This is a genomic window from Calothrix sp. NIES-3974, assembly GCF_002368395.1.
Taxonomy (GTDB): domain Bacteria; phylum Cyanobacteriota; class Cyanobacteriia; order Cyanobacteriales; family Nostocaceae; genus NIES-3974.
The window spans coordinates 1,903,159-2,825,904 of sequence record NZ_AP018254.1 but is presented as its reverse complement, the minus strand read 5'-3'; the positions used below and the strand labels follow the sequence as shown (position 1 = coordinate 2,825,904).

Annotated in this window: 761 protein-coding genes, 8 tRNA genes, 18 pseudogenes and 2 riboswitches (2 of these 789 cut by a window edge); of the genes and pseudogenes, 379 read left to right on the top strand and 408 right to left on the bottom strand. The window is 41.8% G+C overall.

Annotation, left to right across the window (positions count from 1 at the left end; translation table 11 throughout):
• Positions 1–1,287: the 3' portion of a TM0106 family RecB-like putative nuclease gene (locus tag CDC37_RS11235; RefSeq protein ID WP_096621981.1), read on the top strand. The gene continues 282 nt to the left of window position 1, outside the view; 1,287 of the gene's 1,569 nt are visible here — the last part of the coding sequence; its start codon lies off the left edge, out of view; it ends in the stop codon at positions 1,285–1,287.
• 311 nt (positions 1,288–1,598) lie between these two features.
• Here the strand turns inward: CDC37_RS11235 and CDC37_RS11225 are convergent, their stop codons facing one another.
• The 3 genes from CDC37_RS11225 to CDC37_RS11215 form a co-directional block, all read right to left on the bottom strand.
• Complete coding sequence (locus CDC37_RS11225) at positions 1,599–2,237, bottom strand: helix-turn-helix transcriptional regulator (RefSeq protein WP_231943390.1); 639 nt, start codon at positions 2,235–2,237, stop codon at positions 1,599–1,601.
• A gap of 153 nt (positions 2,238–2,390) precedes the next feature.
• Positions 2,391–2,789, bottom strand: coding sequence for a hypothetical protein (locus CDC37_RS11220; protein ID WP_096621976.1), 399 nt, complete (start codon positions 2,787–2,789; stop codon positions 2,391–2,393).
• 186 nt (positions 2,790–2,975) lie between these two features.
• Positions 2,976–3,593 carry a superoxide dismutase gene (locus CDC37_RS11215; RefSeq protein ID WP_096621975.1) on the bottom strand — a complete coding sequence of 206 codons (618 nt, stop codon included), beginning with the start codon at positions 3,591–3,593 and terminating at the stop codon, positions 2,976–2,978.
• A 423-nt stretch (positions 3,594–4,016) separates the two neighbouring features.
• Between CDC37_RS11215 and CDC37_RS11210 the strand changes: the two genes are divergently transcribed.
• The gene (locus CDC37_RS11210) at positions 4,017–4,202 is read left to right on the top strand and encodes a chlorophyll a/b-binding protein (RefSeq protein ID WP_096621973.1); all 186 of its coding nucleotides are present in this window, start codon (positions 4,017–4,019) and stop codon (positions 4,200–4,202) included.
• A 790-nt stretch (positions 4,203–4,992) separates the two neighbouring features.
• The gene (locus tag CDC37_RS11205; RefSeq protein WP_096621972.1) at positions 4,993–5,736 is read left to right on the top strand and encodes an alpha/beta fold hydrolase; all 744 of its coding nucleotides are present in this window, start codon (positions 4,993–4,995) and stop codon (positions 5,734–5,736) included.
• A 216-nt stretch (positions 5,737–5,952) separates the two neighbouring features.
• Here CDC37_RS11205 and CDC37_RS25770 read toward each other — a convergent pair whose 3' ends face one another.
• From CDC37_RS25770 to fldA, 5 genes and pseudogenes are all read right to left on the bottom strand, one after another.
• Positions 5,953–6,267, bottom strand: a complete 315-nt coding sequence (locus tag CDC37_RS25770) for a tetratricopeptide repeat protein (protein ID WP_096626097.1) — start codon at positions 6,265–6,267, stop codon at positions 5,953–5,955.
• A pseudogene (locus CDC37_RS25765) lies at positions 6,268–6,333 on the bottom strand (hypothetical protein); the annotation flags it as partial.
• A 312-nt stretch (positions 6,334–6,645) separates the two neighbouring features.
• The gene (locus CDC37_RS11195) at positions 6,646–7,728 is read right to left on the bottom strand and encodes a PepSY-associated TM helix domain-containing protein (protein ID WP_096621970.1); all 1,083 of its coding nucleotides are present in this window, start codon (positions 7,726–7,728) and stop codon (positions 6,646–6,648) included.
• Between the two features lie 35 nt (positions 7,729–7,763).
• The gene (locus CDC37_RS11190) at positions 7,764–8,432 is read right to left on the bottom strand and encodes an alpha/beta fold hydrolase (protein WP_157780714.1); all 669 of its coding nucleotides are present in this window, start codon (positions 8,430–8,432) and stop codon (positions 7,764–7,766) included.
• 238 nt (positions 8,433–8,670) lie between these two features.
• Positions 8,671–9,183 (bottom strand): flavodoxin FldA, encoded by a 513-nt coding sequence (gene fldA, locus CDC37_RS11185; RefSeq protein ID WP_096621967.1) that lies wholly within the window; start codon positions 9,181–9,183, stop codon positions 8,671–8,673.
• A 501-nt stretch (positions 9,184–9,684) separates the two neighbouring features.
• Between fldA and CDC37_RS11180 the strand changes: the two genes are divergently transcribed.
• The 4 genes from CDC37_RS11180 (at position 9,685) to CDC37_RS24720 (ending at position 13,708) form a co-directional block, all read left to right on the top strand.
• Entirely contained in the window at positions 9,685–9,915 is a 231-nt protein-coding gene (locus CDC37_RS11180; RefSeq protein ID WP_231943388.1) for a hypothetical protein, read from the top strand.
• A 40-nt stretch (positions 9,916–9,955) separates the two neighbouring features.
• Complete coding sequence (locus CDC37_RS11175; RefSeq protein ID WP_096621964.1) at positions 9,956–12,721, top strand: TonB-dependent receptor domain-containing protein; 2,766 nt, start codon at positions 9,956–9,958, stop codon at positions 12,719–12,721.
• Between the two features lie 204 nt (positions 12,722–12,925).
• Complete coding sequence (locus CDC37_RS11170) at positions 12,926–13,423, top strand: hypothetical protein (RefSeq protein WP_096621963.1); 498 nt, start codon at positions 12,926–12,928, stop codon at positions 13,421–13,423.
• An 87-nt stretch (positions 13,424–13,510) separates the two neighbouring features.
• Positions 13,511–13,708: a hypothetical protein gene (locus tag CDC37_RS24720; RefSeq protein ID WP_096621962.1), complete on the top strand. Its 198-nt coding sequence runs from the start codon at positions 13,511–13,513 to the stop codon at positions 13,706–13,708.
• Positions 13,709–13,848: 140 nt separating this feature from the next.
• On the opposite strand, the gene CDC37_RS11160 is transcribed toward CDC37_RS24720, so the two are convergent.
• Complete coding sequence (locus CDC37_RS11160; RefSeq protein ID WP_096621960.1) at positions 13,849–15,186, bottom strand: pentapeptide repeat-containing protein; 1,338 nt, start codon at positions 15,184–15,186, stop codon at positions 13,849–13,851.
• A gap of 585 nt (positions 15,187–15,771) precedes the next feature.
• On the opposite strand from CDC37_RS11160, the gene CDC37_RS11155 reads away from it, so the two are divergent.
• Entirely contained in the window at positions 15,772–19,035 is a 3,264-nt protein-coding gene (locus CDC37_RS11155; protein ID WP_096621959.1) for a DEAD/DEAH box helicase, read from the top strand.
• A 67-nt stretch (positions 19,036–19,102) separates the two neighbouring features.
• Entirely contained in the window at positions 19,103–19,300 is a 198-nt protein-coding gene (locus tag CDC37_RS11150; protein ID WP_096621958.1) for a hypothetical protein, read from the top strand.
• A gap of 81 nt (positions 19,301–19,381) precedes the next feature.
• On the opposite strand, the gene CDC37_RS24210 is transcribed toward CDC37_RS11150, so the two are convergent.
• From CDC37_RS24210 to CDC37_RS11135, 3 genes are all read right to left on the bottom strand, one after another.
• Positions 19,382–20,023 carry an IS630 family transposase gene (locus CDC37_RS24210; protein ID WP_197707004.1) on the bottom strand — a complete coding sequence of 214 codons (642 nt, stop codon included), beginning with the start codon at positions 20,021–20,023 and terminating at the stop codon, positions 19,382–19,384.
• Entirely contained in the window at positions 19,936–20,328 is a 393-nt protein-coding gene (locus tag CDC37_RS24890; protein WP_096619923.1) for a helix-turn-helix domain-containing protein, read from the bottom strand. The genes CDC37_RS24210 and CDC37_RS24890 overlap by 88 nt, the downstream gene beginning before the upstream one ends.
• A 74-nt stretch (positions 20,329–20,402) precedes the next feature.
• A complete protein-coding gene (locus CDC37_RS11135) occupies positions 20,403–23,105 on the bottom strand; it encodes a CBS domain-containing protein (RefSeq protein ID WP_096621956.1) in 2,703 nt (900 codons plus the stop codon).
• Here CDC37_RS11135 and CDC37_RS11130 point away from each other — a divergent pair.
• Positions 23,104–23,409, top strand: coding sequence for a hypothetical protein (locus tag CDC37_RS11130; RefSeq protein ID WP_096621955.1), 306 nt, complete (start codon positions 23,104–23,106; stop codon positions 23,407–23,409). The two genes, CDC37_RS11135 and CDC37_RS11130, sit on opposite strands and share 2 nt — an antisense overlap.
• A gap of 30 nt (positions 23,410–23,439) precedes the next feature.
• On the opposite strand, the gene CDC37_RS11125 is transcribed toward CDC37_RS11130, so the two are convergent.
• Positions 23,440–23,955, bottom strand: coding sequence for a molybdenum cofactor biosynthesis protein MoaE (locus CDC37_RS11125; protein WP_096621954.1), 516 nt, complete (start codon positions 23,953–23,955; stop codon positions 23,440–23,442).
• 846 nt (positions 23,956–24,801) lie between these two features.
• Here CDC37_RS11125 and CDC37_RS11120 point away from each other — a divergent pair.
• The 4 genes from CDC37_RS11120 to CDC37_RS11105 all read left to right on the top strand — a co-directional run bounded on the left by CDC37_RS11120 (position 24,802) and on the right by CDC37_RS11105 (position 31,038).
• Positions 24,802–27,624 (top strand): hybrid sensor histidine kinase/response regulator, encoded by a 2,823-nt coding sequence (locus CDC37_RS11120; RefSeq protein ID WP_096621952.1) that lies wholly within the window; start codon positions 24,802–24,804, stop codon positions 27,622–27,624.
• Positions 27,625–28,165: 541 nt separating this feature from the next.
• On the top strand, positions 28,166–29,350 hold the full coding sequence (locus CDC37_RS11115; protein ID WP_096621951.1) for an alpha/beta fold hydrolase: 1,185 nt from the start codon (positions 28,166–28,168) through the stop codon (positions 29,348–29,350).
• Between the two features lie 339 nt (positions 29,351–29,689).
• A complete protein-coding gene (locus CDC37_RS11110) occupies positions 29,690–30,322 on the top strand; it encodes a ParA family protein (RefSeq protein ID WP_096621949.1) in 633 nt (210 codons plus the stop codon).
• Positions 30,322–31,038 carry a hypothetical protein gene (locus CDC37_RS11105; RefSeq protein WP_096621948.1) on the top strand — a complete coding sequence of 239 codons (717 nt, stop codon included), beginning with the start codon at positions 30,322–30,324 and terminating at the stop codon, positions 31,036–31,038. Before CDC37_RS11110 ends, CDC37_RS11105 begins: the two co-directional genes overlap by 1 nt.
• 220 nt (positions 31,039–31,258) lie before the next feature.
• Here CDC37_RS11105 and CDC37_RS11100 read toward each other — a convergent pair whose 3' ends face one another.
• The 4 genes from CDC37_RS11100 to CDC37_RS11085 form a co-directional block, all read right to left on the bottom strand.
• Positions 31,259–32,269 (bottom strand): TIGR00341 family protein, encoded by a 1,011-nt coding sequence (locus CDC37_RS11100; RefSeq protein ID WP_096621946.1) that lies wholly within the window; start codon positions 32,267–32,269, stop codon positions 31,259–31,261.
• Positions 32,270–32,679: 410 nt separating this feature from the next.
• A complete protein-coding gene (locus tag CDC37_RS11095; protein ID WP_096621944.1) occupies positions 32,680–33,717 on the bottom strand; it encodes an AI-2E family transporter in 1,038 nt (345 codons plus the stop codon).
• A 464-nt stretch (positions 33,718–34,181) separates the two neighbouring features.
• Positions 34,182–36,908, bottom strand: coding sequence for a cation-translocating P-type ATPase (locus CDC37_RS11090; protein WP_096621942.1), 2,727 nt, complete (start codon positions 36,906–36,908; stop codon positions 34,182–34,184).
• 138 nt (positions 36,909–37,046) lie between these two features.
• Positions 37,047–38,123, bottom strand: coding sequence for an AI-2E family transporter (locus CDC37_RS11085; protein WP_096621941.1), 1,077 nt, complete (start codon positions 38,121–38,123; stop codon positions 37,047–37,049).
• Positions 38,124–39,077: 954 nt separating this feature from the next.
• Between CDC37_RS11085 and CDC37_RS11080 the strand changes: the two genes are divergently transcribed.
• Complete coding sequence (locus CDC37_RS11080) at positions 39,078–44,774, top strand: translocation/assembly module TamB domain-containing protein (protein WP_096621940.1); 5,697 nt, start codon at positions 39,078–39,080, stop codon at positions 44,772–44,774.
• Positions 44,775–45,032: 258 nt separating this feature from the next.
• On the opposite strand, the gene CDC37_RS11075 is transcribed toward CDC37_RS11080, so the two are convergent.
• The gene (locus CDC37_RS11075; RefSeq protein WP_096621938.1) at positions 45,033–46,349 is read right to left on the bottom strand and encodes a D-alanyl-D-alanine carboxypeptidase; all 1,317 of its coding nucleotides are present in this window, start codon (positions 46,347–46,349) and stop codon (positions 45,033–45,035) included.
• A gap of 155 nt (positions 46,350–46,504) precedes the next feature.
• Entirely contained in the window at positions 46,505–46,714 is a 210-nt protein-coding gene (locus tag CDC37_RS11070; protein ID WP_231943386.1) for a hypothetical protein, read from the bottom strand.
• Between the two features lie 147 nt (positions 46,715–46,861).
• On the opposite strand from CDC37_RS11070, the gene hflX reads away from it, so the two are divergent.
• A complete protein-coding gene (hflX, locus tag CDC37_RS11065; RefSeq protein ID WP_096621937.1) occupies positions 46,862–48,613 on the top strand; it encodes a GTPase HflX in 1,752 nt (583 codons plus the stop codon).
• Positions 48,614–48,907: 294 nt separating this feature from the next.
• On the opposite strand, the gene CDC37_RS11060 is transcribed toward hflX, so the two are convergent.
• Positions 48,908–48,981: transfer RNA gene (locus CDC37_RS11060), tRNA-Met, on the bottom strand.
• Positions 48,982–49,389: 408 nt separating this feature from the next.
• Between CDC37_RS11060 and psbA the strand changes: the two genes are divergently transcribed.
• Positions 49,390–50,472 carry a photosystem II q(b) protein gene (psbA, locus tag CDC37_RS11055; protein ID WP_096621069.1) on the top strand — a complete coding sequence of 361 codons (1,083 nt, stop codon included), beginning with the start codon at positions 49,390–49,392 and terminating at the stop codon, positions 50,470–50,472.
• A gap of 115 nt (positions 50,473–50,587) precedes the next feature.
• On the opposite strand, the gene CDC37_RS11050 is transcribed toward psbA, so the two are convergent.
• Positions 50,588–51,451: a helix-turn-helix domain-containing protein gene (locus CDC37_RS11050; protein ID WP_096626095.1), complete on the bottom strand. Its 864-nt coding sequence runs from the start codon at positions 51,449–51,451 to the stop codon at positions 50,588–50,590.
• 303 nt (positions 51,452–51,754) lie between these two features.
• Here CDC37_RS11050 and CDC37_RS11045 point away from each other — a divergent pair, with 303 nt between their 5' ends.
• From CDC37_RS11045 to CDC37_RS11025, 5 genes are all read left to right on the top strand, one after another.
• Positions 51,755–52,390, top strand: coding sequence for an FMN-dependent NADH-azoreductase (locus CDC37_RS11045; protein WP_096621935.1), 636 nt, complete (start codon positions 51,755–51,757; stop codon positions 52,388–52,390).
• Positions 52,391–52,650: 260 nt separating this feature from the next.
• Entirely contained in the window at positions 52,651–53,574 is a 924-nt protein-coding gene (murQ, locus tag CDC37_RS11040) for an N-acetylmuramic acid 6-phosphate etherase (protein WP_096621934.1), read from the top strand.
• A gap of 114 nt (positions 53,575–53,688) precedes the next feature.
• Positions 53,689–54,147 (top strand): hydrocarbon-binding protein, encoded by a 459-nt coding sequence (locus tag CDC37_RS11035; RefSeq protein ID WP_096621932.1) that lies wholly within the window; start codon positions 53,689–53,691, stop codon positions 54,145–54,147.
• A 180-nt stretch (positions 54,148–54,327) separates the two neighbouring features.
• Positions 54,328–55,644 (top strand): TldD/PmbA family protein, encoded by a 1,317-nt coding sequence (locus CDC37_RS11030; protein ID WP_096621931.1) that lies wholly within the window; start codon positions 54,328–54,330, stop codon positions 55,642–55,644.
• A gap of 49 nt (positions 55,645–55,693) precedes the next feature.
• Positions 55,694–58,393 (top strand): chloride channel protein, encoded by a 2,700-nt coding sequence (locus CDC37_RS11025; protein WP_096626093.1) that lies wholly within the window; start codon positions 55,694–55,696, stop codon positions 58,391–58,393.
• Positions 58,394–58,728: 335 nt separating this feature from the next.
• Here the strand turns inward: CDC37_RS11025 and CDC37_RS11020 are convergent, their stop codons facing one another.
• On the bottom strand, positions 58,729–59,040 hold the full coding sequence (locus CDC37_RS11020; RefSeq protein WP_096621929.1) for a hypothetical protein: 312 nt from the start codon (positions 59,038–59,040) through the stop codon (positions 58,729–58,731).
• A 227-nt stretch (positions 59,041–59,267) separates the two neighbouring features.
• Positions 59,268–59,561, bottom strand: coding sequence for a small RNA NsiR4-regulated ssr1528 family protein (locus CDC37_RS11015; protein WP_096626091.1), 294 nt, complete (start codon positions 59,559–59,561; stop codon positions 59,268–59,270).
• Positions 59,562–59,963: 402 nt separating this feature from the next.
• Between CDC37_RS11015 and CDC37_RS11010 the strand changes: the two genes are divergently transcribed.
• The 4 genes from CDC37_RS11010 (at position 59,964) to CDC37_RS10995 (ending at position 63,517) form a co-directional block, all read left to right on the top strand.
• On the top strand, positions 59,964–60,950 hold the full coding sequence (locus tag CDC37_RS11010) for a hypothetical protein (RefSeq protein ID WP_096621928.1): 987 nt from the start codon (positions 59,964–59,966) through the stop codon (positions 60,948–60,950).
• Between the two features lie 75 nt (positions 60,951–61,025).
• A complete protein-coding gene (locus CDC37_RS11005) occupies positions 61,026–61,265 on the top strand; it encodes a hypothetical protein (RefSeq protein ID WP_096621926.1) in 240 nt (79 codons plus the stop codon).
• The gene (locus tag CDC37_RS11000) at positions 61,262–62,854 is read left to right on the top strand and encodes a polyamine aminopropyltransferase (protein WP_231943384.1); all 1,593 of its coding nucleotides are present in this window, start codon (positions 61,262–61,264) and stop codon (positions 62,852–62,854) included. Before CDC37_RS11005 ends, CDC37_RS11000 begins: the two co-directional genes overlap by 4 nt.
• Before the next feature lie 60 nt (positions 62,855–62,914).
• Positions 62,915–63,517, top strand: coding sequence for a DUF4178 domain-containing protein (locus tag CDC37_RS10995; RefSeq protein ID WP_096621925.1), 603 nt, complete (start codon positions 62,915–62,917; stop codon positions 63,515–63,517).
• A 24-nt stretch (positions 63,518–63,541) separates the two neighbouring features.
• Here the strand turns inward: CDC37_RS10995 and CDC37_RS10990 are convergent, their stop codons facing one another.
• The 3 genes from CDC37_RS10990 to CDC37_RS10980 all read right to left on the bottom strand — a co-directional run bounded on the left by CDC37_RS10990 (position 63,542) and on the right by CDC37_RS10980 (position 65,738).
• On the bottom strand, positions 63,542–64,414 hold the full coding sequence (locus CDC37_RS10990; protein WP_096621923.1) for an Npun_R2479 family HD domain-containing metalloprotein: 873 nt from the start codon (positions 64,412–64,414) through the stop codon (positions 63,542–63,544).
• Between the two features lie 619 nt (positions 64,415–65,033).
• Positions 65,034–65,381: a hypothetical protein gene (locus CDC37_RS25215; protein WP_231943382.1), complete on the bottom strand. Its 348-nt coding sequence runs from the start codon at positions 65,379–65,381 to the stop codon at positions 65,034–65,036.
• A gap of 18 nt (positions 65,382–65,399) precedes the next feature.
• Positions 65,400–65,738, bottom strand: a complete 339-nt coding sequence (locus tag CDC37_RS10980; protein WP_096621922.1) for a 2Fe-2S iron-sulfur cluster-binding protein — start codon at positions 65,736–65,738, stop codon at positions 65,400–65,402.
• A gap of 179 nt (positions 65,739–65,917) precedes the next feature.
• Here CDC37_RS10980 and CDC37_RS10975 point away from each other — a divergent pair, with 179 nt between their 5' ends.
• Positions 65,918–67,093: a GNAT family N-acetyltransferase gene (locus CDC37_RS10975; RefSeq protein WP_096621921.1), complete on the top strand. Its 1,176-nt coding sequence runs from the start codon at positions 65,918–65,920 to the stop codon at positions 67,091–67,093.
• 168 nt (positions 67,094–67,261) lie between these two features.
• Positions 67,262–67,645: a DUF4346 domain-containing protein gene (locus CDC37_RS10970; RefSeq protein ID WP_096621919.1), complete on the top strand. Its 384-nt coding sequence runs from the start codon at positions 67,262–67,264 to the stop codon at positions 67,643–67,645.
• A gap of 3 nt (positions 67,646–67,648) precedes the next feature.
• Here the strand turns inward: CDC37_RS10970 and CDC37_RS10965 are convergent, their stop codons facing one another.
• The 4 genes from CDC37_RS10965 to CDC37_RS10950 form a co-directional block, all read right to left on the bottom strand.
• Positions 67,649–67,933: a hypothetical protein gene (locus tag CDC37_RS10965; RefSeq protein ID WP_231943381.1), complete on the bottom strand. Its 285-nt coding sequence runs from the start codon at positions 67,931–67,933 to the stop codon at positions 67,649–67,651.
• A gap of 665 nt (positions 67,934–68,598) precedes the next feature.
• A complete protein-coding gene (locus CDC37_RS10960) occupies positions 68,599–69,270 on the bottom strand; it encodes a DUF1361 domain-containing protein (RefSeq protein ID WP_096621918.1) in 672 nt (223 codons plus the stop codon).
• A 187-nt stretch (positions 69,271–69,457) separates the two neighbouring features.
• On the bottom strand, positions 69,458–70,603 hold the full coding sequence (locus tag CDC37_RS10955; RefSeq protein ID WP_096621916.1) for a hypothetical protein: 1,146 nt from the start codon (positions 70,601–70,603) through the stop codon (positions 69,458–69,460).
• Positions 70,604–70,921: 318 nt separating this feature from the next.
• A complete protein-coding gene (locus CDC37_RS10950) occupies positions 70,922–73,000 on the bottom strand; it encodes an iron uptake porin (RefSeq protein ID WP_096621915.1) in 2,079 nt (692 codons plus the stop codon).
• A gap of 257 nt (positions 73,001–73,257) precedes the next feature.
• On the opposite strand from CDC37_RS10950, the gene CDC37_RS10945 reads away from it, so the two are divergent.
• A complete protein-coding gene (locus tag CDC37_RS10945) occupies positions 73,258–73,824 on the top strand; it encodes a hypothetical protein (protein ID WP_096621914.1) in 567 nt (188 codons plus the stop codon).
• A 76-nt stretch (positions 73,825–73,900) separates the two neighbouring features.
• Complete coding sequence (locus tag CDC37_RS10940) at positions 73,901–74,539, top strand: DUF3318 domain-containing protein (RefSeq protein WP_096621912.1); 639 nt, start codon at positions 73,901–73,903, stop codon at positions 74,537–74,539.
• Between the two features lie 539 nt (positions 74,540–75,078).
• Here CDC37_RS10940 and CDC37_RS10935 read toward each other — a convergent pair.
• Positions 75,079–75,876 carry a 7-carboxy-7-deazaguanine synthase QueE gene (locus CDC37_RS10935; protein WP_096621911.1) on the bottom strand — a complete coding sequence of 266 codons (798 nt, stop codon included), beginning with the start codon at positions 75,874–75,876 and terminating at the stop codon, positions 75,079–75,081.
• Positions 75,877–76,130: 254 nt separating this feature from the next.
• On the opposite strand from CDC37_RS10935, the gene CDC37_RS10930 reads away from it, so the two are divergent.
• The 6 genes from CDC37_RS10930 to CDC37_RS10905 all read left to right on the top strand — a co-directional run bounded on the left by CDC37_RS10930 (position 76,131) and on the right by CDC37_RS10905 (position 82,037).
• Positions 76,131–77,132, top strand: coding sequence for a sugar transferase (locus CDC37_RS10930; RefSeq protein WP_096621909.1), 1,002 nt, complete (start codon positions 76,131–76,133; stop codon positions 77,130–77,132).
• 605 nt (positions 77,133–77,737) lie between these two features.
• On the top strand, positions 77,738–79,072 hold the full coding sequence (locus CDC37_RS10925) for a glycosyltransferase family 4 protein (protein ID WP_096621907.1): 1,335 nt from the start codon (positions 77,738–77,740) through the stop codon (positions 79,070–79,072).
• 737 nt (positions 79,073–79,809) lie between these two features.
• Complete coding sequence (gene rsfS / locus CDC37_RS10920) at positions 79,810–80,250, top strand: ribosome silencing factor (protein ID WP_096621906.1); 441 nt, start codon at positions 79,810–79,812, stop codon at positions 80,248–80,250.
• A gap of 3 nt (positions 80,251–80,253) precedes the next feature.
• Complete coding sequence (locus tag CDC37_RS10915) at positions 80,254–80,754, top strand: CGLD27 family protein (protein ID WP_096621904.1); 501 nt, start codon at positions 80,254–80,256, stop codon at positions 80,752–80,754.
• Between the two features lie 213 nt (positions 80,755–80,967).
• A complete protein-coding gene (locus CDC37_RS10910; protein ID WP_096626085.1) occupies positions 80,968–81,912 on the top strand; it encodes an asparaginase in 945 nt (314 codons plus the stop codon).
• A gap of 48 nt (positions 81,913–81,960) precedes the next feature.
• Positions 81,961–82,037, top strand: a tRNA-Met gene (locus CDC37_RS10905).
• A 538-nt stretch (positions 82,038–82,575) separates the two neighbouring features.
• Here CDC37_RS10905 and CDC37_RS10895 read toward each other — a convergent pair.
• From CDC37_RS10895 to queG, 3 genes are all read right to left on the bottom strand, one after another.
• Positions 82,576–82,649: transfer RNA gene (locus CDC37_RS10895), tRNA-Pro, on the bottom strand.
• Positions 82,650–82,778: 129 nt separating this feature from the next.
• Positions 82,779–83,411, bottom strand: coding sequence for an HAD-IA family hydrolase (locus CDC37_RS10890; RefSeq protein WP_096621901.1), 633 nt, complete (start codon positions 83,409–83,411; stop codon positions 82,779–82,781).
• Positions 83,408–84,358 carry a tRNA epoxyqueuosine(34) reductase QueG gene (gene queG / locus CDC37_RS10885; protein ID WP_096621899.1) on the bottom strand — a complete coding sequence of 317 codons (951 nt, stop codon included), beginning with the start codon at positions 84,356–84,358 and terminating at the stop codon, positions 83,408–83,410. The genes CDC37_RS10890 and queG overlap by 4 nt, the downstream gene beginning before the upstream one ends.
• A 429-nt stretch (positions 84,359–84,787) precedes the next feature.
• Here queG and CDC37_RS10880 point away from each other — a divergent pair, with 429 nt between their 5' ends.
• The gene (locus tag CDC37_RS10880; protein WP_096621898.1) at positions 84,788–85,351 is read left to right on the top strand and encodes a hypothetical protein; all 564 of its coding nucleotides are present in this window, start codon (positions 84,788–84,790) and stop codon (positions 85,349–85,351) included.
• 231 nt (positions 85,352–85,582) lie between these two features.
• On the opposite strand, the gene CDC37_RS10875 is transcribed toward CDC37_RS10880, so the two are convergent.
• Together CDC37_RS10875 and CDC37_RS10870 are read right to left on the bottom strand one after the other, a co-directional pair.
• Complete coding sequence (locus tag CDC37_RS10875) at positions 85,583–85,801, bottom strand: hypothetical protein (protein WP_197707058.1); 219 nt, start codon at positions 85,799–85,801, stop codon at positions 85,583–85,585.
• Positions 85,802–85,893: 92 nt separating this feature from the next.
• Positions 85,894–86,505 (bottom strand): hypothetical protein, encoded by a 612-nt coding sequence (locus CDC37_RS10870; RefSeq protein WP_096621896.1) that lies wholly within the window; start codon positions 86,503–86,505, stop codon positions 85,894–85,896.
• 379 nt (positions 86,506–86,884) lie between these two features.
• On the opposite strand from CDC37_RS10870, the gene CDC37_RS10865 reads away from it, so the two are divergent.
• From CDC37_RS10865 to CDC37_RS10845, 4 genes are all read left to right on the top strand, one after another.
• Positions 86,885–87,310, top strand: a complete 426-nt coding sequence (locus CDC37_RS10865; protein WP_096621894.1) for a SufE family protein — start codon at positions 86,885–86,887, stop codon at positions 87,308–87,310.
• Between the two features lie 45 nt (positions 87,311–87,355).
• On the top strand, positions 87,356–88,270 hold the full coding sequence (locus CDC37_RS10860; RefSeq protein ID WP_096621893.1) for an alpha/beta fold hydrolase: 915 nt from the start codon (positions 87,356–87,358) through the stop codon (positions 88,268–88,270).
• Between the two features lie 9 nt (positions 88,271–88,279).
• Positions 88,280–89,260 (top strand): CobW family GTP-binding protein, encoded by a 981-nt coding sequence (locus tag CDC37_RS10855; protein WP_096621891.1) that lies wholly within the window; start codon positions 88,280–88,282, stop codon positions 89,258–89,260.
• A 168-nt stretch (positions 89,261–89,428) separates the two neighbouring features.
• Positions 89,429–90,499, top strand: a complete 1,071-nt coding sequence (locus CDC37_RS10845) for a WD40 repeat domain-containing protein (protein WP_096621888.1) — start codon at positions 89,429–89,431, stop codon at positions 90,497–90,499.
• A 91-nt stretch (positions 90,500–90,590) separates the two neighbouring features.
• Here the strand turns inward: CDC37_RS10845 and CDC37_RS10840 are convergent, their stop codons facing one another.
• The gene (locus CDC37_RS10840; RefSeq protein ID WP_096621887.1) at positions 90,591–91,436 is read right to left on the bottom strand and encodes a fasciclin domain-containing protein; all 846 of its coding nucleotides are present in this window, start codon (positions 91,434–91,436) and stop codon (positions 90,591–90,593) included.
• Positions 91,437–92,394: 958 nt separating this feature from the next.
• Between CDC37_RS10840 and CDC37_RS10835 the strand changes: the two genes are divergently transcribed.
• Positions 92,395–93,192, top strand: coding sequence for a glutathione S-transferase family protein (locus tag CDC37_RS10835; RefSeq protein ID WP_096621885.1), 798 nt, complete (start codon positions 92,395–92,397; stop codon positions 93,190–93,192).
• A gap of 328 nt (positions 93,193–93,520) precedes the next feature.
• Entirely contained in the window at positions 93,521–95,245 is a 1,725-nt protein-coding gene (locus CDC37_RS10830) for a helicase HerA domain-containing protein (RefSeq protein ID WP_096621884.1), read from the top strand.
• 145 nt (positions 95,246–95,390) lie between these two features.
• On the opposite strand, the gene CDC37_RS10825 is transcribed toward CDC37_RS10830, so the two are convergent.
• The gene (locus CDC37_RS10825) at positions 95,391–96,113 is read right to left on the bottom strand and encodes a Uma2 family endonuclease (RefSeq protein WP_096626083.1); all 723 of its coding nucleotides are present in this window, start codon (positions 96,111–96,113) and stop codon (positions 95,391–95,393) included.
• A gap of 323 nt (positions 96,114–96,436) precedes the next feature.
• Complete coding sequence (locus tag CDC37_RS10820) at positions 96,437–97,528, bottom strand: glycoside hydrolase family 3 N-terminal domain-containing protein (protein WP_096621883.1); 1,092 nt, start codon at positions 97,526–97,528, stop codon at positions 96,437–96,439.
• Between the two features lie 1,261 nt (positions 97,529–98,789).
• Between CDC37_RS10820 and CDC37_RS10815 the strand changes: the two genes are divergently transcribed.
• The 5 genes from CDC37_RS10815 (at position 98,790) to CDC37_RS10795 (ending at position 102,398) form a co-directional block, all read left to right on the top strand.
• Positions 98,790–99,200 carry a hypothetical protein gene (locus CDC37_RS10815; RefSeq protein WP_096621881.1) on the top strand — a complete coding sequence of 137 codons (411 nt, stop codon included), beginning with the start codon at positions 98,790–98,792 and terminating at the stop codon, positions 99,198–99,200.
• Positions 99,201–99,377: 177 nt separating this feature from the next.
• Complete coding sequence (locus CDC37_RS10810) at positions 99,378–100,712, top strand: hypothetical protein (protein ID WP_096621880.1); 1,335 nt, start codon at positions 99,378–99,380, stop codon at positions 100,710–100,712.
• 2 nt (positions 100,713–100,714) lie between these two features.
• Positions 100,715–100,948 (top strand): DUF2905 domain-containing protein, encoded by a 234-nt coding sequence (locus CDC37_RS10805; protein ID WP_096621878.1) that lies wholly within the window; start codon positions 100,715–100,717, stop codon positions 100,946–100,948.
• Between the two features lie 92 nt (positions 100,949–101,040).
• On the top strand, positions 101,041–101,613 hold the full coding sequence (locus CDC37_RS10800) for a phosphate-starvation-inducible PsiE family protein (protein WP_096621877.1): 573 nt from the start codon (positions 101,041–101,043) through the stop codon (positions 101,611–101,613).
• A gap of 23 nt (positions 101,614–101,636) precedes the next feature.
• Positions 101,637–102,398, top strand: a complete 762-nt coding sequence (locus CDC37_RS10795) for a PRC-barrel domain-containing protein (protein WP_096621875.1) — start codon at positions 101,637–101,639, stop codon at positions 102,396–102,398.
• Positions 102,399–102,759: 361 nt separating this feature from the next.
• On the opposite strand, the gene CDC37_RS10790 is transcribed toward CDC37_RS10795, so the two are convergent.
• On the bottom strand, positions 102,760–103,767 hold the full coding sequence (locus tag CDC37_RS10790) for an NAD(P)-dependent alcohol dehydrogenase (protein ID WP_197707057.1): 1,008 nt from the start codon (positions 103,765–103,767) through the stop codon (positions 102,760–102,762).
• A gap of 104 nt (positions 103,768–103,871) precedes the next feature.
• Between CDC37_RS10790 and CDC37_RS10785 the strand changes: the two genes are divergently transcribed.
• The gene (locus tag CDC37_RS10785; RefSeq protein WP_096621874.1) at positions 103,872–104,525 is read left to right on the top strand and encodes a TetR/AcrR family transcriptional regulator; all 654 of its coding nucleotides are present in this window, start codon (positions 103,872–103,874) and stop codon (positions 104,523–104,525) included.
• Positions 104,526–104,755: 230 nt separating this feature from the next.
• Here CDC37_RS10785 and CDC37_RS10780 read toward each other — a convergent pair whose 3' ends face one another.
• Positions 104,756–105,715 carry an aldo/keto reductase gene (locus CDC37_RS10780; RefSeq protein ID WP_096626079.1) on the bottom strand — a complete coding sequence of 320 codons (960 nt, stop codon included), beginning with the start codon at positions 105,713–105,715 and terminating at the stop codon, positions 104,756–104,758.
• Between the two features lie 490 nt (positions 105,716–106,205).
• Here CDC37_RS10780 and CDC37_RS10775 point away from each other — a divergent pair, with 490 nt between their 5' ends.
• Complete coding sequence (locus tag CDC37_RS10775; protein WP_096621872.1) at positions 106,206–107,063, top strand: glycosyltransferase; 858 nt, start codon at positions 106,206–106,208, stop codon at positions 107,061–107,063.
• A gap of 254 nt (positions 107,064–107,317) precedes the next feature.
• Here CDC37_RS10775 and CDC37_RS10770 read toward each other — a convergent pair.
• The 6 genes and pseudogenes from CDC37_RS10770 to cobG all read right to left on the bottom strand — a co-directional run.
• Positions 107,318–107,521 (bottom strand): annotated as a pseudogene (locus CDC37_RS10770) (Uma2 family endonuclease); the annotation flags it as partial.
• A gap of 156 nt (positions 107,522–107,677) precedes the next feature.
• Positions 107,678–107,857: a hypothetical protein gene (locus CDC37_RS10765; RefSeq protein WP_442861074.1), complete on the bottom strand. Its 180-nt coding sequence runs from the start codon at positions 107,855–107,857 to the stop codon at positions 107,678–107,680.
• A gap of 31 nt (positions 107,858–107,888) precedes the next feature.
• Positions 107,889–108,173 (bottom strand): hypothetical protein, encoded by a 285-nt coding sequence (locus CDC37_RS10760; protein WP_096621871.1) that lies wholly within the window; start codon positions 108,171–108,173, stop codon positions 107,889–107,891.
• 506 nt (positions 108,174–108,679) lie between these two features.
• The gene (locus CDC37_RS10755) at positions 108,680–109,390 is read right to left on the bottom strand and encodes a precorrin-2 C(20)-methyltransferase (protein ID WP_096621869.1); all 711 of its coding nucleotides are present in this window, start codon (positions 109,388–109,390) and stop codon (positions 108,680–108,682) included.
• Between the two features lie 2 nt (positions 109,391–109,392).
• Positions 109,393–110,022, bottom strand: a complete 630-nt coding sequence (locus CDC37_RS10750; protein ID WP_096621868.1) for a precorrin-8X methylmutase — start codon at positions 110,020–110,022, stop codon at positions 109,393–109,395.
• Positions 110,023–110,252: 230 nt separating this feature from the next.
• Complete coding sequence (cobG, locus tag CDC37_RS10745) at positions 110,253–111,710, bottom strand: precorrin-3B synthase (RefSeq protein WP_157780713.1); 1,458 nt, start codon at positions 111,708–111,710, stop codon at positions 110,253–110,255.
• A 66-nt stretch (positions 111,711–111,776) separates the two neighbouring features.
• Positions 111,777–111,941, bottom strand: a riboswitch (cobalamin riboswitch).
• A 473-nt stretch (positions 111,942–112,414) separates the two neighbouring features.
• On the opposite strand from cobG, the gene dmeF reads away from it, so the two are divergent.
• Entirely contained in the window at positions 112,415–113,431 is a 1,017-nt protein-coding gene (dmeF, locus tag CDC37_RS10740) for a CDF family Co(II)/Ni(II) efflux transporter DmeF (RefSeq protein WP_096621865.1), read from the top strand.
• A gap of 926 nt (positions 113,432–114,357) precedes the next feature.
• On the opposite strand, the gene CDC37_RS10735 is transcribed toward dmeF, so the two are convergent.
• Positions 114,358–115,191: a hypothetical protein gene (locus CDC37_RS10735; RefSeq protein ID WP_197707056.1), complete on the bottom strand. Its 834-nt coding sequence runs from the start codon at positions 115,189–115,191 to the stop codon at positions 114,358–114,360.
• Positions 115,192–115,740: 549 nt separating this feature from the next.
• Here CDC37_RS10735 and CDC37_RS10730 point away from each other — a divergent pair.
• Positions 115,741–118,002 (top strand): transglycosylase domain-containing protein, encoded by a 2,262-nt coding sequence (locus CDC37_RS10730; RefSeq protein WP_096621863.1) that lies wholly within the window; start codon positions 115,741–115,743, stop codon positions 118,000–118,002.
• Between the two features lie 641 nt (positions 118,003–118,643).
• Here CDC37_RS10730 and CDC37_RS10720 read toward each other — a convergent pair.
• Together CDC37_RS10720 and CDC37_RS10715 are read right to left on the bottom strand one after the other, a co-directional pair.
• Positions 118,644–119,849 (bottom strand): AAA family ATPase, encoded by a 1,206-nt coding sequence (locus CDC37_RS10720; protein WP_096621860.1) that lies wholly within the window; start codon positions 119,847–119,849, stop codon positions 118,644–118,646.
• A 710-nt stretch (positions 119,850–120,559) separates the two neighbouring features.
• On the bottom strand, positions 120,560–120,892 hold the full coding sequence (locus tag CDC37_RS10715; RefSeq protein WP_157780712.1) for a hypothetical protein: 333 nt from the start codon (positions 120,890–120,892) through the stop codon (positions 120,560–120,562).
• A gap of 283 nt (positions 120,893–121,175) precedes the next feature.
• On the opposite strand from CDC37_RS10715, the gene CDC37_RS25760 reads away from it, so the two are divergent.
• Together CDC37_RS25760 and CDC37_RS10710 are read left to right on the top strand one after the other, a co-directional pair.
• Complete coding sequence (locus tag CDC37_RS25760; RefSeq protein WP_442861090.1) at positions 121,176–121,334, top strand: bluetail domain-containing putative surface protein; 159 nt, start codon at positions 121,176–121,178, stop codon at positions 121,332–121,334.
• 439 nt (positions 121,335–121,773) lie between these two features.
• A tRNA-Gln gene (locus CDC37_RS10710) sits at positions 121,774–121,845 on the top strand.
• Between the two features lie 534 nt (positions 121,846–122,379).
• On the opposite strand, the gene CDC37_RS10705 is transcribed toward CDC37_RS10710, so the two are convergent.
• Together CDC37_RS10705 and CDC37_RS10700 are read right to left on the bottom strand one after the other, a co-directional pair.
• A complete protein-coding gene (locus CDC37_RS10705; protein WP_096621857.1) occupies positions 122,380–123,699 on the bottom strand; it encodes an efflux RND transporter periplasmic adaptor subunit in 1,320 nt (439 codons plus the stop codon).
• A gap of 93 nt (positions 123,700–123,792) precedes the next feature.
• Positions 123,793–125,190, bottom strand: coding sequence for an AtzE family amidohydrolase (locus CDC37_RS10700; RefSeq protein WP_096621855.1), 1,398 nt, complete (start codon positions 125,188–125,190; stop codon positions 123,793–123,795).
• A gap of 1,107 nt (positions 125,191–126,297) precedes the next feature.
• Between CDC37_RS10700 and CDC37_RS10695 the strand changes: the two genes are divergently transcribed.
• Positions 126,298–127,707 (top strand): hypothetical protein, encoded by a 1,410-nt coding sequence (locus CDC37_RS10695; RefSeq protein ID WP_096621853.1) that lies wholly within the window; start codon positions 126,298–126,300, stop codon positions 127,705–127,707.
• 434 nt (positions 127,708–128,141) lie between these two features.
• Complete coding sequence (locus CDC37_RS10690) at positions 128,142–128,825, top strand: CAP domain-containing protein (protein ID WP_096621852.1); 684 nt, start codon at positions 128,142–128,144, stop codon at positions 128,823–128,825.
• Positions 128,826–129,165: 340 nt separating this feature from the next.
• Here CDC37_RS10690 and CDC37_RS10685 read toward each other — a convergent pair whose 3' ends face one another.
• Positions 129,166–130,929 (bottom strand): N-acetylmuramoyl-L-alanine amidase, encoded by a 1,764-nt coding sequence (locus CDC37_RS10685; protein WP_096621850.1) that lies wholly within the window; start codon positions 130,927–130,929, stop codon positions 129,166–129,168.
• A gap of 90 nt (positions 130,930–131,019) precedes the next feature.
• Between CDC37_RS10685 and CDC37_RS10680 the strand changes: the two genes are divergently transcribed.
• The 3 genes and pseudogenes from CDC37_RS10680 to CDC37_RS10675 form a co-directional block, all read left to right on the top strand.
• A complete protein-coding gene (locus tag CDC37_RS10680) occupies positions 131,020–132,657 on the top strand; it encodes a CTP synthase (protein ID WP_096621849.1) in 1,638 nt (545 codons plus the stop codon).
• A gap of 195 nt (positions 132,658–132,852) precedes the next feature.
• On the top strand, positions 132,853–133,035 hold the full coding sequence (locus tag CDC37_RS24205; RefSeq protein WP_157780711.1) for a hypothetical protein: 183 nt from the start codon (positions 132,853–132,855) through the stop codon (positions 133,033–133,035).
• A gap of 155 nt (positions 133,036–133,190) precedes the next feature.
• A pseudogene (locus CDC37_RS10675) lies at positions 133,191–133,400 on the top strand (hypothetical protein); the annotation flags it as partial.
• 210 nt (positions 133,401–133,610) lie between these two features.
• On the opposite strand, the gene CDC37_RS10670 reads toward CDC37_RS10675, so the two are convergent.
• The 3 genes from CDC37_RS10670 to CDC37_RS10660 form a co-directional block, all read right to left on the bottom strand.
• A complete protein-coding gene (locus CDC37_RS10670; RefSeq protein WP_096621847.1) occupies positions 133,611–134,522 on the bottom strand; it encodes an ROK family protein in 912 nt (303 codons plus the stop codon).
• Between the two features lie 531 nt (positions 134,523–135,053).
• The gene (locus tag CDC37_RS10665) at positions 135,054–135,611 is read right to left on the bottom strand and encodes a Uma2 family endonuclease (protein ID WP_096621846.1); all 558 of its coding nucleotides are present in this window, start codon (positions 135,609–135,611) and stop codon (positions 135,054–135,056) included.
• Positions 135,612–136,164: 553 nt separating this feature from the next.
• The gene (locus CDC37_RS10660; protein WP_096621844.1) at positions 136,165–138,585 is read right to left on the bottom strand and encodes a sucrose synthase; all 2,421 of its coding nucleotides are present in this window, start codon (positions 138,583–138,585) and stop codon (positions 136,165–136,167) included.
• Between the two features lie 173 nt (positions 138,586–138,758).
• Here CDC37_RS10660 and CDC37_RS10655 point away from each other — a divergent pair, with 173 nt between their 5' ends.
• Complete coding sequence (locus tag CDC37_RS10655) at positions 138,759–139,832, top strand: glycoside hydrolase family 10 protein (protein WP_096621843.1); 1,074 nt, start codon at positions 138,759–138,761, stop codon at positions 139,830–139,832.
• 100 nt (positions 139,833–139,932) lie between these two features.
• Here CDC37_RS10655 and folE read toward each other — a convergent pair whose 3' ends face one another.
• A complete protein-coding gene (gene folE, locus CDC37_RS10650; protein ID WP_096621841.1) occupies positions 139,933–140,586 on the bottom strand; it encodes a GTP cyclohydrolase I FolE in 654 nt (217 codons plus the stop codon).
• A 459-nt stretch (positions 140,587–141,045) separates the two neighbouring features.
• Positions 141,046–142,077, bottom strand: coding sequence for a CobW family GTP-binding protein (locus CDC37_RS10645; RefSeq protein ID WP_442861073.1), 1,032 nt, complete (start codon positions 142,075–142,077; stop codon positions 141,046–141,048).
• A gap of 650 nt (positions 142,078–142,727) precedes the next feature.
• Here CDC37_RS10645 and recR point away from each other — a divergent pair.
• The 5 genes and pseudogenes from recR to CDC37_RS10620 form a co-directional block, all read left to right on the top strand.
• Positions 142,728–143,324, top strand: a pseudogene (gene recR, locus CDC37_RS10640) (recombination mediator RecR); the annotation flags it as partial.
• Positions 143,325–143,329: 5 nt separating this feature from the next.
• Positions 143,330–144,652, top strand: coding sequence for a four-carbon acid sugar kinase family protein (locus CDC37_RS10635; RefSeq protein WP_096621837.1), 1,323 nt, complete (start codon positions 143,330–143,332; stop codon positions 144,650–144,652).
• Between the two features lie 693 nt (positions 144,653–145,345).
• Positions 145,346–146,614, top strand: a complete 1,269-nt coding sequence (locus CDC37_RS10630) for an FAD-binding oxidoreductase (protein ID WP_096621835.1) — start codon at positions 145,346–145,348, stop codon at positions 146,612–146,614.
• 615 nt (positions 146,615–147,229) lie between these two features.
• On the top strand, positions 147,230–148,099 hold the full coding sequence (locus CDC37_RS10625) for a phycobilisome linker polypeptide (RefSeq protein WP_096621834.1): 870 nt from the start codon (positions 147,230–147,232) through the stop codon (positions 148,097–148,099).
• 57 nt (positions 148,100–148,156) lie between these two features.
• Positions 148,157–148,912: a phycobilisome rod-core linker polypeptide gene (locus tag CDC37_RS10620; RefSeq protein ID WP_096621832.1), complete on the top strand. Its 756-nt coding sequence runs from the start codon at positions 148,157–148,159 to the stop codon at positions 148,910–148,912.
• A gap of 592 nt (positions 148,913–149,504) precedes the next feature.
• Here the strand turns inward: CDC37_RS10620 and CDC37_RS10615 are convergent.
• Entirely contained in the window at positions 149,505–150,089 is a 585-nt protein-coding gene (locus tag CDC37_RS10615; RefSeq protein WP_096621831.1) for a PAP/fibrillin family protein, read from the bottom strand.
• Positions 150,090–150,332: 243 nt separating this feature from the next.
• On the opposite strand from CDC37_RS10615, the gene CDC37_RS10610 reads away from it, so the two are divergent.
• A complete protein-coding gene (locus CDC37_RS10610; RefSeq protein WP_096621829.1) occupies positions 150,333–150,569 on the top strand; it encodes a DUF3134 domain-containing protein in 237 nt (78 codons plus the stop codon).
• 87 nt (positions 150,570–150,656) lie between these two features.
• On the top strand, positions 150,657–151,760 hold the full coding sequence (mraY, locus tag CDC37_RS10605) for a phospho-N-acetylmuramoyl-pentapeptide-transferase (protein WP_096621828.1): 1,104 nt from the start codon (positions 150,657–150,659) through the stop codon (positions 151,758–151,760).
• A 336-nt stretch (positions 151,761–152,096) separates the two neighbouring features.
• Here mraY and CDC37_RS10600 read toward each other — a convergent pair whose 3' ends face one another.
• Together CDC37_RS10600 and psb28 are read right to left on the bottom strand one after the other, a co-directional pair.
• A complete protein-coding gene (locus tag CDC37_RS10600; protein ID WP_096621826.1) occupies positions 152,097–152,594 on the bottom strand; it encodes a MogA/MoaB family molybdenum cofactor biosynthesis protein in 498 nt (165 codons plus the stop codon).
• A 341-nt stretch (positions 152,595–152,935) separates the two neighbouring features.
• Positions 152,936–153,271: a photosystem II reaction center protein Psb28 gene (gene psb28 / locus CDC37_RS10590; protein ID WP_096621823.1), complete on the bottom strand. Its 336-nt coding sequence runs from the start codon at positions 153,269–153,271 to the stop codon at positions 152,936–152,938.
• Positions 153,272–153,888: 617 nt separating this feature from the next.
• On the opposite strand from psb28, the gene CDC37_RS10585 reads away from it, so the two are divergent.
• Positions 153,889–155,478, top strand: a complete 1,590-nt coding sequence (locus tag CDC37_RS10585; RefSeq protein WP_096621822.1) for a glycoside hydrolase family 57 protein — start codon at positions 153,889–153,891, stop codon at positions 155,476–155,478.
• A gap of 427 nt (positions 155,479–155,905) precedes the next feature.
• Here the strand turns inward: CDC37_RS10585 and gndA are convergent, their stop codons facing one another.
• On the bottom strand, positions 155,906–157,336 hold the full coding sequence (gndA, locus tag CDC37_RS10580; protein ID WP_096621820.1) for an NADP-dependent phosphogluconate dehydrogenase: 1,431 nt from the start codon (positions 157,334–157,336) through the stop codon (positions 155,906–155,908).
• Between the two features lie 667 nt (positions 157,337–158,003).
• Between gndA and CDC37_RS10575 the strand changes: the two genes are divergently transcribed.
• Positions 158,004–159,821, top strand: coding sequence for an ABC transporter ATP-binding protein (locus CDC37_RS10575; protein ID WP_096621818.1), 1,818 nt, complete (start codon positions 158,004–158,006; stop codon positions 159,819–159,821).
• A 146-nt stretch (positions 159,822–159,967) separates the two neighbouring features.
• Positions 159,968–160,564 carry a dihydrofolate reductase family protein gene (locus tag CDC37_RS10570; protein ID WP_096621817.1) on the top strand — a complete coding sequence of 199 codons (597 nt, stop codon included), beginning with the start codon at positions 159,968–159,970 and terminating at the stop codon, positions 160,562–160,564.
• Position 160,565: 1 nt separating this feature from the next.
• On the opposite strand, the pseudogene CDC37_RS10565 reads toward CDC37_RS10570, so the two are convergent.
• Together CDC37_RS10565 and CDC37_RS10560 are read right to left on the bottom strand one after the other, a co-directional pair.
• Positions 160,566–160,957: pseudogene (locus CDC37_RS10565) on the bottom strand (DUF4351 domain-containing protein); the annotation flags it as partial.
• 535 nt (positions 160,958–161,492) lie between these two features.
• Positions 161,493–162,662: a pyridoxal phosphate-dependent aminotransferase gene (locus CDC37_RS10560; RefSeq protein ID WP_096621815.1), complete on the bottom strand. Its 1,170-nt coding sequence runs from the start codon at positions 162,660–162,662 to the stop codon at positions 161,493–161,495.
• A gap of 212 nt (positions 162,663–162,874) precedes the next feature.
• Here CDC37_RS10560 and CDC37_RS10555 point away from each other — a divergent pair, with 212 nt between their 5' ends.
• Positions 162,875–163,771: an alpha/beta fold hydrolase gene (locus CDC37_RS10555; RefSeq protein ID WP_096621814.1), complete on the top strand. Its 897-nt coding sequence runs from the start codon at positions 162,875–162,877 to the stop codon at positions 163,769–163,771.
• Between the two features lie 243 nt (positions 163,772–164,014).
• Here CDC37_RS10555 and CDC37_RS10550 read toward each other — a convergent pair whose 3' ends face one another.
• The 6 genes from CDC37_RS10550 to CDC37_RS10525 all read right to left on the bottom strand — a co-directional run bounded on the left by CDC37_RS10550 (position 164,015) and on the right by CDC37_RS10525 (position 175,012).
• Positions 164,015–166,135, bottom strand: coding sequence for a DNA polymerase III subunit gamma/tau (locus CDC37_RS10550; RefSeq protein WP_096621813.1), 2,121 nt, complete (start codon positions 166,133–166,135; stop codon positions 164,015–164,017).
• 388 nt (positions 166,136–166,523) lie between these two features.
• On the bottom strand, positions 166,524–167,927 hold the full coding sequence (locus CDC37_RS10545) for an amidase (RefSeq protein ID WP_096621811.1): 1,404 nt from the start codon (positions 167,925–167,927) through the stop codon (positions 166,524–166,526).
• A gap of 305 nt (positions 167,928–168,232) precedes the next feature.
• Positions 168,233–169,114: a succinate--CoA ligase subunit alpha gene (locus CDC37_RS10540; protein ID WP_096621809.1), complete on the bottom strand. Its 882-nt coding sequence runs from the start codon at positions 169,112–169,114 to the stop codon at positions 168,233–168,235.
• Positions 169,115–169,606: 492 nt separating this feature from the next.
• Positions 169,607–170,869, bottom strand: coding sequence for an ATP-grasp domain-containing protein (locus CDC37_RS10535; protein WP_096621808.1), 1,263 nt, complete (start codon positions 170,867–170,869; stop codon positions 169,607–169,609).
• An 823-nt stretch (positions 170,870–171,692) separates the two neighbouring features.
• Entirely contained in the window at positions 171,693–172,454 is a 762-nt protein-coding gene (locus CDC37_RS10530; protein WP_096621806.1) for an LEVG family PEP-CTERM protein, read from the bottom strand.
• 863 nt (positions 172,455–173,317) lie between these two features.
• Positions 173,318–175,012 (bottom strand): sensor histidine kinase, encoded by a 1,695-nt coding sequence (locus tag CDC37_RS10525; RefSeq protein WP_172892776.1) that lies wholly within the window; start codon positions 175,010–175,012, stop codon positions 173,318–173,320.
• Positions 175,013–175,565: 553 nt separating this feature from the next.
• Between CDC37_RS10525 and CDC37_RS10520 the strand changes: the two genes are divergently transcribed.
• Genes CDC37_RS10520 through CDC37_RS10510 form a run of 3 tightly spaced genes read left to right on the top strand, consistent with a single transcriptional unit; the run spans position 175,566 to position 176,679 of the window.
• A complete protein-coding gene (locus CDC37_RS10520; protein ID WP_096621803.1) occupies positions 175,566–175,778 on the top strand; it encodes a DUF2997 domain-containing protein in 213 nt (70 codons plus the stop codon).
• Between the two features lie 38 nt (positions 175,779–175,816).
• Positions 175,817–176,203 carry a DUF1257 domain-containing protein gene (locus CDC37_RS10515; protein ID WP_096621801.1) on the top strand — a complete coding sequence of 129 codons (387 nt, stop codon included), beginning with the start codon at positions 175,817–175,819 and terminating at the stop codon, positions 176,201–176,203.
• Positions 176,203–176,679: a ferredoxin gene (locus CDC37_RS10510; RefSeq protein WP_096621799.1), complete on the top strand. Its 477-nt coding sequence runs from the start codon at positions 176,203–176,205 to the stop codon at positions 176,677–176,679. The genes CDC37_RS10515 and CDC37_RS10510 overlap by 1 nt, the downstream gene beginning before the upstream one ends.
• Positions 176,680–176,840: 161 nt before the next feature.
• Here the strand turns inward: CDC37_RS10510 and rpmA are convergent, their stop codons facing one another.
• Both rpmA and rplU read right to left on the bottom strand, forming a co-directional pair.
• A complete protein-coding gene (rpmA, locus tag CDC37_RS10505) occupies positions 176,841–177,104 on the bottom strand; it encodes a 50S ribosomal protein L27 (RefSeq protein WP_096621798.1) in 264 nt (87 codons plus the stop codon).
• A 102-nt stretch (positions 177,105–177,206) separates the two neighbouring features.
• Entirely contained in the window at positions 177,207–177,602 is a 396-nt protein-coding gene (rplU, locus tag CDC37_RS10500; RefSeq protein WP_096621796.1) for a 50S ribosomal protein L21, read from the bottom strand.
• A 1,496-nt stretch (positions 177,603–179,098) separates the two neighbouring features.
• Between rplU and CDC37_RS10495 the strand changes: the two genes are divergently transcribed.
• Positions 179,099–181,597, top strand: coding sequence for a tetratricopeptide repeat protein (locus CDC37_RS10495; protein WP_096621794.1), 2,499 nt, complete (start codon positions 179,099–179,101; stop codon positions 181,595–181,597).
• 120 nt (positions 181,598–181,717) lie between these two features.
• Here CDC37_RS10495 and CDC37_RS10490 read toward each other — a convergent pair whose 3' ends face one another.
• The 4 genes from CDC37_RS10490 to CDC37_RS10475 form a co-directional block, all read right to left on the bottom strand.
• Positions 181,718–182,542, bottom strand: coding sequence for an IS982 family transposase (locus tag CDC37_RS10490; RefSeq protein WP_096621153.1), 825 nt, complete (start codon positions 182,540–182,542; stop codon positions 181,718–181,720).
• 169 nt (positions 182,543–182,711) lie between these two features.
• Positions 182,712–183,104: a hypothetical protein gene (locus CDC37_RS10485; RefSeq protein WP_096621793.1), complete on the bottom strand. Its 393-nt coding sequence runs from the start codon at positions 183,102–183,104 to the stop codon at positions 182,712–182,714.
• Between the two features lie 284 nt (positions 183,105–183,388).
• Complete coding sequence (gene egtD, locus CDC37_RS10480; protein WP_096621791.1) at positions 183,389–184,414, bottom strand: L-histidine N(alpha)-methyltransferase; 1,026 nt, start codon at positions 184,412–184,414, stop codon at positions 183,389–183,391.
• 691 nt (positions 184,415–185,105) lie between these two features.
• Complete coding sequence (locus CDC37_RS10475) at positions 185,106–186,182, bottom strand: PIN/TRAM domain-containing protein (protein ID WP_096621789.1); 1,077 nt, start codon at positions 186,180–186,182, stop codon at positions 185,106–185,108.
• 535 nt (positions 186,183–186,717) lie between these two features.
• On the opposite strand from CDC37_RS10475, the gene hemW reads away from it, so the two are divergent.
• The 5 genes from hemW (at position 186,718) to CDC37_RS10450 (ending at position 192,538) form a co-directional block, all read left to right on the top strand.
• Positions 186,718–187,905 carry a radical SAM family heme chaperone HemW gene (gene hemW / locus CDC37_RS10470; protein WP_096621787.1) on the top strand — a complete coding sequence of 396 codons (1,188 nt, stop codon included), beginning with the start codon at positions 186,718–186,720 and terminating at the stop codon, positions 187,903–187,905.
• Between the two features lie 357 nt (positions 187,906–188,262).
• Positions 188,263–188,454, top strand: coding sequence for a cytochrome b6f subunit PetP (gene petP / locus CDC37_RS10465; RefSeq protein WP_096621786.1), 192 nt, complete (start codon positions 188,263–188,265; stop codon positions 188,452–188,454).
• Between the two features lie 548 nt (positions 188,455–189,002).
• On the top strand, positions 189,003–190,097 hold the full coding sequence (locus CDC37_RS10460; protein WP_096621784.1) for a Get3/ArsA fold putative tail anchor-mediating ATPase NosAFP: 1,095 nt from the start codon (positions 189,003–189,005) through the stop codon (positions 190,095–190,097).
• 186 nt (positions 190,098–190,283) lie between these two features.
• Positions 190,284–191,276 (top strand): chlorophyll synthase ChlG, encoded by a 993-nt coding sequence (chlG, locus tag CDC37_RS10455; protein WP_096621783.1) that lies wholly within the window; start codon positions 190,284–190,286, stop codon positions 191,274–191,276.
• 140 nt (positions 191,277–191,416) lie between these two features.
• Positions 191,417–192,538 (top strand): WD40 repeat domain-containing protein, encoded by a 1,122-nt coding sequence (locus CDC37_RS10450; RefSeq protein ID WP_096621781.1) that lies wholly within the window; start codon positions 191,417–191,419, stop codon positions 192,536–192,538.
• Positions 192,539–192,562: 24 nt separating this feature from the next.
• Here the strand turns inward: CDC37_RS10450 and CDC37_RS10445 are convergent, their stop codons facing one another.
• Positions 192,563–194,791: an OmpA family protein gene (locus tag CDC37_RS10445; RefSeq protein ID WP_096626077.1), complete on the bottom strand. Its 2,229-nt coding sequence runs from the start codon at positions 194,789–194,791 to the stop codon at positions 192,563–192,565.
• Positions 194,792–195,576: 785 nt separating this feature from the next.
• Between CDC37_RS10445 and thrC (CDC37_RS10440) the strand changes: the two genes are divergently transcribed.
• Positions 195,577–196,881 (top strand): threonine synthase, encoded by a 1,305-nt coding sequence (thrC, locus tag CDC37_RS10440; protein WP_096621779.1) that lies wholly within the window; start codon positions 195,577–195,579, stop codon positions 196,879–196,881.
• A 205-nt stretch (positions 196,882–197,086) separates the two neighbouring features.
• The gene (locus tag CDC37_RS10435; protein WP_096621778.1) at positions 197,087–197,362 is read left to right on the top strand and encodes a MoaD/ThiS family protein; all 276 of its coding nucleotides are present in this window, start codon (positions 197,087–197,089) and stop codon (positions 197,360–197,362) included.
• Between the two features lie 179 nt (positions 197,363–197,541).
• On the opposite strand, the gene CDC37_RS10430 is transcribed toward CDC37_RS10435, so the two are convergent.
• From CDC37_RS10430 to CDC37_RS10420, 3 genes are all read right to left on the bottom strand, one after another.
• Positions 197,542–198,003, bottom strand: coding sequence for a protein tyrosine phosphatase family protein (locus CDC37_RS10430; protein WP_096621776.1), 462 nt, complete (start codon positions 198,001–198,003; stop codon positions 197,542–197,544).
• Positions 198,004–198,205: 202 nt separating this feature from the next.
• Positions 198,206–199,918 (bottom strand): diflavin flavoprotein, encoded by a 1,713-nt coding sequence (locus tag CDC37_RS10425; protein WP_096621774.1) that lies wholly within the window; start codon positions 199,916–199,918, stop codon positions 198,206–198,208.
• Between the two features lie 800 nt (positions 199,919–200,718).
• The gene (locus tag CDC37_RS10420) at positions 200,719–202,437 is read right to left on the bottom strand and encodes a diflavin flavoprotein (RefSeq protein ID WP_096621772.1); all 1,719 of its coding nucleotides are present in this window, start codon (positions 202,435–202,437) and stop codon (positions 200,719–200,721) included.
• Positions 202,438–203,122: 685 nt separating this feature from the next.
• Here CDC37_RS10420 and CDC37_RS10415 point away from each other — a divergent pair.
• From CDC37_RS10415 to mazG, 3 genes are all read left to right on the top strand, one after another.
• A complete protein-coding gene (locus CDC37_RS10415) occupies positions 203,123–203,614 on the top strand; it encodes a HugZ family pyridoxamine 5'-phosphate oxidase (protein ID WP_096621771.1) in 492 nt (163 codons plus the stop codon).
• A gap of 117 nt (positions 203,615–203,731) precedes the next feature.
• On the top strand, positions 203,732–204,673 hold the full coding sequence (locus tag CDC37_RS10410; protein ID WP_255408918.1) for a DNA polymerase III subunit delta': 942 nt from the start codon (positions 203,732–203,734) through the stop codon (positions 204,671–204,673).
• A 174-nt stretch (positions 204,674–204,847) separates the two neighbouring features.
• Positions 204,848–205,684, top strand: a complete 837-nt coding sequence (gene mazG / locus CDC37_RS10405) for a nucleoside triphosphate pyrophosphohydrolase (RefSeq protein WP_096621768.1) — start codon at positions 204,848–204,850, stop codon at positions 205,682–205,684.
• A gap of 18 nt (positions 205,685–205,702) precedes the next feature.
• On the opposite strand, the gene CDC37_RS10400 is transcribed toward mazG, so the two are convergent.
• Positions 205,703–206,530, bottom strand: coding sequence for an ABC transporter permease (locus tag CDC37_RS10400; RefSeq protein WP_096621766.1), 828 nt, complete (start codon positions 206,528–206,530; stop codon positions 205,703–205,705).
• A 135-nt stretch (positions 206,531–206,665) separates the two neighbouring features.
• Positions 206,666–206,908, bottom strand: a complete 243-nt coding sequence (locus CDC37_RS10395; protein WP_255408927.1) for a DUF559 domain-containing protein — start codon at positions 206,906–206,908, stop codon at positions 206,666–206,668.
• Between the two features lie 204 nt (positions 206,909–207,112).
• On the opposite strand from CDC37_RS10395, the gene CDC37_RS24200 reads away from it, so the two are divergent.
• The gene (locus tag CDC37_RS24200; protein ID WP_157780710.1) at positions 207,113–207,274 is read left to right on the top strand and encodes a hypothetical protein; all 162 of its coding nucleotides are present in this window, start codon (positions 207,113–207,115) and stop codon (positions 207,272–207,274) included.
• A gap of 11 nt (positions 207,275–207,285) precedes the next feature.
• On the opposite strand, the gene CDC37_RS10390 is transcribed toward CDC37_RS24200, so the two are convergent.
• Together CDC37_RS10390 and CDC37_RS10385 are read right to left on the bottom strand one after the other, a co-directional pair.
• The gene (locus CDC37_RS10390) at positions 207,286–207,990 is read right to left on the bottom strand and encodes a hypothetical protein (RefSeq protein WP_096621765.1); all 705 of its coding nucleotides are present in this window, start codon (positions 207,988–207,990) and stop codon (positions 207,286–207,288) included.
• A gap of 103 nt (positions 207,991–208,093) precedes the next feature.
• Positions 208,094–210,178 (bottom strand): NAD(P)/FAD-dependent oxidoreductase, encoded by a 2,085-nt coding sequence (locus CDC37_RS10385; RefSeq protein WP_096621763.1) that lies wholly within the window; start codon positions 210,176–210,178, stop codon positions 208,094–208,096.
• A gap of 160 nt (positions 210,179–210,338) precedes the next feature.
• On the opposite strand from CDC37_RS10385, the gene CDC37_RS10380 reads away from it, so the two are divergent.
• Both CDC37_RS10380 and CDC37_RS10375 read left to right on the top strand, forming a co-directional pair.
• Positions 210,339–210,572 (top strand): hypothetical protein, encoded by a 234-nt coding sequence (locus tag CDC37_RS10380; RefSeq protein ID WP_096621762.1) that lies wholly within the window; start codon positions 210,339–210,341, stop codon positions 210,570–210,572.
• A gap of 97 nt (positions 210,573–210,669) precedes the next feature.
• Positions 210,670–211,326 (top strand): Uma2 family endonuclease, encoded by a 657-nt coding sequence (locus CDC37_RS10375; protein ID WP_096621760.1) that lies wholly within the window; start codon positions 210,670–210,672, stop codon positions 211,324–211,326.
• Positions 211,327–211,533: 207 nt separating this feature from the next.
• Here CDC37_RS10375 and CDC37_RS10370 read toward each other — a convergent pair whose 3' ends face one another.
• From CDC37_RS10370 to mdh, 4 genes are all read right to left on the bottom strand, one after another.
• Complete coding sequence (locus CDC37_RS10370) at positions 211,534–212,841, bottom strand: sensor histidine kinase (RefSeq protein ID WP_096621758.1); 1,308 nt, start codon at positions 212,839–212,841, stop codon at positions 211,534–211,536.
• 405 nt (positions 212,842–213,246) lie between these two features.
• Positions 213,247–213,465 (bottom strand): CPBP family glutamic-type intramembrane protease, encoded by a 219-nt coding sequence (locus tag CDC37_RS10365; protein WP_197707055.1) that lies wholly within the window; start codon positions 213,463–213,465, stop codon positions 213,247–213,249.
• Positions 213,458–214,324 (bottom strand): shikimate dehydrogenase, encoded by an 867-nt coding sequence (locus CDC37_RS10360; protein ID WP_096621756.1) that lies wholly within the window; start codon positions 214,322–214,324, stop codon positions 213,458–213,460. The genes CDC37_RS10365 and CDC37_RS10360 overlap by 8 nt, the downstream gene beginning before the upstream one ends.
• Complete coding sequence (gene mdh, locus CDC37_RS10355) at positions 214,321–215,289, bottom strand: malate dehydrogenase (protein ID WP_096621754.1); 969 nt, start codon at positions 215,287–215,289, stop codon at positions 214,321–214,323. Before mdh ends, CDC37_RS10360 begins: the two co-directional genes overlap by 4 nt.
• A gap of 294 nt (positions 215,290–215,583) precedes the next feature.
• Between mdh and CDC37_RS10350 the strand changes: the two genes are divergently transcribed.
• Positions 215,584–216,870 carry an MFS transporter gene (locus tag CDC37_RS10350; protein ID WP_096621753.1) on the top strand — a complete coding sequence of 429 codons (1,287 nt, stop codon included), beginning with the start codon at positions 215,584–215,586 and terminating at the stop codon, positions 216,868–216,870.
• A gap of 664 nt (positions 216,871–217,534) precedes the next feature.
• Here the strand turns inward: CDC37_RS10350 and CDC37_RS10345 are convergent.
• The 3 genes from CDC37_RS10345 to CDC37_RS10335 form a co-directional block, all read right to left on the bottom strand.
• Positions 217,535–218,539 carry a glycosyltransferase gene (locus CDC37_RS10345; protein ID WP_096626075.1) on the bottom strand — a complete coding sequence of 335 codons (1,005 nt, stop codon included), beginning with the start codon at positions 218,537–218,539 and terminating at the stop codon, positions 217,535–217,537.
• 245 nt (positions 218,540–218,784) lie between these two features.
• Positions 218,785–219,450: a DUF6391 domain-containing protein gene (locus CDC37_RS10340; RefSeq protein ID WP_172892775.1), complete on the bottom strand. Its 666-nt coding sequence runs from the start codon at positions 219,448–219,450 to the stop codon at positions 218,785–218,787.
• Positions 219,451–220,411: 961 nt separating this feature from the next.
• A complete protein-coding gene (locus tag CDC37_RS10335; protein ID WP_096621750.1) occupies positions 220,412–220,675 on the bottom strand; it encodes a helix-turn-helix domain-containing protein in 264 nt (87 codons plus the stop codon).
• Between the two features lie 530 nt (positions 220,676–221,205).
• Here CDC37_RS10335 and CDC37_RS10330 point away from each other — a divergent pair.
• Positions 221,206–222,192: a carbohydrate kinase family protein gene (locus CDC37_RS10330; protein WP_096621748.1), complete on the top strand. Its 987-nt coding sequence runs from the start codon at positions 221,206–221,208 to the stop codon at positions 222,190–222,192.
• Positions 222,193–222,481: 289 nt separating this feature from the next.
• Here CDC37_RS10330 and thiO read toward each other — a convergent pair whose 3' ends face one another.
• Entirely contained in the window at positions 222,482–224,422 is a 1,941-nt protein-coding gene (thiO, locus tag CDC37_RS10325) for a glycine oxidase ThiO (RefSeq protein WP_096621747.1), read from the bottom strand.
• Positions 224,423–224,777: 355 nt separating this feature from the next.
• On the opposite strand from thiO, the gene CDC37_RS10320 reads away from it, so the two are divergent.
• The 6 genes from CDC37_RS10320 to CDC37_RS10295 all read left to right on the top strand — a co-directional run bounded on the left by CDC37_RS10320 (position 224,778) and on the right by CDC37_RS10295 (position 232,567).
• The gene (locus tag CDC37_RS10320) at positions 224,778–225,458 is read left to right on the top strand and encodes a hypothetical protein (RefSeq protein WP_096621746.1); all 681 of its coding nucleotides are present in this window, start codon (positions 224,778–224,780) and stop codon (positions 225,456–225,458) included.
• A 91-nt stretch (positions 225,459–225,549) separates the two neighbouring features.
• The gene (locus CDC37_RS10315; protein WP_096621744.1) at positions 225,550–226,041 is read left to right on the top strand and encodes a YajQ family cyclic di-GMP-binding protein; all 492 of its coding nucleotides are present in this window, start codon (positions 225,550–225,552) and stop codon (positions 226,039–226,041) included.
• Positions 226,042–226,670: 629 nt separating this feature from the next.
• Positions 226,671–227,666 (top strand): Gfo/Idh/MocA family protein, encoded by a 996-nt coding sequence (locus CDC37_RS10310; RefSeq protein WP_096621742.1) that lies wholly within the window; start codon positions 226,671–226,673, stop codon positions 227,664–227,666.
• 725 nt (positions 227,667–228,391) lie between these two features.
• Entirely contained in the window at positions 228,392–230,104 is a 1,713-nt protein-coding gene (locus CDC37_RS10305) for an ankyrin repeat domain-containing protein (RefSeq protein ID WP_231943365.1), read from the top strand.
• A gap of 481 nt (positions 230,105–230,585) precedes the next feature.
• The gene (locus CDC37_RS10300; protein ID WP_096621740.1) at positions 230,586–231,812 is read left to right on the top strand and encodes a DUF790 family protein; all 1,227 of its coding nucleotides are present in this window, start codon (positions 230,586–230,588) and stop codon (positions 231,810–231,812) included.
• A gap of 227 nt (positions 231,813–232,039) precedes the next feature.
• Complete coding sequence (locus CDC37_RS10295) at positions 232,040–232,567, top strand: Ycf51 family protein (protein WP_096621738.1); 528 nt, start codon at positions 232,040–232,042, stop codon at positions 232,565–232,567.
• Between the two features lie 968 nt (positions 232,568–233,535).
• Here CDC37_RS10295 and CDC37_RS24195 read toward each other — a convergent pair.
• Positions 233,536–233,715 carry a hypothetical protein gene (locus tag CDC37_RS24195; RefSeq protein WP_172892774.1) on the bottom strand — a complete coding sequence of 60 codons (180 nt, stop codon included), beginning with the start codon at positions 233,713–233,715 and terminating at the stop codon, positions 233,536–233,538.
• Positions 233,716–234,013: 298 nt separating this feature from the next.
• Here CDC37_RS24195 and CDC37_RS10290 point away from each other — a divergent pair, with 298 nt between their 5' ends.
• Positions 234,014–234,406 carry a CZB domain-containing protein gene (locus CDC37_RS10290; protein WP_096621737.1) on the top strand — a complete coding sequence of 131 codons (393 nt, stop codon included), beginning with the start codon at positions 234,014–234,016 and terminating at the stop codon, positions 234,404–234,406.
• A 156-nt stretch (positions 234,407–234,562) separates the two neighbouring features.
• Here CDC37_RS10290 and CDC37_RS10285 read toward each other — a convergent pair whose 3' ends face one another.
• The 3 genes from CDC37_RS10285 to CDC37_RS10275 all read right to left on the bottom strand — a co-directional run bounded on the left by CDC37_RS10285 (position 234,563) and on the right by CDC37_RS10275 (position 237,337).
• Positions 234,563–235,345: a sulfite exporter TauE/SafE family protein gene (locus CDC37_RS10285; protein ID WP_096621735.1), complete on the bottom strand. Its 783-nt coding sequence runs from the start codon at positions 235,343–235,345 to the stop codon at positions 234,563–234,565.
• A gap of 600 nt (positions 235,346–235,945) precedes the next feature.
• Complete coding sequence (locus CDC37_RS10280) at positions 235,946–236,488, bottom strand: rhodanese-like domain-containing protein (RefSeq protein WP_096621734.1); 543 nt, start codon at positions 236,486–236,488, stop codon at positions 235,946–235,948.
• Between the two features lie 153 nt (positions 236,489–236,641).
• A complete protein-coding gene (locus CDC37_RS10275) occupies positions 236,642–237,337 on the bottom strand; it encodes an MBL fold metallo-hydrolase (RefSeq protein ID WP_096621732.1) in 696 nt (231 codons plus the stop codon).
• 443 nt (positions 237,338–237,780) lie between these two features.
• On the opposite strand from CDC37_RS10275, the gene CDC37_RS10270 reads away from it, so the two are divergent.
• Complete coding sequence (locus tag CDC37_RS10270) at positions 237,781–239,109, top strand: NAD(P)/FAD-dependent oxidoreductase (RefSeq protein ID WP_096621731.1); 1,329 nt, start codon at positions 237,781–237,783, stop codon at positions 239,107–239,109.
• A 63-nt stretch (positions 239,110–239,172) separates the two neighbouring features.
• Here the strand turns inward: CDC37_RS10270 and CDC37_RS10265 are convergent, their stop codons facing one another.
• The 3 genes from CDC37_RS10265 to CDC37_RS10255 all read right to left on the bottom strand — a co-directional run bounded on the left by CDC37_RS10265 (position 239,173) and on the right by CDC37_RS10255 (position 240,545).
• Entirely contained in the window at positions 239,173–239,490 is a 318-nt protein-coding gene (locus CDC37_RS10265; protein ID WP_442861089.1) for an ArsR/SmtB family transcription factor, read from the bottom strand.
• A 262-nt stretch (positions 239,491–239,752) separates the two neighbouring features.
• Positions 239,753–239,965 carry an ArsR/SmtB family transcription factor gene (locus CDC37_RS10260; protein ID WP_157780708.1) on the bottom strand — a complete coding sequence of 71 codons (213 nt, stop codon included), beginning with the start codon at positions 239,963–239,965 and terminating at the stop codon, positions 239,753–239,755.
• A 10-nt stretch (positions 239,966–239,975) separates the two neighbouring features.
• Positions 239,976–240,545: an FAD/NAD(P)-binding oxidoreductase gene (locus CDC37_RS10255; RefSeq protein WP_231943363.1), complete on the bottom strand. Its 570-nt coding sequence runs from the start codon at positions 240,543–240,545 to the stop codon at positions 239,976–239,978.
• Between the two features lie 142 nt (positions 240,546–240,687).
• Here CDC37_RS10255 and CDC37_RS25505 point away from each other — a divergent pair, with 142 nt between their 5' ends.
• Genes CDC37_RS25505 through CDC37_RS10245 form a run of 3 tightly spaced genes read left to right on the top strand, consistent with a single transcriptional unit; the run spans position 240,688 to position 242,664 of the window.
• A complete protein-coding gene (locus CDC37_RS25505; protein ID WP_255408917.1) occupies positions 240,688–241,146 on the top strand; it encodes an FAD-dependent oxidoreductase in 459 nt (152 codons plus the stop codon).
• The gene (locus CDC37_RS25500; RefSeq protein ID WP_330220847.1) at positions 241,056–242,408 is read left to right on the top strand and encodes an FAD-dependent oxidoreductase; all 1,353 of its coding nucleotides are present in this window, start codon (positions 241,056–241,058) and stop codon (positions 242,406–242,408) included. Before CDC37_RS25505 ends, CDC37_RS25500 begins: the two co-directional genes overlap by 91 nt.
• Positions 242,386–242,664, top strand: coding sequence for a hypothetical protein (locus CDC37_RS10245; protein WP_197707054.1), 279 nt, complete (start codon positions 242,386–242,388; stop codon positions 242,662–242,664). Before CDC37_RS25500 ends, CDC37_RS10245 begins: the two co-directional genes overlap by 23 nt.
• A 431-nt stretch (positions 242,665–243,095) precedes the next feature.
• On the opposite strand, the gene CDC37_RS10240 is transcribed toward CDC37_RS10245, so the two are convergent.
• Positions 243,096–243,830 (bottom strand): phosphoadenylyl-sulfate reductase, encoded by a 735-nt coding sequence (locus tag CDC37_RS10240; RefSeq protein WP_096621727.1) that lies wholly within the window; start codon positions 243,828–243,830, stop codon positions 243,096–243,098.
• 607 nt (positions 243,831–244,437) lie between these two features.
• Between CDC37_RS10240 and CDC37_RS10235 the strand changes: the two genes are divergently transcribed.
• Positions 244,438–244,773: a DUF4870 domain-containing protein gene (locus CDC37_RS10235; RefSeq protein ID WP_096621726.1), complete on the top strand. Its 336-nt coding sequence runs from the start codon at positions 244,438–244,440 to the stop codon at positions 244,771–244,773.
• A gap of 223 nt (positions 244,774–244,996) precedes the next feature.
• Positions 244,997–245,458 (top strand): DM13 domain-containing protein, encoded by a 462-nt coding sequence (locus CDC37_RS10230; protein ID WP_096621724.1) that lies wholly within the window; start codon positions 244,997–244,999, stop codon positions 245,456–245,458.
• Positions 245,459–245,554: 96 nt separating this feature from the next.
• Here CDC37_RS10230 and CDC37_RS10225 read toward each other — a convergent pair whose 3' ends face one another.
• Positions 245,555–246,181, bottom strand: a complete 627-nt coding sequence (locus CDC37_RS10225) for a CBS domain-containing protein (RefSeq protein ID WP_096621723.1) — start codon at positions 246,179–246,181, stop codon at positions 245,555–245,557.
• Positions 246,182–246,405: 224 nt separating this feature from the next.
• On the opposite strand from CDC37_RS10225, the gene CDC37_RS10220 reads away from it, so the two are divergent.
• The 5 genes from CDC37_RS10220 (at position 246,406) to CDC37_RS10200 (ending at position 254,350) form a co-directional block, all read left to right on the top strand.
• Positions 246,406–247,800: a nicotinate phosphoribosyltransferase gene (locus tag CDC37_RS10220; RefSeq protein ID WP_096626073.1), complete on the top strand. Its 1,395-nt coding sequence runs from the start codon at positions 246,406–246,408 to the stop codon at positions 247,798–247,800.
• Between the two features lie 253 nt (positions 247,801–248,053).
• Positions 248,054–248,659 carry a nicotinate-nucleotide adenylyltransferase gene (locus CDC37_RS10215; protein WP_096621722.1) on the top strand — a complete coding sequence of 202 codons (606 nt, stop codon included), beginning with the start codon at positions 248,054–248,056 and terminating at the stop codon, positions 248,657–248,659.
• On the top strand, positions 248,617–249,351 hold the full coding sequence (locus CDC37_RS10210; protein ID WP_096621721.1) for an NUDIX hydrolase: 735 nt from the start codon (positions 248,617–248,619) through the stop codon (positions 249,349–249,351). Before CDC37_RS10215 ends, CDC37_RS10210 begins: the two co-directional genes overlap by 43 nt.
• A 405-nt stretch (positions 249,352–249,756) precedes the next feature.
• A complete protein-coding gene (locus CDC37_RS10205) occupies positions 249,757–251,457 on the top strand; it encodes an NAD+ synthase (protein WP_096621720.1) in 1,701 nt (566 codons plus the stop codon).
• Between the two features lie 961 nt (positions 251,458–252,418).
• The gene (locus CDC37_RS10200; protein WP_096621718.1) at positions 252,419–254,350 is read left to right on the top strand and encodes an FG-GAP-like repeat-containing protein; all 1,932 of its coding nucleotides are present in this window, start codon (positions 252,419–252,421) and stop codon (positions 254,348–254,350) included.
• Positions 254,351–254,725: 375 nt separating this feature from the next.
• On the opposite strand, the gene CDC37_RS25755 is transcribed toward CDC37_RS10200, so the two are convergent.
• Positions 254,726–254,926 carry a hypothetical protein gene (locus CDC37_RS25755; protein ID WP_157780707.1) on the bottom strand — a complete coding sequence of 67 codons (201 nt, stop codon included), beginning with the start codon at positions 254,924–254,926 and terminating at the stop codon, positions 254,726–254,728.
• 150 nt (positions 254,927–255,076) lie between these two features.
• On the opposite strand from CDC37_RS25755, the gene cas10 reads away from it, so the two are divergent.
• From cas10 to ndk, 11 genes are all read left to right on the top strand, one after another.
• Positions 255,077–257,437: a type III-A CRISPR-associated protein Cas10/Csm1 gene (cas10, locus tag CDC37_RS10195; protein ID WP_096621717.1), complete on the top strand. Its 2,361-nt coding sequence runs from the start codon at positions 255,077–255,079 to the stop codon at positions 257,435–257,437.
• A gap of 65 nt (positions 257,438–257,502) precedes the next feature.
• Positions 257,503–257,898 carry a type III-A CRISPR-associated protein Csm2 gene (gene csm2 / locus CDC37_RS10190; RefSeq protein WP_096621715.1) on the top strand — a complete coding sequence of 132 codons (396 nt, stop codon included), beginning with the start codon at positions 257,503–257,505 and terminating at the stop codon, positions 257,896–257,898.
• A 2-nt stretch (positions 257,899–257,900) separates the two neighbouring features.
• Complete coding sequence (gene csm3 / locus CDC37_RS10185; RefSeq protein WP_096621714.1) at positions 257,901–258,878, top strand: type III-A CRISPR-associated RAMP protein Csm3; 978 nt, start codon at positions 257,901–257,903, stop codon at positions 258,876–258,878.
• Position 258,879: 1 nt separating this feature from the next.
• Complete coding sequence (gene csm4 / locus CDC37_RS10180; protein ID WP_096621713.1) at positions 258,880–259,941, top strand: type III-A CRISPR-associated RAMP protein Csm4; 1,062 nt, start codon at positions 258,880–258,882, stop codon at positions 259,939–259,941.
• 17 nt (positions 259,942–259,958) lie between these two features.
• Entirely contained in the window at positions 259,959–261,269 is a 1,311-nt protein-coding gene (gene csm5, locus CDC37_RS10175) for a type III-A CRISPR-associated RAMP protein Csm5 (protein WP_096621712.1), read from the top strand.
• 40 nt (positions 261,270–261,309) lie between these two features.
• A complete protein-coding gene (locus CDC37_RS10170) occupies positions 261,310–261,765 on the top strand; it encodes a hypothetical protein (RefSeq protein WP_096621711.1) in 456 nt (151 codons plus the stop codon).
• 22 nt (positions 261,766–261,787) lie between these two features.
• A complete protein-coding gene (gene cas6, locus CDC37_RS10165) occupies positions 261,788–262,567 on the top strand; it encodes a CRISPR system precrRNA processing endoribonuclease RAMP protein Cas6 (RefSeq protein ID WP_096621710.1) in 780 nt (259 codons plus the stop codon).
• 10 nt (positions 262,568–262,577) lie between these two features.
• Positions 262,578–263,813 carry a TIGR02221 family CRISPR-associated protein gene (gene csx2 / locus CDC37_RS10160; RefSeq protein WP_096621709.1) on the top strand — a complete coding sequence of 412 codons (1,236 nt, stop codon included), beginning with the start codon at positions 262,578–262,580 and terminating at the stop codon, positions 263,811–263,813.
• A gap of 217 nt (positions 263,814–264,030) precedes the next feature.
• A complete protein-coding gene (locus tag CDC37_RS10155) occupies positions 264,031–264,651 on the top strand; it encodes a hypothetical protein (RefSeq protein ID WP_096621708.1) in 621 nt (206 codons plus the stop codon).
• Between the two features lie 186 nt (positions 264,652–264,837).
• A complete protein-coding gene (locus CDC37_RS10150) occupies positions 264,838–265,344 on the top strand; it encodes a hypothetical protein (protein ID WP_096621706.1) in 507 nt (168 codons plus the stop codon).
• 597 nt (positions 265,345–265,941) lie between these two features.
• On the top strand, positions 265,942–266,391 hold the full coding sequence (gene ndk, locus CDC37_RS10145; RefSeq protein WP_096621705.1) for a nucleoside-diphosphate kinase: 450 nt from the start codon (positions 265,942–265,944) through the stop codon (positions 266,389–266,391).
• Positions 266,392–266,486: 95 nt separating this feature from the next.
• Here ndk and tpiA read toward each other — a convergent pair whose 3' ends face one another.
• Entirely contained in the window at positions 266,487–267,212 is a 726-nt protein-coding gene (tpiA, locus tag CDC37_RS10140) for a triose-phosphate isomerase (protein WP_096621703.1), read from the bottom strand.
• Positions 267,213–267,395: 183 nt separating this feature from the next.
• Between tpiA and CDC37_RS10135 the strand changes: the two genes are divergently transcribed.
• Positions 267,396–268,616 carry an FAD/NAD(P)-binding protein gene (locus tag CDC37_RS10135; protein ID WP_096621702.1) on the top strand — a complete coding sequence of 407 codons (1,221 nt, stop codon included), beginning with the start codon at positions 267,396–267,398 and terminating at the stop codon, positions 268,614–268,616.
• Positions 268,617–268,688: 72 nt separating this feature from the next.
• Here the strand turns inward: CDC37_RS10135 and CDC37_RS10130 are convergent, their stop codons facing one another.
• Entirely contained in the window at positions 268,689–269,459 is a 771-nt protein-coding gene (locus CDC37_RS10130; protein ID WP_096621700.1) for a pentapeptide repeat-containing protein, read from the bottom strand.
• A gap of 198 nt (positions 269,460–269,657) precedes the next feature.
• Positions 269,658–269,993 carry a rhodanese-like domain-containing protein gene (locus CDC37_RS10125; protein ID WP_096621699.1) on the bottom strand — a complete coding sequence of 112 codons (336 nt, stop codon included), beginning with the start codon at positions 269,991–269,993 and terminating at the stop codon, positions 269,658–269,660.
• Between the two features lie 204 nt (positions 269,994–270,197).
• Between CDC37_RS10125 and mutL the strand changes: the two genes are divergently transcribed.
• Positions 270,198–271,931, top strand: coding sequence for a DNA mismatch repair endonuclease MutL (gene mutL, locus CDC37_RS10120; protein WP_096621697.1), 1,734 nt, complete (start codon positions 270,198–270,200; stop codon positions 271,929–271,931).
• Between the two features lie 24 nt (positions 271,932–271,955).
• The gene (locus CDC37_RS10115) at positions 271,956–273,563 is read left to right on the top strand and encodes an NAD(P)H-hydrate dehydratase (protein ID WP_096621696.1); all 1,608 of its coding nucleotides are present in this window, start codon (positions 271,956–271,958) and stop codon (positions 273,561–273,563) included.
• A gap of 22 nt (positions 273,564–273,585) precedes the next feature.
• On the opposite strand, the gene CDC37_RS10110 is transcribed toward CDC37_RS10115, so the two are convergent.
• A complete protein-coding gene (locus tag CDC37_RS10110) occupies positions 273,586–273,993 on the bottom strand; it encodes a hypothetical protein (RefSeq protein WP_096621694.1) in 408 nt (135 codons plus the stop codon).
• Positions 273,994–274,250: 257 nt separating this feature from the next.
• On the bottom strand, positions 274,251–275,879 hold the full coding sequence (locus CDC37_RS10100) for an adenylate/guanylate cyclase domain-containing protein (RefSeq protein ID WP_096621690.1): 1,629 nt from the start codon (positions 275,877–275,879) through the stop codon (positions 274,251–274,253).
• Between the two features lie 451 nt (positions 275,880–276,330).
• On the opposite strand from CDC37_RS10100, the gene CDC37_RS10095 reads away from it, so the two are divergent.
• The gene (locus tag CDC37_RS10095) at positions 276,331–277,512 is read left to right on the top strand and encodes a patatin-like phospholipase family protein (protein WP_096621689.1); all 1,182 of its coding nucleotides are present in this window, start codon (positions 276,331–276,333) and stop codon (positions 277,510–277,512) included.
• Between the two features lie 292 nt (positions 277,513–277,804).
• On the opposite strand, the gene CDC37_RS10090 is transcribed toward CDC37_RS10095, so the two are convergent.
• The gene (locus CDC37_RS10090; RefSeq protein WP_096621687.1) at positions 277,805–279,055 is read right to left on the bottom strand and encodes a glycosyltransferase family 4 protein; all 1,251 of its coding nucleotides are present in this window, start codon (positions 279,053–279,055) and stop codon (positions 277,805–277,807) included.
• 591 nt (positions 279,056–279,646) lie between these two features.
• Between CDC37_RS10090 and CDC37_RS10085 the strand changes: the two genes are divergently transcribed.
• Entirely contained in the window at positions 279,647–280,378 is a 732-nt protein-coding gene (locus CDC37_RS10085) for a 16S rRNA (uracil(1498)-N(3))-methyltransferase (RefSeq protein WP_096621686.1), read from the top strand.
• On the opposite strand, the gene CDC37_RS10080 is transcribed toward CDC37_RS10085, so the two are convergent.
• A complete protein-coding gene (locus tag CDC37_RS10080; protein WP_096626071.1) occupies positions 280,372–282,096 on the bottom strand; it encodes an ABC transporter ATP-binding protein in 1,725 nt (574 codons plus the stop codon). The two genes, CDC37_RS10085 and CDC37_RS10080, sit on opposite strands and share 7 nt — an antisense overlap.
• 346 nt (positions 282,097–282,442) lie before the next feature.
• Between CDC37_RS10080 and CDC37_RS24185 the strand changes: the two genes are divergently transcribed.
• Positions 282,443–282,586, top strand: a complete 144-nt coding sequence (locus CDC37_RS24185) for a hypothetical protein (protein ID WP_157780706.1) — start codon at positions 282,443–282,445, stop codon at positions 282,584–282,586.
• 18 nt (positions 282,587–282,604) lie between these two features.
• Here the strand turns inward: CDC37_RS24185 and CDC37_RS10075 are convergent, their stop codons facing one another.
• From CDC37_RS10075 to CDC37_RS10065, 3 genes are all read right to left on the bottom strand, one after another.
• A complete protein-coding gene (locus tag CDC37_RS10075; RefSeq protein ID WP_442861072.1) occupies positions 282,605–283,531 on the bottom strand; it encodes a hypothetical protein in 927 nt (308 codons plus the stop codon).
• 483 nt (positions 283,532–284,014) lie between these two features.
• A complete protein-coding gene (gene ileS, locus CDC37_RS10070) occupies positions 284,015–286,891 on the bottom strand; it encodes an isoleucine--tRNA ligase (RefSeq protein ID WP_096621684.1) in 2,877 nt (958 codons plus the stop codon).
• A 193-nt stretch (positions 286,892–287,084) separates the two neighbouring features.
• Positions 287,085–287,666, bottom strand: a complete 582-nt coding sequence (locus tag CDC37_RS10065) for a Uma2 family endonuclease (RefSeq protein ID WP_096621683.1) — start codon at positions 287,664–287,666, stop codon at positions 287,085–287,087.
• A gap of 393 nt (positions 287,667–288,059) precedes the next feature.
• Between CDC37_RS10065 and CDC37_RS10060 the strand changes: the two genes are divergently transcribed.
• The gene (locus tag CDC37_RS10060; protein ID WP_096621681.1) at positions 288,060–288,938 is read left to right on the top strand and encodes a hypothetical protein; all 879 of its coding nucleotides are present in this window, start codon (positions 288,060–288,062) and stop codon (positions 288,936–288,938) included.
• Here the strand turns inward: CDC37_RS10060 and CDC37_RS10055 are convergent.
• The 14 genes and pseudogenes from CDC37_RS10055 to CDC37_RS09985 all read right to left on the bottom strand — a co-directional run.
• A complete protein-coding gene (locus CDC37_RS10055) occupies positions 288,900–289,901 on the bottom strand; it encodes an MvdD family ATP-grasp ribosomal peptide maturase (RefSeq protein ID WP_096621680.1) in 1,002 nt (333 codons plus the stop codon). The two genes, CDC37_RS10060 and CDC37_RS10055, sit on opposite strands and share 39 nt — an antisense overlap.
• A 3-nt stretch (positions 289,902–289,904) precedes the next feature.
• Positions 289,905–290,882 carry an MvdC family ATP-grasp ribosomal peptide maturase gene (locus CDC37_RS10050; protein WP_096621678.1) on the bottom strand — a complete coding sequence of 326 codons (978 nt, stop codon included), beginning with the start codon at positions 290,880–290,882 and terminating at the stop codon, positions 289,905–289,907.
• Positions 290,883–291,214: 332 nt separating this feature from the next.
• The gene (locus CDC37_RS10040; RefSeq protein ID WP_096621675.1) at positions 291,215–291,574 is read right to left on the bottom strand and encodes a microviridin/marinostatin family tricyclic proteinase inhibitor; all 360 of its coding nucleotides are present in this window, start codon (positions 291,572–291,574) and stop codon (positions 291,215–291,217) included.
• Between the two features lie 406 nt (positions 291,575–291,980).
• Complete coding sequence (locus CDC37_RS10035; protein ID WP_096621674.1) at positions 291,981–293,234, bottom strand: nif11-class peptide radical SAM maturase 3; 1,254 nt, start codon at positions 293,232–293,234, stop codon at positions 291,981–291,983.
• Between the two features lie 328 nt (positions 293,235–293,562).
• Complete coding sequence (locus tag CDC37_RS10030; RefSeq protein ID WP_096621672.1) at positions 293,563–293,889, bottom strand: hypothetical protein; 327 nt, start codon at positions 293,887–293,889, stop codon at positions 293,563–293,565.
• Positions 293,890–293,975: 86 nt separating this feature from the next.
• Positions 293,976–294,413 (bottom strand): Nif11-like leader peptide family RiPP precursor, encoded by a 438-nt coding sequence (locus CDC37_RS10025; RefSeq protein ID WP_096621671.1) that lies wholly within the window; start codon positions 294,411–294,413, stop codon positions 293,976–293,978.
• Between the two features lie 29 nt (positions 294,414–294,442).
• Complete coding sequence (locus tag CDC37_RS10020; protein ID WP_096621669.1) at positions 294,443–294,811, bottom strand: hypothetical protein; 369 nt, start codon at positions 294,809–294,811, stop codon at positions 294,443–294,445.
• A gap of 21 nt (positions 294,812–294,832) precedes the next feature.
• The gene (locus CDC37_RS10015) at positions 294,833–295,069 is read right to left on the bottom strand and encodes a hypothetical protein (RefSeq protein ID WP_096621668.1); all 237 of its coding nucleotides are present in this window, start codon (positions 295,067–295,069) and stop codon (positions 294,833–294,835) included.
• 32 nt (positions 295,070–295,101) lie between these two features.
• Complete coding sequence (locus CDC37_RS10010) at positions 295,102–295,452, bottom strand: hypothetical protein (protein WP_096621666.1); 351 nt, start codon at positions 295,450–295,452, stop codon at positions 295,102–295,104.
• 318 nt (positions 295,453–295,770) lie between these two features.
• Positions 295,771–296,034, bottom strand: coding sequence for a hypothetical protein (locus CDC37_RS10005; RefSeq protein WP_157780705.1), 264 nt, complete (start codon positions 296,032–296,034; stop codon positions 295,771–295,773).
• A gap of 177 nt (positions 296,035–296,211) precedes the next feature.
• Entirely contained in the window at positions 296,212–296,619 is a 408-nt protein-coding gene (locus tag CDC37_RS10000; protein ID WP_157780704.1) for a hypothetical protein, read from the bottom strand.
• 476 nt (positions 296,620–297,095) lie between these two features.
• The gene (locus CDC37_RS09995; RefSeq protein ID WP_096621661.1) at positions 297,096–297,878 is read right to left on the bottom strand and encodes a peptidylprolyl isomerase; all 783 of its coding nucleotides are present in this window, start codon (positions 297,876–297,878) and stop codon (positions 297,096–297,098) included.
• A 373-nt stretch (positions 297,879–298,251) separates the two neighbouring features.
• Complete coding sequence (locus CDC37_RS09990; RefSeq protein WP_096621660.1) at positions 298,252–298,449, bottom strand: hypothetical protein; 198 nt, start codon at positions 298,447–298,449, stop codon at positions 298,252–298,254.
• Between the two features lie 152 nt (positions 298,450–298,601).
• A pseudogene (locus tag CDC37_RS09985) lies at positions 298,602–300,002 on the bottom strand (HlyD family efflux transporter periplasmic adaptor subunit); the annotation flags it as partial.
• A 99-nt stretch (positions 300,003–300,101) separates the two neighbouring features.
• Here CDC37_RS09985 and CDC37_RS09980 point away from each other — a divergent pair.
• On the top strand, positions 300,102–300,926 hold the full coding sequence (locus CDC37_RS09980; RefSeq protein ID WP_096621153.1) for an IS982 family transposase: 825 nt from the start codon (positions 300,102–300,104) through the stop codon (positions 300,924–300,926).
• Between the two features lie 17 nt (positions 300,927–300,943).
• Here the strand turns inward: CDC37_RS09980 and CDC37_RS09975 are convergent, their stop codons facing one another.
• From CDC37_RS09975 to CDC37_RS09960, 4 genes are all read right to left on the bottom strand, one after another.
• Positions 300,944–301,207, bottom strand: coding sequence for a hypothetical protein (locus CDC37_RS09975; RefSeq protein WP_096621657.1), 264 nt, complete (start codon positions 301,205–301,207; stop codon positions 300,944–300,946).
• 327 nt (positions 301,208–301,534) lie between these two features.
• Positions 301,535–304,612: an ABC transporter transmembrane domain-containing protein gene (locus tag CDC37_RS09970; protein WP_096621655.1), complete on the bottom strand. Its 3,078-nt coding sequence runs from the start codon at positions 304,610–304,612 to the stop codon at positions 301,535–301,537.
• Between the two features lie 1,789 nt (positions 304,613–306,401).
• Positions 306,402–306,791, bottom strand: a complete 390-nt coding sequence (locus CDC37_RS09965; protein WP_096621653.1) for an alr0857 family protein — start codon at positions 306,789–306,791, stop codon at positions 306,402–306,404.
• A 366-nt stretch (positions 306,792–307,157) separates the two neighbouring features.
• A complete protein-coding gene (locus CDC37_RS09960; RefSeq protein ID WP_096621652.1) occupies positions 307,158–307,430 on the bottom strand; it encodes a hypothetical protein in 273 nt (90 codons plus the stop codon).
• Positions 307,431–307,520: 90 nt separating this feature from the next.
• On the opposite strand from CDC37_RS09960, the gene CDC37_RS09955 reads away from it, so the two are divergent.
• From CDC37_RS09955 to CDC37_RS09945, 3 genes are all read left to right on the top strand, one after another.
• The gene (locus CDC37_RS09955) at positions 307,521–307,856 is read left to right on the top strand and encodes a hypothetical protein (RefSeq protein WP_096621650.1); all 336 of its coding nucleotides are present in this window, start codon (positions 307,521–307,523) and stop codon (positions 307,854–307,856) included.
• 586 nt (positions 307,857–308,442) lie between these two features.
• Complete coding sequence (locus CDC37_RS09950) at positions 308,443–310,377, top strand: GAF domain-containing sensor histidine kinase (RefSeq protein ID WP_096621649.1); 1,935 nt, start codon at positions 308,443–308,445, stop codon at positions 310,375–310,377.
• Positions 310,378–310,400: 23 nt separating this feature from the next.
• Positions 310,401–310,940: an SRPBCC family protein gene (locus CDC37_RS09945; RefSeq protein ID WP_096621647.1), complete on the top strand. Its 540-nt coding sequence runs from the start codon at positions 310,401–310,403 to the stop codon at positions 310,938–310,940.
• Between the two features lie 84 nt (positions 310,941–311,024).
• On the opposite strand, the gene CDC37_RS09940 is transcribed toward CDC37_RS09945, so the two are convergent.
• A tRNA-Glu gene (locus CDC37_RS09940) sits at positions 311,025–311,097 on the bottom strand.
• Positions 311,098–311,513: 416 nt separating this feature from the next.
• On the opposite strand from CDC37_RS09940, the gene CDC37_RS09935 reads away from it, so the two are divergent.
• Positions 311,514–313,421: a cation:proton antiporter gene (locus CDC37_RS09935; RefSeq protein WP_096621645.1), complete on the top strand. Its 1,908-nt coding sequence runs from the start codon at positions 311,514–311,516 to the stop codon at positions 313,419–313,421.
• A 214-nt stretch (positions 313,422–313,635) separates the two neighbouring features.
• Here the strand turns inward: CDC37_RS09935 and CDC37_RS09930 are convergent, their stop codons facing one another.
• The 4 genes from CDC37_RS09930 to CDC37_RS09915 form a co-directional block, all read right to left on the bottom strand.
• Positions 313,636–314,265: a cytochrome b N-terminal domain-containing protein gene (locus CDC37_RS09930; protein ID WP_096621644.1), complete on the bottom strand. Its 630-nt coding sequence runs from the start codon at positions 314,263–314,265 to the stop codon at positions 313,636–313,638.
• A gap of 140 nt (positions 314,266–314,405) precedes the next feature.
• Complete coding sequence (locus CDC37_RS09925; protein ID WP_096621642.1) at positions 314,406–314,672, bottom strand: DUF3143 domain-containing protein; 267 nt, start codon at positions 314,670–314,672, stop codon at positions 314,406–314,408.
• A gap of 181 nt (positions 314,673–314,853) precedes the next feature.
• Positions 314,854–315,354 carry a J domain-containing protein gene (locus CDC37_RS09920; RefSeq protein WP_096626067.1) on the bottom strand — a complete coding sequence of 167 codons (501 nt, stop codon included), beginning with the start codon at positions 315,352–315,354 and terminating at the stop codon, positions 314,854–314,856.
• A 373-nt stretch (positions 315,355–315,727) separates the two neighbouring features.
• Complete coding sequence (locus CDC37_RS09915; RefSeq protein ID WP_096626065.1) at positions 315,728–316,969, bottom strand: inorganic phosphate transporter; 1,242 nt, start codon at positions 316,967–316,969, stop codon at positions 315,728–315,730.
• A 425-nt stretch (positions 316,970–317,394) separates the two neighbouring features.
• Here CDC37_RS09915 and CDC37_RS09910 point away from each other — a divergent pair, with 425 nt between their 5' ends.
• Positions 317,395–318,102: a Uma2 family endonuclease gene (locus CDC37_RS09910; protein ID WP_096621641.1), complete on the top strand. Its 708-nt coding sequence runs from the start codon at positions 317,395–317,397 to the stop codon at positions 318,100–318,102.
• 138 nt (positions 318,103–318,240) lie between these two features.
• Positions 318,241–319,875: an alpha-D-glucose phosphate-specific phosphoglucomutase gene (locus tag CDC37_RS09905; RefSeq protein ID WP_096621639.1), complete on the top strand. Its 1,635-nt coding sequence runs from the start codon at positions 318,241–318,243 to the stop codon at positions 319,873–319,875.
• Between the two features lie 125 nt (positions 319,876–320,000).
• Here the strand turns inward: CDC37_RS09905 and CDC37_RS09900 are convergent, their stop codons facing one another.
• Complete coding sequence (locus CDC37_RS09900; protein ID WP_096621638.1) at positions 320,001–320,864, bottom strand: Tab2/Atab2 family RNA-binding protein; 864 nt, start codon at positions 320,862–320,864, stop codon at positions 320,001–320,003.
• 286 nt (positions 320,865–321,150) lie between these two features.
• On the opposite strand from CDC37_RS09900, the gene CDC37_RS09895 reads away from it, so the two are divergent.
• The gene (locus tag CDC37_RS09895; protein WP_096621636.1) at positions 321,151–322,758 is read left to right on the top strand and encodes an Hsp70 family protein; all 1,608 of its coding nucleotides are present in this window, start codon (positions 321,151–321,153) and stop codon (positions 322,756–322,758) included.
• 355 nt (positions 322,759–323,113) lie between these two features.
• Here CDC37_RS09895 and CDC37_RS09890 read toward each other — a convergent pair whose 3' ends face one another.
• Positions 323,114–324,961 carry an amidoligase family protein gene (locus CDC37_RS09890; protein ID WP_096621634.1) on the bottom strand — a complete coding sequence of 616 codons (1,848 nt, stop codon included), beginning with the start codon at positions 324,959–324,961 and terminating at the stop codon, positions 323,114–323,116.
• A gap of 902 nt (positions 324,962–325,863) precedes the next feature.
• Here CDC37_RS09890 and CDC37_RS09885 point away from each other — a divergent pair.
• Entirely contained in the window at positions 325,864–326,508 is a 645-nt protein-coding gene (locus CDC37_RS09885) for a response regulator transcription factor (RefSeq protein ID WP_096621632.1), read from the top strand.
• A 676-nt stretch (positions 326,509–327,184) separates the two neighbouring features.
• On the opposite strand, the gene nblB is transcribed toward CDC37_RS09885, so the two are convergent.
• Both nblB and CDC37_RS09875 read right to left on the bottom strand, forming a co-directional pair.
• Entirely contained in the window at positions 327,185–327,856 is a 672-nt protein-coding gene (gene nblB / locus CDC37_RS09880) for a phycobilisome degradation protein NblB (RefSeq protein ID WP_096621631.1), read from the bottom strand.
• 53 nt (positions 327,857–327,909) lie between these two features.
• Positions 327,910–328,371, bottom strand: coding sequence for a CBS domain-containing protein (locus CDC37_RS09875; RefSeq protein WP_172892772.1), 462 nt, complete (start codon positions 328,369–328,371; stop codon positions 327,910–327,912).
• A gap of 194 nt (positions 328,372–328,565) precedes the next feature.
• Here CDC37_RS09875 and CDC37_RS09870 point away from each other — a divergent pair, with 194 nt between their 5' ends.
• Positions 328,566–328,991, top strand: a complete 426-nt coding sequence (locus tag CDC37_RS09870; protein WP_096621629.1) for a universal stress protein — start codon at positions 328,566–328,568, stop codon at positions 328,989–328,991.
• Between the two features lie 795 nt (positions 328,992–329,786).
• On the opposite strand, the gene CDC37_RS09860 is transcribed toward CDC37_RS09870, so the two are convergent.
• The 3 genes from CDC37_RS09860 to cofG all read right to left on the bottom strand — a co-directional run bounded on the left by CDC37_RS09860 (position 329,787) and on the right by cofG (position 333,301).
• A complete protein-coding gene (locus CDC37_RS09860; protein WP_096621626.1) occupies positions 329,787–331,160 on the bottom strand; it encodes an NAD-dependent succinate-semialdehyde dehydrogenase in 1,374 nt (457 codons plus the stop codon).
• A gap of 252 nt (positions 331,161–331,412) precedes the next feature.
• A complete protein-coding gene (locus tag CDC37_RS09855; RefSeq protein ID WP_231943362.1) occupies positions 331,413–332,357 on the bottom strand; it encodes a tetratricopeptide repeat protein in 945 nt (314 codons plus the stop codon).
• On the bottom strand, positions 332,288–333,301 hold the full coding sequence (gene cofG, locus CDC37_RS09850) for a 7,8-didemethyl-8-hydroxy-5-deazariboflavin synthase subunit CofG (RefSeq protein ID WP_096621623.1): 1,014 nt from the start codon (positions 333,299–333,301) through the stop codon (positions 332,288–332,290). Before cofG ends, CDC37_RS09855 begins: the two co-directional genes overlap by 70 nt.
• A gap of 541 nt (positions 333,302–333,842) precedes the next feature.
• Here cofG and CDC37_RS09845 point away from each other — a divergent pair.
• The gene (locus tag CDC37_RS09845; protein ID WP_096621622.1) at positions 333,843–334,916 is read left to right on the top strand and encodes a CobW family GTP-binding protein; all 1,074 of its coding nucleotides are present in this window, start codon (positions 333,843–333,845) and stop codon (positions 334,914–334,916) included.
• Positions 334,917–334,943: 27 nt separating this feature from the next.
• On the top strand, positions 334,944–335,384 hold the full coding sequence (dtd, locus tag CDC37_RS09840) for a D-aminoacyl-tRNA deacylase (protein WP_096621620.1): 441 nt from the start codon (positions 334,944–334,946) through the stop codon (positions 335,382–335,384).
• 161 nt (positions 335,385–335,545) lie between these two features.
• Here dtd and rsgA read toward each other — a convergent pair whose 3' ends face one another.
• The 6 genes from rsgA to CDC37_RS09810 form a co-directional block, all read right to left on the bottom strand.
• A complete protein-coding gene (rsgA, locus tag CDC37_RS09835) occupies positions 335,546–336,601 on the bottom strand; it encodes a small ribosomal subunit biogenesis GTPase RsgA (protein WP_231943446.1) in 1,056 nt (351 codons plus the stop codon).
• Positions 336,602–336,604: 3 nt separating this feature from the next.
• Positions 336,605–336,859, bottom strand: a complete 255-nt coding sequence (locus tag CDC37_RS09830; RefSeq protein ID WP_096621617.1) for a sulfurtransferase TusA family protein — start codon at positions 336,857–336,859, stop codon at positions 336,605–336,607.
• A complete protein-coding gene (dnaJ, locus tag CDC37_RS09825) occupies positions 336,856–337,998 on the bottom strand; it encodes a molecular chaperone DnaJ (protein ID WP_096621616.1) in 1,143 nt (380 codons plus the stop codon). The genes CDC37_RS09830 and dnaJ overlap by 4 nt, the downstream gene beginning before the upstream one ends.
• 856 nt (positions 337,999–338,854) lie before the next feature.
• Positions 338,855–340,084 (bottom strand): bifunctional phosphopantothenoylcysteine decarboxylase/phosphopantothenate--cysteine ligase CoaBC, encoded by a 1,230-nt coding sequence (gene coaBC / locus CDC37_RS09820; RefSeq protein WP_096621614.1) that lies wholly within the window; start codon positions 340,082–340,084, stop codon positions 338,855–338,857.
• Positions 340,085–340,569: 485 nt separating this feature from the next.
• Positions 340,570–340,782 carry a protein IsiD gene (isiD, locus tag CDC37_RS09815; RefSeq protein WP_096626061.1) on the bottom strand — a complete coding sequence of 71 codons (213 nt, stop codon included), beginning with the start codon at positions 340,780–340,782 and terminating at the stop codon, positions 340,570–340,572.
• Positions 340,783–340,940: 158 nt separating this feature from the next.
• Complete coding sequence (locus CDC37_RS09810) at positions 340,941–341,573, bottom strand: alpha/beta hydrolase (protein ID WP_096621613.1); 633 nt, start codon at positions 341,571–341,573, stop codon at positions 340,941–340,943.
• A gap of 456 nt (positions 341,574–342,029) precedes the next feature.
• On the opposite strand from CDC37_RS09810, the gene CDC37_RS09805 reads away from it, so the two are divergent.
• A complete protein-coding gene (locus CDC37_RS09805) occupies positions 342,030–342,779 on the top strand; it encodes an SIMPL domain-containing protein (RefSeq protein WP_096621612.1) in 750 nt (249 codons plus the stop codon).
• Between the two features lie 158 nt (positions 342,780–342,937).
• Here CDC37_RS09805 and CDC37_RS09800 read toward each other — a convergent pair whose 3' ends face one another.
• The 6 genes from CDC37_RS09800 to CDC37_RS09775 all read right to left on the bottom strand — a co-directional run bounded on the left by CDC37_RS09800 (position 342,938) and on the right by CDC37_RS09775 (position 344,990).
• Positions 342,938–343,189 carry a CTB family bacteriocin gene (locus tag CDC37_RS09800; RefSeq protein WP_096621608.1) on the bottom strand — a complete coding sequence of 84 codons (252 nt, stop codon included), beginning with the start codon at positions 343,187–343,189 and terminating at the stop codon, positions 342,938–342,940.
• A gap of 107 nt (positions 343,190–343,296) precedes the next feature.
• The gene (locus CDC37_RS09795; RefSeq protein WP_096621610.1) at positions 343,297–343,548 is read right to left on the bottom strand and encodes a CTB family bacteriocin; all 252 of its coding nucleotides are present in this window, start codon (positions 343,546–343,548) and stop codon (positions 343,297–343,299) included.
• A gap of 107 nt (positions 343,549–343,655) precedes the next feature.
• Positions 343,656–343,907: a CTB family bacteriocin gene (locus CDC37_RS09790; RefSeq protein ID WP_096621610.1), complete on the bottom strand. Its 252-nt coding sequence runs from the start codon at positions 343,905–343,907 to the stop codon at positions 343,656–343,658.
• Between the two features lie 107 nt (positions 343,908–344,014).
• Positions 344,015–344,266, bottom strand: coding sequence for a CTB family bacteriocin (locus tag CDC37_RS09785; RefSeq protein WP_096621610.1), 252 nt, complete (start codon positions 344,264–344,266; stop codon positions 344,015–344,017).
• Between the two features lie 107 nt (positions 344,267–344,373).
• Positions 344,374–344,625 (bottom strand): CTB family bacteriocin, encoded by a 252-nt coding sequence (locus tag CDC37_RS09780; protein WP_096621608.1) that lies wholly within the window; start codon positions 344,623–344,625, stop codon positions 344,374–344,376.
• Between the two features lie 113 nt (positions 344,626–344,738).
• Positions 344,739–344,990: a CTB family bacteriocin gene (locus CDC37_RS09775; protein ID WP_096621607.1), complete on the bottom strand. Its 252-nt coding sequence runs from the start codon at positions 344,988–344,990 to the stop codon at positions 344,739–344,741.
• Between the two features lie 693 nt (positions 344,991–345,683).
• Between CDC37_RS09775 and CDC37_RS09770 the strand changes: the two genes are divergently transcribed.
• Complete coding sequence (locus CDC37_RS09770) at positions 345,684–346,784, top strand: peptidylprolyl isomerase (protein ID WP_096621606.1); 1,101 nt, start codon at positions 345,684–345,686, stop codon at positions 346,782–346,784.
• A gap of 90 nt (positions 346,785–346,874) precedes the next feature.
• Here the strand turns inward: CDC37_RS09770 and CDC37_RS09765 are convergent, their stop codons facing one another.
• The 3 genes from CDC37_RS09765 to btpA form a co-directional block, all read right to left on the bottom strand.
• Positions 346,875–347,504, bottom strand: a complete 630-nt coding sequence (locus tag CDC37_RS09765) for a DedA family protein (protein ID WP_096621604.1) — start codon at positions 347,502–347,504, stop codon at positions 346,875–346,877.
• Between the two features lie 157 nt (positions 347,505–347,661).
• On the bottom strand, positions 347,662–348,696 hold the full coding sequence (locus CDC37_RS09760) for a vitamin K epoxide reductase family protein (protein WP_096621603.1): 1,035 nt from the start codon (positions 348,694–348,696) through the stop codon (positions 347,662–347,664).
• 310 nt (positions 348,697–349,006) lie between these two features.
• Positions 349,007–349,843, bottom strand: coding sequence for a photosystem I biogenesis protein BtpA (gene btpA, locus CDC37_RS09755; protein ID WP_096621601.1), 837 nt, complete (start codon positions 349,841–349,843; stop codon positions 349,007–349,009).
• A gap of 760 nt (positions 349,844–350,603) precedes the next feature.
• On the opposite strand from btpA, the gene rimO reads away from it, so the two are divergent.
• From rimO to aroC, 3 genes are all read left to right on the top strand, one after another.
• Positions 350,604–351,923: a 30S ribosomal protein S12 methylthiotransferase RimO gene (gene rimO, locus CDC37_RS09750; protein WP_096621600.1), complete on the top strand. Its 1,320-nt coding sequence runs from the start codon at positions 350,604–350,606 to the stop codon at positions 351,921–351,923.
• A gap of 118 nt (positions 351,924–352,041) precedes the next feature.
• A complete protein-coding gene (locus CDC37_RS09745; protein WP_096621598.1) occupies positions 352,042–353,586 on the top strand; it encodes a DEAD/DEAH box helicase in 1,545 nt (514 codons plus the stop codon).
• 218 nt (positions 353,587–353,804) lie between these two features.
• Complete coding sequence (gene aroC / locus CDC37_RS09740; protein WP_096621597.1) at positions 353,805–354,893, top strand: chorismate synthase; 1,089 nt, start codon at positions 353,805–353,807, stop codon at positions 354,891–354,893.
• A 26-nt stretch (positions 354,894–354,919) separates the two neighbouring features.
• Here aroC and CDC37_RS09735 read toward each other — a convergent pair whose 3' ends face one another.
• On the bottom strand, positions 354,920–355,315 hold the full coding sequence (locus CDC37_RS09735) for a ribosomal maturation YjgA family protein (RefSeq protein ID WP_096621595.1): 396 nt from the start codon (positions 355,313–355,315) through the stop codon (positions 354,920–354,922).
• A gap of 334 nt (positions 355,316–355,649) precedes the next feature.
• On the opposite strand from CDC37_RS09735, the gene CDC37_RS09730 reads away from it, so the two are divergent.
• Together CDC37_RS09730 and CDC37_RS09725 are read left to right on the top strand one after the other, a co-directional pair.
• Complete coding sequence (locus CDC37_RS09730) at positions 355,650–357,260, top strand: CocE/NonD family hydrolase (protein WP_096621594.1); 1,611 nt, start codon at positions 355,650–355,652, stop codon at positions 357,258–357,260.
• Between the two features lie 79 nt (positions 357,261–357,339).
• Positions 357,340–357,846, top strand: coding sequence for a pentapeptide repeat-containing protein (locus tag CDC37_RS09725; RefSeq protein WP_096621592.1), 507 nt, complete (start codon positions 357,340–357,342; stop codon positions 357,844–357,846).
• 314 nt (positions 357,847–358,160) lie between these two features.
• Here the strand turns inward: CDC37_RS09725 and CDC37_RS09720 are convergent.
• Positions 358,161–359,087, bottom strand: a pseudogene (locus tag CDC37_RS09720) (prolyl oligopeptidase family serine peptidase); the annotation flags it as partial.
• 101 nt (positions 359,088–359,188) lie between these two features.
• On the opposite strand from CDC37_RS09720, the gene CDC37_RS09715 reads away from it, so the two are divergent.
• Positions 359,189–360,013, top strand: coding sequence for an IS982 family transposase (locus tag CDC37_RS09715; protein ID WP_096621153.1), 825 nt, complete (start codon positions 359,189–359,191; stop codon positions 360,011–360,013).
• Between the two features lie 135 nt (positions 360,014–360,148).
• On the opposite strand, the pseudogene CDC37_RS09710 reads toward CDC37_RS09715, so the two are convergent.
• Both CDC37_RS09710 and CDC37_RS09705 read right to left on the bottom strand, forming a co-directional pair.
• Positions 360,149–361,285, bottom strand: a pseudogene (locus tag CDC37_RS09710) (oligopeptidase B); the annotation flags it as partial.
• Positions 361,286–361,443: 158 nt separating this feature from the next.
• Positions 361,444–362,181 (bottom strand): hypothetical protein, encoded by a 738-nt coding sequence (locus CDC37_RS09705; protein WP_231943359.1) that lies wholly within the window; start codon positions 362,179–362,181, stop codon positions 361,444–361,446.
• A 378-nt stretch (positions 362,182–362,559) separates the two neighbouring features.
• Between CDC37_RS09705 and CDC37_RS09700 the strand changes: the two genes are divergently transcribed.
• A complete protein-coding gene (locus CDC37_RS09700; protein ID WP_096621590.1) occupies positions 362,560–362,814 on the top strand; it encodes a hypothetical protein in 255 nt (84 codons plus the stop codon).
• 38 nt (positions 362,815–362,852) lie between these two features.
• On the opposite strand, the gene CDC37_RS09695 is transcribed toward CDC37_RS09700, so the two are convergent.
• Together CDC37_RS09695 and CDC37_RS09690 are read right to left on the bottom strand one after the other, a co-directional pair.
• Positions 362,853–364,550, bottom strand: coding sequence for an alpha/beta hydrolase (locus CDC37_RS09695; protein WP_096621588.1), 1,698 nt, complete (start codon positions 364,548–364,550; stop codon positions 362,853–362,855).
• A gap of 312 nt (positions 364,551–364,862) precedes the next feature.
• On the bottom strand, positions 364,863–365,798 hold the full coding sequence (locus CDC37_RS09690; RefSeq protein WP_096621587.1) for a DMT family transporter: 936 nt from the start codon (positions 365,796–365,798) through the stop codon (positions 364,863–364,865).
• A gap of 242 nt (positions 365,799–366,040) precedes the next feature.
• Here CDC37_RS09690 and CDC37_RS09685 point away from each other — a divergent pair, with 242 nt between their 5' ends.
• From CDC37_RS09685 to CDC37_RS09670, 4 genes are all read left to right on the top strand, one after another.
• Positions 366,041–367,303 carry a hypothetical protein gene (locus CDC37_RS09685; RefSeq protein WP_096621585.1) on the top strand — a complete coding sequence of 421 codons (1,263 nt, stop codon included), beginning with the start codon at positions 366,041–366,043 and terminating at the stop codon, positions 367,301–367,303.
• Between the two features lie 577 nt (positions 367,304–367,880).
• Positions 367,881–369,791 (top strand): 1-deoxy-D-xylulose-5-phosphate synthase, encoded by a 1,911-nt coding sequence (dxs, locus tag CDC37_RS09680; protein WP_096621584.1) that lies wholly within the window; start codon positions 367,881–367,883, stop codon positions 369,789–369,791.
• Positions 369,792–370,086: 295 nt separating this feature from the next.
• Positions 370,087–370,347, top strand: coding sequence for a 30S ribosomal protein S16 (gene rpsP / locus CDC37_RS09675; protein WP_096621582.1), 261 nt, complete (start codon positions 370,087–370,089; stop codon positions 370,345–370,347).
• On the top strand, positions 370,337–370,744 hold the full coding sequence (locus tag CDC37_RS09670; protein ID WP_255408925.1) for a KH domain-containing protein: 408 nt from the start codon (positions 370,337–370,339) through the stop codon (positions 370,742–370,744). Before rpsP ends, CDC37_RS09670 begins: the two co-directional genes overlap by 11 nt.
• Before the next feature lie 60 nt (positions 370,745–370,804).
• Here CDC37_RS09670 and clpB read toward each other — a convergent pair whose 3' ends face one another.
• A complete protein-coding gene (gene clpB, locus CDC37_RS09665) occupies positions 370,805–373,423 on the bottom strand; it encodes an ATP-dependent chaperone ClpB (RefSeq protein WP_096621579.1) in 2,619 nt (872 codons plus the stop codon).
• Positions 373,424–374,047: 624 nt separating this feature from the next.
• Here clpB and CDC37_RS09660 point away from each other — a divergent pair.
• From CDC37_RS09660 to CDC37_RS09650, 3 genes are all read left to right on the top strand, one after another.
• Positions 374,048–374,455, top strand: coding sequence for a hypothetical protein (locus CDC37_RS09660; RefSeq protein WP_096621577.1), 408 nt, complete (start codon positions 374,048–374,050; stop codon positions 374,453–374,455).
• Positions 374,456–374,466: 11 nt separating this feature from the next.
• The gene (locus CDC37_RS09655; RefSeq protein WP_096621575.1) at positions 374,467–375,729 is read left to right on the top strand and encodes a glutamate-5-semialdehyde dehydrogenase; all 1,263 of its coding nucleotides are present in this window, start codon (positions 374,467–374,469) and stop codon (positions 375,727–375,729) included.
• 778 nt (positions 375,730–376,507) lie between these two features.
• Positions 376,508–377,089 carry a phycobiliprotein lyase gene (locus CDC37_RS09650; protein WP_231943356.1) on the top strand — a complete coding sequence of 194 codons (582 nt, stop codon included), beginning with the start codon at positions 376,508–376,510 and terminating at the stop codon, positions 377,087–377,089.
• Between the two features lie 228 nt (positions 377,090–377,317).
• On the opposite strand, the gene CDC37_RS09645 is transcribed toward CDC37_RS09650, so the two are convergent.
• On the bottom strand, positions 377,318–378,091 hold the full coding sequence (locus CDC37_RS09645) for a metallophosphoesterase family protein (protein WP_096621573.1): 774 nt from the start codon (positions 378,089–378,091) through the stop codon (positions 377,318–377,320).
• 236 nt (positions 378,092–378,327) lie between these two features.
• Between CDC37_RS09645 and CDC37_RS09640 the strand changes: the two genes are divergently transcribed.
• Entirely contained in the window at positions 378,328–378,606 is a 279-nt protein-coding gene (locus tag CDC37_RS09640; protein WP_096621571.1) for a DUF2470 domain-containing protein, read from the top strand.
• Positions 378,607–378,987: 381 nt separating this feature from the next.
• Positions 378,988–380,184, top strand: coding sequence for an extracellular solute-binding protein (locus tag CDC37_RS09635; RefSeq protein WP_096621569.1), 1,197 nt, complete (start codon positions 378,988–378,990; stop codon positions 380,182–380,184).
• A gap of 323 nt (positions 380,185–380,507) precedes the next feature.
• Here the strand turns inward: CDC37_RS09635 and CDC37_RS09630 are convergent, their stop codons facing one another.
• The gene (locus tag CDC37_RS09630; protein WP_096621567.1) at positions 380,508–381,122 is read right to left on the bottom strand and encodes a hypothetical protein; all 615 of its coding nucleotides are present in this window, start codon (positions 381,120–381,122) and stop codon (positions 380,508–380,510) included.
• 423 nt (positions 381,123–381,545) lie between these two features.
• Here CDC37_RS09630 and CDC37_RS09625 point away from each other — a divergent pair, with 423 nt between their 5' ends.
• Complete coding sequence (locus tag CDC37_RS09625; protein WP_096621566.1) at positions 381,546–381,941, top strand: response regulator; 396 nt, start codon at positions 381,546–381,548, stop codon at positions 381,939–381,941.
• A 249-nt stretch (positions 381,942–382,190) separates the two neighbouring features.
• Here CDC37_RS09625 and CDC37_RS09620 read toward each other — a convergent pair whose 3' ends face one another.
• From CDC37_RS09620 to CDC37_RS25200, 3 genes are all read right to left on the bottom strand, one after another.
• The gene (locus CDC37_RS09620; protein ID WP_231943354.1) at positions 382,191–382,592 is read right to left on the bottom strand and encodes a Na-translocating system protein MpsC family protein; all 402 of its coding nucleotides are present in this window, start codon (positions 382,590–382,592) and stop codon (positions 382,191–382,193) included.
• Positions 382,593–382,909: 317 nt separating this feature from the next.
• On the bottom strand, positions 382,910–383,653 hold the full coding sequence (locus tag CDC37_RS09615; protein WP_096621563.1) for a cobalt-precorrin-6A reductase: 744 nt from the start codon (positions 383,651–383,653) through the stop codon (positions 382,910–382,912).
• 157 nt (positions 383,654–383,810) lie between these two features.
• Positions 383,811–384,068 carry a hypothetical protein gene (locus CDC37_RS25200; RefSeq protein ID WP_157780703.1) on the bottom strand — a complete coding sequence of 86 codons (258 nt, stop codon included), beginning with the start codon at positions 384,066–384,068 and terminating at the stop codon, positions 383,811–383,813.
• A gap of 76 nt (positions 384,069–384,144) precedes the next feature.
• On the opposite strand from CDC37_RS25200, the gene CDC37_RS09610 reads away from it, so the two are divergent.
• Complete coding sequence (locus CDC37_RS09610) at positions 384,145–384,366, top strand: DUF4327 family protein (protein WP_096621562.1); 222 nt, start codon at positions 384,145–384,147, stop codon at positions 384,364–384,366.
• Positions 384,367–385,145: 779 nt separating this feature from the next.
• Here CDC37_RS09610 and CDC37_RS09605 read toward each other — a convergent pair.
• From CDC37_RS09605 to CDC37_RS09585, 5 genes are all read right to left on the bottom strand, one after another.
• Positions 385,146–385,430 (bottom strand): hypothetical protein, encoded by a 285-nt coding sequence (locus CDC37_RS09605; protein ID WP_096621560.1) that lies wholly within the window; start codon positions 385,428–385,430, stop codon positions 385,146–385,148.
• A 93-nt stretch (positions 385,431–385,523) separates the two neighbouring features.
• A complete protein-coding gene (gene ftsH2 / locus CDC37_RS09600) occupies positions 385,524–387,410 on the bottom strand; it encodes an ATP-dependent zinc metalloprotease FtsH2 (RefSeq protein WP_096621558.1) in 1,887 nt (628 codons plus the stop codon).
• 1,147 nt (positions 387,411–388,557) lie between these two features.
• Positions 388,558–388,716 (bottom strand): hypothetical protein, encoded by a 159-nt coding sequence (locus CDC37_RS25660; RefSeq protein WP_330220840.1) that lies wholly within the window; start codon positions 388,714–388,716, stop codon positions 388,558–388,560.
• Positions 388,706–388,972 (bottom strand): type II toxin-antitoxin system RelN family antitoxin, encoded by a 267-nt coding sequence (locus tag CDC37_RS09590; RefSeq protein WP_096621557.1) that lies wholly within the window; start codon positions 388,970–388,972, stop codon positions 388,706–388,708. The genes CDC37_RS25660 and CDC37_RS09590 overlap by 11 nt, the downstream gene beginning before the upstream one ends.
• 138 nt (positions 388,973–389,110) lie before the next feature.
• Complete coding sequence (locus CDC37_RS09585) at positions 389,111–390,265, bottom strand: hypothetical protein (protein WP_157780702.1); 1,155 nt, start codon at positions 390,263–390,265, stop codon at positions 389,111–389,113.
• Between the two features lie 411 nt (positions 390,266–390,676).
• On the opposite strand from CDC37_RS09585, the gene CDC37_RS09580 reads away from it, so the two are divergent.
• Positions 390,677–391,438, top strand: a complete 762-nt coding sequence (locus tag CDC37_RS09580) for a HEAT repeat domain-containing protein (protein WP_096621554.1) — start codon at positions 390,677–390,679, stop codon at positions 391,436–391,438.
• Between the two features lie 177 nt (positions 391,439–391,615).
• Positions 391,616–392,221: a Uma2 family endonuclease gene (locus tag CDC37_RS09575; protein WP_096621553.1), complete on the top strand. Its 606-nt coding sequence runs from the start codon at positions 391,616–391,618 to the stop codon at positions 392,219–392,221.
• 415 nt (positions 392,222–392,636) lie between these two features.
• On the opposite strand, the gene codA is transcribed toward CDC37_RS09575, so the two are convergent.
• The 7 genes from codA to rpmH all read right to left on the bottom strand — a co-directional run bounded on the left by codA (position 392,637) and on the right by rpmH (position 397,698).
• Complete coding sequence (gene codA / locus CDC37_RS09570; RefSeq protein ID WP_096621552.1) at positions 392,637–393,947, bottom strand: cytosine deaminase; 1,311 nt, start codon at positions 393,945–393,947, stop codon at positions 392,637–392,639.
• A gap of 338 nt (positions 393,948–394,285) precedes the next feature.
• Complete coding sequence (locus CDC37_RS09565; protein ID WP_096626055.1) at positions 394,286–394,792, bottom strand: YceD family protein; 507 nt, start codon at positions 394,790–394,792, stop codon at positions 394,286–394,288.
• A gap of 106 nt (positions 394,793–394,898) precedes the next feature.
• Positions 394,899–395,417 carry a Jag family protein gene (locus CDC37_RS09560; RefSeq protein WP_172892771.1) on the bottom strand — a complete coding sequence of 173 codons (519 nt, stop codon included), beginning with the start codon at positions 395,415–395,417 and terminating at the stop codon, positions 394,899–394,901.
• Between the two features lie 2 nt (positions 395,418–395,419).
• Complete coding sequence (yidC, locus tag CDC37_RS09555; RefSeq protein ID WP_096621550.1) at positions 395,420–396,562, bottom strand: membrane protein insertase YidC; 1,143 nt, start codon at positions 396,560–396,562, stop codon at positions 395,420–395,422.
• 177 nt (positions 396,563–396,739) lie between these two features.
• Positions 396,740–397,132: a PH domain-containing protein gene (locus CDC37_RS09550; protein ID WP_096621549.1), complete on the bottom strand. Its 393-nt coding sequence runs from the start codon at positions 397,130–397,132 to the stop codon at positions 396,740–396,742.
• Positions 397,119–397,526, bottom strand: a complete 408-nt coding sequence (gene rnpA, locus CDC37_RS09545; RefSeq protein WP_096621548.1) for a ribonuclease P protein component — start codon at positions 397,524–397,526, stop codon at positions 397,119–397,121. The genes CDC37_RS09550 and rnpA overlap by 14 nt, the downstream gene beginning before the upstream one ends.
• A 37-nt stretch (positions 397,527–397,563) precedes the next feature.
• Complete coding sequence (gene rpmH / locus CDC37_RS09540) at positions 397,564–397,698, bottom strand: 50S ribosomal protein L34 (protein ID WP_096621547.1); 135 nt, start codon at positions 397,696–397,698, stop codon at positions 397,564–397,566.
• Between the two features lie 183 nt (positions 397,699–397,881).
• Between rpmH and CDC37_RS24175 the strand changes: the two genes are divergently transcribed.
• On the top strand, positions 397,882–398,097 hold the full coding sequence (locus CDC37_RS24175) for a hypothetical protein (protein ID WP_231943352.1): 216 nt from the start codon (positions 397,882–397,884) through the stop codon (positions 398,095–398,097).
• Here CDC37_RS24175 and CDC37_RS09535 read toward each other — a convergent pair.
• The gene (locus tag CDC37_RS09535; protein ID WP_096621546.1) at positions 398,094–398,594 is read right to left on the bottom strand and encodes a DUF2808 domain-containing protein; all 501 of its coding nucleotides are present in this window, start codon (positions 398,592–398,594) and stop codon (positions 398,094–398,096) included. The genes CDC37_RS24175 and CDC37_RS09535 overlap by 4 nt on opposite strands.
• 860 nt (positions 398,595–399,454) lie before the next feature.
• On the opposite strand from CDC37_RS09535, the gene CDC37_RS09525 reads away from it, so the two are divergent.
• The 5 genes and pseudogenes from CDC37_RS09525 to patX all read left to right on the top strand — a co-directional run bounded on the left by CDC37_RS09525 (position 399,455) and on the right by patX (position 405,925).
• The gene (locus CDC37_RS09525; protein ID WP_096621544.1) at positions 399,455–399,691 is read left to right on the top strand and encodes a hypothetical protein; all 237 of its coding nucleotides are present in this window, start codon (positions 399,455–399,457) and stop codon (positions 399,689–399,691) included.
• Positions 399,692–399,905: 214 nt separating this feature from the next.
• Positions 399,906–401,684 carry an ATP-binding protein gene (locus CDC37_RS09520; RefSeq protein WP_096621543.1) on the top strand — a complete coding sequence of 593 codons (1,779 nt, stop codon included), beginning with the start codon at positions 399,906–399,908 and terminating at the stop codon, positions 401,682–401,684.
• 291 nt (positions 401,685–401,975) lie between these two features.
• Positions 401,976–402,785, top strand: a pseudogene (locus CDC37_RS09515) (IS5 family transposase).
• A gap of 1,003 nt (positions 402,786–403,788) precedes the next feature.
• Positions 403,789–405,600, top strand: coding sequence for an FAD-dependent oxidoreductase (locus tag CDC37_RS09510; protein ID WP_096621542.1), 1,812 nt, complete (start codon positions 403,789–403,791; stop codon positions 405,598–405,600).
• A gap of 103 nt (positions 405,601–405,703) precedes the next feature.
• On the top strand, positions 405,704–405,925 hold the full coding sequence (gene patX, locus CDC37_RS09505; protein ID WP_096621541.1) for a heterocyst-inhibiting protein PatX: 222 nt from the start codon (positions 405,704–405,706) through the stop codon (positions 405,923–405,925).
• Positions 405,926–407,207: 1,282 nt separating this feature from the next.
• Here the strand turns inward: patX and CDC37_RS09500 are convergent.
• Complete coding sequence (locus tag CDC37_RS09500; RefSeq protein ID WP_096621540.1) at positions 407,208–408,809, bottom strand: cellulase family glycosylhydrolase; 1,602 nt, start codon at positions 408,807–408,809, stop codon at positions 407,208–407,210.
• A gap of 1,226 nt (positions 408,810–410,035) precedes the next feature.
• Between CDC37_RS09500 and hisD the strand changes: the two genes are divergently transcribed.
• The 5 genes from hisD (at position 410,036) to CDC37_RS09485 (ending at position 415,064) form a co-directional block, all read left to right on the top strand.
• Positions 410,036–411,454, top strand: coding sequence for a histidinol dehydrogenase (gene hisD / locus CDC37_RS09495; RefSeq protein ID WP_096621539.1), 1,419 nt, complete (start codon positions 410,036–410,038; stop codon positions 411,452–411,454).
• Between the two features lie 456 nt (positions 411,455–411,910).
• Entirely contained in the window at positions 411,911–412,573 is a 663-nt protein-coding gene (locus tag CDC37_RS25195) for a peptidoglycan-binding domain-containing protein (protein WP_231943351.1), read from the top strand.
• A complete protein-coding gene (locus CDC37_RS25190) occupies positions 412,554–413,117 on the top strand; it encodes a peptidoglycan-binding domain-containing protein (protein WP_231943349.1) in 564 nt (187 codons plus the stop codon). The genes CDC37_RS25195 and CDC37_RS25190 overlap by 20 nt, the downstream gene beginning before the upstream one ends.
• On the top strand, positions 413,054–413,239 hold the full coding sequence (locus CDC37_RS25655) for an SPOR domain-containing protein (protein ID WP_330220846.1): 186 nt from the start codon (positions 413,054–413,056) through the stop codon (positions 413,237–413,239). The genes CDC37_RS25190 and CDC37_RS25655 overlap by 64 nt, the downstream gene beginning before the upstream one ends.
• A gap of 307 nt (positions 413,240–413,546) precedes the next feature.
• Positions 413,547–415,064 carry a sensor histidine kinase gene (locus CDC37_RS09485; RefSeq protein ID WP_096621538.1) on the top strand — a complete coding sequence of 506 codons (1,518 nt, stop codon included), beginning with the start codon at positions 413,547–413,549 and terminating at the stop codon, positions 415,062–415,064.
• A gap of 65 nt (positions 415,065–415,129) precedes the next feature.
• Here CDC37_RS09485 and CDC37_RS09480 read toward each other — a convergent pair whose 3' ends face one another.
• Positions 415,130–416,050, bottom strand: coding sequence for a Sll0314/Alr1548 family TPR repeat-containing protein (locus CDC37_RS09480; protein ID WP_096621537.1), 921 nt, complete (start codon positions 416,048–416,050; stop codon positions 415,130–415,132).
• Between the two features lie 811 nt (positions 416,051–416,861).
• On the opposite strand from CDC37_RS09480, the gene CDC37_RS09475 reads away from it, so the two are divergent.
• Positions 416,862–417,572, top strand: coding sequence for an ABC transporter ATP-binding protein (locus CDC37_RS09475; RefSeq protein ID WP_096621536.1), 711 nt, complete (start codon positions 416,862–416,864; stop codon positions 417,570–417,572).
• Between the two features lie 34 nt (positions 417,573–417,606).
• On the opposite strand, the gene CDC37_RS09470 is transcribed toward CDC37_RS09475, so the two are convergent.
• Both CDC37_RS09470 and CDC37_RS09465 read right to left on the bottom strand, forming a co-directional pair.
• Positions 417,607–417,691, bottom strand: a tRNA-Ser gene (locus tag CDC37_RS09470).
• An 81-nt stretch (positions 417,692–417,772) separates the two neighbouring features.
• On the bottom strand, positions 417,773–418,696 hold the full coding sequence (locus tag CDC37_RS09465; protein WP_096621535.1) for a TIGR04168 family protein: 924 nt from the start codon (positions 418,694–418,696) through the stop codon (positions 417,773–417,775).
• A 226-nt stretch (positions 418,697–418,922) separates the two neighbouring features.
• Between CDC37_RS09465 and CDC37_RS09460 the strand changes: the two genes are divergently transcribed.
• Both CDC37_RS09460 and CDC37_RS09455 read left to right on the top strand, forming a co-directional pair.
• The gene (locus CDC37_RS09460) at positions 418,923–419,429 is read left to right on the top strand and encodes a DNA-processing protein DprA (protein ID WP_096621534.1); all 507 of its coding nucleotides are present in this window, start codon (positions 418,923–418,925) and stop codon (positions 419,427–419,429) included.
• Between the two features lie 559 nt (positions 419,430–419,988).
• Positions 419,989–420,402 carry an MAPEG family protein gene (locus CDC37_RS09455; RefSeq protein ID WP_096621533.1) on the top strand — a complete coding sequence of 138 codons (414 nt, stop codon included), beginning with the start codon at positions 419,989–419,991 and terminating at the stop codon, positions 420,400–420,402.
• Positions 420,403–420,789: 387 nt separating this feature from the next.
• Here the strand turns inward: CDC37_RS09455 and CDC37_RS09450 are convergent, their stop codons facing one another.
• Positions 420,790–422,148: an IS4 family transposase gene (locus CDC37_RS09450; RefSeq protein WP_096620005.1), complete on the bottom strand. Its 1,359-nt coding sequence runs from the start codon at positions 422,146–422,148 to the stop codon at positions 420,790–420,792.
• Between the two features lie 578 nt (positions 422,149–422,726).
• Here CDC37_RS09450 and CDC37_RS09445 point away from each other — a divergent pair.
• Both CDC37_RS09445 and CDC37_RS09440 read left to right on the top strand, forming a co-directional pair.
• Positions 422,727–423,392, top strand: coding sequence for a Uma2 family endonuclease (locus tag CDC37_RS09445; RefSeq protein WP_096621532.1), 666 nt, complete (start codon positions 422,727–422,729; stop codon positions 423,390–423,392).
• Between the two features lie 244 nt (positions 423,393–423,636).
• A complete protein-coding gene (locus CDC37_RS09440; RefSeq protein ID WP_096620005.1) occupies positions 423,637–424,995 on the top strand; it encodes an IS4 family transposase in 1,359 nt (452 codons plus the stop codon).
• A 391-nt stretch (positions 424,996–425,386) separates the two neighbouring features.
• Here the strand turns inward: CDC37_RS09440 and argJ are convergent, their stop codons facing one another.
• On the bottom strand, positions 425,387–426,691 hold the full coding sequence (argJ, locus tag CDC37_RS09435; protein WP_096621531.1) for a bifunctional ornithine acetyltransferase/N-acetylglutamate synthase: 1,305 nt from the start codon (positions 426,689–426,691) through the stop codon (positions 425,387–425,389).
• Positions 426,692–427,166: 475 nt separating this feature from the next.
• On the opposite strand from argJ, the gene CDC37_RS09430 reads away from it, so the two are divergent.
• Positions 427,167–428,570, top strand: coding sequence for a S41 family peptidase (locus tag CDC37_RS09430; RefSeq protein ID WP_096621530.1), 1,404 nt, complete (start codon positions 427,167–427,169; stop codon positions 428,568–428,570).
• A gap of 130 nt (positions 428,571–428,700) precedes the next feature.
• Positions 428,701–429,084, top strand: a complete 384-nt coding sequence (locus tag CDC37_RS09425; RefSeq protein WP_096621529.1) for a hypothetical protein — start codon at positions 428,701–428,703, stop codon at positions 429,082–429,084.
• 215 nt (positions 429,085–429,299) lie between these two features.
• On the opposite strand, the gene CDC37_RS09420 is transcribed toward CDC37_RS09425, so the two are convergent.
• A complete protein-coding gene (locus CDC37_RS09420) occupies positions 429,300–429,773 on the bottom strand; it encodes a hypothetical protein (protein ID WP_231943348.1) in 474 nt (157 codons plus the stop codon).
• 223 nt (positions 429,774–429,996) lie between these two features.
• Between CDC37_RS09420 and CDC37_RS09415 the strand changes: the two genes are divergently transcribed.
• Both CDC37_RS09415 and CDC37_RS09410 read left to right on the top strand, forming a co-directional pair.
• Positions 429,997–430,338 carry a hypothetical protein gene (locus CDC37_RS09415; protein ID WP_096621528.1) on the top strand — a complete coding sequence of 114 codons (342 nt, stop codon included), beginning with the start codon at positions 429,997–429,999 and terminating at the stop codon, positions 430,336–430,338.
• Between the two features lie 57 nt (positions 430,339–430,395).
• On the top strand, positions 430,396–432,540 hold the full coding sequence (locus CDC37_RS09410; protein ID WP_096621527.1) for a pentapeptide repeat-containing protein: 2,145 nt from the start codon (positions 430,396–430,398) through the stop codon (positions 432,538–432,540).
• A 24-nt stretch (positions 432,541–432,564) separates the two neighbouring features.
• On the opposite strand, the gene CDC37_RS24170 is transcribed toward CDC37_RS09410, so the two are convergent.
• Entirely contained in the window at positions 432,565–432,702 is a 138-nt protein-coding gene (locus tag CDC37_RS24170; RefSeq protein ID WP_157780700.1) for a hypothetical protein, read from the bottom strand.
• Positions 432,703–432,979: 277 nt separating this feature from the next.
• Between CDC37_RS24170 and CDC37_RS09405 the strand changes: the two genes are divergently transcribed.
• Together CDC37_RS09405 and CDC37_RS09400 are read left to right on the top strand one after the other, a co-directional pair.
• On the top strand, positions 432,980–433,498 hold the full coding sequence (locus CDC37_RS09405; protein WP_096621526.1) for an adenine phosphoribosyltransferase: 519 nt from the start codon (positions 432,980–432,982) through the stop codon (positions 433,496–433,498).
• A gap of 358 nt (positions 433,499–433,856) precedes the next feature.
• Positions 433,857–434,903 carry an ABC transporter permease gene (locus CDC37_RS09400; RefSeq protein WP_096621525.1) on the top strand — a complete coding sequence of 349 codons (1,047 nt, stop codon included), beginning with the start codon at positions 433,857–433,859 and terminating at the stop codon, positions 434,901–434,903.
• A 94-nt stretch (positions 434,904–434,997) separates the two neighbouring features.
• Here CDC37_RS09400 and CDC37_RS09395 read toward each other — a convergent pair whose 3' ends face one another.
• The 5 genes from CDC37_RS09395 to CDC37_RS09375 form a co-directional block, all read right to left on the bottom strand.
• The gene (locus CDC37_RS09395) at positions 434,998–435,840 is read right to left on the bottom strand and encodes a nitrate ABC transporter ATP-binding protein (protein ID WP_096621524.1); all 843 of its coding nucleotides are present in this window, start codon (positions 435,838–435,840) and stop codon (positions 434,998–435,000) included.
• A 112-nt stretch (positions 435,841–435,952) separates the two neighbouring features.
• The gene (locus tag CDC37_RS09390; protein ID WP_096621523.1) at positions 435,953–437,968 is read right to left on the bottom strand and encodes an ABC transporter ATP-binding/substrate-binding protein; all 2,016 of its coding nucleotides are present in this window, start codon (positions 437,966–437,968) and stop codon (positions 435,953–435,955) included.
• Between the two features lie 101 nt (positions 437,969–438,069).
• Positions 438,070–438,909 (bottom strand): nitrate ABC transporter permease, encoded by an 840-nt coding sequence (ntrB, locus tag CDC37_RS09385; protein WP_096621522.1) that lies wholly within the window; start codon positions 438,907–438,909, stop codon positions 438,070–438,072.
• 362 nt (positions 438,910–439,271) lie between these two features.
• Positions 439,272–440,609 (bottom strand): CmpA/NrtA family ABC transporter substrate-binding protein, encoded by a 1,338-nt coding sequence (locus CDC37_RS09380; protein ID WP_096621521.1) that lies wholly within the window; start codon positions 440,607–440,609, stop codon positions 439,272–439,274.
• 546 nt (positions 440,610–441,155) lie between these two features.
• Entirely contained in the window at positions 441,156–442,712 is a 1,557-nt protein-coding gene (locus tag CDC37_RS09375) for a ferredoxin--nitrite reductase (protein ID WP_096621520.1), read from the bottom strand.
• Between the two features lie 843 nt (positions 442,713–443,555).
• Here CDC37_RS09375 and CDC37_RS09370 point away from each other — a divergent pair.
• On the top strand, positions 443,556–444,779 hold the full coding sequence (locus CDC37_RS09370; protein WP_096621519.1) for a HEAT repeat domain-containing protein: 1,224 nt from the start codon (positions 443,556–443,558) through the stop codon (positions 444,777–444,779).
• A 144-nt stretch (positions 444,780–444,923) separates the two neighbouring features.
• On the opposite strand, the gene CDC37_RS09365 is transcribed toward CDC37_RS09370, so the two are convergent.
• Positions 444,924–445,739, bottom strand: a complete 816-nt coding sequence (locus CDC37_RS09365) for an acyl-CoA desaturase (protein ID WP_096621518.1) — start codon at positions 445,737–445,739, stop codon at positions 444,924–444,926.
• Positions 445,740–445,826: 87 nt separating this feature from the next.
• Here CDC37_RS09365 and CDC37_RS09360 point away from each other — a divergent pair, with 87 nt between their 5' ends.
• Positions 445,827–447,059 (top strand): methionine gamma-lyase family protein, encoded by a 1,233-nt coding sequence (locus CDC37_RS09360; protein ID WP_096621517.1) that lies wholly within the window; start codon positions 445,827–445,829, stop codon positions 447,057–447,059.
• Positions 447,060–447,306: 247 nt separating this feature from the next.
• Here CDC37_RS09360 and CDC37_RS09355 read toward each other — a convergent pair whose 3' ends face one another.
• A complete protein-coding gene (locus tag CDC37_RS09355; protein ID WP_096621516.1) occupies positions 447,307–447,978 on the bottom strand; it encodes a class I SAM-dependent methyltransferase in 672 nt (223 codons plus the stop codon).
• A 538-nt stretch (positions 447,979–448,516) separates the two neighbouring features.
• Here CDC37_RS09355 and CDC37_RS09350 point away from each other — a divergent pair.
• Positions 448,517–449,563 (top strand): tetratricopeptide repeat protein, encoded by a 1,047-nt coding sequence (locus tag CDC37_RS09350; RefSeq protein ID WP_096621515.1) that lies wholly within the window; start codon positions 448,517–448,519, stop codon positions 449,561–449,563.
• A gap of 91 nt (positions 449,564–449,654) precedes the next feature.
• On the opposite strand, the gene CDC37_RS09345 is transcribed toward CDC37_RS09350, so the two are convergent.
• From CDC37_RS09345 to CDC37_RS09310, 8 genes and pseudogenes are all read right to left on the bottom strand, one after another.
• Complete coding sequence (locus tag CDC37_RS09345; RefSeq protein ID WP_096621514.1) at positions 449,655–450,173, bottom strand: hypothetical protein; 519 nt, start codon at positions 450,171–450,173, stop codon at positions 449,655–449,657.
• Between the two features lie 449 nt (positions 450,174–450,622).
• The gene (locus CDC37_RS09340; protein WP_096621513.1) at positions 450,623–451,444 is read right to left on the bottom strand and encodes a PRC and DUF2382 domain-containing protein; all 822 of its coding nucleotides are present in this window, start codon (positions 451,442–451,444) and stop codon (positions 450,623–450,625) included.
• 308 nt (positions 451,445–451,752) lie between these two features.
• Positions 451,753–452,682, bottom strand: coding sequence for a hypothetical protein (locus CDC37_RS09335; protein ID WP_096621512.1), 930 nt, complete (start codon positions 452,680–452,682; stop codon positions 451,753–451,755).
• A 273-nt stretch (positions 452,683–452,955) separates the two neighbouring features.
• Positions 452,956–453,093, bottom strand: a complete 138-nt coding sequence (locus CDC37_RS25750; protein WP_442861088.1) for a PEP-utilizing enzyme — start codon at positions 453,091–453,093, stop codon at positions 452,956–452,958.
• A 293-nt stretch (positions 453,094–453,386) separates the two neighbouring features.
• Positions 453,387–454,244 (bottom strand): serine hydrolase, encoded by an 858-nt coding sequence (locus CDC37_RS09325; RefSeq protein ID WP_096621510.1) that lies wholly within the window; start codon positions 454,242–454,244, stop codon positions 453,387–453,389.
• 47 nt (positions 454,245–454,291) lie between these two features.
• Positions 454,292–454,483: pseudogene (locus tag CDC37_RS25185) on the bottom strand (protein kinase domain-containing protein); the annotation flags it as partial.
• Between the two features lie 115 nt (positions 454,484–454,598).
• Complete coding sequence (locus tag CDC37_RS09315; protein ID WP_096621509.1) at positions 454,599–455,780, bottom strand: urease accessory protein UreH domain-containing protein; 1,182 nt, start codon at positions 455,778–455,780, stop codon at positions 454,599–454,601.
• 19 nt (positions 455,781–455,799) lie between these two features.
• Entirely contained in the window at positions 455,800–456,282 is a 483-nt protein-coding gene (locus CDC37_RS09310; protein WP_096621508.1) for a hypothetical protein, read from the bottom strand.
• Positions 456,283–456,396: 114 nt separating this feature from the next.
• On the opposite strand from CDC37_RS09310, the gene CDC37_RS09305 reads away from it, so the two are divergent.
• Positions 456,397–457,497, top strand: coding sequence for a sensor histidine kinase (locus CDC37_RS09305; RefSeq protein ID WP_096621507.1), 1,101 nt, complete (start codon positions 456,397–456,399; stop codon positions 457,495–457,497).
• 249 nt (positions 457,498–457,746) lie between these two features.
• On the opposite strand, the gene CDC37_RS09300 is transcribed toward CDC37_RS09305, so the two are convergent.
• Positions 457,747–458,511 carry a choice-of-anchor W domain-containing protein gene (locus tag CDC37_RS09300; protein ID WP_157780699.1) on the bottom strand — a complete coding sequence of 255 codons (765 nt, stop codon included), beginning with the start codon at positions 458,509–458,511 and terminating at the stop codon, positions 457,747–457,749.
• A gap of 1,016 nt (positions 458,512–459,527) precedes the next feature.
• Between CDC37_RS09300 and CDC37_RS09295 the strand changes: the two genes are divergently transcribed.
• Complete coding sequence (locus CDC37_RS09295) at positions 459,528–461,006, top strand: MFS transporter (protein WP_096621505.1); 1,479 nt, start codon at positions 459,528–459,530, stop codon at positions 461,004–461,006.
• Between the two features lie 406 nt (positions 461,007–461,412).
• Positions 461,413–461,604: pseudogene (locus CDC37_RS09290) on the top strand (zinc ribbon domain-containing protein); the annotation flags it as partial.
• Between the two features lie 89 nt (positions 461,605–461,693).
• Here the strand turns inward: CDC37_RS09290 and CDC37_RS09285 are convergent.
• The 5 genes from CDC37_RS09285 to CDC37_RS09275 all read right to left on the bottom strand — a co-directional run bounded on the left by CDC37_RS09285 (position 461,694) and on the right by CDC37_RS09275 (position 465,893).
• A complete protein-coding gene (locus CDC37_RS09285) occupies positions 461,694–462,572 on the bottom strand; it encodes an SDR family oxidoreductase (RefSeq protein WP_096621504.1) in 879 nt (292 codons plus the stop codon).
• A 22-nt stretch (positions 462,573–462,594) separates the two neighbouring features.
• On the bottom strand, positions 462,595–464,091 hold the full coding sequence (locus CDC37_RS09280) for an HlyD family efflux transporter periplasmic adaptor subunit (protein ID WP_096621503.1): 1,497 nt from the start codon (positions 464,089–464,091) through the stop codon (positions 462,595–462,597).
• Positions 464,092–464,301: 210 nt separating this feature from the next.
• Entirely contained in the window at positions 464,302–464,430 is a 129-nt protein-coding gene (locus CDC37_RS25490; protein ID WP_255408916.1) for a hypothetical protein, read from the bottom strand.
• Between the two features lie 44 nt (positions 464,431–464,474).
• Positions 464,475–464,642: a hypothetical protein gene (locus tag CDC37_RS24165; protein ID WP_157780698.1), complete on the bottom strand. Its 168-nt coding sequence runs from the start codon at positions 464,640–464,642 to the stop codon at positions 464,475–464,477.
• Between the two features lie 15 nt (positions 464,643–464,657).
• The gene (locus CDC37_RS09275) at positions 464,658–465,893 is read right to left on the bottom strand and encodes a DUF4336 domain-containing protein (protein ID WP_096621502.1); all 1,236 of its coding nucleotides are present in this window, start codon (positions 465,891–465,893) and stop codon (positions 464,658–464,660) included.
• 442 nt (positions 465,894–466,335) lie between these two features.
• On the opposite strand from CDC37_RS09275, the gene hemE reads away from it, so the two are divergent.
• A complete protein-coding gene (hemE, locus tag CDC37_RS09270; RefSeq protein WP_096621501.1) occupies positions 466,336–467,391 on the top strand; it encodes a uroporphyrinogen decarboxylase in 1,056 nt (351 codons plus the stop codon).
• Positions 467,392–468,124: 733 nt separating this feature from the next.
• Here the strand turns inward: hemE and CDC37_RS09265 are convergent.
• Together CDC37_RS09265 and CDC37_RS09260 are read right to left on the bottom strand one after the other, a co-directional pair.
• Positions 468,125–469,279, bottom strand: coding sequence for an NAD-dependent epimerase/dehydratase family protein (locus CDC37_RS09265; RefSeq protein WP_096621500.1), 1,155 nt, complete (start codon positions 469,277–469,279; stop codon positions 468,125–468,127).
• A 425-nt stretch (positions 469,280–469,704) separates the two neighbouring features.
• On the bottom strand, positions 469,705–470,274 hold the full coding sequence (locus CDC37_RS09260) for a hypothetical protein (RefSeq protein ID WP_231943346.1): 570 nt from the start codon (positions 470,272–470,274) through the stop codon (positions 469,705–469,707).
• Between the two features lie 241 nt (positions 470,275–470,515).
• On the opposite strand from CDC37_RS09260, the gene CDC37_RS09255 reads away from it, so the two are divergent.
• From CDC37_RS09255 to CDC37_RS09245, 3 genes are all read left to right on the top strand, one after another.
• Entirely contained in the window at positions 470,516–470,866 is a 351-nt protein-coding gene (locus CDC37_RS09255; RefSeq protein ID WP_096621499.1) for a hypothetical protein, read from the top strand.
• Between the two features lie 127 nt (positions 470,867–470,993).
• On the top strand, positions 470,994–472,502 hold the full coding sequence (gene ycf46 / locus CDC37_RS09250; RefSeq protein ID WP_096621498.1) for a stress-responsive protein Ycf46: 1,509 nt from the start codon (positions 470,994–470,996) through the stop codon (positions 472,500–472,502).
• A 145-nt stretch (positions 472,503–472,647) separates the two neighbouring features.
• Positions 472,648–472,998, top strand: coding sequence for a DUF1257 domain-containing protein (locus CDC37_RS09245; protein ID WP_096621497.1), 351 nt, complete (start codon positions 472,648–472,650; stop codon positions 472,996–472,998).
• A 598-nt stretch (positions 472,999–473,596) separates the two neighbouring features.
• Here CDC37_RS09245 and CDC37_RS09240 read toward each other — a convergent pair.
• The 5 genes and pseudogenes from CDC37_RS09240 to CDC37_RS09225 all read right to left on the bottom strand — a co-directional run bounded on the left by CDC37_RS09240 (position 473,597) and on the right by CDC37_RS09225 (position 478,080).
• Complete coding sequence (locus CDC37_RS09240) at positions 473,597–474,841, bottom strand: HhoA/HhoB/HtrA family serine endopeptidase (protein ID WP_231943344.1); 1,245 nt, start codon at positions 474,839–474,841, stop codon at positions 473,597–473,599.
• Between the two features lie 219 nt (positions 474,842–475,060).
• Entirely contained in the window at positions 475,061–475,366 is a 306-nt protein-coding gene (locus CDC37_RS09235) for a DUF2499 domain-containing protein (protein ID WP_096621495.1), read from the bottom strand.
• 467 nt (positions 475,367–475,833) lie between these two features.
• Positions 475,834–476,658 carry an IS982 family transposase gene (locus tag CDC37_RS09230; RefSeq protein ID WP_096621153.1) on the bottom strand — a complete coding sequence of 275 codons (825 nt, stop codon included), beginning with the start codon at positions 476,656–476,658 and terminating at the stop codon, positions 475,834–475,836.
• 230 nt (positions 476,659–476,888) lie between these two features.
• The gene (locus CDC37_RS25485) at positions 476,889–477,020 is read right to left on the bottom strand and encodes a hypothetical protein (protein WP_255408915.1); all 132 of its coding nucleotides are present in this window, start codon (positions 477,018–477,020) and stop codon (positions 476,889–476,891) included.
• 266 nt (positions 477,021–477,286) lie between these two features.
• Positions 477,287–478,080, bottom strand: a pseudogene (locus tag CDC37_RS09225) (IS5 family transposase).
• 91 nt (positions 478,081–478,171) lie between these two features.
• Here CDC37_RS09225 and CDC37_RS09220 point away from each other — a divergent pair.
• The 5 genes and pseudogenes from CDC37_RS09220 to CDC37_RS09200 all read left to right on the top strand — a co-directional run.
• Positions 478,172–478,927: pseudogene (locus CDC37_RS09220) on the top strand (RNA-guided endonuclease InsQ/TnpB family protein); the annotation flags it as partial.
• 110 nt (positions 478,928–479,037) lie between these two features.
• Positions 479,038–480,018: an aldo/keto reductase gene (locus CDC37_RS09215; RefSeq protein ID WP_096626049.1), complete on the top strand. Its 981-nt coding sequence runs from the start codon at positions 479,038–479,040 to the stop codon at positions 480,016–480,018.
• A 286-nt stretch (positions 480,019–480,304) separates the two neighbouring features.
• Positions 480,305–480,850, top strand: coding sequence for a nucleotidyltransferase family protein (locus tag CDC37_RS09210; RefSeq protein WP_096621494.1), 546 nt, complete (start codon positions 480,305–480,307; stop codon positions 480,848–480,850).
• Positions 480,851–481,008: 158 nt separating this feature from the next.
• Positions 481,009–481,236: a regulatory protein SipA gene (gene sipA, locus CDC37_RS09205; RefSeq protein ID WP_096621493.1), complete on the top strand. Its 228-nt coding sequence runs from the start codon at positions 481,009–481,011 to the stop codon at positions 481,234–481,236.
• A gap of 872 nt (positions 481,237–482,108) precedes the next feature.
• Positions 482,109–482,780 carry a LabA-like NYN domain-containing protein gene (locus CDC37_RS09200; protein ID WP_231943441.1) on the top strand — a complete coding sequence of 224 codons (672 nt, stop codon included), beginning with the start codon at positions 482,109–482,111 and terminating at the stop codon, positions 482,778–482,780.
• A 195-nt stretch (positions 482,781–482,975) separates the two neighbouring features.
• Here CDC37_RS09200 and CDC37_RS09195 read toward each other — a convergent pair whose 3' ends face one another.
• Positions 482,976–484,118, bottom strand: coding sequence for a hypothetical protein (locus CDC37_RS09195; RefSeq protein ID WP_096626047.1), 1,143 nt, complete (start codon positions 484,116–484,118; stop codon positions 482,976–482,978).
• 804 nt (positions 484,119–484,922) lie between these two features.
• Here CDC37_RS09195 and CDC37_RS09190 point away from each other — a divergent pair.
• The 7 genes from CDC37_RS09190 (at position 484,923) to pgsA (ending at position 492,738) form a co-directional block, all read left to right on the top strand.
• Positions 484,923–487,265, top strand: a complete 2,343-nt coding sequence (locus CDC37_RS09190; protein ID WP_096621491.1) for a protein phosphatase 2C domain-containing protein — start codon at positions 484,923–484,925, stop codon at positions 487,263–487,265.
• A 221-nt stretch (positions 487,266–487,486) separates the two neighbouring features.
• On the top strand, positions 487,487–489,067 hold the full coding sequence (locus CDC37_RS09185; RefSeq protein WP_096621490.1) for a CHAT domain-containing protein: 1,581 nt from the start codon (positions 487,487–487,489) through the stop codon (positions 489,065–489,067).
• A 218-nt stretch (positions 489,068–489,285) separates the two neighbouring features.
• The gene (locus CDC37_RS09180; protein WP_096621489.1) at positions 489,286–489,966 is read left to right on the top strand and encodes a hypothetical protein; all 681 of its coding nucleotides are present in this window, start codon (positions 489,286–489,288) and stop codon (positions 489,964–489,966) included.
• Between the two features lie 16 nt (positions 489,967–489,982).
• Positions 489,983–490,126, top strand: a complete 144-nt coding sequence (locus tag CDC37_RS24160) for a hypothetical protein (protein ID WP_157780697.1) — start codon at positions 489,983–489,985, stop codon at positions 490,124–490,126.
• Between the two features lie 262 nt (positions 490,127–490,388).
• Positions 490,389–491,243: an Rpn family recombination-promoting nuclease/putative transposase gene (locus CDC37_RS09175; protein ID WP_096621488.1), complete on the top strand. Its 855-nt coding sequence runs from the start codon at positions 490,389–490,391 to the stop codon at positions 491,241–491,243.
• Between the two features lie 29 nt (positions 491,244–491,272).
• Positions 491,273–492,139 (top strand): Rpn family recombination-promoting nuclease/putative transposase, encoded by an 867-nt coding sequence (locus tag CDC37_RS09170; RefSeq protein WP_096621487.1) that lies wholly within the window; start codon positions 491,273–491,275, stop codon positions 492,137–492,139.
• A gap of 89 nt (positions 492,140–492,228) precedes the next feature.
• On the top strand, positions 492,229–492,738 hold the full coding sequence (gene pgsA / locus CDC37_RS09165) for a CDP-diacylglycerol--glycerol-3-phosphate 3-phosphatidyltransferase (protein WP_096621486.1): 510 nt from the start codon (positions 492,229–492,231) through the stop codon (positions 492,736–492,738).
• 42 nt (positions 492,739–492,780) lie between these two features.
• Here the strand turns inward: pgsA and CDC37_RS09160 are convergent.
• Positions 492,781–492,985, bottom strand: a pseudogene (locus CDC37_RS09160) (type II toxin-antitoxin system VapC family toxin); the annotation flags it as partial.
• Positions 492,986–493,572: 587 nt separating this feature from the next.
• Between CDC37_RS09160 and CDC37_RS24155 the strand changes: the two are divergent.
• The 4 genes from CDC37_RS24155 (at position 493,573) to CDC37_RS24150 (ending at position 498,705) form a co-directional block, all read left to right on the top strand.
• A complete protein-coding gene (locus CDC37_RS24155) occupies positions 493,573–493,740 on the top strand; it encodes a hypothetical protein (RefSeq protein ID WP_157780696.1) in 168 nt (55 codons plus the stop codon).
• Positions 493,741–494,174: 434 nt separating this feature from the next.
• Positions 494,175–497,234 (top strand): valine--tRNA ligase, encoded by a 3,060-nt coding sequence (locus tag CDC37_RS09155; RefSeq protein WP_096621485.1) that lies wholly within the window; start codon positions 494,175–494,177, stop codon positions 497,232–497,234.
• A 651-nt stretch (positions 497,235–497,885) separates the two neighbouring features.
• Positions 497,886–498,317: a hypothetical protein gene (locus CDC37_RS09150; protein WP_096621484.1), complete on the top strand. Its 432-nt coding sequence runs from the start codon at positions 497,886–497,888 to the stop codon at positions 498,315–498,317.
• Between the two features lie 235 nt (positions 498,318–498,552).
• The gene (locus CDC37_RS24150; RefSeq protein ID WP_157780695.1) at positions 498,553–498,705 is read left to right on the top strand and encodes a hypothetical protein; all 153 of its coding nucleotides are present in this window, start codon (positions 498,553–498,555) and stop codon (positions 498,703–498,705) included.
• A 1,063-nt stretch (positions 498,706–499,768) separates the two neighbouring features.
• Here the strand turns inward: CDC37_RS24150 and rplY are convergent.
• From rplY to CDC37_RS09120, 5 genes are all read right to left on the bottom strand, one after another.
• Positions 499,769–500,074, bottom strand: coding sequence for a 50S ribosomal protein L25 (gene rplY, locus CDC37_RS09145; protein WP_096621483.1), 306 nt, complete (start codon positions 500,072–500,074; stop codon positions 499,769–499,771).
• A 271-nt stretch (positions 500,075–500,345) separates the two neighbouring features.
• Positions 500,346–501,689, bottom strand: a complete 1,344-nt coding sequence (locus CDC37_RS09140; protein ID WP_096621482.1) for an adenylosuccinate synthase — start codon at positions 501,687–501,689, stop codon at positions 500,346–500,348.
• A 1,193-nt stretch (positions 501,690–502,882) separates the two neighbouring features.
• A complete protein-coding gene (locus CDC37_RS09130; RefSeq protein ID WP_096621480.1) occupies positions 502,883–503,629 on the bottom strand; it encodes a creatininase family protein in 747 nt (248 codons plus the stop codon).
• Between the two features lie 262 nt (positions 503,630–503,891).
• On the bottom strand, positions 503,892–504,164 hold the full coding sequence (locus tag CDC37_RS09125) for a cupin domain-containing protein (RefSeq protein WP_096621479.1): 273 nt from the start codon (positions 504,162–504,164) through the stop codon (positions 503,892–503,894).
• A gap of 184 nt (positions 504,165–504,348) precedes the next feature.
• Positions 504,349–504,711 carry a Mo-dependent nitrogenase C-terminal domain-containing protein gene (locus CDC37_RS09120; protein WP_096621478.1) on the bottom strand — a complete coding sequence of 121 codons (363 nt, stop codon included), beginning with the start codon at positions 504,709–504,711 and terminating at the stop codon, positions 504,349–504,351.
• A 325-nt stretch (positions 504,712–505,036) separates the two neighbouring features.
• Here CDC37_RS09120 and CDC37_RS09115 point away from each other — a divergent pair, with 325 nt between their 5' ends.
• Positions 505,037–505,777 (top strand): hypothetical protein, encoded by a 741-nt coding sequence (locus CDC37_RS09115; RefSeq protein WP_096621477.1) that lies wholly within the window; start codon positions 505,037–505,039, stop codon positions 505,775–505,777.
• Between the two features lie 94 nt (positions 505,778–505,871).
• Here CDC37_RS09115 and cobO read toward each other — a convergent pair whose 3' ends face one another.
• Positions 505,872–506,534, bottom strand: a complete 663-nt coding sequence (cobO, locus tag CDC37_RS09110; protein WP_096621476.1) for a cob(I)yrinic acid a,c-diamide adenosyltransferase — start codon at positions 506,532–506,534, stop codon at positions 505,872–505,874.
• 1,318 nt (positions 506,535–507,852) lie between these two features.
• Between cobO and CDC37_RS09105 the strand changes: the two genes are divergently transcribed.
• Positions 507,853–508,866, top strand: coding sequence for a DMT family transporter (locus CDC37_RS09105; RefSeq protein ID WP_157780694.1), 1,014 nt, complete (start codon positions 507,853–507,855; stop codon positions 508,864–508,866).
• A 415-nt stretch (positions 508,867–509,281) separates the two neighbouring features.
• On the opposite strand, the gene CDC37_RS09100 is transcribed toward CDC37_RS09105, so the two are convergent.
• From CDC37_RS09100 to CDC37_RS09085, 4 genes are all read right to left on the bottom strand, one after another.
• Positions 509,282–510,211: a phosphatase PAP2 family protein gene (locus CDC37_RS09100; protein ID WP_096621474.1), complete on the bottom strand. Its 930-nt coding sequence runs from the start codon at positions 510,209–510,211 to the stop codon at positions 509,282–509,284.
• Positions 510,212–510,273: 62 nt separating this feature from the next.
• Complete coding sequence (locus CDC37_RS09095; protein ID WP_096621473.1) at positions 510,274–511,206, bottom strand: NAD-dependent epimerase/dehydratase family protein; 933 nt, start codon at positions 511,204–511,206, stop codon at positions 510,274–510,276.
• Between the two features lie 330 nt (positions 511,207–511,536).
• On the bottom strand, positions 511,537–513,153 hold the full coding sequence (locus tag CDC37_RS09090; protein WP_096621472.1) for an ArnT family glycosyltransferase: 1,617 nt from the start codon (positions 513,151–513,153) through the stop codon (positions 511,537–511,539).
• A gap of 502 nt (positions 513,154–513,655) precedes the next feature.
• On the bottom strand, positions 513,656–514,606 hold the full coding sequence (locus CDC37_RS09085) for a glycosyltransferase family 2 protein (protein ID WP_096626045.1): 951 nt from the start codon (positions 514,604–514,606) through the stop codon (positions 513,656–513,658).
• A gap of 126 nt (positions 514,607–514,732) precedes the next feature.
• Between CDC37_RS09085 and CDC37_RS24145 the strand changes: the two genes are divergently transcribed.
• The 3 genes from CDC37_RS24145 (at position 514,733) to CDC37_RS09075 (ending at position 515,958) form a co-directional block, all read left to right on the top strand.
• Positions 514,733–514,870: a hypothetical protein gene (locus tag CDC37_RS24145; protein WP_157780693.1), complete on the top strand. Its 138-nt coding sequence runs from the start codon at positions 514,733–514,735 to the stop codon at positions 514,868–514,870.
• A 436-nt stretch (positions 514,871–515,306) separates the two neighbouring features.
• On the top strand, positions 515,307–515,546 hold the full coding sequence (locus CDC37_RS09080; RefSeq protein ID WP_096621471.1) for a hypothetical protein: 240 nt from the start codon (positions 515,307–515,309) through the stop codon (positions 515,544–515,546).
• On the top strand, positions 515,515–515,958 hold the full coding sequence (locus CDC37_RS09075) for a type II toxin-antitoxin system VapC family toxin (protein ID WP_231943342.1): 444 nt from the start codon (positions 515,515–515,517) through the stop codon (positions 515,956–515,958). The genes CDC37_RS09080 and CDC37_RS09075 overlap by 32 nt, the downstream gene beginning before the upstream one ends.
• Before the next feature lie 194 nt (positions 515,959–516,152).
• Here CDC37_RS09075 and infB read toward each other — a convergent pair whose 3' ends face one another.
• The 5 genes from infB to CDC37_RS09050 form a co-directional block, all read right to left on the bottom strand.
• A complete protein-coding gene (gene infB, locus CDC37_RS09070; protein WP_096621469.1) occupies positions 516,153–519,245 on the bottom strand; it encodes a translation initiation factor IF-2 in 3,093 nt (1,030 codons plus the stop codon).
• 463 nt (positions 519,246–519,708) lie between these two features.
• Positions 519,709–519,978 (bottom strand): YlxR family protein, encoded by a 270-nt coding sequence (locus tag CDC37_RS09065; RefSeq protein WP_096621468.1) that lies wholly within the window; start codon positions 519,976–519,978, stop codon positions 519,709–519,711.
• Positions 519,979–520,024: 46 nt separating this feature from the next.
• Positions 520,025–521,506, bottom strand: coding sequence for a transcription termination factor NusA (nusA, locus tag CDC37_RS09060; protein ID WP_231943439.1), 1,482 nt, complete (start codon positions 521,504–521,506; stop codon positions 520,025–520,027).
• A gap of 478 nt (positions 521,507–521,984) precedes the next feature.
• Positions 521,985–522,446, bottom strand: a complete 462-nt coding sequence (gene rimP / locus CDC37_RS09055) for a ribosome maturation factor RimP (protein ID WP_096621466.1) — start codon at positions 522,444–522,446, stop codon at positions 521,985–521,987.
• A 120-nt stretch (positions 522,447–522,566) separates the two neighbouring features.
• Complete coding sequence (locus CDC37_RS09050) at positions 522,567–523,982, bottom strand: hypothetical protein (protein WP_096621465.1); 1,416 nt, start codon at positions 523,980–523,982, stop codon at positions 522,567–522,569.
• Positions 523,983–524,252: 270 nt separating this feature from the next.
• Between CDC37_RS09050 and CDC37_RS09045 the strand changes: the two genes are divergently transcribed.
• The 3 genes from CDC37_RS09045 (at position 524,253) to CDC37_RS09035 (ending at position 526,190) form a co-directional block, all read left to right on the top strand.
• The gene (locus CDC37_RS09045) at positions 524,253–524,912 is read left to right on the top strand and encodes a peptidoglycan-binding domain-containing protein (RefSeq protein ID WP_096621464.1); all 660 of its coding nucleotides are present in this window, start codon (positions 524,253–524,255) and stop codon (positions 524,910–524,912) included.
• 360 nt (positions 524,913–525,272) lie between these two features.
• The gene (locus CDC37_RS09040; protein ID WP_096621463.1) at positions 525,273–525,719 is read left to right on the top strand and encodes a hypothetical protein; all 447 of its coding nucleotides are present in this window, start codon (positions 525,273–525,275) and stop codon (positions 525,717–525,719) included.
• A 9-nt stretch (positions 525,720–525,728) separates the two neighbouring features.
• Positions 525,729–526,190 (top strand): YidH family protein, encoded by a 462-nt coding sequence (locus CDC37_RS09035; RefSeq protein WP_096621462.1) that lies wholly within the window; start codon positions 525,729–525,731, stop codon positions 526,188–526,190.
• 27 nt (positions 526,191–526,217) lie between these two features.
• Here CDC37_RS09035 and bchD read toward each other — a convergent pair whose 3' ends face one another.
• The 5 genes from bchD to CDC37_RS09010 form a co-directional block, all read right to left on the bottom strand.
• On the bottom strand, positions 526,218–528,248 hold the full coding sequence (gene bchD, locus CDC37_RS09030; protein ID WP_096621461.1) for a magnesium chelatase ATPase subunit D: 2,031 nt from the start codon (positions 528,246–528,248) through the stop codon (positions 526,218–526,220).
• 319 nt (positions 528,249–528,567) lie between these two features.
• The gene (locus tag CDC37_RS09025) at positions 528,568–529,791 is read right to left on the bottom strand and encodes a bifunctional sterol desaturase/short chain dehydrogenase (protein ID WP_442861071.1); all 1,224 of its coding nucleotides are present in this window, start codon (positions 529,789–529,791) and stop codon (positions 528,568–528,570) included.
• Positions 529,792–530,276: 485 nt separating this feature from the next.
• Positions 530,277–530,747 carry an SsrA-binding protein SmpB gene (smpB, locus tag CDC37_RS09020; RefSeq protein ID WP_096621459.1) on the bottom strand — a complete coding sequence of 157 codons (471 nt, stop codon included), beginning with the start codon at positions 530,745–530,747 and terminating at the stop codon, positions 530,277–530,279.
• 360 nt (positions 530,748–531,107) lie between these two features.
• Positions 531,108–532,505: an IctB family putative bicarbonate transporter gene (locus CDC37_RS09015; protein WP_096621458.1), complete on the bottom strand. Its 1,398-nt coding sequence runs from the start codon at positions 532,503–532,505 to the stop codon at positions 531,108–531,110.
• Between the two features lie 130 nt (positions 532,506–532,635).
• A complete protein-coding gene (locus CDC37_RS09010) occupies positions 532,636–534,258 on the bottom strand; it encodes a GAF domain-containing sensor histidine kinase (RefSeq protein ID WP_096621457.1) in 1,623 nt (540 codons plus the stop codon).
• 658 nt (positions 534,259–534,916) lie between these two features.
• On the opposite strand from CDC37_RS09010, the gene CDC37_RS09005 reads away from it, so the two are divergent.
• From CDC37_RS09005 to CDC37_RS08995, 3 genes are all read left to right on the top strand, one after another.
• Positions 534,917–536,080 carry a DegT/DnrJ/EryC1/StrS family aminotransferase gene (locus tag CDC37_RS09005; RefSeq protein ID WP_096621456.1) on the top strand — a complete coding sequence of 388 codons (1,164 nt, stop codon included), beginning with the start codon at positions 534,917–534,919 and terminating at the stop codon, positions 536,078–536,080.
• 313 nt (positions 536,081–536,393) lie between these two features.
• Entirely contained in the window at positions 536,394–537,269 is an 876-nt protein-coding gene (crtB, locus tag CDC37_RS09000; protein ID WP_096621455.1) for a cyanoexosortase B, read from the top strand.
• A gap of 461 nt (positions 537,270–537,730) precedes the next feature.
• Positions 537,731–538,426 carry a cyanoexosortase B system-associated protein gene (locus CDC37_RS08995; RefSeq protein WP_096621454.1) on the top strand — a complete coding sequence of 232 codons (696 nt, stop codon included), beginning with the start codon at positions 537,731–537,733 and terminating at the stop codon, positions 538,424–538,426.
• A 98-nt stretch (positions 538,427–538,524) separates the two neighbouring features.
• Here CDC37_RS08995 and thiC read toward each other — a convergent pair whose 3' ends face one another.
• Together thiC and CDC37_RS08985 are read right to left on the bottom strand one after the other, a co-directional pair.
• Complete coding sequence (gene thiC, locus CDC37_RS08990) at positions 538,525–539,904, bottom strand: phosphomethylpyrimidine synthase (protein WP_096621453.1); 1,380 nt, start codon at positions 539,902–539,904, stop codon at positions 538,525–538,527.
• Positions 539,905–541,003: 1,099 nt separating this feature from the next.
• Complete coding sequence (locus tag CDC37_RS08985; protein ID WP_096621452.1) at positions 541,004–541,450, bottom strand: DUF6918 family protein; 447 nt, start codon at positions 541,448–541,450, stop codon at positions 541,004–541,006.
• Between the two features lie 605 nt (positions 541,451–542,055).
• Between CDC37_RS08985 and CDC37_RS08980 the strand changes: the two genes are divergently transcribed.
• Positions 542,056–543,249 (top strand): homocysteine biosynthesis protein, encoded by a 1,194-nt coding sequence (locus CDC37_RS08980; protein WP_096621451.1) that lies wholly within the window; start codon positions 542,056–542,058, stop codon positions 543,247–543,249.
• 272 nt (positions 543,250–543,521) lie between these two features.
• Here CDC37_RS08980 and CDC37_RS08975 read toward each other — a convergent pair whose 3' ends face one another.
• The 4 genes from CDC37_RS08975 to tsaA form a co-directional block, all read right to left on the bottom strand.
• Complete coding sequence (locus tag CDC37_RS08975; protein ID WP_096621450.1) at positions 543,522–544,445, bottom strand: 1-acyl-sn-glycerol-3-phosphate acyltransferase; 924 nt, start codon at positions 544,443–544,445, stop codon at positions 543,522–543,524.
• Positions 544,446–544,792: 347 nt separating this feature from the next.
• Positions 544,793–545,050, bottom strand: a complete 258-nt coding sequence (locus CDC37_RS08970; protein ID WP_096621449.1) for a hypothetical protein — start codon at positions 545,048–545,050, stop codon at positions 544,793–544,795.
• A gap of 315 nt (positions 545,051–545,365) precedes the next feature.
• Positions 545,366–545,878 carry an outer membrane beta-barrel protein gene (locus tag CDC37_RS08965; protein ID WP_096621448.1) on the bottom strand — a complete coding sequence of 171 codons (513 nt, stop codon included), beginning with the start codon at positions 545,876–545,878 and terminating at the stop codon, positions 545,366–545,368.
• Between the two features lie 224 nt (positions 545,879–546,102).
• Positions 546,103–546,672 carry a tRNA (N6-threonylcarbamoyladenosine(37)-N6)-methyltransferase TrmO gene (gene tsaA, locus CDC37_RS08960; protein WP_096621447.1) on the bottom strand — a complete coding sequence of 190 codons (570 nt, stop codon included), beginning with the start codon at positions 546,670–546,672 and terminating at the stop codon, positions 546,103–546,105.
• A 422-nt stretch (positions 546,673–547,094) separates the two neighbouring features.
• On the opposite strand from tsaA, the gene CDC37_RS08955 reads away from it, so the two are divergent.
• A complete protein-coding gene (locus tag CDC37_RS08955; protein ID WP_096621446.1) occupies positions 547,095–547,808 on the top strand; it encodes a Uma2 family endonuclease in 714 nt (237 codons plus the stop codon).
• Between the two features lie 536 nt (positions 547,809–548,344).
• Here the strand turns inward: CDC37_RS08955 and CDC37_RS08950 are convergent.
• From CDC37_RS08950 to CDC37_RS08940, 3 genes are all read right to left on the bottom strand, one after another.
• Complete coding sequence (locus tag CDC37_RS08950) at positions 548,345–549,154, bottom strand: 2OG-Fe(II) oxygenase (protein ID WP_231943340.1); 810 nt, start codon at positions 549,152–549,154, stop codon at positions 548,345–548,347.
• Positions 549,155–550,095: 941 nt separating this feature from the next.
• Entirely contained in the window at positions 550,096–550,701 is a 606-nt protein-coding gene (locus CDC37_RS08945) for a cytochrome b (RefSeq protein WP_096621445.1), read from the bottom strand.
• A 609-nt stretch (positions 550,702–551,310) separates the two neighbouring features.
• Complete coding sequence (locus tag CDC37_RS08940; RefSeq protein ID WP_096621444.1) at positions 551,311–552,999, bottom strand: calcium-binding protein; 1,689 nt, start codon at positions 552,997–552,999, stop codon at positions 551,311–551,313.
• Between the two features lie 358 nt (positions 553,000–553,357).
• Between CDC37_RS08940 and CDC37_RS08935 the strand changes: the two genes are divergently transcribed.
• The 6 genes from CDC37_RS08935 (at position 553,358) to CDC37_RS08910 (ending at position 560,157) form a co-directional block, all read left to right on the top strand.
• Positions 553,358–554,335 carry a ribonuclease Z gene (locus CDC37_RS08935; RefSeq protein ID WP_096621443.1) on the top strand — a complete coding sequence of 326 codons (978 nt, stop codon included), beginning with the start codon at positions 553,358–553,360 and terminating at the stop codon, positions 554,333–554,335.
• Positions 554,336–554,393: 58 nt separating this feature from the next.
• Entirely contained in the window at positions 554,394–555,377 is a 984-nt protein-coding gene (locus CDC37_RS08930; RefSeq protein ID WP_231943434.1) for a nucleoside hydrolase, read from the top strand.
• A gap of 784 nt (positions 555,378–556,161) precedes the next feature.
• Entirely contained in the window at positions 556,162–557,019 is an 858-nt protein-coding gene (locus CDC37_RS08925; protein ID WP_096621441.1) for a hypothetical protein, read from the top strand.
• A 395-nt stretch (positions 557,020–557,414) separates the two neighbouring features.
• The gene (locus tag CDC37_RS08920) at positions 557,415–557,951 is read left to right on the top strand and encodes a hypothetical protein (RefSeq protein WP_231943338.1); all 537 of its coding nucleotides are present in this window, start codon (positions 557,415–557,417) and stop codon (positions 557,949–557,951) included.
• A 104-nt stretch (positions 557,952–558,055) separates the two neighbouring features.
• Positions 558,056–559,645: an FAD-dependent oxidoreductase gene (locus CDC37_RS08915; protein WP_096621439.1), complete on the top strand. Its 1,590-nt coding sequence runs from the start codon at positions 558,056–558,058 to the stop codon at positions 559,643–559,645.
• Positions 559,646–559,767: 122 nt separating this feature from the next.
• On the top strand, positions 559,768–560,157 hold the full coding sequence (locus CDC37_RS08910) for a hypothetical protein (RefSeq protein ID WP_096621438.1): 390 nt from the start codon (positions 559,768–559,770) through the stop codon (positions 560,155–560,157).
• Positions 560,158–560,266: 109 nt separating this feature from the next.
• Here the strand turns inward: CDC37_RS08910 and CDC37_RS08905 are convergent, their stop codons facing one another.
• On the bottom strand, positions 560,267–560,785 hold the full coding sequence (locus tag CDC37_RS08905; RefSeq protein WP_442861070.1) for a DUF2267 domain-containing protein: 519 nt from the start codon (positions 560,783–560,785) through the stop codon (positions 560,267–560,269).
• 227 nt (positions 560,786–561,012) lie between these two features.
• Here CDC37_RS08905 and nadC point away from each other — a divergent pair, with 227 nt between their 5' ends.
• Together nadC and CDC37_RS08895 are read left to right on the top strand one after the other, a co-directional pair.
• Positions 561,013–561,882, top strand: coding sequence for a carboxylating nicotinate-nucleotide diphosphorylase (gene nadC, locus CDC37_RS08900; protein ID WP_096621436.1), 870 nt, complete (start codon positions 561,013–561,015; stop codon positions 561,880–561,882).
• Positions 561,883–561,934: 52 nt separating this feature from the next.
• Entirely contained in the window at positions 561,935–562,102 is a 168-nt protein-coding gene (locus CDC37_RS08895; protein ID WP_330220838.1) for a hypothetical protein, read from the top strand.
• Between the two features lie 143 nt (positions 562,103–562,245).
• Here the strand turns inward: CDC37_RS08895 and CDC37_RS08890 are convergent, their stop codons facing one another.
• On the bottom strand, positions 562,246–563,187 hold the full coding sequence (locus CDC37_RS08890) for an energy-coupling factor transporter transmembrane component T family protein (protein WP_096621434.1): 942 nt from the start codon (positions 563,185–563,187) through the stop codon (positions 562,246–562,248).
• Between the two features lie 34 nt (positions 563,188–563,221).
• The gene (der, locus tag CDC37_RS08885) at positions 563,222–564,583 is read right to left on the bottom strand and encodes a ribosome biogenesis GTPase Der (RefSeq protein WP_096621433.1); all 1,362 of its coding nucleotides are present in this window, start codon (positions 564,581–564,583) and stop codon (positions 563,222–563,224) included.
• A 632-nt stretch (positions 564,584–565,215) separates the two neighbouring features.
• Here der and CDC37_RS08880 point away from each other — a divergent pair.
• From CDC37_RS08880 to CDC37_RS08865, 4 genes are all read left to right on the top strand, one after another.
• Entirely contained in the window at positions 565,216–566,097 is an 882-nt protein-coding gene (locus CDC37_RS08880) for a metallophosphoesterase (protein WP_231943336.1), read from the top strand.
• 169 nt (positions 566,098–566,266) lie between these two features.
• Complete coding sequence (locus tag CDC37_RS08875) at positions 566,267–566,560, top strand: CTB family bacteriocin (protein ID WP_096621432.1); 294 nt, start codon at positions 566,267–566,269, stop codon at positions 566,558–566,560.
• A 384-nt stretch (positions 566,561–566,944) separates the two neighbouring features.
• Positions 566,945–568,039, top strand: a complete 1,095-nt coding sequence (locus tag CDC37_RS08870) for a cyclic nucleotide-binding domain-containing protein (RefSeq protein ID WP_096621431.1) — start codon at positions 566,945–566,947, stop codon at positions 568,037–568,039.
• Positions 568,040–568,111: 72 nt separating this feature from the next.
• Positions 568,112–569,566, top strand: a complete 1,455-nt coding sequence (locus CDC37_RS08865) for an NHLP bacteriocin system secretion protein (protein ID WP_096621430.1) — start codon at positions 568,112–568,114, stop codon at positions 569,564–569,566.
• 66 nt (positions 569,567–569,632) lie between these two features.
• On the opposite strand, the gene tilS is transcribed toward CDC37_RS08865, so the two are convergent.
• Complete coding sequence (gene tilS, locus CDC37_RS08860) at positions 569,633–570,649, bottom strand: tRNA lysidine(34) synthetase TilS (protein WP_096621429.1); 1,017 nt, start codon at positions 570,647–570,649, stop codon at positions 569,633–569,635.
• Between the two features lie 563 nt (positions 570,650–571,212).
• On the opposite strand from tilS, the gene CDC37_RS08855 reads away from it, so the two are divergent.
• A complete protein-coding gene (locus CDC37_RS08855) occupies positions 571,213–571,896 on the top strand; it encodes a Crp/Fnr family transcriptional regulator (protein ID WP_096621428.1) in 684 nt (227 codons plus the stop codon).
• A 422-nt stretch (positions 571,897–572,318) separates the two neighbouring features.
• A complete protein-coding gene (locus CDC37_RS08850) occupies positions 572,319–572,486 on the top strand; it encodes an NblA/ycf18 family protein (RefSeq protein WP_096621427.1) in 168 nt (55 codons plus the stop codon).
• Between the two features lie 415 nt (positions 572,487–572,901).
• Here CDC37_RS08850 and CDC37_RS08845 read toward each other — a convergent pair whose 3' ends face one another.
• Entirely contained in the window at positions 572,902–573,345 is a 444-nt protein-coding gene (locus CDC37_RS08845; RefSeq protein ID WP_096621426.1) for a hypothetical protein, read from the bottom strand.
• 470 nt (positions 573,346–573,815) lie between these two features.
• Between CDC37_RS08845 and CDC37_RS08840 the strand changes: the two genes are divergently transcribed.
• Both CDC37_RS08840 and CDC37_RS08835 read left to right on the top strand, forming a co-directional pair.
• Positions 573,816–575,132, top strand: coding sequence for an NAD(P)/FAD-dependent oxidoreductase (locus tag CDC37_RS08840; protein ID WP_096621425.1), 1,317 nt, complete (start codon positions 573,816–573,818; stop codon positions 575,130–575,132).
• Positions 575,133–575,307: 175 nt separating this feature from the next.
• Complete coding sequence (locus CDC37_RS08835) at positions 575,308–575,943, top strand: tetratricopeptide repeat protein (protein ID WP_096621424.1); 636 nt, start codon at positions 575,308–575,310, stop codon at positions 575,941–575,943.
• Between the two features lie 100 nt (positions 575,944–576,043).
• On the opposite strand, the gene CDC37_RS08830 is transcribed toward CDC37_RS08835, so the two are convergent.
• The 5 genes from CDC37_RS08830 to CDC37_RS08810 all read right to left on the bottom strand — a co-directional run bounded on the left by CDC37_RS08830 (position 576,044) and on the right by CDC37_RS08810 (position 584,951).
• Positions 576,044–578,062 carry a serine/threonine-protein kinase gene (locus tag CDC37_RS08830; RefSeq protein WP_096621423.1) on the bottom strand — a complete coding sequence of 673 codons (2,019 nt, stop codon included), beginning with the start codon at positions 578,060–578,062 and terminating at the stop codon, positions 576,044–576,046.
• 464 nt (positions 578,063–578,526) lie between these two features.
• Complete coding sequence (locus CDC37_RS08825; RefSeq protein ID WP_096621422.1) at positions 578,527–579,072, bottom strand: hypothetical protein; 546 nt, start codon at positions 579,070–579,072, stop codon at positions 578,527–578,529.
• Positions 579,073–579,309: 237 nt separating this feature from the next.
• A complete protein-coding gene (locus CDC37_RS08820; RefSeq protein ID WP_096621421.1) occupies positions 579,310–583,104 on the bottom strand; it encodes a two-partner secretion domain-containing protein in 3,795 nt (1,264 codons plus the stop codon).
• Between the two features lie 125 nt (positions 583,105–583,229).
• Positions 583,230–583,892 carry a response regulator gene (locus CDC37_RS08815; RefSeq protein ID WP_096621420.1) on the bottom strand — a complete coding sequence of 221 codons (663 nt, stop codon included), beginning with the start codon at positions 583,890–583,892 and terminating at the stop codon, positions 583,230–583,232.
• Positions 583,893–583,940: 48 nt separating this feature from the next.
• Positions 583,941–584,951, bottom strand: a complete 1,011-nt coding sequence (locus tag CDC37_RS08810; protein WP_231943329.1) for a sensor histidine kinase — start codon at positions 584,949–584,951, stop codon at positions 583,941–583,943.
• 355 nt (positions 584,952–585,306) lie between these two features.
• On the opposite strand from CDC37_RS08810, the gene kdpA reads away from it, so the two are divergent.
• From kdpA to petJ, 6 genes are all read left to right on the top strand, one after another.
• On the top strand, positions 585,307–586,986 hold the full coding sequence (gene kdpA / locus CDC37_RS08805) for a potassium-transporting ATPase subunit KdpA (RefSeq protein ID WP_096621418.1): 1,680 nt from the start codon (positions 585,307–585,309) through the stop codon (positions 586,984–586,986).
• Between the two features lie 202 nt (positions 586,987–587,188).
• A complete protein-coding gene (gene kdpB, locus CDC37_RS08800; protein WP_096621417.1) occupies positions 587,189–589,279 on the top strand; it encodes a potassium-transporting ATPase subunit KdpB in 2,091 nt (696 codons plus the stop codon).
• Positions 589,280–589,464: 185 nt separating this feature from the next.
• Positions 589,465–589,689, top strand: a complete 225-nt coding sequence (gene kdpF / locus CDC37_RS08795) for a K(+)-transporting ATPase subunit F (protein ID WP_231943327.1) — start codon at positions 589,465–589,467, stop codon at positions 589,687–589,689.
• 188 nt (positions 589,690–589,877) lie between these two features.
• Positions 589,878–590,450 (top strand): K(+)-transporting ATPase subunit C, encoded by a 573-nt coding sequence (kdpC, locus tag CDC37_RS08790; protein ID WP_096621415.1) that lies wholly within the window; start codon positions 589,878–589,880, stop codon positions 590,448–590,450.
• A 4-nt stretch (positions 590,451–590,454) separates the two neighbouring features.
• Positions 590,455–591,564, top strand: a complete 1,110-nt coding sequence (locus CDC37_RS08785; RefSeq protein ID WP_096621414.1) for a sensor histidine kinase KdpD — start codon at positions 590,455–590,457, stop codon at positions 591,562–591,564.
• Positions 591,565–591,794: 230 nt separating this feature from the next.
• Positions 591,795–592,130: a cytochrome c6 PetJ gene (petJ, locus tag CDC37_RS08780; RefSeq protein ID WP_096626042.1), complete on the top strand. Its 336-nt coding sequence runs from the start codon at positions 591,795–591,797 to the stop codon at positions 592,128–592,130.
• Positions 592,131–592,241: 111 nt separating this feature from the next.
• Here the strand turns inward: petJ and CDC37_RS08775 are convergent, their stop codons facing one another.
• Positions 592,242–593,054: a carbon-nitrogen hydrolase family protein gene (locus CDC37_RS08775; protein ID WP_096626040.1), complete on the bottom strand. Its 813-nt coding sequence runs from the start codon at positions 593,052–593,054 to the stop codon at positions 592,242–592,244.
• A 160-nt stretch (positions 593,055–593,214) separates the two neighbouring features.
• A complete protein-coding gene (locus tag CDC37_RS08770) occupies positions 593,215–593,505 on the bottom strand; it encodes a transposase (RefSeq protein ID WP_197707052.1) in 291 nt (96 codons plus the stop codon).
• A 1,274-nt stretch (positions 593,506–594,779) separates the two neighbouring features.
• Here CDC37_RS08770 and CDC37_RS25180 point away from each other — a divergent pair.
• The 3 genes from CDC37_RS25180 to CDC37_RS08760 are packed head-to-tail and all read left to right on the top strand — an operon-like array spanning position 594,780 to position 595,863.
• Complete coding sequence (locus tag CDC37_RS25180) at positions 594,780–595,118, top strand: DUF488 domain-containing protein (RefSeq protein ID WP_231943324.1); 339 nt, start codon at positions 594,780–594,782, stop codon at positions 595,116–595,118.
• The gene (locus CDC37_RS25175; protein ID WP_231943323.1) at positions 595,118–595,438 is read left to right on the top strand and encodes a DUF488 domain-containing protein; all 321 of its coding nucleotides are present in this window, start codon (positions 595,118–595,120) and stop codon (positions 595,436–595,438) included. Before CDC37_RS25180 ends, CDC37_RS25175 begins: the two co-directional genes overlap by 1 nt.
• Positions 595,435–595,863 carry a DUF488 domain-containing protein gene (locus tag CDC37_RS08760; RefSeq protein ID WP_096621413.1) on the top strand — a complete coding sequence of 143 codons (429 nt, stop codon included), beginning with the start codon at positions 595,435–595,437 and terminating at the stop codon, positions 595,861–595,863. Before CDC37_RS25175 ends, CDC37_RS08760 begins: the two co-directional genes overlap by 4 nt.
• A 156-nt stretch (positions 595,864–596,019) precedes the next feature.
• Here the strand turns inward: CDC37_RS08760 and CDC37_RS08755 are convergent, their stop codons facing one another.
• Positions 596,020–597,291, bottom strand: a complete 1,272-nt coding sequence (locus CDC37_RS08755) for an MDR family MFS transporter (protein ID WP_096621412.1) — start codon at positions 597,289–597,291, stop codon at positions 596,020–596,022.
• Positions 597,292–597,799: 508 nt separating this feature from the next.
• Here CDC37_RS08755 and CDC37_RS08750 point away from each other — a divergent pair.
• Positions 597,800–597,997: a DUF2811 domain-containing protein gene (locus CDC37_RS08750; RefSeq protein WP_096621411.1), complete on the top strand. Its 198-nt coding sequence runs from the start codon at positions 597,800–597,802 to the stop codon at positions 597,995–597,997.
• 252 nt (positions 597,998–598,249) lie between these two features.
• Here the strand turns inward: CDC37_RS08750 and CDC37_RS08745 are convergent, their stop codons facing one another.
• On the bottom strand, positions 598,250–598,450 hold the full coding sequence (locus tag CDC37_RS08745) for a hypothetical protein (RefSeq protein WP_096621410.1): 201 nt from the start codon (positions 598,448–598,450) through the stop codon (positions 598,250–598,252).
• Positions 598,451–598,529: 79 nt separating this feature from the next.
• Here CDC37_RS08745 and CDC37_RS08740 point away from each other — a divergent pair, with 79 nt between their 5' ends.
• Together CDC37_RS08740 and CDC37_RS08735 are read left to right on the top strand one after the other, a co-directional pair.
• Entirely contained in the window at positions 598,530–599,399 is an 870-nt protein-coding gene (locus CDC37_RS08740; RefSeq protein WP_096621409.1) for a flagellar assembly protein H, read from the top strand.
• 162 nt (positions 599,400–599,561) lie between these two features.
• Positions 599,562–600,455 (top strand): flagellar assembly protein H, encoded by an 894-nt coding sequence (locus CDC37_RS08735; RefSeq protein ID WP_096621408.1) that lies wholly within the window; start codon positions 599,562–599,564, stop codon positions 600,453–600,455.
• A gap of 100 nt (positions 600,456–600,555) precedes the next feature.
• Here the strand turns inward: CDC37_RS08735 and CDC37_RS25480 are convergent, their stop codons facing one another.
• The 3 genes from CDC37_RS25480 to CDC37_RS24885 all read right to left on the bottom strand — a co-directional run bounded on the left by CDC37_RS25480 (position 600,556) and on the right by CDC37_RS24885 (position 601,781).
• Positions 600,556–600,681, bottom strand: coding sequence for a hypothetical protein (locus CDC37_RS25480; RefSeq protein ID WP_255408911.1), 126 nt, complete (start codon positions 600,679–600,681; stop codon positions 600,556–600,558).
• A gap of 153 nt (positions 600,682–600,834) precedes the next feature.
• A complete protein-coding gene (locus CDC37_RS24135) occupies positions 600,835–601,476 on the bottom strand; it encodes an IS630 family transposase (protein WP_197707004.1) in 642 nt (213 codons plus the stop codon).
• Complete coding sequence (locus CDC37_RS24885) at positions 601,389–601,781, bottom strand: helix-turn-helix domain-containing protein (RefSeq protein ID WP_096620491.1); 393 nt, start codon at positions 601,779–601,781, stop codon at positions 601,389–601,391. The genes CDC37_RS24135 and CDC37_RS24885 overlap by 88 nt, the downstream gene beginning before the upstream one ends.
• A gap of 312 nt (positions 601,782–602,093) precedes the next feature.
• Here CDC37_RS24885 and CDC37_RS08720 point away from each other — a divergent pair, with 312 nt between their 5' ends.
• The 13 genes and pseudogenes from CDC37_RS08720 (at position 602,094) to CDC37_RS24130 (ending at position 613,517) form a co-directional block, all read left to right on the top strand.
• Complete coding sequence (locus tag CDC37_RS08720; RefSeq protein ID WP_096621407.1) at positions 602,094–602,336, top strand: DUF2281 domain-containing protein; 243 nt, start codon at positions 602,094–602,096, stop codon at positions 602,334–602,336.
• Positions 602,333–602,719, top strand: coding sequence for a type II toxin-antitoxin system VapC family toxin (locus tag CDC37_RS08715; protein ID WP_096621406.1), 387 nt, complete (start codon positions 602,333–602,335; stop codon positions 602,717–602,719). Before CDC37_RS08720 ends, CDC37_RS08715 begins: the two co-directional genes overlap by 4 nt.
• Positions 602,720–603,075: 356 nt before the next feature.
• Entirely contained in the window at positions 603,076–604,002 is a 927-nt protein-coding gene (locus CDC37_RS08710; protein ID WP_096621405.1) for a flagellar assembly protein H, read from the top strand.
• 452 nt (positions 604,003–604,454) lie between these two features.
• Entirely contained in the window at positions 604,455–605,939 is a 1,485-nt protein-coding gene (locus CDC37_RS08705; protein WP_096621404.1) for an oligosaccharide flippase family protein, read from the top strand.
• Positions 605,933–606,817 (top strand): FkbM family methyltransferase, encoded by an 885-nt coding sequence (locus CDC37_RS08700; RefSeq protein WP_096621403.1) that lies wholly within the window; start codon positions 605,933–605,935, stop codon positions 606,815–606,817. Before CDC37_RS08705 ends, CDC37_RS08700 begins: the two co-directional genes overlap by 7 nt.
• A 176-nt stretch (positions 606,818–606,993) precedes the next feature.
• Positions 606,994–607,145: pseudogene (locus CDC37_RS25745) on the top strand (IS5/IS1182 family transposase); the annotation flags it as partial.
• Entirely contained in the window at positions 607,136–607,321 is a 186-nt protein-coding gene (locus CDC37_RS25740) for an FkbM family methyltransferase (protein ID WP_096621402.1), read from the top strand. The pseudogene CDC37_RS25745 and the gene CDC37_RS25740, both read left to right, overlap by 10 nt.
• A 38-nt stretch (positions 607,322–607,359) precedes the next feature.
• Positions 607,360–608,706 (top strand): O-antigen polymerase, encoded by a 1,347-nt coding sequence (locus CDC37_RS08690; protein ID WP_172892770.1) that lies wholly within the window; start codon positions 607,360–607,362, stop codon positions 608,704–608,706.
• Positions 608,707–608,734: 28 nt separating this feature from the next.
• Positions 608,735–609,589, top strand: coding sequence for a glycosyltransferase family 2 protein (locus tag CDC37_RS08685; protein ID WP_096621400.1), 855 nt, complete (start codon positions 608,735–608,737; stop codon positions 609,587–609,589).
• A gap of 61 nt (positions 609,590–609,650) precedes the next feature.
• Positions 609,651–610,376 carry an FkbM family methyltransferase gene (locus CDC37_RS08680; protein WP_096621399.1) on the top strand — a complete coding sequence of 242 codons (726 nt, stop codon included), beginning with the start codon at positions 609,651–609,653 and terminating at the stop codon, positions 610,374–610,376.
• Between the two features lie 31 nt (positions 610,377–610,407).
• Positions 610,408–611,433 (top strand): glycosyltransferase family 4 protein, encoded by a 1,026-nt coding sequence (locus CDC37_RS08675; protein WP_096621398.1) that lies wholly within the window; start codon positions 610,408–610,410, stop codon positions 611,431–611,433.
• Positions 611,434–611,512: 79 nt separating this feature from the next.
• Complete coding sequence (locus tag CDC37_RS08670) at positions 611,513–612,280, top strand: class I SAM-dependent methyltransferase (protein WP_096621397.1); 768 nt, start codon at positions 611,513–611,515, stop codon at positions 612,278–612,280.
• A gap of 4 nt (positions 612,281–612,284) precedes the next feature.
• Positions 612,285–613,517, top strand: coding sequence for a glycosyltransferase family 4 protein (locus tag CDC37_RS24130; RefSeq protein ID WP_157780689.1), 1,233 nt, complete (start codon positions 612,285–612,287; stop codon positions 613,515–613,517).
• A gap of 88 nt (positions 613,518–613,605) precedes the next feature.
• Here CDC37_RS24130 and CDC37_RS08660 read toward each other — a convergent pair whose 3' ends face one another.
• From CDC37_RS08660 to CDC37_RS08645, 4 genes are all read right to left on the bottom strand, one after another.
• Positions 613,606–613,848: a hypothetical protein gene (locus tag CDC37_RS08660; protein ID WP_096621395.1), complete on the bottom strand. Its 243-nt coding sequence runs from the start codon at positions 613,846–613,848 to the stop codon at positions 613,606–613,608.
• A 40-nt stretch (positions 613,849–613,888) separates the two neighbouring features.
• Positions 613,889–614,335, bottom strand: coding sequence for a type II toxin-antitoxin system VapC family toxin (locus CDC37_RS08655; RefSeq protein WP_096621394.1), 447 nt, complete (start codon positions 614,333–614,335; stop codon positions 613,889–613,891).
• A complete protein-coding gene (locus CDC37_RS08650; protein WP_096621393.1) occupies positions 614,332–614,583 on the bottom strand; it encodes a hypothetical protein in 252 nt (83 codons plus the stop codon). Before CDC37_RS08650 ends, CDC37_RS08655 begins: the two co-directional genes overlap by 4 nt.
• Positions 614,584–615,051: 468 nt before the next feature.
• On the bottom strand, positions 615,052–616,056 hold the full coding sequence (locus CDC37_RS08645) for a cytosolic protein (RefSeq protein WP_096621392.1): 1,005 nt from the start codon (positions 616,054–616,056) through the stop codon (positions 615,052–615,054).
• Between the two features lie 248 nt (positions 616,057–616,304).
• On the opposite strand from CDC37_RS08645, the pseudogene CDC37_RS08640 reads away from it, so the two are divergent.
• Together CDC37_RS08640 and CDC37_RS08635 are read left to right on the top strand one after the other, a co-directional pair.
• Positions 616,305–616,721 (top strand): annotated as a pseudogene (locus CDC37_RS08640) (element excision factor XisH family protein).
• Positions 616,709–617,044, top strand: a complete 336-nt coding sequence (locus CDC37_RS08635) for a XisI protein (RefSeq protein WP_096621391.1) — start codon at positions 616,709–616,711, stop codon at positions 617,042–617,044. The pseudogene CDC37_RS08640 and the gene CDC37_RS08635 overlap by 13 nt, the downstream one beginning before the upstream one ends.
• A gap of 80 nt (positions 617,045–617,124) precedes the next feature.
• On the opposite strand, the gene CDC37_RS08630 is transcribed toward CDC37_RS08635, so the two are convergent.
• Together CDC37_RS08630 and CDC37_RS08625 are read right to left on the bottom strand one after the other, a co-directional pair.
• On the bottom strand, positions 617,125–617,715 hold the full coding sequence (locus CDC37_RS08630; protein WP_096621390.1) for a YdcF family protein: 591 nt from the start codon (positions 617,713–617,715) through the stop codon (positions 617,125–617,127).
• A gap of 326 nt (positions 617,716–618,041) precedes the next feature.
• Positions 618,042–619,316 carry a hypothetical protein gene (locus CDC37_RS08625; protein WP_096621389.1) on the bottom strand — a complete coding sequence of 425 codons (1,275 nt, stop codon included), beginning with the start codon at positions 619,314–619,316 and terminating at the stop codon, positions 618,042–618,044.
• A 549-nt stretch (positions 619,317–619,865) separates the two neighbouring features.
• Between CDC37_RS08625 and CDC37_RS08620 the strand changes: the two genes are divergently transcribed.
• Positions 619,866–620,579, top strand: a complete 714-nt coding sequence (locus CDC37_RS08620) for a diacylglycerol/polyprenol kinase family protein (protein WP_096621388.1) — start codon at positions 619,866–619,868, stop codon at positions 620,577–620,579.
• A 1-nt stretch (position 620,580) separates the two neighbouring features.
• Here CDC37_RS08620 and CDC37_RS08615 read toward each other — a convergent pair whose 3' ends face one another.
• The 7 genes from CDC37_RS08615 to CDC37_RS08590 form a co-directional block, all read right to left on the bottom strand.
• A complete protein-coding gene (locus CDC37_RS08615) occupies positions 620,581–621,372 on the bottom strand; it encodes an SGNH/GDSL hydrolase family protein (protein WP_096621387.1) in 792 nt (263 codons plus the stop codon).
• 9 nt (positions 621,373–621,381) lie between these two features.
• Complete coding sequence (locus CDC37_RS08610) at positions 621,382–621,609, bottom strand: hypothetical protein (RefSeq protein WP_157780688.1); 228 nt, start codon at positions 621,607–621,609, stop codon at positions 621,382–621,384.
• Positions 621,610–622,176: 567 nt separating this feature from the next.
• Complete coding sequence (locus CDC37_RS08605) at positions 622,177–623,562, bottom strand: UDP-glucose dehydrogenase family protein (RefSeq protein ID WP_096621385.1); 1,386 nt, start codon at positions 623,560–623,562, stop codon at positions 622,177–622,179.
• A 109-nt stretch (positions 623,563–623,671) separates the two neighbouring features.
• Positions 623,672–624,625 (bottom strand): UDP-glucuronic acid decarboxylase family protein, encoded by a 954-nt coding sequence (locus CDC37_RS08600; RefSeq protein WP_096621384.1) that lies wholly within the window; start codon positions 624,623–624,625, stop codon positions 623,672–623,674.
• Positions 624,626–625,373: 748 nt separating this feature from the next.
• Positions 625,374–625,571, bottom strand: a complete 198-nt coding sequence (locus CDC37_RS08595; protein ID WP_096621383.1) for a hypothetical protein — start codon at positions 625,569–625,571, stop codon at positions 625,374–625,376.
• 20 nt (positions 625,572–625,591) lie between these two features.
• On the bottom strand, positions 625,592–625,804 hold the full coding sequence (locus CDC37_RS24125) for a hypothetical protein (protein ID WP_157780687.1): 213 nt from the start codon (positions 625,802–625,804) through the stop codon (positions 625,592–625,594).
• A gap of 206 nt (positions 625,805–626,010) precedes the next feature.
• A complete protein-coding gene (locus CDC37_RS08590) occupies positions 626,011–626,928 on the bottom strand; it encodes an NAD(+) kinase (RefSeq protein ID WP_096621382.1) in 918 nt (305 codons plus the stop codon).
• 549 nt (positions 626,929–627,477) lie between these two features.
• Between CDC37_RS08590 and chlP the strand changes: the two genes are divergently transcribed.
• The 5 genes from chlP (at position 627,478) to CDC37_RS08565 (ending at position 631,583) form a co-directional block, all read left to right on the top strand.
• The gene (gene chlP, locus CDC37_RS08585) at positions 627,478–628,698 is read left to right on the top strand and encodes a geranylgeranyl reductase (protein WP_096621381.1); all 1,221 of its coding nucleotides are present in this window, start codon (positions 627,478–627,480) and stop codon (positions 628,696–628,698) included.
• A 357-nt stretch (positions 628,699–629,055) separates the two neighbouring features.
• Positions 629,056–629,478 carry a phycobilisome linker polypeptide gene (locus tag CDC37_RS08580; protein WP_096621380.1) on the top strand — a complete coding sequence of 141 codons (423 nt, stop codon included), beginning with the start codon at positions 629,056–629,058 and terminating at the stop codon, positions 629,476–629,478.
• 490 nt (positions 629,479–629,968) lie between these two features.
• A complete protein-coding gene (locus tag CDC37_RS08575; RefSeq protein WP_096621379.1) occupies positions 629,969–630,499 on the top strand; it encodes a phycobiliprotein lyase in 531 nt (176 codons plus the stop codon).
• Between the two features lie 118 nt (positions 630,500–630,617).
• Positions 630,618–631,247, top strand: coding sequence for a chromophore lyase CpcT/CpeT (locus tag CDC37_RS08570; protein ID WP_096621378.1), 630 nt, complete (start codon positions 630,618–630,620; stop codon positions 631,245–631,247).
• A 57-nt stretch (positions 631,248–631,304) separates the two neighbouring features.
• Positions 631,305–631,583, top strand: a complete 279-nt coding sequence (locus CDC37_RS08565) for a CpeR family transcriptional regulator (RefSeq protein ID WP_231943320.1) — start codon at positions 631,305–631,307, stop codon at positions 631,581–631,583.
• A 13-nt stretch (positions 631,584–631,596) separates the two neighbouring features.
• On the opposite strand, the gene CDC37_RS08560 is transcribed toward CDC37_RS08565, so the two are convergent.
• Entirely contained in the window at positions 631,597–634,059 is a 2,463-nt protein-coding gene (locus tag CDC37_RS08560) for an HAD-IC family P-type ATPase (RefSeq protein WP_096621377.1), read from the bottom strand.
• Between the two features lie 337 nt (positions 634,060–634,396).
• Here CDC37_RS08560 and CDC37_RS24120 point away from each other — a divergent pair, with 337 nt between their 5' ends.
• The 3 genes from CDC37_RS24120 (at position 634,397) to CDC37_RS08550 (ending at position 636,086) form a co-directional block, all read left to right on the top strand.
• Positions 634,397–634,540, top strand: coding sequence for a hypothetical protein (locus CDC37_RS24120; RefSeq protein WP_157780686.1), 144 nt, complete (start codon positions 634,397–634,399; stop codon positions 634,538–634,540).
• 279 nt (positions 634,541–634,819) lie between these two features.
• Entirely contained in the window at positions 634,820–635,230 is a 411-nt protein-coding gene (gene lptC / locus CDC37_RS08555) for an LPS export ABC transporter periplasmic protein LptC (RefSeq protein ID WP_096621376.1), read from the top strand.
• Between the two features lie 328 nt (positions 635,231–635,558).
• The gene (locus CDC37_RS08550) at positions 635,559–636,086 is read left to right on the top strand and encodes a universal stress protein (RefSeq protein WP_096621375.1); all 528 of its coding nucleotides are present in this window, start codon (positions 635,559–635,561) and stop codon (positions 636,084–636,086) included.
• Positions 636,087–636,127: 41 nt separating this feature from the next.
• Here CDC37_RS08550 and CDC37_RS08545 read toward each other — a convergent pair whose 3' ends face one another.
• Positions 636,128–636,598: a hypothetical protein gene (locus CDC37_RS08545; protein ID WP_096621374.1), complete on the bottom strand. Its 471-nt coding sequence runs from the start codon at positions 636,596–636,598 to the stop codon at positions 636,128–636,130.
• Positions 636,599–636,947: 349 nt separating this feature from the next.
• On the opposite strand from CDC37_RS08545, the gene CDC37_RS08540 reads away from it, so the two are divergent.
• Positions 636,948–637,625, top strand: a complete 678-nt coding sequence (locus tag CDC37_RS08540) for a tetratricopeptide repeat protein (RefSeq protein ID WP_096621373.1) — start codon at positions 636,948–636,950, stop codon at positions 637,623–637,625.
• 556 nt (positions 637,626–638,181) lie between these two features.
• On the opposite strand, the gene CDC37_RS08535 is transcribed toward CDC37_RS08540, so the two are convergent.
• Both CDC37_RS08535 and psaM read right to left on the bottom strand, forming a co-directional pair.
• The gene (locus CDC37_RS08535; RefSeq protein ID WP_231943318.1) at positions 638,182–638,583 is read right to left on the bottom strand and encodes a hypothetical protein; all 402 of its coding nucleotides are present in this window, start codon (positions 638,581–638,583) and stop codon (positions 638,182–638,184) included.
• A 382-nt stretch (positions 638,584–638,965) separates the two neighbouring features.
• Positions 638,966–639,061, bottom strand: coding sequence for a photosystem I reaction center subunit XII (gene psaM / locus CDC37_RS08530; RefSeq protein ID WP_096621372.1), 96 nt, complete (start codon positions 639,059–639,061; stop codon positions 638,966–638,968).
• 464 nt (positions 639,062–639,525) lie between these two features.
• Between psaM and CDC37_RS08525 the strand changes: the two genes are divergently transcribed.
• Positions 639,526–639,939: a TMEM165/GDT1 family protein gene (locus tag CDC37_RS08525; protein WP_096621371.1), complete on the top strand. Its 414-nt coding sequence runs from the start codon at positions 639,526–639,528 to the stop codon at positions 639,937–639,939.
• A 39-nt stretch (positions 639,940–639,978) separates the two neighbouring features.
• Positions 639,979–640,266 carry a TMEM165/GDT1 family protein gene (locus tag CDC37_RS08520; protein WP_096621370.1) on the top strand — a complete coding sequence of 96 codons (288 nt, stop codon included), beginning with the start codon at positions 639,979–639,981 and terminating at the stop codon, positions 640,264–640,266.
• A gap of 329 nt (positions 640,267–640,595) precedes the next feature.
• Here CDC37_RS08520 and CDC37_RS08515 read toward each other — a convergent pair whose 3' ends face one another.
• Both CDC37_RS08515 and CDC37_RS08510 read right to left on the bottom strand, forming a co-directional pair.
• Positions 640,596–641,360 carry an FHA domain-containing protein gene (locus CDC37_RS08515; RefSeq protein ID WP_096621369.1) on the bottom strand — a complete coding sequence of 255 codons (765 nt, stop codon included), beginning with the start codon at positions 641,358–641,360 and terminating at the stop codon, positions 640,596–640,598.
• Positions 641,361–642,001: 641 nt separating this feature from the next.
• Entirely contained in the window at positions 642,002–643,597 is a 1,596-nt protein-coding gene (locus tag CDC37_RS08510) for a serine/threonine-protein kinase (RefSeq protein ID WP_096621368.1), read from the bottom strand.
• Between the two features lie 644 nt (positions 643,598–644,241).
• Between CDC37_RS08510 and CDC37_RS08505 the strand changes: the two genes are divergently transcribed.
• Positions 644,242–644,406 (top strand): metallothionein, encoded by a 165-nt coding sequence (locus CDC37_RS08505; RefSeq protein WP_096621367.1) that lies wholly within the window; start codon positions 644,242–644,244, stop codon positions 644,404–644,406.
• Between the two features lie 85 nt (positions 644,407–644,491).
• Complete coding sequence (locus tag CDC37_RS25475) at positions 644,492–644,614, top strand: hypothetical protein (RefSeq protein WP_255408910.1); 123 nt, start codon at positions 644,492–644,494, stop codon at positions 644,612–644,614.
• A 59-nt stretch (positions 644,615–644,673) separates the two neighbouring features.
• Here the strand turns inward: CDC37_RS25475 and hemL are convergent, their stop codons facing one another.
• Positions 644,674–645,972, bottom strand: coding sequence for a glutamate-1-semialdehyde 2,1-aminomutase (gene hemL / locus CDC37_RS08500; protein WP_096621366.1), 1,299 nt, complete (start codon positions 645,970–645,972; stop codon positions 644,674–644,676).
• 125 nt (positions 645,973–646,097) lie between these two features.
• Here hemL and CDC37_RS08495 point away from each other — a divergent pair, with 125 nt between their 5' ends.
• The 3 genes from CDC37_RS08495 (at position 646,098) to CDC37_RS08485 (ending at position 648,276) form a co-directional block, all read left to right on the top strand.
• The gene (locus tag CDC37_RS08495; RefSeq protein WP_096621365.1) at positions 646,098–646,286 is read left to right on the top strand and encodes a ChaB family protein; all 189 of its coding nucleotides are present in this window, start codon (positions 646,098–646,100) and stop codon (positions 646,284–646,286) included.
• Between the two features lie 271 nt (positions 646,287–646,557).
• A complete protein-coding gene (hisIE, locus tag CDC37_RS08490; protein WP_096621364.1) occupies positions 646,558–647,208 on the top strand; it encodes a bifunctional phosphoribosyl-AMP cyclohydrolase/phosphoribosyl-ATP diphosphatase HisIE in 651 nt (216 codons plus the stop codon).
• 228 nt (positions 647,209–647,436) lie between these two features.
• Positions 647,437–648,276, top strand: coding sequence for a methyltransferase domain-containing protein (locus CDC37_RS08485; protein WP_096621363.1), 840 nt, complete (start codon positions 647,437–647,439; stop codon positions 648,274–648,276).
• 55 nt (positions 648,277–648,331) lie between these two features.
• On the opposite strand, the gene CDC37_RS08480 is transcribed toward CDC37_RS08485, so the two are convergent.
• Genes CDC37_RS08480 through CDC37_RS08470 form a run of 3 tightly spaced genes read right to left on the bottom strand, consistent with a single transcriptional unit; the run spans position 648,332 to position 650,724 of the window.
• Entirely contained in the window at positions 648,332–649,618 is a 1,287-nt protein-coding gene (locus tag CDC37_RS08480) for a sensor histidine kinase (protein WP_096621362.1), read from the bottom strand.
• Positions 649,619–649,669: 51 nt separating this feature from the next.
• Complete coding sequence (locus tag CDC37_RS08475; RefSeq protein ID WP_096621361.1) at positions 649,670–650,395, bottom strand: response regulator; 726 nt, start codon at positions 650,393–650,395, stop codon at positions 649,670–649,672.
• Positions 650,335–650,724: a PAS domain S-box protein gene (locus tag CDC37_RS08470; protein WP_096621360.1), complete on the bottom strand. Its 390-nt coding sequence runs from the start codon at positions 650,722–650,724 to the stop codon at positions 650,335–650,337. The genes CDC37_RS08475 and CDC37_RS08470 overlap by 61 nt, the downstream gene beginning before the upstream one ends.
• Before the next feature lie 718 nt (positions 650,725–651,442).
• Here CDC37_RS08470 and CDC37_RS08460 point away from each other — a divergent pair.
• On the top strand, positions 651,443–652,459 hold the full coding sequence (locus CDC37_RS08460) for a sulfate/molybdate ABC transporter ATP-binding protein (protein ID WP_096621358.1): 1,017 nt from the start codon (positions 651,443–651,445) through the stop codon (positions 652,457–652,459).
• 342 nt (positions 652,460–652,801) lie between these two features.
• On the opposite strand, the gene CDC37_RS08455 is transcribed toward CDC37_RS08460, so the two are convergent.
• The 4 genes from CDC37_RS08455 to CDC37_RS24115 all read right to left on the bottom strand — a co-directional run bounded on the left by CDC37_RS08455 (position 652,802) and on the right by CDC37_RS24115 (position 656,022).
• Positions 652,802–653,449, bottom strand: a complete 648-nt coding sequence (locus tag CDC37_RS08455) for a hypothetical protein (protein ID WP_231943316.1) — start codon at positions 653,447–653,449, stop codon at positions 652,802–652,804.
• Complete coding sequence (pyrF, locus tag CDC37_RS08450; protein ID WP_096621357.1) at positions 653,439–654,173, bottom strand: orotidine-5'-phosphate decarboxylase; 735 nt, start codon at positions 654,171–654,173, stop codon at positions 653,439–653,441. The genes CDC37_RS08455 and pyrF overlap by 11 nt, the downstream gene beginning before the upstream one ends.
• A gap of 455 nt (positions 654,174–654,628) precedes the next feature.
• Positions 654,629–655,819 (bottom strand): tyrosine--tRNA ligase, encoded by a 1,191-nt coding sequence (gene tyrS, locus CDC37_RS08445; protein WP_096621356.1) that lies wholly within the window; start codon positions 655,817–655,819, stop codon positions 654,629–654,631.
• A 47-nt stretch (positions 655,820–655,866) separates the two neighbouring features.
• Positions 655,867–656,022 carry a hypothetical protein gene (locus CDC37_RS24115; protein ID WP_157780685.1) on the bottom strand — a complete coding sequence of 52 codons (156 nt, stop codon included), beginning with the start codon at positions 656,020–656,022 and terminating at the stop codon, positions 655,867–655,869.
• Between the two features lie 24 nt (positions 656,023–656,046).
• Between CDC37_RS24115 and CDC37_RS08440 the strand changes: the two genes are divergently transcribed.
• On the top strand, positions 656,047–657,966 hold the full coding sequence (locus CDC37_RS08440) for a transglycosylase domain-containing protein (RefSeq protein WP_096621355.1): 1,920 nt from the start codon (positions 656,047–656,049) through the stop codon (positions 657,964–657,966).
• Positions 657,967–658,119: 153 nt separating this feature from the next.
• Here CDC37_RS08440 and CDC37_RS08435 read toward each other — a convergent pair whose 3' ends face one another.
• The gene (locus CDC37_RS08435; RefSeq protein ID WP_096621354.1) at positions 658,120–658,443 is read right to left on the bottom strand and encodes a DUF1825 family protein; all 324 of its coding nucleotides are present in this window, start codon (positions 658,441–658,443) and stop codon (positions 658,120–658,122) included.
• Positions 658,444–658,945: 502 nt separating this feature from the next.
• Between CDC37_RS08435 and CDC37_RS08430 the strand changes: the two genes are divergently transcribed.
• Both CDC37_RS08430 and CDC37_RS08425 read left to right on the top strand, forming a co-directional pair.
• Positions 658,946–659,320 carry an NINE protein gene (locus CDC37_RS08430; RefSeq protein WP_096621353.1) on the top strand — a complete coding sequence of 125 codons (375 nt, stop codon included), beginning with the start codon at positions 658,946–658,948 and terminating at the stop codon, positions 659,318–659,320.
• A 19-nt stretch (positions 659,321–659,339) separates the two neighbouring features.
• On the top strand, positions 659,340–659,870 hold the full coding sequence (locus CDC37_RS08425; protein WP_442861087.1) for a helix-hairpin-helix domain-containing protein: 531 nt from the start codon (positions 659,340–659,342) through the stop codon (positions 659,868–659,870).
• A gap of 315 nt (positions 659,871–660,185) precedes the next feature.
• On the opposite strand, the gene CDC37_RS25470 is transcribed toward CDC37_RS08425, so the two are convergent.
• The 3 genes from CDC37_RS25470 to CDC37_RS08415 all read right to left on the bottom strand — a co-directional run bounded on the left by CDC37_RS25470 (position 660,186) and on the right by CDC37_RS08415 (position 662,431).
• Positions 660,186–660,320 carry a hypothetical protein gene (locus tag CDC37_RS25470; protein ID WP_255408909.1) on the bottom strand — a complete coding sequence of 45 codons (135 nt, stop codon included), beginning with the start codon at positions 660,318–660,320 and terminating at the stop codon, positions 660,186–660,188.
• 162 nt (positions 660,321–660,482) lie between these two features.
• Positions 660,483–661,178: a Uma2 family endonuclease gene (locus CDC37_RS08420; RefSeq protein WP_096621351.1), complete on the bottom strand. Its 696-nt coding sequence runs from the start codon at positions 661,176–661,178 to the stop codon at positions 660,483–660,485.
• A gap of 875 nt (positions 661,179–662,053) precedes the next feature.
• The gene (locus CDC37_RS08415) at positions 662,054–662,431 is read right to left on the bottom strand and encodes a c-type cytochrome (RefSeq protein WP_096621350.1); all 378 of its coding nucleotides are present in this window, start codon (positions 662,429–662,431) and stop codon (positions 662,054–662,056) included.
• Positions 662,432–662,635: 204 nt separating this feature from the next.
• Here CDC37_RS08415 and petG point away from each other — a divergent pair, with 204 nt between their 5' ends.
• The 3 genes from petG to CDC37_RS08395 all read left to right on the top strand — a co-directional run bounded on the left by petG (position 662,636) and on the right by CDC37_RS08395 (position 666,940).
• Entirely contained in the window at positions 662,636–662,749 is a 114-nt protein-coding gene (gene petG / locus CDC37_RS08410; RefSeq protein WP_096621349.1) for a cytochrome b6-f complex subunit V, read from the top strand.
• A 319-nt stretch (positions 662,750–663,068) separates the two neighbouring features.
• The gene (locus CDC37_RS08405; protein WP_096621348.1) at positions 663,069–664,598 is read left to right on the top strand and encodes a YifB family Mg chelatase-like AAA ATPase; all 1,530 of its coding nucleotides are present in this window, start codon (positions 663,069–663,071) and stop codon (positions 664,596–664,598) included.
• A 509-nt stretch (positions 664,599–665,107) separates the two neighbouring features.
• The gene (locus tag CDC37_RS08395) at positions 665,108–666,940 is read left to right on the top strand and encodes an ArnT family glycosyltransferase (protein WP_096621346.1); all 1,833 of its coding nucleotides are present in this window, start codon (positions 665,108–665,110) and stop codon (positions 666,938–666,940) included.
• A gap of 100 nt (positions 666,941–667,040) precedes the next feature.
• Here the strand turns inward: CDC37_RS08395 and rpmF are convergent, their stop codons facing one another.
• Together rpmF and CDC37_RS08385 are read right to left on the bottom strand one after the other, a co-directional pair.
• Positions 667,041–667,217: a 50S ribosomal protein L32 gene (rpmF, locus tag CDC37_RS08390; RefSeq protein ID WP_096621345.1), complete on the bottom strand. Its 177-nt coding sequence runs from the start codon at positions 667,215–667,217 to the stop codon at positions 667,041–667,043.
• Between the two features lie 122 nt (positions 667,218–667,339).
• Entirely contained in the window at positions 667,340–667,759 is a 420-nt protein-coding gene (locus tag CDC37_RS08385; protein WP_096621344.1) for a hypothetical protein, read from the bottom strand.
• 417 nt (positions 667,760–668,176) lie between these two features.
• Here CDC37_RS08385 and CDC37_RS08380 point away from each other — a divergent pair, with 417 nt between their 5' ends.
• Positions 668,177–670,156 (top strand): caspase family protein, encoded by a 1,980-nt coding sequence (locus CDC37_RS08380; RefSeq protein ID WP_096621343.1) that lies wholly within the window; start codon positions 668,177–668,179, stop codon positions 670,154–670,156.
• A gap of 854 nt (positions 670,157–671,010) precedes the next feature.
• Here the strand turns inward: CDC37_RS08380 and CDC37_RS08375 are convergent.
• From CDC37_RS08375 to CDC37_RS08360, 4 genes are all read right to left on the bottom strand, one after another.
• Positions 671,011–671,397, bottom strand: a complete 387-nt coding sequence (locus tag CDC37_RS08375; RefSeq protein ID WP_096621342.1) for a Mo-dependent nitrogenase C-terminal domain-containing protein — start codon at positions 671,395–671,397, stop codon at positions 671,011–671,013.
• Positions 671,398–672,042: 645 nt separating this feature from the next.
• The gene (locus tag CDC37_RS08370) at positions 672,043–672,237 is read right to left on the bottom strand and encodes a hypothetical protein (RefSeq protein WP_096621341.1); all 195 of its coding nucleotides are present in this window, start codon (positions 672,235–672,237) and stop codon (positions 672,043–672,045) included.
• 72 nt (positions 672,238–672,309) lie between these two features.
• Positions 672,310–673,194 carry an ABC transporter permease gene (locus CDC37_RS08365; protein ID WP_096626034.1) on the bottom strand — a complete coding sequence of 295 codons (885 nt, stop codon included), beginning with the start codon at positions 673,192–673,194 and terminating at the stop codon, positions 672,310–672,312.
• A gap of 274 nt (positions 673,195–673,468) precedes the next feature.
• Complete coding sequence (locus CDC37_RS08360) at positions 673,469–674,443, bottom strand: NAD-dependent epimerase/dehydratase family protein (protein ID WP_096621340.1); 975 nt, start codon at positions 674,441–674,443, stop codon at positions 673,469–673,471.
• Positions 674,444–674,723: 280 nt separating this feature from the next.
• Here CDC37_RS08360 and CDC37_RS25465 point away from each other — a divergent pair, with 280 nt between their 5' ends.
• Complete coding sequence (locus CDC37_RS25465; protein ID WP_255408908.1) at positions 674,724–674,855, top strand: hypothetical protein; 132 nt, start codon at positions 674,724–674,726, stop codon at positions 674,853–674,855.
• 2 nt (positions 674,856–674,857) lie between these two features.
• Here CDC37_RS25465 and CDC37_RS25735 read toward each other — a convergent pair.
• Both CDC37_RS25735 and CDC37_RS08355 read right to left on the bottom strand, forming a co-directional pair.
• A pseudogene (locus CDC37_RS25735) lies at positions 674,858–675,095 on the bottom strand (transposase); the annotation flags it as partial.
• A 10-nt stretch (positions 675,096–675,105) separates the two neighbouring features.
• Positions 675,106–675,555 carry a DNA-binding protein gene (locus CDC37_RS08355; RefSeq protein WP_096621339.1) on the bottom strand — a complete coding sequence of 150 codons (450 nt, stop codon included), beginning with the start codon at positions 675,553–675,555 and terminating at the stop codon, positions 675,106–675,108.
• A 661-nt stretch (positions 675,556–676,216) separates the two neighbouring features.
• Here CDC37_RS08355 and CDC37_RS24110 point away from each other — a divergent pair.
• Positions 676,217–676,387, top strand: coding sequence for a hypothetical protein (locus tag CDC37_RS24110; protein ID WP_231943315.1), 171 nt, complete (start codon positions 676,217–676,219; stop codon positions 676,385–676,387).
• 230 nt (positions 676,388–676,617) lie between these two features.
• On the opposite strand, the gene CDC37_RS08350 is transcribed toward CDC37_RS24110, so the two are convergent.
• From CDC37_RS08350 to purC, 8 genes are all read right to left on the bottom strand, one after another.
• On the bottom strand, positions 676,618–677,634 hold the full coding sequence (locus CDC37_RS08350) for a hypothetical protein (RefSeq protein WP_096621338.1): 1,017 nt from the start codon (positions 677,632–677,634) through the stop codon (positions 676,618–676,620).
• 138 nt (positions 677,635–677,772) lie between these two features.
• Complete coding sequence (locus CDC37_RS08345) at positions 677,773–679,254, bottom strand: DNA cytosine methyltransferase (protein WP_157780683.1); 1,482 nt, start codon at positions 679,252–679,254, stop codon at positions 677,773–677,775.
• Between the two features lie 206 nt (positions 679,255–679,460).
• Positions 679,461–680,633: a lipid-A-disaccharide synthase gene (gene lpxB, locus CDC37_RS08340; protein ID WP_096621337.1), complete on the bottom strand. Its 1,173-nt coding sequence runs from the start codon at positions 680,631–680,633 to the stop codon at positions 679,461–679,463.
• A gap of 449 nt (positions 680,634–681,082) precedes the next feature.
• Entirely contained in the window at positions 681,083–681,904 is an 822-nt protein-coding gene (lpxA, locus tag CDC37_RS08335; RefSeq protein WP_096621336.1) for an acyl-ACP--UDP-N-acetylglucosamine O-acyltransferase, read from the bottom strand.
• A 251-nt stretch (positions 681,905–682,155) separates the two neighbouring features.
• A complete protein-coding gene (gene fabZ, locus CDC37_RS08330; RefSeq protein ID WP_096621335.1) occupies positions 682,156–682,647 on the bottom strand; it encodes a 3-hydroxyacyl-ACP dehydratase FabZ in 492 nt (163 codons plus the stop codon).
• A 259-nt stretch (positions 682,648–682,906) separates the two neighbouring features.
• Positions 682,907–683,743 (bottom strand): UDP-3-O-acyl-N-acetylglucosamine deacetylase, encoded by an 837-nt coding sequence (gene lpxC / locus CDC37_RS08325; RefSeq protein WP_096621334.1) that lies wholly within the window; start codon positions 683,741–683,743, stop codon positions 682,907–682,909.
• Positions 683,744–683,843: 100 nt separating this feature from the next.
• Positions 683,844–686,378 carry a BamA/TamA family outer membrane protein gene (locus CDC37_RS08320; protein WP_096621333.1) on the bottom strand — a complete coding sequence of 845 codons (2,535 nt, stop codon included), beginning with the start codon at positions 686,376–686,378 and terminating at the stop codon, positions 683,844–683,846.
• Positions 686,379–686,921: 543 nt separating this feature from the next.
• A complete protein-coding gene (gene purC / locus CDC37_RS08315; protein ID WP_096621332.1) occupies positions 686,922–687,662 on the bottom strand; it encodes a phosphoribosylaminoimidazolesuccinocarboxamide synthase in 741 nt (246 codons plus the stop codon).
• 581 nt (positions 687,663–688,243) lie between these two features.
• On the opposite strand from purC, the gene CDC37_RS08310 reads away from it, so the two are divergent.
• Positions 688,244–688,516, top strand: coding sequence for a DUF7219 family protein (locus CDC37_RS08310; protein ID WP_096621331.1), 273 nt, complete (start codon positions 688,244–688,246; stop codon positions 688,514–688,516).
• A gap of 529 nt (positions 688,517–689,045) precedes the next feature.
• Here the strand turns inward: CDC37_RS08310 and CDC37_RS08305 are convergent.
• The 8 genes from CDC37_RS08305 to CDC37_RS08275 all read right to left on the bottom strand — a co-directional run bounded on the left by CDC37_RS08305 (position 689,046) and on the right by CDC37_RS08275 (position 697,435).
• Positions 689,046–691,640, bottom strand: coding sequence for a GAF domain-containing protein (locus CDC37_RS08305; protein ID WP_096621330.1), 2,595 nt, complete (start codon positions 691,638–691,640; stop codon positions 689,046–689,048).
• 109 nt (positions 691,641–691,749) lie between these two features.
• Positions 691,750–692,490 (bottom strand): M50 family metallopeptidase, encoded by a 741-nt coding sequence (locus tag CDC37_RS08300; RefSeq protein ID WP_096621329.1) that lies wholly within the window; start codon positions 692,488–692,490, stop codon positions 691,750–691,752.
• Between the two features lie 141 nt (positions 692,491–692,631).
• Complete coding sequence (locus tag CDC37_RS08295) at positions 692,632–692,985, bottom strand: FHA domain-containing protein (protein WP_172892769.1); 354 nt, start codon at positions 692,983–692,985, stop codon at positions 692,632–692,634.
• Positions 692,986–693,015: 30 nt separating this feature from the next.
• A complete protein-coding gene (locus CDC37_RS08290) occupies positions 693,016–693,906 on the bottom strand; it encodes an FHA domain-containing protein (protein ID WP_096621328.1) in 891 nt (296 codons plus the stop codon).
• A gap of 191 nt (positions 693,907–694,097) precedes the next feature.
• Positions 694,098–694,280, bottom strand: a complete 183-nt coding sequence (locus CDC37_RS24105) for a hypothetical protein (protein ID WP_157780682.1) — start codon at positions 694,278–694,280, stop codon at positions 694,098–694,100.
• Between the two features lie 638 nt (positions 694,281–694,918).
• Positions 694,919–695,644, bottom strand: a complete 726-nt coding sequence (gene pgl, locus CDC37_RS08285) for a 6-phosphogluconolactonase (protein WP_096621327.1) — start codon at positions 695,642–695,644, stop codon at positions 694,919–694,921.
• Positions 695,645–695,971: 327 nt separating this feature from the next.
• Positions 695,972–696,604 (bottom strand): DUF2301 domain-containing membrane protein, encoded by a 633-nt coding sequence (locus CDC37_RS08280; RefSeq protein WP_231943314.1) that lies wholly within the window; start codon positions 696,602–696,604, stop codon positions 695,972–695,974.
• A 261-nt stretch (positions 696,605–696,865) separates the two neighbouring features.
• Positions 696,866–697,435, bottom strand: a complete 570-nt coding sequence (locus CDC37_RS08275; protein ID WP_330220837.1) for a GIY-YIG nuclease family protein — start codon at positions 697,433–697,435, stop codon at positions 696,866–696,868.
• A 752-nt stretch (positions 697,436–698,187) separates the two neighbouring features.
• Here CDC37_RS08275 and CDC37_RS08270 point away from each other — a divergent pair.
• The 5 genes from CDC37_RS08270 (at position 698,188) to CDC37_RS08250 (ending at position 703,145) form a co-directional block, all read left to right on the top strand.
• Positions 698,188–699,357, top strand: a complete 1,170-nt coding sequence (locus tag CDC37_RS08270) for a CapA family protein (protein ID WP_231943313.1) — start codon at positions 698,188–698,190, stop codon at positions 699,355–699,357.
• A gap of 206 nt (positions 699,358–699,563) precedes the next feature.
• Entirely contained in the window at positions 699,564–700,994 is a 1,431-nt protein-coding gene (secD, locus tag CDC37_RS08265) for a protein translocase subunit SecD (RefSeq protein WP_096621324.1), read from the top strand.
• The gene (secF, locus tag CDC37_RS08260) at positions 700,991–701,944 is read left to right on the top strand and encodes a protein translocase subunit SecF (protein ID WP_096621323.1); all 954 of its coding nucleotides are present in this window, start codon (positions 700,991–700,993) and stop codon (positions 701,942–701,944) included. Before secD ends, secF begins: the two co-directional genes overlap by 4 nt.
• 296 nt (positions 701,945–702,240) lie before the next feature.
• Entirely contained in the window at positions 702,241–702,621 is a 381-nt protein-coding gene (locus CDC37_RS08255) for a hypothetical protein (protein WP_096621322.1), read from the top strand.
• A 38-nt stretch (positions 702,622–702,659) separates the two neighbouring features.
• A complete protein-coding gene (locus CDC37_RS08250) occupies positions 702,660–703,145 on the top strand; it encodes a GNAT family N-acetyltransferase (protein ID WP_096621321.1) in 486 nt (161 codons plus the stop codon).
• Between the two features lie 95 nt (positions 703,146–703,240).
• Here CDC37_RS08250 and CDC37_RS08245 read toward each other — a convergent pair whose 3' ends face one another.
• Complete coding sequence (locus CDC37_RS08245) at positions 703,241–704,152, bottom strand: sensor histidine kinase (RefSeq protein ID WP_096621320.1); 912 nt, start codon at positions 704,150–704,152, stop codon at positions 703,241–703,243.
• A gap of 479 nt (positions 704,153–704,631) precedes the next feature.
• Between CDC37_RS08245 and CDC37_RS08240 the strand changes: the two genes are divergently transcribed.
• On the top strand, positions 704,632–704,814 hold the full coding sequence (locus CDC37_RS08240) for a Bpu10I family restriction endonuclease (RefSeq protein ID WP_330220836.1): 183 nt from the start codon (positions 704,632–704,634) through the stop codon (positions 704,812–704,814).
• Positions 704,815–705,009: 195 nt separating this feature from the next.
• Here CDC37_RS08240 and CDC37_RS08235 read toward each other — a convergent pair whose 3' ends face one another.
• A complete protein-coding gene (locus tag CDC37_RS08235; protein ID WP_096621319.1) occupies positions 705,010–706,170 on the bottom strand; it encodes an MFS transporter in 1,161 nt (386 codons plus the stop codon).
• 162 nt (positions 706,171–706,332) lie between these two features.
• On the opposite strand from CDC37_RS08235, the gene CDC37_RS24100 reads away from it, so the two are divergent.
• Complete coding sequence (locus tag CDC37_RS24100) at positions 706,333–706,485, top strand: hypothetical protein (protein WP_157780681.1); 153 nt, start codon at positions 706,333–706,335, stop codon at positions 706,483–706,485.
• 124 nt (positions 706,486–706,609) lie between these two features.
• On the opposite strand, the gene CDC37_RS08225 is transcribed toward CDC37_RS24100, so the two are convergent.
• From CDC37_RS08225 to rpsT, 9 genes are all read right to left on the bottom strand, one after another.
• Complete coding sequence (locus tag CDC37_RS08225) at positions 706,610–707,677, bottom strand: sulfate/molybdate ABC transporter ATP-binding protein (RefSeq protein ID WP_096621318.1); 1,068 nt, start codon at positions 707,675–707,677, stop codon at positions 706,610–706,612.
• A gap of 405 nt (positions 707,678–708,082) precedes the next feature.
• Positions 708,083–708,733, bottom strand: coding sequence for a molybdate ABC transporter permease subunit (gene modB / locus CDC37_RS08220; protein WP_096621317.1), 651 nt, complete (start codon positions 708,731–708,733; stop codon positions 708,083–708,085).
• On the bottom strand, positions 708,733–709,548 hold the full coding sequence (modA, locus tag CDC37_RS08215; protein ID WP_096621316.1) for a molybdate ABC transporter substrate-binding protein: 816 nt from the start codon (positions 709,546–709,548) through the stop codon (positions 708,733–708,735). The genes modB and modA overlap by 1 nt, the downstream gene beginning before the upstream one ends.
• A gap of 233 nt (positions 709,549–709,781) precedes the next feature.
• Positions 709,782–710,579: a hypothetical protein gene (locus tag CDC37_RS08210; RefSeq protein ID WP_096621315.1), complete on the bottom strand. Its 798-nt coding sequence runs from the start codon at positions 710,577–710,579 to the stop codon at positions 709,782–709,784.
• Positions 710,580–710,970: 391 nt separating this feature from the next.
• Positions 710,971–715,059, bottom strand: a complete 4,089-nt coding sequence (locus CDC37_RS08205) for a DNA-directed RNA polymerase subunit beta'' (protein ID WP_096621314.1) — start codon at positions 715,057–715,059, stop codon at positions 710,971–710,973.
• A gap of 191 nt (positions 715,060–715,250) precedes the next feature.
• Positions 715,251–717,128: a DNA-directed RNA polymerase subunit gamma gene (locus tag CDC37_RS08200; protein WP_096621313.1), complete on the bottom strand. Its 1,878-nt coding sequence runs from the start codon at positions 717,126–717,128 to the stop codon at positions 715,251–715,253.
• Positions 717,129–717,470: 342 nt separating this feature from the next.
• Entirely contained in the window at positions 717,471–720,770 is a 3,300-nt protein-coding gene (gene rpoB / locus CDC37_RS08195; RefSeq protein WP_096621312.1) for a DNA-directed RNA polymerase subunit beta, read from the bottom strand.
• A 1,103-nt stretch (positions 720,771–721,873) separates the two neighbouring features.
• On the bottom strand, positions 721,874–722,662 hold the full coding sequence (locus CDC37_RS08190; RefSeq protein WP_096621311.1) for a TatD family hydrolase: 789 nt from the start codon (positions 722,660–722,662) through the stop codon (positions 721,874–721,876).
• A 98-nt stretch (positions 722,663–722,760) separates the two neighbouring features.
• Positions 722,761–723,060, bottom strand: coding sequence for a 30S ribosomal protein S20 (gene rpsT, locus CDC37_RS08185; protein WP_096621310.1), 300 nt, complete (start codon positions 723,058–723,060; stop codon positions 722,761–722,763).
• A 360-nt stretch (positions 723,061–723,420) separates the two neighbouring features.
• On the opposite strand from rpsT, the gene CDC37_RS08180 reads away from it, so the two are divergent.
• A complete protein-coding gene (locus tag CDC37_RS08180; RefSeq protein WP_096621309.1) occupies positions 723,421–724,251 on the top strand; it encodes a hypothetical protein in 831 nt (276 codons plus the stop codon).
• Between the two features lie 432 nt (positions 724,252–724,683).
• On the top strand, positions 724,684–726,801 hold the full coding sequence (locus CDC37_RS08175) for an NACHT domain-containing protein (protein ID WP_096621308.1): 2,118 nt from the start codon (positions 724,684–724,686) through the stop codon (positions 726,799–726,801).
• A gap of 89 nt (positions 726,802–726,890) precedes the next feature.
• Here the strand turns inward: CDC37_RS08175 and CDC37_RS08170 are convergent, their stop codons facing one another.
• Both CDC37_RS08170 and CDC37_RS08165 read right to left on the bottom strand, forming a co-directional pair.
• Positions 726,891–727,919 (bottom strand): ABC transporter permease, encoded by a 1,029-nt coding sequence (locus CDC37_RS08170; RefSeq protein WP_096621307.1) that lies wholly within the window; start codon positions 727,917–727,919, stop codon positions 726,891–726,893.
• A gap of 376 nt (positions 727,920–728,295) precedes the next feature.
• Positions 728,296–729,942, bottom strand: a complete 1,647-nt coding sequence (locus tag CDC37_RS08165) for an ABC transporter substrate-binding protein (protein ID WP_096621306.1) — start codon at positions 729,940–729,942, stop codon at positions 728,296–728,298.
• 595 nt (positions 729,943–730,537) lie between these two features.
• Here CDC37_RS08165 and CDC37_RS08160 point away from each other — a divergent pair.
• From CDC37_RS08160 to CDC37_RS08150, 3 genes are all read left to right on the top strand, one after another.
• Positions 730,538–731,605 carry a fatty acid desaturase gene (locus CDC37_RS08160; RefSeq protein ID WP_096621305.1) on the top strand — a complete coding sequence of 356 codons (1,068 nt, stop codon included), beginning with the start codon at positions 730,538–730,540 and terminating at the stop codon, positions 731,603–731,605.
• A gap of 389 nt (positions 731,606–731,994) precedes the next feature.
• Positions 731,995–733,116, top strand: a complete 1,122-nt coding sequence (locus CDC37_RS08155; protein ID WP_096621304.1) for a fatty acid desaturase family protein — start codon at positions 731,995–731,997, stop codon at positions 733,114–733,116.
• Between the two features lie 293 nt (positions 733,117–733,409).
• Entirely contained in the window at positions 733,410–734,486 is a 1,077-nt protein-coding gene (locus CDC37_RS08150) for a fatty acid desaturase (RefSeq protein WP_096621303.1), read from the top strand.
• Between the two features lie 463 nt (positions 734,487–734,949).
• Here the strand turns inward: CDC37_RS08150 and uvrC are convergent, their stop codons facing one another.
• On the bottom strand, positions 734,950–736,833 hold the full coding sequence (gene uvrC / locus CDC37_RS08145) for an excinuclease ABC subunit UvrC (protein WP_096621302.1): 1,884 nt from the start codon (positions 736,831–736,833) through the stop codon (positions 734,950–734,952).
• Positions 736,834–737,968: 1,135 nt separating this feature from the next.
• On the opposite strand from uvrC, the gene CDC37_RS08140 reads away from it, so the two are divergent.
• Positions 737,969–738,160, top strand: coding sequence for a hypothetical protein (locus CDC37_RS08140; protein WP_096621301.1), 192 nt, complete (start codon positions 737,969–737,971; stop codon positions 738,158–738,160).
• Between the two features lie 10 nt (positions 738,161–738,170).
• Here CDC37_RS08140 and CDC37_RS08135 read toward each other — a convergent pair whose 3' ends face one another.
• The 6 genes from CDC37_RS08135 to CDC37_RS08115 form a co-directional block, all read right to left on the bottom strand.
• Entirely contained in the window at positions 738,171–738,593 is a 423-nt protein-coding gene (locus CDC37_RS08135) for a response regulator (RefSeq protein WP_096621300.1), read from the bottom strand.
• A gap of 661 nt (positions 738,594–739,254) precedes the next feature.
• Positions 739,255–739,872: an ABC transporter permease gene (locus CDC37_RS08130; protein ID WP_096621299.1), complete on the bottom strand. Its 618-nt coding sequence runs from the start codon at positions 739,870–739,872 to the stop codon at positions 739,255–739,257.
• A 216-nt stretch (positions 739,873–740,088) separates the two neighbouring features.
• Positions 740,089–742,893 (bottom strand): ABC transporter substrate-binding protein, encoded by a 2,805-nt coding sequence (locus CDC37_RS08125; RefSeq protein ID WP_231943312.1) that lies wholly within the window; start codon positions 742,891–742,893, stop codon positions 740,089–740,091.
• A 35-nt stretch (positions 742,894–742,928) separates the two neighbouring features.
• Positions 742,929–743,834 (bottom strand): CHAT domain-containing protein, encoded by a 906-nt coding sequence (locus CDC37_RS25170; protein ID WP_231943311.1) that lies wholly within the window; start codon positions 743,832–743,834, stop codon positions 742,929–742,931.
• Between the two features lie 259 nt (positions 743,835–744,093).
• The gene (locus tag CDC37_RS08120; RefSeq protein WP_231943308.1) at positions 744,094–745,293 is read right to left on the bottom strand and encodes a DUF1822 family protein; all 1,200 of its coding nucleotides are present in this window, start codon (positions 745,291–745,293) and stop codon (positions 744,094–744,096) included.
• Positions 745,283–745,807: a sigma-70 family RNA polymerase sigma factor gene (locus CDC37_RS08115; protein WP_231943306.1), complete on the bottom strand. Its 525-nt coding sequence runs from the start codon at positions 745,805–745,807 to the stop codon at positions 745,283–745,285. The genes CDC37_RS08120 and CDC37_RS08115 overlap by 11 nt, the downstream gene beginning before the upstream one ends.
• Before the next feature lie 680 nt (positions 745,808–746,487).
• On the opposite strand from CDC37_RS08115, the gene CDC37_RS08110 reads away from it, so the two are divergent.
• Positions 746,488–747,120, top strand: coding sequence for a MotA/TolQ/ExbB proton channel family protein (locus CDC37_RS08110; protein ID WP_096621297.1), 633 nt, complete (start codon positions 746,488–746,490; stop codon positions 747,118–747,120).
• A 249-nt stretch (positions 747,121–747,369) separates the two neighbouring features.
• A complete protein-coding gene (locus CDC37_RS08105; protein ID WP_096621296.1) occupies positions 747,370–747,579 on the top strand; it encodes a glycogen debranching protein in 210 nt (69 codons plus the stop codon).
• A gap of 392 nt (positions 747,580–747,971) precedes the next feature.
• Here CDC37_RS08105 and CDC37_RS08100 read toward each other — a convergent pair whose 3' ends face one another.
• The 3 genes from CDC37_RS08100 to CDC37_RS08090 form a co-directional block, all read right to left on the bottom strand.
• Positions 747,972–748,223 carry a hypothetical protein gene (locus CDC37_RS08100; RefSeq protein ID WP_096621295.1) on the bottom strand — a complete coding sequence of 84 codons (252 nt, stop codon included), beginning with the start codon at positions 748,221–748,223 and terminating at the stop codon, positions 747,972–747,974.
• 416 nt (positions 748,224–748,639) lie between these two features.
• The gene (locus CDC37_RS08095; RefSeq protein WP_096621294.1) at positions 748,640–749,158 is read right to left on the bottom strand and encodes a hypothetical protein; all 519 of its coding nucleotides are present in this window, start codon (positions 749,156–749,158) and stop codon (positions 748,640–748,642) included.
• A gap of 510 nt (positions 749,159–749,668) precedes the next feature.
• Positions 749,669–750,511 carry a polysaccharide deacetylase family protein gene (locus tag CDC37_RS08090; RefSeq protein ID WP_231943301.1) on the bottom strand — a complete coding sequence of 281 codons (843 nt, stop codon included), beginning with the start codon at positions 750,509–750,511 and terminating at the stop codon, positions 749,669–749,671.
• A gap of 502 nt (positions 750,512–751,013) precedes the next feature.
• On the opposite strand from CDC37_RS08090, the gene CDC37_RS08085 reads away from it, so the two are divergent.
• From CDC37_RS08085 to CDC37_RS24095, 7 genes are all read left to right on the top strand, one after another.
• Complete coding sequence (locus CDC37_RS08085; protein ID WP_096621293.1) at positions 751,014–751,703, top strand: manganese catalase family protein; 690 nt, start codon at positions 751,014–751,016, stop codon at positions 751,701–751,703.
• Between the two features lie 640 nt (positions 751,704–752,343).
• Positions 752,344–755,328 (top strand): NHLP bacteriocin export ABC transporter permease/ATPase subunit, encoded by a 2,985-nt coding sequence (locus CDC37_RS08080; RefSeq protein ID WP_096621292.1) that lies wholly within the window; start codon positions 752,344–752,346, stop codon positions 755,326–755,328.
• An 88-nt stretch (positions 755,329–755,416) separates the two neighbouring features.
• Positions 755,417–755,860 (top strand): cupin domain-containing protein, encoded by a 444-nt coding sequence (locus CDC37_RS08075; protein ID WP_096621291.1) that lies wholly within the window; start codon positions 755,417–755,419, stop codon positions 755,858–755,860.
• An 820-nt stretch (positions 755,861–756,680) separates the two neighbouring features.
• The gene (locus tag CDC37_RS08070) at positions 756,681–757,565 is read left to right on the top strand and encodes a DUF4351 domain-containing protein (RefSeq protein WP_096621290.1); all 885 of its coding nucleotides are present in this window, start codon (positions 756,681–756,683) and stop codon (positions 757,563–757,565) included.
• 92 nt (positions 757,566–757,657) lie between these two features.
• The gene (locus CDC37_RS08065; protein ID WP_096621289.1) at positions 757,658–758,770 is read left to right on the top strand and encodes a glycosyl transferase; all 1,113 of its coding nucleotides are present in this window, start codon (positions 757,658–757,660) and stop codon (positions 758,768–758,770) included.
• A gap of 247 nt (positions 758,771–759,017) precedes the next feature.
• Entirely contained in the window at positions 759,018–759,509 is a 492-nt protein-coding gene (locus CDC37_RS08060; RefSeq protein WP_096621288.1) for a hypothetical protein, read from the top strand.
• A gap of 1 nt (position 759,510) precedes the next feature.
• A complete protein-coding gene (locus tag CDC37_RS24095) occupies positions 759,511–759,672 on the top strand; it encodes a hypothetical protein (protein ID WP_157780680.1) in 162 nt (53 codons plus the stop codon).
• A gap of 168 nt (positions 759,673–759,840) precedes the next feature.
• On the opposite strand, the gene acs is transcribed toward CDC37_RS24095, so the two are convergent.
• Together acs and CDC37_RS08050 are read right to left on the bottom strand one after the other, a co-directional pair.
• Positions 759,841–761,814, bottom strand: a complete 1,974-nt coding sequence (acs, locus tag CDC37_RS08055) for an acetate--CoA ligase (protein WP_096621287.1) — start codon at positions 761,812–761,814, stop codon at positions 759,841–759,843.
• A 304-nt stretch (positions 761,815–762,118) separates the two neighbouring features.
• Positions 762,119–763,042, bottom strand: a complete 924-nt coding sequence (locus CDC37_RS08050) for a ferritin-like domain-containing protein (RefSeq protein WP_096621286.1) — start codon at positions 763,040–763,042, stop codon at positions 762,119–762,121.
• Positions 763,043–763,967: 925 nt separating this feature from the next.
• Between CDC37_RS08050 and aspS the strand changes: the two genes are divergently transcribed.
• Positions 763,968–765,761 (top strand): aspartate--tRNA ligase, encoded by a 1,794-nt coding sequence (aspS, locus tag CDC37_RS08045; RefSeq protein WP_096621285.1) that lies wholly within the window; start codon positions 763,968–763,970, stop codon positions 765,759–765,761.
• A 785-nt stretch (positions 765,762–766,546) separates the two neighbouring features.
• Here the strand turns inward: aspS and CDC37_RS08040 are convergent.
• The gene (locus CDC37_RS08040) at positions 766,547–766,876 is read right to left on the bottom strand and encodes a DUF760 domain-containing protein (protein WP_096621284.1); all 330 of its coding nucleotides are present in this window, start codon (positions 766,874–766,876) and stop codon (positions 766,547–766,549) included.
• A 567-nt stretch (positions 766,877–767,443) separates the two neighbouring features.
• On the opposite strand from CDC37_RS08040, the gene CDC37_RS08035 reads away from it, so the two are divergent.
• The 4 genes from CDC37_RS08035 (at position 767,444) to pstB (CDC37_RS08020) (ending at position 771,608) form a co-directional block, all read left to right on the top strand.
• The gene (locus tag CDC37_RS08035) at positions 767,444–768,523 is read left to right on the top strand and encodes a PstS family phosphate ABC transporter substrate-binding protein (protein WP_096621283.1); all 1,080 of its coding nucleotides are present in this window, start codon (positions 767,444–767,446) and stop codon (positions 768,521–768,523) included.
• Positions 768,524–768,940: 417 nt separating this feature from the next.
• Entirely contained in the window at positions 768,941–769,858 is a 918-nt protein-coding gene (gene pstC, locus CDC37_RS08030) for a phosphate ABC transporter permease subunit PstC (RefSeq protein WP_096621282.1), read from the top strand.
• Positions 769,858–770,769: a phosphate ABC transporter permease PstA gene (pstA, locus tag CDC37_RS08025; protein WP_096621281.1), complete on the top strand. Its 912-nt coding sequence runs from the start codon at positions 769,858–769,860 to the stop codon at positions 770,767–770,769. Before pstC (CDC37_RS08030) ends, pstA (CDC37_RS08025) begins: the two co-directional genes overlap by 1 nt.
• A gap of 29 nt (positions 770,770–770,798) precedes the next feature.
• On the top strand, positions 770,799–771,608 hold the full coding sequence (gene pstB, locus CDC37_RS08020; protein WP_096621280.1) for a phosphate ABC transporter ATP-binding protein PstB: 810 nt from the start codon (positions 770,799–770,801) through the stop codon (positions 771,606–771,608).
• A 404-nt stretch (positions 771,609–772,012) separates the two neighbouring features.
• Here pstB (CDC37_RS08020) and CDC37_RS25460 read toward each other — a convergent pair whose 3' ends face one another.
• A complete protein-coding gene (locus CDC37_RS25460) occupies positions 772,013–772,141 on the bottom strand; it encodes a hypothetical protein (RefSeq protein WP_255408907.1) in 129 nt (42 codons plus the stop codon).
• A 391-nt stretch (positions 772,142–772,532) separates the two neighbouring features.
• Positions 772,533–773,114, bottom strand: a complete 582-nt coding sequence (locus CDC37_RS08010; protein WP_096621279.1) for an adenylate kinase family protein — start codon at positions 773,112–773,114, stop codon at positions 772,533–772,535.
• Positions 773,115–773,603: 489 nt separating this feature from the next.
• Here CDC37_RS08010 and CDC37_RS08005 point away from each other — a divergent pair, with 489 nt between their 5' ends.
• Entirely contained in the window at positions 773,604–774,134 is a 531-nt protein-coding gene (locus tag CDC37_RS08005) for a P-loop NTPase family protein (RefSeq protein WP_096621278.1), read from the top strand.
• A gap of 213 nt (positions 774,135–774,347) precedes the next feature.
• Here CDC37_RS08005 and CDC37_RS08000 read toward each other — a convergent pair whose 3' ends face one another.
• The 3 genes from CDC37_RS08000 to CDC37_RS24880 all read right to left on the bottom strand — a co-directional run bounded on the left by CDC37_RS08000 (position 774,348) and on the right by CDC37_RS24880 (position 776,984).
• Entirely contained in the window at positions 774,348–775,706 is a 1,359-nt protein-coding gene (locus CDC37_RS08000; RefSeq protein WP_096621277.1) for an ATP-binding protein, read from the bottom strand.
• A gap of 331 nt (positions 775,707–776,037) precedes the next feature.
• A complete protein-coding gene (locus CDC37_RS24090) occupies positions 776,038–776,679 on the bottom strand; it encodes an IS630 family transposase (RefSeq protein ID WP_197707004.1) in 642 nt (213 codons plus the stop codon).
• A complete protein-coding gene (locus CDC37_RS24880) occupies positions 776,592–776,984 on the bottom strand; it encodes a helix-turn-helix domain-containing protein (protein WP_096619923.1) in 393 nt (130 codons plus the stop codon). Before CDC37_RS24880 ends, CDC37_RS24090 begins: the two co-directional genes overlap by 88 nt.
• A 177-nt stretch (positions 776,985–777,161) precedes the next feature.
• A riboswitch (cobalamin riboswitch) is annotated at positions 777,162–777,466 on the top strand.
• 29 nt (positions 777,467–777,495) lie between these two features.
• Between CDC37_RS24880 and CDC37_RS07985 the strand changes: the two genes are divergently transcribed.
• The 5 genes and pseudogenes from CDC37_RS07985 (at position 777,496) to miaB (ending at position 781,992) form a co-directional block, all read left to right on the top strand.
• A complete protein-coding gene (locus tag CDC37_RS07985) occupies positions 777,496–778,284 on the top strand; it encodes an energy-coupling factor ABC transporter permease (protein ID WP_096621276.1) in 789 nt (262 codons plus the stop codon).
• Positions 778,256–778,543 (top strand): energy-coupling factor ABC transporter substrate-binding protein, encoded by a 288-nt coding sequence (locus tag CDC37_RS07980; RefSeq protein ID WP_096621275.1) that lies wholly within the window; start codon positions 778,256–778,258, stop codon positions 778,541–778,543. Before CDC37_RS07985 ends, CDC37_RS07980 begins: the two co-directional genes overlap by 29 nt.
• Before the next feature lie 207 nt (positions 778,544–778,750).
• A pseudogene (cbiQ, locus tag CDC37_RS25165) lies at positions 778,751–779,425 on the top strand (cobalt ECF transporter T component CbiQ); the annotation flags it as partial.
• Between the two features lie 99 nt (positions 779,426–779,524).
• Positions 779,525–780,409: an energy-coupling factor ABC transporter ATP-binding protein gene (locus CDC37_RS07975; protein ID WP_096626022.1), complete on the top strand. Its 885-nt coding sequence runs from the start codon at positions 779,525–779,527 to the stop codon at positions 780,407–780,409.
• A 206-nt stretch (positions 780,410–780,615) separates the two neighbouring features.
• Entirely contained in the window at positions 780,616–781,992 is a 1,377-nt protein-coding gene (gene miaB / locus CDC37_RS07970; protein WP_096621274.1) for a tRNA (N6-isopentenyl adenosine(37)-C2)-methylthiotransferase MiaB, read from the top strand.
• A gap of 788 nt (positions 781,993–782,780) precedes the next feature.
• Here miaB and CDC37_RS07965 read toward each other — a convergent pair.
• Complete coding sequence (locus CDC37_RS07965) at positions 782,781–783,920, bottom strand: FAD-dependent oxidoreductase (RefSeq protein ID WP_096621273.1); 1,140 nt, start codon at positions 783,918–783,920, stop codon at positions 782,781–782,783.
• A 550-nt stretch (positions 783,921–784,470) separates the two neighbouring features.
• Here CDC37_RS07965 and CDC37_RS07960 point away from each other — a divergent pair.
• Entirely contained in the window at positions 784,471–785,475 is a 1,005-nt protein-coding gene (locus CDC37_RS07960; RefSeq protein WP_096621272.1) for a protochlorophyllide reductase, read from the top strand.
• A gap of 439 nt (positions 785,476–785,914) precedes the next feature.
• On the opposite strand, the gene CDC37_RS07950 is transcribed toward CDC37_RS07960, so the two are convergent.
• The 4 genes from CDC37_RS07950 to cysE all read right to left on the bottom strand — a co-directional run bounded on the left by CDC37_RS07950 (position 785,915) and on the right by cysE (position 790,238).
• Positions 785,915–786,484, bottom strand: a complete 570-nt coding sequence (locus CDC37_RS07950) for a peptidase (protein WP_157780678.1) — start codon at positions 786,482–786,484, stop codon at positions 785,915–785,917.
• 710 nt (positions 786,485–787,194) lie between these two features.
• Positions 787,195–787,428: a preprotein translocase subunit SecG gene (gene secG, locus CDC37_RS07945; protein ID WP_096621269.1), complete on the bottom strand. Its 234-nt coding sequence runs from the start codon at positions 787,426–787,428 to the stop codon at positions 787,195–787,197.
• A 291-nt stretch (positions 787,429–787,719) separates the two neighbouring features.
• Complete coding sequence (gene gpmI / locus CDC37_RS07940) at positions 787,720–789,318, bottom strand: 2,3-bisphosphoglycerate-independent phosphoglycerate mutase (protein WP_096626020.1); 1,599 nt, start codon at positions 789,316–789,318, stop codon at positions 787,720–787,722.
• A 146-nt stretch (positions 789,319–789,464) separates the two neighbouring features.
• The gene (gene cysE / locus CDC37_RS07935; RefSeq protein ID WP_096621268.1) at positions 789,465–790,238 is read right to left on the bottom strand and encodes a serine O-acetyltransferase; all 774 of its coding nucleotides are present in this window, start codon (positions 790,236–790,238) and stop codon (positions 789,465–789,467) included.
• A gap of 483 nt (positions 790,239–790,721) precedes the next feature.
• Between cysE and CDC37_RS07930 the strand changes: the two genes are divergently transcribed.
• From CDC37_RS07930 to CDC37_RS07860, 12 genes are all read left to right on the top strand, one after another.
• Positions 790,722–791,051 (top strand): hypothetical protein, encoded by a 330-nt coding sequence (locus CDC37_RS07930; RefSeq protein ID WP_096621267.1) that lies wholly within the window; start codon positions 790,722–790,724, stop codon positions 791,049–791,051.
• A gap of 379 nt (positions 791,052–791,430) precedes the next feature.
• On the top strand, positions 791,431–791,787 hold the full coding sequence (locus tag CDC37_RS07925; RefSeq protein WP_096621266.1) for a YtxH domain-containing protein: 357 nt from the start codon (positions 791,431–791,433) through the stop codon (positions 791,785–791,787).
• A 38-nt stretch (positions 791,788–791,825) separates the two neighbouring features.
• Positions 791,826–792,404: a DUF948 domain-containing protein gene (locus CDC37_RS25160; RefSeq protein ID WP_231943299.1), complete on the top strand. Its 579-nt coding sequence runs from the start codon at positions 791,826–791,828 to the stop codon at positions 792,402–792,404.
• Between the two features lie 97 nt (positions 792,405–792,501).
• Positions 792,502–794,034, top strand: coding sequence for a SagB/ThcOx family dehydrogenase (locus tag CDC37_RS07915; protein WP_096621265.1), 1,533 nt, complete (start codon positions 792,502–792,504; stop codon positions 794,032–794,034).
• A 438-nt stretch (positions 794,035–794,472) separates the two neighbouring features.
• Positions 794,473–796,893: a PAS domain-containing protein gene (locus CDC37_RS07910; RefSeq protein WP_096621264.1), complete on the top strand. Its 2,421-nt coding sequence runs from the start codon at positions 794,473–794,475 to the stop codon at positions 796,891–796,893.
• A gap of 514 nt (positions 796,894–797,407) precedes the next feature.
• Complete coding sequence (locus CDC37_RS07905; RefSeq protein ID WP_096621263.1) at positions 797,408–797,863, top strand: response regulator; 456 nt, start codon at positions 797,408–797,410, stop codon at positions 797,861–797,863.
• Positions 797,864–797,881: 18 nt separating this feature from the next.
• The gene (locus tag CDC37_RS07900; protein WP_096621262.1) at positions 797,882–799,801 is read left to right on the top strand and encodes a hybrid sensor histidine kinase/response regulator; all 1,920 of its coding nucleotides are present in this window, start codon (positions 797,882–797,884) and stop codon (positions 799,799–799,801) included.
• A gap of 682 nt (positions 799,802–800,483) precedes the next feature.
• A complete protein-coding gene (psb35, locus tag CDC37_RS07890; protein ID WP_197707050.1) occupies positions 800,484–800,717 on the top strand; it encodes a photosystem II assembly protein Psb35 in 234 nt (77 codons plus the stop codon).
• A 1,016-nt stretch (positions 800,718–801,733) separates the two neighbouring features.
• On the top strand, positions 801,734–803,170 hold the full coding sequence (locus CDC37_RS07880; RefSeq protein WP_096621259.1) for a polysaccharide biosynthesis/export family protein: 1,437 nt from the start codon (positions 801,734–801,736) through the stop codon (positions 803,168–803,170).
• A gap of 154 nt (positions 803,171–803,324) precedes the next feature.
• Positions 803,325–805,460, top strand: a complete 2,136-nt coding sequence (locus tag CDC37_RS07875) for a GumC family protein (RefSeq protein ID WP_096621258.1) — start codon at positions 803,325–803,327, stop codon at positions 805,458–805,460.
• A gap of 595 nt (positions 805,461–806,055) precedes the next feature.
• Positions 806,056–806,880 carry a DUF4351 domain-containing protein gene (locus CDC37_RS07865; RefSeq protein ID WP_096621257.1) on the top strand — a complete coding sequence of 275 codons (825 nt, stop codon included), beginning with the start codon at positions 806,056–806,058 and terminating at the stop codon, positions 806,878–806,880.
• Positions 806,881–807,692: 812 nt separating this feature from the next.
• A complete protein-coding gene (locus CDC37_RS07860; RefSeq protein ID WP_096621256.1) occupies positions 807,693–808,439 on the top strand; it encodes a superoxide dismutase in 747 nt (248 codons plus the stop codon).
• Between the two features lie 33 nt (positions 808,440–808,472).
• On the opposite strand, the gene rsmG is transcribed toward CDC37_RS07860, so the two are convergent.
• The 6 genes from rsmG to pflB all read right to left on the bottom strand — a co-directional run bounded on the left by rsmG (position 808,473) and on the right by pflB (position 817,419).
• A complete protein-coding gene (gene rsmG, locus CDC37_RS07855) occupies positions 808,473–809,246 on the bottom strand; it encodes a 16S rRNA (guanine(527)-N(7))-methyltransferase RsmG (protein WP_442861069.1) in 774 nt (257 codons plus the stop codon).
• A 151-nt stretch (positions 809,247–809,397) separates the two neighbouring features.
• On the bottom strand, positions 809,398–810,750 hold the full coding sequence (locus CDC37_RS07850; protein WP_096621255.1) for an ATP-binding protein: 1,353 nt from the start codon (positions 810,748–810,750) through the stop codon (positions 809,398–809,400).
• An 835-nt stretch (positions 810,751–811,585) separates the two neighbouring features.
• Complete coding sequence (locus CDC37_RS07845) at positions 811,586–812,482, bottom strand: YihY/virulence factor BrkB family protein (RefSeq protein WP_172892768.1); 897 nt, start codon at positions 812,480–812,482, stop codon at positions 811,586–811,588.
• Between the two features lie 107 nt (positions 812,483–812,589).
• Positions 812,590–813,984: a magnesium transporter gene (gene mgtE, locus CDC37_RS07840; RefSeq protein WP_096621253.1), complete on the bottom strand. Its 1,395-nt coding sequence runs from the start codon at positions 813,982–813,984 to the stop codon at positions 812,590–812,592.
• Positions 813,905–814,126 (bottom strand): hypothetical protein, encoded by a 222-nt coding sequence (locus tag CDC37_RS24085; RefSeq protein ID WP_157780677.1) that lies wholly within the window; start codon positions 814,124–814,126, stop codon positions 813,905–813,907. The genes mgtE and CDC37_RS24085 overlap by 80 nt, the downstream gene beginning before the upstream one ends.
• Positions 814,127–815,190: 1,064 nt before the next feature.
• Positions 815,191–817,419: a formate C-acetyltransferase gene (gene pflB / locus CDC37_RS07835; protein WP_096621252.1), complete on the bottom strand. Its 2,229-nt coding sequence runs from the start codon at positions 817,417–817,419 to the stop codon at positions 815,191–815,193.
• Between the two features lie 488 nt (positions 817,420–817,907).
• Between pflB and CDC37_RS07830 the strand changes: the two genes are divergently transcribed.
• On the top strand, positions 817,908–820,961 hold the full coding sequence (locus tag CDC37_RS07830) for a cation-translocating P-type ATPase (protein ID WP_330220835.1): 3,054 nt from the start codon (positions 817,908–817,910) through the stop codon (positions 820,959–820,961).
• Between the two features lie 611 nt (positions 820,962–821,572).
• Here CDC37_RS07830 and CDC37_RS07825 read toward each other — a convergent pair.
• The 3 genes from CDC37_RS07825 to CDC37_RS24080 all read right to left on the bottom strand — a co-directional run bounded on the left by CDC37_RS07825 (position 821,573) and on the right by CDC37_RS24080 (position 823,913).
• Entirely contained in the window at positions 821,573–822,148 is a 576-nt protein-coding gene (locus CDC37_RS07825) for a Uma2 family endonuclease (protein ID WP_096621251.1), read from the bottom strand.
• A gap of 371 nt (positions 822,149–822,519) precedes the next feature.
• Positions 822,520–823,305, bottom strand: coding sequence for a hypothetical protein (locus tag CDC37_RS07820; protein ID WP_096621250.1), 786 nt, complete (start codon positions 823,303–823,305; stop codon positions 822,520–822,522).
• Between the two features lie 431 nt (positions 823,306–823,736).
• Positions 823,737–823,913, bottom strand: a complete 177-nt coding sequence (locus tag CDC37_RS24080; RefSeq protein WP_157780676.1) for a hypothetical protein — start codon at positions 823,911–823,913, stop codon at positions 823,737–823,739.
• Positions 823,914–823,930: 17 nt separating this feature from the next.
• Between CDC37_RS24080 and lpxD the strand changes: the two genes are divergently transcribed.
• Positions 823,931–825,004, top strand: a complete 1,074-nt coding sequence (lpxD, locus tag CDC37_RS07815; RefSeq protein WP_096621249.1) for a UDP-3-O-(3-hydroxymyristoyl)glucosamine N-acyltransferase — start codon at positions 823,931–823,933, stop codon at positions 825,002–825,004.
• Positions 825,005–825,051: 47 nt separating this feature from the next.
• Here the strand turns inward: lpxD and CDC37_RS07810 are convergent, their stop codons facing one another.
• Positions 825,052–825,912: a hypothetical protein gene (locus tag CDC37_RS07810; protein ID WP_231943298.1), complete on the bottom strand. Its 861-nt coding sequence runs from the start codon at positions 825,910–825,912 to the stop codon at positions 825,052–825,054.
• Positions 825,913–825,968: 56 nt separating this feature from the next.
• Between CDC37_RS07810 and CDC37_RS07805 the strand changes: the two genes are divergently transcribed.
• Together CDC37_RS07805 and map are read left to right on the top strand one after the other, a co-directional pair.
• Positions 825,969–826,754, top strand: coding sequence for an HAD-IIB family hydrolase (locus CDC37_RS07805; protein WP_096621248.1), 786 nt, complete (start codon positions 825,969–825,971; stop codon positions 826,752–826,754).
• A gap of 125 nt (positions 826,755–826,879) precedes the next feature.
• Positions 826,880–827,707 (top strand): type I methionyl aminopeptidase, encoded by an 828-nt coding sequence (map, locus tag CDC37_RS07800; RefSeq protein ID WP_096621247.1) that lies wholly within the window; start codon positions 826,880–826,882, stop codon positions 827,705–827,707.
• Between the two features lie 575 nt (positions 827,708–828,282).
• Here map and CDC37_RS07790 read toward each other — a convergent pair.
• Positions 828,283–829,143 carry an ArsR/SmtB family transcription factor gene (locus CDC37_RS07790; protein WP_096621245.1) on the bottom strand — a complete coding sequence of 287 codons (861 nt, stop codon included), beginning with the start codon at positions 829,141–829,143 and terminating at the stop codon, positions 828,283–828,285.
• Between the two features lie 1,123 nt (positions 829,144–830,266).
• On the opposite strand from CDC37_RS07790, the gene CDC37_RS07785 reads away from it, so the two are divergent.
• Positions 830,267–830,767, top strand: coding sequence for a glycine-rich domain-containing protein (locus CDC37_RS07785; RefSeq protein WP_096621244.1), 501 nt, complete (start codon positions 830,267–830,269; stop codon positions 830,765–830,767).
• Between the two features lie 56 nt (positions 830,768–830,823).
• Here the strand turns inward: CDC37_RS07785 and CDC37_RS07780 are convergent, their stop codons facing one another.
• Positions 830,824–833,145: an ATP-binding protein gene (locus tag CDC37_RS07780; protein WP_096621243.1), complete on the bottom strand. Its 2,322-nt coding sequence runs from the start codon at positions 833,143–833,145 to the stop codon at positions 830,824–830,826.
• Between the two features lie 741 nt (positions 833,146–833,886).
• On the opposite strand from CDC37_RS07780, the gene CDC37_RS07775 reads away from it, so the two are divergent.
• The 10 genes from CDC37_RS07775 (at position 833,887) to CDC37_RS07730 (ending at position 845,132) form a co-directional block, all read left to right on the top strand.
• The gene (locus CDC37_RS07775; protein WP_096621242.1) at positions 833,887–834,546 is read left to right on the top strand and encodes a hypothetical protein; all 660 of its coding nucleotides are present in this window, start codon (positions 833,887–833,889) and stop codon (positions 834,544–834,546) included.
• A gap of 264 nt (positions 834,547–834,810) precedes the next feature.
• A complete protein-coding gene (locus CDC37_RS07770) occupies positions 834,811–836,097 on the top strand; it encodes an AAA family ATPase (RefSeq protein ID WP_096621241.1) in 1,287 nt (428 codons plus the stop codon).
• Positions 836,090–836,695, top strand: coding sequence for an RloB family protein (locus CDC37_RS07765; protein WP_096621240.1), 606 nt, complete (start codon positions 836,090–836,092; stop codon positions 836,693–836,695). The genes CDC37_RS07770 and CDC37_RS07765 overlap by 8 nt, the downstream gene beginning before the upstream one ends.
• Positions 836,696–837,114: 419 nt before the next feature.
• Positions 837,115–838,359 carry a glycosyltransferase family 4 protein gene (locus CDC37_RS07760; protein ID WP_096621239.1) on the top strand — a complete coding sequence of 415 codons (1,245 nt, stop codon included), beginning with the start codon at positions 837,115–837,117 and terminating at the stop codon, positions 838,357–838,359.
• 193 nt (positions 838,360–838,552) lie between these two features.
• On the top strand, positions 838,553–839,053 hold the full coding sequence (locus CDC37_RS07755) for a DUF2231 domain-containing protein (RefSeq protein ID WP_096621238.1): 501 nt from the start codon (positions 838,553–838,555) through the stop codon (positions 839,051–839,053).
• Positions 839,050–839,649, top strand: a complete 600-nt coding sequence (locus CDC37_RS07750) for a DUF2231 domain-containing protein (RefSeq protein WP_096621237.1) — start codon at positions 839,050–839,052, stop codon at positions 839,647–839,649. Before CDC37_RS07755 ends, CDC37_RS07750 begins: the two co-directional genes overlap by 4 nt.
• Positions 839,650–839,659: 10 nt before the next feature.
• The gene (locus CDC37_RS07745) at positions 839,660–840,559 is read left to right on the top strand and encodes a cytochrome c oxidase subunit II (RefSeq protein ID WP_096621236.1); all 900 of its coding nucleotides are present in this window, start codon (positions 839,660–839,662) and stop codon (positions 840,557–840,559) included.
• 188 nt (positions 840,560–840,747) lie between these two features.
• On the top strand, positions 840,748–842,412 hold the full coding sequence (gene ctaD / locus CDC37_RS07740) for a cytochrome c oxidase subunit I (RefSeq protein WP_096621235.1): 1,665 nt from the start codon (positions 840,748–840,750) through the stop codon (positions 842,410–842,412).
• A gap of 378 nt (positions 842,413–842,790) precedes the next feature.
• Entirely contained in the window at positions 842,791–843,414 is a 624-nt protein-coding gene (locus CDC37_RS07735; protein ID WP_096621234.1) for a cytochrome c oxidase subunit 3, read from the top strand.
• Positions 843,415–843,641: 227 nt separating this feature from the next.
• Positions 843,642–845,132: a GMC oxidoreductase gene (locus tag CDC37_RS07730; RefSeq protein ID WP_096621233.1), complete on the top strand. Its 1,491-nt coding sequence runs from the start codon at positions 843,642–843,644 to the stop codon at positions 845,130–845,132.
• Between the two features lie 703 nt (positions 845,133–845,835).
• Here CDC37_RS07730 and CDC37_RS25455 read toward each other — a convergent pair.
• From CDC37_RS25455 to CDC37_RS07700, 6 genes are all read right to left on the bottom strand, one after another.
• On the bottom strand, positions 845,836–846,342 hold the full coding sequence (locus CDC37_RS25455) for a hypothetical protein (protein WP_255408923.1): 507 nt from the start codon (positions 846,340–846,342) through the stop codon (positions 845,836–845,838).
• Positions 846,343–846,388: 46 nt separating this feature from the next.
• Positions 846,389–846,658 (bottom strand): glycosyltransferase family 2 protein, encoded by a 270-nt coding sequence (locus CDC37_RS25450; protein ID WP_096621230.1) that lies wholly within the window; start codon positions 846,656–846,658, stop codon positions 846,389–846,391.
• Between the two features lie 289 nt (positions 846,659–846,947).
• The gene (locus tag CDC37_RS25155; protein ID WP_231943297.1) at positions 846,948–847,385 is read right to left on the bottom strand and encodes a glycosyltransferase; all 438 of its coding nucleotides are present in this window, start codon (positions 847,383–847,385) and stop codon (positions 846,948–846,950) included.
• Positions 847,386–847,502: 117 nt separating this feature from the next.
• Entirely contained in the window at positions 847,503–847,814 is a 312-nt protein-coding gene (locus CDC37_RS25150; protein WP_231943296.1) for a glycosyltransferase, read from the bottom strand.
• 26 nt (positions 847,815–847,840) lie between these two features.
• Positions 847,841–848,770, bottom strand: coding sequence for a glycosyltransferase (locus CDC37_RS07705; RefSeq protein WP_231943295.1), 930 nt, complete (start codon positions 848,768–848,770; stop codon positions 847,841–847,843).
• The gene (locus CDC37_RS07700; protein ID WP_096621229.1) at positions 848,722–849,618 is read right to left on the bottom strand and encodes a sugar transferase; all 897 of its coding nucleotides are present in this window, start codon (positions 849,616–849,618) and stop codon (positions 848,722–848,724) included. Before CDC37_RS07700 ends, CDC37_RS07705 begins: the two co-directional genes overlap by 49 nt.
• Before the next feature lie 1,074 nt (positions 849,619–850,692).
• Here CDC37_RS07700 and CDC37_RS07685 point away from each other — a divergent pair.
• The gene (locus tag CDC37_RS07685; RefSeq protein ID WP_231943294.1) at positions 850,693–852,903 is read left to right on the top strand and encodes a GumC family protein; all 2,211 of its coding nucleotides are present in this window, start codon (positions 850,693–850,695) and stop codon (positions 852,901–852,903) included.
• 133 nt (positions 852,904–853,036) lie between these two features.
• Here CDC37_RS07685 and psbD read toward each other — a convergent pair whose 3' ends face one another.
• The gene (psbD, locus tag CDC37_RS07680) at positions 853,037–854,095 is read right to left on the bottom strand and encodes a photosystem II D2 protein (photosystem q(a) protein) (RefSeq protein ID WP_096620129.1); all 1,059 of its coding nucleotides are present in this window, start codon (positions 854,093–854,095) and stop codon (positions 853,037–853,039) included.
• A gap of 535 nt (positions 854,096–854,630) precedes the next feature.
• Here psbD and CDC37_RS07675 point away from each other — a divergent pair.
• Together CDC37_RS07675 and CDC37_RS07670 are read left to right on the top strand one after the other, a co-directional pair.
• Positions 854,631–854,903, top strand: coding sequence for a hypothetical protein (locus CDC37_RS07675; protein ID WP_096621226.1), 273 nt, complete (start codon positions 854,631–854,633; stop codon positions 854,901–854,903).
• Positions 854,904–855,456: 553 nt separating this feature from the next.
• Entirely contained in the window at positions 855,457–856,125 is a 669-nt protein-coding gene (locus CDC37_RS07670; protein WP_096621225.1) for an energy-coupling factor ABC transporter ATP-binding protein, read from the top strand.
• A gap of 237 nt (positions 856,126–856,362) precedes the next feature.
• Here the strand turns inward: CDC37_RS07670 and CDC37_RS07665 are convergent, their stop codons facing one another.
• The 5 genes from CDC37_RS07665 to CDC37_RS24075 form a co-directional block, all read right to left on the bottom strand.
• Positions 856,363–859,029, bottom strand: coding sequence for a hybrid sensor histidine kinase/response regulator (locus tag CDC37_RS07665; RefSeq protein WP_096621224.1), 2,667 nt, complete (start codon positions 859,027–859,029; stop codon positions 856,363–856,365).
• Positions 859,030–859,370: 341 nt separating this feature from the next.
• A complete protein-coding gene (locus CDC37_RS07660; RefSeq protein ID WP_096621223.1) occupies positions 859,371–862,571 on the bottom strand; it encodes a GAF domain-containing protein in 3,201 nt (1,066 codons plus the stop codon).
• Between the two features lie 282 nt (positions 862,572–862,853).
• The gene (locus CDC37_RS07655; RefSeq protein ID WP_096621222.1) at positions 862,854–863,255 is read right to left on the bottom strand and encodes a response regulator; all 402 of its coding nucleotides are present in this window, start codon (positions 863,253–863,255) and stop codon (positions 862,854–862,856) included.
• A 70-nt stretch (positions 863,256–863,325) separates the two neighbouring features.
• A complete protein-coding gene (locus CDC37_RS07650; protein WP_231943293.1) occupies positions 863,326–864,534 on the bottom strand; it encodes a response regulator in 1,209 nt (402 codons plus the stop codon).
• Positions 864,535–864,853: 319 nt separating this feature from the next.
• Complete coding sequence (locus tag CDC37_RS24075; protein WP_157780675.1) at positions 864,854–865,009, bottom strand: hypothetical protein; 156 nt, start codon at positions 865,007–865,009, stop codon at positions 864,854–864,856.
• A 748-nt stretch (positions 865,010–865,757) separates the two neighbouring features.
• Here CDC37_RS24075 and CDC37_RS07645 point away from each other — a divergent pair.
• A complete protein-coding gene (locus CDC37_RS07645; RefSeq protein WP_096621221.1) occupies positions 865,758–866,366 on the top strand; it encodes a HEAT repeat domain-containing protein in 609 nt (202 codons plus the stop codon).
• Between the two features lie 272 nt (positions 866,367–866,638).
• On the opposite strand, the gene CDC37_RS07640 is transcribed toward CDC37_RS07645, so the two are convergent.
• The 10 genes from CDC37_RS07640 to CDC37_RS07595 all read right to left on the bottom strand — a co-directional run bounded on the left by CDC37_RS07640 (position 866,639) and on the right by CDC37_RS07595 (position 878,175).
• Positions 866,639–868,165, bottom strand: coding sequence for a flavin-containing monooxygenase (locus CDC37_RS07640; RefSeq protein ID WP_096621220.1), 1,527 nt, complete (start codon positions 868,163–868,165; stop codon positions 866,639–866,641).
• Between the two features lie 263 nt (positions 868,166–868,428).
• Positions 868,429–869,220 carry a photosystem II repair protein Psb32 gene (gene psb32, locus CDC37_RS07635; protein ID WP_096621219.1) on the bottom strand — a complete coding sequence of 264 codons (792 nt, stop codon included), beginning with the start codon at positions 869,218–869,220 and terminating at the stop codon, positions 868,429–868,431.
• A 263-nt stretch (positions 869,221–869,483) separates the two neighbouring features.
• On the bottom strand, positions 869,484–870,263 hold the full coding sequence (locus tag CDC37_RS07630) for a GDSL-type esterase/lipase family protein (protein ID WP_096621218.1): 780 nt from the start codon (positions 870,261–870,263) through the stop codon (positions 869,484–869,486).
• Between the two features lie 161 nt (positions 870,264–870,424).
• Complete coding sequence (pth, locus tag CDC37_RS07625) at positions 870,425–871,057, bottom strand: aminoacyl-tRNA hydrolase (RefSeq protein WP_096621217.1); 633 nt, start codon at positions 871,055–871,057, stop codon at positions 870,425–870,427.
• 215 nt (positions 871,058–871,272) lie between these two features.
• On the bottom strand, positions 871,273–871,554 hold the full coding sequence (locus CDC37_RS07620; protein ID WP_096621216.1) for a TatA/E family twin arginine-targeting protein translocase: 282 nt from the start codon (positions 871,552–871,554) through the stop codon (positions 871,273–871,275).
• A gap of 131 nt (positions 871,555–871,685) precedes the next feature.
• Positions 871,686–872,147 carry a divergent PAP2 family protein gene (locus CDC37_RS07615; protein WP_096621215.1) on the bottom strand — a complete coding sequence of 154 codons (462 nt, stop codon included), beginning with the start codon at positions 872,145–872,147 and terminating at the stop codon, positions 871,686–871,688.
• Between the two features lie 150 nt (positions 872,148–872,297).
• Positions 872,298–873,224: a geranylgeranyl diphosphate synthase CrtE gene (gene crtE / locus CDC37_RS07610; RefSeq protein WP_096621214.1), complete on the bottom strand. Its 927-nt coding sequence runs from the start codon at positions 873,222–873,224 to the stop codon at positions 872,298–872,300.
• Positions 873,225–873,437: 213 nt separating this feature from the next.
• Entirely contained in the window at positions 873,438–874,310 is an 873-nt protein-coding gene (gene folD, locus CDC37_RS07605) for a bifunctional methylenetetrahydrofolate dehydrogenase/methenyltetrahydrofolate cyclohydrolase FolD (RefSeq protein WP_096621213.1), read from the bottom strand.
• A 344-nt stretch (positions 874,311–874,654) separates the two neighbouring features.
• On the bottom strand, positions 874,655–876,013 hold the full coding sequence (locus CDC37_RS07600; RefSeq protein ID WP_096620005.1) for an IS4 family transposase: 1,359 nt from the start codon (positions 876,011–876,013) through the stop codon (positions 874,655–874,657).
• 413 nt (positions 876,014–876,426) lie between these two features.
• Positions 876,427–878,175 carry an ATP-binding protein gene (locus CDC37_RS07595; RefSeq protein ID WP_172892767.1) on the bottom strand — a complete coding sequence of 583 codons (1,749 nt, stop codon included), beginning with the start codon at positions 878,173–878,175 and terminating at the stop codon, positions 876,427–876,429.
• Between the two features lie 417 nt (positions 878,176–878,592).
• Here CDC37_RS07595 and tftA point away from each other — a divergent pair, with 417 nt between their 5' ends.
• Positions 878,593–879,948: a hormogonium tapered terminus morphoprotein TftA gene (tftA, locus tag CDC37_RS07590; protein ID WP_096621211.1), complete on the top strand. Its 1,356-nt coding sequence runs from the start codon at positions 878,593–878,595 to the stop codon at positions 879,946–879,948.
• 242 nt (positions 879,949–880,190) lie between these two features.
• On the opposite strand, the gene CDC37_RS07585 is transcribed toward tftA, so the two are convergent.
• Positions 880,191–880,964 carry a hypothetical protein gene (locus CDC37_RS07585; protein WP_096621210.1) on the bottom strand — a complete coding sequence of 258 codons (774 nt, stop codon included), beginning with the start codon at positions 880,962–880,964 and terminating at the stop codon, positions 880,191–880,193.
• Positions 880,965–881,248: 284 nt separating this feature from the next.
• On the opposite strand from CDC37_RS07585, the gene CDC37_RS07580 reads away from it, so the two are divergent.
• A complete protein-coding gene (locus CDC37_RS07580; protein WP_197707049.1) occupies positions 881,249–881,440 on the top strand; it encodes a hypothetical protein in 192 nt (63 codons plus the stop codon).
• Positions 881,441–881,616: 176 nt separating this feature from the next.
• On the opposite strand, the gene CDC37_RS07575 is transcribed toward CDC37_RS07580, so the two are convergent.
• Positions 881,617–883,278, bottom strand: coding sequence for an iron uptake porin (locus CDC37_RS07575; protein ID WP_096626004.1), 1,662 nt, complete (start codon positions 883,276–883,278; stop codon positions 881,617–881,619).
• Between the two features lie 428 nt (positions 883,279–883,706).
• Here CDC37_RS07575 and CDC37_RS07570 point away from each other — a divergent pair, with 428 nt between their 5' ends.
• Positions 883,707–885,119 carry a hypothetical protein gene (locus CDC37_RS07570; protein WP_096621209.1) on the top strand — a complete coding sequence of 471 codons (1,413 nt, stop codon included), beginning with the start codon at positions 883,707–883,709 and terminating at the stop codon, positions 885,117–885,119.
• Positions 885,120–885,370: 251 nt separating this feature from the next.
• Here the strand turns inward: CDC37_RS07570 and CDC37_RS07565 are convergent, their stop codons facing one another.
• Positions 885,371–885,556 carry a hypothetical protein gene (locus tag CDC37_RS07565; protein WP_096626002.1) on the bottom strand — a complete coding sequence of 62 codons (186 nt, stop codon included), beginning with the start codon at positions 885,554–885,556 and terminating at the stop codon, positions 885,371–885,373.
• Positions 885,557–886,007: 451 nt separating this feature from the next.
• Between CDC37_RS07565 and thrC (CDC37_RS07560) the strand changes: the two genes are divergently transcribed.
• Positions 886,008–887,099 (top strand): threonine synthase, encoded by a 1,092-nt coding sequence (gene thrC / locus CDC37_RS07560; protein ID WP_096621208.1) that lies wholly within the window; start codon positions 886,008–886,010, stop codon positions 887,097–887,099.
• Positions 887,100–887,481: 382 nt separating this feature from the next.
• Complete coding sequence (locus CDC37_RS07555; RefSeq protein ID WP_096621207.1) at positions 887,482–888,135, top strand: cysteine peptidase family C39 domain-containing protein; 654 nt, start codon at positions 887,482–887,484, stop codon at positions 888,133–888,135.
• A 229-nt stretch (positions 888,136–888,364) separates the two neighbouring features.
• Here the strand turns inward: CDC37_RS07555 and CDC37_RS07550 are convergent, their stop codons facing one another.
• The 9 genes from CDC37_RS07550 to CDC37_RS07510 form a co-directional block, all read right to left on the bottom strand.
• Positions 888,365–889,288, bottom strand: a complete 924-nt coding sequence (locus tag CDC37_RS07550; protein WP_096621206.1) for an NAD(+) kinase — start codon at positions 889,286–889,288, stop codon at positions 888,365–888,367.
• Between the two features lie 7 nt (positions 889,289–889,295).
• The gene (gene nuoK, locus CDC37_RS07545) at positions 889,296–889,601 is read right to left on the bottom strand and encodes an NADH-quinone oxidoreductase subunit NuoK (protein WP_096621205.1); all 306 of its coding nucleotides are present in this window, start codon (positions 889,599–889,601) and stop codon (positions 889,296–889,298) included.
• A gap of 241 nt (positions 889,602–889,842) precedes the next feature.
• Complete coding sequence (locus tag CDC37_RS07540; RefSeq protein ID WP_096626000.1) at positions 889,843–890,448, bottom strand: NADH-quinone oxidoreductase subunit J; 606 nt, start codon at positions 890,446–890,448, stop codon at positions 889,843–889,845.
• A gap of 67 nt (positions 890,449–890,515) precedes the next feature.
• Positions 890,516–891,100 (bottom strand): NAD(P)H-quinone oxidoreductase subunit I, encoded by a 585-nt coding sequence (gene ndhI, locus CDC37_RS07535; protein WP_096621204.1) that lies wholly within the window; start codon positions 891,098–891,100, stop codon positions 890,516–890,518.
• A 454-nt stretch (positions 891,101–891,554) separates the two neighbouring features.
• The gene (gene nuoH / locus CDC37_RS07530) at positions 891,555–892,673 is read right to left on the bottom strand and encodes an NADH-quinone oxidoreductase subunit NuoH (RefSeq protein WP_096621203.1); all 1,119 of its coding nucleotides are present in this window, start codon (positions 892,671–892,673) and stop codon (positions 891,555–891,557) included.
• 331 nt (positions 892,674–893,004) lie between these two features.
• Positions 893,005–894,141: a citrate synthase gene (locus CDC37_RS07525; RefSeq protein WP_096621202.1), complete on the bottom strand. Its 1,137-nt coding sequence runs from the start codon at positions 894,139–894,141 to the stop codon at positions 893,005–893,007.
• Between the two features lie 118 nt (positions 894,142–894,259).
• Entirely contained in the window at positions 894,260–894,754 is a 495-nt protein-coding gene (gene sixA, locus CDC37_RS07520) for a phosphohistidine phosphatase SixA (protein ID WP_096621201.1), read from the bottom strand.
• A 359-nt stretch (positions 894,755–895,113) separates the two neighbouring features.
• On the bottom strand, positions 895,114–896,394 hold the full coding sequence (locus CDC37_RS07515; protein WP_096621200.1) for a DHH family phosphoesterase: 1,281 nt from the start codon (positions 896,392–896,394) through the stop codon (positions 895,114–895,116).
• A 530-nt stretch (positions 896,395–896,924) separates the two neighbouring features.
• A complete protein-coding gene (locus CDC37_RS07510; RefSeq protein ID WP_096621199.1) occupies positions 896,925–897,422 on the bottom strand; it encodes an HNH endonuclease in 498 nt (165 codons plus the stop codon).
• 528 nt (positions 897,423–897,950) lie between these two features.
• On the opposite strand from CDC37_RS07510, the gene alr reads away from it, so the two are divergent.
• From alr to CDC37_RS07475, 7 genes are all read left to right on the top strand, one after another.
• The gene (alr, locus tag CDC37_RS07505; protein WP_096621198.1) at positions 897,951–899,144 is read left to right on the top strand and encodes an alanine racemase; all 1,194 of its coding nucleotides are present in this window, start codon (positions 897,951–897,953) and stop codon (positions 899,142–899,144) included.
• Between the two features lie 125 nt (positions 899,145–899,269).
• Positions 899,270–899,351, top strand: a tRNA-Leu gene (locus CDC37_RS07500).
• Between the two features lie 1,021 nt (positions 899,352–900,372).
• Positions 900,373–901,455: a response regulator gene (locus CDC37_RS07495; protein WP_096621197.1), complete on the top strand. Its 1,083-nt coding sequence runs from the start codon at positions 900,373–900,375 to the stop codon at positions 901,453–901,455.
• A 48-nt stretch (positions 901,456–901,503) separates the two neighbouring features.
• Positions 901,504–901,881: a response regulator gene (locus CDC37_RS07490; RefSeq protein WP_096621196.1), complete on the top strand. Its 378-nt coding sequence runs from the start codon at positions 901,504–901,506 to the stop codon at positions 901,879–901,881.
• A 4-nt stretch (positions 901,882–901,885) separates the two neighbouring features.
• Positions 901,886–902,383 carry a chemotaxis protein CheW gene (locus tag CDC37_RS07485; protein WP_096621195.1) on the top strand — a complete coding sequence of 166 codons (498 nt, stop codon included), beginning with the start codon at positions 901,886–901,888 and terminating at the stop codon, positions 902,381–902,383.
• 335 nt (positions 902,384–902,718) lie between these two features.
• The gene (locus CDC37_RS07480; protein WP_096621194.1) at positions 902,719–905,565 is read left to right on the top strand and encodes a methyl-accepting chemotaxis protein; all 2,847 of its coding nucleotides are present in this window, start codon (positions 902,719–902,721) and stop codon (positions 905,563–905,565) included.
• Positions 905,566–905,781: 216 nt separating this feature from the next.
• Entirely contained in the window at positions 905,782–908,949 is a 3,168-nt protein-coding gene (locus CDC37_RS07475; RefSeq protein WP_096621193.1) for a hybrid sensor histidine kinase/response regulator, read from the top strand.
• A 423-nt stretch (positions 908,950–909,372) separates the two neighbouring features.
• On the opposite strand, the gene CDC37_RS07470 is transcribed toward CDC37_RS07475, so the two are convergent.
• Positions 909,373–910,173 (bottom strand): phosphate ABC transporter ATP-binding protein, encoded by an 801-nt coding sequence (locus CDC37_RS07470; RefSeq protein ID WP_096621192.1) that lies wholly within the window; start codon positions 910,171–910,173, stop codon positions 909,373–909,375.
• Positions 910,174–910,607: 434 nt separating this feature from the next.
• Here CDC37_RS07470 and CDC37_RS07465 point away from each other — a divergent pair, with 434 nt between their 5' ends.
• The 6 genes from CDC37_RS07465 to CDC37_RS07445 all read left to right on the top strand — a co-directional run bounded on the left by CDC37_RS07465 (position 910,608) and on the right by CDC37_RS07445 (position 916,730).
• The gene (locus CDC37_RS07465; protein WP_442861086.1) at positions 910,608–911,600 is read left to right on the top strand and encodes a PstS family phosphate ABC transporter substrate-binding protein; all 993 of its coding nucleotides are present in this window, start codon (positions 910,608–910,610) and stop codon (positions 911,598–911,600) included.
• 322 nt (positions 911,601–911,922) lie between these two features.
• Positions 911,923–912,063 carry a hypothetical protein gene (locus CDC37_RS24070; RefSeq protein ID WP_157780674.1) on the top strand — a complete coding sequence of 47 codons (141 nt, stop codon included), beginning with the start codon at positions 911,923–911,925 and terminating at the stop codon, positions 912,061–912,063.
• 51 nt (positions 912,064–912,114) lie between these two features.
• Positions 912,115–913,056: a phosphate ABC transporter permease subunit PstC gene (pstC, locus tag CDC37_RS07460; RefSeq protein WP_172892766.1), complete on the top strand. Its 942-nt coding sequence runs from the start codon at positions 912,115–912,117 to the stop codon at positions 913,054–913,056.
• A gap of 1 nt (position 913,057) precedes the next feature.
• Complete coding sequence (gene pstA / locus CDC37_RS07455) at positions 913,058–913,942, top strand: phosphate ABC transporter permease PstA (RefSeq protein WP_096621191.1); 885 nt, start codon at positions 913,058–913,060, stop codon at positions 913,940–913,942.
• The gene (pstB, locus tag CDC37_RS07450; protein ID WP_096621190.1) at positions 913,936–914,730 is read left to right on the top strand and encodes a phosphate ABC transporter ATP-binding protein PstB; all 795 of its coding nucleotides are present in this window, start codon (positions 913,936–913,938) and stop codon (positions 914,728–914,730) included. The genes pstA (CDC37_RS07455) and pstB (CDC37_RS07450) overlap by 7 nt, the downstream gene beginning before the upstream one ends.
• 1,046 nt (positions 914,731–915,776) lie before the next feature.
• The gene (locus CDC37_RS07445) at positions 915,777–916,730 is read left to right on the top strand and encodes a hypothetical protein (RefSeq protein WP_157780673.1); all 954 of its coding nucleotides are present in this window, start codon (positions 915,777–915,779) and stop codon (positions 916,728–916,730) included.
• A gap of 128 nt (positions 916,731–916,858) precedes the next feature.
• On the opposite strand, the gene CDC37_RS07440 is transcribed toward CDC37_RS07445, so the two are convergent.
• Positions 916,859–917,134: a DUF5615 family PIN-like protein gene (locus tag CDC37_RS07440; protein WP_231943282.1), complete on the bottom strand. Its 276-nt coding sequence runs from the start codon at positions 917,132–917,134 to the stop codon at positions 916,859–916,861.
• Between the two features lie 36 nt (positions 917,135–917,170).
• Positions 917,171–917,503, bottom strand: a complete 333-nt coding sequence (locus CDC37_RS07435; RefSeq protein ID WP_096621188.1) for a DUF433 domain-containing protein — start codon at positions 917,501–917,503, stop codon at positions 917,171–917,173.
• Positions 917,504–917,767: 264 nt separating this feature from the next.
• On the opposite strand from CDC37_RS07435, the gene CDC37_RS07430 reads away from it, so the two are divergent.
• Together CDC37_RS07430 and CDC37_RS07425 are read left to right on the top strand one after the other, a co-directional pair.
• Positions 917,768–918,493, top strand: coding sequence for a pyridoxine 5'-phosphate synthase (locus tag CDC37_RS07430; RefSeq protein WP_096621187.1), 726 nt, complete (start codon positions 917,768–917,770; stop codon positions 918,491–918,493).
• 108 nt (positions 918,494–918,601) lie between these two features.
• Complete coding sequence (locus CDC37_RS07425; RefSeq protein ID WP_231943277.1) at positions 918,602–919,384, top strand: ester cyclase; 783 nt, start codon at positions 918,602–918,604, stop codon at positions 919,382–919,384.
• Positions 919,385–919,658: 274 nt separating this feature from the next.
• On the opposite strand, the gene CDC37_RS07420 is transcribed toward CDC37_RS07425, so the two are convergent.
• Positions 919,659–919,731, bottom strand: a tRNA-Val gene (locus CDC37_RS07420).
• 170 nt (positions 919,732–919,901) lie between these two features.
• Between CDC37_RS07420 and CDC37_RS07415 the strand changes: the two genes are divergently transcribed.
• Positions 919,902–920,528 carry a metal-binding protein gene (locus tag CDC37_RS07415; protein WP_096621186.1) on the top strand — a complete coding sequence of 209 codons (627 nt, stop codon included), beginning with the start codon at positions 919,902–919,904 and terminating at the stop codon, positions 920,526–920,528.
• Between the two features lie 297 nt (positions 920,529–920,825).
• On the opposite strand, the gene murA is transcribed toward CDC37_RS07415, so the two are convergent.
• Complete coding sequence (gene murA / locus CDC37_RS07410; protein ID WP_096621185.1) at positions 920,826–922,223, bottom strand: UDP-N-acetylglucosamine 1-carboxyvinyltransferase; 1,398 nt, start codon at positions 922,221–922,223, stop codon at positions 920,826–920,828.
• A gap of 336 nt (positions 922,224–922,559) precedes the next feature.
• Here murA and CDC37_RS07405 point away from each other — a divergent pair, with 336 nt between their 5' ends.
• A protein-coding gene (locus CDC37_RS07405) for a glucose-1-phosphate thymidylyltransferase (RefSeq protein ID WP_096621184.1) crosses the window boundary here: on the top strand, positions 922,560–922,746 show its 5' portion. 890 nt of this gene lie beyond the right edge of the window; only the first 187 of its 1,077 coding nucleotides appear in the window; it begins with the start codon at positions 922,560–922,562; its stop codon lies beyond the right edge, outside the window.

The following is a 922,746-nucleotide window of genomic DNA, read 5'->3' as shown; positions in this document are numbered from 1 at the left end:
GAAATTCCGGTAATAGCGGAAATTACCGAGAAACTGGATGATGTTGATAATTTTGACAACATCACCCTTATCAGTAATCCCGATTTATTGATTAAAGTCCCAGGCAAATCCCGTTTTGGTGACTGGGCGTACATTCCTGCTAGTATAGAATTGGGAAAGCGTCCGAAGCAGGAATATCAAGTTGTGGCGGCCTTCCATGCCCAAATTCTGGCAGCAATTCAAGGTGTCACCCCGAAAACAGCGTTATTAATGTTACGGGGTAAGGATAGCGATTATCCGGTTGATTTATCCAGATGGATACCCCAGACCCAAATCCTACTTCGGGAATGTCTGGAAACACTGGTAGCACAGGAAGCACCGGAAGTGTTTATTTCCCGACAAAAATGTAGTTTGTGTCACTGGTACAGTGATTGTTATGCGACAGCCCAAACCCAACGTCATCTTTCCTTGCTACCGGGGGTGACACCAGGTCGTTACACCCAACTGCAAAACCTCGGTATCACAACCCCAGAATCCCTCGCCAACGCGAATCCAGAACTGTTAGCTAGTTTACCCGGTTTTGATGGCGATGTGGCTCCTCGCTTAGTATTACAAGCCCAATCTTTGCTGGAAAATCGTCCCCTCCTGCTTCCCGAACCCCTATCTAAGTTTCCCAATGGGGTATCTGATTTATACACCTTAGCGAATTTGCGTCCCCAATTAGGTAGAATTCAGGAAATTATTACCTCCACATCGGAATATGAGATTTATTTTGATATTGAAGCCCAACCCGATTTAAATTTAAATTACCTGTTGGGTGTGTTAGTAGTTAATCGTCAAAATCACCAGGAAAAATTTTATTCTTTCTTAGCTGAACATCCCGACCAAGAAAAGTCAATTTGGCAGGATTTTCTCGAATTAATGTGGGCTTACCCCCAAGCACCAGTATACCATTTTTGTGTCTATGAATTTGATACCGTCAAACGATTGGCTCAACAATATCGCACCCGGCAAAATAGCGTGATTCCGGTTTTAAATCGATTTATTGATATTTACGAAGAACTTACCCGGAATGTAGCCTTACCTATCGAAAGTTATGCCCTCAAAGCGATCGCTCGGTGGTTAGGATTTAGTTGGCGTGACCCAGAAGCCAGTGGAGCTAAGTGTATTTACTGGTATGACCAATGGTTGAAAACTGGCGATCGCAATTTACTCAAACTCATCCAAAGATACAACGAAGACGACTGTCGAGCTACCCGTAGTGTGAAGGAATGGTTAGTTCAATTTTTTCAGGATTTAAATGTGTAGGCGATGAATAACAGTTATGTCGCTATCCCAACTCGGTGTGCGAAGAAACTGGAAAAGTCAAGAGTATTACTGCTGGCGATATTTGAGGATGTCGTCGGCAGTTTTTTTGCATGGATTCAAGTCGAGATAATACCAATTATCTCAAATGAGGTAACAAATGCGATCGCAATGATAATTATATTTGACCAAAGACCAAACAGGCTTCCTGTTACCTTGAGGATATTGCTGAAGTGTAAACCGCTTACTATGGTAATCAAAGGCACCATAATATCTCTGTCTTGATTTCCTCACCTCGACAACACCCTTTAAACTCACAATATCGTATTTGCTGCTTGTTCACAATCTATTTGTGATTGCTGTATTAATCGAATTCGATAGGTACAACGTCTGGAACCATTTAGAATATGTTCTACCCTTTCCACTTGTACCTCATCTCCTAAAATATGTCTAAATATTTTTAATTCTGAATCACACAACAGGGAACAATTTTGAGCAGCAGTGCAAATTGAACAATGATTTTCGACTAGTAATAATTCTATTTTTGAGACTTCAATTAATTCTGCCATATACCCTTCTTGAGTGCGAATTTCTGCCAGTATATTCGCCTTTTCTCGAATATTGAGATGGGGTGCTATTTGCTGTAAATAGGCTTGAATTTGGGCTTGAGTACGCTCTTGAATTAATAATTCTAATCCAAGTTCCCCAAATACACTGGTGACACTTTCTAATAACTGAACTATTAAATCTGCATGATGATTGGGAAACAAATTTAAGGATTTTTCTGTTAATTGCCATAATTTTAATGGACGACCAACAGCTTGCTTTAATTCCTGGTAACTGACTAATTCCTCTGAGAAAAGATTTTGCAGGTGTTGACGAATTGCCATTGGTGACACCTTTAATTGTTGTGCTAGGTCTGTAGCTGTCTGCGCTCCTTTCCATTTTAGCAATTGTATAATTCCATTTTTTACTCGTACACGCTCAATTGTCGCAAATTTACCCATATCACCTGGATAGACTGTCGGGGAATGTCTATATATTAGGATACTGGGATACAGGGGAAAGGAGAAAAGCGGCTTTTTCTGTTTATATCTGTTGATTGATTAGCTTTGGATCTGAATTAAATTTCCTAGCAATAACCCTAACTCAGCTAAACCTGTAGAATAGACGAGCGATCGCTGATAACTCCACAGATGAAATTTCAGTTTCACCCCAATCCAGGAATTAATGATTGTCACCAAACCAATGGCAACGGATTCGTATATACTGAAACTTGGTTTTGTCTGTTGAACTGCCATTGCGATCGCGCTCGCAAGTAAACCGGAAATCATCACTACCAGTGGTTTTTGCTGCTGGTAATTTCCTTGCACATTAAATTTCTCTTGATACTCTAAATTTACCAAATAATAATGATAAAGAAAAATCCCCAAACCCCAAAAAATCAGATTTATCTGCAATAAACCTAAACACCACCCCACTACACCATAAAAAATAACATTCATCAAACTTAAACTGATAACCCGGAAAACTCTTTGCTGTATATATTTATGTGAATTCCCGGTAAGATGTTTGTCTTTCATAGAATTTCCAGTTCTAATATCTTTTTCACACTATCGGTGACAACAGAAAATACAATCTCAGAAGACGCAGCATTTTACCACGTCTCCAAATCCTAACCAGTGAAACACTTACATTTGCGTAGACATCGCTAACCGATTATTCACTTCCGACCAATTCACCGTGTTCCACCATTGCTTCAAATACTCTGCACGACGGTTTTGATACTTGAGATAGTAAGCGTGTTCCCAAACATCATTACACATGATCGGAAAATTTCCATCTGTCCAAGGACAATCCTGGTTCGGAGTACTCATAATTTCTAACTTACCTGCTGTATTCCTTACTAACCAAACAAAACCACTACCAAAGCGTTTTGCACCTGCATCATTAAATTGGGTTTTGAAGTTCTCAAAGTCACCAAAGTTATCTTTGATGGCTTCAGCAATCTCTCCCGTCGGTTCACCTCCGCAATTTGGACCCATCAAAGTCCAGAAAATAGAATGGTTGAAGTGTCCTCCTCCATTATTCCGTATCCCATTCCGTACCGCTTCCGGTAAACTGTTCAAATCTCTAATCAGGTCTGCAATGCTTTTACTTTGCAAATCTGGATAATCTGCTAATGCAGCATTTAAGTTGTTGACATAACCACCGTGGTGAAAACCGTGGTGAATTTGCATTGTTTGTGCGTCTATATAGGGTTCTAGCGCATCCGTTGCATAGGGTAAAGGCTTTAATTCAAAGACCATAACACTTCTCCTCCAGGGAATTACTTTTGATAGATAAATATATCAAAACTTTCAATAGAAAAATCTATCAAAATATAACGCAACGATGAGAAATACTAAGTATAAATGCAATCCAGCAATATTCAACCTAGCATGAGCAATATCTAAAGTCTTAAACCCTTGAAATTACGTAGCCACTCTTAACTATTGCTAAATTATGTCAATAATTCTTGATGTTCAATATATTTATTCACAACCCAAAAACAGGAGCATAAGGGAATTAAGGCATGATTAAAATTATTTTCCCTAATCTTTAAGAACGGATTATTAGTAAACTGGATGAGTAAGTCCCAAAAAATTATCAAAATAAATACTTGATTTATTGAAAAATTATAGCTATAATAATTTACATAAGTTCACAGATTGTAGTTTGGAGTACAAAAGATGACAGACACAACAAAAGTGAGTACAGAAAAAATTGCAGGGGGCGATCGCAATGGTTGGGTTTGGGGTTTCACTCCCCAAGCGGAGATTTGGAATGGTCGTTTGGCAATGATTGGATTTTTAGCAGCAGTGCTAATTGAGATATTTGCAAATAAAGGATTTCTTCACTTCTGGGGTATTTTATAAAATACGGTTATTGGGTTAATTGCACTTTTTTGTATTGATTACAGATAGTTACTCTTGCTTTGGGTAGATAAAAGTAACTGAAGTAGTGAACAAGCAGATCAGAGTTGATAGCCAACTCCATGTCGTGACGGAGCATAAGCGATATGGAGTTTTTCCTATGTATAGGTGAATTCATCGATTTATCTTCCAAGAACGCGCTTATTGTTGAGCTTCCCAAAGTTGACTGTAGATAAGGTAGCTACAGGAAAGCTCACTGAAGGATTTTGGATTATACTTTGCACTAAATGGAAGATTTGCAGATTATTAGGAAACAATACTGATAAGATTGGTATTGATGGATAAGTATAAATACTCTCTAAATCCAAGTATCAAACCATATGGTACTAGGTTGACACTTCGCAGGTAAATTTATCTATTCCAGTGATGGTTTCTATCCTTGTGATAATCATGGTTTTACAGGTTGACCTCAGTCAAGTTGATGTGTAATTGAGGTAAATTTACATTTAGAAACAAAAAATATGTCCAGGGTACACATTTTTCGCTTCTAAATGCTTTATGATATTACCTATAAACTATTGCAAAAAATAATCATTAGCTTGGGAGTAATCTAACCTAGAAAATGGAAGCGGAGTGGTTATAACTACCTACTACTCCCCTGACAGAAATGGAGTTGGGATGCTACAGGTTTATAGTCATCCCTGATTTCCAGCAATTGTTGGGGAATGGGTCGAGGATGAAAAACAGAGGGAATCATCTGTGTGAGAAGAAATAACCTACTGGAGTCAAAAGAATGTCTATTAATTTGAATATGCTTTGGGTTAGCGCTAGTCCAGCACTGAGATTTTTGGATGAACCGGTGTTAAATTACTTGTCTCAATATACTGCGATCGCCAGATGGGAGTACCATCAAACAGTAGATGAAGGTGGTTCTAGTGAGGTTGCTGTTTGCTTGTTGTTAAATATCATTAAGCAAAATAAGCGTCCAATTCATTTAATTGGTCACGGAGTTGGAGGGGTGATAGCTTTACTTTTTGCACGTCGCTATCCAGAGTTAGTTAGTTCCTTAACCTTGCTAGCGGTTGCAGTTCAACCAGCAAATACATGGCACGCTCATTACTACCAACAGCGTAAGTTATTTTCCCTCAGTCGTCAACAAGTTTTACTGAATACTGTCTATAATCTATTTCGTGAGAAATTACCCTGTCAATCCCATCGATTAGTGAATATTTTCAGTCAAGATTTAGATAATATACCCCTATCCCACTCTTTATTACAAATAGAAAAAATATCCAAAGGTAGTGTATCCATGCCATTAATGGTATGTGGAAGTAAAACTGACCCCATTGTGAGTTATCCGGAATTACATGGTTGGAGAGAATGGCTAAAACCACAGGATGTAATTTGGGAATGTCCCCAAGGAAGTCATTTTTTTCATTATTTTTACCCGGAGAAAGTGGCTGATCAGGTATTAAAGTTCTGGAATTATTCCGCTTTTAACCATCATCAAGCTAATAATACAAAAATACAGAATTAAGGACAAATCATTCAGGAAAAATAATTCATAGTAATTCGGTTTTTTATGTAAAATTCCTAATTCCTGGACTTACTCTGCATTTCCCATAAGTAAGTTATAAGCGTTGAGTAATGGTTGACTTCTCTACTACCTCCTACTCCCTGGAAGTTTTAGGGATTACTGATAAATCCGGGTTTTGACTACTACCTAATTCCTATGTTTCTTTATCTGGTATATTTATTCCAGGGATTGAGAGTGATTACCACTTATTAAGTCTAATTGTTGAATTACAAGTTCTCTGTTGCGTTGAATAGATTGATTATCAGGAACAATTGCTAAAGCTCGGTCAAAAGACGCTAAAGACTCCTGGTAACGACCTAAGTTAAATAATACATCACCCTGATTATTCCAAGCTAAAGCTTCTCCTGTTTTACCCCATCTTTGGTCTCCTTTTAGAGCAAAACTACAGGAAGTTAGTGCTTGAGAATACTTTTCTAGTTTACTTAAAACACCACAGCGATTGGCTAAAACTAAAGAAGATTCAGGATTAATTAATAATGCATGATTATAGGATGTTAAAGCTTCATGATAGCGACCTAATGAAAATAGTTTTTCACCACGATTGTTCCATCAGGTATCATTATCTGGATAGAATTTAAGTGCGAGATTACAAGAGTCTATACCATCTTCTCCAGATAATATCTGACAATATACAGTCATGACATGGGGATGAAATGGTAAGTTCACAAGTTGTGATTGCAAATTCTCATCTAACTGTGATGCATGGAGTGGAGTAACAAAGAAAAAAAATCCTATCATCAACATGGATAAAAATCTAACTATATAAAAATTGAACATACAATTACCTCGATTTGTCTGGGATAAGTTACAGTTTAGGATTAATTCCTAAGTGAGTATGTTATGCTGGAATCATTGTTTATTTTTGTTGCTCTTTTTTTTGGCATAACCATAGGATTTATGCCAAAATATAGCCAAACCACTGATAAATAAAAAAAGTGGTACAAATCCAAATAAAAAATAAATTAATTTGCTGACGATACCACCATAATCACCTTTATGTAAAGGATAAAGGGATGCTAAAAATTTATCTATCCCAGGTATTTTACGAAGGTTTTCAATCTTTAATATCTCCCCAGTATATTGGTCTAAATAAACATAACTTTTGCCATTGACATTCAAATCTCCAGCTAGTCTCTTTCTAACGATGACAGGGGATGTCTCACTTGTCGGTGCTACTAACATAGTTACTTTTCCATCCACTAAAGCTAGATTTGCTCTCGTGATAAATTCATCTAAATCTAGCTTTTTATTTACTCTTGGTATTGACGCGATTAATTCTGGTTGAGGAATCCCCATAATTTGGTATCCCCAATATTTTACTGGTTGTTTAAACACCATTAAAGTACCTGTAATACCCATAAAAATTAAAAAAATTACAGATATGACTCCAATCACCTGATGAAAATCATAATTAATTAGATGCTTCGGTGCATGAAATCTAATTTTAAAACCTGCTGATAATCTCTTCCATCCCACCCATAGGGATAATCCATTAATCACCCTGGTCATTAATAAAATACCACAGATACCAACCAAAAATTCCCCAAAATTACCAGATAATAAATTAGTATGAATTTGACGAATTACTCCTAAAAAGTGATTCTTATCTATCACTGCTAATATCTTTCCAGTGTAGGGATTGAGATAGACTATTTTTGCTGTTTGTAGCACAACTTGATATGCATCATCCTGTTTTTGGGGAATGTTGATGTAATGTAACTTCTCCCCAGGAAATTTTTCGCTGATAATATTGGCAGTTTGCTGTATAGAAATGCTTGTGGAGTTCGGGGTGAGATGATGTATTTGTGGATATACAAAAGAATTGATTTCTGCACTAAAAACTAATATACTACCAGTTAAAGTTATAATCGCCAAAAACAATCCAACTAATATGCCAATATAGCGATGTATCCGTGGGTGTTGTTTTCGCATATTGTGTTAGTGTCCTCTTGGTCATTTTAATTGGACTAGAAGGATAATTTTTGCAAAATATCCGGGTAATGGTTTCTCCAAAAATTCAGAATATTTTTACCAGTTTTTTCTGGAAAGAAAAAATGAAAAAAATGATTACCAGATTCACATTGCCAAAAAATATCCCCCGGTTTGAGAATTTTTGACCAACCACCTAATTCTGCATCTGTTAAAATGGCATCATTTTTACTGCTACACACCATTAAAGGTACATCCACATTACCCGGTGCTAAACTCATGGTTTTGTACAAAGAATGGTGGGAGGGTGCTTGATCTAAATCCATATCTATAGACAGTATCAAAGAGTTAAGGGAATAGTCTTTAACTTGATTACCAAATAAGGTTTGAGCAGTATGGATTAAAGCACGTTCCCTGCTAATATTTAGAAGATATCTTTTATTGTAGTAATAAACATGCCAAGTATAACCAGTTTGGTAAGCGACTGATAACAAAGTTAATGTCTGAACTCGTTGGGGATAGGAGCGTGCAAATAGGAGTGCGATCGCACCATTAATTCCATGACCAATTAGGTGGAATTTATGATTACTAGATTTGATAAAATCATACAATAATACAACAGTTTTTTCTATACAACTGCCTTCATCCAAATCTTGTTTATACTCCCAAATACCAATACGAACGGAATTAGATAGGTAGTTAATCATAGGCAAATCAAAACGCTTTAGACTCGGATTTGTGCTTAACCATAAGACATCAAAAGCTACCATAATTTACTTGGTTTAAAATGATGAAAATTACCAGAGAATATTTTTTATTTTTTATATCTCTGGTAAAAGTATTATTGAAATTTATCAGCCCAATATCATCAATGGAAAAAAACTAGCATTTCACATAAATAAAAACTTAGATACACCCAGACATCAAAATAAACTAGAAAATAAATTACAGTGCGAGTTCTTTTTTCAATTGATTAACCCAATTAATCACTCTTTCTTCCGTCAAATCAGACTGATTATCCTCATCAATCGCTAAACCACAAAACTTCCCATCTCTAACCGCTCTAGACTCATTAAAATCATATCCATCGGTAGATGTATAACCAATTAATTCCGCTCCCCTTTTGGAAATCTTCTCTTCTAAGATTCCCATTGCATCTTGGAATGAATTAGAATAACCAACTTGGTCTCCTACTCCAAAAAAAGCTACTTTCTTTCCAGAAAAATCAATTTCATCCAATTCCTCAAAAAAGTCTTCCCAATCACTTTGTAACTCACCGACATTCCAAGTTGAACTACCAATGATTAAGTATTCATAATCACTGAAATCTGCGGGTTCAGCTTGTGATATCTCATGTAGCGCAACAATATCACCACCAAAGACATCCTTAATCATCTCAGCAACACTCTCAGTTCGACCTGTAGTCGTTCCGTAAAATAAACCGATCTTTTTCTTCATCATCCATTCTCCAAGAAATAGAATTGCTAGTCTGTTTGTTTCCACATACGTTGATGGTTGTGTTGTGATTGGGAAATCCCTAGACAACCAGCTTAATGATATTTTATTTCAATATAAGACATATCTATAGTATCAAATCTTTTAAAAAAAATTGTCAATACTATTACACTTAAATACTAGAAAATAACTTTTATACTGAATACGGGTAATTCCTCCATAAATGCAATACAGATAACATTGATTCTGAGGATAGGTAGGAAAGGAAGCTCTAGACCCTTACTATCCAAACCACCCTATCAAAGCTACCGTTTGCTAATTTTAACCTCCGACAACAGCTACAACTGGAAAAATGAATAACCTGTAAATAATTGAAATAAATTCTTAACAAATATGTGATAAATATAACACTAACCCAAAAGTAACTTAGTTATATTTGCAATAAGCTCCATCTTCTAGGGAAGAGTAATGCTAGCTATATGCTTTATATGTTTTTGGGTATTTATGATGGCTATGTTTTCCTTGAGTGTGATTAAAGCATCTAAGGAAGCAGCGATTAACTTGAAAAAGTTACATGAAATACCTTGCTATCGATGTGACTTTTATACTAGAGATCATCGGTTGAAATGTACTGTACATCCGTTGACTGCTTGTTCGGAAGAAGCTCTTGGATGTTTAGATTTTGAACTGAAAAGAGCTAGTGAAACGACTTCCCATCGAAGATGGGAGAAGTAGCTGAATTAATTTTTGTGAATTTACTTAGTGAGGATGAGTTGTGAACTTGCGTTTCTTATTTTTCAGTGCTGCTTTGCTCAATTTATGTTTTATTCAGTCTACGTCTGCTCAATTCATTAGAAATGAAGAGAAGCAGCAAAATGATTCGATTAACTTAATCAATTTAAAAGTTTCTACTCCAGATTTATATTTAGTTCAATCTCCTATTGCAATCACTGGAGTCAAGATAAAAGGGATTGATGATGCAGTTGAATTATTTTTAGAAACGGTAGCGTCTAATAAATTACAGACAGTTATTAAGGGAGAGGGTAATTCTCTGATTGTTGATATACCCAATGCTCGATTGCAATTAAAAGCTGAAGAGAAATTAGTTTTCTTAAAACCGATGGAGGGAATCGGGGAAATTCGAGTGCTTCTGCAGGACAGAAACAGCATTCGAGTGATAATAGTGGGAGAAAGAAGTAGACCACAAGTTGAATTATTTGATGACGACAAAGCATTAATTTTCCAGATTAAATCTACAGTTGCTAATAATCAAGTTTCTAATTCTCAAGCAACTCCAAAAGTAGAAACACCTTCCATTTCCACAACAGCTAATAATACAACTAATAATCTAGCTGTAAATCAAACTTTACCATCTCCAACGACAGATAAAGTTGAAAATTCTCCTTCCGTAAAAATTAATACTAATGCATCGGAAAAAGAATCTGTATCCGATAATGAAACAATTGAATTAGTGGTGACAGCAACACGTTCTGAAGAAAATCTCCGTGATGTTCCCCGAAGTGTAACTGTAATTACTAACGAGCAGATTCAAAAATATTCCGGTGCTGGACGCAATTTAAGTGATATCCTAGGGAAAGAAGTTCCCGGTTTAGGTGTCGGAAATAATAGTAATGGGGAGTTTTTTCAAACTCTACGGGGACGTTCTCCTTTGATATTAATTGATGGTATACCCCAAAGCACAAATCGTAATGTTTCCCGGAATTTGAGAACTATTGATCCGAGTATGGTGGAGAGGGTAGAGATTTTACGCGGACCAACTGCATTATATGGAGATGGTGCAACAGGGGGTATTATTAATATAATTACCCGCAAACCAACGGAAGACCAGGTGGTTTATTCCTTAGAAACAGGCGTCACAACCTCCCTTTCCCATTTAGAAGATAGTTTAGGAACTAGTTTTAAATTGAGTACTTCTGGAAAAGAAGGTAATGTTGATTATTTTGTGAGTGCAGGTATTGAAAAAAATAGTGGTTTTTTTGATGCTGAAGGTGATCGGATACCTCCTGATTTACCCAGTACCCAAGGTAGTCTTGCTGATACCACCGCTTTCAGTTTATTCGGGAAAATTGGTTGGAATCTTGGAGACCATCGCTTACAATTTACCGTTAATCATTACAATACCCAGCAAAATACAGAATACGCAAGTGACCCATCGGTAAATGCATTTCCACTACAAGCTCAAAAAGCAAGAACCCGTCGAGGTTTAGAACTATCTACCCAACCAACTACTCGTACTACCCAGTACACCCTGGAATATCAACATCCCAATTTATTCTGGAATAGTACTGTAAACGCTCAATTGTATTATCGGGATTATTTTACTCGGTTTTCTCCCTTTGATGGGGGAACCAGTATTAGAACTCCTGAAGGGTATCGGATTTTTCAATCCCAAGTTGATTCGGAAAAATATGGTGGTCGTATATCTGTGAATACCCCTATAGTTAAGGATAGTTTGAGTTTATTAACAGGGGTGGACTATTCTCAAGAGGATGTGGTACAAAATTTGCTAATTTTTGATCGGAATGAGTTTGTAAGTAGTGGTGGTCTAAGGTTTCGACAAATCGCAAATATACGTCCTTGGACTCCTCCCTTAACCCAAACAAACTTGGGTTTATTTACTCAACTTGCTTGGAAACCAGTGAATACGCTAACTATTCGTTCAGGATTGCGTCATGAAAATGTGAAGTTGGATATTAATAATTTTCAGACCATCACGGGAGTTAATGTTGCTGGTGGAAGTTTAAAATATAGTCCGACGCTATTTAACTTTGGTGCTGTTTATAATCTTACAAATAATATAGATATTTTTGCTGATTTTTCCCAGGGTTTTTCTGTTGCAGATGTGGGTGTTTTCCTGCGACAAATATCTCGACCAGGACAATCTGTTAATAGCATTAATCCTGAAGGACAAACCCTAGATAATTATGAAGTTGGAATTCGCGGTAATTGGAATCAGCTTCAAGCTTCCTTATCTGCCTTTTATAATATGTCAGATTGGGGTACAACCATTGACCAGAACACTTTAACTCGGGTACGCGCTCCCGAAAGATTATACGGTGTGGAAGCAACTGTGGATTATCAACCTAGCAGTAAATGGAAGTTGGGAAGCACTTTTAGTTATGTGGAAGGGGAAAATGATACGAATTTAGATGGGATTTATAAAGCGTTGAATACTCAACGAATTCCACCTATTAAAGTGACTGCTTATCTGGAAAATGAAACCCTACCAAATTGGACAAATCGCCTACAATTATTATACACAGGTAAACGCGATCGCGCTTTTAATGAAATCAATGACCAGGGAAGAAGGGTTGATTTAGTCAGCATTGAACCAACTTTTACTCTGGACTTGCTTAGCAGTTTGAAGTTAGGTCGAGGAACCTTGAGTTTAGGAGTTTTAAATTTACTTAATAGTCAGTACTTTACACCAGCTTCCCAATTGTTACGAAATGGTCGTAATGAAACCTATACAGCTGCTCCTGGTCGAGCTTTAATGCTGCAATATGCTGTCGATTTTTAATTTCTGAAACTTTTAGGGAATAGGGAGCAGAGAGTTGGGAGTAATATACACACAAGCTATGGGTAAATATACGATTAAATAGACGATAAAGTTATTTTTGTCACATTAACTCTAGGTATATAAACCCCTGGAATTTATTGAAATTTATTCTCAACTGTTTTATACTACGACTAATCTAAACATCATCAAATACTAATTGTAGCCATGTCAGATACCGTAACAAATCGCAAACAATCGAATCCAGAGTGGCAGATGCATATTGAATGCGGTAATGCGAATATGCAATCAGGACGATATCCGCAAGCTCAAGCAGCCTATCTGCGAGCAATGGAAGTGGCTGAAAAGCTTTTGAGTCAAGCTTTATCCCAGCGTAACGATATGGATGCGATTCACGGGTTTGTGATTTCTTGTCAGAATTTAGCGGAGAGTTATTGCATCATGGGTGCGGAGAAGGAGGCGGAGAGATTGTTGTTGAGAGCGCATCAGAAAGCTTTAGAATTGATGGAAATGGACAATATGTCGATTCAGTTTAGGGCAGAAGCCTACAGGGCTTTTCAAGCAACCTTGATAGAGCTAGTAGAGTTTTATCGGCGTACAGAATGTCATGAAAAAATGGCAGAGAAGATTACGGAATCTAAGTTGTCCGCTCATAATTTCTTGCAGAAGATTTATTGTTTATTTGAAAAAAATTTGCAGAATTAATTTATAGGCGTAGCAATGCGTGTAGAGACCTAGCATCGCTACGTCTCCACGCAAGGATGCAACGATAATTTTGGTTTTTGCCTATCGATGTATCGCAATCGCATTTCTCATCAAGCTTGTAAAACAGTGCTATTGATGGGGGGTTCTCAAGTTAATTGCTGGAGGGGTAAATTTATTGTGGAAACGAATATTGGTACTTTTGGTGGCAATGGTACGTGGATGATTAGTTTAACTTGGGAGAAATTAATACTGATAGTTCTAGATGAATTTACTAATGAGTTTTGAATATTTTTTTGGATATCTTGATTGGAGTCAGTCCCCCATGTGGTTTGGACACAAGCAAACCATGAAAAACTCATTCCCACTATCTATTTTCAAGTGAGGGTATGATGCAAAAGGTTGGTAGATACCCCTCAAGGAGAATTTTAGAGTTCGCCAAACATCACCTGTGTAGATTGGGATTTAAAGTTTTTTACCCCTGTCAAAATAGCACCTTCCCAAATTGCTGCGGTGAGATTGACATCTAAAAGGTTTGCACCCATAAAATTTGTTTGGAACAGATTTGCTGTTTCAAAATCTGCTTTTTTAAAGTTACTACCCATCAAGTTTGCTGCACTTAAATCTGCTTCTTTGAGGGTAGCATTGCTAAAATTAGCAAAGTAGGCTTCTGCATACTGAAGTTTAGCTGCATTCAGATTAACCTGCTGAAGATTTGCACCGTTTAAATTCGCACTTTGCAAGTTTGCACCAATTAATCCGGTTGCTTGTAAATTCGCTTTACCTAACTTGGCTCCTTGCAGATTTGCTAAAAATAATTTTGCTGCTTGTAAGTTGGCTAATCTTAAATTGGCTGATTGTAAATTTGCCTTATATAAATTAGCTCCTTGCAAATTTGCACTACGTAAACTTGCACTCTGTAAATTTGCACCTTGGAGATTTGCACCGCAAATCCAAGCTCGGTTAAGATTCGCATTACTCAGATTTGCAGAACGAAGATTCGCTTTGTGGAGATTGGTTTCATACAGACTTGCTCCTACTAACTGGGAATCATCTAATTCTGCACCGCGCAAATCTGCACCACGCAAATCTGCACCACGCAAATCTGCACCACGTAAATCGAGATTGTTGCAGTTCGCACCCCTTAAATCGGCATGGGGAATCTTGACGTTTCGTAAATCTAAGAGCTTATTTGTCGGATCTAAATTTATATCCCGTCTCCCGATGACGGTGAGTGCAGCTTGAATATCGACGGGGAGGGGGGGTAATTCGCTTGTTTGCTGATCCCATTCATCTATTTGTTTGCACTGTTCCCGCAAAAATGCACTCAGTATTTCCATTACCGTCCAATGTTCTTTTACGGACTCATGGGCAACCTGCTCTAGAGAATAAATTGCTCCTGCACGGGTAGCTGTGTATTCGTTTCCTAACTGGGAAACCGCAGTCATAAATCGGTCAGCAATCAAACGCGATCGCATGACTTCCATATTTCGCTGGTTAATTTCATTACTCCTTTCCGTCGCGATCGCATTTTTGATTTCTGCTTCCGCGCGTTTGGCTGTGTAATAGGCATTAACCATGACCGCAATTCCTAAAAAAAAGGTTGCGGCGGAACTTATTCCTTGGGCTACAGAGTCGAATTTGGCTTTTTCTGATACCCGCTCACTCCGTGAAAACGCAACAAAAAACAGAGATGGCGACACAATAAACATCATTGCGATCGCAATCAACTGACTTTTTAATGCGTCTGTCTTCCTTGCAGACATACTTTTTGTATTCCTCAAAACACTGAGTTTTTAAGTATATATTTGGAACACAGAGTATAGCATTTATCCAAGATTTGCAACATCTGCTAAGTTAAACAATCATGATTGCGGATTTCTCACAAATTCCGAAATCACAGGCATCCCTACCTTGTCCCACAAAATTTTGGACAATTATTATATTGGGAATCCCTGACTCGTGAGAAATGCAGGTTAAGCAGACAATTTTAGATGCTCAAATATCTGAAAATTGTGTACAATAGGGGGTAGTATGCGGATGCTAGTACAGATTAGCGGAAACATCCAAACTATTTATCTGGTGACTATGCTCTGCGTGGTCATCCACCAGGCAAGAGCCTCCCATCCTTAGAGTTCCCACACAGAGCATGGGAACTAGGGAAACATGCTCGGAAAATTGTGTATAATGGATAGTATGGTGCGAGTATTAGTGCTAAATTCTTCCCTACAGCGTTTTCCAAGACTCAAGTTAGCTCGAACCATCCCAACAAACTAAAAAATTATCCCATCCATCCGAATAGCTGTATATTGTACCTTCGGGTGAATCTCACATCTCAAATCCATTGACACATGGCTGTTTTGCACGGAACTTGGTTGGGTGAAAGTAACCGTAATTACCTGTTTATCTGGGGGGAAACTTGGCGCTCCCCTGATGAGATGGTGATGGGGGAAAGGACGCAAATTCAACCTCATCCCCTCTCAATGTCGATTCCGGAATTGGGTGCATGGTTGCCAACTTTGAAGTTAAAGTTACCAGAGGCGATTTCTCCGACTCCAGTGGGTGGGACGGGGGAAAACAAAGCTACAGCAACAACCAATCGCATCCGTAAGCGTTCCACGAACCAGACGACAACTAGTAATATTTCCTTCCCATCGGTAACGGAAGTTGTGGGAATTCCCAGTCGCTGGACAGGTGGGGTGGATAATTTACCTGTACCGATTCATTCATCAACTCCCCTAGAATCCCTTGATTTTGCCAATATAGACCTATTCCCTTGGCAGATAGAGGGGATTTGTTTAAAGGGAAATGATGCGATCGCATTTTTGCATTCTTTACCCTTGAATCCCACCCCGGAACAGGGATTTATTGGTAGTGATTTACGGTTTTGGTCCCAGGTAGCTAGGTGGAGTTTGGATTTAATCGCCCGGTGTAAATTTTTGCCTAGTTTAGAACGGATTCCCGGCAGTGGAGCAGTTGCCAAGTGGAAGGCAATTATTGATAGTGCAGTGGATACGGCTCGCTTAGAAAAGTTTGGGCAACGGATGCCTTTAGGGTGTCGGTTTATTAATTTATTTGCGGAAAATACAGATAAAGAAAAGAGATTACATCTCGATTATCCCCCCCCACCCCAATCATTAATCCAGGGGTTCCTAGATGGGGCTGTGGATGTTCAGATTCGGCAGATGGTAAGTTCCCTTTCCACAGGGGAAACGCGGCTTCTAGCAGCCTTACCGCTGGTGGTGCGGCAATGGTTGCATAATTTAACTGTATCAGCAAATCCCTTGGTAATGGAAGCCCTGGGTGCAGAAAGGTTGGCAGGGGTTTTGAAAGCTTGGACTATGCCCCTGGAATACCAATTGGCGGGAAAAAGTTTATTTAGAACTGGTTTCGAGTTAAAAACACCCCCCCAGGGGAGTAATACTTGGAAGCTGGCTTATTTTCTCCAAGCCACCGATGATGTTAACTTTCGGGTGGATGCGGCGACAATTTGGCAACATCCCCAACCCAGTTTTGATTACCAGGGACGGACGATAGAACAACCCCAGGAGACATTTTTACGGGGATTGGGTTTGGCATCACGGTTATTTTCACCCATCGCCGACAGTTTAGCAACCCAGTCCCCTGTGGATTGTGAGTTAACTCCTGTCCAAGCCTACGAGTTTATTAAAACAGTGGCTTGGCGGTTAGAAGATAGTGGATTGGGAGTGATTTTACCACCATCTTTAGCCAATCGGGAAGGTTGGGCAAACAAATTAGGCTTAAAAATTACAGCCCAAACCCCGAATAAAAATCAGGTGACAACGGGGTTAAAAAGCCTGTTAAACTTTAAATGGGAATTAGCCATTGGTGGGCAAACCCTTTCTCAGCAGGAATTTGACCGTTTAGTTGCCCTCAATAGCCCCTTGGTGGAAATTAACGGCGAATGGGTCGAATTGCGATCGCAGGATATCAAAACAGCCCAATCTTTTTTTGCCAATCGTCAACAGGGGATGAATTTATCCCTGGAAGATGCTTTACGCTTGAGTACCGGGGATACCCAAACCATCGAAAAGTTACCCGTAGTTAGTTTTGAGGCTTCCGGAGCGCTCCAGGAATTAATCAGTGCCTTAACTAATAATCAAACCATTGCCACCCTCCCCCCACCGAAAAATTTACAAGGGGAATTACGTCCCTACCAAGCTAGAGGTGTTGCTTGGCTGTTATTCCTCGAACGCTGGGGTTTAGGGGGATGTCTTGCCGATGACATGGGTTTAGGTAAATCTGCCCAATTTATCACCTTTCTTCTGCATCTGAAGGAAGCCGATAAGTTAGAAAATCCCACTTTACTAGTATGTCCCACCTCCGTGATGGGGAACTGGGAACGGGAAATCAAAAAATTTGCTCCCATCTTCAAAGTTTGGCAATACCACGGTGATAAACGTCCCAAGGACAAAAAATTTGTCGAAATCGCCCAAAAACATGATATAGTTATTACCAGTTATCCTCTGGTTCCCCGTGACCTGAAAACCCTACAACAGGTAAAATGGCAAGTAATCGCCCTTGACGAAGCCCAAAATATCAAAAACCCTGAAGCCAAACAATCCCAAGCCATTCGTCAACTACAAGCCGATTTTCGTACCGCATTAACCGGAACCCCCATCGAAAACAGATTACAGGAACTGTGGTCAATTTTAGACTTCCTTAACCCCGGTTATCTCGGTGACAGACAATTCTTCCAACGTCGCTTCGCCATCCCCATCGAAAAATATGGTGATACCTCCTCCCTCGGACAACTGCGATCGCTCGTTCAACCATTTATTTTGAGAAGACTAAAAAGTGATCGCACCATCATCCAAGATTTACCGGAAAAACAAGAAATTACCGAATTTTGCGGTTTAACCTTAGCTCAAGCTGATTTATATCAACAAATCGTGGAAACCACCCTCACGGAAATCGAAGCAGCTGAAGGAATCCAGCGTAAAGGAATGATTTTGGCATTAATTACCAAACTCAAACAAATCTGCAACCATCCAGCACAATACTTAAAACAAAATCGCATTGATAGTAGCAATTCCGGAAAACTGCAACGACTGGAAGACATGCTAGAAGTAATTATCGCCGAAGGAGACCGCAGTTTAATTTTTACCCAATTTGCCGAATGGGGAAAACTCCTCCAACCCTACCTCGAACAGCAACTCAACCGCGAAATCTTCTTTTTATACGGAAGCACCAAGAAAAAAGACCGGGAAATCATGATTGACCGCTTCCAAAACGACCCCCAAGCACCTCCGATTATGATATTATCCCTGAAAGCTGGTGGAGTTGGTTTAAATCTTACCCGTGCCAACCATGTCATCCACTTTGATAGATGGTGGAACCCTGCGGTGGAAAATCAAGCTACTGACCGGGTATTTCGTATTGGTCAAACCCGCAACGTTCAGGTGCATAAATTCGTTTGTAGCGGTACACTCGAAGAAAAAATCCACGACACCATCGAAAGTAAGAAGCAATTAGCCGAACAAGTTGTTGGGACAGGGGAAGATTGGTTAACAGAACTGGACACTGACCAATTGCGTAATTTGTTGGTGTTGGATCGAAGTGCCATTATTGAAGAAGGAGAAGAAGAAGATTAAATTAGGATTTTGGGATTTTGGATGTTATTCCATAATCCTACAGAATTTTGTTTGTAGAGACGTAGCAATGCTACGTCTCTACGCAACGATCATAATTCAATACGGTTATTTAGGTGTAGATATCTGTAATCGCAGAAAATCCCGCGATCGCATCACTACAATCAACCACCCCGAACCGAATCCTGTACTAGATGGATATACTGTCGAAATTACCGGTAAAATTGCATTTTGTATAATGCGATCGCACTACAACACCACCCAGTAGAGACGTAATATATTACGTCTCTACAAAATGGATGTGTTGCAAATATTTTTTGGGTAAATACAAATACAGCAGATTCGAGGTTTATGAGGTACAGTAGCAACAATTAGTAAACCAATTTTTTAGATGCTTTGGATCAACTAATGTCAGTGCAATTTTAATTAAACCATCAACTACAGATGCACTTTTAGGAGAAAACTGTTTTAAGAACGCTTTTAATTGTGACCACCAATGTTCAATTGGATTAAATTCAGGGGAATAAGGAGATAGATAAAGAACACTTGCTCCTACAGATTCAATCAAAGGCTTAATCTCTTCGACTTTATGTGCTGGCAGATTATCCATTACAACGACTGCACCAACCCATAATTGTGGAAGTAAAAAATGCTCTACAAAAACTTTATAAGCTTCTCCATTCATTGAGCCATTTAAAGTCATCACAGCTAAGACTTTTTTGAAGCTAATTCCTCCAATTACACTTATTTTTGCACCTCGGTAATATGGTTTAAAATCATAAGCTCTACTCCCGCGATCGCTTCGAGCATGAGTTCTAGTCAAACCAAGCAAAACACCCATTTCGTCTATAAACACAAGGTTTTCTGGGTCTATGTGTTTTACTTTCTCCCAATATTCTAATCTCAGTTTTTGGACTCTTTCTGTTTTCGCTTGGCTGCTACGTAAAGTCTTTTTTTTCGAGTTAATTCTTGTTTTTGCAATGCACAACACATCACACTTGCACACACCCAAATGTTATATTTTTCTCCAAAATACTCGCAATATTCCAATAAAGTTAAATCCGGGTAACTTTGAACCATTTCTGCTAATTCGCTACCGTAATCATCTAGCTTACCCTTCATTGCTCCACCTTGCTTTTTGGGTTCTAGATGCCCTTCCAATCTTTTTTGCCTGATTAGCTTCTGCACATAGCTTTTTGCTATACCAAACTGCACAGCTACTCCTCGAATTGATGTATCACCCTTTTCGTAAGCACTTACTATTTTTTCTCGTAAATCGATTGAGTAGGGTTTCATTTTAATTTTTGATGCACTAATAACAAGTGTACCTCATTTGCCTCGAAAGTGCTGTATGAATTGAAAATTCATCCTCAAGACTCAGTAAGGGGATATTTCTGTTGCAAATAACTCTCAGCAGAAATTTTATCTGTAATTAATCCGTCTAGGGTTGCAGCTAATAAATCATCCAGAATCCGTTTAAACAAAGGACTGGGTTTGTAACCTAATTTTTTCAAATCATTGCCATTTAACACAGGTTGAATTGGTCGTAAAACGGTAAAATAATGCCAGATTTGTTGACGAATGGGACGGGGAGTTTGCAAAGCAATTAAAATCAACATTGGTAGGTCGTAGCGTCGCAGAGTTCGGACGATGTGACTAGGTTGGTGGGTGGTAGATAAATCGGTAGTTACAGATGAAACCGCATCCTGTAGCTGACGCAACCGGTTGATGCTATCTTCTGGAAGCTGCAACTGAATCGCTACCGGGGAACGATATTCTGGTTCCAAATGCGCAATTAACACTTCTAACCGAATTTGCCAATCAACTAAACTTTCGCTGTGCTGGAATTTCTGTAAACACCTGTGGACCAAACGCATTTGTCGCAAAAGTTGATGATTGAGTTTGAGGGTGGGATGAATACATTGAAGTGCATCTAGCTGAGATAATAATTCTAACGCTTTTTGCCAATAGGAAGCCTGCAAAATTAACTTTAATTCAGCTTTGAGACGGGTTTGCAGGGCTGGGGTTCTGCGGTTTTCACGGGTAGTCCGGTAAAAAACACCACTATTGACCGCATAGCGAATATAGGCTTCCGTCTGCGGTTCAATGGTAAAACCGAGACGGGTGGCAAATCTGACACCGCGATAGATGCGGGTGGGGTCTTCAATAAAACTATTGGCATGTAAAACCCGAATTTGTTTATTCTCAATGTCAATAATGCCACCAAAAAAATCCAGTAATTCCCCACTTCGGGGAGAAGTTAACCGCAGGGCGATCGCATTAATCGTAAAATCTCTTCTGTATAAATCTTGACGAATTGAACTGGCTTCCACCTCCGGGTTGGCGGCGGGATAGGGATAAAATTCGGTGCGAGCTGTGGCAATATCTACCCATAATGAGTCAAATTCTGGGTCTTTGTGCCATAATAAAGCGGCGGTTTGGAAGGCTCCATGAATATCTAAACGTGCTTGGGGATACTCAGTTTGCAGTGCTTTGGCGAGTTCCACCCCCGCTCCCACATCCGCAGCACGGTGGAAACCGTCAACCACTAAATCAATATCTTTAATTAGTAATTTTTCCTGACTATCTCCCGCCAATAACATATCCCGGACAGCACCCCCCACCAAGTATAAATGCCATCCCCGTTGACTAGCTGCTTGGGAGGCTTTAACTAATAATTGCCATAGTTGGGGTGCAAGACGTTTTTCCGGATTGTAGGTTGATGGGGGATAATTGGTGCTGGGGTGGGTGGTATTTTGGTTTTGACGATTAGCTTGATGGAGTTCCCGTAAAATATCTGTCCGGGTGACAATCCCAACTAATTGTCCCTTTTCGATGACAGGTAAGCGACCAATATCATAGGTCACCATCAAAGCCTCAATTTGTGGCAAACTGGTATCGGGACTAATAGTGTGGAGATTCGTTGTCATGTAACCCTTGACGGGTGCATGACTAAAACCGTGGTGGAGAGCAATATCAATGTCCCGTCGAGAAATAATCCCCACCAGTTCACCTTGACTATCCACCACCGAAAGTCCAGAATTACCGTATCTTAATAAAATCCGTTGAGCTTCAGCAATGGTGGTTTCCGGACGAATTGTCCGCACCGGGGATGACATTAAATCCCTCGCAGTTGGTGGTTGGGGAATATCAGCTTTGAGTTTGTCAATTAATTGATGGATAATAGCCTGCGCATCCACCCCCCGTAAATTTAAAGATGCAGCTTGGGAATGACCACCACCCCCAAATTCGGCAAATAACTCCCCCAAATTCACTCCCGAAATTTGCGATCGCCCAATTAAACTTAATCGCATATCCCCTTCCCGCAAAGGAAATTCATGGGCTAAAAGTAAAGTATCAATTTCAGCAATCGAACCCAACTGGGAAGCTAAACTAGATAAACCTGGGACAAAACTCTCAGTCCGCAAAATCACCCAGGCAATTGTATATCCCCTAACACATAAATATTGCAACTTTTCCAAAGCCGTTTTCAGCAAAGCCTGCAAGGGAACCGACAAACCAGGGTCAAGATACTCATTAATCACCTTCAAATTAGCCCCCTGACCCATCAACCATCCCAAGGCGATCGCATCCCTAGAAGTAGCCTGTTCAAAGGTCAGGGAACCCGTGTCAACATGAATACCTAAAGCCATTGCGGTGGCTTCAATGGGGGAAAGTTGAATTTGTCGGCGTTGAAGCTCCTCCACAATCATAGTGGTGGTTGCACCGACCTGATCTAAATATACCTTCGTCGCCGGAATATCCCCATCCTGTTGGTGATGGTCATAAATAATCACCTCCTCCACATTCGGTAAATCCAACCATTCCCCAGCAGCACCAATGCGATCGCGATTTTGAGTATCAACAATCACCAATGAGCGAATTTGCTTCGGATTTACCGACCGACGCTCCATCAACGGATACTCATCCCGGTGCAATGCCAAAAAATCCCGCACCGGTGGATGAGCACCACCAGTTAATACGATTTTACTACCAGGTAAAATCCGCGATAATCCCACTGCCGCACCAAGTGCGTCAAAATCAGCTGTTGTGTGGCAAAGGATTAAGTCCATGAACGGATTTGGGATTTTAGATTTTGGATTGAACCCAGTAGAGACGACCCGTCGGGTCGTCTCCGGAAACAACCCGTCGGGTCGTCTCCTAAATTTTGATAGATATTTAGTAGCACAGTTTCTCTTTGAGAGCGGTAGATATAAAACCAACAGGACTTATGCAAAGAAGATTTGTCCGCAGCGACCGGAATGCAGTTTCGGCAAGCAATCGCAGGATTTTCGTAATTACTTCGTCCTCCACACTCTGCGGGGAGCAAGCTACGTAGGTAATGACGCAGTGGCGTTACTTTTACGTCAGCCCTAACCAATTATTTTTTCCCTGCATCCTATAACCTTAACAATTTTCCTCGCAAGCACCAATACTCACCCAATTCGATGTGATAGTTCCCTGGGGGGTGCGGATATATTCCTTTTTCCAAATGGGAGCATTGTGTTTGAGGGTATCAATGGCGTAACGACAGGCTGCAAATGCTTCACTGCGATGGGGACAACCAACGGCGACTAAAACGCTAATTTCCCCTATCTCTAGTTTACCAATCCGATGGTGAATAATCACCCGATTGACATCAGGCCATTGTTCACGGATGGATTTGGCAATTTGCTTAAATACTATCATCGCCATCGGTTCATAGGCTTGATATTCCAAGTATAAAACTGGATTGCCTTCAGTTTGGTTGCGGACAACTCCACTCATTAATACAATCGCTCCATTACTATCGTCCCCAGCTTGAGCATACACCTCTGCTAGGGATAGGGGAGCAAAGGCGATCGCAAAACTGTCTCTGGGGTCAGATGCTGTTAATGGGCTAATTAATGGCAACTTGGGGGTAGATGGTTGACTGGAAATCATTGGTTTTTATTAATTTATGTTAATAACTATTCTGATTTATTTGTGATTTTTTGAACAATTGCGGTAGTATTTGAGACCCAGTGCCCTAATTGTCACCTGAGTGACATCATCCCACATATATTCATTCATAACTATGCATTTTTAAGTCTGTGATTCTAAATTTCGCTCTAGCAAAATTTTGTCAGTAAACTTAATATTTTGTTAACTGTGGTTTAAATGGGAGAAAAGGTACATTTGGGATGATGATTCTACGTGATTTTACGTAAATAAGAGGAAATAAGCTGCTGCCCAATAAATTTAATTTCACTTACTATATCTCTATAAACAGGTTTAAAAATTTTGTATTTGATGTTTCCAATGTTTATTTTGATTGATTTTAGTCCAAGTCTAATTCTCATGAGATTTATCCATATAAACTATGGTTAAGTTGATGAGAATGAATTATCAACCATCTACTAGTAGAAACGGAAATTAGAGGCAGATTTTCCATAGATTTGTAGGAATTAGGGAGAAAAACCGTCAGGTTGCAGAGAAGAGGTTGATAAACCCGATATATTGCATCTTTTTACCAAATCGGGGGAACAGGGAGTTGGGAGTGGGAAAAAATCACCGTCATAGGTTCTGGTGTATGCAGTTATCCACGAGAGGCTTTGTCTACATGATGGCTACTCCCCACTCCTTCTGTGTCAAGCAAGGGATAGGGATGTAGTCATGAATTTGATCTTAATGGGTGGGGGAATTTACCCCTAGCAAACAAAGTTTATTTTTGATATCGTTCCGGTGAGGGGGTATCAGGAGTAGCAAAATACCGGGATTGTCATAATTGAGCAAGCGTAGGGATATAGAATGAGCGCATTTGTATTGGACAACCAAGCAGCGCGAACAGCAATGCTGCAAAAATACCAAATTCTTGACTCACCCCCCGAACAGCCATTTGATGATTTGGTCAATTTGGCAGCACAGTTGTGTGATACACCAATGGCGATTATAAATCTGATGGATGGTGATCGCCAATGGTTCAAGGCTAAAGTTGGCATCGAAGTGGAGCAAGCACCAGCGAATGTGGGTTTTTGTCCCATCTGCGTAGCTTCCACCAAGCCTTTAATTATTCCTGATACTCTAGATGTACCTGAATATGCAGTATCACCCTTTGTGGTGGGGGAACCTTATATTCGCTTCTATGCGGGAGTTCCCCTAGTTACAGAAGAAGGGGTGATAATTGGGACTGTATGTGTGTTCGATAGCAAGCCTCATCAATTAAGTGTAGGCCAAATTGATGGTTTAACGAGAATTGCGCGGTTAATCATGCGTCAATTGGATTTGCGTCTGGGGATGGCAGAATTAGAAACTATCAAAGCAGAATATGAAACCGCAAAAACAGCATTGAAAAATAGCGAGTGTACCCTACTGAGCTTTTTTGATAATACCCCCATGATGATGGGAATTGTGGAGGTGACAGAAAACGATATTCTCCACATTTCCGATAACCAAGCGACCGCCAATTTCTTCGGTTTGACACCAGCAACAATGGCCAATAAATTTGCTTCCGAATTAGGAGTAAAACCGGAGATATTAAAGTTGTGGCTCCAGCACTACCACTATACCCTATCGACTGGAGAATCCAGAAGTTTTGAATATGTTCACAACATAGGTAATAGCCAACATTACTTTAAAGCCACCGTCACCTCCATTGGTTCCTGTTGCCATCCCTGTAATCGTTGTGCCTATGTGTTAGAGGATATCACAGCCCATAAACTGGCAGATTTAGAATTAGAATGGAAAGAGGCCCTACTAAGGTCAATGACGGATGTATCCCCCTTAGCCTTTTACGTGGTGGATAGCCGGACTGACCAAATTCTCTACTGCAATCAAAGATTTTGTGATATTTGGCAAATACCCTACTCCGTCACCGATTTGCAAGCTGGTAAATTATCCCATCAGGATGTGACGGCTAATTGTATGCATTTAGTTGCAGATGGGGAAGTATTTCGCAAATGTAACCAATCCTTTGAGAATTTGACCCATGCTCAAATTATTGAAGCCGAAATACCCCTGGTTGATGGCAGAATTATCCGTCATTTTGGCACACAAATTCGCGATCGCCATCATCAGTATTTAGGTAATTTATGTATTTTTGAAGATATTACCGCTCGCAAACGCCACGAGCAACAAATTCGGGAACAAGCCGCTTTACTGGATATTACCACCGATGCGATTATTCTTAGGGATTTATCCAATCGAATTTTACTGTGGAACCACGGTGCGGAAAAAATCTATGGGTGGGAAGCAGGGGAAGTTTTTGGTAAAAATGCCACCGATGTACTATTTCAGACACCAAAACCCGAATTAGCAGATATTTATAACCAAGTTCTGAAAGAAGGAGCTTGGCAGGGGGAACTACGTAAAATTACGAAAGCGGGTAAGGACATAATCGTTGAAAGTCGCTGGACATTGGTATTAGATGAGTATTTGCAACCCAAATCAATTTTAACCGTTGACACGGATATTACCCATGCCAAGGAATTAGAAAATCAATTTTTACGAATTCAAAGAATGGAAAGTATTGGCACCCTAGCCAGTGGGATTGCCCATGATTTAAATAATGTTCTCTCACCGATTTTAATGGCAACCCAGGTATTACAAATTAAAACCAATCATCCCGAATTAAAACCGATTTTAGAAATAATTGAAAACAATACCAAACGCGGAGCCAGCCTAGTGAAACAGGTACTTTCCTTCGCGCGAGGAATGGAAGGCGATCGCACTATTATTCAAATACCCCAAATCATTCAAGAAATTCAACAAATCATCGAACAAACCTTTCCAAAAACGATTAGTATCCAGACCGAAATTCAACCAGAACTGTGGCAAATATGCGGTGATTCCACCCAAATTCACCAAATTTTAATTAACCTCTGTCTCAATGCCCGCGATGCCATGCCGGAGGGAGGACACTTAAAAATTACTGCTAAAAATATTACTATAGATGAAAATTATACCCGCATGAACATTGAAGCCCGTGTCGGTTCCTATGTTCAAATTAATATCAGTGACACCGGTTGCGGTATCCCCAAAGACAAAATCGATCGCATTTTTGAGCCATTTTTTACCACCAAAGAATTCGGTAAAGGTACAGGTTTAGGTTTATCCACAGTTTTAGGCATCGTCAAAGGACATCAGGGATTCATCAATGTCTCCAGTCAAATCGGAGTCGGAACTATCTTTAAAGTTTACCTACCCGCGATGCAAACCCAACTTTCCCAAACCGTCGAACATCCACAGGTGATTACAGGTGCGGGGGAATGGATACTAGTTGTCGATGATGAACAGGCTATCCGGGAAATTACCCAGAAAACGTTAATTGCTAATAATTATCAAGTAATGGTTGCCAGTGACGGAATCGAAGCGATCGCACTTTACGCTCAACACAAAGATAAAATCCGCGCTGCCATTATTGATATGATGATGCCGAATATGGATGGTAGTGATACTATCCATACCCTGCGGAAAATGAACCCCTATCTACCAGTGGTTCTAGTCAGTGGATTGGTGGCCAGTAGTCAAATTTATCACAATATGCTGGATTCCCACCTCACCCAATTTTTAGCCAAACCCTATACGACCTCAGAATTATTAACAAAACTGCATTTGGTAATTCGTAATTCGTAATTCGTAATTACAAATTAATAATTTGCCTTGTACCCATGCTCAGAGTGGGTGCGGAATCTACGAGGCTCCTGCCTCGTGACCACTGGATGACCATGCAGAGCGATTTTGCCTTGTACCCATGCTCAGAGTGGGTGCGGAATCTACGAGGCTCCTGCCTCGTGACCACTGGATGACCATGCAGAGCGATTTATGCGTTTGCACTGCAACAAATTTATGACTAGTTAAAACGGCTGGAAACACCCTCTGGATAAGGATTATGAGATGGGCGATCGCTCCGAATCGTGAGAGTTACGGGTATTTTTATACATACCCATAATTACGTAGGCATAGCCTATTAAAAATTACAAATTAGTATACAAATTAGTAATTAATTGATTCAACCTCTGGTGAAAAGTAAACTACATTCCTGGGGTCATAATTACGTACGCGAAGCTTTACCGCAGGCTATTACAAATTACGAATTACAAATTATTCATCCTTTCCCGTAATCGCCAACAGTAGTCATGATGCATGTATATAGATGCTACTGGTATAAATTCCTATGACTACTAACTTGCTGAATGCTGTCACCCCAACCAGAGAACAAATTCAACACACCCAAAGCAGGATTGATGCTTACATTCAAAGTGTAGAAGCCAATCCAAACTTTCGTCCCGGTTCCACCCCCTACTATGGATTCCACGAAGCGGGACAACCCATCCAGGGTACAGTGATAATTTTTCATGGTTTTAGTGCTAAACCCACCCAATTAAAAGCACTGTCTGATTACTTATTTGCCAACGGTTTTAATTATTATCAAGCAAACTTAGCCCACCATACCCTACAACCACCAGCCAAATATTGGTGTCAAGTTGATTTAAAACCAGAAATTCTCAATCCTTTGCGGGAGAAAGTCAGACAAGACCCGGTATTACTAGAATATGTACGCAGTTTACCCGAAAATCCAGTTCAGTTTCTCCGTCCTTCAACAATGCAGCAAATTGGTATCGTCTCCCGATTACTATTGATTGAACCTCGTTTAGGAGAAATTGTCGCTGCGATTGAAAAAGATTACCACCGCAACTTTTCCCGCTATTATATTTCCAACCACATGGATTATTTGCGAGATGCTCAAGAAAGACTCGCAGAACTTGACCAAATGCCAGGGCCAATTTATGTGATAGGCTTATCAGTAGGTGGCGCGATCGCATTAGGTTTAGCGGCAGCCCAACCAAAACGTGTCTCCAAGGTGGTAGCCTACGCACCCCTGTTGAAATTATATGAACCAGCAACGGAACGCTATATTAATTTAGCAGGTCCATTGGATATTGCCGAAAAAAGCTGGAGTCCGGGAGAAAGTTTCCCCGTCGGAGCATTAACCGCAGCCGCAAAATACGGAGCTTTTGTGCGAGAATCCCAAAATATTCGTGCTTTGCGACAAGTACCCACCCTAATGGTATTAACCGAAAACGAAGATGCAGCCCATATTCCCACCAATATTAAGTTTTTTAATGATATTGGTGGAGTATCGAGGGGACATCGCTTTTATATGTATTCCCAAAGTGATTTAGTTCCCCATCCCTTCGCAGAACCGAATGTGAAAAGTCAGGGAATGACCAATAGATTTTGGCAAAGTTTATACCAAGAGACCTTGAGGTTTTTAAAAACCGGAGAAATTCAACCAGCAAATATGAACACCGTGGAACAGGATAGTAATTTACCAATAGTTCCTGGATTGGGTGTTTAAATTGGATTTGGATTACCAGGGGGTACGGATTTGTTTTCATACCTAATGCTTCATGTCATTAGTTCTGAGGGGTTTGTAGTAGTGGCTTTAGCGATGAAAAAGCATTAATATAAAGGCGCTATAAGCGCTACTATGAACCTTTTCCCACCCATTCAAAGAGAAACTGCGTTACTAAATATCTATCAAAATGACAAAATTGGGAGACGACCCAACGAGTCGTCTCTACCGGGTTCCATCTCAAATCCAAAATCAAAAATCCAAAATCCAATTTAGGGTATGAAATCCACAGACTAAAACACGGTATATTCAAATGAAGGCGTTGCATCGAGAAATCCGACCGTGGCGAAAATAATCGTGATTCTCAACGGGAAAGGCGGTGTAGGCAAAACAACCACCGCAGTCAATTTAGCTGCTACCTTCGCGGAAGATAGTCAGGTGTTGTTAGTCGATACAGATATTCAAGCTTCTGCAAGTTGGTGGTTTAAACGTAGTCAACAGGGGATGGGTTTTGACCTTTCCTTTGAAAAAGACCCTACACTTTTAAGTCAATTACGACGCATAACGAGTTATGATTTAGTTATCGTCGATACTCCTCCAGCTTTGCATTCATCCGCCTTACTCACAGTGGTCAAAAGTGCAGATTATCTGGTTTTACCCTCTCCTCCAGCACCGATGGATTTAACGGTGTTAGTGGAAACGGTTAAGTCCGTCGTGAAACCAACTGGAATTCCCCATCGAGTTTTATTGACAAAGGTGGATACGCGCTGTTTGGGGGAAGCAATCGAAGCCCAAAATACATTAATCAAGTTGGGAATTCCTACTTGTCATGCGTTTATTCGCATGTATAAAGCCCACGAACGTGCGGCTTTAGAAGGGGTTGCGGTGAGTCAATGGCGAGGCAAAAATGCACGGGAAGCGGAATCTGATTACCGCCGCGTTGCAGACGAAATACAGCGTGATTGGAGAAACTAATGGCTAGACAACGACGCATCACCGAATTAATTCAAGATGAGGTGGAAAAACCAAATAATCCTCAACCTGTGGATGGGGTGATTGATGTAACTGCAACGGATGTGGATAAAACAGAAGTTAAATCGACAAAATCGACGAAAAATGCTGTTAATAGTCAATCCCAAACCGTAGATAAAGCGACCCAAATCGATCCGGTGGTAGTGAAGGAAGTTATAAAGGAAATTATTGACCCGAATCCCGAATTAGAGGCGAAAATCAAACAATTACAAACAGAATTAAAGCAAGCTGTAGAGAATGCGATCGCACTCCAGGAGGAATTAACAAATACCAAGCAAAATCTCTCGGAACAAACTGCTGTATCGAGCAAGTTAGAACAGGAATTACAAACAGCCAAACAGGATGCTGTACATCTAGCAGCATCAAACCAACAACTTAGCCAACAGGTGGCGATATTAGAAGAGGAAAAAGCCGCACTCTTGAAGCAAATCGAAGCTTCTAAACCCAAACAATCATCCCATATCCAACCTTTAAAATCCCAACCCTCCACCCAAATTCAAAAGTCTACACCTGCTTCTCAACACGTACCCGTCCGTAAAACCGATCGAATATATCGCGATCGCTTTTTTGCTAGAGTTCCTCCCACACCCACCCCAAAAACAGAGGACGCAGAATCATCCGGTGAAAATTCAGGTAATCAAATGTGGTTGTTGGATTAGTCGTTTGTTGACAGTTAACTGTTGACTGTATTTGGCAAGTGGAGAAATCATACCAATTTGAAAACAGAACACAACAGATGAATTTTGTTTGTAGAGACGCAATATATCGCGTCTCATATTAGGTATGCGTTGCAAACATTTTTGGCATCGGTATTAAGCAAGGAGATATAATTCCCTGCAATTTAATAAAATTTAATAAATTGAGTATTTTCAAGAAAATCTACGGTGTCTGTTCCATATCTCCCCTCACTTCTTCAACTTGACCAACTTCAAAAATCAGCGTAAATTGTTGACCCATTTCTCGCTCTAAAAATTCTTCTAAAAGTTGGGCTTGTTTAGGTGTAATTGGTTCTTTTGTACGCACACTTAAGCGGATTTGGGGTGGATTTGCCAACCAATTTACACTGCTATTGAGCAACGTTACCCGTTGAAATGTAATAGTTTGATTTAATAAGGCTTGTCTGATACTAGCTTCTAATCTCACTTGTCGCACTAACTGGAAAAAACTGATACTTAGGGGAATAAAAAGTATGGCTGTAAACGCTAGTGTCCAAATTAAAGCTTGTCGCGCACGCTGAAAAGGAGTACAACCTGTAATTAAAAATGTCAACATACAAGACAGACTAATTCCCAATAAATTAGTCAGATAAAGTAGGGTTGCACCAGTAGCCAAAGAAAAATTTGCCTGGGATAAACCCAAACCAATTACACATATTGGTGGCATTAATGCAACTGCGATCGCAGTTCCCGCTAAACTCTCGGAAATCCTGGGTTCTACTTTGGCATAAGCGCTAATTCCTCCAGCTGCGATCGCAATTCCTAAATCTAGTAAAGTTGGCTGAGAACGGCTTAAAATTTCACTACCAAATTCTGGTAATGCCACAAATAATCCGATTAACCAAGCTAAAATTGTAGATAAAATAGTTCCAAATATAATTGCTGTTAAAGCTTGACGAAATAGGAAAATATCCCCCTCTAAAGCACCAAAAGCTAATCCCCGAATCGGTAACATTAAGGGTGCAATAATCATCGCTCCAATAATGACTGCCGCACTGTTAGATAATAATCCAAAGGTCGCAATTACACAGGAACCTATTAGTAATACCGTGTAGTTTTGATTGATTGTTGATTCGGCTCTCAGTCCGTTGTGCATCGCTTCTAATTGTTCTGGAGAAATACGTTTATTCTTGAAGTTATGAAAACGGTAACGAATATTATCGAAATTGAGCATGTTTGTATTCCTTTTATTTAATTAGGGCTTGCTGAAAAATAGTTAGACTTTAGATATCGTCAGCTATTGAGGCTATTTTGGCTGAAAAAAAGTGCAAATACATGGGTATATAAAACTTCAAAATCTGGCATTTGTAATTTTTTTGGGTCTTTTGAAAAGTGGAAGGGGAAAGCTGAAAAATATTCCCTACCCCTACTACAAGACTTATTCAGCAGACCCTAATTAATCGTATTATTAAATTATTTTTACTATTTGTGTATGAATGTGAAATCTAATTTAACTAAGTTATTATCTTGTTTATCTACTAATATAGTAATCCTATTTCAGTAGTGAAAATATCGGTTTTAGTTGTACCCTACGGGAAACAGGTGACTGTCAACGGTTAACAGTCAACGACCCTATATCTAGTTTTATGGTTCTGCCTTCAATTCATCCATTGCAAACAAACTAATAATTACCCCTGCAATCGGAACCGCAAAGAAAACTCCTACTAACCCAGCAATTTTTGCTCCTACCAACAAAGCGAAAAACATCACTACTGGGTTAATATTCAATGAGTCCTGCATAATTCGAGGCATGAGTAAATTCTCTTCCACCTGTTGTAATAAAATACAACCAACTAATACCTTGACACTTAACCATATTCCCTGGGGTAAAACAATTAAAGCCACAATACTAATTCCTAAAGTTGCACCAATTCCCGGAATAAGGTCAAAAACCCCTGCAATAGTTGCTAAAATCAAGGCAAAGGGTATTTGCATAATCACAAATACAATAAAGGCAGAAACTCCAAAAAATACCGATAAAATTAATCTCCCCCAAAAAAAACCTAAAAAGTTTTTTTGGATAGCAATTGTCAGGTCATTCCGTAAGTTTTCGGGTACTATTTTCAAGATAAAGTGCCATAAATTTCCACCATTTAGTAGCATAAAAAAACTGACTACAGCAATCAAAATTATATCCACAAGACTAGCAAAAATATTTTGAATCGTTTCTATGCCCACACCAATTCCTGCTAAAGCTTGATTCCGCAGTTGTGCTTCAATCGCACTCAAATCTACTTGCAGATTACGTTTTTGTAATAATACCTCCAATTGATCTAAAGAAGAAATAATGAAGTTGATAAAATCTGGAAACTGATTAATTAACTGTTGTGCTTGCGCTAAAGCTGTAAAACCAATTGTGAACGTAAAGCCAATGATAATTAATAAACTCACTAAAAATACGATAACAACTGCAACTATATGGGGTAAGAATCGCTGTAATAGTTTGACGGGATAATTCAGCATAAATGCAATTAATGCTGACAATGCAAAAATGATTATTACATCCGCAAAATAATTGAGGATTTGTACAATTGCCCAACCTAAAGCAAAAAGTAGTAGATAACGAACTAATTTCGTGATAGTGATTTTCTGTAATAAGTTTATAACTGTCGGCTTACCCATTATGCATATTCTTAAATTGGTCAGTGGAAATTTTCAATATTCTCAAACAAAATGTATTGTTTGGATTTAAAAAATCACAATATAATTTTATACACAGAATTTTTGTGTCATACTAAAAATAGTGTACCTCAAACCTGAAAATATTTTTGCAAATTTTCCAGAGGAACCAACCTATCTCTTGAAAATATCCTCAAGGAAAGACATTCTAATTTATTAATTCTGGTTAGCCGATCTTAATATAACTAGGGTCTGGGGAAAAAGTCTTTTCATGGGGTTAGGGAATAGTTTCAACCCCATAATTCCACTTTTCATTTCTACCTAGCAAGATTGTTGCGTAGACAAGCTACGCGCGTCTATATCTCTCAAAAATTACAGATGCAAGGTTTTTGAACTTCATACGTATTCAACTTCTCAAGGAAGAATAACTGTAAAAAATTTTACCCCTACCTCCCTCCCAAATCCAGTTAATCTAGGGGGTCAAATCGGTTACTAAATGTTGCAACTAAAATCATCGGTAAACCAATAGCAAAACAAATCAACCATTGGGTTAAATTCAGGGGAGCAGTGGAAAATAGGAGATTCATGATATTCCATTGACTAAAGATAACCTGTAAAACCACGGTGGCAATAATACCCATGACAATAACTGAAGTATCACTAACTGCTTCTTGAACTCCCCGCAGACGGTTAACTAGAGCAATTCCCAATTGACTAATACTCAACAGGTAAAACACTCGACCCGCTACCAAAGCTTGAATTGCCATTGTTCTGGCTAATTCCATAGTTCCCCCGCTTTGACGTATCCATTCAAATACACCAAAAATCAAGATCCAGTTAAAAATTGAAATCATACAAATCCGTTTCACCAAACTCTGGGAAAGTAGAGCTTCACGGGGGTTACGGGGTGGTCGCTGCATCACCCTGGGTGATTTTGGCTCAAAGGCTAATGGTACAGTCATGGCAATGGAGTTGACCATATTTAACCACAGCACCTGCAAAGACAAAATTGGTAAATCCCTCGCCAACAATACACTAATTAGTATGGTCATCGATTCACCCCCATTCACTGGTAAGATGAAAGCGATCGCTTTGAGCAAATTCCGATAGACGGTTCTCCCTTCCTCCACCGCAGCTTCAATGGAGGCAAAATTATCATCGGTTAAAATCATATCCGAGGCTTCTTTGGCAACTTCCGTACCCGCACCCCCCATCGCAATCCCAATATCTGCCTGTTTAAGAGCTGGTGCGTCATTCACCCCATCTCCAGTCATGGCCACAATTTCACCCTTCGATTGCAAAGCTTCAACGATGCGTAATTTTTGTTCTGGTGCAACCCGGGCAAATACGGAAGCGTCTGCGATGGCTGTGGCAAATTCCTCAGATTCCATTTGGGCTAGTTGACTACCTGTAAATGCCAACACTTCCCGTTGATGATTAAAACCCATGCTTTTAGCGATCGCAGCCGCAGTCACAGCATGGTCGCCAGTAATCATTTTTACCTGAATTCCGGCGGTTTGACAGGCTTGTACGGCTCTAATGGCTTCAGGTCGGGGTGGATCAATCATTCCCTGTAAGCCGAGGAAAATTAAATCGCTTTCGATATCTGCATGATCCAGGGTGGTTTGGGTTTCCGGAACTGGTTTTTGCGCAAAGGCTAATACCCGTAAACCCTGACTAGCCATTTTTTCCACCTGTTGATGGATTACTTCTGGTTCCAATGTAGTTAAATTTCCTGAGTTGTCTTCCATCTGCTGAGAACGTTGGAGAATCGCTTCCACCGAACCTTTCACATAGATGATTTCGGCTTTCCCTTCTCGATTACCATGCAGTGTGGCCATATACTGGAACTCGGATTCAAAGGGTATGACATCTAATCTTGGCTTTTCAACTTCTAACCGACTGCGTTCATACCCAGCTTTATTGGCAACAGTGATTAATGCTCCCTCCGTCGGGTCGCCAATTACCTGCCATTGTCCTGCTTTTGTTTCCAAACGGGAATCATTACATAATAGCCCAGCTTGTAAACATGCTGCTAAAGCTGGGGAATCATCCCGATCCACCGGTGTCTGCTCCCGGACAATTTCCCCCTGGGGGTCATAACCCACCCCCGTAATGGTATAGTTAATCCCACCAGCATAAATCGCCTGCACAGTCATTTGATTTTCGGTGAGTGTGCCCGTTTTATCCGAACAGATGACCGTCGCTCCCCCTAAAGTCTCCACCGCCGGCAACTTGCGGACGATGGCATGACGACGGGCCATACGGGAAACACCGATAGCCAATGTCACCGTCACTACTGCTGGTAAACCCTCCGGAATCGCACTCACGGCAAAGGCGATCGCGGCTTCAAACATCTCTGTCCAGGATTTTCCGTACCCTAAACCCACCGCAAACATGAAAGCGGCAATACCTAAAATAATGTAAAGTAAAGTCTTACTAAAGCGGTCAAACTTGCGAGTCAAGGGGGTTTTCAAGCTGGTACTTTGATTCATTAATTGGGAAATACGACCGGTTTCCGTTGCTTCCCCAATGGCCACCACAATGCCTTTTCCCGTACCAAAGGTGACAAAACTACCCGCGTAGGCCATGTTTTTGCGTTCCGCTAGGGGTGGATCACCATCAAGGGGTTGAGTATCTTTTTCAACCGCAATCGATTCCCCCGTCAGTGCAGATTCATTCACCTGTAAATTCCGCACCTGTACCAAACGTAAATCCGCAGGAACCTTGTCCCCAGAAGCGAGTAAAACGACATCTCCCGGAACTAATTCTGTCGAGGGAACCTGGATTTTTTCCCCATCACGGATAATTGTTGCATTTGTTTTCACCGCAGAAGCTAAAGCTGCGATCGCGCTCTCTGCTTTTGATTCTTGCACAAAACCGATAATGGCGTTAATGAGGGTGACACCCCAAATGACCCCAGCATTTACCCACTGTCCCAAAAATGCCTTCACAGCACCCGCAATTAACAGGATATACAACAATGGTTGGTGGAATTGCAACAAAAACCGGATAAATGGACTAGTTCCCGCTTTTCCCTTCAGTTCATTTGCACCAAATTGTTCCTGTCTTTGACGAATAACTTCAGAACTTAAACCCGTTTCTAAATTACTATCTAAATGTTGAGTTACTTCCCGAAAAGTAAGATGATGCCATTGATTGGAGTTAATTATTTCCTTTTCTATTGCTGCCATCTTCTTTACCTGTAGTATTATCTAAATTGTTTTCAGTCTCTAACTTTAGTTATGGGATAATCATGAAAAATTAGGAATTATTGGAACTTCTGTATCTTATCTAACTGACGCAAGATGTGATTGAAAAATTGATGAGTGCTATTGTGCCTTTTGCGTAATTTCGTGATAATTCTTGTTCTGCATTTGACTCTCTTTGACATGATGCCATTGGTCTAAAACATCTTTAAATAAAACCTCTTCTAGGCAAGTTTTGGCAACTACCGTAAGTGGTATCGCCATGAATAAACCAAGAGCGCCAAAAAAAGTTGTAAACATAATTTGAGATGTTAACGTCACAGCAGGTAAAAGGGACACCTGTTTCGCCATCACAGTCGGTGTTAACCAGTAACTTTCAATATTTTGAATGACTACATATAAAATCAGTACGGGAATTGCTTTCCAAGGTGCATCCACTAAAGCCACCATTATCGGAAATATTACACTTAAAGTTGGCCCCACATTGGGGATAAAATTTAATATACCAGCTAAAACTGCATGGGCTAACGCTAAAGGTACTTGCAAGATAAATAATCCGATTCCCGTTAAAGTCGCAATAAAAACCATTTCGATTAAAGCACCGACAGTCCAACTTTCTAATCCCGTCGCACAATCAGCTAAAATTTCCCGCACTCGACGACGATAAAAAGCAGGAAAAAATCGCACAAATCCATCTCGATACATGGGAGGATTTGCCAACAACATCAACATCAAAATTATCACGAATAAAGCTTGGAGGAGGACGTTAATCGAAGTGGTAATGATTTCCCAAGTACTGGTAATAAACTGTGTTGCGAAAGGTTGTATTTGTTGAAACAAACGATTAATATTGGGTAATTCAAGATAGTTTTGACCCAGAAAATTTTCCAGATAATTGATGAATTCTTGTAATCGGGAAATTCCAACAGGAAATAGTAATAAAAGCTCTTGCAGTTGTTGGTTAAAAGGGGGAACAATCAGCCACAAAAATACAGTTAAAAATGTTAGCAAAACGAGAAAACTCAGAATAATCGCACCCGCACGCACGATTTTGATTTTTTTGAACTGACGTACTAACTGGTTCAAAGCAGTAGCCAAAACTACCGCAGTAAAAAATAGCAGTATCAACTGACGAATTTGCCACAGTACATATCCAGAAGCGACCAAAACAAAAAGACCAACCCATTGACCAAATTTCATCTCAACAACCTAACCCCTATGAATACTTAATCCCAGCTACCCATCATCTCCATATCACCAGCGATCGCTTCTAACTCAGATTTTTCCTGTTTATCGATTTAATCCATACCTATTATTAATTATCGTCGCTGGATATTATCCTGTATTCTGACTGAGGATAGATGTCAAAATTCCACAAAATATATCTCGCGATAATATCTACTCAATCGAAGAAGTAGTATCTTCTATGAAGATATTTAATATGAAGATGAAGATATTTAACTAATAATTTGAAAAATGAAAATGAATATGTTTGCAAATTCACAAACCAAAATCCTATTGGATGGTGACAATATCTGATTCCACTATTCACGCTAATACCGTTTTATTTTGGAGTTGATACCTGACGGAGAGCTTTCGGAAGCAGGGTCAGAAAATGTATCAAAATTTGAGTGAATTTGGTTCCCACTTTACCGAAACACTCTTGGCGCAACTAAGCCAGGAAATCTCAAATTGGTATAATCCCGGATTTCTCACAAACTCCTCAAACATTCAGTGAGTAGTCCGTGATGGGAGTAGGGAGTGGCAAGAAAATCAACCCACAACTCAAGGCTTATCACTCCCTCGTGAGAAATGCATGTAATATACCACGGTCTCGTATTTTAGAATTATTTTCCTGAAGGTATTCGACTAAACTTGCATAAATAAATAAAATTATCAAAATTGACAAAGACAAATTAGATAAATTATGTAGGCGATCCGTCGGGTTGTCTCCCTAAATACTAGGGGTTGAATGGGGGTTTAGGGATTATTGAGGAACGCAGATGCTAGATTTGGGATTAAATTTGTCAAAAATATTCAACCCAAAGTTATAAATAGGTTTGTATCCTGGAAGTGGCACAGCTAATATTGTGCCAGTTGGGTTTACCCTGTGTAAGAGTGTGTCCCTCTGTGTCTTCAAGATTGTGAAACACCATGACTAATTCTCCTAATTCCGAACATCGTTCTCCAACAACGGTCACCAAGAATCGGCTGTGGTTACTGATATTGTGTCGTGTGGGTGTTGGTTTTGCTGGTTTGTTGTTAGTTGGGTTAGGTTGGGGAGTTTGGCGGTTAAATCGGTTTATTCACGAAGATTTGGCTCCTTTAGCAGCAGAAGGTTTAACCAATAGCCTCAATCGTCCCGTGGAATTAGGACGAGTGAAGGGGTTTTTCTTGCAAGGGGTTAAGTTTGATACATCCCGAATTCCCGCAACTGCTACCGATCCAGATTTTGCTCAGGTGGAGTCGGTGGAGGTAGGTTTTGATTTATGGGGGTTGCTGTGGAATCGTCGTTTGCTGTTGGATGTCACCTTGGTTAATCCTTCCCTGTATCTTCAGCAAGACACCAATGGACGCTGGTTAACAACAAAGATTAGTCCTCCTGGTAAGGGTGCTGCTTTGAGAACAGATTTACATCGGTTGTGGTTTCGCAATGGTAAATTAACTTTATTGCCTTCTCCCCAGGGAAACCAAGCCATTCTGAAAAATAAATCTCCCTTAAAGAGCGCTGCAACTGGACAAAGTATCAGTTTTTTAGATGTCAATGGTCATGTCCGCTTAGTTGATAATAATCAACGGTTGCAATTGGATGTGACAGCGAAACCTGTGAATGGGGAAAGATTGGCGGTGCAGGGGGAAATTGTTCCCAGAAACCTGGCTTCTCAACTGCAAATTCAAGGAGAAAATATTTCTGCCCAGGATGTATCGAATTTAATTCCTTTACCTTTCAAGTTACCCCAGGGTCGAGCTTGGGGGAATTTACGGGTGGAATATGAACCAGGTGCTGCACCGTTGTTATTTGGTAATGTTCGGGTTCAGGATTTACAGGTGAATATTCCCCGTGTTCCTCTCCCCTTTACTCGTGGTCAGGGTAATCTCAAGTTTGATCAAACGGCGGTAATTTTAGAAAATGTCCGCTCTATCTACGGTCAAACCGGGTTTACAGCAAGTGGAGTCATTGACCGACAAACGGGTTTTCGCTTGCGGGGACGGACGGATGTGGTAAGTGCAGCCAATGTCCAGAAAACCTTGAATTTGAAATTACCTGTAGCTGTGGTGGGAAATTTGCAAGCAAATTTGCAGCTAGATGGAGAACTGGATAATCCGGTATTGCGGGGAAATGTGAATACGGTCAAGGTCGCACTTGTGGATCGCTTGTCCGTGAAAACTGCCCAAACCGAGTTTAATTTTAGTCCCGCGACGGGATTGGTGAAGTTTAGGCAAATTCAAGCAACACCGATGGTGGGGGGAAAAATTACTGGTAGTGGTGAGATTCAATTAGTCAATAATCCCCAAATCGGATTTAACTTGGTTGCGAGTAATATACCCGGAGATGCGATCGCTCGCCTATATGATGTGCCAGTTGGTTTACGAATTGGTACGGTTCAAGGAACTATTGGTTTAACTGGAAAACCCAATTTGGTGACTACTAGGGTGAATTGGGAAGCACCGTCGGCTACCTATCCGGTGAGGGGGGAAACTATTATCAATCCCAATCGCCATATCGATTTGCGCAATATTGTGGCCAGTGTCGCTGGTGGTCAAGTTCGGGTGAATGGTAGTTGGCAAAATGACCGTTGGCAATTGGTTGCGAATACCAGTCGAGTCGGGATTTTACCGTTCTTGAATCCGGAAAACCTGGACAATATCAATCTGGAACACCTACGTCAATCCACCCTCAACGGTCAGTTTAGCGTCATGGGAACTAGTACACCCTTTCTGATTCACCAGATTACTGGTCAAGGGGGAGGAATCAATTTGGGGGGGGGAACTATCCAAATTCCGGCAATCCAGTTTACACCATCTGGAATGGTAGCTCGGTTGAATATCCAAGGGGTACGATTGGGGAGCGTGTTGCAACAATCCCACCAGGTGTTAGCCAATCCCCTAAGTGGGGAGTTATCCGTGACTGTACCTAGGGATAATGGTCGTTTACAAACTGTGGTAGCTAGGGGAAATCTGGGTTTACCTGTGGGTGGTGGTTCGATTCGGGTGGATGATTTGCTCATCAAGGATGGTCGTTACCAAGCCACGGTGAATTTCCAGAATAATAGTTTAAAAGCATTAGCACCCGTACCCCAGCAGTTTCGGGGTCGATTGACTGGTGCGGTGCGTGTGCTTGGGGTGGTGGATTCGTTGCAGATTGCCAATATTCAAGCTCAAGGACAGGCTCGGATTAGTTGGGGTGGGGGGACAATTACAGCTAATAATTTTGTCCTGGCTAATGGTCGCTACAGTCTGGATGCGACAGCGAATAATTTACCTTGGCAACAGTTTATACCAGTTGCCCCGACTATCACAGGTGGGTTGGATGGGGAGTTTCGCGTGGCTGGGGATGCCACTAATTTGGATTTGGCCCAGACCTTAGTAGTCGGTGAAGGACGCTTAAATGTGGCGGGGGGAAGGGTGAGGGCAACCAATTTTCGACTGGCCAATGGAGCCTATCAAGCTGTCCTAAATGCTCGTAATGTGCAATTAAACCAGCTAAATTCCCAGTTAACTGGGCAAATGGCAGCAAATCTGCAAGTTGTGGGACATGTAGACCAGTTGAATTTGGCTAATGTCAAGGCTGTGGGTCAAGTTGGTTTATCCCAGGGGTTGGCGGGGTTGAATCGACCAATTCAAGCCAATGTGGGGTGGAATGGGGAAAAGTTGATTGTGGAGCGGGCTGTTGGTCGAGATTTTGCTGCCCAGGGGTATATTTTTGCTAATGCCAAGGGGACTGGTATACCGGAAATTACTCAGATTAATTTGGATGTGGATGTGCGTAATTATCCCTTGCAAAATTTACCTGTGCAGTTACCTGTGCCAATGGCTTTAGGGGGAATGGCGGATTTTCGTGGTCAGGTGAGTGGTAAATTACCCGTACCCAATTTAATTGGGAATGTAACCACACGCAATTTCCGAGTGGGGGAATTTGCCTTTGAACCCTTATTAACCGGAAATTTGCGCTCAACAGCAGGTCAGGGTTTACAGTTAGATATCGGTGGTAAAAAAGACCGCATTGCCCTGAACTTGGATGGTAATAACAATCCCCAATCCTTTGCCATTCGCCTGCAAGAAGCTGGGATGGTGGGTCGGATGCAAGGGGGGGTATTGCAGACCCAGGTGGAAAACTTTCCCTTGGGTGCTTTGAATTTGACCATACCTGGGAATCCTTGGATCGGCAATGGTTTGGTTGGGGGTAACTTGAGTGGTGAGTTGCAAATTGTACCCCAAACCCTGGCGACAACCGGAAATATTGCCATTCACCAACCCCAAGTTGGACGCATTCAAGGCGATCGCATGACGGCTAATTTTCGCTACGCTCAAGGTAAACTTTCCCTTTTGGAGAGCGCCTTCCAAAGGGGTACTAGTACCTACGGGTTTGTCGGTAACATGGAACCAACTAATGGAATTCCCCGTATCCAAGGTCAGGTGACTGCCAACAATGGTGATATCCAAGATATCCTCACCACCCTACAAATTTTTCACCTCAACGACCTCAGCCGTGGTTTCAATCCTCCCACCTACGGTAGTGCAGCCGATTTGGATGTAATGCCACAGAAAGTTGCCAACCGTCCCCTATTGCAACAACTTCAGCGTTATTCGGAAATTCTGGCTCTACTAGAGCAACAACAACAAGCCCGTCTTGCAGCTTCCCCGATTCCCGACCTCGCTGACCTCAAAGGACGGTTTAACTCAGAAATTACCCTAGATACAACCAATCCCCAAGCCCCTAATGTTCAGTTTGAATTTTTGGGTAATAATTTTACCTGGGGACGCAGTGATGAACCAAATCGCTATTTCCAAGCCGAAAAAGTGATTATTGCCGGTCAATTTGCCGATAATCTTTTGACCTTGCGTCCCTTGCGGATTGCATCGGGGGAGCGACTAATTGCCTTTAGTGGGACTTTGGGAACCAGCGAACAAATTGGTCGATTGCAGATTCAGAATTTTCCCTTACAAATTCTGAATAACTTGGTGCGCCTACCTGTGGGATTGACAGGTAATTTAAATGGCAGTGCGGCCATATCGGGGAATATTTTCAACCCCCAAGCCACGGGGGAAATTAGCGTCAGTGAGGGTACTTTGAACCAAAAGGGGATAAATGCCGCCAGTGCTGGATTTAACTATGCCAATGGCTTACTCAGTTTTGGTAGCCAAATTGACGTTGCCAACACCACCCCCGTCACCATTGAGGGAAGTATACCCTACCGTTTACCCTTTGCCCTAGTAAGTCCGGTACGGGAGAATATTGACCTGAAAATTCAGGTGGAAAACGAAGGATTGGCGGTAATTAACCTCTTGAGTAATCAAGTTGCCTACAATTCCGGGACGGGGAGAATAGATGTCCAGGTTGGGGGAACCCTAGATCAGCCGACGGTGGAGGGGGTTGCCAGTTTGACGAAAGCGAATTTTTCTGCCCAGGCTTTACCGGGTGAGATTACCGACGTGACCGGAGGGGTGAGGTTTGATTTTGACCGAATAATAGTCGATAACCTCAGTGGTAACTTTAATCAGGGACGGATTGTGGCTAATGGGGAAATACCCATTACCACTGGGGAGGATGGACAACAGTTGGAAAATCCTTTATTGGTGAACCTGGAGCGGGTGCTTCTCAACCTCAAGGGACTATACCTTGGTGGTGTGAACGGCAACTTAATGATTACAGGTAGTGCCCTCGACCCAATTTTGGGGGGAGACATCCAACTGAGTAACGGTCAGGTATTACTCCCAGAACCCAACTCCAACGATACCCCATCCCTTGCCAAAAATCTCCAAACCCTAGGGGAGGAAACAGACACCTTCCCCCCCCAGGAAAACCCCACCCGTTTCCGCAATTTATTTATCACTTTAGGCAACAACCTCCGAGTTACCCGTCCCCCCATCCTCAACTTTACCGCCACTGGTACTCTAAAACTCAACGGTTCCTTCCTTGACCCCATACCGGAGGGGGAAATTCGTCTGCGGGGTGGGGGAGTAAATTTATTTACCACCCAATTTAACCTAGCCCGTGGTTATAGACATACTGCCACATTTCGCCCAAGCCAACCACGGGACCCGGAGTTGGATATTCGCCTATTTGCCAAAGTATTCGACATTCGACCCAGTTCCGACATTAACCGTTTAGGGAATGGGGGGATTAGCAGACTCGAAAGCGTGCGGGTGGAAGCAAATATTACCGGTCTTGCGAGTCAATTAAATGAAAATTTGGAATTACGTAGTACACCAAGTCGGACTGAAAACGAAATTATTGCCCTACTGGGTGGGGGATTTGTTGACTCCCAAGGAAGGGCAGACAGCACCCTGGGGTTAATTAATATTGCCGGTTCGGCTGTGTTTAATAATTTTCAAACCGCCTTTAGTCAAATTGGCACAGCCTTTGGGTTGAGTGAGTTGCGGATTTTTCCCACCCTGTTATCCCAAGACCCGGAAGCCGGACGTAATGCATCTTCTTTGGAACTTGCTGCTGAAGCAGGGGTGGATATTAGTCCCAGGTTTTCTATCTCTGCTTTGAAAATTTTAACCGCCAGCGATCCGTTACAACTTGGGATTAATTATCGGATTAATCAGGAATTTCGTCTACGGGGAGCCACTAATTTCTTTGATGATAATCGGGCTGTGTTGGAGTTTGAACGCAGATTTTGAGGAATTTATAATTCGTAATTCGTAATACCCGCTACGCGGGAAGCAAGCTACGTAACTTGTAATAGCCTGCGGCAAGCCGCTACGCATCTACGTAATTATTTGTAATTAGTCAGATGAATCTTGTAGAGACGTAGCGTTGCTACGTCTCATATTGGGTATGTGTTGCCAACATTTTTTGCGAGTGTAACGCAGTGATGTGAATATTATTTACAATCCGTTACATAATTCGATTTATTTGTGACGACCTACAGAAAAACTTCAGTTTTTCACAATTTCAATTTGGGAACTCTTTCCGAATCTTTCCCCTGTGGGTGCTAACTCCTGGGGTGGGTTGGAGACTTGACCCGATTGCTTAATAATCTGATTTAAAAAGGTATCTTGCTGTTTACGGAAATTGTTTAAATCTCCCTGTCCATTCATCAAAGCGAACCAAATAATCCCTTGATTTTGGGTTGGCAATCCACCCACTAGGGCACTCACTGTACCTAAACTACCTGATTTCACAACCGCTAAGGGAGGTATTTGACGTGGTGATAACACTCCCTCATCGACACTAGTAATAGTAAATACATCTGCAACCGTGAGATTATGTGACCGCAGGTATAATTCTACCGCTCGAAACATGGCGATCGCGGCTCTAGGGGAAATTTTATTTTCGTAGGTTAAACCGGAACCGTTAATCAAGTAAATTTCTTGACTAGGCACTTGAGCAATTTCCGCAGCCCGTTGGGCGACAGTTTTAGCTCCACCGACACTATTGGCAATCATTTCTGCCATCGGATTATTGCTAAAATTATTCATTTTTTTCAACAATTCCGCCAGGGGATAGGAGGAATGGCGAACTAGTATCCGCATATTTGCTGGTGCTGTGGTTTGGGTTTTGACTTGACCCTCAATCAATACTTGGGGTTTAGGTGTTTGGGGAGGCAATGTTTGATACTGACGGGTAATTACGGATGTCCAAGTTTGACTATTCAAGGCTTGTTTGAGGAGATTACCGACGGTGACTGGGGCAGTATTGTAGTTCATGTAAAATTTACCAGTGATAATTAAATCACCCCGAACACGTTTTATACCCATTTGGTTCAGAGTATTTCCCAGCTTAATCGCTTCTTCCCAGACAAAAAAGGGGTCTTCTCCTCCCTGAATAATCAAGTCTCCCTCAATCACTCCTTCCCGAATTGTTCCTGTTGTACCTATCTGAGTGAGGAAGCGGTGGTCGGGTCCAAAGGTTTTCAGCGCAACTAGGGTGGTGGCTACTTTGGTGATGGATGCAGCTGGTAAAGGGGTTGTACCTTGGTGATTGGCTAGTAATTTATCCTTTGTTTGCATCCATACCCCTTGGGATTTAGCTGGTGCTGGTTGTAGGGATTTGATATAGGCTGCAACTTGAGGGTTAATGGGAGGATTGGGTTCGGTGGGGGGAACAGTCAGGAGTTCCGGGGTGGGTGTGGGTGTAGGAGTTGCGCGAATTACTGCTGTGGATGAGGTTTGGTTTGATTCGGATGTGTTTGGGGTACAACTACATAGTAAAAACAGGAAAATCAGGGATAGGGGATAGGGATGGATCGACATAGCAATCTGCGAATGCAAAAGAATACAGGATACAGGATACAGGATTAGAGAATGATTACCCCTAGTACTTTGTCCTATTTGCTTGAAAAGAATATCTAAGTTGCTGTTAAAAAACAAATCAATTATCCTATGCCGATAAATAATAAACTCAGGAATCACTTAACTAGCATATTATTCTCGGTTCGTAGTTTAGTCCTCAAAGTAAGCGAAGACAGTGCTGACTTTTTTTGTTTGCGTTTAATCGGTTCCAGCAATCCTACTTCCCTCGCTACACGTCTGACTAATTCCTTCCAACGCTTAGAAACTTCCCCTTGACTGACCCCTAACGCAGAAGCTTGCTCTGTTTGGGTTTTACCTGCAACCATCAGTTTCCATAATTTCAGATAACCTTACGAATTACGAATTACGAATTACAAATGTTTTAGTCGAGTGCGAGACTCTCCATCTCCAAAATCCTGTTATAAAATAGACGTAGTAGCATTCGAGGACCAGTTTCCTGGTAGAAAACGCCTATCGAGACTATCTTTGGTAATCTCCAAGGTTTGAAATCCAGCCAGTTGAAGCAACTTCAACGGCTATACCACCAGCGCATTCCGGGCGATCGCGTCACTACGCCCGAATTTTCCCAGCGACTGGCGGCCATCAGTGCCGAAATTAATCAGCCTGTGTGTGCCTATCTTAACCGTCGTGGACAAGTAATCCGGGTTGGGGTAGGCACTCCGCGTCAAACCCAAATTCCGCCCCTGGAACTCCCCCGTTACGGGGCTGCACGTTTAAGCGGGATTCGGTGTTTGGCTACCCACCTGAAACCAGAACCACCGAATGAGGCTGCTTTAACCGCAATGGCTATGCAGCGCTTGGATGCTCTGGTTATGCTCAATATTACTGGCACTGGTTTTACTAAACGGGGTGGTGGAGCAACAGGGTATGTCAAACATGCCTATTTAGCCCACTTAATTGCCCAAAATGTTCGGGAGTTAGTTCCGAGTGGAGGTAGCGGTAAACACTTATCTTTGCCGCAAAACTGGGTAATTTCCCCACCGATGAGTTTAGATGTGATCTCCGACCAAGATTTTTTGGAGCTAGTCGAAAGTCTAGAAGCGGAGTTTGAGCGGGAATTCATTGCCCAGGAAGTAAATACAGATTGCGATCGCACTGTCATCGTCGGTGTGCAAACTGATGATATTTCTGAGCAACATTTCCAAGATACCTTAGCAGAGTTGGCGCGATTAGTCGATACTGCCGGAGGAGAAGTTTTACAAACTATTATCCAAAAACGTAACCGCATCCATCCCCAAAGTGTTGTGGGAGACGGAAAAGTTCAAGAAATCGCCCTTGCAGCCCAACTCACCGGTGCAAATCTGATTGTTTTTGACCGGGATTTATCTCCCTCCCAGGTTCGCAACCTCGAACAAAAAATTGGTGTGCGAGTCGTTGACAGAACCGAGTTAATATTAGACATTTTTGCCCAAAGGGCCCAATCTCGCGCCGGTAAACTCCAAGTCGAGCTAGCCCAGCTAGAATACATGTTACCTCGACTCACCGGACGGGGACAAGCCATGTCCCGACTGGGAGGTGGTATCGGAACTAGAGGTCCAGGGGAAACGAAGTTAGAAACCGAGCGTCGGGCAATACAAAAGCGCATTGCTCGTTTACAGCAGGAAGTAGATCAGCTGCAAGCCCATCGTTCCCGTTTACGTCAGCGACGACAACATCGGGAAGTTCCTTCGGTTGCCTTGGTTGGGTATACCAATGCTGGTAAATCAACATTACTTAATGCCCTCACCAACGCTGAAGTATACACTGCCGACCAGTTATTTGCAACCCTTGACCCAACCACACGTCGGTTAGTTGTTCCCGACGCTTCCACCGGTGCAGCATCGGAAATTCTGATCACCGATACGGTTGGTTTTATCCATGAATTGCCAGATGCACTAGTTGATGCTTTTCGTGCCACCCTAGAGGAAGTCACGGAAGCCGATGCATTATTGCATTTAGTTGACCTATCTCACCCCGCTTGGTTAAGCCATATCCGCTCCGTGCGTGATATTTTGGCTATGATGCCGATTACACCTGGACCCGCTTTAGTGGTTTTTAATAAAATTGACCAAGCTAGTAGTGAAACCCTAGCAATTGCCAGGGAAGAGTTTCCATTAGCTGTTTTTATCTCCGCTAGGGAACGTTTAGGGTTAGAAACCCTGCGTCAGCGTCTGGGTCAGCTTGTTTATTATGCAGCCAATACTGTTTCCGAATTCGGATGTTAAAGACTGAATCGGACTTAGGCAAAAGTAGCGTCACTGCGTCACTCAGCTAGGGTACGGAGGCAAAGTAATCACCAAAATTTTGGGATTGCGACTGAAACTGCGTTTCGGTCGCAATGACAAATTTTCTCTTGCAAGAAACTGCGCTATTGGCACCCCTCTCTCTACCTTGCTTAAGCCCTGCTGAAGTTTTCAAGCTTAATGTTGGCTTTGTCGCTAAAAGTTTTTACTGTTTCTAGAAAAAAAACAACAAAAACCTCTTTAATAGAGGTTTTCTTTAAATATATTAAATAAAAATGGCTCAGGTCAGACTCGAACTGACGACCAAGGGCTTATGAGTCCCCTACTCTAACCAACTGAGCTACTGAGCCTCTTAATTATTCACAGCACACAATATACCACACCCAGCCAGACAAGTCTAGAGTCTGCACAAATATTTTTGGTTACAGGCGAAAAATGGCGTGGCTAATTTCCATGCCGAGGAAAATTCAGGACACTCTTACTATATCGCAATCCGATTTCTGTTGTGGCTATACCCTGCGGGAAGACTTCTCCTAGAGAAGCCATGCCTATGGCAGTCAACAACCCTACATGGAAGATTTTAGGAATCATCTAGGATTTCTAGATGTGATTAATTTAGCTAATAATATTATGCTAAAAACATAACTAAACATTAATGATAAATCCTTTACAAAACGCAACTTAACTTTTAATGTAGTAACAGATGGGTAAGTTAACTCATCAAAAATTATTAAGATACATAAAGCACTCATAAAATCATGACCACAACCTTACAACGTCGCGAAAGCGCAAACGTATGGGAGCGGTTCTGCGAGTGGATCACCAGCACCGACAACCGGTTATACATCGGCTGGTTCGGCGTATTGATGATTCCCACCCTGTTAGCAGCAACCACCTGCTTCATCATCGCCTTCATCGCAGCACCCCCAGTAGACATCGACGGAATCCGCGAACCAGTAGCAGGTTCCTTAATCTACGGAAACAACATCATCTCCGGAGCAGTAGTACCCTCCTCCAACGCCATCGGACTCCACTTCTACCCCATCTGGGAAGCAGCATCCTTAGATGAGTGGTTATACAACGGCGGTCCATACCAATTAGTAATCTTCCACTTCCTAATTGGATGCTTCTGCTACCTAGGTCGTCAGTGGGAATTATCCTACCGCTTAGGAATGCGTCCTTGGATTTGTGTTGCTTACTCTGCACCATTAGCATCAGCAACCGCAGTATTCTTGATTTACCCCATTGGACAAGGTTCCTTCTCCGACGGAATGCCCTTGGGAATCTCCGGAACCTTCAACTTCATGTTGGTATTCCAAGCAGAACACAACATTCTGATGCACCCCTTCCACCAATTGGGAGTAGCAGCAGTATTCGGTGGAAGCTTATTCTGTGCAATGCACGGAAGCTTGGTAACTTCCTCTCTAGTACGTGAGACAACCGAAAACGAAAGCCAAAACTACGGCTACAAATTCGGTCAAGAGGAAGAAACCTACAACATCGTGGCAGCACACGGATACTTCGGTCGTTTGATTTTCCAATACGCATCCTTCAACAACAGCCGTGCATTGCACTTCTTCTTAGCAGCATGGCCAGTAGTAGGAATTTGGTTCACCGCATTGGGAATCAGCACCATGGCGTTCAACTTGAACGGGTTCAACTTCAACCAGTCTGTGATTGACAGCCAAGGTCGTGTAATCAACACTTGGGCAGACATCATCAACCGTGCCAACTTGGGTATGGAAGTAATGCACGAGCGTAATGCTCACAACTTCCCCCTCGACTTGGCTGCTGGTGAAGCTGCACCTGTTGCATTGAGCGCACCTGCAATCAACGGTTAATTCCAGGTTTTGGTTTGGATTTAGCTACAAGTTAGGTAAATAGCGAAAATGCCCTCCGGGATACCGGGGGTATTTTTTGTTTGTAGAGACGTAATATATTACGTCTCGTTCTCGTTCAGACAGTGAGTCGATAAGCCGTTGGCGTCATCCCTGTGAATTGGCGAAACTGCTTGGTAAAATGGCTGTGGCTGCTAAATCCGCAATCAAGGGCAATTTCCGCAAGCGATCGCGTAGGGACTCCTGTGGAATATCGCTCCGTTTGTTTTAATAGCAGTTTTGCCCGTTCAATGCGTTGTTGGAGGAGATATTGGTAGGGGGGAATGCCCATCGATTGTTGGAAAGCGTGGCTAAAATGATACTTACTCATATTCAGTAATGGGGCTAAATCGGCCAGCTTCACGTTGCGATCAAGATGGGCATTGATATATTCCAATACTTGCGTTAGCTGGTATGGAGGTAATCCGCCTTCACGGATAGCAAGATGGGGTTTGGATGTGGCGTATTGTCTGATTAAATGAATTGCCAGTAGATTAGCCAGTGATTCTACGTAGAGATGGGAAGCTGTATTTTCCTGTTGTAGTTCCGTAAGTAGCATCATTGCGATCGCTTCAAGTTGGGAGTCCTTGGTGCGAAAACAAGGAATTAATTCCAGGTTCTCCCGCTCCATTGTTTCCCTGGCAACAGTATCCACAAAAGCTGAGGAGATGGATATCTGTAAAAACCGATCATCCCGTTCCCAACGGCAGAATATAGACATATCCGCAGGAGTGATGGCAATATCACCTTTACGATAGAATCCCCTATAGCTCTGTTTTTCTCTAACTTGGTACAAACTCACGGGACGGGGTGCGAGGGACAGGTAAATTGTATGTTTTTTGTGGTCATAGCAAATTGCTTCGCCTTTGGGAACTTGGTATTGTTCCACTAAAATATTTTCCCAGCCACGCTTTTGGCTGGATAGGTTTGCTTGCGATTCCATTTTCCCCAACTGTAATTTGCCTAATACCAATTCAAAAAACGGTTTGACTGTAAATGTTTGCAAAATATACTGAATATGGGACGTAGCATTGCCATCGCTGGTCAAAATTTATTTGTCGTATTCAGTTTGCAAATTGGTATAACTTTCATTTTATGGGTATTTGATGGTATGACTCCTGTTGCAGAAAATTGCCTAAATTGATCGCAAGATTTTACAAGTACCACAGGATTTTGACAGCACCAGGTAAACAATTTGCCTAAGCTGGATGAGTAATCAAAATCGTCATGTCACAGCACAGAATTTATGCCACAGTTACTACACATCGATGCTAGTCCCCGTGGAGAACGTTCCCATTCCCGTAGACTCTCTGGAGAATTTGTCAAAATTTGGCAACAATTTCATCCTCAGTATACAATTAGCTATCGCGATGTGGGACGCAATCCCCTTCCCCATGTCGATGAAGCTTGGATTGCCGCAGCTTATACCCCAGCAGAGGAACGTACACCCCAACATCAAGCAGCAATTCATTTGAGCGATCGCCTAGTGGATGAATTTCTTGCTGCGGATATATACGTTATCGGTACTCCCATGTACAATTTCAGTATTCCCAGCGCTCTCAAAGCCTACATCGACCAGATTGTCAGGATTGGGAGGACATTTGCGTTTACACCGGAAAATCCTACCACTCCCTATCAACCCCTGGTGTTGGATAAAAAAATGTATATCGTTGCTGTACGGGGAGGTTCGGGTTTTGGTGCAGGTGGACAATACGCACAGATGAATTTTCAAACCCCCTATCTCGCAACGGTATTTGGGTTTATTGGCATTACTGATATTACATTTGTGGAAATGGAAAACGATGAATTGGGTGGGGAAGGATTAAAGGAAGCGATCGCAAATGCTCGGACTCAAATTGCTCGACTAGCAGGTGGTTTGTAACGGTAACAACACATAAAGGCAAAAATCAAGGTGGAAATGCTGTACTCTGATGGAAGCGAATTCTAATTTGTTTTGTCTCCATCGAATGTTTTTTGGTATGATGCAACGCTATATACATACATCTGTTGTGTGGTAGATATCTATAATCTCTGTTTCTACCACTTTTTTGTGTCCAATTTAGATTGAGAACGTGTTTATTGATTCGTAGTGTTGCAGATATTAATGCCCGTAGAATTCTAAAATTCAAAATCTCAAATCGAATGACTAATTTACAGGAACGCGGACACCTTTTGACTGAACAAATTAATCCTGACAGTCAAAATTTAGATGAACTAGATGCTCAAGAAATTGTCGAATTGTTTAATCGGGAAGACCAAAAAGCTGTTACAGCCGTAGCTGGGGCAAAGTTAGCCCTAGCACGAACCATTGAGGAAACAGCAGCTAGATTAGGACGAGGAGGTCGTTTATTTTACGTCGGTGCAGGTACCTCTGGACGCTTAGGTGTATTAGATGCGGCAGAATGTCCACCAACTTTTTGTACCCCACCGGAATTAGTACAAGGAATTATTGCTGGGGGTGCAAGTGCTTTGCTCAAAAGTTCGGAGGAAAAAGAAGACCGTAGGGAAGATGGGGAAGCCATCATTCGGGAATACGGAATTGGTAGTTTGGATGTGGTGATTGGAATTACCGCTGGGGGGACAACTCCCTACGTACATGGAGCCTTGAGTGCAGCTAAGGGTGAGGGTGCTTTAACGGTGATGATGGCTTGTGTTCCCGAAGAGCAGGTTCCAGCTGATGTGGACATTAATATTCGCTTGCTTACAGGACCAGAGATTTTGGCTGGTTCCACCCGTTTGAAGGCTGGAACTGCGACTAAATTGGCTTTGAATATTATTTCCACAGGAACAATGGTGAAGCTCGGTAAAACCTACGGAAACCGCATGGTGGATGTGGCTGTCACCAACAGTAAATTACGCGATCGCGCGATTCGGATTTTAACTGATTTGACTGACCTGAGTCGGGATTTAGCAAGTGATTTGCTAGAACGCAGTGGTAAACGGGTGAAACTGGCTTTATTAATGCACTGGACTGGTGTAGATCAAACTACAGGAGAAGCATTATTACAACAACATCAAGGCAATCTTCGTGTTGCTGTCCACAGCTATAAGCAGCACAAGAATTAACTGTACTATTACCTATAGCTGGAGCGATTCTTCCCCAACCATGCGTAAAAATTCTGTTGCTGAATCAAGGTTTCATCGAAATAATTGAAACAGCTTGATTTGCGGGAACAGCGTATGTGGCGGCAAGAATTGGGAGATTTTTGCAGTATAACTTGTTTTAAAGCAGCGATCGCAGGTATGGAGGACGCATTAGGCCAACAAGCAGCTGCGATCGCCTTGACTACTGCTGGAAGAGCGCGAGGTAAACAGTTAATTAAAGATTTAGGCTGGTCTGGTCAGTCGATTGATTTTGATGTCTTGACGGATAAAATGCGGTTTGCGTTGGGAAAAGAAGGTAGTCGTTTTTGTCTGGTGGAAAAAATTAGTCAAGCAGAAGGGATAATTACAGTTTACACCTCAGAAACCCTTTGTTCCGCCGGAGAACAACCTGGTTCCAGTCGTCAATGTACTTTCACTTTAGGTGCTGTTTGGGGTGCGTTAGAAGAATTAATGGGTCAACGTTTCCAAGCTCAACAAACTGCATCCGTGTTAAAGGGTGGTAGTTTTGACGTGTTTGAATTTACTCCCACTTGAAATAGCCCCATAAATCCAAAATCCAAAATAGTTTACCCACTCTCCTCCCACTTGAAATAGCGCCATAAATCCAAAATCCATAGACGCGCGTAGCGCGGATCAACCGAAGAATAATCCAAAATCCAAAATAGTTTACCCACTCTCCTGTATCCTGTATCCTGTGTCCCGAATTCTTTCATCATGGAATTCCTAGCAAGAACCCAAGATAACTTTGCGGAGAAATTGCTCGAACTCGCTTTGCGTTCGGGTGCAGATGCAGCAGAAGTGTATCAATCCCAGTCCCTGTCACGACCAGTTTTTTTTGAAGCTAACCGACTCAAACAAGTCGAAACCAATCAATCCTTGGGAACAGCTTTACGGTTGTGGTATCGAGGTCGTCCAGGATTAACAGTCGCTTACGGAAATGTTCCACCAGAGGAGATTGTCCAACGAGCGATCGCCTTAAGCTATCTGAATCAACCGGAAGCAGTGGAATTAGCTCCCCCCCATCATACCCAATTTGCCAACTTGGGAGAAATTGTTTCTCCAGAGGTTTTGGTAGAGTGGGGGAACCAGACAATCGCCTATGTGCGTGATATCTATCCGGAAGTGATGTGTAGCGGGGATTGGGAGTGTGATACGGAAACAACCATACTCATTAATACCCAAGGTTTAGATTGTCGATATACGGATACAACCCTAAGTTGTTACTTGTCGGCTGAATGGGTGCGGGGTGATGATTTTTTATCTGTGAGCGATGGTCAAACCCAGAGGGGAAGTCTACAACCTGATAAATTAGCCCAACAAATTATCCAGCGTCTAAGTTGGGTCAAAGACCACAATGTTCCCCCACCCCACCATCGAGTTCCCATTATCTTTACCGCTAAAGCCGCAGATATGTTGTGGGGAACCGTACAAGCTGCATTAAATGGTAAACGAATCCTAGAAAAATCCTCACCTTGGGTCGGTCAAAACGGACAGTTAGTCACCTCTCCCCTGTTGACCCTATCCCAAGACCCCCTCGCAGGTCCCTACAGTTGTCCCTTTGACGATGAAGGCCATCTCACCCAACCCCTAGTATTTATCGAAAACGGTATCCTCAAAAACTTTTATTGCGATCGCACTACTGCTATTAATCTCAACACCACCACCACCGGAAACGGCTTTCGTCCCAGTTTGGGAAGTTACCCCACACCCGGTTTGTATAATTTCCTGATTAAAACTGGCACATTTACTCTCCAGGAATTAATCGCTAACCTCGATGATGGATTAATCATCGATCAAATTTTAGGCGGTGGTGGAGGTATCTCCGGCGACTTTTCGATTAATGTCGATTTAGGATTCCGTGTCCAAAACGGAGAAGTTATCGGTCGTGTCAAAGATACGATGGTCTCCGGTAATGTTTATACCGCCCTCAAGCAATTAATAGCCCTTGGTAGTGATGGTGATTGGAACGGTTCCTGTTACACCCCGTCAATGGTGGTAGCAGGTTTATCGATTACCAGTAAATGGGAGTAGAGACGTAGCATTGCTACGTCTCTTCCCTTACATTCCCTGTACGATGAAAATGTTAAGCCAATACCTGGTATCACGTTTGCGTAATTTTTGGCAACCCCGTCGGAGTCATGCGATCGCAGAAGCATCTTTGATTGGGTTAGTGGCAGCTGTGTCTGCGGTTATACTCAAGTTTGGTTCGGGAACCCTGGGTGTTTGGCGAATTCAAGGGTCAAATATTTTTCCCGCTTGGATTGTTTTACCCTCCGTTGGCTTGGGTTTTGGCTTACTGGCTGGATTTTTAGTAGAGCGGTTTGCTCCCGAAGCCGCAGGTAGCGGTATTCCCCATGTCAAAGCTTCCCTCGCCAATGTCCCAGTGAAACTTTCCTGGCGAGTGGCAATTGTCAAGTTACTGAGTGCAATTATTACTATTGCCTCCGGGTTAACCCTGGGTAGACAAGGACCCACAGTTCAAGTTGGAGCCGGGTTAGCGGCGGGTATGAGTCGGTTTTTTCCCACTTCTCCCGACCACCGTCGGCAAATGATTGCTGCTGGAGCTGGAGCGGGTTTAGCTGCGGCTTTTAATGCCCCGATTGCTGGTGTATTATTTATCATCGAAGAATTGCTACAGGACTTGTCGGGATTGACCCTGGGTACTGCCATTATTGCTTCCTTTATCGGTGGTGTGGTTTCCCAGCTATTGGGTGGAGGAAGCCTGGTGTATCCCCGCTCCACCCATCTTGATAGTAGTATGGATTTGCGGGAAATACCCTTTTATCTAGTCTTGGGTCTGGCGGCTGGGGTATTAGCAGCTTTGTTTAACCGGGGACTAATTCAAAGTATTAAGCTATACGATAGACTGCACGTCAATTTACCTCTGCGGATTGCTCTGGCTGGCTTGATTTGTGGAGTCATTATTTCCCTGCTCCCAGTTGAATTCCGTAATAATACTGGCTTAAGGGAATTTGTGATTATTGGTGGGGTGAGTGCTTCACGGGCTGTAATTGTATTTGTCACCCAGTTTTTCCTGACATTAATTGCCTTTGGTTCCGGTGCTCCAGGGGGCTTATTTGCACCCAGTTTAATTTTAGGTTCCTGTTTAGGATATGTGGTTGGGGTGGGGGAACAGCATTTATTGGGGATGTCTTCACCGACTATTTATGCATTAGCGGGGATGGGGGGATTTTTTAGCGGTGTTTCCAAGGTTCCGATTACAGCGATTGTGATTGTGTTTGAGATGACCGCAGACTTTCAACTGGTTTTACCTTTGATGATTACTTCCGTCACTTCCTATCTAATTGCGGAGAAGATATTTCCTGGTTCACTGTATAGTAAACTACTCGCCCTCAAAGGTATTGACATCGAACATCCAACTTCCGTGGAAGGGATTTTAAGTAATCTGACAGCAGAGAAGGTGATGCAACCACGGGTGGAAACCCTGGATGTGAATATGACCGTAGAAGAAACCATGCAGGCTTTTTCTAGTTCCCACCACCGTGGTTTCCCCGTAGTTGAAGAACATAAACTAGTGGGAATTGTCACCCAAAGCGACCTGTTGCAAATACGCGATCGCAATTTGGCTAAAGATACTCCTTTACGGGAAATTATGACCCCCCACCCAGTCACAGTTACTCCCCACCATAATTTAAGTAATGTTTTATATATCTTAGATAGAAATAATATCAGCCGTTTACCGGTAGTGGAAGGACAGCGACTGATTGGAATTATTACCCGTGCCGATATTATCAGGGCTGAAGCCGACCGTCTCAATTGTAAAAGTGAAACCGGTCCCCGTCCGGAACCCTCCTACGTTGTTTATCAAACCCGTTCACCTAGCACCGGTAGGGGAAGAATTTTAGTCCCCGTTGCCAACCCGGAAACAGCCGCCATCTTACTAGAAATGGCCATCGCCATAGCCCGCGATCGCCATTATGAAATAGAATGTGTGCAAATCATGCTGGCTCCCCGCTACACCTCCCCCGCAACCACCCCCGTCCGCACCACCAAAAGTAGGCGTTTACTACGGCAAGCGGAGGCTCTAGGTAAAAAATGGAACATCCCCATCCACACCCAAATCCGTGTAGCCCACGATGTAGCCCCAGCCATTTTAGAAACAATTCAAGAAAGTCATATCGATTTGATTTTGATGGGTTGGAAAGGCAGTACATCCACCCCTGGACGTATTTTTGGTGACATAGTGGATACAATTATTCGTCAAGCCACCTGTGAAGTCGTTCTGGTTAAAATTGGTAATACCCACCTACCCCGCTTTTGGTTTCCCCAGCAAATATCCACCAATCCCCTCATTTCCTTTTCTTCCACACCGCAAGTTTCAGGAAGAATTTTCCCCAACCAATCTCGACCTCGATTCAATCATTGGTTAGTACCAATGGCTGGAGGACCAAACGCAAGAGCTGCAATACGTCTACTTCCAGCCCTAATTACCCTCGCTCAAGAGCCAAAAATCCGCCTGACACGAGTATTTCACCCCAACGAAACCAAACCAGACCTGACGATTCTCGAACGAGCAATTCGTCAACTAATTCGCCGTCGTCAGCTTTCCAGTCTTGTGGTCGCTGCACCAATTCAAGCTGAATCCGTCAGCGAAGGCATTATTAACTTAGTTAAGCAGGAAAACTACGATGTGGTCATGTTAGGTGCATCCCGTGAAGGATTACTCAAACATGCAATTACCGGCAATATCCCCGAAGAAATAGCTACAAACGTCAACAGTACGGTGATTCTCGTTCGCAGTGCCATTCAATCATCGTGACGACCGGACGTAGAGACGACCCGACGGTTCGTCTCTACAATCAACCGTCAAATTTTTTATTTGGATTTATTTGAACAATTTCGGGGATTGTGTTTGTCTAATTCCTATTTAACGGGATTATCGAAAATATATTTTCTGATATTATTTAGAAATGCTTCATCACGAATAATATGGTCGTGAAACCGAGGTTGCCACCTAAATTCTTGGAATCCCGATTCCCAAATTTGCTTCGTGCAAATCGATTTGAATTGACCAATTATTGAACCTAACGAATTTGATTTTAATTGTGGTATATTTGGTGGGTCGTTTTCTGCGTGATTGCTAGTAGAGACGACTCATCGGGTCGTCTCTACATTATGGGTCGTCTCCACGGTAGGTTTATGAATAATCAATATGCCGTGAAAATGATTTGGCATGATTACCCATGCATCTAATTCCACATAGGGTCGTATCAGTTCTGTTTTTTGCCATTCCACAGCTAAAATTTTCCCAATGGGAGATAAATTCATTTTACCATCGATAATTTCACCAAAAAAAGACTGTTTTTTATAGGTACAAATAGTAATAAAATAATAGCCAGCAGATGTATAGTCCCATTTATTGCATCGGGCAGATTCAATCCGATATTTATTTTTATATAAGGTCATAAATCAGAATATGGTATTAATTAACCACGTAGACGACAGGTCGTAGAGACGACCCGACGAGACGTAGAGAGGACCCGACGGGTCGTCTCTACATATGCGTGGTAATTCAATACCAATATATTGAATTGATACCGTAATCTGTTCAGTATTATTTCTATATATTTCTGATGTGGATGGAATATGGGTTTTTGTCTACACAACTCCTAATCCCTGTATTTATTGAAAGCTTATTTTTGATAGAAAAAGGCAATTTCCTTTTCTTTTAGGGGAGCAAACCCTGCATCCGATAGCATTTGATCCAGTTCAGCTTGGGGAATATGTTTCGCTCCGATGCGCACAATCCGCGATCGCATGGTGTTGGATACTCCACTACGTTGACGATTGGCTTCTAATGCCATGACTTTGTTGTACAGTTCCAGTTTCGCTGGGGGTATGGGTGTACCATCAAAATCAATTCCTTGGGCGATCGCCACATCAACTGCATCTGCACCCGTAGTCGTCTGATTGGTTTCTACACTCATGGTTATATTTTGACTTCTATTGAAATTGCTTCTATGCAAAATTTTATCAAGGTTTGGTATTTTGCTGATAAATACCCCATAACCTGCATTTCCCATTCTGATTTTGACAATCTTTTTGGTAAATAGGGGTAGTCCGTACAGACGACCCGTCGGGTCGTCTGTACAGGAAGTAGGGAGTCGAAAGGAGATATAACATGGGGACTACTCCCTATTTTTCCAGGGAGTTTGCGTAAAAGTTAAATTTATCGTTGAATCTAATAAAGATAGAGATATATACGGATATTTATCCGTGTTGTGTAGGTGAGAATAGATGAAAATATACTTGAATTAGTATCTTTATTTTCGGAATCTATCCCCAACAAATCTTAACATTAAAGTTTAACAAACGATTCTTGAACTCCCATGCCTGTAACATCTAGCACTAAAACAACCTGGCGATTTGTTGAATGGTTAGCGATCGCCGCACTCAGTTCCTCTTTGATCATCTTTCTGGGAATCCTAATTTCACCATTTTTCATTCGTCGTATCATCGATCAACAGGTGACAGTATCACCGGAACAGGTTTACAAGTTTCCACCCGTAGAAATTGACCGCAGTGGGTTAGGAGCTTTACGGGTGGATGCAGATGCGTTGATTCCGACGGGGGAGTGGGCTAGATTTGAAATTCAACTTTTAGATGAAACTGGGAAAATCATTGCTTCGGGAACCAAGGAAGGATGGAGTGATAGTGGGACTTGGTACGAGGATGGGGAATCGGGAACTTGGTCGGAAAGTGATACTTTAGGTGGTTTAGATGTTCGCAATGATCAAAAGGAAAAAATCTCCCTTGCGATCGCTTTATTAGAACGTGGTACAACCGCAGGAGTGGAAATCAATCAACCTCTAGGTTTTAATGTGCGGGTAGAAAACGGTGTGGTTGATATTGGTGCGTTATGGTTTGGGTTAGTTGGTTCCCTGATTTTAGGATTTATTAGTGCCAAATTAGTTAGTAGTAGTGGGAAAAAAGTCATTGCCGAAAAGATTGAAGATAGTGACCCGACTGGACGGGGAACGATGGGAGGTAAAAACAGTTTAGTGCGGGTAAAAGTGAAGTTTGATGCGGATGAAGGTTCCACGAATAAAAGTATGTATATCAATTTATTTGTGAATAATAGTTACGGTGAACAAATTTATGTGGAGCAGATTCCTGTCAACCTGAATATTCATCAAAATGATGGAGATTTTATCAAAGCAACAGGAAAAGCCGAGCGTTTTTTCGTCTTTTCCCAAAAAGATTCCTATGGTTTTCATGTGGAAGTGCATCCCGATGAACCCGTCGATCGCACATGGTTAACGGTATGCGATCGCGTTCGTACTTTGGGTCCAGTTCAAGTGATTGAAATCGTCTGATTTTAGATTTTGGATTAATTGTGGAAGATAATAACTAATTTTCTCCTATCTCCTATCCCCTGTATTCTCAAAACAATGATTGCCAAAATAATTTCTGCCGGAACAATTTTATTTGCCATGACCACTCTCCATGCTGGATATGTAAATAAATCAGCCCTTGTATTACGCGATTCCAATTCAACTAATTCCTATTCCGGTCGTTCTGGAACTCGTTTATCAGGAAGTTATAACTCTAGCGGAGTTTGGATTATTAACAGTGAATCCCGTAGTTCCTATGAAAACTTTCAAGGTGGAGGACCAGGTAGCGGGAAATGATGCATGGAGAAATTAATCAACCAAATCACAATTACATCAATCCAGATTCCCCCCCAGACAAAAACCTTTATTTAAATAAATCCCAACGCCGAGTATTATTATTAGCGGCAGCAGTATCTTCTGGAAGCGGATTAGCCGTTGAATTACTATTAGGAAATTTAGCGAGTTATTTAACCGGAAATCAAGCCCTAGCCTATGGGATTTCCGTCGGTGGTTTCCTTGCAGCAATGGGTTTAGGTTCCTACCTCACCCAATATATTGCCACCACATCCCAAGGACAACAACTACAACGAGAACTCCTCCTCGCTGTCACCTGCGTTGAACTTGCGATCGCACCCCTAACTGCTATCCTACCTCTAGGATTATTCGCCCTATTTGTCAGTGACGGAGCGATGTTATGGCAAGCTTTATTTATTGTCACCATTATCCTGGGAACCTTAGCGGGTATGGAAGTACCGATTATGGTACGGATACTCGAATTATCCGATAATATGCGTCAAGCGATCGCGGGGGTATTAGCCCTTGATTATCTCGGTGGTTTAGTTGGTTCCTTGGGTTTTCCCTTACTCTTTCTACCTTGGTTGGGAATGTTTCCTACTGCGTTTGTTCTCGGTGCTTTTCCCGCACTTATGGTTTCTATGATGGGAAGGCTATTTCCGAAAATACGCCGTTTAGGATATATCGGTCTGATTCTTGGTATACTGCTATTTACTGCTGCACCAATTACCATCCCCTTCAGCAACAACCTGGAAAATAACCTGTACAACGCACCAGTAATTAAACGGGTTCAAAGTCGTTTTCAACGCATAGTCCTTACCCGTAAAGGTCAAGATGTCCGCTTATTCCTAGATGGTGATTTACAATTTTCCACCATCGATGAATATCGTTACCATGAAGCTTTGGTACATCCAGCCATGAGTGCTACCCCCAACCACCAAAATGTGTTGGTTTTAGGAGCAGGGGATGGAATGGCTGTACGGGAAATCCTCAAGTGGCAAGATGTCAAAAAAGTCACTTTAATTGAACTTGATCCAGAGATGATCAAAATTGCCACCCGCTACCCCCAAATAGCCAGCACCAACGCTCATTCCCTCCAAGACCCCCGTGTTCAAGTTATCAACGCTGACGCTTTCACCACCGCACCCGAATTACCGGATATTTACAACGTTATCATCGCCGATTTTCCCGACCCCGACCGCGACAACTTAGCCAAACTTTACTCAGAAGGCTTTTATCGTCGTTTAATCACCCGACTCGCAGATGACGGTATCCTTGTCACCCAAGCATCCAGTCCCTTCTTTACCCCCAAAGTCATAAGTTGTATTAACACCACCATCGCAGCAACCGGATTAAAAACCCATCCCTACGTCATCGATGTTCCCTCCTTTGGTGTCTGGGGGTATGTACTTGCTTCCCGTCACCAATTAGACCCCAGTCAATTGCAACTGCAAGTCCCCACCCGTTATTTAACAACTTCCTTACTGCAACATATTTTTGATTTACCCAAAGATATTCAACTGGTGCAAACCCAAGTTAACCGTCTTTCCCAACCTGTAATTGTGCGATATCAAATGCAAACCCGTACTTGATTTTGGATTTTAGATTTTGGATTAGTTAACTCCTGTCTCCTGTATTCTCATCTTCCGAACATGTTACTACTTTCCCTCGCTATCTTCGCCATTGTAATCATCATTGCGGTCATCAACATCAATTATCAAAATAATCATCAATTAAGCAACCAAGAAGTACAAAACTTACCATCAAAAGCTCGTAACATCTTTGACCTACAAATCGGTGATATAGTTCAATACGGCGATACCGATTGGGTCGTAGAAGGAAAACTAACCTACACCGTGTCCGCTTACTACTGGTTTGAATATCTACTGCAAGATAGCGATCGCCTTGCTTGGCTTGCCGTTGAAGAGGACGATAAAGTCGAAGTTTCCCTTCTAGAACCAAATAATACACTTGATATCCAAAAAATAGATATTAATCATCCACCATCAGAAATAAAATTAGCAGATGAGATTTATAAATATAAAGATTCCGGGATTGCGAGAATGATGCGCACAGGTTTAACAATGCATCGAACTGCGGAAACATGTAAATACTTTGATTATCAAGCTCCAGATAACCGCGTCCTATCTGTAGAGGTGTGGGATGGGGAAATAGAGGTCTCCGTTGGTTCTAAAATTAATCCCAGAAGTTTAATTTTACTACCTGGAGATGGCAAAACTGTGTATAGAGATTGATTTTTCCCTATTCCCTTTGATAGTTCACGCATGTAATCTCTGGACAACTCTTAACTCTTCTTGCTTGCGTTCATGTTCAACTACAAAGACATTAGAATAGAGATTAGCGATAATTTGTTTACCTTGTTGAGTCAGGGATAAATAACGTAATCCATCTTGAATATAAGGATATACTCCCTGCCAATAAAACTTAGCGTAATTTTTACGTAAATCGTGGGGATTTTTATATTTTAATTTTTTATTCATCCCTGTTTCTTCAAACTCATAATATAGGGATGTAATTTTTTTCAGATAGCGCGGGTCACTCAATTGACCAATTAAATCCGCAGCACGTACTAACCCAGAAAAAGTGTTAGTTTCTTGATGGTCGTCTGCATCCGGTACGGGAAAACGGGTTAATTCAATATTTTTTTTAATCACTTCTGCATCGATCAATTTGTGTCCACCAAAGCGTTCATCAATAAATAATTTCGCTCGATCGACGTGATATTCTGTTAGACTGGCATCGGAGGCTCCCGGTGGCAAAGCAATCATTTCCCCATTGCATCCACTAGCATATAACCCTTCATCCTCCCGGTCTTGACGACATACACCTTTAACATAACCAATATCATGACAGACCAAAGAAATGATGAAGTGAAGCCAATCTTCACATGATACACCACCTTCTCGAATATGCTTTCCCCGAAGGATTTCTTGACCAACCAGGGTGACTAAAATGGAATGCTCAACGTTATGATACAGCGCATCACTGTTAGCAATATTCTCCAAGGCCATACTACCAGCCCAAGCAATAATATCTTGGCAATCCGTTTTAAAACATCCGTAGGTTCGTTGGTAGCCATCACGGATTTGACTGACAAACGCATCGATTAAAATTTCGGTGGCATTAAACATAATTCATTTGGTCAAACTCATTTGATTTATTGACTTGTTTTTAGTGATTCGTTAACAACATTGGAGATTTCAAAAAACAGTGAATACACGTATATTTTGTTGATGTTTATAGTTGCTTTTTTGCGGATATTACAGAAAATAAATTAAAAATCTGTATACAACAGGATATTCTATTTTTAGCTTTTGTGGCAAAGGATGTGTTCTATTTAATACATTAGTTTTTTGTATCGTCCGATTGGCTATGGGTCTACACTCCCTGGAAAATAGGGAGTGGGGAGCAGGGAGTAGGAAAAACGACTTTAATCTATTTTTGCTGTCAGGAGTAAATGACTAGGCTGTGTACTTTGTGCCCTTTTTCGGGTGACAAATTCATGCACAAACTGTGGCGAAAAACTTGTTCCCAGACTTTTGGCTCGGAGCATCAGGACGAGATAATCACAAAAACCGTGTCAAGGGTAAGTCTGAGGAGGATTGGGTCAAAACCAAAAAAACAAAAAAGGCGCGATCGCGCCTTGAGTTTGAAAGTTGGATAATAAATTGCAGAACACTTTGGGAAGCGACATCCGAGGGATTGACCCAGTGTAGGGAAGCTAACACAACATCCAAAATCTGCTAAAATCTACCACAGGGCGCGAATCGGTCTATCAGACCTCGGAGCAGGTTGAACCGGTTGGATAGTGGTAGTACCGTTACCAGCTTGAGCCTGGGTTTGTCCAGTGGTGGGTTGGGCTGTGCTACCGGTTTGAGTAGTGGCGTTACTTTGGGCAACCCTCGTACCGGGTGTTGTGCCGTTGGAACCGCTGACGGTACTATTAACATTAATATTGGCGGGAAGTACGCCAGAAGTGCGATCAGGTTGTGGCTGTTGAGCGGTTTGACGACCCATTGGGAAATTAATTCCTAGGAGTGTTCCCAGTAAAATCGCCAAGCCCCCAGCCATTAATACTAGTGGTGTCCATCTACCCATGTTAATTATCTCCTTAATTTACGCAAATGGTTCCCAGACAATTTGAGAACCGTGTCCCCAAAATCCATCATATTTGGTAACTTGAATATCGCCGAGTACCCGGGTTTGGCAAGCGAGTCGCAAATCCCGCTCCGGTGAATGTGGTGGTAATGAACGCCTTGTGGTATCACGCCAATTCGCTGGTGAGACTTCACCAACTATTTTGACAGCACAAGTGCCACAGCTACCAATTCCCCGACAGTTTATTAGTTGGGAACCACCGTTGTAAAGGTCAATATTGTGCTTCAGCAAAACTTTTCTCAGGTTTTCTCCATGTTGACATTCAATGATTTGACCTTGAGCGTAGATTTTTGGCATCTGTCAATTAATTACAACTGCTGATTGGTGATATCCGCATTGAAATTATAACCAAGAAAGAATTGGAAACACTAGACAATAGGGCAAAAAAAGATGCTGGTAGCAATCCTGCAAGATAGACCAAATTGAATTAACCTAAGAAAAAAGTCTTTTTTATCTCCCCTAACCTCAATTTGGTAATGATTGAACAACATCAACCCAGCTATAGATTTCAGTGGACAAACAAAATCTCCGAAATTCCCCAATCTGCATGGGATGAGTTGGCTTTACCACTGCAAACACCGTTTTTAGAGTATGCGTGGTTAGAGAATTTGGAAACATCGGGAAGTGCAACCGCCAACACTGGATGGCTACCCAATCATTTAATTTTATGGCGAGACCAGACTTTAGTTGCAGCCGCTCCCCTTTATGTTAAAGGTCATAGTATGGGGGAATTCGTTTTTGACCACCAATGGGCAGATTTATCCCAGAGATTGGGTATTGATTACTACCCGAAATTATTGGGAATGACCCCGTTTACACCCGCAGAGGGATATCGGTTTTTAATTGCACCAAGTGAGGACGAACGGGAAATTACCGCGATGATGGTACGGGAAATTGACGCTTTCTGCATCCGTCATCGCATATCTGGTTGTCATTTTCTCTATGTCGATCCGAATTGGCAACCGATTATCGCCGAAAATGGATTTACTGGTTGGTTACACCATAGTTTTATTTGGCAAAACTTAGGTTTTAGCAGCTTTGATGATTATCTACAAATATTTAATGCCAATCAACGCCGTAATATTAAACGGGAACGGAAATCTATGGAAAAAGTCGGTATAACCTTCAAACCATTAACCGGAGATGAAATTCCCAAAGGTTTATTTAGCTTAATGTACGAATTTTACGGCGATACCTGCGATAAATTTGGTTGGTGGGGAAGTAAATATCTCACCAAACAGTTTTTTGAAACCCTACACCACAACTATCGCCATCGGGTATTATTCATGGCAGCCTATAGGGAAGCAGACCCCCGTCAACCCTTGGGAATGTCCTTTTGTTTATACAAAGGTGAAAACCTATACGGACGCTACTGGGGAAGCTTTCAGGAAATAGATTGCCTCCATTTTAACGCTTGCTACTATGCACCCATTGAGTGGGCGATCGCAAACAACATTAAACTATTTGATCCCGGTGCAGGTGGTAGACACAAAAAACGACGCGGTTTCCCCGCAACCGCAAATTACAGTTTCCACCGTTTTTACCACAACCGTCTCCAACAAATTCTTTGTCCCTACATACTTGAAGTTAACCAACACGAACAAGCAGAAATCGACGCAATTAACCAAGAATTACCATTTCGTAATTCTTAAACTGATGGTGCGGGTATCCTACCCGCGTCTAGGATATAAAGAAATATATCCATCATTTTTACTGTGACAGACCACTAGCTAGAAATAACCGCAACCGTATTCAATTTTGTCCAAAAGTAATTACACTTAGATATAGAGTAAAAATCCTGAGTTGATAAAAATGTGACTATGGAATTAACGATTGACAGTTTAGCCGCAATTGACGAAAAACTCTCCCAGCGCCATATCGACCTTGACCCCAAGGGATATTTTATTATTTATATCGACCGAGAAAATGGTTTAATCTGCGCCAAACATTATACAAATATCATTAATGAACGCGGTTTAGCTGTCAATCCCGAAACCGGCGAGGTAATTCCAGCACGCGGTAAGGTCGAACGAACCACCACCACCCTATTCACCGGTCGAACCGCAAAAGAATTATCAGTCAAGTTATTTGAGCAAACCCAACCCTGTCCTGTTTCTATGCTTGACCATGCAGCCTATCTCGGTCGAGAATTTGTCCGAGCAGAAATCGCCTTGATTACGGGAGAGGAATACATTCAAGATTAATAATTACTTAACTTGCTTATTCAGGATATTCAACCATTCTTGTAAGCGTTGACGTTGCACACCACGGACATAACGCGATGCTTCAATTAAAACTTCACGGGGGAAAATTTGCCTTAAATCAGCCAGCATATTCACATTTTCACATGCGTTGAGACTTCCAACTACATAGTTAATTGAGTCGGAATTTAGCCATTCAGATATGGTATTTAAATGACCCGTTTGAATCGGAGTTGGATTACGGTTGATACCGTTAGGTATGAAGGAAGTGGAACTATCACCAGATGTCATCTGCATCTCACTCCAGCCAAATGCAAAAATCAAATTAGCCCCCGTAAATGTTTTGTCAACAATTTTTATAACTAGGCAAAATACCTGTGAGCAGACGATAATAATTAATAATTTTTGGTATTTCTTCCTTTATAACCTGCTGGATGGGAGGTGGAAAGTGGTTTTTTCACTTTTCCTCCACTTTCCCCTTCCTCCCCCTACACCTCATACCATTTTGGATTACCCTACGGTCAATCCGCTACGCGTCTATGGATTTTGGATTTTAGCTTGGGAAGCTCTTGTTATACAAGGGTTACATTTATCCATCTGTCGCATTCTTTTTTCTAATTTGTATCATTTTCAAGCGAGGTTTTCTTTGGTGAGCAACTGCAAGGAGTGTTCAGTCAATTAGTTAGCGATTAGAGGGGTCGCAGAAAAATTAACCTGTTACTCAATCCTGTATTTATTATGAGTTAACAATATAGCGGTTCCCGGTCTGGTGAGGTACGATTTTAATTTTGCTTGTATTTTGATCAAAGCTAGAGAATTTTAGATGTACCTCAGTTGCTTGGGTAAGGCTATAAGCTTTGATTCATGGCTTAGTTTTCTTTCTATTCCCAACTCCCTGAAAGTTTTAGGACTTTGCGAGAAATCCATTTCAATCAGGTTTTTTTGTGGGGATAGGTTTATTTTGGTGGCAATAAATAAGGATTATTACTGGTTCTCGTCTGAAAATCTGGATTTTTTTGAATTGTCAACCCCAAACTAACCCTCTTCATTAACCAATATAATGTAGTGAGAATCACAAATGTAATTAAAATAATTACTAGTGGTTGCTTTCCGAAAATCTCTTCAATTCCTCTGGTGAGAATAGCATCCGGTTGCGTGACAAAATCCCAACTATTGAAGCGCAGGAATCTTCCCCAGTAAATACCGATTGCACACAAAGCATGGGTAATTAATTCCATACCCAAAATCCAGGAACTTTTACCCATACGGTGTAGATAATGACCAAAATTAATTAAAGAAATGACATAGGCTTCAAATCCGGCTGTAATGACGATAAAGTATACTGGAAATAACACTAACGTAATCATCCAAATCGATTGAATCGTGCGAATATCATTAATCAAATGAATGACATCTGTCAGTAAATAGGGTGCATTGGGAAGAAATGCAAAAAAGACGAGAAAACCTAACCACCAAACCCAAGAGCGTCCACGGGAAGAACGACGAAATAGCCAAATACTTAAAACTAAAGGAATAAACGCTAGAAATAAATTCCATGTCATCCAGCGCATATTGATTTGTAAGACTTGAACTACTCGATGGATTAATTCAATCAGTTCGGTTTTCATGTTTTTTTTTGCGATTTTTCAGAAACTAGACAAATAGTGCAATATTTTCCATGTAGGGAGTAGGGAGTTATGAATTTTCTTATCCGAACCGCATTACCACTACTCCCTGATCACTATGTTTCTTCAGGTGGTAATTTTGCATGTTTGCTTCTTAACTCCACCTTGGCGATCGCAAATTCCAGCAAAATTATCTCACCAAAACACGACTACGGGGTCCGATTGATTTTTGTGTTTGGGGTTGTTTCATTCGACACTGGATTTGAGCTTCAGCGCAAATTTTGGCAATCTCTGGAGTGAGTTGGTAGGTTCTACCATCGCTAAACTCAACTTCTGGAATTGTACCGTCTGGATTAGATGCGATCGCCACAACTCCTCCCAGATTAAAACCCAAGTCCGGTGTTGGTGTAACTATTGTGTTTCCCACTGGATTGTTTACAGCAATAGGGTTTGTCCCTGTCCCAGGATTAGTAGTTCCCGGATTGCTGACAACAGGGTTTGTAGTTCCCGGATTACTGACGACAGGATTCGTTGTTCCCGGATTGCTGACGACAGGGTTTGTAGTTCCCGGATTGGTAGTTCCAGGATTTGTCGTTCCCGGATTGGTGACAACAGGATCTGTTCCCCCTCCACCAGTGGTTGGACTAAGTAACTGTGCATCCGCTGGAACCGTAACTCGTAAACGTACTAATGGCACATTTTCCATGTTGGCAGATGTTACAGTTGGTGTACCGGGTAAATCTGATTTGAAATCAAATACCGTGGGACTGTCTCCACCATTTCGATCACTGTAACGAGGTCCCTGTCCCCGTAATTCAAAGGTTCCTTGATATCGATTTCCCGTATTTGGGTCTGTGACAATTCCAGTATAGAACGCTCGTCCCAATGATAATTCATCTTGGACAACGGCTTGCATTTTGACTCCCGGTAGTCTGCCTTGATAATTGAAAGGTGTTAATTCACCCTCAGAAAGAATCGGTGAAGTAATCACAGAATCAAAGGAAACAACCGGAATACCCCTAAAGTTAACATAATAGCTGAGGCTACCATCGGCATTGGTTCTAAATCTAACGTGATTAGATGTGTAAACAGGAACGTAATTAGGATTGTTGCGTGTACCAATATTCCGGAAATAGGTTCCCGTCGAATCCGTCATCACCTCCGTAATCCGGCTATTAAAATTGGGGTTAAAGCTGGGTAATTGAATCGTTCCAGAGATGGTTCCAGTGGTTTCGATGGTTAATTGTGCAGATGCAGGTGCTACAGTCAAACTAAAAAGACCACCTCCCGCGATCGCATAACCCATGTAAAATAAACGGCGAATATTAAATTGCATTTTTATTAACTCTTTGGTCAGATTTTTAAAAAAGAATTCAGGAGAAATTTGTTAACTGTTAACGGTTAGCGGTCAACGGTCAACTGTTAACCGCTAAATGTGTTAATAATCCAAAAACTTCCCACTCACTGATATCCTTACCCGGATTTCTCACAAGTAACTTATAAGTCTTGAGTGACGGATGAATTTTCCATCTACTCCCTACTCCCTACTCCCTGTAAGAATGCAAGAAGGGAGTAATAATCCAAAATCCAAAATCCAAAATCCAATAACTTCCCACTCACCGATATCCTTAATCACCTTTTCTGATTTACCTACTTAAAACCGGAAAGTAGCGCGAAGTGTACCGACCACCAATGCATCGTTATCGCGGTTGTGATTGGGGTTAAAGACAACAAATATACCGGGAGTTAGGGACAAATTATTGTTAATTTGAGCGCGGTAAAACATTTCTAAATGTAGGGATGTATCTTCCCGTCCTCCCTGTCCTCCACCAGTTGCAAAATCAGGGACGGCGAAATTGGGTAAATTATAACCATCAGGAAGGGTACTAGCGGTAATTTTCGGTGGTTGTCCAAAAATTACACCCCCCAAATTACCGGGACGGAATAAATTGGGAAGCGCAGCAAATATAGCCCAATTAGTTGTTTCTACCCTACCACTCAAACCAACGGGACGGGAAAAAGTCCAACCACCCCAACCTCCTAATTGTAAATTCGGATTCACACGCCAAGCAACCGTTGCACCAACTGCATGGTGGTCAAAAGCGTTTGCAGGTGCAAAGGGTGAACTGAGTTGGGTATCCCCGATTCCTGTGCGTAAATTATCATCCGGAGAATGGTTAAACAGATAGTGAATCCCCACATCGAGATTATCACTGGGAGCAAGAGTCACCTGTGTGCCTAGGGTATAACGTCCACCAATTAATCCCGCATTAGCGCTATTACCAGGAAAATTAGCGATTTCTGTAGTATATACCCCTTGTAAACTCATGCGATCGCTAATTTGCCAATCAAATCCAATTCCACTTCTCCCTCCTCCAATTGCTAAAATCGGATTCCGTTGACCAAATAGGGAAATAGAACCATCTCCCGCACCTTCTAGGGGATTAATACCTCGAAATGTGTTAGTCGGGTTAACTCCTGCTGTCCCCACCACTATCCCCAAGTTATCAGCGAGGGCAAAACGATAGGATAATTCACTAATATAAATATCATTCTCACCCGTATCCGATTCAAACCCTAATCGTCCCATATTAGAAAAAACCTGGGGTGCAGTCGATCCCAAATTTCCCCCCGTCAATCCCGTTAATAATAAATCCCGTCCGGTAAAGGAAGTTGCTAGGGTTAATTGGGTGCTACTGGTCATGGTTGTATTGGTTTTCCCCTGACGTTCATCTCCTGGGAATAGGGACATATCCGGTGAGTTGGTTCCCTGAACACTAATTATCGCTTGTCCAATCAATTTTGTTGTCGTGGAAAACTGATTTGCTGTCAACGCTGCATTTCGAGCTTCCAAATCCGCAACCCGTGCTTGTAACTGTTTAATTTCGGTGGTAAATTCCTCCTGTAAACGCTGCAATACCACCAAATCCTCTTGTTGAACCCTATTTTCCCTATTTTGGCTGATCAACTCGTTAATCATTTCCCAACAAGCATTTACCCCTGCGGCAAATTCATAGCGAGTCATACTACGATTCCCACGGAACGTCCCATCTGGATACCCGGAAATACATCCATACCGTTCCACAAGGGTCTGTAAGGCATTAAAAGCCCAGTCGGATGGTAAAATATCCTCCAGTTGGGAAACGGATGTCACCTGCTCCATTTCCCCAGGTATTTCTATTTGTTCTTCCCGCTTCTCTGTTTCCATGAACTCCGATGCAATTGGTCTAGGTGCGGATTCCCGAACTGGATGGGAAGTAACTGGAGATTCTGTCGTTCCTGAAGTAGAAACTTCCCTAGAAGTATCAAAAATATCAGGTTGATGGGAAATGGCATTGTGAATATTGGTTTCAGATTGAGATGGAATAGGGGATTGAGAATTCGTTGGATTAATACCAGATTGAATATAATCAGTTGTTTCCCCGACTTCTTCCAAGTCATATTGATACAGATCAACCCGTGATTTTAATTTCAGTTGTGAACGAATACTTTTCAATAAATGCTGATGTCGAATTTGTGATTTTGATTCCCCACCTGCATCCGCCGACTTTATTCGCTGCGTTAATTCCGGTAGTGTAACCGTTACAGGAATCACAGCATCAGCGAATTCCTTTCCTTCCGCTTCTGGTGGAGATGGATTGTCTGGCTGAATCACTGGTGGATTAGTAACTCCCGACGCTGTGGCTTGACCTGTGGTTATTATCCCCGCCATCAGCAGACTTGTTCGCTTCATTGTATGATTATTTACATGAGTCAGTATTTACCTTCACAGATATTTGGAATGTAATTCAGGAATGGTAGATGATTGATTTGTATAAAAATATTTTATATTCGTATAAATACGCAAGGATATCCTATTCATCTATTCCCAAAAACTTGTAAATTCCGATGGAATTGTCCCGCAGAAAGTAGCGAAGACACAGCATATAAATGTCCTTGGCAAGTTAAACTGGTAAACGGTAGCTGCGACCGTATTCCAAATGGGGCATTATGGGAGCCAATTTGCAACAGATTGCCGATTATTTAGATAATCTCGGCTGGGATTATAGACTTGAAGAAGAAGACGACCGCATCATTACCGGGGTTGAAGCCGAAAATTTAGAAGATTTTCTCATCGTTGTCCAATTGGATGAGGGTGGAAATTTTTTTCGTTTGTTTGCACCACAAGTTTTGGAAGGGGTAAAATCCCATCCCCACAAAGCGGCGATTTTGCAAACCATGTTGGCCATATCTTGGGAAACGAAAATGCTGCAATGGGAATATGACCCATCCGATGGAGAAATTCGCGCCATCATCGAGTTTCCTTTGGAAGACTCGATTTTGACAGAAAAGCAATTTAATCGCTGTTTAACGGGTTTGGTGCAGTTAGTTGATTCGGTCGCGTTACCAAGATTGCAGTCTGTGATGGAAACTGGACAAGACCCTGGCAATATTGAGCTAGGAGAGCGTATTCTATTAAGTATCCAGGAACAGTCTCCAGGATTGCTAGAAATTTTAGAAAAGGCAATGGAAGCGCGGAAAAAGCGGGGGACTTTCCCTGGAGAGAAATCCGAATAGGGGAGTTAAACCCTTTAGCTCGGAAGTGATACCCTCAATATACAGAAATATTTAGATATTTTTTGGGGCTGGATTTATGGCATCGTATGTAACTTCTTCTGCGAAAGCGGAAATGAGTGAATTGCGGCGGTTAAAGGGTTTGTTACCGCCAGAGTTACAAAGTTGGGTGACAGTTGAAGGTACAACTGACGTTAATCCTCCTTTGGTTCGCTGTGAGGAAATCGGTAAAGACCAGGTGGAAATTCAAATTGATTTGGTCAAATGGGATAATTTGGCCATTGACCAACGTAATTTGCTATTTTGGCATGAAGTTGCCCGGATTCAAAATGATACGATTCCCCGTGATGGTTGGGAAATGGCTGCATTAGCGATTGGTTTGGGTGGTGCTGTCGGGGAATTATGGGTGCAGGATGGTTTGTTGTTGTTATTAGCTTTAGCCCTGTGTGGTGTTTCCGGATGGCGATTGTATCAAAAAAACGCTGGAGATAAGCAAATCAAGGAATTGATCGAAGCTGATGAAAAAGCGATCGCCTTAGCTTGTCGTTTTAATTACAGTCTCCCCAATGCCTATAAAAGCTTGGGTAGCGCCCTCAAAACCCTCATTGATACTACTCCGAATAAGCGTCAACGGGCTAAGTATGAAGCACGACTATCGGCTTTGAAACGCAGTGCGAATAAGGCAAAATCGGAATCGAAGGGTGATATTTATAATTAGTTTCCCCCATCCATCCTAAATCTGGTATGGACGCACAGCACAAAAGAATATGTTGGGTTATGCGATCGCTACACCCAACCTTACCCAGATTTATGACAAATCCTTTAAAATTGCAGGCAGTGGAGAGTAGGGAGTAGTGAAGAAATCTACACCGGTAAAAATCCAGGTTTAATTCATTCGTATAGATTAGTTATTTTAATCTGTGAAAATCAAAAAATTGTACTTTCCCTCAGTTTGACAATATTTTTCTCAATAAATCGACCTTGATGTCAATATTAATGACTTTATTTTCAAAAAACAGACGTAATTACCATAGTTTCAAGACTGATAATTGACATCTTGACAAATCCCAAATATATTAGAGTATATTACCGCCGGGGCTCTACCGAATAAAAATTGTGAGATTTAGATAAAAGTAGCGAAATCAATATAAGCGATAAAAGCGATCGCCTAACTAAGCAAATTGAAATGTAACAAATTTCCCCCTAGTCCCCACCCTTCTTTATTAGAACGGGGACTCGCTTTTCACTGAGTATTCCTCACAACTGATTCAGAATTTTGTGGGTTTGGGGAACCACCCGCACATCCTTGACAATTTTCTTTAACATTGCCTGCCATTGCAGAACTTGGAACGGTGAAGGTTCGGTTTGTGGAGTCATTGTATTCATGGGGATCGATGGTAATGGTGTCACGGGTTGTAAAAAAATCGGTATGGTGGGGTTTACCTGTTGCACTAATTCAGCAGCATAGATTAATTCATCAAGGTCAGTGGTGGCGGAAATGATAATTTTCACAAATACCTGCACTTGAGCTTGATCGCAAATTTGCATAAATTCCCGATGTTGTTGCCAACGGGTTTCCCCACTCACACTAGGTAGCTTGATATCCATCCCCACCCAATCCAGGTAAGGTATAAGCATTTTTAATTGTTGGGGACGATGACCACCCGTCTCCAAGTAAATCGGTAAACCAGTGATAGCCCGAATTTCTGGTAAAAAATGCTGTAGAAAAGGTGATGAAAGGAGTGGTTCTCCGCCAGTAATCGAGATACTATCATGGAGGTCAGGTATATTTTGCCGCGAGACCCATTTAGTTAATATAGGTAGAGGCACTGGATTCGAGTGTGTTTCAAAATTACGCATCCCTGGAGTTTGTTCGATTCGGCATGTAGGGGGTGCATCCCAGGTGTGGGCGCTATCACAAAAATGACAGCGTAAATCACACCGGGCAAATCTGATAAAGATTTGCCGCGTGCCTACATTTAGCCCTTCCCCTTGAATTGCGGAAAAAACTTCAATCAGGTGTGCTGTCGGTGTCACTTGAGTTGGCAAAGTCATGAAATGGTAACAATTATGTTGAAACCGTAATGGTTTTGTGTGGATTTGATGAACAGGGGATTTAGGTGACTAATTGCGACCTAAATTATCTTCTATGTTCTATTGTGGAGGGTGCTGATACATGTTTGCCATTAATTTATGACTTGCGGCAATTTCCGGTTTCATCAATGACCGGATGGGGTTAAGGTGTTCGTGAGAACAAAATCATCACAGGGTGGAGAATTTTAACAAGATCAACTAACGTGCAAAGTCCCATGACAAGCCAACCGAAAGAGGCTGATTTCCCCATTACTTTTACTAACGACACAGCTATAGTCCAAGTACCTGTTCGTTTGAGTGTCATTGAAGCAGTAGCGTTTAAGCAGACTTGTCAAGACTTGATATTGACACATGAGTCCCTCAAACGTGTGGCGATCGCATTTACTCAAACAACATTCATGGATAGTAGTGGACTTGGTGCGTTAATCAGTTCCTATCGAACTGCTCAAACAAAACAAGTCGAATTTACGCTGTTTGATACCACTCCCCAGGTAATGGCAGTGTTAAAGTTGACAGGTTTAGATGGGGTTTTACCCATAGAAACGAACTTGGAGAAACTCCCAGTTACCAGTCAAAAGTTGGATGAGGTCTTACCAGAGACCCACCCATCGATTAAATCCTGGATGAAAAGGATAATTGATATTGTCGGTGCAATCGTCGGCTTAGTGATTACGGGAATTTTATTTATTCCCATTGCGATCGCCATTTATCTAGATGACCCCGGTCCAATTTTGTTTGCACAAACTCGCTGTGGGTGGATGGGTAAGCAATTTCGGATGTGGAAGTTTCGTTCCATGTGCGTTGATGCGGAAGCCAAAAAGGCTGAGTTAATTGCTCAAAACCGAGTGAAAGGGGCATTTTTTAAAATCGATAATGACCCCCGTGTCACCCGTGTGGGTCGATTTTTACGTCGCACCAGTTTAGATGAACTACCCCAATTCTGGAATGTACTTATTGGTGAAATGAGTTTGGTGGGAACCCGTCCCCCGACTCCTGATGAGGTTTCGAGTTACGAAGTTCCAGAATGGCAAAGACTTGATGTCAAACCCGGTATGACCGGAGAATGGCAAGTCAGTGGTCGTTCCAGTATTCGTAGTTTTGAGGATGTAATCCGTCTGGATTTGCAATATCAGCAAAACTGGACTCTTGTTTATGATTTAAAACTGATCCTTAGAACTATCACAATTTTATTTAACAAAAATAGCGGTGCTGTTTAAACCTGAGTTCAATCACAGCATAATTTTTTACCGTAGAGACGACCCGATGGGTCGTCTCTACTTGTTTGCAAACAATATGGATGTCTAAATTTGTTTGTTTTTGCGGGTGTTGAAAACCACGAAATTTGAGGCAATGATTTAGGAATTTATCATTCCTATTTCCATACAATTACCACCCCTATTTGACGGAGGTCGTTATTTAATTGTTACCGAGAGAATTTCCGTAATACTGATAATCCGAATCTGAATTTTATCTTGATGTCGTTATCAATGGATTGATTCATTCGAGATTATCGAACAAAAATAGCGATCGCGATCCACATGTCATCTGTGATTAGGTTTAATTACTACCGTAAAAACCACGATACTTTGGCTCACCAGAGGCTAAATCAATGTATCAAAAATTGCCAATGTATGAGTTGTGAGCAAAGTTAATTTTTACTTAATCTTCAAGGAAAAATAACGGACATTAATCGTTTCTAAAGAGAAAATCAGTATTAGGGGTGAAAAATCATGCCTAATGATTGCCCAAAAGAGACTTTGATTTAGGTTTGAAGCTACCGACGCGCTGATTGTCCACAAACCAGATTAATAAATAAATTTTTATGCGGATTTTAATTTACTCATACAACTACCATCCGGAACCGATTGGGATTGCACCCTTGATGACAGAACTTGCGGAAGGATTGGTGAATCGAGGTCATCAAGTGCGAGTTGTCACCGCAATGCCAAACTATCCCCAGCGTCAGGTATACGAAGACTATCGGGGTAAGTTTTTTGTCACAGAGTACAAAAACGGTGTAAAAATTCAACGTAGTTGTGTGTGGATTCGTCCCCAACCGAACTTACTCGATCGCATCTTATTAGATGGAAGTTTTGTGATGACAAGCCTATTACCAGCTTTAAACGGTTGGCGACCCGATATTATTTTCACCACTTCTCCTTCCTTACCTGGTTGCATACCCGCATCCTTCCTGGGTTCGTTTTTTGGTTGTCCCGTAGTTTTAAATTTGCAAGATATTCTCCCGGATGCAGCGATTCATGTCGGCTTACTCAAAAATAAACTGTTAATTAAGATATTTAGTGCTTTAGAAAAATTTGCCTATCGTGCTGCGACTAAAATTAGTGTGATTGCCGACGGATTTGTCGATAATCTCCGGGAAAAAGGCGTAGACCCGGAGAAAATTGTCCAAATACCTAATTGGGTGGATGTGAATTTTATTCGTCCGGGAGCAAAGCAAGGAAACCCCTTCCGAATCACCCATAACCTGGAAGATAAATTTGTGGTGATGTATTCGGGAAATATTGCCTTGACCCAAGGATTGGAAACCGTCGTCAAAGCTGCTAGTAAACTGCGCCATATCCCAGAAATTGCCTTTGTGATTGTCGGTGAAGCAAAAGGACTGGAGCGTTTACAACAGGAATGTCTCGCTTGTGGTGCAGATAATGTGTTACTGCTACCCTTCCAACCCCGGGAAAAATTACCAGAAATGCTCAGTGCAGCCAATGTGGGTTTGGTGGTGCAAAAGAAAAATGTGATTTCTTTTAATATGCCTTCCAAAATCCAGGTTTTGCTTGCCAGTGGTAGTGCCATTGTGGCATCTGTTCCCGATAGTGGTACTGCGGCTAAGGCTATTCGCCAAAGTGGAGGTGGGGTAGTCGTTGCACCAGAAAATCCAGAAGCCCTAGCTCAAGCAATTATTAATTTATACGAAAATCCCGAACTAGTAAATTCCTTGGGTTACAACAGTCGGAAGTTCGCCGTGGAAAATTACTCCTTCGATGCAGCCTTGAATCAATATGAAGCGTTATTTGAGGAGTTGACCAGTTCTGTCCACAAACAGTTATCCCAACCACTGCAACCAGTGTATGAACCTGTGTTTTATTCTTTACCAGATTCTGGTAACGCCATTAATTCGGGGATTGTCTCGAAAAAGTAAACCTTTCTATTGGTCTGTCCTATAAAATTGCTTTGTAGTCAGGGCTACCGCCTTCACGAGGCAGGAGCCTCGTAGATTCCACACCCACACGGAGCATGGGTGCGAAGGAAGTATTAACTTTTTATCTAGTGACCATACTCCGCGTGGTCACTTAGTGAGTTGAAGGCTCTGCCTTCATTCACGAAGCAGGAGCCTCGCTGATTCTGCTCCCACGCGGAGCATGGGAGCGAGGGGAATACGTAGAGTGTGGTCACTCAGTCAGTGAGGGCTACTGCCTTCACGAGGCAGTAGCCCTCGTGGATTCCGCACCCACGCGGAGCATGGGTGCGAGGGAAAAGGTAGGCGTATTTACGCCGCGTGGTAATAGTTTCCAAGCATGTTCTTCAAGCCTAAATCAAGAATTAACTACATAGGCGACCGTTTTTTTGTTAGTATTCAAGAAAAACCTAATACCTGGATTTCTCACGAGTAAGTTGTAAGCCTTGAGTAACGGACTGATTTTCCTTCTACGGACTATCCCTGTGAGTTTTAGGGTTTTGTGAGAAATGCGGGAATAGCATTTGCCAATAGTTTGACTATTTTGTCAATTGGCTGTGTCAATTTGGAAGGCGTGTATTAGCTGTTCCATAATATTTTGTGGGGAGTTCTGACAATTAGGGGTTAACAGAATTTACACACCGACAAGTTGTCAAATTGTTAAGTATGATTACAACTTTAATTTTAGTCGTTGAGGTTTAATGGCTGATTCTATTCCAACTCATTCTTCCATACAATCATTAGCAAGAACCGATTTAGCAATGGCGGATGTAGATGAGAGCGAACAACTAGCGAAAGCGATCGCCCTTGCAGCTTCGGAGAAAAAGGCTGGCGACATCAAGATTTTGAAAGTCGCCGATATTTCCTATTTGGCGGATTATTTTGTGATTTTGACAGGTTATTCGCGGGTACAGGTGCGAGCGATCGCATCGGCAATTGAAACAGCAGTAGAGGAGCAATACCAACGCCGTCCTTTACAGGTGGAAGGAAAGGCAGAAGGAAGTTGGATATTACATGACTATGGCGAGGTGATTGTTCACTCCATGATGCCAGCAGAACGGGAATTCTACAATTTAGAGGCTTTTTGGGGACATGCAGAGTCTATTGAGTTTTCCGTCTTTGAAGACCAAGGGAGCAAATAACCGATGATTGAATCCTCAGTCAGCAATTGTCCGGTACCGAGGGAACAGCAGCCTGTCAATGAGTATGAAGCCCTCAAGGTTGCATGGCTATATCGTGACTGCACCCTCAGTTGGCGTGGTTATATTGGCAAAATACTGTGGATTTACTCGATTTCCTGGTTGATTGCTGGACCTGTTGCCGCAGCGAGTTTTCCCCTACATAAATATTTTGCCAAATTTCTCCTTGGTGGGTCAGCCGGTGCAAGTATCGGAGTTTTACTGATTTTGGTCAGGTTATACTCTGGTTGGTTTTATGTTCGCAACCGCCTACGGAGTCCAGTAATTTTCTACGAAGAATCCGGTTGGTACGATGGACAAACCTGGACAAAACCAGAAGACATATTAGCCCGCGATCGCCTAATTGTTTCTTACCAAATTCAACCGATTCTACGCCGTCTAGAGCTAACTTTTGCCGTTTTGGCTGGTTTATATCTGCTCGGAATTGTCATTTGGCAATTTCTGTAGATAGGATCTGCGGAACAAGTCTTTAAGTGAAGTTAGGGAAGAGGGAGTGGGTCGTAGAGACGACCCACCGGGTCGTCTCCAGGGAAGCCAGGACAGCAAACAACTTTTTCATCGGCAATTGAGACTGCCCCTGTCACCCCCTCAAGGGATGAAAAACGTTATATAATATCTATCCGCCCAAATATTTAGCTCGAATCATCTACCAACTACATGATGGGAAAACGCACGCAAACAAACCCCCTTGAAGTTCGCCTACTACGGGAGGGTATTATCGAGTCCAAGCACATCGTTGAAGCTGTAGTTACAGATGAACGAGGTAGGGTGTTATCTGTGGCGGGAAATGCTCAAACAGCAACCTTTGTCCGTTCGGCACTCAAACCATTTCAAGCCTTAGCCGTAACAACTACAGGTACTCTTGAACGCTATGATTTAAGCGATCGCGATTTAGCAATTATCACTAGTTCCCATCAAGGCAGTATTGAACAGGTTCGTCAAGTTTTTAATATTCTTTGGCGTGCTGATATCGATCCATCCGCTCTCCAATGTCCAATCCCCGATGGTAAGCGTAGTCGGCTAGAATACAATTGTTCCGGTAAACACGCGGGAATGCTAGCTGTTTGTCAACAGAGGAATTTCCCCCTAAATACCTATTTGGAGCGTAAACACCCTGTCCAGCAACTAATCTTAACCAAAGTCGCCGAAATGCTGCGGATGCCAGCTGAAGAATTTATCAGTGTCCACGATGACTGTGGTGTCCCAACCTATCTCATGCAACTCACCCAAATTGCCCATTTGTACGCCCAACTTGCAGCCAGACACAACCTAGATTTAGAACGAATTGTACGCGCGATGACCCACCATCCAGCAATGGTTGCAGGGGATGGCAAATTTGACACAGAATTAATGCGTTTGACTCCTGGAGAAATTATCAGCAAATCCGGAGCGGAAGGAATTCAATGTATTGGTCGTTTAGGTGAGGGGATGGGATTAGCCATTAAAGTCATCGATGGGGCCAAACGGGCTAAATATGCCGCCGCCATTCACATCCTGCAACAGTTAGGCTGGATTCCTCCTAGCACCGCAGACGCTCTTGGTGAGCGGTTCTTGAACATCGGCAAGTACAACCGTTTAGAAATAATTGGCGAATTATCAATTTAGGGTTGTCAAATTCTCGAACTTCAGGGTATAGTATAGAAGTAGAAGCGACGCGGGATAGAGCAGCCTGGTAGCTCGTCGGGCTCATAACCCGAAGGTCAGTGGTTCAAATCCACTTCCCGCCACCAAATTGATTTAAAGGATAAAAGCTCGTATTCTTGCGGATTGCGAGCTTTTATTTATTATTATTATAGGTCAATACGGTTTTCACCCTCAGATGTACTACATTTGCTTGTATCTTAGGGCTTGCTGAAAAGTAGTAAAACTCTTATACTGTCAGCTTCGGAGAGTATTTTAGTTCCAGAAAATGCAAATAAATAAGTGCATAGAAGCTCAAAAAACTTACATCTGTCTGTAGTTTTTTGGGTCTTGTGAAAATTGAAATCCCTATTACCACGCGGCATAAATACGCCTAGCTTTTCCCTCACACCCATGCTCTACCTGGGTGCGGAATCTACGAGACTCCTCCCTGACCTTGTGACTGAAGGCTGTAGTCCTCGCTGACTGAGTGACCACGCAGAGCATAGTCACTAGATAAAAGTTCTGACTAAGTTAATACTCGGTTTATTTCCGCCAACCTGTACTAGGGTTAAACCTACTCCCTATTCCCCGTTCCCTACCTTCATGACGGTATAAGACAGGGAACATGGAGACAAAAAACAATAATCGGGATGACTGGATTCGAACCAGCGGCCCCTTCGTCCCGAACGAAGTGCGCTACCAAGCTGCGCTACATCCCGTTAATAAACGCCAGCTCCCATCATAGCATGAATTTTCGATATAAATACAACAATCCACAAAATGGAAGTACCCCTATGTGTAGGCAAACGATAGAGAAGTTGCTGTTTGGATGAATGTTATATTTTCACCTACCCTTGGGTAATAACATCAATTAATTCCTGGGGGTGGTGAATTAGATAATCAGGTTTTTGTTGAGCTAAGACTTCAGGGGAGTTGAATCCCCAGGTGACGGCGATGATTTTGATGTTGGCTTTTTTTGATGCTTCAATATCTCTAGTTTCATCGCCAACATATATCACGTTTTCGGGTTTAATTTGTTTTTGTCTGAGAACATTATTGATAATTGTCGTTTTGCCAAAAATTGTCACACCTGAATAAATAAATTCAAATAGGTGGTCAAGTTGGTTAATTTTGAGGAATTCCAGGACATTTTCCTGGGAATTAGAGGTAATAATTCCCAATCTAAAACCTTGATTTTTCAGCTCATAAAGGGCTTCCTGCATTCCCGGAATTGGTTTCAGGTCAGGTATTTTTGTTTTCAATTCGGACTTGACTTTTTTGACCAAAAAGGGAATTTTTAGCACAGATATACCCGAATATCGAATTACATCACGGGCACTTAGCTTCTGCAATATCGACAATTCTTCCGGAGAGATTTGTGCATATCCAAATTCGACAGCTAAACGATTCACCACTGCCACCATTGCATCCAGCGTATCCGCAATTGTACCGTCAAAATCAAAAATAATTACTTTTTTCATGTTGTCGCCGGCAATGCATCAAGGTTTGCGCGGGCATTTCGTCGTAACATGGCGGGTTTAATCCGTCGTAACGCCGATGCTGTAAATCTTTTGTCCCATTCTGGGTCAGAGATTGTCGCCAATTCTACCAGCTTTGGCGCGAGATTACTAGGATAGGGTTGAAACTCTGCTACCGTTGTTGGTTGGGCAAATCGTTGATTCCAAGGACATACATCCTGACAGATATCACATCCTGCTACCCATCCTTGCAATTGCGATCGCATTTCTGGAGGTAATTCCTGATGCCGATTTTCGATTGTATGATATGCGATACATCGGTTAGCATCGATGGTTCCGGGACTAGTAATAGCGTTAGTTGGACACATATCAATACAACGGGTACATGTTCCACAATGGGGTGTATGGGGTTGGTCGGGAACTAAATCCATGTTGGTTAGGATTTCACCGAGAAACACCCAAGAGCCATATTCACGGGTAATCACATTGGCGTTTTTGGCAATCCAACCGATACCTGCACGTTGGGCCCATATTTTATCTTGAATTGGTCCGGTATCTGCATAATACCGCACCTGAATTCCCTCGATTTTTGCCTCTAACCAACTACTCAAAGCCTTCAACTTTTTGTGCATGACTTTGTGATAATCCCGTCCCCAAGCATAGCGGGATATTTTCCCGTACTCTGGTTCCGTGGGTCGTTGGTGAGGTGTGTAATAATTTAAGGCCACGCAAATCAGCGATCGCACTTCCGGCATCACTTGACGGATATTTTGCCTTTTGGGATTTTCCATCCATGCCATATCGGCATGATAACCATTTTTTAACCATTCTTGTAACCGCAAATCTACAGAATCTACTTCATCAACCTTGGCAATCCCCACCTTACTAAATCCCAATTCCAAGGCTTGCGCTTTTATTTCCTGACTGATGACTGCTGAGGATTGATACATTACTTGAGGAAATTGAGCAACTGACTGCAAGTTGATAATATCATTCCCCGGAATAACTTGTAGGGAATGGGGAATAGGGAGTAGAGAGTTGAAAAAAACACTTTCATCCCCGTTGGTGTCAGCAATACATGTAGGCTACTCCATACTCCACAGCAATAATTTTAATTTTTCCCACATGATTACTTGGTCATGATTGTCTGTACCGTTGATTACAAGATGAGAATAATCTCATGAAATTTTCATCTCAAGTTCATATACTCTTGTCAAAATATCAGTAGAAAAGGCTACAAATAAAGCCAATTCGTGATTTCAGGCTGAATCTACCAAGAACAATATTTTCAAATCAAGAATTACGGAATTTATCGGTATGGCTGGCTATATTTTCCGTCTGCTTATACGCAAAAAACCAGAATTAAATCGGAGGATTTTATGAGCAATAATCGTTGGTTAGCGGTAGCTGGTATCAGCTTACTTGGAGTCGTATTTAGCTACTCAGTTGCGCTTGCAGAAGAAACGGTATGTCGAGGAAGTTTAGGCGCTGTAACGTTAGATAATGTTAAAGTTCCCAGTGGCGCTAATTGTCAGATGAATGGTACAACTGTTAAGGGTAATATTAAAGTTGAATCTAATGCTAGTTTTAACGGTTCTGGCATCAAAGTCAATGGTAATATCCAAGCCGAAAATGCAGCACAGGTGATTGTGCGGTCAAGTTCATCTGTAGGTGGTAGCATTCAAATTAAACAATCCCAAAGTGCAAACATTACAGGTACTCGGATTAATCAAGATTTACAGTTCGATGAAAACAACAAAAAACTTGTCGCTAACAACAATACAATTAATGGCAATTTGCAAGCCTTTAAAAATAACGGTGGACTAGAGATTAGACAAAACCGTATTAATGGAAATCTCCAGTGTAAAGAAAATTCCCCTGCTCCCGTTGGAGGTGCAAATGTTGTCCAAGGTAATAAAGAAGATCAATGTTCCAGATTATAGTTTCCTATCAGGTTTAGTTGAGAACACCTAAATTCTGGAATTGGTAAATTAAGTAAGCTCCTAATCACGAGTATTAGGAGCTTATTTTGCAAAAATTAGCAAGAGGCTAGCTACTTCCTCAATTCTCAATTGCCGACTCAAATTAGAGCAAATAAATTTACTAAAAGTTAGAAATTCAGTAATATTTCTTAACCCAACGGGAATATTCCGATGATAGATCAATGTTTGCTGCTAATTCAATAAGAATCCAACTGCTGCAAACCTTCTGGTTCGGGGTTTATAGTAAGAATCCAACTGCTGCAAACCTTCTGGTTCGGGGTTTATAGTTTTATTGCGCCAGGTTTTTAACCCTATCCCCAAAGTTACACTCCCCGACTTCAAGCATAAATCCATGCGATCGCGTCCAATAACATGTTCCCGTTCCACAGTTCCACCTCCATATGATGACACGGTTTCGCTAGGGCATTAGGTTAACAGTCAACAACCCTACATGTAAGATTTTATAAATCATCTCGGATTGCTATATAAGCTTATATAAGCAATTACTTCTCCTGTATCCTGTGTCCTGTATCCTGTATTCTGTGATTTACTAAGCGTAAACAAGCTTGTCCCCCCAAATATTCCGGTTCAACACAATCCAAGTGAAAATCCTGACAGGGATAGGAATGAAGATTTTCTAGTTCCCTTAAGGACGCAAGCAAAACTGTTTGGGCTATGGTAATTTTTGCTTGATTATTTAGCAGAAAAGTCCAGACCACATTGATATCTTGTCGCTGGCTCCTCAGTTTACCAAATACGTCTATTTTTGTTCGGTGATTATAAAAAGGAGAAATATGACGCTCCTTCACCTCTAAATACAGTCCCGGTGGTTGACGCTGAAAATACTGATATATCTGCTTTCTACCAATTATTTGCGGTTGAAATGGTGGAGCCAAAATCCCTTCATTTGTAAATAAGGATACAGTGCGCCGATATAACCCCTGATTAATCGAATCAAAGTAACTTCCGACTACATAATCCAATGCAATACGCGGAGCCTCAAGTTTTTGACTGATTGCAGCACCACTATTGGTAATTAGCTGATTCTTATTTTCTGGAGGCTTCTCTAGCTTGACGACTACTTCTGTTGGGGAATTTTTGATTGCTGATATCATCCTATTCCTATTTGGTTTGATTTGAGATTGGGTATTTTGAACTTGGTCAACCTCTGACGGAGGTTCCTGTCTTTACTTATCTAGTGGGTATTTTTATATACCCATCACAACTCTCTGTTTTTGCCTACTTTCTAGTAAATTGGTTTTTATGTACTACTGAAATAGAATAATATATAAGTAATGTAAATGTTTTTAAAGAAATATTGAGATTTTAATCAAGTACGTAATAATTATAGGGTAAATTAGATGGCTGTCAAAATACTTTTGCGACAAAAGATTCAAAAATAAAGGAAACTGGGCCACAGAAAAGGGGTAGAATCTGTGTTTCCTAGGCAAAGATGATTTACACTCAAACTGAGAACGCATTTAGTGATTGATCATGTCCTCGATTATTGAAACTTTGCCCCCTGCTTTAGCAAAAATAGTCCAACGCTTCCAGCGTGCGACGGAACCGAAACGACGCTATGAGCAGTTAATCTGGTATGGTACAAAGCTAAAAGAGTTTCCAGAGGCTGACAAAATACCCGAAAATAAGGTGATGGGTTGTGTTTCCCAGGTTTATATTACAGCCGAGTTCAGGGATGGGGGAGTATTTTTTCAAGGGGATTCCGACTCACAGTTAACGAAGGGGTTGGTAGGCTTGTTGATTGAAGGTTTAAATGGATTACCAGCCCAGGAAATTGTCAATCTTGCTCCCGATTTCATTCAAGAGACAGGATTAAACGTGAGTTTAACGCCTTCACGGGCTAACGGTTTTTATAACATTTTTAAAACGATGCAGGCTAAAGCTGCTGAGTATCTTTAACTTAGATTTAGAATCCAGGATACAGGAGTATCCTTTCTCCTACCTATGAGTACCCAATTAGTTGCAAATCCAATCTATAAACAGATTGGTGGTATTATCAGTGAATACATTTGGTGTTGGCAAAAGCGAGAAATTCGCGTTGTCTACGAAACCTTGGGTGATGGTGCGCCATTATTGCTATTACCAGCTTTGAGTACGGTGTCAATGCGTTCGGAAATGGCGGGGATTGCCCAAATTCTCTCTTCCCATTTTCAAACTGTGACTGTTGATTTTCCGGGTTTTGGGGATTCATCTCGTTTCGCAGTGGATTATCAAGCTGGTTTATATGAGCAGTTTTTGGCGGATTTTATCACTGCTACATTTTCGGTTCCTATAGGGGTCGTTGCAGCTGGTCATAGTGCGACCTATGTCCTCAAACTAGCTAATCAACAGCCGGAGTTATTTTCCCGGTTAGTATTTGTGGCTCCAACTTGGCGTGGTCCTTTGCCGACGATGGGTGTAAATCGGGAGGTGGCGAAGTTGGTTAAGGATGTGATTCGTTTACCGATTTTAGGGCAACTTTTATACAAGTTGAATACCTTACCATCCTTTCTCAAATGGATGTATAGTCGTCATGTATACGCAGATAGTTCCAAATTGACACGGGATTTGATTGAGTATAAATGGCATAATACCCAACAACCGGGAGCGCGCTATGCACCGGGAGCATTTGTGACGGGAACATTAGATGGGGTAAGTAGTACGGAAGAATTTTTGCAACTAGGGAAAAATTTATCAATTCCTTTAATGGTGGTAATAGGAAATTCATCGCCACCAAAATCGCGATCGCAAATGGATGCTCTAGCACAATTAAATCAAGTTGAGAGTATAATTCTACCCGGAACCTTGGGGATGCATGAAGAATATGCTGTGGAAGTGGCTACAAGTATAGCTCCCTTTTTGAAAGTCTCTGCTAGGTAATTTAGTATCATGACAAATACACTTGAAACTGGTTTTTCCGTCCCCGTCACCGTCCTCACTGGTTATTTAGGTGCTGGTAAAACCACATTGCTCAATCGCATTCTTACCCACGAACATGGCAAAAAAGTCGCGGTGATTGTGAATGAGTTTGGGGAAGTGGGAATTGATAATCAATTGGTGATTGATGCGGATGAAGAAATCTTTGAAATGAATAACGGTTGCATTTGCTGCACCGTGCGTGGGGATTTAATCCGGATTATCGGTAATTTGATGAAGCGCCGTCACAAATTTGACCACTTAGTGATTGAAACTACAGGATTAGCCGACCCTGGACCCGTGATTCAAACCTTTTTTGTGGATGAAGATATGCGGGAACAATTGGAATTGGATGCAGTGGTAACGGTTGTTGATGCCAAGCATATTTTACAACATTGGGATGCGGATGAAGCCCAGGAACAAATTGCCTTTGCAGATGTGATTTTATTGAATAAAACCGATTTAGTTACACCCGAAGAATTGGATGTACTGGAAAAACGTATTCGGAGTATGAATGCGATCGCCAAAATTTATCGCACTCAAAATGCTAATTTGGCAATGGATGCACTGTTGGGTATTAAGGCTTTTGATTTGGAACGCGCTCTGGAAATCGAACCGGATTTTTTGACGGAAGAACATGACCATGAACACGATGATACCGTCGCATCCATTGCGTTAGTGGAAACCGGAGAACTAGACGGCGAAAAATTAAATCAATGGTTAGGTAAATTACTTCAGACCCAAGGTCCTGATATCTTCCGCATGAAGGGGATTTTAAATATTGCTGGTGAAGATAATCGCTTTGTTTTCCAAGGTGTCCACATGTTATTTGAAGGGAAACCTGACCGTCCCTGGAAAGATGGGGAAACCCGTAAAAATGAATTAGTTTTTATCGGTCGAAATCTTGATGAGGTTCAACTGAAGGCTGATTTTTTGGCTTGTAAGGTTGGTTGAGGGGACGGGAGACAGGATAAAAAATGGTTAATCATATTTAGGGTTTGCCGTAAAATTTCCCGAAAACCTCTAGAAGTCGGGTTTCTTTGAGAAATCTGACTTCTGACCCCACGAAAATTTAAGTTTTGCCTATTTTCCCCAACTAATATTTGATCAACTTCCAAAAATATGCCAACCTCTGCTAACAAAAAAGAATTTATCCTCAAAAGCTCCCATCAATTAACAGATTATGTCACCGTTGTCACTTGGTCTCCTTTCGGGGAAAAACTTGCTGCAACTTCATCCGCAGGAGAAGTTGTCCTGTGGGAAAATGGGGATGTACTATCGCTGCAATCAGTCACGGATACATCGGTTGATTGTGCAGCTTTTTCTGCTGATGGTCAGTTTTTGGCAACAGGGGGACAGGATGGACAAGTCAAAATTTGGCGAGGACAGGAATTAATCACTACTTTGGCAAATGCTCCCGCTTGGGTTGATAAATTGGCTTGGAGTCCAACTACTAACCATCTTGCATTTAGTATCGGCAAATATGTACAGGTTTGGGATGCAAATCAACAACAGGTAGTCACAACCCTAAATTTTGCTGATTCTTCACCCTTGGGGATTGATTGGCGTTGTGATGGCAAATACTTAGCTGTGGGGGGAAATCGGGGTATTAAGGTGTGGGAGAGTACAGCATGGGATGATGGAGCCTTTGAATTGGAAATGCCCACCGTTAGTTTAACATTGGCTTGGTCTGGGGATGGTAAATTTTTGGCTAGTGGTAATATGGACAGGACAATAAGTGTCTACGAATCTGAATTAATTCCCACCTCTGACCCCCAACCCTGGATTATGCGCGGTTTTCCCGGTAAGATCCGTTCCTGTTGTTGGTCGGATATTTCCACCCCTATCGGTGCGCCATTGTTAGCCACATCGAGTGTGGAAGGGGTGGTAGTATGGGAAAAATCCTCCGATGAGTCGGTTGGTTGGGAAGCACGGATATTGACCAATCACGTAGATGTGATTCAAGCGATTGGTTTTGCACCCCAGAGTTTTTTGTTAGCTTCTACTGCAAGTGATGGGTGGTTATGTTTGTGGAATGAAGCCAAACAGGTATCCCAAGTTTTAACGGGAGCAGAAAATGGTTTTGCGAGTCTGGCTTGGCATCCCCAAGGTAAACTATTAGCAGCAGGTGGCGATCGCGGTGAAGTGTTAATTTGGTCTCAATCCAGTCGCGCTCAAGGCTTTGGTAAATGAATAAACCTCGTCCGTAATTACCGAACGAGGTTAAGTATATAGATTTAAGTGCAATTTGTGAAAAGTTTACGGACGACGCGATGGGAAGTGTTTACAGGTCAGGGGGTAAAATCACTTGGTTAATGACGTGAATTACGCCGTTACTAGCTTTCACATCTGGTTGCACCACTTGGGCATCATTAACCATCACTTTAGCACCACCTTCAACACGAACGTTAATGGGACCGCCTTCGATACTCTTAACTTCGCCAGATTTTAAATCGGTTGATAATACCCGTCCACTGACGACGTGGTAGGTGAGGATTTTTTTGAGAACTTCCTTGTTTTGGGGTTGGAGTAACTCCTGTAGTGCATCCGGAGGTAACTTGGCAAATGCTTCATCAGTGGGAGCAAAGACTGTGAAGGGTCCGTTTCCTTGTAAGGTTTCAACTAATCCCGCAGCTTTTAGGGCTTTAGTTAAAGTGTTGAAGGAACCATTTGCTTGTGCAACCGCAACAATGTTTTTACCTTCTGTTGTACCGGAGGGAGCACCAGCACCAGGTGCAGGAGTTTCCGGTGGAGGAGTTACAGGTGCTGGTAGGGGTTGGGGTGCAGGTCTTTCTGCGGGTGTTGAAGTTGTAGAACCAGAACCAGGACAAGCACTACGGTTGTAGGGACATTCTTGGAAAATACTCGGACTGGGGTTAATTCCTCCCCGTGTACCTTGAGCAACTGTTGTTTTTTTTGTTTTTTTGTTGGTTTCTACAACTGGTTGGGGAGTGTACTGACTGTTGGACAGTACGCGTTGACTGCGGTTGTAGGGAGCTTCACTGAAAATACTCGGAGTTGGATTCAGTGTTTCTTGCGCTCCAACGGATAGACTAGCAAGAAGACTAACACCCGTTACTCCCACAATACTCGCCAATTTTGTCAGCAGATAGCTGTTGTTTACCTTCATAGGAATATGGTTGGCTGAATTTTCCACACATTACATAAACTTTTTATAACATTTTTTAATGCACAATTTCTCACCCCTTCGGTCTAACCTGGAAATCAGAATTATAACCATATTGTTTGTATATAAATATCTTATGAATACGCATATACGGACAAAAATATGTATTCAAAATTATCTGTATTTCATAGATATGAAGTCGATTCTGTTGGCGATCGCATTCATGTTGTGATTGATTCGTGCGGCAACGATTTTGCCATATTTTAGTCTGGAGCGTAGGCGGTTATAACCTATTTCCAATCAGCGATTTCACCTTTTGTCTGGATGCTTACTTCTTGCTGACTGCTTGGAACATATTTGAGTCAAATCCGCCTCTGAGATGAAATCCTGTTTAGTGTTGAATGTTGAATTATATAGTTTATTTTTATACTCTGAATCCCTGTTGAAATGGCACCAAGTACCACTAATAAGTGATGAGCAACCATTGACAGAATTTTGGTCAAAAGCACCGAAAAATAGGGTTTTGCAGTGTTTTTATTGACACGAAAAGCAAATAAAGACGAAATCAAGAATATGTTTGTTCCTTCTGCATTGGATATTTAGATTTCGATTTAAATTTAATTATGTATTCCCTTTCCTATGATTTAATTACTTGATTAAGTAGGGTCTGCGGAAAAAGTCGTTTCGTGAGGGTAGGGAATAGGGAGAGACACAACATGTCGCGTCTGTACAGGAATAATAGTTTTCACCCCACAATTCCACTTTTTATCGGCTCTAAAAAATTACAGATGCAAGCTTTTTGAGCTTCATACACAACCAAACAACAGTTCATTCCCACTCCCTACTCCCTCCACATTAAGAGAGATTCCGACAAAATAGTTGGGGATTATAAATCAAAATCGACGACATCATCAATAAAAGTTGTAAAATCTACGAGTGAACCAATGGCAGGAAAACCTCAATGCTGGAACTGTACCAATTTGAACTTTCTCAATACTCAGAGAAAGTGCGTCTCATCCTAGATTATAAACAGCTAAACTATCGGAAAATCGAAGTTACACCGGGAATAGGTCAACTAGAACTACTACGTTTAACAGGGCAAAAACAAGTACCAGTCCTCAAAGATGGTGACCGCTACATAGTAGATTCTACGGAAATAGCGAAGTATTTAGATGAACATTATCCCGAAAGACCAATTATTCCCAAGGAGGGAATCAAACGGGGTTTATGTTTGATGATGGAAGAATGGGCTGACGAATCAATTGGTTTAAAGGGACGCAAAGCCTTATTTTCAGCCATTAGTCAAGACCAGTATTTTCGTCGTTCCCTCTTACCAACAACGACCCCTGACATTCTCAGAACCTTGGTAGAGGGGGTTCCCAGCGATGTCTTCAAAGCTTTAGGATTTGGGGTTGGTTATAGTCCAGAGGCAATTAATCAAGCGATCGCGCAGTTAAAACAAGATTTGGAAGCGTTATGCTTAATATTGGCAGAGCGTCCCTATTTAACGGGGGATGAACCGACTTTAGCAGATTTAGCGGTAGCAGGACTATCGATTTTATTAAAATTTCCAGAGGGTGATTATTTAGATTTACCAGCTAGTCTCAAGGGTAAGGGAGTGGCAGAATTAGTTAATGATCCAGCCTATGAAAGATTTTTCACTTGGCGTGAGCAAGTCTACACCGATTTTCGCCGACCCATCAGTGGATTTAATCCCCCAGCAGACACAAATGCACCGACATCGATTCAAATTGATTAGGGAATAGGGAGTAGGTGGTATGTGTTAAATTTACGGCGTTGTTGAATTTGGGTATGAATTATAATTATTTAAATTTTGTGTTCAACCAAAATTATTCGTAGAGACGTAGCAATGCTAAGTTTCTACTACACAATGTATAATTTTCAATTCATATTGAAAATCAACAATGCCAAATTTACAAATCAACTCTGTTAAGTGTCTGTCACCAACTGGTACAAAACACACCATAACAAATAAAAATCATTTTTCCCTACTCCCTTGTAGACGACCCGACGGGTCGTCTCTACCTGGTTGATCAATTTCCAACAGTCATTTTCTTGGTTAAGACATGAATTTTGGCCAGCAACCGTTAGGTTCGATTACTCAAGGTTCCCTTACCGGTGGACTCGAAGTCAGATTACATCCCCATGTATCTGTGGAAGATATGCGCGTCGGTAAATTTTTAGTTGTACAAGGGATGCGATCGCGCTTTTTTTGTATGCTCACCGATGTGGCTTTAGGTACTGCAAATCAACGGATTATTTCTAACCCCCCTGCTTGGGAAGATACTTTTTTACGGGAAGTTTTGGCTGGAAGTGGAACCTACGGAACCATCGAGTTAGCTCCGATGTTGATGTTTACCCCGGAGGAGGTGACTGATGAATATTCTCCCAAAAAAGACCCAGGGAGTAAAGCCCTCACTGGTTTAGCTTCCTTTCAACCCCAAACCAGCACCAATATGGAATTGTTACCGGTAAAAACAATTCCTAGCCATTTCAGTCAGGTGTATGAAGCATCGGAAGAAGATTTTCGTCGGGTTTTTGGTTGGGAAGATGATATCCATCGCAAAAACTTTTCCATCGGCAAACCGTTAGATATGGATGTCCCTGTTTGTATTGATTTAGATCGGTTTGTGGAACGGAGTAATGGGGTATTTGGGAAATCGGGAACAGGAAAGTCTTTTTTAACCAGGTTATTATTAGCCGGAATTATTCGCAAAAATGCCGGTGTCAATTTAATTTTTGACATGCATTCCGAGTATGGATGGCAAGCCGTTTGTGAAGGGAAAACCTACAGTACCGTCAAAGGCTTAAAACAACTGTTTCCCGGTCGAGTGGAGGTATATACCCTAGACCCAGCTTCCACCAAGCGTCGAGGTGTCAAAGACGCTCAGGATTTATACTTGAGTTACGACCAAATAGAGGTGGAAGATATTCGTCTATGTGCGCGAGATTTAGGCTTATCGGAAGCAAGTTTGGATAACGCCAATATTTTACATTCGGAATTTGGTAAATCCTGGATTCTTCAATTATTAAACATGACCAATGAAGAAATCAAGCTGTTTTGCGAAGAAAAGCGCGGACATCAAGGTTCAATTACAGCTCTACAACGTAAATTATTACGCCTTGATAACCTGAAATACATGCGTTCTGCCTGTCCCCAAAACTACGTCCAACAAATCATCAAATCCCTCGAAGCAGGTAAAAACGTCGTCATCGAATTTGGTTCCCAATCAGATATGCTTTCCTACATGTTGGTGACAAATATGATTACCCGACGCATTCACCAACACTATGTCAGCAAAGCCGAAAAATTTCTCCAAAGCGGTAACGTCAGCGACAAACCCAATCAATTAGTCATTACGATTGAGGAAGCTCACCGTTTCCTTGACCCAGCCATTGTTGCGAGTACGATTTTTGGTACAATTGCTAGGGAAATGCGCAAATATTTCGTCACCCTGCTGGTGGTAGATCAACGTCCATCGGGAATTGACAACGAAGTCATGTCTCAAATTGGGACACGGGTGACAGCATTATTAAACGATGAAAAAGACATCGATGCGATTTTTACTGGTGTATCGGGAGGAAGTGCCTTAAGGTCTGTTTTAGCTAAATTAGATTCTAAGCAGCAAGCTTTAATTTTAGGACATGCCGTACCAATGCCGGTAGTCGTGAGAACACGACCCTACGATACCCAATTTTACACCGAAATTGGTGACCCTGCTTGGGATGAAAAACCCGACGAGGAAGTGTTTGCAGCAGCAGAGTTAGCCAAAGCAGATTTGGGATTTTAATCCCAACCCAAAAATCCCGCGATTGAACAGTTGGGTGTGGTAGATAATATATCTGTGGAAGGGGAAAGCTTAAAACTATTCCCTGTACAGATGCGACATGTCGCGTCTCTCCCTCTTCCTTACCCCTACTAAAAGTCAAACAGTATTACTCGTTTTCTTCTTCTTCAACTCCTAATTCTTTTAACTTTGCTAGCAATTTTTTGACTTTTTGTTGAGCTATTTCCGCTTCTTGCTCGGCTAATTCTGCTCTTTCTTCGGGTGTGGAAATTAATTCGCCATCGGGACTAAAATATCTTAGTTGACCTTTGGCTATTCCCAGAAACAATTCTAATTGTTGACTCCATAACCAATCTGTTTCGTTGGCTGTAATGGGTTGGTACTCTCCAGCGATTAACCGAAAACCTGCAAATTCCAAAGTTTCGGGATGAAACCAAAAGTATTCGGGAGTCCGGAATATGTCTTGATAAAGAAGTTTTTTCTCGTTGCGGTCTACTTTTGCTGTGCTATTTGACAGCAATTCTATAATCAAATTTGGATATTTCCCCCCTTCTTTCCACACCATCCAACTACGACGGGGGTAGTTTTCACATCCTTTAACAACAAAAAAATCGGGACCGCGAAAATCACGGGTTGTAATTTGCTCCTCGCTGTAATAAATCGTGATGTTACCACTAGCGTAGAAATCACTGCGGTTTTGCCAATACCATTTTAAACAAGCTAGTAACAATTCAATTTGGTCACGGTGTAGATCGCTTTCCAAGGGTGGTTCGTCGCTCCAGAGGTCGCATGGGGGTATGATAATATCCACCCCTGACTCTTGCAAGCAGACTGATGCGGAAGGGTTCCCTGAGTTCGGGTTACTTTCCATCATACTTTCAGGGATTTTTGGTGAGTGAGGTTTTGCGACAGCCATTTGATTTCCTGGATTTCTCGCTTGTAAATGGGGAGTGGGAAGGTGGGAGTACAAACGCGACATGTCACGTCTGTAGGGGGAGTAGGAATGAGCTAATAAGATTAACTGTTAACAGTCATGTAACACAACCCGAGGAAATAATTATGCAATATGTAGCAGTCCGAGGGGGATTTGTGAAATATTACATGTAGGGTTGTTAACGGTTGACAGTTGACGGTTAACGGCACGCTATTTTTCACGACTTAAATCGGATTGCTGTAAATATGTTTCATTATGTTTCATTTCCGATAGGAGCAAGCGATCGCTAATTGGCTATGGTGGAGTAAGGTCTCTTGGGACAAGCATTGAACGTGATATTGGGGTGTTTGCTCAACCAATTTTTGGATGCGATCGCTTGCTGCTGTGACTATGGCTTCCGATAGGGTTCCGTTTTCAATGGAATCAACAAAATCCTGGGCGATCGCATAGGTTCTTGCGATTGCTGATGCAGGTAGGTTCCGCGATACCATCAATAAATCACAACCTGCATGGAAAGTACGCGCTACAGTCCCCGGAACACCATACATTTTGGCAACGGCGTTCATATCTAAGTCATCGGAAACAATTACACCTTGATATCCTAATTCTGACCGCAGTAAATCTGTTAAAATCAACTGTGATAAGGTTGCGGGAACGTCCGGGTCTATTTGTGGAAACAAAATATGGGCTGTCATTACCATCGGTACTTCAGCGGCAATCAGGGTTTGAAAGGGTATCAATTCCCGTTGCCTTAACTGTTCCAAGGTTAAATCTAATACGGGCAATTCCAGGTGGGAGTCCGTGGTCGTGTCTCCATGACCAGGAAAATGTTTAGCGCAACCAACTATACCCGCTTCCCTTAACCCTTCTAAGTAATCCCGCGCTCTCACCCCTGCTAATTCTGGCTCTGCGGCAAAAGCACGCGCTCCAATAATTGGATTTTTCGGGTTAGAAAAAATATCCGCATCGGGAGACCAGGAGACATTAATACCAATTGATTTTAATTCGATACCAGTTGCTTTTGCCACCTCTTGGGACTGAGTACCATAGAGCAAAGCATGGGGAAATCGGGTTAAAGGTGGTGGTGTCCGCAGAACCCGACCCCCCTCATGGTCTAGGGTCATTAACATTGCCGACCGTTCACTATATTCCCGCACCTGGGTTAATAAATTCCCGAAGTTTTCCACCCAATCCTCATAGGGTAAATCATAGCGGAAATTTTTCAGGTAAAACACAATTCCTATCGGACTCAGGTCACTGAGAATACGTTTATCCTCATCACTCAACTCCGTACCCGACAGTCCAATTAAAAGATGCTGTCCAAATTGTTTAATTTTCCCTGGAGTCGCCATACCAAGTTACCTCACCCCCATAATTGTACAGATATATCTTGGGGGTAGTCATGTAGAAAATCAACCTATATTTTTGGCAAAAGGTAGGGGATAGAACCAAAGCATTTAAATTGCTTTTTTCTATCTCGGTTACAAAAACTGTTACGAGCGCAGAAATTTTTTCTTTCTACCCTAGGATATTGAGTAAGTTATGCTTCTCACATTCTACTGAAACCGTGACCCCCTCCAATTTATTTAGTCACGGTTTTTTATTTTTTGGGATTGAATGACAGAAATGTTCATAATCCCCTTACCTAGTAGGATCTGCTGTTTGTGTGCAAGAGGGAACAGGAAGTAGCCTACATGTATGCTGACACCAGAACCTATGAAAGGGATTTTTTCCCACTCCCGATTCCCCACACTCTCTACACTTTGGGAACTATTTTGGTTCAATCTCAATACTTAACCGGAGATAAAGGAAAAAGAATTTTGTTACCAAAACTGTTACAGAGACCATATGTAGGCAGGTAAGGCTTTATCATGGATTACAGTTAAGCTCCTCACACCACACTTGAAAGCCGTGCATTGACTCACGGCTTTTTTCTTAACTGGGAAAGCTTTCGGGTCTACATCTGCTCAGTCATCCTGCATAATTAATTACATTTTGTTATTACGTAGCTGCTCTTTCCAAAGGATTGTGCAGCCTTAGTTTCCCGATACAGCTCAAACCCTTAGATTGTCGCGAAAGTGACTCAGCGAAACAAAGTAATCGCCAGCATTTGAGATTGGTTCGTAATCAAACGGCACAGGTAATTTTGCCTATCCACTTCCAGAAATGTGTACATGAATATCAAAAAAGCTTTCCCTGGATTTGAAGCCAAGGGTTCCAAATTTATCTAGGGACACAGCTTTATAGTATCCTCTAAAAATTGTTGATACATTTGCTCCCCCTGCTCTCCTACATATATTAACTTCCAAGTAAAACGCTATAAAGCCCCGTCCTTGGGGAACGGCTTTTGTATTATGATGAAGTCAGGGGTAGATAGCATAAATTAAAAAACAACCCCGTCGAATAGTCGGTGTTTACTTGTATTGGGTAAAGTAGTCTGGGTGATTGCCGTCTGGATTCTTCCTTCCCGGTGAGGTAAGAATCTTCGTGGCTATAGCCCGGAGAGTGTCAAGCTATAAAAGTGAACGACTGTTGTTCAAGTTGATGTCGCCAAAACTCATACGTGCCTCGTAGTATTCTCAATCACATGTAGAAACAGGAGGAATCTCGCTCATGACTAATAACCCGGAATCATCCTCTCCAATCACAATTAGTCCAGAAACCGATGCTCTGGTGGAGCAAGAAATGGCAGGGCAAAATGCAGACATCAAACAGGAAACCAAAGCCCTGATCGAAGCAATCAAAAAACGTGCCCAATCGGAAATTCAAACGGCACAAGACCTGACTCGCGAAGCCTATTTAGCTGCTGTGCGACGCGCTCGCGAAGCCATTGAGGAAGCAAAACTGATTGACCCAGATCGGATTGAACAGTCTGTGCAACTAATTCAGCAGGAAGCTCAGAAAAATTGGCAATCCATCGCTGACGAGATTCAGCGATTAGGCGATCGCCTGGCTGATGCTGCTAAGGCTGCTTGGACTGTTCTCACTCAACCCAAGTCCTCATCGGACGATTCCGATTCTTAAACGGGGATACCATTTTAGATTTTGGATTTTGGATTTTGGATTACTCTCGCCAGAAGCCGCACTACGTGTGTCTATGGATTAGAAACAAAGTTCCGACACATCAATATTTTCTCATATTTCTAATATCTATCTATCATATCTATTTTTCCAGTTGGTGTTAGTTTTGCGTCAAATTACATGAGTTGGCAATTCCCCCATTGTAGCACTAACCCCCCATCAGCAAAACGCTCGCTAGATGTGTGGTCTTTAGCTACACTTTTGGTTTGTACCCATTACGGGTTGGGATTCATTTTGGGAACCGCAGAGCAGTCAGTTGCAGTGGGTGCAGCAGGGAGTCTGTATGCTGTTTCCCTCAGTATCGGGTTTTTGGTGCTATTGTTCTTTGTCAAATTTTATTGGCAATCCGTAGAGCAAATTTGGACTTTACTCGGCGATCGCTATGGCAATCCGGTCAAAGTCGTTATCGCTTTGATGTCTTGGATGTCTCTGATTGGCATCGCTGCTGTTCAAATGATTGCTGCTGTGGCAATTTTAAATCTTGTTGGTTTGCCCAGGGAACCGACAATGGTAGGACTGACAATCCTCCTTTGCTTCCTATCTCTGCTTCCTGTGGAACGCGCTAGTCAGGTGTTTCGGGGGTTATTGCTGCTGAATATCGGAGCTTTAGTTTTTGCCCTTTGGCGACTACATAGTTTATCAGAACTAGAGTTAACCGTGCGGCAATTTTTCCCCGACCTTTACCAGGTCAGCTGGTGTCATGAACTGGGCATTTCCATTGCTACCATTCTCATGGTTACAGTTGATATGAAGTGTCAACAGTTCATTGTGAGAGCAAAAACCGTTCGCATTGCCTATGGGGGATGTATTTTGGCTGCGATCGCCCTGTTTGCACTGGCATTTTTACCAACTGCTGTGGTTTTGGCTGGAAAGCATCAGGAGATTCTACCAAAAGCACTACCGAGCAAGGAAATTCTTCCCTATATTTTGTCTTGGATCGGTGGAGGAGTGCAACATTGGCAGGGGATATTATTAACCCTCTCCCTCGTTGTTCCGGCTTTAGGAATTGGTAGCAATATTCTTCGGATTCAAACGAAAACTCTATTTGATTTAAAAATGTTTCCCAACCTTCCCCAGCGTCAAGTTTGGATTACGATTATTAATGCCTTTTTAGCCCTTGCTGTCGCTCTCAAGGGGGGGGAAATTGTGAATTTAATACTTGATTTCTATGCTGCTTATTTATCTAGCGTTTGGCTACCTTTTATTGCCTATTTTCTCGCACAAACAAATTTTTATATCTTCTTTCGCAGTAGTGTTCAATTAGCCCTCATTACAAGTGCGATCGCTTCTGTTGTCACCCTCGGAATTACGTTGTTAAATCCTCTAGCTATTTTATTTGACAGTAGCGAATTGACAATTATGTCCATCGGTATGGGAACTGGTTGTGTCACCCTAATACTTTCTCAAGTCGTTGTCACCTACCGCATCATGTTACTTTCCCAGAAGGAGGTGTAGTCATGATTACAGAAATTGGTAAAACGTTAGTGGCGCTCGGTGCAGGTATTATCCTGCTTGGAGGTTTATTATGGTTAAGTGGCGGGACTTTGAGACATTTTCCCATTGGTCGTCTACCAGGAGATATTCTCATCCAAAATGAAAATTTTACCTTTTATTTTCCCCTGGCAACTTCCATTTTACTAAGTTTGGGTTTGAGTTTAATAATATGGATATGGCAGTCCTTTGTGCGTTGAAAAATTTTTCAGTTTGAGGATTTTTGCATGACCATTTTATTTTGACTAGGATATATTTGAGGTGGTCAGACAACAAAGATTACAGGTTATTTATGAAAGGGAAACCAGCCGAAGAACCCACACATTTGGAAAGTAGTCACAATCTGAATGATTCAGCACCCGATAGATTTGGACAATCCTGGTTTCACCGAGAAACCGTTGTTCGTAACTTGGAGATTTTTCAGAACTTTATTGTCGTTTCTCTCTGTATTGGCATCTTTTTTGTGATGCTAATTCGATTGGGTGAGATGTTTCTTTCTTTATTAGAGCCGATTAATTTTCAGGCCATTACATCCGATATTTTATTTATTTTGATTTTGGTGGAAATCTTTCGTTTATTGATTATCTATCTGCAAGAACAAAGAATTTCTATTGGTGCTGCTGTTGAAGTTTCTTTGGTTTCCGCATTACGAGAAGTTATCCTACAAGGAATTTTGGAAATTCCCATTTACCAATTGCTGGGTGTCTGTGCGTTTCTACTTGTCCTAGGTGGATTATTGGCTTTGCGGGTCTGGATGTTCCAACGTTTTGACCTGATTAAACAACAGTCCCATACCGACGAATCTCTTCAACGTCGCAACTTTGGTCTGCGTCGTTTCACATCTGTCGATCAGTATCCTTTCTGATATCTATTACGGAGGTTTTACCAATGTTTAATATCATTCGTCGCAGTCAAATAGTTGGTTTAATGGCGATGGATAGCAGTACCGCAACTCGTCTTGGTGGTGTTGAGGAAGTTTGGGTCGATAATCAGGGTCGGGTTGTGTATTTTGCTAGCAGTGCTGGTTATACCCCCATAGAACAAGTTTCGATTGTTGGTCCAGATGCTGTCCTCACCTATTCTGGTCTTGCAATGGAACCACAAATCACTCTACGTCGCTTACACCGTATGGCAGTGCGCACTCCTTCAATTTCCGATACCCTGGGTTGGGTGGAGGATTTTCTGTTTGATTGGGAAACAGGAGATATCGCAGCTTATATTTTGGCTGGAGATATTGCTGCACCCTTTGGTGGAAGAGCTGTTCTGTTTCCAGAGGATGTGGAGGTTATTGATGCGGAGGTAGTTGTCATCAAAGAGGATGCGAAAAATCGACTTCAGAGTGAATCGGAGGGGTTAAAGGGATTTTTGAGCGAGAAATCCCAACAGGTCAAAAGCTTAGTTAGACAAATGGGCGATCGCCTGAAGTCTTTGGTTTCCCCTCAAGATAAACCTGATGTTGTGCGGGTCAAAATCAAAGAAATTCGGGATGAACTGGAAACTTCTGGACGACATGATCAAAATACACTCCAAGAAGCGGCTGAATTTTTGCAAGAAAAATGGCATGATTTCCAGCAAAGTTTCAATCGGACTGGGAAACGGATGAAGGAAGCTGTGGATTCTGCTTGGAGAAGATTGACTCACAAGTCTTAGAGGATGTTTTTTCCTTTATCTCTCTTCCTGGATTTTGAGTGCGCGATCATTTGTTAATTAACGGCTTTATTTTTCCCTCCCGTGAACATAGGGAGTTAGTAGTAGTGAGCTAGGGACAAAACACTTTATATACTTTTTTGGTGTCATACCATTTCACTCAAATTTTGATACATTTTCTTCCCCTGCTCCCGAAAGCTCCCTGTCAGGTATTAACTCCCAGGTATTAACTCCAAAGCAAAACGGTATCAGCTGTACATATAGACTACTCCCTATTCCCTGTTCCCAATTCCCATGAAAAAACTTTGACGGTTTGTGTGTTTGTGTGGGAATGGCAGAATCTACATCAGAACCAATTACAAAATTACCCGTCAATACTGATTGCGACTTTCCCCCGTACTTGACGCTGCTCTAACTGGTTAATTGCCGCAGGAACTTCCCCTAAAGGATAAACTCGATCGACGTAGGGACGAATTTTACCAGCCTCAATCATGTCTTTTAAAACAATTAAATCACTTTGGTTCGGTTTGCATACTAGGCATTTTATCTTTCGACCACCGATTTTAGTAGTCACAAAATCGAGAAACATGGCTTGAAATAATCGCCCCATCGAACCACCAACCGCAACGTAAGTACCTGGAGTTTTTAAGAACGGGAAATAATTAAAAGGTGAATTGTAGGCCGCATTATCAAGTATCAAATCGTAGTAGTGTTGTTTTAATTTAGACTTGACTTGAGTGTAATCCCATACGTAATCCGCACCAATCGATTTCACCATCTCGATTTTACCCTCACTGCATACAGCAGTCACCTCAGCCCCAAAAGCCTTGGCAATCTGGACTGCAAACGACCCCACCCCACCAGAAGCCCCATTTATCAATACCTTGTATCCTGGTTGGATTTGTCCCACATCTCGCAACCCCTGAAGGGCTGTCAGAGCTGAAACGGGAACTGTTGCCGCTTCCTCAAAGCTCAAATCACTGGGAGCGATCGCAAAGGCTGTTTCGGGAGCGCAGACATATTCGGCAAATGCACCAAAACCAGATTCTGATAAATCACCAAAAACTACATCCCCCGGTTGAAACTGCGTCACATCTCTCCCCACCGCTTCCACCACCCCCGCAACATCGCAACCCAGGATTTGAGTTTGAGGCTTGCCTAACCCTCCGTAAATAAAGCGGATAAAAAACGGTTTACCCCGCATCAAATGCCAGTCACCAGCATGAACCGCAGCTCCACGAACTTTCACCAGTACACCCTTATCGAATATAACGGGTCGATCGACCTCCTCCAATTTCAATACATCGGGGGAACCATATTCATACTGGACAATCGCTTTCATTTTTGGGACTGTTTGCTTGAGATTATTCATTGGTTCTGATAATTTTTACTTACATTGTAAGTCTAGCTTACGGTGTAAGTTTGTCAAGATCAAATTATCTGGAAAATATAGAAGAAAGGAGTGGCTCAAAATCGATGTCCCTATTGCCTTTAAGTCGGGAGCGGGTATTGCAAGTGGCGCTGCGAATAGCTGATAAAGATGGGATTGGAGCAGTGTCGATGCGGAAAATTGCCCAGGAACTAGGTGTTCAGGCAATGTCGCTGTACAATCATGTTGTCAATAAGGATGATATATTGGATGGGATTATCGACATGGTGGTGGCTGAAATCGAATTACCCGATCCGAAAATTGATTGGAAAACAGCCATGCGACGACGGGCGATTTCGGCACACACAGTATTGCTGCGTCATCCTTGGGCTGCAATGGCGATGATATCGCGGGTGAATGTGGGGTCAGCCATGTTGCGCTATATCGATGCAACTTTGGGATGTTTGCGGGAAGCTGGTTTTTCCTTCGAGACTGTCGATCATGCTTGGAATGCAATTGATAACCACATTTACGGATTTACACTCCAGGAGTTAAATTTTCCCTTCAAACCGGGGGAGTATGCACAACAAGCAGAAAAGTTTATTTCGCACATTCCGCCGGAGAAATATCCCTACATGAATCGACTTGCCTACTACATCATTGAAGGTCGATATGATGGCTTGCATGATTTTGAATTTGGCTTGGATTTGATTCTCGATGGTTTGGAAAGGTTGCGGGAAAAGCAACAGAACGATAAATAGAAAACATAGAAAATACGGTCAAATTGATTGATTAAGTAGGTAGGTGGTGAAAATTGTCGTTTAAATCAGGGAGTAGAGACGACCCGTCGGGTCTTCTGTACTCCTGAGACGCGATATATCGCGTCTGTACGGGGGTAAGCCTTTTCCCCGAATGATTGGTTATGTTTAATTGCACCTACCTACTTAATTTCCCTTCATCAACGAAAATGGTTGATTTATGCTTTCTGTGACTACCAATTCCACATCACCGGATTTGTATCTAGGTAATCAGTCACCGAACGTCCAATGACATCAATTTGGGCTAAATCCGCAGGATCAAGGTGAATACTTGCTGCACCCGCATTAGAAATTGCTTGTTCTGCATATCTTGCACCAGCGATCGCCTGGGTATTTGGTTGCGCAATTAACCAGGCTAAGGCTAACTGGGCTAAGGTACAGTTATATTTGGCAGCAATCGGACGCAGTTTTTCTACTGCTGTATAGGCTCGTTGGAAATTTTCACCCTGGAATAATTTATTTTGAGAACGGTTATCCTTCGGAGCAAATTGATGTCCAGGGGCAAACTTACCAGTTAATAAACCCTGAGCTAGGGGAGAATAGGCAAGAATGGAAATATTATTTTCAATACAGTATGGCATGGCATCCGTTTCCACGTACCGCCAAAATAAAGAATAGGGAGGTTGCAAACTATCAATGCGTCCATATTGACAGGCTTCCTCTAATTGGGATTTGGAAAAATTTGATACACCAATTGCCCGAATTTTTCCCTGTTTTTTTAAAGTATTCAAAGCCTCCATTGTTTCACTAATCGGAACAATATCCGAACCAAAGGAACCACTGGGCCAATGAATTTGATACAAGTCGATATAATCAGTTTGGAGATTTTGGAGAGAGCGATCGCAGGCGGCAATTACCTCATCATACCGCAAGTGGTTAGCAAATACTTTCGTTGCATACTCCACCCGTTCCCGGATATCAGCTACTGCTTGCGCAACAACCCGTTCTGAATGACCATCACCATACACCTCAGCCGTATCAATGGTGGTGATTCCCGCATCCACAGCAGCACGGATAGCTTGAATCGAATCACTATCTTCAATACCCGTCCACCCCCGCTTACCTGCTTGCCAAGTTCCCATCAGAATCGGACTAATCTGAACTTCGGAAGTTCCTAATCTGCGTTTTTCCATAGCTGCGACCATAAAGTTTATTAACGTTTTTGTCTCAGTATTAACGGACAGTTATATATTGAATTAACAAGTGTTAATCATCACAAATTTTACTTAAGTTTATCGGAAAATCAGACTCTATCGTTTCTGTCTATATGCCCGCATTTCTCACAAAACCCTAAAACTTACAGGGAATTAGGGAGTAGAAGGAAAATTAATCCCTCACTCAAGACTCGTAACTTACTTGTGAAAAATCCGGATATATTCTCCTCAGAAGATGTTTTAAACCACTTCTTGAAGACAGTAAATAGGCTCAAACGGTATATTTTTCGTTATCAACAGATGCGATATGTCGCGTCTCTCCCTTCTCCCGATTCCCTTGTCCCTGTACAGACGACCAAAAAAACGAGCTTGTTAAGTATTAAAATCGACTTGATAAAAAATCCTCTTAATATGAAGAGGAAATAATTGATTGGAAAATTGGAAACACAAATCTACCTAGTATACAGCCATGAAACTCAGCGTTATCATCCCTTGTTTTAACGCCGGTCAAACCATCAGCCAGCAACTAGAGGCATTAACAAAACAAGAATGGTCTCAACCCTGGGAAATAATTATAGCTGATAACGGTTCCACAGATAACACTCGAGAAATCATTCAAGCCTACCAGGACAAACTACCCCATTTACGGTTAATAGACGCATCTGCAAAACGAGGAGCAGCCTATGGGAGGAATGCAGGAGTCAAAGCAGCCCAAGCAGACATGTTAGCATTTTGTGACGCTGACGACGAAGTTGCTCCCGGATGGGTTGCAGCGATGGGAACAGCACTAGGGGAACATGATTTAGTTGGGGGAAGGGATGAACACTGGAAGTTAAACCCAGAATGGTTAGTCAAGGTATACGGTTGTGAAGAGGGGAACGGTATTTATTTTGATCATCCCTTTTTACCATTGTTAAGTGGCAACAATATTGCCGTCAAGCGATCGCTCCATGAAGCAGTGGGTGGTTTTGATGAAAATTTGACCATACTGGATGACGTAGATTATTGTTGGCGAATTCAACAACTAGGAATCAAACCCTACGAAGCCAAAGATGCACTAGTTCATTTTCGACTGCGCGATCGCATTCCCCAAATTTGTCAACGTGCTTGGAAAATGGGAGTTGATGAAGGAAGGTTATATAGAAAACATCGCTCCCAAGGAATGACCCAACCAATTACCTGGAAAACTGTAATCAAGACTACAGGTCTATTTGCTATCCGTCTATTCACCCTCAAAATTCGCGATAAAATCAGCTTGACACAGAATTTAATGGATTTAGCTTGGCGTGGGGGTCAATTACAAGGTTTAATCAAATCATCCACCTGAGTAAAATTGCCAACAGCAATGAGGGAGAAAATCGCCAATCAAAAGTAGGAATTATTGTTCACTGACAACATGACTAAAGTCACAATTAAAACATGACTTTTTGCAATCGTAAAGTTACGCCCAAGGTAGGTATAGTATACATAACTGATGGATAGTAACCATTTTCACCTTTGGTACTATCAAATAACAGGTCAGTGGTTTTAGATAGTCTTTTCGCAATTGCAACAACTGAGGATATGGTCTCAAGGCGGTTTTTAATCGCCTTTTTTCATGCTTGTAAAATTTAACTGAATGTTCGGAAAAATCGCCGAAACAATTGCCATTTCTCCCGGAAAAACTTGCTCATCATCAAACCCCTCAACCCATTCCAAAACCGTCAACTTTTGGGAAACAGGATCAACAATCCAATACTCGGCAATCCCCCGTGCTGCATACTCCGAACGCTTGTGGCGATAATCCCACGTGAATTCGACAGATTCAAAAAACCCCTCTCTAATCCTCTCTCCAAAATGGATACAGGCTTTGGAAAAATTGATTTTTGGTTAAAACCACAGAATTTTCTGCCCCTCTCCGTTCTGCGGAGAGGGGTTGGGGTGAGGTTCATCGAACTCACGTTAATCCCGATTTTCCTGATTCGGACTGACCACCTCAACCACTAACAATGGTGGTGGTATATCCATTGTGGAGTATCGCGCAGCTCCTTTCATCACCGCCGCTAATTCTTCGGAATATATGGTCAAATCCGTTACTCTCACCCCGACTTGCCGACTATTGACAGCAACTTCCGCCTTCATTTTTACCGCAGACCCTAATTATAAAATAAACCTAATCATCAAAAAAAACATCTATATAATCAGCAGCAGCAAAACCAGTTTGACCATTAGTTTTGAGAAAGTATTCCCACTCTTGATAATAATGAGTATCCTCAAAATCAGTTACATCGATAGGTTGCGCAGAGATAGGAAACCTTTTGATTTGACGACCAGCATATCTAGATAAATCCGGAGATGGAAACTTACCAACAGCACCATCCGCTAACAACTGAGAATAACTTTGTCCCGAAAAACTCCAACACACACCTTGAAACTTGACATAAAAACGACGTGGCAAAACTTTTTACTCCCTCCACCAATCTCAACATTTTAAAATTAGAAACTTAAAAAAACCTCACTGAAATCAATCATTTGATTCAGTATTTATTAACTATAGGAATCCCACTTGAATCTTGTTAGGTATACCGGGAAATAAAGCTTTGTATGACAAACTTCGGGATAATTGGTATCTTAAAAAAATCAAATATGATTCCTATATAGCAGTCAAAGTACAGAGTAGAACATTTATCAAGGAGATGGGTCTAAAGCCTCCCCAATCTAAAATATATATCAATCCGCAATCATTCGTCAGAAAACACTTATACGGTTTTGATACCTGACGGGGAGCTTTCGGTAGCAGGGTCAGAAAAAGTATCAAAATTTTCGTGAAATCGTACTGATAAAAATCATTTATTTACAAGCATTCTAGCTCTGATTCATTACCACGTATCATTTACTACTAACATATAAATTTGGCATTCATATTTTAGAAGCATTCTATTCTTCAATTTTCCCTGTTGCACCTCATTCCCAACCCTTAGCCTGACTAGGTATCATAATCAACGACCAGTATGTGACTTCACTGGATGTAATTTCCTGGATGGGAACAATACGCTGATTCGGCATGGTAGCGCGTTCGATATACAAAGCCCGTTCAAATAACCCCGTATCAAGTAAAACTTGACGTACCTTAGCAAAGTGACGACCGAGCTTAATAATCACCGCAGCATCAGCGACAGTAAGGCGAGCTGATAGTATTTCGGTAGGTAGGGTTGCAGGCATAATACTTAATACATCATTGCGGTAGGTGAGGGGAACACCTAAAGCGGAAGCACTAGCTAGGGTGGAGGAGATACCGGGAATAACTTCAGTGGGATATTTACCACAGAGACGACTGTATATATACATAAACGAGCCGTATAAAAAAGGGTCTCCTTCACACAGTACAGCCACATCCCGTCCCCCATCCAGATGTTCGGCAATTTTGGCTGCACCGATGTCATAATAGGGTTGGGATGAGCGTTCCACACTGAAAGGTAACGGCATCGGGATTTCAATTTTGTCTGGACTAATGTATTCGCTGACAATAGCCCTAGCCAAAAATTTGCCATTTTCTAGGGTAGGATAGGCAATCACGGGAACCGCTTTGAGGATACGAACCGCTTTCATGGTTAATAATTCCGGGTCTCCAGGTCCAATTCCTAAACCGTATAACCGACCGCAATTGTGTGCCATACTTAAATTTCTTCCTCTTGGGCGATCGCATTCACAGCCGCAGAGGTAATTGCACTACCACCCCGTCGGCCATGAAGTGTAATATATGGTATACCGCGACTATTGGCCGCAAGTGCTGCTTTACTTTCGGCTGCACCAACGAAACCGACGGGAAATCCTAAAATCAAAGCCGGTTTTGCTGCGCCATGATCTAACATCTCCAATAAATAAAATAACGCAGTTGGTGCATTGCCGATTGCTACTACCGCACCTTCTAAATGCGATCGCCATAATTCTAATGCAGCTGCGGAACGGGTATTTTGCAGTTTTTGCGCTAATTCTTCCACCTGTGGTTCACCCAGGGTACAAATCACCGGATTATTCGCTGGTAAACGTTTACGGGTGATTCCTTCTGCTACCATACGACTATCACATAAAATCGGCGCACCCCCCACAAGGGCATCATACCCCGAACGAACTGCATCTGGAGAGGCTTCTAAATCCTCCACCACGTCCACCATTCCACAAGCATGGATAATTCTGACCGCAACTCGTTCTAGGTCTTTTGGTAAGCCGTTTAAATTTGCTTCTGCACGGATAATTGCAAAGGATTGACGATAGATTTCGTTACCATCTCGAATGTAAGTAGTCATGGGATGTTTGATTTTAGATTTTAGATTTTGGATTAATTCACTGTCATGTAAAAATTACCGATGAATCTCGTAGAGACGCGATATATCGAGTCTTATATTGAGTATATGTTGCAAAAATTTTTGGAATCGGTATTTAGAAGTAGTGGCAGGTATTTTTGATAAATCATACAATACATACCTATGGAAGACCGTATTTTTGCCCCTCTGCACTTCTATTCTTCCTCTTCTTGCTATCTCCCAATCAATTGCCGTAATTCTTCTATTCCATAACAGCTAAGGAATTTTTGAAGGCTTTCCTGGTCATGGTGATGGGTTTGGTAAGTTTGAATAATTTGGGTGAGGAGATGGGTAATTTCTGTGGTATTCAGATTAGTGTATAACTCTTGACCAAATTTTCCCTGATGGCTATCCTTGCCAATGAATATTTTATACTCATCCTTGGCGATACCAACTAGGGTTATATCACTAACACCTTGACTAGCACAGCCTTTTTCACAACCACTAATATGGATTTTCAAGGGATAATTCAGTTTGGGTAAAGTTTGAGCGATATTTTCGGCTTGGGTTTGGGTGTCAATATGGGATGATGCACACCCTTGAGTTCCCGAACAAGCGATTAAACTATGCCAAGGATTTTCTAAATGCCAATCCAATTCCAGTTTTTCCAGCTTTGCTAACACTTCCGAAATTTGCGATCGCATAATATGGGGAATGATCAGATTTTGCCAAGGTGTGAACCGTAGGGTTTCATCCCCATACAAACGAGCGATCGCTGTGACACCCCGAATCTGTTTAGTTGTGAGTTTTCCCAGGGGTAGGACTAAACCAATGTAAACATGTTCTGGTTGCAATTGGTTGTGAATCCCGATATGGTCATAATTATTAGTATGTTGATCTTGTTCCCCTGGAGCTAAATCCAATTTATCTACAGCAATCAAGGAAAATCCTAAATAGGCTGTAACTTTTTGCAAGTATCCATCCACACCCCAATCCGCTAAAACTTGACGTAAACGGTGAGGACGTTGGTTTTGAGGGGGGTTTTCTTGACAATATTGGCGATACACTTGGGTACAGGCTTTGATAACAGGTAATACTTGGTGGGGGGTAATACACAACTGGGTATCTTGATGATTCACATAAACCTGTAAATACCTACTTTGATCCAGAAGGGATTGACGTGCCACCAAAAGAATATCATTATGGCGATCGCGGATTGTCACCTTTTCACCCCCATCCAACCCAATACTGAATTTCGGGGATAACACATCCAATTCCCGATGGCTTTTGAGGTAATGATCTATCTCCCTCACCCATGTACGAGTATCCATCAAAGCCTGTGGATCAATTCCCGCAGTCGGACTAGCCATAATATTTCGCAAAGCGTCTAATTCAACTAGTTCCGCACCCAATCCCCCAAGTTGCAACCTTTGCAAATCATCCAGGGAAATCTCACCACGAATCCCACGAATTTGTACATTCCCACGGTTGGTAATTTGCAACCAACCCTGACCATATCTATCAGCAATTTCCGCCAACAAATAACACTGATGGTAATTTACCATACCACCAGGAATCCGAATTCGTGCCAGCATACCATCCTGTGCCGACACACCGTAAAATAAGCCAGGACAAGCAGTAGACGCGCTTGGCGCAACTTCTCGTCGAGATGCAGCAGTCAGATTCAGCAATTTTCTCCTATCCTCCCCGTGCAACGCAGGGATATTGATGGTGTGTTAGTAACTGTGCCAAAACAGTAATACTAACCCCTAAAATCTGGTGTTCTGACTTCCATCGGTCAATTTAATTAATTCTTCTCACTGACCCTTTGGTTACAGTTGCGGCACAGTCCCGGAATTTCACCGGAGTTTCCCAATCTTAGGTATGCTGACAATACCACAAATATGGATAGGGAAAAATTAATTTTTGGTAATTCCTCACTTGAAAATAGGTGAGTAGGGAGAGACGACCCGTCGGGTCGTCTGTACAGGGAGTAGATATGAGCTATTTTCTTTTTGGGTTGTGTCTAGAGGTATTCTTAATCAGCTATAGCAATCCGATTTCAGTAGTGAAAAATAGCGTGCCGTTGACTGATGACTGTTAACCGTCAACTTTCAACCGTTAACAACCATACATGTAAGATTTCATAAATCCCGCTCGGACTGCGGTAGTTGACTTTATTCTTCGCGGATCAACTATAGTAAAATATTGGCATTATCAAATTATAGGAATAAATGTGTATTTGAAGACATGGTACTGCCAGGTCACGCTAAATGTTGACTATTCCTTTGACTGATTCAGCAAACAGTAGAGACGACCCGTCGGGTCGTCTCTACCATCGTCGGGTCGTCTCCGCTATTACCTCCCTTTCCTCCAACCATTTGAATCGATTTCTATGCACGTTCACAAATTAGAGAATTGGCAACATTCCCACGATTTCTCCGTTGACCACCACCAGGCAGAAAAAAGTACCAGAATCGTCATGATTCTCACGGCGATCGCAATGGTAGCAGAAATTGTGGCGGGAACAATTTTTGGTTCGATGGCTCTGTTGGCTGATGGTTGGCATATGGCTACCCATGTTGCTGCTTTTGGAATTACGGTGTTTGCCTATCAGTATGCTCGTCATCATGCCAAGAATCCGAAGTACAGTTTTGGTACGGGTAAGGTCAGTGTTCTCGGTGGATTTGCGAGTGCAGTAGCCTTGGCTGTGGTGGCTTTGATGATGGGTGTGGAATCCATTACCCGTTTATTTGTACCGGAAAAGATTCAGTTTAATGAAGCGATCGCTGTTGCTGTTATTGGCTTGGTTGTCAATTTAATTAGTGCTTTATTATTACAGGAGCATCACCACCACGACCATCATGAACACCATCACCATCATCATCACGATACTCCACAGGAGTCGCTTCGTGATACTCCACAGGAGTCGCTTCGCGATACTCCACAGGAGTCGCTTCGCGATCGCAATTTACAAGCTGCTTATATTCACGTTTTAGCTGATGCACTCACTTCAGTGTTGGCCATCATTGGTCTATTTGCTGCTAAATATTTGGGGTGGGTATGGATGGATGCAGTTATGGGTTTGGTTGGGGTGATTGTCATCGCCAAATGGGCATCCGGCTTACTTCAGGATACCAGTTTGATATTACTAGATGGCAGCAGCAATAAAAAAACTAAAACTGATATTGTGGATGCCATCGAAGCCGACGCAGATAATCGCGTCACCGACCTCCATCTTTGGTATATCGGCCAAAACCATTTAGCCGCAACTATTTCCCTCGTCACCCACTATCCGCGATCGCCCCACTACTACAAAAACTTACTTAGCCATATCTCCCCTCTCTCCCATGTCATCATCGAAGTCAACCCCTGTGAAGGTGGAGCTTGCTTGGAATTATCACAGAATTGACCGGAAACTAATTGAGGACAGTTTGGAAACTGGCTGAAATCTGTGGAAAATCGAATTTATTTTCTGGTAGGTTGATTTTTATCAACAGAATAGACTTGACTTTTATATAATGGGAATCTGGCTTGTCTCAAAAATTTCGCAAATATCCCATTATGTTATATACAAACTAATTATCCCACAAAAAAGCTCAAAAATATCATCTGTTCACAAAAATTTTCACCACAACCGAATCAAACGATTTTAGAATCTTTTTTTCAGTTAGCGTTGAACCCAAGCGGGAATCAGGCATCCGGACAGTTTGGAAACTGGCTGAAATCTGTGGAAAATCGAATTTATTTTCTGGTAAGTTGATTTTTATCAACAGAATAGACTTGACTTTTATATAATGGGAATCTTGCTGGTCTCAGAAATTTTACAACTATCCCATTATGTTATATACAAACTAATTATCCCACAAAAAAGCTCAAAAATATCATCCATCTCAAAAAAATTCACACAAAGAAATATTTCCAGTACTCCACCACATTAATTTTTAACGTAAATTCGACGGGTTCTAATAACCCCTCTCTTACTTTTGGAGAAAAGCTTGGGAAATATTGATTTTTGGTCAAAACTACAGATTTTCTGCTCCTCTCTGGAGTCGGAGAGAGGTTGGGGTGAAGTTCATCAACTCACATTAATTTTTAATTTTGATTTGATGGGTGGGGAAAAGTTGGTAGTAGCAGCGCTCTATAGCAAACCGCTCCATAGTAAAGCGTTTTCGGAGTTAAAGCCACCAAGCACTACGCAAAATTAATTGTGTACGAGTAATACTGAGTTCAATTTATTCTTATAGCTACATGTAGACTACCCGGAAATAAGAAATCCACCTGTCTTGAATCATCCAAGACAGGTGAGAAATGAGTTTAAAACCTTGCTAAAGGTGATTACATTCCAGAAGGAGAGGAAGGTTGACCAGGTGTGCTACTTCCTGGTAACTGTAGTTGGTCTGCACCCGGTGTCGAAGGAGTACTCGGTTGGGATTCGTTGATTGGATTATTTCCAGGAACTTCGATTTTGGTTTCAGGTTGGGTGCTGTTGTTGTTCACTCCACCAGGATTAGAGGGAGAAGAAGGTTGCTCAGGTGTGCTGCTTTCTGGTGACTGTAGTTGGTCTGCACCAGGTGCAGAAGGAGCGTTTTCTGGAGTTCTGGTTCCAGGAACTTCAATCTTAGTTTCAGGTTTGGTGCTATCGTTATTTACTCCACCGGGGTTAGAAGGAGTAAGATTGCGAGGGTTGCTGGGTGTGGGTTCAGCAGGTGTATTTCCTGGAGTGGTAGAACCACCTGATGGTGAATCAGTAGTTCCACTAGGTGGTGTACTGTCGGGGGTAATCAGTGGTCTTTGTTCCAGGTTGGTCGGATTAGGTGTTTCATTTGCTCCTGGAGGTGTTGAGGGAGTCTCGCTACCAGGGTTAGGAGTACCTTCGGGGGGGTTGGTTGGTATTTCAATACTCTCAGGTCGAGGAGACGCATCAGGAGTTCTGGGAGTGACACTAGGTGTAGATGCAGTACTACCACCCGGACAACGGGAATTTAAGGGGAAATTTTTACACAAAATTTCCATGACATCTGGAGGCAATTCTCGTTCTGCGGATGGGGTGGTTTCTTCCTTATTTTCCTTTTGTAATTCAGGAAATTTGGTGGATTGAGCCATTGCCACATTACTGCTCAATGCTAATGTTAGTGCTGTTCCGAGTAGGGTTAGATATTTTCCCTTCATATATTTTGACCTTCACACCTGAATAGAGATAACTTGGTCAATTAAATCAAACAAATTTGAATATAAAATCTGTCTAAATAGGGATGTATTTTCGGGTTGAGAAAATATTTATGGGTCGATGAAAGTAAATTTTGAATCCTAATAGTTGAAAATCGAATTTATAGACTGATGGTTGATAGCAACACATGGAATTAGAGAATGGAGTGCAACTTTGGAGAAAATAAGTTAATAAAACTACCAACTTAATACGTAAATAACAAAAATAATTACTGATGATTTTTGTAACAATATTAACCAGATGAAATCCCGTGATATATATTATTCTGAATATAAATTTCTCAATCTTTCTCGATCCCAATCTTTGAATTGGCGGAATTGGAACTACGTGTAGCCAGCGCACTTCATCGGGTTATGAGTACAATGGTGAGAGATAAGCATCGCGATCCTCCCACGGGGAGTGGCTGTTGCGCCATCTCAAACAGAAGCAGCGCGACCTGCGTCTACGCAGTTTTCCCAATTCGTCAGTAATCACCGTGATGTGAATTGCCCATGAGTTCCCCCCAACCCCCACAAAAGCCGAAAACCTTGCTTGGTCAACTGACCCAAGCAGTACATACGATTCAAGCTCGTGTCGATTTCTCCAAGTTGGCACTAAAGCCGAATGCGCGAGTTCCCGAACTTTGGGTACAAGATGCAGGAGCAGCTCAAGCGGAAGTTTATCCTTTGTTGGGCGATCGCTATGTACTGGGTCGTAGTTCCAAGTCCTGTGATATCGTCGTTCGCAATCCCGTGGTCAGTCAAATCCATTTATCCTTGTCGCGGGATTCGACCCAAGGTCAAAGTGTATTTTCCATCAAGGACGAAAATTCCACCAATGGGATTTACCGTGGTAAACGTCGAATCACAACCTTAGAATTGCGTCACGGTGATATTTTAACCCTGGGACCACCGGAATTAGCTGCGTCGGTCAAGTTACAGTACCATGACCCCCCACCTTGGTATGTAAAAGCTGCTACTTGGACTACCTACGGTGTGGCGGGTGTAACAGCCTTACTAGCTTTGGTGGTGGGGGTTGAGTCCTTGCGGGTGCGTGTCCGTCCTTTACCTACTGCTACCCGCGCTCCTGTGGTAATTTTTGCCCGTGATGGGGTGACTCCCCTGCGGGAACCCCGTAATATCTCCCACCAAGATTTGGCAACCCTAGCGGATTTTGGTCGCTATATTCCTAATGCGGTGATTGCTTCCGAGGATAGTCGTTTCCATTGGCATATCGGTGTTGACCCGTTAGGGGTAGCAAGGGCATTATTGATTAATACCCGTAGTGGCGATGTCCAGCAGGGTGCAAGTACGGTGACTCAGCAGGTAGCCAGAAGTTTATTTCCTGAGTATGTGGGAAGACAGGATTCCTTGGGACGTAAATTCCGGGAAGCGGTGGTGGCTTTGAAGTTGGAGTTTTTTTACAGCAAGGACGAGATTCTCCGTACTTACTTAAATCGGGTTTTCCTGGGTGCTGATGTGTTTGGCTTTGAAGATGCGGCCAAATATTATTTTGATTTATCAGCAAAGGAATTAAATTTAGCTCAATCTGCGACTTTGGTGGCCATCTTACCTGCACCGAATGCCTTTGATTATTGCGGTTCTGGACGGTTTAAAACCATTGAGTTTCGCAACCGGGTTTTGCGACGGATGCTGGAAATGCGGAAAATCTCCCAGGAGGAATATAATACAGCGCGGCGATCGCCTGTGGGTATTAGTGCTAAAGTTTGTGAACAACAGGCGAATACAATTGCTCCCTATTTTTATAATTATGTGTTTCAGGAACTACAGCAGATATTGGGGGAGGAGTTAGCACGGGAGGGAAATTTTATTATCGAAACCCAGCTTGACCCGACGATGCAAAAACAGGCAGAAACCGCTCTCAATAATGCCATACAAACGGAAGGTCGCAGACTCAGGTTTTCCCAGGGAGCCATTGTCACCCTTGACTCCAGTAATGGGGCAATATTAGCAATGGTGGGGGGGACGGACTTTCGTACCAGTCAATTCAATCGCGCTGTCCAAGCTCAACGTCAACCCGGTTCCACCTTTAAAATTTTTGCCTTCAGTGCAGCCTTAGCCCAAGGTATCCCCACCACCCGTGCTTATTCCTGTGATTCCCTTTTTTGGGGGGGGTTTCGCTATCGTCCCTGTCGCACAACTACGGGGAGCATGACCATGCGTACAGGGTTAGCCCTATCGGAAAACCCCATTGCCTTACGGATTGCGCAACAAGTAGGCTTAGATCGGGTTGTCCAGGAAGCTAGACGTATGGGAGTCAAATCTCCCCTTGACCCGGTACCCGGTTTGATTTTAGGGCAAAGTGTCGTCAATGTGTTGGAGATGACAGGTTCCTTTGCCAGTATTGCCAATAATGGTTTGTGGAACCGTCCCCATGCCATTAGTCGGATTTTGGATAGTGGTGACTGTCGCGATCGCAATGACTTAAAAACCTGTCGGGTGATTTATTCCTTTGACCGCGACCCGGATGCTAACCGTCGTGTTCTCAGCACCAATGTGGCTAATACCATGACTAGTATGTTACAGGATGTTGTCACCTCTGGAACCGGACGCGCTGCAAGTATTGGTCAAGGAGAAGCAGGAAAAACCGGGACAACCGATCGAAATGTAGACCTGTGGTTTATTGGTTTTGTCCCCGGTCGGAGACTAACCACGGGAATTTGGCTGGGTAACGATGATAATTCCCCTACTAATGGTAGCAGTGCCCAAGCTGCTAGTTTATGGGGTAATTATATGCGACGCATTGCTCGTTGACATACTCCCCGCGTTAAAAGTGGGGAGATTCTGGGTTCAAGCAACAGTTGCAGGCTAGACCCGTCTTACACTATCTCGCCCAACAGACTGCCGTCCCTGCCTGTTTTCCATATTCTATCAGAAAGCCGTCTTAGAAAGACGGGGCTTTTAACCCATTTAATTTATTTGGTAAGTTGAACCTTGTCGCTCATCTCTCGCCGAGAATCTTCTTTGTGTCCAATCGCTCTCAGTAAGTCATCTAAGATAGCATAGACAGTTTTAGCATAATCCCCTCCGTTTTTGTTCCTGGAGGGGATTTTACTGATGGAAGCGATCGCGTTCTCAAGTAACCCGCAACTTGGGTTAATATGGGTTCCCACCCGGAGGGTAGGAACCAGTTAGATTGCCAATCCTTCCTAGCCTCTGGTTTCCCTGCTCTGCGGGGGAATTCCCAACTAGAGGCTCTGCCTCCAGATTACCATGAGGCGGAGCCTCCTAATATGGGTTCCCACACGGAGGGTGGGAACCAGTTACAGACCACTAGTTAATTAATGGGTTCCTGGTTGGGGACTTCCAGAAAATAAAATATCCTGTAGTTTGAGCTTTTTGCTTGAAAAGCCCGGTAGGGATGCCTGTTCCATAATCAAAAATCGGGATTAACCTTAGACAAATTTCCGGGTAAATTCACACATCAAATCTACTCTACCTTTGCGTAACATGGCTGGGTCTAGTCTTTCGGTTGTATTGCAGGTCATGAGTATAACTAGACGCTGCCGAGAATGAATTCCCGATTCGTCAATTACGCTTTGATAAACTGTGCCATCTAGTAAGCTGAGGATATGTTCGGTTTTGTTGTTTGACTGGGCAACCTCATAGGCACGGTTTTGGGCCAGATTATCAGCTTCATTAATAATAATACAAATTCGTTCCAAATAGGTGGGGGGAATGAAATTTGCGATCGCATCGTGGTCTAGGATAAAAATTACGTATCCGAGGGCGACTAAAATTTCTTTGGCAACAGCTTGAGTCCAAGCGGTCTTACCGGTTCCTGGTTCCCCATGTACAAGGACTGCAAGTTGATGTTGATTTAACACCGCAGTTTGAACGGCATCTGTAAAATTTTGAATCTCTGGGGAAAAACTACGAATTTCAAAGTCCGCATGGACTTTTCCCACCCGACTTTGATATCCACTCAACATCACGGCTAAGTTATAGGTGGCTTTATTAATAAAGGGTGCTAGGTTTTTCGCCATCAGAGAATAGTGTCGCCGACCTCGGTCGTAGGGGTCAATTTGCAACCAAACATCATGTTGTTTCCAATAGGCGTAAACGCTATTAATCACATCTAGGCGTTCCCAAGTGGTGAATTTTTCAATGGGAAAATAAAATTCCCGCTCGCCATAATACTGGGTAATAATATCCGGTTTACCTAATAGTTCTAAAACCCGTAAAACGGTAATTTCCTGCAACCGATTCAAGACATAATCAATGGGAATACTGCTACGACTTACCATCTGGGAAATGGGTGTTTCTGTACCCAGTACTTCTGCATAACGATGGTTGGGGGTCGAAGGATCAGGTGTAATATAATTCCAATATTTATCGAGTTCGCCACGGGTATAATCAGATGTTAAATTTAGCAGATTTGCCCACCAAGAATATCCACGACGACCTAGCGCATCTGCATAATAACTTGCCAAATTTAAACTTTTTTGGGTAAACTCTTGGGTATCATTTACTAATACATGAAAAAAATAATTAAAATCAAAATCTCGACGCAATGGTCGCCAACCACTCATCAACAGATTGTTGCGACTACGCGATGATGCCCCATAATCATTGTTACCCGAATAATAATCAAAATCCATACTAATCACATATTAAACATTCTTAATTGACAAGCGCGGAAATATTTACTACCCACCGATTGGGAAAGTTGTAAAAAGGTTGCTTGGCATTTTACGCCTATTCTGACACTTTTAACCCTAATTGCCAACGCTGATACCATTTTAGACCCTGAATCTAATTAGTACAAAAGACACCTCAGAGGATGTTTTAAAATTTGATTTTAATACTTGAATTATCGTTTTTGGGAATGGGAAGAGATGCGACATGTCACGTCTGTACTCTCGAAGGAAAAATCAGCTTTATAACCCCATCTCCAGAGTCAGGACGATAGTCAAAATAGCGATAATTAATACTTGACAAACAACCTCTCAACTTTATACTTCTGCTGTGTTTTACTCAGTAGGTAGGTGCAATTAAACATAAAACCACAATGTAACCCATCATTCGGCGAAAAGCCTTACTCCTGTACAGACGGGATATATCGCGTCTCTCCCTGTACAGTCTTAGTAAATTAGATGTTTGTGAATCTAATTACTGCAATTATCTCTCAAATCACCTTTACCTGTTAGTTTTTGTAGTTTTTCATAATACATTGTATTACAGAATAAAGATAAATGTCTACTATTTAATCTGTCAAGGGAAGTGAAAGTGGTGAAGATGCGATCGCAATTAGTGTAGAATTTTGGGATGCTCATGCCAATTATCGCAGGTAGTGAATTGACATGGACTCCTAGGACGTAGCGTCTTTGGTTATGATTGAGAGGGAGGCAATCCACATATCCTCTGGCTGAGAATAATAATCAATTGCTTGAACTTGGTAGCAATATTGTTGGGATTGAAGGGTAAGGATAATGCGATCGCCGCGCTCAATATTAGCACCGTACCCGGTCATATAAGCCTGTTGTGGTGTTTCCCCTGCTTCCCAAATATAATCCTTGCCACATTCATACTTGGTAAAATCGTGGGTACGGGGTTGTCCTTCCTGGGGAGAAGGAAAATAACGATGAATCAGCGATCGCAACATCAAACCTAGTTTTTGTAATCCTGATATATTCGTTGACATAATCTCTCGGTAAAATTAAATCGTCGAGCGTCACCTATCTTGGTTTGTTTGATCGGATTCCAGTAGTTGACTAATTTTGCGAGCAGTTTCCTGGTGTCGATCGGTGATCCAAGTGAATTATGTTGCACGGCTTTTAATTAGGCAATGAAAAATGCATTATTTTGAGCATTAGAAGCAGTTCTGCTGTAGCCATAACACTAGAAATTAGAAACAAGTAATAATTCTTCTACAATTTTAAGTCCATTATTCCTGATTTTCCCTTGAATTCGTTGGAGTACATGCAATACGGTACGGTGCTTCCACCTTTAGATTTCGTGATGGGCTAATCGATCACACTTTTCTGGCAATCAATGACAATAGGGCTGGGTTTACTGCAAGCACCGACAGCATCATCGAGATTACGGGATTTAGAGGTAATTTAAACAACCTGAGTCTTATTTAAAGTGGGTACTCCTACGGAGGATTTTGCTACGACGGATTCAAATAACCCCTCTCCAATCCTTTCTCTTTTTGGAGAGAGACTTTGAAAGCATTGGTTCACACACTTTTTGACTATCTCGTCCCCATGCTCCGCGTAGGGACGCTTTTCACGAGGGCTACTGCCTCAAATCAGGAAGCAGAGTTAAAGAACACTGTATCAAGAGCCAGTGTCTGGGAACAAGTTTATGGTTAAAACTATTCCCTATTCCTGTACAGACGCGACATGTCCCATCTCTTCCCTGCTCTCTACCCTCACAAAAAGACTTTTTCCGCAGACCCTACATTTGAACTTTCACGGTCTTGTTATTTTAGTCCCAAAATTGAATTTACCAGAAAATTTCCAAATAAAGGGTTGACATAACCCGGAAGATTGTTGTTATATTATAAAGTGTCAAAAACGTTGGGGCGTCGCCAAGTGGTAAGGCAGCGGGTTTTGGTTCCGCCATCCCTAGGTTCGAATCCTAGCGCCCCAGTATTAAGGAGTAGTTATGTGAACTACTCTTTTTGTTTAGGGTCTGCTGTTCACGTGCAAGCGCGCTAGCTGTAAAAGTCTTTTCGTGAGGGTAGGTAATCGGTACAGACGCGACATGTCCCATCTGTACAGGAATAGTTTTAACCCAACAATTCCACTTGATTATCGGCTCTAAAAAATTACAGATACAAGGTTTTTTGAGCTTCTATGCACTCATTTGGAAAGCACTTTTGGCGACTCATACCAATTCTCTAAATGTTGACTACAGATAAAACTTTCCAGTACATAAGTTCTTCCTGTAATCGAGGCAATAACCTCCTGCCATAGTGCCTCTTAGCTCCAAAAATTCTGACTACAGAAATTATCTCCTATCTGTAGTCCTATTTTCAAGAATTGGTATAAAATAGCCTCAATGGCTGACAAGATATTCCCAAGTCAAGGGGTATAGCTTTTAAGTCGCAAACCTCAATCGCGCTTCTAACTAACACCGGGAAAAACCAGAAAAACAGCAGCATCATCGTCTTTTCCCAATTCCCTACTCCCCATTCCCTTTGACAATCGAAATCGGTTCACCATCCCGGAGTCTAGCTAGATTGGAAACAATTACTTTTTCTCCCGGTTGTAGTCCATCCTGAATTTGATAGTTATCACCTTGGAGAGAACCGAGTTTGACTTTTCTTTGTCGAGCGACGAATCGGTTTTGTGGTTGGGACTCGCTGACGTAGACAAAGGGTTCTTTGGCGATCGCATTCACCGCGTTGCGGGGAATAAGTACTCCTGGGTAGGATTTCCAGATTATCCGGGTACGGATAAAGTTGGGTGCTTCTAGTTCTGCAGAAGAGTTTTGATAGATTGCTGTGACTAAAATCGATTCCTGGGAATTTTGCTGATGGTTAGCAATGGTAACTACCCGACTAGTTCCCACTGGTTTCCCTTGGTCGTTGAGGATTTGGATGGTCATCCCCGGTCGAAGTTGCTCCCGTCGATTTGCTGGGATATAAATTTGTAGTTTTAGGGGACTGGTTTGTGTAAGGGTAGCTAATTGGTCATCACGGTTGATAATATCACCGACTTTGGTTTGCAGGGAGAGGAGATTTCCGGTGAAGGGTGCTTTGATATAGTAAGTTGGTGGAGGGGAACTCTCCGGATTTGGGTTTTGTTTGCGGTTTTGCTTTCGCAATTGTATTTTGGACTCGACTTGAGCTAATTTGGTTTGAGCGGTTTTGAGTTTACGGAGAAAATTGTCGCGGATGTCTCCGGAAACCTCACCTTGAGCAACTAACTTTGTATACTTGTCGAATTGGCGTTGATAAAAATTAACATCTGCACGACGGGATGCTTGTTCTGCTTCTAAAACACTGATGGTTGCTAGTTGATTGTCAAAATTAGAATTGGAATTTACCACGGAGGGGTGATTTTTCTGAGGGGAAGAGACAAATTTAACTAAACCTTGGGGATCTATTTGAAACATGGGTGTCCCTTTGGGAATCCGCTCTCCAGGTTGCACAAAAACTTGAGTGACAATTCCTGATGTGGGTGGTTTGATAATTTGCGATCGCCCTACTTCTAAGTTCCCGATAAATTCCGTACTTTCTTCTATTTTTGCTGTTGTGACTGTAACTAAGTTAACGGGTATTTCTCCGATTTCTCTGATGTTGGGAGTCCCAGAATTGACCGTCAAAATCAAGAATAATCCACCTATTCCCCCACCTCCCATCATCAATATCCCGATCCACCGCCATAACCACTTTGGTAAAGTATTTGCTGGGGATAAATTGGAAGAAATTGGTGTGGGTGGAAATGGGGGTATATTACCTTGTGTCTGCTGATGGGTTTGAGGATTTAAAGGTGGCATATGATGAATGGAATTTTGAAGGGAGGTCAGGAAAAGAAATTTGTCGGGAACTCAAACTGAAACGAAATATTCTTTCTGAAAAGAATTTTAAACCTAATTCCTTACCACGGGAGCAGAAATAATTCCCATTTTTTCTAAAACTGCTGCAACCTGGAGAATTTTACCTTCCTCATAGGGTGCAGCGATTAGCTGTACTCCTAAAGGTAATTCCCCTGGACGCTGAATTGGTACTGACAACACGGGTAAACCAATAAATGATAAAGGTTGGGTAAATTGTCCTAAGTAGGGACGAACTAAAATTTCTTCCCCATCTAATACCATTGTTTGTTGACCAATTAAAGGTGCAGTCACAGGTGTAGTGGGTGCAATAATTACATCTACCTTCCTAAATACCTCCCGCACTTGTTCCCGATACCACCGCCGAAATCGCTGTGCTTGAATATACCAATTACTGGGAATTAAAGCTCCAGCCAAAAAGCGATCGCGGGTTGCGGGGTCGAAATCTTGAGGGCGATCGCGTAATTGATTCAGATGCAAATTCGCACCTTCACTCGCGGTAATCACAAATGCTGCTGCTCGTGCTCGTTCGGCTTCGGGAATGGTAATATATGTGTGGATGTTGAGGGCTTGAGCCACCGTTTCCACTGCAATTAGGGCTTGTGGTTCGGCTTTTTGTTGAAAATAACCATCCGCGATCGCTATTCTGATTCCTGTCAGGTCAGGATGTGCCACTAAATCCCTCGTTTGACAGGGTTCTTTAGAGGTACAAACCGGGTCTTTGGCATCAAAACCTTGTAGAATATCGAATGCGATCACCATATCCCTCACGGAACGGGTAAGGGGACCAATATGGTCAAGACTACTAGAAAATAAAGCTACACCTGCTCTTGATAATCTCCCGTAGGTCGGTTTCAAACCGAATACACCACATAAAGCTGCGGGAACCCGGATAGAACCATTTGTATCCGAACCGAGGGTGAGGGGAACCAAACCCGCAGCGATCGCAGCAGCAGACCCCCCGGAAGAACCACCAGCAATCCGTCGTCGGTCGTGGGGGTTGCGGGTTGCACCATAATGGGAATTTTCAGTGACAAATCCGTAGGCATACTCATCCATATTTAAAGCACCGACCAAGATTGCACCTGCTTGTTTCAGTTTGGAAATAGCCGTTGCATCTTGACTTGCGGGAGGATTTTCCGCGTTGATTTTCGCACCCGCTAAAGTGGTGACACCAGTAATATCAAAGAGATTTTTCACCGCAAAGGGGACACCAGCAAGCAACCCTGGTTGATTACCTAAAGCTACTTCTGTATCAATTCGTCTTGCATCAGCTAAAGCTGAGTCCACAGTAATATGGGTAAAACAATTAATTTGACTATCGTATGCTGCAATTCGTTTGAGGGTTGCTTGAATCACTTCAACAGCACTAACTTTGCTTTGACGTACTAATGTGGCAATGGATATGGCATCTGCGGACTCTAGATTTAGCATTGAGGATAGGTTCTGTGGGAATAATTTGGCTGAATCGGAGAGGATAAAACCGATTTCTAGGTATTCGCTATTATACAGTAATCGAGCATAATTACAGATAGGTTGTATCTGGAAAATCTTGTGCAATAAATATTGTTAAACAAGTATTTTTTAGACAGTACATTTGATGTATTTACTTTTTTTAATTGGTTTTTATACCACTTTATTCTGGAGTTATACGTCGATGTAGTGAAAGCGTTTCCAATAAATCAACTTTACTACACTTAACAATTCGTTATAATCTGGGTGATTGTATAATTAAAAGGGCGCAGTTCATCTGCAACATTTTCCCGATAATCCAGCAAAAATTATTGAATATTATGAGATTAATAAAGTTTTCTCGAAATTAAATTATTCTAGCTATGGTTTAGAAAGTTATAGGATATATTAGAAAACATCAAGCACTTCGATTTGATTCGGTTATTAATTTGTATTAGCCATGATTTGTTGACCAATGTGTATCACCAAATTAGATTGATTATATGGTTAAAGAATCTCAAAATTCTGGTATCATGTAATTAATAATACAGACCATCAATCCTTAATGATTGATAATTAATAGTTAGTTTTTCTTGCTATTAATTATCAATGATATAACTGGAATTTATCCTGATTATTCAGAGTGGATGACTGACGATTGGGATGATAAACAGAGCATAATTTAATGGTACATTTTCTGATTGGTAAGAATTCACAGAGAATGTACTTTTTTAGCGAATAAGTAGCAGGACTTGTCCTGTATCCACCCCAATTAGTGAGTATTAATGAACAGATTAATTTCCCTCCTACTTACTACTTACTACTTTCCAAGTTCTCTACACATCAGATGTCAATTCTCTATTTCTCACAAGTAATACCATTTCGCTCAAATTTTGATACATTTTCTTCCCCTAATCCCCATTCCCAAAAACGATAATTCAAGTATTAAAATCGACTTTTAAAACATCCTCTGAGGGGTTTGTCGGAAATAGGAGTCATAAAGAATAAGGGGTAATTCCTAAATCATACCAGGGTCAATTATGATAATTATTGCAAACTTTTTGATTTCACTTTACGGATTTTTATACCATGAACAAAGTTCGAGTTTGCCTATCAATTCTAGGATTAACTGCAACAGGTTTACTTGCTGATTCTGTCACCAAAAAAGCAACAGCAAAGACTATCGAACCACCAACATCAAACCAAAATTGGAACGCCAAACTTAGGTATCGGCAAACAGCTAAATATCCCATCGGATTTACAGCAAGAACACCTCAATCCACATCATCATTAATTACTTCCAATACATCATCACCATCTAGCGATCGCACCTTTAGCTCTATCTATGATATTGCCCAAAAACGTAACCATCAACCAGTGCAAATTTCCTATCGTGCGGCTGATTTACATTTACAAACTGCTCAAAATATTCCTGTTCCCGCTCCAGAAAATTTACCAACCATACCACCTGACCATCAATATCAACAATCCGATTATAATTCACCCATAACACCACCAGAATTAAAATATCAACAATCAGAACATCATCCACAAAATACAATCCCAGAAACAAAATATCAACAACCAGTCGAAACCCAACCTACCCATTATCAAGAGAAATATCAAGAAAACTACCCCAGGAATGAATATGAGTACAAACAACAACAATTCCAAGTCAAACCAGTTGATCAACACCACATCAAAAAAGCGCAAAAATTACGAGTAATTCCAATTTTAGGAGATAAGAGTTTTCCGGGAATTTCTGCATCTTTGGAAGATACCGAAAAGTTTGTACTACAAGAAACAGAATATCAAGATGTAAACAAATGGTCAATTACACCAGAAATAGGTACTCTAGGAGCCGGATTTTCTGCGAAGAAACGACTGAATCATCAATTTGATGCTCGCGTCGGTGTACACATGGGAAGTCTGGGTTTAGGAGAATATAAAAACGATAAAGGTGATGATAAACATGACGACCATCCAGACCATGATGGTCATGAAAAACCTCATAATTATCTTTCCTACGATTCCAATTTAAACCTATTTAACGTTTCCACTTTAATGGATTATCGTCCCTGGAAAAATTCTGGATTTTATATTACCAGTGGTTTTGTTTTCCATAATAATCATGTTAATAGTGATGCGAATCTCAAACTCAGTGAAGATGGGTATTTTACATATAATGGCAATCACTATACCCCTAATGATATTACCGCAGTCAAAGGAAAAGTATCTTTTCCCAATAAAATTGCTCCCTACCTGGGAATTGGTTGGCAAAAACCTGTTAAATATGGTGATAAATGGGGATTATCCATGAATTTAGGTGTGATGTTCCCCGGTGCTCCCAATGTGGAATTAACCCCCCAAATTGGGAATGAAGGATTACGCGACCAAATTTTAGCTGATACCAAAGCTGAAGAAAAAGCTATTGAAGAAGATTTAAAGGGTATGGGAGTATATCCAGTTCTTTCTGTTGGTGTTTCTTATCACTTCTGATGATAATTCGTAGTTTGTAATTCGTAATAGCCTACGGCAAGCCGCTTCGCATCTACGTAATAGCCTGCGGCAACGCTTCGCGTACGTAATACCCGCCACGCGGGAAGCAAGCTACATAATTCGTAGTTCGTAACTACTAACCTTTCCTTACCCATGAAAATTAATGACATGGAGAGTGGTCTGTACTATTAATTTTGATGGTTTAAAAAAGGCACGTAGTAGCGCTAGTCTACGACAACCCTGCGGGTATAGCGCCTTTATCATAAAGCTTTTTCGAGGCTAGAGCCACAACTACGAACCCATCAGAACTAATGACACAGACTACTACTAGATAATCTCAGAGAAACCTGACTGCTTCCATGAACTTTTGTAGCATTTTTTGCATCTATATCCTTAGATTGGAAACACAGCCATTATTCTCTAAGGTATAAAAAATGCGCAAAATTAGTTTATTCCTGCCATTAATCTTGGTTAGTAGTGCATTGGCTATTTTCGGTGAGACACTTCAAGTATTCCTGGGAAGCAAAAATAATTCCCAGGTAATCGCACAAACGGGGGATATCTCCCAACTGGATCGACAAGTGGTTGCGGAAATGAACAAAGTTCGTGCAAACCCCCAATCCTACATTCCCATTTTAGAAAATTATCGGCGGAAATTTCGGGGAAATCGGGTGCAAATCAATCACAATACCTTTCTCCAAACCCAGGAAGGAGTCAAAGCTGTTGATGAAGCGATCGCATTTTTAAGGTCAGCTCGACCTGCGGGACAGTTACGTCTCTCTACGGGGATGTCCCGTGCTGCTCGTGACCATGTTCGAGACCAGGGACCAAAGGGTACAATTGGCCACAGGGGTAGCGATGGTAGTACCCCATTTACCCGGATGAATCGCTATGGAAAATGGCAACAAACTGCGGCGGAAAATATTGCCTACGGACCAAATCAGGCTCAAGATATTATCATGCAATTAATTATTGATGATGGTGTACCCAATCGTGGCCACCGGGTAAATATCTTTAATCCGGCTTTTCGAGTAACCGGGGTTGCTAACGGAAACCATTCACGCTACCGCACAATGAGTGTAATTAAGTACGCAGGTGGTTATCAGGAAGGGAGTTGAAGTAATTTGTAATTTGTAATAGCCTACGGCAAGCCGCTACGCGTCTACGTAATAGCCTGCGGCAACGCTTCGCGTACGTAATACCCGCTACGCGGGAAACAAGCTACGTAATTTGTAATAGCCTGCGGCAAGTCGCTATGGGTCTACGTAGTTTTTAATACCCGTGTGGTGGAAAGTAAGCTACGTAATAGCCTGCGGGAAGGCTGTGTCTACGTAATTTTATGGCAAAGTTTTATGTATCAAAGAGAAACAGCAGTAGCATAATTAGGGTTTGCGAATAACACTTTATCTGCGGTTAACAGTCAACTGTGAACTGTCAACCGCAATATGCGATCGCTAATCATTTAGCTGAATGCATTTTCAACCATTCCGTAATTCCCTCCGCTAGAGTCTGTGCTAATTTAGCTTGAGATTTCGGGTCGGTAATCCATTCAAATTCACGGGGATTACTCATGAAACCCAATTCCAGTAACACTGATGGAGCACTGTGGGGACGGGTTAAAGCCAAATTATTCCAAAATACTCCGTAGGAAGGACGGTTTAATTTCTTTACTAAATAGTTGTGCAAAAATACGGAAAGATGGTGGGCTTGACTGTGGTACCAAAACATGCCCACGCCTTGGGTGTTTTCCGCATCACCGTTGTCGGGAAGGGAGTTGTAATGGACTGAAAGGGCAATGGTGGGTAGTTCCCGATTGATGATTGCTTGTCGCTCCGGTAGGGAAAGTTCCCGGTCATCTGTACGGGTCATGACCACATTTGCACCGCGTTTAGTTAATTCATCCCGCAGTAGTTGAGAAACAATCAAGTTAACTTCCTTTTCTGGAACTCCAGTTGGTCCAACTGCACCTAATTCCCGACCACCGTGACCAGGGTCAAGAAGAATTTTCACCCCTTCCAGGGGACGACGACGATTTTTAGTTAGTCGGGGAGGATGGCGCAAACTCAGCACCAATGTTGTACCTTCGTATTGGAATTGATAGCCCCATTGTTGTTTCGTTTTGAGATTGATTTGATACTGAACGGTTTGGGGAGTAATTTGTTGCCAATCGACTCGCTCGATAATCGGGTCATCATCGGTGCGAATAATATCAGTTTGAGCAGTGGTATTGTGGAGAGTCAGGTTGAGAGTATTACTTCCTTGCTGAATACTTACAGGAACAGGTATTTGTAGGGGGAAACGCAATTCGGTGGTGTTAGCACCTTGACGGTAGCCGACACTACGAATTATGGTGCGGGGTGGCACGGTAACTGGTATAATACGGGTCTCCTGACTATTGATCCAACCACCATAATCGAGGCGATACCAAATTCCTTCTTTGCCTGTGATTGCCGCTTGGGTTCCTTGAGGTAAAGGGGTCAAGCGAGAATAATCCGTGCTTGGGCCAGTGCGAGCCACACCTGCTGCCACCGTAATTTCCGCGACTTGTAACTGATGGGGTGACAGAATTTGTACTTTGCCCCCAGCCGCTTGGGTCAAGGTTTTACCGTAGAGAGTAAGTTGATATTGGGGTTGTCCCAAATCTCCTATTGAGTTAAAACTGGTACATCCAGCATAGAAACCAGCTGTAGCTTGGGCTTCTGGTTGGTTACGTCCCGTTAGGGCTGCTAAGTTGCTGGGTAACAATGACTGTTTTGGCTGAGGAACAAGATTGATAGTTTGATCGGCAAGTTTAACGCTAACCTTGGCATTAGGTGGGGCAATAGCGCTGAAACAGATTGGTTCTCCGGTCATCCGAGCTATATCCACCTTGGGAACCAGGGAATCTTTACCGAAAGCCAATCCTTGGGGTATTTCTGGTTGAGTTGCGGTACGTGTCACCTGAATAGTTAATTCTTGGTCTTCGTAACGTACCACAAATCGATTTTCACCCAACTGTAATGGTAAGCTGGGAGCAAAGTTTCCCGACGGACTACGGTTAATGGGTTGGCCATTTATGAAAACTTTTCCGGTTGGCGGGGCACTACCAATGAAAAAGATTCTATCTGCACTGGTTTGGTGATTGGCAGGAGGATAAACCACTTTCAGGGGTTGTTGTTGGGCCAAAACAATTGAAGGAGTAATTATCGAGCTAATGAATACTAAACCAAATGCTATTCTCACGCCACAATACCAATAAATGATTACGACTGTAGATTACTGTGGCACAATGACGGGGTGTAATTTCAGAGGTTGCAAGAAATTCAAAAAAGTATGACTAAGTTCGTATTTGTCACCGGTGGCGTTGTTTCTAGCATCGGTAAAGGTATTGTCGCAGCAAGTTTGGGACGCTTGCTTAAATCTCGAGATTACTCAGTCTCGATCCTTAAGCTCGATCCGTATATTAACGTTGATCCGGGAACCATGAGTCCGTTTCAACATGGTGAGGTGTTTGTCACCCAGGATGGAGCCGAAACTGATTTAGATTTGGGACACTATGAGCGCTTCACCGACACACCCATGTCTCGTCTTAATAGCGTTACCACTGGTTCGGTTTACCAAGCGGTAATTAACCGCGAACGCCGTGGTGATTATGAGGGGGGTACGGTACAAGTTATTCCCCATATTACCAACGAAATCAAAGAAAGGATTATTCGGGTTGCTAAAGATACGAATCCCGATGTGGTGATAACGGAAATTGGGGGTACGGTTGGAGATATTGAATCCTTGCCGTTTATGGAGGCAATTCGTCAGTTTCGCAAGGAAGTAGGACGGCAAAATGTCCTGTACATGCACGTGACTCTGGTTCCTTGGATTACCTCGGCTGGGGAAATGAAAACCAAACCCACCCAGCACTCGGTGAAGGAATTACGTTCCATCGGCATTCAACCAGATATTTTAGTTTGTCGCTGCGATCGCCCCCTACCCCCTGGTATTAAGGAAAAGTTATCTGAGTTTTGTGATGTTCCCTTTGAATGTGTTATCCCCGCACCTGATGCCAACAGTATCTACGAAGTACCGTTAATTTTGGAACGGGAAGGATTGGCACAACAGGCCCTGGAGTTGTTACAAATGGAACAGCGTATCCCGAATTTGTTACAGTGGCGAGAATTAGTAGAAAGGCTGTATAGTCCCAAGTATCCCATTGAAATTGCCATTGTTGGTAAATATGTCCGTTTAAATGATGCCTATATTTCGGTGGTGGAGGCTCTGCGTCATGCAGCCTTGGCTACCTATGGTGATTTACGATTGCGATGGGTGAATTCGGAAAAACTGGAAACCGAACCTGTGGAAAATTACCTCGCTGGTGTTGATGGGATTGTGGTTCCCGGTGGATTTGGTACAAGGGGGATTGATGGTAAAATTGCCGCGATTCAATATGCCCGTGAACAACAAATTCCCTTTTTAGGTTTATGTTTGGGTATGCAATGTTCCGTAATTGAATGGGCACGGAATGTGGCAGGTTTAAAAAACGCAAATAGTGCCGAATTTGACCCCAATTCCCCGAATCCTGTGATTCATCTATTGCCGGAACAGGAAGATGTGGTGGATTTAGGGGGAACTATGCGCTTGGGTCTATATCCGTGTAATTTGCTACCTAATAGTTTAGCCCATCGCCTATATCAACAGGATTTGATTAGCGAGCGTCATCGTCACCGCTACGAGTTTAATAATGGGTACAGAAACCTGTTTTTGGATTCAGGATATTTAATTAGTGGTACTTCCCTAGATGGACGCTTAGTCGAAATCATTGAATTACCGAAACACCCATTTTTCCTTGCTTGTCAATTCCACCCAGAATTCCAATCCCGTCCCAATGTACCCCATCCTCTGTTCAAAGGATTTTTGCAAGCAGCCATTAGCAAATGTCATCCAGGAGTCAACCAACCAACCCCCGCAGAAGTGCTATAGAAAGAGGAGATTGGGGGATGACAGAAAGTTAAATACAGAGTACTTGGATACAGAATAACCGTGGTGTGGACTTTTATACTGTGTACGCTGATATGTTTCTCTTTTAGTTGGTTGAAAGTAGACCTTTAAGCATTAACCATCTAGACCAAAAGCTCACTTATTGACCGTGTAAAAGCTGTGGATAGGTACGTATAAATGCTGCATTCTGATTCTCATCCCCAACCCTTCATTTGGTTCAGGATGCGAGGTGATTTATGTATCGGTTATTTTGTATCCTGTATTCTGTCTCCTTCCTGTAATCAATATCAAGATTGGGGAAAAGATTCACAAAAATTCATCACCAGAAACATGTTGCGATCGCCGTTGAACTTACGTTAAGTTATTTTCGGTATCAACTTGCTAACAAGGATTTATAATCCACAATCGTAGGGTTTTGCGATCGCAAATTGCAATCCTAAACCTACATCTCCCATTTTCATATACTAATTTTCCCCAACGTGGCAGATATTCAACCACTCCATCATCACTCAGCCAATCCCTATTGGATCAAAATCACCTACGAACGCAACGAATATATTATTAATCTTGCTTGCATCAAATCATTTTGCCGCGAACCCAATGGTAGAATCACATTTTGGCTACCAGATAGTTCCATCCCCATCATCATCAGTCCAGTCAGTAACCCCGAATCCTATGAACTGGTTGTAAAGCATATTGAATCCCTTAGTGGGTATCGGTTTTAAATCGGGGGAGTACTCACATCTTGCACCAAGAAAAGCTGATGGAAATAAAATACTCAGTATAAAGCTAAAAGTATTATTTGAGCATTAAAAGCGAACAAAGATACTGTAGCTATATCGCGTATATTTTGAAATTCAACGTATGTATACGTAAAGGTGCAAGATATAAGATATAAAAGTAGGGAATTGGAAATCTTAGTATAATTAATCACGTCAAACTAATTTCCCCTTCTCCCCCATCCCTATTACTTCAAAGGCAATTTTCGCAGCTCCGAAGATACCAGCTTGATTACCAAGTTGAGCGGGGATAATTTGCAGATTTTCCCGTGATGTGAATAGTACTCGGCGTTCCACCTCTGCACGGGTTGCGGGTAAAAAAAACTTGGCACTACCACTTACACCCCCACCAAGAATGACTGCATCCGGTGTTAATACGTAAACTAGACTGCTGATACCAATACCTAAATCTCGTCCGTATTCCTGCCAAAATTCTAAAGCACGGGAATCTCCATTCGCTGCTAAAACGCCTAATTCCGCAGGTTCTAACCCCGTTCGTCGGCGAATAGCTCGAATAGAGACAAACTGTTCCAAGGAACCATTATTACCGCTATTGCAGGTAGGGCCATCTGGGTACAAAGTAATTAAACCCAATTCACCAGCAGCACCATAATGACCGCTAAATAACTCCCCATTGAAAATAATTGCTCCACCGACCCCCGTACCCAAGGTGAGTAAAATAAAATTGGGGAAATTTCTCCCAGCACCCAACCAAGCTTCACCTAATCCAGCACAGTTCGCATCATTAGCAATAATCGTCGGTTTGTGGAACTTTGCCTCCAACCAATCAGCCAACGGTATATCCACCCATCCTGGTAAATTAATTGATACCTTGGCAATTCTACCCCTTGCATCCGTTGGACCAGGTAATCCCACCCCGATAGCTGTACTAATACCATCTGGATCGAGAAATGCGATCGCCTCTACAATTGTCGCAAACACATCTTCCGGATTCGCAGGTTGAGGAGTTGGTACAGATATGGTTTTAATTAAATTACCATCAGTTCCTACCCTTCCCAATTTAATTCCCGTTCCCCCTAAATCAATTCCAATTACTTCCCTAGACACGTTTTTGACCACACGACAATTTTAGATTTTAGATTTTAGATTTTGGATTACCTTGCGGTAAATCAGCTACACATATCCCGCATTTCTCACAAAACCCTAAAACTCACGGGGAGTAGGGAGTAGTGTAGACGCGTAGCGTCTAGTCTACGACAACGCTGCGCGTACCCGTAGGGTATAGAAGGAAAATGAATTCGTTACTCAAGGTTTACGACTTACTCGTGAGAAATCCAGGATATATGGATTGAAAAAACCGTATAGAGCATTAACTCCCAAAATCTATCGTAGTCCTAAATGATTTGTAAAATCTTAGATGTGGGGTTGTTGACGGTTGACGGTTGACGGTTAACAGTCATCAGTCAACAGCACGCTATTTTTCACTACTAAAATCGGATTGCTATATCTGTCGAATTCATGGTTCAAATTGGTATCATTTCCAAATCTAGAAGATAGGATACAGGATATGGGATACCCTCGATAGGATACTGGAATGCAAATTTGACTCAATAATAATTTTTCCCACCCAGCTAAATGTTACAAACTCAACCAACCAAAAACCTGTTCAACTGTTAATTCAACTTCAATACCTTCTAAAACCGGCAAACAGCTATTTCCTGTGTATAATTCCAAACGTTGACCAGGGAAAACACCAAAAATGCTGTCATTTTCCGAGTCTATTAACCATCCTAATTCCGTTCCATTTTTTAAACAATGAAATATTCTGGTCAAGACTTTGGTGGTATTTTGATTAGGGGATAAAATCTCAATTATCCAATCAGGGGGAATCTCAAACCGATTACTTACCCTTCCAGTACTTTCTCGGGGAATTCTCGACCAACGAAACACACTGACATCTGGAACCAGGGATTGACCATCAAATGTACACCGTAGCTCTGGAAATGCGATCGCTATTTTTTGACTTTTCGCGACACCGTTGATGACTTCGCAAAAAGTTGTTTGGATTAAACTATGTTCACCCTGTGGCATTGGTTTTTGTTGGATTTTTCCGTTAAAGTATTCAGATGCGGGTTTGGTTTCTGGTAAGTCCAGAAATTTCTCTAAATTGAGTGGTGGTGATTCAGTGATGGTCATATTTAATTAGGGAGTTGGGAGTAGGAAGTCATCGCATTAATTTTGATGAGTGGATAAAGGCACATAGTTGCGCTAGTCTACGACAACCCTGCGGGTATAGCGCTCTAAAGTAAAACTTTTTCGAGGCTAAAGCAACAACTACAAACCCCTCAGAACTTATGTGGTGGAGTAGTAGTGGGCTTACTAACCACTCGTGATCAATTCTAGGTTAACGTGAATTCGACGAATTATAAATGCTACAATCCCTGTGAATCAATGATTTTGAAAGTTAAGGTTTAAAGTAACCTCATCCATTAGTTGAGAACAAAGTCAATAACTGACTGATTCCAGGTTTAATGATTTTATTCTCAACATCATACTTGGAGGTTTTTAAAAACTTCTATTTTCTACGAATGCTACTGGAAAGGAGTTTCAGGCTTTATAAATCATCGAACTCACGTTAGGTTAATACAAATTATTCTAGAAATTGCACAGAATTTACCCCTTCCTGTAGCTTGTCTGATTGCAGGAGGGGGTAAGAGACGGCTAATCTCCACCGGAAAAAGGGATTAACTTATCGATATTTATGCTGTTCTAATAGTTGTTGCGCTCTGGGTTTATATATTAAATAAAACAGCGATTCAATATACCTTAATAGGTCTTCTCGATTTTCGCGCGAAATAAAATTCCAGAAGCCGTAAATTCTGGATAGGGATAGTAATTTCGTGGTATGGATTTTCCAGGTATAGGTGCTATAAACTCGTTCGATGGCATTGGCGGAAATTTCTAACCATTTATCAGGGTTAGTTTGACATTCCTGGATAAATTTTACTATTTTATTGGCAGTTTCTTCGTGGTTTGTGGGATTAATATAAAAGCCGTTTTTCCCATCTTGAATAATTTCCAAAGGACCACCAAATTGGGTAGCAAATGTTGGTAAACCGGAAATCATGGCTTCTAAAATTGTTAAACCAAAGGCTTCAAATAAAGCTGGTTGGACAAATATACCCCGATGGTCAGCAATGACTCGATAGATTTCTCCCGAATCAGCTTTCGATAAACGTACCCCTAACCAGCGAATTTTGCCTTGGAGTTGATATTCTTCGATGATGCGATATAGCTTGACTATTTCTTCCCTTTCTTCCCCATCTCCTGATTCTTCTACTCGCAATTTTCCTGCTACTAAAATCAAATTGCAATGTTCTTGTAATTCTGTACTTTTACCAAATATTTCCGCTAAACCGGTGAGATTTTTAATCCGGTCTAACCTTGCCATTGAGAATAGGGGAATTTTTTGGGGATTATCTAAGTGACCAAAAATATGTGATGGGTCATCCAGGGTAAACAACATTTCGGTAATGCGATCGCAGTCATTTTTCACCCTTTCTTCCTGTCGTGTATAGGGAAAATAATACCCTTCATTCACTCCAGGGGGAACTACGTTAAACTTAGGACTAAATAATTCAATTCCGTTGACGACATGGTATAAATCCGGCATTGTAAAACATTTGTAGGATTCGTACTGACCCACACTATCGTTTGTTCCCACAATTTCCTGATAGGTGCTACTAATGATAAAATTAGCGGCATTCATCGTGAGTAAATCGGCAGTAAATTGCAGGGAAAAATGATATTTATCTTCCAAATCCTGCCAGTACAAATTACTAAATAAATATTTCGATTTTTCTAAGGCATGGGCAATATTACACTGGGTAACTTTCATCCGTCTTGCTAACAAAAATGCCACCAAATTACCATCGGAATAATTACCCACAATTAAATCTGGACGACCATGCAATTCTGTCCATAATTCCCGTTCCGCATCCAGTGCAAAGGTCTCCAAATAGGGCCAAAATTCAAATCGAGAAATCCAGTTTTGAGTCATATTGGGATTAAATTCCCGTAGGAGTACACGCAATATCCACGCATTATCACTTCCATGTACCTTCTCCAATCTCTGATTACACCGGGTTCCATCACTATTCGGAATCAACCGCGTTAAAATAATCACCTTGGTTTCAATATTCAACCCTTCCAAACCAGCTAGAATCGCATCCTCTTTAAGTTGCTTATCTAAATTTTTCGCTTGGTCGAGGACATACACCACCTGTCCCCCCGTATCTGGACGACCTAACACCCCTTCTTGACCAAACCAACCATGAGCGGATACCAGAACAATCTTAAAAATCATGGGAATGCGAGAAATAAACGCTTCCAAGGTTTGGGGAGCAGGGGAATCCAATAACTCATCCAACATTTCCAGGGTTTCTCTCACCCTTGCGGTCGTATTTCCCCATCCTGGTTCAAAACCCATACTTTGCAATTCATACTGGAAACTTTCATAGGGTTTATCATCAGGATAATTGCTTAAAAATGCGATCGCTTTTTTCACCTGTGTGGATAATTCCTGCTGTGATTGAATCCGGGGGTTGATTAATAACTGATTACCTGCATAACTATGCACCCGTAAAAAGTTCAAAAGGCTTTCTAACCATTGTTTCGGGTCGGCAAATAACTTACTAGAAAGGTAGCGATTCAAAAACTGTACCCCTTTACCAATATTCTTCGGGTCACGAATTATGGGAGAATAATCGTAGAATGGACCAAAATCTATCTCAAACAAATCACCATCCGCAGGATGATAACGATTGACCAAGCGATCGCGTAAATCTAATAGTTCCTCCACACTCATTTCATCCCAGCTTAAATCGTCGTTTAGCCGACAGATTTCTTGACTGGCTATCTGGGGACGAATAATAAAACAAAAACTCGTATCGTCCTGAATTATTTCCTGGGTATAGTAAATTAATTTACCTAAATTCGACGATTGTAAGCAAGCAGGAGAAATTTGATTGGCTTGGCAATAATCACCATATAAATTTAAAATATCGTTACGCAGTAAGTATTTCTTCTCCGATTGACGCAGAACACTCATTAAAATCCGCAAGTCTTTTTTTTCATCGCTATCGAGTACTGCTTGCAATAATTCAGACATATATCTACTTTCCTATTTGCCTAAAAATCTTCTGTTTAATTCGCTACTATAGTCCCATAGTATATTCCCACCCCGATTCAGGACACATCCTCTGAAGAGAAAAAATCTTGTTCCCCAACTCTATCTCCAGTCAGATTTTTGCCAATCTCCCAATCCCAAGTAAACACCAGCCAATGAGTCAAACAGAACTTCGTGGTGTCTGGTTAACAACAACCGACAGCACCGTTTTCCAATCACCAGATACAATCATGACCGCAATGGATTTTCTGGCAGAAATTGGTTTTAATGTCGTATTTCCCGTAGTTTGGAAACAAGCTGCAACCCTCTTTCCCAGCCGAGTCCTCGCAACAACTCTCGGAACTACACCCCAAACCATCAGTCAAAATCGCGACATCCTCGCTGAAGTAATTACCGCAGCCCACCAATTTGAACTTAAGGTAATACCCTGGTTTGAATACGGATTCGCCAGTTCCTACAAATCCAACGGTGGCAAATTACTCCAACGCCACCCGGAGTGGTCGGGACGGGACAGACAAGGCAATCTCCTCAGCAAAAACGGCTTTGAATGGATGAACGCCCTCCATCCCCAAGTCCAAAACTTTATGTTAGAAATGATACTAGAAGTAGTCCAAAACTACGACATTGATGGGATTCAAGGAGACGACCGCTTACCCGCTTTCCCCAGTGAAGGAGGCTACGATCAATATACATGCGATCGCTATCAACAAGAATTTGGTTGTCCCCCCCCAGCCAACCCCAAGGATAAACGCTGGTTACAATGGCGTGCAGAGATTTTGACAGATTTCCTGGCCCAACTCTACCAGCAAATCAAAGCCATTAATCCCCACCTCATAGTATCAATGGCTCCTAGCATTCCCGGTTGGGCACTACAAGAATATTTACAAGACATTACCACCTGGTTAGAACGGGGATTAGTTGATTTTATCCATCCCCAAGCCTATCGCCGAGATTTTCGCAGCTATCAAGGCATCATTAATAGTTTAGTTTGGGATTACGGCAAAAAAGGCTATTTATCCCGCTTGGCACCAGGTATATTAATCAAAATCGGCAACTACACGATAAATCCTGATTATTTACGTCAAGCGATCGCCTATAATCGTAGCCGAGGCATCAACGGGGAAGTTTTCTTTTTCTACGAAGGTTTACACGCCAACAACAACCAACTTGCCAAAATCCTGAAAACAATTTACACCCAACCAGCCAAATTTCCTCCAACAATCCTGTAGATAGGGAGGAGGGAGTGGTGAGTAGTCAACAGTCAACAAACAACTTACAAAAACAAGAGATGTCGCAATCGGACATCTCCCCATTTATCACTACCCAAAATTAACCGTGAAACCTCGGACTATGACGGATCAAATTCATAAACTCCTCACGAGTCCTTGCATCCTCCGCAAACACACCCCGCATCGCACTAGTCACAGTCCAAGAACCAGGTTTTTGCACACCCCGCATCACCATACACATATGGGTCGCTTCCACCACAACCGCTACACCTTGCGGCTTCAATAATCCTTGCAGCGCATCTGCTATTTGCAATGTCAAACGTTCCTGTACCTGCAAACGTCGTGCATACATTTCACACACACGAGCAATCTTTGATAACCCAATCACTTTACCATTGGGAATATAGGCAACATGGGCACGACCAATGATTGGCAAGATATGATGTTCACAGGAACTGAAAATGTCAATATCCCGTACTAACACCATTTCATTGGCATCTTCAGTAAAAACAGCCCCATTCAACAGTTCGTCTAAAGATTCATGATAACCTTTAGTCAAAGATTGCAGAGCCTTCATCACCCTTTTTGGTGTATCCTTTAAACCCTCTCGATCCGGGTCTTCCCCCAGTCCAATCAACAAGGTTCTCACAGCTTGCATCATTTCTGCTTCTGTGACTTGAGGCTTTTGTTGCAACGAAAGAGAGGAGATAAGTTCATCCGCAGTAGTTTGTTCTGGACTAATGGAAAAGGTCATGACGATAAGTGTGTAGTAATGTTTGGGTAATCGATTATTAATTCTGATTTAGGACTGTTGCTATTCCTGCTATTACCCAATTACAAATCAGATTTGCTCTATTTGTAACTAGGTGTCAGTAAACAGGTTTAATTCAATTCAGCAATCTGCAACCAAAAAATTTCAGCGCGGATTTATTTGCTAGCAACCATTAACAGCAGCTAGCTCAATTTGCCTGATATTTCAAACTTTTGAGACCAAGTTTATAGACAAATCAATTATCATAGACTCAAGCTATGAATTATATTCACTACATCTATAGTCTCAAAAACCTCAAAACTCCTAAATGAATCAATGATTTTGTTTCTACAGCAGTTGGTTACTAAATAGAACACATATCCCAGGTTGCAAGAGAGATTTAAAATTTATTTCACTCCTGTATCCTGTATTTGTATTCTCATCTAACTTAACACTTCTTAATCATAGCAAACAATTGCTAAGTAGTGTGTGAATTTTATTTTTATCCAGATTTCTACCGATAAAAACGACTTCATTTTTGGGTTGGGTTTTCCACTCATCAGCATCTAGTTGATAACGCGGTCCACTCAACTGGAAGATATGTCGTAATTCGCTTTCGCTGAACCAGAGAATTCCCTTAGCACGAAATACGTCAGTTGGCATTTCTTCAGTGAGAAAATGCTCAAACTTATGCACATCAAAGGGTCGATTGAATTGAAATGAACAGGAAACAAAGCCGTCATTTTCTAAATGATGGGAATGATGATGATGGTGATGTTCATTTTCATCGTGATGGTGGTGATGGTCTTCCTCAGAATTTTGTAAATAGGTATACAAATCCTCTGGAGTCAATCCCACACCTAGAATTAAAGGTAACGCGACTTTTCCGTATTGGGTGTGGAGAATTTTCGGATTTAGCTTGACATCGTGGATGAAATCTTCTATCTCATCAATTTTATCTCGATTGACCAAATCAGTTTTATTGAGAAGAATAATATCTGCATAGGTGATTTGCTTTAAAGCAGCTTCACTATGGAAATGATCCGGACCAAAAGCTTCTGCATCAACCAAGGTGAGAATCGAATCGATGTTGGTCAAATCTCGTAATTCCGTCCCCAAAAATGTGAGAATAATCGGTAACGGATCCGCCACACCAGTTGTTTCAATCACCATACAATCAACACGCTCATCCCGTTCCAGGACACGATAAACAGCGTCAACCAAACCCTCATTGATGGTACAGCAAATACAACCATTACTGAGTTCCACCATATCCTCATCCGTAGATACCAGTAATTGGCTGTCAATATTAATATCACCAAATTCATTCACCAACACAGCAACCTTCAGGTCTTGCTTATTCTGGAGAATTTGATTTAAAAGGGTTGTTTTCCCACTTCCCAAAAAGCCCGTAATAATAGTTACAGGCATTCCTCTCTTCGGTATATCAGGGATAATATATTCATTTTCATTGCTTGTGGTCATAGTAGTCATATTTTCTCCTTCGAGTATAGATAATTAAATAACGTTAATAACGGGTAAGGAACGAAAATTTTCATCACTTGCATGTATTTGTCGTACAGAACGAAAAGCTGTTTATAATATTCCCAGTGCAGTCAAGATAACTGCTCCACGGGAAAAACTGCACTTTATTTCATACCCATTCCCAAAATAATGGCGTTGCTGAATACAAATATGAATTGAAAATTCGACGTTGTGTAGAGACGTAGCGATGCTACGTCTCTACGTAGACGCGCGTAGTGCGGATCGACCGAAGAGACGATTTTGGTTTCAATACAAAATGTAAATAATCGTAATTCATACCCAAATTCAGCAACGCCAAAGACAATCATAACTGAATACAATGATAATCGTTTTCGTGGTAGATCAGAAATACTTTTCCGGTGGGAGAGTTTGACTTTATTTTCTCGCGTGTAAATTAGGGAGTGGGGAGTAGACGTGAACTATTTTCTTGTTTGGTTGTGTTCAAACGACGTGGGAAGCTGGAAAGTGATTTTTTCCCCACTCCCGTCACGGACGATTCCCGACTCACCTGCAAGCGAGTAGATATCAGGATTCAAATTCCCCAATTCACTCCAAATCCGATAAAATAAGCAAGGTACAAAAATACTGGAGATACACCTACGGTTTACGCACGTCCACTAGCCAGATTAATTGAACAGTTGCAGCGCTTACCAGGAGTTGGTCCAAAAACGGCCCAACGTTTAGCATTGCACATTATTAAACGTCCAGAGGCGGAAATTGAAGCCCTTGCAAAGGCTTTGGTGGAAGCGAAAAAACAAGTTGGTCTTTGTCAGGTTTGTTTTCACCTATCATCGGAACCGGTCTGTGAAATTTGTCGCAATCCGAACCGCGATAATGGGGTAATTTGCGTGGTTGTCGATTCCCGTGATGTGATTGCCTTAGAAAAAACCCGTGAATACAAAGGTAAATACCATGTCTTGGGGGGTGTGATTTCCCCCATTGATGGCATTGGACCAGAACAGTTGACAATTCAAGCCTTAGTGCGAAGGGTAAGTCAACAACAACCCCGAGAAGTAATTTTGGCAATTAGTCCCAGCGTTGAAGGTGAAACAACGACCCTGTATGTGGGACAATTACTGAAGCCCTTTACGAAAGTAACGCGGATTGCCTTTGGTTTACCTGTAGGAGGCGATTTAGAATACGCTGACGAAGTAACCCTAGCGCGTGCTTTAGAAGGTCGGCGGGAATTGGAGTAACCAGGATGACTGCACAACCAAAAATTATTGTCCTTGATGACGATCCGACAGGTTCGCAAACAGTCCACAGTTGTTTACTACTTATGGATTGGGACGTGGAAACACTGCGGATGGGATTACGCGATCGCGCACCAATTTTTTTCGTATTAACAAATACCCGCGCTCTCACCCCAGAAAACGCCGCATCGCGAACGCGGGAAATCTGCCAAAATTTAAAAGCGGCTTTAAAGGCGGAAAATATCAGCGATTTTTTGGTTGTGAGTCGTTCCGATTCCACCTTACGAGGTCATTACCCCATAGAAACCGATGCGATCGCATGGGAATTAGGCGGTTTTGATGCCCATTTTTTAGTCCCAGCCTTTTTTGAAGGGGGAAGGTTTACCAAAGATAGTATCCATTATTTGCTCGTAAATGGTGTACCCACCCCTGTCCACGAAACAGAATTTGCCCGTGATTCCGTATTTGGATATAAGTATAGTTACTTACCTAAGTATGTAGAAGAAAAAACCCAAGGACGCATCCTAGCGGAGGAAGTAACTCGGCTATTACTGGCAGATATCCGGGCTGGTTGTTTGGAAAAATTGTTAGAATTACATGACAATCAATGTGTCGTCGTCGATGGGGAAACCCAAGCCGATTTAAACCGCTTCGCCGAAGACATCTTAACCGCAGCAAGTCACGGGAAAAGATTTCTCTTTCGCAGTGCAGCCAGTATTTTAACCGCTTTAGCAGCTTTACCTCCCCAACCGGTTCCAGCCGAAAAAATGTCCCAGTACGTGCGTAACGGTCAACCGGGAGCGGTGATAGTTGGTTCCCATGTCAAAAAAACAACTCAGCAGTTAACACGATTACTCCAAGCAGACGGGGTTGCTGGGGTGGAAGTAGAAGTCGGTAAACTGCTAGAAGGTGACGGTGGAGTAGAAGAAAGTATCCTGGAGGATGTGTTAAAAACAGTACAAACAATCCATCAACAAGGAAAAACCCCCGTTGTCTACACAAGTCGCCAAGAATTGACCTTTGCAGACAGTAAAACCCGTTTAGACTTTGGGATTCGGGTTTCCAGTTTACTCATGGATATCGTTCGTGGTTTACCCAGAGATATCGGCTTTTTAATTAGCAAAGGTGGAATTACTTCCAACGACGTTCTCAGCGACGGGTTAGCCCTAACATCCGCTCGATTGCTAGGGCAAATTTTAGCCGGAGTCTCAATGGTGACAACATCCTCTGACCATCCTTTATTTCCCAATTTACCAGTAGTTTTATTTCCAGGAAACGTGGGGGATGAAAATGCTCTGTTCACCGTTTATCAACGGTTAGCACCAATTTAGGGATTTTGGATTTGCATCATCATATCACGTAATTCGTAATACCGCTACTTGGTGTACAAGCTACATAACTAGGGCTTGCTGACAAAGAGTAAAACTTGCATATTGTCAGCTTTTGAGGGTATTTTAATTGAAAAAAATGTGTGCTTAAAAATCTTGCATTTCTCTTTTTTTGAGTCTGAGAAAAGTGGAATTGTTGGGTTAAAACTATTACCTATTTCCCACCCCCACTAAAAGACTTTTTCCGCAAACCCTAAATAGGACTTGTGAAAAACAGCCAAACTCTTCTTTTGTCAGCTTTGGAGGGTATCTTCAGTCAAAAAGGTGCAAACAAATAGTGATATAAGCTCAAAAAATCTTGCATCTGTAATTTTTTGCAGCCTGAGAGATTGCTTGAAAAGTCGCTTTTAATACTTAACAAGCTTGTTTTTTGGGAGTAGGGAGAGACACAACATGTCGCATTTGTACGGGAATCGGTAGTAGTGGATAATAAATATGCTTTTGAGCTTCTTTACTGTATCCCAGAAAATGATTCAAAAAGTATTTATTTACACTTGACCAACATCCTCTGAGAAAAGTGGAATTGCTGGGCTAAAACTATTCCCTACTCCCTGTTCCCTCTACGAATTACGTAGCTTGCTTTCCACGTAGCGGATATGACAACGAATTACGAATTATAAAAAAACTGGGGGTAAATTGGTAAATCAAACCTTAGAATCAATAGTCGGACAAACAGGGGTGACTCCTTGGGAGAATCTAGCAGCTAGTTATCAACAACGTATCCAATTAGCAACCCAAAAAATACCTGGTTGCATAGTGTACCCCGAAACCCCCGAACAACTAGCGGAAATCATCCAAGCTGCATCATTGGCAAAATGGCGGTTATTGGTTTGTGGCAACGCTAGTAAATTGGATTGGGGAAATATCGCCGACCGAATAGATATAGTTATTAGTACCCAACGTTTAAATCAGGTTATAGAACATGCTGTCGGTGATTTTACCGTCACCCTGCAAGCAGGAGTGAAATTCAGCGATTTGCAAACCCTGCTCCAACCTACGGGACAATTTTTTGCCGTAGATCCTTTATATCCAGAAATGGCCACCATTGGTGGAATTATTGCCACAGGGGATACAGGTTCCATGCGACAGCGCTATGGAAGTGTGCGGGAACAAATATTAGGAATCAGCTTTGTCAGAGCAGACGGAAAAATTGCCAAAGCAGGAGGACGAGTAGTCAAAAATGTTGCGGGGTATGACCTGATGAAATTATTTACAGGTTCCTACGGGAGTTTAGGGGTAATTACCCAGGTGACACTACGGTTATATCCAATTCAGGAAGCTTCCAAGACAGTGGTTTTAGTGGGAGAAACCGATGCGATCGCCCAAGCAGCCAGTAAAATACGTAACAGCGCCCTGACACCGACCCAATTTGATTTGCTCAGTCAGGGATTGGTGACAAAACTCGGTTTAGGTCAGGGATTGGGAATCATGGTGAGATTTCAAAGTATTTGGGAAAGCGTCCAGGAACAAACCCAGAAAATCATTCATATCGCCGACAGTTTCAACTTACACCGCCAAACCTATGAAGGGGAAGAAGAAACTAAATTGTGGATGCGATCGCCCCAGGAAATATATACCCCCCTCACTGGGGAAGCAATTATGGCCAAAATTGGCATATTACCCAGCTATGCCATCGAACTACTTACCAATATCGAAATAGGTCGAATTCACCTCGGTAGCGGTATTGGTAATATTCAATGCCATAATATCAACCAAGTGAAACAAATCCGGACATTAACTCAATCCCATCAAGGATATCTAACCGTGCAAATCGCTCCCCCCTCCGTCAAAAGCGAATTAGACGTTTGGGGTTATAGTGGGAATGCACGGGGTTTAATGCAATCGATTAAATCCCAATTTGACCCCAATAATCTTCTCAATCCCGGTAGGTTTGTAGTTGGTTAGAAATGTGGATTTTTCTCGTGTTCTCATCCCCATGTTCCGTATGGGGACAAGGACAAAAATGCTGAAGGGGTGACGAAAATATCTACAAAGCTTATTCAATAAGCATCATAGCCCTTTCACCTCTTCGATAAAACTTCCACTTAATAGTTTTCATAAAAGAATAGGGAATAGCTTTAATATTTTTCAGCAAGCCCTAATTAGATCAATAATTTCTTGTAGGGGTTTTTCTGCGATCGCTCGAATATAGGCTCGACTTAATGATTCCAGAATATGGGGTTCGCTTAAAACAAAGTTACACTAACTAAATGTAACTCTACATAATACTGGGAAAGGTTCTGGATTAGCTTCATTTCTAGACTAACCCCGACAAGGTAAAATTTTACAAATTTTAATAAATATCGTTTCAATCCCATACGAAAATGAGAAAGGGAATTTGCGATACAGAAAACCAACTCAGGTAAATGTTTGTGAATCCCGAATTACAAGGGAGTATGTCACCGTAAAAATTCGGAAACACAAAAGTAACGAACCTGAAGTTTTGTGACATCTGGTGTAAATTTCAACAGAAAAACCAAAAAATCTCAAACAATTTGTTGTTAACTGGGAGTAAGTTGAATGGCTTTCGGACCAGCATCACGGTTAGGAGTGGCAGCTTTTGAAGATACCCCTCCAATCGAACTCTGGACAGGGTGTTCGGCAGAAGACGTAGAAACCGTCATCCGAGCAGTCTATAAGCAGGTCTTAGGGAATGCGTATGTAATGGAAAGCGAACGTCTCGCAATTCCTGAGTCCCAACTCAAGGGTGGTGAGATTAGCGTGCGCGAGTTTGTGCGACAAGTAGCTAAGTCAGAATTATACCGTTCTCGTTTTTTTGACAGTTGTTCGCGCTATCGGGCGATTGAGTTAAATTTCAAACATTTGCTGGGTCGCGCTCCTGATAGCTACGAAGAAATGAAAGCACACAGCGCTATTTTAGACGCAGGTGGATTTACGGCGGAGATTGATTCCTATCTCGATAGCGATGAGTATCAATCTGCCTACGGTGAAAATACCGTTCCCTATTATCGCGGCTACAAAACCCAAAATGGACAGAGCATGGTGGAATTTACCCACATGTTCCAGCTATTACGGGGTGCTTCCAGTAGCGATTTGAAGGGTAACTTAGCCGGAAATCGTCCCCGCTTAAATGCACTAGTGATTCAAAACACGCCGACTCCAGTGGTTCCACCGAGTGGTGCATCGGAAGGTTGGTCATTCCAGAATCCGGCATTTGGTTCGCGATCGCGTCATGGTGCGGGTGCAACAGAAGACGGTAAATCATACCGGATTGAGGTGACAGGCTACAGAGCGAATGCGGTAAATCGGATTTCCAAATTCCGTCGTGCCAACCAAGTCTTCATTGTTCCTTACAACAAGCTATCGGAAGAGTACCAACGGATTCATAAAATGGGCGGTGTGATCGCCAGCATTACTCCTGTTAACTGATTACTGCAAATTGTTGTCAGAATCGGTGACAAACCATTTTTGTAAGGAGTTATACCAATGGGAAGTATAGTTATCAACGCGACTGCGCCGACGGAATTGCGGTCAACCAGTTCCCTGGAAGAGGTGGAAGCGGTCATCCGTGCTGCTTACAAGCAGGTGCTGGGAAATGCCCATTTAATGGAAAGCGAGCGCTTGACAACTGCTGAATCCCAATTGCGCGATCGCAGAATTACTGTCCGGGATTTTGTCAGAGCAATTGCCAAGTCCGATTTGTATCGGGAGCGTTTTTTTGAAAGTTCTTCACCCTATCGGTTTGTGGAATTGAACTTCAAGCATTTATTAGGACGCGCTCCCGCAGACCAGGCAGAAATTTCCGAGCATATTCGCCGTTATGCTGAAAGCGGTTACGATGCGGAAATCGACTCCTATCTTGATAGCGTCGAATATAACAATGCCTTTGGTGAAAATATTGTTCCCTACTATCGCGGTGCTTCCACCCAAGTAGGACAGAAACAGGTGGCTTACAACCACATGTTTGACTTGGTAAGGGGTTTTGCCGAAACCTCCAAAGCTGCTAAAGATTCCCGGTTAGTGTCTGCGATCGCCACTAATAGTCCCAGCAAAATTAAATCGACAAGTGGGGTTCCCGCGACTGAAAAGCGGTTTAAAATTTTAGTTGCTGGAGCAAAATTCGATGCACCTCGCCATCGTAGTAATACTGAGTACATTGTGTCCGCTAGCAAGATGACCCCCCAAATCCAAAGAATCCATCGGACTGGAGGTAAAATAGTCAGTATTACGGAAATTGTATAGATAAAAATACCAATAACAACCACCAATAGGAAGATTGAACCGAACGGTTGGCGATTAGCTGTGATTGGATTAAATTCTAATTCACACAGTTAATCGTTGACCGTTATTTAGTACAAACTCAATGATGAGCTTTTCGTTTCGATGGTTATTCGATGGTTAGTAGTCGAAGAGACGTAGCAATCTAACCCTCTACGGTCAACCGTCAACAAACCAAAAGGGAAATATATCAGCGCGCGAAGTATCAATCTAAAATCCAAAATCCATAGACGCACGTGGTGCGGATCGACTGTAGGGTAATCCAAAATCCAAAATCCAAAATCCCCAGATGTTCTACCAATCGGTAGGTGCGTCGTGGGCAGAAACTCGTTTACAACTAACGAGAAAGCTAAAACCAAAGCAAAATACTAGAAATTTATCCCAATGCTAGTATTTCCCTGGTTGGCATTTTGGCATAAATCAGCCAATATAGCTGTTTTAACTCACGTTTAACCCATGTTTAACTGCTGAACTCAAAAAAATGTTTCTCACCCTCCTTGACATTTTCGAGGAGATCGAATATTTTCTTGTTCGCAATCACCACCTATGTAATGACTCAAGCTCGTGTTAAGACAAATACATTTTCTCGATTACCACGACCAATCCGTAAATCCGGATCTAGATATGTAATATCTAACCAACCGGGATTATTATTGGCGGAAATCGTAAAATCCAATGCGGTAAACTTTTTACCATTTTCTATATCAGTGATGAGTTGGGAGGGCGATTTATAGCCAATTAACCGACTTAAACCAATCACAGAACGCTGGAATCGAACTTCGACTCGACGATGGCTAATTGGTGAAAACCGAGCGCAAGCGGTAACAATTCCGTCCAGATACGGTAGACCAAAAATTTCCGCAATGTTATAAACACTATTGGATTTTGTGCGAATACACTGATAAATTTGACCCAGGTGTGAAAAAGGCAAGCGCTCCAAGTTTAAAAGTTCCCTACTTGTGGTGTATATTAGTCGCCAATCACCATCTAATAAGTCAAGTGCTTCTAGAGGGTGAGGATTAGGATTCAAGTCCTCTAAGGTGGCGATCGCTGCGAGGATAGCTTGTTTTTCTAACTCCGTTGCTTTTAGCCCCCGATTTACCGGAGCTATAGCTGCAAGTAGTTGGTTTTTTGCTAACATCCCTTGATACCTTTATTGAATTTCAAATGGATTTCCGTTGATTTGAGTCTATTAGCTAATCAAAAAGCGTGTATCTAAAAACACAATAAAAAATAAGTAGTTCTGCCCTTTGCTTACGGATATTAAATAATTATTTTTTGTCGGATATTCGTAAAAAAGAGTTGAATGAATAACTAAAATCTTTTGTATCAAGTGATAGACTCTTATTGTCCAGTTTCATTTTTATCTCGTGTCTTTGTCGATATGGTAAATTCTCATTCGCCTTTACGTGAAGAACCCCGTACCCAACGCGCCCCTGTTATTCCATTAAAGCAGGAATTATCATTGCTGGACTGGCTCAGACAAACGGGTCGTTTAATTGCACGTTCAGAGCAAGAACCTGATTTCACAGAAGATGAAGAAGAGATATCCGAGTTTTTAGGTGGTGACGATGTTGGTGGCTATGATGACGACGATGACGATATTAGTCTCGACGATTAAATAGCCATTGGTTCTGGTGATGGATGCTGTTAACCAGCATCCGAGATAACAAGCTTTTATTGAAGTGTGGAGTGAAGGGAAATATCCGTGGACGCAAAATTATCTCCTGACCAAGGGTTGAATATTACGGGCATCGGTCTAGTTTCATGTTTAGGTGTAGGATTAGGTATTGCGGGGTTAATTTTGGATGGTATGGCCAACAGAATGCCTTGGCAAGCTGATTCCTTAACTTTACCATTCCTCTTATGTGCCCTGATTTCCGGTACTGTGGGTTATTGGGTTGTACCGTGGTTACAAGCTCTCAAAGCTGGACAGGTAATTCGCGAAGATGGCCCACAGGCACACCTGAAAAAAGCCGGAACGCCAACAATGGGTGGGATTTTCTTTATTCCCGTTGCCTTGTTTGTGGCTTGTGTGTGGTCGAATTTCGCAGTTGATGTCTTGGCAGTTTCGGCTTTGACCTTGAGCTACGGTTTCATTGGTTGGATTGATGACTGGCAGATTCTGCGTCGTAAATCCAACAAAGGCATATCGCCACCCATGAAGTTGGGTTTGCAGGTAGGTTTCGCAGCGCTCTTCTGTTTGTGGTTATTGGCAACCAAGGACTTCAGTAATATTACCAGTATATCATTACCGTTTGGATTGTCTTTATCTCTGGGTGTCTTGTTTTTCCCCCTAGCTGGGTTCGTCTTGGTAGCAGAAAGTAATGCAACGAATTTGACAGATGGAATCGATGGTTTGGCTGGGGGAACAGTAGCGATCGCCATGCTAGCATTAGGTGCATTAGTTGCTCCGGAGTCCACTGGATTAATGATTTTCTGTGCATCCGTCAGTGGAAGTTGTTTAGGATTTTTAGCACACAACCGCAACCCCGCACGGGTATTTATGGGGGATACGGGTTCCCTCGCTTTAGGTGGTGCGCTGGCAGCAGTAGCTTTGTTAACAAATAGTTTAGCAGCCCTGTTTATCCTCAGTGGTATATTTTTTATCGAAACCCTTTCAGTAATGGCTCAAGTAAGCTATTACAAAGCGACTAAGGGTCCCGATGGCAAAGGAAAGCGTTTATTTAAAATGGCTCCCCTACACCATCATTTGGAACTGTCGGGATGGTCAGAGCTACAAGTTGTTGCCGTCTTTTATGCAGTTGGTGCAATCTTAGCGATCGCTGGATATTTTTTAGGTAAGATTTAGGTTTAGTTCCAGTTCGTCCCTAAGTAATTACACAGATTTTCGACAAGACACGATATCCTTCCCAAGTGTATGAGTTGGGGAGGATTTTTTTGCTGTAGTATTCTCGCTTGTAGATAGGGAGTAGGGAGTAGTCAGTAGTGAATCGGAAAATCACTGTTATCAGCAAAGATATCAGCATTACATGTAGGCTACTCCCAACTCCCGATTCCCTTACTCCCTGACCCCAAAAAGTGAATCGGAAAATCACTTTTATCAGCAAAGATATCAGCATTACATATAGGCTACTCCCAACTCCCGATTCCCTTACTCCCTGACTTAAAAAATCAAACCAGATTCCTACAGTTGTTTTACCAGGTGGATAATTTCTGGAAGGATGAGTTTTTCCATTCCCAAGCGGACAGCATTACGGGAACCGGGGAGAGAAAAAATTAATTTATTGTGATACACTCCCGCAACAGCACGAGATGCGATCGCTCGTGAACCAATTTCTTGATAACTTAAATAGCGAAAAATTTCTCCGAATCCCGGTAGGGTTTTGGTTAAAAGTTTTTCCACCACATCGTAGGTAGTATCACGTTTGGCAATTCCCGTACCACCATTTAAAATAATCGCTTCAATGTCATCTCGTTGACCAAGGGTAGACAATTCGCTTTGGATTAGGGTCGGTTCATCGGGGATAACTTGGTAATAATTAATTCGGTGTTGAGCAGCGTTTAATAAATCTTGGATTAATTGACCACTGGTGTCAGTTTCCGTTGTACGTGTATCACTCGTAGTCAAAACTGCACAGGTGACCATGTAGTTGGAAGTATCCGGATGGGGTTGTTGAGTCATAAAGTCAAAGGGAGTTGGGAATAGGGAGTTGGGAAAAGGGTAGTATAAATACCGCTCGACTATACCTTACGGGGTCAATAGGTAAGCTTTTGATTCAGATGGTTAATGCTTAAAAGCCAAAAGTCACCTGTCAACAGTCAACAAACCAAAAGGGAAGCATACCAGCGTGCGAAATATGACTCCAGAATCCTTTGTGGTGTTTTTTATTTTCCAACGGATTTTGCAACTGTTCCCCAACAACTTCCGATAGGAGAAGGGACAGGGTTTGAGATTTTTGGGATCTGATTTTCCTACCACTTACCTCCTGTCTCCTACTTCCTGTATTCCTTCTTCTGTTTTGATTATGACTTATCGAAACCTAGGCCATTTTCTTCCGCATAACGCTCCATAAACCGCATAAATCGGTTCCATTCCTCCTCCGACTTCATCACATAAACAGCTTCTAGAGCTTCCGGTCTACCATTGACGAATTTACCTTTGACCTCACGAGTAGAAATTTCTCCCTCCTCATCAATCATGAACATACCGAGAATCTCTTGATTGTTACCCTCACTTAAAACCTTGGGATTTTGGAAAATAAACGTTGCAGTTCCACTATTCCCTGTACGCGATCGTGTTAACTTGACTTCGGGAATAACTTCTTCGTCCACCCCTGGAGAAAATTGAATACTGGCCATAATTACTTTTGTTTAACTTAAACTTTAGTCATCGTTAAACTACCATTCTCTCATGAGTGAGAACCTTTGCGATCAACTTCTGAGATACCCTAATCGTCAATAGGGAATAGTGAGTGGGGAATAGGGAGTAGTGCAGATGCACAAGCAACTTACGGCAGACTGAAAAAAAATTATTTTTAATGACATGTAGGCTGCTTTCTCTGCATCTAGCCAGGTAAGAAGCAATATGACTTGAAGAAGGAAATAGGTATATTCGTGTATATTCAGCGATCGCACCCACACCCCATCACATCAAATCTAAATTTCTCGTAAATAGTTAGACAACAATAGTAACTCTACAGAGAAAGTCTTAAAATATTGTTAACTTCTGCCAAATTTTCGCCTGTTGCGAACAAGCAACCCTTTCCGGCGTATAATTAGGCTTTTTCAGATCAATACCCACCATTGCCTTTACTACCAATTCCAGGCAAAAATCTGGTTACTGATGTAAGCTTGTCAAATCAACCTGTCAAATCTTACCTCAGCACCATTCGGATTAGGTCGCTTGTTTCCGGTGACAGCAATCACCATCAGGAATTGGTAGAACCACTCCCCAACTCAATTATCTTGGATTTACTATGGCTATCGGCTATGTTGCACTCGTCCTTCACGCCCACCTACCCTTCGTTCGTCACCCAGAAAGTGACTATGTATTAGAAGAAGAATGGCTCTATGAGGCAATTACGGAAACCTACATCCCATTATTACGGGTATTTGAAGGCTTAATCAGCGACAACATTGATTTTAAAATCACGATGAGCATGACTCCACCGCTCGTCTCCATGTTGCGCGACCCCCTTTTACAAGAACGTTATGAGGAGCATTTAACCAAACTAGAAGAACTAATTGCTCTAGAAATTGAACATAATAGTAACAATGGACACATCAAATATCTAGCCGAATTTTACGCGAGTGAGTTTAAAGCCATACGTTCGGTCTGGGAACGCTATCAGGGTGATTTAGTCACAGCCTTTAAACGTTTTCAAGATTCCAATAATTTAGAAATTATTACCTGTGGTGCAACCCACGGATACCTACCCCTGATGAAAATGTATCCCCAGGCGGTATGGTCTCAACTGAAGGTTGCCTACGAACATTATGAGGAAACCTTTGGTATTCCGCCCCGGGGTATTTGGTTGCCAGAATGCGCCTATTATGAGGGTCTAGAGCGAATGCTTGCCGATGTAGGTCTACGCTACTTCCTGGTGGATGGTCATGGAATTTTGTACGCCCGTCCCCGTCCTCGCTTTGGTACTTATGCACCCATTTATACTGAAACCGGTGTAGCCGCCTTTGGACGCGACCACGAATCATCCCAGCAAGTTTGGTCTTCAGAAGTAGGTTATCCCGGTTCACCGGAATACCGGGAATTTTATAAAGATTTGGGCTGGGAAGCGGAGTATGAATACATCAAACCGTTTATCATGCCCAACGGTCAACGTAAAAATACGGGGATTAAGTACCATAAGATTACCGGACGTGGTTTGGGTTTAGGTGACAAGCAGTTGTACGACCCTTACTGGGCAAGGGAAAAAGCCGCAGAACATGCGGGGAATTTTATGTATAACCGGACTCAGCAAGTTGCCCATTTACACGGAATTATGCAACGTCCCCCCATTGTCGTCTCCCCCTACGATGCGGAATTATTCGGCCATTGGTGGTATGAGGGTCCTTGGTTTATTGATTATCTGTTCCGCAAATCATGGTATGACCAGCAAACCTACCAAATGACCCACCTTGCCGATTATTTGCGTGCCAACCCCACCCAACAAGTATGTCGTCCCTCCCAATCCAGTTGGGGATACAAAGGTTTCCATGAATATTGGTTGAATGATACAAATGCTTGGATTTATCCCCATTTACACAAAGCTGCGGAAAGAATGATCGAAATATCCAAGCTAGAACCCGCAGATGAATTAGAATGGCGAGCATTAAACCAAGCAGCTAGGGAATTACTTCTAGCTCAATCCTCCGACTGGGCTTTCATTATGCGGACAGGGACAATGGTTCCCTACGCAGTCCGCAGAACCCGTTCCCACCTGATGCGGTTCAACAAACTGTATGAAGACATCAAAATCGGCAAAATTGATAGTGGTTGGTTAGAAAAAGTTGAATACATGGATAACATTTTTCCCAACATTAACTATCGCTGTTATCGCCCACTTTAAGTGATCAATTTTCTACATTAGAACCCCTCTTGGCAAAAGCCATCAGAGGGGTAAGTAACTTCGATGAGTCAAGAATCCCACGGCTTGAGGTCAAAACGAGCGTAAGCGATGTTTTAATAGCCGTGGGAGTGTCAAAATCAAACATTTATTTAGGGCTAGCTGAAAAATAGATAGTAAAGACGCGATATGTCGCGTCTCTATATACATATCGCAAGAATTTCGAGGGAATTTCAGCCGTAAAAAGTGCTTTCCAAACAGGTATGAAAGGCTTAAAAACCTAGCATTTGTAATTTTTACAACCTACAACAAGTGGAACTGGAATGGTTAAAACTATTCCCTGTAGAGACGACCCGACGGGTCATCTCTACCCACACCCTCTTCCCTACCCTCGCTAAAAGACTTTTTTTACAGCAGACCCTATTTAGCTTTATTTAGCTTCAGTAATGGGAACCCATTCCGTGTGGAATGTACCTTCTTTATCAATACGTTTATAGGTATGGGCACCGAAGTAATCCCGTTGCGCTTGGGTGAGGTTTTGAGGTAATCTTTCCCGACGATAGCTATCAAAGTAATCCAAAGAAGCACTAAAAGCAGGAACAGGAATACCTAATTGAGCAGCAGTCATAATTACTTCCCGCCAAGCATTTTGTCGATCCAGAATTGTTTGTTTAAATTCCGGTGCTAACAACAGGTTTGGTAAAGTTGGATTTTCGTTAAATGCATTCTTAATTTTATTCAAGAAGCCAGCACGAATAATACAACCACCCTTCCAAATCCGTGCTAACTCGCTCAAAGTTAAGTTCCAATTATAGGTTTGGGAAGCGGTATTTAACAGTGCCATCCCTTGAGCATAGGAGCAAATTTTCGAGCAGTATAGTGCATCCCGGACTTTACCGATAAATGCATTAATATCTCCACTAACTTTACCAGATGGACCAGTTAACTGTTTCGATGCAGCAATCCGTTCATCACGAATCGAGGAGATAATCCGCGAGTTAACTGCGGCAATAATAGTCGGAACTGCCACACCCAATTCTAAGGCTGTTTGTACTGTCCAGCGTCCGGTTCCCTTTTGTCCAGCAGCATCAACAATTAATTCCACCAAGGGTTGTTTGGTTTCTGGGTCAATGTAGGGGAAAATATTGGCGGTAATTTCGATCAAAAAGGAATTTAGCTCGTCAGTGGTATTCCACTCACTGAACACCTGATGCAATTGATTGTGGTCAAGTCCTGCTGCATTTTTGAGTAAATCGTAGGCTTCGGCAATTAACTGCATATCGCCATACTCAATCCCGTTATGCACCATTTTTACATAGTGACCTGAACCACCAGGTCCAATGTAGGTGACGCAGGGGCCATCATCAACTTGAGCCGCGATTTTGTTAAAAATAGGTGATAGGAACTGATAGGAACTTTCTGTTCCTCCAGGCATCAAAGAAGGGCCATTGAGAGCGCCTTCTTCTCCCCCACTCACACCCATACCGATGTAACGTAGACCAGTGGGTTCCAGTTCTTGGGTGCGACGCTCGGTGTCTTCAAACCAGGAGTTACCACCATCGATAATAATATCACCCTCGTCCAAAAGGGGTTTTAGCTGTTGGATCACAGCATCAACAGGTTTTCCAGCCTGTACCATTACTAAAATTCGCCGGGGACGTTCCAAAGCTGCGACAAAATCTTTTAATTCAAACGCGGCTTTGACGTTTCGACCTGTTGCACGGTTAGCCATGAAGGCATCGGTTTTTTCTCGCGAACGGTTATAAACAGCGATTGGGAAGCCATTACGCTCCACGTTAAGCGCAATATTTTCACCCATTACGGCTAACCCAATCACACCAAAACTTTGCAGTTGCGTCATAATATTTCGTTGGCTAACTCTTGCAGAACCTTTTAGTTTCTAGGGTAATCCGATATTTTGGCTTATCCCCTAAAGAAGACATTAAGAGTTGCGGCTAATAGTAAAAATACAACATTTACACAGATTAAAAATTTTTATTTGTGTCCCAGTTCACATTACAGTGGTTAAATTTGCGAAATCGCCAATCCGTATCTCCGTGGGTTCCCCAGAATATTTATCTATTATCCAAGTTTTAGCGGCAGTGGTGGCTAATATTCGTTTTTGGGGAAGGATTACATTGCAATTTATAAACAATTACTCATCTAGGAATCCGGTTTGACTCAAAATCCAAGGATGTACATTCATGGGTAGCTTGGGGTCAGTTTTATGTGATTTGGGAACTGTTTCAAGATTTCTGCGATAAATCACAACTACAAACCCCTTATATTTATAATTTGTCGTGAGATAGCTGGTAGCAAATGAACCTAGTCGCTACTGACATCATGAGCGATATTCAGCAAGATAATGGATCTGCGATCGCTTTTTTGCTTTCCTTTTTTCTGAAGGCTATTCGGCTTCCTATTCCTCCAGGCAGATATGTTGATTTCCACCTTGACTATTACATACTACATTATGTAGTATAATAAGCCTTGACCTTTGAAATCACACACTGTTGTCGGTGTGCATCATGGCGAATTTGAAAGATTTGGTTAGTTATTTTCGCCCCTATTGGCGATTAAGTATTTTTAGTATTGCTGCGTCTTGTGTTTACGAGTTATTGGATTTAATTGTACCCTATGGGATTGGACAAATTTTAAACGTAATTACCAATCAACCTTTGGATAAACCCTTAGCTGGGTTGATGGGGTTGATTGCTAATGGGTTTGGTGTTGAGGTAAATTTATCTTTGATGATTAGTGTATTGCTGGGGTTAATTTTTTTAGTCACAGTAGTACGCGCACCAACTCAACCTTGGTTGACGGTTTGGTTCCATTGGGATATTGCCTTAAAAGCCAGACGGGATAAGAATCGGGAATCAATCGCTAAAATTTTGACCCTACCCTTAGAATATTACGATGAGAATAACCCTGGACGAATTGCGGGAAGGGTCGCAAGGGGTCTTTCTAACCATACTTGGACCTATCCAGAAATTGCGGGACAGATGATTCCCAAGTTGTTTCGAGTGCTGGGAATTTTTGCCTTTATTGTGTTTGTGGATTGGCGGATTGCGGTTTTATATTTGTTGTCCTTTGTGGTGATTTTGGGTTTAACCCTGGTGAAACTGCGGAAATTAATTTGGCATGAAGAACGGTTAGATAAGTATATGGAGGATACGGAAAGCCGGACTTCGGAAATTATTTCAAATATCAAAACCGTGAAAGCCTTTGCCACGGAAAATAAGGAATTCCAACGTCAAGCTAATCGATTGGAGAGGGAATTAAAGGTTGTTGAACATCGAATTCACCAGGGTTATACGAAACTTTCCACCCTCCAGCGTAGCTTAGTGCAGTTTTGTGTATTTGTTGTTTTTGGGATGACCTTGGCGGCGACTATTAATGGTAGCATTTCCATTGGTCATTTTATTATGACCTATACCTTAGCAAGTATGGCCTTTGCGGAGTTAGAACCGATTGCAACTTTAGCGGAAATTTTTGCCCGACGTTATTCTTCGATGGTGCGTTTCCATGAGTTTTTGCACCAACCGGGGGGAATTGATGCGGGGGAATTATTTGCTGGAGAAAATACCCTGACTAATCCCTACAAATTTACGGGAAAAGTTGAGTTTGAAGGGGTGAGTTTTGGTTATGAAGCGAATCGTCCTGTGCTTGAAGATATTAACTTGCTCATAGAACCCTATCAAACCGTAGCTTTGGTAGGAAGGTCTGGTTCAGGGAAATCAACCCTAGTTAAATTATTACTGCGTTATTTTGAACCCAGTCAAGGACGAATTCTGATTGATGGGGAAGATATTCGCAGTTTGGACGTGGGAAATTACCGACGCAGATTGGCGATTGTTCACCAGGAGGTGGATGTCTTTAACGGTACACTGTTAGATAACCTCAAATATGGAAGACCTGATGCAACAATGGCTCAAGTAGAGACTGCTTGTCGGATGGCTCGACTGGATGAGGTGATTCAAATGTTACCCCAAGGTTACTATACGGTTGTGGGTGAACGGGGGGTAAGATTATCGGGAGGACAAAGACAGCGTTTAGGAATTGCGCGATCGCTGTTGGTTGAACCGGATGTTTTGATTTTTGATGAAGCTACTTCTAGCTTGGATTATGAGTCGGAACGTTCGATTCAGTTAGCAATGCGGGAATTGCAAGGTACTCGAACTACGATTATTATTGCCCACCGTTTGAGTACAGTGCGGGAAGCTGACAAAATAGTTGTGTTGGATCGGGGTAAGATTCTGGAGGTGGGTAGTCACGAAGAGTTGCTATCCCACGGAGGAATTTACCACCGTTTACACGCTCTACAGGAATCGGGAGATTTGGGATAGGTTTTATTCGGCATTGCTGAATAGAAATTATGAATTGAAAATTTGACAAATGTAGAGACGTGGTAATGAATGCTGCGTCTCTACTTGGTCGATAACGGTTGATTGTTAACAGTCAACAACAGATAAATTTAGTTAGGCAATTTGTTATGTATGCAGAACTAACATATTATGTGGCTTGCAGTGTTGATGGATTTATTGCTCACACCGATGGTTCACATGATGGCTTTTCCCAAGATGGTGAATATTTTGCCGATTTATTTGCCTCTTTTCCGGAGACTGTTCCATCTCACCTTCGTGGTGTCATGGGAATCAACTCCGAGAACAAGTGGTTTGATACTGTTTTTATGGGACGGAAAACCTATGAAATCGGTTTGAAAGAGGGTGTGACCAGTCCCTATTCCCACATGAAACAGTATGTTTTCTCACGGACTTTACGAAAAAGTCCAGACGAAAATGTTCAACTTGTTTCTGAAAATGCTGTTGAACTGGTGACAGCGCTCAAAAATCAGAATGGTAAGGGTATTTGGTTATGTGGTGGTGCAAGTTTAGCCACAACACTGTTTAAAAATAGCTTAGTTGATCAACTCATTTTGAAGATAAATCCGTTTTTGATGGGTTCAGGTATTCCGTTATTTTCTGGAGTAATTCGGCAATCGACTTTGGAACTGACTGATAGCAAAATTTATGGAAATGGAGTTGTAATGCTATACTACAAAGTCAGTGCAATTAATGATCAGGTATGAATTAACTGCTGGTATTATTTTCCAACCAATCAACCAAATCAGAAATATCAGAAAAATCTAATAGCGCATCAGTTAACACATCCAACTTATCTCAAGATAAACCCCTAATGCGAACGAGTAATGCAGGTTCTATTTGTCCCAAACGTCGATTAAGCAAACGTATAATTACACGTTCCTCACCCTTCTGCAAAATGTCTTGATAAATGACTGATTCTTGCATAATATCTCGCTTAACAACTAACGAATCAAATCCTTTTCAAATCTCAACCCAGCTAAAATCTCAGTACAAGCTGCCGTATTTTGCCTTGTCTCCCTATCCGCAATTTTAGCGACTTCCTGGGCAACTTGGGATAATAATTCCCGTGGGGAATCCGTTCGACACAAAGGTGCTAGTACCGCGTGGCGTAAATACACCTACCTTTCCCCTCGCTCCCATGCTCCGCGTGGGAGCAGAATCTCCGAGACTTCTGCCTTGTGAATGAAGGCAGAGCCTTCAACTCACTAAGCGACCACGCGGAGCATGGTCACTAGATAAAAAGTTAATACTCGGTTTATTTCAGCCAACCTGTACTAGCGGCAATAAATATGAAAAACATCATACAATTACAATCAATTACAATAAATTGATGATTTTTAAAGATAAGAATATTTAGATTATTTATATGGGGTGGCAGAGTTATCAATTGTTGCCTAGGGCTAATCGATGGTGATGAGTTGAGGTAATACCAATTTGAAAAAAGAATGCGACAGGTAAATTCTGTAGAGACGTAGCAGTGCTACGTCTCATATCTTTTATAAATTTTTTCGTCAGCCTCTTGCTGATTTGCCATGAGTGATTTGGGTATGATGAAGTTTTAGATAGGGTTTGGTGCGTTAAGAACTTCTTTCTCACGCACCCTCAATTAATACTCCTAAATCACTGTATTTTTTATCCCAATTTGGATTTAACAAACTTTTCTAGTCGATCCATACCCTTTTCAATGGTTTCCATATCTGTAGCGTAGGAAAGACGAATATTGTTATCCGCACCAAAGGCGATACCGGGAATTACAGCTACTTGCTGCTCTTCCAATAGGGCATTACAAAAATCCAGGGATTTCAATCCCGTTTGACCGATATCGGGAAACAAATAAAATGCACCATCAGGTCGGGGACAGGTTAAACCGGGGATAGCATTTAAACGCGCATACATCACTTCCCGACGTTTAGCAAAGGCTTGACGCATGGTTTCCACACAATCCTGGGAACCAGTTAAAGCTGCGATCGCACCATATTGGGCAAAGGTACACACATTTGATGTACTATGGCTTTGGATGGTAATTGTGGCCTTAATCAACTCAACTGGTCCTGCTAAATAACCAATTCGCCACCCGGTCATGGCATATCCTTTGGCAAAGCCGTTACTCACAATGGTGCGTTCTAATATTTCTTTCCCCAGGGAACCAATACTCAGGTGTGTGGCTCCATCGTAAAGAATTTTTTCATAGATTTCGTCGGCAACGACAAAAATATCTGCTTTGACAATCACCTGGGCTAAAGCTTTGATTTCCTCTGGGGTATAAACCATCCCGGTGGGGTTGGAAGGGGAATTAAGGATAAATAGTTTGGTTTTGGGGGTGATAGCTTGCTGAAGTTGTTCTGGGGTAATTTTATAGCCATTCTCCACTGTTGCTTCAATAATTACCGATTTTCCCCCAGCCAAAGTCACCATTTCCGGATAGCTTAACCAATAGGGTGCTGGAATAATTACCTCATCCCCAGGTTCAATCAAGGCAACCATCAAATTATACAGAGATTGCTTACCCCCATTGGTAACAATTACCTGCTCCGGACGATAATCCAAATTATTTTCCCGTTGTAACTTAGCCGCGATCGCTTCCCGTAAGGCTGGTTCCCCTGCTGCTGGCCCATACTTAGTTTTACCATCTTCTAAGGCCTTGATGGCAGCAACTTTGATATGATGGGGAGTATCAAAATCCGGTTCCCCCGTACTAAAACTACAAACATCTATTCCTTCCCCCTTCATCGCCTTTGCTTTTGCGGCGATCGCTAGGGTCATCGAAGGAGTCACCTGACTTACTCTTGCTGCCAATTTCATAAAATCCTGTTCCAATCTCCCGTTTGCGCTTCCGGAAAGTATTTAGCTAGCAGTTAACAGTCAACCTTGGTCTGTTCCTTGACTGTCTTCAAATTCTGCCTATTCCAGCATATCCCATTGCTCCCCCAGATGATGGCGTATCGCCCTGTCTAACTGTCCCATACCCGTTAAAATATGAAAGACTACTTTATAAATCTTCATTAAGTACATCTGTGGTTACTCCAGCGATATCCCTCTCTGCGTCCATCGAAACCCAAACTTGGACATGGCAAAATTACAAAATTCAATACACTGTCCAGGGTCAAGGTCAACCATTAGTATTAATTCATGGATTTGGTGCATCCATTGGACATTGGCGTAAAAATATACCTGCCCTTGCCACCTCTGGCTATCGAGTATTTGCCTTAGATTTATTGGGTTTTGGCGGTTCCGATAAAGCAGCGATCGCCTACAGTATAGATATCTGGGTTGAGCTAATAAAAGACTTTTGGCAAGAACATATCCAACAACCCAGCGTATTTATCGGCAATTCCATCGGTGCTTTAATTGCCCTGACCATTGCCAGCCGTCACCGGGAAATTACTCAAGGAGCAGTATTAATTAATTCTGCGGGTGGATTAAGTCATCGTCCCCACGAATTAAACCCAGTGTTACGGTTTGTCATGGCTAGTTTTAGTCGTTTAGTTAGCCATCCCCTCACAGGTACAATCGTTTTTAATAGTATTCGTCGCAAATCCCAGATTCGGCGTACCCTTTACCAAGTTTATCGTCGTCGCGAAGCCGTCACCGAAGAACTGGTGGAAATGTTATACGCACCCTCCTGTGAACCCGGAGCGCAACAGGTATTTGCAGCAATTTTGACCGCACCCCCCGGTGATAGTCCGGAGGAATTATTACCCACAGTCACCGTACCCCTACTGGTCATTTGGGGTGCAGACGACCCCTGGACACCGATTACAGGTGCAAAAATTTATGAGCAAGCACGTGCGGAAGGTAAGGATATTGAGATTATTCCGATTGAAAATGCTGGTCATTGTCCCCATGATGAGGTTCCAGAAGTAGTTAACGCGGAAATTATTAACTGGTTACAGGTAAAAGTAAGGGTGTAATCTGAGAGGGTGTTTTCAAAGTCGATTTTAATACTTGAATTATCGTTTTTGGGAATGGGAAAAGACGCGACATGTCGCGTCTGTACCCTTGAAGTGGTCTTTAGTATTAAAATTACTGGGGTCGTTTAATTTTTTTGACACTTCGCTGGGGTGTGACACGTGAGCGAAGGACTTGTCATGGTTGTATGCGTAATTTTACTTATTCATGATTATTATCTCACGGAATTTATTTAAAAGACAGTTCTAATCATCACCACCATCAAGTTCTTCGCTAAATTCCATTCCACCATCAATCGCACCAAAATCGGAACCATCTTGATCGGTCACTATTTTGCCATCAAAAAACTCTGCTAGCTTTTTGGCTGCATTTAATATTGCTTCTACTTCTACACTAGAGACAGGGGAAGAAATTACTGGATTTTTTGGTGTTTCCTGAATTTCAACTGGTGGATTATGGGGTTGTTTATTTCCCGCTTCGATTTTTGATGGAATGGGTGTTTGTGTAGGTGGGGAAACTCCTGGTTCTGTAGGTCTGGGTGATTGATAATTATTGGTTTGAACTGGTTGGTTGGGATAATTTGGAACTTGAGGATTTGGTGTGGGATGGGTTGGGGATGAATGATTTTGAACTTGATGGGTTTGGGGGGAATGCTTTTGAACCTGCGGATGATTAACAAAACTATGGGTGGGTAATTTAACAGTAGTAGTGCTACTTTGGGGAGAAGAAATATTTTTCGGTAAAGATTGATAGCTTTGACTACGATTTTCAGTTGCTAAATGGTTGGTAGAATGAAAATTATTGGCGCTTTCTAAAGAAACATGAATATGTCGATTCAAAACCGCACTAAAAGCACTAGTAATCACAGGTAAATCTTCTTGCACCCGTTTGTACCAAGCACTTTTAATCGCAACTCTAGCCGAACTATCATCCATATACACAACTTGACACATTTGTCTGAGCAATTCTCGTCGAGAAATTGGCACAATCTGCATTAATACCTGTTGCCATATTTGCCCATAGTCGTAGACAGGTGCAACCGATTCCTCCATTACAGGTTGTTCAACTGGTTGAACTGGTGGGGTAATTGTTTGGGGGGTAGGTTCTACTGTTGGTGGGGAAGTGGGAACTGGTGGAGGTGGTGTCGGTGATGATTGGGGGGGATGAACTGCTGGGGGAGGTGGTGGAGTTGGTGCTTGCTCAATGGGTGGGGGAGAAAAACTAGCTTTACTAACTGGTGGGGAAGGATTAGTAACGACAGTTGTATTTGTCACAGTCGCAGAAGGTAATAAACCGAGTAAAGTCACCTCTAACCATAAACGGGGTTGGGTGCTGTTTTTGAGTTGAACCTCGGCACTACGTAAGTGCTGCTGTCCGTGTAGTAGGTCTGAAACCTGAAAATTTTGACCATAGTTAACCATCGCCGACCAAGTTTCCTCAGTACAGGCAGCTAAATCTGGTCGATTAGGGGCTGTTTTGGCAATCAGTAAATCCCGATAAAAACCAGCTAAACTCTGTAAAATAATTAACGGTTCCCGTCCCCGATCTAAAATGGCCCGCACCGACTCAATTGTCACCTGGGGATTATCAGTTGCGATCGCATCTACTAAATTTAATAAATCCCGTTCGCTGACGGTTCCGACTAAATTCCAGACACTTTCGGGAACAATTTCCCCCGACAACAAACTTAACTGGTCTAACAAACTCTCCGCATCCCGCAAACCACCCTGGGATAATTGAGCTACTAAGCGAATTGCATCCTCGCGAATGGGAATATTTTCGTTAATCGCAATCTGCCTTAAATGGGCAATCATTGCCTCTAGGGGAATACGTCGATAATCGAACCGTTGACAACGGGAAATAATTGTTGGTAATACCCGTTGTGGATCGGTGGTCGCGAGGACAAAGACAACATGCTTCGGTGGTTCTTCTAGGGTTTTAAGTAGCGCATTGAACGCCGCCGTACTGAGCATGTGACACTCATCAATCACATATACCTTATACCGACACTGGACAGGAGCAAATTGCGCTCTCTCGATAATTTCCCGAATATTATCTACTCCCGTGTTACTCGCTGCGTCAATTTCAATCACATCAACGGCATAACCCTTACTAATTCCTTGACAAGCATCACAAACCCCACAGGGTTCAGCAGTCGGAACCGGACTACTCAAACAATTAAGGGATTTCGCTAAAATTCGCGCACTCGAAGTTTTGCCAGTCCCACGAGGACCTGTAAACAGGTAGGCAGTGGCAATTTTTGCCGACCGAATTGCATTGGTGAGGGTAGTAGCGATCGCTTCTTGTCCCACGAGTTCAGCAAAGGTTTTTGGGCGATACTTGTGGTGCAGAGGTTCGTAAGACATGTCGGGTGGCAAGAATTACACCTAGGAAAGTGTCGGGAGTAGTGGAAGGTCTAAAATCGGGTCAAAAGCGCTGATTTTGGGGAATTCGTAATTTGTAATAGCCTACGGCAACGCTTCGCGTACGTGATTTGTAATTTGTAATCTGGAATACACGTTATGCGGGAAGCAAGCTACGTAATTTGGAATTTGTAATAACCTGCGGCAACGCTTCGCGTCCGTAATTACGAATTATCAATTACGAATTATTAATTATTTCAGAATTTTTTCTGTCTAAAATACCATTTTAGATTTAAATGCCAGCGAAACAATACAGATGTATTTAAATTTAACTCTAGCCTAACCCAGCGTACATAACCATACCACATCTAGCCGACTTGATTTCTTCGCTTCACTCACTAATTGCCAAGGGGGGACGGTGTTGAATCCAGGGGTTGACTTTTTCCAGTTGAGCAGCTAACCGAATTAGGGTCAATTCATCGGCTGGTTTACCTATTAACTGCACGCTCATGGGTAAACCTTGAGCATCAAAGCCCACGGGAAGGGCGATAACAGGCTGTCCTGTGGCATTAAAGGGTGGACAGGGAGCAACCCAATGGGCAATATGATCGAAGGTGTCTTCCGGACTCAAATGGGACCACTCACCGACCCGGATGGGTCTATGTAAATAAACTGGTAAAACTAATACATCAAAATTATCGAAATAGGCAACTATTTTCCGTGATGCTATTTGCATATTTAATACAGCTTGCAAGTATTCTCCCCCTGATATCTGCTTTGACAACAGCCAACGATTGAGGGGTTGGAGAGCCTCCAGGGGAAATCCGGAAGCGGCTACTCCAGTACTCCAAACGGTTTTAAAAGGCTCAATCAGGTCGCTGAAATCTAGACTCGTTGCTTCCAGGTCATGACCTAAATCCTGTAAATGCTGGACGGTTTTGAGGACAGCCTCCCTACAGGTGGTATCGGCAGAACCCATTGGTAAAATTTCCGTGGCGAACCCAATCCGTAATTTGGCTGATTCCTGCTGACTAGCAGCCAAAAAAGATACTTGTGGGTCAGGCAACCAATAGGGGTCGCCAGTGACATAGCCAGACATAACATCCAACAGCGCTGCGGCATCGGCAACAGTACGGGCAATCGGTCCGTTGATGGCAATACCACTAACGCGATCGCCTGCGGGAGCATGGGAAACCCGACCCCGTGATGGTTTGATTCCCACCAATCCGCAACAGGCAACAGGTCCACGAATCGAACCACCCCCATCGGAACCTTGAGCGATCGCGCACAAACCCGCAGCCACCGCACTCGCTGCACCCCCACTCGATCCCCCTGGTGTATATTCCAAGTTCCAGGGATTCCGTGTTGGTGGAAAGGGTATGGTTTCCGTGTAAGGGAAAGAACCTAATTCGGATGTAGCAGTTTTACCCAGTAGCGTAAATCCAGCCTGACGAATCTTGGTGACAATTATATCTTCATAGTCGGGGATATAATTGAGGGCAGCTACAGTCCCAAAAGTACATCTGACCCCCTTAACTGGATTTAAATCTTTGATTGAAATCGGCACACCAAAAAAGGCTGGTAGATCCGTACTTGTCACCAGCATCTCCGTTTTTGCCTTTGCATCCTCTAATGCCAACTCACCTGTGACCGTAAAATAGCTACCCAATTGGGGGTTTAAACGCTCAATCCGTTCCAAATAAACTTCAGTTAACTCCAATGGGGAAACCTGTTTGCAGCGAATCAACTCGGCTTGTTGCAACGCTGGGGTAAACGCTAAATCAACTACATCCATTGTCTAAAAGTCACCGTGAGACTAGTTTGTGTATGAGACAACTATTTTAGTCTAGAATTCGGTGACTGAGGGGAAAGGTTGGAGATAGGAGACGGAAAATGGGGAATGGTTAATAATACTAAAATATCTGGAAATTATGATCCAAATCTTCTATTTCTCAATACGGTTCGGTTAATGATTTTTCATGGCGATTTCGGGAGAGACGCGATATATCGCGTCTCTACAATTATTAATTATTTCGGGTTTACGAATTTTCTGGTCCGAACCGTATTGTCCTATCTCCTGTATCCTGTCTCCTCCCATTCTCACCTCAAAACTTTGTACAACAGTTTCGGGATTTCCGAGGGACTTTGGACGACGGGAATACCAGCTTCACTAAGGGCAATTTGTTTACCTTTGGCACTACCAAAATCCGGGTTTCTACCTACTACAGATGCTAGGGTTCCGGTTGTGCGTCCGTGTTTTGCTGGGGGTGCATTAATTCCAGCGATATAGGCAAAAACCGGTTTGTCAATGGCTTCGGTGATATAGCGTGCTGCGGCTTCTTCGCTTCCTCCCCCTGGTTGTCCGACTAAGACAATCGCTTCCGTGTCTTCGTCTTCATCGAGAATTTGTAACCATTGGATAAAGGAGGAACCAACTATTGCGTCACTACCAATACTAACACTGATTGATTGACCAATCCCTGCATCACTCAAAACACGGGCAATTTCGTAGGTGAGGGTGGTACTACGACTGAGAATTCCAATTTTACCGGGTTGATAAAATTCGCTGGGTTGGATTCCCAATAAAATTTTCCCCGGAACAATAATACCAGGACTATTTGGACCGACGATCAAAGTTTCATGTGCTTCGGCAATGCGTAATAACTTCACCATATCCAGGGGAGGAACCCCAGGAGAAATAATAATTATCTGTCTGATATTTGCTGCGATCGCTTCTAAGGCTGCATCCAAAACTTGATAGGGATGAACACTAATAATTGTCGTGTCAATAGAGCCGTATTCCTCGACAATTTCTTCTACAAGGTCAAATATCGGTAGGTCGTATATTTTTTGTCCCCCACACCCAGGATTGACTCCAGCAATCAAATTTGTGCCGTAGGCTTTCATTTGCGTGACATGGGTCGCAGAAATAAATTCGCTAAATCCTTGGATAATAACTTTACTATTTGGCGTTAAATTCATAAAAAAGCCAGGTAGTTATTTTGCACTATCAGTTCTAGCCATTGGCAATAATGATTCTCCCATTGTAGTTAAACCAGTTTTCCTGGTGACGATGGCAGACTCAAAATCATCACTATATCAAGAAAGTTTGATGCAAAAATGATGGTATTGGGAACACTTTAATATTATTAACTTTTTCACAGCAAATTTGGTTAGTAGATTTGGGAGTAGGGAGTAGAGAGTAGTAAATAAGTTAAACTCACATAAATCACATAACAACTCGATTTGCTGTTGACGACTATCGGTTAACGGTTGATGGCTGAGGGATGGCAGTTAACTGTCATCCATCAAAAGTAGTGAATATATAACTTAAATGCGCAACAGCTTATTATCTACCCAACGAAGTGTAGTGGATTACGAAATACAACCACAATGTAACCAATCATTCGGCGTACAGACGCGATATATCGCGTCTCTCCCTATTCCCTGTACAGACGACCCGACGGGTCGTCTCTACTCCCGATTCCCTACTCCCTCCCCAACAGAGATAGTTGACTGGGTTTTGGTAAAGTTAACTGCTTCTGTAACAGCAGTGTCTAAATTGTCGGCAATGGTGATGGGTAAATTTTTGCTGATTTGCAAAGCTTTCAAATCCGCTTTTGCTGGCTCAAAATCTGTACCTGCAAGTCTAATGACTAATTGGGGTATTTGTAATCCATTGCGATCGCCATTCACCCCCAATCTGTTGCTTCCTGGAGTAGTTGATCCCGTCGGAGACTGTTGCAGGTAGCAGTTTTCAATCACCTCCACAAACTCACTCACCTGGGGTATTGTACCAATCAGATTAATTAAAATCACCTTGATCGTGCGATCGCGGGCTAATATCTGTAACGCTTTTTCCAATCGACTGCGGAATGTTGTCGGTGAGGTGTCGATGGGGGAAGCATGGCGTAAATTTAGACACATACCCGGTTTTCCACCAGCATAGACAACCAAATCCATCGTCGTCAGAACCGACCCCACACCATTACCTAAAATACCAATCTTACCAGTAACACTCGACCCATTGACATCGACGATATTACCATTCTCTGCTTCCGCACTGTAGCGTCGAGAGATTTTCGTCGCCAACTTGGCAATATCTGGATGACGGGCGATCGCTCGGTCATTGACACGCACACTACCATTTAAAGCCATCACCTGTCCAGCACGATTAATCGCTAAAGGATTAATTTCCACTAAATCCAGGTCTTTCTCAATAAATAGCTGGTACATTTTCTCGATCACAGTACTAATCGACTGCATCAGCGAACCCTTCAACCCCATTTTTAAGGCTAACCGTCGCGCATAAAAAGGGGAAAACTCCTGCTCCACAACCACATGGTGCATTTTTTCGCTATCGAGTTCCCAATCAATATCCGCTTGTACAGAACCCAGCAAAATCGGACGACATACCACCGTGTCCAACACAACCGCTAAATAATACTCCCGTTCCACATTGTATTTAGCCTCCGCTAATAACAACTCTGGAAATTCCCCACCAATCGACAAATTAAAAATATTCTGAGCAGCTGCGATCGCATCAATCGTCGTCTCTACAAATCGCACCCCCCCCGCTTTTAACCGCGAATCCCCATGAACCTGCGACTTCAACACCACAGGATAGGGTATCTTTAAACGCTTTAAATCAGTCGGATGTTCAATCCGTTGTGATGGCAGTACAGGAATACCTATTTCCCCGAACCATTCCTTAACTTGGTACTCTAATAAATCCATTGATAGCACCTACATAGCACCGAATATGACCAAGGGTTTAACATTTTGCCCAAAAAACATCTAAAGTGCTGACCCACCCATGTTTTGGCATTTACTAATTCCAGATACACTAGCGATAAAACTAGTAATAAAAACCTATTTTACTGAATTTAATTTTATCTAATTTTCTCTTCCAGCCAACCATATTTAGTCATTTAGATTTTTCTATTGCAGAAACAAAAAACACACCACCTTGATTTCCGTGAAAATGCCAGCATGAAAAAACACAGTTCAAAAATAGAGATAGTTACAACTGATACAGTTTCATCCCCAAGATTTCAGTAAATAGCTTTCATGAAAGTTATTTTCATATCCAAGCATTTAATTAATCATATTATTTTAAGTTTGTAGTGAAGACTTTAGTCCTCAAAGTAATACCATCCCACTCAAATTTTGAAACATTTTCTTCCCCTGCTCCTGAAAGCTCCCTGTCAGGTATCAACTACAAAAAAACCAGAATTTTTGTGATACTTGCATAAGTTCTAAATAAAAAATTGAGTAGAAACGAGAATCTGCTGCAATCAGATAACTCGAAACTACTCAATATGACTTAAATTAGCAAATTTGAAAGTAAGAGGCTTAAATAATTTTAGATTTTAGATTTATCTCATAAGTCAGTTTTGTTTGGCAATTTTCTGGACTTGTTAAAATCGGACTTCTCACCTAACGCAAAATCTAGATTTTGTTTATATCTCCCCATTGAAGATAATCAATCTACCTTATAAGTCCATCTCAGAAGTCGTGTTTTATCTTTGACAAAAACCCGACTTCTCATCCCATGCACCTAATTAGCAGAAACTCTCTTCCGCTTACCAGCAGCAACAACGCCACCAATCGCTAACGCACCAAGGCTAAATACAGTACCAGGTTCAGGAACTTTAGTTAATTGCAAATTCACCCCGTCACCAGTTCTGGGAAATGTAGAAGTTTTCGGAGAACCGAGTTGGACTTTAAAGGATTTAACGTTTGTTAAAGTAACTGTCTGTAAATTTCCATTATCACCAGGAGTTGTCAAAATATTGCTCAAATTTCCATTCAAATTAGAAATTAAAGTACCAGGGTCTTCCACATCGAAAAAGGTTAATTCCAATTTATCAATTACACTCTGAAATACGAACTCAAATAAACCAACCTCTAACCGTCCATTTTCCACTGGTCTACCACTTCTATTCACAGCCATTGGACGGAACCATTTTTGACCAAGAGCGGGATTAGTTCCTTCATCTTCAGCTAAGAATTTAACCCCAAAACCATTGACCGTGAATTCCTGTGGAGTAGAACGGTCGTCAACGAATAATAAACTTTTACCGTATTTAGTTCCATCCGCAGCAGAAAATCCGAAGCTTTCAACGGTATAGCCAACAGGATGTAAAGACGTTGTATGAATACAATTTAAGCTAGAACGACATCCAAGACCTAATAAGCTGACCTCACCTTCTTGATTAGGAACTAAAGATGCTGCACTTGCAACAGATGCACTGGAGATAATACCGAAACCGATGGTGGAAGCTGTCAGTAATTTTAAGGCTGCTGTTAACTTTTTCATTTTTTTCCCTCAGTAATTTCTTAGTTATCCAGAGAAGCTATCAATACTTCTTCAGTGTTTCTCGAAAGCGTTTCTCTGTGTTTTTTCTTAAGCATGTACCTATACTATTTCCCCATCTGGAAGAATGTCATCATCTCCACTGAAGGTTCATGACAACTTGATACCAGTGTTAATTTCGTTTTAATTACCGATAGCAATCCGGAAAAAAATCACAGATTTTGAGTACGTGCGGATATCTTTTTTAACGTGGTAAAGTTCTAAATTACGGAGAAAAATAAATATTTTTAAATGACTTTTTAAGTTCTTAACTAAAAAAACAGGCTTTTTGATGAAGAAAGCATTTTGTGAAATTAGCTACGTATTTATATGTAATCGCTGAAACCATCACTAATCAATAGATACAAGAGTTTGGGAAATGGAAAAACCGAGATAAAATAGGAACCAGTACACAAAAAACCTCCACATAGTTAGTGGAAGTTTATAGTCTGGTTGAAAGGACGATATCTTCTCCCATTCCATTTGAATGATTCAGCTATATTAAATTAGGATTTGCGGAAAAAGTATTTTAGTGAGGGTAGGGAACAGGGATTAGGGAATAGTTTTAATCACGTATCCCCCTTTTGCTAGGTGACAAAATGACAAATGCCAGGTTTTTAAGTCTTTATATACCTATCTGTTTGCACTTTTTGGGACCAAAATACCCTCTAATTCTTGCAATATAAAAGTCTTATTATTTTTCAACAAGCCCTAAATACTCAATACTCCCTGATTCCAACCCTCATTTTTGGATTAGTCGAGTATTTTTGCATTTTGAGCAAGGTAGTGATAAGCCTTGAGTAATGGGTTGATTTTCCTACAACTCCCTACTCGCTGAAAGTTTGAGAAGTCTGTGAGAAATCCGGAGTTAGTTCAGATTGGCAAATAGGGATCTCAATCATAAATTTAGTTCCTTCTCCCGGTGTGGAATCACACCATATCATGCCCTTATGTTTTTCAGTCACAATTTGATAACTAATCGATAATCCTAAGCCTGTACCTTTGCCGACAGGTTTAGTAGTGAAGAAGGGATCAAACAGACGCGATCGCACTTTTTCTGAGATTCCTGGTCCATTGTCAGCAATCGTAATTTGTACTCGATTCTCAGCTTTCACTTGAGTCGAAATCCAAATCTTGCTGGTTTGTGCAGGTTTTTCATCTTTTATTCGTTCTTGAACAACTTCATCCAGTGCATCGATCGCATTCGCGATTAAGTTCATAAATACCTGGTTAAGTTGTCCCGGATAGCACTCTACCGGAGGCAATTGAGCATATTCTTTAATGACCTCGATTGCCGGAGATTCTGGCTTTGGTTTGAGGCGATGTTGTAAAATTAGTAATGTGTTATCGATACCCTCATGCAAATCAACCGCTTTGAACTCAGATTCATCTAACCGGGAGAAGTTGCGTAGCGACAGTACAATTTGCCGAATCCGATTAGTACCCACCTTCATGGACTGGAGCAATTTTACTAAGTCCTCAAACAAGAAGTCCAGTTCTACCTCATCTAGGGTTGTCTGGAGCGTCTGGGGTGGATTTGGGTAGTGGGTTGCATAGGCTTGCACTACTCTCATCAAGTCCTTGGTGTAGTTATCGACGTGAGCGATATTGCCATGAATAAAGTTAACCGGATTGTTAATCTCGTGAGCAACACCAGCAACCAATTGTCCCAGACTCGACATTTTTTCGGTTTGGACTAATTGCATTTGCATTGTCTGAAGCTGAGTTAAGGTTTGTTGGAGTTCTTCAGATTTCTGCTCTTTTTCATTTAGCAAGATTCTAACTCGTTGAATCAAATTATTCAGTGCTACTGCTAAAATTCCTGTTTCATCTTTAGTTAAGACTGGAGCTTGTAGGTCAAAATTGGCGGTCTCCGTAGCTTCCTTCGCAACGCTGGTAACGGCTTGTAATGGCTTGGCAATACTGCTTGCAATGCGTAACCCAATCAACAGAGCGAAGACGATACAGCCCAGACTGGTAATCACAATTGTAATCGCTGTCGGTTGGGCTTTGGCGATCGCTTCATTGTACAGCGATGACCACTCCACAATCACAGCACCACTAATTGTGTTTGCATTAGTCTTTATCGGAATCACAATGAGTTTGATCCCTTGAGGATAATCAACGCTTTTTTCCAGAAAAGTCCTGGTTTTACCATCTTGCATCGTCAGTCGAACTTCATCCCCCTTATCATGCTCAAATATGCTGCCTATATTTTGGGGGACGGCATCTGCTAAAATTCGCTTTTGACGATCGACCACGACAATATCGCGCTTTTGCTGTTCACGTAGCAAGTTTGCATACTTTTGCAATCCGGCAGTTTTTTTGCTGGAAATAGATTTTTGCTCATTCCCAAAATACTGGATAATCGAGGCTGCTAGTACACCAGCAACATGTTCTGCTTCAGCAACCGCTAAGGTTTCAGCAATTTTGTAGTTTTGGGCGATCGCGACAGTTCCCACTGCTCCAGTTAACAAGGAAACGCCAATAAAGCTTCCCATCAGCTTATGAGAAATTTTCATGAGGATTTTGACTTGTCTCAGGTTTTCATAGACATACCTGCTGATTAAAAATGGCATGACTACATCAGTTACCTAGTATTCCCAAAAACCTACGGAAAACTCATTTTTATATCTTCAACAGATAGGCATAACTACAGATTAGGTATAACAAGAATTAAAGCCATACTCCCTATTTTCAACCCTCCCCTCACCTCCATTACCTCTGGATAAATAATAAAGATTTTCAATAATTTTCATACTTGTCCTTGCCATAAAAATTCTCAATCGCTTACCCCGTCAGGTCTTATCAATTAATCACCACCATGATCGTCCGCGTAAATTCCGGCTTGACTTATACTAATGGTTAAGGGAAACTTACATAAGGTGGACGTAAAGACTAGAATAAACAATAATTTTTGTAAAGATTATGAGATTTATATTTTGATAAGTGGAAGATTAGTTAACAGAACCACTAGTTTTGTTACTCAAGATTCAATTCCCCGTATCAAAAAATAAAGCTTCTAATTTTTGCTCCGTAGGCGTATTTAGCTAAATTATTTGTGGTTGGCAACAAATGGAAACACTGGAGTTTATTATCTATCCGGATGGTCGAGTACAAGAAAAAGTCACGGGAATTATCGGCGCTTCGTGTGCGGAGGTAACTGCTGCAATTGAGGCGCAACTGGGGCATGTACTTAATCAGGAGCCGACTTCAGAATATTTTGCTACTCAGGTACAACATACCTCCGGTAGCGTAAATGCGCAGACGAGTCATAGCGATTGGTAATTTTTCACACAATTTTTCACTCGATTCACAGATAAACCATGTCACATTTTAGCCAAATAAAAACTCAGATTCGTAATTTGGATTCACTCCAAGAAGCACTAACCGATTTAGGGATTGATTGGAAGTCGGGTTCGCGTCCAGTCCGTGGTTATCGGGGACAAACCCATGAAGCAGAAGTGACCATTGAGCAAGAAAACGGTTACGATATCGGCTTTAGATGGAACGGTCAGGAATACGAATTGGTAGCTGATCTCCAGTATTGGCAGCAGGATTTGTCGGTAGATGGGTTTTTACGTCAAGTGACACAGCGTTATGCCTATCGTACCGTAATGAAAGAAACAGCCCGTGTTGGCTTTCAGGTTGCGGAAGAGCAACAAAATCCAGATGGATCGATTCGCCTTGTAGTTCAACGCTGGAGTGCCTAATGTCTGGGTTTATGTCGTCCCCGGATGCTGCGGACGACCGATCCGGATTTGAGCCGGAACTGGGTGGAATTCTGCGGGAAGTACCGGAACGTTCGGGATTAGAACCGGAGTTAGGGGGTATCCTGCGACAAAAAGGTGTGTATGTTGATGAAGTCACCTGTATCGGTTGCAAACACTGTGCCCATGTTGCCCGCAATACCTTCTACATCGAACCGGATTATGGGCGATCGCGCGTTCTTCGTCAAGACGGAGATTCCGAGGAGGTCATCCAAGAAGCAATTGATACCTGTCCAGTTGATTGCATCCACTGGGTTGATTACACCGAACTCAAGCGTCTAGAAGAAGAGCGAAGATATCAGGTGATTCCCGTTGCAGGCTATCCGGTTGAGGGTGCGGTAGTCGCAGCCGAGAAGCGTCGAAAAAAGCAAAAATTGCAGAAGAAAAAGACTCGAAATCCAGAGAAATTCGATTATTGAAAATCACCGAAAAACATACAGGGCTATATTTTTAGCCCTGTATTTCTTTTATGTTACTTTAGCTTAACATCTAGGTGGGCATAGCACTGCTTTTTCTTGAGAAGCATCTAATATAGCTATCCTACTCCCCACTCACTACTCACCACTCCCCCCTGACAAAGCTAGCAAGCAGCAGCAGGATAAATACTAACCTTCTTACGACTTTTACCCTTACGTTCAAAAGTCACCACGCCATCAATCAGGGCAAACAAAGTATCATCCTTCCCAATACCCACATTGTTACCGGGATGGAACTTAGTTCCCCGTTGACGCACAATAATGTTACCCGCACGCACAACTTCACCACCATAGCGCTTTACACCTAAACGCTGGGCATTAGAATCACGTCCGTTGCGAGTACTACCAGTACCTTTCTTATGAGCCATAATATCCTCGTCAATGCTTATTTACCTGTTATGAATATATCTTCTTAACTAATCTTAACTGAGTCGAAGTTAGTCAAAATTAGTCGGAAATTAGTTGAAAACCTATGATTCAGCCGCAACAGTTTCCTCAGTAGATTCCACAACTGGTTCGCTACTGCTGGAAGCTTCGGCAATTACTGTTCCATTCACAGTAATCGAATTAATCATTAGACGGGTAATTTCCTGGCGATGTCCGCGTTTTTTCCGGGTTTTTTTCTTGGGCTTCATTTTATACACCAAGACTTTCCGTCCGCGCAACTGACTCATGACAGTCCCTTGTACCGTTGCACCAGCTACTAATGGCTGACCAACGGTAATTTCACCATTGTGATTGACAAGTAAAACGGAATCTATTGTTACTTCTTCTTCGGGTTGATTGGCTAGCAATTCAATGTCATAGAAACGACCAGGTTCGACACGAAGTTGCTTTCCACCAGTTTCAATAATTGCGTAAGTCATGGAAATTGTCCTAAAGGTTGCCGTACAGGTAGTTGGCAATATCAACTGCAAATTTCAGATAGTTCTGACTCAAGTTGACTGACCAACATTTTACATGTCCACCTGTTCCGAGCCGGAATGAGACAGACAATTTACTATACTAAAATTATTGTCGCTCCCATGTCAATTGAAAAAATGTGGATTTTTTTGATCAACTTGGACGGAATTCCCAGGCTTGTTGCTGTAGTCAATCTTGACACAGAACAGCACCAATAGCATCCGGGTGAAGTTTCGGCTTTATCCGGTTTTTTTCTGTACTTCCCACACTGATATATTTTCCCGTGGGTTTGTTGATAGTCCACAGGTGAAAGTTAATCTGTAAAAATTGTCGTTGAGATCAGGGAGTACAGACGGGATATATCGCGTCTGTCTTTGAGACGAATGAACGGTTGTGTTACGGTTTTATGTTTAATTACACCTACCTACTTATCTATCTCAAATAAAAAGCTCTGTTGATGAAGGTGGAAAATATTACAAGAGGAGTTTACTAGCTGCTACTAGTAGGCTATCTTTCTAAGACACGCAGGAGGTATTCAGGGGAAGAGAAAACCCGTTTCCAAAAGTAACTGTGTGCGTATACAGGTTTGCTATCAGCAGTACATCAGGGCTAAATTTAGATAAATTTTATTGGCAGAGAAAGGAAATCAGAACCAGCAGAATAATTGTGTATGAATACACTTTGTCTGAACGATTAATTAAGCATAAACGGGGTAGAATGTATCGAAAATACGATTTTTACTCTACTGTATCCCCCTAAACATTATAAATAAATAATGAATTGATGACCAATTTGCCTCAACAGCCAAAATGTGTGATGTATTATATTGTTGATAGCAAATTCCTGGTTTCCATTAGCCTAAATGTACTGCTGATACCAAAACCAATTAAAGTACTTTTCCCTGACTTGAAAATGTAGACACGTAGCGGATCGACCGAAGGGTATCGGGAGTAGGGAAAAACTACTTTCATCCTTTTTGGTTAAAGCGATACATGTATTCTACTCCCTAATCTTTATTTTCAAGGAGTTAATTTTATTTATGTTAAAAGGATTAAACGTATTTTTATTGCTAGCCCTTGATTTTTGTCCTTAATGAAGCCAGCTATTAGACCCTAATTAGACTCTAAATGGACTTTCTGCTACGGGTTGACAATACCCACATTTCTCATAAGGGAGTGGTAAGCCTTGAGTAATGGGTTGATTTTCCTACTACTCCCTACTCCCCGCTCCCTACTCACTGAAAGTTTTAGGAGTTTGTGAGAAATCCGGGAATAGTTATTCCCCATTCCAAAGCTTACTGAGGTTCTAATTTGACTCTCAACTCGAACCTGATTATAGCTTACAAATGCTTGCTGTATGTAGCCAAATTATTAAATAAATTTTGCATAAAGGTGACTTTTCTCCTGATACAAATAGGCTGACAGTGCATGATTTAAGCAAGATTATCAACACAGTGAAAATGACTCAAACAAATATCTGGGAACAAGCAAAGACAGGTGATACGGTGGCGATTGAAACTATTCTGAATGAGTTGTTACATAGCCAAAGTGTCACTGTTAAGGTAGGATTAAAGCATAATTGCTTATATATTGTTCTAGCTGCTGCATCTGTTCCCAAGCAAGAAGAGTTAATTAAATTAATTCGTCAGCAAATTGTTGATTTATCTATTGAGAAGATTCAACATGTCAAGATTTATGCGGCTATCTGGGGTCAGGAAGGTAAAGCATGGCATGATGAGTTTAGTTTAAATAATTTAAACAGTGATATCACTGTAGAAGTTCAGGAAAGCAATATTCATCATCCAGAAATTCTCAAATCTCCCAGTTCAAATTATTTGCATGATTGTCCATCTTCCCAGCAAGAATTCGATATTGAAATGGATGTTTGGGAAGGAGAGACAAGAGTAACACCAGCACAGAACGAGAAGTGGGTTGATGATTTTTCAGTAGACACTCCCATTGATTCAATATGGGATGATGATGTGAAATTAGAAACTTTTTTACAAGTTGGTTCCTGTGTTTTGCAGTTAGACTCTCCCCAGGGATTATTGGTGGAGACTAGGGAAGCAAGTAAAAATATTAGCGAAGTAAAATTTCAGCCTCGTTCTATTGTGGTTCAATCCTCACCCTTGGCTTTACTTTATCTGATTGGAAGGGTTGATGATTTGAAGCAAGGGATAGGGGGATTACAAGCGGGTCAATCCCTGGAATTTTTTGGGGATTCCGGTTTGGGGAAAACTGCAATTATTCGTCATTTAAGTTATTGTCTGGATTTGCATACTCTTGGTAAAGATGGAGTATTTAGCTTTTATAAACGTTATCAACCTGGGGAGGATATTTTACAGGCAATTTTTGATCTGTTTTATGAAACGAAGTTAAATTATAAGCCGACTCCAACAGAAATCCTTACTGCTTTAGCTGACAAAGAAGTGGTAATGATTATTGATGGTAATCAACAGATTTATTCCGAAATTGATGATTTCCAGCGTCAACTTCCCCATTCTCGATTGATATTAGCTTCTGGAAATCAGCGTTTGCATGGTAATGCTGTCAGCATCGAATTAAGGGAATTATCATTATCGGAAGTGCGCACTTTTGTCACACAGGAGTTGCAGCGAAACTTAAGCACTCAAGAAGCCATTGCCTTAGAAAAGTTAATTAATCCGTCTCCAGAATCAGGATTGTGTCCAATCACTCGTAATCCTTGGCTAATTAAACTTCTTACCTGGTTAGTTGATCATCATGATTACAGTTTTGCAAAACTACAAACCCAACTATCATTATCTCCACAACATCCAGACATTAACCTAGTACAGATAGCTCTCCAACAGTTAACTCCCCAGGAATATCGAATTGTCGAAGTGTTAGCAGCAATGAGGGGAGTAGGGATACTGACCCCGCAAATCCAAGGTCTAACAGGAATCAAAGATACAGAAAAATACTTGGGTAGATTGGTGACATCATGCTTAGTCCAAAATGAGAGCGATCGCTATCGTGTTTCCAGTTATTTCGCCAATCTCATCCATCAGATTGAAAGCTCCAAACCAATAGAAGAAAAATGTTTAGAAGCCGTCCGTGTCAAGTCTTTGAACTTCTTTTGTGATTGGATCAAAAGGTACAAGACCCTACCGGATTTAATCATTTCTGAAATCGATGCCATCATGGAACTGTTGACTTGGGGAATAAACCGTTGCAAATGGCAAGAAGTATTAAATATGACGTTACTTTTGGAGCCAAGTCTGATTAGGACAAAACAATGGGGATTATGGAGAATTATTTTAGATTATACAATTGAAGCAGCTCGACATCTTAAAGATCAAAAAACTTTGGCTTTGGCTCTACATCAACAAGGAACAAGATACCTCTGTTTAGGGAAATACCAGTCAGCACAAACCTGTCTCCAGCAAGCCTTAGAAATCCGTCAAAGCATCCAAGATACTGGGGGAGTTGCAGCTACCCGTGTAAATTTAAACCAAATTCCCGTCACAGAAACCGCCATCTCAACCTCAAAAACGGAAATAACAACAAAAACAGTCGTAAATCAAATTCAAAATCACCCCAACCCCTATTTAAGTTTACCAATGTGGCTATTGCGTGGGGGATTTTTGGGAGTATCGGGGTTAATTGGATACCTCGCTTGGTCAAACCTGACCCAAATGGAGATAACCAAAGAAGTGAAACCATCCCCTCCAGGAGTTTTATCTCCCCAAAGTCAGCCATTACAAACCCATAAGTCCCAACTAAGTCTGAGTCGGAAACAAATCGACTTTGGAACAGTAACAATGGAGGATGAACAACCCGAACAAAATTTAACCATTTGGAATCATGGTTCCTCACCGATTCGGATTGGCAAAATTGAAAAAACAGCTAAAAACAGTGATTTTGAATTGAATTTGCAGTCATGTACCAATATTGTCCCCACCAACGGACGTTGTAATATTAGTAACCCAAGTTGCTAGTTATCGGACTCCAGGGTGCGAAGCACCCGGAGTCACGTGTTTTCACGCGCAAAGTTGTGTGGTTGCGCTACGCGCAACCCACAAGATATGCTTAGTTAATTGAAGTAAAAAAAATACTTGCTATATAAATGCTTGTTTTAAAGTAAAAGCAAAAATAAATGCTTCTATCTTCAATAGAAATCCATCAAATGTGACTGCATGAATTGACTTGGGAAAAAGGTAAGTGATAGCACTGAAAATAGTCTCTATATAATGCCTGGTATGTTGCTTAATATAATGATTCCACGGCTCGTCTTGACGCTGAGAATTCTTTTTTCGCATAACTTTCAAGTTAATTTGACTAGTTATTTTTAAGTCATCTTCTGCTGTATAATCCGTGTATGCAGAGTCACCATACACTTCACTCCCTGGTGGCAAATTTAATGGCAGTGCATTTAACGCTCTTGAATCATTAGCACTACCAGGCATAAATACGAACTCAACAGGAATACCACTTTTAGTAGTTAAAAGTTGAACTCTAACTCCATAAAAATAGCGTTTCTTTGATGCAATATAACCTCTATAATCTTCCGACTTAATTAGTTTGACATTAAAAATACGGATATTGTCGCACATTGGTACGGGAAAAGAATCTAAAAGATATTCAGTACAATCACTAGTCTCCTTTAGTATCATACCTATTTGATGAAATAAGTCATTTATTAACATCGAAATACCGTGTAATCTTCTATTAAATCGTGATTTATCTAACATATTGGGAATAAGATTATGCTCTTTCATGTAGCAACAAGCCTTGCTATGATTACCATAGAAAAACATTGCTGCAATTAGTGCCGTTGTCATAATTTCTGCATCACTCATATTTCTACGGCAATCATCATGATGACCAATTGCTTTAAGTAAGTCATCAGTGATAGCATAAACAGTAATTATTTCGTTTAACATATTCCCCTCCGTTTTTTTCTTCTTGGAGGGGATTTTATTATAAATTGTGACGCGACACGCCAGCGCGAAGCGCTGGCGAAGAGTAACTAGCAACTTGGGTTAGTATCAGCTTTAAACCCCTTCAAGAAGGAAAGCACGGTGGAAAAATCCGGATTTTAGATAGTCAAAATCAAACAATCGAAACCATTTCCCTCCAGGGGATAGCCGAAAAATCCCTATCATCACCGGAAATTTCCAGTCCCCCTCCCCTGACAATAATGATTGAGGAACCCCTCCCATCTCCTCCAGACACACCAATCCCCCCTCGCAGAACTAAGATACCCCAACCCCAATTACCTGTTTTTTCTCCACCAACTGATACCAATCCCTTGACACCACCCACCATCACCCCAGAAGCAACAGAAATACCAGAAACCCAAACACCACAACCCGCACCCATCGCAACCCCTGAATTTACACCTCTTCCACCCCAATTTATTCCCCCCACCCCCCAACCACCCACATCTTCTCTTCCCTCACCAACTGTCACACCAGAAAGTATGCCAATCCCCGCATTCACCATCAAATCTATTCCCAGTCAAGTGGAAAATAACTAGGTAAACAGGGAGTAGTTTTAACCCTGCGGATTCCGCTTTTGCTTGGGTTTGAAAAAACTACAGATACAAGGTTTCTGAGTTTTTATACACTTGTTTGTTTGCACTTTCTGGAACTAAAATACTCTCTACAGGTTGCAAGATATAAAGACACAATATATCGCGTCTTTACTTTAGTATTTTCAGCAAGCCCTAGGTAGGTACTTCAAATCCATAGACACAAGTAATCCAAAATCCAAAATCCAAAATGGTATTACTTTTTTGCTTGGGTTAAAATCAGGGCAAACCAACCTTTCTCATCAGTCCAAACTTGAGTCGTTTTCAAACCATGACCCATCAAAGTCATTTGAATTTGATTTAAATCAAATTTACGGGATATTTCCGTATGCAAAGTTTCATCCCGTGCAAAACTTACTTGGAGATTTAACTTCCGTAATTGCACAGTCTGGGGTCGTTTACTGCGCAAGTGCATTTCAATCTGGTTTTCTTCCTGATTATAAAATGCCCAATGTTCAAAATTATCTAAATCAAAATTACCATCAAATCGATAGTTCAAATGAGCTAGCATATTTAAATTAAAAGCAACCGTCACACCTTGACTATCATTGTAAGCAGCTTCTAGTATATGCTGCGGCTTTTGCAAATCCACTCCCAACAGAAAATATTCATCCTCTGCTAAAGCAGCTTGAATCTGGGATAGAAATACATGACATTTTTCGGGATTTAAATTACCCAGGGTACTACCAATAAACATCATCATCCGATTTGGTAAACTTTTAATCGGTAGGTGGGATAGAGCTTCTTCGTAGGTTCCGACTAAAGCATCCACGTACAATGTGGGATAATCCAATAGTAGTTGTCTTGCACTACTTTCCAAAATTCCTGCACTTACATCCACTGGTAAGTAATGTAGTGGGAGTTTTTTCTTGGCATACGCATCCAGGATAATTCGAGTTTTAGTAGAACTACCACTTCCTAATTCAATGATTTCACATTTACCAGTAATTTCCGCAATTTCATGGGCACAATGAGCCAGGATTTGTGTTTCTGTGCGTGTTAAATAATACTCTGGCAAACCACAAATTTCCTCAAAGAGTTCGGAACCTTTATCATCATAAAAGTATTGTGGTGGAAGATTTTTTGGAGTCTGATTTAGACCTTGAATTACATCTATACCTTGCAGAATATTACCAAGATAATTGGCACTATGAAGATATTTCAGTTTCAAGCGATGCTCAATATTTTTATACCCATTTTTTTGTAGTGGGAGTATGGTCATTTCGCCTCCAAAAAAACCTGCTGATAATGATCAAGCTTAAAAGACATAACTTATGCACAGACTACCTATTTATGGCATTAGAACCTAAGCAAGTAATCTCAAAAGCTAATTTCTACGTCACAAGTGCGTCAGTTATAACAATAGTTAAAAACTATCATAAGAACAGAAGGGGACTTATGAAAACATAACTTGGGGTGAAATTAAAAAATTCAATTTTGTGGTATTATCTAATGGCTTAATATCTCAATTGCGAAAATCACTTGGTCGTTCTGTCATGAGAAAGTGTTCAATAAAAAAGCTTGTTGAAGTATAGGAATATATAAATGTATTTTTATTGACAACTAATAAGCTATTTTTACTGAAAAATAATCATGGTTTGAGAAATTAGCATTATGTATCAATTAAATCATCTATTTTTCAGTAGTATTGCCAATAAAATAACCGATGCAACCAGCTTTGCATCGGTGATCAATTCGGGGATAGGACTATGATGTTTAGAATGATTGAATAATGGTGGAATCCTGGTTTATTATTGATCAATAGCTCCTCTATTTTTCGTTTCTAAGTAGTTGTGGCTCTAGCTGAAAAAGTATTAGTATAGATTGCTAAAGCGCAACTACGTGCCTTTCACACTCACCAAAATAAGCTGGTAGAGTAGGAGTAGTTTTACATTTATCTCAAAGATTGTGGTTCACGCAAAAGCTGAAGCTTGTGGTTTCGCAAAAATCATTCTTCCAGCTGAAGTTTGTAAAGCACTGGTGACAACTACTCGAATTTCACCACCGACAAAACTGCTTCCTTCTTCTACCACAACCATTGTTCCATCATCGAGGTATCCTACTCCTTGACTTGGTTCCTTACCTTCCTTGAGGATTTTTAAATCGATATTATCTCCAGGTAAATAGGAAGGACGGACAGCATTGACCAAATCATTCACGTTCATCACAGGAACTTTCTGGACGCTAGCCACTTTGGACAAGTTATAATCATTTGTTAACAATGTGGCATTGATTTCTTGGGCAAATCGCACTAATTTGGCATCTACGGTAGCAATATCTTCGTAATCAGAAGAATTAATGACAATTCGTTCGGGATAACTTTCCTTGATGCGGTTGAGAATTTCTAGTCCCCGTCTTCCCCGGACTCGTTTTTGGTCTTTACTTGCGTCTGCAACTTGTTGTAACTCTTGCAAAACAAATTGGGGGACGATGATTTGTCCTTCTAAAAAACCTGTCTCTAACAATGCTTCAATTCGGCCATCGATAATACAACTGGTGTCAAGTACCTTAGTACTGGCTGGCTTCAGGGTTCCTTCAACCACCATTGTTTCCATTGTATTCGGGCTAAAAAGGCGTAATAAACCGCGACCGTGGGTATCAGCCAAGTTCATACCTGTATAGGCAAGAACAATACTACCAACAACGGCGACAAGGGGTTTAATGAAACTAAAATCAACGGGAATTGGGAGGAGAAACAGGGGTGCGAGCATCAGGTTGGCGATTAACAAGCCGACAATTAAACCTATTGCGCGGGTGACAATTGCTTCTGGTGGCAGTTCACGAACCTGTGCTTCCAAGCGACGGTATTCGGTTTGGAAGCGTAAGCCAACTGCACCACCGATAATAGCGGCAAATACAGCAACTACAAACCTTAATGCATCGAGATTGGAAACCCCTGCTAAAGCATCATCAGGTAAGAATTCGGTACTAAAGAAACCGATTCCAGCTGCTGCCAAGATGAATGAGATGATAATGACGGCATCAAGCATGGTAATGTTGTGTTCCTACAACTGTTTTTTGCAGAAAATTAGCTCAAAAAACGCGAATATATCCAATTTGGTTCATCAATTGAGTTTAGTTGATAACATCTACAAGGTATGAGCATATAATTTCTGGCCATAATTAGGCATTATAGCTTGTTTGGATTTTAGATTTTGGATTGGAGAGTGTAGAGGTTTACCTGGATTTTGGCAAAGTGAGTTATGAGTAGTATCGGATTGATTTTCTTTCTGAAATGAGGGGGTAGGGAGTAGGGAAAAATACTTTCGGATGTTTTTGGTGTCAGCATTACGTGAGGGTTACTCCTATTCGACTGACGCTTACTGCTAAAGCCTACCTACCACTTCTTAGAATCAGAAGCAAGTTTTTGGGATTTGCTCCCAATCCAAATGGGAGAATGGGGGTTTAGTCCATAGGTGGGTGTGTCGGCGATGTATCACCAAGATACTATCGGGAAATGGTCTTAAAAGTCTGCTATTTTCATGATTTTTTAGGCAAAGTAATGTAATTTAATTTTTTGTGAGAATGGGTAGTTTAACCAGTATTTTTGGGATTCCAAGTTCTGCGTACATACATATTCCGTTTTGTCGGCGAAGATGTTTTTATTGTGATTTCCCAATTTTCGTGGTTGGTGATACCCGTCGGGGTGAGAATTTTAACCCGATTTCTGAATATGTGGAGCGGTTATGTGATGAAATCTTGATAACACCAGCTTTTAGTCAAGCTTTGCAGACAATTTTTTTTGGTGGTGGTACACCGTCACTGTTGTCGGTGGAACAGTTAGAACGGGTACTCAACACACTTAGGGTCAAATTTGGCATTGGGGAGGGTGCGGAAATTTCGATGGAAATAGATCCGGGAACCTTTGATTTGGAGCATATTCAGGGATATCGAGAGCAAGGGATTACACGGGTGAGTTTGGGTGTGCAAGCCTTTCAAGATCAACTTCTAGAAAAATGCGGGCGATCGCATCGGGTTGATGATATATTCACAGCAGTGGATTTGGTGCGTCAAGTTGGGTTTCCGGAGTTAAGTATTGATTTGATTTCCGGTTTACCCCATCAGACTGTGGATATTTGGTATGAATCCCTAGTACAAGCAATTCAACTAGAACCAACCCATATCTCTATTTATGACTTGACCATCGAAGCAGGGACAGTTTTTGGTCGTTATTTTCGACCGGGAGATAAACCTTTGCCTAGTGACGAAACCACAGCCCAAATGTATCGGTTGGCGCAACAAACCTTAACATCTGCTGGTTACGAACATTACGAAATCTCAAATTATGCCAAACCCGGTCATCAATGTCGTCATAATCGGGTTTACTGGGAAAATCGTTCCTATTATGGGTTGGGGATGGGTGCTGCTAGCTATGTGGATGGAAAACGCTTTACGCGTCCCCGCAAAACGAAGGATTATTATCAATGGTTGGATGCAGGAGCAATTATTGATTGTGAGATCACCTCTTCTGAGGATTTTTTATTGGAAACTTTGATGTTAGGCTTGCGTTTGGCTGATGGTTTATCCCTAGAAGCATTGACGGCAAATTTTGGTACATCGACGGTTAATCGAATCTTGGAAATTTTAGAATTATATGTAAAACCTGGTTGGGTGGAGATATCTGAGCAGTGTATACGTTTACAAGACCCTGAAGGTTTTTTGTTCTCTAATGTGGTGTTAACGGAATTATTTACCCAATTAGAAAATCCCTAAATCGGGGGTCGGGTATGGGGGGAGACGCGACATGTTGCGTTTGTACAGAAAGCCTTCTCCTAGACCTGCATTTCTCACAGAACCCTAAAACTCATGGGGATAGTCCGTAGAAGGAAAATCAATCCGTTACTCAAGGCTTACAACTTACTCGTGAGAAATCCAGGTAGAGTAGGTTTGTACGTAACCAAATAAGAAAATAGCTCATTACTACTCCCTACTTCCCTGGAGACGACCCGATGGGTCGTCTCTACTCCCCATTTTCAAACTAGAATTGAAATAAAAACGCCCAGGAATGACGGTATTGTCACAGATTCGGCTAAACTAAATCTTGGTTTATTGCATTGTTTTGTAGTTGGCATGGAAATAGGACAAAGAGTTAAAGTATATCGGTTGCGCGATCGCGTCTCTAATGCAGTTGCTCAACGTTTAGGCAAAACTGGTATCATTCAGGATTTTAAAATGACTGATGGTAGTGGTGTCGGTGCGGTGGTGCTGTTTGATGATAACTTTTCCACCTGGTTTTTTGAGGATGAATTGAAGTTGGTTTAAAGCCTCATTTCTCCCAAACCTTTAGGATTTAAAGGGAGTGGGGAGTCGGGAATCAGGGGAAAATAATCCCGCTCCCCCATCCCTACCACTCACCTGTGAAAAACTGAGGTAAAACACTTTATATCCAGTCAGTCCCCCATGTCGCTTGGACATAGCCAAACAGGAAAATAGTTCATTCCTGCTCCCAACTCCCTCTGTATCAAGCGAGTGTTAGGCTAAGGTAGACTATATTGTCCTCTATTATCTAGCTATTTGGTAGATACGGCTGTCTGATGTTGGGGTTGTTATTTTAACTTACGTTCTGGGAAATGACTACACAATCAGTGATTCTGTATTCCATTCTGTGTAACAGTGAAAAATTAATTGTCCACAATGACAATGGGATATTCGCTCTGGTTGACAGTCCCCAATCCTCTAAACTCCGTACAATTAGACTGCTGTTTCTACATAGCTAGGAAGATTCGGATGCTAAATTTATTAAATAATTGATAATTCGTAATTACGAGTTACGAATTACGAATTACGAATTATAAATTAGGTTAAAGATAATGGCGCTGATACTAACATTTTTAGGTAAAGGTGAATCGGCACGCACACAAATTGCGATCGCGTCGGCAAAAAAGTTTGCCCAACAGGGAAAGCAGGTACTAATTATCGGAAATGGGGAATTGGGTTTGTCGTCGGTGTTAAATAGGACTCTGACCACCGAACCCCAGGAAGTTTCACCCAATTTGCAAGCGGTGCAGTTACAAACTGCGGTTTTACTGGAAAAAATCTGGGACGATATTAAAAAGTTGGAAGCCCAGTATTTGAAGACACCTTTTTTGAAGGATGTTTACGGTCAGGAATTAGCGGTGGTTCCGGGGATGGATGGCGCTCTAGCATTGAATGCAATTCGTCAATATGAGGAAAGTGGTAAATACGATGTGATTGTGTTTGACGGTACGGGTGATACCAGTATGTTGCGGATGTTTGGTTTACCGGAGTCCCTGAGTTGGTATGTACGTCGTTTCCGTCAGGTGATTGTGGGGTCGGAGTTAGGTAAAAATATTGCCGAATCTCCCCTAATTCAGCCCCTAATCAGCACTTTTTTTAATGTAAACTGGACAGCAGACAATTTTGCCCAACCCACCAACTTGGTGAATGAATTTCTCGATCGAGGTAAAAATGCGATCGCTGACCCCCGTCACACCGCGGCTTTTTTAGTCACTGGAACCACACCCAACGAAATCGCCATTGCCAAATACCTCTGGGGAAGCGCTCAACAGGTGGGATTGACGGTGGGAGGTACAATAGTCATGGGGGAAGTTGCAGATAGCCTCAAGGACGAATTTAACCCCATTCCCGTCACTAGTATTCCCAACGGTAACCAGGAACCAGATAGCATAATTGATAAATTACCAGATTTTGTCGCCCAAGCGATCGCAGCCCCCCGTCCCACCGAAATTGATTTGAGTCACAAACAGGTAAAGGTGTTCTTACCCGGATTCGACAAAAAACAAGTCAAACTCACCCAATACGGTCCCGAAGTCACCATCGAAGCAGGAGACCAACGTCGCAATATTTTCCTTCCTCCCCCCCTCAACGGTAAACCTGTCACCGGTGCGAAGTTTAATAACCAATATTTGTTAATCTCTTTTTAAGGAGATGGGAGAATAGGATATAGGAGACATTTTGAATGAATAGGTAGGTGCAATTAACATAAAACCGCAACACAACCGTTCATTCGTCGTAGAGACGACCCGTCGGGTCGTCTCTACTCCTTAATCGAAAATCCAAAATCTAAATAATCCAAAATCTAAAATCGAAAATCCAAAATCAATCAATTCATGTCGGAAACACCCATTACCTCTAATTCAGAAACAGAAGTATCCCGTAGCGCCAAAACCCGTCAATTACTAGGGATGAAAGGCGCAAATACGGGTGATACATCGATTTGGAAAATTCGCCTCCAATTGATGAAACCGATTACCTGGATACCCTTGATTTGGGGTGTGATTTGTGGTGCGGCTTCATCTGGTGAATTTACCTGGACTTTAGAAAATGTTTTAAAATCGGCTACCTGCATGTTACTGGCAGGACCACTGATGACCGGTTATACCCAAACCCTCAATGAATACTATGACCGGGAAATTGATGCCATTAACGAACCCTACCGACCTATCCCTTCCGGTGCGATCGCCCTTCCCCAGGTGATTACCCAAATAATCGTTTTGTTACTGGGGGGAATCGGTTTGGCTTTTGTCCTTGACCAATGGGCTGGCCACGAATTTCCCACTGTCACGGTGATAGCTATTTTAGGTACTTTTATCGCCTATATCTATTCCGCCCCCCCCCTCAAACTGAAACAAAACGGTTGGCTGGGAACCTATGCGTTAGGTTCTAGTTACATTGCCCTACCCTGGTGTACAGGTCATGCCCTATTTGGTGAATTAAACTGGAAGGTTGTAGTTTTAACCGTGATTTACAGCTTTGCTGGTTTAGGTATCGCCATTGTTAATGATTTTAAAAGTATCGAAGGCGACAAACAACTGGGGTTAAAATCCTTACCTGTGATGTTCGGCGTACAAACAGCTGCTTGGATTTGTGTAATTATGATTGACACCTTCCAAGCCCTGATTGCGGGTTATTTAATTTACATTCATGAGAATCTTTACGCTGCCATCGTGTTGTTGTTAATCATTCCCCAAATCACTTTTCAGGATATGTATTTCCTCCGTAATCCCCTGGAAAATGATGTTAAATATCAAGCCAGCGCCCAGCCCTTCTTGGTTTTAGGGATGTTGGTTGTTGGTTTAGCCCTGGGACACGCGGGAATTTAAAATCATGAAATGTGTGTGAGAAACAGGAAAAATCTCTGACCTGGGGGGGATTATTAAAAAATACTAAAGAGGATAGGATGCAGGATTAAAATCAAGAATCTGATATACAAAATCAGGTATTCCTATTAGACTCGCTATCCATGCATTACCGTCCCAGTATTTTTGCATTCACCACTGTTTTGCTAACTAGTGTTAATCTGTGTTGGGGGATTTATGCTAATGCCCAAAAGCCCCCAATATCAGCCAAATCGCAGCAAACAACAGCCTTAACTGTCAATAAAAACCCTCTGCAATATACTTTTAAAAGACATATTTGGGATGTTTCTACCCTAGTATTTAGTCCTGATGCGAACAAACTAATTAGTGGTAGTTTTGATGAAACAATCCAAATTTGGGATTTAAAGCAAGGGAAATTATTACAAAGTTTACCGGGACACAAAGATGGTGTTAATGCTGTTGTGATTAGTCGCAATGGTAAAACCTTAGTTACTGCGGGTGGTACTGCGGAAAATCGTACTGATACCAAAATTCAGGTGTGGAATATTGGTAACGCTTCTCAGGTAAATAATTCTCAAAAATCCAGCAACCGTAATCGCTCCATCCGCAAACTTCATACCCTCACTGGACATACCCAAGGAATAACTGGTTTAGCGATTTCCCCCGATGGTCAAACCCTATTTAGCGCAAGTTACGACAAAAGCATTAAACAATGGGATTTAACCACAGGTAAACTAATCCGTAATCTAGTAAATCATGGTCATGGAATCCGAGCGATCGCACTTGCAAATGATGGTAGAACCTTAGTGGGTGCTAGTAACACAAAAGTCCGAGTTTGGGATGCAAAAACAGGAAATCCCATCCGAACCCTGACAGCAACTCCCGATTCCGTTGAATTTATCGGTTTTACCCCCGATTCCCAAACTTTGATTGCAGGAAGTGAAACCACAATTCAAGTTTGGAACGCACAAACCTACCAACCATTACAAACCATTACTTCCCCCTGGATAGAAGGATTTAAAGCCTTCGCAATCCATCCCCAAAGGAAAACCCTTGCAACGACCTCTTTAAATAATTCTGTGGAAATTTGGGATTTGACCACAGGAAAACTATCCCAAACGGTTATTCCAGCAGCAAATCATCACCACTTCGATCAAATTTATCCCAGTAGTATTCAATTTAGTCCAGACGGGAATCATCTAGCAATCGGATACGGTGGTAGTGCATACCTACGCAATTTCCCCATTCATCTCCGTCGGCTTTAATGATTCATAATTACGAATTACAAATTATTTTTTCCTTTCAATTTGTAAATCCTGTTCCTGTTCCTCCAAAATAATATCTATCCCTCGCGTATCAAAGAATATCGCTTCCACACGACGATTGCGAGCATGTTCTAAGCGATCGCGTCCTGGTGTTTTTAGTTTGCGTTCACCAAAGGAACGAATTGTCATGCGTTCGGGAGCGATTCCCTGTTTAATTAGGTAATTTCGCGCATTTCTCGCTCTTCTTCTCGCTAAATCCATATTATAAGCATCGCTAGCACGGGAATCTGTATGTCCCTGAAGTTCGATAACGATGGTAGGATATTGTTTTAAAACATCGGCAATTTGATCTAAAACCTTACCACTTTCCTGACTAATAAAGTCCCTATCTAGTGCGAAGTGAATATTTGTGGGAACACGTATACGAATGGGTTGGGGTGGTTCCGGTGGTAATTCTGGTGGTAATTCTGGAGTGGGTTGGGGTGGTTCCGGTGGTTGAAGTTGGGTTAAACAGTTGGGTATGGTGTCTGGTGTAAGGGGTTGGTTGAGGTCAGGGTTGAGATTAATGGTATTAGGGGAATTTTCCAGACTGCGAATCATCGCATAATCAGCAGGTTCAGATGTCCCAAAATCGCGATGGGTTGCGATCGCGCTGATTATATCTCCTGGTTGTAGTCCGGTAAATTTGGCCGTAAATTTACCTTTATCATCTGCTTTGACAAGGGTAATAATGCGATGCAAAGCATGATGTCGCACTTGATAGATGTGGACTTGGGAATTGGGTTCAGTGGTTCCGTCGATAGCAACTTGATTATTAATCAGGAAAAACTCCCGACTCAGAAATTCCGGTGCATTAATTGCTGCATTTCCCGTATCTAAACGACGGTTAGGGGAAGTTCTGCGGGGATTTTTTCCATCACCCCGTTGAAAGTCCTGTACATCTACGTGTCCCCGTGTATTCAAATCGATACTTAATCCTTCTAAATTGGCAAATTGATTATTCTCAATCACATTTCCTATAGAAGCACCATTAGTGAAGGAACCTCCGTTAGGAAATGCGGTGACAACAACTCCAGCAGCAGTTTGATGACTAATTTCATTATTTAGGACTTGATGGTCATTACCCATTAAATAAATTGCTGCACGACGTAAGCGTCTACCATTATATTTAATTTGGTTATGTTGGATTTTGACTGCACCATCGGGTTTAAATAGAAATATTCCACTACCATCATTTCCACACATTAAATTACCTTGAATTAAGGTCCGATTAACTTTTCCTTCTAAACGGATTGCATCTGGCATTCCCGCAATTCCGTTTCCCATGATCATATTTTCTTTTATTTGAGTCCCTTCGGCATTTATTCCTGTAATAATCCCACTACCATCGTGGTGAGAAATACGATTATTACGAATAATTGTGTCAATTCCATTAAATACAGATACTCCAAAAGCTGATGTAGTATCTGGCATTTTTTCATCGGGTGTAATTCCCAACCAATTATGTTCAATTATCACGTTTCTTGGTGGTTGCGAATTCACTGCGGAATTTGAGTTATTTGCAATGGGACGAGGTGCAAAATTTGTCGATGCAGAAGCAATAAAAATATCTGCGGGAGGGGTTGTTGCTGTAGTTTGGTGACGGGAAGTAAATCCATATAAACTTAAACCGCGAATTGTGATGTTATCTGCGGTAATTGTCAAACCTCGAAATATTTCTTTATTGGCTGCGGGTGTAATACTAATTAGGGGTTTAGCGATACTTCCCTCAACGTTGGGAATGGCATTTTTAACTGTGGTCGCTGGATTATAACCGGGTTGGGTAGTACCATCAATAATCAGATTTGGTCTGGAAATAGTGGGTAATATGGTTTGTAGTTGAATCCTTGTTTCTGGGTTAGGTAGGTTAAAGGCAATGATGGATGGTTGGTTATTAGGAAGGGTTTCAATTTGATTTTTTTCTGCTGGACTAAGTTGATTGAGATTGAGTTCTCCGTTAATAAATAATATGGCTTCCCGGAAGGTCAGAAAGCTATCAGGATTTACTTCACCATCTTGATGACTATTAACTGTAATTTTGTAACTTGTGTGCATTGAAGATGATGTATTGACCTGGGCTAAACTGTAAGCAGGAGTAGTAACAATTAATAGGATACTGCTCAGGAATGATTTAAATATCTGTACTTGATAATTATGTATATTTTTCGGCTTATATTTAAAACTTTTGGCAGTTTCAGCAAAAAAACTAATCATTATATCTAACTCCTCAAAAATGGCAGAAAAAACATAATTTGTAATTTGTAATAACCTACGGTAAGGCTGCACTTACGTAATTTGTAATTGATTAGTTATCATCAGGACTTACGCAACTGGAACATTTTCGACAGAAGCCTCACATTGGCTTAATTTAGACGCAACAGTTATAAATCAACTCAAATTTAAAGGTATGTGTCAGTTGACCTGATGTTGTGACGCTTGCATAAGTCATAAGAATATAAAGTTGATCAATCAACCTTTGTCAGCTTTGACATCACATTTAGCGATGTATATCAGTTGCTATTATTTTGTGACGCTTACGTAATTCCTAGTAATTACGAATTACGAATTACGAATTATCAAGCATGGAACCGATGCACAGAATTAATCCATAATCTTTGCTAACAAATAGCACTCACCCTCGTCAGGAGAGAAATTACTGGTATTGATTAATCAGCATCTATCAAAAGCAATATTTTCAGAACATATTCAGAAAATTCCGGAAACTATTTCAGGACTTACGCAAACAAGATTTGTCCGCAGCGAGGGAAGCGAGCTACGTAATGACCCAAGTCCTAAATATTTATCTAGGAAACAAAAAATCAATTTTTAGCAAATATATTTTGTTACTTCCCTCCGTATTTATGACGACATTTTCCCTGTGAAGCCAATTATATAAAGGGTTTTATCATACCCGATAAAAATAGTCGGGTATGTTTGACGAGTATTTTTACTCGTGATAGCATCAAGCGACATTGATGGATAAACTAGGGGAGAAAACCATGACACAAGCGATCGCAAAAACAACACAAACCACCACAGGCAACTTTGAAATCCTCAAGTGCAAGGAATGTGGAGCCGAGTACGAACCCAAAGCCTTGCATGTGTGTGAAGTTTGTTTTGGTCCTTTAGAAGTCAAATATGACTACAGCAAATTGCGCTTAAGTGTCAGTCGCGAATCGATTCAAAAAGGTCCCAATTCCATTTGGCGTTACCGTCAATTTCTACCCGTTGCTACCGACAACTACATCGATGTCGGTACGGGTATGACTCCCCTAGTCAAATCCCAACGTCTCGCCCGGCGTTTAGGCTTAAAAAACCTGTATATTAAAAATGACGCGGTGAATATGCCCACCCTCAGTTTCAAAGACCGGGTGGTGTCCGTCGCCTTAAGTCGTGCCCGGGAACTAGGATTTACCACCGTATCCTGTGCAAGTACTGGCAACTTGGCAAATTCCACAGCCGCAATCGCAGCCCATGCAGGATTGGATTGTTGTGTATTTATTCCCTCCGACCTAGAAGCGGGAAAAGTCCTGGGAAGCCTCATTTATAGCCCCACCCTCATGGCTGTAAAAGGCAACTACGACCAAGTTAATCGCCTTTGTTCTGAAGTTGCCAACACCCACGGTTGGGGATTTGTGAATATCAACCTCCGTCCCTACTATTCCGAAGGCTCCAAAACCCTCGGCTTTGAAGTCGCTGAACAACTCGGATGGCAATTACCTGACCATATTGTCGCACCTCTGGCATCCGGTTCTCTCTTCACAAAAATTTACAAAGGCTTTCAGGAATTTATTGAAACAGGTTTAGTAGAAGCCAAAAATGTCCGGTTTAGTGGTGCGCAAGCGGAAGGATGTTCCCCCATTGCCGAAGCATTCAAAGAAAAACGGGATTTTATTAAACCAGTGAAACCCAACACAATTGCTAAATCCATTGCCATTGGCAATCCAGCAGATGGTATTTATGCAGTCGAAATTGCCAACAAAACAAACGGTAATATCGAATCAGTCACCGATGCAGAAATCATTGAGGGAATTAAACTATTAGCAGAAACAGAAGGTATATTTACCGAAACCGCAGGAGGTACGACCGTTGCCGTCCTCAAAAAGTTAGTAGAAGCTGGTAAAATTGATCCCGATGAAACCACCGTTGTTTACATCACTGGCAATGGCTTAAAAACCCAAGAAGCGGTTCAAGGTTACATTGGCGAACCTTTAACCATTGAAGCCAAACTAGACAGCTTTGAACAAGCTTTAGAACGTTCTCGCACCCTAGAACGTCTGGAATGGCAACAAGTTCTTGTTTAGGGAATCGGGAATGGGGAGTAGGGAGTAGTAAAGGTTTTTAATCGAAATCCCCTCCTATCCCTTGAGCAATTATTCTCCGTGTAGATGCATAGCGCGGCTTCTCTCACAAGATGTTACAAATCCGGGATTGTCCGTACAACCGACTGTCAATCCCAAATCAGAATCTTCACTATTTCTATCAATCCAAAATCTCAAATCTCAATCTATGTCGATTAAAGTACTCGTTCCCACCGCACTCCAAAAATTTACCAACAACCAAGCTGTACTCGAATGTAGCGGTACAAATATATCAGAACTAATTGAATCGATTGAAAAAGCGTGTCCAGGAATCAAAGAACGTCTGTGCGACGAGAATGGACAACCGCGACGATTTTTGAATTTATACGTCAACAGTGAAGACATCCGCTTTTTAGATGGAGTCACCACAGCCTTAAAAGATGGCGATGAAGTCAGTATCGTTCCTGCGGTAGCTGGTGGTTGATTCGCTTTCAAAATAATTCCCAGAATTTCCCATCAAAGCCGGGATATCTTAATTGTATCTCGGCTGATGGTAATTTGAAACCAGCTTTCCCTATCGTGAGGAAACAGCCAAAAAAATAGCTTATCCTACTCCCTACTCCCCTGGAGACGACCCGACGGGTCGTCTCTACTCCCTATTCACTATGCTTTGAATAACAAGCGATCGCATTCTTGTTCTGCTTGAGCAATTAAATCTTTCCATTCACCCTCTGGAGACCAAATTAAATCCATTGGGTAGCGAGCAGAGGGTTCGGGTGACTTTAAAACATGTTTTTGATAGAGATAAACAAAACAAGAAACCCGCATATTTTTCGCACAATGCACCCAAACCCTTTTCCCTTTCAAAGCCTGCATTATTTGGCAAAATAAAACCAAATCAGCAAATTGGGGATTATTCCAAACTACAGGTAAATGAAAATAAATCATAGCTTGGGATGTCACCAAATAACCTTCATTCGCGATCGCATTCTCACTATTTGGCATTGCTAAATTAATTACCACCTCATAACCATTTGCTGCAATCAACTCCAACTGCGCTGCTGTCGGTTGTCCAGAGGTAGCTAATGTATCATTAACCAGATAATAATTCAGGATTTCATCCATAATTTTGCGTTTGATATCGCTTTTACCTCTTCCGCGACATTCGAGCAGGTGCTACGGGAAGAAAATACCGAAACATCTTTTTCCTTCGAGAGTACAGACGCGACATGTCGTGTCTCTTCCCATTCCCAAAAATGATAATTCAAGTATGAAAAATGACTTTTAAAACAACCTCTCAAGGTGTAAAACATAATAATCCAAAATTCTAATAATGGTTTCCCGACTTGCGATAATGTACCGCAGTCACCCCATCCGGATTTAACACCTTTCCATCATCAACTGTTGCATAAACTAACCAATGGTCTCCCACTTCCATTCTGTCCTTAACGGTACATTCCAAATAAGCCAAAGCACCCATTAAAATTGGTGAACCATTCGCTGCTTCCTGGACTTCCAATCCCGCAAATCGATCTTCCCCTGGTGCAAAGTTTTTCATAAACTGCTTGCGGATTTGTTTACCCTCAGCCAGAATATTAACAACAAAACTGCTACCAGAATGCATCAACGCTTCCAAAGCTCTATCTTTAGCCACCGCGATTGTTAAACCTGGGGGATTAAAACTTGCTTGGGATATCCAGGAAGCCAACATCGCACTAGATATATCTCCCTGTTTTGCAGTGACGACCGTCAGGGAACCCAATATCCTTCCCACAGCTTGCTCAATATTTGTTGCAGGTTGCTGACTCACTACCCGTACTTTGTTAATACGTTTTAATGTTTGAGCAAAATCCGTTCCCGCTTCTTCACATTCCTGTAATACTTTATCATCCGGCTTAAATTTGACACGAATTGGTTCAAACCCAAACCTGTATCCAGCATCTTTGAGTTTCCCTTCCAACAAATCAATTGCTTCCCCACTCCAACCATAGGAACCGAATACCCCTGCTAACTTTGTTTTTGCAGCATTGGCTAAAACAATCCCTAAAGCAGTTTGTACTGGAGTAGGAGCATGTCCTCCCAAAGTTGGTGAACCAATGATAAATCCAGCTGCATTTTCCACCGCAGCTTGAATTTCCTCCGGTTTTGCGACTTCACAATTAATCGACTCCACCCGTACCCCCGCTTTCGTAATCCCGTGGGCGATCGCTTGGGCAACTGTTGCGGTATTCCCGTAGGCAGATGCATAAATTAATGCTACGGTATTTTCCCGTGAAGATTGCTGTTGAATCCAATCCCGGTAAGCTTTAGTTAATTCGATCAAGCCGTATCTAACCATCGGTCCGTGGTTAGGAGCATACATCCGCACCTGTAAATCAGCCAATTTATCCATCGCTGTCTCAATTTGTCGTGCGTGGGGTGCCATTACACACTCAAAATAATAGCGACGGTCTTCTAAAAATGCTTGCCAACCCTCATCAAAAACCTGATCACCACAGATATGGGCTGCAAATAATTTATCAGTGTATAAAATTTCCGTTTGCGGGTCATAGGTACACAGCAAATCGGGATAACGGGGGTTAGGTGTGGGGATAAATTGCAAATAGTGTCCCTGTCCTAAATCTAGGGTTTCTTCCCCCCGTGTCACCAGAATCGGTAAATCCGGATTTTCCAGCGCACCTCGCAAATTAATTGCACCGGGATTGGAACAAACAAAGGTAATTTGGGGAGCAATTTCTAATAAGGCTTTTAAGGTTGCAGCGCGGTTGGGATTAACATGTCCTAAAATTACGTAATCAATCTTGTGAATATCAATCCGTTCCTGTAAAGCTTTGAGAAAAATCTCCGTAAAGGTTTCTCCAGGAGGGTCAATCAAAGCAATTTTATCTGCTTCGATTAAATAACAATTGGCAGTTGTTCCCTTTGCTAAAGCATACTCAACTTCAAACCGTAATCGCGACCAGCTGCGGGAACGAAACACACGGGTTTGAGTTCCTATGGGGTAAACTTGTACGTCACGGGGTTTATTTGTGTTAACCATAACTCACTCGATTTTGGATTTTAGATTTTGGATTTTAATAGCTACGTCAGGTAAGTGTGTTGAATTGGGATTTTAGATTCAGGTTTTTATTTTTGAATTTAATATGTGTTCAGTGGTTGAGTATTTGTTGATTGAGTTTTTATGGAAGTGGAGTGAAATTTTTACAAATAAATACGCCTTCTTAATTAAGTTCTATTTTCTACTGATTTACATTTAAAATCCAAAGTTATTTCCACCACAATATACCTGCATCTCTAACCAGCTAGCGATAAGGGTTAACCAGCAGGTTGATTTTCCTCCTACTCCCCACTCCCTGCAAGTTTGAGGGATTTGTGAGTAATCCGGGTATATCTGGATTTATCACTTTCATAGTCCGTGTTGAATCAATGCTGATATTCAACCTCCATATCCCCTTCAGAAGTAAACTAGGACAAAACGGCTCATCAGTGATTTTAAAACCAGGAGGTAAAGGCAAAACTTTTATTATGTGTAGGGTGAGCGGTCGGGTTTTAAAAAATAGATGTATTAACAGTTAAGTAGTCGGTGATCAAAAACCGTACTATGCAAAGAAAAGTAGGGTCTCCATATGTTAGCTCGTAATTGCGCTACTCTTCTAAAACACTGCGATTATAGCGCTATGAGTGCAACTACAAACAAGTGATAATTCACCGACTTACTTAATTATCATGAAAACCCGACTTCAAGGGATAACCATCGCCATCCTATCCCCGTTCACAGTCAACATTCAACAGTCAACCAACGAATATAAGTCTTAACCAATCCCTCCTAACGACCGTATTCTAATAGTGATTACCCACCTTACGATGGTGAACCGCAGTCACACCCTCTGGTTTCGATACCCGTCCTGCATAAACGGTACAATAAACTATCCAGTGGTCTCCCGCATCCAAGCGACTAGCAACTTCACACTCCATGTAAGCTAGAGCATCGGCTAAAATTGGTGCGCCATTTTCAGCAGGTTGGGTACGCACACCCTCAAAACGATCTGCACCGGGAGCAAATCGCTTGAGAAAATGTTTCATTAACCCCTGATAATTGCCTTCTTCTAAGACATTCAATACAAACTTGTCACCGACTTGCATCAGGGATTCAATTGCCCTATCCTTAGCAACAGCAATGCTAACACCTAATGGTTTAAAACTAGCTTGTGTCACCCACGATGCAAGCATCGCACTTTTGACATCACCTTTTTTGGCGGTAATAATATATAACCCACCGCTAATCCGTCCTAGAGCTTTATCTAAATCTGCACCCAGGGATTTCATTTGCTTGATGCTTTTATCCCGTGTCACCCACTGAGCTAGGTCGGTTCCGGACTCCTCACAGCGTTTATACAAATTATCTGTAGGTGTTTCACGTATTTCAATCACCGGGAACGCGACATGTAAACCTAGGGAACGGAATTTATTGAGCAATGGGTAGGTCGGTTCGTCGTCTCCCCCACCGGTTTCAAATATACCTACTGCTTGCTTTTCTTTGACTGCACCTAAAACAGTACCGAGAGCCGTTTGAGCAGCTTGATTACTTGCAGGTGGCATTCCAATAATTATACCTGCACAACGTCCGACTAATTCCTGAAGCTCTTGCAAATCAACGGTTTTTAGGTCAACCATCTCCGTAGCCACTCCAGTTTTATTGATACCAGTAGCTAAGGCATGGGCTAAATTATCACTGTATCCGTATTCAGAAACGTAGAAAATCCCCACCGTTGTCTCCGCTTTGGTTTGGCTTTGACTCCAGCGACGATAACGACCTGTTAATTCCTGTACATGGTTCCGTAATAATGGTCCATGTCCAGTGGCAATCATTTCTATATGGGTCAATTCATCCATCCGTTTGAGGGCGGATAGGACGGAACGGGCATTGGGTGCCATTAAGCACTCGTAGTAATATTGAAAATCTGGGGAAATAGCTTCTAAATTCGTGTCAAAGGTGTCATCGGAACAGTAGTGTAGACCAAATGCGTCGCAGGTATATAGAATTTGAGTTTTATGGTCAAAGGTAAAAATTGTATCTGGCCAATGTAGATTTGGAGCGATGACAAATTCTAGTTCGTGACCATGACCCAAATCCAATCTATCGCCATTTTTGACAATTTGTCTTTTAAAGGGGGTGTGTACCAAATTTTCTAAAAATTGAATTGCCACCTTCGACCCAACCACGGTAATCTCAGGTGCTATCTGCAACACATCCCTAACTAAACCACTGTGGTCAGGTTCGGTATGGCTAATAATTAAATAATCGATACTTGCTATGTCTATTAAACCTGTGAGGGTATCAAAGTAAAGCTGGCGAAACTTTTCATGGGAAGTATCAACTAACGCCACCTTTTCCCCACGAATCAAAAACGAATTGTAGGTAGTGCCATTCTGCAAACCATACTCGATATCAAAGCGATCGCGATCCCAATCGAGCGATCGCATGGTCGTTGTATCGACTGCTATTTCCTCTACCTGCATTGTTAGGCGTTTCTGGGGTGTCTGGGTAACTGTAACCATGACTCGCCTCCTGGATTCTAAATAAGTATTTATTACCTCTGGTTATATTGTGACACAGATGAAATGTAAATAAATATTAAAAAAACTATCACAGGGTTAAGTAAAACTATTTGACCTCAACAGGGGAGAAATAGGGAGTGGGGAGTAGGGAAAAGGTTTTGATGACGAGAATCCCAGGTAACTTACCCAGAATCACAGCAAAATATAATTTCATTTTTGCCAGGGGATGTAAATTTTCCTTGTGCTAAAAATGAGTCTATTATTTAGAATTGATTCGATCCATGTGACGAGTAACCCTCCCTATCCAACTGTTAGGGTGAGAATAATGTAGTTTTTAAAAACCTCTGTTTTCATTGCGATCGCTGAAATCTTTTCCAGATACACAGTGATCTAAGTTCCTGTGGATCAGGTGTTAATCAGTATAAAAACGTTATTTTCAGACGAAAAACCCCTAATAGCAGGGATTAGCAGTACTAGAGAAATATCCCCAAATTGCGATCGCGAGAATTTTTTCAAAAATCAAACCCGATTCCCATAATAAACTAAACATGCCCCTAATATACTTACTCAGACTAAGTTGACTTCTGTCGTGCTAGTTTGAAAATGATGGGATTACTCCTTTAGTCGTAATCAAAGATAGTACTATCATTGATAGCAACCTAGTATCAGCCACACTTAACATATTATGTCATCGGATTTTAGCGCCATCCAAGCAGCCTATCAGGAATTCCCCAGTTTATTTGCGAGTGTTGTGATTTGTACCGTGAGTGCAGATGGCGTACCCAATGCGAGTTATGCACCATGTATCGTTGATACAGATAAAAAAATTTATACTTATGTCAGTGGACTTTCCACCCACACCCAAAATCTGCAAACTAATCCACAAGCGAGTTTGTTATTTATTGAGGACGAATCCAAAACTCAACAAATATTTGCTCGTCGTCGCTTAACCTATGACTGTACAGCTAGTTTATTTACCCGTGATACCCCGAAATGGGTAGAAATAGACTTGAAATTCGGCGAAAAATTTGGCAACATCATTCAAATTTTTCGTGATTTACCAGATTTCCGGATTTACCAATTCACACCAATTGGTGGTAGATTTGTTGTCGGGTTCGGTGCAGCCTATGATGTGGATAAAAATGATTTGAATCAACTTATTCATGTTAAGGGATGAATTTGAATCGGATACAGGACACAGGATGTTGGGGATATAAGTATACAAAAAACGGTTTATAAAATTCATTCTGAACTAAAATATATATCCTGAAATTCTGGAATTCGAGGAAGAACATTGAAACCCTTCCAATCACTCATCGGACAAGAGCAAGCAGTTGAATTGCTGATGCAAGCTGTAAAAAAAAACCGGGTTGCACCAGCATACCTGTTTGTCGGTGCAGATGGTGTGGGAAAAAGTTTAGCTGCGCGTTGTTTTATCGAATTGTTGTTGGCTGAGGATGAAACTGCTGTTAACAAATTGCGGACAGGAAACCATCCCGATGTATTGTGGGTAGAACCGACCTATTTACATCAAGGACAGAGATTAACAGCACAGGAAGCCATTGAAAAGGGGTTGAAACGGAAAACACCTCCGAGTATCCGACTAGAACAAGTGCGGGAAATTACTCATTTTTTAGCTCGTCCACCCCTACATGCACCGAGGAATATAATTGTAATTGAGCAAGCGGAAACGATGGCTGAAGCAGCTGCAAATGCCTTGCTCAAGACCCTAGAAGAACCAGGTAATGCCACGTTAATTTTAATTGCTCCATCTCCTGATGCAATTTTGCCGACCTTAGTATCTCGGTGTCAACGCATTCCTTTTTACCGCTTATCACCGGATGCGATCGCCCAAGTTTTAGTGCAAACTGGTCACGGAGAAATCCTGCATCATCCAGCGATTCTCAATTTAGCCCAAGGAAGTCCCGGAAATGCGATCGCCTTCTATACACAGTTGCAGAGTATACCAGAAGATTTACTCAATTCTTTAGCCAATATACCAACCACAGTCCGTGGTATGTTGGAAATAGCAAAAACCATTGACAAAACCCTGGATATGGAAGCTCAATTATGGTTAGTTGATTACCTACAGCAAATTTATTGGCAAAATACCCACCAAGGGGCAATTATTCAACAACTAGAAAAAACCCGTAAATATCTGCTGGCTTTCGCTCAAGCCCGTTTAGTCTGGGAATGTACATTGTTACAAATTCAACAATTAGCAGACAGGAGATAGAATACAGGAGACAGGAGAGACTGTTAACTGTTAACTGTTAACTGTTAACATTTAACATTTAACATTTTATTTTAATTTAAATAATCCAAAATCTAAAATCTAAAATCGAATAATCCAAAATCTAAAATCGAATAATCCAAAATCCAAAATCCAAAATCCAAAATCCAAAATTGAATGAATTGCCATCCAGAAACTCTTGCTGCTATTCAAGCTCTAATTGATGTTGTTGCCAAACTGCGTCACCCAGATGACGGATGTCCGTGGGATTTAGCCCAAACACCCCAAAGCCTGACACCCTACATAATCGAAGAAGCCTACGAAACTGTGGATGCGATCGCCAGTGGTGATACTCAGCATATTGCTGAGGAGTTGGGGGATTTACTTCTACAGGTGATTTTACAAGCCCAAATCGCCCAAGAATACCAACAATTTAGTTTACAACAGGTTGCTGAAGGTATTACGAGTAAACTCATCCGTCGTCATCCCCATGTTTTTGGTGCTTCTAGTTTACCGGAGGGTAGTGTCAAAGTTGAAAGTGTAGATGACGTTCTGCAAAATTGGGAAGCCATTAAAGCCGCAGAAAAGGGTGAATCTCCCCAAAAACAGCAACAATTAAGTGATAAACTATCTGGATATGCACGGAAATTACCACCCCTCATGGCAACGATGAAAATATCCCAAAAAGCTGCTGATGTGGGTTTTGAATGGGAAAATATTGACGGAGTTTGGCAAAAGTTCCACGAAGAATTAGGTGAATTTCAACACGCAATTAACCATGAATCTCCCGAACGTCAAGAGGAGGAATTGGGAGATTTATTATTTTCAATCATCCAATTAGCGCGGTGGCAAAATCTTGATCCCAGTGCTGCACTCCGAGGGACAAATCAACGTTTTATCCAGCGCTTGGCAAAAATGGAAACATTTGCTGACCGTCCTTTAGGTGATTATACCCTGAATGAATTGGAAGCCCTTTGGCAACAAGCAAAGACCCATTTAGCAGACCCTAAATAGGTATAGCTTATATGTCACCTAATCCCTCACTAGGGTAAACTGTCTTGCTCCTAACAGGGTGAGAATAATCGCCACTACCAGTAAAACTGGGATACTATACCAGGGAAAATTCCCGATATTTTGTAAAGCGATCGCTCGCAAAGCTGTACTTGCATAGGTCAAAGGTAAACAGTAGACAATCACCTTTAAGTAAGTGGGTAGGGTGCTAGGGTCAAAAAAAGTAGCCCCTAAAAATGACATGGGGATAATTACAAAATTATTATACAACCCCACGGTTTCTAGGGATTTGACCGTTAAACCGACAATTACACCTAAACCCGCAAAAACCGCACAATTTAAAACTAAAACCAGTAAAAATAAAGGGTGGAGAAACTTCCAATTACCAGTAAACAACAAAGCCACCAGAATCACCGCACCGGAAGTCATCAACCCCCGGACAATTCCCGCTAACATTTTGCCGATATGCAGCGCTAACGGGTGAATTGGTACTAACAACAACTCTTCAAAACTTTTGGTAAATAAGCGATCGCCACAAATCGAAAAGGTGGTTCCCCCAAAACTAATGGTCATCGAAGATAAAGCCACCATTCCCGGTAAAATGAATTCGAGATAACTTTTATAATCACTACTAATCGCTGCACCGGGACGGATGGAACTTCCTAAACCCAATCCAAATGCAACGATATATATTAATGGAGAAATTAGCCCAGATGCAGCTACCTGAGCAATACGGACACGCAAATCTAACCAATCCCCCCAAAAGATTGTCAAACAATCGGCTATGAGGGTTTGAAATGGCGCTGATTTGGTTTTTTTAGTGAATGGTAGAGTTCCTGGTACGGTCATTCGATTTTGGATTTTCCTTGGTCGGTGTTGTGCGTTGAAACTGGATAGGGAAGTGTCAAGACTGCGACTCCCTCACCGCTACCTATATGGATTTGAGATTTCGGATTGATTATATAATTAATTTTGCCTCAGCAGTCACCCTAAATCTTTCGCTAACCTCTCTATTTTCTCAACCAACATCCGAACTTGATGGGGTTTGTTGCGGAACCAATCCGTTGACCAAATGCGATGAATCTTCCAACCCAGTCTTTCGAGTACTTGTTGTCTTAAGCGATCGCGGTCTCTAGCTGTGGGGGAGCGATGATAGGATGCTCCATCACATTCGATCCCCAGCAAAAATTCTCCCGGACGATTTTTGTTGACTACTCCTAGGTCAATTCGATAACCTTTTCCTTCAATTTACTGGAGGTTAGCTCTTTCCATCTATGTGGTTGCCCCGTATACGCTCATTTTTCATTATCGTAACATCACTTAGATATGGCGGTGAAATTTATTTATTTTTTCAAAAAGTTTACGGATACAGATAAGTTATACACTGAAACAGTGTCTTGATGATATTTAAGTAACTGTACGGAGTATACCATGTCAACTAATTGGGCTGGGAGAGAGCGTTGTCAAGACTTAGAAAATATGAAAACAGAGATTGATAAATTATCAATTAATAATCAGCAAAAAGAAGAATTAAAAAAATACATAGACAAGCTTTTAGAAGCTTTTGGATGTCCTCAAACTCAAAAACATTAATCCTATTTTTACTATTTAAAATCATTATCTATCCTTCCAATTAATTCATCCAACATATCTTCTAAATATTTTGATTGTGCTAAGTTTAAATAACCTCTATCCCTATTATTTTTCAGATGATGGATTGCAGTTATATAAGGGATAGGGGATTTTATTTTTGGTTGACTAATAAATTCATTTAGTGGAGAATCTGGATGTCCATATACGTAAAGAGATTTATATACCCACTCTAAACATTTTTCAATATCTTTCTCGAACTGGAATCGTGACCCCCAAGGAAATAATTTTTGATGTTTATATTTCTCAATTGCTTCGGATGCAGACTTTTTGACCCAATCTTTTTGACGAAATTGAAGCCATTTTGCAGCTTTTTTATAATCTTCAAATTCCTCTTGTTTAGAACTGGTAATGTTTCGTAAGGAATAAAGTATGCTTTTGATTCTTTTCTCATCCTCAGAATTTAAAGACTTAGTTTCCTTTATGTTTTCTAAAAGAATCTTTAAATCAATAAATTTTTCCCTAGTTTCTCTTTCCTCTTTTTTCGCCTGTTCTAATTCTTTATCTAATGATTCTTTCTCCAGAAGTAAATTTTGATACTTTTCCTTCAAAACCTCATCATATTTTTTGAAGATAAAAGCTCCAAAACCACCGAGGAGTGTAACTATACTGCCACCACCGAAGATTATTTTAGTCCAGTCGATAGGATTGTTAGTCATATGACTACAGTAAGAGCTAGTATATTTTGAATACCGGATAGAAAAATAGTATCATATTTATCCTAGAGGCGGACAAAAATTTGCCCGCACTGTTGAAATCAGCCTAATTCATTACTTTTCCTTCCCCTGTAACCACCGCAACTGGATAATTACTGACTACTGGGTTCTTGGGGGGACGACCGATGCGGGTTGCATATTTAATTGCCAGTAACTGTAACCATATTCCTGGAAAACGAGGTTCTAACCAGGGTTGGATTTTTGTTAGTAGTTCGGGATACCAATTTCCGAAGAATGCAGAGATGATGGCGTGGCGGGTAAAGTTAAAATAGTTACCAAGCCAGCGTACCATGTCTTTAGTTCCTGCAAGTTGCCAAATCCAGAGTAGGAGTGCGGGATTTTTCTGGGCTGCTTGCAATGCTAATCGGTTAAAGGTCAACCAGTCAAATCGATCTTTGATGAAGTTTTCGGCTATGGGTGGAGGGGAATCGGCTAGTAATCCGAAAAAGTTGTTTAACATGGAGTTGATACGCTGGGGTGGTAGGTGTTTCCCGGTAGGAACCATCATTCCTTTGGAAAACATCCAGGTGACAGCGATATTGTTTTGGAATGCACGGATACGGTTGAGATGTTTGCCTTGAACTAGGTCGTGTTTTAAAGCTGTATCTAGGAGGGTGGTTAATCGTTCCAAGTTCCTTACTAGGGAACCAAAACCGGTAAATACCAGGGGAGATTGTAGGGAAGCTGCATCACCGATGGCTACTAATCTGTCAAATGCCACTGTGCGATCGCGCCCACTTGTACTAAAATGTCCGGGTATGTAACCGAAGGTGGCTTTTTTCCATACCAATTTTTCCATGTCGCAGCGTTTATATTCGGGGAGGATGGCAAAAAAGTCTTCGTACATTTCCAAGAGGGAACCGGGATTGTCTGGATGAACTTGGTGGTAATGAAACAAATAAATGGTTAATTCTTGATTCGCTCCAGGAAATAATTCCCAGATTAATTGTCTACCACGGGATATATCCCCATGACTGTATAGCACGTCACCGTAGTCGGAATCCCATACTCCTGGAGGAAATCCGCTTTCAATTACTGCACCAACGGTGGGACAAACGCTGTCAAAAGCTCGTTTACCATTAAGTTGCCAAGCGATCGCTGAAGCTGTACCCATTGCATCTACTAATACCCTTCCTCTCACCTGGTATTGGTTGTTATCCTGTAAATTTTTAACCGTGACTGTCACCTGATTCGTGTAAATATCTGCCTGTAAAAACTCCGTTTCCCCGCAAATTTCTCCTCCAGCTGCGATTAGTTTTTCTCCGCATAATTGCAGCCATTTTTCTGAATCCAAGGCTACATTGAGGACAGTGGGAGTATGTAATATAGGTGCTTTTAAATGGGGAGGATTATTGGCATCAAAAAACTTATTAAATCCATCCTTGTATTCACGAGCAATTACCGATTCCATTTCCCCAGGGGTAACTAACCCGATATCAATCAAAGTTTGGACTTCATCCCGCGATATATTCCACTCCCGATTCATCCGTCCAAAGGGTAATCTTTCTATCAGTAATACCTTATACCCTAACCTAGCCATGACGGCGGCATGAATTACTCCTAAAGCACCGCCAACATATATCAAGTCATATTCTACTTCCGTATCTACACTGGTGTAAGCATGATTAAAAACTACTTGTTTTGGCTGCTGTGGATTACGTACCCCCTGCCGCCATCTCTGTTCCCACCAGTAGGCACGGGTTAAATCATACTCCCCGTTCGGTATCCTCTGAAAATATTTTACCGTCAGGGGGTAATCAGCAGCTAAGGCTGTAAAAATAGATTCCTGGGTTAAATCAATTTGAGGTGGTTCCGGATAACGGTAGGGAAAACGTTGCCGAATTTGTCTCTCCAATTGTTCCAAAATCCCCTTCTCCCCCGGAATCGCCTTCTCCCCCCAGCGAAATACCTTCAAATATGTAGTCCTCTGTACCGACCAGATAAAAATTGATAACTCATTCCCACAAGTTTCCGAAATCGTTGTCGATGGCTTTGTAGTCCCCCATCTCAACCTAATGCCATCGGTTGTTAACATTTTTTCCCCACTCTCCACAACTAAATCTGTCTGCAACCAGGTACAAACTGTGTCTGTATCAGGGGTCGGTATCTCCAGGTAAAGCAATTCTCTCATTTTCTCCAAAATCTCCGCTAAATCTACTCATTAAGACAGATTTAATAACCAGGAAAAGTGCGGTAAACTCCGCCCTATCAGGTTTATGAATAACCTGTAAAGAAATATTAAGCCTTTGTCAAATTCTTTCACATAAATCTAGCTTCTTAACACACATACTATGAATTATCCCATTCCTGACAACCCTCAAGATATATCGAACCTGCGCGGAAAGCCAATCAACGAGGAATTGGTAGCAGCAGCGATCGCTGGAGTGATTCGGATTGTGCGATCGCAGGGACAAAGTTTAGAGGAGTTAACAGCCCAACTTTTAGCTGAAGACCCGATGTTAGACAAGCAGCAGCGACGTTGGTTAAGTCAGATTGTTGCTCAAGCTTGGAATAGTTTTGCTTAATTTCGGTTAATTGACAGATAATTGAGAAGATTAGTGGTGTGAGAGGTTCTTCTCTGTTTTGCCTTAAATTTAAATTTTCATGGGTTCGGTAATAGCTATGGCTGTTTCCCCAGTAACCATCCCGATTCGTTCGATCCATCTTTCCCCTGGTAGCCATCTATTAATTGAGAATATTTCCTGGCAACAATACGAATCCATATTAGAAGACTTAGGAGAAAAACGTTCTGGTTGCCGGATTAATTACAGTAAAAGCACTTTAGAAATAATGTCACCTTTGCCGATCCATGAAAGACCTCACCGGATAATTGGTTATATTGTGACAACAATTTTAGACTTTCAGAATCGGGACTGGGAAGATTTTGGTTCGACCACCTTTAAAAGGGTTAATCAAGCTGGGGTGGAACCTGAAACTTGTTTTTATATATCAAATTCTATCGATGTTCGTTCCTTACAAAGAATAGATTTAGAAATTCATCCTCCCCCAGATTTAGCGATAGAAACCGATGTCACCTCGAAAACGACCCTAGAAGCATATGCAGCTATTAAAGTACCGGAATTGTGGATTTTTGCCAATTCCCAATTGAAAATATATATCCTCGCTCCAGATGGGTATATCGAATCACAAATTAGTCCTATTTTCCCCAATTTGGATATAGCGCAGATGATTCCCCAATTAGTTACAGTTGCTTTTCATCAGGGAACCCGACAAATGTTAAAAAAGTTGCGTGATTTTTTATCTAACCACTGCGCTTAAATCTTGCTTTTGACAAGTTGATATGTAAATCTTCACCTCAATTTCCATAATCGAGAACATGGAAAGCGATCGCAATCATTTTACCATGAATATTAAATTAAACGCAGTCTACTATTATCAGGTTTTATGCTACGCTAATCTATACTACATTTAATTCTACCCACCTACTTATTGAGACACATACCAATTTAGTCGAGAAAAAAGCAATTAAACTTGATGGGAAATGGGAATTTCAATTACAAATTTGGTTCCCTGACCAGGAGTTGAATCACAAAATAATCTACCACCATGCTTTTGGGTAATAATTTCGTAACTGATGTATAAACCCAATCCCGTACCTTTTCCTACCTGTTTGGTGGTAAAAAAGGGGTCGAATATTTTGGATTGGATTTCTTCGGTAATTCCATTGGCATTATCAATAATAGTAATAGCAACCCAGTTATTATCAATTTTGCCAGTAGAAATAATAATCTGATTCACTTGATTACTGAAATTCTTCACATCCTCTGGTTTTTCAGCAAAAGCATCAATTGCATTGGAGAGAATATGCATAAACACCTGGTTCAACTGATTGGGATAGCATTCAACCAAGGGAATATCACCATATTCTTTGATAATTTGAATTTCTCGATTATTCGGGAGGGATTTTAATTTATTTGCTATGACCATCAAGGTGCTATCAATCCCCTCATGGATATCAACATCCTTAAATTCTGCTTCATCTAAACGCGAAAAATTACGTAGTGACAAAACTATTTGACTAATCCTTTCCGCACCCTTTTCCATGGAAGATAATAACTTCATAAAATCATCTTTGATAAAATCAAAGTCAATATCTGCCATGCGGATGATGATTTCTGCGGGGGGAAGGGGATAGGTTTTTTGGTATAGGAACAATAATCCCATTAAATCCTCTGCATATTCCTTTGCTGCGAGGATATTACTATAAATAAAACTAACAGGATTATTGATTTCGTGAGCTACCCCCGCAACCATTTGTCCCAACCCAGACATTTTTTCGCTTTGAATCATCTGTGCTTGGGTACGTTGTAATTCTGATAGTGTGTGTTCTAACTGTTGGGTTTGTAAATTTAATTTAGCTTCAATCTGCTTCCTTTCCGCAATTTCGGCTGCTAATGCTGCATTTAAGGCTTCTAATTTGGGAACATTGGGAATTGCTAGTAATTTGGGGATTAACCAAAAAAGCAAACCTGCTGTGGAGAGGGAGATAGCCGCAGTGCAAGCTTTTAGCCAACCGGATACCCAGTAATTAGGATGCCATAGTGTCCAAACTTCCGCGAGATGGGTAATACCACACAAAACAATAAAAGCACCAAAGCACCAAAATATCCAATCAAAGGGAATATCCTCCCGTTTACTGACGATGTAAACCAGCATGATCGGAATTGCAAAATAGGCTAATGTAATTAGGGAATCGGAAATAACATGGAGGGACACTAACCCCGTTTTCCACAGATAACAGTGTCCGTGAGGAATAAAATTGGTAGATACCATTCTGAAAAATTTTTTGGGTATAAAAAGAAATCACATTTACACTAGTACAGGTTGGCTGAAATAAACCAAGTATTAACTTTTTATCTAGTGACCATGCTCTGCGTGGTCGCTTAGTGAGTTGAAGGCTCTGCCTTCATTCACAAGGCAGAAGCCTCGCAGATTCTGCTCCCACGCGGAGCATGGGAGCGAGGGGAAAGGTAGGTGTATTTACGCCACGCGGTACTAGTCTAACCTGCAATATTTAGAGAATAATAGCGTAGTTCTCTCTAAATAAATTTGCCGTCAGATGAAATTTTTCCCAAAATTCAGGTTTTCTGAGCGATTTTTGTCAGTATATGTATCAAAATGACGGAAATTCCCACCGATTTTGGAAAAAATGGGGAAACTATGTTTATTTCAGACAAATTAAGCGATCGCAGCAGGATTGCAGATATTTCCTAAGTATAACAGCGTTAATAAGCCTCCCGATAAAATAGTTGTTAAACCTGGAATCCATCCCCACATTGGTACATGAGCTAAACCAAAAGCAAGTAATGCGATCGCGCTACCAATCCAATAATTCCCTGTGAGTGAAGCTAACCGTTCAGTTGCGTAACCTCGATATAATCCTTCCTCCCTAAGCAAATAAATGCTGACGCAACACCTCCCCCATCACCTCCACAGGAATATCATCCCTTTCCAACCAAATTTTTAAAGCTGCTACACCCTGCTGAATTAACATGGACAAACCATCAATTGCAACCATCCCCCTTGCTTGAGCAAGGCTGAGGAACTTGGTGGGATTAGGGGTATAAATCAAATCATAGACAATCGTATTTTCCCTGAGCAACATCATTTCTGCTGCACTTAATGGTGATGCATCGATATGGGGATACATTCCCACGGGGGTGGTATTGACAAGTAAATCCCCTTGGGGAAGGATCCGTGATAAATCATCCCAACTATGTACTTGTAAATTGACGGTGATCGGGAGATTTTGCCAACTATGGAGAAAATCTGTTAACTTGCTGAGGTTGCGTCCGACCACATGAATTTGCTTAATTCCCAATTGGATACATCCTACAACCACAGCACGTGCAGCTCCACCATATCCCAAAATTATCGCCCGTGCATCACTCCAATCACCCTGGTGGGTAGTTTGTAAAGGGGAGATAAATCCTGCTACATCCGTATTAGTCCCCCACCATCCATCCTTCCTACGTACCACCGTATTTACAGCACCCACATCCCTAGCTAAATCCGATATTTCACTCAACATGGGGATGATGGTTTGTTTATGGGGAATGGTTACATTAAACCCCTGTAAACCAATGCAAGCTAATCCCGCGATCGCAGTTGCTAAATTTTCCGGTGCAATCGGTAATGGTAGATAAACAAAATCCAAGTTCATCTTTGTCAATGCAGCATTATGCATCAAGGGTGATAGGGAATGCTCAACTGGATAGCCAATTACACCTAATAATTTGGTCGTCCCTGTAATCATTGCTGCAAAATTTCCTTGGCTCGATGGATATTTTGGCGGACATTTTCGGCGGAAACATGCAAAGCTTGTAATTCCTCTGGAGTTAAATTTAATTCCACAATTTCCCGAATGCCAGCACAACCTAAATAACAGGGTACACCGATAAAGACATCATTTAACCCATATTGTCCCTGGAGATAAGCTGCAATTGGCAACATCCGCGACTGATTTAATAAAATCGACTCCACCATCACCGAAGTAGCCGATGCAGGAGCAAAAAATGCTCCTCCTGTTTGCATTAATTCCACAATCTCCGCACCACCATTACGAGTACGTGTCACTAACCGTTCAATGGTGACATCATCCAACAACTCCCCAATGGGAATCCCCTTAACTGTAGAATAGCGTTTCAGGGGAACCATCAAATCACCATGACTACCCAACACCATTGCATTCACATCCTTGGGGGCAATTCCCAATTCCAAGGCAATAAAGGTTTCAAATCTGGCAGAATCCAGTACACCAGCCATACCCATAATTCTCTGGGTCGGTAAACCTGTCGCTTGCCAAGCGAGATAGGTCATCACATCCAGGGGATTGGTGACGACAATAAAAATCGCCTCTGGAGAGTATTCTACAGCTTTTTGGGCTGCTTCCACCACGATTTTGGCATTGCTTCGCAACAGGTCATCCCGGTTCATTCCCGGTTTGCGGGGAAATCCCGCCGTAATCACCACTATTTGGGAATTTGCTGTATCTGCATATTCATTAGTGCCAGTAATTTCACGGTCATGGGTTTCTAATCCCCTGGCTTCTAGTAAGTCCAATGCCAAGCCCTGGGGCATACCTTTGAGGATATCGAGTAGTACCACATTCGCCAGGTTTTTTTCGGCAAGACGTTGAGCGAGGGTACTACCAACCCTACCCGCACCAACAATTGTGACACGGGGAAAATTACAGGTTTGGGGGGGTGTATGTATTTGCATATTATTCGCAGTATATGCTAATTATACCATTTGACAAAAATTTTGATATATTTTCTTCTCCTGCTCCCCTAACTGTATCAACTCCAAAGTCAAACGGTATTACCCCCTGTTCCCCGTATCCGTAAAATTTTGTAAACGTGATGTTTACTGCACTAGCGCGGAAAAGGATTGCAAGTCACAATGGTTTATCCTAATTTTCCTGGGAATCTGGGATAATTTCATGACTCACACTGAAACCGTTCACCTCACCAGTACCTAAACCTAAATATTCAGCAAAATATCCCCAATTGATTTATGCAATTAAAGCCCCAAGACTCACGTTTTCATAGTAAAATCTCACCCTGGACATATATATCAACCCTCTACTTTGCCCAGGGTGTACCCAATACAATTATTAATACAGTGTCACCGATACTTTACAAAAACTTGGCCATAGATAATGCTCAAATTACCTTCTGGACGAGTTTACTTAATTTTCCTTGGGTGTTAAAAATGTTTTGGGCACCGATTATCGATACTCGTTCAACCAAGCGGACTTGGATACTGACGATGCAATTTGCCATGTTCGCTTGTATGGCATTGATTGCCTTTTCCCTCCAGCTACCCAACTTCTTTGGCATCTCCCTAATTGTATTTGCGATCGCGGCTTTTATTTCTGCGACCTGCGATATTGCCACCGATGGTTATTATATGTTGGCACTATCGGAGCGGGAACAAGCTTTTTTTGTCGGGTTTCGCTCCTTATTTTTCCGCATAGCCATGTTATTTGGCTCTGGTTTTTTAGTGTTTTTAGCTGGTAGTTTGGAAAAATTATTACAGAATACCCAACAAGCTTGGACATCGGTTTTTCTGTTCACAGCAATTTTATTTTTGATTTTATATTTTTATCACCAGTTTATTTTACCTAAACCCCATACAGATAAGGTTAATACAGCCATTTCAGCAAACAAACTAGCATTTTTCCAAGTTATCCAATCCTACTTTCAAAAACCCCAAATTATCCCCATCTTGGCATTTATCCTATTATACCGTTTAGGCGAAGCCATGCTAGTGAAACTAGCTTCTTTATTCCTGCTAGACACAACCGCAAAGGGTGGATTAGGACTTTCCACGGATACAGTGGGTTTAGTGTATGGTACCTTCGGAGTTATCTCCCTCATCGCTGGTGGAATTTTAGGGGGCTTACTCATTTCCCGCTACGGTCTGAAAAAATGTTTACTCCCGATGGCATTAGCCCTGAATTTACCAGATTTATTTTACGTTTATATGGCCTATGCCAAACCTCCCTTAGAATTAGTCTATCCCCTGGTTTCCCTGGAACAATTTGGCTACGGCTTAGGATTTACAGCCTTTACCGTTTATTTGTTATACATTTGTCAAGGAGAGTATAAAACCTCCCACTATGCAATTTCCACAGGTTTAATGGCATTAGGTTTAATGTTACCCGGTGCGGTTAGCGGAGCCATTCAAACCGAGATAGGTTATTTCTGGTTCTTTGTTCTGGTTTGTTTGCTGACAATTCCCGGAATGATGACCATATTTTTTATTCCGATGGAACAGGAGCAAAATCAACCTGGATAGACAGTTTAAGTAGGTGAGTGGTAAAAATTGTCGTTGAGATCAGGGAGTACAGACGACCCGTCGGGTCGTCTGTACAGGAAGAGACGCGATATATCGCGTCTGCACGGGGGTAAGGCTTTTCGCCGAATGATTGGTTACATTGTGGTTTTATGTTTAATTGCATCTACCTATCAATTCACCCCAATTCATGACCAAATTCACACAACACTATTGATTTGATCGCAATATAGATATCGATAGTTTGTAGAGACGTAATATATTACGTCTCTACAAACAAAATTTATCTGTCGCATTCTGTTTGCAAATCCATCTGTTACAAATCACCTGAAACTTAATTGGAAGTGAGTTCGATGAACCTCACCCCAACCCCTCTCCATCCTGGAGAGGAGCAGAATCCGTAATTTTAACCAAAAATCAATCTTTTCAAAGCCTCTCTCCAAGAGAGGGAAAGATTTAGAGAGGGGTTATTTGAATCCGTCGTAGCGAGCTACGACCTAGGAGTACTCACGTTAATTGGAGAAAGAAGTCACGCGATCGCCAGTTGAAAAATGGCAAATTACATAGCTTGCTTCCCCCATAGCAGGTATTACAAATTATGTACGCGAAGCGTTGCCGTAGGCTATTACAAATTACAAATTACGAATTACGAATTACCAATTACCAATTAAATCCCTATTTTTTTACTAAATTTCTGCCAGAATTTGCGGGTTTTTAATTGCCAAACTCTGGCAGGAGTTAAATCAGGTATATTTGCTGGATAAATCTGTTTGTGGTCAAATAACAAATTTAACTCAGTTAAAATCACTTGCAAGCGATTTAAAATATTTTCTCGACGGTATTCAGCTAAAAGTTGATCAGGGACAAATTGATAACCAGGATTACTCACAGCTTGCAGAATTCTGGTGACATCAAACTCACAGGAATAACCAGCAATTTTTTGACAATTAAAACCAGGGTCAAGATAGTCAGAAAGCCCCCCATTCACACTAGAAAAAATCTGACATCCACAGGCGATCGCTTCTAAAGGTTGCAGTCCAAAACCCTCACTCACACCCTGTTGCAACCAATATTCCGCCGAATCATATAAATAGACCTTTGCGCGATTAAATAATACCGCCAAGTCATCTACAAACCCGTTAATTACCATCACATTACACTTTGCTTGCAAAGCTGGAATTAATTGGTTCATCAAATAGGTAGAAGATTTCCGTGCATGAACTAAAACATCAATATCTCGCTGCTGTTGAAGATTTTGAAACCCATCACTAATCTGATTTGGCAAATAATAAATCAGCGAATGGGGAGCCATCTGTCCCCAATAACCCATCGTATTTCGACTCACTGCAATAATCGGAATCCGCGCTGGTATAGAGAACCCATATCCAGCACTATGGGCATGGTAAATTACATTTTGACTGTGTAATTTATTAATTAACCTATTAACATCAAAACCCCAACTGACAACAAAAATTTTCTGATGTAAATCAAATTTTTCCGATTGAGCCAAAATATCATCTAAAAATAATTTATCAGCTTCCCTCTGGCGATAGGTGACAACCTCACACTCACAAATTTGTTGCGCAATTTGCAAAGTTTTGAGTTCCGCAAATAAACCACCACAATAAAACTTTTCCGTCGTCCCCGGTAGCAAAAAATATAATTTACGCAATTTCACACTTCTTCCACCTAATCTACAGCAATGATTTTAATCCCGATTAACAAGATGACAAGAAAATTTTATACCTTCAGGACGAAATGGTAGGAAATAGGGGAAAAACCACTTTTATCCCTAATCTCAACAGAAGCTGCGCTACACCCATCTAAGGTTTTAGTGTCAGTAATAAATGCAAATTACTCCCTCGTTCAATCCTTTTTCCCGTCCCCTGTCTCCTGTTTCCTGTCTCCTACATAACTTTATCTCTCCTTCCAATTTAACCTGACAAAATGAGCTTCTTTTCCCCAGATATCACGGGAAAGGGTAATATTTTCCACTTGGAGATTAAAAGGAATCGCAGTGGTGACATATTTTTGTACCAAAGCTCCAACTTCCGGTGTAATTTCTGCGGCGATCGCGGTTGCAATCCCTAAACCAATTAACTGTTCCATCGGACCCCGTGGTAATAACAAATGCATTCCCACAGCCAATCCAGCAGTTAATAACATACTGACAGATACGTTTGTACCACAACGGGGATGAATTGCCAAATTTTCCTCTCCGTGGGTTAATTTATGTAGGGCCAAATTTACAGCTCGTCTCAGGTCACTAATATTCACATCACCGTAAAGATAAAAACCCCTATCGGTAGACAAACCACCCAGCAATTCATTATCCACTTGAAAATGACGTGCAATCCGATGGGAGCGACGAGGGGTTTTCATTTCACTTAAAATCCATACAGTTGCATGTTCTAGAGCATGGACTTGTCGCAACAAAATCAGTTCCTTGAGTCCGGGGATAAATGATAAATGCTTAAGAATTTCTGCATCAACACTTGTGGAGGGAGCAGCTAAATCTGGGTTTAACAAATTAAACGGATTTAGTAAGGAAAAATTAACCATTGATGCATCTGAGGTATTCATAGCTACCCACCTAGGCTAACGGAGCATAATTGATTTGTTCCTAATGTAGCGCTTGAAAGAATGATTTGTTACTAAATTTTGTTGACAACTGGAGTTGCAAGCGAGAAGTGAGTTCGACCAATGTAAGGAGAAGCAGGGATTTAACCTGTTGTGTTGCTCCTTCCAAATATCTCTACTTGCAAGGAGACAATTATAAGCCAAAACTCAAAGGATGTTTTAAAAGTCGATTTTAATACTTGAATTAATGTAGAGGCAGAGCCTAGGCTGTGTACCTTGTGCCTTTTTTGGGGTCGCAAATTCATGCACAAACCGTGACAACAAACTTGTTCCAATACTCCGGCTGTTGATACATATAGGGAAGCTCTGCTTCCTGATTTGAGGCAGTAAGTAGCCCTCGTGGAATACATCCCCACGCGGAGATAGGGAACGAGAACATCACAAAAACTGTGTGAACTTATGGGTAAATTTCCACAAAATCAACAGTCTACGCAAAGCCTCAACCCAACCTACAGTTATCTTTAACACCAAGCGTATTGAGTTATAGACTGACCACAGGCTATAAAATTAAGAATTACGCAGCTTACTTCCCACGTAGCAGGTATTATTAATTACGTACGCGAAGCGTTGCCGCAGGCTATTACAAATTACGTAGCTTGCTTCCCGCGTAGCGGGTATTACGTACGCGAAGCGTTGCCGTAGGCTATTACAAATTAGACAGTAGATGCACACTGGGTGATTGAATCTCACCCTGGTGACTAGATGCAAACAAAAAAATGGTGATTCTGTATGTATCGAATTTACGGTTGAGACTGTTCCCTTATGAACTTGATCTGACTCTCTGACTATTTAACATAACCAGTTAGGTAAACACTGTCCTAGTAGTGTTTAATTGTGATGTCTGGGGGATGAAAATTTGGCGTGAGGAGATTCAATCCAGTCATCAGGCGGATTTTAGGACAGTTTATTCGTTTGGATTCGGTAACGAACAGCAGTTAACATCATCTAAGCAAACTTTTCCCCAATGTAGTGCCCAACGGACAAGCGCAACGCGGTTATCGGTTTGGGTTTTGGTGAGGATGTTGCTAATGTGGTTATCAACAGTTCGTTTGCTGATTTCCAGCCGTGCTGCAATTTCTTGGTTAGTTAAGCCAGCGGCCACTAAGTCGATGATTTGCAGTTCTCTGTCTGACAGACTAACGGGGGTCTGAGACTCGCCACCAGCCATGATATTTTTTTTCCTCCTTGGTATATGTACTTAATTGCCCTCTCTCATTTTAGAAGATTCTTTGGCTGGTAGGTGTTTTAAGTGTTAGCAGTAATACGATTATGAATAATTCTTTATAACTATAGTTATGGGCATGACAAAATTACCAAATAGTGTAATAATATTAGCCCTTTTAGATAAATTTTTGTATGGAAGTATAAAGTGTACTACCTGATTGGTAAAAAAAGATTGAGGATTACAGCTATTTTCGGCAATGATGGGTGAAAAATGGGGTTGAAGTAGGTCTCCAATTACTGTGTTGACAGGAAAATTTCAGATTTTAGTAATTATTAATTTTTTTTATATAGTCGTGGATAAAAAAAATCTCTAGCTATTGTCATGAAAATTTGCAAAAAAAGAGAGTGGCGTAGGGAGAAGTCAAAATGTTGTTTAAGTTGTATGAATGATAGCCAACTATGTCGATAAAATTGTTATAGATTTTATCGTGGCAAATGATGAATGCAAACAAATATTTATAACTTATAACTGCAATGAGTAATCCTCGTGTTCTTTGCCTGGGTGAGGTTTTGTTTGATTGTTTAGCGGATCAATTAGGAAAGCCGCTAGATGAGGTTGAATCTTGGACTCCTTATCCAGGTGGTGCGCCAGCGAATGTGGCTTGTGCGCTGGTGAAATTGGGTATTTCGGCTGGGTTTATTGGTGCGGTGGGAGAGGATGCACCTGGCAATGATTTGGTGAAGTTATTAACGGATGTGGGTGTGGAAATAGCTGGGGTTCAGCGCCATCCGACTGCACCGACCCGTCAGGTGTATGTGGTGAGAAGTTTATCAGGCGATCGCAATTTTGCTGGTTTTGGGGATTACGATACGGCTGAGTTTGCCGATACCCGTTTAGATGGTAGCAAGATACCAGAATGGCTGTTTCAAGCAGCAGATGTGTTGGTTTTCGGCACTTTAGAGTTAGCTTATCCAGAAAGCGGTCAAGCTGTACGCCGTGCTTTGGAGTTAGCTCAAAAATACGATTTAAAGATTATTTTAGATGTCAATTGGCGACCAGTGTTTTGGCACAATCAGGAAGCCGCACCACCGATAATCCGTGAGTTATTCCCCTATGTTGACTTTATTAAGTTAGCCAAAGAGGAAGCCGAGTGGTTATTTAACAGCACTGACCCTGGAGCCATCAAAAATCGTCTGGATTCAGTGGAGGGAGTATTAATTACCGATGGGGAAAATGGTTGCACCTACTGTCTAGACGAGAGCGAGGGTCAAGTTCCCGCCTTTAAGGTAGATGTAGTTGATACAACTGGTGCTGGTGATAGTTTTTTGGCAGGATTTACCCACCAGTTATTAACCCGTGGAGTCAAAGCCCTGGGAAACCCACAAATAGCCGAACAAGCAATCATCTACGCAAGTGCAGTTGGTGCATTAACTACCCTCAAACCCGGTGCGATCGCATCCCAACCGACTCTCCAGGAAGTTGATGCCTTCTTGCAGGGGAGAGTCGGGAGTTGGGAATGAGGGAGTGGAAGTGCAGGAGAAAAAGTATTGTCAATTAACGTGAGTTCGATGAACCTCACCCCAACCCCTCTCCGATTTCAGAGAGGGGCAGAAAATCCGTAGTTTTGACCAAAAATCAATGTTTCCCAAGCTTCTCTCCAAAAGTAAGAGAGGGGTTATTAGAATCCGTCGAATTTACGTTTCAATTAATCCAAAATCCAAAATCCATAGACGCGTTGGCGAAAGCCATGCCTTTAGGCTAGCGGATCGACCGAAGAGTAATCCAAAATCCAAAATCCAAAATCCAAAATCAACTCACCGTCCCACTTACAGGTGAGGAAGGACTAGCATAGGATTTAATCGGCATTCTACCAGCAAGGTAGGCAATGCGTCCGGCAACAGTCGCCGCATTCATAGCAAAAGCCATAGCCACTGGATTTTCCGCCAAAGCGATCGCGCTATTAATTAACAAAGCATCTGCTCCCATTTCCATTGCTTGAGCAGCTTCGGAGGGTGCACCAATTCCCGCATCGACGACGACGGGGATGTGGGCGTTTTCTATGATAATTTGGATGTTGGCGGTGGTTTTGAGTCCCTGTCCAGAGCCAATGGGAGCTGCAAGGGGCATCACAGTTGCACAGCCGACCTCTTCTAAGCGTTGAGCTAACATCGGGTCAGCGTTAATGTAGGGTAAAACCGCAAATCCTTCCTTGACTAGTTGTTCCGCCGCTTGTAGTGTGCCAATGGGGTCAGGTAGGAGGTATTTGGGGTCGGGGATAACTTCCAGTTTGACAAAGTTGTTGTCTTCCTGTCCAAGTAATTTGGCCATTTCCCGTCCCAGACGAGCTACCCGAATGGCTTCTTCGGCGGTTTTACAACCAGCTGTGTTGGGTAACATCCAAATTTTCTGCCAATCCAGGGCTTCCGCAAGTCCTTCGTGACCGGGAGCGTTGGTTTGGACTCTGCGCACCGCTACGGTGACGATTTCACAACCACTGCTAATCACGCTTTGCTGCATTTCCGGAATACTTCGGTATTTACCCGTACCCGTCATCAGGCGGGATGTGAATTTTTTACCAGCAATTTCCAGGGGAGAATCGAGAATCGGGGCTGGTGGGGTGAAGGATTGTTTGGGTTGTCCGTTGGGGAAATTGGCGGTGTGGGTCGATAGGATGGTTGACATGGGTTGTTTAAAAGAGCGTTGGTAATGGAAATGCTGGAGCAAAGGGTCAGGGGTGCTAGTAATGGCATCGGCAATTAATTGGGCAGTTATTGGAGCTAGTAAAATACCGTTGCGGTGGTGTCCGGTGGCTAGGGTAAGGTTACTCCAGGGACTTGCACCTAGAATGGGTAATTCGTCGGGGGTGGTAGGACGGAACCCCCACCAAAATTCTTCGATGGGATAGGTGGCTAAGGGGGGAAATAGATGGGTGGCTTGCTGTAATAATTGTTGGATGCCTTGGGGTGTATTACCTTCATGGAAACCCACATCTTCACTGGTGGCTCCAATAATGATTTGGCGATTTTTACGGGGTACAATGTAAATTCCTTCACCAAATAAAATCCGTGTTAGGGGCAATTCGCCGATGTGGTGCGGTACTCGTACCCGCAACATTTGTCCTTTGATGGGACGGACAGGTAAGGGCATTAATTGTCCACTCCAAGCCCCACCTGCCAAAATATAGTGGTCAGCCGTAATTGTACCGACACTTGTTTGTAAGCCTGTAACTTTGCCGGTTTCCGTAATCAAACCTTCCACATTCACCCCATCTTGCATCTCCACACCCAAACTTTGGGCAGCCAGATGTAAAACCTGGGATAATTGGCGGTTATCAACCTGGGCATCATCAGGATACCACCAAGCACCAACCAAACCCTCCCCTAACCCTGCTTGGTAGGTATAAACCGTATCTTTATCTAACCAATAACCACCAACAGGTTGTTCCGAAGTAGGTTGATAAACTGGGGTGAGAATACCACAAGCCCAAAAACCACAATCCTTACCCGTCAACTCCTCCAACTTACTCACCCAGACCGGATAGAGACGACGCGATCGCCAACATAAATCCCGCATTGGTCCTGGACTAACTCGTTCCGCATCGGGGGCTAACATTCCAGCAGCTGCACCAAGTGCAGCTGCTGCTAAATTGCGACGGACAACAGTGACATTCCATCCCCGCAGTTTCATCTCAATGGCAATGGCTAATCCTATCGCTCCACCACCAATGACTACAACGAAATCGCTAGCCATGATTTTTCCTTGACCCCAACAATCAAATTAATTTTTAGTTACTGCCTGGAAATTCTCATCCAAACAAGCGCGACTATCTAACATACTACAAAGTAGAACGGGTAATTGAACTTTGTGTATATGTTAATTGTCTGGGGAAAAGTTCATATTTATTCGCAAAGTTTTGAATAATTAGTTTTTATTTATACTTTTTGTTGAGAATTGATGAAAAAAAATTAACGACAAAGTATTCTCAATGGGAGTTTTTTCCATCTGATTACCAGTAATTTATAATTTGCATGTTATGTATTTATCCCGCTCTGCCCCAAATTAATATTTGCACAAACCCACAAAAAACTAGCAAAAAAATTAACCTATGAACTTCAGAATATTTTCCAGTATTGTCTCCATTTTGAGTGTTGCTGTAATATCCTTGCCAAGGAACAATGTCAGCGCATTCCCTCCCCTCCAGAGTCAAAATTCCCCCAATCAACCACAAATCACTGCACAAACCACCGTCCGTCCCAACCGAATCATCGTTCCTGGTAAAAGCGTCGGTCAAATCACCAAAAGAACCAAACGTGCAGATTTAGCTAAATTATTCCCCTCCTCCCGCTTTAAAGATGAACAAGTGCTGTTTTTCGGTGGTGAGGTGGAAATGCCGGGAACCAAAGTTACAATCGGTAAAAATGAAATAATCGTCCTCTGGACAAACAAAAGCCGTAACCAAGCTGCTGGGGTGATGATTCTAGACCCTACATGGCAAACCCCAGAAGGGGTCGGTGTTGGTACAACCTTAGCCAAACTCCGTCAACTTGCAGGTCGTGAGTTCAAAATGACTGGATTTGGTTGGGACTATGGTGGAATTCCCCAATTAAGAAACACCAAATTAAAATACGACAATCTCACCATCCAAATGACTTTCTCGGAAACCGCATCCCAAAAATATCCCCAGCAAGTTCAAAAGGTTTCCGGAGACCACGAATTGCTATCAAATAACCCCAATTTACGCAATCTTGATGTCCGTATTTTCCGGATTATTGCCATGTTTGAGTAAATGTTAGCAAAGTATGAACTAGTTAAATACTTCCTATTTACTGTATTCTGTATCCTGTATTCTTGTACTAGACCTTTCCCAGACAGCAACTATGGCATCAACTTACTCTTTTGATATAGTTAGTGATTTCGATCGTCAGGAACTTGTTAACGCCATCGATCAGGTTTGCCGTGATATCAAAAGTCGTTACGACCTCAAGGATACTAACACGACGGTGGAACTGGGTGAAACCAAGATTACAGTGAATACGGATAGCGAATTTACCCTGCAAGCTGTACACACGATTCTGCGCGAAAAAGCCGCTAAACGAAATTTATCGCAAAAAATCTTTGAATTTGGCAAAATTGAATCTGCTAGCGGTAATCGGGTTCGTCAAGAAATCACCCTCAAAAAAGGCATTAGTCAAGACATTGCCAAGCAAATTTCTAAATTAATTCGCGATGAATACAAAAAAGTTCAAGCATCTATTCAAAGTGATGCGGTTCGCGTCAGTGCTAAAAGTAAAGATGATTTACAAGCTGTGATGCAAAGGGTCAAACAGGAAGATTACCCCGTCGCTCTACAATTTACTAATTACCGTTGATACAAAACCCGGATTTCTCACAAACTCCTAAAGCTTTCAGTGAGTAGGGAGCGGGGAGTAGAGACGACCCAGTGGGTCGTCTCCAGGGGAGTAGTAGGAAAATTAACCCATTACCAAGACTTATCACTCCCTTGTGAGAAATGTAGGAAAAGGGGAGGGGTGAGCGAATCGGTTTTTTTCTTCCCCCTACCCTGACAAATTTTCCCTCTTGTGGATTAAATTAACCTCTTTTTAACCTTTTGTTTACTTAGAGTGACTTGTTGTCGCTACATTATTGTGTAAGTTGTATTTGTAGGGATAAAAAAGAGTTGGTTGCGGTTTACTTAAAATACGAGTGCTAACTGGAAAATATGACTGGGAAATCGTGGCTTGGGGAATGTTGTTTTTAGCATTTGTCCATTTCTAGAATGTGATACCAGTTGGAAACAAGAAGGCGATAAATGAAACGCTGAAACTCTTATATGACAAAGGGTTCTCAAATTATAGACGCGTCTTCTTTAGCGATGCGAACCCTCCTTGTAAGGGTGATTTCAGAGCCAATTTAGGGTATAAGTTTTGATTGCCTATGGGCAAATCCGCAACCCAGAATCCAAATTCAATAATTATCAAAATTACAGTTGAAATTATGTATGTATAAATCCTCAGCTTTTTTGCAAACAGGTCGCCTAGGTGTGGGGTTAATTGGTACGGGATATGTGGGAAAATTACGAGCTGAGGCTTTTAATGCCGATACGAGAGTTAACCTAGTGGGTGTTGCAGGACGGACACCGGAAAAAGTTGCAGCCTTTGCCGAAAATTACCAGACCCAAGCTGTATCATCGTGGCAGGAATTAATTGAACGGGAAGACGTTGATCTGGTTGTGGTTTGTAGTGCCAACCATGAACGGAATGCGATCGCAAATGCAGCCATTGATGCGGGTAAGCATCTAGTGATTGAATATCCCTTGGCTCTGAATTACAATGAGGCAGAGGCAATAATTGCTCGCGCTCGCGCTAATAATTTATTTTTGCACGTAGAGCATATTGAATTATTGGGTGGGGTACATCAAACCATCAAAGAAAACCTGGAGCAGGTGGGAGAGGTATTTTACGTTCGCTACAACACGATTAAGCCGGAAAACCCTGCACCGCGTAAATGGACTTACCACCACGAGTACTTTGGGTTTCCTTTAATTGGGGCTTTATCTAGATTACATCGGTTGACGGATTTATTTGGAGAAGTATTTACAGTCAACTGTCATCAGCGCTTTTGGCAAGTAGAAGAAGATTATTACCAAGGCTGTTTTTGTATTGCCCAATTATCCTTTCAAAGTGGATTATTAGGACAGATTATCTATGCTAAAGGTGAAACCCTATGGCAAGCAGAACGCAAATTTGAAGTACATGGTGAAAAGGGAGGATTAATATTCCACGAAGACGGTGGTTATTTAGTTCATACAGGAGAAACCATACCCATCGCAATTGGCGATCGCCGCGGTTTGTTTGCAAAAGACACAAATATGGTGATTGAGCATTTATTCAACGGTACACCCCTATATATTACCCCTGAGCAAAGTTTATATACCCTCAAAGTTGCCACCGCAGCTCAACGTTCTGCGGAAACAGGTTTAACCATAGTAGTTTAGGAGGGAGTAGGGAGCGGGGATAGGAAGTGCGGGAGTAACAGAAAAAACACTTTCATGGGTTCTGTAGGCTACTCACTACTCCCTGACTACATCAAAAACTCTAGGACTTACGCACTCGTGATGAGAAATTAGGTGTTTGGTATTGCTACGCAAGCAAAGTGCAATGACAGTGTTTACGTTGTCCTTGGGAGCGTCGGGATTTTTCGATTATACTTCCGAAACACTGCGGTTATTTTGAGTTATTGCCATAAGGTATTACAGGCTTTGAAACATCAGGACGGAATCTGGGTTATACAGCAACATTTTGCTGCACAACAATTAATAATATTGCACTGCGATCGCCAAATCATCAAAAATCAACAAATCACAAACAAAAATCAGTCGGAAACTAAATTATTCAACTCCAAGTCCTATCCATCTAGGTACCTATCCAGGACAAAGTACACCAACCTGCATTTGTAGCCAACCCCGAAAATTTCCAGGGAGTAGGGAGGGGGAGGAAAACTAATCCGTCACTCAAGGATTGTAACTTACTAGCTCAACATCCAGGGAAAAACTCCTGTGCTTGAGTCAGGGATAGCTGCACTCAATAATTATTAATTACTAAATTTTTGCGAAACAAAAGGAAATCACACATAGTGATGAAACTTAATTATAAATTATCCCCTAATCTCCTCTCAAAAATTTTTCTAATTACCCTGACTACTGTCGGTACAGTGGTAATTATGCCACGTATTGTTGAATCCCAAACACCCAAAAAAACCACCAATAGTGTCTCTCCCTTTTGTCAGACCTTATCGGAAAAATTTGGTCCCTTTGGGAATGGGACTCCCGATTTATACGTAGCATTAGAAAGAGCGATCGCCAAAGGTGGTGATTTAAACCAACCCTGTAATATGTTTGGCGAAAAGTGGCTACCCCTCAACTTTTTGCTATCTACCAACGAAGCATTGGCTCAACGTTTAATTCAACAAGGGGTGAATGTGAATGCAAGGGACGGTAAGGGAGATACTCCCCTCCATTATGTGGGAGCATCGACAAAAACCACCCAATTACTCCTCAATAGAGGAGCAAAGGTAAATGTCCGCAACCAGGACGGTAATACTCCCCTCCATAACGTTTTTGGTCAAAAAAATGCTGCTGTGATCAAACTTTTGCTGGATCGGGGAGCTCAGGTAAATGCCAGAAATAAAGAACAAATGACACCGCTACATTTTGCTGCCAATTCTGGGAAAGCAGATATTACCCAGTTGTTGATTCGTAGTGGTGCAGATATCAATGCTCGTAGCAATCAAAACTGGACACCACTGCACTACGGAGCAGCAAATCCAGAAGTGGCCAAACTACTCATCCAAGCAGGAGCAAATCTCACCATCCAAAACAGTCAGGGGGCTGTCATCCATTCTAACAGCCTGGAACCAGCAGTGTTAAAACTGCTACTCGACCGGGGAGTAAACGTGAATCTACGCAATCGTCAGGGACAGACACCCCTCCACGTCCATCGTTTTAGACCTGATCTGGTGAAATTGCTACTCGCACGCAAAGCCCAAGTAAACCTGCGGGATGCTCAAGGTCGAACCCCCTTATTTGACGTAAACTTGGAAGTAGCTCGACTACTGGTGGCAGCCAATGCAGATTTAAATATTCAAGATAATTTAGGCAGAACACCTCTGCACCAAGCCGTCTTGGAGGAACAAAGTTCTTTTGGACCAGAATTAGTCACACTATTCCTCAGTAAAAATGCCAGGGTTGACATCAAAGATAAGCAAGGTAAAACCGCCCTCGACCTCGCTCGACAATTAAATAAAACCCAAATCGTGAATTTGTTAGAGCAACATATTGCCGTGACAAAATCCCCCGGTGGTGGAACAACTACAACTAAAGCAACCACCAAACTTCAGCAATTGCTCAGTGCCAAAAACTGGAAGGCTGCGGATCAAGAAACCCGTCGTCTTCTATCACCACAAAAAGACCCCTTCGGACCCAACCCTAAGACCATACCCCTAAATCTAATTCAAGAGATTGATCAAGCTTGGTTAAAGGCTAGCGGTGGCAGATTTGGATTTAGCGTTCAAGCCAGGATTTGGCGACAAGCAGTCGCAGCCCATCCCAAAAATAATGAAGCAGCAGTTAACGCTTTTCGCGATCGCGTTGGTTGGAAAATTCCAACTCCTCGCCGAGAACAGGACTTTATCAGCAGCGACTGGCGAAATGAATCGGAACTCAATTATTCGTTACAAGCACCCGTCGGACACCTACCCTGGGCTGGTGTTGCAGATGCAGATGTACGGTCGGTAGCAGTTCCTCCCCCTGGACACCACTGTGGTAGCTGTACTGTGGATGCAATGCACCTACGACATGGAAGATTTTATACCTATCTACCCCAACTGTTTGCACGGGTGACAACGGCATTGAATAGTTCCGCATCGAAAAAGTAACCGGATGTAATGGGATACAAGCAAAATTATCGTATATCCGTAGAGACGTAGCAATGCTACGTCTCCACATCAACAAAAACCAAGTTTTCCCTCGCACCCATGCTCCGCGTGGGTGCGGAACCTACGAGGTTCCGACCTCGTGAATCAAGGCAGTAGCTCTTGCTGACTAAGTGACCACGTAGAGCATAGTCACTAGATAATTCGTAATTTGTAATACCCGCTACGCGGGAAGCTAGCTACGTAATTCGTAATTTCCTTCGCACCCATGCTCCGCGTGGGTGCGGAACCTAGGAGGTTCCAACCTCGTGAATCAAGGTAGTAGCTCTTGCTGACTGAGTGACCACGCAGAACATAGTCACTAGATATAAGCCGTCGTCCTAGAAGGACGGCTCTATACCCATCTTTTTGGTAAAATTTGGTGAGTCAGTAGGTTAGGCGGGTGTGTTAACTGGCGAACCCGTAAGGGGTAAGGAAAAGAAAAATGTTACCAACAGACCTCTTAATGTATCGTCAAAATGGCGAACAAATCATCCCTAAACGCTTACCCATCGATGCACATCATTTACAACTAACAAGTGAATTAATCGATTGTTTTCAAAACCATGTTGGTAGAACCCAAGGAGAACTTGAACGTCAACTAATCGAACTAGAAGGAGAAGCAACCGATTACCGGATTAAACGGGGAATTGCCTACCTTTTAAAAAGTGGATTTTCCACCTTTGAAATCGTCAGTCCCCTGGAACCACAAATGCTCAGGGAAAAAGTTTTTCGCCAAGCAGCAAAATCACCTCCTGGTTTAGAATCTCGACAAACAACCCTAATCCAAATAGCAGACCAATTAAGTCAGGAATTACAACAAGAAGTATTACCAGAACAGGTTAAACAAGGACTATACGCTGACCTCGCGGAAAATCGAATTCTCACAAACTTTGAGATTCCCACACCAGAAGCAATACTACATCGTTATAACCTCTCTCAAGTCCAGGGAATCTTTTATAAAGCTAGTCAATTAATTATTAATGCCCATCGGAACGTACCAGGACAGTATAAATTATTATTTCGCTATTTAAAATTATTTCAATTAATGGCCTATATCGAAGGAGACGCAGACCACGGATTTACAATTACCATTGATGGCCCAACCAGCTTATTCACCCCCAGTACCCGTTATGGACTGGCGATCGCGAAAATGATTCCGGCAATCCTACATGTTAGTAAATGGAGTTTAGCGGCAAAATTACAAATTCGTGATGTCTTTAGCGGTAACTGGAAACCAGGACGCTACACCCTCAATTCGGCTGATTGTGGACTTGTCACCCATTACCCCCCTGGTAAACCCTATGATAGTATGCTAGAAGCTGCCTTTGCCGAGCGTTGGGATAGTCTCAAAAGTGAATGGATTTTAGAGAGGGAAGTAGATTTAATTCCCATACCAGGAAGCGTCATGATTCCCGACTTTCGTCTGGTTCATCCCGACGGTAGAACCTTTTTACTCGAAATAGTCGGTTATTGGCGACCGGAATACCTCCAGAAAAAATTTGCCCAGGTACGCCGTTCGGAATGTGATAACTTGATACTAGCCATATCCGAACGTTTGAATTTAGATAAAGTCGGGGTGAAAATTCAGGATGTACCCGCTAGGATTGTCTGGTTTAAGGATAAACTATCACCCAAGTCGGTATTATCAGCTATCTTAGAGGGTGTTTGAAAAGCCGTTTTTTGGGAGTAGAGACCACCCGTCGGGTCGCCTATACAGGGAGTAGAGAATCGGGAGATAGACTAGTACAAGTTAGCGGAAATATCCAGACCATTTATCTATCTACCTTACTGACTATCTATCTACCTTACTGACAGTGACAATTTCACACCCAACCCCGGTAAAATAATCATAATCAATCCTGAAAAATAAATTGACATACCGGGTAGCGACAAACTATGTTTACTCCAGATGATTTTTTAAAATACGCTCAATGGATGGGTATCGGAACAATTTTCTTGGCAGTAATTACCATCCTGGGCTTTATATTGAAATGGGGTATCAGATTTAGATTAGTGGGAACAACGGGATTTATGCTGGTATTGACAGCAGGTTTATTTTCCCTTTCCCTAGCACCCATCACCCGTACTGTTATTCCCGGTGCAACTCGCTATAACCTAGTATACGATAACGGTTCCAACCAAGCGGTAATTACCGTTCCCCTCACCATTACCAATAGTCAACTCGATGCAACCCTACGTCAAGCAGCAAGCAATTTATATTCCTATGGACGTTCCGGTATCGGTGGAGACAATCAGTTAACAATTCGCGCTCGTGTAGTCTTACATCCGGAACCAGGTGTTTCCGTTCCCTTATATATTGGACAAGTGAAACGTTCTCTATTGACACGGGAAGATGAAAATATGTCAGTGGAAATTTTTACTGATAAACTCGCTCAATTAACCCAAGCAAGTATTGGTTCCTAATTAAACCACATCAGACACAGGTATCCCACTTGTAAATAGTGTGGGGAGTGGGGAGTAGGGAATCGGAGAAAACTACTTTCATAAATGTAGAGGGAGTAGGGAGTGGGGAATCGGAGAAAACTACTTTCATAAATGTAGAGGGAGTGGGGAATAGGGAATCAAAGAAAAATACTTTCATATCCTGCAACTAGTAAATCCGGGATTTCTCACGAGTAAGTTGTAAGCCTTGAGTAACGGATTAATCTTCTACTCCCTATTCCCAAAATGCGGGTAATATAGGCTACTCACCATGAATAAAATAAAGTCCCCAGTGTTACCTGGGGATAACGATGAATTAGGGTGCATCTATAGTCTTGTTATCCGTCGAGGAAAGATACAGATCCGGATTGTTTGCAAAATATTTTTGCGATCGCATGACAGAATGACAGAACTATCGGAGTTTGTAAGTCAAATCTTAGTAGTATGTCCTTACCCAACTTTATGCGATCGCACAGCGCCAATAATTAATTATCACTTTTTTGTTTGTAGTTGGTTTCAGTCGCCTTGCGGGGAAATAGTTATTTTCAAGATTTAGCAAAGCTCTCCTACGGAATCTTCCCCACAGTTTCAGTCCCCTTGCGGGGAAATAGTTAATTTCAAGTGGTTTATAATCTTCAATCCTGTCTTTAGGCTTGAGTTTCAGTCTCCTTGCGGGGAAATAGTTAATTTCAAGACCGCCATCTGAAACCCTTATAAAATAAGTATCCCATCAACGATTTTGGCAGACCTCAAAAATAGGGTGATTTCAGCCCCACTTATTGATAGTAATTGCTAACTGCTCAGAATCACAAAACGCTGTAACTATTGAATTGTCTAGGTCCCAGCGATTTTGGCAGAACCCCCAGGTTTTTGACTCCGCTTCGATCTGCCAAACATAAATCTAAAAACACCATACAACAAATCAGGAATGAAATTCAATATATTTACACTTACCAGCTTAACCACAAATTGCCTACGGCAATTTTCCCAGCAATATCATCAATATCATAATCATAATGATAAATGCGATCGCTCGACAATGGGATATGGATTCCGCTTCTACAAACCCAAATTACCATGCGAAGTAGGTAGGTGCAATTAAATATAAAACCGCAACGTAACCGAATCATTTGGCTCAAAGGCTTACTCCCGTACAGACGCGATATAGCCTCTTTCAGAGGAGCTGAACGCTAACGCGTCTCTCCCTACTCTCTGATCTCAATGACAATTTTTACCACCCACCTACTTACTAGGGATGGGATTTTCCTGTCAATGGGATTGTTTTACAGATAACTTTTATTGTGTGGCTTTTTAGTTATTATTTGATTGTTTAAAATGAATTATTCAGCCATAATAGGGTTATTTTTTCTCAATTCTCGTTAGAATCTCAAGAATCTCATTCCGGCTTACATAATATTTTGTTCCCTTATGAAAGACATGAAGGAAATGCTATTTCGAGCCTTATCCAGCCATGCAGTCTGGAAAGATAGGCTCAAAAAAGCTATAGATAATGGAATTCTCGATTCACCTGTTGCCGTAATCAGAGAAGATAATTTGTGCGAATTTGGTAAATGGTTATATTCTTCAGAAATCTCAGGAAATTTCCATCAATCAGAATATTACCAGCAGGTTGTCATCGCTCATGCTGATTTTCATCAGGTTGCAGCTGAAGTAGCTATGCTTGCAGAAATGGGAGAGAGGGAAAAAGCAAAGCGAATGATGTTGTTAGGTCAACCATACATGGTTAAGTCAGGTAAGTTGATGAATGTTATTATTACTTGGATTAAAGAGCTTTCCAACTCAATACCTTCGCCAAAATAAAGAAGGCTTTCCATAGTACAGCAATCCGATTCAAGTCGTGAAAAATAGCGTGCTGTTGAGTGATGACTGGTGACTGTTAACCGTTAACTGTCAACCGTTAACAACCCTACATCCAAGATTTCACAAATCCCGCTCGGACTGCTGTATACTTATTACTTACCGTTTGATTAACACGAAAATTGCAACAGCTAAGACAAAATAACCAAATCCCTTTTCCAACTGCTTTGCACTGACAAATCGATTTAAATACGCTCCAATCAAGATTCCACCACTTGCAGCAACAGTGAAGGAAACTAATAAATCCCACAGAATGGGAATATTTCCAGATAGGTATCCAGCAAATCCTGTCACAGACTTTAATGCCAAGATAATTAGGGAAGTTCCCACCGCTTCCTTCATCGGTGTTTTTCCCAACAGTACCAATGCTGGAATTACCAAAAAGCCACCCCCAATACCGATAAAACCAGTAATCACACCAACAACCAATCCTTCTAAAGCAATTGCCAACCAGGGGGGAAGGAGCGAATGCAGATGGTGAGATTCGTCTTTTTCCGCAGCATCTTTGCTCTGATTATTCCCCTTGCGAATCATTGCCACCGACGCTATAAGCATCATCACTCCAAAGGTCACCAGTTGCAATGTGGGTGAAACAAAAGGTTGGGATGCTAACTTTGCTCCGAGATAAGCTCCCAGCATCGAAGCTGGTGAAAACAGAGCAACAGTGTTCAAGTTAACATTTCCCTGTTGCCAATGGGGAATAGCACCAATCACACTCGCAACCCCTACAATCACCAATGTCATTGCAAAAGCAGACTTAGAAGGTACAGACATTACGTAAATGAGAACGGGTGCTGCTAAGATTGACCCACCCCCTCCAATTAAACCCAAGCTGATACCAATACAAACCGCTAGCAGGTGTCCCAGGAGATTTATTAACATTAATTGTTCCTCAAAATAGGGTGTAATTTGTAATTTGTAATTTGTAATTCGTAATTCGTAATAGCCTGCGGCAACGCTTCGCGTACGTAATTCGTAATTGATAATTAGTAATTTGTAATTCGTAATTTGTAATAGCTTGCGGCAAGCCGCTGCGCGTCTACGTAATTTGTAATTATGTAGGTGCTGTTGTCGGCTATTACGAATTAATAATTATGAGTTAGGTTAAACATCACCTGAAACAGGATTGTTTATTTAAGCAAGGAATCACCTGCATTTCTCGCAAAACCCTAAAACTCACAGGTAATAGGGAGTAGAGACAACCCGACGGGTCGTCTGTAAGGGAGTAGGGAGTAGAAGGAAAATCAATCCGTTACTCAAGGCTTACAACTTACTCGTGAGAAATCCAGAATCAAACCCTTTTTAATGTTTAATTACGTAGGTGCGGTTCCTTCCCTAAGCTATTACGTAGCGTGCTTCCCGCATAGCAAGTATTAGGAATCACAAATCAAGAATAATTACGAATTACGTACGCGAAGCGTTGCCGCAGGCTATTACGAATTAAGAATTACGCATTACGAATTACGCATTACGAATTACGAATTAAAAACGTTGATTCCAGGGCATTTTCGCTAATAACATACCCAAAGCACAAGTATCAGTAATCCCTGCAAATACCAATCCGGAACCGATAAATCCACTTAAAATTAAGAACCAAGGGGAAACAAAAGCTCCCAAAACTGTTCCTAATACCACCAGGGAACCTGCAACAATTTGCACCTGTCGCATAATGCTAATAGGAGCATTTTTATTTACTTGGGTGGGACAACCGCTTTGAATCCAAGCAGATAATCCACCTTCTAGGTGAGTTACTTCACTAACTCCTGCTGCAAATAGTTTTTGAGCTGCTTGAGCAGAACGATTACCTGTGCGACAGTACAAAACTGTGGGTTTATTCTTATCCATCGGTACTCGCGCTGGTTCAAAACTAGATAAAGGCATAAGTAGGGAACCAGGTATCTTTTCACCTGCGTGTTCACTAGGTTCACGCACATCTACCAAAATTACAGCTTCCTTTTCTAATTGCTCTTTGAGGGTGTATGGGTCAATTGTTTTCAGGCGATCGCCCATGATTTGTTGAGACATAGTTGTTAAATCCTTTTTTCCACTAGTAATTTTGTCTGTTTTTGCAGAAATATAAATTTTCTGGCGTTGGTAAATTCACTCATGAATTAAGCTTGAAACCCCGATGCAACCATCTTGATTCATCTTGCAGATTACCAACACCGACTTTCTAATTTAAGCTGCGACTGCATTGCCACACTGCTGGTTAGCTGGTACTGCTTCCATCATTTTCTTGGGATCAGGTAGGTTCAGATTACCCATAAATTCAATAAATTGCTCCCGTGTCCTATCAATAAAGCGAGGATTGCAGCGCTTTTCTTCCCCAATTTCGGAAACACTGTGTCCGCGATAATCATGACCAGGATAGACTAAAGTATCCTCTGGGAGGGAGAATAGTTTCTGTGTCACCGAATCGTATAGTGTTCCTGCATCCCCACTCTGAAAATCAGTCCGTCCACAACCGCGAATGAATAAAGCATCTCCTGTGAGGACTCTATCTTGGTTGACTAAATAGGCCATGTGACTGTCTGTGTGTCCCGGTGTTGCGATCGCTTTTATCTCTATTTCCCCTACTTTTAAGATTTCCCCGTCCTTGATTAACCTGCTTGCACAGTCCACATTCGCATTTTCTGGAACAATCCCCTCACAACCTGTTAACTCCCGCAGTTTCCCTGTCCCTGTAATGTGGTCTGCATGAACATGGGTTTCGATGCAATATTTCAGCGTTAATCCCAATTCTTGCAATAATTTGTAATCTCTCTCCACCTGTTCAATTACCGGATCAACCAAGGCAGCTTCTTTGGTGTTTAAATCTGCAATTAAATAGGTATAGGTGTAACTTTCATAATCAAATAACTGACGAAATAACATAAATACCTCCTCTCTCTTTTGTCTAATTGGTAGCAAAAACAGCATTTCTATCAATAATGTTCTTGACTTGAATTACCCACAGCAGGTTATGGATAAACAAATACAAACACCCTACACACAAATTACCTTAGTAATTATTCCCTGGTTTTCATACATCACCTGCTACATATAAAATACTGAGAAGTACCATTAACAAGAACACAGCCAGATAGCCAAGAACCATGATACGACTGTCATCTTTTATTATTATCTTACTATCTGGTAATATAGTCCATGCCCTAGGATTTTGTCAACATCTCATGTTCATATTCTGTAGGCGAAAAATCTGAGGAGATGATTAAAGAATACCAAGATCCTTAAGGTTTGATTTAGAAAACCCATTTATATGACCACTTGGTTGAATAATAAGATAGTTGTCAAAAAAGAGCAGTCATATAAACTACATGGAAAACCCCGTATACCAGATAGCAGAATCAACCCCAGGTTTGTCAGTTACCGATGTTACCGATGGTGATCAAACAATGACAGCACAGCAAAGACATCATCAAATTGTGATTGTGGGAGGGGGTGCTGCCGGAATTACGATAGCATCACATTTATGCAAGGGTAAACGTGGTTTGGATATTGTCATTGTTGAGCCATCGGACAAGCATTATTATCAGCCGGGTTGGACACTAGTTGGGGGTGGTATTGCACCCCTATCCAAATTTATCCGTGGGGAGAAAGATGTCATCCCATCAGGGGTTAGTTGGATTCAGGAACGTGTCGTCAAACTCGACCCAGATCAAAATACTGTGATCACAGAAGGCGGAATTTCTATTAAGTATGATTACTTAGTAGTCTGCCCTGGTATTCAAATTGACTGGCATTTGATCAAGGGTCTGCCGGAAGCTCTAGGGAAAGGAGGAGTAACCAGTAACTACTCCAAAGACTATGCTCCCTATACATGGGAAACCATTCAAAACTTTCGCGGTGGGAATGCAATTTTTACCTACCCAGCTACACCCATTAAATGTGGGGGTGCACCGCAAAAAATCATGTACATGGCCGACGATATTTTCAAGAGTAAGAGTGGGGTAGGAGTAAATACCACGGTCATGTTCTGCACAGCAGGTGGGTCAATGTTTGCAGTTCCAGAGTATTCCCTCACTCTAGATCAGGTAGTAGCCCGACGAGGGATTGTGGCGAAATTTAAACATAATTTGAAGGAAATCAAGGCAGACACTCAGGAAGCAATTTTTGATGTCACCACTGAGAATGGAGTTGAGGAAGTCAGTATTCATTACGACATGATTCATGTTGCTCCTCCCATGAGTGCGCCAGATTTTGTCAAGCAGAGTCCTTTAGCAGGGGCTAATGGATGGGTAGAAGTTGATAAATATACCCTCCAGCACACTCGTTATGCCAACGTCTTTTCCTTGGGGGATGCTTCCTCCTTACCAACTTCCAAAACTGCTGCTGCTGTGCGCAAACAAGCACCGGTTGCAGCAAAAAACTTGCTGGCTTTGATGCAATCGAAACCCTTGACAGCCAAGTATGACGGCTACACCTGCTGTCCTTTAATTACTGGTTACCACTCTGCCATTATGGCAGAATTTGCTTATGATGGTACGTTGGCTCCCTCTTTTCCCCTTGACCCTACTAAGGAAAGATATTCTATGTTTTTAGCCAAAGCCCATGTATTACCTTGGCTTTACTGGAACCGGATGCTCAAGGGTAAGGGTTTTGAGGCAGATATTTTCAAACCAATCAATAAGCTAGTACACCGTTAATTCCAGGTTACTCTCAACAAATACATAAATATTTTGCTCCCACATAAGGATGGGAGCAACCACTCAGACACCTTGACGCAACTTTGACAACTGCTGTAGTTGTTGACTTTGCTGTTCGACCTGAATTGCCAAAGCTTCACAGACCAAATCACACAGTTCAAACAGAAAAGGATTGGCAATGTGATAATATACACAAACTCCCCGTTGCTCCCGTCCTACGATCCCAGCTTGGGTAAGTATTTTCAGGTGCTTAGAAACATTAGCTTGTCCTAATTCTGTTTCGGCAATAATTTCCGTCACGTTCTTTGCACCAGTTTTCAGGGAACAGACGATTTGCAGACGACTGACTTCCGACAAGACCTTGAAAAATTCTGCCACCATACCCAAGGCTTGAGGGGTAAGCTTGGAAATGCGGCATTTATCTACTTTCTCTTCGATGTTGATTGACTGCTTAATTGCTTGTGCAGGCATGAAAGGTATTTCCCAAAATTAATTTTGACTTACATGATTATACATGATTATATTACCACACGGTAGTAAAGTTTGGTAATCTATGAACTTACATAATGCGATCGCCCATTGCTTAGGAGAACAAACTCGATTGGCTTGACAATGGTGATTCATCTATTTTTCCCTTTAGATGTTATCGTTGGTGAGCGATCGCCTCAATTTCCCGCAATACCCGCAGATGTTTGGAAACATTAGATTGTTTAAAACCTGTGCGATCGCAAATATCTTGCACGCTCAATTCTTGCTCCCCCAACACCGCCAGAATGCGCAAACGAGTCGGGTCAGACATCACCCGAAATCGATCAGCCATCTCTTCTAACCGTTTTAGGTTTGTTGTCCAATCCATTGAGACTGCCTCAACAAGACGTTCCATGTAAGCAATCGGTTGATGGGGAAGTTGCTAGGGGCTCCACTAGCGATAAGCCAACACCTCTGAGGGCAAGTCGCTCAAACCAGGGAACAGCTACACCAAAGCGCATTTTGGCAAGAAAATACTGCTCAAATGCGGTTTTTGCCCATCCCACCCAAGCTCCTTGCAGCGCGATCGCTCGCCGTCGCTGACCTGTTGCTGGTTCGGGTAACACCGGGTCTGCGAAAAACAAAATGCCTGTATCGCCAAAATCTGCAAAACAAATCGCTTCCAGAGTGGGTGTAACCGGTTGAGCAGAAGTTTCACCGAGGGCGATCGCAATGTTATGTGCCACTGCCATGGCCATCGCTTCTGTCATCTGCCCCGTTTTCGGCACTCCCACCGGTAACGGAGTGACTTCCGGGGGCTGAAGTTGCACAATCACACCCACAGCATAGATGGAAGAATAGTTAGGGTGCTGATAAGTCGGCAATACGGGAATAAAACCCCCTGCATCTGTCAGCCCTGGAACCAACCCCACCCAGATTGCAGAGCCTTGCGGGAATTTATTCAACACCGAGGTGAGGACGAATTAGCTTTGTATTGTATAACTATATAGTATAGTATTTTAGTGTAAAACTGCTGTCAAGCACTAAATTTAATTTTATAAACTTACAGCAAATTCAAGCATAATGGTTGAGGAATCGAAGAAAAATTCAATGGCTAAACCACGGATTTTGATTGTGGGTGGGGTTGCCGGCGGAGCATCTTGTGCGGCGCGGGCACGACGGTTGTCAGAAGCGGCAGAAATTATTATTTTCGATCGCGGTCAGTTTGTGTCCTTTGCTAATTGTGGTTTGCCCTATTACGTGGGTAGCGTGATTGCCGATGAGAAAAAGCTTTTGGTTGCCAATGCAGATTTATTTAAGGAACGATTCAATATTGAAGTGCGGTTGCAGCACGAAGTGATTGCCATCGATCGGGCTAGTCAAACACTGACGGTAAAAAACCTGCAAACTGGAGAGGTGCTACAGGAGTCCTACGATGCTCTAGTATTATCTCCCGGTGCTGCGCCGATTCGTCCACCATTGCCAGGAATCGAGTTGCCGGGAATTTTGCCCTACGGACGATTCCCGATAGCCGTCGGATTCGAGAATGGATTGAGGCTCATCAAGTAAAGCAAGCAGTCGTAGTCGGCGGTGGTTTTATTGGACTGGAAATGACCGAAAATTTGGTCCATCGCGGCATTGCAGTAACGCTGGTGGAAAAGTTGCCGCAAGTGATGCCCCCCTTTGATCCAGAGATGATGGCTCCAGTTCATGCTCACCTCCAGTCTCAAGGTGTGAAACTATGCTTGAACGACGGTGTTCAGGGTTTTGTAGCTGGCTCAGATAACAACTTAATTGTGCAAACAGACTCTGGTCAGCAGCATCCAGCTGAGATGGTGATTTTGGCGATTGGGGTACGCCCAGAGAATGGGCTAGCGAAGGAGACAGGGCTGGAACTGGGCGATCGCGGTGGGATTCGGGTTAATAGCGCAATGCAAACTAGCGATCCACACATTTGGGCGGTGGGCGATGCTGTAGAGGTGCAGGATTTTGTGACTCAAGAGTGGACACTGATTCCCCTAGCAGGTCCTGCCAATCGCCAGGGGCGGATTGCGGCTGAAACCATTCTGGGACGCAACTCCCAATTTCGCGGTGTGCAGGGGACTTCCGTTTGCGGCATTTTTGGGATGACGGTAGCAAGCACCGGAGCTAGTGAAAAAACCCTCCAACGTGGGGGTATGGACTACCACAAGGTTTATCTCCATCCCGGTCATCATGCAGGTTATTTTCCTGGTGCCAAAGCGATCGCCATTAAGCTTTTGTATGCCCCAACTGACGGTCGGATTTTAGGAGCGCAAGCTGTTGGTGCTGACGGAACTGAAAAGCGGATTGATGTGTTAGCAATGGCAATTCAAGCAGGAATGACCGTTTTTGACCTAGAAGAAGCGGAACTGTGCTATGCACCCCAATTTGGTGCTGCCAAAGACCCTGTGAACATGGCAGGGATGATTGCTGCTAATGCACTGCGCGGCGATGCACCGATTGCCTACTGGGAAAACCTTGACCTCGAACTGGTTAACTTGGTGGATGTACGCGAGGAGTCCGAATTTGAACGGGGACACGTTGTTGGGGCGACCAATATTCCTTTATCACAACTGCGGCAACGAATCAAGGAACTCCCCTGCGATCGCCCACTTTGGATCTACTGTCAGGTGGGGCAACGTGGCTACTACGCAACCAGAGTTCTGCGACAACTCGGGTTTGATGCCCACAATCTTACAGGGGGATACAAGACCTATGAATGCAATGGCACTGCGGGCAAAAAGTATTGTGGCAAATCCCTGGATGCTGGTTTCTCTCCTTATACCTTTGGCTATTGTCTATGGAGGTAACTTTGGAGGTAACTTTCTGCTGAGTACGGTCGTTGGCAAACTGTTTTTTAATCGTAATGATGCGATCGCGCTAGTTTACGGAACTGTGATGCGAAATTTATCCATTGCCTTGGCGATCGCGATGACGGCTTTTGGCAAAGAGGGTTCAGAAATTGCCCTGATTATTTCTATGGCCTATATTATTCAAGTGCAGGCAGCTGCATGGTATGTCAGGTTTACCGACAGAATTTTTGGCAAACCTGTCGAAGCTGTTTGATACAGCAGAGTTAGTTGTTAGGTAGGTGGATGGTGAAAATTGTCGTTGAGATCAGGGAGTAGGGAGAGACGCGATATATCGCGTCTGTACAGTGATTAGGGGTAAGGCTTGGAGACGGATGAACGGCTGCGTTGCGGTTTTATGTTTAATTGCACCTACCTACTTAACCTTCACAGGGCAAAATACAATACCCTCTATCCCATTTGCAACAGTATTGTCAAAATTCTCAGTTTGCTGATTGAAAGTATGAATTTAAATCTTGCGATCGCTGTAATACCATTTCACTCAAATTTTGATACATTTTCTTCCCCACTCCCGAAAGTTCCTGAAAGCGTCAGGTATTAACTCCCAAGTAAAACGGTATCAGGCGATCGCGCCGGGTAGAATCATTACCTGTATCTATTCATACTCCAATTCCGCAATACCATAATCTATTTTTCCAAATTACCAGCGTGTAAACCGCATTCTTTTTTCGTTGCTTCTTCCCACCACCAACGACCTTCCCGTTCATGTTGGTTGGGTAATACGGGACGGGTACAGGGTTCACAGCCAATGCTAATAAATCCGCGTTCGTGTAATTTGTTGTAGGGTACTTCTAAAGCGCGAATATATTCCCAAACTTGAGCAGAAGACCAATTCGCTAGGGGATTAAACTTGATTAGTTGGTGGTCTGGGGTGGAAAATGCACTATCTACTTCAATTACGGGAATTTGCGCACGGGTTCCTGGGCTTTGATCTTTGCGTTGTCCTGTCACCCAAGCATCTAAGGTATTCAATTTGCGACGTAGGGGTTTAACTTTGCGAATACTGCAACATTCCTTATGTCCGTCTTCGTAGAAGCTAAATAATCCTTTTTCTTCCACTAATGCTTGTACTTCCGCAGCATCCGGAAACATGACCTCAATTTTGATGCCGTAATGTTTACGTACCTCATCCAAAAATTGGTAGGTTTCGGGATGTAAACGTCCTGTATCTAATGTAAAAACACGGAAGTTACTCGTAATTTTAGATGCCATATCTACTAGGATGACATCCTCCGCACCACTAAAGGAAATTGCCAGATTATCAAAATTCTCGAGGGCAAATTTCAGAATCTCCCGTGGTGATTTATGGCTATATTCTGCTTCTAAGGCTGAAATATTCAAATTATTGTGGGTCGCGACCATAACTGATGTTCTCCTCTCTCTCTTTTTGAATTTTACAGTAAGGGGGGAATGGAGGATAGGAGTCGGGAGAGTTGAGTGTGATAGTACCCCCATCAATCCGTCATGTAATGTTATTGTACTTTCACAAAGAGAGGAAAATTTATCATGTGATGCAAGGTTTGGAGTTTAGTCTAAATACCCAGACTTATCAGAGGTTGTTTAAAAAGTCATTTTTAATACTTGAATAATTTTTTTTGGGAATGAGAAGAGACGTGACATGTCGCGTCTGTACTCTCGAAGGAAAAATCTGCTTTATAACCCCGTGTTCAGATTCAGGAAGATAGTCAAAATAATGATAATTAATACTTACATCCTCTCACGCAAATCTAAAATTTACATAGGGAGTGGGGGTTTGTGGAATATTACTCCCAATGTGAAGTGATGAGCCCATTGATGAGCAAAAGTGTGTCGCTATTGCGTTTAGCCCAAAGTACCTAATAATAATGGATGTGAAGATGTATTTTGATTTAATTATTGGTAATTAAACCCCTTGTATTATTGATGCGCACAATAGTATAAAAGTAATAGGATTGAGTTAAATGTATGAAAAAATAAACAATAAATATATATGGATGAGAAAAAACAACGTCAGCTGTTTTCTGCGCTTTGTCATGCTTCCCCTTTGTTAAGCTTTTTACTATTGACGGTAATTGTCCCAATTATAATTATGGCGGTTACAGATGACTCAATTGTTAAAGCGAATGCTAGGGAGGCAATTAACTTTTTCATCAATCTGTTTGTTTACGGTATAGTTGCTTTTTTGCTTACCTTTGTCTTCATTGGTGTTCTGCTGTATCCTGTTTTATTTATTGTTAGCATCGTTTTCCCGATTATTGCGGTAATTAAAGTGTTGGAAAATCCAGAAACAATTTATCGTTATCCGTTTATTTTTCGTTTATTTTAAACAGGATTTATTTGTATGTATCGAAATGTATCCCTATCTGGAAGTGTGAGTATTTTGACTCACTCTTCCTATTTTTTATATACTCCTAATCTAGATAATTAAAATAGAATAAACAAGTAACTAATAAAAATATAGTTGCTTCTCAGCTTTTATTAATGTTTTTCTGCTCAAAAAAGCTTAAATTTTAGATATAGATATCTTGGATATTCTTAATTCTAGAATTATGAATTTAAAACTAGCATTAATAACCCTTCTCAGCAGCGCGATCGCATGTGGGTGTGTACAGGAGCAAGCTTCTAATCCAATCCAGAGGCAACCTGTAGCAATCACAACATCGCCCAATACTAGCCCGACCTCCAGCAATGTAGGCTCTTTTCGGGATGTCGATCATCCAACACGCGGTCGAGTCAGTATTACCAGAGACAAGGGTCAACGCTATATCGAATTTGACGACGAATTTCGCACTGATAACGGCCCCGACTTATACGTAATTTTACATAGAGATTCCCCAGTAGGCAGAAATATTAAACAGCAGGATTACGTCTCAATTGCACGGTTACGTCAAACCCGTGGAAGTCAACGCTATCAACTTCCTGACAACCTGCAATTATCTGATTACAAATCCGTGGCAATTTGGTGTCGTTTATTCAATGTCACCTTTGGTTATGCACCCCTTCAACCTTGATGGGTCAAGTATTATCTGTACAAAACAAAGTACTGAAATCGGATGGTTGACCGTATCTTCAGTCAACAGTCAACCGTCAACACACGGAATTGCCCATTATCCACTGCACCAATCCTCGAAAAAACGTGCATCCCGTGCTTCCGGAAATTCATCACAAAACTCATCAAAAGCTCTTTTTTCAAACCGTTTGGCTTGTTGATGGGCTAATTCTGACTGCAATTCATCTACCACATCCCACGCTGTTGCACACTGTTCAGACCGAAAGGATGTTGCAGCACAAATTTCACGAGCTTTGCGAATCGCATCCTGTAATTCTTGATCTAGCACCACGCTACGAGGAAGTTCGACAAATTTACTCTTGTTGATGATATCTGAAACAGAAACAATACCGAGCAAATCACCTTGAATTACGGGTGCGCGATGGAGGTTGTGGTCGGCAAATAACCTAGCTATATATTCTACACCTAAATCCGGATTCACCACAATACAGGGTTTAGTCATGATTTCGTATACTCGCACCTGTGCCGGGTCTTTACCATAGGCAATCACCTTGTGGACGATATCCGATTCGCTGATAATACCATAGGCATCCTGGGGATGACGACGTTCCACAATCAGCGATCGCCATCCTCTACTTTTCATCAATTCTACCGCTTCTGCTACAGTTGCCGAACCGCGAATGGTGACAACATCTTTGGTCATAATATCTATGGCTCTGAGCATACCAACCTCCCATACTGCCGCATATTCTGTTTATAACGAATTAGTTTGAGAATCTTGTGAGGAGGATTGCTGATAATTGGTTAAGCTGTTTGCATGAGGTTGCTTTGACGACAAAAACCCAAATTTTAATCCAAAATCCCCTTGACGATATTTATGGTGAAAACTACCATATATTTATGGTAAAAATTACCATAAATAGAAAATAATTGATTGAGGGGATGGTTATGGTGACTTTTGCGGACGTAAATCATTTGAAACAAAGGGTTCGAGATATTGGGTTATCGGTGTCAGCAGTTGACAGCAGCTTAATTACAGATTTGTATCAATTGACGATGGCTGCTTGTTATGTGGGGGAGAAAACTGAGACACGACGGGCGAGTTTTGAGTTATTTGTGCGACGTTTACCGTCGGGGTTTGGTTATTTAGTGGCGATGGGTTTAGCCCAGGCTTTGGAGTATTTAGAGACGTTTCGGTTCACTCCAGCCCAGATACAAGGCTTACAAGAAACTGGTATTTTTACTAGCGCACCCAGTATTTTTTGGGACTTACTAGCATCAGCAAAATTCAGTGGCGATGTGTGGGCAGTACCGGAGGGGACGGTGGTATTTGCCAATGAACCCTTGTTACGGGTGGAAGCGCCGTTGTGGCAGGCGCAGATAGTGGAAACATACCTGTTGAATGTACTGAATTATCAAACATTAATTGCGACTAGGGCAGCACGGATACGAGACGTGGCGGGGGATAGGGCGACCTTGCTGGAATTCGGTACACGGCGGGCATTTAGTCCCCAGGGGGCGCTGTGGGCAGCACGGGCAGCTTTGGCGGGGGGATTGGATGGGACATCGAATGTGTTGGCGGCGTTACAATTGGGACAAAGACCGAGTGGGACAATGGCCCATGCTTTAGTGATGGCATTGACGGCTTTGGAGGGAAGTGAGGGGGAGGCTTTTGCCGCGTTTCATCGGTATTTTCCCGGTGCGCCTTTATTAATTGATACCTATGATAGTGTGGAAGCGGCGGAAGGGTTAGCAGCGAAGGTGAATGCAGGGGAGATGGAATTAGCTGGGGTGAGGATTGATTCGGGGGATTTGGTAGCAGTGTCGAAACAGGTGCGATCGCATCTTCCCCGGACACCGATTTTTGCTAGTGGAGATTTGGATGAGTGGGAGATTCAGCGTTTGAGGGATGCAGGAGCGGAAATTAATGGTTATGGAATTGGGACTAGGTTGGTTACAGGTACACCGGTGAATGGGGTATATAAATTGGTGGAGATTGATGGGATTCCGGTGATGAAGGAATCTAGCGGTAAGCGCACCTATCCCGGACGGAAACAGATATGGCGATGGATAGGGGAAGGTAAAGTAGTGGGTGATACTTTGGGTTTAATGTCAGAAAGTTTCGCTAGTTCAGGAGGGGATGTGCAACCATTATTGCAGTTGTATATGCAAGATGGAGTGAGAACTCAACCCAAAGAGAGTTTACAACAAATTCGCGATCGCACAAAATCATCCGTAGCGAGTTTACCAGCAGCAATACGTGATATTAGTCAGCCGATGGAAAACCCAGTTCAGATATCAACGGGATTAGCAGAATTGACGGAAAAAACAAAAAACAGGTAAACGGTAGAGACGCGATATATCGCGTCTAAAAATTTGGGTATGAATTTTATTTGTTTACATTGTGTATTAAAACCACAATCATCGTAAAGACGTAGCGATGCTACGTCTCTACAAAATGTAAAATTATCAATCAATTCAAATTTGACCCACATCCATTCATATAGGGTTTATCACCCAAATCAAGGGATAATACAGGAAAACCCCAAACAAAAACCCAACTCCTGTATCCTGTATTCTATCTCCCGCTCAAATCATGAAAATCGCCTTATTCGGAACAAGTGCAGACCCCCCAACAGCTGGACACGGGGATATTCTCCAATTCCTGTCGGAACAGTTTGATTTAGTGATTGTTTGGACTGCGGAAAATCCCTTTAAGGGAGAACAAACTCCTTTACACCATCGTGTGGCAATGTTAGATTTGCTAATTCAGGATATTGACATACCCAAGGGTAATATCGAATTACGACAAGATTTAAGTCGTCGTCGCACCCTAGAAACCCTAGAATTAGCAAAACAATATTGGGGTACAGATAAGGTGGAGTATCACCTCGTTGTTGGTTCAGATTTGCTTTCCCAACTACCGCGCTGGTATCGGATTGAAGATTTATTACGACAAGTTAAGCTTTTTGTCATTCCCCGACCAGGTTATGGGATAGGGAGGGAAAATTTGCAAAAATTAGAAACCCTCGGTGCGCAAATTGCGATCGCCAATTACACTGGTAAGGATGTTTCTTCCACCAGATTCCGAGAACATGGCAATATACATGCATTGACACCTTCAGTTATTAATTATATTCACCAACAGCATTTGTACAAATGCCAGGATTACAACCCCCAGGAACAAACGACCAACCTTTAGCGGACTTCAAAGTCGGTGTTGATAATGTCATATTTTCGGTTGATACGGCTGAAAATCGCCTTTTAGTGCTACTGGGAAAACGTCAACAAGAACCATTCCGTAACGATTGGAGTTTACCGGGAACCTTGGTACGTCAAGGAGAATCCCTAGAGGATGCAGCCTATCGAATTATGGCTGAGAAAATTCGTGTGAAAAATCTTTATTTAGAGCAACTGTATACCTTTGGTGGTCCCCATCGCGACCCACGTGAGTCGGAAAATAGTTATGGTGTTCGTTATCTTTCTGTGAGTTACTTTGCACTGGTTCGTTACGAAGATGCAGAATTAATTGCCGATGAAATGCATAGTCTTTCCTGGTATCCTGTGAAGGAAGTACCGAAATTAGCCTTTGACCATAACCAAATATTAAGTTACGGTCATCGTCGTTTACGGAATAAATTAGAATATAGTCCTGTCGCCTTTGATGTGTTGCCTGAGTTATTTACATTAAATGATTTATATCAGCTTTACACAACAGTTTTAGGTGAAAATTTTTCGGATTATTCTAATTTTCGCGCCCGTCTTTTAAAGTTGGGATTTTTATCTGATACAGGGGTAAAAGTCTCACGGGGAGCCGGTCGTCCCGCCAGTTTATATAAGTTTAATGCCGAGGCTTTTGCTCCTTTTAAGGATAAGCCGTTGGTGTTTATTTGATTTAGCTAGAGACGACCCGTCGGGTCGTCTGTACAGGGAGTAGGGAGTAGGGAGTAGAGACGACCCGTCGGGTCGTCTGTACAGGGAGTAGGGAGTAGAGACGAACCGTCGGGTCGTCTGTTTAGAAAAAAAGATATTATTTGGGAAAAATTAATCAGAAAATTATTCATCCATTAAGCAAAATCCAAAATCTAAAATCTGTTGATTGGTAATCTCAAATCCAAAATTCCATTAATCATATCCCAGATTTCTCACAAACTTCTCAAACTTTCAGTGAGTAGGGAGTAGCAGGAAAATGAACCCACTACTCAAGACTTATCACTCCCTTGTGAGAAATGCAGGATATCTATACTCAAAACCAGACTTCTCACCCCCATCCAAAATCTAAAATCCAAAATCAAAAATATGAAAATTGCGATCGCTCAACTTAACCCCATTATCGGTGACTTACCCTATAATGCCGAAAATATCCTAAATGTAGCCCACCAAGCTGCTGAATCTGGTGTAGACTTATTGCTCACTCCAGAATTATCTATATGTGGTTATCCTCCCCGTGATTTGTTACTCAATCCGGGATTTATTACAGAGATGGGACATACCCTCACGGAGTTGGCTCAGAAACTACCGGCAAATTTAGCAGTGTTAGTGGGGACGGTAGCACCTAATCCGAATGTGGATATTAAGGGTGGTAAACCCCTATTTAACAGTATTGCCTTACTACATCAAGGTAAAATCGTTGATACTTTCCACAAGCGTTTGTTACCCACCTACGATGTATTCGATGAACGACGTTATTTTGAACCCGGTCACGAACCAAGTTATTTTAGCTTCGGTGATATTACCATCGGTGTGACCGTGTGTGAAGATTTGTGGAATGATGAGGAATTCTGGGGAAAACGCACCTATGCAGCTAATCCCATTGCAGATTTGGCTAGAATTGGTGTGGATTTAGTAGTCAATCTGTCCGCTTCACCCTACACCCTAGGGAAACAACAGTTGCGGGAAACAATGTTAGGTCACTGTGCAAGTCGATTTAACTTACCAATAATTTATACCAATCAAGTTGGTGGAAATGATGATTTAATTTTTGATGGCAATAGTTTTGCTTTAAACCGTAACGGGGAAGTGGTTTGTAGACTACCGGGATTCACCACAGATTTGACTTGTATAGAATTCAACTCAGAAACAGGCGATTTAATCCCCGGCGAAATAGTACCTAATTACACATCAAGTGATGAGGAAATTTGGCAGGCCTTAGTATTGGGTGTACGTGATTATGCGTATAAATGTGGTTTTAAAACAGCCATCCTGGGATTAAGTGGAGGGATTGACTCAGCCCTAGTTGCAGCGATCGCCACCTCAGCTTTAGGAGCAGATAACGTGTTAGGGGTGTTAATGCCATCCCCCTACAGTTCCTCCCATTCCGTCAGTGATGCCCTAATGTTAGCGAAGAACCTGGATATTGCCACCCAAACCCTCCCCATCGGGGAACTAATGCAAAGCTTTGACCATACCCTCGCTCCATTATTTGCGGGGACAGAATTTGGTATTGCCGAGGAAAATATTCAATCCCGCATCCGTGGAAACCTATTGATGGCGATCGCTAATAAATTTGGTCATCTACTACTATCCACCGGTAATAAATCGGAGATGGCAGTAGGATATTGTACCTTGTACGGAGATATGAATGGTGGATTAGCCGTAATTGCCGATGTCCCCAAAACCCGTGTCTACTCCCTTTGCCATTGGTTAAATCAAAAAGGCAAAGAAATTATCCCTGTAAATATTCTGACCAAACCCCCCAGCGCCGAACTCAAACCCGGACAAGTTGACCAGGATTCCCTACCACCCTATGATATTCTCGATGATATTCTGCAACGATTGATTAATCAGCACGAATCCGCCAGTCAAATCATTGCCGCAGGACATGACCCAGAAACCGTCAACAAGGTGATTCGTTTAGTCGCTAGGGCAGAATTCAAACGCCGTCAAGCACCCCCAGGGATAAAAATTACCGATAGAGCCTTCGGTACGGGGTGGAGAATGCCTATTGCAAGTAACTGGTTAGCAGTGAAAAATGCTTATCAAGTAATTCGTAATTCGTAATACCCGCTACGCGGGAAGCAAGCTACGTAATTTGTAATTCTGCCTAGTACTCCATGTCATTAATTTTGATGGGTAAAAAAGGCACGTAGTAGCGCTAGTCTACGACAACCCTGCGGGTATAGCGCCTTTGTCATAAAGCTTTTTTGAGGCTAGAGCCACAACTACCAACCCATCAGAACTAATGACGCAGACTACTAGTACTCCATGTCATTAATTTTGATGGGTGAGAAAAGGCACGTAGTTATACTTTAGCGCTTTATACTAACAGACCAGGTAATTTGTAAGTAGATTATAGCCCAAAAGATTTGATTTTCCCACTACTCCCTACAAGTTTTAGGGATTTATGAGAAATCTGGGGTAATACCGTTTTACTTTGGAGTTGATACCTTTAGGGATGCAAGGGGAGTATATGTATCAAAATTTTGGTGAAATGATATAAGTCTTATGTTTATTTCATGAATGTCTGATTTAGTTTGTGTGATTGTAGTATTTTAACTATATTAGCGCCCGTAATTACTGCTAATTTTTTATGTAGTAATAAACATCAGTATTGAAATCCGGGCTGGAAATGACAGTATATCTACCCAGTAGATTTCTATCTTTGAGAGGGTGTTTAAATATGCTGTGGAAAAAAGTTTGTGTTTAGGTGATAGTAGGAATATATTGGCTGACTCGACTACTATCTTTGCTATAATTCCCTATTTTCCGTTTATCGAATGTGACACTAATTAGCATCATTTTTAATTAAATGAATGAATAGTTTTTGTACATCTTAAGTATCATCATTTTTGAGCCTTTTATCAGCAATTGCATCAGAATCATGACCTGCTAAAAACAAATTTATATCCCCATAAAAATATTCCAAAAATTGGTATATCTCGGTGTATTCGTACTTATTTTCTTCTCGATACATATATATTCACATAGCCAACATTACACACCTTATCTTAATCAAATCAAAATGGAAAATATGACTCCAATTGACCAAAATGCCAGTCAATTAGGTACTAATATTCAAAAACAAACTGGTATTTGGTACAGCACTTGGTATGCCAATAAAGGTGCTTACCATTGGATAACTGGACATGGAATAGGTTCGAGTTCTCAAATGCTAGGCGATGTAGATAGTGACGGGAAGGATGATGCAATCGTTTATTTTGCTCAAACTGGAGAGTGGTACGCATCTCTTTCCAACGGGAATGGATTTAACGGATTCACAAGATGGATTGGTGGACATGGTATCGGCTCTAGCAAGCAAATGTTGGCTGATGTGAATGGTGACGGAAAGGATGATGCAGTTGTTTATTTTGCTCGGACTGGAGAGTGGTACGTATCTCTTTCCAACGGAAAAGGATTCAATGGCTTTACGAGATGGACTGGTGGACATGGTATTGGCTCCAATAACCAAGTATTGGCTGATGTAAACGGGGATGGAAGAGCTGATGCTGTCGTTTATTTTGCTCAGACTGGAGAGTGGTTTGTTTCTCTTTCCAATGGAAATGGATTTAACCGATTCACTAGATGGAGTAGGGGATATGGTAGCAGTTCCAATGCTCAAATGCTAGCCGACGTGAACGGAGATAGAAGAGCTGATGCTGTTGTTTACTTTGCTAATACTGGAGAATGGCATGTATCTCTTTCTAATGGAAATGGATTTAATCCCTCCATTCGCTGGATTCGGGGACATGGAATCGGTTCCACTAGACAAATGCTAGGTGATGTAGATGGTGATGGCAAAGCCGATGCAGTTGTTTACTTTGGTCAAAAAGGTGTAGATAGTGGCTCTTGGTACGTTGCCAGATCCAATGGAAAAGCCTTTGAAAACTTCTATCTTTGGAAAGTAGAACATGGACAACCATCTAAGTACAACAACGACAAAGGCTCCAGTTGGCAAGGCTTAGGTAAGATTTACGGTCATACTTCCGCCTACGCTCCTGTAGTCTTCTCCCCCCACGAAGGACAATGGCGAGCTTTACCACCAGATAAATACGGAAAACCCAATATTATGAATACCTGGGAAGCATGGGATATTAAATATCGTCCCTATACCCTGGGTGAATATCGAGCCTATGATACCCAAGAAGCAGCAGTGATCGATGAACATCTGCGAATGATTACAAAAGCAGGTATTGATTTCCTAATATTCGATTTAACTAATACTCTGGATACGGATGAAGGGTATATTACAGAGGGCGCAAAAGTAGTCGCAGAGAGAATTCGGATTTGGAACTCCAACAAAGAGAATACTCCGGTTAAATATGCGATCGCGGTTGGTGGTATGCAGTATACTGGTAATCCCCGAACTTTAGAACAGGAAGCTAATTCAATCTGGAATCAGTTTATTGACTATTTTGGAACGGATAATTACTACCACCTAGATGGAAAACCCTTATTAGTTAGTTATTCAACCTATACACAGCGTGATCGATGGACAACAGCAAGAATTAATAAATCTGCAACCAGTCGTTTTAATCTTCAGTGGGCTCAAGGTTCTGTTCCCGACACAGAGAACAAAAGACAGGTTCCTTTACCAAGTGAATATGGCTCCTATTTAGGTTGGGGTTATCCCCAGGGTTCTCTGCCGAACAAAGATGTAATGGTAGTAATGCCTGGTTGGAATAATCGAGTTCATATGTTTAGATATCGATACGACAATGGTGTGGAGGGGAATTTCTACTCAATCAAGGGATGGGAACGAGTTTTAGCTCAACAACCAAGAATGGTAATCATTAACTCCTTTAATGAATATCTAGAACACACGGGTGTTGCTCCAGCAGATACCTCTGGTGTCACAGATGCCTTTAGCATTAGTTTAGGACAAAGATGGAGTAATCCTGATTTTTATTGGAACATGACCGTTGAATACAACAAGCGATATAAAGGCATCCAGTAATCTAACTCATTCGTGAGAGGTTAAAAGGTCAGATACCGTTTATCTATGCGTTGGTGGAGTCAACACTAAGTGTATTTAAGGTTAGAATTATTTCACATGCATCAGTGAATCCAAGGGCGACCCGTGTGTGAACGCTGTGTTGATGGCGTAGTTGGCAAATTTTAATACTCTCCGCTACCGGTTTTAGCTTTTCAGTCCCTCTTCCTGCGGAAGAGGGATTTTGATTGCTATTCGGGATTGTGATATACCTGCCAATGCCAGCAATATTACTTAATAAAACTAATATTTATTTACATTTTAATCACAATTATTATTCTCAAACAACTGAATTTAGCTTGATAATAACTGTATATAACTTTTACAAATAATTCCCTATCAAGATGTGGAATGCGCGTATTCCACCATGTTGGATAATGATCTAGAGATTTCAACAGTCACAAAAGTTAGTTTACAAGTCTGGCAAATGTTAATTCCAGTTTGAAATGGAGGGAATAGAGATTTTGCGATGTTTGACGACAAACCTTGCAAGTACGTGGTTTTTGGCAAAAATGGTAGGCTGTGATTTGTATCACTCACAGGTCTACGTGTAATCTGGGAAGATTTACCGGAATTTTTCAATCATAAGACCAAATTAGTATCATATTTAACTTAAATCTAGTAAGAATTTGGATTCAAGGATTAGCAAGTGAGGGTGAGAGGGAGAGTATTGGGAGAGGTTAATTTGTAATGAGTAAATTAAATGTTGCAGAACAAGCTGCTTTGCAAGTTGTACAAGAAGCCATTCAAATTTTGGGGAGGTGGAGTGAATACACATTCAAAAGTGAATTAACTAGGTTAGTGAGTGATAATCGGGACAATAGAGGAAAAGCAGTTGTCCAATCTAAAAAATTACTTGGTTGGAAGGATGGAGATGGACTAGGAACATTGTCCTGCTTATTTGATTTGATCAGTTTGGAAGCAAATACCAGCAATTCAGGGACAGGAAAGGATAATTTGGGATATTATTGGAAACCTGATTGGATTGATAGTGAAGCGGAAAGCTATCCCAAAATTCCCTATCCAGTTAAAAAAGCAGATTTTGTCGCTGATTTTAACCATCTCAAAAGGGAGATTAGAGAAGTATTAGATAAATTAGATGATCAGGATTGGAATAATCTATCTTTGTTGAGTTTAATATTGGAGAAATATGGCTCTTTTATTAGCTTTGGAGAATTGGATATTGCGTTTGTAGATATAATTAGGAGTACAGCTGCGATCGCAGCTATTTTAGCAAGCAATCCAGAGAGTGAAAATCTAACTTTAATTGCTGGAGATTTATCGGGTATTCAAAAGTTTATTTATACAATTTCTGCTGACGGTGCGTTGAAGTCTTTACGTGCAAGAAGTTTTTATTTGGAGCTAGTGATAGAGGAAGTTGTTCAGCAAATTTTAGAAAGTTTAGAATTGCCCCGTACCAATGTGATTTATGCTGGGGGTGGTAATTTATATATATTAGCTCCAGGGGGAGAATCAGTTACAGATTCAGTTCAAGATGTTCGTCAGCAATTTAATCAATGGCTGTTGCAGGAATTTCAAGGTAAGCTTTTTTTAGCTCTTGATTATTTATCATTTTCTGTTGAAGATATTAACACCCAAAAATTTTCCCAGTATTGGTCGGAAATAACCAGTAAAAACCTAGCCAAACAAAAATCCCAGAAGTTTGCTGAAAATATTAGTGAATTTATCAAGGTAGATGAAAGTCATGAACCCTGTAAAGTATGTCATCGTGATGATGTCGAACCAGGACATTTAAAACCTTTAAATAACAATGAGTCTGATTCACCTCTTGCTTGTGATACCTGTCGCAGAATGTTTGACTTAGGGGGAAAGTTATTAAGAGTTGAAGTTATAGTCAGGTCGCAAAATGAAAGTCTGGGTGAAAGTTTGAAGCTAGATACATTAAAGTTTCAACTTCCCCAGACAGAAAAACAGGAAGCGAAAACTATTTATTACCATTTATTCAAAAAATGGAAGCAAATTGTTCCAGAAAATGACACAGCCTTATTGGTAAATGATTGGAATATAGAACATTATCAATTTTCCCATTATCAACAACCTGTACCTCTATTACTAGGTAACTACGGAAAAGAAACACAAAAGCCAGAAGCAGAAAGCAACGCTACCTTTATGCGTGCAGGAGAAATGGCAGAACTTGCGATTGGAATCAAGCGAGTTGCTTATCTACGGATGGATGTGGATCGATTAGGACAAATTTTTGCTAGGGGTTTAGGAGACAAGCAAAATTTACCGAGATTAGCTGGTTTATCCAGACAGATGAGCTACTTTTTCAAAGTTTATCTTAACAGTTTGGCAATGAATCGTAGTGAGAATATTCCTGATAATATCCGAAGTTTAACTCAGCAGGAAAACCCAGGTAATTCGAGAAATATACTTTTTATTTATGCAGGAGGTGATGATTTATTTATATCTGGTGCATGGAACGAAGTGGTGGATTTTGCCTTTGATATTTATCAATGTTTTCGTGCTTACACTGGATATAATTCAGATGTTACTATATCAGGAGGTATCAGTATTGATGAGGTGAAATTTCCCCTTTATCAATCTGCTCGCTCATCCGGAAAAGCTGAAGATGCAGCCAAGGATAATGGTAGGGATAGTTTAGGTTTATTTGGTCAAGTTTTTAAATGGAATGAATGGTTAGGAAGAAAGGAAATAAATATAGGCGATGCTGAAATTAGCAAATATTTACAATCAGAAGAAAAGCCCGAACTATTAGGAGTGTTACCATTTGTAGAAAGGTTAAATAATCAAAATATTGATGTAAATTGTTCTCGAAATTTTGTGCGTAATTTATTGATTACAGCCGAAATTCAAGAAAAAGCTCTAGAAAAATTTAAAGACAATCAAAAATCTGTGGAGGCTTTAGGAACTCGTTACTATTTACATTTACCAAAAATCGCTTATACCTTAGCGAGATTACCAAAAGGTGTACTGGAAGACCGGGATTTTCGCAAATCCTTGAAAAGTCCGTATAATGCACCTTATTTCCGTGCGATCGCAACTTGGATTGAATTATTAAATCGCTAGAATTTATGTCAGAATTAATTCAACCAAAATCACCTTCTCAATTGCCAGATACTAGATAATCAAATATGAGTATTGTGGAAAATATCGTTAAAACTATTAATAACCTAAAGGATGGATTAAAAACCTATCCAATTCGTGAATTAGTCAAACACGCAGAAGAATTTGGACCTTATCTTAAAAAAGAAAGGTTGGAAACAAATCAAGTTCGTAAATTTTTGGACGCAGTGAATCGCTTGAAAGCTGAGTTAGGGGAAACGGGAGATTTTGCCAAAATTGAAACGGAAGTAGTTTTATTAAAGCCTAAATTAGCCTACGCTGCTGCAAGACAAAGAGCTGCAAAACCATTAGGTGAAGTGATGTCAGCAGCGATTGATAAAGTTCACAGCAAAGAAGATTTTGAAAGGTTAGTGCAATTACTCGAATCAATTATTGCTTATCACAAAGCTGAAGGTGGAAAATAAATATGTCAGTATCATACGAACAAAAACCCCTGCTTGGTAAATTAACCCTCACCAGTCAACTTTCTGCGGAAACAGGGTTACATATTGGTGGTGGTGGCGAAAATTTAGATATTGGTGGATTAGATAAACCAGTAATTCGCGATCCATTAACAAAATATCCTTATTTACCAGGTTCTTCGATTAAAGGTAAACTGCGTTCTATTCTAGAAAGGCTGTTAAAAAAACCTTTGAATCGCACGGGAGGAAGCGGAACTTGGCGTTATGAAAGTGATGATTTAGCCGATGGTTTTACAGAGGTAGCATCTGGTACATTTATTGCTTATGAAGGTGCTAGAACCTGTCCAATTAGTCGTGTTTTTGGGTCTACTGGTGGCTCTAATTTGTGGATGGCAATTGAAACTGCACGACAAGAAGGATTATACGAAGAGAATAAAAGAAATCCTACCAATACAATTGAAAATAAAAATTGTATTCAAATTAATCGTGGACGAAATGCACCTGCTCGTTTAATTATTCGTGATTGTCATTTACTCCCAGAATCGGCTGAAAAACTTAAACAGGTTGATACTGGTTTATACATGACTGAATGGAAATTTGAAAATGGTATTGACAGAGTCACAGCAGCTGCAAACCCTAGACAATTAGAACGAGTTCCAGCAGGTTCTAAATTCCAATTTGAGTTAGTTTACACCGTAGAAGATAGACATCAAGCGATTGAGGATTTACAAAATATTGCCATCGCTCTGGCAATTTTAGAAGATGATGCACTGGGGGGACATGGTTCACGGGGTTATGGGAAAGTCAAATTTCAAAACTTTGATATTTCCTATCGCAGTTTAGAACAATATCGTCAAATTGTCAGTAGCACTTCTGGAACATCAAGCTTACAAGTATTGGAAACTATTAGGGATACCCAAACACTTTTAGCGAACTTTTCCAGCTTACGTGATTATGTCAATCGGTTACTACCAGGAACTTAATATGGGTGTTTGGAAACTAATCAAACTCAATTTTGGTCGCAGTCCCGCACATTTTGGTGAACTGGGAATCGGAATGGAAGAAACAAGCGATCGCCTTCGCTCGGATGCTTTATTTAGTGCGTGGGTGAGTATCTATGCACGGTTATTTGGTAAAGCTGTGATTGAGGAATTATTGGGGATGTTCCCTTCTCCGGAAAATCCCGAATCAACTCCACCTTTTCGCATCAGTTCCACGTTTATCTATAGAGAGATTGGGGAGGAAACCATATATTACCTTCCCCGTCCCCTAAAATTTCCCCTCAATTATCCAGAAGAGGATTTAGATTTTTTTAAAGCCTATAAAAAGCTCAGTTACTTACCATTGAAAATATGGCAAAGATGGTATCAAGGAACAGGATTTAATTCCAGCGATCGCAATGAGTTAAGTACCTATAGTAAGCTGGGAGAATCGAAGGGAGAATTATCTCAAGCTGGAGCATTTGATTACGGCAAAGCTTTCAAAATTGATAAGATTCCCAAAGTTGGCATAGATAGGGTGACGAGAGCAACAAACTTTTATCATACGGGTTTTGTCCAGTTTCAATGGGAAGAAAGTAAAAATCCCGCAGGTTTATATTTTCTCTTAGAATTATCCGAAAGCGGTGATCAACTAGAAGATAAATTGCAAGCAGCTTTGCACTTATTAGGAGAAGAAGGATTAGGGGGAGAACGTTCTAGTGGTGCAGGAAAATTTCAAGTCACATGGTTAGATTTACCAGATGCTTGGCAAAAAATAGTTAATTTTGCAGACGGAAATCAGCACACCCTCTTGAGTTTATTTTGGGATACAACCATAACCAGTGATTTTTTAAAAACCGCTAGTTACGAAATTCAAGAAAGAGGTGGTTGGATAGCAGAAACTCAACTACGACGGAAAAAAGTCCGAATGTTTGTCGAAGGTTCGGTATTTCCAATTCAACCCCAGGGAAAGCTAGTGGATGTTACACCTGAATTATTTCACAAACATCGAATTTATCGCAGTGGTATTAGTTTAAGTTTACCAATTCAAGTTCAAGATAAATAAACAGGATTACAAAGATTATGCTTGTTTCCCCCGAATCATCTCTAAAAAAACCAGATGTTTATGAAACTCAAAAAATACAACTCACCAGTCCCATTTTACATATTGGTTCCGCAGTATCGAAACTAAACCCCTTTGAATACGTACAAACAGCAAGAAAAGTCTACCTTCCTAATCAAGAAGCACTTGCTAAAGCACTGCATAAACAAGGTGGTAGATATCTGAATGACTATATCCAAGCAATCAATAATCGGGATAATCTAGAAAACCTCCTTAAAGACGCTTTTGGTGAGCAATGGTGGGATGCAAAAGATGAAAATGGAAAATTAATTTTTCCCAAACAAGCTACTAGTCATAAACATACGGAAGAGAGAATCACAGATTTACGTCCGATGATTCGTAACGGGATGGGACAGTTGTATATACCCGGTTCTTCCATCAAAGGAGCAATTAGAACAGCCATTGCTTATTATTTATTAAAACATAGCGATCGCTTTCACATCCCCGAACAGTGTCGAGTCAGTGAAATCGAGAAAAAATTACGTAGTCATTTGGGTGAACTGAAAAATAAACACAAACAAAAATTCACCGATGATGACCTATTTATGAATAATTTATTCTCAGATTACCAACTTATATATCAAGATAAAAAATACAACGGAAGTAATCAAAATAGAGATTTTCTCCGAGCTTTAAGCGTTAGCGATTGTCAACCTTTGATAGAGAGACAGATTACCACCAAACCAGGTAAATCTATTCCTGTAAATGTACCAATCGTAGCTGAGGTAATAGTTTCCAGTCGCTACCCTGATTATCTCGCAAAATATAAAGCATCCCTTTATGTGGAAATGGTACGCAATGTCCAAACAACATTTACCCTGACACTCGATACAGAAATGCTTTCCTGGTTTAAACATAAACAAGGTATGCAAATTCCATTTACGAATTTAGAAGAATTATTAAAAATATGTCAAGAATTTACTCAAGAACAATGGGATTATGAACATGATTATTGGAACGATATTAAAAATAACCCCCGCGCAGCAGGGAAAAACTTAGATTTTAGTTCTATTCGTCAATTTTATGAACCTGAAAAATCACCATTTTCCATGCGATTGGGTTGGGGAAGCGGAATGACTGGAACAACCATAGGTTTATTATTTGATGACCAATTGCGAGCAGATATTCGCGATACCTGCGGATTAAAAGCACCTGGTTTTGAAGCTGCAAAATCTCGACGAACTGTGATGAATCCGAATGGGGAAATCAAATTTGTACCGGGATGGGTGAAATGCAGAATAATAGAATCAGATAATTGTTCTAAATTGTAATATCAATACTAAAATTTCTGTAAGCTAATATTAATATCGTATGCCAAATTATCTCAAAATAATTGAAATTATTGGACTTCATCATCGCTTTGATATCATTCATGATTTTTCTCCAGGAGTTAATATCTTACATGGTGTTAACGGAACTGGGAAAACTACAGAAATATCCTCTGACAAACTTGAAGAAGTTATTAATCTTTATAACAAATGGGATAAAAAAATAAAATCTGAACAAGTTGATTTTAATGTCATTAGATGGATCTGTCATGGTCATATTGGAATTAATATTCTATTGGAAGCTTACTGTAGTTGCTTATTGTATTGTGATAAAAGCAAAAAAGATAAATCCGAAATACGAAAAATAAAAAAGCGAACAATATACAAATACTTTGCTAATTGGTGGGCATCTCACTCTATACAAGATAAATACCTTTATCCCAAAGAAGTTTTAGAAAAATTAGGTTTTAATCTTAAAAATATGAAAATTGATGCATAAAATAATTAATTTTTAAAGAATCATGCTTATAAATTCAACTTGGACAGTCACCGTATCCGAACCAACCACATTACCCCGTTCCTGCAACCTGGAACTCGTAAAAATCCTGCATGAACGTATTGGTTTGGAATTCGGTAGCGAACAAATTCCCTCCACATCATTTTCTGGAATATGTGGCTCTTTTTTAAAACAACAAAATTTTATTACTTTACAACCGGAAGATTTTTATCAAATATCTCTATCGGGATTAAAAGAAGATGTGAGTAAAGCTATTCTTGAATTAAACCTTAATGATTCCCTGGAGTTTCTCGGTGCTAAATTAAATATAATTAATCGTGAAGATAAAAATACCAGCTATGAAGAACTATATACCAAATTAGTCGCCAATGAACCGGAACCAATTCGTCAATTTAACTTGCAATTTACCACCCCCACAGCTTTCGCACAATCTGGTAGCACCCTACCTTTACCCTTACCATCTTTAATGATTCGTAGTTGGCTAGAACGGTGGAATTATTTTGCTCCTGTCTATTTAGGAGGTGATGAATTAATCAGTTATTTTAATCATGCTTTAATCCTCAAACAGCATCGCATTCAAACCCGTAGGATTCAAATGTATAAAGGTTATGTGAATGGATTTATCGGAGAGGTGACACTACAAATATTGAATCGTGCAGATGCTTTGTTGGCAAATGTAGCTGATTTGTTGGTGCAATATGCTGAGTTTGCGGGAACTGGGATCAAGACACGGTTAGGAATGGGACAGACAATTGTAAAACTAAAACAAGAACTGAGACAATAGGAGTTTTATTATGCGAACTATTATTACCTTTCTCAACAATAGAGGATTGATGCCAGGCTCATTTTATACTTGGCAAGGAAAAGAATATGAGGGTGGAGTTTTTAGTTTAGCCTTACGTCAATTTGTTGAGCATGATCGAATGCTTGTTTGTAATACTCCAGAAGCTCAAGAGAAAACCTGGCCTGAATTATTAAAACTGAATGATAATCGCATTGAGCCAGTTTCAATTCCTAAGGGTGAAACAACAGCCGAAATGTGGGAAATTTTTAATACAATTACAGAACGAGTAAATTATAGAGAAACAGTCATATTCGATATCACTCATGGTTTGCGATCGCTGCCATTTTTAGTATTTTTATTCGCAGCTTATCTTAAGTCAGCTAAACAAGTACAAATCGAAGCTATTTATTATGGTGCATTTGAATTAGGAAAACCCGCACCAGTTATTGATTTATCCGAATTTATCGGTATTATTGATTGGCTCACAGCAACTAATCAATTTGTAAAAACAGGTAATGGGGAAGCACTTGCTGATTTACTTAGAAAAGGTATACCATCTAGTATAGAGTTGCGTGATAATATTGATGCGCGAGAGTTAAAAAATCATCTTGATTCTGCATCTAAAGCTATTGAAGCTATTTCTTCCGCATTACGTCTGACCAGACCAACGGAGACAATGGAGCAGGCAACAAAGCTTGAAGAAGCATTAAAAAAAGCTGAACCTAGTATTAATAAAAAAGCGCAGCCATTTAGTATTTTAACAGAACAAGTAGTTAACGAATATGGGCAATTTGCACTTGAAAAACCTAGGGAGAATTCACAGTTAGTCGAAAACTTACGGTTACAGTTAAAGATGATTGAATGGTATCGAGATAGACAACAAATTGTACAGGCTGTAACTTTAACACGCGAATGGATTGTTTCTGTTTTAGCCCTTAATTTTGAAGAAGAAATGTTTGATAATAAAAATGGGCGTTCTGAAGTTGAAAAAGCCTTAAATAACGGAGTTAAAATCCAAGCAAAACAAGAAATAAATAAACCGAGTCGTTGTGATGAAAAGCTCAAAGAGATACCGAATAAGGAAGATTTAATCAACCACTGGCAGCAAATTACAGAATTAAGAAATGATATTGCCCATGTTGGTATGAATCCTCACCCAAAACAAGCTAAACAGCTAAAAGATAGCTTTGAACGTATATACCCATTCCTCTCGAAGTTTGCGGAATCACTGTTATCTACAAATTAATTAAAGCAAGTCTATTTTGAGGAAATTCAATAGTACTGAATCGATGCTATTAACTATATCTATCACCATCGGTTGTTCCTTTCAAGCAATCATCACCTCAATCCCCAATCCTCAATCATTAACCAAAACAGAAAAGCCAGCACCTTACTCTTCCTATGCGATACCATGAGAATAATCTGAGTCTGTAGAAAAGCATCACTGAAACGAAGGGATAAATATGGCTTTTAGTAATTTTAAAACCATCGGTGAAGTTCTCAAGGAATACCAAGTCACCTATAACCAGTCAAACTTTGTTGGAGAAGCACCCTTTAATATCCCCGATTATTTCCGAGCGGATTTAAACGAAGTCATGGAGGATGGAGTTGTTTCCAATTCAGAATTTGCAATTTGTGAAAATTTAATTTATCCAGTCTTAAAAGAAGTCTGGAAGAAATATAAAACCCAGTTTACAATCTGGAGTCATCAATCTTTTAATTATGATGAAAAACTTTCAGGATTTCCAGAATATATAATTGCCAAACGTTCTCCCCTAGGCAAAGTTGTGTTTGATAAACCATATTTCATTTTGGTGGAAGCAAAGCAAGATAATTTTGAAGCTGGTTGGGCACAATGTATCGCAGAAATGATTGCTGCACAGCGCTTAAATAGTGATTACCCAATCACTATATTTGGTATTACTTCTAATGGTGATATATGGCAATTTGGAAAGCTAGAAGGGAGTAACTTTACTATAAATATTAATCCTTATACTATATATGATTTAGATAAACTCTTTGCGGTTGTCAATTTTGTTTTCCAAGAATGCGAAAAACAACTCAATCATTTAATAGTGGCTTAATTATTTATTGTTCTCACCGAATCGAAGTATACTATACCCGGATTTCTCACAAATCCCTCACAGTCACAGAAAATAGGGAGTGGGAGTAGGGAGTAGAAAGAAAATAAAGCTGTTACTCAAAACTTACCGTTCACTTGTGATAAATACAGGTATACACATTTTCCAAAATCTAAAATCCAAAATCCTATGACCAAAATCCTTCTTGTCACCGTCGGTGGTTCCTTCCAACCAATTGTCACCTCAATCCGTAGTCTCCAACCCCATCGTGTGGTCTTCATTGCATCGGATGGGGATAAAGGTAGCAAATCCCAAGTAATTGGAGAAGGAACACCCTGCGAAATCCGTCGGAGTGTGGAAGTGGTGGAAAGATTACCCAATATTCCCACACAGGTGGGTTTGGGAGAAAATTTTCAGCGCGATCGCGATTTAATCCTGATCCAAAATCCCGATGATTTGTCGGAGTGCTACTGCAAAATCAAAGCTTGTATCGACACTTTACAACGGGACGGCAATCACGAAATTATGGCGGATTATACTGGGGGAACTAAAACCCTATCCGCATCGATGGTATTAGCTGCTGTGGATTGTCTGATTCCCCTGTATATTACGATTGCTGCTAGGGATAATCTAATTAAGGTGGAAAAAGGTGAATTGACCCAATTGGTTGATACCAGCTTTCGCTCTGGTAAGTAGGGAGGTTAGGGAACGGGGAGTAGGGAATAGTTTGAAACCAACAATTCCACTTTTGCTTGGCTTCAAAAAATTACAAGGGTTTTTGAGCTTCTATATAAATACCTATTTGTTTGTACTTTTAGCGACTAAAATACCTTCCAAAGCCTACAAGATAAGGGTTTTACTCACTAAAGCGCTACTACCTGCCTTTTCTTTCCCATCAAAATTAATTGTGGTGGGGTACTAAGTTTCTAGGGTAATTTCGATTTTAATACAAATTGGTATCAGAAACCTGGAAATATTTCTACACCGAAAGATACTTTCTAGGATATTCTGGTTTTGGATTTTAGTTTTCGGGAGGAAAGGAGTGAATTTAGCATCATTCCCCAATCCCAAATTGAAAATCCATCGACCCGGAACGGCTAGTTAGTAACCACGCTTTACACTTGTATTTCTCACAAATTCCTCAAACCTACAGGGTGTAGGGAATAGAAGGAAAATTCATCCGTCACTCAAGACTTATATTCTGTATAACTTACTTGGGAGAAATCCGGTTACAGCGCACCCGTTAGGGTAATATCAAATCGAAATTATTTTGCTTTTTTCAAGGAGACTGCTTTGGAACGCACTTTTTTGGCAATTAAACCCGATGGGGTACAGCGTGGACTCGTAGGGGAAATTATTAGCCGCTTTGAGACCAAAGGTTTTACTTTGGTGGGGTTAAAATTACTAAATGTGAGTCGGGAACTGGCTGAAGCCCACTATGATGTTCACCGGGAACGTCCTTTTTTTCCTGGTTTGGTGGAATTTATTACCTCTGGACCCGTAGTGGCAATGGTTTGGGAAGGTGATGGGGTAATTGCCGCAGCACGGAAGATGATTGGTGCTACTAACCCCCTGAATGCTGAACCTGGAACCATTCGCGGTGATTTAGGTATTAATATTGGCCGCAATATTATTCATGGTTCCGATGCTCCGGAAACTGCTCAAAAAGAAGTTTCTCTGTGGTTCAAAGATGAAGAGTTGGTATCTTGGCAGCCACAAATGACTCCTTGGCTACACGAATAATTGCGTAATTATATTTAAATACCTTCCTAGACGCGATGCTCCTCAAAGGAGCTACGCACATTATGCGATCGCATCTAGGGGGAAATTTTGTGGTTTCAGTGATAATTAACTATTCTGGCAAAGCTTTCTGCTTCTAGGCTTGCACCCCCCACCAATACCCCATCAATTTCTGGTTGAGCCATGATGTCGTCGATTAGGTTGGGTTTGACAGAACCACCGTACTGAATCGGCACATCTGGATTTTTCAATTGAGTACGAATCAGACCAATTACACGATTTGCTTCCTTCGATTCACAGGTGTCACCTGTGCCAATTGCCCAAATTGGTTCATAGGCAATGACTAAATTATCTTGATCTACACCAACCAAATCCCGCTCGATTTGCATGGCAATTAATTTTTCCGTTTCTCCCCTGTCCCGTTGCTGTTTGGTCTCCCCCACACACAAAATCGGCGTTAAACCATGCTTTTGGGCTGATTTTAAGCGTAAATTCACTGTTTCATCGGTTTCCCCAAAATACTGACGACGCTCACTATGGCCAATCACTACATAACGTACACCTATCTCCGTTAACATCGGTGGAGATATTTCCCCTGTAAAAGCCCCTTCATCTTGCCAATGGACATTTTGCGCTCCTAACATCACACGGCTACCGTGTAAATTACGCGACAAGACATTCAAATCGGTAAAGGGAACGCACAAAATTATCTCTCGTTCAGTTGGTGTTTCTTGGACGGCAGGCAAAAACGATTTTAAAAAATCTTCAGATTCTGCCTGGGTTTTGAACATCTTCCAGTTCCCAGCAATAACAGTTTTTCGCACAGGTAATTTCGTCAAAATTTACATAATACTTAATGCATATACACTCTAACAGAAAGTGCGTACCTGTTCTCCATCATGGTAGCTACCTAGTCTTGACTTAACCATATCTAGGTGCAAAGAGCAACCATTGGGTCTGTCACGTTATGATCAAAATGATAATGATTATAATTATATTTCGGCTCAATGGAGAAAAATCGATTCCAGTTACCAGAGCGAATCAACTTAGCAATTATTGGTGCTGGTCCCCACGGGTTGACCCTAGTCACCCATTTGCTGCAAAAACGAGGGAAAATGCGGGGAAGATTTTTGGTATTTGACCCCAGTGGTCGGTGGATGAGTCGCTGGGAGGAGCAATTTGCCAGATTGAAAATACCTCACTTGCGATCGCCTGCGGTACATCATCCAGATCCGAATCGTTTTGGGTTGCGAAAATTTGCTGAATTCCGGGGGGGTGAGTTGTTTCCACCCTACGATTTACCGGGAACGAAGTTATTCCAGGATTTTTGCGCAGATATTATTTCCCGTTGGGATGTGGAGAAGGAAGTTATCCCTGTTGCTGTCACCCGAATTGAACCTGTAGGGAATGATTTGCGGTTATGGTTGGCTAATGGACAAAAAATCATCGCTAGACGAGTTATCCTTGCAACTGGTAGCGCTAATTTACAAATACCTGATTGGGTGCAGAAGATTCAGTCTTCATACCCAGAGGACAAACTGTGTCATTCCCATGATGTGGATTTACGTCGCTTACAGTTGGGGGGTGAACAGATTTTGATTATCGGTGGTGGTTTAACCAGTGGACATTTAGCTTTAGGTGCTGTATCCCAAGGTGCAAAGGTGCATTTGCTGGTACGCAGAAAACTCCAAGAAAAGCTCTTTGATGCAGAACCTGGTTGGTTAGGTCCAAAATATCTGCAGAACTTTTTTGCGACAGGGGATTATCACCAACGTTGGAATCAAATTCAACAAGCACGGAATGGGGGTTCGGTGACTCCCGCAATGGGAATGGAATTACGACGACAGGTACGTGCTGGAAATCTCCAACTCCACGAAAATTGTCAAGTGGTTGAAGCAAGGTGGGTTGATAATAAATGGCAGGTGGTATGTAGCGATGGGAGTATCCTGGAATTTGACCGGATTTGGCTATCTACTGGAACAAAATTTGATGTCACCCAGGAACCTTTGTTGACAGATATTTTAGCTGCTTACCCTATTCCCATAATCAATGGTTTACCGGTGTTAGATCCATCCCTGGGTTGGCATGGTTGCGAATTGTACATGATGGGTGGACTCGCTGCTTTGCAAATTGGACCAACTGCTCGCAATTTATCGGGAGCTTTGATGGCTTGTGAAAAGATAATTCCAGCAATCATAAAAGCTAGGGTTCCCGCAGCCACAAAATAATCAAAATAATAGCGATATATTATATTTTGGTAGGGATGTGATATATTGCCTCCCTACCGTTGCCAATTGGGATTAAAATGGCAAAAATTGCAACAATAACGATGTTAAACCACTGACAAAATCCATAAAACTCGGTTTACCTGCACTGACTTTTGTTTCTGGATTAGTGGTCAGTTCGGTAATAAAAGCCTGTGTTGTTTGTAAACCCTCTTGATTGTTTTGGGATTTAAACATTTTGATGGCAATTTGAGCATCGACATAGGCTGCTTGACGGTCAAATAATTGATACTTCGCAATACCTCTGGCTAAATACGCACCAGCGTAATCAGGTTTGTTGGCGATCGCTTGGTCAAAATAATAAATCGCTTGCTGTTGGTTTCCCCGTTCTGCTGCTGCTACACCTAACCGATATAATTCCTCTGGGCTAACGATTTGATGGGGAATACCCCTTGCACCTTCGAGGTTTGCTCCATTGGTGGCCACATCTTCAAAAATGGCTCCGTATAAATTGGTGTTGCGCAAGTCCGCACCTAATAGCGTACTTCCACTGAGTTTAGCCCCAGTTAAATTAACACCATGTAAACTCGCACCTGTTAAATTTGCACCCCGCAAATCCGCACCCATCAAGTTGGCACGACTCAAGTTAGCTCCAGCTAAATTGGCTCCGGATAAATTCGCTCCTGACAAATCCGCCATTACCAGACCCGCACCACTTAAATTGCAGTTAGGGCAATTTTTTGTGGATAGCAATTGACGCAGGTGTTCAGGGTTTTCAGCATTAGCTGGTAAATTTACTGTACTTAAAGTTAAAAGTGTTGCCACACTGAATATCAAGCTTTTCATCTGCACTACTGGTATTTTGTTACTTGATACTCAAATTTAACTCAGAAAAATTACAAATGGTTGCCATGTATTAAGTACACAACAACCATACTGATTTTGGTCAAGATTATAGAGATTTCCGGTCTGCAAAAACCACCGATAGGTTTGCTTGACGACTCTTGATGACAAAAACTTAACTTTTCTTCATAATTAACAGGATTACATCCCTTCAACAGCTCCACCGATAGCTTTCCATGCGCTGAGTCCACCTTTTAACTCAGAGACATGGTTAAATCCCTGACCACGGAGTAAACTAACAGCCTGTGCAGCTTGAGCGTCATTTTCTCCGTAAACGACTATTTCCCGATTTTGATGTAGACAAGTTTTTGCACGGGTGGTCAAATCTTCTAAAGGCATGGGGATTGCTCCCATGATATGGCCGTGGTTAAAAGTAAAGCGATCGCGTACATCTAGTATGGTTAAACTTGGTTGTCCCCAATCTAATCGAGATTTGAGTGCGTGGGCATCTTCGTAATCAATCAAATGGTTCTGCATAAGCATATATCCCTTGTAACGCTAATCAGCAATCTACCAAAGTTCCCTTTTAAATGCGGAATTTGTTTACAATCAATAAATATTTTTCGCGAATTTCCCATTTAAATATTGCTTGATTTTACAAAACATAAATTTTTGTTTTGTTTCTTCATGAAACATCGCCAAAAAGTAGCTTGGGTAACGTTATCGTCTAGACTGGGAAATATGGCAGCTAGTAGAATCCAAGTTTTACCCAGGGAAGTCGTCCGATTAATTGCAGCCGGGGAGGTAATCGACTCGTTGGCGGCTGTTGTCCGCGAGTTGGCAGAAAATTCCCTGGATGCGGGTGCAACGCGAATTGTTGTCCATTTGTATCCCCAGGAATGGCGAGTGCGGGTTGCGGACAATGGTGTGGGGATGAGTTATGAGGATTTGTTGGCGGCAACCCAGTCCCACAGTACCAGTAAAATTCAGAGTTGCGTCGATCTACAACACATCCAAAGTTTAGGGTTTCGCGGTGAAGCTTTACATAGTTTAGCTGCTTTAGCCGATTTAGAAATCCTCAGTCGATGCAGTGTACCCCATCACAATGACACACCTGTACGGGCAAACCCATCCTGTGGTTGGGGAGCAAAATATGGACGGGACGGGCAATTACTCAAAATAGAAACAGTCGCGATCGCACCGGGAACGGTGGTGACGGTGAGTAATCTTTTTGCTAATTATCCGGCTCGACGGCAGGGAATGCCTAGTCTTTGTCAACAGCTGAAGGCGGTAACTACCACAATACAACAAATCGCCCTCTCCCATCCCCAAGTTGCTTGGCAAGTCTGGCAAAATGACCGTATTTGGCTGAAAATTGCTCCAGGAGCCACTATCGGCAGTCTGTTACCCCAATTTATTTCCCAGGTACGCAGTCAGGATTTACAGGAATTAACCATCCCTGTAGCGCAACTACCCGATAGCGACCACCAGGAACAAGCCACCATTCACCTTGCGATTGGCTTACCCGACCGTTGTCATCGTCATCGTCCCGACTGGGTACGGATTGCCATCAATCGCCGATTTATCAAATCCTCCGAGCTAGAACAAACTATTTTTAGTGCCTTTCATCGAACTTTACCACGCGATCGCTATCCCATCTGCATTATCCATTTACTTGTCCCCCCCCACCACATCGATTGGAACCGCAACCCTGCGAAAAGCGAAATTTATCTCAAACACCTCGGTTTTTGGCAATCCCAAATTACCTACGCAATTAACCAAGCTCTCAACCTGCATACGGATACTAGTTGCGCATCCAATCATACTACTCGCATCAGCAAAATCCTCAAGGCCGCAGAAGCCACTAATCCCTACCACAGCCATCGTTCCATTCCCCATACACCATCGGAACCAGCATCTGGAGACATCCACCGACAACGCCTCAAAGCAGTAGCCCAAATTAATCACATGTACATCGTCGCCGAACATCCCGGTGGTATGTGGTTAATCGAACAACATATCGCCCACGAACGGGTTTTATACGAACAAATCTGCGACCACTGGCAAATCGTTCCTGTGGAACCACCGATAATTCTCTATCAACTCAGCGAGAAACAGGTATTACAGCTACAGCATATTGGGTTAGACATTGAACCATTTGGTGAACAGCTATGGGCAGTCAGAAGCATACCCGCGATGCTAAAGGGAAGAGATGACAGCAATGATGCTATTTTGGAATTAAGCTTAGGTGGAGATTTACAAGCAGCCCAGGTGGCAGTTGCCTGTCGCAGCGCCATTCGCAATGGTACACCCCTGAGTTTACCACAAATGCAAAACCTCTTGGATGACTGGCAAAAAACCCGTAATCCCCATACCTGTCCCCACGGTAGGCCGATTTATTTATCATTAGAAGAACCAGCTTTAGCCAGATTTTTCCGTCGTCATTGGGTCATTGGTAAAAGTCATGGAATTTAAAGGACTAGGAGCGAACAGAAACATATGCTAGATCCAAGTATTTCCAGCAGTAAACCAGTGGTAGGATGGAACATAGCTAGTCCCACAAATCCGAGCGATCGCACTTCCCTAATTCCCTCCATAGTTGTCACCGCTTCACAAATGCGTGACATTGAAGGACGTATTTTTGCTGCGGGTATGCCAGTTGCGGCTTTAATGGAAAAGGTCGCTGGTAGGATTTTTTCTGTTATCCAAGCCTTAATCCCCTCACTATGGACTGATTCACAGCCAAGTATCGGTATCCTCATCGGTCCAGGTCATAACGGTGGAGATGCTTTAGTTGTGGCGAGGGAATTATATTTAGCTGGATACTGCATCAAGGTTTATTGTCCGTTTACCAAGCTGAAAGAATTAACGGCACAACATTACCAGTATTTACAAAGTTTAGGTGTTACCATTGCTGACCAGGTAGAGATTCTGGGTGATTGCCAAATCCTGATTGATGGACTGTTTGGATTTGGTCTAGAACGACCCCTAGAAGGGGCGATCGCCAACTCCATCAATACCATTAATACCTGGTCACAACCCGTCATTAGTATTGATCTCCCCTCCGGTTTACATACGGACACCGGTGCTGTTTTAGGTACAGCTATTCGCGCTACCCATACCCTCTGTCTCGGTCTGTGGAAACGGGGATTATTGACAGAATCAGCCTTAGATTATGTCGGTACTGCCCAGTTAATCGATTTTGATATCCCCATTGCCGATATCAATGCAGTTATCCCCAATACCCCGGCGATTCGCCGAATTACCAAAAATCTGGCACTATCAGGATTACCCCTACCCCGAAAACTAAACACATATAAATATAAAGAAGGACATCTATTACTCATCTGTGGTTCGCGTAACTACGGAGGTGCTGCCATCCTTACCGGATTGAGTGCCCGTGCTAGTGGGGTGGGAATGCTGTCGATTGCCGTTCCCCACTCCCTCAAACCGATTTTATTGGGACAATTACCCGATGCTTTAATTATCGATTGCCCAGAAACTGCCACCGGAGCCATTGACCACCTACCCGACACAATCAACCTGGACAAATATAATGCGATCGCCTGTGGTCCGGGATTAACTGTGTTTGCTAAATCCGTTGTGGAAACTGTGCTAAATACAACTAAGCCTTTACTCCTGGATGCGGACGGTCTCAATATCTTAGCGGAATTAGGGGCAAAAGAGCGGTTACAAACAAGACAAGCTGCGACCGTAATTACACCCCATGCGGGCGAATTTGGACGACTATTCCCCCACATTAACATTAACGATAACATACAAGCAGCCCAGATGGCCGCCAGCAGTAGCCAAGCCATCGTTTTACTGAAGGGAGCTAGAACCGTGATTAGTCATCCCCAGGGTGACACATGGATATTACCCCACAGCACACCCGCCCTTGCCAGGGGAGGTAGCGGAGACGTGCTAACAGGCTTAATGGCAGGATTAATCACCCAAGGGATGATGCATGGGCGACCCCTGATTCAAGCCGTGGCTACAGCAACCTGGTGGCACTCCCAAGGGGGGATAATTGCCAGCCAAGAGCGGAGTGAATTAGGGGTGGATGCACGGACGTTGTGTGATTATTTATTGAGGGTTGTGGCATGAGGTTATCCGATTCGCTTCCCATTTACTGATGCAGCAAGCGAGAGATTTCGATATGCATCAGAGCGATCGCAGGTTCCCGTTGAATGGCATAATCGTAACGTTGTTCGAGGATTGTGCCTTCTTGATTGGGTTGCAGTAGCGATCGCGCCTGTTCTAATAAGCTATGTATTTGGGCTTCTGCGATGGGTTCTTTGGAATACAAAACCTCATCAACCTGGACAATGTATTGGGAAATCGGGTGGAGCCAATTAAACCACTCATCCCCAATCACTAACTGTAGAAACTCAGAACTATTACGAATTTTGCCGTGTACAATTTCATACTCAATCTTTTCAAAATCCAGTAAAGCCTTATGCAGACGTAGTATAGTTCGACGTACATCCCTTAAAAGCTGAAGGGTAGAATCAATCGAAGGATTAGTAGAGGACATGGGAAAAGATGATGTATGAACAAAGGATACAGAATACAGGATACAGGAGACAGAATGCAGGAGACAAGTGAACAGAACCTGCTAAAATCCCAAAACCTCAAATCGCAATTCTCAAAAAGTAGAGGTATAACCATAATACATCTCTACTGTCAACTGAAAGGAAAGGCACGTAGTAGCACTTTAGCACCCGATCATCAAACTTTTTCCAAGCTACTACCACAACTACTACAAACCCCCATAACTTATGTGGTGGAGTATTATAGTGACTCAAAGGAGTTAATCCGGGTTTGATACACCTTTACCAACCGATTAATCCCCTTAAATCGATACAACCCCATTTCCGAAAAATCAGCAGGATTTTTTAACATTTTATAGGTGACTTCACTGACCACACATTCCCCTGGGGGACAAATGCTTTCTAAACGGGATGCCAAATTAATAGTTGTTCCTAAAGCTGTATACTCAAACCGTTGAGAACTACCAACATCACCAACAACTGCCTTCCCACTATTAATAGCTATTCTTAATTGTAAAGGTTCTTGCCAGAAATGATCAGCATTTAACTGCGCCAGACGATTCAACATCCCCTGAGCTGCGGCTACAGCACGTTCTGGGTGGTCACTTTGGGGTTCAGGTGCGCCAAAAAATGCCATAATGCAGTCACCAATATACTTATCTAGAGTACCACCATAGGCAAAAATTTCTTGTAACATTTCCTCAAACAATTTATTTAACATTTCGGCAATTTGAGTGGGTGTTAGCCGTTCCGAAATCGCTGTAAATCCCACGATATCGGCAAATAAAATACTAATTTCGCTTTCCGTGGGTGTGAGTCTACCGTCACCTAATGCACCAACTTCGATTAGTTGTTGAACAACCGCAGGGGAGTGGTAGCGTTCGAGACGTTGACGAATAATTTCTTCACTCTTGAGTTTTTCTGCGAGTAACCAGCGTTGCACACTAGAAGCGACAATATTTGCTAAAGCCGAAAAAAAGCTTAATTCTTCTTCCCCTGCTTCATCCCAATGGTAAGAAGAAAGGTGGGCATCCGCATATAGTACCCCCACCACTTTACTTTCGTCCCATAAAGGAACAGCCATCGCGCTACGGATATCATTTGCCACAATACTGTGTTCCGTGGCAAAACGTTCATCCTTTTGAGCATCAGCGATTTGGATGGCGACTTTTTCTTCAAACACCTTTTCACAGATACTGTGACTAATCCAAGTGTCATCTGCACTCAAATGATGGTTTTGGGAGCGGGTTCGCGCAGCAGCATTCACTAATTCGGGGGTTCCTTTCCCATTGAGATCGATTAATAAGGCTAACCGATCAATACTTTGCAAGTAACGGAAAACTACCTGCTGAACTTGATGGAAAATCTCTTCAATAGAAGTTGCTGCGGAAAGGTTTTTGGCAATATCAACTAAATCCTTTAATCTGGCAATGGTTTTATCTTTATTTTTATCATTATTTTGCTCCCCAGGGTTTTCCGGTTGCAGCCATCGCTGTTTCAGTTGTTGGACATTACGGAGAATCGTCCGTTGTTCCAAGTTTGCAGACAGGGAACCGGATATTTCAGGGGCTTTTTTCCGTAAAATAGCCTCCAAACAAGCATTTCCCAACCATAATATGTCCCCATCCTGGAGAATTTGCGGTTTAGTTACTAATCTATCATTTAAAACCGTACCATTTTTGCTGCCTAAATCTTCTAGTAACCATTCTTCGTTCGGTGTTTTAAGCAACCTTGCATGGTAGCGAGAAACACCCCCAAATGGTAGACAGAGGTCGCATTCTGGTAAACGACCGATCATGAATATATCTTGTTTCACCTCTACGGTGTTTTCAGTATTGCCCTGTTGAATACGCAATGTAAGTTCAGTCATGACCGCAAGTCAACCATCCTGCAAGCACAAGGTATTAAGATCCAAGTGTTTTTTTACTTTTGATTAACACCGTTACACTTTCTTTATGGCATCCTTAATCGCATTCCGGCAATAATGTCATCAAAAAAACATACAATCGCTTCCTGGATTTCTCACAAGTAAGTAATAAGCCTTAAGTAACGGATTGATTTTCCTTCTACTGACTACTCACTACTCCCTACTCCCTGTGAGTTTTAGGGTTTTGTGAGAAATGCGGATCTTGACTCATGGGATTTGGGATGGTAAGTATTTCTGTCTGACAAAGATGGTAATATGTGGTTTTGGTCAGTTCTACTGCGATGACTGAATTTTGATTGTATCAGCTACAGCTTGCCAAGACTTAACAAAGGCTTAGTATGGTAACGTAAGAAAATGTATAAAATATATTTATTAGAGAGTATAGTCATTCACCATGCCGTTTCGGATTTTAAGTTTAGATGGCGGAGGAGTAAGGGGAATCATTGCTGCGATTATGTTAGCGGCAATTGAAAAGCAAATAAATCAACCTTTAAATAAATATTTTGATTTAATTGCTGGAACTTCTACAGGTTCGTTGTTAGCTGCGGCCATTGCTACCGGACGTAGCAGCCAAGAAATGATTGATTTATACAGAAACGAAGGACTACGTATTTTCCCCTATCAAAGTCGTTGGACATGGCAAAGGTTTCCGTTACTTTTTAAGCATGGCATCTCTGCACCCAAATTTTCCCAACAAGGTCTTGTTCAAGTATTACAAGAAACCTTTGGAGACACAAAATTCTTTGGAATTAATTCACCCCGACTGATAATTATTTCTTATGATACAATCGAACGGGAAGTGATTGTGTTTAAAAGTTGGCGACAAGACCAAGCTTTTGGAGATATTCCCCTGTGGGAAGCTTGTTTATGTTCGGCATCTGCACCGACCTATTTTCCAGCCCATCGCTTAGAAAAATACGTTCTGGGTATGGTTAAGGGTGGATCAAGGGAAACGCTCAATCTCGATGATAATGCATCATCCAAGGAACAGGTTTATCAGAATCGAAAAATTGAGATTATCAGTGGGAAAGGAGCGGGTCAGGTACGAACAATTATAAGTTATCGAGGATATCACCGAGAAGCGCAAATTTTGCCCCAATGGGAAGAGATACCTGACGAAACATCAGCCTACAAAATTACCACCATATGTTCAGCTATAGATGGGGGTGTGGCTGCAAATAACCCCTCCAGTTGTGCGGTAGCTGAAGCCTTACGGTTAGGATACAATGCCAACGATATTTTTATGCTGTCTTTGGGAACAGGTGATCGCACACGGATTATTTCCCACGAAGAGGCTTATAATTGGGGTCTAATTCAGTGGGCACAGCCTTTAATTGGTGTATTATTTGATGGCTCATCTAATGTTTATGAATATATCTCTAGACAAATTCTCAGTAAGAAAGTTTTAAGATTGCAATTTAAGCTGGATCGAGATTTAACAGGGAAAAAACTGAGTGATGATTTAGATAATGCTACCCGTGAAAATCTAGATAATTTGATGGAAGCGACCTATGCTTATTTAGAACAACCGAAGGTTAAATCGGCTATTCAAGATTTTTTACATTTGAGTGGGTAGAAATTGAGAGGATGTTTTAAAAGTCGATTTTAATACTTAATAAGCTCGTTTTTTGGGAGTAGGGAGAAGGGAATCGGGAGTAGTTTATAAGCGTAGGTTGGGTTACGCTGTAGACATCAAATTAAGAGCAATATTATTCACCTTCTCTACCTAACCACACAATAAACATGTGTGGAATAATATATATTTAGGCGTAATATATTCTGATGTGGGGAGACGTAATATATTACGTCTCTACTGTTTTCAAATTGCTATCGAATTCAAAATCCAAAATCCAAAATCCAAAATCGTCCTACTTTCCTTTGCTTTCCGCTAAAATTTCATACAGCTTATCTTCAAACTTCTGGGAGCAAACATTCCAGTCAAACTCCAAAATTAACTCACGGGCTTTTTGGGACATTTGTGTCTGTAAAACTGGATTATTGAGGATAGTGGCGATTTTTTGGGCAAAATCCTGGGGTTGGTCAGCATCAGCGAGAAAACCATTTATCCCATCTTCCACCTGTTCCGCAGTTGAAGGTGCATAGGCTGCAACTACGGGTGTTCCTGATGCTAAAGCTTCATTATTTGCAGTACAGAAATTTTCTGTCACTGAGGGATTAACAAATACATCGGCTCGAGCATACCATCCCAACAATTCTGTACCGTGGGATTCGCCCCAAACTGTGATGCCATCGGCAAAGGTTTGAGCACGACGACGAATTTCCCCATCTAATGGTCCAGTACCAATAATTACTAAATGGACATTGGGTACAAGTTTTGCCACGTAAGGGTAAATGTCGATTAACTTGGTGACATTTTTTTCTGCTGTAATTCTGCCCACGAACAACATTGTCGGTCGATCATCGTGGGGAATCGGATTATAACGAATATTATCAGGTTGAAAGCGATCGCAATCAACTCCTTGGTAGGGTAGATATTCGCTGGGGTAGGAACCAAGCGCTCGATAACGGGTTAATTGTTCACGGGATGAGAAAAAATTGTAATCATAAACTTGGCTTAATTGTCTGGTAGACCAAGGGATAATTGGTTTAATTAAGTTGTAAATAAAGCTTCCCAAATAATAGCGAATATAGGCTACAATATCCGTATGGAATAGGGTAATAATAGGAGTTCCCGTCAAGCGTCCATACTCAACTCCCACGGGTTTACCATACCCTTGTAAAAACATCGAATAGCATCCTCGTAATTGGGGTGCTTCTTCCACCACGACAATATCCGGTCGGAATTTTTGTAATTGTTCTGTATCACTCCAGTGGCGATAATTTAATGGTTGGGGAAGGGAACGATAGAAAATTAATGGTTGGGTGGGAAATGCATAGGAGGAAAAATTCGGGTATAATTTAGCTTCTTCAATTCCTGGCATTGGTCGTTTTCCCACATGCGCTGGATAATGTTGATTGAATTCTGGATGGATGAGAAAGACCTCATGTCCTTGTTTGAGGAGCCAACAAACTCGTTGATGTACAGCTACAGATACACCGGTTAAATAGGGTGCATATAAACTAGTAATAATTGCAATTCGCAGGGGTTGTTTAGTCATAATTCCATGCCGATAATTGGAGTGAAAAAGGCAAATTTAACCCTGGGAGATTTGGATAATTTTTAATTCTTAATTTGTAGTAAACGCTACGCGGGAAGCAAGCTACGTAATTCCTAATTTGTGATAATATGGCAAGGCTGCGCCTATGTAATTTATAATTATGAATTAGGTTGAATAGATAATATAGGGATTAGGAGAGAGACGCGATATATCGCGTCTGTACGGGAGTGAGGCTGTGAGCCGAATGCTCGGTTATGTTGCGATTTTATGTTTAATTGCACCTACCTATTTATGATAATCTGAAGCTCCATAAATATTGTGATTTAAGCACTCGTTGACAAGGAATCAGGTGTTTGGAATTACTTCCTGATGTCGCAATGGTGGTGTTTAGGTCGTCCTTGCGTAAGTCCTGAAATATTTAAAATGAACCTTACAAGCTTACTTACTGTTAAAAGCTAATAACTAATAGTCAACTGCTTGAAGTATAATCACATCATAACTAAAACAGCTAAGTAAAAAGCATCTTTTGCCACAGTTTGATTAAAAATCTTCCAAATTCTCTCCTAGCACTTTTTTTGTGCAAAAACTATCATGTTTCGACAGCAGCGCATAGCCATTTCTCCCTCTCAAATTAGCAATCACCAAATCCATCTCACCCGTGAACAATACCATTACCTAATACGAGTATTACGATTAACAGATGGAGACGAAGTAATCGCCATTGATGGTGTCGGTAATTGGTGGTTAGCAAATTTAAAGGGAGAAAACGCCAATATAACCCAACAATTAACCGTTGATACAGAACTTCCAGCCACCATAATATTATTAACAGCCCTACCCAAAGGTAACGGCTTCGATGATATCGTCCGTATTTGTACAGAACTAGGAGTAGCTAAAATCGTCCCCATATTGAGCGATCGCACTCTTTTAAACCCTAGTCCCCAAAAACGAGAACGTTGGCAACGCATAGCCCAGGAAGCTGCTGAACAATCGGAAAGAGCCTATATTCCCACAATTTATCAACCTGTCGATTTCGCAACCGGATTAAATTTATTCCCCAGCACCCACCAGTATATTTGCGAAGGACGAGGTAACTATCCTCACCTACTAACAAAAATATCCCCAAGCAACGACCTACCCCATCCGACAATTATCATCGCCACAGGACCAGAAGGAGGATGGAGCGACAAGGAACTCGAATTAGCGATCGCCTCCAATTTTCAACCCGTATCCTTGGGAAAGCGCATCCTCAGAGCCATCAGCGCACCAATTGCGGCTGTATCAATGGTCACGGGGTATTGGGAAAGTTGTGGGAATTACTGAAACTGTTGAGCATAAAATCCGGCATAGCGACGCTGTAAACTCAATAACTCATCATGGGTTCCCGATTCCACGATTTGTCCTTTTTCTAGAACCAAAATGCGATCGCATTTACGCACTGTAGACAGACGATGGGCAATGACAAACACCGTTCTACCTTCCATGACTCGTTCGAGGGCTTCCTGTACTAAGGCTTCTGACTCGGAATCGAGGGCTGATGTGGCTTCATCTAGTATGAGTATGCGCGGATTTAGGAGGACAGCGCGGGCGATCGCAATGCGTTGTCTTTGTCCCCCGGACAGGTTTACGCCCCTTTCCCCCACAATTGTATAATAGCCATCGGGTAGGTTGCAAATAAATTCGTGGGCATTAGCAATTTTGGCTGCCGATTCCACCGCAACCATATCAAAAGTTTCTTGACCAAAGGCAATATTTTGAGCGATAGTTCCAGAAAACATCGTTGTTTCTTGGGGAACAATACCGATTTGTTTCCGCAAACTGTTGAGGGTGACATCGCGAATATTCACATCATCGATCAGGATTTCTCCTACTTGGGGGTCGTAAAAACGTGGCAGTAAATTCACAAAAGTTGTTTTCCCCGCACCGGAACTACCAACTAAAGCAATCACCTCTCCCGGATAGGCAAGTAAACTAATATTATTAATTACGGGTTCACCGGGTTTATAGCCAAAAGTCACCCGACGGTACTCAACTTTACCATTGACTACAGGTAAGGCGATCGCATTTAGTTTTTCCTCCACCGCCGGTTGAATTGCTAATAATTCAAATACTCGATCTACAGAAGCTTCTGCTTCCTTAAATAAATTATAATTAACAGTAATATGTCCCACCGGGTCAATTAATAGAGCTGCTCCTGACAGATAACTAAAAAATTTTCCTACCGTTAGATTACCTGCCGAAATTTGCCAAGCAGCAAAAAAAAGTAATAGTAAAAAACTCAAAGCCTGTAAAAATCCTATAATCGGAATTTGAATCGCTTTTAACCGTTCCGTCAAATATTTAGCCTGCATTGCCCGTTCTGATTCTCGACTGAATCGAGCAATTTCATAGGCTTCTGCGGCAAAGGCTTGGACAATTCTAATCCCGGCAAAAATTTCCGTTAAAATTGCCGATAAATCTGATACTTGATTTTGGCTTCGTCGTGCATACTTTTGTAATCTTTCGCCAAACCAAGCAATTAAAACCAACATCACCGGGACAATAATTAAAGTTGCCAAAGTTAACTGCCAACTCAAATAAACCATATAAATTGGTATGACAATTAACTGTAAAGCACAGGGAATAAAATCGTGCAATAACTTATGCACAGCCTCCCCAACTCGATCCACATCCTCCGTCACCCGGTAAGATAAATCACCAGCCTTCGCCGTTTCAAAATAGCTTAAATTCAAGCGTTGCAAATGGGCATAGACTCGCTTACGGAGATTAAAAGCTACCCGTAAAGCCGCCTTTGCCATGTAAATATCCTGTACCGACTGGAAAAAACCCCGGATAAGAAACACCAATCCCAAAATACCAGCCAACTGTGCGATCGCAACTACATTACCACTCCCAAAAGGCGCTGACAATTGTTGCACCAAATACATCAGTGTTAAAGTCGCCAATACATACCCAATAATCCCTGTCAACCCCTTGATAATATTTGCCCACTGGGGGCGGATATAGGGTAAAAGTTGTTTATAATTAGATTCAAGTTTAATTGAGATACTCTTCAAGCGACCACATCCCCACACACAGTTTCGGTTTAATCTGTCTTTATCTTAAGACGCTACCAGATTTGGGTAGTTTCTCACAGATTAGGAGGAGACATCAAGGATTGGTAAATTTTGTTTGTTTACCTACTCTCTTACTATTGTAAAAGTATTGATTTTGGTACATCTACCGTAATTAAATCTTCATCCTGAGATACAAGATAAGGGAGCATCCCACTTTTTTTTAGTACGTCATTGCGATCGCAACGAAGTGGAGTGTACGCGAAGCGTTCTCGAAGAGTAGCGAGCGTAACAAAATATTATCACCCTGGGTGGATTGAATGGGGAAACGGAAATGAGTATCAAAAAAACCTGCGCGATCGCGGACTGCTTGATTATTTTGTTTTTCCGTTTATTGGTGTGGGTTTGGTCACTCTGGGTATCACTGGTTTTGTTGCGTGGAAAAATCACCGACCTCGCCAGCTATCATGAATTATAATACCAAAAAATTGCCTACCTATTGCCGATGGGACAGCCAAAAAACAGCATTTTTGACATAGGCTTGAATATCCTGAAGAGCTTGGGGATTTTCAGTCATACCCTTTCCTGGAGGTTCATCGACGAAACTGGGACAACCTTGGCTAATATCCCAATTGTAATCAACAAAATGGTGAAAACTAGAATTTGCGATCGCACGTCCGAGGTGATTCCCTTGTGCATCTTGGTAGCTTTCTTGAGCAACAATTAAATTAAATTCTCGCTGAGTAACAATACTTTTACTTGTCGCGACCACCCTAGCATGGGGATTAGTTTTGGGGATACCGATTCCTCCTTCGTGGGGGTGAGCAGGGAAAAATTCGATTTTTCCGGATGGGGAATTAGGATTTTTCATCAGTGGGTGTAGAGGTTCAGTAGCACTGATTTTTTGATAATCGCCGTTTGCTCCAGAATGGTAATTGGGATAATTAATATAGGTTGTGTAGGGGTCATCGCGAGTTAAGCGAGAAGTATCCGGGTCAGGATTTTGGGTATGAAAATAATGGGTATCACCGATATCAATAATGCCACACATCGAACAACCCATATCCTGATGGTCACGGGTGGATAAAATTCCCCCACCCCGACGGCGAAATTGATTAATTCCTGCTATATCCTGGGGACTTAAACCGTCACCAACATCTAATGCAAATAACCACAATTGGTCAAAATCCGACTGATCTAAGGAACTTAAAATCGGGTCATTCCCATCCATATCGGTAATGCGATCGCGTCCTACAACTTGGCATAATTGTTTACCATTATCATCAGTTAGAGAACTTAAATAATCCCGCAATAATGAGAATCTAGCGATACTCCAATCATCTGCGGTGGTGGGAATAGTTGTTTGTAACAGAATATTAATTGTCATCGGAGTTTTGAGATTATCACCGGGAGAAAATTTCATTTTACCTGAGAGAGTCATGTTTTGAAGAGAGAGAGTTGAGAGTATTTTTAATGCACCGAAGTATCACTAGTATTTCCATGTGTTACAATAATTGTGAAATTTATTAAGATATGATAATCCTGTATTTTTTTTTAATATGTATTGAAGCGCGGAATGTGGCATACTAGGAATTGCGATCGCATCAATTAATTTATCATCAACCAGTTTTTTTTGCTAACTGTTAACTATTAACTGGTCAATGATTTATCGTTCTAAATGTGACCATGCTCTACACAGTCACGTAGTGACCAGGACTACCGCCTTCAATGGCGACGCAAAAGTCGTGCAGCGTCCGTTCCCACAACATCTTTGTCAACGAAATTGAACTCACATTAAAAGAAGGTTAAATCCCTTTCATCTCATTTTTCTGGAGGGAAGTTCAGACTAAAAATCCCTCTTCCTGGGGAAGAGGGACTGAAAAGCTAAAATCAGTAGTAAAAAGTATTAAAATTTACCAGCAATGGCATCGACACAGCGTTCACATAGTAGCGGGTCATCACTGGATTCACCGACGTGGGTGGAATAATTCCAACAGCGATCGCATTTTTTCCCTTCTGCATCGACGACACCGATTCCCCAGTTTTCACATAATAGGTTGTACTTTAAGCTTTTGAGTTGGTCGGTGGAATCTACGAGTTCAACTTGGGAGGTAATAAATACATAGCGTAACTCATCAACTCCATTGTGATTGGTTTCCATTGTTTGCAACTGCTGACCTAGTTTCCCGTCGGCTATGTGCAACAATACTTTAGCTTCTAGGGAAGACCCAATACTTTTATCAACCCGTGCTTGTTCCAAAACTTTGTTGACATCGTTGCGTATATCCCGGATTTTTTCCCAAAAAGTGGCGATTTCTGGGTTTTTCCACTGGTAATCGAGGTTCACCCAACCTGCTTGGAATACTGATTTGTGGGATGGGGGGTAGGGTAAAAACTGCCAAATGTCTTCTGCTAGGTGACATAATACGGGTGCGATCGCCCGTGTTAGGTTTTCTAGGGCATAATAGAGGATGGTTTGACAGCTGCGTCGTCGCCAACCTTTGGGGGTGCTGATATATAATCTGTCTTTGGCGATGTCGATGTAGAAGTTGGATAGATCAACGACACAGAAGTTTTGCACGGTTTGGAAAAAGCGGAAGAATTGAAAACTTTCAAATGCGTCGGTGACTTCCTCAAATACTTCTGTCATCCGGTGCAACATGTATTGATCAACTGCGGGTAGTTGTTCGTAGGGAACCAGGTCTTTTTCGGGGTCGAAATCGTGTAAATTACCTAATAACACCCGTGCCGTGTTGCGGATTTTACCACGAATCTCGGTGAGTTGTTTGAGGATATTTTTCCCGATGCGTTGATCAGAAGTATAATCGACCGAGGATACCCATAACCGCAGAATATCCGCTCCGTAGGCTGGATTTTCCTTTTGGTTTTTACCGCCTTTGATGATTTCGTCTGGGTCAATCACATTACCCAGGGATTTGCTCATTTTGAAGCCTTTTTCATCCAGGGTAAACCCGTGGGTAAGTACGGTTTTATACGGGGCGCAGTTATTGACGGCGACGCTGGTTAGCAAACTGGATTGGAACCAACCCCGATGTTGGTCGGAACCCTCTAGATAAATATCTACGGGATATTTGGCTAATTCCTGACGTTGTTTGACCACCGCAGCCCAGGAGGAACCGGAATCAAACCACACGTCCATTGTATCAAAACCTCTGCGATACTTGCGACCATTATGACGGTAGGTTTCCGGCAATAATTCCTCCACCGACATTTCCCACCACGCATCAGAACCTTTTTGGGCGAAGATATCACGAATATGGCTGATGGTTTCCTCGGTCATCAGGGGTTCGTTGGTTTCTTCGTCGTAGAAGACGGGGATGGGTACACCCCAACTGCGTTGACGGGAAATACACCAATCAGAACGTTCTGCAACCATCGGTCTAATCCGGTTTTCTCCCTGTGCAGGTATCCATTTTACTTGGGAAATGGCTGCTAGGGCTTGTTCGCGGAATCCTTGCACCGATGCAAACCATTGTTCTGTTGCACGGAATATGGTGGGTTTTTTGGTGCGCCAATCGTAGGGATATTTGTGTTCATAGGGTTCCTGCTTTAATAATACCCTTGCTTGGGCGATCGCATCTATTACGGCTTTGTTTCCATCCCCTAACACGTTTAACCCCGCAAATTGACCTGCTTCTTCCGTAAAGTTACCTGCATCGTCAACTGGAACTAATATGGGTAATCCGTATTTTTGTCCGGTGATGTAGTCTTCTTGACCATGACCAGGGGCTGTATGAACCAATCCCGTCCCTGATTCAGTGGTAATATAATCACCACCTATCACAATTTCACTTTCCCGGTCGTAGAGGGGATGGCGGTAACGGGAATGTTCTAAATTTTGCCCTTTAGTTGTGGCTTTAACGGTAAGATTCACACCCAAGGTTGCCGCAAGTTTTTCCACTAAATCGGTGGCAACAATTAAATACTTGAATTTAACTGTTTCCAAAGGTGTATCTAATTCCACCACACTGTAATTTAATTGGGAATTCACAGCTACTGCTAAATTTGCGGGTAAAGTCCAGGGTGTGGTTGTCCAAATTGCCACACCTAAATCTGGTAAATATTCTGACCATGCAGATTTTACCCCCTCAGCTAAAGCTACCACCTCAAAAGCTGCGTATACACTCTGGGAAATATGTCCTTCGGGATATTCCAACTCGGCTTCTGCTAGAGCGGTTCGGGAACTTGGACTCCAGTTAACTGGTTTTAAACCGCGATAGATGTATCCTTTTAAAAACATCTGTCCAAAGACATCGATTTGTGCGGCTTCGTATTCCGGTGTCATGGTTAGGTAGGGATGTTCCCAATCTCCCCACACACCATAACTCTTAAAGCTTTGACGCTGCTGTTCTAAGGCTTCCAGGGCAAATTCTTGGGCTTTGCGTCGCAACTGTACAGGGGTCAACTGTTGACGTTCTGCCGATTTCATCGCTTGCAGAACCTTTAACTCGATGGGCAATCCATGACAATCCCAACCTGGTACGTAGCGAACCTTCCGACCCCGCAGTAATTGATAGCGATTAATGATATCTTTGAGGATTTTATTTAGTGCATGACCAATGTGTAGCGAACCATTGGCATAGGGTGGCCCATCATGGAGTATAAATATTTCGCCGGGGTTATTTTGAGACAGATGGGCGTATATTTGATTCTCTTCCCAAAACTTCTGTATTTCTGGCTCCCGCTTGACTGCGTTAGCCCGCATATCGAATTTCGTTTGGGGTAAATTTACGGTATCTTTGTAACTTTTAGCTTCTGTCACAGTACTGATTGTTGATTAAAATATAGGGCTAGGTTTTCACTATTATCGTTGAGAAGTTGAAGTGTGGGAAATATGGAAATAAAAATAATCGACGAGATAATGATAATCATCATGATGTTTATTGGTTTAAACCTACAGTGTAATATTAATGTAGCACAAAATGGGCATTTTATCGCCTAGATGGAGAATGGAATTAATCCGCGATCGCCGACTCAAACTCAATACCGCGATAAATTTCCGTCAATGGCAATTCAACTTTGACCGACTCCAGGCAAATAGACTGCTCTAAACGGTTAAAATCAGTCAATAACCAGCCTTGAGCTTGCTTGCTGTAGTGTTCGACAAAAGGTTCATCCTGTTCCACGAGGAGATATTCCCGAAAACAGGGAATTGACCTATATATGCGAAATTTAGCTTGTCGATCATAATCTGCGGTGGAAGGAGATAGCACCTCAACAATCACAACCGGATTCAAAACCTCATCGTTACGATGTTCATTTAACTGCGGTTCACCCTCAAAAATCATCACATCCGGGTATACTCCTCGACGATATTCTGGAATCCACAACCGCAAATCGCTGTTAATTGCTTCAAATTGGCTATCTCGCAGCACGTAATCAAGATAGGTCAAAATATTCCTACCAATACGGCTGTGTTTTAGAGTTCCTCCTGGCATAGGTACAATTTCTCCATCTCGATACTCCCTCCGTCCTTCAGCTTTCTCTTCGATGGTGCGATATTCATCCAGGCTATAGCGACGCTGGGTGGAAATCATAGGTCGTAACCGCTTAGATCAACAATACTATTTTGTCATAGATTATGCTCTCTCAATTGTTTGTCTAGTTGACACTTCCCATGAGTTTCAGCGACGAAGATTCTTTCACGGGTTTAGTTAGAATTACTCGGCGATATTGTTTACAGTACAAGTTTATGCTGACTAACAAGATGAAAAAGCGGGGATTTTGAATTAAAGCTCCAGCTATTGCCAATCTTTAGCGTTGTCCTCCCGATAATTTCATCTTGCGATCGCTTTTTTAAGTTTTATCCATTGCTTTATCTATCAATCGCCTTTTTTATGTATGAATTTTATAGAATCTTCCCCGTAAATTTACATATAAATATTCATTTTCACCTATGATTTATTTGATTAGTAGTATTACGCACTGATATGCTTAGATTCGCAAAACACGGTCTTATCGTACTTACGTCCTTTGTAGCAGGTTCCATATTCGCAATCTTACCTAGTCGTGCTGCTACTATCGCCCTATCTGAAGGACAACTATCGTTTACCAACTTTAGTCAAAGTCCAGTAAGTACTTTTACGGATGCTCAAACCCAGGCTATCTCCATTTTCAGAGGTGGGAGTGTATTCACAGAAGCTGATGCGATCGCATTTTTTAATGTCTTCCCACCATTTGCACTCAATACGACCTCGACATTGGCAACAGGTAGTAATCAAAATTATTTGGGGATAGCAGAAAGTTTTGCGCAGGTAATTAGTAATCTTAACATTGAAGCTGATACTATTTTCTCATTTGATTTCGTGGCTAATTTATCTCTATTCGTAGGAATCGAAAGGCCAATAACTGAAAATGCTAATGCGAGGGCTGATATTTTCTTTGTCTTACTAGATATTACTAATGAAAAAGCAAACGTTTTAGAAACATTTATATTGGCAGGAAATTTAAGCACTCAAAACAATAATAATTTTATCCTCACCAGCTTCAATGACAATTCATCTCTAGAGATATTAGAGCCTATCAATCAACAAAAATTACTGACGGCAACAGCAAGTGGTTCAGTTGAAAGATATTTTGGCAATTCGACAACACTCAGTCTAATTGGCATCAACAGAAATCGAGCCGCAGTTGCTGTCCCTGAACCCTCTAATTATCTCACGTCTTTGTTTATTTTTGGTTTTATCCTGTTGGCACTAAAAAGAAAACAAGCAAAACATGCTGTCAAATTTATGTTAGAAAAACAACCTAAATTTACTCAATCCAACTCCCTATTTATCTCCAGAATTACTAACAGATTGCGCCAGTAATAAATCCGCGATCGCCTCAGAAATGGGAAAATGGGGTGGACAACATTCCAGCCAGAAAAACTCACCAACGGGGTTAACTTCCAAAAATACATGTCGTCCATCTGGTGTCAGAATAATATCAATAGCTCCATAATTTAAACCAAAATAAGCTAACAATTCCAACAGTTTTTTTTCCACATCTGGGGGCAAATTATACTCTTCCCAAGAGTTAATTAAAGCCAATCCTTGTTTGCGCCAATCATGTTTTGCCAACTGCGAACGCTGGGAATCTACAGCAGCAGTAAATACCCGCTTACCCACAATAATGGTCCTCAATTCCAACTGCTTCGGAACTTTTTCTTGAAACGTCATCGGACAGAAACGTAAACCATCCAGATGTTCCAAATCATCTGCTGTAACGGGATTGGTAAAAACTACCTGTTCCTCCCCCTTTTCATTATAAATTGCAAAAGCAGAAAGCATCTTCGTAATCATCCCTTCCTGACATTCGTGAGCAAATTCCTGCACAGCCAAAGGATTATTTGTAATCAAAGTCCGTGGTATATCTAAACCAATTTCCCGCGTTACTTGTAACTGTAATTGCTTATTATCAGCCAAACGAATATGAGATAACCGATCAAAATGAAATCCCCTGATACTAGCAATCATCCCAGCAATCGTCGCACGAGACTCCCCAACCGCAGCATTACGCATCTGCGATTCCATCGTCTGGGGAATTCTCCCACCAGTAGCAATACGTCGATACCAAACCGAAGACACAGAACTTAAATCTAATTGCTGTTCATCAATCGTCAGAATTTGCCGCTCCTCTCCCTGGCTATAATAAACATCCAAATACACCTGGGTGGGAAACCTGTCCGTATCAAAACGAAATGCCTTTCCTCCTCGATTAGCGATCGCAGCCATTACCAAAGCAATACTCTCATTATCCTGGCTATGAGTAATTATTAACACATTCCCCACTGACTATACCCCCAACAATGCTCGTGCGATCGCCTCAGAAATAGGATAACCCAAATCACGTTCCAACATCCCCCATTCCCCCGTCGGATTGACTTCTAAAAACACATATTCCCCTGAAGGTGTTTGAATCAAGTCAAATGCACCAAAAATCAATCCAAAACTTGCCATGAATATTTGTAAACGATGAGCAATTTCAGCAGGTAGCTCATGGGATTGCCATAATAGATTAAGATCATGCAATTGCCGCCAATCAGCTGTAGAATCTGCATATAGCGACGCATCTAAAGCCCCCACAAACAACTTACCATTCACAAACACCACCCGCAGTTCTCGCAACTTGGGAATTTGCTCTTGAAATACCATCGGACTGTAGCAAAGAGACCCAACATCCGACAAATCTTCCTCTTTCACAGCATTTGTATACAAGAAAAAACCAGAACCTTGCATACTTTGGGATAAAGGTGTCAGTAACTTAGCCACCATTCTCCCCCCCACCACCCGAAAAAACTCCCTCACCTCCTCCCCATTATTGGTAACAAGAGTTCGCGGAATCCTCAAACCAATCTCTTGCGCAACCCTTAACTGACGCAACTTATTTTCCGCAGCACCAATTCGTTGCAAATTATCCACCCACCAAGCTTCCCTCAAACCATCCCACAACCCCTCCAACGTAGCTAAAGACTCCCTCACACAAGCAGCTTGAAACCGTGGAACCAAATCCTTACTCAACTCAGGAGACCAAATACGACGCATCCACACAGACCGTACCTGCTCAGTCCTAATCGAATTTTCACCATAGATAATTCTAGAACCACCACCATTACCCACGTGCAAATCTAATCGCACCACACCAGGAAACTTATCAGTGTCCAGACGAAAGGGTTGCGCTCCCAACTTCACAAGATTTTCAGCCACCCGATCTACGGTAAAAAAATCACCACTATGAGTGATTAATAAAACGACTTCCCCCGAAAGATTCATATTAAACCACAATTAAAAATTTAGACAGTAGAAAACTTGTTTATCAACTTTATCAACCAGAGAATTTTTTTGTAACACAGAAATAAACTGCACCAAAAACGAAAAAATATTACAGAATCAAAGCATAAATTTCCATCACTAACAATATCAAACCATACTTTGCCCAAACCAGTGAGAAATCTAAAAAATCAGAGAACTCCAAAGGAACTATGAATAGAATATTGATGATTTCAAACTTTTTAAAACTTATCCAAAAAATAAAAACAAGTTTGTAGTCAGAACAAAAGCCCTCACTACAAACCACTCCAAACACAGATATTCCATCAATACAATTAATCAACAACTTTCACATCATCATCACCATCTGATGGATACTTTTGCGTCACCGCAACATGCTCATCATTATCCGATGGATACTTTTTCGTCACAGATACAGGCTCATATAAATCCGTAATCTTGCTAGTCACACTACCCCCATCTTCCCTATCAGAAGGAAATTTTAGCGTGACAGCAATACCACCATCAAAACCCTCCGAAGGATGCTTCCGCGTCGGTGGATAGGCATATCTTATACCACCCTGCACTTCATCCATCTCCTCTTCAGACAAATCCTCACAAAATTGAGCTTCCAAATAGCGAGCAAAAAAAGGTAAAGCCTGGGAATTTTGTTCTGATTGATATTCCTTAGACATGTATTTCTCCTAATTACAAATGCATCTAATAAACCCTTAAATGCTTATTTGAAATTTTCCAAATAATCTAAATTCTTTAAGCGTAGCAGCTTGCCGTAGGCTATTACAAATTACGTAGCTTGCTTCCCGCGTAGCGGGTATTACGTACGCGAAGCGTTGCCGCAGGCTATTACAAATTACGAATTACGAATTAGTAAAATCCAAAACCTGTTTAGCCTTTAACAGCACCTTCAAATAAGTTATTTGACTCTTCCAAGCAGAACGAGGTAATAAGGGAAGATTTTCAGAATTCTCCTGTAAATTATCACTAAATTGCGTTTTAATTGAAGACAAAACTCTAGTCTCTGCCATAATTTATTCATCCCCAAAAATTAATCAAAGAATGAAATCCAAATTACTCAAACAATCAACGGTGAGCCACTTCCAATCTATCTTGCCAACTCTCAGACCACTGGACACTATCTGCACGAAAATGCAAAACATCATCTTCTGGCCAAGGAGCATCAATTGGCTCAACAATTAACTCAAATTCACCATTATCAAAAGGCAACCCCCCCGCCTTCACCTTCGGTACAACCCGTTCCCGCAAACCACGTTTTGCTTGAACAAGGGCACGATGATGACAGTATGGATTATTACCCCTCCTATCAAAGAAAACATGGGCAGTCCAACTACAACCACCCCGACACAATTCGGCATATTCACAGGTTTGACAAAAACCCCACAGGTGCTGCACCCCCTCCGGTGTCCCCGCACCCAAATTCATGCGCAACTCCGAGGAATTTGCAATAATGTCATGCAAAGAGCGATCGCGAATATTACCACCCGTATAGGCAGTTGTCGGTAATGAAGGACAACCCTTAATCGCCCCATCAGCTTCGATTCCCAAGGTCGAAAGTCCAGCACCACAACCTTGCCAAAATGAGAATTCATGCTCCTTACCCCGTCCCCGTAACAGCCTTTCATAGGGACCATAGTAGCCAATGTTATTTCCCGCTTGCACCTGCACACCTTCTTGATATGCACGACTGACAACACGAGCCAACATGGGGTAAATATCAAGCAATTCATAGGGTTGGAGAAGGATATCTGCGTTGTCAGCAGCATTCCCCATCGGTACCGTTAACTGAATCTGCCAAGCACGAGCACCTGCATCACGTATACACTCATAAATACGTGGAAACTCCGGTGCTGAAAGGCGATTAATCTGAGTATTACAACCAAAAGCAATACCAACTTCCCGCAGATGGCTCATGGTTTTAAAAGCATACTTCCAAGCACCCTTTCTCCCCCGCAAACGGTCGTGAGTTTCCTCCAAACCATCAATGGAAACAGAAACAGTACGAATCCCCGCCAATTTCATTTTCTGTGCAGTCTCTAGGGTAATTCCATAACCACCAGTAGTCATTCCACACAGCATCCCTGCGTCAGTTATCGCCCTTGCTATCTCCAACCAATCCGGACGCAAGAATGCTTCTCCACCAATGAGGGTGACTTCCTTTATCCCCACTTCCGCCAATTGTCGAACCAAATCAAGGGCTTCTTCGGTGGAAAGTTCCTTTGTACGTGCATTACCAGCGCGAGAACCACAATGGCTACATGCCAAGTTACATTTTAACGTGATTTCCCACACTGCATAGCTTTTGCGATAGTATGTCATCGGTTTTCTTTGCCTCCGTTTTCAGAAAGGTCTAGGAGGTGACAATTAAATCGATAATTAAGTAAAACTCACATAACTACTTGATCTGCTGTTGACTGTTGACAGTTAACCGTCATCTACCAAAGGAGATTTTGGTCGCAAAAATTACAAATAAATAGGTATGTAAGGCTGAAAAACCTGGCACTTGTAATTTTTTGAGTCTTGTGAAAGATAGTTGGGTTAAAACTATTCCCTGTACAGACACGACATGTCGCGTCTCTCCCTGTTCCCTACCTTCACAAAAAGACTTTCTCGAAAAGACTTTCTCGGCCTAATTAGGTCTATTGTTCTATGGCTTAGGTAAGTCAACTGCAACTACTACACCAAACGATTTAGAGCTGTCAGGAGTAGTACGAGTATTGCTAACTACAATATCACCAGCACCTGCAACTGTAACTTCTGTGCTAGTCACCTCCCCTTCAGCCCTAGCAAATCCTATACCCCTAGCAACAGAAACACCACTTGGTAACAATCTAGCCTGGGTATTTGCCTTTGTTAGAGTTGCAGTCGATTTTCCTAAAGCAACAGCTTCCGCATTGACCATCACACCAGCAGAACCCAAAATTAATTGACATTCGGAAACATCCTCTAGATAGGACAAATCATTTACCAGCATAAGTACCTCTTGCCTGTTCCCTTACCTAAATGTGTAATTAATTTTGCATAACTACTTCATGACCAACTCAGAAGCATTGAACAAGGCTAGTGCAATTCATCTGGAACCACTACACCGTAGAGCGCTTGAACAGGTGGATCAATCACTATCCCATACATTGGTTGTGGTTGGGGATAGGGAAATGGTTTGGGTTTGGGAGTTGGTTGGGGATGTCCTTTCGGAAACCAAGGATGCCAGTACGGAGGTCGAATCAACCTTTTATCAGTGGGTTCTGCAATCGTTAATCCACCAACAGCCCCTAGTAGTTCCTCTTCACTCAAGTCACTAAATTCACCTAACTCTTTCAATTCAAGTATTTTGATTGCAGCATTCTCAAATTCTTCCTGGGAAAAATTATAGCCGTTATCTTCAAACAACTTTCTAACTTCTTCAATTTTTTCACTCATTAATTGAGTGCGAAAGGCTTCATCTTTGACCAATCTAACGAGAAGCTCTTTCACTTTTTCCAGAATTGCTAACGACATAATTGTAATACCTCATCCTCTTCTTTTTATTAATCAGTTGTTTGTGTGTTTGTGACGCTAAAAGAAACCGAGCGAGCATTACTAGATAAAGAATTATTACTTTTAACTGCACTAGAGTTGCCAAAATCAAAAGATACAGCACTGCTGTTGCCACTAACTGCCTTTGCTTTGGCTGCTGCATTTGCAAAACCAAAATTCTTCCCAGTTGTGACTTTAGTTTGAGTCCCTAATGCTACATAATCACCACTAGCCAATGCAGCAGCACCAGCACCAGCAAAACCAGGTTCAGCCTTTGTGATGACTTCTGTGATAGCAACAGGGACACTCCCTCCCACAAGAGTCACGTCAGTCACATCATCTATGTAATTCAGTTCACCTATGATTAAACTGTGCTTCACATATCCTCTCCAAATAACAAACTATTTACAGGAAATAGAGCTAAAGCCAGATGTTGAGGTAGAGCCAGATGTTGAGGAGCTATTAGAACTAATATGAGTACTAGAATGGGCACCAGATGTCAAATTTATTGCAATGTTTTGACTGACATCACTTTGTTGATTTTCAGAATCAGATGTTGTCACCACGCTTTTTACCTGGGCAACGATTTTACCATCAGGTGAGACTATACGTTTTATCAAAACTTGATAACGAGCCATGTTTCACAATGGAGTATAGATTAGTTAGCTATTTAGTATGCAACACTAGAAGATGTAACATTTACAAATAAAGACTCCCCGGTTTTATCGCCTTCCAGCAATACTAAAGCACGAGACTTGCGATTACCTTGACTACTTAATACTTCATATCCAATTCCACCTGTTTGAGGATTTTTTAGCTTATTCACAACAGATGTTTCGTCAGAAGAAACCGTCTTTATGTCGTAGCTGCTCAAATCAGGAGGAACAGGATTTTTAATTTGCTCTAGTAAGGACAAGGACCGAGGAAATCCCGCAAGATGTAAGCCTCCCCCTATATTTCCAACACTATTTTGTGCAATCGGTTCTAAAAAACTCAGATCAGTTATCTCTAATATATTCATAGTCACACCTCATTCTACCCCTTAAAAAAAACTAATTGATTGATTGGACTAAGTTTATCTGGTACAAAGTAAGTCAGCATGAAAAAAGTCACGTCTCCAACTAGTTAAACAAAGTATAAATCGGAAGCGAATGCACTAGTAGTCTTTAAAGTTAAAGTCAACTTTGCTAGGTTACTATTCCTTACTTATACCTTTGCGTGAGCTTTCACCCCTCATGGATCAGGTTAAAAGACCACTAGACATCTCATGCAAATACAAAATTCTGAGCATCCGTTTACTGTCAGATATTTAGGCTGATTTTAGTGACTGAACTTAACTCTACGCAGAAGCGTAAGCAGATGAAGAAGCACTGGCAACAACAACACCGCCACTCGAAGCTGCAATTACTTTCACAATACTGCTAGCTGATGAATAACCAGGATAAGCCACCGTTTGATTATTCAAACTAGAACTAGTGTAGGTTGAATTACCGAAAGCCAATGCCTGAAAATTAGAAATTGCCAAAGCCTTCCTACCACCATTCAGATGTACAGCAGGCATTTCAGATATATGCTCCAGATAATCTATATCGGCAATTATCATAGTTTACTCACATTATTTACTCTACTTGCAAAATTAGGTTGGAAAAGCCCTCTATTACGAATACAAAGAATTTTTGAGGGCTTTTTGAAAAAGCTCTTAGATGACCGCTAGCAAGTTCATCTTTTGCTTTAATCTTCTCCCAAAGTACTCAAAAAAGAGTATTTTTGGTTATCACACTTAGTTAGCAGCACTAACGAATAATCCGTTCTGTCCAGAATATTCCCCAGCAATGGTTAATTGATTGAGTGTACCTTGAGTATTAGTATTCTTACCAGCAGCTTCATTATCAAATGCGAAGGTAGACGAGTTACCTTTAACATCTGAAACAACTTTAATATTTGCGTCCTTCTTGAATACGTCTTGGACATTCACATTAGAAGTGAAGCTTGTAGTAGTATTCACATTGGCGTTGATATTCTTGTCATATCTGAAGCCTGGAGTCGGTCTAACGAAAGTGCCACCTAAAACTTCAGCGGCTTCAACAACTTCTAAAACACTTAAATCAGAGATAATCATGAGGTTTCTCCTGGGAATTTGTGTTTGATGTCTTGATTTTTTGTTATGAGCTTTTTTTTGCTTGCTCATATTTTTACTATAGAACATATTTTGAAAAAGTCAACTGTTTTTTGAGGGTTTTTGAATAAGATTTTTTCAATAAATAGGCTTTTATAATTCAGTTTTTATTTATGCTAATTGCTAATACAAAAGACAGTCAAAACCCTTTGGATAAAACAGCTAAATTACTTTATCCAAAAGGCTTTTAGTCGCCGTTATTTTTATTTTTCTGTCAAAACTCCTAACAAAATTAATCAGTAAATCAACTCGATAAATAGCTTTATCAAGACTATGCAGGCAGAATTATCTATTAAAAATTAGATTAATAAAACAATGACTTATTTGCACTTTGTCAAAAATTGTCAATAATTCAGTCAACTAAGTCAACTATTTTTCTATTTATTTTTGTCCAAAAAATATGGGGAACTGATGTATAATTTTTCTACTATTTCCTCTTACCCACTCCCTACTCACTGAAAGTTTTAGGAATTGCTGAGACATCAAGATTAGGCTTGATGTAGTAGCTCTTCTGGTTGGGAAGACCTTACCTCTGGGACTAAATTAGTAGTCAGGTTAATAGTCTGGATTTGTTGTTGCAGCCAAGCAGAAAAGGATTCTGAGATGATTTTTTGCCGCAACTGTTCATCTAGTTGGGGTTGGATAATTTCTTCTACCCAAATTAAATGTACTCCTTTAGAAGTTGTAATTGGCTTGAGTGGTGTTGGTGCTTGAGATGCAAAGACTGCTGCTGCTATTTCCGGACGAAAATCTTTGCGGTGTCGCAGTCCTTGGTATCCGTAGGTACGACGGATTTCTGGCTGGGAAATGTATAAACGGGCTATTTCTGGAAAAGTGATTTCACCCTCTTCTAGGGCATAGAAAAGCTCTAATGCTAGGTCTTTATCGTCTAAGAGTATTTCATAGGTGACGGCAGCTACATATTCTAGTTGATGTTCGTAAAAAAACTTTTCGACTTGATCGGCAAAGAGATGATTGGCTAATTTTTGAGAAAGTATTTGCTGGTGAAGTAGTTCTTCAAATTCATTCACCGATAGATGGTGTTTCTCTAACCATGTCCATGTGTCTTTGGCTTTGACTAACTTTTTTTCGAGACGTAGGTTATCTCCTGCTTGTTGTAGTTCTTCTGGTGTTACCGTAATTCCTAGTTCCTGGGATATTTTGGTAATCACACGTTGGTAGAGGATTTGCTCTAGTACATTAGGTATTTGACAAGATAGTTTGAGGCTATAAATAATGTCGGGGATGGTAATGGTCTGGGGTAGGGACATAGAATGCTTTCTCCATTAGGTTTTCTTTTCCTCTGGAATTGGTGAATTATTGTGATGTATCTGGTGTGATGCATCACAGGAAAAGTGGATTTTGGTGGTGTAGAGAGGAGCTTCGCGTGAAGGCTCTGCCTTCATTTACGAAGCAGGAGCCTCGCAGATTCTGCTCCCACTCGGAGCATGGGAGCTAGGGGAAAGGTAGGTGTATTTACGCCGCGCAGTACTACGTACTTTTTCTCACTCATCAAAGTTGACTTGCCAGACTACTTATTCAGGTTAGGTTAAAAAATAAATCTGATGACTGTACATAAAAAAGACTAAGCTTCATTTCCCTATTAAAACCCGACTTTTAAATTAGGTCTAGGTCACAATGGTTCTATGCTGATGCGGAGATAGATGATAATTCCTTATCAATTTTTTCGGCTAACTTGTAGGCCATTAATGGAGGGTTGCGATAGTTGGTGGCTGTTTTTCTGAAACCCCAGCGTCTTGCTTCTACTTCGGAAACGCCAAATTCTGCGGCTAGGTCACGGTAAGTCCAGCCGTATTTTCTCATCAAGTCAATGGGATGCATGGTTCTATTCCTGGTTGGGTGGTTGAGTGTAAGTTGTTTATAAATCTTTATCAACATTTATAAACTAGGTTGGTAGGGGTCTAATGACCTACAAATCTGCTCTGAAATATTGGCTGATGATGGGAATAGCTTGTATCTTTCTGGATGTAAATTTACATATCTAATCCTCCTTTTTGCAGTTTCTTGAATGGGTCTAAAACAAAGTCAATTACACGTCGTTGACGAATAATTACTTCAGCGTTTGCGGTTTGACCAGCAGTTAAGAATACCTGTTTATTGCCACTTTGGACGTATCGTTTTTCTAAGGTTACTTCTAGTTCGTAAGTACCAATATTACCTGCAGGTGTTTCGTTGATTTTGGAATCAGGGGAAATCCAGGTGACTTTTCCTGGGACTATTCCGTATTCCTGGAAGGGATAGGCATCAAATTTGACTTTGACCGGCATTCCCACTTTCAAAAATCCGCTATCTTGGCTAGGCATTTGGGCTTTGAGGACTAAATCGCTGGTTTGGGGGGCAATTTGGGCGATTCTTTGTCCCGGTTGGATGACTGCACCTGGTTTGGTGACTGGTAGTTCAAAGATTGTGCCGTCAATCGGCGATCGCACGATGTATTTTTGTAGTTGCAGTTTGATTGCTGTAATTTGGCTTTGGGTTTGGGCAATTTCTGAGCGAATCGCGGTAATTTGTGTCTGTAGGTCTTTGAGTTGTTCTTTGGTTTTCATCACGGCTAGTTTTCCGGCTTGGATGGTGCTTTGGGCGCTGCTTTGGGCTTCCTGAAGTCGGAGTTTCGCCTGCTTAATATCTGACTGTAACTGATTGATGGTTGCTTGGGAACGATTTTGTTCCTCTGTGAGCCGATATTTGGCTTGGGTGATGTCGGATGTTGCTCGTTCGTAGAGTCGCTTGCTTTCTTGTTGTTGTTTTTTGAGTTCGTCTATTTGGGTTGCGGAAACTGCGCCATCTTCCACAAGTTTGCTAAAGCGTTCAACTTGTTTGGTATCTATCTCTAATCGGCTACTGGCTGCTTTTTGTTCATTAATGGCGGTGTTAATTTGTTGCTGCACCTGCAAAAGCTGTGCTTCTCTTTCCAGTTTTTGCAGGTTGTATGTACTTTGTTTCGTATCGAGATTTTGTTGAGCTTGGCTAACTTGGGCCAATTTTTCCGATGCTTGGGATTGGTTTTGCTGTTCTAAGACACCGATGGAAAGCTGTAATTGGTTTTGGAGTAGTTCTAATTGCGATCGCCGATTTTGTAATCCTTCTAGTTTGCTTTGGGTTTGTTGCAGTTCTGTTTGTAAAATGTCTGATTCTAACTCTAGTAATACCTGTCCAGCTTTGACCCGATCTCCTTCCTTGATATTGACGGTTTTGACGCTTCCCCCAGCGAGGGAGTCTAATTTGTGGGTTGCTCCTTTGGGTTCAATGCGTCCCCTTGCGGTTCCGGTTTCATCAATTTTGGAAAGTGTAGCCCAAGGAATACCGATAATGGCGAAACCAATCAGGGTATACAATATCCCTTGTGTCCATATTTTCGGTAAAGCATCTAATAACCCAAGTTGCTAGTTACTCTTCGCCAGCGCTTCGCGCTGGCGTGTCGCGTCACAATTTATAATAAAATCCCCTCCAAGAAGAAAAAAACGGAGGGGAATATGTTAAACGAAATAATTACTGTTTATGCTATCACTGATGACTTACTTAAAGCAATTGGTCATCATGATGATTGCCGTAGAAATATGAGTGATGCAGAAATTATGACAACGGCACTAATTGCAGCAATGTTTTTCTATGGTAATCATAGCAAGGCTTGTTGCTACATGAAAGAGCATAATCTTATTCCCAATATGTTAGATAAATCACGATTTAATAGAAGATTACACGGTATTTCGATGTTAATAAATGACTTATTTCATCAAATAGGTATGATACTAAAGGAGACTAGTGATTGTACTGAATATCTTTTAGATTCTTTTCCCGTACCAATGTGCGACAATATCCGTATTTTTAATGTCAAACTAATTAAGTCGGAAGATTATAGAGGTTATATTGCATCAAAGAAACGCTATTTTTATGGAGTTAGAGTTCAACTTTTAACTACTAAAAGTGGTATTCCTGTTGAGTTCGTATTTATGCCTGGTAGTGCTAATGATTCAAGAGCGTTAAATGCACTGCCATTAAATTTGCCACCAGGGAGTGAAGTGTATGGTGACTCTGCATACACGGATTATACAGCAGAAGATGACTTAAAAATAACTAGTCAAATTAACTTGAAAGTTATGCGAAAAAAGAATTCTCAGCGTCAAGACGAGCCGTGGAATCATTATATTAAGCAACATACCAGGCATTATATAGAGACTATTTTCAGTGCTATCACTTACCTTTTTCCCAAGTCAATTCATGCAGTCACATTTGATGGATTTCTATTGAAGATAGAAGCATTTATTTTTGCTTTTACTTTAAAACAAGCATTTATATAGCAAGTATTTTTTTTACTTCAATTAACTAAGCATATCTTGTGGGTTGCGCGTAGCGCAACCACACAACTTTGCGCGTGAAAACACGTGACTCCGGGTGCTTCGCACCCTGGAGTCCGATAACTAGCAACTTGGGTTAATAATTCTTCAGTACCGTAGAACAGGTCACGTGTTGATTCTTGTGGTTCCGGATTGGGGGATTCTTCTGGATATTGATCATTTTCAGGTTGGTTGTATTCATCTTGGGGAAAGGAAGATGGTGTCTGAGGAGATGGATATGGCATGGTTTTCTCAAGTTTGCATAATTAGTAGATTGGTGTTTGATGAATGAGGGTCTGGAGAGTAGTCAGCATGTAATGCTTACACCAGAAATAATCAAAGAATTTTTTCTACAGCCTCTTTTCTGACGGCTACCTATTTACACTACTTCCTACAGCTTACGACAAGCCGCTACGGGTCTACACTTTCAAGTCAGGAATATTGCTCCATAAAAACTCCTAAAATTGCTGTTTTTGACATATTTATCGCCGATTTCGCGAAATAATGGTTCACTCGGAAGAGTAGATATATAATCATTATCTTGTCAATTTCCCACACTAATCCCGAAAGACTTATTCTACTTGAGCTAGTTGTTGTTGATTCAGGTAATAATAATGTCCTTGTTTGGCGATTAATTCATCGTGGGTTCCACTTTCTACAAGTACACCTTGATCTAGAACTAAAATTAAGTCAGCATGGCGTACCGTGGAAAGACGATGGGCAATAATAACGCTAGTGCGTCCCTTGAGAATAGTTTTCAGATTGTTCTGAATAATACGCTCTGATTCCGAATCTAAATGACTAGTGGCTTCATCAAATAAAAGCAAGCGGGGATTTCCCAGCAAAGCACGAGCAATAGCTAAACGTTGGCGTTGTCCACCAGAAAGCATCCCCCCACCTTCACCAATTTGAGTATCGTAGCCTAATGGTAGTTTTTGGATAAATTCATCAGCCCCAGCTAGTTTTGCTGCTTGGATAATTTCATCTAGGGTTGCTTCTGGATGGGCGATAGAAATATTCTCCCGAATAGTACCACCAAACAGAAATGTATCTTGGTCTACAACACCTACTTGGGAACGGAGCGATCGCAAGGATAACCCGTTCACATCATGACCATCAATCAGTACTTTGCCATCTGTCGCCGGGTATAAACCTAAAATCAGTTTACTAAGGGTGGTTTTACCGGAACCACTGCGTCCCACTAGGGCTACCATTTGCTCTGGTTTAATTTCAAAGTTGATATTTTCCAGAACGTTTGTTTTACTTTCGGGGTGATAACGAAAGGTAACGTTTTCAAAACGGATATGTCCCCGCAATTTTCCTAAAGTCTTACGGGGTTTGTGGTGTAGGTCTTCTTCTGGTTCCGCTTCCAGGACATCGTTGAGACGTTCGACGGAGATGATGATTTCTTGGAATTCGTTCCACAGTTGGGAAAATCTTTGGAATGGACTCAACACGTTACCCACCAACATATTAAATGCTACCAATTGACCGACGGTAAGTTGACCTTGAATTACCTGCCAAGCTCCAAACCACATCAGTGCTGCACTGGTGAAGGTATTAATTGCTCCACTAATAACTGAGAGGCGAATACCGATAACTTGAGCATTGAAGGCTTTTCGGACTAAATCATTCAGTAGTTCTTCCCAATGCCAACGTACTGTTTGTTCAATGGCTAGGGAACGGACGGTACGAATTCCTGTCAGTGATTCAATAATGTAGCTGTTCTCTTTGGCACCAGAGTTAAAAACTTCCCTGGAGATACGGCGTAAAATACTCGTGCTAGCTAGTGCCAAGATAAAAAATGGGGGAACTGTCGCGAGGACAAATAGGGCCATTTGCCAGCTGTAGGAAAACATCAGAGTCAAATACACCACTAGGGTCAGCATGTCAAGGATGATGGACAAGGCTTGACCAGTCAAAAAACTCTGTATTTTCTGATTTTCCTGGATGCGGGAAATAATATCCCCGACGTAACGAGATTCAAAATAGGCTAGGGGTAAGCGAAAAGTATGTTTAATAAAACCTACCAATAGGGAGATGCTAATCCGGTTGGCAGTATGGGAGAGCAGATATGTCCGCACAGCATTCATCACAATGCTAAATAAACCAAACACAATCATCCCCAAACCGACAGCATTGAGGGTAGCTAAACTGCGCTGTACAAGAACTCGATCCAGCAGTAATTGGGTAAAAACCGGTGTTACTAAACCAAATAACTGGATCAACACTGAAGCCACAAACACTTCAATGAGTACCTTGTAATGGGGTTTGACTAGCTCAAAAAATTTCCATAGACCCACATCTTGATTTTCAGTATTCTTCAGGAGAGATGTGGGTTGTAAAAGTAATGCGTATCCTGTCCAACCAGCGACGAATTGCTTACGAGTTAGGGTACGTTGACCGATTGCAGGGTCACAAACAATTACTTTTGTTTTAGTGATTGCATAGATAACGATGAAGTGATTTCCTTCCCAATGGGCGATCGCAGGTAGGGGTTGTTCCGCAAGTTTATCTAGAGTGGCTTTGACGGGACGACTAGCAAAACCTAAACTTTCAGCTGCTGCGGCGATCGCACTCATGGAAGCTCCACTACGACCGACGTTGGTCATATCCCGTAAGCGATTGACACTGAAGTTTTTCCCCCAATAGCGACCAATCATGACTAAGGAAGCACAACCACAATCGGAAGCACTTTGTTGAGCGTAGAAGGGATAACGTTTAGTTAATCTTCCCCACCAGTGACCCATTTGCACTTTTGGTCCAGGGAAGTAGGGACGTGATTTTTGGGGTTTTGGTTTGGTTTCTGGAGTTTTTTGGGGAAAGGCAATAATTTTCCCTGGAGTTTCTAACTGTTCTACTTTTTTGGTGGGTCTGCGACGGGGAAGGTTAACTGTCGCTTCCAGGGATTCCTGGGGATCAAAAAATAATGCTAATGAAGGACAGTATTTTCGAGCTAATTGGTAATTACCTTGATTAAGAATATAGGCGATCGCAGTCTCTTTAACTCGCCAATTTCCCAGATGTAGTTGGCTGTATATATTACCTGGTCTCAAAGAGTTCCCATCAGAATCCTGTAGTTCACCTTGACGTAACACCCACAACTTTGTCTCTGAATTCAGCAGTGTATCTACTGAATTAACTAAATCGTGACGTTCAAATAATGATAAAGCTTGGAGAAATCCTTCCACCTGGGACACATGGGGAGGAAATTGGGAATTTTGGCGACATAATAATAACAAATCCCACAGTTCTGCGCGGGTAAATAGGTGTTGTTGAATGGGGGGATATTTGTGTATTAATGATTGCAGCAATTCTTGGGGGAAATATCCCAGCTTTAAATTATTGGAAGCTCTAGCACTATAGGGAATAAAGTTTTCTTGGGGAAATAGGGTCATCTCTCCAAAGGAAGACCCAGCAGATAAGGTCGTAATTAAATGATCAAAACTATCTGAAAGTCGGACTTTACCCGTCAAAATCATGTATATACCTGGGTGATTCTGGGAAGATTCCCAAAATTGCTTCGTAACCGACGGTTCCACTACTTCCATTCCTGTTAAACAGGTTTGTAGGTCTTGTTCCGAGAGGTTCTCTCCCAAAATACTGATGAGCTTTTCACCCGTATCTGGTAGATAAAAGACTGTCGTCATGAAATCTCCTCGCTTGTAAATAGAGTGAGTAGGGAGTGATGGGAGTGGGAAGTAGGAATAGCTTATTTTCACTGTTTGGTTTTGTCGTGAACATCAACCGAATATTAATGTCCTAACGACATAGAAGACTTGTTGAAAATAAAGGAATGGGGGAGGGGAAACAGTAACCAGAGCTACTTTCATATTTAGTTTTGTCGCAGCAGCATCGGAGATTCGTTTACAAGAGAAAGTGCCTCTGAATCAGGAAACAAAAACTCGCTACGTCTCGACAATAGACTTGGAATTCATGCTGAAATTTAGCAACGCCGAATATCCTGATAAGTGTTATCAAAGACCGTCCTCTACACACTTTCCTGTTCCCCACTCGGTGGTATTGATATTAATGCTGATGTTGAAAACTCACACTGACTAATACTGATATTGCCTGTTAATGGCGAGTTGGGGGAATGATGGGATAATTTCTAAACCCCAAAGCTAGCAGCGACTTAACCACAAATTGAAAAATTTGACATTGGACAACCGGATTTTGATTCTGTAACAGATATCTTGACTAGTGGTCTGAAGCATGATAAGATACTGTGTTAAATTTATAAAATAACTGAAAGTACCCAAATGTACTAAGTCAGCGCCAAAGTGTTATTTTTGGGAATTCTCGATAGTTCGCCGGCAATCAGAATGTAGCTACATGAATGTTATATATGTGTTATGTATGTAACATGCACAAGATTTTTTCCGGAATTAGGATTTGTTGTGGCTCTAAGGAAAATTATTCAAGTATAATCTTTAGCTTGCGGCACACTAAAGTGCGAGCCACAGTGTAAATTATGGCTGGTGCAGGTGATGGCATTTTTTTATTGACGCTGAGGTAATTCCATCGCAAATAAAATCACGATACATTAGGTCATGAAATTGCGATCGCAAGTTTTACGAGGTACTAGGCAGATAATCTCGGATAAACAGCCCTCTTCAAAAAGGTAAATCCAAGAGCGGTACACATCCCAAACTCTAAAATACAGCGTTCCAAAAGATCCAGCGTCCTTATTCTCCTAAGTCTAAACAATGTGAACACATTCCCCGGATGTCTCACAAGTAAATTATAAGTCTTGAGTGATGGATGAATTTTCCTTCGACTCCCTATTCCCTTTAGGCTTGAGGAATTTGTGAGAAATACAGGTCTTAACTCTAGCCAAAGAGAAAAAGTATATGGATATACGTTTTTTTATTTCAACAAATAAATACTATTACACTAGATTCTGGAATTAAAGTAGCTTCACAAAAACTTTGTATTTACTTTTTGAAATCATCACTAAAATTTAATCTAAAATAAGAAACTATTATAACTTAGGCTCACACGACTAGAGATGAACTTCATAAAACTATTTAGTATTCGTGATTCTCTAGCCAGATTAAATCATTTCATTGATTAGGAGGTAATCACACACTCTTAATCCATCAAGTTTTTAGCTTGATGCTAAAAGGCATAAACTCATCTAAATCAGGTAAATAGTTAATTGACGCATCCCAATTTTATTCTTTCAAAAGAGTAAATCAGGCATGAGGAAAAATTTTCCCTCGCACCCATGCTCCGCGTGGGTGCAGAATCTGCGAGGCTCCTGCTTCGTGAATGAAGGCAGAGCCTTCAACTCACTAAGCGACCACGCGGAGCATGGTCACTAGATGAAAAGTTAATACTCGGTTTATTTCAGCCAACCTGTACTAGATAATTACAGTAATCCTATTTAGGCTCCTAGTTGCGCTTTAGCGTCATTGCGCCAACCGAAAATTCAGACTAAAAGCTTCTCACTTCTTGACAAACCTGGGCTTCCTGCCAAAGTTTATACAAAAATAATTCCGTTTTTTCCCGCATAGCGGTGACAAACACACCCATATCTTCATTGCACCCACTTGTTAACCACGCACCGCGCAGTATCACCTCAATATATTCTGTATCACACACAGCTAATGATAGGTTTTCGCTATCTGGAAAACGTAATTCGGTTTGCAGTTGTTCAATTCCAAGCAAGTAATTTGGCAGCAAAAAAGATGCGGTACTAGGTTCGACGCAGAAACTTTGACCGACGCGTAGCGCCAATCTAACCCGTGCTTGTACCCAATCTTCCAAGGACTGAGCTATCGATTCAAGGTGAAAACTGGTTTCGGTATAGGTCAATTTCAGCATTATTCATGCGCTCCTGTGATTCCAGGGATACTTGGGCTATCATCCAAAATTGCCCTGCGAGTGCAATTCTTGGCTGGATGGGTGCTGTTGTTTTTGTGCGCAGATACATTACCAATCAAAAAATACTGGGTGAGCAAAGGTGAAAAGAAAAGGGTTAGTTGGTAGGTGGGTAGGGGATGAAGTACCTTTGACTTTTCTCCCTTAACAAAAATTAATATTCTGTTGGTGATTTGAGAAAGTTAGTTCCAATAGAATTTGTTTCTCCTGAGATTCGGCGTTTTGTATTGCCATAATCAAAACCCCCACTTTTCCTAGATTGGGTTAAGCGGGGGTTGAGAACTGAAAGTTTTTTCAAGTTTTCTTTGTCTATGTTGGTACAGCATGGTTAATTCTGTACCTCCCGCTTCTATACATTTGTTCTAACTTATGTACTCGACGATTGACAGCAATAATAATGCTGGAAACTCTTAAATTATTTTTGAGACCATCTTGACCATCCCCCAATTTTGATGGGCTACTATTTTGGACACCAACTCCCGTAAATAAATACTTCACCAGCAACATTAAGGATTCCCAATTTGATTGGGTTTCACAACGTGGTTTTGCAATAGGGTTGGTAGGGGGATAGATGGCTGTCACAAAAATTTCACCTATTGATCATTTCTTTAAACATACTACACTTGTATTACTATCCTGTCCATACCTCTAACAGGAAAAAGGAGAAAAATAATGCATACAATGACTCGTATTCCCACCACTGAGATGGAAGTAACCAGTATTCGTCTGGAACGGGAGCTTAAGGATAAACTGAAAGACCTGTCTGGAAATCAAGGCTATCAAGCATTGATTCGAGATATTTTGTGGAATTATGTTCAACAAAAATCAGGTGACTGGAAACCAAGATTTTCACGTATGGATATTCGTGTGAGTATCCCCGCGATCGCCCAACAGGAAGAACGGTGTGTACTGACAGGGAAGGTGATTCAACCGCAGCAACAAATGTTACTAGGACTTACGCAAACAGGCGATATGGTACCGTTAAGCTTAGAAAGTTTGGCTGGCTAACAAGTTTACTTTTCTATTTTTGCAAATTTTACCAGCTCCAGGTTGTAAACTGGGGCTGGTCGTTTTTACATCGGGGATAACTATGCTTTAATAGAGATTCCTCTCGTCTTCTGGGTAGAAATACGCTCAGTCTCACTAGTAATCAGTAGTAATGCGGATGTAGTTTATGGAGTTTTATCAGCTAAATTAGCGAATTTACGGTTTATGCGTACTAAAAAAGCAAGATATCCTAGGTAAGAGTTGAGAGATTCAATCCTAATCATAGATTTTATCTAGCTTTAGCATCAGAGTTTTGATACATACTAGGTATTCTTTTATATTTATTTTTTGTTTACAGTATTAGTGATTCTGGCGTATCGGCAAGAAAGGAGCTATAACAGGTGAGAGTTGACAACGAAAGAAAGTTGAATCAGAAAATCAGGTTGCTTATAAGAAAATCAGGGGCTAAGGAAATGCGAGGAGGGTGGGTAGAAACAGAATGGAGTCGATTTCCAAGATTATATCGGGAATAGAACAGGGTTTATCGTCATCCCAGTACAGTTATGGCGACCGAAAACCGTTATAGGAACAAAAGTATGGAGCGCTGATGTCGCACGAGGAAGAACCTGTCCATCAGGTGGCGCAAAAAATTAATCAAATTATCGCCAGTGAGATGCTCCCGGTGCAAATGCTGCAAGAATTGGCTCAAGTTCTTGCGATGACGTTTGATGTGGACTGCTGCGCGATCGCCGTTTTAGGGGAAGATGGCAGTCAGATGACGACGGCTAATTGGTGTAGACCGGAGTTAATGTCGGCAGATGTGGATGAGATGTTTTCCCTGGAACCACTTGATTTACCCGTGGTGCAGTGTGCATCGGAACCAATTTCGATTGCAGATATTTCTTTGATTGAGAATAGCTTGGTGGTTGGTTGTCAGAATCTATCGATACCCCTGAAATCGGTATTAGCAATTACGACCCGCTTTGCTGGCAAAAATAACGGTGTGGTTAGTTTAGTGCAATCCCAACCCCAAGAGTGGAGTTTGGCAGAGAAACAAAAGCTGAATCAGTTAGAATCAAGTTGCGCGATCGCCTTTGCCCACATAGCCCAAACCCAGTTAATCTCGTTTCAACAACGGTTTGTCCAAACCTGTTCCCAGCACCAAAATCTAATTAAACAATTATCTTTACTAAGTCGCAGCAGTTTGGAACTGAATCAAATGCTGCAATTAATTACGGCTGCAACTGCGGAAGCTTTAAATGCTGATCGGGGTTTGTTAATTTTACTCAAATATACCGATCCTCTATTCCGGGTTCGTCCCCGTCACCAAATTCCCAAAGCAAAAGTTAATCTAGTCAGCGAGTGGCTATTAAAAACGGGAACCACACCCACTGAGGTGACAAAACAAAACGAAGCCTCTACGTTTTTACTTTCTGAATGCTCTCTGTGTCAACGTGTTTTTATTGATCAGGGTAAACCCGTTGTGATTAATAGCCGTGATGAGATTGGTGGTAGTACAAGCGTTTCACCATTGTTGGCAACAGAAAAATATGGATCAACGTTGCTCATGCCTTTAGAAAGTCAAGGAAGAATCCTTGGTTTTGTTGTTCTTCAGCAGATGGGCGATCGCGTCTGGGATGCAACGGAGCTAAATATTGTGGAAATGGTTTGCGCTCAAGTTGGGAATGCGATTATCCAGTCACAAACACTTCGTCAAGTGCAAATGTTGGTGGATGAGCGTACTGCTCAATTGCAAAGAAGTTTGGAAGTTCAAGCCAAGTTGTATGAAAAGACACGTCAGTACGTGGAACAATTACGGGAACTAAATGAGTTGAAGGACGAGTTCCTCAGTAATTTAAGCGATAGGTTGCGTTATCCCTTGACCAATATGCGTATGGCTCTACGGAATTTGCGTCAACCAACGATTCCACCTGAACGTCAAGCGCGGTATCTGGACATCCTGGAACAGGAATGTAGTAAAGAAATTAATTTAATCAATGACTTGTTAACATTACAAAAACTGGAATCTCACCAAGAACGTCCCCAATTAGAAGAAATTGATTTAAATCAACGTTTAGAAGCAATTGTTGAGACATTTACGCCGAAATTAGCCGAAAAGGGTCTAACGGTGACTCTGGATTTACCCCCGGAATCCTTGGCTTTAGAAACAGAAATTGAAAGCTTCGAGCGGATTTTCCAAGAATTACTGACTAATGCCAGTAAATATTCCCAACCAGATACCCAAGTGCATATCTTTGCCGCACAACAGATAAACGCTGAAAGCGATCGCGTTATTATTGAAATAACTAATATTGGGCGTGGTATTTCTAGCGAAGAAGCGACATATATATTTGATAAATTCCGTCGCGGTCGTGGTCGATGGACTCCAGGTACAGGACTGGGTTTAGCTCTGGTCAAATCCTTGGTTCAACACTTGAATGGGGAAATTACGGTCGAAAGTACCCCGATTGAGGATGAATCAGGTCTGAGTAAAGTCCGTTTTATCTTAACCCTCCCTCGCTTCTCTGACGAGACCAAATAGACGCAAAACAAGAGTTGACGACAGTGACCGAACAATACGCCAATTTTAACCACAACCCAAACCAAACCGATGATTCGGTGCAAATCGAAGTGATTAAGTTAGGGGAGCGCAAACGCCAAATTATTGCTAGTGTTAATATCCCCAAATCCGTGGAGGTAGTATGGCGGGTAATTACTAATTATGAGGGTTTAAGTGATTTTATCCCCAATTTAGCTGCTAGTCGCAAGCTGGAACATCCATCGGGTGGGATTCGATTAGAACAGATTGGGGCACAACGCCTACTTAATTTTAACTTCTCAGCCCGTGTGATTATTGATTTAGAGGAGCATTATCCCAAGGAAATTAAATTTTCCCTCGTTGAGGGTGATCTCAAGGAGTATCACGGTTCCTGGTTACTACAACCCTACACCCATAGTTGTGGTAGTGGTACGAAACTCTGCTACACAGTTTGTGTTGTTCCCAAGCGTATTATACCTGTAAATATTATTGAACGCCGTTTAAGTCAAGATTTGCAGGTTAATTTACTAGCGATTAAGCAAAAACTTGATAGCTATTCATCATAAATTTCATAAATTTGTTGAAAAATATATAGAGGGTAAAATTCGGATGTCTCACCCTCTATTACCTGTATATTTTATTTTTTATAATACCCCCAGGGGAATTCGAATCCCCGTCGCCTCCGTGAAAGGGAGGTGTCCTAGGCCTCTAGACGATGGGGGCTTAAGAACTCTCGACGTTCTTTAATTTAACCAAAAATCCAGTAAATGTCAACATTTTTGTCAGATTATTTTTTGCGGTTGGGAAAAAGGAATTTTCTTACTGGTAAATATAGGGAGTAGGGAGTAGGGAATCGGGGGTGAGGGGAAAAGATTGTAGGTAACGGAAAAGAATGTTTTTTCAGGGTTTATGGTGTAATTTTGACATATGGACTCAAATTGACCTCTCATTGAGATGACCACTCTGTTAAGTATCGAATAAAATGAAAAATCAAAAGGTTTTTGGAAAATCTTTTTGCTCAGGTGTTATTTGCCTTATAATGTTCGAGCTAAATGTTAAGCTGAATATTTTACGCGCCCAAAGATGTCTTTGCTATTCTTGACAAAAGAGTAGAAGTTGTTGCGAGCGAAACTTCCTGTATGGACGCATCCTTTGAAATCACCCTCCAGATGGTGATTGCGGTTGTTGCCGGAATTAGTGCCCAGGTACTAGCTGCGTACCTGCGTGTTCCCAGCATTGTATTTTTACTGTTGTTTGGGATTATTCTGGGTTCGGACGCAATCGGAATTTTACATCCCCACACTTTAGGTGTGGGGTTGGAAGTGATTGTGTCATTGGCGACGGCAATTATTTTGTTTGAGGGGGGATTAAATTTAGATTTAGATGAGTTAGGCAAAGTCTCACGGACGCTGCAACTTTTGGTGACTTTGGGAACCTTGGTGACGCTGGTGGGTGGTAGTATGGCTGCTCATTGGCTGGGGGAATTTCCTTGGGCGATCGCAATTTTGTATGCTTCAATCGTTGTTGTCACCGGTCCTACGGTCATTAGTCCTTTACTGAAGCAGGTTAATGTCGATCGACGTGTTGCCACCCTGTTGGAGGGTGAAGGTGTGATTATCGATCCTGTAGGGGCAATCCTGGCATTTGTGGTTTTGGATACGATTGTGAATGGCGATGCTGACCCCCGGACTGCGATCGCAGGTTTATTAATCCGTCTCAGTGTTGGTACTGCTATCGGTGGAGTCGGTGGCTATGGGATGAGTTTAATTTTTAAACATGCTAAGTTTATTTCCTCTGAGTTAAAAAACTTGGTGGTTTTAGCTATTTTGTGGGCAATATTTACCTTTTCCCAAAGTATCCGCAGTGAATCGGGGGTAATGGCTACGGTGATGGCTGGAGCAGTATTTGCCAATTCCTCGGTTCCCGCAGAACGCAAATTACGCCAGTTTAAGGGTCAATTGACAATTTTGAGTGTTTCGGTTCTATTTATCTTACTGGCAGCCGATTTATCTATTGCCAGTGTGTTTGCTTTGGGATGGGGTAGCTTATTTACGGTTTTGGTGTTAATGTTCGTCGTCCGTCCCCTAAATATTTTCTTGTGTACCTGGGATAGCAATTTAAATTTCCGCCAAAAGTTATTTTTAAGTTGGATTGCACCACGGGGTATTGTTTGTGCTTCGGTTGCATCTCTGTTTGCCATTTCCCTAACGCAACGCGGGATCAATGGTGGTGATGCGGTCAAGGCTTTGGTATTTTTAACGATTATTATGACCGTGGTTTGTCAAGGTTTAACCGCTCGTTGGGTTGCTCGCTGTTTAGGGATTACAGCCGATGAAACTAAAGGTGCGGTCATTGTCGGTTGCAATCCCCTAAGTTTACTAATTGCCCGTTTATTTCAACAGCATGGGGAAGAAGTGGTGATGATTGATACAGACCCCAACGCATCCCAACTAGCAGAAGATGAGAATATCCGCTTGATTGTCAGCAGTGCTTTAGATGAGGGTGTGTTAGATACGGCTGGTTTAGGTTCCGTAGGCACTTTTGTGGCAATGACTAAAAATGGTGAGGTAAATTTTGTCTTAGCCCAACGTGCTGCTGAGGAATTTAGTCCACCCCGCGTTTTAGCTGTGTTCCCCCGTAAAACCCAGGAAAGCACAACTCCAGAAAGTTTGGTGGATCAAGCTTTTATGTCTGATTTAGCAATTAAAACTTGGAATGAATACATTCAAGAAGGACGAATCAAACTGGGGAAAATCACCTTAGAAGCTGATAATTTGGAAAACCAACAGTCTCAATTACAAACCTTGATGAATGCAGGTGATTTACTTCCCTTGGTAATTGAACGTAATGGGTCTTTACTAGTCGCTTCCGCTAGACAGGAATGGGAAGTAGGCGATCGCATTATCTATCTATTACACGACCCTCGTCCTAATTTACTCAAGCAATTATCTGGTGAACGTCAATCCACCCGCTTATCTCTAGAAAATTTTGTTCAAAGCGAAGAACTTTCACTTAAGGGTCTAGCACGAGTGGCGAATGGACAATAAGGGTTTTCTCGAAAATAGGGATTAGGGAGAGACGACCCGGTGGGTCGTCTGTACGGGAATAGGGAGTAGAAATGAACTTGTTTGATGTTTGGTTGTGTCCAAATGAGAAAAGATATTATTTGTAGTTTTCTGAACCTGTGAAAAGTGAAAATCAAGGCTTAAAAATATTTATTCCCTACTCCCCAACCCCACTAAAAGACTTTTTCCCTACACCCTAACTATCAACGGTCAACTGACAACCATCAACTGGTAACTCCGCTCGCGCTTCTTGTTCCTGTCTGAATACACTGACTAAATGAGCGATCGCAAATATTAACGCTACGCTTGAAAGTACATAACTATGCAGTGTGTACAAGTGCTGTACTGTAATTGTACTAATTCCATCACCACCAGTTAGGATTGTTCGCAGCAATCCACCAACTACAGGTATGGCAGAAACCGTTCCTAACTCAATGTTCAAGCGCCAATAGCCCTCTTGATCCCAACTCAAAATCATCGCCGTCCATCCTAAACCAATGGCACTGAGGGTAAAGAAAATTCCCGCAATCCAAGCAGTTAGCCAGCTACGACGAAATTGACGACTGATGAACATGACCACGATTTGGATCAGGGCAATGACAATTACGCCATTTCCTGCCACATCATGGGCTTTACGAAATAACCAACCATAGGGAACAGCAGTACTAATAAATTCGAGGGAACGATAGGCTCTCCCTGCTGCGGGCTCGTAATAGAAGGACAATAACACACCTGTAAATGCTGCCACAACGGTAAATGTAATGATGGCTACAGATAATAGGGTTGTAATCCGTTGCAGTTTCAGTTCGGTGACTGACGCTTGCATTGTGTTCCTCTCTTGTTAATAAAATATTAATTATTGTTCTTTTATAATAACTCTTATGAATAAATGTTAAGTAAATTAAATGAAAAAAAAGAGGGACAAAATACATTTGTCCCCGGGTTCATGTCGTATTCTTAATCTATTTAAGGACCGGAAAACACTGCCTCTTCAACATCTTTACGACTGAGGGAGTATTTAAAAGAGCGTTGGATATCCTGACCATTTTCTCCAGCTTTGAGGTAGCAGACAGTTATTTGTTCTATATCAAGCCAAATTTCTGCTTGCCAATTGGGATGGGATAAATGCCAACAATGAAGCTCGTTACTATCTTGTGTACATCCCCGTAGACGAAGCCATTCTTCGATTTGGGGGAGAGGGTGGTTATATAAAGGTGTTTCTGCTGGAAGCATAGGATTGAGAATACAAAATACAGAATACAGGATACAGGAGTATGCGATCGCTGATTTGAGTGGGGATATCGAGAATGGGGAATACAAGAGATTGGGTATGCGATCGCGGATCTGATACCAATTTGGAAAAGAAATGCGACAGATGAATATTGGAAACTAGGGTTGTATAAGGGTTTTCAAATCAAAAATCCAAAATCCAAAATTGTCTGAGGGTCGAAGACAAATCAATCAGAGATAATTGGGGATGTAGGTGATTGTCTCCACGAATAGCTGCGATCGCGATCGCTAAAAATAAACAACCTACCAGTGTTAACCCCAACATAAATAAAGCAAAAATCTCACCGGAGGAGAGGGGACGTTCGGTTGCGTCTAGATAGGCAGATTTTGTCCAGTCATAACGCGGTGGGAGAGGGTAATTTAAATCGGTTGGGGGTTGGATCACACTCCAACGGGAATAACCAATTTGAATATCGTAATTAAATCGCCGTTCCGGACTGCTGAGGATAGCATAGGCTTCATTAATTTCCTGAAATTTTACTGTGGCGATCGCGTTTGGTAAATCCGTAGTGTCCGGGTGATAACGTTTACTTAGTTCCCGGTAAGCACGACGTATTTCGATGGGGGATGCAGAGGGATGCAGTCCCAATACAGCATAGTAAGTGGATTCGCTATTTTGTAACATTGCCCCGTCTAAATTGGCATTGCTTCTATCTTTAATTTTAATTGCCACCTGTTCTAATTTAAAAATGAAACTCTGATTGATGGGATTAAAGGGTTATTTCCAAACTCGTGCAAATTTGCGCCAAGTTCTAGTTAAATTGTCTAATAATTTCTATGTATTAATCTAAATTTAACCTATATCTGTAAGGATTCCGGTTGTGATTGTAGTGGTTTAGGATTGTTAAATCATGTCCCTGAATTGAGAACCGTAGTTTTCACTCATGATTATTGAGATTGCGACGCGAACAAGTGCAATGACGAAAACTCCAGTTTTGATTACGGACGAGGTTTAATATCCATCCCGAAAGCCAGAATTATCAGATGTCTAGCAGTAGTTAAATGAGGAAAATTCTCAGTACAGAGAAGGAAATAGCAGCTAAACCAGCGCTGATGGGAACTGTCACCACCCAAGCCGTAAAAATGCTATAGAGATTAGTAAACTTGACTAGATGGGGATTTTTGACTAAACCAATTCCCACGACCCCACCAATTAGAGCATGGGAAGTGGAAGCAGGTAAACCGAGATTAGAAGCGAGTAAAATAGTGGTTGCGGTGGCTAGTTCTGCACAGAAACCGTCACTAGGCTGCAAATTGATAATACCTTCACCAACGGTGGTAATCACATTTTTCCCCAAAAGAGCCAACCCAGTGACTATACCCAAACCACCAAGAATTAGAATCCACAAGGGGATTTCGATTTGGGACTGGGGTATTGCTCCAAAGCGTTGAATAGTTAAAATGGTAGCTAAAGGTGCGATCGCATTGCCCACATCGTTGGAACCATGAGCAAAAGCAACACAGCAAGCACTGCAAACTTGATATCGACTAAAAATTACTTCCGGGGAGAAGTTAGATGGAGATTCTAGTCGGGTTAATAATTGCCAAAGATATATACTCAAACCCAGAGAAAGTAAAGCCACGATGATTAATGTGATTGTGGAGGTCGGGATTTCCCAAGTGAGATATTGATGAAGCAAAGTCTGGAGAGGTTGGGTCATTTGAGGTAAAATAATTATCCCCAAAACCCCCACTAAAATTGTACTTAACCAGGGAATCCACTCGTTTAAACGTTCCCAAGGTTGGTGGGTATCCAAAATCCAGTGTCGAATTTGACTGTAGAACAAAGCTGCGATCGCTCCACTCATAACGGGTAAAATCAGCCATCCCAGCGTAATTAAACCCAGAGAATGCCAATTTACTCCATCCAGACCTAATCCGACCCAACTAAATCCGGCGATCGCACCAACTACTGCATGGGAGGAGGAAACGGGTAAACCCAGTAAGGTGGCAATTTGTAACCATCCACCACAACTAATTAAGACTGCAACCATCCCCAACACCAATACAGAGGGTGTATCTGCAAATTGACTGGGATTCACAATTTTCGTGGCTAAAGTTCCCGTCACCCCCTCCCCAAATAGTACCGCACCTGCAAACTCCAATATTCCCGCAATAATTAAAGCCTGTTTGAGGGTAATTGCTTGGGAACCAACGGAAGTTCCCATCGCATTGGCCACATCATTTGCGCCCAAATTCAAGGCAAAGTAAAATGCTAATGAAATAACTAGTATAGTCAGCACGATTTTTTGTAATTCGTAATTCGTAATAGCCTGCGGCAACGCTTCGTGTACGTAATTCGTAATTTAATATGTACGGAGCCGATATATCTCTTTGGTCTGTAGCAAGCTGGATTTGCAGAAAGAGGAATAGTCTGTGACGAAAGCAGGGAGTAGGGAAAAACACTTTCATCTCCAAGAGCAGCTGCGCTACGCGTGTCTACGGTTTTTTGTGTAATATCATTTCACGAAAATTTTGATACATTTACTCTTCCTGCATCCCCTGCTCTCCTAAATCGATCAACACCACAGTAAAACGGTATAAGTTGTACATTGGGCTATTATGAGCTTTCATCTTTGACCTTTGAGAACCACATCAATTACACACCTTCTCCAGCGACTTATACAATTAAACTACTTGGGGACGATTTAAACAAAGGGAAATCATGACAACCAATATAAACCACCAGTCTCGCTTCAACACCCAGCAAATACCACCCCTGGAAAACGGCGATCGCTTGACTCGTCCGGAATTTGAACGACGGTATAAAGCAGCACCCCACATCAGAAAAGCCGAATTAATTGAAGGAATTGTTTACGTGGCATCTCCATTACGTTTTCAACAACACGCTGAACCCCACAGCCGTCTATCGACTTGGCTGGGAACCTATGTCGTCTATACACCGGGTACATTATCTGGGATTGAGCCAACAATTCGCCTAGACCTGGATAATGAACCCCAACCTGATATCGTGTTGATATTGGATCAAGCGGTGGGGGGAAGATCCTACTTGACGGAGGATGGATATTTAGAAGGGGTTCCCGAATTAATCGTGGAAATTGCTGCTAGTAGTGCGGCTATTGATACTGGTAGTAAAAAGCAAGTCTATCGTCGCAATGGGGTATCGGAATATATCATCTGGCAATCCTTTGAAAATCAATTAGATTGGTATAGCTTGCAGGCGGAGGAGTATCGGCTACTACCAGTGAATGAGCAGGGAATCATTTGTTCCCAGAGATTTCCGGGTTTATGGTTAGCGGTAGATGCACTGTTGAATAATCAGATGGCAAGGGTATTAGAGGTGTTACAGTTAGGGTTAAATTCTCCGGAACATCAACAGTTTGTGGCCCAATTAGGGGCAAAATCCGACTGAGGAATTACAGGGTTGAAATTAAAAAACTTATCCATAGGGGTCATCTGTGAGGTATTACTGTAATGGAAGCTATTTATTTAATCTTTAAATGGTGTGGTGGTTTGCATCGCGCCCCAGGAAACCTCACAAACAAAGTATATGACTATCCAGACAATTGCCACAACACCTTTTAGTGACCAAAAGCCAGGTACTTCTGGTTTACGTAAAGCTGTTAGTGTTTTCCAACAACCCCATTACTTGGAAAATTTTGTCCAGTCGATTTTTGATGCGATTGGTAACTGTACCGGAGCGACTTTAGTTCTCGGTGGTGATGGACGTTTTTATAACCGTCAAGCGATTCAAATTATTTTGAAAATGGCGGCGGCTAATGGTTTTAGTTTAGTGAAAGTGGGACAGCGAGGTATTCTCTCGACTCCGGCGACTTCCTGCGTTATCCGTAAATATCACACATTGGGTGGTATTATTCTTTCTGCTAGTCATAATCCTGGTGGTCCAAATGGGGATTTTGGGATTAAATATAATATTGGTAATGGTGGTCCGGCTCCGGAGAAAATAACAGAGGCTATTTATGCTCGCAGCAAAGTCATTGATACCTACAAAATCCTCGATAGTCAGGATGTGAATATTGACACCCTAGGTGAAACGAAACTGGGGAGTATGACCGTGGAAGTGATTGATTCGGTCAGCGATTATCAAGCTTTGATGGAATCCTTGTTTGATTTTGATGCATTGCAACAACTTTTAACCAACGGCAAATTCCGTATCTGTATCGATGCACTTCACGCGGTGACAGGTCCCTATGCCCATGCTATCTTTGAAAAACGGCTCGGCGCACCTGTGGGTACGGTGATGAATGGTGTACCCCTAGAAGACTTTGGTGGTGGTCATCCTGACCCGAATCTAGTTTATGCCCATGATTTGGTAGAGCGGTTATTTGGTGAGTATGCACCGGATTTTGGTGCAGCTTCCGATGGTGATGGCGATCGCAATATGATTTTAGGGCGGAAGTTTTTTGTTACTCCTAGTGATAGTTTGGCGATTTTGGCGGCGAATGCCACACTGGTGCCCGGTTATGCTGGGGGACTTGCGGGAATTGCTCGCTCTATGCCGACTAGTCAAGCTCCTGACCGTGTTGCGGCTAAGTTAGGTATTGATTGTTACGAAACTCCCACTGGTTGGAAATTTTTTGGCAATTTGCTGGATGCGGGTAAGGCGACGTTGTGTGGTGAGGAAAGTTTCGGTACTGGTTCTAACCATATCCGGGAAAAAGATGGACTTTGGGCTGTATTATTTTGGTTAAATATTTTGGCTGTACGTCAGCAATCGGTGGAGGAAATAGTTCGTGCCCACTGGCAAGAGTATGGTCGGAATTATTACTCTCGTCATGATTACGAAGCGATTGATTCCCAGCGTGCCGATACTTTAATGAAAAATCTCCAAGGAATTCTGCCGAGTTTGCCAGGTAAAAAATATGGCAGCTATGAGGTGGAATATAGTGATAATTTTAGTTATACAGACCCTGTGGATGGTAGTGTCAGTACCAACCAAGGTGTACGAATTGGTTTTACCGATGGTTCGCGGATTGTGTTCCGACTTTCGGGAACGGGAACCCAGGGAGCAACGTTACGGGTATATTTGGAAAGTTATGAACCCGATGTGAGTAAACAAGATATTGAGACTCAGCAAGCGTTAGGTGATTTAATTCAAATTGCCGATGAGATTGCTCAAATTAAAGTGAATACGGGTATGGATAAACCCACTGTTATTACCTAGAAAGCAAACAATTTTGGATTTTGGATTAGTAGAGACGTGATATATCGCGTCTCTACATATGTTGTAAATACATATGTTGTAAATATTTTTTGTTTCGGTTCACGTCAAAATTCAGCAAACCCTATTTACGGCAATTGTACCTCCTGCAATAACCAAAAACCAGTAAAAGCTTCCGATTCAGGATTATCTTGAATACCGAGAAAATGTACACCGTTCGCTGCTTGTTTGGCTGTTTCAAAATTTTGAGCTTGGGTTAAAAGTTGAGGATTTCGCACACTAGCTAAAATCCAGCTTTCGGTAGCACCTGTTTCCAATAACATTTGTCCACCTTGACCCGGATCAAATCGTAGATATGCTAACTCTAATCCAGACATCCATGCTGCTACAGGTAAAGCTCGTGCAGAAAACAGTAATATTCCGGGAATTTTTGTCTCTGGACTAATTCCCGTTAAACTCAAGGGGAATCCTTCGGCAAAACCAATTTCCCAATCGGGCATATCCGTAAAATCACTAGCAGCTAAAGTGACAAATCCCCACTTTTCACTTTCCAATGCATCGGGTAAACGTTGCGGTAAGGGTGCATCTAAACGCACCGAGGGATTGGTTCCCCCCTGAAAACCCGGTTCATTGGGGTAGACGGTTTCCATGCGTTCCTGCAACCATTGGTGTAGTACTAAAATTCGCCGACTCGGTTGTACAGCAATCCCCGCATCATTACAAGCCTTGGTAATCATATTATTCATTTGTCGCCGAAAAAAGCGAATGCGCATCGGTGCTGTACCAGCTTGAGTCACAGCAGTTTGAATTGCATTACGTAACCAGACGGAATTCACCTCCGTGCTGGGACAATACTGCGCATAGCGAAACAGATTTTTCCAATCGTCATTCACACTTTGGGGAGATTCGCAAATCAACACCTCCCAAACTTTTTTTTGATTTTCGTCCAGGATTGGACGTGAGTAAAAATCCAGTTCCCAAATACTACCCATGTTATGCCGTTTTTGAAATGGCTATTTCTTATTCTCTTTAATCATCATACGAGTCGGTGGGCAGTCTGCGGTAACAATCAGGGATTTTTTGGTTTGATGGTTTGTATTACTTATGTAGTGTAAACATAGCATTGCTACGTCTCTACACACACAAAACAACGACGTACCCGCTTTCTGAATCCAAAATCCAAAATCTAAAATCCAAAATCGTTTGACCCGATGGGGGATAATATCTTAATGTAATTAATAATTTCATGCAGATAATTATCAATTACTAAATTACTCAATGGCGATCGCAATTGACTTTGGTACTAGTAATACGGTTATTGCCCGTTGGAATTCCGCAACTGGTCAAGCTGAAACCCTCAACATACCCAATTTATCGCTGCAACAGGGTTTAAATCCACCGTTGATTCCCAGTTTGGTTTATGTTGAAGATGCTACCCTTGGCAAGATTCTAGTGGGTCAACAGGTACGCGATCGCGGTTTAGATATTGCTTCCGATGCAAGATTTTTCCGCAGTTTTAAGCGGGGTATTGGTACGGATATTCAAGGGTTTTTACCGGAGTTGGATGGTCAAACTATTACCTTTGAACAGGTAGGGGAATGGTTTCTTTCCCAGGTAATTCATCAATTGCGCAATTCCTATACGGAAGTTGAAGATTCCCTGATTTTAACCACCCCTGTGGATAGTTTTGAAACCTATCGCCATTGGTTAGGTCGGGTGTGTCAATCCTTACCCGTGGAGCAGGTACGGATTATTGATGAACCGACAGCTGCAGCTTTAGGTTACGGTTTGACGGAGGAGGAGATTTTACTGGTTGTTGATTTTGGGGGTGGGACTTTAGATTTATCGTTGGTGCAGTTGGATCAGGGTGTCCAGGGGGTAAGTGGTGGAAAACCCATTGGTTTCCTCCTTAAGTGGGGAAATAAATCCCTAGCGGAGGATTCTAAACAAAAGGTGAAAACTGCACGGGTATTAGCTAAAGCTGGACAAAATTTAGGGGGAACGGATATCGATAATTGGATTGTTGATTATTTTGCCCAAAATCAAGGTTTATCTCCAAATGCTTTCACCACCCGACTCGCTGAAAGGATCAAAATCCAACTTTCCAGCGCTCATCAAGCAAGCGAAGTTTATTTCGATGAAGATAGTTTAGAAACCTATGAATTAGAACTGAATCGCGATCGCTTAGAAAATATCCTCCAAACCAATGGTTTTCAAGACCGTTTAAATGCATCGATGACAAGTTTGTTGCAACAAGCTCGTCGTCAAGGGGTGGAAATTACCGATATTAGTGCAGTGTTATTGGTGGGTGGTACATCTCAACTACCAGCTTTCCAAACCTGGATACGGGAATATTTTGAGGATAGCAAAATTCTTAGTCAACGACCCTTTGAAGCGATCGCTCAAGGTGCATTACAAATTGCTCAAGGCTTGGAAATTAAAGATTTTCTCTACCACAGTTATGGTATCCGTTACTGGGATCGACGCAACAATCGCCATGCATGGCATCCGATTATCCCCGCAGGACAACCCTATCCCATGAATAACCCAGTAGAATTAGCATTAGGTGCATCTAGGGAAAACCAACCCAGTATCGAATTAATCATGGGAGAACTGGGTGCAGATACGGGGGGAACCGAAGTTTACTTTGATGGCGATCGCTTGATTACCCGACGGGTAGATACAGGTGTTACCAGCGTTAAACCATTGAATGACAGCGAAGGAGCGCGAACAATCGCCAAATTAACACCACCTGGTTTTCCCGGTAGCGATCGCATTAAAATCCGGTTTATGGTGGATGAGCAACGATTCCTCCGCATCAGTGTTGAAGATTTACTTACCAATGATATGCTCCTGGAAAATCAAATTGTTGCTCAACTGAGTTAGTAGTCCGTAGAGACGAACTGTCGGGTCGTCTGTACAGGGAGGAGGGGGTTTATAATTCAAAGTCATGCGATCGCCATATATTCAATTTTGGGACGTTGTTGAACACAAATATGAATTGAAAATTTTACGTCGTGTAGTAGAGACGTAGCGGTGCTACGTCTCTACGATTATTTTGATTTTAATACAAAATGTGAACAATTATAATTCTAATTTTGGGTATTGCGATCGCCTTTTGGATCGAAAAGTAATTCGTTATGCAATAGGCAAAGCTTAACATGGGAACGCAGTGGAACCCAACAAAACTCCCTCTACATCAAGCAAGAATCTCAGAATAAATGAGAAGAAGTAATTATTTTCAGATATCAAAAACAAAATTGAGGAAGTCAAGAATTGCCCTATCTTGTTCGATTGGTTCCTGTATTTCTGAATAATGATTCAGATAATTATCTTGCCCTAATTCTAATGGAAAATCAGTAATAATTGGTGCAGGGTAAAATTGACCTGTAGCCCAATACTGATTAGCATCCAGGTCTAGATATTGTTGATTTTTAATATCATAGGCTTGCCAATAATCGGGATTATTAATTTTATCAAAATCGGCAGCAGTAAATAATTCTAAACAGTCCGTAAAATCCAACCAATCCCAAAGGCTATTTTGAATAGTTCTCACCCTACCATCTGGATAATAAAAATATAAATAATCGAGATTATGGTTATGGTCAGTAATCACTTCCGTCCGTTGAACCTGATACTGATAGCTAATGACTCGATATAAAAATGTCATTAATTTCCCCTGTAATTGACTGTCCTCACAGGATGCTAAAACTCGCCATTCATAGGTTGGTTTATTCGGGTCTTGGAGAAAGGGTGTAATATTAATGGATGTGTAGCGAGGATTGCGGGCAATAATGGAAGCTTGACGGATAATTTCCGGGGGCGATTTACTATTGATGGCGATAATTTGTTGATAATTATATTCGTGTTGAATTGGTGCAATACCATAGGTCAACCCTAAAATAAACTCGTAAATTGCAGCATTTTTATCAAGTAATAAATCCGCATCCGATAAAACTGCCTGCTGCATCATTTTCACTTTTTTTTGCACATATTCCAGTTTACTCAGGGGACGTTGATGACGGCAAATATGTCCTTCTACCTGGTCTGCAAAAGTCATTGCATAGGTGTTTTGGCGACGGGTAGTTGGTAAAATGTTTTCTAATACCTGAGACACCGCAGCAGTGGCTATGGTCGTATTTCCAATTTGCGCGATCGTATCTTCTACTGATAAACTACTATTGCTCACATTCACATGTAAATGCACTCCGGCTGTGGTGGTAAAATTGACGCCATATTTTTTTAATGTGGTGACGACAAAATCATAGATTTGATTTGTTTCCTCAATCGAATTACAAACCGGAAATCCAATTTCTTGACCACTATAAATACGGAAATTGAAGCGGGTATCTTGGTGGGTACGATAAAGCCGTTCATAGGCTTGAATATTAGCTGGATTGGTACCATGTACCGAACCATCTATCCCCACAACTAAAGTATTTTCACCGGGACGAGCAACTAAGTTTAAATTTTCAATTCTTTCGCAAATTTGAATAATCAATTCTTCAAGATTGACGGAATTACAATTATTATCATCCCAACTATTTTCTGAGTTATGTCTATCACTTTGACGGTGATACAGGAAATTATCTAAAATTCTGATCAGTCTATAAATACTTTTTTTAGTTACATCTAACCATCCCAATCGCTGCTGCTGAAAATTTAAATCTGGATTTAAATAATGGGGGTGAGATTGTAATTTTAATGCGGCTTTAGCATCATACTTTTGTGCTTGCTTCAATAACGCAGCCTTATGCTTCTCAAAATCCTGACGATTCAATTTAGCGAAATAACGAGAATCTTCCGGAAATTGACGACGAGCATGAAAATTAATCAATGCAACCGTCACTAGCATTTGCACCAACCGAAAAAAAGCCGGTTGACGAGACAATAATTTATTTTCGGATTTATATAATTGATAAATAGGCCTTAACTTTGCCACAATCTGTGACGATAAACGCACTATCGGGAAATCTGTTAACGGTAAAAATTCGATTTCCGCACCGTTGGCAACCAGTGTAACAGTTGGATATTCCTCCGTTAGATGAGATATACAACTGTCACGAATAAAATCGATGCTGGATACCATAGCACACCACTTATAAGAATATATCTTGATGAGTTTACGCAGAATAAAAATGTAAAGTCAAAGCGAAAAAATACATTTTGGAAATAATACAGAATCAGGTGGGTAGAGATAATTAAATATTAAAGCAACACCTCACCCCTGTCCTCCCTCCTTGTAAAGATAGGGAAGTTAATCGGACGAAGTAATTATTTTACCTAGACATCAGGTAATATAGAATATGAGAATCCAATATGGACTCATGAACAAGAATTTCTCTAACCCTGTATTTTTTATCCCCCTGGGGAAGCAAGCTATATCTTTGCTAATTCAAAATTAACGGGTTACTGTTTGATTCTGTGATTTTTGTTGCGGTTCTCTGCTTTGTAGGTTTACAAACACCTATACTAATAGCGGTGAGAAATTGGACTTGCCAAATTGCCAAAATCTCTTGGATTAGGATACATAGCTAACTGCTCACAGTATAGTAAAATACTATAACCTGAGTCAGGATGGGTTGTGGATTTTATCTCACCTATTGAATAATACTACGTATCTCAGAATACATTCTATTATTTTTACATATTTAAAAAAGACGTAGCCATGCTACGTCTCTACACAACGTAAAATTTTTAATTAATATTCGCATTTAATTCCTTTATTAATTTTTGATTCTGGATTGTTTTTGGGTAATAATTGTTACACCTCTGTAGATCACCATCTTAATAATCGTATTTTGGGGAAAATCTTGAGAGAAAACGTCTATAAATAGATATTGTTTGCTATTTTGGATTGTATATTCATAAATCTATAATCATGTATTCTTCAAAGTGTAAAATCAAAAACTGTTGCTTGATGCTTAAATTTGACGAGTATTTGTATTGTTAAGTGATTCCGAGAATAGCGAATACGAGGGGGATTGTTCGATGTCATTAAAAATCCTCGTTGTCGATGATGATTTCAGTACCTGTATCTCTATTAACGACTATCTGGAGTTATGTGGATACGAGGTGATGGTTGCTGGTGACGGAGAGAAAGCCTTGGCGATCGCGGAGAGTAATCCGATTGATTTGATCGTTACAGACATTATTATGCCACGGATGAATGGCTACGAATTGGTGCGTCGTCTACGACAAAATCCGAATTTAGGGGTTCTCCCTGTCATTCTATTAACAGCGCGAAATCAAACCCAGGAGCGGATTCTCGGTTACGAATCAGGTTGTGACTTATACTTACCCAAACCCTTTGAGTTAGAAGAATTAGGAGCAGCAATTCGGAATTTACTCAAGCGATCGCAATTCCTGCAATCAGTTTATCAAGAATCGGGTCATGACGAATTAGATTCAGAACAAAAATCACGAGAAACCCTTTTAGCAGAACCTTTCACCAAGCGGGAGCGAGAAGTTTTGAGTCTGCTGTGTCAAGGTTTATCAAATGCGGATATGGGTCGCAAATTGCATTTAAGTCCACGAACTGTGGAAAAATACGTCAGCAGTTTATTACACAAAACAAATAATAGTAATCGTTCCCAATTAGTTAGGTTTGCAATCCAGCATGGTTTAGTTGAATAATTTCCCAATCAAAAATAAAAAGCCGACAGTCCGTGAAAGCTGTCGGTCGTCCAGTGTGTTCCCTATTAATGACTCGGCTAGAGTTCAGTTGTTTTTTATTATTGGTTTTTTCCTTGTCTACATAAATGACATTAATCATGACCTTGTGTGATTTTGGTCACTTGCTTGATGCAGAGGGAGTAGGAATAAAATATAAAAAAACCGACAGATGTGTGAAATCCATCGGTAGCTAAGTGTGTTCCCTATTAAATGACTCGGCTAGAGTTCAGTCATCTTCGATTATTCCAGGGTGATCGCACTCCGTAAAATGACTTAGGTCATGGCTGGGTGTGATTTTGGTCACTCATCAAAATTGCTGAATTTAGAGACGGGATATATTGAATTTAGAGACGCGATATATCGCGTCTCTACAAATCAAATTTATCCGTACGAATAAAATTTATCCGTGGTATTTTTCCAATTGGTATCACGATGGAAATAGCAAAAACCGACAATCTCTGACAAGACTGTCGGCTATCCAGTGTGTTCCCTATTAATGACTCGGCTAGAGTTCAGTTATTTATAACTATGTCAGTGAAATTACCTTTTTACTAGGACATGAATCATTAACAGGTGTGATTCTCGTCACTGGCAGCAACCCCCGCATGTGTGGGGTATTCCGGAACACTTAAATACTTTAAACATTTAAGCCGCGTTGTGCTTCCTCTGCAACAGCAGCGATTTCATCCTCAGCTAGGGTTGCAAGGGTAGATTTAGCAGCATCATCACCCTGTTGATTGAGTAAATTGAGTGCGCAAGCAACACTGTAACGAACTTGCCAATCCGAATTATTTGCATAGGGTACAAGTAGGGGAATAGCTGCGGGGTTGCCAAGTTCACCTAAAGCTCGAATTGCAGTTGTTTGAACTAACTCGTTGTCGGAATTGAGGGCTTGTTGGAGAAGTTCAAAAGCACGGGGATCACCCATTTCTCCTAATGCGGCAATGATACTAAATTGGATCAGCCATTCGGAGGTGGAGTGGTAGAGTTGGTACAAATCCTCAAAAGCTGCGGTTAATTTTAAAGCACCTAAACAATCAGCAGCTGCTGCTTGGACATCGGGTTCCTTATCATTGAGGAGGCGATCGCGTAAAATTTCTAGGGATAATTGGGGATTTTGTCCACCCAAAGTATCCATTTGACTGATTGCTGCATAACGTACCCTTGCATGATGGTCTTGAATCGCTGTTTGCAATAATTCAAACCCCGCAGCAGGTTCCAAAGTACGGATTTGATTGACCGCACGCAGGCGATCGCCTAAATCTTCCGAAGCTAATAATTCTTGTACCGACTCAGGAGTAATACTCATGGACTAATCTCACCCGAATGAACTGATTTTTGTGAATTGGTGATGGATATGGGTTATGCGATCGCCGCCATTGCCCGCACAATATCACCACGGGTGAGAATACCAATTACCTTACCCTCACTGTCAAGTACGGGTAAACGATGGACATTTTTCTCATTCATCAACCGAGCTGCATCCCGTAAAGGTTTATCGGGAGAAATGGTAATGGGATTTTTGGTCATCACCTCACCAACGGTTTGTCCTAAGACCTTGTGTAAATCCCGTTCATAGGCGGCAGGATTTTTGAGATAAATCACACTATCGAGAAACATAATATAGGCAGGGGGAGTTATACCTGCCTCCTGCCACATTAAATCCGTTTCCGAAATAATACCCAATAATTTACCAGCCTCATCTACCACAGGCAACCCACTAATGCGTTTACTTGCTAGGATTTGAATCGCTTCATTCAAAGGAGTTTGCAAACCAACGACAATCGGGTCGCAAGTCATCACATCGGCAACGGTTTTAACCATATAACCCACTAAAACCCTTCATTTTTACGCCTAATTAAATTGTAGAAAATACCTGTCACCAGTAGGCGATCGCGCAATAGATTGTCATAAATGCAGCCGTTATAGCCTCAATTGTTAAATTTTTTCCTGCAATCACCACAAAAAACCATAATCGCTGCACACTAAAATTCTATGATGGTAAGGAGGCAATAGCGGTGCTAAACACAATTCTAGTTGCATTGGATGGCTCAGAATTAGCCGACCGGGTGATGCAAATGGTGGAACAATTATCCCTGGGGAAAAACACCAAAATTATCCTGTGTCATGTTTTCCCTACTGACAAAACCGAGTTAGATATTCCTGCCGACCGTCCCCATCCAGAATCCCACGCCCTGACGTATATTAGCATCGAAAAACAATTAGAAACCTATCAAGCCAAATTAGCTTTCCCGACAGAAATTGAACTAGTAACGGGAGAACCCGCAGAAGAAATTATTCGCCTCGCCAACATTCACAAAGCCGATTTAATCGTCATCGGTAATCGTGGCTTAGTCGGAATGAATCGCATCGTCCAAGGTTCCGTCAGCAGCCAAGTCATGGAGGAAGCCCATTGTTCTGTACTAGTTGTTAAACCGCGTTAAGTATGGGAGTTGGGAGCAAAATATTTGGTTTTCCTTGAGTACATCTTGCACCGTGAGCGGACTATTCCTAACGGGACTTAAACATTTTAAGGCAGAAATCGGCTTCAAACCTATACAGGGGAAGGAAAATACACTACAGGCTCAAAAAAGCTTGAAACCCAGATATGGCAGAATACAGTTAAGTTAGACTTCAAAGCCTAATTATTGGGTAGGTTAGGTTGAAGAATGTAGAGGCAGAGCCTAGGCTGTTTACCTTGTGCCTTTTTTGGGGTCGCAAATTCATGCACAAACCGTGACAACAAACTTGTTCCAATACTCCGGCTGTTGATCCATATAGGGAAGCTCTGCTTCCTGATTTGAGGCAAAGCCTCGTGGAATGCATCCCCACGCGGAGCATCGGGACGAGTAAGGGTAAATTTCCACAATATCAACAGTCTACCCAAAGCCTCAACCCAAACTACAGTTATCTTTAACACCAAGTGTATTGTTTTTTATCCACCAAAATTCATCTGGTGGAGTACTAGGCTATTAAAAATTACGTAAGCGAAGCGTTGCCGTAGGCTATTACGTAGCTTGATTCCCGCGTAGCGGGAATTACGTACGCGAAGCGTTGCCGCAGGCTATTACGAATTACGAATTATATCGTTTACGCTAATACTTACTACATATCAGGGGCTGTAACCGTTGATTATTCTAGTTTCATTTATTGCAAAGTACAAGGGAATCGATATAAGTCCCACTAATCTTCGTATCCGATCATTCTGTCTCCAGTCTCCTCAATCCCAACTCCCAAATCTAAAATCCTTTGACCCAAACGGTTTTGATATTGACAAATTCGTGGATGCCTTGAATACTTAACTCCCGTCCATAGCCAGAACGCTTAATCCCCCCAAAGGGTAAACGGGGGTCAGATTTAACCATCCCATTGATAAACACTGCACCTGCTTCTAATTCGTTAATCAAGCGGTTCATTTCCGTTTCATCCCGTGTCCAACCACTTGCACCTAAACCAAAAGGGGTAGCATTGGCTAATGCGATCGCAGCGTCAATATCGGGGACACGAAATAGCATGGCTACTGGGCCAAAAAATTCTTCCTTGGCAATGTCACTATCAATGGGTACATTGGTCAAAATGGTGGGTTGGTAGTAATTACCACCCAATTCTGGCAGGGATTTACCGCCGTAAATTACTTTTGCACCAGCCTCTACTGCCATTTTTACCTGTTGGTCTAAATCCTGGAGAATATCGGGTGTCGCCAATGGACCAATATCGGTATCATCCTGCATGGGGTCGCCAACCTTCAGGGTTTGGAATTTCTCCAGAAATAACTGCTCAAATTGGTCGGCAATACTATCAATGACAATAAACCGTTTGGCTGCAATGCAGGATTGACCGTTATTTAACATCCTAGCTGTGACAGCCGTTGCAGTGGCATTGGCCAGATCCGCACTGGGTAAAACAATAAAGGGGTCACTACCACCTAATTCTAAAACCGTTTTTTTGATACATTTTCCCGCCCCACTCGCAAGGGATGCTCCCGCAGGTTCGCTTCCGGTGAGGGTAGCTGCTTGGATGCGGTCATCGCTAATTAAACTGGCAATTTTTTCCCCGCCAATCAGTAAAGTTTGAAACACTCCTTCCGGAAGTCCCGCTTGCTGAAAAATCTCGGCAATGGCTAAAGCACACTGGGGAACATTGGATGCGTGTTTGAGTAAACCCACATTTCCTGCCATTAAAGCGGGTGCAGCGAAGCGAAAAACCTGCCAAAACGGAAAATTCCACGGCATTACTGCCAAAATTACCCCTAGGGGTTGATATTTGACCCAACTTTTTGTTGCGTCACTCTTTACCTCCACATCTGCGAGAAAATCGGCCGCATTTTCAGCATAATAACGACACACCAAAGCACATTTTTCCACCTCCGCGATCGCACTTTTGTAGGTTTTTCCCATTTCCAGGGTCATAATTTTGGCAAACTCGCTTTTGCTGTCTGTGAGAATTTCCGCAACACCTTTGAGATATTGCGATCGCAATGTCATGGGAGTTTGTTTATAATCCCGAAAGGCACTTTGTGCGAGGTCTAATTTTCGCTCAATTTCGCGATCGCTATCGTCTGTAAAGTTTTTCAGGAGTTCTCCCGTCGCAGGATTGATGCTTCTGATGGCCATAACTATAACATTTTCGATTTTGGATTACTCTAGCGAGAAACCGCACTAGGTGCGTCTATGGGTTTGAAAACCCTTACACAGCAAAACCTTCCAACATGTATACTGTCACATCCATGTTTCCAATTGGTATTACCTGCTTATATTTAAAATTGTGGATGGTTGATTTGGATTTTGCGGGTATCAATTATATTTATTTACATTTTGTGTCAAAACCAAAATCATCCATCGTAGAGACGTAGCGTCGCTACGTCTCTACCCAATTTCCCCCATCAAATCACAAAATTCCGGTGCAATGCGAATTTCGTCAAAATCAGCTTCGGTTTTCGCCATGTGTCGATATTGGTTGGGACTTAGTTGAATTGCTTGTCGCAAACACCTAACCGCTTGGGTCACATGTCCCTGCAAAGCATAACAACAAGCCTGATTATACCAAGCCGAGTCATCACTGGGTTTTAAACTAATGGCTTGCTGAAAAGAGGTGATCGCATCGTTTAATTCTCCCAGACAATACAGTGACCACCCCCGTCCATACCAAGAACCCTCATCGTCGGGATTTAATTTAATCGCTAAATCATAGGACGCGATCGCATCCTCATAACATTCCATCATCTCCAGAACATTACCGCGATTATACCAGGTCAAATCATCTAAATAATTTAAGCGCAATGCCTGATTAAAACAAGCTAAAGCATCTTCATAACGCTGAAGATAATCACAAAAAATCGCCCCTAAACGATTCCAAGCACAAATCAATTGCGGTTCTAAACGCAATGCTTGCTGATAACAACTAACCGCTTCATCGTAATATCCAGCATCTTCTAACCGATTCCCCTGGTGATACCAGCTAAAACAATCAGCAGATGCATCTGATGTCAAATTATGCAAGTTATTTTGTAAATAATTTGGGGGATTTGAGCTAACACTATTAATCAATCTATCGATATTTAACCCTAATGGTGTTGTAGCGATGTCTTCTCCAGAAATTCGTAAGTCAAATTCATCTTCGTTGTACATTTTTTCCCACCCACAATTGAACCAATCACCAAATTTCGCCGATGATGGTATCTTCACCTCCAAGTCGAAAATTCTGGATATTTGGAATTTTTTTAACCTTTCCTTAAACCTTGCTACTTTACCGAGATTGGTGTCTCTATCTTCCGGTTTTGATGCACCCATTGCTCGAATTGTTCCACCCATTTAAATATATTGGGTTGTAATTCTTGAGGGATACTGTCGTCAATACGAGAATATACTGGTAATCGTGGTTTTAATATCCAGCCACCAGGGTATAATAACTCTTGCAATTTGGCAGTTGTATGGTATGCATAATCAGGATTTACCTCATCTTTAGGACCAATTCCCCCTAAATCCCTAGCTCCTGCTTCTAAACAAGCTAGTAACCATTGCTGGTCAGAAACTAAGTTCGGTGGAATTTGAATTGTGATTTCCAACGGTAATATTTCTCTAGCTAAAGCCACCACATCGGGAAGTAAATGGGGATGGAAAGTTGATGCTGTAAAGGTTTGTTGTTTACCAGGACTATGGGGTTGTAAAATGACTTCTTGAATATGCTGATAACGTAAGTGAATATCCCGAATAGCTTGCAGACTATCAATCCAATCAGCTTGATTTTCCCCAATACCTAACAACAAACCAGTAGTAAAAGGTATTTTTAGTAAACCAGCCCATTCTAGTTGTTGTAAACGGATACTGGGAACTTTACTTGGTGCATGTTTGTGAACAGTTTGTAATAATTTTGGTGTCACCTGTTCTAACATTAATCCCATCGAAGCGTTGACTTGTTTGAGTTTTTCCATTTCGGCAAAACTGAGAATCCCCGCATTCGTATGGGGTAAAAAACCCATTTGTAAAGCTAGTTTTCCTACATCATAAATCCGTTGCAACCAAGTTTGACGACGACTTGATTGAGGATGAACCTCACCACTCAAAATCAGAATTTCGCAAACAGGTTGATTTTGTAACCTCGTGAGTATTTCCTGTACCTTTGATAACTCAATTAATTTACCAGCATCTGGATCAACGCGAAAGTTGCAATAGCTACAACGATTAAAACATTCATAGGTAGGAACAATTGTAAAAGCCGGACTGTAGGTGACAATCCGCGATTGGAAATCCACCATCGTCTGTACTGAACTAAAGTTCTGATACATTTGTAACAGGTTAATAGATTGTCAAACTGTGTGATTAAATACTTTTATGGTGAGAATAGAAAAATAAAGAACTTTAATAACTTGATGCAGTAGCCCTCGTGGAATGCGTCCCCACGCGGAGCATAGGGACGAGATAACTTGATGCGGAGGGAGTGGGGAGTTGAAAATTGGGACTTGACATCTCTCCCAGTTAAAAACACGGGAGATTCTAAAAGGATGTTATGCCTTGGTCTGTTCGCGTAGCGTCTCCCCTTAGGAGAAGACACAAGGCTTCACTTCTTTTACGATATGATTTATTTAATCGCGTAAACAAATCAATTCGTTGTGGCACTGTCAAAGAACTGTGATGTACACACTTGTGATTATAGACAAGCCTAGTGTCGCTTAACCGCTACTCCCTGAAAGTTCTAGGAATTTGCTCCCCATTCAGGGTAAATCCGGAGAATATCCACAAAGCCAAATAATCTCAACTTTACTTCCAATTTACCTTAAACTTAACATTGAGCGCGTTATGCAAGCAGTTACACCCGAATCTTCTGTACAATCTCCCCTAGATGCTCCCAAACAGGGGATGCCTGTGACAATTATTACCGGATTTCTCGGTAGTGGTAAAACCACCCTCCTCAACCACATTCTCTCCAATCAAAAGGGTTTAAAAACAGCCGTATTAGTGAACGAATTTGGAGAAATTGGCATTGACAACGAATTGATTGTATCCACCGAAGATAATATGGTGGAATTGAGTAATGGTTGTATTTGCTGCACTATTAATAATGATTTAGTCGATGCTGTTTATCAGGTTTTAGAACGTCCAGAAAAGGTGGATTACTTAGTAGTAGAAACTACCGGAATTGCCGACCCCTTACCTGTGGCTTTAACATTCCTCGGTACAGAATTACGGGATTTAACCCGTCTTGATTCAATTATCACCGTTGTTGACGCTGCTAACTATAGTTTAGATTTATTCAACTCCCAAGCTGCTTATAGTCAAATTGCCTACGGGGATATAATTTTATTGAATAAAACCGATCTAGTTTCTGACAGCGAATTAGAACGGTTAGAAAAAAGTATTAATGAAATCAAAGAAGATGCAAGAATCATTCGTACTCGCAACTCCCAAGTTCCCCTACCAATGATTTTAAGTGTTGGATTGTTTGAGACCGATAAATATTTTCGGACTCAGGTAGAACATAACCACGACCATCATCACCATGACCATGACCATAGTAACTGTAGTCATGAACATCATGACCACGAACACCATCACCACCATTCACAGCATTTAGAAAATGACGGCTTTATGTCCGTTTCCTTCCAAAGTGATCAACCCCTATCAATTCGTAAATTCCAGTACTTCTTAGATAATTTACTACCAGTAAATGTCTTTCGGGCGAAAGGGATTCTTTGGTTTGAAGAAAGTCCTAAACGACACATTTTCCATCTTTGCGGTAAGCGATTTACAATGGACGACGATGAGTGGAAAGGTGATAAGAAAAATCAATTGGTTTTAATTGGTCAAAATCTGGATGAAAAAACCCTGTTGCAGCAATTACAAGATTGTGTTCAAGGTCTAGATAATTCGTAATTCGTAATTGCTAACAGTAGAATATTTATGCGTGTAGTTATTCAACGGGTAAAATCATCTCAAGTCAGGGTCGATGGGGAAATAGTCGGAAAAATTGACCGAGGTTTGAATTTGTTAGTGGGAATTTGTGCAACAGATACGGAGAAAGAATTAGATTGGATGGCGCGTAAATGCCTGGAATTAAGATTATTTCCTGATGATGATTCTGACCGATGGCAAAAATCTGTCCAGGAAATTAATGGAGAAATTTTAGTTATTAGTCAATTTACGTTATATGGGGATTGTCGTAAAGGTCGTCGTCCTTCCTTTGATCAATCAGCTAATCCCTGTGTGGCAGAGAATTTATATAATAGCTTTGTTGAAAAATTACGCGCAAGTAAATTACGCATAGAAACGGGTAAATTTGGAGCGATGATGGAAGTTGAGATTATCAATGATGGACCTGTAACTTTGATTTTAGAGCGATAATTTTCGGGTTTATTTTCCATCGGCAGAACTTTTTATTATCACCTACGACGGTTAGTTCAAACGGGATGAGTATTACAACCAAAATCATCGTCGAGAGACGTAGCAGTGCTACGTCTCTACACAACATAAATACAACACGAAATTTTCTATTGAGGATTTTTTTAATCTTCTTCTGCTTCTTGATACTGTATTTCTAGTTCTTGCAACTGGGTACGACGAGATTTTTGGCGATATTTTTTGGTTTCCAGTTTTGGTTCGTAGTAGCTTGTGCCTTTTTGTTTGGTTTTAAATTTAATGCTTGCTTCGGGGTTGGTCTGCTGTTGTCGCTGCTGGTGATGGAGAATTGCTTCTTCGAGAAAAATTAGGTAATGTTCGTATCTTTCCCAGTTTCCCCGGACTACGCAACCGGGTTCGTCACGATGTAAACAGTCACTAAAACGACAGGTGTCTGTAGCTAAAAATTGCTTGGCTTCGGGGAAGTAATTAATTAGTTGATGGGGGGGTGTGTCTAAATCGGGTTGGTTGAATCCGGGGGTATCAGCGATTAAACCACCGTGGGGTGATGGGAATAGTTCTACGTGACGGGTGGTGTGACGACCTTTAGCAAGTTTACCGGATACTTCGCCAACACGTAGACTAAGGGAGGGAATTAATGTATTAATTAAACTGGATTTACCTACGCCGGAAGCCCCTGCAAGTACGGTAATTTTTCCTTTGAGTTGAGTGAGCAGGGTATCTACATTAATACCTAGGTTCGCGCTAATTAAAATTGGATCGTAACCCCAATTACGTAGGCGATCGCGAATTTGTTCCTGTTCTGATGGGGCAATCAAATCAATTTTATTCAGACAGAGGCTAACCTGTAAACCAGTGGATTCGGCTTTGACAAGAAAGCGACTTAGTTGTAAAGGTTCTAGGGGAGGGTCAGCGACGGCAAATACTAACAGTATCTGATTGACATTGGCGATCGCAGGACGGTCTAGCTGGGATTTTCGGGGTAAAACTTCACAAATTGCTCCCCTTCCACCTTGCCAATCGGGATTTTCAATGCAAACGCGATCGCCGACCATCACCTGCTGACCAATTTTCTTCAGTCTGGTGCGTCTGGTACATAACAAAAATGGCGATGCAACGGGTTGATCCAATTGCACCTGGTAGAAGTTTGCTTGTACTGCCACCACAGTACCTAAAAGTTGCGTCTCGATATTTTCAACCATCATCTATAACGCAACTGGACGACGAACGAGTAAGGAAAAATATTCAGCATGGTTGATAATATTTTCAACCTGATAGCCAGACATGGTAAGGCTATCAGGAACTTGTTCAATCGGTTCTCCGGGGTCTAGCCACACTTCCAAGAGACTACCAGGTGGCATCTTTTCCAAGTAAAGTTTTGTCCGCACAAAATTGAGCGGACAGGGTGTACCCCGTAAATCGAGATACTCGTTCGGAATTGGAGCAGGAGATACACTCATCGTTGGTGGAATAAATTTCCCAAGAAACCTTCAAGACCGCCTTTGCCGGTGCGTTCTCCCTTTATTTTAGCGAGTTTTTCCAGCAATTCCCGCTCCTCTGGGGTGATTTTGGTGGGAATATCAATCAAGATGGTAATCAAATGGTCGCCGCGACTGACGGGGTTGCCAAGACGGGGAACACCACGATTTTCCAAGCGTAAAACCGTATTTGGTTGGGTTCCAGGGGGAATTGTTAATTCTTCTGGACCATCCACCGTATTTACCTGGAAACGACACCCTAAAATGGCTTGCAGATAGCTAATCGTCACACTCGACAGGATATTCAAGTCATCCCGTTGGAACTCGCTATCCTCATTTACAGATAACTGCACATACAAATCCCCTGGAGGACCACCCCGTTGTCCAGCGTCACCTTCGCTGGGAATTCGTAACCGCAACCCGTCATATACTCCAGGGGGAATGGTGATTTTTAACTGTTTAGCGACTTGGTTGGTACCCCGACCACCACAAGCATCACATTTTTCCTCAATTACCGTACCCGTACCATTACAGGTGGGACAGGTGGAAACCTGGGTAAAACTACCGAAGGGGGTGCGGGTGACACGACGGACTTGTCCAGAACCACCACAGGTGGAACATTGACGGGGACGGGTTCCCGGTTTCGCTCCTGTACCGCTACAAACCTCACAGGTTTCCAGGTGAGCAATCCGGATTTGCTTTTCTCCACCAAATATGGCTTCACGAAAATCTAACTTCAGGTCAAGCTGTAAATCATCACCTCGGACTGGACCACTGCGACGACGGGGACTTGGACCACCCATACCCCCACCAGCGAAGCCACTAAAGATACTCTCGAATAGGTCAGCAAAACCACCCATATCGCCCATATCTTGGAAACCACCAGCCCCAGCTGCTGCACCGGAAACACCGGCTTCGCCAAAGCGGTCATAGCGTTGCCGCATTTCTGGCTCCGACAGAACTTCGTAGGCACGGTTAATTTCCTTAAAACGTTCCTCTGCACCCGGTTCTTTGTTGACATCCGGGTGGTATTTACGAGCTAGACGACGGTACGCACGTTTAATTTCTTCTTTATCGGCATCGCGTCCGATACCGAGAATCTCATAATAATCACGAGCCATATAGCAATGGTGAAACCTAGAAGGTAGAACGCAGAATGCAGTTAGAAACTAAATCCGAGGTTTTCCTCAAATTTTTATTTAGGTGTCTCTGGTGCCAAGATGGGCAAAAGAGATAGTAAGCCCTATTGTATAGAGTTAAGTTTTATTAATAGTAGATTTTACCCTTTTATTGAGACAAAAAGCATAGTCCTGTTTGATTAACTGGATTTAGTTATTCAAGCAGCAACCTGATGGAAAGACCATGATGAAAAAAAACATCGCGGTTTGGGGTAGTTTGTCACTACTTGGAGATGCCGTGCGGCACTCCCGTAACACTTCTGGCACGAAGTCAGGTGAAATTGGGTACTGGCTAAGAAAAACTCATCACCAGCACAAATCGGTCGATCTATGGATGGATATCCCTCTTACAATTGTGCTATGTAGTCGGGTAAAACTCCGCCTCGATTCTAGAGGAGCTAGCCGTACTGTAGGGTGTGGAAAACCCGACCTAGTATTCGACTAACCCCAAAATGCCGGCAGAGACGTAGCATTGCTACGTCTCTATGGTGGTTTTGATTTTAATACAAAATGTAAACAATTATAATTCATGCCCAAATTCCGCAATGCCTTCAAATATTTAATTTTCCTGAACTTCCCTACAATTCCACTCCCTGTGTTGCTTAAATTAACGTGAGTTCGATGAACCTCACCCCAACCCCTCTCCGCAGAACGGAGAGGGGCAGAAAAATCTGTGGTTTCAACCAAAAATCAATTTTTCCAAAGCCTGTATCCATTTTGGAGAGAGGATTGGAGAGGGATTCTTTGAGCGCTGTCGAATTCACCTTCAATTATGTCTTCTTGGTGAAAAAATATTTGCTTATGGTAAGCGATCGCTATGTCGATGGAATCTTTTACCCAACAAATCGTAAATAATATGTGCCATTTTTAATTTGCTACACTGGGGTATTTCCTGAATAAATTCCTGGCGGTCGAGAAATATGGCTTGATTGGTGTCACTCTGAAAACCACTATCCGGTTGGTCAATGGGGTTGGCGATAATTGCGTCTAACTGTTTTTTTTGTAACTTTTCCCGTGCTGGTGTGAGAATATCACCTGTTTGGGCGGCGAAACCGACTAAAATTTGCTGGGGCTGTTTATGTTTGGCTAAGTCGGCGACAATATCGGGTACGGAGGTGAGGGATAAATTTTCACCCAGGGCATGTTTTGGTAACTTCTGAGGAGAGAAATCACGGGGTTTCACATCAGCTACTGCCGCCGACATAATAATTACATTTTGATTTGGTAATTCCCGTAGCATTACTGAATGCATTTCCTCCGCGCTGACAACGGAAATACCCCGTACACCCAGGGGAAAATTGAGGTGGGAACTAGATATAAGGGTGACGCTAGCACCCCGATGTTGGGCAGCTTGGGCTAGGGCTAAACCCATTTTTCCGGTGGATGGGTTGCCAATATATCTCACCGGGTCGAGGAATTCTCGGGTTCCCCCAGCACTAATAAGGACTCGTTGACCTTGGTAGTCTCGTTTACCGTGGGTATGGAGTAAAGATTCCACATAACTAATAATTTCCCCCGGTTCAGCCATTCTGCCAGCACCAACGCGATCGCAAGCTAATAAACCGGATGCAGTATCGATGGCATGGTAGCGATTATACCGTAATAGTTTTTGCCAATTATCTTGAACAGTTGGCTGTTCCCACATATCCGTATTCATCGCAGGTGCAACTAATACGGGGGAAGGGGAAGCAAGAACGGTATTGGTGAGGAGATTATCAGCCATCCCATAGGCTAATTTTGCCAGGGTATTAGCTGTTAATGGCGCTATGACTATTAAATCAGCCCATTCCCCCAATTCGATATGCAGGGGACGGGAATAAATCGGTTGCCAAAAATCAGCATCCGTATAAGCACGGTGACGGGATAGGGTGGAAAAAGTTAAAGGTTGGATAAATTCCCTTGCTGCATTGGTGAGAATTACCCGAATTTCGACACCCCGTTGAAATAACTGGGAAACCACTTCACAGACTTTGTAAGCAGCGATTCCACCACATACACCAATGAGGACACGTTGAGAAGGGATTGTCATTTGGATTTTAGATTTTAGATTTTGGATTTTGGATTAAAACCAAAATTATCGTAGAGACGTACCATTACTACGTCTACTTTCTTGCTGGGGGGTGACTAAAAATTCTGAAACTAGGATGCAGCAATAGTTTGAAGCCTGTTTGCCATAGAAAGAGAAACTTCATTTTCCGGCTTAATTGATTCTATGATTAATCAGCTTCGGGCAAAAGCCTTATTTTTCCGTTCAACTTGGCTCTAAATTTAGTTTTATACTTAGGGCGAAAGCTATTCTATAATCCTTGCTGCACAAACCTTTGAAGCTAGATTGTCATCCCCAGCTTTATTGTCTAGCAAGATGAAGAACCAATAATCTAAAATCCAAAATCCAAAATCTAAAATAGGATGATGGTTTTAGCCATCATCCTGAATTTCAGCGATCAATTTTTGAGTTCAAATGTGATAATCTAGAGAATCTAAGCTGCGCGCATCGCATGAGGATGAATCAAATTAAGCTTCATCGTAAGGCTCCAAATCAAGCAAGTGGACATAGGATTCAACTAGTTCTGGACGTTGAAATGCGATCGCCCGCAGTAAATGCCAATCGTTCAAACTCTCGAAGGCGTTGCTGTAATTATCACTCTCCAGACGGGTAGCCAAAGCTTCCACATCCTTTGCAGTCATTGCAGCAATATCTTGTCTGGAAATGCTCAGAGTTTTCATATGCTTTGCCCCTCCGTTCAACAGCACTCGCATCCAGTCTTGGGTTGAGTTGCATCATTGCACAGCCACCCAATATATCTTACTCATTAGTAGACACAATTTGTGTGAATATTTTCCGGATTTATACGCCCTAATTGATAAAAATTTTGTAACCTGAGCTATGGTAGTCGCCGTTGGATAAAATTTCGTAACTTTTCCAACATTTGCAGGTTAATTTCATGGCTAGCGCTAAACTCGTGGTATTCTACATTCACACCCCAAGATTCTAAGAGGCTTTTAGCTTTGTGTGCTGCACCTAAAGGCACAACTGTATCCTGCTGACCATGCATCATCAATACACTGGGAAAGCTGGTGAAATCAGGTTTTGGCTGTTTTTCGAGTTCCGGATGCAAATATCCGCTCATACATACCAACCCCGCTAAATCCAAGCGTAAACCGATATCCAGTGTCATCGCTCCACCCTGGGAAAAGCCGCTTAAAATCGTTCTAGATAAAGGTATACCAGTTTCCCTTTCCAAGTTTGTTAGCCACGATAATAATGTCTCTCGTGTTTGTGTAAGTCCTGCATACATATTTTCCACCCGCAGATCATACCAAGCTCGACCATTGGGAGAATAGGGATAGGGAAAAGGTGCATCGGGAAATATGTAGGTATATTCTGGCAAATTTAAATAGGGTGTTAATCCGGTTAAATCTTCAGCATTTGCTCCCCATCCATGTAAAGCAACTATTAGACCTTTGGGGTTAGGAGTGGAAGCTGGGATGGTAATTGATTGGAGGTTGACAGTCATGGAATTTTGAATTTTGGATTTTGGATTTTGCGGAAAGGTGGGGAAGAGAAGTTATATCGTTTACGCTAATGGTTGCTACATATCCTGCATTTCTCACAAGGGAGTGATAAGCCTTGAATAGTGGATTTATTTTTCTGCTACTCCCCTACAGACGCGATATATCGCGTCTCTCCCCACTCCCTACTCACTGAAAGTTTGAGGAGTTTGTGAGAAATCCGGATTACTCTGAAAACTGGAACTCAATATAGGATGATAGGATGGGTTCCCTTTGGGGAGACATGAAAATAGTTGGTAAACTCCTTCCGAACAATTCTGGAATATTCCCAAGGGAGTGAGTAGTTATCTCGTACCATAATTTACCAGTCAACAAATCAAAAGATAAACATATCAGAGTGCAAACGTAGATAAAATTTGCTGACAAATTAACTTTTTTTCAAATCAAATAGGTAAAAGTATATGCGAAATATATTCTCCTCCGAACGATTTCCCCAATTGTTTGGGGGATTGTTAGCTTTGTCAATAGCCTTGGTAGTTAGTTCAGCGATCGCAGCTCAAGCTATTCGCACCATCAGATATACAGATGATACCCTCAAAGTTACTGGGTCTGCCAAACGACCAATCACTTCTGATTATATGGTTTGGCGAGTATCTGTTTCTAGCCAGCAACCCACAGCACAAGCTGCATATCAAGAATTAAAAACCCATACCGAACGTTTACAACGCTATTTTCAAGAAAAGCAAATTGCAGAGAAGGAAATTACCTTAAGTGCAATTGATACCAATGTCATCCCAGAAATTGTCAATAATCGGGAAACTGGCAATGTTGCAGCGTACAAATTAACACAACGCTGGGAAATCCGTTCCGGGGACATCGAACGGGTTAGCAAGGTCTCCCAACAAGTCACCGAGTTACTGAATGAAGGAATACCAATTACCTCCGAACCACCTCAATATATGTATACTCAACTGAGTAAATTACGGGTGGAAATGGTAGCAGAAGCGACAAAAGATGCAAAAGCCAGAGCCGATGCGATCGCTCGCAGTACAGGTAATAAAATTGGCACAGTTCGCAGTGCAAAAACAGGAGTTTTTCAAATCACATCACCCAATTCAACGGAAGTCAGTGATTCCGGTGTTTACGATACTTCTTCCATCAATAAGGATATCACTGCCGTAGTGTCGGTTGAATTTGGAATTGAGCGCTAAGTACCCGATAGCATTTTTAAATCTAATTGAATCTGGATTTAGAAAGATGTAGCAAACCAGGAAAAGAGACTGTGTAAATAAATCACACAGTCTCTAGTTCAACCACCACTAATTCTTGAGTAATTAATTAACGAAGCACTGAATTATTTTGTCAAAACTTAGTTGAACAAAGAAAGGAATTGACCGGAGTTGCTGTCAATTTCGCGAGCTTGAACAACTAAAGCGTTACCAGCACCACCAGGACCTGCGAAGGTTTGTTGCTGAACTGCTAAATCTTTTTGGTTAAAGTTAGCATTGGTAGCTAAATCAAGAGCTTGACCAGGAGCGAGAATGATTCCGAATCCACCTGCTACGGTTTCTAATTCGTCAACAGAAAGTTCAACTGCGGTGTTGTTAATTTCGTGAGACATGGTTTTAGTTCCTTTTGTAATCAGTTAGTTTACGAGTTTGAATGGGATTTGTTGGGAAAGGGGCAAATATTTGGTATTTATTAATTTGCCCAGCTAAGTTAGTTAAATTAGTTGAACAAAGAAAGGAATTGACCGGAGTTGCTGTCAATTTCGCGAGCTTGAACAACTAGAGCATTACCAGCACCACCAGGACCTGCGAAGGTTTGTTGCTGAACTGCTAAATCTTTTTGGTTGAAGTTAGCATTGGTAGCTAAATCAAGAGCTTGACCAGGAGCGAGGATAATTCCAAATCCACCTGCTACGGTTTCTAATTCATCGATGGAAAGTTCAACTGCGGTGTTGTTAATTTCGTGAGACATGGTTTTAGTTCCTTTTGTAATGAGTTAGTTTACGAGTTTGAATGGGATTTGTTGGGAAAGGGGCAAATATTTGGTATTTATTAATTTGCCCAGCTAAGTTAGTTAAATTAGTTGAACAAAGAAAGGAATTGACCGGAGTTGCTGTCAATTTCGCGAGCTTGAACAACTAGAGCATTACCAGCACCACCAGGACCTGCGAAGGTTTGTTGCTGAACTGCTAAATCTTTTTGGTTGAAGTTAGCATTGGTAGCTAAATCAAGAGCTTGACCAGGAGCGAGGATAATTCCAAATCCACCTGCTACGGTTTCTAATTCATCGATGGAAAGTTCAACTGCGGTGTTGTTAATTTCGTGAGACATGGTTTTAGTTCCTTTTGTAATGAGTTAGTTTACGAGTTTGAATGGGATTTGTTGGGAAAGGGGCAAATATTTGGTATTTATTAATTTGCCCAGCTAAGTTAGTTAAATTAGTTGAACAAAGAAAGGAATTGACCGGAGTTGCTGTCAATTTCGCGAGCTTGAACAACTAGAGCATTACCAGCACCACCAGGACCTGCGAAGGTTTGTTGCTGAACTGCTAAATCTTTTTGGTTAAAGTTAGCATTGGTAGCTAAATCAAGAGCTTGACCGGGAGCGAGGATAATTCCAAATCCACCTGCTACGGTTTCTAATTCATCGATGGAAAGTTCAACTGCGGTGTTGTTAATTTCGTGAGACATGGTTTTAGTTCCTTTTGTAATGAGTTAGTTTACGAGTTTGAATGGGATTTGTTGGGAAAGGGGCAAATATTTGGTATTTATTAATTTGCCCAGCTAAGTTAGTTAAATTAGTTGAACAAAGAAAGGAATTGACCGGAGTTGCTGTCAATTTCGCGAGCTTGAACAACTAGAGCATTACCAGCACCACCAGGACCTGCGAAGGTTTGTTGCTGAACTGCTAAATCTTTTTGGTTAAAGTTAGCATTGGTAGCTAAATCAAGAGCTTGACCAGGAGCGAGGATAATTCCGAATCCACCTGCTACGGTTTCTAATTCGTCAACAGAAAGTTCAACTGCGGTGTTGTTAATTTCGTGAGACATGGTTTTAGTTCCTTTTGTAATGAGTTAGTTTGTCAGTTTGAATGGGATTTGTTTTTAGTAGGACAAATATTTGCTGTTTGAGTATTTATTTGCCCAGTTTAATCAAGTATTAATTATTGAAATACGGAGAGGAATTGACCGGAGTTGCTGTTAATTTCGCGAGCTTGAACAACTAGAGCATTACCAGCACCACCAGGACCTGCGAAGGTTTGTTGCTGAACTGCTAAATCTTTTTGTTGGAAGTTAGCATTGGTTCCTAAATCAAGTCCTTGACCGGGAGCGATGATGATTCCAAATCCACCTGCTACGGTTTCTAATTCGTCAACAGAAAGTTCAACTGCGGTGTTGTTAATTTCGTGAGACATGGTTCTAAATCCTGGGTTAATTTAATAATGTTGTTTGTTGATGAGCGAGAAAGAACCTGGAAGGAAAAACTTTTTATCTTTGTTTTGCTTGTCTTCGCTGCGGTTCGTTTCGCTTTATGTGTTTATAGTATGCAATTCACCCTGGGTTGAACATCGGAAAAACGTTGTATTTACAGCCATACAACTATCGAAGGAAGAGACTCATACTTTAGTTGGAGACATACCCGGATTTCTCACAAACCCCTAAAACTTTCAGGGAATAGGGAGTGGGGAGAGACGCGATATATCGCGTCTGTACGGGAGTAGTAGGAAAAACAAGCCATGACTCAACCCTTATCACCCTTGAGAAACACAGGATAAGCAGAAAAACCTCCTGACCAAAAGCGACTCCCCATCCTCCTTAACCTGAATTTTGAATCTTAAATTTTCCTACTGGTCTGTCCCATAAGTTCTAAGGGGTTTGTGGTAGTGGCTTTTTAGCCTTGAAAAAGCTTGAATATGAAGCACTAAAGCGCTACTACGTACCTTTTTTCTTTACTCATCAAAATTAATGGGACAGTTAATGGGATAGACCACTACTCCCCACTGCTTGTAAGTTTGAGGGGTTTGATCCAAATAGGGGTCTAGTAATAACATCTGCATCCTGTCTCCCCTATCCTGTATTCTGTTGTTGATAGGTAGTTGAGTTATTCCATGTTTGATTTCAAAACCAGACTCAAAAACAGCCTAGGTCTACTGCTGACTTTGGCTCTATTATTAGGTGTAACCGCATTCGGATGGACACCCGTAAGTTATGCTGCGCTTCCTGCGGGAAATGCGATTACAGATGGTAAAGCATTATTACGATATTCCTTGCCAATTGATAATAAACCTGTACGCGAGTTACAAGCTAGTTTAGAAGACATTTCCAATCAGCTACGTGCGAATAAACGTTGGAATGCGATCGCTAGAGATATCAGTAAAGCATCGAGGATTATTGATGCTCCAGATAAACTTCTTGTCAGTGTTCCCCCTGAACGTCAGGAACAAGCAAAAACCCTCATTGATCAAATTAAACAAGGTGTGGTTGCTTTACAAGCGATCGCTGAAAGAAGGGATAAGGAAGAAATCCGCACCCAACGCGCTCAAGTGCTTGATTTAGTGGGTGAACTGGAACAAACAATGGTCAAAGGGTTTCCCTTTGAAGTTCCAGAAAAGTATAGTAATTTACCCCAACTCAAGGGTCGTGCAACTATCGAGATTAAAACCAGTAAGGGAAATATGACCGTTGTTGTGGATGGTTATAGCGCACCTGTGACATCTGGTAATTTCGTGGATTTAGTTCAAAGGGGATTTTATGACGGTTTGGAATTTACCCGTTCGGAAGAATCCTATGTATTGCAAACTGGAGACCCCCCAGGAAAAGAAGTCGGTTTTATTGACCCGAAAACTAACCAATATCGTGCTATACCCCTAGAAATTCTTGTAGAAGGTGATAAAGCTCCCACCTATGAAATCACCCTGGAAGAAGCGGGACGCTATACGGATATGCCTGTGTTACCTTTTTCTGCCTTTGGTGCGTTGGCTTTAGCAAGACCAGAACGGGATGTCAATGGTGGTTCTTCCCAAATATTCTTTTTCTTATTTGAACCGGAATTAACCCCCGCAGGACGTAATCTGTTAGATGGACGTTACGCGATTTTTGGTTATGTAACTGAAGGGAAGGATGTCTTAGATTCCCTCAAAGCGGGTGACAAAATTGAATCTGCTAAGGTTGTTAAGGGTTTAGAAAATTTACAACAGCCACTAACATAGATTTTAGATCGGTAGGGACGTAACGTGTAGAGACGTAACATGCATCGGTACAGACGTAACATGTTACGTCCCTACATAAATTTAAATGTCCTAATCTCCCGCTTCTTGTTTAATTTGACGGGATTCTAACCATAGGGGGATGACAATAATTGCAATCACAATTGCTAGAGCCGCGATCGCAAATTGACTTACCCATGCAACTAATTGTTCAAGGGAAACAATTTTACCAGCGAAGAATGCTAAACTCACCATGACGCTAGCCCAAGTCACGGCTCCGAGGAAGTTGTATAACAAGAACTGGGGAAATGGCATTTCCGCAATCCCTGCTAACGGAGCAGCAAATATACGTAATAAAGCAAAAAAACGTCCTAAAAATACTGCCTTCGCAGCGTTTTCACTAAATTTATCTTTAATGGTAATAATTCGAGTTTCCGAAATCCTAAATACTGCGGCCAAACGAACTAACAAAGCCCATCCCCCAATCCGTCCAATCCCATAACCACAAATTCCCCCAAGCATTGCACCACCAGCAGCGTCACCGAAAACGAACCAATAATTTAATTCGCCGTTACCAGCTAAAAAGCCTCCGACTAAAGTCACTGTCTCACCGGGAAGGGGAATTCCTAAGTTTTCCAACAAAATGCCGATGAAAATAGCCCAATAGCCGTACTGATGGGCAATTGCTTGGATGTTTTCCAGGGTCAGAAATTCAAATGACATCCCACACCGCCACCTTTACATTTTTTTACTTTTTTCTTTATCTTGGCTGTTTCACCCAGCTACTGTCAAATGATTTTGGTTGGGGATTATGGATTGGGTGGGGCTTTATTGGCACTGAACTTCCCCCTGGGTGTGTACTAACTATATCAGAACCCTACTATACTCTCCTAAAGTATTTAAAATTACGTGGTCCTTCGTAGCCAGTAATTTTCGCCAACTGATCCAAATTTTGCACACCACCGTACTGTTGTCCGTTGATTACCCAGGTGGGAAAACCTGTAATTCCCGCAGCTTGACACTCTTTCGGTTTCCCTTTCGGACTATCGGCTGCACACTCTACTTTGACACCGGATTTTTCTAGTTCTGCGTAGGCTTCTTTTCCAAATAATAATTTTTGTTCGTGACAGTGGGGGCACCAATAGGCAAAGTATGCTTTAGCACCAACTTTAGCTAGATGACGGACAAGGGCGATTTCAGCTTCTCCAGAAGTAGTAGTAATTTCCCAACCAAATTCGGGATTAGGTTTGTCTGCATTACGAGCATCAAAAATCACTTCTGCCGCTTGACCAGTTTCGCTGGGAATAATGGTGACTCCATTTTGGCTGGGACTCTCAGCACGGTTGACACCTGAATAAACTGCCAGGGTTCCCACTAGTGTCACCATTGTCACAATTAAACCAGTGAAAATAATTTGCCCGATATCTTCCCAACTTCGCCCTAACAGCGTCAGCACCAACATACTGAGGGAAAATAGGGCAGAGGCGATACAGTAGGGACAAATTGACTGGATTTGGGTAGCTAAAACATACATTAAATAGCTACTAAACACCGTCATGGCGAAACTGCCAATCAATAAACCAAACCAGGTGAGATTTTCTACCTCTCGACGTTGGGGGTTTTTTTCCGCCGGACGAAAGAAAAATGGCGCGATCGCCATCACTAACATTCCCCCATAGGCTAAAAAGCCAAATAGGGCCAAAGGTTGACCAAACACAGTAGCCCAAGGACTACTGAGAACATCACTACAACCAGCAGGTGCGCTACCAGCCGCAGGGGCTGTACAAGCAACTGCACCTCCAGTATATTTAATCACAGTTAGGTAGCCAGTAACAATGGCTCCGAATGATGCGATCGCAGCGATAATCACCCGCGACCACCGATGAATCCAAGGGGTTGAACGGCGACGAATCATAGTCAGAATTGCAAAAGGATAATATTTTTGTAAAGATGGGAAAATCGTATTTACTTTATAATCTTAGCTAGCGATTTCCGACTTTACCCTTACTAGTACCCCACTACACAACCTGCATGGGAAGCAAATCCCTCAAACTTTTAGGGAGTGGGGAGTAGAAAGTAGAGAGTAAAAGAAAAAACACTTTCATTGATTCTGGTCTCAACGGTACATGTTGGCTACTCCCTACTCCCTGACCCCACCCTTCATTTTTTGTGTGGTCGAGTACTGGGAATGTAACTTCTCCACAGAGAAGCCACCCATAGCACGTCTACACAGAAGTCACTGATTTTTCCGACCGAGAAAATTTTTTCGCCTGTCGAGCAGCTTCCACAAACTGACTCACCCGATTGGGATCGATCGGTTGGTCAATCCGACCATGACGCTTGAGGGAACTGGAAACAATTACACCATCAGCAACTTGCATCAGTGTAGCAATATTTTCCCAATTTGCCCCACTACCGATAAATACGGGTGTACCATTTGCCGCCGCCGATGCAAGTTCCAAATCTTCTGGATTTGGGGGACAACCTGTTGCCCATCCCGATAAAATAACTGTATCCGCCAATCCTCGCTCAATGGTATCCTTGACGGCAACTGTTAAGTTTGGTGAACTTAGGGGATGGGCATGTTTTACCAGGACATCGGCGAGAATTTTGACATCACAACCCAATTCTCGCCGATAACGCAGTAATTGATAGGCATCCCCCTCAATTAAACCCTGGTCAGTGGCCATTACGCCCGTTAATACATTGACACGGATAAACTGAGCATCCACACAACTTGCGATCGCGATCGCGCTTTTCGCATCATTGCGCAACACATTCAACCCAATTGGAAGGGGGACTAAATTTTGAATCCTTTGCACAATCACCGTCATCGCACTCACGACCGCCGGATCAACCTCTGTTTTGGCAAAAGGCGCGTCAAAAAAGTTTTCGACCATAATCCCATCCACTCCACCGCTTGCAAGGGCTGCGGCTTCCTGTTCCGCACGGGAAATTACAGCTTTGAGACTACCTCCCCACCGGGGTGATGTGGGTAAGGGAAGCAGATGTACTACACCGATAATCGGGGTTTTGGTTTTAAATAATTGATTTAAGTCCACGTTTTTATAAGTTGATAACGGACTCGAACAGCTTATCTACATTATCAGCCCTGAGTACCGCTAGGAATTTTGGATTTTAGATTTTAGATTTTGGATTATTGTATCCTGCCTCCTGTCTCCTCACCAAACAAAGCATTTGAAACAAAAATTGATCCGACCTCCCCCCTAAGATGGAAATTGACGTTTCAGATTTCCTAAGATATGTTAAGATAGAAATTGGTTATAAGAGGAGTTTGCGACTCGCTGTTCGGAAAAAACGCCAGCGCGTTTGCTCCCGTAGCAATTCTAGCTTGAGCTAGATAGCTGTGGTTGCCATACCCTAACCAGTCATTACAGAATATTAATGATTGACTTATCAGTTAGGTTGTGTGTAAATTACCTGGGGTTGCGACTTCTCAACACCACGCCAAGAATTGACGGTGACAGCCATGCTGTTGCCCCAGAGGCGGCTTCCTAACGGGTAAATTTACAACACAACTGCTAGAGTGGTAATTATTAAAAACACCGAAACTCCAGTTTGAACCCAAGATTTCAAGTTATAAATTTACCCAATATATTTGTTATCCTCTGGATTACAAAGTTGATTGGCGGAATATAGCAAGTTCTGGATATAAGCATTTTTTGTTGTCATCGTTTAGGGATAAGCGTTTGGCGGTTTAGGTGCGTGCGTGTATTGATTTTTGATTCACGTATTTTTGAACCGGATTTGTTTGATACTTAAATTGTTCAATACCAGATTTAAACGTGAATATATTTGAATATGGGTGATAAGCCAACAATTGCAATTTCCCACCTTGGTTGTGAAAAAAATCGCATTGATACAGAGCACATGTTGGGGCTGCTGGTAGAAGCTGGATACGGTGTTGATAGTAATGAGGAATTAGCCGATTACGTCATTGTGAATACATGTAGTTTTATTCAAGCGGCGAGGGAGGAGTCGGTTAGGACTTTAGTCGAACTTGCTGAAGCGAATAAAAAGATTGTGATTACAGGTTGCATGGCCCAGCATTTCCAATCGCAATTGTTAGATGAAATACCCGAAGCGGTGGCGGTAGTTGGTACGGGTGATTATCAAAAAATAGTGGAAGTAATAGAGCGGACAAGTAGTGGGGAAAGGGTGATTGAAGTCAGTCCCGAACCGACCTATATTGCCGATGAAACCACACCTCGTTATCGGACGACAACCGAAGGGGTAGCCTATATTCGGGTAGCGGAAGGTTGTGATTATCGATGTGCCTTTTGTATAATTCCTCACCTGCGTGGAAATCAGCGATCGCGCACCATTGAATCGATTGTGGCGGAGGCGAAAATTCTCGCCAGTCAAGGGGTAAAAGAAATCATTTTGATTTCCCAAATCACGACCAATTACGGTTTAGATATTTACGGAAAACCCAAATTAGCGGAATTATTGCGCGCTTTAGGGGAAGTAGATGTACCCTGGATACGTATCCATTATGCCTATCCGACCGGGTTGACAAAGGAGGTAATCGGGGCAATAAACGAAACCCCCAATGTATTACCCTATTTGGATTTACCCTTGCAGCATTCCCACCCGGAAGTATTAAGGGCGATGAATCGTCCTTGGCAAGGTCGGGTCAACGATGAAATCATTGAGCGAATCAAAACAGAAATTCCCGCAGCAGTGTTGAGAACAACATTTATTGTTGGTTTTCCCGGCGAAACAGATGCCCATTTCCAGCATCTTTTAGAGTTTGTTGAACGTCATGAATTCGATCATGTGGGTGTATTTACATTTTCACCCGAAGAGGAAACCCCAGCCTACAGTTTACCCAATCAAATCGAAGCATCGGTAATGGAATCTCGACGAGATGCATTGATGGCGCTACAACAACCAATCTCTCTGCGCAAAAATCAACAGGAAGTCGGTCGGGTTGTAGATGTTTTGATTGAGCAGGAAAATCCGACAACCGGCGAATTAATCGGTCGTTCCGGTCGATTTGCTCCGGAAGTGGATGGACTGGTCTATGTCAAAGGTTCGGCTCGATTAGGCAATATTGTTCCGGTGCGGATCGAATCTGCTGATGTTTATGACCTCTATGGTCAAGTGGCGGTGAATTGAGGAAATCGCCCCATACATAGCCAGCTTTTCCCTCCCAGCACAGGGATTGGGTAGGTAAGTATCACAAAATCTGTGTAAATCTTGCTAGTACATATTTTTTAGACAATTAGGAGCATAAATGAATCCTTCATTTCTCGAACTAGGACTCTCAGAAGAACGGGTTAGGCATTTAGAAGAAATTGGTTTTACGACACCGACAAATATTCAAGCCCAAGCGATTCCCCAACTGTTAGCGGGACGGGATGTGGTGGGACAATCCCAAACTGGTACAGGGAAAACAGCAGCATTTTCCCTACCGATGTTAGAACGGATTGATGTCAAAAATCGAGTAGTGCAGGCATTGGTGTTGGCTCCGACCCGGGAATTGGCCATGCAAGTCCATGATTCCATGACCAATTTTATTGGCAAACAGGGATTGCGAGTGTTAGCGATTTATGGTGGACAGTCGATTGAGCGACAAATGATGCAGCTCAAGCGGGGTGTACATATTGTGGTCGGGACACCGGGACGGGTAATTGATTTGCTCGAACGCGGTAGTTTGAATCTAGACAATGTGCGTTGGTTTGTGTTAGATGAAGCCGATGAAATGTTGAGCATGGGCTTTATCGATGACGTGGAAAGAATCCTCTCCCAAGCTCCCGCAGAAAGACAAACCGCGCTATTTTCGGCAACTATGCCCCCATCAATTCGCCAATTGGTGAATAACTTTTTACGTGATCCAGTCACGGTGACTGTGCAACAACCGAAAGCTGCACCGACTAAAATTAACCAAGTTGCCTATGTGGTTCCCCGTCATTGGACAAAGGCTCGTGCTTTGCAACCCATTTTAGAAATGGAAGACCCGGAGTCGGCATTAATTTTCGTGCGTACCCGCAGAACCGCCGCCGAATTAACCAACCAATTACAGTCTGCCGGGCATAGTGTCGATGAATACCACGGCGACCTATCCCAGCAAGCACGGGAAAGGTTGTTGACCCGTTTTCGCAATCGTCAAGTGCGTTGGGTGGTAGCAACGGATATTGCGGCTCGTGGTTTGGACGTGGATCAATTATCCCACGTAATTAACTTTGATTTACCCGATAGTCCGGAAACATACGTACACCGGATTGGTCGGACGGGTCGAGCAGGGAAAGAAGGAACAGCCATTTCCTTGGTGCAACCCTTCGAGCGCAGAAAACAGCAAGCCTTTGAACGTCACGTGCGACAAGCATGGCAAGTTTTACCGATTCCCACCCGCGCTCAAATTGAAGCCCAGTATCTGCTAAAATTACAGGCACAGGTACGGGAAACCTTGACTGGGGAAAGATTAGCATCCTTTTTACCCATTGTCCGGGAATTGAGTGAAGAATACGACGCACAGGCGATCGCAGCTGCGGCTTTACAAATGGCCTACGACCAAACCCGTCCTTCCTGGTTACAAGCCGAAGAAATTCCCGAAGAAAACTTTGTTCCCCCCGCACCCAGAAAAGGTGGTCGAGGTGGACGAAGGGAATATGAGCGCGATCGCCCTTCCTCTTCTTCCCGTCGTGGTAGTAATTGGGAAGGGGAACGTCGTAGTAGTGGTACTCCTAAGCCCAAACTACGGACCAACCGCTATGAAGGTTCCCCTGAACCGGCGAAAAAATTAGGTTCTGCCAGTGGTGCGAAGGAATCGGCTTCTTAAAACGATATCATTACAAAGTAGCTCTCCAAAGAACATCGCGAAGCACTAGCATCTAGTCAATTCAAATACAGCAGATCACAAAATCAATATCAGTTTTATTTAGGTGATAAACTGCTGTATATTTGAATTTTGATTAGGCGCAGGGGCTTCGCAATTTTAGTTTATTTTGTCAAACCTGTTTTCGATCACTTTTTGGCACATCACACACTAGAATCATCATGGGTAATACATTTGGACATCTATTTCGGATTACAACATTTGGCGAATCCCACGGTGGAGGGGTTGGGGTTGTAATCGATGGTTGTCCACCTCGGCTAGAAATTACACCAGAGGAAATCCAATTTGAATTAGACCGACGACGACCGGGACAAAGTAAAATCACCACACCCCGCAAAGAAGCGGATCAATGTGAAATTCTGTCGGGAGTATTTGAGGGGAAAACCCTAGGGACACCAATTGCCATTTTGGTACGCAACAAAGATACCCGCTCCCAAGATTACGACGAAATGTCGATTAAATATCGTCCATCCCATGCCGATGCCACCTACGATGCTAAATATGGGTTTCGCAATTGGCAAGGTGGCGGTCGCTCCTCTGCCCGTGAGACAATTGGTAGAGTCGCAGCTGGGGCGATCGCTAAAAAAATTCTCCGTCAAGTTGCAGGGGTGGAAATTATTGGCTATGTGAAGCGAATTAAGGATTTGGAAGGGGTAATTAATCCCGACCTCGTGACCCTGGAGGAGGTGGAAAGTAATATTGTTCGCTGTCCCGATGGGGAAACTGCGGAAAAAATGATTGAACTGATTGAACAAACGGGTAGACAGGGTAATTCCATTGGTGGGGTGGTTGAGTGTGTTGCACGTCACGTCCCTAAAGGATTGGGGGAACCGGTATTCGATAAATTAGAAGCAGATATTGCCAAAGGAGTGATGTCCCTACCTGCGAGTAAAGGCTTTGAAATTGGTTCCGGTTTTGCAGGGACATTATTAACTGGATTTGAACACAATGACGAGTTTTACACCGATGAAAACGGGGAAATTCGTACCGTCACCAACCGTTCTGGAGGGATTCAAGGTGGTATCGCCAACGGTGAAAATATTATTATTCGGGTTGCGTTTAAACCCACTGCAACCATTCGTAAAGAACAGAAAACAGTGACAAAAGACGGGGAAGAAACGGTATTAGCAGGAAAAGGCAGACACGACCCCTGTGTGTTACCCCGTGCTGTTCCAATGGTAGAGGCAATGGTTGCTTTAGTGTTGTGTGACCATTTACTACGAAATCACGGTCAGTGTCGCATTCTGTGAATTGGGTCAGGTCATTTTTTGTCGTACTATGGGTGTTTTCTCATAATTTGGCGTAACCATAACCACCCCAATCCACTACCGATGAAATAGTAGGGAAAATCTGCCCAGGAAAAAGCTGTTCCAATCAACATTTTTCCCCACCAAAATGAACGCAACCAGGTTAAAAATGGCAGATTCCATAATTGCATAAATTCAATCAAGCAAGTAATTACAAGTACCCCCAAAGGAATTTGCCACACTGATGAACGAGTGGGAACAAATAAAAAAGCCAATAAACACCAAAATATTTCATAAAAAATACCTCCTATTTCTTGATTTAACCAGCCAACGGAATAGCGATAACGACTGTATAAAAGCCCTATTGGAAGAATGATTGCCAAAGATAAAATCGTTCTTCGGCGAATTTTTATTACTGATGGCATTTAGTAAGGGATATTGATTTATGAACTTACCTAGCATAGCAAGTCATGAATAATACCGTTTTACTTTGGAGTTGAGACCTGACGGGGAGCTTTCGGGAGCAGGGGAGGAATTGGAGACGGCGATCGCGTTTAGTTTTGGGGATGTACGACTATTTTTCAGTAAGTCCCCCATGTTGTTTGAACACAACTAAACAAGAAAATAGCTGATTCCCCTACTCCCTATTTTTTCAGTCAGCCCTAATTCCTCACTAGTTCTGAAATCCTGTATCCTGGATTTTGTATACTTTCATCAGCAAAGCGCATGTTCACAGTTCTCCCAAAGCAAACTGTCTCTATGTACACGCGTGATGGTGTTCGTTTGGATGCAGATGTCTATCGTCCCGATACAACGGGTGATTTTCCTGTTTTGTTGATGCGACAACCCTACGGACGGAAAATCGCCTCAACGGTAGTTTATGCCCATCCATCATGGTACGCTGCACATGGTTATATTGTCGTCATTCAAGATGTACGGGGAAGGGGAAGTTCGGAAGGACGTTTTGAACTGTTTGCGCAGGAAATTGCAGATGGTGAAGATACGATTAATTGGGTAGCTCAATTACCAGGTAGTAACGGTAAGGTGGGAATGTATGGGTTTTCCTACCAGGGAATGACCCAGTTATATGCCGCAGTTAACCAACCAAGTGCTTTAAAAGCGATCGCACCTGCAATGGTGGGCTACGATTTATACCATGATTGGGCCTACGAGGGGGGAGCTTTTTGCTTACAAATGAATTTGACCTGGGCTTTACAACTAGCTTCAGAAAATGCCCGTCGTCAAAATGACCTTTCCGCTTATCAACAATTAACCCAGGCGGTTCAGAATTTACCTGTATGGGATACTACACCTAATTATCCCGGAGTGATGCGCAATATCGCCGTTGATTCCCATTATCACCAGTGGTTAACTAAACCACCAGAGGATGAATATTGGCGCAATTTATCCCCTTGTAATCTATTGGGGTCTGTGGATTTACCCATGTTCCATATCGGTGGTTGGTTTGATACCCATCTGCGGGGAACTTTAAAGTTATTTCAAGCCATGTCTTCCCGCAGTCAATACCGTCAGCAATTAGTTGTCGCTCCTTGGGGTCATCTTCCCTGGGGACGGAAGGTGGGGGGTGTGGATTTTGGTGAAAATGCTTTGAGCCCGATTGACCGGATGCAGATTGCTTGGTTTGACCACCACCTCAAGGATATTGATGTGGGTTTATCGGAACAACCACCAGTTTGGTTATTTGAAATGGGTAATAATATCTGGCAAAGCTTTGATGATTTTCCCTGTTCCGAAAAAAATGTATATTATTTGACGAGTACGGGATTAGCCGCCATCAGGGAAGATGAGGGCTATCTCACCCCAGAACCGCCATCCCAAGTTAGCATCGATACCTTCGTCCATGACCCGTGGCGACCCGTACCATCCTTGGGTGGACATGCTGGATTTCCCGCAGGAATGTTTGAGCGATCGCATCTTGATGGTCGCGCCGATGTGCTTACCTATACTTCTGCCCCATTGACGGCAGATTTATACATTAGGGGCGAAGTTATCGCCGAAATTTATGCAGAAGCAGACCAACCCAGTTTTGATTTATCCCTAGTCCTTTCCCAGGTCAATCGGAATGGGACGGTATTTAATATTACCCAGGGATACTGGCGTTGTCATGCATCTAGTTCAGGTGAAGTATATAAAATCAATTTACAGCCTACGTGTATTTGCATTCCCCAAGGATGTTCTATCCGCTTAAGTATCAGTGCCGCCTCTTTTCCCGCCTATTCCCTCAATCCAGGAATCAAAGTTCCTTTAGATACACAAAATCTGTTGGATGCGGAAATCATTACGGTCAAGATTGCATGTGGTGGGGATATGCAAACTGGTGTGACGGGATTGTCCAGAATTCTGCTGTAAATCTAAAATCCAAAATCCAATTGACCTGTAACAATAATTATAGTTAAGTGAATAATTATTGCGGTTTATTACAAGGATTATGGTCAGGTTACAGCAAGTTTTGACAAGTTTACTATTGGCAGTGGTGTTATTGGCATTCCCTCTGTCCGCAAATGCAGCAAGTTCCTCAGCAGTCACTAGTTCTAGTTCGATGCGACTGGAACAGCTACAAAATCAGGATTACTCAGGTAAAAGCCTATTTCGTGAGGAATTTAATAGTGCGAATATGAGCAATAGTAATTTTGATCATGCGGATTTACGGGGTGGTGTGTTTAATGGTGTCATTTTACACGGTGCTAATTGGCATGGTGTGAATTTTAGTGAGGGTATTGCCTATTTAACGGATTTTAAAGGTGCGGATTTAAGTGATGGGATATTTACAGACGCAATGATGTTACGTTCGGTATTTACGGATGTGAATGTCACCAATGCAGATTTTACCAATGCTGTTTTAGATATGACGGAAGTGAAAAAGTTATGTGCGAATGCTAGTGGTGTAAATCCACAAACCGGAGTATCAACACGGGAATCTTTGGGATGCAAGTGATACTAAAATATTAGTGGTCAAAATTGGAAGTATCTGGACGCGAGTTCGATAAACCTCACCCCAACCCCTCTCTGCAATAATCGGAGAGGGGCAGAAAAATCCGTAGTTTTGACCAAAAATCACCTATGTGAAAAAAAGAATGCGACAGAATTAATTAATAGAATTCATTAATTTTGTAGAGACGTAGCATTATTACGTCTCATGTTCTGAGTGGGTTGCAAACATTTTTGGAATCAGTATTAATTTAGAAATTTAGACGTGACTGTCTACAGGTATCCGTAATTGATAGGACGATTCGGAGATACCACAAATTGTTAGCCGAGGAAACTAAGCACGAAGGCATACTCAAAGGCAAGTTCTTTTAAACTTTCGTAACGTCCTGATGCACCGGAATGTCCTGCATCCATGTTTGTTTTGAGTAGCAAGATATTATCATCAGTTTTGAGGGTACGTAGTTTTGCTGTCCATTTGGCTGGTTCCCAATATTTAACACGGGGGTCGTTTAAACCCGCAGTAATCAGTAAATGGGGATAGGCTTGGGCGGTGACGTTATCGTAGGGAGAATAGGATTTAATATATTCGTAGTAGGCTGGATCGTTGGGGTTTCCCCATTCTTCCCATTCGATTGCGGAAAGGGGTAAGGAAGTGTCGAGGATGGTGGTGACAACATCAACGAAGGGAACCGCAGCAACTACAACTTTGAATAAATCGGGACGCATGTTGATCACAGCACCCATGAGCAGACCTCCAGCACTTCCTCCGGAAATTGCTAATTTATTGCTAGATGTCCAATTTTCTTGGATAAGATATTCTGCGCAGGAAATAAAGTCGGTAAAAGTGTTTTTCTTACGGAGAAACTTGCCATCTTCATACCACTTGCGTCCCATTTCTCCACCACCGCGGACATGGGCGATCGCATAGACAATACCTCGGTCGAGGAGGGATAATAAATTGGAGGAGAATGTGACGGGGTAGGGATAGCCGTAGGAACCGTATCCAGTGAGGAATAGGGGGTTTTGACCGTTGGGAGTAACGGATTTTTTGTAAACAATGGAAATGGGGATTTTTGTTCCATCCTGGGCTGTTGCCATTAACCTTTGGCTGATATACTGATGGGGGTCGTAACCACCTAGGACTTCGGTGGCTTTTTTTAAGGTGCGTTGATTGGTATCCATGTTGTAATCGAATACCGATGGTGGTGTAATTAGGGATGTGTAGGTGAAGCGTAAAATATTGGTATTAACCCAAGTTGCTAGTTACTCTTCGCCAGCGCTTCGCGCTGGCGTGTCGCGTCACAATTTATAATAAAATCCCCTCCAAGAAGAAAAAAACGGAGGGGAATATGTTAAACGAAATAATTACTGTTTATGCTATCACTGATGACTTACTTAAAGCAATTGGTCATCATGATGATTGCCGTAGAAATATGAGTGATGCAGAAATTATGACAACGGCACTAATTGCAGCAATGTTTTTCTATGGTAATCATAGCAAGGCTTGTTGCTACATGAAAGAGCATAATCTTATTCCCAATATGTTAGATAAATCACGATTTAATAGAAGATTACACGGTATTTCGATGTTAATAAATGACTTATTTCATCAAATAGGTATGATACTAAAGGAGACTAGTGATTGTACTGAATATCTTTTAGATTCTTTTCCCGTACCAATGTGCGACAATATCCGTATTTTTAATGTCAAACTAATTAAGTCGGAAGATTATAGAGGTTATATTGCATCAAAGAAACGCTATTTTTATGGAGTTAGAGTTCAACTTTTAACTACTAAAAGTGGTATTCCTGTTGAGTTCGTATTTATGCCTGGTAGTGCTAATGATTCAAGAGCGTTAAATGCACTGCCATTAAATTTGCCACCAGGGAGTGAAGTGTATGGTGACTCTGCATACACGGATTATACAGCAGAAGATGACTTAAAAATAACTAGTCAAATTAACTTGAAAGTTATGCGAAAAAAGAATTCTCAGCGTCAAGACGAGCCGTGGAATCATTATATTAAGCAACATACCAGGCATTATATAGAGACTATTTTCAGTGCTATCACTTACCTTTTTCCCAAGTCAATTCATGCAGTCACATTTGATGGATTTCTATTGAAGATAGAAGCATTTATTTTTGCTTTTACTTTAAAACAAGCATTTATATAGCAAGTATTTTTTTTACTTCAATTAACTAAGCATATCTTGTGGGTTGCGCGTAGCGCAACCACACAACTTTGCGCGTGAAAACACGTGACTCCGGGTGCTTCGCACCCTGGAGTCCGATAACTAGCAACTTGGGTTATTAAATTCGGGATTTGCACCTTCAAAAAATCCATAGGCTGGTTCTGGGAAAGTGATAGCTTGTTCCGTGTTGTTGGTTAAATTGTGAATGCGTGCAGTGGGTAAACCGTTGATACGTTCGTAAATTACTAAATGATTGGCAAATAAACTGATTCCCGATAACATAATATCTTCGCGGTGGGGAATCACAGTTTGCCAATTTTCCTTGCTAGTGGCATTGATGGGAGTTTTCATTAATTTAAAATTAATGGCTTCCTCGTTGGTGACAATATAGAAATAGTCACCATGATGGTCTATGTCGTATTCAATTCCGTGGATTCGTGGTTGAATTAATTGAAATTTACCTTGGGGTTGGTTAGCATCTAAAACATAGACTTCGGAAGTTATTTGACTGCCCAATTCCATAACAATATAGGCATTGCTGCGGGTTTTTCCCACCGACAAAAAGTAGGAATCATCGGGTTCATGGTAGATTAATTTATCTGTGTTCGTAGGGGTATCCACAACATGGGAATATAATTGGAAGGGACGATTAGCATCGTCAATTTTTGTATAGAAAACCGTGCGATTATCATTAGCCCAGGCAAAGGAATAATAGACATCCTCAATTTTTTCAGGAAATAATTTTCCGGTCTTTAAATCGAGAAAATATAACGTATAACGCTCGGCTCCATTTGTATCGATGGCGTAGGCTAAAATATCGTGATTGGGACTAACTTCAAAAATACCTAAACTAAAAAAATCTTCCCCACTAGCTAACTGATTTTCATCTAATAAAATCTCCTCCGGTGCATCTAAACTACCATACTTACGACAATGAATTGCATAGGCTTGACCGGATTCCGTGCGTGAATAGTAATAATAATCATCCTTGCGGACAGGTACGGATAAATCCGTTTCCTGAATTCGTCCTAACATTTCCGCATATAAATCAGCTTGCAATCCTTGGGTTGGCTGCATTATAGCCTCAGTATAGGCATTTTCCGCATTTAAATAGGCAAGTACTTGGGGATTATCCAAATCGCGCATCCAAAAATAGTTATCAACACGGCGATCGCCATGTAGTTCTAATACATGGGGATGAACTTCTGCAACAGGAGGAGTAATTTGATGAGATAAAAAGGTATTTTGATTCATATTAATCCAAATTCACAAGCACTCGCGTCTATATGTAGCAGGGAGTAGAGACGACCCGTCGGGTCGTCTGTACAGGGAGTAGAGACAACCCGTCAGGTGTCTGTACATTTACTGATTCATAAATGTCCCATCAAACCGATTACTTCGACTGCTACATGTCAAAATTTCGTCACTTTACCCTGTAAACGACAAGCTGCGATCGCGGGAATAATTGCTAAAATTGCCGCAGAACAGCCTTGTTCAGCCAGAAACACTACCTGGGAACGATAGACTTCTGGAATCACATCATGACCCAGAGATAGTAACCATACCAAAAAACTGATCCCAAAAAACGATAAAGTATGAATAAATATCCACCACCAAGAACCTTGGGTATATTTTCGCAGTACTACCCACTGGGAAAAACCCAACCAAGTCCAAGCAAGATTCGCTGCAATTGTCGATAAACTAGCGAAGACAATCCTTTCAATTGTCACCAAGTCCCGTCCCAAAGACAAAGCCAAACTGTGAATATAGCTTACCCAACCGTGGGAAATACTTTGGGAAAACAACCATCCCAAAAACGTTGCAAACAACCACAACCACCCCGACACGTATTTACGCATCACCACAGCTTGGTCAATAGCAAAAATCAACGCAAATAAAGCCGTACTGATGTAAAACCAACTGTAGTACCAAAACCATTGCATTTGTTGGTTAGCAGTGGGGATAATTTGTTCATTCATCGTTTGCAGCAACACCAAAGTTGCAATTCCTCCCACAAACCATCCCAATAATGTCATCAACACAAATTTGCTCAAGAAACGACGACGTTCTGTGGGTAGGATTAAAAACTTACTGGTTGTTGGAGTAGATGGAACTGTTTGTGGGTGGGTCTGATTTGGTTCAGCTTGCATAAATCAATAATGACTGGGAAAGGATACAGAAGACAGAATACAGGATACGGTCGTCAGAGAGTTTTATTGTTTATTTTTTAACGTAGAGACGTAATATATTAACATGAGTTTGATGAACCTCACCCCAACCCCTCTCCAGGATGGAGAGGGACAGAAAAATCCATGTTTTCAAAGCCTCTCTCCAAGAGGGAGAAAGGTTTGGAGAGGGGTTATTTGAATCCGTCGTAGCTCGCTACGACCCAGGAGTACTCACGTTGTATTACGTCTCCACAGGGATATTACCCCTCCACAGGGTCAGACAAGCTATAGGGTGTGATCGAAATTTAGATATATTCTGTATTTTGAAGGGAAAATGTTTCCATTAGGGGTTGAATAAAGATGACGCTTGCGAAGACAATAAACAATACAGATGCTTGGCAGCAACAGCAAATCAAAATTAAGCAAATGCAATTAAAAATAGCTCAGGATGGTGATATGCCATTTGTTGCAGCAGCTATCCAACGTCAATTGGAGGAGTTGCAAGCTGAAAATGGGATGAAAAAAGAAGTTGCTCCGGTTGGAGTTCAAAATGATTCGCAACCGGAGACGAAGATGGATGATTTTCAAGCTTTGATGAGTCTTTTGGATGATTGATGGTCAACAGTTAACAGTTAACCGTCAACTGTCAACTTTTAATCAAATTTATCCATATCGATGTTGACCGCTTGTGCTAATTCATTGGAGGTCAAAGACTTTACCAAGCTTAACCCCAGTGGTTTTCGGGAAATGGCTTGAGCATAAGCTGCATTCAGGAAAGGCTTGGATTCATTCATCCCAGCGACGTAGGATAGGAAAAAAGGTAGACTCAAAGCATTAATATATTTACGGGCTTGAGCTGGATCATCACCGACAATTGTGGACGGTAGACCAATTTGGCTAGAGTCGCTTTTACCAACACCGATAGCAGAAAAGTGGGTTCCCCCCAGGAGGACAGCTAAATACTTTTGGGGATTACCAATCCAAGCGAAGGGTAGGATTTGCTCGTAAAGTGCAGGTGCAACCGTATCATCGCTACTAGCAACAATCATCACAGGTACTTTGAGTTGACTTAATCCATCCCGACCAAAAACACTACTAGTAATTGGATTTACAGCAATTACAGCCTTAATCCGCTCATCATACAAATCGCTATAGACCTGGGGGGATTGCTTCTGATTGGGGTCAAGAATCCGACATTGCAGGAGCAGGGAAACATTCCAGGTATCTTGAACTGCTTTTGGATGACAAGATTGGGATAGGGTCGCTTTATTAACCTCAGCACCAGCAAGTGCAAGAGCTGTATATCCACCGAAGGATTGACCAAATATACCGACTTGCTGCAAATTGAATTTGCCGCGAAACTCGGTTTGGTTGCGCTTTTGCAACTCATCCAGGACGAACTTGATGTCGCGGGGACGTTGGTAAAATTCATCGGGTTCCGCAACCTGACTCGCACTACCACTAATTAGCGATCGCAATTGATTAGTGTCGCTACCAGGATGATTCGGGACAACGACAGCAAACCCGTGGGACGCGAGATGATTAGCTAGGTAGCGAAAATTACTACTATCTGAACCGAGTCCGTGGGAAATAATGACGACCGGACGTACACCTTTGGCATTCGGTAAATAGATATCGGTAAAAATGAATCGGTTTCGCAAAGCGTCAAAGAAACGAACCCGTTCCCTAGTTTCCACTGCGTAATTACCTAGTCGGCGAAAATCCGGGTTTCTGGGGATTTGATAGCTAGGGTCAACTAATGCAGCTTCATCGTTCGCCTTCGTTTGCACTTTGGCTACCGCTCGTTCCGTTTCGCTGACTAATTTTTCTAATTCTGCTGCAATTCCCAAACTCCGAGCTAAATCAATATGAATACTAGGACTGGGATATTCCCTTAACAAATTTAACAAGGTTAAACCGTCAGGCTCGGCAGCTGCTAAAATCAAAGCTGAACGCAAAGCATAAATCCCCGCTTCTGGTTGTCGCGATTGGGTCTTAATCATTTGACCTAACCGTTGCAACATAAATTCACCTTGGGGTGTATACAAAAACTGGGAGACGGCAACCGCATTCACTTTGATGCGACTATTTAGAACCCTGCGCAATTCTTCCATTTGAGCCGGGTTTAAAAATCGGGTGTAAACAGCTAAATCATCAGCCACCACACCGTTGAGAGCATAATCTTCTAACGCAGCCACCGAAATCGACCGTTCCAGAGCTGAGTAGGATGCGTAAACTCTTTCTGCTGCCTGAGCCGGATGGGAGAATCCTAACGCAGATACAACAATTATAAAAACTAATAATAAGTATTTAGCCAGGGTGCTAGCCCATGTACCAAACAGGCTGTTCATCGCTCAACTACGCACGGTGATGTTGTTTGATGAGGCGGTTGTTGGTAGCTTGCGGACACCCTGTGATAATTGTCGTCTGATTCGCCTCAAAAATATTCTATTTAACTTGAACTGAATTGACGAAGTGGGAAATTCCTCATTGAATTTCTGTTTTTGCCTATTTGAAATAGGCAATTTCACCCATTCAGTACAGACTTTGTTCTGCCACCATCAAATCATAACAAATAAAAAAATAACATGCCTCAGTATGTAAAATATCACGATTTAACATGCATTAATTTTAATAATTTCTGCTAGTAAAAACACTGATATTTATTTTGTCCAAAAATGATGATTTCGTTTTCCTAAAGCGGTAACAATTGAGCCAGTGACAACCAATACACCACCGCAAATCCCGCTCAGGCTGAGAATTTCTGGAGCAATATGCTGGGGAATCAGTCGAGATGAAATTAATACAGACAAAAAGGTGACAATTGGTGTTGTTGCTACCAAGGCGCTGACTCGTGATGCTTCCCAATGCTGTAAAGATTCAGAAAAACAACCATAGGCAATCAATGTGTTTAATGCACAAAATCCTAATGTAAACCAGTGTAAAGGACTTAAACTCTGAAAAACACTAGTTGTGATAAAAAACACAAATAAACAACTACATCCTCCATAAATAATTAACATGATTTGGGCAGAGGATAATTGTTGTAATAATTGTTTTTGTGCTAATGCATAAATAGCCCAAGCCAAAGCCGCAATGACGACGGATAAAATTCCTAACTCAAATTGCTCCGTATTTATCTGCAAATTCACCAGTTTTTCGTGAAAAAATAATACAAATCCTGTGATTAGAGTTACAACACCTAGCCATTGGGGTAGGGTGTAACGTTCGCGGAAAAATATTAATCCACCCAATCCCATGAGAAAGGGGGCTAATTGGATGATAACTTGGGCTGTGGTGGCAGAAGTGAGGGCTAACCCTTGCAGGAAAAAAATGTAATTGAGGGCTAGAAATAGAGTTGCGATCGCCAGTAGTTGCCAAGTAGTTGTTTTAAACTGTTGGATCGGTGGTAATTGGCGACTCCAGGTTAAATAAATCCCCAACAACAAAAATGAAACCAGAAAGCGGAACCAAGTGACGCTATAGATATCCACTGCTTGCAGGGTGATTGTTAATGCAATCGGTAGAATTCCCCAGAGAAACACGGTCATTAGGGATAAACCCAAACCTAACCGCCAACGACCTGATGTTTGATGCATAATTACGGAATCGGAAGTAGCAAGGTGTATAGTAATTTCTGCCAATACAATACAGGATACGGTCGTCAGGAGATAGGAGACAGGAGATAAGTAATTAAATTATTTATTACTTACCTCAAGGAGTACACCTAATTTTGTGCAACATCCAACTACCTATGAATCAAAATCGGGAAGCTTTATATGGGTTTGTGCGTCACTGCGGATGTAATACTGATTGAAAAGTCAAAATTCTGTATACAAGTATGCCTAATCCTTTTTCCCATCCCCTGCGTCTGACTGTTGGTGCGATCGCCTGTGGTATTGCCAGTTTTGGAGTTGGTTGTTTCCATAGCCAATTACAGAGTCGTGCTAATAATACTGTTGTTTCTAGTCCTGCGACTTCTGAGTTAAGTACTTCCGCACGCATCATGAGGGCTATCAATGCTCAAGCGCCGACTAATGTACCGAAACAGCCGACTTCTAGTCAGTATCAAGTCATTGATGAACAGCAAAATTATCAATTTACGATTGACGGTAGACGGGTAATTAGTAACAGTAAATTACCTACCCAGGGGGGAATAAATTTTAATCAAAGTGATATGTTAACGACTTTGGTAAATACCCGTAAATATTTCCAGGATTATGCCAAGGAAGACCCGATTGTTTTGCGGGAAGGGATTTTGGGAACTCAAGGGGTGACGGTTGGTGATATTCTCAAAACCCTTGATTTTATGATAGCAGTTTTGCAGGAAGATATTCAGCAAAAACGTCCTAGCCGCCTCCAGGATACTAATTTTATTAACAATAATTTTCGGGTTTTAAGATGGTCTCCCCACAATCCCAAAAACCCTAATCAAAATCGCTTAAGGTTGACGAAATATGCCGTTTTCACCCACACTGGTTCTCGGGAAAAAACTTCACAATATAATGCCGGAATTTACGCTTTGAAGGACAATTTAGTAGGCGATGATTTTTACAAAAAATATACGAAGCAAGACGTTCTCCAGGGTATTTATGAACCGGGAGGAAAGGAATTTGGTCGGGTACAACCTTTAGCCTATTTGACCAGAACTGGTTTGGAAGATGCCTTAATGCAAGGAACGATTTTGATTAATTTTACTAATGGAACCCGTGCCTTTTTTAATGTAGACCGGAATAATGGTATCCCTTTCAAAAAAGGTGTCAATCCCCGTGACCAAGGTCGATATTGGTATTTCCGCCAAGTCGATGCTATCAAAGGTTATGGCTACAAAATTGATGCCAAAATTTCCATTAAGCCGGGTGTGACTTTTGCTGGTGATATTAATAATATTGGTTTGGGAAGAATAGTTGTTTTAGAATCAGGTAGCGGACGAAATCGACAAATGCGCATGGGGGTAATTGCTGATACGGGTGGTGCTTTTTTACCCAATTTGTATCAGTTAGATTATTTGGCGGGAATTTTCCCTAATCAAGCTGAATTTCAAAGGTATATTCGCACCCTACCAGAGTTTTTAACTAATACCTATATTTTGGTGAAAAAGTGAGGGGATTTTAGATTTTGGATTTTAGATTTTGGGTAGGTGCAGCGTTGTTGGAGACCAGCTGCTACACACCTATGGATTTTGAATTGGGAATACGCTAGTAGAGACGACCCGTCGGGTCGTCTCTACCATCAATTGCGTCGGGTCGTCTCTACCATCAATTGCGTCGGGTCGTCTCTACCATCAATTGCGTCGGGTCGTTTTATAAATTATTAAAATCGTCAGAATACAATTTTTGTATTATTTCCCGGCTATTTCAACATATAAATACATAAATATATACATATCAATATACCCTAACGCTAGAGATGACCCGTCGGGTTGTCTCTACTAGTATGGGATTAATTTGGCTTAGAGCCAGATGGTTGAGGTATTAGGGGATTAGATAAATTGCGATCGCATTTGCAGAATTGGCGGGAAAATGAAGCGGCTAATTGTTGGACTTTCTACACAAATCTTAAAAATATGATACAAAATACAGTGTACGCGCAATTGACTGCCGTGAAGAAACTAGTTCAGCGTACTGCCTGCGCGTGGGAAAATCAGAAACAGAATATTTCGAGAGGAAAACATCATCAGTATGCACCTGAGTGAAATCACCCACCCTAACCAGTTGCACGGTTTATCGATTCGCCAGTTGCAACAGATAGCCCGCCAAATTCGCGATAAGCATTTGCAAACGGTTGCGACCTATGGGGGTCATCTAGGGCCTGGTTTAGGGGTTGTGGAGTTAACGCTAGGATTGTACCAAACCTTGGATTTGGATCGGGATAAAGTGATTTGGGATGTTGGACACCAAGCCTATCCCCATAAATTGATTACGGGACGTTATAACGATTTTCATACATTGCGCCAAAAGGATGGTGTTGCTGGCTATTTAAAGCGGAGTGAGAGTAGATTTGACCATTTCGGAGCCGGACATGCTTCGACGAGTATTTCTGCGGCTTTGGGGATGGCGATCGCTCGTGACCAACGGGGTGAAGATTTTAAAGTAGTAGCGATTATCGGTGATGGTGCTTTAACTGGTGGTATGGCTTTGGAAGCGATTAACCATGCTGGCCATTTACCAAAGACGAATTTACTTGTAGTCCTCAATGATAATGAGATGTCCATATCTCCGAATGTGGGAGCGATTCCCCGCTACCTGAATAAAATGCGTCTGTCGCCACCGATGCAGTTTATTAGTGATAATTTTGAGGAGCAATTTAAAAATATTCCCTTTGTGGGTGAGTCCCTATCCCCAGAGTTGGGACGGATTAAGGAGGGAATGAAACGGTTGGCTGTACCCAAAGTTGGTGCAGTGTTTGAGGAATTAGGTTTTACCTACATGGGACCTGTTGATGGTCATAACCTGGAGGAATTAATTTCCACCTTCCAACAAGCTCACCAAATTCCTGGTCCAGTGTTGGTACATGTGGCAACTACCAAGGGTAAGGGTTATGAAATCGCCGAACAGGACCAGGTAGGATACCATGCTCAAACCCCCTTTAATTTGGCAACAGGTAAGGCTATTCCTTCCAATAAACCCAAACCACCCGGTTACAACAAAGTTTTTGCCCATACCCTAGTAAAACTGGCTGAACAAAACCCAAAAATTATCGGTATCACAGCCGCAATGGCAACGGGAACTGGTTTAGATAAACTGCAAGCAAAATTACCCAATCAATACATTGACGTGGGGATTGCCGAACAACATGCTGTCACCCTCGCTGCGGGACTTGCTTGCGAGGGAATGCGTCCAGTTTGTGCGATTTATTCCACTTTCCTGCAACGAGCCTATGACCAGATTATTCACGATGTCTGTATCCAAAACTTACCCGTCTTTTTCTGTTTAGACCGTGCGGGAATTGTCGGTGCAGATGGTCCGACTCACCAAGGTATGTATGATATTGCGTATCTGCGTTGTATCCCCCATATGGTGTTGATGGCACCAAAAGATGAAGCAGAAATGCAGCGCATGGTGGTGACGGGAATTGAGTATACCGATGGGCCAATTGCGATGCGGTTCCCACGGGGTAGCGGTTACGGTGTACCTTTAATGGAGGAAGGCTGGGAACCACTGGAAATTGGTAAGGGAGAAATTTTACGTAATGGGGATGATGTATTACTTGTTGCCTACGGAACAATGGTGCATCCAGCAATACAAGCAGCCGAAGTGCTTAATGAACATGGTATTCAGGCGACTGTGGTGAATGCTCGTTTCGCCAAGCCCTTGGATACGGAGTTAATTTTACCACTTGCATCCAAGATTGGACGGGTTGTCACCCTGGAAGAGGGTTGTGTGATGGGTGGTTTTGGTAGTGCCGTTGCTGAAGCGTTATTGGATGCGAATGTGGTTGTACCAGTGAAGCGGATCGGTATTCCCGATATTTTGGTTGAACATGCGACACCGGAACAATCTAAGGCTGAACTGGGTTTAACTAGTTCCCAAATAGCGGAGACTGTTTTGAATGCCTTTTTCCAACAGCAATTGTCCCCTGTCCATTCTTGATGGTTAATTTCGGATTAGTGGTTCATCGCGTTAAGTGGGATGGGTGAGAAAAGGTACGTAGTTGTGTTTTAGTGATTTGAGCGTAAAGCTTTTTTGGGGCTAAAGCTCAACTACAAGCCTTTAATATTGAACGGGAGAGAAAATAGCTTATTCCTACTTCCCTACTCCCCACTCCCTATTTTCAGGTGAGTATAGCCGTAAAGATAGAACAGGTGTTAAAATTGGCATTTCAGCACAGATTAACTGCTATCATACGAAACGTCTAGGAACTCACAGGAGAGAATTATCAACTACCATGATTAAACTGCGCTTAAAGCGATATGGGAAAAAACGGGAAGCCAGCTACCGGATTGTAGCGATGCGAAGCACATCACGTCGTGATGGTCGTCCATTGGAAGAACTTGGCTACTATAATCCTAGAACTGACGAAGTTCGTTTAGATGTTCCCGCAATTGTGAAGCGACTCCAACAAGGTGCGCAACCCACTGACACAGTACGAGACATCCTGAAAAAACACAATGTATTTGAACAGGTAACTGTACAACCTGCATCTTAATGTTAACGTGGTGAGACAAAATTCTGATTCTGTCCCTGATTATATTGGGCTAGTTCGGTTCCTGATGGAACCTTTTTTAGATAATCCCAGTTCCTTACGGGTGGATTGTGAAATGTCCCCCACTAGTAATCGAGCTTGGGTGAGAATTGCGTTTGATGATACCGAAAAAGGAAAAGTTTTCGGTCGCGGTGGACGTAATATTCAGTCAATTCGGACTGCGATCGCGGCGATCGCGCGGTTGGCTGGTCAATCGGTATATCTAGATATCTACGGGAATGAAACTGGACGTGATGGTGTTTCTAGCGACGATGATAATGGCGATCGCATCGCTCCCCCCCGTTCCCGTTCCCGACGAGGTAACGGTTCCCGTCCGGTAGCTCGTTCCCAGTCCCGTTAGGGGATTGTTGACTGTTAACAGTTAGCAGTCAACAGTCAACACCATATAGCTCCTGATTTTTTAAGTGGCCAACAACTCCGCAGGTAAGCGTCTAAAGGCTAATCGTTCGTTTTCCACATCGACGAAGATTGTGTCACCATCGTTGAATTCTCCCCGCAATATGGCTTTGGCGATTTGGGTTTCGAGTTCACGCTGAATTGCACGTTTGAGGGGACGCGCACCAAATACGGGGTCGTATCCTACTTCTGCGAGGAAATCGAGAGCTGCATCGGCTAATTTGAGGGACATTTTCCGGTCGGCTAATCGTTCCCGCAGTCGTTCGACTTGGAGTTGGACGATGCTGCGTAGTTCTTGTTTTTGCAGTGCATGGAAGATAATTTGTTCATCCACCCGGTTGAGGAATTCGGGACGGAAGTTATTGCGCATTGCTTCCATTACCCGTTGACGCATTTCCTCGTAACGGTTGTCATCCCCAGCTAAATCGAGAATATATTGGGAACCGATATTGCTGGTCATGATGATAATCGTGTTTTTGAAGTCTACCGTATGTCCTTGAGCATCCGTGACCCGTCCATCGTCGAGGATTTGCAGGAAGATATTAAACACATCGGGGTGGGCTTTTTCGATTTCATCAAAGAGAACCACCGCGTAGGGACGACGACGTATTGCTTCCGTAAGTTGTCCCCCTTCCTCGTAACCGACGTAACCGGGAGGTGCGCCAATTAACCGGGAAACTGCGTGTTTTTCCATGTATTCCGACATATCAATCCGCACCAATGCTTCCTCCGTGTCGAACATGAAGGCAGCGAGGGCTTTAGCTAGTTCTGTTTTTCCCACACCCGTAGGACCAAGGAAGATAAAACTAGCGATAGGACGGTTGGGGTCGGATAGACCAGCACGCGATCGCTGGATCGCATCGGCGACGGCTGTAACGGCTTCCGATTGACCAATGACGCGACGGTGGAGTTCGTCTTCCAGGTGTAATAGTTTTTCTTTTTCCGATTCGACCAATTTGCTAATGGGGATACCTGTCCATTTAGAAATGACCTCAGCGATATCGGCTTCGGTAACTTCCTCCCGCAGTAGGGTTTTACCACTACGTTGGGTTTGGCTGAGTTCCCTTTCAGTTTGTTCCAGACGACGGTGGAGGTCGGTGAGTTTACCGTATTTTAACTCGGCAGCACGATTGAGGTCGTAATCCCGTTCCGCTTGTTGAATTTCCAGGTTCACCCGGTCAATTTCTTCCTTCACGGATTGAATTTTCGTGAGTATATCTTTTTCCGCTTGCCATTGGGTATTGAGGGTGCGTTGCTCCTCTTTTAAGTCTGCCAGTTCTTTTTCCAGTCGCTCCAATCGTTCGCGAGATGCGACATCACTTTCCTTTTGTAGGGACAGTTTTTCCATCTCTAATTGGAGAATTTTCCGGTCAATTTCGTCCAGTTCTTCCGGTTTGGAGGTAATCTCCATTTTTAGTCGCGCTGCGGCTTCATCTACCAGGTCGATGGCTTTATCCGGTAAAAATCGATCGGAGATGTAGCGGTTGGATAGGGTCGCAGCTGCAACGAGGGAATTATCAGCAATTTTTACCCCGTGGTGGAGTTCGTAACGTTCCTTTAATCCCCGGAGAATGGAAATTGTATCCTCAACGCTCGGTTGATCCACATAAACCTGTTGGAAACGACGTTCCAGGGCAGCATCCTTTTCGATATACTTACGGTATTCATCCAAGGTGGTAGCCCCGATACAGCGTAATTCACCCCGTGCTAACATCGGTTTTAGCAAATTACCCGCATCCATTGCCCCTTGGGTTGCACCTGCACCCACCACGGTATGGATTTCGTCGATAAATAGGACAATATTGCCGTTGGATTCGGTCACTTCCTTCAGTACAGCTTTGAGACGCTCCTCAAATTCGCCACGGAATTTTGCCCCAGCAATCAAAGCTCCCATATCCAAAGCGATTAATTTACGGTCTTTGAGGGATTGGGGAACATCTCCAGCCACAATTCTTTGAGCCAAACCCTCGGCGATCGCAGTTTTACCCACACCGGGTTCACCAATCAACACGGGGTTATTTTTCGTCCGTCGCGATAAAATTTGAATTGTACGGCGAATTTCATCATCCCGACCAATTACCGGGTCTAATTTACCTTCCCGTGCAGCTTGGGTCAGGTCTCGTCCGTATTTTTCTAAGGCTTCGTATTTACCTTCAGGATTTTGGTCTGTCACTTTTTGGCTCCCCCGCACTTGCTTAATGGTTTCTTTGAGTTTATTTTCGTCAATCCGAAATTCTTGCAGCAAACCCTTACCAAAGCGGTTATCCTGGGCAAAACCCAATAACAGGTGTTCAATCGAGATATAGTCGTCCTCTAATTCCTTGCGGTAAGCTTCAGCTCTGTCCAAGAGAGTGTCCAAACTACGTCCCAGGTAAACAGAAGTGCTGCTTCCCGATACCTTCGGTTGACGCTGGATAAATTGCTCGGTTCGATCCCGCAATTTTTGCAGATTCACACCTAACTTATTAAAAATGCTTGTTGCTAGTCCATCCTGTTCCAGCAAAGCCTTCATCAGGTGTTCGCTTTCGATTTGTTGCTGCTGATGTTGCTTCACGATATCTGGGGTGTGGGCGATCGCTTGCCAAGCTTTTTCGGTAAATTGGTTCGGATTCGTTGGTTGCATAGCTCAGGAGTAAGTTTAATTAATCGAATAGGGAATGGGTGTTGGGAACAGGGAGTGGGGTTTTGAGCAAATAAGTTAAGTGTTCAGCGCAGAGAAGCAGATTGATTTTCCCCTACTCACTAGTTCCTCTTCGGCTCTAAAATTTGATCTGGCATATTAAATTCTTATACCGTAATTGTAGAGATTAGTTGTAAACTAGCTGGATCGGTCTTCACGTCTGCTCTGGTTAGTATTACCGTAGATGTTGCAATCGGAACCCATTTCTAATACCGATTCAAAACATATTGGCTACACATACCCAATAAAAGACGTAGCCATGCTACGTCTCTACAAAATTCTGTTGCATTATTTTTTCCTATTGGTATAATTCACCCACTTGCTGATCGCCATCAATGTTGACTACCTACTCCCAAATCCCTGCAATTTCTAGGGATTTGCTCCCAATCCTGGTTTACCCACAAATCTTGAATCTGTTTAAAGGAAACCCCATTTTGTCCAAGATGAATGTTATAAGCATTTATAGGTGCAGGATAATGGAGATAGGTCAAACGTAACCTCCCACTTACGACTGACCGAAAAATTAAAATATAGAAAACCTGATATTATTAACCATTAACAAGTTTTGTGCATTCCCAGAAAGTTGAAAAAATCAGTTTCAATGACGAGTACCCCTGTCCTTGTCGTCGCAAAGGTCGCTTAGTACCAATCACTTTAACTGAAGCCTTTGGTTGCGATCGCTGTCAACAAATCTTTGTGGTTGAGGATAATGGCCATGTGCTAGAACAACTTTCAACCACCTACCCTTACAAAAAATCATGGCGCTGGACTGGACAGGGGTGGATTGTTGTCCGTCCCCGTTTGGGTGAAAATTATTTGCCCATGGCCTTGGCGATAATTTTTGTTTTGGTAATTATCTGGTTGCCTTTAGCACTCAAACTGGCTAGCGGCCATAGTATTATTGCTTGGGGTATGGTCGCAATTATTTTAGCGGTTCTACCTGCATTAATGGCTTGGCTCACTTACCGACGTTGAATAATCTAAGTGTGGATACGTTTGATGCAACAACTGAACCAACGACACTAGCTGTTAGACGTGCCTATGGTGCGTCTCTCAAACTAGCTACCGCTAAAGGTAGCGATCGCAGTCGGATGGTTTTAGCAATGGCTGCCGCAATCGCTGGTGCTATTGATGATATTTTAGAGGCTAATACTCTTGATTTGGAAGCAAGTCGAGAGATGGCAGTTCCTGATTATGTGATTGATTGGTTAAAATTAACACCCCAAAGGCTAGAGGAAACAGTAAATATACTGCAAAGGTTAGGAGAACTTTCTGACCCATTGCGCCGGGTAAGGGCGGCAGAATACCAACTTGATGACTCCCAAACCTATGCCCAGCAGATGCCTTTAGGGGTAATAGCTTTTGTGTTTGAAGCCTTTCCGGAGTTGAGTGCGATCGCATCGGGGATGTGTATAAAAACTGGCAACAGCATTATCCTGAAAGGGGGTTCGGAAGCGAGTAATTCTAATGCGGTAATTGCAAATGTCCTGCAAAATGCGATCGCGGAGGTGGGTTTTCCTGACGGTAGTATAGAATTGCTTAATAGCGAATATGGCGCATCCATGCGGGAATTAGTGATTCAAGACCAGCATATTAATCTCGTGATACCCTATGGACGAACTAGTCTTGTCCAGCAAATAGTCAAGTTAGCCTCTGTTCCGGTTTTAAAATCGGCTTTGGGTAATTGTTATTTATACTGGTCTCCCAACGGTAGTCTGGATATGGTGCGGTGGATGCTGATTGATAGCCATGAAAGTGAACCTGACCCCGTTAACGCCATCGAAAAAGTTCTGATCCATCGCCAAACCGTTCCCTCCTCCCTGCAAACCCTCTGGAATAGTTTGACAGAAAAAGGTTTTACCATTGTCGGCGATCGCGAATTAGCGAAAACCTTTCCCCAAATCCAGGTTGCTAACGATAACGACTGGGGTACAGCCTACCTCAACAAGACTATTGCCTTCAAATTAGTTAATAACCTCGACGATGCGATCGCCTGGATTAATCGCTACAGTAGCGGTCATGCTGACTGTATTGTCACCGATTCCTATCAAGAAAGTAGACAATTTGCTCTGGGAGTTAACAGTGCTTCTACCTACATAAATGCTTCCCCCCGATTTTCCCGTAGTCCCTCCCGTGGTGACACCATCTTTTTAGGTATGTCTAACCAAAAAGGACACCGACGTGGTTTAATCAGCCTAGAAAGCTTGACAACGATGAAACACATTGTTCAAGGTAATGGCAGATTTTGACCAAAAACAATGGGACACCAGTTTTGTCATAGAAGGGCGACTTTAAATTTATGCTACACTAACTGCTGTAGTTTTTTTCCAAGTTAATTTTAGACCAATACGCTTGGTCTTAAAGATAACTGTAGGTTGGGTTGAGGCTTTGGGTAGACTGTTGATTTTGTGGAAATTTACCCATAAGTTGACACAGTTTTTGTGATGATCTCGTCCCGATGCTGTGCGTGGGGACGCATTCCACGAGGGCTACTGCCTCAAATCAGGAAGCAGAGCTTCCCTATATGTATCAAAAGCCGAAGTCTTGGAACAAGTTTGTTGTCACGGTTTGTGGATGAATTTGCGACCCCAAAAAAGGCACAAAGTACACAGCCTAGGCTCTGCCTCTACATTCTTCAGCCTAACCTACCCCATAATCAGGCTTTTAAGTCTAACTGAACTGTATTGAATTTTAGACTCCCAAGAAAGTTTGTAGTTGTGGCTTTAGCTACGAAGAAGTTTTGGTATAGAGGGCGAAAGCACAACTACGTACCTTTTCTGACCATTTTTTTAATCTTAAATTCTGACACCATTTCACTCAAATTTCGATACATTTTCTTCCCCTGCACCCAAAAGCTTCCTTCATGTATCAACTCCAAAGTAAAACGGTATCAAGCATATTTGGTATTTCAATCTTTTCCTCCTGTCTCCTGTACCCTTCAATCCATAATCTAAATAATTTCAGATTCTCCCTGTTCCTCCTGTATCCTGGATTTTGATGACCATATTCTTCAAACCAAAATCTAAAATGTCTGATTTTCCCTTAACAATGATGGAGTTCTTTCGCAAAAGCGAGGGAACCTGGTTTACCCAACGTTCTGTTCACCACTTTGATACAACTGCTGATGAATCGGGAGAATCAAATTTGACCATCGAAGTCCTTAGTAAGGATGACCCCCGTGTAATCGAAATTTGCCATTCCCAAGGAATTGACCCAAGTACAGCGACTGGGGGAGCTAGTTTTGCATGGCAAGTTAATTTAGATACACGAGATATGGGAGGAAGGAATGCAGCAATTTTGGTGGACATACCCGATACGGATAATCCCCGACAAGGAAAATTAATCCGCAATCAAGGTTATGTGGAAAGTATTCCCGTTGTCAGTCGCTATAGCTTTGCGGAAGACGGGGTATTGACCATTGATACTGATTATGAAAATAACCAAGGACAGGAAAGATGTTGGTTTATTAGTGATGATTTTCGGGTTCGTGTGAGTAGTGTACGGATGATGAATGGTGTTAATTTAATGACCTACTGTTCGGAACGTCGTTGTGTGTCTGAGGAAATGTTGGCAGCGATGATTAGTCATAATCAAAATCGTTTGAATTAGGGTCTGGGGAAAAAGTAGAGACGCGATATGTCGCGTCTGTAGGGGGGATAGTCATCACCCAAAAATTCCATTTTGCACAAGACCCAAAAACATTACAAATGCTTGATTTTTTAGCCTGACATGCCTATTCCGACAGCACTTTTTGCGACTACAATACTCCTTAATGCTCGTAAAATATAGAGACGCCATATATTGCGTTTTTACTCTTTACTATTTTTGCCGCAAATCCTACTTAAACAGGGAAGCTCTTCGTCTGTGGTTTCCACCCCGCAAGTCTTCTGGATTGATAATCGTGACAATTTCTTCTAGGGGAACAGTGCGACTCATATCTGGTTTGAGGACATTGACTTGATAAACCATTTGATTATCAACATCCAAACCTGTTAACCATCCACTACGGGGGTGGTAAGCACCTGTATCGATATCTAACCAGCCAATTCCTTGACAGAGATTACCAGGTTTAACGCCGGGCATGGTAAAAGTAATCGTGTGGCCAATAATAATTAATTTATCGGCAAAGTAGGGTGTTTCCATGCTGTGGAATTCGTCACGAATCCAACAAAATTGGTCTGCTGTTTGTTCGTAGACGGGTAAAGTGGGGTCAACACCTGCATGGGTCAGCCAAACGTCTCCTAAGTCCAGATAGGTTGGTAAAGACATCAACCACTCTACGTGTTCGTGGGGGATAATCGATTGCTCGTAGCTAGCGACGGTTGCTTGTCCACCACTGTATAACCAAGCTTGGACTGCGCTGGATGAGGAACCACCATTACTGAGAATGTTGATTAACATTTGTTCATGATTGCCCATCAAGCAGTAGTAGGGGCTATTTTTGACGAACTCCACGACCTGGGAACTTTCTGGACCGCGGTCAATTAAATCCCCCAAAAAATAAACATTATCATCTGTTGCGGGTGCGATCGCATCCAACAATTTCATTAAGCCTTTGTAGTGTCCGTGAACATCACCAATGATGATGCGACGGTTGTTTTTTTTCCTCATCAACCTTGTGTATGTGAAAATTTACCCTTACTTTTTGCTACATCCTGTTGTGGACATTTCCAGGAAGAACGTTAATAATCAAACAATAAAATACACTTACTTTATTTATACTGCTAATTTTTTTGATTATGTTAACTAGTCTGGGGATTGTTGTCCAGGGTAAGGGAATACAGTGCAATTGATTGCTAAACTCGTGCATACTATTACATGTACGCATATATATGGAGATACTAAGGATGTCAGAACCATTGAGTCCTGCGGTCAGTGCGCGTATTTGTAATCATATGAATGAAGACCATGCGGATGCGTTAGTATTGTACGTGCAAGCCTATGGTGGTGTCACCGCTAGTTCCGCGCAAATGGTTGCCATTGACCCAGAAGGCATGGATTTAAATGCCGAGGTCAATGGTGAAAATGTACCTGTACGGATTAAATTTGCACAGGAAATTACCAGCGCTGAGGATGCACATCAAGTTTTGATTGCTATGCTCAAACAAGCACGCGCAAAAGCGTGAGGTAAAGAAGACGGGAGAGAGAAGGGAAATTTAATCATGTACTGCAAATGGCTTAGTAATATACTTTTTGCCACCAGCAAATTAAATTCTTAAGCATTTCCCTGTAAACGGGGAAAGCTTTGGAGAGGGTTCTATATTTAGTTCAACTCTGAAGCGTTTGCAGTATACATAACAGGACTTACGTAATCATGACGCAACGCACTTACATAATTGCGATGTCAGAAAGAAATCTCAAAGTCTTGTTTGATCGTAATCAGTGCGTAAGTCCTACATCCACTCCTCCTCCGTCAGACCCGTCAACATGTGTAATGCAGCTTTTCGTGGGGTCATCTTTTGCTTCTCCTGTATTCTGTATTCTATCTCCTGTACTCTCAATAAAAAATGCGGCGAAGGGAATTTTTACATAGTGCGACTGCTGTAGCGATCGCTCAATTTTTAACTGGTTGTGGCAATAATCAGAATGCATTTCGGGTGGAGTTACTCAAAGGTTCCCTTCCCGGTCAGTTAATTAATCGATTTCAACGCAGTTGGCAAAGTCAACAGCAGGTCAAATTACAAGTGTCTCCCCTGAGAAGGGTTGAGGATGCTTTTACTCACCTGCAAAATTGGCGTTTTCGCGACCAGCTACCCCAACCAGATAATCTCTGGACTCGAATGAGACAATTACCTGTGGTGGGAGAACCCCCAACTCCAGTTGCAAATCTAGTGAGTATTCCAGATTACTGGTTACAAGCTGCCATTCAACAAAAGTTAATTCAAGCCATTGATGTCAGTAAACTTCAGCAGTGGTCTAATTTAGCACCAAAATGGCAACAATTAGTCACCAGGGATGATCAGGGATTTGTCTCTCCCCAAGGAAAAATATGGGCTGCTCCTTTTCGCTGGGGGACAACGGTAATTGTCTATCGTCGTGATCAATTTGCACGTAATGGCTGGAATCCCCCCCGTGATTGGGATGATTTATGGCGACCGGAATTGCGCGATCGCATTTCCCTCCTTGACCATCCCCGCGAAACCATCGGCTTGGTACTGAAAAAGCTGGGTAAATCCTATAACACAACCACGGAAGACCTCAACTCTATTCCCAATCTGAAAACTGAACTCAGCCAACTCCATCAGCAAACAAAATTTTACTCCAGCGATCGCTATCTGGAACCTTTAATTATTGGCGATACTTTCATGGCTGTTGGTTGGTCAAATGAGGTGATTCCTCTGATTACCAGCGACCCCCGATTTGCTGCCATTGTACCCCAAAGGGGAACCGCTCTCTGGGCTGATTTATGGGTAATTCCCTATCAACATCATCCATCCACATCATCCCAATCTGCTGGACATGGAGAATGGATTGACTTTTTCTGGAACCAAGAAAACGCTCGCCAACTTACCATCGGTTCTAAAGTTAGTACCCCCATTCCCACTCAAATTCAACCTAATGATATTCCGCAAAATATTGCGAATTTGTTAATCATTGACCCCAATATCATCAAAAATAGCGAATTAATTTTACCACTACCAGCAAAGGTTACTCGCCATTACTTTGAATTTTTTAACCAAATCAAACAGCAAAAATTAGTTTGATTTTCTCAGAGGATGTCTGTCAAGTATTAATTATCACTATTTTGACTATCGTCCTGACTCTGGAGATGGGGTCATAAAGCTGATTTTCCCTTCGAGAGTACAGACGCGACATGTCGCGTCTCTTCCCATTCCCAAAAACGATAATTCAAGTAATAAAAATGATTTTTGAAACATCCTCTCACGACTTATGCAAGGACAACGTAAACCTTGAAATCAGAATGCAACAGATGAACCTTGTAAAGATGTAGCAATGCTACGTCTCATAAGTAGGTAGATGCAATTAAATATAATTGAATATGTGAACAATTTGGGAATATTCAACCCTATCGATACAAAGAAACCTGATTCGGATTAAATTTCAAGCGATTCCCACCACGCATATCAATACCGCATCGGGTATTGGCTGGACTGCTAAAATCACAGGTATATGCACCTAAAAAATCCTGTTGATAGTTAAACACCCGTAGGTTATATCCCTGGTTACATATTTTATTTTCACCCAAGGCAGAATCTGTAGCTTCTTGACTACAGGAATTACGAGCAATTGTTCCTAGCTGATTGATAAAGTTGTAGCGTTCTAGGTAATCTAATATGCTCCAGACCTGTTGATTGACAATTACATCTATTCTACCCGCTTGATTTTGATTCCCTGGATAGGCTATCCAATTAGCTAATAGTTTGTTTCCATATTTTTCCTTTGACCACCACAAACTCGGTACCGTAATTTTCGCCTGGTTAATGGTATTAGCTGTCACAACTTTATTGCCGGGATTTGTCAGTAATTCTAATTCTAAGGGTGCATCAGATGGTTTCAATGCAGCAACTTCAGAGGCTTGAACTACCTGAGAATTCAGGGGTTGCATCGTGGTAATAATTGTACTAATACCAAATATCCAACGATAGATACTAGTGCGAGAGTTCGATACTTTTTTCTGCATAGGTTAAGTTAGTTGTAGTGATGATGATGGGATTGCATTCAGGGAAATCAGTATAAAATGCAACTATTTTTCCGAAAAATCGACTTCACCTCATCCTGACAATTATTCTGGCATTATTTTTTATTCTTTAATGGACGCAAATATTTTTTCCCGGTTCCAATGCCAGTCTCCTATTTTGTTTAAGTATATATACTATTAAAAGCTTTAATAATTATACCCTAAAAATTCACTATGCAAGTGTTGCTGTACTTGCTTGAATCATTTACATGTGGGATGGTAAAGAATATATACAGCAAATACAATGCTACTCGCTTGATGATATAGTTATAGGTAGTGACTATAATGTATTTCTCTAGAGCCTTATGTTTTTCAGCCGTTGTCCACCGCTAAAACAAAGCCTCGTATTTTGGGAAAAGAAGGAAAATGAGGCTTGTTTTTGGCATGGGGACAAAAAAACATATAATTATTGCGGATAATGATGTAGATAACTTAAATTTTATTTCGTCAAAATTAAAAAATTTGGGTTTTGAATGCCTGTATTTTTCCAAGGGTTTACTTTTGTTGATTTCAGCCCAATCATCTCCCCCTGATTTAATTATTTTGGATTATCTGCTATCTGATTTAAGTGCGATGACGGTGATTAATATCCTCAAAAATGATTACCGTACTAAAGATATACCAATTATTTTGTTTGTACCGGAATCATCTCTTTTGGGAACATCACCTCAGCTGCAAATGGGGGTTGATGCAATCGTGAGGAAGCCATTTATTTGGGACGATTTAGCAGAAATTATTTACAAATTGTTGGGGGTTGTTTGAAAAGTTGCTTTTGTATCTTTATTTTGGGAGTGGGAAGTAGGGAGTCGGGAGTAGTGAATAACTACAAATATACAGTTTGAGCCTATTGACCGTCTTCAATCAAATCACATATGATTCCTATAGCAATCCGACTTAAGTAGTGAAAAATAGTGTGCTGTTGACTGATGACTGGTGACTGTTAACCGTCAACAACCCTACATGTAAGATTTCACGAATTCCGCTCGGACTGCGGTATATTCACGGTGACAGTCAATTTTCCTGAATTCTAAATTTAGGAATTGCTTCTGGATTCCTGACAGCAGGAATTTCTTGGAGGATGACCGTAATTGATGTGACTTCTATTGTCAAGGTGCTGGAAATGATGACATCGATGACGGTCTGACCCAATATATCTTCAATCATGTCTTTAATTGCTGATTTAATCATCCGATCGAGTCGAAGACGTGTTTCCTCAGCAAATAGTGTCTCCCCTTGACTCAGGAAAAACTTTTCTAGGGGAGAAAGCACTTTTTCGATTGTAATCACTAACTTTGTGTCAAAAAAATGGCAAATTATTTGTCCACAACGAATTCCTAATCCGGATGCGTAAAAGGAGCGTACTTGATTGGTGATTTCACGTTCAACCTGTCCAACGGTTAATTGATTGAGCATTGTGGGTTTTTCCTTTTCAAGACAAGTCATTTTTGCTGGGGACTTGGCTGAAAATCTTATCTAAAATTTACCTCAAAAATGGCAGTCAAATTATTAATATAAAAGTTCTGCCGATCCAAGAAATTTTGAAATTATCATCAGCCCTAAGTTTAACAAAGAGTGCGATCGCTTACATCTGTGCTACTTAAGTCTGATGTTAAACATAGAAAATGCTTATACGTATAGGTTCTCATCTATGTGGGGTTTTCTTCAAGAGACGGATGTCGGAAGTTTGCAGCTTGCCAATTATGTCTGAGGGTAGATTCAATTGCACAATATTACCTTTGACTTATCAAATCAATTAACCAATTAACCGCACTTCCTACCGTTGCAACTTGAACGGATTCGGGAACTGGTGGACGTTTCACCATGATGACGGGAATATTTAACTCCCTTGCAGCGATGATTTTTCCGTAGGTTGCGTCTCCACCACTGTTCTTACTCACAATGTGATCGATATCATGGGTCAAAAGTAAATCGCGATCGCGTTCCCAAGTAAAAGGTCCTCTGTCCAAAATAATTTCTCCCCTTGGAATCTCCCCACCCGTTGGTGGGTCAATCATTCGCATCAAAAACCAAATTTTCTCTAACCCAGCAAAGGTGCTAATTTCCTGTCTCCCAATTGTTAAAAAGACTCGCTGACCAACATTTCCCAGGATTTCTGCTGCTTGCTCTATGCTTTCCACCTCAATCCAATTATCTCCTGGTTGTTTTTCCCAAGCTGGTCGCACAAGGATTAAATGGGGTATGTGACATTGTTGTGCTGCGATCGCTACATGAGTCGATATCTGAGCTGCAAAGGGATGGGTTGCATCAATTACTGCTTCGATCTGCATCTGCTGTAAATAATTCCTCAGTCCCCCAATTCCCCCAAACCCACCAATGCGGGTATTTAAATTGCTAATTTTCGGGTTTTTTGTCCTTCCTGCTAAGGATACAAACACCTCTACCTGGTCAAGTTGACTGACCAGTTCCCCTAACTCCACCGCTTCCGTTGTACCCCCTAAAATCAGAACTCGCATTGACTCTGTGATCCACTTTTCTCGCAAATCTTAAATTTTTATTAATTTTACTGGGAAAATGTTGCAATCGGAAAAGTTTGCGATATGCTAGATAGCAATAAACTGCAAGTAATATGCATCCTACGCAGGCTTTTGATTAATTATCTATAGTTTTGCATCAATCATGGTCGAGAGTACTATGATAATTAAAATGCACCTCCAGATAATGATAAAAAGCTCCAGTGGATGGTCTAGCCAGGAAAACCGGGAATAGGGTGAACATAAATTCTGTCTGAGAAAATCTGGCTGACAGACAAAATCGCTGGTATTGGTAGGGATGACCGTACAAACCCGAAAGAATTTGTCCTCCAAGGAAGCTTGATCTGATATATTTAATGTAAGCAGCTGCATTTTTGCCAAAAGTCAGACACTCCATGTCAGGTCAAATGTCTTAAAGGGGAAGCAGTTTTGCACTAAGTATTTACGAACACAAATCAAATTATATTGAGGTTATGGCTCAACAAGTAATTCACCCAATGGTGAAGTTGCAAAGGAATGTGCAATCGCTTGTAGACTCTAAAATTATCCAACCAACCGATAGTATTTGGAAGATAGCATTGCTATTTGGAGATGATTGGCAATTTTGGAAACAAGAATTGTTAGAATTTGGATTTTCTATGCAAGACCCCATCAGCGAGTTGCTGTCGGTGGAAGCATGGGATGAGGAAGAATAGGTTTTGTCCAGGAATTACGCACCTACGGAGTATGAATTTATTGATTTGATTGCACCAGAAGCGTAGTAGATCGAGCGCACATTACACTACCAGTGCAGTACATCTCTACGTTATGAGTGCGTAACCTGGATTAATCACGAGTAGGTTATTAGAATTTGATTTCTACAACTCTAGCCTCGAATTGTACTACGCCCAAAAAAGTTCTAGAGCGAGTACGCATAATTAAAGCAGTTGGGTTTCCTTATTTGACTAGTAGTTGCACAAGGAGCGCTATAGTAAGAGTGTCCATCCGCAAAGTGGAAAGCAAGCTACCTAGAGTAGCACAACTATAAACAAGTGATAATGACTTAAACCGACTTACTTAGGGCTTGCTGAAAAATAGTAAAGACGCGATATATCGCATCTCTATGTTTTGTAAGGAATTAAGGGGGTTTTAGTCGCCAAAAGTGCTTTCCAGATAGGTTATTCGGCTGAAAAACCTGGCATTTGTAATTTTTTGGGTCTTGTAAAAAGTGGAATCCCTAGGGTTAAAACTATTCCCTGTATAGACGCGATATGTCGCGTCTCTCCCTGCTCCCTACCCTTACAAAAAGAATTTTTCCGCAAACCCTACTTATTTTGAGTGCTTTTGAAGGGGAATTGCAACCATAGATAGATTATCATTTTCGATGAATGCAACCATTAATTGATCAATGATTGGTTAATCCGTTGACTCTGAATCGGAGGAACTGTCCGCAACAGCGTCCTCCAAAGCGGATGATGAGTGAAAGCGATGAATATCAACTAATTACCGATGCAGAAGCTCGGCGATCGCGTAATGTAAAATCGCGTAATGTAAATAGGTAGGGAAATCCTATCTTGCGACACCATTGATCCAAGTAAATGGGGATATAAATACCGACTAGTGTACCGATAATTAGGTGAATAGTGGGATGATGAATTTGTAAGAGCTTTGCTAAAAGATTGCGAAAAACAGAAGAAGCGATGGAATGGGCAACAAAAATTTCTAAGGATAATATACCCCAATTTTTTTTACACCGATACCCAAAATATTTGCAACACATTCAGAATTGATAATAAAAACCACCATGTTCCTTGTCGGGGAAACATAGTGGTTGAAAAATCAATTAATTACTACTAATGACTATGAAGTGACTTTACAGTTGGGGTACGAACTGTTGTTTATCTGGAACCTCAGCGTACTCAGAAACAATGCGTCGGAATTCGTCACCGTCAATTGTTTCTTTTTCAATCAATAAATCAACCAAGCGATCCGCAACTGTTCGGTGTTCCCGAATAATTTTCTTCGCTGTTTCGTAGCAATCCTCGACAATTTGACGCACCTGGGTATCAATTCGCGATGCGATCGCTTCAGAATAATCAGAACGGTTCATCCAATCCCGTCCTAAAAATACCTCCCCAGTCTGACTTTCCAAAGATACCGGACCTAAATCGGACATCCCAAATCTAGTCACCATTTGTCGAGCCATACTACTGACCTGTTGCAAGTCATTTCCAGCACCCGTAGTGACTTCCTCTCGACCGAAAATCACTTCCTCTGCTGCTCGTCCACCCAAAGCACCAGCAATTCTTGCTCTGAGTTGCGCGCGGGTAATTAATCCTTGGTCTTCACTCGGTGTAAACCAGGTTAAACCCTGGGCTTGTCCCCGTGGAACCAAAGTAACTTTTTGTACCGGGTCGTGGTCTTTGAGTAAAGTCCCAACCAAAGCATGACCAACTTCGTGGTAAGCAATTAACCGCTTACTCTTACCATCAATCAGAGGTGTTCCCTCCATCCCCGCAACAACCCGATCGACTGCATCGTCAATTTCTAAGAGGGTAATCGCTTCTTTGCGACGACGTGCAGTTAAAATTGCTGCTTCGTTGAGCAAATTGGCTAAATCTGCACCGGTAAACCCAGGAGTACGTCGTGCGATCGCTTCTAGGGACACACTCGGATCCAGTTTCTTGTTACGAGCATGGACGGAAAGAATTTCCAATCTTCCCTTAATATCCGGTGCATCCACAATCACCTGACGGTCGAACCGACCCGGACGCAATAAAGCTGCATCTAAAACATCAGGACGGTTGGTCGCAGCAATAATAATAATTCCCGTATTGCCTTCAAACCCATCCATTTCCGTCAACAACTGGTTCAGGGTCTGTTCCCGCTCATCGTTACCACCACCGATACCCGCACCCCGTTGACGACCTACCGCGTCAATCTCATCGATAAAAATGATACAGGGAGCATTATCCTTAGCTTTTTTAAACAAATCGCGGACACGGGAAGCACCAACACCCACGAACATTTCCACAAATTCCGACCCAGAGATACTGAAAAACGGTACACCCGCTTCCCCTGCGATCGCTTTTGCTAATAATGTCTTACCAGTCCCCGGAGGTCCGACCAATAAAACTCCCTTGGGAATCCGCGCACCTACAGCTGTAAACCGTTCCGGTTGCTTCAAGAAAGTCACTACTTCTTGGAGTTCTTCCTTGGCTTCCTCAATTCCCGCCACGTCGTCAAATTTTACACCCGTTTTTGCTTCCATTTGGAAACGAGCGCGAGATTTACCAAAGTTCATCGCCTGTCCTGGACCACCTGGTAAATTGCTAGAACGACGGAATAAAAAGAACAATCCGGTAATCAACAACACCGGAAAAATTAAATTACCCAGTAATCCCCAAATAGCCCCATCATTACGAGCTGGGTGAGCATCAAAATTAACACCCTTATCTTTCAACTTGGTAATTAATTCCGGCGCACTCGCGGGTAAATCCACCCGGACACGCTGCAAACGGTCGTCTAAAGCGGGATCGACAGCTTCCACAATCGCCGTCCGTCCACCTTCATAAAAATCAACTTGCTTGACCCGTCCTGCATCCAGGTATTCCAAAAAGCGACCAAAGGTCATGCGGGTACTAGCAGCATTTTTGCCCATATCCGCAGGAGCCGTGGCAAACGCTCCTTGCCAAAAGAAAAAACCAATTACCAATGCAGGCAATGTCCAGAGTACAAGGACTCTCCAGGAGAATTTCATCTTAATTTGCCTCTCGGTACCAATACAACAAATCTGCCGAACCCTACTTAACGATAAACCACAAATGACGGAAGGTGAAAGCCTTACCCCCGACGAGATATGGACGTTAGGAAGCCCAGAATTCTGGGTTAACTACCCCTCCATACTCATCTTCAGTTTACAAAACTTTACATCATCCGTAATTATGTTCTCCCTAGGAAGCAGTCAAATTTACGTTTATAAATGCGTTTTGTTTAACTTGACGCTTATCATTAACCATTGCAACGCCAGAACTAGCCCTACAATATAGTTATGAGATCAGCAATAATCTTAATTAAATTTAACTTATTTTTAATCGTTTTTACCAGGGGTGTGGAAAAAAGCTGTTTAGCTCCTCGCTTAAAGATAGGGAGTGGGGAGTGCAAATGAGCTATTTTCTTGTTTAGTTGCGTCCAAATAAGATAGGAGACTGATTTGCAAATTTTATTAGCCTTGCATGGCAAAGCTTTTATCCCATTTTTGACACTGAGTTAAATTTGTTCTCAACTCCTACATGGTGTAAGATGTGAATCTAGTACAAGTCGGCGGAAATACGCCTACCATTTCCCTAGCTCCCATGCTCCGCGTGGGAGCAGAATCTGCGAGGCTCCAGCCTCGTAAACGAAAGCGGTAGCCCTCATTTACTGGGTGACCACGCAGAGCATAGTCACCAGATAAATCGTCTGGATATTTCCGCCAACCCGAACTAGTACCACGCGGCGTAAATACGCCTAACTTTTCCCTCGTACCCATGCTCTGCGTAGATGCGGAATCTACAAAGCTCCTACCTCGTGAATGAAGGCAGTAGCCCTCGCTGACTGAGTGACCACGCAGAGCATAGTCACTAGATAAAAGTTGTGACTAACTTAATACTCGGTTTATTTCAGCCAACCTGTACTAGCTAGTACATTTGGACTACTCAGTATCAGAACCAACGATAATATCGCAAATTTCATTGCTAGTTATATCTTCCCGGTCAGATTTGGAGTAGATGGTTAAAAGTAAAACACTAGTTGGTGATTCGACTTGATAAATTAACCGATAACCACCACTTTTCCCCTTCTGGATATTAGAGTTACGGACACGGACTTTGTAAACAAAGTACTCCTCCCCGAGTCCAGCAATTCTGCTACCAATGAAGTTCCCAGCTTGTATTTGCTCCAGATATTTGCTCCAGAGTTTCTTGGGTATCCAGGCGAATATTGTGGTATCTTTTAGAAAGGTCGCGTAAATCTTTCTTATATTCAGGGGTTAAATCAATCGATACAAGTGGAGAATTATTCGACATCTATACCATCCCACATTTCAGATAGGGGTATACGTTGTCCTGCTTTAGCTTGTTCCCATGCTCTTTTCAAACTGGCTTTTATTTTTGGGACAGGGGTATCATCTGGGTCATCTTCCAGTTCTTGTTCTTCTTGGCTTTTTTCGTTAAATAGGACAATCACCCGAACACGGGTAGGGTGTATATCAGTGTCGAGGGGTTGGTCTAAAATTAAATTACCCTGAGCATCAATGCTACCAGTGACTTCAATTGCTTTCATCGGATTTATTTCAATATAGGTGAGTAGGGAGTAGGGAGTAGGGAGTTATGTCTTCTCAACTTGATGTTAATTTTTGAATTTCTCATCAAGAAATTTTCAATTATTCGTTTATGATTAAATTGTGCCTACTCGTTAATTTTAGGCATTCGTTTTTTTATGATATTCCATTGTACCGCGAGACCATTCCCAGGTTAACAGATTTAAGTAATATACATCTGTGTTATCGCGACTAACTTCTTTGTCTACTTCTAATTCGAGAATTTTCCCTTTTTCTACTTTGATACAGTTTTTCTTCGCTAATAATTCTGCTTTGTGGTCATAAATCCATCCAGGGTTTTCTCCTGTGGTTTCGACCGGTTCAATATTAAAAGTTTCGTAATTGAGAAGATAAACGGGAGTGTAACCGTATTTTCGATCTTCTGGATAACCTAAGCAACCGATTATACAAATGTGGCATTGATCAATTAAGGTTGCTGAGTGAAAATCTGTGGGTGGAAATAATTCTCGAGGATAACCATAAATATTAATTTCCCCATCTGGAAACACCTCAATTACATCATTGTAAATGTAAAAATCCGGGTCATAGTAATCTTCGTGTTCTCCACCAATAAAAATGATTCTGTCATCAGATTGAAAATCATATAAGTTGATGCGAGAGACTCCAAAGCGTTGAAAATTCCACATGGGTGCATCATTGAACCATGTATTCTCTGTTTCCCTAAATTTAACCCTAGCAGCATAAGGAGAGTCCCCTGTTTTGATCATGTATTTCCAAAACTCAAATTCCATTTTTTCCGGATTATTATTTCCGAATCGAGGTCGTCTTTGTTGTTGATATATCTCTCGATTTAAAGGTTGCGGTTTTCCTATGCTGATCAGGTACATTACCTCATACTCCGAATTATCAGTATTCAATGCTTTTAGCTGACCAAATCCGTATAAAATACCAGAGCGATATCCAATAATTTGAATTTGGTTAATATCTTTTTTCTCAGAACAGTTCCAACCATCTCCATAGAAAACTTCATGATTTATTTGCTGTGATGCAGTCCAATTTAAACAGGCAATTAATTCAGTTTCTCCTTGTTTTTGTAAACAAAATAATGGTTCGATATAAAATTTTGTCAATGAATAGGAATCTTTCTCCAATTCACTGAAAGTACCAATATTGAACTGATAATCGCTATAATAAACCTTAAGCGAGCCTTCACAGGATACGGGTACATTACCATCATCACCAGAACCATAACTTAAGTACCCTTGCATATAACAAACTACTTGATTAGCTGACATACAGGTAATTGTGCAGTAGCAATACCAGTCTGTTTGAGCTTGGTAAAAGTTACTTGTGATAAATTCTGTAAAACAATTGAAATACATAGATTATGGGCTTTTTATAGTAGTCTGATTTCATTACTTATCCATGCCTAATTGTATAGGAATCCGATTTGAATAGTCAACAACCCTACATGTCTACATGTAAGGTTTTACAAATCCTCCGCATTTTCCACTCACTCTGTACTCAAATAACCCGACACAAAACTCTATATCCCTATTCCCTGTTCCCGCTAACCCTATTTTCCTGCGACAAATAATCTAAACCACACCCCAACTGTATATAATTGGGAAGTTAATAATAAACGTTGACAACAACAAGTTAGTATCGGGGGTATGTAAACATCCATCCCTCGTTGGGATTTAGATATGTATGATGAAGATGATTTAAATTTACTGATTGATGCAGATACGGAACTTAGCAGTCCTCTGGACAAAATGCCTCCCCTAGAGGAAGAATTGGAAAAGCCCAAGCCAAATCCGGAGGAAATGTTACCTCTGCTACATCATCCTGAACCACAGCAGCGTATGTTGGCTGCAAGGGCATTTTGTGACCTGGAGGATGCTCGTGCTATCCCGGATTTAATTAATCTGCTTACGGATACTTGTCCTTTGGTGCGGGTGAGTGCAGCCTATGGAATTGGTCGTAATCCAAGTGTTGATGCGGTGGAACCTTTAATTAAACAGTTAAATCTGGATTGGAATGGCTATGTTCGCAAAGGGATTGTTTGGGCACTTGGTAATTGTCGCGACAAGCGTTGTTTAGAACCTTTGGCGGATGCACTCAAAACCGATATTGCCGCCGTTAGATTATGGGCGGCTAGCGCCCTCGCACAAATGGGGAATGTGGGTTACGAGTCAGTAATTGGCGCAATTCCGCCGTTAATTTCAGCACTTGTACAAGACCCTGTAGCTCCCGTGCGTAGTAATTGTGCTTGGTCAATTGGACAGTTGTGTCGGGAATTACCCTCGAATGTTGTGTATGCGACGGCTATTGACGCATTAATTCAAGCTTTTGCAGAAGACCCTGATTTAGGGGTGCGGGAAGATGCTAAATCTGCGTTGCTTGCGGTGGGAGATACACGGGGATTACAAATGATTGAAACCTTGGAAACTGAGGGGTGGTTTTGAATTTGCTTACAGTTTCTGTAATTAGGGAGTAGGGAGAGGTAAAATGTTACGTCTGTACTAGTTTGAGGTAAATTTACCCAAGCTGTTCATCGCACTTTCAAAGGAAGACGCTGCGCATCTACGATTTATTTTTGCCGACTTGCTTAAACCTGGTTGATGTTGAAAACAGGAGGTTTTATGACTGCACAATTACCGACAGTAACGGAAAAAGCTGCGATAGTTTTGAAGTTTCATCCTGTGATTACGATGACGGATGAGCAGTTGTTTGATTTTTGTCAACTGAATCGGGATTTTCGCATTGAACGTCAAGAAACAGGAGAAATTGTGATTATGTCCCCGACTGGATCTGAAACCGATGAACGTAATTTTGATTTAATTGGACAATTATGGCTATGGACGAAGCAGGATGGGACGGGTGTGGGATTTGGTTCTAGTGGTGGTTTTACTTTACCATCTGGTGCGGTGCGTTCTCCCGATGCTGCTTGGATTAAAAAAACTGATTGGGAAGCAATTCCTCTGGAAAAACGTAAAAAGTTCGCTCCTATTTGTCCGGAATTTGTGGTTGAATTGCGGTCAGAATCTGATAGTTTAAAGGAATTGAAAGCGAAGATGGAGGAGTATATAAAAAATGGAACGAAATTGGGTTGGTTGATTGACCGGGTTCAGCGCAAAGTTTATATTTACCGGTCTGATTCTGCGGTGGAGGAATTGGATAATCCTACGAGCTTGAGTGGGGAAAATGTTTTACCGGGTTTTGTTTTGGATTTAAGTGGTGTTTGGTAGATTAGGGAGTAGGAGAAGAATTATTCTGTTTTATTTGTTTACGCAAAGACGGTAAGGCGCAAAGGTTTATTTATATATTTTACAATGATTATATTACTGGACGGTAAAGTTATTAACGTGAATTCGACGGATTATAAACGCTACAATCACTGTGAATCAATGATTTTGAAAGTTAAGGTTTAAAGTAACCTCATCCATATAGTTGAGAACAAACTCAATAACTGACTGAGGTTTAATGATTTTATTCTCAACATCATACTTGAAGGTTTTTAGAAACTTCTATTTTCTACGAATGATACTGGACAAGAGTTTCAGGCTTTATAACTCATCGAACTCACGTGTTATTCAGTAATGCTGAAAAGATAAATAATTCGCAGTTTTCACCTTCTGTCTTCTGTCTCCTAACATATAAAATTTAAAATCCATAATCTTCCCCATACCATTTAGTTTCTGCTGGTGTGGTTGCAGCGATGATTTTTCCTTGGGAGATAACGTAACTGGGTTGAATACGAGTACGGATTGCATCATAGCGATCGCGTGCTGCTAATACAATTAATGATGCTGGTTTTCCGACTTCGATCCCGTATTTATCTTCCATGTCTAGGGTTTTGGCTGCATTGCGTGTCACCATTTCATAACATGCATTCACTTCATCCCGTCCGGTCATTTGACAGACATGTACTCCCATATGGGCTACATCTAACATATTACCTGTTCCCAGGCTGTACCAGGGGTCTTGTACGCAATCGTGACCGAAACTGACGTTGATACCATTTTGCCATAGTTCTTTAACACGGGTGACTCCGCGACGTTTGGGATAGGTGTCTGTTCGTCCTTGGAGGGTAATATTAATCAAGGGGTTGGCAATAAAGTTGATTTGGGTACGTTTGAGAAAACCCATTAATTTGTAGGCGTAGGCATTATTATAGGAAGCGAAGGCTGTTGTGTGGCTAGCAGTAACTTTATTTCCCATCCCTGTTTTAATTGCTTCTGCAACCACAACTTCTAAAAATCGCGACTGGTCATCGTCAATTTCATCACAGTGAATATCAATCAAACGGTGGTACTTTTGTGCCAGTGCAAAGATATGTTTAACTGAATTCACCCCATCTTCCCGTGTTAATTCGTAATGGGGAATTCCTCCCACCACATCTGCACCCATTTCTAAAGCCTGTTCTAACAAGTTAAGATTATCTGGATGGGAATAAATACCATCTTGGGGAAATGCTACCACCTGGACAGATATCCAATCTCTGACGCGATCGCGTACTTCTAATAATGCTTGCAGGGCAATTAATCCAGCTGCACTCACATCCGCATGGGTACGGACAAACAATATACCTTGCTTTGCCTGTTCCTGCAACATCCTCAAAGCCCGATTTTTCACATCATCCAGATTTAAAGTCAGTTTGCGATCGCGCCAAATTTCGATTCCCTCAAATAGGGTTCCGCTTTGATTCCAACGCGGTTCACCTGCTGTCAGTACCGAATCGAGGTGGATGTGTGACTCAATGAAAGGTGGAGAAATGAGTTTACCAGCTAAATCCAGTTCCTGATGTGCAGATTCGCTGAGATTTGGAGAAATTGCCGTTATGATGCCATCTTTAATGCCAATATCTAAAGGTTCACTCTCTCCGATATCAAATAGAATTAATTTTCCCCGACGAAGTATTAAATCATATTGAGATGTGATGAATTGATGGGGAATGGGGGATTGGGAGGTCATGGAAGCACTCGGTAATACCCTAAGGTGGATTTTGGATTATACTGCGTAGGCTTAAGTCTTCTGCGAAAACTATGGGGAAGGGTTGTTAAAGCTAGGGAGTTGGTAAAAATGCAAACGCTCCGAACCTGTATTTTTCGTGAGTTAACGATTAGCCTTGAGTAACAGTTTAATTTTCTATCTACTCCCCACTCCCAAGGAAGAAGCAGGTTTTAGGGGATGTGGGAGAAATTTGGATTTGAGCCAGAAGCAAAGCTGGACGGTTAAAACCGTATCGCTGTTTTTGCCGTTCGCATTGAAGTCTTCTCAGTCTTCACAGTCAACTGCAACTTAGCGCCAATTTAATTGGATAATTTATTCTTTAAGGCTTGTAAAGAAGCCCAACGACTATCCACAGGAGTTTCCGTTTCCCCTTGACCTTGTGGTTGAATACCCGGACAACTCAGGTTACATAATTGACGTTGGGGAATTTCTAAACACAACTGTTGATACAACCACTCCTGGACATCAAAATAACCTTGAGGGGAAACACTTTCAACTAAATCTTCCATTGCTACTTCCCGCTCAATATTAAACTCATCGTTTTCCGCTTCGGGTTCCTGCAACCAAATTATTTCTGAAGCATTGGTGACTAAACGATGATTGTACTGCTGAAGACAGCGATCGCAGGTACAGGTAATAATTGTTTCCACATGACAAGAAACCTGGAGAAAGTTCCCGTGATGTTCTACCCGAACTTTACCCCGAACGGGGGTCAAAGTCTCTAAGTCAGCTAAAAATGCTTTTACTTCTACTTCCTCGCTTTTCTGGGGTGCTTGAGCGAGGTTGGGAATAAAAATCGGTTCCATTTGTTTCAATGGGGAGAGAAGGAAATAAATAGGCAAGTACATCCCACCACTAGACCCACTGGGTTAGTGTGGGGTTTCTTGCTTGCAAGGTTCCGAAAAACCAGGACTAATAGTCAGACTCACCGACAGATTCCGACGCAATGCGGACAATTAATTGACGGTTTGGCTCCTTTCCTTGGCTGAAGGTTTCTAAATCAGGATATTCCTTTAAGAACTGGTGAACTAATCGACGTTCCGAGGAACTCAGAGATTTGATTTCCACCCGTTGTCCCGTGGTACGTACCTGTTCCATTGCTGATTGTGCGATCGCCCGGATTTCTGTTTGACGTTTGAGTCGATAGCCATCCAATTCAATTGTATAGGAACCCTGTTGTTCTGGAGGTTGATTCAGATTGAGGGTGGAGTTGGCTAAATATTGCAATGCATCTAAAACTGCACCATTTGCACCAATCAACTCTTGAATCTGTTCGGGAGTTAAATCCCGCTCATCAATGGTCAGCCAAAAAGATTCACCATCTTCTAAAGTATCAATTACCTTTTTACCTGTGACAGCAGCAGAAACCCCAGCCAATTTTAACAGCTTACCCAGCCATTCCTGTCCCCGTTCTATTTGACTATTGGCCATAATTAACCTGCGGCTTTTTTCTTAGAACTTTTCGGTTCAAAAGGTAGGGATTTTTGTTCTGTTTGTTCCTGTTTGGCTTGGGAATCAACAATTTTTTGTAGTTCTTCCGGTAGGGGTTCGCGAGACAAAATATAGGTTTGTAAGGTCTGGAAAATATTACCAATAACCATATACATCAACACTCCCGCAGGTAGGGGAAAGAACAAAAACATTCCCGAAAAAATTACTGGGGTAATCTTATTCACCGTATCCTGCTGGGGATTGGCATTAGTTGAGTTTTGCCCAGATAATACTTGGCTAACATACAAACTCACCCCAAAGAATGCCACCATTGCCACAATATCCCAGTGGATAGTACCATCAGGGTCAATTGCACCGACGTGACCTAAAGCAGTAATAAACAAAAATCCCGTATCCGCAGCCAACCCAGGAATTGTCCCCTGAATGGTCACATCTCCAGGTTGTAATGCCTCCACATTACCCTCTGCATCGATTTTAACCCGTTCTTGCCCCTTAATCACCTTCCACTCAGGGGTCAGTTTCACATCCGGGTGTTCTGCCATCACCGCTGTAAATGGTCTACCTGTATCAGTTTGATACTCAATTTTGGTATGATCACCCACTGCGAGTTTATTCCCACCAGGGATAATTGCCAATACCTTTAAATGCTCCCCATCGGCTACATAAATATTTTGGGGTGCAGTAGCAAAAGCTTGAGGTTGAATTCGCTCAATTTGCTCGGCAGGCAAAATTTGTAAATTGACAGTATAGTTGGCTCCAGCAAACGGCGAACCTCGCAACGTCGCAAATAGGGCCAATAAAACAGGCATTTGCAACAGTAAAGGTAAACAACCAGACAGGGGATTACCAAACTCCTGCTGTACCTTCATCATTTCTTCCTGTTGCTTTTGCGGATCGTCTTTAAATCTTTCCTTCACCTCCTGCATCCGCTTTTGCATCAGTGGTTGGACGATGCGCATTCGTCGCATATTCCGAATCTGTCCAGCACTAAGGGGATAGAGTGCTGCACGGATAATTAAAGTTAATGCCACAATTGCCAATCCATAGCTGGGAATTATGCTATAGAACAAGTCTATGATTGGCAACATGACATTATTCGAGAGAAACCCGATACCGAAATCCATTATTCTGAATTCAACCTGTATGTAAACTGTTTCTTGTCTAATTTATCGAAATTGGGAACTGTGGGGGATTAGGTTTGACTACGGATCGCCGCACACAGCCTAAATAATTAAATCATCTAAATAATCGGGAATCATCCAGTTTGTGTTTGCCAATCGCCTCACAACCGAATCTCCCGGTTATTTTTTTGTTGCTGGCACATAATCGGGATTTTTGTCCATTACCCGCTCGTTAATATAATCGTAGACTTCCCGAAACTTAGGTATAGCCCGTAACTCTAAACGGGAACCATTGCGTAAAGTAATCACCATATCCCCCCATAATCCTAATCCACGGGGAACCTTGACTATTTTGACGATTTCTGAGTAAATCACATCACTGCGATCGCGACCCATCCATCCACCAATCACCGAAACCCGTCGATTCGTAATCCGAAACCGTAGCCACAAAGCTCGAACAATCGCTCCAATGGTCAGGGGAATACCTAAAACCGTAAACCCAATCAGAACATTTAAAATTAAATCTCCGATATGGGGACCACCCTCAAAATAAACTTCTTCACGAATACCCATTTAATACCTCGGCTTGCGTCAATAACTGCTTTAATTCTTGCAGAAATTGTTGTCTTACGCACCCTTGTTCTACCACTGTCGGTTTCACAATTAATACTAACCGCCATCCTGGAGCCATTTTCGGCAATAAATCCCACAAAAATGTCGTAATTTGCCGTTTAATCTGGTTACGCACCACCGCACGCTTACTTACCTTTGTACTCACAGAAATTCCTACTTGGGTAGCGGGCAATTCGCACAAACGCAAATTGGCAGAATCCTGAGAAGACATGGTACGCGACAACGGTGGTAAAGCCCTTAAGGTCAGGTAATCACCTTGACGACGAATTCCTTCCCGGAAAACTGCCTGAAAATCTTGACGAGATTTAAGTCGATGTCGTTTTGGCAAAGCCACAATCTAATTACAATAGTGAGTTGCTGTTTGCGTCGATCTACACACTCAAACGATAGCGTCCCCGACGACGACGTGCTTTAATCACGTTCCGACCATCTGGTGTCCGCATCCTTGCACGAAATCCAGATGTTCTTTTGCGTTTACGACAAGTTCCTCTTAATGTCCTTTGCATCTGCTCAATCCTCTTCGCTAATTTATCTGAATGCCACAATCTATCATATTATCACCCGGAATTTAATTTTTGATGCACCATTGGCTCATCATAGGGTCTGGGGAATTAAGTTTTTATCGGGTGAGTAGGGAAGAGGGAGTAGGAAGTAGGAATAATTTGTTTAAATGATTTGGTTGTTTTCCAATGACATGGAGGACTTGTTGGATGAAATCTGGTTGTAAATTAGGAAGAGACGACCCACCGGGTAAATCAAGTAGAGACGACCCACCGGGTCGTCTCTACTTGAGGGTTAACCGTCAACAAATCAAACGGGAAATACGTCAGTGTGCAGGTTGTGGTGTTAGCAGTACATGTGGGCTACTCCCCATTCCCAACTCCCGATTCCCTATTCTCCCCTAATTAATACTCATAATCCAAGTACCGATGTAGCGAGGAAGGGGAATATCTCCCGGTGCTTGGGTAAGACAATTCAAATTATACATCCCTGTTGCCGGATTTTTAACATTGGAAAGAATAATTTCGGCACTTGTACCAGCAGGGATGGGTTCTTGTAATGTGATTCGTACAACCCGACTTTCCTTATCCCATTCCGTGTTTGCTAGGGGAACTTTTCTACCCCGCACTTTCACTTCCATGCTTCTGGGGTCGAATTTACCATTAAAATAATCAGGGGTGGAAATAATAAATTCAGCAACCGCCGTTTGTAAACGCTTACCATCAACCCGCAAATAGTAACGATCCCAATTATTGGCCTGCGCTCCAAAATCTGTACGGTAGCTTAGTTGATTTTTGCGATCGACACCGCTCCACAGGGTAAAACCTTCCGCAAGGCTAACTGCGGGAACAGCAGACAATAAACAACCACTCATCACAACAGCAGCAAGTAAACGTCGCATTTTCTCAGCTCCTAAACCTGTATATTGAAATTCTCAACTCGCGCCAAAAGTAAAGCCGTGTAATTAAAACTTTACATAATTTATGATTTCACATAGGCCCATTAGACGTTACATCTTGGGTAAATGTGCCAGCAAAGCTGATATCTTTAATGTTGGCAACAATTTTGTTGTCAATCGTCAAGTCGATTATAGAGGTTTTCTCGCCCTTGTTTTGTGTGGGAATATATCAGTGCCTGTTTCAGGTGGTGATTTTGTGATTTTGATGAAGATTTGACCAGAATATCTCAAATTTGCCATAGCGGTTATACCGTTTTGGTTTGTTGAGGGTTGACTGGTGACGATTGACTTCGCTGTATGTAGAGGGAGTGTAGTTCTAGCCCGGAAAAAGCTTTAGTATAAAGCGTTAAAGCACAAATACGTGCTAGAGGCGTACAATAAACATGGTTCCCACAAATGTCTCATTTTTTCGGACTTCAGTCGGATACAGGTGCTATTTCCCCTCCTGCAAACTGCTAATGGTTTTGTTGAGCGATTATTTTTACCCTTCCCACGGAATACCAGTCATTGTGATTGTCACCACAAAAGAATACGGTTAAGGGGAGACGATTGTGTCAAAATTACAGAAATTTCCGACATCATAGCAACTAATTTTTCGTGTCGCATCGAAAGGAGACAACGACGGGTATACTTTGGTCAGATAATTTGGTCAGATAATTATGTGCTGGTGGTGTTTCCATTTTCAACCCCAGGGGACAATTTCGCTAAAAATATCACTTGTTGATTTTTTCGGTTCCGGAATCAACACCTATGTTCGGTAATCCTGAAAAGAAAACCTGAAAACATCTATCCCATTCAAAACTATGCATATGCAAGACAAAACAAACGAAGTACCACAACGACTAGCTGAGAAAGTTGAGATTGCAATCCGCTTGGATTCGGAATTGCTCGAGCAAATCCAACATCTGACTAACGACCCTAGCAAGGTAATTGAGGTGGCAATCCGTCAGTGGTTAAGGGGTGAAACCACCCGTGACGATGAATTAACTCGTACCCCCGTTCGACGCTCTGTACCCCCCCGTGGCGAATGGAATGATTAGGACAGTATACATACGGGGGCTAATCAATCAAATGGTTTCCCCCGCTTGCCGATTAGGTTAAGATTAATTAAGAAAAGTTAAAAAACAAGTGCGTGATGACTGTATAACCAAGAAAACAAAATTTCCCAGTTTTTCAGATGTAAAATTTTATGCCAAACTTTAAGCAGCTACCGTCCAAATTTCTGGTTATAAATTCTCTATAAAAAGTTTAGCCATGCGCATTACAGCTAATTCTCGCCGACAGCATTTATACTCACAACAGTTTCAATCAGACGTAAAAGGGACAGGTCGTACTGATAGTGATCAGAGTACCAACCAGTTAGGGGATAAATTAGGTTCGGAATTAGTGTTTGTTCAGGATGGGGAGGGACGATATCTGACCTATACTTGGCAAGGTAGTGAAAAATTTGGCTTTAGTTTGGAGAATGTGGTTGGTTTTGGTTTGGAGGATGATACCTTTAAGCCGGTGGATGGGAATGTTTATCGGCAACGTTTGCAAAGGATTTTAACGACCTTAGTACCGGAGCGTTGTCAGGTTTGGTTTCGTTATCAGCAGCATTCCTTTGAGTTGGATTTGGTAATGAGTCCGGTAATACCACCGGTGGGGGAAGTAGGCAAAACGGTGTTGGTGATGGGGAGGTTATTACAGTCTCAGCCTTACCAACGGGATTTACGGTTAGTAGCAGCAGTACCGACTCAATTGGAATTAGCACTGCGATCGCAACAACACCAAAAGATAGTTAATCGGATTACTCGCAATATTCGTCGGACTTTGGATCTAGATGTAATTTGGCAGCAAAGCGTTGATCAGTTGGGAGAAGGGTTACAACTACAGCGCTGCGTGATTTATCCCTATACCAAAGGCGATCAGATTTTGCGTCCCCAGGCAGAATATCACCAACCCCACATGGAGTCAATTTTGACCGTTGATGTGGATATTACTAAAGAACCAGGTTTGGAGGAAGCCATCAACACCCTTGCTCCCGTGGTGATTGAACAACCTCAAGGAGAACACTGGCGATCGCACAAATTACTTGTATTTCCCACCAGTCACCAGGATGAAGTAAATGGGTTAATTGCGGTATCAATTTGTAATGAGTGTTACCCTTTGACTGCGGTGGAGTTAGAATTAGCCAAGGATGTGGGTGATCAATTAGGAACCGCGATCGCCCATGCAACTTTATATCGGGAGTTAGTTCAAGCTCGTCAAGAAGCGGAGGAAGCAACGCAACGTAAAAGCGAATTTCTTGCCAATGTTTCCCATGAAATTCGTACTCCCTTAAATGGAATTATGGGGTTTTTAAAGCTGATTTTGGACGGGATGGCGGATGGTCGAGAGGAAGAAGAGGAATATTTACACGAAGCTCACAAGTTATCCCTACATCTGTTTGATATTATTCAGGATATTTTGGATTTTGCCAGAATCGAAGCGGGTAAAACCGATATGGTGATGGATTCGGTAAATTTGGCCGAATTATTTACCGATGTTGGTAATGCCATGCGCTTACAAGCGGAACAAAAAAATCTCAGCTTTCAAATGCACCTACCCGATACCCCCGACGAAATCATCGTCTACGGCGATTATTTGCGTCTGAAACAGGTGATGATCAACCTGGTGGGGAATGCCATCAAATTTACCCATGAAGGGGGAATTACGGTCAATGCGGACGTAATTCGTAATAAAAATATTTTTGCCAACCGTGAATCTGGGGATATGGTGAGAATCCGGGTTGCCGATACGGGAATCGGTGTTTCCCTTGATCAACAAGATAAACTATTCCAATCCTTTTCCCAAATCGATGGTTCCCGTACCCGTCAATACGGAGGAACAGGTTTAGGATTGGCCATATCCCAAAAATTAGTGGAAGCAATGGGAGGAGAAGTTAATTTTTACAGTCTGGGTGAGGGACTAGGATCTACGGTGACTTTCACCATCCCCCTCCATCAAACACCCGTACTAGTCAGTGAGGAAGAACCAGATTTAGGATTTTAGATTTTAGATTTGGGATTTTTAATTAGGATCTGCGGAAAAAGTCTTTTCGTGAGGGTGGGGAATAGGAGTAGAGACAACCCGATGGGTCGTCTCTACAGGGAATGATTTTGGAAAATTCCATATTTGGGAAATTCATTATTACCTGAAACTCTTCAAAACCGAAAACCTATGACAAACTAGTCATTGCTCAATTCTCTTATAGGGTGTTTATAAAAAAAATAAAGGACACCGCAATTATTTCCCAGAACATTTACTCTACTTAATAAACAAGTAGCATTTTTACTGGGTGCCATGAGTCGAAAACCTGATCCTACAGATGTTTCTGATGCAGAATGGGATTTAATAAAATCCATGATTTCAGCAGAACCTAAGCGCAAACCTGGAAAAAACGTGAAGTTGATATGCGGGAAGTGGTGAATGGCATATTTTACATTTTGCGTGCAGGTTGTTCTTGGCATTCGGGTTGCCTCACGATTTGCCAGCATGGCAAACAGTGTACTCATACTTTCAACGTTGGCAACGTAAAGGAATTTGGCAGAATGTTCATTCTGCTTTGCGATCGCAGTTAAGAGAACTTGACGGACGAGACGCACAGCCATCCGCAGGAATTATAGATCCCCAAAGCGTTAAAACAACTGAAAAAGGAGGAATTGACGGTTATGATGCCGGAAAAATATTAATGGTCTTAGACGTCATATCCTCGTAGATACGATGGGTTTTATTTTAATGGTAGTTGTACATGCGGCCTCGCTTCAAGACCGTGATGGGGCAAAGCTAGTACTCGACAGAATCTTCTATTCCTTCCCAAAATTACGTTTAATTTGGGCAGATGCTGGATATGCAGGAAAACTTGTGGATTGGGTCAGACACTTTATCGGTTGTGCGATTAAAATATTCAAACGTTCCGATGACACTTCTGGATTCAAAATTTTGCCTCGACGTTGGGTTGTCGAACGTACGTTTGCATGGTTAGGTCGCTATCGCCGTCTGAGTAAAGACTACGAATACTATCCCCAAACAAGTGAAACCATGATATATGCTGCTATGACGCATCTGATGTTGCGTAGATTAGTTCGTAATCGCAGGTGTTCATCCGCTTAATATTTATTTTATAAACACCCTCTTATAGTTCGTATGCGCTGAAATAAATTCTCTCCACTTTTTCAGCAAGCTCTAATTACACATGGCATGGAGTAATCTATGTAAATCTTGAAAAGAATAACGCTATACTCCTCTGGATTATATCCAAGCATACCAGAAAAAATTCAAGCGTGTCAACCCAGTGCTTATCAGTCCGATTATTCCGTGAAAAAGTTGAGAATAGAGTCATTAATATTGCGAATATAGCCGAAATAATTGAGAAAAAAGCTGTCAAGGCAAGGGTGAACAAATTTTTGCAGACAACGGCATAAGTAAAACTAATCAATAAATTGAGTGTCCGGAACTGAAACATTTTTGAGAAATAAGCCTTAAAGCCATACAGGATAAGGAGAATACACTACAGACTCAAAAATACTTGAAACTCAAATATAGCAAGAAACTATTTAAAACGATGTCAAAGTCTAGCTATGTATACATTTGAGTAGTTTTTCTGGCAACTTTTTTTCTCACACCATTTCACTCAAATTTTGACATATTTTCTTCCCCTGCTACCGAAAGCTCCCCATCAGGTATCAACTCCAAAGTAAAACAAAGTAATATCGTTTACGCCAATGCTTGCTACATATCAGGGGCTGTAACCGTTGATTATTCTAGTTTCATTTATTGCAAAGTACAAGAGAATCGATATAAAACGGTATCAGTTCCACTATCAGAAATCATATTTGATTTCGGAAACCCCGAAGCTTGTGGGAAAAAGTTTTATTTTTCGTCATACCGAACAACATTCAAGTTGGATTCCTATACCTCGCGTAAACCAGAACGCATGAAAGTGGTCTTTCCGACTCCCTCTGTATCAAGGGAGCATTACAGCCTACACCCATTACGGAGAAAGCTGACATTGAGAACAGAGTAATCCAAAATCCCAAATCCAAAATCGTATTACCTTGTATCCTCCACCCGGAATTGGTAACATTTGTGGTCAATTTCCAATTCAAAATCGAACATGCCCAATCAAACATTAACAGCCGACGTTCTTGTTGTCGGTGGCGGAACAGGGGGAACCGCAGCCGCCATATCATCCGCACGTCATGGAGCCAAAACAATTTTAGTCAGTGAATACCCTTGGTTAGGGGGGATGTTGACCAGTGCGGGGGTATCCGTACCTGACGGCAATGAATTAGCAGCATTTCACACGGGAATTTGGGGTGCCTATCTGCGGGAACTGCAACAGCGCCATCCGGAGGGACTCAACCATAGCTGGGTGAGTTTTTTTAGCTACGACCCACGTATTGGAGCAGAGATATTCGCAGATTGGGTCAGGAGTTTAGATAATTTACACTGGATTCGCGGAGAAACACCCCGACAAGTGCTACGGGAAAGCGATCGCATTATGGGGGTATGTTTCAACGAAATCACAGTCCATGCCCAAATTACCATCGATGGTACCGAACTAGGGGATTTACTCGCCCTGGGAGAAATACCCCACCGTTGGGGTTGGGAATTCCAATCAACCTGGGGAGAACCCAGCGCACCAGTTACAGCCAACGAAATCACCCAAACCTATCCCGTCCAGTCACCCACTTGGGTGGTCTACATGCAGGACTTTGGTGAGGAGGAAGCACCTATCATTCCCCCTGCACCCACCTACCAACCAGAAAAGTTTTTCGGTGCTTGGGATAACTACGGTGGCGAAAAATTCCTCAACTATGGTCGCTTACCGGGGGGAAAACTAATGTTAAATTGGCCGATCCACGGTAACGATTATGGTCTGGGCGTTGAAAATGCGATCGCATCCCCAACTCAAGCGGAAGAATTTTACCGCGCAGCAATTTGCCATAGTCAAAATTTCGCCCATTTTATCCAAACCCACCTCGGTCGTCGCTACGGTTTCGCCGATGGTGTATTTCCCCTATCCCACACCAGTAATTGTCAACTGCGGCAAACAGCCTCAACTACACCCACCGCTTTTGCATTTCACCCCTACTTCCGGGAAAGTCGGCGTTTAATCGGTTTAACCACCATTCGCGAACAAGATATCCTTCCCCAACCCGGTGGAAATGTGGCCATTCTCCATCCAGATCGTATTGCCGTCGGTAACTACGCCAACGACCACCATTATCCCGACTACAAATTTGATTTACATCCCAAATCCCTCCGTTGGGGAGGTAGATGGACTGGTACACCCTTTACAATTCCCTATCGCGCTCTGGTTCCAGTCGCAATCGACGGTTTTCTCGTCTGCGAAAAAAATATCTCCGTATCCCACATTGCCAACGGTGCAACCAGATTACAACCCGTCGTTCTCGGTATTGGACAAGCTGCTGGAACCGCAGCCGCACTGTGTATCCAAAACCAATGTCAAGTTCGGGATTTACCGGTAGAAATGTTGCAATTATCCTTAATCAAAGATTCACAATTCCCCGCTTTAATTACCCCAATATTTGATTTATTACCCCACCATCCTGACTGGGAAAACCTCCAAATCTATTATCTTCAAAACCCTAGCAATTATCCTGAAGATGGTCATATACAAAGTAATTATCAAGACAAGTACTTACACCCAAATCCAAATTCAGTAAAAACACTTAGGGGAAAAACCTATTTAGGTGTTTTCCAAAAACTTGCACCGCAGGATTACAGATTCACTCTTCAAGAACCAGAAGCCCTAGCTGGTGACACATGGCAAATTGTCACAATTGAACCAGATGTAAATCAGTCACTGCAACAAATTCAGGACTGCCAATTAATCAGGATTGAGGGAGAATATAACTCGGCGGGAAATTGGTTGTTGGCCAAAAAAATTTTTGTAGTCTAGTTATTTTTTCGGTAAAAAACAATACTTTTTCCCTAAACCATCCGGATGCAGCAAATAAAACTAAGTATCAGTGAAATGGAGAGTTTCAAAATAAACATCTATCATGCGAGTAGCCATTTCACTCTTAGTATCAACTATCATCTTTGGTGCTTTCGTTAGCAATGCAGATTCTGCCAGTCAGTTCGGTTCCCGTATTCAAGGCAATACAGTAGCCAAAGCCAGTGTCAGCAAAGGTTCCAAGCGTCCTACAAATCCTACCCCTCACCGTGGTAGTGGACGACGCGAAGTAATGCAGTATGGAAATGGTGGATTATACACTGTGTAGAAAATACATTGCTTTTTGTGGCTTATACAGACAAAGTTGATGTAGCAAGTTTTTTATTTTATTTGTGGAATCATTAACTAGGGTGTTCTTTTTGTCGTAACTTGTCTCAACTTGTTGCTATAATCGACAACTCCTGATTGGTCAAAACTGAGGGGGTTAATTGAATCTCTAGATAGTGGCTAGTCTCTGAAGATGTCTTCGGTGTATCTAGTTTCTGAATTGAAATCTCACAACTGTCAGCAAAATATCTGGATAAGGAAAAGGGATGTGAGGTGAGAGACAACTGACAAGCGTTAGTTAACCACTCAAATATCCTTGCAGACAAACCAATTAAATCGATCCAGAAATATTACCCATCAAAATTATGACAGGGTAAATTAGTCCCTACCAAACTGGCTACAGCTAGGTCATAATTACACGAGTAGGTTAGCAAATTTGGCTAACTAACCTTTGCTTGTCAAAACGGAGGATGAACCCAATCGTCCGAAATCTGAAGATTCTGATACTTACTCCAATGCTGATTGAGTCTAGTTTGAATTTGGGAATTAGTCATAGGGCTGATTCCCTCTCCCAAAATTGAGACTTTATGAATTAAAATTAATTAAGAAATCAACAACGAAATCAAAAAGCTTGTGTATTATATCACACTGTCGTATGTGTGACAAGTATTTTACTACTTATATTTGATTTCAGAAAAACACGTCACGTAGAGTTGCAAATGTTCATAAGTAGTAGTGCACAATTAATTTGACATTCCGAAAAGCTGAAATCTTTGTGGTTGCGACTTTTTGAGAAGGCTTCGCTAACGTTCCCAGTCCTGCGGATGCGCTACGGGTTTGCGCAGGATGACGAATATATTGCGCTATCTTTACTGTCATTGTCACCTGTTATATCGTTTTACCTTGGAGTTGATACTGATACATTTAGGTGAGCTTTCGGTCGCAGGGGAAGAAAATGTATCAAAATTTGAGTGAAATGGTATTAACCGTTAACAAACTAAAATAATATGCCAGTTAGGTAAGTCCTGGTTGAGAGGTTATTTGAAAAGTCGCTTTTAATACTTAACAAGCTCGTTTTTTGGGAGTGGGGAGTGGGGAATAGGGAGTAGTCGTCACGTAATGCCTACACCAAAACCGACAAAAGTTGATTTTTCCTACTCCCGACACCCGACTTACCTTCAAATATACTCTTTTATACTCTTTGAGCTTATTTCCTGTCTCCAAGAAGTGGTTAATAAAGTATTTATTGACACTTTCCAAACATTCTCTTAATATAATCGGAATTATTTAAGAGGTTTGACTTGAACATCTTGAGGTTGATAATCATTACCTAATTTGTGGGCACAAAAACCGATATCCCGGACTTGTTGAGGGTCGATGATTAGTCCCCAATCTGCTGGTTGGACTAAATACTTGTTTTTACTTTGTGGTTGAAAATTAGCATTCCAAGAATTGTATATACTAGCTTGATTCATTCTAAAGCCAAGTTGCCAAGCTTTTACTGAAGTATTAGTGGGATTGCGAACTTTGAAACTGATGCAAAATCCATTATTCCAGTTAGAGTACATATCCGTGACGACTTCCAGTCGATTGGCGATCGCGGGGGATGGTGGGGAATTACTGGGATTACTTGCTGGGGGAGGAGAAACACGAGCAACAGGAACTGGTGGAGGAGTAAACTTCACTGGTAAAAGTTGTGACAACAGGACTTGTTTGGGTGCGTCAATGGTTTGCCAATCATCCAGCAATATTCCCCCGGTATCGGAACTATTGGGATTCCAACTCCAGTAGGCAAAACCTAATTTCTGGTCGCGGATAAAGCGGACGAATTTATTTTGCCAAATTCCTTCGGTGGATTTGTTGTCAACCTGTCGCCCACCGAACTCACCAACCCAAATGGGAGCAATCTGACGACGAGCAAGGTAGTAAAATCCAATTTCCCAACGCTGAGGTAAATTACGGGGAAAGGATTTATCTTGGAAGTAGGGCATTTTCGCGACCCCTTCTCCGTATTCATGGGGTGAATAGACTAACTTGTGACGACGGGAAAGTCTGACTGGGAAACGACCTGCACCTTCTAAATTTCCTCCCCACCAATAATGGGTTTGTTTTTGTCCAGGAACGTTTTTTTCCACCCCTTCAACGATAATTAACCAGTCAGGATTTATACTTAAAATCGCATTGCCAGCTCGTTCTGCGGCTAATCTCCAATCGGTGAGGAGGTTATTGGTACCCCAACTTGCGCGTCCGTGGGGTTCATTTTTCAAGTCAGCGCCGATGACATTTTTTTGATTTTTGTACCGTTGTGCCAAAAGTTTCCAAGTATCGATCCAGTCCCCTTCGCTGTATCCATCTCCATACCAAAGTTCGGGAATGCGTTTGACATTGAGACGATGGCTATCCAAAATAATCAATAAATTTAGTTTATCAGCCTCTTGAATCACTGCGTCCATGACTTCTAGAGGTGTTTTCCCTTCTAATTCCTTGTTTGCTCCGATACTAAAATCAACGCCACTGATGGTATTCGCACGGAGAGCTTCGACGGCATAGGGAAGGCGAATGGTATTGTAGCCAAGTGATTTGATTTGGGCTAGCATTTCTTTGTAGTCCCTTTGCCAGAGACCGTGGGGGACATGGGTTTCCGTTTCCATGCCAAACCAGTTGACACCACGTAATAGAATTTCTTTGCCCTTAGCGTCGATAATTTTGGCACCACGGGTAGACAGGGGGAGACTTACGGGAATAGTCTGGGAATTGGCTGCTTGCACAATATTGGGTGTCCAGTCGGAAAATCCAGTGAGCAATAGGGCGATCGCGATCGCTAAAATCAGTATTTTGTGAAGTATTTTTAACTTTTTGCGAGATGAAAAATGCCACTTTAACATGGTAATTACTGAATTATCGGGAAGTTAGCTGTTTTTTTATACTTTGAATGGCGGGGATGGGAAAGCTACTCTGACTTAAATCATATGCAAGGATATAATTAGGGGTCATCGGTTAATTCGCTTAAATTCAAGTAGCAATTATAGTTTTATTTATGAAGTTTTCCAGATAGAAATTTGTGAAAAAAAGTGCAGCATAGAGTAATCTGTATATCGACTTTTATAACTGATTCTGTCCGTATATTCAAATTGCAATAGACTGTATTTAAATAAACGAAATTAATGGGATTTTGTATCTTAGTAAACAAAATGGGGTGAAAAACCAACATTTATGCATCTTTCAATGATGATAAGAATTTTGAATTGTGAGTATTAGAGTTGTTATCAAAGTCTGACAAGGAATGGAAATATCATCTACTATACATAAATTGAAAATTTCCGAAGTAATAGTGCCATAGTTAATACCGTTTTACTTGGGAGTTGATACCTGACGGGGAACTTTCGGGAGCAGGGGAAGAAAATATATCAAAATTTGAGTGAAATAGTATAAATTCTAATTTAAGCTTGAAAAAAACGATGGCACTTTCTACAACCTGACCTCAAAATGCGATAATTTAACCTGGGTCAAATTCCCATAGTGAAGATGAATTCATTGAATTGAAGTAGTTAGGAATAAAATCAAAAGCAAAGCTTAAGCTCCATGAAAGATTATTCGCGATACAAGCCTTTACAAATAGGAAGATAATATTCCGACAAACTTTGTTCCCTGATACCAAAAACTGGGATGATGATGTTAAAATTTATCCTACAGATTCAAAATAATTAACCAATCTCAAAACACCATGCTCAATCATAACTAGCCAAGCACCAGAACAGTTGGAAATTGCTAAAAAATCAATGAAAATATCCTCCTGTTTACCGTCTCCAGCCTTCGGTCTCCTAATTTCCTAGACGCAAGTCCCAAAAAACCAAAATGCTTGTTATATTAAGGATGTTTCCAAATTGCTAAAATCTTCCACAAACCAGCATGTCCTGCCCAATCACCACAACCACAGTCGATATGAACCACTTTGCCGTAGATGATTTTGAAATAAACTAGAAGTATCAAAAAAATCCAAGTTAAGCTAGATAGGGTAGAGTTAGGTTGACATTGCACCCACGTGGGGGTAAGAGCACCACTCAATCATCTTTGACGGGAATTGTTTCAAGGTTGGCATTGTCCTTTCTCCATGCTGCGAATTATTACTCAGCAGACAGACGTTAGAGGCGAACTCCAGCGAATCTGCGTTCGATCTGGACGGGATTTTCCAGGAGAGCATCGCGTTGTCGATCCCAAGGGTTACTCCCAGGACGAACAGCTTCTTCTCGAAGAGAAGCCGCGCGCAGCGCGTCTACATCAGGAAGCAACTGTGCGGGAGATTTTGCTGGCTGTTAAACGCCAGGGTAATCAGGCGGTAATAGATTATACTGCGGAATTTAATGGGCAAATTTTGACACCAGAAGAATTAAAAGTTTCCGGTTCCCAACTGGATGCAGCCTATCAACAAGTGTCGAAACCATTACTGAAGGCGATTCGTTTGGCTGCGCGGCAAATTGAAGCCTTTCATCGTCAACGTGTTCCGAAGAGTTGGGTGCATTTTGGGGATGATGAGGTGGTGTTAGGGAAACGTTATACCCCTGTAGACAGCGCAGGTATATACATACATGGGGGTCGTACAGCCTATCCCAGTGCGGTGTTAATGAATGGGATTCCAGCCAAAGTAGCTGGGGTTCCGCGTATGGTGATGGTGACACCGATGAGGGGGATGGGAAAGGATATCAATCCTGCGATTTTGGTTGCAGCGCAGGAGGTGGGTATTCATGAGATTTATCGGATTGGGGGTGTACAAGCGATCGCGGCAATGGCCTATGGAACGGAAACGATTGGGAAGGTAGATTTGATTGTGGGAGGGGGGGATATATATATTTCCCTAGCGAAAAAGCAGTTATTTGGCTGTGTGGGAACCGATAGTTTGACAGAAACCAGCGAAATGGTAATTATCGCTGATGATACGGCAAATCCCATCAATGTGGCCACCGATTTAATTGCCCAAGCGGAACGGGAACCAATGGCAGCAGCAATTTTATTTACAACGGATGCGGGGTTGGCGAAAAATGTGTATGTGGCGATTGAACGGCAATTGGTAGACCATCCGCGACGGGTGGAAACGGAGAAATCCCTAGCCCATTATGGGTTGATTGTGGTGGTAGAATCTTTGAAGGCGGCGGCAGAATTGGTCAATGATTTTGCGCCAGCACGGTTAGAACTGCAAGTGGAGGATGCTTGGGAGATATTACCATTGATTCGCCATGCTGGAGCGATTTTCCTCGGTCATGGGACACCGGAAGTGGTGGGGGATTATTTAGCAGGACCAAGCCATACCTTACCAACTTGTGGCAGTGCGCGGTTTAATTCACCCTTAAGTGTGGAAACCTTTTTGAAGCATTCAAGTATTATTCAATACTCACCTTCGGCTTTACGCAAAATTGCTGGAGCCATTGATATTTTGGCGAATGCGGATGATTTTCCTTCCCATGCGGATGCGGTGCGTCGGCGTTTGCAAGCGGAAAATTTGGAGTTGGATGGGGATGATTTGTTGGGACAATAATTGTAGGGCATTTTCGGGCTTGGGGAAAAATACGTTAATCAATCATATTTGCTGAAAATATACAAATATATACCGTAATTTTGCGTAAAATACGGGTATGGGGGTGTATTCATAGGTGAACCCCAAGGAGCTAGCATTTTGTCCCACTGACTTGAAGTGGGGGGGTAGGGGAAGAAAGACGCGTTGGAAGTTTTTATGACATCAGGTTTTTCCAGTTTTTGACTTTGACATCTACACAAACAGGACTTACGCAACGTTGATGCACGTAGTGTGGCTTCTTGCAGAGAAGATTTGTCATTGCGATCGAAACTAAGCTACGTGGGAAATTACTTTGCTGTCCCTTGTAATGACGCAGTAACGTTACTTTTGCCTAGGTCTGAACACAGTGGGATTCATCGATGTGGAGGGAATCCCGCTTACAAACATCAAATTACACCAATCCTCTTTGGCAGAACTATGGAAAATACTGGTTTTCTCAATTTGGTTTCTGGCAGCGATTTTAGTGAAAGTTTGGTTGTGGATAGTCAATCTCATTATACCTGTAGCTGGTGGAAATGGTCGTGGTTGGGAATTAGAAAATTGTTGCCGATTTTCCTCACATTGGCAATTGTGGGGATTGGGGAGCAAACGTTAGCAGCAAAAGTTGGCGATCGCGGTGCGTCCGTTACTAATATTCAAAGATGTCTAAGGCAATTAGGTATTTACAATGGCCCGATTACAGGTTATTTTGGTTCCCAAACGGAAACTGCTGTTCGCCAATTTCAATCTCGCAATGGAATTCCAGCCATTGGTGTAGTCGGTCCCCAAACTTCGCGAGCATTACAATCCCGTTGTCAAGCAGCTGCTCGTCCTCCTGTATCTCCGAGTAATCCTGGTGGGTTGAGGGTTGGTAGTCGAGGTGATGCGGTGTTACGATTGCAGCAAAATCTTCGCCAATTGGGATTTTATACTGGACCCATTACTGGTAACTTTGGTACTCAGACCCAACAAGCGGTAATCAGATTTCAAAGAGCCTATGGAATTACACCCGATGGAGTTGCAGGGAGAGAAACTTTAGACAAGATTGACTGTTTGATTGGGAAAAAACCGAAAAATCAATGTGGGGGGGGGTCAATATGAAACCCTTGAACCGGGTGATTACGGTCCACGTGTGACTAAATTACAGAAAAATTTACGTACTCTGGGCTATTTCAACCAAAATCCCACCGTTGTTTATGATGATTTAACTCGTGATGCTGTTGCTCGTTTTCAACGTGCTTACGGTTTACCGGTAACTGGAGTTGCTGACCGCAATACCCTATTTGCAATTGAAGAAGTGTTGAAACTTCCTCTCGAAGGATGTTCACCTAATGGTGGTAATGTCTGTCTAGGGGAAAGAAGTGAACGGGTTAGATCAATTCAACGACGATTATTGCAATGGGGATTTTTCCGGGGTAATGCGGATGGATTTTATGACCAATATACCCGTGATGCAGTCATTCAATTCCAGCGTTATCATCGACTTCCAGCGACGGGAATTGTTGATTATCAAACTTGGCAAACTTTAGGATTAAACGACGATAATAGAGGCAATGTACCCAAAAATAACTACGTTTCGCTATTCCCATTCGTAGTCATGATACCCTGGAGCGGGTACGGCGGATTATCCCCAATGCTCAATTAGCAAAATCCCGTAAAGGTGATTTTATCAACGCAGGTGCATTCTCGAATCGCAGTGACGCTGAAAGATTAACACGTCAACTACGCGATCGCGGTTTTGATGCACGGGTTGAGTATATCAACTAATTCCATGTTGGATTTGGGATTTTAGATTCGTTTTAGCATCGGAGACGCGATATATCGCGTCTCCTAAGGAATATTATGAGGATAAAGGAATTGCGATCGCAGTTGAAAACCCGATAAAATCGGTTGAGATAGTTCCTTTTCCCTTCAAACGGTAATTCCCCCTGACTAGTTCGGTTCTACCACTTCCATCTGCTTCCAAATCTGGGTACGCTCTTAATTGATGGGAATTTGGTAATTTTGCTATTTGCTATGAGTGGTTGCCAAATTCTGATCGATGATGAGACGCTGAAGGTGAGAGGTAAAACCTGTGTATAAATGGATTTTGCCAAGTATCGGTGAAGTGTTGGCAACATACACATCTACTCAGGGAAGATGGTTGCAAACAAGCGTGACCATGCTTGAGCAGGAAAAAGGAGAAACAGTTACTGATACCGATTTATCGGCAAAGGCTGAGTATCAGTGGCGTATCAGTATTGCGGCCATTGAAAAGTTATTACTAAATTACCTACCTTTGACCTCCAACTATAGAAAACATGGCTTTGTATTTGTCACCCCTGCTCCAGTTTTTTCTCACCCCTTAATTACCGAGCAATTGGAAACTATTACCTTCAGCAATCAAGGTTTCAATCGCTTGGCGTTAATGCCCTTTTCTACGTCCCATGATACCTGTATTCCGTCTCCGGATAGCACTATTCCCAGCGAGCGGGTTTTACCTCTACTTCCCGTTGATCCCATTACCCAGGAGTGTTTTTGTCTGGTTTTGACCGAGGAATTTTCCGTTGTCCTGGTGTTGACAGACAATCCAAAAACAGGTAAAGAATTTCAGTTTTCCTTTGATCCAGATGTGGTTAACCAGGTTTGGCAAGCATTAGCGGGAAGGGTTAAACTGGTGAATCCCAATTGGTGTGATAAACTAGACCATCTGATTCAACCTTACCTTGAATTAGAACCAGATTATCGGATTGTCAGTCAATTTAGCCAATTATTACTCAGCCAAATTCCTCACCATAGCAGCGAAAATATCCATCCCCAGCGTCCAGAATCACAAATTAGCAATACTCCCCAGGAATCACTACGCGATCGCACTCCACCTTCCCGTATAGATGCGGAATTACTCCAAGCCTTTGCCCACGAAGTTCGTACACCCCTAGCAACAATTCGTACCCTCGCTAGTTTGATTTTACGGCAAAAGGATTTACCCGCGAATTTGATTAAACGTATCCAAATGATTGAGCGGGAATGTTTGGAACAAATCGATCGAATGGAATTGCTATTTCGTGCTGCGGAACTGGAAACCTCAACAAATACCAAAAATCCATCCACCCACTTGACACCCATGTGTCTAGAGCAAGTTTTACAGCAAAGTATACCCCGTTGGCAACAATTTGCTACCCGTCGCAATTTAACTTTGGATGTGGTACTACCCCAAAAACTTCCCACTGTGGTTAGCAATCCGAATATGCTGGATCGAATGCTAACGGGATTAATTGAAAACTTTACTCGCAGTTTACCTTCCGGTAGCCATATCCAAGTTCAAGTAATTCCAGCTGGGGACCAATTAAAATTACAACTTTTACCCCTACCCCAATCTGACACAGATACGAGCCAAAATAACACAACTCCACCCCTTCGTAAAGCTATTGGCGAATTACTCATGTTTCAACCGGAAACAGGAACTATTAGCCTGAATTTAACTGCCACAAAGCACCTATTTCAAGCAATTGGGGGTAAATTGATAGTCCGTCAACGTCCCCAATATGGGGAAGTTTTAACGATTTTCTTACCCTTAGAAGGTGTGGATCATCCCCAATCGGTAGCTGGGTAAGAGGATTGGGGATTTTGTTGGGAATCGAAGACGCGATATATTGCGTCCATACTAGCATATTGATATTAAATCAAACTGGAGGCGCTATTACGGCGTTCTCGTTCGATTTGTCGAACTAGACCAGGGGGGAGTTGGTCTCGTTTTGCTAAAGCTTGATCGAAAAATGCGATCGCAGTTTCCATCATTTGTTTATTTTTGTCATCTCTAGCTTTAGCTCGCAGGATTTGGGCTTTGAGGTAGTGTAATTCCGGATTTTCTTTTGTATCTTTTAATGCTCTTTCCACATAGGTTAGGGCCTTGTCATAGTTTTTCAAATCTCGATAGGCGATCGCAATTCCCCGGTCTACGAGATAACGGGGTGCAGCGTTTTTTTCCAGTCTGGCAATTGCTTGTTCCGGGTTGGCAAAAGGTAGATTCACTGCCACCATCAAATCCATGTAACCCTTAATTAAATTTAATTCTGGGTCTTGGGGGGAAATTGCCTCTGCTTTATCTAAATATTCATATACCCGTCGCAACTTACTCAAAGCTTGTGGCGCACCACTAACGGTTCCCTCCCTACTCAAAATTACCGCACCTTCTAAGAAATGACCAACAGCCATGTATAAATTACCACGTAATGCATCACGACTGACCAATCTTTGGGCCGCAGAAAGGGTTTTTTCGGCATAGGTTGCTAAACCCGCCATGTCTTTGTTAGTGTAAGCAAAGGAAGCCTGCATGGCAAAAGCAAGGGGTTCATCGGTTTCAGAGGCGATCGCATCCTGTAAAATGGTAGCCGCAGCCTGGTAATTACCGTAACGGAAAACCTGATTAAAGGCAGCTTCGGTTTTGTCCCCGATGTGACGGGATTGGGTGGGACGAAAAGGGTCTCCAGCGAGGGAAGGAGCCGTTGTTAATACCAAGGTCAAAAAGAATCCCATTGCACTATGGACAATTTTGCTGGGAAGAAGAGAAGAGGGGGGTAAGGGAAAGCGTACAGCCATTCGTCACCTCAGAATAAATGCGGTTGCGGTTGTTTTTTTAGTTACTTAAAATTTTATCTTGACATTTAAACCAGATCCAGGTTGAAAATATCGATTTGGGAAAGGGGGTTTTGAAAGCGGAGGGGAAAGTATATAAGTTGCTACGCATTAAGTTGTATATTGACTACATTGTAATGATTTTGATGGTTGACTGTTGACAGCAAATCAAGTATTCATGTGATTTATATGGGTTGATTTATACATTTTAAATTGCGTATCCTGTCTCCTGTATTTTGTATTCTTGATTCCGTCTTTGACCTCGACCCTGCATTCTTGATCGAAGAACAGCAGAGCATCAGCAACTAAATTTGGGACTTGGGTAGCCAACACATTTGTTATTGTAGTGATTGTTGGGTGTGTACCGCTGGAGCTGGATTTTGACGTAGACGCGCTGCGCACGGTGTTTTCTGCGAACAGCTTCGTTTTGATCAAGTTAGGGAAAGAAGTGAGTTCTTAGTCTTGAGTCACAACTTGATTTTCTCCCTAATTCCTAGTAATCAGTTTGCGAATCTAAGTAGGTAGGTGTAATTACCCCCGTACAGACGCGATATATCGTGTCTCTCCCTGTACAGACGACCCGACGGGTCGTCTGTACTCCCTAATCTGTTATTGGTGAACCTGGGATTAACCACAATATTTTGTTCCCTGTTTGCGGAATCGGTTATTTTTGTAAATCCTTCGGAACTATCTGGTTCTAGACGGTGTAGTTAATCAGTAAGTTGCTGACGATTACAGAACTACTGGTAAATTGGTAAATTAATATATATTACAAATGCTCTATCTTAGAAATCTTAGTTATCATCCCACCGCATGTCCCGCACCGATTCTCAATAATATTAATCTCGAATTAGCTCCTAAACAGCTAGGATTAATTATTGGACCGAGTGGTTCTGGTAAAAGCACCTTACTGGAAATTCTCTCTGGATTAGCCGAACCGACATCAGGAGCGATGTTTTGGCATGAACAGGAATTAATCCCTGAACAGATGCAACAATTAGCTGGATTAGTATTTCAATTTCCCGAACGACATTTTTGCGGACGGACGATTTTAGAAGAACTGAGATTAGGACACCCGGAATTAACCAGCGATCGCGTTCGTGAAGCATTAAGTGCGGTAGGATTAGAAAATATCTCATTAAATGCGCCACCCCATGCTTTAAGCGGTGGACAACAGCGTCGTTTAGCCCTTGCGGTCCAACTCATCCGTCAACCCCATATTTTACTTCTCGATGAACCTACAGCTGGTTTAGATTGGTCAATGCGTCGCCAATTGGTAAAACTACTAGCTCAACTGAAGCAAAATTGGACACTTCTAGTTGTCACCCACGACGCAGGTGACTTACTCGATATCGCTGATAATTGCTGGAAAATTAAACAGGGGGAAATTACGGCATTGACCCGAAATATCTTAAATCTGGGTCAAGTAAAGAACCCTAACCTCTCCCTGGAAAATAAGGAACAGGGAGTAGGGAGTAGGGAGTAGGGGATGCTGGTGGGGATTGATTGCCTCGAAAAAACGGAGAGGGTGGGATTCGAACCCACGGATGCTTTCACATCACTCGATTTCAAGTCGAGCGCATTCGACCACTCTGCCACCTCTCCAGATAAACCCATTCGCCCTCAGCTGATCGGGTTCCTGGACGTTTTTTAGATAGTAATGTCCAAACCAAAAAATATTATATCTCATATTTGACCAGTTGAAACCAAAGAAACGGGTTCTGTGTACAAAATTTCTTCCTCAACATTCATATTCTGGTCAATCCAAAGGCTTGCAGCTTTTGTCACCTTGTTGTCCTCTAGGGTGACGAGGGAAAAATTTCGCAGTTTATGATTTCCCCGCTCAAGAATACGGGGTACACAAGCCGCATTTAAATAAATAATTCCCTCCGGACTGCGAAATACCCGTTTACGTATATGTTTTTTCGTATGACGTAATGTATGATGCATATGCCCAAAAGTTACCAAGGGGATGGTTTTGCCAAAAGTTAAACTTTGGGAAATCGCCTCCGCAAAATCCGGGTCCCCATAGTCACCACCAATGGGATGCCAATCTTTACCACAGGGGTCCTCTGGGCGATCGCCTAATCCCGATGGTCCATTATGACCGACAAATATAATCGTTTCGTACTGAGCTTGTTTCACCGAGGCAAAAATTTTGGCCGCAGAAGCATCTAAATCATTGACTCCATAACGCTCCCGACACAAATCAGCAAATTTCCATTCTGGACCCCCCCAGCTAAAGGGACGACTACCCACCACCGTCAGGTTAAAAGCTGGTAAATCCAATTTCCCAAACCCTACATGAGCTTCCCCCAACAAATCTAATTGTAGTTGTACCCAATCCTCCTTGCTGCGGTCGTAGGGACATTTTTTCCGTCCCCACTCCGTCGCAGTAAACCAAGCATCGTGATTACCCATAATTGCAGCAAATGGAATATTTAAGGCCGCAATTTGTCGGACGACTTCCACCGACTCATTGCCAAAATCCCCGACAAACAGAGCTAAATCCACTTCTAAACGCTTGAGCGCCAATTCATCCTCAATTTCCCATTGATCGTGAACATCGCCAATAACTGCTATTTTCAAAGATTTTAAATGACTGGTCATGTAACTTTACCTTGGCTTTTTTTCTGTGTGATCACAGCGACTTTAAGTTTATTGACATCCATTTTGACCACAATTATCAGCACACGGCTAACCGATTGGATTATTTGTGGAGGATTTTCCCAATATATACAACTTTTCCCAGGTAAAGTCTTGCGACATCTGGTGAGAGACGACCCAGTGTCTGTTAAAATATCTTGGTTGTTTTATTTGTAATTTAAGTCCGTCTTTGAGCCAGTCAATAGACCTTATCAATAATATCGATACTTTGGCGCAAGAGTTGGCGACCATTCAGCAAACCGGTTCTAAACGAATTGCCATGCTAGGTTCGCGCCATGTCCCGATTACGCACCAAAACCTGATTGAAATGATGACCTATGCCCTTGTATTGGCAGGAAATCGCATCATTACATCCGGTGCGACGGGGATCAACTCGGCTGCGATTAAGGGAGCAATGCGAGCTGACCCCAATGCTTTGACGGTGATTTTACCCCAAAGCTTAGAACGTCAACCCCTAGAATCACGCCAACAACTGGAACAGGTGATGCATCTGGTAGAAAACCCCAGCAATGATGGTTTATCGTTAGCTGAAGCCAGTTACTTGTGCAACAAGGAAATTATCTCCCGTTGTCAACAACTCATCTGTTTTGCCTACCATGACAGTCGCACCCTCCTGCAAACCTGTCGTGACGCTGAAGAACAAAGAAAGGTGGTGACGTTATTTTATTTTGATTAATTAATGCGAGAAAATAGGGAGTGGGGATTAGGGAGTAGGGAGTAGGAATAAGTTATTGAGGTGCAAAGCGCCGTTAGCTAGCTACATGTGTGGCTGTGTCCAAAAAACATGGAAAACTAGTTTCAACTTTGATTTCGATGCCTCACACCCCATTTTCAATGGCGTGCTATTGGCGACTGTTTAATTAATAACACGCTAGGGAGATTTGGGTGTTGGTTTTTTGCCAACATCATTGTTTTTGCTGTCAATTTAATGTCTGTTTTGGTTCAATTTATTTCATTTCATCATGTCTGGGGCGAGATAATAAGGTTTATAACTAAAAATAGAGACTGTACCGTGTTTTTGGTGTTCTCAAACTCAGGTGAATTAAAAAATAGTCTCCTTTTATGTCTTATGAGGGGAAATAATTGATTGGAAAATTGATTGGAAAGAAAATTGGAAACTGAAACTTAACAACTATTTGCGAAAATAATGCGACAGTTTGAAATATGAAACCCTTTTAGAATAAGGGCTTTATAATCCAAAATCCAAAATCCAAAATCCAAAATGGTATAAACTCATGAGTTTTTTGGCATTACCGACTTCTCAAATTTTGTTGTACGCGATCGCCGCAGGTGCAATCTCGATTTATTTTCCCTATTTATTTGTTGCCTATGCTCGTTTTCAAGTCGGCTTTGATATGGCTGCACCACGGGCATTATTTGATAAGTTACCACCTTATGGACAAAGAGCCACATGGGCCCACCAAAATTGTTTTGAAGGGTTTATGATATTTGCAGCCGCCGCATTAATGGCCTATGTCACCGGGGTAGACAGCACATCAGCCAAAATCGCCGCGATCGCATTTGTAGTTGCACGCTTCCTATTTTCGATTTTTTATATCCTCAACATCCCACCTCTGCGCTCTTTGATGTTTGGAGTCAGTTCTTTTTGTAGTGGCACTCTATTTGTCCTCAGTATTCTTAATAGTTGATCTAGAGGGAGTCGGGAATACCTGGATTTCTCACGATTAAGTTGTAAGCCTTGAGTGATGGACTAATTTCCCCTATACTCACTACTCCCTACTCCCTATTCCCTATTCCCTATGAGTTTTAGGGTTTTGTGAGAAATGGGGGAATAGTCCATGACGGGAGCGGGAATTAACTGTTTTCCTGTTTGGTTGTAGGTATCAACCTCAAAGTCAAACGGTATTAATACCAATTTAATATGAAGACGCATAGTAAAGAACCCCACCCTAACCCTCCCCGTAATCCTATCCATTAGTCACATCTTTCTTAACAAAGTCTGAAAAGCGATTATAGAAATGATTTCAGTAGAGGGATTAAGCATTAAGATTAGACAAAACTCAGAAAGTATGCATTTAGATTTGATGGGCTAGCTTCCAAGTTACGGCGATATCGTGCAATCGTCGTAACCCTCTCCAAATCGTCTTGACTCCAGGTTCCCCATCACCTTTACGACCCAGAAAACCACCTAGTCGAGCAATCATTCGTACAGCTTCTCTTAATGTTGGTGGCTGATCTGGTGGAATTGGGTTTTTGTTCACACTTACACATAAAGATTGCCATTCAACTGTAGTTAAAACCGTTTCACAACTTTGTTCTGGATTATCCCTTGCTTGGTAAGTTAACCATAATAATCGCCATGCCACAATCGAATATGTCGCTAATGCCATTGATAGGCGTTTTCCTGTCTCCAGTTGTAATTCCTCGATTCGACAACCGCTTTTCAATGTATAGTGATAACGCTCGATTAACCAACGATATGTATACCATTCAACACATTTTACCGCATCTTCAAGGCTATTAATTTCCAATGTCGTTAACAATAACCAACTGATTGGTTTTATCTCCGATGGTGGACTCTTTTCTTCTGCTAATATCACCTGTAGTTTTACTGGTTTACAAAGCGAACGCCCGAGCTTATTTTTTGGTACTTCTATTTCAACTGTTTCGTATCTAATTGTTAGTTTTGCTATCCTTTCTGGTCTTTCTGGATTTCTTCTTACCTTGACTTCTACTTCTCCCTGAGTTGGACTTGACCTGATCGCCTCATGTAGATAATTCGCTGTATGGCTAACTTTTCTATTATGAGTTCCTCTGATTAGTAAGTGGCTATTTTCTGGTCTTTCCTGATTAAATAAATCAAATATATCTGCTTCTGAGTCTGCTACTGTTATGATTTTTATCTTTTCTGGTAGTAATTTATTTGTTCTCTCTAGCCCTTCCAACCATCTTTGGCTTTCTTTTTCTTCTGTTTGTCTTTTTCTACGTGTTTTTGCTATTCCTAAATCTTCGATATTTCTTGACCATACTTGTTGGTCTATTACTCCCAGTGGAACTCCTTTTATGCTTGATAATAACGTTGAATGTACTTTTAATCCTAAACTTTTTCTCTGGTCTAGATATCCAATTCCTTCTGTTGCTGGATGACTTGTTACATCCATATTTGTTGTGTCTTGTATTGCTAATACTATCTCGTGTTCTTTTGCCCTTTCGATTGTACTTTTGATATGTCCATTGCTTATATCTGATGGTTTTATATACGGCGAACTCCACAAATCATATGCTGCTGTTGTCGCTGCTACGCTCCCACATGCTTGAGGTACACTCGATGTTGGTTGTGCTGCTAAATCTTCTACCATCTTTATCAAACGCTTGTTTCGCCGTTTATCTCCCAAATCCAAGTGCTTCAATTCCCTTGCTGCCCATTTTTCCATTTTTTACACCCTATCTTTCCTCTCTCAAAACTATACCTATCAAGCCTTTCGTCTTCTTTTAAGTATTTTTACTTTTTGTTAAGAAAGATCCGGGTAATGGATAGCCGATATCGGGGAGGGAGATCGAGAGGTTCGGTAGGGTCATATTTCACTTACTTGGGAAACGCTATATCGTGTCTCAGATTCTGGATCTGTTGCTAGTAAAATTCAGTCAAAACGCAAAATTCATATGGAGTGAGGCAATTATAATTAATGTAGGTTAAGTACAACACAGTGGAACCTGGTTTGTTGACTGTTGACAGGTTATACCTTTTTACTTTGGAGTTGATACCTGATGGGAAGCTTTTGGGAACTGGGGAAGAAAATGTATCAAAATTTGAGTGAAATGGTATGACAGACGTAGTAATGCTGATTCTTTTCCAGCCCTATCTCAACAAAGAAGCTCATTTATCGGTTGTATAAAGTATAAATTCCTACTCTCTATTTCCTAGCACCTCCAAAAAATATCCAATCTCCTGCAACGGTCAACTTTAGTTAACAGTTAACTACGAATCCAAAATCTCAAATTGGAAACAACCATGATAATTTCCCTAGAGCAAACCCACCCCTCTAACCTCATAACAGAGCGACACGGTGCAAGTTGGCAAGATTATCTCAGCGTTCGGGATAATCCGGAAGGGAAATGGCGTAAAATATCATTTCATCAGGGGTGGCTATGGGTGGATATGGGAACGGAAGGGCCAAATCATGCATCGTTTAGCGATTTAATGACGATTATTTTTGGCTTTTGGGCATTTTTACACCCAGAGGAGAGTTTACAATCCTACGGACGGTGTTTAATCGAAAAACCCCAAACCCAAGCCTGTGCGCCAGATTTAGTCCTGTACAAAGGCGAAAATATCCCCAAATGGCAACCTGGTGTGAAGCGACGCATTGATTTAGCCTCTGACCGCATTCCCGATTTGGTCGGAGAAATTGCCGACACGACTTTGAGTATAGACCTGGATGAGCAAAAACAACTTTATGCCAGTTTGGGAATTCAGGAATATTGGGTCATCGATACCAAAGGAATGCGATTATTTGCCTTTGGTTTGGGAGAAACGGGTAAATATACGGAAATTACCCAATCTCAAGTTTTAACCGGATTACCAATCGCGTTAGTCGAGCAAACTTTAGAACGACTGGGTACGGAAACAAACACCGCAGCAGCTAATTGGTTTATGCAGCAGTTACAGCAGTATTAAAAAGTAAACATGAATTATGAGGTTTCAAGGGAACAGGAAGTGTTCTAATACCAATTTAATATGAAGACGCATAGAAAGAACCCCACCCTAACCCTCCCCGATTACGGGGAGGGGACTATATTTCTCCCTCTCCGTAGGTGCTATCCATTACCCGGATCTTTCTTAACAAAAAGTAAAAATACTTAAAAGAAGACGAAAGGCTTGATAGGTATAGTTTTGAGAGAGGAAAGATAGGGTGTAAAAAATGGAAAAATGGGCAGCAAGGGAATTGAAGCACTTGGATTTGGGAGATAAACGGCGAAACAAGCGTTTGATAAAGATGGTAGAAGATTTAGCAGCACAACCAACATCGAGTGTACCTCAAGCATGTGGGAGCGTAGCAGCGACAACAGCAGCATATGATTTGTGGAGTTCGCCGTATATAAAACCATCAGATATAAGCAATGGACATATCAAAAGTACAATCGAAAGGGCAAAAGAACACGAGATAGTATTAGCAATACAAGACACAACAAATATGGATGTAACAAGTCATCCAGCAACAGAAGGAATTGGATATCTAGACCAGAGAAAAAGTTTAGGATTAAAAGTACATTCAACGTTATTATCAAGCATAAAAGGAGTTCCACTGGGAGTAATAGACCAACAAGTATGGTCAAGAAATATCGAAGATTTAGGAATAGCAAAAACACGTAGAAAAAGACAAACAGAAGAAAAAGAAAGCCAAAGATGGTTGGAAGGGCTAGAGAGAACAAATAAATTACTACCAGAAAAGATAAAAATCATAACAGTAGCAGACTCAGAAGCAGATATATTTGATTTATTTAATCAGGAAAGACCAGAAAATAGCCACTTACTAATCAGAGGAACTCATAATAGAAAAGTTAGCCATACAGCGAATTATCTACATGAGGCGATCAGGTCAAGTCCAACTCAGGGAGAAGTAGAAGTCAAGGTAAGAAGAAATCCAGAAAGACCAGAAAGGATAGCAAAACTAACAATTAGATACGAAACAGTTGAAATAGAAGTACCAAAAAATAAGCTCGGGCGTTCGCTTTGTAAACCAGTAAAACTACAGGTGATATTAGCAGAAGAAAAGAGTCCACCATCGGAGATAAAACCAATCAGTTGGTTATTGTTAACGACATTGGAAATTAATAGCCTTGAAGATGCGGTAAAATGTGTTGAATGGTATACATATCGTTGGTTAATCGAGCGTTATCACTATACATTGAAAAGCGGTTGTCGAATCGAGGAATTACAACTGGAGACAGGAAAACGCCTATCAATGGCATTAGCGACATATTCGATTGTGGCATGGCGATTATTATGGTTAACTTACCAAGCAAGGGATAATCCAGAACAAAGTTGTGAAACGGTTTTAACTACAGTTGAATGGCAATCTTTATGTGTAAGTGTGAACAAAAACCCAATTCCACCAGATCAGCCACCAACATTAAGAGAAGCTGTACGAATGATTGCTCGACTAGGTGGTTTTCTGGGTCGTAAAGGTGATGGGGAACCTGGAGTCAAGACGATTTGGAGAGGGTTACGACGATTGCACGATATCGCCGTAACTTGGAAGCTAGCCCATCAAATCTAAATGCATACTTTCTGAGTTTTGTCTAATCTTAATGCTTAATCCCTCTACTGAAATCATTTCTATAATCGCTTTTCAGACTTTGTTAAGAAAGATGTGACTAATGGATAGCCGTAGGTGAAGGAGTGGGTTCAAATTATGTGCAACTTTACATTAAATTGGTATAAGAGGATTTTTTAAAAGTCGATTGTAATGCTTGAATTATCGTTTTTGGGAATAGGAAGAGACGCGACATGTCGCGTCTGTACTCTCGAAGGAAAAATCAGCTTTATAACCCCATGTCCAGAGTCAGAACGATAGTCAAAATAGTGATAATTAATACTTGACCAACAACCTCTAAGGTTTTTTCGTTGTGCTATGTTTCAAAATCCAAAATCTAAAATCCAAAATTGTATTAGGTTGTATATTCCGCATTAATTTTGACGTAATCGTAACTTAAATCACATCCCCACGCCACGCCACAGTCGTGACCAGCCCCCAAATCAACCGTAATTACCACGGGTTTATCAAGGCTTTGGTGGATTTTAGTCGGCTTGTCTGCCAAATCCTTACTGCCACTATTTGCCGTCATCCCACCTGGGTAAGCGTCCGCAGCATTTTTTAAATATTCACTAGCTGCACTGCGGTCAAAGGATAAAGGTTGACCGTGTTCCATTAAGAGAAAATCACCCAGTTGAATACGGAGATTATTTTGGTCAAAGGGGACACCTGCCCGACCGGCTGCTGCTGCAATTCTGCCCCAATTCGGGTCACGACCAAAGATAGCAGATTTAACCAAAGATGAACCCGCGATCGCTTTCGCAACTTGACGCGCACCCAGTTCGCTAGGAGCGCCATTAACTCGAACTTCTATTAAGCAAGTAGCACCCTCCCCATCACGGGCGATCGCTTTGGCTAGGTGTTGACAAACGGCGGTCAACATTCCCGCAAGTCGATCGGCTTCTGGCCCTTTTTCGGTGATAGCATGGGCACGGGATTCCCCATTTGCCAGGGCAATTAGACAGTCATTTGTACTAGTATCCCCATCAACGGTGATGGCATTGAAACTTTTATCCGCAGCTTCTGTGACCATTTGTTGCCAGAGGTGGGGAGAAACGGCTGCGTCACAGGTGACAAAGGCTAACATGGTGGCCATATTGGGGTGAATCATTCCTGAACCCTTAGCCATGCCTCCAATTCTGACAGTGCGATCGCCGATGGTGGTTTCCAAGGCAATGGATTTTGTCACCAAATCCGTGGTAATTATGGCCCGTTCTGCACTCTCCGCACCAGTGGGAGATAACGCTGCTACCACCTGGGGAATACCTGTACGCATTGCCGCCATTTTGATTTGTTGACCAATTACCCCCGTTGATGCCAATAGTACCTGATTGGGTGATATATTTAACTCATTAGCTAGTAACTGGGCAGATTCACGGGCATTATCCATCCCAGTTTTTCCCGTAGCCGCATTCGCTTGTCCCGCATTACAAAGAATAGCCCGCACACTTTGATGACTGCGTAAAATTTCCTTACAATAATCAATACAGGCTGCACAAACATGACTAGTTGTAAACACACCCGCCGCGATCGCATCCACATCGGAAACAATCAAGGCTAAATCTGGTAAACCCGAAGGTTTGAGTCCCGCAGTCACCCCAGCTGCTCGAAATCCTCGCGGTGCAGTCACACCCCCAGAAATTACCTGCCACTCTGTCATTTTTTTTCCCTTTGATTTTAATGTTTTGAGAATACAGGATATAGGATACAGGAGACAGGAGGGGAGCTTTTGGGTGCATTCGGGTACTGGGGAAATCAGTAATCAATTACCGCAGTCCGAGCGGGATTTGTGACATCTTACATGTAGGGTTGATGACGGGTCAACGGCACGCTATTTTTGACTACCTAAATCGGATTACGATAACTTAATTATTTATCTCCTTCCTGTATTTTGTCTCCTTGTCCCCAGAATATGACTAAAGTCACAAAAAGAAGTGACGCAAGCCATTAGTAGTAAGTGCAGGAAGCTTGTTAAATTATCTTTAGTCTGATTGAAGAGATATATGGGTTAAAAGTTGCATCCTGCCAAAATTTTCTCGTCGAAAGGTTGTTTAGGGAGGTTTACGTCCAGAATTCTGATTTCACAATAGAAACTTATTTTGCTTACCTCAACATAAAATTGAGAGTTGACCTAGATGAAGCGATCGACAAAAATTAACCTACCAGTAAAAAAAATCACTGATATTGGGAATTTACTACTCAAAAACAAGCGATTGGCAGCGATTGTCACCCTAGCAACCCTATCCTTTGGTGTCGGTTTATCTTCACGTTCCGTTTTTGCTGCCCAGGATACTCCCAGAGCAATCGTAGATAAGGTATGGCAACTGGTAAATCAGGAATTTGTGGATGGAACCTTTAACCAACAGGATTGGTTGGCGGTGCGTCGGCAGTTATTGAGTAGAAATTTTACTTCCAAAGAACAGGCTTACGCAGAAATTCGCCGGGTTTTAAAGTCTTTGGGTGACGAATATACGAGATTTCTTGACCCGAAACAAAGTGAAGCACTTTTTAATCAGACTGCGGGGGAAATTTCTGGAATTGGGATTAGAATGAGGTTGGATTCCCAAAGCAATCAATTGACCATTATGGAGGTGATTGCTAATTCTCCGGCTTTGAGGGCTGGTTTACGAGTTGGCGATCGCATTTTGGCAATTGATGGTAGGTCAACTCAAGGTTTAGACATCAAAGATGCTTCCCAGTTAATTCGTGGTCGGGTTGGTACTCCTGTTCGATTACGGGTGGCGCGCAACGGACAAAATGTGGTGAATTTGCAGTTAGTACGTGCTGCCATTGAAGTTCCCAGTGTCACCTATCAGGTGAAGCAAGAGGGAGATAAGCGGGTTGGGTTTATTCGTTTAGATTCGTTTACAGCCAGAAGTAGCGAACAAACTCGACGAGCAATTCAAAATTTGACTAATCAACGGGTTGATAGTTTTGTGTTGGATTTGCGGGGTAATCCCGGTGGTTTATTGTACTCCAGCATTGAAATCGCCCAAATGTTCATGAACGAGGGAACAATAGTCAAGACTTTAGATCGACGGGGAATGAGTATTCATGCCAGAGCCAATCAGCGCGCTTTAACGGATTTACCCTTAGCGGTTTTGATTGATAATGGTTCGGCTAGTGCCAGTGAAATTTTAGCAGGTGCTTTACAGGATAATAAACGGGCAATCGTCATTGGTTCTCCCAGTTTTGGTAAAGCTTTGGTTCAATCTGTCTATCGACTTGCGGATGGTTCTAGTGTCGCCATTACAACTTCCCGTTACTACACACCTAGGGGTCGGGATATTAACCAGAAAGGCATTATCCCCGATGTCAGAATCGATATTAGCGAAGCACAAATGCGGCAAATCGCAGCTAATCCCGATTGGCGAGGTAGTCAATTAGACCCAATCTATACAAAAGCGATCGCGATTTTGAGCAATCAGGATTTTGCCCAATCCCAATTGATACAGGGAGTCGGGAGTAGGGAGTGGGAGAAAGTCTCTGTTATTCTCAAAGAGAAACTGCACTACATGAATACAGGGAGTAGGGAGTAGGGAATAGAGACGCGATATATCAGCGTCTGTCTCTTTCCGCGTAGAAAAATCTGCCATTTCCCCCAGAAGATGTTCAACACCAACAGTGAAAATAGCTATCCTAGTAGGAGAAGCGGATGAAATATAACAAATGAATCTTAACAATTTCCAGTTTTACCTTGCCAATTTACGTCCTTGGTTAACCTTACTGATTATTGCTTGGTTTTTAGGGTCAATCGGTTTGGGATGGCTTGTTAACTCAATTATAGTGATCATTGGGATTATGGCGATCGCTCCGGTGGTGGCTTTTTTGGGATTACGCTGGTGGTTACAACGCAATTTGGTGACGAGTCAGTGTCCTGTGTGTGGTTTTGAATTTATGGGACTGAATCACAGCAATATCCAATGTCCTAATTGTGGCGAACATTTGACTGTCGATGGTGGTAAATTTACACGGATAGCCCCCGAAGGTACTATTGATGTGGCTGCGGTGGAAGTTCAAACCCAGGTATTGTCGGAAGGTGATGGAGAATAGGGAGTAGAGACGACCCGACCACAAACAGATGTAGAGACGACCCGACGGGTCGTCTCTACTGGGTATTTCCGGGTATTTGTGATCGATTAATTTCCCCACCTGACAACCGTATTCTGTCTGCTCACGTTACTTTACGTACTGCCAAATATCAAAGCGTAAAACTTCAAACAAACGAATTACCCGAATCACATAATCATTTGCCGGGTTACGGCTACTTACTTTTTTGGTTGGGAGATCGATAGAGTATAATTACTTCGGGATTGGGAACTTTGGCCAACATGAACTGTATAATCACCGGGTATCCAGTACCCAGAAATTTCTGATTTTCCTCCCGAATAGCTATCGGAGAGGGAACAAAAACGACCAGCAGGACCTTCAATTAACAATGTGGGTTCACCAGCACCAGCTACCGAAAAATTCAAACGTAGTGGTTCTTTGATTTCGATTATATGATTAGGAGTAGCCGCCAAGTTACCGCAATTACTTCTGACTGCACCGCCTGATGTCCCTGTTAAAGTTAACGGATTTGGTTGAAAATTACGGCTAATTGACACCTTTTGGGCTTGGGCTGTGTTAATTTGCATAAGTAATAAACTTATTGCCAACCCGACGGAAACACCAATTAAGCGGATATGTTTGTTCATTGGGAGATAATTAGTAACATTGGTAAGGCTGGTTTGAGTTGTCATCGGTTAATCCTATAGATAGATTTGATAATTTTTTGTTCCGAGATGTTGATGATTTACCCTTGGAAGTTGCAGCCAGACGCGTTATAGTTTTCTCGGTTTGAGGTGCTTTACTACACACATAACTAGATACAATCCCATACACAATGATTGCGGATGGGAAATGTCTAATCAGAAATCCTGATTTGTTTTTAAATGCACAGCCACACTGAGGAAAAGATTATCAATGGAACGTCAACCTGAAGATGATTTGCAACGAAGTCTTAATGAGCTAGAATCGTCGTCTGCGCTGGTGGTTGCGCAGTCCCAGCAAATCGTCCCCCCCTCCCCATCCGCTAACGGAGCGATCGCAAGTTTATGGGCTGTTGTCAGTTGGTTTTTGAATCTACCATTGGTGGCGAAAATAGGGGTAATTGGTGGGGGAATGGTGTTGGGTTTTGCCATCTTCCAGGCTGTTCTCAAATTAATTGCGTCGGTAATTGGTGTGACACTGTTGCTGGGATTGGCTTACCTGGCATACAAATTTTTTGTATCAGATACTGGTCAAAATCAACAAAATCAGCAATAGTTAAATTTTTTAGTGCGCTCCTGGGCGTAGCGATTAAATTGTATAGAGAAGAGTGCTATGACGACCCCGATTGTGAGGAGAACAACGAATAAATCGATTCGTTCCCAAGAACCTGGCAAACCGAAAATGTTACCCTTAATGACTCGGCGTGCAGCTGCGGTGGTGACGGAAATCGCGTTGGTGACTGTTAGTGGACTAGTTCCCTTTGGGATTGGTGTATTGGCGAATTCGCGAACTGATGTGGAACGTGTACCGTTGAATCCGGTTTTGTCCCTGGTAGAACGGGAAGTTGCCCGTCCCCTGGCTTTACCTATTAACTATGGTACTCGTAATGTCACCTGGTTAACCAACTTTTTTTGGAGTGTGGGAGCATTGGCTTCCCTATCCCTAACTGGTTGGCAAATATACCTGTTGGCGAAAACGGGTAGTACTTTACCAAAACGCTGGTTTGGTGTGCGGGTTGTCACCAATGGGGGTACACCACCTGGTTTATTGGCTGTTGTCATCCGCGAAGGTGTGGGACGTTGGGCTTTACCTTTATCTGTCACCTATTTATTATGGCGTTATAGTCCCTTTTTCCCCAATCTCGGTGTATTTACGGGTTTGATGGCAGTGCTAATGTTAGCTGAATCGATGGGATTTCCCCGTTGGCGTGATAGTAAACGAGCCTTACATGACCGAATAGCGGGAACCTATACAATTGATGCAACGAAACCCTTCAGTGTCGCTAGTTTACGAGCTGGAAAACCCCAACCCGACCAATGGAATGAGCATGAAGAAGAAGCTGCGATCGCGGATGTGGTAATTTCTCCCCTTGGCGATCGCCGTCGTCAAGTTTGGGAGTGGATGCGACAAAATCCCAGTTTAACTTTGTTCCTAGTCGCATTGGTGAGTATGGTGGGTGTATTGGGAACTTTGATTGGGACTCAAATATATATTCAATCCCAAGAAAACCAACGGACAACGGAGCAGGGTAATCGCCAGCAGTTCCAGGAATTAGAAAAACGTCTCCAAGGGACTGCGACTACAAATTTAGCGGAACGACAACAAGCGATTATGGCGATGGGTACGTTAAAATACCCCCCTGCAACTAAGTATTTAGTCGATTTACTCCTCCAGGAAACTAATCCGGTATTACGCAGCACTATCCAACAATCCTTGGTGAATATCGGGATTGAGGCAATTCCAGAATTAAAGCGTAAAAACCAATTATTAACCAACGACTTAGCAACCAACAATCCGGCAAAAGCCCAGCAATTACAAGCTAATCAACAAGCGATTAATCAAATTTTGCTAGTGAATCGAGGTAAACTCCACCAAGTTGATCTCAGTCAAACCAATCTATCCCAACCGAATACTGGCACTAATCCCAACACATCCTTTAACTTGGTATTGGAAAGGATTGATTTATGGGGAGTCAATTTTAAAGGCGCTCAACTGAACCAAGGCAATTTCCCAGGTAGTCGTTTTCGCGGTCCGGGGAACGATGGTCGCTACGATACCTATGATGATTGGATTGCCGATTTAAGTCAAGCTGAACTCAAACAAGCCAACTTCCAAGAAGCAAACCTCAGTCGAGTCCTCCTGAATAAAAGCGATCTCAGTCGAGCTAACCTGAAAAAAGCTAACTTAGCCAGTGCGCGACTCATCGGCGCAAACCTCAGTAGTGCCCAATTAGTTGGTGCTGATTTACGCAATGCCGTCCTGGAAAACGCCAGCTTGACAGGTGCGGACCTGGGAGAAGCCAAATTAAACGAAGCCGAATTATTTGGAGCTAGATTAGGACGAGCGATCGCCATTGGTGCCTTTTTATCCCACGCTAATTTAACCAAAACCGATTGGCTGGGAGCGGATTTAAGTGGTGCTTATCTTGACCATACTAACCTCAGTAGTGCCAACCTCAGCGCTACCCGTCTCACCGGAGCCGTACTACGAGGTGCTAATTTAAGCAATGCTAACCTCAGTAATGCCGATTTGAGTTTAGCTGATTTACAACGAACCAATTTACGGGGAGCAGATTTTCAAGGAGCAATTCTCGCACCCGGTAATCAAAATCCCACGGAACAATTTGTGGAAACACCCCAAACAGGAGCAAAATCAGCACTTGTCAAGGGTGTGGATTTTAGTGAGGTGAAAAACCTAGATAAGCGTCAAATCGCTTACATTTGCACCCAGGGGGGAATTCATCCCAGTTGTCCGTAGTTGGGTAAATAGTACTCAACCACATTAATTTTGATGGGTGAGGAAAGGTTGGTAGTAGCCTTTTATCAGTCGGGTTGCGGAAAAAGTCTGAAGTGTGAGGGTGGGAATGGGGAGTCGGGAGTAGGAAATAGTTTTATACCAATTTAATGTAAAGTTGCACATAATTTGAACCCACTCCTTCACCTACGGAGAGGGAGAAATCCAGTCCCTCCCCGATTACCCTACGGGAACTTGCTACGGGGAGGGTTCGGGTGGGGTTCTTTCTATGCATCTTCAGATTAAATTGGTATTAACCCAAAAAATTACAGACGTAAGGTTTTTCCTAAATGCCTATTTAAGCGCTTACCAACCCGTACCTCACTTCTAGTAGGAAGCGGGGCTTTTTTTAGATTAAGCTAATTTTACAAACCATGTTATATTCAACCGATACCACCTAACTATGGATTTAAAATCACTGATTCGTGATATACCGGATTTTCCTAAACCAGGTATTCTCTTTCGGGATGTCACCACGTTATTACGCAACCCCCAGGGACTGCGATACACAATCGATTTGTTGGCTCAAAAATGCGATGAAGCTAATTTTCAAGTCGATTACGTGATTGGGATGGAATCACGGGGTTTTATTTTTGGTACACCCCTAGCCTATCAATTAGAAGCTGGGTTTATTCCGGTGCGAAAACCAGGGAAATTACCCGGTGCAGTACATTCGGTGGAATATGAGTTAGAATATGGTACTGATAAACTGGAAATACATCAAGATGCCTTGGAAAGTGGTAGCAAAGTATTAATCGTAGATGATTTAATTGCCACCGGGGGAACTGCGAGTGCGACCGCTCAATTGGTACAAAATATGGGCTGTGAGCTATTAGGATTCGGGTTTATTATCGAATTGCGGGATTTGGAAGGACGCAAGCAGTTACCGGATGTACCGATTATCAGCTTGGTTGAGTATTAGGAAAAGGAGACAGGAGACAAGTACTTAGAGAAAAACTACTCAGATGAATACACCGCAAGACTTTGACATTGTTTTCAACGTATTTTAGTATCTTGGGGTCTGTAGTGTATTTTCCTTTCCTTGTATGGGTTTGAGGCTGATTTCTGCCTCAAAAATGTTTAAGCTCCGTTATCCTGTATTCTGACTTTTCTTTCTATTCCTACTCCCTGTAGAGACGACCCTACGGGTCGTTTCTACGGACTATCCCTGAGAGTTTGAGGGATTTGTGAGAAATCCGGGTTCTGTATTCTGTCTTCTCAATTTCCTTTCCCCGTGTATAATTAGACATTTCAGATAGCGACTATGGAAAAATAGACCGATGACTGTAACAAGGGATGGATGGGAACTAAGACTGAATCGCATTTATGGGTGGTTGACTAGTGAAACTGTCTTATATATTGCCAAGCGTTTATTCCAGGCTTTAATTACCTTATTTTTGGCATCAGCTTTATCTTTTTTGATTATTCAGTTAGCTCCCGGTGATTTTGTTGATACCTTAAAACAAAATCCTCGGATTACTCCCGAACGGATTGCAGAAATTCGTCAGCAGTGGGGATTGGATAAATCTTGGGTAGAGCAGTATTTCCTATGGATATGGCGGATTATCAGCAAAGGGGACTTTGGTACAAGTTTTATTTTTCAGCGTTCGGTTTCCTCCCTAATCGGTGAACGGGTATTTTCCACCCTACTCCTAGCGGTTTCCTCACTAATCATTACTTGGGCGATCGCGTTACCTTTGGGTATTGTGGCCGCAGTTAATCAAAATCGTCTACCCGACCGGTTATTACAGGTAATTAGTTATGCGGGTCAAGGTTTTCCCAGTTTTATCACGGCTTTACTGTTATTGATTTTTGCCCAAGTTACGTCTCCCCTATTTCCGGTGGGTGGACAAACCAGTATTAACCATGATCAATTAACCTGGTTCGGACAAATAATTGATGTCGCTTGGCATATGATTTTACCAACGGTGGCTTTAAGTATTACCAGTTTTGCTGGTTTACAACGGATTACGCGAGGGGAATTACTGGATGTGCTGCGTCAAGATTATATCCAAACAGCCCGTGCTAAGGGTTTACCAGAAAATCGGGTGATTTATGTTCATGCACTGCGCAATGCGATTAATCCTTTGATAACCCTTTTAGGTTTTGAGTTAGCGGGTTTACTAAATGGTGCTTTTATTGCTGAATATTTCTTTAATTGGCCAGGATTAGGTCGGTTAACTTTACAAGCTTTGCAAGCTCAAGATTTATACGTTCTGATGGCGAGTTTAACAATGGGTGCGGTGCTATTAATTCTTGGTAATTTAATTGCTGATTTACTCCTCAAAGCTGCTGACCCACGGATTCGCTTGGAAGATTTGAATTGACATTGTGAAACAGACTAGAAGCCTGTTCCACAAAAAATCTGCCCAAAGTCAATTATTCCAACAACAATTCTTCCATGATTCAGAGACAATCATATTACTCAGCCGCATCGTCGTGGGCAAACTTATTATACAGAAAATCTAACGCATAATTACGTAAATCATAATACTGGGGGTCTTCCATAATCCGCGTGCGAATGCGAGGACGGGGGAAAGGAATTTCGAGAATCTCCCCAATTTTCGCGGCTGGACCATTGGTCATCATCACTAAACGGTCAGCCATGAATAAAGCTTCATCGATGTCATGGGTAATCATTAATACAGTAACCCGATGGTCACGCCAGATTTTTAATAGTTCTTCCTGTAATTCTTCCTTAGTGATGGCATCCAATGCACCGAAGGGTTCATCGAGGATGAGAACCTGGGGACGGATGGATAATGCACGAGCGATCGCAACTCGCTGTTTCATTCCTCCTGATATCTGTCCGGGTCGTTTATCAGCAGCTTCCAGTAAACCAACCATTGCTAAATGTTCTTTGACGATGGCCCGTTTTTCGGCTTCTGCCTTTTGCGGAAATACCGCATCTACTGCTGTATAAACGTTTTCAAAAACACTCATCCACGGTAGTAAACAGTAGTTTTGAAACACCATCATTCGGTCAGGTCCAGGTCCAGTAATCACTCGATTTTGTAATCTTACCTGTCCTTCCGTGGGTTGATTAAACCCCGACACCATATTGAGGAGAGTGGATTTACCACATCCAGAGTGTCCAATTACACAGATAAATTCTCCCTCTTGGACGGATAAGTTAATCCCATCAAGAACGACACGGGGACCGTTTGCAGTCGGATAAATTTTTGTAACTCCCTCAATCGTCAAAAATGGATTTGAGTCAGGAGAGGATGGTTGATGGGTTTGGGTAGTATTTATTGCTTGCATGGTAATAGGTTTGTGAGGAAATGGGGTTGATTGTAGAGACGACCCGTCAGATTGTCTCTACGGAAATCTAAAATCCATAGACGCACGTAGTGCGGATCAACCGAAGAGTAATCTAAAATTCTTGGATTCTAATTTCCCGTTTGATGGGGAAGGATTTAAGGTAATCAATGGGGTGGGAGGGATTAAAGGCTTTACCATCAAATATGTGGATAGGTTGGTCGCGACCAATGTCGAGTATCTCTAAGTCGCGAGCTGCTACACCGAACACATCGGTGCGACAAATTCTGTCTACCACATCTACCCAGTTCTTGGGAAATGGAACTAATCCCCAGCGAGCTAATTGGGTAAGAATCCATAACATTTCCACCCGTTCGGGATAGTTAGCTTTGTTGACAAAAAATTGATTGTAGGATGGTAAAAATTCTGCCTCTGTTCCGTCTCCCCGTTCGTAGGGGTCAATGAAACCAGGACGGATGCAATCGGTCGCAACACCGACATATTCCGGACGAGCGAGAATTTCTGCAATTTCGGGACGGTTGCGGATATCATCACAGTACTCGCAAGCCGACAATAGGGCTTTAACTAGGGCAATATGAGTTTGGGGATATTTTTCAGCCCAATCTTCCCGTACTCCTAGCACCTTTTCCGGGTGTTCTCCCCAGATATCTAAAGCGGTTGCAGCGACAAAACCAACTTGGTCACGGACAGCGTGGGTGTTCCAAGGACCACCAACACAATACCCATCAATTGTACCGGAACGCAAAGCGGAAACCATTTGCGGGGGAGAAATCACGGTCAATTCCACATCCCGATCCGGGTCAATTCCCCCTGCTGCCAACCAATACCGCAGTAATAAATTTTGCATCGATGCCGGGTGAACGATACCCAACACGTGATTTTTTTCTGTATCTGCTTGTAATACGGTTTTCAGGTCGGAAAGGGAATTAACACCTTTTTGTTGTAATTTTTGACTCAGGGTAATAGCGTTACCGTTACGGGAGAGGGTCATGGCAGTAACAACGGGGACAGGGGTTTTATCACCTGCACCTAGTGTTAAAGCTAGAGGCATTCCTGCCACCATTTGGGCTGCATCTAGTCTACCAGTTCCCACACCCTTAGCGACTTCCTTCCAACTGCTTTCCCGGTGGAGGGTGACTTGTTCTAAACCGAATTGAGCAAAAAAGCCTTTTTCCTGGGCAATAATTAGGGGTGCTGCATCGGTAAGGGGGATAAAACCGATATCCAGGTTGATTTTTTCCAGACCATGTTTAGAAATAATTCCAGGGGTGGAAACCTTAGCTGCTTGACGTTTTTTCGCTTGTTTTTGTTGATTGAGGAAATAAATCATCTCGTTACGTAAACCATAGTAACTGGGATGTTTGATTACCTCCAAGCGATCGCGCGGTCGGGGAATGGGTACTTCGAGGATTTGACCGATGTGAGCTTCCGGACCATTAGTAAGCATGACAATCCGGTCAGATAATAATAAGGCTTCATCCACATCGTGGGTCACCATCACACAGGTAAGTTGGTGTTCATTGCAGATTTTCATTAATTGGGTCTGCAAACTACCCCGTGTCAAAGCATCTAAAGCACCAAAGGGTTCATCTAACAGCAGTAACTTAGGACGAATTGCCAAAGCACGGGCAATCGACACCCGTTGTTTCATTCCCCCTGAAAGTTCACAGGGACGGCTATTGGCAGCATGACGTAATCCTACCAGATCAATATGGTGTTCGACAATTTGTCGCCGTTCCCCAGCTGGTTTGTTTTTAAAAACCTCATCAACCGCGATCGCAATGTTTTCCCGTACAGTTAACCAAGGTAGTAGGGAATAATTTTGAAACACCACCATTCGGTCAGGACCGGGTTCGCGCACTTCCCGTCCTTCCAGGGTGACACCTCCAGTTGTGGCTCGATCCAATCCGGCAATAATATTTAATAAAGTCGATTTTCCACAACCAGAGTGTCCAATCAAGGAAATAAATTCACCCTGTTGGATTTTCAATTCAATATTTTTTAGGGCAATATATTGACCGCCATTCGGCAAATTGAAAACACGATCCACGTGGTCAATTTCCACAAATGTATTCGTCGTTTTTTGGGGTTTATCGATATTGGTTAACATAATTTTGGATTTTGGATTTTGGATTTCCGTAGAGACGACCCGTCGGGTCGTCTCTACAACGTCGGGTCATCTCTACAACGTCGGGTTTTTTTTACTTCATTCTATTTCTGCTCCTGGGGGACAACCTTACTCGCAATAAAGGCAATCATGCGATCCAGAATCAAACCCACAATACCGACATACACCAGAGCTAAAACAATTTCACTTAAACGGGTACTATTCCACGCATCCCAAATAAAGAAACCAATTCCTACCCCACCGACTAACATTTCTGCTGCCACAATTGCTAACCATGATAAACCAATGCCGATACGTAATCCCGTAAAAATGTAGGGAACAGAAGCAGGAAAAACAATTTTATAAAAGTACTTAAATCCAGATAACTTCAACACCTGGGCAACATTTTTATAATCCTGGGGGATTTGTTGCACACCCACCGTTGTATTAATAATAATTGGCCAAATCGCCGTAATAAAAATCACGAAAATTGCCGACGGTTCACTATCGCGAAATGCAGCCAAGGAAATTGGTAACCAAGCCAAAGGAGGAACGGTACGCAAGACCTGAAAAATCGGGTCAACCGCTTCAAAAATAAAAGCATTGGCTCCAATCACCATTCCCAAACTAACGCCAACAATCGCTGCTAAACTAAAACCAATAGCAACCCGACCTAGACTAGCGAAAATCTGTAAAGCCAAACCCTTGTCCGTACCACCATTATCAAAAAACGGGTCAATAATCAAATCCCAAGTTTCCTGAATCACCTTAGTGGGAGGGGGAAGATTTGGTTTTTCACCCGAACAAGCAATTTGCCAGATAATTAAGAATAGTGCGATCGCAATTAATGGTGATATGATTTTTCGTCCCCGCTTTTGCAGAAACGTGACGAGGGATTTTTGAATCTTGCTCTGGGAAGGTTTTCTAATAGTTGTTGTCGCCATTTTCATCTCTGAGGTTTGTGGTAATGGGGAGGGAGTGGCAAAACTTGTATTTTGGGTGTGGTGAGAAGTCAGGTTCTGATAACGATTGTCTGCTACTACAGATATCTCCAGCAGATTGCAGGTAATTACAGGTAATTGTGGTACGTCATTTATATTTTAAAGGCTTGTAAGAAAGGGTTTTGACGACCATTTCCTCTATCCTTTATTCTTGAATTCTGCTGTATCATCAAAACCTGACTTCTGAAAAATATTACAATTACCTGATACTACAGATACCTATCGTAAAAACCCAACCTCTAAAACACGGAATATTCACCTTATACCTTATATTGATAGACACAACTGTCTCCTGTATTCTCAAACTACACCTTACGAATCTTTAACCCTTTTAAGTATTCCTGCGGTTTCTCTGGGTCAAACTTCACCCCATCAAAAAAGGTTTCCACACCCCGTGATGTACTTTGGGGTATTTCCGCATCTGGAACTTTCAATGCTTTAGCAGCTTCCTTCCACAGGTCTTCCCGATTAACTTTATCAATAATCGCTTTGGTGTCCAAATTCGCAGGTAGATAACCCCAACGCATATTTTCCGTTAAAAACCATAAATCGTGGCTCTTATAGGGGTAAGACGCATTATCTCGCCAATACTTCATCATTAGGGTACTAGAATAGTCTTCCACCCGACCCGTACCGTAATCAAATTTACCTTGGGAACGATCGATAATATCAGCAACTGGTACCTTAAACCATTCACGTCGAGATAGGATTTCGCACATTTCCTGACGATTCTCCGGTTTGTCGCACCACTGTTGCGCTTCCATTACTGCCATTAATAAAGCTTTGGTTGCTTTTGGATGTTTATCCACCCAATCTGCACGCATGGCAAAGGCTTTTTCTGGATGATCTTTCCATATTTCCCCAGTAGTCGCAGCCATATAACCCACTTTTTGGTTAACAGTTTGTAATGGCCAAGGTTCACCCACACAAAAAGCTTCCATATTGTTCACTTTCACGTTTGCAACCATCTGGGGAGGGGGAACAACAATAGTCGAAACCTCCGTATCGGGATTAATTCCCGCAGCAGCTAACCAGTAACGAATCCACATATCATGGGTTCCACCCGGGAAGGTCATTGCAGCTTTGAGTTCTTTCTTCCCTGCGGCTTTTTGTTTTGCGAATGCATCTTTGAGGGGTTTAGCATCAACTCCGACTTTCAAATCTTTGTAGGTATTTGCCAGCAGAATTCCCTGACCATTCACATTCAATCGCGCCAAAATATACATGGGAACCTTTTTCCCATCTGTTACTGTTCCTAGAGAGATCAGATAGGGCATTGGGGTTAGGATATGGGCACCATCGATACCATTTCCAGCAGAACCCAATACTAAATTATCACGGGTTGTCCCCCAGGAAGCCTGTTTAATGACTTCCACATCCTTCATGCCATATTTGGCGAATAAACCCTTTTCTTTCGCAATAATTAAGGGTGCAGCATCCGTTAAAGCAATGAATCCGAGTTTAGCAGTGGTGACTTCCGGTGCGTCTGCTGCTGAAACATTGGCAGCTGGAACTGCGCTATTATTTCCGTTCCCATTTGTGGCAGTATTATCACTAGAAGATGTGCAGCCATGAACCCAAAGCGTACCTGCTGCTGCTGCACCAGTGGTAATCAAAAATTTACGGCGCGATAGATTAGTCATGGTTGGATTATTGTATTAGTGGTAATGAGTTATATCGATATTTGGAGTTTGGATTTTGCGGAAAGTTGATGGGAGATTTATTCTTCCGCCAAACTTTCCAAGACGGATTTTGGATTTGCTTTCAAGAAACACGGAGAAAGGGTGTGCGAAGATATGACAAGGTTGAAGGATACGCAATATCTTTTGTGATTGCGTCGTCCCACTCGCAAATTCATAAAGTCAAACCGTATTGTCTGTGTTGCCTATCCCTGAGTCAAGTGTTAGCCCGCACTTTCCCCATCTTTGATGCAACTATGTGGATTTTTGCTCATACTAAGTTGCTATCTAATGATATTAATATCCGTCATTGCAACCGAAGGGAAGCAATCTCATCATCCTCAAACTACCAGAACAGAAGTCAACTTGGTATCAACTACTGTCAGGGGTTTGAGGCTTGTTTCTGCCTCAAAAATGGTTAAGTCCCGTTAGCAATATTCAGGTTGGATGGGGTTGGGAACATCAACCTTTTAAAAATCCAAAATCTACAATCCAAAATTACATTGTTTTTTACTGTGGAGCGTATTTTGGTTTTGCTCCGAAATACTGAATTAATAAATCACGCAAAACTGGTTGCAAGTCTTCACAGGGAACACCTTTAGTGATGCAAGTTCCTAATTTCGCATCTTTACCGACTTTCCCACCCATATAAATATCAACCCCTTCCACGGCTTTACCGTTTTTGCGCGCTTTGGTTCCCATCAAACCGATGTCTGCAACCTGGGGTTGTCCACAGGAATTGGGACACCCTGTCCAATGAATTCGCACTGGTTGGGTGATATCCAGTTCCGCTTCCAGTGACTTTATCAATTCAACGGCTCGATTTTTGGTTTCAATCAGGGCAAAATTACAAAATTGCGCACCCGTACAGGAAACTAGCGATCGCGTTAATCGACCTGGATTAATTGTAAATTTTTCTAGCAATTTTTCTGCTAAAAACGATACCAAATTACCATCGGGAATATTCGGGATAATAATATTTTGCTCAACAGTAAAACGGATTTCTCCACTGCCGTAAACCTCTGCCAGCCGGGCAATTTGGGACATGTCTTCGGCTTGTAAGCGTCCTACAGGCACATGCATCCCTACGTAATTTAATCCTGGTTGCTTTTGCTTTGATACACCGATATGGTCGCGCTTTTCCCAGTCAATTTCGTCGTGGGGTGCTGCTGAAACAAATTTATATCCCAGTTTATTCTCGACTGCTGCACGAAATTGATCAATTCCCCATTCATCAATTAACCACATTAATCGGGACTTTTGCCGATTAGCCCGTAAACCGTTGTCGCGGTACACTTCTAATACAGCTCGACAAACTGCAACTACCTCCTCCGGTGTCACCCATGCATTCAACGGAACTGCTGCTTCACAACGTTTAGCGGAGAAAAACCCCCCCACCAGCACATTAAAGCCGAATTTTTCGCCCTCAGCCAAAGTCTGAAAAGCCGGAACAAAGGCTAAGTCATTAATCTCTGCATGAACCGAATTATCCCGTCCCCCCGTAATCGCAATATTAAATTTGCGCGGTAGATTCGTAAATTCAGAATTTCCTTCACCAAAGTTGGTAATCATATCCTGAATTTGCTGAACTAGTTCACGGGTATCATACAATTCATCCGCATCTAATCCCGCAACTGGGTCTCCAGTAATATTACGCACATTATCCATTCCCGACTGGACACTGGTCAAACCAACTGCACGAAAGCGATTAAAGATTTCCGGTAAATCCTCAATCCGAATTCCCCGTAATTGAATATTTTGACGAGTGGTAATATCTGCGCTGGCATCATCCCCGTAACGTTTGAGTATATCTGCTAACACATACATTTGTGTCGCAGTCATAATCCCGTTAGGGGTGCGCAACCGCATCATAAATTTACCTGGAGTTACCGGACGAAAGAACACACCCAACCATTTGAGACGGTGGTCACGGTCGGTGGTGTCGATTGCGTCCCAACCCATTATCGCAAATTTTTCAATTTCCGCCTTGACCGCTAGTCCATCTTTTTCAGCTTTAAATTTCTCAAATTTGTTGAGATTGGTTGTGGTAGTTGCTAAGTCTGTCATGGGAGTAAACCGTATCTGAGGGATGGGAAAATTCAGTGAAGAATTATCAGTCTGAAATAATTTTCTGAAGTATACTTTGCACGCTGACATATTTCCCTTTTATTTTGTTGACAGTTGATCTTTAAGTATTAACTGTCTAAACGAAAAGCTCAGTTTATGAACGTGAAAAGTATATTTAACTAGAAAATAGGGAACAAAGAGACGACCTAACGGATTGTTTGCATGGGAAGGGTGACTGTTTTCTCCATAAATTCATTGAGCAAATTTATTTGTCAAGTTGTTGTGAATACCAGCTTTGCCAAAATTCACATAAACCTAAGTTAAGGTTGATGTAGCAGAAAAATCGTATAAATTGTTACGAAATAATGCCTGATATGTATTTAACGTAATTATTCGATGTAAAACCTGCATATAAATAGGTTTTTGACGGAGAAAAAGGCTGTTATTGTAGCGATGGAGAGGGTGGTTATCGCGTTTTAATTGTTCTTCCGTATCCATGTAATCATCGTAATACCAATTAGAAAAAATAATGTCACAGATAGGAAGATTAAACCCTCGCTGGAAATTTTCTTATTCTTATCTAGTTGTGTCCAAATGACATGGGGAGGACTGATATAAAAAGGGGTTTCCAATCCATAGACACGTAGCAGAACGATCGCAGGGTAATCCAAAATCTGTCTTGGAAAGTTTGGTGGAAGAATAAATCTCCCCCGAAGTTTACCGGAAAGCGCAAAGTCTGGGGGGATACTCCCCCCGTAGAACTTTGTCAGAAGAAAATCTTCCCGGTAACTTCTCTTCCCCAACTTTCCGCAAAATCCAAAATAGTATAGGGAGTTTTAACTTGTGGATAGAATAAGTCAACTCGTATTACGTGGAGAAAAAGCATGGGATACGGGGGATTATTTAAGTGTACAGCAGTGTTTACAGCAGCTAATTTCTCTGGTAGGAACACAAAGTTTAGGGAAATTTGGTGATCGCGAAAAATTATTAGATTGGGCTGTATTCTTATTAGAGGCAGGAGATTTTCAACAACGGTGGGAAATTGCCAAGATATTTGGACGTTTAGGGGAAATTGCCATTCCCAGATTGTTAGTATTGTTGGCAGATGAAGAAGCGGAAGAAGAACTACGTTGGTATGGGGTGCGGATTTTAGGTGAACTGAAATCACCTCAAGCGATCGCACCCTTAATAGAATTGCTGCAAACCAGTGAGGATGAGGATTTGCAGCTAATGGCTACCAATGCATTAGCACAAATTGGTGAATCAGCAATTCCTGCGATCGCCCAGTTACTTGCTAGTCCTGCGACTCGTTTACAGGCTGTTCGTTGTTTATCCTATATCCATCATCATCAAACTATTGATTATTTACTACCCTTAATTCAAGATGAAGATGCTTTTGTGAGGTTAACCGTTATCGAAGCACTGGGTAGTTTCCAGGAACCCAGGGTAATTACTGCACTTGTAGAAGCCTTGACTGACCCAGTTGCAACAGTCAGAAAAGAAGCAGTGACAGCGTTAGGATATCGTCCTGACTTACGGGATAGTCATCACCTTTGTCAACATCTCCAACCCCGCTTATTTGACGTGAATTTAGAGGTTTGTTGTGCAGCAGCGATCGCTCTGGGGAGAATGGGTTGTGATACAGCTAACCAATATTTATATAACGTGTTTCAATCAGACCATACACCAAAGCGACTGCAATTAGAAATAATTCGTAGCCTATCCTGGTCAGGGATAATCAGTGGAGTCCGATACCTAGAAAAAATCATCCACAACTGTTGCGAAATAACTCTGTGTCAAGAAATTATTACCTGTTTAGGACGGATTTCTCATCCTTCCCTACAAATCAAAGCCACAGAAATCCTCCAGGAGATGTTGCAAAAGCCACACCCATCCACCCACAATACAGAAATTAGATGGGCGATCGCTTTTAGTTTAGGACAACTCGCTCAAACCAGCGCCATCGATGCAGTCACCAAACTTTTAGAAGACCAAGAAGAAATAGTCCGGATTCATGCGATCGCCGCTTTGAAACGTCTTGCTCCCAAAATCGCATCACAAAATTGATCGCAATATCATAGAGACGCGATATATCGCGTCTCTATGTAACGTCCTATTTTCAATTCATATTTGGATTCAGCAACGTCTATATTTTTTGTCAATCCATAACCATGCTGTATTTGGGAAAAATTCCCCGGATACAGACATCAACTACTTTGTATTCGCGAGTTTGACATTTTTCGCCAAACCAATAGCCTGAAGTAACTGAATCGTCATCCAGGTCATATCAAATTCCCACCACTGCAAACCATGACGGGCAGAATACTGATAGGCGTGGTGATTATTGTGCCAACCTTCACCAAAAACTAAAAGAGCTACCCACCAGCAATTTGTGGAATTATCTTGAGATTCATGGGATTGATAACCAAACTTATGGGTAGCACTATTTACCAGCCAAGTGCAGTGCCAGACAAAAACAATCCGGAAAAAGATACCCCAAACGACAAAAGACCAACCACCCAACCAAAGCAGGAAAAATCCGAGGGCAAATTGTAGGGGAATAAAATATTTTTCCAAAAACTGATAAACTGGGTCGTCAGCGATATCTTTGGTGAAACGTGGTAGGTCGGCTTGATCATCCCGAAAGAAAAATAACCAACCCATGTGACTCCACCAAAAACCCTTATTGGAATCGTGGGGATCATCGGCTTTATCGGAATGGAGATGGTGAATCCGATGTGTTCCTACCCATTCAATGGGTCCACCTTGGACTGCTAAGGTACCACAAAAAGCCAGAAAGTATTCTAGCCATTTCGGGGTTTGGAAACTGCGATGGGTAATTAGGCGATGGAAACCGAGGGTAATTCCCAGTCCACCGGTAAACCAGTAAAGGAAAACAGCGACTCCAACTGCTTTCCAACTAAAGAAGGCGGGAACGAGCGCTAGTAAGGCTCCTAAATGTACCGCAGCGAAGAAGAGGGTATTAACCCAGTTGATTTGGCGTTTGGTTGATGTAGCAATTGTCATGCAAAAACCTGAATGTGATTAGGGAATTCGCCTTCTGCGCAATCTCTAAAATCCGCAAAATTACGTTTTTTTATTAAGAGGGACTAAATGAACAGCTTGGAACAGCTGCGGCAAGCAGAACAGGCACTGTTACCGATTTTTTCTGGTATTGACGCACAGGTCAAGCAAAATTTGCAAAGAGTTTTGCGAGCCTTCCAAAATCATCGTGTGGGGGCACATCATTTTGCTAGTGTTAGCGGATATGGCCATGATGATTTAGGACGGGAAACCCTTGATCGAGTTTTTGCTTCTGTTATGGGGTCAGAAGCCGCAATTGTCCGTGTTCAGTTTGTTTCCGGAACCCACGCGATCGCATGTGCTTTGTATGGGGTTCTGCGACCTGGCGATGAAATGCTCGCGGTGGTTGGCGCACCCTACGACACCTTGGAGGAGGTAATCGGCACACGGGGTAGTGGGCAAGGTTCTCTTATTGAGTTTGGCATAAGTTACCGCCAATTGGACTTGACCCCATCGGGAAATGTGGACTGGGATACTTTAGAATCAGCGATTAAACCCGAAACTCGATTGGTGTTAATTCAGCGTTCCTGCGGTTATGCATGGCGTTCCAGCCTATCCATAGCGGAAATTGAAAAAATTATTAAAATTGTCAAACGCCAAAATCCAGACACGGTTTGTTTTGTGGATAACTGCTACGGGGAATTTATTGAGACCCAGGAACCAACCCATGTAGGTGCGGATTTAATGGCGGGTTCCCTGATTAAAAATCCAGGGGGTACAATTGTGACGGCGGGAGGATACATTGCTGGTAGAGCGGATTTAGTTGAACAAGCAGCCTGTCGCTTAACAGCACCGGGAATTGGTAGCTATGGAGGAGCCACCTTTGACCAACATCGTTTACTCTATCAAGGATTATTTTTAGCACCACAAATGGTGGGTGAGGCAATGAAGGGAACCCATTTAACGGGATATGTATTCGACAAGTTAGGATATCCAGTTAACCCCCCACCCCTAGCACCACGACGGGATGTCATTCAAGCAATTAAACTGGGTTCCCCCGAAAAATTACTAGCCTTCTGTAAAGCCGTCCAACAGAACTCTCCCATTGGTTCCTACCTCGACCCCATCCCCGATGAAATGCCGGGGTACGAGAGCCTTGTAGTCATGGCTGGTGGTACATTCATCGAAGGGAGTACCCTAGAATTTTCCGCTGATGGCCCATTGCGGGAACCCTACATAGTTTACTGTCAAGGGGGAACCCACTGGACCCATATTGCGATCGCTCTGGAATCGGCAATCGAGGCTATTACTAAAATTGACTAAGTAATTCGTAATTCGTAATTCGTAATTTGTAATAGCCTACGGTCAGGCTTTGTTTACGTGATTAATTGGGAATTCGGTACTATCTGTTTCCCAATTTCTGATAACGCCTGACGGAGAAGGTTTTGCCTAGGTAGAATAATCCAAAATCCATAGACGCGTTGGCGAAAGCCATGCCTTTAGGCTAGCGGATCGACCGAAGGGTAATCTAAAATCCAAAATCTACAATCCAAAATCCAAAATCCAAAATCTAAAATCTAAAATCTGAACCAGAACGGGAAATCGACCAATGACGGTCAGAACTTTGAACAATTTTTACTCCTGTTAACCCTACAGATTCAACAATTTCTCTGACTTCATTCAAGGTTAAAGCTGCATGTAGGGAATCGCGGAATAATTTTACTTGATGGGGGTCATATTCCTGACCAATACTATTCACAAGTTGATTAATGGTTTCCCTATCCCCTGGTCGAAATAAATCCCGAATCAAAAGTCCTCCATTGGGCTTAACTACACGTTTAACCTGCTCAAAAAATAATTTTGGTTCTGGTAAATGATGCACCAAGCTGTTAGATATAACTAAATCAAAATAACCATCTGGGTAAGGTAAATTTTTGGCATCGGCCAATTCTAAGCTAATTTGAGCTGTTAAACCCGCTTTGAACACATGTTGTCTTGCGATCGCTAACATTGTTTCCGCCATATCAATGGCAATTATTCGCCATTGAGGACGACTTTGTGCCATCATCACCGGAATTCGACCAGGACCTGTACCAATATCCAATACTAGAGCCACATCTAGATCACATTGCGCGATCGCCTCATTCACAAAAGCCTGATTTACCTCCGTAAAATCCATCTTGTCATAAGCTAGCGATTCTTCCAGGCTATCCATCACTTCCGGCTCTAAAATACGCTCCATTCTCACTTCCCAAGCATTTTAATTATGAATACAGGATACAACTGGAAAAGCGATTTTAAATCAGCCTTGAAAACTATCATCACACACCTGATTCACCTGAAATCTGGCACGTAGTAGCGCTTTAGCGTCTTCATATTTCTTGATATCAAAGCTTTTTCAGAGCTAGAAGCACAACTACGAACCCCTCATAACCAACCTATGTGGTAGATATTTACACTTACACCTATCTATTTGAACAATTTCAGAATTACTACGTAAGCAATCCTGTCTCATAAAATTAAAAAATAAATAAAGCATCAGTAATTATAGCTAATTTGTTGATCTGGAAAAAATATTTCTCACCATCAATGATTCTCAAATAACTTGGTTTTTGTATAGCAGACTCAACAGTATTTAAAATTTGAGTATAATTTTATTCCACCTCTAGGAAAATCGAATATCCTGTGGCAATAATAGAAATAATTCAGATGAGTGTCAGGGAGAAGTGAATGTGGATAGGCAGGGTCGTTATAACTCAAAGAATACTGTTCCTTTGCAAATGCCGACAACCTACATCAAAGCAAGGAAACACGGCACAATCGAAAATGATTTAGAAAACGGTACAACACCAGAAATGATGATTCCGCCAGAAGAAGACCAAGGTTCTGATGCCACCCAACTCCTACGTCAAGGCATAGAACATCAACAGTCTGGAGATTTTGTCGCCGCACTGCAATCATTACAGCAATCCTTAGCTCTGTTCCAAGCATTTGGTAATACCCAAAGACAGGCACAAACCCTATCTTGTTTGGCTTTAGTTGCCTATAACTCCGGTGATTACAAAAGCGCTATTTCCTATTCACGGCAATGTTTAACAATTAGCAGCCAGTCAACGGATTTACGTTTACAGTTACAAGCCCTTTCCCATATTGGCAATTCCTATCGGCATTTAGGAGAACACGAAAAGGGAATAGAATTTTTAAAAAAATGTCTAGAAATCGCTCAACAACACCAGGATATCCGTTCTCAAGTTGCAGCATTAAATAATTTAGGACTTGTTTATAAATCTTTGGGTGATTTAGCAACAGGAATCAAATATCAAGAACAAAGTCTAGAATTAGTGCGCCAACTACAAGACCATTGGGGAGAAGAACAAGTACTGAAAAACCTTGGCAATGCCTGGTACACCCTAGGTAATTATCCCCAGGCGATTTCATATTACGATGAATGTATCAAAATATCCTATCAATTAAAAAATTACCGTGGTGTGATTCAAGTATTAAAAAATTTAGGTAATGCTTCCTACGCCCTAGGGGATTATCCACAGGCAATCAAGTACTATTCTGAAAGACTAGAAGTTGGTCAAAAAATCCGTGATAAGCGCTGTCAAGAGCAGTCCCTTGGTAGTTTAGGAGTCACTTGCGAAGCAATTGGAGACCATGCTCAAGCGATTCAATATTATGAACAGCGTCTAGAGATTCTCAATCAACTCAATGACCGTCGTAGTCGAGAACAAGTAATCATTAGCCTGAAAAATGCCTGTTATACCCTAGGTGATTATAAAAAAGCGATGTATTACGAAGAAATGGCCGCCTCTGCTAGTTAAATGATAAATTGGATTACCCTGCGGATACATGCAGCGTTTTCATAGACAACCCGCTATGGGTCTATGGATTTGAGATTTTGGATTATCAATTTCAACTTGATATCCTAGGTTCGCTGAGTTGATTAATTATTTGTTGGATTTGAACTTGCTGTTGAGAATTGCTCACCAGTATTTCCAGAGATACCTGAACATATTCATTGTCGATTTGGGTAGCTATTTGCTGCAAAATTTCTGCGGTAATTTTGACCGGAAAAAATTTACATTCGACCACGTATTCTGATATGTTAGAGTTACTTGCCTGAGTTTTAAAAATACAATTATCCCTATTATCTGGATTGTGTTCAGGATTTTGATAATTCGTTAAATCAATTGCAGCTAACTGAATCGGGGGAGAAGCAACTTGTTCGACAATAATTACTTCTCGACGAATGGGAACTTCGACAATTCGAGCGCGGATTTCCTTTTTAATTAAAACTGTACCAACTTTTTTCTTTTCACGTTTTACCAGCAGTCCTTCTGCTAATAATGGTATGGTAATTGTATCTGTTTTTGTATCTGGTATACTTGCTGAAAATACATCAGAATTTTGGGAATCAGAAAAATTATTCATTGTCGAATACCTTTTAACGAATACCTTTTAAAATTGATAGGACTTACGCATTCGTTACGAGAAATTAGGTGTTTGGGATTGCTACTTTGCCAGAAGTTGCTGTGCGTCTACCTTTCGACCTAATGACAGTGTTTACGTTGTCCTTACGTAAGTCCTGATTGAAACAAGAGTGGGGGAATTTATTGACAGCAGAATTCAGGAATACAGTCGGGAAAACATTTTCTCACCAGCCTTGAAAATTAGCCTTGAAAATTTAAATGATGTACCACATTTCCTGTATTTCTTACCCTCAAACCAACAGAAATAGTCCGTAGAGACGACCCTTATGGTCATCTGTACAGAGAGTAGAAAGAACATTCATCCGTCACTCAAGACTTAATAAGTTACTTGTGAGAAATCCGGGATTTACCTGTAATTTGCTGTAAATCCCATCCCCTAATTCCTAATTTCTATCGATTATGATCGACTAACCCTGGATTACCTTCAACATCCACATCTAATCTTTCACGACGTACAGTTTCTTGTGCTTCTACAGAGTCAGTTTTCACTTCTTTTCTTACAGCTACTTCTTCCGCAACAAAAGCTTGCTTACGGATATCCGCAGTTTCCTCATAAACATCAATTTGTGCGACTTCGCCACTTCCAAAACTGACATTTTCCGGATTCACAAACTCTGTATTTTTGGGGACAGTGCGTTCAATGACAACCCGCTCCTTCTCAACGGGAACAGAAGCTTTAGCAGTTTCCGTTTCCACATGTTTACCGATTGTGACTCCCCCTGTCCGGAAACGGTCTTTATCAACCACTAATCTCTCCTCATAGAGTTTGAGATTCTGAGAGTTATTTTCAGGGATTGCATATAGTTCCGGTTCAGAGTCGTAGTTATATGTATCGCGATTATAGTTAGCGGTTTGACCTCTGTAACCAGTTCTCACTTTTTCTTCGTAGTCATAATCAATGACCATATCATCTTTGTACTCAGGTAAGTTTTCTACCTGTTCTCTGGTTAAACCTAAAGCGTATACACGATTGAGTTTATAATCGATACTCACCTTACCAACGGGAAGTAAAACTTTTTTGCCAAAAATCCACAAACCTGTATCAATGACAAAGTAACGGAAACGTCCACTTTCATCCACAATTAAATCGTGAACGGAACCAACTTTATGATTATCTCTGTCACTAAAAACTTCTAAATCTTGAATTCTATATCCGGCAAATACACTTTCTTGGTAGTTAGGATAAAGGTCAGCAATTTTATATAAAGCCATTGATTTTTCTCCGATGTAGAATTGAAATTTAATTGATTGGACTAGTTGTATGCAACTAAATCAAATCAATTTAGTCCAAGGGCAATTCCTGGACTAATTAGCATCAACAATTACTACTCTAAAAGATTTATCGGAGAAGTTGTTCTAACTGATGAAGTATATAATTTATATTTTTTTGGCTCTGATATATCATTAGTTATATGCAATTTGATAAGGGAATACCACAAAATATATTACCCAATAAATAATGGTGGGTTACGGACTTCGTAACCCACCCGATAGATGGAGGAATTTTTTGGCTATTGAAGCTATCGAATCCGATAAACACGTACAGCATTAGACCATAATGTATCTTCCTGAGCAGCAATTAGGGAATAGGGATGACGTGACACCATTGTCAATAAATTCAAGAAAGTAGATTTAATCACATCAATATTATCTTCTGACTCCGATAATAAATCCATCTTCAAACTGCGGGTGCTTCTCATCCGAGTTGCACCGGATTCCGATGTTTTCGGACTAGTCCGTACAGGTGGAACCGGACGACGGGACATTAGGGTTAAAATATTCGCAAATGTCGATGTTAAGAGTAGAAAATCTTCATCTTCTGTAACGAAATCATCCCCCTGTTGCTCAATTGACGACGTTGGAACTACCATTTTCTGACTTTTACCTGACCGAGTTGCACCAGGTTCCGATGTTTTCGGACTAGTTCGTACAGGTGGAGCTGGACGACGGGACATTAGGGTTAAAATATTTGCAAATGTCGATGTTAAAAGTTGAAAATCTTCGTCTGCTTCAGAATCAATAATTTGATTAATTTGATTTACAGGATTTAAATTATGACTTTTGGTTGTGCGAGTTGCACCAGATTCGGAAGATTTGGGTTGATTTTTGACTGGAGGTGCAGGACGACGGGATAACAAGCTAATTGCGTGACGAATTTCTTGAAATATCTGTTCTTGTTCGTCTATGGTGAAATCATTATCTTGGCTTTGAGTAAAACTTTCTTTCTCAACAGTTTCTTCTGTGTTTGCAGATGTTTTATGATTGTCACTAGTAGAACGATGGGACAACAGAATTAATACATCACTGACATTAACTCGATTTGAATCTTCCGTATCCACTAAATCACTATTATCTTCCATAACAATAATGTTACGGATATTTGGTAAAAGGTTCTGTTCGTTATTTTCTATCCCTGAAATATCGCCTGAAGATTTAGCTAGACGTGTCATAATAGGGGCATCTCCTTGTATATCGCATTCTCTTAGCTGGTATGTTTACTTCTTTGGTTTGCTAGAAAAAACTAGCTAGTAACCACTTTGTTGCTGTGTGAATGCATCCTCTTGTTTCTACAAGGTTGTTGAATCTAACTCCGGAAATGTTGCGGAGAAAACACCTATAGCCATCGGTTGAAGGTTTGTCAAATCTTAGGCGTAGGGTTGTTGACTGTTAAGGGTTGACAGTCATTTGTCCATATCTGAAGAATCCAAATTGCATTTTGCATATTAGCAATGCTGGGTATGCCGTATTCCCATAGTTAGGATAGCATCATGGGAGAGTCGTCCACCAGTTTCAATCACCACCCCTCCAATTCTGGAAGAAATAGGTGTCAAACTGGCTTCGGCGTTAGGTACAACTAAAATCGTCTGTTGGTCAATGCCTTCAGGATATTCCGGATGACACTTGGTCGAGGCAAAGGGAAGGCATTAAAGCAGCGAAAATGGGGGAATGATTACCGTAGATAATTCGAAAGACGGGGTTAATTTTGCTCTAGAAATCATTTATACCTTTTTATCATAGAGTTGATACCTGACGGGAAGCAGGGATGCAGAGGGAGTAGGGGAAGCAAAAGGAGAAAATCTATCACGATTTCTGTGAAATGGTATTAGCTCCTTTTTGCTTAGGGTGAAGTTCGGATTAAAATTCACTTAAAATATTATTTAACCATTCTTTGAAAAACCAGATACGATAATTGCGGGAAAATATCTTGACTTTTAGCATAGCTTTTATCATCTCCAAAAATGGCAATTACATATCTAGTCTTTCCATCTAGTGTTTCCACATATGCAACTTCTTGTCGAGAATTAGTTGTCCAACCAGCTTTAGAAAAAAATCTCACCCTATCTGCTGGTAATGATTCGCCAATAAAGTTTTTCACTGGATGAAATTCTTCTGGATTGAATGGTTGTTTTTGCCAATATTGTAAATCCCTATTTAATAAACCTTTCATTACTTCACTTGCAGAGGTAGAAACAGCTTGATTAGTAACAATTTCAGACATCAATCTAGCAGTAGCGAATGATGTTAATTGATTCCGAATCGGTTGCTGAGGATTATCACCACGTATCTGTGCATCACTTCCCTGGGGTTCTGGTATAGTCTTGCCGTAATGATAAACTATTGGAAAGGTTTTTTGGTTAATATTAATCTTGGTGTAACCAGCTTGACTAAAAAAAGTATTGAGGCTGTCCCGTTTCTTTTTCCATTTTTGATATTCGTCTTTTGCTAACTTTCCCTGACTAGGAGCATTAGTTAGCCGATCAACTATTTTACTAGCAGCATCATTATCTGATTTAATTATCATTTCCTCTATATCTGTTTGTAAATCTTCATCAACAGGAAGGGAGGCATTATAAATTTTTGATTGCAGAATTACTAACCAAAATAATTTAGCTATACTAGCAGGATATCGAGGAGTTTCTTGTTGATAGCCAGCGATGGTATTTGTATTTAAGTCTATTAATGTAATTGATAATTTATTAATAGCCAAATTACTCGATTTAGCCTTTTTCACTAAATCATTAACTATTGCTTGTAATTTGACATCGGATTGAAAATTAGCCAGAGAATTTCACCTGTTGCTGGATTTGTTGGCAATTCATAGGGTGTTTTACCGGTGAGCAACTAAATTGCTGTTAGTCCCAAGCTATATATATCACTGGAAAATACAGGTCTCCCCACGGATTGTTCCATTGGCATAAAACCGGGTGTTCCAATCACGATGGACTGGGTGGAATTTCCAGAATTTGTAACTTCTGAAACTGCTCAAGATTTATTTAATAAATACCCTCTTAGCTCTCGCATCCTTAGACTCCCACGCAAAGCATGGGAGTCAGGGAAATGGTAGGCATATTTACGCAATGCGGTACTAGAAACGGCTTTGTTCAGGACTTAATCGCCGAATAATCAAAACACCCACCACAATGACTACCAAAGATAATACAGCTAATTGATTCACCCAACTAACTGTAAAGGTACCCAAATAACGGGAACCACTCAAAATCGTATGTATTGCTGCCAAAATCAAGGCTGGTACACTCAACAAATGTAACTGTCGCCACCGTTTACCCAATTTTAACTGTAATCGGTCAAAACTTGTGACTGCCGCAGGTGTCATTAATCCTAACGCCACAAAACCAGCAGCGATACCAACTTGCCAATTTAGCGGTAAAAACAGAAACCCTTGCCAATTCCAAGCGAGGGAGTGGTCTAACATGTGGGCTGTATGGGCTAATGCCAACACATAAGCACCCACACCTAAGCCCCGACGGTATTTTAACAGGGTTCCCCACCACCGAGCAACAGGACGGGCAATCAAAGCTAAAATTAGTAGAGCGATCGCACTATGTCCGGTATAGTCTACCATCGCATCTGTCCGCCATAGGGTGATAATCCCTATCGTTAATGTCACCCATCCACCCATTCTAAACAATTGACTGCGCCGTTCCTGACTCAAAAATGATGCCGACCCACCTACCCCCAACATTATCGGTGCGGTCCCCAATCCAAAGGCTAACATGGTGATAGCCCCATGTCGCCAATCCCCCCGTTCCGCCGCTTTAATTTGGGCAGCGTATAAAAAACCACATGGTATCAATCCCCACAGCATTCCCAATAAAGCAGGTGTCCACCACCGGATTTGGGTCGATAGATTGGTCATTTGCTGTCCCAGTCGCTGGTGCAGTTTACCTTGAATCAGGGGATGGAGAAAGGGAATAACGGGTAATAAATTGGGATTAATTTGTTGTAAACCAAACCAAATCAGCATTAAACCCGTAATAATAGCTAGCCACCGACGAATATCACTACCAATTCCAGCGATTTGTCCACTCGCAAGCACTACCGCACCCACTCCACCAATAGCTGCACCAACCAGGGTATAACTTATTACTCTTCCCAAATTGAGGAGAATTTGAAAACGTAGATTATCCCACCGAGTTTGATTCTGACCAGATAGGGAAAAAGCCACCGCAAGGGGACCACACATCCCCAAACAATGGCCAAAACTACCCAGAAATCCCAACAGGAAAATTAGCCAGAGATCAAGCATAATTAATAGGAAAGAAAAGTTACTTGACTTCGACGATCACCGTATCTGCGATCGCTTTCCCATTATGAACAAAATCAGCGTGATTATTAGCATTTAAAGTCACTTTGATCCTGTTTTTCCCAGGGGGAAGTTGCTCGATATAGTACCAAGAACTATACAAACGAGTCAGTTTGCGATCGTTGATGTAAATATGAGCGTGTCCTTCCCCCAAGCGGGGGTTGGTATTGACAGATTCAGGAGCAAAGCGGAAATTAGTCACCTGTGCTTGCAAATTCCAACCTTTTTTTGCGTCCGGTGTCACAGATAACTTAATTGTGGGAACTGGTTGACCGGGGGGAATCGTAATTTGTTCATGGTGGTGATGTTTGCGATTCCCTCTAGGTGTTGATTGATGGTGGGGGGGATGGGTATTGGTATCAGCGAAACTGCGTCCAGCAAGTATTGAAACAGCGAGGCTAGTTGCACATAATGTTGTACACAGAATAATCGGTTGGATTCTCATGACTCGCAAAAACTATTGGCATCCAGAAGTTATGATCAATCGTCATACTTGTCAAAAGACATCCTGTCGTAGCAATCAAATCCATCCTACTAGCTAGAATTCGTAAGGAGAAAAATGTATCGCATCAAATCCCTATCCCTCGCTTCCCGTTTATTTCTCTCCCATTTAGTTGTCATGGTGGTGGGAGTTGCAAGCTTGGTGGTGATGAGTCGGATTTTTTCACCGCAGTTCTTTGTGTTGCATTTACAACATCTAGAAAGCCGGGGGATGAGGTTAGTTGGTATTCGCGGTGAATTGGTGCAAGGATTTGAGTTAGCATGGCGACGTAGCACGTTTTGGTCAGTATTAGTTGGTGCAACAACTGCTGGTGGTTTGAGTTGGTGGGTATGTCAACGGATTCTACAACGCTTAAGCGAGATGGAAAAAATCACCCAGGAATTTGCCGCAGGAAAATTTGATACCCGTTTACCGCCTTCAGATATTCCGGAATTTCGTCAACTGAGCTACAGTTTTAATCGCATGGCGGATAGTATCCAAAATATTGAAAGTCGTCGTCGTGATTTAATTAGTGATATGAGTCATGAACTCCGCACACCATTGACGGTCATGCGGGGATATTTAGAAGAATTAGCTGATGGCAATCAAGAGCCAAATCCTCAGATATATATACAATTAATTCGGGAAACAAAACGTTTAGAAAGATTAGTTAATGATTTGCAGGAACTTTCTAAAGCGGAGGCTGGTTATTTACCAATTCAAGCGAAACCAATTAATTTACAACCCTTATTAGTATCTCTGGTAATTAAATTTCGAGAGCAATTATTAGAAGATGGACCAACCCTAGAATTACAATCTCCAGGGAATTTACCTGTAGTGATGGCTGATATTGACCGGGTGGAACAGATATTAATTAATCTGATTGGCAATGCAATCCGTTATACACCTGCTGGCAAAATTATAGTTAGCGCCCATAGGGATAAAAATTATCTTTGGATTACGATTGAGGATACGGGAATCGGTATCGCAGCCGATGATTTACCCCACGTATTTGAACGATTTTGGCGAGCCGATAAATCACGCGATCGCAATTTTGGTGGTACGGGTATTGGTTTAGCTATTACTAAATGTTTGGTAGAACTACAAGGCGGCAAAATTGAAGTAGAAAGCCAGTTAAATGTTGGTAGTAAGTTCCGTTTTTGTCTACCCCTAGCATAATTTATTCAAAAGTAATATTAAACCATGTTTTTAAATATCATAATATTAGTTTTTTAAAAATTTATAACTTACACAACTACCATGATTTATCTGTTAGATACATAATACTAAAAGTCCTATTGCTAGGTTCAAATTTATTCATAGCGTACTGTGACAGCCGTATAAGTCATGAATATAAAGACGCAGCAATTATTCTTATCAATCGCTACGTCTATAAACATATTAAATCCCTATTACATCTTTTCCAGCTTATTTATTTACAGTCACTAAACCTTTCTTCCGTCGCGCATAAACCATACTTCCAAAACCAAAAATCATCATTGCTCCTAATGTCCCAGGTTCTGGTGTTTTCTTCGTATTCATCACTTTAATTTGAAATGCTAAAGCCGAATTTCTTGGAGGATTTCCAGTCCACTCAAATTTAGCCTGACCAGTCAAAGTAAAAGGTTGAGTTAAACCACTAATTTTGAAATAATCAATATCACTACCTCCAACTCCTGTCGAAGATGTGCTACCAACAGAAACACCATTCAAAAACAAGTTATTTAGAAATACGGAACTATTGTTTGCTGCACGGGTACGTAAATAAATATCAGTTGCCTTTCCAATTACACTTGCACTTAAAGTTTGACCGCCCAAAATATAGCTAACATTATTTCCATCGTAACTCAAAGTAAAATCGACAAATTCACCACTTGTCCAAACTCTGTTGCCAACAGTAATTGGTGTACCTCCAACTAAACCAGTATTATTACTATTGGGTACAATTGGATTGTTGATACTAAATTCTTGATTACCTGCTTGTGCCCGATTATCACCAATCCGACCTTCAGCAACAAATAATTCACTGAATTTACCCGTCAGAATCCCATTATTAAAATCTGTATCTGTGTAGCCACTAAGCGCGGTAAAAGATACAGCACTTGCAGAGGAAGGAGCGCTGATTAATCCAACTGCTGCTAATCCTAATCCGAAAAATACTTTTGCTGTAGTTGAGTTTTTAATTGCTAACATTTTGTTTGCATCCTTCATCTTTGGAATTAAAAATTAATTACAAACTCCTGATTATTATGAAGATTAAGTAATCTGGAAATATTTCTTTTATTCCCCTTAGATTAGATTTATTCCCCTTAGAATCACTACTTAATCTCTGCTTTCGATTGATAGATATTTTCCCGATTATTTTACCTTTGACTGGTTTTGTTAGCCGCCTTATTACCCTTTCAGTTTAAGCAAGTGATTTTTACTTGTCCATACCATTCCACTGGATTTATCAAAACTTTGCCTCTTAATGATTTTTTATTATTAGCTGCTCTCGTGAAGTCAAAATTAATTATCTTTCTATGCATTCTCACAATCCCAGTGTTATATAACAGTATAAACACACAAATCAAACATCTAAAACAATAATTTTTTATCTAGTTAGCAAACAATTTACAGCAGTCCGAGCAGGATTTTTGAAATCTTACATCTCACATGTAGGGTTGTTAACGGTTAACAGTCACCAGTCATCAATCATCAGTCAACGGTACACTATTTTTCACGACTTAAATCGGATTGCTGTATAAACAGTTATCAAATGAATACCCGAAAAAACACTGACTTTTCCCCCTCAAAGAATAAGATTATTCCCTAATCCATCAAAAACCAGTAAAAACTCGGAGAAGATTTTCTTTCAAAACCGAAAAAACGCAGAGATTCAATTATTAATGACACAAACTAGTTAAACCAGGGTAAATACGGAAAAGACTACCCGTCACCAACCACAACGTCGCTTAAGCTATTTTTAACCATAAATTAACCTAAACTTATTTTTTAAATAATTTAAATAAAAATATTTGTTTATTAAAGTTTTATTGCGTATTGCAAGGTAGAATAACAAAAAATTAACTTATCCAAGTGCCGGATTATGGAGCGCTCTGCTTCTCCTGGTGGCTTCAGTATGAAATTACACTTATAATTGTGTCCGTAAAATATTCACATAGACTACTTTAGCAAATACTGAAAAAATACTATTATTCTTACTGCTTATGGATTCGGCTCAGATTGAAACCCCTTCCCTTGCCATTTCCGGTTTACCTCCGACTTCTACCATCAACAGCCATACCTCAAGCATTACATTATCTTCCCCAAGCAAAGCATTTTCATCCATCAACCATAAATCAGCCCGAACCAGTCTACGTGCTTCTACGATAGATGCGGTTTTTGCTGTAGTTTTTGGACTAGCAACCAGTGGAATTCTGCTGAATAATTTCTTGCTGGAATTGGGTGCGGGAGCAATGGTATTTGGAACTCTATCGGCAATTCCGATGGTAGTTCATGCTTGTCAACCCATTGGTGCTTATTTTTCCGAACGAGTCAGTAGTCGGTTTAGTTTTGCTATTTGGACATACGGGGTTTCGCGATCGCTCTGGATAATTCTTGCCGTGGGAATCGTACTGGAGCAAACTGGAAAAATCGAATCGGGTATATTAATCAATTTAACTATAGGAATAGTTTTACTGAGCCATTTCTTGGGTAGTTTGGGAAATCCATCTTGGTTGAGTTGGATGGCGATGATTGTACCGCGACGGTTACGGGGTCGTTATTTTGGCATTCGTAATAGTGTTGCGAGCTTGACAAATTTAATTTGTGTACCGATTGCTGGATTTATTGTGTCCCATTGGTATGGGGGAACTCGTGCAGGTTTCGGGGTTGTCCTGGGTTTGGGAATTGTTTGTGGAATTATTAGTTTGGGTTGTCAGTATTTTAAGCGTGATATTAACCCACAGGTGCAAAATTCTTCCCGTATCCACCTGAATTCCTCTCCTGTGAGCAGAGAAACAACACCAGAAACACCAGAAACACCTTTAATACAAGCGATTTTGGCTGACACCAACTTCATGACCTTCTTGGTCTATGTGGGTGTGTGGATGTTTGCCGTGAGTTTAAGTAACCCGTTTTTTCAACTTTATATGTTGGATACCCTGAATCTAAATGTGGGTTGGGTAACTGTGTATACTAGCGTTCAAGCTGCTGCAACTTTGATATTAATGATTTTTTGGGGTCGATTGGCGGATCGAATTGGTAATCGTTCAATTTTATTTTTTGTTGGTATATTGATGGCGATTATCCCGGTATTTTGGTTAGGAGTTGGTCAAACTAATGTCGATTTATGGTTATGGCTACCCCTACTACATATATTTACCGGTGGGACAGGAGCTGCCATTGAATTGTGTACCAATAATCTCCAATTAGGGATTGCACCCATTAAAAATCAAGCTAAATATTTCGCAGTTGCAGCTGCGGTTACGGGTGTTTGTGGTGCTTGTGGGACGACTTTGGGGGGATTTATCGCTTCCCATTTACACTGGGGTGGATTACCGGGATTATTTTTGATTTCAGCTGCGGTACGGATGCTAGCTTTGACCCCATTGCTAATGATTCAAGAACCCCAGCGTCAATCTGTAAGTGAGATTTTACAGGGGTTAATGGATAGAAAATTCAGTTTAGTGAAAAAGGGTATTTAACCTCATTCCCTACCCTTGCTAAGAGATTTTTTCTAGAGACCTCATTGCTGACAAGTGAAGCTCATCGGTCTTTGGTCAATAAGTAATAATGCTTAAAATATTGTCAAAACCTGGGCGAATAAACATGATTTTGAAGGATGCGATCGCTAAATTTTTAATCCATAATTTATTCTTGCAGTTGTTCCATCAATTTATTCTTGCAGTTGTTCCATCAACTTTTTAGAGTATTGCTCCATAAGTAAAAACATCCTTAAATTTCTGCATAGTGTCCTAATTCGGATGTCATACGGAAAATGTCTGGATATCAGTGATAATAAATATACTGAAAAGCTTGTACTTACGTGCAAAATGAGGTAAATAGACCGAATAATTCCGCCTATTACCCGAAAAAGGATGATAGCCAGAATCTACCAAAACTTGTTCTAATTGTGGACACGTTCTAGAAAAATTAGATTTGTTAGTTAGAAAGTGGCGTTGTCCGTCCTGTCAGTCAGTCAATGGGAGAGACGAAAACGCAGCTAAAAATATTTGTGCAGTTGGGGCATCAACTGCTGGGTTAGACGATTTAAGACGGACTTTGTCCGCAATCGTTGTTTGAGCCTAGAATCCCTGCCTTTGTAGGGCAGGGAGTATGTCAATGTTGACAAAAAATTTTTGTCTTAGCTTGTCACGAATATAGAGACCAGATTAAAAACTGGATAAAGTGGCTAATTCTGCGGCAATTGGTGGGGGATTATAACCGTAACTAAAGGCTTGGGAACTATCAAGGGAAACGTCTTGGGGTCTCGGTGCAGCCATATTGACATCGGTTTGACGACAAGCTTGGAGGTGATGTTTTGGTAGTTGGAAAGCTTCCACCATTAGTTGGCCAAATTCATAGCGAGAAATACGTTCCTTTCCCCCTAAATGTAGAATTCCCTGGATATTTTGGTTGAGTGCTAATTGTAATCCTGTAGCTGCGGTTGTCCCACTGACGGGTGTGCGATATTCGTCTATAAATAATTTTAAATCTTGGCCTTGTTGAAGTGTGTGGATAAAACCTTGGATGAAACTGGTTGCGGTGGGGGTGGGATTCCCAAACATTAATGGCATTCGACAAATCGTTGTTTGAGGATAAATTTCTAACATTCCTTGTTCCGCTAAAACCTTATGTTCACCGTATATATTGACAGGATTGACCGGATCGGTTTCTGCGTAGGGTGGATTTAATCCATCAAATACTAAATCTGTGGATGTAAATAGACAGGGAATTGCTGCATCCGCACATAATTGGGCAATGTGACGGGAAGCTTGGACATTAATTGCGTAGGATTGGGTGGGATGATTTTGGCAATAATTAGGCTGGGATAAAGCCGCAGTATGAATAACTGCATCAGGTTGGATACTAAGAAATAAGTTTTTGAGTTCAGATTCGTTGACCAGGTTGATTTTTGCTGATTTGACTCCGGGAATTTCTAGGGGATGGGAGAAATATGTGCCATAAATATCCCAGGTTGGTTGTAATTTTTGACATAAGTGCCAACCCAGAAAGCCACTAACCCCGGTGATGAAAATTTTACGTTTCATGTTGCAGATATTTGGATGCAGCTTACCGAACAGAAAAAGCTTCGCTAAATCTTCTGGTAATTGGTTCCATAATAAAGGTTAAAACTGACTTCCGCCGGGTGACAATTTCTCCGTTCGCCGCCATACCTGGTGTAAATTTCACTTCTTTACCTCGTACCATGACGGAGTGGCGTTTTAATTTAATCCGGGTGGGGAAGACTAAACCTAAGTCCTGATCGACGATCGCATTGGGACTTACTTGAACAACTTCTCCCTCCACTGTGCCGAATTCCTGGAAGGGGAAGGTCGCGAGTTTAACTTTTGTGGGCATTCCTTCCCGGATAAAACCGATATCGCGGTTGAGAACTCTGACTTCTAATAATAATTCCTGACCATCAGGTAATATAGATAGTAATTCCTCCCCCGCTTGCACTGGTCCTTTGGTGGCTTTGACCTTATAAACCGTACCCGATACGGGAGCTTTCACTGTTTCGTATTCGGCTTGTTTGCGAGCTTGCTCCAGTTTCCCGGATACATCAGCGAGTTCTTCACGACGTTGTTTGATTTGGGTGAGGATTTCACTTTGGCGTTCGGCTGCAAGTCTAGCAGCTTGACTGCGGGCTGATTGGTAGGCTTGTTGGGCTTGGCGGATTTCCTGGGCTTGGGCAATAATATCCTTTTGTAGGGATTCTACTCGGTTTTGAGCTTCGGTGATGCGGTTGCGGGCGTTGACTTCTTCGTCCTGAGCGCGGGTTATTTGGGCGCTAGCGGTGTTGAGGCGGTCTTGGGCTTCTAAGTAGTCTAGGCGGGGAACGGCGTTTTCCTGAGCCAAGGAACGTAGACTGGCTTCACGTTTTTGAGCGATCGCTAAACTTTCTTTGATTTGGGCACTGACTGCTTGGGCATTGGTATAATTGGTTTGGGCGTTAACTAGACTGGTGCGGGCGTTTTTGAGATTTTCTTCCAATCTAACTAGACGCACTTTGGCTTGGTCGATGAGGGCTTGTTGACGTTGGGCTTCTGCTTCTGCTGCTGCTCTTCTGGCTTCAAAGTCCCGCAACCTTGATGCTGATAATTCGTTGAGGATGGTACTTCCTGTGGTTTGTGTTCCTGTGCGTTCCGCATCTAAGCGCCGTAAATCTTCTTGAATTAATTTACTGGAGCGAGCTAGTCGGGCTACCTCTGTTTGTTGAAATTCCGGGTCTCTTTCTACTAGTATATCCCCTTTGGCGACGCGATCGCCTTCTTTGACTCGAACGGCGATAATTGAACCGTTACCAATGGATGTGACTGGACGCACTTGGGTCGATGCAATTAATTCTCCCGGTGCAACGGCAACTTCATCTATTTTGGAAAAATGGGCCCAGGCGATCGCGCCAAATACCACTGCACTAATTGTACCAGCAAGTACGCGTGTATATAATGGTGGCAATTCCTGAACGGCTTTCCCTAATTCGTAGGATAACTGTTCTTCCGGACGCGCAAACATTTGTTTGGTTTGTCGTGCTTGAGCTGCATTGGCTGATAATCGAGATTGCATAGGGATATTTTGATGGAGAGCTAAAATTAATCGGAATAATTAGAAGTTATGGGAAATAATTTAGTTTGAATAGCACTTGCTTTATCGAGTATAGTCGATTCTTCCATAACCAATCTTGATCTTGGTTATACTCTGCACGGCTATTGCCGCAAACGGTAGCATGAAAACAAGAAATTCTTCCCGTAGCAAGTTCATCAGAAACATTCCAAACTATCTTATTTCTGATCTTGCTACCATTTCCTCTTCAATAAAATGGATAAAGTCGAGCAGAGAGCCAATAATGCCGGAAATGGGAGTCATGGCGATCGCAATTAACCCTGGGCAACTCCATATACCCATTGATCATCGATTCCCAGAGCATATACAGGTGTCACCTCAACAGTTCATTTCGCCACATCATAATCCTTCTGCTCATGACGGAAAACCTTGCCCCGACCGTCCTCAGGTTCTGAACCAGATGGGATCCAAATTGCATCGATAGCAAATAACTTACCATCGGCGATCGCATCATTAGCATTGACGGCTGCTTGTAGTATCAACCTTGCTTGCACTTCTTCAATTCTACGTTAATTTACGGAAATATCCTCTGCCGGAGGGACAATACTTAAACGATTTAACCCTGCATCGATTTCCCTCAATACCTGAAAATCTTCTTCGGGGAGGGGATAGGTATGACCACTACTTCCATTTAACAGGGGTTGGCGTTGCAAAAATGCAAAAGCTTGACGAAAATCCTGGGGTGTGGCGGTGATTGGTGCATCAAAATGGGCAGGGATAATCCGATAAAAATCCCACTGCGCCACACTTTCAGCCCAAACTAACGTTTCTCTAGGAGCGCGATTTAAGATTAAAGTTTGTAAAATCGGTGCAACAAAAATCCTACCATTTCCCCGTAAAGCTTCAAAGGAGCGTTGCCAATCACTTTTCCATTTAAACGGGTATAAACCAAAATAGGATTTATAACTGTATTGTTTGGCTTTCCAGGCTTTCCATGTTTCCTGAATCACCTCACCCCAACTAGGTATTTCCAGAGTGCTAGCACGAAAATACATGGCAAATAAACAAATACGTTGCCATCCTTTGCGACGATTAGCAAGATTATCGATGATGATATCCGCAGCTTTATCTTTAGCATGGAAGAGAAGGGGAAAAGGATTAAGCTGGATAATCGCTGGGGGGTCTGGAGGAATGGAAACAATCGTATCCGTAACAAGTAAAGTACGGGAAGATTTATGGAAAAAAGCTACCTCTTCAAATTGACCCGGGCCTAAATAAATTGGTCCTAACACCTGATAATCGAAATCTGTACTAAAGGGTGATTGTTTGCTGTCGCTAGGTAGAATTTTGGTGCGTTGACGCGGTAAACCTAGCCAACTCAACGGTAGATTCACAGGAAAACTCCATTGATTTGGAGCAACATAGACTACAGCTTGGGGAAAATGACGCGCAAACGGGCCAACAAATACCTTATGCTCCAACCCGGAAATAGTTGGCAAAATAATATACTTAACATCCCCGTGTTCCCTCACCAGCTCTTCCACCAAGCGTATACACTCAGGTGTGGGTGCAACGGGAGCATAAACCAACAAACCACCTTGACTTAACTTCACCACAGTCATCCGCACCGGGACAACCACATAAAATATCCCTTGCAGTTGGTCAAAAGTCCAGATAGTATCCTTAATTACTTCCGTGCGAATAGTTTGTCGTTGACCAAAAGGGTAAATTGGCAACGTGAACCAGTATCGCCACGAAAAATCCTTTTGATTCTGAGTTAAAATTTGCGATCGCTGCACTTTCATTCCGGACTCGGCTACACCAAAAATTCGTTGAGGCTATTAATAAAATTATCAATAAATTCCCATCTTTCAGCTTAATTCTAAAATCCGGACAGTGGAAATAGCCTGCATGTACTGTTGACATCAGAGCCAATGAAAGTGATTTTCCCTCGCTTGTAAATAGGGAGTGGGGAGTAGGAATGAACTATTTAGACCCTTTAGGCCAAGCTAAAGCTAAATGTATGTTTGTTTGTGTCCAAAGGATGTGGGAGACTGACTTAAACATGTAGACTACAAGTGGCAAAACAAGTGGCTATAGTGGGTAGGGGAAAAACTGCTTTCATGGGCTTTTGGAGTCAGCGTTACATGTTGGCTACTCCCAATTCCCAACTCCCTCATCATCAATATACTCCTTGAGTGGTAAGCTAAAGGGTGAAATAAAAAAGTAATATAGGATGAAGTGTTAATGGGTGTTGCCTCAAATGAGCCGCATCTTTTGCGCGCTGCCCGTGGAGAAGTATTAAGCCGTCCCCCTGTTTGGATGATGCGTCAAGCAGGACGCTACATGAAAGCATATCGAGATTTGCGCGAAAAATACCCTTCATTCCGGGAGCGTTCCGAAATTCCAGAAGTTGCCATCGAAGTTTCTCTCCAACCTTGGCGAGCTTTTCAACCCGATGGTGTAATTCTATTTTCGGATATTGTCACCCCTTTACCGGGTATCGGCATCGAGATGGATATAGCTGAAGGTAAAGGACCAATTATCCACCAACCCATTCGCACGATTGAACAGGTGAACGCACTGCGTCCCCTCAACCCTGACGAGTCTCTACCGTTTATTAGAACCATTCTCCAAGCATTACGGCAAGAGGTAGGAAATCAGTCCACGGTATTGGGCTTTGTTGGCGCACCTTGGACGTTAGCTGCTTACGCAGTTGAAGGTAAGGGTTCTAAAACCTATTCGGTGATCAAAAACATGGCTTTTTCTGACCCGACAGTTTTACACTTGCTATTGGATAAACTTTCCGAGTCTATAGCCATCTACATTCGCCATCAAATCGACTGCGGAGCACAGGTTGTGCAAATGTTCGACTCTTGGGCTGGTCAACTTTCTCCCCAAGATTATGATACCTTTGCCCTTCCTTACCAACAAAAAGTTTTTGCAGCCGTAAAACAAACCCACCCCGATACACCCCTAATTCTACTTGTTAGTGGTAGCGCTGGTGTATTGGAAAGAATGGGTAAATCCGGTGCGGATATCGTCAGCGTCGATTGGACAGTAGATATGGCCGATGCTCGTCAACGCTTAGGTAAAACCATGAAAGTCCAAGGGAATTTAGACCCAGGGGTTTTATTTGGTTCCCAAGAATTTATCCGCGATCGCATTTACGATACCGTCAAAAAGGCTGGTAATTGGGGACATATCCTCAATTTAGGACACGGTGTGTTACCGGAAACCCCAGAAGAAAATGTGGCTTTCTTCTTTGAGACTGCCAAAAATCTCAATCTCGCTACTGTTTAGGACTTACCCACTTATTACGATAAAACAAGACTTTGAGACAATACGGTTGGTGTTAAAGATAACTGTAGGTTGGGTTGAGACTTGGCATAGACTGTTGATTTTGTGGAAATTTACCCATAAGTTCACACAGTTTTTGTGACTATCTCGTCCCGATGCTCCGCGTAGGGACGCATTCTAAGAGGCTACTGCCTTTACATTACTTCAACCCAACCTACCCAATAATCAGTCTTTTAAGTCTAACTAAACTGTATTGGACTTTGAGATTGCTACTTTACTGAAGCTACTGCGCGTCTACCCGATGTCGCAATGAAGTAGCTGCCTAATCTCGGATTTCTCACAAGGTAAGTTATCAGTCTAGGGTCAGGGATGAATTCTTCTTCTACTCCCTGTAGGTTTAAGGAATTTGTCAGAAATACAGGGTAGTAATTGCGTAAGTCCTGTAATTTTATAAATAAAACATGGAGGTGTTATAGATAAACATCTCCATGTTTTTCTTTTGCACAAAGCGGAATTCAAATCAACTGGATAGAAGTGGATACAAGTCAGTTCTTTGGGAGAAGTATTTTGCCTATACATAAACCCATAGAGACTTCTCATTTCCCAGAGAAACTACGCGTATCTACAGAGATGACTACTCCTCTGGAGACGACCCGGTGGGTCGTCTCTAATCCCTACTCCCCACTGCCTACTCCCTAAAAGTTTTAGGATTTGCTTCCAATTCGGATTTTATATCCTACTTTCGATGCCAAGTTACCTTCGGTAAAATTTCATTCTTATCAACCCGATGTTGATACTTAATCGCAAAATTCAAAAGAGAATCCAGCAGGGAATCCGATAAATAATGGGGTTGCAAACCTAAATCCAGTAGCTTGGTATTTTTCGCATTAAAATAATGCTCTTCCTTCTCAATCCGAGGGTTGTTGATATTGTGGATATCCACATTTAATCCCATCGCATTTCCAGCTTTTTTCACCATCAAAGCCAAATCACCGACACTAAACAGTTCGGTAAATTGGTTAAAGACACGAAATTCTCCCGGTTCTGCGGGGTTTGCCACCGCCAATTCAATACAGCGAACAGTATCGCGAATATCCAAAAATCCCCGTGTTTGTCCACCTTTACCATATACCGTCAACGGATGACCAATGGCAGCTTGAATACAAAAACGGTTTAAGGCAGTACCGAATACACCGTCATAGTCAAGACGATTGATCAACATCTCGTCCATACCGGTTTCTTCTGTCAACACCCCATAAACAACCCCTTGGTTGAGGTCTGTAGCCCGCAAGCCCCAAATTCGGCAAGCAAAATGAATATTATGGCTATCATGTACCTTACTCAAATGGTACATCGAACCAGGTTGTTTCGGATAGGGTAAAGTATCCTTCCTCCCATTATGCTCGATGGTAATATAGCCCTCCTCAATATCAATATTGGGAGTACCATATTCACCCATCGTCCCCAATTTTACTAAGTGACAATCGGGGAAATCTTCTTTCATGGCATAGAGAAGATTCAATGTTCCCACCACATTATTCACCTGGGTCATGACCGCATGTTCCCGGTCGATCATCGAAAACGGTGCTGAACGCTGTTCGCCAAAATGGACAATCGCATTCGGTTCAAATTTGTCTAACGTGGCTTTGAGAAATCCGTAATTTGTAATATCGCCAATGAATAGGTCGATATTTTTACCTGTCAAATCTTTCCAGCGCTGGAGACGTTGCTGAATCGGTGTAATCGGGGTTAAGGTTGCTACACCTAATTCATTATCCCAGTGCCGTCGCACTAAACTATCTAAAATTCCAACTTCGTAACCTCGATTGGACAGATAAAGCGCGGTTGCCCAACCGCAATAACCATCGCCACCAATTACCAGGACTTTCATTTTTACCAGTTTTTACTCGCTGATAGCTAAATCTACCAGGTTTATGTACCTATTCAACCACCCTTGTGTCAGATTCCCCAGAAAAATTTGCTCGTTTTTTCGCCTGTATCTCCACCATATCAAGGCTTTACAGATTTTTAGCAGCATAAATTATTTTTATCCACAGCTTTGCTCAAGGAAGCAGGGGAGGCAGTTTTTCTTTTTTCCTATCTCCGCTTGAGGATACATTCCACGGGGCTTTCTCGGCTTGAAATTAGTCCCCTATGACGTTTGGACACAACCAAGTAGAAAATAGTTCACTCTAATTTTGATAGATTTTCTTCCCCTCAGTAGCCCTCGTGGAATGCGTCCCCACGCGGAGCATAGGGACGAGATAATATCAACTCCCCACCCCCTACTCCCCACTCCCCCTCCTTTACTCAATATCAAAGGCGATTGCCAATTGTCACAATGCGATAGTTCTGGGCAATGTAATAAAAAAATTGGTAATAATCGCTAAATTCCTGACTGGGAGATTGCCCTTGCCAAGTGTAGTCAATTTTGTCATGGGAGAGTGTTAATTTAATCAAGTTGACTTCAGGGGTCGCCTCCACGACTAAGATACCTTTTTTCCCTTGTAAAGTCTGAAAATTAGGGTTTGTATTTGACTGACTTTTCGTTTCCAATTGCAGAGAGTTAGGTAACTGATTTGCTGCCCAAGACCGAATTTCCACTGACTCATCTTCAGGTGATACAAGTACAACCCCATCCGCATTATTGGGTTGGGATTGGATTTTCCAGTTACTAGGGTAGGGAAATTCAAACCCATAACGGGCGTTTTTGTAAATTTTCCAACTGCTGGAACTTAGTCCATGACCCTGATGACTACAACCTAAAACCAGAATTAGCATCCCTAACAGCAATATTTTCAGCAAATCCGAAAATTTACTACCAGCATCTTTTTGTATCCTCTCCCACAACAACTGACTACTGGCTAAATAGGAAGAAATCTTCACGTTTAACTTTACCTCCTATTTTTCTGACTCAAGGGGTAGACGGGAATTTCTCCACAGGAGCAATCCCAACTCAATCAACAGTAAACACTAAACGACACCCCCGGTAAAGGACTCTGTTGCTATTCTTGTGCTAATGTAACAATATATTAAGAAAATGCCGTCAAAACGTTTTACCGTCTTGACAAGATAGGGAGCAACCGATAAGGTGGGATACATACCCGGGTACGACCGTTAAAGAATTATGCAAGCGAAGCAAAAGGTTACATTGTACTTAACGCCAGAAGTACATAAAAAATTAAAAATTAATTCCGCAATTAGTTCCGAGCCGATGTCCGAACTTGCCGAGCGAGCATTAGTATTTTACTTAGCAAACTCCGAGTTGGTGGACGGATACGAGGGTGTGTACGGCAGCACCCACCGAGTTTACAACTGTCCCCACTGTGAAAGTCCTTTAGTCCTGCGGGATGATGAACTAGTAGCACTAGGGAAACAGGCGGGTATCATTGCCCAGGAAGAACTCGATTTTGATGTTATTGCTGACGGGGAGAACGAATCCTGTCCTCAAGGGGAAGGGGAATTAGTTCCTTGTTAGGATGCGAATAGGCTGTGGATTGAGGTAGGCAAACTGTGAATCATAATTACAGCGATAGAATCCTCGATAAAAGCAGTTTTTGTACGGTCTCATACGGTCTTGGAGTAGGTCTCAAGAAGGTCAAAGTATGAAAGAAGAGCTAAACGTCTTAATTCAGGCTCAATACCCCCTAATCTATCTTGTGACCTCGGAGGAAGAGCGGTCAGAGCAATCAATATTTGCGATCGCCCAATCCTTGAAGCCGCAACGGCGGGTATATGTATGGACAGTTACCCACGGAATTGTGGAATATGGGCAACCTCGGTCAACCCAGCACAATACAGTGTCGCCAGAGGCGGCAATAGAGTGGATAATTCGTCAAAAAGAACCAGGTATTTTTATTCTTAAAGATTTGCATCCGTTTACGGACGATGCGGGAACAGTTAGGTCTTTGCGAGATGCGATCGCATCCTTCAAGGGCACATATAAGAATATAGTTTTAATGTCACCAATCCAAAAGGTACCTGTGGAGTTGGAGAAGGAAGTCGTGGTTCTGGACTTCCCCCTTCCCAGTATGAGCGAATTAAATGAAGTTTTAACAAACCACATAGAACAAAGTCGCGGTCGGCGTTTAACTACTGAAGCCAGGGAAAAGTTACTGCGAGCCGCACTAGGATTAACAAAAGACGAAGCTGAGAAAGTATACCGCAAAGCTCAGGTTACGGCAAAACAGTTAAGCGAAACAGAAGTTGATATAGTACTTTCAGAAAAGCGCCAACTCATCCGTCGTAATGGGATATTAGAATATATCGAAGAAGATGAAACCATAGATGCGGTGGGTGGTTTAGAGGAATTGAAAAAGTGGTTAACCCAGCGTTCTAATGCATTCACAGAACGTGCCCGCGAATACGGATTACCCCAGCCAAAAGGTATGTTAATCTTAGGAGTACCGGGTTGTGGAAAGTCTTTGATTGCCAAAACCACTTCACGGCTATGGGGTTTACCCATTCTCCGCCTAGACATGGGTCGCGTCTACGATGGTTCAATGGTAGGTCGTTCGGAAGCGAACCTGCGTAACGCCCTGAAGACAGCCGAGTCCATATCGCCAGTGATTTTATTTATTGATGAATTAGATAAATCATTTGCGGGAAGCGCGGGGTCAGGGGATTCCGACGGTGGGACATCGAGTCGGATATTTGGTTCGTTTTTGACTTGGATGCAAGAGAAAAAATCCCCCGTATTTGTGATGGCAACAGCTAACCGTGTGGAAAGGTTGCCGGGTGAGTTCCTGCGCAAAGGTCGATTTGACGAGATATTTTTTGTGGATTTACCCACCCCAGAAGAACGGCGAGATATATTCAAAATCCATCTTAGCAAACGCCGTAGCGACATCTCTCGTTTCGACTTAGATCAGCTATCTAAGATGTCAGATGGATTTTCGGGAGCTGAAATTGAACAAGCGATTGTTGCGGCAATGTACGAAGCCTTTGCCCAAGACCGCGAGTTCCATCAATTAGATATTATTGCTGCCCTCAAAGCCACATTACCCTTGTCGCGAACGATGCAAGAGCAGGTGACAGCCCTGCGCGACTGGGCTAGACAGCGTGCGCGTCCAGCAGCAGCCTCCGTAGCTGAATACCAGCGAATGGAGTTTTAACAAGCTTTCCCTTGTTAAGTCAAGGGGAAAGGCTAGCGTGAAAATGCTAGCAGCATAAAAAAGCCGCAACTCTTGGAAAATCGCGGCTTCGCCAAAACAAACTGTTGTCCTTTTTCTCTATCTTCTCTTTTTGGAGGAAACCCAAATGTCTCATTTTAGCACTCTGCGCACCAAAATCACTGAAGCTGAAATCCTCAAATCTTCCTTACGCGACCTCGGTATCAGCGTAAAAACCGATGCTGATGTACGTGGATACAACGGTCAAAGGGTTCGTGCTGACATCGTTGCAGTTCTCGAAGGCGAATATGACCTCGGTTGGTCTCGCAACAGCGATGGTTCCTTCGACTTAATTGCTGACCTGTGGGGTGTTGCTAAGAAGCATAACCAAACCGAATTGATCAACTCCATCAATCAAAAATACGCAGTTAATAAAACATTAGCAGAAGTTAAGCAACGTGGTTTACAAAATGCCAACGTTAAGTTGGTGTTGCAATAAGTAACCTTCTGCGCGTTCCCAAAACTGCACGGGTTAACCAACTTGAATATGGCGGTTAGCCCGCTTTTTTAACTGGACTGGAGGTATAGCCGACCAGTCCATCTTGTTTATTATTTATTAATATACACGTCAATGGTTGTCACCGCTTGAGTGTTAATACGTTAAACCTAAGAGAGAATCTGGGTTTTGTTAGAAAAGTTGCGCAGAGCGCGTCCACAGAAATTGGACATTTTTAATTTAGCATTTCTTAACGAAACTTATGGTTGCCTATAATTCAGTTGAGGAAATTCAAATTGTGTAATCAATATCGAAATGGTAGGGAGTGGGGAATCGGGAGAGACGATATACCGTTTGAGCCTATTTACTTTCTTCAAGAAGTGGTTGATAAAGTATTTATTGACCAATACAGTTCAGTTAGACTTAAAAGCCTGATTATTGGGTAGGTTGGGTTGAAGAATCTAGAGACAGTAGCCCTCGTGGAATGCGTCCCCACGCGGAGCATAGGGACGAGATAACATGGTAGGGAGTGGGGAGTAGAGACTTGCAAAAAAATTGGGGGATTTCTCCCCCATGCTCAAAATGCTTGTAAATGGTTAAATTAGCGTCGTGCATTTTGGGTTGGGAAATTACCCGGTTGGACAGCGAGGTTTAGGGTTTGACCGTTGCGACGCAATTCTAAGCTTAAATTCTGGCCAATTTGACTATTTTCTACAGCCCTTTGCACATTATCTGTGGTAGTGACGGGATTACCATTTACCCTGGTAATAATATCACCGGGGCGAATTCCGGCCCTAGCGGCAGGAGAATTCGGGGCTACTTGGAATATTAAGATACCCCTATCTTCATTAACACGGATACCTGATTGTGGATCAGAGTTAATATCCTGCCGAATTTCTGGTGAAAGAGTCACCATTTGAATCCCTAAATAGGGGTGTTGGGCTTGACCATAGGTTATGATTTGCTGGGCGATTCTTTGGGCAGTATTAATGGGAATCGCAAATCCCAATCCTTGCGCACCTTGGATGATGGCTGTATTCATCCCAATAACTTCACCACGAGCGTTAAGTAAAGGACCCCCCGAATTACCTGGGTTAATGGCTGCGTCAGTTTGAATGTAACTAACCCGTCGATCGCTGGCACCAATTTGATTACTTCTGCGTCCGGTGGCACTAACGATTCCAGTTGTTACCGTATTATCTAAACCTAAAGGATTACCAATAGCGATCGCCCACTCACCTGCTTGAATTTGTTCAGAGTTAGCTAATCTTACCGTTGGTAAATTGGTGGCATCTATTTTGACAACCGCCACATCTGTAAGTTCATCAGTACCTAGAACCCGTCCTTCAAAGGTGCGACCATTTCTCAAGGTAATTCTCACGCGGTCTGCACCGTTGACAACATGGGCATTAGTGAGGATTTGTCCATCTTGGCTGATAATAAATCCCGAACCAGTTCCCCGTTCCACCCGTTGTCTACCAGTGCTGGGGATTTCGCCAAAAAACCTCCGGAAAAACGGGTCATTGAACTCAGCTGGGATGCGACTTCTGACGGTACGGGAAGCATCAATTCTGACAACCGCATCCCCAACACGATTAACGACACCGGTGACGAAATTACTTTCAACTGGAGGGACAATCGGAGCCGCATTCGCAGAACCGACAGCAACATTAGAGACATCTCTAGCTAATTGGGATTGTTGGGAACCCACATATCCACCAGCAAATACCATTCCCGAACCTAACCCAATCAAAGCCAGGTTCATCGCTGCACGTTTCCAAATCCCAGGATTAGCTGGTGATTGATTTTGTTCTACTGGTTGTTTGTCAGGAGTGTGCTTGGACATGTTCATAAATCTAGAATATAAGGAATATTTTTAATCGTTACTCCTAGATTGTAGATAGCAAATGTGAACATAATGTTGCATCTCGATGACGGAGATGTGAAATCTGAAGTGAGTAGAGGGAGTGGGGAGTGGGGAATAGGGAGTAGATACCACCTGGTGGGAAGTAGGGAATAGGGAGTAGAGACGACCCATCGGGTCGTCTCCAGGGAAATAGGAGGATCAACCCGTAATATTGGTACTGGATTTCCATAGCCAATAGGCGGCAATCCAAAGTGTAAAATTACCAACAACCGTCATGGAAGCTTGGAGAGTCACTAGCCATTCTAAACTGGGGGAATTATCGAAAAAATGCCAAGTGCAAGCACACATGGCACTAATTAGAGCTGGTAACATCGCCAAAGACAAACCCCACCAAGTGCGATCGCCTGTAACTTCACCATACCTCCAAATTAACCAAATTGCTGCCATCCATTCAATGACGCTGGAAACGTGAATTATCCAAGTGGGTATCGATAATGCGTGCATATTTCTGGTGATTTTTGCTGATTGATAATTTGAAAATACAGGGAGTAGTAATTGATGTCATTACCCACATTGCTCACAAAACCCTAAAACCCACAGGGAATAGTCCATGACGGGAGTAGGGTAGACGCTACGCGTACCCCTAGGGTTTAGGAGGAAAATCAATCCCTTATACTGTGTTTTACTTTGAAGTTGATACATTTAGGAGAGCAGGAGATGCAGGGGGAGCTTTCGGGAGCAGGGAGAGAAAATGTATCAAAATTTTAGGGAAATGGTATTACTCAAGGCTTACAACTTACTCGTGAGAAATCCAGGTTATGTGGTCGGGTACTAGTAACCCAAGTTGCTAGTTATCGGACTCCAGGGTGCGAAGCACCCGGAGTCACGTGTTTTCACGCGCAAAGTTGTGTGGTTGCGCTACGCGCAACCCACAAGATATGCTTAGTTAATTGAAGTAAAAAAAATACTTGCTATATAAATGCTTGTTTTAAAGTAAAAGCAAAAATAAATGCTTCTATCTTCAATAGAAATCCATCAAATGTGACTGCATGAATTGACTTGGGAAAAAGGTAAGTGATAGCACTGAAAATAGTCTCTATATAATGCCTGGTATGTTGCTTAATATAATGATTCCACGGCTCGTCTTGACGCTGAGAATTCTTTTTTCGCATAACTTTCAAGTTAATTTGACTAGTTATTTTTAAGTCATCTTCTGCTGTATAATCCGTGTATGCAGAGTCACCATACACTTCACTCCCTGGTGGCAAATTTAATGGCAGTGCATTTAACGCTCTTGAATCATTAGCACTACCAGGCATAAATACGAACTCAACAGGAATACCACTTTTAGTAGTTAAAAGTTGAACTCTAACTCCATAAAAATAGCGTTTCTTTGATGCAATATAACCTCTATAATCTTCCGACTTAATTAGTTTGACATTAAAAATACGGATATTGTCGCACATTGGTACGGGAAAAGAATCTAAAAGATATTCAGTACAATCACTAGTCTCCTTTAGTATCATACCTATTTGATGAAATAAGTCATTTATTAACATCGAAATACCGTGTAATCTTCTATTAAATCGTGATTTATCTAACATATTGGGAATAAGATTATGCTCTTTCATGTAGCAACAAGCCTTGCTATGATTACCATAGAAAAACATTGCTGCAATTAGTGCCGTTGTCATAATTTCTGCATCACTCATATTTCTACGGCAATCATCATGATGACCAATTGCTTTAAGTAAGTCATCAGTGATAGCATAAACAGTAATTATTTCGTTTAACATATTCCCCTCCGTTTTTTTCTTCTTGGAGGGGATTTTATTATAAATTGTGACGCGACACGCCAGCGCGAAGCGCTGGCGAAGAGTAACTAGCAACTTGGGTTAGTAGTTGGTCAAGTTGATTTTGATGATGGATTTTGGTAATGTAGCCACCTGAGCGCTCTTGAGCTATACAGAAATATATCCATCCTTTTTATTTTGACAGACTAGTAGTGTTTTGTCCTAATTTCTCGTCAATATTCCGTCGCACTATGGGTGTTTTTTCGCCAGTTGTGTTTTTTTGTCTGAAACTCTAGCTCTGTCAGGATTTGAGGCGATCGCATTCCCAACACCTCCGACGGAAATCTTGAAAGTCTTATTCCCAAAGGATTTCAGGATTTTTCTCCTCCCCCCTCTTGACATGATTTTGATGGAAACGCTATCTTTATTGTTCTCAGACGGAACTGTACCTGGAAAACTAAATACCGTAAGGGTTCTACTTCGGGCGATTGCAATTCAAATTAATCCCTATTAGGGATTGAAACTATATGGAGACTGGCAATTATTAGATGAGCGTTTATTGCAATTCAAATTAATCCCTATTAGGGATTGAAACCCAGCGACTTTAAGAGACCATTTATAAAGTAAATCTTTAAGAGGTTAAACGACGCAGCATAATGGGAGTCATAACAGCATATATAGCAGCCTCACTCATTTCAGGAAGATATTCATAATCTTTGCTTCAGCGACGATACTGGTTAAACCAAGCAAATGTTCTTTCTACTAGCCAACGTTTGGGTAAAACCTCAAATTGTTTTTCTTTGCGGTGCATTACCTCAACTTGAGCTGGAATCATTAACCAAACTGCCAAGCCAAACTTGTCACCATCGTAGCCAGAGTCAACCCCCATGACTTCAACTTTTTCCAATAATTCTGGACGTTCCTCGGCAAGTTCCATCAAGGCATAGGCCGCAAGAACCCTCTCTCCAGCATTTCCTTCGCTGACGATGACTTTGAGTCACAGACCAAGACTATCAACTATTGTTTGGCGTTTTCTTCCTTTAGTTAGTTTGCCACCATCAAAGCCGTACACATCCCCCTTTTTTCAGTCGTTTTTACCGACTGGTTATCCGCTGCGATCGCACTTGGCTGTGCCAAACGACCCATTTTCTCTCTTAAGCGATCACGCAATGTATGATTTAATTCTTCCCAAATCCCACGTTTTTGCCATTTTCGGTAATAGCTGTAAACAGTTGAGCTTGGGGGAAATTCCCCCGGAAGCATATCCCATTGGCAACCCGTTTTTAAGTGATAATAAATAGCATTACATACTTCTCTCATATCAGTTGTTCGGGGATGACCACCAGATTTTGCTGGTGGAATCAATGGTGCCAATATTTCCCACTCTAAGTCACTAAGGTCAGTAGAATCAGCTTTTCGAGCCATCGCTTTCTAAGTAGATACACCTTCTTTGAAGTATCCTACCTTTGCAATTATGCTTGGCTAACCATCTTTAGATTTACTTTATAAACAGCCTCTAAGCTTTTATTCTACTAAGCAAATTCAGCGAGTTAGAGTAGTTAAACGAGCAGATGGTTATTACTGCCAATTTTGTGTTGATGCGGAACGCAAAGAACAGCATCAGCACAATGGTAAACAAGTAGGAATTGATGTAGGACTTGAGTTTTTCTACACTGATTCTGATGGCAAGGCAGTCGAAAATCCCAGATTTTTGCGTAAGTCTGAGAAGTCTTTGAAACGCAAACAACGCAAAGTTTCTAGATGTAAAAAAGGCTCTTCTAATCGCCGTAAAGCTGTTAAAAAGTTGGCGAAAAAGCATCTCAAGGTAAGTAGACAGAGGAAAGATTTTGCTGTGAAGACAGCAAGAACTCTAGTCCAGTCAAACGACTTGGTAGTTTATGAGGACTTGCAGGTGCGAAATATGGTTAAAAACCATCATTTAGCTAAATCCATTAGTGACGCATCATGGTCACTATTCACTGATTGGGTAGACTACTATGGCAAAGTTTTTGATACTTGGGTGATAGCAGTTGCACCTCACTACACATCGCAAGATTGTTCTGTTTGTGGGACACGAGTTCAGAAATCTTTGTCCACTCGTACCCACAAATGTCATTGTTGTGGTGCAGTGATGCACCGTGACCATAACGCGGCGACTATGATTTTGAACAAAGGATTAAAAAGTACTGTGGGACGCACAGAATCTAAAGCTTGTGGACAGAACGACCTCTGCTTAAGTGGGGAGACTCCTTTAAGTAAGTCGGCTGAATGAAACAAGAATCCCACGGCTTTAAGTCGTGGGAGCGTCAATTTGTGCTTAGTTTATCTGTAGCCCTCTTTCCTGTATCCTGGAATTGGTATCCTGTAATCTTTGGCTGGGAAATGGTAACTGGGGAAGCAATAGTTTTACCAATGATGGGGTGTGGTACTTGGGCTTGGGGGAACCGCATTCTCTGGGGTTATGATGAGAGTATGGATGGGGAGTTGGCGGGGGTATTTAATTTGTGCGTCAGGAATGGCGTGACGCTATTTGATACAGGGGATTCCTATGGAACGGGTCGATTAAAGGGACAGAGTGAGAAGTTGTTGGGACGGTTTACCCGTGGGTATGAGGGTATAAATCGGGATAAAATTTGTATTGCCACAAAGTTGGCAGCTTACCCCTGGCGATTGACGGCGAATTCGATGGTTGCTGCGGCTGAAGCTAGTGCGGAACGCTTGGGACGGGGGATTGATTTGGTGCAGATGCATTGGTCTACGGCGAATTATGCACCTTGGCAAGAGGGAAAATTATTGGATGGGTTAGCATTGTTAGCGGAACGAGGTTTAGTAAAAGCTGTGGGGTTGTCTAATTATGGGACAAAAAGATTACGATGGGCATATCAGCGATTGAGCGATCGCGGAATTAAAATTGCCACCTTGCAGGTGCAGTATTCCTTGTTGTCCACCTATCCAGTGACGGAGTTGGGGTTAAAGGATGTCTGTGATGAGTTGGGTATTCGTTTAATTGCCTATAGTCCTTTGGCATTGGGTTTATTGACTGGTAAATATCAGGTCAATGGTAAGTTACCGGGGGGTATTCGCGGTTGGTTGTGTCGGCGGTTATTACCTGGTATGCAACCCCTTCTAGATTGTATGGCGGAAATTGCCAGAAATCGCCAGAAAACTATTTCCCAGGTGGCGATTAATTGGTGTATTACTAAGGGGACAATTCCCATTCCCGGAGCCAAATCACAACGTCAAGCGGAGGAAAATATCGGCGCTTTGGGTTGGTTTTTGGATGCTGGGGAAGTGGGTGAGTTAGACCGAATTGCTGCTAGTTTACCGAAGAAAATGGTGCAGAATATTTTTCAAACTTCGTAATAGCCTGCGGCAACGCTTCGCGTACGTAATATCCGTTGTGCGGGAAGCGAGCTACGTAATAGACTGCGGTAATGCTTTGCGTATCTAATTAACGTGAATTCGACAGATGCAAAGAATCTCTCTCCAAAGTTCTCTTTCTTGGGAACAGAGGTTTTAAAAGAATTGATTCTTGATTGAAAACTACGGATTTTCTTTCCCTCTGGGAAGTCACAGAGGGTTTGGGGTGAGGTTCATCGAACTCATGTCTAAATTAGTTAAGTTTTTTCGTCAATTTTAGGGGTTTTTGATGACTGAAAATGAACAGTTAACAAAGTTGGTGAGTATATTAAGTAATTCAATTCTCTGTCAAATATTACCTGCGATCGCCCAAACTAATTTACCCGATTGGTGGTTAGCTGGTGGTGCAGTCAGAAATACGGTTTGGCGAGCAATTTTTGGCGAAGAATGTAAACTGGTTATAAATGACTTTGATATTGCTTTTTTTGACTTGCAGGGAGACCGAGAGCAGGAACTAACAGCTAAAACTACGCTCATTCAGCAATTTCCTGATTACAAATTTGATGTCAAAAATCAAGCTAGCTTCAATCGCTGGCGCAACGGACGGCAAATATATCATAGTACAGAACACGGTATCGAAGACTGGTTGCACACAGCTACCGCCGTCGGTGTAAAGTTAGATTATCAAGGGCAATGGCAATTTTTTACACCCTACGGTTTGGATGATTTATTTAATGGTATTGTTAGAGCCACTCCCAATCATCCCCAAAACCCAGATGCAGAGCAAAAAGCTGCTAGTTTTCTGGAAAAATGTCCCTGTTTACAAAAAATTTAATCTGGCACAATATCTGCTTTGAAATACGCGATCGCACACCATATCCTTCGGACAGAGCCTTACCCCCGTATAGACAACCCGACGGGTCGTCTCTACTCCCTAATCTGAACGACGATTTTCACTACCCACCTACTTATCACCATCTCCGAAATCAAACTATGTCTAAAGAGTTCACCATCAACAGCAAAGTCCGCGTCACCTCCCTTCCAGCGTACCTCAAAACCGCCGATACGATGCCAATGCTACGACCACCAGATTTAATTAGCATTGGCGAAGAAGGTGTAGTTATAGATCGTCGTCCCGGTGAATACTGGGTTGTAAAATTTACCAGGGGTAGTTTTTTGCTGGAAAGTCAATATTTAGAAGCTGTTCCCCCCACTCCCTAACTATTCCACTGGATTAATTCTGATGGGTAAAAAAAGGCACGTAGTTGCTTTAGCGCCTTTAGGAGTACGTACTCAATGAGAAAAAACAAGACTGTGAAATTACTACTTTGCAAGATACCTCTGCGCGTCTACCTCACGACCCTGTGGTCGATCCGCTACCGGAAGAAATCCAATGACGCAACTGCGTAGTAATTGGGTAAGTCCTTGCCTGATAAGAATCTTACTACTTCTCCGCAAGGACTAAATATTTACACCAATCTCGTTATGTAAAGAAAAATAAATTTTTGTATATTTTTGTGTAATATTTTCGCTCAAGTATCAAAAAAAGTAAAAAATAAACAAAATATAAAAATGTCGATTGCCGCAAAATCCATAAGGTGCTGAAATATAGGATATCGAAGGTGATCAAAGGGTCAGCTTTACTGACGATATATTGAATTGAATATTAAGTTAGTTGAGGGAGTGAGTATTCGGGCTGAGGATTTGCAAAGTTTGACAATTGCAGTATCACAAAGCAGATAAGGGGTTTAATTATTGGCAACATATGTATACTAGCGAAAATTCCCTTGGGAGTGATTAGCTAGTGAGGGATTTAGATAATTATCGAATTTGGACTTAGTTAGTAAAAATTCATGACTTATGCATGGACTAACCATTTACGTCATGGCGCAGATAGGCAATCTCAAAGTCTGATTTCTGGGTCAAGAGTGTGTAAGTCCCACAAATTAACAAATTAATTAAATTTATGAAATTACTGAGGAGCCGTAATCTGAATGCAGCTACATCCACGACCTCAGATGAATCAGGAAACTCGTCTGAAATTGGAAGCAGAACAGTCGTTGGAACCACGAAGGCTAAAGGTGCTGGACAAAATGGAAGCATCACAGCAGCGAAGAAGGCGTTTACTTGATGAGCGCGATCGCGTGGCGATTTTTATTGATGGGGCAAATTTATTTTACGCCGCCATGCAGTTAAATTTGGAAGTAGATTACGCCAAATTACTGCGACGATTAACGGGAGACCGGCAATTAATCCGTGCCTATTTTTATACAGCCTGTGACAGTGGCAACGAAAAGCAGCAAGGCTTTTTGTTGTGGATGAGTCGCAATGGTTATCGGGTCGTCACCAAGGAGTTAATCCAGTTTCCCGATGGTTCTAAAAAGGCCAACCTGGATGTGGAAATTGCGGTGGATATGTTAACCCTAGCACGGAACTGTGACACCATTGTCCTGTTGAGTGGAGATGGGGATTTAGCCTATGCAGTCAATTCCATCGCCTATCAAGGGGTGCAGGTAGAAGTGGTGAGTTTGAGTTCGATGACCAGTGAAAGTTTGGTCAATGTGGCCGACTTTTTCATCGATCTAGAGGAAATTAGGGTAGACATTGAGCGGGAAAAGAAAGTTCCAGAAAACGGTTTGGAAACTAGGGGACAGACAGGTGCTTTCGGGGTGACACCGCGACTACGTTCAACTAACGAAGCCGAACTCAATACCCATGTGGAAGTTCAAACAGTTAGAAGGGAAGGACAAATTCGTAATTCGTAATTTGTAATTTGCAATACCCGCTACGCGGGAAGCAAGCTACGTAATTGGGACTTGTTGAAAATATAGTAAAGACGCGATACATCGCGTCTCTCCCTACACCCTGTTCCCTATTCCCTGAAAGTCTTCAGTGTTTTTGCTGAATACGGGTTACCAATTACGAATTACTTTCACCGTTTAAGATATAATTAGGGTGTTTCAGGCTGCATAAAATAAAACCCTTCCCGGTAAAACTTCGTCGTTGATTTTCGCGTAAACCCGCAAACAGGCAGCCACTTCACCGGGTACACCACCACAGTTGATTTGTAGGTCATCCTTAGACCAGGTGTAAACGTCCGCATATGTTCCCCATAGCGGACGTATTTGGATTTGGTATCCAGCGTTGCGGGTGCGTTCGATGACCGGATCGAGGGTACGACGGGCTTCTCCTTGGAGTTTACCCCACCAGGAATAGCGATCGCAGGGTGGCATGTAAACTAGGGAGTGGATTGCCTCATCCAGGTCAAGACGGGCACGTAGAGTGACTGCGGGGTCAGTGCTGTGGGTAGTAGATTGAACACGACGAAATCTTTCAATCAGGGCAGTGGCGTATTTAGAACGTTCTGGTTCTGTATGGACAGGGCGAATGCCAAAGCGATCGACACTTTTGAGGACATGGAAAAGTTGGGCATCCAGTTGGATAAATTTGAGACAAGTAGATACCACCGCCGCGAGAAAATCGATATCCGTATCAGAACTGGATTTGGATTTGAGTAATTGAGGTGCGATCGCAATTTTATCTGACAGGGCTAATCCTGAAGTTTGAATTTTTCCCGTTAAACCAGGGTAAATTAATTCGCTCCGGGTAAAAGGTAGGAGCTTGCGGGTTTGGGTGTCCTCCTGGGTGTCCAGGGTTGGTAAGATTTCTTGCAAGCGTCTGCGCCAAATTAACACCAAACGTTCCGGTAATCGTAACAATAAGCGTTGAATTTCATTCCACAAATCACCATCATTATCGCTGGCAAACTCATACTCACCGATATATGGTTTTAACTCTGGATCGGATTTTAGGGTCATTGCCAAGGATGCAAGTTGAAAATCAGAGGCAACGGGTTCAAATACATCTTCCCATTGTAGAGGTTTTGGTGTCGCAGATTGAATAGATGAACTAATAGACGAATTTGGTTCTAACATCACATCCAATTCCCGCAGCAGTGCATCACACTTTTCAATCCCTGGGTCAGAAACAGTTGCTTGATTTCGTGCTTGTTGCAGTTGGGTCCGCAACCCCAACAACCCTAATCGTAATACCCAAGCCAAGTTAGAATTCTCAGTGACAAGGAGTTTATCGATATGCTGCATAATTTGTGAAGCGAATTGTTGTGCATCAGGTTGGAACAGGGCAATCAACTGCTTGAATCTTCCAGAGGCGTTTTCACAGTTGATTTTTGTCGATCACCCCATTGTTTTGATATTTTATCTGGAAAATTTTGCCTTTGCCACTTCATCTTTTCCAATCGCGATAGTCCGTAGAGACGACCCGTCGGGTTATCTCTACGCCGAATGATTGGTTACGTTGCGGTTTTATGTTTAATTGCACCTACCTACTTATTAACCAGTTTGAAGTATGTGAAAAAAATATTTCCCCCAGCATCCCCTGCTTTACCTGGATTTCTCACGAGTAGGTTGTAAGCTTGGAGTAACGGATTGATTTTCCTTCTACGGACTATCCCTACTCCCTACTCCCTATTCCCCATGAGTTTTAGGGTTTTGTGAGAAATGCGGGTTTAGCACATTCAGCGTAGACACGGGAAGTGAGGAGATAGACTATTAGGTGCTGAATGCGGATTTTTTCGCTAACATTATCTGAAAAATATGAAAAAATGACTTTTTCCTACCACTAAAACATATTAAATCGATAAAGTAGTGAGCAAATCGTAACCAACGGACTTGATGCTGGGAAGAGGTTGACTTAGTATATAAGTCTTTGGGCACTTGGGGCAAAACTTTTGCTTCCCGTTATATGCTGATGGGCGAATTGCGATCCAAAATATTAGGATGTATCGAGTACCAGCTTGCTCAAAAAATTATCGGTGTACGGCCTCATCACCGTCACGATTTATAGATACATTAGAAAGAGTTACTAATGCCTTGGTAGCGAAAACTATGGAAAAAGACGCGGTAACGGTCTACTGCCCAAATGAGCTTTGTCAAGCAGCGAATCCGATGACAAATAGATTTTGTCAACAATGTTCCACACCCATACCTCAGCGCTATTTATGGGGGGTGGGAGAGGGCAAAAATGTGGGCAATGCGGGTGAGATTTTGGGCGATCGCTACTACGTTGTGAAGCAATCGATTTTGTTGGACTGCAAACCCGGTTTACTTCCCCAAATTCCCGATTTAGACAATTTACAAACCCTCCGACCCTATCTACGTCTGTTTCCGTACCGTCTCCACGTTCCCCAGGTTTACGGAGTGTTGTGGCTAGAGGAAAATGGCCAGCGTCGGGAAATAATTTTACTAGAAAAGCCGCCTCTGCAATTACGGGATGGAGATACGGAAGTGCGATTGCACCCATCCATTGATACTGCTTGGGGTCAGGCTTCCTCTATGCGACAATTACATTGGTTGTGGCAAATAGCCCAACTATGGCAACCCTTGGCGAGTGAAGGTGTGGTATCGAGTTTATTAGATCCGTTGTTATTACGGACAGAGGGAGGAATTTTACGCATTCTCCAACTGCGTGCTGACGGGGAAAAACCACCCCGACTCGCAGCTTTAGGTGAATTTTGGCGGGTTCATTTATTACACAAATGTCAACAGGCGATCGCTAATTTTGTTGACGGTATTTGCCAATCCCTAGACAATGGCGAAATCCATTCCGGTGAACAGTTAGTTGCGGTGTTAGATCGGGGTTTACAGGAAATCGGTCGCCACCAATCGGTGAATGTAGAAATTATCACCCAGACCGACACCGGACCCCAGCGTCAACGCAATGAGGATGCTTGCTATCCACCCAGTGGGACTCGATTGCGCAAACCCCCCCAATCAAAAGCCTTGGCAATTGTTTGTGATGGTATTGGTGGTCATGAGGGTGGGAATGTGGCATCCAATTTAGCCATCGAAACCATTCAAACCCAGGTGCAACAGTTAACAGATTTTCGCTACGACCACATCGACCCCAATCTACTGTTAGCTGACCTGGAAGCAACTACGGGAATTGCCAACGACAAAATCAGTCAGCGCAACGATAGTGAACAACGTTCCGGACGACAACGCATGGGTACAACCTTGGTGATGGCTCTGGGGATTGCCCATGAAATGTATATTACCCATGTGGGAGATAGTCGTGCCTACTTAATTACCCAACATGGTTGCTACCAAGTCACCATCGATGATGATGTGGCATCGCGGGAGGTACGGTTAGGATATGCTTTATACCATGATGCCGTCAGTCAACCAGCTTCCGGTTCCCTGGTGCAGGCTTTGGGAATGGGTTCGAGCAATTCCCTTCATCCTACAGCCCAAAGATTTATCGTGGATGAGGATTGCGTATTTTTACTGTGTTCGGATGGCTTGAGTGATTTCGACCGGGTTGAACAAAATTGGGAAACGGAAATTTTACCCATCATCAACGAAAATAAGGATATTGGAACTGTAATTAGCCGGTTGGTGGAAATCGCTAATACCCAGAATGGTCATGATAATGTCACCGTTGCCATCGTCCGTAACCAAGTTAATTATGCCGAACCATCGGAGCCAATTTCCCCCCAATTAATCAGTTTGGCTGCTGCAACATCCAACGAATACAAACAAAGCAATGTCACAGTCAATCTCAATCCCACCCCTAATCAACGTACCCAAGTCCTACCAGATACGGTGCAAATTAAATCCCGGAAAATACCCTTTTATTTGCTAATTTTACCACTGTTTCTCCTGTTAGCTGGGGCTGTGTACTGGGTTGTTTCCTCTTCACTAGGTTCCCAAACACCCTTAAATTCCCAGAATAACGAGTCCCCCGCGAATAATCCTTCTACCACAGGAAAAACCATCCCTACACCATTAAATTCCCCATCCCCAGAAATTTTACCGGGATATCAGGTAGAAACCCGAACCGAACTGCAAGCCAATTTCCTCCCTGTTAGTTCAACAAATCCACCCTCCTCCCCCTACCCAGTAACTCTTCCCCAGGGAACTGTATTAAAAGTCCTGGATCGTAAACTTGAACAAGACTCTCCAGAATCAAGCCAACAAGTCTACACCCTCAGCATGGAGATATGTCAAATACCCCCATTACCACCCGTTTCCAAACCCCCAGAAATTACTTTGCCAAAATTAAATGTGGGTAGTAAAGTATCTATTCCCTCCGACAAACTCGTCAACAAAGTTAGTTATTCAAATTCTGCTGACCTCAGTAATTCACCTTGTAGCAAATTGTCAAGTACTACGGAGGGAGAGTTAATTCCGAAACAACCTGTTACAAGCGATCGCCAACAAGGATTGTAAATTTAATTACTGGTAATTATTCTTCCCCTGCATCCCAACCAGTTGAAACACCCATGTTGGCGACTAAACTGTTCACAACTGACCGTTGGCTGGTAAAATCAAGAGAAATTCGGCTTCTGTGGCAGCACAGATTTTCGCAAAAACCGATACACTAAGATGGAGTTTTGCATATTCTATTTGCCTATTTGAAAGTTGCTTCTAGCTGTTAGTGTTATAAATCCATGCCATCCTTAAATTTGGCGATCGCCCGTCTAGTCAATGCTGGTACAGATAATTTCGCAATTTGGGTGGTAAAATCTCCCTATCCCAGTGGCCATGTCATTCATGATTGCATTTGGTCTCCAGAGATGGAACAAACTTGGCGAGAATGGCAAGAATGGTTTGCTAATCATAGCAATTTGGGAATGCTACCACCCCGTGATGTCAATTCCCCCAAACCAGTTGGGGAGCCTTCTGCTGCTGTCGGTAGTCCACAAAGTAATTATGCTGGTCGGTTGATGCAGTTATTTGGTAATCAACTATGGCAATGGGTGTTTGATGGACCAATTCTCAGCAGTTTGGAGCGCAGTCGGGGAATTGCAATGGGTCAAGAAAGTCGGTTGCGAGTTTGTTTGGAGTTGCGTGACCCGTCCTTGGTAGCGATTCCCTGGGAAATTATGCAAAACCCAGGACAATCGGCGATTTCCCTGGGACAACAGATGTTATTTAGCCGTACCACTAGTGATGTGGAACCTTTACCGGAACTGGAAACTGACCCCGGTTTAAATATTCTTTTGGTCTTGGGGGAAGACGAAAATCTGAATTTGGATGCGGAAGCGGATTTATTAGAAAAAACCCTCACCGATGGTTCACGGATGGGTAGCAGTACTTACGGTTATGCACCTTGTTTTGTGCATCACCTCATCCAACCAAGTCGAGAAAAATTAATTGCTGAGTTGGAAAGTAACAACTATAATGTTCTCTTCTATGCTGGTCATGGTTCCCGTGCTGCCAATGGGGGGGTTTTATTTTTAAGTCCCGGTGAAACAATGAGTGGGATTGAACTAGCTCAGGTGCTAACCCGTACAGGAGTGAAATTGGCTGTATTTAATTCCTGTTGGGGTGCTCAACCTGCAACAATCAACCACCAATCTATCCCTTACAGTAGTTTGGCTGAGGTGTTAATCCGTCATGGGGTTCCCGCAGTATTAGGAATGCGTGACGAAATTGCCAATACCGAAAGCTTGTGCTTCATCCAAGCTTTTGCCCAAGCATTGCGATCGCGTAAATCAATTGATGAAGCAACAGCCGAAGCTCGTCGTCAACTACTGACGATTTACCGCTTTAATCAACCCGCTTGGACTTTACCTGTCCTTTACCAACACCCAGAGTTTAACAGTCAAATCCTACGCAGCCTTGATGAAACAGTCACCGAACTACCTTCAAATCTCCTCCCAGAATACCAACTACCACCCCCAAATGCAATCTTGCGATCGCTATCTGCTGACAACAAAGTTTGGCAATTAAAGGGACGCACCACCCATATCGGTAGAGTTCCAGAAAATGATATTGTCATCCCCGATTTATCCGTTTCTCGACATCATGCCAAAATTGTCTGTCGTGATACTTTTTCTGATACCACTTTTGTTCAAACATATTACTTGATTGATGATTCTACCTACGGAACCTACATATCCCACCCAGGTTCCATCGGTGCTTGGCAACGTATCCACCAAACTGAAATTAAAATTGAATCGGGTATGCAGTTAAAATTCGGTAGTCCCCGTAGCGATGGCTGGGAATTTATCATTGGCAAAGTTTAAATGTAATCTAGATGTAATCTTGGTTGTTTTGCAACTCGTAAATTTAATTGATAAATTTAATCATTTTTGAGCTTTACTATACCAAATTCTATCAATCAAAAATATTTCCAGGATAATTACCAAAAATTAGTTTCTATTTGCGGAAATCAATCTCTGACTGCTGTAGCTGTCAATACCACTAAATTCAATACTCGATTAGTTCACGAACCGGAGGCAAAATGGCTAACATTAATCAAAACTCGAAAAATACCCAACACCTAAAATCGGCAATTCACAGAGAATTACTCGATGCCCTACTATCCACCGAAGAAAATGTCATCTATCCTTGGGATACCAATCAAATTGAAACGGAAGATTTTTTCTCAGCCCACGAAGCTAATTTTGTCATGGATGATGTCCTCCAAGCAGAACTTAGTTCCCGCGCTGAAAGCTTTTTCAACCACCTTGATTCCCTATGGTCTCAACTTCCAACCTCAGAGTACCACAACTGTAATACAAATGTAAACATAATTGCTAATTTGAAGGCGAGTTTACAAAAAATTAGTTCCGTTGATTTACCCCCAAGTTGGCTGGAGACGATTGCTGCGAAAGCCTCGGAGATATTTAATTCCTCACAAACCCTGGGAGAACAATTAGCTTTGTGTGCCAATGCCGTATTACCTAATTGGGGAACCGATGATTTGTTGGTGTTAGCACGACCCTTTGCCTATGCCATGCGTAATGGGGATGAAAATCATTCCTCCACAGACCCCCAACCAGTAGCATCCGCGTTGAAGAAAGTTAGCGATCGCGATTGGAATTCACTCACAGAAATTGACCAAGCTAGGGTAAGTCTAGCTGTTGCCTACTACGCCCTCAAACAGCTAAACAGCAATAATTCGACTAATTTAAGTGAATAAATTCTGATTCCAGAATATGACAATAAAAATAAAATCGCTAATCATTCAACTGCGGAGTCATCACCCCGCAGAATTATTAATGGTCGCTTTTTCGCTGTCAGAAACTAATTTGAAATTATTCTTTGAAATTATTCGGGAATTGGGTTATGTATTTATTTAGGCTTTATTACGTATACTTTTATTTTACTTATTATTGATAAGTTAAAGATATCCTATTATATCAATAATTAATTCAAAAACACGAAAACTTGTCATCTATCAAAAGAAGTATCTGGGTGTAAACACATTGACGAAAACCATACCGTTAGACTAGCAGTTTCTCGTAGAGCAGCTTTGCTTGATTTTACTAGCATGGCTGATTTAGACGCATGGTTAGCAGCACTTAACCCTTAAAATAGTGAAGCTGCTATTTTCCAACCTGAATGCGTCGAGATTCGATATTTTACAAATTATTTCAGCAATCTCCCAGTTTATTATTCGCCCTGTTAACAAATCCACCTGCGAATGCAGACGAGTACATATTTGATTCGGTAGCAGTTAAAGAAGCAAAATTTGAAATCGATGGTGTATTTCTACCACCGCAAACCGAAAATCCAGGTGTGGTGTATTTCTGTGAGGTGCAATTTCAGAAGGACGAAAGACTATACGAAAGGGTATTTGCCGAATCCTATCTCTACTTTTATCGCAACCGTGACAGATTCAGCAATTTACAAATCGTCATCATTTACCCATCCCGTAGTTTAGAACAAACAGATATTAGTCCTTACCAAAGTCAAATCAACAGTCCCCAGGTACATCGGATATATCTGGATGAACTCGGAGATATTCGTTCGTTACCCGTATGGGTAGGATTGATGGTATTGACAACCCTAGAAGAAAATCGTGCGACCGCAGAAGCAAGGAATTTATTAACTAGGAGTCAACAGGAAGTACCTCCAGCAGAAAATCGTGCCATCATAGAGCTAATTACCACAATCATGGTGTACAAGTTTGAAGGTAAGAGTCAAAGGGAGGTAGAACAAATGTTGGGAATTACACTCAAAGAAACACAGGTTTATCGGGAAATTAAGGAAGAAGGAAGGGAAGAGGGACGGAAAGCAGAAGCGTGTCAGCTAATTATGCGTCAATTAACCCGACGAGTAGGAGAACTACCACAACCAGTGCGATCGCAAGTTGAATCCCTTTCCCTGGAAAAATTAGAAAATCTCGGTGAAGCATTGCTTGATTTTACTAGCATGGCTGATTTAGACGCATGGTTAGCAGCACTTAACCCTTAAAATAGTGAAGCTGCTATTTTCCAACCTGAATGCGTCGAGATTCGATATTTTACAAATTATTTCAGCAATCTCCCAGTTTATTATTCGCCCTGTTAACAAATCCACCTGCGAATGCAGACGAGTACATATTTGATTCGGTAGCAGTTAAAGAAGCAAAATTTGAAATCGATGGTGTATTTCTACCACCGCAAACCGAAAATCCAGGTGTGGTGTATTTCTGTGAGGTGCAATTTCAGAAGGACGAAAGACTATACGAAAGGGTATTTGCCGAATCCTATCTCTACTTTTATCGCAACCGTGACAGATTCAGCAATTTGCAAATCGTCATCATTTACCCATCCCGTAGCTTAGAACAAACAGATATTAGTCCTTACCAGAGTCAACTCAACAGTCCCCAGGTACATCGGATATATCTGGATGAACTCGGAGATATTCGTTCGTTACCCGTATGGGTAGGATTGATGGTATTGACAACCCTAGAAGAAAATCGTGCGACCGCAGAAGCAAGGAATTTATTAACAAGGAGTCAACAGGAAGTACCTCCAGCAGAAAATCGTGCCATCATAGAACTAATTACCACAATCATGGTGTACAAGTTTGAAGGTAAGAGTCAAAGGGAGGTAGAACAAATGTTGGGAATTACACTCAAAGAAACACGGGTTTATCGGGAAATTAAGGAAGAGGGAAGAAAAGAAGGAAGAAAAGAAGGACGGAAAGCAGAAGCGTGTCAACTAATTATGCGTCAATTAACCCGACGAGTAGGAGAACTACCACAACCCGTGCGATCGCAAGTTGAATCCCTTTCCCTGGAGGAATTAGAAAATCTCGGTGAAGCATTGCTTGATTTTACTAGCATGGCTGATTTAGACGCTTGGTTAGCGGCACTGAAGTCTTAAAATGAGGTAAGAGGTAGAAGCTGATATTGGGAATTACAACTTCCCCTACCCAGTTTCTTCGTCTTTCATAATCAATATTCTTCCTGGCCATGACCCTACCGAATTGGATTACGTTTTCGCGGCTTTTGGGTATTCCCTTTCTCTTGTATGGTTTACAAAATCCCACACCACAGTTGCGGTGGATTTGTGTGGTGGTCTTTTTAGCGTGTGCGCTGACTGATTGGTTAGATGGATATTTAGCTCGCAAGTTAAATCAAATTAGTGATTTAGGTAAGTTTCTTGACCCCCTGGTGGATAAATTACTGGTACTTGCACCCTTACTCTCCTTAATTCAATTGGGACAGGTTCCAGCTTGGGGTGTATTTATTATTTTGGCACGGGAATTAGCGATCGCAGGATGGCGGGTCAATCAATCTACTATCAGTGGAGCGAATATTTGGGGTAAACTCAAAACTGTGAGTCAAATCATTGCGATCGCGCTTTTAATTGCTCCTGTTCCTAGTTCCTGGGATTTACCAGCCATCATCGCTTTTTGGTTGTCGGTGGCTCTCACTGTTATTTCTGGCATTATTTATGTAGTTCCGCGACCTTCAGTATAGTTAGTTATGAGTTATTGTCTGAAATTGTCCAACATCCTTGACTCAACTTTCTTCCTCCCAATCCTCAATTTGCAACCCATTCACTCGGCTAAATTCTTTCGTATTATGGGGAACCAATATCTAAGTTATTCACCATTGCAATAGCTGCAATCTGCAAATCATCAGAACCAATCGGCGTAGCAGTAGCATCTAACTCAGTCCTAATTCTACCGTATATAGTGGCAACTGCATCATCAAAAGGCAACGATCCATATACAAAGCTTATAGCTCCTCAAATCTGTTGTAGCAAGCTTCCCCGTAGGAGTACTTATGTGTTTTAGAAGTTTGTGAGAACTCCCAGTTTTGCGATCGCTTTACTTTCTCGGCAAAGACAAGTGTTCATTCAAACTTGATATAACAGAACTTAATATGACAGATTGACATCATCCCTCCTCAACCTGTGTTAAAGGATGTTTTAAAAGTCGATTAGAATACTTAACAAGCTCGTTTTTTGCAAGAAACGCGACATGTCGTGTCTGTAGGGGAATCGGGAGTAGTTGTTCACGACAAATACACCGTTTGAGCCTATTGACTATCTTCAATAATTGGTTGCCTCTTATAGGCTCGCCCTTACCTCCACCTTTATACCGTTTGAGCCTATTGACTATCTTCAATAATTGGTTGATAAAGTATTTATTAATACTTGACCAACACCCCCTTACAATCCTTGTCGCTTGAAATAATATAACTTGATATTACAGATTGGCATAGAGTCAATCGCCAAGACTTCATTGTTCTTTTGAGGCTTAAGTCCTCCTTTATTCTTGATTCTACATTCTGTATTCTTCAATAAAAATGAAAACCATGTCCGCCAATTCCCAAACATTTCCGGAAGCTGATATTATTCGTTTCATCCTCAAGGCTGTATTGCTAAAAATCATACCAGCCTCTTCTCTCCAATACTTAATTAAACTTTTCCAACTTTGGCAACGTCACAAATCTTCATCAATCAGTCGAAGTTAAAAGTTGCAACGCGAATTGTGGCAGAATTTATTAGTTAAAACCCAGCGTGGTAAAACTGACTAGAGACCAAAAAGCATGACTAACGTAATTCAGCCAAAGAATGACGATATGGTTACAATCGGTTATTAGTGCGTGAAACTACAAACTCGAATTTACAATACATAATTGCTCCTGTGTGTCACACATCCGACGCTCATAAATGTTCTTTTTGGCTAATTTATCCCAGCCTTTAACAAAATGGGGATAAAATTCCCGCTGTCAAAGGCAATTGCGTAGCTTGCTTCTTCCGCAATTCTTCTCCTGGAAGCATTACGAATGACTTAGCTTGCTTTCTGCGTAGCGGGTATTACGAATTGCTATAATCTACCTCTTCCCGTCAATTTTACCGTTCTCGCTTCCAACTAACTAACCTGACTGACTTGATTATTTCCAACATGAATCCAACAACCTCTCACCCTAACCTACCCAGTGTCTACGACCCGAAAGCTGCTGAAACCAAATGGCAACAGTTTTGGGAAGAAAATCAACTCTACAAAGCTAACCCCAATAATCCCAGTGAACCCTACTGCATTGTCATTCCTCCCCCAAATGTCACGGGTAGTTTGCATATGGGTCACGCTTTTGATAATTCCCTGATTGATACTTTAATTCGCTACCAAAGAATGCGGGGAAAAAATACTTTGTATCTCCCCGGAACTGACCATGCGAGTATTGCTGTGCAAACCATTTTGGAAAAGCAACTCAAGTCGGAAAACAAAACTCGTTATGATATCGGTCGGGAAAAGTTCCTCGAAAGGGCTTGGGAATGGAAAAAACAATCAGAGGGAACGATTGTTAACCAGTTACGACGCTTGGGTGTGTCGGTGGATTGGTCACGGGAGAGGTTTACTTTGGATGAGGGGTTGTCAAAGGCTGTGTTAGAGGCTTTTGTCACCCTGTATAATCAGGGTTTAATTTATCGTGGTGAATATTTAGTTAATTGGTGTCCTGCTTCCCAATCGGCTGTGTCGGATGTGGAGGTGGAAAAGAAGGAGGTGTTGGGTAAACTTTGGCACTTTCGCTATCCCTTGAGTGATGGTTCTGGCTATGTGGAAGTGGCGACAACTCGTCCAGAAACCATGTTGGGGGATACGGCTGTAGCTGTCAATCCCCAGGATGAACGGTATCAAAGTTTAATTGGTAAGACCTTAACTTTACCAATTATGAAACGGGAAATCCCTATTATTGCCGATGAGTTGGTGGAAATGGAGTTTGGTACGGGTTGCGTGAAGGTGACACCAGCCCATGACCCAAACGATTTTAAGATGGGTAAACGGCATAATTTACCGTTTATTAACATCATGAATAAGGACGGGACACTGAATGAAAATGCCGGTGAATTTGCGGGATTAGACCGATTTGTGGCTCGAAAACAGGTTGTCAGCCGTTTGGAAACCGATGGTTTTCTCGTCAAAATTGAGGATTATTCCCATACGGTTCCCTACAGCGATCGCGGTAAGGTTCCCATTGAGCCGTTATTGTCAACCCAGTGGTTTGTGAAGATTCGTCCGTTGGCAGATCGAGCTTTGCGTTTCCTGGATGAGCAAAATTCCCCAAATTTCGTCCCTTCTCGTTGGCAAAAGGTCTATCGGGATTGGTTGGTAAAGGTGGAAGATTGGTGTATTTCCCGTCAGTTGTGGTGGGGTCACCAAATTCCAGCTTGGTATGCGGTTAGTGAAACCAATGGGGAAATTACCGATACGACTCCCTTTGTCGTGGCGAAATCGCCAGAGGAAGCTTTAACCTTAGCTAAACAAAAATTTGGGGATGACGTTCAATTGGAGCGAGACCCGGATGTGTTGGATACGTGGTTTTCCTCTGGTCTATGGCCCTTTTCGACAATGGGATGGCCTAGTTTAACAAGTGACCTAGCTAAATATTATCCCACAAGTACCCTCGTAACGGGATTCGATATTATCTTTTTCTGGGTCGCGCGGATGACGATGATGGCGGGTCATTTTACTAACCAAATGCCCTTTAAAGATGTGTATATTCACGGTTTGGTTTTGGATGAAAATGGCGACAAAATGTCCAAATCCAAGGGAAATGGGATTGATCCGTTGCTATTAATTAATCAATATGGTGTGGATGCCCTGCGGTATTATTTAATTAAGGAAGCCACCGGAGCCGGACAGGATATCCGTTTTGATTATGACCGGAAAAAGAATGAATCTCCAGCCGTAGAAGCAGCCCGGAATTTCGCCAATAAAATTTGGAATGCCTCCCGCTTTGTGATGATGAATCTGGATGGACAAACACCAGCCCAGTTAGGGGTTCCCCAGCCATTGGAATTGAGCGATCGCTGGATTTTATCTCGTTACAACCAAGTAATTCAGCAAACTATCCAGTATATGGAAAATTACGGGATGGGAGAAGCTGCCAATGGTTTATATGAGTTTATTTGGGGCGATTTTTGTGATTGGTATATTGAGTTAGCTAAGTCGCGTTTACAACCCGGTGGAGATGAAAATTCCCGTCGCACAGCCCAACAAACTTTAGCCTACGTTCTTGAAGGTATTCTCAAATTACTCCACCCCTATATGCCCCATATTACGGAGGAAATTTGGCAAACCCTAACTCAGCAAGCTCCGGATTCCCGACAAAGTATATCCCTGCAACAGTATCCAGAAGCAAATCCAAACTTGATTAATACTGATTTAGAAGCCCAATTTGAACTGCTATTTGGCACCATCCGCACAATTCGTAACCTGCGAGCCGAAGCCGATGTCAAACCTGGAGCAAAGGTCGATATTAAACTGCAAACTCAAAGTCCACAGGAGCGGGAAATTTTAACCCAGGGTCAGGTTTACATCCAAAACCTTGCCAAAGTCGAGCATCTCACCATTTCTGGACAGCAAATTAACCCTGTTTCCCCACAAACCCAAAATCCCCAATCTAAATCAAACCAAATCAATTGGCGATTAGTCGGCAAAACCTTCGGATTCCTATTTTTATTTCGCCTTTTAGTAGCGATCGCCGATGCCATTGATGATATACCCCTAGCAGGTAGATTTTTTGAACTGATTGGGTTTTTGTATGCCACCTGGTTTTTAGCCAAAAGCTGGTTAAATCCCCAAGCACGCGATCGCTTTTGGCAACAAGCCAAAGGTCTGGTTAACAATCAACCCGAACCCATCCCTACAACCGAAATAACCCCAGATACCCCAGCAGTAAAACAAGACTCAGAAAAAGTTATCGCCGGAGTCGTCGGTACAGTTCAGGTAATCATGCCATTAACAGGGGTTGTGGATATTGCCGCATTTATCGAAAAACTTCAGAAAAAACTGACCAAAATCGAAATGGAAATTACCCAACTTTCTGGTAGACTAAATAATCCCGGCTTCGTGAACAATGCCCGTCCCGATGTCGTTCAAGATGCTCGCGATAAACTTAGCGAAGCCCAAACCCAAGCCCAAATCCTCCGCGATCGCATTTTGCAATTATCATCCCAGTAGTTCAAAGATTTTGGATTTTAGATTGCTTGTGATCTGATACCATTTCACCAAAATTTTGATACATTTTCTTCCCTTGCTCCCCCTGCTTCCTACCTAACCTGGATTTCTCACGAGTAAGTTGTAAGTCTTGAGTAACGGATTGATTTTCCTTCTACTCCCTGCTCCCGTACAGACGACCCGTCGGGTCGTCTTTACTCCCTACTCCCTATGAGTTTTAGGGTTTTGTGAGAAATGCGGGCTAAGTGTATCAACACCAAAGTCAAACGATATGACACCCATAGGACTCCTATTTGATTTTTGAACAATCAAGCTGCCTATAAGCTTGACATACAAAGTTTGACTTCTCAGTATACTAAGCAAGATTCAAGTAGGATTCCTATATTATTAAACCTCGTCCATAATCAAAACAGGAGTTTTCGTCATTGCACTTCTTCGCGTAGCGGATCGACCCCAGGGTCGTCAGGTAGACGCGCAGAGGCTTCTTGCAAAGTAGCAATCTCAATCATCCCGAATGAAAACTACGGTTTTAAATTCAGAGACATGGTTTATGTTTATAATCTTCCCATCCACCTAAAATCAAAATCTAAGTTTTGCCTGTTTTCCCTAAAATTTAAGATAATTGATTCAGCTAGCCTTGCTTCTCCAACAACCATGCTATACCTTGCTCAGGTGCGAAAAAACGACTTTTTAGGACAGTTTCAACTTCTCCTCTTAGCCCGACAAGAAGCTGAAAATGTTTGGACACTCATTCCCGAAGAGGCTTTTATTTTACTGGGGAAAAATACCACCCATTCCGAAAAACTGCTGGTACTAGTCGAACTTTCTCCCACCGGAGATATCATCAAACTCGAAGAAGCCACCAATTGGGTCGTCAACCTCGTGAAAAATTATCTCTCCAACGGCATCACACCAGAATTTCTCCGCCAAGAAGCTGAACGGGTTGAAGAATGGCGGAAAAATCTCACTCTCCAAAATCAAGACCTGGCTAGACGTTCCCTGGAATTAGAAGCCCGTCGCGAACAAATTCAAGCTCTGGAGGAAAACCTAAAACGGGATAAAAATGGTAATTCCCATCCCCAGTAGTGGTTTATCAAAATAGAAATGATGGATACATTAAATGAAACTAGAATAATCAACGCTTACAGCCCCTGATATGTAGCAAGCATTAGCGTCAACGATATAAACGGGTGCGATTCTTGGGCTAAGGATGAAAATAATAGCAGGCATCTTGCTGGCACTACAAAATTTTATCAGTCAATACAGTTCAGTTAGACTTAAAAGTCTGATTATTGGGTAGCGTATTGTTTTATAAGTATCTTTGTACGCAATCACAAAAGATGCTGTGCGATCGCGAAAAATAGATAACTTATTTAAATCAATCAAAACCCTAAATTTGACAATTTTGTCATTTGCCCAGTTTCTCAATAATTTTCGTCAAATTCTCAATATTACTGACTCTATTCTCAATTAATTGACGCAATAATGAATATTTCAAGCTCTGAATATATACTTTTTCTTTTTTATGATAATATTAGTTATAATCCAAAGGAGTGTTATGTGAACTTTTTTCAAATTAATGCTCTATCTTTATCCCTTCTGAGACCGATTCATTAAAGACGTTTGCAAAACATCCAAATTCATCCGTCCCATCCTTGTTTCAAACTGGTATTACATGCGTGACAAGTTCAGGTGAAATTAGTTTTGTCAACTCGTAATTATCCTTAAAAGTGAGGTTAAGGAGAAAAAGTGAGGTTAAGGAGAAGTATTAAATTCACCTTTACACTAAGTTTTCCGCGCCAGAATCAATTATGCATTGAAAATTTAGCGATCGCATCCTTCAAAATCATGTTTATTCATCCAGACTTTAAGCATTATTACTTATTGACAAAAGACTAATAAGCGTTTGAGGTGAATTCGACGGATTCAAATAACCTCTCCGAAATGGATACAGACTGTGGGAAGATTGATTTTTGGTTAAAACCACAGATTTTTCTGTCCCTCTCCGTTCTGCGGAGAGGTTCATCGAACTCACATTAACTTGTCAGTAATGCTGGTATTATATACAACATAAAAATCGATAACTTCCATAATATATTTAAATCAATCAAAACCCTAAATTTGGCAATTTTGTCATTTGCCCAGTTTCTCAATAATTTTTGTCAAATTCTCAATATTACTGACTCTATTCTCAATTAACTAACGTAATAATCAATATTTCCAGTTCTAGATATACAGGTTTATTTTTTTAGGGTAGAATTAATTATAATCCAGAGGGATGCTGTGTATTTTCACGGCTTAGGGTCTGCTGTTCCCGAAGCACAGCGCTAGCTATAGAAGTATTTTTGCGAGGGTAGGATAGGGAGGCTGCAATCAGCTGGATGGGGAAGGGAAAAATTGAGTAAATTGAGTCGATGATGAAAAGCAGTAAAATACATGTTTTTACTTGTTTTTAAATTATTTTATTTTGATTGATAATTTGGAGTGGAGTAATAATCTACTCCCTACTCCCTCTCAAGATTAAAACAAGAAGACAACTAACCTTTAGCAAAAGCAAAGAAACTCAAGTGATACAAAGTACCCTTAGCTGGATGCTTTTGTACCTCTCGAATCACCGTTGCTCCCCGCCAATTGATTTCTGGTACATTGAGTTCAATCGGGGTTTTATTTGCTCTTGCTTCCTTTAATAGCCGTTCAGCCGTTTTTGCGTCCAAAGTCAAAGACACAGATTCCGCACCATTGTGTCCATACAAATTTGCCGGAATTAATCCCGAACGGCGTAATGCTCTGGGTTTACTTCCTTCCGGACGCATTTGCCCTTCAACTCTTACAGTAATTTCCATATCCAATCAACCAAAATAAAACTTCCAACAACCACCCCTGACCACACAGAGGATAGAATTTATCACAAAAACAATCCGCGATCGCATTCGTCAACGTTCTGTGTGACAAGGTGCTTGCAAAACCTTAATTCTACACTATTTCCCCTGCGATCGCACGATGTACCAATTATCCATTTCTCACAAATCCCTAAAACTTTTAGGGAATGGGGATTCGGGAGTGGTCGTGAAACCCGTTACTCAACACCTATGGCTTACTTGCTACCAATACAGTTTATGCACTTAATAAGGAAGCCGGAGTTCCATCGGCATGGAGTAATGCTCGCTTGGGTCCATGAATCGGGTCTTCCAAAATAATTGTTTGGTCGCGACTAGCCCCCAAAGAAACAATAGCAATGGGAACTTCCATCAATTCCGCCAAATACTTCAAATAATCCTGAGCTTGGCGGGGTAAATCCTCCCAAGTCCGACAATTCTCAGTGGAAACTTGCCATCCTGGTAAGGTTTTATAAATCGGACGACATCGGGCAAACCGTCGTGAACTAGCGGGAAAATGCTCACACCTTTCCCCATCAATTTCGTAGGCAACACAAACCTTAATCTCCGGTAATTGATCCAGCACATCTAACTTGGTGACAGCTAAACAATCCAAACCATTAATCCGTGCTGCATAGCGACCAATCACCGCATCAAACCAACCACAACGCCGTTTCCGTCCAGTGGTAGTTCCAAATTCAGCCCCCAAAGAACAAAGCAATTCCCCAATTTCCCCATCCAACTCCGTGGGAAAAGGTCCTTCCCCAACTCTAGTTGTGTAGGCCTTAGAGACACCAATTACCCGGTCAATAATCGTCGGTCCCAACCCCGTACCCACACAAGCACCTCCCGCAACCGGATTCGAGGAAGTGACAAACGGATAAGTACCGTGATCCAGGTCTAATAGGGTTCCCTGTGCCCCTTCAAACAACACATTACGCCGCAAACGCACAGCATCATAGATTTTTAAAGAAGCATCAACCACATAGGGACGCAACCTGTCAGCATAACCCAAATACTGCTCAATCACCTCATCTGGATTTAGAGGTGGCAAATCATACAGTTTTTCGAGAATCGCGTTTTTATAATTAATTGTCCAATTTAACTGCTCACGCAGCCCTTGGGGGTCAATTAAATCCAGCATCCGAATTCCCGTCCGCTCGGATTTATCCGCATAGGTCGGACCAATTCCTCGACCAGTCGTACCAATTTTATAATTACCACGATGTTCCTCAGATGCCTGATCGATCATCCGGTGATAGGGCATGGTGACGTGGGCATTCTCGGCGATAAACAGATTCGCCGTCGAAATTCCTAACTTATCCAATTGGTCTAATTCCGTAATCAAGACTTGCGGGTCGATTACGGTTCCAGAACCGATAATACATTCGGTATCTGGATATAAGATACCAGAGGGGATTAGGTGTAGTTTAAAGGTTTGACCTTTGACTACAATTGTGTGTCCAGCATTGACACCCCCTTGATAACGTACTACAACATCTGCGGAGCGGCTGAGTAAGTCTGTTATCTTACCTTTTCCTTCATCGCCCCACTGGGCACCGATTACAATGACGTTAGCCAAGTGATTATATTGAGAGCTACAGTTTTCACAAACACAAATTATCGGCTAGGTTTGTTATCAATGTCAAGGCAATTGTGATTATGGTTTGCTTTAGGGATATGTCCGTATTTATCATTGATTTACTTTTGCCTAACCCTTGCATGGACAAGGTTATACCTTGATTTAGTATTCACAAATAGATGATTATGTGGTTTTGCCAATCCTGGTTTATTGGTAATATTTTGCACCATTTTCACTCTTTTTATCTTGGGGAAATCAATGGGGTTTGTATCTTTTTTTAACCCCCTTGTTAAACCAGAGATCAGGCTTTCTCTCTGTATAAATCTGATGTTTCTTCTGCTATTAATGTCATCAAATCCTGATAAAAGTAATTTGGCATTGATCAAAGTTAGTAGTAATGGAAAACTTTCACAAATCAGCCTGATAATCGCTATTACCAGAGATATTGGTAGGTATTTCGACTTTGCTGTAGTTGATGTTCTCCCTTTGTAAATACTGATTCTTAACACCAAATCTGTATTTTATCCATGTAGATAGGGTAAAAAATACAACTTAATCATGACCGCATCCTTGGGCTGAAATGGTTTTAGCATTCCGTACTCAAATGTAACGATTATGGATTCATCTTAATTCCAAGCTTGGAGTAATCTACGGTAAATCATTGGGTAAAGATTAATTTTTGTAAATATCCTTTCTTGATGATTATAGGTAGTTAGAAAACAGAATTCAAAAATACAGGATAGGGTGATAAAAAAACTGTTGAAGGGATAAATTATCTTTATAAGTAAGTAAGTTGGAGAACAGAAGCAAAATCTAAACTATCGGTGGGGTGAAAACAGAATTAGGTTGTTTGGTTGTTTCAGTCTTTGGGGAATGAAGTTCATCTTGGGAGGGTGACAATCTAGCTGCGAAGCTGTATGCAGCGAGGATTATAGAATTCATCAAGCCGGAAAATGAAGTTGATCTTGTGATGGTAGACTAGCTTCAAACTATTGCTGCATCGCGGTTTCAGAATTTAAACACCATAGCGATCGCTCACAAATTATCAAAAAACCCGGTTTAAATCCCTGAAATATATACCCCATACTTCGCACGGTGATATATCTACCTTTGGGTTTGTTGACGGTTGACTGTTAACAGTCAACCCTTAAAGATTAACTACCGTCAATGGGTAAGTCCTATTCCTTTGAAAATTAATCCCCTTGTAAAAATTCTAAATATCCCTGACTCAACTCCTCGACAGCCAAATGATAGAACTGTTGGCCATGTTCTTTTGTCGCTAAAGCGGGATTAGAACCCATCCTTCCATCGGGATAGCGTCGGCGAAAATCGATAGAACCGTAGATTTTGTGTCCCTTACCAACTTCAGGAGATAGGAAAGCTGTTTTAATTGCTTCCGGATAAACAAACTGGGTGACAGCGACTTCGCTAGGTGTTGCATGGGAACCTTCCTCGTCCCCATAGAGTTCCTTGGCTAGTTTGTAGACGCTACTACACATAAACCAGTTAGCAACTTGACATCGGACTCGAACTGCATGGGGATAATGAAGTTCTTCTAGGTATGTATAGATTTCCGAAAATGCAGCTCGTAATGTATGAATATTTCCCCCATGTCCGTTGATAAAATAAAACTTGTGAAAACCAGCTTTGACTAAACTGGTGATGTAATCACGGATAAACAAAATCATTGTACTGGGACGAAGACTAATAGTACCAGGAAAACCTGTATGATGTAGTGCCATACCCACATTAATCGTTGGTGCAACCATTGCTTGGGTTCTTTCTCCCACACCTTTAGCAATGGTTTCGGCACAAATCGCATCTGTTCCGATCAGACCAGATGGACCATGTTGTTCGGTGGAACCAATGGGTAGAATAATGCCTTGGGAAGTTTGTAAATAGGTTTCTACCTCTGGCCATGTGCTTAAATGCAATAACACGATATTCTCCTGGTTAATTCTTGCTCATGGGACTTGCTGGAGCGCTTTAAACCCCTATTGATCACAAATCCTTAACTTCCAGGGAGTAGGGAATATAAACTCAACTGTCAACCGTTAACAACCCTACATGCGAAGATTTCACAAATCCCGCTCAGACTGCTGTAGCTTGACCTGTCAGATTGACACTGCTAAACAATTAAATTAAAAGGCTGAAGCACTTCAAATTCTGATCCTATTCCCCGTACCCTGTTCCCTCATTCCTCTACTCAAAACAATAATGCTTTTTCACCTTGCTTTGAATTTCCCAGGTACAGGACATACCCTGGGGAAAAGTGACTAAATCCCCCTTACCCATAGTCACGGATTTTCCTCCATCAGGAGTGACGATAACATCGCCTTCTAAAAAATAACAAGTTTCCTGGGAATCGTAGGTCCATTCAAAGCGGGAGACATCTTTTTGCCAAATCGGCCAACTGGATATACCCAACTCCTGTAAACGTTCAGAACTGGGTTGGTGTTCAATTTTGATTTCCATCAAAAAATAATTCGGAACTAGACAATCCTTGTTTGCGATCGCTATTCTAGCAGGTTAAATGTACAGCAATCCGATTTAAGTCGTGAAAAATAGCGTGCCGTTGACTGATGACAGGTGACTGTAAACCTTTAACAACCCTACATCTAAAGATTTCACAAATTCCGCTCGGACTGCTGTAATTAAGTTAGCAATAGGGAGTAATGTCTTCACCACATTCATCAGCTAAATAACATAATGCCCGAAACCGCAAATTCACAAATTGTTCATATAGGGGATTGAATTTGCATAATGGGGGAATATGGGCTAACTTACGACCAAACACGATAATATCCCGTGCAAATGGACATTGAGATGGTATGGTTTTGACGATAAACTGGGCTAAATACCGGTTATTGATTTCTAAATAGTCGAACCAATTTTTGAGCGGTCGTAACAAATCAAATTTGGCAAATTTGAGTTTCTGCTGGGTCGATGGAGTCGTTTCCCTGAAGAAATCGCAAAAACCAGGGAAAATTATTTGTTTGTGTTTATTTTGAGTACTGAGCATCTCAATTACTGTCAATCCGGGAATTATTTGCTATTTAAACCCGCTAACTTGATGCAAACTGTCCAGTGGAATACAAAAACGTTAAAAAACTTTACAATTGACAAAAGAGTCAAGATATGCAGTCTGCTAATTTTTTAAATCTTTGATATAAATCCGAAATATATGTCTACGGAAAACTAAATGAAAACTTCATATTCACGGTGCTGATTTTTGCTGAATATGTATATAGAACCTTTGACAGATTTTTTAGGAGTTGCCCTTTCGTTAATCTGTAAACTGAATGGTTAAATGCAGCAGTTTTTGTTTTAATAGGAGAATTTAAAGGGTGCAAAAACTTGTTTATGTAATTCAATTTATTCAAAAACTATTACCACCCCGTCGTCTACGTTTCCCGTTGCTGGGATTAATCTTAGTCGTGGGAATTGTTGCTGACCGTTCCCGTCCTGTCCAAAGTAGCCAATTTGATCCTGACCCCTATACCTACAGAATAGTCCGACCACAACCAGGGGTTGAATTGTTAGAAATTCAACCGAATTATGGTGATGAGGAGCAAACTTTTGGAGTCAAACCAAATTGGGAACAACCAGATTGGTCGGATATAGCACCGGGACAAATCACATCTCCAACTTTGATTGCAGCGACTTCACCTTATATTCCCCGATCGAAACCCAATCCCCAAATTTCCCAGAGGAATTTACCCCAGGGGGATGGCATTTATCTGTACGGACAATCACCCCGAATCGGAGAAAACGGCAAAGGATATATCGTTTTCACCAAAAATCAAGGTCGGGTCGTGGGTGCTTTATATATGCCCAATTCCGAGTATAGTTGTTTTCGTGGTTCCATTGACGAAACTGGAGCGATCGCCATGACTGTACAAGGATATGCAGGTGAGTCAAATCCAGTTCAAGTAGCCACTAGTGGGAATGGGGTAAATTTAGATATTAATAATATTAACGCTCCCAGTCCCTATGCCCATTCTCTCTCCCTAACAGACTTTTACCGCTTGCAACAGATTGGTCAGTTAGAGCGGGAAATTCTTCAGGCTTGCGAATTCGGAGATTAACAGAATACGGGAGAAATCAAGAAAACCCCTAGCACCAACTTTGATCTCGATCATTCCTCTGGTGTATGGATACCCACTCCCTACCCCCTCAACTTTAAAATTCAATCCCCGGTTGAGCTTTGACACCCTGTTCTCGAAATGGATGTTTAATCAAAGTCATTTCTGTCACTAAATCTGCAAAGTCAATGAGAGGAGTTGGCGCTCCCCTACCTGTCAAGATGACATGGGTCAGTTCTGGTTTTGTCCTGAGTCCCGCTAAAATATCTTCAACCTGTAAATAGCCCAATTTCAAGGCAACATTAATTTCATCCAGTAATATAAGTTGGTAATCTGGGTTTTGAATATATTCTAGGGATTTTTGCCAGGCTGCATATGCTTTTTCGATATCGCGATCGCGGTCTTGGGTATCCCAGGTAAAACCCTCCCCCATCGCGTGAAAGACCAATTGGTCTGGCCACATTTCCAATACCCGTTTTTCCGCAGGTTCCCAACTACCCTTGATAAATTGAATAATTGCGACCCGATATCCATGTCCCAGCGATCGCATGACCATTCCCAATGCAGCAGTGGTTTTACCTTTACCATTACCAGTGTTGACAATCACTAAACCTTTTTGGGCGATCGCATCGGCAATACGTTTAGCTTGTACCTGTTGACGACGTTGCATTTTACGTCGATACTGTTCATCATTGAGTTGGGAAAACTCTTTGATAGCCTCTTCAGATGTGATTTCTTGCCAAGTTTCTTCGGTATTCATAATTTGTGAGCGAAATTACCTTTCCCCAAACTTTTATATAGAGGGATGAGGAAGTGGTGAGTAGTAAGTAGGAAGTCAAGAGCTATAGCTAATCGCTTGTCTTGACAACTAAATCTATTTTGATTGCTTTGGATCCAGTACTTTGTTGTATAATATCTAATAAAGAGATTTAAATCAGTATCCAAATCTGATTAGATATATGTTTTTATTTTGGTATCTAGCCGAGCCGTAGCGGGTCTAGCAACTTTGCAGAGAATAAAATAGCAACCCAGAAAAGGTAAATTACAAGTTTATCGGTAGGATTACCATGTGGTATTAGGAAAGTATTTAGGTTTTTGTAATTTTCAGCCCATAGCTACTGGTACAAAGTTTGAGTAACAGCAGCTGTTAATCCCGCATTTCTCACAAAACCCGAAAACTCACAGGGATAGTCCGTAAAAGGACAATCAATCCCTTACTCAAGGCTTACAACTCACTCGTGAGAAATCCAGGTTAATGGGAATTAGCAAGAATGCGATGGCGACCCGTTGAAGATTTTTACAATCTTACATGTAGTCGTCTATAGCATTAAATTTAAAGGCTTTTAGTAGTAGCTCTAGCCTTTTTATAGAGCGATAAATCGTAACTACGAACCCATTAAAATTCATGTAATGGAGGATTAGTTGTTGACCTTTAACCTTTGACTGTCATAAGTAGAGCCTTTCCCCTGGGTACAGCCAAAACCTATATTTTCACTACTTAAATAGAATACCGGGTAATACTTATCTATGGTACTTTTCCAAAGTAGAATATATCCAAAAACATGTAGGAGACAGCTACTACTGAGTTTTGAACAGTTTTAACATAGAAATTTCAGTTCTGGAATTGATGAATCACCAATTGGGCAAACTGGATATTTGTATGGTGAAAATATCTGGGATTTTGCCTGTGGTAGCTGTTATTTTTGACTTTTAGTTAGTAGTTCTCCAATTCAAGTTCAAGGGTGAAAACTGTTTAATGTGAAAACTGTTTAATGTTGTTGAGCATTAACATTAAACATTTAATAACCACTGCGAACGATTAAGTAATGGATAAACATGTTTGGATCTAGTAGGTACATGTGTAATTTATCTATTGGTTTTGCTATTTACTGATGATATTCAGCAAAAGGATTATATCTCAACTTATTTTGTGCTTGGGATTGTTAAGTATGAGATAGAGTCATCAATGCAATGAAAAAAATAATCCCAAATATAAATTACATACGGCAAATAAAGCGAAACATGTTGTTTGCAGGAAGTAATGAACTTACTTGCAACAACAGAAGGAAACCAATTTTATGTTGAAGGATTTATCCACCAGTTTTCAAAAACCTGTTGTCACGATGATTTTTGCAACAGCACTCTGGGGATTGGGAATGGTGCTGACAAAAATTTTACTTGCATACTTTCACCCCCTAACATTACTGCTGATGCAACTATCTGCAAGTGTATCCATTTATTGGATGGTTGCAATCATTCAAAGAAAGTTAATGCTTCCCCAGCAATCTAGGAAACAGAATTTATCTACAATCACTCGTCATCCCCAAGGTTTAATTAGCCCCAAAAATATTTATAAATACTTGCAATTAGGACTACCAGGAATACTAGAACCAGGACTAGCCTATATCCTCAGTTCCTTTGGATTAACCATGACAACAGCAAGCAGTGCATCCCTGCTGACGGCAACCGAACCAGTGATGACAATTGGTATTGCTTGGGTATTATGGCGCAGTAGTAGCCAACAAAACTTATTCGATAATAGAATAAATTTTCAATTAGTGATTTTTTCTGCGATCGCACTATTAGGTGTCATTTTCACAATGGGTTTAGACCCGAATTTCAATCAAACATCTTTGTTGGGTGATATTCTGATTATTAGTGCGACAGCCTGTGCATCCCTATACACAATTCTTTCCCAGCAGGGAGTAAAATATTTAGCACCGGTTTCCCTTGCAGCCATCCAGCAAAGTTTTGGTTTATTATTTGTGGGAATAATTTGGTTATTAACCAATCACCACATACCGAATGCTGAATTGCTAATTCCTAAACCGGTAATTTACCTATTGGCGATGATTTCCGGTATTTTTCAATATCTCTTACCATTTTGGTTATATTTAACTTCCCTCCAGAAATTATCAGCTAGCGTAGCAGCTCAATTTTTGTCCCTAATACCCGTATTCACCATGCTCGGTGCATGTATATTTTTACATGAAAGATTGACCAGCCTGCAAACAATCGGTATGTTTGTGACTCTAAGTGCGGTAATGGGTATTATTAGAATGGGCGGTCATCAAAGTGTGGTAAAAGTTTAACTCAACGTGAATTCGACGGATTGTAAACGCTATAATCTCTGTGAATCAATGATTTTGAAGCTTAAGGTTTAAAGTAACCTCATCCATTTGTTGAGAGCAAAGTCAATAACTGACTGATTCCAGGTTTAATGATTTTATTCTCAACATATTAGGAGGTTTTTAAAAACTTCTATTCCCTACGAATGATACTGGACCAGATTTTCAGGCTTTATAACTCATCGAACTCACGTTAACTCAGGAAGGTTTTGGAGAGCGATAATTCCCCCACTCTACCTCAAAGGTGGGTGTGGGGATACATAGACTCCCCATCCTTCGGGAAAAGCAATTTTCAAAAGGGAGCAAGACATTTCCCCTAGCAGCACACTAACTATCAAAATTCATGTATTAATGTGCTGGGTATTAATGTGCTGGAATACTACTCCCTACCCCCCACTCCCTCACCAATAAGTGATTGGGATTGCTCAAATTTTCCCTTCATCAAAATAAACCCTGCTATCAGTAATAAACCAAATGCATAGCCAGCAGTGACATCAGTGAACCAATGCACACCCAAATACAAACGACTAAAACCAATAGCGCTAATTAGCAAAAAAGTTAATAGGAAAATTTCTTGTTTTTTGTGGGGATAGGCTTGGGCTAAGAAATAGGCAATCATACCATAGGTGACAATAGACACCATTGCATGACCACTAGGAAAACTATAGTAATCAACATTAATTAAGCGTTCCCATAATAGGGGACGTTCGCGGGCAAATATATACTTTAAAAATAGATTTAAGCCAATGGCACTTAAAGTTGCATTTGTAACTAACTGTGCGGATTCAGGGTGAGCTTGGAAAAAGCCGAATTGCGGTAAACTCCAACACAAAGCCAATAGGATAGCTGGTTCCCCCAGGAGGGTTGTGCCTAACATCACCCGATCTAAAATGGGGTCATGTAATTTTTGAATATTTAACAGGATTAATTCGTCCCAATTTTGGCTATAAATAATACCAGTTGCCACGGATAAAATCGTTGCCAGACTAGAAGCAGAAATAACTGGGAGTAAACATTGATTAACCCCTACAGGAACGGGAGGTAGACGTAAATTTTGCCTGTAGATATGAACTAGATTTTGAATAGTTTTGGCAACTTGACTGTGATTTAAATGGGGTGAAAATATGACTAATAAATTACCCGTATCCACGCTACCACGGACTTGGAATATATTTGGTTGTGTTGATAGCTGCAACTCCAAATAGCGCTTGAGGGATTGACAACGCCAGAGACCAGCAATTTTATACCTCGCCCTACCCGCGATCGCAGTATGAATTGGTTGTACGAGCAATTGATATTCTTCAAGCATAAAATTGAACCTGTCTGGAAAATTGGGTAGGGACGACTCGGTGGGTCGTCTCTACTTCTATCCTAATTTTCCTGTAAAATCATTTCATCGACGGAAAAATCAACTTCAGCCTTGTCTCGACCAGAAGCCAAATAATCATTGACAAAAGAGTCCTTCAAACCGGAAATCAAATCATATTCTGGATGCCAAGCCAGTTCCGACATCGCCTTTTCCACGCTAGCAAAAAAGTGTTGCATTCTCAAGGGAAAAGCTTTCTTCTTGCCAAAGTCGAATTGCTGAGGATTGTAATGAACAATTTGAATCGCATCAGCAGATTTTCCCGCAGCAACAGCACAAGCACGGGCTAATCCATCAAAGGTGACATATCGATCACCCGACACATTGTAAATTTGCCGAATAGCGTGGGAATTACCCAAAACCAGGGTCATGGCTTGTGCTAAATCTTTAACATGTCCCAATTGGGTGATATGCATTCCGTCACCAGGAATGGGAATCGGACGATCGCGGACTATACGGTCAAAAAACCAAGCTTCTAAATCATTGTAGTTTTTTGGACCATAAATATAGGTGGGACGGATTGAGGTGAAGGGTAACTCCTGTTCCAGTAAAAAAGCCTCCGTTTCAAATTTACCCCGGTGGCGACTTTTAGGGTCAACCGCATCCGTTTCCAAATGAGGCATTTGGTCAGATTTGAGATAAACACCCGCCGAACTCATATAGACAAAATGTTTTACCCGACCTTGGAAAATTTCCGCCAAAGGTTGAGTATCAGCCAATTCCCGACCATTATTATCGAAAATTACATCAAACTCTTCCCCCGCCAATTTTTCCTTAATTTGGTTAGGGTCAGTGCGATCGCCTGTGATTAATCCTACCCCATCAGGTACGGGACGATTACCCCGATTAAACATGACTACTTCATGTCCCAGTTCTTGTAATATCTGGGTCAGGTAAACACCAATAAATCGAGTCCCACCCATGATTAAAATTCGCATATAACACCCTATTGTGGATTTGAGATTACTCTTCGGTTGATCCGCACTACGTGCGTCTATGGATTTAAGAATACAGGATACAGGAGAAATAGGTTGGATCAGGAAAAGGAGGAGAAATGGTTAATACCGTTTTACTTTGGAGTTGATACCTGACGGGAAGCCTTCGGGAGCAGGGTCAGAAAATGTATCAGAATTTGAGTGAAATTGTATAACTCCTAACTATACATCTTAATCCTAGAGATGCTAAATTTACACTTACCAGTTGGAAAACCCGCCATTAGCCCAGAAGTTGACGGAAATTGTGGGGGATGGGTGGTTATTTGAGAGGTTTTAACTCTTCCTGTCTTGAGTGACGAGAATCCAATCGGTGGAATTAGCCAGACGTTTGACAGCATGGAGTTTGAATGATTGTAGGTCTTGTTCCTGGAGGAGGAAAAAACCTTGGGGTTGGGATTGCCAATATTTGGGAATTTCTTCAGGTGGGAGGGGAATCACCGTGCGATCGCTATAAAAGTTGAGGGATGGACGGTGGAAGGGAAAAGAAGTATAAATTTTGGCTTGATTTGGGGTGGCGGTACTCAACATTTGGGCTACGGGTTTGACGGGATAGTGTTCGTTGAGTTCCCACAGCCAATGGTTTGATTTCATCAATAAAAATAAAGATAAGTAACTACCCCACAATAAAACTTGAATAAATTGTTGATCTCCCCGTTTGGCTAAAATACCCGATAACACCATTGTTCCAGCTACAACTAGTAAAATCAAGCGTACATCTGTCTGGGGTGGTTGCACAGAACTATAGTAAACGCTACCAATTCCTGCGATCGCACCTAATAATCCTAAGCTGATACTCCAAAAACGGGGATACTTAGATAGTAGGGGAGTATGCTGGATTTGGGCTAATTGAGCGCCGAGGAGCAGGGCGATTGCGGGATAAATTGGATACAAATACCAGGGTAATTTGGTGGTCATCACGGAAATGGGGAGAAAATAGCCAATGGTCCATACCAAAGCTAATTTTGCCCAACTTAAATTCCGGTTTTCCCAGGTATTTTTGATACTAGTGGGTAAAAAAATCAACCACGGCCACAAATACTTGAGTAATTCTAATCCGTAATACCAAATTGGTTGGCCATTTTCTTCCACAGCCGTCCAAATCCGACTGAGGGATTGATGCACGATGCCAATTTGGGTAAACTGTTGTCCATAGTGCAAATACTGGGCTATATGCCAACCAACCACAGGAATCAAACCAATCACAATAGCGATTCCCATATAGGGATGGATGAGTAAACGGGGTGTATCCCACCACAAAAACCCAAAAGCGATCGCGCCGAGTAAAATCCCCAGTATCCCCTTAGTCAAACAAATCAAACCCAAACCAATACCCACACCCAAGCAATAACGTAAATCACGCCGCGATCGCAATGCACACAGCAGCATCAGCAGAAAAAAACAGACGCTAGTTCCATCTAGCATTGCCAAGCGACCGTGACGAACCACTGGTAACATCGTTAGGTATACCAGGGCACTATACACTGCCGCCATCCTTTGATAGAATATCTCTCGACCAATGCAGTATAAAAGTGGTACAGAAACCGCCGTTAATATTGCCCCCGGTAAACGGGTTGTCCACTCGTTTTCCCCCCACCAGGTATACATCAACGCAATTAACCAATGCATCAAAGGTGGTTTATTGTGATAAGTATTACCTTCCAAAAGGGGATACAGCCACTGCCAACTAGTAAAAGGAGCGCGATGAATTCCCCGCGCAACCAGTGCAACTGTCCCCTCATCCCAGTCCCGTAACGGTAAATTACCTAAATTAATGGTAAAAAGTAACACTGAAAATAGTAGCAGGATAACTATCCACAACCAATCGATTCGCCTTGTTAATACTCGATAGTATTGTCCAAGGCGATTGCTGAATAAACTTTCTTCACGCATAGATTCGGATCACGTTGTGGATCAAACTAAATATAGATTCATAAATCATAAATCAAGTGATTGCCACCCTTAGCAAAACTTTAACGAGAGCTTGAAAACCCCCGTTTTCAACCGGGGAAGTATCAACCAATATTTTCTACCTTAATCATAAATAAAACGCTAAAGCGCGACTACGTGGCTTTCCTCACCCATCAAATCAATTTTTTGATTTGATGCACCTGGACTCAACCGACAATCCTCCCCAACTGAACTGCATTGAAATATAATGCCAAAAGCCCAGTTATTGCTAACTGAGCTTGTGAGGTATAGATCCTCGCTGGCAAATATAGAACTTAAGGGATAGATATAGTTAATTTGTTTAGCTGACTGTAACTACAACGTTGGTAATGCCCATTTCGGAAAGGTTGAAAAAAATAATCTAGAAATCGTTGCAGAATCTACCCTATTGACAACTAGCATGGGGAAAATGTTCCCATATTGGAGATGTGATGAGGAATTTTCCCTAGGAAAGCTTCATTTCCCGGTATGCCTGATATACACCTTTAACGTTATACCAATTGAGGAAAATCCGTGCAATTTCCAAGGCTAATTGAGGTTTACCAACCTTGATTAACCAGCTTAATAAAGGTGCCATTGTTTTTTCATTTAATAGCCCATTTAATGACAACACACCCCACAAAATTCGGTGTAACCAGGTCATTTGAATCATCATTCTGACTTCCCAAGTGGGATGTTTTTGATAAAACAAAACACCCATCCGTCCCCGTTGAATTTCCTTATCGATGAGTTGGGGTATTTCTTCCAAACGAAAAGCGGGATGCCAATGATAACCAACGGCTGCGGGACATTTAATTAATTGTAACCCCAAGTTTTTTAAACGTACACCTAGTTCTAAATCTTCCCATCCATAGAGGTGAAACTCGGTATCAAACAACCCTGCTTTCTCTAACCAATGCTTGGGAATAGCCACATTTCCCGTAGCAAAAAATGCATTGGAAAAATCAGTGATTTTGTAGGGTTCGGAGGTGGGATTTTCAAAGTTAGCCGTATTAATCACTGCGCCATAGGTAAAAAACTTATCGTTACCTAGTTTTTCTTTGCCCGCAATTAAAGCTTGAGCGTGGGATACCAAAAAACTTTCCGTCACCACCAAATCGCTATCAATAAAAATAATCGTGTCACCTTGAGCTTTCTCCACACCTAAATTACGAGCTGCAGCAGGACCCAAATGTTGTTGTTCAAATAAATTTACGTGGGGAAATTCTGCTTGGTGTTTTTGTAACCATGCAACTGTACCATCCGTTGAACCATCATCAACGACAATTACCTCATAATTACTCACCGGACTATTTTCTGGCAAAACTTGCGCTTCTAACGCTCGCAAACATTTTTCTAAAATTGGTTGACGATTATAAGTTGGAATCACAACACTGAAATACACGGCTTCCCCCATTAAATTTCCTAACCCCTTCCCAGACACAGGACAGATTTTCCTGGAAATGGGTTCCTAATTCAGGATACACGAGATGGAAGATATTCCAGCGATCGCAAATTTGGTATTGATACATTTATTTGATTTATGCATTTATTTGATTTATGCGATCGCATCTTGATGAAAGCGAAGGAAATGCCATTGACAGTCCTTGTAGATTCTGTTTCAACGAAGAAATCAGGGTTTGATATAGTTGCTGATAGTTTAGTGCAGAAAAATACATAATCTTGTCGTATCCGCACAAAAAATCGGGGTAGAGTCCTGATTTCTCACCACAACTTTCAACGGCTTATAAAACGGCTGATGATGGGTTTGTAGGACAAAATTAGTACCCCATCAAAAAGAGCCACTTGTTGCGGGGTTCTCCCCCGTTGAAGCAAGTAGTGTAACTCCTAACACCCCCTGGCTAAAGATGACGAGATAGACGAGCGCTCCATAAAGCTTGCTCCAAACCCAGTCCAAGGGAAGCCAGAGTATAAGTCCTGTGTACACAATGTAATAATACGTAATAATACCCAATCTGTAAATTAAGGCAACAAATAGTTTGGTGATAGCTTTCAGCTAATTTATCAGTCAATTTTCATCTGTTGTCCTATTCTGGCGAATTAGTATAAGAACATTTTTCGCTAAACTATAATCAGGGAAACAGAAAGATGAAATTATGAACTTAGATACAATTCAACAAGATATTGCATCTCTTCCTCCCGATGCGCAACTAATCATAGTGGAACTCGTAGAAGTCCTGAAAAAACGCTATCTTCTGAATCAACACGAATCTGCAGAAAATTCCTTGCAAGACTGGTCAGACTTTATCGGTTGCATAGAAGCTGAAACAGACCTCTCTAAAAACTATAAAAACTACTTGGAGCATGAACTTAACCAAAAATATGATCATAGTTGATACAGGCTTTTGGTTAGCTCTTGCCAATAAAAAAGATGCAGTTCATATAGCTGCTAAAAAACGATTTCAAGATTTAGCTGATCAGCAATTTATTACAACCTGGTGCGTCGTTACAGAAACGTGCTATCTCTTACAAAAAAGAGTAGGAGTAGATGCTCCAAAAATCTTTATTCATAAAATTTCTCTAGGAAAGCTACAAATATTTGACCTCAAAAAACATCATTGCCAGCGTATTGAAGAACTGATGGAAAAATATAAAGACCTACCGATGGATTTAGCCGATTCCTCTCTCGTTATCCTCGCAGAAGAATTAGGCCATGGCCAAATTTTATCGGTTGATTATCGAGACTTTAACACCTATCGCTGGAAAAATACAGAACCGTTCAATAACCTCTTTCAGGAATTTTTATGATGTAGTGCGATCGCTGCAATCTCTATATACTAGTGCTACCAAGTAATGGTTCCCTATTTTCTTTATGCGATCGCCCAACCCTGTCTCCACAAAAAATGAGAATGCATAATTTATACATTCCCATTTCTAGCGATAAATTCAATTTTTTACAGCCTGGACAAGGAAAAATATCAGATTTTGCCCAGGCTATTTCCTTAACGGGTGACATTGGTAAGGGTACGACGTTTCGTTACCATTTGGTAAGCTTCGATACTATCACCTTCTTGCCAATCAGTAAATTTATCTACGCCGACACCACATTCGTAGCCAGCACTGACTTCCCGGACATCTTCACGCATCCGTTTGAGGGAATCCAATACACCTTCGTAGATCACTTTACCGCCCCGTTGAACACGGATTTTGGCGTTGCGCAATAATTTGCCGCTTTGGACGTAGCATCCAGCTACCGCACCCCGTCCAATCGAGAAGACGGCTCGGACTTCGGCAATACCTAAATGCTCTTCCACTAATTCGGGTTCGAGTAAACCTTCTAGCGCTCCTTGAATATCTTCCAGTAGCTTATAGATAATGTTGTACTCACGCACATCCACACCAGCTTCATCGGCTGCTGCTCGCGCACCACTAGCGTAGGTCGTATTAAAGCCGATAATTACAGCACCACTGGCTGCTGCCAAATCGATATCGGTTTGGGTGATTTCCCCAGCAGCCGACAATAACATGCGGATTTGCACCTCGTTTTGAGGAATTTGCCGCAGTGCGCCAATAATCGCTTCCAAGGAACCCTGCACATCGGCCTTGAGAATCAAGTTTAATTCCTTGAGTTCCCCTTGTTCCGCTTGAGCCGAAATACTTGTCAATGTGACTCGACCTTGCATCAAGCGTGATTGACGTTGTTTTTCTGCCCGTTCGGCCGCGATCGCCCGTGCTTCTTTTTCCACTAGGAATACTTCAAACTCATCCCCAGCAGCTGGGACATCGCTTAATCCTAACACCTCAACGGCAAAGGAGGGGGTGGCTTCCTCAACCCGTTTGCCTCGGTCATCCACCATTGCCCGAACTTTACCGAACACTGAACCTGCAACCAGGTTATCTCCCACCCGTAGGGTTCCATTCTGAATCAATAAGGTGGCAACTGCTCCCTTGGCTTTATCTAGGTGAGCCTCAATCACCGTACCCTTAGCTGTCCGATTGGGATTAGCAGAAAGTTCTGCCACCTCTGCCACCAATAAAATCATTTCCAGCAAGGTATCGAGGTTTTCGCCCGTAATGGCACTCACCGGAACCATTATGGTCTCTCCACCCCATTCTTCGGGTGTCAATCCATACTGGGTTAACTCCTGTTTCACCCGGTCTGGTTGGGCTGATTCTTTGTCAATTTTGTTAATCGCCACCACAATGGGTACTTCTGCTGCTTGAGCGTGGCTAATGGCCTCAATGGTTTGCGGACGCACACCATCGTCGGCTGCTACCACTAACACGGCAATATCTGTCACCCTGGCTCCCCTAGCCCGCATTGCCGTAAATGCTTCGTGACCAGGTGTATCTAAGAAGACAATTTGCTGTTGCGTACCATTGTGTTCAATATCAACATGGTATGCACCAATGTGCTGAGTAATCCCACCAGCTTCCCCTGCGGCCACTTTTGTTTTCCGAATCGAGTCCAGCAGGGTGGTTTTCCCGTGGTCTACGTGACCCATAATCGTCACCACCGGAGGACGACGTTGGAGATTATCCAGGTCTGCCACGTCAATCATCTCCGTCACCTTCCGCGCTTCCGCTTCCGGTTCCTGGGTTAGTATCTCAACTCCCAGTTCCTCGGCGACGATGTTAATCGTTTGTACATCCAGGCTTTGGGTGATGCTGACAACCATCCCCTTCATAAACAGAATCTTGACGATTTCCGTATCCGCAATCACCAAGGCATCTGCCAATTCTTGCACCGTCATGCTACCGGTGACAACGAGAATTTCTGGGCGTTCTCGTTTGACTTCCGGTTCCCGTTGTTTTGTTTGTTGTGGGCGTTGACCGGGAGATTTACGGGTTTTAGGGGCAATTGTCGCCGTCGTTGGGGCTGGTTTGGCGGATTTTGGTTTTGGTGGACGAACGATAGCATTGCTGACTAAAACTTCGATGGAGCTTTGTCCTTCATCTTCGTCGAGTAAATCCTCCTCAAATTCATCATCCAGGATGGGCTTATTACGTTTATTCTTGATGGCAGCTTTACTGGATTTGAGGGCTTCTTTTTCTTCTTCCTCTTCCATCCAGCGTTTACTACCCTTAACTGGACGGGGAGGGGTGGGTCGTTTTAGTTCCAGAATATTATCTTTTGGCTCAATCACCCCAATATCAAGGGCATCCACCACCCGTGCGGGAGAACGGGGAGGGGTGGCGACTTTTTCCGGTGCTTCGCTGGGGCGAGTTGGTCGCGATCGCTGACCTTCTCCGGCTTTGACTGGGGGGGTAGGATGACTTTGCTTTAATTCCGGTTTGTTGGCCGGGGACGGTTTAGAACTGGCCACATTACCCTCGCCACCAGGAGCTTTTTGACCTTTACCCTTACCACCTGGGGATTGCTCGCGCCGTTCCGGAGAATTTCCTCCAGCCGGGCGATCGCGTTTGAGAATTGGTTTTTCCACCTTACTCACAGGGCTAGTAGGGGGTACACTGGGACTGGCTGTTTGTTCTGGGGTTGGACGGGAAGGGGGGGCTGCCAACTGGGGTTTGGGTGTTTTGTCTGGTTTGGGTCGGGGTGTGGGTTTTTCAGCCACAGTTTTCTCCGCAGGGGCTGTCGTTTTCTCTGGTGCTGGTTTTACCTTGTCGCTGTCGGTCAGCGATGTGGTGTCAGCTTGCTTGGGGGCAGTAGGTCGAATTGGAGCCGTAGGCTTCATGGGCGAGACTGGTGTAGCGAATGGTCGAGGTGGAGATGGGGGATGGGTCTGGGCAGATCCATCGTTTGTGTTGCTTGTGTTACTGGTAGCAGAATTTTCCAACTTGGGTTGACGAATTTCTAAAAGCTGTTGTTTGTTAGAGGTTTCTGGTCGTTTGGATAGACCATTTATATTTTTTGTATTTTGCTTGTGGGTGGTTGTGCTACGCTCTTTCCTTGGGGAAAGGGTTGCCTCAAGCTTGGCAGCTTGCAACCGGATATTTTCTGCCTCTGATTCTGTAATTGTACTACTATGACTCTTAACTGCAATATTGAGCGTTTCGCAAATTGCTAATAGCTCCTTGTTTTCCAAATTCAATTCCTTCGATAAATCGTAAATTCTAATTTTGCCGTTGTTCATCCACTCTTTCCCTATTTGATATTTTACAGTTTTAGTGGATGGTTGCTAGCAAACGCTACATCTCCATCCTGACAATCACTGTGTTTGGTCGCCACTAATAGTTTTATTAGAGCCGGATGCTAGGAAAGAGAGATGTTTTGGTTCATTGCTGGCATCTCCACCGTTGATAATGGTTAATCGTGACATGCACTGGCGCATGTGCGACTGGGTATGGTTTTGGTTTTGCTTGTTTGGTTGGTGAGTCTTCCACGACACAATCTATATATACTGAGGAGTGAGAGTTTTCCGCAGGGGCGGCTGAGAAAAAAATCCTAATCTCCCTTGTTATATTGTGACATTAACCTCGCGGTTAGATGACGAAGTTTTACCGATTACGGTTCTGAGTCTGTGATGAAAGCGTGATATTTTCACCATTCTTCACATTACCTCCCATGATTTTAACTACCACGTAGTAAGTAATAAACTATATCGAGGTTGAGGATGCTGTGTTGGTTAGTCGCTCAGACAATGTTTGATATATTGCCTCTGGCACTGGTGTACGCAGCGATCGCCCGATGCGATCTTTTTTCCGAGCGATTTGCAGGCAGTCTGCCTGTGGACAAAGATAGGCGGAACGCCCCATCCCCTCATCTAATTGTACCTGCCCGGAAGGAAAGACGCGGACAATCCGCCAAAACTCCTGTTTTAAGCCAACTTTTCGACAACTAATACACCGACGGTAATTTGGTTTCATCTAGCTATATGCAGATTGAATCAACATTGTATCTGTTGGCATTTACTTATTCATCCTCATCCTCATCCTCATTTTCGTCTTCCTTATCCTCATCCAGATCATCGTCTGTTGCGGCATCTGGATCAAAATATTCCTGTTCGTCCTGGACAACAGTTAGTGAGTCCTGGGGTGTGATCTCGACTGGTTCTGCTTCTAATTCCGACTTTTCCTGGGTGGTTGTTTCTACTTCTGATAATGGGCTGTCTACTTCGTCATCATCTGCTTCGGCGGCAATCTGAGCAGCCTCTTCCTCTGCAGTGGCAATTCTGGCGGCTTCTTCTTCCTCTGCTGCAATTCTAGCAGCTTCTTCGGCCGCAGCGGCCCTAGCGGCAGCGAATTTAGCGTCTTCTGCCTCCCGGTCGTATTTCGCTTTGTCTTTGATGTCGATTTTCCAGCCGGTCAGACGAGCTGCTAGACGCACGTTTTGCCCTTCTTTCCCGATAGCCAAACTTAATTGGTCTTCAGCCACGAGAACATGGGTTTGTCGAGTTTCCGGGTCCATTAACCGCACTTCGTCAATTCGCGCGGGACTGAGGGCATTGGCGATGTAGGTAGCTGGGTCGGGAGACCAACGAATCACATCGATTTTTTCTCCCCGTAACTCATTGACTACTACTTGAATTCGTGAACCCCTAGCTCCAATACAAGCTCCAACGGGATCAACATCTCGATCAAGGGTATCTACGGCTATTTTAGTACGTGGCCCTACATGGCGAGATGGTGGGTTTGCCTCCCTCGCAACGGCAACAATCCGTACTACTTCGTCTTCGATTTCGGGAACTTCGTTAGCAAATAAATATACAACTAAACCCGCATCTGCCCTAGATACTAATAATTGGGGACCCCGTTGTTGTCCGGCAGAAACTTTTTTTAAATAGACTTTAAAGGTAGCATTAGCACGGTAATTGTCGTTGGGCAATTGTTCTCTTTTTGGTAATTCCGCTTCGACTTCTGGTTGGCCAAAACCACTGGTGACGGCTAAAATAACTGACTGCCGTTCAAATCGTAGCACTCGCGCTTGTAAAACTGTTCCTTCGAGGTCTTGAAACTCTTCTTGAACTAGCTGTCGTTGTTGATCCCGCAGTTTTTGGGATAACACTTGTTTGGTTTGCATCGCAGCCATCCGTCCAAACTCTTCTTTTTTGTCGGGAGTGACATCGAGGACAACTTCCTGACCTAATTCTGCCCCCTCTCCCCCCATTTGCTTCACTTGTTCCAGGGAAATTTCATGGTCAGAATCAACAACTTCGGCGACAATGGTTTTAGTGGCGACAACCCGGAATCCTTCTTCTTCGATATCCAATTGGACATCAAAGTTGTCAAAGTAGTCGTCATCGTAGGTGCGACGCTCAATATTTTGGGCGCGACGGTATTTTTCATAACCCTTTAATAGGGCTTCGCGAATGGCTGATTGCACAGCTAATCTGGGCAAATTGCGCTCACGACTAATACTTTCGATTAATTCCTTGAGTCCGGCTAATTCAATCATGGACATACACAATCTTTCTCCCTAACTGGTTTTGTGAAAACTGAACTGACAAGCACGCATCACACGCATCACAAGTTATTGTTTGACAAAGGGTTTGCAGGTAAATTTCCGGATGGAAAATTCTGGTTTTCTCCATTTTGCAGAACATTTGCCTACCCGACGGGTTAAACTGGGTATGAGCAATGCTGTTGCGCACCCATCCTTGTTCCCAATTTGCTGATCACTCCTGGCTGATTTTCAAGTTATGAATCATCCTGCTGGGGGAATTTAGGGAGGCAAAAATACCCTTAAAACTACGAACCACACGATACATTGAGAGCGATACCGGAACTTCTCATCGGCGAACTGTACGTGATGGGATGATGGAGGGGTTGAAATCCGACTCCCGACTCCCTTGATGTTCGAGATATTTGCTCCAAATGCTGGGATTAACTCCTAGGGAACGTAATCAGGTGAAAAAAAACTGGAAATAACCAAATTACCGAGGTTCGTCTAGTAGCACACGGACTATTTGGGAACGAGGAATAGCCACAATACGACCTTTTTGGTTGATGTATACTGCTGTTTCGTCACGACGAACCAACTGTCCCATCCACTCCTGGTGTCCACTATGGGGTGGGGAAGTGGAAACAATCACAGGAAATCCCTTAAAAGAAATAAATTCGCGATCGCTAACTAATTGACGCGAAATGCCGGGACTCGATATTTCCAATACGTAGGCATCGGGAATAATATCGGCGACATCAAGCGCTGCCTCTAAGGCGTGGCTCATCCGCTCACAATCGTCTAAACCAGTGTCTTGCTGTTGATTGCGAACGTCAACTCGCAATACTGGTGGTGATTGATTGGTATGAAAAACAACATGAACAAGTTCCAACCCCAGTTCTGTTGCCACTGGTGTTGCTATTTCAATAATTTGCGGTACAAACGGATGAGTCATGCGAAAATTCCAACAAAAAAAGTGGGCTACGACCCACTTCCTGCGATAAGGATATCTTCCAAGAAGTATTGTTGCAAATCAGTCATGATTTGCCTCAGATACCATCTTAGCGCATTTGTTTCATTTTGAAACAACTGTGGTGATATTACTGCTTTGGTTATGTAGTTGACGGGTTTGTTCGATGATTGTTTGAATGTCTTCTTGGGAAAGTCTTTGGATGTAGTTAATTTTAACTTCTTCGAGAAAATCAAAGATCAGGTTTTGCAGTTCGGATGTTACATGTTGTTGCTGCATTTCCTGACCAAGGCTGCTCGTGAGACGTTCCATTAATTTATTTGCTAGTTGACCAGAAACGGGGTCTTCTACGGAACTTAGGAGGGCTTGGTATAAATTGTTGGCAATTTGGGTGGCTAATTGTTCGTTGAGTTGGTTTTGCAGATTGCTGATTCCAGGTAGATTTTGTAGGTTTTGGTAAATTGGTGCTGCTTGGACGGCTCGATTGATATTGTGGTGTAAAATGGCAATCAATTCTGGTTGGATTTGCGGTAAGACTTTATAGATGACTGTTTGCAGAAAAATTTGCAAAATCGTTTCAATTTCGTTGACTTGGTTAATGTCGATATAATCTGTGTGTTGCTGTTGCTTTACCCATTTGCTCAAATCACCCCGTCGGATCGAACCTTGAATTTGATTAATTACTCGGACTATAACTATTTCGGTGAGTTCTGCGGCAAAGTTGGCTACAACTCCTTGGTGAACTAACTTCCGCACCGGATATAAATTAATTAATTGGGCTTTATCCAGTCGAATGGTGACGGGTATTATCCGTAGCCATCGCATCACTGGTAATAACAAAAACCAATCGTACCAACGCCATAAAAATGCCTCAATCCAGCTATATTGATATTTACGGCGAATAAAGTAACAGCGCGTCAGCATTTCTAGAGCAAAAATGCTCACAAATGGTAGGTCGATCAGCCAAAACCAATCAATAAAATCCCCATGTTCACCAATCTGTCGGAAGTAATTTGTCAATAGTAATGGTTCAATCCGACTTTGATAAAATTGATATTCTCTTGTCCAACCCTTGGCTCGCAAATAATCGACACTCCAAAAGGTCGCAAATGCTTGTTTGGCAGATTTTTCCTTCAGGCGATCGCGCATTCGATTTTTGATTTTTTCTAATGTCCCGGTTTTATTGGCGATCGCAAAGGGGTTTGTATCAATTATATCTTTACTACTATTTCGTAAGGTTTGCAATATATTTTCAACTTCTGGTGAATCAAGTCCTGTGAGGGCAACTTGTTCGGCTAAATTACGCACCTGAATGACATAGTTTTCTGTATCCCGATGGGGTTCAATCCCCTTAATTTTGTCGTATATTCTGGTTAAAGTTGGCACATTTCTCAGGTAAAAATCACGCCAGGGAATATAACTCCAATCAAACAATACTAAACCTAAATTGATAGTGGCAATTACTGCCATAATCCTTTCTAATCGAAGGTGGGGACGTGTTTTTACAGCTAGTTTGAGCATTTAGTTCTAATTACGTTAACTAATAGAAATTACAATTTTATTTTTTTAAAATATATTTCTTCGGCAAGATGACATACCACTATTATTCCCGAACAGAGACATAGCATTGCTACGTTTCTTAAATTAGTTAAATCAAACTCACATCAGAGAATGAATTAAATCAAAAATGGTGAATAATCAAGATTAAAGGAATACAAAACCCGACAGTTCCATTATTGATGGAAAAATTTGAATTAGTCGGAAAACAAATTATCCAGAGGAGTGAAAGCCATGTGGTATGGTTTAACAAAATCAACTTTTAATATCATTGCTACCAGTTTAGTCACAACCAGTATTATTGTTGCGGATACGGCTTTTGCAATCCGTCCCTACACACCCCAACAATTCCGAGCGGTTTTACGGGGACTGGGTTACAACGTTAAAGTCTCCAACGAACCCTTAACTAACCCTGATGTCCAAAAAGCTGTTCGCGAATACCAGCAAGGATATGGTTTCAAACTCGTAGATGGAATCGCAGGACCCCAAACCCAAGAACATGCTGCCAAAATTGTCGAAATATTGCAGTCAAATTTGAACTTAGTTCTCAAACTTGATCCTCCCCTACCTCGCAATCAATATTTTGGGGTGCGTACTGAAGCGGCTATTAAACAATATCAAAAAAAATTACAGCTTGAAGAAACCGGAATTGCTGATTTAGCTCTCCGACAAAAGCTTGACCAAGAAGCACGGGAATTACTAGATAAGGAACCGGAACAACCAACTCCCACATCTACACCGACACCCAAACCAACACCAACTCCCACATCTACACCGACACCCAAACCAACACCGACTCCCACATCTACACCGACACCCAAACCAACACCGACTCCCACATCTACACCGACACCCAAACCAACACCTACTTCCACACCCACGGAAACACCTTAGAAATTTCCACGTCTATCTTTTTTGGTAGGGTTTGCAGCAAAAAGTCTTGTTTGTAAAATATTGATCTAAAAGAGACGCGATATATCGCGTCTCGAAAAAAATTCCTTGTAAGCTCTAGAAGATATTCTCGTCGCAAAAGAGCAAACAAATTGGTGTATAGAAACTCCAACACCTTGCATCTGTAATTTTTTACAGCCGATAATGAAAGTGGAATTGTTGGTTTAAAACGATTCCCTAATCCCTACTCCCTGTTCCCTAGATTCTTATATAAGTATTTATGAACACAATGATTACAAATTGTGATTCAATAATATCTAGACTGATAAAATCTTTGAATTTAGATTCCAGAGGTTAAACAAAATGCACGTGGGATTTATGGTTCCACTGGTAATGGGGATAACAGGTGGATACATCTCCAAGAAGTGGGATAATGAATTTACCTATTTGATTGGTGCGATCGCGGCTATTTGTCTCTTGACTAGCCTGATTATTGCTCCCCTCCCAATTCATATTATTATCTTATTATTTGTCCTAATTATTACTAACAAGCTACTGTGGATTAATTCTTGTCGTTTACACCAACTGGAAACCGAAAAGAGTGAAAAATTAGATGCAGTAACCAACTCGCAAATACCCAGCAATTCCCAAGCTAGTCACCTATTTAAATATCGAGGTGCAGTTTTTTTACCAAACCAGCAAAGCACAAAAGCGGATTTAGCTCCAAGCTCTGATTTTGTAAACACTCATCAGACTCACCCTATCCGTAAATACCGAGGTAGTAACGTAGTAAATAGTAATCATACATAATAACTAACTGTGCCTGATTCCCATCTCGACCGTCAACGAGAACACCAAGCTAACGAGCGGACATTTCTCGCTTGGTTACGTACTTCCATCTCCCTCATAGGTTTTGGATTTGCGATCGCTCGTTTTGGTTTGTTTTTGCGTCAGTTAAATTTCGCTATCACCCAGCAACAACAGACCCCCCATCCCCTATTTAACTCGGAAAATTTGGGTTTAGCTTTGGTGATATTTGGGATTGTGGTGATTGCCGTAGCTGCATGGCACTACAATCAAGTTTACTGGCAAATTGAACGGGGAAACTATCAAGCTAATCGCCTATTAGTTTGGATCATGACCGGGATTGTGATGTGTTTGGGTATTTTAAGTATCCCCCTACTATTTTGGCGTGATGGTCGTAGATCATTCCTCAAACAGCACCGCATTTACCATCCCTTAGTCACCAAGCAGCTACAATCACGGAATTATCCCAGGTAGAGACGTAGCAATCCTACGTCTCTACAGCTATTTGGATTTTAAATCTGCAATTGCACCTTTGGTCATGGCTGCAATCGTCTTATCGTTAGCTTTGGGAAGGTGATAATATTTACCTCCAGCGTTTTTCGCTAGTTCCTTGGCAAACCCAGTACTGACAAATTTATTTTCCGTATCAATTACCAATAATTGTATTCCCATCGCCCGAATTCTGGCTGCAATATCCAATAATTCGGCTTTAATATCCGGTTTATGATCAGGGTCTTGGGGTTCACCCAGGGAACGGGATAGGGGAATATTCCCCCTTCCATCCGTAATTGCCACAATCACCACCTGCCCAATATCACCACTCATCTGCGCGTTTACACCGATGCGCACTGCTTGGGTTAATCCGTGGGCTAGGGGAGAACCACCACCACAAGGTAGTCTTTCTAAGCGATTGCGAGCCAAAGCAATGGAACGGGTGGGAGGTAACAACACCTCCGCTTGTTCGCCCCGGAAAGGAATTAATGCTACCTGGTCACGATTTTGGTAGGCTTCCGTTAATAACTGCATTACCGCTCCCTTCGCTGATTGCATCCGATTCAAAGCCATTGAACCCGATGCATCCACCACAAACACCACTAACGCACCAGCTTTACGAACTAACCGTTTGGAACGTATATCCCCCTGTTCGATAATCACTTTCCGCTCTGGGTGGCGAGCGCGACGTGCTTTTTGATACGGGGCGGCGGCTCGCAGGGTGGCATCCACGGCAATACGACGAACTTTCCCCTTAGGTAGCATGGGTTTAATGTAGCGTCCCCGGTCTTCGGAAAGTATGAGACTGCGACTACCGGATTTACCTTGACGTTGGGCCATTTGGGCAAAATACAACACACTCTCGTCTAAAATTACCCCTTCTGGATCAAAAATAAACTCCTCCGGGATACCTGGTGGTTCCGGTTGTTCCTGGTCTTCCTGTTCCTGCTCTTCCGGTTCATCTTGGTTTTGCTCTTCCGGTTCCTCCGATTCGTCCTGATTTTGGGGTGGTGGGGGAGGAGGTGGGGGTGGTTCCTCTGGGGGAGGAGTTTGCACCACCGTTGACCGGGGGACAATTACCAATTCCACTGCACGACGCAGGTCTTCGGGGGTAACTTGGGTACGTCCTTCGAGTGCTGCTGCGGCTTTTGCGACTCGGACTGCAAATAATTCCGCTCGATGTCCTTCTACCTGTCCGCGAATTGCTTCCTCAACCAGATAGGTGATTTGTTCACGGCTAATTTGTACTTCCTTGAGCCATTCCCTAGCTAAAATAATTTGGGTTTTGAGAGCATCGATATCAGCTTGATATTGCTGGAGAAACTCCTGGGGCGATCGCGTGTAGGAAATCGCTTGTGCAACTGCTTCCACCCGTTGATCGAGTCCGAGGACACCATCTGCGGACAGGACAATAGCAATTCGGTCGAGTAAGTGTGAGCGCAGTGGTCCTTCTTCGGGGTTGAATGTGGCGATAAATAGGGGATTACAGGGATGTTGGAAACTAATACCTTCCCGTTCAATGATATTGCGTCCTTCGGAAATGACCGTCAGTAACTGATTACTAATTTGGTCATCCAACAAATTAATCTCATCAACATACAACACTCCGCGATTCGCAGTTGCTAACAATCCGGGTTGAAAGACGGTTTCTCCTTTCTGTACCGACTGTTCCACATCCACCGAACCCAGTAAGCGGTCTTCTGTGACTCCCAAAGGTATTTGGACAAAGGGTGCGGGAATGACTGCTGTGGGTGGATTGTGTGGATCGGCTATTTCCTCTATCAGTATATCATCCCAGGTTTCAGGGTGATTGGGATCAGCATTACAAAAGGAATCCTTCACCACCTCGATGGGGGGTAGTAAAGCATGAATACCCCTAGCCATCACGGATTTCGCAGTTCCCCGTCGTCCAGCGATCGCTACCCCCCCCAAACCGGGATCGACTGCTGCTAATAATAGGGCCAATTTAATTGCTTCCTGACCAATCACGGCTGTCAAGGGAAATGCTGTAATTGTGGGGCTAAGTGTGGATGCGGACATGGGTACTCAAGGGGAATATATGCGGGTTTTCAGAATACAGGAGAGATAAATCTCGTTCTTGAATCAATTAATCACAGAGCTGATTAACCGGTATTTCTCACAAGTGAAGGGTAAGGGTTGAGTAGCAGTTGAATTTCCTTTCTACTCCCCACTCCCTATTCCCTGCGAGTTTGAGGGAGTTGTGAGAAATCCGGGATTAAGTATTGATTTTTGCTGACCTGTAGAAATGAGATTTTTAAAGCTTTGCGAGTTTTTTATTATTCATTTTCTACAATACCTTGAAAGGTGGCTGTCGGGAATAGAGGGTAGTGGAGTACTACTACTTCCTCCCCTGGGTAAACAATCGGAAGTACAGATGGGAAGAGATTTCCTTGATGGGGAAAAAAATGTAGGTCAATGGATTAATGGTGACGATGATATTCCGAATATCCCGCTTGGCTAAAAAAATAATAATCCTTGCGACAAAACCAGCAGACATAATACCGTAGGGATTGAGTTGACTTTTAAACGGACCTAAAATCAACTTGCGAATCACACAGTCTCGATCCAACCGCTTGAGGGTGACTATATCCCCTAAAGCGCGTTTACTCAACTCATACAAAGGACTAAAAGCTGGAGAAACCTCCGCTTCCGATGTATTTACCCAAATTTCCTTAGTGGCTTTAGCTTGGGGACCGGTAACAGTTGCAATAAACACATCCATTAGCCGGAGAGCCGAAAAAGTATTAATATCATAGGCAGCATCAATGGCAGACGAACTGCGATCGCCATACACATTCACTCCATGATTAATAATTAAAATATCTACCTTCTCTAGGACTGATTGTAATTCATGTTCCCGTCCTTTTTCCCATACCAACACCTTTAATTTCTCACCGGGTGTCAATCTGTCCGGATGACTAGTCAAAGCAATAACTTTGGCATTTTGTCCCAACAATTGGGATATTAAAGCCTGTCCTAAAGCACCTGATGCACCCGTAACCGCAATTGTCTTACCCTTTAACGACAAAGCAGTCCCCAATATCTTATCCACCAAGGGAAACACCCCACTGTAATAAGCATCTACATTATCAAAATGATGCCGCCAATGGTAGGTTCGATTCACCCACCAATTGGAGGGTATTTGCTCTAGAGGTCCGGGTAAATGGTTATAGTCTGTATCAATTTTACCTTGGAAATAGCGCACACTCGCACCATACAGAAAAGTTCCCGCATAGACCACACCTAACCATAAACCACTTTCCCCTATCCCCAAAGCCATCGGTGTCGCAATCAGCAACAATAAAGCCGATTCCACAATATCGTGATACAACTGGGATTCTTGATAAGCCTTGACCGAGATAATCGATAAATCCCGACGATAGACCATATGGTGTTTATTGTGCCATTTTGCTAACCAATCCACCTGATGACACAAAGCATGGTAACTATCACGCAAAATTTCCACGATGAAAATCGAACCTAACCCCCAGACAGCAAACCGGGAAAGGGTATTTAATAAATAAACCCAACTTACCCCATTTTCGATCCAGCTTTGTGCCATTATCTCCATAGTTGTTTAATGTGAAGTTGAAAAATTGATTATTATTTAAGCTCAAATCCAGATTCATCAGGATTGTTGAGCGTTGACGGTTAATTGTCAACAATCAGTGAAAATAATCATCTCAGCTATCGGCAAACTGCCCCATGAGTATCTTCCCACAGGCAGTGTATCTATAAGCTATGGGCAATTTCAAGATGGCAAATATTTTCAGGGGTATTTGATGATGCTTTCTCAGAGATAACGAGTATTTCAGCTTATCTCTAATTCATACCGATTGCAAAAATGCTTGCAACACATCCAGAATATGGGGCAAAATTCATCTGCTGCATTCTTTTTTCGGCTATGTAGATGTAGCCATGCTACGTCTCTACACAAAACAACACAACGATAATTTTGGTTTGAATACAAAAGGGGAATAATTATAATTCATACCCAAAAAGCTATCAGGTTAATCCAAAATCCAAAATCCCAACTCACCTACCGACCTAATAGGAACGTTTCATCGCTCGTTGCATTTCCCGTTTATCTTGACGACGTTTAATATCTTCCCGTTTATCGTGAATTTTTTTACCCCTAGCCAAAGCAATACTTACCTTTACCCAACCGCGTTTTAAATAAAGTTTCAGGGGTACAAGGGTTAATCCTTCCTGTTCAACTTTACCAATCAGTTTACGCAATTCATCGCGACGCAACAGCAATTTCCGCGTGCGTCTGGGTTCGTGGTTAAAAAATTCGCTCGCTTGCTGATGGGGGGAAATATGTACATTTAACAACCAAGCTTCACCATTACGGAGAATGGCATAGCCATCCTTAAGATTAACTTTACCAGCACGGATGGATTTGACTTCCGTACCAACTAGCTGAATTCCCGCTTCGTAGGTTTCCAGAATTTCATATAGGAACCGTGCTTGACGGTTATCACTGATAACTTTATAGCCTTCGCTCTTTTCTTTCATTCCATGTTCATCGATTTAATTTCTAAAGGCATTTGTTAGGGAGTAGGGGAAAATGGATTTTTGATATTGATTACAAACCCCCATTATACCTGGATTTCTTGCAAAACTCCAAAACTTTCAGGGAATGGGGAATAGTCCGTGACGGGAGTAGAAACGAAGGGAGTGGTGAGTCGGGAGTAGAAACTATCAGAAAAATCCAAAATCACTGAATTATCTGGACAAGTATTTGAGAAAAAATACTTTTACAGCTAAACACAGATGAGACAAACCCCAATCCCTACCTAGATGTTTTCAGATAAATATCTTGGGAGCGGTGTTTTCCACTCCCACTAATGATACAGACGACTCGACGGATCGTCTCTACTGATAATCATGGGAATTGCGATTTTGCGGAACCCAGTAGCTTGCGATTAACCCCAAAAATAACCACCAGAGGGTATTTACCTGGGGACGATACCAAATGGTATCCACTAAACCGTGTCCTAACATAGCCACTAAAACTGCGATCGCACCAATTACCCACAAGCCATCGGTATGATCAAGTTGACGAAAACGTCGTAATTGTTTTGCTGCAACGGTAAAGGTGACTGCAAGCAACCACAGAAAAGCCATTAAGCCAATCAATCCCATTTCCACGGTAATTTCCAATAGCACCGAGTAAGCACTCAAAGCACTAAATCGAGGTAACTGGTACAAAGGATAAACCTTATTAAAGGAATTATGTCCTGGACCAATGCCAAAAATCGGGCGATCGCGGATCATCTGGATTGCTGCTGTCCACACATTAATCCGGAAGTTGTTACTACTATCTCCCCTTCCCGCAAAAATACTGATAATACGTAAACGGAATGTTTCCGACCCAACAAATCCCACCATGAATAAACTAACAAAGCCTAAAACCACCATCGGAATCAACCACCTACGCCAAAATGGTGTTAGTTGTTCTTGATACCAATAAACCAGCAAAAAAGTCACTGCAATCAAGCCAAAGCCAAAACCAATGTATGCACCTCGACTATCGGCAAAGCGAAAACATAATAGGTTCGCAACAAACATTGTTACTGCCAACATTTTCGCCGTCGTCCGTTTCCAGGCAAAAATTGCGATCAAACTCAGAATTAATGCTGGTAATATATACCCTGCTAATAAATTGGGATTGCCTAAATAACTATAGACCCTGGTATTTTTAGATAGGGGCGATTCCGGATCTACCCATGTTGCTAGTTGGGCAGCTCCAAAAAATTTCTGTCTAATCCCATACACACTCACAACTAATGCTACATGCATGTACAACAAAATTAACCAGTTGCGAATGCGTGGATTAGTAAGAATACGGGCACACAATACGAATAAAACCAAATATAGCGTAAATACCACCAAATCTGCTAAAGCAGCTGATTTGACTGGAGACATGACTGTGGCAATTAGCCCTGCACCCCAAAAAGCCACAATTGGTAAGTGGATTGGGGTGACAGTTGGGGCATTTGCTTGACTGGTATCATCGGATATGGTAAGCAAAAACCAAAATGCCGCTCCAGCAATAATCAAAAATCCAATCAGTGGATTGGGGACAAAGGGACTTAACCCATAAATTAGGCTGATGATTGCAGCTGCGATTTCATCTCCCCATCGTAGCAACACACTAGATTGTCGCCAAGAGGACAAGGAACCGACTAGCAACCGATGGACGTAGCTAGTGTCGAGGTATTCCTTGAGGGATACCGTTGAAAATGTTAATCTTTCCCAAATTAAATTCATTGATTTCTGTCGTAGTTGGTTTGCACGCTCGTGCCAAACTTCGACTTCATGATAATCTGCCCAGTTCCAAAAAGTTAATGATGCAGTTAGCTTTTTTGACAAATAATTTGGAAAAATTTAATTTGATGATTTACCATGCTTCCTGGGACTCAGTTTGCAAGTATGGGGTTTCGCTGCTAGTTTCTTCGCTACTTTCTGCACTATTTTGTAATGGTAACGACAATAAATACCGGAATCCGGATTCTGCGGAACCTTGAATTGCGATTTGTCCACCATGTAATTCTGCTAATTGACAACTTAGTAATAATCCCAAACTTTCCCTTGATAGGTGTCCAGAATTTTTCCCTTGATTCATGTGTTTCTCCATTTCTGTCCCCAAGGGGAAGGAACTAGGTAGGGAATTGTGGTAATTACTGCTTTTTTGCACTGGATTCAAAGCACTATTACTGCTCATCTCATGATTGTCAAAGTAACTATCAAAAGACTTATCATCGGCTAGTCCAAAACGATGGTATTCCATCGCAGACTGGGGGTTTAAGCGTAGATAGGGTTCAATTTCCGTGATGCCTTCCCCCAACCAGGGATGAGTCACCCAGACGGTAATATTCAGATTATCGTCTTTGTAGGAAACGTGGATACGTACAACGCTACCAGTTGCCGATATTTGAATGACGCTGAAAATTAAATGGTAAAGAATTTGTCTGACCTTATCCTTATCCAAAGGCCAAATTCTTCCCCTACCGGGTTCTAGGGACAAACGAATTTGCTGTTCTCGACGATTTGCAGCTTCTTCGAGGGTATTTATCGCTTGCTGACACAACATTTCAATATCTACGGGAACCAGATTTAACTCAGTTGTGTCCTCCTCCATTGCTCCTAATTCAGAAATTTCGTTCACTAAGGAAAGCAAATATCTGCCGCTATGTTGGATAATTTCCAAATACTCCCGTTGTTTAGTAGTTAATGGTCCGTAGATTTCCCGTCCGAGAACGCTAGCCATTCCCAACACAGAAGTTAAGGGTGTGCGTAATTCATGGGTTAATTGGGAAAGTAATTCCAATTTTAACTGACCAGTAGTAGTAATTTCGTTTTTAAACTTCGGTGCAGCCAATTTGACTTCACTGGCTGTAGTTTCAAAATCAGCTGGTTCCCAACCAGGAGATAGGGACTTTTTAGCCTTATCTCCTGTTTGCAGTAAACGATTACGCTCAAATTCGCTCATACTCCAACGAGCAATAATCTGCAAAAACTCGATATCACGGGTAGTAAAATTACGGGGTGCTAAATCCATCACCGCTAAGGAACCTAGGCAATTTCCCGATGCGTCAAATAACGGAACCCCGATGTAAGCTCTTATTCCGTATTCCTGTACTAATTTACTATTAACGAGATTGGTATCATTAAAATTAAAAGTATCATTAACAACTAAAACTTGCGCATTTTCCACTACTTTTGTACAGAAAGATTCCTGACGCAGTAACTGACGGGTTTGGGCTAACTGGTTCATCAAACCCAACCGAGATAATCCTACCGCCGATTTAAACCAATGGCGATCGCTATCAACAAATCCTAAAACGGAGATAGGTGCTTCTAAAAAATGGGCTGCGGTTTGGGTGGCTTCTTCAAATACAGGAATTGTTTCGGGTTGCCGTAAACCCAGTTCTGTCAGAACTTTTAGCCGCATTGCATCTCGTCCATCCTGGGAACCCCAAGCGCTTCTTATAGTAATCATTTTATCTTCTGGCTCTGTCATTACTATAGTTACCTTCTATACGTGTTCAATATTGGTATTTTTGTATAACCTCTGTCATCTTGGGTTACTTATCTATTTCTAAGCATTCCCCATTTTGCTGTCAGATAAACAAGTTGCAAATATTTTTTTGATGTTTTGGCAATTTTATTGGTGATTTTACTTAATTTATCACATCGTACTTGTTGTTTTTATACATATTATCATCCACTGAAGTTTACGTTTGTGGCTTCGGTTTTCTTTTTCACTATTTAACAATCAGTTTCCGGTCAATCCGCATCTGAATTAGTTCGGAAATGATATCAATCGGGTTTAATAGTGTCAGCATGATGCTGAAAACACTTAAGTGTAAAGTTTATATTGAGGCTGAATTTATAGTTGGATTTACTGAGGATGTTTCTGATTAATTATGCACTAAATGATAGATAGGGTGTATACCAAATGGCTAATTAATTCATATATAAAAATAGATAAAAATACGCTAAATTTCGGCAAATAATTAATTTATATGCAGAGAATTAAATATTTTTAGTCATTATGTAGGTATAGCCTGCTTGCACAGAACTATATACGGCAAAACCCATAAAAGTTGTTTTTTCTAACCCACTATCCCCTGACTTCAAAAGTACAGATTCAAAAATAAAATCGGGTTCCGATCGCAATGAGTATAAATATTCCATTTGTCAACTTAGATATACAACATCAAGCAATTAAAGCAAAATTAGAAACCGCAATTCACAACGTTATCAATCAGGGTGATTTTGTTCTCGGTAAAGCCTTAGCCGAATTTGAAGCAGCCTTTGCATCCGCTTCCCAATCAGCCTATGGAGTGGGAGTTGCATCTGGAACCGACGCGATCGCCTTAGGTTTAAAAGCCTGTGGAATTGGTTCTGGGGATGAGGTAATTTTACCAGCAAATACATTCGTCGCCACTTTGATTGGTGTATTACGAGCGGGTGCAACTCCTGTTTTTGCTGATTGTGATTTCCATACAGCCCTAATTGATTTAGAATCCGCAGCCCACGTAGTTACAAATAAAACTAAGGCCATTATACCCGTCCACCTCTACGGACAAATGGTTTCCCCCCAAAAACTCCGGGAATTTGCCGACAAATACAATCTTCTCATCTTTGAAGATGCAGCCCAAGCCCACCTCGCAGAACGGGAAGGATACCGCGCAGGTTCAGTGGGAATTGCCGCAGCCTTTAGCTTCTATCCGAGTAAAAACCTGGGTGCAATGGGTGACGGGGGAATTTTACTAACCCAGAATCCCGAAATAGCCCAAACCATGATTCGCCTGCGCAACTATGGTGCATCCTACAAATACTATCACACCGAGATGGGCACAAACAGTCGGCTCGACACCATCCAAGCTGCTATTTTACGGGAAAAACTTCCCTACCTACAAACATGGAATCGCGATCGCAACCTAATTGCCAATGAATACGACCGACAACTCGCACCCCTAGCAAAATACGGTATCACTCCCTTTGAAAATCAAAGCGGTACTGGTCATGTCTACCATTTGTATGTAATTCGCATTGACTCCGATTGTCCCCTATCCCGTCAAGCTCTCCAAGATTACCTGAATACCCAAGGTATTCAAACCGGAATTCACTACCCCATACCTTGCCATCTGCAACCAGCTTTCACCTATTTAGGATACAAACAAGGCGACTTCCCCAACTCGGAAAAACTCGCATCCCGGATTCTTTCCCTACCCATGTATCCTGGACTCACGAAAGAACAGGTTAGTCACGTAGTGAAGACTATCACCACCGCAGTCACCACCAATATTGAATCACTGACAGCTAAAAACGAATAGAAAAAAAGGGGTCTTGTACCTTGGATAATTAAAAAAGAAATTTAACTCAGTATTTTCCCATCACTTGACTAGGTTATTACCCAGCAGGGACTTATGGAAATCAATATCTAACGAATTAAGTCTATTAAAAAGAACAACTAAAAAACATCAAAAATATGAGTAATTTATTACGCAAAAATGATTATTTACGTGTTTACTGGTAAATTTCCCATGTAGTTTGGACATAACTAAACCATGTAAATAAATTATTCCTACTCCCCACTCCCGTACAGACGTAACATGTCGCGTCTCTACCCTCTACTCCCTCCAAACCATGACTTCATCACCAGCAAAAAATTACCCTTTCCACTGGACAAATCTTTCCCTGTTAGGAGTATTTGCGCTCCTGTATGCACCTGTGTTAATTCACTGGTGTGACGGTTGGATAAAAAAAAGTATCAGCATCGAACATGAATACTTCAGTCACGGATTGATCGGTTTTCCCTTTGCAGCCTACATTGCGTGGACAAATCGCAAAAAATGGCAACGTCTTCCCAACCAAATTCATCCCCTGGGTGCTGTTCTCCTGGTTATTGGTGGAGTGTTTTATTTAACCGGAGTCAGTGAGTGGGTAAATTTATCTTTACCGGTAATTTTGACGGGATTTTGCCTGTGGGTAAAGGGTATGCCAGGATTTAGATTACATCGATTCCCATTACTACTAGTATTTTTAGCAACACCCAATTCTATTCCCTATTTACTTACACCTTTTACCCTACCCCTACAAAGTTTTATCGCTGGTTGCGCTGGATTTATTTTGGTGCAATTGGGTATGAATGTCAGTGTTGAGGGTATTTATATTTTTGTCGGTGGAAGGGTTGTGGAAGTTGCTCCCTATTGTGCTGGACTAAAAATGTTGTTTACCACCCAGTATGTCGCCTTGATGCTGTTGTACTGGACTGGTGCGATCGCATCCCGAAAAACAATTATTTGGTTCCTCTCCCTTGCTGCGGTGATGAGTGTAACTGCGAATATTATCCGCAACACTTTACTTACGTACTTCCACGGTACAGGGAAGGATGGATTATTTGTCTGGTTACACGATAGTTGGGGAGGTGATATGTATTCAGCCTGTATGCTATTACTGCTGATTCCCGTTTTGAATAAACTCGACAATTACTTTTCCCGTCGGGAGTCAGGAGGAATATAACATTTTACATCTGTACTCCACCACACTAATTTTGATGGGTGAGATGGGTAAAAAAAAGCACGTAACCACCCTAGTCTAGGATAACCCTGGGGGTATAGCGCCTTCAGATCATAGCTTCTGTGAAGCTAGAGCAAACACTCAAAACCCTCATAACTTATGTGCTGGACTACTAAGAGGATGTTTTAAAAGTCGATTGTAATACTTGAATTATCGTTTTTGGAATAGGGAGAGACGCAACATGTCGCGTCTGTACTCTCGAAGGAAAAATCAGCTTTATAACCCCTTGTCCAGAGTCAGGACGTAGTAATAATTAATACTTGAAAACAACCTCTAAGGAATCGGTTGACAGCCGTTCCTAAGCAACTGAAATATATTTAACTCTCACAGGAAAAATTACGAATTACAAATTAAGAATTACGAATTACGAATTACGAATTACGAATTACAAATTATTTACTAAAATGCTTTCTATCACCAAAACCCTTAAACAACCCCTTTTCCCCAAAATAGCCGTACTCCTACTCTTAAGCGCTTTACTGATAATCGGTGCTGTACCAGGTTACATGGGTGGAAAATGGGAGTGGAAACAACCTCCAGCTATAGCCACAATTAGACAGTTACGACAGCTATATAAAACTGGTTTGGAAATACCCGGTTGGCGAACTCTGGAAAAAAATGTAAGTCAAATTGGTCAACAAAGATGGGTGCTACAAAAAATCCAAAGTCAAAGTGATCAGACCCCAGTATTATTACAATTACTTCCCCAGAATGATGAACGCAAACAACCTCAAGTCGAATGGGTGGATATTGATAGTTACATGGGTTGGAAAGTGGCTCAATTTCGTCATGTAGAGTTTACAGTTTCACCAGCATCTGAACAACCATTCACAGTTCAAGCCAGATTTTTTCGCGGTGCAACCAAAACAGAAACCTTTGCGGTATTGCAGTGGTACGCTTGGCAAGGAAATGGTAATCCATCACCCTTAAAATGGTTTATGGCCGACCAAGCAGCCCAATTACGTAAACAAAGAGTTCCTTGGACAGCAGTTAGTATTGTAGTACCAATGGAACAACTGGGGCAAAGCGATCGCGAGTGGGAAAAGGTGAAATCCCTGGGTGAAAAAGTTCAACTAGCTTTGATGGATGGCAAGTTGTAAACTGTACCATTCGAGATTTGAGATTTATGTTGACTGTCAACAGTTAACAGTCAACAGTCAACATTATTTCACCCCCTCAAAACCAATGAAAATGACCACTAGCTTTGGATAACAACCTGTTTATCTTGAGCAAGGAACTTTTCTAACTCGGTTAATTGATCCGCATCTACCTTGGTTTGCATGGGACAGAATTTTGGGCCACACATTGAACAAAATTCCGCCGTTTTGTAAATATCTGCGGGTAGGGTTTCGTCGTGGTATTCTTTGGCACGTTCAGGGTCAAGAGAAAGTTCAAATTGCCGGTTCCAATCGAAGTTGTAACGAGCACGGGACAATTCATCATCCCTATCCCTCGCACCTGGACGATGGCGGGCAATATCTGCCGCATGGGCAGCAATTTTGTAGGCAATTAACCCATTCCGCACATCCTCCGCATTGGGTAAACCCAGGTGTTCTTTAGGTGTTACATAACACAACATAGCGGTTCCGTACCAACCTGCCATCGCTGCACCAATGGCAGAGGTGATGTGGTCATACCCAGGAGCAATATCTGTTACTAAGGGACCTAGGACATAGAAGGGTGCTTCTGAACACTCTTCCATTTGCTTACGCACATTAAACTCAATTTGATCCATTGGTACGTGTCCCGGACCTTCCACCATTACTTGAGTGTCGTGTTCCCAAGCAATGCGAGTTAGTTGACCGAGGGTTTTTAGTTCCGATAATTGAGCTGCGTCGGATGCATCGTGGGTACAACCGGGACGAAGGGAATCCCCCAAACTAAAGGAGACATCGTATTTTTTAAAGATTTCAATAATGTCGCGGAAGTGGGTATATAGAGGATTTTGTTTGTGGTGGTGTAACATCCATTTGGCGATAATCCCACCCCCACGGGACACAATCCCAGTCAGACGAGTTTTGACTAGGGGTAAATACTCAATTAATAAGCCTGCATGGATGGTCATGTAATCCACACCCTGCTGGGCATGTTTTTCAATTACATCCAAAAAATCATCCGGTGTGAGTTTTTCAATGTTGCCGTGGACACTTTCTAAAGCTTGGTAGATGGGTACAGTTCCGATGGGAACACTGGAAGCTTTGATAATTGCAGTCCGGATTTCATCCAAATTACCGCCACCAGTAGATAAATCCATGACGGTATCCGCACCATACTTAATTGCTAATTGAAGCTTCGCAACTTCCTCATCGATACTAGATGAATTTGGTGAAGCGCCGATATTGGCATTGACTTTGCATTTTGTCGCAATCCCAATTCCCATCGGTTCCAAATTGGTATGATTAATATTCGCCGGAATGATTAATCTTCCCCTAGCAACTTCATCACGAATTAGTTCCACAGGGAGGTTTTCTCGCTGCGCGACGTGGTGCATTTCTTCTGTGATTATCCCTTGGCGAGCATGATGAATTTGAGTCACATTCTCAGACCCGCGTCGCTTCGCAACCCATTGTGTGCGCATAGTATTTTTTTTCCTCGATAAACAGCTTCCCTCCGCTGGTATTACCCAGTCTCAGGTGTTAAGGGTTTGTTCTCAGCCCTGGTGGTTTGAGATTTTTCTGTTTGGATGGTTGGATTTTTGAGTAAACTCCCAGTAAAGTGACTGATTGACCATCTAAAATCTCAAATTTAGGACACCCCTAGCATTAATGGAGATAGTACCTTACTTTTGTTTATTCTATTGTGACGATTTTTGGGAAAGTTCACAATATGCTAACTTAGAAAATATGCAAATTTTGATGAATCTTATGTGTCTGGTACATAAGTATACAGAATTTCCAATAATTCAGACTGGAAGCAGGGAGCAGCCGTATGATTTCTTCTGACTCCCTAAGTAAGTGGGTAGAAAAATTTCTCACTCTGTCCGCAACAAATGAAGAGAAGTGGAATCTAGACAGAGCCTTCCCGCAAGATAGCGATCGCAAGATTTTCAACTTTATTTATTTCTCTCTACACCGTTTGGTTTATTTATGCCTACCTACTTACTTTCAAGTCATGGTGAGAAATACATGTAAAAAATGTTCTCCGTTACCTATATCATTCGCGCTACCCGTAACACCAGACCCGGTTATTTTTAAGTTTTTTTGTTTACGTAGCTCCGGCGGCATTATACTTTATGATATCCGCGATTTGTCAAGATGTCAATTATCGGTTCTCAAAGTATGATGATTACGTTAAAAAATTGAGAATAGAATCATTAATATTGAGAATAACCCCGATTTTTTTGTCAATAAGCCGAAGCAGCGAGGTCTTGTAGAATTTTGCCTTTTTGCAGATTTAAAAAACTAATCAATCATCAGACAATGGGGAAGGAGCAACAGAAGATAGGATTTGAATTTATCCCTAACTAGGGCTTGCTGAAGCTTTTGAGGGTATTTTGTCGCACTTTTGCGACAAAATAGGTTATCAGGCTGAAAAATCCGGCATTTTTCACTTTTTGAGTCGGGAAAAAGTGGAATGGTGGGGTTAAAAATATTCCCTATTCCCCCTCAAAGACTTTTACCGCAAAACCTAAATATTTTAGGATTATCAACCATTTCCCCTGTTGCCCCTGTACCAAACTAAACCAGACTTGCGTCTGTATGATTAGCGATACTTTGTGCTAAACCAGGAATGATCTGCTGTACGTACTTTTTCGCAGAATTGCGTAGCTTGCCGTAGGTTCCTTTGACCACACCATTTTGCGCATTCTCAATTCTTTTATCGGTGACGACTAATAGGGCATCTGCCGCTTCCGAACTATTTTCGGTTAGATAGGCAACTGGATCTCCTGCTTGCAAACCCTGATTCCAAATCGGGTCTAATGCTGGTAGGGCTTCCGGCAACAGTCTTCCTAAAGCTCCGGCAACATAACCTGGTTTGACCCCATTCACAGCTGCATAACTAGCTTTTAAACCCATACCACCCAGTCCCGATTGGGAAGCAACTAATTCATCGATTAACTTCATGCAGTCATCCACAATCATCTGTTTTTTATTAGGGTCATTCAGAGCATCAGCAAGTCCCATTCAGAATCTCCTTATACATGAAAAAGCTTTGGTTCTACTTGAATTTATGCACCTCTGACATAGACACGCGTAGCGTGGCTAGTCTGGGGAAACGCCTTACAGGGTAAAGCCGTGACGCAGGAAGCAAACTGCGTAGGGAAGAAATCAGGCTTTGAGATTACTTCCTGATTATTATGGAGTAAATAGGCATTCCGTGCGTAAATCCTGTCTATACTAATTTGTACCCCATAACAAAAATAAACATAACACCTAAATCCAGCAAAAAGCTTGCCAGATTGGCTTTTTAAATTTTGTCAATTAGGATTTTGGTGGTAGTGCCATTTACACTTGAGTCTTGGTCAGATAGACTGCTGGTGCAATCAATTCAGCAATACCATACCATTTGATTTTGCTGATCCGCCATTCAGTATCAATACTGGATTTTGCCTACTCATTCTCTATGTAACAACAAATTTCCGGATAATTTTTCCATGTAGCAAATATCTCTTTATCTTTTGAGATGGGAGATTTTCAAACACAGAAGATTATGGCAAAGGGACAGAGAAACCTCTTGCTTCCCTGTGTCACCTGTGATTAAGTACTCCTTGCTTCCATTTCCCTGCCAGATGCGAACTATAACTGAAATCAATGAAAAAATACTGACTCAACGTGCAGTTGTTTTCACTGTTGAGGAGGTCAAAGCCCTCATAGATGAAATTGGGATCAAAAAAGTCACCCAACAGGTTGATGTGATTACTACGGGGACTTTTGAACCGATGGAGTCTAGTGGTGCAATTATTAACTTGGGGCATACAGACCCCCCGATTAAAATCCGCCGTGCTTGGTTTGATGGTGTACCAGCCTATTCTGGTTTTGGGGCAGTAGATTTATACTTAGGGGCGACGAGTGTCAGTGAAATTGCTGAAAATGAGGAGATATGGGGAAACGAAAATCCAACGAATATTATCCGTGGGGGTGGCCATATCATCGAGGATTTGATTGCTGGTAAACCGATCCAATTACGTGCCCAAGGACAAGTTACTGATTGTTATCCCCGTGCTAGTTTTGAAACAACTATTACTCGCGATACGATTAATCAGTTTTATTTATTCAATCCTCGTAATTTGTACCAAAATTTTATTGTTGGTGTTAACGGTGGAGAACGGACACTGTTTACCTATTTAGGAGCTTTGCAGCCTCGACTAGGAAATGCGGTTTATTCTAACCCAGGAGAGATTTCCCCTTTATTCAATGACCCTGATTTACAGTTAATTGGTATCGGTACAAGGATTTTTCTTGGTGGAGGAATTGGTTATATTAGTTGGGAAGGAACCCAGCATTTTCCCTTACAAAAACGCTTAGAGAATCGGACTCCAGTTGGTCCTGCGGCTACACTAGCCCTAATTGGTGATGCGAAAACAATGGATGCTCGCTGGGTGAGGGGTTGTTACTTTAAAAATTATGGTCCTTCCTTGATGTTAGGTGTTGGTATCGCTCTACCGGTTTTACATGAAGAAGTAGTGGTTAATTGCGCAGTCAGGGATCGAGAAATAGTTGCACCAATTGTTGATTTTTCCATTCCTCGTCGCGTTCGTCCGACCTTTGGGTTGGTGAGCTATGCTCAGTTGAAAACAGGTAAAATTACCATTGAAGGGAAAACTGTCCGGACTGCACCTTTGGCAAGTATATATTTATCGAGACAAGTAGCAATTGAATTAAAAAACTGGATTGTTGAGGGGAATTTTACTTTAACAGAACCAGTTGCTCCTATTTCCACTGAGCGAGTATTTTTACCCCAAGACCGTTGGACGGAAATATGATTATGAAGGGAGTGGGGATGAGGGAGTAGTGCTTTGTCCCATTAATTTTGAGGGGTCTGTAGTTGTGGCTTTAGCCACGAAAAGACTTTACGGAAAAGGCGCTCTTTGCGCTACTACGTGCCTTTTCTCATCTAAATTAATATGGGATAATAGGAAAATATATCCATTATTTCGATTTTGACACACCATCCCCATTCGGTGTTGCTGTATACAAACATGAATTGAAAATTTTGCCCTGTGTAGAGACGCGATATCTCACGTCTCTACAATCCCTATTTTCCAGCGACGGTTTCTTGTAGTAATTGATCTAATGCTTGCTGCATTGTTTGACATACTTGTAGATAGCAGGATTGAACATAATCTACATCATGGGATGCGTCATCACCGTACTTTTCAAAGATGATGGGGGGACAAACACGCAGATGAATTTGTACGGGTAGGGGAATGTTCGGTAAAGGTCCGATTGCGAGTCCCCAAGGTAAGCCTAGATATATGGGAAATGTACCGGGATCGATTCCGAGGAACCAAGGCATTCCCCAGCGATGAAGTTGACTTAAGTGAGGATATAAATCTGCTAGGATAATTAGGGTGTCGTGAGCGCCACGGGAAATAATGGGGATGATAGGAGTTTCTTCCCTGAGTGCTAATTTGATAAATCCTTTATTGCCAAAGAAACATATTTGATGGCGTAGGGAGTGGGGACGGAAGACATCCTGTACACCTCCAGGATAAATCAAGAGAGCTGCATTTTGCCGTAGGGCTTTGATGGCGATATGGGAATGTGCTTGGATTGTACCAACTTGGGTAGCTAACCGAGCAACTCCAGGAAATATCTGCCAAATTTTTGGTTCCATCAGTGCATAGGCTAAACGTTCTGTACCAAAACGACGAAACCAAGCATAGGTGGTCATGACTGCATCTGGTGCTGCTAATCCACCGTTATGGGAACCAATCATGAGTAATTTACCTGTCTGGGGGACATGTTCCCAGCCATCGGTGGTGACGCGAAAATAGTGATGATAAATCCAGTCAAAAAAGGGTAATAATTGTTCGATGACCCTGGGATTGCGATCGCTCAGTGAAAGTCCGGTAAGTGTGTCTTTGGGTGCAAATGTCGCTTGCCATAATAATTTGGCAAAGACTGGAGATGCATCTATTAGTTGCTGAAAATCTTGGCATTGTCGCAGAGTATTCATTTAAACTTTGTCCAGCTTGAAAATAGGGGGAGTTGGGAGTCGGAAAGAATCATAGTATTTGAAAAATGGTTGCGACGGATGGAAGGGTGAAAAGTCTATACAGCAAATACTTCACAATCCAAAATTCACAATGGTATCACATTGTGATTTCGGGAATGTAGAGACGTGATGTATCGCGTCTCTAACTATAATTATTTTGGATTTACGAATTTTCTTTTCCGAACCCTGTTGATTCCTCTCTGTTCTGTTTCCTACCCCAATTAAACCTGGATTCCTCACGAGTTGGTTGTAAGTCTTGAGTAACGGATTGATTTTTCTTCTACTCCCTACTCCCTATACAGACGACCCTAGCGAGGAAAATTCATTTCCAGTGGTGCTAATTGTTCTTGAATTGGCTTAATATCTGGATTAACGTTGAGAATTTGTTCTGCTGGAGAATCTTTTTTTCTCAACAATAATTGAATTTCTTGCTCAAACTTTTGTTTCCCCTGTTGAAAAAAATCATTTTCCTGGGGACGAAGGATAGGATTGATCACTTCTTGAGGATACTGGGCTTGTGCTGGTAATCCAAATAATAAAACGAAGAAGAGTGTTAAGTAAATCATAGGATTTTGGATTTTAGATTTTAGATTTTGGATTGACTTTGTAAGTAGTGGTTATACCGCAGTCTGAGGGGGATTTGTGAAATCTTACATATAGGGTCGTTAACGGTTGACAGTTAACAGTCACCAGTCAACGGCAGGCAATTTTTCACTATTTAAATCGAATTGCGATAGGATTTCACAAAAATTCCCCACTCCCTACTCCCTAAAAGTTTGAGGAATTTGTGAGAAATCCGGGCTTTCTCCTCTGAAATTTGAGCGAGTGAAATTTGAGCAAGAAAAGCTGCTACGAACCTAGGATAAATTCAAATTCTACCTTCAAAAACGCAAACCCACACCTGTTTGGAAACTCAAAGCATCCCCATTACTATTTTCGTAGGCATCAATAGCCCATTTCGCATCTCCATAGATGATGACATTTCGACTAACTTCAGATTCTGCACCTAACGTTACAACCGCAGCATCCCGATTACCTAACTGGGTATGTTGACCATTCGAGGTAATAAAGGAATAACCACCACCAACATACAAGTTAGTATTTTTCCCGACAGGTACATCATAAGTTACAGTTGGTACAATCGCCGTGGCATCACCACCAAACAAAACTGCACCCCTGACAGATACAGGTGTTTGCGGAATCACGAATCTCCCTTGAATATTGCCTCCAAAAACTTCGCCTTCGTCTCTAACTGTGTCGCGAGTTGTTCCAGCAGAGATACCAGCACCGATATAATTACCATCCATACCTGCTGGTTGTGCATGGGCGATACTAGTGCAAAGAAGAATGGATGTAGCGACTAGTGTGGAGGCTACGAAAACGTTAGTTCTCATACTCTTAACCTCTCTTGGGGAAAATCTATTTTCCCCAGGTTTATAGAAGTTTGATACAGTCGAAAAGTTCCCTATTTAGGCAAATAATTTTGGATTTTGAATTTTGGATTGTACCGATTCCAAAAATGTTGGCAACACATTCAGAACATGAGACGTAGTATTGCCACGTCTCAACCTTTCCGCAGACCCTAGATATGGCAATAAATTCATAGCTTCGATGACCATTAGCTTGGTTGGGGTCGGTGGGTTCCAAATATATCCTCCTCATGGGTTTGGGATGCTTCCATGTCACTCACATAACCACATTTTGCATCTGGAAAGGCATCACAATAGGCAACATAGGGTTTAATATCAAGTACGGGAGTTTGATCCAATAAATCAATTCCCTCCACCTCAATGGATAAATCCTCAATTTTGCGTAACCTCACCGCACTTAACCCAATGGGATTCGGACGGTGAGGAGCGCGAGTTGCTAAAGTTCCCCGACGGACACGGGGACCACGGGGAAGAATCACCGTCGGATTCCAACTAAAATTCAGGTGTAACCAGGTAATTAACCAAATATACTCAAACCCATCCAAATCCTTGAGAGCAAGGGTAGGAACTATGTCTGCAAATAATTCTACCCGTGCGATCGCGGGTTGGTAGGATGGAGGTGCATACCGTAATTGGGATTGTCGCGGGGTTCCATGTCGTTCCTTGTAGGGGGAATGGATCACCCCGATGGGACGTATCGTGATTTGTTCGGGAAAATTAACCGCTTGGATATAGTCTTTTGGTGGTAACTTCGGCATTATATTCAGGGGTAATTAATAATTCGTAATAGCCTGCGGCAACGCTTCGCGTACGTAATTTGTAATACCCGCTACGCGGGAAGCAAGCTACGTAGGGCTTGCTGAAAAATAGTTAGACTTTATATATGGTAAGCTGTTGAGGCTATTTTGGCTGAAAAAAAGTGCAAATACATGGGTATATCAAACTTCAAAATCTGGCATTTGTAATTTTTTTGGGTCTTTTGAAAAGCTTAAAACTATTCCCTGCAGAGACGCGACATGTCGCGTCTCTTCCTATTACCAAAAACGATAATTCAAGTATTAAAATCGACTTTTAAAACATCCTCTAAGGCAACTTGGTATTAATTACGAATTACGAATTAGTTCAATCACCGTGCTATCATGATAAATAGAAAATTACCGCATTCCCAAATTTCCAGGCGATGGTACAACTAGAATCAACCTCCCAGTCTGCGGTTATTTATCCAGACAGTGATGGTAAACCAATGGCAGACAATACAAAGCAATTTCGCTGGATTGTGGTGATTCAGCAAAATTTAGAGTGGTTGTTTGCAGATAACCCTAATGTATTCGTCGCTGGTGATTTGTTGTGGTATCCGGTCGAGGGTGACAATAAAACACGGGTAGCTCCCGATGTCATGGTCATATTCGGTCGTCCCAAGGGTGATCGGGGTTCCTATAAGCAGTGGGAAGAAGAAAACATCCCACCCCAAGTTGTATTTGAAATCCTGTCACCGGGAAATACGAAAGCAGAGATGAATCGCAAACTTTTGTTTTATGACCGGTTTGGGGTAGAGGAGTATTATGTCTACGACCCCGATAGTAACGAGTTTGATGGATGGCTGCGTCGAGAAGGATTTCTGGATCTCATTGAGTCCATAGGTGGTTGGATTAGTCCTCGTATGCAGATAAAATTTGATTTGTCAACAGACGAATTGAAAATCTTCCGTCCTGATGGAGAACGCTTTTTGAGTTATGTAGAAATTGCTCAACGAGCAGAAGAGGAACGTCAACGGGCAGAAGAGGAACGTCAACGGGCAGAAGAGGAACGTCAACGAGCAGAGAACGCGGAAGCGAAGGCGAATCGTCTAGCAGCAAGGTTGCGGGAGATGGGTATCGATCCAGAGGAGGTTTAACTCAAAGTTAACACCGTTAACACCATGCATGTAGATTTTACCCATTTTTTCAATTGCTCGACTACGTTCATGTTAGCAGAAGACTAAAAATCCTATTTTCAAAATATCGGTCTGTAGAAATGGAGCTTTCCTTCAAGAAAAAAGAAGAAGTTGCTAACCTCGTGACGGTTTCAACGGTTGTATACTCCCTCTTACTAGGTAAGGTTTTCAAACAGTCTTGAGGAAAGAGTTTAATTTATATGTTGCACCTTTACGTGTACATACGTTGACTTTCCAAATAGACACGATATAGCTACAGTACCCTTGTTTGCTTTTTATACTAAAATGCTACTTTCAGCTTTACACTGAGTATTTTATTTTCATCAATTTTTCTTGGTGCAAGTTAAGAGTTAATATCTTAAACCGACAGGAAGAGTTTACCACAAATATACAAATAGTTCAATTATTTACCTTCAGGACTAGATTTTTTACCCAGCAAGGATTTCAGAAATATTTAATACATGCGCAGGAGTAAGTTTAAGTTCTATAGGGAAAAGCTACCCAGCATCATTATCACTCATCCTAGTAGTCTGAATCGCCAAGCTACTTCGCCAAAATACGCATTCTTTCTGAAAGCTAGACATATTCATCGCCAACTTCAGTAAATCAGCTTCAGGTAGTGAAGACTTACAGTAAAAGGGGTATTGGGGATAACGAGAAGTGTAGTCGTAAAAAACAGCAAAGCGATCGCGCTGGAGAGGAATTCGACCGCGATGGAAAATTTTTCCCGTATCTGCAATTATCACCGTACCTGCGACACCTGTACAGGTTTTGTAATTTGATGGTGAAATAAATGTTTGCATCCTCTGATTGCGAATGTAATCGTACTTGTAATGCAAACTTCTAGACAACTCCACACTCAAATCCACAGGAATGTACTCAAAAGGTCCACTCTCTTCATCTACATCATTTAGATAAATGATGATTTTAAACATACGTCTATCTTCCCGGTCGATATGCCAACAGCGAGACTTTCTTTCCACCGAATTATTTAAATCACGACGAAAATAAGCACCGTGATAAGCTACTGGTAAACCTAAGTAGTTTTCCACTAACTTCAGTAACTGCACTTCCAACCCCCACATAAAAATCGAGGGATGATTCATGATTTGCTCATTGGTAGCATGAATCACGTATTCACTGCTATTATCTGGAATGACTTGGGCTATCTCTGGTATTATTTGTTGTGCATCACTCAACATTTTTTCGGAGGAAGGGATTCCTAGTGCATCTAAAGAAGTGACAAAAACTCCCTCTGTTCGCAATGTTTGAATTATCGGATAGTCGTTAACAGAAATATCTGGCAATTAAGGTTTATGGCTCTCAAGAGCTTGATAGTAGGAAATATCAGCAGATTCCCTCATAAATGACATCATATAAAAGTTTTTTAAAAACTGATTTTTGACCTGTTGAACGAATTTAGGCATATCCCATGCATTTAATTAAGAAAATTATTACCTAGGTATTTAAGTACAAGCACGATATCTAGTGTAAGTCTTCGTATTACTTTTATTCACAGATTCATCAAGTCTTTACTAAAAAAACATGATTAACTTGGAACTTATCTTGAACTATCAATCTGCTTGTTGACAAACAGCAGTTACTTCATTTTCGTAACATTAAATATTGTCAATATATTGATTATTTAAAGTAACACTTTCTCGAAAAATATGTATAATTTTAAGCCTGTGAGGATAAATAATTATTCCATTTAACGTAAGTCTCGAACAATAGAAATGGCTCAGAACCAGGATTAATCAATTAATTGACTTAATTCAGGCAGATACCATACAAAAATCAATGCAATAACTTACACATTTAATGTAATGAATTGTAGTCATGAATACAAATAAAAAGTATCAAAAAAGAATTTAGTTTATATAAGTTTGATTAAAGTTAATAACTTATATGCGCAAAATATTTTTTTAATTTTATTAACTTGACAAAATTCAACAGCTAAACATCATTGAGATACGGATAAACAATAAACGAAAATTTTAAAATATTATATTAATAACACTAAATATTTTCCCGTAACTTGAATTTGTGATGAATACATCCAAGTAACTCGATGTCAAAAAACAAGGTATCTCCGAAGCGATTAGAAGGCAGCGAAAGGAAGCAATCTCAGGGCTTTGAATGTTGTGTATAATCTTCGAGAGTTCTTTGCAGATAGTCAAATTTCCGGTAACTGCATCTTTGTGTTTTGAAATTTCTGTCCACCATCACCATAACTATCTGAATTCATTCAAGATTCACCGGACTTTTTCGGCGAGGTATACTTCCTCACAAAATTGAGCCAGCGTCGCCAATTTGCTCGTACAACCTTCCAGTAGGTAATCATATGGAGGCTAATACAAGCCAGAAACGTATAGGCAAGCCAAAAGTGTAAACTACGTCCTATCTCCACCATTGCTCGATTTTCCGGGAAGATATCGGGGAGAAGAATCCCAAAAAACTTGACATTATTGGCTCGAAAAGAATTGGAAAGCAGAAAACCAGTAATCGGTACTGCCCACATAAATAGATATAAACTAGTGTGGAGGGCAAAAATTCGCCACCAAGCCAAGGATAGTTTTGGGGCTCGTTTAGTATACTTGCGCCACCAAACCCTGAGCAGGGTGAGAATTCGCCAAGTTAATAAGGCCATTGTCAGTACACCGATGGACTTGTGAAAGTCGTATAATTCACTGCGCAAAAATTGTCCACGCTGTAAACGAGCCATGAATAAACCCGTAGAAAAGAGAATTAAATAGCAGCCAGCCATCCACCAGTGGACTCGCATTAATTCCTGAAATGCTGAATTCAGCCGGGGTTTTTTGGTTTCTTTGGGAATTGATTGGGATTTACTCATGATAATTGGGGAGGAGAGTAGAACTTTAGGGGATATTGCTTGGATGCTGGTGCATCATCGGACTTACACACTTGTTACTCAGCAATCCAGGTTGTGAGATGGTTCGTCTGCAACAAGTCACCTATGGGTTTGTCTTACGTGGCTATGACGTAAGTAGATAGGTTGGGTATGAGTCCCGTCTTCAAAGTCAATTACCCTTAATAATATTTTACACTCCATAATTCGTAGTCCGTTTTGTAGTGTTTTGGCTACGAATAATTCTATTTGCATTTGTATCGATGGAATTTTGATGAAATTTTGCTCAGGGAAAACCGGAAAATAATTTATCTAGTACAGGTTGGTGGAAATATGCAGACTATATAATATCTAGTGATTATGGGGAGCATGGGAGCCAGGGAAATGGTAGGGGAATTTACGCCGTGCGGTACTAGTGCTTTTTTGTATCTTACCTTGACAGGCAGGATGGCTGTTCCACAGAAATTCTAAGGAATAAGAAAGCGGGTGATGCCGCTTTCTACCGCAACGATTGCCAGTTATTTTTCCTAGGCTTTTTTTAGTTTATCTTGGATTTAGCCGTGACTCTACCTATCCCAGGGATGGTTTTGATGGTTATAAAGGAGGCAAACTAGAGGGTAAACCCGCAGCAATCAGGGAATTATCTCTGGGAGATAAGGGTTCTAAAATGGAATTAGCTGTTACACCTAAACCACTTGCGGATGGGTGTTCAGGGGAGAAAATTTGTACTGCGGTGGCCAGGGTGTTTTTCAAAATACCGAGAATACCAGAGTTGCTGGAACGGACAACTGCGTCGTGATTTTCTTGGGTGACGGTTATTTGGCTGGGGTCAGCAAAAATAATTTTATCATCACTGGTAAAGCCGTAGATGGTGGCAATTCCGGCTCCATCGAGGAGAGAAAAACTATTTACGCCATGACCGACATGGACATCGTAGGTATTATGGCTACCGAATAAACAAATATGATTGTTGCCGTTGCCTGTGTTAATGAAATAATAGCCACCAGAACCGGAAGTTTCAATTATGTCATCTCCCGACCCTGTATAAATACGGTTATGACGACCGGAGACGTTGATAAAATTATGACCGTCTCCAGCATTAATAAAGTTTTGTCCTTCGTGGTTAATTTTGAGAGTACCACCATCACTCAGGAAACGATTGACAAAAATCCGATCATCTCCAGAACCGGTGTGGATTGTATTTTGAGTACCAAAGACGGTCATGGCGTTATTTCCATGTCCCGCATTGACGATATTGGTGGCATTCTCGTTGATGATAATTAATGAATCTCCGGAATTAACGATATTGAGGTTAATGGTGTCATCCCCATCACCGGATGAAATTTGGTTATCATGACCAAATGCATTGATCACGTTGTTTCCAGAACCAGCGAAAATCCGATTGATACCGATGTCGCTGACGTGAATTGAACCGTTATCGGCAATGTAGCGATTGACGAAAATTCGGTCATCTCCGGAACCTGTGTAGATTTCATTCACCAGACCAAACACGGTCATGGCGTTATTTCCTTCACCTAAATAAACGGTATTTTCGGCAAATTCAAACTTTTCAATTGCGTTTCCACCCGCATCGGCGATATTGATATTGAGGATATCTGCACCGTTCCCGGTTTCAATCCGATTTTTGTGGCCAAAGACATTAATGAAATTATTCCCTTCACCAGTACCAACATAGTTATCACCGAGATAACACACCTTGATTCCGCCATTTCCGTAAACCAGACGGTTAATGAAAATGCGGTCATCTCCGGAACCTGTATATACAGAATTTTTATCGCCAAACAGGGTCATACCGTTATTGCCATCACCAGCGTAGACTTGATTTTCGGCATGTGCAGAAATTACGACAGAACCGTCTGGAGCAAAATAATAATTGAGATTAATCAGGTCGTCTCCCGAACCAGTAAAAACAACACTGCTACCACCGAAGTCTTCGATTTCATTATCTCCTTCGCCAGCGTAAATCGTGTCGTGTCCCGTACCTGTGATAATAATATCATTACCATTGCCGGTAAACACCGTATTATTACCAGCATCATCACGAACACCAATGGAGATAGTTTCACGATTGGGATTTGGGTCGGGATTTACGCCGAAAAAATCGATGCCAGCCAGAACAATGTTATCTCCTTGACCACCATAGACGATATTATCCCCACCCAGGGCTGTTAACAAATTATTCTCCTCATCACCGAATAAAACCGCATTATTCGTACTTGCGGATATACGTCGGTAACTTGCTCCACGATATGTAACTCTCATGGGAAAAAATGCTCCTATTCTGATTGTTGGCAAGCTCTAGTACGATTATGACGACAAGCCTAGTAGCTTAAAATACTGCAAATACACAATATTACTGAGATATTCTAGCCTGGATCCAGTAGTCTTTGCTTTTGATTCATGAAGCTTTTAAGTTCTGATGAGAGAATTTTCATGTTGATAGTCAATGTGTTTTGAAATACATTAATTTCCAAAACCTAGTGGAGACCTACCACTGCTAGGTCTCTACATATGATTGAAATGAATTGACTACCTGTGGTGTCACGTCGATTGATGGCAAATACCGATAAAATAATGAGAGATTCATTTGCAAGCAAATATCCAAAGGCAATCAATATTCGTGCAGATCACATTTTTAGGGACAAGCTCAGGAGTACCAACGCGATCGCGTAATGTTTCGAGTGTGGCATTACGTTTACCCCAAAGGGCTGAATTATGGCTATTTGATTGTGGAGAAGCCACCCAGCACCAAATTATTCGCAGCGATATAAAAATTAGCAATTTGTCCCGAATTTTTATCACCCATATGCACGGAGACCATATTTTTGGTCTGATGGGACTGTTGGCCACCTGTGGATTGGCTGGCAATGTTAATCAGGTGGATATTTATGGACCTTCTGGTTTAAAAGAATATTTACAGGCCTGTTGTCGCTATTCCTTTACCAATTTTTCCTATTCCGTTAAAGTTCATACAGTCAAACCTGGTATTATCTACGAGGATAATGAGTTTATCGTCAGTTGCGAACAACTACACCACCGGGTTACGGCTTTTGGTTATCGAGTCGCCGAAAAAGACCGTGCTGGTCGATTTGATATCGAAAAAGCTCAGGAATTGGGAATTCCCCCCGGAAGAATCTATGGACAACTCAAACGGGGAGAGGTCGTCACCCTTGCAGATGGACGGGTAATTGATGGACGGGAATTAACTGGTCCAGTGGAAATTGGGCGGAAGTTAGCCTATTGTACTGATACAATTTACTGTGATGGCGCAGTTAAGTTGGCGGAGGATGCGGATGTGTTGATCCATGAAGCAACCTTTGCCCATCAAGATGCAGAAATGGCTTTTCAGCGCTTACATTCAACCACCACAATGGCTGCACAAACAGCTTTAGCCGCAGGTGTACGTCAGTTGATTATGACCCATTTTAGCCCCCGTTATGCTCCGGGAAATCCGATTGAATTGAAGGATTTACTCAAGGAAGCTCAAGCAATTTTTCCGAATACCTGTATGGCTAGTGATTTGATGAATTACGAAATTCCCCGTCGTCGTGATTTAGATTTAGTACCTGACCACCGCAAAAATGTTGGGTCGAGGTAAGTAGAGACGACCCGATGGGTCGTCTCTACTTGGCAAAGGTTGTAGGGTGTAGCATTTGGTGCAAATTATGGGTGAAGGGGTAAAAGTAATTTTAGATACTGACCCTGGTGGGGATGATATTTTAGCACTGCTGTGGCTAACCAGTTTAATTCGTCAAGGATATGGGGAATTAGTTGCAGTGACGACGGTACAGGGGAATGTGAGTGCGGAGTCTACCTTTCGGAATGCTAGTCAGGTTTTGGGGGTGGTGGGGCTGGAAAATATACCTGTGGCGAGGGGAGTAGCTCGTAATTGTGCGGAGATTCCCTGTGCCGACTATATTCACGGACAGGATGGGATGGGGGGATTGTCGCAAAAATTACCACCTGCTTGCCATGATTTTATGACTGCACCGACTGCAGATCGGTTGTTGATTGAGGCTTTGAATCGGCAACCGGGAGAGATAACTATTATTGCGATCGCGCCTTTAACTAATTTAGCAGCTGCGGAACAACAGCAACCAGGTATCCTCAAGGCAGCGAAGGAGATTATTATTATGGGAGGGGCGTTTGCTGTGCCGGGAAATGTCAGTACCCATGGGGAGTTTAATATTGCCTATGATAGTGAAGCTGCTGCGACGGTATTAAATAGCCGTGATGATATTGTGATTTTACCATTGGATATTACCCATAAGTTGATTTTTTCTCCGACAATGTTGGTGGGAATTGATGGGGATAGGGGGAATAATTTTTTAGGGGGATTTATCGATGATTTAAGTCGATTTATGAGTGCAACTACTTTATTTTATCGCGAAAGTGGAGGAAAACCAGGATTTTTAGTGCATGATGCGGCAACGATTGCCTATTTATTTTATCCAGAAACTTTGACTTGGCAACGTGCGAAGGTGGAAGTGGAAACCCAAGGAAAATTTACTAAGGGTAAAACTTTTTTTGATAATCGACATATTCCCAAATCTTCTGCAAATGCTTGGGTTGCAGTTGATGTGGATGTTGATAATTTGTTGGCAAGTTTAATTGCGGATCTGCGCTATTTGCTGAGGTGATAGGTGAAGCTAGTATACTACGTTAAACCCACTATCAGTGAAGCTATTTATATTCAGGGTGGGTTGGGTATAGGTGCAGCAATTAACATGTAGTAATATAATTTATCGTTTGCTATGTCATTGAGTAGTAAATTTATTGTGGAACACGCAAAAAATGGCGTTGCATCATCAAGGGATAATTTTCATCTATGGGCAGAAATGTTTCTTGATTTCACAAGATGCAAACTTAATTATCATCCCGCAACCATGCAAAGCCAAAACAATTATATGCAGCTTCATCTCAAAGGGAGCATCCCAAATATGTAAAAATATATTTTGTCATTGCACTTCTTCGCGTAGCGGCTTCTTGCAAAGTGGCAATTGCAAAATCTATCACTCAGAATCACGTGATTTCGATGAGTTATGAAGCCTGAAACTCTTGTCCAGTATCATTCATAGAAAATAGAAGTTTCTAAAAACCTCCGAGTATGATGTTGAGAATAAAATCATGAAACCTGAAATCAGTCATTTATTGAGTTTGTTCTCAACTAATGGATGAGGTTACTTTAAACCTTAACTTTCAAAATCATTGATTTACAGGGGTGGTAGCGTTTATAATCTGTCGAATTCCCGTCAGAATCAGTCCAGCGATTGCTGAAGTTTATACTTCCAAAATAATGCTCATATTTTTCTGTTACCGAGCAATAAAAGCTGGGATGCACCCCATCTAAAATTGGTATCATCCTGTCTCGTGTATTCTTTTACTAGAAATACTAAGACCTATGGCGTTTTCAATAACAAGTTAATGAATAGAACAAGATTTTTCCAATCATCCTTAGTTAAGGGATTAGTTATATTTATTTTCCTACTATTATTAACGGCTTGTATAATTGCCTTCACTTACCAATATTTAGGTGTCAACTATGCGGGGATAATCCTGGGATTAATCCTATTTATTACCGGATTTATTTTATGGTATAGACAGCAAACAACAGCATCATCACCAAATGTATCTACCTCTGCTATGGCAATGAATAATTTTGGACATAACTTCGATAGTCATGCAAACTTCGACAATTATCAATTACCAATTTCACCCCCCATACCGGAAATACAACATATAGTTATCCGCAATCAACCAGTTAAAATTAGCGTTGATATTACCCAAATATTAGAAAGTTTACGTGATGTGTTGCAGCAAACTATTACCCAAGCAACAAATCCGGTGATTGCAATTCAGGAATTCGCTCAAGACCTCCAAACCCAACTATCTCAAAATCCCGAATTAAAATTATATTTGTGTGTAGATGGTGATTGCCATGAACCGGAATTAGTTAACCAAATTCTCAAACTGTTACTAATTCCCCCAGTGTACCCGTTCCAAAAACTAGATCAACATGGCAATATTGTCAAAATTGAATATCTAGAAGATGATAAATGCGTTCCCGACCACTGTATTATCCTGTATAAAGGGTATCGCATTAATCTCCACCAAAATCAAAATAAAGCTTGGGCTATTCGGATTCAAAGACCAGATTTATCCTTTTTGGAATTGCGACGGATACGCAAATACAGAAAAAAAGCTAATGCGATCGCAGTCGCTCAAAAACATATCCGTGCAGATATATTTAGGGAATGGCAACAAGCTATGAAAATAATCTAAATTTCCAGGTTGACTCAAAAGTCTCTGTTTGCCATATAATCTATGGGTGTGGCAAATCAACAAAGTTCATAGACCGAAATTTCTAAAGTTCAAAATCTTGGAAGTTTCATCTTCACCATGTCCCGACTGGAAGTAATCAGTTTTAAGTAAGCTAGGAGCAAGACCCGAAAGGTATTCCCTTCCCTGACCTAAAACCACTACTTTTCATCAGGACAGGTCTTCAAGAAAAGTTCGCAGCGATGATGAGGGGAATCTAAAATGCATCTTGTTTCGCGAAAGTGGATTCACTCCAACTTCAGCGTACAAGTGTATTCAAAAAAGATTGATTTGTAACAGCAAAAATTTGATATCTCACTTCCCGAAATGGGAATACTGAGTTTGTCATGAGTTTCCCTATGGTTAAAATGCCAAAACCACTCACACTTCCAGTGAAAACTTTCCTATCTTTCTGGATGCTAGTGTTGACACCGATATTAGCAACTGGTTTAGTATCTATTCTTTGCCAATCCTCCAAAGTAAATGCTAGTTTACCAAAGGTACAGGTTCATCTGCGTCATCTGCAAATTTTGACGAAGTTACAGCAAGATATTTATCCAGAACAGGGAGGACTAATCAATTCCGTTCCCCCAATCAAAAAAGTAGATTCCCGTGATTACGCAGAAAGCAACTTTTCTAAGATTTCTGCACGAGCTACCAAGGAGGTTGTGCTTCGTCATGGTATCACAAAACCAGAACGTCGTCGTCACCCTTCTTCCCTCAGAAATTTAGTCGGTAGAGCTTTGATTTTGTCCCAATCGCCTCAAATTCATTCCCATCAAGTAAAAGCGAATCATTGCTCAGTTAACACCCCCAGGAATCGTAATTTCCTCGAACTCAGGTTGCGAGCAAATATTCCTCCTAATTGTACAACTAATACGTCTTTTCTGGATTAAAAAAAACCGTATATTTACGGTTGCTAAACCAAACAAATCCGGAATTGGGGTGCTGATGGCTGTTGTTTTCTCTAGAGATAAGAAAACGATGGGAGAAAACGCTAATGCCGGAAGTTGTACGTAACTATGATATTATTTGCTTTGGTGATGAGGTACCTGGAATTCTCACCCTGGTGACTGCCGCACGGGAATTTTACCGACGTACAAACCGTTACCCTCATAGTTTAGTCATGTTTAAGGGTAATTCCTTGTTAGGAGTGGGTGGACACCTGGTACGTGGTGGTTTAGCTTATATTGACCGTTCGGTTGTTCCTCGTCAAGTTCGTGATGCACATGGCTTGGGTATATACGGACAATCAGCCCAGATTTATGAAGAATTTTTAAATCGCGCTCAGGTTGCACAGATAGCATTAGATGCAAGGAAAGGGGATCAAGTCTTGCGGGAAATGTTGCGGGAAGTGGGTGCAGATATTCTCAGCAATGTGGAAATTAAGAGTGTGATTAAGCAGGGGAAAGCAATTGCGGGGATTGCCTTGCATCGTGGTGAAACTTATATGGGTCAATATTTTATCGATGCAACGGTGAATGCGGAGCTTGCACAATTTAGCGGTGTGGAGAAACAGAAAGGATTTGCGACCTTTGGTTTACCCAATTCGGAACTGTCGGTGACGTTAACCTTTGAGACGGAAGGTATATCCGTATCCCAACTCAAAGATGTGGAAATGAATTACATGCGTCGGTTTGCCGATATTAACGACAGGGAAGCGCAAAAATGGATTCAGATTGCAGCAGGGGGAAATGGGGACAAAGCACAGATGTTGCGGGAACCGTTTGTGAAAAACCGCGATAACTTAGGAAATTTGGCTATGTACGCAGGTCGGGATTATATTGACGTGCGTAGCGATGCTTTATCAATAGCTTATCACGCTTTTCGCGATCGCGTATTGGATTTGCGGGTAAGTAAAGCGATTTTAGACCGGGGGAATATCGCAGTGTTTGCGGATGGGAGAATGTCCTGGAATGCGTTGTTATTTGATGTGAATGCAGACCAAGCGGAAAATCTCGCACGGAATAAGGCTTTACCGACTCCAGAGATGAACCATGAATTCCACCAATATATCGTTCCCTGGTTTCAGAGTTTAGGTGCAACCCGTGTCACCCCTGCACCCGAATTATACATCCGTCGAGCCGGAAATATTGTCGGGGTAAATGACCCCCTCACGGGAGTGGAAATGCTACAAGGAGGTGTCCCCGCATCGGAAGCTATTGGTACATTTGGCTACCACTTTGATATCCGGGGAGGAATTGCTGGTTTAGGGGATAGAGCAGCTGAAAAAGGTTTAGAAAAAGTAATTTTCATGAAACTACCTGCACCCCTATTCAATGTCGGTATCCAACACACCCTACTCAAAGATGTGCCGAATTTATCAGTAATTAGTCCCGCATCCGGATTTGAAGGATACGCCAGTTCCGCCGGACGAATCGTGGAATTTAATGCCTTCGTTGGTCAGGGAGTGGGAGTTGCGATCGCCCTTTCCATGTTAAACAATGTGAATTTGAATACTATTTCTAATCGTCAAGTCCGTGATTTCCTCGCCCAACGGGGTTTACTATCAGCCATCTACGGACAACCCTACGGAGTTAACGACGCGATCGCCCAAATAGATTCTTTTGAAACAGGTTTAGCAGCTTAATTGTCCCAAGGAGCAAATTTGGCACTTTTATACAGTTAAATTCGTCACATTTACTCCCTTGGTGGGTTATTTTAGGTAATCACCAGTAGGTTATTATGATTCCATTTTGGAGAAATATGAATATGAAGCCAGGATTTATGGTAAAAACAATATTAACTTCCCTAGGTTTGATGGCAGTATTTACACCCTTAAGTGCTTCTGCGCAAATCATTCCCCAACCTTGGGTTTCCGTCGGCAGCAAAGATGGTGATGTGACTTACTCAGTAGGTGCGCGGGCATTAGACATTGGTGCAGAATTAGGAGTCGGACCCAATGGTGCTACAGGTGTGGATGTACTCAAATTTCTCTCCCTACCCTATGTTTCCCCCTATGTGGGATTAGGTTACTATTCTGACGATAAGGGTGTTGCCGTGTCTGGAGGTGTACAACTTCGAGCTACCCAAAATTTATTTGTCGGTGGTGGCTATAATTCTGTACGCGGATTTAATGGACAATTGGGTATTCGTTTTTAGGTATTGCTGAAGACAAATACGCATTGGAAATTTTCGGGTGTTTAAAGACGTAGCAATGCTACGTCTCTACAACGCTGCTTTGGGTTTTAATCCCAAATCGAAAATCCTATTAGGCTTGTTCCCAAAGTTGACGAACCTTTCCCGGAAGCCATGTGGAAATTTCCTGTACGCGTTCAGGAGAAAGTTCATCTTTGGTTGCTGAAAAAACAGCCTGTACAGCTTGTTCCCGGTCGATGGTTGCAGGTAATCCCCCCTCATTGGCAACCCGAAATAGGAAACGATCCGCATCTATTTTAAAGATACCAGGACCTTGCCAAGGTGGACGTACCCGACTCAAAAACCCGACAATGGGATTAGTATCGTTCCAGAGTTCGGAAATTTCTATCTGCAAAGCTTTTTCATTGGTTGACATTATTTCCCCGGTTAGTTCTGCTTCCACCCGGTCTGCGGTTTCAGTAGTCATTAAATCCCGCATCACTCGGAACACGACCTCAGTAAAATCCCTTGCATCATAGGGGTCAGCAAATCCCCCCTTGACGATTACCTTTTCCAAAAAAGAGCGATGTTGATCGGCGATCGCAATCCGTGGATCTTCGATCACTGTTGGGTCGATTTCGGGAGTATTCATCTTTGATGTTGGGTTTGTCATAGTATGTGGATCACCCTTAGTTTCTTTAACTGTGCTTAGTCACTAAGGTCGCACAAAGGATCAATACTTAGCACCTTTCATCAGTCAAGTCGATATTGGGTCTAAAGAGGTATATGAAGATGATCCGAATCGAGTCAAAAGTGATAAATTGGGAAGAATCCACCGTTTAAAAATCCAAAATCGAATAATCCAAAATCCAAAATCCAATGACCCCAGTAAACGCTGTCCTCCCCCCCCATATTTTACTTGACCCATTATTACAGGATTGGTTACGAGAAGATATTGGACGAGGCGATCGCACTACCCAATCTCTGTTATCTATTCATCAAACCGATGGACAAGCGGAATGGATCGTAAAATCACCAGGGGTAATCGCAGGTTTACCCATTGCGGGGAGGGTATTTCAACTGTTAAATTCCCAAGTTAGTTTTATCACTTTTGCCGGGGAAGGGGAATTTTGTCAAAAAGGTCAAGTGATTGCGAGGATGCACGGTTCCTTGGATACTCTGCTGATGGGGGAACGGGTGGCTTTAAATATTGCTATGCGTCTAAGTGGAATTGCTACCCTCACTCGTCAATATGTGGAAAAAATCACCGATTTGCCGACCAAATTTGTTGATACCCGCAAAACCACCCCAGGATTACGGATTTTGGAAAAATACGCTACCCAGCTTGGAGGTGCGATTAATCACCGCATGGGACTAGATGATGCGGTGATGATTAAGGATAATCATATTGCCGCAGTCGGGGGAATCGGAGAAGCTATTACTAGGGTGCGATCGCGTATTCCCTATACTATGACCATTGAAGTGGAAACCGAAAATTTAGACCAAGTGCAGCAAGCGATTCAGTACAATGCAGATATCATCATGCTGGACAATATGTCTACTGAAACCATGCGCAAAGCAGTACAAATGATTCGCGCTAGTCAGAAAAATATCAAAATTGAAGCATCAGGTAATATTAATCTGGAAACAATTCGTACCGTCGCAGAAACCGGAGTTGATTATATTTCCAGTAGCGCTCCCATTACCCAGTCTAAATGGCTGGATTTAAGTATGAATATTATACAGTAATTCTAATTTAATACAGCAAGCACTGCAAGAATTACTGAAGAATCGCACTTGTTTGGTAATTGCTCACCGCCTTTCCACTATCCAAAATGCCGATATGATCGTGGTGGTGGAGCAGGGGAGAATTGTGGAAACGGGAACTCACGTAGAATTAATTGCTCTGGGTGGTAGGTATGCTTATTTACATAGTATGCAGTTTCCACAGGTTTTGGGTAATTTGTAATACCCGCTACGCGGGAAGCTAGCTAAGTAATAGCCTGCGGCAACGCTGCGCGTACGTAATTTGTAATACCCGCTACGCGGGAAGCTAGCTACGTAATAGCCTACGGCAAGACACTACGCGTCTACGTAATTTTTTTAGTTTGCTCAAACTTTGACACCGATGGCTATGCGTACACCCCAAAAAATTAATAACATCAAAATCGCAAACCAATCTCTGATTTTTAAGTGAAAATCATGCCATTGGACACGGTGTTCATTGGGACTAGTAAATCCTCGCACTACCATTGCATTGGCCATTTGTTCTGCACGTAGGAGTAAATTATCTAATAATCTTTCGGCGACAATTAACCATACTTTTAATCCCCCTTTGATGCCTAATTTTTTCCAATTTATGGCCCTGGTCATCACTGATTGAATCAGATTTTGCACTTCTTCTAGCACTAAAGGAATAAATCTTAAGGAAAGGGTTAATGTTAAAGCAATTTCTGTAACTGGTAATTTAAAGCGTCGCAACGGTTGCATGAAATCCTCAATTGCAGCTGTGATCGATTCTGGTGCTGTTGTTAATAAGTATAAATTAGTACTGTAAATAATTGTAAACAGCAGTGTACTCAAACTCACAGCTAAATCCAGCGATCGCCGAGTAACTCGAACTAAACCCTTATTGACTAGAACATACCGATAATTCTGGGCTGCTTTGACTGGTGGGGGAAGGGAAGGTGTGGTGGGTGGGGGAGTGGATGGAATAGTCGGTGGTGCAAGGCTGACACTTTCATTGATGGGGCGACGGGGTTGGTAGTTGACACCTAGACCATCGGGGGTTAGGGCTGCAATAATAAATACAAAAAAACACAGTATTAATAACCAACCCATTTGTTGTCGCCAAACCCGTCGGGGAATCCAAGCAAAAATGGTGACAAGAATTAGAATCGCAACCAGGGATATACGCCACAAATTGCTGGCAAAGACGTAGGTTGTGAGGAAACTCATCAACCACAATAATTTTACCCGTGGATCGAGCTTATGGAGCCAGGTTTGGGGCTGTTCCAAGTATAGTCCTAAAGGAAGCGATCGCAATAAATCCATTTATCGATGGGAAGTAGCAAAATACAAATATATCTTACACGCGAGTAGCTCGGTTAATGGTAGCTCCTTCCACTTCCCTAACTTTCTTACTGCGCCACAACAAACGAATTGGTGTACCTTTAAATCCTAATTGCTGACGAAATTGACGTTCGATATAGCGACGGTAATTATCGCTAAACCGCTTGGCATCGTTGACAAATAAGGCAATGGTTGGTGGTGCGATCGCGACTTGGGTTCCGTAGTAAATTTTACCTTGCTTACCACTGCGACTGACGGGAGCGGAATGCCAACTAATGGCTTCTTCCAGGACTTCGTTAATCACAGAGGTGCTAACGCGACGTTTGTGTTCTTGAGCTGCTTGGACGACAAATTCGAGGATTTTTTCGACCCTCTGTCCTGTCACTGCACTCACAAATACGGTTTCTGACCACTCGGTAAAATGTAAACGTTGTTGGAGGACTTTTTGGTAATCGTACACCGTGTAGGAGTCTTTTTCCACCGCGTCCCACTTATTGACAACGACAACACAAGCCTTTCCTTCATCAATAATCCGTCCAGCCAACTTTTGATCCTGTTCGGTGACACCATCAAGGGCATCAATTACCAGTAATACCACATCGGCTCGACGAATGGCTTTGAAAGCGCGATTAATACTAAAAAATTCCGTACCATAATCGATATGTTTCTTTTTGCGAATTCCGGCTGTATCAATTAAGCGAAAAGTTTGGCCATCTCGCTCAATGAAAGTATCAATTGCATCACGGGTTGTTCCGGAAATGGGACTAACAATGGCTCGGTTTTCACCCACAAAGGTATTTAATAAGCTGGATTTACCGACATTAGGACGGCCAACAATTGCCACTCGAATCTCGTTACTTTCCGGCATATCTACCACCAAGGGAATATGTTCAACCAAAGCGTCTAGTAGTTCCCCAGTTCCGCTACCATGAATTGCCGAAATCGGGTACGGTTGACCTAAACCCAAAGACCAAAACTCAGCCGCTTGAGCTAAACCCTGTTCCGGGGATTCGCACTTATTCACAGCCACTAACACAGGTACTTTTTGATGGCGTAAAAACTCAGCAATTTCCTCATCCGCCGAAATTAAACCAGTGCGTCCATCCACCACAAAAATAGCCGCACAAGCTTCACTTAAAGCCGCGATCGCCTGTTCCCGGATATGGGGTAAAAACTCGCTATCATCATTAAACACCAAGCCCCCCGTATCCACCACCAAAAAATCGCGATCGCGCCAATAAGATGGTAAGTAAGTGCGATCGCGTGTCACCCCTGGTTCATCGTAGACAATCGCTGTTTGTTCCCCAGCTAAACGATTTACCAGGGTTGATTTACCCACATTTGGGCGACCAATAATAGCAACAATAGGTAATTTCATCTTTTCTGTCCTAATTAGTTATATTTGCAATCTTGAAATTTTGGATTTTGCGGAAAGTTGGGGAACAGAAGTTACCGGGAAGATTTTCTGCTGACAAAGTTCTACGGGGGGTATCCCCCGCAGACTTTGCGCTTTCCGGTAAACTTCGGGGGAGACTTATTCTTCCACCAAACTTTCCAGGACGGATTTTAGATAACCCTTACGGGTATGTGTAGGCGAAAGCTATGTCGTTAGGCTAGGGTTGTCGTGGAATCTGTCTCATTTTTCAAATTGGTATGTATAGGTTGTTTCAACAGTCGTTTTTAATACTTGGCTTCTCGTTTTTTGGAAATCGGGAATAGGCAGTTTGAATTAAGTTGAGGATGGATTTGGGCTATAGGGAAATAAAAAGTGTAGCGTATCCACTTCAAATCCTTACCTGGGTTTCTCATAAGTGAGTGGTAACGCTTGAGTCAGGGACTAATTTTCCTACTAGTTCCCATTCCCCATTCCCTACTCCCTACTCCCTGACCCAATAATATAGATTTAAGCACTAAATTAGATTCCTATCTCTTCATATTACGAAGACAATTATTTAATTTTTTTACGCTAAAACAGGTAATAGATTAGCAACGATAGTGGAGAATGGGATTTTGAATTATCGCCTCAAACTAAAACGCTTACTTAAGTTTATACCCAAATTTAGACCCATCACCACCATCCTTATTCTGCCAATACTGTTATTTTACGCCTATTTTATCGAACCCAATTGGATTGAAATCAACTCCATCCACCTTACCTTACCTCACCTAGCCCAAGAATTTAACAACTACCGCCTCGTTCAGATCAGCGATATTCATATTAGCAAATGGATGACCCAGAAGCGACTGAATTATGTTTTCCAGTTGGTAAATGCCCAAAAACCTGATTTAATCGTGCTAACAGGTGACTTTGTTTCCCGTCGTCAACAGCGCTTTATTCCCCTTTTGCAGAACACTATCGGTCAACTCAACGCTCCCGATGGCAAAATCGCCGTATTAGGAAACCATGACTATTGGTCAGACCCGGAAGGAGTTGATCAAGCATTAACAACAAATCAAATTCAAAACCTACGCAACGCTGTCACCCAAATTTCCAGGGGTAAAGCGAAACTGTATATTGCTGGGGTGGATGATGTCATGGTGGGTCAACACCGTTTAGATCGGGTGATAAATAATCTTCCTCACGATGGTGCAGCCATCCTACTTGCCCATGAACCAGATTTCGCCGACACTAGTGTCAAAACCCATAAATTTGACCTGCAACTATCTGGTCATTCCCATGCTGGACAACTACGCATACCTTTTGTGACTCCACCTGTTTTGCCAATACTAGGTCGCAAGTACTATGCAGGTTTATACGACCTGGGGGAAATGAAACTATATACCAATCGCGGGATTGGGATGACAGGTTTCCATCTGCGATTTAATGCTCGTCCAGAAATTACCGTATTTACTTTGGATGCAGGGAGTAGGGAATTGGGGGTTGGGGATTAGGAGTTGGCAGTTGGCAGTTGGCAGTTGGGAAATGCTTGAAATAATCCAAAATCCAAAATCTAAAATCTAAAATTCAAAATCCAAAATCCAAAATAAATTGCATGAGTTTCCCCTCGTAAGAAATATGAGATTGCAGAGATTAACCAACGATTCTGCAAGGAAGCGCCTAATGTCTAATCAAATCGAACATAATCATAGTCCGGTGGAATTATCCCCAGAGGAACTTGATGCTGTTGCAGGTGGAATCGATATTTACCTGTCGGGTGCGACCTTCCAACAGCAAGATATTTTTGCTGGAAGTACTACTGGTTCCCGTCGTCGTCGTCGAGGATTTGGTGGGAGTTCGTTTTTCCGTTCTTCCTTCATCTCTTCCTCAGCTTTTCAAATGGTTGGGTTGGGATTTAGTTCCGTCAGCGATGCTTTAAGTTTTGTTGCTGGTTTTGCCCGACTTTTTGGTCGATAAACAGTAAGGGTGCAAGAAGCGGTAATATTTGTGGGTGCATTTATGGCAACACACCACCCGTATTCATCGGTAATTAATTTAGTACCTATTAGCTGTTATTTATTTAACAACCAACTACGAGTCATAGCCTGGATTTGTTACGACTACTCTGTATTCCCTAGAAGCTTTACCGACATTTCTCATAAGGGAGTGATAAGCCTTAAGTAATGGGTTGATTTTCCCATTATTCTCTACTCCCTACTCCCATCACGGACTACTAACTACAAGTTTTCGGAGTTTGTGAGAAATCCGAGTTTAGGGATTTACTCCAAATACAGGATAACTCAATTATTTTCACAAAACTATTTTCTCCCACCGTTTTAGCTTGACTAGGGAATGTAATCCATGACAGAAGTTCTACTTAAGGAACTAAGCAATCAAGATATTGACTGGATGTTATCCGTTGGACACCAAGAAGAAATTCAGTCAGGAAAGGTCTTAGTTCAACAAGGTCAACCAATAGATGCACTTTACGTGCTGGTTGATGGTGCATTATCGGTGTCCCTCAATCAACCAAACGAAAACCCCTTGGGAAGAGCTTTTGCTGCTTTAGAAGGTGGTGCATTACCGGGAAGAGAAATAACCCAATTGTCGAGTGGGGAAATGGTGGGAGAAATTCCCTTAGTTGAGAATTATTTACCGACGACGGTGACAGCAGCTTGTAAATCGTTAGTGTTAAAAATTCCGATTTCCCAACTGATGGCAAAATTAAGGCAAGACCAGGAATTTGCAGCCCATTTATACCGGTCTGTGGCGATTTTAATGGCCCATCGTCTGGAAAAAATTCTCTCCCAATTGGGTCATAGTACGGTTGTCTTGAGTCAACCCCAATTACGGGAAGCTTTAATTGTATTTGCGGAATTAGAAGATAGTGATATTGATTGGTTAATTGCGGCGGGTAAAGTCGAAAAAGTGACGACCGATGCCGTATTAATTCGTAGCGGTAGACCCATCGAATTCCTGCATATTTTACTAGATGGGGCGGTAGCATTGAATGCACCGGAAGGCGATTTTAATCCCCTAGCTCATGCTTTTTCTAACTTAGAAGATAGTTCCCAAGAAATCATTGAAAAGGAATTAGCCAGATTATCGCGGGGGGATATTGTGGGGGAAACTCCATTTATTGAAGTCCAACCCCCAGCAGTGACGGTAAAAGCGCTACGGGATTCGTTAATTTTATCCATACCTAAATGGCGACTATCAGCCAAACTCCTACACGATGTTGGCTTTGCAGCCAGATTTTATCGAGTTCTAGCCATTATTCTCGCCGATAAACAACAGGGAATTGTGTCCCGGTTAGGATATGGACGTTTAACCTACAGCAGTGGTGAATCCCTAGACCAGGACTATGCCAACGAACTCAATAATCATTTTTTAACACAGATGGCGATCGCAGGAGCGCGTTTTGATTGGATGCTCAAACGTGTGGGAATCAAGTAGGATTTTAGATTTTGGATTATTTCAAGCATTTCCCAACTCCCAATTTAATTACTCACAATTGGTACACCCGATATGGTTACGCAACAAAATACTCAACCTAAAAATAATATCTTTCGTAAAGAAGCTTTAGAAAAAATTTCTTCTCCAGAACAGCTCGATTTACTAGTCAAAGTCACTAATCCCCGACGTTGGTTGTCCCTATTTGCTTTAGGTTCTCTGGTTGCTGCTGCTGGTGCTTGGAGTTGGTTCGGTCGAATTCCTGTGATTACCAGTGGTCGCGGTGTGATTATTTATCCTAGTAAAGTCGTGACGTTGCAATCCCCGAATTCTGGACGCATTCTCGATTTAAAGGTTGATATTGGTGATAAGGTCAAAAAAGGTCAAGTTATTGCTACCATTGACCAATCGGAATTACGCAGCCAATTACAATTAAATCGAGAAAAACTCAACCAATTGCGCTTGCAAGACCAAACTGCTAAACTAATCCAAAGCCAACGTTCCGGATTGGAAGAAAAAGCACTCGAACAACAGCGAGAAACCCTACAAAAAAGCTTAGAAACAGTTCAATCCCTGACTCCGGTACTCCGGGAAAAGGGTTTAGATGTCCTCACAAAAGAACGGGAAAATCTGCGTCAGCGTTTGCAAACTTTGCGCAACCTGCAACCAACTTTGAAAAAACGTTGGGAAGAACGGGAAAATCTCTTCCGACAAGGTGCTGTGGCTAAGGATGTAGCTCTGCAAGCACAACAGGAATTTATCGGTTCCCAAACCCAAATTAACGAAGTGGAATCCCAATTAAACCAAGTTGCAGTTAGGGAAGCTCAAGCACAACAGGAATACCTAAATAACCTCAACCGCGCTAACGAAATTGAAACCCAGTTAAAAGCTCTCACCAGTCGCAAAGCTAGCCAACAAGAACAGGATCTAACCGCTCAAGTTAGCCGTCAAAAAGAAATCCAAGAAACCCAAAGAATCATCAGTCAACTTGAATTACAGCTACAACAAAGTAGTCAAATTGTCAGTGATTTTACTGGTACAGTGTTGGAAATCACCGCTAAACCTGGACAAGTATTGCAAGCGGGAATTGGTATCGGTACAATTGCTGCTCAAGAACCTGATGCCAAATTAGTTAATGTCACCTTCCTACCCGTCAATGATGGTAAGAATATTAAACCGGGTATGGAGTTACAAGTAACACCTTCCACAGTCAAACGGGAAGAATTTGGCGGTATTAGAGCCAAAGTTACCAATGTTTCCAGCTTCCCCATTACCCAACAAGGTGCAGCTAGTATTGTTGGCAACCCTGATATCCTCCCCAGTGTGATTAACCAAGGTCCCCACATTGCCGTTTTCACCGAAATGGAATTAGATCCGAACACGAAAAGCGGTTACAAGTGGTCGTCTTCCAAAGGACCCGATAGTCAAATTACAGCTGGAACCACCACAACAGTCCGGATTGAAGTTGAGAAAAAACGTCCCCTTGAATTTGTGTTACCAATTCTGAAGGAGTTGACCGGTGCAAGTTAGGTGGATGTTGGATTACAGTAAAGACGACCCGTGGGGTCGTCTCTACTACGGATTTTGGATTTTGGATTAACTATATTTAAACATAATATAACCATTTTCCACAAATGCGATCGCACCTCCAGGAAAAGGATCGGTTTGCGATCGCGATGGTGCTGTAATGAGGGCGATAATTTTTTCGATTTGCTCAAAGTTTGGCGAAATACCGAGATATTCTAGCAAAAATTTCCGCATGACTCGACGTTGACGGGAGAGGTGGAGTTTTCGCAGTTTTTGACAATTTAACTTCAGTGTGAAGACTGGGGAAGTTGTCCCATCTAGCTTGACATCAATTTCGTGGTGATTTTCTAAGACCAGCTGTAAGTCCAATTCTGCTTGCGCTTGCCAACATTCTACATCCGCTTGCAACAGTTCGGCTGTCCTTCCTAAGGCTACTTCCACTTGGGGATTAAAGTGTGCTTGTAGATAGGGTAATAATTCTTGACGAATCCGATTGCGAGTGTATTTGAGGTCTGTATTAGTTGTATCCTCCCACACAGCTAAATCCATCTCCTGACAAAACTGACCCGTTTGGGAACGACTAATAGTTAGCATGGGTCGCACCAAACTCACTTCAGGACTCAGTTGTCTTTGCCAAGTTAAAGCCTGTAAGCCATCCGCACCACTGCCACGGAGTAAATTATATAGCAAAGTTTCCGCGCGATCGCTTTGAGTATGTCCCGTCACCACGGATGTATAGGCATGGGCTTGGGCTGTTTGTAAAAATACCCCATATCGCCAATCCCTGGCAACAGCTTCACTACCTAATTCCATTGGTGTCACTTCTAAGTAAAAAGCAATACCCCAACCCCTGGCAATTTCCCTCACATGCTCCCCATTAGCCTGGGAATCACTACGCCAACGATGATCACAATGGATTATCCCTAACTGCCAATCCCACTTAGGTTGTAAGTCAACCATTAGTTTCGCTAGACACAGGGAATCCTGTCCACCGGAAACCGCCATCAGAATCCGTTGTCGAGGAAGAAATAATTTCCGCGTGCGAATCACTTGATGGAAATGAGCATGGAGGGAAGTCCAAACCATAGTTTATATGAGCCTAACTTTCGGTAAAACTGCTGATTTCGATAGTAAAAAATCTGTGTTGTAATAAAATTCAGTATTTAGATTTGGATTTATAATTTAAACCAATTGGTTGATGTAGTCCTTTGCAAGGTTTGATCAGCCAAAATATGTTTTGAAAATAGGTAGTAAGGAGAAAGAAAAAGTTATACCAATTTGAAAAAAATGCGGCAGATAGATTTTGTTTGTAGAGACGTAATATATTACGTCTCCAAATATGTCATGTAGTATGTTGCGTTCCTACAATATATTACGTCTTCACATATATCATGTAATATGTTGCGTTCCTACAATATATTACGTCTCCACATATGTCATGTAATATGTTGCGTTCCTACAATATATTACGTCTCCATATATATCATGTAATATATTGCGTTGCTATATATATTGCATCCCATACCCTGGATGTGTTGCAAATATTTTTTGAATCGGTATTATTTTCCTGTGTAGATACGTAGCACCGCTACGTCTCTACCAAATCCAAAATCCAAAATATTAATCATTTTCCCGTTTGTTAAAGTTTCATGCTCACCGAAATTTTTAGCGAAATTTTTCCCCTACTCAGTACAGCCAATCCACAAACCTTGGAATGGTTACTAAATGTGGCAACAGAACATGAGTACCCCACGGGACGAGCTGTATTAATGGAAGATTCCTGGGGAAATGCAGTCTATTTCGTCGTTTCTGGTTGGGTGAAAGTTCGTCGTACAATCGGAGAAGATACACGAGCGATCGCAATTCTCGGTAAGGGTGATTTTTTCGGAGAAATGGCTATTCTCGACGAATCCCCCCGTTCCACCGATGTCATTGCCCTTTCTCCAGTGAAGTTACTCAGCGTTTCCCGTAATTGCTTTGTCCAAACCCTGTTTAAAGACCCCCAATTACACCACCGCATGTTGCAACTAATGGTCAGAAGATTGCGCCATGTGAATATGCGCTTACAAATGCGAACTTCCCCACCTGCTGTCAAGTTAGCATATACCTTGGTCAATTTGGCTGAAAGCTACGGTCAAGAATCCAATTACGGTCAGGAAATTCTGAATATTTCTCACCAAGATTTGGCTGATGTCACAGAAATCGGTGTGGAAGAAACAAAGATGATTTTGGAAAAGTTATCGGAAAAAGGGTGGATTAATATCGATACGGCAAAACAAGCTTTATATCTCACTAATTATAAGCAGTTGGCTAATTTGGCTGCCAGAATTTAACTATGTAGGGTCTGCTGTCAGGTAGGGAGTAGGGAAGGGGAAAGCACTTTTATGTGTTGTGGTGTACCGAATCAAATAAGAGCAATATTATTCACCTTCTGTACCATCACCCAACAATCAACTTCTTGTGGAATTAATACCGATTCCACAAAAAATGTTTGTCATGCATTCAGAACATGAGATGTAGTAGCGCTACATTTCTACAAATACAAAAAAATAGCTCATTCCTACTCCCGTACAGATGACCCGACGGGTCGTCTCTTCCCCAAAAGATAAATTTTTGTTACTCTCTTTACTCATGGCTTGACAAAATATTTGAAATATACATACCTTATGCTAAAATAAATATCAGATTACCCTACGTAGTCGCAGGCACACGAGTACATAGTGGGATCGATTCAACCGGATGAAAGGAGTGAATCATGGATTTTACCAACGAGTTGACCTTAGAGCAGCAGTTTCGCTTACAAAGTTTTAAGCACCAGATAGAGGAGTTGAGTCGAGAGGAAGCTCAAGCCTACTTGTTAGAGGTGCTACGACAAATGATGGTTAAGGACAATATGGTCAAGAATCTACTCAAGAACATCTAGAGATAAAACAACTTGAGACTTTGAGTCTACCAAAATAACTCGCTAGATTAATACCGTATCAGAACTTGTACATAATCGAAAGTAGCGGTAATTCACGAATTGCCGCTACTAAGATAGATTTTTCAACTGGGTACTGAGTTCTGGGGGATAGTGGTATATTTTGTATATTGAGATGATAGAATTGCGATCGCCATCAAATCACAAGACTCCTACTCCCTGATATCAACGACAATTTTTACCACCCACCTACTTACTGCTTAAAGTACACACCACAATTCGACCACATATATACATATATAATTTTTTGAGGGGTTCGTAGTAGTGGTCTTAGCCATGAAAAAGCGTTAACATAGGGCGCTATGGGTGCTACTACGAACAGGAATACTTTCTTGGAAGTTTCAGTTGGAATCAGTTTTTAGCTGGTGAAAGCATCTTTGATATTATCAACAGTGCGTTCAACGGCATTTTTGGTTGAATCTACAGCTTTTTGAGTGCGCACTGCATCAGCCTCTGCACGTCTTTGGATGGTCGCTGCATCTTGGTTTGCTTTCCGTTCGAGGAAATTCCCGCTTCCATCCGTTGCTTGTCCGACTTTGTTAGCATTCTGGTTAGCAGTTTTCTCCACTTGATTAGCTGCATCGCGGATAAAACCTTTAACATTGCTTGCATCTTCTCTGGCTTTATCCTTGACTTGACGACCCATATCCGTTGCAAGCATAGGATTAAATGGAGTTGCGATCGCGTGATTAATCGAAAATCCACCTTGCCAAACAAAAGCGATCGCCATCAAGCACAATATACTGCTAAATAACCGACGTTGGATAGCCACCAAACAATTCATCAAATAATTCAGTTTCATTTTATTTAGGTTCCCCTGGAGATTGAACACCCTATTTGTAATCGATGGGAATGGGGGTTTATAACTTTCCCTTGAGAGAGCTTAATTCATCGTTGAGCATAAATCTGTGGGGGGTAATTTCTGTCCTTTGATTTTAGATTTTGGATCATGATTGATAAAATTAAGATGAATTCGACGGATTCAAATAACCCCTCTCCAATCCTCTCTCCGAAATGGATACAGACTTTGGCAACCTTGATTTTTGGTTAAAACCACAGATTTTTCCGCCCCTCTCCGTTCTGCGGAGAGGGGTTGGGGTGAGGTTCATCGAACTCACATTAAATTATCGTTGTGTTGTAGAGACGTAGCCATGCTACATCCCGACAAAGATTAGAAATCGCGAATATTCCAGGTTGTCGAAATGGCATTTTTCCATTTACGGTACTGTTAAGATTAATTGCAGCTGCCAATAGACCGAGGTTTGAGGGAATATGACGCGAAAGCGAGTAGTGATTGTCGGAGCAGGATTTGCGGGATTAGCTGTAGCGCGGAAATTAGCTGGTAAATCCGTGGACGTGCTGCTACTCAATAGTGAGAATTATCACACTTTTTCTCCCCTACTCCATCAAGTTGCCACAGCCGCGATCGCACCGACAAATACCCTGTACCCCCTTCACCGTGCTATCGGTAAATCAAATCACATTCGCTGCATTACCACCACTGTGAAGCGGGTGAATTTCCATAAACAGTTATTGGAAGTTGAGCGGGATTTAATTAAATATGATTATCTAGTAATTGCCTGCGGTACTAAAACCAATTACGGTCAAATTACTGGTGCTGCGGAATTTGGTTTTGCCCTCAAAAATATCCACGATGCAGTCAATTTACGCAACCATATTTTAACTTGTTGGGAACGAAGTCAAAACCCCACCCATAAACCTAAATCTTGCCAACTTTTAACCTTTTGTATCGTTGGTGGAGGTGCGACAGGTGTGGAATTAGCCGCAGATTTAGCAGATTGGATACACAATTCTTTGTCAAAAGATTATCCCAACACCGATGTGCGTCGTGTACGGATTGTTCTATTGCAACGGGGACAGCGATTATTACCAGAACTATCACCCCAAAGTGGAGATTATGCGCGACGCAAATTGCAATCAATGGGAGTAGAAATCCGTTTCCATTCCCAAGTGAACAAAGTCACCGCCGATGCCTTATATTTGGATGATGGAAGAGTAATTCCCACCAAAACCGTGATTTGGACTGCTGGAGTACGTAGTCACCCCCTTTTAGAACGGTGGGGACTAACTGCCGAAAACGGTCAAGTTGAAGTATTGCCAACCCTGCAACATCCCCACATCAACAACCTATATCTAATTGGCGACATTGCAGCTCCCACCCTACAACAACCAATGGTAGCATCCACCGCGATCGCTCAAGGTAAATGGGCTGCTGAAAATATTCAGCGTCAGATTCAAGGTCGTACACCCCAACCCTTACACCACCAACATCCAGGGACAATGGTGGTATTAGGACGCAACTATGCAATTGCAGAAATCGGCAAAATTCGTCTCCAGGGACTAATTGCGTGGATACTCTGGTTACAAGTGCATCTAGTATATTTACCAGGAATCCGCAATCGAATCCAAGTTTTCATACATTGGATTTATAGTTACATACTACGCGATCGCCCCATAAAAGTCATCCTTCCCAATTCCCACCATATCCAATCAGTCAAAGAATTCCAAGAAGTCAGTCATCCCCACCGAAAAATAAGAAGTAGAGACGACCCGTCGGGTCGTCTCTAATAAAAACCCATCGGGTCAGGTCGTCTCTAATAACAACCAGTCAGGTCGTCTCTATCAAGCTTTATCTCGTCCCGATGCTCCGCGTGGGGACGCATTCCACGAGTGGCAATTATTTCAGGAAGGAAGCAAAGAATCCCTAATTGCAGCGAGGAAGAAATGGGAAGCAGCCCTAGTTTTGTGGCAAAAATTAGGGGATAAGAAAGAACAAGCATTTGCTCTTCTTGGTATCGGTCGAGTCTACTCGGATTTAGGACAAAAGCAGCAGGCTCTAGAATACTACCAGCAAGCTCTACCCTTATTGCGTGCAGTGGGCGATCGCCGTGGGGAAGCTACTACCCTCGGAAATCTAGCAAACCTGGAACGCAAACAAGGTAATCTCCAAGCATCCCTCCAACACATCGAAACCGCCATCCAAATTATCGAACAACTCCGCGACACCTACACCAACCAAGACCTGAAAACCCAATATTTCGCCACCGTCCAGAATTACTACAAATTCCACATCGACCTGTTGATGGAACTGAACGAGAAAAACCCCGGTAAAAACTACAACATCCTCCCCCTCAACAGTTCCGAAGGTTCCCGTGCCCGTGTTTTACTAGAACTCCTCGCCCAATCCCAGGTCAAACTCCGTAAAAACACTGACCCCCAACTCCTCGCCCAGGAACAGGAATTACAACTTAAACGCCAAGCCCAGGAAAAAATCCTCGCCGAATTAATCAACCAAAATCACTTACTTCTCATACCATTTAACAAAAATTTCAACACATTTTCTTCCCCTGCTCCCCTTCCATCCCTGTCAGGTAAGTAGGTAGGTATAATTAAATATAAAACCGCAACGCAACCGTTTATTCGGCGTAGAGACGACCCGACGGGTCGTTTCTACTCCCTGTTGTCTATATCAGAATTACCTACTTCCCTAACTCCCAAATCCGCAGGGTTTTATCATTACCACCGCTTAACAACATGCTACCATCAGCACTAAACATGATAGTCTCCACACTTGCACCATCGGCGGACAATTCCTTCAACATCGCTCCAGTCGCCACATTCCATAGTTTGATGGTTTGATCCCGACTAGCGGTAGCTAGTACCATCCCATCGGGACTAAATGTGAGGGCTGTCACCTGATCTTGATGGGCTGTGAGTGTACGTATTTCTTGACCAGTGTTGACATTCCAGAATTTAATGGTTTTGTCATGACCAGCACTAGCTAATATTTGACCATCCCGATTAAAAGCAACTGCGGTGACAGGTTGGTTGTGTCCGTTCAGGGTATGAATTGGTTGAGTTTGACCGATTCGCCAGATTTTGATGGTACTATCGTCACTACCACTAGCGAGGAGGGATGCATCCGGGTTAAAGGCCAGGGTACGGATACTTGCGGTGTGGGCTGGGATAATTTGTAGAGGTGTACGTCGCTGTAATTCCCAGAGAATGATGTTTTTGTCGTCGCCAGCACTAGCTAAAACTTTATCATCATAGCTAAACTTCACAATCCTGACAGCTGACTGATGTTGATTCAGGGTGGCAATTTCCCTACCCGTGGCAATATTCCATAACTTGATGGTTTGGTCTGTGCTACCACTGGCTAAGGTTTGACCGTTGTGGGTAATCGCCAGGGTATTAACCGCACCAGTGTGACCGTAGAGGGTAGCGATTTCTTGACCCGTGGCCAAACTCCATAACTTGACCGCGCGATCGCTATTACTGGCAATGGTACTACGGTCGGGGGTCATGGCTGTGGTCATGACGGGATTAGCAAATCCGCGAATGGTGAGGGCTAATTGGTAATTAGTAGCATAGCCATTACTATAGTGCCATTTTTCTGGTTGGGTTTTGGAGTTTTCTGTTGATTTAAATAGGGCAATTTTACTATTATCCCAAATACCAAATTGTCGTAACCAAAAATCCCCCACCACCAGCAAGAGTACCGCCGTGATACTAACAATAATTAACCGAAATCTGGCATCATTGACAAAGATTTTAGCCTGATTTAGAGGAGATGGGGAAGGTTCGGGGGAAATTGCCAGTAAAACTTCATCTGCTGATTGAAATCGTTGACCAATTTCTTTTTTGAGTAATTTATCTAAAACCTTGGCAAAATCATCATTGATAGGTGCAGGTAAATATTCCCGCCAACAATTTACCCAACCGTAGCCATGTTCTGTCCACAAGCGAAAGGGGGAAAATCCTGTTAATAGGTGGAAACAAGTTGCTCCCAAACTAAATAAATCACTCGCTGGATGAGCCGTACCGTCACGGATTTGCTCAATCGGTGAGTAGCCATGAGAACCGATGGCAGTACCTTCTTTAGATTGTACCTGGGCACTTAATTGTTTGGAAGATCCAAAATCAATTAAACACAATAACCCATCACTTTGTCGTCGGACTAAATTTTGAGGTTTAATATCACGATGAATTACACCACGTTGGTGAATAAACTTTAATACAGTCAACAAGTCAATCATAATTTGACGAACTTGAGCTTCCGTATAGGGTGCTTTGTCTCCCCGTTGGTGCTTTTGTGCTTCCAGTTCTTTCAGTAAATTTTCTCCGGCAATATACTGTTGCACTAAATACAGGTAACTATCCTGTTCAAAATAGGCAATTAAAGTCGGTATTTGGGGATGTTCACCTAGTTCTTGTAATCTTTTTGCTTCCTTTTGAAATAATTCCAAAGCTTTTTTAAATGCCCAACTACCTTCCGCTTTCGGTGCGAGTTGTTTAATCACACACAAATCATTCAATTTATCGATATCTTTTGCTAAATAAGTACGTCCAAATCCCCCCTCATCCGATAGTACCCGGACGACTTGAAAGCGGTTACGTAATTTTGGTGTTAAAGTCGCACCACAAGCTTGACAAAATTTTTCTGTATCGGGATTTAAAGGATTAGAGCAATCAGGATTCAGACAACAAATAGACATCACTTAACTAGCACAGGTGGGTCAATGATTTCTGCATATTTGATTACTGATTACAGCAAATATCGAAGCGAAAATCATGGTTGAGGATGGAATTATTATATCTATATTTAGCAAATATTATGTTGATTTTAGATGTTTTTAATATCTGGATGCTACGGCAGATTTACTGGTAAAAAATAATTCTTTTATCTATTAACGTCAATCAAAATTAAATCGAAATCCCAATTATTTTCTGTGTGGGATGCAACAAATTGGAAAAAGATAGGAATCCGACTGGAGAGGTTGTTTGAAAAGACGTAACAACTTGAAACTCCCCTCGACTCACCGCTGCAAAAAAGGCACGAACAAGCTCCAAATATGACTCATTTACGTGCCTTTCCTAACCTATCAAGGGTAATACTAATAAATAATGGTGGGTTAGTAACTGTTTTCCTAACCCACCCAACAATTGCGGGAAAAATCTCCTAGGGACGGCTGGAGTTTATTAATTGCTGCTGTACCAAGAATTCGATGTGGTATAAATAGGCAATACACACAATCCGAATGATAAACTGGGTAATATCAATGGGGTTGAGGGTGATTGGTGTGGGTCTAGCTATTTGGTTTTGAATTGCTGCCATAATATCCCCGAAGGAAAAGATGAAACCGATAACCGCAAGAGCGAAAATATATGCAAATGCACCGACAAATAAACCATATATACCTTGCCACCAACTAAATAAATTGGGAAAAATCGTTGATTGCCCATCGACTTCGACCACGCGGGTGTCAGGAACAAATTGATCAAGAATTTTATGGAACCAGTGGTGTAAAAAGGCAATGATAATAATAGGGGTAAGCAAAATAATTAGATAAAAAATTGACCAAACATTCGGCCAAAAGACGGAAATCCATTGCATTATTTGTAACAGGGGATTAATTGCGTACTGTAGACCGAAAAAAATTGCTAACAGCGCGATCGCATTTACCCAAGAGCGGGGGTAGGGAAACCAGGTGATGGAGTTACGCATATTTTTTTAATTTGGTTTTGACTGTTTTTGTCGGTGGGACTACATCCTATGATGACGGGAAAATTTCATAATTGCACTAAGTGGACAGGGAGTAGTGAGTAGGAGTCGGAATTAGACTATTGACTGCTAACAGCTGACAGTTATTTATCAAAGGTGGTGAATATACAACTTAAATGCGCGACAGCTGAGAATACTGTGGATCTATAGGTTTATTTTCGCCGACTTAATTATTTAAATTTAGCGTAAACAACTGATTTGTCTGACTGGTGTTTGGGGTAAGTTGGCTACTAACATGACTTTTCCATCGGGGGTTTTCACCCATGCTTGTGCTTCAATAATTGTTGATTCTGGTTGCTGGGAATGGGGTTGATGGAGATGGTTGAGGGTATTAACCTGCTCGTTCCAGGTTGTTAATTCTCTGCTAAAGGTATCACCTGTCAATAATTCGACGGGATTGGGAGGTAAACCCCCTTTACCGATGACAAAGAATTCTGCTAAGGGTTTAGCGTTGATTCCGGTGGGACAGATTTGACCGATTTGGTCGCTGACATCGACGATGTAACTGGGTAGGTCGATAATTCCTTTACTGGGTTGGGTTTCGTCGGGTTGGGTAATGACAACTTGTCCTTGGATACCGAGTTGGGAACTTGCGGTGATGTCGTTGTCGGGGGTTTGGGTTTTTGCTGGTCGAATATTAAATAACCCCTGGGTGGTAATATTTATATTGCCTCCCTGACCTGCAAAGGCGTTGGCTGTAATGTCGCTGTTGGCGTTAGGATAGGCGATAATAAATTTAGCCTTGATGTCAATATTGCCTCCGTTACCACCTGTTTGATTGCTACCAGTAGTGGTCGAGATTTGACCACCACTGCGTAGGGTTAAAGCTTCTGGGAGTTGGATTTGAATATTACCCCCATCTCCGGATGCACTTTGGGAAAGGATTTGTGCGTTGTTGCTTAATTCCAAGGAATTAGCGGTAATGGTAATATTTCCTGCTCGACTCAATTGTGTACTACCCGTAGAAGAAGTCGAAATCCGCGCGCGATCGCTCAACTTTAAATCTCCCTTCACGTCTAATTCGATATTCCCACCCACCCCATTACTCAAGGTTTCACTAATAATTGCTCCTGCATCATTTAAGCGAACGCTGTTGGCTGTAATTTTAATTCTCCCTGCTGCTCCTGCGTCCCCCCCAATACCCCCAAGGGTACTTGTGGTAATATTTCCCTGATTGTTTAAAATCAACCTATCGGTAGTAATCCTAATTTCCCCTGCATCACCTTGACCACCGGTCTGACTACTAATCCGACTTTTTTCCTCCAAATCGATTAGTTGGGCAATAATTTCAATACTACCACCCTGACCAGTATTATTCGTTGCCACTGCTCCAGCTTTGCGGTCTACTCCGGTTTCTGCACTGATTCCTGAATCATCCCGCAACACCAAAGTCCCGGTACGAATGCTCGTAATCCCAGAACTCCCACTCCCAAAGGTTTTTGTTCCTGTACCACTGGTTCCAGTAATAAAGATCGAGTCAGCCTCAATATTAATCACCCCTGCATTCCCAGTACTATTCACCCCTTCCAATAGATTACCATTGGTATCTGCACCGACATCACTACCTAACCCACTTCTGTTTTCTATTCGCAAAGCAGAGGTTTTCAGATTTACGACCCCAGCGTTACCCCTTTCTCCCCTGACATTACTACTAATCCCAGCAAAATTCCTCAAGGTGACACTATTATTTGCTGTCACATTCACCCTTCCCAGATTACCCCCACCACCCCTACTTTCATTACCAATAAAACTATTATTTTCGACTAATAAGTCATCCCCATTAACGGTGACATCTCCCCCATTTCCCCGACCTCTAGCTTGACTGCGAATACTGCCATTATCAATCATAATCAACGGTGCATTGACAGTCACATTTCCCGTATTCCCATCACCTCGATTCGCACTACCAATACCAGCTTGATTCACTAATTTAATGGTTTCTGTTGCTGTCACCTGGACATTTCCCAAGTTACCTGTTCCCGTACTTTCCTGCTCATCGCTACCAATCCCCCCACGATTTTGAATTAATAGATTACCCGTATTGATAGTGACATTACCTCCCCCACCCGCACCCTTAGTATTACTATTAATCCCCGCATCCCCTAAAAGTTGCACTAAACTAGCATTCACATTAATATCTGCGGCTTTACCTATCCCCGTAGTATTAGCACTAATTCCTGCTTTTTCTAAAGTAATTTGATTCGCAAAAATATTTATTGTCCCCGCAGCAATATTACTATCATTATTACTATTAATCCCCCCATTAAAGATGGAAAATAACCCGGTTGTATTCACCCGTAATTCCCCACCCTTGGTATCAATACCCCAACCATTGGCACCACCAATAATAATATTGCCACCCCCAGAGCGATCGCTATCTGCTTCTAAAACCAAATTAAAGGGTGCATTTTGACCGTTAATCCCAAACCCCCCCTCCTGGGAGCTCAAAATAATATTATTGGCTGCCCTCAATGTTAAAGTTACAGGTGTAGTATTTGTGGGGTTAATCCCAAAACCCGTCGTCGTCGTGGTAATATTCCCTTCCTGTTCCCCCGTTGTCCCAGTAGTAATTATCACATTCGTTCCCGCACTCAATTGGTCTTGAATGTCGGCAATATTCACAATTGCATCATCACCGGACGGTACAAATACATTGGGATTTTCCCTACTAAAATCCCCATTACTCGATGGTGCATAGTCTAACTTGACATTACGCGGGTCTAATAACCAGGTTCCTGCTAAACCTGCATTTGCACTCCCATTGACCCTAATTCCGGTAACATCTAAAAAATTCCGTCCCGAAGTTTCAATTAACCCCCCATTTCCCCCAAAACTCCCTCCCCGTACCAGAAATTCACCGTAGCTCCGGGTTGAATTATCGCTCCAAACAATAATTTCTCCCCCGTTTCCTTGGGCGATCGCACTCGCATCTATTCGTGTATCCGGTGCAATAAAGGTCGCATCAGCATTAAGTAACAGACCTTCTCCTTGGGGATTACCACCAATTAACACCCGACCACCACCATTATTTCCCCATGCATTCACCTTTGCACCTGTATATACACCCACCTGATGACCGAGAATGTGAATTTCACCCCCAGTCGCACCGGATGCATCTATTTCTCCCGTGGTAATTGTGGTTCCAGTTGTCTTGGGTATGGATGCAGTCAAGTTAGAGTTGGATAGTTGCAAGAGGAACTGGGGAAGGGAGGTAATCTCGGTTGCAGGTTGGGGATTAATAACTCGCACACCGTTGACTTGACCGTTATTTCCTAACTGCACCTGAGCCAAACTGGGAACGGAAACTAAACTAATTTCTCCTCCCGGTGCTTGCAATTTACCAGTATTAATCACTGCACTTGCGGTCAAGTTAATATTATTTCCTGGTTTAACAGTTAAATCCCCCTGATTCACAATGGGGTTAGTTGTAGTTTTACCGAGTTGTAAACCAATGGGGGTATTAATTGTCAGTAGGGGTGCAGAAAAACCTGTTGGGGAATTGGTTAAAAATTCGCTACCATTGGCAAATTGTAAACTGTCTGCGGTACTTGCAACAAAGGAACCACCAATATCTAATCGCGCATTATTACCAAAGATAATTCCCTGGGGATTGACGAGAAATAAATTGGCTGTACCGTTGGCTCTAATTAAACCGTCAATATGGGAAAATGAGGAGCCAGTAACACGGGTAATAATATTTTCGATGTCAAAATCATTATTAAAATGGGCACTAGTATTGGTAGGAACTGAAAAACGCTCAAAACTATGGAATAGGTTGCGTTCAACTCGTGTTCCTTGGTTAATAATCTGGGTTTTTCCAAAGTTCGTTACATCCGAGTTTTGGGGTAAAGTTTGATCCGGGATAATTTGGGCAGATGCCCGATTTGTGGTGAGAATACTGGTATTAAATAAGGCAATTAATATCAGTGAATTAATCCAAAATGGTGTGAAAATTAATTGTTTGAGTAATTGCATCGTATTGGAGATTTGATTTATTAACTTTTTCTTAATTAAGTGTGAATACTAGCAAAAATACGGGCGATATTCATAAATGTTTGAAAAACTTTATCTCCGGAGTTGTAGAGGAGACTGGAGGGAATTTATGGACTGAGCAAACCTTGTTGAATGGCAATTAAAGCCGCTTGAGTGCGATCGCGTACCTCTAATTTCTGTAAAATTGTATGTACATGTACCCGCACTGTGCCGGGGGATATATATAAAATTTCGGCAATTTCCTGATTGGACTTTCCCTTGGCAATCAATTTGAGGATTTCTTGCTCTCGTTTGGTTAAATGGTTGCTGCTGGTTGGGGTTGGACTTGTGGGGATAGGTGAAGATTGAAAAATGGCCTGGATGTGCTCAGTGGCGATCGCATCCCACCAGGAAGCACCTGCTGCAACTGAACGAATGGCTAAAATTAAGTTTTCGGGTGGGATTCCTTTGACACAATAACCGTTCGCTTTCGCTTCAATTAATTTGCTAATCAGGGATTGTTGGGGGTAGGATGTAAGTATTAATACTGATAAATTAGGTTGTATTTGTTTGATTTGCCGACATGTTTCCACTCCTCCGATTCCTGGTAAACCAATGTCCAGAAGTACCACATCTAGGGTATTATGGGCAGCGAATTCAATTGCGGTTTCACCATCTTCTGCTTCAGCGATAATTTGTAATGATGGTTCTTGCATGAGTCGTACCGAAAGTCCCAATCGAAACAGTTCGTCATCTTCTACCAGCAATATCTTGATTGGTTCGGTTTTCATATCGAAGTCGGAATACAGGATACAGGAACTATCAAAAGGGGAATAGATTTAATTTGGGGTGGTTGCAGGTAAGCTAAAAGCAAATATAGCTCCTTCCCCTCTTCTTGACTCTGCCCAAATTTTACCTTGATGGGCGGTAATTATTTGCCGACTTAAATATAAACCTAACCCTGAACCTTTAAAAGCGCGATCGCTTTTTCCTTGGTAGAATCTTTCAAATAATAACGGCAGTTCTTCGTCGTTAATTCCCTGTCCTTGATCGATTACTTTCACGGTGTGGTATTGGTCTCCAAGGCTAAATACAACTTCCACTTTGCCAGAGCGGAGGGAATGTTTGACTGCATTGGTGATTAAATTCACGAATACCCGTTGCAATTGGAGTTGATCACCTTTGACCCAGCAGGATTGGGGAAAATCGGAGTTGGCAAAACTCAAGCGAATATAAACTTGACGTGTGGATGCGAATTGGTTCAAACTGGCGATGGTTTCCTGAGCAAGACTAACCAAATCCAGATTTTGAAGTTGTAGCTGTAAACCTTCCGCATCATTACGGTACACATCCAAAAGGGTTTGGACTAACTCCAAGGTCGAAAAATGCGATCGCATCATAATATCTATCACCTGACCTTGTTTGCTGTTGATTGATCCAAATTTCTGCTCTTTAAAGGCTTTAAGAGTTTCAATCGCACCCAATAGGGGTGTTTTTAAATCGTGGGTCAGGGTAGAAGCAAAATCTTCCCGTAGTGTTGCCATTTTTTCCTGTGCAAGTAATTTCATTTTTTGTCGGGATATGGCTTCCTGGTATTGACGATTGCGAGAGCTTAACCATGCTGTTACCATCAAAGCAATCACAGCAATCAAGCGATTAGCAATTATTGGTAAAGAGATGTTGATGCTGGTGGGAATCACTAAATTCAATAAGGTTAAAATTATTGCTGCCATAGTTGACATGATCGATACTTGATAGCTACAGCGACTATAGGCAAAAACTAATGCGCCAATATACAAGTATCCAAAGACATAAATTGCTGGTGTTGTATATTCCAGCAAGATAGCCATGATAAATATGGTTACAATTATCCAGTTATTTTTTCGCTCTGATGGCATAGACATTATTTGTGGATGGTTATAGCGTCAGTGAAGGAATTTAGTTCTGTTGTTATATATCAGAAGATATACAGATTAAACATGTGTTTAGAATATTTAGATAATATCTAAACAAGAAAATATAACTAGAATTAATTGCCATCAACGGCCAATAATTGAATAATAAAGTTAGTCAATCACAATTTCATCGAACTACTAGGGAAACACCGAGAAAAGAATTACCTAATCAACAATAGTCAATTATGGAAGCTAGTTTCAAAACTCTGACAATTGTGCATTTTCATCAGATTTTCACCTCAAATTCCCCATGCTTACTGGTATCATTCAAATCACTTTAATTCTCCTAATTATTACCATCACCACACCCATACTAGGTGGTTATATAGCTCGTGTGTTCCTGCACCAATCCACCTTACTTGACCCCATTGGATTACCCCTGGAACGATTAATCTATACCCTCTCAGGAATTCGTTCCCAGTATAATATGAGTGCATGGCAATACATCCGAGCAGTCATTTTTAGCAACTTAGTCATGGGTATATTCGTATTCTTTGTATTCATATTACAAGGACTACTACCCTTAAATCCGACTAATTTGACAGGTGTAAATTGGGATTTAGCTCTACACACAGCCATCTCCTTTGTCACCAACACCAATCAACAACATTACTCAGGGGAAACAACATACAGTTACTTTAGTCAAATGTTTGCCTTAGGGTTCCTCATGTTCACCTCTGCGGGAACAGGAATTGCTGTTGCGATCGCATTTATTCGGGGACTCACAGGTAGGGCATTAGGTAATTTTTATGTCGATTTAACCCAGTCAATTACCCGGATACTATTGCCAATTTCCCTGGTGGGAGCGATGGCTTTAGTCATAGCCGGTGTACCGGAAACCCTTGCACCTCCTGCCGTTGCCACTACCCTGGAAGGTGCTACCCAATACATTGCCCGTGGTCCAGTGGCCCATTTTGAGATTATTAAAGAACTCGGTGAAAACGGTGGAGGGTTTTTTGGGATCAATTCTGCCCACCCCTATGAAAACCCCAATAACTTCACCAACCTCCTGGAAACGGTCATCATGCTGGTAATACCGACAGCAATGATTTATACCTTTGGGGTGATTGCCAATAACCGCAAACAAGCCTGGTTGTTGTACACCATGATTATGGTGATGTTTGTGGGGCTGATTGCGATCGCGGCAATTGCCGAATACCAGGGAAATCCCTTAGTTAACTCAATTTTGGGCACATCTGCACCCAATTGGGAAGGAAAGGAGGTCAGATTTGGTTCCTTTTTAACCGCATTTTGGGCAGTAGCGACCACCGGAACCATGTGTGGTGCAGTCAACGGTATGCATGATTCTCTCATGCCCCTAGCAGGAGGTGTCACCCTATTTAATTTGTTTTTACAAATCATCTGGGGAGGACAGGGAACGGGAACAGTTTATATTTACATTTTCCTGATTTTGACCGTATTTTTAACCGGATTAATGGTGGGACGAACCCCGGAATTTTTGGGACGTAAAATCGAAAAACGGGAAATAGTTCTTGCAAGCGTCATTTTACTCGTCCACCCGATGATGATTTTAATCCCTGCTGCCATCACAATGGCTGCTCCCGACCTACTCTCTGGTATCAGTAACCCTGGTTTCCACGGCTACTCACAGGTAGTCTTTGAATACGCATCTGCGGCTGCTAACAACGGTTCTGGATTTGAAGGCTTAAAAGACAATACCCTCTGGTGGAATATCAGTACCAGCTTAGGTTTAATTGTTGGTCGCTACGTGCCAATCATTGCTTTAATTTTGCTTGCAGATAGTATTTCCCACAAACAAACCATTCCCGAAACCATCGGTACCCTCCGCACAGATACGGGAATGTTTACCACCATCACCGCAGGTGTAATTTTAATCCTCGGCGCACTGACTTTTCTCCCCGTCCTCGTTCTTGGTCCGATTGCGGAAGCCTTTCAACTTGCCGGATGAGGATAAATTATACCAATTGTAGACATGAATTTGACAGTTATAGATGTTGAAAAGTATTTCTGTGTAAGGGTTTGTTAATCATGCAACTTGCGACATTGGGCTCCAGCATAGCAGCCAAAATCCATAGACGCACCTAGCGCGTCCTTAACTACTGAAACAGAAGACTACCAATTCCCTATTTTTAATTCCTAATTGCCAACCAATGCCAAACCAAATCAGAAAAATCCCCTCATTGGGAGGAACACGTCAATCGCGACGACACACTCCGAAAGTGAACACACAAGGTATTTACCGACGTGCAGTTCAACAAGCTTTTGTCAAACTTCATCCCCGTATCGCCCTCAAAAATCCAGTCATGTTCCTAGTATGGATGGGCACAATTATCACAGGGATGTTAACCATCAATCCCAATTTATTCGGAAACGTAACCGGAGAAAACCCCCACCTATTCAACGCTTTAATCACCCTAATTCTCTTTTTCACAGTTATTTTTGCGAATTTTGCCGAAGCAGTTGCAGAAGGACGAGGAAAAGCCCAAGCCGATTCCCTCCGTTCCACCAAAGCCGATACCTTAGCCAAAAAACTTTTACCAGATGGGAGGATTGAACAGGTTCCCTCCACCAACTTACGCAAAGGCGATCGCATTAAAATTGAAGCAGGGGATATGATTCCTGCGGATGGGGAGGTGATAGAAGGAATTGCTTCCGTTGATGAGTCTGCCATCACTGGAGAGTCTGCACCTGTACTAAAAGAACCCGGTTCCGATGTTGCTAGTACTGTTACTGGTGGTACTCGTATAGTTTCCGACATGTTAATTATCCGGATTAGTGCCGATCCGGGAAAAGGTTTTATTGACCGGATGATTGCCCTAGTTGAAGGTGCAGAACGCAGTAAAACCCCCAATGAAATTGCCCTAACCGTACTCCTAGCGGTTTTGACTCTGGTATTTTTAGTTGTAGTGGCCACTATCCCCACCCCTGCCAACTACGTAAATAGCCCTGTTAGCGTCCCTATTCTCATTGCCCTGCTAGTTGCATTAATTCCTACAACCATCGGTGGTTTACTCAGTGCAATTGGGATTGCTGGTATGGATCGGGTAGCCCAATTTAACGTTGTTGCCACCTCTGGACGAGCGGTTGAAGCCTGTGGTGATATCAATACCTTAGTCCTTGATAAGACCGGTACTATTACCCTGGGAAATCGTCTAGCAGAGGAATTTATCCCGGTCAACGGTCACACAGTCCCAGAAGTTGCAACAGTGGCAATGGCAGCCAGTTTATTTGATACTACCCCCGAAGGCAAGTCAATTTTACGCTTAGCGGAGAAAATGGGTGCCAAGATTAACTTTGATCAAGAAAGTGCAGAAGGAGTTGAATTTTCCGCTCGTACCCGTATGAGTGGAACCAATTTCAGTAACGGTGATGAATTTCGTAAAGGAGCAGTGGATGCAATTCGTAGTTTTGTCAAGTCCCGTGGTCAGGAACCACCACAAGCATTGGATATAGCCTATGAACAGGTATCTAGGTTAGGGGGTACTCCCCTCGCGGTTTGTCGTAACGGGGATACCTATGGAGTTATTTACCTGAAGGATATCGTGAAACCAGGCATTCGGGAGCGTTTTGATCAATTACGACGCATGGGGGTACGTACGGTGATGTTAACAGGAGATAATCGGATTACAGCTTCCGTAATTGCAGCCGAAGCGGGAGTAGATGACTTTATTGCGGAAGCAACCCCAGAGGACAAAATTGAGGTCATTCAAACAGAACAAGCTAAGGGTAAATTAGTTGCGATGACAGGGGATGGAACTAATGATGCACCTGCACTTGCACAAGCAAATGTCGGTTTAGCGATGAATTCGGGAACCCAAGCAGCAAAAGAAGCTGCAAATATGGTGGATTTGGATTCAGACCCCACCAAATTGATTGACCTGGTGACAATTGGTAAACAATTATTGATTACCCGTGGTGCATTGACAACATTTTCTCTTGCTAATGATATTGCCAAATATTTTGCAATTATTCCTGCCATGTTTGCATCTACAGGTATTGGGGCTTTAAATATTATGGGATTATCCAGCGCTCAATCGGCTGTTTTATCAGCGTTAATATACAATGCTTTGATTATTCCGGCTTTGATTCCCTTGGCTTTAAAAGGGGTAGAATTCCGTCCTTTAACAGCGAATCAACTCTTAAAACGTAATATCCTGATCTATGGATTGGGAGGGGTGGTTGCTCCCTTTATTGCTGTGAAGATGATTGATATTTTGATTACAGTAGTTGGTTTAGCTTAGAGGTTGGATGAAAAGTCATTTTTTGCGAGTGGGGAACTGGAAGTAATTGAAAACGAAAAATCCGCTTTCTCAGAACCTGACTTTTTCACCAGGAATGTGTAAGCCCTAAGATAGCCAAAATAATCATTAATACCTTCTATATCTCCCTTTTTTCTGGAAACACCGAAATCATGTGGAAAAATATTGTGCAAATACTGAAATTTATTCTCTCTGAATTCCCACAACAAAAATACCCCAAGTGGATATTATTCGCTTTGATATTGAATGTCGCTTTAGCTCCTGCGGTGTATGCTACTTCTGCACAAGGAATTAATCGAAATACAGCCTTTGCGATCGGCTTATTAATCTTAGTCACCCTGAGTCTGGGAATTTATTTATTTGCTGTCATTTTACAACCAGAGAAGTTTTAACCCCAATTTGAATAATAAATGCGACAGTATAGATGCTGAGAAGTATTACCTTGCAAGCATTTTTCAATCCATAGTCTGTAAGGACTTCTCACTCAAGTAATCCAAAATCCGTCTGGGAAAGTTGGGTGGAAGAATAAATTTCCCTACAACTTTCTGCAAAATCTATAAAATCTATAGTGGTATAACCAATGCGGGAACTAATCATTGCCATTCGTAATTTTTTCGTACTATGGGTTTTAACAGCTTTAATTTACCCATTTTTAATGATTTTCATTAGTCAAACAGCATTTCCTTTTCAAGCAAATGGTAGCCTAATTATAAACTCACAACAACAAGTAATCGGTAGCACTTTAATTGGGCAAAATTTTAGTCGTGAAGGTTATTTCTGGAGTCGTCCTAGTACCATCAATTATAGTGAAGGAGAAGACTACGCACCCACAGGAGTGTCAGGAGCAAGTAATATTGCACCAGGTAATCCGGATTTAATTCAACGCATCCGAGTACAGGTGACAAAACTATCTAGTCAAGGAATCAAACCGACGGCAGACCTGTTGTATACATCCGCTTCCGGACTCGATCCCCATATTACCATTGAAGCCGCGATCGCCCAAATTCCCAGGGTCGCTAAATCTCGTTCCCTATCACCGGATCAGGTTCAAGCTTTGATTGCCCAAAATACAGATGCTCCCTTTTTGGGAATTTTCGGTGAACCAAGTGTAAATGTCTTGAAATTAAATTTGTCATTGGACAATCAACGATAAAATTATGTCTAACTCCCGTCTCTACGACCACGGCAAAAAACGTCGGGGAAAACACAAAATATTTATTGGTATGTCTCCTGGTGTTGGTAAAACCTATCGCATGTTAGAAGAAGGTTTGAACCTCAAACAGGAAGGAATTGATGTTGTGATTGGTTTGCTAGAAACCCACGGTAGGGAGAAAACTCAAGCTAAATCCGTGGGCTTAGAAATTATCCCTCCTAAACAATTAATTGTATCCTCAACGGTTCTCACGGAAATGGATACTGATGCAATTATTCAGCGTCAACCTCAATTAGTTTTAATTGATGAATTAGCCCATACAAATATTCCCGGTTCTCGCCATACAAAACGCTATCAAGATGTGGAACAAATTTTGGATGCTGGAATTGATGTTTTCTCCACTCTCAATATTCAACATTTAGAAAGCTTAAATGATTTGGTTTTAAAAATTTCTGGTATCGTTGTCCGAGAAAGAATTCCCGACCGAATTCTAGATGATGCGGATGAAGTTGTCGTAGTCGATGTGACTCCCGAAACTTTACAGGAGAGATTACGAGAAGGTAAAATCTATGCACCGGAAAAAATTGATCAAGCCCTCCAAAATTTCTTTCAAAAACGTAATTTAATCGCTTTACGTGAATTAGCACTGCGGGAAGTTGCCGATAATATTGAAGAAGATGGGATTGATTCCAATTCCGATAGGTGTTACTGCAATATCCACGAACGAGTTTTAGTCTGCATCTCTACATATCCTAATTCAATTCAATTATTACGAAGAGGAGCGAGAATTGCTCATTATATGAATGCAAAATTGTATGTACTATTTGTTGATAACCCGGAGCGGTTTCTCACACGTTCCGAAAGCTTACACATCGAAACCTGTAACAGAATCTGTCAAGATTTTGGCGGCAAATTTTTACAAATTCGCTCCCCTGATGTTGTCTCCACAATCATCGATACCGCAATCAAAGAGCGAATTACACAAATAGTTGTCGGTGAAACCCGTCGTTCACGCTGGTATTTACTGTTTCGTGGTTCCTTAGTGCAAAAACTTATGCGTTCTCTACCAGATGTAGATTTACATATTATTGCTACCCATAAATTATCTAGTTAAAGTTGTTGAAAACACATTTACATCAGAAAATTACATATTAATACTTAAACTGCCATCGCAATTAATAAACCCGCTCAATTTCAACTTGATTAATATTATTTTACAAAAATAATTAAAAATCAATAAAAAATGTGAACTATGACAGCTTGTCGTTTGACGAAAAAAGACCTGAAGTTGAGAATATTAAAGGATTTTCGTCTTTGACCTTAATGTTACAGAGAGAACACAAAATGAAGCGTTTGATTTCCGTATTATTTGCTGCGATCGCAATTTTTACCCTTGCATTTAGCAGTCCAGCCTTAGCAGGAGACGCTGCAAGTGGAGCAAAAATATTTTCGGCAAATTGTGCATCCTGTCATGCTGGTGGTAAGAACCTAGTTCAAGCCAATAAAACTTTACAAAAAGATGCATTAGAAAAATACGGTATGTATTCAGTGGAAGCGATCGCCACCCAGGTGACAAATGGTAAAAACGCGATGCCAGCATTTAAAGGTCGCTTAAACGCCACCCAAATCGAAGATGTAGCCACCTACGTTTACGAAAAAGCTACCAAAGGTTGGTCATAGAATCAAGAATTTTGGATTTTAGATTCTAGATTTGAGATTGGGGAGTGGTGAGTAGGCATGGGTAATCAGGAATTACATGTTGTTTGCTCGCCATTCCCCATCATTCTATCCCTAATTAAAAATTCGATGTTGGAGACTAGGCATCTGTCTACGGACTTGTTCTAAACGCTGGGGATTAATTTCTGCGATCGCCACACCAATTTTATCCCCTGCATCAGCGAGAATCATTCCCCAGGGGTCGATAATCATGGCATGACCGTGGGTTTGGCGACGGTTGTAATTGATACCAGTTTGGGCGGGAGCAATGACATAGCAAGTATTTTCAATGGCACGAGCTTGTAAAAGGATCTGCCAATGGTCTTTACCCGTAAACGCAGTAAAAGCAGCCGGAACGAAGAGAATATGCGCACCTTTGTCAGACATGTGGCGATAAATTTCCGGAAAGCGCACATCGTAACACACAGATAAACCAATATTACCCAAGTTTTCAGTTACACACACATCCGGTAGTTTTGTTCCTGCCATAACCGTAGTGGATTCGCGGTAGGTATTACCATCGGGTACGTTAACATCAAATAGGTGTACTTTGTAGTAGCGACTAAGTTCTTGACCACTGGGATTGACCAGCAAGGCTGTATTATAAACTTTACCCGAATCAGTGGGAATGGGAAAACCACCACCAAGAAGCGTCACCTGATAGCGTTGTGCCATCGTGGAGAGGAACTTTTCCGTTTCCTGGGCAATATGGGCAGCTTGGGCCAGTTTATCACTTTCTTCTCCCATAAAGGCGAAATTTTCCGGCAAACCCACCAACTCCGCACCCTGACGAACAGCCAAATCAATTAATTCTTCTGCCTGAGCTAAATTTTTGTGTAAATCAGGCACACTAGTCATTTGAACCGCAGCTGCGAGATAGGATTTCATAGATTCAAAAATCGAACAAAAATAATGCGGGGCGAATGTATTAATAAAACTATAGCCGGATTTCTCGCAAATCCCTAAAACTTTCAGGTGGAGTCGCATTGAGATTCGTGCAGAGAAAGGCTTGCGCTTCCAAGTGTCCGAGCGGGTCACGCACCAGCACCTACCGAATCGGCACTAACAGCATCAGGCTGATCCAACGCAACCCACTCGCCTTGACCACATGCTCATGGCTCGAACGCACTGGGTCGCGGTAAATGCCACGCGCTGCAATCCGTTGACCCCATCGCCGTTCAATCGTTTCGTCTAGTCCCATCACTAGCGTTCCGGTTGGTGCAAACACTGTCACCAATTGCCGCAGCAATATCTCACCCAAGCGCCGACTCGACCATTTCGCTCGATTCAACACCCTGTGATCGGTTTGAAAGTCCTGGCGTTTCGCCCAGCCCAGCACTCGTTAAATCGCGCTGACGGTGCGTTTGCCAGGGGTTAGTATGGCTTCCTATAACTAATGCGATCGCAGATTCCCAAACTGGCTTGGAAAATGCAGCCGCAAACGGTAGCATGAAAACAAGAAATTCTTCCCGTAGCAAGCTCATCAGAAACATTCCAAACTATCTGATTTCTGATCTTGCTACCATTTCCTCTTCAATAAAGTCGAAATAAGGGATATCCTGAAAACCTACAAAAAAATGTTCATCCCTCATACCCGGAATACCCTCCAAACACTGGGTAAAACCGATAGTCACTTTGTCTGAAACACTTGCAGTAAGATATTTTTAGCCCTGTAGGCGATTATCATTATCATGTTTTAGGGTATAAATGCCCCTTGGATCCTGATTGTCATACTAACAGAAACCCCCAGCAAAAATCAACCTTTTTTTCAAGTTTTTAATTGAATTCAAAGCTGAGATAAATCAAGTTTGATCTAGATTTATATGGGGTGATAAATATCATTTATATGGGGTGATAAATATCTGGATTGGACATAATTTTGAGATCAGGGAGTACAGACGACCCGTCGGGTCGTCTGTACAGGGGAGAGAGGCGATATATCGCGTCTGTACGGGAGTAAGGCTTTGAGTAGAATGATTGGTTACGTTGCGGTTTTATGTTTAATTTTACCTACCTACTTAACAGGAATATTCCAACTGATTTCCCTGGTAGGGCACCATCCCCAGGACTGGATTCTTGCTGAAGGGAGCAGCTAGGCGATAGCGAAGCTAACGGCTAAAGCCGTATCGCAAGCGGATCTGTTGGTGGGACTTAAATATTTTGGAGACATAAGCCTCAAACCCCTACAGGGGAAGGAAAATGCACTACAGGCTCAAAAATGCTTGAAACTCAGATATAGCAAGAAACTATTCAAAACGGTTTCAATATCTTGCTGTGTATACATTTGAGTAGTTTTTTGGTTACTTTTTGTCTAAGTCCATCGCCAAATTTTGGGTTATACCATTTCACTCAAATTTTTCACTCAAATTTTGATACATTTTCTTCCCCTGCTCCCGAAAGCTACAGGTATCAACTCCAAGGTCAAAAGGTATTACTCTGGGCAGCAGAACCGTAGATGCGCGTAGCGCAATTTATTTTGAGATGAAAGCGGATTTTTCCCACTCCCTACTCCCTATTTTCCAGGGAGGGAAGCTATGCTAAGGGGTGAATGCAGTAGTTGCAAACTGTTTAATCAATACTTTGATTTAACTATTCGGGAGAGAGTGGAAGCCCATGGCACAGCTTTTTACAATTGGACATTCTAATCACAGTATAGAAAACTTTATTCAACTGCTGCAAAAATATGGGATTACAGCTTTAGCAGATGTGCGATCGCATCCCTATAGTCGTTATCTTTCCCACTTCAATCAGGTAGAAGTCAAGCAAGCTTTAAAAGATGTAGGGATTGGCTACGTATTTTTAGGACGTGAGTTAGGTGCAAGACCAAGGGATCGCACTTGCTATGTAGATGGTAAAGCAATTTATGAAAAAATAGCAGCGACACCACTGTTTGCAGAAGGAATTCAACGTATCCTCAAGGGTTCTCAAACCTATACAATACAATCGCTCTGATGTGTGCGGAACAAGACCCGATCACTTGTCATCGAGCTATTTTAGTTTGTCAGTATCTTCGTCAAGAGAATTTAACAATAGACCACATTTGGAAAAATGGAGATTTAGAAAATCACACAGCCCTGGAAGAAAGATTGTTAAATGCGCATAATTTCACACAAACAGTAACACCAACAGCAGTGCAATTGTCTCTTTTTGAGAACCACTTTGTACAAGAGAAACCAGCGATTGAATCCTCTCGTGAAGAATTATTACAAGAAGCTTATCGCAGACAAGGTTCTTTAATCGCCTACATTGAAAAACAGGATAGTCAAATATGAATCAGCAAATTAATTTGTATACAATAGGCTTTACTCAAAAGACAGCCAAGAAGTTTTTTGAAACCTTGGTGAATGCTGGTGTCACTAGAGTTATCGATACCAGACTGAATAATGTCTCTCAGCTAGCTGGATTTACCAAACGGAGCGATTTAGAATATTTTTTGGAAAAAATTGCCGGCATTAAATATACCCATATTATAGATATGGCTCCTACAAAGGAAATTTTGGATGCTTATAAGAAGAATAAGGGTGATTGGGTGGTTTACGAACAAGAATTTTTAAAATTAATGCACTCAAGGGAAATTGAGAAGAAAATCTCCAAACAGATGTTGGAGGGAAGTTGTCTATTATGCAGCGAAGCCAAACCCCACCATTGTCATCGTCGTCTCGTGGCTGAATATTTATCGGAAAAATTGGGAAATTAAATATATACCACCTTTGACTATGAATAAATGGCTAAAATTATCTGTCTTGCCAACTCCCTAAAACATGGCGATCGCGTTATCTTCTCTCAAAGAGAAGCTGCGCTACGCGCATCTTGCCCATCAAATTGAGACGAACAACACCCTTCAGTAATAATATTAAATATGGGGTTTTTGTATTGGCATATTTCTAATACGCTGCAAATACGTCAGAATGGCGATCGCAATGGGTGTGGTGGCTGCTAAACCTAACCAGTAGATACTAATTACATTAGAGGTTTGATCCATTGCCCAACCACCGAGGGATGGACCGATAAAATACCCCACAGCCCAACAGAGGGAGTTTACCGATAGATAAATACCCCGTCGCTCTACAGGAGCAATCTCGCTGACAAATGCGGCTGCTGATGGGGTATAACTGACTAGGGCGATCGCAAAAATTGCTAGGGCAATACCGCTAATCCAAATTCCTGATTTAGCCCAACCTGACCACCAAACTGCGGCAAATCCCCCTGACCAAATTATCGCAGATACTGATAGGGTTTGGGGATGACTGAGGTTTCGTAACATCTTGGCAACTGGTAACTGCACTACAATCGCCATCAGTAGATGGACGGCAAATAATCCAGCTATTATCCCCTCGTTTAATCTTCCCCCATCGGAGACAACCACCCTTTGTAGGTAAATCGGTAAGGTACTGTGCAACTGGGATATGTAGGTGGTAAACATGATGTTGACGAGTACATATACCCAAAGGATATGGTCTTGTAGTAATATTCGCCAACCTGACCAACCAAGATGATGTTTTTTCTCTCCTAGGGATAATTGACTTGTTTCTCTAATTGCATTCCAGATAACTGCGAAGAAAATCACAAATGAGGTAGCATCAATCGCAAATAACCAACGAAAATTACCCCCCGCACTCACCAACCACCCAGCCAAAATAATCCCCATCCCTAAACCAAGGTTATCGGCTAATCGGGTAATTGCATAGGCTTCTCGCCGATTCTGTGGGGTCGTTAAGTCCGCAACAACCGCTTCCGTCGCTGGCCAATATAACCCTGCTCCAAAACCACCAATAATATTCCCAATAACAAGGGTGACAAAATCAAAAGTTGCGGTTAAAACTGTAGATCCAATAGCCGAAAACACTGCTGACAAAAGTAAAGTCTTCCGTCGTCCCCAAATTGGTGAATCAGTCCATAGTCCTCCACAAACCCGTCCCGCAATACCGGAAATCGATGCTGTCCCCAAAGCTATACCTACAGACGTTGCTGATAATCCGACTTTGGTGACAAAAAAAATCGGAGCGTAAAACAAGGTAAAACCCGTACCTAATTCGGAAAGTAACCTTCCCCCAGCCAAAATCCATATTTGTGAATCGAATTGCGGTATTGATAAACCCCCCCTAGACTTTGGCTGTTGGTACATGAGTTTTTATCCCTATGAATATATGAATATGTATTTACAAATTTTCTCGTAAAACTGATTGTTTGTAATTCTTATCATTGGCGAGAATTTTCCTCACAGATTCCACAGCATTTCCACAGGTTTGATCCTAGTTTTCCACAGCCTACCCACGCATTCACAATCACTTTCTCGAATTTTGGGGATTTTGGTTTGACTGCGTATTTTTTGGTAACACACGGAGTTTATATTAATTTTAGTAACAAAAAACAGACTGAAAGTCCTATTGTTGCGTAAATATTTATTCTTTATAAACTTGTTTGTAACATTTCGCAGCATTGACAAACCCACCCCCTTTTGAAGCAGAATATATCGACTTGGGTTTTTTGTTGGTCGTTATACCTATAGTAAAAATAAATTAGCCGTGAAAGTCAGTCGTGACGATGATTGGGAAAGAGGTGGTTGTATTGCCCAATAAATCAGGGAACATCGAGGTTGAGACTAGGAAAATTAGGAACGGAGAATAGACGCTATGAACACAACAGTCAGTATTTTTACAGAAATTCCGGAAACCCTTCATGAATCGCTCAAGAACTATTTGAACGAACATCCGGACTGGGATCAAAATCGAGTATTAACAGCTGCTCTGTCGTTATTTTTACTGCAACACGGAGAGAGCGATCGCAGTGCAGCACGGGTGTATTTAGAAACCCTTTTCCACCACTGTTAGAAGTGTGAATCTCTACATAAAACTCTACAGAAACTACGGAAAAGAGAATTGGGGAAAATTTCCTCGATTCTTTTTTCGATAGGACTTACGCACTTATTCGGATAAAACAAGACTTTGATATTGCTACGTAAGCAAGTCGATCCGCTGCGCGTCTACCTTGTGACCCTAGGAATGACCTAACTGCATAATGATAGTGTAAGTCCTGTTAAATTTAGAGCGATCGCTATAATCGGGTAGGGTTCTTCATCCAAATTAGGTATTGTATTGTTGAGCGATCGCTTTTATCCCCCCATCTGTCAGTTTCCAATTAATAATATTAATCCGACTTTTAGAAATAAACTTACTCCTCCCCGATTTTGATGAGGGGAGATTTGAGCGATCGCGACTCAAAGTTGCTCTCCACACCTCTACCGCAAGAATGGAGATGGGGTTCTTCATCCAAAAAGCCACCATGCACTTGCACCCAAACCCGACTTCTCAAATCCAGCACTTTTGTAGTACATTATAACTATCAGTGGTGGCATTTACCTAGATGAGCAAAAACCTGTTCGACCAATTTGCAAAGCAGTTCTTTGAAACTTTTCTATCTCCCCTGGGGGAGGTGAGAACTAACTTTGAAGTCCCAGGGGAACCAAAATTTATCGATATTTGGTTTACTCCCCGCAATCAACCTAGTATAAATACTGAATCTTTAGGAATTCTTGCGGAGATTGCCACATTACCCTGTTTACTAGAACCCTTCCGCAATCAACCCAATCCCTTTGAAGTTCGTAGTTGCTTGTCGAAATTATTTCATGTCCAAGCCGATTTGCAACGTCAACTCAAACGCCAACAACAAACCCTATCAGAATCAGAACTACCCCAGTTGTGGATTATTACCCCTTCTGCTTCTGAGGATTTGCTTTCAAAATTTACAGCAAATCTTCGTCCAGATTGGCTAGAGGGTATTTATTTTTTTGGGGAAGGGTTTAAAACCGCAATCATTGCCATTAACAAACTACCTCGAACACCGGAAACTTTGTGGTTAAGGATATTGGGTAAGGGAGTAATTCAACAGCAAGCAGTTGAGGAAGTAATTGGGTTTAATCCCAACGACCCCAGACGCTCTCGGATTTTAAAGCTGTTAGCAACTTGGAAGATTAGTATGGAAGCAAGCGCGATAATTGAAGAAGAAGAAAGGGAGTTAATCATGACGTTATCACAGGCATATTTGGAATGGGAACAAGAAACCCAGCGTCGGGGACAGCGCCAAGTGGTGGAAAATCTTCTCAAAGCTCGGTTTGGGGAGTTAGATGAAGAATTAGCGTCAATTATTGAACCAATGTTAGAGTTACCACCGGACGAGTATGCAGCTTTGCTGTTGCAGTTGTCTCGTGAGGAATTGTTGAGACGGTTTAGTTAGAGAAACTTACTCCTCCCCGATTTCGATGGGGGGAGATTTGAGCGATCGCGACTTCAAGCCACATGGAGCGCATCTAACCCCAGATTCAAGGTTACAAACCAGACTTCTCAAATCCACCACTTTTATAGTACATTATAACTATCAGTGGTGGCATTTACCTAGATGAGCAAAAACCTGTTCGACCAATTTGCAAAGCAGTTCTTTGAAACTTTTCTATCTCCCCTGGGGGAGGTGAGAACTAACTTTGAAGTCCCAGGGGAACCAAAATTTATCGATATTTGGTTTACTCCCCGCAATCAACCTAGTATAAATACTGAATCTTTAGGAATTCTTGCGGAGATTGCCACATTACCCTGTTTACTAGAACCCTTCCGCAATCAACCCAATCCCTTTGAAGTTCGTAGTTGCTTGTCGAAATTATTTCATGTTCAAGCCGATTTGCAACGTCAACTCAAACGCCAACAACAAACCCTATCAGAATCAGAACTACCCCAGTTGTGGATTATTACCCCTTCTGCTTCTGAGGATTTGCTTTCTATGTTTGGTGCAACTCTTAGTGAAGATTGGTTAGAGGGTGTTTATTTTCTACCCAAAGCTTTAAAAACAGCATTTATTGCCATTAACAAACTACCTCGAACACCGGAAACTTTGTGGTTAAGGATATTGGGTAAGGGAGTAATTCAACAGCAAGCAGTTGAGGAAGTGATTGGATTTAATCCCAACGACCCCAGACGCTCTCGGATTTTAAAGCTGTTAGCAACTTGGAAGATTAGTATGGAAGCAAGCGCGATAATTGAAGAAGAAGAAAGGGAGTTAATCATGACGTTATCACAGGCATATTTGGAATGGGAACAAGAAACCCAGCGTCGGGGAATTGAGCAAGGTATGCAACTAGGACAGCGCCAAGTTGTGGAAAATCTTCTCAAAGCTCGGTTTGGGGAGTTAGATGAAGAATTAGCGTCAATTATTGAACCAATGTTAGAGTTACCACCGGACGAGTATGCAGCTTTGTTGTTGCAGTTGTCTCGTGAGGAATTGTTGAGACGGTTTAGTTAGAGAAACTTACTCCTCCCCGATTTCGATGGGGGGAGATTTGAGCGATCGCTATAACCTGGATAGGATTCTTCATACTTTACTTGTAATTGCGCAAAGAGCGCTAAAAGTTAATCATGACATTATTGAGCGATCGCGATTCAAAGTTGCTCTCCACACATCTACCCCAAAATTCGGGATCAATTTCTTGATTCAAATTTGGTAATACCAATTTAATATGAAGACGCATAGAAAGAACCCCACCCTAATCCTCCCCGTAATCGGGGAGGGGACTAGATTTCTCCCTCTCCGTAGGTAAAGGAGTGGGTTCAAATTATGTGCAACTTTACATTAAATTGGTATAAGTAGGTAGGTGCAATTCAACATACAGCAGATTCGAGGTTTATGAGGTACAGTAGCAACAATTAGTAAACCAATTTTTTAGATGCTTTGGATCAACTAATGTCAGTGCAATTTTAATTAAACCATCAACTACAGATGCACTTTTAGGAGAAAACTGTTTTAAGAACGCTTTTAATTGTGACCACCAATGTTCAATTGGATTAAATTCAGGGGAATAAGGAGATAGATAAAGAACACTTGCTCCTACAGATTCAATCAAAGGCTTAATCTCTTCGACTTTATGTGCTGGCAGATTATCCATTACAACGACTGCACCAACCCATAATTGTGGAAGTAAAAAATGCTCTACAAAAACTTTATAAGCTTCTCCATTCATTGAGCCATTTAAAGTCATCACAGCTAAGACTTTTTTGAAGCTAATTCCTCCAATTACACTTATTTTTGCACCTCGGTAATATGGTTTAAAATCATAAGCTCTACTCCCGCGATCGCTTCGAGCATGAGTTCTAGTCAAACCAAGCAAAACACCCATTTCGTCTATAAACACAAGGTTTTCTGGGTCTATGTGTTTTACTTTCTCCCAATATTCTAATCTCAGTTTTTGGACTCTTTCTGTTTTCGCTTGGCTGCTACGTAAAGTCTTTTTTTTCGAGTTAATTCTTGTTTTTGCAATGCACAACACATCACACTTGCACACACCCAAATGTTATATTTTTCTCCAAAATACTCGCAATATTCCAATAAAGTTAAATCCGGGTAACTTTGAACCATTTCTGCTAATTCGCCACCGTAATCATCTAGCTTACCCTTCATTGCTCCACCTTGCTTTTTGGGTTCTAGATGCCCTTCCAATCTTTTTTGCCTGATTAGCTTCTGCACATAGCTTTTTGCTATACCAAACTGCACAGCTACTCCTCGAATTGATGTATCACCCTTTTCGTAAGCACTTACTATTTTTTCTCGTAAATCGATTGAGTAGGGTTTCATTTTAATTTTTGATGCACTAATAACAAGTGTACCTCATTTACCTCGAAAGTGCTGTAAAACCATAATGTAACCAATCATTCGGCGTAGAGACGACCCGACGGGTCGTCTCTACCCCCGTACAGACGCGATATATCGCGTCTCTCCCTACTCCCTGTACAGACGACCCGACGGGTCGTCTGTACTCCCTAATCTTAACGACAATTTTCACCACCCACCTATTTATTGTATTGTTGAGCGATCGCCTTTATCCCCCATCTGCCAATTCCCGATAAAATAGTTATATCAGTCTATAAAGCTAACTTCGGGGGAAATATGACTTCCCAAACAGTGAATATAACTGAGCTATTGATTGGCAAATTACAATCCTTATCACCAGAGCAACAACAAACACTACTAGATTTTGTGGAGTTTTTGGAACACAAAAATGCTCAATCTCAACCAATTCCAACTCAACCAGGACAAAAACGGGTGCTTGGCTTAAACCGGGGAGAAATTTGGATGAGTGATGACTTTAATGAGCCTTTACCTGATGAGTTTTGGCTGGGTGAAGAATGAATATATTATTAGACACCCATACATTTATTTGGTCTACAGCAAATCCAGAAAAATTACCTCAGACAGTCACGAACTTATTAACTGATATTAACAATATATGGATACTGAGTATTGCTAGTGTGTGGGAAATACAGATCAAATTGCAATTGGGTAAGCTTAACTTAAATTCATCTCTCCCTAAATTGATTGACAATCAACAGCGTGTAAATAATCTACAAATTTTACCTATTGATTTAACTCATATTTATGCTTTAAATAACTTACCATCCCATCACAAAGACCCTTTTGACAGAATTTTAATAGCTCAGGGAATGGTAGAAAAAATGCCGATTGTTAGTATTGATGAAGTTTTTGATAATTACCTAATTAAGAGGTTGTGGTGATGTTGTCGGGGGTTATTGACCAATATTGCAGTTACCTACATGAGCAAAAACCCCTTCGACCTTCCAATCAACCCAGTACCATGCGGCGTAAATACGCCTACCTTTTCCCTCACACCCATGCTCCGCGTGGGTGCGGAATCTACCAGGCTTCTGTCTCATGAATGAAGGCAGTAGCCCTCGCTGACTAAGTGACCACCCAGAGCATGGTCACAAGATAAAATCATAAAATTATTGAGCGATCGCGACTTCAAGCCACATGGAGCGCATCTAACCCCAGATTCAAGGTTACAAACCCGACTTCTCAAATCCACCACTTTTGTAGTACATTATAACTATCAGTGGTGGCATCTACCTAGATGAGCAAAAACCTGTTCGACCAATTTGCAAAGCAGTTATTTGAAACTTTTCTATCTCCCCTGGGGGAGGTGAGAACTAACTTAGAAGTCCCAGGGGAACCAAAATTTATCGATATTTGGTTTACTCCCCGCAATCAACCTAGTATAAATACTGAATCTTTAGGAATTCTTGCGGAAATTGCCACATTACCCTGTTTACTAGAACCCTTCCGCAATCAACCCAATCCCTTTGAAGTTCGTAGTTGCTTGTCGAAATTATTTCATGTCCAAGCCGATTTGCAACGTCAACTCAAACGCCAACAACAAACCCTATCAGAATCAGAACTACCCCAGTTGTGGATTATTACCCCTTCTGCTTCTGAGGATTTACTTTCTATGTTTGGTGCAACTCTTAGTGAAGATTGGTTAGAGGGTGTTTATTTTCTACCCAAAGCTTTAAAAACAGCATTTATTGCCATTAACAAACTACCTCGAACACCGGAAACTTTGTGGTTAAGGATATTGGGTAAGGGAGTAATTCAACAGCAAGCAGTTGAGGAAGTGATTGGATTTAATCCCAACGACCCCAGACGCTCTCGGATTTTAAAGCTGTTAGCAACTTGGAAGATTAGTATGGAAGCAAGCGCGATAATTGAAGAAGAAGAAAGGGAGTTAATCATGACATTATCACAGGCATATTTGGAATGGGAACAAGAAACCCAGCGTCGGGGAATTGAGCAAGGTATACAGCAGGGTATACAGCAAGGTATGCAGCAAGGACAACGCCAAGTTGTGGAAAATTTACTCAAAGTCCGGTTTGGGGAGTTAGATGAAGAATTAGCGGCAATTATTGAACCGATGTTGCAGTTACCACCGAATGAATATGCGGCTTTGTTGTTGCAGTTGTCTTCTTTGAAACGTGAGGAGTTGCTGGGACGGTTTAGTTAAACTAAATTCCTGGTGTTGCTGAATACAAATATATATAAATTTAAAATTTTACGTTGTGTAGAGACGTAGCAGTGCTACGTCTCTACGAGGATTTTGATTTTAATCCAAAATGTCAACAAATATAATTCATCCCAAAATTAGGGACAACCCTACCCATAAGGGTCAATCCAAAATCCAATGGCTTTGTAAAATCTTTATATACTTCCGCCTGAACTTTATCCTGATTTAATAAAGCAGTAGGGAATATCATGTATAAGTAGAGTCAGTGTTAGTTTCCTAGATAACTTGTCACTTAAGTTTAATTACGGTAATATCCGTGGTGTCGTCAGGGTCAGCAAGGAATGGCGCAATCTAGCTCCTGGGTTTTCTATTCCTCTTGAGGTCGGGAAATTAAATTGCCCATAAAGTTCTTTGAGTAACGATGGAAAAATTGACATGTGGAAACGATTTAAGTGAAGAATAGCCTATTAAGAAATGGTTTCTATAATACTTTAGCTGGGGTAATCCGAATAGGATTAGGTGTACTCACAATTCCCTTACTGATTCGTATAATTGGCATTGAAGAGTACGGATTGTGGACATTGGCTTATACCGTAATCGGAATCGTTACTCTAGCTGAAGCTGGCCTTTCTGTTGCAACAACGGTATTTGTTTCTCAAGATTTGGGAAAGGATGATTTTGAAGGTCTGTCCCAAACTCTAACTGTAACTTTTGGTGGGATGTTTATACTTTCATCTATTGCATTCCTTACGCTATTTTTTGCAGCCCAGCCAATTGTTAATTTCTTTCCCCAGTTAGAACCCCAGCAGCAATTAATTATTAGACAAGCTGTGCAAATTGGTTCCATAGTAGTTTGGTCGCGTTTACTTCAACAAGTTTTAGTAGGTGTTGAGCAAGCATATCAACGCTATGATGTGATGAATGTACTTAACACTATCCAATCGATACTATTAAGTTTGGGTATGTTAGTGGTAGTTTGGCTAGGTGGTCGAACTGTGGACTTAATGCAATGGCAAGCTTTCGTTAGTATTCTTTTATTGTTTAGCCATGTTTTGGTAGTGCGATCGCTTCTCCGAAAAGTGAACCTAAACATAAAATGGGACAAAAAGAAAATTATTGATATAGGAAGTTATAGCTTGATAAGTTGGTTAACTTCCCTGGGGGGTATGATATTTTCAAGGGGAGATCGTTTGGTTATAGGAAGTATTTTAGGGGTTAACGCTTTAGGAGCTTACTCTGCCATTACAGATATTACAATTCTAATAAACCAGATTTCCGCATTACCTGCGCAGCCATTACTTCCAATTATTAGCAACTTCAAAGCCCAAAAAGATATAGATTTAAGTATATTGCATAAGCAAGTCAAGACAGCTTTTCAATTAAATATATTTATAGCATTATTAATTGGTGGAAGCTTATTAACTCTAAGAGATACAGTCTTAAATATAATTTTTTCTAACAGTTATTTCCAAGAGTATACTATTTCATTTTTCATTATAACTATAATTTATTCGATGTATTCAATAAATGGGGTAGGCTATTATGTTTTATTAGCATCAAAGGCAGCTAATCTATGCATGTTTATTCAACTTATTAGTGGAATTTCATCAATTATATTAATAATTTGGGGTGCTAGCAAATTTGGTCTAATAGGTGCTTCGTTTGGAAATAGTGGGTATTTAATAGTTTGGCTATTAACATCTTCAGGTATGCGACAATTAAGTATTTCATTTGGGACATGGCTAAGATGGCTAAAATTACCTTTTTTATGGTTTTTAGGAGTAATTTTAACTAGTGCTAACTTTACTATATCAGGTTCTTTATACTTGAGAACTATAGTTTTATTCATCCAATCTATTGCTCTCGTTGGATGGCTTATCATAGAGCAAAATATAGATATTAAATCTATTTTAAGGAGGATATTAATCAAATGTTGAGATTAGGCAAACTATACGGAAAAATTAAAACTAAACTCAAGTATCATTTCCTATGGAAAATACAATGTTTGTTCGCACGAAATACCCTTTTTAGTTTTTTATTGCCGGACGGTTCTCGCTTTGACTACCCAATCAATACGGCGGTAGGACGTTTGCTATTTTCAGGAATATTTGAAACAAGAGAAATAGAATTCATGCGTCAAACACTTAAACAAAATGATATATTTTTTGACATAGGTGCAAACGGAGGTATTTACACTGTTATTGCTGCAAAACAAGTAGGTAAAAATGGGCATGTGTACGCTTTTGAACCAGGCGAACGTGAGTTAAAGTTGCTACGTCATAATATTGCAATTAATAATCTGACGAATGTAACTGTTATTGAACGAGGAGTTAGTAATGAAAAAGGAACAGCTAAATTTGGGATTTCACGTGATGGTGCAATGAACTCTCTACTAAAAACAAATCATCCTGGTCAAGAAATAGAAGAATGGCAAACTATAGAAACTACAACTCTTGATGACATTATTCAAGAATTTAATATCAAGAAAGTTGACTTCATAAAGATTGATGTTGAAGGAGCAGAAAAAAAAGTTTTTGAAGGTAGCAGAAATCTTTTGGAATCTCAAGATAATGTCGTCATTCTATTTGAAGCAAGTGACTTAACTGCTGTTAGATTTGGGTACACAGTGAATGATTTTCTTAAGGAGCTAATAAGTGTTAACCTAATAGTTTATTATTTCGATAAAGATGGAAATATTTTGAAATTATCGCAAGACAAATTAAGGTCTAAAATCACAGGCTATAATTTCATCGCATCCAAAATCAGTTTTGAAGATATGCTTGTAGATAAAACGGCAGTAAATGAAAAATCATAATTTAATTATAAGTCAGAATTAATAAATTGTTTACGTTGCTGATTTAGGGAATAATTCCGTTACATTTTGAATGAAATACTGATACCTTCAGTCTTCATTTCAATCCATATTTATGTAACGCCAAATTTCATCAATTTTGTCAAGAATACTAAATAAAATCACTATGATGTCATCAGTTTGTATTGTTACCAAAATGTTGGGTTCTTGAGCAAACGTTGGGTCGGCTAACTCGGTGCAGGAGGTTAATTACTATGAGCTACTACCTGAAACCGCAGAGACATTTGTATACATCGCTATGATTAGGATTATGGTGAGGCGATTGGCATAAAATTTACGCAACCAGACTTATCAAACATCCTCTTAGAGGATAATGCTAGTAACTTAGAAATCGATGAGTCATTTTTTATAAAAATAGATGTGCAAGGATATGAGGAAAATGTGCTGATTGGTGGTAAAGATACTCTTAAAAAGGCAAAAATATTACTTATAGAAAACTCTTTTTAATACCTTTATGAAAGCCAACCTCTATTTGAGACCAAAAGATGTATTCATTAATTGCTATTTCATCAATATTTCTGTCTTGCCTGATCACAAGAACTTGCAAAAAAGAGCCTGTAATATTTAATAGTATCTTTATTATTTATTTAGTATGGCACCTCCCATTAGTTTTATCAATAATTTTGCCATTTAGTTTTCCACTGCGTGAGGAAGAAAATAACTTCCCATATATATTATTTTTCTTAGTAATGATACATATTATTATTTTTGGTGGAGTTTATGCTTGGATAAAATGGTATAAGTCAAATAGAATATTATTCTCTACTTCCCAAAATACAAAGCGAGAGGAAAGACTCTCACCTATTTATTTAATAGGTGCTTTTAGTGCACCTATTATTCTTGCGATTGATAACTTTTTAATCAAAGGAGTTTCAATATCTCTTGATTTATCTCAAAATAGAGATTTGGCTACATCTACAGCTACGTTACTTAGCTTGATTGGTGTATTTCTTGCTGGATTATGTCTTTATCTATTAAACTGGACTTTAAAAAAGCAAAGCGATAAGGTACAGTTTAATATCTTTTACCTGCTACCTTTTATAATGACAAGCATAGTGATTACTCTAACAGGTAATAGACAATTCCTTTTTTTAGGAGTCAATTTTATTCTGTTTAAATCGATAAGTATTTACAGACCTAAAATTAGTCATGTTATAAAATGGTTATTATATATCATTGCTTTTTCTGTTCCATTTGGAATTGGATTTCAATTTTTAAGACAATCTGCACTAGAAGGTCAACAAGATATATTTATTATAAGCATTATGAAGTTGACTATTCTTAATGATCATCTCCTTGTAAACTTCTTATATTCTAATAAAATACTTTTGTTACCAGCACTATATATATATGTATATTTTGGCACACAATATGATACTCTATCAGCCACAATCAGAATTATAGATGAAAATATGCCATTTACCTCACTAACTTTACCTGTTTTATATAGGAGATGGAATGCTTTTTTTAATTTGCCAGACCAAGATGCTATAGTTGACATGATTTATAATCAAATAGAATCAGAATATGGTATATTTCCTGCCATATGGAACACAATGTTTGCAGGAATTTATCTTGAAGGAGGTATTTTGTATATAGTTATTTTTTCATTATTACTATGTTACATTCATTTTAATTTAACAAATAATTACTTAAATAATAAAAAAAATGGCACTTTTAATCTGATTATTTTTTATATGTTTATGAGTTTTGGAATTATTACTATAGGCACTTATGAAGTTCCATTTTTCTTTCTGATTCTACAAGCTTTAATTAGCAGCATGTTGATTAACAAAAATAGACGAATAGAAAGAAGTTTAATAGATATCTGAATCTGATAGTTTTTATTTTTTTACCTTTATGAGTATTTCACAAAAAAGACCTACTTTTTCCGTAATTATTGCTGTTTACAATAATGTGCAAAATCTACAGCGTTGCATTGATAGCTTCTCAAGTCAGAGCTATGATAGCAAAGAGCTAATAGTTATAGATGGTAAATCTACAGATGGAACAGTTGATATTATAGTTAATAACAAAGAAAAAATAGCATATTGGGAATCTGAGAGGGATAGGGGGATATATCATGCCTTTAATAAAGGTGTATCCCACGCAAAAGGAGAATGGATTATTTTCTTGGGTTCAGATGATTATTTTTATAATTCAGATGTTCTCAAAAATGTTGTTGAACAATTAGCTTTAGCACAACACTGTGATGCTGGTATAGTGTACGGTAAAGTAGCAATAATTTCAAAAGAATATGAAATTTTGCAAATAGTTAATCAAACTTGGGACAAGTCAAAATGCAATTTCTTACAGTTTAATAATATATATCATCAGGGTGTATTTCAGCACCGATCTATTTTTCACTCTAAAGGATTTTTTGATGAAACATTTAAGATAGCAGGGGATTATGAATTTTTACTTAGAGAATTAAAAGATAACACTCCTTATTTTTTAGATGATATTATCATTTCATGTATGAAAATTGGCGGAGTTAGTAGTTCTCCAGAGAACTATATTGAAGTATATAAAGAATTTTATAAAGCTAGGATAAAAAACAAAGTAAAAGGATTTCCACTAGCTTTATTGTGGTTATTTTTAACTGCCCATGTGAGACTCATAGTAAGAAAAATTCTAGGAAATAGTGTTTCTAATCAAATAACTGATTTTTATCGGAAGTTAACTGCTAGAGCATTGTTGTGGACTAGGCTGTAACAACTAAATATATGTGCAGTGTGATGTTTGAAATTTTGACAATAACAGGAGATAATGTTAAATGATTAAGCAGATAGGACGTTTTTTTGTTAGATTTATTCCTTCTGGGTTACTTATACCTATTTTTAGAGGTCCTTTGGCTGGACGTAAATGGATTGTCGGATCTGCGGCTGGAGAGGGTAAAGGCTTATCAATTATTTTCAATCTTTCAGAACCTAGGCAATTAGAGATGACTTTAAAAGTTGCAAAGCCTGATTTTATATGCTTTGATATAGGGGCTAATGTAGGTTTCTATACCCTTATTTTTTCTCAAATAAGTAAACATGTATATGCCTTTGAACCCTTACCTCGCAATCTTTCCTACTTATATAGAACCTTAGCAATAAATCATGTTGACAATGCTACTATTGTACCGTTTGCGGTTTCTGATTCAATTTCCTTATCCTCTTTTATGGAAGGAGAAAATTGTGCAATAGGTATGCTAGATCATAAAGGTAAAATACCAACTGTAACAGTTTCATTAGATGATTTTATCTCTACGTATAAAGTGGTCCCTCAAATATTGAAAATCGATGTTGAAGGTGCAGAAATGTCTGTACTTATGGGTGCCAAAAATTTACTAATGACATCTTCACCTATTATCTTCCTCTCGACTCATGGAGAAATTAATAGAAATAAGTGTCTAGAATTTTTATTAGATGTTGGCTATAAGCATATTATTCCTTTAAATAATGAATTAATGGATAATGCGTCAGAATATCTTGTGATGAATAGAGAGATAGAGTAAATCTAATTGAACATCTGCATTTTTAACATGTATGAAACCAATAAAACTATGTTTAGACAACATTATTTACCAACTCCAGAGAGCAGGTGGTATTTCCGTCTACTGGCAAGAAATCAGTAGTCGAATCTTGGAATCTCAATTGTTCCAGATATTAAATGTAAATGGACATTCTTTAACAAGATATCTTCCTCTCTATACTAACGCTGATATATTTCATTCTAGCTATTATCGAGTTGATTTAAACTTTAAGGTAAGAAATGTAGTTACAGTTCATGATTTCATTTATGAACTTGGATACTTAAATACCAGGAAATCTAGATTACATTTATTCCAAAAAAAGATTGCTTTACAAAAAGCAGACGCAATAATATGTGTTTCAGAGAATACCAAAAAAGACATGCTATCATTACATCCAGAATTGGCTGATCATCCTCATATTTATGTTATTTATCATGGAACCAAATTAAAATTATCTCAAGAAAATGGTTATAACCCATTGCATAAATTCATACAGTTTAGCAAGGAAGAAAAAAATAAATATATACTGTTTGTTGGCAAGAGAGTTGCTTATAAAAATTTTCAAAATGCTCTTACTGGATTTTATGAATCTTCATTACCAGGGCTTGGTTTTTCAATGATATGTATTGGTTCCAAATTCTCTGAATCAGAAAATAGTATGATTAAAAGCTTAGGTATGGAAAATCAAGTGAGAGCATTTGACAGGGTTAATCAAGCTGAATTAAGCTATCTATACCAGAATGCTTTTGCTTTAGTTTATCCTTCCTTATATGAAGGTTTTGGTTTACCACCTTTAGAAGCAATGAGTTGTGGTTGTCCTGTCATTGCCTCTAACACATCTTCTATTCCAGAGGTAGTTGGAGATGCTGGTATATTAATAAATCCATATGAAACGAAAGAAATAGCCTTGTCCCTCGAAATTTTGTTATCGAATGAAGTTAGAGATACATATATTAATCAGGGTTTTCGTCGAGCAAAATTTTTCAGTTGGGAAGTCGCGGCTCAAAAACATATTGAAATTTATCAGTCTTTAAGTTAATTCTCGTTAGTAATGCATTTTATAACTTTTAAAGTTATAAATTAAACCATAGAGCTTTCTACGTTGGAGATATATTTTTATGGCTAAAAATTGGGATGAAGCACAACAGAAGGAAAAGGTTTTTTGGGAAAATATTTATGTCCATAAATCGAAAGATATAAATACCTATACACCAATTACTACAGAAGCATCAATTAGTTTCGCACAGAAAACATTGGCTAGGCATAAACTCTGTTTTCAAGATATATGTTCTAAAGTGGTTGCAGACATAGGATGTGGACCATATGGAATTATTTTAGGCATAGATAATTACTTTATCAATAACTATGATGTAAAGCCTAAACTGATAGGAGTTGATCCTTTAATGGATTTCTACACTTCTGATATTGGCTTACTCAAACAAAAAGATAATATTCAACTTTATAATTCACAGGGAGAGGCAATTCCAATAATAGATTCATCATGTGATTATGTTTTTTGTGTAAATGTAATAGACCATGTGGAAAATCCAGCAAAATGTATATCTGAGTTACACAGAATTACAAAAAATGGAGGAGTTGCTGGAATATCTTTACACATAGTTACACCATTATTTTCTCCCTTCAGTTCTGTATTAAAGTATTTAGACACAAATCATCCTCATCATTTTACATTAAGTAAAATTAGCAAGTTAGTATCCAGTTATTTTGACCGGATCGAAGTGACATATATGGCGGCTATGTTAGAAGACCAACCTGAATTTGCTTTTAACTATATATTCAAATCATCCGATAAGATACGAGCAATTAAAAGGTGGTCTAGCACTTTAATTCTAAGAACTGTGTATTTTAACTGCCATAAAAATTAAAACTATGCCCCGACTCACCATCCTCACTCAGTACTTCTACCCCCACCCAGGAGCCACATCCCAACTAATGACAGACTTAGCCAAAGGACTTTCCCGCATTGGCTACACCGTTACTATCTTCACCGGAACCCAATCAAAACAAACCACCCCAGAATCTTTAAAAATCACCATCCACCGTTCCTTCTCCCCTATCAAATCCAGCACCAGCATTCTCAGCAAAATCACCAGTTCCCTCTTCTTCCTCCTTGGAGCGATCGCCCACATCACCCTCCACCAACCAGCCAAAACGCCACTCCTCATCGCCTCTAATCCACCTTATGCAGGCATACTAGGCATATACTTCAAATTCCTCAAAGGCGGCAAATATTATTTCCTACTCCAAGACATCTTTCCCGAATCCGCCGTCATGTCGGGAATCATGCAACCCAATAGTATCCTATTTAAACTTTTTAACAGACTAATTTATCTCACTTGCAAATATTCAGAAAACACCATTGTTCTCAGTAGCTCCATGCAAGCTTACCTAGAACAAAAATACCCTGATATTAAAACTAAAATCAAAATCATTGAAAACTGGGCAATCGAAGACATCCCCATCTGCACAAAACAGGAAAATAAATTTGCTCAACAGCACAACCTCACTGAGGTATTCACAGTTCTCTACTCCGGTAACATGGGGAGACTCCACGACATCGAAACCATAGCCCAAACCGCAGTTATCCTTAAAGACAAATCAATCCAATTTCTCTTCATTGGAGAAGGGGCTAAAACCAAAATAATTCAACAAACAATCCAAACCCACCAACTCACAAATATTCTTCTCCTCCCCCTTCAACCCAGAGAAATATTACCCCAATCCCTTACAGCCTGTGACATCTCCCTAGTCAGCCTCATCCCCGGAGCAGAAAACATTGTCGCACCCTCCAAACTCAACGGAATGCTCGCAGCAGGAAGAGGAATAATCGCCATCACCCAACCAAACTCCTACATAGATCGACTATTAACTAAATCTGGTGCTGGAATTAACACCCCTCCAAATAATCCACAACAGCTAGCAGACATCATTTTGGAATTATCCCAACACCCAGATAAAGTCAGAATCATGGGAGAAAAAGCCAGAAAATTATACGAAAACCAATACAGATTCGAGCGAGCTTTAAAAGAATACGAACAGTTGCTATTTACTTGTGAGGATAAACCAGATTCCCAACTTCTAGCCAAGAATTCAAATATATGAGCAGATTACCGAAGGAATTGGGGTTTTAAGAGGTTATTTCTAATTTCACCGATATTTATTCTCAAAACCCAACTTATTGGTCAAAAAATCAACTATTCGAGCGATAAACCTGTCGTAATTGCTCCACCGTATCTACAGACTCTATCGCATCTAATACCGCAGACAAAATATCCACGTCTCCAATTTCCTCAATCTCCGGTAATAAATCAGTCCCCGCGTCCCCAAAATTCAATTTTAAACCCAAAGCAATACCCTTAATTAACCCTTGCTTAGTACCCTGCTGGAGACCTTCCTCGGTAGCAATTCGCTCAACGCTCGTGATATAACGCATAAAATCGAAAATATTAATAAAATATTAAAATCCAAAATCTTCAAATCTGTAAATCACCTAATATCAAAACTTGCAACTCACTGACTCGCTGCAAGGCTATATCATTCGTTAAAAACGCATCACAACCAGCAACCAAAGCTACTGCGACCTGCAACGCATCAGGTAACTTTAAACCATAACTTACTCTTATTTCTGCCGCTTTCTGACTCACAGAAGCTGTAATCGGTATAAATGAAATCCCATCAGTATTTGTCAATAACTCAAGAAAATCTCGTTGAATTTTAGGCTTTCCTAACCGAATTGGCATTACTAAACACTCTGCCAATGTTATAGGAGAACCTACAGCCTGAAAGCCACCTTGAGCAAGTAAATTAAATACTTCCCGAACCACCTCTCCCAATCCTGGCGTTCCTTCAACATAATAAATAATTGGAGCCGTGTCCAAAAACACTTTATTTACTCCAAGGAACGCTTGACTAACCTTCATAAATATGGGTTGAAGTTAGCTTCACGCTCATTCCATTCGTCCCGCAATTGGGAAACCCACACTTGAGCATCCATCCCAGATAATAAATTAGGCGCAACTGCGTAAAAATCCATAACATTACGCTTTGATTTTACCCTAGCCTCAGACTGTACAAATGCTTGGGAATTTAGGCGCTCAATTAACTCCAACTGTTCCTGCGGTGACAACTCCAGAGCTTGTCTGAAAATGCGTTCTAACTGCTGACTCATAAAGTTTTTTACCTTTAATAATTAATATATTACCACTTAGCAATAAGCGGAGCATAATGCCTAACCCGGATTTCTCACAAACTTCTCAAACTTTCAGTGAGTAGTCCGTGATGGGAGTAGGGAGTAGCAGGGAAATAAACCCACTACTCAAGGCTTATCACTCCCTTGTGAGAAATGCAGGCTAAGAGGTTGTTTGTCAAGTATTAATTATCACTATTTTGACTATCGTCTTGACTCTGGACATGGGGTTATAAAGCTGATTTGTACTTCGAGATTACGGACGCGACATGTCGCGTCTCTTCCCATTCCCAAAAACGATAATTCAAGTATTAAAATCGACTTTTAAAACATCCTCTGAGCATATGGTAATCCGGAGTAATCAAATGTAACAGAAAATCAAACGGTTCTCAGGAGTAGGGTTTTTTGAGAGAAGTCAGTTTTCTTAAAAAAATCTGACTTCTGAAAAAATCAACTATTCGAGCGATAAACCTGTCGTAATTGCTCCACCGTATCTACAGACTCTATCGCATCTAATACCGCAGACAACACATCCACATCCCCAATTTTCTCAATCTCCGGTAACAAATCAGTCCCTGCGTCCCCAAACTTCAATTTTAAACCCAAAGCAATACCCTTAATTAACCCTTGCTTAGTACCCTGCTGGATACCCTGCTGGATACCCTGCTGGATACCCTGCTGGATACCCTGCTTGAGACCTTCCTCGATACCAATTCGCTCAACGCTCGTGATATAACGCATATTCTTACTCTCCTCATATTGGCGATACTCTTGCCAAAACTCCCGTTCTAATTCCAATGGTAGCGTCAACATCCAGTCAATAAAACGAAATAAGTTGATGACTTTTTCTCGTTCAAAACCCTTTTCGTACAACCCACGTATCAAAGCCAATTTTTGCCCTTTGCGTTGAGTGCGATTATTACTTGTTTCTAATCCCACTAAATGAGCCATTACAACCGTTGCAAAAACTTTATCACTCGCTGCCAATTCTGCTTGTCGTCCCCGATAATCAATCAACTTGACAATCGGAAATTGAAAATCTAACCGACAACCAAATAGATTATAACCAAACTGGTTCGGTCGCCAATTGGTATTCGTATCTCCGAAAACTGCAATTGAAGCCACTGAGCGATTGTAGCAATCGAAGATGCGGTAATTATAAACATACATGCGTCGTGAAAATTCATCCTCTTCCTGTCCCTGTATCTCGATGTGTATCAACACCCAGGATTCAGTTCCATCTAACAGATAAATTTTGACCAACTTATCAACCAGTCGTTTTCCCAGTTCTGCATCCCGAATAACTTGCTGTAACTCCTTATCCAGAAATACGGGTTCTTTTGTCCAATCAATTTGTGGGTGGAATTGGGGAAAAAAGAATAACATGAAATCTGGGAAATATAACTGTAAAATCTCTTTCCAAGGCGAATCATATTCAGTTTGGGGATTGGTCATAGATGGGGATTTGAATTATCTTTCTGGGGATAATTATCCCAGATGCCGAAGAATTTGAGCAAAAAGCCAGTTTCAGTTTCCTGCTATCTTCCTCAAGGAAGCAGCTAGGCGATCGCAGTCTTCCCTATCAGCTAATCATCCTCATCCCCACCCGAAACCACCACACCTCGACTAGCAAAAACCGTGATCAAATATAGTACAATAAAGATATATGAATCTAGCCAATCATGGCGGAAACGTTTTTGTCCATGCCTCCCAAAGACCTTTTCCACGACATAGTAAAACGTGCATTAGAAAAAGACGGTTGGATAATTACCCATGAACAACTGCCTTTAAGTTTCGAGTAAGGAGAAATGTACGTTGACTTGGGAGCAGAAAAAATTCTCGCAGCCCAAAAAGACAGCGAAAAAATAGCAGTGGAAATTAAAAGCTTTGTCAGAGCATCAGTAATCTCTGAATTTCACACAGCTCTAGGACAATTTCTTAATTATCGATTTGCTCTTTCCGAACAAGACCCAGAACGTACACTATATTTAGCAGTTCCTAATGATACTTATAGTTCTTTTTTTACGATAAGATTTGTTCAAAATGTCATCCAAACCTACGGACTAAAAATCGTAACTTATAATCCTACCAACGAGGTAATTGTTGAATGGATAAGCTAACTCGATACCAGAATATAGTTCAGCAGCTACTGCAAGAGTATGCTAGCTCTGGCACACCAGATCCAGACGTTGAAACCCAATTCGTTTTTGATACAGAACGAAACCATTATCAACTGCTTCGTGTTGGCTGGAAAAACGATAAGCGAATTTACGGTTGTTTTCTTCACCTAGATATTAAAAATAACAAAATATGGCTACAACATAACGGTACAGAATATGAGGTGACGGAAGACCTTGTAAATATGGGTGTCCCTAAGCAAGATATCGTTATTGGCTTTCATTCTCCCTTTAAAAGACAGTTTACGGAATATGCCGTAGGCTAATTCCCTATAACCCACTTGTACGACTACAGCTACTAGCGATCGCGTAATACTGTAATACTTTTTAGATTCCAGCGCTTTGCTCAAACGTTATGTTCCCGAAAACGCGGATTCAAACTAGCTCCTGTCCTCCCACTCACAACCCACAACAAACAACGTCCAAAATCCCTCACTACCCTCACTAATGACTCATCCTCATCTCCACTGGAAACCACCCCAAGGGGAGTAACCACCACACCCCGACTACCAAAAACTATCGTTGCAATTACCCGCGATCGCAACATATGGTAATCCGAAGTAATCAAATAAACATGGTGTAAATTATCAGCCACAAAATCATCAACCAAACTTGTAAAATTTGTCACAGTATCAGTAGCTCGACCATCCAAATGTAACTGAGAATCAGGCACTCCAAACTGTTTAAAAACTCGCCGATTTGCCTCTAAATTCCAATCAAAATCCGACACCCAAATATCCAAATCCCGACGAGATTGCCAAAACTTCCCGGCAAACTCCATCCTCTCAACAGCACCCCCCAAGACAAAAATTCCCTGGGGAGTCGGTAATTGATGAAAAGTCACAGCAATTCTGACTGGAATCAAAGCAGTTAATACGACAATTAAACCTACTCCGAACCAGAAAAAAAACCGACTCTTAGGAAATTTAGGCTTCATGAAATTAAATATTGTAGATGGGGGTAAGTAGGTGGGTGGTAAAAATTGCCTGTGAGATCAGGGAGTACAGACGACCCGTCGGGTCGTCTGTACAGAGATAGACGCGATATATTGCGTCTGTACGGGAGTAAGCTTTGAGACGAATGAACGGTTGCGGTTTTATGCACCTACCTACTTAGTCAAGAGAAGTATACGATTAGTGTGAAAATAAAACTGACAATTAATCTACAAGAATATATCAAATTATTTTGGATTAGGTTTTGCTCCAATAATCAGCTATAATCCAACTATTCCAGCTATGATTATAGTTGGAAAATGAATGAATTTTATTGGGTATCTGTGAGTTTTTTGACCTCTTGTTCTAATAAATCTGTTTCTGTAGAATAGGTGACATCTTGTTCCGTAATATATTGCTGATTCGCAAATTGTTTAGCATAACTGAGTTTCTTTTGCAATTTGGGAGCTTGATTTTCAAGAATTGCAGTTCGCGCCATCCGCATCCGATTTCTTTGGCTAATTTTGCGGTTACGGTGTTGAATCCAAAAGTAACGTACTAGGGGTATGGCTAAAAATCCAATTCCGTATGCAAGTAATAGCCAATATATGCCTTGCACAAATCCGACTAAACCACCGATTTCACTTGCAATTGTACCATCAAGTAAAAACGCTCCTAAAATTAAAGCCCCAATCAAATTAACGCAACCTAATCCCCCGCTTAAAATTAATTGTCCTGAACTGGCTTTACTAAATTTCCACGGCAATTCCTGTAGAAAAGGTGCTACCTTTTGCTGACGTTTTTGGGCAGCTTTGACTTGCAATTCGGGGAAGTAATAAACTAATTCGCCGTCTGGACTTACTTGGGGTTTACCATTAAATTTCACTAAGACAGGTAACATATAATCTTCATATTCCTGTTGATAGGTTTCGCCAATGTCATCTAGGTATGGTGCAATTTGTTCAGCGATAATTGCCCCTCGATTTTTATTAATTACTGCGGCGATTTCTTGCCAACGACGCTCTTCCAGGTCGGCATTAGGATTACCATCACCAAACAAAAATGAAAATACGGCTTCGAGAAAATTTAACTCGCTTTTTTGCTGATTAGATTGATTATTGTTTTGATGACGACGGGAAGGATTACCACTGTAATAGTCGGGGCTTAAATACCACCAAATATCAGGGATAACAAAGAAATTTCCTCCTTTAAAATCAGAGTCTCCCCTACTGTCATTATCACTATTATTTAGAGAAGTAATAATAATCACTATCGCAATCGAAATTAAAACAATCGAGGCAATTAAAATAATTCCAAAGGAAATACGGATTAAATAAAATACAATATTCCAAACTTTTTGCCAAGTTTCCTGTAATTGTAATTGGAAATATTTATTTTTGAGAATCGTCCGAAAATCTTTGGGAAACAGATAAACAATATCACCGGATTCGGCAACTTGTAAATGTCCACCGACATCACTTGCTAATACTAATAAACCTTGGTTGGCTTCTGCGATGTTTAAACCCGCTTGGGTTGCGACATCACCGACGGTGACGCGATAACCCAGGGTTTCAACAGCTTTCATAATGGAGGGATTTGGTGTCATATTCTTTCAACTTGGGTTTAAGATTGTTGAATAAAAATATTTTTGGCTAATCTTGATTGTACTAATCAATTTCTATCTTAATTTCCCCTATCTAGAGTCATTCCTCCAGGGGAAGTGGAAACAAGTTACATTCTGAATGGTAAATTTATTTTTGTATTATATTTTTGTATTATTGATGGCTCTCTAATCTGTTTCTTAGTTTTGATAAACAGGGAGCAAGATGTTCCCACTACAAACCTTATCTATGCAAAATAGGGATATTTACCTCAGTATAGGTGATTTGTACTAGTAATTTGACAATCTCAAAATGCCCAGTTTGCAGTAGTAGCTCTAGCCCTGAAAAAGCTTTAAGTTCCCTTAGTGAACCACTAGTTATAGTATAAAGTTTATTTTGAGGAACTTCAGGCGATGGGAATAACAACAAGTTTTAAAAATGACTATAATTCCTGATATTTAGGCAATCAATAGGATTTTCTGGCTATTGTCACCTTTTTAGGTATATTTGGAAGCGACAATGATATTACCCTATCTCTATCCCCTACTAAATTCATGTCTATTCAAGATTTGATTGGGTTAGGTATATCCTATACTTATGCCACAACTTTGCTTGCGATCGCAGAACTATGTCATCGCTTTTTTAGTATATCCACTGATATAACTCGCAAAATTATTCATGTGGGTGCGGGGATGTGGGTGTTGGGAATTCTTTGGTTATTCGATAGTTGGCAGATTGGGATAATTCCCTTTGCTAGCTTTATCGGCATTAATTATCTACTATACCGCGATCGCTTGATCAAGGCGATGGATAGCGATGATAGTTCACCGGGTACGGTATATTTTGCTATCTCTGTGACTTTATTATTTATGCTGTTATGGCGACCTGGAAGTATCCATGACCAAGTTGCTGTTGCTGTTGCAGGAACAATGACCATGACTTGGGGGGACGCATTTGCAGCCTTAATTGGTAAGGGTATCGGCAAACATCAATATCAAGTTTGGCAATCCACCCGTTCCTGGGAGGGTTCCCTAACCATGTTTGTGGTTAGCGTCACGGTGATATTTTTGGTGTTAACGCTGTTACCTGGTTCCTTGTTGAGTTCGTTGACCTTACCTTTGTCAGTTATACCAGCGTTAATAATTGCATTTATCGGTGGAATTTTTGCCACCCTAGTTGAAGCGATATCACCGCGAGGTACGGATAATCTTACCGTCCCCCTGGTGACTTCGCTGGTGGTTAGTTTGGCAATGAAGTTGGTGGTTTAATTTAATTGTTGATAATCTTGTTCTTGCTCATTTTTTGACGGTAATAAACAACTCCAATTCCAGTAACTATGAGTAAACTAAATGGTGTAAAATTTTCTGGGATTGATTGCGAATGAAGGCGAGAGAATGCGTATTTTGCCAAAATTTTATTAGCTTGACTGGTGGGATGAACTTCATCAAAAAACAGAAATTTATCTGGTACACAGTCTACAGGTTGTCGGGGGAAGTTTACAGGGACAACTGATAATTCTCCGATGCAAGCATTTTGTACATCTGTCAACCCAAATTTTGCTGGAGAGGCAATAATTTGATTGAATAAAGCATAAACATCTAAATCGATTAAATCAATATCTGAAGTAAATTCTTGACGTAATAATTTCAAGGTTTGATTGAGTTCAGAATTATGAATAGCAACTAAATCACTTAATTTTGTCGTCACTTGATTGCTTCCACCTGTAACTGGAAACTTTCCTAAATCTGGTAAGTTGACCACCATGATATTTTTTGCCCCCACTCCCACTAAAGCTCTCACTGCTGTTGCTAAATTAGCAACGCTATCACGGGGATTTGGGTCAGCGCCAAAAAGCGCAAAATCTAAATAATCATTAGTCCCAGCCCAAATAATATAAAGTGCATCTAGATTTGCGGATGTATTACTACTAGTAAAGCTATTAACTTGTTGTTGTAGTCCAGAAATAATATCGGGAAGGGCAATATTATTAAATCCGGTAGTTGCACCTCCAAAAGCAAAATTATTTTCTGATTTTAATGTGAATCCTAAATCTGTAGCCAGATATTCAACTCAAGCTAAACCGTCAGCAAAACGTCCATTAAAATAAGGTGGGTTAGGAGGTAATAGACCATTTGTGGCTTTCAGTACTTGACCTGTATCCGATAAACTATCACCAAAAACATACATATCATTGATTTTTGATAATGATGTTGCCTTCCCTGGGGATGATAGGAAGGTTGCTCCAATCATCATTGCTACTGTGATAGCTAGTTTTGGTAGATGGCAGTTTATTCTCATAGTTGATAATTTGATGAGTTAAAGTTTTAAACTATTCTTTTTGAAATCATTATATTTGTGCAGTGATAACATTGATAATTGCAGAATTACCTATCTGCAAATTCAGTGTTTTCAACTAGCTCTTTAATTAATTTATCAGAAAATAATATGTATAAAATTGAAGAAAATACAAACTTTGAAAATTATTGATTAAGTAAAAATAAATGACTGAGGGTGTTTGCAGTAACAAGTATTTTTTGGAATGAAAAGTTGGGTTTTGAGGATATGGGATTCATATTTGATTTTGGCAATACCCGTAGGTTCGGTGTGTAAAATCAACCTCACCCCAACCCCTCTCCATTTTGGAGAGGGGCAGAAAAATCTGTATTTTTCAACTAAAAATTAATGCTTTCAAAGCCTCTTTTTCTTTTGAGAAGAGAATTGGAGAGGGGTTATTTGAATTTGTCCGAGCTTTCCCGTAGGAGTACTAAAATTAAAATACTGATATACAAAAACAGGATGTGCATATTGCTCACATCCTGTTTCAAAGACATTAAAAGTACAAAACCAAAATATCAAACTAATTAACTATCGACCAATACCGATATATTGGAATCCAGCTTCAATCAATTGCTCGCGGTTGAGGAAGTTACGACCATCGATAATCACAGGATTGCTCATTAATTTGGCCATTTTGCCATAATCAAGGCTGCTAAATTGTTGCCATTCGGTGACTAGCACTAACGCATCACAACCATCTGCAAGACGTTCTGCATCGGTTTCCACCAACACACCAGTCAAACCATGACGCATTCCGGTTTGGGAAATAATTGGGTCGTAGGCTTTAACTTTTGCTCCCAGACGGTTTAACTGTTCGATTAAATTAAGTGCAGGTGCATCACGTAGGTCGTCGGTGTCGGGTTTAAAGGTTAATCCCAATAAACCAACGGTTTTACCTTTGAGAATTTTCAGCGCTTGTTGTAATTTTTCCAGTGCAATCAAACGTTGACGTTCGTTGACGGAAATAGCTGCTTTGAGTAGTTGTGCTTCGTAACCGTAGTCGTCTGCGGTGTGAACGAGTGCAGAAACATCTTTGGGGAAGCAGGAACCACCCCAACCAATTCCTGCATTCAGGAATTTGTTACCAATCCGGGAATCTAAACCGATACCTTTAGCAACTTGGGTGACATCAGCACCGACGCGATCGCAAATGTTGGCGACTTCGTTAATAAAGCTAATTTTAGTGGCAAGGAAGGCGTTCGCAGCATATTTAATCATTTCTGCGGAACTTAAATCTGTCACCAGTACGGGAACCGGAGGTAAAGATTTATCTTGGGCAAATTGACGTTCGACGATGGGTGTATATAATTCCTTCATCATCGCGATCGCTCTGTCGCTGTTTCCCCCTAAAACAATCCGGTCAGGATTAAAGGTGTCGTAAACAGCAGAACCTTCTCTTAAAAATTCCGGATTGCTGACAACATCAAATTCCGCATCCATCACGGGAAGACGATCCGCACCACCCCCTGCTGTCACCAGGGTTTTCTGACGTTCTGCAATTCCATCGAGAACAATCATCCGTACCCAATCTCCAGAACCAATGGGTACGGTGGATTTATTCACAATCACCTTGTAACCACCATTTAAATTCGCACCTATACTCCGTGCTACCGCTTCCACATAACGAGTGTCGCTTTCCCCGGTTGGTAAGGGTGGTGTCCCAACTGCAATAAATAAAATTTCTCCGTGGGCTACCCCTGCGGCTATATCTGTTGTAAATTGAATGCGATCGCTTTGAATCGCCGATTGCATAATTTCCGAAAGTCCCGGTTCAAAAATCGGTGACTGTCCGGCTTTCATGATTTTGACTTTTTCTTCGTTATTGTCAACACAAATTACATCATGACCAATATGGGCTAAACAAGCACCCGTCACCAGACCAACGTAACCAGTTCCGATTACACAAACACGCATTTGTTGAATTCCTCACGTATGAATATGGCTAATTTATAACGACATCTGGGGTATGTATTTCTATGGATGCGGTTAATTATTCAGGCAATAGGAATATGAATGGTGGAAATTAGCGATTGATTGCCACCTGACCCGATTTGGACATCCGTGAACGGAAATCATCGATTGTCAATTTTAGTCCTTCCGAGAGGGGAACAGTTGGTTCCCAATTTAACAAGGTTTTAGCTTTGGTAATATCTGGACGACGACGACGGGGATCATCGGAAGGAAGGGGTTTAAAATTAATCTCCGCAGTCGGATCAACCATGTCTCGCACTGCTTCGGCTAATTGTAAAATCGTGTATTCTCCCGGATTACCGATATTAACTGGTCCCACATAATCGCTATTCATTAAACGAATAAAGCCGTCGATCAAGTCAGAAACATAGCAAAAACTCCGCGTTTGGGAACCATCACCATACACGGTTAAGGGTTTACCCTGAAGTGCTTGGACAATAAAATTACTAACAACACGACCATCATTTTCTAACATGCGCGGTCCATAGGTGTTAAAAATCCTCACCACACGCACGTCCACACCGTTTTGACGGTGATAATCAAAGGTCAAGGTTTCCGCAATCCGTTTCCCCTCGTCGTAGCAAGAACGCAAACCAATGGGATTGACGTTACCACGATACTCTTCCGTTTGCGGATGCACGTCTGGATCTCCGTACACTTCACTGGTAGATGCAAGGAAAAATCTGGCTTTGACCCGTTTTGCTAATCCCAACATGTTCATGGTTCCCATGACATTGGTTTTTACTGTCTTCACGGGATTGTACTGATAGTGTACTGGTGATGCCGGACAAGCTAAATGGTAGATTTGATCTACTTCTAAACGAATTGGTTCAGTAATATCATGGCGGATCAACTCAAAGTTAGGATGGTTCATCCATTGGAGAATATTACGCTTGTGACCTGTATAAAAATTATCTAGGCAGATAATTTCATGTCCCTCAGTCATTAATCGGTCAATAAGATGGGAACCGAGAAACCCAGCACCACCCGTCACCAAAATTCTCATAATCTACCTAATTACTTACAGTACAGATATAAAATTAGTTGGCAATCGCACCTAGAACTTAGAGTACCCAGGTGCAAATCAAAACTACCGCAAAATTAAAAATTTTCTTGATTATCTGTATTTATACACTTCGGTGTAATCCAAGACACATCAAGTAATTGCGTGCATATGCTTTTAGCAAAATAACAAAAATATTCACCTTTATAAAACTTGATGCGGAAGATTTCATTAAATCTTTACGAAATTAGAAAAATTCAAATATCTTTCAGATATAACTTATTTGGTAGATAATTGCTACAAGAATCACCATTCATCAACTGGAAGGGACAGAGTGAATCAAAAATAAGTCTAGGAATGTAATTCCTAGACTGAGAGCAAAGTCCATTTAAATAGACTATATAAATGAAATATAAATTTTTTGCCCAAAATGTAGATTTATTTATTACTAGTATGAACACTCAAGTTAAGTATTTATCCCAGATTGATCACGATTAGTTTATTAAGTTTTGAGTGAAGGATTAATTTCCTTTCTACTCCCTACGGGTACGCACAGCATTGTTGTAGACTAGAGGTTACGTGTCTACATTATTCTCTACTCCCCGTAGGTTTTCAGGATTTGGAAGAAATCCGGGTTATGGGTAATGCCGTTTTACTTTGAAGTTGATACCTGACGGGAAGCTTGGGGGAGCAGGGTCAGAAAATGTATCAAAATTTGAGTGAAATGGTATAAGGTGCTTCTTCTTGAGAGTTAATAAGCTAAATTTTCCAGTGTTTCTCGAAGATAGCGTTGTACTTGCCGATCTAAACTTAAAGACTGTAATTGCGAATTGGATTCAAGTAACCAGCGCTGAAAACCGGAACTAGAAGCGATCGCTTGTTTTAGGCTTTGCCAAATTTCTGTATCTGCCATTTCTGGGTGTGTGTTGGAAGCGTTGATTAAACTCATAACTTGACTATTCCTCAGTTTCAACTGCGAGAATGGACGGGAGCAAGAGTTAAACCACTTGCACCCTGGAAATTCAATTTGAGTTGGGACGGAATTTGTTTTTGTTGTGGTGTCGTTTTCCTAGTGATTGACAGAAATACCGACAACACATCAACGGATTGAGGATGTCCCATGTTGGTGTCAAGGGGTGTGACTGTCGTCGGTGTCACCTCATACCTATTCCCCAATAGCATCGGGTAATAGGGATTGATAGCACTGAGACCGAGAAACTACGCGTAGCGCGTCTGTAGGAGTAATTTACAATCTACAATCCCAAAAGGATCTAAATTGTTCCCTATTCAACATAATCTGTATCACCAGGCAATTTCTGTTACACTGATGACTAAATATGAAGTTGCTACTACTTCTAATTGTATATTTTTAAATTACAGATGGTGGTTTAGGGTAATTCCACGGAGGTAGGTTTGGCGATATGGGGTAATCCCCAGCCTAATTTTTCCCGCAGTATCCGGAAAAACTCCGGCGATTGCAAACGAATAAACTTAACACTGTACTGTGATCGCTCTACATATACCCGGTCTTCTGGGAAGACATAACAACCTGCATTACCATCTACTACCATCACTAACCTGGGTGCATTCACCGGAAAAACTGTGACCGGTTCGCTGTCGGGAAATACTAAAGCGCGGGAAGCTAGAGAATGGGGACAAATGGGGACTAACTGCAATACCGATACCCCTGGAGCAATCACGGGTCCACCCGCACTTAAGGAATAGGCAGTAGAGCCAGTTGGCGTGGAAATAATCACCCCATCTGCGGCAATGTCCACGGGTGCATGTCTACCCACACCGATTTCAAAATGACACATGGATGTCAGTGGTTCCCGGTGCAACACCATCTCGTTCAAACACAGGGCTTCCCATAAGACATCACGATGACGGAATACTCGCACCGCCATCATCGCTCGTTCTTCAATCTCGTAATTACCAGCCATTAATTGGGCGATCGCCTGTGGTAACTGGTTCAAATAAGCTTCCGTCAGAAACCCCATGTGTCCAGTATTTATACCCAAAATCGGAATTCCACAGGGTGCAACCTGACGCGACGCGGCCAAAACTGTGCCATCACCACCCAAAACGACGGCAAATTCCATCCCTTGGTCAAAACCAGGTGGTGTTAATCCTTCAATCGGTGTGTGGCAAACCGGACTATCTGGACTGGAATAGCCTAGTATTCCACCAACACCTGTGGTGACAACCACTTCCCAACCAGCATTGGCGAGTTGCTCCTTAATTTCGACAGCGATACGACCCGCTATCGGTTTCACGTCATTGTAAATAATGCCCGCTTTCGGCACGCTTCAAAATCCAACTTGTTTTTTAAAATGTGAATTATCCCAACCAGACCAAGTTGAGGTTGGAACTGCCAAACTCATTGAACTCTGGAACGGTCTTAGTGTGTTTTTCCCATAAGCTTTTTCATATTACCATCATCTTGGAGTTTTGAGTCGAAAAATTAGGGAATAGGGGGAACTCTTTCCTGGAACACTTGAAAATTTTCTCAACTATTTTTGATATTCTCCAATACCTCAGTGGTTGAGATCAGGAGGCTAAAGCGCAACTACGTATCTTTATTTACCCCTTAAAATTAATTGCGATAGACCACTACTCCCTACTCCCTAACCCCGACAGATAAACAAAATCAAACAGGATTATTACTATCAGCACAAATATAGAATAAAACCCTTACCAATCATAGATTTACCCAATATATCTGCGGCAATTTGTATCAAAACATTAAGGAATATTTCATTTGTGTGATTAACCAATCAAGGAGGGAGAAATCAGGCAAAGTGACGTGATAGGATGCATTTTGTCTACGTCAAGCAAAGTTAGGGAGAAAACCTTTGACACTTCGGGTTGCTGTTGTTGGATCGGGACCAGCTGGGTCTTCGGCGGCTGAAATCCTGGCGAAAGCTGGTATCGAAACCTATTTATTTGAGCGCAAGCTAGATAACGCGAAGCCTTGCGGGGGTGCGATTCCGTTGTGTATGGTCAGTGAATTTGACTTACCTGCGGATATCATTGACCGTCAAGTGCGGAAGATGAAAATGATTTCCCCCTCGAATCGTGAGGTTGATATCAATTTAATAAATCAAGATGAATATATTGGCATGACTCGTCGCGAAGTCCTAGATGGATATTTGCGCAATCGTGCAGCTAAATTAGGAGCGCATTTAATTAATGCCACAGTTCATAAACTAGATATTCCGACCAACGATACTGACCCCTATACAATCCACTACGTTGACCATACGGAAGGGGGAGCGCAAGGTGTTGCCAAATCCCTGAAGGTGGATGTAATTATTGGTGCGGATGGAGCCAATTCTCGGATTGCCAAGGAAATCGATGCAGGGGATTATAATTATGCGATCGCATTCCAAGAGCGGATTCGCATTCCTGAAGAAAAAATGGCATACTACGAAGATTTGGCAGAAATGTACGTTGGTGATGATGTCTCCACCGACTTTTATGCCTGGGTATTTCCGAAGTACGACCACGTTGCTGTGGGTACGGGAACGATGCACGTCAATAAAGCTAGCATCAAACAACTACAAGCTGGTATCCGCGCTCGTGCAGCCAAAAAACTAGAAGGTGGTAAGATTATCAAGGTGGAAGCTCACCCGATTCCCGAACATCCCCGTCCCCGTCGCGTTGTTGGACGGGTGGCGTTAGTCGGTGATGCTGCTGGTTATGTTACGAAGTCTTCTGGTGAAGGTATTTATTTCGCAGCCAAATCCGGCAGAATGTGTGCTGAAACCATTGTGGAGTTAACCAATGGTGGTGCGCGGATTCCCACCGAAGGTGATTTAAAAGTCTACCTCAAACGTTGGGATAAAAAATACGGTTTAACCTACAAAGTTCTAGATTTACTCCAAACCGTATTCTACCGCTCCGATGCCACCCGCGAAGCTTTCGTGGAAATGTGTGCGGATCTGGATGTGCAACGTTTGACCTTTGATAGTTATTTATACAAAACAGTTGTACCTGCTAACCCAATTACCCAGCTAAAAATTACCGCTAAAACCATCGGTAGTTTACTCCGTGGGAATGCACTTGCTCCTTAAATATGGAGATTGAATGTTGACGGTTAACCGTTAACCGTCAACGGTTAACGAAGTTTGACATACTCACCGACCTAAAGGTGTGGTGATTATTGGCACTTCGCTGGGGAGTGTCAATATTTTGATAGCCTGATATCCCCGATACCCAATAATTTAAAAAATGTGTAAATAACTTTATTTAACCTCAGACGGGCATAACAATAAAAAAATCTTTGAATGCCTGATGGCAGTTTTATGGACGAATATGGATGAATTTTGCAGGTGACTGGACAGAATTTAGTTGCCTGTAATTTAGAGTATCCATCAATTTATCATCTCGTCCATAATTTTTATTTCGCTTTTATCTGGGAGTCAATCGCTATGTATGGTTTTGCAACAGTGAATTCAACAAACCTGAGTGATTACGAAAATCGGACGTTATGGCTGGAAGTAATCATGGGTTCCCAACAAGGTCATAGTAGTCACCACACTCTCAAAGTCAGTCATAATCGCCTAGGGCAAACACTGCAACGGATTCAACGTCAAGGAGGAAAGGTGATCCGGGTTGCAGCCATGTCAGAATTAGAGTTAGACCCCATAGCCAATTCCCATCCGCATCAAGCTACAGTGACACCTGCAAACATCAATATTAGCGAACTAGCACAAACTCCCGTTACAGCTAGCAAAATCCACCAGAAAAGCGTCGATGAACAGCCACCAGAAAAAGTTCATCGAGGTTATAAACCAAGTGTGAAGGCAAATAAATCAAATCGCCGGGAAAAGAAGTCAAAACACAAACGCTGAATCGGATTTATACTTTTTATGTTTGTTGAGTGTTGAGTGTTGACGGTTAACTTTTTAACCTGGGTTTCTCACCTCTCAGGTCGTGAAACCCGCCCACGCGACTTGGCTCCTCGAGCAATTGCTTGGCTGTAGGGCTACCTTTGGTCAATTGATGATGCTTTTTGTTATGGGTTTTTCACTAGCATCGTAAGTAAAACTTGCTACAAGTTCCGGGTTAAAACAACAGGTTTTAACCCGTTGAGTCGTGTCACCCCTACAGGGAAGCAAGCTAAATCCCCTCTCTAAAGAGTAGAGGTTCTCACACTCCCACTATGTTTTGATTGGGGGAGCAGTTAGCTGTACACTAAGTAAAGGGAACCTGTGCCTATAGTTATAGAGCCTAGCCTAAAGGCATTTGGGTAATTCAGGAAACCCAGATTCTCATCCTTTTGAGTTGAATATCCTCACCCCACCTACTAATCATAAACTACCTTGACCTGGGCAATTTGTAATGCAAGTTACCGAATTTTTTCAAATGTCCTATGGGAAATGGCGATCGCAACGAAGTGGTCATCATCTGGCTTTTGCCCATTTTGAGCAAATCGTCTCCACCATAAATATTACTCCACTAGAGCCATCAGACCCTGCGGTGATTGCGGTTTGTCAAACCTACGCTGTTGATCCCCAGTCAATTATTCATCCTTTCCGGATGGAATGGGAAGGGGAATCGGACTGGGATGAATCAACGGTTAGTGGAAATACCGTACTAGTTCCTGTTCCCGACCCCAATCAACCAACACGGGGAAAACTACTGCGGGAACAAGGATATGCAGAAGCGATCGCGGCTATCGGTGAATATCAAATCACAGAAGATGGGACATTTGTATTGAAAACCAATTATGATCGTGCAGCTGCTGAAGAAAGAATTTGGTTTGTGACTCCGAATTTAAGATTTCGCGTCGCGACAATTAAAACTAGTGATGGCAAAGGTGTGACAACAGCCTCTTTTGCATCGGAAATTCGTTCTCTTTCCGGTAATTGAACTTTAATTGTTAACGAAACGGGTTACAGTAATAATAAAAATGTGTTGATTTCGGGTTTCGGTTAACCGTTCACAGTTAACCGTCAACTTTCAGCAAAATCTAAAATCTCAAATTACAATGGCCAATTTTCACAGTAAAGAGATTACAGAAACAAGCGATTTAATCACCTTGGCAAAGTGGATGGCAGGAGATTTTAGTAACTATCAACAAGCTGCTGCTGAACCACAAAAATTTGCCCATATCCATATATTTTTTCGTCCCTTACCCCGTGGTTTTTTCCCCGGAATCGGTTTTTATTCCGAGCAAGTATATGATTATGACCTGTGGACACCCTATCGCCAAGGAGTCCACCAATTAATTGACTGTGGTAATTATATTTATATTGAAAACTATAGTTTAAAAGACCCGATTCGATTTGCCGGAGCCGCAAGGGAATTAAGTATTATGGGGACAATTACCCATGATGTTCTAGAACGCCGTTATCACTGTTCAATGGTATTTAAACGTGATGGTAATATATTTAAAGGAAGTGTGGAACCAGGGAACAACTGTTTGATTTGTCGGAACGGTCAACAAACCTATCTGGTTAGTGAAGTGGAGCTAACAGAAAATACCTGGATTAGTCTAGATCGGGGTATGGACATAGAAACCCATCAACAGGTTTGGGGGTCGCAAAATGGTGCTTTGAAATTTCAAAAACGAGAAAGTTTTGCCGATGAAGTTCCGAAGCTGGGCGAATTAAGTTAATCAATGCAGTTAGAATTAAGTAAAAATAAAATGTTGCCGCCACAGGCTGAAAAAAAGATGCGATGTTGGATCCGTAGTCGCCATCTAATTTGTTCTGGTCATTTCTTTATTTTAGAAACTGTTGAATATACAACGATTGAACGTTTTTCTGAATGTGTGGAATCTCTGGGGGGGACGGTTATTTCTGTTGAACCAATTAATAAAATCTGGATGGGGGATCATCGTCAAGTAATTTTGTATCAGGCTAAAGCAAGTTTGCATACTCCCCATCATACCCTTAAGCAATACTGGATTAAGTATGGTGGTTTTTACACGCGATTTGACCAAAGATGTTAATTATTATACTTTATTAACTTAAATCCACACCCAGGAATTTATCCAGAAAACGCGATCGCCAGATTGCTCTTTGGATAAAGCACCATTCAATAGCGATGGCGATTAAAAATATCAGGTCAAAGGTATTAAGGGGGGCTAATTCAAAGAATTTTTGGGTTTCCGGGATAGTTAAAGTTGCTAAAAATACAAAAAATAAGGCCAAGGCAGCAATTGTATAACGCCAGTCACCACTGATTGGCTCTCCTCCTACCCATAATTTAGTGGGTGGTTTCAAGAATGGTAACAGTAGTAAATGACACATAACTAGTACTGTTAATAGGGCAGTACGGGGGAGGCGATAATCCATTTGACTAAATTCAGCCCCAACAGGTAAATCGATAATTGCCCGGACTAAGTACAGTAAGTATACAATTAAAGCCACGAGGGTCATGCTGATGGTGGCGGGAATCGTAAAATGTAAGAGCGATCGCACCATGTTGCGCTTTTGACGAAAGCGTCCAGGACGAGCCCAAATGGGAAAAACTGCTGTGGGTAATCCGACTCCAAACATGGCGAGGAGGGCGCTATGCTTGTTGACGAGGGGAAAACTATCCGTCACCATCCCAATAGAAAAAATTAAGAGGGCGACACAAAAGACGCGAACAATAAATAAAGCCAAGGAATCACGAATACCGTTGCGAATCCGTTGTCCTTCTAAAAAGGCATGGGGTAGGGCACCAAAGGAATCCTTGAGTAAAATAATATCAGCCACAGCCCTGGTGGCTTTGGAACCGCTTTCCATTGCGATCGCCAAGTTAGCCTGTTTGAGGGACAAAATATCATTCACACCGTCCCCAATCATCGCCACATAATTACCAGCTTGGCGCAGGGCTTTAATTAAATTGGCCTTTTGTTCCGGCGTGATTCTCCCAAAAATCCCCCCAGCATCAGCCGCAGCTGCAAATTGAACTGCATCCATCGAAGCCAATTCCAAACCAGAAATGACCCGCATTTCCTGATTCAAACCAGCTTGACGAGCGATCGCAGCTACGGTTTCCGGATTATCTCCAGAAATAATCTTGATTTTAATCCCTGCCTGAATAAACTGATCAATCGTATCTTGAACGTTATCTCGTAATTGATCGCTAAAGATAATTACCCCCAAAGGTGTTAAAGTCGGTGGCAAAGGCGGATTATCTTCATAGCTCAACACACCTAAATCGGGATTCCAGGCAAACAATAGCACCCGTAACCCTTGACGAGTCGCCTCACTAATCTTCCCAGATACATCCTCCGATAAGGACAGAGAACGGGCTAAAATTTCCGGCGCACCCAACACATATACCCCCCGATCATCCCCATCCGCAAAGGCGATCGCACTCCATTTCCGAGCCGATGTAAATAAAACCTCCTGCTTCACCTCTCGCTGATTACCAGTTTTGACAACTGCGATCGCATCCGTTGTCCGATTATGGGCAGTAATATTTGCCACATAATCCCCCAATTTCCGCCACAAACTGCCCTCATCTATCCCCAAGGGCAAAACAGACTCTAACTGCATGTGATTGGCGGTTAAAGTCCCTGTTTTATCCAAACACAACACATCCACATTACTCAGGGATTCCACCGCATTGGCTTGTTGAATTAACACATTTTGTCCCAACATCCCCACCGCCCCAGTTCCGTAGGCCAATGTAATCGCAATCAACAACCCACTCGGTACCAATCCAGCCACTACCGCCGCATGTTGTACAATATCCGACAGGGAATAGGATTTGCTTAAAAAACTAATACCCACCAAAATCCACAAATAACAAGCCAACAAAAACAAAACCCGAATCACCAAGTTAATCTCTTGTTGCAGGGGTGTATATACTTGACGAAATGCCCTCGCACCCGTCATTAACCGATAAGCCACCGTATCCGCACCGACTTTTTGCGCTTCATACAGTGCATTTCCAGCTACGCAAGTACTTCCCGAATAAACCCTTTCCCCAGATGTTTTCGCGATTAAATCCGACTCACCCGTCAACAGCGACTCATCCACATCAATCCGACCATCACCCACCAACACCCCATCCACCAATATTTGATCCCCAGCTTGGACTAGCAGCACATCCCCCAATACAATCTCCCCTGGTTCAATATCATAGACTTTTCCTTCACGAATCACAGTCGCCTGGGGACGATTTAATAAAGCAATTTCATCTAACTTCCGCTTTGCCCAAATTTCCTGAATCACGGAAATCACAATCCCAGTACCAATAATTGCCACCACCAAAAACGCATCTGTATAACGCTGTAACAACAGCATTACCAAGCTAATGGCAAAAAAGACAATATTAATAAATGTAAAAATATTTTCCCGAAAAATTTGCCAATAGGAGCGGCTTGTCTCTAATTTAGTGTTATTCCCTTGTCCAGCAGCCCGTCGCGCTACCACTTCCTGAAGTGATAACCCTTGATGGGAGGAACTAAGATTAATTGTACGCTCCATAAAATAGGCTAGTAACTTGATAAAATAACTTTTGATTTTAGATTTAAGCGAAATCTCAACTTGCTCAAAAGACCTGAGCTATACACTCGTGATTATGCCATTCTTTCAGGGATTTTGGATATTGTGGAAAGCTGGTGGGAGATTTATTCTGCTGACAAAGTTTGGCAAAAAACCGACACAGTTACTCCACTTGCTCTAACCCGGAGAACCCCGGAAACGCAGTAGCTCAACTTTGTGCTTCCACCAAACTTTCCCAAAGGGATTTGAGATTTTGGATTTATCATATCGGAATCCGGACTGATTTTCCCATCCATCTGTTGGGATAGCCATTTTGTAGATGGGTGCAGTTTCCCTTTTGTTTGATCGGACTTACGCACTTGTGACGAGAAATCAAGTGTTTGGGATTGCTACTTTGGAAGCAGCCACTGCGCGTCTACCTCACGACCCTGCGATCGCTCCACTACGGGAAGAAGTGCAATGACGGTGTTTACCTTGTCCTTGCATGGGTTCTGTTTGAGATGAAAGTGGTTTTTTCTATTACTCACCAGTACAGATATAGTATGTTACGTCTCTCATTTTATTACCTACCCCTATATATCCCAAGTAGATAATGTTACCCAAAAAAAACAAAAACATATCAGATACTAATTAAAAATAAAAAAGTGGCTATATTCTCAAACCCGTGCCAAGATATTGCAGGAATAATTAGTTTAATTTTGACAAATTAACTTGTCTAAATTCAGGTTGTGAGGCACTAACAATGAGCTTTTCTTTCCTACGTCGGTTGCATCTATCTTACTTATTACCCGCAGTCTTAACTACATTTGTGATACTTTTTGCGACAATCCATAGTGTCACAGCCCAACAACAAGAGGAAGGGATATCTGAACCACAAACCTCACTCCTCAAAGCCCCAGAATTACCCTCACCCCTAGTTGAGAATATCATGACTTGGCGAGGGAATGTTGAGTTTAATTACAAGACCGAAAATATTACTGCCACAGCGGATAAAGCTGAATATTATCAAGGAGAACAAAAGGTGGTGTTAACTGGAAACGTGCGTATTTCCCAAGCTGGAAAGTTTCAGGAAGTAGAAACTGCGACTTTTTTTATTACAGGTCAATTTAAAATATCTGGTGATTTCAGTGATTTCCCTACACCGCGTAAGTAGGTTGAAATAATTCGTAATTTGTAATTCGTAATAGCCCAAGTTGCGGGTTATTATATCCCGCGATTAGTACGGAAGTTAGGGGAAATTGTGGGGATAGGTGGTTATTTGCGAGGTTTTAACCCCACCCTAACCCTCTCCGATTACCCTAAATTGAAGTTTTTTCGGGGCTAAAGCCACTACTACAAACCCTACTTGCTACTCTCTGGTTGATTGAAAGGGTATTCCTCACATTTTCCTCATATTTTTGAGTTATGAGTAGGTGTATAGCCGAAAAGCTGACTATACAAGGCGGCTACCTAGTTTAATTCAATTACGAATAAGAGGTTATATGTTTAGCAAAATTTTAGTAGCAATTGATAATAGGGAACATGGGGAAATAATTGTTGATCGGGCGATCGCTCTGGCAAAATTAGCCTCTGCTAAAATTTTCTTGCTGAATGTGGCTTCACCCTTTGATTCCCGTTACCCTAATCCTGGTTATATTGGTGTTCACGGCTTCCACCCGACCATGCACTCGGATAGTATTGAATATTACATGGAACACTGGGAAACGCTGAAGGCGGAAGGCTTGGAACTACTCGAAAAATTTCGCAGCCAAGTCGAAAATGCGGGTTTAGAAGTGGAATCCCGTTTGGTTATCGGTAATCCCGGTCAGATGATTTGTAATTTTGCTAAACACAACGATATTGACCTAATTGTCATGGGACGACGGGGACGTAGTGGGATTAGTGAAATTTTGTTAGGTAGTGTTAGTAATTACGTTGTCCATCATGCACCTTGTTCTGTATTAACAGTGCAAGGTCAGGATTTGGAAGCAAAAAAGCAGGATGAAGAACAAGTAATGTCTACTAATTAGGTTTTGCGGTTCCCGTCGCCTATCAATCCCAAATCCCAAATCTACAACCTTTGATGGGTATGGGGATGTTGTTTGACATTATCTGCTTTACCGATGCGGCGTTTTTCATTCAAGACCCGCTTGCGTTCCGTGGAGTATTTTAATTCTCTGTAGGTTGTCCCCAAGGGGATAATACTTTTAGCGGAATCATCCCGTTTATAGGTACGTGCGGCAGCAAATAATCGCTGGACAAATTCCTGACAAAGTTGGGATTCGGGGGGGAATAATGATGGCTTTTGGGGGTTGTCGCCGTTTTCGTTGACAATCTGCCCTAAAGTTGTACTGTATAGTAAGTGGTATGATGTGGGTATTCCTTGAAGGATAGCTGCGAGTGCTGCCGAGGGAATCGGTTCAATCACTTCGACTTGATGAATTTCTCCGTCTTCTTTGAGAAAGCATGTTGCTAACCCTAATATAACGTAGTCATCGGTTGCTAGGTCTGTGGCGTGGGGATAGGATGTTGCGATCGCCATAGGTTTAACTCTTGCTCCAAAACTTAAAAAAACCTAAAAATCTCACTTTTGATGGTGAATTGTCCTCTAATGGGATTCTAGTTTGTATCTAGAGATGCATTGCTTTGGGTGGGGACTTTTGTAGTCTATTATTCTGTCCACAACAATGGAATTTTACCAATTTATGGTTGGGTAAACGACAGTTATACTTGAGACTTAATATTTAATTTGGTTTTTCTGGAATTAACGCAGATGGTTGTGTATCAATTGTTCAGTAGACTTTTTCGTGATTATTCCTGGTTTAGTGATGGGAAGCGCGAAATCATGACAATCCTCAAGTTTGTATCGTGAGTACTGTAGGGAAGGGTAAATGAGCGGAGATACCTTTTTTAAATTTAATCGCGAACAGGTGACTGTAACGGATCATGTCGGGGCAAAGTTTGACTTGGATGGAGATCAGAAAGTCAATCTGTTAAATTTACGGCATTTTGCTTTGAATTCAGCCCAAAATGGAGATTATTCCCAGGCGATCGCTCTTCTGAGTCAGCTGATCCATCACTATCCCCAAAATGCCATTGACTACAATAATCGGGGTTTAATCTATTTTCAGTCTGGTGAGTCGGATAAGGCTTTTTGTGATTACAATGTCGCTTTACAAATTAACCCGAATTTAGTCAGTGCTTACAATAATCGCGCTAACTACTACGCTGCTCAAGGTCAATTAATGGAAGCGATCGCTGATTATGATCGTGCTTTAGATATTAACCCTAGCTATGTACGTGCTTGGATTAATCGGGGAATCACCCTCCGGGACTTGGAATTATATGAAGAAGCTATTGATAATTTTGAAGTTGCTTTATTATTTGACCAATTAACCGCCAATATTCTCGCGGAACGGGGACGTACATACCATCTTTGGGGTGATTGGAATTGTGCGATCGCTGATTACCACCGCGCACTCGAACTTATCCCCTCAAGACCAAGTAAATCTCAACAACACCTCAAATCCCAAGTAAATTCCTGGTTGTACGATTTACTTGCATCCTAAGCTGCTTTCACTTCAATTTTTGGAAGTGATTAGATTCTGCTAAATGCTAATAGACGATAAATAAATATCAGAAAATACCTTTAAATTTATCGATTTTTCCCGTCCGGCATCAATAAACCAACTTTTTATTCGCGGTTAATTTCCGCTTCTACTATCTGCTTTGTCACTTGAGCCAGAACTTCACAGCTATTAGCAGTTGGCAAAAATCCCCCTACGCTTCCCATTTTTAGCTTTTCGCTTGAGGTATTAGCCTTTAGCTATCATTCAGCGTGCAAGGGCGTTGTCGTGTTCTCTTGAGCCTCAAATTCTTGCCGTGTCAAGTATCCCTCAGTGCATACTCGTAATTATACTTAGGGCTGGCGGAAAAATAGCAAAACTCTGAGATTGCAAGAATTAAAGGGTATTTCTAGTTGCAAAAAGTGCTTTCCGAATAGGTATGTAAGGCTCAAAAACTAGCATTTACAATTTTTGGGGTCCTGTGAAAAGTGAAACTGGAATGGTTAAAACTATTCCCTACTCCCTACCCTCACGAAAAGACTTTTACCCCAGACCCTACTTATTCTCCAGTTCCATTATTATTAGTGATAAACACTGGTCGCTGATTCGGATCAAACCGATGACCGTGTTTTTGCATCACATCCCTAGCTTGACGGGGATCGAAATTTTGCTGAAAATCCGACTGAATCTTGCTCACACGCGCTTTAACCAAGTCTCTCTGGGTGGTAATTGCCCGGATTTTTTCCTGCTGTGCCCAATTGTAGGGTAACATCTGACTCAGGGCAGAAATTGCTGCGGCCGAGATTACTAAATTGACACCAATCTTCACGGTTGTCTCCACTGCCATAATTCGATAGGAACGTTGACGTAAATGGCGTTTCGGACGCGGTTTTGCTACCGATGGGGAATTTGGGGATTGGGTTGGAGCAAACTCCGGTTGAACTTTTTTGACTGCATTCATATTTTAATACCCTACCTGATTGCATCAAGAAAAATTAAAGATAACCGAATACTTAACCGAATATATGTTTTAGTTAAAGTTTACGGATTTTAATTGCTGATATATTACTGTATTTTGCCAAAAAAGCACGCGTATTATCACTGTCGTAAATAAAACCTGACAGTTCCCTGTAAGTATTTTCACTTACTCACTGCCAGGTCAAAACAACGCCACTTGCGACAAACAGTAATGTGTAATTAGATGTAGCTATTAGTGGCTCTCTTGTGGCTAGGCAGTCGGTCGGTTTTCAGCATAATTGCTCAAAAAAACAAGAATTAATCGAAATAAACAGATTTTTTCCCAGCCTAGCACCCACTTAAGTTGGGATTTATGTGTGAGTGTTTTATTTATATAGCTCAGTTGCTAAACGCCATGCCAAAATGCCAGGAATCAGAGCAACTACTAAAGCAATATAAACTTGGGTATCTGAAATAGACATGAGTTATTCCTCCTCAATAGGGTTTTGAGTCCTTCGTTTTCTAATGTTTGACTGTTTTGCCCCGATTGGGGAATATCTTGTTACAAGATGCAACATTTAAATGGGGAATCGGGAATCGGGTATGGCTGACTGAAAATATTAAAACTCTTATCTCGTAGCCGACATTTCTCACAAGGGAGTGATAAGTCTTGAGTAATGGGTTAATTTTCCTACTACTCTCCTGGAGACGACCCGGTGGGTTATCTCTACTCCCCGCTCCCTACTCACTGAAAGCTTTCGGAGTTTGTGATAAATCCGGGTTAGGCTTTAGAGGGTATTTTAGTCCGCACAAAGTGCTTTCCAAATGGGCTTATCAAGCTCAAAAATCCAAAATATTTCCTTGATGGGGTTGCAATTTGTGACGGATATCAGAGAAAATGAAAGAAATATGAAAAGTAAACCCAAGTATTTCTAGCCAAGTACAAGTGAAACTAGACTCTCAACCCTTAACCGGTCAGGAAACAACAACTTCTGTATTCTGGGAAACAGCAGACAATACACAGACATCGCTGATATCTGTGAGTGTAACACCAGAACCAGATGAAAATTGTCCCAGTCGTGACAAAACCCCTTGGGGTATTTTCGCAACTACATTTGTGACAATTTTTTTAGCCGAAATTGGTGATAAAACCCAGCTTTCGACCTTATTGATGAGTGCTGAATCCCATTCCCCCTGGATGGTGTTCATTGGTTCTGCGATCGCCTTATTATCCACCAGTCTATTGGGTGTGCTTGTCGGTACTTGGATGGCAACAAAACTTTCACCCCGAACTATTAATAAAGCTGCTGGTTTAATGCTGCTATTTATCTCCCTCATGTTGTTCTGGGATATTAGTTAGTACAAAAGAATTTAATTGAAAATCTAAAATCCAAAATCTATGGACTGGCATCTTTTAGGCTTAAGTTTTGTTACTGTATTTTTATCGGAGTTAGGAGATAAAAGCCAACTTGCGGCGATCGCTCTTTCGGGGAAATGTCAATCTCCCCGGTCAGTATTTTTGGGGTCAGCAGTGGCTTTGCTATTAACTAGCTTGATGGGAGCAGTCGCAGGGGGAACTATGGCAGAATTTCTACCGACACGCTTACTCAAGGGAATTGCTGCTGTCGGTTTTGCCATATTGGCTGTGAAACTATTATTTTTTGACCATCCAGACGAATGCAGTTAGGAGGATGTTTTAAAAGTCGATTTTAATCGTTCACAAACTCGTTTTTTGGGAGAAGGGAGTAGAGACGACCCACCGGGTCGTCTCCAGGGGAGTTGTTGACCAAGACAAATATACTGTTTGAGCCGAACTGAAGTTAGTTCCCAGCGATTTGCAATCAAACTTTGGACCAGGTTTTAACTAACTTGCAAATAGCGATCGCGGAAAATAATGGGACAATCACAGCAGATGTTTTACCTACAATTCAAGTCAATCCTACCCAATTTACCCAGATTCCGCAAAACCTGATAAGTAATGCCATCAAATTTCACCACCCACCTACTTACCTGAATTCAGGAAACATTTTGATTTTGAGGATGATAGCGATAAATCGGGTTTTGATGGAGATTGGAATTGATTTGGGTTGCTTCATGGTCATTTGTACCGATTGTCCCCTCCTGCTCCTCCCTATCTGGGTCAATTAGTTCCAAATTCCGCCAACACTGTAGGGTCGATTCTCGTCTCCCATCGAGCAATTCTGTGGATACACGTCTCTGGTGAAGATGGGATATTGAGGGTATTTCCTGTTTGTATTTCAATTGAGCTAAAATATCGCTGTCAACATCCGCAAGCACCTGGGTCGATGTGTTGACAAAAAACGAAAATGTTAACGTACCCATGCAAATGCGATCGCCATTTTTTAATTCTACCCCATGATAAACCGGCTCACCGTTGACAAAGGAGCCGTTCGTACTTTCTAAATCACTAAAGTAAAAACAACCTGTCGCTTCTACATAGTAAATGGCTGCATGGTGACGAGAAATGTAAGGGTTAGAAACAAAAATACTCTTGAGTGGATCTCGTCCTAGTACCCATACCCCCTGTGATTGCACAAAACGCTGAGTACTTCCATTGGAAAGGTTGGTAATCAAGGAAACCTGTTCCTCCTCAATCACTCCTTCCAAAAAATAGTTATTAATCCCTGAATGGGAATTTGGCAGAATGCTTTCTATTTTTAAAATCTCATCTAATAAATCACCATGATATTCGTATAACTTTACAAACCTCTGATATAAATTTAGCTTCCGCTCCAGTTCTGCTTCCAAAAAATCAGCCATAGCTTTTTATTTAACAGTATTAAATTCAGATTTTTATATGTAGTACTCCAACCCATAAGCTCCGAAAAAGTTTGAATATAAAGGCGCTATACCCGCAGGATTGTCGTAGACTAGCGCTACTACGAACTTTTCCTCACCCATCCAAATTAATGTGGTACTAGGTCTCTTCAAGCATTAAGCATAAAAATAAAAATAAAAAGCTCACTTCTTGACCCTGTAAAGTATAAATTCTTGAGTAAAAAATATAAAGTATACTTCAAGGTTAAAGGTATATTATTTGACATATAATTAACTTCTACCAAAAAGAGAAAGCAGATAAATTGCCATCTCAGGAAGTCAAATATTTTTAAGTCAAATCATATTCTTGAGTAGATGCACTATGCGCATTTACATTTTCCATATGAATACCTCTGTAAATGTGTTTAGTTTTACATTGTATTTTCAGTGTTTAATGCCTCATTATATGCCGTATTGTTTTATAATTTACTATGATTTTCTTAAGAAAACCTTAAAAATATGTAGATATACTTATATGCGATCGCTAGACAAATAGTTCACATTTACTAACAAAACAGAACCCTAGACACGGGTAGGGTGGCTTCCCATCAAACTTCTACTAACTTTCTGTATCCTGTATTCTATTAGAGCAACCCACGTTTCCCATTCGGACGGATAGTCATCCAATTAGTTTTCGCTAATGCGAGTTGCTCCTCCGAGATTTTGGCTCCAGTGAGATTGGCTCCGCAGAGATTGGCTCCCCGTAGGTTAGCATTATTCAGGTAAGCATAACTCAGATCAGCCCCTCGTAAATCAGCCCCTTCCAAATCTGCATGGCTAAGATAGGCTTTACTGAGATTGGCATCCCGCAGATTAGCTCGATTTAAGCTCGCACGGCCAAAATCGCTATTATAAAGATTACTTCCTTGCAGGTTAGCTCGTTCCAGAACCGCAGAATGGAAATTAGTACCCGATAAATCCGCACTTTGCAAATTTAAACAGCTTAAATTATGCAGGGCAAAATCCCGTCTCCCTTTAGAATAGGCAGATTGAAAACCCTCGCTGTCAATGGGGCGAATTTGCGATCGCGAACCATGAGTCACCATCGAATTCCCACTTCCCCAAGAGTTGGTTTTACCGGAAGTATGACGTTGACGACTGGCTGTATACAATCCACTGGTATCCCCTCCCATCATTTTTGCTCGTCTTGCGCGAATTGCGGCCGCCACTTGAGCTACACCTGCACTGGAACCGCTTGGGGAGCCACTATGTAACATCCCCGAATCAGCTACCCGTTCAGCTCCCACGGGTTGAGCTACTAGACTTTGAGCTAAACTGTCGAGGTAGGGTTCCATTTCCAGAGCGCGTAGCACTTCATCGGCGGTTTGGTAGCGACTACGAACCGATACCTCCAGCATTTTCCGCAGAACATTCTTCAGGTGCGGACTAATATTTACCATGTGTTCCCACAGGATTTCACCCGTGGTGGGATTGTATTCTAAGTCCTTGGGTGATTTTCCTGTCAGTAAATAAATGCAAGTCACTCCCAAAGCATAAATATCACTAGAATACACCGGACGCATGGCCATCTGTTCTGGTGGCGCAAATCCCGGAGTACCGATAGCATAGGCTGTCAATGCAGTTTGTCCAGATTGGTTAGCGACCTGAGCTACTTGATTTTTCACCGCACCAAAATCGATCAAAACTAGACGACTATCTTGAGCGCGACGGATTAAGTTGGCTGGTTTGATATCGCGGTGGATAACCTTTTGTCCGTGGATATATTGCAGCAGTGGCAAACTTTCACTCAGAAATTGCCTAACACCAGCTTCACTGAATACACCTCCAGCTTTGACCTCCTGTTGTAGGGTCGCACCGCTAATGTATTCTTGGATTAAGTAAAATTGTTCGCGGTCTTCAAAAAAGTCGAGCAATCTTGGTAGTTGGGGATGATTACCAATCCGACCAAGAGTAGCTGCTTCCCGCTCAAATAATTCCCGCGCCATTTGCAAGATGTGCGGTGCGTTTCCGGAGGGTCGCAATTGTTTGATGACACAACTTGGTTCACCAGGAAGATTTTCATCATGGGCTAAAAAAGTTGCCCCAAATCCACCTTGACCTAGTGATTTGATAACTCGATAGCGATCGCGTAGCAACAAGTTAGAGCCACAGGAGTGACATCTGTCGCTGTACGGTGGATTTTCTGGATTAGAACAGTTGGGATTTAAGCAGTAGCTCATGCACTGTTAACTCGCTGCACAAAGAATGAGGACGGAGAGGAATTTACTCTATTTACAATTCTTGGAAGCTTTTGACTGAAGTTACCAGGTGATTTTTGCTGGTAATCCCTTGAAGACTTGCTAAAGATTCCCTGTTGTTCATTAAAGCAACCATAAAAGGTGAATTTATTACCTGTTAAATCAAAACATAGTACTTATACAAGTAAATTACATCGTGAATATCCCTTATTTTTGGAATTTCCGAACCAGAAAAATCAGCTAGGAATCCGCTTGAAATTTGGAAATTACGTAGGTAGGGAGTAGGGGGGAGGAAAAACACTTTTCAAGGATATGGAGTTTTTTGTCAATCAAATATGAATCCTATAATTACTATTAAAACTCAAAAAATAGCCAAAATGGTTCATCAAAAATAATTAATAATCAAGGGATAAAATTACATTCATTTGTACAAATTAAGCCACAGATATTTACAAATAAATTTTATGTATTTTGTCTGTTATTTTTTTAAATTGATTATTATTCTCTCCAAAGAAAAATAATATCAAAATATCAAGTTAGACTAACTTATGTAAATTGAGGTGAAAATTATCCCAGTCAAAATGCTATATTTGACCATGAAATGAAATCAGCAGGGGAAAGCATCGATGACAACAGTAACAATGATGAAGTGTGCCTGTGAACGTTGTCTGTGTGTGGTTTCGACCGCAGACGCAATTGAGAAAGAAGGAAAGTATTATTGTTCTCAAGCTTGTGCGGATGGGCATAAAGATGAAAAAGGTTGTGCCCATAGTGGCTGTGGTTGCGGTTGAAGAATTTTGATCAATCATTTGCAAATAGTCAGCAACCTGGCTTTATTAACTGTTGACTCTTGACTGTCAACCAACCTAAAGGAAAATGTATCACAGTGCGAAGTATCGCCAAAAGTTAAAATTTGAAATCCCCATCTATTTTGATATAGATGGGGTATTTGGAGATGGTGATTACCTGTATTTTGAGCAAGTGGGTGATAAGCGCTGAGTAATGGGTTAACTTTTCCACTACTCGCAAGTTTCAGGGATTGGTGAGAAATTTAAGAACTAAAGGCTACTCATGACCTCACGAGCAGCAGCTAGGGTTTGTTCGATATCTTCTTCTGTGTGAGCGATCGCCGTGAATCCAGCTTCAAATTGGGAAGGGGCTAAATATACTCCTCTTTCCAACATCCCTCGATGGAAGCGACCAAACTTGACGGTATCCGATTTTTTCGCATCTTCATAGTTATGGACTTTACCACCAGTGAAAAAGAAGCCAAACATACCGCTAATTTGCCCTCCACAAGCTTCATGACCGCATTCAGAGGCAATTTGCAATAAGCCGTCACTCAACTTTTTGGTGATTTTGTCCAGGTATTCGTAGGTTCCCGGTTTTTGCAGCAACTCTAAAGTTTTAATGCCTGCGGTCATGGCCAAAGGATTTCCCGATAGGGTTCCCGCTTGGTAAACAGGACCAGCCGGAGCAACCATTTCCATAATATCCCTTCTCCCACCGTAAGCGCCGACAGGCAAACCACCGCCAATAATTTTACCCAAGGTAGTCAAATCCGGAGTAACACCAAATTTTTCCTGAGCACCGCCATAGGCAATCCGGAATCCGGTCATCACCTCATCAAAGACTAATAAAGCACCATACTCATGGGTAATTTCCCGCAAGCCTTCCAGAAAACCCGCATCGGGGGGAATAAATCCCGCATTTCCGACTACAGGTTCGAGGATTACACCAGCAATTTCATTAGGGTTTTCGGCGAACAGAGCCTTCACCGCTTCCAAATCATTATAGGGTGCTGTCAGAGTGTTACTTGTTGCCGATTTAGGGACTCCGGGAGAATCCGGTAATCCCAGAGTTGCCACACCCGAACCCGCTTTCACCAGAAACATATCTGCGTGTCCGTGGTAACAGCCTTCAAATTTAATTACCTTTTCCCGTCCCGTAAAAGCCCGCATTAACCGTAACACGGCCATACAGGCTTCAGTCCCAGAATTAACAAAACGCACCATTTCAATACTGGGTACGGCATCAATCACCATCTCTGCTAACACATTTTCCAAGGCACAAGGCGCACCAAAACTCGTACCTTTCTCTAAGGCAGCATGAAGGGCAGAAATTACTTCCGGATGAGCATGTCCGCAAATTGCTGGTCCCCAAGTACCGACATAATCAATGTACCGATTGCCATCGACATCCCAAATATACGCACCCTGAACGCGGTCAAACACAATCGGTTGACCACCAACTGATTTAAAAGCACGTACCGGAGAACTAACACCTCCCGGCATCAGATTTTGGGCTGCGGCAAAAATCTCTTGTGATTTTGTGGTTTTTATGGTTGTATTTACCAAAGTTCTCTCCTAGTTATTTTCAAACCGTGGCGTTATTCAGCTCTATCTTAGGATAGTGGGAAATGTGACTCAAAATTTATATTATCTATAATTAGAATCACTTAAAAGCGTTTAAAAATAAAAGTATGTTATATCAAGCCAATTGTGATCTACCCTTGGAAATCCGTAGTCGGTTATCTGATGCAGAGCAGGAACTTTACCGAGCAGCTTACAATAGTGCAATCCATTGGTATGGCAAGGCTTCCAAGGCTCACCAAGTCGCTTTAAGTGCCGTGAAAATGCAGGCAGCTATGTATCGACATCAAACTATTTAAATTTTTCCCCGCTGGTGAAAGATTTACCCCCCTGTAAAGAAAATTAACAAAAGTTGATTGAAAAAATACTTTCGGCGATCGCAAAAAAGGGCTAAAAACAACAATAATTTTCACTCGAACACAGTCTATCCCATTAAATATGGGGGGTTAGTATTAGTAGCTTTAGTACAGATTAATGGGACAGACCACTACTCCCCACTCCCAATTCCCTACTCCCCTTTAAAGTGATATGGTAAAGTTATCCCTAAATGGTAATGCTTGAGCCTATTGTATGTCCGATTCAGCCCTAAATTTATTCCCCGATGCCATACCCGTTGACAAGATTCGTTATGATGAGCGGGGATTGGTTCCTGCCATTGTCCAAGATTATTTGGATGGTACGGTGTTAATGATGGCATGGATGAATCGGGAATCCCTACAAAAAACCTTGACGACTGGAGAAACCGTATTTTGGAGTCGTTCGCGACAGGAACTATGGCATAAGGGAGCAACTTCGGGACACATACAGAAGATCAAAACTATTCGCTACGATTGTGACAGTGATGCCTTGTTGATTGGAGTTGAACAAATCGGGGATATTGCTTGTCACACAGGTGAGAGGAGTTGCTTTCACCAAATTGAGGGAAAAATTGCTCCACCTCCCGGTGATACCCTATCCCAAGTATTTAATGTGATTTGCGATCGCCGAGATAATCCGATAGAGAATTCCTACACCTGTAAGTTGTTCGCGGGTGGTGATAACAAGATTTTGAAAAAAATCGGTGAAGAGTCCGCAGAGGTGGTAATGGCATTTAAGGATGATGACGTGGAGGGAATTGCGGGGGAGGTTGCCGATTTGTTTTATCATACCTTAGTCGCTTTAGCCCATCATGGTGTGGAATTAAAGGATGTTTATCGCAAGTTGCAGCAGCGACGAGGTTAGTGCTTAGATGCAAATCTGGGTATTGCTGAATTTAGGTATGAATTACGATTATTTACATTTTGTATTTAAACCACAACATGTAGAAACTTAGCATCCCTACGTCTCTACTTTATTTTTAATTGTATAGCATCAATGGGAACTGAATTGACCAAGACTCACAAGGTTATTTCCATGCTGAATGGTATAATTTAAATCGTTTAAATTGTATCAGAACATAGGTTATCGCCAATGGTTAGTTCTGTCGAGTCCACCATGAAAATGGACGAATTTTATGATTCTAGCTACCAGGTTTTTCTCAACAATTGGATTGCAGACCGTCAAGCATCGATTAATTTGATGTTGCAAAATCTCAAACCCCAAGATGCACAGGTTTCAGTGCTAAGTGTGGGAGCGGGAACAGGGGATTTTGATGCTCTGTTAATCGCAGCTTTACAAGAATATCTACCAAGAGATTATCAATTAAAATACATAGCCATTGAGCCAAATCCCTTCCATTGTCAGCGCTATCAAGAACAAATCAATGCTGTCAATTTTCCCCAGGTTGAACTGGAAATTCATCCGGATACGATTGAAAATTTTCAAACATCTGCAAAATTTGATGTAATCCATTTTACTCACAGTTTGTACCACATGCCAGGCAGTGAGCAAAGAATCATTCAGGATAGCATGGGAATGCTCAAGGAAAATGGCTTGATTGCAATTACCTTAGCCACAAAAGATACTGTGATTTACGATTTAATTTTGAAATATGCAGATATTACTGGAGGTGGTATACCAGATATACTATCCATCGAAAAAATGCAAGAACTGGTGACCGCAATGGGACTAGTTTACAATGCCACCAGATATCCAGAATACCTCAATGTTGAGTCCTTATACGAGGAGAATTCACCAACAGGTAAAAGCTTGATGGATTTTATTTGTCAGGGTGACTCTAGTTTGCTTTCCCAGTCACAACGTCAAGAGTTTTTACAAGCGATCGCAACTGGTATCCAAGAAACAGAGCAAGGTCAGTTAATTTCTATGGACGGGGCTACAATGATCATATCTAAAAACCAGTCTATGTAAAACCCGACTGCGATCGCGGAGAATATCTACTAGCAAGTATAACTATTGTCGAATATCATTGGGGTATATCAATGATAAACTCCGTACCCTGACCAAGTTCAGAGACACAACTCAGTTTACCTGCGTGGGTTTCTTCGATAATCTGTCGAGCGATCGCTAATCCTAATCCCGTACCCTTACCCACACCCTTGGTGGTAAATAAATGGTCGAAGATTTTCTGTTGAATTTCTGCTGTCATTCCTTTACCGTTGTCTCGAATTGAGATTTTGGCGTGATTATTTTCCATTGATGTTTTGATGATAATTTTGTTGGGGTTGGCTTTTATTTCCTCATAACTTTTACCTGTATTGGCTTCATCTAATGCATCAATCGCATTCGCGAGGATATTCATAAATACTTGGTTTAATTGACCGGGAAAACAGTTGATTTGTGGTAAATTACCGTATTCAGTGATGACTTCAATGGCTGGACGGTATTCTGAGGCTTTGAGACGATGTTTGAGGATTAAAATTGTGCTGTCGATACCTTCATGGATGTTGAATGGCACTTTATAATCTTTATCAGCACGGGAGAAGGTGCGTAAACTGGTGCTAATATTTTTGAGTCTGTCACATGCCATGACCATTGCATCGAGCATTTTGGGGAAGTCTTCCAGGCTATATTTGATGTCGATTTCTTCCGCGTGTTCGAGAATTTCTTTGCCGGGATGGGGAAAAGTTTCTTGATATAATTTCAGGTGGTCACTAATGTCGGTAAAATTGGGTTTTGCTTGTTTTAAACTAGCAGCAATAAATCCTAAAGGATTATTCATTTCGTGAGCGACACCTGCGACTAAATTACCCAGGGCTGACATTTTTTCATTTTGAATTAATTGTATTTGCATTTGTTGCATAGAAGTAATGTTTTCTTGCAATTTGAGTTCTGCTTGTTGACGTTCTTGAACTTCTTGCTGTAACTTAGTTTGGATATTTCTTAAATGTAAATGGATATTCACCCTGGCTAAAACTTCTTCAACTTGAATTGGCTTAGTAATATAATCAACTGCACCGGATTTTAAACCACAAACCTTATTTTCCGTATCTGTCAAAGCAGTCATAAAAATGATGGGAATATCTGCCATATTGATATCAGATTTAATGCGACGACAGGTCTCAAAGCCGTCGATTCCCGGCATCATAATATCTAGTAATATTAAATCAGGATTAATATAGGGTAATTTTTCCAAGGCTGTTTCTCCACTTTTGACCACGGAAATATCGAATCCAGCACTATCTAAAACATCAAATAATAACTTGATGTTATTGGGAGTATCATCAACAATTAAAATTGTGTTGGCAGGCATAATATTTACCAAATAATCAGTAATTAGGAACTAATAATTATTCACCAGTCTTTATTCATCTGTTTTTACTGCGGACTGTTCAAGTAATAGCGCGATCGCATCGATATCAAATTCGGATGCTAAAGCCAAAACTTTATCTGCAAAGGGACTATACTGGGAGTCTACTTGCTTAAGTTGTTGAGCTGCTGCTTGAATTTCACTAATACGACAACGTTGTACAGCTGTGTGTAAATTCTGCAAATGAATGGTTTCTGGAACTATCCAACCATCTCCATTTGTCACAAAGGTATTAGGAGGTTCTGGTTTAGGTGTGTTCTCATATATCCACTCCAGCTTGAGATAATACTGAAGTTGATCTAGCAGTTCTTCCGCTTGCACGGGTTTGGGAATAAAATCATTACAACCAGCTGCACGAGCTTCCTGTCGATGGAAATCAAACACACTTGCAGAAGAAGCTATGATTATTGTCTGTTTCAGGTTTGGTGATTCCCGCATTTGCTTAACCATTTCCAAGCCATTCATCACAGGCATGGCTAAATCTGTAATAATTAAGTCAGGTTGAAAACTATTGGCTTTTGCGATTCCATCCTCTCCATTAACCGCTTCGACAAGCGTAAATCCAATCGGTTCCAATAAATTCTTCACCACAGAACGATTTTCCCAACGGTCATCGACGATGAGGATTTTATAGCGATAATTACCTTGATAACCCGTAATCACACCAAAAGAAGTAGCACGGGAAGATACAATCCATTCTGCTGCTTCCGGTATTTCCAACTCAAACCAGAAACGACTTCCTTAAATTCCTGACCCGCTCTCAGTTGAGCAAGGAAATCAGCAAAAAGATGAACTGAATCGGAATGCAAAAAGTCTGTGGGTTTGAGATATGGCCATTCTTCTTGAGAATAACCATACATTTTAGTAGCAATCGGATTGATGGCAACAATTACACCTGTTTGTATATCAATAATCGCCATTGCGTCATTCACACTTTCAAATATACGCCGATATTCAGCATCTGTTTCATTAGTTTCATTCTTTTCTAAAACAGTGTTGGAGTTTTTCTGGGGATAAGCATTGAGATTATTTAAGTGTTTGGGAGACATAATGAATTGTTGCTCTTGACAATTTGATGATTTTTGTTGATGGAATAGATGGAAGACCTGAGTTTTGCAAATCACATGATTATTTTTTTTTGTTTTTGTGTGCTAATAGACTAGTACAATAAAGCGTAGAGTAAGCAAGCCACTATTTGTAGTTAGTGAAAAGTCTGGAGGATAGGATTTCTTTATCAGTGATTTTTTCCCTTTTTACTGCCAAACTGACGCAATATAAACAAAAATAATAGATATTTAACCCTGTATTTTAAAATTTATATCTGAGAATCATCTCGTTCTATTTGGAGAATTCGATAACTGGGAATTTTCTCACTTCAAGCATGAACACTATCAAGAAGTGAACACGTTATGTCGCTATAAATAACTTACAAAAAAAGAATATATATTTTGGTCAGAAAACCAACGATGATTGTTTTGATTACTTTCATCATTCCATATACAAATGCACCGTTAAATCAAGTAAATTTCTATTTATTTCTATTTGTTAATATACCCATTTTCCAACTAAAAATTAACAAAAATATAATCATTGACGCAATTTTTGTTGATTCTAAGACAAATGTCACATTTTTCGTCAACCTACTGGATATAAAGAAATTTTTCTCACTCAAAATTAAAAACTGTCTATTCGATCACAATTTGTGGTATATTTCCAATCACGGTATTCCCACCAATAAACCGTAGATTAGTTGCCGAGGTCAAAGCCGTGGGTATTGTAGTTGAGAGCGTGTCAAAACAATTTGGTAGCTTTAAGGCTGTAGATGAGGTTAGTTTAGAAATCAACAGTGGTTCCTTAGTCGCATTATTGGGACCTTCCGGTTCCGGTAAGTCCACACTATTGAGGCTAATTGCTGGATTAGAGATGCCTGATAGTGGTAGGATTTTATTAACTGGGAAGGATGCCACCTATCAAAGTGTACAGGAGCGGAATATCGGCTTTGTGTTTCAACACTATGCCCTGTTTAAGCATTTAACAGTCCGCCAAAATATCGCCTTTGGTCTGGAAATCCGTAGAGCATCAAAGGCAAAAATTAAACACCGGGTGGAAGAATTGTTAGAATTAGTACAGCTGTCCGGATTAGGCGATCGCTATCCCTCCCAACTATCGGGTGGTCAACGTCAACGAGTTGCCCTAGCCCGTGCTTTAGCAGTGGAACCAAAGGTATTATTATTGGATGAACCCTTTGGCGCTCTGGATGCAAAAGTCCGTAAGGATTTACGAGCTTGGTTACGCAGATTACACGACGAAGTTCACGTGACTACCGTGTTTGTCACCCATGACCAGGAAGAAGCAATGGAAGTTTCCGACGAAATTGTGGTCATGAATCGGGGACGGGTGGAACAGGTGGGCACACCAGCAGAGATTTACGACCATCCAGCGACGGCTTTTGTCATGAGTTTTATTGGTCCGGTGAATGTGTTACCCAGTACATCACGCTTGTTCCAAACCAACGGCTTTGACTCAGCCCACCCGGAAATGTTTCTTCGCCCTCAAGATGTAATTGTTGATACTGTGCCCAATGGTACAACGGTTCCTGCCAGGGTTAACCGCTTGATTCATCTCGGCTGGGAAATTCAAGCGGAGTTAGGTTTAGAGGACGGTCAGGTGGTGATTGCCCATTTAAGTCGGGAACGGTTTGATGAGTTAAATTTGGAACCACAGCAGAAAGTATACGTAAAACCAAAGGATGCGAAATCTTTCCCCCTTTATTATTCGATTTGAGTGGGGAGTGGGTAATAGTTCTAAATCATTTCGATTCCACTTTTCTTGGTTATAAAGATATAAAGATTACAAACGCCAGGTTTTTTCGGGAACAGGGAGTGGGGAGTAGAGAATAGTTATAACGATTCCGATTCCAAGTATTAAAATCGACTTTTAAAACATTCTCTTATATTCGCTTGGGAGTCAGAGTGGGGGGTTATAATACAAGGCGGAGCCTTGCAAATCCCACTCCCACGCAGAGCGTGGGAGCGAGGATGCTCTGCGTGGGAGCGAGGAAAAGACTACAGTCCCATGTACCCCTACTCCCTATTCCCCACTCCCGACTCCCTGTATTTCCCTGATTCAAAATTTCACACTATTAGCACGACAATCCCGTAACCACAGATTAACAGCTTCTCCGACTACACCTTGGGAACTATCCCGGAGGGGTGCAAGGATTTGATTGGGTCGAGATGGATAGGAACCAGTTTGACTACGCATGGAAACTTGATACCAACCTTCAGGGGTTTTCGTTAATAGTAACCAATGGTACTGTTGCATTTCGATGGCTGCTTTTGCCGTGTATCGACGCTCTAGGGTGGTAAAAAATACTTGCTCTATATCCGATGATTCTTGGTAATCAGGGAGACGACTAGTGGGTTGGGGGTTGAGTGGTAGGGGTTGAAATTCTGCTTTGCCAGCGACCAAAATGTAACTATAGGTTTCCCCTTGACGTTTGAGTCTCCGCGCTCTTTGGGTGACACGGTTGGCGTAACCGGGTAAATCCCGTAACATCAGGTGGGTGATTTTTTCCAGGGGTAGCTGGGAGCAGGTGGTGGGAATAACGGGGGTCATTGGTAATTGGGAAGGAGCGATCGCATGATGATTAACAGGGTTGTGAACCGGGTGTCGGTTAGGATTGGTACTGTCCAACCCCAAGGGGAAATTCGCTAGTAAACTAGTAAAATTACTGAATAAACCCAGGGTAACGTAAATATTTCTACTCACCATTTTCCACCCCCGATTCCCGACTATGCAATTCTGCACAAATTTTTTGCCAAGCGATCGCGGGTTCCGGTGCAGCAGTAATTGGTCTACCAATTACCAAATAATTAGCTCCTGCGGCTAAGGCTTGAGCGGGGGTAAAAGTGCGTTGTTGGTCGTCTTTAGTAGACCAGGAGGGACGTACACCCGGACAAACCAGTAAGAAATCATTCCCCAAGCGATCGCGTAGTCCAGCTGCTTCCTGGGGGGAACAAACCACCCCATCACAACCGGATTCCTGAGCCATGAAGGCCATTTCCAGGGTGAATTCCGGTAATTCCAAGGGTACACGCAAATCAAAGGCTAATTGACGGGGGGAAATACTTGTTAGTAAGGTAATGGCAATTAACCGGGGTGGAGTCATATTTACCGCATTTGCACCCCTTTGCACCGCCGTTACCGCCGCAATTAAGGCATCCCGTCCCGCAGTGGCATGGATAGTTAATAGATCAATACCATACTGAGCCGCAGCATAACAAGCACCAGCGACGGTATTCGGGATATCATGGAACTTTAAATCCAGAAATATCCGTTTATTGCGGGACTTTAACACTTCGAGAATCCCCGGTCCAGTACTTGTAAACAACTCCAGACCCACCTTCCAAAAAGTAACCTCCGGAAGCAGATCAATTAGCGCGATCGCATCTGCCAAACTTGACACATCTAAGGGAACAATAATTCTCTCACTCATTCGATTTTGGATTTTGGATTTTGGATTTTCGATTTGTCACGGAAACTGGTTTAACATGATTCATCAAGTCAGAAACTCTTGTCCAGCAATATTCGTGGAAAATAAAAGTTTCTAAAAACCTCTTAGGGTCTGTCATCAATTTAAAATGAACAGCTTTGACAGCAAGGATTTCAACAATTATCACTTCCTATGAGCCGAAAGCCTATAAGCTAATACGGTAGGCGTTCTCAAGCTAATTGATAACACACCCTAGTATATTGATAAACCTGGAATTAGCCGGTTATTGACTTTTTTCTCAACTAATAAATGAGGTGACTTTGAACTTTAACTGACAAAATCATTGATTCACAAGGATTATAGTGTTGACTGGGGTATGTAAACAGACACGATATCAAAATAGATTCTGAGTACAGGAGACAGTATAAAATGTTTCCTCCTGTCTCCTGTCTCCCTCCCTATACCAGTCGCACAAAATTTTTCTTACCCAACTGCAAAACCTTACCCTTCAACTCATCCGCACTCCTATAGGTGACTTCTGGGTCTGTGACTTTTTCCCCATCCAGACGCACCCCTCCCTCCTGGATTTTTCTCCGTCCTTCACCACCACTTTTACATAAACCACTACCATTAAGAATACTGCTTAATCGCGCTGGAAATTCCACAGCCATCAGGGAAAACTCCGGAATACTTCCTGCTTGTCCCGCAGACTCTGCTGCTATTTTCGCTTCTTGAGCAGCAATTTCACCATGATATTGGGTGACGATTTCCCCGGCTAATAACTTTTGTTGTTCTCTAGGATTTTCCGGCAACTGTTCTAAAGGTAAATTCGTCAATAACTCAAAATATTGTCTCAATAAATTATCGGGAATAGCTTGCAATTTTTGATACTTATTATTCGGATGCTCACTTAAACCAATGTAATTACCTAAAGATTTCGACATTTTTTGTACCCCATCCGTACCAATCAAAATTGGTAACAGCAACCCAAATTGGGGTTTTTGACCAAAATGTCGCTGTAAATCTCGACCCACAGCAATATTAAACTTCTGGTCAGTACCCCCTAATTCCACGTCGGCTTCCACTGCTACCGAATCGTAACCCTGCATTAAAGGATACATAAATTCATGTAAGAAAATCGGGTTTTGTTTTTTGAAGCGTAAATCAAAACCTTCCTTTTCCAACATTTGTCCCACGGTCATGGTGGATAAAAGTTCTAAAATTTTGTTTAAATCGAGTTGGGATAACCATTCGGAATTGTAACGCACCTCCAGCCGTCCAGGAGTATCAAAATCTAAAATTGGCCGCACCTGCTCTAGGTAGGTTTTCGCATATTCCTGAACTTGTTCTACCGTTAATTGTTGACGTGTTTCCGATTTACCAGTTGGATCACCAATTCGTGCGGTAAAATCACCAATTATGAGAACTGCTGTATGACCTGCATCCTGAAATGCTCGTAATTTTCTGATAGGTATGCTATGACCTAAATGAATATCCCCAGCTGTGGGATCGATCCCTAGTTTGACTCGCAATGGTCGGTTAGTATTTGTCAGGATATCTTCCAGCGTCGCGGTTTCTCCCTGAGAATCGCTAGATTGTGGGAAAATTTCTACAGTTCCACGACGCAACCAGTCTAAATTTTGGGGCATACTATGACTATTAAATATATCTACTATGTTGTCTTTCCATGTTCACATCAGGGTCTGTAACCTTCGCAGTTATCTTTAGGCGAATTATCCATCCCCAGACTAATATAATTACAAAAAATTAACCCTTGTCCATAATCAAAATAGCCATTTTCGTCATGACGACGAAAGGAAGCAATCCTAAAAATTGATTTTTGAGTAGACATTTTCAGTGAGGAAGTGAAATAACCGTGTCTTCAAGGACTTTTGCAGATAAACATACCCAAAGTCAAACCTCATCTGGCTTTGAGTTCATCAAAGGAGTTGGTCAAGTTACCGGTGGAACTCTACTGGCTATTACCATGTTGACAAGCTCAATTGTAGCGGGTGGGCTGGTGGGTTTAGCAATTAGTTTCCGTAATTTACCCGATGTACGGCAACTACGTAACTTTTTTCCGTCGGAAACGACCTACATTTACGATATCAAAGGCAAGTTATTAGCTAGTCTCCACGGTGAAGCTAACCGGGAGGTTGTCCCTTTAGATCGTATTTCCCCGGAACTCAAACGCGCAGTTCTTGCTAGCGAAGACAGTGATTTCTACTTCCACCACGGAATTAATCCCAAGGGGGTAGGTCGTGCAGTCGCTAGTAACTTCCGTTCCGGTGGAGTACGAGAGGGTGCTTCCACAATCACGATGCAGTTGGTAAAAAACCTGTTTTTATCAAGTCGGCGTGAATTTACCCGTAAAATTGCGGAAGCTGTTCTGGCTGTAAGGATAGAACAAATTTTGACCAAAGACCAAATTCTGGAAATGTACTTAAACCAGGTTTATTGGGGTCATAATAATTACGGTGTTCAGACAGCCGCTCGCAGCTATTTTAATAAATCCGCAGAAAATTTAACCTTGGCAGAATCGGCAATGATGGCTGGATTAATCCAAGCACCGGAGGAATACAGTCCATTTGTGAGCATGGAAAAGGCTAAAACCCAGCAAAGAATTGTTTTAGGACGAATGCTATCTCTGGGTTGGATTACTCAAGCTGAACACGATAAAGCGGTGAATGAGAAAATTACCCTTGGTCGGATTCGTTCTTTCCAAGGTAGTGCCTTACCCTACATTACCAATCAAGTTTCGGCGGAAATTGCCAAAAAATATGGACGGGAAGCCTTACTTAAGGGGGGAATGCGGATTCAAACCACCGTGGATGTGGAATTTCAACGCATGGCGGAACAGTTGGTGTCCACATGGCATCGGCGTTTGCTAGGACAGGGTTTGCGCAACAACCAAATTGCTTTGGTTGCAGTCGATCCGCGTACCCATTTTGTCAAGGCTTTGGTGGGTGGTGTGGATGCGAGAACCAGTGAGTTTAACCGCGCGACCCAAGCTCTCCGTCAACCTGGTTCGGCATTTAAACCCTTTGTGTATTATGCCGCCTTTGCCACTGGTAAATACACTCCCAGTACTATTGTCCATGATACACCCGTTAGTTATCGGGATGGTAGTGGTTGGTATTACCCGCGTAACTACGACCGCAGTTTCGGGGGTCCAATGACTATTCGCTATGCTTTAGCTCAGTCGCGAAATGTACCTGTGATTAAGCTAGGTAAGGCGATTGGGATGAATAAGGTTGTGGAAACCTGTCGTATTTTAGGAATTACTAGTCCAATGGAACCGGTCACATCCCTACCTTTAGGTGCAATTGGGATGACTCCTTTGGAAATGGCCAGTGCCTATGCGACAATTGCTAATTATGGTTGGCAATCACCCACAACGGTTATTGTTCGGATTACGGATAGTAGTGGTAATGTGATTGTTGATAATACACCAAAACCTAAGTTAGTATTAGATCCTTGGGCTTCGGCTGCGACTTTGGAGGCGATGCGGGCTGTAATTACCGAGGGAACGGGTAAAAATGCAGCTCTTGGTCGTCCCGCAGCTGGAAAAACGGGAACTACTTCTTCGGAGAAGGATATTTGGTTTGTGGGTACTGTTCCCCAGTTGACGACTGCTGTTTGGGTGGGACGGGATGACAACCGTCAGTTAGCAAGTGGTGCAACTGGAGGGACTAATGTGGCTCCGATTTGGCGAGATTTCATGACTCGTGCGTTGCAGAATGTACCAGTAGAGAATTTTAAACCGATGTCAAGTTTCCCCCGTCCTCTGTCCTAAGGATTTTGAGAAAAATGGTTGATAGTTGTCTGTTGAATGGCTGTCAACCTTCCACTGACAGTTTGCGATCGCACACCAATTCCCTATATCTAACTTTGGCGATATAGGATTATGGGGATAGGTAATGATATGCTGGGACAAGAGGGTGTAAATTTACTGTTGTTTTTCGAGTTCCCGTTTCATCCGTTCCAGGGTTTGATGCATTTGGTCAAACATTTGTTGAGGTGTGATACCAAACTGACCAAGTTGGGTTTTCAACTGTTCTATGGTCATTTGGGCTGTAAAATCATCGGATAGTTCAAATCGCTTCATAAAAATTCGATAGCGTTCGGTCATGGCTTCCATCTGTTCGATGTACATCTTTTTGCCTTCCCGGTCAAATTTGCCGTAGTTACTACCGAGCTTGATGAGGGATTGGTAATCCTCAAACAGTTGTTTTGCCTCTTGTTGAATTATTTCTGACTCAAAGAATCCCATGTTGCTCCCTTAAAAGTTTGAAAATAAATCGTGTTAAATAATTTTAAATTTTGAATTGAGTAGGTAGGTACAATCAAACATCAAACCGCAATGTAACCAATCATTCGGCGTAGAGACGACCCGACGGGTCATCTGTACTCCCTGATCTCAACGATAATTTTTACCACCCACCTACTTAGCCCTACAGATAAATCTTGAGACTGGTAAGCTCCAATTCATATTCGCTGCATAATCGTTTCCTGGGGTCGTGGACTGTCAACAGTTGGATATGCAATTTGAATATGGAATCGCTTACCATTAAATAAATATTGGTCATGAAAATACTTGCTGTATATCTAATTCTAGTTTAGAAAAGTCTTCTGTGGAAGCTATTGGTGCGGAAGTTCGGTTTTTCACCGCAATTTCACTACTTGACATTTCGTTCCCTCAAGGATGGTAATCAAGTATGATTCAACTGGGAATGTTTGGGAAACTTTGAGGAAATTTACTCTCTTGATGTCCTATGTTTACTAATCAGCGTAAAAGTCGTAGTGTTGCAGCAGTATTGGCATTTGCTGGAACCTTAACTATTTCTGGCTTACATAAATTTTATCTGGGACAACCTCTGTGGGGAATCCTCTATGTTTTGCTGTCTTGGACTCCCATTCCCAAGGTTGCAAGTGCCATTGAGGGGGTATGGTTTCTCGCTCAAAGTGAAGATACCTTTGACGAAAATTTCAACTTGGGTAAATCTCCCCTGCGAACAATTCAAACCGGAAAACAAGTCATTGCGATCGCGGATGCATTACGTGAGTTAGATGGGTTACGTCAGGATGGTTTGATTTCGGAATACGAGTTTGAACAAAAACGTCGTCAACTACTGGAACGAATCAGCTAACACGGGAATTGGAATTATGATGCAGCCGTTTCGATTCAATCCCAGATTACAACGTTTACGTGAGCGCATTCTCCATGACCCCTATTATCGGTTTCAGTCCGGAGAAGAAATTGCGATCGCTTCCCAGTTGGGTATCAGTATTGATGTTAATCATGCAACGGTGGATGATTGGTTGCGTTTACCAGGTCTATCAATCCATCAATCCCGTACTCTAGTACAATTATCACAGGCTGGTGTGAAGTTTTACTCGATTGAGGATATTGCTGCGGCTTTAAGTCTCCCTGTCACCCGTTTACAACCCCTCCAGCCAATTTTAAATTTTGCCTATTATGATGACGAATCGATTGATACTCCGGTTGTCATCGTGAATCCGAATACGGCAAGTTTAGAAATTTTGCTCAAAGTACCTTTTATAGATGTGGATTTAGCAAAGGCAATTATTCAAACCCGTGAAAATCATGGCTTTTATACCAGTATTGTCGATTTTCAAAAAAAGCTCAATCTCGCGGGAGATGTTTTAGCACAGTTGATGTATTATTTAAGGTTTTAATTTGAAATTCCCCCACTGATAATCTTACTTAGACTTACCCTGCATTTTTCACTAATTTCTCAAACTTGCAGGGAGTAGGGAATAGGGAATAGGGAGTAGTGGGACTTAGACAAAAAATAGCCGGAAAAACTACTCAAATGTATACGCACGACTTTGACATCGTTTTGAATAGTTTCTTGCTACATCTGGCTTTCAATCATTTTTGAGCCTATAATGTATTTTCCTTCCCCTGTATGGGTTTGAAGCTGATTTCTGCCTCAAAAATGTTTAAGTCCCGGTAGAAGGAAAATTAATCCGTCACTCAAGACTTATAACTTACTTGTGAGAAATCCGGGTTACGCAGAAGTAATGCCACTGTATCATTACGTAGCTTGCTTCCCGAAACTGCGTTGCGATCGCTGCGGACAAATCTTCTTTGCCCAATACCATTTCACTAGCATTTTGATACATTTTCTTTCCCTGCTTCCAAAAGCTCCCCCTCCATCTCCTGCTTCCTAAATGTATCAACCTCAAAGTAAAACGGTATAAGTCCTGTCTTATAGGTTAAAACTTTCCCTACTGCCTACTCCCTATTCCCTACTCCCACAAAAAGACTTTTTTTGTAGACTTGAATTAAAGTTGTTCTGGATTAATTCCTTTTTCTTGAAGCAAAGTCCGCAAAGCCGCCAATTCTGCTTCTGCTTTTTCAGCACGCTGACGTTCTTGTTCAGCACGCTGACGTTCTTGTTCTTTGAGTTGGTCTAATTCCACAAAATTTAAAAATGGTTGTCCATCAGGACGAAAAATTTGCAACTCATTATTTGGCAGTTCAAAACGAATGCCTAAACGGGGACTAACCCAACCTGCCATTTGCTCGATTTCTCGTAATTCATCATTTGCACGTAACCAACCTGTTAATTCCGGTGTATTTGGGTCATATAAATAATATTCTTCCACCCCATAACGCTCATAAAACTTATATTTAGCAATCATTTCTCTGTGAGTATTGCTTGGGGAAAGAATCTCAAATACAACCTGCGGAGGGATATTATTTTCTTGAGATTGAATATAAGCACCCCTATCTCCTTTCGGTCTACCAAAGACTACCATGACATCAGGTGCCCTGCGAATTACGTTATTATCTTTGACGGGATACCATAGCAAGTCCCCAGCCACAAACACATCTGGATTATTCGCAAACAACAAATCACAGTTTTTTTTAATCAACACAATTAATTCAAACTGTTTCGTATTGTCTGCCATTGGCTGTCCATCACTTGAAGGGTAGATGATGTTATCTGGGGATGCAAGTGGCAACTGAGTAACCATTGGTGTAGCTCCGTTTGCGCGAATCTACTGCTAATTTTAGCTTGATTTCTAGTTTCGCGATCGCTCAAGTTCCGGTTACAACCCATCCTCATCAATCTCTGCCCAATGTGACTGTCGGAAGGAAGACCTAACATAAATGCGGTTTTAATTATCTTTGGAGATATAATCACTTGGTCTGGTATTTAGTTGGAAGTCGCGATCGCATTATTTTGTGATTATGATGTGAGTACTCCTACACAGAAGTTGGCTACGATGAATCATACAATCTGAAACTCTTACCTACCATGATTCATGGAAAATAAAAGTTTTTAAAAACCTCAGATAGGAATCGTACTTGAATCTTGTTGAATATACTCAGAAATAAAGTTTTGGACGACGGGCTTCAGGGTTATTGGGGGTTTTCAGAAATCAAAATATGAGTTCTATATAATAATGTATAGTTTTTATTCCCTAAAAATTTAGCTACCAAGTACACTTGAGGTACTATCTTGCCATGGCCCCGGCGGCAATATACATTATCCTATCGGCGATTTGTCAAGATGTCAATAATCAGTCCTGAAAGTATTGTTATTGCGCTAGATTCTTGAGAATAGAGTCATTAATCTTGAGAAAATGAGCCGTGTTTTTGTCAATAAGCTGAAAATCCGAGGGGCTGTCACTTTTTTGTATTTTTGCATATTTAAAAAACTAATTAATTAAATCAGTCCCCATATCCTTTATGGATTTATGGATTATAGACACAACTAACCCAAAAAATAGTTCATTTCTACTACAGACTCCCTATTTTCTCGCGAGGAAATGATTTGCTTGTAGGGGACTACCTGCATTTGTCACAAATTCCCAAAAAATCAAAATCAACTGGACTGATTTTCCGATCAAAGCGTTTCCAAATAACTCAGCAAATCAGCCATTTCGCGGGGACTGGGCTGAAACTTGGGCATAGGGGGAGTTTCACCACTAATCACCTGATGGATCAAGCCATAGGGTGATTTGCGCTTAGAAACACCTTGTAAACTGGGGCCAACCCGTCCATCAGCTTCTAAACCATGACAACCGGCACAGTTAATCTGAAAGATGGCATGACCTTGGACAGGGTTGCCGTTTTGGGACAATACAGCCTTCACGTATGGGTCAGAAGCTTGAACCATACGAATTATAAAAATAGTAAGGACAACAGTAAGGGCGATTACCAATACTGTCAAGGTGATACGGAGGGTAAAATTTGGGGGTGTGGTTGTTATCTGGTTATCCAAACGAGTTACTTTTATTAATCAACGTCTACAAAAAATTTTCATTTCATACACATAGCTTAAAAGTTCTTGATCGCGTCTGCAAGCGGCTACGCCATTTTTCTTGCCACTGTTCTCTCAAACATCGTTATTTGAGGATTTTTGCAATGGTTTGGTAGAATCAGGATTGGATACAAATGTTTAAGAAACACAATAAGGAGTATTAAGGTGATCGAACCTTTACTGTGCGGTATTGTTTTGGGTTTAATTCCCGTCACTCTGGGTGGGTTGTTCTATGCTGCCTACGTTCAATATAAGCGTGGTAATCAACTAGGAATCTAGTGATTTTGGATTGTGGATTTGAGATTTTGGATTATCCGGCATTTCTGAATCGTGGGATGAATGACCAATGTAGCGATCTGTCGAGTCTAGCCAAGGATTAGAACAAGGCATCAGCAACCCCGATTACCCGATGACAATCTTGGTGGGAGATTTATTCTTCCACCAAACTCTTGATAACAGGGATTTTGGATGATTTAACAGATTTCCCCGATATTCTGTAAATCTTTCACCAACCTCGAAAATATACCCTTATGGTAGGTACTATTTGTTCGCTATAACAGACGAATTCTAGTTCTAGATTCAGGGTTATGGATTAATTATGCTAGCCAGGGTATGGAGTGCTGCAATTGTTGGCATTGATGCGGTCAAAGTGGGCGTGGAAGTGGACGTATCCGGTGGTTTGCCAAGAATTACAGTGCTGGGTTTGCCGGATGCGGCTGTACAGGAATCTAAGGAACGGGTGCGAGCTACTTTAAAAAATGCCGGATTTGGGTTTCCTGGTGGAAATATCGTCATTAATTTAACCCCTGCTGATTTACGTAAGGAAGGTCCCTGTTTTGATTTGCCCATTAGTGTAGGAATTTTAGCGGCTTCCGAGCAGGTAAGTGGTGACTTATTAGGTGATTTTTTATTCTTGGGTGAGGTCAGTTTAGACGGTAGTTTACGTCCGATTGCGGGGGTTTTACCCATCGCGGCTGCGGCGAGGAAAATGGGAATCAGTGGGTTGGTTGTGCCTGGGGATAATGCCCAGGAAGCGGCGATTGTGGAGGGGTTGGATGTGTATGGGTTGGATACTTTGGGGGAAGTGGCGGATTTGTTGAATAATCCCCACAAGTACCAACCAGCGAAAATGGAAGCACAAAATACCAGTGAAATTTTGGCGGTGGGAAGTTTTGATTTAAAGGATGTGAAAGGACAAACCCATGCACGCAGAGCCTTAGAAATTGCAGCTGCGGGGGGACATAATTTAATTTTTGTCGGACCACCGGGAAGTGGAAAAACGATGTTAGCGAGGCGTTTACCGTCGATTTTACCAAGTTTGGAATTTAGTGAAGCCTTAGAGGTGACACGGATTCATTCGGTGGCAGGATTATTGAAAAATAAGGGTAAGCTAGTGCGCGATCGCCCGTTTCGCAGTCCCCATCATTCAGCTTCGGGACCTTCTTTGGTGGGGGGAGGTGGTTATCCCCGTCCAGGGGAGATTTCTTTGGCTCATTTAGGGGTGTTGTTTTTGGATGAGTTAACAGAGTTTAAGCGAGATGTGTTGGAATTTTTGCGTCAACCATTGGAAGATGGATTTGTGACAATTTCCCGTACCCGACAATCGGTGATGTTTCCAGCCCAGTTTACCTTGGTTGCTAGCACCAATCCCTGTCCCTGTGGATTTTATGGCGATACAATTCAAGCTTGTAGTTGTTCTCCCCGTCAGCGAGAAAATTATTGGGCGAAGCTTTCTGGTCCGTTGATGGATCGAATTGATCTGCAAGTGGCGGTCAATCGGTTAAAGCCGGAGGAAATTACCCAACACAGTCCAGGAGAAAGCTCCCAAATAGTGCGTCAACGGGTAATTGCAGCCCGTCAACAGGCTATGGCAAGATTTAAAGATGAGAAAAATATCCGTTGTAATGCCCAAATGCAAAGTCGTCACCTGGCTCAATGGTGTCAACTGGATGATAGCTGTCGGAATTTATTAGAAGCAGCCATTCGTAAACTTGGTTTATCAGCCAGAGCTAGCGATCGCATTTTAAAAGTCGCTCGTACCATTGCCGATTTAGCTGGTACTGACAATCTCCAACCCCACCATTTAGCTGAAGCTATTCAATATCGTACCATCGATCGGATGCAGTGATTAGGATAGGATACGTTCGTCAGGAGACAGGAAAAAAGTGTTCAGTTAGAGCAAGTGGTCTGTCCCATAAGTTCTGAGGGGTTCTTGATAATAAAGGCGCTATGAGCGCTACTATGTGCCTTTTTTAACCCATCAAAATTAACGTGAATTCGACGGATTGTAAAAGCTGCAATCCCTGTGAATCCATGATTTTGAAAGTTAAGGTTTAAAGTAACCTCATCCATTAGTTGAGAACAAAGTCAATAACTGACTGATTTCAGGTTTAATGATTTTATTCTCAACATCATACTCGGAGGTTTTTAGAAACTTCTATTTTCTACGAATGATACTGGACAAGAGTTTCAGGCTTTATAACTTATCGAACTCACGTAAAATTAATGACATAATGACATGAAGTATTAGATTCTTGATCCGATTCCACACCATTGCAACAAAGGGAAAGTATTCAACGACTATTGACTCAAGGAACGAAATACATTATTCACTAGGGAACTGCAAGTTTTGGACCAATGAATAATTTTGCGATGGAAAGATGGTTTAAACGGATCGAAACCCATCCGTGGTGGGGTGTAGCTTTTGCTGTGGTATGGATTGCTTTGGTATCAGGAATCGGTTTTTTTTGGCATTTAGGTAGTACTGGCTTAATTGATGAAACCGAACCTTTGTTTGCAGAAGCTTCGCGACAAATGTTGGTGCGCAATGATTGGATTACACCCTATTTTAATAATGAAACCCGGTTTGATAAACCTGCTTTAATTTATTGGTGTCAAGCGATCGCCTATCAACTCATTGGTGTGAATGAATGGGCTGTGCGTTTACCAAGTGCGATCGCGGCTTTGTTTGTGGTGGCTTTCACTTTTTATATATTAAATTGGTATTATAGACAACAAGATGCTACTCTGCAGGTGACACGTCCATTACACCGTTGGCTAATTCCAGCCCTAGCTAGCGCCATTATCGCCCTCAATCCGGAAATGATTATTTGGGGTAGAACTGGTGTCTCCGATATGATGCTGACTGGATGTATGGTTGGTGGCTTGTTGTGTTTTTTCCTTGGTTATGCAAGTCCAACTTCTAAATCTAATTCCCCCTTTGTCACTTCCCCCTGGTACTGGGCTTTTTATGTACTCATCGCCGCCGCAATTTTAACCAAGGGACCTGTTGGTATCGTTTTACCAGGATTAATCATTGGTGCTTTTTTAATCTACGTTGGCAACTTCTGGACTGTTGTGCGGGAGATGCGTCTTTACATCGGTTTACCCCTGATTTTTCTCCTAGCTGCTCCCTGGTATATTTTGGTTAGCCTGCGTAATGGTGAAAGTTACATTAGCACTTTTTTTGGCTATCACAATGTTGAGCGGTTTACAGGGGTCGTCAACGGGCACTCAGCCCCGTGGTATTTTTATTTTGTCATTATTCTTTTGTTATTTGCACCCTACTCAGTGTACCTTCCGGCAGCAATGGTGCGGTTGAAATTTTGGCAGCGTCGTCAACTTTTGAACGTACCTCGGTTTCAACAGTTTGAATTATATGTGTTTGCCTGGTTTACAGGAATATTCGTATTTTTCAGTATTGCCGTCACCAAACTTCCCAGCTACGTATTACCACTGATGCCAGCAGCAGCGATTTTAATTGCTTTTCATTGGGGTGATTTTTTACCCGGCTCTGTTCCAGCTTTAGGAACTGAAAATATAAATCATCGCAGTTGGCGTTGGAGTAGTTGGATTAATGTCGTCTATATTACAGCGATTGGCATTGCCCTGTTTTATGTTTCCCAAATAATTGGTTTTGACCCAGCTGCGCCAAAATTTCGGGAAGCCTTACAGGAATCAGGTTTAACAGTAATTGGTGGAATCATTTGGCTGGTGACAAGCGTAATTCTTGCAGCCTTAATTATCCGTCGGCGTTGGTTAGCCATACTTCCCGTTAATCTGGTTGCCTTTAGTTTATTTTTGCTCTTTGTCTTGACTCCAGCCCTGTTTATTAACGACAGGGAAAGACAACTACCCCTACGGGAACTGGCTAAAGCAGCCGTTACCAACCAACAACCAAACGAAGAAGTGATAATGGTGGGCTTTCTCAAACCAACCTTTGTCTTTTATAGTCAGTTGAGCATCACCCATATAAAATCCGGTTCCCAAGCTGGAGATTATGTCAAAACTGCAGTTGCAAAATCACCGTCAGTATTAATTCTGGCTCAACCTGAAAAACTTGCAAAAATGGGTTTAACATCCACAGACTACACAGTGATTCAGGAAAAAGGTGTATATAAGTTGGTTCGTTTTCCCCAATTAAATCCCCGCAAAGGAAGTAGGGAAGGGTCAGCAGATGTAGAGACGTAGCAATGCCACGTCTGTGCGACGTAAAATTTGCAAATTTATCTTCAATAACACCAATATGATGAACCCCATCTGCTTGCGGCGATGGGGTTTTTGGCATAAATTACTCTTCCTCTTCCTCTTCCTCTTCATCAGAAGGATAATAAAAAGTGGAGCGACCAGTCAAAATTGACTTACCGAGTGAAAGTGCTTTTTCTGCCTGCAATGTAGCTTTACGTCGCCACGTTGCTCGACGCTTATCGCGCTTAGATTTGGATGTTTTCTTCTTTGGAACTGCCATATAGCGTACTTCGCAATTTTTGACAACCTTCCTATTTTATGCCATTCCTGGAAAAATGGAAGAAAAATTCGAGTATAGAATTCAAACGACTCGCTTCCTCGAGACGAACCGACGGGTCGTTTCTACTTTTCTGCTGGTTGTGTCAACTGTCGGTTGAAGAGGAGGAGGGAATTGGCTGATTTAAAGTATGTAGACCAAATTGCCGCATCGGGGCGATCGCGCCATTGCTCGCGGCTTACCCGTAGTTCTAAAATTGGTGCGATCGCGCCGTAATTTTGTCCAGAAACAATCACAGAAACGTCTGTAATGAAAATATCTTGGTCAAAACTACGCTGGGCTGCGGCTCGTGCGGCTGCTTCTGCCCTTCTGAGAATAGTTTCGTAGGTTTCTTCTGGCAAGCGGTCAATAATTAAGTCTGCCCGCGCTGTATATGCATTGACCTGTTGTATGGTTGCAATCTCGGATACTAGCCAAATTGGTACGGATGTCAATAGCAATATTGCTGCTCCAACAATCCGGATTTGCTTGCGTAAGTATGGCATAAGTGGATTAAACGTGTTCAGAATTCGCTGCATAGGAAGAAAATTTATGTTGGAACTGGTGTTGAATGAGTGGTTGATACGAAGATTGACCATTGGGTGACTACTCCTGATTCCTAATCAACAAGGGTTTGATAATTTCAGTAAAACGGTTAGTTTAGCGATTTTAGTAATAAAAATTACCCATTTTCGGTTTGAGGAATGGAAATTACTGAGGTTGATAAATATAGGTTAGCCTTGACTTCCTTTTCCAGCCAACTGTGGGAATAGGGAATATCAGGAGCAAGCAATTCACAGTAGCTAACGACGGCGGTACAGTGATTCGGAAACAGAAGGTAATGAATTGATACCTCCCTTCTATGCGCGCACCTATTTCCCCAAGTTCTATCGGTAAATTTAGACTTATATACAGTGATAGCGATGGCAAACAATTGGGCGATCGCAATTGGCATCAATCAATATCAATATTTTCAACCATTGATTTGCGCTCAGGCAGATGCTCAAGCAGTACGCGATTTTTTAGTCACCAAGGGTCGGTTTTCACCCCAGCAATGTGTTGTCATGAGTGATACTTCTCCTCCGATTGGCGACCGTTCTACGAAACCAACAAGGGAAAATATTATTTTACTGCTGGAAGATTTGGCGGCTGCTTGTTGGCGACCGGGGGACCGGGTATGGTTTTTCTTTAGCGGTTATGGTGTCAACGAAAATGGCAAAGATTATTTAATGCCTGTTGATGGTAATTACAAGCGGGTAGAAGAGACAGGTGTGGAAGTTGGTGCGCTGATGCAGTGTTTGCAAGCTGCAAGGGTGCAGGTGTTGCTGTTGCTGGATATTAACCGAGCAATGGGAACCTATCCAGATGTGTTTGTCGGGCAGGAAACGATTGAATTGGCTCAAAAGCTACAGGTTTCGACGATTTTATCTTGTCAACCGGAGCAATTTTCCTATGAAACTACGGAATTGGGTCACGGCTTTTTTACTGCGGCTTTATTGGAGGCTTTACGGTCGGGAAATGGCAATACTTTAGGGGAATTGGAGGCTTACTTAAGTGTACGCACTCCTGAGTTGTGTCAACACTATTGGCGACCGACCCAAAATCCGGTGACGGTGATGAACTATGCTAAACAAAAAATTCTCGGTGATTTGAATCTGGAAACCGATTTGGATGCAGCAGCAATTGTGTTACCGGAGGAGTTATTTTCTGCCGCAGTGGCTGCACCTCGACTAGAACCTACTCCTAAACCAGTTTCTCCAGCCATTCAATCTGCGTCAATTGATTCTCCTCCCACTTGGGGCTATACCCATCTGGAACCACCGGAAAATCAATCTGTCTCTCCTGATCATACTCCCTCCCTTCCCCCTTCCCTTCCCCCTGCGAATTCAGTATTAACGGATAATACCTCGGCTTTAATTAAAACCCCCCAACGACCTCCTTTACGCACCCTCTGGATACATTTGCTGCTGTGGAGTGTCAGTGCAGCTTTGGCAATGGGGTTAATTTTATTTCTCGCTATTCGCCATCGGGAAGGAAACCAAACTCCTACTGAACCGACCACCACTGCAACTCCCTTATCGGAAACCTCTGCCAATTTTCAGCCTGTACCCAAATTGTCTTCTGTTCCTTCCCAACCCTTTCCTACCCTGAGTGCGACTCCGGGTTCAACTTCCTTTGCTCAACCGCGCAAATCTTCACCTAGTAATGCCCTGACTATGCCTCTAGAGGTAGATGGGGAGGAAAAACCACCAGATACACCCCTAGTAGCCACTTCCCCGACTCCGACCCATCAACCTAGCCAAGACGGTCGGGAACTAGCTCGCACAGAATTAGCAAAATTGGGACTTAAGCCCTATCTTCCCCGCGATTTAAAAGCCGCGATCGCCATCGCTAGTAAAATTAAACCTGATAGTCCCCAGTATGCCCGGGCACAAACCAATATTAAAATTTGGAATCAAATGCTACTGGAAATCGCTACCACTCGCGCTCAAAAACGCCAATACACAAATGCGATCGCAGCTGCTGAATTGATAACCAAAAACCAACCCCTGTACTCGGAAGCTCAAAGTTCCATCAGTCAGTGGCGTAGTGATGCTAAACGTTATTTTGGCAACAAAACCGTGGTGGAAGCTGCCCAAAAGCTGATTAAACCCGGTCAAGCATCTACCTATAATCGGGCAATTGAGGTGGCTAAACGTGTTCCTAGCGGCGAACCAGGGGCTGATATCGCCGAAAATGCCATCGATAAGTGGAGCAAGCAAATCCTCAAATTAGCCCAGGAACGCGCTAATAAGGGTGATTATCAAGCTGCGATCGCTACTGCAATTTTAGTTCCGGAAGATACCTCAGCGCGAGATCAAGCCCAAAAGTCAATCACAATCTGGAAAACTCGTCTTAAATAAGTAATTTGTAATTCGTAATTCGTAATTCGTAATTTGTAATAGCCTGCGGTAAGGTTGCCATTATTTTAATTAATGGTTGAAGGAGGGCACGTAGTAGCGCTAGTCTACAACAACCCTGCGGGTATAGCGCATTAACTCTTTTTCGGAGCTAGAGCGACTACTACAAACCCCTCAGACTAAACTTATGTGGTCGAGTACTACGCCAAGGCCATTAGCCATTATAAATTGCCGCTTTGCGGTTTGAACAGGAACTGGTAAGCAGTACATCTAGGCTACTCCCTACTCCCCTTAAGTTGTAGGGATTAGGGAGAAATACAGGTATAGTCCCGCAAATGAGGAGAATATTAAAATTTGTAAAAAAAAGCAGCATAAATGCTGTTTTAACTATATAAATTCAATACGGGGATCACGTTCACCGTGTTTTTATGATAATTTCGATTAATCTGGTGATCCCATTGTTAAATTATTTGCTAGTGCCAGACATCCAACTTTCTTAGGGTGTCATTTATCACCTCAAAGTCCAAGCTTGTTTAACTTGTTTGGCAATTTTTTTCAATTCAAATCAATTTAAAGTTCTCAACTGCGGAAAACGCTCCGAAAAGCGTTTTCAACAATTGAGTATACTCTTTTCCCAGTAAGGTTTGGCTGACCTAGCAAATGACTTGCTGACAGTTAAATTTGTACACAGCTATTCAACAGGGAATAAATCAGAAGTAGCCGAGTGATTCAATTCGGTGTTTTATCTCGTAGATTTTTGGTGTGTACAAACTCGAATTAACGGACAATTACAGGTTTAGTTACAGGTTGGTAAACAGTGGTTCAGGATGGAAACTAGCAATTGTTGACCTAATCAATTAACAATACTGAGTTACATCCTCACCACATTCATCAGCGAGGTAGCACAATGCTCGGAAGCGTAAACTAACAACCTCTTCATACAGGGGATTCAGTTTACAGAGAGGGGGTATATGGAAAATGGTTTTACCGAAAACCTTGATATCCCGTTCAAAAGGACACTGGGGTGGAACTAGGCGGCAAACTCGATGGGCAAAATTGCGATCGCGCACCTGAATGTTATCGATAAACTGGCGTAGAGGTTTGAGAACATCAAACTGACAAAACGGACATTTTTTCGGTTTTGAAGTAGAAGTTAACGCCTGGTTTGCTTCTTCCTCTGGGGAATTGAGTGAAACCCAACTCGCGAAAAAAATCTTGTGGCTGGTATTATTAAATACCTTCATGGTTCACTCCTCTGAAAGAATTGAGGGCTTGGAACTACATCGAAGAAAATCTACAACTCAATCACGACCGTTCCCGGATGATTACTAGAATTCTGGACGAAATTTTGGCAAAATCGTTTCAGTGCAAGTTGAGACAACTTGCTACTGTCTAGTTAACCGTAATTTTCACGGAACGGGTAGTGTAATGTTGTCATCTTGTCAATAACTTGACTTAATTAAACTTTTCATCAAGGCATCTGCCTACGGGAAGAAATGTAACACAAAAAAAATACTTTGTGTCAATATACTGGACAAGTATTGACAAAAATCTATACTAAGCACATGAAAGCGCCTATGAAAGTTATATATTTTCAGGATTTTTGAGTGAGATAACCATTTCTGTCTTCATTTGATATTGAGGATATTTTTCAGACGGTATCCCAAAACCATGTGTCACCGTATCTGAAGAAATATATCCTTCAGCGACACACGTGAAACCATATCGATTCAGCACCAAGCCCTAATCTTTTGCTCATATGCTAATTTAACTTGTCAAGCCAAACAGTGTGTATCGCTACGTTATACATAATTTTCAGGGAGAAATCAGGTTGTGGAATATTCCTCCCTGCTGGGTTGGGTATTTGTTGGGTACAAAATCGCCAAAGTTTAGCGCTCAAAATTAGTCGCAGTTCGGGTAGTATTTTGATTTTTGTCAGCAGCAGCGACCCGAACCGAATAACTTTCAACATGAACATGCTTGGACAAGGAAGTAACTGGTGTACCGTGTAAAATACCAGTTAACGCCATAGATAGCATAAAGCCACCAGCAGCAGCAGCAATTAAGGAAATATTATCTTTCACCTTTAACCCTTAATCAGAATTACCATAAAAATAACAATCAAGACTATAACTCAAGATTCGGGAATATCGCAGTTATCGTTGTTGACGCAATCGGGGATTGATGATTTCATTCAACCCTTCCCCAAACAAAGACAAACCGACCACCATCAAAGTCATAGCTAATCCAGGGAATAAAGCCGTCCACCAAATCCCGGTAGGTAAAGCTTGCAAAGCCAATTTTAAATCATGTCCCCATTCAGGTACTTCGGGGGGTAAACCCAGTCCTAGGAACCCTAAACCACCTAAAACCAGAATGGCATCGGCTGCATTTAAGGTAAATAGTACAGGAACACTTTGAATTACATTGAAAAATAAATACTTAGATAAAACTTGCCAAGTATTCGCACCAATTGCTTGAGCGGCTTCAACAAATACCTCCGTTTTCACACTCACGGTATGGTTGCGAACAACCCGATAATACTGGGGTATATAGGCAATACTAATAGCGATCGCAGCGTTTAATATCCCCCTACCGACAATAAAAGCCAGAGTAACAGACAGCAACAGTCCAGGAATTGTATAGATACTATCCATTAAGAATAGTAAAGCTTTATCCCAGCGACCACCGACATAACCGCTAACCATTCCTAAGGGTACACCAACAAGCATACTCAAGGATGTCGCTAATATTACCACTTGTAAAGCAGCTTGCGCCCCAAATAAAGTCCGTGAAAACACATCATAGCCCTGACGACTAGTACCAAACCAGTATTTTTCAGAGGGTGGGACGTGTATGGGGTTACTTAAGGATTCGGTGGGATTTTGTAGTAAACCAATGGACTGCAATAGGGGTGCAAGTAGAGCAATCAAAATAAAAAATACCGTAATTACCAATCCAATCAGCATTAAACGCTGGGATAAACTGGAGGTTTTTGACAACCGTAAAAATTGTGGTAACGGACTTCTGGTGACAGCCATAGTAATTATTAAGTTGGTGGGAAAAATTATCTTTGTGGTCAGGGAAAGACGTAACATGTTACGTCCGTAATAGGGAGTAGGGGATGCAGAGGAGAAAACTATTATACCAATTTGCCAAAATCAGACGACAGATGAATTTTGTCGAATTTTGTAGTGACGTAGGACTGCTACGTCTCATATTGATATGTTGCCAACATTTTGGGAATCGATATTAAGTATTTGAGAGTATCAATGTATTATCTCATTTCCCCTTCTGTCTCCTGTATTCTACAAACTACGGTTCAATTCCACTCAATTTCAAAACATCAGCCATAGTGGCACAGTAATTAGTTAAACCAAAGGTAGCAGGGTTGATAATATTTTTATAGGTAAAATGGCGGTAATTCATACAAAAACGACTCCACCCATCCATCTGAATCCGGAAAACGGCAATAATAATGTTGGCAAGGGTAATGGAAAGGGGTATGCGAAAGGAAATTTTTTTGTGAAGATAAGCACAAACCTCTTCAATCGCTTGATTTGCGGTCAAACGCGGTTGTCCTAAGACTAAGCGTCGAGGACCATCAGCACTTGGAGGATGGTCTACCAGATGGGTGACAACGGTAGCAATATCCTGTGCATGGATAAAGTGGAAACTACCATCTGCTCGCAAAAATTTAATCAGGTTAATGTATTTTGTCACCTCCGGAATACCAGAAGAAATATGGGAAACGGGGATTTTCTCATCACCTCCAAGGACAAGGGTGGGGAAGACTGTGGTAATTTTATAGGAGATGGGTAGTTTTTCAATTTTTTCTAAGCACTGGTATTTGGAGCGAATATAATCTATCCCTAACTCCCCTGCTTCCGGTAATAATTCATCATTGTGATTTAAAACGCTAGCGGTAGAAAAATAAATAATCTGTTCACACCGTTGTTCGTCTAGCAAACTAATTAATTCTAGGGTTTTATTGACATTCACATGAAAGGTCATGTCCCCCCCCCAAGCGGTTGCGGTCAAAATAGCCACATCGATAGTTTTTAGCAGGTCACTGTGTTGTTCGATTTTTTGCATATCCCCTTGAATTACATGCACATTACCACGAACATTTGTATCAACTTGGAGTTTGTCAGGATTTCTGACTAATAGGAATAATTCGTGATTTGTTTGCTGGATTAAGGTTTGACTAATGTAATGTCCCACACATCCACTAGCACCAGTGACTAAAACTCGTTTTTGAGAGTGATTTGTCAAAATATCATCAGACATAGGATTTTTAATAAATAACAGTCAAAATAAACTAGCTAGAGGGCAGATAGTAAGCTTTGATTCCCTAACTGTCAAGCTTTTACTTAACTGGCTAGAAAATAGGGAGTTGAGAGTAGGAATAAACCATTTTTTTTGGTTTTGTTACGTACAAATGTTCTCTTAGAGAAGGCTGCGCTTAGATGAGGGACTCACTTGTAAGTAGGGCTTGTTGAAAAAGTAGAGAGAATTTATTTCAGCGCATATGAACTATAAGGGAATTGAGCAATGATTAGTTGCACAAGTGTTGAATCTTAAGATTTTAGCGGTTGATACCAAGTTGTGTATTGGTGCTGGTGATACCAAATTTACCCCGCAATTGACTTCATTGTTATTAATAGAAGCTCAAATTCGTGCAAAGCCCCTAGATTTGTAAAGTTATGTATCGAAATTCAACACTTTTGGATTAGTTGATGTTATGGATTTTCTATTTTGAATAGTTTCAAACAATAATAAATTTCCCAAAATTATAGATAAAAACAGGCGTAAAAGTCTCCACAGATAAGTGGATAAGTTGATAACTAGAAATGAAACTGCAATTGCAGTTGTCAGATGTATGAGGAAGTTTAGTCATCACAAGATTAAGGCTAAATCTTCTTTTGCCTTGTCCGACCCTCAATACGCTTTCAGTAAACCTGACATCGTTTTTTGGTGACAATCTCGACCTCTGGCTCGACTTCAATCCACAACACCGCCCCACTACACCCCAAAGGCTGCTCCGGTCGATATACCAACCGACAACTTCCCCTAATTTCCACTTCATTGCAATACTTGGGACGACCCTTGCCAGCCCTTACCACAATTACCGGGTGTTGTTGATTTTCACGACGATTGCGGGCAATTTGATGCTTATTCACATGGATATAAGTCCGAACTTTCTGGATTCTCATCCGCCAATGTCCTTTCGGACCCCTTTTCCCAGCAATAATCCTTGGCATCCCCTTAAATAGGGGAATTCGCCAACACCTTCCCTCTTTATACGCACCATCAATCCTTCCTTCCCCCAACAATTGTCGAACTCTGGAATCGCTAATCCCCAATAGTGATGATGCTTTTGTACTAGTAACGGTAGTCATCAAAAAAACTCTAACGTTATAGTTTTTCTGAGAGTTAAATTATCAGAATTCTTGTACTAGGGCTGAAAAAAGTAATATTTTGCAATCTGAACCAAATCTTTCCCAAGCAATACCGTATTCTTGACAAGAGAGAAAAAACTTCTTCCAATTTGTGGAAGAAGTAACAAGCGAATCTAGTACCACGCGGCGTAAATACGCTACCTTGTCCTTCGTGCCCATGCTCCGCGTGGGGCAGAATCTACGAGACTCCTGCCTCGTGAATGAAGGAAGGCAGTAGCCCTCGCTGACTGAGTGACCACCCAGAGCATAGTCACTAGATAATCTGACTCAACTGATACTCGGTTTATTTCCACCAACCTGTACTAATGTCAGCAACATATGCAAGCAATTCCCTACTTTGTTCGAGAGTCATAAACTTGCTCTGATGTTCCAGTTAATCACCATGACAAGGGAAAAAAGTGGAATGCTCCTAATATTTTCTAATATTGATTCAACTGCGATTTTGCTGTATGCTATAGACTATCGCTACGCGTTTTAATTGAATCCATCAACAAAAACTTATACATAGGTAAAGAAAATCAAATCTATCAATTGCATCATTTTAGTTGAATGTATTGCAAACTAAAAACAGGTGTAAATTGAAGTGAAGGTGGCAGAATCTATGCGTTTAACTGATGGTTTAGTCCTCACTGTTTTTAATGCTGTTGTCTGTTTGGTTTTGCCGAGAATCCTATCATTACTTTTGTCGAAGGAGCAGAAACAAGAGGAACTAGCCGTGGTAGAAATTGCCGATAGATCCGAAGTACCGGAATTAGCGGCGGATGTTGCCTAGGAAGCGGTTATTTAGCAGAAAAATGGAGATGTTTTTCGATAGGTAAAATATCTGCTGATTGATGCTTCGGTTTAGCGATCGCCAAAAAACCTAATTAGAATTCAGGATACAGAGGTGATGAATAAGGTATTTTTGGTTAGGTATTTACATAGCCGTCATCACCTTGTACCTAAAATGAGCAAATAATTTTCTCCACATAGACTCAAACATCTTGATATTCGACTCTACATTTACAACTGGGATAGATACCCTAAGCTACCAGGATTCCAAGTGAAATCAGCCATATCATCTGGCCAATAGATTTCATCTGGTTTAGCTAGTTCTAAAATTCCTTGACTCAGCTTTTGATACAAGCCGACAAAATCACCAACTGCAAGATGGTTTTTAATCATGGTTTGTCGCAACAGTTGGGTCGTAAACATCATATTATGGGCTTCAAAACTACCCTGGGGAAACATGGGGGGAAAAATTATAAATTTAATATCATCTCGCTGTTGTTTAATAGCCCTTTGGGGTGTCATGCCAAACTTTTCAGGGACAATATCGCCAGCAATAGATACCATAATATATTTTGGTCCTTTAGCCCAGCGAAAATAGGCATTACCAAATAAAAATACATTAATTAAATGACGACTACGTTCCTCCCATATTTTTTCTTGTGTACGTCTAGCCGAGAAATTCCAAAAAAGAGCATGGGCATCAATATATCGTCTTTTAGCCAGATTAATTCCCCTTGCAAGTAGAATTGTTCCTAAACTATCACCGGAAAAATTTATTGGTAGATTATGTTCAACTGCGTAATCAATTAAAGCCGCAGAATTTTTAATCACAGGACTTCCGGATAATCCCATATAGTCTAATCCGGCATTAATCCAATCTAAATAACGATTAATAAAGCTGAGAATAGGGTTTCTTTTTAAGTAAGAAGCGTTATGTAAATTAGCGATTCCCGTATTTAAAGTCTCAGCATATCTTCGGCTACGTCTGGAAGCTTCCGCTTCTTTTTGTCCCAGTCCAGAAATAAATATCCCAAAAAAATCACGACGATTATTTTCTGGATAGTAGGTAATTTGTTCGGCAATCATCGTGATAGGATTTTCACTTTTCATGACATCATCAAAATCAAACACTCTTTCATTCCCTGGATTTTGAAATTGTCCATCAAATCTTTTATCTGGGAATAAAAATTCAATTGGCCACCGCCACCAAGGGGATTGAATTTGTTGTGATTTGTTTTGTGTATTCATGGGACATGCTGGATTTTGGATTTTGGATTAATATTATAATGTTTTGCTTTGAAGTTGATACATTGAGGAGAACAAGGGGAGAAAATAGAAAATGTATCAAAATTGAAGTGAAATGGTATTAGAGGGTTTATATTAGTTTTATTGTTGCCAAAAAGCTCGTGCTTCCGATGGATTGAATTTCAAGATTTGTGGATTACCGAGTTGTAAACAGCAATTAAAATAATTCCCAGATTCAGAATTGCTAGCAGATAAGGAAATTTCCAGTTCGATATTCATGGTTTTTGCGATCGCACTTCCAATTCCCCTTGCAAGTAAGGGTGGTACCGAGTTACCAACTTGGCGAAAACCATGCCATTTTGTGTAATGGAAGCGAAACCAATCCGGGAATGAGTGCAATCTTGCAGCTTCGCGGACAGAAATGACCCTGGGTAACAGGGGGTGGATGGGACGGGGAGATGTATGTCGTCCCCGACTGCTATCGGTTCCAGCGCGGAGGGTATGGGAAAATCCATTCCAATCTAACCTGCGTAAACGACTGACTGGTTCTAATTCTCCGTAGGAAAGTTGAGCAAAGCGTTGTCTGGATGATTCCCGGTGTTGGGTTTGCATGGAACTAGTGAGTAATTTGGGGTTCCAGTGACGGGGATAGGAAAAATCCGGTAAATCAAAACTGTTTCCTTGGTGATTGGTGCAGGTCTTAGAAACGATTTGCGAGGTTGTCTGTGCTAAAGGAGGAGTCAGTGCCGTGGGCGGGTTCCCCGACTTGAGGCAACAGGCGTGATGCTGCTTGCGTAAAAACCGAACGTAATCACTAGCATTAGCGTTAATTTTATCGAAGTATTCATCATCTAGTAAATATTCATCCCCAGTTACGAACTCGCGAAATTGATCGATATCAGGTAAATCCGCGATCGCATCTTTGACTGTAGTCCGAAACTTAACAGGTTGGAGGTGACGTTCCAGGAACACCCCATCCTCTGGGTATCTACCACCAATCACAAATAGACGTTTGCGACGCTGGGGAACCCCAAAATCCATCGCATTCAAACATATCGCTTTCGTCCAGTACCCACCTGCAATAAATTTCGCTTCCAGTTCTTCTAGCAAACCTTTATACTTACGACTTTTTAAACCGGGTACATTTTCCATCACAAAAAAACGCGGACGCAACGCGCAGACAATCCGCAAAAAATGAAAAATCAGACTATTACGCTCATCATCTAAATTACGCTTCCCCATTACCGAAAAACCCTGACAAGGGGGACCACCAAACACTAAATCAAATTGGTGATTCCATTGGTTTTCCCGATAATTGGTCGTATGGGGATAAAAACAGCCCAATTGTCGATGCTTTTGCCAACCAAGGGTCGCAGCTGCATTAATATCAGCCACCGTAATATCGGTGATACTGCGACAAATTACCTGGGTTTGGGGAAAATTGTAGGCATAGGTACAAGCGTGAATTGGGTCCCACTCCACCGCCACCAGTATATCAAAACCAGCCTGTTCCATCCCCAAAGAAAAACCACCTGCACCAGCAAACAAATCCACAGCCACCGGACGGCGAGTATTTTTATACAGGCTAGGGAAAGCCAGATTTAATTGACGTTCGCTACTCAAAGTCAGACGATTTTGAATTTTAGATTTTGGATTTTGGATTCAGGATACAGCAAGAAACAGTTGAAATATTAAATTTAAATATTACTTGAAAAAAGAAGAACCCCACCCTAACCCACCCCCGATATCGGGGGGTGGGGTAAAATTCCATGCAACTCTCTAGTAATTATTCCCGTACAGACGCGACATGTCGCGTCTCTCCCAACTCCCTAATACTGAACATATTCCAAAATAGCTGTTGCAGCGCGATCGCATACTCCGGGTTCACCGAGTTGGGTACGCATTTGCTGGTAATCGGCTTGCATTTGGGCTTTGAGGGTGGGATTTGTGAGTAATGCGATGGCGGTTTGGGTGATATTATCAACGGTGGCAGCTGTTTGGATAAATTCGGGGACGATAGCACGCATGGCAACTAAATTCGGTGGTGAAGCAAAAGGAATGGATATATTCAGGATATTTTTCGCTACCCAATAGGTCAATGGACTCACCCGGTATAAAACAACTTGGGGGATTTTGAGTAATGCTAATTCCAGATTGACAGTACCACATTTAGTCAGGGCTAAATCGGCCGCCGCTAATACTTGTTTTTGCTGCTCACCGGAAACGATGGTGGCATTTAATTTGTAGCGATGGATAGATTTGGCGATCGCATCCCGATATACATCCAAGGACAGGGGAATCCAAAACTTCACCTGGGGAAATTGGGCTTGAATCTTGGCAGCCGCTCCAAAAATTACTGGTAACAAATATTTCAACTCCTGCCGTCGAGAAGCAGGTAATAAAGCCACACACAAATCATCCCCACCTATCCCTAACTCAGTTCTAGCCTCTTCACGAGCAGGAAATTCTTCCATTCTGTCAATCAACGGATGTCCCACCCAAGTCACATCCGCACCATGTTTTTGATAATACTTTTCCTCCTCCGGGAAAATCGCTAGCAATTTATCGCTGACACTAATCACCTTTGAGGTGGTCTGGGCTGTAATTACCCGTACTGAAGCCGCCCAAGCTTGAGGAGCAATATAATAAAAAACAGGCACATGGGGTAAATGGCGACGCATATAAGCACCAATACTTAAATTTGGCCCCATGTAATCAATTAAAATTACCACATCAGGGGGATTTTCTCGCAGATAATCCAAAGCACGACGCTGCACCCGCATTGTCGGCAAAACATAGGGCAAAGCTTCTAATAACCCCATCGAACCAATTTTGCTGGTATTACCAAGGATTTTCGCCCCAGCTTGGTGCATTTTCTCCCCACCCAGGGCAACTATTTCTAGTTCAACACCCCTACTAGCAGCCTGACGTTGCAGCGCTTCCACAAGTAGAGTCCCCTGTAAATCTCCCGAAACCTCGCCTGTACTAATAAAAATCCGCATTTGTGATTTAATTGCCTATTCAATTATCCAAAGTTAATGGGCAGACAAAATATACTGGGGGCAGTTGGCTAGAGCGCTATACCTATGGGAAGGCTTGCATCTATAGCTTTATAACCTAGTACACAAACCTGAGGCTGACGCTGACGACAAAGCCAAACCATGTAGCTTTAGCTTGACAGGTAGACACCCATAGCGCGGAGTTTTCTGCGACAACGCATACAAAGTGATTCGCAACAAGCTTTCCACGCCACAAAAACGTCTAAATAGCCTATTTCTACTACCCGTGCAGACACGACATGTCGCGTCTCTAAGCACTACCGATTCACAAGCAAGTTCCCCATGTCATTGGAACACAGCCTTTCGGTTGACGCTGACGGCGAAGCCAAATAAGAAAATAGTTTATTCCTACTCACTACTTCCCATTCCCTGCTCTTTTAGGATCAAGTTATTTACTCTTCGCCTCCACTTTTTGCCGCCTTACCCTTCCCAGGAATTAAACCCCGTCGTCCAGGCATTTGTGATAATAACAAGAATCTACGTAAATGCTGCAAATATTCAGCTTCACCCAACTCTTCTAAATGCTCAATCGCTTCTTTGAAGGTTAAATCAGAGCGGTAAAGAATTCGGAAAGCCTTTTTAAACAATTGCAAATCCACCGCCGAAAATCCCGAACGCTTCAGCCCGATTAAATTCAACGTGCGGATTCGGGCAGGATTACCTTCAACGGTCATAAAAGGGGGAACATCCCGGTCAATCCTGGCCATTCCGCCCACCATTGCATGTCTACCGATATGGACAAACTGGTGTACGCCTAAAACCCCACTCAAACGAGCGCGAGATTCGATATGCACATGACCAGCCAAAGCCACGGAATTAGCAATGACAACGGAATCTTCAATCACACAATTGTGACCAACATGGACATAGGCCATGAGCAAATTATTATTCCCAATCACCGTTGCTTCCTCAGCACCAGTAGCTCGGTTAATGGTCACATATTCGCGAATCATGTTGTTGTCACCAATTTTGACCCAACTGGGTTCGCCAACGTATTTTAAATCCTGCGGTTCCAAACCAATCGTCGCGCCAGGAAAAATTTGATTGCGCGCACCGATTTCCGTTAAGCCGTCAATGACGACATGGGGACCAATTGTCGTTTCTGGACCAACTTTGACATGCCCTCCAATCACCGCATAGGCACCGACTTGCACCGTCGGGTGAAGTTCTGCATCTGGATGGATAACAGCTGTTGGATGAATAAGCGTCTTCAAGGGTGCATCTCCACAAACAGTAAGCTTGCTGTTGACTAGTTGTGACTTGTTTTAGTCGTAAATAAAGAAAAAATGTCGGTTGAACAAGGGCGTGTGTGAGGGCGTTTAACGGTTTTAAACGATAAAATCGGATTTAGTCAAACCTAAATGTCAAACTAATTTAATCAACTTATTTTACTAGCATTATTCCGCAAAAGTCGGTAAGGGTACATACACGAAGATGCAGCACCCTACCAAGTGCGGAATTAATCTTAACTTACGAGTGAAAACATCAGTTCTCCCTCACATGCCAGTTGTCCATCGACTTCGGCGCGCGCTTGCATCTTACCAAATCGACGCTGTTTGACGCACAACAGTTCCACAGTCATGATTAGTTGATCGCCGGGAACTACTTGGCGACGAAAGCGGACTTTATCGATACCGGCAAATACAAATAAACCGCCCTCTAATTCCGGTAGCTGGGTTAAAACAATACCACCGACCTGAGCCATTGCTTCCACAATTAGTACACCCGGCATCAGTGGTCGTCCGGGAAAATGTCCTTGAAATTGGGGTTCGTTGACAGTGACGTTTTTGATGCCAACTGCGGATTTACCGGGGACATAATCGATAATTCGGTCTACTAAAGCAAAGGGATAGCGATGGGGGAGAAGTTTTTGGATTTCTTCAACGCTAAAGGTTTTTTTTGTTTCTGCGGGATGATTAGTGGCGGGAGAAACTTGGAGAGTATCAACTGTTGACATGAATGACCTGGTTGTAGATTTAGTATTTTCGAGGATATGGGAAATATTTCCCACTAGAAGAAATTGAAAATAACCATAATTTCTGCAATTTCTTCTGTTTACAGCATACCTGGTCGTTTATTTATTTTGGATTTTGGATTTTGGATTTTGGATTGAGATGACCCGACGGGTTGTCTCTAGGTGTTAGGGGATAGGGGTTACAACATCAAACATTTTCCCATCCCTGCATACCTGTATCCCCCGCTCCCGAAAGCTCCCCCTACCCCAAAATCTGCCGGGCTAGCTGTACATGTAAATTATGGCTGGCTTTGTAGGCGAGATAATGGGCAGTGGGGATTGTTCCTAAAAGGCTTAAATCTCCGACCAAATCCAGAATTTTATGGCGTACAGGTTCGTTAGGGTATCGCAAGGGTGGGTTTAACCAACCTTCTGGACCACAAACTAGGGCGTTTTCCAGACTACCGCCCTTTATTAACCCGGATTTTTGGAGATATTCAATTTGATGAAGTAATCCAAAGGTTCGCGCTGGAGCGATTTCATTGATAAATTCATCTGGAGTTGAGGATGGTTGCCAACTGTGCCATTGATTCCCGATAGCTGGCAAGTCAAAATCTATACCATAGGTAAATCGCAGGGTGGGGGAGGGAATGGCGGCGACAAAGATATCGTTTTCTCGTAACCAAATTGGTTCGTTGATGGTTGGGGTATTGGTTTCCTCTGGGTCTTGCTCTGTAGTTTGGGTAACGATACCGACGGAGGCGATACTTTCTGTCCAGATGCGAGCGGAACCGTCAAGGAGGGGAACCTCTGGTCCATCGATTTCAATCTGGGCATTGGTGACTCCCATTCCTTGCAAAGCTGCGAGTAAATGTTCAACGGTACGCACGGATGCCTCTCCATCTCCTAGTTGGGTGGAAAGAACGGTTTGGCTAACACTGCTGACGTGGGCTGGTATTTGGGGTGAATTAGCTAAGTCGGTGCGAATAAAGTAACGCCCGCTACCAGGTGGGGCGGGAAGAATACGCACCTGAGTTTGATGACCACTGTGCAACCCAATACCTGATTGGGCGATCGCATTTTTGAGGGTAGTTTGCATCTGGAATTAATTTAGAAGACAGGAAACAGGAAACAGGAGACAGGAGACAATTAAATTTCCCTTCCGCCCCTGTTGCTTCCCCAAGAACTTATTCTGGATTTTAGAATCGCTCGCCGATCCCAAAGTTAATCCGGTTATCTCCGTCGTCGTTGATACCGTAGTCAATGCGGATGGGACCGAGGGGTGATTGGATACGAACACCTAGTCCGTAACCGTAACCGAAACCATCTTTATTTAAGACTCTGGCTGCTTCGGTGGTTGTGCCCAGGTCGCTACCAACATCGAAGAACACGGCTCCACTAATCACAGAGAAAAGGGGGAAACGATATTCGGCTGTAGCTTGCAGGAAACTGCGTCCGCTACCAAGTCCACCTTCTTCGTAACCGCGGACGGAGTTACTACCACCTAAAGTAAAGGCTTCGTAGGGAGGTAGGTCGCCTAAAATGGTTCCACCTTGGACGTTGAAGGCTAGGGTTTGGGGTCCTTTGGTTTTGATGAATTGTACGGGGAAGTAGTGGCTATAGCTACCGCGTAGACGGGTGAGGAAGATATTTCCTAAACCTACGGGTACGGATTGATCGACTCCGAAGCGTAGGAATGAGCCTTGGGTTGGTTGTAAGGCACTATTACGGCGATCGCGTGATGCACCAAGTTGTAAAAACAGTAAATCATCCTCTCCCCCGTCACTAAAACTCAAGGGTATATTTTTTGTTGAGGTGGAAGTGGTGGAGTTACTGGAGTCGTTGCGCACCCGTCCAATGGGACGAATATCTCCATCGGCATCACGAATGGAAACCCGTTGATATTGTAATCCGGCGGAGGCTACCCATTCGGAGCGTTCAAAGGGGTTGCGGGAGAGGGGACGGGTAAAGTTGATACCACCCCCTAAACGGAGAACACGGGGGCGATCGCCTTCATTGTTGGGGTTGCCAATATCAAAGGTGCGGATGTCCTGGTCTTTGCCGTCAAAAATTAAGGAAATGGAACGACGGCGGAATATATTGCCGGTGTAGGATGTGCGGTAGGGGTCTCCCGCAATCCAGGGGTCGGTAAACCGTAGGTCAAATAATAATTCCCGTTGACCAACTTGTATTTCGGCACCGAGTTTTTGGTTGCGACCACCAAAGTTTTGTTCTTGGTAACTGACGGTTCCAAATAGACCACTGGCGGAACTAATCCCTGCACCTGCGGCAATGGAGCCACTGTTCCGTTCGACGACGTTGACCACTACGTTTACTTTGCTGGGGTCTTGACCGGGGTCAAGGGAAATATTTAGGTCTTCAAATAATCCCAGGTTGAATACCCGTTGCAGGTCTCGTTGAACTTTGTTGCGGTTGAAGACCTGTCCGGGTTTGAGTTCGACCTCTCTGGTAATAATATATTCTTTAGTTCGTCCGCGAATTGGTCTACCTTGGTCATCGGTGTCTTGACCCTCTTTGTTGCGGAAGCGGACACGAACATTTTCCACTACCCCTTCGGCTACTTGTAGGGTGACGACTCCGTTTTCTGTAACTTGGGGTGAGCCGATGACGTTGGCGAGTACATAGCCTTGGTCTTGATAGCGTTTATTTAACTGTTTGATACCTTCTTGTAAATCCCGCAAGTTTAAAATTCTACCGTACTGGGGTTTAAAAATTTGATCGACAGTTCCCGGAGGGAGAACAGAAGGAACATTTGTACCGGGATTGGCTTGAATTTCCACCTTAGTTAAAATTGGATTGGGTTGAACGACAAAGCTAACCCTCACACCCACTGGAGTGTCTTCCGGTACTGCTTGCACATTGGCAAAAAATCCTGTAGCAAAAATCGCGTTGATATCTTGTTGTAATTGCGATCGCGTGGTTGTCCTTCCCGGTTGGGTGCGGATTACTCGATATACTTCGTTTTCTAGTTCAGTGGTTAATTGTCCAGTTTCGGGACGGACTAAAACCTCGGCAACTAAAACCTGTGGTTCGCTTTCGGAGTTAGTTGTTCCCGGTTGGTTGTTTGTAGGGGTATTGGGAAATTGAGGCTGTTGTTGTGGTACTGGGGTATTATTAGGAATTTGTCGTGGAGTTTCTATTCCCGGTTGTTGGTTGGGAGGGGTGGGTAAATCGGGTAGGGGTGCGGGTGCAGTTGGAGTTTCTGGGGGAAAGGTTTGAGCGATTGATTTCCCGTTGTTGGCGGGAATTAATTGAGCAGCTGTTTTAGTTGTACGATTGGGGACTTGTGTGGTGATTGGGTAGTTTGCTGCTGCTTGAGGAGAATTTGCCCCTTGTTTCGCCTTACTTTGAGATAGTACTGCTTTCAGTCTAGCCAGTTTGTTCGAGTTGACAGCACCGTCTGTAGGAATTGTATCTACTGTACTGTTAACAGCAGGTTGCTGATTTTCCTGACCAATTGACTCTGGTCTCACTGCGACTGTTGTGTCTTGAGTCTCAATTGGGAGAGAGGTTTGAGGTTGATTTTCCCGTTGATTTTGGGCATTGTCCCGAACTTCCGACTCCAGTTCCCCTGGTGGAGAGGATGTAGTCTCAACTGTGATATTTTCTGATTTTTCCGTCACAGCACTGGGAGTTTGGGCTTGAGCTGCCATCGAACTACTTAGGGGCGTAGTAATTGCTACTACGGTTGCCAATACTGGGTAAAAGCGCATTTTCTCTAGATTCCTCTTCACGTCCACACACCGTCAAACCGATTTTAGATTTTGGATTTTAGATTTTGGATTACCTGAAAGTTGCGTCTTGCGGAGATTTTTTTGAATTCGCTTGACATCGCTTCTTGAAAACCAGAGTAATCCCAATCTCGCATTTTTTGATTTTAGACTACCCCTAGGAATCGATCCGGGATGTATACCAACAAGAAGCTATTGGCCATTTCCCGAGATTTCCTCGCCAATCTTAAGATGATCTAGTTCAGGAGTAATCCGTACAGATTATATCTATGAATCGATGATTGAGTAGAGACGTAACATGTTACGTCTGTACATGTTACGTCTGTACACGTTACGTCCGTACATGTTATATCCGTCAAAACTGACCCGAACCATCTTTGGATTTGTTTAGTTATCGACGTAATTATCGCCAATGTGTTCTCAGGGTAATCCAAAATTTCCAGCTTGTAATGATTGACAACTAACATATTTCAAATTTCACCCAAAGCATTTTAGATTTTGGATTATTAAGTTGACAGTTAACTGTCAGCTACTCACAGCCTTCAACACCCGTTGCAACACCTCTTGGTAAGCACCTTCAACGTTACCTAAATCCCTACGGAAACGGTCTTTATCTAGAACTCGCAGGTTGGCATCTGTTTGGCTGCTGTCCCACAATCGACAGGTATCGGGGCTAATTTCATCGGCAAGTAGTATCTGTTGCTGTGCATCTAGTCCAAATTCCAATTTGAAATCCACTAAGATAATGTCACAACGGCGAAAAAACTCCTGTAGTAAGCGATTAACCTGCAATGCTAAATTAGTAATCGTCTCAATTTGTCCAGGTGTGGCAATTTCCATTAACAAAATGCGATCGCGTGTTAACAGTGGATCACCTAATTCGTCACTTTTATAGTAAAAATCTACTAAAGGCGATTTTAATTCTGTCCCTAAAGGTAATCCAGTTTGCTGACATAGGCTTCCAGCCGCGATATTCCGTACTACTACTTCTATCGGGATAATCTTAACTGCCCGTACCCGCATTTGATTGTCAGTAGGGGTATCAATAAAATGGGTTTTTATCCCATGTGCTTCCAGATACCTAAATAAATGACTGGAAATTGTGCAATTAATGTTTCCCTTGCCCGCAATACTGCCACGTTTTTGAGCATTGAAGGCGGTTGCATCGTCTTTATAGGTAGCTAGTAAAATTTCCGGTTCGGAAGTTGTATAAATAACTTTGGCTTTGCCTTCGTATAATTTCGTGGGGTTGGTAGAAACAGACATGGTGGGATACTATTGTTAGTGACGGGGTATTGTTGCGCATTTTTGCCTTATCAGCTTTATTATTTTATCCTTTAGTTATTCGTTATTATCCCCAGGAAATTGCAAACATCCCTTTTTCATGCTCGCGGGAAAATAGGGAGTAGGGAACTGGGAATAGTCCTATGAACTCCTTCTGAATTTTGTCATCTGCACAAATACAGATTTTTTCAATCGAAGTTTTGTCAAAATCCTGGTTAAATTCCCGATTTCCCATCCAATTTGCTAGATAACCAGAACTAAAGTTACAATAGCAAGTCTAAGGGATGTTACTTGATGGTACGTCCCTTCAGAGATTACCAGTGGAATCAAAAGGGGAGTTTAGCTGAATAAATTTGAATATCCGCTAATACAGGCAAAAACATTATTGATTGTACAACTAACTAACTAAATATTCTTTACGCACTCAAATAGTGAGCTTTTTGTCTAAAAAGTTAACGGTCAATTATCAGCCTGTCAACAAACCCAAAGGGAAATATATCAGTAGATACAAGTAATTATCCAATCCAAAATATTCAAACAAATTATATGGGGAGATAGTTAGAGTGGACAAAGACGATTTTCTCTACCCGCGCAGTCGTTACTATGGCCAAGTAAAACCGGAAAACTTGGTATTCAACGCCAATTTACAGGAATTTGCTCAAAAGATAAGTTATATTTGTAACCTCGAAACCGCAGGGAAAATCCCCCCAGAGCAAGCCTATGAGCAAATTAAAGCTCTGTGGAAGGAACTTAAACAGGCGAAAAAACTACTCAGAATTGGTGAAAATCCCTTTCAGGATGGTAATGGTAGTGGTGATAATGGAGATAAACCCTAGAGTCTGTCATCAATGTAAAATGAACAGCTTTGACAGCAAGGATTTCAGCAATTATCACTTCCCATGAACCGAAAGCCTATAATTTAATACTGTTAGGCGTTCTCAAGCTAATTGATGACACGCCCCAGAAAGCAGTTTGAATCATTTTATACTTCACACACGAATATAACGTGAGTTCGATGATTTATAAAGCCTGAAGCTCTTGTCCAGTAGCATTCGCAGAAAATAGAAGTTTTTAAAAACCTCCAAGTATGATGTTGAGAATAAAATCATTAAACCTGGAATCAGTCAGTTATTGACTTTGTTCTCAACTAATGGATGAGGTTACTTTAAACCTTAACTTTCAAAATTATTGATTCACAGTGATTGTAGCGTTTATAATTCGTCGAATTCACGTTAATATACTTCCCTTGGGGTTTGTTGACAATTGACAGGTGACAGTAGAAACGTAGCAATTCTAACTCTCTGCCAACATTAACCATATTTACACCCACTGACTTGTTTTACATCTCTCCCTATTCCCTGCTCCCTATTTACTTTCCATTGTCCAGGTTCCGTCCCATGAAGCAGGAGGAGGTTGGAAAAGGTAATCTTGGCAGCGTCGGAGGTAGATGCTTACGGTTGTATCAGTCGGACGGATGGTTTTAGCCCGTTGGAAGGATTTGATTGCACCTTCAAAGTTGCGGGATAAATAGGCTGCACGTCCAGTATGGTAATGACTGAGAAACTCTTGGGTGTTGGCATCAAGTTCTGTGGTTCTGTCGCCAATTAGTTCGTATATATTTACAGCTTGGTGTTTGCCTTTGACGCGGATTTTATCTAGTTGACGTACCCAAATGCGATCGCAGCACATTTGATAAGTAAATTCACTGAGAATAATATCACAACCGTACTCTTTGGTGACACTTTCGATACGGGAACTGAGGTTAACCCCATCACCAATCACGGTGTAATCCATACGTTTGTGGGAGCCAATATTACCAGAAACCACTTCCCCGGAGCTAATACCAATGCCAATATTAATCATGGGTTGGGCTGCGACGACACGGCGTTGATTAAAGGCTGCTAATCGTTCTCGCATTTCTAACGCGGCTTTGACTGCTTTCCAAGCATGATTTTCAGTCAGGGGTAAGGGTGCGCCAAATACTGCCATCAAAGCGTCACCAATAAATTTATCCAGGGTTCCCTCGTGGTTAAATACAGCCTCCACCATTGTTTCAAAATATTGATTGAGGAGGGAAACAACCTCAGCTGCACCTAGATTTTCCGTCAGGGTGGTATAACCCCGGATATCTGAAAACAAAATTGTTACTTCCTTGCGTTCTCCCACCATTAAAGCATCTTCCCCTAATTCCATCACCTGTTCGGCAACACGGGGGGTAAGGTAACGATACATGGTGGTTTTCATCCGTTTTTCGCGGCTAATATCTTCCAACACCACCAAACCACCTCGGACACCACCTTCTGGGTTGGTGAGGGGGTTAACAGTTAAATTAATACTGCGCTCTAATAATTTCACTTGGGAAGCAGGAATAAATTCTCCTGGAGGAGTCAAAACTTGATTCCAGGGGATATACTGCTGGGGACAATTGCGATCGCTAACCACTAACATCGATTTTCCGGGAATTGTTTCCACATTTTCCCCATCGACTGCACCGTCTGTATTCAAAATCTGTTCTTGGTATACTCCCACCGTTAGTATTTGTTCCGGGACAAAGTGCCGCGCTCCTGATTTTAAACTATCTTCGAGGCGCATTTGCAAGTTTTCGATTGGCACGACTTCCCAAACTAAACGCCCAATTAGATGACTTTCCCAAATTAATTTATCACCCCGTTCCTGAGCGTCACTAATCGGACATCCCAATAATTCCAAAGCTGCATCATTAATGGTGACAATGCGTCCATCCATATCCGTGGAAATAACCGCATCGGATAAACTTTGTAAAATATCCTTTTGGTGCTGTTTTTCTAGTAAAACACTTTCAAACAAACGTGCATTTTCTAAGGCAATCCCCGCTTGAATATTGAAAGCCCGCATGAATTCCTCATCGGAAGCGGTAAAACTGCCTTGCTGTTTATTAATTAACTGTGTCACCCCAATTAACTCATTGGCAGAATTAAACACAGGTAAACATAAAATATTGCGGGTATGGTATCCCGTCTTGCGGTCAGTAGTGGGGTCAAAGCGGGGGTCTTGGTAAGCATCGGTAATATTTAATGCCTGTCCCGTGGATGCTACATAACCAACAATTCCCCGATTTGCAGGTATGCGAATTTCAATCATTCTTTCTCCATCCGCAGCAGCTACCTTTGTCCACAGTTCGTTCATTTCCTTTCGGTATAAAAATAAGGTGCTGCGGTCAGCCTGCATTAAAATCCGTGCTTGTTCCATGACAATTTGTAGGGTGATTTCCAAATCCAAACTCTGTCCTAAAGTTTGGGTAGCACGTAACAAAGCTGTAGCTCCCCGTTGATTACGAGCAGCAACATAGAAAGACTGGCAACTTTCCAAAATAATCCCAATGGAAGCCGCAAAATCTCGAAATCGTTTTTCATCCTCCGCATCAAAAACAGCTTCCCCGGTTTTATTGGCCAATTGCACTACTGCCACGGTCTGATTTTTGCTACTCATGACTGGCATACACAAAATATTCCGCATTTTGTAGCCCATTTGTTTTTCTAATTCTGGGCTAAACAAAGGATGGGCAGCAGCATCGGGGATGTTCAAACAATTACCCGTAGTCGCCACATGACCAGGAATACCAATATTAATTGGCATCCGCATTTCCACGGGTTTGAGGATATTATCTTGGGATACTTTTGACCAGAGTTGTCCCTTATCCCGGTCTACCAAAAAAATGGTTGTATGTTCAGCCTGGAGAATTTGACCAATTTTGAGGGTAATTGCTTCTAAAACTCGCTCTAGGACAGTTTCTAGGGCCTCATGATTAATTAATTCAATGGCCCGTAAAAATTGTTGAAACTCTGCCGTAATAAACTCTAACAAACAAAAAAACTCATTCACCGATAAATCTTTAACACGGCGAAGCAGCACGTGAGTTCGATTTACCTGTGTTAATTCTGTTAGGGTAGCCAAAACACTACCAGGACTAGGGAGAGTCATAGGATTTTGGATTTTGGATTTTGGATTGGGAATACAGATCAAATACAGAATTATTTATTTCCCTGTACCTCCACAGACGACCTGAGAGATAGGAATCATCGGGTTGTTTTTACGAACGGTAGGCGATGCGGAGACTTTGGAAGAGGATAGCGGCGGATGCGACTGCCATGAGGGTAGCCCAAAACCAGTAGGGTAAGAATAATTCCTGTTGGATTTGGGCGGTGTCGGAAAGTCCAAAGGGACCGGCACGATAACTGTACAAATAATTTAGTTGATGATAGGTACTCACACAGGCTTGTACGCCGAGGAATTGTATCATAAATCCCTTGATGGAGGGTGAGGGTATTAGACCTAAGCCAAATATTACTGCCCCAAGTAAGGGAATAAACACAAATCCAAACGGCGATCGCACCCAAATGATAGTGGATATAATTAAAAATACACCAAGTAATTTTAAACACCAATTGGTGGCAAGACGATTACGGGAAACTAAAATTAAAGTTGCTCCGGCAATCGGTGGTCCCATTGGTCCTGCTGCAGCGACTAGAGCGCGATGAATCGGACTCCAGGAAAAGGGAGCTGCATAGGTTGCGACCCCAGAACCACTGGAAAAAATTTCCAGTTTGACAAAATTCCCCCCCAGAATCAAAGCCATTAAACCATGACCCATTTCGTGGAACCAGGTAGCCAAAATTGTAAATGGGTAAAGAATATAATCTCCACCGGGTATTTGCCATAAAACTGCGGTGAGAATCCCAGCCATAATCAGCCAGGAAAGCCCCATACGGTTCATTTCCGCAGGAGCATCAGTTTTGAAGATATCTTCCAATTGCTTCCAGCGATCGCCCATAGTTCCTCGCTTATAAACCTTTTGAAATTAGGGAAGGGAGCAACACACAACCATTGCAATCAATAGGAGGAAATGGTAGAGATGACCCGTCTAGTCGTCTCTACTTCCTATTTTTCTTCCCTGCTCCTATCCTAACCGGACTTATTGGGCAGATGCAGAAGTTGACCGGGCGATCGCATTCAAATTACTATTTCCGAGTCTAACTTGTAACTGAGGCCCAGAACGCGCCAGTCGGAAAATTGCCCCATCGGTAACGGGAACTTGTGATATCCTTTCGCCATCAACATAGGTTCCATTTGCACCCAAACTGATGATTTCCCAACTGTCCCCTGCTTGACGAATTTCCACATGGTGACGTGATACCACCGCACTGTACAGGATGACGTGGTTATCGGTAGCGCGTCCAATGCGGATAATTGGCTCATTCTCGAAGCTCCAAGATTGAGCTGGGTTAATTTGTTGGGGATGGAGAAGAATCAATGTTATTGCGCGCACGGGTTATTCTTTGAACCATTTAACGATATCTTAAGACATTTGAAAGATAAAAGTGACTAAATCACCCTTTCCGAGACTAATGCGATCACCTGCTCGCAACCGATGACGATTTCCTGGTAGTAAGGGCAAATTATTGATATATGTTCCATTGGAACTACCAACGTCTTCTATATAGTATGCGTCACCTTCAGCCCGAATATCAGCATGAATCCGTGATACGATTTCCGAATTAGCAAAACCAGATACATCAATATCAGGAGGAATACGGTCATTCGGTTTACCGATATGAATCACCGATAGATTCTGTGGTAACTCTATCTGTTGGTCACTTTGTACATGGATTAAACCTGCTGTCACCTGTTGCAATTGTGTCATGGATGGAGGTGGAGCCGGAACTGTTGCTACGGGTTCGGGTGCGGGTGCTTCCATCTCCACTGGTATTGGCTCCGGTGCGGGTGCTTCCATCTCTACTGGTATTGGTGTTGGCACAGGGGCAGGGGCTGGAGCTTCTACTACCGGTGCAGGTACAGGGGCTTCTGCTACGGGTGCAGGGGCTGGAGCTTCTACTACCGGTGCAGGGGGAACTTCCGGTGCAGGCATCGAAACTGGAGCCGGAGCAGACACAACCGTCGCAGGTAAAGGTTCAGGGGGGGAAATGGGGGCAGTGACGACAACTGGTTGGGCTGGGGGTAGGGGATCGGGGGCAACCGTAGGTGGTACTGGAATATCTGGGGCAATTGTTGGGGGAGCAGCAGCAGCAGAGCGTAAATTATAACCACACTGTCCGCAAAATGACGCATCTGCCTGGACAGTTGCGCCACAGCTAGGACAGGTGACTGTTGCGGGTAATGGTGTGTAGCACGCTTCACACTGAACCGCACCATCTGGGTTAGGGTGATTACAGTTAGGGCAGACGATCATGAGTTTAGCCTTTTTTCTAGTTCGTAGTAAAAAATTTTCTGGTTCAAAATTTGAGAATTTATACCATTTGAGTTTGAGATTACTCTAGCTTAGGTGAAGGTTTCTTCTCCGTATTTGAATTACACCATCGGGGTTATGGATTTCGTGAATCCACCAGTTACTCCCGATTTATGTTTCAAATTGGTCTGACTTTAGCTTCCGATTTTAGCAACTACTCTAGGCATGGAAAGCAACTTAATCAAGATTAAGCCCTTGGTTTGACGATGGTTGCGAGCAATTGGTGCTGACAACAGGAAACTAAAACTACTTCTACCAATTTGAACAGTGGTTGCCACCTCTGGAATGCGGAAACGCTGATACAGCAAATATTTCACACTTCCAAAGCCGCACGCAGTGGGACTTAACCCGGATTTCTCGTAAATCCCTAAAACTCCCAGGAAATAGAGAGTAGGTTAGAGACACGACATGTCGCTTCTGTACGGGGAGTATAAGGACAATCAATCCGTTACTCAACGCTTATCACTTACTCACCACAAATACGGGTTAACTTCTGATATAGAAGGCTTACACCAACAGCAGAGTCCTTGAAAATCCCAAAAGGTTAGCTATAGTTTGAAAGTTCCCAAACTGAGCTTTTGATCAGAAACCAACAGGTATCCTCAAAGTCATAACCTTGGTTTCAAAAGTCCAATCAGATTGCTGTGGGAAGTACACACTGACTCAATTTGTTTATTTGTCAGCCTTTATTTTTGAGCTACACAGTTAACTTTTAAGTACCAACCCGCATTTCTCACAAAACCCTAAAACTCACAGGGAATAGTCCGTAGAGACGACCCGTCAGGTAGTCTGTACAGGGAGTGGTGTAGACGCTACGCATCTAGTCTACGACAACGCTGCGCGTACCCGTAGGGTGTAGAAGGAAAATAAATCCGTTACTCAAGGCTTACAACTTACTTGTGAGAATGCACTTCGACTTACCTAACAGTGAGCAAATCAAAAGCTGGCTGTGGGATTATTTTTGTTCTAATTCACTTCCAGCAGCAGCATCGAGCAACCACCATAATTCGCCATGAGGTTGAATCAAACGCGATGGATATTGCTCACTATCGCTTGATTCAGCAAATACTTGTCCCAAAGCCATCCGCTTATTAGCACCAGCCACTAAAAACATAACGCAGCGAGCTGCATTGATAAATGGATAAGTAAAAGTAATACGTGGTTGGCCGTCTTTATTACCAACCGTAATTAGGCGATCGCGTACTTTTAATGCGTCTGTATGGGGAAATAGGGACGCGGTATGGCCATCATCTCCCATGCCCAACAATATCACATCTAGTGCGGGAAATACCCCCGGAGCCGCTTGAAAAAACTGCTGTAAATGCTGTTCATATTTCAAGGCAGAAACCGCAGGATTCCCTTCACCTGTGGGAATCGGGTGAATATTTGTCGCTGGAATATCCACCCGATCCAACCACGCTAACCTAGCCATCCGTTCGTTGCTGTCTGGATGGTCTGGTGGAACATAGCGCTCATCCCCCCAAAACACATGAATCTTATCCCAAGGAAGATTACCAGCAGCTAAAGATTCATACAATGGCTTGGGTGTACTACCACCTGCTAAAGCCATCGTAAAACGTCCCCTCATCTGAATAGCTGCTTCCAACTTCTTTAAAATCAATTCTTGCGCACGAGCGATTAAACTATCCGTATCGGTCAAGACTTCGATATGTTTATTCATAAAATTCCCATTCACAGCGCCAACTTCTGTGAATTACCATATCGAAATTATCGACATCCGTCGGTGTGCTTCTGAAACTTTTAACAGTTTTCTCCCCAAATTACTCAGAAGTTATTGATAAACTTCCTTGAGGAATAGGGAAGACAGGAGACAGGACGCAGAAATTTGTACCTGTACCAACTTTTCCACTACCCCATCTCATCTCCCCTCACTCCCTACTTCCTACTCCCTAGAAGTTATTGATAAACTTCCTTGAGGAATGGAGGAGACAGAAGACAGGACGCAGAAATTTATACGTAATTTTCCACTACCCCATTTCATCTTCCCTCACTCCCTACTCCCTACTCCCCGTAAATAAGCAAATACGGATTTATCTCCGATGTCCGGAGGAATGGCTTGAAAAGCTTTACGTAGGGCAAATACCAAGAATAATACAGCCCAAGTTGCCAATAATCCACGCTCCCAACTTAAGGGTAATATTCCCAGCAAGTGACCAAGTAATAACAAGGGTGTGGTAATTGTTAATACCTTTGTTTCTAGGCGATGGAAACAAAATGCTTCCTTAAAATAAATTCCTGTTAAAGCAGCAAAAATAAATCCCACCCCGAAAATGGTTTGCGGTTGATTGTAAACTGTCACTGCTAATGGTGTGGGTTGACTAATGTTTAAGGCTAAACCTGCAACTACACCTATTAACCAAAATAGCTGTAATACCCGATGCAATTGCACCATATAAATGTGAATCGTTAACAGACTCACACCTAACGCTGCGCTAAAACCAAAGAATAACCAAGTTAAAGATTTGTAAACAATGGGATGGGGCCAAATTAATACCAAACCACTACCAACAGCGAAGCAGATCGCAGCCACTAACAAAGCTGCACGATAGACAATTACACCATTGCGATCGCTCTGGGTAATCGTAAATTCTCCAAATTGACCTTGATAAATTTCAGACATACTGCAATTCATGAAGAAAGAATACAGGAGACAGGAGAAATTATTTTTTTCTACTCAAGGGTGTGAGTATTTTTCCAAAATCCCTAGACGTGCAGAGGCTTTCCGTTCTCCGATTTGTCTATGGGACACACAGCAAGCTAGGGTAATCCAAAATCCCTAGACGTGCAGAGGCTTTCCGTTCTCCGAGTTTATCTATGGGACACACCGTAGGCTAGGGTAATCCAAAATCCAAAATCCAAAATCCAAAATCTAAAATCCCAATCACCCAAACGGTTGTCCCCATTGTCGCCAATTTTCTTTGTTGAAGGGAGACTTCCATTTCTGGATTAATGCTAGCTCTAATTGTTGACGCGATCGCGTTTTTGTCGGTGCATCCCACCAAAAGCTGATGTTGACTGCGGTTTTAAGTTGATAACGATAGTGTAAATCTAAGTACTTCTCAATATACCGCTTACAGTCATGTACCCCCCTCCAACGCTGGTTAGATTTGCAGGTTTCTCCCACGTATAACAATAGGTCGTTTTGATGATCGACTATAAAGTACAAACATGATTGTCCTGCTGTTTCCGTTGGTAAACGATAAAAGGATAGGGGTGATACTGGTAGGGTAAATGGATCAATCACGTCCGGATCAACGTGGGATTGAGTAACTGAAAATAGGGTATTCTGCTTGACTGGTTCTTTTGTTCTTACCCGTTGTTGATAGATGGCAATTTTTGACTTCCATTTTTTCAAAGTCTTTTCATCCATCAACAACACTGGTTCTTGCTGGACAACACTGGAACTGACAAGTGTCGGTGAGAACAAATCCAGTTGTTGATTTTTTTCCAATTTTTGACTCCCAACTATACAACCAGGGAATCCTAACATCCATTAGTTACAAATTGAAATAGTAACATCGTATTTCTTTATACTTTTTCTTTGACATTTATTCCGGAGAGGGAACTGCTATTTCTGTATATTTATTCTTACGAAAATAATAAAAGGGGAATTAAATGTATAACTAAATACTTTTGTCCGGATAAAAATAGTATTTTCTGATCAAGTTGATTTAACTTAATTTAAGTCGAATTGATGATACAAAATAAAATAGTTTTTTGCGTATTAGCACTCAGGTCACTGGTATCAAAAAATGATATCTTTGATTTGAAAGACAGATTCGTAATTAGCTTCTAAGAATAGGTAAAAACATAGGGTCAGGACTTACGTAACTAATTATTTTAAGTTTGTAGTGAAGACTAAAGTCCTCAAAGTCAGTGTGTATAGCGCTGACTACAAACGAAAAATCAGAATTATTGTGACACTTGTGTAAGTCCTAAAGGGTAATCGCGCTTCGATAATTATCTTTTCTAGAGAAGAGAGTAGATAGATAGTGCCTGTAATTATTTGTATTTAATAGGATTGATGTCAAAGTAAAAGTAAATGAAAGTAGTGATAATTCTTGAATTACTCCTACTTCATCATGACTTTTGCAGTCACATATTGCGTAAGTTCTAATAAATATAGCAAATTTCAGGAATTATTTATCTGCTCATTGAATATTTCAGTAGATAACAAACATCATTATTAATATATTTATAAATATGAATAAGTCCTATTATCAACGCTATTTTGCGAATATGGTAGGAATATCAATTGTGATATTACCAATTGTCGGTTTAGTTTTCGCTTTGAACCAGGGATTATTTGCCAATATTCCGAATCAATCTCCCAGTAATCAAGACTCTATCGAAACTCAACCAGAACCCGATTTACCCAAACCAGAAAAAATAAAAACCACAATTAGTATTAAAGCTGTGGGTGATATTGTTGCTGGTACAAACTTTCCAGATTATCGTTTACCAAAAAACCCAGATATTCTTTTTCCCCAAGCTGTTCGTCAAAAACTTCAGGGAGCAGATGTGTTATTTGGTAACTACGAAAGTACTTTAACAAATCATCCCCACAGTAGCAAAAATGTTGGTCGGGGGATGGTATTTGCCTTTCGTTCTCCACCCAGCTATAGCAAATTATTCGCTCAGGTCGGTTTTCATGTCATGAGTGTGGCTAATAACCATTCATTTGATTTTGGTCTCAAAGGATTTCAAGATACCGTTGCTAGTTTAAAAAGCGTAGGTATTGCACCAGTTGGAGAAAAAAATCAAATTACCTATACTCAAGTCAAAGGAGTACCTGTAGCCTGGATTGGATTTTGTTTTTATGAATATTGTAATACTGTACAAAATATTTCGGCAGGTCAAAAGTTAGTGCAAACAGCCAAACAAAATGCTGATATTGTGATTGTTTCCATGCATGTGGGAGCAGAAGGAAATAATGCTTTACGTGTGAAAAATCAAACGGAAATGTTTTATGGGGAAAATCGGGGCAATTCCCGACAATTTGCCAGAGCAATGGTAGATGCAGGTGCAGACTTAGTATTAGGACATGGCCCCCATGTACCGCGAGCAATGGAAGTGTATAAAAATAAATTAATTGCCTATTCCTTGGGAAATTTCCTGGGATATCGAACATTTTCAACAACAGGAGCCAAAGGTAAATCTTTAATTTTAGAAGCAAAAATTAACCAGGACGGAGATTTTGTGGAAGGTCGAATTATTCCCATACAATTAAACCGTCAAGGAATTCCCCTGGTTGATAATTCTGGACAGACCATTAGTTTAGTGCGTAATTTAACCAAAACCGACTTTCCCCAAACCCCGATTGTGATTCAGCAAAAAGGCGAAATTAGGTTGACTAGAGGGAGCGGGAGATAGGATAAAGGGCTAAACCCCAACTACAAACAAACTTTAACTACTAGATATTTGGGAGTTTGTATACAAATCATTAAATTTTCCCTTTTGTGTCCTGTATTCTGCTGACCGTATCCTGTATTCTGCTGACCGTATCCTGCATACTAGAATAAAGACCCAATTATGATGCAAAGCGCGTTATTATAGCGTTTGTCGCAGCGAGTTATGGTATGCAAAGACAGCGATCGCTTTTAGGATTAATTTTAGTGGTGGTGATTGCCGCGATTGCGGTGATTGCCACAATTCCTGTACCTTTAGGATTAGATTTACGGGGGGGTTCCCAGTTGACGATTCAGGTCAAACCTTCCCCAGAAACTGGTATTAAAACTATTACAGAACGTGAATTAGAAGCCGTGAAACGGGTGGTGGAAGGACGGGTAAATGGATTAGGTGTGTCCGAACCTGTCATTCAAACCGTAGGTACTGATAAAATTTTGGTGCAGTTACCTGGGGTCAATGACCCGGAACAAGCAGAACGGGTATTGGGGGGAACTGCTCAGTTGGAGTTTCGCCAACAAAATCCCGGTACGGAAGGGGAATTTATAGCCCTAAATCAACTGCGTTTGCAATTAAATGCTCAACGCGCTTTATTATTAAGCGCTGAGAATGGGAAGCAGGATGCAGAGGCGATCGCCAAAAATAAAGCGGAAATCGAAAAAAATAATCAGGCGATCGCTAAGTTATTTAGTAGCACAAATCCCCCTTTAACTGGTAAGTTTCTAGTAGATGCCTATGGGGAACCAACTGCGGGAACTGCTTGGAATGTAGCCATCCGCTTTAACCAGGAAGGTGGTGATTTGTTTGCCAAGATTACCAAGGAATTAGCAGGAACAAATCGCAGTATTGGTATTTTCCTAGACAATGAATTAATTAGTTCCCCGGTGGTGGGTGTGGAACACGCTGCAACGGGAATTACCGGTGGTTCGGCGGTAATTACGGGTAATTTTGATGCCCAAAGTGCCCAAGATTTAGGGGTACAATTACGGGGTGGTTCCCTTCCTGTACCCGTGGAAATTGCCGAACGTCGTACCGTAGGTGCAACCTTGGGTAAGGATAGTATTCAAAGCAGTTTATATGCTGGAATTGGTGGTTTAATTCTGGTGTTGGTATTTATGGTGGTTTACTACCGTTTACCGGGTTTAATCGCCGATATTTCCCTAATTATCTATGCCCTATTAAGTTGGGCTAGTTTTGCTCTTTTGGGTGTCACAATTACCCTTCCCGGTATTGCAGGATTTATCCTCAGTATCGGTATGGCTGTGGATGCCAATGTTTTGATTTTTGAACGAACACGGGAGGAATTAAGGGCTGGTAAAACTCTTTACCGTTCGGTCGAATCGGGCTTTTACCGCGCTTTTTCTAGTATTCTCGATGGCAATGTCACCACTTGGATTGCTTGTGCAGCCCTATTTTGGTTGGGTTCTGGACTCGTCAAAGGGTTTGCTCTAACCTTAGCGGTGGGGATTGGGGTAAGTATGTTTACTGCGATTACCTGTAGCCGTACACTCATGTTTGTCGCCGCATCGATACCGTCGCTGCGTAAAATTGAGTTCTATACCCCCCAACAACAAATAATCGATCGGACGGAGGCGCAATCGTGAAAATTAGTGTCAATAAATCCCGTGGTCTCTGGTGGAGTATATCCCTTGGGGTAATTCTCATCGGTATTGTGGCCATGTTTATTTCTTGGCAAAACCCTACTATCCGCGCACCTCTGCGTCCGAGTTTGGATTTTGTCGGGGGTACGCGTCTACAATTTGAACGGGATTGCAGTCAACCAGTTAACTGCGACCAACCGATTGATATTAATGTGGTACGGGAAGTTGCCAAAAGTCAGGGTTTGGAGGGTAGCAGTATTCAAATCGTCGGCGAAAATGGGATTTCGATTCGGACACGGGATTTAAGTACTGATGCTCGCACCCAACTCCAAACTGCATTATCGGCAAAAGTCGGTGCTTTTGACCCCCAAAAAAATCAAATTGATTCGGTGGGTCCGACCCTGGGAAGGGAATTATTTAATTCGGGGATGATTGCCCTGACTGTATCTTTTCTGGGTATTATTGGTTACTTAGCCTTTCGTTTTCAGCTAGATTATGCCATCTTTGCGGTACTAGCTACTTTCCACGATGTTTTGGTGACGGTGGGGATTTTTGCGATTCTCGGTTTATCTCCCCTAGCAACGGAGGTGGACAGTTTATTTGTAGTGGCATTACTGACGATTACTGGGTTTTCTGTAAATGATACTGTAGTTATTTATGACCGCATCCGGGAAACCCTGAAGCAAGAACCGAATCGTGCAATTACGGACATTGTTGATGATGCTGTTAATCAAACCCTGGGACGTTCGATTAATACAACCCTAACCACCATTCTCAGCTTGGTGGCAATTTTTCTGTTTGGTGGTGAAACTTTAAAATACTTTGCCCTGGCTCTAATTATCGGCTTTGTCGTTGGAGCCTATTCCAGTATATTTATTGCTAGTACCCTACTTGCTTGGTGGCGAGAACGTCATTCCAGCGTCAAAATGGAAGGAGTCGGAAGTAGTGAGTAGAAACGATCCATCGGAAGGGGGGAGTAGGTGTAGAGTCAATACGGTTAGGATAAGAAAATTCATCAACCCCTAATAATTGTAGATTGTAGAGACGCGATATATCGCGTCTCCCGAAACCTGTATTGGGTATAGAGTCAGAATATAGGAGTATGGCAAACAAAGAAGAAGTGGAGCGTCCCCATGATGTATAAATAGGATTTAATTTAAAAGAATTGGCGGGAGCATCTTCTACTTACTCAAGTCTAATGTTACAGTCCGATCCTGTGTTCCCTCTTCTTTGTTATTCAAGTATTGTCATGGAAAAACCCGGAGATAATTCTACTTTTGCCAATCAAGTTCAACGACTCCACCGTCTGACTGTTTATTTTCGGTGGTTATTTGTTTTGGTGTTGTGGTTGGTGGTTGCACCATTGGCAATCTGGGATTTACGCACTGATATTCAACTGTGGCGAGAACATTTTACCTGGACTGCGGTACGTTATGCTTTATATTTTCGTCCCTTGGCAACATTGGGATTATCATTGTGTATTGGGATGACTATGGCGGTTTTAATATGGCAAAGTAGAAATATTATTTGGGGTTTACCGGAACAGGAGCAAAAACGTTTGGAACAGCAAGTGATGCGTATTCGGAATCAAGGTTCTAGCCATCCCTTGTGGAAGTGGATTTGTGGATAATCTTTAATCTAAGATGAGTGTATTCTGGTATCGTAGAGATGAAAGAAACTTATATCCAATTTAGCGATCGCAAGTCTGATATCGATTTGGTGCAATTACAACAGTTGTTCGATTTGGCTGCTTTTTGGGCAAAAGACCGAACAGTCGAAGATTTGCGTACTGCCATCCAACATAGCGAACCCGTAATCACAGTTTGGCACGATTCCCGTCTCATCGGTTTCGCTCGCGCTACTTCTGACGGTATTTATCGAGCTACCATTTGGGATGTGGTTGTTCACCCTGAATATCGTCGCATTGGTCTGGGTAGTAAACTTGTGGAAACCGTAATCAGTCATCCCCACATGTGTCGTGTCGAGCGAGTATATTTGATGACTACTCATCACGCCCAATTCTACGAAAAAATCGGTTTTCAGTCTAACTCGACCACGACAATGGTTCTCTATAATCGGGAAAATTTATCTTCACTGTCGAACCCAGAAATTATGGAGTTGGAGGAAATAGCTAGTAGCAAAAGTCAAAGGTAAAAAATATATTTTTATGTAGAGATGTAATATATTACGTCTCTACATGGTTCATTAATTTGTCACGTTTTTAAATTGGTATAGGATACATAATTCATTCATTGACTTGCTGGTACAGATATCAACACACGGGTGATGTCTGGTTGCTCTGGGTGGGCATAGATATCTAATTTACCACCCATCACCTCTAGGATATTTTGGGTGAGAACTATTTTCATTCCCGGTGACATATTTGGTTGATTAGAGTTTGTATCTATTGTCGTTAGGGTTTCAGCCGTTGCGAGGTCGATTGATTCTTGCGGTGGCAAAGCATGGGATGGTACATCTAAACAAATTTGTAGGATATACGATTTTTGGCGATGACAAACTTGGGTATGAAGAGAAATACCTCCCTCCTCCATCCCCGCGATTGCAGTTTCCACCAAACTCACCAATGTGTATCGCAACCAATAGGGGTCAACTAAAGCATGAACATCCTCTTGGGGAAACGTAATATCATATTTATAACTTCTATTTTCCGCGAGAATTGCGGTTAAGTTATGGGTTTCCTTGAGAACATCTATCACTGAAAATGGCTGGATATTCAATCTGTTTGTTCCCGCTTGCAGACGTGCAACATTCAAAATTTCATCAATTAACTTGAGTAATTTTAAGGCTCGTTCCAAGGCTTGCTGTATAAATTCCCGCTCTTCTTCTGGATTTTCACACAGGTCGGATAGTATTAATTGATGCAACCCAATCAATCCATTTAAAGGCGATCGCAGTGCATGGGTAGTCCGAGCTAAAAAACCAGCTTTAAATGCACCCATTTCCTGAACCATTTGATAGGCTAAATGGGTCTGTAGTAATTGTTTCTCTAAGTCTTGTTTTTCTTGTTCCTGAGATTCCCCAACTGAGGTAACTGGCGATTTTTCCCGATTCACTTTTGCAACCCTGTGGATGAGTCCACGGATACCAAAACCCAAACCAAAACTAGCTGCTAAATAAATCCAGTTACTCGTATCAAACATAATAATTACAACGTACTCAATTAAGTATTAATAGATAAAATTACAACATACATCTATCATCAGGATGTTAAATGATATCACTTGCATTGATCCATTGGTATGACTTACGATAAGCAAAGCTGAATGCCCAAGGCATATCGCAAGTCACACCGATGGGGACATAAATACAGCAAATAAAGTCATCACACCATCTGACTTACCAGTCTTAAACTGATGACTTGTTCTAGGTAAGCACAAATATTACCATCTCGACATCAATACACCCTCTGTTAATATAGGCACAGTGTAAATGTCAGTGCAACTAAATCATTTATTCATACCTAGTGATATAGCGTAGTTTAGAACTAGTAGAAAGAATCTCACTTCTGCTTGCACTTGAATGATTGAAATAATACGGAAGCGAAGAGGTGATATTTATTGCTATCTACAACCTAAGTATCTGTACTGTAAATAATTAGTTTAAATAATTAGTTTGAATTTTGCGATCGCTAGTATTTTTGCTTCCCAAGGAAAGAAGGCGACATAGACAAGCATATGTAGATTTTTTAGATGCTGCTAAATACTACCCTGATGTCTTCCAGAGGATGATTAATAAAATCCAAGCTTTAATTGACGATACAAGTCCATCAATGGAGAATGTTCTCAGCCAAGGTCATTTCTGAGGGGTTATAGGTAAAGTTTAACTATTTGCGGGAATTCCAACTCTTCTTGTTCCAAATTAGAGATTTTGCCAATTTGGAGAATGTCAGTCATGTGGAATCGCAGTACGCTCAAATTTTAAACGTGGTATATGTCCGGTGTGCGGGAGTAAAGTGTCGATAAAATAATTCTTAATTACGAATTGTTAATTATTTAATTCATCTATCCCTAGTTACAAATAATAAAATCGGTACAGCCGCAAGTTGAACTAGGATGGAAAAAATAATCAGAATATTCATCGAACTATCATAAAAAACCCCCATCAAAGCACTACCTAAAAACCACGATAGACCATAACCAGTATTAAATATACCAAAAGCAGAACCACGCTTTTCTGGGGGAATCATTGCTGCGACTGCTGCTTTTAAAATAGATTCCTGCGCTCCCATCCCTATACCCCATAATACAATCCCCAATACGGCTAAATTGAGTGTGCCAAAAAATACCAAGGGAGCAAACAGGGAAGATAAAACAACAGCAACAATTAAAATCGATATCCCAAAGCGGTCAAACAACCGTCCAAATATCAAAGCAGCGATGCCATCCACACCCATTGCCAAAGCGTATAGTAGGGGGATTGTGTTACCTGTGGCGATCGCTTGAGTTTGAAAATAATAGGCAATTAAGGGAAAATCCGCAAAACCAGCAGCCATAAATGCTACAGCACCCAAATAAATCCAGAATTTACGAGGTAATCCCTGGGAATCTAGAGGAGCTGTGTGATGTTCAAAATCACGGGGATTGGGATAAATTCTCTGTCCAAACAGCAAAACCACCATTCCCACCACCGCAGGTATCAGCAGAATCGCGAAACCACTTTGATACCCACCAGTAAAGGAAACCATCGTCGCGACAGCTAATGGACCAGCAACAGCACCGATTTGGTCAAGTGTTTCATGCAATCCAAATCCAAACCCCCCTCCCAATCTCAAAGCAGCGTGAGATAGTAACACGTCCCTGGGTGGAGTACGGATAGCTTTACCAGTGCGTTCACCCAGCATCAATAAAGCTGCAATTTGCCAAGTCCCCGCTAAGGCTAGCATAGGAACAACTGTAGTATTCAAAGCATAGCCAATAGTAGTAATCCGCCAATATTTACGAGTTTTGTCACTCAAATAACCAATAAACAGACGGAAACAATAGCCGATTAATTCTCCTAAACCTGCGACTAGTCCGACAACAAATCCACTCGCACCTAAAACCCCTAAATAAGCACCTGTAATACTTCGCGCACCCTCATAGGTCGCATCAGCACAGAGACTGACTATACCTAGTATCACAACGAATTTCAAAGCGGACTTTGATTTACCCTGTGCCATAATTTTGATTTATTGAGATAGTTTTTTAAGATTTATGAAGCCATACGAAATCCGTACTTGGTGAACAAATTTTTGGCTTGGTTGCTGAACAAAAATTGCACGTAAGCACCTAAATTGTAGATAAGTTTCACATTGGGTTGTTGACGTTGATAGAGTTTTTTGATGTCTTCCAGGGGTTCGGAGAGAGCGATCGCAGATGAAATTGTCAGGGATACCTGTTGTTGTGCTAGGGTGGGGGATATATTGATGGCTGTCAGTATGGTAATTACTCAGGTGACGGCAAACAAAGTAATCCCTGTCAACAAGTGTTTGTGATTGGACTTCATAAACATAGTGTTATCCTAATTATCCTTGATTTCTTGCGAGTAATTGATAACTTTCCTTTCTAATCCCTACTCCCTACTCCCTAAAATTGTTCAGGATTTATAAGAAATAGGGGTTATGGTTGCATTAAAAATAAACTCTGTGGATTAAATTTGACATACCAGGGGAAAGGACGGTCTTTGATGGTTATCCATTTTTCTTTGAATAATTCTGCTTGGATTTGATAATCATTGGAGTGGGTGGGGGGATGATGTAACTTCAGGTAAAGGGTCATTCTATGGGGTGTTTCTCTGGTGTGAGCTAACCAGCAAGGAAAGGTATTTTCTTGATTGGGGTCAGTGGTAATATTTATGTGATGGGCACGGATTCCCGCATAGGTGAATGATGGGGGAATAGGTGGGATAACTTCCAGACGACAACCCCAATTTATTGCTTCTATTTGATTGGAAGAAATTGCTTTAGCTGGGGAGAAGTTTTTACATCCTGTCAGTTGCGCGACTGTGTAAGTTGCTGGACGCTGAAAAATAGATTGTTTATCATCGTAGGCAATAACTTGTCCTTGGGAGATAATTAATAGTTGTTCACAAACTGCGTAAGCTTCTTCCAAGTTATGGGTGACAAATAGGGTTACTCCTTGATAACTACTCAACGTCTCAATCAGTTGTTCTTGGAGTTGGTGACGCAGGTGGGTATCTAGTGCAGAAAAGGGTTCATCTAATAGTAATACTTCTGGTTCTACAGCTAAAGCTCTTGCGAGAGCGACACGCTGTTGTTGTCCACCGGATAGTTGATTGGGATAACGATTTTCTAATCCGGAAAGTTGTAATTTCCTAATTTGTTCTGTTAAGCGTTGTTGACGTTCTGTAGGGGATAAATGACGTAAACCGTAGGTGATATTTTTCGCAACAGTTAAATGGGGAAACAGAGCATAATTTTGAAAGACTATACCAACACGACGGGAACGAATTGGTAGATTAATCCGTTTTTTGGAATCAAATAAAATCCTGCCATTAAGAATAATACTACCTCGCTTAGGTGTTTCCAGTCCGGCGATACAACGTAAAGTCATACTCTTACCAGAACCGGAACCTCCTAGTATTCCTAATACCTTTCCTTCCAGGTTAAATTGCACATCGAGAGGATAGCTAGTCAGAGGTTTGTGAATGTCTACAAAAAGTTGCATTTTCAGGGAGTAGGGAATAGGGAAATGTAGAGACGCAATATATTGCGTCTCCTATTCTGAATCGGTATTATGACCGAATTTTTGCGATGAACTGCTGTTGCTGAGGAAGGGTAATATTTATGCGACATGAGTTCGATGAACCTCACCCTAACCCCTCTCCATTTTGGAGAGGGGTTCTTTGAATTCGTCCTAGTTAACTTCTCTGTAGGGGTATTCACACTCATGTAATAGCGATTCAAAACAATTTTGGCAACGCATACTCTGTATAAGACGCGATATATCGCGTCTCTACTAACTAACAAAATTCACTTGTCGCATTATTTTTTCCAATTGGTACAACAAAAACCCAACTTCTGAGAAAAAAATTCTCCTAATACTTCATCTCCTGTCTCCTGCATTCTCCTACTAACTTTTTTTCCGACTTTGCTCTAAACGACGCACCCACAGTAGTAATAAAAAAGCCCAAAAAGTCATTACTATTACCATTAAATTGGCTTTACCATACTCTTGATTCTGGACAGCATCGTAAATTGCTAAAGGTAAAGTCTGAGTCCGTTCGGGAATATTTCCTGCGACCATTAACGTCGCACCAAATTCACCCAAAGCTCTAGCAACTGCAAGGATAAATCCGGCTAAAATCCCGGAACGAGCCATAGGTAAAGTCACTTTCCATAACACCTGTATTTCCGTATCTCCCAAAGTGCGTGCTGCTGCTTCTAATTCCGGATTCACATCGAGAATAGCTGCTCTTGCAGCTTCAACAATCAAAGGTAAAGCCACTACTGTAGATGCGATCGCAGCTGCTTGCCATGTAAATAATATATCGATGCCAAACCATTCCCGTACAGGACTTCCCCGACCTAAAGCTAGCAATAGGTAAAACCCAACAACGCTAGGGGGTAATACTAAGGGTAGGTTCAGGACAGTTGATATAATTATTTCTCCCGGAAAGCGGACACGAGCTAAAAAAATTGCCAATCCTAGTCCAATTATTACCAGTAATACCGTTGCCATTGCTGTTACTTGCAACGATAAAAAATAGGGAAACCAATCCATTATTTCACTGTCTCTCCAGGTAAGACAAAACCATATTTTTTCATCAACGGTCTACCTTTGGGTCCATTGATAAACCGAGCAAAGTGTTGAGCTTGTCGCTGATGTTTACTGCTTTTTACCACCGCTAACATTTGGTCAATGGGTTTATGTAAGTTCTCCGGAATTAACTCCCATTTTCCTGGTTTGGTAATACTTAAAGATAAAGCTGCAATTGCCACATCCACATTACCAGTTTCCGCATATTGTTGCGTTTGCCGAATATTTTCCCCTAGGACTAATCTTGGCTTGACTGTATCCCAAATACCCACTGACTGCAATGCTTCCCTCGCTGCAATACCATAGGGTGCATGATCGGGATTCGCGATCGCAATTCTTTTATATTCCGGTCTGGTTAAATCTCTAATACTCTTGGGATTGAGTTTACCGTCTTCCCTTGTCCACAAAGTAATTCTTCCTCGTCCATACAAAGCTTTTGTATTGGATACTATTAACCCTTTTTTGTCAAGGTCTTCGATAAAAGACTTATTCGCTGCGGCAAATAAATCTACAGGTGCTCCCCGTTCAATCTGTTGTGCTAGTTGTCCAGTGGAACCGAAGTTAAATCTAACTTTATTTCCTGTTTCCTTCTCCCACAAAGTACCAATTTCCCTAAATACATAGTTTAAATCAGCCGCTCCTGACACGGTGAGGGTGACTGGTCTTTGAGCAAATAGACTTTGAGCTAAAAATGTCTCTTGATTCAGCAGTAATCCAGACAATGCAACGAGAACCGCTACGACCCCGGATAAAAGTAAATAACGTCTTTTAATGTTCATGGTGGTTGCATTTGAGACTGATGGTAGAAGCTGGGAAAAACCCTTAGTGGATATTGATACATAAATTGCAATTCATATTCTGTAGCAAGTATAACTAACACACTGCAAAAATGTTTGACATCGACTAAAAATACATCAACAGCAAAAAAAGACGCAGCTAATAGCTGCATCTTTGTTCGGAAATAATTTAATTGTTAGTTTTTAGTAACTTTCACGGTGGAATCCTCCCCAAGTTACTTTCGCCACTTCTCACTCCAAGCTCCAGTAACATTAAATCCACCGGAAACAGTAGTTAGTTTTAAAGAACCTGCAAGAAAATGATTACAGGTAGGACCAAAAGGTGCAGCACAAATATCAGCAGCTCCATAGCCACCAGGAGAAAGTGTACCTAAATGGGAATAGTTAGTACCCTCCCATTCACCGTTACCAAACCAAGTAGTATTTCTAACACCAACTCGCAAAACGCAACGCAAACCCCTACCGTTACGACTTCCTGCTAAGTCGGAAACCCGATATTCATCAAAATAACCACCACATTTTGTCGGTCTAGAAAGAGGAGTGTAATTAACAGGAGTATCTGTGTAGTTCCATTCTTCATTCCATGCACCTGTGACTCGAATTTTATATCCGTTGACAATTGTGATATTCAAGTTCCCTGGAAAATTAGCATTAGTATGTTCACCGTTACCATTGATATCAGAAGCATAGCCAACTATCTTGGAACCCCGAATAAATCCATGTCCGACATGACGATAGGTATTACTACCCCAACGACCTTCCCCGTACCATGCTAGTCTGGGGATACTAGAACCAGACGTTGTGGGGTTAAATTTCACACAGCGCACACCACCAAATTCTCCCGTACTCAAGGATTTGACAATATAAGTACGCAACTTCGGGGCACAAGTAAAATTAGATGCTTGGGCAACAGTGAATTTCCCCTGTTTAGGAACTTGAGCCAAGACTGTACTAGTTAGGGATAAAGTAATTGCAATCGCTATAAATAAAGACTTTTTCGCAGAAATAAGCATATCTGTAATTCCTTGTAGTCAAGTTGTCAAAGTATTTTTTATAACCTTTGGTATTGGCTATACAGTTATATAAGTTTGTTTGCACTCTTTTATGCACCTCTCAATTAATAGGAAATTATTTTGATAAGTAGGTAGGTGTAATTAAACATAAAACCGCAACGTAACCAATAATTCGGCTCAAAGCCTTACTCCCGTACAGACGCGATATAGCCTCTTTCAGAGGAGCTGAACGCTAACGCGTCTCTCCCTATTCCCTGATCCCAACGACAATTCTTACCACCCACCTACTTATTCATGTTGTCATCCCAAAAAAGAGACGTAGCAGCGCAAAAAAAAGAGACGTAGCAGCGCTACGTCTCTACTATTAATTAATCACCCAATTATTTATTAATTAATCATCAAAATCATCCATATCATCCTCATCATCCATATCATCCATATCATCCTCGTCGTCCATGTCCCGACCCATTCCCATCATGAAACTATCGTCATCATCCAAATCACGGATTTCCGAAGGAATCATAAAATCATCATCCAAAATCGACGGTTCCGGACGACGAGACCCTCCAAATGTACCATCAGCCATTCCCAAGGACGAATCCAGATTGTAGCTGCGAGCAGTGCGATCATCCAAAACCATATCTAACGAATCATCCACCTCATCCAACACACTACTATTAATATCAGTCGTGTAATCATCCACAATCCCCGGTTCCTCATAGGTATTAAAACCAGTACCCGCAGGAATCAAACGTCCAATAATCACGTTTTCCTTCAAACCGCGTAACCAGTCAGATTTACCCTCAATCGCAGCTTCAGTTAACACCCTAGTTGTCTCTTGGAACGAAGCAGCAGAAATAAAGCTATCCGTATTCAATGAGGCTTTCGTAATACCCAACAACATCGGTGTATATTCAGCCCTCGCACCACCGGTAATCGCCATTGCTTCGTTAACCTGTTCAATTTGGCGCAACTCCACTAACTCTCCCGGTAGCATTGTCGTATCACCGCCATCATCCACACGCACCTTCGATGTCATCTGGCGAACAATCACCTCAATATGTTTATCCGCCACATCAATCCCCTGGGATTGATACACCATCTGTACTTCGTTCACCAGGAAAGTTTGGACTTTTTGTAATGCATAGTTTGCACAGGCATAGGCTCCATCTTCCGAACCCAAATTAAAGAACAATTCCAAAATCTCGTGGGGATTTGCAGGTCCATCGGTTAAAGCTTGTCCTGCTTCTACCCTTTCTCCATCGGAAACTACCAAGTTTTGTCCTGGTCCAAGGTTATAGTCTGTAACAACGCCATTATCCTCAACAATTTTAATGCCAATCGCTTCGTCACTATCCCCATAAACCAGTTTAACTTCCCCAGCCCGTTTAGCTAACAAACAAGCTTCCTTGGGTTTGCGAGCTTCCAACAACTCCTCAATTCGAGGTAAACCCTGAATAATATCCCCGGTTTTAGCCCGCTCAAACACGAGCAACACCAAGTTATCACCCCGTTGGACTAAATCTCCATCTTCCACTTGTAAAATTGCCCCAGGGCTAACACGATAGGGTCGTCCAGAGCGAATTGTCACCCGATAGGCTTGGGTTGCCAATTCTGAACCCGTTTCTCCCTTTCCTCCACCAACATTTTCAACCCCAATCACCTGTCCTGACTCTTCGGCATACACACCCTTGCTTACTTCTGTACCAGCAATAATTAAATCACCCGGCTTCAAGTTCGGTTGACTATTGACGGTAATTTCCGCGATGTCAGTTTTCCGCAGAATCAGACAACGACGCACCGTTTCCGTTCCCTTTTGAACACCTCGCACCACACCGCCTTCCTTCGCCAGAATTTGGGTACGTGCTACCACTTCTCCGGGAGCAATGGTTTGTCCATCTTCTACTTCCAAATTTGTCTGGGTACTTCCTTGGGTTGCGTCTGCGGCAATATCGCGGCGAACTACTAGGGATTCCAAAATCACCAATTGCAAACGCTGAATTTCCGAATTACTATCATCTTCGATTAATTCGATGTCCGCAGCTAGGGGTGAGCTACTATGTTCCTGTTCGTTATCTTGGTCAATTTCTAATACCAACTGCGTCCGTAATAATTCTACCCCTTCCACAGATTTCACCCGTTCAGAATCCTTATAGGGAGTACGTTGTACGGCACGCATTTGGATTGAACGCCCTGTTTGCTGACTAACCGATGTCGTTGAAGGCACATCTGGATGGTCCGGTACAGGGAACTCAACTACGGGACGACTTAATAATGCTGGTCCTTCCGGAGATTCTACGTACTCAATGTAGCGTAGTTCTGTCGCTACTTGACCCATGAATTCCTCACCCGGTTGGACAAAGGTTTCGTGGCGCTGCATCACGGCTTCGGGGTCATCCACCATCAGCAATTCACCGGGCTTAATTACCACCTCCCGCAGAATATCATTTTTCTGGGTGACTTCGATCACACCACTGTTTTGGCAGAAAATATCTTTAACTACCTCATCCCCAGCATTGACATACTGTCCATCTTCCACTAACAACAAGGAAATATCCTTATTAACTTCGTGGGTTTCTTCGGGAATCCACAACAGTGTTCCCCCCTTAACCACTTCGTAACCCTGTTTCGCCTTACCTTTTTTCTGGACTTCTACCCCTGCAAATTTGAGCAAACCGCCAGTTGTAGTCCGATAATGATCGTCAACTAATTCCGCCACCACTTGCCCATTTTGCACCTTTGTTCCTGGAGTTGCCAGCAAGTTGAAAACCTGATTATTGGCGGTTGTCACCAAATAACTATTTCGTCCTTGGGAACTCTGTACCGTCACAGTCGCCTGATCCAGCACCACGCTGGCGGTGATAATCTCAATCTCCCGCGTACCCTTACCGGGAGCCGCCTCCGGTAGGCGCACCACACCCCCATGCTGGCTAGTTAATTTGGTTTCCGCTAACACACCATTGGTGGCAACTTCATCCCCATCTTTGACAACTAACTCAGCACCAGGTGGTAAATTATACACTTCCCCGCCGAGAATCCAGATTAATCCTCCCCGGGCAGCCGTTGTTGTAGTATTACCTTGGCGGTCAGTTTTCTGTTCCGGAATTACATCCGCAAATCTCACCTCTCCAGCCAAATCCGAGACCACATCTTTGACTGCTTTCTCCGTATTTACTCGGCTAGTACGTCCTCCCAGGGCAACCTCAGCGATTAATTGTCCCAGTTTCACCTGTTTACCGTCGGTAATATAAAGTGTCGAACCTTGGGTGACGCTGATTTCCCGACTTTTACCGTCGCTCCCTTCCAAGGTAATCACCCCGTTCATTTCCACGTACAAAGCGTCCTCCCCGTGACGGGTACGGAAGGGACGGGTACGCAGTTTCTTGGGAAACTTAATTACCCCACCGACATCAGCCCGAACTTGTTTAGCTACTTCCCCGGTGAAAACTCCCCCGGTGTGGAAAGTACGCATGGTCATCTGGGTACCCGGTTCCCCAATACTTTGGGCGGCAATAATTCCCACTGCTTCGCCCAAGTCCACCATCTTCCCGTGGGCCAAGCTCCAACCGTAACAATGTTGACAAACCGAGCGAGCGGCTTCACAGGTTAACGGCGATCGCACGATTACTTCTTCGACCCCCGCATCCTCAATCCTTTTCGCTAAATCGTCAGAAATGGGCGTATTGCGTGTAGCAATCACTTCGCCTGTTTTCGGATCAACGACATCGACGGCAACCACCCTTCCCAGCAACCGAGAAGATAGCTTAATCATGGTTTTATCACCCTCACGCATGGCCCGCAAGGGAATCCCTTGAGTTGTCCCACAATCAACTTCCCGGATAATCACGTCCTGGGACACATCCACCAATCGGCGAGTTAAATATCCTGAGTCTGCCGTCCGTAGGGCGGTATCCACCAATCCCTTCCTCGCTCCATAGGAGGAAATAATATACTCAGTAACCGTCAAACCTTCACGGAAATTGGTTTTAATTGGTAAGTCAATAATTTGTCCTTGGGGGTTAGCCATCAATCCCCGCATTCCCACCAGTTGTCGTACCTGGGAAATATTTCCCCTTGCACCGGAAAACGCCATCATATACACTGAGTTCAAGGGATTCGTTTTCTTAAAGTGGGAGACAACTTCATCCTTGAGGGCTTCCGATGTGCCGTTCCAAGTATCAATTACTTTTTGGAAACGTTCTACTTCCGTAATTTCCCCCCGTTGATATCGTTCCTCTGTCGAACGAATTTCTTCCTCCGCCGCATCCAATAAACTCCGTTTTGAGGGCGGAACCATCAAATCATCCACACTAATGGAAACCCCTGCCCTCGTAGCATAGCGGAAACCCAAATCTTTTAATTTATCTGCCATCAACGCAGTCCGGGCTGTCCCATAATGGACAAATGCCCAGGAAATGAGATTGCGCAATTGACCCTTATCAACAATCCGGTTGCGAAAAATTGCTTTTTCGTTTGTCATTTTTAATTTCTTCCCCAGTCACAGAATTTTGAATTTTCGATTTGGGATTAGGAGGCTTTTTGAACATTAATTATCCCCATCCGTGGCGGATAATTTTTTCCTTCCTCTCCCTTTCCACCCCAAAAAGGGACATTGTTGTGGTCGGGGAAGGGACTCCGACCACGATTATTTTGGTTTGGCGACGATTCTACCTAACTTGCCAATGCATCCTGAATCGCTTTGTTATAAATCACACGTCCCGGTGTCGTGTAAATATACTGAGACAAAATATTCCCATCCCTATCTTCACGAACACGTCTGTACTTATAAATCCGAGTAATCGTGCCGTCTTCGTTTTTAATTTCTTCTAGGGGTTGCTTATCTGCTTCTGGTGATTCCACTTCCCCATCAAAACGAACGTAAACATAGGCATGTAAATCCACTTGCCCCAATTCAAAGGCCATAATCGCATCATCTAAAGAAGCAAAATACTTACCTGCTCCCTTGGTGGCTTTGGGATTTTCCGCAGTTAGATAATAAGCACCTAAAACCATGTCTTGGCTAGGTGTAATTACGGGTCTACCAGTTGCCGGAGACAATACGTTATTAGAAGCCAACATTAATAACCGTGCTTCTGCCTGTGATTCCAGGGATAAGGGCACATGCACCGCCATTTGGTCTCCGTCAAAGTCGGCGTTAAATGCCGGACAAACCAAAGGATGTAGTTGAATTGCCCTTCCTTCTACCAAAATCGGCTCAAATGCCTGAATCCCCAGACGGTGTAGGGTCGGCGCACGGTTGAGCATGACTGGGTGTCCTTCGATTACCTCCTCTAACACATCCCATACCTGGGGATCAGCACGGGAAATCAATTTTTTCGCAGCCTTAATATTATTCACCATGCCACTGCGAATTAACCGATTAATCACGAAGGGTTGGAACAACTCAATGGCCATTTCCCTGGGTAAACCACACTGGTGGATACTTAATTTCGGTCCCACTACAATTACCGAACGTCCCGAATAGTCAACCCGTTTACCCAGAAGGTTTTGGCGGAAGCGTCCCTGTTTACCCTCAATAATGTCAGATAGGGATTTCAAGGGTCGGTTATTTGCACCTACCACCGTCCGTCCCCGTCGGCCATTATCAATTAAGGCATCCACGGCTTCTTGTAACATCCGTTTTTCATTGCGGACAATGATTTCCGGTGCCAAAATTTCCTGTAATCTGGCCAAGCGATTATTCCGGTTAATTACCCGACGGTACAAATCATTCAGGTCACTGGTGGCAAATCGACCACCATCTAGTTGTACCATCGGTCGTAAATCGGGGGGAATCACGGGGATATAGGTCATCACCATCCATTCCGGTTTAGAACCCGTGGCAATAAAGTTATCAATCACCCGCAAACGTTTAATTAATTTTGCCCGTTTTTGTCCTTTTGCCAGGGTAATTTCTTCCCGTAAGTTTTCCGCTTCCTGTTCTAAATTAATATCAGCGAGTAAGCGCAATAATGCCTCAGCGCCAATTCCCACTTCCACACCAACTAGCTGGGAATCTTCACTGTAGATTTGGTCTTCAATTTCTAGCCACTGGTCTTCGGTTAACAATTGCTTGTAGGTTAAGGTTTCCGCATTCCCAGGGCTGAGGACAACATAGGAGTTAAAATACACTATTTGCTCAACATCACGCAGGGGCATATCGAGCAAAATCGAAATATAACTGGGGATACCTTTAAGATACCAAACGTGAGCAACTGGAGCCGCAAGTTTGATATACCCCATCCGATGACGACGAACGCGGGACTCAGTAACTTCCACTCCACAACGTTCGCAGACTATCCCCCGATGGCGCACACGTTTATATTTACCACAGTGGCATTCCCAATCTTTGGCTGGACCAAATATACGTTCACAGAACAATCCGTCCATTTCCGGTTTTAAAGTCCGGTAGTTGATTGTTTCTGGTTTTGTGACTTCGCCGACCACCTGACCATTAGGTAAAGTCCTTTCACCCCATTGACGAATTCGTTCGGGTGAAGCCAAGCCAATTTTTACGTAGTCAAATTGATTATTTTGAACTGTTCTCATCTGGATTGTGGATTCTGGTTTAGATAGTTGGAGATGGCAAGAGCGAGAAAATTTTGTGTTTGACTAACCGCAATGAATGCTAAGTAGGGTGGGAAGCAAGCGATCGCAGTTCCAAACACACGGAGTAGACACCAAAATAGCCCGTTCCTGACTTGAAAGTGTAGACGCACAAGCGGTAATACAGCAGGCTCTAGGGAGTAGGGAGTAGTAAGTGGTATTAGACAGTACATATTAGCTACTCCCTTCGTTTACAAGCTAATTTTCTCCAGTCAAAGTCAAGCACCGAAAAATCTCAGTTGACAATCAACACACCATTAACGGTCAACTGTGAACTGTCAACCCTTATTCTTCCTCTTCGACGGATTCGCGGGATAGGGATTCGTAGGTAGGACGGGGAGGGGTACGTCGCGCTGACTGATCTGCCATTAAATCGACTTCCACATCCAAGGAGCTACCGTCGGCTTGAGTTTCCACCTTATGCACGGCAATATCTAAGCCCAAGGATTGCAACTCCCGCATTAATACCTTGAAGGATTCTGGTGTTCCCGGACGAGGAATCGCTTTACCTTTGACAATCGCGTTTAATGCCTCATTCCGACCTTGCATATCGTCGGATTTAACGGTCAACAATTCCTGCAAGGTATAGGCTGCACCAAAGGCTTCCAATGCCCATACTTCCATTTCTCCAAATCGCTGTCCACCCTGTTGTGCCTTTCCTCCTAAAGGTTGCTGTGTCACCAAGGAGTAGGGTCCGGTGGAACGAGCGTGAATCTTATCGTCAACCAAGTGAACCAGTTTGAGCATGTAGGCCACCCCAACCGTTACAGGACGGTCGAATGGTTCACCTGTACGCCCATCGTACACCATGATTTTGCCGGGTTCGTCGGGATTATACAGCCATGAGCGTCCGGTTTCATCCCGTGCTTCCTGTAATTTACCGTGGACTATTCGCCTTGATGACTCTTCCCCATACATCTCGTCAAAGGGGGTAATCTTAAAGCGCACACCCAGATTATGTCCAGCCCAACCCAACAAGCATTCAAATACTTGTCCGACGTTCATCCGACTCGGTACACCTAGGGGATTCAAGACGATATCCACAGGACTACCATCCGGTAAATAGGGCATATCTTCTACTGGCAGTATCTTGGAAATAATTCCCTTATTTCCATGTCTTCCCGCCATTTTGTCGCCGACTTGGATTTTCCGTTTTTGGGCAACGTACACCCGCACCACCATGTTGGCTCCCGGTGGCAGTTCGTCACCCTGTTCACGGGTAAACAAACGCACATCAACGACCCGGCCTTTTTCTCCATTGGGTACACGCAAGCTGTTGTCACGCACATCCCGCGCCTTTTCTCCAAAAATGGCCCGCAGTAATTTTTCTTCCGGTGGCTGATCTGATTCCCCTTTAGGAGTCACTTTCCCCACCAAAATATCTCCGGCTTCTACCCAAGCACCGATGCGAATAATCCCGTTTTCGTCCAATTGACGCAAAGCATCCTCACCGACGTTGGGGATTTCCCTGGTAATTTCTTCTGGTCCTAATTTAGTCTGCCTTGCCTCGATTTCGTATTTCTCAATGTGAATCGAGGTATATATATCATCCTGCACTAAACGCTCGGAAATCAAAATTGCGTCTTCGTAGTTATACCCTTCCCAAGGCATGTAGGCAACGACAATATTCTGTCCTAAGGCCAACTCACCACCCTCGGTGGAGGAGCCATCCGCTAGCACCTGTCCAGCTACTACCCGCTCACCAATTCTCACCAAGGGTCTTTGGTTCAAACAGGTGTCTTGGTTGGAGCGTTGATATTTAGAGATGGGGTAGCGAATTTCCGCAGCTCCGGATTTGGGACGGACACGAATCTCGGTGGCATCCACGTAGGTGACATCCCCATCGGTACGGGAGACAATCACCATCCCAGAGTCCCTCGCTGCTTGGGCTTCTAAACCTGTTCCCACCAAGGGACGTTCGGGTTTGAGCAAAGGTACGGCTTGCCGTTGCATGTTGGAACCCATTAATGCTCGGTTTGCGTCGTCGTGTTCCAAAAAGGGAATCATACTAGTAGCAACCGAGACTATCTGCACTGGGGAAACAGCGATAAAGTCTACCTGATCTGGGGTGGTGGTGGAAAATTCCTGGCGATAACGCACGGGTACCTGGGGTCCAATTAAATAGCCATTTTCATCAATGGCCGCATCTCCCGCTGCCACCCGTAAATCATCTTCTTCGTCGGCGGTCATGTAGACTATTGGCAGGTCAAATCGGACACGTCCCCCCTCCACGGGACGGGATGGTGTTTCCAAAAATCCGTAGGGGTTGACCCGCGCATGGGTAGCCAAGGAACCGATTAATCCCGCGTTTGGTCCTTCTGGGGTCTCAATCGGACAAATCCGACCGTAGTGGGAGGGGTGAATGTCCCTCACGGCAAATCCCGCACGTTCACGGGTTAAACCACCTGGTCCGAGGGCGGAAAGACGACGTTTGTGGGTTAATTCTGCTAGGGGATTGGTTTGGTCCATGAACTGGGATAGTTGGCTGGAGCCAAAAAATTCCTTAATTGCCGCTACCAACGGTTTGGGGTTGACTAGGGATGCTGGGGTCAGCACTTCCGCATCGGAAACTGTCATCCGTTCCCGGATAATCCTTTCTAACCGGTTTAAACCGACGCGCACCTGATTTTGTAATAGTTCCCCTACACTCCGAACTCGACGGTTTCCTAGGTGGTCGATGTCGTCGATACTACCAATGTCATATTCGAGGTTGATCAGATAATCAACAGCTGCTAATATATCGGTAGACGTAAGCACTCGCACCGTGTCAGGGACTTGCAGCCTTAGTTTTTTGTTTAATTTGTATCTACCAACCTTACCCAGGTCGTAACGCTTGGGATCAAAAAATCTTGAGTCTAGCAACTGTTGTCCACCCAGTACCGTTGGAGGCTCCCCTGGTCGTAGTTTCCGATATAGTTCCATTAAGGCATCTTCTTCGGAAAATTGACCTTCTTTTTCGATGGTTTTCTGGAAATATTCGGGATGACGAAGTGCGTCGAATATTTCGTTGTCCGATAATCCTAGGGCTTTAAGTAAAACTTGGGCTGATAGTTTCCGGGTTTTGTCGATCCGTACCCAGACTAAATCGTTACGGTCGGTTTCAAATTTCAGCCAAGCTCCACGGTTGGGTATTAAACTGGCTGAATAGGTTCGACGACCGTTTTTGTCGATTTCGGATTTGTAGTATACTCCGGGCGATCGCACTATTTGGTTGACAATGACGCGCTCGGCTCCGTTAATGATAAATGTCCCCCTATCGGTCATTAAGGGTAAATCGCCGATAAATACGTCCTGTTCTTTAATTTCCCCCGTTTCTTTGTTGATTAAGCGTGTGGGTACGTACATTTGTACGGCATACGTACTATCACGACGCTTAGAGTCTTCGACGCTGTACTTCGGCTCCTTCATTTTGTAGTTTTGACCGAGGAAGTGCAACTCGAGTTTACCTGTGTAATCTGTAATCGGACTAAAGGAGTTTAACTCCTCAATTAAACCCTCTTCGAGAAACCAACGAAAACTTGCTCGTTGAATCTCGATTAAGTCGGGTAACAGAAACACAGGTTCCATAATTGATTCGTTAGTCATGCTTCTACCTTTGTCAACCTGGTTGATTTTGCTCTTGGGGACACCCGGAGTATCCGTCTGAAAAGGATTTTTGACTGGATTTTTTTCGGCAAATACCCGCTTTCAGACCGGAGCAAGTGCTGATGCAAAATTAAATATGTATTGTCATCGCGAGGAACGGAGCATAAGTCCTTCGGACAGGCTTCGCCAACACAAGGATTTCAGCGTTTCGGAATGTCAAATTAATTTTGCACTGCTACTACTTATAATTCCCCATTGATTTGGTAATGATTTACTCGGAATGCTTGTTTGTAAAGCGGAATAATCTTAGCTAATGCTGTGATCGAGATATCTGGATTTTCACGTGTGAACGTGAGAAAATTAGAACCTAATGGGGTAGGTAATTAAAACCAGAAAAATAAGGTCTCTAAGCAGAAAAAATCTAGTATCCGAACCGAATATAGTTTTTGGTACGCTGATACTGGATTTGTTTGTCAGAATATTTCTAGTTTGTGTCTGCTTGGTCAAAGCTAATGTTTACCTCGCTTACCCCTAGGTGCATGGCTTTGGTTTTTTTGGTTCACTTATCCTCCCAATGTGCTATCTGCCAGTTTGCGAAACTTTTTGATGTGATTATTTACCCTCTGTACAGACAGGGTAATTTTGTCACTGCCGAAGTTAAGATTCAATGAAATCACAATCAAGGCTAACAACTAATTAATCTGGATGGTTGAAGCTGAAAGTAGTTGTGGATGAAATTCAAGTGACTTTGGGTGAGTCATTTACCTATCGCCAAGCAATAAAAGAATCTGAAAATTTGCTATAGATTTTTCTACAGATAAATCGTTAAACAGGGCAAAGGCGGTCATTTACGATATGGTCACTAGATATCCATAGCTGGATCAGAATTTGGGCAAGTCACAAGCGATCTACCAATTAGAGACTATATTTCTCAAACAAGAGAGGCGCTTTGACGTAAATATGCCTTCCTGATCCAACCTAGATAATAGTACCTTACTAATTATGGCGCAAACTTTCCAATTTAGGAGAAATAGATCATAGCATATTTCCAATGAAAAGTACTGCTGTTTACCTTTTTGCTTCTGTAAGCGCTAATAGTCCCATCAAGTCAGGGATAATCCAAATACTTGACAGGCGTTAAGGGTTGTTTGCTGGCTAATCTCCTCAACAGAGGTTTGGCGCAGGAGGGCAATGTGTTCGGCTACATACTGAACATAGGCTGGTTCATTCCGTTTCTGTCCACGTTTGGGAACGGGAGCAAGAAAGGGACAGTCCGTTTCAATTAACAGGCGATCGCTGGGAACCATTTGGGCGCTAGCATGGATGGGGTGGGCATTTTTAAAGGTGACTGTGCCGCTAAAGCTGATATAAAAGCCTAAATCTAGAAACCATTGAGTTTCTTCCGGATTGCCTCCCCAACAATGCATTACTCCTCGTAACCTTTCTCCAGCAGTGGCTTTGTAACTTTGCAACACCTGGTGAACATGGGATGCAGCATCACGACAATGAATAATCAAAGGTAGATTTAATTCACAGGCGATTTCAATCTGGTCAGCGAAGGCGGTTAGTTGCTCTTGAACATTGTCAGCTTTGTAAAAGTCCAACCCTGTTTCACCTATAGCCACTACCTTGGGATGGGAACTTGCCAACTTTTTGACCTGTTTTCCCATACTTGAGTCCCATTTACTGGCATCTAGGGGATGTAAACCAATCGCAAAACTCACTTCGGGAAATTGACTAGCTATCGCCTTTATACTTTCGTATTCCGATGGCTCTACACAGGAATGAACTAGACGGATCACACCTGTTTCCAACCACCGCGATCGCACTTCCGATAAATCGGGTTGAAAAATATCGAAGTTCAGGTGAACGTGAGTATCAATTAGCTGCATTTTCCCGGAAACACCTATTTTCTAACTGCTACTCGCCCATATCCATATATATTTGGAAGACTTGCACAAAGCTACTTCCTGACACAAATCATCGAGACCTACGCACTTGCTTGAGATGTTGCTGTCTTCAGTCGTCGCGCCAACTGTGATTTCTTCCTTGCACCATTATTAGGATGCAACACACCGCGCTTTACAGCCTTATCTATTTTGCTATAGGCTTCCGACATGCGGATTGCGACCTCTTTTTCTAGGTCAGGTGTTGGTTCTGATAGATAGGCATCTACAGAAGTAAAACATTTCTTCATCAGTGTCCGCACTGCGGACTTGTAGGATTTATTGCGTAATCGATTACGTTCAGCGATTTTTGCGCGTTTGAGTGCAGATTTTGAATTTGCCACTGTTGCTTCCAGAAATCAGTTTTCTTATTTAAACACACTACTAGATTTAATCAATATAGCATCGAAAATGCCAAATTTACAGATGAACACAAAATTAATTATGTGGTGGGAGACCTTTCATGCACTTTCACACAGTGTCCATCACCGTAAATTTACTAAAATTTCAATTTTAGTATTGACAACTTTATGCTTTATGGATTGAAAATGAAACATATAACAACTAGATTATGTATAGACGCAGTTAATCAGATCACTATAGAATACCATCTTTAGGCGATAAAGTTTATACTTTATCTCTTGGGGTGCTGCGACATATACTTAGTATTGGATTTCACAAAAAATCTCTCAAAAAATACAAATATGAGCTTACCTGCACTGCGAAAATTCGTTTTACCCCCTGTGATTGCGTCCGCAGCTGTTTTTTCCCTGATGAGTTCGCCTTTGGCTGTACTAGGAGACAAACCGGTTAATATTCGCTTTGAAGAAGAACCGATTTTTGATGGTCGCTTAAGGGATATTGCTCCTCCCTATGTGGGATTAGTGACGCTGTTGAGCTTGGGAACAGGAGTTGCAGCTGCGGCAATTGGTGGGTGGCGAAGTTCAGCACGTTATTCGGAAAAACTAACTAGTCAGATTTCTTTGTTGGAGGAAACTTTAAGCGAGAAAGATGCTTTGTTGAAGGAACTTAAGATGTCGGAATCCCGCTTGCAAATATCTGGATTGACGGGATTTCTAGATGAAGAAGTTCCCTTTGACCGGACTATTGGTGAACCAAGTTTTGCACAAGCCGTTTCTCAACCGGTGGTTGCTCAAACTGCGACCGTAATTCAACCCAAGGTAATTACCCCCAGTTTACCAGTTCCCACCCGTCATCAGGGTCATGGTCGAGTTAACCCTGCACTTGATGTGGCTTCAACTTTCGCTGCATCCCAAACATATATGAGGTATGCACCTAGCAGCCAAGTGAACACTAATCAGCCCCACCATCAACCTGTAACCAATACATCCATTACCAGCGAAGAATTTGAAGAATTGCAACGGCAAATGCGGTTGATGATGGAAAAAATGCAGCAGATGCAAAATCATCTTCAGGCATCAACTCCGGTTGCTGTTGCTTCCTCTAAGCCAACAAGCGATCGCTTTCAAGTTTACTATGATTCCCCCACCCATAATGAAGGTCGATACATGTAATTAAATGTATTGTATTTTTTATCAAACAAGTAGTAAATTTATTCAGGACTTACGCAATCACCACACAGTTACGTCATTGCACTTCTTCCGGTAGCGGATGGAACGTCTGGTCATAAGATAGACGTGCAGCAGCTTCTGACAAAGTAACAATTCCAAACATCTGATTTCTCCTAACGAGTGCATAAGTCCTAATTATTGAGCAAGTTGGTTGTCGAACATCAGCTTGTTTTTTCATTTCCTACAGATATATTTGTGCAGATAAAATTATACTTAGAGTTGACGGGAATAAGTCTTTGATTCCTGGTGGGTAAAGGGTAAGAGGCAACAGGTAATTCAATTGTTAAAGAGTATTTTCTCGGATATTGTTACACTTTTTCCGGATTCTTCACCCACGGGTTTGATTCAGCAATTATACTGAAGTAGGTATGGAATATGCCCGCAGAAACTCTAGCAACCGAAATTGGCAAAGAAGCAGGTCAATTTCTGGCGATGATTTTGATTGAGAAGACTTGGAAGGGTGTGACCAAATTGCAAAGACTGCTAGATCGGAAAATGCAGCAGTTGGTATATGAAGCTTCCCAGCAGTATGTTAAAAACTATGCCGAACGCCATTGTCGCTTAAAGGTGTTAGGGATGCGGGAACCAGTGGCGTTAGAATCGATATATATCACGGTATTTTTTTTAAAAAATAGTGATGTGCGACGGTTGGAGTCCGTTGAAAGTTTAGAAAGAGCTTATCGGGAGAATCGTAGTTTTCAACCCCGGAATGCGACCAAGGTCTCTGGGATTGAGGTTGCTAACCAGAAGCAGTATTTAATGGTGTTGGGTGGTCCTGGGGTAGGTAAGTCAACATTTTTACGGAAAATTGGTTTGGAAGCACTGAAGGGGAAAAATGGTGCTTATCAGCATGAGTGTATTCCGGTATTTTTAGAATTGAAGCGATTTACTTCGGCAAAAATTGATATAGTTCAGGCAATTATTGAGGAATTTAAGATTTGTGGTTTACCCTATGCACAAGAGTCTACCCAGAAGTTATTGACGGATGGGCGGTTATTAATTTTATTTGATGGTTTAGATGAAGTCCCTGTCAAATATGTGTCTAGAGTCATGGAGACGATAGAGAATTTTTGTGATCAATACTATCAGAATAGATTTATTATTTCATGTCGGATTGCGGCATATCGGAGTTACTTTCAACGTTTTACCGATGTGGCAATGGCGGAGTTTGATAATACGCAAATTAAACAATTTATTTCTAATTGGTTCCAATCGGAGGAGGATAAACGGATCGGTACTGCCAAAAAGTGTTGGGAAATCTTACAAAAGCCAGAAAATAGTGGAGCAAAGGAGTTGGCAAATACACCTTTATTGCTAACTTTTTTATGTTTAGTTTATGACCATTCCCAACATTTTGCGAATAAAAGAAGTGGTTTGTATCGACAAGCATTAAGAATTTTACTAGAAGCATGGGCAGCGGAGAAGCGCATCATGCGGGAAGAAATCCATAAAGGATTAAGTACGGAATTAGAGGAAATTTTATTAGCTGATATTGCCTATAAGGGATTTAAAAATGACCAACTATTTTTTCCAAGATGGGAGATTACCCGTGATATAAGAAATTTTATTAGTAATCATTTCAATGTACCTCAGTATTTAAATGGGGAAGAAATTTTAAATGCGATCGCGGTTCAACAGGGTATATTGGTGGAGAGGGCCGCAGATATATATTCTTTTTGCCATTTGTCGTTCCAGGAATATTTAACAGCTCAATATATTACTGATAATCACGAAGCTGCAAACTTGGTGAATTTACATTTACTAGATAAACGCTGGTATGAGGTTTTCTTGTTGGTTGCAGGATTAATGCGTCGGGGTGTGGACGAGTTTTTGATGATGATGGAGGTCAAAGCACGGGGATATTTGTATACACCAAAACTGCAAGGGTTAATTAAATGGGTGATGGAGATTTCCCAAGGGGATGGATCGGAATTTTCCCCACTCACCCAGCGATCTGTGGCTCTATTTTTGGGAACAGGGAAAGATGCTAGCCTGGAATTAGTGACATTACTTAGTCCCCGTTTAGCCGATTTTTTGGAAATGACACGGATATTAGATTTAGCTAGAGTTGCCAATCCCAGTTACGTCAGAGCACTCAATTCCAGTCGTACCCCCATGCGACCAGCAACCCCAAAACGGGCTTTAGAACAGGCTTTGAACCATGCGATCGCGGACGAATTAAGTCGTTCCCAAATTTTACCCAGGGTGGATTTCAACCGTTTGATGAATAATTTAGGGGTACTATGGAGTCGTGCTCCGCGTATCAATGATTCCTACAAAGTACACCAAGGTTTTAATTCACGGATTGCCCAAACTTGGCTGACGGGATTACAGCTTAATTCCGATTTGTTAAATTTATCCTCAGCAGAATCAGCAGCCTTGACGAATTATTTGTATGTCAACGCTTTGATTGTGCGTTGTCAGCAAGCTGCGGTTAGTTTGTCGAAGCAAGGATGGGCTGAGGTGGAATCTCGGATGTTATGCTGTGATTAATTGCATAGAGGCGCGATATATCGCGTCTCTATATTTAAATTCATACATGGATTCAGCAACGCCCAAAATCCAAAATTTAAAAACTAAAATTAATAACGAATACGTGGGTCTACGTAGGCGTTGAAAATATCAATTAAAATACTTGCAATCACAACTATTGTGCCGAAAAATACCATGATGCCCTGGACGGTGGTGTAATCCCGTTCGTGGATGGCTTCGTAGAGACGATTGGCTAAACCTGGCCAAGAAAAGGTGACTTCGGTGAGGATTGCTCCTCCGAGTAGGGATGCAAAGGTTAATCCCAGGACTGTAATCACGGGAATGAGGGCATTTTTGAGGGCGTGGGAGACCAGAATTTTGTTTTCAGGGATACCTCTGGCTCTGGCGGCTTCTACGTAGTCGGATAGGAGGGTTTGTTTCAAGTTAACCCGGACAATGCGTTCAAATATGCCACTGAGGAGAATTCCCAAGGTACAACTGGGAAGGATTAGGTATTTGATGGCGGTAAAAAATTGAATAAATTCACCTGATAATAGACTATCGATGGTATACAGTCCGGTGATTTTGGTAGGTGTTGCTAAGGTGGCTGGAAATCTGGTTCCCAGGGGTAATAAATCTAAGCCAACAGCAAAGATTAATTGTAGTACCATTCCCGCCCAAAACATCGGTAAAGCGTAGGTAATAATGCCAAATAGACGACCCCCCACATCGAGACTAGTACCGGGACGGGATGCGGACAGCATTCCCACACCAATACCGACAACGAGAGCAACAATAATGCTAGATATGGCTAATTCGGCTGTTGCAGGAAAATGCTCTCCAATGATTTCCCAGACGGCTTTACCACTGCTGGTGAGGGAATTACCTAAATCGAGTTTGAAGAAGAGATTACCTAGGTAATTGAGGTACTGTAACCACAAGGGTGCATCTAAACCAAGCTGTTTGCGCAGGGCTTCTTTGGCTGCATCGGGAGCGCGTACACCTAAAATAGCATCCACTGGGTCGCCAGCTGCAACTCGCAGTAACAAAAATACCATTGTGACGATGGTGAGGATTTGTAAGGGTGCTAATAATAAGCGGGTGGTTATGTAGTAGGTTAGGGCTTGAGAACGGGACATGGTTGGATTTTAGATTTTAGATTATGGATTACTCTAATGAGTCGTTTGATGCTTCTGGAAAACTTTCCTGGACAGGTTTTTGATTAGTTATGAGTAGGTGGGTGGTGAAAATTGTCGTTGAGATCAGGGAGTAGAGACGACCCGTCAGGTCGTCTGTACAGGGAGTAGGGAGTGGGGGAAAAATCAATTTCATACATCCTGGTGTACGCAGTTCATGATGACTAGTTAGTTTGCACGCTGATGTATTTTGCTTTTGGTTTGTTGACGGTTTACAGGTGACAGTTGACCTTCAAGGATTAAGCATCTAAAGGAAAAGTTCTGTTTCGGAGGGTAGAAAGCTATAGACAGTTCACATATCTCTCCTGTCTCCTCAAATTCAAGTTTTTTTAATCCCGCTATAAATTAACAACTGACTTGCGTCTTGTTTGACTCCGTTGACTCCGTTGTGGGCAAAGAGGTAATCTTGTCCTTGCCAGAGGGGGATATAGGGTACTTCTTCGGCGAGGATTTGTTGAATTTCGGCGAAGATTTGTCGGCGTTTCCTGGGGTCTTGTTCTTGGCGTTGGGCTTCAATTAGTTTATTCATGTGATCGCTGTAGTAAAATGACCCTTGGGAGACGCTACCGCCTTTTTCACATCCGGTTTCTGGATTTCCCTGTTCGCATTGCAAAAAGGGCTGGACGTAATTATCTGGGTCTAAAAAGTCGGGATACCATTCTAATAGGGTAGTGGCATACACGCCTTTGGAGATATTGCGATACATTGTAGTTGAGTCAATCCCGATTGTCTGGATGTCTAGTAGACCACCCATTGTTTTATCTGCGATCGCTTTGATGACTGTGGCGTTTAAAGTTGTAGTCGGAATATTGGAACGATACCACAGTTCGATTTTGGCGGGGTTTTGTTGACTAAAGCCAGCTTGTTCTAACATTTTCTTGGCTGCTGGGATGTTCCCATCTTCTCCATATTTTTCTTTGAATACAGGTTGATACACGTCAAAGGTGTTGGGTATCATACTATATACTGGCTGCCCCTGTCCGTATAATACCCGCTCTAGGAGTAATGTCCGGTTGAACATGGCTGCTAGTGCTTGTCTTACGGCAGGTTTGTTTAAAGGTTCTTGGTTCCGGTTGACGGACATAAAGTAAACAACGCTACCATTGTTAGCGATCGCTTGCCAAGCTCCGGTTTTGGCTTTACTGCGAAGGGCACGAATTTGATCCGCATCCATCGATAAAGCAGCTACATCTATGGATTTTTTCTGGAAGGAGTTGTATAGATTTACGCCACTACTAAGAATTTGCAGAACGATACCGTTGTTAATTGGTTTATTTCCCCAATACTGGTCAAAAACATCCAGTTGTACCCGGTCGGTGGCAAATTGGGTTAATTTGTAGGGACCTGTACCGACAAAATTATTGGGGTTAAATTTACCTTCACCGATTTCGTAGGCTTGGGGAGAGACTGCACAAACACCGGAAAAGGCGAGTAGGGAAGGAAATGCGGCAAAGGGTTGTTTGAGTTTAATCGTTAGTTCGTATTCGCCTGTAGATTTTACTGAGTCAACAATATCACCCAATAAAAAAGCTGGTTTCCCGCCATTTTTGATAAATCGTTCCAAACTAAAGGCCATTGCCGCAGCATTAAACTTTGTGCCATCGTGAAATACCACATCCTGACGTACAGGTATGGTATAGGTTAAACCATCAGCACTCACTTGCGGTAGAGCAGTTGCCAATTGGGGGATAATTTCCGCAGTTTCCCCCTTGTAAGTATATAAGCGATCGCTCATATTATAAATCAGAGCTAGGGAGCCAGTTTCATAGGCATCCGCAGGGTCAAGGGTACGGGGTTTATTAGTAGTACCAATAACAATGCGATCGCTGGTTGCAGCACCATTCCCCAGGGTATCGGAGGAGGGAGAGGAGTTACAACTAACGATTAAAAATAGACACAAACAAGATAAACTCAAGACTCTGGTAATTTTTGGCCATCGAGAAAATGGCGATAATAACCAATTCATAAAAATTTTGATATTCCAGGATGGTGAGACATTCTACTACAGGTAGGACTAAAATCCCCAGGTAAAATGTTTCACTCACTTGAAAATAGGGAGTCGGGAGTGGGTGCGGGAGCTATTTTCTTGTTTCCTCGTGTCCAAGCAACATGGTGGACTAGTGGTCTGTCCCATTAATTTTGATGAGTCAAAAAAGGCACGTAGTAGCACTTTAGCGTCAGGAGTAGGGGAGAAGGGGAAGAGTGGGAAAAAGTTGTTGATGATTTTATAGTGCGAACGCACTAGCAGGAGAGTTTATATCTACATGGGGAGCTGTGACACAACCAAACATCAAAAAGCTTTATGTATCCTGTCTCCTGTATTCTATCCCTACCAATCGGAATTGCGTCAGGCATTTTTTCCTACTCATATACACCATTACAGGTGATAATTTATTGATGTGTGTTTTTTGGGGGCTTTTTTGCAAACAGTCCTGTCAACCTGTACTGAAGGAAGGAAATATACCTGTTCTTGTACAAGCTATTTTTTCATAAATTACATTTGTAGACTAGACGGTTTATACCGCGATGGCATTTAATGGTGAGGAGTCTTTGAGGAATTCATGACAACGTTTATTGTAGGCAATCAGAACCAAACCCAGTCCCCGAATCAAGTTGATTTCACGCTGAAGGATATCATCAAATCCCTACCCAAGGAATGTTTTGAAAAAAATCCCCGTAAAGCTTGGACTGGATTAATTATCAGCGTTCTGATGGTAATTTTCGGGTACGCAAGTATTACATTTGCACCCTGGTTTCTCCTACCCGTCGCTTGGGTTTTTACCGGAACCGCTCTGACGGGTTTTTTTGTGATTGGCCATGATTGCGGACACCGTTCGTTTTCTAACCGTCGGTGGGTTAACGATTTAGTTGGACACCTGGCGTTTTTACCACTAATATATCCCTTCCATTCCTGGCGTATTGGTCATAATTATCACCACAAGCACACCAACAAACTGGATTACGATAATGCATGGCATCCAATTCGTCCTGATGTTTACGAAGCTTGGCATCCTGTTTATCGGATTGGATACCGACTATTATTAACCAAAAAGTTGTGGTGGCTTGGTTCGATTGGACACTGGCTGGTGATTCACTTCGATTGGCGTAATTTTGATCGCAAAGACCGAGGAAATGTAAAGTTATCGGTTTTTGTTGTGTTAATTGGGGCTGCGATCGCATTTCCCGCTCTGTTTTTAACCACGGGTATTTGGGGTGTGATTAAGTTTTGGTTTATACCTTGGTTGGTGTATCATTTTTGGATGAGTACTTTTACATACGTCCACCATACTACACCGAGTGTCCCCTTCAAGTCGGAAACTGATTGGAATGAAGCTCTCGCACAGCTATCGGGAACAGTTCACTGTGATTATCCTCGTTGGGTAGAGTTTCTCTGCCATGATATTAATGTTCACGTTCCCCACCATATTTCGACTGGGATTCCTTCCTACAACTTAAGAAAAGCCTATCAAAGCATCAAGGAAAATTGGGGTGAATATTTGCACGATGAATATAAGTTTTCCTGGTCTTTAATGAAAGACTTGACGGATAAATGTCAGTTGTACAAAGAAGATGAAGGCTATTTGTCTTTTCAGGAATACCGAAATCAATCAGTAAACAGTACATATTAAAACATATTCAACATGATACCTATCGACAGTTATCAGTTGTATAGGGTTTGTGTTTGAATATTGGTGTTTCATGTTCTGAAATTGAGGCTATTCCAATATTAATTAATTGCCCCATCTAAATACTTACCAGAAACAAGATGGGGCAGATTTCTGGATACGGTCTTTGATGTACAGAAGTTGATTATTCAACATCTTCAATCTAATTTAGGGTATGAATTTTGTGAAGATATAGGAAAGTTGAATAATCACTAAAATGTTTATTTCCGGAAACAAACAGCCAAAATTGTAGTTACAATGGGTTGCTCTGTGTAAACCATCCTATATTTGATCCAAGCTACCCAATTCATGGCTTGTATTTTTGTATTTTCTCTTTTTGTAATTTAAATTTCATGACCAAAACAGCGACCAAAGTCACATTTGCGAAATCAAGTGGTTTCCAACAAGCACTCAATCAAAAAGTCAATGATTACTTTCTCAGCAATAAAATTGCCAAGCGTGACCATCCAGCGATGTATTTCAAAACAGTAATTATCTTGGGATGGGTCATTTCCGCTTGGAGTTTAGTATTATTTAGTCCACCGATTATTTGGCTAAAAATTATTAGTTGTATCCTTTTAGGAATGGGAATTGCAGGAATTGGTTTTAGTGTCGGTCATGATGCGAATCATGGTGGTTACTCAAATCATAAATCGGTGAATGGAACAATTGGATTAATTTACGATGTTATCGGTCTTTCCAGTTTTTTGTGGAGATTCCGCCATAATCAACTCCATCATATGTACACCAATATTTTGCACCATGATGTGGAGATTCATGGGGATGGATTGGTGCGCATGACTCCCTATATGGAACATAAATGGTATCATCGCTACCAACATTTACTGATTAATTTGATCTACGCGATTATTCCTTTATATTGGTCCTTTGCGGATATTTACATTATCTTATTTAAACGCCACTATCACGACCATCGCATACCCCATATAAATGCTAAAGAAATATTTATTCTGTTAACTGGAAAAATTATCTGGTTAAGCATATTTCTCTTCATTCCGATGGCTTTAGGTTATTCTCCCACAGAAGCATTAATAGGATTTCTGCTTGTCTATATGACTTACGGAATCCTGATTTGCAATGTATTTATGTTAGCCCATGTCCTCGAACCAGCCGAGTTCATTGAACCTGAATCCGAATCAAATTTAGTTGATGAAGAGTGGGCGATCGCTCAAGTTAAAACAACGGTTGACTTTGCTCCTCGTAATTGGTTTTTAAACTGGTATTTAGGTGGATTAAATTACCAAACTATCCATCATCTTTATCCCCATATTTGCCATATTCATTATCCACAAATAGCTCCCATTGTCGCAGAAGTATGTGCAGAATTTGGAGTTACATACAATGTCTATCCGACTTTTGTTGGTGCTTTAATTGCCAATTATCGTTGGTTAAAGGATTTGGGTCGGGGAGATAATCAAGTATCACCAAACAAACAAGGGGTTTTAGTGAATTAAATCTGGATTACTGTGAACTATCCAAGGATAAATTTCAGAGATGTAGCAATCCTACATCTCCAAACTAGTCTGGGGATAGTTTCATCAATTGGGGAATAGCCTACACAAACTGTTGACACTATCAACAATAATAAAAGTTGCGTTTTCCTACTCCCTAATTCCTACTTACTTTCAAGGGAGGTTTGTAATTTCTGCCACCAGATGTTACAAATATTAAGGGTTAATTTTCAAAAGTTAACTTCAGAAAACCTCACACACTCAAACTGTCCGAGATTACGCGAACGAAAAAGCAAGTGAAATCCAACACAATCAGTTTAGACAATCAATCTAGCTTTGATGCTCATGATGAAGTGACAAAATTACCCTTCACCCTAGGAGACATCAAAGCTGTAATTCCCGCAGAATGTTTTCAGCCGAATCTGGGGAAATCATTCTTCTTTTTTGGACGTGATGTTGTCACCATCGCTGCACTTTATTTACTTGCCTACAAATTGGATTCTTGGCTATTTTTCCCAATTTTTTGGTTAATGCAAGGAACGATGTTTTGGGCTTTATTTGTGGTTGGACATGACTGCGGACATCAATCATTTTCCCAACATAAATGGCTGAATGATTTAATGGGTCATATTTGCCATACTCCGATTTTAGTACCCTATCATGGCTGGCGAATTAGTCACCGCACTCACCATAAAAATCATGGTCACATTGATAATGATGAGAGTTGGTATCCGGTGAGTGAAAGCCAATATCAAGAAATGGACTGGATTCAAAAAATCGGTCGCTATTATCTGTTTTTATTTGCATATCCTGTTTATTTATTCCAGCGTTCTCCCAATAAAACTGGTTCCCACTTTTCTCCAAGCAGTCCCCTATTCAAACCATCGGAAAAATGGGATGTGATTACAAGTACTACCCTGTGGATTGCAATGGTGGGATTATTAGGGTTTTTCACCTACCAATGGGGATGGATGTGGTTAATTAAGTATTACCTGGGTCCCTATGTTGTCTTTATTGTTTGGCTGGATTTAGTCACATTTTTACACCATACAGAACCTGATGTTCCTTGGTATCGGGAAGGGGAATGGACTTTTCTCAAGGGTGCTTTATCGACTGTTGATCGGGATTATGGATTCATTAACCATATCCATCATGATATTGGGACCCATGTGGTGCATCATATTTTTTTGAATATGCCCCATTATAATTTGAAAAAAGCGACAGCCGCAGTGAAGCCGTTGTTAGGAGAATATTATCGCAAGACCAGTGATCCGATTTGGAAGTCGCTTTGGAATTCCTGTATTTCCTGTCATTTTGTTCCGGATACGGGTAAGCGGGTTTATTACACTTCCTATTGGCAAAAAGATAAGTAATATGATTTTGGATTTTGGATTTTGGATTATTCGATTTTGGGTTTCCGTAGAGACTACCCGTCGGGTCGTCTCCATTTTGGATTGAGAAGACCTAGTTATGATTTTGGATTTTTGATTTTGGGTTTCCGTAGAGACTACCCGTCGGGTCGTCTCCATTTTGGATTGAGAAGACCTAGTTATGATTTTGGATTTTTGATTTTGGGTTTCCGTAGAGAATACCCGTCGGGTCGTCTCTATTTTGGATTGGGAAGACCTAGTTATTAAGCTGCTTGGGAATTCTACCCCACCCTATAGACGCGAAGTGTCTTCTTCTAGAGTACCCTCCCTGAAGTTTGGGGAGGGTAGATTTTCTTTTCAGGTATATAAAGCTTAAAAACCTGGTATTTGTGATTTTTTGGGTCTTGTGAAAAGTAGAATATCTCCCTGTTCCCTTCCCTCACGAAAACTTTTCCGCAGACCCTAATTAAATTGATGCTGGGTGGAAATAGTTATAAATTTCTGTTGCTAGTCGTGAACCGATACCGGGTACTTCTGCTAGCTGTTCGATGCTGGCTTGACGGATGTAATCGATGGAGCGAAAATGTCCGAGTAGGACTTTTTGACGATGGTGTCCTAAACCGGGTATGTCGTCGAGACGCGATCGCCGGAGTTTGTCGCTGCGTTGTTGACGATGGAAGGAGACTGCGAATCGGTGTGCTTCGTCCCGTAGTCTGCGCAGTAGTTGAACTCCGGGTTGTTCGGGGTCGGTAGTCAATGGATAGGATTCTCCTGGTAAAAATATTTCTTCGCGTTTTTTGGCTAAACTGACGACGTTGATATCTTCGAGTAAATTCATTTGTTGTAAAACTGCAACTACGCTGGAAAGTTGTCCTTTTCCTCCGTCAATCATGACTAAATCGGGAAAGTCGGGGTTTCCCTGTCGTTGTAGGTCTGGATTTTCGACGTATTTGCGAAAGCGTCTTTGAATCACTTCGGCTAAACTGGCAAAATCATCTGAATGGCCAATGGTAACGCTGGGGTTTTTGATTTTATAATGGCGGTAGTGTTGTTTTGCTGGTAAACCGTCGATAAAGACGACTTGGGAGGCAACGGCATTGGAACCTTGGATGTGGGAGATGTCGTAACCTTCGATGCGGTGGGGAAGGTCGGTTAAATCGAGGATGTTGGCTAAATCCTGTAGAGCTTGGTGATTGCGATCGCTAAATTTTTGTAAGCGCTGTAGTTCATACTGGGCATTCCTTTCTACCATTTCAATCAGTTCGGCTTTGAGTTGACGTTGGGGATGGATAATATTGATTTTCCGTCCTTTACGCTGTCCTAACGCTGTTGCTAGCATTTCACTGTCGGGTAACTCATGCTGAACGATAATTTCGCTGGGGATTTCCACATCGTCAGCAGTTTGATAATGTTCTTCTAACACCCGTTGTAAAATCGCTCCTGGTTCCTGATGGGTTTCGGACATATACGCGAGTCTTCCGACTAATTTACCAGCACGAATTTGAAAGAGTTGGATACAAGCGTGGTGTTCGTCCATTGCCAGGGCGATCGCATCCCGTGATACGGTATCATCAGGAAGGGAGACTTTTTGATCGGCAGTTAATGATTTTAATCCGCTAATTTGGTCGCGGATTCTAGCTGCAACTTCAAAGTTTAAAGCTTCTGCTTGGGCTAACATCTGTGCTTGTAGAACCTCAATTAGTTCCTGTCCCCGACCTTGGAATACCATTGCCACTTTTTGGACGGTTTTACGGTATTCTTCGGGGGTAATCAAGGACTGACAAACTCCTGGACAGCGACCTAAATCATAATTTAAACAGGGACGGTCTTTAAATAAGGGTTGGGGTCGTTGACGTAGGGGAAAAATCCGTTTACAAATGCGCAAAATTTCCCGTAACAACCGCGAGTCTGTGTAGGGACCATAGTATTTATCTTTTTCCCGACCTAATTGACGCTTCCGGGTGATAAAAATCCGTGGATATTCCTCTGACCAAGTAATACAAACAAAGGGATACTTTTTATCGTCCTTGAGCAGAACATTAAAATAGGGTTGGTGTTGTTTAATTAAATTCGCTTCTAAAGCTAAAGCTTCCGCTTCCGTATCGGTAACAATAAACTCAATTTCCCATACCAACTTCACCATCGTCGCAATGCGATCACTCAACCGTTGGGAATCTCGAAAATAGGAACGTACCCGCGATCGCAGTTTCCGCGATTTACCAATATAAATAATCCGATCATCGCGATCGCGCATAAAATATACCCCTGGTTCGGGAGGTATTTCCTGTAAACGGGTTTCTAAACGTTCGGGTTGTTTGTACAGTGGGGATAATTTGGGGGATACAGTCACAATTACAGTCTAGGGGAAGGATAATTGGGGATTTTGGATTTTGGATCACCCTTACAGGTACGTGTCGCGTTGTCGTAAACTAGACGCTACACATAAACCATGTCCATTTTGAGAATAGTAGTTTTCATTTGCGATTATCGAGATTGCTTCCTTACGTCGCAATGACGAAAACTCCTGTTTTGATTATGGATGAGGTTTATATGGATTTCTCCAAGGAGAGGAACTGACGTTAGTAGGAGATTGATTCTCCCTGCAAACTTTCCCCGGAGGATTGGGATTACCGAAAGAATAGGATTTTTTGATTTTTCCTTTCTGTGGGTTGTTCCCACCCATCTGCATTGTAGATAATTTCTATCCTCCTCAACAGCAAGTTTTGTAAGTTCTGTATATCGAACTTATACTTGCTTGAAAATAGGGAGTGGGGAGTAGGGAATCCGGTACAGACGCGATATGTCGCGTCTGCACAAGATGTAGTTTATAACGACAAATATACCCTTTGAACCTATTGACCGTCTCCAAGAAGTGGTTGATGAGGTATTTATTGACTATTGACCAACATCCTTCCAGAGTAATCCAAAATCTAAAATCCGTCTTGGAAAGTTTGGTGGAAGAATAAATCTCCCCGAAGTTTACCGTAAACAAAATCTTCCCGGTAACTTCTCTTCCCCAATTTTCCGCAAAATCCAAAATCCGATGACGTTGATTTAAATCACACCCAGTAAACCCGGTTCATATTTACAATGGCTGTAAGAGAAAAAATCCATAGCACGATTCCATCCTAGAACCGAATAATTTCCCCCTTCCAGTTTTTAACTTTACAATCGTCCTCTGAAATCTGAATAAAATTTGATGAATTCCATCGAACTAATTTGAGGTTTCCTTCACCTGATCACTACACCGTTGCCAACCTTGTTCAAGTAACCCCTTCTTTTCTTTCCCTTTGCAATCATGAGGGCTATATTTCGTCATTTCTTCAATAATAGGGAGATGAGGAGGGGAAAAAATCTGAGATTTTGCGGATTTTGACCGATAACCTCTGTATTAAGCACAATAACGGAGTGATACAGGTCTAATCATTTACTATCATTGGTAGCATATTCACCATATTTGCATACATCGGTTGAGGTTAAGACATATGAGTAGCAAGGAATTTGAAGCGGAGTATCGAGATGCAATGTCTGAAACTCTCAATGAATTGCAAACCGCTATGTTACTTTTGGCACATGCTCAGTATAAAATCACTCAAATCGGCAATTCCGTCCAATCTCTCAGTCAACGTGTGGAAGAGTTCCTGAGTGAGCAAACAACTGACTCGTCACTCAATTAATCACAAATAATTACTTCCGAGAACAATCAATTTCTTCGGCGATCGCGGACATCAATTCGGTCAAGTTGACTGGTTTTACGAAATAGCGTTTTACCCCTAAACTCAATGCTCGTTCGTAATCAGATTTAAACGCAAGTGCAGAAACTACAATAGTCGGAATTTTTGACCAGTCTGGGTGACTACGGATGATTTCTAAAACTTGAAACCCATCAATATTTGGCAATTTTAAATCTAATAGTATCAATGCGGGTTTAAATTGCTCTAATACCACTGACACATTCGATGCATCAGGTAGACTTTTCACGTAGTAACTAAAAAAACCTAAGTAATCACTTAATAACATTCGATTGACATCGTTATCCTCGATTAATAGGATTTTGCGCGGGGAAAACGATTGGTATAGTGGGGGGATACTTAGTAATTGTGCGGTCATTGCGATTGCTTCGACTTGTATTTTCTCGTAATCAGCTAATCAATTGTCAACATTATCCAAATTTCTAAATTCCTTGATTACAAATCACCTGTGTAAAAATAGTGATTTTTTAATTAACTATCACTAAATAATATTAGCCTAACCCAAGTCCTTCAGCAAAATATCATTTTTTCTTAACCTGTTTTAACCAGCCTGACTCAAATTCTTTCATCAACCATAATTCCCTCAATCTCTAATGGATGTATGGAATCATTTACTACCAACCTCCCTGCTCAACGATGCAAATATGTAGCAATCCGATTTCAGTAGTTAAAAATATCGGTTTTAGCTGTATCCTGCGGGAAAGCTTCTCTAGGAGAAGCCGCGTCACGCGCGGTCTATGACCATCAACGGTTAACAGTCAACAACCCCCCATGTAACATAATTCTCAACGGATTGCTATATCCCTTGATATCTCCAGTACATACACTTACAATACACAATATAATGTTATTTGCTATACTTTACCAGGATGAACATAGTTTAGGCTCTATTTTCACCCTTGAGGTAAAGTCAAAGTTGATTTTTAGTTAAGTAATTGTAAAGAAATTGTAAAGTAAGCCCGCTCCCATTTCACCAAAATTCTGGTGTGAGCATATTTTTCCCTATTTCCCTGCATGGATCAACGGCGAAAAGAATCAGCAATTAAGCCAATTCCGAAGTCGGCAATCAGTGCCATAATTCCTGCGGGAACAGCACCTGCAAGGATTAATTGGTCATCGAGAGCTGCAATTCCGCGAAAAATTAACTCTCCTAGACCACCAGCACCAATAGCAGCACCAACGGTGGCAATTCCGACCGCAATTACCGTGGCGACGCGAATACCAGCAAAAATGATACCTAATGCGAGGGGAAGTTCAACTTGCCATAGTAATTGTCTGGAGTTCATTCCCATCGCTTTTCCTGCTTCTCGGATCGATGGTTCGATGGCGGTAATACCAGTATAAGTATTCCGGATTATAGGCAATAAAGAATACAAAAACAAGGCGATAATTGCTGGTGTGACACCAATCCCTACCAGGGGAATGAGTAAACCAAACATGGCTAAACTAGGGATAGTCTGGAACAGGTTAGCTAAACCGAGAATTCCTTGACGTAGAGAGGGGTAGCGGACAGCAGCAACACCTAAAGGGACACCAAGACAAATGGCGATCGCGATCGCAATTCCCACTAACAGGATATGCTCCCAACTGCGTTGTAAAATTTCTTCTCCGTAACGGAGCAAAAACAGGTGATTCATGCAACCTAAAACCCCTTTTTGGAAACTAGTACAGGTTGGCTGAAATAAACCGAGTATTAACTTTTTATCTAGTGACCATGCTCCGCGTGGTCGCTTAGTGAGTTGAAGGCTCTGCCTTCATTCACGAAGCAGGAGCCTCGCAGATTCTGCTCCCACGCGGAGCATGGGAGCGAATTTCTTCTCCATAGCGGAGCAAAAACAGGTGATTCATGCAACCTAAAACCCCTTTTTGGAAACTAGGACAAAATCATAACCATCAGCAGAGGTGGAAGTGGGTTGAACCTGTAATAGTAAGGCATTATTTTTGTTATCGCGATCGCCGGATTGGAAAAACTGGATAGTTCCGGTTGCTCCTTTAGTAGAAAAGTTGCGATCGCTCAGGGTTTTTTGTAAATCTTGGGGGGTGTTGCTTGTTTGTAAACCGCGAATAATTGTCATCGCTGCATCATAACTGGTTGCGGTTCTCCAGGTGACGTTATTTTGACCCCACATGGTTTGGGATTTTTGATTAAATTCTGGATTCAACTGTGCTTGTAAATGCCATGTTGCGGGGACAACTAATCCGTTGATGTTGGCTTTTCCCTGTTGAATTGTTTGCGGGGTATACAGGGAAGTGCTTCCATACAATTTGAGTTGACCTTGATTGCTTGCAGCAAGTTTTAAAGCTTGTTCAATCCTGTCTATGTGGGGAGCGAGTAAGATACCTTGCGCTCCTTGATTTTTAGCATCTTGGATAATTTTATCCGGTTGAAATTGGGGATGGGAAAAGTCACAGAATATCTTGATAATTTGACCACCGTATTCTTGAACTTGAAAGGTAAATTCATCCCGAAAAGATTGGTTGTCTTTGGCTTGTTCATCAACACAAATTGCTAATTTTTTGGTTTTCGCTGTTTGTACCGCATATTTAGATAAAACATCCGCAATAAACCGGACATTGGGAGCAGTCCGAAAGATGTAATTGCCACATCCAGATAATTCGAGGGAAAAACTCGTGGGGGAAATATTAACGATTTGGGATTGCTGATAAATTTTACAAGCTGCAACGGAAGCATCGGAGACATTGCTACCAATTACTGCTAATATCTCTTGTTTTTGTTCACTGAAATTATAGGCTATTTGTTGAGCAATTTCGGCTTTATTATCGTCATTGGCAATTACTATTTGTAATAATTTCCCCTTAATACCTCCTTGAGTATTAATTTCCAATTGAGCTTGTGCAATCCCTTGCAAAATTTGTCTGCTCACACTCAAATTAGAACCAATCGGCACAACAACGGCAATTTTTAGGGTATCATTCAAAGCCGCAGCACGGGAATTTTGTAAATAAATCCAAGTTTCCGGGTCTTGGGAGTCCATGTGGAGAGCTTTTTGAAAATAGGCGATCGCTTGACTGTAATTTCCCGCAGCATACGCATCTACCCCCCCTTGCTTGGCTGAATTTGGTTTTTCCCCTGGTGGTTTCATCAATATCTGCTCACCCTGACTCAAACGGTTTTGTACCGCACTGTGTAAGCCAAAATCGTATCTATCTCGATGCTTGGGGTCAGGTCGCACCTGTAACAGGGTACCAGGATGATTGCTGATGCGATCGCCCTGGGATGTAAATTCAATTTTACCAGTGGCACCGTCTTCCCAGACAAAACCATTAGCCAAAATAGTTTGGATATTTTGACGGTTAATATTTGCAGTTTTGCTCATGGCGATCGCAATCACTTTTGTCGCATCAAATGCATTTGCCGTTCGCCAAGTAATCCCATTTTTATTTTGCCATAATTGTTCGGCATTTTTCATAAAATCCGTTGTTTTTAAATCTCTCCAATCCCAAGTCACGGCTAACACCATCCCCTTGGTAAATCGACCATGATTGAGTGTTGAGACGGTTTGAAAACTGGAGTTACCTAATAATACAAATTTTCCTTGATTAACCTCAGCTAATTTTAAGGCACGATACAACCGATCAATTTGAGGATCAAGATAAATTGCATCAACTTGTTTACTTGTTGCATCTTGAATCGCATCTTCCGGATTGAATCTCTCTAAACCAAAATCACACTGGAGATCGACTTTTGTTAACCCACGATTGCGAATTGAATCTTCAAAGGCTTTGAGGGTGGAATGTTCTTTGGCTTTTGTATCTCGACAAATACCAATTCTCTCCATTCCTGAATATTTGAGATAATCCGTTAATCTATTAATAATCGCACCATGATTAACAATTGTGCGATAAATGTAATTATCCCCTCGATGACGCTGTATTTCTGTTAACTGAGTTGAACTACTAGTTGGTGAAATCATCACCAAACCTTGATTTTGATAAATATATGCAGCCGGAACACTAGCATCACTACTATTATGACCCACCACTGCTTGAATATCTGGTCGATTTACAAAACGTCTGGCTATTTCTTCGGCAATTTCCGCTTTATTATCATCGTTGGCAATTACTACTTTTAATAAACGACCATTCAATCCACCTTGTCGATTGATTTCCTGTTGCGCTTGAGCGACACCCCGCATGATTTCTCGTGCTACATTGATACTGGAACCAATTGGTACAGCTAACCCAATTTGTACCGGTTCCTGAGCGCTGTTTCTACTTTGTTTTTCTGCCTGAGCATTATTTAAATAAATTAACGTTTCCGGGTCGTCAGGCTGATTTTTTAAAGCCTTTTCAAAATTTTGAATCGCTAACTCGTAATTCTGGATTTTTAACTGATTAATTCCAGCAATTTTTTCTGGGGAAGCAATTTTATTATCCAGTATTTTCTCTCCAGCACTCAACCTATTACTAAAACTAATTTCCCTCCCAATTAACCACGTTAAACTACTCACCATCGCTAACATTAGCAACACCATATTTGCCTTGACAAAAATCTGCGACCAATTTTGAGAACGGGGATATTTCAAAACTGTAGCGGCTGGATTTTGAAACAGAATTGGTAACCAAGAAGCACAGGGATAATCCCCATCTAACTCCTCAAATAAACGGGTACGTGCTTCCTTTACCGATGCGTACAAAGACTCACCCCTAGCAAAAGCCGTCAGAAAATATTCTAAAAATGTTGAGCCACAATATCCGGAACTGGTTCCCGCATCACAATCGTATAGGGAATCCGTAAGTCAGCCAAATTACGGGCTAAACCTAATCCATCACAGGAGTTAAAAATAGCCAATTTTAATCCTTTTCTGACCGCATTTTGTAATGCATGACGAAAATTTACCAGCAATAAATTCTCTTCCGAATTTAGTTTAATTTCTCCCCAACTATCCTCAGCTTGACTACTACTATGTCCAGCAAAAAATAAAATATCCCAATCCCCATTCCACAAACAATCCATCAATTCTTTCCGTCGTGGCTGCTTCAAAGCATAAATTTTGGCATCGGGTAATTTTTGCTCTAAAGCCTGTAAATCTGCCTCCACATTAATTCCCGTACTATCACCAAAAACAGCCAAAATTTTGACTGGAGATTTCAGCTTCGTTGCAGCAGGTTCGTACTCAGAGGCAATCACTATTTCTGGTTGATAATTATTCTCCTCAAACATCTCCCAACGATGCCAAGGAAAGCGTAAAAGCAGGGAATTTTTGGTTTGTAAAATTAAACGAGTTTGCTGCCAATTCTGAATATTTAGTAATAATTGCCGTTCTAATTTACGGACTGATGCTGTATTTAACCATTCATTAAAACTATCTAAAAATCTCGAAGCTGCATATTGACAAGACCCAATTGTGGAAACATTTGTAATTTGAGCCTTGGGAATCGTAATCAACCAATTAGCTGGTAAATTATGATAAATTGACTGCCATTCATGGTATTTTGACGGTAAGTCAGGACTAGCTGGTAATCGACCGGATATTTCTAGTCTATGGGTTTTTCCTTGTTCTCCAATTCTAATTTTGACAGGAAATCCAGTTTCAAAACTCCCTTCGCCAATTTCAAATATGACCAGCTTACCCACTTTCATCCACTATTAGCCCCCATTAGTTTTTTAATTCTAGATCGAAATTCCTAAATAAATCAATATTTCTACAGCAGTCCAAGCGGGATTTGTGAAATCTTACATATAGGCTTGTTAAAGGTTGACATTTGACGGTTAACAGTCACCAGTCATCAGTCAACGGTACGCTATTTTTCACGACTAAAATCGGATTGCTGTATATTCTATATATAAGAAATGAAGACGCTAAATTGAACGTCTTCGGATGTATTCTTTATCACTAAATAATGAAATTTTCTGTGATACTAAAATCATTGATGCCAATGCGAACTCGGAACCGTTCATTAAATTCAGCCCCAAATTTTAATTGAATATAATCATCTTTATGGGGTGATGCTTCTACCTCTAAAAGGACTTTGCCACTTTGATCTAAACACGCTAATTTCAAACCAGGTGGTAAATAGGTTTGATTTCCGGTGGGATAAACCCGTAAGAGGACAGAAATGCTATTATGATGTTTTGGTAATATGGCAACCATCAAAGCTACAGGATGATTTGCTATTTGTAGACCTAAATCCATAATTCTCCGGGCTTTAATCGCCGGATGTTCTGGGTTGATTGTCCAGAGTATTTCTGCTAAATTCCAGCGAGTTTCTTCATCTTCCTGAATATGATTTAACAGGTTAACAATGACCTCGCTGATAATTAAATTTTGTGCCGATTCCGATAAATTATGCTTCTGATTTTGAACGAATTCAACCTGTTTTAATAAATCTGCCGGTAAGATATTATGCCATTTAGATTGTGGATAAATTTGTTCGATCGAATTCCAAACTTTAGTTGCTGAATTTAAATCAAAACCTCGAACTCGCTTATGGCGAAAAGCTAATTCTCCTCGATGTTGGCGAGATAATTCTTCTACACTCAGCCATTCTTGTGTATAAATACCTTCTAGCCATTGACGTAAATGGATAGTATGTAAATATTCAATTAAATCCTCCAGGGGTTGTAATTGATTAATATCGACTTCTAATTCTTCAACGTGACCTAAAAAACCGATAATTTGTGCTTCCAAATAAGGCTGATCCATCTTGACAAAAACGTAACCTATCCGATTTTCCCAAGTTTCCGGTGGAATAGTTACCAATGGGGAATTATCTCCAGTCACCACCCTACATTCTAATTTACCGTAGTTAGGAATCACTAAATCAGCAACATCATCAATCAAACGAGTAACAGCATTCCAACTATCACCTGCTTCTAAATCTGTTTCCACCTCTAACAATTGCAGATAATAATTCACAACCTGTACTGCTAAAGTATTAAGATAAACTCGACGTTGAGCAGAGGTTGTTGGTTGTTCTCTGGCGAATTTGAGGGCAAATTCGCGAAAATGCTCGGAAATGGGAATATAAATCATACTCGAAGTAAATACATTATTCATTGTAGTCAACAAAAAATCAACAAGCTTAGTCTTCATCCAGATAACTTGCTGATTTTCCAAAATTACGCAAACAAGGCAGACATTTTCTCTGATAAAAGCTACTCAGGGTAGGAACGGATACACCAAACTCGATGGCTAAATCCTTCCAAGCTGTCTCTGGAGGTAAACGACGCTGAATTAAGACAAAACAGTTAATATCAGGGCGATTTTGAATATGAATTTTCTTTAATTCGCTTGCTTCTTGTTTCAGCCACTGTTCAACTTCCATTAAGATTGGAGGTATATCTGGGGGTGCGGGAATCAGTTCTAATGGGTCGAGAACCTGACCGTTGTCATCAATAACAGGTGAAACCTTGGGTGGTTCTCCTGGTCGAATCAAAGAATCTTTAATCCGAAAGTGCAAATATCTATTTATCCAACTAATTACATCATCCTCTTGGGGGTTGAATGCTTGATTTGCGGTACAAGCTTCGCATAAATTGCGACAAAAATACAACCAGGTTTTTTGATAAGCATCTTCAATATCATAGATATTGTTTCTTGCTTTCAATAATCTGCCTGATTTTTGAATCAAAGTAATGATTTTTTGCAACCCCTTTTGACGTTCTCGGCTATTTTTTGAGTGTTGACAAGTGTCTCTAACCAAGTGCAGAAGTGTCAAGTCTAATTCATCCATATTTGTCAGTAATAGAGAAAGGGTAAAAAATTGGGTACATTTGCAAAAGTTGTGGAAATCACGTAGACATAACTAGAGAAATATTACTTTTGACGTATTTCTTCATATTATTTTACAAATTAGCTACCCTGAAGGGATTTTCCATAGTGACTACAAGGACAAATTAAGGAATTCCGTAAGTAGGGAAACAGCAAAAATAAATTACCCAATAAACTCTAGTCGGGTGTGTTGAAGTCAAATCTGTAACAATAGGGAAGCTCTGCTTCCTGATTTGAGGCAGTAGCCCTCTTAGAATGCGTCCCCACGCGGAGCATCGGGACGAGATCATCACAAAACACTGTGTGAAATTATGGGTAAACTTCAACAAAATCAATAGTCTACGCAAAGCCTCAACCCAACCTACAGTTATCTTTAACACCAAGCGTATTGGTATATAATATTTGCTGGTTTAGCGATCGCAAATAGGGGGTTGTGGAAATCTCCCAGAAAACAGCTTTCCCGAAATCGCCGGAATTTGCTACCCTAGGTTGGCGTGGGTGAAGTTGTGCAAATCTATGGCGATCAATAATTTATTTGCGTCTGGTGGTGTGGTCATGTACCCGTTGCTGGGCTTTTCGATTTTGGCTGTAACATTAATCATTGAGCGGCTTTATTTTTGGATACGTATCAATAACCGTCAATCTCCGGTGGTACGCGAGGTGTTAAACCTTTATAAAAAGAATAATCTTGTGGATGCCATTAATAAACTCCGTCAAAATCAAGATTTACCCATTGCCAGAATTTTTTTAGCAGCGTTAGAATTGGAAGGCGCAACTCCAGAAGAATTTCGTTTAGCTCTGGAAAGTGAAGCTCAATCGGAAATCCCCCTGTTGCGGCGATTTCAAACGGTATTTGATACGATTATTTCCCTTTCACCCTTGCTGGGTTTGCTGGGTACGGTATTGGGACTTATTACCTCCTTTGCATCCTTAAATCTGGGGAATGTCGGTGGTACTAACACTTTTGGGGTGACGGTGGGGATTAGCGAAGCTTTGGTATCGACTGCTTCCGGTTTAGTGGTTGCCATTGGAACGTTACTGTTTGCGAATATGTTTCGGGGTTTATATCAACGTCAGCGAGCGTTTATTCAAGAACAGGGTGGTCAACTAGAACTCTTGTATCGCCGTCGTTATGAGCAAAATCGATAATCCCGAAAAATTATAGGGAGTAGGGAGAGAGGTGACATGTTACGTCTGTACTGGAAAAATCAAGTCGTTACTTCAGGCTGATAATTGACTCATCAAGATTTATAAATTTTTATCGCTATACTATCAAGAGATATTGCTAAATGCTGCGTGGGACTTGTTGTGTCAACGGGTTTCGTTTAACAATACCAATAGAAAGAAAATCGTCTAGCCTCTATACTCTAATAATGGTAATGATTTTGGGGGAAGATTATGAAAAAAATCTGGATTAATGAGCAAGTGGATGCATCGGGAATGATTCATGCATGTATTGCGACCTGTGATGAAGCGCAAGCAAGGGACTGTCATGAGTCGTTTCAGCGCAATTTGACGGAGAAGCAGAAAGCTTGGGGGTGGGTTGCGCGTATGCGGGTTGTTGAATCCTGGGATGAGGTTCCGGTTAATTCTTTAAATTTGGCTTAGGTATTTCATCGGTGACGTCGGTTTTTTTGGGGTTATGAATTGATTTTACGTGAAGATACTCAGGGGTGGGGTCTTAAACCCGGATTTCTCACAAATCCCTCAAACTCTTAGGGAATAGTCTGTGACGGGAGTAGGGAATAGAAATGAAATTAAATTATTACTTAATGCTTGGTATTCACTTGTGAGAAATGCAAGTTAAAGTATGGCTGTTTGATGCTGTCGTCAAAACTTGAAGTTCATGCTCTGATTCATTTTTTTTACTTGTAAGATTGTGGATGAATATTTGTCTATCAGGGGAATGAAATAAAAGCTATCTTTAATTTGATTGTTTTTGATGTTGTGGTGTTGTGGGGGTACGCGTTTGAGTTAATGCGTACTTTTATTTTGGTTGATTAGAACATGAGGCTATGTTGGTTATCCCAGCATTTTTGGTTACGCCATTCTCTGTTGGTATGTTCACATTGTTGTTGATTGGTGATCCAGGGGATTGATGTGGGGAAGATTTCGGCTTTGACTGGATTATTAAGGATTGAACAGAGGGAGGTGAATAGGTATAGGGCTAATATACCTGTTTTTGTCATGAGTAAACAAATAATTAGTTGATGAATCAGAGATTTTTGATATTGATATGGAGGTTTATACATAGATTTGCAAAGATTTTCACATCGTTATTTTTTGTTCTGGTGAAGATAAATCAGGTTTGGTACTTCCTATAACTTTTTCCAATGGTCAGGTAAAGTCGATAGCTAAGATTATTACTTAATTGGTTGAGAATGAGAAGGTTTTTACTTAAGTAACTAATAAACTTTATGCAAAGTTATTTTAAATACTTAGACGTTTTCCAGGTGTTGGAGGGGGATTATTTGCGTAAATGGATTGTATTTGTGGCTAATTATCTAGTAAATATAAGGATTGGAGATGATTGGGGTGGGGTGATGATAATGGTAATTAGTCAATAAATATACATTTAAAGAGAATGTTTGTATTCCGAAGGTTCATGCTCTGACGTTAGGACGTTAAGGGGTGTTCGTGTTGAATAGTGATTGTGGAGGTTTTGTTATTAGGTGATGACGTGGTGGTGGGTTTGATCGAAGGTTTGCAGATGGTTGTTGAAGAGATAGATCAGCAGAATTTGGTTTTGGAGTGGTTGGAGACAGTATTCCTCTAGGGTAGCGAATAGTAAAGCATTACGAAGGTGCTTGTCTGGGGTGAAGTTAGCGATCGCAATCATTTTTTTTTGGATATGGCTATCGTATGTCAGCAAGTCCTTCAAGATTTTTTCTAGGACTGCGATCGCAATTAGCTGTTGTCCTCGATTGGGGGAGAGGACTGTTTCTACTTCCCGACGGGAAAATATAATGCTCAGAAGACGCTGTATCAGATTGGTATAGGATTTATCGGGTGTGGTGTTGAGGTCGCTTTGACGCAGAATTTTCCAACGGTATTCCACGACTTTTGTCCCAGAGTCCACTGACTCCGTATCATCGAACAGCCACTTAATTATACTTTTTCTGGTTGTTTGACTTTGCTCAGGAGATTCGCGAGCGATTCTGTCCAACCAGTATTGAGCCAAATTCATCGGCTTACACTCCTATACCGTAGTTTTTTCCTCTTGTTCGAGTCGATTCTGGTTAAATATACTCTGATTTATAGGTATCATACCTCCGTATCGATAAAAAAGATAGTGCCATCTTACACTTTTCTCCGTTTTTTCCGAAAAGCTCCTATTACCCTGAAGGAATTGGTAATGGGAATTATTCGGGAAGATGGAATTAGTTATATATGTTGGTGGTTGAGGAATCTGTATATGAATATTTTTTCAACCCCATTCTCAGTAATGGAGATTTGAAAAATGTGAAAATTTTCTGGAAAGGAAAACAATAAGCATTATTTTATACACTAAATTCCTAGATAATGTTGTTTCTGGAGGCAACATTTAGGCGATTAGCAGCAAAAATATCTGCTACTAACTCCCTATCAATCCTCCAAAATCCTCCTAAATTGGGTGAAGATGAAAAAATAATTCTAGCTACAGGTCTACAGATCGGTTTAAACCAACTAAATAGCTTGAACTTTAAGGATTTTTACTTCACTTTCCCATTTCTAGGATTTCTGGAACAGTCACAAAGCTGTAGCCTTTTTGCTTTAGACCTTGGATTATCCCCGGTAAAGCTTGTACGGTTCTGCGTCTGTCACCTCCACCATCGTGCATGAGGACGATTCCACCAGGTTGAGCATCTCGGAGAACATTTTTGATAAACACTTGATATTTAGCTCTGGGGTCGGTATCTGCGGATGTTTGTGACCACATAACGATGGTGTAATTTTGACTTTTGGCTTGCTGGACTAAACCATTATTTAAATAGCCTCCCGGTGGACGGAATAGGGTTGTTTTCACCCCGGTAGTGCGATAGATTAAATCTGCGGTGCGATCGATTTCGCTTTTGGCCGTTGCTGGATCCATCTGTTTGTACCAATGATGGAAGGTGTGATTAGCGATCGCATGACCATCGTTAACAACTTGTTTGGCGATATCTGGGTTGGTTTGAATTGCGGTTCCGACCCAAAAAAAGGTTGCTTTGACGTTGTTTTGCTTGAGGATATCGAGGATTTGGGGTGTAGTTTCTGGCCAAGGACCGTCGTCGAAGGTAAGAGCAATGACTTTTGCTTGATTAGGGATATGGGCTTTGTATACGATTTTACCTTGAAATTTGGCTGGTGCAGTAAAAGTTAAATTTTCTGGTTTAGCTGAGGGTGAGGGGGTAGTTGCAGGTATCTTGGCTGATAAAACTTGACTGTTGGGGTTAATTTTGATGTCTTGGTTGTCACGACATGCTGTAATTACAAGTGGGCAAAGTGCAAGTATCCATGCAAGTTTTGTTAGGGTTATTCCGTATTTGCGTTTATCCATCACACCTCTGATTTCTGGCATATACAGACATAATTACATGCCATAAACCTGATAACAGTCAATTTTTTTCGCTGATCTGCAAATAATTTCCCCTATTTTGGATTTGAAAGGGAGTAGAGAGTAGAGAAGACCCGTCGGGTCGTCTGTACAGGGAGTAGGAAGTAGTAGGAAAAAAGTACTTTTATCACCTCTGGTATACACGGTTTTCTACGAGAAGGTTAGTCTACTAAAAAGCTACACATATGCCAACATGTAGACGTGTAGTGGTTCTTATTGAGATGGCTACTCCCGATACCCTACTCCCAAAAAACGAGCTTATTAAGTATTAAAAGCAACTTTTCCAACAACCTTCAAGTGCAGGTTGGCAGAATCCTGGGGATGTCTTCCTTTTTGTAGATAGGTAGTTTGGTGACTTTATCACTTTTGGTCAAGTTGTCTTGGCGATGATTTAAATAGTATTTGGAAAGTGCAGTTAATTTCAGAATGCACTAGAGATAAATTGCAAAATTTAGGTTAGGTAAACATGTTTTTTCACAAAAAAGAACTGATTCAGAAAGCTGTCAAAATTAACTCACCCAATCCTCGCTATGCTCAGTTATTATTAGAACAATTTGGCGGTGCTACGGGTGAATTATCTGCGGCTTTGCAATATTGGGTGCAATCTTTCCATGTCGAAGACCCAGGTATCAAAGACATGTTACAAGATATTGCCATTGAAGAATTTAGCCATTTAGAAATGATTGGGAAATTAATTGAAGCCCATACCAATGATATCGATAATTCCGAAACCTATCAAAGTACCTTATTTGCAGTACGGGGAAAAGGTCCCCATTTTCTTGATTCCCAAGGTTCAGCATGGACTGCAAATTATTTAAATGAAGGTGGAGATGTTGTACGGGATTTACGGGCAAATATTGCTGCGGAAGCAGGTGCGCGACAAACCTATGAGGCTTTAATTAAGTTGGCTCCGGACGAAGGAACAAAAGAGACCCTTGTACATTTGTTAACGCGGGAGATTTCCCACACCAAAATGTTTATGAAGGCATTAGAATCTTTGGGTAAGTTAACAGACCCCTTCTTTGGCAATATTCAACCCGATGAGACGGTGGATATTTACTATAATTTATCCACCAACGGGAAGGATGAACGTGGTCCTTGGAATGGGGATGAAGATTTTAGATATATTGCCGATCCAATGTCGCAAAATGTGTAGATTTATTTTGGGGAGTAGGGAATAGGGATGGAGATAAAATCAAATCCTTACTCAAGGTTTAAGCCTGATTTACTGAAAATATAGCTAGGATATTTTCATGTTTTCAATGATGATGATGAGCATGTATATCCAAGCATACTCAGTTCACTAAATTGATCTATTTAGCCAAATAATTGCGATAGATGGAAATATGAAAATCTGTGTTTCTCACAAGTGAATGGTAAGCGTTGAGTAAAGGATTGATTTTCCTTCTACACACTACGGGTACGCGCAGCGTTGTCGTAGACTAGACGCTACACGTCTACACTACTCCTTATTCCCTGAAAGTTTTAGCAGGAAGTTAGTAAAGATATTGCGGTTGCAGTCGCGATCGCCAAGTGACTTCGTGGGAATATGGCAATTACTCGCTGTAGGGAAGGGTATTTCATGGATTGTATTTCTCGCATTTAAGGCTGAACAATTCCATTGTCAACCCTCCAGTTAGCGGGAGTGTCAAGTCGGAATTTGGGTGTTTGAGGACAAAAAATGCATATCTTCCCTGACTCCAGAAATAGTAAGCTCTAACAGCCTTGCGATTTCCTGACTGGTCTGGGTTGGGGAATTAGGAGGATGTGTGTAACATCAAAGGGCGATCGCAATCATGTTGGTAGAAGAAAGTCTGGTTAATTCATTGGGTGAGCCTTATTTTTTTAAGGGGAATGAACCGCTATTACTTGATGATTGTCAACGGGTTTGGTTGGTCAAATCCGGTGCTTGGGCTTTGTTTGCAATTAATGTGCAAAATGGTACTCCCAAGGGACGACGACGGTATTTATTTAGTGTGAAAGCTGGGGAGGGGATGTTTGGGGTGCAACTTCCGGGGGACGGGTTGCAAATTTTGGCTGTGGCTTTGGAAGAAAGTGAGTTATTGTTGGTCAGTCGCTCGGATTTTGGTGAGTGTGTAGCTGCTGCACAAGTAAAATCGTCTCAACAGCAGGTGAGTTTGCAACCAGAAGAGTTTGCTCCCATCCAGTTACTGGAAAATTGGGTCAACCATTTAGGTGCATCGGTAGCGGAGGTGACATCGGCGACCATGCCAACTCCGGCAACGGTTCCTGGTTGTAGCGTGTTGGGTGCGGGGGAAGTGTTTCAACCACCCCACGGTCAGGTGGCTTGGGTAAAAGTTTTACAGGGTACGGCGAATTTATTGGGTTTTGTCGATTTAGGGATTACTAATCATTCGGGTTTGCTGCCATTGCAGACATATTTATGGTTGCAAGCAGAGGATATTCTGGAAATTAATGCGGCCTTGTTGACGGTTTTACCGGGACCAGAGGTCAATAACTTGGGAGAGATTCTCCTATCGGGGGTTAATAGCCTACAAACAATGGTATTGCAAGGGATTAACAAACTCGAGCAGAAACAAAACCAAGCCGAATTAGAGCGATCACAACAACGGGATCGATTAAATAATCAAGCGATCGCCAATACGTTGGATGATTTTGCCACTGTGTTTGATAATACCCAGGAAACTGCGGTTCCCAAGGTCAGACAGATGCTGAATCGGGAGGAAGCCCTACTATTTGTTGCGGGTGCGGTGGGGAGATTTTTGGGTATTACGATTAATCCTCCAGCAAATTCGGAGGATTTACGCCGAGTTCGAGACCCCATCGATGCGATCGCCCGTGCTTCCCAAATTCGCGTCCGTCGCATTACCCTCAAGGATGGTTGGTGGAAACAGGATAGTGGTCCCCTGCTAGCTTATACCATTGAAGAAGACCGTCCTGTAGCCTTGATTCCCGTAAGCGATACCCGCTACGAAATGATTGACCCCCTGCGTCACCAACGCCGTAAATGCGATCGCAAAATGGCGGCAACCCTCGCACCCACCGCTTACACCTTTTATCGTCCCCTACCCTCGGAAATCAAAAGCTTCCTCACCCTGTTCCAGTTTGCCCTACGCGGACATTACAAGGAACTGATGACAATGTTGTTTGCGGGGATTGCCACCACCCTACTGGGAATGATTACCCCCCAAGCCACCGCCATTTTAATTGACCAAGCCATCCCCGATGCCGACCGCCATCTACTCTACCAAATTGCCTGTGGTTTAATTGCTACTACCCTTGGTGCAACCCTATTCCAATTAACCCAGGGTGTGGCGATTATGCGGATGGAAACCTTTGCCGATACTACCACCCAAGCGGCGGTTTGGGATCGATTACTCAAACTTAAACCAGCCTTCTTCCGAGAATTTTCCATTGGGGATTTAAGTGCGAGGGTTTCGGTAATTACGCAGATACGCCAAAAAATCGGTAGCACTTTAATTAGAAGCCTCTTCGCCAGTTCCTTTTCCCTGCTGAATTTAGGACTATTATTCTACTACAGCGTACCCCTAGCTTTAGTAGCCACCTTGGTAGCCCTGTTAAATATTGCCGTCACCATAATTTCCGGTCTCCTCACCCTGAAAAAAGTCCGTCCCCTGCTGAATATGCAAGGAAAACTATTTGGGATGATGGTACAAATCATCAACGGTGTAGCTAAATTTCGCACAGATGGAGCCGAAGCCAGGGCTTTTGCCTTTTGGGGGAAACAATACCGTCACCAACTACACCTGATGATGTCATCCCAAAACATTGAAGACAACCTAGTGGTGATTAACAACCTGCTTTCCGCCTTCACCCCAGCCCTCATTTTTGCGATCGCCACCAACCTACTCCTCCAATCCCAAGCCAATGGTGGCAACTTTTCCACAGGTACTTTCCTCGCATTTAACGCAGCCTTTGGCACATTCATCGGCGGTGCAACCAGCCTCAGCACCACCATCATTGATATCCTCGAAGTCCTCCCCATGTGGGAACGCGCTCAACCCATCCTCAAAGCTACCCCCGAAATCGATACCCACAAAGCAGACCCCGGTCGTCTCACCGGACGCATCGAAGTTAAAAATGTCATCTTCCGCTACCGTAGCGACGGTCCCCTCACCCTCGATGATATCAGTTTACGCGCCGACAGGGGTGAATTTATCGCCCTAGTTGGCCCATCCGGTAGCGGTAAATCCACCCTATTTCGGCTCCTCCTCGGCTTTGATACCCCCGAATCTGGTAGTATTTGCTACGACGGTCAGGATTTAGCTGGTTTAGATATCGGTGCAGTTCGGCGACAACTAGGAGTAGTACTGCAAAACAGTCGGTTGATGTCTGCATCCATCTTTGAAAACATTTCCAGTAACGCCAACCTGACAATGGAAGAAGCCTGGGAAGCCGCCAAAATGGCCGGTTTAGCCGAAGATATCGCCGCTATGCCAATGGGTATGCACACCGTCGTCAGCGAAGGAGGTACAAACCTTTCTGGAGGTCAACGTCAACGCCTAATCATCGCCCGTGCCTTGGCACTGCGTCCCTCCATCCTCCTCTTTGACGAAGCCACCAGTGCCCTAGATAACCGTACCCAAGCCATCGTCAGCGAAAGTTTAGACAAATTAAACGTCACCCGCATCGTTGTCGCCCATCGTCTCAGTACAATCCGCAATGCCGACAGAATCTATGTATTAGAAAATGGGCACTTAGTTCAGCAAGGTAGTTTTGCCGAATTAGCCCAGCAACCGGGTTTATTTAGCCAGTTGATTAGGAGACAGCAATTATAGAAGCCTGGATGAGGGAAATTTTAGGTATATATTGCAGCAAAAAGATTTTCATAACTAACCAATCAAAACATAAAAGAGGAGTCGCAAAATGTCAGTATTACGAAGTCAAGAAGGTCAAATCGTACAAGTATTGAGTGATAGGGTATGTATCAAATTAAAATCTACCCATTCACCTAATAGTATGGCAGTTGTCACCGTCGATGTTCCTCCAGATGGGTTTGTACCTCCCCATACCCATACACAAGAAGAGGAAAGCTACTACATGTTAGAAGGTTCGATGGTCATGCAATTAGGTAGCGAAGAATTTACAATCGAACCTGGCGATTTTGTGCATGTACCCGCAGGAACAATACATGGTTATAGGAACAATTCTGATCAACCGATCCGATTTCTCGCATGGACAATTGGAGGGTCAATTGATGAATTTTTCATCGAAATGTCCACAAAAATTCGGGAAATACCGAAGGATCTCCCAAAAATGCCGGAAATTTTGGAGAAGTACGGAGTTAAAATGGTTATCCCACCTGAGTGATATTTGTTACTGGCTCCCCAGCCTAAGCAACTCAGGGCTTTTAGTTTTAACTAAACCGATATACTTTAATCTTATCCTCGGAAGATTAAACTTCAACAAATTATGGATGCTTGAATGATACTGACTACGGATACTTGGACGATATGGATAACAAGTATGAGCATCTTTATAGTCTTGGAGACTTTTAATAGGTTAAATCCAAAAATAGAATGAATGTGAATTCTTCAACAAAGTCATAAAACATCAGGAAGTAAAGCGGGTAATATCGATTCTCTTTTACTTTGAAATAAATGAAACTAGAATAATCAACGGTTATACCCCCTGATATGTAGCGACCATTAGCGTAAACGATATAAGTCTTTGGGGTCGAAATAAAGTCCATTTGGCTTATATCGATTCTCTTGTACTTTGATATAAATTAAACTAGAATAATCAACGGTTACAGCCCCTAATAACCCAAGTTGCTAGTTATAAAAGAATGTCGATTTTTAAGTACAAAATCTAAAATTTTCGTGTCTAAAAATACAGGAAAGCGGATATTATGTATCATATCTATACATTTAGAGGCACTAACTAGCAACTTACATTAATATGTAGCAAACATTAGCGTAAACGATATTATGTGCAGGGGAGTTTACTGTAACAGATGATTTTGAAACTCCCTTGAGATATTCTCAATGCATTTGAGGACAAATAAGAATTCTGCTCGTCATTTTCGAGTTTAGCGACGCAAATAACTCTTCCCATTTCTATTATGTAAATTTTCAAGGAGCAAGAAATTAGCGGATAATAACATCTGCATCTACAAAAATAGCAGTAAATGACTCGATTTATACATGACCAATTTGCCAAAGACTACCTGGAAGAATTACTCAAAAATTATGGAGAGGTCAAACCATCGGAGAAATTATCCAGCGAAATTAAAGAAATCGATATTTGCTTTATTCCCAAAAATCAACCAAATCCGAATTTAGAAATACTAGGATTATTAGGTGAATTTACGGCATCCCCAGCAATATTGGAGCCATTTCGCAACCCCGCATCTAGTGATGAAATTTGCGATTGTATTGTCAAGGTATTAGAAACAAAAGCCAAACTGCGACGGGAAGCCAAAACCAACAAAACCAAACTACAACCAGAAATAATACCCAAACTGTGGGTTTTGACCCCAACCGCATCTGCAACGGTATTATCTAGCTTTAATGCTAACCCAAAGGAGGAATTTTCCCCTGGTGTGTATTTTCTGGGTGATGCTCTACGGACAGCCATCGTCGTCATACACCAACTACCGCCAATACCAGAAACTTTATGGTTGAGGATTTTGGGTCGAGGAAAAGTTCAAGAGCAGGCCATTACAGAACTACAGGCGTTACCATTAAATCATCCCTATCAACAGGTAATACTGGAGTTGGTTTACAGCCTGCGGGAAAATTTAAGAATAAACCAAGAATTAGATCAGGATGACCGGGAGTTAATTATGCGTTTAGAGCCACTATACCAAAGGGATAAAGCCCAAGCCATCCAACAAGGAGAACAACGTTTAATTATGCGTCAGCTCAATCGTCGGTTTGGGGAAATTGATCCAGGGTTAGGCGATCGCGTGCGGGAATTATCGATCGAGCAGTTGGAAAATTTGGGGGAAGCTTTGCTTGATTTTGTGAGTGTGGAGGATTTGGAGACTTGGTTAAATATGCAACGGGAATAACTTTGAGCGAAGTGTCAATACATTCCGTTTTCCAGGGTGTTCCCCAGATTTATACTGTATCCTGGATTCTGTATTACCTATTTTGCTCCTGTATGTCCCGTCCCACAATATATATCGCGATTACGAATCATGGTTTTGGTCATGCAACCCGCACAGCATCGGTTGTAGATACTATCCAAAAGTTGTTTCCAGAGGCTTTATTAATTTTGGTGACAACAGCACCACGTTGGTTATTGGAATGTTACATCGATGGGGACTTTATTCTGCGTCCCCGTGCTTATGATTTGGGGGTGGTACAAGCGGATAGTTTGAGGATGGATCAAGTTGCAACCAAGGAAAAACTATTAGAAATTTGCCGTCATCAAGAAAAAATTATCGCTGCGGAGGTGGACTATATTTACCAAAATCAGGTTAATTTAATTTTGGCTGATATTCCATTTTTAGCGGCAAAAACTGCCAAAGCTGCGGGAATTCCCTGTTGGATGGTGAGTAATTTTGGTTGGGATTTCATTTATCGTGATTGGGGTGAGGATTTTCAGGAGATAGCAGATTGGATTAGTGAGTGCTATAGTGAATGCGATCGCCTGTTTCGATTACCTTTCCATGAACCGATGTCAGCCTTTACTCAGATTGAAGATGTGGGTTTGATTGGTGGTTCTCCTAAATACGATGTCCAGGAGCTACGGGAAATATTTGCAATTCAAGCTGCACGGGAAAAAACGGTGATGTTAACCTTTGGGGGTTTGGGTTTGCAAGCGATTCCCTATCAAAATCTCGCAAACTTTCCTGATTGGCAATTTATTACTTTTGATGCATCTGCACCCGAACTACCAAATCTATTAAAAATCAGGGATAAAAAATATCGTCCTGTAGATTTTATGCCATTGTGCGATCGCATTATTTCTAAACCTGGTTTTGGCACCTTTGCGGAAGCAACAAAGTTAGGTATTCCCATTGTTTCCCTCACCCGTGATGATTTTGCGGAAGCTGCTTATTTGCTCCGGGGTATTAGTAATTATACCCAGCATCTGATTATTCAACCAGATGAGTTTTTTGCTGGTGATTGGGATTTTATTTCTCAACCCCTAAATCCACCGCAACAAAATAGTCAGCAAATAGGAATTGATGGGAACGAGACCATTGCTAATTCTGTCATCGATTGGTTTCAAGATAGTTATCCTTTGGCTTTAGAAACGACTAAATAGAAAATACCTTCTGTCTCCTGACGGACAATCCCTATACCTGGGTCATGAGGCTTTTTCTAGAGTCGATTCTTCTATACTGTCTTTACTATATTTGCTGTTTTCTGTAGAAATTAACTCTCAATAAATTCAAATTAAATTAGGTAATATTTCGGAATAATGTGAAAATTTTACCTTGTAGATCGGATGATTATTGGCGAGAATTACCGTTAGCAGAAATCAATCAATTCCTCCACCAAAATAAAATCTCATGGAATTGCATTCATCCAATCAACTGACCTTGAGTTTAGCAACTCAAGATGCACGGCGGATTATTGAGCAGCAAAAGGAAGAAAGACAATTTTTATATACTCAAATTAATATTTTATTTGTAACCAATACGGCTTTACTTAGTATTTTAGCTTTATCTAAACTATTGCCAGTGTTTAATATATTTTCAGCCGGGGAAGTAATCTTATCTTTATTAAATTTTACCCTTTTGTTTAATGCCTTAATCCCCCGCCAGTTTATCATTACTCCTAACCTGGAAAACACAGATATCCTGGCCGAGTATTTAAGCCTATCTCCAGAGGACTATCAAGTGCGAATGTTGGTAAATTTAGTGGAAGCTTATAATAACAATAAACAACCACTAAATCAAATATCCCAATCCTTATCCTATGCCGCAGTTGCAACTTGGAGTATCGCACTTATTGCTCTAATGCACATGGCTTCCGTGTATTTCTTACCCTATACAAAGTAAAATGAAATCACCAAAAGTTATCGCCAAAAGCAAATACAAACTCCCTGAACCCGATTATCGTAATATTACAGTCCTAAGTGAAAATCTACCAACTCAACCGATTTTACCGTGGCTAGCGTTGAATAAACTTTGGCTGCGACGCAATTTAGTCAACCGGGAGTAGGGAGTAGTGTAGACGCATTTCTCACAAGACCCTAAAACTCACGGGGAATAGGGAGTAGGGAATAGTGTAGATGCACAAGCAGTAATCCAAAATCCAAAATCCATAGACGCGTTGGCGAAAGCCATACCTTTAGGCTAGGGGATCGACCGAAGAGTAATCCAAAATTCGTTAATTTCCTTCCCGCAATTTATCCAGCACGCTCCGATCTTCGAGGGTGGAAGTATCACCAGACACCTCCTGTCCTGCCGCCAGATTTCTTAATAACCGACGCATAATCTTTCCAGAGCGGGTTTTCGGTAGAGCGTCGGTAAATTTGATTTCACCTGGTCGAGCGATCGCACCAATTTCTTGGACGACGTGTTGTTTTAATGCGTTGGCTAGTTCCTCACTAGGTTGATGGGTTCCTTCTAATGTGACAAAGGCAACAACTTCTTCCCCCTTGATTTCATCCGGTTTCCCCACCACAGCCGCTTCTGCTACCGCCGGATGGGACACCAATGCGGATTCAACTTCCATTGTCCCCAGGCGATGTCCAGAAACATTTAATACATCATCAACCCGTCCCATCACCCAAAAATAACCGTCTTCATCCCGTCTAGCGCCATCCCCAGCAAAGTAAAGATACTTGCCATCCTTGGGGGGAATATGTTCCCAATAGGTGCGTCGGAACCGGTTTTCATCACCGTATACTGTCCGCATCATGCTTGGCCAAGGGTATTTAATCACTAAGTAACCACCCTCGTTATCAGCGACAGGATTGCCCTCCAGGTCTACGATGTCAGCAAGGATACCAGGGAAGGGACGGGTGGCGGAACCAGGTTTAGTGGGAATTGCGCCGGGAAGGGGCGTAATCATGATACCCCCGGTTTCCGTTTGCCACCAAGTATCGACGATGGGACATTTACCACCACCGATAACTTCGTGATACCACATCCAGGCTTCCGGGTTAATGGGTTCACCGACGGTTCCCAATAGGCGTAACGATGATAAATCCCTAGCTTTGGGGTGTTGATCCCCCATTTTGATAAAGGCACGGATGGCGGTGGGGGCGGTATAAAAGATATTGACACCGTATTTTTCAATCACATCCCAGAAGCAACCGGGGTTGGAAGCGCGGGGTGCGCCTTCATACATTACCGTAGTCGCACCGTTGGAAAGGGGACCATACACAATATAACTATGTCCCGTAATCCAACCGACATCGGCAGTACACCAATATACATCCGTTTCCTGTAAATCAAAAATCCATTTGGTGGTTATGTGGGTGTAAAGATTATAACCACCTGTGGTGTGGACTACCCCCTTGGGTTTACCAGTGCTTCCGGAAGTGTACAGGATAAACAGCATATCTTCGCTGTCCATTGCTTCCGCAGGACAGTTGGGGGAGGCAGTTTTTTGTAATTCATGCCACCAGTGGTCTCGTCCAGTTTGCATGGAAATCTCCTGTTGGGTGCGTTGCACCACGAGGACATTTTCCACGCTAGGACAAGCATTATCTGCTAAAGCCTTGTCTACTTGGGGTTTGAGGGGGACGATGGCATCTTTGCGCCAACCTCCATCGGCTGTAATTACCAGTTTAGCTTGGGCATCGATTAAGCGATCGCGTAATGCTTCAGCACTAAAACCACCAAATACCACACTATGGGGTGCGCCAATTCTCGCACAAGCAAGCATTGCTACGGCGGCTTCTGGTATCATCGGCATATAAATACCGACGCGATCGCCTTTTTTAACCCCTAAACTTTTCAAAACATTGGCAAATTGACATACTTCCCGGTGCAACTGTGCATAGGTTAAAGTCCGTGAATCCCCCGGTTCCCCTTCCCAAATAATTGCGGCTTTGTTTTTACGGGGGGTAGTCAGGTGTCGATCAAGACAGTTGTAGGAAATATTGATCTTGCCATTGATGAACCATTTGCCAAAGGGGGGATTACTCCAATCGAAGACAGTATCCCACTTTTGAAACCAGTGTAATTCCTTTTCTGCCAATTCCGCCCAAAATGCTTCCGGATTGGCTTGAGCTTGGTCGTAGAGCTTTTGGTAGTCCTCCAGGCTTTTGATATGTGCTGTTCGGGAAAAGTCGCTACTGGGAGGAAATATCCGCTTCTCCTGCAAAATCGACTCGATTGTAGGTTGTGACATAGTATAAATCCGATTTGGGTCTTGTTACTGACCTTATTTTTAACTGAAGTTCAGCCAAAAATATCTTGATTTTCATTAAGGACGGCAAATTTGACCGGGTTGATGGGGTGATTTTGAAGATTTGTATACTAGGAGCGGTTAGCTATTAACCCAAGGTGCAAGATGTCAGTTAACTTTACTACTCCCCTGGAGACGACCACCGGTTCGTCTCTACGGACTATTCCTACTCCCTGATCTCAACGAGAATTTTCACCACCCACCTAGTACAGACGCGATATATCGCGTCTCTCCCCCTACTCCCTATTCATTTTAAATATTGTTCTGGAGAAAAAGCTTGAAACGCACCTCGTGCTTCCAATTGCTGAATAATTCTGCCAGAGTTAGGGTTACGCATTAGCGATCGCAGAAATTTCAGTTGGGTACTGTTATGGCTTTCGAGCTCGAGTTCTTCGTACACACGTAACTTCGATGATGGTGATAGCTGTCCTTTAATTTTTTCAATCGCAGACACAAATATCTGAGGACGGGTTTGCATTGCTTGTAAAAATAGTTCGAGGATATCGATTATTTTGGCTTCGCTACCAGAATTTAATTCCATCCGATGAAATAACTTTAACCCAACCTGATGATGGCGACTTTCATCAGCGAGAATCTCGTACAATATCCGGGATAATTGGGGGTAATGGCAATTAGAGGCTAAATTCCGATAGTGGCTAAGACTCCAACCTTCTAATACCACCTGCAACACAAACAACAAGACCGCCTTATCTTCTATTTGGGGTATATATTCTAGCCAATGACAAATCAAGTTATTACTGGTTAGTCTGGGGTTTGCTGGTAAAAAAGCGCCTATTTTGGCTAAATGGATTACTTCTTCCCCACTGAATAAGCCGTATAACATTCTTTCTTCCGCACTTTCGGCCATGGATACTAATTTGGCCATATAGCCAACTCCAGCCATTTCTATCAAATAGACTTCCCGTAAGATTTCTCTGTTACATAACCGCAAAATCTCTGCTTTCTCAGCAATTGAAGAATGCTGAAATATTTTTACCCGTTCTAGTCCCAAATAATTCCCATCCCAAAAAACCCCATCGCAATTATCAATATCCTGACGAGTTTTTGCACCTAAATAATTTGTTAATGATAATGATAATGTTTGGCTGATTGTATCCTCATGGGAAATATAAGGTAGACTTAACCTGGTTAAAGACTGTTTTGGAATCATCTGTTTTGATATCAACAGCGAGCAGCAACACGTCAAACTTCAGATTGACATGTATGGCGATGACAAAATTTATTTACAAACCATTAAGACCCGCATTTCTCACAAAACCCTAAAACTCATAGGGAGTAGGGATAGTCCGTAGAAGGAAAATCAATCCGTTACTCGAGGCTTACAACTTACTCGTGAGAAATCCAGGAAGAGTGCAACACGGCATAAATCATCAATGAAGCGACCCTTTGAGATAGCTCAAATGTCGAAAAAGCCTCTTTATGAGTGCCTTACACCTTTTGAATTTTGCTTTGACCTACTAGCTCATCGCGATGTTAATCGGGATTGTAAATAATTGTCATGCCAATAATGCTGTGGGTAGATTGAGTGTATTTTCTCTGATTATCTAACAAATAAATCACGAATGTCGAGTCATTATACTGTTATGTGGCAGTAAAATATCTGTCCTATTTTTTACCCTTGAAATGACAAAAATACGATTACCTACATAGGGAAGCAAAAGTGAAAAAAAATTTTCTCTGTTCCCAACCTACCAGAATTAAGTATAAAATTTCGACCTATTCTCATAAATATTGGTAATTTTTATTTATTTTCCGTCGGAGAAATACGTGTTGTTAGTAGATGTATGCCTATCTCCAAATTCAGAGGCAAGGAGATGACAAATTTAGCGATCGCTTTCATAGTTTAAGAGTACTACAAAAAAAAATACAAATAACTTTCATCAGTTATCCCAAGATATTGTAAAATTCAGTACTTATATTTCTGCCCTGGGGGTAGTTCAAGGTAGGTGGTCTAGTCCAGAAAAAAAGCAAAAAACTGGAACCGGAATCACTACAATAAGTGGTGATGCTAGATAATGAAAAAGCTTTATCCTTAACCTTGAAGTTTCTAGCGACAAAAATAAAGAATTAAAACTATGCGAACTCACTATTGCGGCGACTTGCGTGCTTCAGAGATTGGAAAAACAGTAACCATTAACGGATGGGTAGACCGTCGCCGCGATCATGGGGGTGTGATATTCTTGGATTTACGCGATCGCAGTGGCATTATCCAAATCGTCAGCGATCCGCAGCGGACCCCAGATTCCTATGAGATAGCCAACTCGTTGCGAAATGAATATGTTGTGGAAATCGTCGGTCGAGTCACCCTGCGTCCCAGCGAATCCCTCAACCCGCGTATACCCACCGGAGAAGTGGAGATTTACGCTGACTCAATTAAGTTGCTCAATGCTGTTCGTAAGCAATTACCCTTCCAGGTATCCAGTGCGGACGTTGATCCGGTGAGGGAAGAATTACGGTTGAAATATCGGTATTTAGATTTGCGACGGGAACGGATGGCGAAAAACCTCCAACTGCGTCACCAGGTCATCAAATCAATCCGTCGATTTTTAGAAGATGAACAGGGGTTTATTGAAGTGGAAACCCCGATTTTAACCCGTTCCACCCCCGAAGGAGCGCGGGATTACATCTTACCAAGTCGAGTTAACCCCGGAGAATGGTTTGCCCTACCCCAATCTCCCCAACTGTTCAAACAGCTGTTAATGGTATCAGGATGCGATCGCTATTACCAAATAGCCCGTTGTTTCCGAGACGAGGATTTGCGAGCTGACCGTCAACCGGAATTTACCCAATTGGATATGGAAATGAGTTTCATGTCCGTGGAAGAGATTTTAGAACTTAACGAAAAGCTAGTTTGCCACATCTTTAAAACCGTTAAAGGTATCGATATACCCCGTCCCTTTCCCCGTCTGACCTATGCAGAGGCAATGGATCGCTACGGCAGCGATAAACCTGACACTCGCTACGGTCTAGAACTGGTGGATGTTTCCGATGTTGTCAAAGATTGCGGATTTAAAGTCTTTCATGAAGCCGTCAAACACGGGGGCATTGTCAAAATTTTACCCATACCCGAAGCAAACGACCGCATTTCCAACGTCCGCATCAAACCCGGTGGTGATTTATTTAAAGAAGCCAGCGAAGCCGGAGCCAAGGGATTAGCCTACATTCGTGTCCGCGAAGGCGGTGAAATCGATACTATCGGCGCAATCAAAGACAACCTCACCCCAGAACAAAAACAAGAAATTCTCACCCGTACAGGAGCAAAACCTGGTCATCTGTTACTATTTGCCGCCGCCGATAGCACTACCGTTAACAAAACTTTAGATCGATTGCGTCAAGTCATCGCTCGCGAATTTAACCTGATTCCAGCCGATAAAATCCATTTGTTATGGATTACTGACTTTCCCATGTTTGAGTGGAACGCTGACGAAAAGCGTCTGGAAGCCCTGCACCACCCCTTTACTGCTCCCCATCCCGACGATTTAGACGACCTGAAAACCGCCCGCGCTCAAGCCTACGACCTAGTATTTAACGGCTTTGAAGTTGGTGGTGGTAGTCGGCGGATTTATCAACGGGAAATCCAAGAGCAGGTATTTGCAGCCATCGGTCTCTCGGAAACAGAAGCCCATAATAAATTTGGCTTTTTGTTGGAAGCCTTTGAATATGGTACACCCCCCCACGGGGGAATCGCCTACGGGATCGATCGATTAGTCATGTTATTAGCACAGGAAGAATCGATTCGCGATGTGATCGCCTTCCCCAAAACCCAACAAGCTCGTTGTTTACTCACCGACGCACCATCTAGCGTTGATATCAAGCAGCTCAAGGAGCTACACGTGGCTTCCACCTACCACCCCAAAGAACGGGAATAGCCATCATACACCACCCGGATTTCTCACAAATCCCTCAAACTCTTAGGGGTAGTCCCTATAGATGACACTTCGGGTCATCTATAGGGAGTGGGGAGTATAAAGAAAATGAAGCCGTTACGTAAGGCTTGCCGTCCACTTGTGAGAAATGCAGAACCAGACTGCTCGGAACATCACCCAACAAAAGCGCTCAGTTCAGTTCTGAAAAAGTACAACTAAACCCTAAATCAACGTGAATTAGACGGATTTTAAACACTACAATCCTTGCGAATCAATAATTTTGTTAGTTAAGGTTTAAAGTAACCTCATTGATTAGTTGAGAACAAAGTCAATAACTGGCTGATTCCAGGTTTACTGATTTTATTCTCAATATACTTAGGAGGTTTTTAAAAACTTCTATTTCCCACGAATAATCCTGGACAAGAGTTTCAGGCTTTTCCCTCGCACCCATGCTCCGCGTGGGTGCGGAACCTACGAGGTTCCGACCTCGTGAATGAAGTCAGTAGCCCTCGCTGACTGAGTGACCACGCAGAGCATAGTCATAGTCACTAGATATATATTAAGTTGTGACTAAATTAATACTCGGTTTATTTCCGCCAACCTGTACTAGGAGGTTTTTAAAAACTTTTATTTCACACGAATAATGCTGGACAAGAGTTTCAAGCTTTATAACTCATCGAACTCACGTTAAATCAATAACTGTTTTGGGAAAACAGATCAATTCTTCCTTCCATAGCGGGTTTGGGGGATTATCCCCCAAATATTTTACAAATCAACAAATCAGCTAACTACTCATTCACTGCATTTAAGGATTTTTCAAATTCCATCCGTTGCTCAACATTACGGAGAAAATATCCATTCAACATTGCCGAGGCTAACATTCTTCCTAAATTTTCCCGACTAGTGGCAATCGTGATATTAAAGTCTTCCGATGGTAAATTACCTAATAAATTGACAATAGTGCGCTCAAATGCTTGTAAAACTTCTGGTGAAGCCGGTTGGGATAGTTGGGTGACAGTTTCTGGACTCATTGACTGAACGTAGTTCCACAATTTGTTACCGCTATGGGTGGCTTCGGATTCAAAAAATTCTGGATTTTGCCGTGAAAGGTTGCTCATAGTGCTAAATTTTGTAATTCGTAATTCGTAATTCGTAGTTCGTAATTCGTAATTAAGAGTTAATAATTAATTCGTTGGGGTTTCAAACCCCCTGATGTTAATCATGGAGAAACTAGAAATGTGTGGTTTTATGATTTCAAGCCCCTAGATTTGTCTATGGGGTATTAATTACTTCGGTGTAGTCTTGTCGTGGACTATTTACGCTTTGCGGCTTGATCCCGTATCTCAATTCAGGGTATGTACTAAACCGAAAATATTTGGTCAGGCTTCATTACCTATAAATCTAACAAAAGCTAATTGCTTCCGTTATCCTCATAACCGAACTCTTTTTTTGCGGTTTCTACACCCTAACCACAATGGAAACCGGACTGACTCTACTTACAACCAAGTTCCCCACAAACTAATTTCAATGCTTCTTGTGTACCTACAGACAGCAAATCGTAGTCATTTATGTATCAATCGTCCAATGATAACTTTTTTAAAATCTTTAGTTAACCTTTTGTTTACCTAAAAGGTATATGTTGGGGGTGCGCAAACTTCCAAGCTTCAACAAGAAGATTGTAAACAATGAATATCCAAAAGCAAGTAACAAAGACAGCTAAATCCGTAGCTGTTTTATCAGTATTAGCGCTGACGGTAAGTCTTACTGCCTGTGGTGGAGAGCAAGCTGCTACCGATGGTAATGGTACTCCAAAAGCAGATAACGTGGCAGCAGGTGGTTCCAATCTTTCCGGAACAGTGGTAGTAGATGGTTCTAGTACCGTGTTCCCCATTTCCGAAGCGATGGCGGAAGAATTTCAAAAAGCCAATCCAGGTGTGAAAGTAACTGTTGCCAAATCTGGTACTGGTGGTGGTTTCAAGAAATTCTGTAACAATGAAACCGATATTTCCAATGCTTCCCGTCCAATTAAGGCTGAAGAAATTGAAGCTTGTAAGAAGGGGGGAGTGGAATACATCGAGTTACCAGTCGCATTTGATGGTATTTCTGTAGTTGTAAACCCCCAAAATACCTGGGCTAAATGCTTAAAGGTAGATGAGCTAAAAACCATGTGGGGTAAGGATGCTCAAGGTAAGATCAATACCTGGAATCAGGTAAATCCCAAATTCCCTGCCGAAAAACTGACTTTGTACGGACCAGGTACGGATTCGGGAACCTATGACTTCTTTACCAAAGGAATTACTGGTAAAGAGGGAGAAAGCCGTGGGGACTTTACCGCGAGTGAAGATGATAACACCTTGGTTCAGGGTGTGGCTGGAGATAAAGGTGGTTTAGCTTTCTTTGGTTACGCTTACTACGTCCAAAATAAGGATAAATTATCTCTGGTTAGTATTGATGCTGGAAAGGGTTGCATAGAACCAAGTCCAGAAACTATCAGTAATGGTACTTATCAACCTTTGTCCCGTCCCGAATTTATCTATGTGAAAAAATCTTCCGCAAGCAGACCGGAAGTGAAAGCGTTTGTGGACTTCCACTTAGCTAAAGCTAATCAAAAGCTTGTTTCCGAAGTGGGTTATGTTCCTCTACCTGATGATTTAATTGCTCAGGTACAAGCGCGGTTTGAAAAGGGTACAGTTGGTTCTTTGTTTGAAGGTGGTTCCAAAGTGGGAGTGACCATCAGTGACTTACTCAAGAAAGAGAGTAAGTAGTAGTTCTGGAAAATTATTTGATCTAGTTTGTTAGTGGTGTAAAGATGGAGTGGGTAAGTTAAATATTACCCACCTTTATCAAATATCAAAATAATCAGGTGACACCAGATGTATTCCAATTACTGCTGGTGATGTAAAGATTTCGTAATTTCTAGAACTTTCGGTGTGGGAAGTGTACTTTTGTTGAGGCACTCTGTACAGTTAGTTCGTGGTTAGTTTGTGACAAGACCTGATGGAGAAGGAATCTCCGCCTACTGACAGTGGATAGATATCTGTAAGAGCAGATTATTTTCATAAAATTCAACCATAACCCGACTTTTCAGGTGGTGTTCAAATTTACATTAATTAATCAAGAAAAAGTTTGGGGAACAATGAGATGAGGTGCGATAATCAATGGTAAGCGATTCATCTTCAAATATGACAAGTAATTCTAATTTGTGGCGGCCAAACCGGACTTTAAATAAGCGGGTTGAGGCATTTGTAAAGGGTTTATTTGGTTTATTTGCGTTTATTTCGGTTTTAACCACAATTGGAATTGTTCTCACCTTAATTTTTGAGACTGTTGCTTTTTTTCAAGAAGTACCAATTTGGCGGTTTTTAACGGAAACCGAGTGGACACCGTTATTTGCTAATCAGCAATTTGGGATTATTGTTTTGATTAGTGCGACGGTATTAACTTCCATCATCGCCCTAATTGTGGCATTACCCTTTGGATTATTTGCTGCGATTTGTTTGAGTGAATATGCACCACGGAATGTGCGTAAATGGCTAAAACCAGCTTTGGAGGTGCTTGCAGGGGTTCCTACCGTAGTATTTGGGTATTTTGCACTATTAGCAGTGACTCCCTTCCTACGGAGCTTTGTACCGGGATTGCAAGGTTTTAATGCTTTGAGTGCGGGATTGGTATTAGGTGTTTCCATTATTCCCCTAGTAGCATCCTTAAGTGAAGATGCGATTTATGCAGTTCCCAACAGCTTACGCCAAGGTTCCTATGCAGTTGGTGCAACTAAACGGGAAACAATCGTTTCGGTGGTATTACCAGCAGCCTTGTCAGGGATTGTTGCTTCTTTTATTTTGGCAATTTCCCGAGCTATTGGTGAAACCATGATTGTGACGATTGCGGCTGGTCAAAACCCACGTTTAGCATTTGACCCGCGTGTATCAATTCAGACTATGACTGCCTTTATTGTCCAGGTCAGTAAGGGGGATACACCTGCTGGGTCTTTGGCTTACAAAACCATTTTTGCGGTGGGGATGACGTTGTTTTTAATTACCTTAGCTTTAAACCTGGTTAGCTACTGGTTTGTGCGTAGTTTTAGGGAGAAATACGATTAATGCAAGATAGCATCAAACAAAGTAGTCACGGTCATAGTCCCAATTTTGACCTCGCTTTAGACAAGCGCTATGGTTTAGATAAAGTGTTTGCGATCGCATCTTGGGTAGCAACAATCTTTGGTTTAGTAGTTCTGGTCTTTTTGTTGTTTGATATTCTTACCGATGGTTTAGGAAGGTTAAACTGGCAGTTTTTAACTAGTTTTTCTTCCCGTCGAGCAGCAGATTCGGGGGTTTTAGCTCCCTTGGTGGGGACAATTTGGTTGCTAATGATTACGGCTTTAGTGGCTTTCCCCTTGGGAGTAGGAGCTGGCATATACTTGGAAGAGTATGCCACCAGCAATTGGTTTACAAACCTGATTGAGATTAATATTTCCAACTTGGCAGCAGTTCCATCGATTATTTATGGGTTATTGGGATTGGGGATTTTTGTCCGTGTCCTGGAACCCGTGACAGGTGGTCGCAGTGTGCTTGCAGGTGGTTTAACTTTGGCGTTGTTGATTTTGCCAATTATTATTATCACCACCCGCGAATCCCTCAGAGCAGTACCAGATAGTTTACGACAAGCAGGTTTTGCGCTGGGTGCAACCAGATGGCAAGTAATTCGGGAGCAAATTTTCCCCATTGCCTTACCTGGTATTTTGACGGGAACTATTTTGGCTTTATCGAGAGCTATCGGTGAAACCGCACCACTGATTATTATTGGAGCTGTAAACTTTATTGCCTTTTTACCCAACGGATTGCGTAGTGCTTTTACTGCTCTCCCGATTCAGATTTTCGATTGGGTATCCCGTCCCCAACCAGAATTCCATACTAATGCAGCAGCAGGAATTATCGTCCTGATGGTGGTGTTGTTGTTAATGAATACCACAGCCATCATTTTACGGAACAAATTCCAAAGCGATCGCAATTAATTTAGATTTTTCTCTAGTATCCAGATTTTATGACACACGTTTCTCACACTTCAGTTGCAACCGCACCAGTTTTGCAAGCTGAAAACCTATCGGTTTTCTATGGTAGCTTCAAAGCTGTTCGCGATGTCTACCTAGATATTGCTCGAAACCAGGTGACAGCTTTTATTGGTCCTTCTGGTTGTGGCAAAAGTACCGTACTCAGGTGTTTTAACCGTCTCAATGACCTAATTCCCGGATGTCACATTCAAGGTCGCATTCTCTTCGACAATCAAAATATCCACGATAAAAGAATCGACCCAGTGGAATTACGTCGTCGGATTGGGATGGTGTTCCAAAGACCTAACCCCTTTCCAAAAACAATCTACGAAAATATAGCCTTTGGTGCTAGGATTAATGGCTACCAGGGGAATATGGATGAGTTGGTGGAACAAAGTTTGCGTCAAGCAGCTTTGTGGGATGAAGTCAAAGATAAATACAAACGGGAAAGCGGTTTAGCCTTATCTGGTGGTCAACAGCAGCGTTTGTGTATTGCTCGCGCGATCGCTATCCAACCAGAGGTATTACTAATGGATGAACCCTGTTCCGCTCTTGACCCAATTTCCACTAGACGGGTGGAAGAACTGATTCAGGAATTGAAACAGCGATATACCATTATTATTGTGACTCATAACATGCAACAAGCCACCCGTGTTGCAGACATGACCGCCTTTTTCAATGCAGAAGCAACGGAAAAGGGTAACAAAATGGGTTATTTGGTGGAATATGCACCAACCGAGCAAATTTTCAACAATCCTCAACAAGAATTTACCAGGCAATATGTAACTGGTCAGTTCGGTTAATTTTGATTTAGTTATTTAGCTTAACTAACCGGAGTTTGGGATCCGCTGAAATACAACAAAATACAACAAATTATATCCTTGGTTGTAAACCTGATTATCTTGTGGCAATCATTACAAAAATAGCCTGAAACTGCACTGACTTTAATTCGCTTGTATATTAAAGGTTCAAGACAATTGCAAAAAGAAAGATTGGGAGGATTGAGAAAGCAGGGAATACTCGTAAATGTCAAAAAATAGTACACTCAACGCAGTTGGTAATCACCACGTGCTTTGATGTCATGACAATTACATTTGATTCCAGCTTTCTTTCCTCCAGATTTTATCAAAAATCAAAAACCTTTGTATACGAAACCGCGCTAGGCAAATAACAAATTTCACCTAGCAACCATAATTAAAATTAATCATCACATATCATCCGGATTCACACCTAATTCTCTTAACTTTTTCGCCAAACGTTCAGCTTTTTCTTTCTCTTTCATTCCTTCCCGTTCAGCATTTTCCTGCGGTGTCAGCAGCAATAAAAATCTCATCATTGGGATAATTGGGTGGTTAAAAAGCATCTTCTAGCAAGCGGGGTTGCCAAATATGAAATTGATCAGGCAAACCAGGTTCCTCCAGGTCTTCGCTTTTAAGATCGTACATTGTAGGTAGGATTTTTTGCGGAGGGTGGGGAGGATCGATTTGGAATATGATATGAAAACCTGCGCCGACCAATAATCTACGCTAGCGCATTTCTGGTGTCTTGTGTTTATATGTTTGTTGCTCAGAGGATGTTTATCAAGTATTAATTATCACTATTTTGACTATCATCCTGACCCTGGACATGGGGTTATAAAGCTGATTTTTCCTTCGAGAGTACAGACGCGACATGTCGCGTCTCTTCCTATTCCCAAAAACGATAATTCAAGTATTAAAAATGACTTTTTAAACAACCTCTGAGAGTAGGCGAATAATTTCATCTTCAACCGCATCTGGAGACTGATCCCCATTAATTGTCAGTAAGCGACGACGGCGATCATAATATTCAAGAATGGGAACCGTACAGTCGTAGAATAACTCAACTCGACGATGGATAATCTCCGGTTGATCATCAGGTAGCGATCGCTCAACGGAACGATTTACCATCACCGCTTCTGGTACTTGTAAATACACACACCAATCTAATTTTTGCCCCAGTTCATCAAGTAAAAAATCTAACTCTTCAGCCTGAAATGCTGTTCGGGGATATCCTTCTAACACCCACCCCTTAGAAACATCTGGCTTTTTTAAACGAGAACGAATAAATTCAATCATCAAATCATCTGGGACTAGTTCCCCTTGTTCAATGTAGGGTTGAGCGTGAAGACCTAATTCTTGTAGCTGTGGATCATCTAGAACTGCTGACTGAGTTATTGCTTCCCGTAGCACTTCCCCGGTTGAAACCCGTTGAATCTGAAAGTAACGGCATATTCGTTCTGCTTGCGTACTTTTACCAGAACCGGAGCCACCTAAAATCACCACTCTCACAACTGTACACTCCTAACTCAATTTTGATAGTTAAATTTAAAACTTGATACCTCTGTTGTTCCCAAATCAATCGCTAAGATAACATCATCACTCAGTTTAATTTATTCCTCAATTTGTCTAGTGGTATTTACCCGGAAAATAAAAAGTTTTTATTTTTACCAATATCTAGGGTGTAGACACACTGCACCGAGTTTGCCTCATAGGTGCAAATAAATCTTTTAGTTGTTACATTTAGAAACCAATTAGCCTACCATCGGTAATACCGAAGAATGATGATTAACTCGGAATATTCCCTCGCATATCTCCAAGAAATGTTTGATATTATTTTGCTAACCCTTGACTTAAAGCAATTGTAGATGCTTGACTATTTAATGCTACATTGCTAACTAATTCAATTGTTCACCATACAAATTTTCATTAACACCTAGTTAGTTTTGTCAATTTAGCGCGAAATTACTGAATTAGACTGTATTTTTTGGAACTATTTCTATGGTTGCCCAGCTAAAGACCGAGCGTATCAATTCGAGCCTAAGATTACCATACACCCTCGAAGGGCAAATACATGTTTTTACTACATCTCACCGTAGCTTTTTTACTAATGTTATGGCGGAGGCACTGAGAATCGCTGGACAGGGAACCCCGGTTTTAGTAGTCCAATTTCTCAAAGGTGGTATTAATCAAGGACCAGAAAACCCTGTTCGCCTAGGACAAAAAATGGATTGGATTCGCTGCGATTTACCCCGTTGTATTGATACACCCCATCTGGATGACATTGAAAACCAATCTCTACAGTCTCTGTGGCTTCATACACAAGAGGTTGTCAACACCGGTAAGTATTCCCTCGTGGTCTTGGATGAATTAAGTGTGGCGATTCATTTGGGGTTAATCCCGGAAACGGAGGTATTACAGTTTTTAAGCAAGCGTCCCAGCAACATTGATATTATTATGACAGGTTCAGATATGCCTAAATCGATTTTGGACTTGGCTGACCAAGTTACCAATGTACGTCGTAGTCAATAATTATAGGGTTGAGGTTTTTCGGAGGAGGTGAACTATCACCCGTCAAGCGTCAACAAACCAGAAAGGAAATATGTCACGATGGGAAGTACAAACAATCATCTCGTCAGACAATGGGAATAGGGAGTGGGAAAAAAAGCACTTTCATCTCCAAGAGCAACTGCATTACGCACATCTACGGTTCTGGTGTAAGTAATGCATGTAGGCTAATCACTATCAATTCATTAATGAACGGATTGGCAGATGGACGGTAAAGATTGAGCCTTCACCGGGTTTACTCTTGACGCTAATGGAACCTCCGCAGCGTTGAAGTAGTTCTTGAACTACACTTAAACCTAAACCAGCACCTGTATTTTCATCTAGGGAGGTAGTGCGTATTCGATAAAAACGGTCGAATATTTTACTCAACTCTCCTTCTGGGATACCGATACCTGTGTCCCTAACCTCTATGTGAATGGCTTCTCCTTGTTCTCGTACTTTTACCCAAACTTGACCACCTTTGGGTGTAAATTTAATACTATTAGCAAGTAAATTAATAATAATTTGTTTGAGTCCACCACTAATAAACCAGACTTCCGGTAAATCCGAGGGAACGGTATAAGCCAGCATAATTCCCTTTTCATGGGCTAAGGGTTGGTAAGTGCTGACAACTCCGGGGACGACCTCGGAAAGATTAACGGCTTCAAAGTGGGGAGATTTAAAGCTTTTTTCGATTTCTAGTAATTCTACCACACCATTAATCAAAGAATTTTGGCGATCGCATTGAGTACTGAGCATCTGTAGGTATCGCTGACGTTGCAGGGGTTTGAGGGTGGGTGAATTTAAAAGAGATAGTGCTGTTTTCATGTGTGTTAGGGGAGCGCGTAGTTCTTGGCAGACACTGCTTAAGTAATTATCCTTAACTTGTGCCAAGTTACTGAGTCTTTTGCTATACTCATGGCAACGATGGAGACGGAGACTATTTTTGTGCTGCGCGATTTCGTTGTGGCGTAACATCTGCTTGATTGCCAATTCCCCCATGATTCTACCGTCGGGTGTTTGGGAGATGGAAATATCTTGTTCACCAATCACTCCCTCAGCTTGGAGAGCAGTAACTACGGTTGCGATCGCTTGTCCATTAAAGGTGTTGATGGTTGCTAACCAGGGTATGGGGGTTTGAAGGTTTTTGTAGCGTTTTTTACCTCTTCCTGGGCGTATAATCGCGACTAAACTACTAAACCTAGGTGACAAAACCAAAAAAAAGTATTCTCTACGCAGCTTACCATTTTTAGGGATTGCCACGGGATAGTGATTACTGGCAATAGGGTTTATTACTTCTGTCTTTTGACTCAAGGTGTAGATTTTACTATTATCCTTAACAGCAATTAGATAGCGCTGAATTTCCCCTCGCCAAAGTTTTCCGTCCGGGAGTTTCGCGAATATTGTCGCAGGAATTTTTTCATCAATCAGGACATCCATGTGGGCACGTATCATCGACAACAACACAGATGGACTAACGACTAGGGGTTCAAGTCCAAAGTCACCGCTACGCACCGTCTGAAAAATCGACAAATCTTGCATAAGGGAGGGATTCATGGGCAAGCTAAATGAAGGAAATATGCAGCCAGTATAAGGCAATAAAGAATACTGCCTTATATTGTCGCCTTGATTTGTTCATTTTTGACAAAAATAATTGGTGATTGTACGCGCTTCTGGAGTGATTGTCAAAATTTTGTCAGAATCGGGAGACAGTATGTAAGTAAGTCCGGGAGGAAAAACCATAGATGCACAATTTCTTCTGGAAGATGACGTAAAAGCTCGTAGTTGCGCAAAGAGCGCTACAGCAAGAGCATCCTCTGAAACTAGGTCAACTAACTACAAACAAGTGATAATTATTTAACTAACTTACATACAGCAGATTCGAGGTTTATGAGGTACAGTAGCAACAATTAGTAAACCAATTTTTTAGATGCTTTGGATCAACTAATGTCAGTGCAATTTTAATTAAACCATCAACTACAGATGCACTTTTAGGAGAAAACTGTTTTAAGAACGCTTTTAATTGTGACCACCAATGTTCAATTGGATTAAATTCAGGGGAATAAGGAGATAGATAAAGAACACTTGCTCCTACAGATTCAATCAAAGGCTTAATCTCTTCGACTTTATGTGCTGGCAGATTATCCATTACAACGACTGCACCAACCCATAATTGTGGAAGTAAAAAATGCTCTACAAAAACTTTATAAGCTTCTCCATTCATTGAGCCATTTAAAGTCATCACAGCTAAGACTTTTTTGAAGCTAATTCCTCCAATTACACTTATTTTTGCACCTCGGTAATATGGTTTAAAATCATAAGCTCTACTCCCGCGATCGCTTCGAGCATGAGTTCTAGTCAAACCAAGCAAAACACCCATTTCGTCTATAAACACAAGGTTTTCTGGGTCTATGTGTTTTACTTTCTCCCAATATTCTAATCTCAGTTTTTGGACTCTTTCTGTTTTCGCTTGGCTGCTACGTAAAGTCTTTTTTTTCGAGTTAATTCTTGTTTTTGCAATGCACAACACATCACACTTGCACACACCCAAATGTTATATTTTTCTCCAAAATACTCGCAATATTCCAATAAAGTTAAATCCGGGTAACTTTGAACCATTTCTGCTAATTCGCTACCGTAATCATCTAGCTTACCCTTCATTGCTCCACCTTGCTTTTTGGGTTCTAGATGCCCTTCCAATCTTTTTTGCCTGATTAGCTTCTGCACATAGCTTTTTGCTATACCAAACTGCACAGCTACTCCTCGAATTGATGTATCACCCTTTTCGTAAGCACTTACTATTTTTTCTCGTAAATCGATTGAGTAGGGTTTCATTTTAATTTTTGATGCACTAATAACAAGTGTACCTCATTTACCTCGAAAGTGCTGTATCACATATCTTTACAGTGTTACCGATTCACTGTTTCCTGGAATAAAAATTTAGAGATCGTCGCTGACTACTTAGTTTTTGTTGCGTTGTTGTACGGTGGTCAGCCAAAATCCCTAGATGGTGATATAGTAGCAAAAATCGGTTCGGATAGGGAGCAGCTATCCGAGGTAAGGGGGAAAGTTCGGTGTAAATCCGGCGCTGTCCCGCAGCTGTGAGCCAATTTTGTCGTTGAGGGTAAGTAAAAGCAGCTATACTTTTACACAGTCAATAAGTGAGCTTTTGGTGAAAATGGTTAATGCTTAAAAGCCAACTGTCAGTTGTCAACCAACCAAAAGGGAAACATATTTCAGTGTGGGAAGTATGAATCATTTAATCTCTAGACTAAAATTGTGTCAGTCAGAATACCCACCGATACTTGCTTGAATGTGACTAACATGAATCTGCGAGGTACAGATAATGGGAAAATGGGGACGAAGATGTGTGAGTCTGAGTCTGATTGCGGTTTTAAGTTGCTATCTAATAATCAGTTCAACTCAACCAGCCTATGGGATGCATATTATGGAGGGTTTTTTACCTATTCCTTGGGCTGTTTTTTGGTGGGTGGTGACATTGCCTTTTTTGATTTTAGGAATGCGATCGCTGTCTCGAATTACCCAGGAAAATCCCCAACTTAAGTTATTATTAGCACTGGCTGGTGCGTTTACCTTTGTACTATCGGCCTTGAAAATGCCATCGGTGACCGGTAGTAGTTCTCACCCGACTGGTACGGGATTGGGAGCAGTGTTGTTTGGTCCGTTGGTGATGTCCGTATTGGGGACTTTGGTATTATTGTTTCAGGCTGTATTAATTGCTCATGGTGGTTTGACCACCTTGGGTGCAAATGCATTTTCAATGGCGATCGCAGGACCCTTTGCTGCCTACTGGATTTATAAATTGATTGTTGGTATAACTAGTCAGCAGCGTTTGGCGATTTTTGCAGCTGCGGCTTTGGCAAATTTGCTCACCTATGTAATTACTTCTCTCCAATTGGCTTTAGCTTTTCCCGCTTCCATGGGGGGAGTGATGGCTTCGTTTGCTAAATTTGCAGGGATTTTTGCCTATACCCAAGTACCCTTATCAATTAGTGAAGGATTGTTAACCGTATTGGTATGGAACTGGTTAGAGTCCTACAATGCACAGGAATTAGAACTTTTACGATTAATTCAGCCAGGAAAACATGAATCAATCTCGCAACCAAGTAAGTAATTGGTTATTGGTGTTAGGGGTAGTAGCTTTGGTGGTTGCACCTTTGATTATTGTGCGTGGTTCGGAATTTGCTGGTGCAGACGGACAAGCGGAGGAGATAATTAAGCAGGTCAAACCAGATTATAAACCTTGGTTTGAACCGATTCTTGCTCCCCCTGGTGGTGAAACTGAAAGTTTATTATTTGCATCTCAAGCAGGGTTGGGTGCTGGTTTAATTGGCTATGTAATTGGTTTTTATCGCGGTCGTCAACGTCAGTAAGTCGGTGGGTGGTCGTTGAAATTAGGGAGTACAGACGACCCGTCGGGTCGTCTGTACAGGGAGAGAAGCGATATATCGCGTTTGTACGGGAGTAAAGCTTTGAGCCAAATGTTCGGTTACGTTGCGGTTTTATAACGTTATGGGTGGGGTCTAAATCCCCATCCGTAACGTAATTACAAATTAGTAACTACGAATTACGAATTGTTAATGTCTTTCCCACTTGATAGCCTAGCTTATAGGAATAAACTCCGGAATATACCTGCCATTGCCAAGGTAATTTTCAGTTTATTAAATTTTGCGATCGCATTTTTTTTCCATCCACCAATCCAGCTAATTCTCGCTCTATGGATGGGGTTTTGTCTGGTTGTTTTTGCGGGTATTCCCATCAAGTTTTATCTCAAATTATTGATGGCTGCGAGTATTTTTATGTTGATGAGTTTACCAGCTTTGATAATAAATCTTATTGATTATAAACTCTGGGAATTGGTTAAAAATGATGTCTGGCAAGGATTGATTTTTGGCAATCATTATATATATGTAAGTCGTCAGGGAATCAACCAAGCCTTCACAATTTTTTGTCGCTCCTTTGCAACCATTTCTTGCTTATATTTTTTGATTTTATCTACCCCATTCACAGATATTTTACAGGTGCTACGTCAATGGGGATTTCCTACCCTTTTAACGGAATTATTACTCTTGATGTATCGATTTATTTTTGTCTTACTAAAAACAGCAAATCAACTATGGATTGCTCAAAATTCCCGTGGCGGTTATCGCACTTGGAAAAGGGGTATTAGCAGTTTTGCCCTTTTAGTTGGCCAACTTCTGCAACGTAGCTTACAACAATATCAAGAGTTTAGTAAAGGCTTAGAAAGTCGAGGATTTAATGGTGAAATTCGCGTCTATAGCTTCCAGCGCCTTAGCAATTGTCATCACCCCGGTAGCCAACCTATCTATCAACGATATTTATTTGTCGCTATGATGAGTTGGATAATATTGATTTGCTTAGAAATCCTCTATGTCCAATTCCGATGCCGAACTCTTCTTGATTTTAATCATGTCAGCTATAAATATTTTGGTTCCAAACAAATTACCATCAACCAACTTACACTCCAAGTACCTGCGGGGAAAAAATGCGCCCTAATTGGTCAAAATGGTTGTGGTAAAACCACCTTATTTTTATTAGCCAATGGACTATATAAACCCCTATCAGGTCAAATCAAATGGCGTGGTCAACCCTTTGCATATACACACTATTATTTAAATCACTTAAGACAGAAAATCGGTTTAGTATTCCAAGACCCAGAACATCAATTAGTTGCATCCACCGTCGCAGAAGATATTTCCTATGGATTATGCAACTTAAATTTACCTCTCCAGGAAATCAAAACCCGTGTCGAAAAAGCTCTGATAGACTTTGAATTAACAGAACTTGCGGATACACCCATTCATCACCTCAGTTTAGGTCAAAAAAAACGAGTTTCCATCGCCGATGTCATGGTACTACAACCCGAACTACTTATCCTCGATGAACCCACTGCCTATTTAGATATAAAACACACCCGTCAACTCCTATCGGTTTTAGCCAAAATCCATCAATCCGGTACAACCCTCCTCATGGCAACCCATGACCTCAATTTAGTTTATAACTGGGCTGATTGGATATTCGTCATGGATCAAGGTCAATTAATCCTCGAAGGTGAACCCAACTATATCTTTAGCCAAACCCAAACACTCACAGATTTAGAATTAGATATACCCCTGTTAGCAAAAATTCAGGGACTCTCCCCCACTGACTTGGAAATTGAACCAGCCATTCTCGCACAAATTAAAGATAAAATTCTTCAACTGGCAAAGAAAACCTAGAATCTAATCACCCCGGATTTCTCACAAATTAAAAAAATCCAGGGAGTAGGGAGTAGGCATTAGGGAGCAGTCACACCATCAACCCGTTATGCTTCTTAATTACGTACGCGAAGCGTTGCCGCAGGCTATTACGAATTACGAATTACAAATTACAAATTAAGTTAAAATGTTCTTGCGTGAACCTGCATTTTTTTGTAAAGTAACCCATGACCACTTCTAAGCGTTCCTATCATATCACTACCTTCGGCTGTCAAATGAATAAGGCGGACTCAGAACGAATGGCTGGTGTCTTAGAAGACATGGGCTTTGAGTTCGCCGCAGACCCAAATCAGGCAGATTTAATCCTCTACAACACCTGTACTATCCGTGATAACGCCGAGCAGAAAGTATATTCCTATCTCGGTAGACAAGCCAAACGCAAGCACGAAAAACCAGATTTAACCCTAATTGTGGCTGGATGTGTAGCCCAACAGGAAGGAGAAGCCCTATTGCGTCGGGTTCCAGAACTAGATTTAGTCATGGGTCCCCAACATGCAAATCGCCTCAAGGATTTATTACAGCAGGTATTTGACGGCAATCAGGTCGTGGCCACCGAAGCCGTTCATATCATGGAAGACATTACCAAGCCACGGCGAGATAGCAGTGTCAGCGCTTGGGTGAATGTGATTTATGGTTGCAATGAGCGTTGTACCTACTGTGTCGTTCCCAATGTCCGGGGTGTGGAACAGTCGCGCACACCGGAGGCAATTCGTGCCGAAATTGAGGAATTAGGACGACAGGGTTACAAAGAAATTACTCTCCTGGGACAAAATATTGATGCCTACGGACGGGATTTACCAGGAACAACCCCAGAGGGACGACATTTACACACCTTTACGGATTTATTATACTTTGTCCACGATGTGCCAGGAATTGAAAGAATTCGTTTTGCTACATCCCATCCCCGTTATTTTACGGAGCGTTTAATTCGCGCCTGTGCTGAATTACCGAAGATTTGTAAGCACTTCCATATTCCCTTCCAATCAGGGGATAACGAAGTCTTGAAGCGGATGGCACGGGGATATACCCACGAAAAATATCGCCGGATTATTGAGACAATTCGTACCTATATGCCCGATGCAGCCATCAGTGCGGATGCCATTGTTGGTTTTCCCGGAGAGACAGAAGCGCAATTTGAAAATACCTTGAAACTAGTGGAAGACATCGGGTTTGATATACTAAATACTGCTGCCTATTCCCCCCGTCCAGGGACACCCGCAGCCCTATGGGAAGAGCAAATCAGCGAAGAAGTCAAAAGCGATCGCCTACAAAGATTAAACCATTTAGTGGCAATTAAAGCCGCCGAGCGATCGCAGCGATATCTAGGTAGAATTGAACAGGTATTAGTAGAAGAGCAAAATCCCAAAGATGGGAGCCAGGTGATGGGACGTACCGACGGCAATCGACTTACCTTTTTCCAAGGTGACATCAATGAGCTAAAAGGGCAAATTGTCAATGTGAAAATTACGGAAGTGCGTGCCTTTAGTTTAACAGGAGAACCAGTCCCAGTTGCCCAATCAGTAGCAAGGCTAAAGATTGGTTAGGGCTGAAAGAATATCAGAAGGGGAAAAAACACGTCCCGCATTTCTCACAAAACCCTAAAACTCATGGGGAATAGGGAGTACAGACGACCCGACGGGTCGTTTGTACGGGAGTAGGGAGTAGAAGGAAAATCAATCCGTTACTCAAAGCTTACAACTTACTCGTGAGAAATCCAGGAGTCTTATTCGTCACTTTATCTTATTAGATTTTAAAGCTTATACTTCAATACAGTTCAGTTAGACTTAAAAGCTTGATTACTGGGTAGGTTAGGTTGAAGAATGTAGAGGCAGAGCCTAGGCTGTGTACTTTGTGCCTTTTTTGGGGTCGCAAATTTATCCACAAACCGTGACAACAAACTTGTTCCAATACTGGGGCTGTTGATACATATAGGGAAGCTCTGCTTCCTGATTTGAGGGAGTAACCCTCGTGGAATGCGTCCCCACCCGGAGCATCGGGACAAGATAATCACAAAAACAGTGTGAACTTATGGGTAAATTTCCACAAAATCAACAGTCTAAGCAAAGCCTCAACCCAACCTACAGTTATCTTTAACTAACTGTATTGGCTTATACTTTCATCATTGATCAGCAACTAATGGGTGGTCTGAGAAAACATTATACTTATAAAGCTTTAACTACTTTCGCAGAAACTTGAGAAGCATTTTTAAAGGGTATTTCTTATCGTTACAAATTACAAATTAAGTAGCTTGCTTCCCCCATAGCGGGTATTACAAATTACAAATTACGAATTACGAATTACAAATTACGAATTACGAATTACAAATTACGAATTAAAAAGAAAACCTCTGCATAAATCGATGATCGATTCTATCCTTCCACCACCAAATCAGGGGATGGGGGGGGAGGGTAAAACAACCCCGTGAAGCGATCGCCCGTTTATCCCCGGTTCCAATTAAACTTAAATATTGGCGTTGGGGTATATAGTTTTTCAGGGGTTTACCTTCCGTTAGCCGACATAGGTTAGTATACAGGGGTTTACCTTGACGGACAGCAAAAACCCCTGCTTTGGGACGGGGATGGTTAAGGATACTAGCAATATCTCCAGTGGCAAAAACTTGGGAATGGGAAATTGACTGTAAAGTTTCGTCCACCAGCACAAAACCCTGAGCATCGGTAGCTAATCCTGCATCCCGTAACCAGGTGGGTGCAGATGCATGGGTTACCCAAAAAATGCGATCGCATTCGGTAGAAAAGCCGGATTTGGTGATAATCTGAACTTTGGGTGGTACGGGGGAATCTAGTTTGACAACACTTGCACCTAAATGGATGTTTATTCCCCGCTTTTTTAAGGTTGATTGTAAAACACACCGTACAGTAGGATGATGACTAGGCATAATTTTCATCCCCCGTTGAAACAAATGCATGTGTAAGTTTGCCGGGGAATCAATGATTTTGCCTAACCGTGCTTGCATTGTTAAGGCTAATTCAACTCCCCCTGCTCCTCCACCAACGATTCCCACATTCACTGGTTGTTGGGGTCGTTGGCTGATATTTGTCAAAAATTCTGACCATGACCGCAAAAATTGGGGGATGGGTTTAACCGGAGTCGCATACTCCAACGCACCAGGAACAGTGAGAATCGCTGGGGTGCTACCGATATCTAAACAAACCACATCAAAGGAAATCGGATGATTGTGGGCACAAATTACCTGGTTACGGTGTAAATCTAAACCAATCACTCGATCCAGACACAGCTTTGCTCTAGCAAATCTAGCTAAATGAATCAAATTAATATGGCATTCCTGATAGGTATAAAATCCTGCTATATGTCCCGGTAACATCCCCGAATAGGGAGTTTGAATACAGTCAGAAATCAAAATCAATTCCACACCCTGAACCGGGGGATATTTGCCAAAAAACCATAACGCGATCGCATGGCTATGTCCACCACCAATCAAGACAATGCGCATACAGATGAGTCTGTCAACTCGTATTGGAGTCTCTTTATCCTATCCATATTTATTCCTGTTGATTGCCAAAATGACGGGAATTAAAAAATATTTTATATTTCTGCGGAAAAATAAATGGGGAGAAGTCGGTTTTTTTTCGATAAATCTTGATTAAACTAGAAAATCTTGCCCAAAACCTAACTTCTGAGACGAAGAAACACCGCACTTAATAAATCTTAATTTTAAATCCCCATCGAAAAGAATTATTAACTTAACAACCACAAAATCAAAATTCCTTCATCAATCTATACCACCATCTCCAAGCAATACGAAAAACCCTAAACCAAACTAAAACCAGCATATAACTCACCAAAAACCACCATTATTGTCCTTTTCGCCCTGCCATCAACTATCAATTTCCCAGTAAAAAATCTTAGCAATTAATTACCTAACTTTAAATATCTTGATAATTTCAGTAACAGCAGCCATTCCACCCCTATAGAGACAGTCACCCAGAGATGTAAAATCAAGGATAATAATCTCCCAGTGATAGTAAATAATATTCAAGCAAATGGTGACAGAACGTAAGCCAACAGTAATAATTACAGGAGCCTCTTCCGGAGTCGGTTTATATGCGGCAAAAGCACTTGCCAATAAAGGTTGGCATGTAATCATGGCTTGTCGAGACCTACGAAAAGCAGGAGAAGCAGCGCAAGCAGTTGGTATTCCCCAAGGAACCTACTCCCTGATGCAAATAGACCTAGGGGACTTAGAAAGTGTGCGTCGATTTGCGCGAGAATTTCAAGCGAGTGGTCGCTCCCTCGACGCAATGGTCTGCAACGCTGCCATTTACATGCCTTTACTCAAGGAACCCCTGCGCAGTCCCGAAGGTTACGAATTAACAGTCACAACCAACCACCTAGGACATTTCCTCCTGTGTAACTTATTACTAGAGGACATGAAAAAATCCTACTACCCAGATAAACGTTTAGTTATCCTTGGAACCGTCACCCACAACCCCGACGAACCCGGTGGTAAAGTCTATCCCCGTCCCGACCTCGGTAACTTTGAAGGATTTGCAGCTGGATTTAAACCACCCATCTCCATGATCAACGGGAAAAAATTTGAACCAGTCAAAGCCTACAAAGACAGTAAAGTCTGCAATGTCCTGACAATGCGGGAATTACACCGTCGTTTCCACGAATCCACCGGAATCACCTTTACCTCCCTTTACCCTGGATGCGTTGCAGACACACCCCTATTCCGTAACCATTATCCCCTCTTCCAAAAACTATTTCCCCTGTTTCAAAAATACATCACCAAAGGTTACGTCTCCCAAGATTTAGCAGGAGAAAGGGTTGCATCAGTTGTTGCTGACCCTGAATTTAGACAATCCGGTGCTTATTGGAGTTGGGGAAACCGCAACAGTAAACAGCGTCAAGCATTTGTTCAAAGAGTTTCTTCCCAAGCACGAGATGATGAGAAAGCAGTGCGGATGTGGGAATTAAGCGCTAAGTTAGTCGGTATTGCCGATGAAACCGTCACCGCAGGTACAAGTGCTGGTGTTTCGGTTTAGTAGTTCGCCACCTAATTTTTCGCCAATATTTCCGTCGCACTATGGGTGTTTTTTCGCCAGTTGTGTTTTTTTTTTCGTCTGAAACTCTAGCTCTGTCCGGATTTGAGGCGATCGCATTCCAAACACCTGCGACGGAAATCCTGAAAGTCCTATTTCACAAGGATTTCAGGATTTTTCTCCTTCCCCCTCTTGACATCATTTTCATGGAAAAGCTATTCTTAGTTGTGTCAGACGGAACTTTACCTGGAAAACTAAATACCGTAAGGTTTCTACTTCGAGCTATTGCAATTCAAATTAATCCCTATTAGGGATTTAAACCTCCACACTTTTTATTGTTCGATGGTTGCAAATACTAGATTGCAATTCAAATTAATCCCTATTAGGGATTGAAACACACTTACTAATTAGCAGTACAGCTACATCATTATGCAATAAATCACTACCCTAACTTCCATCCCAAACTTGTTGATTGCTGATAAATTCGTTTGAGGGTGTTAATATCCCTGGGAGAAATTTGAGGAGGGTTAGCTACTTGGGAAAAATACAATGCATCATTGGGATTAGAACTATGTCCCCAGATTCCCAATGCATGTCCCAGTTCGTGACGGGATGCAGCTTGCAAGAATTTTCCGCTTTGGCTAGGACTTAAAAGGATTGTGAATTTGTGGCGTAAAAAATTATCTTGTATGTATAACTCATAGGTTGCTAAAGCAGAACGCGCACGGGGAGGATTTCCCTGAAGAGGGGGGACTTTGCGGATAATTTTGATATCAGCTTGATGGGGTGTGGAAATAATTTGTAGTGGTAAATATTCATTCCACTCCTGCACTGTTTGCACAACTGCTTTCACCCATGTTTCTGCTAAGTTGGTATTTAGATTTGGGGTTTCGATGTAAATCTTAACGGGGAATTTTGACCAAATTAAGTAACCAAATTTTGTCGCTTGAATGTCTGTAAAATAGTCACCATTATTGCCTTTATCCTGCCACTGAGATAATTTTGTTGGCAAGGGGTGTGGTTTGGGAGTGGGGAGTGGGGAGTGGGGAGTCGGGGATAGGGATAAGCTATTTTCCGGTTTGGTCGTGTCCAAACAACATGGAGGGTTGGTTTGAGAATTCCCTAACTGGGCTTTGGGGAATAGGGCAAAGGAGTGGGAGCTATCTGATACTATTAGCAGTCCGATAAATGCAAATACGAACAAAAATATGAATAAATTTTTAATTTTTCTCTGGGTTCGCCTTTGCATGTAAAGAGTTCTCTACATTATCTAGATATCAAATGGACTCGTTCTGAGTGATGGATTTTGCGATCGCTACTTTGCAAGAAGCCGCTGCACTTGCAATGACAAAATCGGGACTGACGCAAGGACAACGTAACACCGTCATTGCACTTCTTCCCGTGGCAGATCGACCGTAGGGTCGTCAGATAGACGCGCAGTAGCAATTCCAAACATCTGATTTCTCGTAAAGTTTTTACATATTTAGAATACTCCCGATTCAGGGTTAGAGGGTGTTGGTCAAGTATTAATTATTACTATTTTGACTATCATCCTGACCCTGGACATGGGGTTATCAAGCTGATTTTTCCTTCGAGAGTACGGACGCGACACGTCCCATCTCTTCCTATTAACGTACAGACGCGACATGTCGTGTCTCTTCCTATTCCCAACAACGACAATTCAAGTATTCAAAAAGACTTTTTAGCCTCCTTTTTAGATGCTTACTTCGGTAGCCAACCTGCGCTTAAAACGACTGTGAGACTCAAAAAAATGACAGCCAAAGCCCAAGTAATACGATTAAGGGTATTCTCAGCACTTTTGGTACTACTAAATAATTGAGCTTGTCCACCAATTGCGGCGATTCCGTCTCCCTTGGGACTATGAAGTAAAACTAGAACAACCAGTCCTAATGCTGAAATAGTCCAAATACCTTGAATAACGTTTGTAATTGTCATAGCTAAATAGGTAAACAATAAGTATAAGCACTAATGGAGACCGCTCTCTAAAACTGATCCAAAGCTATCCTAAGTAGGGGTAAAAGCTAGATGTGAAATAACGCTTCTACCATGAACCTGGCAAAGTTTGTGTGGTCAAATACTAGTGCTTAGTTTATATAGTATGTCATTTTGCGGGAAAGAGTTAAGAGTATCAAACTCAAAACCCTTCAAATTCATGCTTATTCGCTTTTACCCATAGACCCAACTTTACAGGGGTTCCCAAATTTCTTTCCAATCAATTATTTCCCCTCATAGGAGAAGACGCACAGGGGTGCGATCGCATTGCAGGTCGTAGTCGGCAGATTTTACCAATGAACGTCCCGTCATTTCTGGTGGTTGGGGTAATTGGAGAATTTGCAGTATTGTGGGTGCAATATCAGCTAATTTCCCGTCATCCCGTAATTGTAATTCGTTGCCGTGACCAGGGATTTTAGCCCGTTCCCCTTCAATTAAAATTAAGGGTACAAGATTAGTAGTATGGGCTGTCCAGGGATTACCTGATTCATCCAGCATGTATTCAGCATTACCGTGGTCTGCCGTAATAATTACGGTTCCTCCGACTTTGCCAATACCATCCACCAGTCGTCCGACACATCGATCGACGGTTTCAATGGCCTCAATTGTGGCTGGTATTTGTCCTGTATGCCCGACCATATCTGGGTTGGCATAGTTGATCACCACTAAAGAATAAATTTGTTTGGCGATCGCAGCTAGAGCAACATCTGTCACTGCATCGGCGGACATTTGCGGTGAACGATCATAGGTTGCCACCATTGGACTATTGACTAACTCGCGGTCTTCCCCAGGGAAAGGTTCTTCGAGACCGCCGTTGAAGAAGTAGGTGACATGGGCATATTTTTCAGTTTCCGCCGTGCGAAACTGTTTTAAGCCATGCTTGGATACAACTTCACCCAGGATATTACTGAGATTTTGTGGTTCAAAAGCTACATTAACCGGTAGGTCTGGGTCGTATTGAGTAAAGGTAACAAAGGATAGTGGTGTGATTTGCGACCGTTCAAACCCGTCAAAATCAGGGCTGACAAACGCTTGGGATAGCTGTCTGGCTCGATCTGGACGGAAATTAAAGAAAATCACTCCATCACCATTTACGACTGCCCCCGGAGCGATTCTCGTGGGGATGATAAATTCATCCGTCACACCTTCATCGTAGGAAGATTGGATCAACTCCATTGCCGTTCGCCCGTCGATTTTATCATCTTCGGTCATGACACGGTAAGCACGTTCTATCCTGTCCCAACGGCGATCGCGATCCATTGCATAGTATCGTCCGCTGATGGTGACAATCCGACCAATGCCAATGCGTTCAATGTAATTCTGGATTAAACCAATCGAATTGATGCCATCGGTAGGTGGTGTATCTCTACCATCGGTAATCGCATGAATACAAACTTGTTGCATACCTTGGGCTTTAGCTAAATCGAGTAAGCCAAATAGATGGCTCAGATGGGAATGTACCCCACCTTCGGAACACAACCCAACAATATGCAATTTGCCATTACGACTGAGGACTTCTTGGCATATATTTACCAATGCGGGGTTTTGGTTGAGCGAACCGTCTTCAACTGCATCCGAAATTCGGACTAATTCTTGGGGAACAACCCGTCCCGCACCAAGATTCAAATGGCCCACCTCCGAATTACCCATTTGACCTTCGGGTAATCCCACAGCTTTGCCGGAAGTCCGAATTAACGTATGCGGATATGCCGCCCACAAACTATCCATCACTGGTGTATTGGCAGCAGCGATCGCATTTCCTTCTGTCTCCTCGCAGTAGCCCCATCCGTCTAAAATGACTAGCACCACAGGAGCAACAGGTGCCTTGGTCATAGTGAAAGTGCCCTTTACTTTTTGTAATAACCGCATGATACCACTGCTACTGGCTGTGACAAGTAGAATTTGTGCCTAATCTTATCGTTTAAACTTATCTTCTCCAGTAGAAACGATGATATTTTCCCATACATGCCGACACTAAATCAAATACCTGAACCATCCAAAAATTCCTCAATGGCTCGGTCTTTAATTAAACATCGGTCACGATGTTCCGAGTCGCCGATCCCCTGAACACCTTTAGATTCAATCATTTGCTCCCCAGCCACAACGGGAACGGGCAATTGTGACTTTTGCAACTCGGCGATTTGCTGCTCCAACTGCTCAATCCGGTCAACTAAAGCGCGAATTGCTTGGGCTTCCGCATCTGGTAAACTGGCATGTTCCAAAGGATTCACACGCACCCCAGAACGATACACAATCCGTCCAGGAATACCTACCACCGTACAATCGGAAGGAACATCCCGCAGCACCACCGACCCCGCACCAATACGGACATTATTACCAATTTGGATATTACCTAAAACCTTAGCACCAGTACCGACAACAACATTTTCTCCCAAGGTGGGGTGGCGTTTACCGCTTTCTTTCCCGGTTCCCCCCAAAGTAACACCTTGATAAATCAAAGCATAATCACCGACAATTGCCGTTTCCCCAATGACTACACCCATACCGTGGTCAATAAATACACCTTTGCCGATGGTGGCTCCAGGGTGGATTTCGATCCCCGTCAAAAATCGGGCAATATGGGAAATTAAACGTGGCAAAAAGGGAACGCCGATTTTGTACAACCAATGGGCTGGTCGATGAAACAATAGAGCTTGTAAACCAGGATAGCAAAATAAAACTTCCAGCCAATTACGTGCAGCCGGGTCACGCTCAAAAATAATCCGGAAATCTGTTATGAGTGTAGAAAACACGAGCTATAGCGCCTCTCGCGAACAAGCACTTCTCTATCTTAGCGGTAAACAGGCAACAGAAAGTTATGCCCTAAATCGGATTGTGGATTACCCTCCGGCCGATCCGCTACGCATCTATGAATTTTAGATTACTCCAGTACTGGTTGGCTGAAATAAACCGAATATTAACTTTTGATCTAGTCCCGGATTTCTCACAAGCTCCTCAAACTTTCAGTGAGTAGGGAGTAGCAGGAGAATCAACCCACTACTAAAGGCTTATCACTCCCTTGTGAGAAATGCAGGTAGTGACCATGCTTCGCGGATCTAGTGACCATGCTTTGCGTGGTCACTTAGTCAGTTCAAATCTTGGATCAAATGGTATTTTAAGTAGCAAATCAGACGTGACATTTAAGTAGGTTCTGTGGTTATCATTTATTCATACCCAGGTATACTGAATTTGTATTTTCTCCAAACCAGCACAATTAAATCCAGGAATCCTACAGCATGGTCATGTTTGTCATTGCCCTCAATATCCTGATTTCGCTGATATTTTTCTATGCTGCTTGGCGTATATGGCAAATTAAGCAACGTTTGGCCAATATTGCCGATGCACTGACAAGGGCTGAACGTAGCACCTACGGAGTCTTAAATGGTGCGCCTAATTCAATATATCAGTATCAACGCCACGCAAGTAGGCTGAGGATTGCCCATCGTTCCTTAAAAGTACAAGTAGCAAAGCTCAGACAGGTATTGGGAATAGTTATGCTGGGACAACAACTTTGGCAGCGCTATGCCCGACGGATGGTAGTATCAAATCAGCGATTGAAAGTTTGAGATGCTGCTTTGATGAATATATCTTTGAGAAATTGATAGAATACCCTGTGAATAATAAATTTAGGGGATTTGATTCGGGAGTCGGGAGTAGTTCCCCATGTAGGTGTAGTCTTCTCTTAGAGAACGTTGGGACACAATCATTCTACTGACGCTCACGGCAAAGTCAAACCATGAAAAACTTTTGCCCTACTTTCCCTCACTACTTACCTACAAGCTAGTCCCCAATGTAGTTGGGACACAACCCAAGAGGAAAATAACTTATTCCTCCTCCCCGCTCCCGATAACGAGCATGTAGCACGAAGTGTCTAGAGGCTTCGCATTTAATACTTGCATCACGTGAAAAGCTGCATAAAATAGGTGTAATGAGAGAAAATACGCAATGTCTAACAATCGTTCTGGAGAATTTATCGGTGGCTTGATGTTGGGTGCTACAATAGGTGCCCTAGCTGGGTTATTAGTAGCTCCGCGCACTGGACGAGAAACACGCCAGTTGTTGAAAAAATCCGCAGATGCTATACCCGAACTAGCAGAAGATTTATCTACTAGTGTGCAGTTACAAGCGGATCGGCTTTCGAGTAAAGCCTTACGTAATTGGGATGAAACACTAGATCGATTGCGGGAGGCGATCGCCGCTGGAGTTGATGCGGGTTTGCGGGAAAGCCAAGCGCTAAAACGCGAATCTCGGAAGTCAACTGTGGATACAATCACTGAAAACAATAACAGTATAGACGGCTAAATAATAATAAATAATAAATAGCAAAAACGGCATCCATCGTGAATAATCCCCTATTGTGGTTGGGACTATCAATTCTCCTTGTTGCGGTAAGTTTAATGGTATTACTTGTCGCAGCCATACCTGCTTTGCAGGAACTAGCACGAGCTGCACGTAGTGCGGAAAAGTTATTTGATACTCTTTCGCGGGAGTTACCACCGACTCTGGATGCGATCCGCATGACTGGACTGGAATTGACTGATTTAAGTGATGATGTCAGCGAAAGTGTACGGGTAGCAACAGATGTCGTCAAACAAGTTGATCATAGTTTAGATGGGGCGCGTAAACAAGCGGAAAATTTGCAGGTGGGTACGCGTAGTTTCATTGTCGGTGTGAAAACTGCATGGAAGACTTTTACCCGTCCCCAGAGAAATTTTGATGCGGAGAATGGGGATTCTCTGGATAGCCAATACTCAGAATATGAAAGTTTTGAGGATGGTGATGAAGAAAATAGCAATGCAGATGATGATAACTTTGTTCAACCCCAGTTACCTCCCAGTTGGGAAATTAATCCCCCCAAGCAAAATTTGGATCGATACAAACCAACCTATCCCCACCAATCCAGCTACGATGAAATTTGAAGATTTTCAAAGAATGTACTGATGATAACGAAATCTGGGTGTCTAGGAATGCCAATATAAGTAGATAGTAGCAGATGCGTATTTTCCCTCTTGATTTATGCCCGAACTACGCCTATCAATTGCCCAGCATTACCATGAACGCACCAAATACGACCCAGAAACGATTGCTTCTAAGGGTAAGGCTTTGGACTGGTCAAAGCAACCTGTGCCGTTTAAGGAATATAAAATCGGCTCTAGTGTTGATTTAAAGCCTTTTATTCAGCAAGCTCCAGAAACCTTTGCCGATGATGCGGAAGGTCAGTGGTGGAGAAGGTTATCGCGATTACTATTTTGTAGTTACGGTTTAACCGCGAAAATGCCGTCGATGGGGAGTGCGGTTTACTTGCGTGCTGCACCCAGTGCAGGGGGTTTATATCCGGCTGAAGTTTATTTAGTTTCCCGGGGAACACCCCTATTACCACCAGGTCTTTACAACTATCAAAGTCGTACCCATTCCCTGCTTCATTTTTGGGAAAGTGATGTGTGGACGAATCTCCAGGATGCTTGTTTGTGGCATTCTAGTTTGGAAAATACGCAAATTGCTCTTGTGATTACGGCGGTGTTCTATCGTTCGAGTTGGCGCTACGAAGATCGAGCCTACCGATGGATTTTTCTCGATACCGGACATTTATTGGGCAATATTGAATTAGCCAGTGCCATTAATGATTATCGTCCCCACTTGATTGGTGGGTATGTGGATCAAGCAATCGATGATTTATTGTATATTGACACAGAGAAAGAGAGCGCGATCGCAGTTTTAGCTTTAGCAGATTTACTTGATATTAAGCAAAATTTACCGATTGGACGAACAGCCTTACCTTCAGCAACTGAAACTGAGTACCCCTATATTCCGGATGGTCAATTACTATACTATTTCCACCGGGTGACTCAGATTCATCCTGGAACAACGGGAAATTTGAATTTACCGGAAATCAAACAGCAAAAATCCTTAGAAGATAAGTATAATTTCCCATTTTGTCAAAAAATTCCTACCGCCACCACACCCATTGATTGGGGGACGAATCTGGAAAAACTAGAAGTCACCATCCTCAAACGGCGTTCCACCCGTGCCTACAGTGGTGAGAATTTAACCTTCGATGAACTAAAATATCTACTAGATTTTACCTATCAACCCCAAAATTACCTTGACCAAAGTTTAGATATTCACCCCGACTATTTTGATTTAAATTTAATTCAAACCTTTATTGCCGTATCCGGAGTCGATGGTTTGGAGTCTGGATGTTACTATTATGCACCCCAAGCCCAGGAATTACGCCAAATTCGCTTTAAAAATTTCCGACGGGAATTGCATTATCTCTGTCTAGGACAGGAGTTAGGACGGGATGCAAGTATGGTAATTTTCCATACAGCCGATTTAAAAGCCGCCATTTCCCAATATGGCGATCGCGTTTATCGATATCTACATATGGATGCCGGTCATCTGGGGCAAAGATTGAATTTAGCTGCCATTCGTTTACATCTCGGTGTCAGTGGTATTGCTGGATTCTTTGATGATCAAGTCAACGAAGTTCTGGGTATACCCACTGATGAAGCTGTTTTGTATATTACTACAGTTGGTAGACCAAGATGAGCAATGGAGTCAAAGGGTGGAGGGGTTTTCCGCAGCTTTACTTTATAGGAACACAGGCTGAAAACCCTTGAGATTGCTTCCTCTCACTGCGTTCCACTCACTTTGGACATTAATTGCGATAACGGGGCTTTTTGTCTAGGTATTTGAACTGTTTTTCGATATTTGCTAACGCTTTTCCACAAGGGTGATCGCGTCTATTTCTATTTTTTTTCCGCAGTTTGCATTTCCACCAACTGCCTTTTGCCTGACTGGTATCGGATTCAATGTCCTGTTTTGCAATCACGGTTGAAACATTGCCAACGGAACCGACGAAGCAACTAGGAGTCCGGGTCGGGGAAATGCTACCATAACAACAAATTTGAACTTTGCCACAGGGGTCCGACCTATCCTACCCGAAGAAAAGCTACGGCACAAGAAGCTGAATTTCCGGTACTGCTTATGAATAGCCAAATTTTGATTGCCGATGATGATGTGTTAATCCGTTTACAGTTGCGAGAACTGTTGGAATCGGTCGGTTATACAGTTATCGAAGCCAGTAACGGTGTTGAAGCTTTAAAAATGTATCAGGATTTACATCCAGATATGGTACTATTGGATGCGATGATGCCAGAAATGGATGGGTTTGAGTGTTGTCGGCGATTGCGGGAATTGGCGAGTAAAGATGAGTTACCGATTTTGATGGTGACGGCGTTGTATGATGTGGAATCGGTGGAGAAGGCTTTTGCCGTGGGGACAACGGATTACATTACCAAACCAATTCAGTGGTTGGTGTTGCGTCAACGGGTGCAGAGATTACTTCATGGAAGTCAGACCCTCAAGCAATTAAAAACCCAAACCCGTCATGCGGAGTATCGGGAATCCCAATTACGGATGGTGTTAGAAGCAGCTCAAATGGGAACATGGGAATGGGATATAAATAGCGATCGCATGGTTTGGTCGGATAATTTAATTGCCCTGTTGGGGGATGGGGAACTTCCTGATACTTTAGAGGCTTTTTTGATGCAGGTACATCCGCAAGATCGGGATTCTGTGCGTCACCAGATTCAAGCTGCGATCGCATCGGGGGGGGAATACGAAATTGAATTTCGCATGTTTTCCCAAAAGGGAGATTTACACTGGATTGTTTCTAAGGGGTTGGTGATTCGGGATGGGGAGGGAAAACCCATCTGTTTATCTGGGGTGGATATGGATATTACCGAACGGAAGTTGGCTGAATCCCAATTACGTTTGAGTGAGGAGCGGTTCCAAATTCTGGCAAAAGCTACTAATGATGCTGTTTGGGATTGGAATTTACAAACAAATACCATCTGGTGGAATGAAAGTGTTGAATCTTTATTTGGCTATGGACAAGCAGAGGTTAATGTAATTGGTAATGAGCAATGGTGGAGCGACCATATCCATCCGCAAGACCGACCACGGGTGGTTAAGGATATTTTTAGTGCCATTGATGGTAATCAAAATTTCTGGTACGGTGAGTATCGGTTTTTACGTGCAAATGGTAAGTATGCAGATATTCTTGATCGTGGTTATATTGTCCGCGATGAGAACGGTCAACCGGTGCGGATGATTGGAGCCATGATGGATATTACCGACCGCAAACAAGCACAGATCGAGTTGCAACGGCAAAATCTGCGATCGCAATTGTTTGCCGATATTAGTTTAAAAATCCGTCAGTCCCTGCAAATCGAAGAAATTCTCCAAACCAGCGTCACCGAAGTGCAAAACCTGTTGCAAGCCGATCGGGTGGTAATTATCCGTTTTCGCTCCAATGGCATGTTAAAGGTGGTGCAAGAAGCTGTTGTTCCCGGATTTGTGGCGGTTTGGGGTCAGGATATCTTTGATCCTTGCTTTGATGAAGAATATATTAATAAATACCGCCAAGGACATATTAGCAGCATTGAAGATATTTATACTGCCGATATCCAACCTTGCCATGTAGAATTCTTACAACAATTTCAAGTCCGAGCCAATTTAGTTGTACCCATTTTTATCCATAATCAACTGTGGGGTTTATTAATTGCCCATCAATGTAGTTCTCCCCGCACCTGGACTGATTGGGAAACCCAACTCCTACGTCAATTATCCGACCAAATCGGTATTGCCCTAGCCCAAGCCAAACTCCTCGAACAGGAAACCAAACAACGCCAAGAATTAGCCCGCTCCAACGAAGAACTGCAAAACTTTGCCTTTATTGCTTCCCACGACCTCCAGGAACCATTGCGAAAAATCAAAGCCTTCGGCGATCGCCTACGCATCAATAGCCAAGAAGCTCTGGGAGAACAGGGATTAGATTATCTCGAACGGATGCGCAATGCCACCGAACGGATGCAAGCCTTAATCGATGATTTACTTTCCCTTTCCCGTGTCACCACCCGCGCTCAACCCTTCATTGAGGTGAATTTAACCCAGTTGACCCAGGAAGTGGTTAGCGACCTGGAGGTGTTAATTCAACAAACCAACGGCACTGTCGAAATTGACCAACTCCCCAATCTTAACGCTGATCCCTCCCAAATTCGCCAACTATTACAAAATTTAATTAGTAATGCCCTGAAGTTTCATCGTCCAGAAGTACCACCCTATGTCAAAATTTATTATCATCAGTTAACTACAGGCGAGGGAATTGAGGAATATCAAATCATTATTGAAGATAATGGTATAGGTTTTGACCAAAAATATGTAGACAGAATTTTTAATATATTTCAACGTTTACATGGTCGTCATGAATACGAGGGAACGGGAATCGGGTTAGCGATTTGCCGCAAAATCGTTGAACGTCATCAGGGCACAATTACCGCCGAAAGTCAACCAGGAAAGGGAAGCAAGTTTATTGTCACCCTACCCAGGAATTTGCCGAACTAAAGGCAAAAATTGGACATATGATGTATGCTATGGGCTTGTTATGTGTTTTAAAAATTTATAATTCGTAATTTATAATTCGTAATTATGTTTTCAGATGGGGAGTTGAACCCTTTTGAGTGAAAAATTACGTGAGGTGCAGCTTTGCCCTAGATTGTTAATAGTTATGAATTAGTTTGATATTCAACTTCGTCCATCATCAAAACTGGAGTTTGCGTCATTGCGACATCAGGTAGACGCGAAGCGGGTTCTTGTCAAGTAGCAATCCCATAATCGCCACTAAGAAACAGTTCTCAAACTTGATAGGGTTTAAGCCCTATCCCGACGGTAAAGCAGCCTACAGCCTTGTCCTAATTACAATTTTTGACTTTTGACAGTTACAAGATTTGCAATTTAACTCACAACAAGGATGGTTATTCCTATGCCTGATCATTTATGGAAACGGCAGATTCATCTGCCTAATTCTTGCTCCCTCAATATCAATAGAAGCGGTTTCCACGCTTCCCTGGAGGTTTAGGTGAAGGGTCGGCAAACAACCGTTCGCATATTATTAGCGGACGATGACGATGACGACTGTATGTTAGCGCGGGAAGCCTTAGCCGAAAGCGATGGAGTGATCGATTTACGCGTAGTTAGTGATGGGGAAGAATTGATGGATTATTTACACCATCGTGGTAACTACGCGATCGCGAATCTTGCACCACGTCCAAATCTCATATTATTAGATTTAAATATGCCGAAAAAAGATGGTCGGGAAGCCTTGCAAGAAATCAAGGGTAATGAGCAGCTACGGCGAATTCCCGTAGTGATTTTGACTACATCTAATGCGGAGGAAGATGTCCATCGCTGCTATGAATTAGGTGCTAACTCTTTTATCATTAAACCCTTTAGTTTTCAGGATTTGGTGGAAGTGATGCGCATGATTAATAAATACTGGTTTGAAACCGTGGAACTACCCTTTGAAGGTTTATAAGATTTAAGGAGAAACCGTATGGACACACCCATCCGTATAATCCTAATTGATGATGATGAGGATGATTATATTCTAACTCGCGATTGGGTGCGTGAATTCCAAGGTAGTCAGTGTGTACTGGAATGGATTAGTGATTATCATGCAGGGATGGATGCGCTCACCCAATGTCACAGTGATGTCTATTTGATTGATTATCGCTTAGGGGAAGTTACCGGATTAGAATTATTGCGCACTGCGATCGCAAATGGTTGTGATGCACCGATGATTTTATTAACCGGACAGGGTGATCGGGAAATTGATATAGAAGCGATGAAAGCTGGTGCGGTGGATTATCTGGAAAAAAGCCAACTTAATTCCGCAATCTTGGAACGAGCCATTCGCTATGCTATTGAACGCAAAAAAGCCGAGCAAAAAATCCGCGCTCAAGCTGCGTTGTTGAATGTGGCTACCGATGCGATGTTTGTCTGTAGTTTAGAGGGGAAGATTCTGTTTTGGAACCCCGAAGCGGAAAAACTCTACGGTGTTGATGCCGCAAAGGCCATTGGACAAACAACTTCCCAACTATGGCAGGAACGAAATCCAGATATACTGAAAGTTGCCCATGATACCTTGATGGAAACAGGGGTTTGGCAAGGTGAATTAGAACAAATTAACCGTCATCAACAAAAAATTATTGTCGAATCTCGGTGGACACTGGTAGATGAATTTGAACAAACTAGTCCATCAATTTTAATTGTAAATACGGATATTACCCAGAAAAAACTGTTAGAATCCCAGATTCTGCGCACCCAACGTTTAGAGAGTATCGGAACCCTAGCCAGTGGTATTGCCCATGACCTGAATAACGTCCTCGCACCAATTTTGATGACAGCCCAGTTACTCCAATCCCAACTCAATGACGAGCGATCGCAACGGCTGCTACCAATTATTATTAATAATGCCAAACGGGGGGCAAATTTGGTCAAACAAGTATTATCTTTTACCCGTGGTATCGAAGGCGATCGCACAGTTTTGCAACTAAAACATGTTGTCCAGGAAATTGAGCAAGTTATTAAGGAAACTTTTCCCAAGTCAATTGAACTAAAGATAGAAGTTCCCCCAGATTTATGGGTAATTAATGGTAATGCTACCCAACTCCACCAAGTGATTATGAATCTATGCGTCAATGCTCGCGATGCAATGGTAAATGGTGGTGAATTACGGATTAGTTTGGAAAACTGTTATTTAGATGCAAATTATACCCAGATGCATCTAAATGCCAGCGTTGGTAATTATGTTTGTTTAACAGTAAGTGATACAGGAAGTGGGATTCCTCCGGAATTTATTGACCGGATTTTTGAACCTTTTTTCACAACCAAAGAAATTGGTAAAGGTACAGGATTAGGATTATCAACAGTACAAGGAATCGTCCAAAGTCACAACGGATTTATAGATGTCACCAGTGAAATTGGTCAAGGTAGTCAATTTCGAGTTTATTTCCCAGCCGATATCCATGCGGAAATCAAAACCGAAACTGAACCAGAAACCTATACAGGAGCAGGGGAATTAATCCTGATTGTGGATGACGAGGAAGCAATTCGGGATGTCACCAAAACCTCCCTAGAAACCCACAATTATCGAGCCATCACCGCTAGAGATGGTATTCAAGCCATCGAATTATACGCCCAACATCGAGATGAAATAGCCATTGTCCTCACCGACATGATTATGCCCCAAATGGACGGTTTAACCACAATTCGTACCCTGAAGAAAATCAACCCCCAGGTGAAAATTATCGCCGTCAGTGGTCTAGTTCCCCATCAAAAATCTACCAATACCCAAGAAATTGGTGTGCAAGCCTTTTTATCTAAACCCTACACCGCCAAACAACTATTACAAACAATTGATAGTTTAATCAGGAATCAGAATCAAGAATACAAAGTACAGAATGCACCATAATCAACAGGGAAGTCGGGTGATAGGGTTTTACTTGAAAGTTGATTTTTGGCAGACGGGGGAGCTTTCGGGAACAGGGAGAGGGAATAATACCAAAAAGTATCCCGGCAATGGTACATTGATATTCATGTATGACGATACTTGCCGATTTCTTGCTGAAAACTACTCGGCCGACTTCGCTAGTACAGGTTGGCGGAAATAAACCTAGTATTTAACTTAGTCACAACTCTTATCTAGTGACTATGCTCTGCGTGGTCACTCAGTCAGCGAGGGCTACTGCCTTCATTCACGAGGTAGGAGCTTCGTAGATTCCGCATCTACGCGGAGCATGGGTACGAGGGAAAAGGTAGGCGTATTTACGCCGCGTGGTACTAGTTGGTTGATGGGTACACCTGTCACCATGACAGAAATCCAACCCTCAGAACTTTTCCTGGAACCAATTAGAGCCGATATCTTGCACCTTTACGTATACATACGTTGAATTTCAAAATATACGCGATATAGCTACAGTACTTTTGTTTGTTTTTAACGCTAAAATAATACTTTTAGCTTTGTACTGAGTATCTTATTCCCATCAGCTTTTCTTGGTGTAAGATGTGAGTTAACAGTTAACTTTTCCATCATATCGACGCATTTTTTCACCTATACTAAAAATTCAATAGGTAATTATTACAGATTTAAATCCATGACCTTACTGAATCAACTTGCAACTTGCAATCATCTCTTGGCAGTTGTAGATGCGGAATACGCTAAAACCCTACAGATAGTGCTATTAGGAATATCCCTAGGGGGCTTACTACTGGCCACCTTTTTAGGCGCGATCGCTTGGTATAATTCTAAAAAACCTGCTGGATTAGAAAACATGGACGACATCCCCAGCTGGGTTCCCCGTATCCGTCAACCAACAAAGAAAAAGTAGCAAACAACTAGGTGTAGGGATGAAGGGGAAATTGTTGATAATTAAGTTGGTAGGCGTAATTCCATCAGGACTGACGCAACTGGTACATTATTTGCAGTTGAAAGGCACGTAATTGCGCTAGTCTACGGCAACCCTGCGGGTATAGGACCTTACATTAGACATCTCCAACAAAGAAACTCAAATCCTTGTTTAGTAAGGGCAATATAGAATTTCTGGAGATGTCTATGAAAGCTTTTTTGAGGTTAAACCCACAATTACGAACCCCTCAAAACTTATGTCGTTTTGTCAACTCGTAATTATCCTTAAAAGTGAGGTGAAGGAAAAGTATTAAATTCACCTTTGCACTGAGTTCCCAGCGCCAGAATAAATCATGCATTGAAAATTTAGCGATCGCATCCTTCAACATCATGTATATTCATCCAGATTTTGAGCATGATTACTGATTGACAAAAGACCACTGAACTTAACTTGTTTGCAATGCTCCATGTCATTGTCATTAATTTTGATGAGTAAAAAAAGGCACGTAGTAGCTCTAGTCTCCGACGACCCTGCGGGTATAGCGCCTTTATCATAAAGCTTTTTTGAGGTTAAACCCACAATTACAAACCCCTCAAAACTTATTTTGATTGATTAGTTATTTAAATACATGAAAATGCAAAAATTGTAAAATGCCTCCCTTCAGGGGCTTATTGACAAAAAAATGGTCTCTACTCTCAATAATCTTGACTCTATTGTCAATAATTTGACGTAATCATAGTATTTTCAGGACTTATTATTGACATCTTGACAAATCCCCAATATGATATAGTAAACTGCCTGCGGGTTTTATGTTGTTATCAAACTCACCCTCCACAGAGCTTGGTAAATTAGTGACATACAAACTAATTTTTTTAATTTCTTTATTTAGCTTTGACTTTTATCTTTGTACTTTTTGAATATTTAGGGACAGTTCTGGTTTCACAGATTACAATAGCGTGTCTGTAGACTATTGTATTTTTTTAACCTAATTGTCACTAATGTATCGCCATAAATATCAAAATATAAGTATAAACAGAAAAGTCACCAGGGGATTATTCCTGGCACTAATACAGGTAGGATGTTTTGTAAATCCTGGGTTAAAGCCAATTTTTGCCCAACAGCCTTCAACTCCCAATAATACCACCCTTGATTTTCAAACTCCAGTAAATATACCCGTAAATACCCTTAATCAAAACCAGTCACCCTTACAGCCAGTACCACCACCGGGGAATGCAGACGTTGTTCCCTTTGATCCATTGCAGGTGTCACCCCAATTTACCCGTTATTTCCTTGGTCCTGGAGATAACATCAATATCCAAATCCAGCCTCCCTTTGGTAAATATCGTTTGGGTCGGGGTGATGGGATTTCCGTGATTGTGCAGCGATTTCCCGATTTAGGGTTTCAAGGGGTAATCAATCCGGAAGGAAACGTGATTGCACCCCTAATTGGTAGTGTACCCTTGCAGAATTTGACCCTAGAGGAAGCCCAACAAAGGTTGCGAGCGGCCTTCAATCGCTATGTGGTGGAACCGACCGTAATTGTGGCTTTAGCCAGTCCTCGACCCAACTTAAATATTCCCGCCGTGGTCAATCCAGAAGGAAATATTTCCCTTCCCCAGTTAGGAATGATTTCCGTCCAGGGTTTGACCTTGGAGGAAGCCCAAGAAAAAATTCGTTTGGAGATGGGTAAGATTTTTACCGACCCCTTAGTCACCGTTACCCTTTCTTCCCCCCGTCCGGTACAGGTAACGGTGAATGGGGAAGTCCTGCGTCCAGGTATTTACCCAATTAATTCTCCCACTCCTCGAATCACGGATGTGTTGTTAACTGCGGGGGGAACAACCATGATGGCGGATTTGCGGATTGTCCAGGTGCGTCGCAAGTTGGTGGATGGTACTGTTATTGCTCAAAACGTGGATTTGTACTCCTCCCTACAGAAGGGGGGGATGGTACCCAGTTTACGGTTACAGGATGGGGATGCAATTGTCGTACCGCGTCGGGAAGTAGGGGGGGATGATGGCTACGATCGCAATTTAGTTGCTCGTTCTTCCTTGGCTGTGGCACAAATTCGGGTACGAGTGTTAAATTATGCTGCTGGTGGATTAGTGACACAAACTTTACCTAACGGTAGTACCTTCATTGATGCGATCGCGGGGATTAATCCGGAGAATGCCAACATTCGTGATATCGCTTTGATTCGCTTTGATCCGGAACGGGGTAGGGCTGTAACTATCCGTGTCAATGCGAGAAGGGCTTTAGCTGGGGATTTATCGCAAAATGTGGCTCTTCAGGATAATGACGTGATTGTGGTCGGTCGCAGTCTCTTGGGTAAGGTGACAAATTTATTATCAACTATTACCCGTCCATTTTTTGATGTTCAGTCCTTCCTCCGCTTCTTTGAAACCCTGGGGGATGGGAATAATCTGAATCGCTAGGGAGTTCACTCATTCTGTATTTTTTCAGGTTATAACGTAATATCGGACACTTTTTATTCGGTGCTGATGACGTAGCCCATGAAAGTAATAAGTATTATTTAATACTTTAATTTGTGTTTCTATTTTGCTGTTACGGTTTTGAGGGATTGTGAACATGACCCCACCAATTGTGAAACGTTATGCGATCGCGTTTGAAAAGTATAAATTGATTGGCTTGGCTAGTTTTGTGTTGGTTGTAGCTGGTTCTGTAGTGGTGGCGGTACAACCGGAACCAGCACCGGAATACATTGGCGATGCGGCATTAACTTATACGGGTTCCCCGATAATTTTTTCCCAGTTGGGGGGGGAGGTGCAGCAAAGTGGACAAACCCTCAGCCAGGAGGATTTAAAGTCGGAACCGATTATTATGGCTATAGCCCAGAAAACAGGACAGAAACCACAAAAGGTATTTGATAATTTGGCGATTCGGTTTCCCAAGCGGGGTGCTGATGGCAAACTAGAATCAACGATTATAGAACTCAAGTATAAGGACTCCAATGGGAAGCGGGTGAAAGAGACCCTATTATTGTTGATGGAATTAGCCAAAAAATATAGTAGCGATCGCAATACTTCGCGGGTGAGAAGTATTATAGATAAAATCAACGAGCGTTTACCAGAGGTGAAAAAAGACCTGCAACAGGCAGAGCAAAACTTGGAGCGTTATGATAAGGTAGAACGTCCGGCAATTTTAGCGGCGGAAAATGGTAGTTTATTAGCGGCAGTAACTTCCAGCCAAAATCAACAACGCCAACTACAACAAACCCTCATTGGTTTAAGTGCGCAAATTCGTAGTTTAGAGGAAAAATTAGGACTATCAGCCTCAGAAGCCTACGTTGCAGCAGCTTTAAGTGCCGATCCCATCATTGCCAGTTTGCGATCGCAAATTTTTCAAGCGGAGTCACAAATCGAGTTACTCCGTCGGGATTTACGTCCCCAACATCCGACGATGGTGCAACTATTTCGCCAAAAGGAATCAGCCGAAACCCTATTACGTCAGCGTGCAAATGAAGTGATTGGTGGTGGGGGAACTACCGCACCCCTACCAGCAAGTGTATCGGGGATTCGGATGCGCAGTAATTTAGACCCATCCCGTCAACAATTGGCAAACCAACTAGTCGCATTACAAACTCAACGGGAAACCCTACAACAACAATTAGCCAACGAAATCCGTCAAGAGGAAAAGCTGCGACAGGAATATTCCCTCGTACCCAATAAACAACTGGAACGCAACCGTCTGGAACAGCAAGTTCTCCTCAGAAAAGCCGTATTTGACCAGATGCAAGCCAAACTAGCTGATGCACGCACAGCGGAAGCGGAAACCGTTGGTAGTTTAGATATTGCCCGTCCACCAGCTGTAACAGTTGAGAAACAAGCACCGAAGAGCATCCCGGTTACTTTAGGTGCGGGGGGATTTTTCGGTATAATTGTCGGTGGAGGAGTCATCTTTTTACTTGGTTCCCTTGAAGGCACTTACAAGACCCACGAAGACATTCGCGCGACCCTCAAACAAAGAGATGCAGTTATTCTGGGCGAATTACCCGTAATTCCCAGCGACGATTTACCTCCCCATCTCCTACCCACAATTTTATCACCCAACTCCCCCTATCTGGAATTTTACGAAAAATTCCGCAGCAATATTCGCCGGACTAGTGGCAATGAGATGAAAGTCATTTTAATTACTAGTACCGGTAGTGGGGAAGGAAAAACCCTTTCCGCCTATAATTTAGGTATTGCCTGTGCCCGTGCTGGTAAGAGGACATTAATCATTGAAACAGACCTGCGATCGCCCTCTTTCGCTGAATCTCTCCACGTCAAACCCAATCCACAGGCCAACATGGAACCACTACGCTACTACGGCAGTTTGAGTGAATGTATCCATATTGTCCCTGATGTGGAAAATTTATACATTGTACCAAGTGCTGGTCCAGTGGGACAATCGGCGGCAATTCTCGAATCCAGCGAATTAAAGCGTTTGTTCGCCGATGCCCGTATCCGCTATGATATGGTGATAGTTGATACGAAGCCCATTGGTTTATCCAACGATGCTTTATTAGTGCAGCAATTTTGTGACGGGATGATTTTAACCGCTCGTCCCCACTATACCCAAGAAAACCTCCTCACCGAAGCCATCGACCAGTTAATGGAAGCGGAGTTAGGTTTACTAGGGGTAATTATTAATGGTGCAGATATTAGCGTTAATGTATCCCCTGTTCTTGACCAGGAGATGGAAGAAAAGGCAATGAAGGTTTAAATCTTCCCAGGAATCGGGTTTTTGGCGAAGTCTACAAAACCCGACTTTTCATCAACACAGGATTAATCAATCATGCGATCGCAACATCAACACAGGTGGTGGTAACTATAACGAACGTATCGAGGGTAATTACATTCAAGGTAACTACTATGCTGCTGCTGAGAATCAAAGCCTTGCTGATGTAGCCGCAGAGATTCAAGCCTTACTCGAACAGTTAGAAAAGTCCTATCCCACCAACACAACCACAGAAAAGATGGTATTGGCTACACAAGCGATCGCCCATATTGAAAGCAACCCCAATTTAGCAACCCGCATACTTAGTGCATAGAAGACAGGCAGTATTAAAGCCTTCGAGCAGTTTCTCAGTCATCCAGCTGCTAGTTTTGTTATCGGAGCGTTGGAAGACTGGGAAAAAACGAAATCATGATAAATGGTCAGTATCAAGCACCCATATAGATATACCTTGACATTCAACCACTTGATTTGCATCCTCATAACTTATCAATAGCATTCTTTTTTCAAATTGGTATTATTAATTTATTGGTGTTGTATGATGTTTTGACCGTTTACGAAGGAAGGGTTAAGGAAGGGTTGAGTGAGTTTTGACAATGTTTGCAAAATTATTGCCGAAAAGTACCCGGCAGATTTTGTCAGGTGGTTAATCGGGGAAGAATCTGCTGATATTACCGTGTTAAAAACTGAGTTAAGATTAGAGCCGATTCGGGCTGATTCCCTGATTTTAATGCAAACTGGTAATCAAATTTTACATATTGAGTTCCAGACTTTAACAAAGTCAAAACCACCGATTCCTTTCCGCATGTTAGATTATTTCGTTCGGCTGAAACGTTCGTACAAGTGTTCTGTGATACAGTTTGTCATCTTTTTGCAGGAAACTGATGATGAGATTGCCTTTATCGAAGAATACCGGGAGGAATCTACAATTCACAGGTACAACGTAATCCGGATGTGGGAGCAGGATTCGAGCTTGTTTTTTGGTAATGTGGCTTTATTGCCCCTAGCAACTTTGTGTAAAACAGATTCCCCACGGGAGTTGTTATCCCAGGTCGCTCAGAAAGTGGCTACAATTGCAGATAGGGAGACAAGACAGAATACGGCAGCCTATGCTGAGATTTTAGCTGGTTTGCGATTTGAGAAGGATTTGATTCGTCAGTTGTTGAGGGAGGATATGATGCAGGAATCGGTTATTTATCAAGATATTTTGCAGAAGGGAAAGCAGCAAGAAGCATTAAAATATACTTTACGCCTGGTAAATCGCCGATTTGGTGAAATAGATTCTTCAATAATTGAACGTATTCGCATATTATCCACAGAAGAGTTGGAACTTCTGGGAGAAGAATTTTTGGGGTTTTCTGATATTGCCGATTTGGTTGCTTGGTTGGAAAATAATACGAGCAGTTAATCGTGGGTAAAATTTTCAATTTAAGACCCACTGGAGATTGTGATTCATCAAATTACGGATTTTCCTGTGTCTTCAACCAAGCTACGGATCGATTCTACTGCACAAAATGATTACAATACTCCAATACAGTTCAGTTAGACTTAAAAGCCTGATTATTGGGTAGGTTGGGTTGAAGAATGTAGAGGCAATAGCCCTCGTGGAATGCGTCCCCACGCGGAGCATCGGGACGAGATCATCACAAAAACTGTGTGAACTTATGGGTAAATTTCCACAAAATCAACAATCTATGCAAAGCCTCAACCCAATCTACAGTTATCTTTAACACCAACCGTATTGTACAATACTCCACTTTCCTGTAGCAGTTGAGGGGGGATATGATGCAGGAATCAGTTATTGATCAAGATATTTTGCAGAAGGGAAAGCCGCAAGAAGCATTAAAATATATATTATATATCTATATTACGCCTCATAAATCGCCGATTTGGTGAGATCGATTCTTCAATAATTGAAGTATTCGCAATACTAGGAGGTTTTTAAAAACTTATATTTTCTGAGAATATTGCTGGACAAGAGTTTCAGACCTTATGACTCGTCGTAGCGATCTACGACGTAGGAGTACTCACCCTAAAACTATTCCCTGTACAGACGCGACATGTCGCATCTCCCCCTGTTCCCTACCCTCACGAAAAGACTTTTACAGTAGACCCTAATTAGACTAAATTTAACCCGCAGGGGGTATTTTTATAGGAGAATATTGCTTAACTTCATATATGTGGTGCAATATTCTTCATTTTGGGAGATAAAATTCGGTTATGAGCTTAAATCGTCGCCAATTTTTAATTTTATTGGGAGCAAGCGCAGGTGCGTTTAGTTTAGATGGGTGTGCTTTAGCAGGGGAACAAACAACACCAATTGCGACCACACCAGGAACAACCCCCAGTGATACGGGTGTAATTAAGTTACCTCCTTTACCCTATGCCTATGATGCTCTGGAACCCCATATTGATGCAGCCACAATGAAGTTCCACCATGATAAACATCATGCTGCCTATGTGAATAATTTGAATAAAGCCCTAGAGAAACATCCAGAGTTAAAAAATCAAAGTATAGAAGTGTTGTTACGAGACCTGAATAAAATTCCCGAAGATATCCGTACAACTTTTCGTAATAATGGTGGTGGTCATGTGAATCATAGTATGTTTTGGCAAATCATGAAGCCCAATGGTGGTGGGGAACCGACTGGGGAATTGGTTGCTGCCATCAAAAAAGAATTTGGTAGTTTTGCGGAGTTTAAAAAGCAATTTAATGAAGCTGGTAGTCAACGTTTTGGTAGTGGTTGGGTTTGGTTGACACGTACCCAAAATGGTGAATTAGGGATTATGACAACGGCGAATCAAGATAGTCCTATCAGTGAAGGGAAATATCCAATTATGGGCAATGATGTCTGGGAACATGCTTATTATCTCAAATATCAAAACCGTCGTGGTGATTATTTAGAATCCTGGTGGAATGTTGTAAATTGGGAGGAAATTGGTAAGCGTTTTGCAGCTAGTGTGTAGACGTGGCAGTAGAGACGTAGCACCGCTACGTCTCTAGGATAATGGTCGTTGGCTGGGAATACCGACGTTACGGGGGTATTTTGCTGGGGTGGGGGTAACTTTTCTCAGGTAAATGCAGGTACGTTGACTATGGCTGAGGGGTGTGGTGAATTCTGCGATTTGGGTAATTTCCGCACCTAATTCTGCAACTGCATTTTCTAAATGGATTTGTTCTTCCCTTGTCCACTTACCTCGATAAATACAGGCTATTCCATTGATTTTCAGTAATGGTATGCAATACTCAGCACAGACAGTAATTGAACTGACGGCTCGAATGGTGGCAAAATCGTACTGTTGACGGTGTTGGGGGTTTTGTCCAATAGTTTCAGCACGATCAGCGATCGCGTGAATATTACTCAGATTTAAAGCGGTGGCGATCGCCTGAATAAAGGTGATTTTTTTTTGGGTAGAATCGACTAGGGTTAAATGAGCGTGGGGATGGGCGATGGCAATGGGAATTCCAGGGAATCCTGCACCTGTACCAATATCGATTATATTAGCACCTTCGTGGATTGGACTCATGGGGGGATGGGGTTGTCCGAAACTAAAACTAATTCCCCGCAGGGAATCCCAAAGATGTTTTTCCCAAAATTCATCGCTTGAGGTAATTCGAGTTAAATTTTGTTGGCGATTACCCTGTAAAATTTGGGTATAAAGCTGTTGAAATCGGTTGATTTGCTGCGGATTTGGTTGCCAATTTAGGGTTTGTTGCCAAATCTCTAGCATGGGTTCTAAGGAAGGGATTTTTAATGCATCTATCTCCTGCATCCTGTATTCTGTCTCCTGTATTTGATCGCAATCCGAATTTAAGTAGTGAAAAATAGTGTGCCGTTGACTGATGACTGGTGAGTGTTAACTATCAACCGTCAACAACCCTAGATGTAAGATTTCACAAATCCCGCTCAGACTGCGGTATATCTCAAACCAATGGTAATAAAATCTCAAATTCCGTACCGATTCCTAACTGCGATCGCAAATTAAATTTACCTCCATGTCGTGCGGTGATAATCCGATAGCTGACTGCTAAACTGGTTTCTTTATCTGCACGTTTTTCCAGGGAAAAGGATTCAATTATCTGGGTTAATTCTGCTGCGCTCATACCGTTACTATTATCTATAATTTTTACCGATACCCAACGAGAATAACCTGGTTTAGCATGATTTGAACCGACGACTTCGGTGATTACCTGAATACGGGCTTTTTTCAAAGTGTTTGCAGCATCCTGACTTAACTCTTGACGGACAGCATCATCTAGTAAGGTGTCGATCACCCGGCTAAAAATATTCATGAATACTTGGTTGAGTTGTCCTAAAAAGCAATAAACTGGTGGTAAGTGACCATAATTTTTCACAATTTCAATTTCCCCGTTAATCCGGCTGTTAATTAATAAAATGATACTATCTAAACAGGCATGTAAATCAGTAGGTTTGGGATAAACTTCGTCAATATGGCAAAAATTCTGTAAACTCGTCACCAGCTTTTTCAAGCGTTCCGCACCACTTTGAATACTTGCTAAGGATTTTAATAAATCCTCCTCTAAAAATTCATATTCAATTTCCTGCTTAAAATTCTTTAAATTCGCCGAAGGTTGGGGTAATTCCCGCTCATAGACATTCACTAATCGGAGAATATCCTGACAATAACTGGAAACATGGGTCAAATTACCCCAAATAAAATTTACCGGATCCAGAATTTCGTGGGCAACCCCATCCACCAATCTCCCCAGACTAGCCATTTTATCACTTTGAATAATCTGAGCTTGCGATCGCTCGTAACGTACTTGGGTTTCAATCCCACGAATTTGCCAAGAAGCTCGATGTAACTCCTGTATATCCAACAACTTATAGGTGTCACACCCACAATCTACCACAATCGGTTCCGCCAAACATTCCGGCGATCGCCGCATTGCTAACTGCATCCCTGTTAAAATCGGAGTTGTATCTGCTAAGACTAAAACTCCTGTTCGCGCATAACTATACAAAATATGTAACGGCTGCTGCACAAATAATTCTTTCCCATAGGGACGAATAAAAAACTCCAGTAGCTGTCTGCGGGAAAGCATCCCAAAGTAATTACCCCCCTCTAATAAAATTACCCCCGGTAGTAAGGGATATTTTTCAAAGACCTTAGCCATATCTAACCCAGTACAAGATGTTTCCACATGGAAACTGTATAGAGGTAACTCACTGAGTTGAGATTCAGAACTAAGGTCGTAATTATTACCCTCGGATTGAATTGGTACGGGTATTTCCGCAATATATTCCTGTGACACTTAAAACCCTGAGTTTCTCAAATTAGGACAGAAATTCACCCCTTTTGGGGAAACAACCATAATTTGGCTGGATCTATACCTTGCTGAGAAATTGCTGGGTTTTGTCCAGTGACAGTCTGATAATATTTAGTCAAGAAATATTCAGTAAAGACACTGTACCCATATTCATCAAGCAATTAATTCCAGCCTATTGCAGTTTCCCCAAAATCGCTAGGGGGAAAATAGCGATAATGGGATGCAACGAGTCTATTTTTCCCCTAACCTTGGATTTTTCCCAAACTCCGACAAAAATTTCACAACAATGTTGATACTTTTTCTTCCCCTGCTCCCGTCAGATATCAATTCCAAAGTAAAACGGTATCAATGGTAAAACTCTTACCCCGGATTTCTCACAAATTAAAAAAATCCAGGGAGTAGGGAGTAGCAGGAAAAACAACCCATGACCAACCCTTATCACTCAATCGTGAGAAATACAGGTTACGTAGGAAGCTTTGAGGATATTTTTAATCGCAAAAAGAGCTTTCCCAATAGGCGTATAGAAGCTCAGCAAACCTTGCATCTGTAATTTTTGAGAACCGTAGACGCACCTAGTGTGGCTATGGAACAGCTTCCTACCTAGTAAGTTCTGAGGGGTTTATAGTAGTGGCTTTAGCCTCGAAAAAGCTTTACCAGAAAGGTGCTATACCCGCAGGGTTGTCGTAGACTAGCGCTACAACGTGCCTTTCTTGACTCATCAAAATTAATGGGACAGACCAGTAGAGATCAAAAGTGGAATTGTTGGGTTAAAACTATTCCCTACTCCCTTCCCAGCAAAAATATTCTACCTGTAAAATACCTAATTTTTATCTTTTTCGCGTTTTACCCGAATGGCGTAATCTTCAGGAACAATGGGGGAGCCGTTGATTTTCGCATAGACCTTGGTAAATTCTGCACCTAAAAACAGAATATGCGCAGCATAATAAATCCAAGTAATAATAATGAGAAAAGAGCCAGCAACACCGTAAGCAGAACCAATATCAATTTGGTTCAGAAATAAACCAAACAAAAGTTGTCCCACCATAAATAAAATTGCCGTTATCATAGCACCGACAATTGTTGAGCGCCATGCCACTTTGGCATCAGGTAAAATTGTGTAAATAGCTGCAAATAATAAAGTGAGGATAGCAAAGGACAGCAAAAAACTAGTGAATTGCCACAGATAACCTAAAGCCGGTACTAAGGACTTTAAACTATTAACTATAATGATAAAAATACTGTTAAAAAGATAGGATACAAATAATAAAAAAGCAATGACAATGACCATTGCAAAACTTAAAACCCGTTTGCGAACAAAGTTTAATACTTGCCGTTTTGGTTCTGGCTTCACTCCCCAAATTTTATCCAGGGCATATTGGATTTGGGCAAAAACACCCGACGCACCAAAGGCGAAAAAACCAAAGTTAAAAATAAATTTCAGCCAATCTCCACGGGTATCTTGTCTCATATTGGTAATCGCAGTGGCAATTAATTGCGCTCCCCTATTACCAATAATTCCTGTCATTTGTTCGACAATTTGTTGTTTTGCTGTTGCCTCTCCATAAATTGCACCTAAGATGGAGATAATAATTACCATCAAAGGTGCTAGGGAAAATACGGTGTAATATGCTAAGGAGGATGCCAACAGAGAAACTTCGTTAAATTGCCACTCGGAAAAGGTTGTTGTTAAAAGTTTCCAAAGTTTTTTGAAAGTCATAATTTAAATTCTTGGTTAGTCATCCCATCACGGGTTTCTGGGTCAATTTCAATCCGTTGACTCTGTATGATAGGACTCCTTCACATCATCTTAAATCAGCTTCAAGTTCATATTTGTAAAATAGCCCTAGCGATCATCAGATAAATAAACACCCCTAAAACATCTACCGCAGTCGTAATAAATGGAGCAGACATTAAAGCTGGATCTAAACCCATTGCACCAAATAAAAAAGGCAAGGCGGAACCAAAGAACGCTGCTAACATTGTAATCGAGAATAGACTGGTGCCGACGGTAATCGCAATTTGCAAGTTTTTCTCGATGAAATAGGCCCATAAAATAACAGCTAAACCCAGAGCAATTCCCAATAAAGCACCTGTCACAGCTTCCCGGGAAACAATTTGTGCTGCTTTTTTAATGCCAACTTCCTTCAGATTCAAACCTCGAATTACGACTGTGGAAGATTGCGCTCCCACGTTTCCCCCTGCGTCAATCAGAAGGGGGATAAAAGCTGCTAAAGCCACAACTTTTTCTAATACCTCTTCCTGGGAACTAATTACAGTTGCGGTTCCGGTATTCGCAACCAAAAGTACAAATAGCCAAACGACCCGTTTCCGTGCAGCTGTAAACACGTTGGTTTGAAAATACTTATCACCCCCAGCGGCAACACCACCTAATTTATAAATGTCGTCTGTAGTTTCTTCTTCCAGGACATCTAACACGTCGTCAACGGTTACAATCCCCACTAAACGTCGTTCCGTGTCCACCACCGGAACTGCAACCAAGTCATACCGTTGGATCACCTGTGCAACTTCCTCCTGGTCTGTGTCGGTGTGAACATACACCACGTCGCGGGTCATAATTTCTCCCAACTTTTGTTCCGGTTGAGCTACAACTAGATCCCGAAATGAAAGAGTTCCTGTTAAACGACGTTGGGCATCGGTGACGTAAAGATAGTAAATAATTTCCGTTGCACTGGCTAAACTGCGAACTCTGTCGATGGATTGGCTGACGGTTAAATCTTCCTTGACAGAAAGGTATTCTGTGGTCATGATGCGACCAGCTGTACCGTCTTTGTAACCCAGAATTAGGGATGTGACTTCCCGCTCCGAAGGGGTAAGTTGTTGCAACAGTCGTTGAACAACACTCGCTGGTAACTCATCAAACAGTTTTACCCGGTCATCCGGCGACATTTTATCAACAATATCCAGAACTTCTTGATCCTTTAATTCCTCGATTAGGGATTGCTGGACACTGGAATCGAGGTATTCATAAACCTCTATCGCTTCCTGTTTCGAGAGTAGACGAAATGCTAAAGCTTGCATCGCCATTGGTAATCCCTCAATCGCTTGAGCGATATCCGCAGCCTGGACTGGCACTAATAGGGCTTTGGCTCCTGGGAAGTTTTCTTGTTGTAATAATGCCTCAAGTTGCGATCGCACTAATTCTACCAGTTCTTGCCGAGATGCACCCGGTTGCCATGATGAAGGTGGATTTTCGGTCATGGGACACCTCCTGTAATTGTATTGTTGATGGACAAAGTACTTCTCCTTGAGGATGAAGATTTGCATCGAACGCGATGATTATACCAGGTCTTTCTATTTGCGATCGCCTGAATTGGTAAAATTCCCAATATATTAATGGCATTATATTAATGGCATTTCATGACCATTTCGACTTCGAGAAGCCGCACTACGCGCCTCTACAATCAAGACGTGCCATTGTCACCTCCCTATCGTATTTATACTCAGCAACGCCTTTTTTTATCCTTGTTAACAACTTCACTGTTTTAATCCAAAAAATCAAGTTCAATCTAGATGTTTATCACCGTAAACAATCTAGAGCCAACTTGATATATCTCACCTTGAAATTCAATTAAAAAGTTCAGAAAAGGGGTTGATTTATAATGGGGGTTTCTGTTAGTATGAAGTTGTGGCTTCAAGGGGCTTTTATACCCTAATTGCCGAGAATGATAATCATTGCAAGCCATAAAAGTCTTTCACTGTAAGTATTTAAGCCAAGAATGGCTATAGGTGACAACCAGGTTTTGGATGATTTTCGGGTATGAGGGATTAACATTTTTTTTGTTGGTTTTGGCAAGGAAACCCTGAACACCCGTTATACCAACTCAAAAGACTCATTTTTTCCCAACCGCGATCGAGTAGCGACTCCTGTGGAGTATCGCCATTGAAGTGAAAGGTTTCTGGGGGGTAACGAAAACTTCTGAAACTATGATACAGCAATAGTTTTAAGCCAGTTTGCCATCAAAAGATAAACTACATTTTCCGGCTTTATTGATTCTATTATTAATAAGCTTTAGGCAAAAGCCTTATTTTTCCGTTGAACTTGGCTCTGAATTTAGTTTTATAGTTAGGGCGAACGCTATTCTATAATCCTTGCTGCATAAACATTTCAAGCTAGATTGTCACCCCTCCAGGAAAGGTTTACAAGGTTTTACATTTTTCATCCTGCGATCGCTGGTTCAGGTAAATTGCTCAGAAAGATATGCAGATGCTTAATATCGTTTACGCCAATGCTTGCTACATATCAGAGGCTGTAACCGTTGATTATTCTAGTTTTATTTATTGCAAAGCACAAGATAATCGATATTAGAGACGCGAAATAGCCTCTTTCAGAGGAGCTGAGTCGCTTTCGCGACACGCTACGCGAAGGCTAACGCGTCTCTACAAGGGTGTTATCACCAGTGAGTTCTAGAATCTGTCGTGGAAAGTCCGCTTAATTACATCAAGCTGCTGTTCCCTAGTTAACTTAATAAAATTAACAGCGTAACCAGAAACGCGAATTGTTAATTGGGGATATAATTCCGGATGCTCCATTGCATCCATCAAAGTTTCCCGATTCAAGACGTTGACGTTGATATGGTGTCCTCCGTTGTGGAAGTAACCATCTAACATTCCCACGAGATTATGGATTTGATCTGATTCCTGTTTCCCTAAAGCTTTCGGAATGATAGAAAAAGTATTAGAAATACCATCCTGTGCGTAGTCGTAGGGTAATTTTGCTACCGATTCCAGGGATGCGATCGCGCCTTTAGTATCGCGTCCGTGCATGGGGTTAGCTCCTGGAGCAAAGGGTTCACCGGCTTTTCTCCCGTCGGGGGTATTGCCTGTTTTTTTACCGTAGACGACATTAGATGTAATTGTTAATACCGATTGGGTGGGGATGGCATTACGGTAGGTTTGATGTTTACGTAGTTCCTTCATGAAGCGGGTGACTAAATGTACGGCAATTTCATCCACTCGCTCATCGTTATTACCGTATTTGGGAAAATCTCCTTCAATTTGGTAATCGGTTGCAAGTCCAGTTTCGTCACGGATAACTTTAACTTTGGCATATTTAATTGCGGATAAAGCGTCTGCAACCACCGATAATCCTGCAATACCACAAGCCATTGTTCGCAGGATATCCCGGTCATGCAATGCCATTTCTAAGCGTTCATAGCAGTATTTATCATGCATGTAGTGGATGACATTCAGGGTGTTAATATAGGCTTTGGCTAACCAAGCCATCATCAACTCAAATTTATGCCAAACTTCTTGGTAATCCAGATATTCAGAGGTAATGGGGGAAATTTCTGGTCCTACCTGTTCTCCGGATTTTTCATCCCGACCACCATTGATGGCATAGAGTAAACATTTAGCCAGGTTCACCCTTGCACCGAAAAACTGCATTTGCTTACCAATCCGCATTGCCGAAACACAACAAGCGATCGCATAGTCATCTCCCCAGTAGGGACGCATCAAATCGTCATTTTCGTACTGAATGGAACTAGTCTGAATTGAGACTTTGCCACAGTAGCGTTTGAAGTTATCTGGTAAACGTTCTGACCACAACACGGTTAAATTTGGTTCCGGTGCAGGGCCAAGGTTAAATAGGGTATGAAGAATGCGAAAACTGGTTTTAGTCACCAATGGTCTACCATCTTCCCCCATTCCTCCGACACACTCCGTCACCCAGGTGGGATCACCAGAGAATAATTCATTGTAGTCAGGAGTTCGCAAAAATCTCACCATGCGCAACTTCATCACAAAATGGTCGATTAATTCCTGTGCTTGCGCTTCAGTGATTTTTCCAGCTTGTAAATCTCGCTCCAGATAAATATCCAGGAAAGTGGAGACCCGTCCCAGGGACATCGCTGCACCGTTTTGTTCCTTGACTGCTCCTAAGTAGCCAAAATAAACCCATTGCACAGCTTCTTGAGCATTTGCCGCAGGTTTGCTCACATCAAAACCGTAGCTAGCAGCCATTTCCTTCAATTCAAACAAAGCGCGAATTTGCTCCGAAATTTCCTCCCGCAGACGAATCACATCTTCATCGATGGTATCTAACTCCAAAGACTCCAACTGAGCTTTTTTATCTTCCACCAGAGCATCGACACCATATAAAGCTACCCGACGATAATCACCAATGATTCTTCCCCGACCGTAGGCATCAGGTAGTCCGGTAATAATACCATAGTGACGACACAAACGCATTTCCCGCGTATATGCATCAAACACCCCATCATTGTGGGTTTTGCGGTACTTGGTAAATATCTCTGCGGTGCGGGGATCTAGTTCGTAACCGTAAGCCTTAAGAGAATTTTGCACAATGCGGATACCACCAAAAGGCATTATTGCTCGTTTGAGAGGTTTATCCGTTTGCAAACCGACAATTTGTTCCAAATCCCGCTCAATATAGCCAGGATGGTGGGAAGTAATACTAGAAACAACTTCCGTATCCGCATCTAAAATCCCCTGCTCCCGCTCAATTGCCATTAAATCCTTGACTTTATCCCAGAGAATTTTTGTGCGATCGCTTGCGGGAGTGAGGAAAGATTCATCACCAGTGTAGGGGCTGTAATTTTTCTGGATGAAATCGCGCAGATTAATTTCTTTCATCCATTTACCAGCTTGAAAGCCATGCCATTGCGGTAACACGATTGATTCCCCTCAATCTTGAGTTTCCATGTCTAGTTATAGATCGAGATTTTGAGGAACTTGTGAAGAAGTTTGCTAATTCGTAATTCGTAATGGCCTGCGGCAACGCTTCGCGTCCGTAATAGCCGCTATGGGGGAAGCAAGCTACGTAATTCTACGCAATTATTAATAGCCGTTGGGTAAGTCTTGCGCCTACGAAATTTTAGAGTTTAATTCGCCTTTGTCTATAGGTGGATTTGGGGTGTTTATTTAGTAACTGGAGAACAAAATGTCTTTTACTACGAATTATGTAAGTGTTGCTCCTCCACACTCCTGCACGATCAATTATGAATGATTTTAAGCATCTAAACAAAAAGCTTAGTTGATGAACAAGTCGAGTATGTATCCGATATATTTCAAAGTGTCACATATTCTACGTTCTGTCTTCTATCTCCTGTATCCTGTAATCTGTATCCTGTAAGTAGTCATCATGAACTGCGTACACCAGGATGTACGAAAGTGACTTTTCCCCCACTCCCTGCACCCTTTCAATTCAGGTAGGTGCAATTAAACATAAAACCGCAACGCAACCAATCATTTGGCGTACAGACGCGATATATCGCGTCTCTCACTGTACAGACGACCCGATGGGTCGTCTCTACTCCCTAATCTCAACTTATTCTGTATTCTTTAATCAGGGTAATACCATGAATTCCCATCATCCAATTTGGAAGCTTACCCCGGAAGAAGTTTATCAACAACTGATGACAACATCATTGGGTCTAAGCAGCGCAGAAGCAAATTTTCGCCTTCAACAATCCGGTTATAATGAACTTCCTCGCAGCGAAACCCGTCCATTAATTTTGCGCTTTATTGATCAACTAACTCACTTTATGGCATTGCTGTTGTGGGTAGCGGGGATTTTGGCTTTTGTTTCCCATACTCCGGAATTAGGTTGGGCAATTTGGGCTGTCATCTGGATTAATGCCATTTTTAGTTTTTGGCAGGAATTTCAAGCCGAAAAAGCCCTAACCGCCTTAACAAAAGTATTGCCTACACAGGTAAAAGTTTATCGTGATGGACAACTTTGCCAAATACCAGCACGGGAGCTTGTTATCGGCGATGTTATCCAATTAGAAGAGGGTGATAAAATCTCTGCTGACGGACGATTAATTAATAGTCAATCCCTTTATGTCGATGTTTCTATTTTGACGGGAGAATCTCTCCCTGTCCCCCGTCATAGTCAGGCGATCGCGGTGGAAAACATGCGTCCGACGGAGGCTGGAAATCTGGTATTTGCTGGTTCAACGGTGTCATCAGGACGGGGATTAGCGGTGGTTTATGCCACTGGAAGTCATACTGAATTTGGTCAAGTCGCTCACCTGACAACAAATATCAAACGAGAAACAAGTACCCTAGAGGTACAGATTACCCATGTGGTTCATATTATTACTCTCGTTGCCATTTGTATGGGAGTAATTGTGTTTTTCCTAACCAATTTATTGGTAGGGATGGAGTTAAAGGAAAGTTTTATTTTTGCGATTGGTATTATTGTCGCCTTTGTTCCCGAAGGTTTATTACCAACGGTCAGTTTGGCATTAGCGATTGGCGTGAAACGAATGGCACATCAAAATGCCCTAGTGCGTCGGCTTTCGGCTGTAGAAACCTTGAGTGCCACGACCATTATTTGTACTGATAAAACAGGAACTTTAACTAAAAATGAAATGACCGTTCGCCAGGTTTGGCTTCCTGATGGCGAAATTGATATTACAGGTATTGGTTATGAACCAATTGGAGAATTAAAAATTTCTAAATTAGAACAGGAAAAACCGGTAAAATTACTATTAGCTGGTGCAGCCCTTTGCAGCAATGCCAAATTAATTTATAATTCCAGTTCTCAGCAATGGCAAGAATTAGGAGACCCAACAGAAGCTGCTTTACTAGTAGCCGCAATTAAAGCTGGATTTAACTTAGAAGAATTACAGCAAAAACTTCCCCATCACCAGGAAATTCCCTTCGACTCCCATCGTCGAATGATGACAGTTGTAGTGGCAGATAATTCCGGGTTTTTAGAAAGTGTTCACCATCAATTTTGGATATTTACCAAAGGCGCTCCTTTAGACGTTCTCGAACACTGCCAATTTATTTTATCCCAACAACAACAACAGGAATTGACCGCAGAACAACGCCATCAAATCCAAATTGCCAATGATCAACTTGCAGCTCAAGGATACCGAGTATTAGCGATCGCCACCCGTCAGGGAGGTGCAGAATTAGCCACCAGCAACCAAAATCAAGTACAGACGCGATATATCGCGTCTCTAGAAAATGATTTGACCTTCATTGGACTAGTGGCGATGATCGATCCCCCCCGTCCCGAAGTTGCAGACGCGATCGCCCTTTGTCATCATGCCGGAATTCAAGTCACAATGATTACTGGTGACTACGGACTTACCGCCGCCGCGATCGCTGGTAAAATTGGTTTAATCGATGGTAAACCCAGGGTAATTACCGGAGAACAGTTAAATCACCTTTCCGATGCCCAATTGCGACAAATATTACATAAACAAAAACATGGACTGGTATTCGCCAGGGTGATGCCGGAACAAAAATTACGCCTCGTGCAAGCCTATAAAAATCTCGGTCATGTGGTCGCTGTCACTGGAGATGGGGTCAATGATGCACCAGCCCTACGAGCCGCCAATATCGGTATTGCAATGGGTATGAATGGTACAGATGTTGCCCGTGAAGCTGCGGATATTGTGTTAGTTGATGATAATTTTGCCACCATCGTCACCGCCATTGAACAAGGTCGAGCGGTTTATCAAAATATCCGTAAATTCATTACCTATATTCTGGCCTCCAATATGGCAGAATTTTTACCATTCTTGGCAATGGTACTGTTAAAAATACCACCAGCTTTAATTATTCTGCAAATATTAGCCATTGACCTCGGTACGGATATGTTACCAGCTCTCGCTCTGGGTGCAGAACGTCCGGAAAGAGGTTCCATGACCCAACCACCACGTCAAAAATCCCAAAAACTACTGGATTTACCCTTGATGTTGCGTGCCTACTGCTTCCTCGGCTTACTGGAAGGACTAGTGGGAATGACAGGATTTTTCCTAGTTTGGTGGGAAAATGGTTACGGAATAAGCCAACTCCAAGCGATCGCTCCTAGCATCCATTCCCATACAGCAAGTCCAACAATCATGGCAATTTACCGTCAAGCCACCACAATGACTTTAGCAGCGATTGTCGCTTGTCAGGATGGAAATGTGTTTGCCTGTCGTTCCGAACGCATTTCAATTTTCAAATTAGGTTTCTTCAGTAATCGTCTAATTTGGTTAGGAATTGCCGTAGAATGGGCATTAATTTTGGCGATTATCTATTCCCCCACCCTAGAAAAAATCTTTGCCACCGCACCCCTACAACCATCCCATTGGCTCGGTTTACTTCTGTGTCCACCCTTGATTTTAATCGCCGATGAAATCCGCAAAAAAATCGTTCGCGATGGGTTGCTCTCCAGGAGCCACCCAAACTCGTCGAATTATCGGTTTTAGCCGCCAGGCGAAAAGACCACACTGTACTGTCAGATCAGTGTGGGTAGTTCACGTTATTTGATATACACATTCCCTCGGAAACCTCAAAAAATGTTAATCCCTCATCCCAGAATATTCTCTAAGGAGTAGGTGAAAGCATAAACATTTTCATCTCAAAAGCTTACGGTGAGCCGTTTATAGATTTTTAGGTGATTATCATTCTCACGCAGTAGGTTATAATAACCCCTTTGAGCCATATTTTAATACTAACAGAAGCCCCTATTATAAATCAACCCTTTTTCTAAAGTTTTGGATTGAATTACACTTCACAGATTGATATATTTTCCTTTGGGTTTATTGACAGTTGACTGATAACAGTACTTGAAGGATGTTTGAAAAGTTGGTTTTAATACCTAACAAGCTCGTTTTTTCGGAGTAGAGAGGACCCGTCAGGTCGTCCTTACAGGGAGAAGGGAATCGCCAGAGATGCGACATGTCGCGTCTGTACAGTTATAACGACAAATAACCGTTTGAGTCTATTAACCGTCTTCAAGAAGTGGTTGATAAGGTATTTCATTGACACTTGACCAACATCTTCTTAAATCTTGCACGTTACTAGTAAATTGAGGTTATCACCAGACATCTTGCAAATCCAGAATAAATCCAGGTAAAACATCTTCCCCTGATAACGAATTGGGATGATTTAAAATTTCCACATCCTGACCTGGACGATAGATTTCGACTCGACGGTTTTTGCGATCAATTAACCATCCTAACCGCGCCCCATTTTCGATATATTCCTGCATTTTTTCCTGCAATGGTTTGAGTTGATCGGAAATAGAACGAAGTTCTACCACAAAGTCAGGACAGATAGGAGCAAAACCCTCTCTTTCTGCGACAGTTAAAGATTCCCAGGTTTCCAATCTCACCCAAGCAGCATCTGGAGAACGATCTGCACCATTTGGTAAATGAAATCCTGTAGATGAATTAAAAGCCTTACCCAGTTTATGTTGACGATTCCACAACCACAGTTGTCCTTCTATATCTAGATTTCTATTTCCAGTTTCGCTACCTGTGGGTGGCATAATGATTAATTCCCCATCCTTACTTCTTTCTAACTGGATGTCACGATTAACCCTGGCTAATTCCTGAAATTGGCTGTGGGTGACTTGAAATGCGGTCGGAATATTAATACTTGGGTTGTGCATAGAAATAAAGTCTTATCGCCCAGGCTTTTGAATATCATGATAAGCTAAAATTCACATAAATCACATAACTACGAGGATTTAGAACAGTTGATGCGGATTTTAGTAGCTGCACTGATAAATAATTAGGAAGTAAATACCGTCGTTGCACTTCTAGGTCGTAAGTTAGAGGCGCAGTGGCTTCTTGCAAAGCAGCAATTTCAAATACCTGATTTCTGATCACAAGTGCGTAATTCCTATAATTCAGGACTTACGTAGGGACAACGTAAACACCGTCATTGCGGTCTAAGGAAGCAATCCCAAACACCTGATTTCTCGTTACGAGTGCGTAATTCCTCTAATTATTAAGTGCTGAGAAAAAGAGATTTTATTAGTTAATCATGTTGGGGAAAACGAACTTCTGCACCCAGTTCGGTTTGAATTACTCTCCCTCCTAATTTTTCTATTTCTTGGATTACTCGTTTACGGGTAGATTCATCAACTCCGTTTTGTAAAACCATTGCCCATGCGGAGATTTGAGCGGTTTTACTGTTAGGGTTACTGGCTAAAAAGTTGGCTGTGGATTGGGATATGGCGGCAATGGCTTGGCTTTCTGTATCGGTATAATGTTTAGCCCAGTCTGCGGCGGATTGAAATGATTTTTTGGCAGCTTGGGATTGTCCTAAAAATAATAATTCATCAATCCCTTTATATCTCCAAATATAGTAGGATTGTTTGGGTAAAAAGGGTCTTAGGTGTTGCAAACCACGTTCGGTGATTTGTACAGACCTTTCTGGCATTGCTGCGTACATGGATGTGCTGGTGGAAAGGCTTAAGTATGCTAAACGGAAGCGGGGGTCGTGTTTTAAAATTATTTCAAAGTATTCGGGACTGAGGTGATAACCTGTTTTTTGACGGGCGATGTCGTCACCAAAGTATTGAAGAAAGCTTAAAAAGACAGCGTTAGCGAAGATATTGTCGTAACCGAAGGCGGGAATTTTTTTGAGGATTTCGAGGCGTATTTTTTCTGCGGATACTTCTCTTTGCAATTCAGATAATGGGATTTTGGCACTACGGTTAATCATTTTTTGCATTCTGGGAAATTGGAGGGTGATAACTCCGAGAACACATAATAAAGATGCTAGAAATGCACTAAGAAATTGACGATATAAAATCAACATTGGATAATCTCAAGAGTATTTTCAAATAAAAGTGAAAATAAATATTTTCTCCTGGCATTACTAACAGTAACCGAATACAGCAATCCGATTTAAGTCGTGAAAAATAGGGTGTCGTTGACTGATGACTGGTGACTATTAATCGTCAACTGTCAATCGTAAACAACCCTACATTTAAGATTTCACAAATCCCACTTGGACTGCTGTAATTATTTTTTCAATAATCACATCACATCATTGATGATGGAGGTTGGTGGATTACAAATATTATGATGCCCACTTTTGACGGAAAATTTAACGTTTGCTGATGGGACATTACTTTTAATTACTTTTATCGGACTTATACAAAGTAATGTCACCGTTATGTAGCTTGTCGTAGGGTGCGATCGCGAAGTAATCTCTCACGTAGCAAGCTTGTTGCAAAGCTGTGTACGCTAAATGCTGCCCTCCAAAGGAATTGCCTTTAACCATCCCTGGATGATGTGGAACTCCTGGGGGTTAAATGTCGTCGCCGTGTCTGGGTGGTAAAGCTGCAAATATACAGATTGATAACTTGATCGCTTGATGGGTTGGATGGGAAACTGATGGGAACTATCGGTCAGGTTAGACACAGATAAAGGGTATGGAGATGAAGTTTAGTGAGATTGTCGAAAAGTTGGGCAATTTGGTGGTGACAAGTAGTCTGGGGGCAAATCCAGGGCATAATCCAGAAATTAATGGAGTCGCAGCGATTGATGAGGCTGTTGAGGGGACAATTAGTTATGTGGAGGGGGGTAAGTTTGTCTCCTTTATCCAGACGACTGCTGCAAGTGCGGTAATTTTGGCGAATAATGCGGAAATTCAAAACTTGGCAACGGAACGGGGTTTGGCTTGGGTTGCTACCCGTGAACCTCGTTTAGCTTTTGCTGAAGCGATCGCAATTTTTTATCAACCTTGGCAACCGCAACCGGAAATCCACCCGACGGCTGTGATCCATGAAACTGCGAAAATCGGGAAAAATGTCCACATCGGGGCTTATACGGTGATTCAACCCCATGTGGAAATCGGGGATAATGTTTGTATCCATCCCCATGTGGTTATCTATCCCCATGTGAAAATAGGTCGGGGGTCTTTGCTCCATTCCCACTGTACAATCCACGAACGAACCCAAGTTGGGAATCATTGCGTAATCCATAGCGGTGCGGTCATTGGTGCAGAAGGTTTTGGCTTTGTCCCCACACCCACTGGATGGATGAAAATGCAACAGTCTGGTTACACTGTTTTGGAAGATGGGGTGGAGATTGGTTGTAATACTGCTATTGACCGACCCGCAGTCGGAGAAACCCGAATTGGCAAATATACGGTGATTGATAATCTAGTCCAAGTCGGACATGGTTGTAAAACCGGAAATGGATGTGCGATCGCTGGACAAGCAGGAATGGCTGGAGGTGTGATTTTGGGTAATCGGGTCATCCTCGGTGGACAAACTGGTGTGTCTAACCAAGCCAAAATCGGTGACGGTGCGATCGCTTCTGCGAAAGCTGGTGTCCATAATGATATTCCCCCCGGTGAAATTGTCTCCGGTAGTCCCGCTATACCCTACAAAAAGTTCCTGCGGGTTTCGGCTGTGCTTTCCCGTCTTCCGGAAATGTATCAAAATTTACGAGAAATTCAGCGTCAGTTAAAAAGTAATACAAATTTGCCAAAAGAATCCGACAAATGAATTTTGACTAGTAGAGACGTAGCTACGTCTCTACAAATTAAACCAAATCAACCTGTGATGCGTGATTTATGGTTTTTAGGAGGAGGTGGTGTCGGGAGACTCCCTTGACGACTGGTACGGAAGGTTACATTTACCCCTTCGTTCGACTGTTCTAATACTAGTAAAGGAGTCGGTTTTGCCTTTTGATCCCAATGCATAAAAGCAATCCGTCCCTGAATTGTAGGTTGCCAAGTATCGTGGTCTTCGGCTGGACTTAAGTAAGTTTCAATACAATCAATAATTTGGCTAATTGTTGCCGATGTGGTCTGTGTCGGTAACTTCATCAAACGAATTTGAATTCGGAATAGGACGCGTTTACGAATATCCGGTGCTGCTCCGGTTTCATATTCTACATCAAATATTTCATCAATCTGTCGTCCAGTGTTGTTGGCTAACCCTACAACCCCCGTCGCATTCGTATTCGAGCGTAAAGCCTCTGTAATTTTATTTTTGACCTTAATTTTGATCTGGTTGACAATAGCAAAATGGAATACCTCCTCAGCCATCCGCATCCGTAGATAATCCAGGTTAAATTCCCGTGAATTAATTAAATCCGGGTTAGTTTCCATTTTGCGAATGGTTTCTAGGGCCAATTTAAATTTTTTCTCCAGTTCACGGGTGCGAAATTGTTCAAATCGGATTTTTTTATTTAACTTATTTAATTGAATTTTGCCATAGATAATCAATCCAATCACCATCACTGCCAAAAATCCTGATGTCACCACAAAAAAAGGCGGTGATTGGAACTCGCTGACTGCAACATTTTCCGTCACTTGGGTATTTACAGTCTGGGGTTTTGCGGTTACCGGAGATGCCTTTTGATTGTTAGCATTGGCTGTCTGGGCAATGATATACACCGGAACGGACATAATTGGCACACACATAGATATATGGTATTCAAGTTTAGGATGCCCAAAAATCACCCATGTCTAACCTACTTTCGGAAAATACAACCCTGCCAATTTGGAGTCAAATCCGACTCATCGCTACCGATATGGATGGAACTTTAACTACCGCTGGAAAGTTTACCCGTGAATTGATGCAGGCGTTTTACAATTTAAATGCCGCCGGAATTAAAGTGATAATTGTCACTGGACGCAGCGCCGGATGGGTCAGTGGAATTGCCCATTACCTACCCATTGATGGAGCGATCGCTGAAAATGGTGGTTTGTTCTATGCTGCTAATAGTGATATACCAGTATTTCTCACGGAAATTGAGGATATTCAGGCTCACCGTCAGCAACTTGGGGATGTTTTTCGCCAAATCCAACGCCAATTCCCCCAAATTCAGGAATCAGCTGATAATCGTTTCCGGATTACAGATTGGACTTTTGATGTTGCCAAATTAACACCCGGTCAGTTGCAGCACATTCAAGCCATTTGTCTGGAGTTGGGATGGGGTTTTACCTACAGCACCGTCCAATGTCACATCAAACCCCTAATGCAAGACAAAGCGAGGGGACTATTGACAGTGATGAATCATCACTTAGAACGGGTTTATACTCCCCAAAAAGTAATTACCGTAGGAGATAGTCCTAACGATGAAACCCTATTTAATCAAGAAAAATTCCCTAATTCCGTTGGCGTGGCAAATGTAATGGAATATACCTATCTCCTCCAGCATCAACCCACCTACATTACTAACAACAGTGAAGGAACAGGATTTTGTGAGTTGGCGGATTTAATTTGTTTCCGCGCAGCCAATCCCTAACACTGTTTTTTAACTATTTCCACTAATTGACTCAAAATAAGTTAACTTAAATATAGATATTGTTGCTAAACCCATTCAAAACCAGATATCGATATAAAATCCGATCCAAAGTTATTTAATTTCCCATGAACATCTTAAGTAATCTGCTGAATCAACCAGTTCAATCAACCCAGTCAAAACGGCAACGTCGAGGGATTGAGATTAAATCTCAGCGCGAAATTGAAATCATGCGTCAAGCAGCGAAAATTGTTGCCACAGTCCTCAAGGAAATCTCTGAACTGGTTCAACCAGGAATGACTACCGCAGATTTGGATGCCTATGCGGAAAAACGAATTCGGGAAATGGGTGCAAAACCAACCTTTAAAGGTTATCAAGGATTCCCCGCTTCAATTTGCGCTAGCATCAATGACGAAGTTGTTCATGGTATTCCCAACCCGAAAAAAGTTATCCGTAATGGTGATGTCCTCAAGGTGGATACGGGTGCTTTTTATCAGGGATTTAACGGTGATTCCTGTATTACAATCGCTGTCGGTAAAGTCAAGCAGGACGCAGCTAAGTTAATTCGGGTAGCCGAAGAAGCTCTCTACAAAGGTATTGAGCAGGTCAAAGCTGGTAATTACCTCATGGATATTGCAGGAGCAATTGAAGACCACGTGAAAGCCAATGGTTTCAATGTGGTGGAAGAATTTACCGGACACGGTGTCGGACGCAACCTCCATGAGGAACCATCCGTATTTAACTTCCGCACCCGGGAAATGCCAAATGTGAAGTTGATTGCAGGTATGACCCTTGCGATTGAACCAATTCTCAATGCTGGTTCTAAACACACGCGAATTTTACCTGACCGATGGACAGCAGTAACCGTTGATGGTTCCCTCTCCGCCCAGTTTGAGCATACTGTATTAGTCACAGAAACTGGATATGAAATTCTCACCGACCGAAGCAAGGTTTAGGTTTTGTTAGGAGAAAATTTACCTGGATTTCTCACCACCTCCTAAAACTTTCAGGGAGTAGTCATCATGAACTGCCTATACTAGAAGGTATGAAAGTGGTTTTTCCTACTCACTATTCCCCACTCTCTTTCAAATCAGGAAGTTTTAGTCCACCGTTTAAGTCCACATAAGGAGGGGTTCGTAGTAGTGGCTTGAGCTTTGAAAAAGCATTAATATAAAGCGCTATACCCGCAGGGTTATTGTAGACTCGCGCAACTACGTACCTTTCCTCAAGCTTAAAAATTAAATTAATGTGGTGGACTAGTAGTAGGTAAACCAACCCATTAATCAACGTTTATAACTCACTTTCTCGCAATGCACTGATTTCTAATTAGGACTTGCTGAAAAAGAAGATATAGAGGGTATTTTAGTCACAAAAAGTGCTTTCCAATAAGGTGTGTAGAAGCTCAAAAACCTTGAACTGTAATTTTTTGCAGTCTATGAAAAGTGGAATTGTTGGTTTAAAACTATTCTCTACTCCCTACTCCCCATTCCCTACCCCTACTAAAAGACTTTTGCCGCAGACCCTATTAAAATTACGAAATAGCACTCCGTAAACTCTGTTCTAAGCTGCTTAAATCAACTTGCAAACGTTGTAAAGCACGAATTGCGACTCCACCCCCACCAGTCGTACCTTCTTGCAAAATTCCTAACAGTAAATGTTCCGCTTCAATTTGATTCCCATGTAACTTTTGTGATTCTGCTACCGCAAGTTCCAATGCTCGTTTTGCTCTCGGTGTAAAGGGAACATCAACTAGAGATATTTGTTTCCCTCTACCGATAATTTTTTCCACTTCTTGTTGTACATCGGCTAAATTTACACCCAAGTTATTTAGTATTTGTTGACAAATCCCATCTCCTACACCTAAAACTCCAATCAATATCTGTTCTGTACCAATAAATTCATGTTGTAAACGTCGTGATTCTAGTTGCGCTAAATGAATCACCCTCATCGCTTTTTCACTAAAACGGTCGTAACCAGATAGATAAAATCGACTCGACAGCGAACCCAGAAGATTTGTAAAAACCGACTCAAAAAATCGAAAGAAATTATTTTGCATAAATCCATCCTCCCCAGATGTTGTATTTATGGGTGTATCGGTCGTAGTTAACGCTTTTTGCGTAGATAAAAATGACAGCAAATCCTGCATTGCTTCCGCATTCGCTGAGTAATACAAAAACTGTTTGTGTTTACGAGAAGTTACTAATTTCTCGTGACGGAGTTTTTCTAAATGGTGGGATAGGGTTGAATTCGGAATTTTCACTTGTTCCTGGATTTCACCCACCGTCACCCCTTCCGGATATGCAGCAAAAAGTAGCCGCATAATCTCTAAACGCGGTTCCGAACCCAGTGCTGCGAACATATCCGCATATTGAGCTGCTTGAGATGATGCCATATTTCTAGAATAATCGAAATAAATATCATGTCAATAGTTTATCGCAAAAATCATTCAGAGGATAGATCGCGAGATAAATCGAGGTTTATAAGCTTTGATACCAAATTTAGCGATGGGTGCGAATGGTTTGGTAGGTCAGCTTTGATGGGTAAAAAAAAAGTACGTGGTTGCGCTTTAGCGATCTAAAATAAAGCTTTTTTAGGACTAGAGCTACTTACTACAAACTCTGCATTTTTGCCTTGTCAGACCGTTATTAATCTACCACGTAAGTGGTCGGAGAGTTTCATAGTTGTGGCTTTAGTCTTGAAAAAGTATCAATATGAAGCACTAAACCTGGATTTCTCACGAGTCAGTTGTAAGCCTTGGGTAACGAATTGATTTTCCTTCTATTCCACAAGTGTTGAATCTTAAGATTTTAGCGGTTGATACCAAGTTGTGTATTGGTGCTGGTGATACCAAATTTACCCTGCAATTGACTTCATTGTCATTAATAGAAGCTCAAATTCGTGCAAAGACCCTAGATTTTTAAAGTTATGTATCGAAATTCAACACTTTTGCTTCTATTCACTACTCCCTACTCCCTGTGAGTTTTAGGGTTTTGTGAGAAATCCAAGTAAAGCGTGACCATGAACCTTTTCTTATACATCAAAATTAATGTGGTGGAGTATTAGTTGCTGTGATTTTGTGATGCTTGCGTGATTCCGATTATTGCAATTTAATTTTAGTAGTGAAGATATCGGTTTTGGTTGTACCCTGTGGGAAACTGCGCGACTGTCAACGGTTAACTGTCAACAACCCTACATGTAAGATTTTATAAATCCTCAACGGATTCCCGTAGATTTTGAATTGATTTCTGGAATTATCAGAGTATTGTCTGTATTTAAATAATACAATACGTAGCCTTTATATACGATAAATATGCAGATAAATTCAGGATAATAATATTCTGAAAATGCTGATAACCTTTATTTTTCAATTGCTGTAGGGAATTTAGGTATGTCGAAATATCTCATTTTAGCAGTTGAAAAATAGTGAATATAAAAGTTGAGTCTATCTGTAAAATCATCATAAAATGTTCTCTTGCTGATGCTATTAACTATTAAGTAAAGGAATTACATTGAAAATGGTAACAAGTAGTTTTTGGGATAGATTAAATAAGTTAGATTTTAGTTTGGTGACTGATAAGTTGACATCAAAGGAGTATGGTTTAGGTTGGAGCGAGGAAAGGGCGAAACAAGCGATTTCTCGATATAAACTATTTTTGTTTTTGCGATTTATTTATCCTCAAGTTTCCTTAGCTCCGACTGTAGAAATTGATGAAGTTTGGCATACCCATATTTTAGTTGATACCTATCAATATATGCAAGATTGCCAAAATTTGTATGGTTATATTTTACATCATAGATTTGCGCCAACAGAGCAAAATACTAGCCAAAATTTCAACTGGATGGATGCAAAATTACTCTTGCAGAAATACTTGGGTACAAATATTTGGGATGACACAGATACAGAAACAGCACCATGTATTGATTTGCCTATTTATCCCCATTTACCGACCCATCTGAGTGCTTGCATGACATTGCCTACACCTTATTTACAAACTCAGGAGATGGAAAAGGTTTAAAAGACGAGGGAAAAATTACCCAAACAGGTAATTAATTCCTCTTTCGTAGTAATATATCAAACATTTTTTTCCTCTAAACTGTCGAGTAAATCCTGCATTTCTTGAGCTTCTACAGTCATTTTCAAACTCGTAAAAGCATTTGCCGCTTTATGGGCTAAATCTTGGGATTGGCGAATATTTCCCGATGATTTCTCCAACTTAGCATAGGTAGCTTGATGAAATGCGATCGCCCGAGCATCCTTATTCTCTAAAGCCATTGGTAAACTGTAGTCTAGTAGTTGTCGCGCTTGCTCTAAATTACCCTGTTTAATGGCAATATCTGCTAGCCAATTGTGAATCGCAGCGATCGCTCTTTGCCATTTTACCGTTTGTGCTTGTTCCAATGCTTGGGTAAACACTACACTTGCTTGTTGATAATCCGCTTGCTGGTAAAAAATTTGACCTCGATAGTAGAGAATATGGACTAATTGTTGCTGCTGCTCCAGGTCGGGGAGGGAGGATTGGGTGAGTAAATTTTCCTCGGTTTGCAACCATGTTTGTGCTTGTTCCAATTTACCGAGGTGAATATACAAAATTACCATATTTGTAGCCAATTCCAACTGGAACTTGATGGTTTGGTGGTGACGTAAATTCCAAGCTTCCTGAAGCAGACCTTCCGCTTCTTGGAGTTGACTAGGTTGACGTAAACGGACTAAAGTCGCAGCGCGATCGCTCATGATTTCCACACAGGTAAACCAATCACCCACCTGTTTTGCTGCTGTGATTAACCAATCCGTCCAATCTAGACGTTCATCCCAATACCCACGGGTGTGAATATACCCTTTGATATGTTGCCACAGCGATCGCACATCTGCATAGCGACCCTGAGTGATACACCACTCCAACACCGCTCGTACATTTTCCCATTGTTGATCCAGATGGCTATAACCTAAATGCCATTCCTGCCAAGTCTTTCCTCCGTAATCCTCCGAAAACTGCACATACCACTTCACCCAGCGATCGCGTACTTCCTTGGCAAACTGACTGTGGGCTGCCAATTCAGCTAAACTATACTCACGGGTTAAGGCTAGTAATCCGTAATATCCCTGGTTCTGTGTAACGAGTGAAAGTTGTTGTAACTTAGCTAAACCCTTAGATGTAGACACTGGATCGGCATCTTCAAAAGTAATCTTGGCAATTGTTTCCCTGACAATTGGCTGTATAAATAAAGACAATGCCATGAGTAAGTAATGGGGAACTGTTTCCCGTAAAGGTGTAACAGAAGCGAGGAAGCAAAACCTTGCGACATCACTCTGGGAATCTGTGATTTGTAACAATACATCCGAGAGTAAATACCCCGCAGCAAGTTGACCAATTCCGTAAATAATAGCTGCGGGAATTCCACTTACACGGGTAAATAACTGGTGGGATTCTTCATGGGTGAGACTAATTCCCTTTTCTTTTGCTTCATGTTGAATTAAACGTAAACCAGCTTCCCGTGATAAACAACTCAACCGAATTGGTACAAATAAAGCTTGTTCGCGAGTGGTAATGACAACTTTGACGGAGGGGGGTAGGTCGTAGAGAAAAGCTAACACTTCCTGTTGATCTTCAATTGTTTCTAAATTATCAATGATGAGGAGGGTGGAAATTGTGGCTAATCTTTGACGAATTAATTGAATTTGTTCGTAAATTGGTAAATTGGGAATTTCTTTAATATCTAAAGTTCTCCCAATTTCCAAACAAATATCTCGTAGGGTTCTTTCCCTGGTTAATCTGGGTAAAATACCCATACTAGTTAAATAATTTTGCTTGGCAGAAGTAAAGATAATGGCTTGAAATTGGGGTATTTCTGATATTTCTGATGAGTGAATAGTTGCTTCTAAACAACGATAAGCAGCTTCTAAAACTAGGGTAGTTTTACCAACTCCACCGATTCCATCCACACTAATTAAATGAGCTGCATGATTATGGTCTAATAATTCCATCAATCGGGAAATTTCTTGAGTCCTTCCTACAAATAATGTGTATTCCCGCGCTGGTAAATTCTGATAAATTTGGGGTTTAGTAATTTGACTGAAGGGATTGGGTACAGAATTTGTTTTGCTAGTTACTTTTTCACCATAATTTGTATGATTAACTGCGTTTTCCAACTGAGCTAATTTTTTATTTAGGGATATGCGTAAACGATTTTCTTTCCCACGACTATTACCACTGACATTTAATTTTTTATATACCTGACCCATTCGTTTCAAACAAGCATCCGCAGAAGTACCTAATTTTTGTGCAATCTCTTCGTAACTTTGGTCATCACCGAAACGCATGATGAAAACTTCTTCTTGTTCCGGTGATAATTCGTGGTCTTGAGCTATTTGACTTAAAAAACTATGGGGAAACATTACTGTTGAAGTATATTTTTACAACTTCTTCCCATTCTAACAAGGTTTTCGGAGGATAGCAGAAAAGTTTACAGAGTTTTTGGGAGTGTAGCTTGAAAAATAGGGAGCAGGGAGTAATAATGAACTATTTTCTCTCCTGGCTGTGTCTAAATGGCCTGGGGAAATAACCTATATGTAATGGTTACACCAAAAACCTATGAAAATGAATTTTCCCTACTCCTCACTTACTTTCAAGTCAGGAATAGGCTGTATCTTAGACGCTTTGCACTTAAGCTTCAAGCTACATGTTGCGTCACACCTCTAAGAATAGCTTGGAAATGGAGGGAGAAAAGAGTTATACCATTTCACAAAAATTTTGATACATTTTCTTACCCTTGCATCCACTGTTTCTCTAAATGGATTAACTCCAAAGTCAAACGGTATTAGGAAGTATTTACGTCAAATACGGGTTGATTTTCCGTAATTATCCTGATCCATCTCAAATATGAAGAAACTGTTAAAGGATACATCAGTGTTTTCTCCTATATTTCGATATTTTCATTGTGTAAACATTTTTGGCAAATATAAACCTACAGATATTTAATACAAATTTTTCTAAATTACTTGGAGTTATTGGTTACAGTAGAAGAGTGAATATACTTAACGATAATATGAGGTAAATAGATATTTGTCAGTGAACAATACGTGCATTAATACTTAGGTAAAAATACCGCTATTCTCTTGATGTATTATCTATAAATTATGAAAATCACACTTGTTTCTGGACATAAAAGTGACTGGAATGCAGGAGCGTCAAAGGTTTATTTGCATCTTCACCATGAATTGCAAAACCTGGGCTGCCAAGTTCAGTTATTCAATGCAGAAGATTATATCAATACAAACTTGCCGAGTATTGTGTCGGTATTAGTATACGCATTTGCAGTTGAAAAAAGAATATTTACTATTGCTAAAAATAGTGATGTAGTGGAGGTGGCAGGTAATATTGGCTGGCGTTTATTTCAGCGCTTAAAGAAATTAGGTGATGATAAAAGACCACTTTTAGCTATGCGATTACATGGTCTAGAGTTTCTGGATGAACAAGCGAGGATCACTCAAGAAATCGCCCAATACATGAAATTACCCCTCAAGTATAAATTGGCGACCCGTCACTGGATTAATTGGCAAGAATTTAAAACCATTAAACTTGCGGATGTGGTAATTTGCCATAGTTCACGGGATGCGGATGCAATCGTAACTGCGGGATTAAAACCGGAATCCCAGGTCAAAGTCTATCCCTTGGGAATTGCACCCCAATATATTTGGCGATCGCAAGTTACGGGAAAAACTAGGAACAAATGCGATCGCAACTGCGAAATACCTTTCCTGGGAACGTTTTGGTCAGCAAACCCAATCTTTATATGAGCAACTTCTCCAAAGTTCTCCGGTGAGAACTCAAATAGATAAGCAGTTCCTACTAGGAATTACTCGTTAACAGAAAAATCCAGCTTGAAGGCTGGATTTTTTCTTCTCAACATCGGATATCTGATGATAAATCTTGATAAGTAAAGTTTTAACGAGGATTAAGATATCAAAATATCTTAATCTAATAATCCTAATTTCTGCTAACTTTGAGATAGGTATTTGTGATTTTTTCACAAAAAACCTGCTTAAGTCAGAGGATGAGTCATGCTTATCGAATTTAGTGTTGGTAATTACAGATCATTCAAGGAGCCAGTCACCTTTAGTATGGTGGCAGCTAATTTGGTATCAAAAGATAAGAGCCTTGATGAAAATAACACTTTTGAGATAGATAAGCATCTGAAACTACTGAAGACGACTGCAATATATGGAGCCAATGCTAGCGGTAAAAGCAATCTTGCGAAAGCATTACGCTTCATGAAGTGGTTTATGGTCAACTCATCGAAAGAAACTCAAAGTACAGATGAAATAGAAGTGGAACCGTTTAGACTCAGTACAGAAACTGAAGGAAAGCCGTCACACTTCGAGTTAGCATTTTTAATGGACGGAAGAAAATATCGATATGGTTTTCAGGTAACGCAAGAGCGAGTAATATCTGAGTGGCTATTTTATGTTCCTAAAGTTAGGGAAACTAATCTATTTGAACGTCAACTTGATAGTATCAAAACCTCCAAAGTTTATAAGGCCGATGGTGTTCAACAAAGAACTAGAAGTAATGCGCTTTTTTTGTCTGTTTCCGCTCAATTTAATGTTGATATAGCCGAAAGAATTTTAGAGTATATAGCGGATAAGCTTAACATAATTTCAGGTCTGCATGATGAAGTTTATCGAAATTATACAATCAGTTGTCTAATAAATAATAAGAACAAAGCTGATATTGTTCAATTTGTCAAAAAGTTAGACTTAGGGATTAGCGATATACAAGTTGAGCAGGAAGATTTTACCGATGAATCACTACCCGATGAAATGCCGGATGTTTTGAAGAAGCTCATAATTAAAGCAGGAAGAGGTAAAGCAACTTCAATTGGTATTTCCCATCAGAAGTTTGATGCTGACGGGAAGCACAAGTCAATCGAAAAGTTTGATTTAGAAAGTCATGAGTCTGAAGGGACAAAAAAGGTTTTTGCCTTAGCTGGTCCTTTGATCTGTGCTTTGAAAGAAGGAGAGATTCTAATTATAGATGAGTTTGATGCAAGACTTCATCCTTTAATTAGCCTTGCAATTGTTAAGCTATTTAATTCTCAGGAAGCAAATCCCAACAATGCTCAACTAATTTTCATGACCCATGATACCAATCTACTTAGTAATAAAATCTTTCGTAGAGATCAGATTTGGTTTACTGAAAAGAACAGATATGGTGCAACAGATTTGTACTCCCTAGCCGAGTATAAAATACGTAATGATGCATCTTTCGAGAGTGATTATATCAAGGGAAGATATGGTGCAATCCCTTATATAGGTAATCTAAATTACTTGATTGAAAGCAATGTCTAAAAGAAAGCCATATTCCCGTGGATATTCTTCGAGAAAAGTTGACACGAAAGAAGTTAGACAGAGATTCTTGATTGTGTGTGAGGGGGAGAAAACTGAACCTAATTACTTTAGAAGCTTTCGTGTTCCTAAAAATGTTGCAGAAATAGATGTCAAGGGATTAGGAAAAAATCCTAGTAAACTCGTAAACTTTGCTAAAGAGTTAAATCAGCAAGAAGAGTATGATCAAGTCTGGTGTGTTTTCGATAGAGATTCTTGGACTCCCGAAGATTTTAATAATGCTATCAACAATGCTGAAAACCAAGGTTTCCAAGTAGCTTATTCTAATGAAGCATTTGAATTATGGTATGTCCTTCACTTTGAGTTTATCAATACTGGAATTCCTCGAAGTGATTATCTCAAAAAATTAGGTCTTCTTTTGAATCGAGGGTATAAAAAAAATAGTGAAACAATTTACGATGAACTACTTGATCAGCAATCTACCGCCATCAGAAACGCTACGAATCTACTCAATCAATACGATCCTCACATTCCTGCTCAAGACAATCCTTGTACAACAGTGCATCTTTTAGTCCAAGAACTCAATAAATTTATTAAGTAGTAATGTAAGTTGCTAGTTAATGCCTCTAAATGTATCATAATGTATCGATGTGATACATAATATCTGTTTTCCTGTATTTTTAGACACGAAAATTTTAGATTTTGTACTTGAAAATCGATATTCTTTTATAACTAGCAACTTGGGTTAGCAGACTTTAATTATATCGACATTCTTTTATAAATAGCAACTTGGGTTAGTAAACTTTGATTATAAAGTTTTGTCAACCTTGATTGCGAATTCGTAAGTAGCAGTAATATTTTTATCCAGTAATAGCAAAATCTGGAAAAAATTTACTTCCGATAGAGCTAATTCAGTATAATCCTTGATTAGAATGAATCGTGTGCTAACCAATTATGGAAATTTCTGAGGAATAATTGGTCAAATTAAACACTGATTAGCATTTTATTATCAGGGTATCTATGAAGTCAAAATCACTGAGAATTCTGTATGCAGTTGGACCTGAAGACGTAATTCAATCCTATAAATATTGGAGTCAAGGGGAACAATCTCCGGCACAGGTTTCTGTCACCTATTCTAGTCAATTTTATGATGTTTGTCAGGAATTCGACGCTCAAGCCTACGTAATTGCCCAAGCTAAAACCCATGACTTAATTCAGGGAGAACAATTTATGATTGAAAAACTCCCTGTTCCCCTACCGAATGCTGGTGGTATTGTGTATCATTTACGGCAAATATTCTACGGAATCAAGTTATTAATTTCTGCCTTGCGGTTTCGTGCGAATGTTTTAATTGCATCTAGTGGTACAACCCATTGGTTTGTTTTATATTTATTTTCCTGGTTAGGTATTCGAGTCATTCCCTCCGTGCATTGTGTATTATGGCGAGAATATGGGGGTCAAAGTTGGGGAGAAAAAATCGCTTTATATTTAAGTCGTCATCTGTTTGCCAATAAATGTGCAGGAATTTTAGCTGTATCGAACGAAATTGCGAGACAAATTCAGCAATTAACAGTTAAACAAAACTCTCCTGTATTTGAATTTTTACCATCCTATCGACCCAAGGATTTTGCAGATATCCCACCACCATCACCAGTGCGATCGCCGTTTCATGTTTTGTTTGCTGGTCGGGTAGAATACGACAAAGGGGTATTTGATTTATTAGAAATTGCCCGCAGCATTACCGCAGTCGGAATTAGTGATATTCATTTCCATATTTGCGGTGGTGGTTCCCAACTAGAAACCCTGCGTCATGCAGTCCGGGAGAGCGGGTTAACAGATAACTTTTTTTGCCACGGTTACTTACTCAAACCCCAAATGCGGGAAATGTTCGCTCGTTCCCACATTGTAGTTGTTCCCACGCGTACAGAATTCGTGGAAGGGTTTAATCGTGTTGTCGCCGAAAGTATTCTCTGTGGTCGTCCTGTCGTCACATCTCCCGTATGTCCAGCCCTATCCTACGTCGATGAGGCTGTAATTTCCGTTCCCCCGGAGGATATTTCTGCCTATCGGGAAGCGATTTTATTACTTTATCGCGATTTAGAGATTTATAACCGTAAACGTTTAGCCTGTCAACGGTTACAATCTCAATTTTACGACCGCGATCGCAGTTGGGGCAATCGCCTCAGAACCATTCTCCATCAAATTATCGAAACAGAAGCAAATCAGAACCACAACCAAAACAACATTGTCAGCCCAGTCTTGTAAATAGGAAATAGCTGTTTTTCTCTAACTCCCTGCACAAACGACCCGACGGGTCGTCTCTACTTCCTACACACTTTCAACTCAGCTAAATTTAATCTTTACTCCAGTTTACAAGTGTGGTTTTGTTGTTAATATCAAGTCGTAAGTTGTAGCAAATGCTTCGCTAGATATAAACAAATATGTAGAAGGGAACACAATGTTCGAGAATTTGCTTCCACCCCTAAATGAACATAATCTACCCTATCCGGATACCATTCACCCCATCGTTGTCCATTTTGTGATTGCGATGGTTTTATTTGCCTTCCTTTGCGATGTAATTGGCTACTTTACCCGTAATCCCCGTCTATTGGAAGTGAGTTGGTGGAACATGTTTTTTGCCACCATTTCCATCTTTGTGGCCATTGTTTTTGGTCAAATCGAAGCTGGTTTAGCCCTAGCTTACAGAGCCGTCGAACCAGTATTAAATTTACATACCCTAATAGGTTGGTCATTATCGGGGGTGATTGCTGCAATTACCGGGTGGCGGTATGTAATTCGTTTACGCGACCCGAAAAGTTTACCGATTTCCTACCTAGGAGTAGGAGTATTTTTGACACTTTTGGTCTGTTACCAAATTTACCTGGGAGATAAACTGGTTTGGGTATACGGATTGCATACAGCACCAGTTGTCGAAGCCGTCAAAGAGGGGATTTTATGAGTCAAGAACTAGTCGAGCATTTGTCTCTAGGTGCAAATGGACTACCCTACACCATTCCCATCCATCCTAATCTAGTCCACTTGACCCTGGGATTATTTATTGTCGCGATCGCCTTTGATATTGTTGGTGTATTTTATACCCTAGAAAAACCCGTATTTAAATTCCTGGCAATTCCAGCCACCCGTGCCGCCTTCTTTGACGTAGGTTGGTACAATATGCTCGCCGCCGCCATTGTCACCTTTTTTACCGTTGCTTCCGGATTCTACGAAATTATCCTCGCCCAACCCCCCAGTGATGTCAAAAGCGCTTGGGGACTCCCAGCCGCAGAAACCCTGATTTGGCATGGTGTCGGTGGAGTATTTCTCCTAACCATGATTGTGGGGATGACTGTCTGGCGAGGCTTTCAACGTTTTTACTGGCGCAACGACATGTCCCGACAAGTGCAATGGAGCTATCTGCTTGTTGGGCTAATTATTATGTTCCTCATGTACCTCCACGGTACACTAGGTGCCCATATGGCTGGCGAATTTGGTGTCCATAACACCGCCGTCCGTCTACTGCGGTTAGGTGAAAATCCCAATCTTGTGTTGAAATAATTTATTAGTGATGAATAACCGCAATATTATCCTGTTAATCATTAGTTTTATCGTCCTAGCTATCATTAGCGTCTGGATTGGGCAACAATCCTACTCCTGGCTACCCCCTGAAGCCGCAGCCGAATCCATACTCATCGATCATCTATTCAGCTTTCTAGTCACCATTGGAGCTTTTATTTTCCTGGGAGTAACCGGAGCAATCCTGTATTCGATTATTTTCCACCGCGCTGGTAAATATGATATGAGTGATGGTCCACCCATTGAAGGTAATCTCACCCTAGAAGTGGTCTGGACAGCCATACCCTTCGTCCTGGTCATTTGGATTGCCATCTATAGCTACCAAATCTACGACCAAATTTCCCTTCGCGGACCAATGGATCATCACTTCCACATGTCAATGGGTATGCCATCCGCAAATGCCGCATCCCTTCCAGAGGAAAGTACCCCCCCACCCAAAATCGAAGTTCATTCCAAGCAATGGGCTTGGGTGTTTCGCTATCCCGAACAAAATATTACCAGCACAGAATTACATTTACCAGTAAATCAACGCGCTTACCTCCAACTCACCTCCGAAGATGTCATCCACGGCTTTTACATTCCCGCATTCCGCGTCAAACAGGATGTCATCCCCGGAGAAACCATCGACTTTGAATTTACCCCCATCCGGGAAGGTAAATATCGCCTACGGGATTCCCAGTACAGTGGAACCTACTTTGCAACAATGCAAGCCGATGTCGTCGTCGAATCCGCCGAAAAATACCAAGAATGGTTAAAAATAGCCTCTAGCCAACCACCATCCCTAGCCTTCAACCAAGCAGCATCCGAATATACCAAAAAAACAGAACACCCCATTCACACCGATTGGCCAACCGTAATTCCAGCACAACCCCCAATAGTAAATTACCACTAAGTAGATCGGTATTGTTTACACACGAAAAATTGTCGTAGAGACGTAGCAATGATACGTCTACGAATAAATTACGGATGTTGCTGAATTTAGCTCAGAACCAATGAAAGTGGTTTTTTCCCACTCCCCACTCCCTTTCAATTCAGTAATTAGAGATTCCCAGTAATCCAAAATCCAAAATCCAAAATTCCATGACTAGCACACAAACAGAAACAACCAAAATTCACGAAACCCACCATCATCCACCCACCACCTGGAAAACATTTTTTAGCTTCAGCACCGACCATAAAGTCATCGGTATCCAATACACCGTTACAGCCTTCATCTTTTTCCTCATCGGTGGCATATTCGCCATGATTATTCGCGGTGAATTAATCACCCCCGAAGCAGACCTGGTAGACCGCACCGTCTACAACGCCATGTTTACCATGCATGGAACCGTCATGCTATTTATGTGGACATTCCCTGTCCTTGCAGGTTTAGCCAATTACCTCGTCCCCTTAATGATTGGCGCACGGGATATGGCCTTTCCCCGCTTAAATGCCGTAGCCTTTTGGATGGTTCCTATCTTCGGTATTATCCTCATGGCCAGCTTTTTTGTCCCCGGTGGTCCAGCTCAAGCTGGATGGTGGTCTTACCCACCGGTTAGCACCCAGAATCCTACGGGTATTTTGTTTAACGGTCAATTTCTCTGGTTGTTAGCAGTAGCCCTATCGGGGATATCATCGATTTTAGGGGCTGTAAATATTGTCACCACTATTATCAGAATGCGTGCCCCAGGAATGGGATTTTTCCGAATGCCAGCCTATGTTTGGACTGTGTTAAGTGCCCAAATTATCCAGTTATTTGGATTACCAGCCCTCACCGCAGGAGCAGTGATGTTGTTATTTGACTTGACGGTGGGAACCAGTTTCTTTGACCCTGCTAGGGGGGGTGATCCGGTTTTATACCAGCACTTTTTCTGGTTTTATTCCCATCCAGCAGTGTACGTAATTATTTTGCCAGTATTCGGGATTTTTTCGGAAATATTTCCTGTCTATGCTCGCAAACCCCTATTTGGTTATAAAGTCGTTGCTGTCTCATCTTTAATTATTACCGGTTTAAGCGGCATTGTTTGGGTACACCACATGTTTACCAGTGGTACACCCGGTTGGATGCGGATACTGTTTATGTTCTCGACGATGTTAATTTCTGTACCCACTGGTATAAAGGTTTTTGCCTGGGTAGGGACAATTTGGGGAGGAAAATTACGATTGGATACACCGATGTTATTTGCATTGGGTGGGTTGATTATGTTTGTATTTGCCGGGATTACCGGGATTATGTTGGCATCTGTTCCCGTGGATATTCATGTGAATAATACCTACTTTGTTGTTGGTCACTTCCACTACGTACTTTACGGTGCAACAGTCATGGGTATTTATGCTGCCATTTACCACTGGTTCCCGAAAATGACCGGACGGATGTATTACGAAGGTTTAGGTAAATTACATTTTTGGTTGACTTTTATTGGGACAAACCTGAACTTTTTCCCCATGCATCCATTAGGATTACAAGGAATGCCTCGTCGAGTTGCTTCCTATGACCCCGAATTTGCTTTTTGGAATGTAATTGCCAGTATCGGTGGGTTTATCTTGGGGATGTCAACTTTACCATTTTTGTTGAATATGGTTAGCTCCTGGGCTGATGGGAAAAAAGCACCCGATAACCCTTGGAGAGCAATTGGTTTGGAATGGTTGGTTCCTTCTCCACCCCCAGTGGAAAATTTTGAGAAGCAATTACCAATTGTGATGGCTGAACCCTATGGTTACGGGAAGTCAGAAGATTTGGTGGCTAATGCATCGGATTTGAATTAATTCAGGAGACAGGAGGAAATTCTGTTATCCTAATTTGAAAAAAAAGAATGTAACGGATGAATTGTGTTTGTAGAGACGTAATATATTACGTCTCCACAAATATATTACGTCTCCAAATAATATATATTACGTCTCCACATGTATTTCATATTCTGGATGTGTTGCCGACATTTTTGAACCCGTATTATCTAGGATTCCGGTAATTCTGCACTTGATAATCATCAAAGGTCGGGTTTGATGACAATAATTCGATGTTGAAGCAATTAATTTGAAAAACCCGACTTCTACTGTTGGTGATAATCTAAAAATCTGAAAATTCAAAATCCATAGACGCACGTAGTGCGGCTTCTCGAAGAGTAATCCAAAATCCAAAATACCATGACTAGTACAGATAGCACGCTTTCTTCGGAAAATTTACAGCCATCAATTCATGAAATGGCTCGTGAACACGAACACGATACGGAAGGCAATAGCATGTTTGGCTTTATTGTCTTTTTGCTGTCAGAAAGTGTTATTTTCTTGAGCTTTTTCGCTGGATATATTGTTTACAAAACCACTACCGTTGATTGGCTACCTCCTGGTGTAGAGGGTCTGGAAATTAAAGAACCTGCTATTAATACGGTGATTCTAGTTTCCAGTAGTTTCGTGATTTATTTGGCGGAAAGGTTTTTAAAAAGCAAAAATATCTGGGGTTTCCGCTTCTTTTGGTTGCTGACGATGGCAATGGGTAGCTACTTTTTATATGGTCAAGCCGTAGAATGGGGGAGTTTAGAATTTGGTTTTACATCCGGTGTGTTTGGTGGGATGTTTTATTTATTGACGGGGTTTCATGGTTTACATGTATTTAGTGGGGTTTTGTTGCAGTTGGTAATGTTGATTCGCTCTTTTATTCCTGGTAATTATGACAATGGTCATTATGGAGTGGATGCGACTTCTTTGTTTTGGCATTTTGTTGATGTAATTTGGATTATTTTGTTTGGTTTGATTTATCTGTGGCAGTAAGTTCCGGATTGCTCACAAACTTCTAAAATTTACAGGGAGTAGGGAGTGGGGATTTGGGGGTAGTGGGAAGATTAGACGCTTACCGCTCACTTCTTCTAAATGCAGGGAGTAAGGTGTAGGTAGGTGTGGTTTAGTAGCTTGGTTTTTCGGCGCTAAATTGCTACTACGAGCCTTTTAGATAGATATGTGATTGCCAAAAATTGAACAATTTCTCATGAGAAACAATTATGATTATTGATGACCACTACTACGACGTAATTATTATTGGTACTGGTGCTGGTGGGGGAACTTTGACCCATAAGTTAGCAGCGACTGGGAAAAAAATTCTGGTGTTAGAAAGGGGTGAATTCTTAGCAAAAGAAAGCTCCGAATTAGTAGATGTGGAAGTGTTTAAAAAAGAAGATTTCCATGCACCGGAACAGTGGTACGATTCCGATGGAGAACCTTTCCATCCCCAAACTAGTTATTCTGTTGGTGGTAATACCAAACTTTATAGTGGGGTGTTGTCGCGGATGCGGGAACGGGATTTTGAACAGGTGCAACACCAAGATGGGATTTCTCCAGAATGGCCACTTAAATACAAAGATTTTGAACCCTATTATACGGAAGCGGAACAACTTTACCGGGTACATGGTATCCTAGGGGAAGATCCAACCGAACCACCCCATAGTCAAGATTATCCCTTTGATGCGGTTGATAGCGAACCCCATATCGAAGAAATTTGTCAACAGGTTTCCCAACAAGGTCTAAATCCAGCCCATTTACCGATTGGAATCGGAGACCAGGGACGGACAGATGCGGAGGATACGGGAGTAACTCCAGCAATGAAGGTAAACGAAAATATTACCCTGAAAACCTCTGCACGGGTGGTATGTTTGCATACTAATCCTTCCGGGAAGGAAGTCAAGGCTGTACAGGCAGAAATTGGCGGAAAATTCTATTTATTTATGGGGGATATTGTTGTTCTGTGTTGTGGGGCAATTAATTCAGCCGCTTTATTACTACGTTCGGAAAACGATTCCCATCCCTTCGGATTAGCCAATAGTTCCCAGCTAGTTGGGTGTAACCTGATGAAACAACTGATGACGGTTGTTGTCCAAATTACTGCAACACCGAATTCGGGTTTATTCCAACGAACCCATTACTTGAATGATTTTTATTGGGGCGATCGCGATTTTTCCTATCCGATGGGACATATTCAAAATGCTGGTGGTATTCTACGGGATGTGATTTTCGCTGAATCACCGCCTATTTTATCAGTTGCAACTAAATTAATGCCGGGATTTGGTTTAAAGCAGTTAGCAAAACGTTCCATTGGTTGGTGGTTACAAACGGAGGATTTACCTCGACCGAAAAATCGAGTTCGGGTAGATAAAAATAAACTATATGTGGATTATACTCCTAATAACACGGAAGCCCATGACCGTTTAGTTTATCGCTGGATTGATGTTCTCAAGGCTGTGGATGGAAATAAACAAAACGTTTATCCCCGTGGAGAAACACCTATTTCCGTAGTTGCACACCAGGTGGGTACATGTCGATTTGGAGAAGACCCGAAAACCTCGGTGTTGGATTTGTATTGTCGCACCCACGATGTGGATAATTTGTATGTGGTTGATGGTTCTTTCTTCCCTTCTGCTTCTGCAACCAGTCCTGCTTTAACGGTGATTGCGAATGCGTTGCGGGTGGGGGAACATTTGATTGAACGGTTGGGGTAATAGCCTCCATATATCTAGTTTTAAGTAGGGTCTGCGGAATAAGTCTTTTAGTAGGGGTAGGGAATGGGAAGAGACGCGACATGTCGTGTCTGTACTCTCGAAGGAAAAATCAGCTTTATAACCCCATGTCCAGAGTCAGGAAGATAGTCAAAATAGTAATGATTGTAATAATTAATTCTTGACAAACAACCTCTCAAGTCTAACTATTTTTCAGCAAGTCCTAAGTAGGTAGGTGCAATTAAACATAAAACCACAATGTAACCAATCATTCGGCGTACAGACGCGATATATCGCGTCTCTTCCTACTCCCTGATTTTTCAATATCTTTTCCGCAGATCCAGATTAATTCAGATTAATTTCTGTACAAATTTTCAGGATTTGCAATCCGCGTTTGGTGGTGATGATTTGGTTTAGGGTGGTTGGTTTCGTTGCTTGACTCCGTTGATGGATGGGTAATTGCCAAAAACTTTGTTTTTCTGCTTGGGATTGCTGGTTAAATTGATTTGCAGATTGTAAATTTGATTAGAATAATTTGAGGTAGTGTTTAATGTTGGATTTGACTGGGTGTAAAAGGGTAAAAAGCGGTTTTCCTGGTATGGCAAAAATTTTCAGTGTACAGACGAATATCCACAGAAATATTTCTAATTTGAAGATGGTGGATAAATCGATGTAAATTGCCTGGAATTAATAAGTAAATTGTTGACTAATGCTGTCGATTGGCGTAGGCTTTCGATGCCAGATAAGTATAAAATAAGCCACTAGCCCAGTGGAAGATTTGGGGATTGATTTGTTGATAGTTTGCTTGCCAATGGGATAATATTTCTTGATAGGCTTGTGCCATTACGGAAATGTTACTGGAAGCTGTATTTTGCTGCTGACGATAGCCGAGTAAAAAAGCTGGGACAACACCTATTTTGTATTTCGCTGCAATTCGTAGTGTCAGTTCCCAATCTTCGCAGTGATTGTATTTATAACCACCTACCTGTTCTAGACTTTGACGACGAAATAGGGGTACGCTGGCATTGCCAATAAAGTTTTGATAAATTAGTAGGGGTAAAAAATTTCCCTCAATGCTGTATATTTGGAGAGATTGGCAATCAGTATCAAATTCACCGATCACAAAATCATATTCATCAATAAATACCGACCAGATATAAACTAAACCCACTGACGGGTGAGTATTTTCTAAATAGTGAACTTGATGTTCGATTTTGTGAGGATGCCAAATATCATCTGCATCTAAGGGAGCAATGTACTCACCTTGATTGACTATAACTAATTGCTAAATTTCTCGCTGCGGCTACCCCTGCATTTGCTTGGGTAATTAATTGAACTCGACTATCATTCCTTTCCCACTGACGCAGAATTTCTACTGTGCGATCGCGTGAACCATCGTCAACAATAATTATTTCTAAGTTCGGGTAGGTTTGATGACATACGGAGGCTAGGGTTTGCTCGATAAATCTTTCAGCGTTATAGGCAGGAATTATCACCGATACTAGTGGTAAATCTGTAGTTACACCCATGCAGATTGAAAATCACAAATCAAGTCTTTATAATCAGATTAATCCAATCCGGAAGTTTTTAAAAACTATTTCAAAAGCTCCTTCCTGATACCAATCATCTGAGTTAATAATACCAATTATATCCCCACTAGTACCGCGCGGCGTAAATACACCTACCTTTCCCCTCGCTCCCATGCTCCGCGTGGGAGCATAATCTGCGAGGCTCCTGCTTCGTGAATGAAGGCAGAGCCTTCAACTCACTAAGCGACCACGCGGAGCGTGGTCACTAGATAAAAAGTTAATACTCGGTTTATTTCAGCCAACCTGTACTAGCATGAATAATACCTTTATTCATGGCATCATAGGCTCCCGCATCCGCTTCGGAAATAAATATCTGAATGTATTCTCTATATTTATTAATTATTTCCTGGGTATTATCTGTGGAACCACCGTCAATAATAATATATTCGACGGGAATTTTCTCCGAATTATTAATCACACTCAAAATTGATAGCCAACACAAACCCATCAAATAGGGTCGAGATATACGTATGGGTTGACAACCACTAAAGCCAATACATAATAAACAAATTGGTAGGCTGTACCGCATCAAATGATAACTGGTAGGATTAAAAAAACTGGCAACAATTACTAATCCCACAGCAATTAAATCTAGTATCTCTAACTGTCGGCGTTGTAATAAAATCTGTACTCCCAAAATCACCGTGAGGATGGGTAAACCAACCAATTTTGGCGTAGGGTAATTCTAATTCATAGGGTAGCCAATAAATTACCGCGATCGCATATAATATCAAGTAGTGGAAGAAGTAATTTACTAACATCTGAATGGGAATGATTCTTAAACTCATTTTCCCCCTACTGACTGAAGGATGTCCGCGAATAACTGAGTGTATGCTTGAGCTTGTTGTTCTTGAGTGAATTTTGTGACTACTGTTTTCCGTGCATTTTCCGATAAAACTTGATGGCGTTGATTGTCTTCTAACACGCAATTCACGCCATTTGCTAATTCTTTGGTCTCAAAAGCTGGAGCTAAATACCCGTTATATTTATGCTCAATCATATCACTGATGCCACCAATATCAAAAGCTACACAGGGAGTTCCACAAGCAAGGGCTTCTAAAATCGAATTCGGAAGATTATCTTGAGTCGAAGCCACCACCACCAAGTCCACCGTTGCACAAATTAGGGAAAACCCAAATTTAGATATTGTTCATCAGGTGGCGACCCGAAAATAACTAATTCTGTCTCCAGAACGATGGTAAACTTCTGGAACTCTTGTATTGCTGCCATTAAATATTCCCGACCTTTGCGCCAATAACTCAAACTATTGGCAGCAAACAGGATTAAACGTTTGTCTGGAGGGAGATTCTGCCAACTGCGTCCGTAATGGCGCTCGCCGGGTTTGTACCGGGAGATATCAATGCCATTGGCAATGACCTCCAACCGGGAATGGCGGAGTAGGGAACTTTGGCGCACACACTCACCTAACCAGCGACTCAGAGTCACCACGGTCAAATTCAATCCTTGCCAAGCCTTGCGTTTACATTGCCATACCCAACGGGTAATATCATTATCCCTCTGACTATGTAACTGGGGACAAGCACCACAGGATTGGGTATAGCGATCGCATTCTTGGGTATAGTAGCATCCTCCGGTGAAAGCCCACATGTCGTGTAGGGTTAACACAATCGGTCGCTTCAACTTGGTCAAGGTTTCAATCCGCACAAATCCGCAAATCCAATGGAAATTCACAATATCCGGTGCTAACTCCTCCACCCGTGCTGCAACCGTTTCTGGAAACCATTGCAAAGCAAAATTACCCCCTCCCCGACCCCGATACCTTACCAACGGTAAATTATCCAATGTGGGTCTACCCCGATTCAACCACTCCTGGGGTTTATTTTTTGCACCTAATACCCTGCGATCGCTAATTGTTTTATACTGCACCAGTAGCTGAGAGTTAATCTGTAAACCTCTGAAACCCTGATGAAGACGCAAGACTGCTCTTGCAGCTCCCCCATCCCGGTCAAATGTAATGATTAATAAGGGTTTGAACCTATGGACTACCTCCAACCCATGACTAACTTGGCTAACATTTGCATCTCTTTCCATAGACTCCAAGTTTTTAAATACTCCAATTCCCAATTGCTGATGCGTGTGCAATCTTGTAAATCACCAGATTCCGGAATAGGAAATATTCCTGGTGCAATATTTAAGTACCTGCGCTGTTGGTTTGACATTGCCAACACATCCATGATTGATCGAGGACAAATCCCCAATAAACCCATTTCCCCCCGCAACACATTAAGCAGCAAAGGTAATCTTACCATTGCCGAGTTTTGCAGCCATCGTTGGAAAACTGTGAAAAAACTCCCAACTCCCACCGCTTCACTGGTAACTTGACAATTAAACTGGAAACTCAAAAATAGCTTCCCACCCTCCCCCACACACCACTGACGACGCAGAATTGGCCGATGACCAAAACAACACCACAGGAATCCAATGGTCAACCACAACGGAGTTGTCAGCAACAATAAACCCAAGCTAATCCACCAATCACAACACCGTTTGACTAACCACTGACGGGGATAACGGTATGGAGGTGACTGACGAGTACGTTCAAACACCAGAAATGTCTTTTTGCCATATCTTCTGGCTGATTCAGCCCATATTTCCAGGTATGTCACATCTATCCTCGGGTCGAGATATACACGACTAGCTGGACAAACTTGTAACCATTCACTGATAAAATGGCGATCGCGTCCCGACAACAAATGCATTTTCCAAGGATTGTTGGTATTTTGCACCATTAGGTTTCCCTGTTTAAATTTAATTTTAAAGCCGGAGGTGGGTGCAGATTGGTTTGGGTGCGGTTTTTCCCTGGGTGGATGGGAATTAGGATAGACGAGTTTTTCCTGAATCGTGAAGCGATTCTCGATTGATTCTGTCACATCAGCCATAATTTCACAGAATATTGAATTCACCGTAACTGCTGTTCTGTCTAGAATTTACTCAAACCTCATCCTTCACCTGTGGAAATTTTGGGTGATGTCAAGATAAATCTATATGAGATTCAAGTCGGGAAAACACACAGAAAAGCTGAAAAATAGCCGGAAATCAAATTTAGAGGGAAGCGAAAAGACACAATATATATTAGTTTTTATCCCTGCAGAACAAAATCCTTAAATATTGGTAATCTGTATTCTACCGATAAATCGACTTAAAATCCGTATTTGTGCGGTCAGATTTACAAAAATTTTAAAGAGACTATATAAATTTTTGCCAGTAATTACATGTTGTTTTTGCAAAGAAAGTTTAAAAACAGACATAAATTTATCCACTAAAAATATGTCAGAAAAATGATAAAACCCATTTGTACCAGGAGTCATAACTTTGAAAAAATGGAATTGGGAATACGTTGCAGATGCAACTTATCAAACCTATTTACGTCATTGCAATCTACAATCATGTCAATCGATTTCTCTATTGACACCAGAACTGTCGGCAAATAGTAACAAAATACACTGATTTCTGCATTTTCCACCAATCCCAAAAACTCTCTTCTGAGTTGGGAGTAGGGAGTCGTGAATGGTGAGTAAGGGAAAGACTACTTTCATCTCTAAGAAAACTAGTGCATTGTATTTATGTACCTCTACCCAACCCACAAAATTCTGCGTAAACCAGAATGCATGAAGTAGATTTTTCCTACTCCCCACTCCCTGTACAGACGACTCGACGGGTCGTCTGTACTTCCCACTCACCCTATTTTCAAATCAAGAAATAGGCGATAACAAATCTTTTGAATCATCAATCAAGAATCCTGTTAAACTTCAATAAATCTGGTCATATTTTAGTAGTTAGGAAAAGAAGCTTAAGGTTTGCCCAGAAATGATTAAAATCGTCCATAATGGCAACCAGTTCATTTAGCTCACTGTCAATTTTTCCTGATGTTCTCGATGGAATAATAGGAAAAAATTGCTACCAATATAACATTGAGTAAAAAGGTTTGTTCAGTATTTAAGGGGAATCAAATAGTGGCTGAAACAGGTCTAGAACAAGGTCAACTGGTCACTATCGCACCACGTAGCGCGGTGGATATGAAACAATTATCATCGATAATTAGCCGTCATCGTGGCATTGTCATTGCTGTCGCTTGTGGAGTGATGACAGTAGCTGGTATTTTGACAATTACCGCCAAACCAAAATACCAAAGTTCCATGCAAATCCTGGTCAGTTCTAATTTATACGAAGGAACTCAAAGAAGCAATATTCAAGGAAACACCGACAAGGATTTCACTGACCCAAATTTTCAAGTGGTTGATTATACTGCTCAACAGCAATTAATGCTGAGTTCTAAGTTAATTGAACAAGCAGTTAAAGCTTTAAAACCAAAATATCAAGATATTACCGTTGAAGATATCAAAGGGAAGAAAAATCGTCCAGGACCCCTAAAAGTTCTCCGGGTGGAAGGTGGTAGCGGTGTCAATCGAACTCCCAGTCAAGTATTTGAAATCAGTTTCCAAGATAAAAATCCCGAAAAAACTCGCCATGTTTTAGAAGCGCTGCAAAAAGTCTATCAAGAATACAACATTGAACAGCAGAAAATCCGACTTTCTCGAGGTCTAGGGTTTGTCAACGAACGCTTACCTGAAGCTAAAGCCAAAGTAATTGCAGCTGAACGCGCTCTAGAAACCTTTCGTCGTCGTCACAACCTCCTGGACCCGGAGGTGCAATCGAAAATTCACCTGGAGACCCTAGCTGCAACCCAGAAACAACTGCAAACTACCCGCGCTCAACTTCAGGATGTGCAGGCAAGGTATACAAACTTACAGCAAAAATTGGCTGCTTCTCCCCGTAATGCTCTGGTTTCTTCCCGATTGAGTCAATCGAATCGGTATCAAACTCTACTGAACGAAATTCAAAAAACTGAATTAGCCCTAGCTCAGGAACGGATTCGCTACACCGACGATTCACCACTTGTGCAAAAATTGTTGGAACAAAGACAAAACCTGATGGGATTACTGCGTCAAGAAGTCGGGCGATCGCTGGGAGATAAAACAGATATTGATACCAATGAAGCCCTACGTATAGCCCGTTCCGTCACTCCATCATTCGGTGGGGAGCGACTCCTGACCCAGGGACAAATGGCTGGGGTGGATTTAAGTCTGGTGGAAGAACTGATCCAGGTACAGACGACAGCTTTGGGTTTATATGCTAACGAAAAGAGCTTGGCGGAGTCAGAAAAGCGCCTTCAGGAGGAATTGAGTCGTTACCCGGCATTAATTGCAGAATATAACCGTTTGTTACCGGAAGTGGAAACCAATCGCAGAACCCTAGAACAGCTATTACAAGCCCAACAATCTCTGGGTTTAAAAATAGCCCAAGGAGGTTACGATTGGCAAATTATCGAAGCTCCCCAACGGGGTATTTATATTGGCAGTGGAAGGACTTTACGGTTAGCAGGGGGTTTAATTGCAGCACCGATTTGTGGAGCGATCGCGGCTTTAATTTGGGAATTATTCAGCGACACCGTTCATTCACCAACGGAGATGGCAAAGCTGACCAAGGTACGTTTACTGGGTAAAGTGCCGAAATTAAAGTTTTTGCGTCCGCGTCCCCAAAAGCACTCCCTTCTACCTTTTGTCGGTCAAAACAGAGGTCAGACGATGGTATTAGATACACCAGCCCAAACCATGGCCATGTTACCATCCCATGAGAGCCTGGATTTAGTCTATCAAAATATCCAAATTTTCACCGCACCCTTGAGTTATAAATCTTTGCTGATTACTTCCCCACAACCCGGTGAAGGCAAATCAACCATCACCCTGGGATTAGCCATGAGTGCAGCAAGGATGCACAAACGGGTGTTAGTCATGGATGCTAACCTACGTCATCCCCACCTGCATCAACTTTTAGAGCTAAACAATGATTGGGGATTATCTTTGTTACTTGTGGATGAAACCACAAATACGTATAAAAACTATCTACAACCGATTCATCCTTCTATTGATATCCTCACCTCTGGACCAGTCGCTGAAGACCCAGTGCAACTTTTAAGCTCTCAACGCCTGCGTGATTTTGTGGAGCAAATGCATAGCAATTATGATTTAATTTTGATTGATGCACCAGACCTATTTGCCTCTGTTGATGCTCGTCTGTTAGCGACCATTACCACAGGGATAATTTTGGTGACGCGGATGGGACAAATTCAGCGATCGCATTTACAAAAAACCAGTGAGGTCTGAGAAAATCTCAACCTAGTCGGAGCGATCGCGAATTATCCGAATACAACCAAGATTAAGGATCTAAGCTAAGAAAAAACCCCGTTCCCTAGGGAACGAGGTCAAAATGTCAGTGATGAAAATTTGAAACTGTAACCTACAGTGCGTTACCGCGAGGTAGTACCTCTTCGGGGAATACAAATTTTTCGTGAGGCTGGTCTTGAGGAGCCATCCAAGCGCGGATACCCTCATTCAGCAGGATGTTTTTCGTGTAGAAGGTTTCAAATTCCGGGTCTTCTGCGGCCCGTAATTCCTGGGATACGAAGTCGTAAGCCCGCAGGTTCAATGCTAAACCCACGATTCCGACTGCGCTCATCCACAAACCGGTTACTGGCACAAACAACATAAAGAAGTGTAACCAGCGTTTGTTACTGAAGGCAATCCCAAAGATTTGCGACCAGAAACGGTTCGCTGTCACCATTGAGTAGGTTTCTTCCGATTGGGTCGGGTTGAAGGCACGGAAAGTGTTTGCTGCTTCTCCGTCTTCAAACAGGGTGTTTTCCACTGTTGCACCGTGAATCGCACACAACAGCGCTCCTCCCAATACCCCTGCGACTCCCATCATGTGGAAGGGGTTGAGTGTCCAGTTGTGGAACCCTTGCAGGAATAACAAGAAGCGGAAAATTGCTGCTACTCCGAAGCTGGGGGCAAAGAACCAGGAGGATTGTCCCAAGGGGTACATCAAAAACACGCTGACGAATACCGCAATCGGAGCCGAAAAGGCGATGGCGTTGTAGGGACGGATACCCACCAAACGGGCGATTTCAAACTGACGTAGCATGAAACCGATTAATCCGAAGGCTCCGTGGAGGGCTACAAATGTCCATAATCCACCTAATTGTACCCAGCGAGTAAAGTCTCCTTGGGCTTCTGGTCCCCAGAGGAACAACAGGGAGTGTCCCATGCTGTCTGCGGGGGTGGATACGGCTACTGTGAGGAAGTTACATCCTTCCAGATAGGATGATGCCAAGCCGTGGGTGTACCAACTGGTGGCGAAGGTGGTTCCGGTTAGCCAACCGCCCAGTGCTAGGTAGGCGCAGGGGAAAAGTAGGATTCCTGACCAACCTACAAACACGAAGCGATCGCGCTTTAACCAGTCGTCGAGTACGTCAAACCACCCACGTTGACTGGGGGCGCGTCCTACTGCGATGGTCATGTGAGTAAATCTCCAATTTTCTTATAATTACTGGATGTGTCTACTTCTGGCGAAAAAAATAATATCCAAAAAGCAGATCACTAACTGGGTTGTCAAATCCAGTTTACAATTTTTTACCGACTCTAATAATTCTAGAGGGAAATTACTATTTTTTCCAGGGGGTTTTTAATCTAACTTGCTATTTGAGGTGATAATTTCGACTTTTTCCCGAAGCAACAAGCGCCCAAATAGTTGTATAATCAGCGTTTCAGGTATTTATGAGAAATATGAGAAATTTGATTCTATCTGCGGATAGAATTTTTTTAGTCAAGAATGTGTATGGGGGTGAAAATGGTTAAACCATCTGTATATGCTGTTTTCCCAGGCCAATTGCTACACTAATCCCAGGAAAACCCGTCGGGTCGTCTACGATAATTGTTAAATTTCCCCTCTCCTATCTCCTTCAATCCAAAATCCAAAATCTAAAATCCCAAATTTTCATAACACGGACGCTACAATAATTGCTACAGTTAAGTTTTTAATTCAAGCCAGCTAAATGTATACGATTGATTTGACGGTTCGTAATACCCCTTTCCCAGTTTCGATTCAGCGCAAAACCGCAGAGGATGCGGATGCAGTGTATCAATTGGTGATGACAGCCATGCGTTCTGGTTCGCCTGATATTATCGAACTCAAGTGTGAGGGTAAAATTGAGAAGAAAATCGCTGTTAGGGCTAGCGAAATCTCTGGGGTGATTGTTTCCCAGAAAGAAGGTGTATCGGGAACTGGTACTAGGCAGCCTGGCTTTTTTGTGTTAAACGAGAGCTAAATTTTCCGGCGGAGGGGGAGTAATCGATTATACTTGTATGAACTGGTGGGTCGTTTCTTCCCCTGGTAAAAGATAATTCGTAATTCATAATTCTTAATAGCCTACGGTAATAAACCTCTGCCTATGTAGGGCTTGCTGAAAAATAGTAAAGACGCGATATATCGCGTCTCTATATTTCACCGATATATTGCGTCTCTATATTTCACAAGGAATTGACGGGATTTTAGTCGCAAAAAGAGCAAACAAATTATATCGATTCTCTTTTACTTTGAAATAAATGAAACTAGAATAATCAATGGTTGTAGCCCCTGATATGTGGCGAGTATTAGGGTAAAGGATATTAGGTATGCAAGGCTTAAAAACCTGGCATTTTTAATTTTTTGGGTTTTGTGAAAAGTGGAATCCGTAGGGTTAAAACTATTCCAGTGCAGACGCGACATGTCGCGTCTCTCCCTGTTCTCTACCCTCACGAAAAGACTTTTACAGCAGACCCTACGTAATTAAAAATGGTTTCGTAGATTCCATCTGTTGCCTAATTTTAGGAATTGGTTTAATGACTGAATTTGGGATTAGGGTTGAAAATTTAAACTTTAAATGGGCTTCGGGAGAACCTGTTATCAAGGATTGTTCTCTGCAAGTTCCCAAGGGTGAATTTTGGATGTTGTTGGGGACAAATGGTAGTGGTAAATCGACCCTATTACGACTGATTGCTGGTTTATTAACACCGGAGTCAGGGGAAATTTATGTTCCCCCCAGTATTGGTTTCGTGTTTCAAAATCCCGACCACCAGTTAGTTATGCCAACGGTTGGTGCTGATGTTGCTTTTGGTTTAGTTGCTGAAAAATTGCCTATCAAAGCAGTTCGCGATCGCGTTGAAGCTTCTTTACGAGCAGTCAATCTCCAACACCTGATTCAACGTCCCATCTATGCTCTCAGTGGGGGACAAAAACAACGAGTGGCGATCGCTGGGGCTTTGGCAAGAAATTGTGAAGTTTTGTTACTGGATGAACCCACGGCTTTACTCGATCCAGATAGTCAACTTGATTTGGTTGCTTCTGTCCGCAATCTCGTCAAAAGTCGAGGAATTACGGCTTTGTGGGTGACACACCGTTTGGACGAGTTAAATTACGGCGATGGCGCGTTTTTACTGGAAAAAGGCTGTCTGATTGACACTGGTGACCCCCAACTGATGAAAGCAAAAATGATGGATTTGGAAAATTAGGTGGGGAGTTGGGAATAGGGAGTGGGGAGTAAGGGAAGAAGGAGTTCTTCTTGAATAAGAATGTACTACATCTTGAAGTGCAGAATATGGGTATCAAAATTTGAGTGAAATGGTATGAGTATTTTAGTATTATTAATCACTCCCCTTTCTTCCCTTTTGCCTCTTCTCCTGTATTCTGTCTGTTGTTTTCTTCCAATCGAAAATCTAAAATCCAAAATCTAAAATCCAATAATTTTCCTACTTTCTGGCTTCCATCAATGCGGAAATCATTTGTAATAATTCATGCTCATTGCAGGGTTTTTTGAGATAGGCTTTTGCTCCTAGATGAAAGGCTTTTTCTCGATATTTTTCGCAGTTATGGGAACTTAATATCATGACGGGAATTGCGGCTGTTTCCGGCTTTAATTGTAATTTTTCTAACAACCCATAGCCATTCAGTTGGGGCATGTCAATGTCGCTGATGATGGCGGTGATGTGGGGATGGTTTTGCAATTGCTTGAGTGCTTCGAGTCCGTTTTCGGCTTCGAGGATGGAATAGCCTTGTTGTTGCAGACGATGGGCTACAATGCGACGAACATTGACCGAATCGTCCACCAGAAGAATTGTGGGTTTGCTGAATTGGGGAATGGATGGTTGGTGGGAGGGGGAAGATGTTTGGCTGGCGATGGTGTATAGTAATTCTGGTAAGTTGAGTAGGGGGACAACCCGTCCATCTCGGAGGATAGTGGCGTTACTAAAGCCTGGAGGGAGGGGAATATTACCTTCAACGGGACGGAGGATTACTTCTTGTTCTTGCCAATAGCGTTCGACTTGGATGGCGATGAGTTGACGAGGGGTTTGGGGGGATTGCTCAGAAATATGGTTTGACTCAACAATTAAAATTGTTGGTGTATTAATGGTGGGGTTATTGGGACTAGGGTTTTGTGGTCGTGGTGTCTGATATTGCCAACAATTGGCTAGGCGAATTAAAGGTAAAATCGTGTTTTCGTATTTGTAATAATCTTTGCTGCTGATTTTGTATACTTGACTGGGTGAGTAGGAAAGGACTGCTTGGACACTATGTTTGGGAATTGCCACTAAAGTGCGATCGCTCTCGATTAGTAATACCCTCATCAAGGATGTTTGTAGGGGTAGGCTCAAAGTAAAAGTGGTTCCCTGTCCTAATTTGGTATTGACTGTAACTTCCCCTTGGATTTGTTTGAGGTGATTACGGACAACATCCATCCCCACACCCCGACCGGATAGTTCGGTGACGGTTTCGCTGGTACTAAAACCGGGTTCAAAAATCAGGGATAAAATATCGGCTTCGCTAGCTTGTTGCAGCAGGATTGGGTCAAGTCCCATTTTGATGGCGCGATCGCGTATACGTTGGAGGTCGATTCCGTTACCGTCGTCGGTGATGGTAATCACGGTATGGTTCGGGGATTGGTGGGCTGTAATTTTAATCACTCCTTGGGGTGGTTTGCCGGTGGCTATCCGTTGGGAGGGTGGTTCAATTCCGTGGTCAAAGGCGTTACGAAAGAGGTGGGTGAGGGGTTCCTTGAGTGCATCGAGAATTGCTTTTTCGACGAGGATATCTCCTCCTTGGATTATCAGTTTTACATCTTTGCCGTAGGTATGGCAAAGTTCGGTCAAAGCGCGGGGAAATCGCTGGAATAAATCCGACAGAGGACGTAGGGAAACTTGATGAATGTGTGTTTGCAGGTTGTGAGCTGTTTTATCTAGGTTGCGTTCTAGGTCGAGTGCATCACTTAAACGTGTTTCCATATCGATGGCGATTTCTTTGAGTTTGGTAATTGCGGTGGTGGTGTTGGGGAGGGGATTAGCTAGGGGTTGGGAGTTGGTCAGTTTTTGCCAAGTGCGTTGGGTTTGTTGGTGAGCAATGTCTATTTGCCGAATCACATGGTGTAAGTTGCGGGTGAGTGTGTGTATGGAGTGTAGTTCGGATTGCAGTCGATGTTGATTAATGGTCAATTCCCGCGATAGTTCGGTGATGGTTTCGATTTGTTGCGGGGAAATTCCTAGAGATGGGTCTGGGTGAATTTGATTGCTGGTAGAGACGCGACATGTCGCGTCTTTAGGGCGACATGTCGCGTCTCTACGGGTGGTGGGGGTTATTTTTTCCGGTGGTGTTGATAGGTCTAATGTGGTGGGGATAGCATCGTATTGATTGGCAAGAATTGATTGCTGACATTTGCGCCATAGCTGCAAGGCTGCTTGAGCAATATTTTTGACTTCCTGTTCCTGGGTGGCTGAGTCTAGGTGTTGCATGACCGCTTCACAAGCAAGGACAAAGGCTTGGATTTCAAACATTTGTCCAAGACCATCAAATTCCACGGTCATATTCATTAATTCCGTGTTTAATTGTGGGGAATTTGTGGTAATCAAGTCACTCAAACGTTGCAAACTCATCTCAATTTGAGTCGAAAACATAAGAGCGATCGCTTCATGATTATCGGTTTCGGTGGCCAGAATTGTGGTCATATCTTCGGTTACGGGTTCACCGAAGTGGTCAGATAGTTGGCTAAATATTGGTTGAAATTGCTCGGCAATAATTTCGGCAGTTAAACTTAAATTATCTGCATAGGCTGCAACCAATTGCCGTAAACAATCAACCCCATTTAAGCACAGTTCAATCAAGTGATTATCAATTGCAATTTGTTTCCGTTCTACCTTTAAAACCTTGAGATAATCCTCCCAGCGATGGGCTAAATCACTGAGGACATGTAATCCCATAATCGCGGACCCACCTTTAATGGAGTGGGCTGCCCGCATCACATGATTAATTTTATCTAGGTCTAGATGGGGATTAATTTTTAATTGCTGGAAAAAGTTTTCTAACTGTTGAATATTTTCACTAACTTCTAGCAAAAATTGTTGTTTTAATTCCTGTTCTTTATTCATTTTTTTGTTGTCAATTTGGAGTATTTTGAGGAAATGATAACAATAGAGATAATAATCTGAGATTAATTTAGAGGATATTTTCCAAGTCGATTTTAAGACTTAAGCTATTGTTTCTGAGGAGTGGGAAGAGATGGGTAAATCGGGAGTAATTGATAACGATAAATATATCCCTTAAGTCTATTTCCTACTTCAAGAAGTGGTTAATAAAGTATTTATTAATACTTGACAAACATCCTCTGAAAAAACTGCAAATGAGTCAGAAAATTTATTTTATGTGTATCTTAATATCTTTTACCATCTTACTCCCGACTCCCGATTCCCCACTCCCCATAATTAAAGAATTAATCCACTTGAAAATTGCAAATATTATGTTGTAATTCTTCCGAAAGTTGCACAGTTTGTTCCAGCGCATCAGCAATTTCCTGTGCAGTTGTGCTGGTATTTCCAGAAACTTCTACCATACTATGAATTTTTTGACTGACTTGATGGGAGTATTGCTCCGTCTCCACTATTGATGTGGCAATAGATTGCATCAATTCGTCAACTTGCTGACAAATCTGAACGATTTGCTGAAGATTTGTTTGGCTAATCTCGATATTTTTACTACTTTGATTGACCTGATTAATTCCTGACTCCATCATCTCCTTCAGTAGGCTACTATCCTGATGCATATTTTGGACAATCGTATCTATTTCATGGGTGACATAGGTGCAACGGTTAGCGAGGTTGGCAATTTCTTGGAGTAAAATTGTGAAATTAGCTGGGTTATTTTCTCCGCTACGATTTACCTCTATTCCGGTGTTAATTGCTAATAAATTTGTTTGCATGGCACTTTGATTAATTCCGTTGATTAGACGCTGGATTTGTTGGACGGATTCACTTAAATTTTCTGTTTGATGACGGTTTTGCTCCAGTTCCTCCCCTAAATTCCCAATATCCGCGATCGCCTGTTGCAGTTTGCCATCATTTTCCCTAGCTATTTGCATTATTGCCGAGGTAATTTGCGCCATACCCGCAATTGTTTCCGAGGTCGTTTTCACCTTTGCTCGCATTGCAGTGATGGTTTCTAAAATTTTCCGGGTATCCTTTGCTTGCTCACAGGCTCCTAATGCTACATTTTTAATGGCGATCGCGTTATCGTTAATGGCCTGATTTACCTGGGTGGCGGTATTTTTGACGTTAATCACCAAAATACGCAAGCTCTCAATAATGGCGTTAAAAAAGTCGGCAATCGTCCCAATCTCACCCACTCCAACCTCTGCACGTACTGTTAAATCTCCCGCGATCGCTTTTTCAATGGAGTCTATTAAGGTCAAAATCTCGGTTTGCATTCGCTCTGTTTCTTCGCTGCGCTGTTGAGCGATGCTTTCGGCGATATCCCGCGCCGTCATGGTATTCTGAAGTAGGTTAGCCCGCTCTAAAGCCAACCCCACCATACGGGCAAACTGTTCAAATAGGTCAATTTCCCCAATTTGCCAAATTCTCCCTTGACTGCATTGATGGGCTATTAATAATCCTAATAATTCGTCTCCCACGATAATTGGTGCAACTAAATTCGCCTTCACTGCAAAGGTCTCTAATTGCTGGATATAACACTGACTCAAACCCGCATCATAAATATCATTAATCGCTACCACCCGTCCACGTCGATATTTCTCCACATACTCTTCTAAACAGGTGTCTGTAAGTTTAAAACCCATTGCACAGGGAAAACCCGCAACCACGGACTCGGCTAAAAATTTTCCGCGATAGCTTGGATCAAATTGGTAAATCACCACCCGATCTACCTGCAAAGCTTGACGGATATCCTGCACCGCTAAACTATAAATATCATCACTTTGCCAAGAACTAGATAGATGTACCGCCAAATTCTTTAAAGCTTGGGTCGCAGTTTGAGAATCAATCCGTTCTAAGGCTACTCCCAATTGCGCTGCGGATTGACGAATAAAATCAATTTCCTGACTTGACCAATCCCGTTGTCTTGTACACATATCCACGGCGATCGCCACGGGAACTACCCCCAAGGCTGAAATCCGATAACGATTCCGTTTCCCATCTGTAGACTGTTTATCTTCCACAATCGGGGTAACTACCCGTGATTTTACCTGCATTTTTTGTAACTGCTGTCGCAAATCGTTGGAGTAACCAGCTAAATTCACATCCCCCACCGCCAATACCCGTGTATTATCCATAATGTCCTGGGACACGGGAAACTGTTGCAAACTCTTAACCCCCGACACCACTGATTCCGCGATCGCGGTATAACTACCATCGGGATTGCAAGCATAAATTGTCACCCGCTCTACCCCTAAAGCAGTCATCATTTCCTGGGTAATTGTTTTAAATAATTCTTCCCTGGTCGCAGTTTGCTGAATTGTTAGTAATGCTTGACTAAATTGCTTTAATTGCTCGGTTTCCTGACTCCGTTCTCTGATTAATCGCTGTAATTGAGCAGCCATTTCATTAATATTTGCACCTAACGAGGTCAGTTCATCTCCACCAGCTAATGGCATTCGTGTGTCTAAATTACCTTGTGCTAAACTGGTAACTGCTATATTTGCGGTTATTAAACGTGACGATAATCTTCTGGCGAGAATTACAGCAATAATGACCGCCAGCAATATGGTTAAAATGGAACTAATGAATAAATTCCTCAGCAGATTGCGTGAAACTGCAAATGCAGTATTTGGATCTTGACTCAGCACCAATCTCCAACCTAAATCTGCTGAAGTTACCGTTGGTACAACCGTCACTAAGGCTTGTTTCTGATTACCTACTATTGGCAAAGTTTCTGTAATCATCTGGGGGGAGTTGTTCAATCTATCCCACTCAGCAAATATCTCCCCAATTGGCTTCCCTTGTTGATTGCTGTCATTAGTCAGAAATACTAATCCCGATTGGTCTAACAAGTAGTATTTTCTACTATCTAAATACTGACTTAGCCGTTTTTGACCTATTCCTGACAGTAATTTTTGGCTGGAAATCTCTCCCCTAATCACCCTAATTACTTCTCCTGTCACCCGGTCTTTAACGGGTACATTGAGATAAATTCGCGAGTTTTGACGATTATTATCCAATACTGGTTGACTAATGGTAAAACTACCAGATTGACGGATTTTTGGCAAATAATCGGCATTTTTGGCTGGAGTCGTTGCTTGGGATGAGGTTTTTAACTTGACATTCCCCTGCAAATCCAACACAACTAAGCTATTGTAAAATTTTTCCTTTTCTAACCAGTTTTTTAAGCGTAATTCCTTTTCTTCCTGAGTTAGTTTATTATTATCATTGTTCAGAAAATCCTGATTTGCTAACAATTCCAATTCTAGCTGTCGATTTAACAAAAATTGATTAATACCGCTTGCTAAACCCTCAGCTTGTAACTGCTTATTTAAAGTAATGTCCCGTCGAATAAATTGGTTCATCATCCCATAGGTATTAGCTCCAATAATCACAACCGGAATCACACTAAAAATCACACTATAAATAGCTGCCTTCTTTTTTAATCCTAAGCCTAACGGAGAGCGGCTAAATGTTGTTTGCATTGTTGACTTATCTTCCCTTTCATTACTTTCATCACAAATTCTATGTAATTATCAACAGTCAATATCTGGATTTCGCGAAATTTTGATTTTCCTGATACCCCTACTCCAAGTTTTGAGAATGTATGAAAAATGCTGAATTCGAGTTTCATCTTTATTGATTGTCGATTTATCCTAAATCTCCTTCCCGTGCTGATGTATTTTTCCTTTGATTTGTTGATAGTTGGCCTTTAGGCATTCATCATCTCAACAACAAACTCAGTTTCTCAAGGTTGAAAATATAATTCAAATAGGGCTAATTTTGGCAACTAAATTAGTAATGATTTGAACCAAGGTATCACGAGTATAGGGTTTAGTTATATAAGCATCTGCACCCTGTCGCATTCCCCACAAACGGTCAATTTCGAGATTTTTGGAACTACAAATAATAATTACTGATTGTTTAGTAGTTGGGTGACGTTTTAATAATCGACACAGTTCAAAACCACTCATTCCCGGCATCACCACATCTGTCACAATTGCGTCTGGCTTTTGGGTCAAAGCAATTTCTAAAGCTACTGAAGCACTGGATGCAGTGATTACTTCATATCCTTCATTTGCCAAATAATGTCGCATTAATTCCAACTCACTAGGTGAATCATCAACTAATAATAATTTCGCCAAGTTGTTAATCGGTTTTTTATGCATATTTTACAAATAATTTTGGTAGTGAGTGAAAAAAAATGAGGATTCGTTTTTCAGGTTATTTGGGCAAAGATTATTTATCTAGTTTGGCTAAATTTTGAAATAATATTTTCAGTAATGCTGCTTTTGAGAAGGGTTTATTTAAATAACCGGAAGCCTTAACTAACTTCGCACGGGCTTTATCAATTAATCCAGTTCTACCTGTCACCATAATAATCGGTGTATTTTGGAATTTAGCATGTTTACGTAATAAAGAACATAACTCATATCCATCTAAATTGGGCATAGAAATATCTAATAAAATCACATCCGGTTGATGTCGTAATATTTCCACTAAAGCCTTCAGGGAGTCATCAATTCCAATCACCTGGAAAATCTGTTCGTCTAAATAACCACGAATCGCTTTCAATATCATTGGGCTATCGTCAATACATAAAATTTTATATAATTTTTTACTTGAATCTGGTTCCCTTTTTGCTTGTTGTTGGGAATCAACGGGAGATGCTTTTAATAACTGTGGAGATGGAGTTTCTGGTGTAAAAGTTGCTGCATTGTCTAGGAATTGTGTCGGAATTGAATTTTCTGGCGTGGGATAATTGGGGATTTTTGTTAAATTCGTTTCCTGGTTAATTGATTTTGCTTCAACCACATTAAACATGAATGTTTCTCGCTGATTTTCTGGGGAGAGACTTAATGTCTTTTCCCTACCTATTTCCCCATCAAACCTATTTAATTTTAATAACCAATTATTTTCTTGAACATACATATCTGCTAAATCCAGATAACAAAATTTTGGCATACTGTTCATCAAAGGATTAGCAATAAACTCCAACTCACATTCTGGAATTTCTAAAAATGAAGTGATTGCCTTTTTAGTAATATCTGTGATTAAATTTTGAACCTCTAGAATTGACAAGTATTTTTGCTCAACCAGCCAACACATTAGTAAATAATGCTGCTCATCAACACCCAAAGCTGATACTTCCCTATCCCCAGATTGATGTTCCAGGAGTTCCGGGACAGTAATCTGAGCCAATTTAGCCTGAATCATGGGATTTTCTGGGGATATCTCTTCAATTTTACGGGCAAATAAATATCCACTCTCAATCCCAGAGAAGCCATAAAACAAATAACCGTCTTCCCAGAAAAAACTCCAGGTATTAGGTGAGCTACTCACTTCCAGTTTACCTGTTTTGTAATTCACCGCAGTTTCCTGAAGTAATGCGATGTTGTCGGACGGGTGTAAAAAAGACTGTTTACCAATGTTTATCGTTTTGACCATTATGCCAATATAATCCCCGCTCTTGATGGATGGGATGTTTTTGTGATTACTCGTATTTTCTATTTATATTATTAGTAATCAGTGTACTATAAAAAGCATGAAAATTGTTTGTCATAGATAAATCTTCGTATAAATTTTTCATGTTTATTTGCCATCATCTCAACTAGAATTTATCAAGCAGTGATTATTTTTTCTGTTTTACTTTTTTCGCTTCATTTGTGTAATTGCTTGATGTATTATTTTTATCTAATCTGTTGTCAAAAGTTACTGCCTTCATTCGGAATCAGACTTCCTTGATTTCCAGTCAAAACCAGAAACTCTATCCATAATCCCGATTCTCTCTACCGATTGCAGCCAAAGAATTAATTAACACAAGTCCGTTTGCCGGACAGCGATCGCTAACACTCAAGTACTTAGTCGCAATTAAAACTTGTACATGGATGAATGAGCAAACTGGACTAATATTGGTTTCCAAAGTATTCTCTTTGTAGTAATATTTTTCCCTTATATTGATGAATGTTTTCCCATCACCAGGTTAAATCGGTAGCTCTCATCAACTAAAGTAATACCCTAAGAGGATGTTTTAAAAGTCGATTTTAATACTTGAATTATCGTTTTTGGGAATGGGAAGAGACCCGACGTGTCGCGTCTGTACTCTCGAAGGAAAAATCAGCTTTATTTTCTGGAATGCAGGGAGTGCATAGAAATAGGGGTTAATCAACAACTGGCGAATTATAGCGATAAACTTGGGATTTAAGTTCGGGCGTACTAATTGTATTACAAAGCTTACCAATTAGTGAAGCGATACGAGGTTTCATCAAGGTTTGGCAGGAATCTGAAGCAGAAGACTGGATTCATCGTATTGCCTATTTACCACTCTAAATGTGGTGACGAAAGCCGGATAACTTTTGGAATGATGCTGGAATTTATCAAAATTAGTAAATATACAACTTAAATGCACAACCTGGATTTCTCACGAGTAAGTTGTAAGCCTTGAGTAACGAATTAATTTTGCTTCTACGGACTATCCCTACTCCCTAATTCCCTGTGAGTTTTAGGGTTTTGTGAGAAATGCAGGACAACAACTGAACATACCCTAATCCCAATTTACGCGATCGCATTTGATGAAATTTTCCCACAAAATTGACCAAGTATTTACACATTTCCTGTACTCTAACGACAGATAAACATTTTTCCCTTAACAAAATTCATTCCATCAAACTATGGATGCACTCTTTGAACAACTAAAACACCCCAATCCCAATTTACGCGATCGCGCCATGTTAGAAATCGCTGCACAAAGGGATGAAAACACTATCCCTCGCTTGATTAGCATCCTAGACGACGAAGATGTAGTCTATCGTCGAGCTGCGGTGCAAGCACTAGGTGTAATTGGTACCGATTCTATCCCCCCTCTAGAAAATTTATTACTCCATAGTGACAATCCCACAGTTCGCGCTAGCTGCGCTAAAGTCATGGCTCAAGTTGCTGTTAACCATCCCGATGCATCTTTCCCCTCCACCGGAATTACAGCCCTACAACAAGCCACCAACGACCCCAACCCAGTTGTCCATATCGCTGCGGTTATGGCTCTAGGTGAAATCGGTTCTCCAGCTTTCGATGTTTTAGTTGATACCCTGAAAACCACGGAAAATGTCACCGTTGCCGTTGCGATTGTAAATGCATTGGGTGATTCCGGCAATCCCCAAGCGGTAGAAATTTTAACCCAACTAAGTCAAGATGAAACAATTGATGAGTACATCCGCGAATCCGCCATCAGTGCCTTACCCAGATTAGACCAGGTAATTAACTATAAAAACCGCACCTGGTGATTCTTCCCAACTAAAGCAATTTACCCTATGTCCCTTCAGGACGTTAAGTAGGTAGGTACAATTAAACATAAAACCGCAACGTGACCGTTCATTCGGCGTACAGACGCGATATATCGCGTCTCTCCCTACTCCCTGTACAGACAACCCGACGGGTCGTCTCTACTCCCTAATCTCAATGACAATTTTACCACCCACTCACTTACCCACCATCAATCGCTACGCAATATGATGGGGGTTCCCCCAATGAGTCTATCTCCGTATGAGTACTCACATTAATTTAAAGACACCAATTTTTTCATGCTTTCATGTTCTTTTTCTGTACGTCTTTTAGATTGGATTTGTTGACGAACTTCGTTGTATATTGTTGGGTCAAGGGGTTGCATAACTTGTGTGATACTCTTCCACAAATCCTTCTTTGTATCTACACCCATATCTTCTAGTAGTGTTTCCACATGACGTAAACTGAAAGGAGAAATACAAGCTCCACTTGCATCATTTGTTTTATTTAATTGCTTTTGCATCCACACATAGTCAGCCTGAATTTCTGCCTCCATTTCCGACTGACTTGGTAACTTCACATAACCTTCAATATAATCCAATAACCACCAAGCTCCCACTTCAGAAGTTAACTGAGAAAAGAAACTAGTGTTATAACCAACAAAACCCAGGTGAGGAATTTCAGGATGAATCAAATGACGGTAAAGCTGAAAATGTCCTTGATTATTTAATATTTTCTGGCGATATTTTTCTGGTAAGAACGAAATATCTTGACGAAAACCTGTACCAAAAATAACTATATCAGCCTTTATCTTCTCTCCATTTTCTAACTCTACGCCTTCTGAAGTATAACGGGTAATTTTTGTTTTGTGAGCAATGATTTTCCCTGTTCGTACATATTCAAAAAAATTATCTCCCGCAATTCCCGAAGAACAATCAACCGCATTTAATGGTAAATTCGGCAGCATATTGCATTCATCTAGCCGCAACTGTTGACGGATAACCATTTCATTGGTTCGCCAAAAAGCCCAAACTATAGGTTTACCAATTGTATGTAATAGTTTCTCTCCACCGCGTAATTCTCGGTAGGGTAGCCATGACTCAGAAAAGCGGGTTAATAAAATATTTTTAATATTAATTTTCCCGAGTAAATATTTCGGTAATCTCCAAATAGCTTGACGATATACTAAATCACATTTACTGGCATTTTCGGCAGCAATACTAGCGATATCCGAAGCAGACTTACCAAATCCTACTACTATTACTCGTTTATTTTTTATTTTCTCAATTTGATTAAATTCGGTAGAATGAATTACCTGTCCACCAGCATTAGTAAATTCATCTATTCCGGGAATTTGAGGTATTTTCGGAACATTATATAGACCATTACAAACTAAAACAAAATCGAATTCATATATTTTTTCCTGTCCTCCGGTATTGACTCTCACTTTCCAGTTTCCAGAACTCTCTAACGATTCATCAGATATGTGTATAACTTCTGTATTGAAAAGGATATGTTCTGTAACACCAAAATCATCTGCATAGGATTGCAAATACTGACGCATTTGTGCTGCTGTTGGCCATTCCGCAAATGTTTGTGGCATGGGATAATCACTAAAACAAAAGGTATCTCGGTTATTTTGGGTCGTTAAACCTGGATAAGTGCGGGATTTCTCCCAGACTCCACCTAAATTTGCCAGCTTTTCAAAAACAGTCACTTTGTATCCTGCTTGTAAAAAAGTTTTGGCTGCAACTAAACCACTAATTCCAGCACCAATAATACCAATTGTTTGCACTTTCATTGGATGTAGAGATATTTAGAGAAGGGGTTTGAGGAAAAATATACTAAATTTAATCCAATCTAAAAATCGGTTTGACTTCAGTATTAATGCTTAGTATACAGTGTTTTTTATATTTTTTTAAAATTTATTTGCAGATTTTATAAATCAAGATCGAATTTTCTCAATTTTTATGCAACTCGATAGCCTTGTATCTTTATATGCTGGGGTAAGTAAGGGAGTACCCACATTTCATCAGTATTTCGTGGGTAACTCCTGTTAAAGTTTTACTGACTATTGGGTGCAAATACTAGATAGATATAATAGGTTGCCATCGGGATAATGGTAGCAGCAATGAGTAATCCGACTACCCAAGCTGTGGAGTTACCTCTTTTTTCCTTGCTTTCCTCCGCACTCATGTAAGTACCTTCCACTTGGATGTCGTCTTTAACCTGTGGAGGACCGGGGTCTTCTTGACCAGATAGTACTGCAACTAGGCGATCGCTTGCGTCTAAAAATGCTTGATTGTATTTATCTCCGTCTCGTAGGGGGACTAGCAGGGTTTCATTGGCAACACTTGCAGCAATTTCGTCTGTGAGCAAGGATTTTACCCCTTCTCCTGCAACGATGGCTGAGTTATTGGTGACAGTATCCAACATGAGGATAACTTGATTGGCTTGTGCTTGTTCGTCGGCAAACCACTGTTTAAACAAGGCTTTGGTGAAGCTTTCTGCTGTTTCCCCGTAATCTAAGCGATGTACAGTGACAAATCTGACTTGATTACCAGTTTTTGCTGCTAAATCAGCCAAGGCGCTACTAATTTTACCCTCATTAATGCGGCTAATTACTTCTCCTTCATCCACAACCCAGGTATCCGGTGTTAGGGGGGGAATTTCATAGACACCCGTTGCAAATGCTGGTGCTACAAACAGGGATAGGGCCATTATACCAGTAATAATGGCACTCAAAAAAATTTGTTGCCACGGACGAAATTTGGCACCCAAGGTATTTGGCTGTAAATTTCCTTGATGTTCGCAAACCTGCTGTGTGCGGCTTTTCTTGTGGAGGAACGGTTTCATTCAATACCCCAATCTATATACAGACTCTCATTCAAAAATACTACAAAATTGCGATTATCAAAGCTTGACACAATCATGAGTATCCCATATTCAGATTTGGAGCAAATCTCTAAAATGTTTTAGGGAGTTGGGTGTCGGGAGTAGTGGTCTGTCCCATTAATTTTGATGGGTGAGGAAAGGCGTATAGTAGCACTTTAGCGCCCTTATGTTAACACTTTTTCGTGGCTTCCTCATCACTATGGGATAGACCAGTAGAGGAAAAATTAACCTGATGGATTCTGTATTCTCTGTTTCAGTATCCCAGCCCAAATTTTATATCCTTCGCCGTTGAGATGGATACCATCGGTGGTACATTCTGGGAGTAGTTGGTGGTGTTCGTCGGCTAGATGGGAATAAATGTCAAGGTATTCACATTGAAATTCCTGGGCGATCGCTTGGATGTTTTGGTTGAGGGTGAGAATATCCTGACTAACCTGTGGACGGGGACGAGTACGCAAGAATGTTGCAAGGGTGGTGTTCACGGGGATAATACTTTGCAAAAATATTTCTGTTGATGGTAGTTGGGTGGTTATGGTTTGGATGAGTTGTCGATAATCCTGGGTTATCTGGGTTAATGATTTATTGGTGTTTACTAAGTCATTTACTCCAATCATCAGAAATAATTGCTGAGGTTGGATTTTAATAATTGCTGATATTCTTTTCCAGACTCTGATGGTGGTATCTCCGGAAATCCCACGATTAATCACATGGGGATTTGCTAATAATTCAACCCATTCCCCTTCATCGGTAAGACTATCACCTAATAAAACTATCTTTTGATGATGGGGGTTGGCAAGAATTTCAAATTGATGACTTTTATGGATGTAATAGGGTGTGAAAGTATTGTCGTAATTTAGCTGTTGATGGTTGCTGAAGTTCCAGATTTTTTGAGTGAGGTATTTCCAGCCTCCTTTACTTATTAGTAAAGTTAATAAAATCAAGCTGAAAATCAGATTTAATGCTAAGGAACTGTAAATAATAATATTAATAATATTTGTAGACATCGGATAAGTAATTTGTAATTCGTAATACCCGCTACGCGGGAAGCAAGCTACGTAATAGCCTGCGGCAAGCCGCTTCGCGTCTACGTAATAGCCGGTGGCAACGCTTTGCGTACGTAATACCCGCTACGCGTCTACGTAATTTGTAATTAACCTGTTGCTTTTTAACTATCCTGATTGAGGGAAATTACTTTACTATTACAGCGATTCATCGCCATTTCCACACCTTGCTTTAAACACAGTTCCGTACACTCTACGACAAAACCTAATACTTCCTTCATCAAGTTGGCTTCTTCTTGAGAAAATTTCCCAAGCACATGGGAAACAGTTCCACTATCCCCATCCTTTTTTGGTTTGCCAATCCCGATTCGTAAGCGGGGAAAATTATCACTGTGCAAATGAGCGATCGCGCTTTTCATCCCGTTGTGTCCACCCGCAGAACCAGAAAGACGTAACCTGGTTTTGCCAATCGGTAAATCCATATCGTCGTAAATGACTAATACCGATTCTGGTAAAATTTTATACCACTGGGTAACAGCTACTATGGACTGTCCGGAACGATTCATGTAGGTCAATGGTTTAAGTAGGCGAATTTTTTCACCATTGATTGCCATTCCCTCACCAAATTCGCCTTGAAATTTGCGGTTTTCGGTTAGTGAAATTCCCCAGGTTTTAGCCAAAGCATCAATAGCTGCAAAACCTATATTATGACGGGTATCGTCGTATTTTGGTTCTGGATTACCTAAACCAACTATTAACTGAGGTATAACTAACTTTTTTTCCGTTGCTTGAGACATCAAAGTCTTGTTTTATATAAATTTAAGTGCGTAAGTCCTAAAAATAAATATAAGGCTTACAGCGTTTCGCTTTGGAGTTGATGCATTTTGGGGAGCAGGGAATTCGGGGGAAGAAAATGTGTGAAAATTTGAGTGAAATAGTATTAAATCAAATTAAAAAAATGGGAATATTCGGAGTGAAACTGTTGCCCATTCCCTATTCCCTATTACTGCCACTATGAAACTTTCTCCGTTTCACTCACTTCTGTTTTTACCTCTTCTGTAGTGGCGGGAGAAATTTGCTTGGGTTCAATTTCTGCAGTTGTTTTCACTGATTCTTGAATTTGATTTGCTTCCCGTTGAAATTCTTCTTGAAACTCCCTTGATGCTTCTTGAAAACCGCGAATCGCTTTCCCTAAACTACGTCCAATTTCTGGTAGTTTCTTCGGTCCAAATACTAATAACGCCACTACCATAATTAGGGCCATTTCTGGCAAGCCGATACCAAAGACATTCATCACCTTCTCCGAATTTTAGATTTTGGATTTTTAGTGCTGCTGCATCTTGTCATATTTATACACTTGTTTCGTAGAAATCAGTGACTTTTTTTGATGAAAAATTTACAGCCTGTACACAACCAGCTACAGGTTTAAAAAACATAGGCAGAGCGAGCAAGCCAAGAAATCATTACTCCTAATGCCGAACCTGCTATGACCTGTACGGGGGTGTGCCCAAGTAACTCCTTCAGTTTGTCTTGGCTAAACTCGTGTTTATCATCAAATAGTTCATCCATCATTTGATTCAGGATACGGGCTTGTTTCCCTGCGGCTTGACGGACTCCAGCAGCATCATACATGACAATAATAGCAAATACCATTGCCAAGGCAAAATCTGGTGTTTGCCAACCAATGGTTTGTCCAACTCCAGCCGCTAATGCTGTCACCAAAGCCGAGTGAGCGCTAGGCATTCCTCCGGTCGTTACCAGCACACGGATATCGAGTTTACGATTTTTGATGATCTCCACAATCAATTTAATTGCTTGGGCAATGATACAAGCTACCAGGGCAACCAGCAGCACCCGGTTTTGGAAGATGTCGCCTATGTCCTGCATGGTTTTTCGGAAATAAAGTGAATAAATATTACCAGTGGTTGAGGTTTAAATAAAGTATGGGATGCAACCTTGTATTCCAACTTTACCGTGTTATGGTTTTTTACTCAAATGTGAGGATGGGCTGATTTTAGGGGTGTGTTTGGGTTGAGGTTAATTACTGCGATTGGTGATAAAGTGGGCGATCGCAATTAATGGTTGAGCTGCTTCACCGTAGGGTTGGAGTTCCTGACAAGCTGCTGCTATCAACTCTTCGGCTTGTTGACGGGATTTTTCAATTCCCCATAAACTGGGATAGGTGACTTTTTGCGCGGCGATGTCTTTACCAACGCTTTTACCTAGTTCCTCTTGGGTAGCTGTAATATCTAAAATATCATCGATAATTTGGAAGGCTAAACCGATATTTTGGGAATAACGTGATAGACGTTCGATGTCTTCCTCTGATGCTCCCGCTAAAATTCCGCCGCACACCACACAGGCTTCTAATAAAGCGGCTGTTTTATGATTGTGGATATAGTTTAATGTCTCTAAACTGGTATCAGTTTTACCTTCGCATTCCAAATCCACCACCTGTCCACCGACTAACCCTTCTGCTCCTACTGCCTTAGCTAGTTTGGCTACAACTTTTAACAACCGTTCCGCCGGTACGTTTTTAGTTTGTGTAACAGGATACTCAAAGGCATAGGTCAGTAATCCATCTCCCGCAAGAATGGCAATATCTTCCCCGTAGACTTTATGGTTGGTCAATTTGCCGCGACGATAATCATCGTTATCCATTGCTGGTAAATCGTCGTGAATTAGGGACATGGTATGAATCATTTCTAATGCACACGCGGTCGGCATTGCCATTTCGATTGTTCCACCCATCATTTCACAGGTAGCCAAGCACAAAATGGGTCGTAACCGCTTTCCCCCCGCTAACAGGGAATATCGCATGGATTCGTAGATTTTTTCTGGGTATTGCACGGGTAGCGATGCATCTAAAGCCGCTTCACATAGAGCTTTTCGCTCTTTCAAATAACCTTTGAGGTCGAATTTAGTTAAGGTTTGGTTGGTTTGGATATTCTCCGCTGCTACCATGCTGAAAATCCTTATTTTTTTAAGTTATTTTTGGTGACAAATTTCGAGGTGTTTTGTTGATTTTAAGATTTGTTTGGTTATAAGAGCAGTTCCGGAAAAATCCATGATTTATACCCGTATTTTTTCTGAGCTAACCAGTCACAATACTAACTGAAAACAGTAAACATAAATTTCCAGCAGTAACTCACAACCCACACCACAAATCAAGAAAATCTAAACTTTTTGGAGATAGCTATCAACAGTATTCTGTAATAGAATCGCCACGGTCATTGGACCAACACCACCGGGAACAGGAGTAATATACCCAGCTACCCGACAAACACTCTCAAAATCGACATCGCCGACAAGTAGGGCATTCCCACTAGCATCAACAATACGATTTATTCCCACATCTACCACAACCGCGCCCGGTTTTACCATTTGTGAAGAAATTAATTGCGATCGCCCAACTGCGGCAATCAAAATATCAGCTGTTTGGGTAATTTGGCTCAGATTGACGGTTTGAGAGTGAGCAACAGTTACCGTCGCATTTTCTGCCAATAACATCATGGCTACAGGTTTACCCACCAAAATACTCCGACCTACTACCACCGCATGTTTGCCGGCAATCGGTATATTATACTCGTGCAACAATCGCATGACACCAGCAGGTGTGCAACTGCGTAAACCCGGTTCTCCCCGCACTAAATGACCTAAATTCATCGGATGCAATCCATCGGCATCTTTTTCGGGCAAAATTTGATGTAGTAAAGCCACACTATCCAGATGATTAGGCAATGGTAACTGAACCAGGATGCCATCAACTCGCTCATCTTGGTTGAGTTCGGCGATCGCATCACTCAATTCCTCAAAGCTGGTTTCGGTGGGAAAATGTTTACCGAAGGAACTAATCCCAATTTTGGCACAAGCACGTTCCTTTCCACGCACATAAGCTGCTGAAGCTGGATTATCCCCCACCATCAGCACAGCTAACCCTGGAGGTCTACCAATTTTGTCCTTGGCTTGGGAAATTTTGTAGACTAATTCTTCATGAATTTTGGCAGCTAAAGCTTTACCATCCAGAATTTTTGCTGTAGGTGCATTCATCGTAATCGGTAAGTATGGGTGGAAAAAGTTTGGTCGTCAGGTAGAGACGTAACATGTTACGTCTCTAATAATTGGGGAAAAACATGTTACGTCTCTAAATAATTGGGGAAAAACACGTTACGTCTCTAATGATTAGGGAAAAACATGTTACGTCTCTAATGATTAGGGAAAAATTATTTTACGGATTCTAGTGTACATCACAACGGCAGCTATTCCCGATTTCCTCCCTTGTAAACCTATCCATTAGTCACATCTTTCTTAACAAAGTCTGAAAAGCGATTATAGAAATGATTTCAGTAGAGGGATTAAGCATTAAGATTAGACAAAACTCAGAAAGTATGCATTTAGATTTGATGGGCTAGCTTCCAAGTTACGGCGATATCGTGCAATCGTCGTAACCCTCTCCAAATCGTCTTGACTCCAGGTTCCCCATCACCTTTACGACCCAGAAAACCACCTAGTCGAGCAATCATTCGTACAGCTTCTCTTAATGTTGGTGGCTGATCTGGTGGAATTGGGTTTTTGTTCACACTTACACATAAAGATTGCCATTCAACTGTAGTTAAAACCGTTTCACAACTTTGTTCTGGATTATCCCTTGCTTGGTAAGTTAACCATAATAATCGCCATGCCACAATCGAATATGTCGCTAATGCCATTGATAGGCGTTTTCCTGTCTCCAGTTGTAATTCCTCGATTCGACAACCGCTTTTCAATGTATAGTGATAACGCTCGATTAACCAACGATATGTATACCATTCAACACATTTTACCGCATCTTCAAGGCTATTAATTTCCAATGTCGTTAACAATAACCAACTGATTGGTTTTATCTCCGATGGTGGACTCTTTTCTTCTGCTAATATCACCTGTAGTTTTACTGGTTTACAAAGCGAACGCCCGAGCTTATTTTTTGGTACTTCTATTTCAACTGTTTCGTATCTAATTGTTAGTTTTGCTATCCTTTCTGGTCTTTCTGGATTTCTTCTTACCTTGACTTCTACTTCTCCCTGAGTTGGACTTGACCTGATCGCCTCATGTAGATAATTCGCTGTATGGCTAACTTTTCTATTATGAGTTCCTCTGATTAGTAAGTGGCTATTTTCTGGTCTTTCCTGATTAAATAAATCAAATATATCTGCTTCTGAGTCTGCTACTGTTATGATTTTTATCTTTTCTGGTAGTAATTTATTTGTTCTCTCTAGCCCTTCCAACCATCTTTGGCTTTCTTTTTCTTCTGTTTGTCTTTTTCTACGTGTTTTTGCTATTCCTAAATCTTCGATATTTCTTGACCATACTTGTTGGTCTATTACTCCCAGTGGAACTCCTTTTATGCTTGATAATAACGTTGAATGTACTTTTAATCCTAAACTTTTTCTCTGGTCTAGATATCCAATTCCTTCTGTTGCTGGATGACTTGTTACATCCATATTTGTTGTGTCTTGTATTGCTAATACTATCTCGTGTTCTTTTGCCCTTTCGATTGTACTTTTGATATGTCCATTGCTTATATCTGATGGTTTTATATACGGCGAACTCCACAAATCATATGCTGCTGTTGTCGCTGCTACGCTCCCACATGCTTGAGGTACACTCGATGTTGGTTGTGCTGCTAAATCTTCTACCATCTTTATCAAACGCTTGTTTCGCCGTTTATCTCCCAAATCCAAGTGCTTCAATTCCCTTGCTGCCCATTTTTCCATTTTTTACACCCTATCTTTCCTCTCTCAAAACTATACCTATCAAGCCTTTCGTCTTCTTTTAAGTATTTTTACTTTTTGTTAAGAAAGATCCGGGTAATGGATAGGGAGTTGGAGGGGTGGGAGGCTCCCAGCCCAGAGGAGTCTCCTCTTATGAGGGGAAATAATTGATTGGAAACTCCACTGTGCCAAATGTTTGGCACAGTTACTTGGGGACGTCTCCTCTTATGAGGGGAAATAATTGATTGGAAACCAACGTTAATATTGCTTTAAGACAGATAGCACTGTTAATAGGTCTCCTCTTATGAGGGGAAATAATTGATTGGAAACTCATCAGCCAGCCCAGATGAGTCAGCTGATGAACGGTTCTAGGGGTCTCCTCTTATGAGGGGAAATAATTGATTGGAAACTGGAAACTAATTATTGATTACCATCGGATTTAAATGAGCAGGGTATTCACCACATACATCAACGGGTAAATAAACGTGGAAACAAGTACCTTTACCAATCTGGGTTTCCACATCAATTATGCCACCGTGATTTTGAATAATTAGCTGTGCGGAGTAAAGTCCTAAACCGCTACCCCGATTAGCTTGCTTAGTGGTAAAAAAAGGTTCAAAAATGCGATCGCGTATTTGTGGTGTCATTCCGATTCCGCTATCTTTGACGGTAATAACGAGATAGGTACCTGGTTTAATGGATATTTGTGGTTTGTAGCAACTGACTTCTACTATTTGTGCTGCTAATTCAATTGTACCTCCTTCTGGCATTGCGTCTCTGGCATTAATAACTAGATTCATTAGCACTTGGTAAAGTTGGGTGTTATTTCCATGTATAGTTGGCAAATTTTTGGCGATGTGACTATGAAAACAAATACATTTAGGAAATGTTTCGTGAATAAATTCTTCCACATCTGCAAGGGTGGTATAAATATCAATCTGACTTAATTGGGATTCAATCCCCCGTGCTAAGGATAAAACCTGTTTAACTAAATTTGCTCCTCGTTTCACATTCTTTTCTAGGGTTTTTAATAACTTTTGATGTTCCGGATCACCCAATTTCATTTCTAATAATTGAACAGATAATAAAATTGGCGATAAAATATTATTTAAATCGTGGGCGACTCCCCCTGCCAAAGTTCCCATCATTTCCAATCTTTGGGAACGCAACATAATCCTTTCTAAACGTTTTTGTTCTGTTATTTCCCGATTCGTCACCAATACAGATAGTGGATTCCCATCTTCGTTGTACAATAATCTCCAAGAACTTTTAACAACAATAATTTCACCCCTAGAGTTAATTTGCTGCATTTCACCTTGCCAACAACCCGTTGCTAAGGTTTTAGACATTGCTTGAGCAGACAAACTTAAATCATGAGGATACAAAAGCTCGACAATACTTGCACCTAAGACCCTCTCCCGTTTCCATCCATATAACCGTTCCGCACCCTGGTTCCACTCACAAATCCGATATTGTAAATCATGAATCAACATCCCCTCACTAGTCATTGCCAACAATATCCCTTGTTGTTGCAATTTCATCTGATGGTGATGATGACGTGACCAAGCCAAATGTAGATGATACAACAATAACCCCACCAAACCCATATTCGCACTCATGGCGATCGCATAGGTGGTTAAACTCAGGTTGAGACCATATCGGGACTTTTGTAAATAGGATTGCGATCGCCTGTGCAAGTTAGCACTGATTCTTTCCAATCCCGTATAAATTTCCTGATTCTGCTGTCCTCCTCCCATTCCCCTGACTCCAGTAGGAAATTGGGACTGGGATAGCTCAATTTCCCGATTCCATCTATCCACTGTTGCTGTTAATTGCTGCTGGAGAGAAACTGTCCCCTCCACCGATTCCCTTTGACGTAAATTATTTAAATTCCTTAGTACCGCTGTCACTGCTTGCTGGTATTTCTCTAAATCCTGTTCACCACCTGTAACTAAATAGGAATGCTGAGTTAGTTCACCTTGTTTGAATGCGGAACGTAAACCTTCTAAATCCGTTAAACCCTGGACTGATTGCTGTAATAATTTCTGATTTTGGCTAATCGCTGTCACCTGAAAATAAAATAAATAAGCATTCAAAATCGTAATAATTACTAATAACAAGAGCGTTATTGGCAATTTACGTAACAACAACAGAACTTTCTTCATGCGTATAAACCCCTGTGGGAGCTTCACAGTCATTCCCGTATTACTCCCGGATGCGTCCATTTTCTCTCGAACAATAGCCAAAAAGCCAAACACTGTTATTCGCGGTTTATTTCAATCACAGAAGGGACAACCACGATAACTATTTTTTGCCAATTAATGCTGTATCGAGCTACTCATTTACCCATCTATTACAGATTTAATTTACTATATCCGCCATCTTTGGCAATTTCCCCAATACTCAATTTTGATTTCCTCTAGTAATTGGTAAAAAAATATACTTTTATTTCGCCACATACATGCATACTTTCCCAGGATGGCTATGATAATCTTGTCGCACAGCAAAAATTTAGTTAAAAAATATTGAATTCAGCACGGAAGGTTGAAGTTAGATATTAATTTTGATGATGAGGTTATAAAATGGGACGTATTTTTATATCAGCTGGACATGGGGGTCGGGAGAGTTGGGGGATTGATCCAGGTACAATTGCGGGGGGAACAACAGAAGCAAGGGAAATGATTCTTCTACGGGATTTAATTGTCACCGAATTACGAACCCGTAATCAGGAAGTTTTGTCTGTCCCCGACGATTTAAGTGCCAGAGGAACCATTGATTGGATTAATTCCCGTTCCCGACCCCGGGATGTCGCCTTGGAAATTCATGCCGATGCAGCACCGAATCCCTCAGTTCGTGGGGCAAGTGTATTTTATATTACCAATAACAACGAACGTCGCCAAAATGCTGAATTACTGTTAACTGCTTTATTAAGGCGTGTTCCCCAACTACCGAACCGTGGTGTGAGACCTGACAGTGAGTCGGGACTAGGAAGTTTAGTATTTTGTCGGCAAGTCCGGGTAGCTTCTTTATACATGCAGGTAGGTTTTCTCACTAGTCCAGAAGACCGAGCGCTGTTGCAAAACCGTCGTCGAGATTTTGCTGGGGGTATTGCCGAGGGTTTGGTAGCTTGGAGTCAGATTGTTGATCCAGATTCGGCTCCTAGTCCCGGTGAAACCGTTTATCCGCAAATTAATATTAATATTAACGGTCAAAATTATCCAGAAAGGGGGATTTTGGTGAATGGCAATGCATATATACCCGTTGATTTAGCTGACCGTTTGCAAATAGATTTATCACGGATACCAACGGTACGCCGAATTACCTATAGACAAGTTGTATATATTAAAGCGATTGAATTACGTGATTTTAATATTTCCGTTGGTTGGGATAGCAATACGCGGACAGTAATTATTAAATCCATACTCACAATTTGCCCTGGACAAATTGACCGTATCATGGGGACTGGTAATACTTCGGAAGTGCAGTTACAAATTTTCCTACGTAATAATAATGAAGCAGCTTTAACCAGATTCCCAGATTTACCAAGATTATATCGAGAAGAAGCAGCTGTGGAAGGGGTAAATCATGATATTGCCTTTTGTCAAATGTGTGTGGAAACCGGATTTCTGCGTTTTGGTGGAGATATTCGTCCAGAGCAAAATAATTTTGCCGGGTTAGGAACAATTGGGGGTGGTGCGGAAGCAGCATCCTTTGAGAGTGCAAGGATTGGGGTCAGAGCGCACATTCAACACCTGAAAGCCTATGCTAGTTTAGAACCCTTAGTTCAGGAAGTTGTAGACCCTCGTTTTCGCTTCGTCACCCGTGGTGTTGCACCCTTAGTCGGTCAACTCTCCGGACGTTGGTCAGCCGATACCCAGTATGGACAAAGAATTATGGCAATGGTGAAACGGTTGTATGAATCAGCGGGTTTACTTTAATTAGGGTCTGCTGTAAAAGTCTGAAGCGTGAGGGTAGGAAACAGGGAGAGACGCGACATGTCGCATCTGTACAGGGAATAGTTTTAAGCATTCTAGTTCCACTTGTAGTCGGCTGTAAAAATTACAAATGCTAGGTTTTTAAGTATGGGTGAGCTTTTCGTCTACATGGTTAATGCTTAAAATTCAACCATCAACAAACCCCAACGGAAAAATATCAGGGTGCGAAGTATAATTGAACTAGCTTATGCTTCCTTAAAAAAACGGATAATTTCCCGGACATGATCGAGGAATTGACCATCGGTAGATAATTGGGCGATCGCTTGCCGATTTTCACGGGATAATTGTTCATGGGCTGTTTCGTTGGTTGCTCGTAGTTGTTCAATTTTGGCTGCGAGTTGGGCTAATTCCCGCCGGGTTTCATTGATATAATCCTTTTGTTTACTAGGGATGGAATCATCAAAATCTGGATTCAGTTGTCTTTGTACCTGTTCAATATTGTTTTCGAGAATCGACACTCGATTTCGCAATTCCACCACGTCTTCACGGGGATAGGTCCATTCACTCTGAATCAAATTTAAGCGTCTGGAGAGATATTCGTAAGCGCTAATTGCTGGTCGCAATCCGGTTAGTAATAAAGCTGCACCGGATGAAATATAACCAACTGCGCTGATACCCGTAACCGCTAGGGTATAGAGTCCAATTGCTGATAGTACATGTAAAACAATGGCAACAATTAGGGAACGTCGAGCAAGTTTTGCCACATAGGCTTTTTGATTTGGATCTACAGCGATACCTCTTTCCTGTGATTGTTCCCCTTCTGCAAATACTGCTTTTGCTTGGAAATGAATATTCCAGGGTACTGTGACAATTACTAATAACCACCAAAAACTCGCACCACCAATCACCCAATCGAGAAAATTACCAGTAGGTATATGTAACCACTGTAATAGACCAAAGGCAACTAAAATTAGTAGGACAATCGATAGACTTGAACCAACAAAGAAGTTTAAATACATATTTGGGATTTGGAATTTTAGATTTTAGATTTTAGATTTTGATAATTTATGCCCCAATTCAACAACGCCATTGATTCTATTTTTATATTTGCGTTAGTTACAATAAAAATGATTACAGTTGTGATGGTTTCATAATTTACACATTGCCCTTACAGGTAAATTACCGATTCAGAATGGGTTGGAAATATTTCAGTATGTGATAGTTACGTAATTGACCTACTATTAGTGTGCAGTAAGCAATTCCCCAAACCCTTACCTACATGGTCGGTGCAAATACATATCCGGTGTTTGCATTGATTACAAGGGGAGAGGAATATTTGTTTGTCAAATGCGATCGCATAGCGACTCCCCCGGAGTATGGCGGTCTTCATGATTCTGTTTATTATGCCCTGTCGGATAAATTTACTCTCAGTACAGCAGAGGGTAATCAATTGTATACAGTTGCACGAATTTTCAAACAATTGGTCAGTGTGTAATACCAATTTAATGTAAAGTTGCACATAATTTGAACCCACTCCTTCACCTACAGAAAGGGAGAAATCTAGTCCCCTCCCCGTAATCGGGGAGATTCCCGGTAGAGACAACCCGACGGGTCGTCTCTACTCCCCAAAAACGATAATTCAAGTATGAAAATCAACCTTTAAAACAACCCTTAAAAGAAAATACTTGTCCGTAATACACCTGTGGTGATTGAATCACTGTTGGGACTATGCCCTGGTTCAATAATGTGAATAATTCCAGGGGTAATACTCATATTATCTGTCACCCGGAAACGGTAAAATGCCTCGATTTGGGTGGTGGTTCCCGGTTGTCCTCCCGCTTCCCCCAATCCGCCATTGATAATATCAGGTATATTATTACCAACTGGCAGACTACTATGGGTAATCTTCGGTGGTTGTCCGATATAAATTCCCCCTAAATTACCTTTTTTAAATAAATCGGGGAAATTCATATATACCATCCAATTGGTTCTTTCTACATTCCCTGATTTACCAGGAATATAGGAATTACTATACCCACCCCATGCACCCAAGGTAAAGCGAGGTGATAATTGCCAGTTAATTGTCGCACCAATTGCGTTGGTTTGTACTGGTTCGCGACGGTTTGTATTCGCATTGACAGCGGTGAGACAATCATCACCTACAAAAGCTAATAAACACCCACCAGAACTGTAATTATTCACATAGTAAATACTCGTATCAATCGTATCCGTTGGTGTTAATAATAACTGAACGGCAGTTGTGGTATTACCATCAAATAAACCTGCTCTAAGTCCCGGATTCCCCGCATTTAAACTAGAATACACCCCTTGCAAACTCGCACGTTTGGCAAACTGCCAATCGAAGGCGATTCCCGCTTGTCCAGTAAAACCGATATTTAAAATCGGATTACGCTGGGATGCAAAGGAGACTGAACCCGTGGCCGCATTCTCAAATCGGTTGGGACCGCGAAATGTAGTAGTCATATTTACCGTTGTACTACCAATTGCGATCGCAAATTTATCAGTTAACAGTCGATGGTAGCGCAGGTCACTTAAAACTAAACTGTTATTAGTGGGATATTCGTAGGCTAATAGACCATCATAATTAACTTCACCGTTAACTTGTTCACCCCATCCGGTTGCTCCATTACCAGCAATTAAACCTGTGACCAGATAATCACGGGGACTAAATTGGGAAGTCAGTAATAATTGATTCAGGTTAACGACATTAATATTGGTCGCTGCATCATCGGTATCCTTTACCCCGTCGCGAGGATTAATATCCCCCCGGTTGGAAAATGTCCCCTGAACACCGACAATGGCAATCCCAAATAACTTGGTAGTGGTGGAAAATTGATTTGCTGCAATTTCCGCAGTCCGAGCTTCTAATCTATCTATCCGTCCCCGTAAGGTTGCCAGTTCTGCACCAAATTCTTCCTGTAATTTTTGTAACTTTGCCAAGTCCTCCCGACTAGCCAAACTCGCAGTTGCTGTATCAATTAACTCATTCACCCGATTTAAACAGGCATTCAATCCAGCTGCAAACTCATAACGGGTCATCCCTCGATTGCCGCGAAATGTACCGTTAGGGTATCCAGCAATACATCCATACCGTTCTACTAAGAATTGCAAAGCTTGGAAAGCCCAATCAGTTGGTTGTACATCACTAAGTTGGGAAACAGATGTCACCTGAGACATAGTTGGGGAATCTGTTTCTGATTTTAATTCCCCAGACAAAAATGAAGGCGAGGAAAGTTGATCAACATTGGTCTCCAGCCAATCTTTCCCAACCTTCCCGCTCGTCTCGTCTTCTTGTACTCTTTGCTTTGTCATGGGAATAGCGGAGACGTTTGGTTGCAAGCTAAGTTCCGCACGGACTTGGCTAGTTAGTCCGCACATGGTTGCAATTAACACGCATCCATTTAAATAGTTCCTTGTCTTGAAACCAAATCGTATGCCGCTCAATTTTCTACACTCTATATTTTCAACACACTCACCTGATGAGTCTATTCAAGAAAATTTCATCCTGACATGCGTAAATACACGTATTTTTGGGTCTAATTAAACATTAAGTATTGTATAGTGGGCAACTACTGAAAAAGATGGGTATAAAAGAGAGTAAAGATTTTCACAAACTCCCTGAACCATACCCGTAAATTTCCCATTGAGAAGATAGGTATGGGGTGAAATTAATCACAAATCCTTGCATTTGACATTCTGTTGCGAGGTCATTTCCCATTAAAAATATAAAATTTCTCATAATGGCAAAACCTGCATCGAAAAAATCGGCTGTAAATACGAGTATTGTTAAGTTTAGCGCCAACAAAGCTCCAAAAAAATCCTCTGTTTCTGGTTGTTTATCCTTCTTGTTTGCGATCGCAATTTTATTTTCCGCGACTGGATTAATAGTAGGCTTAGGTTGGTTGGGTTTTATGTATATTTTTCAACCACACCAAGTGACCTGGATTAATCAACTGTTACCAAATTGGGCCCAGGTTCCTTGGCAGGGAGAACGACCAAAAAGCCTGACAGATATTAACTCGGAACTCCAAAAACAGGGAGAAATCGCTGGTAAATTCATCCCCTTAGCTGAAGACAAGGGCAGATACTTACTACCAATTTATACCCAGCGTCCTAACTGTTCATCTGACTGTCGTGAAATTACGGAATTGAGGTTATATGAAGTGTCTAATGATGCAGAGTTTGAATCCCAACAACAAAAGTACTATTATTTACTCAGCCAAACCAGTATCACCGGTCCCGAAGAATCCTTTGTCCTTGCACCCTTGGCCAATGCAACCAATGAACATCCCGGTTCCAGCATCAATCTACCTTTAACGGAAATCGATCGGTTTTCACCCCGGTCCGCACCTCCTGGCTTTTGGTTCTACTTACATGGCTCCCGTGCAGATGGTATCCATCACCTGACCTACGGACAAATATTTTTCTACAACCCAGAACGCGATCGCCTGCAACAAATGTTAGTGTGGACAAGTCCCCAGGGACAAATTCCCCAATGGCAAGAAATTACGGGTGGGGGAATGCAGGAATTACTAATCAATCAAAGTGTGGGATTAGAGCCACAATTTCGGGTCTTCCAGGTGAAAACAGCAAAGTCGTCAGTTTATCCCACCAGTTTGGAGGAAATTCTCTTACAACCCCCTGCTTGGAATGATAAAGCTTTTACAAATGCGCTTCAGGTTGCTCGCAGTGGTTTGTGGAGTCCTGCGGATAAATGGTTACAGTTTATTCAAAAACAAAAAAAGTCAAAAATTCCCGCACGCGCTCAAGCCCAAATAGCCCTAGTCCGTTTACATGCAGAGCAAACCACAATCCAAGCTGATGCAGATTGGGCTAGTCCTGGTCAAGCGGTGTTAGCCAATTTAATTGACGGACGCTGGGGCAATGCCTTAAGAATTTTACAAAACTCTGGCACAAATGTCAGTGAAATCTCTCGCCTACTCAAAGCTGATGGCGGTCGATTAGGTGATCGAGTCCGAATAGCCTTGGGTATTAACCCCAAACGCAGTGAAGTACAAATTTGGGGAGCATTGATTATTGCCGCTCAAACCAACGAAAAGCGCGCCAACGCTTGGTTACAATCCCAACCCCATGTGACCGAACAAACTCGCAAGGAAGTACAAATTTGGTTGCAGAGATTGCGAGGTGGTTAGGAGGGGAAAGCTGCTGTGATTATTTAATTAAATAATTAAATTGTGTTTGCAAAGGGTTCTAACCTGGTTGAATATCAAAATATAATATTAAACAACTTGGCGATCGCAACGCTAGGAAGTACAAAAATTAAGTGTACTCCTAGAAGAAGGAGTTAATTCCTTCCGACGTTGGTCGCCACAAAATTGAAACCTTTTAGCTCAAATTGGTTAGCTCAAATTTGGTTAACTTCTTGCCGTTCGCCAGTTAAAGCTTAACCGTGAACATTTTCGCTCTCACAACGTTGCCGTTTGAGATTTTTGAGTTCCTCCAGCAAACAATCGATTTCAGCCTGCAAGTACATAAATTTGACTTGCTGATCTGCTTGATAACAGGTTTTTGTTAATTGATTAGCTTGCTCAACAGGAGCTTCAGGTTTTGAAAGGCTTGATGTAGTCATTGTCAATTCCATCCAGAACTCAACTCACACCATTAGAGATAATATAATAGTGTTTTTTTAAGAATCATTAAATTATTGTATATTTTGTGTGGCGATAATTGAATCGTCCCATAAGTATGTATAGAGACTGGGGTAAGGAATGATTTGTTTCCATAATCTTTCCACGGAAATAGTGAATCCTACTGATTTCCCCCAAAAAAAAATTTAAAACTCTTCCCATTGGTACATGTAAACAGGTAAACTAAAATGTTGCGTTAGCCGCGAGTTCAGAATTATTGTCAACCTGACTGCGGCTAGCAAGGAAACTTCGATAGATAAATTATCCCCAGTATCGGATTCCCCCAAAAGGACACTCCGTCAGGGAAATTTGTCAAATTAGAAGTCCGCCAACAAACTCAAAAAACCTACCCCCAGGGTAATCCAAAATCCCAAACCCCAAATCCCAAATCGGATGACTGTAAGCCTGACTGTTGCCAAATCCCACCGCCAACCTTGGCCTGGACTCATTGAAGCCTACCGCCCCTACCTACCAGTGAGCGATCGCACTCCGGTCGTCACCCTATTGGAAGGAAACACACCCCTGATTCCCGTCCCCAATATCGCAGCCCATATCGGTAAACAAGTTCGTGTATTCGTCAAATACGACGGACTCAACCCCACAGGTAGCTTCAAAGACCGGGGAATGACAATGGCTGTAAGTAAGGCCAAAGAAGCAGGAGCGCAAGCGGTCATTTGCGCCAGCACCGGCAACACCTCCGCCGCCGCCGCCGCCTATGCCCGTCGTGGAGGAATGCGAGCATTTGTATTAATACCCGATGGTTATGTGGCACTAGGGAAACTAGCTCAGGCCCTATTGTACGGAGCCGAAGTGTTAGCAATTCAAGGTAATTTTGACCGTGCCCTAGAAATTGTCCGGGAATTTGCGGAGTCCTACCCAGTCACCCTCGTCAACTCCGTCAACCCCTATCGTCTCGAAGGACAGAAAACAGCAGCCTTTGAACTGGTTGATATTTTAGGCAACGCCCCCGACTTGTTGTGTATCCCCGTTGGTAATGCAGGTAACATCAGCGCCTATTGGATGGGCTTTTGTGAATACCACCAGCAAGGAAAATGCGATCGCCTACCGAAAATGATGGGTTTTCAAGCATCAGGTTCTGCCCCTCTTGTCAACGGTAGTCCAGTAGCATTTCCAGAAACAATTGCTACAGCCATTCGTATCGGCAATCCAGCTAGTTGGGATAAAGCGATCGCCGTGAAAGATGCGAGTCAAGGGGAATTTAACGCCGTCACCGACGAAGAAATCTTAAGCGCCTATCGATTATTAGCCTCTGAGGAAGGAATTTTTTGTGAACCAGCGAGTGCAGCATCCGTAGCGGGTTTACTCAAAGTCAAAGACCAAGTACCCGAAGGTGCGACAATCGTCTGCGTGTTAACTGGAAACGGACTCAAAGACCCAGATACAGCCATCAAACATAGTCAAAGTCAATTTCACCAGGGAATCCCCGCAGATATCAAATCAGTCGCAGCAGTGATGGGATTTTGAATAATTACTAATTCGTAATTCGTAATAGCCTGTGGCAACGCTTCGCGTACGTAATACCTGCTATGGGGGAAGTAGGCTACGTAATTCGGGTTTGCGGAGAAAGTATTTTTGTGAGGGTAGTGCTTTGTCCCATTAAATTTCAATACGGTTCAGTTAAACTTGAATCCAAAATCTAAAAAATATATGCTTCCCAACTCCCAATTCCCGACTCCCTTGAATCCAAAATCTAAAATCCAAAATCTAAAATCTAAAATCTAAAATCCTATTGATTCTGTATTCTCCATAATGCTTGTTTTCCCGAAACTGCAAACTTTGACACCATCAAACATCCCAGCAAATGTTACAAATAAATACAATCTAAATTGGTTGGAGTTTGGAGACTGTGACACAAATTCCCTTCGTTGCAAATTGGGATGACATCCACTGCTTCCAGGCTTGTTTGAGTATGGTATTACAAACATTTTCGCCCACCCAAACCCTTAACCATAGCCAACTGGAGGAAGTTACAGGTAAACGCGACACAAAAACAACCTGGCATACCCAGGGAATACTATACCTTCTCGACCAAGGATTTGAAGTGATTTGTCAAAAAGATTTTGATTATCAACGCTTTGCCACCCTGGGAGAAACCTATTTATACGAAAGATTTGGACTACAACTAGGGCGAGTTATTACTAAATTTAGCGACATACCCAGTGAAATTACTTACGCAAAACAACTTATATCCCGTATCAATATATCCCCCTATAACCCTACTATCCAGGACATTACCACATTTCTCAACTCTGGATACCTGATCATCTGTCTAGTCAACCTATGTAAACTCAACAACCAAATCGGCTACGACCCCCACTTCATCCTGATATACAACATCCAGAATCAAGAAGTATACTGCCATGACCCCGGACCACCAGCGATCGCATCCCGAAAAATCCCCATCGAAGAATTTGAAACAGCCTGGTCATCACCCACAAAACGCGATCGCAACCTCATAGCCATCAAATATCCCACCACCTTAAAAATAATTCGTAATTGATAACACCCGCTACGTAATTCGTAGTTAAAGACCATTTGAGACGGGGATTTAGACCCCAACCCAAATCAATATACCTATAGACGAAGGAGAATTAAACCCAAAAATTACGTTAAGTAGACCCGTAGTAGCTTACCGCAGGCTATCACGAATTACGTAACTTGCTTCCCGCGTAGCGGGTATTACGTACGCGAAGCGTTGCCGCAGGCTATTACATATTACGAATTACCAATTAATTACTATGATTTGTACTACTATAACGAACCCTCGTACCAGCCCATAATAATTTTTCCCGCAAAGTTTGATAATAAGAGTTATTTTCCCTTAAAATAATAAACTTAGCACGGCACTCCGCCATCCGAACATCAACCCGATGTCCCGGCCAAATTGACGTACCCAAAACCCCATCCGTCCACAACTTCGTACTCAAATCATTATCCCCCAGAGGCCAAATACTCACCACCGAACCAGGGGGCAAAATCAACGGACGACTCGACAAACTCATCGGACAAATCGGGGTAACCGTGATTGCCTCCATCCCATCGTGCATAATCGGTCCATTCGCCGAAACCGTATACCCAGTTGAACCCGTTGGAGTAGACACAATCAAACCATCGCCAACACACTGATCCACCACTTCCCCATCGATTTCCATCTCCAAAATCGAGGTAATCATCCGGTCAGCAGAAGCAGGCTTGACACACATTTCATTCAAAGCCAAATAGCGCTCACTCACTGGTTCCGAACTGGAACCATGTCCCTCAAATACCGCAGCTTGCAACATCATCCGTCGCTGCACCGCATAACGGTCTTCAATCAACCGATCCCAAATCGCCTCCGTATCCTGAAATTCCTCCACCGACTCAGTGAGAAACCCCAGATGTCCCCCCACATTCACCCCTAAAATTGGGATTCCAGCCGGGGCTAAATGACGCGCACTAGTTAAAACCGTACCATCACCACCGAGAACTAAAGCCAAGTCAATATCATGGTTCGCAGACGCAAGAAACACCGGATAGGGGTTATCCTTGGGACCACTCGGTCCCATTAAGACTTGGCAGTTGCGATTTTCCAGCTGTTTAGCACACATTTCCGCCCATCTTTTACTTTGGGGGTCGCGTGCTTTATAAGCAATAATTACCTGATTGAGATCCACTCTTCAACTACCATTTCAGGAGATTAAACTGCTCCATATCGACAGTATCGCGGTTGCGGTAAATTGCCAACACAATTGCCAATCCCACAGCTGCTTCAGCTGCCGCTACAGTAATTACAAATACCGTAAAAATCTGACCCTTGATTGCAGTCGAGTCCAGATAATTGGAAAAAGCCATCAAATTGAGATTTACCGCGTTCAGCAATAACTCAATCGACATCAACACCCGGACCGCATTACGGCTAGTAATCAATCCATAGATGCCTATACAGAATAGCGCAGCCGCTAGTAATAAAAAGTATTCAAGTTGCATTTTCTGTCAATTTAGATTTTGGATTTTGGATTTTGGATTTAAGGGAGTCGGGAGTTGGGAAGCATATATTTTGAGTACTTAATCGGACTGACAAAATTCCGAAAATACATTGACTTCCACGGATCATGCTTAACTATTACTGGGTATTCTGTCTCCACTCTCCAGTCTTTAACTTTATTGATGGTTGACGGTTAACAGTTAACAGTCAGCAAAAATTAAATTTCGACCGTCTCCCTTTTACTTACTCATTATCCTGATTTGCAGAAACCAATTCCCGTGGACGTTCGGGTAACATAAGTACAGTTTGGGACAAATCAGCAGAGGAGGACACATCCGGTAGATATTCGCGACGAGCCAAAATAATCGCACCGACCATTGCCATTAATAACAATACCGATGCTAATTCAAATGGCAATAAATAATCGCTAAAGAAATGTTCACCAATAACAACAATCGAGTTGCTGACAGGTGTTGCAGTCGAAAGTGACCAAGGTGTGGCCAAAACCATCGTACTTAACAGCGCAAATAGACCCAAACAAACCACTCCCGTCACAGCCTTGCGCACCCATGCAGTGGCAATCGGGGCAAAATTTTCCCGCTTGTTAACTAGCATAATCGCAAACAAAATCAGAACGTTAACCGCACCAACATAGATCAATAATTGGGCTGCGGCGACAAAATCTGCGTTTAATAATAAATACATCCCTGCCATGCTGACAAATACGCCACCCAGCAAAAAGGCGGAATAGACAATATTATCAAACAAAACTACACCCAGCGCTGCGCCAATCATCATCAGCCCTAGGATAGTAAACGTAACAAACTGTACACCTTCTGCTAAATTCACGTTTTTTTCCTTACTTTCGTGGTCAATATCCAAAATTACTCAGATTTGGCGATCGCAAAACCAAAAGTTATTTCTCTGCTTGTTCTACCAAGTCTTCTGGACGCGCACCAGGACGGGGTGCATCTGCAGGTAAATCGTGGGGGTCCATCACACCTTTGGGTAGGTAAACTAACTCCCGTAATGGTGTCACCATCGGGTCATTAGTTACTTTATAGGGTAAACGACCCAAAGCAACGTTATCATAATTTAGTTCGTGACGGTCGTAGGTTGCGAGTTCGTATTCCTCGGTCATGGATAGACAGTTGGTGGGACAGTATTCAACACAGTTACCACAGAAAATACAAACACCAAAATCAATACTGTAATGTTTGAGCTTTTTCTTTTTGCTGGCTTTTTCAAAATCCCAATCGACGACAGGTAGGTTAATCGGACAAACTCGAACGCAAACCTCACAAGCAATACATTTATCAAACTCGAAGTGAATCCGTCCGCGAAATCGTTCGCTGGGAATTAATTTTTCGTAGGGATATTGAACTGTAACCGGACGACGACGCATATGGTCAAAGGTGACTGATAAACCTTGTCCAATGTATTTTCCCGCTTGTACTGCTTCTTTGCCGTAATCGACAACTTGTTTGAGAAACTTCAGCATTATCCTCTCCTTAAGATATTCTGTTTTGGTTTGGGAAATTTCCCAGTTGAGATTTCAGTGCATACCCACCACAAGGTTTCAAATTACAAGCTCAGTCTGAAAAAAACTCACGATGACAGAATCCTATCTGGCAATGTGACGTAAAAGTCAAGCTAAAGCTTGTATTTTTGGATTTGGCATCATCTCAAAATTATCAAGCTAACCCAGAGCAAATACCCAAAACTTGACTCTGAATAGGGATTAGGAAGTAGTGAGTTGGGAAGTAGAGATAAAATAATTCCATCACTTAACACTGACCCCTCACTTGCTCAAAATCCAGGTTACGCAATCGTGACTGAATAAATTAAATAAATCTGCTTTTGGGATTTCTCACGACTTGACGGTCATTCGTAATTGCGTCTACGAAATAACCAAAATAGCTAATCCATACGTAAATCCAAAATCCAAAATCCCATCACCCTCCAAAAGCTACAGGAAAAGCGAGTTTTAATGCAGCTGTAATCAAGAGATTTGCTAAACCAACGGGTAATAAAAACTTCCATCCCAAATCTAATAATTGGTCAATCCGTACCCGTGGTACTGTCCAGCGTAGGAGGATAGCTACAAACACCAATAAATAGGTTTTGAGCAAGGTCATGGTAATACCTAGTGACGCTGCGACAACTTGGAGAATCGGACTTGTTTCGCTAACACCAAACCAGGATGCAACCACATTTAAAGGAATGGGAAAATCCCAACCACCTAGATATAGAACTGATACTAACAAGGCAGAGAGTACCAGGTTGATATAGGAACTCAAGTAAAATAACGCGAATTTCATCCCCGAATATTCGGTTTGATAACCTGCAACCAGTTCTTCTTCTGCTTCTGGAAGGTCAAATGGCATCCGTTCACATTCTGCAAGAGCTGCAATCCAGAAAATAATAAATCCTACTGGTTGTCGCCAAATATTCCAACCGAGAATTCCGTATCCCGATTGTTGGTTCACAATATCCACGGTGCTGAGGCTGTTGGACATCATGGCCACAGCCAAAACTGCTAAAGCTAGGGGGATTTCGTAACTAATCGACTGAGCAGCAGCACGTAATCCCCCTAACAATGAGTATTTGTTATTGGATGCATAACCTGCCATTAGTAAACCTATTGGTTGAATACTTGACAGGGCAATCCACAAAAATACACCCATACCCACATTGGTAATTACCAAATTTTGTCCAAATGGTACAATCATGTAGGACAAGAATACGGGTAATACAACAATTATTGGACCAAAGGTGAATAGGAAAGCATCCGATTTGGCTGGAATCACATCTTCTTTGAAGACGAGTTTGAGTCCGTCCGCGACCGGTGCAAGTAGTCCCAAAGGACCAATATATTCAGGACCAATCCGTTGCTGGGCTGCGGCTGATATTTTTCGTTCTAACCAGACCGAAACTAGTACACCTACCGTTGCCGCAATTAGCATTAAAATCATCGGTAGTGGCATCCAAATCGCTTTGGCTGTACCACTTGGCAATCCCAAGGCTTTGAGGGATTCGATAAACGTTCCTTGCAGATCAATTCCTGAATTCATGTTTCCGCTCTAAGTTAGGTCATTAGTTCGTCGGCATTGACACCAAAACAATCTGTTAATTACTGTAACGATACAGGGGCAATTTGTGCGTCCGTGGCGGGCAAAAATTAAGTTTTTTTTGCCGTCCATGCCTAGTATATCGTCCGATGGTTTTCACCCCACGAACGATAATTAGAGTTTCTGCTTATAGTCAAGATTTAGTTTTCTGAAATTATCGAGGAGACAGAGACAGAATACAGGATACAGGAGGGATATCGTGAATAAGACTAAAAAGATATACTAACCATCCATTTCCTCTACTCCCCCTGCTCCCCCTGCTATTCCCTACAAACTACCGCTTTGCAACGGGAATATAGGAAACATCATGAACACCTTTATAAACCTGGGTGGGTCGGAAAATCCGGTTTTCTTCCAGTTGTTCTTTCCAGTGGGCTAACCAACCAGCTACACGGGCGATCGCAAAAATCGGTGTAAATAGGTCTGTGGGTATTCCCAGTTTTCTGTACACCAAACCGGAATAAAAGTCAACATTAGGATAAATGCCTTTGTGGGCCAATTTTTCGGCCACAACAACTTCCATTTCCTGGGCGATATCGTAGTACTTATCCTGGCCAAATTTGGCAAATAATTCTTCTGCCAGTTTCTGCAAAATTGTGGCACGAGGGTCCTTGACTTTATAAACGCGATGTCCAAATCCCATGATTTTCGCCTTTCGTTCCAGACAGCTGTCAACATAGGGACGGACATTGGCCACCGAACCTATTTCCTCCAACATCTGGATCACTTCTTCGTTTGCACCCCCGTGTAGGGGACCTCCCAAGGTTCCCACCGCACTAGCAACGACTGCGTAGGGGTCTGTCAGGGTTGAAGCTGTCACCCGCGCACTAAAAGTAGAAGCATTCATGGTGTGTTCGGCATGTAAAATCAAACACACGTCCATAATCCGAGCCGCTAAGGGGTCGGGTTCTTTCTCGGTTAACATGTAGAGGAAATTAGCCGCATAATCCAGGTCATCGTTGGGTTTTACCGGGTCGTTACCCTTGCGCATCAACTGGAAAGCTGCCACCATTGTCGGGATGGTAGCCAGTAATCGCACCACTGCATCCCGAATGTAGACTGGATTATGTAAATCACGACGGGAATAGAATAATCCTAAAGCCGCAGCCGAAGCTTGGAGTGCATCCATTGGATGTCCACTTTCCGGAAATGATTTCATCATGTCGCGGATACGGTATTTAATCCGACGATGCGATCGCACTTCCTGCTCAAATGCTTTTAATTCATCTTGGGTTGGTAATTCGCCCCAAATCAATAAATACGCGGTTTCCAGAAAGTTGCTGTGTTGGGCTAGCTCTTCAATCCGGATGCCACGATATTCGAGTATCCCTTTTTGCCCATCAACAAAACTGATACCGGACTCGGCAGCAGGAATGCCTTCCAGACCGGGCTTATATTCGCACAATACCATGGCAACACCATCTGCTTTTTGTTAATTACTTGTTCAGGCTAAAGTTAGCAGAAATTCCTACAGCCATTACAGTATCGGTTTTAACAGAACTTTTCCGAGTTTTATGGCAGAAAATCTGTTACAACAATAACCTGGGTGGTGTCAACCAAAACATCTGACTCCGACCCACTGGCGAACCTGTTGTTGGCACCTCTACCCCAATCATACCTGCTTTTTTGAGGACTATGTGGTCTTTGGTTTCCCCCCACACCAAAATTTCTGTCCACCGACTCAAATCCGGTTCGTGTCCAACCAGGGCCAATCTCCAGTTATCCCCAAATTCTTGCCTTTGCCACCAATTTTCTAACCATTGGCCAAAATTACCATCTGGTGCCAGATATTCACAAATCTCTACATTTGGGCATAATCCCACTTGCGTCAGTATTTGGGCTGTTTGTTGGGCACGAGCATAGGGACTTGTCAAGACTAAATCGAACCCTATTTGGAGTTCTTTCAGCCGTTGGGCAACTTTTTCGGTTTTTTTGCGTCCCTCTTTGGTGAGTTGCCGTTCGGGATGATCTAGTCCATCTTGACGTTCTTCGGCGATTCCGTGACGGATCAGGTAAACTTCCACTGATTTCAAGTAATGGGTTAGGGGCTATTGATTAGGCTGTAGGATAATTTTACTATTTTTCAGTATTTAAGTGTGCGACTTGTGTGTTCCGCAATTTCAGAGGATGTTTTAAAAGTTGATTTTAATACTTAACAAGCTCGTTTGTTGGGAGTAGCCAGAAGGGAATCGGGAGTAGTTTATCACGAAAAATATACCGTTTAAACTGATCGACCGTCTTCCAGAAGTGGTTGATAAAGTATTTATTGGCGCTTGACAAACATCCTCTAGGGGAGAAGTTGATAGTTGAGAGTATTTAACCCATGATTAAATTTCCTTTTTCACCCCATCCCCAGCACCCCCTGTATACTGCCTCCCATACCCTATTCCGTCTGAATCGGGTTATCCTTGGGGTTCACCAAACGTAATAATTTTTGTTTAATTTGGGTGTCAAAGACTTCCCACTTGAGTTTGGCATAGGTGGAGTTTTCATTGCCACCAGACAAAAATCCCATCGGGATTTCAAAACCACCAGCACTGGTGCGTCCACCCCCAAAGAAACGACCGCTACTATCCTGTCCGAATGCTTCTTTGATAAATTCGTCTGGATCGAGAGTCAGTTTTGTTGTCCGCAGTGAACCAATCACAACTTCTAGCTCTTCGTCCTCATCATGGACAATACCATAGACAACGGCTGTATGTACATTATCTTCGGTGACGATAAAATCTGCAGCTTGGGGAATTGCGTCCCGGTCGTCGTAGCGTAAATAACCAACACCCGCAATGGAAAAGTTGTTTTGCACGATTCGATTTTTTAGCGATCGCTCAATCACGTCCATGACGCGTTTAGAACGATTAGCCTGGAGTATGGCATTCAACAATTGAGAATCATAAAAGCGGCTTAAATAAGCAGCTGCCATGAAATCCTCTTCCTGTGCTTGCATTAACTGAGCCGTATCGGAACGTAAACCGTGCATCAGAGCTGTTGCACATTTGACATGGGCACTAATACTACTATCTAGGGTCAGCAATCCCGATTGTAGGTACTGGGTAAAAATTGTCGCAGTTGCGCGCACGGAAGGACGAATATCGACAAATTCCGCCTTCAGTTCCCCCTGCATACTATGGTGGTCGATCACAGCAATCAGGGGAATATTTGCCTGTTGTACCACTGAGAACAATTGGGAAGTCGTTCCCTGATTATCTACCAGGACAAACCCTTGATAGGATGACAAATCCTTTGATTTCAGATTTTGTAACGGACACCGTTGTGCTGGTAAATTAGTCAGTTTCACCAAGGCAATATTTTCCTGGTGACTTAAGGCTCCAGCGTAAAAGATATCACACTTGATATCATACTGTTGAGCAATCAACGAATATGCCCATGCAGCTGAAAGTGCATCTGGGTCTGGAAAATCCTGCAATACAACCAAATGTTTCTCCAAATGGTGCTTTGTCAAAACTTTCCGAAATTCTTCTATTTTTTGGCCTGCCAACGTGTTGATCTTGGTGATACCCGCATGGGGAATTTCGTTAGCATTCTGACTCAAAAGTTTGGACGAATCATTTTCAACGCCTTCTGGGTCGAAGTCGCTGTTTATGGATGTCGCTTCACCTATGAGTGGATGGGTTTCGATCGAAGTAGAAAGTGAATTAAGTTGCATAGGGAACGCTAGTGGATGCGCAAGGCTCCTTTTTCGTTCAACATAGTTTTCGCTTTCGGCATGTTGTGTTTAACCACATTAGTTAATCTTCGCAAAAATATGCAACTTTAGGGAATTGATTCGGAAATTATCCAGTTTTCCGGACAAATCATCACATACAACCCCACAAAACACATATTTTCTTCATAACTTGCCCAAAACGGTACTCCAATTAACCATTCTTTTCCTTCCCACCCACAAACCGATCCGACAATGCAAGACCAAAATCACGTCAATGGAAATTGATTTACAGCAAACCCTTGCCTATGACAATTTTCTTTGCTAAACTCATTAAGTTCGTTGCGGCAAACCAAACAAGACCGCGACTTGAATCCTGTCACGACGAAAACTGAATATAGTTATCTAGTTATTTAGCAACTCCCCATCAAGAACTAAGTTCCCCCTAAGTAAAGGTTGAAATTGCCAGCTCCAACCTCAAAGGCTGGGGTGTTTAACTTACTATTTGCTGTGAAATTAACCAGGGTAGAAAGTTAAAGCCCGATTACGTATTTCTGCCATTCGTTATGCATTCCCGTTTTGAGATGCTTCCCGACCTCAAAGTAGAGACTACTGTAAGGGCGACGCGGTAGATGTCGCAATGGCATGTCAGCTTCCTGGGGTGTGCGATTGCCCTTCTTGACATTACAACGTACACAAGCTGTGACTATATTCTCCCAACTATCACCACCACCGCGCGATCGCGGGATAACATGATCAAGGGTTAAATCGTCTCCTGTGTAACCGCAGTATTGACAAGTGTGCCCATCGCGGTGCAAGATATTCCGTCGGGTAAGAGGAATTTCCTTGTAAGGCACACGCACGTAATGGCGCAACCGAATCACAGTCGGTAAAGGAAAATTAGCGTAAAGATACTTGCTGTTATGTTCAACCCATTCGGCTTTTCCTTTAATGAGCAAAACCGCAGCACGTCGCCAACTCGTTATGTTGAGCGGCTCATAAGAGGCATTCAGGACTAAAACCTTCCCCATTGATTCAGTTCTCAAGGTATTAGTTTTACATATATTAACACAAAACCAGTTGGTTTGTGGGTTGCAGACATTTTATACCACTATTCTCAAATTTTTAATAAGGATGGATTTCTCCGCATGTAGTTGTAATTATTATGTTATCTATCCGTATTATCACATATAAAAGTCAGAAAAAGCAGCCAATATTTACATAAAATCAAGACTTCAGTCAACATAACAGCTTATTAGGCGTATGTAGTATATAAAACAATAGATATTGAGAGTAAAAATGCTATAGGTGGATTGCAAGTATCCAGGGCACAGCAACTGGTATCAGGCTCTGACCAAGTAACCGAGAGGGTTTGCATCTAAATCAATTGATAGTTCAAACATTGTTATATTTATTATTATTTCTTAATAAATATTATTCCTAAACTTGTTTTCCAGGTGATGTAAAGATTAAACTAAGCAGCGATTATCCTGCGGGACTAGCCGTTGAATCGAAGAGCAAGAATTGTAGAAGTGGTGTGTGGGGAGAGAAAAATATTCATGTTAAGCCACGAATTTAATCATGGAATTAAGCCAGAAGTATCCACAAGTGAATCAATAGCCTGGTTATCCCAGCGAGCATGGGTAGAGATCGACCTGGGAGCATTAGCAGAGAACGTGAAGCAATTGCGGGCATACATATCCAGTCAGACCCAATTGATGGCGATAGTCAAAGCCGATGCTTACGGACATGGTGCGGTAGCGGTAGCGCAAACAGTCCTATCAGCAGGAGCAGATTGGTTAGGAGTAGCCACCGTACCCGAAGGAATACAATTGCGGGAAAATGGGATTACAGCACCGATATTGGTCTTAGGTGCAGCCCAAACCAGGGAACAAATTCAAGCGATCGCCAGTTGGGATTTGCAGCCCACTTTATGTAGTCCGAAACAGGCATTGGTATTCGCGGAAACATTAGAGCAGGGGGGATTTACAGACAAGTTACCCGTACATATCAAACTGGATACGGGAATGTCTAGACTAGGAATCGATTGGCAACAAGCCGGGGAATTTGTGCAATTAATTACCAGTTTACCCAAACTAGAAATAGCCAGTGTGTATTCCCATTTAGCGACAGCGGATAGTCTAGATCCGACAATTATGCAGTTGCAACAGCAGCGATTTGAGCAAGCGATCGCCCAATTGGATAATTTAGGTTTAAAAGTACCCAAACTCCACCTAGCCAATTCTGCGGGAACCCTAGCCGATAAATCCCTCCATTACGACATGGTGCGTCCGGGGTTAGCCATTTACGGTTATTATCCCGCACCCCATTTCCAAGGACGAATCCACCTCCAACCAGTGTTAGGAGTAAAAGCGAGAATTACCCACATCAAAGAGATTCAAGGGGGAACAGGTGTCAGTTACGGATATAGCTTTATTGCTCCCCAGGATATGCGAATTGCCGTCGTGGGAATTGGTTACGCAGATGGAGTACCAAGAAATTTGTCCAATAAACTACAAGTCATTTTCCAAGGACAATTATTACCACAAATTGGCACAATTACAATGGATCAGATGATGATTGATATTAGTCACGTCCCCACCATTCAAGTTGGTGATGTGGTGACATTATTAGGACGCGATCGCCACACAGAAATTACCGCCGAAGATTGGGCTACACAGTTAGGAACCATATCCTGGGAAATTCTCTGTGGGTTTAAACATCGACTCCCCCGCGTCACTGTCAATTATTAAGGCTAGGGGATGCAAGGAAACTAGGGGAGTTATTTTCCTGCTGTCTCCTACTCCCTATTTACAAGCAAGAACAGAACATTTTCTAGACGAAATTAAATTCTGTATGGTATAATGTGGTAGGTTTTGCGGATGTGGCGGAATTGGCAGACGCGCTAGATTTAGGTTCTAGTGTCGTAAGACGTGAAGGTTCAAGTCCTTTCATCCGCATCATTTCATTTTCAACTGGGCTAGAGCTTACAGGTTTTTAGCCGTGGGTCGCTTACAATACCCTGATTAGATGCATATTCGTATACAGCTCGGTTCTATTCAGAATCGAGCTATTTTTCTGCGAGATTGAATCCGTATCACAAGAGGCTGTAGGAAATAGTGAGTTGGGAGTGGTAAAAATCAATAAAAATCAATATTGATTCTGTTGTCAGCATTAAATCTAGGCTACTCCCTATTCCCTACCCTCACGAAAAGAATTTTTCCGCAGACCTTAAAGTATTTACCCAAGAACACCAACAACAATGGGTGTGCTGTCAGTGTCATCAGGTTGATTTGTATAAACTTAAACTATATATTTGCTCAATTATTAGCATAATATTCAAGATAAATATAAATATCCACCGATATTTCCTTGGTTATGTAAAGCTAGTTTAAATTCCAACCCCCATGACTTTGTTCCGGATGGGGCAGAATTTATTTACGGGTTATTTTGTCTCCTTTTTAACTCGTAGAGCATCTCCTGACTCTGCACAGGATTAGGAATAATTGGTCAAACCAGTGTTGACAATGTTTTCAGTGATTGTATAAATATTTATTTTAATATTTATCGTACATCGAAAATTATTGTAAATTTATCTTGTACCATTGATTCATACTATACTTAAGTATGAATACTGAACAGAAAAAGGTATTACTTTGCAAATAACTAGTCAAAAAACAAACAAATGATTGTTAGTTTACTGAAAAAAATGATTTTACCGACTCTTTACATTTCACCGAATATGTCAACTAAACATTTTTGGTAGTCTTAGTATATATCAATACTTACTGGCATTTTCATCTTGATGTTTTAACTGCTTTTAAGAGAAAAAAGTAATTGCTGCCGTTGGGTTTCGCTGTTTGAATGCTTTCTTGAACTAAGTAGCATATAATACAACAGTCTGGGAATCGCGAACTTGAAATTAGGGTCTGCATCACCAAAGTTCCCTAGGTCGCCGATTGAGTCGAGGTAACAGCAATAATGAGTACAACTCCTCTAGGTAGCTATAAAATTCTGCAAAAAATCCATCCCCTATCATTACTAGCCCAGTTGACAGGAAGGCGTGCGACTGGTCGGCTAAGAGTTTCGACGGGTTCGATTTACTGGTCTCTCTATTTACAGGAGGGAAAACTGGTTTATGCCTCCTATTCGGATCAGCTTTTTGATTGGCTAGATGGACATTTAGAACGATTGGAACGTCGAGTTGAGGGCTTAAATCAGTCGATTCGAGCGCAAATGCGGGTCATTTTTGAAGCCAAACATGATGATTTTGCCAGTACTCAAGCTGACTATCAAGCTATTTGCTGGTTAGTTAATCGTAACTATATCAGTTCTGGACAGGCTGGTGAATTAATCGAAGAGATGGCGAAGGAGGTATTAGTATCGTTTTTGCGATTAAAGGAGGGAAATTACGATTTTAGTCGGGAAACGAGTTTGGACGAAATGCCCAAGTTTTGTCATTTAGATATGCGGGTGTTAGTGGAATATTGTCAGCAGCAGTTGCGATCGCAATATTATCAAACCACGGAACAGGGGGGAAATCGACGAGAAAGCAGTATGGTGCAGGTGTTTGAGCGGGATAGTAACCCAACCACAGCACAACAGGAATCAATGCATCTGCTCGAAAAGTCCCATGAAGCAAGTCTAGGGGATGAAGGTAATGGGGGAGAAGTCGCAGGGGAGAAAGTAGTCAGCAAGAAGCATTATGTAATTGCTTGCATTGACGATAGTCCAACGGTTTTGAACTCGATTCAACATTTTTTAGATGAATCAGTATTTGCCGTGGTGAAAATTAATGACCCGGTTAAGGCGTTAATGCAAATTCTCCGGAGCAAACCCAATTTAATTTTATTAGACGTAGAGATGCCGAATCTCGACGGATATGAATTGTGTTCATTGTTGCGGCGACATTCAATGTTTAAAGATACACCAATTGTCATGGTAACTGGACGCACCGGCTTTATTGACCGAGCCAAGGCGAAAATGGTGCGTGCATCGGGCTACTTAACCAAGCCATTTACCCAGGCAGATTTACTTAAAATCGTCTATAAGCATCTGAATTGACAGGAAATAAAAAGCTAATTTTCTCATCGTTTGATCAGGAGAATTGACGTGAGCATCACATTAACAGGAACCGTATTGATTGTCGAAGACTCTCCCAGCGAATTGGAATTAATGAGTCATTATCTGCAAGAAAGCGGGTATAACGTGATTCAAGCAATGGCGGGGAAAGAGGCTCTGGAAAAAGCTGCCCAGGAACAGCCCGATGTGGTAATTACCGACGTGGTAATGCCAGGGATGAGTGGGTTTGAACTGTGTCGTGCCCTCAAGCGTAACCCAAACACCCAGAAATTGCCAATAGTGATTTGTAGTTCCAAAAATCAGGAAATCGATCGGCTATGGGCAATGCGTCAAGGAGCGGATGCCTATGTTACAAAACCCTATACCCGTGAACAACTAGTCCGGGCGATCAAATCTGTAGCGGTGTGAATCTATGAACAAATCCCAACTAGCGATCGCCAACCAGGCAAATCTGGCCAATACCACCGATGGCTATCTCAAATTTATGCTTAATAAGCATACCCCAGCCGTTTTGTCAATGCGCCATACCCAAGAAGCAATCGTGATTCCCGTCGAATCAGTCACAGCAATGCCGGGAATGCCTGCTTGTGTTTTAGGGTTAATGAACTGGCGAAGTCGAATTATTTGGGCAATTGATTTGCCCCAACTATTGAATATCGAATCCCTAGAAACACGTTTACGCCAGTACAGCGTGGTCATTGTGCGCGTAGATACAACTTTATTGGGTTTAGTAGTCGATGACATTATTGGCACTACGAAATTTCTCGTAGAGGAAATTCATTCCCCCATTGGTCAGGTGGCCAGTAGTCTTGTTCCCTATCTGAGGGGATGTATTAACCACGACAATGAAATTTTGCTGGCTTTAGATGCCCATGCCATTGTCCACTCCTCGGTTCTGCGTCAAAATTAATACATTTTTTGTGAGGAAGTCGGGGAGACGACCCGTGGGGTCGTCTGTACTAGAGGTCAGGATCTGAGGTGAATTTATCTTCTCGTAGGATAGTTCCGTATTATTTCTACCGAATTTACCTCAAAGTAATCCAAAACCCATAGACACGTAGCGGAGAGGAAGTCACGGTCATGGATGTTGCCTGATACCAGAGTTCTGCTTCCTGTTACGATTGCTCCCCTCCCATTGCTGCGCGTACCCATAAGGGTAATCCAAAATCTCAAATCCAAATTCAGGGTGTTTTTACTACCAAAAACGGCGTTGTGTTCTCTTTCCCAAAACAGGGCAATTAATTTATGTTTAATAAAACAGACGCGGCTGACACGAAAGAAAAACAGCAACAAGCTTTACAGCCAGCCATACCACCAGACAAACACAATACTAGCTTGGTATTAGCTTCGGAGTCATCCCCTTTGGCAACCCGGACATCACCTTTGCAAGTGGTATCAAACGGTTTCAAACGGATGAAAATCCGTACCAAAGCCACAATTATGGCGATCGCTATTAGCACAATTCCCGTTTTAGCCCTGGGTGTGGTTGCCAATGCGATCGCCAGTAGAAGTATTACAGATAAAGTCACCAGAATTCAGGCTTCCCATACGGAAGAGTTGGCTGATAAGATTAATCGCTTCATGTTTGAGCGCTATGGTGATATCCAAGTCATGGCTAGTTTACCCATCTTTGCCAATCGACGGATTCGTGATTTTGGTACACAGGCGGAAAAACAAGCGGTTCTCGACAAATATGTCGATATCTATAAGGTGTATGACAATATTGCCGTTTTTGACCTAAATGGGGATGTAATTGCCCAATCCACGCCGAAACCTGGAGAAGCAGCAATTAGTAATCACCGAGAATCTGATTATTTTCAGAAGGTGTTGCAAGACCAAAAACCCTTAATTACTCAGCCACGGATATCAAAGTACAACGGCAAACTCAGTATCTTTATGGTGGCTCCAGTTCAGGATACCATTTCCGGTCAGTTAGTAGGAGTTATTCGCGCGCGAATGCCTGTTACATCCGTTGAGAGCCTACTCAAACTCCATTCCCAACATGACGATCAAAAGGAAGAATATTTTCTCGGTGATGCCTCCGGTAAGATTTTTGTCAGCAGTATTACCAACAAGGTTGGTCGGGAAATCAAAGCGGAGTTTTCCAATCTCCAAACACAAGCAAATCCTGAAAGCACCACCTTTATTGGCAAGATTAATAACCAAGAGAAACTATTCAGCTACGCACCTACCCCCAGCGATTTACCTGGTTTACCCAGTTTACAGTGGGCTGTACTAGTAGCAAATGATGCTGCAACTGCCTTTGAAGCCCGTAATCAATTGGCTCTAGCCACCCTATTCGGTACAGCGATAATTGCTGGGGTGGTAGGGATGATTGCCTATTGGTTAGCAAAACGTGCCACCGATCCGCTTTTAAATGCCACCGAAACTGTAGAACGGATTGGACGGGGGGATTTAAGCACCCGGATGCAAGTTCAAAGTGACGACGAACTGGGTGACTTGGGGACAAACATTAATCAGATGGCGGAACAGTTACAAGCCCTGATTAAAAAACAAGAAATTGACACCGAACGGGCTAAAAATCTCACCGACATCACTTTAAAAATGCGACGCACCCTGGAAACAGAGGAAATCCTCAAGACCGCAGTCAGGGAAATTCGTCAAGGCTTGAAAACAGACCGGGTGATTTTTTACAAATTTAATCCTGAAACTTGGGATGGGGTGGTGGTTGCGGAATCCGTGGCTGCTGGTTTCCCGAAAATGACGGGGGTACACATCGATGACCCTTGTTTTCGAGAACGCCATGTGGAAACCTATAAAGACGGCAGAATTCGGGCGATTAGTAATATTTACCAAGACACCAGCCTCCAAAATGCAACTTGCTATGTGCAAATGTTGGAAAAATTTGCAGTTAAAGCCAATTTAATTGCACCAATTGTCACTAATGAGCAACTAATTGGTTTATTGATCGCCCACCACTGTGATTCTCCCCGGGTATGGCAACCTGCGGATATTGAGTTTTTCCGGCAAATATCCACCCAAATGGGTTTTGCCTTGGAACACGGATCCCTACTGGAGGAAATCGAACAGGGTCGCAGGATGGCTGAAGCCAGTTCGATGTCGGAACGGCAACAAAAAGAAGCATTACAAATGCAGCTGTTGGAGTTATTGAGTGAAGTTGAAGGTGCAGCCAGTGGGGATTTAACGGTGAGGGCAGATGTGACTACCGGAGAAATCGGTACGGTTGCCGACTTTTTTAACTCCATCGTTGAAAGTTTGCGGGGAATTGTCACCCAGGTAAAACAAACGGCTACCCAGGTCAATGCATCCATTGCCGATAATTCCAGTGCGATCGACCGGTTGGCGATTGAAGCTTTGAATCAAGCAGAAGAAATTAATCGTACCCTGGATGCGGTTGATAATATGACCCGTTCGATGCAAACGGTGGCAATGAGCGCTCAAAAAGCGGCAGCTGTTGCCAATGAGGCTCGTAATACTGCTACCAATAGTGGTACGGCGATGGAACGCACCGTAAAAAGCATTCTCAGTATGCGGGAAACCGTCGGCGAAACGGCGAAGAAGGTGAAACGGTTAGGTGAATCTACCCAGCAAATTTCCCGGGTTGTGGCATTAATTAACCAGATTTCCATGCAGACCAACCTCCTCGCGATTAACGCGGGGATTGAGGCTGCACGTGCAGGAGAGGAAGCCCAGGGATTTGTGGTGGTAGCCGAAGAAGTGGGAGAATTGGCAGCTCGCTCGGCAGCTGCTACCAAGGAAATTGAACAAATCGTGGAAAATATTCAACGGGAAACCAGCGAGGTGGTACAAGCGATGGAGCAAGGTACTAGCCAGGTGGTGGAAGGAACCCGTGTGGTGGAGGATGCGAAACAAAGTTTGAATCAAATTTTGGACGTATCCCGACAATTGGATGTATTAATCCAATCAATTTCGATGGCCACCTCCTCCCAGTTAGAAACATCCCATCAGGTGAGTCAGTTAATGGAGCAAATCGCTGCGGTTTCCCAACACACTAGCTATTCATCCCGGCAGGTGTCAGAATCATTGCAGCAAACTGTGGAAATTTCTCGCCAACTACAGGATACGGTCGGTACGTTTAAAGTGGATTAATTTGAGATGGGAAGGAAATCTGTTGACTGTTGACTGTCAACTGTTAACCTCGCTCCCCCATCTAAAGAATTGTGTGGTTCGCTGTTAGTTAGGCTACAACAAAAGAATACCAATTAGCAAAATCATCAATAACAAGAACAAGATTTTGATGATGACGAAATGGTACAAGTGAACCCTAACTAATTTAATCAACGACTAGAGACTAGGGAATAGGGCATGGCACAGGATAAAGAGTATGAAATCCAGATGCAATTTCTGGAGGAAGCAACGGATTATATTGATACGTTGGAAAGGGTGTTGTTAGGGATTGATAACACGGGTCGGATTGAGGCGGAAAAAATTAATGGGGCGATGCGTGCTGCTCACTCGATTAAGGGTGGAGCGGGGATGATGGGTTTTCGGACGTTGAGTGACTTAGCCCACCGTTTGGAAGATTCCTTCAAAGTGTTAAAAACCAAGCGTCATGCCATTGATGCTCCGGTACAGAGTTTACTCCTATCTGGGGTTGATTGTCTGCGGCAAATTGTCGAATTGCACGCTCAAGGTTATGAACCTAGTCCCGAATGGCTAGAACAGCAATGCCATCCGATTTTTAGCGAGTTACACACTCAACTTGGCGACCCGACCCCTGAAGATGCTTCGACGTTGTTATCTCCAGAGGATGAGCAGGATATTATTCCCCTGTTGTTTGAAACGGAGGTGGAAGGGTGTCTGCAACGTCTGGAATCTGTGCTGAATGATACTCAACAGCCCTGCTTGAAGGAAGAAGTGGCGATTATGGCCGCTGAGTTGGGTGGATTGGGGGAAATGTTGCAATTAGAGGCGTTTACCGAGTTGTGTGGGGCGGTGACGCGTTATTTGGAGGTGGTGGAGGCAAGTCAAGTTGAGGAATTAGCTCGTGTTGCGTTGGATACTTGGCGACGGGTACAGGCCTTGGTGTTAACGAATCAACTGGATCAAATACCCCGTGATTTGGATTGGCAAGGGTCATCTTTACCCCAGGTGAGGGATAATTCGGAACATCTGACTACCAGTAATTTCCCGGACAGTGTGTTTGTTGAGGAGTCACCTGCGATCGCAGAAAATCAGTCTTGGTTTGATCCGGATTTGATTTCCACTGACTTTGCCGCTTTAGAAGCAGCCTTTGCCGAACAGGAGGAAACAACAGAGTTCCAGGTGGAATTACCGGAATTTACCGTCGAAGCCATATCTACGGAAAGTTTTGCCAATCCGGAATTGAGTACAGCACCAGTTGGGGAGGTCTCGGATACCCAGTTAGAGGAATCCACGGTTGTGGAGGAAGTGGTTCCCCAGGAGTTGGTAGCTGCATCCCTACCTACGGTTGATAATATTGCCAGTGCAGAGTATACCCCTGTCAGCGATTTATCCTATCAATCCAGTCAACCCATCAAGGAACGGGAAACCTCGGAAAATACGGTGCGGGTGTCTAGTCGGCAATTGGAACAAATTAATGACTTATTTGGGGAGTTAATTGTTCAGCGCAACGGCTTAAACTTGCAGCTGGAAAGGATGCGCAAACTGATCCGCAATTTAAGTAATCGGGTGCAAACCCTGGAACGGGAAAATCAACAGTTACGCACCAGCTACGATAGAATTGCTACCCAAGCCATCTCCTTCCAAACGGAATTATCGGAAATCAATCCGGGTAGTGGTGCATTGTTTAGTGACTTTCATGCAGAAACTGGTTCCCACGGCTTTGACAGTTTGGAAATGGATCGATATAACGATTTGAACCTGCTGTCCCAGGAAGTGATGGAAACGATTGTCCAGGTGCAGGAAGTGACCACCGATATTCAATTAAGTTTAGATGATACCGATAATATTGCTCGCAAATTAAATAAAACCTCCAAACAAATCCAACGCAAATTAACCCAGGTGCGGATGCGTCCCCTTTCCGATGTGGTGGATCGCTTCCCCCGCGCTTTGCGAGATTTGGGGGTTGAGTACGGCAAATCGGTGCAACTTCAGGTGGAAGGCAGTTCTATTTTAATTGAACGTAACATTCTGGAAGCCTTGAATGATCCATTAATGCATTTGTTGCGGAATGCCTTTGACCACGGAATTGAAGACCCGCAAACACGTCGTCGTCTCGGTAAACCCGAACAGGGATTAATTGAAATCAAAGCATCACACCAAGGAAACCGTACCGTTATTCGTGTACGGGACGATGGTCGAGGTATTTCCCTGGACAAAATTCGCGATCGCGCTCTCAAAATGGGTTTAGATGCGTCCCTTCTTGCTCAAGCGACTGATGATGAATTATTATCATTAATTTTTGAACCGGGATTTACCACCTCCGAACAAGTAACTTCCCTATCGGGACGGGGTGTGGGGATGGATGTGGTGCGTAATAACCTGAAAAATATCCGCGGGGATATCAAAGTGGAAACCGTTCCTGGAAAGGGAACAACTTTCACCCTTTCCGTACCCTTTACCCTCTCGGTTGCACGGGTATTACTAGTAGAAAGCAATATGATGCTACTCGCTTTACCCACCGATGTGATATCGGAGATATTTTTATTACAACCAGACCAAGTTGTACCAATGGGTAGCGGTGAGGTAATACCTTGGCAAGGAACTACTATTCCCCTAATTCGTTTGCACAAATACTTAGAATTTAACTGTCCCCGTTACGACAACCCCAACCTGGAAACCTCGGCAGCGATTAATGCCGAATCTGTACTATTAATCTACAACAATAATCAACCTGTGGGTTTACTTGTCGATCGAACCTGGGGTGAACAGGAAGTTGCGGTGAGGGTTGTGGAAGGAAATATTAGCCTTCCCCCTGGATTCAACAACTGCACAATCCTTGGTGATGGTCGGGTTGTCCCCTTGGTGAACGCGACTGAATTGTTGTATGCGATCGCCACCCAGGACCGTACTCCCCGCAATCAACAGCTACCATCCGCCAAGTTACAACACGCTTTCCTCGGTGCAATTCCCAATCAAACCAAGGAAACACCTAAAAACCAAAAAGGTACTATTCTCATTGTCGATGACTCGATTAACGTGCGACGCTTCCTTGCGCTAACCTTGGAAAAGGCAGGTTATCTAGTGGAACAAGCCAAAGATGGACAGGATGCCATTGAAAAGTTGCAAAATGGTTTGCAAGTCCAAGCTGTGATTTGCGATATTGAAATGCCAAGGGTGGACGGTTACGGATTTTTAGGACGGGTAAAAGCGAATACGGATCTACGGGATATACCTGTTGCCATGTTGACTTCCCGCAGTAGCGATAAGCACCGACAGCTAGCTATGCAATTGGGTGCTAGGGCTTATTTTTCTAAACCCTATAATGAACAGGAGTTGGTTCGCACCCTGGAGGAAATTATTTTTCCCCTAGCTGGTGTTGGTAAATAATGCCAATTTAAAAAAAGAATGGGACAGATGAATTTTGTCTGTAGAGACGTAATATATTACGTCTCTATATATCAATACAGTTCAGTTAGACTTAAAAGCCTGATTATTGGGTAGGTTGGGTTGAAGAATTTAGAGGTAGTAGCCCTCGTGGAATGCGTCCCCACGCGGAGCATAGGGACGAGATAAAGAATGGGACAGATGAATTTTGTCTGTAGAGACGTAATATATTAACGTAAGTTGCTAGTTAGTGCCTCTAAATGTATAATAATGATACATAATATCCGCTTTCCTGTATTTTGAGACACGAAAATTTTAGATTTTGTACTTAAAAATCGACATTCTTTTATAACTAGCAACTTGGATTATTACGTCTCTACAAACATGGATGTGTTGCTGTTTTTGAACTGCATCCTGTATTGTCACCTAAAACTTCCGATTGTAAACTGGCAAATTATACAAGCTATGGGTTTGCTCATCTTTCTTGGTTTCTAAACCCTTCTGGATAAATTGAACCGTGGAATTAAATTCGGCTAACTCACCAATATTATTTTCCACACCCATGACAGCAATAAAATCGGACACCCGTAATGCGAATTGGGGATTTTGGGTGGCGACAACAATAGTTAAATCCTGACGTAGGGAATGAATCAGTTCCTCAATACGGATGCTTTTGAGCATACCAATACTCATACAAGGCTCATCCATAATTAGAACCTTCGGTTGTAAAGCCAAAGCCCTAGCAATACATAGTAATTGCTGCTGTAGCAGGGATAAATCATTGGCGGGTTGATGTAATTTGTGCTTGACTTCATCCCACAATCCCACCCGACGTAAAGCCACTTCCACAATTAAATTTAATTCTTGTTTGGGATACCAACCGATTAATTTGACTCCATACACCACATTATCGTAAATACTCATCGGGAACGTATTTGGTGTCGGGAAAATCATACCAATCTGTCGGCGTAAACGATTTAAATTTGTTCTTCTGGTTAAAATATTTTGCCCAAAAAATTCTATTTTCCCCTCATACCTTACGGAAATTTCTAACTCAATCAATCGATTCAAAGCTTTTAACAAAGTTGATTTACCCGAATTGGCATATCCAAATATGGCAGTAACTTGGTTTTCATAAAAATCGAGGGAAACATTCCGGAGAATTTGCCTTTCTCCGTAGAAAACATTTAAATTTTCAACTTTTAAAGCAATTTTTAAATTGTTCATTTTGGCTGTGAAACATGAAAATAATCTAAGCAACTGCGATTTGTTTTGAAGACAGCCACATGAATTGTGTCGAGACAGACTTAATCCTGTCATCGATATCACATTTCATCTGATAATCATTACTTACCAATTAATCTATCTGTGTAAAGATAAATTAATTAGTAAATCTAGCGACAATTTCCAGTCAAATTGTCGTCACGCAGTAACAAATTAACGGATATATAAAGTGAAAACAACCAGGTTTTATTGCATTTTTTGAGAAAAATTGGAAAATCAGGCTAACGCACAGCTTAACCTGTGCTTAACCATAATTATAGGCATTTTTTAGTGAAAAGTTTAAGTATGTTAGTTAAAAAAATAATTAATTCTTAACCAAATACGGAGATTCTAGGGGTGGTGTGATTGCGCGGAAACGAAAAGTCTCAACTAGGAGTATCCTTGTGAACAGTTTGAAAGTAAAAGTATTAGGTACAGTTGCCGCAGTTGCAGCTAGCATCTCCATCGCCATTCCTGCTGCGATGTCACAAAGCGTTGTTAAGGTAGACGGTTCCAGCACCGTGTTCCCCATCACCGAAGCCGCAGCAGAAAGCTTTACCAAAGAGACCGGTGGTAAGATTCGTGTTACTGTAGGTGTTTCCGGTACTGGTGGTGGTTTCCGGAAATTCTGCCGTGGGGAAACCGATATCTCCAACGCTTCTCGTCCTATCCTCCAAAAAGAAATTGACGAGTGCAAAAAAGCTGGTATCAATTATATCGAACTACCCGTTGGTTATGACGGTTTGACGGTTGTAATTAATCCTCAAAACACCTGGGCTAGAAACTTGACGACTGCTGAACTCAGAAGAATCTGGGAACCCGCAGCTCAAGGTAAAATCACCAACTGGAGCCAAGTTCGTGCTGGTTTCCCCAATGTTCCTCTGAGACTATTTGGACCTGGAACCGCTTCTGGAACCTTTGATTACTTTACCGAGGCAATTAACGGTAAGGCAAAAGCAAGTCGTGGTGACTATACAGCTTCTGAAGATGACAACGTTTTAGTTAATGGCGTTACTCGCGATCGCGGTGGTTTAGGTTACTTTGGTTTCTCTTACTTTGTAGAGAACAGAACAAAGTTGACTGCTGCATCTGTCAACGGTGTCGCACCTTCTGAGCAAACCATCAGAAGTGGTAAATATACTCCCCTCTCCCGTCCTGTCTTTATCTACGTTAACGCCAAATCGGCTCAAAACCCTGCTGTACGCCAGTTCGTTACCCACTACCTGAGAAACGGTGTGGCCATTAATAGAAGAGCTAAGACCGTATCCCTTCCTGGTCCTGCTTACGCGACAGTTCTAAACCGTTTCAACTCCAACCAAACAGGTTCTGTACTTGGTGGTAAGGAGAAAATCGGTATCACCCTCCAAGAGTTGCTAGCTAGACCTAGATAGTCATTGTAACTAAGCAAGACCAACGGCTATTGTTTTTCCTTTCTGGATGAAATTTCTCAACTAAATGTAATGGGTGCATTTTACCTCGGCTATCGGTCGCTAACAAATTACGGCTACCCCCCTTTTTTCTTGTACATACAGGAAAGAGGGGGGTTCCGTCCAAGAAGAGAATAACTCCAGGGGAAAAATTTCTAGGGATTTGGGATTTTACGGAAAGTATAGGGAAAATGTTCTGACCCCCAACCTTTTGAGGCAGATTACGCGGATTTGGGGCAAATTCCTCAAACTTTCAGAGAGCAAGGAGTGGGGAGTAGGGAGTGGTATGGAAATCAACCTGCAACTCAACGCTCATTGCTTACTTGCTCAAAATACAGAATTAGGTGTGGATTTAGGGAATGGCAGCAAATTAAATTATTCTGTTTATACCTGGTTGCAGTTAACCGTTCAGTTAGTTAACGGTTAAATGTCAACAAGCAGCAAATACTAACTATTCGCATCATTTTAAGGAAGAATAGTGGCTAGAACATCTGTAAGACAACCTCAGACAAGCGCACTGTCTCCCAAGGCTTTGCGGGATATACGGGAAAAAGTAATTGAGTCCATTTTGTTTCTCGCGGCTTTTTCATCCGTAGCAATTACGCTTGGAATTCTCTCGATCTTAGTTTACGAAACTTTCCAATTTTTTTACCAACATGCCGATGAAGTCACCATTTGGCAGTTTTTCACAGATACCCAGTGGACACCCCTGTTTGATGATAAACACTTTGGGGTTATGACCCTGATTTCTGCTACCTTGGTGACTACCTTTGTGGCTTTGTGTGTCGCTATTCCTTTCGGAACGATCACAGCTATTTACTTAAGTGAATTTGCTCCAGTTACAGTCAGGGAGATAGTGAAACCAGCTTTAGAATTGCTAGCTGGTGTTCCTACCGTTGTATACGGTTACTTTGCTTTACTGTTTGTCACTCCATTGTTGCAGGTAATCTTACCCAATTTGCCCTTCTCCAACATGTTAAGCGCGGGGGTGGTGATGGGAATTATGATTATTCCCTATATTAGCTCCCTCAGTGAAGATGCCATGCGCTCCGTTCCCGATTATTTACGGGAAGGTTCCTATGCAACCGGTGCAACCCGTTTCCAAACAGCAATTAACGTGATTCTACCATCGGCAATTTCCGGGATATCAGCAGCCTATATTTTGGGAATTTCCCGCGCCATTGGTGAGACAATGGTAGTAGCGATCGCGGCTGGTGGTCAACCGAATTTTACCTTTAATCCGATGGACCCAGCCCAAACCATGACTGCCTATATCGTTTCCGTAAGTAAGGGTGATATTCCCTATGGCAGTTTGGAGTATCAAACCATCTTCGCGGTTGGTCTCACTTTGCTATTAATGACATTGATTTTTAACATTGTTGGTCATATCCTCACCAAGCACTATCGGGAAGTTTATTGATATGACAAGTCAAAACATCCAACAAATCCGCCAAACTATTGCCCGTAACAAGCAATCAGACCGCATTTTTAGCATCGTTGGTTTAGTGTCGATGCTGGTTGCAATTGGTACTTTACTAGCATTGCTGGTTGATTTATTTTTCGATGGTTTACCCCGTCTGAATTGGCAATTTTTTACTTCCTTTGCGGGTAGTGACCCCCTAGAAGCCGGTATTTTGGCTGCTTGGGTCGGAAGTATTTCTGTAATTGTCGTCACCGCTATCGCCGCAATCCCCCTGGGAATTGCCGCAGGTATTTACCTAGAAGAATACGCCGTCAAAAACTGGTTTACCGATTTAGTCGAAATCAACGTTGCTAACTTGGCTGGGGTCCCCTCAATTATTTACGGTCTCTTAGGCTTGGGTTTATTCGTTTACGGTTTACAGTTTGGCCGTAGTGTTCTCTCGGCTGGCTTAACCCTAGCATTGCTCATTCTACCAATTATTATCGTTGCCACCCGTGAGGCAATTCGAGCTATCCCCGGTAGCATCCGTGAAGCATCCTATGCTTGTGGTGCTTCTAAATGGCAAACGGTTTGGGATCACATCCTTCCTTACTGTTTTAGCACAATCCTCACCGGGATTATTATTGCCCTTGCACGAGCGTTTGGTGAAACTGCTCCCCTAATTGTAGTTGGTGCGGTTGGTTTTATCGCCTTCTTACCAACTAGACTGTTTGACCCCTACACGGTTTTACCCATCCAAATGTTCAACTGGACTGACCGTCCCCAGGTCGAGTTCCAGACTGCTGCTGCTGCTGCTGGTTTTGTGCTTGTGGTTATGACCTTGGCTATGAACGGTATCGCTATTTATCTTCGCTATCGTCTACGGAAGAACATCAAATGGTAGAAATGAAAGACTCATCAAAACAACTTCCCCTGAAGGCTGAGGTTAATTACCTCAATTTCTACTACGGTGGTAAGGTACACGCCCTCAAGGATATCATGATGCCTGTTTACGATAAAAAAGTAACGGCGTTAATCGGTCCTTCTGGTTGCGGTAAAACCACCTTACTACGCTGCTTTAACCGGATGCACGATTTGTATCCTGGTAATAAGTATAAGGGAGAAATTGCCCTCCAACCCGACGGAGTAAATCTTCTCAGTCCCAAAATCGACCCGATTGAAGTGCGGATGCGGGTCAGCATGGTTTTCCAAAGACCAAACCCTTTCCCTAAATCAATCTTTGAAAACGTTGCCTACGGGTTGCGGGTACGGGGAGAAAAAAGAAAGGCTGTAGTCCGTGAAAAAGTTGAGAAGGCTTTACGCGGTGCTGCGTTGTGGGATGAGGTGAAAGACCGTTTACAGGAACCCGGTACTGCTCTTTCCGGTGGACAACAGCAACGTTTGTGTATTGCTCGTGCTTTGGCTGCTGACCCCGAAATCGTTTTGTTTGACGAACCAACTTCTGCTCTTGACCCCATTGCTACGGGTAGTATTGAAGAGTTAATTGGTGAATTAAAAAACCATGTGACAATTTTGATCGTTACCCACAGTATGCAGCAGGCGGCTCGTGTGTCTGATTTTACTGCTTTTATGTATTTGGGTAATTTAATCGAGTTTGATAAAACAGAGATTATCTTTAATAACCCCTCTAAACAACAAACAGCTGATTACATCGGTGGACGTTTCGGTTAATTAATTTTTTGGCAGATAAGGGTCGTATTTGTACCTGATTTTTGTCATTTTTGCCAAATCTGAATTGGTGTAATGGGAAACAGACTATTTCGGTCTTTTCCAAAAAAACGGCCGTCATTAGAAGACAGCTATAAACTGTTGACATTAATGATGTCTAAGTTTTCTGACTTACCCTGAATACTTACGGTTTATTTACCAATTTATTCACCCTTGAATCTAGCTATACTTGGATTCAGGGGGTTTCCCTTTTATAATGTGGAATGAAGTAGCTGCTTCTAAATAGGTGTACCTTTAGCCAACCTGAGAAAACACTCTCCTATTGTAATACAAATTTCCATTTTTGAGTTCCTACTTTCGATATATATTTTTTTTAGTGTGTTCAAGAATCGAAATGGGGATATCAGGGGTTTTCTGAAATTACCAGAATTTGAGTCAGATTCCTCGGCTAGTATCGCAATCTGATTTATGTAGTGAAAAATATTGGTTTTGGCTGTATCCTACGGAGAGTTTTCTCATAGAGAAGTCGAACTAAGCGCGTCTCGGTCTATGACTGTTTACTGTCAACGGTTAACAGTCAACAACCCTACATGTCAGATTTTCTAAGTCATCTAGGACAGCGATATAGGATTTTGTAATTTTACTTTGTAATTTTCCAAACTGTAATTAGGTGGGCACAAATAAAGCTAGCTAAGTTACGAAATGTCAGCATCCAAAATCCTTGTAATTGCTTTATTGTACCTCCTGACAATCACAACAGTATAGTTATGTTTTTTCTGACCCACCTACTGAGCAGTCAAATTTTTTGCGGGTCTAGAAGACGGGTTTAGAGAATAAATCTCTCCATGAACAGATAATCACGGGAAAACGCGATTTTTGTGAATTTTCAATTTCATCGTAGCAGCTTTCCCGTGTAAGTAAACTACGGTGAAATTACTACTCAATTATTTGAACTTGTATTTGAACTTGAAAAAATTTCAACTGATGGGATTGGGTGTAGCTACCGTGAAATTTTGCTGTTGAATATCCATCTATTTTTTACACCCAAGATGAATATGTTGAAAAACTTTTCCATTGCCCGTTTGTCTCCAAGAAAGCGTAAAATTATCTTGATAATATTGTTGATGATGGTGACATCAATTACTCTTCGTACAGTTTCGGCATTTATTCCTTTTTTTGGTGATCAACATAATTTTCAATCAGAAAATTCAAATCCCTCTCCCCAACCCGTTGAAGTTATCCCCAAATCACCTAAATGGGAAATATATGCTCAACAGGAAAAAAAGACACCTGCAAAACTAATTGTTGGGGATAATGTTTCTGCTTCCCTCCCATCCATCCCCACTGGAGCAAATGTAATCGTCAGTTCTCAAGTTCCGGTTCCTAAACCAGTAGTCACTCCACCCGTCCCCACACCAATAATATCTCCAACTGCAACGGAGAAAAAAATAGGGAAAATCGAGAAAAAAGCCGACCCTGGAGTTAAACCAGTAGTTACTCCCAAACCTGCTCCCACAGCAGCAAAACCAAAACCTACCCCAACATCTACACCACAACCTGCTCCCACAGCAGCAAAGCCAAAACCTACCCCAACATCTACACCAGTTGCGATCGCCCAACCTTCTCCATCTCCCACCAACCCCAATCCTGTTAAATTAACCAGTTTAGAATTTTCCGGATATCCAGATTTCCCCAAATATCCCCGTAGTCAAGCATCCCGTATTGCGATCGCACCCACCCAGAAGGAAAAGACGGGTAATAAAATCAGTATTCTGCAAACACCAGATTCTATTAACCAGGTGATGGAATTTTATGGTAAAACCCTGACTGAACAGGGATATTCCTGGAAGTTAATTGTGAATGAAACCGATAGTAAAATCTACGAAATTAACCCAAAAGATACAGCCGAAAAATTATTTCTACACCTATTTACCCAAACCCCAGAAGTAATTATGGTGCTTGCACCACAGCAACTTAATCGTCAAATATTACAGCAGAATTGAAGAATACAGATACAGGATATAGGAGAAAAAGCGTTGATCCTGTAATCATATCGGTAAACGTTGCTGAATTTGAGCATGAATTATAGTTCAGGATAATTGTAGCGAGCTTCTCCGCAGGACTACTCACGTTAAATAAATTCAAGATGCTGTCGCATTTCTTCAGTTTCTAATAATTCCCAAATTAATACTAAGCTGCGTATAATTTCACCAACAGAACGACTTCCCTGGGAACAAAAAACGATACCAGCGTGACTGACCCCTTGATGATGAAGTCTTAAAAAATCTGTGTCTTGAGTAAAAATAACTCTTGATTGGGACAAACAAAATGCCAACTGTTCCTCGTCTGAAGCCGAAATTAATCCTTGTTCTGAAGTTGTAGTCACATCAATGCGACGACGACGCAAAGCAAAGCTTCTGCAATAATATTGGTAACATTCTCATCAAGATGAAAGCGAATTATCTTCGACATCTTGATTTCCTATTTTTTGTTGCAATTTGGAATTTGTTTGCCTTTGCATTTGCTTGATAAAATCCTCGTCTTTCCTGATCGCAGTTCTAATTTCTTCTAAATTGTCATGGTAGTAAGCTAAGGCTGCATATACATCCGCTAAAGTTATGCCTGGGTATTGTGATACTATCTCATCAGGTGACATCCCCAACCGTTCATGCCAAATTACTACATTCTGTACAGTGATGCGATGTCCAGCAATGCGTGGTTTACCACCACATATTCCCTGGGTAACTTCAATATGTTCCGAAATGACTGGAACCATAGGTCTAACCAAAAATTATGTCTATAAAGGTAATCAAGCTGTTACTTAAGGCTTATAACTTAACTCGTGTGAAATCGACGTAATGCCATTTTAACCTAAGTTTTGAGCAGCCTACATTTAATGCTTACACCAGAACCGATGAAAGCGGGTTTTTTCTGCATACTCCCTATTTTCCAGCGAGAAAGCAAAGATAATCCTCGGTTCATCTCTTCTGTTTGCTAAAATACAGAATCTGAAGCAGTTGCGATTGAGGAGAAAATCAGGGTGACACCAACACTTGGGGTAAATATTGACCATATTGCCACGATTCGTCAAGCTCGCAGAACGGTTGAACCAGACCCAGTTGCAGCAGCAGTTTTAGCGGAGTTAGCGGGTGCAGATGGGATTACTGTCCATTTGCGGGAAGACCGACGACATATCCAGGAGCGGGATGTGCGGATTTTGCGACAAACTGTGCGTACCCATTTAAATTTAGAAATGGCAGCAACTCCGGAAATGGTTGCGATCGCCCTCGATATTAAACCAGATTATGTCACCCTTGTCCCAGAAAAACGTGAGGAAATAACGACTGAGGGTGGGTTGGATGTAGCTGGACAGCTTGCTAAAATGAAGGAGGTTGTGGGACAGTTACAAGATGGTGGTATTCCCGTCAGCCTATTTATCGATGCGGAACCTTCACAGATTGAAGCCTCTGCCATCACACAAGCTAAGTTTATTGAACTCCATACCGGTAAGTATGCGGAAGCAAGGGACGAAATTAGTCTTCAACAGGAACTAGATTATCTGGCTAATGGGTGTAATTTAGCTATTAAAGCAGGTTTACGCATCAACGCAGGGCATGGTTTAACCTATTGGAATGTATATCCTGTTGCTAGTTTACCAGGTATGGAGGAGTTAAATATCGGTCACACGATTATTAGTCGCGCTGCACTTGTCGGGATGGAACGTGCTGTACGAGAAATGAAAAATGCTATTCGTGGTCAATTTTAATTGGTTAACGGTTAACGGTTGACCGTTAAACGTTAACTGTTAACAACTAACAAAAAAGGGAATCTGTGCGCAAATCTCGATCCACACACTTTGAAATCGAGTTTTTGTATGAGTACAATCAACACCAATAATTTGCCGCTTTGGGTTCAAGACCGTGATACGGTAATTAAATATAGTGCCCAAGCAAATGTGGAATGGCGTAATGGTAAAGTTCCTGACTATACCCGTTCCAAGGAAAATTTAGCAAGAGAAAGCATTTGTAGCCATGCGGAAGGTTCCCTAGAAGCTTTGGTGCAAAATTTGGTACGCACCTTTGAAATGGAGGTATCCTTTAAAACTAACCCCCAACAGTGGCTATCGGTTGTCAATGAGCAATTTCGGATTAGTACCAATGGGGGAAGGGAATACACCGCAACGGAAGTGGGACAAAAGGGAACCTATAATGTATTTATGGGTGATTCGGAGTTTTATAAGTCTTCAGAAGAGACTTTGGAATCTTCCCATGAGTTATTCCATTCTTGCTTTCCTCAAGGTTTTCCCTGGGAGGTGCTGGAAGTCTATTCTGGACCGCCAATTGTCACCTTTAAATGGCGACATTGGGGACATTTTCAGGGGGAATACAAGGGTTTTGCTCCCACCGGTGAGATGGTGGAAATTATTGGTACAACTGTTGCCCATGTGACGGATAATTTGAAAATTACCAAAATGGAACATTATTTTGACAATGGTCTCTTTTTGGATAAATTGACTGCTGGTGGTAAAGTTAATGGTGCGGCAGATACAAAAAGCTGTCCCTTTGCTCCTGTCACCCAAACCGGAAAAAAATTGGGAATTGGTTTATTAAATATTTTCAAGCGGTTAAAGCAGGAAGTGGATAATCGCCAATATTAGGGTATCCAAGCGGTTCAGAGTAGAACTCAAATTATACAACTCTTCTCCCAACCTCTCCCTGTTTTGAGAAAGATCCGGTTGACGAATAGCACCGTAAACGGGGAGAGGATTCATAAGAGTTTATGCGATCACAATCAAAACTTGAATGGATATACTGATTTAGTAGCTCAATCCTATCGTGCTATCTTCACTTTTGAGCTAGTATTGAGCTAAAAAAGATGAGTTTGGTAAGCTACTTAGTTAGGGTACTTATACTAAAGTCCCTCCAATGCAATGGACGGTACAAGACTCGAACTTGTGACAGCCTGCTTGTAAGGCAGGAGCTCTACCAACTGAGCTAACCGTCCGTTTGTTTTGCCGTTTTACTTAACTGCTCAACGATTATTTAATATAGCAGAACTTTGCTAATCGCGCTACTATTTTGGGAAAAAATTTTTTCCTCTAATTAGGCACTAACTTTTATACTGAACTTTATACCTATTCGCGACTGAGGGCGCAAGACTCAGCTTTTACTCCTATGCCCCTAGGCCGTACACACGACCGGATTACCCTTTGGACATTGCCAATTGTAGCGGGATTGAGCCTTTGGTACACTCGCAGCACCAAATTAACATTGGTGGTTGCGGCTGGTTTTTTGTTTGGTGGGTTGATGTTTGGCCCCGATTTGGATATATATTCAATCCAATATAAACGCTGGGGAATATTGCGCTGGATTTGGTTGCCCTACCAAAGAAGTTTACGCCATCGTTCGATTTTGTCTCATGGACCGTTGATTGGGACGACGGTGAGGATTCTTTATTTTGCGACAATTGTGTGTGTGTTTGTCTTCTTGGCGCTGCTAGTAGCCGAAAAGTTTGCTAATTGGGAGTTAAAGTGGCGTGAAGTCGGGAATATGGCTTTGTTGCTCATGGATAGCTATCGTTGGGAAATTCTAGCCGGATTTTGGGGGTTAGAATTTGGGGCAATGAGTCATTACGTCAGCGATTGGACTAGTTCGGCGATTAAACGGTTGCAAAAAAAGGGTATAAAAGGGCTATTACCGGATCAAAAGAAGCAAAAGCGGGTGACAGGAAGACATACAAGTAGGAAAACCCTAAGAACCAGCACAAAGTATTCCCGTTTGAAGCCACCAAACCGAAAGTAAAACCATTTTCGATTTGGGATTAATTTGGTGGGGAGTGGAGACGACCCGGTGGGTAGTCGAAAATGTGTCAAAATTTTCATGAAATCCTATAAACCATGAGGGGTTTGTAGTGGTGGCTCTAGCTCCGAACTTTACTAGTATAGGCTCTATACCCGCAGGGTTATCGTAGACTAGCGCTACTACGTGCCTTTCTTCACCCATCAAAATTAATGGGACAAAGCAGGAGTCCCTGAACAACAAAAAAAGCCCACTGATGTAGGCTCTAATTAGGTAGTTACAATCCCGATAATCAGGATTTTAAGAAGTGATTACAGATTCTGGTGATACCACCCCGTTACTACCCACATCCGGACTATTAATAATTTCGCTCACGCGTTTAACTTTAGCCCCTAGTTGTTGTAACTTCAAATCAAGGCGGTCATATCCTCGGTCGAGAGAGCGTAAACCTTGAATTGTCGTTGTTCCACTTGCTGCTAAACCCGCTACAACTAATGCCGCAGCCGCACGCAAATCCGTTCCTAAAACTGGCGCACCAGATAGGTGGGATACTCCCTTGACAAAGGCTGTATTACCCTTAACACGAATGTCCGCACCTAAGCGGTTTAACTCCGATGCGTGACGCAAGCGATTTTCAAACACCGTCTCGTTAATAATGCTGTCACCTTCCGCTAAGGTTAGTAGAGACATAAACGGTGCTTGCATATCCGTCGGAAAACCTGGATGGGGCAAAGTATCTATATTGGTTGCACGTAGATGTTCTGCTGGCAGAACCCGCAAACAATCAGCAGCTTCTTCAATAATTGATACTCCTACTTCCTGCAACTTGGCAATCACAGGAATCAAGTGGTCTGGTGCAACCGGGGATAACAATAATTCGGAGCGGGTAATGGCAGCCGCAATCATAAAAGTTCCAGTTTCAATCCGGTCGGGAATGATTGTATAATCTGTACCGTGAAGTTGGGTAACGCCATTAATTGTAATTGTACTGCTACCTGCCCCTTGAATTTTTGCTCCCATTGAAATACAGAAGTTGGCTAAATCGACCACTTCTGGTTCTCGGGCTGCGTTTTCAATAATTGTTTCGCCTTCAGCTAAAACTGCTGCCATCATTAGGGTTTCCGTTGCACCCACACTTGGCATATCCAAGTAGATTTTTGCCCCTTTGAGTCGTCGGCTACTACCGGGTACAAATGCATTACAAATTCCATGTTCGATTTGTACCTCTGCCCCCATTGCCTGTAGTCCACGTACATGCAAGTCTACGGGACGCGCTCCAATTGCACAACCACCTGGTAAAGGCATTTGTGCCACCCCTAACCGGGCTAAAATTGGACCAATGGCGAAAAAACTTGCCCGTAGTTGTGTCACCAATTCGTATGGTGCTTTGGAACTGCAAAAATCCTTGGCGTTAATATCGAGAGTTTCCCCGTGGCGTTCAATTTGAACTCCCAGGGAACTCAGTACCTGTCCCATTTTCTCCACATCTGCCAGTAAGGGCACATTGCGGATGCGACAATCATCACCACATAATAGGGCACCAGCCATAATAACCAGTGCGGAATTTTTTGCCCCACTGATTCTGACGTGACCGTGCAATTGATGCCCTCCCGAAATTTGCAAGACCTCGGAGTCTGCATCGGGTGTCAGCTTGGCATCTGCTAAACTGCTCACAGGATTAATAAGCCTACCCCCCAAAAATAAGTATTTTATACGTTGGAAGTTGGTTTTGATTCTACAGTAAAGATTTCATTTGTCTACAAGTTTTTAATACATCTAGGTGGAAAATGGGGAATTGGGAATGGGAATACTCAATAATGCGTAAATACTGAGATATATAATTATAAAGCTCCTCATGCGATTCTCTAGCTTAAAAGTGTAGACGCTACACGTCTAGTCTACGACAACGCTGCGCGTACCCAAAGGGCGTAGGGAGTGGGAAAAACCACTTTCGTAGGTTCTGGTGTACACAGCACATGAGGACTACTCCCCAATTATTTTCCATCCCAGCAGTTCACAATCACAGTTAAACCGATGAAAGCACTAATTCTATCTGGTGGTAAAGGTACAAGATTACGCCCACTTACTTATACTGGAGCCAAACAGCTTGTCCCGGTTGCGAATAAGCCGATTTTATGGTATGGAATTGAAGAAATGGTGGCGGCAGGAATTACCGATATTGGAATTGTGATTAGTCCGGAAACTGGGGAAGAGGTGCGAA

What these genes read in the sequence shown, in the direction of transcription:
- CDC37_RS09150 (WP_096621484.1), top strand. Translation starts at nt 497,886, where the DNA reads ATGCTATACCTTGCTCAGGTGCGAAAAAACGACTTTTTAGGACAGTTT.
- CDC37_RS08920 (WP_231943338.1), top strand. Translation starts at nt 557,415, where the DNA reads ATGGTTAAAATGCCAAAACCACTCACACTTCCAGTGAAAACTTTCCTA.
- aspS (WP_096621285.1), top strand. Translation starts at nt 763,968, where the DNA reads ATGCGAACTCACTATTGCGGCGACTTGCGTGCTTCAGAGATTGGAAAA.
- CDC37_RS10660 (WP_096621844.1), bottom strand. Translation starts at nt 138,585, where the DNA reads ATGTCTGAATTATTGCAAGCAGTACTCGATAGCGATGAAAAAAAAGAC.
- ntrB (WP_096621522.1), bottom strand. Translation starts at nt 438,909, where the DNA reads ATGGCGACAACAACTATTAGAAAACCTTCCCAGAGCAAGATTCAAAAA.
- CDC37_RS10425 (WP_096621774.1), bottom strand. Translation starts at nt 199,918, where the DNA reads ATGGTTAACACAAATAAACCCCGTGACGTACAAGTTTACCCCATAGGA.
- crtE (WP_096621214.1), bottom strand. Translation starts at nt 873,224, where the DNA reads ATGGTAGCAGCGGAGAATATCCAAACCAACCAAACCTTAACTAAATTC.
- CDC37_RS08690 (WP_172892770.1), top strand. Translation starts at nt 607,360, where the DNA reads ATGTATTCATTAATTGCTATTTCATCAATATTTCTGTCTTGCCTGATC.
- CDC37_RS08290 (WP_096621328.1), bottom strand. Translation starts at nt 693,906, where the DNA reads ATGATCGTCTGCCCTAACTGTAATCACCCTAACCCAGATGGTGCGGTT.
- CDC37_RS10330 (WP_096621748.1), top strand. Translation starts at nt 221,206, where the DNA reads ATGAGTAATCCTCGTGTTCTTTGCCTGGGTGAGGTTTTGTTTGATTGT.
- CDC37_RS10125 (WP_096621699.1), bottom strand. Translation starts at nt 269,993, where the DNA reads ATGCAGAACCATTTGATTGATTACGAAGATGCCCACGCACTCAAATCT.
- rimO (WP_096621600.1), top strand. Translation starts at nt 350,604, where the DNA reads ATGGGTGATAAGCCAACAATTGCAATTTCCCACCTTGGTTGTGAAAAA.
- CDC37_RS09965 (WP_096621653.1), bottom strand. Translation starts at nt 306,791, where the DNA reads ATGCTGAAATTGACCTATACCGAAACCAGTTTTCACCTTGAATCGATA.
- CDC37_RS09780 (WP_096621608.1), bottom strand. Translation starts at nt 344,625, where the DNA reads ATGTCTCACGAAATTAACAACACCGCAGTTGAACTTTCTGTTGACGAA.
- CDC37_RS10030 (WP_096621672.1), bottom strand. Translation starts at nt 293,889, where the DNA reads ATGCTGGTAAATGATTTGTCCTATCTAGAGGATGTTTCCGAATGTCAA.
- murQ (WP_096621934.1), top strand. Translation starts at nt 52,651, where the DNA reads ATGACTAATTTACAGGAACGCGGACACCTTTTGACTGAACAAATTAAT.
- CDC37_RS09375 (WP_096621520.1), bottom strand. Translation starts at nt 442,712, where the DNA reads ATGACAGACTTAGCAACTACCACAACCAATCTCAACAAATTTGAGAAA.
- smpB (WP_096621459.1), bottom strand. Translation starts at nt 530,747, where the DNA reads ATGAAAGAAAAGAGCGAAGGCTATAAAGTTATCAGTGATAACCGTCAA.
- codA (WP_096621552.1), bottom strand. Translation starts at nt 393,947, where the DNA reads ATGACCTCCCAATCCCCCATTCCCCATCAATTCATCACATCTCAATAT.
- CDC37_RS07765 (WP_096621240.1), top strand. Translation starts at nt 836,090, where the DNA reads ATGTCTAAAAGAAAGCCATATTCCCGTGGATATTCTTCGAGAAAAGTT.
- CDC37_RS09475 (WP_096621536.1), top strand. Translation starts at nt 416,862, where the DNA reads ATGCTCTATCTTAGAAATCTTAGTTATCATCCCACCGCATGTCCCGCA.
- CDC37_RS07775 (WP_096621242.1), top strand. Translation starts at nt 833,887, where the DNA reads ATGAAAATCACACTTGTTTCTGGACATAAAAGTGACTGGAATGCAGGA.
- CDC37_RS09705 (WP_231943359.1), bottom strand. Translation starts at nt 362,181, where the DNA reads ATGCAAGCTGAACCAAATCAGACCCACCCACAAACAGTTCCATCTACT.
- CDC37_RS10075 (WP_442861072.1), bottom strand. Translation starts at nt 283,531, where the DNA reads ATGAAATTTTCTCCCGGTGATAATCTCAAAACTCCGATGACAATTAAT.
- CDC37_RS08435 (WP_096621354.1), bottom strand. Translation starts at nt 658,443, where the DNA reads ATGGGATTCTTTGAGTCAGAAATAATTCAACAAGAGGCAAAACAACTG.
- CDC37_RS07630 (WP_096621218.1), bottom strand. Translation starts at nt 870,263, where the DNA reads ATGTCTACAAATATTATTAATATTATTATTTACAGTTCCTTAGCATTA.
- CDC37_RS11190 (WP_157780714.1), bottom strand. Translation starts at nt 8,432, where the DNA reads ATGATTAACTACCTATCTAATTCCGTTCGTATTGGTATTTGGGAGTAT.
- psb35 (WP_197707050.1), top strand. Translation starts at nt 800,484, where the DNA reads ATGACCTTACTGAATCAACTTGCAACTTGCAATCATCTCTTGGCAGTT.
- infB (WP_096621469.1), bottom strand. Translation starts at nt 519,245, where the DNA reads ATGAACAACGGCAAAATTAGAATTTACGATTTATCGAAGGAATTGAAT.
- CDC37_RS09355 (WP_096621516.1), bottom strand. Translation starts at nt 447,978, where the DNA reads ATGGAGCGTATTTTAGAGCCGGAAGTGATGGATAGCCTGGAAGAATCG.
- CDC37_RS09430 (WP_096621530.1), top strand. Translation starts at nt 427,167, where the DNA reads ATGAAGCGATCGACAAAAATTAACCTACCAGTAAAAAAAATCACTGAT.
- coaBC (WP_096621614.1), bottom strand. Translation starts at nt 340,084, where the DNA reads ATGACAATCCCTTCTCAACGTGTCCTCATTGGTGTATGTGGTGGAATC.
- CDC37_RS24085 (WP_157780677.1), bottom strand. Translation starts at nt 814,126, where the DNA reads ATGCCATTAATATATTGGGAATTTTACCAATTCAGGCGATCGCAAATA.
- CDC37_RS07495 (WP_096621197.1), top strand. Translation starts at nt 900,373, where the DNA reads ATGAGTACAACTCCTCTAGGTAGCTATAAAATTCTGCAAAAAATCCAT.
- thrC (WP_096621779.1), top strand. Translation starts at nt 195,577, where the DNA reads ATGACACAAGCGATCGCAAAAACAACACAAACCACCACAGGCAACTTT.
- CDC37_RS09425 (WP_096621529.1), top strand. Translation starts at nt 428,701, where the DNA reads ATGAATCTTAACAATTTCCAGTTTTACCTTGCCAATTTACGTCCTTGG.
- nadC (WP_096621436.1), top strand. Translation starts at nt 561,013, where the DNA reads ATGACCCCAGTAAACGCTGTCCTCCCCCCCCATATTTTACTTGACCCA.
- tsaA (WP_096621447.1), bottom strand. Translation starts at nt 546,672, where the DNA reads ATGCCGAAGTTACCACCAAAAGACTATATCCAAGCGGTTAATTTTCCC.
- CDC37_RS10400 (WP_096621766.1), bottom strand. Translation starts at nt 206,530, where the DNA reads ATGACCGTACCAGGAACTCTACCATTCACTAAAAAAACCAAATCAGCG.
- CDC37_RS09950 (WP_096621649.1), top strand. Translation starts at nt 308,443, where the DNA reads ATGTCGCACGAGGAAGAACCTGTCCATCAGGTGGCGCAAAAAATTAAT.
- CDC37_RS09725 (WP_096621592.1), top strand. Translation starts at nt 357,340, where the DNA reads ATGGTCAGGTTACAGCAAGTTTTGACAAGTTTACTATTGGCAGTGGTG.
- CDC37_RS10205 (WP_096621720.1), top strand. Translation starts at nt 249,757, where the DNA reads ATGAAAATTGCGATCGCTCAACTTAACCCCATTATCGGTGACTTACCC.
- CDC37_RS07745 (WP_096621236.1), top strand. Translation starts at nt 839,660, where the DNA reads ATGAATAACCGCAATATTATCCTGTTAATCATTAGTTTTATCGTCCTA.
- CDC37_RS09855 (WP_231943362.1), bottom strand. Translation starts at nt 332,357, where the DNA reads ATGGGTGGAACAATTCGAGCAATGGGTGCATCAAAACCGGAAGATAGA.
- CDC37_RS09895 (WP_096621636.1), top strand. Translation starts at nt 321,151, where the DNA reads ATGGCGATCGCAATTGACTTTGGTACTAGTAATACGGTTATTGCCCGT.
- CDC37_RS09520 (WP_096621543.1), top strand. Translation starts at nt 399,906, where the DNA reads ATGCGCATTACAGCTAATTCTCGCCGACAGCATTTATACTCACAACAG.
- rpmH (WP_096621547.1), bottom strand. Translation starts at nt 397,698, where the DNA reads ATGCAAAGGACATTAAGAGGAACTTGTCGTAAACGCAAAAGAACATCT.
- CDC37_RS07675 (WP_096621226.1), top strand. Translation starts at nt 854,631, where the DNA reads ATGTATACGATTGATTTGACGGTTCGTAATACCCCTTTCCCAGTTTCG.
- CDC37_RS09715 (WP_096621153.1), top strand. Translation starts at nt 359,189, where the DNA reads ATGTTAAACGAAATAATTACTGTTTATGCTATCACTGATGACTTACTT.
- CDC37_RS11075 (WP_096621938.1), bottom strand. Translation starts at nt 46,349, where the DNA reads ATGTCGATCCATCCCTATCCCCTATCCCTGATTTTCCTGTTTTTACTA.
- CDC37_RS24095 (WP_157780680.1), top strand. Translation starts at nt 759,511, where the DNA reads ATGAAATCACCAAAAGTTATCGCCAAAAGCAAATACAAACTCCCTGAA.
- CDC37_RS09200 (WP_231943441.1), top strand. Translation starts at nt 482,109, where the DNA reads ATGGAAGCATCACAGCAGCGAAGAAGGCGTTTACTTGATGAGCGCGAT.
- der (WP_096621433.1), bottom strand. Translation starts at nt 564,583, where the DNA reads ATGAAATTACCTATTGTTGCTATTATTGGTCGCCCAAATGTGGGTAAA.
- CDC37_RS09440 (WP_096620005.1), top strand. Translation starts at nt 423,637, where the DNA reads ATGGAAAAATGGGCAGCAAGGGAATTGAAGCACTTGGATTTGGGAGAT.
- CDC37_RS10260 (WP_157780708.1), bottom strand. Translation starts at nt 239,965, where the DNA reads ATGGATTGGACAACAAACCTAAAACGGTTAGAAGAGATGGCTGATCGA.
- CDC37_RS11020 (WP_096621929.1), bottom strand. Translation starts at nt 59,040, where the DNA reads ATGACCTTATATAAAAATAAATATCGGATTGAATCTGCCCGATGCAAT.
- CDC37_RS09105 (WP_157780694.1), top strand. Translation starts at nt 507,853, where the DNA reads ATGTTGAAGGATTTATCCACCAGTTTTCAAAAACCTGTTGTCACGATG.
- CDC37_RS07805 (WP_096621248.1), top strand. Translation starts at nt 825,969, where the DNA reads ATGTCTAACCTACTTTCGGAAAATACAACCCTGCCAATTTGGAGTCAA.
- CDC37_RS09745 (WP_096621598.1), top strand. Translation starts at nt 352,042, where the DNA reads ATGAATCCTTCATTTCTCGAACTAGGACTCTCAGAAGAACGGGTTAGG.
- dxs (WP_096621584.1), top strand. Translation starts at nt 367,881, where the DNA reads ATGCACCTGAGTGAAATCACCCACCCTAACCAGTTGCACGGTTTATCG.
- CDC37_RS08630 (WP_096621390.1), bottom strand. Translation starts at nt 617,715, where the DNA reads ATGAAGCCTAAATTTCCTAAGAGTCGGTTTTTTTTCTGGTTCGGAGTA.
- isiD (WP_096626061.1), bottom strand. Translation starts at nt 340,782, where the DNA reads ATGAAAACTCTGAGCATTTCCAGACAAGATATTGCTGCAATGACTGCA.
- CDC37_RS10290 (WP_096621737.1), top strand. Translation starts at nt 234,014, where the DNA reads ATGAAAGACATGAAGGAAATGCTATTTCGAGCCTTATCCAGCCATGCA.
- CDC37_RS09230 (WP_096621153.1), bottom strand. Translation starts at nt 476,658, where the DNA reads ATGTTAAACGAAATAATTACTGTTTATGCTATCACTGATGACTTACTT.
- CDC37_RS10280 (WP_096621734.1), bottom strand. Translation starts at nt 236,488, where the DNA reads ATGTCTCAACAAATCATGGGCGATCGCCTGAAAACAATTGACCCATAC.
- CDC37_RS07595 (WP_172892767.1), bottom strand. Translation starts at nt 878,175, where the DNA reads ATGAAGAAAGTTCTGTTGTTGTTACGTAAATTGCCAATAACGCTCTTG.
- CDC37_RS11155 (WP_096621959.1), top strand. Translation starts at nt 15,772, where the DNA reads ATGGCTGTTTTGCACGGAACTTGGTTGGGTGAAAGTAACCGTAATTAC.
- CDC37_RS10200 (WP_096621718.1), top strand. Translation starts at nt 252,419, where the DNA reads ATGGAAAATATGACTCCAATTGACCAAAATGCCAGTCAATTAGGTACT.
- CDC37_RS09585 (WP_157780702.1), bottom strand. Translation starts at nt 390,265, where the DNA reads ATGTCAGCTAATCAAGTAGTTTGTTATATGCAAGGGTACTTAAGTTAT.
- CDC37_RS11170 (WP_096621963.1), top strand. Translation starts at nt 12,926, where the DNA reads ATGTCAGATACCGTAACAAATCGCAAACAATCGAATCCAGAGTGGCAG.
- CDC37_RS09525 (WP_096621544.1), top strand. Translation starts at nt 399,455, where the DNA reads ATGCATATGCAAGACAAAACAAACGAAGTACCACAACGACTAGCTGAG.
- CDC37_RS10320 (WP_096621746.1), top strand. Translation starts at nt 224,778, where the DNA reads ATGAACTTCAGAATATTTTCCAGTATTGTCTCCATTTTGAGTGTTGCT.
- lpxC (WP_096621334.1), bottom strand. Translation starts at nt 683,743, where the DNA reads ATGCAAACTACCCTCAAAAATGCGATCGCCCAATCAGGTATTGGGTTG.
- CDC37_RS24100 (WP_157780681.1), top strand. Translation starts at nt 706,333, where the DNA reads ATGTCTTCCAGGGGTTCGGAGAGAGCGATCGCAGATGAAATTGTCAGG.
- CDC37_RS10855 (WP_096621891.1), top strand. Translation starts at nt 88,280, where the DNA reads ATGACAAATACACTTGAAACTGGTTTTTCCGTCCCCGTCACCGTCCTC.
- CDC37_RS09155 (WP_096621485.1), top strand. Translation starts at nt 494,175, where the DNA reads ATGAATCCAACAACCTCTCACCCTAACCTACCCAGTGTCTACGACCCG.
- CDC37_RS10615 (WP_096621831.1), bottom strand. Translation starts at nt 150,089, where the DNA reads ATGTTAGCAAAAAACCAACTACTTGCAGCTATAGCTCCGGTAAATCGG.
- CDC37_RS09455 (WP_096621533.1), top strand. Translation starts at nt 419,989, where the DNA reads ATGAGTTTTTTGGCATTACCGACTTCTCAAATTTTGTTGTACGCGATC.
- CDC37_RS07475 (WP_096621193.1), top strand. Translation starts at nt 905,782, where the DNA reads ATGGCACAGGATAAAGAGTATGAAATCCAGATGCAATTTCTGGAGGAA.
- thiO (WP_096621747.1), bottom strand. Translation starts at nt 224,422, where the DNA reads ATGGCTAGCGATTTCGTTGTAGTCATTGGTGGTGGAGCGATAGGATTA.
- rplY (WP_096621483.1), bottom strand. Translation starts at nt 500,074, where the DNA reads ATGGAAATTACTGTAAGAGTTGAAGGGCAAATGCGTCCGGAAGGAAGT.
- CDC37_RS07810 (WP_231943298.1), bottom strand. Translation starts at nt 825,912, where the DNA reads ATGTCCGTTCCGGTGTATATCATTGCCCAGACAGCCAATGCTAACAAT.
- CDC37_RS10780 (WP_096626079.1), bottom strand. Translation starts at nt 105,715, where the DNA reads ATGGAAAAACGCAGATTAGGAACTTCCGAAGTTCAGATTAGTCCGATT.
- CDC37_RS09790 (WP_096621610.1), bottom strand. Translation starts at nt 343,907, where the DNA reads ATGTCTCACGAAATTAACAACACCGCAGTTGAACTTTCCATCGATGAA.
- CDC37_RS10375 (WP_096621760.1), top strand. Translation starts at nt 210,670, where the DNA reads ATGGCTGTTTCCCCAGTAACCATCCCGATTCGTTCGATCCATCTTTCC.
- CDC37_RS11215 (WP_096621975.1), bottom strand. Translation starts at nt 3,593, where the DNA reads ATGGTCTTTGAATTAAAGCCTTTACCCTATGCAACGGATGCGCTAGAA.
- CDC37_RS11015 (WP_096626091.1), bottom strand. Translation starts at nt 59,561, where the DNA reads ATGAGTGTAGAAACCAATCAGACGACTACGGGTGCAGATGCAGTTGAT.
- CDC37_RS08110 (WP_096621297.1), top strand. Translation starts at nt 746,488, where the DNA reads ATGGCGATCAATAATTTATTTGCGTCTGGTGGTGTGGTCATGTACCCG.
- pstB (WP_096621190.1), top strand. Translation starts at nt 913,936, where the DNA reads ATGGTAGAAATGAAAGACTCATCAAAACAACTTCCCCTGAAGGCTGAG.
- CDC37_RS11115 (WP_096621951.1), top strand. Translation starts at nt 28,166, where the DNA reads ATGACTACTAACTTGCTGAATGCTGTCACCCCAACCAGAGAACAAATT.
- CDC37_RS10735 (WP_197707056.1), bottom strand. Translation starts at nt 115,191, where the DNA reads ATGAAGGGAAAATATCTAACCCTACTCGGAACAGCACTAACATTAGCA.
- CDC37_RS10550 (WP_096621813.1), bottom strand. Translation starts at nt 166,135, where the DNA reads ATGTCTTACGAACCTCTGCACCACAAGTATCGCCCAAAAACCTTTGCT.
- map (WP_096621247.1), top strand. Translation starts at nt 826,880, where the DNA reads ATGAACATCTTAAGTAATCTGCTGAATCAACCAGTTCAATCAACCCAG.
- CDC37_RS25195 (WP_231943351.1), top strand. Translation starts at nt 411,911, where the DNA reads ATGGAAAATACTGGTTTTCTCAATTTGGTTTCTGGCAGCGATTTTAGT.
- CDC37_RS10110 (WP_096621694.1), bottom strand. Translation starts at nt 273,993, where the DNA reads ATGTCCTCTACTAATCCTTCGATTGATTCTACCCTTCAGCTTTTAAGG.
- CDC37_RS07620 (WP_096621216.1), bottom strand. Translation starts at nt 871,554, where the DNA reads ATGAATGTCTTTGGTATCGGCTTGCCAGAAATGGCCCTAATTATGGTA.
- CDC37_RS10100 (WP_096621690.1), bottom strand. Translation starts at nt 275,879, where the DNA reads ATGACTGAACTTACATTGCGTATTCAACAGGGCAATACTGAAAACACC.
- CDC37_RS10215 (WP_096621722.1), top strand. Translation starts at nt 248,054, where the DNA reads ATGAAAATCGCCTTATTCGGAACAAGTGCAGACCCCCCAACAGCTGGA.
- CDC37_RS10005 (WP_157780705.1), bottom strand. Translation starts at nt 296,034, where the DNA reads ATGATAATTGCCGATATAGATTATCTGGAGCATATATCTGAAATGCCT.
- CDC37_RS10460 (WP_096621784.1), top strand. Translation starts at nt 189,003, where the DNA reads ATGGCGCTGATACTAACATTTTTAGGTAAAGGTGAATCGGCACGCACA.
- CDC37_RS24115 (WP_157780685.1), bottom strand. Translation starts at nt 656,022, where the DNA reads ATGTCTACTCAAAAATCAATTTTTAGGATTGCTTCCTTTCGTCGTCAT.
- CDC37_RS11050 (WP_096626095.1), bottom strand. Translation starts at nt 51,451, where the DNA reads ATGGAATCGCAAGCAAACCTATCCAGCCAAAAGCGTGGCTGGGAAAAT.
- gndA (WP_096621820.1), bottom strand. Translation starts at nt 157,336, where the DNA reads ATGACGCAACTGCAAAGTTTTGGTGTGATTGGGTTAGCCGTAATGGGT.
- csx2 (WP_096621709.1), top strand. Translation starts at nt 262,578, where the DNA reads ATGCGAACTATTATTACCTTTCTCAACAATAGAGGATTGATGCCAGGC.
- CDC37_RS07585 (WP_096621210.1), bottom strand. Translation starts at nt 880,964, where the DNA reads ATGTATTTAAACTTCTTTGTTGGTTCAAGTCTATCGATTGTCCTACTA.
- CDC37_RS09005 (WP_096621456.1), top strand. Translation starts at nt 534,917, where the DNA reads ATGAGTATAAATATTCCATTTGTCAACTTAGATATACAACATCAAGCA.
- CDC37_RS24155 (WP_157780696.1), top strand. Translation starts at nt 493,573, where the DNA reads ATGAAAACCATGTCCGCCAATTCCCAAACATTTCCGGAAGCTGATATT.
- CDC37_RS09810 (WP_096621613.1), bottom strand. Translation starts at nt 341,573, where the DNA reads ATGACTGTCAACCTCCAATCAATTACCATCCCAGCTTCCACTCCTAAC.
- CDC37_RS08985 (WP_096621452.1), bottom strand. Translation starts at nt 541,450, where the DNA reads ATGGGACTTGCTGATGCTCTGAATGACCCTAATAAAAAACAGATGATT.
- CDC37_RS08235 (WP_096621319.1), bottom strand. Translation starts at nt 706,170, where the DNA reads ATGGCACAGGGTAAATCAAAGTCCGCTTTGAAATTCGTTGTGATACTA.
- CDC37_RS10620 (WP_096621832.1), top strand. Translation starts at nt 148,157, where the DNA reads ATGGGAAGTATAGTTATCAACGCGACTGCGCCGACGGAATTGCGGTCA.
- CDC37_RS08655 (WP_096621394.1), bottom strand. Translation starts at nt 614,335, where the DNA reads ATGAAGGTTAGTCAAGCGTTCCTTGGAGTAAATAAAGTGTTTTTGGAC.
- CDC37_RS09610 (WP_096621562.1), top strand. Translation starts at nt 384,145, where the DNA reads ATGGCTCAACAAGTAATTCACCCAATGGTGAAGTTGCAAAGGAATGTG.
- CDC37_RS09075 (WP_231943342.1), top strand. Translation starts at nt 515,515, where the DNA reads ATGAACTTAACCAAAAATATGATCATAGTTGATACAGGCTTTTGGTTA.
- nusA (WP_231943439.1), bottom strand. Translation starts at nt 521,506, where the DNA reads ATGATTGAATTAGCCGGACTCAAGGAATTAATCGAAAGTATTAGTCGT.
- CDC37_RS08425 (WP_442861087.1), top strand. Translation starts at nt 659,340, where the DNA reads ATGCAGCCGTTTCGATTCAATCCCAGATTACAACGTTTACGTGAGCGC.
- CDC37_RS07750 (WP_096621237.1), top strand. Translation starts at nt 839,050, where the DNA reads ATGAGTCAAGAACTAGTCGAGCATTTGTCTCTAGGTGCAAATGGACTA.
- secD (WP_096621324.1), top strand. Translation starts at nt 699,564, where the DNA reads ATGCAAAGACAGCGATCGCTTTTAGGATTAATTTTAGTGGTGGTGATT.
- rimP (WP_096621466.1), bottom strand. Translation starts at nt 522,446, where the DNA reads ATGACTCATCCGTTTGTACCGCAAATTATTGAAATAGCAACACCAGTG.
- CDC37_RS07425 (WP_231943277.1), top strand. Translation starts at nt 918,602, where the DNA reads ATGAGTACAATCAACACCAATAATTTGCCGCTTTGGGTTCAAGACCGT.
- CDC37_RS08165 (WP_096621306.1), bottom strand. Translation starts at nt 729,942, where the DNA reads ATGAATTGGTTATTATCGCCATTTTCTCGATGGCCAAAAATTACCAGA.
- egtD (WP_096621791.1), bottom strand. Translation starts at nt 184,414, where the DNA reads ATGACCATACTCCCACTACAAAAAAATGGGTATAAAAATATTGAGCAT.
- CDC37_RS09765 (WP_096621604.1), bottom strand. Translation starts at nt 347,504, where the DNA reads ATGTCATTTGAATTTCTGACCCTGGAAAACATCCAAGCAATTGCCCAT.
- CDC37_RS10790 (WP_197707057.1), bottom strand. Translation starts at nt 103,767, where the DNA reads ATGAATAATCTCAAGCAAACAGTCCCAAAAATGAAAGCGATTGTCCAG.
- petP (WP_096621786.1), top strand. Translation starts at nt 188,263, where the DNA reads ATGGAAATAGGACAAAGAGTTAAAGTATATCGGTTGCGCGATCGCGTC.
- CDC37_RS10835 (WP_096621885.1), top strand. Translation starts at nt 92,395, where the DNA reads ATGCTGGAACTGTACCAATTTGAACTTTCTCAATACTCAGAGAAAGTG.
- CDC37_RS09565 (WP_096626055.1), bottom strand. Translation starts at nt 394,792, where the DNA reads ATGGAACCGATTTTTATTCCCAACCTCGCTCAAGCACCCCAGAAAAGC.
- CDC37_RS08085 (WP_096621293.1), top strand. Translation starts at nt 751,014, where the DNA reads ATGTTTTTTCACAAAAAAGAACTGATTCAGAAAGCTGTCAAAATTAAC.
- chlG (WP_096621783.1), top strand. Translation starts at nt 190,284, where the DNA reads ATGTCGGAAACACCCATTACCTCTAATTCAGAAACAGAAGTATCCCGT.
- csm2 (WP_096621715.1), top strand. Translation starts at nt 257,503, where the DNA reads ATGAGTATTGTGGAAAATATCGTTAAAACTATTAATAACCTAAAGGAT.
- CDC37_RS10305 (WP_231943365.1), top strand. Translation starts at nt 228,392, where the DNA reads ATGCCACGTATTGTTGAATCCCAAACACCCAAAAAAACCACCAATAGT.
- CDC37_RS08280 (WP_231943314.1), bottom strand. Translation starts at nt 696,604, where the DNA reads ATGTCTGAAATTTATCAAGGTCAATTTGGAGAATTTACGATTACCCAG.
- CDC37_RS08300 (WP_096621329.1), bottom strand. Translation starts at nt 692,490, where the DNA reads ATGGGCGATCGCTGGAAGCAATTGGAAGATATCTTCAAAACTGATGCT.
- pstB (WP_096621280.1), top strand. Translation starts at nt 770,799, where the DNA reads ATGACACACGTTTCTCACACTTCAGTTGCAACCGCACCAGTTTTGCAA.
- CDC37_RS25470 (WP_255408909.1), bottom strand. Translation starts at nt 660,320, where the DNA reads ATGTATCAAAATGCTAGTGAAATGGTATTGGGCAAAGAAGATTTGTCC.
- CDC37_RS09010 (WP_096621457.1), bottom strand. Translation starts at nt 534,258, where the DNA reads ATGACAGAGCCAGAAGATAAAATGATTACTATAAGAAGCGCTTGGGGT.
- CDC37_RS10420 (WP_096621772.1), bottom strand. Translation starts at nt 202,437, where the DNA reads ATGGTTACAGTTACCCAGACACCCCAGAAACGCCTAACAATGCAGGTA.
- acs (WP_096621287.1), bottom strand. Translation starts at nt 761,814, where the DNA reads ATGTCACAACCTACAATCGAGTCGATTTTGCAGGAGAAGCGGATATTT.
- CDC37_RS08505 (WP_096621367.1), top strand. Translation starts at nt 644,242, where the DNA reads ATGACAACAGTAACAATGATGAAGTGTGCCTGTGAACGTTGTCTGTGT.
- CDC37_RS09305 (WP_096621507.1), top strand. Translation starts at nt 456,397, where the DNA reads ATGTATCGCATCAAATCCCTATCCCTCGCTTCCCGTTTATTTCTCTCC.
- CDC37_RS25480 (WP_255408911.1), bottom strand. Translation starts at nt 600,681, where the DNA reads ATGCGTCTTCATATTAAATTGGTATTACCAAATTTGAATCAAGAAATT.
- CDC37_RS09910 (WP_096621641.1), top strand. Translation starts at nt 317,395, where the DNA reads ATGACAACCAATATAAACCACCAGTCTCGCTTCAACACCCAGCAAATA.
- petJ (WP_096626042.1), top strand. Translation starts at nt 591,795, where the DNA reads ATGAAGCGTTTGATTTCCGTATTATTTGCTGCGATCGCAATTTTTACC.
- CDC37_RS09210 (WP_096621494.1), top strand. Translation starts at nt 480,305, where the DNA reads ATGACTGAAAATGAACAGTTAACAAAGTTGGTGAGTATATTAAGTAAT.
- CDC37_RS09295 (WP_096621505.1), top strand. Translation starts at nt 459,528, where the DNA reads ATGGATTCGGCTCAGATTGAAACCCCTTCCCTTGCCATTTCCGGTTTA.
- kdpB (WP_096621417.1), top strand. Translation starts at nt 587,189, where the DNA reads ATGCCAAACCAAATCAGAAAAATCCCCTCATTGGGAGGAACACGTCAA.
- CDC37_RS08810 (WP_231943329.1), bottom strand. Translation starts at nt 584,951, where the DNA reads ATGGCTATCTTGCTGGAATATACAACACCAGCAATTTATGTCTTTGGA.
- CDC37_RS10035 (WP_096621674.1), bottom strand. Translation starts at nt 293,234, where the DNA reads ATGACATACTATCGCAAAAGCTATGCAGTGTGGGAAATCACGTTAAAA.
- CDC37_RS09695 (WP_096621588.1), bottom strand. Translation starts at nt 364,550, where the DNA reads ATGAACAGCCTGTTTGGTACATGGGCTAGCACCCTGGCTAAATACTTA.
- CDC37_RS10755 (WP_096621869.1), bottom strand. Translation starts at nt 109,390, where the DNA reads ATGGCACACAATTGCGGTCGGTTATACGGTTTAGGAATTGGACCTGGA.
- CDC37_RS07770 (WP_096621241.1), top strand. Translation starts at nt 834,811, where the DNA reads ATGCTTATCGAATTTAGTGTTGGTAATTACAGATCATTCAAGGAGCCA.
- CDC37_RS11100 (WP_096621946.1), bottom strand. Translation starts at nt 32,269, where the DNA reads ATGCTCAATTTCGATAATATTCGTTACCGTTTTCATAACTTCAAGAAT.
- CDC37_RS08170 (WP_096621307.1), bottom strand. Translation starts at nt 727,919, where the DNA reads ATGTCCCGTTCTCAAGCCCTAACCTACTACATAACCACCCGCTTATTA.
- CDC37_RS10415 (WP_096621771.1), top strand. Translation starts at nt 203,123, where the DNA reads ATGTCATCGGATTTTAGCGCCATCCAAGCAGCCTATCAGGAATTCCCC.
- CDC37_RS09930 (WP_096621644.1), bottom strand. Translation starts at nt 314,265, where the DNA reads ATGCAAGCGTCAGTCACCGAACTGAAACTGCAACGGATTACAACCCTA.
- CDC37_RS09770 (WP_096621606.1), top strand. Translation starts at nt 345,684, where the DNA reads ATGTTTGATTTCAAAACCAGACTCAAAAACAGCCTAGGTCTACTGCTG.
- CDC37_RS07785 (WP_096621244.1), top strand. Translation starts at nt 830,267, where the DNA reads ATGGTAACAAGTAGTTTTTGGGATAGATTAAATAAGTTAGATTTTAGT.
- CDC37_RS11220 (WP_096621976.1), bottom strand. Translation starts at nt 2,789, where the DNA reads ATGAATGTTATTTTTTATGGTGTAGTGGGGTGGTGTTTAGGTTTATTG.
- CDC37_RS08565 (WP_231943320.1), top strand. Translation starts at nt 631,305, where the DNA reads ATGCGATGTTGGATCCGTAGTCGCCATCTAATTTGTTCTGGTCATTTC.
- CDC37_RS09300 (WP_157780699.1), bottom strand. Translation starts at nt 458,511, where the DNA reads ATGTTAGCAATTAAAAACTCAACTACAGCAAAAGTATTTTTCGGATTA.
- CDC37_RS10815 (WP_096621881.1), top strand. Translation starts at nt 98,790, where the DNA reads ATGACTAATAACCCGGAATCATCCTCTCCAATCACAATTAGTCCAGAA.
- CDC37_RS09235 (WP_096621495.1), bottom strand. Translation starts at nt 475,366, where the DNA reads ATGCACGCATTATCGATACCCACTTGGATAATTCACGTTTCCAGCGTC.
- CDC37_RS09775 (WP_096621607.1), bottom strand. Translation starts at nt 344,990, where the DNA reads ATGTCTCACGAAATTAACAACACCGCAGTTGAACTTTCTGTTGACGAA.
- CDC37_RS10705 (WP_096621857.1), bottom strand. Translation starts at nt 123,699, where the DNA reads ATGCCACCTTTAAATCCTCAAACCCATCAGCAGACACAAGGTAATATA.
- CDC37_RS10360 (WP_096621756.1), bottom strand. Translation starts at nt 214,324, where the DNA reads ATGATTACAGGGACGACCAAATTATTAGGTGTAATTGGCTATCCAGTT.
- CDC37_RS08685 (WP_096621400.1), top strand. Translation starts at nt 608,735, where the DNA reads ATGAGTATTTCACAAAAAAGACCTACTTTTTCCGTAATTATTGCTGTT.
- CDC37_RS10915 (WP_096621904.1), top strand. Translation starts at nt 80,254, where the DNA reads ATGATTGAATCCTCAGTCAGCAATTGTCCGGTACCGAGGGAACAGCAG.
- CDC37_RS07665 (WP_096621224.1), bottom strand. Translation starts at nt 859,029, where the DNA reads ATGAATAAAGAACAGGAATTAAAACAACAATTTTTGCTAGAAGTTAGT.
- nuoK (WP_096621205.1), bottom strand. Translation starts at nt 889,601, where the DNA reads ATGCAACTTGAATACTTTTTATTACTAGCGGCTGCGCTATTCTGTATA.
- CDC37_RS08155 (WP_096621304.1), top strand. Translation starts at nt 731,995, where the DNA reads ATGACCAAAACAGCGACCAAAGTCACATTTGCGAAATCAAGTGGTTTC.
- miaB (WP_096621274.1), top strand. Translation starts at nt 780,616, where the DNA reads ATGACCACTTCTAAGCGTTCCTATCATATCACTACCTTCGGCTGTCAA.
- CDC37_RS07975 (WP_096626022.1), top strand. Translation starts at nt 779,525, where the DNA reads ATGAGTTGGATAATATTGATTTGCTTAGAAATCCTCTATGTCCAATTC.
- CDC37_RS10545 (WP_096621811.1), bottom strand. Translation starts at nt 167,927, where the DNA reads ATGGATGTAGTTGATTTAGCGTTTACCCCAGCGTTGCAACAAGCCGAG.
- CDC37_RS24160 (WP_157780697.1), top strand. Translation starts at nt 489,983, where the DNA reads ATGACAATAAAAATAAAATCGCTAATCATTCAACTGCGGAGTCATCAC.
- CDC37_RS07825 (WP_096621251.1), bottom strand. Translation starts at nt 822,148, where the DNA reads ATGCACAACCCAAGTATTAATATTCCGACCGCATTTCAAGTCACCCAC.
- gpmI (WP_096626020.1), bottom strand. Translation starts at nt 789,318, where the DNA reads ATGACCAAGGCACCTGTTGCTCCTGTGGTGCTAGTCATTTTAGACGGA.
- CDC37_RS09645 (WP_096621573.1), bottom strand. Translation starts at nt 378,091, where the DNA reads ATGAGGAAAAAAAACAACCGTCGCATCATCATTGGTGATGTTCACGGA.
- CDC37_RS10890 (WP_096621901.1), bottom strand. Translation starts at nt 83,411, where the DNA reads ATGAAAAAAGTAATTATTTTTGATTTTGACGGTACAATTGCGGATACG.
- CDC37_RS11005 (WP_096621926.1), top strand. Translation starts at nt 61,026, where the DNA reads ATGATTGCCAAAATAATTTCTGCCGGAACAATTTTATTTGCCATGACC.
- CDC37_RS10115 (WP_096621696.1), top strand. Translation starts at nt 271,956, where the DNA reads ATGCTAGATCCAAGTATTTCCAGCAGTAAACCAGTGGTAGGATGGAAC.
- yidC (WP_096621550.1), bottom strand. Translation starts at nt 396,562, where the DNA reads ATGGATTTCGGTATCGGGTTTCTCTCGAATAATGTCATGTTGCCAATC.
- CDC37_RS08650 (WP_096621393.1), bottom strand. Translation starts at nt 614,583, where the DNA reads ATGAGTCAGCAGTTAGAACGCATTTTCAGACAAGCTCTGGAGTTGTCA.
- CDC37_RS08820 (WP_096621421.1), bottom strand. Translation starts at nt 583,104, where the DNA reads ATGCAATTACTCAAACAATTAATTTTCACACCATTTTGGATTAATTCA.
- CDC37_RS09420 (WP_231943348.1), bottom strand. Translation starts at nt 429,773, where the DNA reads ATGACAACTCAAACCAGCCTTACCAATGTTACTAATTATCTCCCAATG.
- CDC37_RS08870 (WP_096621431.1), top strand. Translation starts at nt 566,945, where the DNA reads ATGACAGAAGTTCTACTTAAGGAACTAAGCAATCAAGATATTGACTGG.
- CDC37_RS11025 (WP_096626093.1), top strand. Translation starts at nt 55,694, where the DNA reads ATGTTAAGCCAATACCTGGTATCACGTTTGCGTAATTTTTGGCAACCC.
- CDC37_RS08785 (WP_096621414.1), top strand. Translation starts at nt 590,455, where the DNA reads ATGTCTAACTCCCGTCTCTACGACCACGGCAAAAAACGTCGGGGAAAA.
- CDC37_RS08625 (WP_096621389.1), bottom strand. Translation starts at nt 619,316, where the DNA reads ATGACACCAAATCCCTCCATTATGAAAGCTGTTGAAACCCTGGGTTAT.
- CDC37_RS08140 (WP_096621301.1), top strand. Translation starts at nt 737,969, where the DNA reads ATGAGTAGCAAGGAATTTGAAGCGGAGTATCGAGATGCAATGTCTGAA.
- CDC37_RS10370 (WP_096621758.1), bottom strand. Translation starts at nt 212,841, where the DNA reads ATGGTATCTACCAATTTTATTCCTCACGGACACTGTTATCTGTGGAAA.
- dnaJ (WP_096621616.1), bottom strand. Translation starts at nt 337,998, where the DNA reads ATGGCTCGTGATTATTATGAGATTCTCGGTATCGGACGCGATGCCGAT.
- CDC37_RS10575 (WP_096621818.1), top strand. Translation starts at nt 158,004, where the DNA reads ATGGCGAATTTGAAAGATTTGGTTAGTTATTTTCGCCCCTATTGGCGA.
- cofG (WP_096621623.1), bottom strand. Translation starts at nt 333,301, where the DNA reads ATGGTGGATTTCCAATCGCGGATTGTCACCTACAGTCCGGCTTTTACA.
- CDC37_RS07470 (WP_096621192.1), bottom strand. Translation starts at nt 910,173, where the DNA reads ATGAACAATTTAAAAATTGCTTTAAAAGTTGAAAATTTAAATGTTTTC.
- CDC37_RS10950 (WP_096621915.1), bottom strand. Translation starts at nt 73,000, where the DNA reads ATGAAGCGAACAAGTCTGCTGATGGCGGGGATAATAACCACAGGTCAA.
- CDC37_RS08645 (WP_096621392.1), bottom strand. Translation starts at nt 616,056, where the DNA reads ATGACCAATCCCCAAACTGAATATGATTCGCCTTGGAAAGAGATTTTA.
- CDC37_RS08845 (WP_096621426.1), bottom strand. Translation starts at nt 573,345, where the DNA reads ATGAAACTGAATTATTTGATGAATTGTTTGGTGGCTATCCAACGTCGG.
- queG (WP_096621899.1), bottom strand. Translation starts at nt 84,358, where the DNA reads ATGTATCAATCCTCAGCAGTCATCAGTCAGGAAATAAAAGCGCAAGCC.
- CDC37_RS24720 (WP_096621962.1), top strand. Translation starts at nt 13,511, where the DNA reads ATGTATCGCAATCGCATTTCTCATCAAGCTTGTAAAACAGTGCTATTG.
- CDC37_RS09190 (WP_096621491.1), top strand. Translation starts at nt 484,923, where the DNA reads ATGGAAAAAGACGCGGTAACGGTCTACTGCCCAAATGAGCTTTGTCAA.
- CDC37_RS09065 (WP_096621468.1), bottom strand. Translation starts at nt 519,978, where the DNA reads ATGAAACCAAATTACCGTCGGTGTATTAGTTGTCGAAAAGTTGGCTTA.
- CDC37_RS11090 (WP_096621942.1), bottom strand. Translation starts at nt 36,908, where the DNA reads ATGGCAGCAATAGAAAAGGAAATAATTAACTCCAATCAATGGCATCAT.
- CDC37_RS08470 (WP_096621360.1), bottom strand. Translation starts at nt 650,724, where the DNA reads ATGTCTCCCAAACACTTAAATAATCTCAATGCTTATCCCCAGAAAAAC.
- CDC37_RS09580 (WP_096621554.1), top strand. Translation starts at nt 390,677, where the DNA reads ATGTATGATGAAGATGATTTAAATTTACTGATTGATGCAGATACGGAA.
- CDC37_RS07700 (WP_096621229.1), bottom strand. Translation starts at nt 849,618, where the DNA reads ATGGCTGATGTGACAGAATCAATCGAGAATCGCTTCACGATTCAGGAA.
- CDC37_RS10860 (WP_096621893.1), top strand. Translation starts at nt 87,356, where the DNA reads ATGAGTACCCAATTAGTTGCAAATCCAATCTATAAACAGATTGGTGGT.
- CDC37_RS10810 (WP_096621880.1), top strand. Translation starts at nt 99,378, where the DNA reads ATGAGTTGGCAATTCCCCCATTGTAGCACTAACCCCCCATCAGCAAAA.
- CDC37_RS10680 (WP_096621849.1), top strand. Translation starts at nt 131,020, where the DNA reads ATGACTAAGTTCGTATTTGTCACCGGTGGCGTTGTTTCTAGCATCGGT.
- CDC37_RS07910 (WP_096621264.1), top strand. Translation starts at nt 794,473, where the DNA reads ATGAATAGCCAAATTTTGATTGCCGATGATGATGTGTTAATCCGTTTA.
- fabZ (WP_096621335.1), bottom strand. Translation starts at nt 682,647, where the DNA reads ATGTCAACAGTTGATACTCTCCAAGTTTCTCCCGCCACTAATCATCCC.
- CDC37_RS09875 (WP_172892772.1), bottom strand. Translation starts at nt 328,371, where the DNA reads ATGGTTAAAACCGTTGCCGATGTGATGACTTGCGACCCGATTGTCGTT.
- CDC37_RS08570 (WP_096621378.1), top strand. Translation starts at nt 630,618, where the DNA reads ATGGCCAATTTTCACAGTAAAGAGATTACAGAAACAAGCGATTTAATC.
- lpxB (WP_096621337.1), bottom strand. Translation starts at nt 680,633, where the DNA reads ATGCGGATTTTTATTAGTACAGGCGAGGTTTCGGGAGATTTACAGGGG.
- CDC37_RS10010 (WP_096621666.1), bottom strand. Translation starts at nt 295,452, where the DNA reads ATGAATATATTAGAGATAACTGATCTGAGTTTTTTAGAACCGATTGCA.
- CDC37_RS10040 (WP_096621675.1), bottom strand. Translation starts at nt 291,574, where the DNA reads ATGTCTAAGGAATATCAATCAGAACAAAATTCCCAGGCTTTACCTTTT.
- CDC37_RS10435 (WP_096621778.1), top strand. Translation starts at nt 197,087, where the DNA reads ATGTCGATTAAAGTACTCGTTCCCACCGCACTCCAAAAATTTACCAAC.
- CDC37_RS11125 (WP_096621954.1), bottom strand. Translation starts at nt 23,955, where the DNA reads ATGATTTCCAGTCAACCATCTACCCCCAAGTTGCCATTAATTAGCCCA.
- CDC37_RS11030 (WP_096621931.1), top strand. Translation starts at nt 54,328, where the DNA reads ATGGAATTCCTAGCAAGAACCCAAGATAACTTTGCGGAGAAATTGCTC.
- CDC37_RS10510 (WP_096621799.1), top strand. Translation starts at nt 176,203, where the DNA reads ATGTCTGGGTTTATGTCGTCCCCGGATGCTGCGGACGACCGATCCGGA.
- CDC37_RS07640 (WP_096621220.1), bottom strand. Translation starts at nt 868,165, where the DNA reads ATGAAAGTGCAAACAATTGGTATTATTGGTGCTGGAATTAGTGGTTTA.
- CDC37_RS10785 (WP_096621874.1), top strand. Translation starts at nt 103,872, where the DNA reads ATGTCCCTATTGCCTTTAAGTCGGGAGCGGGTATTGCAAGTGGCGCTG.
- ftsH2 (WP_096621558.1), bottom strand. Translation starts at nt 387,410, where the DNA reads ATGAAATTCTCCTGGAGAGTCCTTGTACTCTGGACATTGCCTGCATTG.
- CDC37_RS10485 (WP_096621793.1), bottom strand. Translation starts at nt 183,104, where the DNA reads ATGGTGAATGCGGGGATTGGCATACTTTCTGGTGTGACAGTTGGTGAG.
- kdpA (WP_096621418.1), top strand. Translation starts at nt 585,307, where the DNA reads ATGCTTACTGGTATCATTCAAATCACTTTAATTCTCCTAATTATTACC.
- CDC37_RS10995 (WP_096621925.1), top strand. Translation starts at nt 62,915, where the DNA reads ATGTTACTACTTTCCCTCGCTATCTTCGCCATTGTAATCATCATTGCG.
- CDC37_RS10450 (WP_096621781.1), top strand. Translation starts at nt 191,417, where the DNA reads ATGCATTACCGTCCCAGTATTTTTGCATTCACCACTGTTTTGCTAACT.
- CDC37_RS10340 (WP_172892775.1), bottom strand. Translation starts at nt 219,450, where the DNA reads ATGAATACCTCAGATGCATCAATGGTTAATTTTTCCTTACTAAATCCG.
- CDC37_RS10235 (WP_096621726.1), top strand. Translation starts at nt 244,438, where the DNA reads ATGGATGAGAAAAAACAACGTCAGCTGTTTTCTGCGCTTTGTCATGCT.
- CDC37_RS08495 (WP_096621365.1), top strand. Translation starts at nt 646,098, where the DNA reads ATGTTATATCAAGCCAATTGTGATCTACCCTTGGAAATCCGTAGTCGG.
- CDC37_RS10910 (WP_096626085.1), top strand. Translation starts at nt 80,968, where the DNA reads ATGGGAAAACGCACGCAAACAAACCCCCTTGAAGTTCGCCTACTACGG.
- CDC37_RS09240 (WP_231943344.1), bottom strand. Translation starts at nt 474,841, where the DNA reads ATGTCCAAGCACACTCCTGACAAACAACCAGTAGAACAAAATCAATCA.
- CDC37_RS08270 (WP_231943313.1), top strand. Translation starts at nt 698,188, where the DNA reads ATGAATAAGTCCTATTATCAACGCTATTTTGCGAATATGGTAGGAATA.
- CDC37_RS08865 (WP_096621430.1), top strand. Translation starts at nt 568,112, where the DNA reads ATGGTTACGCAACAAAATACTCAACCTAAAAATAATATCTTTCGTAAA.
- CDC37_RS25450 (WP_096621230.1), bottom strand. Translation starts at nt 846,658, where the DNA reads ATGGGTGTAACTACAGATTTACCACTAGTATCGGTGATAATTCCTGCC.
- CDC37_RS25475 (WP_255408910.1), top strand. Translation starts at nt 644,492, where the DNA reads ATGTATCACAGTGCGAAGTATCGCCAAAAGTTAAAATTTGAAATCCCC.
- CDC37_RS09500 (WP_096621540.1), bottom strand. Translation starts at nt 408,809, where the DNA reads ATGTTAAAGTGGCATTTTTCATCTCGCAAAAAGTTAAAAATACTTCAC.
- CDC37_RS11160 (WP_096621960.1), bottom strand. Translation starts at nt 15,186, where the DNA reads ATGTCTGCAAGGAAGACAGACGCATTAAAAAGTCAGTTGATTGCGATC.
- CDC37_RS10990 (WP_096621923.1), bottom strand. Translation starts at nt 64,414, where the DNA reads ATGTTTAATGCCACCGAAATTTTAATCGATGCGTTTGTCAGTCAAATC.
- CDC37_RS08535 (WP_231943318.1), bottom strand. Translation starts at nt 638,583, where the DNA reads ATGAATGCAGTCAAAAAAGTTCAACCGGAGTTTGCTCCAACCCAATCC.
- CDC37_RS08945 (WP_096621445.1), bottom strand. Translation starts at nt 550,701, where the DNA reads ATGAGTAAATCCCAATCAATTCCCAAAGAAACCAAAAAACCCCGGCTG.
- CDC37_RS08840 (WP_096621425.1), top strand. Translation starts at nt 573,816, where the DNA reads ATGACGCGAAAGCGAGTAGTGATTGTCGGAGCAGGATTTGCGGGATTA.
- CDC37_RS08775 (WP_096626040.1), bottom strand. Translation starts at nt 593,054, where the DNA reads ATGAAATCCTATCTCGCAGCTGCGGTTCAAATGACTAGTGTGCCTGAT.
- aroC (WP_096621597.1), top strand. Translation starts at nt 353,805, where the DNA reads ATGGGTAATACATTTGGACATCTATTTCGGATTACAACATTTGGCGAA.
- CDC37_RS08060 (WP_096621288.1), top strand. Translation starts at nt 759,018, where the DNA reads ATGGAATTGCATTCATCCAATCAACTGACCTTGAGTTTAGCAACTCAA.
- CDC37_RS08065 (WP_096621289.1), top strand. Translation starts at nt 757,658, where the DNA reads ATGTCCCGTCCCACAATATATATCGCGATTACGAATCATGGTTTTGGT.
- CDC37_RS09620 (WP_231943354.1), bottom strand. Translation starts at nt 382,592, where the DNA reads ATGCTCAATCAATTAACCGTTGGACAGGTTGAACGTGAAATCACCAAT.
- CDC37_RS07600 (WP_096620005.1), bottom strand. Translation starts at nt 876,013, where the DNA reads ATGGAAAAATGGGCAGCAAGGGAATTGAAGCACTTGGATTTGGGAGAT.
- CDC37_RS08160 (WP_096621305.1), top strand. Translation starts at nt 730,538, where the DNA reads ATGACAACGTTTATTGTAGGCAATCAGAACCAAACCCAGTCCCCGAAT.
- CDC37_RS10715 (WP_157780712.1), bottom strand. Translation starts at nt 120,892, where the DNA reads ATGTCAACGAATATATCAGGATTACAAAAACTAGGTTTGATGTTGCGA.
- CDC37_RS24195 (WP_172892774.1), bottom strand. Translation starts at nt 233,715, where the DNA reads ATGATTCGGTTACGTTGCGGTTTTATATTTAATTGCACCTACCTACTT.
- sipA (WP_096621493.1), top strand. Translation starts at nt 481,009, where the DNA reads ATGTCTAAAGAGTTCACCATCAACAGCAAAGTCCGCGTCACCTCCCTT.
- CDC37_RS09100 (WP_096621474.1), bottom strand. Translation starts at nt 510,211, where the DNA reads ATGCTTGAAGAATATCAATTGCTCGTACAACCAATTCATACTGCGATC.
- CDC37_RS08075 (WP_096621291.1), top strand. Translation starts at nt 755,417, where the DNA reads ATGTCAGTATTACGAAGTCAAGAAGGTCAAATCGTACAAGTATTGAGT.
- CDC37_RS08595 (WP_096621383.1), bottom strand. Translation starts at nt 625,571, where the DNA reads ATGAGTTTAATCAACGCTTCCAACACACACCCAGAAATGGCAGATACA.
- hisIE (WP_096621364.1), top strand. Translation starts at nt 646,558, where the DNA reads ATGTCCGATTCAGCCCTAAATTTATTCCCCGATGCCATACCCGTTGAC.
- nblB (WP_096621631.1), bottom strand. Translation starts at nt 327,856, where the DNA reads ATGAGTATTACTCCTGAGTCGGTACAAGAATTATTAGCTTCGGAAGAT.
- CDC37_RS10865 (WP_096621894.1), top strand. Translation starts at nt 86,885, where the DNA reads ATGTCCTCGATTATTGAAACTTTGCCCCCTGCTTTAGCAAAAATAGTC.
- CDC37_RS25660 (WP_330220840.1), bottom strand. Translation starts at nt 388,716, where the DNA reads ATGTCGAATAATTCTCCACTTGTATCGATTGATTTAACCCCTGAATAT.
- CDC37_RS09345 (WP_096621514.1), bottom strand. Translation starts at nt 450,173, where the DNA reads ATGAATAATTTTTCTGATTCCCAAAATTCTGATGTATTTTCAGCAAGT.
- CDC37_RS08670 (WP_096621397.1), top strand. Translation starts at nt 611,513, where the DNA reads ATGGCTAAAAATTGGGATGAAGCACAACAGAAGGAAAAGGTTTTTTGG.
- alr (WP_096621198.1), top strand. Translation starts at nt 897,951, where the DNA reads ATGTTAAGCCACGAATTTAATCATGGAATTAAGCCAGAAGTATCCACA.
- lpxD (WP_096621249.1), top strand. Translation starts at nt 823,931, where the DNA reads ATGAAGTTTAGTGAGATTGTCGAAAAGTTGGGCAATTTGGTGGTGACA.
- CDC37_RS07735 (WP_096621234.1), top strand. Translation starts at nt 842,791, where the DNA reads ATGACTAGTACAGATAGCACGCTTTCTTCGGAAAATTTACAGCCATCA.
- CDC37_RS08680 (WP_096621399.1), top strand. Translation starts at nt 609,651, where the DNA reads ATGATTAAGCAGATAGGACGTTTTTTTGTTAGATTTATTCCTTCTGGG.
- CDC37_RS10570 (WP_096621817.1), top strand. Translation starts at nt 159,968, where the DNA reads ATGTATGCAGAACTAACATATTATGTGGCTTGCAGTGTTGATGGATTT.
- CDC37_RS08955 (WP_096621446.1), top strand. Translation starts at nt 547,095, where the DNA reads ATGGTACAACTAGAATCAACCTCCCAGTCTGCGGTTATTTATCCAGAC.
- CDC37_RS08430 (WP_096621353.1), top strand. Translation starts at nt 658,946, where the DNA reads ATGTTTACTAATCAGCGTAAAAGTCGTAGTGTTGCAGCAGTATTGGCA.
- CDC37_RS08875 (WP_096621432.1), top strand. Translation starts at nt 566,267, where the DNA reads ATGTCTAATCAAATCGAACATAATCATAGTCCGGTGGAATTATCCCCA.
- CDC37_RS08915 (WP_096621439.1), top strand. Translation starts at nt 558,056, where the DNA reads ATGCCGGAAGTTGTACGTAACTATGATATTATTTGCTTTGGTGATGAG.
- CDC37_RS09885 (WP_096621632.1), top strand. Translation starts at nt 325,864, where the DNA reads ATGTCATTAAAAATCCTCGTTGTCGATGATGATTTCAGTACCTGTATC.
- modB (WP_096621317.1), bottom strand. Translation starts at nt 708,733, where the DNA reads ATGGATTGGTTTCCCTATTTTTTATCGTTGCAAGTAACAGCAATGGCA.
- CDC37_RS10270 (WP_096621731.1), top strand. Translation starts at nt 237,781, where the DNA reads ATGGAAAACCCCGTATACCAGATAGCAGAATCAACCCCAGGTTTGTCA.
- CDC37_RS10170 (WP_096621711.1), top strand. Translation starts at nt 261,310, where the DNA reads ATGCCAAATTATCTCAAAATAATTGAAATTATTGGACTTCATCATCGC.
- CDC37_RS09905 (WP_096621639.1), top strand. Translation starts at nt 318,241, where the DNA reads ATGACTATCCAGACAATTGCCACAACACCTTTTAGTGACCAAAAGCCA.
- CDC37_RS09650 (WP_231943356.1), top strand. Translation starts at nt 376,508, where the DNA reads ATGTCTGATTTTCCCTTAACAATGATGGAGTTCTTTCGCAAAAGCGAG.
- CDC37_RS08575 (WP_096621379.1), top strand. Translation starts at nt 629,969, where the DNA reads ATGCAAGTTACCGAATTTTTTCAAATGTCCTATGGGAAATGGCGATCG.
- CDC37_RS10635 (WP_096621837.1), top strand. Translation starts at nt 143,330, where the DNA reads ATGACTGCACAACCAAAAATTATTGTCCTTGATGACGATCCGACAGGT.
- CDC37_RS11070 (WP_231943386.1), bottom strand. Translation starts at nt 46,714, where the DNA reads ATGGTTGCAGGTAAAACCCAAACAGAGCAAGCTTCTGCGTTAGGGGTC.
- CDC37_RS10980 (WP_096621922.1), bottom strand. Translation starts at nt 65,738, where the DNA reads ATGCCAAAAATCTACGCTCAAGGTCAAATCATTGAATGTCAACATGGA.
- CDC37_RS10665 (WP_096621846.1), bottom strand. Translation starts at nt 135,611, where the DNA reads ATGACCATCACTGAATCACCACCACTCAATTTAGAGAAATTTCTGGAC.
- CDC37_RS24890 (WP_096619923.1), bottom strand. Translation starts at nt 20,328, where the DNA reads ATGAAACCCTACTCAATCGATTTACGAGAAAAAATAGTAAGTGCTTAC.
- CDC37_RS10750 (WP_096621868.1), bottom strand. Translation starts at nt 110,022, where the DNA reads ATGACTACTTACATTCGAGATGGTAACGAAATCTATCGTCAATCCTTT.
- CDC37_RS09280 (WP_096621503.1), bottom strand. Translation starts at nt 464,091, where the DNA reads ATGCAATCTCGATTATCAGCCAATGCAGCTCAAGCACGACAAACCAAA.
- CDC37_RS07670 (WP_096621225.1), top strand. Translation starts at nt 855,457, where the DNA reads ATGACTGAATTTGGGATTAGGGTTGAAAATTTAAACTTTAAATGGGCT.
- pgsA (WP_096621486.1), top strand. Translation starts at nt 492,229, where the DNA reads ATGACCCTACCGAATTGGATTACGTTTTCGCGGCTTTTGGGTATTCCC.
- CDC37_RS10155 (WP_096621708.1), top strand. Translation starts at nt 264,031, where the DNA reads ATGGCTTTTAGTAATTTTAAAACCATCGGTGAAGTTCTCAAGGAATAC.
- CDC37_RS07510 (WP_096621199.1), bottom strand. Translation starts at nt 897,422, where the DNA reads ATGGGGAAGGTTTTAGTCCTGAATGCCTCTTATGAGCCGCTCAACATA.
- CDC37_RS09615 (WP_096621563.1), bottom strand. Translation starts at nt 383,653, where the DNA reads ATGCGAGTTCTGATTTTAGGGGGTACAACGGAAGCGGTGGAGTTAGGG.
- pyrF (WP_096621357.1), bottom strand. Translation starts at nt 654,173, where the DNA reads ATGAGTGAGAGAATTATTGTTCCCTTAGATGTGTCAAGTTTGGCAGAT.
- CDC37_RS10530 (WP_096621806.1), bottom strand. Translation starts at nt 172,454, where the DNA reads ATGAAAAAGTTAACAGCAGCCTTAAAATTACTGACAGCTTCCACCATC.
- CDC37_RS25200 (WP_157780703.1), bottom strand. Translation starts at nt 384,068, where the DNA reads ATGGAGTGTCTGACTTTTGGCAAAAATGCAGCTGCTTACATTAAATAT.
- CDC37_RS10585 (WP_096621822.1), top strand. Translation starts at nt 153,889, where the DNA reads ATGGCTATCGGCTATGTTGCACTCGTCCTTCACGCCCACCTACCCTTC.
- CDC37_RS07915 (WP_096621265.1), top strand. Translation starts at nt 792,502, where the DNA reads ATGCCCGAACTACGCCTATCAATTGCCCAGCATTACCATGAACGCACC.
- CDC37_RS09045 (WP_096621464.1), top strand. Translation starts at nt 524,253, where the DNA reads ATGTGGTATGGTTTAACAAAATCAACTTTTAATATCATTGCTACCAGT.
- CDC37_RS07515 (WP_096621200.1), bottom strand. Translation starts at nt 896,394, where the DNA reads ATGCAACTTAATTCACTTTCTACTTCGATCGAAACCCATCCACTCATA.
- CDC37_RS08405 (WP_096621348.1), top strand. Translation starts at nt 663,069, where the DNA reads ATGCTAGCCAGGGTATGGAGTGCTGCAATTGTTGGCATTGATGCGGTC.
- CDC37_RS09795 (WP_096621610.1), bottom strand. Translation starts at nt 343,548, where the DNA reads ATGTCTCACGAAATTAACAACACCGCAGTTGAACTTTCCATCGATGAA.
- thiC (WP_096621453.1), bottom strand. Translation starts at nt 539,904, where the DNA reads ATGCGCACACAATGGGTTGCGAAGCGACGCGGGTCTGAGAATGTGACT.
- CDC37_RS09605 (WP_096621560.1), bottom strand. Translation starts at nt 385,430, where the DNA reads ATGTGTTGCAAATATTTTGGGTATCGGTGTAAAAAAAATTGGGGTATA.
- CDC37_RS09550 (WP_096621549.1), bottom strand. Translation starts at nt 397,132, where the DNA reads ATGGGTATTCGTGAAGAAGTTTATTTTGAGGGTGGTCCCCATATCGGA.
- CDC37_RS10050 (WP_096621678.1), bottom strand. Translation starts at nt 290,882, where the DNA reads ATGAATCTTTCGGGGGAAGTCGTTTTATTAATCACTCATAGTGGTGAT.
- CDC37_RS09170 (WP_096621487.1), top strand. Translation starts at nt 491,273, where the DNA reads ATGCGTCGAGATTCGATATTTTACAAATTATTTCAGCAATCTCCCAGT.
- CDC37_RS08850 (WP_096621427.1), top strand. Translation starts at nt 572,319, where the DNA reads ATGGATTTTACCAACGAGTTGACCTTAGAGCAGCAGTTTCGCTTACAA.
- CDC37_RS07965 (WP_096621273.1), bottom strand. Translation starts at nt 783,920, where the DNA reads ATGCGCATTGTCTTGATTGGTGGTGGACATAGCCATGCGATCGCGTTA.
- CDC37_RS09085 (WP_096626045.1), bottom strand. Translation starts at nt 514,606, where the DNA reads ATGGGGGAAGCCGTGTATTTCAGTGTTGTGATTCCAACTTATAATCGT.
- CDC37_RS07925 (WP_096621266.1), top strand. Translation starts at nt 791,431, where the DNA reads ATGTCTAACAATCGTTCTGGAGAATTTATCGGTGGCTTGATGTTGGGT.
- CDC37_RS10150 (WP_096621706.1), top strand. Translation starts at nt 264,838, where the DNA reads ATGACCAAAATCCTTCTTGTCACCGTCGGTGGTTCCTTCCAACCAATT.
- CDC37_RS10230 (WP_096621724.1), top strand. Translation starts at nt 244,997, where the DNA reads ATGAATTTAAAACTAGCATTAATAACCCTTCTCAGCAGCGCGATCGCA.
- folD (WP_096621213.1), bottom strand. Translation starts at nt 874,310, where the DNA reads ATGAATGCACCTACAGCAAAAATTCTGGATGGTAAAGCTTTAGCTGCC.
- cas10 (WP_096621717.1), top strand. Translation starts at nt 255,077, where the DNA reads ATGAGTAAATTAAATGTTGCAGAACAAGCTGCTTTGCAAGTTGTACAA.
- CDC37_RS08420 (WP_096621351.1), bottom strand. Translation starts at nt 661,178, where the DNA reads ATGGTTACTCAGTTGCCACTTGCATCCCCAGATAACATCATCTACCCT.
- CDC37_RS24120 (WP_157780686.1), top strand. Translation starts at nt 634,397, where the DNA reads ATGGGTGCAGTTTCCCTTTTGTTTGATCGGACTTACGCACTTGTGACG.
- thrC (WP_096621208.1), top strand. Translation starts at nt 886,008, where the DNA reads ATGACTGTAAGCCTGACTGTTGCCAAATCCCACCGCCAACCTTGGCCT.
- CDC37_RS25175 (WP_231943323.1), top strand. Translation starts at nt 595,118, where the DNA reads ATGTGTGCGGAACAAGACCCGATCACTTGTCATCGAGCTATTTTAGTT.
- CDC37_RS10130 (WP_096621700.1), bottom strand. Translation starts at nt 269,459, where the DNA reads ATGAAAAGCTTGATATTCAGTGTGGCAACACTTTTAACTTTAAGTACA.
- hemE (WP_096621501.1), top strand. Translation starts at nt 466,336, where the DNA reads ATGGGTGTTGCCTCAAATGAGCCGCATCTTTTGCGCGCTGCCCGTGGA.
- CDC37_RS08000 (WP_096621277.1), bottom strand. Translation starts at nt 775,706, where the DNA reads ATGAATCCCTCCCTTATGCAAGATTTGTCGATTTTTCAGACGGTGCGT.
- CDC37_RS08100 (WP_096621295.1), bottom strand. Translation starts at nt 748,223, where the DNA reads ATGTATAAACCTCCATATCAATATCAAAAATCTCTGATTCATCAACTA.
- CDC37_RS10695 (WP_096621853.1), top strand. Translation starts at nt 126,298, where the DNA reads ATGAACAAAGTTCGAGTTTGCCTATCAATTCTAGGATTAACTGCAACA.
- CDC37_RS08515 (WP_096621369.1), bottom strand. Translation starts at nt 641,360, where the DNA reads ATGGCTGATTTTTTGGAAGCAGAACTGGAGCGGAAGCTAAATTTATAT.
- CDC37_RS09405 (WP_096621526.1), top strand. Translation starts at nt 432,980, where the DNA reads ATGGATTTAAAATCACTGATTCGTGATATACCGGATTTTCCTAAACCA.
- tyrS (WP_096621356.1), bottom strand. Translation starts at nt 655,819, where the DNA reads ATGCCCCAAAATTTAGACTGGTTGCGTCGTGGAACTGTAGAAATTTTC.
- CDC37_RS08605 (WP_096621385.1), bottom strand. Translation starts at nt 623,562, where the DNA reads ATGCGTGTTTGTGTAATCGGAACTGGTTACGTTGGTCTGGTGACGGGT.
- CDC37_RS08395 (WP_096621346.1), top strand. Translation starts at nt 665,108, where the DNA reads ATGAATAATTTTGCGATGGAAAGATGGTTTAAACGGATCGAAACCCAT.
- CDC37_RS09080 (WP_096621471.1), top strand. Translation starts at nt 515,307, where the DNA reads ATGAACTTAGATACAATTCAACAAGATATTGCATCTCTTCCTCCCGAT.
- CDC37_RS09195 (WP_096626047.1), bottom strand. Translation starts at nt 484,118, where the DNA reads ATGCAGCATATCGATAAACTCCTTGTCACTGAGAATTCTAACTTGGCT.
- CDC37_RS10840 (WP_096621887.1), bottom strand. Translation starts at nt 91,436, where the DNA reads ATGAAGGTAAACAACAGCTATCTGCTGACAAAATTGGCGAGTATTGTG.
- CDC37_RS24205 (WP_157780711.1), top strand. Translation starts at nt 132,853, where the DNA reads ATGCTGCATTCTGATTCTCATCCCCAACCCTTCATTTGGTTCAGGATG.
- CDC37_RS10870 (WP_096621896.1), bottom strand. Translation starts at nt 86,505, where the DNA reads ATGATATCAGCAATCAAAAATTCCCCAACAGAAGTAGTCGTCAAGCTA.
- CDC37_RS08305 (WP_096621330.1), bottom strand. Translation starts at nt 691,640, where the DNA reads ATGACTCTCCCTAGTCCTGGTAGTGTTTTGGCTACCCTAACAGAATTA.
- CDC37_RS10380 (WP_096621762.1), top strand. Translation starts at nt 210,339, where the DNA reads ATGAATTATCCCATTCCTGACAACCCTCAAGATATATCGAACCTGCGC.
- CDC37_RS09265 (WP_096621500.1), bottom strand. Translation starts at nt 469,279, where the DNA reads ATGAAAGTCCTGGTAATTGGTGGCGATGGTTATTGCGGTTGGGCAACC.
- CDC37_RS08610 (WP_157780688.1), bottom strand. Translation starts at nt 621,609, where the DNA reads ATGAGAATAAACTGCCATCTACCAAAACTAGCTATCACAGTAGCAATG.
- CDC37_RS07570 (WP_096621209.1), top strand. Translation starts at nt 883,707, where the DNA reads ATGGCAAAACCTGCATCGAAAAAATCGGCTGTAAATACGAGTATTGTT.
- CDC37_RS09450 (WP_096620005.1), bottom strand. Translation starts at nt 422,148, where the DNA reads ATGGAAAAATGGGCAGCAAGGGAATTGAAGCACTTGGATTTGGGAGAT.
- CDC37_RS08380 (WP_096621343.1), top strand. Translation starts at nt 668,177, where the DNA reads ATGGCAAACAATTGGGCGATCGCAATTGGCATCAATCAATATCAATAT.
- CDC37_RS09365 (WP_096621518.1), bottom strand. Translation starts at nt 445,739, where the DNA reads ATGACAATTGCTACATCAACCAAACGCCAAATCAACTGGGTTAATACC.
- CDC37_RS09400 (WP_096621525.1), top strand. Translation starts at nt 433,857, where the DNA reads ATGACTGTAACAAGGGATGGATGGGAACTAAGACTGAATCGCATTTAT.
- CDC37_RS09735 (WP_096621595.1), bottom strand. Translation starts at nt 355,315, where the DNA reads ATGCCATCAGTAATAAAAATTCGCCGAAGAACGATTTTATCTTTGGCA.
- CDC37_RS09415 (WP_096621528.1), top strand. Translation starts at nt 429,997, where the DNA reads ATGGAACGTCAACCTGAAGATGATTTGCAACGAAGTCTTAATGAGCTA.
- pstA (WP_096621281.1), top strand. Translation starts at nt 769,858, where the DNA reads ATGCAAGATAGCATCAAACAAAGTAGTCACGGTCATAGTCCCAATTTT.
- CDC37_RS07650 (WP_231943293.1), bottom strand. Translation starts at nt 864,534, where the DNA reads ATGGTCAAAACGATAAACATTGGTAAACAGTCTTTTTTACACCCGTCC.
- CDC37_RS10560 (WP_096621815.1), bottom strand. Translation starts at nt 162,662, where the DNA reads ATGAAATTGGCAGCAAGAGTAAGTCAGGTGACTCCTTCGATGACCCTA.
- CDC37_RS09380 (WP_096621521.1), bottom strand. Translation starts at nt 440,609, where the DNA reads ATGACTAATCTATCGCGCCGTAAATTTTTGATTACCACTGGTGCAGCA.
- rsmG (WP_442861069.1), bottom strand. Translation starts at nt 809,246, where the DNA reads ATGCAGGAGATAGATGCATTAAAAATCCCTTCCTTAGAACCCATGCTA.
- CDC37_RS08660 (WP_096621395.1), bottom strand. Translation starts at nt 613,848, where the DNA reads ATGCGTTATATCACGAGCGTTGAGCGAATTGCTACCGAGGAAGGTCTC.
- CDC37_RS11010 (WP_096621928.1), top strand. Translation starts at nt 59,964, where the DNA reads ATGCCTGTAACATCTAGCACTAAAACAACCTGGCGATTTGTTGAATGG.
- mdh (WP_096621754.1), bottom strand. Translation starts at nt 215,289, where the DNA reads ATGCAAATACATACACCCCCCCAAACCTGTAATTTTCCCCGTGTCACA.
- CDC37_RS09920 (WP_096626067.1), bottom strand. Translation starts at nt 315,354, where the DNA reads ATGTTACAAAATAGCGAATCCACTTACTATGCTGTATTGGGACTGCAT.
- CDC37_RS10765 (WP_442861074.1), bottom strand. Translation starts at nt 107,857, where the DNA reads ATGAAGGCGGAAGTTGCTGTCAATAGTCGGCAAGTCGGGGTGAGAGTA.
- CDC37_RS10845 (WP_096621888.1), top strand. Translation starts at nt 89,429, where the DNA reads ATGCCAACCTCTGCTAACAAAAAAGAATTTATCCTCAAAAGCTCCCAT.
- CDC37_RS10210 (WP_096621721.1), top strand. Translation starts at nt 248,617, where the DNA reads ATGCCAGGATTACAACCCCCAGGAACAAACGACCAACCTTTAGCGGAC.
- CDC37_RS25460 (WP_255408907.1), bottom strand. Translation starts at nt 772,141, where the DNA reads ATGATGAGATTTTTATTGCTGCTGACACCGCAGGAAAATGCTGAACGG.
- CDC37_RS10285 (WP_096621735.1), bottom strand. Translation starts at nt 235,345, where the DNA reads ATGTTAATAAATCTCCTGGGACACCTGCTAGCGGTTTGTATTGGTATC.
- CDC37_RS10965 (WP_231943381.1), bottom strand. Translation starts at nt 67,933, where the DNA reads ATGACATCTGGTGATAGTTCCACTTCCTTCATACCTAACGGTATCAAC.
- CDC37_RS10795 (WP_096621875.1), top strand. Translation starts at nt 101,637, where the DNA reads ATGTTTAATATCATTCGTCGCAGTCAAATAGTTGGTTTAATGGCGATG.
- CDC37_RS09040 (WP_096621463.1), top strand. Translation starts at nt 525,273, where the DNA reads ATGCACGTGGGATTTATGGTTCCACTGGTAATGGGGATAACAGGTGGA.
- CDC37_RS08225 (WP_096621318.1), bottom strand. Translation starts at nt 707,677, where the DNA reads ATGCAACTTTTTGTAGACATTCACAAACCTCTGACTAGCTATCCTCTC.
- CDC37_RS08105 (WP_096621296.1), top strand. Translation starts at nt 747,370, where the DNA reads ATGAAAAAAATCTGGATTAATGAGCAAGTGGATGCATCGGGAATGATT.
- CDC37_RS10645 (WP_442861073.1), bottom strand. Translation starts at nt 142,077, where the DNA reads ATGACTACTATGACCACAAGCAATGAAAATGAATATATTATCCCTGAT.
- CDC37_RS11130 (WP_096621955.1), top strand. Translation starts at nt 23,104, where the DNA reads ATGAACGGATTTGGGATTTTAGATTTTGGATTGAACCCAGTAGAGACG.
- nuoH (WP_096621203.1), bottom strand. Translation starts at nt 892,673, where the DNA reads ATGAATTCAGGAATTGATCTGCAAGGAACGTTTATCGAATCCCTCAAA.
- CDC37_RS09630 (WP_096621567.1), bottom strand. Translation starts at nt 381,122, where the DNA reads ATGCAGAAAAAAGTATCGAACTCTCGCACTAGTATCTATCGTTGGATA.
- CDC37_RS08580 (WP_096621380.1), top strand. Translation starts at nt 629,056, where the DNA reads ATGTATGGTTTTGCAACAGTGAATTCAACAAACCTGAGTGATTACGAA.
- CDC37_RS08600 (WP_096621384.1), bottom strand. Translation starts at nt 624,625, where the DNA reads ATGAGAATTTTGGTGACGGGTGGTGCTGGGTTTCTCGGTTCCCATCTT.
- CDC37_RS08130 (WP_096621299.1), bottom strand. Translation starts at nt 739,872, where the DNA reads ATGAATCACCTGTTTTTGCTCCGTTACGGAGAAGAAATTTTACAACGC.
- psbD (WP_096620129.1), bottom strand. Translation starts at nt 854,095, where the DNA reads ATGACCATCGCAGTAGGACGCGCCCCCAGTCAACGTGGGTGGTTTGAC.
- CDC37_RS10300 (WP_096621740.1), top strand. Translation starts at nt 230,586, where the DNA reads ATGTTACCAACAGACCTCTTAATGTATCGTCAAAATGGCGAACAAATC.
- CDC37_RS08090 (WP_231943301.1), bottom strand. Translation starts at nt 750,511, where the DNA reads ATGCCAGAAATCAGAGGTGTGATGGATAAACGCAAATACGGAATAACC.
- CDC37_RS07655 (WP_096621222.1), bottom strand. Translation starts at nt 863,255, where the DNA reads ATGCATAAAAAACCGATTAACAACTTGGCGAAATTATTATTAGTTGAT.
- CDC37_RS08755 (WP_096621412.1), bottom strand. Translation starts at nt 597,291, where the DNA reads ATGTACCAACAGCCAAAGTCTAGGGGGGGTTTATCAATACCGCAATTC.
- CDC37_RS24880 (WP_096619923.1), bottom strand. Translation starts at nt 776,984, where the DNA reads ATGAAACCCTACTCAATCGATTTACGAGAAAAAATAGTAAGTGCTTAC.
- CDC37_RS07575 (WP_096626004.1), bottom strand. Translation starts at nt 883,278, where the DNA reads ATGACAAAGCAAAGAGTACAAGAAGACGAGACGAGCGGGAAGGTTGGG.
- CDC37_RS10935 (WP_096621911.1), bottom strand. Translation starts at nt 75,876, where the DNA reads ATGACTTTGCCAACTCAAGTGACACCGACAGCACACCTGATTGAAGTT.
- CDC37_RS07755 (WP_096621238.1), top strand. Translation starts at nt 838,553, where the DNA reads ATGTTCGAGAATTTGCTTCCACCCCTAAATGAACATAATCTACCCTAT.
- CDC37_RS10430 (WP_096621776.1), bottom strand. Translation starts at nt 198,003, where the DNA reads ATGGATGAAATCCTGAATTATTATCTGGTTAATGATACATTAGCTACC.
- CDC37_RS08560 (WP_096621377.1), bottom strand. Translation starts at nt 634,059, where the DNA reads ATGGAGCGTACAATTAATCTTAGTTCCTCCCATCAAGGGTTATCACTT.
- CDC37_RS08855 (WP_096621428.1), top strand. Translation starts at nt 571,213, where the DNA reads ATGCTCACCGAAATTTTTAGCGAAATTTTTCCCCTACTCAGTACAGCC.
- CDC37_RS10275 (WP_096621732.1), bottom strand. Translation starts at nt 237,337, where the DNA reads ATGTTATTTCGTCAGTTATTTGATTATGAAAGTTACACCTATACCTAT.
- CDC37_RS10825 (WP_096626083.1), bottom strand. Translation starts at nt 96,113, where the DNA reads ATGGAAAGTAACCCGAACTCAGGGAACCCTTCCGCATCAGTCTGCTTG.
- CDC37_RS10730 (WP_096621863.1), top strand. Translation starts at nt 115,741, where the DNA reads ATGAGTTCCCCCCAACCCCCACAAAAGCCGAAAACCTTGCTTGGTCAA.
- CDC37_RS09700 (WP_096621590.1), top strand. Translation starts at nt 362,560, where the DNA reads ATGACGCTTGCGAAGACAATAAACAATACAGATGCTTGGCAGCAACAG.
- CDC37_RS09120 (WP_096621478.1), bottom strand. Translation starts at nt 504,711, where the DNA reads ATGCTCAGTACTCAAAATAAACACAAACAAATAATTTTCCCTGGTTTT.
- CDC37_RS10025 (WP_096621671.1), bottom strand. Translation starts at nt 294,413, where the DNA reads ATGTCGTTAGCAATTCTGGAAAAAGTGAAAGAGCTTCTCGTTAGATTG.
- CDC37_RS10000 (WP_157780704.1), bottom strand. Translation starts at nt 296,619, where the DNA reads ATGAGCAAGCAAAAAAAAGCTCATAACAAAAAATCAAGACATCAAACA.
- rpmA (WP_096621798.1), bottom strand. Translation starts at nt 177,104, where the DNA reads ATGGCTCATAAGAAAGGTACTGGTAGTACTCGCAACGGACGTGATTCT.
- CDC37_RS10225 (WP_096621723.1), bottom strand. Translation starts at nt 246,181, where the DNA reads ATGCTCAGAGCCATAGATATTATGACCAAAGATGTTGTCACCATTCGC.
- CDC37_RS07845 (WP_172892768.1), bottom strand. Translation starts at nt 812,482, where the DNA reads ATGACTTTCAAAAAACTTTGGAAACTTTTAACAACAACCTTTTCCGAG.
- fldA (WP_096621967.1), bottom strand. Translation starts at nt 9,183, where the DNA reads ATGAAGAAAAAGATCGGTTTATTTTACGGAACGACTACAGGTCGAACT.
- CDC37_RS08905 (WP_442861070.1), bottom strand. Translation starts at nt 560,785, where the DNA reads ATGAATACTCCCGAAATCGACCCAACAGTGATCGAAGATCCACGGATT.
- pth (WP_096621217.1), bottom strand. Translation starts at nt 871,057, where the DNA reads ATGTCTCAAGCAACGGAAAAAAAGTTAGTTATACCTCAGTTAATAGTT.
- CDC37_RS08890 (WP_096621434.1), bottom strand. Translation starts at nt 563,187, where the DNA reads ATGGATTTATTGCGATCGCTTCCTTTAGGACTATACTTGGAACAGCCC.
- rplU (WP_096621796.1), bottom strand. Translation starts at nt 177,602, where the DNA reads ATGACTTACGCAATTATTGAAACTGGTGGAAAGCAACTTCGTGTCGAA.
- CDC37_RS07645 (WP_096621221.1), top strand. Translation starts at nt 865,758, where the DNA reads ATGGATGCACTCTTTGAACAACTAAAACACCCCAATCCCAATTTACGC.
- CDC37_RS09315 (WP_096621509.1), bottom strand. Translation starts at nt 455,780, where the DNA reads ATGCTTGATCTCTGGCTAATTTTCCTGTTGGGATTTCTGGGTAGTTTT.
- CDC37_RS10090 (WP_096621687.1), bottom strand. Translation starts at nt 279,055, where the DNA reads ATGACTAAACAACCCCTGCGAATTGCAATTATTACTAGTTTATATGCA.
- CDC37_RS24145 (WP_157780693.1), top strand. Translation starts at nt 514,733, where the DNA reads ATGCATTTATTTGATTTATGCGATCGCATCTTGATGAAAGCGAAGGAA.
- CDC37_RS08355 (WP_096621339.1), bottom strand. Translation starts at nt 675,555, where the DNA reads ATGACTACCGTTACTAGTACAAAAGCATCATCACTATTGGGGATTAGC.
- CDC37_RS09510 (WP_096621542.1), top strand. Translation starts at nt 403,789, where the DNA reads ATGCCCAATCAAACATTAACAGCCGACGTTCTTGTTGTCGGTGGCGGA.
- CDC37_RS10015 (WP_096621668.1), bottom strand. Translation starts at nt 295,069, where the DNA reads ATGGCTCGTTATCAAGTTTTGATAAAACGTATAGTCTCACCTGATGGT.
- CDC37_RS08205 (WP_096621314.1), bottom strand. Translation starts at nt 715,059, where the DNA reads ATGACAAACGAAAAAGCAATTTTTCGCAACCGGATTGTTGATAAGGGT.
- CDC37_RS08245 (WP_096621320.1), bottom strand. Translation starts at nt 704,152, where the DNA reads ATGTTTGATACGAGTAACTGGATTTATTTAGCAGCTAGTTTTGGTTTG.
- CDC37_RS11210 (WP_096621973.1), top strand. Translation starts at nt 4,017, where the DNA reads ATGACAGACACAACAAAAGTGAGTACAGAAAAAATTGCAGGGGGCGAT.
- CDC37_RS10295 (WP_096621738.1), top strand. Translation starts at nt 232,040, where the DNA reads ATGTTTACTCCAGATGATTTTTTAAAATACGCTCAATGGATGGGTATC.
- CDC37_RS10240 (WP_096621727.1), bottom strand. Translation starts at nt 243,830, where the DNA reads ATGGTCGCGACCCACAATAATTTGAATATTTCAGCCTTAGAAGCAGAA.
- dtd (WP_096621620.1), top strand. Translation starts at nt 334,944, where the DNA reads ATGCGTGTAGTTATTCAACGGGTAAAATCATCTCAAGTCAGGGTCGAT.
- CDC37_RS09925 (WP_096621642.1), bottom strand. Translation starts at nt 314,672, where the DNA reads ATGCTTCCAGCAGAAACACCTTTATATAACCACCCTCTCCCCCAAATC.
- CDC37_RS07820 (WP_096621250.1), bottom strand. Translation starts at nt 823,305, where the DNA reads ATGTTGATTTTATATCGTCAATTTCTTAGTGCATTTCTAGCATCTTTA.
- CDC37_RS08825 (WP_096621422.1), bottom strand. Translation starts at nt 579,072, where the DNA reads ATGCGTAACTCCATCACCTGGTTTCCCTACCCCCGCTCTTGGGTAAAT.
- CDC37_RS09935 (WP_096621645.1), top strand. Translation starts at nt 311,514, where the DNA reads ATGGACGCATCCTTTGAAATCACCCTCCAGATGGTGATTGCGGTTGTT.
- CDC37_RS08070 (WP_096621290.1), top strand. Translation starts at nt 756,681, where the DNA reads ATGACTCGATTTATACATGACCAATTTGCCAAAGACTACCTGGAAGAA.
- CDC37_RS08210 (WP_096621315.1), bottom strand. Translation starts at nt 710,579, where the DNA reads ATGCTTATTTCTGCGAAAAAGTCTTTATTTATAGCGATTGCAATTACT.
- CDC37_RS07480 (WP_096621194.1), top strand. Translation starts at nt 902,719, where the DNA reads ATGTTTAATAAAACAGACGCGGCTGACACGAAAGAAAAACAGCAACAA.
- secG (WP_096621269.1), bottom strand. Translation starts at nt 787,428, where the DNA reads ATGACAATTACAAACGTTATTCAAGGTATTTGGACTATTTCAGCATTA.
- CDC37_RS09025 (WP_442861071.1), bottom strand. Translation starts at nt 529,791, where the DNA reads ATGGCACAAAGCTGGATCGAAAATGGGGTAAGTTGGGTTTATTTATTA.
- CDC37_RS10310 (WP_096621742.1), top strand. Translation starts at nt 226,671, where the DNA reads ATGTATAAATCCTCAGCTTTTTTGCAAACAGGTCGCCTAGGTGTGGGG.
- CDC37_RS09900 (WP_096621638.1), bottom strand. Translation starts at nt 320,864, where the DNA reads ATGGGTAGTATTTGGGAACTGGATTTTTACTCACGTCCAATCCTGGAC.
- CDC37_RS09575 (WP_096621553.1), top strand. Translation starts at nt 391,616, where the DNA reads ATGACTGCACAATTACCGACAGTAACGGAAAAAGCTGCGATAGTTTTG.
- CDC37_RS10475 (WP_096621789.1), bottom strand. Translation starts at nt 186,182, where the DNA reads ATGCTTGATGCCGTCATTATCATCTCATTCATCTTGGCAGCAGCTGGA.
- CDC37_RS10930 (WP_096621909.1), top strand. Translation starts at nt 76,131, where the DNA reads ATGACAAGCCAACCGAAAGAGGCTGATTTCCCCATTACTTTTACTAAC.
- CDC37_RS11120 (WP_096621952.1), top strand. Translation starts at nt 24,802, where the DNA reads ATGAGCGCATTTGTATTGGACAACCAAGCAGCGCGAACAGCAATGCTG.
- CDC37_RS08320 (WP_096621333.1), bottom strand. Translation starts at nt 686,378, where the DNA reads ATGCGCTTTTACCCAGTATTGGCAACCGTAGTAGCAATTACTACGCCC.
- CDC37_RS08175 (WP_096621308.1), top strand. Translation starts at nt 724,684, where the DNA reads ATGCCCGCAGAAACTCTAGCAACCGAAATTGGCAAAGAAGCAGGTCAA.
- CDC37_RS10880 (WP_096621898.1), top strand. Translation starts at nt 84,788, where the DNA reads ATGAGCAATAATCGTTGGTTAGCGGTAGCTGGTATCAGCTTACTTGGA.
- CDC37_RS25505 (WP_255408917.1), top strand. Translation starts at nt 240,688, where the DNA reads ATGGCTAAACCACGGATTTTGATTGTGGGTGGGGTTGCCGGCGGAGCA.
- CDC37_RS08675 (WP_096621398.1), top strand. Translation starts at nt 610,408, where the DNA reads ATGAAACCAATAAAACTATGTTTAGACAACATTATTTACCAACTCCAG.
- CDC37_RS07525 (WP_096621202.1), bottom strand. Translation starts at nt 894,141, where the DNA reads ATGGTATTGTGCGAATATAAGCCCGGTCTGGAAGGCATTCCTGCTGCC.
- CDC37_RS07880 (WP_096621259.1), top strand. Translation starts at nt 801,734, where the DNA reads ATGTATCGCCATAAATATCAAAATATAAGTATAAACAGAAAAGTCACC.
- rsfS (WP_096621906.1), top strand. Translation starts at nt 79,810, where the DNA reads ATGGCTGATTCTATTCCAACTCATTCTTCCATACAATCATTAGCAAGA.
- CDC37_RS09310 (WP_096621508.1), bottom strand. Translation starts at nt 456,282, where the DNA reads ATGAGAATCCAACCGATTATTCTGTGTACAACATTATGTGCAACTAGC.
- CDC37_RS24200 (WP_157780710.1), top strand. Translation starts at nt 207,113, where the DNA reads ATGTCAACTAATTGGGCTGGGAGAGAGCGTTGTCAAGACTTAGAAAAT.
- CDC37_RS11180 (WP_231943388.1), top strand. Translation starts at nt 9,685, where the DNA reads ATGATGGCTATGTTTTCCTTGAGTGTGATTAAAGCATCTAAGGAAGCA.
- CDC37_RS09785 (WP_096621610.1), bottom strand. Translation starts at nt 344,266, where the DNA reads ATGTCTCACGAAATTAACAACACCGCAGTTGAACTTTCCATCGATGAA.
- cobO (WP_096621476.1), bottom strand. Translation starts at nt 506,534, where the DNA reads ATGAATACCGAAGAAACTTGGCAAGAAATCACATCTGAAGAGGCTATC.
- purC (WP_096621332.1), bottom strand. Translation starts at nt 687,662, where the DNA reads ATGTCTGTTTCTACCAACCCCACGAAATTATACGAAGGCAAAGCCAAA.
- CDC37_RS09285 (WP_096621504.1), bottom strand. Translation starts at nt 462,572, where the DNA reads ATGAAACGTAAAATTTTCATCACCGGGGTTAGTGGCTTTCTGGGTTGG.
- CDC37_RS10535 (WP_096621808.1), bottom strand. Translation starts at nt 170,869, where the DNA reads ATGGATTTATTAGAGTACCAAGTTAAGGAATGGTTCGGGGAAATAGGT.
- CDC37_RS10800 (WP_096621877.1), top strand. Translation starts at nt 101,041, where the DNA reads ATGAAAGGGAAACCAGCCGAAGAACCCACACATTTGGAAAGTAGTCAC.
- rpsP (WP_096621582.1), top strand. Translation starts at nt 370,087, where the DNA reads ATGATTAAACTGCGCTTAAAGCGATATGGGAAAAAACGGGAAGCCAGC.
- cas6 (WP_096621710.1), top strand. Translation starts at nt 261,788, where the DNA reads ATGCTTATAAATTCAACTTGGACAGTCACCGTATCCGAACCAACCACA.
- CDC37_RS10385 (WP_096621763.1), bottom strand. Translation starts at nt 210,178, where the DNA reads ATGAGAGAATTGCTTTACCTGGAGATACCGACCCCTGATACAGACACA.
- CDC37_RS09890 (WP_096621634.1), bottom strand. Translation starts at nt 324,961, where the DNA reads ATGGTATCCAGCATCGATTTTATTCGTGACAGTTGTATATCTCATCTA.
- CDC37_RS08510 (WP_096621368.1), bottom strand. Translation starts at nt 643,597, where the DNA reads ATGAGCTACTGCTTAAATCCCAACTGTTCTAATCCAGAAAATCCACCG.
- CDC37_RS09990 (WP_096621660.1), bottom strand. Translation starts at nt 298,449, where the DNA reads ATGCATCCCATTGACTTGATGAGAAAATACGGCTGGACTTACCGTGAC.
- CDC37_RS24130 (WP_157780689.1), top strand. Translation starts at nt 612,285, where the DNA reads ATGCCCCGACTCACCATCCTCACTCAGTACTTCTACCCCCACCCAGGA.
- CDC37_RS10520 (WP_096621803.1), top strand. Translation starts at nt 175,566, where the DNA reads ATGGAAACACTGGAGTTTATTATCTATCCGGATGGTCGAGTACAAGAA.
- CDC37_RS07565 (WP_096626002.1), bottom strand. Translation starts at nt 885,556, where the DNA reads ATGACTACATCAAGCCTTTCAAAACCTGAAGCTCCTGTTGAGCAAGCT.
- bchD (WP_096621461.1), bottom strand. Translation starts at nt 528,248, where the DNA reads ATGTCCGCATCCACACTTAGCCCCACAATTACAGCATTTCCCTTGACA.
- CDC37_RS10690 (WP_096621852.1), top strand. Translation starts at nt 128,142, where the DNA reads ATGCGCAAAATTAGTTTATTCCTGCCATTAATCTTGGTTAGTAGTGCA.
- CDC37_RS09860 (WP_096621626.1), bottom strand. Translation starts at nt 331,160, where the DNA reads ATGGCCATCAGAAGCATCAATCCTGCGACGGGAGAACTCCTGAAAAAC.
- CDC37_RS09845 (WP_096621622.1), top strand. Translation starts at nt 333,843, where the DNA reads ATGCAAGCAGTTACACCCGAATCTTCTGTACAATCTCCCCTAGATGCT.
- modA (WP_096621316.1), bottom strand. Translation starts at nt 709,548, where the DNA reads ATGAACATTAAAAGACGTTATTTACTTTTATCCGGGGTCGTAGCGGTT.
- CDC37_RS10490 (WP_096621153.1), bottom strand. Translation starts at nt 182,542, where the DNA reads ATGTTAAACGAAATAATTACTGTTTATGCTATCACTGATGACTTACTT.
- CDC37_RS09445 (WP_096621532.1), top strand. Translation starts at nt 422,727, where the DNA reads ATGATAATTTCCCTAGAGCAAACCCACCCCTCTAACCTCATAACAGAG.
- CDC37_RS08545 (WP_096621374.1), bottom strand. Translation starts at nt 636,598, where the DNA reads ATGGCGATCGCAACATCCTATCCCCACGCCACAGACCTAGCAACCGAT.
- pstC (WP_096621282.1), top strand. Translation starts at nt 768,941, where the DNA reads ATGACAAGTAATTCTAATTTGTGGCGGCCAAACCGGACTTTAAATAAG.
- CDC37_RS09465 (WP_096621535.1), bottom strand. Translation starts at nt 418,696, where the DNA reads ATGACCAGTCATTTAAAATCTTTGAAAATAGCAGTTATTGGCGATGTT.
- CDC37_RS10540 (WP_096621809.1), bottom strand. Translation starts at nt 169,114, where the DNA reads ATGAATTTAACGCCAAATAGTAAAGTTATTATCCAAGGATTTAGCGAA.
- CDC37_RS07830 (WP_330220835.1), top strand. Translation starts at nt 817,908, where the DNA reads ATGTACGAAAGTGACTTTTCCCCCACTCCCTGCACCCTTTCAATTCAG.
- CDC37_RS11000 (WP_231943384.1), top strand. Translation starts at nt 61,262, where the DNA reads ATGATGCATGGAGAAATTAATCAACCAAATCACAATTACATCAATCCA.
- CDC37_RS09275 (WP_096621502.1), bottom strand. Translation starts at nt 465,893, where the DNA reads ATGAAAGTGCAGCGATCGCAAATTTTAACTCAGAATCAAAAGGATTTT.
- CDC37_RS08740 (WP_096621409.1), top strand. Translation starts at nt 598,530, where the DNA reads ATGAGCAAAAACCTGTTCGACCAATTTGCAAAGCAGTTCTTTGAAACT.
- CDC37_RS08375 (WP_096621342.1), bottom strand. Translation starts at nt 671,397, where the DNA reads ATGAAGGTATTTAATAATACCAGCCACAAGATTTTTTTCGCGAGTTGG.
- CDC37_RS08550 (WP_096621375.1), top strand. Translation starts at nt 635,559, where the DNA reads ATGTTTAGCAAAATTTTAGTAGCAATTGATAATAGGGAACATGGGGAA.
- CDC37_RS09970 (WP_096621655.1), bottom strand. Translation starts at nt 304,612, where the DNA reads ATGACGACAGTCTTTTATCTACCAGATACGGGTGAAAAGCTCATCAGT.
- CDC37_RS08970 (WP_096621449.1), bottom strand. Translation starts at nt 545,050, where the DNA reads ATGATTTACTTAACACTCTTCTTCGTTTTATTATTTGGATTACCAGCA.
- mgtE (WP_096621253.1), bottom strand. Translation starts at nt 813,984, where the DNA reads ATGACCGAAAATCCACCTTCATCATGGCAACCGGGTGCATCTCGGCAA.
- CDC37_RS10955 (WP_096621916.1), bottom strand. Translation starts at nt 70,603, where the DNA reads ATGCAATTTAATATTCGCCGTTTATTTTACATGGGTTATGCGATCGCG.
- CDC37_RS08360 (WP_096621340.1), bottom strand. Translation starts at nt 674,443, where the DNA reads ATGTCTGATGATATTTTGACAAATCACTCTCAAAAACGAGTTTTAGTC.
- CDC37_RS08745 (WP_096621410.1), bottom strand. Translation starts at nt 598,450, where the DNA reads ATGGTGGCTTTTTGGATGAAGAACCCCATCTCCATTCTTGCGGTAGAG.
- CDC37_RS08975 (WP_096621450.1), bottom strand. Translation starts at nt 544,445, where the DNA reads ATGAATACTCTGCGACAATGCCAAGATTTTCAGCAACTAATAGATGCA.
- CDC37_RS10515 (WP_096621801.1), top strand. Translation starts at nt 175,817, where the DNA reads ATGTCACATTTTAGCCAAATAAAAACTCAGATTCGTAATTTGGATTCA.
- CDC37_RS10805 (WP_096621878.1), top strand. Translation starts at nt 100,715, where the DNA reads ATGATTACAGAAATTGGTAAAACGTTAGTGGCGCTCGGTGCAGGTATT.
- CDC37_RS09975 (WP_096621657.1), bottom strand. Translation starts at nt 301,207, where the DNA reads ATGCCATATCCATCTCCTCAGACACCATCTTCCTTTCCCCAAGATGAA.
- CDC37_RS08180 (WP_096621309.1), top strand. Translation starts at nt 723,421, where the DNA reads ATGAGCTTACCTGCACTGCGAAAATTCGTTTTACCCCCTGTGATTGCG.
- CDC37_RS09335 (WP_096621512.1), bottom strand. Translation starts at nt 452,682, where the DNA reads ATGACACGTCTAGCTAAATCTTCAGGCGATATTTCAGGGATAGAAAAT.
- CDC37_RS09535 (WP_096621546.1), bottom strand. Translation starts at nt 398,594, where the DNA reads ATGCGACGTTTACTTGCTGCTGTTGTGATGAGTGGTTGTTTATTGTCT.
- CDC37_RS07760 (WP_096621239.1), top strand. Translation starts at nt 837,115, where the DNA reads ATGAAGTCAAAATCACTGAGAATTCTGTATGCAGTTGGACCTGAAGAC.
- CDC37_RS09480 (WP_096621537.1), bottom strand. Translation starts at nt 416,050, where the DNA reads ATGGCTGTACGCTTTCCCTTACCCCCCTCTTCTCTTCTTCCCAGCAAA.
- CDC37_RS09830 (WP_096621617.1), bottom strand. Translation starts at nt 336,859, where the DNA reads ATGAGTGTATCTCCTGCTCCAATTCCGAACGAGTATCTCGATTTACGG.
- CDC37_RS09050 (WP_096621465.1), bottom strand. Translation starts at nt 523,982, where the DNA reads ATGCTCAAACTAGCTGTAAAAACACGTCCCCACCTTCGATTAGAAAGG.
- CDC37_RS08120 (WP_231943308.1), bottom strand. Translation starts at nt 745,293, where the DNA reads ATGAAGACTAAGCTTGTTGATTTTTTGTTGACTACAATGAATAATGTA.
- CDC37_RS07860 (WP_096621256.1), top strand. Translation starts at nt 807,693, where the DNA reads ATGAGCTTAAATCGTCGCCAATTTTTAATTTTATTGGGAGCAAGCGCA.
- CDC37_RS24070 (WP_157780674.1), top strand. Translation starts at nt 911,923, where the DNA reads ATGGAAATCAACCTGCAACTCAACGCTCATTGCTTACTTGCTCAAAAT.
- psbA (WP_096621069.1), top strand. Translation starts at nt 49,390, where the DNA reads ATGACCACAACCTTACAACGTCGCGAAAGCGCAAACGTATGGGAGCGG.
- CDC37_RS24185 (WP_157780706.1), top strand. Translation starts at nt 282,443, where the DNA reads ATGAGTATCAAAAAAACCTGCGCGATCGCGGACTGCTTGATTATTTTG.
- CDC37_RS09995 (WP_096621661.1), bottom strand. Translation starts at nt 297,878, where the DNA reads ATGTCCCTACCCCAGACCATTACCATCCCCGACATTATTTATAGCCTC.
- folE (WP_096621841.1), bottom strand. Translation starts at nt 140,586, where the DNA reads ATGACCTTTTCCATTAGTCCAGAACAAACTACTGCGGATGAACTTATC.
- CDC37_RS08050 (WP_096621286.1), bottom strand. Translation starts at nt 763,042, where the DNA reads ATGATTCCAAAACAGTCTTTAACCAGGTTAAGTCTACCTTATATTTCC.
- CDC37_RS10095 (WP_096621689.1), top strand. Translation starts at nt 276,331, where the DNA reads ATGCCGTTTCGGATTTTAAGTTTAGATGGCGGAGGAGTAAGGGGAATC.
- csm5 (WP_096621712.1), top strand. Translation starts at nt 259,959, where the DNA reads ATGCTTGTTTCCCCCGAATCATCTCTAAAAAAACCAGATGTTTATGAA.
- csm3 (WP_096621714.1), top strand. Translation starts at nt 257,901, where the DNA reads ATGTCAGTATCATACGAACAAAAACCCCTGCTTGGTAAATTAACCCTC.
- CDC37_RS10085 (WP_096621686.1), top strand. Translation starts at nt 279,647, where the DNA reads ATGTTTCGACAGCAGCGCATAGCCATTTCTCCCTCTCAAATTAGCAAT.
- CDC37_RS11150 (WP_096621958.1), top strand. Translation starts at nt 19,103, where the DNA reads ATGCTACGTCTCTACGCAACGATCATAATTCAATACGGTTATTTAGGT.
- CDC37_RS08520 (WP_096621370.1), top strand. Translation starts at nt 639,979, where the DNA reads ATGGACTGGCATCTTTTAGGCTTAAGTTTTGTTACTGTATTTTTATCG.
- tftA (WP_096621211.1), top strand. Translation starts at nt 878,593, where the DNA reads ATGGGACGTATTTTTATATCAGCTGGACATGGGGGTCGGGAGAGTTGG.
- crtB (WP_096621455.1), top strand. Translation starts at nt 536,394, where the DNA reads ATGACTTCATCACCAGCAAAAAATTACCCTTTCCACTGGACAAATCTT.
- CDC37_RS09395 (WP_096621524.1), bottom strand. Translation starts at nt 435,840, where the DNA reads ATGCAAGCAATAAATACTACCCAAACCCATCAACCATCCTCTCCTGAC.
- CDC37_RS09800 (WP_096621608.1), bottom strand. Translation starts at nt 343,189, where the DNA reads ATGTCTCACGAAATTAACAACACCGCAGTTGAACTTTCTGTTGACGAA.
- CDC37_RS10390 (WP_096621765.1), bottom strand. Translation starts at nt 207,990, where the DNA reads ATGACTAACAATCCTATCGACTGGACTAAAATAATCTTCGGTGGTGGC.
- CDC37_RS08815 (WP_096621420.1), bottom strand. Translation starts at nt 583,892, where the DNA reads ATGAAAACCGAACCAATCAAGATATTGCTGGTAGAAGATGACGAACTG.
- CDC37_RS08485 (WP_096621363.1), top strand. Translation starts at nt 647,437, where the DNA reads ATGGTTAGTTCTGTCGAGTCCACCATGAAAATGGACGAATTTTATGAT.
- CDC37_RS08540 (WP_096621373.1), top strand. Translation starts at nt 636,948, where the DNA reads ATGAGCGGAGATACCTTTTTTAAATTTAATCGCGAACAGGTGACTGTA.
- CDC37_RS08830 (WP_096621423.1), bottom strand. Translation starts at nt 578,062, where the DNA reads ATGTCTATTTGTTGTCTGAATCCTGATTGCTCTAATCCTTTAAATCCC.
- CDC37_RS10720 (WP_096621860.1), bottom strand. Translation starts at nt 119,849, where the DNA reads ATGGATTTTGATTATTATTCGGGTAACAATGATTATGGGGCATCATCG.
- CDC37_RS10975 (WP_096621921.1), top strand. Translation starts at nt 65,918, where the DNA reads ATGATTGAACAACATCAACCCAGCTATAGATTTCAGTGGACAAACAAA.
- CDC37_RS09015 (WP_096621458.1), bottom strand. Translation starts at nt 532,505, where the DNA reads ATGAATTTAATTTGGGAAAGATTAACATTTTCAACGGTATCCCTCAAG.
- CDC37_RS10220 (WP_096626073.1), top strand. Translation starts at nt 246,406, where the DNA reads ATGGTGACTTTTGCGGACGTAAATCATTTGAAACAAAGGGTTCGAGAT.
- CDC37_RS10655 (WP_096621843.1), top strand. Translation starts at nt 138,759, where the DNA reads ATGAGTCAAACAGAACTTCGTGGTGTCTGGTTAACAACAACCGACAGC.
- CDC37_RS07730 (WP_096621233.1), top strand. Translation starts at nt 843,642, where the DNA reads ATGATTATTGATGACCACTACTACGACGTAATTATTATTGGTACTGGT.
- psb28 (WP_096621823.1), bottom strand. Translation starts at nt 153,271, where the DNA reads ATGGCCAGTATTCAATTTTCTCCAGGGGTGGACGAAGAAGTTATTCCC.
- CDC37_RS07415 (WP_096621186.1), top strand. Translation starts at nt 919,902, where the DNA reads ATGCCCCTAGGCCGTACACACGACCGGATTACCCTTTGGACATTGCCA.
- CDC37_RS08080 (WP_096621292.1), top strand. Translation starts at nt 752,344, where the DNA reads ATGTTGGTAGAAGAAAGTCTGGTTAATTCATTGGGTGAGCCTTATTTT.
- CDC37_RS09360 (WP_096621517.1), top strand. Translation starts at nt 445,827, where the DNA reads ATGAACAGCTTGGAACAGCTGCGGCAAGCAGAACAGGCACTGTTACCG.
- CDC37_RS09090 (WP_096621472.1), bottom strand. Translation starts at nt 513,153, where the DNA reads ATGCGTGAAGAAAGTTTATTCAGCAATCGCCTTGGACAATACTATCGA.
- rpmF (WP_096621345.1), bottom strand. Translation starts at nt 667,217, where the DNA reads ATGGCAGTTCCAAAGAAGAAAACATCCAAATCTAAGCGCGATAAGCGT.
- CDC37_RS09760 (WP_096621603.1), bottom strand. Translation starts at nt 348,696, where the DNA reads ATGATTCGTCGCCGTTCAACCCCTTGGATTCATCGGTGGTCGCGGGTG.
- CDC37_RS07445 (WP_157780673.1), top strand. Translation starts at nt 915,777, where the DNA reads ATGAATATGTTGAAAAACTTTTCCATTGCCCGTTTGTCTCCAAGAAAG.
- CDC37_RS08365 (WP_096626034.1), bottom strand. Translation starts at nt 673,194, where the DNA reads ATGGCTGTCACCAGAAGTCCGTTACCACAATTTTTACGGTTGTCAAAA.
- CDC37_RS08980 (WP_096621451.1), top strand. Translation starts at nt 542,056, where the DNA reads ATGCGAACTATAACTGAAATCAATGAAAAAATACTGACTCAACGTGCA.
- clpB (WP_096621579.1), bottom strand. Translation starts at nt 373,423, where the DNA reads ATGCAACCAACGAATCCGAACCAATTTACCGAAAAAGCTTGGCAAGCG.
- CDC37_RS08480 (WP_096621362.1), bottom strand. Translation starts at nt 649,618, where the DNA reads ATGCCTGCCAACACAATTTTAATTGTTGATGATACTCCCAATAACATC.
- hisD (WP_096621539.1), top strand. Translation starts at nt 410,036, where the DNA reads ATGCTGCGAATTATTACTCAGCAGACAGACGTTAGAGGCGAACTCCAG.
- CDC37_RS08720 (WP_096621407.1), top strand. Translation starts at nt 602,094, where the DNA reads ATGACTTCCCAAACAGTGAATATAACTGAGCTATTGATTGGCAAATTA.
- pstA (WP_096621191.1), top strand. Translation starts at nt 913,058, where the DNA reads ATGACAAGTCAAAACATCCAACAAATCCGCCAAACTATTGCCCGTAAC.
- CDC37_RS07930 (WP_096621267.1), top strand. Translation starts at nt 790,722, where the DNA reads ATGGTCATGTTTGTCATTGCCCTCAATATCCTGATTTCGCTGATATTT.
- dmeF (WP_096621865.1), top strand. Translation starts at nt 112,415, where the DNA reads ATGCACGTTCACAAATTAGAGAATTGGCAACATTCCCACGATTTCTCC.
- CDC37_RS09730 (WP_096621594.1), top strand. Translation starts at nt 355,650, where the DNA reads ATGTACACGCGTGATGGTGTTCGTTTGGATGCAGATGTCTATCGTCCC.
- CDC37_RS08095 (WP_096621294.1), bottom strand. Translation starts at nt 749,158, where the DNA reads ATGAATTTGGCTCAATACTGGTTGGACAGAATCGCTCGCGAATCTCCT.
- CDC37_RS09805 (WP_096621612.1), top strand. Translation starts at nt 342,030, where the DNA reads ATGCGAAATATATTCTCCTCCGAACGATTTCCCCAATTGTTTGGGGGA.
- csm4 (WP_096621713.1), top strand. Translation starts at nt 258,880, where the DNA reads ATGGGTGTTTGGAAACTAATCAAACTCAATTTTGGTCGCAGTCCCGCA.
- CDC37_RS08925 (WP_096621441.1), top strand. Translation starts at nt 556,162, where the DNA reads ATGAATAGAACAAGATTTTTCCAATCATCCTTAGTTAAGGGATTAGTT.
- CDC37_RS09215 (WP_096626049.1), top strand. Translation starts at nt 479,038, where the DNA reads ATGGTAACTGGGGAAGCAATAGTTTTACCAATGATGGGGTGTGGTACT.
- CDC37_RS07780 (WP_096621243.1), bottom strand. Translation starts at nt 833,145, where the DNA reads ATGTTTCCCCATAGTTTTTTAAGTCAAATAGCTCAAGACCACGAATTA.
- CDC37_RS08710 (WP_096621405.1), top strand. Translation starts at nt 603,076, where the DNA reads ATGAGCAAAAACCTGTTCGACCAATTTGCAAAGCAGTTATTTGAAACT.
- CDC37_RS07705 (WP_231943295.1), bottom strand. Translation starts at nt 848,770, where the DNA reads ATGGAAAGAGATGCAAATGTTAGCCAAGTTAGTCATGGGTTGGAGGTA.
- CDC37_RS08635 (WP_096621391.1), top strand. Translation starts at nt 616,709, where the DNA reads ATGGATAAGCTAACTCGATACCAGAATATAGTTCAGCAGCTACTGCAA.
- CDC37_RS10600 (WP_096621826.1), bottom strand. Translation starts at nt 152,594, where the DNA reads ATGACTCAACAACCCCATCCGGATACTTCCAACTACATGGTCACCTGT.
- CDC37_RS09980 (WP_096621153.1), top strand. Translation starts at nt 300,102, where the DNA reads ATGTTAAACGAAATAATTACTGTTTATGCTATCACTGATGACTTACTT.
- CDC37_RS25180 (WP_231943324.1), top strand. Translation starts at nt 594,780, where the DNA reads ATGGCACAGCTTTTTACAATTGGACATTCTAATCACAGTATAGAAAAC.
- CDC37_RS07435 (WP_096621188.1), bottom strand. Translation starts at nt 917,503, where the DNA reads ATGGTTCCAGTCATTTCGGAACATATTGAAGTTACCCAGGGAATATGT.
- CDC37_RS08035 (WP_096621283.1), top strand. Translation starts at nt 767,444, where the DNA reads ATGAATATCCAAAAGCAAGTAACAAAGACAGCTAAATCCGTAGCTGTT.
- CDC37_RS08940 (WP_096621444.1), bottom strand. Translation starts at nt 552,999, where the DNA reads ATGAGAGTTACATATCGTGGAGCAAGTTACCGACGTATATCCGCAAGT.
- ycf46 (WP_096621498.1), top strand. Translation starts at nt 470,994, where the DNA reads ATGAAAGAAGAGCTAAACGTCTTAATTCAGGCTCAATACCCCCTAATC.
- CDC37_RS09125 (WP_096621479.1), bottom strand. Translation starts at nt 504,164, where the DNA reads ATGGAAATCAAAATTGAACACCAACCCAGTTCTGAACGTTTACAGGAG.
- CDC37_RS07900 (WP_096621262.1), top strand. Translation starts at nt 797,882, where the DNA reads ATGGACACACCCATCCGTATAATCCTAATTGATGATGATGAGGATGAT.
- CDC37_RS09340 (WP_096621513.1), bottom strand. Translation starts at nt 451,444, where the DNA reads ATGGCTTTATATAAAATTGCTGACCTTTATCCTAACTACCAAGAAAGT.
- CDC37_RS08715 (WP_096621406.1), top strand. Translation starts at nt 602,333, where the DNA reads ATGAATATATTATTAGACACCCATACATTTATTTGGTCTACAGCAAAT.
- CDC37_RS24125 (WP_157780687.1), bottom strand. Translation starts at nt 625,804, where the DNA reads ATGCTATTGGGGAATAGGTATGAGGTGACACCGACGACAGTCACACCC.
- ndhI (WP_096621204.1), bottom strand. Translation starts at nt 891,100, where the DNA reads ATGCTGAAGTTTCTCAAACAAGTTGTCGATTACGGCAAAGAAGCAGTA.
- CDC37_RS10700 (WP_096621855.1), bottom strand. Translation starts at nt 125,190, where the DNA reads ATGCTAAATCTAGAGTCCGCAGATGCCATATCCATTGCCACATTAGTA.
- CDC37_RS10315 (WP_096621744.1), top strand. Translation starts at nt 225,550, where the DNA reads ATGGCATCAACTTACTCTTTTGATATAGTTAGTGATTTCGATCGTCAG.
- CDC37_RS07980 (WP_096621275.1), top strand. Translation starts at nt 778,256, where the DNA reads ATGAATCAATCTCGCAACCAAGTAAGTAATTGGTTATTGGTGTTAGGG.
- CDC37_RS08700 (WP_096621403.1), top strand. Translation starts at nt 605,933, where the DNA reads ATGTTGAGATTAGGCAAACTATACGGAAAAATTAAAACTAAACTCAAG.
- tilS (WP_096621429.1), bottom strand. Translation starts at nt 570,649, where the DNA reads ATGGTTTGGACTTCCCTCCATGCTCATTTCCATCAAGTGATTCGCACG.
- psaM (WP_096621372.1), bottom strand. Translation starts at nt 639,061, where the DNA reads ATGTCTATTTCAGATACCCAAGTTTATATTGCTTTAGTAGTTGCTCTG.
- CDC37_RS08995 (WP_096621454.1), top strand. Translation starts at nt 537,731, where the DNA reads ATGCTTTCTATCACCAAAACCCTTAAACAACCCCTTTTCCCCAAAATA.
- argJ (WP_096621531.1), bottom strand. Translation starts at nt 426,691, where the DNA reads ATGACAGAGTGGCAGGTAATTTCTGGGGGTGTGACTGCACCGCGAGGA.
- patX (WP_096621541.1), top strand. Translation starts at nt 405,704, where the DNA reads ATGCGAGTAGCCATTTCACTCTTAGTATCAACTATCATCTTTGGTGCT.
- CDC37_RS10335 (WP_096621750.1), bottom strand. Translation starts at nt 220,675, where the DNA reads ATGGCTGGTGGCGAGTCTCAGACCCCCGTTAGTCTGTCAGACAGAGAA.
- CDC37_RS09095 (WP_096621473.1), bottom strand. Translation starts at nt 511,206, where the DNA reads ATGCGAATTTTAATCATGGGTGGGACTCGATTTATTGGTGTTTACCTG.
- CDC37_RS10625 (WP_096621834.1), top strand. Translation starts at nt 147,230, where the DNA reads ATGGCTTTCGGACCAGCATCACGGTTAGGAGTGGCAGCTTTTGAAGAT.
- CDC37_RS08965 (WP_096621448.1), bottom strand. Translation starts at nt 545,878, where the DNA reads ATGAGAACTAACGTTTTCGTAGCCTCCACACTAGTCGCTACATCCATT.
- CDC37_RS10060 (WP_096621681.1), top strand. Translation starts at nt 288,060, where the DNA reads ATGCTTAGATTCGCAAAACACGGTCTTATCGTACTTACGTCCTTTGTA.
- kdpC (WP_096621415.1), top strand. Translation starts at nt 589,878, where the DNA reads ATGCGGGAACTAATCATTGCCATTCGTAATTTTTTCGTACTATGGGTT.
- CDC37_RS07615 (WP_096621215.1), bottom strand. Translation starts at nt 872,147, where the DNA reads ATGCAGGACATAGGCGACATCTTCCAAAACCGGGTGCTGCTGGTTGCC.
- CDC37_RS11135 (WP_096621956.1), bottom strand. Translation starts at nt 23,105, where the DNA reads ATGGACTTAATCCTTTGCCACACAACAGCTGATTTTGACGCACTTGGT.
- CDC37_RS08255 (WP_096621322.1), top strand. Translation starts at nt 702,241, where the DNA reads ATGGAAAAACCCGGAGATAATTCTACTTTTGCCAATCAAGTTCAACGA.
- CDC37_RS10960 (WP_096621918.1), bottom strand. Translation starts at nt 69,270, where the DNA reads ATGAAAACCGAACTGATTGAATTAATCCATCGAGTAGTTCAAGTCTTA.
- CDC37_RS09185 (WP_096621490.1), top strand. Translation starts at nt 487,487, where the DNA reads ATGCCATCCTTAAATTTGGCGATCGCCCGTCTAGTCAATGCTGGTACA.
- CDC37_RS08200 (WP_096621313.1), bottom strand. Translation starts at nt 717,128, where the DNA reads ATGAGAACAGTTCAAAATAATCAATTTGACTACGTAAAAATTGGCTTG.
- CDC37_RS09175 (WP_096621488.1), top strand. Translation starts at nt 490,389, where the DNA reads ATGCGTCGAGATTCGATATTTTACAAATTATTTCAGCAATCTCCCAGT.
- CDC37_RS09590 (WP_096621557.1), bottom strand. Translation starts at nt 388,972, where the DNA reads ATGAAAGCAATTGAAGTCACTGGTAGCATTGATGCTCAGGGTAATTTA.
- CDC37_RS08190 (WP_096621311.1), bottom strand. Translation starts at nt 722,662, where the DNA reads ATGCAGCTAATTGATACTCACGTTCACCTGAACTTCGATATTTTTCAA.
- rpoB (WP_096621312.1), bottom strand. Translation starts at nt 720,770, where the DNA reads ATGACTAACGAATCAATTATGGAACCTGTGTTTCTGTTACCCGACTTA.
- CDC37_RS09560 (WP_172892771.1), bottom strand. Translation starts at nt 395,417, where the DNA reads ATGGCCAATAGTCAAATAGAACGGGGACAGGAATGGCTGGGTAAGCTG.
- CDC37_RS09180 (WP_096621489.1), top strand. Translation starts at nt 489,286, where the DNA reads ATGGCTAACATTAATCAAAACTCGAAAAATACCCAACACCTAAAATCG.
- CDC37_RS10495 (WP_096621794.1), top strand. Translation starts at nt 179,099, where the DNA reads ATGACTCAAACAAATATCTGGGAACAAGCAAAGACAGGTGATACGGTG.
- CDC37_RS10350 (WP_096621753.1), top strand. Translation starts at nt 215,584, where the DNA reads ATGCAATTAAAGCCCCAAGACTCACGTTTTCATAGTAAAATCTCACCC.
- CDC37_RS09390 (WP_096621523.1), bottom strand. Translation starts at nt 437,968, where the DNA reads ATGTTAACCAATATCGATAAACCCCAAAAAACGACGAATACATTTGTG.
- CDC37_RS08620 (WP_096621388.1), top strand. Translation starts at nt 619,866, where the DNA reads ATGTCTATTCAAGATTTGATTGGGTTAGGTATATCCTATACTTATGCC.
- CDC37_RS09245 (WP_096621497.1), top strand. Translation starts at nt 472,648, where the DNA reads ATGTCTCATTTTAGCACTCTGCGCACCAAAATCACTGAAGCTGAAATC.
- CDC37_RS08910 (WP_096621438.1), top strand. Translation starts at nt 559,768, where the DNA reads ATGAAGCCAGGATTTATGGTAAAAACAATATTAACTTCCCTAGGTTTG.
- CDC37_RS08750 (WP_096621411.1), top strand. Translation starts at nt 597,800, where the DNA reads ATGAACACAACAGTCAGTATTTTTACAGAAATTCCGGAAACCCTTCAT.
- CDC37_RS11085 (WP_096621941.1), bottom strand. Translation starts at nt 38,123, where the DNA reads ATGAAATTTGGTCAATGGGTTGGTCTTTTTGTTTTGGTCGCTTCTGGA.
- CDC37_RS09635 (WP_096621569.1), top strand. Translation starts at nt 378,988, where the DNA reads ATGCGGCGAAGGGAATTTTTACATAGTGCGACTGCTGTAGCGATCGCT.
- CDC37_RS08250 (WP_096621321.1), top strand. Translation starts at nt 702,660, where the DNA reads ATGAAAGAAACTTATATCCAATTTAGCGATCGCAAGTCTGATATCGAT.
- CDC37_RS07790 (WP_096621245.1), bottom strand. Translation starts at nt 829,143, where the DNA reads ATGGCATCATCTCAAGCAGCTCAATATGCGGATATGTTCGCAGCACTG.
- CDC37_RS10970 (WP_096621919.1), top strand. Translation starts at nt 67,262, where the DNA reads ATGGAATTAACGATTGACAGTTTAGCCGCAATTGACGAAAAACTCTCC.
- lptC (WP_096621376.1), top strand. Translation starts at nt 634,820, where the DNA reads ATGAGCTTTTCTTTCCTACGTCGGTTGCATCTATCTTACTTATTACCC.
- CDC37_RS25490 (WP_255408916.1), bottom strand. Translation starts at nt 464,430, where the DNA reads ATGGGTATATGGAGTTGCCCAGGGTTAATTGCGATCGCCATGACTCCC.
- CDC37_RS08385 (WP_096621344.1), bottom strand. Translation starts at nt 667,759, where the DNA reads ATGCCATACTTACGCAAGCAAATCCGGATTGTTGGAGCAGCAATATTG.
- CDC37_RS09690 (WP_096621587.1), bottom strand. Translation starts at nt 365,798, where the DNA reads ATGCATCAAACATCAGGTCGTTGGCGGTTAGGTTTGGGTTTATCCCTA.
- CDC37_RS10925 (WP_096621907.1), top strand. Translation starts at nt 77,738, where the DNA reads ATGCGGATTTTAATTTACTCATACAACTACCATCCGGAACCGATTGGG.
- CDC37_RS10265 (WP_442861089.1), bottom strand. Translation starts at nt 239,490, where the DNA reads ATGGTGGCAGAATTTTTCAAGGTCTTGTCGGAAGTCAGTCGTCTGCAA.
- CDC37_RS24110 (WP_231943315.1), top strand. Translation starts at nt 676,217, where the DNA reads ATGCGTTTAACTGATGGTTTAGTCCTCACTGTTTTTAATGCTGTTGTC.
- CDC37_RS10065 (WP_096621683.1), bottom strand. Translation starts at nt 287,666, where the DNA reads ATGATTTCCACCCAGCGTCGCTATAGCCTGGATGAATATCGCACCATC.
- CDC37_RS08040 (WP_096621284.1), bottom strand. Translation starts at nt 766,876, where the DNA reads ATGAGCAACCTTTCACGGCAAAATCCAGAATTTTTTGAATCCGAAGCC.
- CDC37_RS11035 (WP_096621932.1), top strand. Translation starts at nt 53,689, where the DNA reads ATGTGGCGGCAAGAATTGGGAGATTTTTGCAGTATAACTTGTTTTAAA.
- CDC37_RS07960 (WP_096621272.1), top strand. Translation starts at nt 784,471, where the DNA reads ATGGTGACAGAACGTAAGCCAACAGTAATAATTACAGGAGCCTCTTCC.
- mutL (WP_096621697.1), top strand. Translation starts at nt 270,198, where the DNA reads ATGGCAGCTAGTAGAATCCAAGTTTTACCCAGGGAAGTCGTCCGATTA.
- CDC37_RS10945 (WP_096621914.1), top strand. Translation starts at nt 73,258, where the DNA reads ATGGGAGCCAATTTGCAACAGATTGCCGATTATTTAGATAATCTCGGC.
- CDC37_RS09955 (WP_096621650.1), top strand. Translation starts at nt 307,521, where the DNA reads ATGCATACAATGACTCGTATTCCCACCACTGAGATGGAAGTAACCAGT.
- CDC37_RS10610 (WP_096621829.1), top strand. Translation starts at nt 150,333, where the DNA reads ATGGTAAATTCTCATTCGCCTTTACGTGAAGAACCCCGTACCCAACGC.
- CDC37_RS10135 (WP_096621702.1), top strand. Translation starts at nt 267,396, where the DNA reads ATGGAGAAAAATCGATTCCAGTTACCAGAGCGAATCAACTTAGCAATT.
- CDC37_RS10940 (WP_096621912.1), top strand. Translation starts at nt 73,901, where the DNA reads ATGGCATCGTATGTAACTTCTTCTGCGAAAGCGGAAATGAGTGAATTG.
- CDC37_RS24885 (WP_096620491.1), bottom strand. Translation starts at nt 601,781, where the DNA reads ATGAAACCCTACTCAATCGATTTACGAGAAAAAATAGTAAGTGCTTAC.
- CDC37_RS07485 (WP_096621195.1), top strand. Translation starts at nt 901,886, where the DNA reads ATGAACAAATCCCAACTAGCGATCGCCAACCAGGCAAATCTGGCCAAT.
- CDC37_RS10775 (WP_096621872.1), top strand. Translation starts at nt 106,206, where the DNA reads ATGAAACTCAGCGTTATCATCCCTTGTTTTAACGCCGGTCAAACCATC.
- CDC37_RS09625 (WP_096621566.1), top strand. Translation starts at nt 381,546, where the DNA reads ATGAGGCTTGTTTTTGGCATGGGGACAAAAAAACATATAATTATTGCG.
- hemW (WP_096621787.1), top strand. Translation starts at nt 186,718, where the DNA reads ATGGGTAGTTTAACCAGTATTTTTGGGATTCCAAGTTCTGCGTACATA.
- CDC37_RS11195 (WP_096621970.1), bottom strand. Translation starts at nt 7,728, where the DNA reads ATGCGAAAACAACACCCACGGATACATCGCTATATTGGCATATTAGTT.
- CDC37_RS10525 (WP_172892776.1), bottom strand. Translation starts at nt 175,012, where the DNA reads ATGAAAATTTCTCATAAGCTGATGGGAAGCTTTATTGGCGTTTCCTTG.
- CDC37_RS08005 (WP_096621278.1), top strand. Translation starts at nt 773,604, where the DNA reads ATGGTTGCCCAGCTAAAGACCGAGCGTATCAATTCGAGCCTAAGATTA.
- CDC37_RS09255 (WP_096621499.1), top strand. Translation starts at nt 470,516, where the DNA reads ATGCAAGCGAAGCAAAAGGTTACATTGTACTTAACGCCAGAAGTACAT.
- CDC37_RS07875 (WP_096621258.1), top strand. Translation starts at nt 803,325, where the DNA reads ATGACCCCACCAATTGTGAAACGTTATGCGATCGCGTTTGAAAAGTAT.
- CDC37_RS08135 (WP_096621300.1), bottom strand. Translation starts at nt 738,593, where the DNA reads ATGACCGCACAATTACTAAGTATCCCCCCACTATACCAATCGTTTTCC.
- CDC37_RS10830 (WP_096621884.1), top strand. Translation starts at nt 93,521, where the DNA reads ATGAATTTTGGCCAGCAACCGTTAGGTTCGATTACTCAAGGTTCCCTT.
- ctaD (WP_096621235.1), top strand. Translation starts at nt 840,748, where the DNA reads ATGACTAGCACACAAACAGAAACAACCAAAATTCACGAAACCCACCAT.
- CDC37_RS07985 (WP_096621276.1), top strand. Translation starts at nt 777,496, where the DNA reads ATGGGAAAATGGGGACGAAGATGTGTGAGTCTGAGTCTGATTGCGGTT.
- CDC37_RS11080 (WP_096621940.1), top strand. Translation starts at nt 39,078, where the DNA reads ATGACTAATTCTCCTAATTCCGAACATCGTTCTCCAACAACGGTCACC.
- CDC37_RS24170 (WP_157780700.1), bottom strand. Translation starts at nt 432,702, where the DNA reads ATGTGCAACTTTACATTAAATTGGTATAAAACTATTTCCTACTCCCGA.
- pgl (WP_096621327.1), bottom strand. Translation starts at nt 695,644, where the DNA reads ATGAATAAACATATCGAAGTCTTGACCGATACGGATAGTTTAATCGCT.
- CDC37_RS10445 (WP_096626077.1), bottom strand. Translation starts at nt 194,791, where the DNA reads ATGATTAGTTTTTTTGCTGAAACTGCCAAAAGTTTTAAATATAAGCCG.
- CDC37_RS25215 (WP_231943382.1), bottom strand. Translation starts at nt 65,381, where the DNA reads ATGGGTAGATGGACACCACTAGTATTAATGGCTGGGGGCTTGGCGATT.
- CDC37_RS07660 (WP_096621223.1), bottom strand. Translation starts at nt 862,571, where the DNA reads ATGCAAACAACATTTAGCCGCTCTCCGTTAGGCTTAGGATTAAAAAAG.
- rsgA (WP_231943446.1), bottom strand. Translation starts at nt 336,601, where the DNA reads ATGGTTGAAAATATCGAGACGCAACTTTTAGGTACTGTGGTGGCAGTA.
- CDC37_RS09350 (WP_096621515.1), top strand. Translation starts at nt 448,517, where the DNA reads ATGCCGACAACCTACATCAAAGCAAGGAAACACGGCACAATCGAAAAT.
- CDC37_RS08455 (WP_231943316.1), bottom strand. Translation starts at nt 653,449, where the DNA reads ATGGTGAGTAGAAATATTTACGTTACCCTGGGTTTATTCAGTAATTTT.
- CDC37_RS08735 (WP_096621408.1), top strand. Translation starts at nt 599,562, where the DNA reads ATGAGCAAAAACCTGTTCGACCAATTTGCAAAGCAGTTCTTTGAAACT.
- CDC37_RS11205 (WP_096621972.1), top strand. Translation starts at nt 4,993, where the DNA reads ATGTCTATTAATTTGAATATGCTTTGGGTTAGCGCTAGTCCAGCACTG.
- CDC37_RS09685 (WP_096621585.1), top strand. Translation starts at nt 366,041, where the DNA reads ATGCCTAATCCTTTTTCCCATCCCCTGCGTCTGACTGTTGGTGCGATC.
- CDC37_RS09410 (WP_096621527.1), top strand. Translation starts at nt 430,396, where the DNA reads ATGACGACCCCGATTGTGAGGAGAACAACGAATAAATCGATTCGTTCC.
- CDC37_RS11105 (WP_096621948.1), top strand. Translation starts at nt 30,322, where the DNA reads ATGGCTAGACAACGACGCATCACCGAATTAATTCAAGATGAGGTGGAA.
- mazG (WP_096621768.1), top strand. Translation starts at nt 204,848, where the DNA reads ATGAATTGCCATCCAGAAACTCTTGCTGCTATTCAAGCTCTAATTGAT.
- CDC37_RS24175 (WP_231943352.1), top strand. Translation starts at nt 397,882, where the DNA reads ATGACATGGAGGACTTGTTGGATGAAATCTGGTTGTAAATTAGGAAGA.
- psb32 (WP_096621219.1), bottom strand. Translation starts at nt 869,220, where the DNA reads ATGAAACCGTTCCTCCACAAGAAAAGCCGCACACAGCAGGTTTGCGAA.
- CDC37_RS10820 (WP_096621883.1), bottom strand. Translation starts at nt 97,528, where the DNA reads ATGGCGACTCCAGGGAAAATTAAACAATTTGGACAGCATCTTTTAATT.
- CDC37_RS11095 (WP_096621944.1), bottom strand. Translation starts at nt 33,717, where the DNA reads ATGGGTAAGCCGACAGTTATAAACTTATTACAGAAAATCACTATCACG.
- CDC37_RS11045 (WP_096621935.1), top strand. Translation starts at nt 51,755, where the DNA reads ATGCCACAGTTACTACACATCGATGCTAGTCCCCGTGGAGAACGTTCC.
- CDC37_RS08760 (WP_096621413.1), top strand. Translation starts at nt 595,435, where the DNA reads ATGAATCAGCAAATTAATTTGTATACAATAGGCTTTACTCAAAAGACA.
- CDC37_RS09640 (WP_096621571.1), top strand. Translation starts at nt 378,328, where the DNA reads ATGTCAGAACCATTGAGTCCTGCGGTCAGTGCGCGTATTTGTAATCAT.
- CDC37_RS08350 (WP_096621338.1), bottom strand. Translation starts at nt 677,634, where the DNA reads ATGAATACACAAAACAAATCACAACAAATTCAATCCCCTTGGTGGCGG.